The organism is Serratia nevei, assembly GCF_037948395.1.
In the GTDB taxonomy this organism is placed as follows: Bacteria; Pseudomonadota; Gammaproteobacteria; order Enterobacterales; family Enterobacteriaceae; genus Serratia; species Serratia nevei.
In genome coordinates this window covers 3,909,073-4,829,368 of sequence record NZ_CP149940.1, presented here as the reverse complement: position 1 = coordinate 4,829,368, position 920,296 = coordinate 3,909,073, and the positions used below count along the sequence as shown (strand labels likewise).

General features: G+C 59.1%; 830 protein-coding genes, 8 tRNA genes, 3 rRNA genes, 3 other RNA genes, 6 pseudogenes and 2 riboswitches (2 of these 852 running past the window's edge). Of the genes and pseudogenes, 525 read left to right on the top strand and 325 right to left on the bottom strand.

All coding sequences use genetic code 11. The features are described from left to right. Nucleotides 1–736: the 3' portion of a LysR family transcriptional regulator gene (locus V8N38_RS23065; protein WP_049201481.1), read on the top strand. Its footprint begins 182 nt before the window's first position; 736 of the gene's 918 nt are visible here — the last part of the coding sequence; the start codon falls outside the window, past its left edge; the stop codon is at nt 734–736. Between the two features lie 55 nt (nt 737–791). Here V8N38_RS23065 and bhsA read toward each other — a convergent pair whose 3' ends face one another. Further along, nucleotides 792–1,052, bottom strand: a complete 261-nt coding sequence (gene bhsA / locus V8N38_RS23060; protein ID WP_060440954.1) for a multiple stress resistance protein BhsA — start codon at nt 1,050–1,052, stop codon at nt 792–794. Between the two features lie 196 nt (nt 1,053–1,248). On the opposite strand from bhsA, the gene V8N38_RS23055 reads away from it, so the two are divergent. From V8N38_RS23055 to V8N38_RS23035, 5 genes are all read left to right on the top strand, one after another. Continuing rightward, on the top strand, nt 1,249–1,692 hold the full coding sequence (locus V8N38_RS23055) for a lipocalin-like domain-containing protein (protein ID WP_047570370.1): 444 nt from the start codon (nt 1,249–1,251) through the stop codon (nt 1,690–1,692). Next, entirely contained in the window at nt 1,689–2,357 is a 669-nt protein-coding gene (locus V8N38_RS23050; RefSeq protein ID WP_049201475.1) for a glutathione S-transferase family protein, read from the top strand. Before V8N38_RS23055 ends, V8N38_RS23050 begins: the two co-directional genes overlap by 4 nt. Before the next feature lie 47 nt (nt 2,358–2,404). Further along, nucleotides 2,405–2,812: a VOC family protein gene (locus V8N38_RS23045; protein WP_038874298.1), complete on the top strand. Its 408-nt coding sequence runs from the start codon at nt 2,405–2,407 to the stop codon at nt 2,810–2,812. 320 nt (nt 2,813–3,132) lie between these two features. Further along, complete coding sequence (locus V8N38_RS23040) at nt 3,133–4,494, top strand: NCS2 family permease (RefSeq protein WP_147840696.1); 1,362 nt, start codon at nt 3,133–3,135, stop codon at nt 4,492–4,494. Nucleotides 4,495–4,691: 197 nt separating this feature from the next. Beyond that, entirely contained in the window at nt 4,692–6,341 is a 1,650-nt protein-coding gene (locus V8N38_RS23035) for a Na+/H+ antiporter (protein ID WP_025304430.1), read from the top strand. 74 nt (nt 6,342–6,415) lie between these two features. Here V8N38_RS23035 and V8N38_RS23030 read toward each other — a convergent pair whose 3' ends face one another. Then, nucleotides 6,416–7,303, bottom strand: a complete 888-nt coding sequence (locus tag V8N38_RS23030) for a LysR family transcriptional regulator (protein WP_025304429.1) — start codon at nt 7,301–7,303, stop codon at nt 6,416–6,418. A gap of 140 nt (nt 7,304–7,443) precedes the next feature. On the opposite strand from V8N38_RS23030, the gene V8N38_RS23025 reads away from it, so the two are divergent. The 3 genes from V8N38_RS23025 to V8N38_RS23015 all read left to right on the top strand — a co-directional run bounded on the left by V8N38_RS23025 (nt 7,444) and on the right by V8N38_RS23015 (nt 27,012). After that, a complete protein-coding gene (locus tag V8N38_RS23025) occupies nt 7,444–7,866 on the top strand; it encodes a CidA/LrgA family protein (RefSeq protein ID WP_004936830.1) in 423 nt (140 codons plus the stop codon). After that, a complete protein-coding gene (locus V8N38_RS23020) occupies nt 7,859–8,548 on the top strand; it encodes an LrgB family protein (RefSeq protein ID WP_004936833.1) in 690 nt (229 codons plus the stop codon). The genes V8N38_RS23025 and V8N38_RS23020 overlap by 8 nt, the downstream gene beginning before the upstream one ends. A gap of 611 nt (nt 8,549–9,159) precedes the next feature. Further along, on the top strand, nt 9,160–27,012 hold the full coding sequence (locus tag V8N38_RS23015) for an amino acid adenylation domain-containing protein (protein WP_339102205.1): 17,853 nt from the start codon (nt 9,160–9,162) through the stop codon (nt 27,010–27,012). A 49-nt stretch (nt 27,013–27,061) separates the two neighbouring features. Here the strand turns inward: V8N38_RS23015 and V8N38_RS23010 are convergent, their stop codons facing one another. The 3 genes from V8N38_RS23010 to lpxO all read right to left on the bottom strand — a co-directional run bounded on the left by V8N38_RS23010 (nt 27,062) and on the right by lpxO (nt 30,002). Continuing rightward, entirely contained in the window at nt 27,062–27,757 is a 696-nt protein-coding gene (locus tag V8N38_RS23010) for a CTP synthase (RefSeq protein ID WP_060441061.1), read from the bottom strand. A 117-nt stretch (nt 27,758–27,874) separates the two neighbouring features. Then, nucleotides 27,875–28,795, bottom strand: a complete 921-nt coding sequence (gene lpxP / locus V8N38_RS23005) for a kdo(2)-lipid IV(A) palmitoleoyltransferase (protein WP_060440957.1) — start codon at nt 28,793–28,795, stop codon at nt 27,875–27,877. 301 nt (nt 28,796–29,096) lie between these two features. Further along, on the bottom strand, nt 29,097–30,002 hold the full coding sequence (lpxO, locus tag V8N38_RS23000; RefSeq protein WP_084827916.1) for a lipid A hydroxylase LpxO: 906 nt from the start codon (nt 30,000–30,002) through the stop codon (nt 29,097–29,099). A 247-nt stretch (nt 30,003–30,249) separates the two neighbouring features. Here lpxO and V8N38_RS22995 point away from each other — a divergent pair, with 247 nt between their 5' ends. Together V8N38_RS22995 and V8N38_RS22990 are read left to right on the top strand one after the other, a co-directional pair. Then, the gene (locus tag V8N38_RS22995) at nt 30,250–30,591 is read left to right on the top strand and encodes a hypothetical protein (RefSeq protein ID WP_049201465.1); all 342 of its coding nucleotides are present in this window, start codon (nt 30,250–30,252) and stop codon (nt 30,589–30,591) included. A 150-nt stretch (nt 30,592–30,741) separates the two neighbouring features. After that, entirely contained in the window at nt 30,742–30,972 is a 231-nt protein-coding gene (locus tag V8N38_RS22990) for a hypothetical protein (RefSeq protein WP_141960366.1), read from the top strand. 74 nt (nt 30,973–31,046) lie between these two features. On the opposite strand, the gene fis is transcribed toward V8N38_RS22990, so the two are convergent. The 11 genes from fis to V8N38_RS22935 form a co-directional block, all read right to left on the bottom strand. Next, entirely contained in the window at nt 31,047–31,343 is a 297-nt protein-coding gene (fis, locus tag V8N38_RS22985) for a DNA-binding transcriptional regulator Fis (protein ID WP_000462905.1), read from the bottom strand. After that, entirely contained in the window at nt 31,325–32,329 is a 1,005-nt protein-coding gene (gene dusB / locus V8N38_RS22980) for a tRNA dihydrouridine synthase DusB (RefSeq protein ID WP_004936856.1), read from the bottom strand. Before dusB ends, fis begins: the two co-directional genes overlap by 19 nt. A 393-nt stretch (nt 32,330–32,722) precedes the next feature. Beyond that, entirely contained in the window at nt 32,723–33,604 is an 882-nt protein-coding gene (gene prmA / locus V8N38_RS22975) for a 50S ribosomal protein L11 methyltransferase (protein WP_033636181.1), read from the bottom strand. 11 nt (nt 33,605–33,615) lie between these two features. Beyond that, nucleotides 33,616–35,061 (bottom strand): sodium/pantothenate symporter, encoded by a 1,446-nt coding sequence (gene panF, locus V8N38_RS22970; protein ID WP_100395864.1) that lies wholly within the window; start codon nt 35,059–35,061, stop codon nt 33,616–33,618. After that, the gene (locus V8N38_RS22965) at nt 35,051–35,293 is read right to left on the bottom strand and encodes a YhdT family protein (RefSeq protein ID WP_004936865.1); all 243 of its coding nucleotides are present in this window, start codon (nt 35,291–35,293) and stop codon (nt 35,051–35,053) included. The genes panF and V8N38_RS22965 overlap by 11 nt, the downstream gene beginning before the upstream one ends. 152 nt (nt 35,294–35,445) lie before the next feature. Next, nucleotides 35,446–36,795, bottom strand: a complete 1,350-nt coding sequence (gene accC, locus V8N38_RS22960) for an acetyl-CoA carboxylase biotin carboxylase subunit (RefSeq protein WP_004936886.1) — start codon at nt 36,793–36,795, stop codon at nt 35,446–35,448. 12 nt (nt 36,796–36,807) lie between these two features. Beyond that, nucleotides 36,808–37,275, bottom strand: coding sequence for an acetyl-CoA carboxylase biotin carboxyl carrier protein (gene accB / locus V8N38_RS22955; protein ID WP_038879746.1), 468 nt, complete (start codon nt 37,273–37,275; stop codon nt 36,808–36,810). 32 nt (nt 37,276–37,307) lie between these two features. Beyond that, a complete protein-coding gene (gene aroQ / locus V8N38_RS22950; protein WP_004936891.1) occupies nt 37,308–37,760 on the bottom strand; it encodes a type II 3-dehydroquinate dehydratase in 453 nt (150 codons plus the stop codon). A 287-nt stretch (nt 37,761–38,047) separates the two neighbouring features. Continuing rightward, a complete protein-coding gene (gene msrQ / locus V8N38_RS22945) occupies nt 38,048–38,647 on the bottom strand; it encodes a protein-methionine-sulfoxide reductase heme-binding subunit MsrQ (protein ID WP_047729766.1) in 600 nt (199 codons plus the stop codon). Continuing rightward, complete coding sequence (gene msrP / locus V8N38_RS22940) at nt 38,648–39,649, bottom strand: protein-methionine-sulfoxide reductase catalytic subunit MsrP (protein WP_047729767.1); 1,002 nt, start codon at nt 39,647–39,649, stop codon at nt 38,648–38,650. 155 nt (nt 39,650–39,804) lie between these two features. Beyond that, nucleotides 39,805–40,782 (bottom strand): MDR family oxidoreductase, encoded by a 978-nt coding sequence (locus tag V8N38_RS22935; protein ID WP_047729768.1) that lies wholly within the window; start codon nt 40,780–40,782, stop codon nt 39,805–39,807. 204 nt (nt 40,783–40,986) lie between these two features. Here V8N38_RS22935 and csrD point away from each other — a divergent pair, with 204 nt between their 5' ends. The 10 genes from csrD to V8N38_RS22885 all read left to right on the top strand — a co-directional run bounded on the left by csrD (nt 40,987) and on the right by V8N38_RS22885 (nt 55,215). After that, the gene (gene csrD, locus V8N38_RS22930; protein WP_147840370.1) at nt 40,987–42,921 is read left to right on the top strand and encodes an RNase E specificity factor CsrD; all 1,935 of its coding nucleotides are present in this window, start codon (nt 40,987–40,989) and stop codon (nt 42,919–42,921) included. A gap of 413 nt (nt 42,922–43,334) precedes the next feature. Beyond that, a complete protein-coding gene (mreB, locus tag V8N38_RS22925; protein WP_003855260.1) occupies nt 43,335–44,378 on the top strand; it encodes a rod shape-determining protein MreB in 1,044 nt (347 codons plus the stop codon). Between the two features lie 94 nt (nt 44,379–44,472). After that, complete coding sequence (mreC, locus tag V8N38_RS22920) at nt 44,473–45,498, top strand: rod shape-determining protein MreC (protein WP_060424614.1); 1,026 nt, start codon at nt 44,473–44,475, stop codon at nt 45,496–45,498. After that, entirely contained in the window at nt 45,495–45,983 is a 489-nt protein-coding gene (gene mreD, locus V8N38_RS22915) for a rod shape-determining protein MreD (protein WP_004936918.1), read from the top strand. The genes mreC and mreD overlap by 4 nt, the downstream gene beginning before the upstream one ends. 10 nt (nt 45,984–45,993) lie before the next feature. Then, on the top strand, nt 45,994–46,578 hold the full coding sequence (locus V8N38_RS22910; RefSeq protein ID WP_004936921.1) for a Maf family protein: 585 nt from the start codon (nt 45,994–45,996) through the stop codon (nt 46,576–46,578). A 38-nt stretch (nt 46,579–46,616) separates the two neighbouring features. Next, the gene (gene rng / locus V8N38_RS22905) at nt 46,617–48,086 is read left to right on the top strand and encodes a ribonuclease G (RefSeq protein ID WP_025304418.1); all 1,470 of its coding nucleotides are present in this window, start codon (nt 46,617–46,619) and stop codon (nt 48,084–48,086) included. Between the two features lie 86 nt (nt 48,087–48,172). Continuing rightward, on the top strand, nt 48,173–51,976 hold the full coding sequence (yhdP, locus tag V8N38_RS22900; protein WP_149506001.1) for an AsmA2 domain-containing protein YhdP: 3,804 nt from the start codon (nt 48,173–48,175) through the stop codon (nt 51,974–51,976). Next, complete coding sequence (gene nit1, locus V8N38_RS22895; protein ID WP_004936930.1) at nt 51,973–52,833, top strand: deaminated glutathione amidase; 861 nt, start codon at nt 51,973–51,975, stop codon at nt 52,831–52,833. Before yhdP ends, nit1 begins: the two co-directional genes overlap by 4 nt. A gap of 7 nt (nt 52,834–52,840) precedes the next feature. After that, the gene (gene tldD, locus V8N38_RS22890; protein WP_049273727.1) at nt 52,841–54,286 is read left to right on the top strand and encodes a metalloprotease TldD; all 1,446 of its coding nucleotides are present in this window, start codon (nt 52,841–52,843) and stop codon (nt 54,284–54,286) included. A 164-nt stretch (nt 54,287–54,450) separates the two neighbouring features. Next, nucleotides 54,451–55,215, top strand: a complete 765-nt coding sequence (locus V8N38_RS22885) for a CDP-diacylglycerol diphosphatase (RefSeq protein ID WP_147840374.1) — start codon at nt 54,451–54,453, stop codon at nt 55,213–55,215. A gap of 45 nt (nt 55,216–55,260) precedes the next feature. On the opposite strand, the gene V8N38_RS22880 is transcribed toward V8N38_RS22885, so the two are convergent. The 3 genes from V8N38_RS22880 to V8N38_RS22870 form a co-directional block, all read right to left on the bottom strand. Then, nucleotides 55,261–56,940: a PglL family O-oligosaccharyltransferase gene (locus V8N38_RS22880; protein WP_147840368.1), complete on the bottom strand. Its 1,680-nt coding sequence runs from the start codon at nt 56,938–56,940 to the stop codon at nt 55,261–55,263. Between the two features lie 472 nt (nt 56,941–57,412). Further along, nucleotides 57,413–57,619, bottom strand: a complete 207-nt coding sequence (locus tag V8N38_RS22875; protein WP_127554753.1) for a hypothetical protein — start codon at nt 57,617–57,619, stop codon at nt 57,413–57,415. A 5-nt stretch (nt 57,620–57,624) separates the two neighbouring features. Further along, nucleotides 57,625–58,566, bottom strand: coding sequence for a nucleoside hydrolase (locus V8N38_RS22870; protein WP_147840367.1), 942 nt, complete (start codon nt 58,564–58,566; stop codon nt 57,625–57,627). A 207-nt stretch (nt 58,567–58,773) separates the two neighbouring features. Between V8N38_RS22870 and V8N38_RS22865 the strand changes: the two genes are divergently transcribed. Continuing rightward, the gene (locus V8N38_RS22865) at nt 58,774–59,049 is read left to right on the top strand and encodes a zinc ribbon domain-containing protein (protein WP_060440965.1); all 276 of its coding nucleotides are present in this window, start codon (nt 58,774–58,776) and stop codon (nt 59,047–59,049) included. Continuing rightward, nucleotides 59,046–59,390, top strand: coding sequence for a hypothetical protein (locus V8N38_RS22860; protein WP_060424629.1), 345 nt, complete (start codon nt 59,046–59,048; stop codon nt 59,388–59,390). Before V8N38_RS22865 ends, V8N38_RS22860 begins: the two co-directional genes overlap by 4 nt. On the opposite strand, the gene aaeR is transcribed toward V8N38_RS22860, so the two are convergent. Further along, nucleotides 59,381–60,292 carry an HTH-type transcriptional activator AaeR gene (gene aaeR / locus V8N38_RS22855; RefSeq protein ID WP_004936950.1) on the bottom strand — a complete coding sequence of 304 codons (912 nt, stop codon included), beginning with the start codon at nt 60,290–60,292 and terminating at the stop codon, nt 59,381–59,383. The two genes, V8N38_RS22860 and aaeR, sit on opposite strands and share 10 nt — an antisense overlap. A 314-nt stretch (nt 60,293–60,606) precedes the next feature. Between aaeR and aaeX the strand changes: the two genes are divergently transcribed. The 5 genes from aaeX (at nt 60,607) to V8N38_RS22830 (ending at nt 64,772) form a co-directional block, all read left to right on the top strand. Further along, a complete protein-coding gene (gene aaeX, locus V8N38_RS22850; protein ID WP_004936952.1) occupies nt 60,607–60,810 on the top strand; it encodes a p-hydroxybenzoic acid efflux pump operon protein AaeX in 204 nt (67 codons plus the stop codon). A 7-nt stretch (nt 60,811–60,817) separates the two neighbouring features. Next, nucleotides 60,818–61,753, top strand: a complete 936-nt coding sequence (gene aaeA, locus V8N38_RS22845) for a p-hydroxybenzoic acid efflux pump subunit AaeA (protein ID WP_084827489.1) — start codon at nt 60,818–60,820, stop codon at nt 61,751–61,753. Continuing rightward, complete coding sequence (aaeB, locus tag V8N38_RS22840) at nt 61,753–63,720, top strand: p-hydroxybenzoic acid efflux pump subunit AaeB (RefSeq protein ID WP_060424633.1); 1,968 nt, start codon at nt 61,753–61,755, stop codon at nt 63,718–63,720. The genes aaeA and aaeB overlap by 1 nt, the downstream gene beginning before the upstream one ends. A gap of 279 nt (nt 63,721–63,999) precedes the next feature. Continuing rightward, a complete protein-coding gene (locus tag V8N38_RS22835) occupies nt 64,000–64,467 on the top strand; it encodes a ribonuclease (protein WP_060440968.1) in 468 nt (155 codons plus the stop codon). A gap of 5 nt (nt 64,468–64,472) precedes the next feature. Beyond that, nucleotides 64,473–64,772 (top strand): barstar family protein, encoded by a 300-nt coding sequence (locus V8N38_RS22830; protein WP_047730838.1) that lies wholly within the window; start codon nt 64,473–64,475, stop codon nt 64,770–64,772. A gap of 30 nt (nt 64,773–64,802) precedes the next feature. Here the strand turns inward: V8N38_RS22830 and yjgA are convergent, their stop codons facing one another. Next, nucleotides 64,803–65,351, bottom strand: a complete 549-nt coding sequence (gene yjgA / locus V8N38_RS22825) for a ribosome biogenesis factor YjgA (RefSeq protein WP_147840366.1) — start codon at nt 65,349–65,351, stop codon at nt 64,803–64,805. A gap of 179 nt (nt 65,352–65,530) precedes the next feature. Between yjgA and pmbA the strand changes: the two genes are divergently transcribed. Both pmbA and cybC read left to right on the top strand, forming a co-directional pair. Next, entirely contained in the window at nt 65,531–66,871 is a 1,341-nt protein-coding gene (gene pmbA, locus V8N38_RS22820) for a metalloprotease PmbA (protein WP_033648986.1), read from the top strand. Nucleotides 66,872–67,009: 138 nt separating this feature from the next. Next, nucleotides 67,010–67,396, top strand: coding sequence for a cytochrome b562 (cybC, locus tag V8N38_RS22815; RefSeq protein WP_038879687.1), 387 nt, complete (start codon nt 67,010–67,012; stop codon nt 67,394–67,396). Between the two features lie 4 nt (nt 67,397–67,400). Here cybC and V8N38_RS22810 read toward each other — a convergent pair whose 3' ends face one another. Continuing rightward, nucleotides 67,401–68,183 (bottom strand): AraC family transcriptional regulator, encoded by a 783-nt coding sequence (locus V8N38_RS22810; protein WP_084827491.1) that lies wholly within the window; start codon nt 68,181–68,183, stop codon nt 67,401–67,403. A 283-nt stretch (nt 68,184–68,466) separates the two neighbouring features. On the opposite strand from V8N38_RS22810, the gene V8N38_RS22805 reads away from it, so the two are divergent. Genes V8N38_RS22805 through V8N38_RS22795 form a run of 3 tightly spaced genes read left to right on the top strand, consistent with a single transcriptional unit; the run spans nt 68,467 to nt 71,580 of the window. Next, a complete protein-coding gene (locus V8N38_RS22805) occupies nt 68,467–69,921 on the top strand; it encodes an FAD/NAD(P)-binding protein (protein WP_049273715.1) in 1,455 nt (484 codons plus the stop codon). Beyond that, nucleotides 69,918–70,799, top strand: a complete 882-nt coding sequence (locus V8N38_RS22800; protein ID WP_047729780.1) for a formyltransferase family protein — start codon at nt 69,918–69,920, stop codon at nt 70,797–70,799. Before V8N38_RS22805 ends, V8N38_RS22800 begins: the two co-directional genes overlap by 4 nt. After that, nucleotides 70,792–71,580 (top strand): sulfite exporter TauE/SafE family protein, encoded by a 789-nt coding sequence (locus tag V8N38_RS22795; protein WP_147840365.1) that lies wholly within the window; start codon nt 70,792–70,794, stop codon nt 71,578–71,580. The genes V8N38_RS22800 and V8N38_RS22795 overlap by 8 nt, the downstream gene beginning before the upstream one ends. A gap of 37 nt (nt 71,581–71,617) precedes the next feature. Here V8N38_RS22795 and rnk read toward each other — a convergent pair whose 3' ends face one another. After that, nucleotides 71,618–72,028 (bottom strand): nucleoside diphosphate kinase regulator, encoded by a 411-nt coding sequence (gene rnk, locus V8N38_RS22790; protein WP_004936993.1) that lies wholly within the window; start codon nt 72,026–72,028, stop codon nt 71,618–71,620. Between the two features lie 423 nt (nt 72,029–72,451). Between rnk and V8N38_RS22785 the strand changes: the two genes are divergently transcribed. From V8N38_RS22785 to V8N38_RS22740, 10 genes are all read left to right on the top strand, one after another. Further along, nucleotides 72,452–72,799 (top strand): glycine dehydrogenase, encoded by a 348-nt coding sequence (locus tag V8N38_RS22785; RefSeq protein ID WP_047729782.1) that lies wholly within the window; start codon nt 72,452–72,454, stop codon nt 72,797–72,799. Nucleotides 72,800–72,835: 36 nt separating this feature from the next. Beyond that, the gene (locus V8N38_RS22780; RefSeq protein ID WP_019453148.1) at nt 72,836–73,201 is read left to right on the top strand and encodes a glycine-rich SFCGS family protein; all 366 of its coding nucleotides are present in this window, start codon (nt 72,836–72,838) and stop codon (nt 73,199–73,201) included. After that, on the top strand, nt 73,201–73,497 hold the full coding sequence (locus V8N38_RS22775) for a DUF4312 family protein (RefSeq protein ID WP_004937003.1): 297 nt from the start codon (nt 73,201–73,203) through the stop codon (nt 73,495–73,497). The genes V8N38_RS22780 and V8N38_RS22775 overlap by 1 nt, the downstream gene beginning before the upstream one ends. Before the next feature lie 30 nt (nt 73,498–73,527). After that, nucleotides 73,528–74,304, top strand: coding sequence for a DUF4311 domain-containing protein (locus tag V8N38_RS22770; RefSeq protein WP_004937006.1), 777 nt, complete (start codon nt 73,528–73,530; stop codon nt 74,302–74,304). Nucleotides 74,305–74,315: 11 nt separating this feature from the next. Continuing rightward, nucleotides 74,316–74,966 (top strand): DUF4310 family protein, encoded by a 651-nt coding sequence (locus tag V8N38_RS22765; RefSeq protein WP_048234891.1) that lies wholly within the window; start codon nt 74,316–74,318, stop codon nt 74,964–74,966. 63 nt (nt 74,967–75,029) lie between these two features. After that, complete coding sequence (locus tag V8N38_RS22760; protein WP_060440973.1) at nt 75,030–76,169, top strand: amidohydrolase/deacetylase family metallohydrolase; 1,140 nt, start codon at nt 75,030–75,032, stop codon at nt 76,167–76,169. Beyond that, on the top strand, nt 76,153–77,271 hold the full coding sequence (locus V8N38_RS22755; RefSeq protein WP_049273708.1) for a DgaE family pyridoxal phosphate-dependent ammonia lyase: 1,119 nt from the start codon (nt 76,153–76,155) through the stop codon (nt 77,269–77,271). Before V8N38_RS22760 ends, V8N38_RS22755 begins: the two co-directional genes overlap by 17 nt. Then, nucleotides 77,268–78,008, top strand: coding sequence for a 2-dehydro-3-deoxy-phosphogluconate aldolase (gene dagF / locus V8N38_RS22750; RefSeq protein ID WP_033648993.1), 741 nt, complete (start codon nt 77,268–77,270; stop codon nt 78,006–78,008). Before V8N38_RS22755 ends, dagF begins: the two co-directional genes overlap by 4 nt. A 214-nt stretch (nt 78,009–78,222) precedes the next feature. Next, nucleotides 78,223–79,437, top strand: coding sequence for a lactonase family protein (locus tag V8N38_RS22745; protein WP_084827496.1), 1,215 nt, complete (start codon nt 78,223–78,225; stop codon nt 79,435–79,437). A gap of 51 nt (nt 79,438–79,488) precedes the next feature. Beyond that, a complete protein-coding gene (locus tag V8N38_RS22740; RefSeq protein WP_060424654.1) occupies nt 79,489–81,405 on the top strand; it encodes a BglG family transcription antiterminator in 1,917 nt (638 codons plus the stop codon). Nucleotides 81,406–81,409: 4 nt separating this feature from the next. On the opposite strand, the gene V8N38_RS22735 is transcribed toward V8N38_RS22740, so the two are convergent. The 13 genes from V8N38_RS22735 to V8N38_RS22675 form a co-directional block, all read right to left on the bottom strand. After that, nucleotides 81,410–81,832, bottom strand: coding sequence for a helix-turn-helix domain-containing protein (locus V8N38_RS22735; protein WP_049198530.1), 423 nt, complete (start codon nt 81,830–81,832; stop codon nt 81,410–81,412). Then, nucleotides 81,829–82,140 carry a type II toxin-antitoxin system HigB family toxin gene (locus V8N38_RS22730; RefSeq protein WP_060424659.1) on the bottom strand — a complete coding sequence of 104 codons (312 nt, stop codon included), beginning with the start codon at nt 82,138–82,140 and terminating at the stop codon, nt 81,829–81,831. The genes V8N38_RS22735 and V8N38_RS22730 overlap by 4 nt, the downstream gene beginning before the upstream one ends. A gap of 296 nt (nt 82,141–82,436) precedes the next feature. After that, complete coding sequence (gene npr / locus V8N38_RS22725; RefSeq protein WP_004937034.1) at nt 82,437–82,709, bottom strand: PTS phosphocarrier protein NPr; 273 nt, start codon at nt 82,707–82,709, stop codon at nt 82,437–82,439. Continuing rightward, complete coding sequence (gene rapZ, locus V8N38_RS22720) at nt 82,706–83,560, bottom strand: RNase adapter RapZ (protein ID WP_015379177.1); 855 nt, start codon at nt 83,558–83,560, stop codon at nt 82,706–82,708. The genes npr and rapZ overlap by 4 nt, the downstream gene beginning before the upstream one ends. A gap of 129 nt (nt 83,561–83,689) precedes the next feature. Next, nucleotides 83,690–84,151: a PTS IIA-like nitrogen regulatory protein PtsN gene (ptsN, locus tag V8N38_RS22715; protein WP_016930212.1), complete on the bottom strand. Its 462-nt coding sequence runs from the start codon at nt 84,149–84,151 to the stop codon at nt 83,690–83,692. A 154-nt stretch (nt 84,152–84,305) separates the two neighbouring features. After that, complete coding sequence (hpf, locus tag V8N38_RS22710; RefSeq protein ID WP_004937038.1) at nt 84,306–84,593, bottom strand: ribosome hibernation promoting factor; 288 nt, start codon at nt 84,591–84,593, stop codon at nt 84,306–84,308. A 23-nt stretch (nt 84,594–84,616) separates the two neighbouring features. Continuing rightward, nucleotides 84,617–86,050, bottom strand: a complete 1,434-nt coding sequence (rpoN, locus tag V8N38_RS22705; RefSeq protein ID WP_147840364.1) for an RNA polymerase factor sigma-54 — start codon at nt 86,048–86,050, stop codon at nt 84,617–84,619. 52 nt (nt 86,051–86,102) lie between these two features. Further along, nucleotides 86,103–86,828 (bottom strand): LPS export ABC transporter ATP-binding protein, encoded by a 726-nt coding sequence (lptB, locus tag V8N38_RS22700; protein WP_004937040.1) that lies wholly within the window; start codon nt 86,826–86,828, stop codon nt 86,103–86,105. A gap of 6 nt (nt 86,829–86,834) precedes the next feature. Beyond that, the gene (gene lptA / locus V8N38_RS22695; protein WP_025304377.1) at nt 86,835–87,374 is read right to left on the bottom strand and encodes a lipopolysaccharide ABC transporter substrate-binding protein LptA; all 540 of its coding nucleotides are present in this window, start codon (nt 87,372–87,374) and stop codon (nt 86,835–86,837) included. After that, nucleotides 87,343–87,921: an LPS export ABC transporter periplasmic protein LptC gene (gene lptC, locus V8N38_RS22690; protein ID WP_038879652.1), complete on the bottom strand. Its 579-nt coding sequence runs from the start codon at nt 87,919–87,921 to the stop codon at nt 87,343–87,345. Before lptC ends, lptA begins: the two co-directional genes overlap by 32 nt. Continuing rightward, a complete protein-coding gene (kdsC, locus tag V8N38_RS22685) occupies nt 87,918–88,472 on the bottom strand; it encodes a 3-deoxy-manno-octulosonate-8-phosphatase KdsC (RefSeq protein ID WP_021505108.1) in 555 nt (184 codons plus the stop codon). Before kdsC ends, lptC begins: the two co-directional genes overlap by 4 nt. A gap of 16 nt (nt 88,473–88,488) precedes the next feature. Continuing rightward, nucleotides 88,489–89,475, bottom strand: coding sequence for an arabinose-5-phosphate isomerase KdsD (kdsD, locus tag V8N38_RS22680; RefSeq protein WP_038879650.1), 987 nt, complete (start codon nt 89,473–89,475; stop codon nt 88,489–88,491). A gap of 16 nt (nt 89,476–89,491) precedes the next feature. Further along, nucleotides 89,492–90,469 (bottom strand): calcium/sodium antiporter, encoded by a 978-nt coding sequence (locus V8N38_RS22675; protein WP_004937053.1) that lies wholly within the window; start codon nt 90,467–90,469, stop codon nt 89,492–89,494. A gap of 303 nt (nt 90,470–90,772) precedes the next feature. Between V8N38_RS22675 and mlaF the strand changes: the two genes are divergently transcribed. The 7 genes from mlaF to murA all read left to right on the top strand — a co-directional run bounded on the left by mlaF (nt 90,773) and on the right by murA (nt 95,584). Beyond that, complete coding sequence (gene mlaF / locus V8N38_RS22670) at nt 90,773–91,588, top strand: phospholipid ABC transporter ATP-binding protein MlaF (RefSeq protein WP_060424665.1); 816 nt, start codon at nt 90,773–90,775, stop codon at nt 91,586–91,588. Nucleotides 91,589–91,592: 4 nt separating this feature from the next. Next, nucleotides 91,593–92,375, top strand: a complete 783-nt coding sequence (mlaE, locus tag V8N38_RS22665; protein WP_004937059.1) for a lipid asymmetry maintenance ABC transporter permease subunit MlaE — start codon at nt 91,593–91,595, stop codon at nt 92,373–92,375. Between the two features lie 4 nt (nt 92,376–92,379). Next, entirely contained in the window at nt 92,380–92,928 is a 549-nt protein-coding gene (gene mlaD / locus V8N38_RS22660) for an outer membrane lipid asymmetry maintenance protein MlaD (RefSeq protein WP_060424667.1), read from the top strand. A 14-nt stretch (nt 92,929–92,942) separates the two neighbouring features. After that, on the top strand, nt 92,943–93,572 hold the full coding sequence (mlaC, locus tag V8N38_RS22655; RefSeq protein ID WP_060424669.1) for a phospholipid-binding protein MlaC: 630 nt from the start codon (nt 92,943–92,945) through the stop codon (nt 93,570–93,572). Beyond that, nucleotides 93,572–93,874: a lipid asymmetry maintenance protein MlaB gene (gene mlaB, locus V8N38_RS22650; RefSeq protein ID WP_060424671.1), complete on the top strand. Its 303-nt coding sequence runs from the start codon at nt 93,572–93,574 to the stop codon at nt 93,872–93,874. The genes mlaC and mlaB overlap by 1 nt, the downstream gene beginning before the upstream one ends. A 140-nt stretch (nt 93,875–94,014) precedes the next feature. Further along, complete coding sequence (ibaG, locus tag V8N38_RS22645) at nt 94,015–94,269, top strand: BolA family iron metabolism protein IbaG (RefSeq protein WP_004937066.1); 255 nt, start codon at nt 94,015–94,017, stop codon at nt 94,267–94,269. A gap of 55 nt (nt 94,270–94,324) precedes the next feature. Beyond that, nucleotides 94,325–95,584, top strand: coding sequence for a UDP-N-acetylglucosamine 1-carboxyvinyltransferase (gene murA / locus V8N38_RS22640; protein WP_004937068.1), 1,260 nt, complete (start codon nt 94,325–94,327; stop codon nt 95,582–95,584). Nucleotides 95,585–95,655: 71 nt separating this feature from the next. On the opposite strand, the gene degS is transcribed toward murA, so the two are convergent. The 3 genes from degS to zapG form a co-directional block, all read right to left on the bottom strand. Continuing rightward, complete coding sequence (gene degS / locus V8N38_RS22635) at nt 95,656–96,714, bottom strand: outer membrane-stress sensor serine endopeptidase DegS (RefSeq protein WP_019453130.1); 1,059 nt, start codon at nt 96,712–96,714, stop codon at nt 95,656–95,658. Nucleotides 96,715–96,802: 88 nt separating this feature from the next. Beyond that, a complete protein-coding gene (degQ, locus tag V8N38_RS22630; RefSeq protein WP_060424673.1) occupies nt 96,803–98,173 on the bottom strand; it encodes a serine endoprotease DegQ in 1,371 nt (456 codons plus the stop codon). 181 nt (nt 98,174–98,354) lie between these two features. Next, nucleotides 98,355–98,756 carry a Z-ring associated protein ZapG gene (gene zapG, locus V8N38_RS22625; protein ID WP_004937074.1) on the bottom strand — a complete coding sequence of 134 codons (402 nt, stop codon included), beginning with the start codon at nt 98,754–98,756 and terminating at the stop codon, nt 98,355–98,357. Between the two features lie 231 nt (nt 98,757–98,987). On the opposite strand from zapG, the gene zapE reads away from it, so the two are divergent. The 5 genes from zapE to sspB all read left to right on the top strand — a co-directional run bounded on the left by zapE (nt 98,988) and on the right by sspB (nt 102,688). Next, complete coding sequence (zapE, locus tag V8N38_RS22620) at nt 98,988–100,115, top strand: cell division protein ZapE (RefSeq protein ID WP_060424675.1); 1,128 nt, start codon at nt 98,988–98,990, stop codon at nt 100,113–100,115. Between the two features lie 264 nt (nt 100,116–100,379). Continuing rightward, on the top strand, nt 100,380–100,808 hold the full coding sequence (gene rplM, locus V8N38_RS22615) for a 50S ribosomal protein L13 (protein WP_004937079.1): 429 nt from the start codon (nt 100,380–100,382) through the stop codon (nt 100,806–100,808). 15 nt (nt 100,809–100,823) lie between these two features. Further along, a complete protein-coding gene (gene rpsI / locus V8N38_RS22610) occupies nt 100,824–101,216 on the top strand; it encodes a 30S ribosomal protein S9 (protein ID WP_004937080.1) in 393 nt (130 codons plus the stop codon). Nucleotides 101,217–101,540: 324 nt separating this feature from the next. Further along, nucleotides 101,541–102,182: a stringent starvation protein SspA gene (gene sspA, locus V8N38_RS22605; RefSeq protein WP_147840363.1), complete on the top strand. Its 642-nt coding sequence runs from the start codon at nt 101,541–101,543 to the stop codon at nt 102,180–102,182. Nucleotides 102,183–102,187: 5 nt separating this feature from the next. Then, nucleotides 102,188–102,688: a ClpXP protease specificity-enhancing factor gene (gene sspB / locus V8N38_RS22600; RefSeq protein WP_004937084.1), complete on the top strand. Its 501-nt coding sequence runs from the start codon at nt 102,188–102,190 to the stop codon at nt 102,686–102,688. A gap of 62 nt (nt 102,689–102,750) precedes the next feature. Here sspB and V8N38_RS22595 read toward each other — a convergent pair whose 3' ends face one another. From V8N38_RS22595 to gltB, 3 genes are all read right to left on the bottom strand, one after another. Continuing rightward, nucleotides 102,751–103,230 carry a hypothetical protein gene (locus tag V8N38_RS22595; protein ID WP_147840362.1) on the bottom strand — a complete coding sequence of 160 codons (480 nt, stop codon included), beginning with the start codon at nt 103,228–103,230 and terminating at the stop codon, nt 102,751–102,753. Between the two features lie 165 nt (nt 103,231–103,395). Then, entirely contained in the window at nt 103,396–104,814 is a 1,419-nt protein-coding gene (locus tag V8N38_RS22590) for a glutamate synthase small subunit (RefSeq protein ID WP_048234903.1), read from the bottom strand. Nucleotides 104,815–104,828: 14 nt separating this feature from the next. Further along, nucleotides 104,829–109,289 carry a glutamate synthase large subunit gene (gene gltB / locus V8N38_RS22585; RefSeq protein WP_033649002.1) on the bottom strand — a complete coding sequence of 1,487 codons (4,461 nt, stop codon included), beginning with the start codon at nt 109,287–109,289 and terminating at the stop codon, nt 104,829–104,831. A 692-nt stretch (nt 109,290–109,981) separates the two neighbouring features. Here gltB and V8N38_RS22580 point away from each other — a divergent pair. From V8N38_RS22580 to mtgA, 4 genes are all read left to right on the top strand, one after another. Then, nucleotides 109,982–110,920, top strand: coding sequence for a TIGR01212 family radical SAM protein (locus tag V8N38_RS22580; protein WP_060424679.1), 939 nt, complete (start codon nt 109,982–109,984; stop codon nt 110,918–110,920). Nucleotides 110,921–111,012: 92 nt separating this feature from the next. Beyond that, complete coding sequence (gene arcB, locus V8N38_RS22575; RefSeq protein ID WP_147840361.1) at nt 111,013–113,352, top strand: aerobic respiration two-component sensor histidine kinase ArcB; 2,340 nt, start codon at nt 111,013–111,015, stop codon at nt 113,350–113,352. A 237-nt stretch (nt 113,353–113,589) separates the two neighbouring features. Beyond that, on the top strand, nt 113,590–114,243 hold the full coding sequence (gene elbB / locus V8N38_RS22570) for an isoprenoid biosynthesis glyoxalase ElbB (protein WP_070915403.1): 654 nt from the start codon (nt 113,590–113,592) through the stop codon (nt 114,241–114,243). Continuing rightward, nucleotides 114,240–114,971 carry a monofunctional biosynthetic peptidoglycan transglycosylase gene (mtgA, locus tag V8N38_RS22565; RefSeq protein ID WP_049198512.1) on the top strand — a complete coding sequence of 244 codons (732 nt, stop codon included), beginning with the start codon at nt 114,240–114,242 and terminating at the stop codon, nt 114,969–114,971. Before elbB ends, mtgA begins: the two co-directional genes overlap by 4 nt. 40 nt (nt 114,972–115,011) lie before the next feature. Here the strand turns inward: mtgA and dolP are convergent, their stop codons facing one another. From dolP to V8N38_RS22545, 4 genes are read right to left on the bottom strand one after another with little or no spacing between them, the layout of a single operon-like run. Then, entirely contained in the window at nt 115,012–115,587 is a 576-nt protein-coding gene (gene dolP / locus V8N38_RS22560) for a division/outer membrane stress-associated lipid-binding lipoprotein (protein WP_004937101.1), read from the bottom strand. A 9-nt stretch (nt 115,588–115,596) separates the two neighbouring features. Then, nucleotides 115,597–116,187 carry a DnaA initiator-associating protein DiaA gene (gene diaA, locus V8N38_RS22555; RefSeq protein ID WP_004937103.1) on the bottom strand — a complete coding sequence of 197 codons (591 nt, stop codon included), beginning with the start codon at nt 116,185–116,187 and terminating at the stop codon, nt 115,597–115,599. Nucleotides 116,188–116,238: 51 nt separating this feature from the next. Beyond that, complete coding sequence (locus V8N38_RS22550) at nt 116,239–116,592, bottom strand: YraN family protein (protein ID WP_094300729.1); 354 nt, start codon at nt 116,590–116,592, stop codon at nt 116,239–116,241. Next, nucleotides 116,589–118,628 (bottom strand): penicillin-binding protein activator, encoded by a 2,040-nt coding sequence (locus tag V8N38_RS22545; RefSeq protein WP_060424690.1) that lies wholly within the window; start codon nt 118,626–118,628, stop codon nt 116,589–116,591. Before V8N38_RS22545 ends, V8N38_RS22550 begins: the two co-directional genes overlap by 4 nt. A gap of 62 nt (nt 118,629–118,690) precedes the next feature. Here V8N38_RS22545 and rsmI point away from each other — a divergent pair, with 62 nt between their 5' ends. Both rsmI and rnpB read left to right on the top strand, forming a co-directional pair. Then, nucleotides 118,691–119,554 carry a 16S rRNA (cytidine(1402)-2'-O)-methyltransferase gene (gene rsmI / locus V8N38_RS22540; protein WP_004937108.1) on the top strand — a complete coding sequence of 288 codons (864 nt, stop codon included), beginning with the start codon at nt 118,691–118,693 and terminating at the stop codon, nt 119,552–119,554. 41 nt (nt 119,555–119,595) lie between these two features. After that, nucleotides 119,596–119,973: RNase P RNA component class A (rnpB, locus tag V8N38_RS22535), an RNA gene on the top strand. Between the two features lie 57 nt (nt 119,974–120,030). Here the strand turns inward: rnpB and V8N38_RS22530 are convergent. Next, the gene (locus V8N38_RS22530; RefSeq protein WP_147840360.1) at nt 120,031–120,732 is read right to left on the bottom strand and encodes a pirin family protein; all 702 of its coding nucleotides are present in this window, start codon (nt 120,730–120,732) and stop codon (nt 120,031–120,033) included. Between the two features lie 107 nt (nt 120,733–120,839). Here V8N38_RS22530 and V8N38_RS22525 point away from each other — a divergent pair, with 107 nt between their 5' ends. Then, nucleotides 120,840–121,736 (top strand): LysR family transcriptional regulator, encoded by an 897-nt coding sequence (locus tag V8N38_RS22525; RefSeq protein WP_004937113.1) that lies wholly within the window; start codon nt 120,840–120,842, stop codon nt 121,734–121,736. A gap of 50 nt (nt 121,737–121,786) precedes the next feature. Here V8N38_RS22525 and V8N38_RS22520 read toward each other — a convergent pair whose 3' ends face one another. The 11 genes from V8N38_RS22520 to V8N38_RS22470 form a co-directional block, all read right to left on the bottom strand. After that, complete coding sequence (locus V8N38_RS22520; RefSeq protein ID WP_060424696.1) at nt 121,787–122,773, bottom strand: glutathione S-transferase family protein; 987 nt, start codon at nt 122,771–122,773, stop codon at nt 121,787–121,789. Nucleotides 122,774–122,843: 70 nt separating this feature from the next. Next, complete coding sequence (locus V8N38_RS22515; RefSeq protein WP_004937119.1) at nt 122,844–123,239, bottom strand: DoxX family protein; 396 nt, start codon at nt 123,237–123,239, stop codon at nt 122,844–122,846. 294 nt (nt 123,240–123,533) lie between these two features. Next, complete coding sequence (locus V8N38_RS22510) at nt 123,534–123,821, bottom strand: YqjK-like family protein (protein WP_004937121.1); 288 nt, start codon at nt 123,819–123,821, stop codon at nt 123,534–123,536. Next, the gene (locus V8N38_RS22505; protein ID WP_147840359.1) at nt 123,818–124,219 is read right to left on the bottom strand and encodes a phage holin family protein; all 402 of its coding nucleotides are present in this window, start codon (nt 124,217–124,219) and stop codon (nt 123,818–123,820) included. The genes V8N38_RS22510 and V8N38_RS22505 overlap by 4 nt, the downstream gene beginning before the upstream one ends. A 2-nt stretch (nt 124,220–124,221) precedes the next feature. Beyond that, nucleotides 124,222–124,527, bottom strand: a complete 306-nt coding sequence (locus tag V8N38_RS22500) for a DUF883 family protein (protein WP_004937125.1) — start codon at nt 124,525–124,527, stop codon at nt 124,222–124,224. A 164-nt stretch (nt 124,528–124,691) separates the two neighbouring features. Continuing rightward, nucleotides 124,692–125,063, bottom strand: a complete 372-nt coding sequence (locus tag V8N38_RS22495) for a DUF1090 domain-containing protein (protein WP_084827508.1) — start codon at nt 125,061–125,063, stop codon at nt 124,692–124,694. Nucleotides 125,064–125,304: 241 nt separating this feature from the next. After that, nucleotides 125,305–125,643: an EnvZ/OmpR regulon moderator MzrA gene (gene mzrA / locus V8N38_RS22490; protein WP_016930183.1), complete on the bottom strand. Its 339-nt coding sequence runs from the start codon at nt 125,641–125,643 to the stop codon at nt 125,305–125,307. A gap of 32 nt (nt 125,644–125,675) precedes the next feature. Next, nucleotides 125,676–126,356: a DedA family protein gene (locus V8N38_RS22485; protein WP_049198505.1), complete on the bottom strand. Its 681-nt coding sequence runs from the start codon at nt 126,354–126,356 to the stop codon at nt 125,676–125,678. A gap of 136 nt (nt 126,357–126,492) precedes the next feature. Then, nucleotides 126,493–126,939 carry a hypothetical protein gene (locus V8N38_RS22480; protein WP_060424701.1) on the bottom strand — a complete coding sequence of 149 codons (447 nt, stop codon included), beginning with the start codon at nt 126,937–126,939 and terminating at the stop codon, nt 126,493–126,495. A 186-nt stretch (nt 126,940–127,125) separates the two neighbouring features. Continuing rightward, nucleotides 127,126–127,902, bottom strand: a complete 777-nt coding sequence (exuR, locus tag V8N38_RS22475) for a transcriptional regulator ExuR (protein ID WP_004937137.1) — start codon at nt 127,900–127,902, stop codon at nt 127,126–127,128. Nucleotides 127,903–128,021: 119 nt separating this feature from the next. After that, the gene (locus V8N38_RS22470) at nt 128,022–129,320 is read right to left on the bottom strand and encodes an MFS transporter (protein WP_060440992.1); all 1,299 of its coding nucleotides are present in this window, start codon (nt 129,318–129,320) and stop codon (nt 128,022–128,024) included. Nucleotides 129,321–129,397: 77 nt separating this feature from the next. Here V8N38_RS22470 and V8N38_RS22465 point away from each other — a divergent pair, with 77 nt between their 5' ends. The 3 genes from V8N38_RS22465 to V8N38_RS22455 are packed head-to-tail and all read left to right on the top strand — an operon-like array spanning nt 129,398 to nt 132,541. After that, a complete protein-coding gene (locus V8N38_RS22465) occupies nt 129,398–129,565 on the top strand; it encodes a hypothetical protein (protein ID WP_183907072.1) in 168 nt (55 codons plus the stop codon). A gap of 55 nt (nt 129,566–129,620) precedes the next feature. After that, on the top strand, nt 129,621–131,033 hold the full coding sequence (gene uxaC, locus V8N38_RS22460; RefSeq protein WP_147840358.1) for a glucuronate isomerase: 1,413 nt from the start codon (nt 129,621–129,623) through the stop codon (nt 131,031–131,033). 20 nt (nt 131,034–131,053) lie between these two features. Beyond that, a complete protein-coding gene (locus V8N38_RS22455) occupies nt 131,054–132,541 on the top strand; it encodes a UxaA family hydrolase (RefSeq protein ID WP_141960322.1) in 1,488 nt (495 codons plus the stop codon). A gap of 52 nt (nt 132,542–132,593) precedes the next feature. Here the strand turns inward: V8N38_RS22455 and sstT are convergent, their stop codons facing one another. From sstT to V8N38_RS22430, 5 genes are all read right to left on the bottom strand, one after another. Next, nucleotides 132,594–133,829, bottom strand: a complete 1,236-nt coding sequence (sstT, locus tag V8N38_RS22450; RefSeq protein ID WP_060430962.1) for a serine/threonine transporter SstT — start codon at nt 133,827–133,829, stop codon at nt 132,594–132,596. A gap of 262 nt (nt 133,830–134,091) precedes the next feature. Further along, nucleotides 134,092–135,060, bottom strand: a complete 969-nt coding sequence (locus tag V8N38_RS22445; protein WP_060424713.1) for a TerC family protein — start codon at nt 135,058–135,060, stop codon at nt 134,092–134,094. Nucleotides 135,061–135,312: 252 nt separating this feature from the next. Next, nucleotides 135,313–136,044, bottom strand: coding sequence for a glutamine amidotransferase (locus V8N38_RS22440; RefSeq protein ID WP_060424716.1), 732 nt, complete (start codon nt 136,042–136,044; stop codon nt 135,313–135,315). A gap of 1 nt (nt 136,045) precedes the next feature. Next, nucleotides 136,046–137,026, bottom strand: coding sequence for a Gfo/Idh/MocA family protein (locus V8N38_RS22435; RefSeq protein WP_070915396.1), 981 nt, complete (start codon nt 137,024–137,026; stop codon nt 136,046–136,048). A 50-nt stretch (nt 137,027–137,076) separates the two neighbouring features. Continuing rightward, nucleotides 137,077–137,583 carry a M48 family metallopeptidase gene (locus tag V8N38_RS22430; RefSeq protein WP_004937154.1) on the bottom strand — a complete coding sequence of 169 codons (507 nt, stop codon included), beginning with the start codon at nt 137,581–137,583 and terminating at the stop codon, nt 137,077–137,079. A 149-nt stretch (nt 137,584–137,732) separates the two neighbouring features. On the opposite strand from V8N38_RS22430, the gene rlmG reads away from it, so the two are divergent. Further along, nucleotides 137,733–138,872, top strand: a complete 1,140-nt coding sequence (gene rlmG / locus V8N38_RS22425; protein ID WP_015379148.1) for a 23S rRNA (guanine(1835)-N(2))-methyltransferase RlmG — start codon at nt 137,733–137,735, stop codon at nt 138,870–138,872. 34 nt (nt 138,873–138,906) lie between these two features. On the opposite strand, the gene V8N38_RS22420 is transcribed toward rlmG, so the two are convergent. Then, entirely contained in the window at nt 138,907–140,928 is a 2,022-nt protein-coding gene (locus tag V8N38_RS22420; RefSeq protein ID WP_147840357.1) for an FAD-dependent oxidoreductase, read from the bottom strand. A 307-nt stretch (nt 140,929–141,235) separates the two neighbouring features. Here V8N38_RS22420 and V8N38_RS22415 point away from each other — a divergent pair, with 307 nt between their 5' ends. Then, on the top strand, nt 141,236–142,855 hold the full coding sequence (locus V8N38_RS22415) for an ABC-F family ATP-binding cassette domain-containing protein (RefSeq protein WP_147840356.1): 1,620 nt from the start codon (nt 141,236–141,238) through the stop codon (nt 142,853–142,855). A gap of 15 nt (nt 142,856–142,870) precedes the next feature. On the opposite strand, the gene V8N38_RS22410 is transcribed toward V8N38_RS22415, so the two are convergent. Further along, nucleotides 142,871–144,361, bottom strand: coding sequence for a PLP-dependent aminotransferase family protein (locus V8N38_RS22410; protein ID WP_060440999.1), 1,491 nt, complete (start codon nt 144,359–144,361; stop codon nt 142,871–142,873). Between the two features lie 121 nt (nt 144,362–144,482). Between V8N38_RS22410 and V8N38_RS22405 the strand changes: the two genes are divergently transcribed. The 3 genes from V8N38_RS22405 to V8N38_RS22395 are packed head-to-tail and all read left to right on the top strand — an operon-like array spanning nt 144,483 to nt 148,515. Continuing rightward, on the top strand, nt 144,483–145,748 hold the full coding sequence (locus tag V8N38_RS22405; protein ID WP_147840355.1) for a 4-aminobutyrate--2-oxoglutarate transaminase: 1,266 nt from the start codon (nt 144,483–144,485) through the stop codon (nt 145,746–145,748). A 12-nt stretch (nt 145,749–145,760) separates the two neighbouring features. Next, nucleotides 145,761–147,215: an NAD-dependent succinate-semialdehyde dehydrogenase gene (locus tag V8N38_RS22400; RefSeq protein WP_060451958.1), complete on the top strand. Its 1,455-nt coding sequence runs from the start codon at nt 145,761–145,763 to the stop codon at nt 147,213–147,215. Between the two features lie 58 nt (nt 147,216–147,273). Beyond that, nucleotides 147,274–148,515: an amino acid permease gene (locus tag V8N38_RS22395; protein WP_070915386.1), complete on the top strand. Its 1,242-nt coding sequence runs from the start codon at nt 147,274–147,276 to the stop codon at nt 148,513–148,515. 73 nt (nt 148,516–148,588) lie between these two features. Here V8N38_RS22395 and yfcF read toward each other — a convergent pair whose 3' ends face one another. Continuing rightward, nucleotides 148,589–149,224 (bottom strand): glutathione transferase, encoded by a 636-nt coding sequence (yfcF, locus tag V8N38_RS22390; protein ID WP_033644542.1) that lies wholly within the window; start codon nt 149,222–149,224, stop codon nt 148,589–148,591. Nucleotides 149,225–149,395: 171 nt separating this feature from the next. Between yfcF and V8N38_RS22385 the strand changes: the two genes are divergently transcribed. Beyond that, nucleotides 149,396–150,112, top strand: a complete 717-nt coding sequence (locus V8N38_RS22385) for an HPP family protein (RefSeq protein WP_060441001.1) — start codon at nt 149,396–149,398, stop codon at nt 150,110–150,112. Here the strand turns inward: V8N38_RS22385 and aac(6') are convergent, their stop codons facing one another. Together aac(6') and V8N38_RS22375 are read right to left on the bottom strand one after the other, a co-directional pair. Beyond that, the gene (gene aac(6'), locus V8N38_RS22380; protein ID WP_060422871.1) at nt 150,113–150,553 is read right to left on the bottom strand and encodes an aminoglycoside 6'-N-acetyltransferase; all 441 of its coding nucleotides are present in this window, start codon (nt 150,551–150,553) and stop codon (nt 150,113–150,115) included. 122 nt (nt 150,554–150,675) lie between these two features. After that, nucleotides 150,676–150,751, bottom strand: a tRNA-Ile gene (locus tag V8N38_RS22375). A 146-nt stretch (nt 150,752–150,897) separates the two neighbouring features. Here V8N38_RS22375 and mug point away from each other — a divergent pair. Further along, nucleotides 150,898–151,386, top strand: a complete 489-nt coding sequence (mug, locus tag V8N38_RS22370) for a G/U mismatch-specific DNA glycosylase (protein WP_100395881.1) — start codon at nt 150,898–150,900, stop codon at nt 151,384–151,386. Between the two features lie 74 nt (nt 151,387–151,460). On the opposite strand, the gene rpoD is transcribed toward mug, so the two are convergent. From rpoD to rpsU, 3 genes are all read right to left on the bottom strand, one after another. Beyond that, entirely contained in the window at nt 151,461–153,302 is a 1,842-nt protein-coding gene (rpoD, locus tag V8N38_RS22365) for an RNA polymerase sigma factor RpoD (protein ID WP_004937194.1), read from the bottom strand. A 157-nt stretch (nt 153,303–153,459) separates the two neighbouring features. Next, nucleotides 153,460–155,208: a DNA primase gene (dnaG, locus tag V8N38_RS22360; RefSeq protein WP_025304325.1), complete on the bottom strand. Its 1,749-nt coding sequence runs from the start codon at nt 155,206–155,208 to the stop codon at nt 153,460–153,462. Between the two features lie 136 nt (nt 155,209–155,344). Beyond that, nucleotides 155,345–155,560, bottom strand: a complete 216-nt coding sequence (rpsU, locus tag V8N38_RS22355; RefSeq protein WP_001144069.1) for a 30S ribosomal protein S21 — start codon at nt 155,558–155,560, stop codon at nt 155,345–155,347. Between the two features lie 325 nt (nt 155,561–155,885). Here rpsU and tsaD point away from each other — a divergent pair, with 325 nt between their 5' ends. Further along, the gene (tsaD, locus tag V8N38_RS22350; RefSeq protein ID WP_049198481.1) at nt 155,886–156,899 is read left to right on the top strand and encodes a tRNA (adenosine(37)-N6)-threonylcarbamoyltransferase complex transferase subunit TsaD; all 1,014 of its coding nucleotides are present in this window, start codon (nt 155,886–155,888) and stop codon (nt 156,897–156,899) included. A 30-nt stretch (nt 156,900–156,929) separates the two neighbouring features. On the opposite strand, the gene plsY is transcribed toward tsaD, so the two are convergent. Continuing rightward, a complete protein-coding gene (gene plsY, locus V8N38_RS22345) occupies nt 156,930–157,574 on the bottom strand; it encodes a glycerol-3-phosphate 1-O-acyltransferase PlsY (protein WP_049198480.1) in 645 nt (214 codons plus the stop codon). A gap of 107 nt (nt 157,575–157,681) precedes the next feature. Between plsY and folB the strand changes: the two genes are divergently transcribed. Both folB and bacA read left to right on the top strand, forming a co-directional pair. Beyond that, on the top strand, nt 157,682–158,041 hold the full coding sequence (folB, locus tag V8N38_RS22340) for a bifunctional dihydroneopterin aldolase/7,8-dihydroneopterin epimerase (protein ID WP_019453081.1): 360 nt from the start codon (nt 157,682–157,684) through the stop codon (nt 158,039–158,041). Between the two features lie 132 nt (nt 158,042–158,173). Further along, nucleotides 158,174–158,998: an undecaprenyl-diphosphate phosphatase gene (gene bacA / locus V8N38_RS22335; RefSeq protein ID WP_025160107.1), complete on the top strand. Its 825-nt coding sequence runs from the start codon at nt 158,174–158,176 to the stop codon at nt 158,996–158,998. Between the two features lie 39 nt (nt 158,999–159,037). On the opposite strand, the gene V8N38_RS22330 is transcribed toward bacA, so the two are convergent. After that, nucleotides 159,038–160,282: a multifunctional CCA addition/repair protein gene (locus tag V8N38_RS22330; protein ID WP_147840354.1), complete on the bottom strand. Its 1,245-nt coding sequence runs from the start codon at nt 160,280–160,282 to the stop codon at nt 159,038–159,040. Between the two features lie 122 nt (nt 160,283–160,404). Continuing rightward, nucleotides 160,405–161,025, bottom strand: coding sequence for a TIGR04211 family SH3 domain-containing protein (locus V8N38_RS22325; RefSeq protein ID WP_019453078.1), 621 nt, complete (start codon nt 161,023–161,025; stop codon nt 160,405–160,407). Nucleotides 161,026–161,303: 278 nt separating this feature from the next. Between V8N38_RS22325 and V8N38_RS22320 the strand changes: the two genes are divergently transcribed. The 3 genes from V8N38_RS22320 (at nt 161,304) to hldE (ending at nt 167,002) form a co-directional block, all read left to right on the top strand. After that, nucleotides 161,304–162,611 carry an inorganic triphosphatase gene (locus tag V8N38_RS22320; RefSeq protein ID WP_147840353.1) on the top strand — a complete coding sequence of 436 codons (1,308 nt, stop codon included), beginning with the start codon at nt 161,304–161,306 and terminating at the stop codon, nt 162,609–162,611. Between the two features lie 45 nt (nt 162,612–162,656). Further along, entirely contained in the window at nt 162,657–165,494 is a 2,838-nt protein-coding gene (gene glnE / locus V8N38_RS22315) for a bifunctional [glutamate--ammonia ligase]-adenylyl-L-tyrosine phosphorylase/[glutamate--ammonia-ligase] adenylyltransferase (protein WP_147840352.1), read from the top strand. Nucleotides 165,495–165,571: 77 nt separating this feature from the next. Beyond that, nucleotides 165,572–167,002 carry a bifunctional D-glycero-beta-D-manno-heptose-7-phosphate kinase/D-glycero-beta-D-manno-heptose 1-phosphate adenylyltransferase HldE gene (gene hldE, locus V8N38_RS22310; protein WP_019453075.1) on the top strand — a complete coding sequence of 477 codons (1,431 nt, stop codon included), beginning with the start codon at nt 165,572–165,574 and terminating at the stop codon, nt 167,000–167,002. A gap of 52 nt (nt 167,003–167,054) precedes the next feature. On the opposite strand, the gene ubiK is transcribed toward hldE, so the two are convergent. Further along, a complete protein-coding gene (gene ubiK / locus V8N38_RS22305; RefSeq protein WP_004937216.1) occupies nt 167,055–167,330 on the bottom strand; it encodes a ubiquinone biosynthesis accessory factor UbiK in 276 nt (91 codons plus the stop codon). A gap of 145 nt (nt 167,331–167,475) precedes the next feature. Beyond that, nucleotides 167,476–167,636: riboswitch (FMN riboswitch) on the top strand. Nucleotides 167,637–167,745: 109 nt separating this feature from the next. Between ubiK and ribB the strand changes: the two genes are divergently transcribed. Next, entirely contained in the window at nt 167,746–168,399 is a 654-nt protein-coding gene (ribB, locus tag V8N38_RS22300; RefSeq protein WP_033636071.1) for a 3,4-dihydroxy-2-butanone-4-phosphate synthase, read from the top strand. Nucleotides 168,400–168,452: 53 nt separating this feature from the next. Here ribB and V8N38_RS22295 read toward each other — a convergent pair whose 3' ends face one another. Beyond that, the gene (locus V8N38_RS22295; protein ID WP_147840351.1) at nt 168,453–169,985 is read right to left on the bottom strand and encodes an alkaline phosphatase; all 1,533 of its coding nucleotides are present in this window, start codon (nt 169,983–169,985) and stop codon (nt 168,453–168,455) included. 322 nt (nt 169,986–170,307) lie between these two features. Between V8N38_RS22295 and ygiD the strand changes: the two genes are divergently transcribed. Then, on the top strand, nt 170,308–171,090 hold the full coding sequence (gene ygiD / locus V8N38_RS22290; protein ID WP_033636069.1) for a 4,5-DOPA dioxygenase extradiol: 783 nt from the start codon (nt 170,308–170,310) through the stop codon (nt 171,088–171,090). Between the two features lie 47 nt (nt 171,091–171,137). Here ygiD and V8N38_RS22285 read toward each other — a convergent pair whose 3' ends face one another. Then, on the bottom strand, nt 171,138–172,298 hold the full coding sequence (locus V8N38_RS22285) for a glutathionylspermidine synthase family protein (protein WP_087763609.1): 1,161 nt from the start codon (nt 172,296–172,298) through the stop codon (nt 171,138–171,140). Between the two features lie 3 nt (nt 172,299–172,301). After that, entirely contained in the window at nt 172,302–172,970 is a 669-nt protein-coding gene (locus V8N38_RS22280; protein ID WP_033644601.1) for a DUF1190 family protein, read from the bottom strand. 353 nt (nt 172,971–173,323) lie between these two features. On the opposite strand from V8N38_RS22280, the gene V8N38_RS22275 reads away from it, so the two are divergent. The 4 genes from V8N38_RS22275 to dhaM are packed head-to-tail and all read left to right on the top strand — an operon-like array spanning nt 173,324 to nt 177,636. Next, entirely contained in the window at nt 173,324–174,424 is a 1,101-nt protein-coding gene (locus tag V8N38_RS22275) for a glycerol dehydrogenase (RefSeq protein WP_147840350.1), read from the top strand. A 51-nt stretch (nt 174,425–174,475) separates the two neighbouring features. Next, nucleotides 174,476–175,546 (top strand): dihydroxyacetone kinase subunit DhaK, encoded by a 1,071-nt coding sequence (gene dhaK, locus V8N38_RS22270; protein WP_060424756.1) that lies wholly within the window; start codon nt 174,476–174,478, stop codon nt 175,544–175,546. A gap of 9 nt (nt 175,547–175,555) precedes the next feature. Continuing rightward, the gene (dhaL, locus tag V8N38_RS22265; protein WP_070915380.1) at nt 175,556–176,188 is read left to right on the top strand and encodes a dihydroxyacetone kinase subunit DhaL; all 633 of its coding nucleotides are present in this window, start codon (nt 175,556–175,558) and stop codon (nt 176,186–176,188) included. A gap of 17 nt (nt 176,189–176,205) precedes the next feature. After that, nucleotides 176,206–177,636, top strand: coding sequence for a dihydroxyacetone kinase phosphoryl donor subunit DhaM (gene dhaM, locus V8N38_RS22260; protein WP_147840349.1), 1,431 nt, complete (start codon nt 176,206–176,208; stop codon nt 177,634–177,636). Here dhaM and dhaR read toward each other — a convergent pair. Together dhaR and hasF are read right to left on the bottom strand one after the other, a co-directional pair. Next, entirely contained in the window at nt 177,633–179,582 is a 1,950-nt protein-coding gene (dhaR, locus tag V8N38_RS22255) for a dihydroxyacetone kinase operon transcriptional regulator DhaR (RefSeq protein WP_147840348.1), read from the bottom strand. The genes dhaM and dhaR overlap by 4 nt on opposite strands. Before the next feature lie 150 nt (nt 179,583–179,732). Next, nucleotides 179,733–181,244 (bottom strand): multidrug efflux transporter outer membrane subunit HasF, encoded by a 1,512-nt coding sequence (gene hasF, locus V8N38_RS22250; protein ID WP_147840347.1) that lies wholly within the window; start codon nt 181,242–181,244, stop codon nt 179,733–179,735. Nucleotides 181,245–181,591: 347 nt separating this feature from the next. Between hasF and nudF the strand changes: the two genes are divergently transcribed. From nudF to V8N38_RS22220, 6 genes are all read left to right on the top strand, one after another. Continuing rightward, entirely contained in the window at nt 181,592–182,224 is a 633-nt protein-coding gene (nudF, locus tag V8N38_RS22245) for an ADP-ribose diphosphatase (protein WP_004937242.1), read from the top strand. Continuing rightward, nucleotides 182,224–182,649, top strand: a complete 426-nt coding sequence (locus V8N38_RS22240; RefSeq protein ID WP_004937244.1) for a DUF1249 family protein — start codon at nt 182,224–182,226, stop codon at nt 182,647–182,649. Before nudF ends, V8N38_RS22240 begins: the two co-directional genes overlap by 1 nt. A 27-nt stretch (nt 182,650–182,676) precedes the next feature. Further along, nucleotides 182,677–183,504, top strand: coding sequence for a 3',5'-cyclic-AMP phosphodiesterase (gene cpdA, locus V8N38_RS22235; RefSeq protein WP_004937250.1), 828 nt, complete (start codon nt 182,677–182,679; stop codon nt 183,502–183,504). Beyond that, nucleotides 183,504–184,088: an esterase YqiA gene (gene yqiA / locus V8N38_RS22230; protein ID WP_038879469.1), complete on the top strand. Its 585-nt coding sequence runs from the start codon at nt 183,504–183,506 to the stop codon at nt 184,086–184,088. The genes cpdA and yqiA overlap by 1 nt, the downstream gene beginning before the upstream one ends. A gap of 46 nt (nt 184,089–184,134) precedes the next feature. Continuing rightward, nucleotides 184,135–186,030 carry a DNA topoisomerase IV subunit B gene (gene parE / locus V8N38_RS22225; RefSeq protein ID WP_025304305.1) on the top strand — a complete coding sequence of 632 codons (1,896 nt, stop codon included), beginning with the start codon at nt 184,135–184,137 and terminating at the stop codon, nt 186,028–186,030. An 83-nt stretch (nt 186,031–186,113) separates the two neighbouring features. Further along, nucleotides 186,114–187,028 carry a LysR substrate-binding domain-containing protein gene (locus V8N38_RS22220; protein WP_087763612.1) on the top strand — a complete coding sequence of 305 codons (915 nt, stop codon included), beginning with the start codon at nt 186,114–186,116 and terminating at the stop codon, nt 187,026–187,028. A 5-nt stretch (nt 187,029–187,033) separates the two neighbouring features. On the opposite strand, the gene V8N38_RS22215 is transcribed toward V8N38_RS22220, so the two are convergent. Both V8N38_RS22215 and V8N38_RS22210 read right to left on the bottom strand, forming a co-directional pair. Next, nucleotides 187,034–187,342, bottom strand: a complete 309-nt coding sequence (locus tag V8N38_RS22215) for a putative quinol monooxygenase (protein WP_033638602.1) — start codon at nt 187,340–187,342, stop codon at nt 187,034–187,036. 33 nt (nt 187,343–187,375) lie between these two features. Then, the gene (locus tag V8N38_RS22210) at nt 187,376–187,957 is read right to left on the bottom strand and encodes an NAD(P)H-dependent oxidoreductase (protein WP_038879461.1); all 582 of its coding nucleotides are present in this window, start codon (nt 187,955–187,957) and stop codon (nt 187,376–187,378) included. Nucleotides 187,958–188,272: 315 nt separating this feature from the next. Here V8N38_RS22210 and parC point away from each other — a divergent pair, with 315 nt between their 5' ends. The 3 genes from parC (at nt 188,273) to ftsP (ending at nt 193,075) form a co-directional block, all read left to right on the top strand. After that, nucleotides 188,273–190,546, top strand: a complete 2,274-nt coding sequence (parC, locus tag V8N38_RS22205; protein WP_025304301.1) for a DNA topoisomerase IV subunit A — start codon at nt 188,273–188,275, stop codon at nt 190,544–190,546. 246 nt (nt 190,547–190,792) lie between these two features. Further along, complete coding sequence (locus V8N38_RS22200; protein ID WP_004937266.1) at nt 190,793–191,527, top strand: 1-acylglycerol-3-phosphate O-acyltransferase; 735 nt, start codon at nt 190,793–190,795, stop codon at nt 191,525–191,527. A 132-nt stretch (nt 191,528–191,659) separates the two neighbouring features. Beyond that, nucleotides 191,660–193,075, top strand: a complete 1,416-nt coding sequence (ftsP, locus tag V8N38_RS22195; RefSeq protein WP_049198460.1) for a cell division protein FtsP — start codon at nt 191,660–191,662, stop codon at nt 193,073–193,075. Nucleotides 193,076–193,092: 17 nt separating this feature from the next. Here the strand turns inward: ftsP and V8N38_RS22190 are convergent, their stop codons facing one another. Beyond that, complete coding sequence (locus tag V8N38_RS22190; RefSeq protein ID WP_060419760.1) at nt 193,093–194,004, bottom strand: LysR family transcriptional regulator; 912 nt, start codon at nt 194,002–194,004, stop codon at nt 193,093–193,095. A gap of 137 nt (nt 194,005–194,141) precedes the next feature. On the opposite strand from V8N38_RS22190, the gene xapA reads away from it, so the two are divergent. Together xapA and V8N38_RS22180 are read left to right on the top strand one after the other, a co-directional pair. Further along, nucleotides 194,142–194,963 carry a xanthosine phosphorylase gene (gene xapA, locus V8N38_RS22185; RefSeq protein ID WP_147840346.1) on the top strand — a complete coding sequence of 274 codons (822 nt, stop codon included), beginning with the start codon at nt 194,142–194,144 and terminating at the stop codon, nt 194,961–194,963. An 81-nt stretch (nt 194,964–195,044) separates the two neighbouring features. Further along, nucleotides 195,045–196,295, top strand: a complete 1,251-nt coding sequence (locus V8N38_RS22180) for a nucleoside permease (RefSeq protein ID WP_060441062.1) — start codon at nt 195,045–195,047, stop codon at nt 196,293–196,295. Nucleotides 196,296–196,328: 33 nt separating this feature from the next. Here the strand turns inward: V8N38_RS22180 and V8N38_RS22175 are convergent, their stop codons facing one another. After that, nucleotides 196,329–197,261 carry a PfkB family carbohydrate kinase gene (locus V8N38_RS22175; RefSeq protein WP_147840345.1) on the bottom strand — a complete coding sequence of 311 codons (933 nt, stop codon included), beginning with the start codon at nt 197,259–197,261 and terminating at the stop codon, nt 196,329–196,331. Continuing rightward, complete coding sequence (locus tag V8N38_RS22170; protein ID WP_100395895.1) at nt 197,258–198,655, bottom strand: purine-cytosine permease family protein; 1,398 nt, start codon at nt 198,653–198,655, stop codon at nt 197,258–197,260. Before V8N38_RS22170 ends, V8N38_RS22175 begins: the two co-directional genes overlap by 4 nt. 657 nt (nt 198,656–199,312) lie before the next feature. Between V8N38_RS22170 and V8N38_RS22165 the strand changes: the two genes are divergently transcribed. Together V8N38_RS22165 and V8N38_RS22160 are read left to right on the top strand one after the other, a co-directional pair. Further along, complete coding sequence (locus V8N38_RS22165) at nt 199,313–200,047, top strand: GntR family transcriptional regulator (RefSeq protein ID WP_060424777.1); 735 nt, start codon at nt 199,313–199,315, stop codon at nt 200,045–200,047. A gap of 80 nt (nt 200,048–200,127) precedes the next feature. Beyond that, nucleotides 200,128–202,296 carry a YgiQ family radical SAM protein gene (locus V8N38_RS22160; RefSeq protein WP_147840344.1) on the top strand — a complete coding sequence of 723 codons (2,169 nt, stop codon included), beginning with the start codon at nt 200,128–200,130 and terminating at the stop codon, nt 202,294–202,296. A gap of 63 nt (nt 202,297–202,359) precedes the next feature. Here V8N38_RS22160 and V8N38_RS22155 read toward each other — a convergent pair whose 3' ends face one another. The 3 genes from V8N38_RS22155 to yqhD form a co-directional block, all read right to left on the bottom strand. After that, nucleotides 202,360–202,965: a transglycosylase SLT domain-containing protein gene (locus V8N38_RS22155; RefSeq protein ID WP_141960282.1), complete on the bottom strand. Its 606-nt coding sequence runs from the start codon at nt 202,963–202,965 to the stop codon at nt 202,360–202,362. Nucleotides 202,966–203,107: 142 nt separating this feature from the next. Continuing rightward, on the bottom strand, nt 203,108–203,932 hold the full coding sequence (gene dkgA / locus V8N38_RS22150; RefSeq protein WP_060424784.1) for a 2,5-didehydrogluconate reductase DkgA: 825 nt from the start codon (nt 203,930–203,932) through the stop codon (nt 203,108–203,110). A gap of 277 nt (nt 203,933–204,209) precedes the next feature. Continuing rightward, nucleotides 204,210–205,373, bottom strand: a complete 1,164-nt coding sequence (gene yqhD, locus V8N38_RS22145; RefSeq protein ID WP_147840343.1) for an alcohol dehydrogenase — start codon at nt 205,371–205,373, stop codon at nt 204,210–204,212. 226 nt (nt 205,374–205,599) lie between these two features. On the opposite strand from yqhD, the gene V8N38_RS22140 reads away from it, so the two are divergent. Continuing rightward, nucleotides 205,600–206,487, top strand: coding sequence for an AraC family transcriptional regulator (locus V8N38_RS22140; RefSeq protein ID WP_194243114.1), 888 nt, complete (start codon nt 205,600–205,602; stop codon nt 206,485–206,487). A gap of 7 nt (nt 206,488–206,494) precedes the next feature. Here the strand turns inward: V8N38_RS22140 and V8N38_RS22135 are convergent, their stop codons facing one another. Continuing rightward, a complete protein-coding gene (locus tag V8N38_RS22135; RefSeq protein ID WP_147840342.1) occupies nt 206,495–207,523 on the bottom strand; it encodes a zinc-dependent alcohol dehydrogenase family protein in 1,029 nt (342 codons plus the stop codon). A gap of 107 nt (nt 207,524–207,630) precedes the next feature. Here V8N38_RS22135 and V8N38_RS22130 point away from each other — a divergent pair, with 107 nt between their 5' ends. Next, nucleotides 207,631–208,551: a LysR family transcriptional regulator gene (locus tag V8N38_RS22130; RefSeq protein ID WP_147840341.1), complete on the top strand. Its 921-nt coding sequence runs from the start codon at nt 207,631–207,633 to the stop codon at nt 208,549–208,551. 10 nt (nt 208,552–208,561) lie between these two features. Here the strand turns inward: V8N38_RS22130 and V8N38_RS22125 are convergent, their stop codons facing one another. Next, complete coding sequence (locus V8N38_RS22125; RefSeq protein WP_038879412.1) at nt 208,562–209,221, bottom strand: DedA family protein; 660 nt, start codon at nt 209,219–209,221, stop codon at nt 208,562–208,564. 145 nt (nt 209,222–209,366) lie between these two features. Beyond that, nucleotides 209,367–210,563, bottom strand: a complete 1,197-nt coding sequence (metC, locus tag V8N38_RS22120; protein ID WP_038879409.1) for a cystathionine beta-lyase — start codon at nt 210,561–210,563, stop codon at nt 209,367–209,369. Nucleotides 210,564–210,994: 431 nt separating this feature from the next. Between metC and exbB the strand changes: the two genes are divergently transcribed. Next, nucleotides 210,995–211,975, top strand: coding sequence for a tol-pal system-associated acyl-CoA thioesterase (exbB, locus tag V8N38_RS22115; protein ID WP_147840340.1), 981 nt, complete (start codon nt 210,995–210,997; stop codon nt 211,973–211,975). A 3-nt stretch (nt 211,976–211,978) separates the two neighbouring features. Next, entirely contained in the window at nt 211,979–212,401 is a 423-nt protein-coding gene (gene exbD / locus V8N38_RS22110) for a TonB system transport protein ExbD (protein ID WP_004937307.1), read from the top strand. A 55-nt stretch (nt 212,402–212,456) separates the two neighbouring features. Here exbD and V8N38_RS22105 read toward each other — a convergent pair whose 3' ends face one another. From V8N38_RS22105 to V8N38_RS22025, 17 genes are all read right to left on the bottom strand, one after another. Further along, nucleotides 212,457–213,500, bottom strand: a complete 1,044-nt coding sequence (locus V8N38_RS22105; RefSeq protein ID WP_060422585.1) for a substrate-binding domain-containing protein — start codon at nt 213,498–213,500, stop codon at nt 212,457–212,459. Nucleotides 213,501–213,521: 21 nt separating this feature from the next. Beyond that, the gene (locus V8N38_RS22100; RefSeq protein WP_147840373.1) at nt 213,522–214,931 is read right to left on the bottom strand and encodes a sucrose-6-phosphate hydrolase; all 1,410 of its coding nucleotides are present in this window, start codon (nt 214,929–214,931) and stop codon (nt 213,522–213,524) included. Next, the gene (locus tag V8N38_RS22095; protein WP_049198446.1) at nt 214,931–216,301 is read right to left on the bottom strand and encodes a sucrose-specific PTS transporter subunit IIBC; all 1,371 of its coding nucleotides are present in this window, start codon (nt 216,299–216,301) and stop codon (nt 214,931–214,933) included. The genes V8N38_RS22100 and V8N38_RS22095 overlap by 1 nt, the downstream gene beginning before the upstream one ends. Before the next feature lie 63 nt (nt 216,302–216,364). Then, the gene (locus tag V8N38_RS22090; protein ID WP_060441064.1) at nt 216,365–217,765 is read right to left on the bottom strand and encodes a carbohydrate porin; all 1,401 of its coding nucleotides are present in this window, start codon (nt 217,763–217,765) and stop codon (nt 216,365–216,367) included. Nucleotides 217,766–217,960: 195 nt separating this feature from the next. Then, nucleotides 217,961–218,887, bottom strand: coding sequence for an aminoimidazole riboside kinase (locus V8N38_RS22085; protein ID WP_147840339.1), 927 nt, complete (start codon nt 218,885–218,887; stop codon nt 217,961–217,963). 224 nt (nt 218,888–219,111) lie between these two features. Further along, nucleotides 219,112–221,259, bottom strand: coding sequence for a phosphocholine-specific phospholipase C (locus V8N38_RS22080; RefSeq protein WP_147840338.1), 2,148 nt, complete (start codon nt 221,257–221,259; stop codon nt 219,112–219,114). Nucleotides 221,260–221,383: 124 nt separating this feature from the next. Continuing rightward, a complete protein-coding gene (gene queF, locus V8N38_RS22075; protein WP_147840372.1) occupies nt 221,384–222,223 on the bottom strand; it encodes an NADPH-dependent 7-cyano-7-deazaguanine reductase QueF in 840 nt (279 codons plus the stop codon). After that, complete coding sequence (locus V8N38_RS22070) at nt 222,201–223,097, bottom strand: queuosine precursor transporter (protein ID WP_019453032.1); 897 nt, start codon at nt 223,095–223,097, stop codon at nt 222,201–222,203. The genes queF (V8N38_RS22075) and V8N38_RS22070 overlap by 23 nt, the downstream gene beginning before the upstream one ends. Further along, complete coding sequence (locus tag V8N38_RS22065; RefSeq protein WP_004937341.1) at nt 223,098–223,712, bottom strand: helix-turn-helix domain-containing protein; 615 nt, start codon at nt 223,710–223,712, stop codon at nt 223,098–223,100. Nucleotides 223,713–224,241: 529 nt separating this feature from the next. Continuing rightward, nucleotides 224,242–225,543, bottom strand: coding sequence for a cytosine permease (locus tag V8N38_RS22060; protein ID WP_047730842.1), 1,302 nt, complete (start codon nt 225,541–225,543; stop codon nt 224,242–224,244). Nucleotides 225,544–225,563: 20 nt separating this feature from the next. Then, complete coding sequence (locus V8N38_RS22055; protein ID WP_033636032.1) at nt 225,564–226,253, bottom strand: helix-turn-helix transcriptional regulator; 690 nt, start codon at nt 226,251–226,253, stop codon at nt 225,564–225,566. Between the two features lie 27 nt (nt 226,254–226,280). Beyond that, complete coding sequence (locus V8N38_RS22050) at nt 226,281–226,691, bottom strand: GNAT family N-acetyltransferase (protein ID WP_100395904.1); 411 nt, start codon at nt 226,689–226,691, stop codon at nt 226,281–226,283. A 427-nt stretch (nt 226,692–227,118) separates the two neighbouring features. Further along, nucleotides 227,119–228,033, bottom strand: a complete 915-nt coding sequence (locus V8N38_RS22045) for an alpha/beta hydrolase (RefSeq protein ID WP_147840337.1) — start codon at nt 228,031–228,033, stop codon at nt 227,119–227,121. 625 nt (nt 228,034–228,658) lie between these two features. Further along, nucleotides 228,659–229,543 carry an ATP-grasp fold amidoligase family protein gene (locus tag V8N38_RS22040; protein WP_147840336.1) on the bottom strand — a complete coding sequence of 295 codons (885 nt, stop codon included), beginning with the start codon at nt 229,541–229,543 and terminating at the stop codon, nt 228,659–228,661. A gap of 50 nt (nt 229,544–229,593) precedes the next feature. Then, nucleotides 229,594–230,889 (bottom strand): lysine N(6)-hydroxylase/L-ornithine N(5)-oxygenase family protein, encoded by a 1,296-nt coding sequence (locus V8N38_RS22035; protein WP_060441026.1) that lies wholly within the window; start codon nt 230,887–230,889, stop codon nt 229,594–229,596. A 1,439-nt stretch (nt 230,890–232,328) separates the two neighbouring features. Then, nucleotides 232,329–232,931 carry a DUF2913 family protein gene (locus V8N38_RS22030; RefSeq protein WP_158524203.1) on the bottom strand — a complete coding sequence of 201 codons (603 nt, stop codon included), beginning with the start codon at nt 232,929–232,931 and terminating at the stop codon, nt 232,329–232,331. Between the two features lie 345 nt (nt 232,932–233,276). Beyond that, nucleotides 233,277–234,101 (bottom strand): HpcH/HpaI aldolase/citrate lyase family protein, encoded by an 825-nt coding sequence (locus V8N38_RS22025; protein WP_060423102.1) that lies wholly within the window; start codon nt 234,099–234,101, stop codon nt 233,277–233,279. A gap of 216 nt (nt 234,102–234,317) precedes the next feature. On the opposite strand from V8N38_RS22025, the gene V8N38_RS22020 reads away from it, so the two are divergent. The 33 genes from V8N38_RS22020 (at nt 234,318) to V8N38_RS21860 (ending at nt 267,744) form a co-directional block, all read left to right on the top strand. Further along, nucleotides 234,318–236,177 carry an IucA/IucC family protein gene (locus V8N38_RS22020; protein WP_147840335.1) on the top strand — a complete coding sequence of 620 codons (1,860 nt, stop codon included), beginning with the start codon at nt 234,318–234,320 and terminating at the stop codon, nt 236,175–236,177. A 34-nt stretch (nt 236,178–236,211) separates the two neighbouring features. Further along, nucleotides 236,212–238,317: a TonB-dependent receptor gene (locus V8N38_RS22015; protein WP_060441067.1), complete on the top strand. Its 2,106-nt coding sequence runs from the start codon at nt 236,212–236,214 to the stop codon at nt 238,315–238,317. Between the two features lie 11 nt (nt 238,318–238,328). Next, nucleotides 238,329–239,729 carry a Y4yA family PLP-dependent enzyme gene (locus V8N38_RS22010; protein ID WP_060422618.1) on the top strand — a complete coding sequence of 467 codons (1,401 nt, stop codon included), beginning with the start codon at nt 238,329–238,331 and terminating at the stop codon, nt 239,727–239,729. 11 nt (nt 239,730–239,740) lie between these two features. Beyond that, entirely contained in the window at nt 239,741–240,754 is a 1,014-nt protein-coding gene (locus V8N38_RS22005; protein WP_060422622.1) for a PLP-dependent cysteine synthase family protein, read from the top strand. After that, nucleotides 240,754–241,911 (top strand): NAD/NADP-dependent octopine/nopaline dehydrogenase family protein, encoded by a 1,158-nt coding sequence (locus V8N38_RS22000; protein ID WP_147840334.1) that lies wholly within the window; start codon nt 240,754–240,756, stop codon nt 241,909–241,911. Before V8N38_RS22005 ends, V8N38_RS22000 begins: the two co-directional genes overlap by 1 nt. A 2-nt stretch (nt 241,912–241,913) precedes the next feature. Next, nucleotides 241,914–243,140 carry an MFS transporter gene (locus tag V8N38_RS21995; protein ID WP_147840333.1) on the top strand — a complete coding sequence of 409 codons (1,227 nt, stop codon included), beginning with the start codon at nt 241,914–241,916 and terminating at the stop codon, nt 243,138–243,140. After that, entirely contained in the window at nt 243,137–244,297 is a 1,161-nt protein-coding gene (locus V8N38_RS21990) for an ABC transporter substrate-binding protein (RefSeq protein WP_060422633.1), read from the top strand. Before V8N38_RS21995 ends, V8N38_RS21990 begins: the two co-directional genes overlap by 4 nt. After that, nucleotides 244,266–245,450, top strand: a complete 1,185-nt coding sequence (locus tag V8N38_RS21985; protein ID WP_060441031.1) for an aminotransferase class V-fold PLP-dependent enzyme — start codon at nt 244,266–244,268, stop codon at nt 245,448–245,450. Before V8N38_RS21990 ends, V8N38_RS21985 begins: the two co-directional genes overlap by 32 nt. A 7-nt stretch (nt 245,451–245,457) precedes the next feature. Further along, nucleotides 245,458–245,874, top strand: coding sequence for a ParB N-terminal domain-containing protein (locus tag V8N38_RS21980; protein WP_072265500.1), 417 nt, complete (start codon nt 245,458–245,460; stop codon nt 245,872–245,874). Nucleotides 245,875–247,111: 1,237 nt separating this feature from the next. Next, nucleotides 247,112–248,029, top strand: a complete 918-nt coding sequence (locus V8N38_RS21975; RefSeq protein WP_147840446.1) for a ParA family protein — start codon at nt 247,112–247,114, stop codon at nt 248,027–248,029. Beyond that, nucleotides 248,026–248,691: a hypothetical protein gene (locus V8N38_RS21970; protein WP_147840445.1), complete on the top strand. Its 666-nt coding sequence runs from the start codon at nt 248,026–248,028 to the stop codon at nt 248,689–248,691. The genes V8N38_RS21975 and V8N38_RS21970 overlap by 4 nt, the downstream gene beginning before the upstream one ends. Further along, nucleotides 248,684–250,033 carry an SPI-7-type island replicative DNA helicase gene (gene dnaB-PI / locus V8N38_RS21965; protein WP_147840444.1) on the top strand — a complete coding sequence of 450 codons (1,350 nt, stop codon included), beginning with the start codon at nt 248,684–248,686 and terminating at the stop codon, nt 250,031–250,033. The genes V8N38_RS21970 and dnaB-PI overlap by 8 nt, the downstream gene beginning before the upstream one ends. Nucleotides 250,034–250,035: 2 nt before the next feature. Further along, complete coding sequence (locus tag V8N38_RS21960) at nt 250,036–251,772, top strand: ParB family protein (protein WP_147840443.1); 1,737 nt, start codon at nt 250,036–250,038, stop codon at nt 251,770–251,772. Then, nucleotides 251,772–252,494, top strand: a complete 723-nt coding sequence (locus tag V8N38_RS21955; RefSeq protein ID WP_147840442.1) for a DUF2786 domain-containing protein — start codon at nt 251,772–251,774, stop codon at nt 252,492–252,494. Before V8N38_RS21960 ends, V8N38_RS21955 begins: the two co-directional genes overlap by 1 nt. After that, nucleotides 252,491–252,712, top strand: a complete 222-nt coding sequence (locus V8N38_RS21950; protein ID WP_147840441.1) for a hypothetical protein — start codon at nt 252,491–252,493, stop codon at nt 252,710–252,712. Before V8N38_RS21955 ends, V8N38_RS21950 begins: the two co-directional genes overlap by 4 nt. Next, nucleotides 252,705–253,334: a DUF2857 domain-containing protein gene (locus tag V8N38_RS21945; protein ID WP_060558267.1), complete on the top strand. Its 630-nt coding sequence runs from the start codon at nt 252,705–252,707 to the stop codon at nt 253,332–253,334. Before V8N38_RS21950 ends, V8N38_RS21945 begins: the two co-directional genes overlap by 8 nt. Next, on the top strand, nt 253,331–253,594 hold the full coding sequence (locus V8N38_RS21940; RefSeq protein ID WP_147840440.1) for a hypothetical protein: 264 nt from the start codon (nt 253,331–253,333) through the stop codon (nt 253,592–253,594). Before V8N38_RS21945 ends, V8N38_RS21940 begins: the two co-directional genes overlap by 4 nt. A gap of 113 nt (nt 253,595–253,707) precedes the next feature. Next, the gene (locus V8N38_RS21935) at nt 253,708–254,982 is read left to right on the top strand and encodes an STY4528 family pathogenicity island replication protein (protein ID WP_147840439.1); all 1,275 of its coding nucleotides are present in this window, start codon (nt 253,708–253,710) and stop codon (nt 254,980–254,982) included. Between the two features lie 7 nt (nt 254,983–254,989). Further along, entirely contained in the window at nt 254,990–255,220 is a 231-nt protein-coding gene (locus tag V8N38_RS21930) for a hypothetical protein (protein WP_147840438.1), read from the top strand. 19 nt (nt 255,221–255,239) lie between these two features. Beyond that, a complete protein-coding gene (locus V8N38_RS21925; protein ID WP_099784028.1) occupies nt 255,240–255,983 on the top strand; it encodes a PFL_4669 family integrating conjugative element protein in 744 nt (247 codons plus the stop codon). Beyond that, nucleotides 255,980–256,552: a hypothetical protein gene (locus V8N38_RS21920; protein WP_099784030.1), complete on the top strand. Its 573-nt coding sequence runs from the start codon at nt 255,980–255,982 to the stop codon at nt 256,550–256,552. Before V8N38_RS21925 ends, V8N38_RS21920 begins: the two co-directional genes overlap by 4 nt. 13 nt (nt 256,553–256,565) lie before the next feature. Continuing rightward, the gene (locus tag V8N38_RS21915; RefSeq protein WP_147840437.1) at nt 256,566–258,605 is read left to right on the top strand and encodes a DNA topoisomerase III; all 2,040 of its coding nucleotides are present in this window, start codon (nt 256,566–256,568) and stop codon (nt 258,603–258,605) included. Nucleotides 258,606–259,280: 675 nt separating this feature from the next. Further along, nucleotides 259,281–259,748, top strand: a complete 468-nt coding sequence (locus V8N38_RS21910; protein WP_060558277.1) for an STY4534 family ICE replication protein — start codon at nt 259,281–259,283, stop codon at nt 259,746–259,748. A gap of 72 nt (nt 259,749–259,820) precedes the next feature. Then, complete coding sequence (locus tag V8N38_RS21905) at nt 259,821–260,306, top strand: single-stranded DNA-binding protein (RefSeq protein WP_084827541.1); 486 nt, start codon at nt 259,821–259,823, stop codon at nt 260,304–260,306. A 78-nt stretch (nt 260,307–260,384) separates the two neighbouring features. Beyond that, nucleotides 260,385–260,825 carry a DUF29 domain-containing protein gene (locus V8N38_RS21900; protein ID WP_099784035.1) on the top strand — a complete coding sequence of 147 codons (441 nt, stop codon included), beginning with the start codon at nt 260,385–260,387 and terminating at the stop codon, nt 260,823–260,825. A 146-nt stretch (nt 260,826–260,971) separates the two neighbouring features. Beyond that, nucleotides 260,972–261,616 carry a PilL N-terminal domain-containing protein gene (locus V8N38_RS21895; RefSeq protein ID WP_147840436.1) on the top strand — a complete coding sequence of 215 codons (645 nt, stop codon included), beginning with the start codon at nt 260,972–260,974 and terminating at the stop codon, nt 261,614–261,616. Beyond that, nucleotides 261,613–262,356 carry a hypothetical protein gene (locus V8N38_RS21890; protein ID WP_147840435.1) on the top strand — a complete coding sequence of 248 codons (744 nt, stop codon included), beginning with the start codon at nt 261,613–261,615 and terminating at the stop codon, nt 262,354–262,356. The genes V8N38_RS21895 and V8N38_RS21890 overlap by 4 nt, the downstream gene beginning before the upstream one ends. A 10-nt stretch (nt 262,357–262,366) precedes the next feature. Next, the gene (locus V8N38_RS21885) at nt 262,367–263,077 is read left to right on the top strand and encodes a TIGR03759 family integrating conjugative element protein (RefSeq protein ID WP_147840434.1); all 711 of its coding nucleotides are present in this window, start codon (nt 262,367–262,369) and stop codon (nt 263,075–263,077) included. Continuing rightward, entirely contained in the window at nt 263,056–263,748 is a 693-nt protein-coding gene (locus V8N38_RS21880) for a transglycosylase SLT domain-containing protein (RefSeq protein WP_147840433.1), read from the top strand. Before V8N38_RS21885 ends, V8N38_RS21880 begins: the two co-directional genes overlap by 22 nt. 2 nt (nt 263,749–263,750) lie before the next feature. Beyond that, nucleotides 263,751–264,275: an integrating conjugative element protein gene (locus V8N38_RS21875; protein ID WP_147840432.1), complete on the top strand. Its 525-nt coding sequence runs from the start codon at nt 263,751–263,753 to the stop codon at nt 264,273–264,275. Then, a complete protein-coding gene (locus V8N38_RS21870) occupies nt 264,272–264,898 on the top strand; it encodes a restriction endonuclease (RefSeq protein WP_147840431.1) in 627 nt (208 codons plus the stop codon). The genes V8N38_RS21875 and V8N38_RS21870 overlap by 4 nt, the downstream gene beginning before the upstream one ends. Next, the gene (traD, locus tag V8N38_RS21865; RefSeq protein ID WP_147840430.1) at nt 264,891–267,005 is read left to right on the top strand and encodes a type IV conjugative transfer system coupling protein TraD; all 2,115 of its coding nucleotides are present in this window, start codon (nt 264,891–264,893) and stop codon (nt 267,003–267,005) included. Before V8N38_RS21870 ends, traD begins: the two co-directional genes overlap by 8 nt. Then, on the top strand, nt 266,986–267,744 hold the full coding sequence (locus tag V8N38_RS21860) for a TIGR03747 family integrating conjugative element membrane protein (protein ID WP_147840429.1): 759 nt from the start codon (nt 266,986–266,988) through the stop codon (nt 267,742–267,744). The genes traD and V8N38_RS21860 overlap by 20 nt, the downstream gene beginning before the upstream one ends. Here V8N38_RS21860 and V8N38_RS21855 read toward each other — a convergent pair. Continuing rightward, entirely contained in the window at nt 267,741–267,896 is a 156-nt protein-coding gene (locus tag V8N38_RS21855) for a hypothetical protein (RefSeq protein WP_187181576.1), read from the bottom strand. The genes V8N38_RS21860 and V8N38_RS21855 overlap by 4 nt on opposite strands. Before the next feature lie 508 nt (nt 267,897–268,404). Between V8N38_RS21855 and V8N38_RS21850 the strand changes: the two genes are divergently transcribed. The 25 genes from V8N38_RS21850 (at nt 268,405) to V8N38_RS21730 (ending at nt 290,573) form a co-directional block, all read left to right on the top strand. Beyond that, entirely contained in the window at nt 268,405–268,734 is a 330-nt protein-coding gene (locus V8N38_RS21850; RefSeq protein WP_147840428.1) for an RAQPRD family integrative conjugative element protein, read from the top strand. Further along, nucleotides 268,734–268,976 carry a TIGR03758 family integrating conjugative element protein gene (locus V8N38_RS21845; protein ID WP_043143717.1) on the top strand — a complete coding sequence of 81 codons (243 nt, stop codon included), beginning with the start codon at nt 268,734–268,736 and terminating at the stop codon, nt 268,974–268,976. Before V8N38_RS21850 ends, V8N38_RS21845 begins: the two co-directional genes overlap by 1 nt. 63 nt (nt 268,977–269,039) lie before the next feature. Next, nucleotides 269,040–269,405 (top strand): TIGR03745 family integrating conjugative element membrane protein, encoded by a 366-nt coding sequence (locus V8N38_RS21840; protein WP_147840427.1) that lies wholly within the window; start codon nt 269,040–269,042, stop codon nt 269,403–269,405. Nucleotides 269,406–269,416: 11 nt separating this feature from the next. After that, nucleotides 269,417–269,782 carry a TIGR03750 family conjugal transfer protein gene (locus tag V8N38_RS21835; protein WP_086580534.1) on the top strand — a complete coding sequence of 122 codons (366 nt, stop codon included), beginning with the start codon at nt 269,417–269,419 and terminating at the stop codon, nt 269,780–269,782. After that, nucleotides 269,779–270,450, top strand: a complete 672-nt coding sequence (locus tag V8N38_RS21830; protein ID WP_086580533.1) for a PFL_4703 family integrating conjugative element protein — start codon at nt 269,779–269,781, stop codon at nt 270,448–270,450. Before V8N38_RS21835 ends, V8N38_RS21830 begins: the two co-directional genes overlap by 4 nt. Next, nucleotides 270,447–271,352, top strand: coding sequence for a TIGR03749 family integrating conjugative element protein (locus V8N38_RS21825; protein ID WP_147840426.1), 906 nt, complete (start codon nt 270,447–270,449; stop codon nt 271,350–271,352). Before V8N38_RS21830 ends, V8N38_RS21825 begins: the two co-directional genes overlap by 4 nt. Beyond that, nucleotides 271,345–272,847, top strand: coding sequence for a TIGR03752 family integrating conjugative element protein (locus tag V8N38_RS21820; RefSeq protein WP_147840425.1), 1,503 nt, complete (start codon nt 271,345–271,347; stop codon nt 272,845–272,847). Before V8N38_RS21825 ends, V8N38_RS21820 begins: the two co-directional genes overlap by 8 nt. A gap of 149 nt (nt 272,848–272,996) precedes the next feature. Then, the gene (locus V8N38_RS21815) at nt 272,997–273,422 is read left to right on the top strand and encodes a TIGR03751 family conjugal transfer lipoprotein (RefSeq protein ID WP_147840424.1); all 426 of its coding nucleotides are present in this window, start codon (nt 272,997–272,999) and stop codon (nt 273,420–273,422) included. Beyond that, nucleotides 273,422–276,277, top strand: a complete 2,856-nt coding sequence (locus V8N38_RS21810) for a conjugative transfer ATPase (protein ID WP_147840423.1) — start codon at nt 273,422–273,424, stop codon at nt 276,275–276,277. The genes V8N38_RS21815 and V8N38_RS21810 overlap by 1 nt, the downstream gene beginning before the upstream one ends. Beyond that, on the top strand, nt 276,274–276,672 hold the full coding sequence (locus V8N38_RS21805; RefSeq protein WP_103681856.1) for an acetyltransferase: 399 nt from the start codon (nt 276,274–276,276) through the stop codon (nt 276,670–276,672). The genes V8N38_RS21810 and V8N38_RS21805 overlap by 4 nt, the downstream gene beginning before the upstream one ends. A 655-nt stretch (nt 276,673–277,327) precedes the next feature. Next, a complete protein-coding gene (locus V8N38_RS21800; RefSeq protein WP_084827557.1) occupies nt 277,328–277,921 on the top strand; it encodes a tyrosine-type DNA invertase in 594 nt (197 codons plus the stop codon). A 439-nt stretch (nt 277,922–278,360) separates the two neighbouring features. After that, nucleotides 278,361–278,921: a type 1 fimbrial major subunit FimA gene (gene fimA / locus V8N38_RS21795; protein ID WP_147840422.1), complete on the top strand. Its 561-nt coding sequence runs from the start codon at nt 278,361–278,363 to the stop codon at nt 278,919–278,921. 64 nt (nt 278,922–278,985) lie between these two features. Next, a complete protein-coding gene (locus V8N38_RS21790) occupies nt 278,986–279,534 on the top strand; it encodes a fimbrial protein (protein ID WP_103682163.1) in 549 nt (182 codons plus the stop codon). 76 nt (nt 279,535–279,610) lie between these two features. Continuing rightward, complete coding sequence (fimC, locus tag V8N38_RS21785) at nt 279,611–280,303, top strand: type 1 fimbria chaperone FimC (protein ID WP_128868989.1); 693 nt, start codon at nt 279,611–279,613, stop codon at nt 280,301–280,303. A gap of 127 nt (nt 280,304–280,430) precedes the next feature. Next, nucleotides 280,431–283,070 (top strand): fimbrial biogenesis usher protein, encoded by a 2,640-nt coding sequence (locus tag V8N38_RS21780; RefSeq protein ID WP_147840421.1) that lies wholly within the window; start codon nt 280,431–280,433, stop codon nt 283,068–283,070. Beyond that, the gene (locus V8N38_RS21775; protein ID WP_222706172.1) at nt 283,067–284,161 is read left to right on the top strand and encodes a fimbrial protein; all 1,095 of its coding nucleotides are present in this window, start codon (nt 283,067–283,069) and stop codon (nt 284,159–284,161) included. Before V8N38_RS21780 ends, V8N38_RS21775 begins: the two co-directional genes overlap by 4 nt. A 16-nt stretch (nt 284,162–284,177) precedes the next feature. Next, nucleotides 284,178–284,747, top strand: coding sequence for a fimbrial protein (locus V8N38_RS21770; protein ID WP_147840420.1), 570 nt, complete (start codon nt 284,178–284,180; stop codon nt 284,745–284,747). 144 nt (nt 284,748–284,891) lie between these two features. Next, on the top strand, nt 284,892–285,671 hold the full coding sequence (locus tag V8N38_RS21765) for an outer membrane protein (RefSeq protein WP_147840419.1): 780 nt from the start codon (nt 284,892–284,894) through the stop codon (nt 285,669–285,671). 295 nt (nt 285,672–285,966) lie between these two features. Further along, nucleotides 285,967–286,863 carry a hypothetical protein gene (locus V8N38_RS21760; protein WP_147840418.1) on the top strand — a complete coding sequence of 299 codons (897 nt, stop codon included), beginning with the start codon at nt 285,967–285,969 and terminating at the stop codon, nt 286,861–286,863. Between the two features lie 402 nt (nt 286,864–287,265). Beyond that, nucleotides 287,266–287,691, top strand: coding sequence for a hypothetical protein (locus V8N38_RS21755; protein ID WP_147840417.1), 426 nt, complete (start codon nt 287,266–287,268; stop codon nt 287,689–287,691). A 130-nt stretch (nt 287,692–287,821) separates the two neighbouring features. Further along, nucleotides 287,822–288,367, top strand: a complete 546-nt coding sequence (locus tag V8N38_RS21750; RefSeq protein ID WP_103682142.1) for a CaiF/GrlA family transcriptional regulator — start codon at nt 287,822–287,824, stop codon at nt 288,365–288,367. A 16-nt stretch (nt 288,368–288,383) separates the two neighbouring features. After that, entirely contained in the window at nt 288,384–288,800 is a 417-nt protein-coding gene (locus V8N38_RS21745) for a hypothetical protein (protein WP_147840416.1), read from the top strand. A 62-nt stretch (nt 288,801–288,862) separates the two neighbouring features. Further along, nucleotides 288,863–289,633 carry a hypothetical protein gene (locus V8N38_RS21740; protein WP_147840415.1) on the top strand — a complete coding sequence of 257 codons (771 nt, stop codon included), beginning with the start codon at nt 288,863–288,865 and terminating at the stop codon, nt 289,631–289,633. Between the two features lie 234 nt (nt 289,634–289,867). After that, nucleotides 289,868–290,071 carry a hypothetical protein gene (locus V8N38_RS21735; RefSeq protein ID WP_147840414.1) on the top strand — a complete coding sequence of 68 codons (204 nt, stop codon included), beginning with the start codon at nt 289,868–289,870 and terminating at the stop codon, nt 290,069–290,071. Between the two features lie 121 nt (nt 290,072–290,192). Further along, nucleotides 290,193–290,573, top strand: a complete 381-nt coding sequence (locus tag V8N38_RS21730) for a hypothetical protein (RefSeq protein WP_147840413.1) — start codon at nt 290,193–290,195, stop codon at nt 290,571–290,573. 63 nt (nt 290,574–290,636) lie between these two features. On the opposite strand, the gene V8N38_RS21725 is transcribed toward V8N38_RS21730, so the two are convergent. The 5 genes from V8N38_RS21725 to V8N38_RS21705 all read right to left on the bottom strand — a co-directional run bounded on the left by V8N38_RS21725 (nt 290,637) and on the right by V8N38_RS21705 (nt 293,852). Next, the gene (locus V8N38_RS21725) at nt 290,637–291,080 is read right to left on the bottom strand and encodes an LptA/OstA family protein (RefSeq protein ID WP_147840412.1); all 444 of its coding nucleotides are present in this window, start codon (nt 291,078–291,080) and stop codon (nt 290,637–290,639) included. 170 nt (nt 291,081–291,250) lie between these two features. After that, nucleotides 291,251–291,997 carry a LuxR C-terminal-related transcriptional regulator gene (locus V8N38_RS21720; protein WP_149506022.1) on the bottom strand — a complete coding sequence of 249 codons (747 nt, stop codon included), beginning with the start codon at nt 291,995–291,997 and terminating at the stop codon, nt 291,251–291,253. 180 nt (nt 291,998–292,177) lie between these two features. After that, nucleotides 292,178–292,705, bottom strand: a complete 528-nt coding sequence (locus V8N38_RS21715; RefSeq protein ID WP_187181575.1) for a CaiF/GrlA family transcriptional regulator — start codon at nt 292,703–292,705, stop codon at nt 292,178–292,180. Between the two features lie 422 nt (nt 292,706–293,127). After that, nucleotides 293,128–293,331, bottom strand: a complete 204-nt coding sequence (locus V8N38_RS21710) for a helix-turn-helix domain-containing protein (RefSeq protein WP_147840409.1) — start codon at nt 293,329–293,331, stop codon at nt 293,128–293,130. 2 nt (nt 293,332–293,333) lie between these two features. Beyond that, nucleotides 293,334–293,852 carry a DUF2975 domain-containing protein gene (locus V8N38_RS21705; RefSeq protein WP_187181574.1) on the bottom strand — a complete coding sequence of 173 codons (519 nt, stop codon included), beginning with the start codon at nt 293,850–293,852 and terminating at the stop codon, nt 293,334–293,336. 541 nt (nt 293,853–294,393) lie between these two features. Between V8N38_RS21705 and V8N38_RS21700 the strand changes: the two genes are divergently transcribed. The 29 genes and pseudogenes from V8N38_RS21700 (at nt 294,394) to V8N38_RS21560 (ending at nt 334,637) form a co-directional block, all read left to right on the top strand. Then, entirely contained in the window at nt 294,394–294,981 is a 588-nt protein-coding gene (locus tag V8N38_RS21700; protein WP_147840407.1) for a tyrosine-type DNA invertase, read from the top strand. A 747-nt stretch (nt 294,982–295,728) separates the two neighbouring features. Beyond that, on the top strand, nt 295,729–296,757 hold the full coding sequence (gene istA / locus V8N38_RS21695) for an IS21 family transposase (protein ID WP_147840406.1): 1,029 nt from the start codon (nt 295,729–295,731) through the stop codon (nt 296,755–296,757). After that, a complete protein-coding gene (gene istB, locus V8N38_RS21690; protein ID WP_147840405.1) occupies nt 296,754–297,545 on the top strand; it encodes an IS21-like element helper ATPase IstB in 792 nt (263 codons plus the stop codon). The genes istA and istB overlap by 4 nt, the downstream gene beginning before the upstream one ends. A 565-nt stretch (nt 297,546–298,110) precedes the next feature. Then, the gene (locus V8N38_RS21685) at nt 298,111–299,061 is read left to right on the top strand and encodes an ImpA family type VI secretion system protein (protein ID WP_233091154.1); all 951 of its coding nucleotides are present in this window, start codon (nt 298,111–298,113) and stop codon (nt 299,059–299,061) included. A gap of 24 nt (nt 299,062–299,085) precedes the next feature. Next, nucleotides 299,086–299,643, top strand: coding sequence for a type VI secretion system contractile sheath small subunit (tssB, locus tag V8N38_RS21680; RefSeq protein ID WP_019456176.1), 558 nt, complete (start codon nt 299,086–299,088; stop codon nt 299,641–299,643). Next, nucleotides 299,640–301,166: a type VI secretion system contractile sheath large subunit gene (gene tssC / locus V8N38_RS21675; RefSeq protein ID WP_147840403.1), complete on the top strand. Its 1,527-nt coding sequence runs from the start codon at nt 299,640–299,642 to the stop codon at nt 301,164–301,166. The genes tssB and tssC overlap by 4 nt, the downstream gene beginning before the upstream one ends. Nucleotides 301,167–301,397: 231 nt before the next feature. Beyond that, nucleotides 301,398–301,922: an Hcp family type VI secretion system effector gene (locus V8N38_RS21670; protein WP_004935369.1), complete on the top strand. Its 525-nt coding sequence runs from the start codon at nt 301,398–301,400 to the stop codon at nt 301,920–301,922. An 81-nt stretch (nt 301,923–302,003) separates the two neighbouring features. After that, on the top strand, nt 302,004–302,450 hold the full coding sequence (locus V8N38_RS21665) for a type VI secretion system baseplate subunit TssE (RefSeq protein WP_038872306.1): 447 nt from the start codon (nt 302,004–302,006) through the stop codon (nt 302,448–302,450). A gap of 11 nt (nt 302,451–302,461) precedes the next feature. Further along, entirely contained in the window at nt 302,462–304,303 is a 1,842-nt protein-coding gene (tssF, locus tag V8N38_RS21660; RefSeq protein WP_147840402.1) for a type VI secretion system baseplate subunit TssF, read from the top strand. Beyond that, on the top strand, nt 304,296–305,324 hold the full coding sequence (gene tssG, locus V8N38_RS21655) for a type VI secretion system baseplate subunit TssG (protein ID WP_339102204.1): 1,029 nt from the start codon (nt 304,296–304,298) through the stop codon (nt 305,322–305,324). The genes tssF and tssG overlap by 8 nt, the downstream gene beginning before the upstream one ends. 16 nt (nt 305,325–305,340) lie before the next feature. Further along, nucleotides 305,341–307,926: a type VI secretion system ATPase TssH gene (gene tssH, locus V8N38_RS21650; RefSeq protein WP_102984436.1), complete on the top strand. Its 2,586-nt coding sequence runs from the start codon at nt 305,341–305,343 to the stop codon at nt 307,924–307,926. A 64-nt stretch (nt 307,927–307,990) separates the two neighbouring features. Further along, nucleotides 307,991–310,231, top strand: a complete 2,241-nt coding sequence (vgrG, locus tag V8N38_RS21645) for a type VI secretion system tip protein VgrG (protein ID WP_198811791.1) — start codon at nt 307,991–307,993, stop codon at nt 310,229–310,231. 12 nt (nt 310,232–310,243) lie between these two features. Beyond that, complete coding sequence (locus tag V8N38_RS21640; RefSeq protein ID WP_187181579.1) at nt 310,244–312,469, top strand: DUF2169 domain-containing protein; 2,226 nt, start codon at nt 310,244–310,246, stop codon at nt 312,467–312,469. After that, a complete protein-coding gene (locus tag V8N38_RS21635) occupies nt 312,459–313,613 on the top strand; it encodes a pentapeptide repeat-containing protein (RefSeq protein WP_233091156.1) in 1,155 nt (384 codons plus the stop codon). The genes V8N38_RS21640 and V8N38_RS21635 overlap by 11 nt, the downstream gene beginning before the upstream one ends. Continuing rightward, nucleotides 313,606–314,220 (top strand): DUF3540 domain-containing protein, encoded by a 615-nt coding sequence (locus tag V8N38_RS21630; RefSeq protein WP_147840475.1) that lies wholly within the window; start codon nt 313,606–313,608, stop codon nt 314,218–314,220. Before V8N38_RS21635 ends, V8N38_RS21630 begins: the two co-directional genes overlap by 8 nt. A 6-nt stretch (nt 314,221–314,226) precedes the next feature. Then, complete coding sequence (locus V8N38_RS21625; protein ID WP_147840476.1) at nt 314,227–314,592, top strand: PAAR-like domain-containing protein; 366 nt, start codon at nt 314,227–314,229, stop codon at nt 314,590–314,592. Nucleotides 314,593–314,601: 9 nt separating this feature from the next. After that, on the top strand, nt 314,602–315,108 hold the full coding sequence (locus V8N38_RS21620) for a type VI secretion lipoprotein TssJ (RefSeq protein WP_147840477.1): 507 nt from the start codon (nt 314,602–314,604) through the stop codon (nt 315,106–315,108). 1 nt (nt 315,109) lies between these two features. Further along, complete coding sequence (gene tssK / locus V8N38_RS21615; protein ID WP_147840478.1) at nt 315,110–316,468, top strand: type VI secretion system baseplate subunit TssK; 1,359 nt, start codon at nt 315,110–315,112, stop codon at nt 316,466–316,468. After that, nucleotides 316,465–317,973, top strand: a complete 1,509-nt coding sequence (gene icmH, locus V8N38_RS21610; protein WP_339102203.1) for a type IVB secretion system protein IcmH/DotU — start codon at nt 316,465–316,467, stop codon at nt 317,971–317,973. The genes tssK and icmH overlap by 4 nt, the downstream gene beginning before the upstream one ends. 35 nt (nt 317,974–318,008) lie before the next feature. After that, nucleotides 318,009–321,488 carry a type VI secretion system membrane subunit TssM gene (tssM, locus tag V8N38_RS21605; RefSeq protein WP_233091139.1) on the top strand — a complete coding sequence of 1,160 codons (3,480 nt, stop codon included), beginning with the start codon at nt 318,009–318,011 and terminating at the stop codon, nt 321,486–321,488. Between the two features lie 25 nt (nt 321,489–321,513). Continuing rightward, nucleotides 321,514–321,867, top strand: coding sequence for a DUF6277 family protein (locus V8N38_RS21600; protein ID WP_147840602.1), 354 nt, complete (start codon nt 321,514–321,516; stop codon nt 321,865–321,867). A 171-nt stretch (nt 321,868–322,038) separates the two neighbouring features. After that, nucleotides 322,039–323,109: pseudogene (locus V8N38_RS21595) on the top strand (IS3 family transposase). A 296-nt stretch (nt 323,110–323,405) separates the two neighbouring features. Beyond that, entirely contained in the window at nt 323,406–324,638 is a 1,233-nt protein-coding gene (locus tag V8N38_RS21590) for a TULIP family P47-like protein (RefSeq protein WP_147840603.1), read from the top strand. 25 nt (nt 324,639–324,663) lie between these two features. Then, nucleotides 324,664–326,232: a TULIP family P47-like protein gene (locus V8N38_RS21585; RefSeq protein WP_187181584.1), complete on the top strand. Its 1,569-nt coding sequence runs from the start codon at nt 324,664–324,666 to the stop codon at nt 326,230–326,232. A gap of 317 nt (nt 326,233–326,549) precedes the next feature. Beyond that, nucleotides 326,550–328,145, top strand: a complete 1,596-nt coding sequence (locus V8N38_RS21580; protein ID WP_187181585.1) for an NlpC/P60 family protein — start codon at nt 326,550–326,552, stop codon at nt 328,143–328,145. A gap of 211 nt (nt 328,146–328,356) precedes the next feature. Next, nucleotides 328,357–330,549, top strand: coding sequence for a hypothetical protein (locus V8N38_RS21575; protein WP_147840605.1), 2,193 nt, complete (start codon nt 328,357–328,359; stop codon nt 330,547–330,549). 42 nt (nt 330,550–330,591) lie between these two features. Continuing rightward, nucleotides 330,592–331,769 (top strand): IS3 family transposase gene (locus V8N38_RS21570; RefSeq protein WP_187181586.1). Its coding sequence is split into 2 segments (ribosomal slippage): nt 330,592–330,850 and nt 330,850–331,769, totalling 1,179 coding nucleotides; the frame shifts between segments, so codons are not numbered across the junction. A gap of 80 nt (nt 331,770–331,849) precedes the next feature. Beyond that, the gene (locus V8N38_RS21565) at nt 331,850–333,451 is read left to right on the top strand and encodes an RHS repeat protein (protein WP_147840607.1); all 1,602 of its coding nucleotides are present in this window, start codon (nt 331,850–331,852) and stop codon (nt 333,449–333,451) included. Nucleotides 333,452–333,545: 94 nt separating this feature from the next. Further along, nucleotides 333,546–334,637, top strand: a complete 1,092-nt coding sequence (locus V8N38_RS21560) for an RHS repeat-associated core domain-containing protein (RefSeq protein ID WP_244951342.1) — start codon at nt 333,546–333,548, stop codon at nt 334,635–334,637. Between the two features lie 164 nt (nt 334,638–334,801). On the opposite strand, the pseudogene V8N38_RS26100 reads toward V8N38_RS21560, so the two are convergent. Further along, nucleotides 334,802–335,154, bottom strand: a pseudogene (locus V8N38_RS26100) (Tn3 family transposase); the annotation flags it as partial. 9 nt (nt 335,155–335,163) lie between these two features. On the opposite strand from V8N38_RS26100, the pseudogene V8N38_RS21550 reads away from it, so the two are divergent. Further along, nucleotides 335,164–335,655: pseudogene (locus V8N38_RS21550) on the top strand (integrase core domain-containing protein); the annotation flags it as partial. A gap of 841 nt (nt 335,656–336,496) precedes the next feature. Here V8N38_RS21550 and V8N38_RS21545 read toward each other — a convergent pair. Then, the gene (locus tag V8N38_RS21545) at nt 336,497–336,682 is read right to left on the bottom strand and encodes a LysR family transcriptional regulator (RefSeq protein ID WP_147840609.1); all 186 of its coding nucleotides are present in this window, start codon (nt 336,680–336,682) and stop codon (nt 336,497–336,499) included. Between the two features lie 1,937 nt (nt 336,683–338,619). On the opposite strand from V8N38_RS21545, the gene V8N38_RS21540 reads away from it, so the two are divergent. The 5 genes from V8N38_RS21540 to V8N38_RS21520 are packed head-to-tail and all read left to right on the top strand — an operon-like array spanning nt 338,620 to nt 343,448. Continuing rightward, nucleotides 338,620–339,024 carry a TIGR03757 family integrating conjugative element protein gene (locus V8N38_RS21540; protein ID WP_103681908.1) on the top strand — a complete coding sequence of 135 codons (405 nt, stop codon included), beginning with the start codon at nt 338,620–338,622 and terminating at the stop codon, nt 339,022–339,024. A 1-nt stretch (nt 339,025) separates the two neighbouring features. Beyond that, the gene (locus V8N38_RS21535) at nt 339,026–340,033 is read left to right on the top strand and encodes a TIGR03756 family integrating conjugative element protein (protein WP_147840610.1); all 1,008 of its coding nucleotides are present in this window, start codon (nt 339,026–339,028) and stop codon (nt 340,031–340,033) included. A gap of 10 nt (nt 340,034–340,043) precedes the next feature. Next, complete coding sequence (locus V8N38_RS21530) at nt 340,044–341,525, top strand: integrating conjugative element protein (RefSeq protein WP_147840644.1); 1,482 nt, start codon at nt 340,044–340,046, stop codon at nt 341,523–341,525. 16 nt (nt 341,526–341,541) lie between these two features. Then, on the top strand, nt 341,542–341,913 hold the full coding sequence (locus V8N38_RS21525; RefSeq protein WP_147840611.1) for a hypothetical protein: 372 nt from the start codon (nt 341,542–341,544) through the stop codon (nt 341,911–341,913). Next, the gene (locus V8N38_RS21520) at nt 341,910–343,448 is read left to right on the top strand and encodes a conjugal transfer protein TraG N-terminal domain-containing protein (RefSeq protein WP_147840612.1); all 1,539 of its coding nucleotides are present in this window, start codon (nt 341,910–341,912) and stop codon (nt 343,446–343,448) included. The genes V8N38_RS21525 and V8N38_RS21520 overlap by 4 nt, the downstream gene beginning before the upstream one ends. 39 nt (nt 343,449–343,487) lie before the next feature. Here the strand turns inward: V8N38_RS21520 and V8N38_RS21515 are convergent, their stop codons facing one another. Both V8N38_RS21515 and V8N38_RS21510 read right to left on the bottom strand, forming a co-directional pair. Further along, on the bottom strand, nt 343,488–343,895 hold the full coding sequence (locus V8N38_RS21515) for a hypothetical protein (protein WP_244951343.1): 408 nt from the start codon (nt 343,893–343,895) through the stop codon (nt 343,488–343,490). 247 nt (nt 343,896–344,142) lie between these two features. Further along, on the bottom strand, nt 344,143–345,210 hold the full coding sequence (locus V8N38_RS21510; protein WP_147840614.1) for a hypothetical protein: 1,068 nt from the start codon (nt 345,208–345,210) through the stop codon (nt 344,143–344,145). A 1,011-nt stretch (nt 345,211–346,221) separates the two neighbouring features. Between V8N38_RS21510 and V8N38_RS21505 the strand changes: the two genes are divergently transcribed. The 11 genes from V8N38_RS21505 to V8N38_RS21455 all read left to right on the top strand — a co-directional run bounded on the left by V8N38_RS21505 (nt 346,222) and on the right by V8N38_RS21455 (nt 353,709). Further along, entirely contained in the window at nt 346,222–347,121 is a 900-nt protein-coding gene (locus tag V8N38_RS21505; RefSeq protein ID WP_147840615.1) for an integrase domain-containing protein, read from the top strand. Between the two features lie 533 nt (nt 347,122–347,654). Then, on the top strand, nt 347,655–347,993 hold the full coding sequence (locus V8N38_RS21500; RefSeq protein ID WP_072008249.1) for a hypothetical protein: 339 nt from the start codon (nt 347,655–347,657) through the stop codon (nt 347,991–347,993). Between the two features lie 88 nt (nt 347,994–348,081). Next, entirely contained in the window at nt 348,082–348,456 is a 375-nt protein-coding gene (locus V8N38_RS21495) for a hypothetical protein (protein WP_033648731.1), read from the top strand. Nucleotides 348,457–348,551: 95 nt separating this feature from the next. Continuing rightward, a complete protein-coding gene (locus tag V8N38_RS21490) occupies nt 348,552–349,130 on the top strand; it encodes a hypothetical protein (RefSeq protein ID WP_147840616.1) in 579 nt (192 codons plus the stop codon). A gap of 74 nt (nt 349,131–349,204) precedes the next feature. Beyond that, nucleotides 349,205–349,690: a hypothetical protein gene (locus V8N38_RS21485; RefSeq protein WP_147840617.1), complete on the top strand. Its 486-nt coding sequence runs from the start codon at nt 349,205–349,207 to the stop codon at nt 349,688–349,690. An 86-nt stretch (nt 349,691–349,776) separates the two neighbouring features. Then, nucleotides 349,777–350,379, top strand: a complete 603-nt coding sequence (locus V8N38_RS21480; protein WP_147840618.1) for a DUF3085 domain-containing protein — start codon at nt 349,777–349,779, stop codon at nt 350,377–350,379. 75 nt (nt 350,380–350,454) lie between these two features. Then, entirely contained in the window at nt 350,455–351,465 is a 1,011-nt protein-coding gene (locus V8N38_RS21475) for an ArdC family protein (RefSeq protein WP_147840619.1), read from the top strand. Nucleotides 351,466–351,476: 11 nt separating this feature from the next. Further along, on the top strand, nt 351,477–351,755 hold the full coding sequence (locus V8N38_RS21470; protein ID WP_089181295.1) for a TA system toxin CbtA family protein: 279 nt from the start codon (nt 351,477–351,479) through the stop codon (nt 351,753–351,755). Next, a complete protein-coding gene (locus V8N38_RS21465) occupies nt 351,748–351,870 on the top strand; it encodes a hypothetical protein (protein WP_255399923.1) in 123 nt (40 codons plus the stop codon). The genes V8N38_RS21470 and V8N38_RS21465 overlap by 8 nt, the downstream gene beginning before the upstream one ends. A 110-nt stretch (nt 351,871–351,980) precedes the next feature. After that, the gene (locus V8N38_RS21460) at nt 351,981–352,904 is read left to right on the top strand and encodes a DUF1281 domain-containing protein (protein ID WP_089181294.1); all 924 of its coding nucleotides are present in this window, start codon (nt 351,981–351,983) and stop codon (nt 352,902–352,904) included. 115 nt (nt 352,905–353,019) lie between these two features. Further along, a complete protein-coding gene (locus V8N38_RS21455; RefSeq protein ID WP_147840620.1) occupies nt 353,020–353,709 on the top strand; it encodes an N-6 DNA methylase in 690 nt (229 codons plus the stop codon). A 59-nt stretch (nt 353,710–353,768) separates the two neighbouring features. Here V8N38_RS21455 and V8N38_RS21450 read toward each other — a convergent pair whose 3' ends face one another. Genes V8N38_RS21450 through V8N38_RS21435 form a run of 4 tightly spaced genes read right to left on the bottom strand, consistent with a single transcriptional unit; the run spans nt 353,769 to nt 357,800 of the window. After that, the gene (locus V8N38_RS21450) at nt 353,769–355,481 is read right to left on the bottom strand and encodes a hybrid sensor histidine kinase/response regulator (RefSeq protein ID WP_147840621.1); all 1,713 of its coding nucleotides are present in this window, start codon (nt 355,479–355,481) and stop codon (nt 353,769–353,771) included. Next, entirely contained in the window at nt 355,478–355,981 is a 504-nt protein-coding gene (locus V8N38_RS21445; RefSeq protein ID WP_147840622.1) for a molybdopterin-dependent oxidoreductase, read from the bottom strand. Before V8N38_RS21445 ends, V8N38_RS21450 begins: the two co-directional genes overlap by 4 nt. Next, the gene (locus V8N38_RS21440) at nt 355,974–356,960 is read right to left on the bottom strand and encodes a glycosyltransferase family 9 protein (protein WP_147840623.1); all 987 of its coding nucleotides are present in this window, start codon (nt 356,958–356,960) and stop codon (nt 355,974–355,976) included. The genes V8N38_RS21445 and V8N38_RS21440 overlap by 8 nt, the downstream gene beginning before the upstream one ends. Nucleotides 356,961–356,966: 6 nt before the next feature. Continuing rightward, on the bottom strand, nt 356,967–357,800 hold the full coding sequence (locus tag V8N38_RS21435) for a helix-turn-helix domain-containing protein (RefSeq protein ID WP_143779445.1): 834 nt from the start codon (nt 357,798–357,800) through the stop codon (nt 356,967–356,969). A 666-nt stretch (nt 357,801–358,466) separates the two neighbouring features. On the opposite strand from V8N38_RS21435, the gene V8N38_RS21430 reads away from it, so the two are divergent. The 3 genes from V8N38_RS21430 (at nt 358,467) to V8N38_RS21420 (ending at nt 362,699) form a co-directional block, all read left to right on the top strand. After that, the gene (locus V8N38_RS21430; protein ID WP_147840624.1) at nt 358,467–359,915 is read left to right on the top strand and encodes a UvrD-helicase domain-containing protein; all 1,449 of its coding nucleotides are present in this window, start codon (nt 358,467–358,469) and stop codon (nt 359,913–359,915) included. Further along, nucleotides 359,909–361,618 (top strand): TraI domain-containing protein, encoded by a 1,710-nt coding sequence (locus tag V8N38_RS21425; protein WP_147840625.1) that lies wholly within the window; start codon nt 359,909–359,911, stop codon nt 361,616–361,618. The genes V8N38_RS21430 and V8N38_RS21425 overlap by 7 nt, the downstream gene beginning before the upstream one ends. A gap of 67 nt (nt 361,619–361,685) precedes the next feature. Continuing rightward, a complete protein-coding gene (locus tag V8N38_RS21420) occupies nt 361,686–362,699 on the top strand; it encodes a tyrosine-type recombinase/integrase (RefSeq protein ID WP_147840626.1) in 1,014 nt (337 codons plus the stop codon). 198 nt (nt 362,700–362,897) lie between these two features. Here V8N38_RS21420 and V8N38_RS21415 read toward each other — a convergent pair. After that, nucleotides 362,898–362,973, bottom strand: a tRNA-Phe gene (locus V8N38_RS21415). Nucleotides 362,974–363,677: 704 nt separating this feature from the next. Here V8N38_RS21415 and speF point away from each other — a divergent pair. Next, a complete protein-coding gene (gene speF / locus V8N38_RS21410) occupies nt 363,678–365,843 on the top strand; it encodes an ornithine decarboxylase SpeF (RefSeq protein WP_048234788.1) in 2,166 nt (721 codons plus the stop codon). Between the two features lie 50 nt (nt 365,844–365,893). Here the strand turns inward: speF and mltC are convergent, their stop codons facing one another. From mltC to mutY, 3 genes are all read right to left on the bottom strand, one after another. Further along, nucleotides 365,894–366,970, bottom strand: coding sequence for a membrane-bound lytic murein transglycosylase MltC (gene mltC, locus V8N38_RS21405; RefSeq protein ID WP_004937402.1), 1,077 nt, complete (start codon nt 366,968–366,970; stop codon nt 365,894–365,896). 63 nt (nt 366,971–367,033) lie between these two features. After that, the gene (locus V8N38_RS21400; protein ID WP_060441032.1) at nt 367,034–367,306 is read right to left on the bottom strand and encodes an oxidative damage protection protein; all 273 of its coding nucleotides are present in this window, start codon (nt 367,304–367,306) and stop codon (nt 367,034–367,036) included. Continuing rightward, nucleotides 367,303–368,403 carry an A/G-specific adenine glycosylase gene (gene mutY / locus V8N38_RS21395; RefSeq protein ID WP_004937408.1) on the bottom strand — a complete coding sequence of 367 codons (1,101 nt, stop codon included), beginning with the start codon at nt 368,401–368,403 and terminating at the stop codon, nt 367,303–367,305. The genes V8N38_RS21400 and mutY overlap by 4 nt, the downstream gene beginning before the upstream one ends. A 177-nt stretch (nt 368,404–368,580) precedes the next feature. Between mutY and trmB the strand changes: the two genes are divergently transcribed. The 5 genes from trmB to V8N38_RS21370 all read left to right on the top strand — a co-directional run bounded on the left by trmB (nt 368,581) and on the right by V8N38_RS21370 (nt 371,933). Then, a complete protein-coding gene (gene trmB / locus V8N38_RS21390) occupies nt 368,581–369,300 on the top strand; it encodes a tRNA (guanosine(46)-N7)-methyltransferase TrmB (protein WP_033654659.1) in 720 nt (239 codons plus the stop codon). Then, entirely contained in the window at nt 369,300–369,626 is a 327-nt protein-coding gene (locus V8N38_RS21385; RefSeq protein ID WP_019456098.1) for a YggL family protein, read from the top strand. The genes trmB and V8N38_RS21385 overlap by 1 nt, the downstream gene beginning before the upstream one ends. Nucleotides 369,627–369,721: 95 nt before the next feature. Then, nucleotides 369,722–370,645, top strand: a complete 924-nt coding sequence (gene glsB / locus V8N38_RS21380) for a glutaminase B (protein WP_147840627.1) — start codon at nt 369,722–369,724, stop codon at nt 370,643–370,645. A gap of 30 nt (nt 370,646–370,675) precedes the next feature. Further along, nucleotides 370,676–371,398: a DUF2884 domain-containing protein gene (locus V8N38_RS21375; RefSeq protein ID WP_147840628.1), complete on the top strand. Its 723-nt coding sequence runs from the start codon at nt 370,676–370,678 to the stop codon at nt 371,396–371,398. Nucleotides 371,399–371,498: 100 nt separating this feature from the next. Continuing rightward, entirely contained in the window at nt 371,499–371,933 is a 435-nt protein-coding gene (locus tag V8N38_RS21370; protein ID WP_016930094.1) for a DUF29 domain-containing protein, read from the top strand. 37 nt (nt 371,934–371,970) lie between these two features. Here V8N38_RS21370 and hemW read toward each other — a convergent pair whose 3' ends face one another. From hemW to V8N38_RS21340, 6 genes are read right to left on the bottom strand one after another with little or no spacing between them, the layout of a single operon-like run. Beyond that, nucleotides 371,971–373,113 carry a radical SAM family heme chaperone HemW gene (gene hemW, locus V8N38_RS21365; protein WP_033635947.1) on the bottom strand — a complete coding sequence of 381 codons (1,143 nt, stop codon included), beginning with the start codon at nt 373,111–373,113 and terminating at the stop codon, nt 371,971–371,973. After that, a complete protein-coding gene (locus V8N38_RS21360; RefSeq protein WP_060422645.1) occupies nt 373,106–373,699 on the bottom strand; it encodes an XTP/dITP diphosphatase in 594 nt (197 codons plus the stop codon). Before V8N38_RS21360 ends, hemW begins: the two co-directional genes overlap by 8 nt. 17 nt (nt 373,700–373,716) lie before the next feature. Continuing rightward, nucleotides 373,717–374,007 carry a DUF167 family protein YggU gene (gene yggU, locus V8N38_RS21355; RefSeq protein WP_033649585.1) on the bottom strand — a complete coding sequence of 97 codons (291 nt, stop codon included), beginning with the start codon at nt 374,005–374,007 and terminating at the stop codon, nt 373,717–373,719. Beyond that, nucleotides 374,004–374,558 carry a YggT family protein gene (locus V8N38_RS21350; protein ID WP_019456092.1) on the bottom strand — a complete coding sequence of 185 codons (555 nt, stop codon included), beginning with the start codon at nt 374,556–374,558 and terminating at the stop codon, nt 374,004–374,006. Before V8N38_RS21350 ends, yggU begins: the two co-directional genes overlap by 4 nt. A gap of 31 nt (nt 374,559–374,589) precedes the next feature. Next, complete coding sequence (gene proC, locus V8N38_RS21345) at nt 374,590–375,411, bottom strand: pyrroline-5-carboxylate reductase (RefSeq protein WP_147840629.1); 822 nt, start codon at nt 375,409–375,411, stop codon at nt 374,590–374,592. A gap of 19 nt (nt 375,412–375,430) precedes the next feature. Beyond that, nucleotides 375,431–376,138: a YggS family pyridoxal phosphate-dependent enzyme gene (locus tag V8N38_RS21340; RefSeq protein ID WP_060422654.1), complete on the bottom strand. Its 708-nt coding sequence runs from the start codon at nt 376,136–376,138 to the stop codon at nt 375,431–375,433. Between the two features lie 20 nt (nt 376,139–376,158). On the opposite strand from V8N38_RS21340, the gene V8N38_RS21335 reads away from it, so the two are divergent. After that, complete coding sequence (locus V8N38_RS21335; RefSeq protein WP_147840630.1) at nt 376,159–377,181, top strand: type IV pilus twitching motility protein PilT; 1,023 nt, start codon at nt 376,159–376,161, stop codon at nt 377,179–377,181. Here V8N38_RS21335 and ruvX read toward each other — a convergent pair. The 6 genes from ruvX to V8N38_RS21305 all read right to left on the bottom strand — a co-directional run bounded on the left by ruvX (nt 377,178) and on the right by V8N38_RS21305 (nt 381,380). Continuing rightward, nucleotides 377,178–377,600 carry a Holliday junction resolvase RuvX gene (gene ruvX, locus V8N38_RS21330; RefSeq protein WP_015379046.1) on the bottom strand — a complete coding sequence of 141 codons (423 nt, stop codon included), beginning with the start codon at nt 377,598–377,600 and terminating at the stop codon, nt 377,178–377,180. The genes V8N38_RS21335 and ruvX overlap by 4 nt on opposite strands. Then, nucleotides 377,600–378,163, bottom strand: coding sequence for a YqgE/AlgH family protein (locus V8N38_RS21325; RefSeq protein WP_033635940.1), 564 nt, complete (start codon nt 378,161–378,163; stop codon nt 377,600–377,602). Before V8N38_RS21325 ends, ruvX begins: the two co-directional genes overlap by 1 nt. A gap of 145 nt (nt 378,164–378,308) precedes the next feature. Beyond that, nucleotides 378,309–379,259: a glutathione synthase gene (gene gshB / locus V8N38_RS21320; RefSeq protein ID WP_047729854.1), complete on the bottom strand. Its 951-nt coding sequence runs from the start codon at nt 379,257–379,259 to the stop codon at nt 378,309–378,311. A 10-nt stretch (nt 379,260–379,269) separates the two neighbouring features. Continuing rightward, complete coding sequence (rsmE, locus tag V8N38_RS21315; protein ID WP_147840631.1) at nt 379,270–380,001, bottom strand: 16S rRNA (uracil(1498)-N(3))-methyltransferase; 732 nt, start codon at nt 379,999–380,001, stop codon at nt 379,270–379,272. Nucleotides 380,002–380,070: 69 nt separating this feature from the next. Then, nucleotides 380,071–380,766 carry a deoxyribonuclease I gene (gene endA / locus V8N38_RS21310; RefSeq protein WP_038879275.1) on the bottom strand — a complete coding sequence of 232 codons (696 nt, stop codon included), beginning with the start codon at nt 380,764–380,766 and terminating at the stop codon, nt 380,071–380,073. 101 nt (nt 380,767–380,867) lie between these two features. After that, nucleotides 380,868–381,380: a SprT family zinc-dependent metalloprotease gene (locus V8N38_RS21305; protein ID WP_016930082.1), complete on the bottom strand. Its 513-nt coding sequence runs from the start codon at nt 381,378–381,380 to the stop codon at nt 380,868–380,870. 372 nt (nt 381,381–381,752) lie between these two features. On the opposite strand from V8N38_RS21305, the gene fumA reads away from it, so the two are divergent. Continuing rightward, complete coding sequence (fumA, locus tag V8N38_RS21300) at nt 381,753–383,399, top strand: class I fumarate hydratase FumA (protein WP_033635936.1); 1,647 nt, start codon at nt 381,753–381,755, stop codon at nt 383,397–383,399. 150 nt (nt 383,400–383,549) lie between these two features. Then, nucleotides 383,550–384,416, top strand: coding sequence for a helix-turn-helix domain-containing protein (locus V8N38_RS21295; RefSeq protein WP_048234664.1), 867 nt, complete (start codon nt 383,550–383,552; stop codon nt 384,414–384,416). On the opposite strand, the gene V8N38_RS21290 is transcribed toward V8N38_RS21295, so the two are convergent. Together V8N38_RS21290 and V8N38_RS21285 are read right to left on the bottom strand one after the other, a co-directional pair. Next, nucleotides 384,340–385,392 carry an XdhC family protein gene (locus V8N38_RS21290; RefSeq protein ID WP_070913721.1) on the bottom strand — a complete coding sequence of 351 codons (1,053 nt, stop codon included), beginning with the start codon at nt 385,390–385,392 and terminating at the stop codon, nt 384,340–384,342. The two genes, V8N38_RS21295 and V8N38_RS21290, sit on opposite strands and share 77 nt — an antisense overlap. Before the next feature lie 8 nt (nt 385,393–385,400). Continuing rightward, nucleotides 385,401–385,985 (bottom strand): NTP transferase domain-containing protein, encoded by a 585-nt coding sequence (locus V8N38_RS21285; RefSeq protein ID WP_147840632.1) that lies wholly within the window; start codon nt 385,983–385,985, stop codon nt 385,401–385,403. A gap of 208 nt (nt 385,986–386,193) precedes the next feature. Here V8N38_RS21285 and V8N38_RS21280 point away from each other — a divergent pair, with 208 nt between their 5' ends. From V8N38_RS21280 to V8N38_RS21270, 3 genes are read left to right on the top strand one after another with little or no spacing between them, the layout of a single operon-like run. After that, a complete protein-coding gene (locus V8N38_RS21280) occupies nt 386,194–388,983 on the top strand; it encodes a xanthine dehydrogenase family protein molybdopterin-binding subunit (protein ID WP_147840633.1) in 2,790 nt (929 codons plus the stop codon). Next, a complete protein-coding gene (locus V8N38_RS21275; protein WP_038879260.1) occupies nt 388,980–389,534 on the top strand; it encodes a (2Fe-2S)-binding protein in 555 nt (184 codons plus the stop codon). Before V8N38_RS21280 ends, V8N38_RS21275 begins: the two co-directional genes overlap by 4 nt. Continuing rightward, complete coding sequence (locus V8N38_RS21270; protein WP_047729861.1) at nt 389,531–390,766, top strand: cytochrome c; 1,236 nt, start codon at nt 389,531–389,533, stop codon at nt 390,764–390,766. The genes V8N38_RS21275 and V8N38_RS21270 overlap by 4 nt, the downstream gene beginning before the upstream one ends. A 67-nt stretch (nt 390,767–390,833) precedes the next feature. Here the strand turns inward: V8N38_RS21270 and V8N38_RS21265 are convergent, their stop codons facing one another. Next, a complete protein-coding gene (locus V8N38_RS21265; protein WP_004937488.1) occupies nt 390,834–392,210 on the bottom strand; it encodes an amino acid permease in 1,377 nt (458 codons plus the stop codon). A 631-nt stretch (nt 392,211–392,841) separates the two neighbouring features. Between V8N38_RS21265 and pdhR the strand changes: the two genes are divergently transcribed. The 5 genes from pdhR to acnB all read left to right on the top strand — a co-directional run bounded on the left by pdhR (nt 392,842) and on the right by acnB (nt 403,130). Next, a complete protein-coding gene (gene pdhR / locus V8N38_RS21260) occupies nt 392,842–393,606 on the top strand; it encodes a pyruvate dehydrogenase complex transcriptional repressor PdhR (RefSeq protein WP_004937490.1) in 765 nt (254 codons plus the stop codon). 165 nt (nt 393,607–393,771) lie between these two features. Continuing rightward, entirely contained in the window at nt 393,772–396,435 is a 2,664-nt protein-coding gene (gene aceE, locus V8N38_RS21255; RefSeq protein ID WP_004937495.1) for a pyruvate dehydrogenase (acetyl-transferring), homodimeric type, read from the top strand. A 13-nt stretch (nt 396,436–396,448) separates the two neighbouring features. Further along, nucleotides 396,449–398,359 (top strand): pyruvate dehydrogenase complex dihydrolipoyllysine-residue acetyltransferase, encoded by a 1,911-nt coding sequence (aceF, locus tag V8N38_RS21250; RefSeq protein ID WP_147840634.1) that lies wholly within the window; start codon nt 396,449–396,451, stop codon nt 398,357–398,359. Between the two features lie 233 nt (nt 398,360–398,592). Continuing rightward, nucleotides 398,593–400,017: a dihydrolipoyl dehydrogenase gene (gene lpdA, locus V8N38_RS21245; RefSeq protein WP_004937500.1), complete on the top strand. Its 1,425-nt coding sequence runs from the start codon at nt 398,593–398,595 to the stop codon at nt 400,015–400,017. Between the two features lie 515 nt (nt 400,018–400,532). Further along, a complete protein-coding gene (gene acnB, locus V8N38_RS21240) occupies nt 400,533–403,130 on the top strand; it encodes a bifunctional aconitate hydratase 2/2-methylisocitrate dehydratase (protein WP_060422679.1) in 2,598 nt (865 codons plus the stop codon). Nucleotides 403,131–403,204: 74 nt separating this feature from the next. On the opposite strand, the gene V8N38_RS21235 is transcribed toward acnB, so the two are convergent. Then, a complete protein-coding gene (locus V8N38_RS21235; protein ID WP_064291158.1) occupies nt 403,205–403,495 on the bottom strand; it encodes a hypothetical protein in 291 nt (96 codons plus the stop codon). A gap of 466 nt (nt 403,496–403,961) precedes the next feature. On the opposite strand from V8N38_RS21235, the gene yacL reads away from it, so the two are divergent. Further along, nucleotides 403,962–404,324 (top strand): protein YacL, encoded by a 363-nt coding sequence (gene yacL, locus V8N38_RS21230; protein WP_004937507.1) that lies wholly within the window; start codon nt 403,962–403,964, stop codon nt 404,322–404,324. Between the two features lie 32 nt (nt 404,325–404,356). On the opposite strand, the gene speD is transcribed toward yacL, so the two are convergent. The 3 genes from speD to V8N38_RS21215 all read right to left on the bottom strand — a co-directional run bounded on the left by speD (nt 404,357) and on the right by V8N38_RS21215 (nt 406,514). Next, nucleotides 404,357–405,151: an adenosylmethionine decarboxylase gene (gene speD, locus V8N38_RS21225; RefSeq protein ID WP_049200100.1), complete on the bottom strand. Its 795-nt coding sequence runs from the start codon at nt 405,149–405,151 to the stop codon at nt 404,357–404,359. A 27-nt stretch (nt 405,152–405,178) separates the two neighbouring features. Continuing rightward, a complete protein-coding gene (gene speE / locus V8N38_RS21220; RefSeq protein WP_100397096.1) occupies nt 405,179–406,042 on the bottom strand; it encodes a polyamine aminopropyltransferase in 864 nt (287 codons plus the stop codon). A gap of 124 nt (nt 406,043–406,166) precedes the next feature. After that, a complete protein-coding gene (locus V8N38_RS21215; RefSeq protein WP_004937515.1) occupies nt 406,167–406,514 on the bottom strand; it encodes a YacC family pilotin-like protein in 348 nt (115 codons plus the stop codon). Between the two features lie 218 nt (nt 406,515–406,732). Between V8N38_RS21215 and cueO the strand changes: the two genes are divergently transcribed. The 4 genes from cueO to hpt all read left to right on the top strand — a co-directional run bounded on the left by cueO (nt 406,733) and on the right by hpt (nt 409,647). Then, nucleotides 406,733–408,442, top strand: coding sequence for a multicopper oxidase CueO (cueO, locus tag V8N38_RS21210; RefSeq protein ID WP_147840635.1), 1,710 nt, complete (start codon nt 406,733–406,735; stop codon nt 408,440–408,442). A 105-nt stretch (nt 408,443–408,547) separates the two neighbouring features. Then, complete coding sequence (locus V8N38_RS21205; RefSeq protein WP_049200097.1) at nt 408,548–408,739, top strand: hypothetical protein; 192 nt, start codon at nt 408,548–408,550, stop codon at nt 408,737–408,739. Between the two features lie 5 nt (nt 408,740–408,744). Then, nucleotides 408,745–409,020 carry a type II toxin-antitoxin system RelE/ParE family toxin gene (locus tag V8N38_RS21200; protein WP_049208401.1) on the top strand — a complete coding sequence of 92 codons (276 nt, stop codon included), beginning with the start codon at nt 408,745–408,747 and terminating at the stop codon, nt 409,018–409,020. A 90-nt stretch (nt 409,021–409,110) separates the two neighbouring features. Next, nucleotides 409,111–409,647, top strand: a complete 537-nt coding sequence (hpt, locus tag V8N38_RS21195; RefSeq protein WP_048234659.1) for a hypoxanthine phosphoribosyltransferase — start codon at nt 409,111–409,113, stop codon at nt 409,645–409,647. A gap of 37 nt (nt 409,648–409,684) precedes the next feature. Here the strand turns inward: hpt and can are convergent, their stop codons facing one another. Next, nucleotides 409,685–410,341 carry a carbonate dehydratase gene (gene can, locus V8N38_RS21190; protein ID WP_049200096.1) on the bottom strand — a complete coding sequence of 219 codons (657 nt, stop codon included), beginning with the start codon at nt 410,339–410,341 and terminating at the stop codon, nt 409,685–409,687. Nucleotides 410,342–410,551: 210 nt separating this feature from the next. Between can and V8N38_RS21185 the strand changes: the two genes are divergently transcribed. The 3 genes from V8N38_RS21185 (at nt 410,552) to V8N38_RS21175 (ending at nt 413,697) form a co-directional block, all read left to right on the top strand. After that, nucleotides 410,552–411,475, top strand: coding sequence for an ABC transporter ATP-binding protein (locus tag V8N38_RS21185; RefSeq protein WP_015379030.1), 924 nt, complete (start codon nt 410,552–410,554; stop codon nt 411,473–411,475). Beyond that, nucleotides 411,472–412,242, top strand: a complete 771-nt coding sequence (locus V8N38_RS21180) for an ABC transporter permease (RefSeq protein WP_004937535.1) — start codon at nt 411,472–411,474, stop codon at nt 412,240–412,242. Before V8N38_RS21185 ends, V8N38_RS21180 begins: the two co-directional genes overlap by 4 nt. Nucleotides 412,243–412,416: 174 nt before the next feature. After that, entirely contained in the window at nt 412,417–413,697 is a 1,281-nt protein-coding gene (locus V8N38_RS21175; protein ID WP_055311947.1) for a polysaccharide deacetylase family protein, read from the top strand. A 34-nt stretch (nt 413,698–413,731) separates the two neighbouring features. Here the strand turns inward: V8N38_RS21175 and panD are convergent, their stop codons facing one another. The 3 genes from panD to panB all read right to left on the bottom strand — a co-directional run bounded on the left by panD (nt 413,732) and on the right by panB (nt 415,930). Continuing rightward, entirely contained in the window at nt 413,732–414,112 is a 381-nt protein-coding gene (panD, locus tag V8N38_RS21170; RefSeq protein WP_004937544.1) for an aspartate 1-decarboxylase, read from the bottom strand. A 145-nt stretch (nt 414,113–414,257) separates the two neighbouring features. Then, the gene (gene panC / locus V8N38_RS21165; RefSeq protein ID WP_141960246.1) at nt 414,258–415,112 is read right to left on the bottom strand and encodes a pantoate--beta-alanine ligase; all 855 of its coding nucleotides are present in this window, start codon (nt 415,110–415,112) and stop codon (nt 414,258–414,260) included. Between the two features lie 23 nt (nt 415,113–415,135). Beyond that, nucleotides 415,136–415,930 (bottom strand): 3-methyl-2-oxobutanoate hydroxymethyltransferase, encoded by a 795-nt coding sequence (gene panB, locus V8N38_RS21160; protein WP_004937548.1) that lies wholly within the window; start codon nt 415,928–415,930, stop codon nt 415,136–415,138. Between the two features lie 166 nt (nt 415,931–416,096). Between panB and qseB the strand changes: the two genes are divergently transcribed. Both qseB and qseC read left to right on the top strand, forming a co-directional pair. Beyond that, nucleotides 416,097–416,759: a quorum sensing response regulator transcription factor QseB gene (gene qseB, locus V8N38_RS21155; protein ID WP_004937550.1), complete on the top strand. Its 663-nt coding sequence runs from the start codon at nt 416,097–416,099 to the stop codon at nt 416,757–416,759. Next, nucleotides 416,756–418,114 carry a quorum sensing histidine kinase QseC gene (gene qseC / locus V8N38_RS21150; protein ID WP_038872422.1) on the top strand — a complete coding sequence of 453 codons (1,359 nt, stop codon included), beginning with the start codon at nt 416,756–416,758 and terminating at the stop codon, nt 418,112–418,114. The genes qseB and qseC overlap by 4 nt, the downstream gene beginning before the upstream one ends. A 5-nt stretch (nt 418,115–418,119) precedes the next feature. Here qseC and folK read toward each other — a convergent pair whose 3' ends face one another. The 6 genes from folK to thpR form a co-directional block, all read right to left on the bottom strand. Next, nucleotides 418,120–418,620 carry a 2-amino-4-hydroxy-6-hydroxymethyldihydropteridine diphosphokinase gene (gene folK / locus V8N38_RS21145; RefSeq protein WP_019456064.1) on the bottom strand — a complete coding sequence of 167 codons (501 nt, stop codon included), beginning with the start codon at nt 418,618–418,620 and terminating at the stop codon, nt 418,120–418,122. Beyond that, nucleotides 418,620–420,167 carry a polynucleotide adenylyltransferase PcnB gene (gene pcnB, locus V8N38_RS21140; protein WP_071591451.1) on the bottom strand — a complete coding sequence of 516 codons (1,548 nt, stop codon included), beginning with the start codon at nt 420,165–420,167 and terminating at the stop codon, nt 418,620–418,622. The genes folK and pcnB overlap by 1 nt, the downstream gene beginning before the upstream one ends. A gap of 61 nt (nt 420,168–420,228) precedes the next feature. Continuing rightward, nucleotides 420,229–421,140, bottom strand: a complete 912-nt coding sequence (gene gluQRS / locus V8N38_RS21135) for a tRNA glutamyl-Q(34) synthetase GluQRS (protein WP_047729869.1) — start codon at nt 421,138–421,140, stop codon at nt 420,229–420,231. Between the two features lie 72 nt (nt 421,141–421,212). After that, complete coding sequence (gene dksA / locus V8N38_RS21130) at nt 421,213–421,668, bottom strand: RNA polymerase-binding protein DksA (protein ID WP_004937569.1); 456 nt, start codon at nt 421,666–421,668, stop codon at nt 421,213–421,215. 183 nt (nt 421,669–421,851) lie between these two features. Then, on the bottom strand, nt 421,852–422,559 hold the full coding sequence (gene sfsA / locus V8N38_RS21125; protein WP_004937572.1) for a DNA/RNA nuclease SfsA: 708 nt from the start codon (nt 422,557–422,559) through the stop codon (nt 421,852–421,854). Then, nucleotides 422,556–423,098 carry an RNA 2',3'-cyclic phosphodiesterase gene (gene thpR / locus V8N38_RS21120; RefSeq protein ID WP_060422688.1) on the bottom strand — a complete coding sequence of 181 codons (543 nt, stop codon included), beginning with the start codon at nt 423,096–423,098 and terminating at the stop codon, nt 422,556–422,558. The genes sfsA and thpR overlap by 4 nt, the downstream gene beginning before the upstream one ends. Before the next feature lie 188 nt (nt 423,099–423,286). On the opposite strand from thpR, the gene hrpB reads away from it, so the two are divergent. The 7 genes from hrpB to V8N38_RS21085 all read left to right on the top strand — a co-directional run bounded on the left by hrpB (nt 423,287) and on the right by V8N38_RS21085 (nt 434,973). Continuing rightward, nucleotides 423,287–425,725 (top strand): ATP-dependent helicase HrpB, encoded by a 2,439-nt coding sequence (gene hrpB, locus V8N38_RS21115; RefSeq protein ID WP_187181587.1) that lies wholly within the window; start codon nt 423,287–423,289, stop codon nt 425,723–425,725. Nucleotides 425,726–425,843: 118 nt separating this feature from the next. Continuing rightward, the gene (gene mrcB / locus V8N38_RS21110) at nt 425,844–428,336 is read left to right on the top strand and encodes a bifunctional glycosyl transferase/transpeptidase (RefSeq protein WP_147840636.1); all 2,493 of its coding nucleotides are present in this window, start codon (nt 425,844–425,846) and stop codon (nt 428,334–428,336) included. Between the two features lie 251 nt (nt 428,337–428,587). Next, entirely contained in the window at nt 428,588–430,786 is a 2,199-nt protein-coding gene (fhuA, locus tag V8N38_RS21105; protein ID WP_060422694.1) for a ferrichrome porin FhuA, read from the top strand. 47 nt (nt 430,787–430,833) lie between these two features. After that, nucleotides 430,834–431,631 carry a Fe3+-hydroxamate ABC transporter ATP-binding protein FhuC gene (gene fhuC, locus V8N38_RS21100; RefSeq protein ID WP_147840637.1) on the top strand — a complete coding sequence of 266 codons (798 nt, stop codon included), beginning with the start codon at nt 430,834–430,836 and terminating at the stop codon, nt 431,629–431,631. After that, nucleotides 431,631–432,539: a Fe(3+)-hydroxamate ABC transporter substrate-binding protein FhuD gene (gene fhuD / locus V8N38_RS21095; protein ID WP_038872395.1), complete on the top strand. Its 909-nt coding sequence runs from the start codon at nt 431,631–431,633 to the stop codon at nt 432,537–432,539. Before fhuC ends, fhuD begins: the two co-directional genes overlap by 1 nt. Next, nucleotides 432,536–434,509, top strand: coding sequence for a Fe(3+)-hydroxamate ABC transporter permease FhuB (fhuB, locus tag V8N38_RS21090; RefSeq protein ID WP_147840638.1), 1,974 nt, complete (start codon nt 432,536–432,538; stop codon nt 434,507–434,509). The genes fhuD and fhuB overlap by 4 nt, the downstream gene beginning before the upstream one ends. A gap of 311 nt (nt 434,510–434,820) precedes the next feature. After that, nucleotides 434,821–434,973, top strand: a complete 153-nt coding sequence (locus tag V8N38_RS21085) for a Hok/Gef family protein (RefSeq protein ID WP_033638576.1) — start codon at nt 434,821–434,823, stop codon at nt 434,971–434,973. A gap of 124 nt (nt 434,974–435,097) precedes the next feature. Here the strand turns inward: V8N38_RS21085 and metK are convergent, their stop codons facing one another. Next, nucleotides 435,098–436,252, bottom strand: a complete 1,155-nt coding sequence (gene metK, locus V8N38_RS21080) for a methionine adenosyltransferase (RefSeq protein ID WP_084827165.1) — start codon at nt 436,250–436,252, stop codon at nt 435,098–435,100. Nucleotides 436,253–437,160: 908 nt separating this feature from the next. Between metK and speA the strand changes: the two genes are divergently transcribed. The 3 genes from speA to V8N38_RS21065 all read left to right on the top strand — a co-directional run bounded on the left by speA (nt 437,161) and on the right by V8N38_RS21065 (nt 440,741). Continuing rightward, nucleotides 437,161–439,137 (top strand): biosynthetic arginine decarboxylase, encoded by a 1,977-nt coding sequence (speA, locus tag V8N38_RS21075; RefSeq protein ID WP_055311965.1) that lies wholly within the window; start codon nt 437,161–437,163, stop codon nt 439,135–439,137. A 194-nt stretch (nt 439,138–439,331) separates the two neighbouring features. Beyond that, nucleotides 439,332–440,252, top strand: coding sequence for an agmatinase (gene speB, locus V8N38_RS21070; RefSeq protein ID WP_147840640.1), 921 nt, complete (start codon nt 439,332–439,334; stop codon nt 440,250–440,252). A 336-nt stretch (nt 440,253–440,588) separates the two neighbouring features. Next, nucleotides 440,589–440,741 (top strand): Hok/Gef family protein, encoded by a 153-nt coding sequence (locus tag V8N38_RS21065; RefSeq protein WP_033638576.1) that lies wholly within the window; start codon nt 440,589–440,591, stop codon nt 440,739–440,741. A gap of 110 nt (nt 440,742–440,851) precedes the next feature. Here the strand turns inward: V8N38_RS21065 and V8N38_RS21060 are convergent, their stop codons facing one another. Next, nucleotides 440,852–442,093, bottom strand: a complete 1,242-nt coding sequence (locus tag V8N38_RS21060) for an MFS transporter (protein WP_147840641.1) — start codon at nt 442,091–442,093, stop codon at nt 440,852–440,854. 398 nt (nt 442,094–442,491) lie between these two features. On the opposite strand from V8N38_RS21060, the gene V8N38_RS21055 reads away from it, so the two are divergent. The 14 genes from V8N38_RS21055 (at nt 442,492) to V8N38_RS20990 (ending at nt 455,461) form a co-directional block, all read left to right on the top strand. Continuing rightward, on the top strand, nt 442,492–442,809 hold the full coding sequence (locus V8N38_RS21055) for a non-heme iron oxygenase ferredoxin subunit (protein ID WP_004937614.1): 318 nt from the start codon (nt 442,492–442,494) through the stop codon (nt 442,807–442,809). Between the two features lie 2 nt (nt 442,810–442,811). Then, nucleotides 442,812–443,120: a recombinase-like helix-turn-helix domain-containing protein gene (locus V8N38_RS21050; RefSeq protein ID WP_004937617.1), complete on the top strand. Its 309-nt coding sequence runs from the start codon at nt 442,812–442,814 to the stop codon at nt 443,118–443,120. A 20-nt stretch (nt 443,121–443,140) separates the two neighbouring features. Continuing rightward, nucleotides 443,141–444,184 (top strand): aromatic ring-hydroxylating oxygenase subunit alpha, encoded by a 1,044-nt coding sequence (locus tag V8N38_RS21045; protein WP_147840642.1) that lies wholly within the window; start codon nt 443,141–443,143, stop codon nt 444,182–444,184. Then, nucleotides 444,181–444,936 carry an SDR family oxidoreductase gene (locus tag V8N38_RS21040; protein WP_047729877.1) on the top strand — a complete coding sequence of 252 codons (756 nt, stop codon included), beginning with the start codon at nt 444,181–444,183 and terminating at the stop codon, nt 444,934–444,936. The genes V8N38_RS21045 and V8N38_RS21040 overlap by 4 nt, the downstream gene beginning before the upstream one ends. A 36-nt stretch (nt 444,937–444,972) precedes the next feature. Continuing rightward, complete coding sequence (locus tag V8N38_RS21035; RefSeq protein WP_004937625.1) at nt 444,973–445,767, top strand: IclR family transcriptional regulator; 795 nt, start codon at nt 444,973–444,975, stop codon at nt 445,765–445,767. A 109-nt stretch (nt 445,768–445,876) separates the two neighbouring features. Then, complete coding sequence (locus tag V8N38_RS21030) at nt 445,877–446,818, top strand: VOC family protein (RefSeq protein ID WP_047729878.1); 942 nt, start codon at nt 445,877–445,879, stop codon at nt 446,816–446,818. Beyond that, complete coding sequence (locus V8N38_RS21025) at nt 446,815–448,026, top strand: NAD(P)/FAD-dependent oxidoreductase (RefSeq protein WP_147840643.1); 1,212 nt, start codon at nt 446,815–446,817, stop codon at nt 448,024–448,026. Before V8N38_RS21030 ends, V8N38_RS21025 begins: the two co-directional genes overlap by 4 nt. 23 nt (nt 448,027–448,049) lie before the next feature. After that, the gene (locus V8N38_RS21020) at nt 448,050–449,306 is read left to right on the top strand and encodes an MFS transporter (RefSeq protein ID WP_038874278.1); all 1,257 of its coding nucleotides are present in this window, start codon (nt 448,050–448,052) and stop codon (nt 449,304–449,306) included. Between the two features lie 32 nt (nt 449,307–449,338). After that, a complete protein-coding gene (locus V8N38_RS21015) occupies nt 449,339–449,863 on the top strand; it encodes a cupin domain-containing protein (RefSeq protein ID WP_004937634.1) in 525 nt (174 codons plus the stop codon). After that, nucleotides 449,863–450,681, top strand: a complete 819-nt coding sequence (locus V8N38_RS21010) for an alpha/beta fold hydrolase (protein ID WP_055311972.1) — start codon at nt 449,863–449,865, stop codon at nt 450,679–450,681. The genes V8N38_RS21015 and V8N38_RS21010 overlap by 1 nt, the downstream gene beginning before the upstream one ends. Next, on the top strand, nt 450,678–451,472 hold the full coding sequence (locus V8N38_RS21005; protein WP_047570596.1) for an SDR family oxidoreductase: 795 nt from the start codon (nt 450,678–450,680) through the stop codon (nt 451,470–451,472). Before V8N38_RS21010 ends, V8N38_RS21005 begins: the two co-directional genes overlap by 4 nt. A gap of 15 nt (nt 451,473–451,487) precedes the next feature. Then, nucleotides 451,488–452,282 carry an aspartate dehydrogenase gene (locus V8N38_RS21000; protein ID WP_060422711.1) on the top strand — a complete coding sequence of 265 codons (795 nt, stop codon included), beginning with the start codon at nt 451,488–451,490 and terminating at the stop codon, nt 452,280–452,282. Between the two features lie 16 nt (nt 452,283–452,298). Beyond that, entirely contained in the window at nt 452,299–453,768 is a 1,470-nt protein-coding gene (locus V8N38_RS20995) for an aldehyde dehydrogenase (RefSeq protein ID WP_047570600.1), read from the top strand. A 52-nt stretch (nt 453,769–453,820) separates the two neighbouring features. Next, the gene (locus V8N38_RS20990; RefSeq protein WP_147840646.1) at nt 453,821–455,461 is read left to right on the top strand and encodes a thiamine pyrophosphate-binding protein; all 1,641 of its coding nucleotides are present in this window, start codon (nt 453,821–453,823) and stop codon (nt 455,459–455,461) included. A 40-nt stretch (nt 455,462–455,501) separates the two neighbouring features. Here the strand turns inward: V8N38_RS20990 and V8N38_RS20985 are convergent, their stop codons facing one another. Then, entirely contained in the window at nt 455,502–456,254 is a 753-nt protein-coding gene (locus V8N38_RS20985) for a M48 family metallopeptidase (RefSeq protein WP_019456034.1), read from the bottom strand. 238 nt (nt 456,255–456,492) lie between these two features. Here V8N38_RS20985 and tkt point away from each other — a divergent pair, with 238 nt between their 5' ends. Then, nucleotides 456,493–458,487 (top strand): transketolase, encoded by a 1,995-nt coding sequence (gene tkt, locus V8N38_RS20980; RefSeq protein WP_339102202.1) that lies wholly within the window; start codon nt 456,493–456,495, stop codon nt 458,485–458,487. A 69-nt stretch (nt 458,488–458,556) separates the two neighbouring features. On the opposite strand, the gene brnQ is transcribed toward tkt, so the two are convergent. From brnQ to V8N38_RS20965, 3 genes are all read right to left on the bottom strand, one after another. Next, the gene (gene brnQ / locus V8N38_RS20975) at nt 458,557–459,879 is read right to left on the bottom strand and encodes a branched-chain amino acid transport system II carrier protein (protein ID WP_141960217.1); all 1,323 of its coding nucleotides are present in this window, start codon (nt 459,877–459,879) and stop codon (nt 458,557–458,559) included. A 212-nt stretch (nt 459,880–460,091) separates the two neighbouring features. Continuing rightward, on the bottom strand, nt 460,092–460,973 hold the full coding sequence (locus V8N38_RS20970; RefSeq protein ID WP_147840291.1) for a 2OG-Fe dioxygenase family protein: 882 nt from the start codon (nt 460,971–460,973) through the stop codon (nt 460,092–460,094). A gap of 30 nt (nt 460,974–461,003) precedes the next feature. After that, nucleotides 461,004–461,336: a tRNA-binding protein gene (locus V8N38_RS20965; protein WP_048234649.1), complete on the bottom strand. Its 333-nt coding sequence runs from the start codon at nt 461,334–461,336 to the stop codon at nt 461,004–461,006. Between the two features lie 293 nt (nt 461,337–461,629). Here V8N38_RS20965 and V8N38_RS20960 point away from each other — a divergent pair, with 293 nt between their 5' ends. The 4 genes from V8N38_RS20960 to V8N38_RS20945 all read left to right on the top strand — a co-directional run bounded on the left by V8N38_RS20960 (nt 461,630) and on the right by V8N38_RS20945 (nt 466,713). Next, nucleotides 461,630–462,547 (top strand): DMT family transporter, encoded by a 918-nt coding sequence (locus tag V8N38_RS20960; RefSeq protein WP_084827173.1) that lies wholly within the window; start codon nt 461,630–461,632, stop codon nt 462,545–462,547. A 166-nt stretch (nt 462,548–462,713) separates the two neighbouring features. Next, nucleotides 462,714–463,802 (top strand): ABC transporter substrate-binding protein, encoded by a 1,089-nt coding sequence (locus V8N38_RS20955; protein WP_060441366.1) that lies wholly within the window; start codon nt 462,714–462,716, stop codon nt 463,800–463,802. 78 nt (nt 463,803–463,880) lie between these two features. Then, a complete protein-coding gene (locus V8N38_RS20950; RefSeq protein WP_060422728.1) occupies nt 463,881–465,650 on the top strand; it encodes an ABC transporter permease in 1,770 nt (589 codons plus the stop codon). Continuing rightward, nucleotides 465,643–466,713 (top strand): ABC transporter ATP-binding protein, encoded by a 1,071-nt coding sequence (locus V8N38_RS20945; protein WP_060422732.1) that lies wholly within the window; start codon nt 465,643–465,645, stop codon nt 466,711–466,713. Before V8N38_RS20950 ends, V8N38_RS20945 begins: the two co-directional genes overlap by 8 nt. A 30-nt stretch (nt 466,714–466,743) precedes the next feature. Here V8N38_RS20945 and V8N38_RS20940 read toward each other — a convergent pair whose 3' ends face one another. The 5 genes from V8N38_RS20940 to V8N38_RS20920 all read right to left on the bottom strand — a co-directional run bounded on the left by V8N38_RS20940 (nt 466,744) and on the right by V8N38_RS20920 (nt 473,458). Continuing rightward, entirely contained in the window at nt 466,744–467,709 is a 966-nt protein-coding gene (locus V8N38_RS20940; protein ID WP_038871117.1) for a PDR/VanB family oxidoreductase, read from the bottom strand. 41 nt (nt 467,710–467,750) lie between these two features. After that, on the bottom strand, nt 467,751–469,199 hold the full coding sequence (locus V8N38_RS20935) for an NAD-dependent succinate-semialdehyde dehydrogenase (protein WP_060422739.1): 1,449 nt from the start codon (nt 469,197–469,199) through the stop codon (nt 467,751–467,753). A gap of 47 nt (nt 469,200–469,246) precedes the next feature. Further along, the gene (locus tag V8N38_RS20930; RefSeq protein ID WP_147840292.1) at nt 469,247–470,371 is read right to left on the bottom strand and encodes an aromatic ring-hydroxylating oxygenase subunit alpha; all 1,125 of its coding nucleotides are present in this window, start codon (nt 470,369–470,371) and stop codon (nt 469,247–469,249) included. A 26-nt stretch (nt 470,372–470,397) separates the two neighbouring features. Then, a complete protein-coding gene (locus V8N38_RS20925) occupies nt 470,398–472,008 on the bottom strand; it encodes a BCCT family transporter (RefSeq protein ID WP_102985217.1) in 1,611 nt (536 codons plus the stop codon). 364 nt (nt 472,009–472,372) lie between these two features. Further along, on the bottom strand, nt 472,373–473,458 hold the full coding sequence (locus tag V8N38_RS20920; protein ID WP_147840293.1) for a tartrate dehydrogenase: 1,086 nt from the start codon (nt 473,456–473,458) through the stop codon (nt 472,373–472,375). Nucleotides 473,459–473,540: 82 nt separating this feature from the next. Here V8N38_RS20920 and V8N38_RS20915 point away from each other — a divergent pair, with 82 nt between their 5' ends. The 4 genes from V8N38_RS20915 to fbaA all read left to right on the top strand — a co-directional run bounded on the left by V8N38_RS20915 (nt 473,541) and on the right by fbaA (nt 478,260). Beyond that, nucleotides 473,541–474,500, top strand: coding sequence for a LysR substrate-binding domain-containing protein (locus V8N38_RS20915; RefSeq protein ID WP_280524769.1), 960 nt, complete (start codon nt 473,541–473,543; stop codon nt 474,498–474,500). Between the two features lie 313 nt (nt 474,501–474,813). Further along, a complete protein-coding gene (gene epd / locus V8N38_RS20910; RefSeq protein WP_004931582.1) occupies nt 474,814–475,830 on the top strand; it encodes an erythrose-4-phosphate dehydrogenase in 1,017 nt (338 codons plus the stop codon). Nucleotides 475,831–475,900: 70 nt separating this feature from the next. Further along, nucleotides 475,901–477,064, top strand: coding sequence for a phosphoglycerate kinase (gene pgk, locus V8N38_RS20905; protein ID WP_025160206.1), 1,164 nt, complete (start codon nt 475,901–475,903; stop codon nt 477,062–477,064). Nucleotides 477,065–477,180: 116 nt separating this feature from the next. Next, entirely contained in the window at nt 477,181–478,260 is a 1,080-nt protein-coding gene (gene fbaA / locus V8N38_RS20900) for a class II fructose-bisphosphate aldolase (protein ID WP_025304179.1), read from the top strand. A gap of 56 nt (nt 478,261–478,316) precedes the next feature. On the opposite strand, the gene V8N38_RS20895 is transcribed toward fbaA, so the two are convergent. Then, entirely contained in the window at nt 478,317–478,985 is a 669-nt protein-coding gene (locus V8N38_RS20895) for a DUF1345 domain-containing protein (RefSeq protein ID WP_048234646.1), read from the bottom strand. 205 nt (nt 478,986–479,190) lie between these two features. Between V8N38_RS20895 and mscS the strand changes: the two genes are divergently transcribed. After that, the gene (mscS, locus tag V8N38_RS20890; protein WP_015378992.1) at nt 479,191–480,057 is read left to right on the top strand and encodes a small-conductance mechanosensitive channel MscS; all 867 of its coding nucleotides are present in this window, start codon (nt 479,191–479,193) and stop codon (nt 480,055–480,057) included. Between the two features lie 82 nt (nt 480,058–480,139). On the opposite strand, the gene V8N38_RS20885 is transcribed toward mscS, so the two are convergent. The 3 genes from V8N38_RS20885 to V8N38_RS20875 all read right to left on the bottom strand — a co-directional run bounded on the left by V8N38_RS20885 (nt 480,140) and on the right by V8N38_RS20875 (nt 483,695). Continuing rightward, complete coding sequence (locus tag V8N38_RS20885) at nt 480,140–481,489, bottom strand: MFS transporter (protein WP_147840294.1); 1,350 nt, start codon at nt 481,487–481,489, stop codon at nt 480,140–480,142. A 171-nt stretch (nt 481,490–481,660) separates the two neighbouring features. Beyond that, nucleotides 481,661–482,692, bottom strand: coding sequence for a methionine synthase (locus V8N38_RS20880; RefSeq protein ID WP_047729896.1), 1,032 nt, complete (start codon nt 482,690–482,692; stop codon nt 481,661–481,663). A 25-nt stretch (nt 482,693–482,717) separates the two neighbouring features. After that, nucleotides 482,718–483,695 carry a DUF1852 domain-containing protein gene (locus V8N38_RS20875; RefSeq protein ID WP_102985212.1) on the bottom strand — a complete coding sequence of 326 codons (978 nt, stop codon included), beginning with the start codon at nt 483,693–483,695 and terminating at the stop codon, nt 482,718–482,720. A 316-nt stretch (nt 483,696–484,011) separates the two neighbouring features. On the opposite strand from V8N38_RS20875, the gene V8N38_RS20870 reads away from it, so the two are divergent. After that, nucleotides 484,012–484,551 (top strand): DUF2058 domain-containing protein, encoded by a 540-nt coding sequence (locus V8N38_RS20870; RefSeq protein ID WP_025160208.1) that lies wholly within the window; start codon nt 484,012–484,014, stop codon nt 484,549–484,551. Between the two features lie 7 nt (nt 484,552–484,558). Here V8N38_RS20870 and V8N38_RS20865 read toward each other — a convergent pair whose 3' ends face one another. Next, nucleotides 484,559–485,257, bottom strand: a complete 699-nt coding sequence (locus tag V8N38_RS20865) for an RluA family pseudouridine synthase (protein ID WP_147840295.1) — start codon at nt 485,255–485,257, stop codon at nt 484,559–484,561. A gap of 223 nt (nt 485,258–485,480) precedes the next feature. On the opposite strand from V8N38_RS20865, the gene argO reads away from it, so the two are divergent. Continuing rightward, nucleotides 485,481–486,098 carry an arginine exporter ArgO gene (argO, locus tag V8N38_RS20860; protein WP_004931603.1) on the top strand — a complete coding sequence of 206 codons (618 nt, stop codon included), beginning with the start codon at nt 485,481–485,483 and terminating at the stop codon, nt 486,096–486,098. A gap of 121 nt (nt 486,099–486,219) precedes the next feature. Beyond that, a complete protein-coding gene (locus V8N38_RS20855) occupies nt 486,220–486,951 on the top strand; it encodes an oxidative stress defense protein (RefSeq protein WP_025160209.1) in 732 nt (243 codons plus the stop codon). A gap of 48 nt (nt 486,952–486,999) precedes the next feature. On the opposite strand, the gene V8N38_RS20850 is transcribed toward V8N38_RS20855, so the two are convergent. Next, complete coding sequence (locus V8N38_RS20850; protein ID WP_004931613.1) at nt 487,000–487,893, bottom strand: LysR family transcriptional regulator ArgP; 894 nt, start codon at nt 487,891–487,893, stop codon at nt 487,000–487,002. Nucleotides 487,894–488,096: 203 nt separating this feature from the next. Between V8N38_RS20850 and rpiA the strand changes: the two genes are divergently transcribed. Together rpiA and serA are read left to right on the top strand one after the other, a co-directional pair. Beyond that, nucleotides 488,097–488,753: a ribose-5-phosphate isomerase RpiA gene (gene rpiA / locus V8N38_RS20845; protein ID WP_025304157.1), complete on the top strand. Its 657-nt coding sequence runs from the start codon at nt 488,097–488,099 to the stop codon at nt 488,751–488,753. Nucleotides 488,754–489,045: 292 nt separating this feature from the next. Continuing rightward, nucleotides 489,046–490,284 (top strand): phosphoglycerate dehydrogenase, encoded by a 1,239-nt coding sequence (serA, locus tag V8N38_RS20840; RefSeq protein WP_025304156.1) that lies wholly within the window; start codon nt 489,046–489,048, stop codon nt 490,282–490,284. A gap of 48 nt (nt 490,285–490,332) precedes the next feature. Here serA and V8N38_RS20835 read toward each other — a convergent pair whose 3' ends face one another. From V8N38_RS20835 to zapA, 3 genes are all read right to left on the bottom strand, one after another. Then, nucleotides 490,333–490,941 (bottom strand): 5-formyltetrahydrofolate cyclo-ligase, encoded by a 609-nt coding sequence (locus V8N38_RS20835; RefSeq protein ID WP_147840296.1) that lies wholly within the window; start codon nt 490,939–490,941, stop codon nt 490,333–490,335. Between the two features lie 52 nt (nt 490,942–490,993). After that, nucleotides 490,994–491,176: non-coding RNA, 6S RNA (gene ssrS, locus V8N38_RS20830), on the bottom strand. Between the two features lie 40 nt (nt 491,177–491,216). Continuing rightward, on the bottom strand, nt 491,217–491,546 hold the full coding sequence (gene zapA, locus V8N38_RS20825; protein WP_004931621.1) for a cell division protein ZapA: 330 nt from the start codon (nt 491,544–491,546) through the stop codon (nt 491,217–491,219). 319 nt (nt 491,547–491,865) lie between these two features. Here zapA and V8N38_RS20820 point away from each other — a divergent pair, with 319 nt between their 5' ends. The 8 genes from V8N38_RS20820 (at nt 491,866) to V8N38_RS20785 (ending at nt 502,333) form a co-directional block, all read left to right on the top strand. Beyond that, nucleotides 491,866–492,444, top strand: a complete 579-nt coding sequence (locus V8N38_RS20820; protein ID WP_038871164.1) for a YecA family protein — start codon at nt 491,866–491,868, stop codon at nt 492,442–492,444. Nucleotides 492,445–492,499: 55 nt separating this feature from the next. Next, the gene (gene pepP / locus V8N38_RS20815) at nt 492,500–493,813 is read left to right on the top strand and encodes a Xaa-Pro aminopeptidase (protein ID WP_070913826.1); all 1,314 of its coding nucleotides are present in this window, start codon (nt 492,500–492,502) and stop codon (nt 493,811–493,813) included. A 4-nt stretch (nt 493,814–493,817) separates the two neighbouring features. Further along, nucleotides 493,818–494,996, top strand: coding sequence for a 2-octaprenyl-6-methoxyphenyl hydroxylase (gene ubiH, locus V8N38_RS20810; RefSeq protein ID WP_147840297.1), 1,179 nt, complete (start codon nt 493,818–493,820; stop codon nt 494,994–494,996). A 51-nt stretch (nt 494,997–495,047) separates the two neighbouring features. Then, nucleotides 495,048–496,250: an FAD-dependent 2-octaprenylphenol hydroxylase gene (ubiI, locus tag V8N38_RS20805; RefSeq protein ID WP_049273437.1), complete on the top strand. Its 1,203-nt coding sequence runs from the start codon at nt 495,048–495,050 to the stop codon at nt 496,248–496,250. Between the two features lie 506 nt (nt 496,251–496,756). Next, nucleotides 496,757–497,854 (top strand): glycine cleavage system aminomethyltransferase GcvT, encoded by a 1,098-nt coding sequence (gene gcvT, locus V8N38_RS20800; RefSeq protein ID WP_004931631.1) that lies wholly within the window; start codon nt 496,757–496,759, stop codon nt 497,852–497,854. A gap of 46 nt (nt 497,855–497,900) precedes the next feature. Further along, nucleotides 497,901–498,287 carry a glycine cleavage system protein GcvH gene (gcvH, locus tag V8N38_RS20795; RefSeq protein ID WP_049199255.1) on the top strand — a complete coding sequence of 129 codons (387 nt, stop codon included), beginning with the start codon at nt 497,901–497,903 and terminating at the stop codon, nt 498,285–498,287. A 92-nt stretch (nt 498,288–498,379) separates the two neighbouring features. Then, nucleotides 498,380–501,259, top strand: a complete 2,880-nt coding sequence (gcvP, locus tag V8N38_RS20790; protein WP_060432203.1) for an aminomethyl-transferring glycine dehydrogenase — start codon at nt 498,380–498,382, stop codon at nt 501,257–501,259. Between the two features lie 108 nt (nt 501,260–501,367). Then, nucleotides 501,368–502,333: a quinone oxidoreductase family protein gene (locus V8N38_RS20785; protein WP_060441306.1), complete on the top strand. Its 966-nt coding sequence runs from the start codon at nt 501,368–501,370 to the stop codon at nt 502,331–502,333. A 10-nt stretch (nt 502,334–502,343) separates the two neighbouring features. Here V8N38_RS20785 and V8N38_RS20780 read toward each other — a convergent pair whose 3' ends face one another. From V8N38_RS20780 to V8N38_RS20770, 3 genes are read right to left on the bottom strand one after another with little or no spacing between them, the layout of a single operon-like run. Then, a complete protein-coding gene (locus tag V8N38_RS20780) occupies nt 502,344–502,874 on the bottom strand; it encodes a GNAT family N-acetyltransferase (protein WP_060422828.1) in 531 nt (176 codons plus the stop codon). A 5-nt stretch (nt 502,875–502,879) separates the two neighbouring features. Further along, entirely contained in the window at nt 502,880–504,289 is a 1,410-nt protein-coding gene (locus tag V8N38_RS20775) for an ATP-binding protein (RefSeq protein WP_049199249.1), read from the bottom strand. Nucleotides 504,290–504,293: 4 nt separating this feature from the next. Beyond that, nucleotides 504,294–504,953 (bottom strand): response regulator, encoded by a 660-nt coding sequence (locus V8N38_RS20770; protein WP_019455640.1) that lies wholly within the window; start codon nt 504,951–504,953, stop codon nt 504,294–504,296. A gap of 189 nt (nt 504,954–505,142) precedes the next feature. Here V8N38_RS20770 and V8N38_RS20765 point away from each other — a divergent pair, with 189 nt between their 5' ends. The 10 genes from V8N38_RS20765 (at nt 505,143) to rbsK (ending at nt 514,510) form a co-directional block, all read left to right on the top strand. Then, nucleotides 505,143–505,376, top strand: a complete 234-nt coding sequence (locus V8N38_RS20765; RefSeq protein WP_060422831.1) for a hypothetical protein — start codon at nt 505,143–505,145, stop codon at nt 505,374–505,376. A gap of 95 nt (nt 505,377–505,471) precedes the next feature. Beyond that, on the top strand, nt 505,472–506,218 hold the full coding sequence (locus tag V8N38_RS20760; protein ID WP_070913825.1) for an SDR family oxidoreductase: 747 nt from the start codon (nt 505,472–505,474) through the stop codon (nt 506,216–506,218). A gap of 354 nt (nt 506,219–506,572) precedes the next feature. Continuing rightward, on the top strand, nt 506,573–507,391 hold the full coding sequence (locus V8N38_RS20755; protein WP_060422840.1) for a DeoR/GlpR family DNA-binding transcription regulator: 819 nt from the start codon (nt 506,573–506,575) through the stop codon (nt 507,389–507,391). A 47-nt stretch (nt 507,392–507,438) separates the two neighbouring features. Continuing rightward, entirely contained in the window at nt 507,439–508,422 is a 984-nt protein-coding gene (locus V8N38_RS20750; RefSeq protein ID WP_060422843.1) for a substrate-binding domain-containing protein, read from the top strand. Between the two features lie 2 nt (nt 508,423–508,424). Further along, the gene (locus V8N38_RS20745) at nt 508,425–509,942 is read left to right on the top strand and encodes a sugar ABC transporter ATP-binding protein (RefSeq protein ID WP_060441311.1); all 1,518 of its coding nucleotides are present in this window, start codon (nt 508,425–508,427) and stop codon (nt 509,940–509,942) included. Next, nucleotides 509,935–510,921, top strand: a complete 987-nt coding sequence (locus V8N38_RS20740) for an ABC transporter permease (RefSeq protein ID WP_147840298.1) — start codon at nt 509,935–509,937, stop codon at nt 510,919–510,921. Before V8N38_RS20745 ends, V8N38_RS20740 begins: the two co-directional genes overlap by 8 nt. Nucleotides 510,922–510,931: 10 nt before the next feature. Beyond that, nucleotides 510,932–511,966 carry an ABC transporter permease gene (locus V8N38_RS20735; protein WP_038871213.1) on the top strand — a complete coding sequence of 345 codons (1,035 nt, stop codon included), beginning with the start codon at nt 510,932–510,934 and terminating at the stop codon, nt 511,964–511,966. Nucleotides 511,967–511,996: 30 nt separating this feature from the next. Continuing rightward, on the top strand, nt 511,997–512,668 hold the full coding sequence (gene alsE, locus V8N38_RS20730; RefSeq protein ID WP_100396839.1) for a D-allulose 6-phosphate 3-epimerase: 672 nt from the start codon (nt 511,997–511,999) through the stop codon (nt 512,666–512,668). 10 nt (nt 512,669–512,678) lie between these two features. Beyond that, a complete protein-coding gene (gene alsK, locus V8N38_RS20725) occupies nt 512,679–513,587 on the top strand; it encodes an allose kinase (protein WP_060422856.1) in 909 nt (302 codons plus the stop codon). After that, a complete protein-coding gene (gene rbsK / locus V8N38_RS20720; RefSeq protein ID WP_038871218.1) occupies nt 513,584–514,510 on the top strand; it encodes a ribokinase in 927 nt (308 codons plus the stop codon). The genes alsK and rbsK overlap by 4 nt, the downstream gene beginning before the upstream one ends. Before the next feature lie 32 nt (nt 514,511–514,542). Here the strand turns inward: rbsK and V8N38_RS20715 are convergent, their stop codons facing one another. Beyond that, nucleotides 514,543–515,151: an HD domain-containing protein gene (locus V8N38_RS20715; RefSeq protein WP_060422860.1), complete on the bottom strand. Its 609-nt coding sequence runs from the start codon at nt 515,149–515,151 to the stop codon at nt 514,543–514,545. A 183-nt stretch (nt 515,152–515,334) separates the two neighbouring features. Here V8N38_RS20715 and trhA point away from each other — a divergent pair, with 183 nt between their 5' ends. Beyond that, nucleotides 515,335–516,009: a PAQR family membrane homeostasis protein TrhA gene (gene trhA / locus V8N38_RS20710; protein WP_038871224.1), complete on the top strand. Its 675-nt coding sequence runs from the start codon at nt 515,335–515,337 to the stop codon at nt 516,007–516,009. Nucleotides 516,010–516,159: 150 nt separating this feature from the next. Further along, complete coding sequence (locus tag V8N38_RS20705; RefSeq protein ID WP_060422863.1) at nt 516,160–516,657, top strand: DUF2165 family protein; 498 nt, start codon at nt 516,160–516,162, stop codon at nt 516,655–516,657. A gap of 38 nt (nt 516,658–516,695) precedes the next feature. On the opposite strand, the gene ygfZ is transcribed toward V8N38_RS20705, so the two are convergent. Further along, on the bottom strand, nt 516,696–517,688 hold the full coding sequence (ygfZ, locus tag V8N38_RS20700) for a tRNA-modifying protein YgfZ (protein ID WP_060422867.1): 993 nt from the start codon (nt 517,686–517,688) through the stop codon (nt 516,696–516,698). A gap of 320 nt (nt 517,689–518,008) precedes the next feature. On the opposite strand from ygfZ, the gene sdhE reads away from it, so the two are divergent. The 5 genes from sdhE (at nt 518,009) to creD (ending at nt 522,233) form a co-directional block, all read left to right on the top strand. Further along, complete coding sequence (sdhE, locus tag V8N38_RS20695; RefSeq protein WP_019455657.1) at nt 518,009–518,275, top strand: FAD assembly factor SdhE; 267 nt, start codon at nt 518,009–518,011, stop codon at nt 518,273–518,275. Beyond that, nucleotides 518,256–518,678, top strand: coding sequence for a protein YgfX (locus tag V8N38_RS20690; protein WP_147840299.1), 423 nt, complete (start codon nt 518,256–518,258; stop codon nt 518,676–518,678). Before sdhE ends, V8N38_RS20690 begins: the two co-directional genes overlap by 20 nt. Then, complete coding sequence (gene creB / locus V8N38_RS20685; protein WP_049277068.1) at nt 518,678–519,373, top strand: two-component system response regulator CreB; 696 nt, start codon at nt 518,678–518,680, stop codon at nt 519,371–519,373. Before V8N38_RS20690 ends, creB begins: the two co-directional genes overlap by 1 nt. Next, on the top strand, nt 519,370–520,788 hold the full coding sequence (gene creC / locus V8N38_RS20680) for a two-component system sensor histidine kinase CreC (protein ID WP_147840300.1): 1,419 nt from the start codon (nt 519,370–519,372) through the stop codon (nt 520,786–520,788). The genes creB and creC overlap by 4 nt, the downstream gene beginning before the upstream one ends. 80 nt (nt 520,789–520,868) lie before the next feature. Then, complete coding sequence (creD, locus tag V8N38_RS20675) at nt 520,869–522,233, top strand: cell envelope integrity protein CreD (protein WP_070913821.1); 1,365 nt, start codon at nt 520,869–520,871, stop codon at nt 522,231–522,233. Nucleotides 522,234–522,269: 36 nt separating this feature from the next. Here creD and fldB read toward each other — a convergent pair whose 3' ends face one another. After that, a complete protein-coding gene (gene fldB, locus V8N38_RS20670) occupies nt 522,270–522,788 on the bottom strand; it encodes a flavodoxin FldB (protein WP_038871234.1) in 519 nt (172 codons plus the stop codon). 106 nt (nt 522,789–522,894) lie between these two features. On the opposite strand from fldB, the gene xerD reads away from it, so the two are divergent. From xerD to V8N38_RS20580, 17 genes are all read left to right on the top strand, one after another. Further along, nucleotides 522,895–523,794, top strand: a complete 900-nt coding sequence (gene xerD, locus V8N38_RS20665; protein WP_060441367.1) for a site-specific tyrosine recombinase XerD — start codon at nt 522,895–522,897, stop codon at nt 523,792–523,794. A gap of 26 nt (nt 523,795–523,820) precedes the next feature. Further along, nucleotides 523,821–524,537 carry a bifunctional protein-disulfide isomerase/oxidoreductase DsbC gene (gene dsbC / locus V8N38_RS20660; RefSeq protein WP_038871236.1) on the top strand — a complete coding sequence of 239 codons (717 nt, stop codon included), beginning with the start codon at nt 523,821–523,823 and terminating at the stop codon, nt 524,535–524,537. Between the two features lie 6 nt (nt 524,538–524,543). Beyond that, on the top strand, nt 524,544–526,277 hold the full coding sequence (gene recJ / locus V8N38_RS20655) for a single-stranded-DNA-specific exonuclease RecJ (RefSeq protein ID WP_049199214.1): 1,734 nt from the start codon (nt 524,544–524,546) through the stop codon (nt 526,275–526,277). 166 nt (nt 526,278–526,443) lie between these two features. Continuing rightward, nucleotides 526,444–527,542 (top strand): peptide chain release factor 2 gene (gene prfB / locus V8N38_RS20650; RefSeq protein WP_096242572.1). Its coding sequence is split into 2 segments (ribosomal slippage): nt 526,444–526,518 and nt 526,520–527,542, totalling 1,098 coding nucleotides; the frame shifts between segments, so codons are not numbered across the junction. Nucleotides 527,543–527,551: 9 nt separating this feature from the next. After that, nucleotides 527,552–529,069 carry a lysine--tRNA ligase gene (gene lysS, locus V8N38_RS20645; RefSeq protein WP_033649459.1) on the top strand — a complete coding sequence of 506 codons (1,518 nt, stop codon included), beginning with the start codon at nt 527,552–527,554 and terminating at the stop codon, nt 529,067–529,069. A gap of 146 nt (nt 529,070–529,215) precedes the next feature. Continuing rightward, nucleotides 529,216–529,289, top strand: a tRNA-Gly gene (locus V8N38_RS20640). A 163-nt stretch (nt 529,290–529,452) separates the two neighbouring features. Further along, nucleotides 529,453–530,667, top strand: a complete 1,215-nt coding sequence (locus V8N38_RS20635; protein ID WP_147840301.1) for a tyrosine-type recombinase/integrase — start codon at nt 529,453–529,455, stop codon at nt 530,665–530,667. 143 nt (nt 530,668–530,810) lie between these two features. After that, the gene (locus V8N38_RS20630) at nt 530,811–531,182 is read left to right on the top strand and encodes a hypothetical protein (protein ID WP_047729929.1); all 372 of its coding nucleotides are present in this window, start codon (nt 530,811–530,813) and stop codon (nt 531,180–531,182) included. Between the two features lie 15 nt (nt 531,183–531,197). After that, nucleotides 531,198–531,659: a hypothetical protein gene (locus tag V8N38_RS20625; RefSeq protein WP_110593732.1), complete on the top strand. Its 462-nt coding sequence runs from the start codon at nt 531,198–531,200 to the stop codon at nt 531,657–531,659. A 207-nt stretch (nt 531,660–531,866) separates the two neighbouring features. Then, nucleotides 531,867–532,064: a helix-turn-helix transcriptional regulator gene (locus V8N38_RS20620; protein WP_071845363.1), complete on the top strand. Its 198-nt coding sequence runs from the start codon at nt 531,867–531,869 to the stop codon at nt 532,062–532,064. A gap of 96 nt (nt 532,065–532,160) precedes the next feature. Further along, the gene (locus tag V8N38_RS20615) at nt 532,161–532,970 is read left to right on the top strand and encodes an antA/AntB antirepressor family protein (protein ID WP_047729931.1); all 810 of its coding nucleotides are present in this window, start codon (nt 532,161–532,163) and stop codon (nt 532,968–532,970) included. After that, nucleotides 532,963–533,715: a host cell division inhibitor Icd-like protein gene (locus V8N38_RS26120; RefSeq protein ID WP_413789449.1), complete on the top strand. Its 753-nt coding sequence runs from the start codon at nt 532,963–532,965 to the stop codon at nt 533,713–533,715. Before V8N38_RS20615 ends, V8N38_RS26120 begins: the two co-directional genes overlap by 8 nt. Then, nucleotides 533,708–533,887 (top strand): DUF4222 domain-containing protein, encoded by a 180-nt coding sequence (locus tag V8N38_RS20600; RefSeq protein WP_047729932.1) that lies wholly within the window; start codon nt 533,708–533,710, stop codon nt 533,885–533,887. The genes V8N38_RS26120 and V8N38_RS20600 overlap by 8 nt, the downstream gene beginning before the upstream one ends. Beyond that, nucleotides 533,880–534,104 carry a hypothetical protein gene (locus tag V8N38_RS20595; protein WP_047729933.1) on the top strand — a complete coding sequence of 75 codons (225 nt, stop codon included), beginning with the start codon at nt 533,880–533,882 and terminating at the stop codon, nt 534,102–534,104. Before V8N38_RS20600 ends, V8N38_RS20595 begins: the two co-directional genes overlap by 8 nt. Continuing rightward, a complete protein-coding gene (locus V8N38_RS20590) occupies nt 534,101–534,697 on the top strand; it encodes a hypothetical protein (RefSeq protein ID WP_053056849.1) in 597 nt (198 codons plus the stop codon). The genes V8N38_RS20595 and V8N38_RS20590 overlap by 4 nt, the downstream gene beginning before the upstream one ends. Further along, nucleotides 534,681–535,037, top strand: a complete 357-nt coding sequence (locus tag V8N38_RS20585) for a hypothetical protein (protein ID WP_142105825.1) — start codon at nt 534,681–534,683, stop codon at nt 535,035–535,037. Before V8N38_RS20590 ends, V8N38_RS20585 begins: the two co-directional genes overlap by 17 nt. Beyond that, nucleotides 535,030–537,816 (top strand): TOPRIM and DUF927 domain-containing protein, encoded by a 2,787-nt coding sequence (locus tag V8N38_RS20580; protein WP_147840329.1) that lies wholly within the window; start codon nt 535,030–535,032, stop codon nt 537,814–537,816. Before V8N38_RS20585 ends, V8N38_RS20580 begins: the two co-directional genes overlap by 8 nt. Before the next feature lie 263 nt (nt 537,817–538,079). Here the strand turns inward: V8N38_RS20580 and V8N38_RS20575 are convergent, their stop codons facing one another. Then, nucleotides 538,080–538,583 carry a hypothetical protein gene (locus V8N38_RS20575; RefSeq protein ID WP_147190250.1) on the bottom strand — a complete coding sequence of 168 codons (504 nt, stop codon included), beginning with the start codon at nt 538,581–538,583 and terminating at the stop codon, nt 538,080–538,082. 613 nt (nt 538,584–539,196) lie between these two features. On the opposite strand from V8N38_RS20575, the gene V8N38_RS20570 reads away from it, so the two are divergent. Genes V8N38_RS20570 through V8N38_RS20550 form a run of 5 tightly spaced genes read left to right on the top strand, consistent with a single transcriptional unit; the run spans nt 539,197 to nt 546,780 of the window. Continuing rightward, complete coding sequence (locus tag V8N38_RS20570; RefSeq protein ID WP_165440190.1) at nt 539,197–539,370, top strand: hypothetical protein; 174 nt, start codon at nt 539,197–539,199, stop codon at nt 539,368–539,370. 4 nt (nt 539,371–539,374) lie between these two features. Then, nucleotides 539,375–542,071, top strand: a complete 2,697-nt coding sequence (locus V8N38_RS20565) for a transglycosylase SLT domain-containing protein (protein ID WP_147840302.1) — start codon at nt 539,375–539,377, stop codon at nt 542,069–542,071. Continuing rightward, the gene (locus V8N38_RS20560) at nt 542,068–543,756 is read left to right on the top strand and encodes a hypothetical protein (protein WP_147840303.1); all 1,689 of its coding nucleotides are present in this window, start codon (nt 542,068–542,070) and stop codon (nt 543,754–543,756) included. The genes V8N38_RS20565 and V8N38_RS20560 overlap by 4 nt, the downstream gene beginning before the upstream one ends. Beyond that, the gene (locus V8N38_RS20555; protein ID WP_187181568.1) at nt 543,756–546,308 is read left to right on the top strand and encodes a hypothetical protein; all 2,553 of its coding nucleotides are present in this window, start codon (nt 543,756–543,758) and stop codon (nt 546,306–546,308) included. The genes V8N38_RS20560 and V8N38_RS20555 overlap by 1 nt, the downstream gene beginning before the upstream one ends. 13 nt (nt 546,309–546,321) lie before the next feature. Further along, nucleotides 546,322–546,780: a hypothetical protein gene (locus V8N38_RS20550; RefSeq protein WP_147840304.1), complete on the top strand. Its 459-nt coding sequence runs from the start codon at nt 546,322–546,324 to the stop codon at nt 546,778–546,780. A gap of 21 nt (nt 546,781–546,801) precedes the next feature. Here the strand turns inward: V8N38_RS20550 and V8N38_RS20545 are convergent, their stop codons facing one another. From V8N38_RS20545 to V8N38_RS20505, 9 genes are all read right to left on the bottom strand, one after another. Beyond that, nucleotides 546,802–547,293, bottom strand: a complete 492-nt coding sequence (locus V8N38_RS20545; protein ID WP_147840305.1) for a hypothetical protein — start codon at nt 547,291–547,293, stop codon at nt 546,802–546,804. A 448-nt stretch (nt 547,294–547,741) separates the two neighbouring features. Beyond that, the gene (locus V8N38_RS20540; RefSeq protein ID WP_232807607.1) at nt 547,742–548,311 is read right to left on the bottom strand and encodes a Panacea domain-containing protein; all 570 of its coding nucleotides are present in this window, start codon (nt 548,309–548,311) and stop codon (nt 547,742–547,744) included. A gap of 147 nt (nt 548,312–548,458) precedes the next feature. Then, the gene (locus tag V8N38_RS20535; RefSeq protein WP_147840306.1) at nt 548,459–548,638 is read right to left on the bottom strand and encodes a hypothetical protein; all 180 of its coding nucleotides are present in this window, start codon (nt 548,636–548,638) and stop codon (nt 548,459–548,461) included. Further along, nucleotides 548,635–548,784, bottom strand: a complete 150-nt coding sequence (locus V8N38_RS20530) for a hypothetical protein (RefSeq protein ID WP_186766926.1) — start codon at nt 548,782–548,784, stop codon at nt 548,635–548,637. The genes V8N38_RS20535 and V8N38_RS20530 overlap by 4 nt, the downstream gene beginning before the upstream one ends. Nucleotides 548,785–548,891: 107 nt before the next feature. Further along, entirely contained in the window at nt 548,892–549,131 is a 240-nt protein-coding gene (locus V8N38_RS20525) for a helix-turn-helix transcriptional regulator (protein WP_147191929.1), read from the bottom strand. Nucleotides 549,132–550,360: 1,229 nt separating this feature from the next. Continuing rightward, nucleotides 550,361–552,358: a BCCT family transporter gene (locus V8N38_RS20520; protein WP_047729946.1), complete on the bottom strand. Its 1,998-nt coding sequence runs from the start codon at nt 552,356–552,358 to the stop codon at nt 550,361–550,363. A 155-nt stretch (nt 552,359–552,513) separates the two neighbouring features. Continuing rightward, the gene (locus V8N38_RS20515) at nt 552,514–552,861 is read right to left on the bottom strand and encodes a hypothetical protein (protein ID WP_227818442.1); all 348 of its coding nucleotides are present in this window, start codon (nt 552,859–552,861) and stop codon (nt 552,514–552,516) included. 95 nt (nt 552,862–552,956) lie between these two features. Then, a complete protein-coding gene (locus V8N38_RS20510; RefSeq protein WP_147840308.1) occupies nt 552,957–554,189 on the bottom strand; it encodes a cysteine desulfurase-like protein in 1,233 nt (410 codons plus the stop codon). After that, on the bottom strand, nt 554,186–554,800 hold the full coding sequence (locus V8N38_RS20505) for a 2OG-Fe dioxygenase family protein (protein ID WP_224217742.1): 615 nt from the start codon (nt 554,798–554,800) through the stop codon (nt 554,186–554,188). Before V8N38_RS20505 ends, V8N38_RS20510 begins: the two co-directional genes overlap by 4 nt. A gap of 232 nt (nt 554,801–555,032) precedes the next feature. Here V8N38_RS20505 and V8N38_RS20500 point away from each other — a divergent pair, with 232 nt between their 5' ends. Next, nucleotides 555,033–555,521 carry a GNAT family N-acetyltransferase gene (locus tag V8N38_RS20500; protein WP_060422919.1) on the top strand — a complete coding sequence of 163 codons (489 nt, stop codon included), beginning with the start codon at nt 555,033–555,035 and terminating at the stop codon, nt 555,519–555,521. 20 nt (nt 555,522–555,541) lie between these two features. Here V8N38_RS20500 and V8N38_RS20495 read toward each other — a convergent pair whose 3' ends face one another. Then, complete coding sequence (locus V8N38_RS20495; protein ID WP_049194795.1) at nt 555,542–555,880, bottom strand: hypothetical protein; 339 nt, start codon at nt 555,878–555,880, stop codon at nt 555,542–555,544. 135 nt (nt 555,881–556,015) lie between these two features. Further along, entirely contained in the window at nt 556,016–556,585 is a 570-nt protein-coding gene (locus V8N38_RS20490; RefSeq protein ID WP_033644791.1) for an HdeD family acid-resistance protein, read from the bottom strand. Between the two features lie 149 nt (nt 556,586–556,734). Here V8N38_RS20490 and actS point away from each other — a divergent pair, with 149 nt between their 5' ends. After that, on the top strand, nt 556,735–557,490 hold the full coding sequence (actS, locus tag V8N38_RS20485) for an amidase activator ActS (RefSeq protein ID WP_048234629.1): 756 nt from the start codon (nt 556,735–556,737) through the stop codon (nt 557,488–557,490). Nucleotides 557,491–557,524: 34 nt separating this feature from the next. Here actS and V8N38_RS20480 read toward each other — a convergent pair whose 3' ends face one another. Continuing rightward, on the bottom strand, nt 557,525–558,382 hold the full coding sequence (locus V8N38_RS20480) for an AraC family transcriptional regulator (RefSeq protein ID WP_047729951.1): 858 nt from the start codon (nt 558,380–558,382) through the stop codon (nt 557,525–557,527). Nucleotides 558,383–558,563: 181 nt separating this feature from the next. On the opposite strand from V8N38_RS20480, the gene V8N38_RS20475 reads away from it, so the two are divergent. Continuing rightward, a complete protein-coding gene (locus tag V8N38_RS20475) occupies nt 558,564–560,333 on the top strand; it encodes an ABCB family ABC transporter ATP-binding protein/permease (RefSeq protein ID WP_060441369.1) in 1,770 nt (589 codons plus the stop codon). Between the two features lie 9 nt (nt 560,334–560,342). On the opposite strand, the gene betI is transcribed toward V8N38_RS20475, so the two are convergent. Then, nucleotides 560,343–560,939, bottom strand: coding sequence for a transcriptional regulator BetI (gene betI / locus V8N38_RS20470; protein ID WP_060441322.1), 597 nt, complete (start codon nt 560,937–560,939; stop codon nt 560,343–560,345). 158 nt (nt 560,940–561,097) lie between these two features. Between betI and V8N38_RS20465 the strand changes: the two genes are divergently transcribed. Then, complete coding sequence (locus V8N38_RS20465) at nt 561,098–562,642, top strand: BCCT family transporter (protein ID WP_100396834.1); 1,545 nt, start codon at nt 561,098–561,100, stop codon at nt 562,640–562,642. Nucleotides 562,643–562,648: 6 nt separating this feature from the next. Here the strand turns inward: V8N38_RS20465 and V8N38_RS20460 are convergent, their stop codons facing one another. Further along, nucleotides 562,649–563,080 carry a VOC family protein gene (locus V8N38_RS20460; RefSeq protein WP_048234779.1) on the bottom strand — a complete coding sequence of 144 codons (432 nt, stop codon included), beginning with the start codon at nt 563,078–563,080 and terminating at the stop codon, nt 562,649–562,651. A gap of 654 nt (nt 563,081–563,734) precedes the next feature. Between V8N38_RS20460 and V8N38_RS20455 the strand changes: the two genes are divergently transcribed. Both V8N38_RS20455 and V8N38_RS20450 read left to right on the top strand, forming a co-directional pair. Beyond that, on the top strand, nt 563,735–565,000 hold the full coding sequence (locus V8N38_RS20455) for an MFS transporter (protein WP_244951332.1): 1,266 nt from the start codon (nt 563,735–563,737) through the stop codon (nt 564,998–565,000). 36 nt (nt 565,001–565,036) lie between these two features. Further along, nucleotides 565,037–565,846 carry a MoaF C-terminal domain-containing protein gene (locus V8N38_RS20450; RefSeq protein ID WP_049273488.1) on the top strand — a complete coding sequence of 270 codons (810 nt, stop codon included), beginning with the start codon at nt 565,037–565,039 and terminating at the stop codon, nt 565,844–565,846. Between the two features lies 1 nt (nt 565,847). On the opposite strand, the gene lldD is transcribed toward V8N38_RS20450, so the two are convergent. From lldD to V8N38_RS20435, 3 genes are all read right to left on the bottom strand, one after another. Further along, nucleotides 565,848–566,987: an FMN-dependent L-lactate dehydrogenase LldD gene (gene lldD / locus V8N38_RS20445; protein ID WP_147840309.1), complete on the bottom strand. Its 1,140-nt coding sequence runs from the start codon at nt 566,985–566,987 to the stop codon at nt 565,848–565,850. A gap of 42 nt (nt 566,988–567,029) precedes the next feature. Continuing rightward, nucleotides 567,030–568,613 (bottom strand): L-lactate permease, encoded by a 1,584-nt coding sequence (locus tag V8N38_RS20440; RefSeq protein WP_087763656.1) that lies wholly within the window; start codon nt 568,611–568,613, stop codon nt 567,030–567,032. Between the two features lie 323 nt (nt 568,614–568,936). Next, complete coding sequence (locus tag V8N38_RS20435) at nt 568,937–569,857, bottom strand: LysR family transcriptional regulator (RefSeq protein ID WP_060443595.1); 921 nt, start codon at nt 569,855–569,857, stop codon at nt 568,937–568,939. Nucleotides 569,858–570,283: 426 nt separating this feature from the next. On the opposite strand from V8N38_RS20435, the gene V8N38_RS20430 reads away from it, so the two are divergent. From V8N38_RS20430 to V8N38_RS20350, 17 genes are all read left to right on the top strand, one after another. Next, entirely contained in the window at nt 570,284–570,487 is a 204-nt protein-coding gene (locus tag V8N38_RS20430; protein ID WP_087763657.1) for a DUF4762 family protein, read from the top strand. Nucleotides 570,488–570,663: 176 nt separating this feature from the next. Beyond that, a complete protein-coding gene (locus V8N38_RS20425) occupies nt 570,664–571,329 on the top strand; it encodes a DsbA family protein (protein ID WP_070913813.1) in 666 nt (221 codons plus the stop codon). Beyond that, nucleotides 571,329–572,273 (top strand): ABC transporter, encoded by a 945-nt coding sequence (locus V8N38_RS20420; protein ID WP_087763658.1) that lies wholly within the window; start codon nt 571,329–571,331, stop codon nt 572,271–572,273. Before V8N38_RS20425 ends, V8N38_RS20420 begins: the two co-directional genes overlap by 1 nt. Before the next feature lie 19 nt (nt 572,274–572,292). Further along, nucleotides 572,293–574,416, top strand: coding sequence for a peptidase domain-containing ABC transporter (locus tag V8N38_RS20415; RefSeq protein ID WP_070913811.1), 2,124 nt, complete (start codon nt 572,293–572,295; stop codon nt 574,414–574,416). A gap of 79 nt (nt 574,417–574,495) precedes the next feature. Continuing rightward, the gene (locus tag V8N38_RS20410) at nt 574,496–575,581 is read left to right on the top strand and encodes an efflux RND transporter periplasmic adaptor subunit (RefSeq protein WP_060441370.1); all 1,086 of its coding nucleotides are present in this window, start codon (nt 574,496–574,498) and stop codon (nt 575,579–575,581) included. Continuing rightward, entirely contained in the window at nt 575,571–577,529 is a 1,959-nt protein-coding gene (locus V8N38_RS20405; protein WP_147840310.1) for an ABC transporter permease, read from the top strand. The genes V8N38_RS20410 and V8N38_RS20405 overlap by 11 nt, the downstream gene beginning before the upstream one ends. Beyond that, complete coding sequence (locus V8N38_RS20400) at nt 577,526–578,905, top strand: efflux transporter outer membrane subunit (RefSeq protein WP_244951333.1); 1,380 nt, start codon at nt 577,526–577,528, stop codon at nt 578,903–578,905. Before V8N38_RS20405 ends, V8N38_RS20400 begins: the two co-directional genes overlap by 4 nt. 2 nt (nt 578,906–578,907) lie before the next feature. Next, the gene (locus V8N38_RS20395; RefSeq protein ID WP_060441331.1) at nt 578,908–580,161 is read left to right on the top strand and encodes a beta-ketoacyl-[acyl-carrier-protein] synthase family protein; all 1,254 of its coding nucleotides are present in this window, start codon (nt 578,908–578,910) and stop codon (nt 580,159–580,161) included. Between the two features lie 11 nt (nt 580,162–580,172). After that, entirely contained in the window at nt 580,173–580,415 is a 243-nt protein-coding gene (locus tag V8N38_RS20390; protein WP_060422950.1) for an acyl carrier protein, read from the top strand. A 545-nt stretch (nt 580,416–580,960) separates the two neighbouring features. Next, nucleotides 580,961–581,509, top strand: coding sequence for a tyrosine-type DNA invertase (locus V8N38_RS20385; RefSeq protein ID WP_044030581.1), 549 nt, complete (start codon nt 580,961–580,963; stop codon nt 581,507–581,509). A 481-nt stretch (nt 581,510–581,990) separates the two neighbouring features. Beyond that, on the top strand, nt 581,991–582,512 hold the full coding sequence (locus V8N38_RS20380; RefSeq protein ID WP_060441332.1) for a fimbrial protein: 522 nt from the start codon (nt 581,991–581,993) through the stop codon (nt 582,510–582,512). A 96-nt stretch (nt 582,513–582,608) separates the two neighbouring features. Beyond that, nucleotides 582,609–583,286: a molecular chaperone gene (locus V8N38_RS20375; RefSeq protein WP_070914502.1), complete on the top strand. Its 678-nt coding sequence runs from the start codon at nt 582,609–582,611 to the stop codon at nt 583,284–583,286. Between the two features lie 106 nt (nt 583,287–583,392). Next, nucleotides 583,393–585,942 (top strand): fimbria/pilus outer membrane usher protein, encoded by a 2,550-nt coding sequence (locus tag V8N38_RS20370; protein ID WP_055315562.1) that lies wholly within the window; start codon nt 583,393–583,395, stop codon nt 585,940–585,942. A gap of 7 nt (nt 585,943–585,949) precedes the next feature. Next, nucleotides 585,950–587,011, top strand: coding sequence for a fimbrial protein (locus V8N38_RS20365; RefSeq protein WP_080432965.1), 1,062 nt, complete (start codon nt 585,950–585,952; stop codon nt 587,009–587,011). A 56-nt stretch (nt 587,012–587,067) separates the two neighbouring features. Continuing rightward, nucleotides 587,068–587,595, top strand: a complete 528-nt coding sequence (locus V8N38_RS20360) for a fimbrial protein (protein WP_055313676.1) — start codon at nt 587,068–587,070, stop codon at nt 587,593–587,595. Nucleotides 587,596–587,646: 51 nt separating this feature from the next. Further along, nucleotides 587,647–588,342 carry a response regulator transcription factor gene (locus V8N38_RS20355; RefSeq protein WP_055313677.1) on the top strand — a complete coding sequence of 232 codons (696 nt, stop codon included), beginning with the start codon at nt 587,647–587,649 and terminating at the stop codon, nt 588,340–588,342. 45 nt (nt 588,343–588,387) lie between these two features. Continuing rightward, nucleotides 588,388–589,071, top strand: a complete 684-nt coding sequence (locus tag V8N38_RS20350; RefSeq protein WP_055313678.1) for a response regulator transcription factor — start codon at nt 588,388–588,390, stop codon at nt 589,069–589,071. A 231-nt stretch (nt 589,072–589,302) separates the two neighbouring features. Here V8N38_RS20350 and V8N38_RS20345 read toward each other — a convergent pair whose 3' ends face one another. After that, a complete protein-coding gene (locus tag V8N38_RS20345) occupies nt 589,303–589,854 on the bottom strand; it encodes a tyrosine-type DNA invertase (RefSeq protein ID WP_147840311.1) in 552 nt (183 codons plus the stop codon). A gap of 374 nt (nt 589,855–590,228) precedes the next feature. Here V8N38_RS20345 and V8N38_RS20340 point away from each other — a divergent pair, with 374 nt between their 5' ends. After that, complete coding sequence (locus tag V8N38_RS20340; protein ID WP_060441335.1) at nt 590,229–591,881, top strand: multidrug ABC transporter permease/ATP-binding protein; 1,653 nt, start codon at nt 590,229–590,231, stop codon at nt 591,879–591,881. Between the two features lie 386 nt (nt 591,882–592,267). Then, nucleotides 592,268–592,381 carry a YmiA family putative membrane protein gene (locus tag V8N38_RS20335; protein ID WP_072265486.1) on the top strand — a complete coding sequence of 38 codons (114 nt, stop codon included), beginning with the start codon at nt 592,268–592,270 and terminating at the stop codon, nt 592,379–592,381. Between the two features lie 182 nt (nt 592,382–592,563). Here the strand turns inward: V8N38_RS20335 and V8N38_RS20330 are convergent, their stop codons facing one another. Next, nucleotides 592,564–593,784 (bottom strand): CynX/NimT family MFS transporter, encoded by a 1,221-nt coding sequence (locus tag V8N38_RS20330; RefSeq protein WP_060441336.1) that lies wholly within the window; start codon nt 593,782–593,784, stop codon nt 592,564–592,566. A gap of 503 nt (nt 593,785–594,287) precedes the next feature. On the opposite strand from V8N38_RS20330, the gene agaR reads away from it, so the two are divergent. The 6 genes from agaR to agaF are packed head-to-tail and all read left to right on the top strand — an operon-like array spanning nt 594,288 to nt 598,968. Next, entirely contained in the window at nt 594,288–595,061 is a 774-nt protein-coding gene (gene agaR, locus V8N38_RS20325) for a transcriptional repressor AgaR (protein WP_004931804.1), read from the top strand. 23 nt (nt 595,062–595,084) lie between these two features. Next, complete coding sequence (locus V8N38_RS20320; protein ID WP_060422965.1) at nt 595,085–596,368, top strand: D-tagatose-bisphosphate aldolase, class II, non-catalytic subunit; 1,284 nt, start codon at nt 595,085–595,087, stop codon at nt 596,366–596,368. Nucleotide 596,369: 1 nt separating this feature from the next. Next, nucleotides 596,370–596,846, top strand: coding sequence for a PTS N-acetylgalactosamine transporter subunit IIB (gene agaV / locus V8N38_RS20315; protein ID WP_019455696.1), 477 nt, complete (start codon nt 596,370–596,372; stop codon nt 596,844–596,846). A 14-nt stretch (nt 596,847–596,860) separates the two neighbouring features. Beyond that, nucleotides 596,861–597,640 carry a PTS N-acetylgalactosamine transporter subunit IIC gene (gene agaW / locus V8N38_RS20310; RefSeq protein WP_147840312.1) on the top strand — a complete coding sequence of 260 codons (780 nt, stop codon included), beginning with the start codon at nt 596,861–596,863 and terminating at the stop codon, nt 597,638–597,640. Beyond that, a complete protein-coding gene (locus V8N38_RS20305; protein ID WP_147840313.1) occupies nt 597,630–598,523 on the top strand; it encodes a PTS system mannose/fructose/sorbose family transporter subunit IID in 894 nt (297 codons plus the stop codon). The genes agaW and V8N38_RS20305 overlap by 11 nt, the downstream gene beginning before the upstream one ends. A gap of 10 nt (nt 598,524–598,533) precedes the next feature. Continuing rightward, the gene (agaF, locus tag V8N38_RS20300; RefSeq protein WP_060422970.1) at nt 598,534–598,968 is read left to right on the top strand and encodes a PTS galactosamine/N-acetylgalactosamine transporter subunit IIA; all 435 of its coding nucleotides are present in this window, start codon (nt 598,534–598,536) and stop codon (nt 598,966–598,968) included. A 22-nt stretch (nt 598,969–598,990) separates the two neighbouring features. On the opposite strand, the gene V8N38_RS20295 is transcribed toward agaF, so the two are convergent. Continuing rightward, on the bottom strand, nt 598,991–600,718 hold the full coding sequence (locus V8N38_RS20295) for an ABC transporter ATP-binding protein/permease (protein ID WP_060422974.1): 1,728 nt from the start codon (nt 600,716–600,718) through the stop codon (nt 598,991–598,993). 205 nt (nt 600,719–600,923) lie between these two features. Between V8N38_RS20295 and V8N38_RS20290 the strand changes: the two genes are divergently transcribed. Then, the gene (locus V8N38_RS20290) at nt 600,924–601,631 is read left to right on the top strand and encodes a hypothetical protein (RefSeq protein ID WP_060422980.1); all 708 of its coding nucleotides are present in this window, start codon (nt 600,924–600,926) and stop codon (nt 601,629–601,631) included. A gap of 32 nt (nt 601,632–601,663) precedes the next feature. Here the strand turns inward: V8N38_RS20290 and V8N38_RS20285 are convergent, their stop codons facing one another. Together V8N38_RS20285 and V8N38_RS20280 are read right to left on the bottom strand one after the other, a co-directional pair. Beyond that, nucleotides 601,664–602,311, bottom strand: a complete 648-nt coding sequence (locus V8N38_RS20285; RefSeq protein WP_038878652.1) for a DsbA family protein — start codon at nt 602,309–602,311, stop codon at nt 601,664–601,666. A gap of 68 nt (nt 602,312–602,379) precedes the next feature. After that, the gene (locus V8N38_RS20280) at nt 602,380–603,264 is read right to left on the bottom strand and encodes an MBL fold metallo-hydrolase (protein WP_033635778.1); all 885 of its coding nucleotides are present in this window, start codon (nt 603,262–603,264) and stop codon (nt 602,380–602,382) included. Nucleotides 603,265–603,372: 108 nt separating this feature from the next. On the opposite strand from V8N38_RS20280, the gene V8N38_RS20275 reads away from it, so the two are divergent. After that, on the top strand, nt 603,373–604,281 hold the full coding sequence (locus tag V8N38_RS20275) for a LysR family transcriptional regulator (protein ID WP_015378928.1): 909 nt from the start codon (nt 603,373–603,375) through the stop codon (nt 604,279–604,281). 27 nt (nt 604,282–604,308) lie between these two features. Here V8N38_RS20275 and V8N38_RS20270 read toward each other — a convergent pair whose 3' ends face one another. Next, nucleotides 604,309–605,232 carry a LysR family transcriptional regulator gene (locus V8N38_RS20270; RefSeq protein WP_060422988.1) on the bottom strand — a complete coding sequence of 308 codons (924 nt, stop codon included), beginning with the start codon at nt 605,230–605,232 and terminating at the stop codon, nt 604,309–604,311. 133 nt (nt 605,233–605,365) lie between these two features. Here V8N38_RS20270 and lysA point away from each other — a divergent pair, with 133 nt between their 5' ends. Further along, a complete protein-coding gene (lysA, locus tag V8N38_RS20265; protein WP_049202160.1) occupies nt 605,366–606,628 on the top strand; it encodes a diaminopimelate decarboxylase in 1,263 nt (420 codons plus the stop codon). 52 nt (nt 606,629–606,680) lie between these two features. Here the strand turns inward: lysA and galR are convergent, their stop codons facing one another. Next, nucleotides 606,681–607,700 carry an HTH-type transcriptional regulator GalR gene (gene galR, locus V8N38_RS20260; protein ID WP_060422992.1) on the bottom strand — a complete coding sequence of 340 codons (1,020 nt, stop codon included), beginning with the start codon at nt 607,698–607,700 and terminating at the stop codon, nt 606,681–606,683. Nucleotides 607,701–607,920: 220 nt separating this feature from the next. On the opposite strand from galR, the gene V8N38_RS20255 reads away from it, so the two are divergent. The 3 genes from V8N38_RS20255 (at nt 607,921) to lplT (ending at nt 613,865) form a co-directional block, all read left to right on the top strand. Continuing rightward, the gene (locus V8N38_RS20255) at nt 607,921–610,179 is read left to right on the top strand and encodes a molybdopterin guanine dinucleotide-containing S/N-oxide reductase (protein ID WP_070914506.1); all 2,259 of its coding nucleotides are present in this window, start codon (nt 607,921–607,923) and stop codon (nt 610,177–610,179) included. A 348-nt stretch (nt 610,180–610,527) separates the two neighbouring features. Beyond that, on the top strand, nt 610,528–612,681 hold the full coding sequence (gene aas, locus V8N38_RS20250) for a bifunctional acyl-ACP--phospholipid O-acyltransferase/long-chain-fatty-acid--ACP ligase (RefSeq protein ID WP_084827217.1): 2,154 nt from the start codon (nt 610,528–610,530) through the stop codon (nt 612,679–612,681). After that, on the top strand, nt 612,681–613,865 hold the full coding sequence (lplT, locus tag V8N38_RS20245) for a lysophospholipid transporter LplT (RefSeq protein WP_060423003.1): 1,185 nt from the start codon (nt 612,681–612,683) through the stop codon (nt 613,863–613,865). Before aas ends, lplT begins: the two co-directional genes overlap by 1 nt. A gap of 35 nt (nt 613,866–613,900) precedes the next feature. Here lplT and V8N38_RS20240 read toward each other — a convergent pair whose 3' ends face one another. The 4 genes from V8N38_RS20240 to mutH form a co-directional block, all read right to left on the bottom strand. Continuing rightward, nucleotides 613,901–614,941, bottom strand: coding sequence for an NADP(H)-dependent aldo-keto reductase (locus V8N38_RS20240; RefSeq protein ID WP_060423007.1), 1,041 nt, complete (start codon nt 614,939–614,941; stop codon nt 613,901–613,903). Nucleotides 614,942–615,147: 206 nt separating this feature from the next. Beyond that, nucleotides 615,148–615,366, bottom strand: coding sequence for a YgdI/YgdR family lipoprotein (locus V8N38_RS20235; protein WP_038878690.1), 219 nt, complete (start codon nt 615,364–615,366; stop codon nt 615,148–615,150). A gap of 155 nt (nt 615,367–615,521) precedes the next feature. Beyond that, nucleotides 615,522–616,238: a TerC family protein gene (locus V8N38_RS20230; protein WP_049273516.1), complete on the bottom strand. Its 717-nt coding sequence runs from the start codon at nt 616,236–616,238 to the stop codon at nt 615,522–615,524. 100 nt (nt 616,239–616,338) lie between these two features. Then, nucleotides 616,339–617,025, bottom strand: a complete 687-nt coding sequence (gene mutH, locus V8N38_RS20225) for a DNA mismatch repair endonuclease MutH (protein ID WP_038878695.1) — start codon at nt 617,023–617,025, stop codon at nt 616,339–616,341. 696 nt (nt 617,026–617,721) lie between these two features. On the opposite strand from mutH, the gene rppH reads away from it, so the two are divergent. From rppH to recD, 12 genes are all read left to right on the top strand, one after another. Further along, on the top strand, nt 617,722–618,249 hold the full coding sequence (gene rppH, locus V8N38_RS20220; protein ID WP_004931849.1) for an RNA pyrophosphohydrolase: 528 nt from the start codon (nt 617,722–617,724) through the stop codon (nt 618,247–618,249). A gap of 12 nt (nt 618,250–618,261) precedes the next feature. Further along, nucleotides 618,262–620,508 (top strand): phosphoenolpyruvate--protein phosphotransferase, encoded by a 2,247-nt coding sequence (ptsP, locus tag V8N38_RS20215; protein ID WP_038878700.1) that lies wholly within the window; start codon nt 618,262–618,264, stop codon nt 620,506–620,508. A 222-nt stretch (nt 620,509–620,730) separates the two neighbouring features. Beyond that, a complete protein-coding gene (gene lgt / locus V8N38_RS20210) occupies nt 620,731–621,603 on the top strand; it encodes a prolipoprotein diacylglyceryl transferase (protein ID WP_015378920.1) in 873 nt (290 codons plus the stop codon). Nucleotides 621,604–621,610: 7 nt separating this feature from the next. Next, nucleotides 621,611–622,405, top strand: a complete 795-nt coding sequence (gene thyA / locus V8N38_RS20205; RefSeq protein WP_141960065.1) for a thymidylate synthase — start codon at nt 621,611–621,613, stop codon at nt 622,403–622,405. A gap of 174 nt (nt 622,406–622,579) precedes the next feature. Beyond that, nucleotides 622,580–623,083 carry a prepilin peptidase-dependent protein gene (locus tag V8N38_RS20200; RefSeq protein WP_141960063.1) on the top strand — a complete coding sequence of 168 codons (504 nt, stop codon included), beginning with the start codon at nt 622,580–622,582 and terminating at the stop codon, nt 623,081–623,083. After that, nucleotides 623,077–623,655 (top strand): prepilin peptidase-dependent protein, encoded by a 579-nt coding sequence (locus V8N38_RS20195; protein WP_060423012.1) that lies wholly within the window; start codon nt 623,077–623,079, stop codon nt 623,653–623,655. The genes V8N38_RS20200 and V8N38_RS20195 overlap by 7 nt, the downstream gene beginning before the upstream one ends. Continuing rightward, nucleotides 623,652–624,098, top strand: a complete 447-nt coding sequence (locus V8N38_RS20190) for a YgdB family protein (protein ID WP_087763673.1) — start codon at nt 623,652–623,654, stop codon at nt 624,096–624,098. The genes V8N38_RS20195 and V8N38_RS20190 overlap by 4 nt, the downstream gene beginning before the upstream one ends. After that, the gene (locus V8N38_RS20185) at nt 624,088–624,444 is read left to right on the top strand and encodes a prepilin-type N-terminal cleavage/methylation domain-containing protein (RefSeq protein WP_060423018.1); all 357 of its coding nucleotides are present in this window, start codon (nt 624,088–624,090) and stop codon (nt 624,442–624,444) included. Before V8N38_RS20190 ends, V8N38_RS20185 begins: the two co-directional genes overlap by 11 nt. Before the next feature lie 32 nt (nt 624,445–624,476). Continuing rightward, entirely contained in the window at nt 624,477–627,848 is a 3,372-nt protein-coding gene (gene recC, locus V8N38_RS20180; protein ID WP_147840315.1) for an exodeoxyribonuclease V subunit gamma, read from the top strand. Between the two features lie 232 nt (nt 627,849–628,080). Further along, the gene (gene ptrA / locus V8N38_RS20175; protein WP_147840316.1) at nt 628,081–630,969 is read left to right on the top strand and encodes a pitrilysin; all 2,889 of its coding nucleotides are present in this window, start codon (nt 628,081–628,083) and stop codon (nt 630,967–630,969) included. Next, nucleotides 630,966–634,517 carry an exodeoxyribonuclease V subunit beta gene (recB, locus tag V8N38_RS20170; protein ID WP_147840317.1) on the top strand — a complete coding sequence of 1,184 codons (3,552 nt, stop codon included), beginning with the start codon at nt 630,966–630,968 and terminating at the stop codon, nt 634,515–634,517. Before ptrA ends, recB begins: the two co-directional genes overlap by 4 nt. Further along, a complete protein-coding gene (gene recD / locus V8N38_RS20165; protein ID WP_147840318.1) occupies nt 634,514–636,364 on the top strand; it encodes an exodeoxyribonuclease V subunit alpha in 1,851 nt (616 codons plus the stop codon). The genes recB and recD overlap by 4 nt, the downstream gene beginning before the upstream one ends. Nucleotides 636,365–636,401: 37 nt before the next feature. On the opposite strand, the gene argA is transcribed toward recD, so the two are convergent. Beyond that, entirely contained in the window at nt 636,402–637,727 is a 1,326-nt protein-coding gene (gene argA, locus V8N38_RS20160; RefSeq protein WP_147840319.1) for an amino-acid N-acetyltransferase, read from the bottom strand. Between the two features lie 240 nt (nt 637,728–637,967). Between argA and amiC the strand changes: the two genes are divergently transcribed. After that, on the top strand, nt 637,968–639,221 hold the full coding sequence (gene amiC / locus V8N38_RS20155) for an N-acetylmuramoyl-L-alanine amidase AmiC (protein ID WP_047729977.1): 1,254 nt from the start codon (nt 637,968–637,970) through the stop codon (nt 639,219–639,221). Between the two features lie 90 nt (nt 639,222–639,311). Here amiC and V8N38_RS20150 read toward each other — a convergent pair. The 3 genes from V8N38_RS20150 to V8N38_RS20140 form a co-directional block, all read right to left on the bottom strand. Further along, nucleotides 639,312–639,388 (bottom strand) — tRNA-Met (locus V8N38_RS20150). Nucleotides 639,389–639,454: 66 nt separating this feature from the next. Continuing rightward, a tRNA-Met gene (locus V8N38_RS20145) sits at nt 639,455–639,531 on the bottom strand. A gap of 57 nt (nt 639,532–639,588) precedes the next feature. Further along, nucleotides 639,589–639,665 (bottom strand) — tRNA-Met (locus V8N38_RS20140). A 216-nt stretch (nt 639,666–639,881) separates the two neighbouring features. On the opposite strand from V8N38_RS20140, the gene mltA reads away from it, so the two are divergent. Together mltA and tcdA are read left to right on the top strand one after the other, a co-directional pair. After that, nucleotides 639,882–641,018: a murein transglycosylase A gene (gene mltA, locus V8N38_RS20135; RefSeq protein ID WP_049198265.1), complete on the top strand. Its 1,137-nt coding sequence runs from the start codon at nt 639,882–639,884 to the stop codon at nt 641,016–641,018. Nucleotides 641,019–641,102: 84 nt separating this feature from the next. Then, nucleotides 641,103–641,909 (top strand): tRNA cyclic N6-threonylcarbamoyladenosine(37) synthase TcdA, encoded by an 807-nt coding sequence (gene tcdA, locus V8N38_RS20130; protein WP_004931886.1) that lies wholly within the window; start codon nt 641,103–641,105, stop codon nt 641,907–641,909. Here tcdA and csdE read toward each other — a convergent pair. After that, nucleotides 641,900–642,334: a cysteine desulfurase sulfur acceptor subunit CsdE gene (csdE, locus tag V8N38_RS20125; RefSeq protein ID WP_038878734.1), complete on the bottom strand. Its 435-nt coding sequence runs from the start codon at nt 642,332–642,334 to the stop codon at nt 641,900–641,902. The genes tcdA and csdE overlap by 10 nt on opposite strands. Nucleotides 642,335–642,353: 19 nt before the next feature. Then, nucleotides 642,354–643,559 (bottom strand): cysteine desulfurase CsdA, encoded by a 1,206-nt coding sequence (csdA, locus tag V8N38_RS20120; RefSeq protein ID WP_141960057.1) that lies wholly within the window; start codon nt 643,557–643,559, stop codon nt 642,354–642,356. Between the two features lie 196 nt (nt 643,560–643,755). Between csdA and V8N38_RS20115 the strand changes: the two genes are divergently transcribed. From V8N38_RS20115 to rlmM, 4 genes are all read left to right on the top strand, one after another. Then, nucleotides 643,756–643,980, top strand: a complete 225-nt coding sequence (locus V8N38_RS20115; protein ID WP_025304050.1) for a YgdI/YgdR family lipoprotein — start codon at nt 643,756–643,758, stop codon at nt 643,978–643,980. 385 nt (nt 643,981–644,365) lie between these two features. Next, nucleotides 644,366–645,283, top strand: a complete 918-nt coding sequence (locus V8N38_RS20110) for a transcriptional regulator GcvA (protein WP_147840320.1) — start codon at nt 644,366–644,368, stop codon at nt 645,281–645,283. 51 nt (nt 645,284–645,334) lie between these two features. Continuing rightward, nucleotides 645,335–645,730 (top strand): DUF423 domain-containing protein, encoded by a 396-nt coding sequence (locus V8N38_RS20105; RefSeq protein ID WP_004931896.1) that lies wholly within the window; start codon nt 645,335–645,337, stop codon nt 645,728–645,730. Next, complete coding sequence (rlmM, locus tag V8N38_RS20100; RefSeq protein ID WP_047729979.1) at nt 645,723–646,826, top strand: 23S rRNA (cytidine(2498)-2'-O)-methyltransferase RlmM; 1,104 nt, start codon at nt 645,723–645,725, stop codon at nt 646,824–646,826. Before V8N38_RS20105 ends, rlmM begins: the two co-directional genes overlap by 8 nt. A 39-nt stretch (nt 646,827–646,865) precedes the next feature. Here rlmM and xni read toward each other — a convergent pair whose 3' ends face one another. From xni to queF (V8N38_RS20085), 3 genes are all read right to left on the bottom strand, one after another. Then, nucleotides 646,866–647,624 carry a flap endonuclease Xni gene (gene xni / locus V8N38_RS20095; protein ID WP_147840321.1) on the bottom strand — a complete coding sequence of 253 codons (759 nt, stop codon included), beginning with the start codon at nt 647,622–647,624 and terminating at the stop codon, nt 646,866–646,868. Between the two features lie 54 nt (nt 647,625–647,678). Next, nucleotides 647,679–649,043 carry a nucleotide 5'-monophosphate nucleosidase PpnN gene (gene ppnN / locus V8N38_RS20090; protein WP_038878760.1) on the bottom strand — a complete coding sequence of 455 codons (1,365 nt, stop codon included), beginning with the start codon at nt 649,041–649,043 and terminating at the stop codon, nt 647,679–647,681. 192 nt (nt 649,044–649,235) lie between these two features. After that, the gene (queF, locus tag V8N38_RS20085) at nt 649,236–650,081 is read right to left on the bottom strand and encodes an NADPH-dependent 7-cyano-7-deazaguanine reductase QueF (protein ID WP_147840322.1); all 846 of its coding nucleotides are present in this window, start codon (nt 650,079–650,081) and stop codon (nt 649,236–649,238) included. A 63-nt stretch (nt 650,082–650,144) separates the two neighbouring features. On the opposite strand from queF (V8N38_RS20085), the gene syd reads away from it, so the two are divergent. Then, nucleotides 650,145–650,693, top strand: coding sequence for a SecY-interacting protein (gene syd, locus V8N38_RS20080; RefSeq protein ID WP_038878762.1), 549 nt, complete (start codon nt 650,145–650,147; stop codon nt 650,691–650,693). A gap of 609 nt (nt 650,694–651,302) precedes the next feature. Here the strand turns inward: syd and V8N38_RS20075 are convergent. Beyond that, a complete protein-coding gene (locus tag V8N38_RS20075; protein ID WP_087763679.1) occupies nt 651,303–652,541 on the bottom strand; it encodes an MFS transporter in 1,239 nt (412 codons plus the stop codon). Nucleotides 652,542–652,719: 178 nt separating this feature from the next. Between V8N38_RS20075 and V8N38_RS20070 the strand changes: the two genes are divergently transcribed. From V8N38_RS20070 to V8N38_RS20050, 5 genes are all read left to right on the top strand, one after another. Further along, nucleotides 652,720–653,046 (top strand): YqcC family protein, encoded by a 327-nt coding sequence (locus V8N38_RS20070; RefSeq protein ID WP_033638567.1) that lies wholly within the window; start codon nt 652,720–652,722, stop codon nt 653,044–653,046. A 146-nt stretch (nt 653,047–653,192) separates the two neighbouring features. Next, the gene (locus V8N38_RS20065) at nt 653,193–659,168 is read left to right on the top strand and encodes an alpha-2-macroglobulin (protein ID WP_147840323.1); all 5,976 of its coding nucleotides are present in this window, start codon (nt 653,193–653,195) and stop codon (nt 659,166–659,168) included. Between the two features lie 49 nt (nt 659,169–659,217). After that, the gene (gene pbpC, locus V8N38_RS20060; RefSeq protein ID WP_147840324.1) at nt 659,218–661,566 is read left to right on the top strand and encodes a penicillin-binding protein 1C; all 2,349 of its coding nucleotides are present in this window, start codon (nt 659,218–659,220) and stop codon (nt 661,564–661,566) included. A 60-nt stretch (nt 661,567–661,626) separates the two neighbouring features. After that, nucleotides 661,627–662,397, top strand: coding sequence for a tRNA pseudouridine(65) synthase TruC (gene truC, locus V8N38_RS20055; protein ID WP_103830292.1), 771 nt, complete (start codon nt 661,627–661,629; stop codon nt 662,395–662,397). 33 nt (nt 662,398–662,430) lie between these two features. After that, entirely contained in the window at nt 662,431–662,883 is a 453-nt protein-coding gene (locus V8N38_RS20050; protein WP_033654121.1) for a flavodoxin, read from the top strand. A 57-nt stretch (nt 662,884–662,940) separates the two neighbouring features. On the opposite strand, the gene V8N38_RS20045 is transcribed toward V8N38_RS20050, so the two are convergent. The 4 genes from V8N38_RS20045 to map form a co-directional block, all read right to left on the bottom strand. After that, nucleotides 662,941–663,330 carry a DUF3461 family protein gene (locus V8N38_RS20045; RefSeq protein ID WP_004931929.1) on the bottom strand — a complete coding sequence of 130 codons (390 nt, stop codon included), beginning with the start codon at nt 663,328–663,330 and terminating at the stop codon, nt 662,941–662,943. 129 nt (nt 663,331–663,459) lie between these two features. Beyond that, nucleotides 663,460–664,284 (bottom strand): 2,3,4,5-tetrahydropyridine-2,6-dicarboxylate N-succinyltransferase, encoded by an 825-nt coding sequence (dapD, locus tag V8N38_RS20040; protein WP_004931932.1) that lies wholly within the window; start codon nt 664,282–664,284, stop codon nt 663,460–663,462. Nucleotides 664,285–664,326: 42 nt separating this feature from the next. After that, on the bottom strand, nt 664,327–666,990 hold the full coding sequence (gene glnD / locus V8N38_RS20035; RefSeq protein WP_147840325.1) for a bifunctional uridylyltransferase/uridylyl-removing protein GlnD: 2,664 nt from the start codon (nt 666,988–666,990) through the stop codon (nt 664,327–664,329). A gap of 73 nt (nt 666,991–667,063) precedes the next feature. Then, a complete protein-coding gene (map, locus tag V8N38_RS20030; RefSeq protein ID WP_004931936.1) occupies nt 667,064–667,858 on the bottom strand; it encodes a type I methionyl aminopeptidase in 795 nt (264 codons plus the stop codon). Between the two features lie 345 nt (nt 667,859–668,203). On the opposite strand from map, the gene rpsB reads away from it, so the two are divergent. From rpsB to V8N38_RS19905, 25 genes are all read left to right on the top strand, one after another. Beyond that, complete coding sequence (gene rpsB / locus V8N38_RS20025) at nt 668,204–668,929, top strand: 30S ribosomal protein S2 (RefSeq protein ID WP_016929891.1); 726 nt, start codon at nt 668,204–668,206, stop codon at nt 668,927–668,929. Between the two features lie 129 nt (nt 668,930–669,058). Further along, nucleotides 669,059–669,910 carry a translation elongation factor Ts gene (gene tsf, locus V8N38_RS20020; RefSeq protein ID WP_033635739.1) on the top strand — a complete coding sequence of 284 codons (852 nt, stop codon included), beginning with the start codon at nt 669,059–669,061 and terminating at the stop codon, nt 669,908–669,910. A 148-nt stretch (nt 669,911–670,058) separates the two neighbouring features. Continuing rightward, nucleotides 670,059–670,784 (top strand): UMP kinase, encoded by a 726-nt coding sequence (gene pyrH, locus V8N38_RS20015; protein WP_004931940.1) that lies wholly within the window; start codon nt 670,059–670,061, stop codon nt 670,782–670,784. 119 nt (nt 670,785–670,903) lie between these two features. Then, on the top strand, nt 670,904–671,461 hold the full coding sequence (frr, locus tag V8N38_RS20010; RefSeq protein ID WP_004931943.1) for a ribosome recycling factor: 558 nt from the start codon (nt 670,904–670,906) through the stop codon (nt 671,459–671,461). Between the two features lie 157 nt (nt 671,462–671,618). Then, entirely contained in the window at nt 671,619–672,815 is a 1,197-nt protein-coding gene (ispC, locus tag V8N38_RS20005) for a 1-deoxy-D-xylulose-5-phosphate reductoisomerase (protein WP_060423065.1), read from the top strand. A gap of 277 nt (nt 672,816–673,092) precedes the next feature. Then, nucleotides 673,093–673,851 (top strand): (2E,6E)-farnesyl-diphosphate-specific ditrans,polycis-undecaprenyl-diphosphate synthase, encoded by a 759-nt coding sequence (ispU, locus tag V8N38_RS20000; protein WP_049198255.1) that lies wholly within the window; start codon nt 673,093–673,095, stop codon nt 673,849–673,851. Between the two features lie 9 nt (nt 673,852–673,860). Then, nucleotides 673,861–674,703 (top strand): phosphatidate cytidylyltransferase, encoded by an 843-nt coding sequence (gene cdsA, locus V8N38_RS19995; protein WP_047729987.1) that lies wholly within the window; start codon nt 673,861–673,863, stop codon nt 674,701–674,703. A gap of 27 nt (nt 674,704–674,730) precedes the next feature. After that, the gene (gene rseP, locus V8N38_RS19990; RefSeq protein ID WP_147840332.1) at nt 674,731–676,086 is read left to right on the top strand and encodes a sigma E protease regulator RseP; all 1,356 of its coding nucleotides are present in this window, start codon (nt 674,731–674,733) and stop codon (nt 676,084–676,086) included. A 35-nt stretch (nt 676,087–676,121) separates the two neighbouring features. Further along, entirely contained in the window at nt 676,122–678,548 is a 2,427-nt protein-coding gene (gene bamA, locus V8N38_RS19985; RefSeq protein WP_060441357.1) for an outer membrane protein assembly factor BamA, read from the top strand. Between the two features lie 156 nt (nt 678,549–678,704). Continuing rightward, entirely contained in the window at nt 678,705–679,202 is a 498-nt protein-coding gene (gene skp, locus V8N38_RS19980) for a molecular chaperone Skp (RefSeq protein ID WP_004931958.1), read from the top strand. Between the two features lie 3 nt (nt 679,203–679,205). Beyond that, on the top strand, nt 679,206–680,228 hold the full coding sequence (gene lpxD, locus V8N38_RS19975; protein ID WP_060441358.1) for a UDP-3-O-(3-hydroxymyristoyl)glucosamine N-acyltransferase: 1,023 nt from the start codon (nt 679,206–679,208) through the stop codon (nt 680,226–680,228). Between the two features lie 160 nt (nt 680,229–680,388). Further along, nucleotides 680,389–680,844 (top strand): 3-hydroxyacyl-ACP dehydratase FabZ, encoded by a 456-nt coding sequence (gene fabZ / locus V8N38_RS19970; RefSeq protein ID WP_004931962.1) that lies wholly within the window; start codon nt 680,389–680,391, stop codon nt 680,842–680,844. A gap of 3 nt (nt 680,845–680,847) precedes the next feature. After that, entirely contained in the window at nt 680,848–681,636 is a 789-nt protein-coding gene (gene lpxA, locus V8N38_RS19965) for an acyl-ACP--UDP-N-acetylglucosamine O-acyltransferase (protein WP_060441359.1), read from the top strand. 3 nt (nt 681,637–681,639) lie between these two features. Beyond that, a complete protein-coding gene (gene lpxB, locus V8N38_RS19960) occupies nt 681,640–682,788 on the top strand; it encodes a lipid-A-disaccharide synthase (RefSeq protein WP_060441360.1) in 1,149 nt (382 codons plus the stop codon). Beyond that, nucleotides 682,785–683,378 carry a ribonuclease HII gene (gene rnhB, locus V8N38_RS19955; protein ID WP_033654126.1) on the top strand — a complete coding sequence of 198 codons (594 nt, stop codon included), beginning with the start codon at nt 682,785–682,787 and terminating at the stop codon, nt 683,376–683,378. Before lpxB ends, rnhB begins: the two co-directional genes overlap by 4 nt. 82 nt (nt 683,379–683,460) lie before the next feature. Then, complete coding sequence (gene dnaE / locus V8N38_RS19950) at nt 683,461–686,949, top strand: DNA polymerase III subunit alpha (RefSeq protein ID WP_019455764.1); 3,489 nt, start codon at nt 683,461–683,463, stop codon at nt 686,947–686,949. 12 nt (nt 686,950–686,961) lie between these two features. Continuing rightward, a complete protein-coding gene (gene accA, locus V8N38_RS19945; protein WP_019455765.1) occupies nt 686,962–687,921 on the top strand; it encodes an acetyl-CoA carboxylase carboxyl transferase subunit alpha in 960 nt (319 codons plus the stop codon). 111 nt (nt 687,922–688,032) lie between these two features. Beyond that, nucleotides 688,033–690,177 carry a lysine decarboxylase LdcC gene (locus V8N38_RS19940; protein WP_147840326.1) on the top strand — a complete coding sequence of 715 codons (2,145 nt, stop codon included), beginning with the start codon at nt 688,033–688,035 and terminating at the stop codon, nt 690,175–690,177. Nucleotides 690,178–690,281: 104 nt separating this feature from the next. Continuing rightward, nucleotides 690,282–690,671: a VOC family protein gene (locus V8N38_RS19935; RefSeq protein ID WP_060388405.1), complete on the top strand. Its 390-nt coding sequence runs from the start codon at nt 690,282–690,284 to the stop codon at nt 690,669–690,671. Nucleotides 690,672–690,760: 89 nt separating this feature from the next. Beyond that, entirely contained in the window at nt 690,761–692,314 is a 1,554-nt protein-coding gene (gene cadC, locus V8N38_RS19930) for a lysine decarboxylation/transport transcriptional activator CadC (RefSeq protein ID WP_049198560.1), read from the top strand. A gap of 369 nt (nt 692,315–692,683) precedes the next feature. After that, on the top strand, nt 692,684–694,027 hold the full coding sequence (gene cadB, locus V8N38_RS19925; RefSeq protein WP_033649814.1) for a cadaverine/lysine antiporter: 1,344 nt from the start codon (nt 692,684–692,686) through the stop codon (nt 694,025–694,027). A gap of 95 nt (nt 694,028–694,122) precedes the next feature. After that, nucleotides 694,123–696,261, top strand: coding sequence for a lysine decarboxylase CadA (gene cadA, locus V8N38_RS19920; RefSeq protein WP_033649815.1), 2,139 nt, complete (start codon nt 694,123–694,125; stop codon nt 696,259–696,261). Between the two features lie 68 nt (nt 696,262–696,329). Next, complete coding sequence (dtpD, locus tag V8N38_RS19915; protein WP_147840327.1) at nt 696,330–697,781, top strand: dipeptide permease DtpD; 1,452 nt, start codon at nt 696,330–696,332, stop codon at nt 697,779–697,781. 56 nt (nt 697,782–697,837) lie between these two features. Further along, on the top strand, nt 697,838–699,166 hold the full coding sequence (tilS, locus tag V8N38_RS19910; protein WP_087763684.1) for a tRNA lysidine(34) synthetase TilS: 1,329 nt from the start codon (nt 697,838–697,840) through the stop codon (nt 699,164–699,166). Between the two features lie 2 nt (nt 699,167–699,168). Continuing rightward, nucleotides 699,169–699,483 (top strand): c-type cytochrome, encoded by a 315-nt coding sequence (locus V8N38_RS19905; protein ID WP_033649818.1) that lies wholly within the window; start codon nt 699,169–699,171, stop codon nt 699,481–699,483. A gap of 50 nt (nt 699,484–699,533) precedes the next feature. Here V8N38_RS19905 and rof read toward each other — a convergent pair whose 3' ends face one another. Together rof and V8N38_RS19895 are read right to left on the bottom strand one after the other, a co-directional pair. Continuing rightward, the gene (rof, locus tag V8N38_RS19900) at nt 699,534–699,797 is read right to left on the bottom strand and encodes a Rho-binding antiterminator (RefSeq protein WP_004931991.1); all 264 of its coding nucleotides are present in this window, start codon (nt 699,795–699,797) and stop codon (nt 699,534–699,536) included. Then, nucleotides 699,784–699,984: a YaeP family protein gene (locus V8N38_RS19895; protein ID WP_004931993.1), complete on the bottom strand. Its 201-nt coding sequence runs from the start codon at nt 699,982–699,984 to the stop codon at nt 699,784–699,786. The genes rof and V8N38_RS19895 overlap by 14 nt, the downstream gene beginning before the upstream one ends. A gap of 213 nt (nt 699,985–700,197) precedes the next feature. Here V8N38_RS19895 and V8N38_RS19890 point away from each other — a divergent pair, with 213 nt between their 5' ends. Genes V8N38_RS19890 through nlpE form a run of 3 tightly spaced genes read left to right on the top strand, consistent with a single transcriptional unit; the run spans nt 700,198 to nt 701,876 of the window. Then, on the top strand, nt 700,198–700,746 hold the full coding sequence (locus V8N38_RS19890; protein WP_033649819.1) for a YaeQ family protein: 549 nt from the start codon (nt 700,198–700,200) through the stop codon (nt 700,744–700,746). Nucleotides 700,747–700,749: 3 nt separating this feature from the next. Next, nucleotides 700,750–701,163: an alternative ribosome rescue aminoacyl-tRNA hydrolase ArfB gene (arfB, locus tag V8N38_RS19885; protein ID WP_028127523.1), complete on the top strand. Its 414-nt coding sequence runs from the start codon at nt 700,750–700,752 to the stop codon at nt 701,161–701,163. 29 nt (nt 701,164–701,192) lie between these two features. Further along, nucleotides 701,193–701,876, top strand: coding sequence for an envelope stress response activation lipoprotein NlpE (gene nlpE / locus V8N38_RS19880; RefSeq protein ID WP_033649820.1), 684 nt, complete (start codon nt 701,193–701,195; stop codon nt 701,874–701,876). A gap of 60 nt (nt 701,877–701,936) precedes the next feature. Here the strand turns inward: nlpE and proS are convergent, their stop codons facing one another. From proS to metN, 6 genes are all read right to left on the bottom strand, one after another. Beyond that, nucleotides 701,937–703,655, bottom strand: coding sequence for a proline--tRNA ligase (gene proS, locus V8N38_RS19875; RefSeq protein WP_041036458.1), 1,719 nt, complete (start codon nt 703,653–703,655; stop codon nt 701,937–701,939). A 120-nt stretch (nt 703,656–703,775) separates the two neighbouring features. After that, entirely contained in the window at nt 703,776–704,483 is a 708-nt protein-coding gene (gene tsaA, locus V8N38_RS19870; protein WP_033649822.1) for a tRNA (N6-threonylcarbamoyladenosine(37)-N6)-methyltransferase TrmO, read from the bottom strand. Continuing rightward, on the bottom strand, nt 704,480–704,884 hold the full coding sequence (gene rcsF / locus V8N38_RS19865; protein ID WP_147840328.1) for an Rcs stress response system protein RcsF: 405 nt from the start codon (nt 704,882–704,884) through the stop codon (nt 704,480–704,482). Before rcsF ends, tsaA begins: the two co-directional genes overlap by 4 nt. Nucleotides 704,885–704,998: 114 nt before the next feature. Next, nucleotides 704,999–705,814, bottom strand: a complete 816-nt coding sequence (locus tag V8N38_RS19860; RefSeq protein WP_041036453.1) for a MetQ/NlpA family lipoprotein — start codon at nt 705,812–705,814, stop codon at nt 704,999–705,001. Nucleotides 705,815–705,853: 39 nt separating this feature from the next. Beyond that, complete coding sequence (locus V8N38_RS19855; RefSeq protein ID WP_004932010.1) at nt 705,854–706,507, bottom strand: methionine ABC transporter permease MetI; 654 nt, start codon at nt 706,505–706,507, stop codon at nt 705,854–705,856. Further along, entirely contained in the window at nt 706,500–707,531 is a 1,032-nt protein-coding gene (gene metN / locus V8N38_RS19850; protein WP_004932012.1) for a methionine ABC transporter ATP-binding protein MetN, read from the bottom strand. The genes V8N38_RS19855 and metN overlap by 8 nt, the downstream gene beginning before the upstream one ends. Nucleotides 707,532–707,719: 188 nt before the next feature. On the opposite strand from metN, the gene gmhB reads away from it, so the two are divergent. From gmhB to V8N38_RS19815, 7 genes are all read left to right on the top strand, one after another. Beyond that, nucleotides 707,720–708,283 (top strand): D-glycero-beta-D-manno-heptose 1,7-bisphosphate 7-phosphatase, encoded by a 564-nt coding sequence (gene gmhB, locus V8N38_RS19845; RefSeq protein ID WP_038874480.1) that lies wholly within the window; start codon nt 707,720–707,722, stop codon nt 708,281–708,283. Between the two features lie 392 nt (nt 708,284–708,675). Continuing rightward, nucleotides 708,676–710,217, top strand: a 16S ribosomal RNA gene (locus V8N38_RS19840). Between the two features lie 74 nt (nt 710,218–710,291). Beyond that, nucleotides 710,292–710,368, top strand: a tRNA-Ile gene (locus V8N38_RS19835). A gap of 38 nt (nt 710,369–710,406) precedes the next feature. After that, nucleotides 710,407–710,482 (top strand) — tRNA-Ala (locus tag V8N38_RS19830). Nucleotides 710,483–710,689: 207 nt separating this feature from the next. Further along, nucleotides 710,690–713,596 (top strand): 23S ribosomal RNA (locus V8N38_RS19825). A 106-nt stretch (nt 713,597–713,702) separates the two neighbouring features. Continuing rightward, nucleotides 713,703–713,818 (top strand): 5S ribosomal RNA (gene rrf / locus V8N38_RS19820). The 16S, 23S and 5S rRNA genes sit together here with 2 tRNA genes alongside, the layout of an rRNA operon. Before the next feature lie 512 nt (nt 713,819–714,330). Continuing rightward, nucleotides 714,331–715,641 carry an MFS family transporter gene (locus V8N38_RS19815; RefSeq protein WP_147840222.1) on the top strand — a complete coding sequence of 437 codons (1,311 nt, stop codon included), beginning with the start codon at nt 714,331–714,333 and terminating at the stop codon, nt 715,639–715,641. A gap of 36 nt (nt 715,642–715,677) precedes the next feature. On the opposite strand, the gene pssA is transcribed toward V8N38_RS19815, so the two are convergent. The 4 genes from pssA to trxC all read right to left on the bottom strand — a co-directional run bounded on the left by pssA (nt 715,678) and on the right by trxC (nt 721,106). After that, complete coding sequence (gene pssA, locus V8N38_RS19810) at nt 715,678–717,033, bottom strand: CDP-diacylglycerol--serine O-phosphatidyltransferase (RefSeq protein WP_060441100.1); 1,356 nt, start codon at nt 717,031–717,033, stop codon at nt 715,678–715,680. 152 nt (nt 717,034–717,185) lie between these two features. Further along, a complete protein-coding gene (locus V8N38_RS19805; protein ID WP_070913743.1) occupies nt 717,186–719,834 on the bottom strand; it encodes a bifunctional acetate--CoA ligase family protein/GNAT family N-acetyltransferase in 2,649 nt (882 codons plus the stop codon). 48 nt (nt 719,835–719,882) lie between these two features. Then, complete coding sequence (locus tag V8N38_RS19800; protein ID WP_102984233.1) at nt 719,883–720,572, bottom strand: tRNA-uridine aminocarboxypropyltransferase; 690 nt, start codon at nt 720,570–720,572, stop codon at nt 719,883–719,885. 114 nt (nt 720,573–720,686) lie between these two features. Continuing rightward, complete coding sequence (gene trxC, locus V8N38_RS19795; RefSeq protein WP_004928868.1) at nt 720,687–721,106, bottom strand: thioredoxin TrxC; 420 nt, start codon at nt 721,104–721,106, stop codon at nt 720,687–720,689. A 207-nt stretch (nt 721,107–721,313) separates the two neighbouring features. Here trxC and V8N38_RS19790 point away from each other — a divergent pair, with 207 nt between their 5' ends. Continuing rightward, entirely contained in the window at nt 721,314–722,402 is a 1,089-nt protein-coding gene (locus V8N38_RS19790; protein ID WP_015378876.1) for a tRNA/rRNA methyltransferase, read from the top strand. Between the two features lie 60 nt (nt 722,403–722,462). On the opposite strand, the gene emrB is transcribed toward V8N38_RS19790, so the two are convergent. From emrB to V8N38_RS19755, 7 genes are all read right to left on the bottom strand, one after another. Then, entirely contained in the window at nt 722,463–724,001 is a 1,539-nt protein-coding gene (gene emrB, locus V8N38_RS19785; RefSeq protein WP_038872860.1) for a multidrug efflux MFS transporter permease subunit EmrB, read from the bottom strand. A gap of 17 nt (nt 724,002–724,018) precedes the next feature. Further along, nucleotides 724,019–725,191: a multidrug efflux MFS transporter periplasmic adaptor subunit EmrA gene (emrA, locus tag V8N38_RS19780; RefSeq protein ID WP_033635707.1), complete on the bottom strand. Its 1,173-nt coding sequence runs from the start codon at nt 725,189–725,191 to the stop codon at nt 724,019–724,021. Nucleotides 725,192–725,214: 23 nt separating this feature from the next. After that, nucleotides 725,215–726,666 carry an efflux transporter outer membrane subunit gene (locus tag V8N38_RS19775; protein WP_147840221.1) on the bottom strand — a complete coding sequence of 484 codons (1,452 nt, stop codon included), beginning with the start codon at nt 726,664–726,666 and terminating at the stop codon, nt 725,215–725,217. A 28-nt stretch (nt 726,667–726,694) separates the two neighbouring features. After that, nucleotides 726,695–727,213, bottom strand: a complete 519-nt coding sequence (mprA, locus tag V8N38_RS19770; RefSeq protein WP_025160249.1) for a transcriptional repressor MprA — start codon at nt 727,211–727,213, stop codon at nt 726,695–726,697. Between the two features lie 162 nt (nt 727,214–727,375). Continuing rightward, nucleotides 727,376–727,723 (bottom strand): L-valine transporter subunit YgaH, encoded by a 348-nt coding sequence (ygaH, locus tag V8N38_RS19765; RefSeq protein ID WP_025304001.1) that lies wholly within the window; start codon nt 727,721–727,723, stop codon nt 727,376–727,378. Beyond that, entirely contained in the window at nt 727,713–728,459 is a 747-nt protein-coding gene (locus V8N38_RS19760) for an AzlC family ABC transporter permease (RefSeq protein WP_038872849.1), read from the bottom strand. Before V8N38_RS19760 ends, ygaH begins: the two co-directional genes overlap by 11 nt. 121 nt (nt 728,460–728,580) lie before the next feature. After that, entirely contained in the window at nt 728,581–729,780 is a 1,200-nt protein-coding gene (locus V8N38_RS19755; RefSeq protein ID WP_033632267.1) for an MFS transporter, read from the bottom strand. Nucleotides 729,781–729,885: 105 nt separating this feature from the next. Here V8N38_RS19755 and V8N38_RS19750 point away from each other — a divergent pair, with 105 nt between their 5' ends. Beyond that, nucleotides 729,886–730,764: a LysR family transcriptional regulator gene (locus tag V8N38_RS19750; RefSeq protein WP_147840220.1), complete on the top strand. Its 879-nt coding sequence runs from the start codon at nt 729,886–729,888 to the stop codon at nt 730,762–730,764. Between the two features lie 30 nt (nt 730,765–730,794). On the opposite strand, the gene proX is transcribed toward V8N38_RS19750, so the two are convergent. The 3 genes from proX to proV all read right to left on the bottom strand — a co-directional run bounded on the left by proX (nt 730,795) and on the right by proV (nt 734,166). Continuing rightward, nucleotides 730,795–731,796, bottom strand: a complete 1,002-nt coding sequence (gene proX, locus V8N38_RS19745) for a glycine betaine/L-proline ABC transporter substrate-binding protein ProX (RefSeq protein WP_033635697.1) — start codon at nt 731,794–731,796, stop codon at nt 730,795–730,797. A gap of 71 nt (nt 731,797–731,867) precedes the next feature. Further along, nucleotides 731,868–732,971, bottom strand: a complete 1,104-nt coding sequence (gene proW / locus V8N38_RS19740; RefSeq protein ID WP_147840219.1) for a glycine betaine/L-proline ABC transporter permease ProW — start codon at nt 732,969–732,971, stop codon at nt 731,868–731,870. Continuing rightward, nucleotides 732,964–734,166 (bottom strand): glycine betaine/L-proline ABC transporter ATP-binding protein ProV, encoded by a 1,203-nt coding sequence (gene proV, locus V8N38_RS19735; RefSeq protein WP_147840218.1) that lies wholly within the window; start codon nt 734,164–734,166, stop codon nt 732,964–732,966. Before proV ends, proW begins: the two co-directional genes overlap by 8 nt. Before the next feature lie 126 nt (nt 734,167–734,292). Between proV and V8N38_RS19730 the strand changes: the two genes are divergently transcribed. Next, nucleotides 734,293–734,556 carry a hypothetical protein gene (locus V8N38_RS19730; RefSeq protein WP_139159287.1) on the top strand — a complete coding sequence of 88 codons (264 nt, stop codon included), beginning with the start codon at nt 734,293–734,295 and terminating at the stop codon, nt 734,554–734,556. Between the two features lie 16 nt (nt 734,557–734,572). Here V8N38_RS19730 and V8N38_RS19725 read toward each other — a convergent pair whose 3' ends face one another. Both V8N38_RS19725 and V8N38_RS19720 read right to left on the bottom strand, forming a co-directional pair. Continuing rightward, nucleotides 734,573–735,259, bottom strand: coding sequence for a response regulator (locus V8N38_RS19725; protein WP_048234594.1), 687 nt, complete (start codon nt 735,257–735,259; stop codon nt 734,573–734,575). A gap of 32 nt (nt 735,260–735,291) precedes the next feature. After that, nucleotides 735,292–736,884 (bottom strand): sensor histidine kinase, encoded by a 1,593-nt coding sequence (locus V8N38_RS19720; RefSeq protein ID WP_089186396.1) that lies wholly within the window; start codon nt 736,882–736,884, stop codon nt 735,292–735,294. 326 nt (nt 736,885–737,210) lie between these two features. Here V8N38_RS19720 and V8N38_RS19715 point away from each other — a divergent pair, with 326 nt between their 5' ends. Further along, nucleotides 737,211–738,566, top strand: coding sequence for a 2-hydroxycarboxylate transporter family protein (locus tag V8N38_RS19715; RefSeq protein ID WP_033635692.1), 1,356 nt, complete (start codon nt 737,211–737,213; stop codon nt 738,564–738,566). A 98-nt stretch (nt 738,567–738,664) separates the two neighbouring features. Here V8N38_RS19715 and V8N38_RS19710 read toward each other — a convergent pair whose 3' ends face one another. Further along, nucleotides 738,665–739,636 carry a patatin-like phospholipase family protein gene (locus V8N38_RS19710; RefSeq protein ID WP_048234592.1) on the bottom strand — a complete coding sequence of 324 codons (972 nt, stop codon included), beginning with the start codon at nt 739,634–739,636 and terminating at the stop codon, nt 738,665–738,667. A gap of 206 nt (nt 739,637–739,842) precedes the next feature. Here V8N38_RS19710 and V8N38_RS19705 point away from each other — a divergent pair, with 206 nt between their 5' ends. Continuing rightward, nucleotides 739,843–740,787, top strand: a complete 945-nt coding sequence (locus V8N38_RS19705; protein WP_087762380.1) for an MBL fold metallo-hydrolase — start codon at nt 739,843–739,845, stop codon at nt 740,785–740,787. Nucleotides 740,788–740,799: 12 nt separating this feature from the next. Here the strand turns inward: V8N38_RS19705 and V8N38_RS19700 are convergent, their stop codons facing one another. Beyond that, nucleotides 740,800–741,693 carry a LysR family transcriptional regulator gene (locus tag V8N38_RS19700; protein WP_048234590.1) on the bottom strand — a complete coding sequence of 298 codons (894 nt, stop codon included), beginning with the start codon at nt 741,691–741,693 and terminating at the stop codon, nt 740,800–740,802. A 101-nt stretch (nt 741,694–741,794) separates the two neighbouring features. Here V8N38_RS19700 and V8N38_RS19695 point away from each other — a divergent pair, with 101 nt between their 5' ends. Beyond that, complete coding sequence (locus V8N38_RS19695) at nt 741,795–742,535, top strand: SDR family oxidoreductase (protein ID WP_060425092.1); 741 nt, start codon at nt 741,795–741,797, stop codon at nt 742,533–742,535. A gap of 64 nt (nt 742,536–742,599) precedes the next feature. Continuing rightward, a complete protein-coding gene (locus V8N38_RS19690; protein WP_060425090.1) occupies nt 742,600–742,803 on the top strand; it encodes a DUF1289 domain-containing protein in 204 nt (67 codons plus the stop codon). Nucleotides 742,804–742,865: 62 nt separating this feature from the next. On the opposite strand, the gene nrdF is transcribed toward V8N38_RS19690, so the two are convergent. The 5 genes from nrdF to V8N38_RS19665 all read right to left on the bottom strand — a co-directional run bounded on the left by nrdF (nt 742,866) and on the right by V8N38_RS19665 (nt 747,320). Beyond that, nucleotides 742,866–743,837, bottom strand: coding sequence for a class 1b ribonucleoside-diphosphate reductase subunit beta (gene nrdF / locus V8N38_RS19685; RefSeq protein ID WP_038872807.1), 972 nt, complete (start codon nt 743,835–743,837; stop codon nt 742,866–742,868). A gap of 8 nt (nt 743,838–743,845) precedes the next feature. Next, nucleotides 743,846–745,990: a class 1b ribonucleoside-diphosphate reductase subunit alpha gene (nrdE, locus tag V8N38_RS19680; RefSeq protein ID WP_147840217.1), complete on the bottom strand. Its 2,145-nt coding sequence runs from the start codon at nt 745,988–745,990 to the stop codon at nt 743,846–743,848. After that, on the bottom strand, nt 745,972–746,376 hold the full coding sequence (nrdI, locus tag V8N38_RS19675; RefSeq protein WP_004928930.1) for a class Ib ribonucleoside-diphosphate reductase assembly flavoprotein NrdI: 405 nt from the start codon (nt 746,374–746,376) through the stop codon (nt 745,972–745,974). The genes nrdE and nrdI overlap by 19 nt, the downstream gene beginning before the upstream one ends. A 9-nt stretch (nt 746,377–746,385) precedes the next feature. Continuing rightward, nucleotides 746,386–746,616, bottom strand: coding sequence for a glutaredoxin-like protein NrdH (gene nrdH, locus V8N38_RS19670; protein WP_004928934.1), 231 nt, complete (start codon nt 746,614–746,616; stop codon nt 746,386–746,388). 272 nt (nt 746,617–746,888) lie between these two features. Beyond that, nucleotides 746,889–747,320, bottom strand: a complete 432-nt coding sequence (locus V8N38_RS19665; RefSeq protein ID WP_038872802.1) for a carboxymuconolactone decarboxylase family protein — start codon at nt 747,318–747,320, stop codon at nt 746,889–746,891. Nucleotides 747,321–747,415: 95 nt separating this feature from the next. Between V8N38_RS19665 and V8N38_RS19660 the strand changes: the two genes are divergently transcribed. Beyond that, nucleotides 747,416–748,849, top strand: a complete 1,434-nt coding sequence (locus V8N38_RS19660; protein WP_147840216.1) for a PLP-dependent aminotransferase family protein — start codon at nt 747,416–747,418, stop codon at nt 748,847–748,849. Between the two features lie 61 nt (nt 748,850–748,910). Here V8N38_RS19660 and V8N38_RS19655 read toward each other — a convergent pair whose 3' ends face one another. Together V8N38_RS19655 and V8N38_RS19650 are read right to left on the bottom strand one after the other, a co-directional pair. Continuing rightward, entirely contained in the window at nt 748,911–749,219 is a 309-nt protein-coding gene (locus tag V8N38_RS19655; RefSeq protein WP_004928950.1) for a DUF883 family protein, read from the bottom strand. Between the two features lie 92 nt (nt 749,220–749,311). Then, a complete protein-coding gene (locus V8N38_RS19650; protein ID WP_110158365.1) occupies nt 749,312–750,286 on the bottom strand; it encodes a nickel/cobalt transporter in 975 nt (324 codons plus the stop codon). A 199-nt stretch (nt 750,287–750,485) separates the two neighbouring features. On the opposite strand from V8N38_RS19650, the gene asr reads away from it, so the two are divergent. Beyond that, entirely contained in the window at nt 750,486–750,839 is a 354-nt protein-coding gene (gene asr, locus V8N38_RS19645) for an acid resistance repetitive basic protein Asr (protein ID WP_147840215.1), read from the top strand. A gap of 195 nt (nt 750,840–751,034) precedes the next feature. Here asr and V8N38_RS19640 read toward each other — a convergent pair whose 3' ends face one another. Further along, entirely contained in the window at nt 751,035–751,415 is a 381-nt protein-coding gene (locus V8N38_RS19640; protein ID WP_049200826.1) for a DUF4440 domain-containing protein, read from the bottom strand. Then, the gene (locus V8N38_RS19635; protein WP_147840214.1) at nt 751,412–752,794 is read right to left on the bottom strand and encodes an MFS transporter; all 1,383 of its coding nucleotides are present in this window, start codon (nt 752,792–752,794) and stop codon (nt 751,412–751,414) included. The genes V8N38_RS19640 and V8N38_RS19635 overlap by 4 nt, the downstream gene beginning before the upstream one ends. A gap of 105 nt (nt 752,795–752,899) precedes the next feature. Between V8N38_RS19635 and V8N38_RS19630 the strand changes: the two genes are divergently transcribed. The 3 genes from V8N38_RS19630 to V8N38_RS19620 all read left to right on the top strand — a co-directional run bounded on the left by V8N38_RS19630 (nt 752,900) and on the right by V8N38_RS19620 (nt 755,509). Next, a complete protein-coding gene (locus tag V8N38_RS19630) occupies nt 752,900–753,805 on the top strand; it encodes a LysR family transcriptional regulator (protein WP_147840213.1) in 906 nt (301 codons plus the stop codon). Between the two features lie 90 nt (nt 753,806–753,895). Next, the gene (locus V8N38_RS19625) at nt 753,896–755,068 is read left to right on the top strand and encodes an MFS transporter (RefSeq protein WP_072271065.1); all 1,173 of its coding nucleotides are present in this window, start codon (nt 753,896–753,898) and stop codon (nt 755,066–755,068) included. A 102-nt stretch (nt 755,069–755,170) separates the two neighbouring features. Continuing rightward, the gene (locus V8N38_RS19620; protein WP_038872785.1) at nt 755,171–755,509 is read left to right on the top strand and encodes a DUF2002 family protein; all 339 of its coding nucleotides are present in this window, start codon (nt 755,171–755,173) and stop codon (nt 755,507–755,509) included. Between the two features lie 26 nt (nt 755,510–755,535). Here V8N38_RS19620 and V8N38_RS19615 read toward each other — a convergent pair whose 3' ends face one another. Beyond that, nucleotides 755,536–755,982 (bottom strand): DUF1198 family protein, encoded by a 447-nt coding sequence (locus tag V8N38_RS19615; RefSeq protein WP_025303978.1) that lies wholly within the window; start codon nt 755,980–755,982, stop codon nt 755,536–755,538. A gap of 67 nt (nt 755,983–756,049) precedes the next feature. Continuing rightward, nucleotides 756,050–756,385, bottom strand: a complete 336-nt coding sequence (locus tag V8N38_RS19610; protein WP_004928976.1) for an MbeD/MobD family mobilization/exclusion protein — start codon at nt 756,383–756,385, stop codon at nt 756,050–756,052. 184 nt (nt 756,386–756,569) lie between these two features. Here V8N38_RS19610 and smrA point away from each other — a divergent pair, with 184 nt between their 5' ends. Continuing rightward, the gene (smrA, locus tag V8N38_RS19605; protein WP_060425072.1) at nt 756,570–757,142 is read left to right on the top strand and encodes a DNA endonuclease SmrA; all 573 of its coding nucleotides are present in this window, start codon (nt 756,570–756,572) and stop codon (nt 757,140–757,142) included. A 50-nt stretch (nt 757,143–757,192) separates the two neighbouring features. On the opposite strand, the gene V8N38_RS19600 is transcribed toward smrA, so the two are convergent. After that, the gene (locus tag V8N38_RS19600) at nt 757,193–757,606 is read right to left on the bottom strand and encodes a DoxX family protein (protein ID WP_016929826.1); all 414 of its coding nucleotides are present in this window, start codon (nt 757,604–757,606) and stop codon (nt 757,193–757,195) included. 191 nt (nt 757,607–757,797) lie between these two features. Between V8N38_RS19600 and V8N38_RS19595 the strand changes: the two genes are divergently transcribed. Both V8N38_RS19595 and V8N38_RS19590 read left to right on the top strand, forming a co-directional pair. After that, a complete protein-coding gene (locus V8N38_RS19595) occupies nt 757,798–758,028 on the top strand; it encodes a (4Fe-4S)-binding protein (RefSeq protein ID WP_087762386.1) in 231 nt (76 codons plus the stop codon). A gap of 1 nt (nt 758,029) precedes the next feature. Next, nucleotides 758,030–758,308 carry a GNAT family N-acetyltransferase gene (locus tag V8N38_RS19590; protein WP_063990620.1) on the top strand — a complete coding sequence of 93 codons (279 nt, stop codon included), beginning with the start codon at nt 758,030–758,032 and terminating at the stop codon, nt 758,306–758,308. Between the two features lie 32 nt (nt 758,309–758,340). Here V8N38_RS19590 and V8N38_RS19585 read toward each other — a convergent pair whose 3' ends face one another. Then, nucleotides 758,341–758,523 (bottom strand): YodC family protein, encoded by a 183-nt coding sequence (locus V8N38_RS19585; RefSeq protein WP_025303973.1) that lies wholly within the window; start codon nt 758,521–758,523, stop codon nt 758,341–758,343. 120 nt (nt 758,524–758,643) lie between these two features. Here V8N38_RS19585 and V8N38_RS19580 point away from each other — a divergent pair, with 120 nt between their 5' ends. Continuing rightward, complete coding sequence (locus V8N38_RS19580; RefSeq protein WP_033649790.1) at nt 758,644–759,159, top strand: DUF1543 domain-containing protein; 516 nt, start codon at nt 758,644–758,646, stop codon at nt 759,157–759,159. Here the strand turns inward: V8N38_RS19580 and V8N38_RS19575 are convergent. Further along, a complete protein-coding gene (locus V8N38_RS19575) occupies nt 759,154–760,080 on the bottom strand; it encodes a LysR substrate-binding domain-containing protein (protein ID WP_147840212.1) in 927 nt (308 codons plus the stop codon). The genes V8N38_RS19580 and V8N38_RS19575 overlap by 6 nt on opposite strands. Nucleotides 760,081–760,165: 85 nt before the next feature. Between V8N38_RS19575 and V8N38_RS19570 the strand changes: the two genes are divergently transcribed. Beyond that, nucleotides 760,166–760,663, top strand: a complete 498-nt coding sequence (locus V8N38_RS19570) for a GNAT family N-acetyltransferase (RefSeq protein WP_147840211.1) — start codon at nt 760,166–760,168, stop codon at nt 760,661–760,663. Nucleotides 760,664–760,725: 62 nt separating this feature from the next. Here the strand turns inward: V8N38_RS19570 and V8N38_RS19565 are convergent, their stop codons facing one another. After that, a complete protein-coding gene (locus V8N38_RS19565; RefSeq protein WP_147840210.1) occupies nt 760,726–761,460 on the bottom strand; it encodes a class I SAM-dependent methyltransferase in 735 nt (244 codons plus the stop codon). A gap of 98 nt (nt 761,461–761,558) precedes the next feature. On the opposite strand from V8N38_RS19565, the gene V8N38_RS19560 reads away from it, so the two are divergent. The 3 genes from V8N38_RS19560 (at nt 761,559) to V8N38_RS19550 (ending at nt 764,273) form a co-directional block, all read left to right on the top strand. Then, a complete protein-coding gene (locus V8N38_RS19560; protein ID WP_126180055.1) occupies nt 761,559–762,011 on the top strand; it encodes a GNAT family N-acetyltransferase in 453 nt (150 codons plus the stop codon). 112 nt (nt 762,012–762,123) lie between these two features. After that, nucleotides 762,124–762,540 carry a DUF2946 domain-containing protein gene (locus V8N38_RS19555; RefSeq protein ID WP_232734448.1) on the top strand — a complete coding sequence of 139 codons (417 nt, stop codon included), beginning with the start codon at nt 762,124–762,126 and terminating at the stop codon, nt 762,538–762,540. Nucleotides 762,541–762,611: 71 nt separating this feature from the next. After that, nucleotides 762,612–764,273 carry a DUF2534 family protein gene (locus tag V8N38_RS19550; protein WP_187181565.1) on the top strand — a complete coding sequence of 554 codons (1,662 nt, stop codon included), beginning with the start codon at nt 762,612–762,614 and terminating at the stop codon, nt 764,271–764,273. Between the two features lie 55 nt (nt 764,274–764,328). Here V8N38_RS19550 and V8N38_RS19545 read toward each other — a convergent pair whose 3' ends face one another. Continuing rightward, on the bottom strand, nt 764,329–765,264 hold the full coding sequence (locus V8N38_RS19545; RefSeq protein ID WP_147840209.1) for a LysR family transcriptional regulator: 936 nt from the start codon (nt 765,262–765,264) through the stop codon (nt 764,329–764,331). A 135-nt stretch (nt 765,265–765,399) separates the two neighbouring features. Here V8N38_RS19545 and V8N38_RS19540 point away from each other — a divergent pair, with 135 nt between their 5' ends. The 6 genes and pseudogenes from V8N38_RS19540 to V8N38_RS19515 form a co-directional block, all read left to right on the top strand. Then, nucleotides 765,400–766,053 (top strand): DUF3313 domain-containing protein, encoded by a 654-nt coding sequence (locus V8N38_RS19540; RefSeq protein WP_041036393.1) that lies wholly within the window; start codon nt 765,400–765,402, stop codon nt 766,051–766,053. A 38-nt stretch (nt 766,054–766,091) separates the two neighbouring features. Beyond that, nucleotides 766,092–766,436: a DUF3302 domain-containing protein gene (locus V8N38_RS19535; protein ID WP_046687688.1), complete on the top strand. Its 345-nt coding sequence runs from the start codon at nt 766,092–766,094 to the stop codon at nt 766,434–766,436. 9 nt (nt 766,437–766,445) lie between these two features. Then, nucleotides 766,446–767,582, top strand: a complete 1,137-nt coding sequence (locus tag V8N38_RS19530) for an HlyD family secretion protein (protein ID WP_094141970.1) — start codon at nt 766,446–766,448, stop codon at nt 767,580–767,582. 275 nt (nt 767,583–767,857) lie between these two features. Beyond that, nucleotides 767,858–768,505, top strand: coding sequence for a hypothetical protein (locus tag V8N38_RS19525; RefSeq protein ID WP_180336644.1), 648 nt, complete (start codon nt 767,858–767,860; stop codon nt 768,503–768,505). Next, a complete protein-coding gene (locus V8N38_RS19520) occupies nt 768,465–768,689 on the top strand; it encodes a hypothetical protein (RefSeq protein WP_147840208.1) in 225 nt (74 codons plus the stop codon). Before V8N38_RS19525 ends, V8N38_RS19520 begins: the two co-directional genes overlap by 41 nt. Before the next feature lie 465 nt (nt 768,690–769,154). Next, nucleotides 769,155–769,879, top strand: a pseudogene (locus tag V8N38_RS19515) (IS3 family transposase); the annotation flags it as partial. Nucleotides 769,880–770,003: 124 nt separating this feature from the next. Here V8N38_RS19515 and V8N38_RS19510 read toward each other — a convergent pair. The 6 genes from V8N38_RS19510 to smpB form a co-directional block, all read right to left on the bottom strand. Continuing rightward, nucleotides 770,004–771,761, bottom strand: a complete 1,758-nt coding sequence (locus V8N38_RS19510; protein ID WP_147840207.1) for an AAA family ATPase — start codon at nt 771,759–771,761, stop codon at nt 770,004–770,006. Then, on the bottom strand, nt 771,758–772,234 hold the full coding sequence (locus tag V8N38_RS19505; RefSeq protein ID WP_147840206.1) for a hypothetical protein: 477 nt from the start codon (nt 772,232–772,234) through the stop codon (nt 771,758–771,760). Before V8N38_RS19505 ends, V8N38_RS19510 begins: the two co-directional genes overlap by 4 nt. Then, entirely contained in the window at nt 772,231–773,406 is a 1,176-nt protein-coding gene (locus V8N38_RS19500) for a dsDNA nuclease domain-containing protein (RefSeq protein WP_222706169.1), read from the bottom strand. The genes V8N38_RS19505 and V8N38_RS19500 overlap by 4 nt, the downstream gene beginning before the upstream one ends. 353 nt (nt 773,407–773,759) lie before the next feature. After that, entirely contained in the window at nt 773,760–775,001 is a 1,242-nt protein-coding gene (locus V8N38_RS19495; protein WP_147840205.1) for an integrase domain-containing protein, read from the bottom strand. Between the two features lie 204 nt (nt 775,002–775,205). Then, nucleotides 775,206–775,569: a transfer-messenger RNA gene (gene ssrA, locus V8N38_RS19490) on the bottom strand. Between the two features lie 49 nt (nt 775,570–775,618). Continuing rightward, nucleotides 775,619–776,101 (bottom strand): SsrA-binding protein SmpB, encoded by a 483-nt coding sequence (smpB, locus tag V8N38_RS19485; RefSeq protein WP_033635638.1) that lies wholly within the window; start codon nt 776,099–776,101, stop codon nt 775,619–775,621. A 161-nt stretch (nt 776,102–776,262) separates the two neighbouring features. On the opposite strand from smpB, the gene V8N38_RS19480 reads away from it, so the two are divergent. Together V8N38_RS19480 and V8N38_RS19475 are read left to right on the top strand one after the other, a co-directional pair. Further along, nucleotides 776,263–776,697 carry a type II toxin-antitoxin system RatA family toxin gene (locus tag V8N38_RS19480; RefSeq protein WP_004929096.1) on the top strand — a complete coding sequence of 145 codons (435 nt, stop codon included), beginning with the start codon at nt 776,263–776,265 and terminating at the stop codon, nt 776,695–776,697. Continuing rightward, nucleotides 776,690–776,974, top strand: coding sequence for an RnfH family protein (locus V8N38_RS19475; protein ID WP_004929098.1), 285 nt, complete (start codon nt 776,690–776,692; stop codon nt 776,972–776,974). Before V8N38_RS19480 ends, V8N38_RS19475 begins: the two co-directional genes overlap by 8 nt. Nucleotides 776,975–777,090: 116 nt before the next feature. Here V8N38_RS19475 and bamE read toward each other — a convergent pair whose 3' ends face one another. The 3 genes from bamE to nadK all read right to left on the bottom strand — a co-directional run bounded on the left by bamE (nt 777,091) and on the right by nadK (nt 780,296). After that, entirely contained in the window at nt 777,091–777,429 is a 339-nt protein-coding gene (bamE, locus tag V8N38_RS19470; RefSeq protein WP_004929101.1) for an outer membrane protein assembly factor BamE, read from the bottom strand. A 240-nt stretch (nt 777,430–777,669) separates the two neighbouring features. Further along, a complete protein-coding gene (gene recN, locus V8N38_RS19465) occupies nt 777,670–779,331 on the bottom strand; it encodes a DNA repair protein RecN (RefSeq protein ID WP_089186358.1) in 1,662 nt (553 codons plus the stop codon). Nucleotides 779,332–779,417: 86 nt separating this feature from the next. Next, nucleotides 779,418–780,296: an NAD(+) kinase gene (gene nadK / locus V8N38_RS19460; protein ID WP_019452304.1), complete on the bottom strand. Its 879-nt coding sequence runs from the start codon at nt 780,294–780,296 to the stop codon at nt 779,418–779,420. A 125-nt stretch (nt 780,297–780,421) separates the two neighbouring features. Here nadK and grpE point away from each other — a divergent pair, with 125 nt between their 5' ends. Then, complete coding sequence (gene grpE / locus V8N38_RS19455; protein WP_025303955.1) at nt 780,422–781,006, top strand: nucleotide exchange factor GrpE; 585 nt, start codon at nt 780,422–780,424, stop codon at nt 781,004–781,006. A 55-nt stretch (nt 781,007–781,061) separates the two neighbouring features. On the opposite strand, the gene ung is transcribed toward grpE, so the two are convergent. Continuing rightward, nucleotides 781,062–781,745, bottom strand: a complete 684-nt coding sequence (gene ung / locus V8N38_RS19450; protein ID WP_033635636.1) for a uracil-DNA glycosylase — start codon at nt 781,743–781,745, stop codon at nt 781,062–781,064. 346 nt (nt 781,746–782,091) lie between these two features. On the opposite strand from ung, the gene grcA reads away from it, so the two are divergent. From grcA to V8N38_RS19435, 3 genes are all read left to right on the top strand, one after another. Continuing rightward, nucleotides 782,092–782,475: an autonomous glycyl radical cofactor GrcA gene (gene grcA, locus V8N38_RS19445; protein ID WP_004929114.1), complete on the top strand. Its 384-nt coding sequence runs from the start codon at nt 782,092–782,094 to the stop codon at nt 782,473–782,475. Between the two features lie 183 nt (nt 782,476–782,658). After that, complete coding sequence (locus V8N38_RS19440; RefSeq protein ID WP_147840204.1) at nt 782,659–783,621, top strand: DUF2974 domain-containing protein; 963 nt, start codon at nt 782,659–782,661, stop codon at nt 783,619–783,621. After that, complete coding sequence (locus tag V8N38_RS19435) at nt 783,614–784,369, top strand: ankyrin repeat domain-containing protein (RefSeq protein ID WP_102984262.1); 756 nt, start codon at nt 783,614–783,616, stop codon at nt 784,367–784,369. The genes V8N38_RS19440 and V8N38_RS19435 overlap by 8 nt, the downstream gene beginning before the upstream one ends. 52 nt (nt 784,370–784,421) lie before the next feature. On the opposite strand, the gene srmB is transcribed toward V8N38_RS19435, so the two are convergent. Next, nucleotides 784,422–785,744 (bottom strand): ATP-dependent RNA helicase SrmB, encoded by a 1,323-nt coding sequence (gene srmB / locus V8N38_RS19430; RefSeq protein ID WP_016929798.1) that lies wholly within the window; start codon nt 785,742–785,744, stop codon nt 784,422–784,424. A 99-nt stretch (nt 785,745–785,843) separates the two neighbouring features. On the opposite strand from srmB, the gene trmN reads away from it, so the two are divergent. After that, entirely contained in the window at nt 785,844–786,623 is a 780-nt protein-coding gene (gene trmN / locus V8N38_RS19425) for a tRNA(1)(Val) (adenine(37)-N(6))-methyltransferase TrmN (protein WP_060441112.1), read from the top strand. Between the two features lie 38 nt (nt 786,624–786,661). On the opposite strand, the gene nadB is transcribed toward trmN, so the two are convergent. Beyond that, nucleotides 786,662–788,263 carry an L-aspartate oxidase gene (gene nadB, locus V8N38_RS19420; protein WP_019452310.1) on the bottom strand — a complete coding sequence of 534 codons (1,602 nt, stop codon included), beginning with the start codon at nt 788,261–788,263 and terminating at the stop codon, nt 786,662–786,664. Nucleotides 788,264–788,477: 214 nt separating this feature from the next. Between nadB and rpoE the strand changes: the two genes are divergently transcribed. Genes rpoE through rseC form a run of 4 tightly spaced genes read left to right on the top strand, consistent with a single transcriptional unit; the run spans nt 788,478 to nt 791,169 of the window. Next, nucleotides 788,478–789,053 carry an RNA polymerase sigma factor RpoE gene (gene rpoE, locus V8N38_RS19415; protein ID WP_004929136.1) on the top strand — a complete coding sequence of 192 codons (576 nt, stop codon included), beginning with the start codon at nt 788,478–788,480 and terminating at the stop codon, nt 789,051–789,053. A gap of 30 nt (nt 789,054–789,083) precedes the next feature. Then, on the top strand, nt 789,084–789,737 hold the full coding sequence (gene rseA, locus V8N38_RS19410) for an anti-sigma-E factor RseA (RefSeq protein ID WP_049200771.1): 654 nt from the start codon (nt 789,084–789,086) through the stop codon (nt 789,735–789,737). Beyond that, nucleotides 789,737–790,693: a sigma-E factor regulatory protein RseB gene (rseB, locus tag V8N38_RS19405; RefSeq protein ID WP_025303948.1), complete on the top strand. Its 957-nt coding sequence runs from the start codon at nt 789,737–789,739 to the stop codon at nt 790,691–790,693. The genes rseA and rseB overlap by 1 nt, the downstream gene beginning before the upstream one ends. Beyond that, nucleotides 790,693–791,169, top strand: coding sequence for a SoxR-reducing system protein RseC (rseC, locus tag V8N38_RS19400; RefSeq protein ID WP_049200768.1), 477 nt, complete (start codon nt 790,693–790,695; stop codon nt 791,167–791,169). The genes rseB and rseC overlap by 1 nt, the downstream gene beginning before the upstream one ends. On the opposite strand, the gene V8N38_RS19395 is transcribed toward rseC, so the two are convergent. Continuing rightward, nucleotides 791,166–792,002, bottom strand: coding sequence for a hypothetical protein (locus tag V8N38_RS19395; protein ID WP_141959971.1), 837 nt, complete (start codon nt 792,000–792,002; stop codon nt 791,166–791,168). The genes rseC and V8N38_RS19395 overlap by 4 nt on opposite strands. A gap of 518 nt (nt 792,003–792,520) precedes the next feature. Here V8N38_RS19395 and lepA point away from each other — a divergent pair. The 7 genes from lepA to acpS all read left to right on the top strand — a co-directional run bounded on the left by lepA (nt 792,521) and on the right by acpS (nt 799,072). Further along, a complete protein-coding gene (gene lepA / locus V8N38_RS19390) occupies nt 792,521–794,320 on the top strand; it encodes a translation elongation factor 4 (protein ID WP_033648940.1) in 1,800 nt (599 codons plus the stop codon). A gap of 32 nt (nt 794,321–794,352) precedes the next feature. Further along, the gene (lepB, locus tag V8N38_RS19385) at nt 794,353–795,330 is read left to right on the top strand and encodes a signal peptidase I (protein ID WP_147840203.1); all 978 of its coding nucleotides are present in this window, start codon (nt 794,353–794,355) and stop codon (nt 795,328–795,330) included. A gap of 235 nt (nt 795,331–795,565) precedes the next feature. Further along, nucleotides 795,566–796,246 carry a ribonuclease III gene (rnc, locus tag V8N38_RS19380; RefSeq protein WP_004929158.1) on the top strand — a complete coding sequence of 227 codons (681 nt, stop codon included), beginning with the start codon at nt 795,566–795,568 and terminating at the stop codon, nt 796,244–796,246. Next, a complete protein-coding gene (era, locus tag V8N38_RS19375; protein WP_004929162.1) occupies nt 796,243–797,151 on the top strand; it encodes a GTPase Era in 909 nt (302 codons plus the stop codon). The genes rnc and era overlap by 4 nt, the downstream gene beginning before the upstream one ends. Nucleotides 797,152–797,157: 6 nt before the next feature. Continuing rightward, complete coding sequence (gene recO, locus V8N38_RS19370; protein WP_004929165.1) at nt 797,158–797,889, top strand: DNA repair protein RecO; 732 nt, start codon at nt 797,158–797,160, stop codon at nt 797,887–797,889. A 71-nt stretch (nt 797,890–797,960) separates the two neighbouring features. Beyond that, a complete protein-coding gene (gene pdxJ / locus V8N38_RS19365; protein WP_047730060.1) occupies nt 797,961–798,692 on the top strand; it encodes a pyridoxine 5'-phosphate synthase in 732 nt (243 codons plus the stop codon). Then, nucleotides 798,692–799,072, top strand: a complete 381-nt coding sequence (gene acpS, locus V8N38_RS19360) for a holo-ACP synthase (protein ID WP_019452319.1) — start codon at nt 798,692–798,694, stop codon at nt 799,070–799,072. The genes pdxJ and acpS overlap by 1 nt, the downstream gene beginning before the upstream one ends. Nucleotides 799,073–799,117: 45 nt before the next feature. Here the strand turns inward: acpS and V8N38_RS19355 are convergent, their stop codons facing one another. From V8N38_RS19355 to V8N38_RS19345, 3 genes are all read right to left on the bottom strand, one after another. Continuing rightward, a complete protein-coding gene (locus V8N38_RS19355) occupies nt 799,118–799,378 on the bottom strand; it encodes a YfhL family 4Fe-4S dicluster ferredoxin (protein WP_025303942.1) in 261 nt (86 codons plus the stop codon). Nucleotides 799,379–799,469: 91 nt separating this feature from the next. Then, nucleotides 799,470–801,014 (bottom strand): phosphoethanolamine transferase, encoded by a 1,545-nt coding sequence (locus V8N38_RS19350; RefSeq protein ID WP_222706168.1) that lies wholly within the window; start codon nt 801,012–801,014, stop codon nt 799,470–799,472. Between the two features lie 143 nt (nt 801,015–801,157). Then, complete coding sequence (locus V8N38_RS19345; protein WP_033654299.1) at nt 801,158–802,006, bottom strand: MurR/RpiR family transcriptional regulator; 849 nt, start codon at nt 802,004–802,006, stop codon at nt 801,158–801,160. Nucleotides 802,007–802,173: 167 nt separating this feature from the next. On the opposite strand from V8N38_RS19345, the gene murQ reads away from it, so the two are divergent. The 3 genes from murQ to yfhb are packed head-to-tail and all read left to right on the top strand — an operon-like array spanning nt 802,174 to nt 805,113. Beyond that, nucleotides 802,174–803,067, top strand: coding sequence for an N-acetylmuramic acid 6-phosphate etherase (gene murQ / locus V8N38_RS19340; RefSeq protein WP_084827254.1), 894 nt, complete (start codon nt 802,174–802,176; stop codon nt 803,065–803,067). 18 nt (nt 803,068–803,085) lie between these two features. Continuing rightward, nucleotides 803,086–804,453 (top strand): PTS transporter subunit EIIC, encoded by a 1,368-nt coding sequence (locus V8N38_RS19335; RefSeq protein WP_060425042.1) that lies wholly within the window; start codon nt 803,086–803,088, stop codon nt 804,451–804,453. Between the two features lie 3 nt (nt 804,454–804,456). Then, the gene (gene yfhb, locus V8N38_RS19330) at nt 804,457–805,113 is read left to right on the top strand and encodes a phosphatidylglycerophosphatase C (protein ID WP_049272836.1); all 657 of its coding nucleotides are present in this window, start codon (nt 804,457–804,459) and stop codon (nt 805,111–805,113) included. A 47-nt stretch (nt 805,114–805,160) separates the two neighbouring features. Here the strand turns inward: yfhb and V8N38_RS19325 are convergent, their stop codons facing one another. Further along, nucleotides 805,161–806,213 carry a DUF2157 domain-containing protein gene (locus V8N38_RS19325; RefSeq protein WP_060441119.1) on the bottom strand — a complete coding sequence of 351 codons (1,053 nt, stop codon included), beginning with the start codon at nt 806,211–806,213 and terminating at the stop codon, nt 805,161–805,163. A gap of 117 nt (nt 806,214–806,330) precedes the next feature. On the opposite strand from V8N38_RS19325, the gene tadA reads away from it, so the two are divergent. After that, entirely contained in the window at nt 806,331–806,837 is a 507-nt protein-coding gene (tadA, locus tag V8N38_RS19320) for a tRNA adenosine(34) deaminase TadA (RefSeq protein ID WP_015378796.1), read from the top strand. On the opposite strand, the gene mltF is transcribed toward tadA, so the two are convergent. Further along, nucleotides 806,838–808,298, bottom strand: coding sequence for a membrane-bound lytic murein transglycosylase MltF (gene mltF, locus V8N38_RS19315; protein WP_033644113.1), 1,461 nt, complete (start codon nt 808,296–808,298; stop codon nt 806,838–806,840). Between the two features lie 275 nt (nt 808,299–808,573). Here mltF and purL point away from each other — a divergent pair, with 275 nt between their 5' ends. The 15 genes from purL (at nt 808,574) to V8N38_RS19240 (ending at nt 830,631) form a co-directional block, all read left to right on the top strand. Continuing rightward, nucleotides 808,574–812,467: a phosphoribosylformylglycinamidine synthase gene (purL, locus tag V8N38_RS19310; RefSeq protein ID WP_187181567.1), complete on the top strand. Its 3,894-nt coding sequence runs from the start codon at nt 808,574–808,576 to the stop codon at nt 812,465–812,467. Nucleotides 812,468–813,354: 887 nt separating this feature from the next. After that, a complete protein-coding gene (locus V8N38_RS19305; protein WP_049200747.1) occupies nt 813,355–814,791 on the top strand; it encodes a sensor histidine kinase in 1,437 nt (478 codons plus the stop codon). Nucleotides 814,792–814,794: 3 nt separating this feature from the next. Continuing rightward, the gene (qseG, locus tag V8N38_RS19300; protein ID WP_147840201.1) at nt 814,795–815,667 is read left to right on the top strand and encodes a two-component system QseEF-associated lipoprotein QseG; all 873 of its coding nucleotides are present in this window, start codon (nt 814,795–814,797) and stop codon (nt 815,665–815,667) included. Continuing rightward, nucleotides 815,664–817,004 (top strand): two-component system response regulator GlrR, encoded by a 1,341-nt coding sequence (gene glrR, locus V8N38_RS19295; protein WP_025303931.1) that lies wholly within the window; start codon nt 815,664–815,666, stop codon nt 817,002–817,004. Before qseG ends, glrR begins: the two co-directional genes overlap by 4 nt. A gap of 130 nt (nt 817,005–817,134) precedes the next feature. Then, nucleotides 817,135–818,757 (top strand): NAD+ synthase, encoded by a 1,623-nt coding sequence (locus tag V8N38_RS19290; RefSeq protein WP_025303930.1) that lies wholly within the window; start codon nt 817,135–817,137, stop codon nt 818,755–818,757. An 11-nt stretch (nt 818,758–818,768) separates the two neighbouring features. Further along, a complete protein-coding gene (gene glnB, locus V8N38_RS19285; RefSeq protein WP_004847623.1) occupies nt 818,769–819,107 on the top strand; it encodes a nitrogen regulatory protein P-II in 339 nt (112 codons plus the stop codon). A 332-nt stretch (nt 819,108–819,439) separates the two neighbouring features. After that, on the top strand, nt 819,440–820,363 hold the full coding sequence (locus V8N38_RS19280; RefSeq protein WP_038874511.1) for a LysR substrate-binding domain-containing protein: 924 nt from the start codon (nt 819,440–819,442) through the stop codon (nt 820,361–820,363). 115 nt (nt 820,364–820,478) lie between these two features. After that, entirely contained in the window at nt 820,479–821,942 is a 1,464-nt protein-coding gene (locus V8N38_RS19275) for a gamma-aminobutyraldehyde dehydrogenase (protein ID WP_047730064.1), read from the top strand. A gap of 73 nt (nt 821,943–822,015) precedes the next feature. Beyond that, complete coding sequence (gene ydcS / locus V8N38_RS19270; protein ID WP_033635611.1) at nt 822,016–823,170, top strand: putative ABC transporter substrate-binding protein YdcS; 1,155 nt, start codon at nt 822,016–822,018, stop codon at nt 823,168–823,170. A 53-nt stretch (nt 823,171–823,223) separates the two neighbouring features. Then, entirely contained in the window at nt 823,224–824,252 is a 1,029-nt protein-coding gene (locus V8N38_RS19265; protein ID WP_147840200.1) for an ABC transporter ATP-binding protein, read from the top strand. A gap of 1 nt (nt 824,253) precedes the next feature. After that, entirely contained in the window at nt 824,254–825,198 is a 945-nt protein-coding gene (locus V8N38_RS19260) for an ABC transporter permease (protein ID WP_033644105.1), read from the top strand. Continuing rightward, the gene (locus tag V8N38_RS19255; RefSeq protein ID WP_038874514.1) at nt 825,188–825,994 is read left to right on the top strand and encodes an ABC transporter permease; all 807 of its coding nucleotides are present in this window, start codon (nt 825,188–825,190) and stop codon (nt 825,992–825,994) included. Before V8N38_RS19260 ends, V8N38_RS19255 begins: the two co-directional genes overlap by 11 nt. Nucleotides 825,995–826,029: 35 nt before the next feature. After that, entirely contained in the window at nt 826,030–827,454 is a 1,425-nt protein-coding gene (patD, locus tag V8N38_RS19250) for an aminobutyraldehyde dehydrogenase (protein WP_015378788.1), read from the top strand. An 85-nt stretch (nt 827,455–827,539) separates the two neighbouring features. Continuing rightward, nucleotides 827,540–829,450, top strand: a complete 1,911-nt coding sequence (locus tag V8N38_RS19245; protein ID WP_060425032.1) for an NAD(P)/FAD-dependent oxidoreductase — start codon at nt 827,540–827,542, stop codon at nt 829,448–829,450. Further along, on the top strand, nt 829,447–830,631 hold the full coding sequence (locus tag V8N38_RS19240) for a c-type cytochrome (RefSeq protein WP_087762405.1): 1,185 nt from the start codon (nt 829,447–829,449) through the stop codon (nt 830,629–830,631). Before V8N38_RS19245 ends, V8N38_RS19240 begins: the two co-directional genes overlap by 4 nt. Nucleotides 830,632–830,668: 37 nt before the next feature. Here V8N38_RS19240 and hmpA read toward each other — a convergent pair whose 3' ends face one another. After that, a complete protein-coding gene (gene hmpA / locus V8N38_RS19235) occupies nt 830,669–831,859 on the bottom strand; it encodes an NO-inducible flavohemoprotein (RefSeq protein WP_087762406.1) in 1,191 nt (396 codons plus the stop codon). Nucleotides 831,860–832,216: 357 nt separating this feature from the next. Here hmpA and glyA point away from each other — a divergent pair, with 357 nt between their 5' ends. Further along, nucleotides 832,217–833,470: a serine hydroxymethyltransferase gene (gene glyA, locus V8N38_RS19230; protein ID WP_004941389.1), complete on the top strand. Its 1,254-nt coding sequence runs from the start codon at nt 832,217–832,219 to the stop codon at nt 833,468–833,470. Nucleotides 833,471–833,627: 157 nt separating this feature from the next. Then, nucleotides 833,628–834,773, top strand: a complete 1,146-nt coding sequence (locus V8N38_RS19225; protein ID WP_038874523.1) for a 3-phenylpropionate MFS transporter — start codon at nt 833,628–833,630, stop codon at nt 834,771–834,773. Here the strand turns inward: V8N38_RS19225 and csiE are convergent, their stop codons facing one another. Next, a complete protein-coding gene (csiE, locus tag V8N38_RS19220) occupies nt 834,774–836,039 on the bottom strand; it encodes a stationary phase inducible protein CsiE (protein WP_147840199.1) in 1,266 nt (421 codons plus the stop codon). Between the two features lie 182 nt (nt 836,040–836,221). Here csiE and V8N38_RS19215 point away from each other — a divergent pair, with 182 nt between their 5' ends. Beyond that, entirely contained in the window at nt 836,222–836,857 is a 636-nt protein-coding gene (locus V8N38_RS19215; protein WP_033651572.1) for a DUF1007 family protein, read from the top strand. Further along, a complete protein-coding gene (locus V8N38_RS19210; protein WP_049200710.1) occupies nt 836,848–837,870 on the top strand; it encodes a nickel/cobalt transporter in 1,023 nt (340 codons plus the stop codon). The genes V8N38_RS19215 and V8N38_RS19210 overlap by 10 nt, the downstream gene beginning before the upstream one ends. 56 nt (nt 837,871–837,926) lie before the next feature. Here the strand turns inward: V8N38_RS19210 and suhB are convergent, their stop codons facing one another. After that, on the bottom strand, nt 837,927–838,730 hold the full coding sequence (suhB, locus tag V8N38_RS19205; protein ID WP_004941400.1) for an inositol-1-monophosphatase: 804 nt from the start codon (nt 838,728–838,730) through the stop codon (nt 837,927–837,929). Between the two features lie 119 nt (nt 838,731–838,849). Between suhB and trmJ the strand changes: the two genes are divergently transcribed. From trmJ to V8N38_RS19095, 22 genes are all read left to right on the top strand, one after another. After that, the gene (gene trmJ / locus V8N38_RS19200) at nt 838,850–839,584 is read left to right on the top strand and encodes a tRNA (cytosine(32)/uridine(32)-2'-O)-methyltransferase TrmJ (protein WP_025303916.1); all 735 of its coding nucleotides are present in this window, start codon (nt 838,850–838,852) and stop codon (nt 839,582–839,584) included. 193 nt (nt 839,585–839,777) lie between these two features. Continuing rightward, nucleotides 839,778–840,272, top strand: coding sequence for a Fe-S cluster assembly transcriptional regulator IscR (gene iscR, locus V8N38_RS19195; protein WP_004941404.1), 495 nt, complete (start codon nt 839,778–839,780; stop codon nt 840,270–840,272). A 54-nt stretch (nt 840,273–840,326) separates the two neighbouring features. Beyond that, nucleotides 840,327–841,541 (top strand): cysteine desulfurase, encoded by a 1,215-nt coding sequence (gene iscS / locus V8N38_RS19190; RefSeq protein WP_015378780.1) that lies wholly within the window; start codon nt 840,327–840,329, stop codon nt 841,539–841,541. 24 nt (nt 841,542–841,565) lie between these two features. Then, entirely contained in the window at nt 841,566–841,952 is a 387-nt protein-coding gene (gene iscU, locus V8N38_RS19185; RefSeq protein ID WP_004941408.1) for a Fe-S cluster assembly scaffold IscU, read from the top strand. A gap of 54 nt (nt 841,953–842,006) precedes the next feature. Beyond that, the gene (gene iscA, locus V8N38_RS19180) at nt 842,007–842,330 is read left to right on the top strand and encodes an iron-sulfur cluster assembly protein IscA (protein WP_004941410.1); all 324 of its coding nucleotides are present in this window, start codon (nt 842,007–842,009) and stop codon (nt 842,328–842,330) included. A 62-nt stretch (nt 842,331–842,392) separates the two neighbouring features. Next, nucleotides 842,393–842,914 (top strand): co-chaperone HscB, encoded by a 522-nt coding sequence (gene hscB / locus V8N38_RS19175; RefSeq protein ID WP_004941412.1) that lies wholly within the window; start codon nt 842,393–842,395, stop codon nt 842,912–842,914. Between the two features lie 32 nt (nt 842,915–842,946). Next, entirely contained in the window at nt 842,947–844,797 is a 1,851-nt protein-coding gene (gene hscA / locus V8N38_RS19170; protein WP_147840198.1) for a Fe-S protein assembly chaperone HscA, read from the top strand. A gap of 2 nt (nt 844,798–844,799) precedes the next feature. Beyond that, nucleotides 844,800–845,135: an ISC system 2Fe-2S type ferredoxin gene (fdx, locus tag V8N38_RS19165; RefSeq protein ID WP_004941417.1), complete on the top strand. Its 336-nt coding sequence runs from the start codon at nt 844,800–844,802 to the stop codon at nt 845,133–845,135. Between the two features lie 32 nt (nt 845,136–845,167). After that, on the top strand, nt 845,168–845,368 hold the full coding sequence (gene iscX / locus V8N38_RS19160; protein WP_006327336.1) for a Fe-S cluster assembly protein IscX: 201 nt from the start codon (nt 845,168–845,170) through the stop codon (nt 845,366–845,368). 223 nt (nt 845,369–845,591) lie between these two features. Beyond that, nucleotides 845,592–846,887: an aminopeptidase PepB gene (pepB, locus tag V8N38_RS19155; RefSeq protein ID WP_033635597.1), complete on the top strand. Its 1,296-nt coding sequence runs from the start codon at nt 845,592–845,594 to the stop codon at nt 846,885–846,887. Between the two features lie 89 nt (nt 846,888–846,976). Further along, complete coding sequence (gene sseB, locus V8N38_RS19150) at nt 846,977–847,807, top strand: enhanced serine sensitivity protein SseB (RefSeq protein ID WP_102984273.1); 831 nt, start codon at nt 846,977–846,979, stop codon at nt 847,805–847,807. Nucleotides 847,808–847,969: 162 nt separating this feature from the next. Further along, a complete protein-coding gene (ndk, locus tag V8N38_RS19145) occupies nt 847,970–848,395 on the top strand; it encodes a nucleoside-diphosphate kinase (protein ID WP_004941424.1) in 426 nt (141 codons plus the stop codon). A 237-nt stretch (nt 848,396–848,632) separates the two neighbouring features. Continuing rightward, on the top strand, nt 848,633–849,829 hold the full coding sequence (locus tag V8N38_RS19140; RefSeq protein WP_004941426.1) for a bifunctional tRNA (adenosine(37)-C2)-methyltransferase TrmG/ribosomal RNA large subunit methyltransferase RlmN: 1,197 nt from the start codon (nt 848,633–848,635) through the stop codon (nt 849,827–849,829). A gap of 98 nt (nt 849,830–849,927) precedes the next feature. Continuing rightward, the gene (pilW, locus tag V8N38_RS19135) at nt 849,928–850,677 is read left to right on the top strand and encodes a type IV pilus biogenesis/stability protein PilW (protein ID WP_147840197.1); all 750 of its coding nucleotides are present in this window, start codon (nt 849,928–849,930) and stop codon (nt 850,675–850,677) included. Beyond that, nucleotides 850,667–851,641: a cytoskeleton protein RodZ gene (rodZ, locus tag V8N38_RS19130; protein WP_147840196.1), complete on the top strand. Its 975-nt coding sequence runs from the start codon at nt 850,667–850,669 to the stop codon at nt 851,639–851,641. The genes pilW and rodZ overlap by 11 nt, the downstream gene beginning before the upstream one ends. 47 nt (nt 851,642–851,688) lie before the next feature. Then, entirely contained in the window at nt 851,689–852,810 is a 1,122-nt protein-coding gene (gene ispG / locus V8N38_RS19125) for a flavodoxin-dependent (E)-4-hydroxy-3-methylbut-2-enyl-diphosphate synthase (RefSeq protein ID WP_016929756.1), read from the top strand. A gap of 139 nt (nt 852,811–852,949) precedes the next feature. After that, nucleotides 852,950–854,224: a histidine--tRNA ligase gene (gene hisS, locus V8N38_RS19120; RefSeq protein WP_060424931.1), complete on the top strand. Its 1,275-nt coding sequence runs from the start codon at nt 852,950–852,952 to the stop codon at nt 854,222–854,224. A 13-nt stretch (nt 854,225–854,237) separates the two neighbouring features. Continuing rightward, the gene (locus V8N38_RS19115) at nt 854,238–854,858 is read left to right on the top strand and encodes a YfgM family protein (RefSeq protein WP_033635592.1); all 621 of its coding nucleotides are present in this window, start codon (nt 854,238–854,240) and stop codon (nt 854,856–854,858) included. A gap of 11 nt (nt 854,859–854,869) precedes the next feature. After that, nucleotides 854,870–856,051, top strand: a complete 1,182-nt coding sequence (bamB, locus tag V8N38_RS19110; RefSeq protein ID WP_060424928.1) for an outer membrane protein assembly factor BamB — start codon at nt 854,870–854,872, stop codon at nt 856,049–856,051. A gap of 131 nt (nt 856,052–856,182) precedes the next feature. Next, complete coding sequence (gene der, locus V8N38_RS19105; protein WP_019452357.1) at nt 856,183–857,673, top strand: ribosome biogenesis GTPase Der; 1,491 nt, start codon at nt 856,183–856,185, stop codon at nt 857,671–857,673. 99 nt (nt 857,674–857,772) lie between these two features. After that, nucleotides 857,773–858,729 (top strand): AEC family transporter, encoded by a 957-nt coding sequence (locus V8N38_RS19100; protein WP_047730075.1) that lies wholly within the window; start codon nt 857,773–857,775, stop codon nt 858,727–858,729. A 12-nt stretch (nt 858,730–858,741) separates the two neighbouring features. Further along, nucleotides 858,742–858,963 carry a zinc ribbon domain-containing protein gene (locus tag V8N38_RS19095; RefSeq protein WP_147840195.1) on the top strand — a complete coding sequence of 74 codons (222 nt, stop codon included), beginning with the start codon at nt 858,742–858,744 and terminating at the stop codon, nt 858,961–858,963. A gap of 4 nt (nt 858,964–858,967) precedes the next feature. On the opposite strand, the gene V8N38_RS19090 is transcribed toward V8N38_RS19095, so the two are convergent. The 3 genes from V8N38_RS19090 to V8N38_RS19080 form a co-directional block, all read right to left on the bottom strand. Beyond that, nucleotides 858,968–859,309, bottom strand: coding sequence for a protealysin inhibitor emfourin (locus tag V8N38_RS19090; protein WP_033635587.1), 342 nt, complete (start codon nt 859,307–859,309; stop codon nt 858,968–858,970). Then, the gene (locus V8N38_RS19085) at nt 859,309–860,334 is read right to left on the bottom strand and encodes a M4 family metallopeptidase (RefSeq protein WP_147840194.1); all 1,026 of its coding nucleotides are present in this window, start codon (nt 860,332–860,334) and stop codon (nt 859,309–859,311) included. The genes V8N38_RS19090 and V8N38_RS19085 overlap by 1 nt, the downstream gene beginning before the upstream one ends. Nucleotides 860,335–860,396: 62 nt before the next feature. Further along, nucleotides 860,397–861,479 (bottom strand): LacI family DNA-binding transcriptional regulator, encoded by a 1,083-nt coding sequence (locus V8N38_RS19080; protein WP_147840193.1) that lies wholly within the window; start codon nt 861,477–861,479, stop codon nt 860,397–860,399. Nucleotides 861,480–861,838: 359 nt separating this feature from the next. Between V8N38_RS19080 and V8N38_RS19075 the strand changes: the two genes are divergently transcribed. Further along, entirely contained in the window at nt 861,839–863,149 is a 1,311-nt protein-coding gene (locus V8N38_RS19075) for an MFS transporter (RefSeq protein WP_033635583.1), read from the top strand. An 11-nt stretch (nt 863,150–863,160) separates the two neighbouring features. Continuing rightward, nucleotides 863,161–865,527: a TIM-barrel domain-containing protein gene (locus tag V8N38_RS19070; protein ID WP_147840192.1), complete on the top strand. Its 2,367-nt coding sequence runs from the start codon at nt 863,161–863,163 to the stop codon at nt 865,525–865,527. A gap of 3 nt (nt 865,528–865,530) precedes the next feature. Here the strand turns inward: V8N38_RS19070 and xseA are convergent, their stop codons facing one another. After that, nucleotides 865,531–866,907: an exodeoxyribonuclease VII large subunit gene (gene xseA / locus V8N38_RS19065; protein WP_147840191.1), complete on the bottom strand. Its 1,377-nt coding sequence runs from the start codon at nt 866,905–866,907 to the stop codon at nt 865,531–865,533. Nucleotides 866,908–867,077: 170 nt separating this feature from the next. Here xseA and guaB point away from each other — a divergent pair, with 170 nt between their 5' ends. The 3 genes and pseudogenes from guaB to V8N38_RS19050 all read left to right on the top strand — a co-directional run. Further along, the gene (gene guaB / locus V8N38_RS19060) at nt 867,078–868,541 is read left to right on the top strand and encodes an IMP dehydrogenase (RefSeq protein ID WP_004941460.1); all 1,464 of its coding nucleotides are present in this window, start codon (nt 867,078–867,080) and stop codon (nt 868,539–868,541) included. Between the two features lie 102 nt (nt 868,542–868,643). Further along, nucleotides 868,644–870,221: a glutamine-hydrolyzing GMP synthase gene (gene guaA / locus V8N38_RS19055; protein ID WP_019452367.1), complete on the top strand. Its 1,578-nt coding sequence runs from the start codon at nt 868,644–868,646 to the stop codon at nt 870,219–870,221. 214 nt (nt 870,222–870,435) lie between these two features. Beyond that, nucleotides 870,436–870,570, top strand: a pseudogene (locus V8N38_RS19050) (type II toxin-antitoxin system Phd/YefM family antitoxin); the annotation flags it as partial. A 204-nt stretch (nt 870,571–870,774) separates the two neighbouring features. Here the strand turns inward: V8N38_RS19050 and V8N38_RS19045 are convergent. Beyond that, nucleotides 870,775–871,137 carry a winged helix-turn-helix transcriptional regulator gene (locus V8N38_RS19045; protein ID WP_060424915.1) on the bottom strand — a complete coding sequence of 121 codons (363 nt, stop codon included), beginning with the start codon at nt 871,135–871,137 and terminating at the stop codon, nt 870,775–870,777. Nucleotides 871,138–871,259: 122 nt separating this feature from the next. Here V8N38_RS19045 and V8N38_RS19040 point away from each other — a divergent pair, with 122 nt between their 5' ends. Continuing rightward, entirely contained in the window at nt 871,260–872,093 is an 834-nt protein-coding gene (locus V8N38_RS19040) for an enoyl-CoA hydratase/isomerase family protein (RefSeq protein ID WP_147840190.1), read from the top strand. Here V8N38_RS19040 and V8N38_RS19035 read toward each other — a convergent pair. Together V8N38_RS19035 and V8N38_RS19030 are read right to left on the bottom strand one after the other, a co-directional pair. Further along, nucleotides 872,090–873,874, bottom strand: a complete 1,785-nt coding sequence (locus tag V8N38_RS19035; protein ID WP_147840189.1) for a hybrid sensor histidine kinase/response regulator — start codon at nt 873,872–873,874, stop codon at nt 872,090–872,092. The two genes, V8N38_RS19040 and V8N38_RS19035, sit on opposite strands and share 4 nt — an antisense overlap. After that, nucleotides 873,871–874,503 (bottom strand): response regulator transcription factor, encoded by a 633-nt coding sequence (locus tag V8N38_RS19030; RefSeq protein WP_147840188.1) that lies wholly within the window; start codon nt 874,501–874,503, stop codon nt 873,871–873,873. Before V8N38_RS19030 ends, V8N38_RS19035 begins: the two co-directional genes overlap by 4 nt. 175 nt (nt 874,504–874,678) lie before the next feature. Here V8N38_RS19030 and V8N38_RS19025 point away from each other — a divergent pair, with 175 nt between their 5' ends. Together V8N38_RS19025 and V8N38_RS19020 are read left to right on the top strand one after the other, a co-directional pair. Beyond that, nucleotides 874,679–874,993, top strand: coding sequence for a hypothetical protein (locus tag V8N38_RS19025; protein ID WP_025303891.1), 315 nt, complete (start codon nt 874,679–874,681; stop codon nt 874,991–874,993). 195 nt (nt 874,994–875,188) lie between these two features. Then, a complete protein-coding gene (locus tag V8N38_RS19020) occupies nt 875,189–878,251 on the top strand; it encodes an autotransporter domain-containing protein (protein WP_147840187.1) in 3,063 nt (1,020 codons plus the stop codon). Nucleotides 878,252–878,395: 144 nt separating this feature from the next. Here the strand turns inward: V8N38_RS19020 and rluF are convergent, their stop codons facing one another. Then, the gene (rluF, locus tag V8N38_RS19015; protein ID WP_147840186.1) at nt 878,396–879,265 is read right to left on the bottom strand and encodes a 23S rRNA pseudouridine(2604) synthase RluF; all 870 of its coding nucleotides are present in this window, start codon (nt 879,263–879,265) and stop codon (nt 878,396–878,398) included. A 273-nt stretch (nt 879,266–879,538) separates the two neighbouring features. On the opposite strand from rluF, the gene V8N38_RS19010 reads away from it, so the two are divergent. Together V8N38_RS19010 and V8N38_RS19005 are read left to right on the top strand one after the other, a co-directional pair. Further along, nucleotides 879,539–880,072 (top strand): hypothetical protein, encoded by a 534-nt coding sequence (locus tag V8N38_RS19010; protein WP_060432245.1) that lies wholly within the window; start codon nt 879,539–879,541, stop codon nt 880,070–880,072. A gap of 7 nt (nt 880,073–880,079) precedes the next feature. Beyond that, nucleotides 880,080–880,460 (top strand): putative T6SS immunity periplasmic lipoprotein, encoded by a 381-nt coding sequence (locus V8N38_RS19005; protein WP_033648952.1) that lies wholly within the window; start codon nt 880,080–880,082, stop codon nt 880,458–880,460. Nucleotides 880,461–880,493: 33 nt separating this feature from the next. Here the strand turns inward: V8N38_RS19005 and V8N38_RS19000 are convergent, their stop codons facing one another. Beyond that, a complete protein-coding gene (locus V8N38_RS19000) occupies nt 880,494–880,763 on the bottom strand; it encodes a hypothetical protein (RefSeq protein WP_127554714.1) in 270 nt (89 codons plus the stop codon). Nucleotides 880,764–880,772: 9 nt separating this feature from the next. Beyond that, on the bottom strand, nt 880,773–881,222 hold the full coding sequence (locus V8N38_RS18995; RefSeq protein ID WP_033648951.1) for a winged helix-turn-helix transcriptional regulator: 450 nt from the start codon (nt 881,220–881,222) through the stop codon (nt 880,773–880,775). A 95-nt stretch (nt 881,223–881,317) separates the two neighbouring features. On the opposite strand from V8N38_RS18995, the gene V8N38_RS18990 reads away from it, so the two are divergent. Next, nucleotides 881,318–882,547 (top strand): MFS transporter, encoded by a 1,230-nt coding sequence (locus tag V8N38_RS18990; protein WP_147840185.1) that lies wholly within the window; start codon nt 881,318–881,320, stop codon nt 882,545–882,547. On the opposite strand, the gene V8N38_RS18985 is transcribed toward V8N38_RS18990, so the two are convergent. From V8N38_RS18985 to V8N38_RS18965, 5 genes are all read right to left on the bottom strand, one after another. After that, nucleotides 882,524–883,204, bottom strand: a complete 681-nt coding sequence (locus V8N38_RS18985; protein ID WP_147840184.1) for a methyltransferase — start codon at nt 883,202–883,204, stop codon at nt 882,524–882,526. The two genes, V8N38_RS18990 and V8N38_RS18985, sit on opposite strands and share 24 nt — an antisense overlap. Nucleotides 883,205–883,305: 101 nt before the next feature. Next, nucleotides 883,306–883,731 carry a GNAT family N-acetyltransferase gene (locus tag V8N38_RS18980; protein ID WP_060424902.1) on the bottom strand — a complete coding sequence of 142 codons (426 nt, stop codon included), beginning with the start codon at nt 883,729–883,731 and terminating at the stop codon, nt 883,306–883,308. Nucleotides 883,732–883,801: 70 nt separating this feature from the next. Beyond that, entirely contained in the window at nt 883,802–885,763 is a 1,962-nt protein-coding gene (locus V8N38_RS18975) for an FUSC family protein (RefSeq protein WP_147840183.1), read from the bottom strand. A 4-nt stretch (nt 885,764–885,767) separates the two neighbouring features. Further along, on the bottom strand, nt 885,768–886,805 hold the full coding sequence (mdtN, locus tag V8N38_RS18970) for a multidrug transporter subunit MdtN (RefSeq protein WP_147840182.1): 1,038 nt from the start codon (nt 886,803–886,805) through the stop codon (nt 885,768–885,770). A gap of 10 nt (nt 886,806–886,815) precedes the next feature. Then, entirely contained in the window at nt 886,816–887,079 is a 264-nt protein-coding gene (locus V8N38_RS18965) for a YtcA family lipoprotein (RefSeq protein WP_025303884.1), read from the bottom strand. 217 nt (nt 887,080–887,296) lie between these two features. On the opposite strand from V8N38_RS18965, the gene V8N38_RS18960 reads away from it, so the two are divergent. The 4 genes from V8N38_RS18960 (at nt 887,297) to V8N38_RS18945 (ending at nt 890,269) form a co-directional block, all read left to right on the top strand. Further along, nucleotides 887,297–887,911, top strand: coding sequence for a TetR/AcrR family transcriptional regulator (locus tag V8N38_RS18960; protein WP_147840181.1), 615 nt, complete (start codon nt 887,297–887,299; stop codon nt 887,909–887,911). Nucleotides 887,912–888,002: 91 nt separating this feature from the next. Beyond that, nucleotides 888,003–888,099: riboswitch (TPP riboswitch) on the top strand. A 35-nt stretch (nt 888,100–888,134) separates the two neighbouring features. Further along, nucleotides 888,135–888,926 (top strand): hydroxyethylthiazole kinase, encoded by a 792-nt coding sequence (thiM, locus tag V8N38_RS18955; protein ID WP_060424900.1) that lies wholly within the window; start codon nt 888,135–888,137, stop codon nt 888,924–888,926. Next, nucleotides 888,926–889,726: a bifunctional hydroxymethylpyrimidine kinase/phosphomethylpyrimidine kinase gene (gene thiD, locus V8N38_RS18950; protein ID WP_033648851.1), complete on the top strand. Its 801-nt coding sequence runs from the start codon at nt 888,926–888,928 to the stop codon at nt 889,724–889,726. Before thiM ends, thiD begins: the two co-directional genes overlap by 1 nt. Before the next feature lie 84 nt (nt 889,727–889,810). Next, nucleotides 889,811–890,269 carry an inhibitor of vertebrate lysozyme family protein gene (locus V8N38_RS18945; RefSeq protein ID WP_060434395.1) on the top strand — a complete coding sequence of 153 codons (459 nt, stop codon included), beginning with the start codon at nt 889,811–889,813 and terminating at the stop codon, nt 890,267–890,269. Nucleotides 890,270–890,308: 39 nt separating this feature from the next. Here the strand turns inward: V8N38_RS18945 and gutQ are convergent, their stop codons facing one another. The 17 genes and pseudogenes from gutQ to V8N38_RS18860 form a co-directional block, all read right to left on the bottom strand. Beyond that, on the bottom strand, nt 890,309–891,280 hold the full coding sequence (gutQ, locus tag V8N38_RS18940) for an arabinose-5-phosphate isomerase GutQ (protein ID WP_049270680.1): 972 nt from the start codon (nt 891,278–891,280) through the stop codon (nt 890,309–890,311). Beyond that, nucleotides 891,273–892,046: a glucitol operon DNA-binding transcriptional repressor SrlR gene (gene srlR, locus V8N38_RS18935; protein ID WP_033635559.1), complete on the bottom strand. Its 774-nt coding sequence runs from the start codon at nt 892,044–892,046 to the stop codon at nt 891,273–891,275. The genes gutQ and srlR overlap by 8 nt, the downstream gene beginning before the upstream one ends. 83 nt (nt 892,047–892,129) lie before the next feature. Then, a complete protein-coding gene (gene gutM / locus V8N38_RS18930; protein WP_087762420.1) occupies nt 892,130–892,486 on the bottom strand; it encodes a transcriptional regulator GutM in 357 nt (118 codons plus the stop codon). 46 nt (nt 892,487–892,532) lie between these two features. Further along, nucleotides 892,533–893,312 carry a sorbitol-6-phosphate dehydrogenase gene (srlD, locus tag V8N38_RS18925; protein WP_147840180.1) on the bottom strand — a complete coding sequence of 260 codons (780 nt, stop codon included), beginning with the start codon at nt 893,310–893,312 and terminating at the stop codon, nt 892,533–892,535. A 10-nt stretch (nt 893,313–893,322) separates the two neighbouring features. Continuing rightward, nucleotides 893,323–893,685, bottom strand: a complete 363-nt coding sequence (srlB, locus tag V8N38_RS18920) for a PTS glucitol/sorbitol transporter subunit IIA (protein WP_004941520.1) — start codon at nt 893,683–893,685, stop codon at nt 893,323–893,325. Nucleotides 893,686–893,707: 22 nt separating this feature from the next. After that, nucleotides 893,708–894,688 (bottom strand): PTS glucitol/sorbitol transporter subunit IIB, encoded by a 981-nt coding sequence (locus V8N38_RS18915; protein ID WP_147840179.1) that lies wholly within the window; start codon nt 894,686–894,688, stop codon nt 893,708–893,710. A 15-nt stretch (nt 894,689–894,703) separates the two neighbouring features. Continuing rightward, on the bottom strand, nt 894,704–895,252 hold the full coding sequence (locus V8N38_RS18910; protein WP_004941528.1) for a PTS glucitol/sorbitol transporter subunit IIC: 549 nt from the start codon (nt 895,250–895,252) through the stop codon (nt 894,704–894,706). Between the two features lie 235 nt (nt 895,253–895,487). After that, entirely contained in the window at nt 895,488–896,537 is a 1,050-nt protein-coding gene (gene fbaB, locus V8N38_RS18905) for a class I fructose-bisphosphate aldolase (RefSeq protein WP_033644067.1), read from the bottom strand. Between the two features lie 206 nt (nt 896,538–896,743). Then, complete coding sequence (locus V8N38_RS18900; protein ID WP_025303872.1) at nt 896,744–897,430, bottom strand: GntR family transcriptional regulator; 687 nt, start codon at nt 897,428–897,430, stop codon at nt 896,744–896,746. Between the two features lie 98 nt (nt 897,431–897,528). Further along, on the bottom strand, nt 897,529–898,860 hold the full coding sequence (locus V8N38_RS18895; RefSeq protein ID WP_060424888.1) for an MFS transporter: 1,332 nt from the start codon (nt 898,858–898,860) through the stop codon (nt 897,529–897,531). Nucleotides 898,861–898,936: 76 nt separating this feature from the next. After that, nucleotides 898,937–899,926: pseudogene (locus V8N38_RS18890) on the bottom strand (mannitol dehydrogenase family protein); the annotation flags it as partial. A gap of 52 nt (nt 899,927–899,978) precedes the next feature. Beyond that, nucleotides 899,979–901,268, bottom strand: coding sequence for an MFS transporter (locus V8N38_RS18885; protein ID WP_060424884.1), 1,290 nt, complete (start codon nt 901,266–901,268; stop codon nt 899,979–899,981). Between the two features lie 90 nt (nt 901,269–901,358). Further along, the gene (locus V8N38_RS18880; protein ID WP_187181566.1) at nt 901,359–902,375 is read right to left on the bottom strand and encodes a Zn-dependent oxidoreductase; all 1,017 of its coding nucleotides are present in this window, start codon (nt 902,373–902,375) and stop codon (nt 901,359–901,361) included. 5 nt (nt 902,376–902,380) lie between these two features. Further along, nucleotides 902,381–903,595, bottom strand: coding sequence for a D-mannonate dehydratase ManD (gene manD, locus V8N38_RS18875; protein ID WP_049213350.1), 1,215 nt, complete (start codon nt 903,593–903,595; stop codon nt 902,381–902,383). A gap of 169 nt (nt 903,596–903,764) precedes the next feature. Beyond that, nucleotides 903,765–904,670, bottom strand: a complete 906-nt coding sequence (gene yegS / locus V8N38_RS18870; protein WP_147840177.1) for a lipid kinase YegS — start codon at nt 904,668–904,670, stop codon at nt 903,765–903,767. A gap of 463 nt (nt 904,671–905,133) precedes the next feature. Beyond that, a complete protein-coding gene (yegQ, locus tag V8N38_RS18865; protein ID WP_060424878.1) occupies nt 905,134–906,486 on the bottom strand; it encodes a tRNA 5-hydroxyuridine modification protein YegQ in 1,353 nt (450 codons plus the stop codon). A gap of 301 nt (nt 906,487–906,787) precedes the next feature. Next, on the bottom strand, nt 906,788–907,126 hold the full coding sequence (locus V8N38_RS18860; RefSeq protein ID WP_142110365.1) for a YegP family protein: 339 nt from the start codon (nt 907,124–907,126) through the stop codon (nt 906,788–906,790). Between the two features lie 337 nt (nt 907,127–907,463). On the opposite strand from V8N38_RS18860, the gene V8N38_RS18855 reads away from it, so the two are divergent. After that, nucleotides 907,464–907,727 (top strand): antitoxin, encoded by a 264-nt coding sequence (locus V8N38_RS18855; RefSeq protein ID WP_147840176.1) that lies wholly within the window; start codon nt 907,464–907,466, stop codon nt 907,725–907,727. Nucleotides 907,728–907,730: 3 nt separating this feature from the next. Continuing rightward, nucleotides 907,731–908,120 (top strand): type II toxin-antitoxin system VapC family toxin, encoded by a 390-nt coding sequence (locus V8N38_RS18850; protein ID WP_047730091.1) that lies wholly within the window; start codon nt 907,731–907,733, stop codon nt 908,118–908,120. A 4-nt stretch (nt 908,121–908,124) separates the two neighbouring features. Here V8N38_RS18850 and baeR read toward each other — a convergent pair whose 3' ends face one another. Genes baeR through V8N38_RS18820 form a run of 6 tightly spaced genes read right to left on the bottom strand, consistent with a single transcriptional unit; the run spans nt 908,125 to nt 919,098 of the window. Next, a complete protein-coding gene (gene baeR / locus V8N38_RS18845) occupies nt 908,125–908,841 on the bottom strand; it encodes a two-component system response regulator BaeR (protein WP_142110364.1) in 717 nt (238 codons plus the stop codon). Further along, a complete protein-coding gene (baeS, locus tag V8N38_RS18840; protein WP_147840175.1) occupies nt 908,841–910,223 on the bottom strand; it encodes a two-component system sensor histidine kinase BaeS in 1,383 nt (460 codons plus the stop codon). The genes baeR and baeS overlap by 1 nt, the downstream gene beginning before the upstream one ends. After that, nucleotides 910,220–911,650, bottom strand: a complete 1,431-nt coding sequence (mdtD, locus tag V8N38_RS18835; protein WP_187181564.1) for a multidrug transporter subunit MdtD — start codon at nt 911,648–911,650, stop codon at nt 910,220–910,222. The genes baeS and mdtD overlap by 4 nt, the downstream gene beginning before the upstream one ends. 10 nt (nt 911,651–911,660) lie before the next feature. Continuing rightward, nucleotides 911,661–914,741, bottom strand: a complete 3,081-nt coding sequence (gene mdtC / locus V8N38_RS18830) for a multidrug efflux RND transporter permease subunit MdtC (protein WP_147840174.1) — start codon at nt 914,739–914,741, stop codon at nt 911,661–911,663. Next, nucleotides 914,738–917,857 (bottom strand): MdtB/MuxB family multidrug efflux RND transporter permease subunit, encoded by a 3,120-nt coding sequence (locus V8N38_RS18825; RefSeq protein ID WP_147840173.1) that lies wholly within the window; start codon nt 917,855–917,857, stop codon nt 914,738–914,740. The genes mdtC and V8N38_RS18825 overlap by 4 nt, the downstream gene beginning before the upstream one ends. Beyond that, nucleotides 917,857–919,098 carry an MdtA/MuxA family multidrug efflux RND transporter periplasmic adaptor subunit gene (locus V8N38_RS18820; RefSeq protein WP_060441153.1) on the bottom strand — a complete coding sequence of 414 codons (1,242 nt, stop codon included), beginning with the start codon at nt 919,096–919,098 and terminating at the stop codon, nt 917,857–917,859. Before V8N38_RS18820 ends, V8N38_RS18825 begins: the two co-directional genes overlap by 1 nt. Nucleotides 919,099–919,371: 273 nt before the next feature. On the opposite strand from V8N38_RS18820, the gene V8N38_RS18815 reads away from it, so the two are divergent. After that, nucleotides 919,372–920,296: the 5' portion of an aldo/keto reductase gene (locus V8N38_RS18815; protein ID WP_060441154.1), read on the top strand. It continues 29 nt past the right edge of the window; the window shows 925 of its 954 coding nt (coding positions 1–925); its start codon is at nt 919,372–919,374; the stop codon falls past the right edge of the window.

Below are 920,296 nucleotides of genomic sequence, written 5' to 3'. Positions count from 1 at the left end.
GCGTTTTTTGCAGGAAGTCAGCGGTGGCCTGCAGTCGATTCAGTGCGCGTTGAAGGGCCTGAGCAGCAGCGGCGGCGTGGCGGCCGGCAGCCTGAGGATCAGCATGGGCACCGCTTTCGGTCTGAATTTCGTGTTGCCGATGTTGCCGGATTTTCTGGCGCGTTATCCGGCGATCGTGCCGGACTGGCATTTCGATAATCGCCAGGTGGATCTGATCGGCGAGCACTTCGACGCCGCGTTGGGCGGCGGCATCGAACTGGCTCAGGGGATGATTGCGCGCGAGCTGGCGCCCGCACACGGCGTGTTGGTGGCTTCGGCGGATTATCTGCGGCAACGGCCGCCGCTGCGGCAGCCGGAACAACTGGCGCAACACACCGGGATTTTCATCCGTTCGCCACAGACCGGGCGCATCCGCCATCAGCCGCTGCGCAATGCGGAAAACGAGCAGCATGCGCCGGCGATGGCGATCGGCATGACGGTAAACGAGCCGGAGGCGGCGGCGCGGGCGGCGGAAATGGGCTTGGGCATTGCCTTGATCGCCATGCCGAATGCGGTGCCCTATCTGGAAAACGGCCGTCTGGTGCGGGTGTTGCCGGGTTGGTATGTCGATCGCGGCAGCATGCACCTTTATTTTCCCACCACCAAATTCTTACCGACCAAAACCCGGGTTTTTGTCGATTTCATCACCGAGCAGTTTCGCCTGCAGAAGCTGGCGACACGCTTCGACGCCCGCTAAAACGAGAAAAGCCCCTTGCGGGGCTTCTTTCTTCCGTCGGTTGGCTGTTCGACGATCAGTTGAAGATTTCTGCGGTGCCGTACAGTTTGTTCTGGCCGCCGGCGGCGACGATGCGGTATGAACTGGCGCCCGATGCGGCGGCTTTGCTGGCCAGTTCGCTTTCCAGCGCGCTCAGGTTGGTGGCGCCGCTAACGGAAACTACGCCGATTTTCTGGGCGTCTGCAGCGGGTTGGCTGGAAGGCATATCGGCGGCGAAGGTAGCAAAAGAAGCGGTAGCCAGCAGTGCAGCGGTAGCAAAAATTTTGACGTTTTTCATGATGTATTCCTCAGCGTATTGATTGGATGAGAGCCCGGTGTCTCTCGATGTGTTAAATAGTAGTGCGGCAGGCTGGAATAAAAAATCGGAGAGTTTTGAGTATCTCTGTCAAATAAACTGATTATTTTTTCATCCGCTGGCGTGCGGTAAAAATCGCCACTACCCTATACAGACGATCCTTAACCGGAGAAGCGTAATGACGGTAAACGCGTTTATCGGCAGTTGGGCGCTGGTGTCGTCGGTGTTCAAAAACCAGAACGGCGAGCTGAATTACCCGCTGGGCGAGCAGGTGTTGGGGCGAATCCACTATGAGGCCAACGGCACGATGGCGGCGCAGCTGTACAGTGCCGTGCGGCCGCGTTTCGCCGCCGACGATTTGGCGCAGGGGTCCGAGCGGGAGATCCGCGCGGCCTTCATCAATATGATTTGCTACTTCGGCCGCTATCAGGTGGAGGAAAGCGAACAGCGGGTGGTGCATCAGGTCGAAGGCTGTTCGTTCCCCAACTGGGTAGGCAGCCGTCAGGTGCGTTTTTACGCTTTCAGCGGCGATCGGCTGACGTTGCGCACAGTGCCCTTGCAGCTCGGCAACGGCGTGCAGGTGGGCGAACTGGTGTGGCAGCGGACAGGAGCTTCTTTATGATCATTGTTCATCATCTCAATCACTCGCGGTCGCAGCGCATTCTGTGGTTTCTGGAAGAGCTGGGCGTGCCCTATCAGGTGCAACGCTACGAACGCGATCCGCAGACTATGCTGGCGCCGGCGGCGCTGAAAAAGATCCACCCGCTGGGCAAATCGCCGGTGATCGTCGACGGCGATCTGACGCTGGCGGAATCCGGCGCCATCATCGAATACCTGCAGGAAGCCTATGACGCGCAAGGGATGTTCATGCCGACCGACTTCCACGCGCGCCAGCAATACCGCTACTGGCTGCACTACGCCGAAGGATCGCTGATGCCGCTGTTGGTGATGAAACTGGTGTTCAGCCGGCTCGGCCAGCCGCCGATCCCCTGGCTGCTGCGGCCGGTGGCCGGCGCGATCGGCAAGGGCGTGCAGCGCGAATATCTCGACAAGCAGATCGCGCCGCACTGCGAATTCCTCGAACAGCACCTGAACAAGGGCAGCTGGTTTGTCGGCAACGACTTCAGCGCGGCGGACATTCAGATGAGCTTCCCGCTGGAGGCGATGGCGGCGCGCGGCGCGTTGGATGATTGCCCGAAACTGCGCGGTTTTCTGCAGCGCATTCACGCCCGGCCCGCCTACCAGCGGGCGTTGGAGCAGGGCGGCCCTTACGACCTGCTGAGCTAACCGGATGGGCTATACTCGATGGGGTCATTCTTCATCGGAGGTAGCCCATGGCTACGCAAATCTTCGTTAACCTGCCCGTCAGCGATCTGCCCGCCTCGATGGCGTTCTTCACCCACCTGGGTTTCACTTTCAACCCGCAATTTACCGATGACACCGCCGCGTGCATGGTGGTCAGCGACACGATTTACGTGATGTTGCTGACCCACGACAAATTCAGGATGTTTACCCCGAACCCGATCGGCGACGCCAAGCAGGCCACCGAAGTGCTGGTATGCCTGTCGCAACCCAGCCGGGCGGCGGTGGACGAACTGGTGCGCAAGGCGGTCGCCGGCGGCGGCAACACCTACCACCCGCCGCGGGACTACGGCGTGATGTACGGCCACGGTTTTCAGGATCTGGATGGCCATATCTGGGAATTGATGTATATGGATCCCGCTGCGGTGCAGACGCAATAACCCTGCCGCGACGGCGTTCGCCGCCCCGGTTTTATCGTGCTGGCGCTATTCCCGCCGCTTTCTGCATAAATTGCCGCGATCTTTAGTTGATTAGACGCTATGGAAGGCAGGATAATCGTTTGCCTTGAATAAACCACCATAAATCACCCGTACCGCGCGCTGCGAGTTAAACGTTTGCCTTGGTGCGCATCGCCGTTGGCGCTGCGACAGAAGGGCAAGGATGCGGAACGTGACGTAAACGATTACGTGACGATCGGGCGCGGGCGAGATTACAGGCCTGCTGCGACGGGCCGATTCATGAAACACAGGGGAAGTAACCTATGTCGAACTCTCAAGCGAACCACGCCGAAAAACCAACCGGCGGGCTTGATGGCTATTTTAAAATTTCCGCGCGCGGCAGCAGCGTGCGCCAGGAGGTGGTGGCGGGGCTAACCACCTTCCTGGCGATGGTGTACTCGGTGATCGTGGTGCCGAGCATGCTGGGCAAAGCGGGCTTCCCGCCGGCGGCGGTGTTTGTCTCCACCTGCCTGGTGGCCGGGCTGGGCTCGCTGCTGATGGGGCTGTGGGCTAACCTGCCGATGGCGATCGGCTGTGCGATCTCGTTGACCGCCTTCACCGCCTTCAGCCTGGTGCTGGGCCAGCACATCAGCATTCCGGTGGCGCTGGGTGCGGTGTTCCTGATGGGCGTACTGTTTACCATTATCTCGGTCACCGGCATCCGCGCCTGGATCCTGCGCAACCTGCCGATGGGCGTGGCGCACGGCACCGGCATCGGTATCGGTCTGTTCCTGCTGCTGATCGCCGCCAACGGCGTCGGCCTGGTGGTGAAGAACCCGCTGGATGGCCTGCCGGTGGCGCTCGGCGCGTTCACCTCCTTCCCGGTGGTGATGACGCTGGTCGGCCTGGCGGTGATCTTCGGCCTGGAAAAACTGCGCGTGCCCGGCGGCATTTTGCTGGTGATCATCGCCATTTCCATCATCGGCCTGATCTTCGACCCGGCGGTGAAATACCAGGGGCTGTTCGCCATGCCGAGCCTGGCGGACGCTGACGGCAAATCGTTGATCTTCAGCCTGGATATCATGGGCGCATTGCAGCCGGTGGTGTTGCCGAGCGTGCTGGCGCTGGTGATGACTGCGGTGTTCGACGCCACCGGCACCATCCGCGCGGTGGCCGGGCAGGCCAACCTGCTGGATAAAGACGGGCAGATCATCAACGGCGGCAAGGCGCTGACCTCGGATTCCCTGAGCAGCATCTTCTCCGGCCTGGTGGGCGCCGCGCCCGCCGCGGTCTACATCGAATCCGCCGCCGGCACCGCCGCGGGGGGCAAGACCGGCCTGACCGCCACCGTGGTCGGCATTCTGTTCCTGCTGATCCTGTTCCTGTCGCCGCTGGCCTATCTGGTGCCGGTCTATGCCACCGCACCGGCGCTGATGTACGTCGGCCTGCTGATGCTGAGCAACGTCACCAAGCTGGACTTCAACGACTTCGTCGACGCGATGGCCGGCCTGCTGTGTGCGGTGTTCATCGTACTGACCTGCAACATCGTTACCGGCATCATGCTGGGCTTCAGCTCGCTGGTCATCGGCCGCATCTTCTCCGGCGAATGGCGTAAGCTGAACATCGGCACCGTGCTGATCGCCGTGGCGCTGGTGGCGTTCTACGCCGGCGGCTGGGCGATTTAAGACCCTCAGGTTTCCCTCGCCCGGCGGGCGAGGGAAGCGGTCACGGCATTTCCCTTCTTAAGATAAGTCTTCTTCTGCTCTGCACCGCGTTTTGAAAGGCACAACAAGCTTTAACGGCTGTAAAAAAAGTGATCTACTATCGGGACCAACGCAGGCCCTGAGCCGATGTCGTCTGAATCGTAGAGTCTAAGGAAAGCATGGAAATCTTTTTTACAATCCTCATTTTGATCCTGGTGGTCTCCCTGTCCGGGGTGGTGACGCGCATGTTGCCGTTCCAGGTGCCGCTGCCGCTGATGCAAATCGCCATCGGGGCCCTGTTGGCCTGGCCGCATTTCGGGCTGCACGTCGATTTTGATCCCGAACTGTTCCTGGTGCTGTTCATCCCGCCGCTGCTGTTCGCCGACGGCTGGAAAACGCCAACGCGCGAATTCCTGCACCACGGGCGTGAAATTCTCGGTCTGGCGCTGGTGCTGGTGCTGATCACCGTGGTCGGCGTCGGCTATCTGATCTACGCCATGGTGCCGGGCATTCCGCTGGTGGCGGCCTTCGCGTTGGCGGCGGTGCTGTCGCCGACCGATGCCGTGGCGCTGTCCGGCATCGTCGGCAAAGGGCGCATTCCCAAGCCAATCATGGGCGTGCTCGAAGGTGAGGCGCTGATGAACGATGCGTCCGGCCTGGTGTCGCTCAAGTTCGCCATCGCGGTGGCGATGGGCACCATGGTGTTCACCGTGGGCGGCGCAACCCTCGAGTTCCTCAAAGTGGCGATCGGCGGCCTGCTGGCCGGCGTGGCGGTCACCTGGACCTACAGTAAATCGCTGCGGGTGATGAGCCGCTGGAGCGGCGACGATCCGGCGACCCAGATCGTATTCCTGCTGCTGCTGCCGTTCGCCTCCTACCTGATCGCCGAACACATCGGCGTTTCCGGCATCCTGGCGGCGGTGGCGGCGGGGATGACCATCAGCCAATCCGGCGTGATCCGCAACGCGCCGCTGGCGATGCGCCTGCGCGCCAACAGCGTATGGGCGATGCTGGAGTTCGTGTTCAACGGCATGGTGTTCATCATGTTGGGCCTGCAGCTGCCGGGCATTCTTGAAACCTCTATCCTGCAGGCGGAGCTGGATCCGACCATCCAGACCTGGTACCTGTTCGCCGACGTGGCCACCATCTACGCCGCGCTGCTGGTGCTGCGTTTCACCTGGCTGTGGGTGATGAAGAAGGCCAGCAACCGCTTTATGAAAAAGCGCCCGCTGCAGTTCGGCGACTACAGCACGCGTGAGCTGTGGGTGGCGTCGTTCGCCGGGGTGCGCGGGGCGATTACCCTGGCCGGTGTGCTGTCGATACCGCTGTTGCTGAGCGACGGCACCGCCTTCCCGGCGCGCTATCAGCTGGTGTTTATCGCCGCCGGGGTGATCCTGCTGTCGTTGATCGTCGGCGTGCTGGCATTGCCGCTGCTGCTGCGCGGCGTTCAGGTGGCCGACAAGAGCGCCAGCAAGCACGAAGAGCGCATGGCGATCGCCATGGCGGCCGAAGTGGCGATCGAGAGCGTGAATAAAATGGAAGAGCGTCTGGTCGCCGATACCGAAGAGAACCTCGATCCGCAGGTGTTGAAAGAGGTCAGCTCGCGGGTGACGGGCATGCTGCGGCGGCGCATCGCCTCGAAAGACGATATCGAGAATGCGCTGGCGATGGAAAACCTCGAGCGGCGTTTCCGCCTGACGGCGCTGCGCGCCGAGCGCGGCGAGCTGTACCACCTGCGCGCCACGCAGAAAATCAGCAACGAGACGCTGCAAAAACTGCTGCACGATCTCGACCTGCTCGAAGCGTTGCTGATCGAACGCGAAGGGTAAACCTCAGAAGAGGAATCATGTTTTCCTCTTTATTTCTGTCCCGAAGGGCCGCCTGTGCGGCCCTTGTTTTTTGGCTACTTGAGCGGCGGCCAGTAGTCGCGGCAGCAGGCGATCCAGGCCTGCGCGCTGTGCGACAGGTAGCTGCCCTGGCGCCAGATCAGCCCGATTTTCCACTCCATGCGCGGTTCCAGCGGCAGCCAGACCAGGTTTTCCTTGTCCAGCCAGCGGCAGACCGGCTCCGGCAGCATGGCGATGCCCACGCCGGCCTGCACCATCGAGGCGAGGAAATCCCACTGGCCGCTGCGCACCGCGATTTGCGGTTCAAAACCGGCCTGGCGAAACGCTTTCATCAGCATCTTGTACAGCGCAAAGTCTTCGTTATAAATCAGGATCGGGCTGTCGGCCAGTTCGGCGATATTGATGCGGGTGCGGTTAAGCCACTGCGGTGTGCGCGGCGCCACCACGCACATCGGATGGCCCAGCAGCGGCAGAAAGGTCAGCGGCTGTTCCGAATCGAAGGGCAGCACCGTCATCGCCAGATCCAGTTCGCCGGACATCACCGCCTGTTCGACCGACAGCCCGCCCAGCTCGGAAATTTTTAATTCGATGCCGGGGTAGGTCTGGCGAAAGCGGCGGATCAGATCGGCGATCTGCCTGCCCACCATCGGCGGAATGCCCAGCCGTAGCACGCCCTTTTTCACCGAGCTGATGTCTTCCAGCTCCGCCTCCAGCTGGCGGAATTCGTCGAGGATCGTCAGGCCGCGCTGATACACCGCCTGCCCGCTGTCGGTCAGGCGCAGCTTGCGGCCTTCGCGGATCAGCAGCGTGCATTCCAGCTCCTCTTCCAGATGCCGCAGCATCTTGCTGATGGTGGGCTGGGTGACGAACAGTTTTTCCGCCGCGCGGGTGAAGCTTTGCTGGCGCACCACTTCAACGAAGTAGCGCAGGGTGCGGACATCCACGTTAGGGTTCTCCTTGAGGGCGCTACCGGCGGGAAACTATTCCCGGACGGCATGATGTCGATAATTTTAATTCATTTCAGGCGTGGTTTCCCGGCTGCGTATACTGTAGGCCGTCAATTTATTGTTTGAGGTCATCTTCCATGTCTCTGGCGTTACGCCGCGTTGCCCCCTCCCTGCTGACCCGTTTGCAGGTGCCGATTCAGGTGGCGTTGTATGCGGCGCTGTTCCTGATCGCCGATCGCCTGGTGCAACAATTCCACCTGCCGCTCCCCGCCAATATCGTCGGCATGCTGATGCTGCTGGCGCTGATCCTGCTGCGCATTCTGCCGCTGAGCTGGGTCAAGGCCGGCTCCCGCTGGCTGCTGGCGGAAATGCTGCTGTTCTTCGTGCCGGCGGTGGTGGCGGTGGTCAACTATGCCCAGCTGCTGATGGTCGAGGGCTGGAAGATCTTTCTGGTGATCGCGGTCAGCACAATGCTGACGCTGGGCGCCACCGGGCTGGTGGTGGACAGGGTGTATCGGCTGGAGATTTGGCTGCAGCGACGGAAGCAGCGCCATGAATGATTTTATCCTCAGCCTGGCCTGCTTTCTGGCGACGCTGGCGCTCTACTTCGCCAACAAGAAGCTGTACCGCCGCCGCCGCACGTTACTGCTGATGCCGCTGGTACTGACGCCGATGATCCTGGTGCTGCTGCTGGTGGTCACCCACATCTCCTATCAGGACTATATCGGTGAAACCCACTGGCTGCTGTGGCTGCTGGGGCCGGCGACCATCGCCTTTGCGGTGCCGGTGTACGAGAATCTGCACATCATCCGCCGCCACTGGCTGTCGCTGACCGCCGGGGTAACGACGGCGGTGCTGGTGGCGGTGTACAGCTCGGTGTGGCTGGCGCGCCTGCTGACGCTGCCGGAAGAGGTGCAGCGCAGCCTGGCGGTGCGTTCGATTACCACGCCGTTCGCGCTGGAGGCCGCCAAACAGATGGGCGGGCAGCCGGATCTGGTGGCGCTGTTCGTGGTGATCACCGGGGTGTTCGGCATGGCGGTGGGCGACATTCTGTTTCTGCGGCTGGCGGTGCGCAGCCGCCTGGCCAAGGGAGCCGGGTTTGGCGCCTCGTCGCACGGCGCCGGCACCGCCCGCGCTTATGAACTGGGGCCGCAGGAGGGCGTGGTGTCGAGCCTGGTGATGATGCTGGCCGGCATTATCACGGTGGTGGCCGCGCCGCTGATCGGCCGGCTGATGTGGTAAGACCTCTCGGGGCGGGCTCTGCCGCCCCATTTTACATTGTCTGTCGCTGGGAACGGTGCCGTCGATGAGCGCCCGAAAAAACGAAGAAATTTTTCAGCATAATTTTTCCCATCGTTATAACAAAAAACGATAGATGCGCCGCGGGCAAAATTGCCGTTCATTTTTAATGGTAATGAATTAATTGAGCAATAAATTATTATCATTAAAACAATAAAGTATAACTTATTGATATGGAGAGGCTCTTATCGTAAGTATTGTTGCACATTAACTGTGGTGAATAATACAAAAGAATATGAATTTCTCTCTAATTATATCGGATTAATACAAGAGGAATATGCTCGTCATCCCTGAGTAATATCGGGGAAATAAAATGGTCATTTATTCCCTTTCGCACATTTCGCCAAAAAAAATATCCTCTCCTATACTTCACAGCTCTACAAATTGAGGCACAGGGGGGAACCTCTGGATTAACCATTTCATTCTTTCTTAGTTGGGGGAGACCCAGCTTTTCTACGGTTTTTTATTCTGACTTGAACTGTCGGACGGCCAGGCTTTGCCTAAATCCGGACGGTCCCTTTCATTAACGTAATGAAAACGTGCTAGAGAATATTATGAACAAACAAACTGATGTGAAGAGTGGGGAATTCCGTACCGGTGCTCAGGCCGCGGCGGAGAAAGTCGAACTGCATGAAATGACTATCGCCCAGCGTGAACTCTGGCTGGGGGAAAACATTTCCAAAGAGTTGTCGTTCAATATCTGGGGCTATGGGCAGGTTGACGGGCCTCTCGACGTTAAGCTGCTGCGGCAAGCCATCGATGCCATCGTGGAAGAAACGCCGGCTCTGCAAGCGCATTTTGTGGAAAAAGACGGTGAGCTTTATCAATACCGCGCGCCACGCACCCATGAGCCGCTGTTCACTCTCGATCTCAGTAAGGAACCCGATCCCCTGCAGGCGGCCAGACGCTGGATGGTGGCGGATGCGGCGCTGCCGCGCCGCGCCACGGGAGAGGAACCTTTTAGTTTTTATGTGATTACGCTCGCCCCGCAGCGCTATGTCCTCTATCGGCGTTTCCACCATATGATCACCGACGGCCGCAGTGCCGAGGAAGTGATGCGGCGCATCGCGGCCTACTATAACGCGCTGGCGTCCGGCGGCGTCATCCCTGAATTCGCCAACTGCAATTTCTCTCTGCTTTATGAAAACGACATCAAATACCGCGACTCCTCACGCTTTTCTTCCGATCAGGCTTTTTGGCGGGAATATACTGCCGCTGCGCCGCAGAGTTTGTCGCGTAGAGCCATATTGACCCCGGACGCCGCGATGAACCGCAACACGCAGCTGCTGGAAAAAGAGGCATTGGATCAGCTGCAGCAACAAGCCGACAATATCGGCGTACACCGCGCACATATATTGGCCGCCGCCGTAGCATTATGTTTCTACAGCCTGACCGGCAGTGAATATCTTAATTTCAGCATGCCGGTGACCGGGACGAGAGAACGAAACAGTATTGGTATGACCTCTAACGTTGTCCCTTTGATTATCAAGGTTGAACCCCAGCTGAGCCTGGCCGAATTTATCCAAAAGGTTGCGGCCGAAATAGCAAAAGTGGTTCGCCATCAATTATATCGTGGGGAGGACATTCGGCGTGACAATGGCGCGACGGATTCCGCCTGGTTTGGCCCTTCAATTAACATTGTTTCTTTCGACCACGGCGATCCTTTCTGGGGATGCCGCACCCGTTGGTATTATGGCGGGAATATTCCGTCCGGCGATCTACAGATTATGCTGTATGAAGACCAGCAGGCGAATGAGCTGGACGTCACTTTTTCTGACGCCGCTTATGCAAATTCATTAGGCGATCTGGATGTTTTGCAGCGCCGTTTCCAGTTTATTTTACGGGCGCTGAACGCATCAACGGCGGGGACGATCGAGGCGTTGGATCGGCAAGTGGCGGCGCTGGCGGATGCCGAGGCCGGCGGCAGCTTTTACACCAACCGTCGGCAACCGCCTGCCGGCGGCATCATTCGTTGGGATCGCCCGGCTGAGGCGCTGCAGCGCCTGGTGAGCTCGCTGAGCCATGGCGCGGGATGCGCGGCGAAGATACTGCTGGCGGAGCGCGTGTTGGGCGTGACGGCGCTGCAGGCGGTGAACGATGAGCGGCAGGCCGAGCCCGGTACCCTGCTGCACGTCGAGGCCGACGGCTGGGTGATTGCCGCGAACCCCGGCGTGGTGCGCGTCGGGCCGTTCTTGCGTGCCGACGGATCGGTTCAGCCAGGCGATGCGCTGGCGCAGGCCTGCGGCCTGTCTGTCGGCTCGGTCTTGCCGACGATTAACGCTGCCGAAGCCTCGCTGTTAGGTGCGGCGTATGGCGCCAGCGCCGATAGCGCCGCTTTTTGGCAACCGCGTCTGACGCGTTATTATCCGGCGCCGTTCCCGCCGGGGCCTGGCCGCCAGGCGGAGCTTCCCGCACGCTGGCAGGCGACGGCCTGGCAGCGCCTGGAAAAAATTGCCGGCGAACAGGTACTGGCGGCAGCAACCCTTTATCTGGCGCGCATGTGCAATGAAACCGATTTTCAGCTGGGGTGGATCACCCCGGACGATCGGAATTGGGGTCGTTGGGCCCACCTGAGCGCGCGCGTGCTGCCGCTGCAGGTCTCTGTTGATCACACCGGCAATTTCCAGCAGGCGTTGGCCGCGCTGGAACAGGAATATAGCCAGCTGCGCGCTCATGCCGATTATCATCCCGCGTTGCTGATGCGCGATGCGGACCTGCGAGCGCCTCAGACTTGGCCGACGGCGGTATCGATCGTCAGCCGGCGCTCGGCGCAGGGGTTGCAGCCTGAAGACGAGGGGGTTGCCGCCATCATGGCTTCCGGCTCGCGCGCGGTATTGCAAATCTGCAAGGCTGACGGCGCTTTCCGTTGGGTTTACGACGCCGCCTCCGTGGCTGACGAACAGATGTTGCGTGCGACGCAACATCTGCTGATGCTGCTCAACGATGCGGTGAGGGCGGGTTCTCATCGTCGCACCGTCGGCGAACTCAGTCTGGTTTCCGAGGAAGAGCGCGCGCAGTTGCTGCAGGGCCTCAACCATACCGTCGCTTCACACTCGCCGGCGGCTTGTCTGCACCGGTTGTTCGAAGCACAGGTCAGACGGACGCCGGAGGCGATCGCGGTGACGTATGGCGATGACAGCCTGACCTACGCGGAATTGAATACCCAGGCGAACCGTTGGGCCCATCGGCTGGTACAGCTTGGCGTGCAGCCGGACAGCCTGGTGGCGCTGTGCGCCGGGCGCGGGCTGCCGATGCTGGTCGGGCTGCTGGGGATCCTCAAAGCCGGCGGCGCCTATGTGCCGCTGGATCCCGCTTATAGCGGCGAGCGGCTACAGTACATCCTGGCGGACTCAGCGCCGGTGCTGCTGTTGGCGGATGAGCTCGGCCGACAAGCGCTGGGTGACTGCGAGGTGCCGGTGCTGGCGCTGGAACAGCCACTGACGGGGGAAAGCGATGATCTGCAGGACGTCGGGGTGCGCCCGGCGCACCTGGCGTATGTGATTTATACCTCCGGCTCGACCGGCAAACCCAAAGGGGTGATGGTGGAGCACCGGCAGGTCGCGCGGTTGTTCAGCGCGACGAACGCCTGGTTCAACTTCAGCGCCGCCGACAGGTGGTGCCTGTTCCACTCATTCGCCTTCGACTTCTCCGTCTGGGAGATCTGGGGCGCCTGGCTGTATGGCGGCCAGCTGTTCATCGTACCGCAGGCGATCGCCCGCTCGGCGCCGGATTTTTATCATTTCGTCTGCCGCAGCGGCATCACGGTATTGAACCAGACGCCGAGCGCCTTCAAAGCCTTTATCCAGGCTCAGGCGCACAGCGAAGCGCGCCAGCAGCTACGCGAGATCGTGTTCGGTGGCGAAATGCTGAAGCCTTCCGATCTTGCGCCGTGGTTTGCTCGTCCAGAGAACCGGCAGACGCGGTTGATCAACATGTACGGTATCACCGAGACCACGGTGCATGTGACTTATCGGCCGCTGTCGGCGCAGGATACGGCGATCACCACCAGTCCGATCGGCAGCCGCATCCCGGATTTGCGCTTGTATCTGCTGGGCGCCGACGGCGAACCGGTGCCGATGGGGGCGATTGGCGAACTTTACGTCGGCGGCGAAGGGGTGGCGCGGGGTTACCTGAACCGGCCCGAATTGACGGCGGAACGTTTTCTCGATGATCCTTTCAACCGGGCGCCGGGTGCGCGCATGTATCGTACCGGCGATCTGGCGCGCTATCTGCCGGGGGGCGATATCGAATACCTGGGGCGCAATGACCAGCAGGTAAAAATCCGCGGTTTCCGCATCGAATGCGGCGAGGTGGAGGCACAGCTGAGTACCGATCCGCGCGTGCGCAGCGTAGCCGTGGACGCGATTGACGATGGCGACGGGGGCAAGCGACTGGTGGCGTGGGTGGTTCCGGCACCGGAAGCCGAACGCGCTACGCTGGCGACCGGGCTGCGTCAGCATCTGCAGGCGCGGCTGCCGGATTATATGGTGCCGGTGGCTTACGTTTGGTTGGAGGCGTTGCCGCTGACCGGCAACGGCAAATTGGACAAGCGGGCTCTGCCGGTGCCGCAGGTTGACGCCTATGTGCGTGAAGCCTATGCGCCGCCGCAGGGCGAGGCGGAAAACCTGCTGGCGGCTATCTGGCGCGAGCTGCTGGGCGTAGAGCGCGTCGGTCGCTATGACCACTTCTTCGAACTGGGCGGGCATTCGCTGATGGCGGTGCGCCTGGCTAACCGCGTGCAACAGGCCGGATGGCAGTTACCGTTGCAGGCGCTGTTCGCCAGCCCGGTACTGCACGTGCTGGCGCAGGCGCTGGAAGTTGCGCCGGCTCAGGAACCGCTGCCGATACTGCCGGTGGCGCGCGACGGCGAATTGCCCCTGTCGTTCGCCCAGCAACGCCTGTGGTTCCTGACCCAGTTGGAGGGGATGAGCGAAACCTACCATATCCCCCTGGCGCTGCGGTTGCACGGCCGGTTGGATCGGCAGGCGCTGCAACATAGTCTGGATACGCTCTATGCGCGTCACGAATCGCTGCGTAGCCGGTTCATCACCCGGGAAGATCGGCCACAGGTGCAGATTTTGCCGGCAAACGGGCTGCCGCTTGCGTTCCACGATCTGCGACGTCACCCCGCGCAAGCCGACACGCTGTGCCGTCAGGCGGCCACTCAACCGTTCGATTTGACGCAGGGGCCGCTGGTGCGCGCCGCGCTGATCCGCCTGGCGGATGAGGAGCACCTGTTCCTGCTCACCTGTCATCACATCGTCTCCGACGGTTGGTCGACCGGCATTCTGCTGCGTGAACTGGGGGCGTTGTACGGCGCTTTCCGTCGCGGCGATGCCGATCCGCTGCCGCTGCCGACGCTGCAATACCCGGATTACGCCGCCTGGCAGCGTCGCTATCTGACGCCGGAGCGGCTGGCGGCGCAGGCGCAATACTGGCGCGAAACGCTGAGCGGTGCGCCGGCGCTGCTGACGCTGCCGACCGACCGGCCGCGTCCGACGGTGCAGTCTTTCAGCGGCGGAGAGGTGCCGATCGCGATCGACGCCGAGCTGACGCAGGCGCTGCGGCAGTTCAGCCGGCAGCATGGCGGCACGCTGTTCATGACGGTGCTGGCGGCCTGGAGCCTGGTGCTGGCGCGCATGGCCGGGCAGCAGGAGCTGGTGATCGGCACGCCGGAGGCCAACCGTGGCCGGCTGGAAACCGAATCGCTGGTCGGCTTCTTCGTCAGTACGCTGGCGCTGCGCATCGATCTTCGCGACGATCCGGATCTGCCGACGCTGATCGCGCGGATCCGCCACACGGTGCTAACGGCGCAGGAAAATCGCGATCTGCCGTTCGAGCAGGTGGTGGAGCTGGTCAATCCGCCGCGCCACCTGGGCTATACCCCGCTGTTCCAGGTGATGCTGGCCTGGCAGGACGGCTCGGTGCGCGATATTCCGCTGCCTGGGCTGCAGGCCGAGTTGGCCGGGCTGGAATACAGCGCGGCGAAGTTTGATCTGACGCTCGATCTGGCCGATACCGGCGAAGGCATCAGCGGTACGCTGAACTTCGCCACGGCGTTGTTCGATCGCGCCACCGCCGAACGCTACGGCGTTTACCTGGTACAGGCGCTGCGGGCGATGACGTTGAATAGCCCACGGTCAGTATCCCATATCGATTTGTTGCCGCTCGCCGAACGGGAGCATCTGCTGCATGGCTGGAACCGCACCGAGCGTGACTACCCGCTGGATCAGACGCTGGCGGCGCTGTTCGAGCAGCAGGTGCGCCGCACGCCGGACGCCACCGCGCTGGTGAGCGGAGCGGAAAGCCTGAGCTACGCCCAGCTGAACGCCTGCGCCAACCGGCTGGCGCACGCGCTGATAGCGCGCGGCGTCGGCCCGGACAGCCGGGTGGCGGTGTGCGCCGAACGCGGCCTGCACATGGTGACGGCGCTGTTCGGTATCCTCAAGGCCGGCGGCGCCTATGTGCCGCTCGATCCGGCCTATCCGGGCGAACGCCTGCAGTACATCCTGCAGGATGCCGACCCGGTGCTGCTGCTGGCGGACGCCGCCGGCCGGGCGGCGCTGGGCGAGCCTGCGACGCCGCAGCTGGCGCTGGAGGCGGCGCTGCCGGATACGCTGAGCGCCGAGAACCCGGAACGGCGCGCGCAGGCGTCGCACCTGGCGTACGTGATTTACACCTCGGGCTCGACCGGTAAACCGAAGGGCGCGATGAATGAGCACCGCGGGGTGGTCAACCGGCTGGTGTGGATGCAGGAAGCCTACGGCCTGACGGCGGCGGACACGGTGCTGCAAAAAACGCCGTTCGGCTTCGACGTCTCGGTGTGGGAGTTCTTCTGGCCGCTGATGGTCGGCGCGCGTCTGGTGATGGCGAAGCCGGAAGGGCACAAGGATCCGGACTACCTGAGCCGCGCGATCGAACAGTACGGCGTCACCACGCTGCACTTCGTGCCGTCGATGCTGCAAAGCTTCCTGGCGGACGGGCAGGCGGCGACGCGCTGCGGCCAGGTGGTGCGGGTGATGTGCAGCGGGGAAGCGCTGCCGGCGGCGCTGGTGGCGGAGTTTTACCGCCGGCTGCCGCAGGCGGAGTTGCATAACCTGTATGGGCCGACGGAGGCGGCGGTGGACGTCACCGCCTGGCACTGTTCGCGGGAGGCGGACCGGGTGTCGGTGCCGATCGGGCGGCCGATCGCCAACACGCGTATCTACCTGCTGGACGAGCACGGGCAGCCGGTGCCGCTGGGGGCGGTGGGCGAGCTGTATATCGGCGGGGTGCAGGTGGCGCGGGGCTACCTGAACCGGCCTGAACTGACGGCGGAGCGCTTCCTGAGCGATCCGTTCGCGCCGGGCGGGCGGATGTACCGCACCGGCGACGTGGCGCGTTATCTGGCGAACGGCGACATCGAGTACCTGGGGCGCAATGACCAGCAGGTGAAAATCCGCGGCTTCCGCATCGAATGCGGGGAGATAGAGGCGGTGCTGGCGGCGCACCCGGCGGTGCGCGAAGCGGTGGTGGATGCGCGGGCGGTGGGCGACGACAAACGGCTGGTGGCGTGGGTGGTGCCGGCCGCCGGCGTGGCAGAAGAGACGCTGGCAGGCGCGCTGCGGCAGCATGTGAGCGCGGCGCTGCCGGACTATATGGTGCCGTCGGCCTGGGTGGTGGTGGCGGCGTTGCCGCTGTCGCCGAACGGCAAGCTGGATCGTCGGGCGTTGCCGGAGCCGCAGGGGGCGCAGAGCCAGGCAGCGTACGAAGCGCCGCAGGGTGAACACGAAACGCTGCTGGCGGCGATCTGGCGCGAACTGCTGAACGTGGAGCAGGTAGGTCGCCACGATAACTTCTTCGAGCTGGGGGGCCACTCGCTGCTGGCGGTGAAGTTGATGGCTCAGCTGCGGCGCGCCGGTTGGGGAGCGAACGTGCAGACGTTGTTCTCAACGCCGACGCTGTCGGCGCTAGCGCAGGCGATGAGCGCGCAAGGTGAGATCGACATACCGGAAAACCGGATTTTACCGGGCGGGGCCTCCATTACGCCGGAGATGTTGCCGCTGGCGACGCTGAGCCAGCCGGAAATCGACGCGGTGGTGGCGCAGGTGCCGGGCGGCGTGGCCAACGTACAGGACATCTACGCCTTGTCGCCGCTGCAGGAGGGGATTTTGTTCCACCATCTGCTGGCGGAACGGGGCGACCCGTACCAGCTGTCCGCGGTGCTGCGTTTCGACAGCCGTGCGCGCCTGGACGCCTGGCTGGCGGCGATGCAGCAGGTGATCGATCGCCATGACATTCTGCGCACTGCGTTCATCACGCAGGGCATGTCCTCGCCGGTGCAGGTGGTGTGGCGCAAGGCTGAGCTGGCGCTGAGCGAGCGGCGTTTCGATCCGGCTGACGGCCCGATTTGGCAACAGCTGGCGGCCAGCTTTGATCCGTTGCAGCAGCGGCAGGATCTGACCCGCGCGCCGCTGCTCAACTTTACCGTCACGCAGGAGGAGGACGGCAGCTGGTGCGCTTTGCAGCAGTGGCATCATCTGATTGGCGATCACTCCACGCTGGCCTTCATGGAGCAAGAGATCGGCGAGATCCTCGCCGGCCGTGGGGCACAGCTGGGCGTCGCCCAGCCGTTCCGCAATGCGGTGGCGCAGGCGCGCCTGGCTCTCAGCGAGGCGGAGCATGAAAGCTTCTTCCGCGACATGTTGGCAGATATCCGCGAGCCGGTGCTGCCGTTCGGCCTGAGCGACGTGCACGGCGAAGGGCGGCAAATCGCCTGCCGCTACCAGGCGCTCTCTTCGGCGCTGAACCTGCGGTTGCGGCGACAGGCGCGGCGGCTGGGCGTCAGCCTGGCCAGCCTGTGCCACCTGGCCTGGGCGCAGGTGCTGGCGAGCGTCAGCGGGCGAGACGCGGTCGTGTTCGGCACCGTATTGCTGGGGCGTCTGCAGGGCGGCGAAGGCGCGGAACGGGCATTGGGGTTGTTTATCAACACGTTGCCGCTGCGTCTGGATATCGATCGGCGAGGCGTGGAGACGGCGGCAAGAGAGGCACACGTGCGGCTGAGCGGGCTGCTGGCGCATGAACATGCGCCGCTGGCATTGGCGCAGCGCTGCAGCGGCGTCAGCCCTGGGGCGCCGCTGTTCAGCGCCTTGCTCAACTATCGCCACAACAACGGCGAAGCAGTGGCGTTGCCGGAAGGTGTCAGCCTGCTGAGCGCCGAAGAGCGTACCAACTATCCGTTCGTGTTATCGGTGGAGGACGGCGGCGATTCGCTGGGCGTGACGGCGCAGGTGACCGAGACGGTCGATGCCCAGCGGGTGTGTGACTATATGGTGCAGGCGCTGAGCTCACTGGCGCAAGCGCTGGAGCAGGCGCCGGAGACGCCGGTGTGTTCACTGGCGGTGGTGCCGGAGGCGGAACGCGAACTGCTGCTGCATGGCTGGAACCGCACCGAGCGTGACTACCCGCTGGATCAGACGCTGGCGGCGCTGTTCGAGCAGCAGGTGCGCCGCACGCCGGACGCCACCGCGCTGGTGAGCGGAGCGGAAAGCCTGAGCTACGCCCAGCTGAACGCCCGCGCCAACCGGCTGGCGCACGCGCTGATAGCTCGCGGCGTCGGCCCGGACAGCCGGGTGGCGGTGTGCGCCGAACGCGGCCTGAACATGGTGACGGCGCTGTTCGGTATCCTCAAGGCCGGCGGCGCCTATGTGCCGCTCGATCCGGCCTATCCGGGTGAACGCCTGCAGTACATCCTGCAGGATGCCGACCCGGTGCTGCTGCTGGCGGACGCCGCCGGCCGGGCGGCGCTGGGCGAGCCTGCGACGCCGCAGCTGGCGCTGGAGGCGGCGCTGCCGGATACGCTGAGCGCCGAGAACCCGGAACGGCGCGCGCAGGCGTCGCACCTGGCGTACGTGATTTACACCTCGGGCTCGACCGGTAAACCGAAGGGCGCGATGAATGAGCACCGCGGGGTGGTCAACCGGCTGGTGTGGATGCAGGAAGCCTACGGCCTGACGGCGGCGGACACGGTGCTGCAAAAAACGCCGTTCGGCTTCGACGTCTCGGTGTGGGAGTTCTTCTGGCCGCTGATGGTCGGCGCGCGTCTGGTGATGGCGAAGCCGGAAGGGCACAAGGATCCGGACTACCTGAGCCGCGCGATCGAACAGTACGGCGTCACCACGCTGCACTTCGTGCCGTCGATGCTGCAAAGCTTCCTGGCGGACGGGCAGGCGGCGACGCGCTGCGGCCAGGTGGTGCGGGTGATATGCAGCGGGGAAGCGCTGCCGGCGGCGCTGGTGGCGGAGTTTTACCGCCGGCTGCCGCAGGCGGAGTTGCATAACCTGTATGGGCCGACGGAGGCGGCGGTGGACGTTACCGCCTGGCACTGTTCGCGGGAGGCGGACCGGGTGTCGGTGCCGATCGGGCGGCCGATCGCCAACACGCGTATCTACCTGCTGGACGAGCACGGGCAACCGGTGCCGCTGGGGGCGGTGGGCGAGCTGTATATCGGCGGGGTGCAGGTGGCGCGGGGCTACCTGAACCGGCCTGAACTGACGGCGGAGCGTTTCCTTGCCGATCCGTTCGCGCCGGGCGGGCGGATGTACCGCACCGGCGACGTGGCGCGTTATCTGGCGAACGGCGACATCGAGTACCTGGGGCGCAATGACCAGCAGGTGAAAATCCGCGGCTTCCGCATCGAATGCGGGGAGATAGAGGCGGTGCTGGCGACGCACCCGGCGGTGCGCGAAGCGGTGGTGGATGCGCGGGCGGTGGGCGACGACAAACGGCTGGTGGCGTGGGTGGTGCCGGCCGCCGGCGTGGCGGAAGAGATGCTGGCAGGCGCGCTGCGGCAGCATGTGAGCGCGGCGCTACCGGACTATATGGTGCCGTCGGCCTGGGTGGTGGTGGCGGCGTTGCCGCTGTCGCCGAACGGCAAGCTGGAGCGGCGGGCGTTGCCGGAACCGCAGGGGGCGCAGAGCCAGGCAGCGTACGAAGCGCCGCAGGGTGAACACGAAACGCTGCTGGCGGCGATCTGGCGCGAGCTGCTGAACGTGGAGCAGGTAGGTCGCCACGATAACTTCTTCGAACTGGGAGGGCACTCGCTGTTGGCGGTACGTCTGACCAACCGTCTGCAGCAGGTGGAATGGCAGCTGCCGTTGCAGACCCTGTTCGCCAACCCGACGCTGCTGGCGTTGGCGCAGCAACTGCGGAGAACCGATGAGGCGCTGCCGCCGATCGAGGCTATGCCACGCGGCGCCGAGTTGCCGCTGTCGTTTGCCCAGCAGCGTTTGTGGTTCCTGACGCAGTTGGAAGGCCTGAGTGAAACTTACCATATTCCCCTGGCGCTGAGCCTGCGCGGCGAGCTGGATCTGCCCGCCTGGCGGCAGAGCCTGGATGCGCTCTATGCCCGCCACGAAGCGTTGCGCAGCCGGTTTGTCACCGTCGAGGGGCAGCCGCAGGCGCACATTCTGCCGGCAGACGCGCTGCCGTTGACGGTTCACGATCTGCGTGGGCGGCAGGATGCTCAGAGCCAGGCGCGGCAACTGGCGCAGCGCCTGACGGAGGCGCCTTTCGATTTGACGCAGGGGCCGCTGGTGCGCGCCGCGCTGATCCGCCTGGCGGATGAGGAACATCTGTTCCTGCTCACCTGTCATCACATCATCTCCGACGGTTGGTCGACCGGCATTCTGCTGCGTGAACTGGGGGCGTTGTACGGGGCTTTCCGTCGCGGCGATGCCGATCCGCTGCCGCCGCTGACGCTGCAATACCCGGATTACGCCGCCTGGCAGCGTCGCTATCTGACGCCGGAGCGGCTGGCGGCGCAGGCGCAATACTGGCGCGAAACGCTGAGCGATGCGCCGGCGCTGCTGACGCTGCCGACCGACCGGCCGCGTCCGACGGTGCAGTCTTTCAGCGGCGGGGAGGTGCCGATCGCGATCGACGCCGAGCTGACGCAGGCGCTGCGGCAGTTCAGCCGACAGCATGGCGGCACGCTGTTCATGACGGTGCTGGCGGCCTGGAGCCTGGTGCTGGCGCGCATGGCCGGGCAGCAGGAGCTGGTGATCGGCACGCCGGAGGCCAACCGTGGCCGGCTGGAAACCGAATCGCTGGTCGGCTTCTTCGTCAGCACGCTGGCGCTGCGCATCGATCTTCGCGACGATCCGGATCTGCCGACGCTGATCGCGCGGATCCGCCACACGGTGCTGGCGGCACGGGAAAATCGCGATCTGCCGTTCGAGCAGGTGGTGGAGCTGGTCAATCCGCCGCGCCACCTGGGCTATACCCCGCTGTTCCAGGTGATGCTGGCCTGGCAGGACGGCTCGGTGCGCGATATCTCGCTGCCTGGGCTGCAGGCCGAGAGTGCCGAGTTGGGCTATCAGATCGCCAAGTATGATTTGACGCTCGATCTGGCGGAGCGCGACGAGCAAATCAGCGGTACGCTGAACTTCGCCACCGCGCTGTTCGACCGCGCTACCGCCGAGCGTTACGGCGTTTACCTGGTGCAGGTGTTGCGGGCGATGGCGACAAATGCTACGCAGCCTGCGTCGCATCTCGAGCTGCTGCCGGCTGCCGAGCGCGAACTGTTGTTGTACGGCTGGAACCGAACCGCGGAAGTTTATCCGGCGCAGAGCAGTGCCCACGTCCTGTTTGAACAGTGGGCGCAGCGCACGCCGGACGCCGTTGCGGTGGTGAACGATCGGGACAGCCTGAGCTATGCCCAATTGAACGCCCACGCCAACCAACTGGCGCACCAACTCATCGCACAGGGCGTGCGCCCGGGCGATCGCGTGGCCACGTCGCTCGAACGCAGCGTTTCTCTGGTCATCGCCCAGTTGGCGATCCTCAAGGCGGGGGCCGCTTATGTGCCGCTCGATCCGCACCTGCCCGTTGCGCGGCAGGCGTGGATCATCGGCGACAGCGGGGCGTCGTTGATCCTGTGCGATCGCGATCTCGACCGCGAGATAGCCGGCGAGATCGCATGCCTGCGTATCGATCGGCTGCGGCAGAATCCGACCCACGATCCGGCGGTGCCTCGCGCCGGCGACGCACCGGCCTACATCATGTATACCTCGGGCTCGACCGGTACGCCTAAAGGCGTCATGGTGACGCATCAAGGCATCCTCCGGCTGGCGATCAACAACCGTTTTGCGTCGTTTGAACGCGGCGATCGCTTCGCTTTCGCCGCCAATCCGGCGTTTGACGCCAGCACGCTGGAAATGTGGGGAGCCCTGTTGAATGGCGCCAGTCTGGCGATCATTGCGCCGGAAGTGTTGACGGAAGCCGAGGCGTTGGCGGCGGCGCTGGTGCGGCAAGGGATTAACGTCTTGTTCCTGACCACCTCGTTGTTTAACCAATATGTCCATAGCATCGCCGCGACGCTGGCGCAGTTGAAATATCTGCTGAGCGGCGGTGAAGCGGCGGATCCGCACGCCTTTGCCCGCATGCTGAAAGAGGCTGGGCCGGTACGGCTGATCAACGGTTATGGGCCGACCGAGTGTACGGTGTTTGCCACGACGGCCACGATCGAGCGGGTGGATCCCTGGCAGCGTTTGCCTATCGGGCGGCCGATCGGCAATACGCGGATTTATCTGCTGGATGCGCACGGGCAACCGGTGCCGCTCGGCGCGACCGGCGAGATCTACATCGCCGGCCCCGGGGTGGCGCTGGGTTATCTCAACCGCGCAGAGTTAACGGCAGAGCGATTCCTGGCGGATCCGTTTAACCCAGGCGAGCGGATGTACCGCACCGGCGATCTGGCGCGCTATCTGCCGGACGGCAATATCGACTACCTGGGACGCAACGATCGGCAGGTGAAAATTCGCGGCTTCCGCATCGAATGCGGTGAGATCGAGGCGCGAGTGGCCGGTCACCCGGCGGTGCGCGAAGCGGTGGTGGATGTCCTCGGCGAAGCGGACACTAAGCGGCTGGTGGCCTGGGTGGTGCCGGAGGCTGATGCGGATCGCCAGACGTTGGCGGTGACGCTGCGACAGTATCTGGCGGGGATGTTGCCGGAGTTTATGCTGCCGGCGGCCTGGGTGGCGCTGGATACGCTACCGCTGACGCCGAACGGCAAACTGGATCGGCGTGCGCTGCCTGAGCCGCAGGAGGACGCCTACGTGCGTGAGGTTTACGCCGAACCTGAAGGCGAACTGGAAACGCTGCTGGCGGGGATCTGGCGCGAGCTGCTGGGCCTTGAGCGGGTCGGGCGCCACGATAACTTCTTCGAATTGGGCGGCCACTCGCTGCTGGCGGTGAAGTTGATGGCGCAGCTGCGCCGTGTCGGGCTGAGCGCCGGGGTGCAAACGCTGTTCACCGCGCCGACGCTGTCAACGCTGGCGCAGACGTTGGTCACGCAGCAAGAAGTGAGCGTGCCGGTCAACGGTATCCTACCGGGCTGCGTAGCCATTACGCCGGAGATGTTGCCGCTGGCGACGCTGAGCCAGCCGGAGATCGACGCGGTGGTGGCGCAGGTGCCGGGCGGCGTGGCCAACGTACAGGACATCTACGCCTTGTCGCCGCTGCAGGAGGGGATTTTGTTCCACCATCTGCTGGCAGAACGGGGCGACCCGTACCAGCTGTCCGCGGTGCTGCGTTTCGACAGCCGTGCGCGCCTGGACGCCTGGCTGGCGGCGATGCAGCAGGTGATCGATCGCCATGACATTCTGCGCACCGCGTTCATCACGCAGGGCGTGTCCTCGCCGGTGCAGGTGGTGTGGCGCAAGGCCGAGTTGTCGCTGCGAGAACTGCGGCTCAATCCGGCGGAGGGCGAGATCGGTTCGCGGCTGACGGCGTTGTTTGATCCGCGCCGCGTGCGGCCTGACCTGACGCGCGCACCGTTGCTGAGCTTTGTCGCCGCACAGGGGGAAGAAGGCAGTTGGTGCGTGCTCCAGCAGTGGCATCACCTGATCGGCGACCACTCGACCCTGGCGGTGATGCAGGAGGAGATCAACCTGATCCTGGCCGGGCGCGGGGACGAACTGGCCAAGGCGCCGCCGTTCCGCAACGCGGTGGCGCAGGCAAGGCTCGGCGTCAGCAAGGCCGAACACGAACAGTTCTTCCGCACGATGCTGGCGGATATCGATGAACCGTCGTTGCCGTTCGGCCTGAGCGACGTGCATGGCGAAGGGCGGGATATCTCGACGGCGCACCTGGCCTTACCGCATGCGCTCAACCAACAGCTGCGGCGGCAGGCGCGGCGGCTGGGCGTCAGCCTGGCCAGCCTGTGCCACCTGGCCTGGGCGCAGGTGTTGGCGCGCGCTACCGGCCGCGATGAGGTGGTGTTCGGCACCGTATTGTTGGGCCGCATGCAGGCCGGAGACGGGGCGGAACGGGCGCTCGGATTGTTTATCAATACTCTGCCGCTACGGCTGGATGTCAACGAGGTCGGCGCGGAATCGGCGGTGTTGCAGGCGCACATCCGGCTGAGCGGGCTGCTGGCCCATGAGCATGCGCCGCTGGCGTTGGCGCAGCGCTGCAGCGGCGTCGCCGCGGGCACGCCGCTGTTCAGTGCCCTGCTGAACTACCGGCATAACAGCGGCGAGGACACCGCATTGCCGACCGGCGTGACGCTGCTCGATAGCCAGGAACGCACCAACTATCCGTTCGTGCTGTCGGTCGAGGATGGAGGTGATTCGCTGGGCCTGACGGCGCAGGTCAGGCAGCCGATTGAAGCGCAGCGCGTGTGCGGCTATATGGCGCAGGCGTTGAGCGCATTGGCGCAGGCATTGGAGCAGGCGCCTCAGACACCGGTCTGCGAACTGGAGGTAATGCCGGATGAAGAGTATGCGCTGCAGCTGTGCCGCTGGAATCATACGGCGGAAGCTTACCCGGCGGATACCTGCGTGCACGAACTGTTTGAACAGCAGGCGCGGCAGACGCCGCAGGCCATCGCTTTGATTCAGGATGCGCAACGGCTCAGCTACGCACAGTTGAATGCGCGCGCCAACCGGTTGGCGCATCGGCTGATTGAGCGCGGCGTACAACCGGGCGACCGGGTCGCGGTGCGGCTGGCGCGCAGCATCGAACTGGTCTGCGCCCAATTGGCGGTAATCAAGGCCGGGGCGGCGTATGTCCCTATCGATCCGCAACTGCCGGCCGCGCGTCAGGCGTGGATCGCCGATGACAGCGGCGCCTGCCTGATGCTGACGGACGCCGTCGGCGACGAAGGCATTCCGCAGCTGACGGTCGAGGATCGCGAAGCTGAAGGTCATGTCGGTAACCCGGCGTTGCGCGTGTCGAGCGGCGCGACGGCCTACATCATGTATACCTCCGGCTCGACCGGTACGCCGAAAGGCGTCATGACGCCGCACCAGGGGATCACGCGTCTGGTGCGCAACAACCGCTACGCCGCCTTTGACGCCGACGACCGCATCGCCTTTGCCGCCAACCCGGCGTTTGATGCCAGCACGATGGAGGTTTGGGCCGCTCTGTTGAATGGCGGTGCGCTGGTGGTGATCGCGCCGGAAGTGATGATGGAGGCCGAGCGTCTGGCGGCCGAACTGCAACGCCATCGCATCACCACGCTGTTCTTGACTACCGCGCTGTTCAATCAGTATGTGCACAGCATCAGCGGCGCACTGGCGCAGTTGAAATATCTGATTAGCGGAGGGGAGAAAGAGGATCCGGGCGCTTATGCGCGGCTGTTGCAAGAGCGGGGGCCGGTGCACCTGATCCATGCCTATGGGCCGACGGAGACCACCACCTTTGCGACAACGGCACGTATCGAGCGGGCTGAAGGGGAGGCGCGCTTGCCGATTGGGAAACCGATCGGCAATACCCGCGCTTACTTGCTGGACGCCCGCGGGCGCCCGGTGCCGATGGGGGCGGTGGGGGAATTGCACATCGGCGGCGTGGGGGTGGCGTTGGGCTACCTGAACCGACCGGAACTGACGGCACAGCGCTTCCTGAGCGATCCGTTCAATCCGGTCGGTGGCGGCCGCATGTATCGCACCGGCGATCTGGCGCGTTATTTGCCGGACGGCAGTCTTGAATACCAGGGGCGATGCGATCAGCAGATCAAGCTGCGCGGGTTCCGCATCGAACCGGGCGAGATTGAGGTGCAGCTGGCGGCGAGCCCGTGGGTGCGGGAAGCGGTGGTGCAGGTTTGTTCGACGGAACATCATCCGCGCCTGGTCGCCTGGATCGTACCGACGGCCGACGCTGACCGCAGCGTGTTGCAGGGACAGCTACGGGCCTATCTGAGCGAACGTTTGCCGGAGTACATGGTGCCGTCGGCTTATGTCTGGCTGGATGCGCTGCCGTTGACCGCCAACGGCAAGCTGGATCGGCGCGCCTTGCCGGAGCCGGAGCGCGCGGCAGTCGGCACTCGGGAGTATGCGGCGCCTCAGGGGGAGACCGAAACGACGCTGGCGCGGGTATGGTGTGAGCTGCTCGAGATTGGCCAGATAGGGCGTCACGACAATTTCTTCGAGCTCGGTGGCCATTCGCTGCTGGCGGTGCGTCTTTCCAGCCAGCTGCGTCAGCAAGGCATCACCTTGCCGGTACAGGCGATCTTCAACCATCCGATATTGGCCGAGCTGGCCGAGCGGATAGATCGTCGCACCGCCGAGGCTCCGTTGCGTAAAGCGGTGCCGGCTCGCAGCAGCGGCAGCCGGCCGCCGCTGTTCTTCGTCCCGACCGGCTTTGGCGACCACTCCTACGTGTTTGAATTGGCCAAGGAGATCGACGAGACCTTCCCGGTCTACGCCGTGCCGTGGCCGGCGGTGGAGGAGAAGCCGGCCACCATGTCCGATATGGCCGCCAGCGCCGTGGCGTTGATTCGCGAAGTGCAGCCGCAGGGGCCATACCATCTGGCGGGGTACTCTTCCGGCGGGGTGTTGGCCTATGCCATCGCCGAGCAGCTGCAATCGGCCGGGGAAGCGGTCGCTTTCCTGGGGTTGATCGACACGTTGCGGCCGGTGGCGGCGATGCACAGCCCGGTCCAGCTGTTGCTGAACTGGGTGGAGTCAACGCAGGAAAGGCCGGATCCGCAGTTCTGTCAGCAGTTGGCTGAGCTGCCGTTGCCGGAGGCGATTGCGGCCGTGCAACGCGCCGGGATCAAGACTCAGCGTGAGGAAGTGGCCGACGAGGCGGCGCTCTGGCAGCAGCGGCACCACTACGCCAAACTGGTGGAAGCGACCCTGGTGCAGCCCGCATCGCTGAAAATCCATCTGTTCAAGGCGAAGCAGGAGCAGGTTTCCGTCAATTCGCAGAACGCACAGTTCCAGGCGTATTGGCAGAAGATCAAGCAGGCGGGATATTGCCGCGAAGACGCTTCCGCGTTGGGATGGGATAAGCTGCTGCCGCCGGCGACCGTCCGCGTCAGCCAGGTCAACGGCGACCATGTGTCGATGATGGAGCATCCGGTTCATCGGCGTGAGCTGGGGCAACACTTCAATCTGGCGTTGCGCGAGCTCGGACAGGCGTAAGCCGGCGGGATGTATCCGATGAGAAAGCCCTCGCAAGAGGGCTTTTTTTTTACCCGTTGGCGGCGGTTTTGACGAGCTCCACCACCAGCGGTGATAGCTCGCCGCGCAGCGCGGCGCGTTCCGACTGGAACAGCGTAGCGACGTAAAAACGGTGAGCCGGCAGTTCGATGGCGCGCACGTCGCCTTCGCTGTCGTGGCCGCTGATGACCAGCGGGAAGCGTTGCAGATCGACGACGAATTCCGGATTGACGCCGAAGTTGCAGTGGTAGCCTTCATGGGTGTTCAGGCTGCCGTAGGCCCGTGCGACGCGGGTGTCAGGCTGGAAAACGATGTCGCCGGTTTTTTCCACCAGCGAGCAGCTAAGCGGAGCGATCACCAGCCGGCCACCGCTGTCGGTTTCCGCATGACCGGCGTCGTGCCAGCCCATCACGTTGCGGGCGTACTCGACGATCGCGTATTGAAAACCGCCGCAGGAGCCGAGGAACGGCACGTCGTTTTCCCGCGCATGACGGATCGCCATAAAGGCACCGTCGTCGTGACGATACGGGCTGCCCGGCACCACCCAGATGGCGTCGAAATCTTGTAGGACGTCGGGGGAGGTCAGGGTGTCGGTCGGTAGCCACTGGGGCTGCACGTCGATATCGAGGTGGGCGGCGGTGAGCTGGAGCGCTACGGGGATGGCCTGATGGGCCACGGCTTGCGGGGTGTAATCACCGACCAGAGCAATGCGGACTTGAGCTTTCATCATTTCCTTTCCTGTGCGGGTAAAAAAGGAGATTACAGGAAAGCGGGATCGTGAACCGCAGATTTTTTAAACGCTGCGCACAAAAAAGCCCGGCGTCGGCCGGGCTGGAAAAAGGGGTCAGTACAGCGACGGCGCGCCGACCGGCCGGGTTTTGAAGCGGCGGTGCAGCCACAGATATTGCTCCGGTGCCCGCAGGATCTCTTTCTCGATCACTTTGTTCATATAGGCCGCCGCCGCCTGTTCGTCGCTGAGCGGATAGTCTTCCAGGGCCGGTTGAATCAGCAGGTCGTAACCGCGGCCCCCTTCGCGGCGGATCAGCACCACCGGCACCAGCGCCGGGTTGGCCATGCGCGCCAGCATAAAGGTGCCGCTGGTGGTCGCGGCCTGATCGACGGCGAACAGCGGGGCGAATACGCTGCCGCGCGGGCCGTAGTCCTGATCCGGCGCGAACCACACCGCCTCGCCGCGCTTGAGTGCGTGCACCATGCCGCGCAGATCCTTGCGATCGATCATCGCCTTGTTGGAGCGCATACGGCCCTTGGTCTGGGCCCACTCCATCGCTTTGTTGTTGTGTGGGCGGTACATCGCCATCATCGGCTGACACAGGCCCATAGCCCGGCCGCCCAGCTCCAGCGACATAAAGTGCACGCCGATCACCAGCACGCCGCGATCGTCACGCTGCGCCAGGTTGAGGTGGTTGATGCCGGAGACGTTGAACCAGCGCTTGACGCGTTTATCCGGCCAGAACCAGGCCATGCCGGTTTCCAACAGGCCCATGCCGAGCGATTCGAAGTTGCCCACCACTTTGCGCTCGCGCTGCGCTTCGTCCATCTCGGGGAAGCACAGCTCGAGGTTGCGGCGGGTGATGGCGACGCGACGCTTGAGAAAACGCATCGAGGTACGCCCCATCCACACCCCCAGCCGGTAAAGCAACGGATAGGGGAGCTGGACCAGCAGGAACAGCAGGGCGAGGCCGAACCAGGTGAGCCAGTAGCGCGGGTGCAGCAAGGCCAGTTGAAATGCTTTGGCTGATTTCATAGAAACTCGTTTTATACGTTAAAAAGGGGCAGCAAGCTGTAACGCATAAAGGTTCCACTCGATAGCGATACGACCACTCAGACACCCGGGCACGACCAGGGTTTAGTCGGGATTCCATAATTGACTAAACATTTACATTCGAAGGGCGGTTTGCGCTGCTATCAGGCTTCGGAGGGATAGCTGTTGGCCAGCGGAGGCGGCTCTAGGAATGCTTATGCTAGCACAGGGTACGGGGTGTGGCGGAAGAGGGGCATGCGAATATTCTCATTCGCGTTGCCCCTAAGTTGAAGATTGGTGCGTTTTATAGGCTGGGAATGATAATCGCGGCGAAGATTGCAGCGATCACCAGCCATTTCAGCAGGTAGTAACCGCGGCGGTTGCGCGCTTTCAGGCGCTGACCGGCATCGCGCACCGCGTTGACGTATTTGAAAATGCGGTTGATGCCGCCGGTGCGGTCCTGATCGTCGTTCGGCGAGCTGGCCGCCGACATCAGCGTTGAACCGACCCAGTGGTTGACCGCCTGCGCCCAGCGCCATTTCATCGGCCGCTCGACGTCGCAAAACAGAATGATGCGCGTCTGGTCGGTGGCGTTCTGCGCCCAGTGCACGTAGGTTTCGTCGAAGATCACCGCCTCGCCGTCACGCCAGCTGTGCTGTTCGCCATCCACTTCGATGAAGCAGCGATCGTCGTTGGGCGTCATCAGCCCCAGGTGATAGCGCACCGAGCCGGCGTAAGGGTCGCGGTGTTTACCCAAATGGCTGCCGGGCGGCAGCTCGGCGAACATCGCCGCCTTGACCGACGGGATGCGGTTGAGCAGCTCGACGGTTTGCGGGCACAGCGTCTGCGCCGAAGGGTGACTGTCGCTGTACCATTTCAGATAGAAACGTTTCCAGCCGCGTTTGAAGAAGGTGTTGAAGCCGGCATCGTTGTGCGACTGCGCCTTTTTGATGTGATCCTGCAGGCGCACCGCTTCTTCGCGGATCACCTGCCAGTTGTCGGTCAGCGTCTGCAGCTCCGGGAAGCCTTTTTCGTCGAAATAGGGCTGTTTGGCGGGCAAACGGGAGAAACCGGTCATAAACATGTTGATCGGCCCCATAAAGGTGGAGTGATCGAACAGTTGGCGGGTAACCTTTTGTTTCTCTTTGCCGCGGGAGTGCGCGTAGAAGAAGCTGACGATGAAAATGCCGATAATGATCGCGGCAACCATAGAATCCATCCCTGTTAATGCTTGTTAAAAATTCATACAAATTATAGTTTTGTGACAGGAAAAATTTAACGTTTTCGTGCTTTTTGACCGGGATTCGCTCGAACGGCATAAAAAAATGAGAAATTTATTTTTAATAAAATTTTATATCGATTTTTTTGGTTTTAGTCCTATTCTTAAATCGTTCAAGGGGCGTTTCATGCCATCTTGTTTCATGACGAATGGCACGTATCTGAGAAAAGAGGGACTTATGAAGAAATCAATCATTGCCTTGTCTGCACTGCTGCTCGCTTCCCCGGTGTTCGCCGCTGAGACCGCGACCGACACCGCCACTCATGCCAGCAACGAGGTCGTTGCCGAAGCGCACAAAGGGGCGGATACCGCCAAAGAAAAGCTGCACCAGTCTCAGGACAAGGGTGAAGAGCTGAAGCTGAAAGCCAAGCACGCCGCCGAAGGCAAGAGCGACAGCGTCGGCAGCAAAGTGAGCGAAGGCTCGCAAAAGGCCTGGCACTCCACCAAACAGGGTACGGAGAAGGCTTGGGATAAGACCAAGCAAGGGGCGGAAAGCCTCAAGAACAAAGCGACCGAGTAATTTGCTGTCGTCACAACAAGAGGGCCGGGTTTCCGGCCTTTTTTTATGGTTATAATCCGCCACGCTGATGTCGTGCTTTGTCGCCCTGATTAAAACGTGAGAGTATCCTTCATCGATTGGTGACTCCGTCGTAAGTAAGAAGGAAGCCCTATGAGGCCCTATTGGGTAAGGCGTTTATTTACACCTCCGCCAACCTGGACAGGCAGAGCATCGGTTATTTTGGGTCTGCTGGTGTTTGTGGTGTTGAGCGGGCTGGATAGCCTGGGTGTGGAGTTGGACGGGTGGAAGCGCTACGTGATGATCGCGGGCGTGGCGGGTATTTGCTATTTCATTGCCGGATATATTGATAAGCGCATTCCGCGTAAAGCCCCGCCAATGTAGGCACAGGCCAGAAAAAGAAAAAGGCGCTTATCAAATGAGATAAAGCGCCTTTTCAACACGTTAACTGACTAGTATCAGTTCATGCCGTATTTTTTCAGCTTCTTACGCAGCGTGCCGCGGTTGATGCCCATCATCAGGGCTGCGCGGGTCTGGTTGCCACGGGTGTATTGCATCACCATGTCCAACAGTGGCTGTTCAACTTCAGCCAGTACCAGCTCATACAGGTCATTTACGTCTTGACCGTTCAGTTGAGCAAAATAGTTCTTCAGTGCTTGTTTAACCGAGTCACGCAGAGGCTTTTGAGTCACCTGATCTTGTGAGTTAACGGTAGAAACGGTCAGTACGTCAGAATTTACGCGTTGTTCGAACATAGTTCTGTCAGCTCTTTTTTTACGCTAAGATTTTCGAAATATGCCTCCAACGCCTCCAGCTGTTCGCTGGCATCCTCTATGGCGTTGAATGTGCGCCGAAACTGGTCATTCGGAGCGTGTTCCTGGAGATACCAGGACACGTGCTTACGAGCAATCCGGAATCCCTTGCCTTGGCCATAGAAGCCGTGCAATTCCCGAATGTGCCCAATCAACAAGCGCTTCACCTCGCCAAGCGGCAGCGGCGGCAGCAGCTCCCCAGTGTCCAGATAATGCTGGATTTCCCGGAAGATCCAGGGTCTCCCCTGAGCAGCGCGGCCTATCATCAGGGCGTCGGCCCCGGTGTAGTCGAGCACTGCTCTGGCTTTATGCGGGTCAGTAATATCCCCATTCGCGATAATCGGAATGGAAACACTCTGCTTAACTGCCCGAATGCTGTCGTATTCCGCGTCGCCGTTAAACAGACAGGCGCGGGTTCGGCCGTGAATCGTCAGGGCCTGAATACCACAGTCTTCGGCCAGTTGGGCAATCTCTACACAGTTACGATGCTCTGGCGCCCAGCCGGTGCGAATCTTCAGCGTTACCGGCACATCCACCGCGTCAACCACCGCGTGGAGGATCCGTTTTACCAGATCCGGGTACTGCAACAAGGCGGACCCGGCAAGCTTCCGGTTCACTTTTTTGGCAGGGCATCCCATATTGATGTCGATGATCTGCGCGCCGCTGGCCACGTTGATACGCGCGGCGGCGGCCATATCATCAGGATCGCATCCGGCAATCTGCACGGAGCGGATCCCTGGTTCATCGCTATGCACCATACGCAGACGCGACTTATCCGTCCGCCACACCTCCGGGTTGGAGGAGAGCATTTCGGATACAGCCATCCCAGCACCCATTGCATGACAGAGGGTTCTGAACGGGCGATCTGTAATACCGGCCATCGGGGCCGCAATCAGGCAATTAGTAAGCTGGTGGTGTCCAATGCGCATAGACAAAGAGTGACCATACTGTGTCCGCAAGGGCGCGTATATTACGCATTTTTGCGTCGAGATGAAAGGCCAAACTTTAACCAATTGGCCCGATATTAGGACGAAAAATACGCTACGCGGTGATTCATAAAAATATTATATATATTTTACAATAAGTTGACGAAAAGTGCTTATTTTGTGTGCGGCAAAATATTCGCCTTTGCGCAGAATATTATCTGCATTCACCCGCGTTTTTTGCCGAGATAGCCTGTCTGGAAGGCGCATTGTCAGGGCGATCCGTCGTTGAGCGGCGAAAAATTGCATAAAATTTTGTCTCGCCCGCAGGCCGATCGTCAGGCAAAAAAAATCCACCGGCGCAGGGCCGGTGGATGAGGGGGCAATAGACCGTGACGCTTACTTGCGGCGGCCGGTGATGCGACACCACTCTTCACGCTCGGCGACCGGGTCGAGCGTGAACTTCTCTTCGTAGGCTTGCGCAACGCTGCTGGCCTGGCTGGCCAGCACGCCGGACAGCCCCAGATGACCACCGGCCTTCGGCAGGCAGCCGATCAGCGGCGCCAGCTCGCGCAGCGGGCCGGCGAGGATGTTGGCGACCACCACGTCAGCCAGCAGGTCCGCCGGCTGGTCTTTCGGCAGATACAGCTCCAGACGCTCTGAAACGCCGTTACGCTGCGCGTTGTCGCGGCTGGCCTGAATGGCCTGGGGATCGATGTCGATGCCGATAGCGCGCGCTGCACCCAGCTTCAGGGCGGCGATTGCCAGGATGCCGGAACCGCAACCGAAGTCGATAACGGTTTTGCCGGCCAGATCGAGGCCGTCCAGCCACTGCAGGCACAGCGCCGTGGTCGGGTGGGTGCCGGTGCCGAACGCCAGGCCCGGATCGAGCATCACGTTGACCGCGTCGGGATCCGGCACGTCACGCCAGCTCGGGCAGATCCACAAGCGCTCGCCGAAGCGCATCGGGTGGAAGTTGTCCATCCACTCGCGCTCCCAGTCCTTGTCTTCCAGCTGTTCTATCTTGTGGCGGAAACCGGCGCCCAGCAGCGGGTGCTGTTCCAGCATCGCCACCACCTCGGCCATATCGGTTTCCGCGTCGTACAGGCCGATCACGTCGGTATCGCCCCACAGCAGGGTTTCACCCGGCAAGGGTTCGAACACCGGGTTGTCGTGGGTGTCCTGGAAGGTCACCGACACGGCGCCGCTTTCCACCAGCGCGTCGCTCAGGTCTTCCGCCTGGCTGCCGGTGGTGTTCAGTTTGAGTTGGATCCAAGGCATAGCAATTCTCTTCAAGAAGATAATGATGACGCCGCCCGGCGCTTTTCGCCGACGACGTTACCGAGATAAAACGCCAACAGGCTGAGCAACAGCGAAGGCACGATAGGGTGCAGCCCCGCCGGCTGCAGGTTGAAGCTGGCCAATAGCGTATAGCATACCGCACCCGACACCATTGAGCTAAGCGCTCCCTGAGCATTGGCGCGTTCCCAATACAGGCCCAGCACCAACGGCCACAGGAACACCGCCTCCAGCCCGCCGAAAGCCAGCAGGTTGAGCCAGATGATCATCTCCGGCGGTCGCCAGGCCGCCAGCAGCACCAGCAGGCCAAGGATCAGCGTGGTCAGGCTGGAGAAGCGCTTGATCAACCGCTCGTTGTGGATCTGCTGCGGCCGCACGCCCAGGTAGAGATCCTTGATGATGGTGGCGGAGGATTGCAGCAGCTGGGCGTTGATGGTCGACATGATCGCCGCCATCGGCGCCGCCAAAAAGATCCCGGCGGCGTACGGCGGCAGCACGGTGATCATCAGCGTCGGGATCACCTGATCGGGGATCTTGAGATCCGGCAACACTGCGCGGCCGAGCGCGCCGGCCAGGTGCATGCCGAACATCAGCACCGCCACCACCACGGTGCCGAGCAGAATGCCGCGATGCACCGCCTTGCTGTCCTTGTAGGAGATACAGCGCACGGCGGTGTGCGGCAGGCCGATCACCCCGAAGCACACCAGGATCCAGAACGACGCCATAAACGGCAGGCTGAGGATCTGATCGCCGCCCTGCGGCGACACCAGCGCCGGATCGATCTGCTGCAGCTTGTGCACCGCGCTGTCCAGTCCGCCGGCGGCGTGGATCACCGCCACCAGCAGCAGCACGGTGCCGAGCAGCATCACCAGCCCCTGCATGGCGTCGTTCAGCACGCTGGCGCGGAAGCCGCCGAAGGCGGTGTACAGCGCGATGCTGATGCCGAAGATCAGCAGGCCGGTGTCGTAAGGAATGCCGGCGGCGGTCTCCAGCAGGCGGGCACCGCCGATAAACTGCACCGTCATGGCGCCGAGGAACGCCACCAGCAGGCTGAGGCTGGCCAGCCACACCAGCAGGCGGCTTTGGTAGCGGCCATACAGCATGTCATTGAGGGTGATGGCGTTGTAGCGTCGCGCCAGGATGGCGAATTTCTTGCCCAGCACCCCGAGCGACAGCCACACCGCCGGCAGCTGAATCATCGCCAGCAGCACCCAGCCCAGGCCGTATTTGTAGGCGGCGCCGGGGCCGCCGATAAACGAACTGGCGCTGATGTAGGTGGCGGTCAGGGTCATCGCCAGCACAAAGCCGCCCATCGAGCGGTTGCCGAGGAAGTATTCGCTGAGGAAATTCCCGCTCTGGCGGCGGCTGTAGGCGTACACCGACAGACCGAACACCAGCAGCAGGTAGGCGACCAGCGGCAGGATCACTTCAGTTTGCATCGCGGTCCTCCAGCGAAATGTCGCGGAACACCGTGCGCACCATCAGCCAGCACAGGCCGATGAACAGCAGCGGCACCAGCAGGCAGGCCATTTCGAACCAGTGAGGCAGGCCGGTGACGCCGATGGCGCTGTCGGGCAGATAGGCCGCCAGCCCCCAGGCCAGCAGGTAGAGCAGCGTCAGCCCCAGTGCCCAGCGCGCTTCGCGGTGCGCCTGAATAAAGCGTTTGTCCATCCGTGTCTCCCATAGGTTTACGGTGATGGATTCATCAAAGGTAGGGAATTTTACGGCATGGCGGCGTTTTGCCAAGCCGTTACTGGCGGTAATGCCAAAGAAAAAGGCCGGTGATTAACCGGCCTTTCGTCAGACGATGCTGCGTGGCTGCCTTAGGTTTCCTGCAGACCCAGCTTCTTCTCCAGATAGTGGATGTTGGTGCCACCGTGCTGGAAGTTTTCGTCGTTCATGATCTTCTGCTGCAGCTCAACGTTGGTTTTGATGCCGTCGATGATCAGTTCAGCCAGGGCGTTCTTCATGCGGGCAATCGCCACGTCACGGTTTTCGCCGAAGGTGATCAGTTTGCCGATCATGGAGTCATAGTACGGCGGTACGGTATAACCGGCGTAGATATGAGATTCCCAACGCACGCCGAAACCGCCTGGCGCGTGGAAGCGGGTGATCTTGCCCGGGCTCGGCAGGAAGGTGTTCGGATCTTCGGCGTTGATGCGGCATTCTACCGCGTGGCCGTGGATCTTCACTTCTTCCTGTTTGATCGACAGCGGCTGACCGGCAGCGATGCGCAGTTGCTCTTTGATCAGATCCACGCCGGTGATCATTTCGGTAACCGGGTGCTCGACCTGAATACGGGTGTTCATTTCGATGAAATAGAACTCGCCGTTTTCATACAGGAACTCGAAGGTACCCGCACCGCGGTAGCCGATTTCCACGCAGGCTTTCGAGCAGCGTTCGCCGATGTAACGGCGCATTTCGCTGGTGATGCCCGGTGCCGGCGCTTCTTCGACCACTTTCTGGTGGCGGCGCTGCATGGAGCAGTCGCGCTCGGCCAGATAGATGGCGTTACCCTGGCCGTCGGCCAATACCTGAATCTCGATGTGGCGCGGATTCTCCAGGTATTTTTCCATGTACACCATGTCGTTGTTGAAAGCCGCTTTGGCTTCCGCTTTCGTCATGTTGATGGACTGCTCAAGGTCTTTGTCGCTGCGCACGACGCGCATGCCGCGACCGCCGCCGCCGCCGGACGCCTTGATGATCACCGGATAACCGATGCGCTTGGCGAAGGCACGGTTTTTATCCATGTCGTCGGTCAGCGGGCCGTCGGAGCCAGGTACGCAAGGCACGCCGGCTTTCTTCATGGCGTTGATCGCGGAAACCTTGTCGCCCATCAGGCGGATGGTTTCGGCTTTCGGGCCGATGAAGATGAAGCCGGAGCGTTCAACCTGCTCGGCGAAGTCGGCGTTCTCGGACAGGAAGCCGTAGCCCGGGTGGATCGCCACGGCGCCGGTGATTTCCGCCGCCGAGATGATGGCCGGGATGTTCAGGTAGCTTTTTACCGATGGTGCAGGACCGATGCAGACGGTCTCGTCGGCCAGCAGCACGTGTTTCAGATCGCGGTCGGCCGCGGAGTGAACCGCAACGGTCTTGATGCCCAGTTCTTTACAGGCACGCAGGATGCGAAGCGCGATCTCGCCGCGGTTGGCGATAACAATTTTATCAAGCATGGGGGCGCCTCGTTATTCGATGACGACCAGCGGCTCGTCATATTCGACCGGCTGGCCGTTTTCCACCAGGATGGCTTTCACGACGCCGGACTTGTCCGCTTCGATCTGGTTCATCATTTTCATGGCTTCAACGATGCACAGGGTATCGCCGGCGTTCACTTTCTGGCCCACTTCCACGAAGGCTTTCGCGTCCGGGCTTGGGGTGCGGTAGAAGGTGCCTACCATTGGCGAACGAACGACGTGGCCACTCATGGCCGCCGGTGCCGCCGGGGTTTCTGCCGCAGGTGCGGTAGCAACGGCGGCAGCCAGGGCCGGCTGCTGCTGTGCCGGCATCGCATAGGCCTGCTGCATGACAGGGTAAGCCTGCGCCGGTGCGGCACGGCTGATGCGAACCGATTCTTCGCCTTCAGAGATTTCCAGTTCAGAAATGCCTGATTCTTCAACCAGTTCGATCAGTTTCTTGATTTTACGAATATCCATGAGTGTGATTCCGTACTCTTTTTGTGGAGCAATTAGTGGGTTTTCGACAGACGGTTAACCGCTGCCTGTAAAGCGAAAGCGTAGCCATCCGCGCCGAGGCCGCAAATCACGCCTACCGCCACGTCTGAGAGATAGGAGTGATGGCGGAAAGGTTCGCGGGCGTGCACGTTGGACAGGTGGATCTCGATGAACGGGATCTGCACCGCCAGCAACGCATCGCGCAGCGCCACGCTGGTATGCGTGAACGCCGCCGGGTTTATCAGAATGAAATCGGTGTTGCCGCGCGCCTGATGAATGCGATCGATCAGCTGATGCTCGGCGTTGGATTGCAGATGGCTCAGGGTAATATCCAATGCGGATGCCTGGTTTTCCAATCCGTTAACAATCTCTGTCAGCGTCGTGCTGCCGTACTTCTCCGGCTCACGCGTCCCCAGCAGATTGAGATTGGGGCCGTTCAGAAGCAAAATGTGAAACTTATCCGCCATTGTGCTGGTATCTCCGGCAATAAAACCATCATCGTAGAAAATAACCCGATGTTATCGATTTGTCACCTGTTAAGGGGCCAATTCACCCTGAGAACAGAAACAAAGTCGGGCATTATAACGATATCGTAGCAATTCGCAGCTAAATACTGGTCTTATCAGCGAAGATATTCAACCCCAAATCGACGAACTCGGGGATCCGTGACAGGAATATGAGCGCTGGAACACAGAAAAAGTTCCGGCCGGCGGCGCGTGTTTTTCAACGACAATAACGCGCGCCGCCGCGTGATTCAGCGCCACCAGGCGCGGAATTTCTTGTAACGCAGGCCCAACAGCGCCACCGCCAGCAGCGCGTAGATGAACGGCTGGGGGGAAAACGTTTTGACCGACCACAGGTAGTGGATAGGGGCGAGGATCGCCGCCAGATAGACGAAGTTGTGCAACATTTGCCATTTGGCGCCCAGTTTGCGCATCGCCCACAGCGTCGAGGTGGCCGCCAGCGCCAGCAGGATCAGCCAGGTGAGGATGCCAAGCGTCAGATAAGGGCGATTCACCAGCTCGCTGCCCAGCAGGCCGAGATTGCTCAGCCCCAGCTCCAGCGTGGAGTAGCTTATCAGGTGCAGCGTGCCCCAGGCAAAGCACCACAGCCCCACCAGACGGCGGCAGCGGATCAGCAGCGGCTGGCGAGCGTAGCGCGCCAGCGGGGCGATCATCAGCGTGGCCAGCAGCAGTTTCAGCGTCATCCTGCCGGTAAAATGTTGGATGTCCTTGGACGGATCGGCGCTGAACCAGCCCTGATCTACCGCCAACACCAACCACAGAAAGGGCAAAAACGCCGCCAGATGCAGGGCGGCTTTCAGCCATTTGATATGAACAGGCGTCAGGCGCACTTAGAAATTCTCCCGCAAATCCATGCCGCGATACAGCGACGCCACCTGATCGGCATAGCCGTTGAACAGCAGCGTCGGTTGGCGTTTGACGTCGAGAATGCCGCCGGAGCCGATGAAGCGCTCGGTGGCCTGCGACCAGCGCGGATGATCGACGTGCGGGTTCACGTTGGCATAAAAACCGTACTCGTTCGGCGCGGATTGGTTCCAGGTGGTCGGCGGCTGATCGCGCACCAGACGGATATGCACGATCGATTTGATGCCTTTGAAGCCGTATTTCCACGGTGTGATCAGCCGCAGCGGCGCGCCGTTTTGCGGCGGCAGGGTTTTGCCGTACACGCCGACGGTCAGCAGCGCCAGCGGATGCATCGCCTCGTCCAGCCGCAGCCCTTCGACGTAGGGGTATTTCAGGCCGCCACCGATAAAGCGATCTTTCTGGCCGGGCATCTGCTCCGGATCGTACAGCGTCTGGAAGGCCACGTAGCGCGCGTTGCTGTTCGGCTCGGCCAGCTTGAGAAGCTTGCCCAGTTCGAAACCGATCCACGGCACCACCATCGACCAGGCCTCGACGCAGCGCATGCGGTAAATGCGCTGTTCCAGCGGGAAACGCTTCATCAGATCGTCGATATCCAGCGTTATCGGCTTCGCCACTTCGCCGTCGATGCGCACTTTCCAGCCTTCGGTTTTCAGCCCGCCGGCGTTGGCGGCCGGATCGGCTTTGTCGAGGCCGAATTCATAGAAGTTGTTGTAGCCGGTGACCTTGTCTTCCGGCGTCATTGCCAGCTGCGCCTGCCAGGCGGCCGGCTTGCTGAATTCCAGCGCTTTGCCCGGCGGCGCCTTGGGGCGATCGTTGCCTTTGAACCACGACAGCAGGTCCGCCCGTGCGCCGGTAGGCAGCGCCAGCGTAGCGGCGGTGATGCCGAGCGCCTGCAGCACTTTGCGCCGCTGGTGGAACACGCTCTCCGGCGTGACGTCGGCCTCGGTCAATTTCGGGTGTTTGTTCATGCTTATGTTCTCCGCGACTGATTCCCGCCGCCTGCGAGCGGCTAACGGGTCTCCATGAAATAAGCATGGCGCTAAAGCCGGCAGGAAGCGAGGGGACGCGGGAAAATATGAAATTTCGCAGAAGCGGGTGAACCCCCGTTGCCGGGGGGAGAAGATCAGCGGATTTTCACCAGGGTGCGGCCGGTGATTTGGTTGTTCAGCAGCGCGGCGGCGGTGGCCGGCGCCTGCTCGAGGGTGATTTCATGCGTGGCCTGCTGATAGAAGCTGTCCGGCAGAATACCGGCCAGCCGCTCCCAGGCGGTTTGGCGGCGGTGCAGCGGCGTATGTACCGAATCCACGCCCTGCAGACGCACGTTGCGCAGAATGAACGGCATCACGGTGGTCGGCAGCTGATAACCGCCCGCCAGGCCGCAGGCGGCGACGGTGCCGTTATAGTTCATCTGCGCCAGCACCCGCGCCAGCAGTTTGTCGCCGACGGTGTCCACCGCGCCGGCCCACAGCTGTTTCTCCAGCGGGCGCGGCGTGTCGATATAGCCATCGCGCGACATCACCTCTTTGGCGCCGAGCGCTTTCAGGTAGTCGGTATTGCTATCGCGGCCGCTGATGGCGGTCACCCGATAGCCCAACGCCGCCAGCAGGGCGATGGCGGTGCTGCCCACGCCGCCGCTGGCGCCGGTCACCAGAATATCGCCGTCGTCCGGGTGCACGCCGCCTTCCTCCAGCGCCATGACGCACAGCATGGCGGTAAAGCCGGCGGTGCCGATGATCATCGCCTTGCGCTCATCCAGGCCGTTCGGCAGCGGTACCAGCCATTCGCCCGAGACGCGCGCCTGCTCGGCCAGGCCGCCCCAGTGATGTTCACCTACGCCCCAGCCGGTGAGCACCACGCTTTGCCCCTCTTTGAAGCGATCGTCGCGGCTGTGGCGCACGGTGCCGGCGAAGTCGATGCCCGGCACCATCGGGAAGTTGCGCACGATCTTGCCTTTGCCGGTGATCGCCAGCGCATCCTTATAATTTAGGCTGGACCAGTTGATGTCGACGGTGACATCGCCTTCCGGCAACCGGTCGCTGCCGATATCTTTGATTTGAGCCAGAGTTTGGTCGTCTTGTTGTTCCAATAACAGTGCACGCATGTCACTCTTCCTCTCGTTTACACTTTTCTATCAATGGCTGAATCACATTTATTTGACTATATGCATAATAAGCGGCCCAAGTCCTGATAAAGGACAAAAACGGCGCTTGCAGGTTTAATTCTTCAGCAAGGCTTGTTAGGGTTGGACGGCCCCTTTTAGCTAAAGGGTGAACACTCACTTAACCATAGCGGACAAGGCACAGGGATGCGATTTACCACCAAACTCTCTGCATTGATCACTCTGTTGGTCGCGCTGGCGATGTTTTTGATGCTGATGGGATGCTCATACAGCTTCTTTTACGTTACCCAGGATCGCCAGGAGCGTCGCTTTGATTCGCTGGTTACCTCTCTCGATCAGGCCATGTTGCACGAATCGCCGCGCGATCAGGAGAAATGGTTGCCGATCGTCATGCGCCCGCTCGGCATCGTGTCGATCCGCGTAGAGGCCGGCACCAGCCAGTTTCTCAACTATAAATTGCCGACGCTGAAAAAAGAGCCCTGGGATACGCTGAACGGCTATCGTCAGGTCTCGCGCCCCCTGTTGCAACATCCGGGCAGCACGCTGTACATCACTTACCTCGATCCCTTCGCCAGCGACGTGCGCACGTTGCAGTCCACCGCCGCCGTCACGCTGTCGATCGTCGTCATGGTGGTGGTTTTGCTGTTCAGCCTGCGCTGGTTGCGTGAGCAGGCCGACGGTGAAGATCGCCTGGAACGCCGCGCGCGGCGCATTCTGAACGGCGAGCGTGAAAACGTCATGCAAGGCGACGTGCGTGAGTGGCCGGCCAACGTCAGCGGCGCGCTCGATCGCCTGCTGGCCGATCTGGCGGAAGCGCGGGAAGAGCGCAGCCGGGTCGATACGCTGATCCGCGCCTTCGCCGCGCAGGACGCCAAAACCGGGTTGAATAATCGCCTGTTCTTCGATAATCAATTGACCACTCAGCTGGAAGACGAAGGTTCGCACGGCATCGTGATGATGGTGCGGCTGCCCGATTTCGAGACCCTGCGCGACACGCACGGCAGCGTGGCGGTACAGGAGCTGATGTATTCGCTGGTCAACCTGCTGTCTACCTTCGTGATGCGCTACCCCTCGGCGCTGCTGGCGCGCTATTTCCACAGCGATTTTACCGTGCTGTTGCCGCATCGAACCCTGAAGGAGGCCGACGGCATCGCGTCACAGCTGGTCAACGCCATCGATGCCTTGCCTTCCACGGCGCTGATCGATCGTGAGGCCTTCCTGCACATCGGCATCGTGGCGTACCGCAGCGGCCAAACCACGGAGCAGGTGATCGATTACGCGGAGCAGGCGACGCGCCACGCGACGCTGCAGGGCGAGAACGGCTGGTATGTGTACGACAGCCAGGTGCCGGAAAAGGGGCGCGGCAGCGTCAAGTGGCGCACGTTGCTGGAACAGGTACTGGCGCGCGGCGGCCCGCGGCTGTATCAGAAACCGGCGGTGACCGTGGCAGGCGAGGTACACCATCTTGAGATCATGAGCCGGATTTATGACGGCTCCCAGGAGTTGCTGCCGGCGGAATATATGCCGCTGGTGCAGCAGCTGGGGTTGGCGGAGAGTTACGATCGCCAACAGGTGAGCCGCATCATCCCCTTGCTGGCGCAATGGCCTGAGGAAACGCTGGCGTTTCCGCTGTGCGTCGACTCGATTTTGCAGCGTTCTTTCCAGCGCTGGCTGCGCGATACGCTGTTGCAGTGCGAAAAAAATCAGCGTAGGCGAATTCTGATTGAACTTGCGGAGGCAGATGTGTGTCAACATATCGACCGTTTGCGTCCGGTGCTGAAGTTGCTGTCAGGGCTGGGCTGCCGCCTCGCGGTGTCCAAAGCGGGTTTAACCGTGGTCAGTACGTCCTATATCAAGTCGTTGCAGGTGGAGATCGTCAAGCTCCACCCGGGGCTGGTGCGGAGTATCGATAAGCGGGACGAAAATCAGCTGTTCGTGCAGAGCCTGACGGGCGCCTGCGCGGGCACGCACGCGCAGGTGTTCGCCGCCAGCGTACGCACGCGCAACGAGTGGCAGACGCTGAAAGAGCGTGGTATCCACGGCGGGCAGGGCGACTTTTTTGCGTCGCCGGAACCGATCGACGTGGGGCGTAAAAAATATTCACGTCGTTATCGTGTTTAAGCTGATTGCCGGACAAAAATTGACGTAGAATGAGCGCCGGATCCATCTGGGCCATGTCACCCGTCATTTTGGAGTTTTCTCCAATCTGCCTGCGACAACGACGCCTATTTGAGATAGGCTCTTGTCAGCTTTTATCTGGTTGACGTTGGTAGGTGCTTACCATCGGCGGCAATCAGGGAATATGTTAGATTTTATGAGCTGTGTTACGCCGTTTCGTGCGTTGACAGGGTGGTAAACTGAGCCTTTGTTCAGGGAATTCAGGCCTCATCCAATTTCCGTGCATTCGAGCAGAAACAATACAGACTATTTTTCACCGAAGTAGAACGTTTTTGCGCCTTGTCGCTGCTTCGTGTGGTTGGTAAAGTAGGCGGATTTTATTTTCCGCCCCCAGCTTGCAGGATTATCCTTTCGTTATGTTTAAGAAATTTCGTGGCATGTTTTCCAACGACTTGTCCATCGACTTGGGTACCGCCAATACCCTGATTTATGTTAAAGGGCAAGGCATCGTACTGAATGAACCTTCGGTGGTTGCCATTCGCCAGGATCGTGCCGGCTCCCCAAAGAGCGTAGCGGCCGTCGGTCATGACGCCAAACAGATGCTGGGCCGCACCCCCGGCAACATCGCGGCTATTCGCCCGATGAAAGACGGCGTGATCGCCGACTTCTTCGTGACCGAAAAAATGCTGCAGCACTTTATCAAACAGGTTCACAGCAACAGCTTCATGCGCCCAAGCCCGCGCGTGCTGGTCTGTGTGCCGGTCGGCGCAACCCAGGTTGAACGCCGCGCTATCCGCGAGTCCGCCCAAGGGGCCGGCGCGCGTGAAGTGTTCCTGATTGAAGAGCCGATGGCGGCGGCGATCGGCGCAGGTCTGCCGGTTTCCGAAGCGACCGGTTCCATGGTGGTGGATATCGGTGGCGGTACCACGGAAGTGGCGGTGATCTCGCTGAACGGCGTGGTGTACTCCTCTTCCGTGCGCATCGGCGGCGACCGCTTCGATGAAGCCATCATCAATTATGTGCGCCGTAACTACGGCTCGCTGATCGGCGAAGCGACCGCCGAGCGCATCAAGCACGAAATCGGTTCTGCCTATCCGGGCGACGAAGTGCGCGAAATCGAAGTCCGCGGCCGTAACCTGGCCGAAGGCGTACCGCGCGGCTTTACCCTGAACTCCAATGAAATCCTCGAAGCCCTGCAAGAGCCGCTGACCGGCATCGTCAGCGCGGTGATGGTTGCGCTGGAGCAGTGCCCGCCAGAATTGGCCTCCGACATTTCCGAACGTGGCATGGTCTTGACCGGCGGCGGCGCGCTGCTGCGCAACCTCGATCGTCTGCTGATGGAAGAAACCGGTATTCCGGTCGTGGTGGCGGAAGATCCGTTGACCTGCGTAGCGCGCGGTGGCGGCAAGGCGTTGGAAATGATCGACATGCACGGCGGCGATTTGTTCAGCGAAGAATAGTCAGCCCCTGGAAGGAGGAATCGTATCGGATGAATGCGCACAGCGAAAATCGGGTACGGTTCCTCTTTCTGTTGTCGAGGAACTCGCATAATTTATGAAGCCGATTTTTAGCAGGGGGCCTTCCCTGCAACTGCGACTTTTTTTGGCGGTGATCGCGGCCATTGGCCTGATCGTTGCCGACAGCCGGCTCGGCACGTTCGTGAAGATACGCAACTACATGGACACCGCAGTCAGCCCTTTCTATTTTCTGGCCAACGGGCCGCGTAAAGTTTTGGACAGCGTGTCAGAAACGCTGGCTACCCGCCAACAGCTGGAGCTGGAAAACCGAGCTCTGCGGCAGGAACTGCTGCTGAAAAACAGCGATATTCTTCTTCTTGGCCAATTCAAGCAGGAAAACGCCCGCTTGCGCGAGCTGCTGGGTTCCCCGCTGCGCCAGGACGAACACAAGATGGTGACCCAGGTCATCTCCACCGGTTCCGATCCGTACAGCGATCAGGTGGTGATCGACAAAGGGTCGGACAACGGCGTCTATGAAGGCCAGCCGGTGATCAGCGACAAGGGCGTGGTCGGTCAGGTGGTGGCGGTGGCGAAAGTCACCAGCCGCGTGCTGCTGATCTGCGATGCCTCGCACGCGCTGCCGATCCAGGTGCTGCGCAACGATATTCGGGTGATTGCCGCAGGCAGCGGCTGCGCCGACGATCTGCAGCTGGAGCATCTGCCGAACAACACCGATATCCGCGTTGGCGACGTGCTGGTGACCTCCGGCCTCGGCGGCCGCTTCCCGGAAGGCTATCCGGTGGCGGTGGTCTCCTCGGTCAAGGTCGACAACCAGCGCGCTTACACCGTGATTCAGGCGCGGCCGACCGCCGGTCTGCAGCGCTTGCGCTACCTGCTGCTGCTGTGGGGCGCCGATCGCAACGGCGACATGCCGCTGCCGCCGGACGAAGTGCACCGCGTGGCCAATGAACGCCTGATGCAGATGATGCCGCAGGTGCTGCCGCCTGCCGGTTCGGTCGGGCCTCAGTTGCCGGCTCCGGCTACCGGCGTGGCGCCGCAAACCGCCGCTCCGGCGTCTGTCCAGCCTCAAGCTCAGCCTGCTGCGGCGGGAGTGGTGCAATGAACAGCTACCGCAGCCACGGGCGCTGGATAATCTGGCTGTCGTTCCTGGTGGCGTTGGTGCTGCAAATCATGCCGTGGCCGGAGCAAATCTACATGTTCCGGCCTTCCTGGCTGGTGTTGATCCTGATTTACTGGGTAATGGCCTTGCCGCACCGGGTCAACGTCGGCACCGGCTTTGTGCTGGGGCTGATCATGGATCTGATCCTCGGCTCCACGCTGGGCGTGCGCGCGCTGGCGCTGGGCATCATCGCCTACCTGGTGGCGTTCAAATTCCAACTGTTCCGCAATATGGCGCTGTGGCAACAGGCGCTGATCGTCGTCCTGCTGTCGCTGTCGATGGACGTGGTGGTGTTCTGGGCTGAGTTTTTAGTGATCAACGTCTCTTTCCGCCCAGAGGTGTTCTGGAGTAGTGTGGTAAACGGCATTTTGTGGCCGTGGTTGTTCCTGTTGATGCGCAAAATCCGCCGTCAGTTCGCCGTACAGTAAGGGTATCTCAATGACTTCGCTTTATCTGGCCTCCGGCTCCCCACGTCGACGTGAACTGCTGACCCTGCTGGGCGTGTCGTTCGACATTCTGCTGACGCATACCGAAGAGCAGCGCCGGGAAGGCGAAGCCGCCGAAGCCTATGTGCGCCGCCTGGCGCAGGACAAGGCCAAAGCGGGTGTAGCGTTGGCGCAGGAAGATCGGCCGGTGCTGGGCGCCGACACCATCGTGGTGCTCAACGGCCGGGTGCTGGAGAAGCCGCGCGACGAAGCCCATGCGGCGGACATGCTGGCGGCTTTGTCGGGCAAACAGCATCAGGTGATGACGGCGGTGGCGATCGCCGATCGCCACGACGTGCGCTGCCAGCTGGTGGTGACCGACGTGACGTTCCGCAGCCTGTCACAACAGGATATCCGCGACTATATTGCTACGGGCGAACCGATGGATAAAGCGGGCGCCTATGGAATTCAAGGAAAGGGTGGTTGTTTCGTCAGAACGATAACCGGGAGTTATCACGCGGTGGTCGGTCTGCCGCTGGTCGAAACACATGAGCTGCTCAGTAATTTTGTCGCATTACGTGATGTAAGAACCGGTTGATGGGCGCTGCCATTATCGACCGGCTCTGAGGAGAAGGCATGACAGCTGAGCTACTGGTTAATATCACACCGTCTGAAACGCGGGTCGCCTATATCGATGGCGGCATTCTGCAAGAGATCCATATCGAACGCGAATCCAAACGCGGCATCGTCGGCAATATCTATAAAGGGCGCGTCAGCCGCGTCTTGCCGGGGATGCAGGCGGCGTTCGTCGACATCGGCCTGGACAAGGCCGCCTTCCTGCACGCCTCCGACATCATGCCGCATACCGAATGTGTCGCCGGCGACGAGCGGAAAAACTTCCACGTGCGCGACATCGCCGAGCTGGTGCGCCAGGGGCAAGACCTGATGGTGCAGGTGGTGAAAGATCCGCTCGGCACCAAGGGCGCGCGCCTGACCACTGACATCACGCTGCCATCGCGCTATCTGGTCTTCATGCCGGGCGCGGCGCACGTCGGCGTTTCACAGCGTATCGACAGCGAAGCCGAGCGCGAGCGCCTGAAATCCATCGTTGCGCCGCACTGCGACGAGCTGGGCGGTTTTATCATCCGCACTGCGGCGGAAGGCATCGGCGAGGAAGAGCTGGCGCAGGATGCCGCGTTCCTTAAACGCCTGTGGACCAAGGTAATGGAGCGCAAGAAGCGCAACCAGACCAAATACAAGCTGTACGGCGAGCTGGCGTTGGCGCAACGCATCTTGCGCGATTTCGCCGGCGCGGCGCTGGATCGCATCCGCGTCGATTCGCGGCTAACGCACGATCTGCTGGTGGAGTTTACCGGCGAGTACATCCCGGACATTACCAACAAGCTCGAACTCTATACCGGCAGCCAGCCGATTTTCGATCTGTACGATGTGGAAAACGAGATCCAGCGTGCGCTGGAACGCAAGGTGGAGCTGAAGTCCGGCGGCTATCTGATCATCGATCAGACCGAGGCGATGACCACGGTCGACATCAACACCGGCGCCTTCGTCGGCCACCGCAACCTCGACGAAACCATCTTCAACACCAACATCGAGGCGACGCAGGCCATCGCGCGCCAGTTGCGGCTGCGTAACCTGGGCGGCATCATCATCATCGACTTTATCGATATGAACAACGAAGAGCATCGCCGCCGGGTGCTGCACTCGCTGGAGCAGGCGTTGAGTAAAGATCGGGTAAAAACCACGATCAACGGCTTCTCTCAGCTAGGCTTAGTTGAAATGACGCGTAAACGAACGCGTGAAAGCATTGAACATGTGCTCTGTCACGATTGTCCTACTTGCAATGGGCGCGGCACCGTGAAAACGGTGGAAACCGTGTGCTACGAGATCCTGCGCGAGATTGTGCGCGTGCACCATGCTTACGACTCCGATCGCTTCCTGGTGTATGCTTCGGCGGCGGTCGGCGAAGCGCTGAAGAGCGAAGAGTCGCATGCGCTGGCCGAAGTGGAGATCTTCGTCGGCAAACAGGTGAAGGTGCAGATCGAACCGTTGTACAGCCAGGAGCAGTTCGACGTCGTCATGATGTAGCCCGCCCGACATCGTAAGGGCCCGGATGCCGGGCCCGTCAGTGCATAGATATTCCCGTTGCCAGGCAGCGGAGCAAGGAGAACTGCGTGAGGCGACTGCCTGGGATTCTGTTAGCAACAGGCGCCACCCTAATCGTGATTGTGGCGCTGCTGATCAGCGGGCTGCGCCTGATGCTGCCGAAGCTGAACGACTACCGTCCCCAACTGCTGGCGCAGGTGGAGAAGCTGTCCGGCGTGCCCGTGCAGATGGATTTCCTGCAGGGCAGTTGGGAAACGTTCGGCCCACAGCTTGAAGTGCGTAACCTGAGCGTTACGCTGCCCAAAAGCGATGTGCATATCGAACGCGTGACGCTGGCGCTGGACGTGTGGCAATCGCTGCTGCACTGGCGCTGGCAGTTCCGCGATCTGACCTTCTATCAATTCCGGCTCGATCTGAACGCCACGCTGGGCGGCGACCGGCAGGGCGAAGGCCTTGAACCGGGTAAAATCAGCGATCTGATGCTACGCCAGCTCGATCACTTTGATTTGCGCGACAGCCGTATCTCGTTCCTGACGCCCGCCGGCGCGCGCGCCGAATTCGACATTCCTCAGCTGACCTGGCTCAACGGCCGCGATCGTCACCGCGCCGAGGGGCAGATCAGCCTGTCGACGCTGAACGGCCAATACGGCGTGGTGCAGCTGCGCATGGACCTGCGCGATAATCAGGGCCTGTTGGACACCGGCACGGTCTACCTGCAGGCCGATAACATCGACATGAAACCCTGGTTTACCCGCTGGCTGCGCGCCAACACCGGGCTGGAAAGCGCCGACTTCAGCCTGGCGGCCTGGCTGCAGGTGCAGAACGGCGAGATTGCCGGCGGCCACGCGTTGCTCAAGCAGGGGGCGGCCAACTGGGATACCGGCGCCGCGCAGCACCGGCTGGACGTGGACAATCTGGCGCTGTCGCTGCGCCGCCAGGGTACCGGTTGGCAGCTCGACGTGCCGCAGCTGCGCTTGAGCACCGACGGCCAGGCCTGGCCGCAGGGCACGCTTTCCGCCCTGTGGCTGCCGGAAAACACCGAGTTCATGGGGCCGGCGCAGAATGAAGAGCTGCGGGTGCGCGCGACCAACCTTCAGCTGGAGCGCCTGTCGGCGCTGCTGCCGACCTTCTCGTTCCTCAGCCCGGACGTGCTCGATCGCTGGAACGATCTGCAGCCGCAGGGGATGATGGAGGCCTTGGCGCTGGACATTCCGTTGAACCAGCCGGAAAAGAGCCGTTTCCAGGCGCTGTGGCGCGATGTCAGCTGGCAGCATTGGGAACTGCTGCCGGGCGTCAACCACTTCTCCGGGGCGTTGAGCGGCGGGGTGGAGAACGGCCGCCTGACGCTGGGGCTGGCAGGCAGCACCTTGCCTTACGGCGATATGTTCCGTGCGCCGCTTGAAGTCAGCAGCGCGCGTGGCGCGCTGACCTGGCGTTACAACGAGCGGGGTTGGGAGCTGGCGAGCCAGGGGCTGGACGTCAAGGCGAAGTCGCTGTGGGTCAACGGCGATTTTCGTTATCAGCAGCCGGCCAAGGGCGATCCGTGGCTGAACATTCTGGCGGGCATCCGCCTGTATGACGGCGCCGACGCCTGGCGCTATTTCCCTGAACCGCTGATGGGCAAGCATCTGGTGGACTACCTGAGCGGCGCCATTCAGGGCGGCCAGGTAGATAACGCCACGCTGATTTATTCCGGCGATCCGCAGCACTTCCCGTACCGTAAAAACGAAGGACAGTTTGAAGTCTTCGTGCCGCTGCGCCACGCCACCTTCCAGTTCCAACCGGGCTGGCCGGCGCTGACCGATTTGGCGATCGACCTCGACTTCGCCAACGAGGGGCTGTGGATGCATGCGCCGCAAACCCGGTTGGGCAAGGTGGCGGGCAAAAATATCAGCGCGGTGATCCCGGATTACCTGAAAGAGCGGCTGCTGATCGACGCCGAAGTCGCAGGCGCGGGCAGCGACGTGCACGACTACTTCATGCAGACGCCGTTGCACGATTCGCTGGGGGCGGCGCTGGATCAGCTGCAGATTGGCGGTGATGTCAGTGGGCGCTTACATCTCAATATCCCCTTGGACGGCGAGCTGGTCAAAGCGACCGGTGAAGTGGCGCTGAACAACAACTCGTTGCTGATTAAGCCGCTGGATAGCGAGTTGCAGAAGCTCAGCGGCAAGTTCCGCTTCGACAACGGTAACCTGCAGAGCGACCCGCTGTCGGCCACCTGGTTCGGGCAGCCGGTGGCGGTCAACTTCTCCACGCAGGAAGGCGCTCGCGACTACAAGATTGACGTCGGCCTGAAGGGTGATTGGCAGCCGGGCAAGTTCCCCGGCCTGCCGAAAGAGGTTGCCGATGCGCTCAGCGGCAGTGCGCCCTGGCAGAGCCAGGTGGCCATCACGCTCCCACATCAGGGCTCGGCCAGCTACGATATCGGCATCGACGCGGATTTGAAAAAAGTGAGCAGTCACTTACCTTCACCGCTGGACAAACCGCCGGGCGAGGCGTTGCCGGTGAACGTTAAGGTCAAAGGCGGTCTGAACGGCTTCATGTTGACCGGCAGCGCGGGCAAGCAAAACCGCTTCAACAGTGAATGGCGCTTCGACAAAAAACAGGTGAATCTGGCGCGCGCCGCCTGGCAAACCAACGGTGGCGGCACGCCGCCGCTGCCGGCCGGCAAGTCGATGACGCTGAACCTGCCGGCGCTGGACGGCGAGCAGTGGCTGGCGTTGCTGGCGCCGGCGCTGAAACAGGGGGGCGGTAGCGGTCAGGTGGGCGGTTTCAGCTTCCCCACCACCGTGGCGCTGACCACGCCGCAGCTGCTGTTGGGCGGCCAGGCCTGGCATAAGCTGACGCTGTCGGCCGAAAAACAGCTGGGTGCCACCGTGGTGAGCGCCAAGAGCGATGAAGTGGACGGCAGCCTGCGGGTGGCCGATCGCGGGCCGTGGCGCGCCGATATCAACTACCTGTATTACAACCCGCAGTTCGCCGAGACGAAAAACGCGGCGGGCACGCCGACGCCGCCGGCGGAGAAAGTTTCCTTCCGCGACTGGCCTTCGCTGATGCTGCGCTGCAAGTCGTGCTGGGTGCTGGGGCAGAACTTCGGCAGGGTCGAGGCGGATCTGAGCAATCGGGGGGATACCCTGACGCTGGATCACGGCCTGGTCGACACCGGCAAAGGGCGTATGAGCGCCACCGGCCTGTGGAAGCAAAATGCGCAGGAAGAGCGCAGCTCGCTGAAAGGCAAGCTGCTCGGCGGCAAAATCGATGAAACCGCCGCCTTCTTCGGCATCACTATCCCGCTGAAAGGCGCGCCTTACGACGTGGACTTCGATCTGTACTGGCACGGCGCGCCGTGGCAGCCGCAGGTCAATACGCTGAGCGGCGCGCTGCAGGTCAAGATGGGCAAGGGCGAGATCGACAGCATGGGCGGCGGCCGCGCCGGTCAGTTGCTGCGATTGGTCAGCTTCGACGCCTTGCTGCGCAAGCTGCAGTTCGATTTCAGCGATACCTTCGGCAAAGGCTTCTACTTTGACTCCATCCGCAGCACCGCCTGGCTGAAAGATGGCATAATGCATACTGATAATCTATTGATCGACGGCTTGGCGGCGGATATCGCCATGAGTGGCCAGATCGATCTGGCGCGCCGCCGTATTGATATGGAGGCGGTGGTGGCGCCGGCGATTTCGGCGACCGTCGGCGTGGCCACGGCGTTTGTGGTGAACCCGATCGTCGGCGCGGCGGTATTTGCCGCCTCGCAGGTGCTGGGGCCGCTGTGGAGCAAGATTTCGCTGATTCGCTACCATATCGGCGGCGATCTCGACCAGCCGAAGATCAATGAGGTACTTCGTAAGGCAAAGGAGGATAAGGCGTCATGAGGAATGCTAACGTTGCGTTGTTGCAGTTGTGCAGTGGCGATCAGGTGCGCGATAACCTGGCCCAGATTGAACAGCAGATCAAACAGCTCAATGCCGGGGTAAAACTGGTCATGACGCCGGAGAACGCGTTGCTGTTCGCCAACTCCGCGGCTTACCGCCAACAGGCGGAAAAACAGGGCGACGGTCCGCTGCAAAACGCGGTGCGCGAGCTGGCGCGCCGCTATGGCGTGTGGTTGCTGGTGGGCTCGATGCCCTTGATCAGCCGCGAAAACCCGGAGCTTATCACCACCAGCAGCCTGTTGTTCGACGAGCAGGGCGAAATCCGCGCCCGCTACGACAAGCTGCACATGTTCGATGTGGACATCAACGATGCGCACGGCCACTACCGCGAGTCGGATACCTACCAGCACGGGCAGCACCTGACGGTAGTGGATACGCCGGTCGGGCGTTTGGGTATGACCATATGCTACGATCTGCGCTTCCCCGCGCTGTTCCAGGCACTGCGGGCACAGGGGGCCGAACTGATTTCGGTGCCGGCGGCCTTTACCCGGGTCACCGGCGAGGCGCATTGGGAAATTCTGCTGCGCGCCCGGGCGATCGAGAACCAGTGCATGATCCTGGCGCCGGCGCAGGTGGGGCGCCACGGGCCGACCCGCCGCACCTGGGGCCACACGCTGGCTGTCGACGGCTGGGGCAAGGTGCTGGCCGAGAACGCGGACGCCGTGGCGGCGCTGAAGGTGCGTGTGGACACCGCAAGCCTGAAAAATATTCGTGCGCAGATGCCGGTGCTGCAGCACAACCGATTCCAGACGTCGCTGACGGCGCCGTCTGACAAGTTATCCTCCAATCAAGAGTGAAACCATTATGAGCCTGACGTTTGTCAGTGAGCAGTTACTCGCTACCAACAAGCTGAGTCATCAAGACCTGTACAAGGTACTGGGTCAACTGGCAGAACGCCGTATCGATTACGCCGATCTCTATTTCCAGTCCAGCTATCACGAAGCCTGGGTGATCGAGGACGGCATCATCAAGGATGGCTCTTACAATATCGACCAGGGCGTTGGCGTGCGCGCCGTCAGCGGCGAGAAGACCGGCTTCGCCTATGCCGATCAGATCACCCTGAATGCGCTGCAGCAGAGCGCCCAGGCGGCGCGCAGCATCGTGCGTGAGCAGGGTGACGGGCGGGCGCACACCCTGGGCGAGATCGGCTATCGGGCGCTGTACCCGCTGCTCGATCCGCTGCAAAGCCTGCCGCGCGAAGAGAAAATTGCCCTGCTGCACCGCGTCGACAAGGTGGCGCGCGCCGCCGATGCTCGGGTGCAGGAAGTGAACGCCAGCATCACCGGCGTTTACGAGCAGGTGTTGGTGGCTGCCACCGACGGCACGCTGGCGGCGGATGTTCGCCCGCTGGTACGCCTCTCCGTCAGCGTGCTGGTGGAGCAGGATGGCAAGCGTGAGCGCGGCTCCAGCGGCGGCGGCGGCCGTTTCGGCTATGACTACTTCCTGGAAACCGTCGACGGCGACGTGCGCGCCGACGCTTACGCCAAAGAAGCGGTGCGCATGGCGCTGGTCAACCTTGGCGCGGTGGCGGCGCCGGCCGGCAATATGCCGGTGGTGCTGGGGGCCGGCTGGCCGGGTGTGCTGCTGCACGAGGCGGTGGGCCACGGCCTGGAAGGCGACTTCAATCGGCGTGGCACCTCGGTGTTCAGCGGCCATATGGGCGAGCTGGTGGCTTCCGAGCTGTGCACCGTGGTGGATGACGGCACCCTGCAAGGGCGGCGCGGTTCGCTGGCGATCGACGACGAAGGCGTACCGGGCCAGTACAACGTGCTGATCGAAAACGGCGTGCTGAAAGGCTACATGCAGGACAAGCTCAACGCGCGGTTGATGGGCGTCGCGCCGACCGGCAACGGCCGCCGCGAGTCCTACGCGCATCTGCCGATGCCGCGCATGACCAACACCTATATGCTGGCGGGCCAATCGACGCCGGAAGAGATCATCGCCAGTGTCGAATACGGCCTGTACGCGCCGAACTTTGGCGGCGGCCAGGTGGACATCACCTCCGGCAAGTTCGTGTTCTCCACCACCGAAGCCTACCTGATCGAGAAGGGCCGCATCACCAAACCGGTGAAAGGGGCGACGCTGATCGGCTCCGGCATCGAGGCGATGCAGCAGATCTCGATGGTCGGCAACGATCTGGCGCTCGATAAAGGCGTGGGCGTGTGTGGCAAGGAAGGCCAGAGCGTGCCGGTAGGCGTCGGCCAACCGACGCTGAAACTGGATACGCTGACCGTCGGCGGCACGGCGTAATCTTTCCTCAAGGGGCCATGCGCTGGCCCCTTCATCCATTCCCTCTGTTGCGGCTGGCCCGCATTCGTAACGCTAAACGCGGCAGGACGCCGCAGCCCCGCAGGCATGCCTGCACCCAGTGATGGAATGAAATTGACGTGGCGAAAAAACAGAACAATACGATGATGGCGCGTTTAGCTTTATCCGCCCGGCGTTGGTTGCTGTTGCTGGGCGTTCTTTCCCTGACGGGCTGCGCCCGTTCCGATGCGCTGTGGGGCGTGGTCGATAAGCTCTGCATGGCCAACTATCAGCAAAAGCGCGATCCGGCCCCGTGTGAGCAGATTTATATGCCGCAGGGGAAAGCGCAGGGCTTTAGCGTGCTGCAAAACCCGCGTTATCCCTATCACTTCATTCTGGTGCCGACGGCGCCGCTTTCCGGCATTGAAAGCCCGCTGCTGCTGGCCGGGGAGCGGACGGACTATTTTGGCTATGCATGGCTGATGCGTTACCGGCTGGCCGCCGAGTATGGCGGGCCGGTGCCGGACGACAGGCTGGGCATGGCGATCAACTCCGCTTATGGCCGCAGCCAGAACCAATTGCATATTCACCTGACCTGTCTGCGCGAAGATGTACGGCGCCAATTACAGGCAGAACGCCCCTATATTCAGGAACAATGGCGACCTTTGCCGGATAAGCTGTTGCGCCACACCTACTATGCCCGCCGCGTGATGCAACCGACCGCGATGGGCATCTACCCGATTAAGGATCTTGCGGATTATTTTCATCTCTCGCCGCAGCAGCTGGCGGAGTATGGCGTGGCCGTCGTTCCGACCACGTTTGCCGGCCAACGGGGGTTTATCTTGCTGGCCTCGAAGCGCGGCTGGGACGTTGGCAACCGCGCCTCGGTAGAATCGCTGCTGGATAAAACGTGCGCGATTTTGCCGCGTTAATCTCAAGACGGCAGGTGAGAGCAACACGCTCTCACCTCACTTTTCCTACCTGAACCGCGCATCCCGAGAAAACAGGAAAGCGGCTTCCCGCTGGCGAGCGTCGGCTTCAGCCTGAGCGCCCTGGTAGCGCAAGATCATGATCAGCGTGGCGTAGACGTTGGCGTCGATACGGCGCTGCAGATAGGCGTTGGCCCACTGCCGATAGCCGGTCAACAGGGCATCATCACGCGTTTGGTTATAGACCAGCAGCGCGTGAGATTGCTCGTCGAACGTTTTGCGTTCCCGGTAGATCCAGGCGGCCGGCGGCGGCATCTGCTCGATGCTGTCGATGGTGGCCAGCATGGTGCGCTCCGATTGGGTGAGCGCCATGCGCCCTTGCCAGGCAAAGACCGCCATCACCAGTACGCCGATGGCCGCCATCGCCACCGGTAGGCTCAGGGCTTTGGCGAACGGCAGCGGGCGCGGCTCGCCGGTTTGGCCGTCCAGCAGCGCCAGCAGCAGCAGAAACGCCAGCCAATGCGGCGTAGACAGATAGAAAGGGTATTCCAGCTGGGTGTGTACCAGCATTGGCAGCAGCACCAGAAACAGCCCGACGCGCGCACCGGCCGGCTGCTCGCGATCCCGTTGCCAGGCGCGTTTCAACAGCAGCGCGCCGGCGACGAGGACGATAACGATACCCGCCAGCGCCGGCAGGCCGCCCTCAACCCACCACAGCAGGATTTCATTGTGCGGGTGCCCGGCGACTTCCAACACTTCTCGCCAGGGCATTGCCTGCAGACGGAAATGCGCGAAGCTGTATTCAAAGCCGCCGTAGCCCCAGCCCAGCAGCGGTTTGGCCAGGATCATGGCGCCGACGTCATGGAGCATGGTCAGGCGAGCGCTATTGGAAAGCTCCCGACCGATCAGACCCGCGCGGCCATCCAGACCGAAACCGGTGAGCAACACCGTGGTACCGAGCGCCACGCCCAACAGCAGCGCACCGCCGGCCCAGCGGCTCACGGCCGGGCTCTGGCGGGCAAAACGCCACAGCAGCAACGCCGCTGCCAGGGCACCGCCCAGCCAGGCGGCGCGCGACTGGATCAGCACCAGCAGGGCGGAAAAAGCGGCCAGCAACACGAGCAGCGGGAGCTGCCGCCGCGTCGGCACAGAGAGAGGGGCAAGCAGCAGCCACAGCGCCAAAGCCAGCCCGGTGGCGATGAAGCTGCCCAGCACGTTCGGTTGCTGAAAGACGCCGTAGACCCGGCTGCCGTTAGGAGATACCCAGGCCAGAGCAGGGGCGAACAGCTGTAGCGCCGCTAGCAACGCCTGAACGCCGACGGCGAACAGCAGGCCGTACAGCAACAGGTTGCGCTGCCGGGCTGTCAGGCGCAGCTGCAGACAGGCGACATAGAACAGCCAACCGCCGAGCAAACCGGCGCAGCGCCACAGGTCATCTTCGCGCCACTCGGGGCGGGTATACAGCAGCGGCAGCGCCAGCACGGCGATGCCGAGCAGCAACAGGCGTGCCGTGGGGGTAAGCGAAAGACGGGTACGGCCAAGGCAAACGGTGAAGGTCACGATCAGCGTGGTCAGTGCCATGACGCTCCAGGCCAGAATATTTTGCGGCAGCGCCAGGCCGCCGCCGCCCATGTTGGGGTGATAGACCGGCAGGAGCACCGCCATCCAGATCAGCAGCAGGGGCAACACGGCGATAGCCGGTGCGTTAACGGGGGCTTTATCGGTCATGGTTAACCCGCCATGTCTCGATATCGTTCATTGAATGCATTTTTTGAGGATTCCCTATCCTTATCCTGGGGTTTAAATTCGCTGAAGCGTCAATGCCTGAAATGCTTTATAGGAATTGAAAAGACTTCATATCGAAGTGATAAATAATTCCCCCCTGTGAGCGCGGGGACGGCTTATATAAAAAGGGGGAAGCCGTATTCAGTTGCCTGCAAAAAGGTTTTTTATTTTTTTAAAACAGGGTTGTCATTTTCTCAAATTTATCTCGCTCCAGTCAATTTTTAATCTATTGTTTTATTTTTGTGTTTAAATCAATTGGTTGTGATTGTCTTGTGCGTAATGAAACGCCGTGTGAGCGGCAACGAGCGTCTGGGCAAACAGCTGACGGAGCCAATGAGATAAGCATTTTATTGTTAAATCGTTGTTGCTAATGGCGGTGCGGTGGGCGTTATTTTATTTATCGCTGTTCATTATCTTATTTCACATTTTCTTTATCACGCCATTTTTTATTTTTATTAAGACTATTCTTGTTCTTATGGTTTTTTTTGAATTTTATTAAAGTAAATTTTTTTAAGATTGTTCTGTGCTCTTGTAAGTAACGGAGAGATGGTCTGCCTATCCCTGTTGCCATCATGCCAGACGGACCAACGCGCCTGTAAAAGCGCGTTAATCCATGTTTCACAGATCTCACTCCACTTCGCCAATCCGTTCCAGCGCATCTACCACCAGATCCCAGAATTTATCCTGATCCAGCTTGACCGCCACCTGGGTGTGGCAGTCCGGCGGCGGCGGCGCGCGGAAGTCCGCGACCGTCATGCCCAGCGTCAGGGTGCCGGTGAGTTCGATATCCACCGGCGCTTTGCGCACCGTCATCACGCTCGGATCGATCACGTAAGCCACCGCGCAAGGATCGTGTACCGGCGGGGCGCTGAAGCCCTGCGCCTGCCGGTACATGTGGCCAAAGAAGGCCAGCAGTTCGCCGACGAAGGCGGCCGGCCGGGTACCGAGGGTGGCGATGCGCTCGCAGACTGCCGGCGTGGCCAAAGCCTGGTGGGTGAGATCCAGCCCGACCATGGTCAGCGGCCATTTTTCGTTAAACACGATGTGCGCCGCCTCAGGATCGATTTTGATATTGAACTCCGCCACCGCGCTCCAGTTGCCCACGTGGTAGCCGCCGCCCATCAGCACCACTTCCTTGACCCGCTCGGCAATGCGCGGCTCTTTGCGCACTGCCATGGCGATATTGGTCAGGCCGCCGGTCGGCACCAGCGTCACGCTGCCGGGCGGGTGAGCCATCACGGTATCAATGATCAGATCCACCGCGTGGCGCGAGTCCAACTGCAGGTGGGGTTCCGGCAGCACCGGGCCATCGAGGCCGGAATCGCCGTGAATGTCGGGTGCCACTTCGATATTGCGCACCAGCGGGCGCGGGCAGCCGGCGGCGAAGGGCACGCCGGTGATATTGGCGATGCGCGCCACCGCCAGTGCGTTGCGCGTCACTTTGTCCAGCGTTTGATTGCCCACCACGGTGGTGACCGCCAGCAGGTCGATCTGCGGATTGCCCCAGGCCAGCAGCAGGGCGATGGCGTCGTCATGCCCCGGGTCACAGTCCAGTATGATTTTTTTCATGGTTATTCCTGATGCAGGGAGAGGTTCCCGCAGCATAACGCAGCGCGGCGGCGTGGGATAATACCGATGGTGCTTTTGTTAACGGCATCAAAGCCTTGCCACTTTTTCGATGTAATGAAACGTAAATCCTCATCGCCGGGCTTTACCCTGGAGTTTACTCCAGGGTTTACAGTGAGCTTCAGCGTCAATGTACAGAGGAGAGGCGGGATGAGCTTACTGAAAAGGTTGTTGGGGAAAGGCGGTGTTAATGGCGGTCATCAGCGCGCGGGTCACCGCGGCGGGCATCATGGCAACCGCTATAACCAGCATGGCGAGCCGGGGCCGCAGTGTCCGGAATGCCAGGCGGTGAATAAACCGGGCGCACGTTATTGCCATCGCTGCGGCCAGCCATTTGCCGCGGTGAGCGCCACCTGCGGCCAGTGTGCCGCGCCGTTGCCGCCGGGCAGCCGCTTTTGCCCGCAGTGCGGCGGCGGTGTGCCGTGAACCGGGGCGGTTGGACAGCCGCGCTGCTGCTGGGTGCCATGGCGCTATGGACGCTGCTGGCCTGGGGCGTGGCCGGCGTGCTGACCTGGCTCCCGGCGTTGGCGGAAGCGGCCGGCGGCGCATCGCTGCCGGTGAGCGGTGCGCTGAGTCTGGTGCCGCAGACGGTGCTGGATGCCTGGCTGCCGTGGCTGAAACAGCTGGGCAGCGGGTTGGCGAGCTATTTTCCTCTGCTGCTGAACTGGGCCGGCTACGCCGTCTGGCTGCTATGGGGCCTCGGCATGCTGGCGCTGATGCTGCTGGGCGCGTTGGCGCACCGCTATTTGAGCGCCGCTCAGCGATAGCCCTGATAGACCGCCGCCACGCGTTCGAAATAGTCGGTTAGGTAGTTGATACACACCTGCACCTTCAGCGGCAGTTTGTCCTTCTCGGTATAGAGCGCGTAGATCGGTCGCGGATCCGAATGGTAGCTTTTGAACAGGATCTCGATCTCGCCGCGCTTGATCTCTTCGATCACCCACATCAGCGGGGCGTAGGCGATGCCGGCGCCGTTTTTCAGCCAACGGATCATGGTGGAGGAGTCGTTGGTGACGAAGCGCCCCTGCGGTGAAATGCGCGTGGTGATGCCCTCCGGCGACATCAGTTCAAATTCGCTGTCGGGGCGCACGCTGTACTCCAGCCAGGAAAAGTTGACCATGTCGCTTGGCTTCTGCGGCGTGCCGTGCTGGCTGAGGTAGCTTTTGGCCGCGCACACCACCATCGGCATCTGCCCCAGGCGGCGGGAGAACAGGCTGGAGTCCTGCAGCGCGCCGGTGCGGATCACCAGATCCAATCCATCAGTGATCAGATCCGGTGCCGGAATGCCGGTCACCAGGTTGACCGTCAGGCCCGGGTACTCTTTCATCATCTCGGCGGTCATGTTCGCCAGCACATTTTGCGCCATGGTGGATGAGCTGCCGATGCGCAGCGTGCCGGCAGGCGTATTGTTAAACGCGTACAGCTGCTCATGCACTTCGCTGACTTCCTGCAGCATGCGTCGGCAGCCCTGATAGTAGATTTTGCCGGCCTCGGTCAGGCCGATGCTGCGCGTGCTGCGGTTCAACAGCTTGACCTGCAGCTCATTTTCCAGTTTCGAGACGGTTTGACTGATCGATGAAACGCTCATGTCGAGTTGGCGCGCGGCCGCGGTAAACGACCCGAACTCAACCACTTTGGCGAATACCGACATCCGTTTTAATCTTTCCATTATTCACTCTGGCTTAAAAGTGATTTAGATCACAGATTGTTGATGCCTTGATAGTAAGCAGGCTAATATAACGTGGTCGGGTGAATAGACCTTACCAACGTGCGAGAGCGAGCGGCGACGCAATCCTGCCGCTCCTCCGGCACCCTCGCAATCCCTGTCGTGGATGTCTGCCCCAAAGTTTAACCTTTTTTCGGGTTCGTGACCTGGACAAGCTGTCCGGTCAAGATTTGTGGCGCGCGCACGCTAAAATGTAAAGAGAATGTGAATGGCGAGATGTGTCTTTCCCCGGCGTAGTGAACAATAAGGAAAAAGTGATGAGTTTGCTTCCGGTTATGGTCATCTTCGGACTGTCGTTTCCGCCGGTGTTTTTCGAGCTGCTGGTGTCGCTGGCGCTGTTTTTTCTCTTGCGCCGCCTGCTGCAGCCGACGGGGATTTACGATTTTGTCTGGCATCCGGCGCTGTTTAACACCGCGCTGTATTGCTGCTTGTTTTATCTGATTTCATGTCTTTTTGTTTGAGGTCGCTGTGAAAAATTTTTCGATAAAAATAACCCGAATCGCGATCACTTTGATTCTTGTGCTGCTGGGTATCGTTGCGGTGTTCAAGGCCTGGGTGTTCTACACCGAGTCGCCGTGGACACGTGACGCCAAGTTCACCGCCGACGTGGTGGCGATCGCGCCGGACGTCAGCGGCCTGCTGACCGAAGTGCCGGTGGTGGACAACCAGCTGGTGAAGAAAGGCCAGGTGCTGTTCGTGGTCGATCGGCCGCGCTATGAGCAGGCGCTGGCGGAGGCCGGTGCCGACGTCGCCTACTATCAAACGCTGGCGGCGGAAAAACGGCGCGAAGCCGGCCGCCGCGTGAAGTTGGGCGTGCAGGCGATGTCGCAGGAAGAAATCGACCAGTCGAACAACTCGCTGCAGACCGTGCAACACCAGCTGGCGAAGGCCGTGGCGGCGCGCGAGCTGGCGCAGCTGGATCTGGAGCGTACCACGGTGCGCGCCCCGGCCGATGGCTGGATCACCAACCTCAACGTCCACGCCGGCGAATACATCACCCGCGGCTCGGTGGCGGTGGCACTGGTGAAGAAAGACTCCTTCTACATCCTGGCGTACCTGGAAGAAACCAAGCTGACCGGCCTGAATAAGGGGGACCGCGCGGAGATCACCCCGCTCGGCAGCAATCGCATCATGCACGGCACCGTCGACAGCGTGGCGGCGGCGGTAAACAACAGCAGCAGCACGGTCAACAGCAAAGGGCTGGCCTCGATCGACAGCAACCTGGAGTGGGTGCGCCTGGCGCAGCGCGTGCCGGTGAAGATCCTGCTGGACGCCAAGGACCAACAGCATCCGTACCCGGCCGGCACCACCGCCACCGTGGTGATCGTCGGCAAGAACGATCGCAATGCCGACAGCGGCTCGCCCTTTGTGCGCCTGATGCACCGGCTGCGTGAGTTCGGCTAATGAACAGCCCAACCTTTATCCGGCTGAGGTTTGCCTTCAAACTCAGCTTCGCGATTGTGTTTGCGCTGTTCGTCGGTTTCCATCTCAACCTGGAAACCCCGCGCTGGTCGGCGATGACCGCCGCCATCGTCGCCGCCGGCCCGGCCTTTGCCGCCGGCGGTGAACCCTTCTCCGGCGCCATCCGCCACCGCGGCTGGCTGCGCATCATCGGCACCTTTATCGGCTGCTTTGTCGGCCTGATCATTATCATCACCACCGCCCGTGCGCCGGTGGTGATGCTGCTGCTGTGCTGCATCTGGGCCGGCTTCTGCACCTGGCTCTCTTCGCTGATCAAGGTCGAGAACTCCTACGCCTGGGGCCTGGCCGGCTATACCGCGCTGATCATCATCGTGACGGTCGCCACCAGCGAGGCCCATCTGCTGGAAGCGCCGCAGTTCGCCATCGAGCGTTGCAGCGAGATCGTGCTGGGCATCGTCAGCGCCGTATTGGCGGATCTGCTGTTCTCGCCGCGTTCGATCAAGCAGGACATCGATCGGGCGGTGGATCAGCTGTTGGTGGATCAATATCGCCTGATGCAGATGTGCATCAGCAACGCCGACAAAGAAGACATTGACCGTGCCTGGAGCAATCTGGTCAAGAGCACCACGGCGCTGGATGGCATGCGCAACAACCTGATGATGGAGTCCTCGCGCTGGCAGAAGGTCAACCGTCGGGTGAAGGCGCTGCATACCCTGTCGCTGACGCTGATCACCCAGGCTTGCGAAACCTATCTGATCCTGCTGAATCACCCGAACGCGCTGCAAGCGAGCCTGCGGGAGCAACTGATGGTGCCGGCGGAAACCCCGCAGGAGATCCACAAGCGCATGAAGCTGTTGCGCCAGGTGCTGACCACGCATCGCTCCGATGAAACGCTGCCGACCCTCACCGGCTGGGTCGGCGCGGCGACGCGCTACCTGCTGCTGTCGAAGGGCGTACACACCAACGGCAGCATCAGCGCGGTGGAAGAGGGTGTGTTGAGCAATGAAACCGTGGTCAAGCCGACCTCGGCGGAAGGGCATCACGCGATGATCAACGGCCTGCGCACCTTTGTGGCGACGGCGTTCGGCAGCCTGCTGTGGCTGTGGACCGGTTGGACGTCCGGCAGCGGTTTTATGGTGATCATCGCGGTAATCACCTCGCTGGCGATGCGTACCCCGGCGCCGCGCATGGTGGCGATGGATTTCGTGCTGGGCATGCTGGCGGCGATCCCGGTCGGTTCCCTGTTCTTCATGGTGATCCTGCCGGCGACGCAGCAGAGCATTTTGCTGCTGTGTCTCAGCCTCGGCCTGCTGGCGTTTTTCATCGGCATCGAGGTGCAGAAGCGGCGGCTTGGTTCGCTGGGGCTGCTGGCGGGGACGATCAACATTCTGGTGCTGAGCAACCCGATGGAGTTCAACGTCACTCAGTTTCTCGATGGGGCGCTCGGCCAGTTCCTCGGTAGCTGCGTCGGGCTGATGGTGCTGCTGCTGATCCGCGACAATTCGCGTGAGCGCACCGGCCGCACGTTGCTCAACCAGTTCGTCAGCAGCGCGGTGTCGGCGCTGACCACCAAGGCGGCGCGCCGTCGGCAGAACCACCTGCCAGCGCTGTATCAACAGCTCAACCAGCTGCTGATGATGTTCCCGAACGATATCGCCAAGTATCGTCTGGCGCTGAACCTGATCATCGCCCACCAGCGTATGCAGCGGGCGGAAATTCCGGTCAGCGAAGAGCTGTCGGCCTTCCACCGCCAGATCCGCAGCACCGCCGATCGGGTGGTCTCGGCCAAGAACGACGTCAAGCGCGCCTATTACTACGATCGCTTGCTGGGTGAAATGAACGAGTACCAGCAAAAATTGGTGGACAACCAGGCGCCGCTCAGCGTCACCGGGCCGGTGAAACGCCTGGCCGACATGCTGCATCGCTATCGCCACGCCTTGATCGATTGATGCGTTCCCGCCTTTTGCGCCGCGTTGTGCGGCGCCTTCCCTGACTATACTGAAAGCAGCGCCTGGTACGGCGGCCGTCTCATAAGAGGCGGCCCGTTTTCAGAGAGACTCCGAGTGCCAGAACGGCTGGAAAGTGGCATCATTGTCATGAATGGATGAAACCTTAGCCGCCGCGAAAACGTTACTTGCCGGTCATCTTAGTTTCATCCAGGTCGACTATATACCTAACTAGCCTGGGGGAGCTGCGGCGCCTTCGGCGGCATAATTTCAGGGAATGTCATGAACAAGCGGATTCTGGTGGCGATTGTCATCGCCGTGGTTATCGCCGTCTTCAGCGCGCTGCGCGGCAACGAGCACCGTGCGATCGGCGGCAATCCGGCGGTGGCCCAGGCCCCGGCGGGGCAGCAGCAGAGCATCGATCGGCTCACGCAGCAGCAAACGGTGGTGAGTTACCTGCAGCAGCATCAGCGGCTGCCGGATTATTACGTTACCAAGAAGCAGGCGCGCGAGCAGGGCTGGGATCCGCGTTCAGGCAACCTCTGTGCGGTATTGCCAGGCAAGGCGATTGGCGGCGATCGATTCTCTAACCGTGAAGGACAATTGCCGACCGCCGGCGGCCGGGTCTGGCGCGAAGCGGACATCAATTACCAGTGTGGCCGGCGCGGCGCCGATCGCCTGCTGTATTCGAGCGACGGTCTGATCTTCGTCACGCGCGACCATTACAAAAACTTCATTCGTGTGGAGTGAGTTTGATGGCAAAAGTAGAGTTTGATTTTGAACAGATCCAGGATGTGCCGGCCTTCTACCGCGATTTCGCGCGCAAGTTTGCGCTGGACGAGGGGTTCGGCGCCAACCTCGACGCGCTGTGGGACGTGGTGACCGGCGATATCGGCCTGCCGGTGGAAATCGAGTTCACTCACCTGAATGCCCGCAGCAAGCGTCGTTTCGGCGCGATCATTCTGCTGTTTGAAGAGGCGGAAGAAGAGCTGGAAGGCAGCCTGCGCTTCAATATCCGTGAAAGCAGCGGCGAGCCGGCCCATCACCGGGGATGAAACGGCTTCATCCCGGGATGGCGGCGGCGCTTAGTCGGCTGCTTCGGCCAGCTCGCGCAGGTATTGGAAGATCTGGCGGTAAGCCTTAGGCGGCTTGTTGGCGGCCTTCTCTTTCTGCGCGTTGCGCACCAGTGAACGCAGCTGTTGGCGATCGGCGGCCGGATACAGATCCAGGATCGACGGAATGACGTCATCGCCTTCTTCCACCAGGCGGTCGCGCAGCGCTTCCAGTTTATGGAACAGCGAAACCTGCTGGTTGTGGCGGTTTTTCAGCTTGTCGAGCGCGGTCTGGATCGGCTCGATATCGCGGGCGCGCAGCATCTTGCCGATCAGCTGCAGCTGACGGCGACGGCCCTCTTTCTTGATCTTTTGCGCCAGCTCGATGGCGGCACGCAGATCTTCGTCCAACGGAATGCGGTCCAGCGCGTTTTTGCCCAGATCGACCATTTCGGCCCCCAGGTCTTTCAGCGCTTCGGCATCACGTTTAATCTCACTTTTACTGACCCAGATAATCTCGTCATCGTCCTCGTTTTCATTCTCCGGGACATCGTCGAGCCAGTTTTCAGGCTGTTTGTTCATGGTAGGCTCCGTTAAAAAGAGGCTAATCCTAACAGGTTGCCGGCTTTATGCGAAATTCAACGCGGTTCCTGTTAGACTCAACGGCAGAGATCTCAGGATTTTTGCGCGCCGCCCCGCGTGCACAACTACGCCGCTCCGGCACTTTTCTCAACGATTTTCTGATTAATTATGGCAGATTGATGAAAGTAGTCACTCAAGTTGCAGAACAGCGCAAGGCGCTGGAACAGGCCGTTTCTCAGGCGCTGGAGCTGGCCCGCGCCGGTTCCGACGCGGCGGAAGTCGCGGTCACCAAATCGACCGGCATCAGCGTCAGTACCCGCTTCGGCGAGGTGGAAAACGTCGAGTTCAACAGCGATGGCGCGCTGGGTATCACCGTGTATCACCGTCAGCGCAAAGGCAGCGCCTCTTCCACCGATCTCAGCCCGGACGCCATCGCCCGCACCGTGCAGGCGGCGTTGGATATCGCGCGCTACACCTCTGAAGATCCCTGCGCCGGCCCGGCGGAGAAAGATCTGCTGGCGTTCGAGGCGCCGGATCTCGATCTGTTCCACCCGATCGAACTGGACGCCGAGCGCGGCATCGAGCTGGCGGCGCGTGCCGAGCAGGCTTCGCTGGCGGCGGACAAGCGCATCACCAACACCGAAGGCGGCAGCTTCAACAGCCACTACGGCATCAAGGTGTTCGGCAACAGCCACGGCATGCTGCAAAGCTACTGTTCCAGCCGCCACTCGCTGTCCAGCTGCGTCATTGCTGAGCAGGACGGCGATATGGAGCGAGATTACGCTTACACCATCGGCCGTGCGATGGGCGATCTGCAAAGCCCCGAATGGGTGGGGCAGGAGTGCGCCCGCCGCACGCTGGCGCGTCTCGCGCCGCGCAAACTGTCGACCATGAAGGCGCCGGTGCTGTTCGCCTCCGAGGTGGCCACCGGGCTGTTCGGCCATCTGGTGGGCGCCATCAGCGGCAGCAGCGTTTACCGCAAATCGACCTTCCTGCTGGACTCGCTCGGCAAACAGATCCTGCCGGCGTGGCTGACCGTCGAGGAGCATCCGCACCTGCTGAAAGGGCTGGCGTCGACGCCGTTCGACAGCGAGGGCGTGCGCACCCAGCGGCGCGATATCGTCAAGGACGGCGTGCTGCAAACCTGGCTGATGACCAGCTACTCGGCGCGCAAGCTGGGCCTGCACAGCACCGGTCATGCCGGCGGCATCCATAACTGGCGCATTGCCGGGCAGGGCGCGGACTTTGCCGGCATGTTGAAACAGCTTGGCACCGGCCTGGTGGTGACCGAGCTGATGGGCCAGGGCGTCAGCGGCGTTACCGGCGATTACTCGCGCGGCGCCGCCGGTTTCTGGGTCGAAAACGGCGAGATCCAATACCCGGTCAGCGAGATCACCATCGCCGGTAACCTGAAAGACATGCTGCGCAATATCGTCAGCGTCGGCAGCGATATCGAAACCCGCAGCAATATCCAGTGCGGTTCGGTGCTGTTGCCGGAAATGAAGATCGCCGGTCAATGATCCTCTGCGCGGCCGGCGCCCGCCGGTCGCGCGTTATCCCGTCTCAACCTTGCTTACAAATCTCCGGTTTCGGTTTTGCCCGGCCTTGCCTATGGTAACGGTGGGTTAATTAAAACAATAACTGGAAGGTGAGCAAACATGCAGAATACCCTGAAAGCGCTGGCGGCGTTGACGCTGCTGGCGGCCAGTTCGCTGGCGGCCGCCGCCGATCTGGGCGACGATATGGACACCCTGGCGGAAAACTACAAAACGGTGCTGAATACCGATTCCGCCGCTACCCTCACACAGAGCCTGCAAAACATGCGCGCCGCCGCGCAGGACGCCAAGCAGGGCACCCCGCCGAAGCTGGAGGACAAAGCCGCCGACAGTCCGGAAATGAAAGATTTCCGCCACGGGCTGGATACCCTGATCGGCCAGATCGATCAGGCGCTGGCGCTGGCCAACCAGGGCAAAGTCGCCGAAGCGAAGCAGCTGGCGCAGGGGTTCAAACAGACCCGCGACGCCAACCACAAGAAATTCCGCTAACCCGTCAACCGTCGCGCCCGTCTTCCGTCAGATAGGAGGAGGGCGCTTGCCCCAGCACGCGGCGAAACATGGTTGAAAACGCCGCGCTGCTGTCATATCCCATTTCCATCGCCACCTGCGTTACGCTGCGCCCTTCGGCCAGCAGCGCCAGCGCCAGCACCACGCAGGCGCGTTGGCGCCATTGCGAAAACGGCAGGCCGGTCTGCGCGCGAAAGAAGCGACTGAAGGTGCGAATGCTCATGTACAGACGAGGGGCCCACCGCTGCGCGGAGTCGTGAGCGTCGGGGTGTTGCAAAAAGGCGTGGCACAGCTCGCCCAGCCGAGGATCGGCGGGCAGCGGGATGTGCAACGGCAAGGGTTGCAGCCGGGCCAGTTCATGCAGCAGCAGCGCCGCCAGCGCTCCGTCGCGTCCGTCTCGCTCATACTCCAGCGGCATATCCACCGCCGCCATCAACAGCTGGCGCATCAGCGGGGTAACGCTGACCACCTGACAGACCTGCGGCCGTTCGGCGGGCAACGCGCCGGGTTCGAGATACAGGCTGCGGGTGGTGACGCCGACCATCCTCACCGCGTGCGGCATCTGCGGCGGCAGCCACACCGCGTGCTGCGGCGGGACGACCCAATTGCCTTGCTGGGTGAAAACGTGCATGACGCCGGTGGCGCCGTACAGCAACTGCGCGCGCCGGTGGCTGTGCATCGGCAACAGATGCCCCGGTGGGTAGTCGGTGCCGATGGCGATCACCGCGCGCGTTACGTGGTCGATGTCATCAATGCGGACATTGCGCATGTGTCCTCTTTGGCGGACAGATTGGCCGAAACGCAATGATAGTTGGCCCTTCATATAAAGCAAGCCAACAGCCGTCGCCCTACTATCGGGGCAGAAAAATAACGCTTGTTCGGGGCGCCGCTATTTTATCGGCCAGGCAACCCATGCAAGTTTTCACACCGGGGTGGGACGAACGTTCTCGTTCTCGCAATACAAGAAGTTAATAAGGAATAAAGCGTCATTTTATTCCAACACCTGAAGCAATAGTTCTTAGTGCAGTTCAATGACTATAAGGTGATATTTCATGTATAAGTTCGGTGTGATTGGCGGCGGAGCCGCCGGGATCTCTTTTGCGTATAACTTTATAAAAAATAAGTCGGTTAATCATTGCAAAAGACCGCTTTCCCTGAAGGTTTTCGACAAGCAGGGCTTCAAAGGCGGTATGGCATACAGCAGCGATTTTGACAGCCATATATTAAATATGACGCCGGAAAACATGTCGGCGGATATTTTCGACGATGCGCACTTTGTTGATTGGATTGCCATGCATTTCCCGCAGTTTTGCCAGGATCGTTATCCGCCGCGCTGGCTGTATCGGGAATATCTCGATTTTATTCGCGACATGACGATTTATATGGCGGCGGACAGTAACGTGACGCTGAATTTCGTGACCGCCGAAGTGAATGCCATCGCGCCGCACGAAGCCGGCTATCGGCTGACCACCGCCTGCGGCGGCGCCGAGCAGATGAACGCGCTGGTGCTGTGCTCAGGGCACAACCCGCCGGAATGTCTCTATCCGGTGGACGGGGTGATCGCTTATCAGGCCCACCAGGATCTGCCGCCGATCAACCCTTATTCGACCATCGGCGTGATCGGCTGCAGCCTGACGGCGATTGACGCCATCGTAGAGCTGATGGAGCGCCTGGGGGCGACCGACATCTGCGCTTTATCGCGCTCGGGCCTGTTCCCCAGCGTGCAGCCGGCGCTGATGCGTCCGCCGCCGGAGGCGTTTGTGGAGGGGGTGCGGCGCTTTGTCGCCGGCAGCGATTTCATTGACGCGCATCAGCTGGTGCATGCGATCAATGCCGCGCTGGCGCGCCACTATCCGGGGCCGGAGCGGTTGACGGTGCTCTCGGCGCTGGGGGAAAGGCGCGATTGTTACCGCGATCTGGCGGACAGCCTCGATCGCGCGCGTTTTGCCCGGGAGCATATCTGCAGCTATCTGGCGGCGATCCACCCGGCGGTGTGCGCCGCCTGGGTCAAGATGGATGCCAACAACCGGCAGGTCTTCATGCGTTTTTACAACTCCTCCTGGATGCGCAATCGGCACGCCATGCCGATCAAGAACGCCAACAAGATCGTGGCGGCGCTGGAGAGCCAACGCCTGCGCGCCTGCGGCGGCCTGGCGGATATCAGCAAGGGAGCGGACGGGTTTACCCTCCGTTGCCATGAGACGCGGGTGCACGCGCAGTATCTGTTCAACTGCACCACGCCTTCCTATCAACTGCCGCCCAACCGCCTGAGCCATCAGCTGCTGCAAGACGGGCTGGTGCAAGAGAACCTGTTCGGCGGCGTGAAGTGCAACCCGCACACGCTGAAAATCGCCGACCGGCGCGGCCGCGAGCAGCATCTCTACTCGCTCGGCGCGCCCGCCAAGGGCGATCTGTTTTACACCTCGGCGATGGAGTCCATCACGCGGGATATCAGCAAGATCGTGTTTAACAACCCTATTTTCAACGCAAAGAAGGCTGAAGTATGAAAAACGTAGCGCTCTTTGTCGGCAACGACATTTTCTCCTGGCTGGTGTGTCAGGATCTGATCGCCGCCCTGAAAGGCGAGTGTGCCTTTACGGTGTATTTCCCCCTGGCGAAAAGCGCCGGGCGCACGCAGGAGCCGGCTGTTCGCCGCCTGGGGCTGTATGAGCGCGAAGTGCTGAACGATTTCGTGTTCCCGTTCGTGGGCCGCAACGCCGCCGCCTGCGAGGGCGCCTATCAGCCGCCGGCGCTGTTCCTGGCCGCCGCCGGGGTCAAAGCGCATCGCGTTCTCGACATCAACGACACCGCGTTTATCAGCAGCCTGGGGCATATGGATGGGGTGATCTCCCTGCGCTGTTATCAGAAATTCTCCGCCGACTATGTTCGCGCCTTCAGCCGACGCGGCAAGCTGCTCTGGAACCTGCATCCGGGGGATTTGCCGCGCTATCGCGGGGTGATGACGCTGTTCCGCGCGATGATGAACGGTGACAGGGACTGTGCGGTAACGCTGCATGAAATGGATGAGCACTGGGACGCCGGCCCGGTGATCGCCCGCCTGCCCGCCGAGCTGCGTCACGATCTGTCGTTCCTGGAAAACATGATGCTGTTGGGCGTGCAGAGCGGCACTTTCCTGGCGCGCCAGCTGATGCGGGCGGAGCATAGCGAAGCGATAGCGGCGGAAAAGCAGGGCGATTCGCGCTACTGGGGCTTCCCGGACGCGCAGACGCTGGCGCAGGCAGAGCAGGCGGGCATTGAGCTGGTGGACCATGACGCCGTGCGAGAGCAGTATCTGGGGCTGTTCGTCGGCGATCGTTTCCACCCGCTGGCGGGGCAGTTCTGCGCCGGGTTCGACGACTTCGTGCGGGCGCACGGCCATGATTGAAACCTTGATTGTACTGAGTGCCGGTTTTCTGACCGGCATCACCACCATTCTGTTCGGCTTCGGCGGCGGCTTTGTGGTGGTGCCTTTCGTCTATCACCTGATCTCCGCCTCGGGCGAGCAGCCCGGCCAGGCGATGCATATCGCGGTGGCGACCTCGACGGCGGTGATGATCCTCAACGCGAGTTACGCCACGCTGACCAACTGGCGCAGCGGCAACCTGCTGCGTGAAACCATCGTGCCGCTGATCTTTTTCATCGGCATCGGCGCGGCGCTGGGCGCGTTCGCCTCTTCACTGCTGGCGGACGGCGTGATCCGCGGGCTGTTTGTGGTCTATATGGCAGTGACCATCGCCGACTGCCTGTTCCGCCGGGGTTTTTTGATCAAACCGGCGCGCGCCGAACTGTCCCCCGTTACGCTGTGGGGCGGTGGGCCGCTGATCGGCGGCATCGCCACCCTGCTGGGGGTGGGCGGCAGCGTGATGACCGTGCCGCTGCTGCGCCGCCATGGTTACGACATGAAGTATTGCGTCAGCGCCGCTAATCCGCTGTCGATCCCGGTGGCGGTGATCGGGGCGCTGATGTATATCGTGTTGGGGTGGCACGAGATGAGCGGGCCGCAGTATCTGGGCTACGTCAATCTGAACATTCTGGGGTTGCTGGTGGTCGCGGGAATTGCGGGGATCGTGTTTGCCAGGCGCTGTTTGCCTAAGGTGAGCGATGCGCTGCATGCCAAAATCTACGTGCTGCTGCTGATCGCCGTGCTGATCGCTATCTGCCTCTGAAACAGAAAGGGCGGCCGGATGCCGCCCTGAGAACCGCTTAACGGTGGTATTCGCCCGCCGCTTCCGGCTGGTACAGCAATTCCAGCACTTCAATCCGCGCTTCTTCACCGTTCGGCAATTGCCAGGAGATCTGCTTGCCGACGTGCATGCCGAGCAGCGCTGCGCCCAGCGGCGCCATTACCGACAGCTGATCGTGGCTGTCTTTCAGCGATGCCGGGTAAACCAGCGTGCGCACGTGCTCTTCATCGGTGTGCAGATCGCGAAAACGCACGCGGCTGTTCATGGTCACCACGTTGGCCGGCATTTTCTCCGGCGGCAGGATTTCCGCGCGATCCAACTCGTCGTTCAGCGCGGCGGCGACGTCGGTGTTGGCAAAGGCCGGTTGTTCCAATAGCGCATCCAGGCGTTCCGCATCCAGCTCATTAATAGTAATGATGGGTTTGGTCATTCCACTCTCCAGTCAAATCAAAGGGTGCCAGTCTGTGCACCCATAAATTCGGAAAAACAACACAAAGCAACACCCCCGCGCCAGAGGAGCGGGGGTGTGGGTAATGTCGATTTGTCCTATTGATAGTAGGCGGTTGGGGCGAGAAAAGAAAGAGATCCCGATCACGAAGGCTTTTATCGTCAATCGTGGCAAAAGAAACGGTTAGCCCGGTTATCTATTTGTTATCTCATTGACTTTTTCACCGCCGCGCCGTTTTGCGAAATGGATCCCCGCGCGTCATTCGATTTCCACTTCGAACTGGAAAAAACCGGTCTACACAGAAAATCCTACCGAGGGTAGGGTAAAGACATCACAGAAAGCGGGTTATTCAGGTGATGCGCTTTACGGCTTACTGATTAATGTAGGATCTAGGGGTACTGAAAAGTGAATGATGGATCTGCTTCGATAAAAGAAATTGAACAATCCGATGTCAGCGAAGCCGGAGCGATCGCTGCTCGGGTGTTGGCGGATATTACCGCGATGCTGAATGCTGAAAATATTTATACCAATGCGGTGCAGCAACAGATGCTGGAATCGCATATTCGCGCCATGGTGCTGCGTTCAATAACCGGTGAGCCGTTGCCGGAGGTGGATAAATCGTTGTTCGACGAAATCTCTGCCGAATCCATGCAAATGGCGGAGCGCGTGGTGAATCAGTTTGGCACATTGCCTATCGAAGAAGCCTATTTGCTGTCAGTGCACTTCGAAGTGGCGAAAGATAATAACGCATAGCGGTTAACGCATCGATTTCAATCAGGAGAATATACCATGGGTCAAATTACCGTAGTGATCGGCGATCGTCTGGGCAAAGGGCAAAAAGTTGGCCAAGGCGTTGAAAGCGCAGGCGGAAAAGCGGTGGTCATCCCCGGCGTCGCGGCGGACATGAAGCTGGGCGACGTCATGAAAGCGGAAAACGCGCAGCTGGGCATCTCTTTTTGCGGCAGCGGCGGCGCCGGCGCGATTACCGCGCAAACCAAACACGGCTACAAGGCTAAATATGGCATGCGTTCGGTGGAAGAGGGCGTGACGGCAATTAACGAAGGCTACAACGTGCTGGGCTTCGGCTTTATGGATAAAGAAGAGCTGGGCCAGAAACTGGTGGAAGCTTACGTCAAAAAACATGGCAATCCATAATGAAAGAGCAATATACCACATCGGTAAAGGTGGAGGGTAAAGGCGACAGCAAAGCGAAAGCTTTTGCTTCCGCCTTGGCTAATGTGCAGGGCGCGGTATTAAAGTCCACCAACAATATTCTGCTGCGTATCGAGCCGCAGGACGTCAGCGTAGTGAAAGCGGAAGAGAAAATAACTAAAGAGAAATTTCTTTTCTTCTTTTTGCCGCGTGAAAGAAAGAGCTATGCCGTTTCTCTGGAAATAACCGTGAACGTAACCATTATCAATACCGAGAAGGTTGTCTTCGTCACGAAATAAAAACGTTAGCATAAATGAAAGGGTATACTGATGTTTTTAATCATCTTATTTAAATCGATTATTATCGGTGGGCTGGTGGGGGTCGGCGTAGGGGCCGGCGCCGCGCGCATGTTCCACGCACCGACAACACAGGGCATGGGGGCGTTTCGCACCCTGGGCGAGCTGAATTCCTGCGAGGGCGATCCGGCTTCCCACTTCTCATTCGGTCTGGGCTTCTTCTTCAACGCCTGGGCGTCTTCCGTGGCGGCGGGCTCCTTCACGCAGGACGTCGACCACCGCATCATCCCGCACTGGGGCGCGGCGGCCCTGATGGTCAAGAACCGCAATCTGGCGCAAACGCTGCACGATCCGAAAAAAATGGCCATTGCCTGCGGCATCATCGGCATGCTGGTGGTGGCGTTCCTCAATACCACCGCTTCCGCCGTGCCTGCCGCGCTGCAGGTCACCGCGATCAAGGTGCTGGTGCCGGCGGCCAACCTGCTGGTGAACACCGTGATGCCGGTGATCTTCTGGCTGGCGGCGATCGACGCCGGGCGCCGTTCTGGCTTCTGGGGCACCATCTTCGGCGGCCTGGCGCAGCTGATCATGGGCAACGCCGTACCGGGCCTGGTGCTGGGCATTCTGATCGGCAAAGGCGTGGAAGAGAGCGGCTGGAACAAGATCACCAAGATCATGATGGCGGTGATCGTGCTGCTGTTCGTGCTGAGCGGCTTCTTCCGCGGCTTCGACATGAAAGTTCTCGAGTCCTTCAGCCTCGGCGTGCCGGGCTGGCTGGACGCCATTCACAACACCCTGAGCGGTAAATAAGGAGCGGGATGATGGAAGAGCAAACCCAAAAAGGCTTCTGGTACGCCGACTGGTCATTCCCGATTTTTGTTGGCCTGCTGTCCTCCGGCGTGTTCGCCGGGACGCACATGTACTACCTGTACGGCATCGGCGCCTTTAACGAAGTGGCGTTCGTTTCCATGCTGCGGGCGGGGATGGATACCGGCGTGTATGGCGCGGTGGCGGCGTTCGGCGCCAGCTTCCTGTTCGCGCGCATCATCGAAGGCTCGCTGGTGGGGATCCTGGACATCGGTGGCGCGATCCAGACTGGCGTCGGGCTGGGCGTACCGGCGCTGCTGCTGGGGGCCGGCATCGTGTTCCCGGTCGCCAACTTCGCCGCTTCGCTGGCCACCGGCCTCGTCATCGGCCTGGCGATCGGTTACGTGATCATCCTGGCGCGCAAATTCACCATCAATCAGAGCAACTCCACCTACGGGGCGGACGTGATGATGGGCGCGGGCAACTCGTCGGGCCGCTTCCTCGGGCCGTTGATCATCCTGTCGGCGATGACCGCCTCGATCCCGATCGGCATCGGTTCGCTGCTTGGCGCGCTGCTGTTCTATATCTGGGGTAAACCGATCACCGGCGGAGCGATCCTCGGCGCGATGATCCTGGGGGCGATCTTCCCGGTAGCCATTTCTTAAGAGGCCTGCGCCAGGCGCCGCCCGATGCTGCGGCGGCGCCCGGGCTAACAGGAGCAATGCGGTATGTATGACTTAGTTATTAGAGGCGCCAGACTGGCGGACGACACGCTGATCGATCTGGCGGTGAAAGACGGCAAAATAGCCTCGGTCGGGCGGTTGGCGGCAGACGTCAGCGCCGTTCGCCAACTGGATCTGGCGGGCAACTGCCGCCTGAGCGCCGGTTGGATCGATGCGCACGTACACTGCTATCCCGACTCGCCGATTTACCATGACGAGCCGGATCGGGTCGGCGTCGCCAGCGGCGTCACCAGCGTGGTCGATGCCGGCAGCACCGGCGCCGACGATATCGACGCCTTTTATCAGCTGACGCGCAGCGCCAAAACCAACGTGTTCGCCTTCCTCAACATCTCGCGCATTGGCCTGCTGCGGCAGAACGAGCTGGCGGAGTTGACGGATATCGACAAGCACGAGGCCGGCCAGGCCATCGCCAACCATCCCGGTTTTATCATCGGCATCAAGGCACGCATGAGCAGCAGCGTGGTGGGCAAGAACGGCACCCGGCCGCTGGTGTTGGCCAAAGAGATCCAGCGGGAAAACCGCCAGCTGCCGCTGATGGTGCATATCGGCAACAACCCGCCGAATCTGGACGAGATCGCCGATCTGCTGACCCGTGGCGACATCATCACCCACTGCTACAACGGCAAACCGAACCGCATTCTGACGCCGGCGGGCACGCTGCGCGAGTCGATCCAGCGCGCGCTGCGGCGCGGCGTGTTGCTCGACGTGGGGCACGGCACCGCCAGCTTCAGCTTCGAGGTGGCGCGCCAGGCGATCTCGCTGGGCATTTTGCCGCATACCATCAGCTCCGATATTTACTGCCGCAACCGCATGAACGGGCCGGTGCACAGCCTGGCGACGGTGATGTCCAAATTCTTCAGCGTCGGCCTGACGCTGCCGCAGGTGATCGCCTGCGTGACGGAGAACGCCGCGTCGGCGCTGCAGCTGAGCGGCAAAGGGCGGCTGGAGCCGGGTTATGACGCCGATTTCACGCTGTTTGAACTGCGCCGCGAACCGCAGGTGTTCGCCGACGCCGAAGGGCAAACCGCCGAGGGCGAACAGCTGTTGGTGCCGCTGGCCGCGGTGGTGGCCGGGGAAATCCTATTAACCGAACAAGGGGAGGCAGCCCATGTCTTCGATTTATGAAAAATACGGTTTGAAGCAGGTGATCAACACCTCCGGCCGCATGACCATTCTCGGCGTTTCCACGCCGCGCCAGGACGTGATTGACGCCGTTGACTACGGCCTGAATCACTATTTCGAAATCAAGGATCTGGTCAACAAGACCGGCGCCTACATCGCCGATCTGCTCAACGTGGAGGACGCGGTGATCGTTTCCTGCGCCTCGGCGGGCATCGCCCAGTCGGTGGCGGCAGCGATCGTCAAAGATAACGCCAATCTGCTGGTGAACCTGCACTCGGCGCCGATCGCCGTGCCGCGCGAGATCGTGTTGCCGCGTGGTCACAACGTCAACTTCGGCGCGCCGGTGGACACCATGGTGGCGCTGGGCGGCGGCAAGGTGGTGGAGGCGGGCTACGCCAACGAATGTTCGCCGGAGCAGATTGAAGCCTGCATCACGCCGCAGACGGCGGCGATCCTGTACGTCAAATCGCACCACTGCGTGCAGAAAAGCATTTTGTCCGTCGAACAGGCGGCGGTAGTGGCGCGCAAGCATAACCTGCCGCTGATCGTCGACGCCGCGGCGGAAGAAGATCTGATGTGTTACTACCAGATGGGGGCCGATCTGGTGATCTACAGCGGCGCCAAAGCCATCGAGGGGCCGACCAGCGGTCTCGTGATCGGCAAGAAACAGTACGTCGAGTGGGTGAAGCTGCAGTCCGGCGGTATCGGCCGGGCGATGAAGGTCGGCAAAGAGGGCATCCTCGGCCTGACGCAGGCGATTGAAAGCTATCTGACGCTTGAGAAAACCACCGGGCAACAGATGGTGGCGCGGATGACGCCGTTCCTCGACAGCCTCAACACCCTGACCGGCGTCAGCGCCAAAACCGTCTGGGACAGCGCCGGCCGCGATATCGCCCGCGCCGAGATCACCTTCGACGAAGCGGTGCTGGGGCGGTCGACCTATGACATCGTTCAGGCGCTGAAAACCGGCGATATTGCCATCTACTTCCGCGGCTACAAGGCCAACGAGGGCAAGATTGAGGTCGACGTGCGCAGCGTCGACGAGCAACAGCTGATGACCGTCTTTAGCTGTATCAAGAACCTGTTTACGGAGAAACAAGCATGAAGCTGCAGCCTAACTACTATCGCGACCGCGTCTGCCTGAACGTGCTGGCCGGCTCCAAAGCCAACGCGCAGGACATCTACGCCGCGGCGGAAGGCCATGTGCTGGTGGGCGTACTCTCCAAGAACTACCCGGACGTCGACAGCGCGGTGACCGACATGCTGCGCTATGCGCGCCTGATTGAAAACGCGCTCTCGGTCGGCCTGGGCGCCGGCGATCCGAAACAGTCGGCGATGGTCAGCCTGATCGCTCAGCAGGTGCAGCCGCAGCACGTTAACCAGGTGTTTACCGGCGTCGGCGCCAGCCGCGCGCTGCTGGGCCAGAACGACAGCGTGGTCAACGGCCTGGTATCGCCGACCGGCCGCGTCGGCTGGGTGAAGATTTCTACCGGCCCATTGAGTGCCGCAGCGCCTGACGGCATCGTGCCGGTGGAAACCGCCATCGCCTTGCTGAAGGACATGGGCGGCAGCTCGATCAAGTATTTCCCGATGGGCGGCCTGAAGTGCAAGGACGAATACCAGTACGTAGCCAAGGCCTGCGCCGAGCATGACTTTATGCTGGAGCCGACCGGCGGCATCGATCTGGAGAACTACGAGCCGATCGTCGAGATCGCGCTGGCGGCCGGCGTGAAGCGCGTGATCCCGCATATCTACAGCTCGATCATCGACGCCGCCAGCGGCGACACGCGACCGCAGGACGTGAAAACCCTGCTGGCAATGACCAAAAAGCTGGTGGGCTGAACGCGTAATGGGATGAGGTAAACGCTGGGAGGCGAAGGTTTTCCCGTGGCGCGGCATGCCGCGTCGCCGTTAGCTATAGCCTATAGCTTTCAAGTTGCAGCTAGGCGGCAAGCGCAGGAGCCCCAGGAGCTTACTTAAGTAAGTGACTGGGGTGAGTGCGGGCAGCCAACAACGCTGCAGCTTGAAAGATGACGGATATATACTGAGGATTACTATGCGAAACTGGCAGGCTCCAACCCGACGCACCGCGTTGTTCCTGGCGCTGCTGGCCGTGACCGGCCCAGCGCTGCATGCTGAGGATGCAATGAATTCCACGTCATCTCATTTCGCCTATATCGGCACCTATAATCCCAACGGCGAAGGCGTTTACCGGGTGCAGGTCGATCCGGCCAGCGGCGCGCTGAGCCACACTACGCTGGTCAGCAAAGTGCCGAATCCGGCGCAGCTGACGCTGGGCGCCGATGGCAAGACGCTGTATGTCGCCAGCGAAGTGGCCGATTTCAACGGCGGCAAACACGGCGGCATCACCGCTTACCGGGTCAATCCTGCCGACGGCGGCCTGACGCAGCTCAACCAGGTGGATTCGCAGGGGGCGGGGCCGGTGTATCTCTCATCGACGCCGGACGGGCGGCATCTGCTGGTGGCCAACTACGTCAGCGGCAGCGTGGCGGCTTTCCCGATCGAAGCGGACGGCAGCCTGGGCGCCGCCAGCTCGGTGCAGCAACAGCAGGGCCCGGCGGGCGCGGCCAAACCGGCGGCGGCGGTGAACGGCAGCTTCGCCATCAGCGATCACAACGGCCCGCATGCCCATATGATCGCCAGCGATCCGAGCGGCAAGTTCGTGTTCTCCACCGATCTGGGGTTGGATCGCATCTACCAATGGCGCTTTGACGCCGCGAGCGGCCGGCTGACGCCGAACGATCCGCCGTGGATCGCCGCCTCTTCCGCCGGCGCGGGGCCGCGTCACTTTGTGTTCCATCCGGACGGCGAAACCGTGCTGCTGGTGAACGAAGAGGCCTCGACGTTGACCAGCTACCGTTTTGATCGCCAAAAAGGTACTCTGAAACAACTGCATGCGGTTTCCGCACTGCCCGCCGACTATCAGGGCACCAGCTTCGCTTCGGGGCTGGCGCTCAGCAAGAACGGCGACACGCTGTACGTCGCCAACCGGCTGCATAACAGCATTGCCCAGTTCAGCGTGGGCGCCGGCGGTGAGTTGAAGCCGGTGGCGGAAACCTGGACGCGTGGCGATTACCCGCGTTCGCTGGCGCTGAGCCCGGATGGCCGCTATCTGTATGCGTTGAACCAGCGCAGCGATAACGTTACCCGTTTCAGCGTAAATCCGACGGACGGCAAACTCAGCTTTGTGGGCGGCTATCTGCCGATCGGCAGCCCCTCGCAAATGGCGTTCCTGCCGCCGCCGAAGTAACCCGTGGCCCGCCCGGTTCACCGGGCGGGTTGCCTGATTGACGGACACAGAATGGTGCGATTTCCTTACCCGCGTTTGGCTTACTTGTTCGATGCTTTGCAAACCGAGACTTTGCCGCAGGATGAGCTGGCGAAGCGTTTCGCCGTGTCCACCCGCACGGTGCGGGCGGACATCACCGCGCTGAACGAGATTCTGGACAAATACGGCGCGCGTTTCGTGCATAGCCGCGGGGCCGGCTATCGCCTGCAGGTCGATAACGCCGCGCTGTTCAGCGCTCTGCAGCATCAGGAGCGCCGCAAGCACGCCACCCCGCGCAGCGCGCAGGAGCGGGTGCATTATCTGCTGGTGCGTTTTTTGACCTCAGCCTTCTCCCTCAAACTGGAAGATTTGGCCGACGAGTGGTTCGTCAGCCGCGGTACGTTGCAAAACGACATGGCTGAGGTGAGAGAGCGTCTGGCGCACTATCAATTGACGATCGAAACCAAGCCGCGCTACGGCATGAAGCTGTTCGGCGCCGAGATGGCGATCCGCGCCTGTCTCACCGATCTGCTGTTCCAGCTGCAGCTGGCCGACGCCGAGAACCCGCTGCTCAACAACGAGATCCTGCTGCAGCCGCAGGTAGCGGCGTTCGCCGGATTGCTGCACCCGCTGCTGTCGCAATATGCCATTCGCCTGACCGACGAGGGCGAGCAGTACCTGATCTTCTACTGCGCGGTGGCGCTGCGGCGCATCAACGACGGCTATCCGCTGCCGGACTTCGAGGTGGAAGACGGCGACGACGCGGTGCGTCAGGTGTCGACCCGCCTGGCGGCGGAGCTGCGTTCGGCCTCCGGTAAAGAGATCTCGATGGCCGAAGAGGCCTATTTGCGGGTCAACATTGCCGCGCGGCGCGTGCAGGACGTGCAGCCGACCGAGATCAACGCCGACGATGAAGAAGCGCTGGTGGACTACATCCTGTCCTACATCAACGCACACTATAACTACAACCTGCAGGGCGACGAGCAGCTGCGGGCCGATCTGCTCACCCATATCAAGACCATGATTACGCGGGTGAAATACCAGATCAATATCCCCAATCCGCTGTTGGCCAACATCAAGCAGCACTATCCGATGGCTTACGACGTGACGCTGGCGGCGGTCTCCAGCTGGGGCAAATACACCCCCTATACCCTGAGCGAGAACGAAATCGGCTATCTGGTGCTGCACATCGGCGTGGGGCTGGAGCGGCATTACAACATCGGTTATGAGCGCCACCCGCAGGTGATGCTGGTGTGCGATACCGGCAACTCGACGGTGCGCATGATCCAGGCGCAGATTGCGCGCAAGTATCCGCAGCTGGTGATGACGCGCATTGTCTCGCTGCGCGATTACGAGATGCTTGCGCATATCGATGAAGACTTCGTGATTTCCAACGCCCGCATCGGCGAAAAGAACAAGCCGGTGGTGGTGATGTCGCCGTTCCCGACCGATTACCAACTGGAGCAACTGGGCAAGCTGGTGCTGGTGGATCGCACCCGACCGTACATGCTGGAGAAGTTCTTCGACGCCGAGCATTTCATGGTGCTCAACGAGCCGTTGACGCAGGCGGAGCTGTTCAGCCGGGTGTGCGGCCAGCTGGAGCGGGAAGGGTACGTCGGCGCGGACTTCTATCCGTCGCTGGTCGAACGCGAGGCGATCGTCTCCACGCTGCTGGGCGAGGGCATCGCGCTGCCGCACTCGCTGGGGCTGCTGGCCAAAAAGACCGTGGTGGTGACGCTGCTGGCGCCGCAGGGCGTCGCCTGGGGAGAAGGCGAGGTCGCGCACGTGATTTTCCTGCTGGCGATCAGCAAGAGCGACTATGAAGAGGCGATGGCGATCTACGAGCTGTTCGTCACCTTCGTGCGTGAACGCTCAATGAGCCGCCTTTTGGGCAGCGACAGCTTCGACAGCTTTAAAGCGGTGGCGCTGGACTGCCTGAGCCGGAGTTGAGGGGCTAATCTGCTTCCGGCAGAAAGAGGGCCGGGGGCAGATTGAAGCGTTTGGCCAGCGCCATAATGTGCGGAATGGTCAGCGATCTTTTGCCGCTCAGGATTTGGTTGACCAACGACTTTTTGCCGATCTCATGTTCAAAATCACTTTGGCTGAGTTGGTGCTGTTCCATCAATACGCGAAGCGCGGCCACCCCCTGCGGGAGTTGGGCGATACGCTGGTTGAATGCGGTAAACTCGGCGCCGTTATCTTCATATTCGGCGATCTTTTTTGCCAGCATGTCAATCAGCGGATGGTGTTCATCGTTTTCCAGCAGATATTCCACCAATTCGAGCGCTTCCCGGTAGTCTTGCTGAGAACCGCTGCCCTGCAATAAGGGCACGGCGCGCAGCAGCGCATCGGCGGCCTTAATGGCATCTGTAATCATGATGAACTCCTTCGATAGTGCTGCATCAGCTTGTCGTACTCGGCGTGGCTAACAATGTGCTTTATGAATACTTTCTGTGTCTCAAAGCTGGCAAAGAACAAAATTCGCAGGTGGTTGCCGCCGACGTCAATGACCCACCATTTCTCTTTGTATTTCATACGATCGAGCGAAGGAAAAAGCGCTTTTAACTCGTCCGGCGTGCGGAACTCGCCGCGTCGCAACGTTTTATAAATGGCCTCGAGAGCAGCGGCTTCATTAGGGTATTGCTTCGTTGCGTTATTGAACGGTTCCCTGGAAATGATATGCATCGTTCCCTCGATTCCTGCCTGGTGAACATTATAGCGGCTGCCTTAGGTGTTCACAAATTGTAAACTTATCATCCCCGCTCGCAGTGAGAGGGAAATACCCGGCTGCAGCCCGTTTTTGTCGTTGCACACTATTGCGGTTAGCGCCGTGCGGGTAAATCCATACCTCGCATTTACAGGCAGTTACTGCTGATTTTGGAAGCGGGTACGCAAAGTGAAAAGCGGGAGGTTGTGTCAGGGAGAAGAAGCAAAGGGAACGAACGCGCCGGTACGACGCATTCACGAGAGGGCTTCAGAGGCTAATCTTCATCAAACCCGGAGTTGAACAGCTCGACCACCGCCGCCAGCGCGTTGACTTCGTCGGGGCCGGTCGCTTCGACTTCGATATGCCGGCCCTGGGCGGAGTCCAGCATCAGCAGCGCGATGACGCTGCTGGCTTCGGCTTCGGTGCCGCTTTCGTTGCGCAGCATCACCTCGGCGTCGAAGCTTTGCACCAGCTCGAACAGTTTCATCGCCGGACGCGCGTGCATGCCCAGCTTGTTTTTGATTTCAACCGTCTGTTTAACCGTCATTGTTTGCGCTTTTCCAGCGTGCGGTGGCGCGACTGCACGTTCTTGCCGCGCGAGCGGAAGTAATCGGCCAGCTGTTCCGCCACGTACACCGAGCGGTGTTTACCGCCGGTACAGCCGATGGCGACCGTCAGGTAGCTGCGGTTGTTGGTTTCCAGCATCGGCAGCCATTGCTCCAGGTAGCTGCGGGTCTGGTAGATGAAGTTGTGCACTTCGGTATGGCGATCGAGGAACGACGCGACCGGCTTGTCCAGACCGGTCATCGGCCGCAGCTTCGGATCCCAGTGCGGGTTAGGCAGGAAGCGCACGTCGAACACGTAGTCGGCGTCGATCGGAATGCCGTGCTTGAAGCCGAAGGATTCGAACACCATGGTCAGCTCGCGCTCGCGCTTGCCCAGCAGGCGGGTGCGCAGCATTTCGGCCAGTTCGTGCACCGACATTTCCGAGGTGTCGATAATCAGGTCAGCCCGCGAGCGCAGCGGTTCGAGCAGATCGCTCTCTTCGTCGATGGCGCTTTCCAGCGACAGGTTCTTGCTGGAGAGCGGATGCAGGCGGCGGGTGTCGCTGTAGCGGCGGATCAGCGTGTTGCGATCGGCGTCGAGGAACAGCAGCTGCGGCGAGAAGCTGTCCGGCAGCTGAGTCATCGCGTATTCGAACACTTCCGGCGATTCCGGCATGTTGCGCACGTCGATGCTGACCGCCGCGGAGATATTGCGTTCCGCCAGCGTGTTGGCGAGCTGCGGCAGCAGCACCACCGGCAGGTTGTCAACGCAGTAAAAACCCATGTCTTCCAGCGCCCGCAAGGCGACGGATTTTCCGGAACCGGAACGGCCGCTGACAATCATCAGCACCATGTGGCAACTCCCCTGGCATCGCGGCGGCGTTCATCGCCACCGGTGGAAACTTTGTTATTCCGGCCGCAGCCGGATCCATCATCGTGAAACAGTAGCGTTATCCGGGCTGGAAGTCACGCCGGCCGGGCCTCACTCGGTGATGATTTGATAAAGTTCTTCGTCGCTCTGCGCGGCGCGCAGACGGCGGCATACGGTTTTGTCGGCCAGGCGTTTGGCGACCAGCGACAGGGTATGCAAATGGGTTTTGCACTGATCGGCAGGCACCAGCAGCGCGAACAGCAGGTCGACTGGCTGGTTGTCGATAGCGTCGAAAGCGATGGGTTGGTCGAGACGGATAAACACGCCAACGGCCCGCAGTGTGTCCTCTTCCAGTTTGCCGTGGGGAATGGCGATACCGTTGCCGATACCGGTGCTGCCCATGCGTTCCCGGGTGAGAACCGCGTCAAACACCACCTGCGAAGGCAGATTGAGCTGTTTGGCGGCCAGTTCGCTGATAATTTCCAAAGCCCGCTTCTTGCTGGTGCAGTGTACCGAGCTTTTGGTGCACTCGATGTTTAACACCGAGCTTAATTGCATATATTCGTTGTTCATCTCATCTTCACTTAAAACCGCGCCGCCGGGCGCACCCGGCAAGGCGGTTTTTCGTCGGTTTTAACCCTGATTACCGTTCGGCGCGTCACCCATGCGGGTCACGCGCCGAAGGGGAGGCGGCGACGGAGGCAACCTCACGGAATGGGTTAGGGTGTCAGTGTTGCTTCAATTTGTCTTTATGTTTGTTCAATTGACGTGCCAATTTGTCGATCAGCGTATCAATTGCGGCATACATATTCTCGTCTTCCGAGGTGGCGTGCAACTCGCCTCCATTCACGTGCACCGTTGCTTCCGCAATTTGCTGCACTTTTTCCACACTTAATACAACATACACCTGATTGATGCGATCAAAATACTGTTCGAGTTTGGCGAACTTGTTGTTCACGAACTCGCGCAACGGATCGGTGATTTCGATGTGGTGTCCGGTAATGTTGAGCTGCATAGTGTCTTCCTTCTCAATAGAGGTCAAACCAACTGTTTACGCTGGTTCGACGGCGGGATGGACAAAGACTCTCGGTACTTGGCGACGGTGCGCCGCGCCACGATGATCCCCTGATCGGAAAGCAGGGTGGCCAGCTTGCTGTCGCTGAGTGGTTTGGCGGGGTTTTCCGCCGCAATCAATTTCTTCACCAACGCGCGGATCGCCGTCGAGGAGGCTTCGCCGCCGCTGTCGGTATTCACGTGGCTGGAGAAGAAATATTTCAATTCGAAAATGCCGCGCGGGCTGTGCAGAAACTTCTGCGTGGTGACGCGCGAGATCGTCGATTCATGCATCTCCACGGCCTGGGCGATATCCGCCAACACCATGGGTTTCATAAACTCTTCGCCTTGCTCGAAGAACGCCTGCTGTTGGCTGACGATGCAGCGGGTGACCTTCAGCAGCGTCTCGTTGCGGCTCTCCAGGCTTTTAATCAGCCACTTGGCTTCCTGCAGGTTGCTGCGGATGAACTGGCCGTCGGCTTCGCTGTGGGCACTGTTGCCCAGCGCGGCGTACTGCTGATTGATCTTCAAACGCGGTATGCTGTCGCCGTTGAGCTCGACCGTCCACGTGTTCTGCGTCTTGCGCACCAGCACGTCCGGAATTACGTACTCCGATTCGCCGGTATTGATCGACTGCCCCGGGCGCGGATCGAGCGACTGAATCAGCAGCATCGCTTCTTTCAGTGTATCTTCTTTTAGCCGGGTTGATCGCATCAGGCTGCGAAAGTCGTGGTTGGCCAACAGATCCAAATGGTCGCTGATGATCAGCCGCGCTTCGGCCAGATAAGGGGTGTCTTTGGCGTATTGGGAGAGCTGCACCAGCAGGCAATCGCGCAGATCGCGCGCGGCGACGCCGATCGGATCGAAACGCTGCACGCGCTTCAACACCGCCTCGACTTCCTCGAGGGTCACGTTCTCGTCGCCTAGGCTTTCCAGAATGTCTTCCAGCGGCACGGTGAGATAGCCGGTGTCGTCCACCGCGTCGACGATGGAGGTGGCGATGGCGGCGTCGGTATCGGAGAACGGCGTCAGATCCACCTGCCACATCAGGTAATCCTGCAGCGTTTGGGTAGTCTCGCCCTGATAGACCGGCAGCTCGTCGTCGCTGTAGTCGGTGCCGGTGCCTGACGGCGTGCCGGCGGTGTAGATCTCATCCCAGGTGGCGTCCAGCGGCAGCTCTTCCGGCATGTCTTTCTGTTCCAGCGCCTCGCGGGTATCGAGCCCCTCGGTCTCCTGGATTTCTTTGGCGTCGATTTCGTCGTGCAGATCGGTCTGTTCAAGCAGTGGATTGCTCTCCAGCGCCAGCTGGATCTCTTGCTGAAGCTCAAGCGTGGACAACTGCAGCAGGCGGATCGCCTGCTGGAGCTGAGGAGTCATGGCCAGCTGTTGGCTGAGCCTGAGTTGCAAACCTTGCTTCATAGTCTTCTGTCTACTTCCGTTAACGGTGTCGCCCCGCAGGGCGCGCCGGCGCTCAGAGGCGGAACTCTTCGCCCAGATAAACGCGTTTTACCTGCTCGTCGGCCAGAATAGCATCCGGCGTGCCGTGGGCAATCAGTTTGCCCTGGCTGACGATGTAGGCGCGTTCACATACGTCCAGCGTCTCGCGCACGTTGTGGTCGGTGATCAGCACGCCCAGGCCGCTGTCACGCAGGTGCTCGATGATTTTTTTGATGTCGATAACGGAAATCGGATCCACCCCGGCGAAGGGTTCGTCCAGCAGAATGAATTTCGGGTTGGCCGCCAGCGCGCGGGCGATTTCGACGCGGCGGCGTTCACCGCCGGACAGCGCCTGGCCGAGGCTGTCGCGCAGATGGGAGATATGGAACTCTTCCATCAGCTCTTTGGCGCGGTCTTCGCGTTGTTCGCTGGTGAGGTCGGGGCGAATCTCCAGCACCGCCATCAGGTTGTCGTACACGCTCAGGCGGCGGAAGATCGACGCTTCCTGCGGCAGGTATCCGATGCCGCGGCGCGCGCGGGCGTGCAGCGGCAGCAGGCTGATGTCTTCTTCGTCGATCACGATGCGCCCGGCGTCGCGTGGCACGATGCCGACCACCATGTAGAAGGTGGTGGTTTTACCGGCGCCGTTCGGCCCGAGCAGGCCGACGATCTCGCCGGATTTCACTTTCAGGCTGACGTCTTCGACAACTTTACGGCCCTTGTAGGCTTTCGCCAGGTTTTCTGCGATGAGTGTTGCCATAAGTGATTAGTTACTCTTTTTTTGCCCGTTTTTGTCTTGCAACTGCGACGGTACCAGAACCGTTGTCACGCGTTTGCCTTTATCGCTGAACGCCTGCATTTGCTGCTGTTGCACCAGATAGGTGATGCGATCGCCTTTCACGTTGCTGTCGAGCTGCTCCAGATAGGCGTTGCCCGTCAGGGTCACCAGCTGGGTCGCCACGTCGTAACGCACTTTCTGCGCGTGGCCTTTGACCGGCTTGCCGCTGTCCTGCATCTGGTAGAAGGTTACCGGGTTGCCGAACGCTTCAATATAGGTCTTATTCTGATCTCCGCCCGGACGGGTGACCACCACCTTATCGGCGCGAATATCGATGGTGCCCTGCTTGATCACCACGTTGTCGGTGAAGGTACTGACGTTGCTTTGCATGTCCAACGACTGCTTGAGCGAGTCGATGCTCACCGGCTGGCTGGAGTCGGATTTCAGCGCCAGAGCGGGGGCGCTGGCGGCCAAAACTAAGCTGCCGAGCAACAGGTTACGGAGTTGGTTTTTGGTTCTGAATTTCATAGTTGGTCTTAACCTTATCAATCAGCTCAGCGGTTTTGGTCCGCAGGTTCCCACGCATTTTCATGCCGTTAGAGGTAAAATTGGTCCCGTAAAGCGTGACTTCGTCATCGGAGGTGACGTCCTGGGTGACCAGGTTTACCTGAGCGTTGTCCGTCTTAATTTTTTCCAGCTGCGAGGTGGTGGTCAGGCTGTTTACCTCGACGTGACCATACAGATACAGCATCCGGTCTTTAGTCAGTTTGGCGCGATCGGCGCGAACTGACCAGGTGGCCACCGCATTCTCATCGAACAGCGTCATCACCGGCTGGGTGAACCAGCTCAGCTCGCCGGCGGTGTAATACTTCGCGTCTTCCGCCACCAGTTTGTAATTCAGCTTGCCGGCCGGGTTGTACACCACGGTGACCGTGTGCTGGCTCTGGTAGGTCGGATCCTGATCGTTGACCGGGCCAGGGGCCGTTTCGTCGCTGAAGTCCGTCATGTTCCAGCCGATCAACGCCAGAACGATCACCGTCAACAGGATGGTGATCCACAGTTTGGTTTTACTCATATCGACAGCCCTTTGGCGTCCTCCAGCTTATTTTGAGCCAAAAGAATGATGTCGCACAGTTCGCGCACCGCGCCGCGGCCGCCGGCAATGCGGGTGACGTAGTGGGCGCGCGGCGTCAACAGCGGGTGGGCGTCCGCCACCGCGACCGCCAGGCCGACCTGCGCCATCACCGGCCAGTCGATCAGGTCATCGCCGATATAGGCGACCTGATCCGCCGTTAACGACAGTTTATCCAACAGTTCGCGGAAGGCCAAAAGCTTATCGGATTGCCCCTGATACAGATGGGTGATACCGAGCGTCTGCGCGCGGTCTTCCAGCAGCTTGGCGGAGCGGCCGGTGATGATCGCCACTTCGATGTCCGAGGTTTTCAAGCAGCGGATGCCGTAACCGTCGCGCACGTTGAACGCCTTCAGTTCTTCACCGTTGTTGCCCATGAAGATCAGGCCGTCCGACAGCACGCCGTCAACGTCGCAAATCAACAGGCGGATGTTCCCGGCACGCGCCATAACCTCTTGTTCTACCGGCCCGTAGCAGGTTTCTACCATACCCATTCCGTTCTATTCCTTATTAAACGACGCCGGCGCGCAGCATGTCATGCATATGTACCACACCCAGCAACTGGTCGCCATCGGCAACCAGCAGCGCGGTGATGTGGCGTTGTTGCATCAGGTTCAATGCATCGACCGCCAGAATATTGGGGCGCACCCGCACGCCGCCCGGCGTCATGACATCGGCGATCTTCGCCTCGTGCAGGTTGATGCCCATGTCGAACACCCGGCGCAAGTCGCCATCGGTGAAGATGCCGGCGATTTTCATCAGATCGTCGCAAATCACCGTCAGGCCCAGATTTTTTCGGGTAATTTCCAGCAGCGCGTCGCGCAACGAGGCGTCGGCGCTGACGTGGGGCATTTCGTCGCCGCTGTGCATGATATCGCTAACCCGCAGCAGCAGTTTGCGGCCGAGTGCGCCACCCGGATGCGACAGCGCGAAATCCTCCGGCGTGAAACCGCGCGCTTTCAGCAGCGCGACGGCCAGCGCATCGCCCATCACCAGCGTGGCGGTGGTGCTGGTGGTCGGCGCCAGCCCCAGCGGGCAGGCTTCCTGCGGCACCTTGATGCACAGGTGGATATCCGCCGCTTTGCCCATCGAGCTTTCCGGATTGTTAGTCATACAGATGAGGGTGATCTGCTGGCGTTTCAATACCGGGATCAGCGCCAGGATCTCGCTGGACTCGCCGGAGTTGGAGATGGCGAGCACGATGTCCTGCGGGGTGACCATGCCCAAATCGCCATGGCTGGCCTCCGCCGGGTGAACGAAGAATGAGGGGGTGCCGGTGCTGGCGAAGGTCGCGGCGATCTTGCAGCCGATATGGCCGGATTTGCCCATGCCCATCACCACCACTTTGCCGCCGCAGGCGGCGATCGTTTCGCAGGCGCGGGTGAAGTCTGCGTTGATGTAGCTGTCGAGCTGAGCCAGCCCTTCACGCTCTATCTGAAGCACTTCTTTGCCGGCCTGCTGAAAATCGAAGCCCGGTTGCAACTCAATGTTCGACATACTCATTCCCGTCGGTTTAGCCGAAAGTACTGAAAGGGTTAAAGAACAGCACCGCAAGATACGCAATAAAGCCGCATAATAACAGCGCGCCCGCCAGGTGGCCGATGCGGTGTTTGCGGCCGATGCACAGCACGCTCAGCAGCACGCTGGCCGCCAGCATCACCCAGTAATCGCGCTGGAAGGCGGCGGTGTCCACGCTACCCGGCGACAGCAGGGCGGGGACGCCCAGCACGATCACCGTGTTGAAAATATTGGAGCCGATGATATTACCAATCGCCATATCATCCTCGCCCTTCAGCGCCCCGGCGATGGAGGTGGCCAGTTCGGGCAGGCTGGTGCCGATGGCGATAATGGTCAAGCCGACCACCAGTTCGCTCAGGCCGAAATAGTGCGCAATCACCGTCGCGTTATCGACCACCATCCTGGAAGAGAGCGGCAGAATGATAAACGCCAACACCAGCCACAGCACCGCCACGGTGTTGCTGCTGTCCTGCGGCAGCTCGGCGATCTGTTCCATGGTCAGGCTGTCGCTGCCCTCGCGCTGCGCCAGCCGGGCGATTTTCAGCATCAGCAGGATGAAGCCGGCGGCGGCGGCCAGCAGCAGCACGCCGTCCAGCCTGCTCAGGGTGCCGTCCATCAACACGAAACCGCACAATACTGTGACCGCTAACATCAGCGGCAGTTCGCGCCGCAGTATCTCGGAGCGCGCGGCCAGCGGGTGAATCAGCGCCGCCACGCCCAGGATCAATAAAATGTTGGTAATGTTGGAACCTAATACGTTGCCAACGGCCATATCTATCTGCCCGTTCAGCGCGGCGGTGGTGGACACGATCAGCTCCGGCAGCGAAGTGCCGATGCCGACGATGGTCATGCCGATGATCAACGGCGGGACGCCGAGCGAGCGGGAAATCACGGCAGCACCATAAACTAAGCGGTCTGCACCATACACCAGTAGAAATAAACCAACGATTAATAATGCTATCGCGAGAAACATGCAGGATCCTTTGTCGGGTATTATCCCGGTTCGTTGGTTAAAGCCGTCAATGCGGCGGTATTGCTTGCCCTCCGTTGCGCGCGCTAGAGCTACAGCAACGGTTTTTCCCGGCTAATAGTTGAACAGTTTCGTTTTTTTTCGTTATGGCGCCAATTTTGACCGGGTGGCGCGGAAAAGTAAAACCAATGGCACCATTGGTCGCGAAATGGCAGTAAGTTTTTGTAAAGATGAGACGGATTGAGCCCATTGCTTTAACATCACGGGTAGATTCAGCAACAGATGAGTCGTAAAGGGTCCATTAACATGCTCCATAAGGCAGATAATTTGGTCGAAGTGCGCGACATGAGCTTCTCGCGCGGCGACCGGCGGATATTTGAAGACATCAACCTGACGGTGCCCCGAGGCAAGGTCACGGCAATCATGGGGCCATCGGGCATCGGCAAAACCACGCTGCTGCGCCTGATAGGCGGCCAGCTGACGCCGGACAGCGGGGAGATTTGGTTCGACGGCGACAACATTCCCGCGTTGTCCCGCCGTCAGTTATACGACGCGCGCAAAAAGATGAGCATGCTGTTCCAGTCGGGCGCGCTGTTCACCGATTTGACCGTATTCGAAAACGTGGCCTACCCGCTGCGCGAGCACAGCAACCTGCCTGAACCCCTGCTGCGCAGCACGGTGCTGATGAAGCTGGAGGCGGTAGGGCTGCGCGGTGCGGCCCAGCTGATGCCCAATGAGCTTTCTGGCGGCATGGCGCGTCGGGCGGCGTTGGCGCGCGCGATCGCGCTGGACCCTGATATGATCATGTTCGACGAACCCTTCGTCGGCCAGGATCCGATCACCATGGGGGTGCTGGTCAAGCTGATCGATGAGCTGAACCATGCGCTGGGCATTACCTGCATCGTGGTGTCGCACGACGTGCCGGAGGTGCTGAGCATCGCCGACTACGCCTACATCGTGGCCGATCACCGGGTGATCGCCGAAGGCACCACGCAGCAATTGCAGAACAATCCTGATGCGCGCGTGCGCCAGTTCCTGGATGGTATAGCGGATGGGCCGGTGCCGTTCCGTTACCCGGCCGGGGATTATCAGACCGAACTGCTAGGCTTAGGGAGTAAATAAGCTCATGTTATTAAGAGCGTTAGCGTCCTTGGGGCGCAGTGGCATCAACACCAGCGCCAGCTTCGGCCGCGCCGGGTTGATGCTGTTCAACGCGTTGATTGGCCGGCCGGAACCCGGCAAGCAGTGGCCGCTGTTGTTGAAACAGCTCTACAGCGTCGGCGTGCAGTCGCTGCTGATCATCATGGTCTCCGGGCTGTTCATCGGCATGGTGCTGGGCCTGCAGGGCTATATCGTGCTCACCACCTACAGCGCCGAGGCCAGCCTCGGCATGATGGTGGCGCTGTCGCTGCTGCGCGAACTGGGGCCGGTGGTGACGGCGCTGCTGTTCGCCGGCCGCGCCGGTTCCGCGCTCACGGCGGAAATCGGCCTGATGAAGGCGACGGAGCAGATCTCCAGCCTGGAAATGATGGCGGTCGATCCGCTGCGGCGCATCGTGGCGCCGCGCTTCTGGGCGGGGCTGATCAGCATGCCGCTGTTGACCATCATTTTCGTGGCGATCGGCATCTGGGGCGGCTCGGTGGTCGGCGTGGACTGGAAGGGCATCGACAGCGGCTTCTTCTGGTCGGCGATGCAGGGCGCCGTGGAGTGGAAAAAAGATCTGCTCAACTGCCTGATCAAAAGCGTGGTATTCGCCATTACCGTAACCTGGATTGCCATTTTCAACGGGTACGACGCCGTGCCTACCTCTGAAGGGATTAGCCGGGCGACGACGCGTACCGTGGTGCATTCGTCACTGGCGGTGTTGGGATTGGATTTCGTGCTGACAGCACTGATGTTTGGGAATTGATTCGATGCAAACGAAGAAGAGTGAAATCTGGGTTGGGGCATTTATGCTGATCGCGCTGTGCGCCATCGTGTTTATCTGCCTGCAGGTGGCGAACCTTAAATCGATCGGCAGCGAGCCGACCTACCGCATTTACGCGACGTTCGACAACATCGGCGGCCTGAAACCGCGTTCGCCGGTGAAGATCGGTGGCGTGGTGATCGGCCGCGTGGCGGACATCGAGCTCGATCCGAAAACCTACACGCCGCGCGTGGCGCTGGATATCCAGAAAAAGTACGACCAAATCCCGGATACCAGCTCGCTGGCGATCCGCACCTCCGGCCTGCTGGGCGAGCAATATCTGGCGCTTAACGTGGGCTTCGAAGATCCTGACATGGGCACCACCATTCTGAAAGACGGCGGCACCATCCAGGACACCAAATCAGCCATGGTTCTGGAAGATCTGATCGGCCAGTTCCTGTATAAAAGCGGCGGTCAGGACAGCGCCAAATCGGGAGACGCGGCCGCTGAGCCGGCTGCCGGCGCCGCACCGCAACCCGCTGTTCCAAATCATTAAGAGAGGATACCTGCATGTTTAAACGTTTACTGATGGTGGCTCTGCTGGTGGTTGCACCGCTGGCGAGCGCAGCCGACCAAACCAATCCTTACAGCTTGATGCAAGACGCGGCGCAGAAGACCTTCAGCCGTTTGAAGAACGAACAGCCGAAGATCAAGCAGGACCCGAACTACCTGCGCTCCATCGTGCATCAGGAACTGATGCCGTTCGTGCAGGTGAAATACGCCGGCGCGCTGGTGCTGGGCCGTTACTACAAAGACGCGACGCCTGCGCAGCGCGAAGCCTACTTCACCGCCTTCCAGGCTTACCTGGAGCAGGCTTACGGCCAGGCGCTGGCGATGTACCACGGCCAGACTTACCAGATTGCGCCTGAACAGCCGCTGGGCAATGCCGACATCGTGGCCATTCGCGTCACCATCATCGACAACGGCGGCCGCCCGCCGGTGCGTCTGGATTTCCAATGGCGCAAGAACAGCAAAACCGGCTATTGGCAGGCGTATGACATGATCGCCGAAGGCGTCAGCATGATCACCACCAAGCAGAACGAGTGGGCGTCCACGCTGCGTACTCAGGGCATCGATGGCCTGACCAAACAGCTGCAGGCCGCCGCCGCGCAGCCTATTACGCTGGACAAGAAAAACTGATGTCGGCAGCGCTCAGCTTCGAATCACAGCAGCAGACGCTGATCCTGCGCGGTGAACTGGACCGGGAAACGCTGCAGCCGCTGTGGCGGCAGCGCGATGCGCTGATGGCGGATAAAACCGCGATCGACGTGGCGCAACTGGAGCGGGTGGACTCCGCCGGGCTGGCGCTGTTGCTGCATCTGCAGGAAGAGCAGCGCGAGCGCGGCGTAGCGCTAAAAATTTTCGGCGCCACCGAGCGCCTGAAAACGCTGATCGCGCTCTACAACCTGCAGGCGATAATGCCTGTCGATACCGCCGGTTAGCGGCGTTTTACGTCGCCCTTGCGTGGTAAAACGATACAAAGCCCCTGTTACGCAGGGGCTTTTTCTTTAGTTTAAGAAAACATCGTATTCCACTAAGATACTAGGCTGTTTATGATCCTTTAGCGGCAGAACTGGATACTATGGAAACCAACGAGATTAAAGACGTGCTGATGCAGGCATTGGCACTGGATGAAGTACATGTGACGGGCGACGGCAGCCATTTTCAGGCGATCGTGGTCGGTGAACTGTTCGCCGGTATGAGCCGCGTCAAAAAACAGCAGACGGTTTACGCACCGCTGATGGAATACATTGCGGACAACCGCATTCATGCCTTGTCTATCAAGGCGTACACCCCTGAAGAGTGGCAGCGAGACCGCAAACTCAACGGATTTTAAGGCTGTTTGCCCTGCCGGGCGGGCAGCTTCAGATTAGATAACAGAGAGTAGTCAGATGGATAAATTTCGTGTGCAGGGTCGGACTCGCCTGAGTGGTGAAGTGTCTATTTCCGGGGCCAAAAACGCCGCCCTGCCGATCCTGTTCGCCGCCCTGTTGGCGGAAGAGCCGGTCGAACTGCAGAATGTCCCTAAGCTGAAGGACATCGACACCACCATTAAACTACTCAACCAGCTGGGTACCAAGATTGAGCGCAACGGTTCGGTCTTCGTGGACGCCAGCGGTGTGAACGAGTTCTGTGCCCCTTACGATCTGGTGAAAACCATGCGCGCATCCATCTGGGCGCTGGGGCCACTGGTGGCGCGCTTTGGCCGCGGCCAGGTTTCCCTGCCGGGCGGCTGCGCGATCGGCGCGCGTCCGGTCGATCTGCACATCACCGGCCTGGAGCAGTTGGGTGCCGAGATCAAGCTGGAAGAAGGTTACGTCAAGGCGTCCGTCGAGGGCCGCCTGAAGGGCGCGCACATCGTCATGGACAAGGTGAGCGTGGGCGCGACCGTGACCATCATGAGCGCCGCGACCCTGGCGACCGGCACCACCGTTATCGAAAACGCCGCGCGTGAGCCGGAAATTGTCGATACCGCCAACTTCCTCAACACGTTGGGCGCGAAGATCAGCGGCGCCGGCAGTGACAAAATTACCATCGAGGGCGTCGAGCGTCTTGGCGGCGGCGTGTACCGCGTGCTGCCTGACCGCATCGAGACCGGTACCTTCCTGATCGCCGCTGCGGTTTCCGGCGGCAAAGTGATGTGCCGCAACACCCGTCCGGACACGCTGGATGCGGTGCTGGCCAAGCTGCGCGAAGCCGGTGCCGATATCGAAGTGGGTGAAGACTGGATCAGCCTGGACATGCACGGCAAACGCCCGAAAGCGGTCACCGTGCGCACCGCGCCGCACCCGGGCTTCCCGACCGACATGCAGGCCCAGTTCAGCCTGTTGAACCTGGTGGCGGAAGGCACCGGCGTCATCACCGAGACCATCTTCGAAAACCGCTTCATGCACGTGCCGGAACTGATCCGCATGGGCGCGCACGCGGAAATCGAGAGCAACACCGTAATCTGCCACGGCGTTGAGCAGCTGTCCGGCGCTCAGGTGATGGCGACCGATCTGCGCGCTTCCGCCAGCCTGGTGATCGCCGGCTGCATCGCCGACGGCGTGACCGTCGTCGATCGCATCTACCACATCGATCGCGGCTATGAGCGTATTGAAGACAAGCTGCGCGCGCTGGGTGCGAACATCGAACGCGTGAAAGGCGAGTAAGTGATTAGCGCCGGCGCGGCTGCGTCGGCGGGATGAAAATCAAAGGGCCGGCTATCAATGCCGGCCCTTTTTTAATTACTGTCTTCCGGGAATTCACCCACCGTCATTTTCAACGTAATGCGCTTGCCGTCGCGCAGCACGATGACCGGTATCTCGGTGCCCGGCCTGATCTCCGCGACCTGATCCATGGTCTCCAGCACGGACACCGCCGGTTTGTTATCCACGTTGATGATGATGTCGTTGATCTGGAAACCGGCGCTGCTCGCCGGGCCGTTCGGCGTAATTTCGGTCACGATGATGCCCTGCAGGCGATCGATGCCGGAATTGGAGGAACGCAGCGGAATGATCTCCTTGCCCTGAATGCCGAAATAGCCACGGATCACGCGGCCGTCGCGGATCAGCTTGTCCATGATTTTGGTGGCCAGTTCGATCGGAATGGCGAAGCCGAGGCCCTCCGGCGTTTCGCCGTCGGTGATTTTGTCATAGGTCAGGGTGTTGATGCCGATCAGTTCGCCCAGCGAGTTGACCAGCGCGCCGCCGGAGTTGCCGCGGTTGATTGAAGCGTCGGTCTGCAGGAAAGTCTGTCGGCCGGTGGTGCTCATACTGATGCGCCCGGTGGCGCTGAGGATGCCCTGAGTGACGGTCTGCCCCAGGTTATACGGGTTGCCGATTGCCAGCACCACGTCCCCGACGTGGGCAACGCGGTTTTTGTTGGTCGGGATCACCGGCAGGTTGCCGGGATCGATCTTCAGCACCGCCAAATCGGTCAGGCCGTCGGAGCCGACCAGCAGCGCTTCGTAGCGGCGGCCGTCCTGCAACACCACGGTGATCTGCTGGGCGTCTTTGATCACGTGGCGGTTGGTGATGATATAGCCGCGTTCGTTCATGATCACGCCGGAACCGAGCGACAGCACGTTGGCGGCGCCGTTCAGGTTGCGGTTGTAGATGTTCACCACGGCGGGCGCGGCGCGGCGCACTGCCTTGTTGTAGCTCACCGGCGTTTCGTCGCTGGTATTCTCGGTTTTCTCTGCAAACAGGCCGTTGGAAGAGCGCAGCATGGGCAGGGCAGCCAACAGCAGGCCGGCAACGATGAGACCGATAACGACAGAACGCAAGAGCTTAGCAAACATGGAGTTTTCGTGGTGTGGTGAACGATGTTCGGAGGATAGCATGAGTTAACCGGGCGCAGTATGTCACCGAGCCCGGTTTTTGCACAAATTAACGCAGCAGCAGATAAATGGTTTCGGTACCGCGCACGATATTGAGCGCCATCACCGGTGGTTTGGCTTCCAGCACCTTGCGCAGCGCGGTAATGCTGTCCACGCGCTGGCGGTTGACGCCGATGATCACGTCGCCTTTTTGCAGGCCGATTTGCGCCGCCGTCGAGCCTTTATCCACGTTCTCTACCTTCACGCCCTTGTCGCCGCTCGGCAGCGCACCGTTGCTGAGGGAAACGCCCTGCAGCGCCGGCGACAGCGTTTCGGCATTGGTCGAGGCGCTCTCGCTGTTGTCCAGCGTGACCGAGACTTCCTGCGGTTTGCCGTCGCGCAGCAGGCCCACTTTGAGGGTTTTGCCCGGCGCAGTGGTGCCGACCTTGGCGCGCAGCTCGGCGAAGCTGTTCACCGGCTTGCCGTCGACGGAAACCAGAATATCCCCGGCTTTGATGCCGGCCTTGGCGGCGGCGGATTTCGGCAGCACTTCGCTGACGAAGGCGCCGCGCTGCGCGTCGGTGTTGAAGGCTTTGGCCATGTCAGGGGTCATTTCGCTGCCCTTGATGCCGAGCAGGCCGCGTTTCACTTCGCCGAATTCGATCAGTTGCTGGCTCAGGTTCTGCGCCATATTGCTCGGAATGGCGAAACCGATGCCGACGTTGCCGCCGCTCGGCGCGAGAATGGCGGTATTGATGCCGATCAGCTCGCCGTTCAGGTTAACCAACGCGCCGCCGGAGTTGCCGCGGTTGATCGAGGCGTCGGTCTGAATGAAGTTTTCCAGCCCTTCCAGATTCAGGCCGGTGCGGCCCAGCGCCGAGATGATGCCTGAAGTGGCGGTTTGGCCCAGGCCAAACGGGTTGCCGACCGCCACAGCGAAGTCGCCGACGCGTAGCTGGTCGGAATCGGCCATCTTGATGGCGGTCAGGTTTTTGGTGTCGCTGAGCTGCAGCAGGGCGATGTCGGATTGCTCATCGCGGCCGACCAGCTTGGCGTCCAGTTCGCGCCCGTCGTTCAACTGTACGCGGATTTTATCGGCGTTGTTGATGACGTGATTGTTGGTCAGCACGTAGCCTTTGGCGGCGTCGATGATGACGCCGGAACCCAGCCCTTCAAACGGGCGGGAGCTTTGCTGTTGGCCGGGGAAATTGGGGCCGAAGAAGCGTCTGAACTCTTCCGGCAGCTGTTGACGCTGCACCTGGGTGCCTGCGACATGCACGCTCACTACGGCGGGCAAGACTTTTTCCAGCATCGGCGCCAGGCTCGGCAGCGGCTGCCCCTGAACGGCAACGGGCAGGGCCGCGTTGGCCACCGGTACGGCGCTGAACGCCAGGCCGAGGCTCATTGCCAATGCACTAAGAATTAAAGACTTTTTCTTCATTGATGATAACTCTCTCAATACCTGCCGATGAAAATTTGATGATAAGGCAATCACCTTGTCATAGTGAAGGGTAAGACCGTGAATTTGCGTGCAAAGTTCAGTAAAGGTAATGCGAAGGAAGGTCAATAAGGCACAAAGGGGGAATAAACCCGCGGGTGGCCCCGCGGGCGAAGAAGGAATATCAGTCGCGGCGTGCGCTTTGACCGCGCAGCAGGCCGGAGGCCCCTTCAGAATAGTCGCGCGGCATTTCCACCGGCGCCTGATCGTTGTCCGCTTCCGCTTCGGTCAGGCGATAGCGGAACGGGTTCTCCTGCATCGGCAGATCCGGCAGCAGGTTGTTGGAGCTTTTCGCCATATGCTGATACAGCTGGCGATAATCGCGAGCCATGTTGTCCAGCAGCTCGGCGCTGCGGGCGAAGTGGCCGACCAGCTCCTGGCGGTACTCTTCCAGCTCGGTTTTGCTCTTGTCCAGCTCGTTCTGCAGGACTTGTTGTTGACGTAATTTACGGTTGCCAAAACGCATCGCCACCGCCCCAATCACGATACCGACGACCAAACCAATCAGCGCATACTCCCAGGTCATGATGACTCCTATTTTGACTTCGTTGTTCCGCAGGGATTTTTCACTTAATAATATCCACTATAACCGTTAACCTTGTCCGAGTGGAATCCTGATGCGCTTCCACCCAGTGTTTACAGGGTTTTCAACGGCGCCCGCAGCGGGCATTTGTGGCGATAACGGTGCGAATCGGCATCAACTTGCCGCTAACGTTGGCTAAATAATTTCTAAGCGTTCTTAGGGAACATCGAACAGATGCAGGCACTATCACCGTTATCTCGCTACCAGCAGGCGCTGGACGCGGGGGAATATCAGGCCGATGAGGTTCAACGCCGGGCCGTCGCTCAACTGGATCGCATTTATCAGGCTCTGCTGCAAAAGCCCGCGGCGAGCGCGCCTGCGGGCGGGCTGCGCGGCAAGCTCAGCCGTTTGTTGGGCAAGGGCGGCGAAACGGCGCCGCAGCGTCCGGTGCAGGGGCTGTATATGTGGGGCGGCGTCGGGCGCGGCAAAACCTGGCTGATGGACATGTTCTTCCACAGCCTGCCGGGCGATCGCAAAATGCGTCTGCACTTCCACCGCTTCATGCTGCGGGTGCATGAAGAGCTGACCGAACTGCAAGGGCGGGAAAACCCGCTGGAAATCGTCGCCGACGGCTTCAAGGCCGAAACCGACGTACTGTGCTTCGACGAATTCTTCGTGTCCGACATCACCGACGCCATGCTGCTGGCCACGCTGCTGCAGGCGCTGTTCGCCCGGGGCATCACGCTGGTGGCCACGTCGAACATCCCGCCGGACGATCTGTACCGCAACGGCCTGCAGCGGGCGCGTTTCCTGCCGGCAATCGATCTGATCAATGAGTACTGCGACGTGATGAACGTCGACGCCGGCATCGACTATCGTCTGCGTACCCTGACCCAGGCGCACCTCTATCTGACGCCGCTGAACGACCAGACGCGCGCGACCCTGGATCGGATGTTCGTCAAGCTGGCGGGCAAGGCGGGGGAGGACGCGCCGGTGCTGCAGATCAACCATCGGCCGCTGCAGGCGATCCGTTCGGTGGACGGCGTGCTGGCGGTGGATTTCCACACGCTGTGCGAAGAGGCGCGCAGCCAGCTGGACTACATTGCGCTGTCGCGGCTGTATCACAGCGTGATCCTGTATAATGTGCAGGTGATGGGGCCGCTGAAAGAGAATACCGCGCGCCGCTTCCTGGCGCTGGTGGACGAATTTTACGAGCGACACGTCAAGCTGGTGATCGGCGCCGAGGCGTCGATGTTCGAGATCTACCAGGGGGAGAGGCTGAAGTTCGAGTACCAGCGCTGCCTGTCGCGCCTGCAGGAAATGCAGAGCGAAGAGTACCTCAAGCTGCCGCATCTGCCCTGAGTCCGCCGGGCCTATCGCCGGTTGCCTGCCGCCGGCGATAAATTTATTTTCCATTCAAAAACCGTTCGATCTTTGTGAGCGACTTCTCTATAATCTTGCGACCCCACGTTACAACAAAGTTTTTTTTCCCAAAAACTTTATAGTGCCGGCAATGGCTATTCGAAGGGGTAGGTTTGCTGGACTTGTATGGTCGTGTGAGCCTCAACTGTTTTCGAGCGTTTGGGTGTTCACCAACGTGTAACTAATTATTGGGTAAGCTTTCTAATGAAAACTTTTACAGCTAAACCAGAAACCGTAAAACGCGACTGGTACGTTGTTGATGCAGATGGTAAAACTTTAGGCCGTCTCGCTACTGAACTGGCTCGTCGCCTGCGCGGCAAGCATAAAGCGGAATACACCCCGCACGTGGATACCGGTGATTACATCATCGTTCTGAACGCTGACAAAGTTGCTGTAACCGGCAACAAGCGTACAGACAAAGTGTACTACCACCACACCGGCCACATCGGTGGTATCAAGCAAGCGACCTTTGAAGAGATGATTGCCCGCCGTCCTGAGCGCGTGATTGAAATCGCGGTTAAAGGCATGCTGCCAAAGGGCCCGCTGGGTCGTGCTATGTTCCGTAAACTGAAAGTTTACGCGGGCACCGAGCACAATCACGCGGCACAGCAACCGCAAGTTCTGGACATTTAATCGGGATTAATGGCAATGGCTGAAAATCAATACTACGGCACTGGTCGCCGCAAAAGCTCCGCCGCTCGCGTCTTCATCAAGCCGGGCAACGGTAACATCGTTATCAACCAGCGCAGCCTGGAACAGTACTTCGGTCGCGAAACTGCCCGCATGGTAGTTCGTCAGCCGCTGGAGCTGGTCGACATGGTTGGCAAACTGGACCTGTACATCACCGTTAAAGGTGGTGGTATCTCCGGTCAAGCTGGCGCTATCCGTCACGGTATCACCCGTGCACTGATGGAGTACGATGAGACTCTGCGTTCTGAACTGCGTAAAGCTGGCTTCGTCACCCGTGACGCTCGTCAGGTTGAACGTAAGAAAGTCGGCCTGCGTAAAGCACGTCGTCGTCCGCAGTTCTCCAAGCGTTAATTTTCGCTGCTTCGGCAGTGCGATTTACGCAAAAAACCCGGTGCTTCACCGGGTTTTTTTATGCCTGAAATCCGCCGTCCCCGACTAAAATCTGTGGCAGATCAGACAATTCAACATGAATTCGCCGCACCGTCCCACAAAACAAGCAAAATCTGGTAAACTATCACCCACTTTTGCGCCTGTTCGCCGTGCAGTTGACCTCCTGGGCCGGTTTTTCATGGGCTCGGGTCGCGCTGCGTGCTGCCGGCCTGCGGCAAGATTATTCAGGATAGCAGCCTGTCAGTTGGCTATTCGCAGTATTTTCTAGATAACTTGGAGGTTTTCATGGCTGTCGCTGCCAACAAACGTTCGGTAATGACGCTGTTCTCTGGCCCGACCGACATTTTTAGCCATCAAGTACGTATCGTACTGGCGGAGAAAGGTGTCAGCGTCGAGATCGAGCAGGTCGAAATGGATAACCTGCCGCAAGATCTGATTGACCTCAACCCTTACCAGACGGTGCCTACGCTGGTCGATCGCGAACTGACCCTGTATGAATCCCGCATCATCATGGAATACCTGGATGAGCGTTTCCCACACCCGCCGCTGATGCCGGTTTACCCGGTTGCCCGTGGCGAGAGCCGTCTGATGATGCTGCGCATCGAGAAGAACTGGTACTCGCTGATGGACAAGATCGAGCAGAGCAGCGGTCAGGAAGCGGAGTCCGCCCGTCGCCAACTGCGCGAGGAGCTGCTGGCGATCGCACCGATCTTCGGTCAGGCGCCATATTTCATGAGCGAAGAGTTCAGCCTGGTGGATTGCTATCTGGCGCCGCTGTTGTGGCGTCTGCCGCAGCTGGGCATTGAGTTGAGCGGTGCCGGCTCCAAAGAGCTGAAAGGCTACATGACCCGCGTCTTCGAACGCGACGCTTTCCTGGCTTCCCTGACCGAAGCCGAGCGTGAAATGCGCCTGCAAACCCGGGGCTAAGCGCGATGGACATGTCTCAGATGACGCCGCGTCGCCCGTATCTGCTGCGGGCGTTCTATGACTGGCTGCTGGATAACCAGCTGACGCCGCACCTGGTGGTCGACGTGACTCGCCCGGACGTGCAGGTGCCGATGGAGTTCGCGCGTGACGGCCAGATCGTGCTGAATATCGCGCCGCGCGCGGTAGGCAACCTGGCGTTGGGCAATGAAGACGTGCAGTTCAACGCGCGCTTCGGCGGCGTGCCGCGTCAGGTTTCGGTGCCGATGGCCGCCGTGCTGGCGATCTATGCGCGTGAAAACGGCGCCGGCACGATGTTCGAACCGGAAGCCGCCTACGACGAGAGCGAAGGCGTGTTCGAAGGCCTGGACAATGAGACGATCCCTTCGGAAACCCTGATGTCGGTGATCGACGGCGATCGCCCGGATACCGCGGAAGACAACGGCCCGGACGACGAGCCGCCGCAGCCGCCGCGCGGTGGCCGCCCGGCGCTGCGCGTGGTGAAGTAATCCCGCGCGAACAAACGAAAAAGCACCCTATGGGGTGCTTTTTTTTGCCCGGCAGAAGCGGATCAGCCTTTCAAGGCGGCAATGCAGGCATCGCGCGGTGCGCTGAGATCGCCTACGCGCACGGTGGACAAGGCGCGGGTTGCGCGCTGGCGGAAACTGGTGATGGCGGTGTCGCCTTGCACTTCCGGCGGCGCGGTGCAAATGTCATTGAGCGGCAGATCGTTGCCTTTGTTGAGCGTCTGCAACACCGCCGCCGGATTGTAAATCAGGGCGGCGGAGAGCGCCGATTTGATGCCGGCGGTGAAGCCGGCATTGCCGCCGCCGGCCAGCTTGGGCGCCAGGGCAATCCAGCTGTCGTCCCCCAGCCGGATGCTGTTTTCCACGGCGCTGAACTGCCCGGCCTTGCCCAACTGTGCCACGACCGGCCGCGCGCCGCGCGCTTCGATATTGTAACCGACCTCCTGCGAATCCAGCGCCATGGCTGAAGCGCTGAAACTGACGGCCAGCACTGCGCCGGCCAACAGGGAAATGGAGCATTTCATGTTCGCTATCCTTATCTCGGTGTCAGGCGCAGCCGCGCCCCGCAATGGTGCTAACTCAATACTATAGCGCGTTGACGCGGTGAGGTGAGGGGAGGTTGTTACAAAGCGTGGCAGGCTAAAAACAGAGGCCCGGCAATGTGCCGGGCCTCTGGCGGTACGGAAGGTTTACACTTCCAGGTAGTTCATGATGCCGTCTGCCGCCTTGCGGCCTTCGGCGATCGCCGTCACCACCAGGTCGGAACCGCGCACCGCGTCGCCGCCGGCGAAGATTTTCGGGTTGCTGGTCTGGAACGCGTTGTCGCTGCCTTCCGGCGCCAGGATGCGGCCCTGTTTATCGAGCTGCACGTCGTGCGCCGCCAGCCAGTCCATACGGTGCGGGCGGAAGCCGAATGCCATCACCACCGCGTCGGCGTCGATCACGTGTTCAGAACCCGGCACCTGCTCCGCCGCCTGACGGCCGTTGGCATCCGGTGCGCCCAGCTGGGTGCGTACCATCTTCACCCCGGCCACGCGGCCGGCGCTGTTCAGCTCGATACTCAGCGGCTGCAGGTTAAACTGGAAATCTACCCCTTCTTCCCGGGCGTTCTTCACTTCGCGCTTGGAACCCGGCATGTTGGCTTCGTCGCGGCGGTAGGCGCAGGTGACCTGCGTCGCGCCCTGGCGCACCGAGGTACGCACGCAGTCCATGGCGGTATCGCCGCCGCCCAGCACCACCACGCGCTTGCCTTCCATGCTGACGTAAGGCTCGTGCTGCTCGGTTTCATAGCCCATCAGCTGCTTGGTGTTGGCGATCAGGAACGGCAGCGCATCGTACACGCCCTGCGCTTCCTCGTTCTCCAGGCCACCGCGCATCGACTGATAGGTGCCGACGCCGAGGAATACCGCATCGTACTCGCTCAGCAAGGTCTCCATGCTGATGTCTTTGCCCACTTCGGTGTTCAGCTGGAACTCGATGCCCATCTCACTGAAGATGCTGCGGCGTTTGACCATCACTTCCTTTTCCAGCTTGAAGGCCGGGATGCCGAAGGTCAGCAGGCCGCCGATCTCCGGATGACGGTCATATACCACCGCCTTGACGCCGTTGCGGGTCAATACGTCGGCGCAGGCCAGCCCGGCAGGGCCGGCACCGACGATCGCCACGCGCTTGCCGGTCGGCTGCACGTGCGACATGTCCGGCTTCCAGCCCATTTCGATGGCCTTATCGCTGATGTAGCGTTCGATATTGCCGATGGTGACCGCACCGAACTCGTCGTTCAGGGTGCAGGAGCCTTCGCACAGGCGATCCTGCGGGCACACGCGGCCGCACACTTCCGGCAGACTGTTGGTCTGATGCGCCAGGTCCGCCGCTTCCATGATGCGGCCTTCGTTGGCCAGCTTCAGCCAGTTCGGGATGTAGTTGTGCACCGGGCACTTCCACTCGCAATACGGGTTGCCGCAGGACAGACAGCGGTCCGCCTGGGCCTTGGCCTGGGTTTCCGAAAACGGTTCGTAGATCTCGACGAACTCGATTTTGCGGATCTTCAGCGGTTTCTTTGGCGGATCAACACGCTGCAGGTCGATAAATTGGTAAACGTTCTGGCTCATTAATGACCTACCTCTTACTGCGCCTGCACCCGCAGCTCGGCTGCGGAACGGCTACGGTGACCCAACAGCGCTTTGACATCGCTGGACTTCGGTTTGACCAGGGCGAACTTCGGTGCCCACTCCGGCCAGTTGGCCAGGATCTCTTCCGCGCGGGAAGAGCCGGTCGCCTGCACGTGTTCGGTGATCAGGCCGCGCAGGTGCTCCTCATGGATCGCCAGCTGATCGACATCCAGCACTTCCACCAGCTCCGGGTTCACGCGCTTGCGGAACTCGCCGTCTTCGTCCAGCACGTAGGCGAAACCGCCGGTCATGCCCGCACCGAAGTTGATGCCGGTTTTACCCAGCACGCAGACGATGCCGCCGGTCATGTATTCGCAGCCGTTGTCGCCGATGCCTTCCACCACGGTGATGGCGCCGGAGTTGCGCACCGCGAAGCGTTCGCCCGCGCGGCCGGCGGCGAACAGCTTGCCGCCGGTAGCGCCGTACAGGCAGGTGTTGCCGACGATGCTGGCTTCATGGCTGCGGAAGGCGGAGCCGATCGGCGGACGCACCGCGATGCTGCCGCCGGCCATGCCTTTGCCGACATAGTCGTTGGCGTCGCCGGTCAGGGTCAGCTCGACCCCGCCGGCGTTCCAGACGCCGAAGCTCTGCCCGGCGGTGCCGGAGAAGTGCGCCTTGATCGGATCGGCCGCCATGCCCTGATCGCCGTGCACGTCGGCGATAGCGCCGGACAGCATGGCGCCCACGGAGCGGTCGGTGTTGCGAATGTCGAAGTAGAAGGTTTTACCCTGCTTCGCTTCGATATGCGGTTGCGCCTGCGCCAGCAGTTCTTTGTTCAGCAGGCCCTTGTCGAACGCCGGGTTGCTGCTTTCGGTGCAGTACACCGCTTTACCCGGATGCGGCGTGGCGGTTTTCAGCAGCGGCGAAAGATCCAGCTTGTTCTGCTTGGCAGAGATGCCGTCCAGCTCGGTCAGGAACTCGGTGCGGCCGATCAGATCCACCAGTTGGCTCACGCCCAGCTGCGCCATGATCTCGCGGGTTTCACGCGCGATAAACTGGAAGTAATTCGTCACGCGTTCCGGCAGGCCGTGGTAGTGATCGCGGCGCAGCTTGTCGTCCTGAGTCGCGACGCCGGTCGCGCAGTTGTTGAGGTGGCAGATGCGCAGGTATTTACAGCCCAGCGCCACCATCGGTCCGGTGCCGAAGCCGAAGCTTTCCGCGCCCAGGATCGCCGCCTTGACGATGTCCACGCCGGTTTTCAGGCCGCCGTCCACCTGCAGGCGGATCTTGTGGCGCAGGCCGTTGGCCACCAGTGCCTGCTGGGTTTCCACCAGGCCCAGCTCCCACGGACAGCCGGCGTATTTCACCGAGGACAGCGGGCTGGCGCCGGTGCCGCCGTCGTAACCGGCGATGGTGATGAGATCGGCATAGGCTTTCGCCACGCCGGTGGCGATGGTGCCGACGCCCGGTTCGGACACCAGTTTCACCGAAATCACCGCCTTCGGGTTGACCTGCTTCAGGTCGAAGATCAGCTGCGCCAGATCTTCGATCGAGTAGATGTCGTGGTGCGGCGGCGGGGAGATTAGGGTCACGCCCGGCACCGAGTAACGCAGTCTGGCGATGTACGGGGTGACTTTGTCGCCCGGCAGCTGGCCGCCTTCACCCGGCTTGGCGCCCTGCGCCACCTTAATCTGGATCACGTCGGCGTTCACCAGGTAGGCCGGCGTCACGCCGAAGCGGCCGGAGGCCACCTGTTTGATGCGCGACACCTTGTTGGTGCGGTAGCGCGCCGGATCTTCGCCGCCTTCGCCGGAGTTGGAGAAGCCGCCGAGGCCGTTCATGGCGATCGCCAGCGACTCGTGCGCTTCCGGGCTCAGTGCGCCGATCGACATCGCCGCGGTGTCGAAGCGTTTGAACAGCGACTCCGCCGGTTCAACCTGATCGACCGGGATCGGTTCGCCTTTCGGCGTGATGGCCAGCAGATCGCGCAGCATGGCGACCGGCCGCTCGTTCACCAGCTTGGCGTAGGCCTGATAGTCACTGTATTCCCCGCTGTGCACCGCTTTTTGCAGCGAGTTCACCACGTCCGGGTTGTAGGCGTGGTATTCGCCGCCGTGCACGAACTTCAGCAGGCCGCCTTGCTCCAGCGGCTTGCGTTTCAGCCAGGCGCGCTTGGAAAGGTTCTGCAGATCCTGCTGGAAATCGCTGAAGCTGGCGCCGCCGATGCGGCTGACCACGCCCTGGAAGCACAGATCCGCCAGATCGCGGTGCAGGCCGACCGCTTCGAACAGCTTGGAGCAGCGGTAAGAGGCGATGGTCGAGATGCCCATTTTGGACATGATCTTGTACAGGCCTTTGTTGATGCCGTTGCGGTAGTTCAGCATCACGTCGCGGTATTTCTTGTCGATCGCCTGGCTGTCCACCAGCTTGGCCAGGGTTTCATAGGCCAGGTACGGGTAGATGGCGGTCGCGCCGAAGCCGAGCAGCACGGCGAAGTGGTGCGGATCGCGGGCGCTGGCGGTTTCAACGATCAGGTTGGCGTCGCAGCGCAGGCTTTTCTCCACCAGGCGGGTTTGCACGGCGCCCACCGCCATCGGAGCCGGTACCGGCAGGCGGCCGGGCGCGATGGCGCGGTCGGACAGCACCAACAGCACCGCACCTTCGCGCACCTTGCGTTCCGCTTCGTCGCACAGGGCGCGAATGGTCTGCTCCAGATCCTGCTGCTGCGGATCGAAGGTCAGATCGAGGGTCTCGGCGCGATAGTATTCGCCTTCCAGCGTGGTGAGCTGTTTGAAATCGGAGTACAGCAGGATCGGCGATTTGAAGCTCAGGCGGTGCGCCTGGCCTTCGGCTTCGCAGAACACGTTCATTTCACGGCCGATGCTGGTGGCCAGCGACATGACGTGCGCTTCGCGCAGCGGATCGATCGGCGGGTTGGTGACCTGCGCGAACTGCTGGCGGAAATAGTCGTAAACGATGCGCGGCCGGCTGGAGAGCACGGCGAACGGGGTATCGTCGCCCATCGAGCCGGTGGCTTCCTGGCCAATCTCGCCCAGCACGCGGATCACCTGATCCAGCTCTTCGCTGCTGTAGCCGAACTGTTTCTGGTAGGTTTCGAGCTGCGCGTCGTCGAGCTCGCGGCTGCCGACCTGATCGTCCGGCAGATCTTCGAACGGCACCAGACGTTTGACGTTTTTCTCCATCCACTCTTTATACGGATGGCGGCTTTTCAGATCGTTGTCGGTTTCCGCCGAGTGCAGGATGCGGCCGCTGCGGGTGTCGATCACCATCAGCTCGCCGGGGCCGACGCGGCCTTTTTCCACCACTTCGTCCGGCTGGTAATCCCAGATGCCGACTTCGGAGGCGCAGGTGATCAGCTTGTCTTTGGTGATCACATAGCGTGCCGGGCGCAGGCCGTTGCGATCGAGGTTACAGGCGGCGTAGCGGCCGTCGGACATCACGATGCCGGCCGGGCCGTCCCACGGCTCCATGTGCATCGAGTTGAAGTCGAAGAAGGCGCGCAGATCGCCGTCCATGTCCGGGTTATTCTGCCAGGCCGGCGGCACCAGCAAACGCATGGCGCGAATGAGATCCATCCCGCCCGCCAGCAGCAGCTCCAGCATGTTGTCCAGCGAGCTGGAGTCGGAGCCGGTTTCGTTGACGAACGGCGCGGCGGCCTGCAGATCCGGGATCAGCGGCGTTTGGAATTTGTAGGTACGGGCACGCGCCCACTGGCGGTTGCCGGTGATGGTGTTGATTTCGCCGTTGTGCGCCAGGTAGCGGAACGGCTGCGCCAGCGGCCAGCGCGGCACGGTGTTGGTGGAGAAGCGCTGGTGGAACAGGCAAATGGCCGACTCCAGGCGCAGGTCCGCCAGATCGAGATAGAAGCGCGGCAGATCCGCAGGCATGCACAGGCCTTTATAGATCGTCACCAGGTTGGAGAAGCTGCAGACGTAGAAGCTGTTGTCCTGCACGCGTTTCTCGATGCGGCGGCGCGCCACGAACAGGCGGCGCTCCATATCGCGCGGGCGCCAGCCGGCCGGGGCGTTAACGAAGATTTGCTCGATGCGCGGCAGGGAGGAGAGGGCGATTTCACCCAGCACGTCCGGGTTGGTCGGCACTTCACGCCAGCCGACGATCGACAGCGTTTCGTTTTGCAGCTCTTCTTCCACGATGCGGCGGCTGAGGCGCGCTTCCTCTTCATTCTGGCTGAGGAACATCATGCCGACGGCGTAGTTCTTGGCCAAACGCCAGCCGCGCTCTTCCGCCACCATGCGGAAGAAGCGATCGGGTTTTTGCAGCAACAGGCCGCAGCCGTCGCCGGTCTTGCCGTCGGCCAAGATTGCGCCGCGGTGTTGCATGCGGGCCAGCGCGTGAATGGCGGTGCGAACCACCTTGTGGCTAGGTTCGCCTTCTATGTGGGCGATCAGGCCGAAACCACAGTTGTCCCTCTCTTGGGATTTATCGTACAACATATCAGTGAACCTCCCCAGGCTCTGCGTGACTCTCACAACCTACTGCGAGGGGGCTTCCCAATTTCAGGCAGAAGTCCAATCAGCAAGTTAACCCCGCTAATCTGCTTTTCCGCCCTCCATCAATGGCCTCTCGTGACGGTCTCACAAGTGGTATAGGACTTGTTTTAAGAGGGAGTCTTCAATTACTGCATAAATATGACGAGACGTTTGCCCGTCCAGAAAGCTTCCAGCGGACTTCCAACTTAGCGAGAAAGAATTCGCAGGTCAAATGTGGGCTTAAGATAGATTCTTATCGAATTGATGATGTTTATTTATTTGAAAAATAAGTATTTTAATGTGTTTTTGCACTATCGTGGGGCAACGCCGATCCCCACAGAAGTGTGAGCTGTCTCACTATAGTGCAACCCCTTAATCTCTGCACCATGCTAGTGCGGGGGTTAATGGCAGAATTTTATTCTATAAGATATTTCTTTGTTGATGTTTGTCACTGTTTTTCACCGCATTGTCATATTGCCGTTAACGGTTGCGCGACGATTAGAATAATTCATCAGAATTATAGTGAATTGATTTGCATTTATGATGAATAGTTATGCCTGGTGGCGCCTTGCGGGGAAAGCGTTGATCTCTGTCATCGCGGGAAAAGCCGTTTCTTATTAGCATCGCGGCTTTGAACACAGAGAATCACCAAGATTATGCAGTTGCCGCAATTAGTCAATATGTTTGGCGCAGATCTCCAGCGCCGCTATGGCGAAAAGATCCATAAACTCACGCTGCACGGCGGATTCAGCTGCCCTAACCGCGACGGCACGTTGGGGCGCGGCGGCTGTACGTTTTGCAACGTCGCTTCGTTTGCCGATGAGGCGATGCAGCGGCAAAGTATCGCCGAACAGCTGGCGCAGCAGGCCGCGCGGGTCAACCGGGCGCGGCGCTATCTGGCCTATTTCCAGGCCTATACCAGCACCTATGCGGAGGTCGAATTGTTGGCGTCGATGTATCGGCAGGCGTTGGCGCAGAGTGAGATGGTCGGCCTGTGCGTCGGCACCCGGCCGGACTGCGTGCCGCCCGCCGCATTGGATCTGCTGACGGGGTATCGCGAGGAGGGTTATGAAGTGTGGCTGGAGCTGGGGCTGCAGACGGCGCACGATAAAACGCTCAAACGCATCAACCGCGGCCATGATTTCCGCTGCTATCAGCAGACCGCGCAACGGGCCCGGCAGCGCGGGCTGAAGGTGTGCTGCCATCTGATCGTCGGGCTGCCGGGAGAAACCCAGCGCGATCATCTGCTCACGCTGCAGCGGGTGGTGGAGTCCGGCGTGGATGGCATTAAGCTGCATCCGCTGCACGTCGTGACCGGCAGTACCCTGGCCCGCGCGTGGCGAGCCGGGCGTTTGCCCGAACTGGCGCTGGAGGACTACGCCGTCAGCGCCGGGGAGATGATCCGCCACACGCCTGGCGAGGTGGTGTATCACCGCCTGTCCGCCAGCGCCCGTCGGCCCACGCTGCTGGCGCCGCTGTGGTGCGAAAACCGCTGGAGCGGCATGCAGGCGGTGGGCGCTTATCTGCAGCAATACGGCGGGCAGGGCAGCGCGCTGGATGAAAAGCGGCGCTACCGCCCTGGAATGCCGCTCTGAAGTGCAATCTTTGCCACACTTCGGCGTTTGCCGCCTTATCTCACCGCTGTTTTACGGTATGATTCAAAAGATTGTGTCTGATGGGAGCCGCTATGAAGCAAATCCGGGTGTTGGCCCAGTACTACGTCGATTTAATGGTGAAACTGGGGTTGGTGCGCTTCTCGCTGCTGCTGGCCTCGGCGCTGGTGGTGCTGGCGATGGTGGTGCAGATGGCGGTGACCATGTTGCTGCGCGGCGAAGTGGAAAGCATCGACGTGGTGCGTTCGATCTTCTTCGGCCTGTTGATCACCCCGTGGGCGGTCTACTTCCTCTCGGTGGTGGTGGAGCAGCTGGAGGAGTCGCGCCAGCGGCTGGCGCGGCTGGTGGACAAGCTGGAGGAAATGCGCCACCGCGATCTGGAGCTCAATCAGCAGCTTAAGGACAATATCAGCCAGCTGAACCAGGAGATCGCTGACCGTATCAAGGCGGAAGAAGAGCGCCTGCAGGTGATGGACAAGCTGACGGAAGAGATGGAACAGCGTGAACTGGCGCAGATTGAGCTGGGCCAGCAATCGGCGCTGCTGCGTTCCTTCCTCGATGCCTCGCCGGATCTGGTCTACTACCGCAACGAAGACAAAGAATTTTCCGGCTGCAACCGCGCGATGGAGCTGCTGACCGGCAAGAGCGAGAAGCAGCTGATCGGCCTGACGCCGTTCGACGTCTACGGCCAGGAGATCGCCGAAAAGGTCATTGAGACCGACGAGAAGGTGTTCCGCCACAACGTCTCGCTGACCTACGAACAGTGGCTGGTGTATCCCGATGGCCGCAAGGCCTGTTTCGAGCTGCGCAAGGTCCCGTTTTATGACCGGGTGGGCAAACGCCACGGGCTGATGGGCTTCGGCCGCGATATTACCGAGCGTAAGCGCTACCAGGACGCGCTGGAGAACGCCAGCAGGGAGAAGACCACCTTTATCTCCACGATCAGCCACGAGCTGCGTACGCCGCTTAACGGCATCGTTGGCCTGAGCCGTATCCTGCTCGATACCGAGCTGAACGACGAGCAGCTGAAATACCTGAAGACCATTCACGTCAGCGCCATCACCCTCGGCAATATCTTCAACGACATTATCGAAATGGATAAGCTCGAGCGGCGCAAGGTGCAGCTCGACAACCAGCCGGTGGACTTCACCGGCTTCCTGGCGGATCTGGAGAACCTCTCCGGCCTGTTGGCGCAGCCGAAAGGGCTGCAGTTCATCATGGAGCCGCAGACGCCGCTGCCGCAGCAGATCGTGACCGACGGTACGCGCCTGCGGCAGATTTTGTGGAACCTGATCGGCAACGCGGTGAAATTCACCCAGCAGGGGCAAATCGTGGTGCGCGTGCGGCGCGAGGCGCAGGAGAAGCTGGTGTTCGAGGTGGAAGACTCGGGCATGGGCATCCCGCAGGACGAGCAGGACAAGATCTTCGCCATGTATTACCAGGTGAAAGATCAGCGCGGCGGCCGCCCGGCCACCGGCACCGGCATCGGGCTGGCGGTCTCCAAGCGACTGGCGCAGAGCATGGGCGGCGACATCACCGTGCGCAGCGAACAGGGGCACGGTTCTTGCTTCACTCTGACCATCCAGGCGCCGGCGGTGCAGGAAGCCGCCAGCGCGGCGCCGGAGGAAGAGGGACTGCCGTTGCCGGCGCTGCACATCCTGCTGGTGGAGGATATCGAGCTGAACGTGATCGTGGCGCGCTCGGTGCTGGAGAAACTGGGCAACAGCGTCGAGGTGGCGATGAACGGCCACGACGCGCTGGCGATGTTCGATCCGGACGAGTTCGATCTGGTGCTGCTGGACATCCAGCTGCCGGACATGACCGGGCTGGATATCGCCCGGGTGCTGCGCGAACGCTACGCCGGGCAGGCGCTGCCGCCGCTGGTGGCCCTGACCGCTAACGTGCTGAAAGACAAAAAAGAGTACCTCGAGGCGGGCATGGACGATGTGCTGAGCAAGCCGCTGTCGGTGCCGGCGTTGACCCAGGTCATCAAACACTATTGGGATCATCAACCTTCTCACACTTCAAAGAAAACGGAGCACAAGGCGATGCAGATTAATGAGTCGTTACTCGATACCGCGATGCTGGAGCAGTACATGGACCTGGTTGGCCCGCAGCTGATCCACCAAAGCCTGGAGATGTTCGAACAGATGATGCCGGGCTACCTGGCGGTGCTGGACTCCAACATGACGGCGCGCGATCAGAAAGGCATCACCGAAGAAGGGCACAAGATCAAAGGCGCCGCCGGTTCGGTCGGTCTGCGTCACCTGCAGCAGCTGGCGCAACAGATTCAAACGCCGACGCTGCCGGCCTGGTGGGATAACGTGCAGGATTGGGTGGATGAGTTGAAACAAGAGTGGCGCAACGACGTGCAGGTACTGCGGGCTTGGGTTGAGAACGCTGAAAAAAAATGACCCCGACCTAAGCCGGGGTGCGCGAATATTGCGCCAACACCAGGGAAATTGTGAACCTGCGTATTGGTTTCAGTGTTCTGGTCGAGCAGGTTGTAGCGAATTCCTAAACATCATACAGCCAACAACATAGCAAATGTAAGCGCTCTTGTTAGAAGATTCATTAAAATGTGTGATGTAGATTAGTGTTTGTCAACTCCGAGCACGAACCAGTTGACAGCAGCGACAGGAGTAAGAGTGATGAAAAAGGTGGGTGTCGTCCTCAGCGGCAGCGGTGTTTATGACGGTACGGAGATCCATGAAGCGGTGCTGACGCTGCTGGCGTTGGACCGTGCCGGCGCGCAGGCGGTGTGCTTTGCGCCCGATAAACCACAATGCCATGTTATTAATCACTTATCAGGTGAGGAGATGGCGGAGTCGCGCAATGTTCTGATTGAGTCGGCGCGCATTGCCCGCGGCGCGGTGCAGCCGCTGGCGCTGGCGGAGGCCGCGCAGCTGGATGCGCTGATCGTGCCCGGCGGCTTCGGCGCCGCCAAGAACCTCAGCAATTTCGCCGAAGCCGGCGCGGAATGTTGGGTCGATGAGGATTTGGCGCGTCTGACGCGCGAGATGCATAAGGCCGGCAAACCAATTGGCCTGATGTGCATCGCGCCGGCGCTGTTGCCGAAACTGCTGGATCAACAAGCGCGGCTGACCATTGGCAACGATCCGGACCTGGGAGAAGTGATTGACGCCATGGGCGGCGAGCCGGTGATTTGTCCGGTAGACGATATCGTGGTGGACAGCGAACACAAAGTCGTGACCACGCCGGCCTATATGCTGGCGCCGTCGATCGCGCAGGCGGCCCTCGGTATCGATAAGCTGGTGGCGCGGGTACTGGAAATGGCTGAATGAGAAAATCGCTCGGCGGATGGCGGCGACTGCGCCCGTGGTATTGGCTGAAGCGCGGGGTCATCGCGATTCTCGGCCTGTGGGTGTTGGGCATTGTGGCCTTTGCTTTCCTGCCGGTGCCGTTTTCCGCCGTGATGGTGGAGCGGCAAGTCAGCGCCTGGCTGAGCGGCGACTTTGGCTACGTCGCCCATTCGGATTGGGTGTCGATGGACGACATCTCGCCGCAGATGGCGCTGGCGGTGATGGCGGCGGAGGATCAGAAGTTTCCAGACCATTGGGGCTTCGACGTGGCGGCCATTGAAAAGGCGCTCAGCCACAACGAGAAGCGCCCGACGCGCATCCGCGGCGCGTCCACGCTGTCGCAGCAAACCGCCAAGAACCTGTTTCTGTGGGATGGCCGCAGCTGGCTACGCAAAGGGCTGGAGGCCGGATTGACGTCGGGCATCGAGCTGGTGTGGACCAAGCGGCGCATTCTGACGGTGTATCTGAACATCGTCGAGTTCGGCGACGGGGTGTTTGGCGTTGAAGAGGCTTCACAACGCTTTTTCCATAAGCCGGCCAAACGGCTAAGCGCGGCGGAAGCGGCGCTATTGGCGGCGGTATTGCCGAATCCGCATCGCTTCAGGGCCGATGCGCCTTCCGGCTATGTGATACAGCGACAGCAGTGGATCATGCGCCAGATGCGGCAACTGGGCGGGGAAGCGTTTTTAAGCGAGAACAAGCTGGATTAAACGGGCGGGAGCAGCACGGTGCCGCTCCCGCCAGAACGGATTACTTCACATAGGTAAAGGCGGTGGTGACGTGCTTCACGCCGCTCACCTGGCTGGCGATCTGCGCCGCCGACTGCCCTTCCTGTTGGGTGACCAGGCCCAGCAAGAACACTTCGCCGTTTTCGGTGGTGACCTTCACGTTGGATGATTTCACCGTATCGCTGGTGAGCAGCTGCGAACGCACCTTGGTGGTGATCCAGGTGTCGGAGGACGCGGTGCTCAGGCTGACCGGCGTGCCCTGACGGATTTCGTTGTACACTTCGGTCGTGCCTTCCACGCCCATGGCGATCTGCTTGGCGCGCGCGGTGAGATCGGCGTTAGGCGACTGGCCGGTCAACAGCACTTTGCCCTGATAGGCGGTGGCGACCACACGGGCGTCTTTCTTCAACTGCTGGTCTTTGCTCAGAGCGCTTTCGACCCTGGCTTCCAGCGTACCGTCATCCACCTGGGTCCCGACGCTGCGCGGGTCGGTGGCGGTTTTGGTCGCGACGGCCGCACTGCCGACGACGACGCCGGCGATACAGCCTTGCAACAGCAGGGCGCTGGACAGCACTGCAAATGTGGCTTTTAGCTTCATCTCAGTTCCTTAATCGTCCTGGTGGGGGAATAACGTATTGTCTATCAGATCGCACAGGCAGTTTACGGTCAGCATATGCATTTCCTGAATGCGCGAACTGCGGTGCGACGGGATGCGGATCTCGACATCCTGCTGGCCGAGCAGCCCGGCCAGCTCGCCGCCGTCGTAGCCGGTGAGCGCGACGATGGTCATATCGCGCGTGACGGCCGCCTCGACCGCTTTCACAATATCACGGCTGTTGCCGCGGGTGGAAATCGCCAGCAGCACGTCGCCGGTGTGCCCGAGCGCGCGCACCTGCTTGGCGTACACTTCGTCGTGCAGCCGATCGTTGCTGATCGCCGTCAGCACCACGTTGTCGGCGTTGAGGGCGATGGCCGGCAGGCTGGGGCGCTCGGTTTCAAAACGGTTGATCATGCTGGCGGCGAAGTGCTGCGCGTTGGCCGCCGAGGTGCCGTTGCCGCAGCACAGGATTTTGTTGCCGTTGAGTAAGGATTGAACCAGCGTCATCGCAGCGCGGGAAATGGCGTCCGGCAATGCTTCCGCCGCCGCGATCTGGGTTTGGATGCTTTCGGTAAAACAGACTTTAATTCTATCCAGCACGTTGTATTAATCCACTAAGTCAAAGGGCCGGTCTGCGCCGCAAAACCCCGATTAATCCGCATTGAAGGCGTTGGGTATCCATTCTAACTGGCTACCGGTAATGGCCAAAACATCAAAACGGCAAGATGATGTGTCAAAACTGGCTCCGCGCCCCGCCAGCCAGACGGCGGCGGCATGCAGCAACCGCTGTTGTTTGCGAAAGGTGACGCTGGCGGCCGCGCCGCCGAAGGCGTCGTTACGGCGGTAGCGCACTTCGACGAACACCCAGGTGGCGCCGTCGCGCATGATGAGGTCGAGCTCACCGCCGCGCACCGCGACGTTGGCGGCGCAGAAGGTGAGCCCGGCGTGTTCCAGGTGACGGCGGGCCAGTAACTCATAGCCCGCCCCTGAGGCGCGTGGGTTCAAGAGACCGGAACGACCGTACCCTGACGGTATTGCAGCCAAGGCAGTTTGCGGTTGATCACGCAGTTCGGCGACGCGCTCAGCGTACCGGTGGTGCCGGAAACCTGGAAGCCCGGCAGCTGGCGCATTTCAGCAAAGTGGTTGGCCAATGTCCAGGCATCCATCCCCATCGCATACAGGCGCACCAGCGAGTAGTCGTTGCGGAAGCGCGCGCTGGCCTGCTGCAACAGCTGAGGGTTTGAACCGGCCAGCAGCGGGATGTCGCTGAACTGCAGGCCTTCCATTTCCAGGCGGAAGTCCGGGCCGGCACCGGCCTGATAGCTGCGCGAGCTGGCGTACATCGCCGGCTTGCCGCGCGAGCTGGTGGCCATGTCGATCATCGGTTTGATCAGCGTCAGCTGAGACTGGGTGGCGACGATATACACCGCGTCGACGCTGCCGCCGGTCGCGGCGGGCACGTCGCTCGGCGGCGCAGGAATAGTCAGCCCGGCGATGGTCACGCTCTGCGGCGCCGGGGCGCTCGATATCGGCGTACCGGTCATGCGGATGCCGCCGCTGTTGACCATCTGGCGCAGTTCGCCGGCAGAGCCGATGTCCTGACGCAGCACGGTTTGCCCGCCCTGCTTCTGCCATTCCTGGTTAAAGGCCTTGGCGACGCGATCGCCGAAGGCGCCGCGCGGCACCAGCAGCAGCGGTTGACGCTTCTGCTGTTCCCAGATGTGGCGGGCGGCGTCGCGCGCTTCATCTTCCGGCGACAGGGCGAAGTAACAGATGTTCAGGTTGTCCTTCGGCGTTTCCGGCTGGTTGAGCGCCAGCACGTTCAGCGTGGTGGTGCTGGCGGACAACTGATCGACGTTCTCTTTCAGCAGCGGCCCGACCACCAGGGTGGCGCCATCCTGCTGCGCCTGGCTCAGCAAGGCGGCCAGCGGCTGGCTGGTGGTATCGTACACTTTGACCTGTGCGTTAGCGGCCTGCAGCGGCGTTATCGGCGCACTGGACGGCGCCGCCGGTTGCGCGGCGGTCACGGCAGGCTGGCTCTCTTGCGCCGAAGGGCTGACCGCGCCGTTGGCGTTGATGTCACCCGTGGCGGCCTGATCGGCCGGCGCCGTTGGGGCCGGTGCGCTGGCCGGTTGCGCGGCTTGAGGCTGCGGCGCCGGCATGGAACCGCCGTTTTTCGCCGCTTCGAAGCCTTGCTGGATGGCGTCGGCGAACACTTTCGCCTGGCCGTTCAACGGCAGCAGCAGGGCGATTTTCGAGGTGGAGGCCTGGGTGAAGTTCAGCACCTGGTTCAGGCGAGCGGGCAGCGTTTTGGCCGCCGGGTTCTTCGGATAACGGTTCTGCCAGTCTTTGATGCCGGCCTTCAGCAGATCGGGATCCTGCTTGTTGTCCTGATAGACGCGCAGCAGATCCAGCCAGCCTTGCAGCACGTTCTCGTCGGCGTTGATCACCAGGCTGTTCATCTCCTGCGGCGTCAGCTGCAGCAGCGCCTGCCAGGTCTGATCCAGGTTGTCCTGGTGCGGTTTGCCGGTCAGCAACGGCTCCTGAGCGATATAGGCGCGGATCAAGGGCAGCGACGCTTTGCCCTGATTGGCGGCAATCTGCGCCTGGTAGTAGCGCACCTTCTGATTCGGCGACAGCGAAGCGCTGTCCAGATGGCCCAGCGTGCTGCGGGCGCTGACGTAGCTCTTGTTGGCGATCTGCAGTTCGGCGGTCAGCAACTGGCGTTCAGTCTGCTGCGCACCGCTGAGGTTTTTCGGCAGTTGATTCAACTGGTCGCCGGCCTGCGGCAGTTTTCCTTCACGCAGCAAGGCGCGAATAGCAAGTAATTGCCAGTCAGCCTTGTTATCATCGCTGCTTTGCTGCAACTGCTGCAGGTAGTAATCGGAGCTGGCGCTCGCTTCGTCCTGTATATTGGCGGGCGGCGTTTGCGGGGCCCGACTTGGACAGCCTGCCAGGAAAAGGGCGGCCGCGATGACTGCGGTAAGTCGGACAGGCTTGGAACGCCCTGCTTTGGTACGAACGAATGTTGAGGAAAGCATACTGTATCCAGTGATGTTTTTTTCAAGATGCTCAATATTAAATCGGCAACCCGGATGAAACAATGAATCAACACCAACAATCAGTCATTTCTGCATCAACGCTGTATGTGGTGCCCACCCCCATCGGCAATTTGGGCGATATCACTCACCGGGCGTTAGAGGTACTGAAAAGCGTTGATCTGATCGCGGCGGAAGACACGCGCCATACCGGATTGCTGCTGCAACACTTCGCGATCAACGCGCGTCTGTTCGCGCTGCATGACCACAACGAACAGCAAAAAGCCGATCAGCTGCTGGCGAAACTGCAGGAAGGCCAGAGCATCGCGCTGGTGTCCGACGCCGGCACGCCGCTGATCAACGATCCCGGTTATCACCTGGTGCGCCGCTGCCGCGAGGCCGGCATTCGCGTGGTGCCGCTGCCGGGCGCCTGCGCCGCTACCACCGCGCTGTGCGCAGCGGGCGTCGCTTCTGACCGCTTCTGCTACGAAGGCTTCCTGCCGGCGAAAACCAAGGGGCGCAAGGATACGCTGATGGCGCTGGCGGAGGAACCGCGCACGCTGATTTTCTACGAATCCACTCACCGCCTGCTGGAAAGCCTGCAGGACATGGTCACCGTCTGGGGCCCGCAGCGCTATGTGGTGCTGGCGCGCGAGCTGACCAAAACCTGGGAATCTATCCACGGTGCGCCGGTGGGCGAACTGCTGGCGTGGGTGCAGGAAGATGAAGTGCGCCGCCGCGGCGAGATGGTGCTGATCGTCGAAGGCCACAAGGCGCAGGAGGATGCGTTGCCGCTCGAGGCGCTGCGCACGCTGGCGCTGCTGCAAAAAGAGCTGCCGCTGAAAAAGGCGGCGGCGCTGGCGGCGGAAATTCACGGCGTGAAGAAAAATGCGCTGTATAAGCACGCGCTGGAGCAACAACAGCCGTAAAGCGGTTGACCTGCCGCCGCCGCGACGCTACTATCCGCGCCGGAGTTGACCAGACAGTCGCCGCTTCATTGCCGTCCTCTTCGGGGAGACAGATGGAGGGGAGGAAAGTCCGGGCTCCATAGGGCAGGGTGCCAGGTAACGCCTGGGAGGCGCAAGCCTACGACTAGTGCAACAGAGAGCAAACCGCCGATGGCCCGCGCAAGCGGGATCAGGTAAGGGTGAAAGGGTGCGGTAAGAGCGCACCGCGCGGCTGGCAACAGTTCGTGGCACGGTAAACTCCACCCGGAGCAAGGCCAAATAGGGGTTCACATGGTACGGCCCGTACTGAACCCGGGTAGGCTGCTTGAGCCAGTGAGCGATTGCTGGCCTAGAGGAATGACTGTCCACGACAGAACCCGGCTTACCGGTCAACTCCCTCGACAAAAGAAAACCCCGCGCAACGCAAGTTGCGCGGGGTTTTTCGTTTTCCGGCCGGCTTACACCGGCAGGTCAATCAGCAGCGCGCGTAGCGGGGTCTCGGCGCGGATCGTCAGGCGATTCTCCTCGCGCACGAAGGCGCCGTCGCCGCAGGTCAGGCGCTGTGCTTCGTGGCGTTCACCGGTGGCGGCGATGGTGCCGTGAATCGACTGCAAATAGGCGCGCGGCCCGTTAATCGTCAGCGTTTGCTCTTCGCCCGGCTGCAGATCGAGATGGTGGATCCAAACCTGCTGGCGCAGCTGCAGGCTGCCCTGCGCGCCGTCCGGTGAGGCCAGCAGCAGGTTGCCCGCCGTCGGCAGCGTCAGGCGCTGCACCCGCTCGTTGTTGCGTTCCGGGCAGGCGTCCAGCCACAGCTGCAGGCGGGTCAGCGGCGTATCGCTGCTGACGTTCTGTTCGCTGTAGCTCAGGCCTGGCTGGGTGGCCAGCAGCAGCGCTTCGCTGGCTTTGACGCGCGCGGCGTTGCCGTCGCTGTCGCGGTATTCCGCCTCGCCCTGCAGGATCAGGTTCAGGATATCCACGCTGGGATAGGTGCGCGGCTGGAACGACGCGCCCGGCGCCAGCACCTCCTGATTCAGCACCCGCAGCGACGCATAGCCCATCAGTTTGGGATCGAAGTAGTGACCAAAGGAAAAAGTGTAGCGAGCCTGCAGCCAACCAAAGTCAGCTTGCCCGCATTGTTGTGCTGTTCTGCATGTAATCATGGCAATCGGCTCTCTAAATTCATTATCCAAATGGTAAGCATCTGGACGTCGGATTGTTAGCCAGTTAATCTGGTCGGCATATTCAAATTTCCTGACAGAGGGATGTGATGGCCAGAGATCGGGCGCTCACGCTTGAGGCGCTGAGAGTGATGGACGCGATCGACCGCCGCGGCAGCTTCGCCGCGGCCGCCGACGAATTGGGCCGGGTGCCGTCGGCGCTCAGCTACACCATGCAAAAATTGGAAGAAGAATTGGACGTGGTGCTGTTCGACCGTTCGGGCCACCGCACCAAGTTCACCAACGTGGGGCGTATGTTGCTGGAGCGCGGGCGGGTGCTGCTGGAAGCGGCCGACAAGCTGACCACCGACGCCGAGGCGCTGGCGCGCGGTTGGGAAACCCACCTGACCATCGTCAGCGAAGCGCTGTCGCCGCCGAGCCTGCTGTTTCCGCTGGTGGACAAGCTGGCGCTGAAGGCCAACACCCAGGTGTCGATTTTCACCGAGGTGCTGGCGGGCGCCTGGGAGCGGCTGGAGCAGGGGCGCGCCGACATCGTGATCGCGCCGGACATGCATTTTCGCGCGTCGTCGGAGATCAACACCCGCAAACTGTACAAGGTAATGAGCGTTTACGTCGCCGCGCCGGATCATCCTATCCACCAGGAGCCGGAGCCGTTGTCCGAGGTGACCCGCGTGAAGTACCGCGGCATCGCGGTGGCGGATACCGCCCGCGAGCGCCCGGTGTTGACCGTGCAGCTGCTGGATAAGCAGCAGCGTCTGACGGTGAGCACCATCGAAGACAAGCGTCTGGCGCTGCTGGCCGGGCTGGGGGTGGCGACCATGCCGTATCCGATGGTGGAGAAAGACATCGAGGCCGGGCGGCTGCGCGTGGTGGGGCCGGAATACAGCCGCGAAGCCGATATCATCATGGCCTGGCGACGCGACAGCATGGGGGAGGCGAAAGCCTGGTTCCTGCGCGAAATTCCGCGCCTGTTCGCGCAGCGTTAACGTCGGTGGGATGACATCCCCTTGCCGGGCGGCAAGGGGATTTTTTTGTCTTAGCCGAAGAGCCGATCGCGGCCGTGCGGCTCGTCCAGATCCTGCGCCGGCCCGATGGAAATGATGCCGTGCGGGTTGATGGTGGCGTGGCTGCGGTAGTAGTGGTTGCGAATGTGCGGCAGGCTGACCGTGTCGGCAATGCCCGGCATCTGGTAGATGTCGCGCAGGAAACCGTACAGGTTCAGGTAGTCGCTGATGCGGTGTTTATCGCACTTGAAGTGGGTGACGTACACCGGATCGAAGCGCACCAGCGTGGTCCACAGACGCAGGTCGGCTTCGGTCAGCCGATCGCCGGTCAGGTAGCGGTGCTGCCCCAGGATCTGCTCCAGGCGCTCCAGCGCGTTGAAGACCCCGTTGACCGCTTCGTCATACGCTTCCTGGCTGGTGGCGAAACCGGCCTTGTACACGCCGTTGTTCACCTGATCGTAAATCCAACCGTTCAGCTCATCGATTTTGCCGCGCAGCTCGGCCGGGTAGTAATCGCCCGCGCGGGCCCCCACGCCGTCAAACGCGCTGTTGAACATGCGGATGATGTCGGCGGATTCGTTGCTGACGATGGTTTGCCGCTGTTTATCCCACAGTACCGGCACGGTCACGCGCCCGCTGTAGTGCGGATCGGCCTGCAGGTAGATCTGATACAGGAAGTCGGCGTGATACAACGGATCGCCGGTGGTTTCAGGAAAATCCTGGCCGAAGGTCCAGCCGTTTTTCAGCATCAGCGGGTGCACTACCGAGACCGGAATGATCTGCTCCAGCCCTTTCAGTTTGCGCATCAGCAGCGTGCGGTGCGCCCAGGGGCAGGCGAGAGAAACATACAGGTGATAACGGCCCGCTTCGGCCTGGAAGCCGCCTGCGCCGTGTTCGCCCGGCTGACCGTCGGCGGTCACCCAATTGCGAAACTGAGCGGTTGAACGTTTGAAACGGCCGCCGGTAGATTTCGTGTCATACCAGATGTCTTGCCAAACGCCATCGACGAGTTGTCCCATGGGAATCTCCTTGGTGTCCGAGTGAAAAGCGACAGGGCCCGGCATGCCGGGCCCTGAATGACAGTTTAGATTACCATTTCTTGTTCAGAAGACGGTCGATGCTGAAGCCGCCCGGGCCTGCAACCGCCAACACGATGAAGCCGCCGGCGATGGTCAGGTTTTTCATGAACATCAGCTGGTTTACGCCTTCCGCAAAGTCAGTGTGGAACAGCAGCGCGGTCAGAATGGTGAAGCCGGCAGTGAACAGCGCTACGGTGCGGGTCAGGAAACCGAACAGGATCGCCAGACCGCCGCCAAATTCCAGCAGGATGGTCAGCGGCAGCAAGAAGCCAGGCACGCCCATCGATTGCATGTACTGTTGGGTACCGGCATAAGCGTCACCCATTTTGCCGTAGCCTGCCACGATAAACAGGATTGGCATCAGAATACGAGCAACCAGCAAACCTGTATCTTCTAATTTTTTCATCATCTACTCCAAAGTGTTTTTGTGCGCCTGTTCGGCGGTAGTCATATCAACGGGCGGTATATCGGGTCTCTCACCCTGTCCGGCCCATATCGTATTGATGGAGTGAATGTTAAGCGGGAAGTGCTCAGGTTGTTAGCAAGTAAAACTGTCGTAATTTTTCAAAAAATCTGAATCTTTAGCGTGCTAATAAACTGACGCTGGTCAGCAGGTTGCCCGGCCCTCGGGATAAGCAGCGCTGTTTTAGGGGGAAAACGAGGGCGGAGCAACAGGATGTTTGAAGGAAAGGCGTGAGGCTTACTTGGCGGAGAAGGTCTTTTTAAACAGGCGGATAGCGCTCCAGGCACCGAAAGCGCGGCGCGACCAGCGGATCATCTTGCTGGGGTGGCGAATGCCGTACAGCGCCATGACGCTGGAACCGAGCACCAGATAGCGGCGCAGGCCAAACACCGTTTGCCAGCCGCGGTCGATGCGTTCGGTCTTCTCCAACCACAGAGACTTGTGTTCGGCCAGATCCAGGCGTTGCTGCTGGATCTGGCGAATCAGCCTCTCTTTTTTCCATTCCAGGTAGCGGCGGCGGCTCATGGCTCGCGCTCCAGTTCGGCGCGGTCGAGTTCCAGCTGCTTGCGCGTGGCGCCGAGCAGCGTGGTGCGACGGGCCTTGACCAGCGTCCAGATGGTGCCAACCACGGCCAGGAACAGCAGCACGCCGGTCGTGGCGCCCAGCGCCACCAGCCGGTAGACCGGATCGATGGCCCAGAAGATCAGGATCAGCAGGCTCATCAAACCGAAGGCGGTGAACAGCAGCGTCATACCGGCCATGATCAGCAGCTGAATGAGGTTGGCTTTCTCCTCTTCCAGCTCGACCACCGCCAGCCGGACACGGGTTTCCATCATGCCGACCAGGATCGTGATGATGCGCTGACCGATATCCAGGACCCCTTTAGCGGGGCCCTGCGCGCGCACTTGCGGTTGTTCAGCCATGATTAACGACGCGCGAGCAGCACGCCCAGCACGACGCCGACCGCCGCGCCGATACCGATGCCGGTCCACGGGTTGTCGCGCACGTAGTCGTCGGCCTGACCGGCGATCTGTTTGGTTTGCGAAGCCAGCTTGTCACCGGCGTCGCTCAGGCGAGCGCGGGTCTCTTTCAGCGCGCCTTCCGCTTTCGAACGCAGCTTCTCCAGCTCGGCTTTCGGCTTGTCGGTGGAGGAGTTCAGCACTTCCTCCAGCGTATCGGCTAAGGACTTCAGTTCAGCGCGTAAGTTTTCTGCATTTGAATCATGTGCCATGTGATTATTCCTTAACGTTTATTTCGACAGACTTTTAACATAGCGGATTTTTTCGCCGGAGCAAAGGGGTGATGGCCAGCAGATAACACCAGACATCAATTCCATATGCTTAAGAAATCCCGTGTGATGGGGCTCTCATCGATAAATCCGCTGGTGTAAAAAAATTATTCCGCCTGGGCGCGTTTCAGCTCAGCCTGCGCTTCTGCCAGCTTTTGCTGCTTCTTGGCGACCTTGTCCAGCTTGCCGGTTTGCTGCGCTTCTTTCAGTTCCTGTCGGCGCTCGTCGACCTTGCGCTGCTTCTCTGCGATATTTTTCTGGCGTTCGGCCTGCAGACCGGCTTCGGTACAGTGAGTCTGCACTTCGCTCAGCGCTTTTTTCAGCCCGTCCACGCGGTGGGTGTTGCCGTGTTGGGTGGCGTAGTCGATTTGCTGCTGGATGTCTTGCGCTTTGGCGGCGCAGCCGCCCTCAGCGGCCGAAGCGAGCGACGGCAGCGTGCAGAGTGGCAACAGCAGTAACAGTGAATGGCGTAATTTCATCTTTCAGTTCCTTTTCATGGGATGCCTGAACAGGCATCCGCTTTCCTGACTGCCGAAGGCGGCAGCGCGAGAGGAGGGCGTTCATCGCCGGCTGAAGTTACCCTTCAGCATAGTCATGAAACCGGCGTGCCCCCAAAGAATCAGCCGTGACTCAGTGCCGACTGATTGATTTTTGAGCTAATCGATGCGAATGAAAATGAAGATAATGGCAATGAAAGGAAACCCCTTCATATGAAGGGGATTATCCCAGATTGAGTGGGGAACGCGCAAATTCGCGTACCCAATGCGACGGCACGGGGGACTCGCTCAACGCGATGTGGTAACCGGGCGGCAGGATGGTTTGCAGCGCTTCGCGCGCCAGCAATTGCTGCTCCGGCGAATCCAGACGGATGACCAGGCCATCGCCTTCCGGCGTAATGCTTTTGATGCGGATGCCGCGCTCATCCAGGCGCTGATAGACGTAAAAACCGTCGGGCAGCGACAGCCCTTGCTGGCTGGCGCGAATGCGCAGCTCGCTCTCGGTGCGCACCATGCAGGGCACCAACAGCGTCGCCAACGCCAGCAGGGCGAGCGCGATCATCAAGACGTATTGCCAGCGCGGGCGCTTTGCTGTCACGCCCCTTTCCCCGGGTTCTGGCTGCCGGCGCGTTTTTTGCGCCACAGCACGATCAGCGAGCCGACCAGCCCGACCACCAGCAACACCAGCGGCAACATCATCAGGCAGAACATCAGCTGATCTTCATACTTGCGGAACACCGGGGTTTTCCCCAGCGCGAAGCCCAGCGTCGTCAGGATCAAGACCCACAGCAGGCCGCTCATCCAGTTGAAGAACTGGAAGCGCGCGTTGCTCAGGCCGGACAGGCCGGCGATGGTCGGCAGCAGGGTGCGCACGAAGGCCAGGAAGCGGCCGACCAGCAGGGCGGAAAGCCCGTGGCGGTGGAACAGGTTGTGAGCGCGCTGATGGTAGTGGGCCGGCAGGTGCGAAAGCCAGCCTTGCACCGTTCGCGTATTGCCGAGCCATCGGCCCTGTATATAGCTGACCCAGCACCCCAGGCTGGCGGCGACGGTCAGGATGACGATGGTCAGCGGGAAGCCCATGGTGCCTTTGGCGATCAGCACGCCAACCAGGATCAGCAGGCTGTCGCCCGGCAGGAAAGCGGCCGGCAGCAGGCCGTTTTCCAAAAACAGGATCATGAACAGCAGAATGTAGAGGGTCCACACCAACGAAGGGTTCGCCAGCGTCTCAAAATCCTGCTGCCACAAGGCATGTATCAGTTCTTTAATGATATCCATCCGGTGTTCCTAAAACGTCATTGTTTATTTTTATCTCAGCGGCGGAGCGGGCGTGGGCTGAAAGCGCGCGGCGATCCTGAATGCTGATAACGATGAAACGGCGTTGCTTTAAGGTTTCTAAGCGGTGCGACACCGGTCATAGGTGGTAAGTCAGCGTGCCACGGTACTGCATGTTGCTTTCTTTCCAGCCGGCCTGCCGGCTCTGTTGCCTGGAGGCGTCCAGCGTCCAGTCGACCTGGGCAAGCCGGTTGGGGGCCGGGGTGTCCTGGCGGGGGAAACGAATTCGGTAGCCCGGCTCTGCGGCCAGGGTATAGACCGGTGCCGTCAGGGAGGACGCGAGCAGCGAACCGGGGAAAGAGTGCGCTCTGGGCAGCAGCAGCGGCAACTTGCCGGGGGCTTTGCGGCGCGCTTCGGCCGGCGCCCGATACACATGATCATAGGGGGAAAGCGCCGGCTCCGCCAGCAGCGGCAGGCTGCTCAGCGCGCTGGGGGTTGGCTTGGGTGACGCCACGCATAGCTGTTGGCCGGAGACCGAACCGGTCCAGCAGAAAACAGCAATCAGCATGGCAAACAACCAGCGCATTTATTCGCGTCCCGCCCCCGCAGCAATGGGTAAAAAAGTGGGCTAACTCTACCAAAATAGCACGATTGGCAACAGGGAAATCTACGTTGCCGACGGTGAAATAGTACACGGCAAACGGCGGTTCCGGCATCGATTCAGCGGATTTTACATTACCTGACATAAGCCGACGGTTTTTGACCGCCGGGGCTATTTCGGCTCGTGGTTCACGCCATCCAGATGTACCACCGGATTCTCGGCGAACAGGTAGCGATCGGCGTTGTATTCGAAGTCGTCGCTGGTGGCGTTAAACAGCATCTGCTTGGTGTTTTCCAGGTGCTGCCACATCGCCAGTTTGGCGGCGTAAGGATCTTTGCGCATCAGCGCCTTGAGGATCTGATCGTGATCGTCGCACCAGCTGGCGATCGAACGTTCATCGATGTGCTCGTGCAGTTTCTTCCAGTAAGGGTTGTTGACCCGCTGCACCCACATTTTTTCCACGATGGTGGCCATGGCGGTGTTCTGGGTGGCCAGCGCCACCTGCACGTGGAACTTCAGATCCCACTGCGAGTCGCGGAAGCGATCCTCTTTGCGGGCGTGCTCCTGGATCTCCATCAGCTGCACGATATCTTGTTTGGTCACCTGGGTGGCGGCGAATTCGGCGATGTTGCTTTCGATCAGCTGGCGCGCCTGCAGCAGCTCAAACGGGCCGGCGGTGGCGAACTCGATGCTGTCGCCCGGCACCACCAGGTGTTTTTGCTGGTTGGACACCACGTGGATCCCGGATCCCTTGCGCACGTCCACATAGCCTTCCACTTCCAGCATGATGATCGCTTCGCGCACCACGGTGCGGCTCACATTCATCTCTTCGGCGATGTATCGCTCGGCCGGCAGCTTGTCGCCTACCGGGTAGCGGCCGCTTTCGATACGTTGCTTAAGCTCGGCGGCCAGTTGCTGATACAGGCGTCTGGTTTCGGTGAATTCCATAGTGAATGCTCTATACGGTGCGGTGGGAGGGGGCGCGTGGCCATCGGATTTGTTATACCACTTATTCGGCACCGCTGCCAGAGGAGCAAAAGGCCCGGCGCGGCGGCCGGGCGGCGGGATCAGCTGCGCGCCGGGGCTGGCTGCAGCGTGGCAGGCTGCGCTTCGGCGGCCGGGCGGTTTTGCAGCACCGTCCAGATGACGATGGCGCCGAGAATGTCGAAGACCGACAGCGCGGCGAACAGCGGGCTGAAGCCGAGGGTGTCCGCCAGGGCGCCGACCACCAGGGCGAACAGCGTGCTGGCGGTCCAGGCCGCCATGCCGGTCAGGCCGTTGGCGGTCGCCACCTCATTGCGGCCGAACACGTCGGAAGAGAGGGTGATCAGCGCGCCGGACAGCGCCTGATGGGCGAAGCCGCCGACGCACAGCAGCGCGATAGCCGCGTAAGGGCTGGTGAACAGGCCGATCATGCCGGGGCCGATCATCAACACCGCCCCCATCGTCACCACCAGCTTGCGCGAGACGATCAGATTGACCTTGAAATACTTCTGGAACAGCGGCGGCAGGTAGCCGCCGACGATGCAGCCGAGATCGGCGAACAGCATCGGCATCCAGGCGAACATGGCGATCTCTTTCAGATTAAAGCCGTAGGCCTTGAACATGAACAGTGGGATCCAGGCGTTGAAGGTGCCCCAGGCCGGTTCCGCCAGAAAGCGCGGCAGCGCGATGCCCCAGAACTGGCGGTTGCGCACGATCTGCCAGGCGGACATCTTTTTGGCGTTTGAGGTCTGGTGCTGCGCTTCCTGGCCTTCGAGGATGTAACGACGCTCTTCCTGGCTCAGTTTCTTCTGATCTTTCGGGTGCTTGTAGAACAGCAGCCAGCAGATGGCCCAGATCAGGCTCAGCACGCCGGTGATGATGAACGCCATCTCCCAGCTGTGCGCCACGATGGCCCATACCACCAGCGGCGGGGCGATCATGCCGCCGATCGACGAACCGACGTTGAAATAGCCGACGGCGATCGAACGCTCTTTGGCCGGAAACCACTCGCTGCTGGCCTTCAGCCCGGCGGGGATCATCGCCGCCTCGGCCATGCCGACCGCGCCGCGCGCCAACGCCAGCCCGCCCCAGCTGTTGGCCAGCGCGGTGCCCATACAGAACACCGCCCAAAGAATGGCGAACATGGCGTAACCGACCTTGGTGCCGAGCACGTCCAACACATAGCCCGCCACCGGCTGCATCACGGTGTAGCAGGCGGAATAGGCGGCGACGATATAGGAATACTGCTGGGTGGTGATGTGCAGCGTATCTTCCAGCGTCGGCGCCGCCACGGCGATGGCGTTGCGGGTCAGGTAACCCAGCACGGTGCCGACGGTCACCAGCCCGATCATGTACCAGCGTAACCCTTTAATTTTACGCATCCGAAATGTCTCCCCGTTTGAAGGTATGGCCGGCGATGCGGCTGGCGAGACAATAACCTGTCATACAGGTTTAAAAGTTGAGTGATATCACAAAAGGAATTATTCGCCTGAGCGATACTGTCGCCGGTGAAATAGGGCGTTTATGCCGCACATTTGCCGTAAAAACGAGCGAAAAAGGGATTGGAGGACAGCAAAACGGCAGATGGCGGGAAAAATTTGCTGGACGCTTGCTAAAATTGGTGTGATAACTTTTGTGATTCGATCCCTGTGCCGCACGGCAAGTAAGGTAAGGAGCCCGAGATGGCGACGTTTTTGAGCGAAGATTTCCTGCTGGACAGCGAATTTGCCCGGCGTTTGTACCATGACTACGCGGCGCAGCAGCCGATTTTCGACTACCACTGCCATTTGCCGCCGCAGCAGATTGCGGAGAATACCCGCTTCAGCAACCTGTACGATATCTGGCTGCGGGGCGATCACTACAAATGGCGGGCGATGCGCACCAACGGCGTGGCGGAGCGGCTGTGCACCGGCGATGCGGGCGATCGCGAGAAATTCGACGCCTGGGCCGCCACGGTGCCGCACACCATTGGCAACCCGCTCTATCACTGGACGCACCTGGAGCTGCGCCGGCCGTTCGGCATCACCGGGACGCTGCTGTCGCCGAGCACGGCGGATGAGATCTGGCAGCGCGGCAATGCGCTGCTGGCGCAGGATGAGTTTCGCGCGCGCGGCATCATGCGGCAGATGAACGTGAAAATGGTCGGTACCACCGACGATCCGATCGACGATCTGCGCCACCATCGGGCGATCGCCGACGATCATAGCTTCGATATCAAGGTGTTGCCGAGCTGGCGGCCAGACAAGGCCTTCGCCATCGATGCGCCCGGCTTCAATGACTATCTGCGGCAGCTGGAGGCGGCGGCGGACAGCGCCATCGGCCGTTTCAGCATGCTGTGCGACGCCCTGCACAAGCGTATGGATCACTTCGCCGCCCACGGTTGCAAGGTGGCCGACCATGCGCTGGACGTGGTGGTGTTCGGCGAGGCCGATGAAGCGACGCTGGATGCGATCCTGCTGCGTCGCCTGAACGGCGAGCTACCGACGCCGGAACAGAGCGCGCAGTTCAAAAGCGCGGTGCTGCTGTTCCTGGCCGGCGAATACCGGCGCCGCGGCTGGGTGCAGCAATATCACATCGGCGCGCTGCGCAATAACAACAGCCGCATGTTGGCCGCCGTCGGGCCGGATATCGGCTTCGACTCGATCAACGATCGGCCGCTGGCGGAGCCGCTGTCGCGGCTGCTGGATGCCCAGGCGCGGCAGGGCGGCCTGCCGAAAACCATTCTCTATTGCCTCAACCCGCGCGATAACGAAGTGATCGGTACCATGATCGGCAATTTCCAGGGGGAAGGCACGCCGGGCAAGATGCAGTTTGGCTCCGGCTGGTGGTTCAACGATCAGAAGGACGGCATGCAGCGCCAAATGACGCAGCTGGCGCAGCTCGGGCTGCTGAGCCGCTTCGTCGGCATGCTGACCGACAGTCGCAGCTTCCTGTCGTATACGCGCCATGAATACTTCCGCCGCATCCTTTGCCAGATGATCGGCCGCTGGGTGACGGACGGCGAAGCGCCGGCCGATATCGCGCTGCTGGGCGGGATGGTGAAAAACATCTGCTTCGACAACGCCAAAGACTATTTCGCCATTGACCTGGCGTAGCCGTTATCCGGGACCGGTTTATGCAAAGTACGATAAAGATTCACGAGCAGGATAACGTGGCGGTAGCGCTGCGCGACCTGGCCGCCGGAGACACGGTTGAGCTGGCAGGCGTAGCCGTTCCGCTGGTGCAGCCGGTGGCGCGCGGGCACAAGTTTGCGCTCGGCCCGATCGCCGAGGGCGAGGACATCATCAAATATGGCCAGCCGATCGGCCACGCGCTCGTGGCCATCGGCCCTGGGGAGCATATTCATTCGCAAAACGCCAAAACCAACCTGAGCGATCTGGACAGCTACCGTTACCAGCCGCAGTTCCCGGCGTTGCCGCCGCAGGCGGCGGATCGCGAGGTGCAGCTGTACCGCCGGGCCGGCGGCGACGTGGGGATCCGCAACGAACTGTGGATCGTGCCGACCGTCGGCTGCGTCAACGGCATCGCCCGCCAGATCCAGCAGCGCTTTTTGCAGCAAACGCAGGCGGAGGGGATCGACGGCGTGCATCTGTTCAGCCATCCGTTCGGCTGCTCGCAGCTGGGGCAGGATCATGCCAACACCCGCATCATGCTGCAGAACATGGCGCGCCATCCCAACGCCGGCGCGGTGCTGGTGATCGGGCTGGGGTGCGAGAACAATCAGGTGGATGCTTTTCGCGCCACGCTGGGGATGGCGGACGAGCGGCGGCTGCGCTTTATGGTGTGCCAACAGCAGGACGACGAGGTGGAGGCCGGGCTGGCGCTGTTGCACGAGCTGTACCGGGAGATGCGCCACGATCGCCGCGAGCCGGGCCGCCTGAGCGAGCTGAAGTTCGGCCTGGAGTGCGGCGGTTCGGACGGATTGTCGGGCATCACCGCCAACCCGTTGCTGGGGCGCTTTTCCGATTATGTGATCGCCAACGGCGGCACCACGGTGCTGACCGAAGTACCGGAGATGTTCGGCGCCGAGCGCATTCTGATGAGCCGTTGCCGCGACGGGGAGACCTTCGACAAAACCGTCGACATGATCAACGATTTCAAACGCTATTTCATCGCCCATCAACAGCCGATATACGAGAACCCATCGCCGGGCAACAAGGCCGGCGGCATTACCACGCTGGAAGAGAAATCGCTCGGCTGTACCCAAAAAGCGGGCCTGAGCCAGGTGGTGGACGTGCTGAAGTACGGTGAGCGGCTGCGCGTGCCGGGGCTGAATCTGCTCAGCGCGCCGGGCAACGATGCGGTGGCGACCAGCGCGCTGGCCGGTGCCGGCTGCCATATGGTGCTGTTCAGCACCGGGCGCGGCACGCCATACGGCGGCTTTGTGCCGACGGTGAAGCTGGCCACCAACAGCGAGCTGGCGGCGAAGAAACCGCATTGGATCGATTTCGACGCCGGCGGCCTGATCCACGGCGTGGCGATGGAGACCTTGCTCGGCCGCTTCGTCGATCTGATCGTCGAGATCGCCAACGGCCGCCCGGCGCGCAATGAAGCCAACGATTTCCGCGAGCTGGCGATCTTTAAAAGCGGGGTGACGCTCTAACGCTGACAAAAAAGGCGCTCGAGGGAGCGCCTTTTTATGAAGCAACTTGCGCTTAACGCACCTTCAGCGGGTCTTCGTTCGCCAGCCGTTGATCTTCCGCCTGGCAGGCCGCGGCGGTGAACAGCACGTCGGTGGAGGAGTTGAGGGCGGTTTCCGCCGAATCCTGCAGCACGCCGATAATAAAGCCGACCGCCACCACCTGCATCGCCACGTCGTTCGGAATGCCGAACATGTTGCACGCCAACGGGATCAGCAGCAGCGAGCCGCCGGCCACGCCGGAGGCCCCGCAGGCGCACAGGGCGGCCACCACGCTCAGCAGCAGAGCGGTCGGGACGTCCACCGCGATGCCCAGCGTGTTCACCGCCGCCAGCGTCAGCACGGTGATGGTGATCGCCGCGCCGGCCATGTTGATGGTGGCGCCCAGCGGGATGGAAACCGAGTAGGTGTCCTCATTCAGATTCAGCTTCTTGCACAGCTCCATGTTCACCGGGATGTTGGCGGCGGAGCTGCGGGTGAAGAAGGCGGTCACGCCGCTCTCGCGCAGGCAGGCGAACACCAGCGGATACGGGTTGCGGCGGATTTTCCAGTAAACGATCAGCGGGTTGAGCACCAGCGCCACCAGCAGCATGCAGCCGAGCAGCACCATCAGCAACTGGGCGTAGCCCCACAGCACGCCGAAGCCGGTTTCCGCCAGCGTGGAAGCCACCAGGCCGAAGATGCCAAGCGGCGCACAGCGGATCACCGCGCGTACCACCAGCGTAACCGCATGGGACATGTCGTTGATCAGCCCTTTAGTGGTTTCGGAAGCGTGGCGCAGCGCCAGCCCCAGCCCGACGGCCCACGCCAGAATACCGATGTAGTTGGCGTTAATCAGCGCATGGAACGGGTTGGCCACCACGCTCATCAACAGACCCTTCATCACCTCCACAATGCCGCCCGGCGGGGTAATGTCCGTCGCGCCGGTGGTCAGCGCCAGCGTGGAAGGGAAGATAAAGCTGACGACGACCGCCACCAGCGCGGCGGCAAAGGTGCCCAGCAGGTAGAGGAACAGGATCGGGCGAATGTTGGTCTTCTGCCCCTGTTTATGGTTGGCGATCGAGGCCATAACCAGAATCAGCACCAGCACCGGCGCCACCGCTTTTAGCGCGCCGACGAAGAGGGAACCGAGCAGGCCGACGGCGGAAGCCGCCGCCGGCGAAACCAGCGCCAACAGAATGCCGGCCACCAGGCCGACCATGATTTGTTTGACCAGGCTACCCTGCGTGATCTTTTGTAGTAGTTTTTGCATAGTGCTTTCTTCCTGATGTTATCTGGCCGCCGCGGCGGGAACGACGCCGGGTAGCTTTATATGATTCTGTAACTAAGTGTGTTTGCCGAATCAGTATTCAGCAATCGAATGATGTTGGAAAGAGGCGGGGATGAAATTCTGAGCGCGGATCAACACTTGATAACATACTGGTTACATTTGTGTGATCGCAATAACGTTTGGCGTTTTGGGGGAATTGCCAAACAATCGCGGGGCGACTAGCGCCCCGGATAACAGATTGTGGTTATTTCTTCGCCAGGCGATCGTTACGGCGATTGACCCAGGCGTTGATCAGCAAGGTAAGCGTCAGGATGCCTGCCACCACGCCGAGCGACACGCCGATCGGGATGTGGAAGAAGTCGATAATCAGCATCTTGATGCCGATAAACACCAGAATCACCGACAGGCCATATTTCAGCATCGAGAAACGCTCCGCCACGTTGGCCAGCAGGAAGTACATGGCGCGCAGGCCCATGATGGCGAACAGGTTAGAGGTCAGGACAATGAACGGATCGGTGGTCACGGCGAAGATCGCCGGAATGCTGTCCACCGCGAAGATCACGTCGCTCAGCTCGACCAGGATCAGCACCAGCACCAGCGGGGTGGCGAACAGGATGCCGTTGCGGCGCACGAAGAAGCGCTCGCCTTCCAGGCTGTCGGTCATGCGCAGGTGGCTGCGCAGCCATTTCACCAGCGGCTTGTCGCCGATCGCCGAGTCATCTTCCTTCGCCAGCGCCATCTTGATACCGGTGAACAGCAGGAAGGCGCCGAACAGATACAGCAGCCACTGGAACTGGCTGACCAGCCAGCTGCCGGCGAAGATCATGATGGTACGCAGGACGATCGCGCCCAGCACGCCGTAGATCAGCACCCGCCGCTGCAGGTTGGCCGGCACGGCGAAGTAGCTGAACAGCATCAGCCAGACGAACACGTTATCCACCGCCAGCGCTTTTTCGATCAGGTAGCCGGTCAGGAAGGCCAGCGCCTGGGTATCGGCGACGGCGCGCCCGGCGGTTTCATTCAGGTAGTACCAGAAACCGAAATTGAACAGCAGGGAGAGGCTGACCCACACCAGAGACCAGCTGGCGGCCTGCTTCAGGGTCATGGTGTGCGCGCCTTTACGGCCCTGCAACAGGAGGTCGATTGCGAGCATCACGACTATGACGGCGGCGAAGCTGCCCCATAACCACGGTGTGCCAACGGAATTCATCATCAGAGGTATCCTTCAAAAACAAAAACGGCCAACGTCGGAAGACGCCAGCCGCTCTGTGAACGCTGCAAGCAAACCTCGCCTTCCGGCAAGGTCTCACTTACAACGTTGATGAAGGTGGTTACACCTTTGACATCAGGTTGCCCGGTAACCGGATGCTTGCGCATCGTAATGACGATTGACCGGCAATGAAGTTACTCCCCTTTGCAGAGCAGAAAGTAATGCAAAATGTGTCGGCGGTCAACGTGAATCGCGTTAGCCGGCCATCGCTTTTTGCGCGCCGAGGCTGACGACGAATCCCTGCAGCAGCAGGCGGCTGAACGGCGTGTCGCTAACCTGTTGTTGTTGCTGTTGATAGCGGGCTTGCTGCTCGGGATGCAGTTCGCCGAGCCACTGCAGATACTGGCTCATCACCGCGCCGTTGAATTCCGGATGGAACTGGGTGGTCAGGGCGTGATCGCCATAGCGCAGGATCTGGTGCGCGTCCTGCTGCGAACGCGCCAGCGTCTGCGCGCCGGCGGGCGGCGTCAGCACGCTCTGCGAATGGATAAGGTTGGCCTTGAAACGCGGCGGCAGCAGGGTGAGGCGCCGGTCTTCGGCTGCGGCGGGCAGCAGTTCGATCTCCAGCGTACCCACCTCCATGCCCTGCGGGTGGTAGCCCACTTCGCCGCCGAGCGCGTAGGCCAGCAGCTGGTGGCCGTAGCAGACGCCGAACAGCGGCAGTTTGATCGCCATCGCCTGACGCAGCCATTCGGCGGCTTCCTCGCTCCACGGCAGCTGTTCGGTCACCATCGCCGGCGATCCGGTGATGACTACGCCGCAATAGGCGGCCGGCGGCAACGGCCGTTCGCCGGCGGGAAGATGCACGATGTGCGCGCGTTCGGCGTCGATGTTGCCCTGTTGCAGGAACATACCTTCAAAGTTGGCCAGTTCCTGGCGAATGGCCTGCGGCGCGTCGCCGGTTTGCATCACGAGCAGCGGTTTCATCTCATTCTCCGTCGGCGGGGAAGACGACGCCGGTCTGGCGGCGGATGTCGGTCAGCAGGCGGGCGACGATCAGCGAATTCTCCAGCCCCGGGTGTTCCACCTGATGCTTCTCAATCAGCTCGGCGAAGGCCAGCGCTTCATACAGCATGGTATTGATGTGCTGTGTCTGGCTCAGATCCTGGCGGTTGCCGCCGCGCGGCGTCAGCGCCACGCCCTGACACTCGGAAATCTTGTCGATAATCAGCGTGCCTTCTTCCCCCTGGATCTCGCTGGGGATCGCCGAGTCGCTGACCTTGGAATGGGAAAGCGTGACGTCGAAATCGCCGTAGTTCAGACAGACGGTGCCGTGGGCGTCCACGCCGGTATCCAGCAGCGTGGCGCTGGCCAGCACCGACTGCGGCGCGCCGAACAGCGCTACCGCGCTGGCCAGGCAGTAGTAGCCGATGTCCATGATCGAGCCGTTGGAGAACTGGGGGTTAAAGGTGTTGGGGTTCTCGCCGGCGAGATAGCGCGGGTAGCGCGAAGAGTATTGGCAGTAGTTGATAAAGGCTTTGCGCAGCCGGCCGACTTTCGGCAATGCCTGCTGCAGCGCCAGGAAATTCGGCAAGTAGGCGCTTTTGAACGCTTCGAACAGCACCACCTGATTTTCCCGCGCGCAGGCTACCAGCTGTTCCGCTTCGCGCTGGTTGGAGGCCAGCGGCTTTTCGCAGATCACGTGTTTTTTATGGCGCAGGAACAGCAGCGATTGCGGGCAGTGCAGGGAATTGGGGCTGGCGATATACACCGCGTCTATGGCGTCAGACTGTGCCATCGCCTCGAGCGAGTCGAAAAACTGCGTGACCTGATAGTTGGCGCCAAATGCCTGCGCCTGGTCCAGCGAGCGTGAATACACGGCGCTCAGCTTGAGTTTGCCGCTTTCATGGGCGGCATCGATAAAACGTTCCGTAATCCAGTTGGTGCCGACGACGGCAAAGCGAATCATGGCGAGCTCCGGTCCAGGCCTAAAACCGCAGATTATCACGCCCTCACTCGCTATGCATACAGCTCGCCGAACAGCGAAAGGTGCGTCAGATACAGCCGGGTATCGAACTCCAGCTGGTGGTAATCCGGCTCCATATGGCAGCACAGGCTGTAGAACGCCTTGTTGTGATCTTTCTCTTTCAGGTGTGCCAGCTCATGCACCACGATCATGCGCAGGAAGGGTTCGGGCGCCACCTTGAACACCGTCGCCACGCGGATTTCCGCCTTGGCCTTCAGCTTGCCGCCCTGCACGCGCGAGATGGCGGTATGCAGGCCAAGCGCGTGCTTCATGACGTGGATCTTGCTGTCGTAGGCCACCTTGCTCAGCGGCTGGGCGTTGCGCAGATACTGGTTTTTCAGATCGACGGTAAACTGATACAGCGACTTGTCGGTAGTACAGTCGTGCACCTGCGGATAGCGCTGCAGCAGCACGTCTCCCAGCCGGTTCTGATGGATCAGTTGCTGCACCTGGCTTTGCAGATGCGTTGGGTAGCCTTGCAGGTAGGTCAATTCAGACATTCTTGTTCCGTATCAACGGCCATTCAGCCGGTCATTCTATGCTGTTTTTTCGCTCAAATCCTGACATACGCAATTTATCCGAAAAAACATTTTACTGACGGGCGTTTTTAGGGGATAAACAGCCCAAATTTTATCAGTCAGGAGGGGCAATGAGCCAACTCGATCTGGGAACACAGCAACTTGAGCTGGAGCGTTATCCCCAACAGGAAGAATCCACCCAACTGCAGGCGTGGGAAGCAGCGGACGAATATCTGCTGCAACAGCTTGAAAACGTAGATATCGGCGGCCGTCCGGTGCTGATTTTCAACGATAACTTCGGCACCCTGGCCTGTGCGCTGCACGCGCATCGTCCTTACAGCGTCAGCGACTCGTACATGAGCCAGCTGGCGACGCGCCACAACCTGAAGCTCAACGGTCTGGATCCCGAGCAGGTCACGCTGTTGGACAGCCTGGCCGAGCTGCCGGCGGCGCCGGCGGTGGTGCTGATTCGCGTGCCGAAAGCGCTGGCGCTGCTGGAGCAGCAGCTGCGCGCGCTGCGCCACGTCGTGACCGAAGACACGCTGATCGTCGCCGGCGCCAAGGCGCGCGACGTGCATACCTCGACGATGCAGCTGTTTGAAAAGGTGCTGGGCCCGACGCGCACCAGCCTGGCGTGGAAGAAAGCGCGCCTGATCTTCTGCCAGGCGGCGGATATCGTCCCACCGGCGGCGGCGGAAACCACCGACTGGACGCTGGACGGCACCGATTGGCTTATCCATAACCACGCCAACGTCTTCTCGCGCGGCAGCCTGGATATCGGCGCGCGCCTGTTTATGGAACATCTGCCGCGTGGCCTGAACGGCCATATCGTCGATCTGGGCTGCGGCAACGGCGTGATTGGCCTGACGGCGCTGGCGCAAAACCCGGAAGCGCAGGTGACCTTCGTCGATGAATCTTACATGGCGGTGGCCTCCAGCGAGCTGAACGTGGAGCACAACCTGCCGCAAGAGCTGGATCGTTGCCAGTTTGAGGTGAACAACGCGCTGGCGGGCATCGAGCGCGAAAGCGTGCAGGCGGTGCTGTGTAACCCGCCGTTCCACCAGCAGCATGCCATTACCGATCACACCGCCTGGCAGATGTTCTGCGACGCCAAGCGCTGCCTGCAGGTAGGCGGCGAGTTACGCATCGTCGGCAACCGCCACCTCGACTATCATCAGAAGCTCAAGCGTCTGTTCGGCAACTGCACGCTGGTGGCCTCGAACAAGAAGTTCGTGATCTTGAGAGCGGTTAAATCCGGCGCGCGTCGCTGAGCATGATGACCAAGGGGCGCTGTGCGCCCCTTTTTTACAGCGCCATCGCCAGCCGCGTACCCTGATCGATCGCGCGGCGGGCGTCCAGCTCGGCGGCCACGTCGGCGCCGCCGATCAGATGCACGATTTTCTCCATCGCCTGCAGCGGCTGCTGCAGCTCGCGGCGTGGTTCCTGCCCGGCGCAGATGACCACCGTGTCTACCGGCAGGCAGCTGTCCTGCTCGGCGCGGGTGATGTGCAGCCCTTCGTCGTCGATCAGCCGATAGCTGACGCTGTTGAGCATTTTCACGCCGCGCATCGCCAGGCTGGCGCGGTGGATCCAACCAGTGGTTTTCCCCAGGCCTTCGCCCACTTTGCTGGTTTTGCGCTGCAGCAGATAGATTTGCCGCGCGGCGCGTGGCGCCTGAGGGCCTTGCGCCGCCAGCCCGCCGCGCTGCTCAAGGCGGCCGTCAATGCCCCATTCGCGGTTGAATTCCGCCTGATCCTGGCTGCTGGACACGCCGTGCTGGCTGAGGTACTCGGCGGTGTCGAAGCCGATGCCGCCGGCGCCGACGATCGCCACCCGCTGGCCGACCGGTTTTTTATCGCGCAGCACGTCCAGATAGCTCAGCACCTTGGCGTGGCCGATGCCGGGGATGTCCGGGGTGCGCGGCAAGATGCCGCAGGCGAGGATCACTTCGTCGAATTCGCTTAAATCCGCCGCCTCGACCTTGACGCCCAGCCTGACCGTCACTTCGCGCAGCGCCAGCTGGCGGCGGAAGTAACGCAGGGTTTCATGGAATTCTTCCTTGCCGGGGATCTGCTTGGCGATGTTGAACTGGCCGCCGATCTGATCGGCCGCGTCGAACAGCGTCACCTGATGGCCGCGGCTGGCGGCGGTGGTGGCGAAGGCCAACCCGGCGGGGCCGGCGCCGATCACCGCCAGCTTTTTCGGTTTCTCCGCCATCGTCAACGGCATTTCGGTTTCGCGGCAGGCGCGCGGATTGACCAGGCAAGACGTCAGCTTGCCTTCAAAAATCTGGTCGAGACAGGCCTGGTTGCAACCGATGCAGGTATTGATCTCGTCGGCGCGTCCCTCGGCGGCTTTCTGCACAAAGGCGGCGTCGGCGAGGAACGGGCGCGCCATCGACACCATGTCGGCGCAGCCGTCCGCCAGCACCTGCTCGGCCACCGCCGGATCGTTGATGCGGTTAGTGGTGATCAGCGGAATACCCACCTTGCCCATCAGCTTGCGGGTCACCCAGCTGAACCCGGCGCGCGGCACCATGGTGGCGATGGTCGGGATGCGCGCCTCGTGCCAGCCGATGCCGGTATTGATGATCGTGGCGCCCGCCTGTTCGACCGCCAGCGCCAGCTGTTCAATCTCCTGCCAGCTGGAGCCGTCTTCCACCAGATCGAGCATCGACAGCCGGTAGATCAGAATGAATTCCGCACCCACCGCCTGGCGCACCGCCCGCACGATCTCGACGGCGAAGCGCATGCGGTTGGTGAAGCTGCCGCCCCAGCGATCGTCGCGCTGGTTGGTGCGCGCCGCCAAAAATTGGTTGATCAGGTAGCCTTCGGAACCCATCACCTCAACGCCGTCGTAGCCGGCCTGTTGCGCCAGCGCCGCGCAGCGGGCGAAGTCGGCGATGGTCTGCTCGATCTCCGCTTCACTCAGCGCGCTTGGCGCGAAGGGATTGATCGGCGCCTGCAGCGCGGAAGGGCCCACCGGGTGCGGCTGATAGCTGTAGCGGCCGGCATGCAGGATCTGCAGCGCTATCTTGCCGCCCGCGCGATGAACGGCCTCGGTGACCGGCCGATGGTGAGGCAACTGCGCCTCGCTGTTGAGGGTGGAGCCGCCGCGATACACCACGCCTTTGTCGTTGGGCGCGATGCCGCCGGTGACGATCAGGGCCACGCCGGCGGCGGCGCGCTCGGCATAGAACGCGGCCAGGCGCTGCGGGCCGTCAGGCAGCTCTTCCAGGCCGGTATGCATCGATCCCATCAGCACCCGGTTTTTCAGGGTGGTGAAGCCGAGATCCAGCGGCGCCAGCAGGTGAGGGTAATTGCTCATTGCACTCTCCATCGGGTGAAATCGGGGCCCGTTGTTATAATTATGTGAACATAAGTGGTCGGATGAGATAAATCTAGCCGTTGTCGCGCCGCTTGGGAATCTGCGTTGTGCCGAATGTGATAGACGTCATGAATCTCAGGCACCGTTTGCATAACGAACAAAAGATCGGTTAACCTTTGCGCGTTGTAAATTCCTTCTCTCTGCGGAGCCATAACCGAAAATGAACAACCACACCTGCTGATATCGGGTCCCACGCTGTGCGCTCCCGCGCCCTGTGGGGATGTTTTGATCTCATTCAGGAGTGCTTATGGCTCATTTTGCGCAGTCCCCTTATTTCGTTTTACATCAACTGACCTGCCAATTTGCTGACGGCGAAACGCTGTTCGGCCCGCTGGATCTCGCTTTCGATCGGTCGCGCTGCGGCCTGGTGGGGCGCAACGGCGTCGGCAAAACCCAGCTGTTGCGCCTGATCGCCGGGCGGGAGCGGCCGGGCAATGGGCATGTCGAATCCCATGCCGCATTGGCTTACGTTGCGCAGCAGCCGGAGATCGCGGCGAACACCACGCTGGCGCAGCTGCTGGGCTACGGCGAGGTCTTCGCCGCGCTGGCGCGCATCGAGCAAGGGCGGCCGTTGGCGGACGACATCGATCGTCTGGAAGGACGCTGGGATCTCAACGATCGCCTGCAAAGCGCCTTCGCCGCCGCCGGGCTGCCGGCCTTCGATCCGCTGCGACCCGCAAGCTCACTGAGCGGCGGCGAACGGATGCGCGCGGCGCTGTGTGGCGCTTTTCTGGGGGAGGCGGATTATCTGCTGTTGGACGAACCGACCAACCACCTCGACAGCGCCGGGCGCGCCTGGCTGTATCAGCAGCTGGATCAGTGGCGCGGCGGGCTGCTGATCGCCAGCCATGATCGGCAGCTGCTGGGGCGTATGGAGCGCATCGTCGAACTGACGCCCGGCGCGCTGCGCAGCTATGGCGGCAACTACGATGACTACCGGCGCCAGCGCGACATGGAGCAGCAGGCGGCGCGCGCCGATCTGGAACATGCGCGCGAGGAGCGCCGCCGCACCCGCGCCCGTCAGCAGAAAGAGCACGACATGAGCCAGCGGCGCTCGGCGCAAACGCTGCGCGTCGTCGATACGCTGAATATCGCCTCTTTCGAACGGGTGGCCTACAAATCGGCGGCGAAGGAGAGCCTCGGCACGCTGCGCAAACAGCATCAGGACCAGCGCGACAGCCTCGATGCGGCGGTGCGCGAGGCCTATCAGCGGGTGGAGGACGAGCAACCGGTGTTGCTGGCGCTGCCGGGCAGCGAGGTGAGCGCGAACAAGCAGGTGCTGGTGCTCGAGCAGCTGCAGCTGCCGTTCGTCAGCGCGCCGCCGCTGGATCTGCGTATCGACGGCCCGATGCGCGTGGCGTTGACCGGCCCCAACGGCTGCGGCAAATCCACCTTGCTGAAAACCGTTCTCGGTCAGCTGACGGCGCTTTCCGGCCATTGTCATTGCCCGCTGTCGACGGCCTACCTCGATCAAACCTTGTCGCAGTTCGACCCGAGTCTGTCGGTGATGGACCATCTGGGGCTGCAGGATTCGCCGCTGGCGGAAGGCGCGTTGCGCACCCGGCTGGCGCAGCTGCAGCTTGGTGCGGATCGCATCGCGCTGCCGCTGGGCTCGCTGAGCGGCGGCGAACGGCTCAAGGCGGCGCTGGCCTGCGCGCTGTGGCGGCGACAACCGGCGCAGCTGCTGTTGCTGGACGAACCGACCAACCACCTGGATCTGGCGTCGTCGCTGGCGATCGAAACTGCCCTGGCGGATTTCCCCGGCGCGATGCTGGTGGTATCGCACGACGAAGACTTCCTGCAGGCGCTGCGGCCGACGCATCGCCTGAACCGGCAGGCGGACGGCTGGCGGCTTCAGGCCTGGTAACGCGCAAAGGCGGCCCTAGGGGGCCGCCTTTTTCATCTCGGGCGCGTTAATGCAGGCCAGCAGTTGGGTGAAGGCCGCGGCCATCTGCTCTTCCGGCACGCAGGCAAACCCCATCAGCAGGCCGCGCCGGCGGTTGGGCAGCATGTAGTAGCGCGACAGCGGCCGCACCAGCACCCCCTGCGCGCCAGCGGCGGCGGCGATCGCCACGTCGTCGGCCTCGTCCGGCAGGTTGAGGATCAGGTGCAATCCGGCGTTGCTGTTGAATTCGCTGAGCGCCTGTTTGCCGAGGTGCTGTTCGATCAATCCGGTCAGGAAGGCACGCCGCCGGGCGTACAGCAACCGCATGCGGCGGATATGTGCGGTGTAGTGTCCTGCCTGAATAAACTCCGCCAGCGCGCTCTGGATCAGGAGGTGCCCGCCGCGGTACAGCTCGGCGTGGGCGGTTTTCAGCGCCTGCACCAGCGGCGGCGGCAACACCACATAGCCGAGGCGCAGCGCCGGGTAGAGCGTTTTGCTGAAGGTGCCGATGTAAATCACCGGCGCGTCGGCCTCCAGCCCTTGCAGCGCCGGGATCGGTTGGCCGGAAAAGCGGAATTCGCTGTCGTAGTCGTCCTCGACGATCCAGCCGCCGGCGTTGCGCGCCAGCGCCAGCAGCCGTTGGCGGCGCGCCAGGCTCATCACCGAGCCGAGCGGATACTGGTGCGACGGGGTCACGAAGATCAGCCGCGGTGGGTTGGTCGGCTGCTCCGGCGGCACCAGCCCGGCTTCGTCCACCGCCAGCGGGCAGATGTTCAGCGCATTGATGCGCAGGATATTGCGGATCCCCCAATAGCCCGGCTCTTCGATCCAGGCGTCATCCCCCGGATTGCATAGCATGCGCGTCACCAGATCGATCGCCTGATGGATGCCCTCGGTGATCAGGATCTGTTCCGGCGAACAGCGCACCGAGCGCGCCACCCGTAAATACTCCACCAGCGCATGCTGCAGCTCCGGGCTACCGCCCTGATTGCTGTAGGTCAGCCGCTGCGGCGCCGGGCGGCGGCTGAGGCGCGCCTGGATCTTGCTGAACAGCTGATGGGGGAAGGCGTTGACGTCGGGCACGCCGGGAATGAATGCCCCCCACTGTTTGGGGCTGGCGCTGGCGTGGTGCAGCAGCGTGGCGCCGCGCTCCGACAGTTCGACGCGGCGCGGTTGCCCGCTGCCGTCCGCCGGGGCGCTGCCGGTGGAGAGGCAGCTGTCCGGCACCGTGTCGGCGACGAAGGTGCCGCTGCCGGCGCGCGCCAACACGTAACCTTCCGCCAATAGTTGTTCATAAACGGTTAACACGGTGTTGCGGGACAGGCTGAGTTCCTGCGCCAGATCGCGCGAGGCGGGCAGGCGGCTGGAGGGCGGCAGGCTGCCGTCGAGAATGCTGGTGCGGATCGCGTTGTAAAGCCGCTTGTGCAGCTTGTCATCGGGCTGCTCGCCGAGGCGCTGCAGCAACAGATCACCACTCAATGAGCGCAATTGGATCCCTCAATTATTCGTAACTGGCACTCGATTATAGGGCCACATCCTGTGTAAATAAACGGCATTGTTTCACGAATGTGAACGAAACGTGTAACTGGCACCGACCGGAGAGAACAGCATGAAAAACGCAGAATTGAACCAACGCCGTCAGGACGCCACCCCGCGCGGAGTGGGCGTGATGTGTGGTTTTTACGCCGAGCGCGCAGAGAACGCCACGCTGTGGGATGTGGAAGGCAAAGAAGTGATCGATTTCGCCTCGGGGATCGCCGTGCTGAACACCGGCCATCGCCACCCGAAGGTGATCGCCGCGATTGAAAAGCAACTGCAGGCCTTCACCCACACCGCCTATCAGATCGTTCCTTACGAAAGCTATGTCTCGCTGGCGGAGCGCATCAACCAGCGCGCGCCGATCGCCGGCCCGTGTAAAACCGCCTTCTTCACCACCGGCGCGGAAGCGGTGGAAAACGCGGTGAAGATCGCCCGCGCTTACACCGGTCGCCCGGGGTTGATCACCTTCGGCGGCGGTTTCCACGGCCGCACCTACATGACCATGGCGCTGACCGGCAAAGTGGCGCCTTACAAACTGGGCTTTGGCCCATTCCCCGGCTCGGTGTTCCACGGCCAGTACCCGAACGCGCTGTACGGCGTGACCACCGAAGACGCGATGAACAGCCTGGATCGCCTGTTTAAAGCGGATATCGATCCCAAGCAGGTGGCGGCGATCGTGCTGGAGCCGGTGCAGGGCGAAGGCGGCTTCAACGTGGCGCCGGCCGAGTTCATGCAGGCGCTGCGCGCGCTGTGCGACCAGCACGGCATCCTGCTGATCGCCGACGAAGTGCAGACCGGCTTCGCCCGTACCGGCAAGCTGTTCGCCATGGAGCACTACAGCGTTAAACCGGATCTGATCACCATGGCGAAAAGCCTGGCGGGCGGCATGCCGCTGTCGGCGGTGGCGGGCCGCGCCGAGGTGATGGATGCGCCGGCGCCGGGCGGGCTGGGCGGTACCTATGCCGGTAACCCGCTGGCGGTGGCCGCGGCGCATGCGGTGCTGGACGTGATCGACGAAGAGCAGCTGTGCCAGCGCGCCCAGCGTTTGGGGCAGCACCTGGTGGAAGTGTTGCAGCAGGTGCGCAAAACCAGCCCGGCGATCGCCGATGTGCGCGCGCAAGGCTCGATGGTGGCGGTGGAGTTCAACGATCCGGCCACCGGCAAACCATCTGCCGATATCACCCGTCAGGTGCAGCAGAAGGCGATGGAAGAAGGGCTGCTGCTGCTGAGCTGCGGCGTGAACGGCAACGTGATTCGCTTCCTGTACCCGCTGACCATCCCGGACGATCAGTTCACCAAGGCGATGGGCATCCTGTCTCGCGCGCTGGCCCACTAAGGAGCGAACGACATGAAATTGAACAATCCCGAGCTGCTGCGCAGCCAGTGTCTGATCAACGGCGAATGGTGCGATGCCCTGAGCGGCAAGCGCGAAGCGGTGATCAACCCGGCCACCGGCGCCGAACTGGCCAGCATTCCGCTGGTCAGCGAAGAGGAAACCCAGCAGGCGATCGCGGCGGCGCAGCGGGCGCAAAACGAGTGGAAGCAGCTGACCGCCAAGCAGCGTTCCGCGCTGCTGCTGGCCTGGGCCGATAAGGTACTTGCCGCACAGGAAGATCTGGCGCAGCTGATGACCGCCGAGCAGGGCAAATCGCTGGCGGAAGCGCGCGGCGAAGTGGCGTACGCCGCGTCGTTCATCACCTGGTTCGCCGAAGAGGCCAAGCGGGTGGACGGCGCGGTATTGCAGGCGCCGCAGGCTTCGCAGCGCCTGGTGGTGGTGAAGCAGCCGATCGGTGTGTGCGCTGCCATCACCCCGTGGAACTTCCCGGCGGCGATGATCACCCGCAAGGTGGCGCCGGCGCTGGCGGCGGGTTGCGCCATCATCGTCAAACCGGCCGAGCAAACGCCGTTGACCGCGCTGGCGTTGGCCAAGCTGGCGCAGGACGCCGGCATTCCCGCCGGCGTTTTGCAGGTGGTGACCGGGGAAGCGGCGCAGGTGGGCAAGGTGCTGTGCGACAGCCCGGTGGTGCGCAAGCTGAGCTTTACCGGTTCGACCGAGGTCGGCCGCATCCTGATGGCGCAGTGCGCGCCGAGCATCAAGAAACTGTCGCTGGAGCTGGGCGGTAACGCGCCGGTCATCGTGTTCGACGACGCCAATCTGGACGCGGCAGTGGCGGGCATCATGGCCTCCAAGTTCCGCAACAGCGGCCAGACCTGCGTCTGCGCCAACCGCATCTACGTGCAGGACGGCATCTACGAGCGGCTGGTGGAAAAACTGGTGGCGGCGGTCGAGCAGCTGAAAGTCGGCGACGGCAGCCAGGAAGGCACCACCCAGGGGCCGCTGATCGACAGCGATGCGGTAGCGAAGGTACAGAGCCATATCGACGACGCGTTGATCAAAGGGGCGCAGATCGCCACCGGCGGCCAGCCGCACGCGCTCGGCGGCACTTTCTTCCAGCCGACGGTGGTGACCGGCGTAACGCAGAAGATGCGCTTCGCCAAAGAAGAGACCTTCGGGCCGGTGGCGCCGCTGTTCCGCTTCCATGACGAGGCGGAAGCCATCGCCATGGCCAACGACACCGAATTCGGCTTGGCCGCCTACCTGTTCACGCAGAACGCCGCGCGCCAGTGGCGCGTGCCGGAAGCGCTGGAGTACGGCATGGTCGGCATCAACACCGGGCTGATTTCCAACGAAGTGGCGCCGTTCGGCGGCGTGAAACAGTCAGGGCTCGGGCGTGAAGGATCGCGCTACGGGATAGAAGAATATCTGGAGCTGAAATACCTGTGTATCGATGTGAGCTGTTGAGCGTCAGGACGTTAACCCATCCCGGCGGCCAGCGTCGCCGGGCGATAAAGGATGATGCATGTCTGATAATATCTCTGTTTCTCCGGCGCTTACCGCCGGGGTGCGAGCACCTGCACCCGCCAAATCGTTAAGTTTCCTCGAAGGGGTGGCGATGATCGTCGGCACCAACATCGGCGCCGGGGTGCTCTCCATCGCCTACGCCTCCAGCAAGGCCGGTTTCCTGCCGCTGCTGTTCTGGCTGGTGCTGGTGGGGAGTCTGACCACCATCACTATGCTGTACGTCGCCGAATCCACGCTGCGCACCCGCGCACATCTGCAGCTGAGCGGGCTGGCGAAGCGCTACGTCGGCGGCCTGGGCGCCTGGCTGATGTTCGCTTCGGTGTGCGTCAACAGCGTTGGGGCGCTTACCGCCTACATGACCGGCAGCGGTAAGCTGCTGCAATCGCTGTTCGGCATCTCGCCGGCGCTGGGCAGCCTGCTGTTCTTCGTGCCCGCCGCCGGCGTGCTGTACCTCGGTTTGAAAGCGATCGGCCGCGGCGAGAAGTTCATCAGCATCGGCATGGTGGTGATGTTGACCGCGCTGGTGGCGGCAACGCTGCTGAAAGACACCACCCAGATGCGCAACCTGCTGGACGGTGACTGGCGCTATATGGTGCCGGTGTTCAACGTGGTGGTGTTCTGCTTCTCGGCGCAGTACATCGTGCCGGAAATGGCGCGCGGCTTTGCCGACAAGCCTGAGCAACTGCCGAAGGCGATCATCGTCGGTATGGTGGTGACCTTCATTTTGCTGGCGGCGGTGCCGATGTCGGTGATCGCGCTCAGCGGGCTGGATGACATCTCCGACGTGGCCACCATCTCCTGGGGCCAGGCGCTGGGGCAGTGGGCGTTCTTCTCCGCCAACATCTTCGCGCTGTGCGCGATGCTGACCTCGTACTGGGGATTGGGCGGCAGCTTCCTGACCAATATTTTCGACAAGTTCCGGCTGGGCAACGACGAGCTGCCGCTGCGCCGCTTCGGAGTGCTGCTACTGGTGGTGGTGCCGCCGTTCGTGCTGGCCTACAGCGGGCTGGTGTCGTTCGTCAACGCGCTCTACTTCGCCGGGGTGTTCAGCGGGGTGATCCTGTCGATCATGCCGATGCTGATCCTGCGCGGCGCGCGCAAACATGGCGACCAGACCCCGCGCTGGCAGTGCAACTGGATCACGCACCCGCTGCTGCAGGTCAGCATTGTGCTGCTGTACCTGGCCAGCGCGGTGTACGCCATCGCTTCATTGTTAGGCTATCTGCCCTCTGGATGGTGATTTGCCTTCCCTCAAGCAGTGATGTTGTTTCTCGGCATTGAGAACGGCGGCGTCGTGGCCGCCGATTTTTTTCTCAGGCGCGCCGTTTTTCCGACAACGCCAGCCAGGCCTGCACCGACGGGCGCTGCCACTGCTTGTGCGCATAGTGGCGCACGCGCTCCGGCACCGGGTCGCCGTGCATCACCAGCCGGTTGAGCATCAGCGCCAGATCGGTGTCGGCGATGCACCACTCCCTGAACAGATTGTCCTGCCCGTGGCTCAGCAGCTTTTCCACGGCGGCGATCAGCTTGCGCGCGGCCTCCTGCGCGGCTTCGGACAGCGGCGGGAACTTGCCGTTGTTGAACACCACCTCGGTCGAGCGCTCGGCGCGGATCGGCAACAGATCGCTGCGCAGCCAGGCCTGGATCTCGCGCGCCTTGGCGCGCAGCTTCACGTCGCGCGGATAAACGGCGTGGGCCGGGTGGATGTCTTCCAGGTATTCGGCGATCGCCGAAGACTCCGAGAGCTGAAACTCGCCGATCGCCAGCGTCGGCACCCGGCGGGTGAGCGACAGCGCCGCGTAGGCCGCCTCTTTGTTCTCTTCTTTCGCCAGATCCACCGGCTTCACGGTGAACGGAATGCCTTTTTCCGTCAGCACGACAAAGGCGGACATGGCGTACGGGCTGAAAAATTCACTGTCGGTATAAAGCTCGATGATCGGTTGAGACATCGGCGGTTCCTCGGGGTTAAGGGGGGAACATTCATCATTGTCGAGGGGAGGCTAAAAATCAATCTGTTAGCCTAAAAGTTCTTGGGTGGCGCGGTTTCCGGCGCCGTGAGCTCCTTCAGGATGATGTGATATATTTGTTGCCAACACGTGAATCGAACCGTATTGGGTAACATGAAGACGCAGTGGATAGAACGAGTAAAAGTGGGATGCGCGCGCCTGTGGCCGCACCCGCTGGCGGTGGGCAAGCGAGAGATGCTGATTTCCAGCGTCGGCGCCGGTTTGGGGCTGATGCTCGCCGGCTGGATCAGCCACTTTATTTTGGGCGAGGTGAACCTGTGGTTTATCGCGCCGATGGGCGCCTCGGCGGTGCTGCTGTTCGGCGTGCCCAACAGCCCGCTGGCGCAGCCCTGGTCGATCGTCGGCGGCAATGCGCTGGCGGCGACGGTGGGTGTCAGCGCCGGTCTGCTGATCCCCGATCCGGGCCTGGCCTGCGGCGTTGCGGCGGCGGTGGCCATCGGCCTGATGTTCAAGCTGCGCTGCCTGCATCCTCCGGGTGGCGCGGTGGCGCTGACCGCCATCCTCGGCGGCCCCGGCATTCACCAGATGGGCTACCACTTCGTGCTGTACCCGGTGCTGCTGAACTCGGTGCTGCTGGCGGCGCTGGCCATTCTGTTCAATAACCTGGCCGGGCGACGCTACCCGCACGCGCTGGCGCCGGCGGAGGCCAAACCGGCCAATCTGCCGATCGATGCCGTTGCCATCACCCGCGCCGATCTGCACGAGGCACTGATGGAGGGGGATCTGTTCGATATTGACGAGGACGATCTGCAGGAGCTTCTGCTGCGCGCCGAGCAGCTGGCGCATCAGCGGCAAAGCAAGACCGCCTGATCAGCCCAGCGTTTTGCGGTAAAACACCACCCGCTCCGTTTCGGCAAAGCCCAGCGCCGCATGCAGGCGCTGGGAGTCCAGATTGGCGATGTCGGTATCCGACGCCAGCTCGCTGCACCCCTGCTGCTTCGCCCACTCCTGCACCTGCGCGATCAAGCGCGCGGCCCAACCCTGGCGGCGGGCGCGTTCGACGGTATAAATCCCTTCCAGAAACGCCACCGGCGACGATTCGCAGCCGTTGACGTAATCGTAGCGCAGCGCGACCTCGGCAAAGCCAACGAAAGCGCCGTCCAGCCCCCGCGCCATAAACGCGGTGTGGTGCGGCGAAGCCAATATCTCGCGCATTTCCGCGCGGTGATCTTCAGGCGAGCTGGAGGGCCACAGCGCGGTGCGCAGCGCCAGCCAGGCGTCGAGGTTGTCGTGGTCGCAGTTGACGATCATGCGGGGCCCTTATGAGTCGGAATAAATCAGGAATGCCGAAAGAGAAGTGTGGCACGGCGGCGGAAAACAAAAAAGCCACCCCGGACAGGATGGCTTCTAAGGCTGTGAAAACAGCTAAAATTTGGTGGCCCCTGTTGGGTTTGAACCAACGACCAAGCGATTATGAGTCGCCTGCTCTAACCACTGAGCTAAGGGGCCAAGCCGCGAGATTATAGGGAATCCTTAAGCGGCGGTCTACTGTTACCCGCCCGTATGTTGCTTTTCTGCACAGTTCTAGCCTGTTGTAATTGCTGGCGGATTTTGCGATAACCGCAGTAAATCCCTGTAATGGACTCACGACACTCATGGAACTTCTGGCGCCTAACCTGCGGGTGGTGTTTTGCGGCATCAACCCCGGCCTTTCTTCCGCCCATCAGGGCTACCCTTTCGCCAACGGCAGCAATCGCTTCTGGAAGGTGCTTCATCAGGCCGGCTTTACCGAGCGCCAGCTGGCGCCGGAGCAGTGGCAGCAGCTGAAGGATAACGGCTGCGGCATTACCGCGCTGGTGGCGCGCCCGACGGTGGCGGCCAGCGAGCTGTCGCGCGACGAGCTGCGCAGCGGCGGTGAGGTATTGCAAGAGAAAATCCTGCGCTATCAGCCGCGCGCGCTGGCGATTTTGGGCAAGCAGGCGTTCACCACCGCCTTCGGGGTGAAAAACGCGCCCTGGGGCAAACAGGCGCTGATGCTGGGGGAAACCGAGGTGTGGGTATTGCCTAACCCCAGCGGATTGAACCGCGCCACGCTGGAGCAGCTTACCGCCAGCTATCGTGAGCTGTTCCTGGCGTTGCAATGATGCGGCGGGGCGTATTCAGGGCATAAAAAAACCCCGGCAGGCCGGGGTTTTTGTTTTGGGTGCGGCAGCCGGACTTAGTCGTCCAGGAAGCTGCGCAGCACTTCAGAGCGGCTTGGGTGACGCAGCTTGCGCAGCGCCTTGGCTTCGATCTGACGAATACGCTCACGGGTAACGTCAAACTGCTTGCCGACCTCTTCCAGCGTGTGATCGGTGTTCATGTCGATGCCGAAACGCATGCGCAGCACTTTCGCTTCGCGCGCGGTCAGGCCGGCCAGTACGTCGTGGGTGGCGGAACGCAGGCTTTCCGAGGTCGCGGAGTCCAGCGGCAGCTCGAGGGTGGTATCCTCGATGAAGTCGCCCAGATGCGAATCTTCGTCGTCGCCGATCGGCGTTTCCATCGAGATTGGCTCTTTGGCGATCTTCAGCACCTTGCGGATCTTGTCTTCCGGCATCAGCATGCGCTCGGCCAACTCTTCCGGCGTCGGCTCGCGGCCCATCTCTTGCAGCATCTGGCGCGAAATACGGTTGAGCTTGTTGATGGTCTCAATCATATGCACCGGAATACGGATGGTGCGCGCCTGGTCGGCGATGGAGCGGGTGATAGCCTGACGGATCCACCAGGTGGCGTACGTCGAGAACTTGTAGCCGCGGCGGTATTCGAACTTGTCTACCGCTTTCATCAGGCCGATGTTGCCTTCCTGGATCAGATCCAGGAACTGCAGGCCGCGGTTGGTGTATTTCTTGGCGATAGAAATAACCAGACGCAGGTTGGCCTCAACCATCTCTTTCTTCGCGCGGCGGGCTTTCGCTTCACCGATCGACATGCGACGGTTGATGTCTTTGACCTGCTCGATGGTCAGGCCGGTTTCTTCTTCGATCTGACGCAGTTTCTGCAGGCTGCGCTGCACGTCTTCAGCCACGTCTTTCAGCTTTTCCGACCATGGCTTGGCCATCGCCAGCGCGGCTTCGAACCAGGAATCGCTGGTTTCGTTGCCGGCGAACAGGGTGACGAAGTTTTTCTTCGGCATTTTGCACTGTTCAACGCACAGCTTCATGATGATGCGTTCCTGGGTGCGAACCCGGTCCATCATGGTGCGCATGCTGTTGACCAGGAAGTCGAACTGCTTCGGCACCAGGCGGAACTGCTTGAACACTTCAGACAGCTTCAGGATCTCGTCCGCGGCGCTGGCGTGGCTGCGGCCGTTCTTCTTGATCACCAGACGCGTCGCTTCATACTGATCGCGCAGCTCGGCGAACTTCTGACGCGCCAGCTCAGGATCGATGCTGTTGTCGTCTTCGGTATCGTCGTCTTCGTCGTCTTCATCTTCTTCGTCGTCGTCTTGCTCTTCGCTCGACAGTTCAGAACCGATGTGGGTGGCGGTTGGGGCGATGTCCTCTTCCGCGTTAGGATCGACGAAGCCGGTGATCAGATCGGACAGGCGCGCTTCGCCCGCTTCGACGCGATCGTACTGCTCAAGCAGGTAGGTAATGGCTTCCGGGTATTCGGCAACCGAGCACTGCACCTGGTTGATGCCGTCTTCGATGCGTTTGGCGATGTCGATTTCGCCTTCGCGCGTCAGCAGTTCGACGGTACCCATTTCGCGCATGTACATGCGCACCGGGTCGGTGGTGCGGCCGATTTCGGATTCCACGCTGGACAGAACCTGTGCGGCGGCTTCTTCCGCATCTTCGTCCGTGCTGTTCGAGTTTTCGGCGAGCAGCAGGTCATCGGCGTCCGGTGCTTCTTCCATCACCTGGATGCCCATGTCGTTAATCATCTGGATGATGTCTTCGATCTGATCGGAGTCGACGATATCTTCCGGCAGATGGTCATTGACCTCAGCATAGGTCAGATAGCCTTGCTCCTTACCACGGGTGACAAGTAGCTTCAGCTGTGACTGCGGGTTTTGCTCCATAAGACGGTATCCACACTTCAGAGTATTTAGGTTGGTGTCGGTCGGCGAAACCGCCAACAATAGCATTTGGGGCGTTTTCGTTATCGCCGCGGCCCACTATGGCGGCACTGTGCAGGGCTCTGCCCTCGCAATTATCGGCACTTAAGCCGTTTGGTATTCAGTTTTTCTTCGCTAAAACCTGGTTGAGAGAACGGACTTCTTCACGTTCCTCCGGGCTCAGGCCGCGCGTTCTGGCCTGGGCGATCAGCGTTTCCAGCCGTTGCTCGAGCACCGAGTCGTACAGGCTGGCCAACGTATCCAAAAAGGTCTGTTCGACCATGTCCTCAACGATCATATGGTTCCATGTCGCCAAGGTTTCAAGCTGCTGGCTGAATTTGTTGTCGCGATACAGCTCCAGCAATTGCCCGGTCGTCAGGCCCGGCTGCGCCAAACAGGTCTGTACCAGTTCGACGAACAGCGGCAATCCCGCCTGTTTGGTCTGCTCCAGCCCTTCAAGCGAAGGGATAAGTGTAGCCAACTGCGGATTTTGCACCAGTAACCCTATCAGTATACGCATGGTTGTGCGTTTTAGCTGGGGCGCCTGATAAGGATTCGCATTTTCCGCCTGCTTGGGCATCAGCTTGTCGAGCTGGCTGTCGTCCAGCAGCCCCAGCTTGTTGCCGAGCTCCTGACGCAGGTACAAGCGCAACGTTTCGCCCGGCACCTGAGTAATCAGCGGCAGCGCCAGCGTGCTCAGCTTGGCGCGCCCGTCCGGGCTGCTCAGATCCACCTGCGGCAGCAGGCTTTCGAACAGGAACGTGGACAGCGGCTGCGCCTGCTCCATTCGCTGTTCGAAGGCTTCTTTGCCTTCCTTGCGCACCAGGGTGTCCGGATCTTCGCCGTCGGGCAAAAACATGAACCGCAGCTGGCGCCCGTCGTTCAGGTACGGCAGCGCGGTTTCCAGCGCCCGCCATGCCGCCTCGCGGCCGGCGCGGTCGCCGTCGTAACAGCAGACGACGTTGTCGGTGGCGCGGAACAGCAGCTGAATGTGTTCAGCCGTCGTCGAGGTTCCGAGCGAGGCGACGGCATAATCGATGCCGAATTGCGCCAACGCCACCACGTCCATATACCCTTCCACCACCAGCAGCCGCTGGAGGGTAGGGTGGTTCTGCTGTGCTTCATACAGGCCGTACAGCTGGCGGCCCTTATGGAAAACTTCGGTTTCCGGCGAGTTCAGGTACTTCGGCATACCGTCACCCAATACGCGGCCGCCGAAGGCGATCACGCGCCCGCGCTTGTCGCGGATGGGGAACATCACCCGTTCACGGAAACGGTCGTACGAACGCCCCTGATCGTTAGTCACCAGCATGCCGGCATCGTTCAATGCGCGGCGCGAGTCGGCGTCGCGGCCGAAACGCTTCAGGGCGTTGTCCCATCCCGCCGGCGCGAAGCCGATGGCGAAATGGCGAATAACGTCGTCACTTAATCCGCGCTGCTGCAAATAGCTGCGCGCCGGTGCCCCGGAGGACTGCTGCAGTGACTGTTGATAGAACGCGCTGAGCTGCTCCATCAGTTGGTACAGGCTCTGGCGCTGATGGCGTTCGATCTGGGTTGGCCCGGTGCCCGCTTCGTAAGGCACTTCCAGCCCGTGCATGGTCGCCAGCTCTTCGATGGTTTCGACAAACTCGAGTCGGTCGTAATTCATCAAAAAATCGACGGCGTTGCCGTGCGCACCACACCCAAAACAGTGATAAAACTGCTTTTCGCCATTAACGGTAAAGGAAGGCGTCTTTTCGTGGTGGAACGGACAGCACGCGTGGTAGTTCTTGCCTTGCTTCTTGAGCTTCACGCGAGCGTCGATCAAGTCGACGATGTCGGTGCGAGCCAGCAAGTCATTGATAAATACGCGCGGAATTCGTCCAGCCATAAGCCCTTACTTCATTAGCCTATAAACGAGAACAAGCCGCGCATTCCTTTCGGAAAGCACGGCCTTCGTATGCAACTACTCGGTCTGCGCGATTTTGAAAATCAGAAATTCACGCGGTGGGGTTGCCCCCGAAGAATTAATACAGACGAGTGCGGCGTGCGTTTTCGCGAGCCAGTTTCTTCGCGTGACGTTTCACAGCAGAAGCTTTAGCGCGTTTACGTTCGGTAGTTGGTTTTTCATAAAACTCACGACGACGAACTTCAGCTAAAACACCTGCTTTTTCGCAAGAGCGTTTGAAACGACGCAGAGCAACGTCAAATGGCTCGTTTTCACGTACTTTAATTACCGGCATGTGCCTCTCACCTCAATAAAATTCGGTTTGTTGCTGGCCAAGCGCCAGCCTTTTCAAAATGGTGCGGAATTTTACTCCAATGGATGCTGCTTTGTAAAGCATCACCGCAAATTGAAACCCGCGTCGCTCTGCCGCAACGTGCGCAATTTTGCACCGGGCGCTGATTATAGACTAATCAGAAAAAAATGCTCGTGTTTAATCGCCTGGGCATTTTCTGGATGAATCATCGACATAGGTGCGAGCCGGTGACAAGATGCGCCGCGCTGGCGGTAAATGCGGCGGAATGTGGTAGACTGGCGGCCGCACGTGAATGATGGGAAATGTAATGCGAGTACTGGGTATAGAAACGTCCTGCGATGAAACCGGAATTGCAGTGTATGACGATCAAACCGGTTTGTTGGCCAACCAATTATACAGCCAGGTGAAGCTGCACGCCGACTACGGCGGCGTGGTGCCGGAACTGGCCTCGCGCGATCACGTGCGCAAAACCGTGCCGCTGATTCAGGCGGCGCTGAAAGAGGCCAACCTGACTCCGGCCGACATCGACGGCGTGGCCTACACCGCCGGGCCGGGCCTGGTGGGGGCGCTGCTGGTCGGCGCTACCGTGGGGCGCGCGCTGGCGTTCGCCTGGAACGTGCCGGCGGTGCCGGTGCACCATATGGAAGGCCACCTGCTGGCGCCGATGCTGGAAGATAACCCGCCGGCGTTCCCGTTCGTCGCGCTGCTGGTCTCCGGCGGCCATACTCAGCTGATCAGCGTCACCGGCATCGGTGAGTATGAACTGCTGGGCGAATCGATCGACGATGCCGCCGGCGAAGCGTTCGACAAAACCGCCAAGCTGCTCGGCCTGGATTACCCCGGCGGGCCGATGCTGTCGAAGATGGCGCAGCAGGGCACGGCGGGGCGTTTCACTTTCCCGCGGCCGATGACCGATCGTCCGGGCCTGGACTTCAGCTTCTCCGGGCTGAAAACCTTCGCCGCCAACACCATTCGCTCCAACGGCAACGACGATCAGACGCGTGCCGACATCGCCCGCGCCTTCGAGGATGCGGTGGTGGACACGCTGGCAATCAAGTGCAAACGCGCGCTGGAGCAGACCGGTTTCAAACGCTTGGTGATGGCCGGCGGCGTGAGCGCCAACCGCACGTTGCGCGCCAAGCTGGCGGAGATGATGCACAAGCGCGGTGGGGAAGTATTCTATGCCCGCCCGGAATTTTGCACCGACAACGGCGCGATGATCGCCTATGCCGGCATGGTGCGCCTGAAGAGCGGCGCCAGCCCGGAACTGAGCGTTTCGGTGCGGCCGCGCTGGCCGCTGGCGGAACTGCCTGCGGTATAAAGCAAAGGGCCGGATAATCCGGCCCTTCTGTTATTCGTCTTTCGGCCGATCGCCGTTATCCGCATCTGCCTGGTTTTTCTTCTTGCGGAACTTGCCCCAGATCTTGCCTTCCTGGCCGCGCCACAGGCGCTGAATATTGTCGTGATGCCGCATCAGGATCAGGCAGGAGAGCATCGCCACCGGGAAGGTGAACTGCGGTTTGAACCACCAGACGTAGAACGGGGCGATCAGCGCGCTGACGATGGCGCCGAGCGAAGAGTAGCCGCTGAGCAGCACCGTCAGCAGCCAGGTGCCGGTCATCAGGCCGGTCAGATCCCAACCGATAGGCGCGATGGCGCCAAACGCCGTCGCTACGCCCTTACCGCCGCGGAAGTGGAAGAACACCGGATAGATGTGCCCCAGGCAGGCGGCGATCGCCGTCAGACCGAGGTACAGCGGCGGCACATCGAGTTTGTAGGCCAGCCAGACCGGCAACATCCCTTTCAGAATATCGAATACCAGCACCGCCGCTGCCGCCAGCCGGCCGCCGATGCGCAGGACGTTGGTCGCCCCGGGATTTCCTGAGCCATGTTCACGCGGATCCGGCAGCCTGGCGATCCGGCAAACCAGGATCGCGCTGGAAATCGAGCCGCACAGATACGCGAAGATAATCATGCCAAGCGCGGTAGCACTCATAACGCGGTTCCGTTTAATAATGGTCGTTTTACTCGCAACATCTATGGATAATACGCACATTCCGCTGGAAGTGGTATCCGGCAAGGCCAAAAACAGAGAATGACGTGATGGATATCGTATTTATTGAAGAGCTTACCGTAATTACCACCATTGGCGTTTATGAGTGGGAACAGGGCATTCGTCAGAAGCTGGTGTTCGATATCGAAATGGGCTGGGATAACCGGCCGGCCGCCGCCAGCGACGACGTAACTGACTGTCTGAGCTATGCCGACGTCAGCGACGCCGTGATCCAGCACGTGGAGTCGAACCGTTTTGCGCTGGTGGAGCGAGTGGCAGAGGAAATATCTGAAATTTTGCTTCAGCGCTTCAATTCCCCCTGGGTCCGTATTAAGGTCAGCAAACCGGGCGCTGTAGCACATGCCAGTCGGGTCGGCGTGATCATCGAGCGCGGCACTCGTCCCGCATGATTTTATGTCATCTGCTTGCAACGAAAGACCGTTAACTTGGTCTTAATCCTGAGAATTGTTTTAGCGGCATTGTCTTTAAGCATTGCCGCTTTTTTATGTGATAGCCGTTATTTTATGGGGTGAGCGAAGCACATGGCAGACATGCATTCACTGTTTATTGCGTTTGTTCTTGGGGTTGTCGAGGGATTAACCGAATTTCTGCCGGTTTCTTCCACCGGGCATATGATCATCGTCGGCGAGTGGCTGGGCTTTACCGGCGACAAAGCCAAAACTTTTGAAGTCATTATCCAGCTGGGGTCGATCCTGGCCGTAGTCGTGATGTTCTGGCGCCGGCTGTTCGGCCTGATCGGCATCCATTTCGGTGGCAAGCCGGTGGAGCACGAGGGCAAAACCAGCGGCCAGCTGAAGCTGGGGCACATCCTGTTGGCGATGATCCCGGCGGTGGTGCTGGGCCTGGCCTTCCATGATTTCATCAAGTCGCTGTTCGCGCCGAAAAACGTGATGTACGCGTTGGTGGTCGGCGGCCTGCTGCTGTTGGCGGCGGAATGGCTGAAGCCGAAGAAACCGAGCGCGGAAGGGCTGGATGACATCACCTACCGCCAGGCGTTCATGATCGGCTGCTTCCAGTGCCTGGCGCTGTGGCCGGGCTTCTCCCGTTCGGGTTCCACTATCGCCGGCGGTATGCTGGTGGGCGTGAACCGCTATGCGGCGTCCGAGTTCTCCTTCATCCTGGCGGTGCCGATGATGATTGGCGCCAGCGGCCTGGATCTGTACAAGAGCCTGCACTTCCTGACCTGGGGCGATCTGCCGATGTTTGCCGTCGGTTTCATTACGGCCTTCGTGGTGGCGCTGATTGCGATCAAGACCTTCCTGTCGCTGATCAAACGCATCTCGTTCGTGCCGTTCGCCATCTACCGCTTTATCGTGGCAGCCGTGGTTTACATGGTATTCCTGTAAGCCCGACGCCAAGAAAAAACCCCGCTCTGCGGGGTTTTTTTATGCCTGATCGTTGATAATCGTTTGGCTGAGTTTCCAGTCGGCCAGCGCCTGCTGGCGGCGGCGTTTGAGCTCGTCGCGGATCGCGGTGCCCTGCAGCCCGCTGGCCACCACTTCTTTGATAGATACCGCGTTCGCCACCTGATACGCCTGGCGCAGATAGTCGCCCTGTGGATAAGGGTTCTCCTCAAAGCCGGTGCGGCCGCGCGCGTCCGCTTCGCTGGTCAGGATCATCTGCTCCAGTCTCTGGGGCTTGCGCCAGACGTCGATGGCGTCGAACAGCTTCAGCAGGGTGTCCGGCCGCAGCTTGTTCACGGTGTGGATCAGGTCATGGTACTCGGCCACCAGCTTGCTCAGATCGCGCACCGGGTTGGGCACCCGCAGCCGCTGGCACAGGGCTTCGACCAGCCGCACGCCCGCCGGGCCGTGGCCGTGGTGATGCGGCCAGAATTCTTTCGGCGTCAATCCTTTGCCGAGGTCATGGCACAGGGTGGCGAAGCGCACGTCCACCTCCGGCGTGAGGCGGGCGGCAATCGCCAGCGCCATCAGCGTGTGCACGCCGGTGTCGATCTCCGGGTGCCATTTGGCGGGGGCCGGTACGCCGAACAGCGCGTCGATTTCCGGGAACAGCACCGCCAGCGCATCGCAGTCGCGCAACACCTGAAAATAGACCTGCGGGCTCTGGCTTTGCAGCGCCTTTTCGGTTTCCTTCCAGACACGTTCGGCGGTCAGCGCAGCCAGTTCACCGCCGTGCGCCATTTGGCGCATCAGCGCGAGCGTTTCGTCGGCGATGTGAAAACCCAGATGGGCGAAGCGAGCGGCGAAGCGGGCCACGCGCAGCACGCGCAGCGGATCTTCGCCGAACGCGTCGGAAACGTGGCGCAGCACGCGCGCCTGCAGATCGGCCACGCCGCCGTAAGGATCAATCAGTTCCCCTTCGGCGGAGCGGGCGATGGCGTTGATGGTCAGATCGCGCCGCAGCAGATCTTCTTCCAGCGTCACGTCCGGCGCGGCATAGCAGGTAAAACCGGTATACCCCTGGCCGGATTTGCGCTCGGTGCGCGCCAGCGCGTACTCCTCATGAGAATCGGGGTTGAGGAACACCGGGAAATCTTTGCCGACCTGCTGATAACCCAATGCCAGCAGCTCCGCCGGCGTAGCGCCCACCACCACCCAATCATGATCGACCACCGGGATGTTGAGCAGGCTGTCGCGAACGGCGCCGCCGACCAGATAAATCTGCACTGTTGACTCCTGAATATCGTGTAAGGCTCTGTCTATCAGATTACATGAATTGGCCGCGGGATGTCGGCACCAATGAAAAGGGCGCCCGCAGGCGCCCATACTCAAACTGAACGATACTGAGATCAGTTCATCCAGCGGTTGTTGTTCTTGCGGCGCGGGATCAGGTGCGGCAACAGCAGGCCCAGCAGCAAACCGACGCCGGCGACGCCGCCGCCGTACATGAACCACTGCAGGATAATGGTGCGCTGCTTGTCGTCGAGCTGCAGGTTAACGGCGTTGACCTTCTTCTGCGCGACCACCAGCTGGTTTTTCAGATCCTGGTTTTCCTTCTGCAGGCTGCTGATGGTGCTGTCGCTGCCCGCGACTTTCTCCTGCATTTCCGAGGTGCGCTGGTTCCAGGTGTTGTCGATGTTGGCCAGCTTGTCGGTCAGGGTTTTCACCTGCTGTTCCAGCTCGGGCACGCGAGTGCGCAGGCTTGGCGTCTGGCTGAGCTGGTCGAGCGGGATCCAGGTGGTGCGGCCTTTCGGATCGCGGATCTGGCCGTAGTTGGTGCTGTCGTTGACGCTCAGCAGGGTGACTTCTTCACCGGCGTTCAGAGTGCCGACAATACGGTACTGATTACCTGGGCCGCTATGGACGTAAGTGCTTAACTCATCGGAGATATAGCGTTTATCTTCGGCATGTGCGGCCCAAGTGATGCTGAAGCTCAGCGCGGCAAGGCAAATCAGGCGTAATTTCTGCATTAGTTCATCGTTTCTGGGTGAATTTATGGAACGATAGTAGAGCGTTCAGTCTGACGACGCAACGCCAAAACCGGAATGAGAACTATCTTACTGTGGCTGATTCTGTGAGTTGCGCAGCGTTTTATAACGTAACAGGTTTTTTCTACAGTTAGCAGGGTTAAGGCGCCGGGAATCGCGGTAAGATAATGGCAACTGTGCGTCATTGGGCAGCATACGGCGGGCCGAACGCGCCGCGCTGAAACCGACGCGAATGCGTAACTTATTGGTGTTAAAGAATTATGACCGTTGAAATTGAACTGAAATTCATCGCCGCGCCGCAAGCGGTGGCCGCTCTGCCACAATGGCTCGCCGCCTGGCCGCATCAGCATTCCGCGCCGCAAAAGCTGACCAACATTTACTTCGAAACGGCCGACAACGTCCTGCGCCGTCACGACATGGGGCTGCGAATTCGCGGTTTCGACGATCGCTATGAGATGACCATCAAAACCGCCGGTAAAGTGGTGGGCGGCCTGCACCAGCGCCCGGAATACAATGTCGCTATCGCCGAGCCGCAGCTGGCGTTGGCGCAGTTCCCTGCCGAGATCTGGCCGCAGGATTGCGATATCACGACGCTGCAGCAGGCGTTGCAGCCGCTGTTCCGTACCGATTTCGTGCGAGAGAAGTGGGTGGTTACTTACGGCCAAAGCGAGATCGAGATTGGTCTGGACCAGGGCGAGGTGCGCGCCGGTGACCTCAGCGAAGCCCTGAGCGAGGTAGAGCTGGAGCTGCTGAACGGCAATACTGCCGATCTGCTGGCGTTGGCCGGTGAGCTGGCGGCGCACGGCGGGCTGCGTCAGGGCAGCCTGAGCAAGGCGGCGCGCGGTTACCACCTGGCGCAGGGCAATCTGCCGCGCCAGGTGCGCCCGCTGCGGGTGCTGAAGCCGGCGGCGAAGGCGACCGTGGAGCAGGGGATGATCGCCGCCTTCGAGCTGGCGCTGGGCCACTGGCAGTACCACGAAGAGCTGTGGCTGCGCGGCGACGCGCAGGCGCGCGCTTCGGTGATTGAGGCGGTCGGAACAATTCGCCAGGCGCTGGTGATCTTCGGCGGTTTGGTGCCGCGCAAGGCCAGCGCCGATCTGCGCGCCCGTCTGACCGAGCTCGAGCCGCTGTTGGCGGACAAAGCCGCGCAACCAGAGGCCCTGTGCTACAGCGCCACCTACCTGCAATGTAAGTTGGCGCTCACATCATGGCTGGTGAGCGGCGCCTGGCGGCCGTTTATCGATGCCAAAGCGCAGGCCAAGCTGGACGGTTCTTTCAAACGCTTCAGCGACATCATGCTGGGGCGCAGCGGTGCGGAGCTGAAAGAAGCCTTCAGCCGTACGCTGAACGAAGATGAATATCAGGAACAATTGCCGCGCCTGACGCGTCAGATTTCGGCGCTGGTCCTGTTGTCGGGTGCCTACCCCGACGAGCAGACCGGCCCTTATATCGAGGCCTGGCGCGAACTGCAGGCGGCGCTGAGCGAGCGCCGTCAGGGCTGGTATGAAGCCAGCCGCAAACAGGCCTTATCGCATGCGCCATTCTGGTTAAACGGCGCGCTTCGTTAATCAAGCCGGCCCGCCAGCCGTGGGCCGCAGAACGGGTCATACACTATGTCGCCACTTTCAGCCGCGTTACAGGCTCAGGCACAGCAGGTTGTGCAGCGTTTTCAGGAAGTTCACGGCGCGGACAGCGCCTTTAGCGAACAGGAGCAGTGGGTGCTGGCGTCGAGCGACTTCGTCAGCGACGCGCTGCTTGCCCAGCCGGCCTGGCTGGCGACGCTGCGCGAACAACCACCGGCGCCCGGCGAGTGGCAACACTATGCCGCCTGGCTGCAGGACGAGCTGGAAGAGGTGCGCGATGAGGCGCAGCTGATGCGCACGCTGCGTCTGTTTCGCCGTGAAACGCTGGTGCGCATTGCCTGGGCGCAGGCTCAGGGGCTGTGTTCGACCGAAGAAACGTTACTGCAGCTGAGCGGATTGGCGGAAACGCTGATCGTCAGCGCGCGCGACTGGCTGTACCAAACCTGTTGCCGCGAGTGGGGCACGCCGTGCAACGCCGCCGGTGAACCGCAGCCGCTGCTGATCCTCGGCATGGGCAAGCTGGGCGGCGGCGAGCTGAATTTCTCGTCGGATATCGATCTGATCTTCGCCTACCCGGAAAACGGCCAGACTCAGGGCGGGCGGCGCGAGCTGGACAATGCCCAGTTCTTCACCCGCCTTGGCCAGCGGCTGATCAAGGCGCTGGATCAGCAGACTATTGACGGCTTCGTCTATCGCGTCGACATGCGGCTGCGGCCGTTCGGTGACAGCGGCCCATTGGTGATGAGCTTTGCGGCGCTGGAAGATTACTATCAGGAGCAGGGGCGCGACTGGGAGCGCTATGCGATGGTGAAGGCGCGCCTGATGGGCGGCGCGGAAGACGCCTACAGCCAGGAGCTGCGCAAAACGCTGCGGCCGTTCGTGTTCCGCCGCTATATCGATTTCAGCGTCATCCAGTCGCTGCGCAACATGAAGGGCATGATCGCCCGTGAAGTGCGGCGTCGCGGCCTGAAGGACAACATCAAGCTGGGTGCCGGCGGCATTCGCGAAATCGAATTCATCACCCAGGTATTCCAGCTGATCCGCGGCGGCCGCGAGCCGGCGCTGCAGGGGCGTTCGCTGCTGCCGACGCTGCAGGCGGTGGGTGAACTGGGGCTGCTGGAGGCCGAGCAGGTGCGGGCGCTGAGCGCCGCCTACCTGTTCCTGCGGCGGCTGGAGAATCTGCTGCAGGCGATCGGCGATCAGCAAACCCAGACGCTGCCGCAGGATGCGCTCGATCAGGCGCGGCTGGCCTACGGCATGGGGCTGGCGGATTGGCCGGCGCTGATGGCGGAGCTGGAGTTGCACATGCAGGCGGTGCGGGCGGTGTTCGATGACCTGATCGGTGACGATAGCCCGGATGTCGGCGAAGATCCCGACTATCAGCACTACCACAGCCTGTGGCAGGACGCGCTGGAGGAAAACGAGCTGGCGCCGCTGACGCCGCACCTGGACGAAGAGGGGCGCCGACAGATGCTGCGCACCATCGCCGATTTCCGCCACGACGTCGACAAACGCACCATCGGCCCGCGTGGCCGCGACGTGCTCGATCAACTGATGCCGCGTCTGCTGGCTGAGGTGTGCCCGCGCCAGGACGCGCCGACCGCGCTGGTGCGGCTGGCGCAGCTGCTGCTCAGCATCGTCACCCGCACCACCTACCTCGAGCTGCTGGTGGAGTATCACGCGGCGCTCAGCCATCTGATCCGCCTGTGCGCCGCGTCGCCGATGGTTGCCAACCAGCTGTCGCGCTACCCGCTGTTGCTGGACGAACTGCTGGATCCGGCCACGCTGTATCAGCCGGTGGCGCTGGACGCCTACCGCAGCGAGCTGCGCCAGTACCTGCTGCGGGTGCCGGAAGACGACGAAGAGCAAAAGCTGGAGGCGCTGCGCCAGTTCAAGCAGGCGCAGCAGCTGCGCATCGCCGCGGCGGATATCGCCGGCGCGCTGCCGGTGATGAAAGTGAGCGACCACCTGACTTATCTGGCGGAGGCGATCATCGACGCGGTGGTGCAGCAGGCCTGGAGCGACATGGTGGCGCGCTACGGCCAACCGACCCATCTGCAGGAGCGCGAAGGGCGCGGCTTTGCGGTGATCGGCTACGGCAAGCTGGGCGGCTGGGAGCTGGGTTACAGTTCCGATCTCGATCTGGTATTCCTGCTGGATTGCCCGCCGGAGGTGATGACCGACGGCGATCGCTGCATCGACGGCCGTCAGTTCTACCTGCGGCTGGCGCAGCGGGTGATGCATCTGTTCAGCACCCGCACCTCCTCCGGCATTCTGTATGAGGTGGACGCGCGCCTGCGGCCTTCCGGCGCTGCGGGGATGCTGGTCAGCACCGTCGAGGCGTTCGCCGATTACCAGCAAAACGAAGCCTGGACCTGGGAACATCAGGCCCTGGTGCGCGCGCGCATCGTGCATGGCGACCCGGCGCTGCATCAGCAGTTCGACACGATCCGGCGCGAGATCCTGTGCAAAACGCGCGATGCGGAGATCCTGAAGCGCGAAGTGCGCGAGATGCGTGAAAAGATGCGCAACCATCTCGGCAACAAGCAGCGCGATCTGTTTGATATCAAAACCGATGAGGGCGGCATTACCGACATCGAATTTATCGCCCAATATCTGGTCTTACGCTATGCGCCGGGTGAACCGCGGCTGACGCGTTGGTCGGACAACGTGCGCATCTTCGAGCTGATGGCCAATTACGACATCATGCCGGAAGAGGAGGCGCGCGCGCTGACCCAGGCCTATGTCACCATGCGCGACGAGATCCACCATCTGGCGCTGCAGGAGCATTCCGGCAAGGTCGGCAGCGGGCTGTTCGCCGCCGAGCGCGAGCAGGTGCGCGCCAGCTGGGCTAAATGGCTGGATTAATACCTTTTTGCGGGTATTCCGGCGGTCTGTGGTAATATCTGCGCCACTAAAATTTTGTACTTTTTTGGAGTTATCGGATGAAAGTTACGCTGCCTGATTTTCGCCGCGCCGGTGTGCTGGTGGTCGGTGACGTCATGTTGGATCGCTATTGGTACGGGCCGACCAGCCGCATTTCACCGGAAGCCCCGGTGCCGGTGGTCAAGGTCGATACCATCGAAGAGCGTCCCGGCGGCGCGGCTAACGTGGCGATGAACATCGCTTCGCTGGGTGCCACTTCCCGTCTGGTGGGCTTGACCGGCATCGACGATGCGGCGCGGGCGCTGAGCGCCAAGCTGAATGAAGTCAACGTGCGCTGCGACTTCGTCTCGGTGCCGACCCATCCAACCATCACCAAGCTGCGCGTGCTGTCGCGCAACCAGCAGCTGATCCGTCTCGACTTCGAAGAAGGCTTCTCCAACGTCGATCCGCAGCCGATGCTGGAGCGCATTCAGCAGGCGCTGCCGCAGATTGGCGCGCTGGTGCTGTCCGATTACGCCAAGGGCGCGCTCAGCCAAGTGCAGGGGATGATCCAACTGGCGCGCGCCGCCAAGGTGCCGGTGCTGATCGATCCGAAAGGCTCTGACTTCGAGCGCTATCGCGGCGCGACGCTGCTGACGCCGAACCTGTCCGAGTTCGAAGCGGTGGTGGGCCACTGCAAGGATGAGGCGGAACTGGTGGAACGCGGCATGAAGCTGGTGGCGGATTTCGAGCTGTCGGCGCTGTTGGTCACCCGTTCCGAACACGGCATGACGCTGCTGCAGCCTGGCGTTGAGCCGCTGCACCTGCCGACCCAGGCGCAGGAAGTGTTTGATGTGACCGGCGCCGGCGACACCGTGATCGGCGTGCTGGCCGCCTCGCTGGCCGCCGGCAATTCGCTGGAAGAGTCCTGTTTCCTGGCCAACGCCGCCGCCGGCGTGGTGGTGGGCAAGCTCGGTACTTCCACCGTGTCGCCCATCGAGCTGGAAAACGCGGTGCGCGGCCGGGCCGAAACCGGCTTTGGCGTGATGACCGAAGCGCAGTTGAAACACGCCGTGGCGCAGGCGCGCCAGCGCGGCGAGAAAGTGGTGATGACCAACGGCATCTTTGACATTCTGCATGCCGGCCACGTCTCTTATCTGGCCAACGCCCGCAAGCTGGGCGATCGCCTGATCGTGGCGGTGAACAGCGACGCCTCGACCAAGCGCCTGAAAGGGGAAACACGCCCGGTCAACGCGCTGGAGAACCGCATGATCGTGCTGGGCGCGCTGGAAGCGGTGGATTGGGTAGTGCCGTTCGAAGAGGATACGCCGCAGCGCTTGATCGCCGACATTCTGCCGGATCTGCTGGTGAAAGGCGGTGATTACAAACCGGAAGAGATTGCCGGCAGTGCGGAAGTGTGGGCCAACGGCGGCGATGTCAAAGTGCTGAACTTTGAAGACGGGCTGTCGACCACCAACATCATCAAAGCGATCAAAGACGGGCGCGGCTAACGCCGGGCGACCTAAAGAACAAGGGCGCGCGGTGCGCGCCCTTGGCGGGAATTTATTCGTCTTCCTGCTTGGCGGCCGGTGCCGCGCTCAGTTTGCTTTCCAGCTCGGCCATGCGCTGTTCCAACAGCGCCAGCTTCTCGCGGGTGCGCAACAGCACCTGAGTCTGTACGTCGAACTCTTCGCGGTTAACCAAATCCAGGCGGGTCAGCTGCGACTGCAGGACCTGACGGATTTTTTTCTCAACGTCTTCCCCGAATTCACGAACGCCTTTAGGCATGGACTCATGAACCTGGCGTGCGATTTGTTCGATTTTTTTCGGGTCAATCATGGCGTATCCCTTTCAGAGTTTAATAGCTGCCGCTTAGTGTAATGCGAGTTGCCCGCCGGATAAACCATTAAGCGCATTCGCCGTGCGTGGCCGAATTGTGCTTTTGCCAATTGCCCTGCCTACCCATTAGCGTTATAGTCATCCTGCTTATTCTCAGGGCGGGGTGAAAGTCCCCACCGGCGGTAAATCACCTTCTACGGTGAAAGCCCGCGAGCGCTCAGCCAGCCTGTCAGGGCCGGTTAGAGGTCAGCAGATCCGGTGTAATTCCGGGGCCGACGGTTATAGTCCGGATGGGAGAGAGTAACGGTATCTGCCGGGCTTGCGCCCGCTTGCGTTATTTTTTTAGCTATTGCTAGCTACTCCTCAAGATCGCCCTGGTTCTGGTAATCCATAATTTTTAATGAGGTTTTTTACCATGAATCAGACGCTACTTTCAGACTTCGGCACGCCGACAGAACGCGTTGAACGCGCGATTGACGCACTGCGCAACGGGCGCGGCGTAATGGTGCTCGATGATGAAAACCGTGAAAACGAAGGTGACATGATCTTCGCCGCGGAAACCATGACTGTTGAGCAGATGGCGCTGACCATTCGCCACGGCAGCGGTATCGTGTGCCTGTGCATCACCGAAGAACGCCGTCAGCAGCTTGAGCTGCCGATGATGGTGACCAACAACTCCAGCCAATTCCAGACCGCCTTCACCGTGACCATTGAAGCGGCGCAGGGCGTGACCACCGGGGTTTCCGCTTCCGATCGCCTGACCACCATCCGTGCGGCGGTGGCAGACAGCGCCAAGCCGAGCGACCTGAACCGTCCGGGCCACGTGTTCCCGCTGCGCGCGCAGCCGGGCGGCGTGCTGAGCCGTCGCGGCCACACCGAAGCGACCATCGATCTGGTTTCCATGGCCGGTTTCAAACCTGCCGGCGTGCTGTGTGAACTGACCAATGACGATGGCAGCATGGCGCACGCGCCGGAAGTGATCGCCTTCGCCAAACAGCACGACATGGTGGTGCTGACCATCGAAGATCTGGTGGCCTACCGCCAGGCGCACGAGAAAAAAGCCAGCTGATAGCCGGCCGCTTTCAACGATAAAAAAGCCGCGTAACGCGGCTTTTTTTGTGGCTACCGTTTTGACAGGCGTTCGCCGATGCGGCTGGCGTAATTCATCACGTGGAAGGTGTAGTTCTCCTCCACCGTGCCCTGGAACAGATGGGCCCAGGGGCCGATGGCGTAGATGCCGAGATCTTCCCCGCCGTGGGTCTCGCTTTTCAGCGGGACCAGCGCCGGCTGAATAAAGTCGGGCGCGGTGGCCTGCTCCATGGTCAATGCCGGGCGTTCGGCCAGTGGGATCGTGCCGCCGGGGCCATTGGCGAAGCCGACGGTGGTGTAAGGCTTGCCGTCGCTGCCCAGCAGCGGTTTGCCGTTGACCCCCACGGAAATACCGAGGATAGGATTACCCCGCTTGGCATAGCCGGCGATGGTGAGTGTGTGGCTGTGATCGCCGGTCACCACCACCAGCGTGTCGTTCAGATCGACTTTATTGACGATGGTTTTCACCGCTTCGTTCAGGGCGACCGCGTCGCTCAGCGTGCGGTAGGCGTTACCGCTATGGCTGCCGTGATCGATGCGTCCACCCTCCACCAACAGCAGGTAGCCCTCGGGATTCTTGGCCAGAATATCGATGGCCTTGCCGGTCATTTCCGCCAGCGAAGGTTCTCCCGCCGCGTCTTGCCGCCGATCGTGCTCGAAGTTCATGTGCGACGGCTCAAACAGGGCCAACAGGTGGTCGATCTTACCCGGCTCGATTTTGTCGAACTGCGCCTGATTCCATACGTATTGCCCTCGCTTGCCATAGCGTTGTAGCCAGGCCTGCGTCAGATCGCGGCCATCCTTTCTGGCGCCTGTCTTGCCGGGGTATTCCGGATCGCTCACGCTGTCGGGCAGGAAGTTGGCGCGCCCGCCGCCCATTGCCACGTTGAGGCCGTTGCCGTACTTCATTTCCACCAGTTGGCGCGCGATGTCGCGGCAGCCTGCGGCCAGGGCCGCTGCCGGCATTTTTGCGTCGGACTCCCAATCGCGGTTGGCGATATGGGCATAGGTCGCGCCCGGCGTGGCGTGGGTGATGGTCGCGGTCGTCACGGCACCGGTGGACATGCCGAGCGTTGCGGCCATCTCCCACAGCGTGGTGACGGCCTTGGTTTGCTGGTCCTCGCAATTGTTGAGGGTCGCCGTATGGTTGAGGCCCATCAGATCGTTGATGGTTTTGACGCCGGTAGTCATCGCCACAGCGCTGGGCGCGGAGTCGGTGATTTGGGCGTCGGCGGAGTAGGTTTTGGCCGCCGCCAGATAGGGGAAGGCCTCCCAGGCCAGCACGTTGGATTCGCCGTCCACGCCGCGCTGCTGCCCTTCAAAAATGCGGGCGGCGGTCACGGTGGAAAACCCCATGCCGTCGCCGACCACCAGAATGACGTTTTTGGCGCGGTTGGTGTTTGGCGTCTGTTTCAGCCGCTGTTGCAGCTGAGCTTGCGCCTGAAGGAAATAAGGGTCTTCGCGCTGCGTCAGCTGCGCGTTGTCCGCTGTGCCGGCGGTTGCCGTCCAGCCGGCGAATAAGGACATGGAAAGCGCCAGGCGGGTTGCCAGTGTGAGTCTGAACATGAATTCCTCCTTGGTGAGACGTAATTCCCATTGCGCGGCGGGGCTGTCGGCACCCGTCGGCAGAGGAGGAGTGTATAGATTGTGTTAACAAAAAATACATAAATTGTTCACAAATTGGATCTGTGTGGCAGTAATGCCATGACATTCATGTTTGTTATTAATCTATTGAAATATATAAATTTTTTATCTTTCTGTCTGCCGGCGCATTCCTCCGTTTTTAATTCAAATTTATTGAATATCTTCATCACGGTTATCCGGCTGTGTTGGTGCGGCAAAGCGCGTAATGTAGCGGCATAGCACAATTTGAACTAAGGATCTCCCTATGAACACCTCTCGTATGCCTGCACTGTTTCTTGGCCACGGTAGCCCGATGAACGTGCTGGAAGACAATCGTTACACCCGGGCATGGCGTGCGTTGGGTGAGTCATTGCCGCGCCCGAAGGCGATCGTGGCGGTTTCCGCACATTGGTATACCCGCGGCACTGCGGTTACCGCGATGGAAAAACCCAAAACCATTCACGACTTCGGCGGGTTCCCGCAGGCGCTGTTCGATACCCGTTATCCGGCGCCGGGCTCTCCCGCGCTGGCTGCGCAGCTGCAGCAAATGCTGGCGCCGGTGCCGGTAACGGCCGATCTGGGCGAGTGGGGGCTGGATCACGGCACCTGGGGCGTCTTGATCAAGATGTATCCCAATGCCGACATCCCGGTGGTGCAGCTCAGCGTCGACGGCACGCAGCCGGCGGCCTATCACTATGAACTGGGCCGCAAACTCGCTGCGCTGCGCGATGAGGGGGTGATGATTGTCGCCAGCGGCAACGTGGTGCACAACCTGCGCATGGTGAAATGGCAGGGCGATACCAGCGCCTACCCGTGGGCGGAATCGTTCAATAACTTTGTCCGGGATAACCTGCGTTATCGGGGTGATAACCATCCGCTGGTGGATTTCATGCGCCATGAGGGGGCGGCGCTGTCGAATCCGACGCCGGAACACTATCTGCCGTTGCTGTACGTGCTTGGCGGTTGGGATGGAAAAGAGGCCATCAGCGTGCCGATCGACGGTATCGAAATGGGGGCGCTGAGCATGCTGTCGGTGCAGGTGGGGTAAAGAAAAACGCCAGTCAGAGACTGGCGTTTTTGTCTTCGGCGGGGCGATCAGCCGAGAATGGTGTGCGGGTAGAAGCGCGACAGATCCTGCGTGATCAGTTCGCGATCTTCGCGCAGACCGATGCCGCAAGGTTGATCGTTCACCAGCCAGCTGCCGATCAACGTGTAGCTGTCTTCGAACTTCGGCAGCGGATGGAACTGCTGCACGATCATGCCCTCTTCGCCGTATGGCCCATCGACGCGCGCCACTTCCTGACCGTTTTCGACGATCTGGATATTGGCGCCTTCGCGTGAGAACAGCGGTTTGGTGACGTAATGATCCATCGGCGGATGATCGTCTTGCGCGAAATAAGCCGGCAACAGATTCGGGTGGTTCGGGAACATTTCCCACAGCAGCGGCAGCAGCGCCTTGTTGGAGATGATGCTCTTCCAGGCCGGCTCCAGCCAGCGCACGCCGGCGTCTTCGAGCTTGGTGGAGAACATCTCGCGCAGCATGAATTCCCACGGGTAGAGCTTGAACAGGTTGCCGATCACCTGATCCTGCAGATCGGTAAACTGGCCTTTCTCGCCGAGGCCAATCTCTTCCATGAACAGGAACTCGGTCGGCAGACCGGCTTCCTGCGCGCAGTCCTGCAGATATTGCACCGTGCCGCGATCTTCTTCGCTGTCCTGGCAGCAGGCCAGGTGCAACAGGCCGAAGCCGTGATGTGCTTTCAGCTCGGCGAAACGCTCGATCAGCTTCTCCTGCAGGCTGTTGTACTGATCTGACTCCGGATCCAGCTTGCCGGCGTTGATCTGGTCTTCCAGCCACAGCCACTGGAAGAAGGCCGCCTCATACAGCGAGGTTGGCGTATCGGCGTTGTTTTCCAGCAGCTTCGGCGGGTTGACGCCGTCGTAGGCCAGATCGAGACGCGAGTACAGCGACGGCTGGTGGGTGCGCCAGGAGCTGCGCACGAACTCCCAGGTGTGTTTCGGGATGCAGAACTTGGCCATCAGCTCGTCGCTGCCGACCACTTTTTCTACCACCTGCAGGCACATCTGGTGCAGCTCCGCGGTGGCGCTTTCGATCTCTTCAATCTGCGCCAGCGTGAACTGGTAATAGGCGTCTTCACACCAGTAGGGCTCGCCGTACATGGTGTGGAAACGGAACCCGAACTCGGTCGCTTTTTCACGCCAGTCCGGGCGCTCGGTAATAGCAATACGTTTCATGCATCAACCGCCCATGCTGCGAGAGCCGGAGTTGGAGGTGGCGCTGCTGCGCTGCATGCTGGTCTGCTTGGCCACGGTCTCGCCGAAGCCGCCGCGGGTCACGGTGTTGGTGACCGCAGGCTTCGGCGCCATGGCGGTTTTCGGCACCGTCATGGTGCGGCCGCCGGCGGTGGCCGGGCCGTAGCTCTTGCCGCTGGCGTCGACAAACTTGCCGTTCGCCGGGCTGGCGGCGTTCTTGGAGGTGAACAGTGGCTGCTGCGCGAAACCGGAGCCGCCCATCAGGCGACCCATCATGTAGCCCGCCATCAGCGGCATCCAGAAGCTGCCGCTGCTTTGCGATTCCGCCGCCATGCCGGCCTGCGCCGGAGCCGGCGCCTGGGTGCACTGCGCTTCGCCGAACTCGGCGACGCAGTCTTCGCGGGTAGCGTATTTCGGCGCGGTTTTCGCCGCTTCTTTCAAGGCGTTGTTGTAGGCGGTGGTGCACTGCTCGCTCATCGAAGGATTGGCGCGCGAACAGTCATCGGCATTCTGATACAGGGAGACCGTTTCATCGCTCTTCTCGCAGCCGGCCAGCATAAAGACAGCGCTGATCGCCAAAGCCACGGGCGCGACACGGTAGCTGCGCCAGGATTTGCGGAACGTCTCTTGGTTGATGTTTTTTGTCCGTTTCATCGTTATCAATCCCATCATGCGGGCTGTTTTCGCCCTTTCCCAGTAGTGGCGCTAAGGATAGGGGAAACATGGTCAAAATTAAAGCTGAAACGCCCGCAGAATCGACTCTTTACGCAGTTATACGTTGGGGTGTGCGCCAGTTCGCTTTCGCGGCGAAAAAACGCGCGTTGGCGTTTCATCATGAAACGTTGTCGCTATGATGATGTTCCATAATGGAACAAAAATCGCGAAGCTCGCCAGGCGGGCGGCGGGCGCTCATAGTCGAAGCACAACAACAAGCCGGCGGCGAAGTCGGCGCGTCATCACCTGATATCTGAACGTTACCATCGCCAACTCCCTACAAGGATCCGGTTATGTTGAGAATCATCCAGTCACCAGGTAAATATATTCAGGGCGCCAATGCGCTGGCCGCCGTCGGCGAATACGTCAAATCCCTCGCCGATCACTACCTGGTGATCGCAGACGACTTCGTGATGCAGCTGGCGGGCGACACCCTGATGGGCAGCCTGCAGCAGCACGGCGTGAAACATCACGCGGCCCGCTTCAACGGCGAATGCTGCCGCAAAGAGATAGACCGGCTCGGCCATGAGTTGCAGGCTCACGGCTGCCGCGGCGTGATCGGCGTCGGCGGCGGCAAGACGCTCGACACCGCCAAGGCCGTGGCGCACTACCAACAGCTGCCGGTGGTGCTTATTCCCACCATCGCCTCCACCGATGCGCCGACCAGCGCGCTGTCGGTCCTCTACACTGAACAGGGCGAATTTGCCGAATACCTGATTTATCCGCGCAACCCGGACATGGTGGTGATGGACAGCGCCATCATCGCCAAAGCGCCGGTGCGCCTGCTGGTGGCCGGCATGGGCGACGCGCTCTCCACCTATTTCGAAGCCCAGGCCTGTTTCGACGCCCAGGCCACCAGCATGGCCGGCGGCAAATCGACGCTGGCGGCGCTCAGCCTGGCGCGGCTGTGTTATGACACGCTGCTGGCGGAAGGGGTAAAAGCCAAACTGGCGGTCGAGGCCGGCGTGGTGACGGAAGCGGTGGAGCGCATCATTGAGGCCAATACCTATCTGAGCGGCATCGGCTTCGAGAGCAGCGGGCTGGCGGCGGCGCATGCCATTCACAACGGTTTTACCGTGCTCGAGGAGTGCCACCACCTGTATCACGGCGAGAAAGTGGCGTTCGGCACCCTGGCACAGCTGGTGCTGCAGAACAGCCCCATGGCGCAGATTGAAACCGTGCTGGCGTTTTGCCATGGCATCGGCCTGCCGATCACGCTGGCGCAGATGGGCGTCACCGGCGATGCGACGGCGAAGATCATGGCGGTGGCCGAGGCCAGCTGCGCCGCCGGCGAAACCATTCACAACATGCCGTTCAAGGTCACCCCAGCGGGCGTGCAGGCGGCGATCCTGACGGCGGATAGGCTGGGCGCCGCCTGGCTGCAGCGTCATTGATACCCTTGGGGCGCGGTGCGCCGCGCCCCTGTTCTTACAGAGGAAACCATCGTGAAAAAACTGATTAATCAGGTCGAGTCGGTGTTGGAAGAGCAGTTGCAGGGGCTGGCGGAGGCCCATCCCGAGCTGTTGGTGCACGCGGATCCGGTGTTCGTGACCCGCGCCGACGCGCCGGTGGCGGGCAAGGTGGCGATCCTGTCCGGCGGCGGCAGCGGCCATGAGCCGATGCACTGCGGTTTCGTCGGCGAAGGGATGCTCGACGGCGCCTGTCCGGGCGAGATTTTTACCTCGCCGACGCCGGATAAAATGTACGAGTGCGGCCAGGCGATCGACGGCGGCGCCGGGGTGTTGCTGCTGATCAAGAACTACACCGGCGACGTGCTCAACTTCGAAACCGCCACCGAGCTGCTGCACGACAGCGGCGTCGCGGTGGCGACGGTGCTGGTGGATGATGACGTGGCGGTCAAAGACAGTCTGTTTACCGCCGGGCGGCGTGGGGTAGCCAACACCGTGCTGATGGAGAAGTTGCTGGGCGCCGCCGCGGCGCGCGGCGACGATCTGGACAGCGTGGTGACGCTGGGGCATCGCATCAATAACCACGGGCATTCGATCGGCATCGCGCTGGGGGCTTGCACCGTGCCGGCCGCCGGCAAGCCGTCGTTCACCCTGGCGGAGAACGAAATGGAGTTCGGCGTCGGCATTCACGGCGAGCCGGGCATTGCGCGCCGCCCGTTCACCACGCTCAACGCGGCGGTGGACGACATGTTCCATACGCTGATCGACCACGGCCACTATCAGCGCACGATCCGCGTCTGGGATCGTCAGCAGGGCGAGTGGCGCGACGAGATGCAAACCAAGCAGCCGCTGACGCGCGGCGATCGGGCGATCGCGCTGGTCAACAACCTGGGCGCCACGCCGCTGTCCGAGCTGTATGGCGTGTACCATCGATTGGCGGAACGCTGCGCCGAGGCGGGCATCATTATCGAACGCAACCTGGTGGGCTCTTATTGCACCTCGCTCGATATGCAGGGCGTGTCCATCACGCTGTTGAACGTGGACGACGAGCTGTTGTCCTTGTGGGATGCGCCGGTGAAAACGCCTGCGCTGCGTTGGGGTTGCTGAGGAGGAATCATGGCGTTGACCAAACAACAGGTTGTCGATTGGCTGATGCGTTGCGGCGAGGTGTTCAGCCGGGAGCGCGATTTTCTGACCCGGTTGGACACCGAGATCGGCGATGCCGACCACGGTTTGAACATGAATCGCGGTTTTAACAAGGTGGTAGAAAAACTGCCGTCGGTGGCAGACAAAGATATCGGCTTCATTCTGAAAAATACCGGCATGACGCTGCTGTCGAGCGTGGGCGGCGCCAGCGGCCCGCTGTTCGGCACCTTCTTCATCCGCGCGGCGCAGGCGGCGAACGCCAAGCAAAGCCTGGATCTGGCGGAGCTGCAGCAGATGATGCAGGAGGGGGTGGAAGGCGTGGTGATGCGCGGTAAGGCGGAGCCGGGCGACAAAACCATGTGCGACGTCTGGTGGCCGGTGGTGGACAGCCTCGGCCAGTCCGCGCAGCAGAATCTGAGCGTGGCGGAGGCGCTGCAGCGCGCCGCCGACAGCGCCGAGCGGGCGGTGGAGAGCACCATCACGATGCAGGCGCGCAAGGGGCGGGCCAGTTACCTGGGCGAGCGCAGCATCGGCCACCAGGATCCCGGCGCCACTTCGGTGATGCTGATGATGAAAACGCTGGCCGAGGTCGCCAGTAGTTAGCTGTAGCAGGAGGCGAGATGATTAATATCGTGGTGGTTTCGCACAGTGCGTTGCTGGCGCGCGGCGTTGAGCAGTTGGCGCGGCAGATGATGCGCGGCGATGGCTGCAAGCTGGCGCTGGCTGCGGGCGTGGATGACGAGGAACACCCGATCGGCACCGACGCGGTCAAAGTGATGGAGGCGATTGAAGCGGTTGCTGACGGCGACGGCGTTCTGGTGCTGATGGATTTGGGCAGTGCGCTGCTCAGCGCGGAAACAGCGCTCGATTTGCTGGACCCGGGCTTGGCCGCCAAAGTGCGGCTGTGTGCGGCGCCGCTGGTCGAAGGCACGCTGGCGGCGGTGGTCGCCGCCAACTCCGGCGCTTCGCTGGAGCAGGTGGTGGCGGAGGCGCAGGGCGCGTTGCAGGCTAAACAGGCGCAGCTAGGCGAAGGCTCGCCGGCCGCGAAAAGCGCGGCTTTGCCGCTGGCGCAGGGTAAAAGCGCAACCTGGACGGTGCAGAACCCGCACGGGCTGCATGCGCGCCCGGCGGCGCGGCTGGTAGAGGCGCTGGCGCCGTTCAAGGCCGAGCTGGTGCTGGAAAAACAGGGGCAGTGCGTCGATCCGCGCAGCCTCAATCAGCTGGCGCTGCTGCAGGTGCGCCACGGCGACACCATTCGCCTGATCGCCGACGGCGCACAGGCGGACGAAGCGCTGGCGGCGTTCAAAGCGCTGGCGGAACAACATTTCGGCGAGACGGTTTCCGAGCGGCAGCAGCCTTCGCTGCACGGTATCCCGGTGGCGGAAAGCGTCACCAGCGGGCCGGTGTTCCAGGCCCACAGCTTCTGGCCGTCAACCGTCGATCGACGGATCGGCGCGGACGAGGTGTTGGGCGAACAGCAACGCCTGCGGGAGGCGCTGCAGCACACCCTGAGCGATCTGAACCGGCTGGCGGAACGTACCGGTACGCTGATCGGCAAGCCGCAGGCGGCGATCTTCGGCGCCCACAGCATGCTGTTGGACGATCCGGATCTGCAGCAGGCGGCTTACACCCGCATTGCGCAACAGCTGTGCTGCGCCGAACAGGCCTGGCGGCAGGTGCTGGAAGCGATCGCCGAAGAGTACCGCGAACTGGATGACGACTACATGCGGGCGCGTGAACTGGACGTGCGCGACATGCTGCGCCGCACGCTGTGCCATCTGCAGGGGCTGCCGCTGCCGGCCATCGCGCTGGCAGAGCCATCGATACTGGTGATGGACGAGCTGATGCCTTCAGAGGTGGTGATGCTCGACAGGCGGCTGGTGCTCGGCATCTGCCTCAGCGGTGGCAATGCCCTGTCGCACAGCGCCATTCTGGCGAAGGCGATGGGCATTCCGATGGTGGTCGGCATGCAGGATTGCCTGAGCAAAACCCGCAGCGGGCAGAAGGCGATGCTGGACGCCGCGCGTGGGGTGTTGCAGCTCAGCCACTAGGCACGCAGCTTGAACTGGCGGATATCGATCCCGTGCTGTTTGATCTTCCGCCACAGGGTGGTGCGGCCGATGCCCAGCAGCTGCGCCATCTCCGTCAGCTGACCCCGGCTGACGGTCGCCGCACGGAGGATCGCCTGGCGCTCCATGTCCGTCAGCGTCAACAGCGGCGCGCCGGGCTGCGGATCGCTCTCCAGCAGCGACGGCTGGCCGAGCAGGTGCGCCGGCAAATCTGCTAACTGGATGTGGTGGCCGTGGCAGATCATCGCCGCGCGCTCCACCACCCCTTTCAGTTCCAAATCGTTGCCCGGCCACAGGTAGAGCGCCAGCTGGGCCATCACTTCGTCATCCACCCGAAAGCGACACTGAAAGTGTTGCTCCAGCGCGCGCAGATGGTGTTTGACCAGCAGCGGAATATCGCTCAGCCGCTGGCGCAGCGGCGGGATCTGGATCTCGAAGGCTTGCAGGCTGTAAAACAGCTGGCGGCGGAAGCGGTTTTGCTGCACCAGCAGCGGCAGATCGGCGGCGCTGCCGGCGATCACCCGCACATCGACCGGGATCACCCGGCTGGAATTGAGGCGGATCACCACGCCGGTTTTCAGCACCTGCAGCAACGCCGACTGCATCTCCGCCGGCAGGTATTCGATCTGTTCGAGGTACAGCGTACCGCCGTTGGCCAATTCGAATTTGCTCAGCTGGCCCGCCTCTTCTTCGCTGGCGTCGCTGCCCAGCAGCTCACGTAACCCCTGTGCCTGCGGCAGCAGCTGGCAGTTGAGGGCGATATACGGCCCGGCGGCGCGTTCGCCGGCGTTGTGGATAGCCTGGCTGAGCCGCTCTTTGCCGACCCCTTCCTCTCCGCGCAGCAGGATTGGATGCTGGCCCTTGGCCGCCTGCTGCCCGTAACGGATCAGCCGCCGCATCTCCAGCGAGGCGGAGGGCATCTGCTCGAAGCTGTGGCTGACTCGCCCCAGCTGGCTGCTGACGTACTGGCGCAGCCGCTCGAGCGGGTGCAGCAGGGCGATGAAACTGCAGCGATCGCCGTCGAAAATCGGCTTGAGCGTCAGCAAGGCGGCGATAAACTGCCGCTGGCTTTCGAAGGTGACTTCGACGTGTTGCAGCGGCTGCCGGTCGGTGATGGCGCGCTTGAGCAGGGCGGGCAGCGTCAGCAGCTGCGCCAGCGGTTTGCCCTGGCTCTGCTGCTCGTCCAGCTTCAACAAGCCGGCGGCGCGTTGGTTAATGTATTGCAGGTAGCCACGGTGATCCCAGGCCATAACGCCGTCGTCCACGCCGTCCAGCAGGCCGTAAAGCTGATTCAGATGGCGGTTGGATTCCGCCAGCAGGCCGTCGGCGTTCAGCGAATTGCCGATTTCGCGGGCGATGGCCAGCGTCAGCGACAGATCGCCGGCGGCGCAGTCGGCCAGCAGGCAGCCCAGCGCGATCGAGCCGCGTTGGCGGCCGCTGTTGTCGTAGACCGGCGTCGCGCAGAACGACCAGCCGTGCAGCGCCCGGCGCACGTGCTCCTCGCCGCTCACTCGCACCGGGTGGCCTTCCGCCGCCGCCAGCGCCGGGGCGTTGGTGCCGATCTGCCCCTCGGCCCAGTAAGCGCCGGGGGCGAACCCCAATGGCTGCAACAGCTCCCAGGTTTTGGCGTCGCCGCAACGCCACAGCATGCAGCCGCTCTCGTCGAGGATCATCAACAGGCAACGCCGTGGCTCCATGTATTCGCAGGCGTCTTCCAGCGCCGCCTGGCCGAGCGTCAGCAGGTCGTTCTTGCGGCGGCAAATCGATTCGAAGGTGGCGCCCTGAGCGCGGTGCGGTGCCTGCCAAACGTCGGGCTGCATCAGGCTGCGGCAGCGTAGCCAGGAGGCGTAAATCGCCTGTGCCGGGCGCAGCGGCGGCGGCAGTTCGCCGTCGTTAATCAAGCGCTGCCAGCGTGAATCGTTGTCCATCGAACCTCATCCAGACTGCGAAAACGAGAGTGACGATGATACCACCTGAGGCAGCGACGGCTGTGAGGCGGCGGGCAGAAGTGGGGAAATCGGGGCAAAAAAAACGGGGTGCGGCGCAGGCCGGACCCCGTGTTTATCAGCGCGCGTGCATCAGTTGCGGAATGGGTTGCCGCTGTTGCGTGCCGGTTGGCTGACGGCCGGTGCCGCAGCGCGTGTGGCGCTTGGTGCCGGCGCTGCGGTTTGCTGCATTGGCGCATTGTCCTGATAACCGTCCGCATAGGCGTCCTGAGCGCGGTTCTGCGGCGCGACGGCGTCAGGCGCGGTCGACACCGGTTTGCCCAGTGCGCCGTTCAGCGTCAGCAGATCGTTCTGGTTCAGCGTGCCGAGCGCCGACTTGATGTTCAGCTGGTTGATCAGATAGGTATAACGCGCGTCGGACAGCTGACGTTTGGCGTTATACAGGGTGGTGGTGGCGTCCAGCACATCGACGATGGTGCGGGTACCGACCTGATAACCGGCTTCCATCGCATCCAGCGAGCTCTGTGCGGAGATCACCGCCTGTTTGTAGGCGTTGATGCTGCTGATCGAGGCATTGACGTTGTTGAACGACGAACGCACGGTCTGCACCACGCTGCGGTGTGAGCTTTCCAACTGCTCACTGGCGCCGACGAAGCCGTACTGCGCCTGTTTCACCTGGGAATTGGTCGCGCCGCCGCTGTACAGCGGCAGGTTGAAGCTGATGCCGACCTTATTTTGGCCCGCATCGGAATCGCTGTAGCGTGCGGCATTCGCGCCTCCGGTGTTGGAGCCGTTGTATTTGGTATTGCTGATGCCGGTTGACGCGCTGACGTCAATCGTCGGCATATAGCCGGTTTGGGCTGCGCGGATTTGCTCGCGCGCCAGATCCTGGCTCAGACGGGCGGACAGCAGGCTCAGGTTACGTGCTTCCGCTTCTTTCAGCAGGTTGTTCACCGCTTCCGGGCGCTGGGTACTGAAGCGATCGGTATTCAGCGAGGCCAGTTCCGGGTAGAAGGCACCGGTCACCTGGCGCAGCGTTTCGAGCGCATTATCCAGATCGTTGCGGGCGGAGACTTCCGCCGCCAGCACGGTGTCATAGTTCGAGCGGGCGTTCTGCACGTCGGTGATCGCCACCAGGCCCACGTTGAAGCGTTGGGTGGTTTGATCCAGCGTGCGGTATACCGCATCTTTCTGCGCCTGGGTATAGGACAGCGTGTCAATGGCTTTCAGCACGTTGAAGTAGGCGGTGGCGGTGTTGAGAATCAGCGATTGCTCTGCGGTCTGGAAGGTGACGTCGGAGATGCCGGCGGTCTTTTCCTGCAGTGTCAGCTGGCGCCATTTCGACATGTCGAAAATAGTTTGCGTCAGCGTCAACGAACCGCTGGTCACGTTGCTGTTAACGCCGTTGCTGTCACGATAACCGTTGGTGTAATCGTAACCTGCGGCTAAACCGAGCTGCGGCAGCAGCGGGCTGCGCGCTTCATTGATCTTTTCGAATGCGGCGTCGCGGTCAGCAGCACTTTTGCGCAGATCCGGGTTACTTTCCCTGGCCTGTTTGTAGACCTGCAGCAGGTTCTCTGCCTGGCTCATTGCACTGAAGCCGCCCAGGCTCAGTCCGATAAGAAGGGGGAGCAGTTTCTTCATTTGCATTCCTTGTTGTGCAGCAATATTGCTATGTTAGCGCTGACGATAGACGAAATAGTTGCCGATTCTAGCAGAGTCTGCGGTACGCATCAGGTGGCTGAATGTGCCATCTCGCGTAACTTTTACCTTTCAGACCGCCCATTTACCTTGGCAAACTGCCCGGGTCGGCTGCAGCTGATATTATGGCTGACAATCCGGATTGTTTCCCACTATTACATGCGAGCGCACAAACGTGCCGCATCCGGCGGCGAAAAACAGCCTAACATAAAGCCGCGGCGGAGAGTCCCGCTGTTTCTGTCATCAAAACCGTTTATTTTATCGGCATACTACGCAGGAGAAATTCGCACATGAACCGTTCGCAGCCGTCACCCGTCACTTTCGATAAAAAAGATGTAGAAATTATTGCACGCGAGACGCTGTACCGTGGTTTTTTTTCACTCAATTTATACCGGTTTCGCCATCGCTTGTTCAATGGTGAAATGAGTCCTGAAATCACGCGTGAAATTTTCGAGCGCGGCCATGCGGCGGTGCTGCTGCCCTACGATCCGGTGCGCGACGAAGTGGTACTGATTGAACAACTGCGCATCGCCGCGGTCGATACCAGTAATTCGCCCTGGCTGCTGGAAATGGTGGCGGGTATGATCGAAACCGGCGAAAGCGTCGAAGACGTGTGCCGCCGCGAAGCGCAGGAAGAGGCCGGCGTGGTGGTCGGGCGCTGCAAGCCGGTGCTGAGCTATCTGGCCAGCCCGGGGGGCACCAGCGAACGTCTGTCGATCATGGTCGGCGAGGTAGACGCCGGCACCGCCGAAGGCATCCATGGCCTGGCGGAAGAACATGAGGATATCCGCGTCCACGTGGTCAGCCGCGAGCAGGCTTACCGCTGGGTGGAGGAGGGCGCGATCGATAACGCCGCATCAGTGATTGCATTGCAATGGCTGGCGTTGCACCATGAATCGTTGAGAAAAGAGTGGGCCAACTAATGAAACAGCGCTATACCCCTGATTTCCCCGAAATGATGAGATTGTGCGAAACCAACTTCGCGCAATTGCGCCGCTTGTTGCCGCGCAACGACGAAGCGGGCGAAACGGTGACTTATCAGGTGAACGGCGCCGGCTATCGTTTGACCATCGTTGAGTCCACGCGTTACACGTCGCTGGTGGAGATCGAGCAGATCTTTCCGGCGGTCAGCTACTGGAGCCTGCCCGCGATGACGGTGCGGCTGTACCATGACGCCATGGTTGCGGAAGTGTGTTCCAGTCAGCAGATCTACCGCTTTAAAGCGCGTTATGATTATCCTAATAAAAAGTTGCATCAACGCGACGAAAAGCATCAAATTAACCAGTTTCTTGCTGATTGGCTGCGCTACTGTTTGGCGCATGGAGCGATGGCGGTTCCGGTTTGTTAGACAGACTGAAATAACAAAGGACACCATTTGGAAAGCCTGTTTAAACTGCCCGTGGCGAGTGGGGCCGCGGTCAGGATTCTACAAATAACAGATACCCACCTTTTTGCCGGCGAACACGAGACGTTGCTCGGCATCAATACCTATCGCAGCTATCACGCGGTGCTGGACGCCATCCAGGCGCAGCGCCGCGATGTCGACTTGATCGTCGCCACGGGAGATTTGGCGCAGGATCATTCGCAGGAGGCGTACCGCCACTTCGCCGCCGGCATCGCGCAACTGCCGGCCCCCTGCGTGTGGCTGCCGGGTAACCACGATTTTCAACCGGCGATGGTCGACGCGTTGGCCGCCGCCGGTATCGCGCCTTCCAAACAGGTGCTGCTGGGCGATAACTGGCAGGTGCTGATGTTGGACAGCCAGGTGTTCGGCGTGCCGCACGGCGAATTGAGCGAATACCAGCTCGAGTGGATGGAGCGCTGCCTGCAGGCTCACCCCGAGCGCTATACGTTGTTGCTGCTGCACCATCATCCGCTGCCTTCCGGCTGTACCTGGCTTGATCAGCACAGCCTGCGCAACCCGCATATGCTGGGTGCGATCTTGCTGCGTTATCCGAAAGTGAATACCGTAGTGTGCGGGCACATTCACCAGGATCTGGATCTGGAATGGCAGGGCCGGCGCCTTTTGGCGACGCCCTCGACCTGCGTGCAATTCAAGCCGCACTGCACGAACTTCACCATCGACGACGTCTCCCCCGGCTGGCGCTACCTCGATCTGTTGCCGGATGGCCGCGTCGAGACGCAGGTGTTCCGCCTGGAAAACGACGATTTCCGCCCCGATATGGACTCGGATGGATACTGATGCCTTCGACATTGCTCTACCTGCACGGTTTCAACAGCTCGCCGCAGTCGGCCAAGGCGGTGGCCTTCAAGGCCTGGCTGGCTGAGCACCATCCCGATATCCAGATGCTGGTGCCGCAGCTGCCGGCTTTTCCGGCGGAGGCCGCCGAGATGCTGGAGAATCTGGTGCTGGAGCGCGCCGGCCAAACGCTCGGGTTGGTCGGCTCTTCGCTCGGCGGCTATTACGCCACCTGGCTGTCGCAGTGTTTTTCGCTGCCGGCGGTGGTGGTCAACCCGGCGGTCAAGCCGTTTGAGCTGCTGGTCGACTATCTCGGCGCCAACGAGAACCCCTACACCGGCCAGCAATATGTGTTAGAGTCTCGTCACGTTTACGATCTGAAAGTGATGCAGATCGATCCCTTGGAGTCGCCGGATTTAATCTGGCTGCTGCAGCAAACGGGCGATGAAATTCTCGATTACGGCCAGGCAGTGGCGTATTACACCGCGTGTCGGCAAACGGTGGAGTCGGGTGGAAACCACGCCTTCGTCGGTTTCGAGCACTACTTCCCCCAGATTGTGGATTTTTTAGGGCTAAACGCGGTCTGACGGACCGTTCCGGCACCTCCCTTTAACCACGAAAAAATAATCAACGATGACTCAATCCAGCTATAACGCTGATGCCATTGAAGTACTCAGCGGTCTAGAACCAGTGCGCCGTCGTCCCGGCATGTATACCGACACGACGCGCCCAAACCACCTCGGCCAAGAGGTGATCGATAACAGCGTCGACGAAGCGTTGGCTGGTCACGCCAAGCGTATCGACGTGATTCTGCACGCCGATCAGTCGCTGGAAGTGATCGACGACGGCCGCGGCATGCCGGTGGACATCCACCCGGAAGAGGGCGTGCCGGCGGTTGAGTTGATCCTGTGCCGGCTGCACGCCGGCGGTAAATTCTCGAATAAAAACTACCAGTTCTCCGGCGGCCTGCACGGCGTTGGCATCTCGGTGGTCAACGCCCTGTCGAAACGGGTGGAAGTCAACGTGCGCCGCGACGGCAACGTCTACGGCATCGCCTTCGAAAACGGCGACAAGGTGCAGGATCTGACGGTGACCGGCACCTGCGGCAAACGCAACACCGGCACCAGCGTGCACTTCTGGCCGGACGAACAGTTCTTCGACAGCCCGCGTTTCTCGGTATCGCGCTTGACTCACCTGCTGAAAGCCAAAGCGGTGCTGTGCCCCGGCGTCGAGATCTATTTCATCGACAAGGTGAACAACACCGAACAGCGCTGGTGCTACCAGGACGGTCTGACCGACTACCTGATGGAAGCGGTCAACGGCCTGATTACCCTGCCGGAAGCGCCGTTCGTCGGCAATTTCGCCGGTGATACCGAAGCGGTGGACTGGGCGCTGCTGTGGCTGCCGGAAGGCGGCGAGCTGCTGACCGAAAGCTACGTCAACCTGATCCCGACCATGCAGGGCGGCACCCACGTCAACGGCCTGCGTCAGGGGCTGCTGGACGCGATGCGCGAGTTCTGCGAATTCCGCAACATCCTGCCGCGCGGCGTGAAGCTGTCGGCGGAGGATATCTGGGATCGCTGCGCCTACGTGCTGTCGGTGAAGATGCAGGATCCGCAGTTCGCCGGGCAGACCAAAGAGCGTCTCTCCTCGCGCCAGTGCGCGGCCTTCGTTTCTGGCGTGGTGAAAGACGCCTTCAGCCTGTGGCTGAACCAGAACGTTCAGGCGGCGGAACAGCTGGCCGAGCTGGCGATCTCCAGCGCCCAGCGCCGTCTGCGCGCCGCCAAGAAAGTGGTGCGCAAGAAGCTGACCAGCGGGCCGGCGCTGCCGGGCAAGCTGGCGGACTGCACCTCGCAGGATCTGGCCATGACCGAACTGTTCCTGGTGGAAGGGGACTCGGCGGGCGGATCGGCCAAGCAGGCGCGCGATCGCGAATATCAGGCGATCATGCCGCTCAAGGGCAAGATCCTGAATACCTGGGAAGTCTCCTCGGACGAAGTGCTGGCCTCGCAGGAAGTGCACGACATTTCCGTGGCGATCGGCATCGATCCGGACAGCGAAGATCTCAGCCAGCTGCGCTACGGCAAAATCTGCATCCTGGCGGATGCGGACTCCGACGGCCTGCACATCGCCACGCTGCTGTGCGCGCTGTTCGTGCGCCACTTCCGTTCGCTGGTGAAAGGCGGCCATGTCTATGTCGCCATGCCGCCGCTGTACCGTATCGATCTCGGTAAAGAGGTGTTCTACGCGCTGGATGAAGAAGAGAAAGCCGGCGTGCTGGAACAGCTGAAGCGCAAGAAGGGCAAGCCGAACGTACAGCGCTTTAAAGGGCTGGGCGAGATGAACCCGCTGCAGCTGCGCGAAACCACCCTCGATCCGAACACTCGCCGTCTGGTGCAACTGACGGTGGCAGAGGATGACGTCGATCAGACGCTGGCGGTGATGGACATGCTGTTGGCCAAGAAGCGTTCGGAAGATCGCCGCAACTGGCTGCAAGACAAGGGCGACATGGCCGAACTGGCGGTCTGAGCCTGACCCTGGCCCGGTGAAACGCTGGGCCTGCTTTCCCGCAGGGCGTTGCATGCGGCGCCCGTCAACCTGGGGCGAACCGCGTGAAGATCACCCTTGAAGAGCTGCTGGCGTTCACGGCGGTGGTCGACAGCGGTTCGGTCACCGCCGCCGCCGATCGGCTCGGCCAAACCACCTCCGGCGTCAGCCGCGCACTCAGCCGTCTGGAAACGAAGCTCGACGCTACGCTCTTGCGCCGCACCACGCGTCGCCTGAGCCTGACCGAAGAAGGGCTGAGCTTCCTGGCGCCTGCGCGCGAAATCCTCCGTTCGGTGGATCAGGCCGAAGAACTCATGGCGCTGCGGCGCCGGCTGCCCGCCGGTCGGCTGCGGGTCAACGCCGCCGCCCCTTTCATGGCGCACGTGCTGGTGCCGATGGTGGCGGAGTTCCGCCGCCGTTATCCGCAGATTGAGCTGGAGCTGGACACCGACGATCGCAATATCGACCTGCTGGAGAAACGCGCCGACATCGCGATCCGCATCGGCGCGCTGCGCGACTCTACGCTGCACGCGCGCCTGCTGGGCAACAGCCGGTTGCGCATTCTCGCCAGCCCGGATTACCTGCAACGGCATGGCGAACCACGCGGCGTGGAGGATCTGCACCGCCATTGCCTGTTGGGATTCACTTATCCGGAGTCGCTGAACCAGTGGCCGCTACGCCACCGGCAGGCGCGGCATTTCGCCATCGAACCGACGATCTCGGCCTCCAGCGGGGAGACGCTGCGTGAATTGGCGCTGCGCGGGGCGGGCATTGTCCAGCTGGCGGACTTTATGACGCGACGCGATCGGGAAGCGGGCAGGCTGGTGCCGCTGCTGGTGCGGGAAACGCTGGACGTGCGTCAACCGATCCACGCGGTGTATTACCACGACGCCCAGCTGGCGGCGCGCCTCACCTGTTTTCTCGACTACGTCAGCGCCCGCCTTGAGGGAGAACCGCCAGAGGCCGCAGAGGGCCTCTGAGGGGATTACAGCGCGTTTTCCAGCACGTAGATCTCGGTACCCAGCACGTAGTCCTTGATGGTCTCGCGGTGCTTGAGCATATGGTCGATCTGCAGGTGTTTTTCCAGATGCGCCTGGCTTTGCCATTTTTCCAGCATAAACACCGAGTCCGGCGACAGTTTCTGCCAGGGGGCCTGGGTGTGGCTGTCTACCATCGGCGTGTATTCGCCGCAGCCTTCTTCCGCCAGCACCAGCGGCACCAGTTTTTCAATGGCTTGTAACACGGTGGCGCGGTGGCCGGGTTTGACTTTGATTTCTGCGATTACGGTGATCATCATTACCTCGTTGGTTAAGCCCTTCGCTGCCAGTTAAGCAAAAATTTCCGCCAGATGCTCGCGATAACGTGCGATGTCCGTTTCGATATCCGGTTGTTTTATCACGTCATTGCAGATAAAGGTCGGTAAGGCTTCCATCCCCAGGAACTGGTTGGCCTTGTGGAAGTGCAGGTAAACGCCGTCGACGCCGACGCCGTGGAAGAACTGGTTCGGATCGGTGAAAGCCTCGAGCGGGGCGTTCCAGGTCAGGCTCAGCAGGTATTTTTTACCCTGAATCAGGCCGCCGGAACCGTACTTCTTGCCGGCGTCGGAGCGGGTGCGGCCATCGCTGGCGTACAGGCTGCCGTGGCCGGCGGTGAACACTTCGTCGATGTATTTTTTCAGGATCCACGGCTCGCCCATCCACCAACCCGGCATCTGATAGATGACCGCATCGGCCCACAGGTATTTCTGCACCTCGGCCTCAATGTCATAGCCGTCGTCGACCACCGTGACCTGCACATCGTGCTGCAGATCGCGCAGGAAGCTTTCCGCCACGTCGCTCAGGGTTTGGTTGAGTTCGCCGTTGGAATGGCCGAATTGCTTTTTAGCGTTGATAATCAGGATATTGCTCATCTTTTGCGGCTCCCGTCAGAGTTAAGATAGATGCCGTTTTCCGCTGCGGTGCGCAAAAACAGCTTGCTGAACGAGAGTGTAATCGTTGGCCAGGCAAGTAAAAACGTGACGGCAGGCACAACAGTGTTGATTCTTAATCAACAATCACGGTGGAATTTTGCCTAAACGCTCCGGCGACAGCGCCTTCGGCCGGCGATCCTTGCGCCAACTGTGACAGCCACCCCGCAGATGGGTTACTATCGCGGGCAGAATCGACAAGCGATGCCTTATTGTCGTCCAGGGATTGCCAAGCCACGGTCTGAGGATAATTGAGTAATGAGTGATCTGACTCATGACGGTGTAGAGCGTTTACCGCTGCACACATTCACTGAAAACGCCTATCTGAACTATTCCATGTACGTCATCATGGATCGGGCGTTGCCGTACATTGGCGACGGTTTGAAGCCGGTACAACGCCGCATCATCTACGCCATGTCTGAGCTGGGGCTGAACAACAGCGCCAAATTCAAGAAATCCGCCCGTACCGTGGGCGACGTGCTGGGTAAATACCACCCGCACGGCGACAGCGCGTGTTATGAAGCCATGGTGCTGATGGCGCAGCCGTTCTCGTACCGCTATCCGCTGGTGGACGGCCAGGGGAACTGGGGGGCGCCGGACGATCCCAAGTCGTTTGCGGCGATGCGTTATACCGAATCGCGCCTTTCCAAATACGCCGAAGTGCTGCTGGCCGAGCTGGGGCAGGGCACCGTCGACTGGATCCCGAACTTTGACGGCACGTTGCAAGAGCCGAAGATGTTGCCGGCGCGCCTGCCGAATATCCTGCTGAACGGCACCACCGGCATCGCCGTCGGCATGGCGACCGACATTCCGCCGCACAACGTGCGCGAAGTCGCGGCGGCGGCGGTGGCGCTGCTCGACAAGCCGGGCGCCTCGCTCGATGACCTGCTCGAATTCGTGCAGGGGCCGGACTTCCCGACTGAAGCCGAGATCATCACCCCGCGCGATGAAATCCGCAAAATTTACCAGAGCGGCCGCGGCTCGGTGCGCATGCGCGCCGTGTGGAAGAAAGAAGACGGCAGCGCGGTGATCACCGCCTTGCCGCATCAGGTGTCCGGAGCCAAGGTGCTGGAGCAGATCGCCAGCCAGATGCGCGCCAAGAAGCTGCCGATGGTCGAAGATCTGCGCGATGAATCCGACCACGAAAACCCGACGCGTCTGGTGATCGTGCCGCGCTCCAACCGTATCGATCTGGAACAGGTGATGAACCACCTGTTCGCCACCACCGATCTGGAGCGCAGCTACCGCATCAACATGAACATGATCGGTCTGGATAACCGCCCGCAGGTCAAAGGGCTGGTGGAGATCCTCACCGAATGGCTGGCCTACCGTCGCGACACGGTGCGCCGCCGCCTGAACTACCGCCTCGAGAAAGTGCTGAAACGCCTGCATATCCTCGAAGGTTTGCTGGTGGCGTTCCTCAACATCGACGAGGTGATCCACATCATCCGCAGCGAGGATGAACCGAAGCCGGTGCTGATGCAGCGTTTCGGCATCTCCGACACCCAGGCGGAAGCGATCCTCGAGCTGAAACTGCGTCACCTGGCCAAGCTGGAAGAGGTCAAGATCCGCGGCGAGCAGGATGAGCTGGCGAAAGAGCGCGATCAGCTGCAGGCGCTACTGGCGTCCGAGCGCAAGCTGAACACGCTGATTAAGAAAGAGATCCAGGCCGACGCGCAGACCTACGGCGACGATCGCCGTTCGCCGCTGACCGAGCGTGCGGAAGCCAAGGCGATGAGCGAGCACGACTTCGTGCCGTCCGAGCCGGTGACCATCGTGCTGTCTGAAATGGGCTGGGTGCGCAGCGCCAAGGGCCACGACATCGATCCGGCCGGCCTGAGCTACAAGGCCGGCGACAGCTTCCGCGGCGCGGCGCGCGGCAAGAGCAACCAGCCGGTGGTGTTCATCGACTCCACCGGGCGCAGCTACGCGCTCGATCCGATGACGCTGCCTTCGGCGCGCGGGCAGGGCGAGCCGCTGACCGGCAAGCTGACGCCGCCGCCGGGCGCCACCATTGAGCAGGTGCTGATGGCGGCCGACGACCAGAAGCTGCTGATGGCGTCCGATGCCGGTTACGGCTTCGTTTGCACCTTCAACGATCTGGTGGCGCGCAACCGCGCCGGCAAGGTGATGATCACGCTGCCGGACAACGCCAGGGCGCTGCCGCCGATGGAGATCCACGGCGCAGACGACATGCTGCTGTCGATCACCGCCGCCGGGCGCATGCTGATGTTCCCGGTTGCCGATCTGCCGCAGCTGTCGAAGGGCAAAGGCAACAAGATCGTCTCCATTCCGGCAGCCCAGGCGGCGGCCGGTGAAGACAAGCTGGCCTGGCTGTTCGTGCTGCCGCCGCAGGCGTCCGTCACGCTGCACGTCGGCAAACGCAAGCTGACGCTGCGGCCGGAAGATCTGCAGAAGTTCCGTGCAGAGCGCGGTCGCAAGGGCACCCAGCTGCCGCGCGGACTGCAGCGTATCGATCGCGTTGAAGTGGATGCGCCGGTGCGGGCGTCGGGCGGCGACAGCGAAGAGTAAGCGTTGGCGCTAGCGTTAACGGGCGGTCGCAGCATGCTGTGGCCGCCTTATTTATTTTTGCTGGCGTTTATTTTCCAAATAGTTAACATTTCTGCGCATAAAATTATTGTGCGTATTGCCGGCTGGCGGGAAAATAGCGAGAAAGGCAGGCGACATCGGCGTGCTTATCGCCTGGCCGGCAAATAATGAGTAAAGGAATCTGCGCAGCGAAGTAAACTGCGTTGGCAGTGTGCTAATGAGGTTGTTATGTTATTGATTTTGCGTGCCGTTCTCGCCACTCTTTTCTGTATTCTGGTGTGTATTTTCGGTTCTGTTTATTGCTTGTTCAGCCCGCGCAATCCCCGCCATGTGGCGACCTTCGGCCACCTTTTCGGCCGCCTGTCGACGCTGTTCGGCATCAAGGTTGAAACCCGCGTGCCGGCCGATGCGGCCAACAACGGCAACTGCATCTATATCGCTAACCACCAAAATAACTACGACATGGTGACGGCCTCGAATATCGTGCAGCCGCGCACCGTGACCGTCGGTAAAAAAAGTCTGGTGTGGATCCCGTTTTTCGGCCCGCTGTATTGGCTGACCGGTAATCTGCTGATAGATCGTGATAATCGCGCCAAGGCGCATGGCACCATCGCCCAGGTGGCGGAGCAGTTCAAAAAGAAAGACATTTCGATCTGGATGTTCCCGGAAGGGACCCGCAGCCGCGGTCGCGGGCTGATGCCGTTTAAAACCGGCGCGTTCCACGCGGCCATCGCCGCCGGCGTGCCGATTGTGCCGATCTGCGTATCGACCACCAGCGGTAATATAAATCTTAATCGCTGGAATAACGGTCATGTGATCGTCGAGATGTTGGCGCCGGTGGATACCAGCAAATACGGCAAAGAAAACGTGCGCGAGCTGGCGGCCCATTGCCGCGAGCTGATGGAGGCGAAGATCGCCGAATTGGACGCCGAAGTCGCCCAGCGCAACGCCGCCAAAAAATAAGAGTCTACCGGCTTCAAAGAATACGTTTTTAATTGGCGTTCAGCGCCGTTAACGCCTGAGCGCCTGCTAATCTTGATTGGCGGGCGTTTGGGTTTTGCACACGGTTTAGTTATTGCTTTTCATGGAGAAAATATGTCACTCAGTCGACGTCAGTTTTTACAGGCATCGGGCCTGGCGCTGTGCGCGAGCGCCGTGCCGCTGAGGGCAGAGGCGAGCGGAACGCAGACCCCATTACCCATTCCGCCGCTGCTGGAGTCTCGCCGCGGTCAGCCGCTGTTCCTGACCCTGCAGCGTGCCCACTGGGCGTTTATGGATAACCGCAAAGCGGCGGTGTGGGGCGTCAACGGCATGTATTTGGGGCCGACGGTGCGGGTTTACAGCGGCGACGACGTCAAGCTGATCTACAGCAACCGCCTGCAGGAGCCGGTGGCGATGACCGTCAGCGGGCTGCAGGTGCCGGGCACGCTGATGGGCGGCGCGCCGCGCATGATGTCGCCGAACGTCGACTGGTCGCCGGTGCTGCCTATTCGTCAGGCGGCAGCCACCTGCTGGTACCACGCCAACACGCCGAACCGCATGGCGCCGCACGTTTACAACGGGCTGGCCGGGCTGTGGCTGGTGGAAGATGCCGTCAGCAAAGCGCTGCCGCTGCCCAACCACTACGGCGTCGACGATTTCCCGCTGATCATTCAGGACAAGCGCTTCGATAACTTCGGCACGCCGCAATACGATGCGCCGTCGCAGGGCGGCTTCGTCGGCGATACGCTGTTGGTCAACGGCGTGCAAAACCCGTATGTCGAAGTGTCGCGCGGCTGGGTGCGTTTGCGCCTGCTTAACGCCTCCAACGCGCGCCGCTATACCCTGCAGCTCAGCGACGGGCGCCCATTCAACGTGATCGCCAGCGATCAGGGCTTCCTGCCCGCGCCGGTCGCGGTGCAGCAGCTGTCGCTGGCGCCGGGCGAACGCCGGGAAGTGCTGATCGACATGTCGAAGGGCGACGAGGTGACCATCACCGCCGGTGAAGCTGCGGGCATCATGGATCGCCTGCGTGGCCTGTTCGAGCCGTCGAGCATTCTGGTGTCCACCCAGGTGCTGACGCTGCGCCCGACCGGCCTGCTGCCGCTGGTGACCGACAACCTGCCGATGCGCCTGCTGGCGGATCAGCTGTTGGACGGCAGCGCCAGCCGCACCCGCGATTTCCGCCTGGGCGACGGCGGCGTTGGCATCAACGGCGCGATTTGGGACATGAACCGCATCGACGTGCAGGCGCAGCAAGGCACCTGGGAACGCTGGAACATTCATGCGGATACGCCGCAGTCGTTCCATATTCAGGGCGTGCAGTTCCTGATCAAACGCGTCAACGGCGCGCAGCCGATGGCGGAAGATCGTGGCTGGAAGGACACCGTCTGGGTCGATGGCGACGTCGAGCTGCTGGTGTATTTCAACCAACCTACCTCCGAACACTTCCCGTTCCTGTATTACAGCCAGACGCTGGAAATGGCCGATCGCGGCACCGCCGGCCAGCTGATGGTGCAGCCGACGATGTAATCTGCGCTGCGGGCCGCTTACGGCGCCCGCAGCATCTCCAAAAAGGCCTGCACCACCGGTGTGATGCTGTCGGCGCGGTAAACCGCATACAGATCTGCCGGCGGCGCCTGTTGCAGCGAGCAAAAGCGGACGCCGGGCCACGGAATGCGGCCGTAGCTGTCCGGCAGCAGCGTAATGCCGCAGCCTTCCGCCACCAGCGCCAGCAGGGTTTGCGGCTCGTTGACCTGATAAGCGACGTCCGGCAAGAATCCTTGCTGCAGACACAGATTGTGCAGATACAGCCCCAGGCTGGCCTCATGCGGCGGCAGCACGATGAAGCTATCGTTCTGCAGCGCCGCCAGCGGGATGTTTTCCTGCTGCGCCAGCGGATGATCGAGCGGCAGCACCACGGCGATGCTTTCGCTTGCCAACCGTTGGCAGGTCAACCCCGGCAGCGTCTGCTGCTGCGCCTCTCGCCAGACCCCGATATCGATATGCCGCTTTTGCAGCGCGGCGATTTGCTGGCTGGGCGTCAGCTCGTTCAACGACCAGGTGACGCCGGCGCTTTGCTCGCTGAACCGCCGCAGCGCCGCGATCAGGCCGCCCCAGGCCGAGGTGCCGACCATGCCGACCACCATGTGGCCGCCTTCGCCGCGCCCCATCTGTTGCACCTGATGCAGCGCGCTGTCGGCCTGATCCAGCAGCCGCTCGACGTTGCGCAGCAGCGTGCGGCCGGCCGGCGTCAGCGTCATGGAGCGGGTGGTGCGTTTGAACAGCACCACGCCGAGCTGGCTCTCCAACTCCTTGATGTGCTTGCTGAGCGGCGGCTGTGACATATTCAGCCGCCGAGCCGCCTGGGTGAAGTTCATCTCTTCCGCCACCACGCGGAAATAGTGCAGCAGGCGGAAGTTAATCCGGCCGGGATCGGGCAGGGCATGGGGCTGATTCATCCGGGATATCGTCTCCTTGTGACGCAGCTCAACTTATAGGTAAATGGAATAAATCGGCCGCCAAGAATGTATTGGTCTCGGCTGAGCCTCGCTCTCTACTATGGGGATTATTATCCCCCGCTGAAAGAGAGAATACGATGTTTAATCAAGAAGATGCTTTTACCTGCGCCGATGTCGTCCGCGCACGCCTGCCGGATTTCCAGCCGAAAGCGGCCTTGATTCTCGGCTCCGGGCTTGGCGCCCTGGCGGAGGTGATGACCGAAACCGTCACCATCGACTACGCGGAGCTGCCGGGCTTTCCGGTGAGCGGCGTCGCCGGCCATGCCGGGCAGCTGGTCGCCGGCAAGCTGGAGGGCGTACCGGTATTGTGCATGAAAGGGCGCGGTCATTTCTATGAAGGGCGCGGCATGCAGGTGATGACCACCGCGGTGCGCACCTTCAAACTGCTGGACTGCGAATTCCTGCTGGCGACCAACGCCGCTGGTTCGCTGCGCCGCTCGGTGGCGCCGGGCAGCCTGGTGGCCATTACCGATCACATCAACTTCATGCCGGAATCGCCGCTGGTCGGCGCCAACGACGAGCGCTTCGGGCCGCGCTTCTTCAGCCTGGCAAACGCCTACGATCGCGATCTGCGCGCCCAGCTGGCGGCGGTGGCCGAAAGCGCGGGCATCCCGCTGGCGGAAGGGGTATTCGCCGCCTACACCGGGCCGAATTTCGAAACGCCGGCGGAGATCCGCATGATGCAGACCCTGGGCTGCGACGTGGTGGGGATGTCGATCGTGCCGGAAGTCCTGACGGCGCGCCACTGCGGCCTCAAGGTGCTGGTGGTATCCGCGATGACCAACTACGCCGAAGGGCTGTCGGATACGCCGCTCTCCCATGAACAAACGCTCAGCTGCGCGGCGCTGGCGGCGGACGATTTCATGCGCCTGATCCGCGAGCTGTTCAAAACGCTGTAATAGCGCAAGCAAACCGGCGGCGGGCTGCAGGGGGCCTGCCGCATCAATCATCGTTGAAAGCATAATAACAAGGTGATGGCGATGGCGATAAAAACACGATTGAAAGTCATGATTTTCCTGCAGTTCTTTATCTGGGGTGCCTGGCTGGTCACGCTGGGCTCCTACATGATTAACACGCTGCATTTCAGCGGCATGCAGGTGGGGATGGTTTACAGCGCCAAAGGCATCGCTGCGCTGATCATGCCGGGGCTGGCGGGCATCATTGCCGATCGGTGGATGAAGGCCAACTCTCTGTATGCGCTTTGCCACCTGCTCGGGGCGCTGGCGCTGTACTGCGCGGCGCAGGTCGAGCAACCGATGCTGATGTTCTGGGTGATGCTGTTCAACGCCATGGTCTATATGCCGACCATCGCGCTCTCCAACGCCATTTCCTATTTTTGCCTCGAGAAGCACGGCTTTGACACGGTGAAGGACTTTCCGCCGGTGCGGGTGTACGGCACGGTGGGGTTCATTCTGGCGATGTGGCTGGTCGGCTTTAGCCAAATTGAGCTCAGCAATCTGCAGCTGTACCTGGCTTCTGCGGCGTCGCTGCTGCTGTCCGCCTATTCGCTGACGCTGCCGCGCTGCCCGACCAACCGCGCGGCCGAGTCAAAGAGCTGGGTGAGCGTGCTGGGGCTGGATGCGCTGGTGCTGTTCCGCCAGCGGCGCATGGCGCTGTTTTTCCTGTTCGCCATGTTGCTTGGAGCGGCGCTGCAGATAACCAATACCTTCGGCAACCCGTTCCTGCACGATCTGTCGCTCAATCCGCTGTATCAGGACAGCCTCAGCGTCCGGTATCCGGCGGTGCTGCTGTCGCTGTCGCAGATCTCTGAAGTGTTCTTTATCCTCACCATTCCCTTCTTCCTGCGCCGTTACGGCATCAAGCAGGTGATGCTGATCAGCATGGCGGCCTGGACGCTGCGTTTCCTGTTCCTGGCGTACGGCACGCCGGTCGGCTTTGGTTTCGTTCTGCTGCTGCTGTCGATGATCGTCTACGGCTGTGCGTTCGACTTCTTTAATATCTCCGGCGCGATCTTCGTCGAGAAAGAGGCCGATCACCGCATCCGCGCCAGCGCGCAGGGGCTGTTCATGACCATGGTGAACGGGTTGGGCGCCTATCTCGGGGCGCTTGCCAGCGGCGAGGTGGTGGACTTCTTCAGCCATGACGGCGTGAAAGACTGGCAGAGCATCTGGCTGGTATTTGCGCTGTATACGCTGGTGCTGGGGATCGTGTTCGCGTTGAGCTTCAACTACCGCCACTCGCCGCAGGAGAGCGCGGTGGCGGCGCAGTAAGGCTGAGGGCGCAGCTGGCTGCGCCCTGAAACGTCAGGCCTGCGGGAAGCGCTGTTGCAACTGCTGCCAGTCCGGCGGATTGGCGGCCCCGAGGCTGGCCACCACGCAAGCGGCGACCCGGTTGGCCAGATCGACCGCCTGCGGCAGCGGCCAGCCGGCAGACAGGCCCGCCAGTAAACCGGCGCAGTGGGCATCGCCCGCGCCGATGGTGTCGACCACCTCTACCGGATAGGCGGGAACGTGCAGCGGCGGCGTGCGGCCGTCGCAGATCCACGCGCCGTCGCGATCCAGGCGGCAGACCAGCGTCAGGTTGTGGGCGGCGGCATAGCGCTGCGCGGCCTCCACGGCGTCGCCGGCGCCGCACAGCGCGGCCACTTCGTCGCGGTTGAGCGTCAATAGGGTGTGGCTGTCGCTGAGCATGGCGAAGAAATCTTCGCTGAGCTGAGCGATGCGCGGGCCGGGATCGATCAGGCGCGGTTGGTCAAACGGCATGCGCGTCAGCCACTCGCGCAGCGCTTCGCCGCTTTCGCCCGCCAGCTCGTAGCCGCTGGCGTAGATCAGGGTGTGCTCCGTCAGCGGCAGCGTCGCCAGCTGCGCTTTATTCCATTGGCTTTCGCAACCGGAAACCGTGATGAAGGTGCGTTCGCCGTCCGGCTCCACCAGCGCCAGGCACCAGCCGTTGTCCATCTGGCCGTGGCGCAACAGCACCTCCAGCCCCAGCTCGCCCATGGCGGCTTCGGCAGCCGCGCCCCATTCGCCGTTGCCAACCGGCATGCCGTTAATCACCGGCGTTTCCAGGCGCACCAGCGCGCGCGCCACGTTGAACGCGCAGCCGCCGATTTGCCGCGCCTGCGGCTGGGCTTCGATATCTTCGCCGCTGGTCGGCAGGCGCGGCAGCGTCATCACCAGATCGCCGACCGCGCCCCCAATAACCAGGACAGGTGTTACAGTTTCCCACTCACTCATTGATGTTCTCTGCGTTGGGTCAGGTACAGACCGTAAGCGATCAGACTCACCGCGAACGACACAAACAGCCCCAGGCTGGAATCGGCGAACAAGCCTTTGGCCAGCGGGCCGTCGATAAAACCGGTTTTGGTGACCAGCAGGCCGCACAGGGCGCCGAGGAACCAGCAGAACAGCGGGGCTTTGCGCACGCCGCGGTTCTGGCCATGCAGGCCGTACAAAGCGTTGCCATCATACCCGTGGCGGCGGCGCAGGCACAGGTAATCGAGCAGGAAAATCGCCTCCCAGGCCGCCAGGAAGACGCCGCAGAACACCAGGAAGGAGATGAACGGCCCCATGAAATCGCCGGAGATGAACAGCACATACAGGGCGATGCCCAGCACTACGACAGCGTCGATCGACACCGCCAGCCACTGTTTGACCTGCACGCCGATGGTCAGCAGGTTAAGGCTGGCGGAATACAGGCTGAGCACCGCGATGGTGACGATGCCAGCGGTGGCGGCCAGCAGATAAGGGATCGCCATCCAGGCGGGCAGCACGGAGCCTATCAGCGCGATGGGGTTGGCGGCGCTGGCCAGATCGGGCAGCTGCACGGAAAGCAGGATGCCGGCCAGCATCAGCAGCATCAGCGGCAAACAGGCGCCGCCCATTACCGCGGCGAAAATGCTTTTGCTCGATGAGCTCGGGCTTTGATAGCGGCTGTAATCGGCGCCGGCAATCGCCCAGCTGATGCCGGTGCCGGCGGCGATCACCGATACCGCCGGCAGGAAGCCGGTCAACCAGCTGCCGGAAGGCAGCGCCAGCACCTGGCTCCACTCGGTGTTGAACAGGATATAGAGCACCACGATCAGCGTCATGGTGCCGAAGATGCGGCTGAACCAGCTTTGCATCCAGACCACGGTATTTTGCCCCAGCAGGCTGACGACGACAGTGAGCCCGCCGAACAGCAGCAGGCTGAGCGCGGTCAGCAGGTGGCTGCTACCCAACCCGAAGGCCTCGAACAGCGCCGCCAGCGTCAGGGTGCCGGTGATCACATTGACCGCTTCCCAGCCCATCAGGTTGATCCAACTGAACAGGGTGGGCGCCACGTTGCCCTTCAGGCCGAAAATCACCCGTGAGAGCGTCAGCGTAGAGGTGCGCCCGCGCTTGCCGGCGAAGCTGGTGAGGCCGACCAGCACGAAGCTGGCGACGCCGAGCAGCGCGGCGAGTACCGATTGCAGGAAGGATAAGCCGAAGCCGACGATAATGGCGCCGTACACCACGCCGAGAATGCCGATATTGGCCGCCGACCAGATCCAAAACAGCTCGATGGGCTTGCCGGTCTGTTCCGCGTCCGGCACCCGATCGATACCGGTGCTTTCTACCTTCCATGCTTCATTGCGATTGATATCGGTCATAGCAAATGATCCCTGTAGCGCAGGGCCGCGAGGGCCGCCGCAGTTGACTGAAAATCGATTCCGTTGGCGCGGTTGACGCCGGCTATTCCGTTGTCGGTGAATACGCCGATTCCGCGCAGTGTGTAGCGGCTGAGACCGCCGGGTCTGTCAAAATGAGGGCGGTATCCGCCTTATCGGGTGAGGCACGTCGGCCGCACGGCGCCAATGAGTGTAGTCAAAGAGTGGGTCTGCAGCGGGGTTTGGCGAAGCGGGAACGTTTCTATTTGCCGACATCGATCCGTTGCGCCCACCGCAAGGGGATCCTGTGATGTGGCTATGAGCAGTGAGCAAGCTATCCATTAGCTACGTTGCTTATTCTCGGCCGTTTGTGCTGACAGTATATCCCCGCTACCGGCCATCAAGGGTATCCTTTAGGGCTGGCAGCGGGTTTTTTATTGTTTTTAAAGTGGGTCCCTGGTGTTGGTGCGATTGATGTATCAACATCAATAAGCACAGATTACGCGCGATCTAGATCCAATGAAAGTCCATTAGGCAAAAATTGTGATGCCACTCTGAAAACATTAGCGATATTTTAGTTAAGGTGAGGGGCTTATCGCCGGATCGGCGATAGGATAAAAACGAAATCCAGACAAATGGCATAGGTAAGAGGGCGGGCGAATGACGGATTTTATGGCCTGGCTGCGTGGCCATCTGGCGCAGGGGGCGGTAGCGCCGCGTTATATTCAGCTGGCGACGGCGATAGAAACCGCAATCAGGCAGCAGGTGTTGGCGGCGGAGGCGTTTTTGCCGCCGGAACGGCAGATGGCGGAAGGCCTGGGGCTGTCGCGTGTCACCGTCAGCAAGGCGATGAAGCTGCTGGAGGAGAAGGGGCTGATTTCGCGGCAGCAGGGCGTTGGCACCCGCGTGGCGATGCGCATCGGCTATTCCCTCGATAAGGACAGCGGTTTCACCGCTCAGGCGCTGCGCCACGGCAGCAGCGTCAGTAACCGATGGTTGCTGCGCACCCGGGTCGGCGCGCCAGCCAAGGCCGCGGCGGCGCTGGGGCTGGCGGAGGGGGATGAGGTGATCAAACTGCGGCGTTTGCGCTTGCTGAACGGCAGCCCGGTCTCGCTGGAAACCACCTATATTCCGCCGCGCTTCCTGCCCGAACCGGGGCAGCTGGAACATTCGCTGTATGCGTTATGGCAATCGCGCGGCATCGTGCCTGAAGATAAACACTTTCTGCTGAAGGCGGTGTCCTGCAGCGACGAGGTCGCCGAGCTGCTCAACGTGCCGTGCGGCGCGCCGTTGTTGCACATCACCCAGACCAGCCGCAATGCCCAGGGCGAGGCGCTGGAGTTCAGCGATATCTTGTGTCGCAGCGACGTTTATGAATTCGAAGTGAACGGTTAGCGAAATAACCATGCTCTTTTTGCTGCTAGTGCGTATAATCGCCGCCCGGCGATTAATTAACCTGTAAAAAGAGCAGCAGAATGAGCACCACCAGCCTGATCCAACCCGATCGTGAACTGTTTTCCTATAAGCCTTATTGGGCGGAATGTTTTGGCACCGCGCCGTTTTTACCGATGTCGCGGGCAGAGATGGATCAACTGGGCTGGGACAGCTGCGACGTGATCATCATCAGCGGCGACGCCTATGTCGATCACCCGAGCTTCGGCATGGCGATCATCGGCCGCATGCTGGAAGCGCAGGGCTTCCGCGTCGGCATCATCGCGCAGCCGGACTGGAGCAACAAAGAAGACTTCATGCGGTTGGGGAAACCGAACCTGTTCTTCGGCATCACCGCCGGCAACATGGACTCGATGATCAACCGCTATACCGCCGATCGCAAACTGCGTCACGACGATGCTTACACCGCCGGCAACGTCGGCGGCAAACGCCCGGATCGCGCCACCCTGGTCTACAGCCAGCGCTGCAAAGAAGCCTATAAAGACGTGCCGATCGTGCTGGGCGGCATCGAAGCCAGCCTGCGCCGCATCGCCCACTACGATTACTGGTCGGATACCGTGCGCCGCTCGGTGCTGGTGGATTCCAAAGCCGACATGCTGATCTACGGCAACGGCGAACGTCCGCTGGTGGAAGTGGCGCATCGCCTGGCCGCCGGCGAGAAGATCGGTGATATCCACGATATTCGCAATACCGCAGTGATGCGCAAAGAAGCGCTGCCGGGCTGGAGCGGTGTGGATTCCACCCGCCTCGACAAGCCAGGCCGTATTGAAGCTATCCCGAACCCGTACGGCGACGATCTGCCGTGCGCCGACGGCGCCAAGCCAAAAGAGCCGGAGGCCAAGCCTGTCACCGTGCGCGCCGCCAAGCCGAAGCCGTGGGAGAAGACCTACGTGCTGCTGCCGTCCTTCGAGAAAGTGAAGGGCGACAAGGTGCTGTATGCGCACACCTCGCGCATTTTGCACCATGAAACCAACCCGGGTTGCGCCCGTGCGCTGATGCAGAAACACGGCGATCGCTACGTGTGGATCAACCCGCCGGCGATCCCGCTGACCACGCCGGAGATGGACAGCGTCTTCGCGCTGCCTTATCAGCGCGTACCGCATCCGTCCTACGGCCAGGATCGCATTCCGGCCTATGACATGATCCGTTTCTCGGTGAACATCATGCGCGGTTGCTACGGCGGCTGCTCGTTCTGTTCGATCACCGAGCACGAAGGGCGCATCATCCAGAGCCGTTCGGAAGATTCGATCGTTCGCGAAATCGAAGAGATCCGCGACAAGGTGCCGGGCTTTACCGGCGTGATCTCCGATCTCGGCGGCCCGACCGCCAACATGTATATGCTGCGCTGCACCAACCCGCGCGCCGAGCAGACCTGCCGCCGCGCCTCGTGCGTGTATCCGGAGATTTGCACCTACATGGACACCAACCACGAGCCGACCATCAAACTGTATCGCCGTGCGCGTTCGCTGGAGGGCATCAAGAAGATCCTGATCGCTTCCGGGGTTCGTTACGATCTGGCGGTGGAAGATCCGCGTTATATCAAGGAGCTGGCGACCCACCACGTCGGCGGCTACCTGAAGATCGCGCCGGAGCACACCGAAGAAGGGCCGCTGTCGAAGATGATGAAGCCGGGCATGGGCAGCTACGATCGCTTCAAGCAGCTGTTTGATCACTATTCGAAGCAGGCGGGCAAAGAACAGTATCTGATCCCGTACTTCATCTCGTCGCACCCGGGCACCCGCGATGAAGACATGGTGAACCTGGCGCTGTGGCTGAAGAAGAACCGTTTCCGCCTCGATCAGGTGCAAAACTTCTATCCTTCGCCGATGGCCAACTCCACCACCATGTATTACAGCGGTAAAAACCCGCTGAGCAAGGTGGAGTACAAGAGCGAAGACGTGGTGGTGCCGCGCGGCGATCGCCAGCGTCGCCTGCATAAGGCGCTGCTGCGTTACCACGACCCGGCCAACTGGGCGCTGATCCGCACCGCGCTGGAAGAGATGGGGCTGAAACACCTGATCGGCAGCCGCCGCGAGTGTCTGGTGCCGGCGCCGAGCATCGACGAGCAGCGCGAAGCGAAACGCCTGCAGCGCCATACCCGGCCGGCGCTGACCAAGCATACCGATATCAATCGGCAGCGCACGCCGTCCAACCGGCCGCCGCGCAAACCGATTCGCAAAGCCAAGCCGTAACGGCCACGCCGCGTGCGCAAACAAAAAGGAGAACCCTGGGGTTCTCCTTTTTACTTTTGCTCATCACAAACTATCGTAGGCGGCTTCCACTTTCATCAAATGGCGCGGCGCCTGCGGAGCGGGGTGGTATTTGCGCACGTGCCAGTTAAAGGCTTCCGGCGACAGGTTGTTGATCATCGCGATGGCCTGCTGACGGTTGCTGGAGAAGGTGCGCAGCAGCGCGCCGGTGCCGTTGACGTAGGCGATGATGGTGGCGTAGCGCAGCGTAACAGGGTTCGTGATCCCTTTAAGCTGCTGTTTTTGCAAGGTGGCCAGGTAGGCGGCGCCGAGATCGATATTGGTGTCGGGATCCCGCAGGTCGTCATCGTCCGGGCAGCCGCGTTTGCCTTTGTAGCGGTAGGCATCGCAGCCGGCGGTATCGGCTTTCAGCTGCATCAGGCCGATAGCGTTGGATTTGCTCACCGCCGCGGGGTTGAAGCCGGACTCCACCTGGATCATGGCGGTGATCAGCTTGGCGTCCACGCCGTATTCGCTGGCGGCGTCTTTAATGGCGCTATCGAAAGCGTGGCGATCGTAGCTGACGCGCTGTTTCTTGCCGGCGCAACCCGCCAGCACCAGCATGACGCAAAGCATGCCCAGCCGTAACCCGTGTGAGAAAGAGAATTTCATGGTGCTCCGTGCTTGTCTGTTTTTTAACGGCGTTAACCGGCGGGCGAGGCCTCCGGCGTCGTCATCATAACGTCAGGCGGCGCAAGGGAGCAATGCGCGGGAAGGAAAAGCCCCCTCCGACGGGAGAGGGCTTGGGGAGGGTTTACAGGGTATCCGGATCCGGCCCGAGGCGGTTGCCGACGTCCAGCTTGGCGATCTCGCCCAGTTCGTCCTTATCGAGTTTGAAATCAAACACCTCGAAGTTTTCGCGGATGCGCGACGGCGTGACCGATTTCGGGATCACGATAAGGCCGCTGTCCAGGTGCCAGCGCACCACGATCTGCGCCGGGGTTTTCTCGTATTTCTCGGCCAGCGCCTTGATCAGCGGCTGGTCGAACACCCCTTCACCACCCTGCGCCAGCGGGCTCCAGGATTCGGTGGCGATATGGTGCGTGGCGTTCCAGGCGCGCAGCTGGCGCTGTTGCAGCAGCGGGTGTAGCTCTATCTGGTTGACGACCGGCGCCACGTTGGTTTCATCCAGCAGGCGCTGCAGGTGCGGCGTATGGAAGTTGCATACGCCGATGCTTTTGACCAGGCCTTGATCGCGCAGCTTGATCAGTTCGCGCCAGGCGGAGACGTATTGATCTTGCTGCGGGCGCGGCCAGTGGATCAGGTACAGATCCACATAGTCCAGCCTGAGTTTTTCCAAACTGGTTTCCAGCGCCGCCAGTGGATCGCCCTGATCGTCGTTCCACAGCTTGGTGGTGATGAACAGCTCGCTGCGCGGCAGCGAGCTGGACTGCAGTGCGGCGCCGACGCCTTCCTCGTTCTTGTAGATCGCGGCGGTGTCGATGGAGCGGTAACCGATCTCCAGCGCTTTGCTCACCGCGCGGGTGGTCTCTTCAATACTCGCCTGCCAAACGCCGAGACCCAACTGCGGCATCAGATTACCATCGTGGAGTTTGATGATGGGTTGTTGCGTTGTCATGCGCATCTCCTTGTGTACGGATTGCGGCGCCTGCGGCACCGAAACGGCTATAGATAAATTCTAGTTGGCAAAATGGGCGGTTGCCGGGTTTGCCAGCCTAATTTCAGCGGTGGCGGGAGGGCGACTTTCTCCCCGCTCTCCCTGCGAATGAGCGGTAAGACGGGTGGTGCGAAACGATCGGCGGCGCCCGACGGCACCCGGTGATCGGCCGGGCGCCAGATGCGGCGAAAAATGGCTGGCGGAGACTAAAGCCTAGCAAAAAATCGCCGTTTTGCGATTAACGCGCCGCTTCGTAAATGCGGCGGCTGACGTCCAGGGTGATGTCCTGATGCTCGCCCAGGGCGGTCATGCCGTGCTGATGCAGCTTGTCGAGCAGCGCCGGAATGCTGCTGCCGTCGAGCTGATAATCCGCCATGCGGGTCGGTACGCCCATCTGCTCGAAGAAGGCGCGAGTGGCGGCGATGGCGCCGTCGATACGGCTGTCTTCGCTGCCTTCGCACAGGCCCCAGACGCGGTCAGCGTACTGCAGCAGTTTTTCGCGCTTCTGCGCTTTCTTCTCGTGCAGCAGCGCCGGCAGTACGATGGCCAGCGTTTGCGCGTGGTCGAGATCGTGCATGGCGGTCAGCTCGTGGCCCAGCATGTGGGTTGCCCAGTCCTGTGGCACCCCGGCGCCGATCAGGCCGTTCAGCGCCATGGTGGCGCTCCACATCACGTTGGCGCGCACCCCATAGTTTTCCGGTTCGGCCAGCGCGCGCGGGCCGTCTTCCAGCAGGGTCAGCAGCAGGCCTTCGGCGAAGCGATCCTGCACTTTGGCGTCCACCGGGTAGGTCAGGTACTGCTCCAGGGTGTGCACGAAGGCGTCGACCACGCCGTTGGCGATCTGGCGCGGCGGCAGCGAGTAGGTCACCACCGGATCCAGTACGGCGAAGCGCGGCTGCACCAGCGGCGAGAAGAAGTGCTGCTTGTCGCCGCTGCTTTTACGGGTGATCACCGCGCCGCTGTTGGATTCGGAACCGGTGGCCGGCAGCGTCAGCACGCAGCCCATCGGCACCGCGTCGGCGATGTGGCTGCCGACGGTCTGCAGGATATGCCAGGCGTCGCCGTCGGCGGTGTAACGGGCGGCGGCGGCGATGAACTTGGTGCCGTCAACCACCGAACCACCGCCGACCGCCAGCAGGAAATTGATGTTTTCCGCCTTCACCACCTCGACCGCTTTCATCAGCGTTTCGTAGGTCGGGTTCGGCTCGATGCCGGAGAACTCCCGCACGTCGCGGCCGGCCAGCGCGCTGTACACCTGATCCAGCACGCCGTTCTTCTTCACGCTGCCGCCACCGTAGGTGATCAGGATGCGTGCGTCCGCCGGGATCTGGCCGGCCACTTCGGCAATTTGGTCCTTGCCGAACAGGATTTTGGTTGGGGTATGCAGAATGAAGTTTTGCATGGATGATTTCTCTCTTTCTGTCAGGCGGGCGCCAAAGTGGCGCAAAGGTTTCTGGCCCGTATTGTCAGGAACCTGGCGGCAACGCACAATGCACATTCCTGTTTGGTTCTTGCCTATTCCTACAAGTCGCTGTAGAAATGGCGAGTTTTAAATTATTATTTATGCCGAATCGTTCTGACTGTAAGAGGGTGTTTCCGTGATTGAAATCGATGCGCAGCGCAGCCGCATGGCGCGCCAGGCGATGGCTATCGCCACCGGCAACGGCTACACGCCGTCACCGGTGCCGCGGGTAAAGATCCTGTATGTCGATCGCCACAGCCCGCGCCAACCGGTGATGTACGAGCCGGGGATCGTGATTGTCTTTCAGGGGCACAAGGTGGGCTATTGCGGCAACAAGATGTTCCAGTACGATCCGCGCAACTACCTGCTGATGACGGTGCCGCTGCCGTTCGAGTGCGAAACCTTCGCCAGCCCGGAACTGCCGCTGGTTGGGTTGGCGGTCAATATCGATACCCAAATGCTGCAGGACTTGCTGATCGACATCGGCGATGACGACTACCTGATGCAACCGCGGGCGGAGAGCAACGGGGTGAACCTGGCCGAGCTGACGGAAGAGCTGCTGTGCGCCACCGAACGCCTGCTGGACGTGATGGCCAAGCCGCTCGATGCCCGGGTGCTGGGGCCGCAGATCGTGCGCGAAATCCTCTACTACGTGCTGCGCGGCACCTGCGGCGCGTCGCTGCAGGAGCTGGTCAACCGCCATACCCACTTCAGCCAGATCGCCAAGGCGCTGCGGCGCATAGAAAATCAATATGCCGACAACCTCAACGTCGAACAGTTGGCCAGCGAGGTCAACATGAGCGTCTCGGCGTTCCACCACAACTTCAAGGCGGTGACCAACACCTCGCCGCTGCAATACGTGAAGTCGTACCGGCTGCATAAGGCGCGCCTGTTGATGGTGCATGACGGCCTGAAGGCCAGCACGGCGGCGATCCGCGTCGGCTACGAGAGCGCGTCGCAGTTCAGCCGTGAATTCAAGCGCCTGTTCGGCATGACGCCGAGCGATGAAATCGCCCGGCTGCGCGACGCCAACCCGCTGCTGCTGGAGGGCTGAACCGCGTTTACGGGGTCAGGACGATCTTGCCGAACGGCCCGCGATCGAGGTGATCCAACGCCTGCGGCAGTTGATCGAAACGGTAGACCTGGTCGATCACCGGCTGCAGGTTGACGGCGTCCACGGCGCGCACCAGATCTTCCAGCGCGCGGCGGTGGCCGACGCCGATGCCCTGGATCTCCGCCGATTTCAGCAGCAGCAGGCCGGCGGGGGCGGAAATCTCGGCGCCCGCCAGCACGCCGATCACCGAGATGCGGCCGCCCACCGCCACGGCGCGTACCGAGTTGCCCAGATTCGGGCCGCCGACGGTGTCGATCACATGGTCGATGCCGCGATCCTGCGTCAGCGCATAAATTGCTTCCACCCAATCGCCGTTCAGCCGATTGATGCCGTGACTGGCGCCCAGCGCCTGGGCACGCGCCAGCTTTTCATCGCTGCCGGAGGTCACATACACCTCGGCGCCGTGCGCTTTGGCGATCTGCAGCGCGAACAGCGCCACCCCGCCGGTGCCTTGCACCAGCACCGTCTCGCCGGCATGCAGCTTGCATTGCTCCACCAGCGCGAACCAGGCGGTTAGCCCGGCGCACGGCAGGGTGCTGGCCTGCACGTCGTCCAGCGACGCCGGCGCCGCCACCAGCCAATCCTCATGCAAAATCACATATTCCGCCAGCACGCCCTGATAGAAACCGCCGAGGGTGTGGTAAGGCACCTGGCGCGCATTGCCGTACGGTTTTTGCCGGCCGTCGAGCCAGCCGGGGCTGAAGGTAGAGATGACCCTGGCGCCGGGTTGGAAACGGCTGACGCCGGGGCCGATAGCGTCGACCTCGCCGGCCATGTCCGAGGCGGGGGTGAACGGCTGCGGCAGCGTCAGCCCCATGCCGCTTTCAATCATCAGCTTGTCGCGGTAGTTGAGCGCGACCGCTTTCACTTTCACTCTGATTTCGTGTGGCCCCGGCTGCGGGATCGCGTCGACGGTCAACCGCAGGTGTTCACGCCCCAGAGCGTCCATCGTCCAGCGTTGCATCGTGTCGGTCATGATGTTCTCCAAAGTCAGCGATTAACGACTGGTCGATAATATCGTTGATGAAGGTTCGCCAGTGGCGATAAGATTTCCGAAGATTGTTTCTTTCAGGGCGACAAATCATGAGCGATCGATTGAGCGGCATTTCGGTATTTGTCACCGCCGTGGAGGCGGGCAGTTTTGCGTTGGCGGCCAGCCGGCTGCACCTGTCGCGTTCGGCGGTGGGGAAAACCATCGCCCGGCTGGAACAGCGGCTGGGCGTGCGGCTGTTTCATCGCACTACCCGCAGCCAGAGCCTGACCGACGACGGCGCGTTATTCTATGAGCGCTGCCTGCGAGCGCTGGAGGAGATCCGCAGCGCGGAAACGCTGCTGGAGTCGGGCAAGCGACAGGTCAGCGGCCGGCTGCGGGTATCGATGCCGGTGCTGTTTGGCCGCATGTGCATTGCGCCGCTGTTGACCGAGCTGACGCGCGAGCACCCGGGCCTGGAGCTGGAGCTGTCGTTCAGCGATCGGGTGGTGGATCTGATTGAGGACGGCTTCGACATGGCGATCCGCAACGGCACGCTGGCCAACAGCGGCGGGCTGGTGGCGCGCCGCATCGGCGATCATCGCATGACGCTGTGCGCCTCGCCGGCCTATCTGCAGCGGTGCGGCGAGCCGCACAGCATCGAACAGCTGGCGGAGCATGAGGCGGTGACCTATGTGCGCGCCGGTGCGCGGCGCAGCTGGTTGGTATTGGATAGCGACGGCAAGCCGCAGGAAGTGATGCCGACTAACCGGCTGCAAATGGATGACCTGCAGGCGATTGCGGATGCGGCGACGGCGGGGTTCGGCATTGCCTGGCTGCCGTGCTGGCTGGTGCGTGAGCAGCTGTTGAGCGGGGCGCTGGTGCGCTTGCTGCGCGACCGGCCGGGCGCCGCCTTTGAAGCGCATGCGGTGTGGCCGCACACGCCTCACCTGCCGCTGAAGGTGCGGCTGGCGGTGGATACGCTGGTGAGCAAGTTGCCCGCCAGTCTGGCGTTGGTCGAGAAGGCGCTGTAGCGCGCCGGGCTCAGGAGGAGGCGCGCTTTTTACGCCAAATGACCAGCATGGCGCCCAGCAGGCCGACGAACAGCAGCAGCAGCGGCAGCAGCATCAGGCCGGTCATCACCTGGCTTTCGTAGCGCTTCACCAGCGGGATTTGGCTGAAAGCGTAGCCGAGGCCCACCAGCGCGCAAACCCAGATCGCCGCGCTCAGCCAGTTGAACACCTGGAAGCGTGAGCTGTTGAGCCCGGAAATGCCGGCCATGGTCGGCAGCAGCGTGCGCACGAAGCCGAGGAAGCGGCCGATCAGCAGCGCCGTCAGCCCGTGGCGGTTGAACAGGTTATGCGCGCGTTGGTGGTACTGTGCCGGCAGTTGCAGCAGCCAGCCTTTCACCAGGCCGGTGTGGCCCAGCCAGCGGCCCTGGATATAGCTCAGCCAGCAGCCGAGGCCGGCGGCAGCGGTCAAAATCAGCAGGGTGGGGGCAAAGCCCATCACGCCTTTGGCGATCAGCGCACCCGACAGCAGCAGCAGGCTGTCGCCGGGGAGGAAGGAGGCGGGCAGCAGTCCGTTTTCCAAAAACAGAGTGGTGAAAAGTACGGCGTAAACCACCCAAATTACGCTTGGATCGGCGAGGGCAATAAAGTCCTGCTGCCAAAGCGCATGAATAATCTCTCGTAATACATCCATTTTATGTCCTGTTGCATGCCGGTTGCGCCCGGGGTCACGTTCTCCAGGGTGCGGCGGTTACCGTATCTGACAGTTACCCGGATAGTGTACCGCTAATAGCTTAAGCCGACATTAAACGAGACGAAGAAAATTAGCGGAATCCGCCTTAGCGCACGCCGTTGAGGCGATCGAAACCGGCCGCCAGATCGGCGATCAGGTCTTCGACGTTCTCCAGGCCGATGTGCAGGCGCACCAGCGTGCCGGAGAAATCGACGCCGCCCGCCGGACGGATCGCTTCCAGCTCTTCCGGCTGGTTGGCCAGGATCAGCGACTCGAAGCCGCCCCAGGAGTAGGCCATGCTGAAGTGGCTGAAGTTGTCCAGGTAGGCGGCCAACTGCGCATCGTCCAACCGCTCTTTCAGCACGAAGGAGAACAGCCCGTTGCAGCCGCTGAAGTCGCGGCGGTAGAACTCGTGGCCCTTGCAGCTGGGCAGGGCCGGGTGATTGACCGTCGCCACTTCCGGCCGTGCTGCCAGCCAGTGGGCGACTTCGATGCTGCTGCGTTCGTGCTGCTTCAGGCGCACGCTCAGGGTGCGCAGGCCGCGGCTCGCCATGTAGGCGGTGTCGGCATCCACCATTTGCCCCATCAGGTAGGAGTACTCGCGCAGCCGATCCCAACAGCGCGCGTTGGCGACGGCGGTGCCGAGCATGTAATCGGAATGGCCGATCAGGTATTTGGTGCCGGCCTGAATCGAAATGTCGATGTCGAAATCCAACGCCTTGAACAGCACGCCCGCCGCCCAGGTATTGTCGATCATGATCACCACCTCCGGCGCCACGGCGCGAATGGCCTGCACCATCGCCGGAATGTCCTGCACTTCCAGGGTGATGGAGCCGGGGGATTCCAGGAACACCACGCGGGTATTGGGTTGGATCAGCGTGGCGATGTCGGCGCCGATCAGCGGATCGAAATAGGTGGTGCTGACGTTCATGCGGCCGAGGATATGGGTGCAGAAATCCTGGGTCGGTTCGTACGCCGAACCCGTGACCAGCAGGTGATCGCCGGCGCCGACGAACGACAGGATCGCATTGGCCACCGCCGCTGCGCCGCAGGGGTACAGCACGCAGCCGGCGCCGCCCTCCAGCTCCACCATCGCATCCTGCAGGGCAAAGTGGGTCAGCGTGCCGCGTCGGCCGTAAAACAGCTCGCCGTGGGCGCGCTGCGCGGTGGCATGCTTTTTGGCGGCGACGGAGTCGAAAACCAAAGAAGAGGCGCGTTGCGTGACGGGATTGACGGAGCCCTGGGTGTAGCGTTTGCCGCGGCCGGCGCCGATCAGCGTGGTTTCGATGTGTTTTGACGTCATGGTACCTGGCTCACCTCTGGTTGCTCTGCACGTGCCCGTTTACGATAGCCCTTACGTTAGCATGAGTTAATATAGCCATCCAGACGTTTTAACTTCCAGATACAGAAACGGCTATAATTGGCTGCCGAGCACGCCTTTCTCGCCTCATCCTTCTGCCGGGGGGCGAGAGAGAAGCCCATTCCTCGGTCAAGACGCCGTTCGGCAGCGCGGCCTTGTTGCGCCGTTGTGGGAGAAAAGTAACGAAATAACCCCATAAAAGGGGCGTTTGGCGGTGAACGGGCGCGGATTGGCGCTTTGCGGCGGGGCTGGCTAAAATTTTCTCGTTTATTTGGTAAATAATAATGAGAACTACTATCAATCCCCGGTTGGTTTGATATGATCGCACGCTGAATTATTCCTTAATTTTGATCGGTAATGGGTGGAGGCACAGCGTGAAAACGGCTGGCAAGAATTTAAATCAAGGATCGTTCGGCCAGGGCCGGGCGCAGTGGGGCAAGGCCTTCGGCCGCAGCCTGATGGCTTCTATGGTGCTGGTCGTGGGGCTGGCCGGCAGTGCGCAGGCAGCGCCGGCGGCCAATCCGGCCGTTACCGAAAGCGTTGCGCCGACCACCGCGCCTGCACCTGCTGCAGCCGCCGCGCCGGAGAGCATCACGCCGGTGAACCCGGCGCCAACGATCCAGCCACCGGAAACCCGCGGCATGGACCTGTCCGTTTGGGGCATGTACCAGCACGCCGACGCGGTGGTGAAAGCGGTAATGATCGGCCTGGTGCTGGCCTCGATCGTGACCTGGACCATTCTGTTCTCCAAAGGCAGCGAACTGCTGCGCGCCAAGCGCCGTCTGCGCCGCGAACAGCTGGCGCTGGCCGAAGTGCGCTCGTTGGATGAAGCCTCCGAGCTGGCGCAAAACTTCGGCTCGGAAAGCGTCAGCGCGGTGTTGCTGAACGATGCGCAAAATGAGCTGGAGCTGTCTGCGGAATCTAACGACAACAACGGCATCAAGGAACGCACCGGTTTCCGCCTCGAGCGCCGCGTGGCGGCCTACAGCCGCAACATGGGCCGCGGCAACGGTTTCCTGGCTACCATCGGCGCCATCTCGCCGTTCGTCGGCCTGTTCGGCACCGTGTGGGGCATCATGAACAGCTTCATCGGCATCGCCCATTCGCAGACCACCAACCTGGCGGTCGTGGCGCCGGGCATCGCAGAGGCGCTGCTGGCGACCGCGCTGGGCCTGGTCGCGGCGATCCCTGCCGTCGTTATCTACAACATCTTCGCCCGCGTCATCAGCGGCCACCGTGCCCAGGTGGGCGACGTGGCGGCGCAGGTCTTGCTGCTGCAGGGCCGCGATCTGGATCTGGCCGCGACGGCGGAAGCCAAGCGCTCACAGCACGCACACCAACTGCGGGCGGGGTGAGTCATGGCGATGCGCTTAAATGAAGATCTGGACGACAGCGGCGAACTGCATGAAATCAACGTGACGCCGTTTATCGACGTCATGTTGGTGCTGTTGATCATCTTTATGGTGGCCGCGCCGTTGGCAACGGTAGATATTCGCGTCGATCTACCGGCTTCTTCCGCCAAACCGCAGCCGCGGCCGGAAAAACCGGTGTTCCTGTCGGTGAAGGCCGACAAGCAGCTCTACGTTGGCGATCAGCCGGTGAATGCCGATCAGCTGACTTCGGTGCTGGATCAACGCACTCAGGCGAACAAAGAAACCACCATCTTCTTCCAGGCGGACAAGAGCGTGGACTATGAAACGCTGATGAGCGTGATGGACACCCTGCGTAAAGCCGGCTACCTGAAAGTGGGGCTGGTGGGCATGGAAGGCGCCGCCAAGTAGCGGCAGCAAAACGATAAAGGGCGCTCAGGCGCCCTTTTTTATTGATTCAGAAATATCACTCCCCGGCCAACAACGCCCGGGAACCGGCATGACGCCAGTGGATGCGGCCCGGCAGATAAAGAGCATGCTGTTCCAGCGGCCGCTCGTCGATGAGCGCGGTAACCTGGTCGAAGCTATGCTGCGCCAGCGCCCGGCAGTCTTGCGCGACCGTGTCTATCTTCAGCGTCATGCAATCGAACAGGTAGTGATCGTCGAAGCTGCACAGGTGGATGTCGCTCTCCATCAGCTGATGCTGCGTCAGATAACGCAACACCCCTTCCAGCAGGCCACAGGCGGCGGTGAACAGCGCTTTGGGCGGACGCCCCAGCTGTGCGCACAGCTGAGCGAACATCTCGTAACCTGAGCTGGGGTGGTAGCTGCCGTTGATGATCCATTCCGGTTTGCACGTTACGCCGGCGCGCTCCAGGCCAAGCTGGAAGCCGGCCAGCCGATCGCGGGTCGGTGAAATGCGCGGCTGCCCGCCGAGAAAATAGATCTCATCCGGATGTTGGCGCGCGACCTTTTCCACCAGGTCGGCGGTCGCATTAACCGAATCGGTGATCACCAGCGGCAGCTCGGAACCGGCGATCAGGCGGTCCATCTGCACCACCGGCAGCCCGACGTTGATCTTCTGGTATTCCGCGTCGTTCAGCTGGCTGGAGGCGACGATCAGGCCGTCGACCTGCCGTTGCACCAGACTGTTCACCGCCATCATCTCCTGCGCCGGGTTTTCATCGGTGCAGGCGATCAACAGCTGCAGACCGGCTTCGCGGCACAGCGTTTCCAGCTCGCGTGAGATCACCGCAAAGCCGTAGTTGGTCATCTCCGGTACCACCAGCCCCAGCGTGTGGCTGCGGTTGGAGCGCAAAGAGCGGGCGTGGATGCTGGGCTGATAATGGTGTTCGTGCGCCAGCGCCAGAATGCGATCGCGGGTGTCGTCGGACACCCGGTATTCCTTGCTGCGGCCGTTCAGCACCAGGCTGGCGGTCGATTTCGACACCCCGGCCAGCGTGGCGATGTCACTGATGGTAATGCGTTTATTTTTTTTCACTGACGCCATCTGAAGTCATCGGAGGATGCGTCATTCTAGCATGCATGGCGTCAGCGGCCAGTATTCCAACGCCAGCGCTGCGCTCCCGTTCAGCCGCAGTTGCGGTTCACCTGCCGGGAAGTAGCGCGCGCTCATCACCGCCTCGCCGTGGTTGATGAAGATTTCCACGCTGGAGCGATCGAACAGCAGCTGCAGATGCCTGACCGGGCCGCGCCAGTAACGGTGCTCCGGCCGGCCGTCGGCCAGAGAGGCGCGCGTCAGCTGCAGCCGCTCGCCGTCCCAGCTCAGCGTCATTGCGTCGCCAAAGGCGGCGCTGAACGCGCCCTGCGGCGTCAGCTGCAGCTCTGCGGCGCCCAGTGCATAGGCGGGGGCGTCATCGGCGCGGCCTCGCCAGTCTTCTCGCTCGCCGCGCAGCTGTTGCAACTCGCGCGCCGGGCGCTGGTGGAGGCGGCCATGCCGCAGCGACAGCTCGCGTGGGCAGGTCATGGTATGGATCCAGCCATAACGGCGCGTCGGATGGGCTTCTTCATCTTGCTCGGGCACGCCCATCCAGGCGAACAGCAGGCGGCGGCCATCTTCCGCCAGCGTTGTCTGGGGCGCGTAGAACTCGAAGCCGGCGTCCAGCTCGTGAAATTCGCCGTGGCTGAAGGCCGCCTGCCGATAATCCAGCTTGCCGAGCAGATAGCCGGCCTGATAACGGTTGAGGTAGCGTTCCGGCTGTGGCGCCAGCCCCTGCGGGCAGCAGATCAACACGTCGCCGCCGTCCAGCGAGAACAGATCCGGGCATTCCCACATGTAGCCGAATTCGCCCTGGTCGTTCAGGCCGGAACCTGCGATCTCTCCCAGCGCTTGCCAGTCGCGCAGATCGCTGGAACGCAGCAGCAACACCTTGCCGCGATCCTGCAAGTCACGCGCGCCGAGCACCATGTACCAGGCATCCTGATGACGCCACACTTTCGGGTCGCGTACGTGGCCGCTGTAGCCCTCCGGCAGCGGCAGCACCGGCCCGAGTTTGCGGTATTCGCCCCGATCGCTTGCCTGAGCCAGGCATTGGTAAGCGGTGCGTGAGCCGTCGGGGAATTTCACGTTGCCGGTATAGATCAGCGTGATTTTGTCTTCCGCCACCACCGCCGAGCCGGAGTAACAGCCGTGGCTGTCGTAACAGGCGCCCGGTGCCAGTGCGAGCGGCTGATGTTCCCAATGCACTAAATCGATCGACTGCCAGTGTCCCCAGCACTTGTTGCGATGATCGCAGCCCAGCGGATTCCACTGATAGAACAGGTGATAAACGCCGTTGTGCTGGATAAAGCCGTTGGGATCGTTCAGCAAGCCAACGCTGGGCGCCAGATGCCAGGCCGGGCGGTGCGGATCGCGCAGCGCGAGTGGCTGGCCGTTCATGACCGCCCGCAGAGCCTGTTTGATTAAGCTGAGTTCTTCCATCATTGCGCGTCCGTGTTGTATTTCAGCAGCAGGGAGAGCACGAAGGCGCTGCCAAAAGCGATTGCCAGGCCGATGATATAGCTGACCAGCGAACTGGCCTGCACGATCGCCATGCCGGGGATCGCCGTCAGCCCGACCGCGTTCATGCCGACATGGTTGGCCACTACCCAGGCGCCGCCGAGCGCGCCGCCCGCCAGCGCCGCCAGGAAAGGCTTCACGAAGCGCAGGTTGATGCCGAACAGCGCCGCCTCGGTGATGCCGAGCATGGCGGAAAAGGCCGAAGGCACCGCGATGGCTTTGATTTTGGCGTCGCGGGTTTTGAAATACACCGCCAGGCAGGCGCCGCCCTGAGCGATGTTGGCCATCGACCAGATCGGCAGCAGGAAGTTGACGCCGATATTGGGGTTGCCGAGCAACCCGGCCTCTACCGCATGGAAACTGTGGTGAATGCCGGTGATGACGATAGCGGAATAGAGGCCGCCGAACAGCAGCCCGGCGAACCACCCCGCATGGGCAATCAGCGTGCTGAGCACGAAGGAGATACCGTCGCCCAGCGCCCGGCCGGCGGGGCCGATAAACAGCAGGGCGACAAAGCCTGAGATGACCACCGTCAGGAACGGCGTCAGGATCAGATCGAGCGCGTTGGGGATCACCTTGCGCAGCCGCTTTTCCAGCACGCTCATGAACCACACCGTCAGCAGCACCGGGAACACGGTGCCCTGATAGCCGATCATGGCGATGTCCAGACCGAAGAAGTTCATGGTGTGGAACCCTCCGGCGACGCCCCAGGCGTTGGTCAGCGCCGGATGCGTCAGAATGCCGCCGAGCGTGGCACCCAGGTAGGGGTTGCCGCCGAATTCGCGTGCGGCGGTGAAGCCGATCAGAATTGGCAGGATAATGAACGCCGCCGAGCTGAACATATCCAGCATGATGAACAGCGCGCTGTTGGCATCGGCCCAGCCGTAGGTTTTCACCATACCGAGCAGCCCCATCAACAGGCCGGACGCGACGATCGCCGGGATGATCGGCACGAAGATGTTCGACAGCAGGCGGGCGATGCGCTGCAGCGGGTTGAGCTTTTTCGCCGCAATATCGGCGGCTTCGGCCTTGCTGGATTCGCTGACGCCCGCCGCCTTGATGAATTCCGCATGCACCTTGTTGACCAGCCCGGTGCCGAAGATCACCTGGATCTGACCGGCGTTGCTGAAGCAGCCTTTGACGCCGTCCAGTTTGCCGATGGCCTCTTTATCCACTTTGCTGTCGTCCACCAGTACCAGGCGCAGGCGCGTGGCGCAGTGGGCGGCGCTGGCGATATTCTCTTTACCGCCGAGCAGTGGCAACAGCGCGTTGGCGGTTGCGGTAATGTCCATGTTGTCCCCTTGCTAAATAAAAATGCCGCTGCGCAGTTTGCGGCGCAGCGACGTGAATCGATGTCAGAAGAAATACTTGAATCTGGCGCGCATGCCGTAACGTTGGTCGTTGTCGCCGTTGGCTATCTTGTTGTCGGCGTTGGCTTCCAGCAGCGAGACATAGGCCCCCAAATACAAATTGAAATTCTTCATATTCATAATGTTAGGTATCTGATACGACGCATGAACGGTGTGGATGTCGTAGTTGCCCGGTTCGCTGAGCGGGTTGTGGATATCGGCGGCGATCCCGGCGGTATTGAACTCTTTGATATTGTTATGGGCATAGATATAACCCAGTTCGAAGCGCCGCCACAGCACGTTCACGCCGGCGGTGAAGTCTTGCTCGCCTGACGCATCCAGATAGGCGGTGCTCAGGTTGGCCACCACGCCGTTGTCCGGATCGGCGGCGCTGTTGTTCCAGCTCATCGTCATGCCGTAGCCGTTGCGCTTGGACTGATCGACGAAGCGGCCCTGGCCGTCCTGATAGCCGTAGGCGTTATTCACCACGTTGCTTTCCATTGCCGCCGCGATGCTGAAGGCGTCTTTTTTCCAGGCGATCACCGGGCGCAAATAGGCGACGTTTTTCTTATTGTCCAGGGCGTTGCCGTGGTAGCTGTTGTCCTGGAACAGCGAAGTGCCGTCCTCCACCAGCGTGTTCAGCTCGAAATAGACATCACCGGCGTATTTGCTCAACATCAGGTTGCCGCCGCTGCTGCTGCGGCCGCGGCCTTCTTTCATCATGTAGATATAGCCGAAGCCGTCGGCGTACAAATCGTTGGCGGTATTGCCGGAGTATTGAATGAAGGTGTCCTGATTCAGTGGGAACATGTCGTAGGCTTCAAAGCGGCCGATTTTGGTTTGCCAGTTCTTTTCATTGCCGAAGAAGAAGGCGGCGTCGTCCAGGTTCATTTTGCCGGTCATGTCCGCCAGCGGCTGCACGCTGAAGCCGGAGAAGTTGCCGTCCTGATTGCGGCGGTAGCCGTCCAGCCCGACCAGAATGCGGCCGTTGATATCCCAACGCTCTTTGTTGCCGGGCTTCCAGTCCTTGTGGTCGCTGCCTTTCAGCGACGTCAGTTGGCCGCTGCGGCTGGCGCCGTCCAGGTTGAACTCCACGTCGCCGTACAGCTTCAGCTCATTGAATCCGCTCAATTTCAGTGCGCTGGCCGGGGCAATCGGCGTAGCGGCATGCTGCGCAATCTGCGCGGTTTGCCGTTCGGTGTTGGCGGTGCGTTGTTCCAGCTGTTGCGCCCGGCGTTCCGCCGCCGTCGCGCGGGTTTCAGCCTGTGCGGCGCGCCGTTCCGCCTGCGCCAGACGTTGTTCCAGGGCGTTGAGGCGCGCCTCGATGCCGCCGCTGCCCGATGCCGCTGCGCTGGAAGCGGAGAGGAAAAGCCCTGTTGTTATCGCCAAATAGCTGAGTTTTTTCATCATCGTCTATCATCCGGGTAAGGGTTGTTATTATTGTTTGCTAAATTGCTAAACCGGTTTTTCAAGGCGAAAGATAACGAGAGGGAGGCGAGCTGGCAACTCAGTTAGCTAACCCGATTCAGCTATTGTGATCGAGCGCGCAAATCGTGGGCAAAAGACCACGGCGAACCTGAGGATCGCCGTGGATGCAGAGGATCAACGGAGGAAAGCCGCCAGCTCGTCGGCGTGGGGCAGGGCGGTCATGGCCCCTTTGGCGGTGGTGGCCAGCGCGCCGCAGGCCTGCGCCTGGGCGATAACCGCCGGCCACTGCGCTTCCTGCGGCAATTCGTGAAGGCGTGCCAGCGCCGCTAACAGCCCGGCGACGAAGGCATCGCCGGCGCCGGTGGTATCGACCGGAACGACAGGCGCCGCGCGGAAATGACGCAGCCGTTGGCCGTCATGCACATAGACGCCGTCGCCGCCCAGCGTCACCAGCAGCAGGCGCAGCGGATAGGTTTGCATCATCCAGCGAATGGCGTTCTCCAGATCGTCAAGATGGCTGATGAAAGCCAGCTCTTCGCGCGACAGTTTCACCACGTCCGCCAGCAGCAGCGCCTTTTGCAGGCAGGGGCGCAGCGCTTCCGGCTGGCGCCAGACCTCTTCGCGGATGTTGGGATCGAAACTGACCCGGCCACCGGCCGCCCGGATGCGTTCCATCGCGGCAAAGGCCGCGCTGCGGCTGGGCTCCTGCGAGAGCGCGATGGAGCAGAGGTGCAGCCATTCCCCCCGTTGGAAATCCGGCAGATCGTCAGGCTGCAAAAACAGATCGGCGCTGGGCTGCACCATAAACGTGAATGAGCGCTCACCCTGCTGATCGAGATCCACCACGACCGTGGAGGTGTGGTGTTCGGGGTCTGGCCGCATATGGCCGATATCCACCCCTTCATCGCTCAGCACCTGCTGCAAAAAGGCACCGAAGCCGTCTTGCCCCACCCGCCCGATAAAGGCGCTGTCGCCACCGAGCCGGGCGATGCCCACCGCCACGTTAGCCGGCGCGCCGCCGGGGCATTTGAGATAACCGTTGGCATTTTCCGGCACCAGGTCGATCACGGCGTCGCCCAGTACCCATACGCGATTTATCATGCTTAATCCCTGTTATTAGCCTTGTCAGATGGGTGGCTAAAATAGAAGAACCGGTTTAGCAAGGCAATGAAATAATATCCGACCGTGAGCGAGATCAAAAAAATAGCGGGGGTGGGGCAGGGAGAAGGTTTTGAGAATGCGCCCACCGCGGGAGAACCGACGTCTGTGGGCGCCACAAAAAAGAGGCTGGCGGTTTAATTTCCGCGATTTCAATCTACAACGCTTTACTCCTGGCCCATAAGCGGGTCGCTGACGCTGTGCTCGCCATCCTCCAACCGGCCCGCCAGGCGGCGTAGCCAACCTCCCGGGCTTTGCAGCGTAAGGTCATACCAACCGCCGCTGGCGTGGGCATCAAAGCTTTGCTGGTGGCTGCCGCCTGCCGGCAGCGTGATGTGCCACGGGCCCTGCTGCGTATAGGGGCAGCGTTCGAGGGTAACCGCTATCGCTTCGGTGCCCGGATTGTTCAGCTGCAGCTGCAGGCTGCGGCCCGTCGGGCGCAAACGCACCTCCGGCTGCGGCCGGTTCAGGGCGCCGCGCAGTTCACGATGAAAGCCGTTGGGGCCGAGCAGCCACAGATGGTACTCATCCTCCGTCTGCCAGTCGTCGCTGACCGCCTTGCCCGCCTCGACGGTAAAACGGCGCGGGATCTGCGCCAGATCTCGCCGATCGTAGACGTGAAACACCGCGCCCTGCTCGCCGGTATTGAACAGGTTCAGCGTCACGCGGCGCTGTTCGGCCGCGACGGTGGCCTTGACGTGCAGCTGGTAGGGCAGCGCGCGGGAAGGGCGCGCCAGGCGGCGTTGGTGGGGCAAACGCTGGTGGGCAGGCGATGGCAGCGGTACCTGCGGCAGCTGTTCCTGGCGCTGGCGCAGGCCATCGGCGGCGTGGCGGCTGGTGGCGGGCAGGCTCGGCAGCGCTTCGCCGTTAGGGTCGACGAAGTTGAACGCCGAGGTGAGATCGCCGCACACGGCGCGGCGCCAGGCGCTGATGTTGGGTTCATGCACCTGAAAGCGCTTTTCCAGGAATTGCAGCACCGAGGTGTGATCGAAGACCTGCGAATTGACCCAGCCGCCGCGGCTCCAGGGCGACAGCACCAGCATCGGCACCCGCGGGCCGGGGCCGTAAATGCGGCCGTCCGGCGGCGGTTGATCCTGCGAACCGGGCGGCGCCACGTGCTGGAAGATCTCGGTGTCGAACGGCACCGTCGATTTACCGGCGAAGCTGCCGTCCTCGCGCAGCGACGGCGCGGAAGGCGAAGGCATATGGTCAAAAAAGCCGTCGTTTTCGTCGTAGTTGACCAGCAGGACGGTTTTACTCCACACCTCCGGGTTGTCGGTCAGCGCGTTGAGGATCTCTTGGGTGAACCAGCCGCCCTGCACCGGGCTGGAGGGATCGGGGTGTTCCGAATAGGCCGCCGGCGCGATGATCCAGCTGACCTGCGGCAGTTTGCCCTGCTGTATGTCGGAGCGGAACCCGGCCAGCATGGCGTCCAGATCGTTGCCGTCGGCGGCCGGCAGGGTGTTGCCGTTGCCTTTGTACAGCGGTGCGGCCTCGTTGAGCGCATCGCGATAGGGCACGAAGGCGTTGAAGTCTTTCGGCGGCCGCGCCGGATTGCCCACCTGAATGCTGGCGGCGCGGTACTGGCGGAAGCCCGCCAACGGGTTGTCGGTAAAGTTGTCCGGCAGGAATTGATACACCTTCCAGCTGACGCCGCTCGCCTCCAGCCGTTCCGGATAGGTTGTCCACTGGTAGCCGATCTCCGCCGGGCCGGGGCTGTCCCATTCGTTGACCACCACAGCCACGTCGGCGGCGGACGGGCCGTTGGTGCCGGTCCAGTGGAACAGCCGGTTGGTGTTGGTGCCGGCGTGAATAGCGCAGTGATAGGCGTCGCACAGGGTAAAGGCGTTGGCCAGCGCGAACTGGAACGGCAGCTCATGCTGGCGGTAGTAGCCCATTGAAGCCGGCGTTTTGTAGGTGGGCCAGGCGCTCATGCGGCCGTGATCCCAGGCGGCTTGCTCATCCACCCACGAATGCGGCGTGCCGGTGACGCGCTGGGCGTTGCCGCGTTTGCTGTCCAGGTGGTAGGGCAGTACCAACCGCTCGGCGCCCTGCTGTTGCCAGACATGGCGATCGCCGGGCAATGGAATGGTAAAACGATCGCTGAAGCCGCGCACGCCCGGCAGGGTGCCGAAGTAGTGGTCGAAAGAGCGGTTCTCCTGCATCAGGATCACCACGTGTTCGACGTCGCGCAGGGTGCCGGTGCGGTTGTTGGCGGGAATGGCCAGCGCTTTGCGAATCGAGGCGGGCAACAGCGAGAACGCCGATCCGATGGCGGCAGCCCGCAGGATGTCTCTGCGTGAAAGGTCAGGCATGCGTCGTTAATCTCCGTCAGTGTGCTTTGAAGATAGCCGCTGACGACGATAATGGCGAAAAATAACAGGGAGATGAAAGCGAGGGAAACAATGCTCCCTGGCGGGAGCATTGCGGGGATAACGCTTACTGTCTGATCAGGCGGCCGAGCGCCGGCGCCGTTTCGAAATCGCTGCGGAAGGGGTTGATATCCAGGCCGCCGCGGCGGGTGTAGCGCGCGAATACGCTAAGTTTTTCCGGACGGCAGCTCTGCTTGATGTCGTTGAAAATACGCTCGACGCACTGCTCGTGGAATTCGTTGTGCTGGCGGAAGGAGATCAGGTAGCGCAGCAGGCTTTCGCGGTCGATTTTGCGGCCTTCATAGCGGATCACGACGCTGCCCCAGTCCGGCTGGTTGGTGACCAGGCAGTTGGATTTCAGCAGGTTGGAAGACAGCGTCTCCGACACCGGTTCCCCTCTCTCGGCCGCGCCGCTCAGATATTCCGGTTTGAAGGCGAAGTCGTCGACCGCGATATCCAGATCGTCGATGTTGATGCCCGGCAGGCGGTCGATCTGCGCCGGGTAACCTTCCAGCCCCGGATAGAGCTTGACGGTGACCTGGCCGTTGGCCGCCTGCGACAGATCTTTCTGCATGGTGGCGCTCACCTGTTCCACGCTGTCAAAGCGCGTTTGGTTGAAGCTGTTGAGATACAGCTTGAACGATTTGGACTCGATCAGGTTCGACGAGGAATGCGGGAAGGTAAATTCGCCGATGCCCACCACCGGCTTGCCCTTGGCATTGAGCCAGGACAGCTCGAAGGCGGTCCACAGATCAAAGCCGCTGAACGGCAGCTGCCGCTCGTCCACGCCGATCAGATCGCGGCCGCGCGCACGCGGCAAGGCTTCGAGCAATGCGGGAGCATATTGATCCGGATAATCGGAGTTCGCGCCAAGATGGGTGATCTTATCTTGCTTTTGGATATGCATATTCATTGCCCTTTGCTTGTTCGGTATTGATGTAGCGGTTAAACAGACTGCGGGTGGCGTAGATTGGCCCGACGCCCAGCAGGGCGTAAACCACCTTGATCAGGAACTGCGACAGGATCATGGTTTTGATGATGTCCCAGCTCAGCACGTTGTAGAACGCCAGCGTACAGAACACCACGCTGTCGATGGCCGAAGCCACAACGGTACTGGTGATCACGCGCACAAACAGGTAGCGGGAGTTGGTCAACTCTTTGATTTTGCAAAGCAGGTAGGAGTTGACGTTCTCGGAGATCAGATAGGCCGCCGACGAGGCCACCAGCACCGCCATGATGCTGTGCACGATGCCGTTGTAGGTCTCGCTGTACTCCCACTGCGGAATGCTCGGCACCAGCGTCGTTACCCAGACCCCCAGGACGAAGGTCAGGTTGGCGATAAACGAGATGATAATCGTGCGCCGGGCCAGCCGTAATCCATAGAATTCGTTGAGGATGTCCACCAGAATGAACGTGAGCGGGTAGATGAAGATCGCCGGGGGCGTGATGAGATTCAGCACCGGGATTTGGATCGGCTTGACGCCGCACAGCGTTGAGAAAATATAAATCACGCTGAGCGCCACGGTAATAATCAGGTAGGCGTACCAGGAGCGTTCGTGGCGATCGCTGAGCTCGTAGGCGGTTTTTTGTTTGTTGTCGCCATAGAGTTTGCGGTACAGCGCCTGCAGCTCGTGCCGGCTCAGATCTTCTGATATTTCGCTGTCGGCCAGCTCATTCAGCCCCATGGTAATGGTTTTGCCGGTGGCCAATACCATGACATTGGCCGCGATGGTGCCATGTCGGGTGAAGCCCAACAGCTTGAACTTCTGATTCGGTTCCATTTATAACCTTTCTCCAACGATATAACCCAGGAATTGCACGGTGTCCTGAGGGCGTTTGTCCATGCTTTCGCTGTCTTTGTCGTCAACCACAAAGAAGCCGCTTTTTCCCGAGTGATACAGCAAAGGTGAATCGCAAATCAGTACCGGCGGGCGTTTGATGATGATGACTTCGCCGGGAATAAATGACCCTTTAATTTCGGTCTCTATTTTCATTGCCAACATGTTCGACTCATCGCCGAAGAAATAAGTCAGAGGAAACTCGGTGACCAGCTGCCCGATCTTGCGCTGCGAGACGGCCAGATAGCGCGACTGCGGGATCACCGGGATGGCGGAAGGGTTCTTGTTGCCCTCGGTGGACAGCGTTTCGTTGAGCAGCTCCAGTTTTTCCAGATCGTAGTCTTCGATCTCTTCACAGGAGACCCCGAAGAAATCGGAAATCCGATTCACGGTGGATTGCTGAACGTTGTTCACTCTTCCGTCAAGAATTTTGTAGAGAGTCGTGCGCGTCAGGCCGCTGCGGTTGGAAAAGGAAGCCTTGGTTTCACCGCGGGTACGCATCAGATATTCAATATTTTTAATGATGTTGATTTTGCGCTGTGCGTTGGTGGTTTTCATCGGCTGTCCTTACAAACATTACGCTGGCTTCACTATATCTTACGCGTCGGCGTTGTCCAGATAAAAAGGCGCTGAGGGGGAGGTAACCGGCTGATTATTGGTGGTAATTATTGTTTCTTGTCAGCCGTTTAGCGCAGTGATGTTAGCGCAGGCGATCGGGGTGACCTGCAAAGATGATAAAACTGTGTAAATCAATTGATTAGCTTTTGCTTATGGAAAAGTGAACACAAAAGCCAATTTTATGTGTACTTTTATGTTGACCAAAGCCGATTTCATGAGCTACTGTTCATTCAAGCTGAAGTTTTTCTTTATGATCAAAACACTGAAGCCAACGATTTTATAATAAAAAACTCAGAGGGGGCGCTGCCACACTCTGAGCCTAATAGATAGCTTGCTACCGACACCAGGGACCCTAACCATCATGGCCGTTTGTCCGCGCGATCGGCCCATTCTTTTCCGTTACGCCCACCTTTCCTGAGCATAAACACTCCCCCGTCACCGGAGGAGTGCATTAACTCATGGGCGAAAATCAGAGCGACTTCTGTGAGGCCAGCGGTTTTTGCGCCCGGCTGAAGGCCAGTTTGAGCACCCAATACAGCAGGCTGGCGGCCACCAGAGAGTTGATGGTCGGTACGCCCCATTCGGTCGCCAGACCCACGGCGCCACCGGCGATGCTGGCGACGATCGCCGCCCAGCCGATGGTTGGCGTCTCGTTTGGCAGCTGGCCCGTGCGGCGGCTCTCGTCCAGGATTTTGCGGTGGCTGCGCAGCAGATAATAGTCCACCAGCATGATGCCGATAATCGGCGGGAAGACTACGCCAAGCACCGTCAGGAAGTCGACAAAGCGGTCCAGAATGCCCAGCACCGACAGCGTGGTGCCCAGAATCCCGATCACCAGAGTGGTGTAGGTGTACTTCAGCTTTTTGCCGGTGATGCCTTCCACCGCGTTGACGATGCCCAGCGAAGAGGAATACAGGTTGAGATCGTTGACGCGCAGGGTGGAGAACACCACGACCAGCAAACCGGCGCCGCCGGCTGCTTGCGACATGATGGTGACCACATCGGCGGTGCCCAGGGTTTTGGCGATCAGGATTGCCAGACCGTTCACCACGAACTCGCCGGCGATGATGGTGAAGATCGTGACGCCGAGCACGTGCTTGCCGTTTTTGGAGTAACGGGTCAGGTCGGGCGTCATCAGGCTGGCCACGATGGCGCCGCCGACGACGATGGTGATGCCGGCGCTGATGGTCAGCGGTTCACCCGGCGGCGCCAGCTGGATGATCTCCTGCAGGTTATGCCCGGTCAGTGCGGTCACCGATATATAGGCCACCAGCATGATGAACATCGGCACCGCGATACGGGCGGCGATGCGCAGCGCTTTGAAGCCGAATGCCACCAGGATGGTCAGCAGCGTGCCCGAGAGCCCGGCGGCCAGGCCGAAGCCCAGCTTATTGCCGAGCGCGAAGTCGAGCGACTTGGCGAAAATGGCGTTCTGAATGCCGAACCAACCCAACAGGCTGACGGCCACCACCACGCCGATCAGCACCGACCCCAGACGGCCGAAGCCGCACCAGCGCGCCAGCAGGCTGCCGGAAATCCCTTCGCGCATGCCCGCCAGCCCCAGGCCGTAGGTCACCACGCCGAAGATCAGGCTGCCGACGAAAATGGCGGTGAAGGCGTCAATCAGCGTCATGGAGTTGCCGAGTACGGCGCCGAGCATGAACTGGTCCAGCGCGGTCAACATGCCCATATGCACGATGGCCACGCTTAAAAACGAAACTCTTTTATCCTGCGGCACCCGGGTGAGCGGATAATCTTCGATCTTTATCACGGTGAGATCTTCCTTGCGGTTCAAATAAACTGAATGCCTTTGGTTATCAGGCGATCGGGAATGTAGTTATCCAGGTTGGCGTATTTGCAGTACTCCTCAAATTGCTGCTGAGTATGCACGTTGGCCTTCTGGTAAATGTTATAAATGCGGTTTTCGATGGTCTTATTGCTGACGTTATAGATTTTGGCGATCTCTTTCACCGTAAATCGCTGAAGCATAAGAAAAATGACATCGAGTTCGGCACGGGTGAACAGCTCGTTATTGACTTCGGTGGTCAACACGCTGGGCTTTTGCTGATTGATGTATTTCAGCGGCGACAGGCTGTTCATCGGCTTGGCGTTCCAGATCACGCCAATCACCTGTTTGTCATCGTTGTACACCGGCAGCTTTTCGCTGATAAACGGCGTCAGGCTGTCTTTGCCGTACCAGTAGTGCGTTTCTATGACCGTGACCCGATCGCGCGCCGCTTCGGTCATCTTGTCATGCTCGATAAAGTCGGCGGCGGAGTCGGCCCAGTCGGCGGGGAATTCGTGGTCATATTTGCCGGCGACGTCGAAATTCAGCGGCGTATTGGTATAGAGATAAGCGGCGCGATTCATATAAAGGTGGCGGGACAGCTGGTCTTTGATGCCCCAGGGCTCGCTCAGGTGCTCCATCATGGTGATGAGGCCCTTAAAATAAGATTCATTATTTTTATGCGATGAACCCATACCTACCTCTGCGCCGCTCAGGCCGCGTTACAGGCTTTTAGCCAGGTAATGGCGGGTGTGGCGATGCGCGTAGTCGCCCAGCTCGCCGTAGACCCGGTAGCCCAGTTTTTCGTAGAAGCCCCGGGCCTGGAAATCGAAGGTATCGACATAGGCCATATGGCAACCGCGCTTGCGGGCTTCTTCTTCGGCCAGTTGCATCAATTGGCGGCCGTAACCACTCTTGCGACACCGCTCGCCGACCCACAGATACTGCACTTCCAGGCCGCCCCACCAGGTACGTGCGACGAGGCCGCCGACGATCTGCTGGTTGTCGTCGGTGACGGTCAGAAACAGTGGGTGAATGTCTACGGGCTGGGTTTTATGGTTGTGAGCCCAGAGGCTGTCGATAACGAACTCTTCATCCTGCGGGTTGGGTTTGTCGGTGATATTAATATTCATTTTTAATATAATTCCCTGATTTAATTATTCAAAACTGAACTAGGCACTTTCGCCTCAACCGCTTCTAATATCACTTCCGTTAATGTATTTCAAGGGTGGTTTTCACCCTTTTCCGCCGGGTGAGGGGGCGCTTATAGTAGGCGTCACAGGGAGAAGAAAATAGTGAAACAGGCGGTATTAAAACGCTGAAATGCCCTGCTTACACCATCTTTTCCTACTTGCGCCTCACCAGGGCCCCACCGGGAAAACTGCAGTACTGTATGGCTCCACCGGATAGAGCAAGCTCACTTGCCGACGGGGGAGCCACTTTGTTTTTTGACGCGCCCACCCGCGCCCGCCACTCGCTGTCTCAGATATTAAACACTCTTCTCATCAGAAGATATGCGCCGCAGATGAAAATGTGGCCGATACCTTCTGATCCGCTGATTTAGTTCTCTGTTATGACGCTGCTCAGCGCCGGCTCGATGGCGGCATCCAGCATGGCGCCGTGTCCTAAGGCCGGCCACTCCCGATAGCCGACGGCGAGACCGTCGAGCTGCGCCAGGTGTTCGGCCAATAAACGCGTTGCGTCCGCCGGCAGAGCGGGGCTCTTCACGCCGGGCGGGGCCGCACGATCGCGTTCCGCCAAGCCAACCCACAGTTGCAGCTTCGCCACCGGCGCCGGGCGCCGCGCCATCATCTGCTGCGCTTCTTGCAGGATCATGCCGTTGCCCCACCACAGCGAGGGTTCCACGGCGATGTAGCGTTGGAAGGCGGTGGGATGGGTGAACAATGTGTGCAGCACGAAGAGCCCGCCATAGGAGTGACCCCACAGCGTTTGCCGCTGCGGATCGACCGCCAGTTTGGCGGCGATCGCCGGTTTGATCCGAGTTTCAATCAATTGCAGGAACGCATCCGCGCCCCCGCCACCCCGCGGCGGTTGCTTCAGGCCCGCCGGCAGAGGGAGCGTATAGTCGTAGGCGCGGCCGGCGGCATCGATGCGCAGATCGTTGTCATAGCCGATCATCACCAGCACCGGTGGCCGCTTCGCCGCCGCCAATTTGGCCAGCAAGGCGGGATTCAATCCCATCACCACTGCATTGCCGTCGAGGAAATAAACCGTTGGATAACCGTCAGGCGCAGGGGCCTGGCGCGGCTGGGCGATGCGAACGCGGTAATGCCGTTGGCCGTCGGCGGAGGTGAAGCGCAGATCGCTGAAACGGTAATCTGCAGAATCGCTATCGGCAACGGTAGTGCCGATCTTGCGTTCCAGGTCGGGCCTGGCCAGCACGGAGCCCGGCAGCCAAAGGCCGATGGCGAGCGCCAGAAGCGCGGAGATAAAACGCCGGTTGGACAAGAACATGCGGATCAACATCCTTGTAAAAAGCCGATAGTAGCATCCGTTCGGGGCCGGCAAAACCTACCTTTAGGGCGGGCATTCCGACGGCGAAGTGCGGCCGCAGCCCACAGAGGGCCGCCAGTTGCTTTGCCGGGTTAATAGCAACCCCTTGTTATTATTGATAAGTCAGGAATAACAAGGATTACAATTAATTAGAAATGGTTATGATTTTTGTGGGTGAGCAAACGGCGAAGAAGGGTGAAAACACACGGTTATCAACGTTGTTTAGCAAAAAAAGCCCTATAAAATAGGGCAAAGACACACAACAACACCAGGGAAACTTTCCGGTATCTTATATTATAGCTTCCTATACATATAGAACATTTTATTATAAATATGTAAGTGATTCTTATTAATCGCTCAATACCATTGTTTTTCAAATGGTTATGCAACCTGGTTGAGGTATTGCCCTTGGGGCTGGTGCGGATAGCCAAGGGCGGGAGGCGGAGATGTTGCCGTCACGGCGGAAGAACAGGCGAGAGCCTCGGCCTGATAACCCTCAAGGCAATACCGACCGGCAGGCGGCAAACGTGCCGGCCGGTATTTCTGCTCAGGCGTGGCCGAGCTTCACCGTGGGGCCAGGTGAAAATCAGTGCTGTTGCAACGTCAACATCTCGCCAAGCAAAACATCGGTTGGCGGCAGGATATCCGTATCCAGCCCGGCGGAGGGGGTAAAGGTCAATTCGCCGAAAATGATCCGGCCTTTGGAGATGTAGAAATCAACGCGAACAAACTCGAAGGGCGCGGACAAGCGTGAAGCATACTCAAACAGCTCATCGTAGCCTTCTGGCTTCACGAAGGCGTCTATTTCTTCCTGGCTCAAGGCCAGGCAGTCATCGCTGTAGCACAGAAACTTGAAATCTTTGTCAAAGAAGTAATACTTCGGCGACCCGGTATCTCTGCCGACACACAGCAACGTGCAGTAAGGTACACCGCGGAAACAATAGATTTTATAGTCTTCAGGCCCGTGACCATTGGCCGATTCGATATATTTCTCCCCAATGATCTTTTTTTGTATCCCTTTGTAGTTGAGCTCTACATAGGTTTTCCAATAATCGTCTTTCATCCAGCCATCGATCAATTTTTTGGCGCTCTTGATATTCAGCAATTTTTTATTCTGGCAAATCAGGTTATACCCGGAACCGTGATTCCCTTTGATCACAAACTTATCCGGTAATGCGTCCCACGGAATATCGTTCACTGAATCACAGGCAAAGTACAATTCATTAAGGATCTCTTCGCACCCTTGATCTTTGATGTACTGTCTTACCGCATATTTATCTGCACACTGCTTCACCAACGCATTGTGGCTATAGCCATTCAACTTCAGGTGATTGATCTTTTCATTCCAGGTGGATGGCGCCTGCAAGTTCAACGGTTTGCCAAATGCTTTTTTGTAGAGCAATCTGGCCTTGAATTCGGGGGCCAATACGGCCAGCTGCTTTGTAATAAATTTAATGACTTGTCTTTTCATATACGTAATTCCATCAAAGCGTAGTGACAATGATTAAGACGTTCTTGTATTTAAAACGCGTGTGGCACGCTTTCACTGCGCCATTGAATGGCCGTCGGCGTGGTTCCCAGATCAAATGGCTTGTGGTCTAACGCCCGATTAAGAATCCGGGCCGATCGCCACGCCATCAGGCTCAACTGCGGATCGGCGATGCCGTGATTGTGCATACTGGCGTTCATGGCGAATAAGCAGTTCTCCGCCGGGCCTTCCCACTCAAAGGTAAAGTCTGGGGCGATGCGGTATTCGCCATCCGCAGTGGTCAGCAGGCGGTGGGCCAAAGGTTCAAGGAACTCTGGCGTGGCCGTCTGATAACCGGTGGCAAAGATCACCACGTCCGCCTTGAAGGCTTCCTCACCGTGATCGAGATGATGACGCGTTTCGAGTTGGTAGGCGTTATCCAGCGTGTGTTTCACGGCCGTCAGCGAACGGCTGGGCAGCAGGCGCACCCATAATTTCTCGCGCAGGACATCGAAGCGGTGGTACATGGCGCGATAAATCGCCAGCAGCGACTCACTGGTGATGCCGTCTGAGGTCATCTTCTGTTCGGCCAGCATATGCCGCTTGGCCGCGCTATCCAGCGAGTAAAAGCTCTCGACGTAATCGGGCGTGAAGTATTCGTTGGCAAAGGCCGCTTCATCAAGCGCGTTGTAATTGTTGCGGCGCGATATCCAGTCGAGCTGTTCCGGCTGGCCCCATTCCCCTTTAAAAATATTCAGGAACAGATCGGCGCCGCTCTGGCCGCCGCCGACGATCGCCACGCGTTTGCCGGTCAAATCGGGGTTGCGAAGCATCATTTCACTGGCGTGGAAACAGCGATCGCTTTGCGCCGTCACGCAATCCGGCAACTTTATTTTCTTGCCTATACCAATGCTGACGTGTTTGGCGTGGAAGACCTTATTCGAGGTGGTCACCACGAACTGGCGCTGCCGATCGTCGAACTCGATCTGCTGAACGTCTTGGTTAAACGCCAACGAGTCCATCCCGCCGGCGGCCCAGGTGAGGTAATCGGCGAACTCTTCACGCGATGCGGTGCGCTGCTCCGTCGTCAGAAAACGATAGAACTTTCTGTTTTTTACCAGATAGTTGAGAAAGCTGTAGCGATTGGTGGGGGCAACTGCACTCACCAGGTCTTTTAAAAAGTTGGTCTGCATGCTGCAATCCGCCAGGATCATCCCTGGGTGCCAGGAGAAATGAGGTTTGCGCTCCAGGAATTGCCCCGTAAACCCTTCTATTTCACTTCCTAAGGCCGCCAGGCTAAGATTCGACGGGCCAAGGCCAATGCCGATGATATCCAAACGCTGATTCATTAATAAGCTCCAGTATAATGAGAATAATACCCAGAAATACGGCTGCAGATAGGGTGGCTTATAGCAACCAGGCTGCCTTTTTCTTATAAGTAAGCTTCACGAATTAAATTTAATTAAAATCTGTACGGGCCAAGAAATACCGAATTTTTAAATGCCCGTTTAGAATTAGGTAGCGCATCAGGTAAAGGCTACGGGCGTATTTCTTTCCATGAAAATCCCTATGAAAGCTTGCATGTGGTTTTAATGATTATTCCTACGTAAAAATCCGATATCCCTGAGTCTCGACGCCATGAAAACGATCGCCTGAAGCGGCTACCCATCGTATGGATTCTCATCTGATTTTCTGGTGTATGTGCCAGCCTGCGTTCGTTTTGCATTTCCGGGATCGGGTGTTCGTTGCTTAGAATAACCCTAAAATAGGCGCTGAGAAGGTGAAATAACGTGATATTAGAATCAGGGGGTATTTTGAAAAAATGAAATTAAAAGTGAAATTATGAAATCAGTTTATTATACTTCTTTTTTTACATTTTAATTCAATGGGTTGAATGCTTGTTCATAGCTGCTTGTTGAGTGAATGAGCAGGGGGGGGCCTGAGGAAGAGGTTCCCTTACTTCGTCGTTCTCATCCTGAATCAATAGAATTCGCCCCCTGTGAGCGTTAAGTGATAGGACAAGAAGTGTTCATGCCATATACAAAATGTGTTGCGCGTTTAGTGAACATCGACTCAATGCCAATGGGCTCTCAAAGAGGAGCGGCTACCCCGCGTAAGGCGATTGCGCTGATATAAAGGCCTGACTTGCTACTATGCCATCAATGGCAAGAAGGATGGGAAGATGCTGATGTTTCGGCTATGTACCGAACTAAGAGTGGGTCTAATAGAGCGATTATGAGGTTCTTAATCGATAGCCTAATTATCTTAGATGAGATAACTTCTCCTTAGGCGAGGCGAAAAAATTTTTTCTGGGTGTTAACAAACGACTCTATGTGCTGAAACTTGCAAAGTTAGATGATGGCAACCTTGTCATGTATAACGGCAGGATGCCAGAGAGGCTTTGTTCCGCGCCTAAAAAATAGGGTACGCATCCCATAATGTATCCACTATGGGATGGGGTTGATGGAACATAATTGAAGATTGCAAGGGCCTCTTAATGGGCCTCTTCTTGTTATGTCTCTTTGGTAATAAAAGCTTACTTGTCTATGGAGTATAGACCACTTCGCAAGGTGGGTTGCCTGTATTCTCCCGGCAAGAAAAAAGCATTCCTTCGGTAATCTGTTTGTTATCCTGCGTGATCCTCCCGTAGTAATAGACTTTTTTCCACATTATCTCGAGCGGCTGCTGCATCATTGGCGGCAAGGCGGCTAATTTTCTTTACACTGGCGCTGGCCACTGTGGCACGACTCAGCCGAGCGTGCAGGGCTGCGTGATTGGATATAAGTGCTTATTGGGGAAACAGCACGACCCGATGGAAGAGCTCGCCTCTCTCAATCAGCTTTGCAGAAATAGCTGATTGGGCCATTAGCGCCAAGAGTGATTCAACATCTCCAATGATGCGTAACTCTAAAGTATTGGTTAACTCACCATTATCGGAGAACGCTGCTCTTAACGTATTTTCTTCCGTGTAAAACTCATTGGGTGCAGAAGATGCAGAAAAGCGTTCATCTTTCCAGATGTGGCTGTCCATGATGAAGTTTTTCCAACCTTGCTCTCTCAGTTTCTCGGTAACATAGGTGAGTCGAAATAAGTCCGATTGGGTGATGAGGGGGTCAGTGCAGGATCGCCACAGGTATTGCAGTTTTTCACGCAGCTTGCTGGCGGGGCCTTTTCTCCGTCCCTGCTCAAGCAGGAGTGCAATATCAATGGCAACACATTTTGGAAACCGCTTTTGTTTTTGAGCCGTAGCCAACCAACGAACCAAAAACAGATGTTCAGTCAACGGCGTACTGGCAACGCCTTCCTGGCGAGCAATACCCAGCCCAACAAGAGCACAAAAGGCCAGATGGCTCAGTGCTGATAGTGTAATTTCGGGGGGATTGCTTTGCATAGCAGTCTGCATCTTCGTCCCTATGATTTCAGTCCCTCTGACATCCTTGCCAGCGTAATAGTGTTACCCGATGCTATCATGAATTCATAAGAAAATCTTACCAAAATGAGCGTTGTGACAACATGCCTGGTTTGTGCGAAATGCAGCGCCTCTATCGCAGACTCGGGCTCCTTACTGGAAGGCTACTCTTTGCTTGTCGGACACTCTCTCCAGGGCAAATGCTTTGGCCTGACGTTAAATGATATCGAACGGTTAAATATATATAGAGAGAGTTTATCTATAACCACTCAAATAATAATTATGATTAATATTATTTGAGTGGGTTGCTAATATGTCCATTCTGATTTATTTATTGTCCATTAAACGGGCCGCCTGTTTTATTAAAGGTAAATCTACCATCGAACCTCCGATCTGGAATGCATAACTCTCTCTGGACTGTTTTAACACTTCTTCAGCCCATTTAATTTGTTCCTCAGTAGGGCTAAATGCTTTGGCAACCACATCGACTTGATCCGGATGAATACATAATTTCGCACTGAATCCAAGAGATCGGGCATGGCAGCAATCCGTTAACAACGTTTCGGGCGTACAAAATTCGGGGGTGACGCAATCAATAGGGGGCGGTAGGTTGGCAAGCCGTGAAGCCACCACGATACGACTTCTCGCATAGAGAAGTGCCTCAGGTGTTTGCAGACAATTAATATCGTGTGAATAATCTAAAGAGCCGAACGCTAATCTGACCACACCGCTACAGGCTATACTCTCACAGTGATACAATCCTCGCGCCGTTTCTATGATGCCGATAAAGGGTAGCCTTGATATTCCGGCATTAAGCCTCGACTTCAAATGGTTTATCGTTTCACTGCATTCCAGTTTTGGCACCATCACACCCGTAATCAATGGCTTATTTAATGAATTGAGTAAACTGATGTCGTCATCAAATTCCTTGTCGTTTGGATGATTTATCCGGATATATATTCCGGTTTTAACGCTGCTCTTATTAATTTTATGTAGCCAACTCAGAACGTTATCACGCCCAAGGGGCTTTTCGTTCGGATGAACAGCATCTTCAAGATCAATAATGATCGCATCGGTACCACTGGCCAACGCCTTCGAAAACATTACCTCTTTATTAGCAGGGATAAACAAATAGCTAATCTCTATACTCATACCTTGTCCGCCTAAGTGATTGATATAAATTGATTCTCTCATCATGGATTACAGTTATGAGAATGATATTGATTATCATTTACATGAATTTATTTTGATGGTAGCGTAGTGACTGAAAGTTTTCAAGGAACCTGAGAGAGCAATGAAATATCACGTTGATCTTAAGGTTCTCAATTTACGCCTAATCGTTTCAACCCTCTTACTTTGGGAGAAAATATGATGGAGCTGGCAGAGGAGAATGGCTTTGCGAGACAGGCACTTTCAACACAACCTGATTTTTCGGCTCGTAACGCACTCTCTCGAATAATTCGTTGTCTTTTTTCGGAAAAACTACTTGATGAAAAGAAACTTGAGATTTTCGATGATAAAAGTAGGGTTAATTACCGCCTCTCTGATGGAGAATATACCCTTCGGCTAAATCTAACGGCGGTTTTTCCGGCGAATAGTGTTATTAATCGTGGTGATATTATCCTCGAGGCAGCCGACGGGAGCAAAACACCGATTCTGTCACATGAACAACTGATCGACGTCCTGAAAAATGAATTTAGTTTCAGCCCTTCGGCTGAGGGTATAGCTAAATTCAATAAAGATGTTGCTAACAGTATCCATAATGACCGGCTGGCCAGAGCGCATCGGTCAAAATGGCGGAATAGCATTACTAAAGACATGGAGAAAGAGGGGGAGTCTTATTTTGTTAAATGGATAAGACGCCATCACAGTTTGAGAGAGGGGGCGACTCTCCTGGACCAGTGGGGATCTCTGGAAGGCCACCCTTATTATCCTACCTGGAAGTCCCGGCCTGGATTAAACGATGAAGACATCGAGGCCCTGTCCGCCGAATTTGGAGCCCGAGTCATTCTTCGCATGGGAGCCATACAGGCCGACATGGTTTATTGCGAGAAGATGCCTCATGTTCAGGATACCCATCAATGGCTGTCATCGGCCTTTCCTGGCGTCTGGAGTGAATGGTGCGCCTGGCTCGAAAGTCAACATCACAACCCTCAAGAATGGCTGCCCATTCCCCTTCACCCCTGGCATCTTGAACATTGGGTCTTGGGTCATTTCTCCAAAGAAATAGACGAAGGCATTCTTTTGCCATTTGGTCCCGAAATTGAAACCGCACCCTCAATGTCGTTCAGAACTATGCTTCCGACGGCCCCGGCATTGCCTTTTATAAAATTGCCCGTTGCCATATGGATGACCAGTGAGATGCGTAGCCTCCAGGCTAAATCCATTCACATGGGGCCGCGTATTAGTACGATTATTGAGGATATCCTGGATGTGGAGCAGGGTTTTGACGGCAAACTCGACTTTTTCCGGGAAGATGCCGCATGGCACTTCCGTCATAAAGATCGTATGGATGACGCTGAGGGTAAGTTTCTCTCCGTCGTGTTTCGTAGTACGGATGCGTGGAAAAGAAACGATAATTCATTGGCTATCACGGTTGCATCGCTATTTACCGCCCTCCCGCATAAATCCGATCCCCTTATCAGTGAGCTGATTGCCTTGTCAGGATACACGCCTGAGACATGGTTTCGTCATTACACCCGGATCATACTGAAACCGGTCTTGGCTATGTATTTGATTTATGGCGTGGCGCTTGAAGCACACCAACAAAATACGCAGGTTTTATTTGATGATTCCGGCCGCGCTGTGGCCATGCTTATCCGTGACTTCGGCGATGGCCGCAGCTGGGCCCCGGCACTCCGTAAGCAAGGTTACGAACTCAAGCCTTATATCTGGCCTGGCATTTTACCCACGGTGTTTGAAGATGATATTGAACCCGTCAGAACCTTCGTCGTGGATGCTTGCCTTGTCAGTCATTTACATGAAATCGCCCTTTGCCTGACTCACTTCTATTGCATCCAAGATAACCGTATGTGGAAAGTTATTGGCGAAGAACTTGACCGTGTATTTAAAGAACTTCACCCAAGGCTAGATGACAGCTTCTGGCATCAGGAACGCGAGCATTTTATGAACCATCCCTGGTATACCCGCTCATTAATGAGCATGCATTTACAACAATATACTGATTATCGACTTCAGCACGGCCTTAATAATCCTTTAGCTGATTGATACGCCGGTAACTCTGGGACTCGAGATAATGGTTATGAATCGTAGAAAGAAGTTTCTGGTTTTGGCTGTTGTAGAAATTTTAATTCCTTATATTGCGAACGCGGAAGATACCGTTGTCGTTACCGCCGACAGTGCTGTTACACAAACTGAAGATGAACTATCCAAACAAGCCAACATTGGCTTATTAGGAAGTAAAGTCATTCATGATACGCCATTCAGTATCAAGGGATATACCTCGCGATACATTGAAGACAGGCAGGCTAAATCTCTCGGCGATGTTATAAAAAATGATTCATCCGTGCGGGTTACCTCTCCTTCAGGCGGGATCCTGGATTCTTTCATGATCCGTGGATTCCCTATTGGTGAAGGCAATACCGGTGAAGTGGCACTCAATGGTGTCTATGGTGTGGCACCAAATTATCAATTATTGCCGCAATATCTCGAACGAATAGAGTTACTGAAGGGGCCGGGCGCGGGGCTCTATGGGATGTCCCCGAATGGAGGGGTTGGCGGTGTCATCAACGCAGTGACTAAAAGGGCTACAGCTCAGGATATTAAACGACTCACCACCACCTGGGAGTCCAACAACCAACTCGGTGCATACGTCGATGTCGGTAAATTGTGGGTTACCCCGGACGGTGAGGTGTGGGGAATCCGTTTTAACGGTGGCGGTAGTGGTGGCGATTTGGCACTCGACAATGCCTATAAAAATACGGCATTAGGCGCGCTTGCTCTCGATTATGGGAACGGAGGGGTGAGGGCTTCCCTTGACCTGCTTGATCAATATCAGCGAGTCAAATCCCCAAATCGCCCCTTCACTGTCGCTGCAGGCATTGATGTTCCGGATGCTCCTGATGGTAAGACAAACATCGCACAAAAGGGGATGTGGTGGAAAATCCGGGATCAGGGGGCATTGCTACACACAGAATACGATATTAATGACAACGTGACCGTTTTTGCGAATGCAGGCGGTGGGCGCTCGATGGTTTCACGCATATCAGAGCAAACCCCTAATATTATTAACGACAAAGGGGATGTCGTCTCGACGATTACTAATTTCCGCTTTAAGGTGAATCGTTATACTTTAGAAGCTGGCGCAAGAAGTTATTTTTCAACCGGTTCCATTGATCATCAGGCGACGCTGCAGGTCAGTTATTACCATGATCGCCTCGCAATCGCCAGCACTTGGGGGCAAACGGTAGATTCCAATATTTATTCCCCGTCAGACGTTGATGTCACCCTGCCTTCTGCGCCAGCCAGAGTATCAAAAACCTCCTCCAGCCAGTTAAGTGGTCTCGCGCTTGCAGACACAATGACCGTACTGGATGGACGTGTTGACATCACGCCAGGCGTGCGTCTCCAAAGGGTTCGTGCCGATAACTTCGCCGCTAATGGCGATCGTTCATCCACCTATGATGACTCTGCCGTCACTCCGATGCTTGGCCTGGTTTACCGTCCCTGGAAACCCGTTTCGCTGTATGCCAACTACATTGAGGGGCTCAGCAAAGGTGATGTTGCCCCTGGTACGGCACAAAACGCAGGTCAGGTGATGCGTCCATACCGATCGCGTCAATACGAAGTGGGCATTAAATACGATGAGGCGGGAATCCAAAACAGTCTTGCTCTTTTCCAGATCACGAAGCCGAGTGGTGCAATCGACAGTAGCAATACATTCAATTCCAATAGCGAGCAGCGGAACCGAGGAATTGAACTGAATATCTCCCATAAACCTCTTGATAATTTGCGAATGTCAGGAAGCCTTTCCCTGATTGATGCTGAGCTCACCAAATCTCCCTCCACCGGCGTTCGTGGTAACAAACCCGTTGGCGTCTCCCCGGTACAAGCAAACGCGGGTGTGGAATATGACCTCCCTGTCCTACGGGGATTGTCCCTGAACAGTCATGTTAATTACAGCGGGAAGCAGTACGTCAATCAGGCGAATACGCAGTCTATCCGTTCTTGGACAACGGTAGATATGGGGGCTGCCTATAAAACGCGTGTGTACGGTACACCGGCAACTTTCCGCTTTGATGTTCAGAACGTGTTAGATCGCCATTATTGGGCTGGCGTGGCGTCATACAGCACCATTGCGCAGGGAGCGCCACGCACCTTCCTTGCATCGGTAACCATTGATTTCTGAGAGGATTTAATATGGCTTCGCTGTTAAATACCTATTGCCGGGAAACCACTTCATGGCGGGTAAGCCCTGCCAGAGAATTACCCCCCTATGTGGATCCTGTTATTGCCCGATGGTTAGAGACGTCCCCTGATACTCTTGTTCGCTTATCAGAAATTTACGGTTCTCCGCTCAATATTGTTTGGCCGCATACCGTGGAGAATAATTTCAATGCGATGGCTGCTATTACGGCGGGATTTGGTATTGAAGCGAAATTTTATTATGGCGTTAAAGTCAATAAATCACAGTCGTTATTACAGGCTGCCGTCGCTGCCGGAACAGGGGCTGATGTATCCAGCCTGCATGAGCTCAACGATGCTATCCGCGCTGGATGCAGAGGCACCGATTTGTGTGCCACCGGTCCTGCAAAAACAATACGTTTTTTGCAGGAGTTAATTCTGCAGGGGGCGCGGATTGTCGTGGATTCAGTCGAGGAAATGGACGATCTCATGGAAGTAGCTAAATGCTGGAAAAGCCCGACAGGCCGAATCAGTATACTACTGCGCCTTCGCCCCGCGTTCAGCCATACCAGCCGTTTTGGTATGTCATCCAGTGAAGTGAGTGCCGTGCTTCAGAAACTCGAGACCTGTAATCCATTAAAAATCGATGGCTTCCATTTCCATCTTAGTGGCTACTCGCCCGTATCCAGGGTTAACGCTTTTTTTGACACATTACCGTTGATTGCCTGCGCCCGTAGTCTTGGCCATTCCCCATGCATTATCGATATCGGGGGAGGGTTGCCCGTTCAGTATGTAGAGGGGAATTGCTATAAGGCATGGCTATCCTCACAGACGCAGGAAAATTATCGTACTCGACGGGTCCCGGATGCTTTCTATCCCTATGGTGGTGATATAAACGCTGAGCACTGGCTCACTCAGTTTCTTGGCGGCGCGGGCCCTGTGGGTAAAAGAGTCTGCGATGCATTAATCGATGAAGGATTAACGCTGTGTGTCGAGCCCGGAAGAAGTCTGGCCAACCAGAGCGCCATAAGTGTTTTTCGTGTATGTCGAGTCCGGCCTCACGGTGATTCCGGATACGTTATTTTTGTCGAGGGAAGTAGCTTCAGTGCATGCGAAACGTGGTTTAACTCTGAATTCTTAAGCGATCCGCTTCATATTCGTCAGAATTCTCATGAGCCATCTCCTGCTGCGAAAGCATGGATTGCGGGTCATAGTTGCCTTGACGAGGACGTTATAACTAACCGTCTGATTGCATTCAAGCACCTGCCTGAACCGGGCGACTTGCTGATATTTGCCAATACCGCTGGTTACCAAATGGATTTACTGGAAAACCAGTTCCACCGGCACCCGCTCCCCACAAGACTGACCGCTGTCATGAGCTCGCGCCAAAACCTCATTTTTACCGTTGACAATTAAGGAGTTGTAAAATGATCTTCAGAAAAGTAACTGATTTGATTGGCAATACTCCCGTCATTCAATTACCGCTGGCGCAATCTGACTCTCGTCTTTATATCAAAGTGGAGAAGAACAATCCTGGCGGGAGCATGAAAGATCGCATGGCCAGAAATATGATTGTTGCGGCGCTGAAATCAGGGCGGATCCAACCAGGTGGGACGATTGTTGAATCATCATCAGGAAATACGGGGATCGGCCTGGCCATTGCGGCTATCGAATTTGGGCTTAAATTTATTGCAGTGGTGGACCATCATGCCGCTCAGGATAAAATTACCATCATGCGAGCTCTGGGAGCAGATATTCGTTACGTTAAGGGTAATTATGGTGAAAATGAAGTCGCGGTTGTGGAACGACAGCGTATGGCGGCTGAAATTGCAGGTGAAATACCCGGCGCAGTTTTCATGAACCAATCAGATAATGCGGCCAATGCCGGTGGATATGCAGACCTGGTGCGTGAAATTATCTGCCAGATTGGCAAAGTCGACGCGTGGATTGGATGTGTTGGCACTGGCGGTTCGATGACAGGGATAGCGCATGGTCTCAAGGTTCATAATCCGGATACAGTTACGATCGCGGTAGAGCCAGAAGGCTCTATCGTATTTGGCAAGCCAGGAAAACCCTATTATCAATCAGGGACCGGCACACCGGAAGGAGACACCGTCGGATTAGTTCTGGATTACAGCTGCATTGATTATGGTGAACAGGTTTCCGACGTCTGCGCTTTTGAAACTGCACGCTATCTTGCGCGCCGTTTCGGGCTGCTTGTTGGCGGTTCTACCGGTGGTGCAATATATAAAGCGTTGGAATTTATCAATAATGGAACGATTCGGGGGAATGTGGCTCTCGTTATTGCAGATGGCGGTGAAAAATATCTAAATACGATCTTCAATGAGGAGTGGCTCAAAGAACGGGATCTTCTCTCCGAGCAAGTCTGGGAGAAACTTGATGGCTGGTTTGCACTCTCTTCTGTTCAGGAGGGAGAATAATGTTCTCAGGCGAGAAGTTAAGGGTAACAATATGTGGGGCCGGCCGTACGGGCCACCTTGCTGCCATTTTATTCAGTCAAAATCCCGCAGTTGCAGTAACTCTTTACACTAGCCGGCCAGAAACTGTCACCGCATATCAAGGCAGTGGCGCTCAGTTGCATGCGATCATGCCTGACGCAAATGTCATAAAAGCCTCTGCCGTCAGGATGACGGCGTCAGTCGATGAAGCCTGCGCCGCTGCAGATCTCATTATCATTACTGCCCCAAGCCATGTACGCGAAAGCGTGCTTCAAAGCATCGCGCCAGCGCTGCCCCGGCATAAGCAGGTCTTCGTCGGAGCCATTCCCGGTTTTGGCGGATTTGACTGGCTGGCAGAAAAAGCATTTGGAGGCTTATCGAATATTGTTATATGGGGCATGAAAGATGTCCCCCATATTGCGTTTGATCTTGTACCCGGAAAAAGTGTCAGGATAGGGGGGGAGAAATCACAGTTGTACGTGGCTGTTCATCGCCGGGAAACACCTGAGAATACCGATATTCTGCTTGATTATCTGAGGCAGCTTTATGAGGCTCCCGTCACTCTGCTGTCTAATTATCTGGAGATTACCCTTACACCAGGAAATCCAATCATGCACAGTTCCGTCATTTATGGCCTCATCGGCCCATGGGGGCAGTGGCACGGGCATGCTTTCAATCATATTCCGTGTTGGTGGAGTGATTGCCCTGAACTCGGTGCTTATTTCCTTGCTCGCTGTGATGAGGAAAATCAGGCCTTATGTAAAGCTGCCGAACTTTCACTGGGTATCGATCTCAGCTCTGTGCAGCCATTGCAGCAGGAAATAGTCGAGGCATACGGTGACTCAATTTCTGACCCCAGAACACTCCTCAGTATTTTACGAACGAATAAGGCCTATGAGGGGATCCCGCTGCCTCTGATCCGCGAAGGGCGATCCGACACTTTTATTTTTGACAAAAACCATCGGGTCTTTCGGGAAGATATTGGCTGCGGTTTAAGCCTGCTGGTTTTAATCGGCCAGAGGCTCAAGGTGCCAACACCATATATAGAAGAAATCTATTACTGGTGTTTCGAGTATATGGGAGGGAAGATTGCCCGCTCCCCGATCCCCGCCGATTGGCCAACGATAAGGAGGGAATGAGGATGCGCGTAACGGGCAGTGTGACTTTTATTGTCCAGTTTCTGTTTATCGTGCAACTGCTTTCGATGGGAGCGATGGAAATGAGCGGCCCTTTTTGGCCGCTTCATATCGAAAGCATGACGTCCACAGAACTACTGAGCATCGCTGGCACAGGGGTGTATATAGCACCGATGCTTGGCGTTATGCTAACCAGCACATTCTGGGGGCGGGTAGGCGACATAACGGGCAATAAAGTCATGATGATCCGCGCACTGATGGGCCTGGCATTAACGCAACTTGGGCTTGCTTTCGCCAATGACGTCTGGCTGGTGCTTATTTTACGTTTTTTACAGGGTACCTGTGCGGGTTATATTGCGCCGGCGCAGGCCTATGGTATTGCAATGGTGCCAGCGGCACAGCGTACGAGACTTTTTGCCTGGTTGCAGGTGTCGACCAACGCAGGCTCTTTGGCAGGGGCGATTATCGGGGGAGCCATTCTCGATCTACTGAGTTTCTTCTGGATAAACGTCAGCGCATTCATTATTTGTACGCTATGTGCACTGATTGTTCTTTTCATATTACCTGCTGATGCTCCTCATGGAGTCTCGTCTACTTCAGCTGTTCATTCAAAAGATAAGAAAAGGACTCCAACTGGAATCAACAATGGCGTCATTGTTGGCTTACTGACGGTTCTTGGCTTGTTATTAATGAGCCGCATGATTACGCAAACGCCTTTTTCTCTTTATGTCAGCACGGTGTTCAATGCCCCTAATTGGCTAACAGGATTAGCTTATGGATTACAGGCTACGGGAGTGATTGTATCAGCGTCTCTCTGGGCAAGATGGTTTGAAGCGCACGATATAGCCAGCACGCTCTACCGAATGGTGGGGATCATCATGGGATGTATCCTGGTAACACTGCTGCTGGCTACAGTAAGGGAAACCAGCTGGTTCATCGGGCTTTATTTTTTATGGGGAATTCTCCTTGGCGCAACCACGCCTGTGCTTACCGCATTAATTTCGCGCACAACAGCCGAAGGTATGCAAGGGTATATATTGGGGGTGGTCCAGAGCATCAGCCAGTTCGCCTCCATCATAGGTATTGCTTTGGGGGGCGTAGTCCTTCTCTGGCCGGGGTTGTCAGCGTTGTTTCTTTGCGTTGTGGTCATGTATTCCATGACTTTAATGATTACGTTAAAAATCAGCCGTTCTTCAAGGGAATTCAACAAGAAAATAGGTTATGAAAAATGATATTACGACTTGTGCTCTTTATTGTATTGTTAACCTCATCAGTTGCTCATGCTGAACAGACGGTGACGCCTGTAACCGATCTCCTTGGCCGAACCGTTAACATCAAATTACCGGTACAGCGTGTCATCCTTGGGGAAGGGCGCCAACTGTATCTGGTCGCAATGCTTGATAAAGAAAATCCTGCCAAGAGGATAGTGGCCTGGCGGAAAGATTTAATACAGTCAGATCCGGCAACATGGCAGCAGTACCGGCAACAGTTTCCACAACTGGAGAAAATCCCGACATTTGGAGGCAGCGAGCAAGGGACCTTCGATATCGAACAGGCTATTAATTTGAAACCTGACGTCATCATCATGAATATGGATGCGCGAAATGCCATTGTTGACTCAGGGTATGAAGCCGCACTTGCCAGTGCGGGTATCCCAATTGTCTATGTGGATTTTCGGTATGACCCTATTGCACATATTCCTCCTACAGTGAAACTATTTGGCGAGTTATTTGGTCAATCGGAACGCTCTGAAGCCTATTTAAAGTTTCGCGATAGTGAGTTACAACGCGTCATATCCAGGACTTTAAAATTACAGAAGCCATTGCCAAAGGTATTTTTAGAACGTCTTGGAGGTTATTCAGAAGAATGCTGTATGACCTTTGGAAAGGGGAGCTTTGGGCGTTTTGTTAAATTAGCCGGAGGAGACAATATCGCAGCCAATCTTGCTCCCGGTTCATTTTTTACGCTAAATCCTGAAAAGGTGATAGCTGCAAATCCTGATGTCGTCATACTCACCAGCGGGAATTTTCAGGCCTTCGTTCCTGGCGGAAGGTGGATCCCTCTCGGACCGGGCGTCAATATCGAGGAGTCCAGGCGTAAGCTGGCATGGTTCACCACCCGTCCAGCTTATGCAGATAGCACTGCCCGCCGTAATAGCGCATTTTTCGCCATCTGGCATCAGTTCTACAACAGCCCGTATGACGTTATTGCCATCCAGCAACTCGCCAGATGGATACATCCACAATTATTCGCGGACCTGGCCCCTGATGACACATTCCGTCGTATGCATCAGGAATTTCTTCCCGTTCCGTATCAATCCGGGTATATGGTAAGCCTGAAAAAAGAGGAGAATAACCATGACGTTAAGTCTGGCACAACTCCGCGCTGACACGCCAGGGACTGAGCATGTTATTCATTTTAACAATGCAGGAGCAAGCTTAATGCCTGTCCCGGTTATACAGGCTGTGCATGAACACTATTTAAAAGAAATTACCCTCGGTGGGTATGAAGCCGCAGAGAGTGAGCGCCAATGGCTTAGTGATATATATGGTTATCTGGCGAAAATGATCCAGGCAAAGCCTGCAGATATCGCGCTTGTGGAAAATGCTACCCGGGCCTGGGACATCGCATTCTACTCTCTTCCCTTGCGCCCTGGAGATATCATCCTGACTTCGACCACTGAATATGCAGGTAATTATATACCTTACCTGCAACGACAAAAACGTGATGGCATTCAGATCAACATTCTGGAAGCGGATGAGGAGGGGGCTGTTTGTCTGAAGCAATTACAACATGCCCTTGGCAACCCTCGGGTCAGATTAATCAGCCTCCCAATACTGGGAACTCATGGGGGACCAATACAGCCGGTAGAAAAAATGGGCGCCCTTGCTCGTGATGCTGGCGTGTGGTTTTTCCTTGATGCTTGCCAGGGTATTGGACATTTACAACTTGATGTCCAAAAAATTGGGTGCCACGTGTTAACAGCCTCAGGGCGTAAATACCTGCGAGCTCCACGCGGTACGGGTTTTTTATGGATGGACAGCACCCTGAGTTCGAATATTGAACCGGTGTGGCTTGATCACCATGCTGCAAGACTTATAGATGAGCAGAGTTATCATATTAGCGAGGGAGCCCGACGATTCGAATGCTGGGAGGCAAATATCGCTGACAGGCTTGGCCTGGGGGCTGCCGCGAAATATGCGCTTTCGTTAGGGCAAGATAAAGTAACGCAAAGAATTTTTAAGTTGGCTAAGCAACTTCGCTTAGGCCTGAAATGTATAACGCACGTTCAGTTACAGGATAAAGGAGATAATCTATCAGGAATAGTTACATTTACAGTTAAAAATAAAACAGCTGAATCTGTTAAGGAATACCTATCGGCTCAACCACGTCGAATTAATGTCTCATGTTCTCGATTTAGTTCGACATTCATTGACATGCGAAATCGTGGGCTGGAGTCAGTCGTTCGTGCATCCGTTCATGCGTATAACAGTGAAGATGAGATAGATATCTTACTTAATGCCCTTGAAAATTTCAGGTGAGGTGAACATGCAGTATGAGGTAATATTACACCCAGTTGCCTTGATCCGTCCCTCTGAAGAGGTCAATATGGAACATGTTATAGCATTAACAGAGGAGATAGCGCGTTGCCAAAAATGGATAACACCCGTTCCCATTGAAAAGCACACGGGGATCATTATGGATGGCAACCATCGATATCGTGTGGCCAATAATCTTGGGCTAATGTACCTTCCTTGTATATTGCTTGATTATACTGATGTACGCGTGAGAGTACACGACTGGAATAATGGTGAGCCCTTCTGCCCGTTAAAAATCAGAGACCACATAGTAAACCAGGGAAAAATTTTTCCGTATAAAACCACTCGTCATTTATTTTCACCGGTTCTTCCAGCCGTTGATTTTCAGCTCAAACAGTTATTCGGTATACGTTCATTAACTATATAGTTCTTCTCGGCTCTGGTCGCGATCAATGCCGGAGTCCGTTTTGTAGGAATAGTTCTGCACGAGAGCATTGCAGCGGATGCTTTTAGACACTCAGCCATTGAGCCAATCCTCGAGCTTAGGACGTTGCTGATGTCCCGCTATGTATGTACTGCGCCTCAGCGCGGCCGCAGATCGACCACGCGCTGCACTTTGCCTTCTTCCGAGCGAGGCCCTTGGCCGCATCATCGAACGTAGTTCGATGGAGAGTCCGTATCCCAGAAAACGAAAAACCCGCCATAGGCGGGTTATTCTAAATAGGGTGCCCGGACTCGGACAACGGGCGCCTGTGCCGGGTTGAACAGCGCTTTAGCGCTGGCCCGCAGGGTGAGGCCTTCAGACCGAATAATCGAACGTAGTTCGATGGAGAGTCCGTATCCCAGAAAACGAAAAACCCGCCATAGGCGGGTTCTTCTAAATAGGGTGCCCGGACTCGGACAACCGGCGCCTGCGCTGGGTTGAACAGCGCTTTAGCGCTGGCCCGCAGGGTGAGGTCTTCAGACCGAATAATCGAACGTAGTTCGATGGAGAGTCCGTATCTCAGAAAGCAAAAACCCAGCCATAGGCGGGTTCTTCTAAATAGGGTGCCCGGACTCGGACAACCGGCGCCTGCGCCGCGTTGAACAGCGCTTCAGCGCTGGTCCGCAGGGTGAGGCCTTTGGCCGAATAATCGAACGCAGTTCGATGGAGAGTCCTGTCCCTGAAAAGCAAAAACCCAGCCATAGGCTGGGTTCTCTAAATAGGGCGACCGGACTCGGACAACCGGCGCCTGCGCCGGGTTGAACAGCGCTTTAGCGCTGGCCCGTAGGGTGAGGCCCTTGGCCGAATAATCGAACGTAGTTCGATGGAGAGTCCGTACTCCAGAAAGCGAAAAACCCAGCCATAGGCTGGGTTCTCTAAATAGGGCGACCGGACTCGGACAACCGGCGCCTGCGCCGGGTTGAACAGCGCTTTAGCGCTGGCCCGTAGGGTGAGGCCCTTGGCCGAATAATCGAACGTAGTTCGATGGAGAGTCCGTACTCCAGAAAGCGAAAAACCCAGCCATAGGCTGGGTTCTCTAAATATGGTGCCCGGACTCGGAATCGAACCAAGGACACGGGGATTTTCAATCCTCTCTTCGCTAGCAAGTTGAATTATCGCAGTGTGAAATTAGTTTCTGCATCGAATTTGTACTCATCGAATACTTTATTCGAGTGTACACATGGAAAATATCGTCACAAAAGCCGCTACTGTTTCTAACAGTACTAAGCCTCGCGTTATCCCTATGGTCTCAACCAAAGGGGGCGAAGGTAAATCCACTCAAAGCGCCAACCTTGCCGGCTTCCTTGCCGATGCAGGTAAAAAAACTCTCCTCATCGATGGTGACCACTCCCAACCCACCGCAAGCAGCATTTTCTCCCTGGAATATGAAGCCCCCAACGGTTTGTATGAACTGTTGATGAAGACTGTCGATCTCAACCAACCCGAAGAAATCATCTCCCGTTCTGTTATCCCTAATCTCGATGTCATCGTTTCCAACGATCCCCACGACCGTTTATCTTCTGCCATGTTGCATGCCCCTGATGGTCGTATGCGGCTGAAGAATGTTCTGCAGCACCCTTTGTTCAACGAGTACGACGTCATCATCATTGACTCCAAAGGCGCGGCGTCTGTGATGCTAGAACTGATTCTGGTTGCCAGTACGGAGTTCGCTGTCGGTGTTATCAAGCCTATATTGCCGGATACGCGTGAGTTTCTGCGTGGCACATTGGGGTTGATGGAAGGATTATTGCCGCTGACCAGCTACGGTATTGCGTTACCGCGTATCCGTATTCTGACGAACTGCATGGAGTACACGAATCTGGATTGGCAGACCCTGAACAGTCTGCGCGGCATTATCGATAACGGGCAGTATCTGCGTGCAGATACCTTCGACGTCTCCCTTCTCGACACCATCATCCCCAAGCTTGAAATTTACAAAATGGGGCATGCTTCCGGCCAACCTGTTCATCGTCTTGAAAGAACCACCACACGCACATCAACGCTCGCTGCTGCGGACACTATGTATGAGCTGGCCTGCGAGTTGTTCCCTCACTGGGTTGCCGACTTCGACGTTCTGCGTCTGGAGGTAAATCAATGAATATTGAACAGCTAGTGACCTTTCTTAATGAACAGCGCGAGTTAGCCGCACCTGCACCCTGGAAGGTTCTTGAACTCTATAGCGATGGCGTCACTGTCGTGGATGTCAACGGCTTCGAGCATGTGGAAATCCCTAATGTCGCGATTGTTCCAGACTGGGAAAAACTTGGGCTTGAGCACTGGTCGGATAACGGTGGGAGCCGTGATGTGAGTCTTGAGGAGCAACGGGCTAATGGTTATCTGGCCGCTGCAGCACCACAGCTACTGGCTTACGTCAATGTGCTTAACCGTAATTTGGAAACCACGGAGAATGCGCTGCGCCGCATGTTGAAAATGCATGCGTTGATGATGGCAAAAACCAATCATGCTGCCAGCTTCTATGATGCTGAATGTCTTCACGAAATGGCCGAGGCTCCGTATGAGGCCACCGCGGTTCTTGAGCACATCTGTGGCGCCGATGCCGAGAATACTCACCTAAAAGAGGCAACTTGCGTAGGGTGCGGTTGTACAGATGGCCATGCTTGCCTGGATAAAAACAGCAAACCATGCAGTTGGCTCAAGGTCAATCGTGAAACTGGGTTGGGTGTCTGTTCTTGCTGCCCGACTTTTCTTGGGCACCCGTTAACAACTGACGGTGAAGGATCGGAGGTGCGCCATGGTTGATATGCATATTCCTTATTCTTCAGATGCCGAGCAGGCCGTTCTCGGTGGCTTGATGCTGGATAACGAGCGTTGGGATGACATTCTTCCATTAATTGGAGATCGTGATTTTTATCTGGCGGTACATCGCCGAATCTTCCAGGCGATGGCTCGTCTGATGGCTGTTCAGCAGCCGATTGATCTGATCACGCTCCATGAGTCACTGGAACAAAATGGTGAGCTCGAGCAGGTCGGCGGTTTTGCCTATCTGGCTGAGTTGTCTAAAAACACACCGAGCGCTGCCAATATTGTCGCCTATGCCGGGATAGTCGCTGAACGCAGTCGACTGCGTAGCCTGTTGCAGCTCGGGCGTGAATTGAGCGCTGATGCTGCCAATCCTCGTGCAGATTCTGCCGCCCTGACCGAAAGGGCAGAACAGCAATTGTTCCAGCTCTCGGAGCACACACTGTCACAGCAGAATGTCAGCCTGACCGATGGGCTGAATGCTGTCGTGACCTATCTGGAGACGGTGAGTGGCGGTAATGGGATCACAGGCACCCCGACCGGCTTCTCAGAGCTGGATATGATGACGTGTGGTTTGCAGCCGGGGGATTTGGTTTTGCTTGCCGCACGGCCGTCGATGGGCAAAACCGCCTTTGCGTTGAGCGCCTACACTGGCGCACTTCGAGGCACGGAGAAACCTGCATTCTTCTTTAGCCTGGAAATGCCGCGCGAGCAGTTGCTCCAACGCCTGATTGCTGTTGACGGGCGGGTTGAACTTTCAAGGCTGCGCAGCGGCCAATTGGATGATGAAGACTGGGCGCGTATTTCCAAAGCGATGGAACGGTTGTTGCCATTGGAAAACCGCCTGATTATTGACGATGAATCGTATTTGACCCCCGCACTGCTGCGTTCCAGGGCACGGCGCTATACCCGGTTGTATGGTAATCCGGGTTTAATCATGGTCGATTACCTGCAGCTGATGCGTTGCCCTGGACAGGAAAACCGCACTCAGGAAATTTCAGAAATTTCCCGCAGTCTGAAAGCGCTGGCCAAAGAACTTGATTGTCCCGTTGTGGCGCTATCTCAGCTGAACCGTCAGTTGGAAAGCCGTGCTGACAAACGTCCCTTTAATGGTGACCTGCGAGACTCCGGTGCGCTGGAGCAGGATGCCGATGTGATCGCCTTCATCTACCGGGATGAGGTCTATTACGCCGACTCAGAGGATGCCGGCACGGCAGAAATTATCATTGGTAAACAGCGGCAGGGCGCAACGGGTACCGTTCGCGTCAAGTTTGAAGGGCAATTCACCGCGTTCAGTGACCTCCATGATGGTCAGTATGGCCAATACTCGGGGAGGGCGTAACCATGGCGCGTACTAAACCCAAGATCCTAGATCTGAACAGTGCTTTGCTCCAGCAGGGCAAGACTGCAGCAGGCACGCAACCTTTAGCCCCTGTGCTGGCGGAAACCCCCGTCAGTGAAATGCCGTTGGTATTGACCCTGGATGAAGTGAACCCGAATCCGGATAACCCACGAACCTCGCGTAATCCGAGATATGAGGAAATTAAGTCATCAATTCTAGCTCGAGGTCTCGATACGGTACCGAAGGTGACTCGTGATCCGGAACGTCCAGAGCTGGGTTATTTTTTCAGTGATGGAGGCAATACGCGTTATGCCATTCTTTCCGAGCTCTGGCAGGAAACGGGAGAAGAACGGTTTTATCGCTTCTCTTGTGTATTCAAGCCCTGGCCAGGACGATTATCCTGCGTGATTGGTCATCTTGCCGAGAATGAGGTGCGTGGTGATCTGAGCTTCATTGAAAAAGCGTTTGGCATTCGACAGGCCCGGGCTTTATATGAAGCGGAGTTGGGGAAAGCCGTCTCACTGCGTGAACTCTCGACACTTCTTACCGCACAAGGTTACCCCGTCCATAATTCCAGTATCAGTAGGATGGAGGATGCGGTGCAGTACCTGTATCCCTATATGCCTCACTTATTGGAGACAGGCCTGGGGCGTCCACAAATTCTGCAGTTGCTGGCTATGCGATCTCATGCTGAAACCACCTGGCAGAAGCACTGTATTACCCAAGAACCAAAGCAGCCATTTGATACCGTTTTCGGTGATGTATGCAGCCATTTTGATTCGCCCGAGGACTATTCGCTGGATATGTTTCGTGATGAGTTGATTGGTGCGCTCATCAACGCGTTGCCACACCCGTTGCTCAATTATGACCGCTGGCTACTGGAGCTCGATCCCAAAGAGCAAAACCGGCGCAAGCACCTCGGTGAGCCTGAACCGGCATTAACGCCTGAGCTTTCAGGCGAAGGCAATACTGTCGAACTGGCGCCAGCACTGCAGCAGGAAAATACCGGCGGACAGACGGTACCTGAAGTACAGGGAGAAGGCACTTCTTTGGGGCTGGACAGCGCGTTGCATGAATCAACAGGGGATGCCGATGATAAATCACAGAACGCTCAGGAAGAGGAAACGCCTGCAACTCAAACTGAACGCCGTGTTGAAACTCAGCCAGATTTATACGGTGCGCCTTCTGTGTTGTCGGGTGACGTTGAAACGGTTTTAGGCGGTGAGCATACCACCGTCAATGAAGCTCCTCTGCCAGGCGCTCATGAGTCGACCGCCCCTCACAACAATACCGAAACACAGCCTGCAGCCCCTGTTGCAGAGGTGCCCTTCGCTGAGGTAGGACTTGAGCCGGTCTCCTCCATCTGGGCTATTTCTGCCCTGCAGGACGATATCGAACACTTGCAGGTGATCACCTTCCGGTTAGCATTCGAGCTGGCCGAAGTGGCGGGCTGCGAGGCTGAAATCAAAGCTGATAAAGCCGACTTGCAGGCTGCCGGCTACGCATTGACTGCCGAACGTCCCTCTCGCTTCACCGCGTTACTCCTGACCCTTGCCGGCAACAACCCGGACGGCGCCTCATCCAGCTCGCTCAATGAAGCCCTTATCGGTTCGGAAAATGCGGCTGACTGGCCGTTGCTTGACGATATTCATGCCGTGAAATTGATGCGCCTTATTCGCGTCTTACGCCGCCTGCGTGAACTGCAGCGTGACTTATCTGCAACAGAGGAGACAGCCTGATGAGCCATTCGCAACGACAGGCGCGCCTGGTGAAACTGGTGCGCAAACTGCTTGAGCTGGCCCGTAGCAACAGCAATGCGCATGAGGCTGGGCTGGCGTTAGCCCGGGCGCAAAAACTGATGGAAAAATACGGTATCAGCGAGCTGGAAGCCAGCCTGTCATCTATTCAGACGGCACCGAGCCAGGGAGCACCTTCCGAAGCGAAACAAAAACTGCCTGAATGGATGTCCGGGCTGGCGTGGGCGATTGCCCGCGCCTTTGGATGCCGTTTGTATTTTTCCTGGCGGGATAGCGCGTCGGGCCCGCGTCGCAACGTGACGTTCTACGGTTTTAGTGAGCGGCCGGCCGTTGCTGCTTATGCGTTCGATGTGCTGAGCCGGCAGTTGAAAGATGCGACTGCAGACTACCTGAAAACCCAGAATAAGCGCCTGAAAATGAGCACGCGGCGTGCCCGGGCTGAGCAGTTTCGTGCCGGCTGGGTTGCCGGCGTTCGCAGAGTCATCACGACGTTTACCGTGACAGAACAGGAATGCGAGCTGATGGGAACCTGGCTGGAAAGCCAAAAGATGGGGGAGTTGCAAACGCGCGCCCCGAAAACCTGCCGCGGTGATGATATTGCCCGTTTACGTGGATACGAAGCAGGCCAGAACGCCCGTTTACACCAGGGGGTTCAGGGGGCTGTGAACACTGGCATTGGTTATCAGGGAGGACGCAACTCATGAACCCTTATTTGTACCTTCTCACAATGCAGACCTTCGTTTTTTGGTTCCTGCTTCTGGGTATGGGCAACGTTCCTGATCCCAGAACGTGGTTTAAGGACAAGGGCAAAAACTTCATTTCAGCGCTGCCATTTCTGTTCGTTTCCATGGTGTTGCTGGCATGCTTGTTTGCTGTTTTTTCGAGATATTTTTCAAAAATCGGGGGGCTTCACTATGAGTAATAGCTTGTCTCAGGCGACGAACAGCCTGCTCACTCAACTCGTGATGGAACTTAAATCAGGCTATATCCGCCGCTGTGAATCTCTGGGGCTGACCACGGAGGAGATGCAACTGCTGCACGGTTTGACCATTGAAGATCTGCATTACCTCATGAACAGCTCGGTATCGGTGCTGACCTTCCAAATCCATCACGAGAATTTCTCCCTGATGCTGCAACATGCGCGCCGTGAGCAGCAGCGCATGCAGCGGATTGACCGTGCACTGGCGTTGGGAGGCTCTATCGAAATGATGCAGCACTATTTTGGCCTCTCGACCGTTGAAGTTGCAGCCCGCCGACGCATGACCGGTATCAACATTCGCCAGGGGCGCTGTGCAGCGCTCAGCGACGACGAGAACGCGGCATTGTGGCGCCAGTGGCAAAAAGCCGACATCGATGACGCCTCCAGTGCCGATGGACTGGACGTCATGATGCTGGCCGCCGAACAGATGGATGTTTCTCTGACGGCTGTCTGGCACGCCGTCCGCAGCTTCGATGCCCCTCAGACGGCAACGGCCAGAAAAGCCATTCAGGCGGTGCGTACGCCACGCGCTACGCCGGGAGGAAATACAAGGAGGCTGGCATGAAGCCCGTGATGTTAATGCCGGGGTTGCAGGTCCCCCGTTCGGCGCCACCATCCTGCCAGAGAAAGGCGAAGGAGCAGGTCAGGCGTTTCCGCCGCGGGGAACGTAATTACAAGCACCTTCATGTTAAAGGCAAGCACGCCCCCGTGCGTGCCTGGATGAAGATTGATATCGGTACCAGCTGGCGACTGCTCAGCCGAAACAGTGGTGATGACTGGGAGCTGTTGACCCATGAACGCTACAACAACGAACTGTGGAAGTGATGACATTCACCCTGTACCTGATGTCGGGTACAGGCCTGAGTGCCGTTAGGCCAACAACCGCTTGATGCCTTCGCCCTGTGGGCGGGGGCAGCGTAAAAGGATACGCAAAATCGATGAGCATAAACAACACACCTGATGACAGCCTGATCACCTTTACGCTCGAACAAATGAATGCCCGCCTGGCGGAGCGAATAGGTGCGGAAAAGCACGCGGGGAGCCCCGATGTCACGAATCTGCGCAGCGGTCTGCTGTACATGGGCAATGTACATGATTCCATCCCCCGCCGGTTGCTCTTGGACACCCGTCTGTCACCGCTGGATAAAACTGCGTGGATTATGATCCGCCTGTACGCGCAACAGAATCAGGGCGCCGTGTTCCCGACCTATGACGAGCTGCAGCTGCAGCTTGCCTCGCCGTTCAATGGTAAGGCGTCTCGCGAGACCGTCAGCCGCGTGCTGCTGATGTTACGCCTGACCGGCTGGCTCAGTTTGTGCCGGCGTGTACGTGACGACAAAGGGCGGGTGAGGGGGAATATCTATGCTCAACACGATGAACCACTCTCGGCCCGTGATGCGGAGACATTGGATCCGACCTGGCTGGATACGGTCGCCATGGGCTGTGCGCATAAAAACCGCACCGTCAGCCAGACGGCCTGGTCGGTACTGACCGATATTCAACATGACCCGACAATGCGTCATCAGCATTCCCAGATGGCGGCGATTGCTGAACGGCTGGGGTCGCCACAAACCCCACAACAGATGGCTGCCAGAGTGTCTCAACGACAGGAAAATATCCCCAGTTCGGACGCCGAACTCAGTAAAAAATCTCCGGGTTCGGATACCGAACTAAGTCAAATTAAGCCCGGTTCGGATACCGAACCCAGTGTAAAACAGGAAGGCAAAACACCGGGTTCGCTTTCCGAACTCATGGTGAAATCAGTAACTTACGGTGCATCAACGAAACCGAACTGTAACGTACGTTCTTTCACACAGAGTGTGAATAAAACAACGTACGTACCTGAGTTGCCGGCCGAACTGCAGAACATCATCGCGACGGATGATCAGCGGCAGATTGGCGTCCAGCTTAAGGCATTGCCTGCAGAGGTTGCCCGTCAGGTGCTGGAGAGTCTTGAGCAGGCGATGGCCAAAGGCACTCTGAATAACCCCACTGGCTGGCTGCTGGCGGTCATCAAGCGCGCCCGAAACGGTGAGCTGTATGCGAGTGCAAAATCCCCAGAACCTGCCGGGCCTGTACCGCGACGCCAAATACCTTGCTCTGCGGCGCCAGCAAAAGCAATAGGTCCGGTCCGTCAACACCTGGCGTCGCGGGACCATGTAAGCGGTGTTGTTGCCAAATTACGCCAGCAAATGATGCGGGCAAAAAAATGAGTCGTGAGTGCAGATAATCAAGTTGTTTAAAAATACACCAGCGCTGCCACTGGCAGCGCTGGTTAAAAAATACGCACTGCTGCCAGTGGCAGCACTGGTTAAAAAGCATGCACCGTTGCCACTGGCAGCAATGGATAGAAGTGAACGGGATAGCCTTTTGAGTTTTTGTTCGTCATGCAAAAAGAGTTTTGGATTGTTGCCAGGACAAGCTGGCGCAACTATTTCAAGCCACACATAAGTTAAACAGGATGCTTAAAATGGTTGATTCATCGAGCAATAAAGAAAACAAACCCTCTTCAACTCGCGCAGGAGCGCTCAAATCGACGTTAACCGTCCAGTTGCATACACAATATGCAATATTGTTATGGGAGGGACGGCAGCGTGAGAAAGAGTCAAATAAACCACCAATAGTCAGCATGCCTCAGGTCATCGCTCGAGCAGGGAAAATTAATGCTGATTCAAACGCTGACAACCCTTATGCCGATGGCGCGATGTTGTCGTTGGAGCAGATTATTGAACGTGGCACCGCGCGATTGCAGAGCGCAGTCTCAGAACTTGATAACGTCTTATCCAGCTTGCCGGGTCAGATCTCGATGTCAGAAGTCTCATCAGTATCACCACTGAATATCGGTGTATTTAGTCGTACTCCGCTCGGGTATCGTTGTGTCTGGTTACTCGTTGGCTTTGATCAGCTGGCTATGAAAGCATTTCAGGCATGGCACTATGGGTTGATCTCTCGTCAAAAGCGGGATGACTTGCTGAGCCAGGGGGGGCATTGGGTACGGCAGGTTTATGGGGTTGTGCAGCAGTACAGATCTGTAGCTGTAACGCGTGATGATATTCGCCTTCAAACGCCGGTTGGTATGGAGGCGGTCAAGCGCCTGGGGGAACCTGACGCAGACATTATGTCTGGCACATCGCGTTCCGCTTTTTCGCCCCCACTCAATAAAACTTCTGTGCCAACATCGCCCACCTCTTCAAAAAAAGGAGCTAAATCATGATTATGAATCGACAGGTAAAGTCTTTTTTGATGCCAGGTGTTCTTTGCGCCGCGTTGTTGTTAACGGGGTGTGCAGGCACTGCGTTGGGCGAGTGGAACCAGAAAATCAGTGACGCTGCCCATTCGCTGGCAAGCGGTGGTAGCGGTAGTTCCAGTGAGGGTAGCATGCCTTGGATGACCCGGGCCGGTATTTCCGGGCCCCGGCAGGATGTGCATCATACTTATAGCCTCCCGGTGGACGTTGATACCGCGGCGGCGCGGCTGAAAAGTCATTATCAGTTCATCTCCTCCGAGGAGCTTGAAAGTCTGCGCCAGCGTGATCAGCACGGCGACTGGAGCGCGAGCTCCATTGATGAAGCACGCCCGGTCTGGTCAGCAAATCGGGGAAGTTATTACAAGATGGGGCAGGAATGGAAAGGCAATGATCGTCTTGAGCTCGAAGTGGTCAAGTCCGGTGCCGGCAGCCGTCTGAAAGTGACATACAGCTCACCGGATGCGTCGCACCTGACCGACGCTTACCTTGGGAGATTGATGACGCAGCTGCAGCAGGTTGCCAAAGGTCAGGGCTGAGGGAGGTTATCTGATGCAGCTCTACCTGTGTGAGAAACCCAGCCAGGGTAAAGATATCGGCGCCATTCTCGGGGCGACCCAGCGTAAGCAGGGCTATCTGGCGGGCGCCGGCGTCATCGTTACTTGGGCTATCGGGCACCTGCTGGAGCAGGCTCAGCCGGAGACCTACGGTGAACAGTTCGGTAACCCCTGGCGGGAGTCTGTGCTGCCTATCGTGCCTGCTCAGTGGAAAATGACGGTAAAAAAAGACACTGCCGATCAGTTTGCGGTCATCCGTGGGTTGCTCAAACAGGTTGATTCTGTAGTGATTGCGACCGATGCGGATCGTGAGGGGGAAGTGATCGCACGCGAATTACTGGAGCATTGCCACTTTACCGGCCCGGTCCAACGGCTCTGGTTGTCTGCTCTGGACGAGGCCAGTATCCGGCATGCTCTGGCAAACAAACTTCCTGGCGAGAAGACAGCACCCCTGTATGAGGCCGGCCTGGCACGCGCCCGGGCTGACTGGATGACGGGGATGAACCTGACCCGACTTTATACTCTAAAGGCGCGGGAACAGGGATACGGCGAGGTGTTGTCGATCGGGCGGGTACAGACTCCCACGCTGGCGCTGGTCGTGAACCGTGACCGCGAAATCGCCAACTTTATTTCCAAGCCGTACTGGCAAGTCAGGGCGAACCTGCAAAAGGATGGCATTACTTTTCCTGCGAACTGGGTGCCGGCTGCCAACTACTGTGATGAAGAGAAGCGCTGTATTCAGCAGAATGTGGCGCAGGCCGTGGTGCAGCTGTGTCAGCAAACAGGTCATGCCGTTGTGCTTGAGGTAGGGACCGAGCGCAAGAAAGAGTCCGCGCCGCTGGCCTTTGACCTGGGGACGCTGCAGCAGGCTTGCTCACGCAAGTGGGGGATGAGCGCAAACCAGGTGCTGAGTATCGCGCAGTCGCTGTATGAAACGCACAAGGCGACCACATATCCCCGGACAGATTGCGGCTATCTGCCGACATCGATGCGGGAAGAGGTTGCCGATGTGCTGAGTGCGGTTACCCGCACGGATCCAACGCAGAGCGAAATTGTGGCCAGGCTCGACAGGGCCTTTGTTTCCCGCATCTGGAACGACAAAAAAATCACGGCGCACCATGGGATTATCCCGACTAAGCAGCCGTTCGATTTGAGCAAGCTGTCTGCCGATGAGCTGAAGGTCTATCAGCTGATCCGTCAGCATTACCTGGCACAGTTCCTGCCGTTACATGAAGTGGATGTGACTGAGGCTACCTTTAATATCGGCGGGCAACTGTTCCGCACCCGTGGCAAGGTCGAGGCGGTGGTAGGTTGGAAAGCTCTGTTCCAGCATGACGTGAGCGAGGTGAAAGAGGAGTCGGCCGACACGGATGATGTCCGGCTGCCGGCGCTGGTAAAAGGTGAATCCGTCGCGGTTGCCGGCGCGGAGCTTAAAACGCTGCAGACGAAGCCCCCGGGGCATTTTACTGACGGGACACTGATCGCCGCCATGAAAAATGCTGCGGCGTTCGTCAGTGACCCGCAACTGAAGAAGGTGCTGAAAGAGAACGCGGGGCTGGGTACTGAAGCGACACGTGCCGGTATCCTGGAAACGCTGTTTAAACGCGGCTACCTGGAGAAGAAGGGAAAAATCCTGCTTTCCACGCCGATTGCCGGCGAACTGATAGATGCGTTACCGATCGCGCTGACCAACCCCGGGATGACGGCGCTGTGGGAGCAGTCGCTGGACGAGATTGCCCAGGGCCAGATGACACTCGAGACGTTCATGAGTCGCCAGGCACAGTGGACGGGCCATCTGGTGGAGAAAGGGAAAACGCAGGCGGTGAAGTTCACTGCGCCTCCTTCACCACCGTGCCCGACATGCGGTGGGACGATGCGCCGGCGTGCAGGCAAGAAAGGTGGCGGTGCCTTCTGGGGCTGCAGTAATTACCCCACTTGCCAGGGCATCATCAACATTGATGCGAAAGGAAGCCGTAAGGCCAAGCGCTATAAAGCAAAATCACCGGCTAAAAATAAAACAACCGGTGCGGAGTAAGAGATTGCCTGATGTTAATTTTAGGAAGATTTGCTAAGGTTATCTGGCTTTCTTGCAGAATGCATAGGTACCCCGTAACTGCGGTGGTGGGAAAATTCTTCCATGGTTTTTTTCTGCTTCAGTTCGGTCAGCGGCCTCCACACTCAGGTTGGCTGTCAAGACGCATGCAACTCCGTGAAAAACGCGTCGGGAGACTAGGTTCCTCCCCGGAGTTTGACAGAATTTACTGAAGGTTCAGGTACCGGCCGTGCGGCGTTGATTTTCGGATCAACGCCGTTTTTATTTTATGGTTCTCAAAACGGAATATTGCGGTTGACACTCTCGATGCTTGCATTAAAAATGAACAGGCTTACTTGTTGTCTCCGGACAACCAGCCAATGCTTCAGCACTCTGTGAGAAGCGCCTTCGGGTGAGTGCCAGCCAAAGTTTCAGCGGTCTGTGAGAAACGCCCTCGGGTGACTGCCAATAGCCTCGTAGCCTGAAAGAGGAAGCCCACGTGGCGGTAACACCGTTTAGCCTTTGAGAACGGGGATCACTTAGCGGTGATGAAGGTCCATTTCACAATCAAGACAGTCTGCACTGACGTACGACTTTGCAGACTCCCGACGGGAAACACTTTCCCGTCGGGAAGGTGTATTTCTCCGTCACCGAATCTTTACTCCTGGAGAAAACATCATGTCTACCCAATCTCAGCAAGCATCTACTAAAACTGAATACTTCAACCTGACTATCAAGGGCATGGGGTACCTCAGCAACATTCGTCAAGTCAATGGCCCGAATGGCACCTTTATCAGCTGTGTCGTCAATGGACTCTCCGGTCCTACCGATAACGCCAGTTACACGCGTTTCGATGTGACGGTCGCCGGTAAAGAAGCCAGCAGCCTGATCAACCGCTGTCAAAAATCGGTTGATGAAGACAAAAAGGTCCTGATTGGTTTTGTGCTCAGCAATCCCAAGACGGACATCTTCACGCTCAACAGCGGCGAACATGCCGGTGAACAGCGCGTCAGCCTCAAAGCCCGCCTTATCAAGGTCGATTGGATCAAAATCGGTCAGGAAAAGGTATATCAGGCTGAGAAATCCGACTCTACGCCGCCTCAGCAAGGTTCCGCACAGCAACAATACGCGGAAAACTCTTTCTGATAACGCCCTTTACGCCTCGATTTTTCGGGGCGTTTTTCCCTTTCTAACTCTATTCCCTATGAGGATTTGATTATGGCGTCTCGCGGCGTAAACAAAGTCATACTTGTCGGTCACCTTGGCCAGGATCCTGAAGTCCGTTACATGCCAAATGGTGGTGCGGTTGCCACCCTGTCGCTTGCGACCTCCGAGACCTGGCGTGATAAACAATCCGGCGAACAGAAAGAAAAAACCGAATGGCACCGTGTGGTGCTGTTTGGCAAACTAGCTGAAATTGCCGGCGAATACTTGCGTAAAGGTTCGCAGGTCTATATTGAAGGCGCTTTGCGCACGCGTAAATGGGCAGATCAGAGCGGCCAGGATCGCTACACTACTGAGGTAGTCGTTAACGTGGGCGGCACGATGCAGATGCTGGGTGGTCGTAGTCAGACCGATAACCCGGGGCCCTCAGCGTCTGGTAGTTGGGGGCAACCTCAGCAACCGACCCACAGTGGTACACCCCCTCAGGCGTCTGCCGGCAATGAACCGCCGATGGACTTTGATGATGACATCCCATTTTGACCTGGATGGCATTCATTGACATACTGCACATAGCGTCTGCTGTGTGCAGTTTTTCTATCTACTATACCGGAGGCTCCCATGGGAACTCGTTACGATACCGACGTGGTCGCCTGGGCGAATGAACAGGCGGCGTTACTGCGTGCCGGTAAACTTAGCCAACTGGATATTGAAAATATTGCCGAGGAGATTGAGGACGTGGGCAAGAGTGAAAAGCGCGAACTGGCCAGCCGGATGGCGGTTTTACTGGCTCACCTTCTGAAGTGGCAATTTCAACCTACTCACCGTGGTACAAGTTGGGAACTGACGATCAAGGGGCAACGCGGTTTGATTGAGCGCCGTTTAAAGAAAACCCCTAGTCTGAAAGTTGCTATGGTCGATCGGGAGTGGTTGGAAGATACCTGGTTTGATGCTTTGGCTATAGCATCAAAAGAAACGGGGATCGGTCTGGATAAATTACCCGCTTCTTGCATTTGGACTACAGAACAGATCCTGAACCAGGATTATTACCCAGAACCCTAATTTGGGTTCGTTAGCATGATTCGATAACGCTGACCTTCGGGTTGGCGTTTTTTTTTGATTAGCAATAAAGAGTTGTTAATTGAGCCTCCTGGACGGTAACCGCACAGTGACACCTGCCAATTGTCACTGAACAGGAAATCTTCCGGATGAAAAAAACAATTCTCGTCTCTTCCCTGGCAGCATTCATGCTGACCGGGTGCGTTACTCAGCAGCCACTGCAGCAACGCGATATTTCCCCTGTCACGCCTTCGGTTACCGTCACCCGCAACGTTCAACCGGTCAGCCCGGATGCTTATGGGCAGGTGCCTGAGGTCGTGCGCTACGACCGTTATTTACTGATCAGCACTGACCCGGCGGCCGTTCAGCGTGATCCGCTCTCGCAAATCATCGATATCCGTATTCCGGCATCAGTAAAACCGACGGTGGCTGACGCGTTGCGTTATGCGCTGCGCCAGTCGGGCTATTCACTGTGCGCCACTGGACCGGCAAACGGCGTGCTGTACCGGCAGGCGTTGCCGGCGGTGCAGTACCAACTGGGACCGATGCGTTTGCGTACCGCGCTGCAGGTACTGGCAGGCCCCGCGTGGCAGCTTGAGGTAGACGACGTGCAACGCGTTGTCTGCCACAGCCTGCGTGACGGGTATCAGTTGCCGGCGACACAGCTGCCGCCGGTGACGGTGGCGCCGGCCAGGGCGGTTTCAGCACCGGTTTCAGCGCATCCTGCTGCGGCGGTCATTGCACCTCAGCCCGTTAACGCGGTACCGACAACCGGCGGGTGGCTGAAAAAATGACTGAGCATAATGACGAAATGATGCCGATGACACCGGCCAAAAAAGGGTTGCTGCGAAGCAAGACCTTCTGGGGGGCAACGGCCGGCGTCGTTGTTGTCCTGGTTGCAGGCCTTGTCGGCTCAGGGACTATCAGGCATGTCGACCAGCGTATTGCCCTGCTTGAGCAGGCACAGAAAGCATTGGCGCCGCAGGATGGCATGAACTCTATGGCCGATGAGCTGCAGGCGCATGCTAAACAGCTTAAGAGCCTGGCTGAGCGTCAGGACTTGCTCATACGGCAGGTTGGGACGCTGACGTTAACCACCGGGCTGCCGGAAAAACTTGAGCAGCAGCTGCAGGCTCAACAGGTTGAGTTAAATGCGCTGAAAGACAGCATTGAGTCCGTGAAAAAGTCAGCGACTGAAAAGCTTGTACCGACTGTAGCCCCCTCAACGGACGTCCCCGCTGCACCTTCAGCGACCGCCAAAATCACCCCAAAGCACAAGCCCACGCCAATTAAACCCTCCCCGCGTAATGCGGTACCTCGTGTGGCGCGCAAAGCGCCATTCGTGCTGACCGGGGTGGAGCAGCGCGGGACGTCGGCCTTTGCGGCTGTGGCGCCGCTGGGGTTCAGCGATTTGTCGCAGGTGCGGTTAATCGGGGAAGGGGAGTCGGTCGCCGGCTGGATCCTGGTCAGTGCCGGTTACGGGCAGGCGACGTTTCGTGTGAACGGCCGCCTGCAGACCGTCAGCGCCCAATAAGGAGAGCGTGATGAAACTGAAATACAGCGTAATTTCCCTGATGCTGCTGAGCCCGTTATCACAGGCGGCGCAGCAGACGACGATTGAGAACAGCCAGTCAACCCTGAGTGAGATTCAGCAGAGCCAGGCGAACAAGACGGCGCAGCAGGGCAGGCAGTGGGGCCTCAGTGGGGAAGAGTACCAGCGTTATCAGCAGTTGATGGATGGCCCTCGCGGGACGCAGTCTCCGGGGCTTGATCCGCTAACTGCCCTTGGCATCGAAGCACAGAGCGATGCCGAGCGTAAAAAGTACGCGCAGCTGTGGGTAAAGCAGGAGTTCGCCCGCACCGAGAAAGAACTCAAGTTCCAGCGTGAGGTGGATGTGGCCTGGCAGCGCCTTGGTGTGTTGCCGGTGAACATGGGGAATGCGGCCGGTATCGCACATGACGCCGGCGGGCGACTGGCACTGTTCGTGAAAGCGAAGGACTGCGGTCAGTGCGATGCACGCCTGGCGGCGGTGCTGGCAGATAACCGGTCGGTCGACATTTACCTCGTCGACAGTAAAGGGGATGACAGTCTGCTGCGTAATTGGGCGAAGGCGCATCACATTCCCGTCGACAAGGTGCGCGCACGTCAAATCACGCTCAATCATGACGGTGGCCGCTGGATGAAATTCGGCAACGGCCTGATGCCGGTGGTGCTGCAACAAGGGGAGAACGGATGGACACTCGCCGCATTCTGACCCGGGGGCTGTTGCCCCTGCTTGCCCTCCTCACCGTTGTGAGCGGTGGCGTCGTTCATGCTGCTACCCAACAGGTGCCTTCCGGTTACCGGGAGGTGGCGCTGCGTCACGGGGTGCCGCCGGAGTCCCTGTATTCGGTGGCGCTGTCCGAGACATCGATGGCGCCGAAAAGCATCATCTCGGTGACTCGCGGGGCCGGCCCGGCCCCGGATGTGGAGCGTCCCTGGCCCTGGACCATTAACGTGGCCGGCAAAGGGTATCGGTACGCCAGCCGCCTGCAGGCCTGGGAAGCACTGCAGCGCTTTTTGAAAACACATCCTCGCAAGCGCATCGATGTCGGGATTGCCCAGGTCAATCTGGGCTGGAACGGCCATCACTTCACGTCGACCTGGGAGGCGTTTGACCCTTACACCAACCTCAACGCGGCAGCGGCCATCCTGCGGGAATGCTATGACCGCAATCCCGGAAGCTGGCTGGTTGCCGCCGGGTGTTATCACCACCCCGCCGGCGGCGCACCGGCAGCCCGGTATAAATCCATCGTGAGTGGCAAGCTGGCACGCCTGAACGGCAGGGGGGCTGCTCCGGTTCGGGTGACCAGTACAACCCCCACGGCTACGGTGTTACCGGTACAAACGGCGGCGCTGACCTGGATTGAACCACGGAACCCATAATCATGAAAAAAATTAATTTTCTGCTGTTCGGCCTGAGTCTGGTGACCACCACGGCATTGGCCAACCTGAACGTGATCGCCGATGTCGGTGGCGATGACGCATCACCTTATTTTGAGGGGATTAATCGGCAGAGTGATGCGGAAGCGCCGCCGGCCATGCCGCAAGCCCCAGCCTCTGCTGATGAAGTTGAAGTGACCGTATTGCCGGTGACGACACCGGAGCTGACGCCGGGTGTGGTAGCGGCGCGCCCGCTGCAACTGCCTGGGATTGGTTCGTTGTTTATTGTGGGGGATGACGATGCCAGTCGTCTCTGGCTGCAGGAGAATGCGGAACAACTCAAATCCCGGCATGCTGCGGGTCTCATCGTTAACGTCAGCAACCTGCCTGCCCTGAAGGCGCTGCGTGAGCTGGCACCGGGGGTGCCGATGGCGCCAGCCTCCGGCAGTGAGTTGGCGCGCCGGCTGCAGCTGTCGAATTACCCGGTACTTATCACTGATACCGGTTTGTCCCAGCAGGTCACACCATGATATCGGCGCAACACATCACCGCAGCATTGATGGTAAACCCTGTGCTGACGGTTGTGCTGATAGTGCTGTTTGTTGCTGTCATGCTGGGGCTGAACTGCCGTGGCAGGGAGACAGCCAGCCGTCGGCGCCACCGCCGATATCAGGCGACGGCCATGCGGTTGCTGGTGCGCTTACCGCTGCTGGGTGGTGATGGTCAGCGTCTGGCCTATCTGCGCAAAATCAATCCCTATGTTTTCGAAGAGCTGTTGCTCCTGGCCTTTGAGCGCCAGGGGTATGCAGTTATCCGCAATACCTCCTACAGCGGCGACGGTGGCCTGGACGGTCAGGTCATTATCGAAGGCAAGACCTACCTCATCCAGGCCAAGCGTTACGGCCGGACGAGCACACCGTCCCATATCACGCGTTTTGGTGCGTTGCTGCGAGATCACCATTGTGACGGTTTTTTCATTCATACCGGCCGTACCGGTCAACTGAGCCGGGTGTTGTTGCAGAACCATCCCCACGTCCACCTGGTCAGTGGCCGAAAGCTGCTTGCGTTGCTTGCCGGCAATACAGAGTGGCTGCTTTTTTTAACCGTGAATTCGGTCACCAACCCGAATGATAAGGAAGGTCGTCATGAGTAATCGTCATGTGATGGAAGCGCTGCTGCGCCCGGCGGTAGAATTGAATACCGCGATCGTTGCCGGTGCTGCGGCTGCGATTTGTTTTGTTGCTCCCTGGTCGGTCGCCCTGGCGCCGTCAGTGAGTTATGTCACCGCCGGCGGGTTTGCAGTGCTGTCCGCAGTACGAGCACGGCAGGGCCTGCGGGTGGTCCGTTATCGCCGTAATCTGCGTCGGTTACCGCGCTATGTCATGGAAAGCCGACAGATCCCGGTGAGCCGGCAGCGGCTGTTCCTGGGGCGGGGTTTCCGTTGGCAGCAAAAGCACACCCAGCGCCTGATGGATACCCGTCGGCCGGAAGTGGAAAAATATGTCCAACCGTCGCAGTTGTACCAGATGGCGCGGCGACTGGAGCTTAAAACCGAATATACCCTGCCGTGGTTGTCCCAGCTGCTGCGCAAAGACTCCCCGCTGAACCCGGTGCGGCCGCTGCCACCGGTCGGGGGGAACCCGGCGATCCATGGTATTGAACCCGATGAGCTCGATGTCTCGATGGCGCTGGGCGAACGTGTGGGCCACAGCCTGGTGCTGGGCACTACCCGCGTAGGCAAGACCCGCCTGGCAGAGCTGCTTATCACCCAGGATATACGCCGTGGCGATATCACCATTGTGTTTGATCCAAAAGGGGATGCGGACCTGCTGCGGCGTGTCTGGGCTGAAGCCCACCGTGCCGGTCGCGGGGATGAGCTGTTCATCTTCCATCTGGGCTGGCCGGATATCTCGGCACGCTATAACGCCGTTGGGCGTTTTGAACGCGTCTCTGAGGTCGCTGGCCGTATCTCCGGGCAGTTGAGCGGGGAGGGCAACAGTGCGGCGTTCCGTGAGTTTGCTTGGCGATTCGTCAATATTGTAGCGCGTGCCCTGGTCGCACTGGGTCAGCGTCCGGACTATCAGTTGATCACCCGTTACGTGAACAACATCAGCGAGCTGTATGAGACCTACGCAAAGAAAGTGATTGAAGCGCGTATGCCGGCGCTGCAGCAACAAATCGACAACAGCCTGCAGGTGCTGACGGAGGACGATGTGCCGCGCAATATGCAGGGCCAGCCGAACGCGATAAAAATCATGGCGGTGGAAATGGCGCTGAGTTCCGAGGCCGGCAAGCAGCTGTATGACCCCATTCTCGATGGCCTGCGGTCAGCCGTCCGTTATGACCGTACTTACTTCGATAAAATTGTGGCGTCACTGCTGCCGTTGCTGGAAAAACTCACCACCGGCAAGACCGCCGAGCTCCTGGCACCGAACTATATGGATATGAGCGACCCGAGGCCCATTTTTGACTGGGAACAAGTTATCCGCAAGCGCGGTATTGTCTACGTGGGGTTAGATGCCTTGTCGGACGGGGTGGTCGCCTCTGCCGTTGGCAACAGCATGTTTGCCGATCTGGTGTCGGTGGCCGGCCATATCTACAAACACGGTATGCACGGCGGGCTGCCAACCCGCGCTGACGGCAAGCTGCCGATCAACCTGCATTGTGACGAGTTCAACGAGTTAATGGGCGATGAATTCATTCCGCTTATCAACAAAGGCGGCGGCGCCGGTATGCAGGTGACGGCCTATACGCAAACCGAGTCGGATATCGAGGCGCGCATCGGCAGTACCGCGAAGGCGGCTCAGGTGACGGGGAACTTCAATACCCTGATTATGCTGCGCGTGCGTGAGAACCGGACCGCACAGTTGCTGACAACACAGCTCCCGGAGGTCGATATTTACACCAAAACCCTGGTATCAGGGCATGCCGATACGGCCGATGTGGAGAAGGGACAGGATTTTACTTCCAATACCCAGGACCGCGTCGGTACTGTGAAAGCCCCTCTGCTTGCCCCGGCGGACGTGATTAACCTCCCGAAAGGGCAGGCGTTCGCGCTACTGGAAGGTGGTCAACTGTGGAAAATTCGGATGCCACTGCCCTGCGGTGACAGGGATGATGCTTTGATGCCGGCCAACCTGCAGAAGATTGCCGAGGAGATGCAGCGCAACTACCGTACCAGCGAGTCCTGGTGGTCTGCCAGCACGGTAATGCCTGATGCGGTTATGAAAGGGGGGCTGAATGTCGCAAGCGGTGAATAATCAACCTCAGCAGCCCGTACAACCCCGTAAGCATGGGCTGTTTTACAACGTGCTGTGGGGCTGGCCCTGGATGCTGATCGGGATGTTCCTGGCTTCGCTTTTGGTGAGCCTGGTGATCGAATATGTCGGGATGGCATTTTTCTGGTCAGAGCTTGGCGCATCGCACAGTGAAGCGGTGATGAACACCGAGTTGGGGTACCTGTCCTCTGAATTTACACGCAGCCTGCTGCTGTCTGAACCGTCAGTGACCGTCACTCGTTGGATTATGACGGCGTATCAATGGACCTTCGTGGACAGTGGCTTTTTGGACTGGATTAAGCAGGCGTATGACACCCAGGTACACAGTCAGAATGCGGTTGCCAGGGAACTGAACAGCTGGAGTGGTTGGCTGGCTACCACGCTTAAAGAGTACCTGATGGCGACGGTGTACGTCACCGTCATCACCCTGGTACGTGTGACCATTTTGGTGCTGTCCATCCCGCTGTTTATCCTGGTGATGCTGGTCGCGCTGACCGAGGGGCTGGGGCGACGTGATATTCGGCGCTACGGTGCCGGCTATGAGTCGAGTTTTGTGTACCACCATGCCAAGCGGATGGTGAAGCCGGCGGTGTATATCCCCTGCATGCTGTACCTGTCATGGCCAACGGCGGTATACCCCAATCTGCTGTTGTTGCCGGCTGCTATTCTGCTCGGCATTGCGGTAACGGTAACGACAGCCTCCTTTAAAAAGTATCTCTAGAGCGAAAACTCGAGCTGGACGGCGGCGTACAAAACTGGCTTTTGTGCGCTGCCGTCAGCAGACAAGCCGCTGTGCGGCGCGGCAGTATTTCCAGGCTTAAAAACCATCAAAACTTCATAACGAGTTACCTGCTGTCCTTCTTGTTCGAACATTTATTGTCCTCTGAATGTCCCCTAAATATTTTTGTGGCTCTGCAATTTAATCGAAAACGAGGTGTTGAATGAATCTGTATATTTGCGCTGTTATTGCTCTTGAGGCTGTTATTCTAGCCACACTGCTTAAACCTATTTTAGAGAAAGCCCCTCCGGAAAACCGTGTTCAACGTTGGTTACGTGTCCTGCAAGTACTTGCGATCTTGTGTATTGGGGGATCTATGTTCCTTTTCAGTGTCGTGATGCATTTATGAGGTCGGGCTGATTCTGATACTGGTATTACTGCCGTTGGTGTTACCAACGGTGCAAACTGATACCCCCTTCTCTTATTGCTGCTGATGTACAAAATAGGCCTTTGTACAACAATAGTGTCTGCAGACCGCTTATTTAGCTTCATGCGCTTCCCCTGGCTAAAAATTATCAAAATTCCATAAAGAGTTATCCGCTGACCTCCCGCCCCATCTGTCGCACCCTGAGAGCACCCTAAATCATCAAGGAGTGCTTGTGTATGCCTATCCCCGTTGTTCGTGGTCTCGGCGCCGGCTGTGTGCTGGGGCTGACTTTGCTGACCGTACTGCCTGCCTTTGCCGCTGAAAAAGATGAGCTGGCCTCTGCCCAGCGCATGCTGATCCAGGTGCAGGCAGCCCTTGAACGTGCGCGTGTTGCCGCCGCTCAGGCTGACCCGTCGGAGCGCGGTCGTTTCTTCTTCGACTATGCCCGCGCTACCGCCGATCTCAAAACCATCAATGCCGGCATTGACTGCTATCTGGAACCCTCGCGTGCCCAACCACGTGATGGCAGTGCGGTGGCCGGCAACTACCGTCGGGAGCGCCCCTGATGGCCATGAATGCGGCGCAGGAACAGGCCTTCAAGGCGGCCAGCGGCGGCGTTGAAGTCAATATCCTGTCGCTGATTTGCATCGGTGGGTTACTGGCGGTGCTGTTTGTCTGGGCCGCCTGGGCTCTGGTTGATGTTTACCAGGGCTGGAGTAACGAAAAAGTACGCAATGGGGCGTTGGTTCACTTCGTCATCAAAACCGTGCTGTTGTTGGTTGTTTCAATCTGGATGTTTGCCAGCTGACCTGTGAGAGGCGCTGGACCGTATTTCACGTTGTTATTTTCACACACCAATAAGGAATGTTTTATGAATGCTGCAGTTCGTCTTTTCCGTCAATTTTGCGCGCGTGCCGCGGTAGCCACCTCCCTGGCGTATGTCACCAGCCAGCCGGTGCAGGCGGCTCTGCCGTCGGTTGAACCTCCGTCCTCCGGTGGTGGCGGTGGTCTGATGGATACCATCAAAGGCTATTTCCAGGACGGGATCGTTATTATCGGTCTGGTCGCCGCAGCGGTGGCTTTCCTGATTGTCGCCAACGCTGCAATCCATACCTTTGCCGAGGTCCGTGATCAGAAGGCGACCTGGGCCAAGTTCGGCGCCATCGTGCTGGTTGGTGTGGTGCTGCTGGTCACCGTCATTTGGCTGGTTGGCAAGTCCGCCGAGATCCTGTTCTAAGGTGGCCCGCCATGCAGACTATCCGATTCTTACCTGACCGTCTTAACGCAGAGCCTGTCGTCTTCCGGGGGTTCACCACCCCGGAGATGGGACTGGCGGCGTTGGCGGGCGTAGGGCTGGGTCTGCTCGTGTCGTTGCCGTTTCTTCCCCTTGCCGGTTGGGTCGTGATACCCACCGGCATGCTGGTGACGCCGCTTCTCGTCATCTGGTTTGGGGGCAGCCGGCTGACGCGCCTGAAGCGCGGTAAACCGGAGAATTATATCTGGCAGCGCCTCGAGGCGCGTAAACGTCGCATGGGGTGGGGGGATCCCACCCTGATTATCGACAAACAGGGCTGGTCGTTGCGTCGCAGCCGCGTTGTTAAGAGGTCTACATGAGCCGTTTCAGACATGCGGTTAAAAACCGCGATCAGCATATTCTCACGTTGCGTGTTGCCTGTGGCGTGCTGGTCGTTTTCCTTCTGGTAGCCAGCATCGGCTGGATGCGGGCGCCAGACAATTTGACCATCCATAACCCGCCAGACCTGCGCAGCGGCTCTACCCGCGCCTGGTGGGAGGTACCACCGTCCACGGTCTACAGCTTCGGCTTTTATATCTTCCAGCAACTCAATGCCTGGCCAAAGAACGGTGATGCCGATTACCCGGCCAAAATTGCCGCGCTGTCTCCTTATCTGACCGACTCCTGCGCACGTTTCCTGAAGGCGGACGCCAAAAAGCGTAGCGAAAGCGGTGAGCTTGCCGGCAGAACGCGCGTGGTATTCGAAATCCCTGAGCATGGCTACAACGGCCGCTATAACCAGAGCCCGGTGACGGTCAAAGGCCGTGATAACTGGGTGGTGCGCCTTGATCTGGTGGCGGACGAGTCCTTTGCCGGCGAACCGGTGAAACGCGCACTGACACGTTACCCGCTGAAAGTGGTGCGCGCAGAAGGGGATCCGGAACGTAATGAGTTTGGTCTGGCACTGGATTGTTACGACAGCATGCCACAGCGTCTTGCTGCGGCGCCGGCGGAACCCGCGCCTGAGAAAAAAGGAGTATTCCAATGATGAAAGCACGTGTTCTGGCGCTTTCCCTGAGTGTACTTCCCCTGGCGGCGACGTTTATCGTGCCGGTTACGCAGGCGGAAGAGCTGATGAAATGGGAGCGTATCCCGTTGCAAATCCCGCTGGCCGTCGGCAAGGAGCGGGTGTTGTTTGCCGATAAAAATGTCCGCGTCGGATTCCCGCCGGCGCTGAACGGCAAGCTGCGGGTACAAAGCAGTGGCGGTGCGGTCTACCTGAAAGCGGATGCGGCTTTCCCGCCTACACGTCTGCAGCTGCAGGACGTGGAAAACGGGGAGGTTATTCTCCTTGATGTGACGGCATCGGACAAAGGCTCGGCTGAACCGGTGCGTATTGTCTACAGCGGTGACGTGACCTCAGTTAGCAGCAGTGACGCGTCAGCTGCTTCAGGGGGAAACAACGCGGCGCCTGGGGCGGATAACGGTACCCAGGCGAAGCGTAAAAAAGTCAAATACAACGCGCCGCTGCCGGTTGTCCTGACGCGTTACGCAGCACAAAGCCTGTACGGCCCGGTGCGTACGGTTGAAGCGGTGCCCGGCATTCATCCGGTCAACCCGCACCTGCCGAAACGTATCACCACACTGTACCCGTCAGAGCCGGTGACCATCACGCCGCTGGGCGGCTGGGGTGTTGGCAGCCGCAACGTGGTAGCGCTGAAGGTGCAAAACACCGCCAGCCGCAAAATCACGCTCGATCCCCGGGTACTGCAGGGGCAGTTTGTGACGGCGACGTTCCAGCACCGCTATCTCGGCCCGGTGGGGACTCCGGAAGACACCACCACGCTGTACCTGGTTACCGCCGGTCGCCCGGACGGGGCGTTTGTCGCGGAGCCATCAGCGGTTCGCAAAGCCGTAAAAGCGGCGAAGAAGGGAGCAAACCATGGCTGATGTGAAATCCAACATGTTGCCGAAAGTGATTGTGTTCGGCGTGCTGGCCACTGCGATCCTCGTCGGACTTAAGGCCTGCAGCGGCGGTAAAACACAGGAGGAGACTCAGCAGGCGCATAACGTGCTGGCCAGCATGTCGCCGGAAGAGCTGCGGGCGCTGGGTGTGGAGGGGGATACCCCGGAGGACACGTTGCGTACCCTGGTGGGCACCCTACGGACTACCCGAACCCAGCAGGCCGAACTGCAGAAAAACATTGATAAAGTGCTGAAAGAAAACGAAGAACTTCGCAAGCGCAATACCAATGTGTCCGGTCAGGTCAATGAGGCCGTGGCCGGCTTCCAAAAACAAGCACAGCAGCGCCAGCAGCAGCTTCAGCAAGAGCAGCAAACGCTGATGGGAAAAATCCAGACGCTGACCGAACAGTTGAGTGCGAACAAGGACAAGGCAAAAAGCGACAGTGATATTCCGCTGGGGCTGGGACTGGATGGCTTGGGTGCCGGGGACGGTGGGGCCGCTCCTGGTCAGGATGGCTTGATGTGGGTCGGTCCGAAAGACATGAAAGAACCCGACCCGCGTAATCCGAACAGCGTCAAAGACGGCCCGCAGTTCCCGACGTCGTTCCTGTCGGACAATGCGATCACACGCCAAAAAGCTGCCTATGAGCAGCAGGTTAAAGGACATACCAATGAAAAAGGGGCGGAGGAGAACGCCGAGCCGGTGTTTACCCTGCCTGAGAATTCCACCCTGGTGGGCAGCCGCGCCATGACGGCGCTGCTGGGCCGCGTGCCGATCAACGGCACGGTGACTGACCCGTACCCGTTCAAGCTGATGATTGGCAAAGACAACCTGACGGCGAACGGCATCGAGTTGCCGGACGTCGAGGGTGCGATTGTCTCGGGGACCGCCAGCGGGGACTGGACGTTGTCGTGCGTGCGCGGCCAGGTCAACAGCATCACCTTCGTGTTTGCGGACGGGACGGTCCGCACCCTGCCAAAACCCAACACCAACATGAATGCCAACGGCAGTAACAATAATGCCGGCAGTAATGCGAAGGAGGTCAGCACCACCGCCGGCATCGGCTGGATCTCCGATGACAACGGTATCCCGTGCATCGGTGGAGAGCGTAAGTCCAATGCCTCGACCTATCTGCCGACGATCGCCGCCTTGTCGGCCGCCAGCGCCGCCGGGGAAGGGATCAGTCAGGGGCAATACACCACGCAAAACAATGTGAATGGCATCACCTCGACCATGACCGGTAATGCCGGCCAGGCCGTGCTAGGCAAGGCGCTGTCAGGCGGGATGAAAGAGACCGCCGACTGGGTGCGTGAGCGCTACGGCATGATGTTCGACGCCGTGTACGTTCCGCCGGGCCAGAAGCTGGCCGTGCACATTACTCGCCAGCTGGCGATCGACTTTGAGACCAAAGGGCGCAAGGTGCGTTACGACGACTTCAGCCTGCCTGGCGAAGACGGCAACACCGGCGGGCTGGATTAACGCGTCATTCGGAGGAGAAAAGGCATGCTGTGGCGTCAATGCGAAAGGATGAATCGCCCACAGGGTTGGGCGCTGGTTTTGCTGTCCTGCTGCGCGTTTTGGCTGGGTGTGCTGCTCCTGCTGTGTTTGCTTATAAGAGAATGATAATCATGCGGAAAAATCTGTTTAATCGAGTTATGGCGATCACTGTCATTGTCAGCGTCATGGCGTTGGCCGGCTGTTCGACGTCGAAAGAGGAAATGCTGCCACCGGGCGACAGCTCGATGCTGGAATTGTGGCAGGGTGAGGATGGCGGCGGAACGGCGCGCAATGCGGTGGCGGCGCGCGACAGCCTGCGCCGACCGCTCACCGAGAACGAAAGCCAGGCAACAGCCGCGAGCGATCGCAGCTACAGCCGCACACAGGAAAGCGAAATCAGCCAGCAGTTCCCGCGCCTGCCGAATCCCGATCTTGTGATGTACGTGTTCCCGCACCTGGCGGATGGCAACGCGCCGGTGCCGGGGTACAGCACCGTGTTTCCTTTCTACAGCCAGGTGCAGTATGCGATGCCGGGTGAACGGACGGAGGCTTACTGATGCGGTTTTCCCTGTTTGATAAAAAGCGCCTGGCGCGAAAAAAGCCGGCAGCTGTTGCCCAGGACGCACTGAACGTGACCGAGGACGGTGTGCCGCTGTCTGTCGACGGCCGTGAGCCATTACGGCGCCAGGGCAAGATGACGGTAAAGGATGAGCAGCAGGTGTACCACGCCAATCCGTCCATCGTTGATTACCTGCCCTGGGCGGAGTTTCTCGACCGTGAGCAGTGTATCTTGCTCGATGACGGCGTATCCGTCGGGGCAGTTTTTGACATCACGCCGGTGGCGACCGAAGGGCGGACGGACGATCGCCTGGAGCAGATGCGCGATACTGTAGAGGATGCCCTGCAGGACTCGTTTGACGAACATGATGAAAACCCCTGGATCGTGCAGTTCTTCTGCCAGGACGAGAACAATGTCGAGGCGTATATCGACAGGCTGCGACAGTATGTCAAACCCCACGCGCAGGGCAGTGCGTTTACTGAAGACTGGTTGAAAGAGACCGAGCGCCATCTGCGCGGGATTGCCCGTCCGGAAGGCCTGTTCAAAGATACGCTGATAACAGACCAGCCGTGGCGTGGGCAGCAGCGACGGACCCGCATGGTGGTCTATCGCTGGATTGGTAAGAGCAATCATGATCCGATGCCACCGATTGCCATGCTGAATCAGACCTGTGAGCGCGTGACCGGTGCCCTGGCCGGTGCCGGCGTTGCCTGCGTACGCCAGAACGGGGCGCAGTTCCATGACTGGATGCTGCGCCTTTTTAACCCCAGCCCGGAGTGGGTGGATAAAGAGACGCTGTATCGCGATGCCGCCTATTTTGACAGCCGTAACACGCCGGAAGGCGCGATGCCGGTGCAGAATGATTTTGCCGAAACTCTGCTGTTCACCCCGCCAGTATCCGATCCTGACCACGGCGTATGGTGGTTCGATAACCAGGCGCATTGCGCGATCCCGGTCGAGAAACTGCGCCGTCCGCCGGAGCCGGGCACGATCACCGGTGAAATGAAACGCGGCGAGAAGAAAATCAATGCGCTGATGGATCTGTTCCCGGAGGGGACGATGGTGTGCATGACGATTGTGGTGCAGCCTCAAGACACGCTGGAGAATGACTTCAATCGACTGGCCAAAAATGCCGTCGGTGAGAATACTGAATCTGGCCGCGTGCGCCAGGACGTGGCGCAGGTGAAAGAGTACCTGGGCAATCGCCACAAACTGTACCGTGCCGGTATCACCTTCCTGCTGCGTGCCGGCGATCTGACCACGCTCAATCACAAACGTGTCGAGCTCACCAACGTGTTGCTTGGCACCGGCCTGCAGCCGGTTCGTCCGGAATTTGATGTGGCGCCGCTCAATACCTACCTGCGGGCGTTGCCGATGTGTTTTAACCCGGAGACGGACAAGAAACACTGGTATACCCGCCTGACCTGGGTACAGCATCTGGCCGGCCTGTTACCGGTGACCGGCCGCGAAACCGGGACCGGTCACCCCGGCATGAGCTTCTTCAACCGCGGTGGGGATACGCTGACGTTTGACCCGCTCAACAAGCACGACCGGAGTCAGAATGCGCACATGCTGTATTTTGGTCCGACCGGCGCGGGGAAATCGGCGACGTTGTGCGCGACCCTGTCGCAGCTGATGGCAATACACCGGCCGCGACTGTTTATTGCCGAAGCGGGGAACTCGTTCGGACTGCTGGCCGATTATTTCGAAAGCCTGGGGCTCAGTGTCAACAAGGTGAGTATCAAACCGGGCAGTGGCGTCTCGCTGCCGCCGTTCTCCTACGCGCATAAACTCGTCGACGATGCGTTAACCTCGCTGGCCCTGGATGAAAATGACCTGCCGGACATCGATGCCGATGACGACGAGGATGAAGATAAGCGCGATTACCTGGGAGAAATGGAAATCTCGGCGCGCATGATGATCACCGGCGGCGATGCGAAGGAAGAACATGAACTGAAACGCGCCGACCGCGCGATGATCCGCGAGGCGTTGCTGATGGCAGCGCGGCAGACCTATGACGAAGGACGGCAGATGTTGCCGGCAGACCTGCAGAAGGCACTGTACGCCATATCCAAAGACGAAGGGAGTGATATCCGTAACGTCCAGCGCCGGGCCAAAGCGGCCGAAATGGCGGAGTCGCTCGGGATGTTTACCCAGGCAGGCAGTTTTGAAGCAGAGCTGTTTAACCGTGAGGGCAGCCTGTGGCCAGAGGCGGATGTGACCCTGATTGACCTTGGGCATCTGGCACGTGAGGGCTATGAGGCGCAGATGGCGCTGACGATGGTGAGCCTGACCAACACCATCAACAACATTGCCGAGCGAGACCAGTACTCGGAGCGGGATATCGTGTTCGCGGTGGATGAGGCGCACATTGTGACGGTGAACCCGTTGCTGGCGCCGTATATGACCAAAATCGTCAAGATGTGGCGTAAGCTCGGCGCCTGGCTGTGGCTGGCCACGCAGAACCTGAAAGACTTCCCGGATATTGCCGAGAAAATGTTGAATATGGCGGAGTGGTGGGTTTGTCTGACCATGCCGCCGGAGGAGGTCAACGACATTGCTCGCTTCAAGGCGCTGACTGAAGAGCAAAAGGCGGTGCTGCTGTCAGCCAGTAAACTCTCCGGCTGTTATACCGAAGGTGTGGTGTTGTCGAAAAAACTCGAGGCGCTGTTCCGTGCAGTACCGCCGAGCCTGTACCTGGCGCTGGGGATGACCGAAAAAGAAGAGAAGGCCGAACGCCGCGCGCTGATGCAGGAATTTGGCTGCAGCGAGCTCGAGGCGGCGCGAAGGGTAGCGCAGAAACTTGACCGCCTGCGCGGCCTGGCTGCGAACGGGGAGGCTCGGGCTGCATGATGACCCTGAAATATCCGGAGCCGATTGTGCGTTCTCAAGACCTGGTCATTGGAGAACCGGCGTTGTTTACCCTTCCCCCGCGGGGGATGGCTACGCTGAGTGCAACAGATGCGCTGGGACTCGACACGTTCTGTACGGCTATTCGGGCTCGGTTGTCAGGGCCAGTTCGGTTTACTGCCCACCCGCATCGCATCGGGAGTCGTACCAGTGTGGCTCTGCATCTTGAGGGGCGACTGGGGCGTTGCATCGATGTTCTTATCACCGTGGCCGGTAACACGCTATGGCCGCAGCCGGACGAATACAGCCACCCGCGCTGGTATGTCACCGTGCCGGACGCGGCCGATGTGGTGTATCTGTTGTTCTACTTGTGTGAGCTATTTTTGCACCGGGGGTAATTGAATGCGCGGGGCTATTGCTCAGATGGGGCGCCTGTGGAAGGGCGAACATAACAGGCTTCTACATCAGAATCAGAGCCTTCTTGGGGCTTCTGTTTGGCGCTCCTTATAGCAGTGATCGCTTACTCAACCGGCTTCGGCCGGTTTTACGTTCGAACCCCCAAGCAAAAAGCTCACCATTATCACACAGATTGATTGATTTTATTTGCTCGCCCTACGCTAACGTTGCTATGAGTGTGCTGTATTTTTGAGCAGTGGCGGTGTCCCGGCGTTGCGTGACCGTGCTTTGCAGTGCCATGTGGAGTCCACGAGATAAATATGAGCACGGCGCATGGCACGGTGGAAGCGAGGGTATAGGCAGGTTGTCATATTGGCCTGCCCCAACGTTTTTCGGCGGGCAGGGGTAACTCCAACGGTTCTTTTGTTGCAAATTAGTCTCAGTACCGATTTTTTGTCGTGATATCATCCCGCATGCCAGCCATAGACTGGCGATTTATTTTGTTTTGCGCGATTTTTTGATTTGATGCTCTGAGCAGTTCATCTGCGGTAATCAATAACATGGAAGCACTCAAGGGGTGATTATCGTGTTTTACACGAGAAAAAGGACGGGATAATTCGCGATGTAAAATGCGGCTCGAGCGTGTTAAGAGGTGGTATGAACCAACGAAAGCATTTAACGCAGTCAGAGGTGGAAAGCCTGCTGGCCTGCGCAAAAGAGAGTAAAAACCCGGAGCGGGATTATTGTCTGGTGTACATGAGCTTTATCCACGGATTCCGCGTCAGCGAAGTGTGCCGGCTGCGGCTGTCGGATATGGACCTGCGGGCGAAGAGTCTGTTCATCAGGCGGATGAAGAACGGCTTCAGTACCAATCATCCGCTGCTGGGTAACGAGATAAAGGCGATACGTGCCTGGCTCAAGGTGCGCAAGACCAAATCCGGCGCCGAGAGCGACTGGCTGTTTCTATCCCGCCAGGGCGGCCAGTTGACGCGTCAGCGGGTGTATCAGCTTATCAGCCAGTTTGGGGCGCAGGCCAATATCTCCGTGACGCCGCATCCGCATATGTTGCGCCATGCCTGCGGTTTCGCGCTGGCTGACCGGGGGATTGATACGCGGTTGATACAAGATTACCTAGGTCACCGTAATATTCGACACACGGTACGTTACACGGCCAGTAATGCCGAGCGGTTTGAAGGCGTATGGCAAGGAAAAGTCAAACTGCGAGGGAGACAAATAGGACCAAACTGTTAAATCAATTCTAAATAGGCATTTTAAAAAGCGCAATATTTTTTACATCCATGCCATGCCTCTCACATCTACTTGTTAATAATAAACATTTTATTTGCTACTTTCGTTCTTCTTCAGGTCATCTTCATTTTTTACTTCCGACTGTTCCCCCCTCTTCTTCCTGCCTTGCTTGTTGTTGTTAATTTCCAAAATTAATTAACAGTTTTGTTCATTAAAAATAAAACAACACCTAGTGAAGTATTCCAATAATCAGGTGTCGACTAGTGTATTCATCTGATTTCTAGATAAGTAGTCAAAATGGTCCTAATTGACAAACTGGAGTGGTGTTCTGGCTCTCAGGAATGATGCTATATCGTAGCGCTTGAGGTTGGACAAGTACGGCGTGGTGTCGTCAATAATTTTCTTTTAAATCAATAGAGTTTAAGTAAGGAGTACTTTGCATATGTTGAACAAACAACGCGTTATTAAATCCGTTCTGGCTGCAGCATTACTGTCCGCTGGCACGATGGCGACGGCGGCGACGACTGTACCGGGCGGTACCGTTCACTTCACCGGCCAGATTGTCAACGCAGCCTGTGCAGTCAGCGCCGGTTCAACCGATCAGACTGTTAATTTGGGTCAATACCGCACGGCCAATTTCAAGGCTGTAGGTGACCGCTCAGGTGCTGTGCCGTTCAAAATTCAGCTGCAGGATTGTGATACCTCTGTGTCTACTCAGGCTTCCGTGGCATTTAGCGGTACCGCGGTGAGCTCCGACGCGAATGTCTTGGCGGTGAGCAACATCAGCGGTGGCGCTTCTGGCTCTGCTTCTGGTGTTGGTATTGAAATTGGAGACCACACTGGCAAAGTTCTGCCTCCTAACGGCAGCGTTTTCTCTACAGCCCAAACGCTGATTGATGGTGTTAACGTGCTGAACTTCACCGCGCGTTACAAAGCCACCGCAGCGAGCGTTACTCCAGGTCAGGCTGACGCAGACGCAACCTTCACCATGCAATACAACTAATAACGCGTTCTATTGTCCTCTCAGGCCGCCTGACGGCGGCCTTTTTAAGATGCAGGAGGCAAACTTGCAAATCAGACAGCTTGTCGCCGTTCTGGCACTTCTAAGCATGTCGGGAGGGAGTGCTTTGGCAGGAAATCGGCATCACGTCATTATTGATGGTGGAATGGTGCACTTACGGGGCGCACTCACTGAAGCTGCCTGTTCGGTATCCACTGAAAGTGCTCATCAGATTATTGATATGGGGCAGTTTCGCAGCAATCAGTTTGGTGATTTAGGCAGTTTTGCTTCACCGGTTGAGTTCAATATTCGTCTGACAGAATGCAGCACTGCCGTCAGTAACACTGTCGGGGTGGCGTTTTATGGTGTGACGGATGGTAAGGATCCGCAGGTGTTGAAAGCCGGCGAAGGGGAGAATGCCGCTACGGGTGTTGGATTGGCGTTGTTTGACCGAAATGGTGTCATTATCCCGCCGAATACCCCGCCGCGTACAGGCATGGCTTTGCATGAAGGTGAAAATATCCTGCGTTTTATGGCGAGGTATCGAGCCACATCCCGACAGGTAGTTGCAGGGAATGCTGACGCATCGACATGGTTTGCGCTGACGTATCAATAAGCGGTGAAGGTCCTTGTTTCGTTGTATTTACCTTATTCTGGATCATGGTGAGGTCTGTGTGTTGAATGCTCAATTGATGAAAAAAATGGCGGGCGTGATAACGCTTATATCGACATTGATGGTTTCCTCTTCTGCCTGGGCGGGAGGGATTGCGTTGGGGGCGACGCGCGTTATTTATCCCGCGGATGCCAAGCAAACCTCTCTGGCGGTAAACAATAGTGATAAGCAGGCCAGGTTTCTTATCCAAACGTGGGTCGAAAATGAGGCTGGAAATAAAACGGACGATTTTATCGTTACGCCGCCTCTCTTTGTCAGTAAACCGGCAAGTGAAAATACACTGCGAATTATCTACAGTGGTGGAAAATTACCGGATGACCGTGAAACGCTGTATTGGCTAAACAGTAAAGCTATTCCGTCGGTTAATCGCGACGACATTAAGGGCAAGAATGTCTTGCAAATTGCGGTCTTGGCCAGAATTAAAATGTTTGTTCGCCCTGCGGGACTGGCTGAAAAATCAGCGGATGCGCCGGGAATGCTGACATTTTCCCGCACTGGTAACAACCTGACTATCACTAACCCGTCACCTTTTTACGTGACGTTAGTGAATATGACGATGGGTGGGAAGAATGTGAATGTGGCCAATAAAATGGTTGCTCCTAAATCCAGCGCACAGCTTCCGCTGTTTAATGGTGCATCTGGCGTATTTACCTACCAAACAATTAACGACTACGGCGCAACGACGCCTGTAACGAAAGTTCAGGTGAATTAATTCGTATCATTGTTGTGCATTCAATTTAATTATCATTGCGTCGTCTGGTTAACAGGCTGGGGTAGTCATGGGTATTGACGTGACGGGCATGTCATACACATTGCTTCAGGTATTTAAGGAGTAACATATGCAGTATTTAAAACTGCCAATGCATTTCAGAAAAAATGCAGTGTGGATGAGCCTGTTCATGCTGCCTCGTATAAGTGTTGTCGGCGGTTTGCTGCTAGGCAGCGGTATGGCGTGTGCTGACACCTATTTTAACCCGTCATTCTTATCCAGCGATGCGAACAATGTGGCTGATTTGTCTCGTTTTGAGAAAGGAGAGCAACCGGCTGGGGTTTATCGTGTCGAGGTTTATCTTAACGACGAATATATCGGTACGCAGGATATGCGGTTTGATGCGGCAAAATCCGGCTCTGCAAACAAGGATGATACGGGGCTGATACCGTGTCTGAGTCGGGAGTGGTTGAGTCAGCGCAATGTTAATGTCGAAGCGGTGCCGGTATTGAGTGCCTTGAGCAAAGGACAGTGTGCTAATTTGCCGGCTGCCTTTGATAAAGCGTCAACGCGCTTTGAATTTGACAGTCAGCGCCTTTATGTCAGCGTCCCGCAAGCGGCATTGAAAAACAACGTACGTGGTTATATTCCTCCAGAGCAATGGGATAACGGTATCACGGCGGGGATGTTGAACTATGCCTTTTCAGGGAGCAATAGCCTCACGTCGGCCACAGGATCACGTTATAACAGTTATTTCTTGAATCTCAACAGCGGGTTGAACTTGGGGGCATGGCGCCTTCGAAATAACAGTACCTGGAATTACAGCGACAGTGGACGCTATCGCAACAGTGATTGGAAAAATGTCAGCACTTACCTTCAGCGCAGTATTGTGCCGCTTAAAGGGGAGTTGACTCTCGGTGACAGTTTTACCAACAGCGATGTGTTCGACAGCCTGAGCTTCAGAGGGGTTCAGCTGGCGACGGATGACAATATGCTGCCGGATAGCCAGCGCGGGTTTGCGCCGACGGTACGGGGTGTGGCCAACAGTAATGCGCAGGTCACCATTAAACAGAACGGCTATGTCATCTATCAGTCTTACGTCCCACCAGGGGCTTTTGAAATTACTGACCTTTATCCAACCTCCACCAGTGGTGACCTGCAGGTGACGGTAAAGGAAAATAACGGCACCAGTAACCAATTTACCGTACCGTACTCTGCGGTGCCGATTTTGCAGCGTGAAGGGCGTGTCAAGTACGCGCTGACGGCGGGTAAATATCGCTCAGCATCAAACTTGCAAGATGAGCCTGACTTTTGGCAGGGGACTGTGCTGTGGGGGTTGCCGGCGGGGGTGACGCTGTACGGTGGTTCGCAATTGTCTGACAACTACCAATCCTATGCGTTCGGCGCAGGTAAAAACCTGGGGACATGGGGCGCGGTATCTGCGGATGTTACGCATGCGCGCAGCGTGTTGCCTGACGATAGCCATAAAGAAGGGCAATCATTGCGCTTCCTGTACGCCAAATCACTGAACGATTACGGAACCAACTTTCAGTTACTGGGTTATCGCTACTCGACCCAGGGTTTCTACACGCTCAATGAAACCAGCTACAAGCAGATGCAGGGTTATACCCTGAAAACGCAGGATGGTCCGGTCCCAACGGAGCCGGTAATTGAGGATTACCATAACCTGTACTACTCCAAGAAGGGGCGTATTCAGGTCAATATCAGTCAGCAAATTGGCACGGAAGGGTCCCTGTATCTGACGGGGAGTCGTCAGACTTACTGGCGTACCGGTGATACGGACCAGCTTTGGCAGGTGGGGTATAACGGCAGCTGGGAAGATATCAGTTATGGGCTTGACTGGTCGTGGAACCGTAACCCGGGCGTGCAAGGCACGGACAAGCGTCTGGCCTTCAATGTCTCCGTACCGCTGAGTCGCTGGTTGACCGGTGGTGGGAAGGCGAGAGATATCACCAATTCCAGCAATAGCGCGTATGCGACGTACTCGGCGACCCATGACAAAAGTGGTCGGGTATCCCAGCAGGCAGGCATTAACGGCACGTTATTGGCTGACAACAACCTGAATTACAGCGTGCAGCAAGGTTATACCACCAAAGGCGAAGGCGCCTCGGGCACGGCCAGTCTCAACTACCAGGGACGTTATGGCAACAGCAATGTGGGATATAGCTACGGTAGACACTGGCAGCAGGTTAACTATGGCTTGAGCGGCGGTATCGTGGCCCATGCGGACGGCGTAACTCTTAGCCAACCACTGGGTGACACCAACGTGCTGGTGAAGGCGCCGGGTGCCGATGGCGTACGCGTGCAGAACGCCACGGGGGTCAGTACTGACTGGCGCGGTTATGCCGTGGTGCCTTATGCCACGACGTATCGTACCAACCGAATCTCGCTGGATACCACGACGCTGAAAGACAATGCCGACCTGGAGGATGCGGTACTGAATGTGGTGCCAACCAAAGGGGCGCTGGTACGGGCAAGCTTTGAGACGCGTATCGGGGCACGGGCAAGAATTACCCTGACGCAGCGCAATGGCAAGCCGGTTCCGTTCGGTGCCATGGTAACGGATGAGGCGGGTAAAACCGGCATAGTCGGTGATAGCGGACAGGTATTCATGTCCGGTCTGGCCCCTCAGGGCAAGTTGCAGGTGATGTGGGGGCAGGCGTCCAATCAGCAATGCGCGGTCAGCTATGCACTGGGTGAGGGCAGCGAGAAGCGCGGTATCAGCTATGCGCGGGCTGGGTGTTTATGAACAATGATATTATTGTAAATGGTGGGCAGATGGTGCGTTTATTAAAAAGATTTGAGCATCAGAATATTGGAGTGATTAATTTCATGCTGATGATGATATTTTTTACTCTTTCTCCCGATGCGCATTCTGCGGCACAGTGTGTTTCTGGCTGTGGTTCTGTGACGACAACAATAACTGATACGCTAAGTTCAAATGAGAATGCTGTGGGCTACACGAAAGCGAGCTCTCCGGTGGCAATATCGGCAATGCAGATGAGGATGACGACGGCCGCAAAAGCTATGCAATGGATTGCCTATAGTGGTGATCCAGTTTCTGCTCCAGGGCATTATACGATAGATTGGGCGTATAGAAATGTTGATGACTACATTCAAGTTGCTTTGAGGCGACATAGTGAATGTGCCTTTTCTGGTGGCGGCTACATTTACGTTCCATTTAATGTCAATATTTGGAGTGGTTCTGGGAATGATTGCAAGCAGAGAACATACTCAGCAGGTGAGGTCGCCACCCTCAATGCTTTGCAATTGCAATCGCAAATAAAACTTAGACGTAAAATTGTTAGTGGGACGTATTCGAGAACGATACTTATTGCAAGGGCAGGGTATTGTCAACCGGATGACTGCACTTCAGCTCAAACCAGTAGAAATATTTATTTAAATTTAAATATTACCGCTACCCAATCTTGCACCCTTAACGCAGGTCAGGTGATTAATATTGATTTCGGAAATATATCATCGGGAGCATTTACCACTGCCGGTGCTCGTCCCGAAGGCGTCAATGACATTGTACGTAACGTTAACGTCAGTTGCGATAATATCGCACCCAACACAGCAATGACGGTGCGTTTACAGGCTGATAAAGTTAGCGGTAAAGCGGTTGTCACCAACACGAATAACGACGTCGGTTTTATTGTGGCGGACAATAGTGGGACGGCATTGACCCCTAACAGCCTGTCGAGCGTGATCCCGTTCCGTCTGGATAGCTATGGTAATTCCAATGTCACTATTCGGGTGTACCCGGTTAGCGTGACCGGCAATAAACCGGCTGAGGGGCCAGTCACTTCTCAGGCTTATCTGCGCGTTGACTTCGCTTAACGGAAGGGATGAGAAAATGAATGCTGATTTTAAACTTGGCTCTTCCTTGAAGAGGGGGGCTGGGCGCTGTCTTGGTGTGGTGTTATTGCCTGTGCTGTTTAGCGTTCAGCCGGTACAGGCCGATGTCGGTGCAGTGAATATTTATATGCGTGCCACCATCGTGTCCAACACCTGCACGGTCAGTGCCGGTTCAGTTAATAAGACTGTCAATATGGGCACTTGGGCGAGAAAACAATTTGCTGAAACAACGTCGCTTACCCCGTTGGTCAGCTTTACGATTAACCTGGAAAAATGCGGTCCGGCCGCGTCGGGGGTTAAGGTGACGTTTAACGGCACATCAGACGGTAACGGCCAATTGTTCAAACTGAATTCGGCCAGCACGGCGTCCGGGGTGGGGGTGGCGATTTTGGATAAAGAGCGCAACCGGATCTTGCCGGGACAAAAAAGCATGCTTTACCCTTTGGTGGCCAATGCGGCGAGTGCCGTATTGCAATTTTACGCACAATACGCGGCAACGGGCAGTGGAAGTGCTGTTGGGGCCGGTACCGCTAATGCGGATGCCACGTTTACGATGGAATACAGTTAATAGGTCATCAGTGACGGGTTCATTGTATGGCAATGACCCTAGTATGAGCCTCTGCATTAAAGACAGGCAATGGCTAAATAATCACACCATCAGCGAAATGTATTTGATGGTGTGATTGGAATAAATACGTGAGGATAGTAATCCATGAAAATACGTGTACTGACAGGCGTACTCCTGGCGGGGATTTCTGCTGGGGCGATGGCGGAAACAACGCCTTCCGGTTTTTATTTATCGGCAAAAGCCGGGGTATCTCAATTCCGCTCGTCGGAAAACGTCTTGAATAGCTCGGGCACGACGGTGAGTCAGCTTGCTTATGATGTAGACGCCTCGCATTTAGGTAATGCGTCAAAAACGGTATTCACGCCGGGCATTGCCCTGGGCTACCGTTTTGCTAACGAACTGGAGCAGCCGGTCCGTGTTGAGTTGGCATTCCAGCACTTTGGAAAATCCGATAAAGACTTTTCAGCGAGCTCGCAGGCAACGGGGTACTGGGGAGGGCAGACGAGTGGTGGTGTTACGCTGCCGACCGCCAACGATGTACGCCAATCAACCCGGGTAAGCACACTGATGGTGAATACCTATTATGACTATACCTTGGGGGGAGCTGTCACACCTTATCTGATGGCTGGCATTGGCGCTGCATTTGTGCGTAATACAGTTTCCAGTAACAGTAATGTGGCAGGTATTGCACTGAATAGTGGCGATTTCAGTAATCGTAAGACCAATCTGGCCTGGGCGCTGGGGGCGGGTGTTTCATGGGCTGCATCAGACAATGTGGCGCTTGAGATGGGTTATACCTTCACCAATGCCGGAGATATCAAGACAGCATACACTGCGCAAAATGGCATTAACGAAGGTCGGGGTGATATGCACACCAAGGTGCAACTTCATACCTTGCACGCCGGTGTGCGTTACCATTTTTAGCCCCTAATCTGAATTGATTGAGGCTCGCGATGATATCAAGAGGACATGGAAGTTCAGCAGGAACTATCACCGGCATTAGCTCTCGTGCCGTGATGCGTGCGTTGCTCTTTATGCTGGCGTCACTGCTCGTGGGATGCCGGGTTGCTGATGAGGGGCAATGGCGTGTAGAGCGAAGGGGCCCACAGGAGCATACCAACCGGTTACAGTTGTGTGACGCGGAGGTGGGTGAACTTGCACGCAAGCATTGTCAACGTCGCGCAGGGATGCAATGAGACGTCGTACACGGTGGGTCAATTTGGGCATCATCGTCTGGGTTATGTTGGCGGCGAAAGAGGCTCAGGCTGTCGATAACGCGCTTGCCGGAGCTTACACCAAGCTGGCGTTGCTGTCGGTCAGTGATGATATCAATGCCGCCTCGTTTCGCAGTGAAGAAATAAGATACACGCGATACTCCTTGCCCTGGCAGTTCGACACATTTCCGCTTACAGACACCCTGTCTTGGGTTAGTCGGGTGCAAGTGAACTGGTTGGATGTGCGCAGCGTGGAGACGATTGATTATAGCGATGACAGTCAGTCGCTACTGACCCCGCGTTGGTCGGTGAGTTCGCTGGTTGGCAGTGGTTATCTCTCGCAAGCAATCAATGCGTCGCTGACGCTGAATTTCGGTGGGAGTGTTGGCTTACTGAGACTCAAGAGCCGTTCTCGCTTGTCAGGAAATTTGAGCCAGGAGGATTACTCTGCCTTCAAAGATCTGGGATTGGTGGGTGCGAAAAGCGACATCTTACAGGTCTCTCCCTCAACCGGAATGACCTACCAGCATCGTCGGGCGAACGGGGATGCGTTGACACTGGATGGACGCTTGTCCTGGCATGCGCTGTTTCCGGTGGGTGGCGAACGGGGTAGTGTAAAGGCCGGGGCGGATACCGGTACCTGGTCTTTACGTGCGGAATACCGTTTCGCTCAGGCTTTTCAGGTGGCGGCAACCCCAGTCGACATACTGCTGTCGGAACAACCGGGTGGATTTTGGGGTAAAGGCTATCGTGATATTGATTTTGGCTTTATTTCGGAAACGGCGTTGGCGGCAGAAGTACCGGTCAGGGTCTTCGGGTCTGCCTACCGAGTTCGGGTTGGCGCGGGCTGGCTGAAAAACGACAAAGGGTCCGGCATGTCTATTATTGTCAATCTTCGATAAGGCGCTCTTTCATACGTAATAAGGTATTGAGCGACGGCTGTTGGAAATGGGTGATACGAAATATGAAAAGTGTATTGTCTTGTTCGAGTGAAGGTTTGATGGAATAAACTGTTCGCCTTTTTTACCAGGTGTGTTGGTGCTTTTGGATTTATAACAATTCTAATTCTTTCATCTTGTGATGTAAGTAATGTACCAGGGGGCTTTTATGTGGGAGGTTATTATCGCTGGTGTGATGTTGATTTTTGCCGTCTTTTGTTTTTTTAAACATTGCAGTGCAACAAGACGTCGAAAGTTAAATGCGTTTCATCGTCAAAAACGATAATGGCATGCTTTTTTGTTAACCGCACACGTGATGTGCTTGTGAGTGACTGTGTTTAGAGATTAACTCATTAAGGATGTGTGGTGTTGAATGATGGGCAGGGTGTTGATTTGTCCATGATGACCGCTGTTATGCATATGGACTTAAGGAAAGATGAGTTTCCTTATTATGTTGACATGTTTTATCGGGCAGGTGTTATTAACTGCATTCATTTTTTGCTACCTGCGCGACGCGTGTATGAAACATGCCGAGGAGTGGTAAAAATAGATGCACCGGTATGGCTGGCGAGAAGTAATGGGCGAAAGTCGTTTGATGCGCATGCCGTGTATCTTTTGCATGATGTGAATAAGGTGTCCGTCAAAAACTTTCGCCAATACGTACTTGTACTTTGGTTGGCAGGCGTGTCTGCCTATTCGGTGGATGTTATTTCTCGGCAGGTCACCTATTACAGTGATGTTGATGAGGTCGTGCCAAAATTTAATGGGGCAGCACGTGGCATCCACCGCTGATAATTATCAAGTGAGTACGACCTAAATACCTAGGGTTTGTATCGCGTCTGTTTTGTGCCTTCTGTGAAAAGATTGGCATAAGGCGGTTACACCATGACGTGATAATGACAAGGCACCCGGCGGGGGATAAATGAAAACACCCAATGACATTAAAAAGGCGCATTGCTCTCGCTCTGGCGCGGAAAGCACCCCACGGATACGGGTGCGCGCACAACAAAGCAATCATGGGGGGTATGACTTGCCGCCGAGTTTGGCGCATTTGCCGGCAATGCCGCTGTATTTGGCTGTCGCTTATCTGGGGATGTTAAAGCGTGCCCCTTTGTCGCGGTTAGAGGTGGCTCAGGCATTTGGGCTGGATACACGCAGAGCTCTGGAGGTGATGCGTTATCTGGCCAGTGGAAAAACCTGCGTGGCCTGTGAACGGGTTCCCTTGCATCCGGGCGAGTTTGGCAAGGGTTACCGCCTGCGCATTGACGCCATTGGTGAACCCCAGAAAAGTTTTGTGGGAATGCGCAAGGAAACGGCGGAGGACAGTCATCGCCCTAAGGCTGAGGTTGTTCCGGCTTCTCGCGGCAGAAGGGGGCAGGCACGCCGACGCCCTCGCTTGAGTGACGAGTTGGCACATCAGTCCTTGCGGCGTTGGTTCTTACGCCGCCCGAATACCGACGAGCAGTGAATGAGAGAGGCGGGATGTGCTTACGACACTTCTGGTGGCACTGACGGTGCTGTTGATGCTGTGGGTGGGTGTCACGGCACTGCTGATTGGCGGAATGTGGGTATTGCCCCCTTTGTACCCACCACCACAGGCCGCATCCACGTTTTGGGCATGGCACTTCCTGCGTGGTGGTCATGGGGTGTGCGGGACGCTACGTATCGGGGGCGTGCTGGCGGCCTTGGTCTGGTGGTGTCGAACGGCGGGTTTTTCCGTATCTCCACAGAGTCAGAATGCACTGGTTCTGTTGCTGAGCCTGGCCGCTTTGGTGGCGTTGTTTAATGCCGGTCGCCGTGCTGAGCTGTCTTCAGTGGGAGAGGTGGTGTTTTGCGGGGCATTGGGGGCGGCCTGGATGGTGACGTTGGGGGCAGGGCTTTACTGGCTGCTTTTCCCGTGACGGGGTGAATGGTGCCACACATTGTATTGATTGTATGCCACTAAGCGTGAGGGGCGTGGACAATGGTAGATATTCAAAATAACCGGCAGCCTTCCGAGGGGGGCGTGCCGGGCAATTCACTGTTTAACGATGCGACCGATTGGCTTGTGGTGCATGTTGATGCCTGCTGTTATGGCCGAGCAGGGTTACAGTTCGCATTGGAACATCTCCCCTTTGCCGCGGGCAGGAAGTGCGTTGTCGGCGCCAGTTCACTGGACGAGGCCTTGCGTGTAACGCGTCCCTACGCGTTCAAGGGGCGAACAGTTCGATGTCTGGTGGTGCGGTTGCCTTCCCTGGCGCGTGAGGCGCTGATTACCCTGTTGCAGCTCAGTGAGGTGATGCAGCATGACGTTGTACGTTATCACCAGGTCGTGGTGCTGTCACCGTTCGATACCGTGGCCGTACAGCGTCTGGTGACCATCATGGGCATGGCTGATGCGCGTGTTGTCGATGCGCGACTTTCCCCGTTGACATTATGTAATGCCGTACTGTTTGCGCCGGAAAAATGGATGGCTGAAGGCTGGTGCTTGAGTCAGGTCCTGACTGAGCACGAAAGGAATGCCCTGCGTCAATCACTGCAGTTCTGGCCTGTACCGATGCAGGCCAGGTTACGCCAGGTGAGTCCGAAAACCGTATACAGTCAGCGATTTCGGGCGCTGATGAAGCTCGGAGTACAGGATATACGCACCCTGCTGAATCTTCTTGTCCCTGGTTGTAAGGGGCATATGGCGAAGCGAGGCTTGTGTACGGGCGTGAACATGCCACTGGCCGCACGCGGGCGGCGCTGGCGATGAGTGGGCGGGGGCCATTCTTGGCAATGGCAGGCGGTATCGTGGTGGTTTTTTTAGTCCGAGATATGAGCGAAGTACTCTCTCGACATCTACGGATGTTCGTGAGGGTATTTATCGGTGAATAGCTGAAGGGAATGAAAGGGACATTGAGGAATTCCGTCAGGCAGCGATTCGCTGCCAGGAAAAGCGTGGTCACAGGGTGGCTTATTTAAAATGGATGTCACAGGAGTGATAACGATGAAAAGTAATAAATTGATGGGTGCATTGATGGGCGTGGCGCTGATGAGCGTGTGCGGTATGGCTTCGGCGCAGGAGCACGGTGGCGATGCTGTTGCTGTGGTCAACGCTGCCAAAATCAGCTTCCAGAAGCAGTGCAAGGTGGAGCGTGTCAGTGCAACCAAAACCAAAATGGTGTGTCGTTATACCAACTATAAATTTTAACTAGCGATAACGGTTATCCTCCCGCGGAGGATAACCGTGAGTGCCAATGACGTTTAATCTACTCAGCTCATGAAAGATATGAGCGTTTCAGAGACTTTCCGACATTTCCCGAGAGGTCACAATGAAATGGGTCTTGAAAGCATTATCGGGTGGCGCAATGTTATTGGGCACAGCGGCTTTTGTTGTGCCGGTCAATGCGCTGGAGCTTGAGTATAAGGCTCCGGAGCCGGATAGGCTTCAAACGCCGACAGCGCCGAGAATACCTGAAGAATCAAAATCAGTGCCAGATGATAAGTGGCGGGAAAATCAGCGCTCAGAAAAGAAGGGGGGATTTAGAATCGAAACGGAATGTGAACATCAGGGATGTACCCGGCCATTATCACCACCCAGAAACAATCGGTTTAATGCACCAGTAAAGAAAACGGATCGCCTTCGCCAAACCGATCCGTATTCTACCAATCAGGATCCTGAATGCAACATACAGATGGGGTATGAATGGTAAATTACCAAGGAATTATTGGAGGTTACTTTTTTGCAGGGATCGCATCAGGGTAAATGATGCTCGTTACTCGCTTCCCCAGTTGGCTGGAGGCCACAAGTTTCTTCGTGTTAATATTAAATCAATTCTTGCTGCAGCAAGCGTGTTGTTGTTATTACGAACAAATGCATCGTCGCTAAGTGTTAAAGTGCCCTTTTTTATCATGTGCCTGAGGTGCTTTGATCTGCCGGTAAATGGGGAGCCATCTTCGAGCTTTCCTCGATACGTTATAGGGGAACCGCTTGCGGTAATAAAGATATTGTTTGGATCGGCCTGATGGTATGTTGCACGTTCGGCATCTATCACCATATCGCCATTGACAATGTGGACATTTCCAATGGCCTGCACGTCACCATTAGCAAGCACTAATTGCTTGTCTGAATTGATAGTATAACTTTTAGAGCGATTGTCAGCACCATAAAGCACAGAGGGGAGGATACAGGTAAGTAATAACAGGTGCCTTTTAGTCATAAATCACCATAATAGAGTTATCAACATCAGATAAAAATATCGCTATACAATCAGTAGTCATGCACCCGTCATGTAACGCATCATAAGGATGTGGCTCATTGTCCCTTATTTGGTTTTTCTCTTTATCCCCTCAACCTGTCCCGGCATAGTGATCTCACCTGACATTCTAATCAGAACACCGGCTTAAACTGGCGTAATAAAGTCAGGACATCGGGAACACCCAATTTCAATAATGCACGAGTACGTTGCGAATAAATGGTTTTGGCACTGACCCGCGCCTGGCGAGCCTGCATGTAAATTGGCATCCCATGCAGAGTATTGCTCAACACATCCCGTTCTCGTTGAGACAATACATTGTGCGGCTCACGATATAAAACCTCATCTATGTTGCCTATCTCACTCATTGTGGGTATGGCAGTCTGGTACAACATTGACAACGAACATCTCGGCCCTATTACCCGCACTGAGCTGCACATCTCGATATGTGCCAGCGTCTGGCGTACAATATCAAGTGCTGCATTCGATACCACTACCACACGGGTAAACCGTGCCATAGGGTAGCTTCCTAATTGCAGTAACACCGGCAGAGCCTCTTGCGCTGGCTTGGGCAAGCGGAGCACCAGACTCGAGGGCGATGAAGTCATCCCGGGATGGGCTACCAGCATCGATAACACCTCTGTCAGCGTCTCTTTAGCTACCACTAGCGCCACGGCAGGGTGATTGTGCATGGCTTCCTTCATTCCTTCGCGGCCAAAGTAACACGCATCAACTATCGTCACCTGCCAGCAAGCGCCAGGGAATGCCTCTTCATCGCTCGTCTCAACGTAATTACGCGGTATTTCCGTTTTATCTTCTGGGGTCTGCAGATACACTTCCATTAAAACTTCCTCACATTGTTCGAAATCGTTGCTATTCACTCAACAACGCCTCCTTTAGCAGCGCCATCTCTTCGACCCTCTATACTTTACTTTCACGCTCACAGATATAGGCTCTCAGGCAAAATCAGCTTGACCCTCTGAACACTTTCACCTGAGAGTGTCCCTACTTTCCACAGTGCAACCCTGTGGTTAAGCTGCCTATATACGCCTGAGAACGCATCACTCCACGTTTGGTCGTTGCAAAAACCAGCGGCGCATATCCTGATATGTGTGTCTCTCATCTCGAGGATCGCGAGATTTATTAATTCTGCTCTCCAGCCCACGCGATGTCTCACAGGATCTTGGGTTGAAGGCAGCGTTGACCTCATTGGCCGGTAAGTCAATCTTCGAGGATATTGCATGCACCCGAATGCGATACCCTTGTTTATCTCCCTTTAGCAATGGTGCTAAACGTGAACACATCACTCCCTTTTGGGCATTGAACAAGTAGCGGAGCACTTCAAGTGCTCGTCGTGTGCTGATACAAAACTCAGCACTGATAGTTTGACGCGATACAGGCACACGCTTCAGCAAAGCGTAATGTGCTACGGCCATATAGAGTGGCATTGGAGGAAGATGTGACAGAATCGTCGGCAAGCAATAACTCTCATGGTTGCGCTGGCGAGCTTTAACTCGCACTCTTTGCTTCAGGATGTCGTTACTTTCCTTTATTCGTAAACGCCGGTTGTCAGTATTACTTTGTTTCATCAGATATATTCCTCTATGACTGAGTAAAAGTTGCCTGCAAGCTGTGCATGAAAGCGCCATGGCGCTATGCATGAAATACATCACCACTGAAAGTTAATGCTGCAATTTTGGTGAAAGTTAATAACCAATGTTTTTAATGGGAATATGCGTATTGTGGGCATAAGCGATAGACACGAAAACTCCCAGATTCAAGTATAATAGCGTCGTCAGTGAGTTAATGTGTCATGCCGGAAATCATTAATCATAGAGCCTTGGTACATGCCTTGCTAAAGTTGCACTCTGTTTCATCGATACCCCTTCTCGGCGTGAAGTGCGTCGCTCTCCTCCTTCTGCAATAGGGGGTATTGGGTCTTAATAAATCTATATTTCTTTTAAAAAATATAAGGATCATGATGTAGTAAAGTGATTAATCATGATCCCCATTAGTCGGTGTATTTTATAATGTCCCCCGGTTGACAATTTAGTGCTCTACAGATGGCCTCTAGGGTGCTAAACCGGACGGCCTTTGCTTTTCCACTGTTCAGTATGGAAAGGTTGGCTTCCGTAATCCCAATTATTTCGGCCAATTCTTTCGATTTCATTTTTCTGTCTTTCAACATAGCATCCAGTGCGACAACAATAGACATGGTTAAATCACCAACTCGCTTTCCTCTTCCAGCATTCTTCCTTTTTCAAATATAAAGCTCAAGGAAAGCACCCCACCTCCCAATAACAACTGTTGTAAACTGTATAACTCCGTATTGGCGAACGATAGAAAATCGGTGTTCCATTCATCAGTAGCGAAGTCAAAAAATACACGAGCAAAAAGATTGAGCGAATACCCAAGAACGAGAGCCAAACCGATGCCTTTTATATTTCTGATCCGCGATTTTGTAAACAACTCTCCCTTGCGCACGCCTTTGGAGAACATAAGCATTTGGAGGAGAACAAAAAAAATGACCAGATTATCAATGATGAACGAGAGGTTATCCCCGAGCGTCCATTCTATTATATCTGCATCTGGAGGGAAGGAGGGATTATCTTCCCCGGAATAAAACAGCAAATAGCTACACGTAACGGGGAGCGTGCCCATTAGAAACAACAAAATGATTTCCAGGCACCGGCACAACCGGATATGAATTTTACGCGAGTGCGAAAGGGGGTTCATGCGCATTTTCTCCTAATGACTGATTTCATGATGTTATCATTATTGTTTTTCAGTAATTCGTCAAGGGTAATTATCGAAAAACAGTAATTATTGCTCTGTGAAAGCATGAGGATTGTCCCAGGTCATTGATTTTCTGGCCATGATGGAGGCGTTACCCATTGCTTTCCCTGACGGGGCAGGTAGCTTCACGGACATGGCAATGTGCCCTGTTGCTGATTTAAACGCTGATGAACCAAAATCGATACCTGTAATGCGACATATTTCCGAAGTTATCAGTACTCGTACCGTTAGCAGATGTGGTAGGGACCATCTGCTAACGGAATGACAAGTCGCTTGCGGGTACTACCTGTGAAGTGATCTTGAAGATGTCTTGGGGCTTGGACAATACAATAAAGAAGGAGGAGAAAAACGAACTGTTTCGTGTCCGTTACGCGCGTAGCGTCACAAATTTACGTCATTTGAGGAAAAGTACTTTTCAAAATCACATATTTTGTTACGTTCAATTAGGAAGATTCTTATAACCACTCCAAAAGTGAGCGTAATGATGAAGCGTAACTATTTGACCGGGGAAGAAGTGCGGAGTTTGTTGTTGACGATTTCCAGGGAGAAGGTGTCGTATCGCGATTACTGTATGGTGAGCATGGCTTTTTTGCATGGTCTGAGAGTGAGTGAGTTGACCGGGCTGAGGGTGACGGATTATGACCCTTTGTCAAAGAAGATACATATAAGACGTTTAAAGGGTGGGTTAAGTACCAGTCATCCGCTGTTACCGGAAGAGAGCGCGGTGCTGGAATACTGGTTGGTTGAGCGCGCGACTTTTCCAGGGCATGCGTTGCCATGGCTATTTTTGTCACGACAGGGAAAGCGTCTTTCTCGGCAGCGCTTTTATCAGTTGCTAAAAAATTACGGCCAAAAGGCCCATCTCCCTTTGCCCATTCACCCCCACATGCTGCGTCATGCCTGCGGGTATAATCTTGCTGAGCGTGGCAATGACACACGATTGATTCAGGATTATCTGGGGCACCGCAATATCCGGCATACGGTATTGTATACCGCTGCAAATGCAGAGCGTTTTAGCAGGGCCTGGCTCAAAGAAAATGAAGGAGCGCCTGTTTCTCCGCTAAACTGACGCGGATTGAAATTTTCCAATATCGTATTGGTGTATTTAAAAACTCCCGATATTTTCTGCCAATCTGGGGGGGCGTCGCGTGTGCCCCGATTTATGACCGAACCAAAAAAAGCCCGAGAGTGGGGGCTCATCGGGCGAATGGCTTCTCAAAAGATACATCATCGTTTTTGTAGAGCGAGGGGAGCATGTCAACGGGAGGATGCTTATGTCAATTAAATAATGCTTATCAATTTTTTATGACATGGAGGATGGTATCGCGGCTTATACTGTCGTGTTAGCGGTATTGTCGTTATATGAAGTTGCCGCAAAAAAACGACCAGGCAATTGATTTCATTGTTCTTTCAATCTGGTGGCTTTTGTTTGAACTCATTTTTTAATTAATTAATTTTATGGTGATAAGAGTATGGCATTTCGAACGCGAGGTTAGATCATCTGTTCGGAGTAGCTATGGTGCTAAATAGACGTGACTAGACAGTCAAAAAATCCGACTTGATGCATGATGAGACTCCATGTTGGATATCGCTTTTATATGTGAAGAACATTCAATTAACTGAGCAAAAAAACATCACCATATGTAATTGTTAAGCCGATGTCGTCGTCATATCAACAGCCCTTTTGTCACTATATCAATACTGCTGTACGGCGTTCAGGTAGCGATTGATGTTAGTACCGATGTAAAAATGACCCACATGCCAATGTAATTCGGACCCACCTGGGGTAAAACTGGCAGTTTTAAGCGAGCTGCCGATGCTAACATTGGAGTTAAGAGTGGAGATTGCTGTTCTTCTTCGGCAAGGCAGGTCCATCCGCGCTATTGCCCGTCATTTACGTTGCTCTCGCCAGACTGTTCGGCGGTATATCAGGATGGGGGATGCTGCCTCATCATCCCGTTATTCCAACCGAGCTCCACGTCCCGGTAAGCTCGACCCGTTCAAGGCTTACATTCTTGAACTGGTTCAGGCTGCTCGCCCCCATTGGATCCCCGCCAGCGTGCTGTTGCAGGAGATCCGAGAGCGAGGTTATTCAGGCGGTTACAGTATGCTGACAGCATTCCTTCTGCCGTTAAAGCAGCAGCCCGTTGAGCCCGTGGTACGGTTCGAGACGCCGCCGGGTGAACAGATGCAGGTCGATTTCACCATTATCCGCCAGGGGCGACATCCGCTACTGGCTTTTGTCGCCACGCTGGGTTGGAGCCGGGCAACCTACGTTCGTTTCTATGCCCGCCAGGATACCGCTGCGTGGTGTGATGGTATCGAGCATGCGTTGGCTTTCTTCGGCGGCACCCCACGGCATCTGCTGTTTGACAACGCTAAGGCCATCATTCTGGAACGGGACGTCTACGGTGACGGGCGCCATCGCTGGAACCCACTATTGCTGGCACTCGCGGAGCAGTATGGTTTTTCACCCAAGGTCTGCCGCCCCTACCGCGCCAAGACCAAGGGCAAGGTTGAACGTTTTAACCGTTATCTCAAGGAGAGTTTCGTCGTGCCGTTGGCAACGACCTTCAAGCAGTCAGGTTTGATGCTGGATGTTGACTCAGCTAATGCCCGCGTGGGGCCATGGCTGGTACGAACCGCCAACGCCAGGAAGCACGGCACCACGGGTATTCCTCCTAACCACCGACTGCAGAAGGAGCTGGCCGCTTTGTTACCTTTGCCTGTGTTCAGAGCGTCAACAACTCCTCGATTGGCGGAGCCACAACGCCGGGCAGTACCCGTGGAGAGTATTCAGCATCCACTGTCTGTGTACCAGTCTCTGCTGGAGGTCCGTTTATGAGCACTCTCCAGCATCAGCGTATCGCTGAGTTATGCGGGCAGTTTCGCCTTGAGCGTATCGCGACCGAGTGGCCGGCACTGGCCCAGAAGACGATTGATGACACTGCATCACTGGGTGATTTTCTCGAGCAACTTCTGAAGCTCGAAGTTGACAGTCGAGACGAACGACGGCGTCAGACGCTGCTTCGCCTTTCCGGTTTGCCTGCGGTCAAGACGCTGGAGCAGTTCGACTTTAAGTTTGCCAGCGGTGCACCTCGAGCGCAGATCCAGGAGCTGGGTGGCCTGGCGTTCATAGAACGTCAGGAGAACATCGTGTTGCTGGGGCCATCGGGCGTGGGCAAGAGTCATATTGCTGCCGCTCTGGCCTATAAGTGCGCGATGGCCGGGTTAAGCGTCCGATTTATTACCGCCGCAGACATGATGCTGCAACTGGTCGCCGCTCACCGCCAGGGGGAACTTAAAGGCTATCTGAGTCGCATCATTCACAAGCCGCGGTTGCTTGTGATCGATGAGATCGGCTACCTGCCGTTTGGTAAGGAAGAGGCCAACTTGTTCTTCCAGGTTGTCGCCAGACGTTATGAGTCAGGCAGCCTGGTGTTGACCAGTAATCTGCCGTTTACGCAGTGGTCCGGTACGTTTGGAGATGATGAGACGCTAACAGCAGCGATGCTGGATCGTTTGTTACATCATGCACATATCGTGCAGATCAGCGGCCAGAGTTACCGGCTGAAGGACAAATTAAAAAGTGGCCAACTTAAGAAACAGGCGCAAGCCGAAGTTTCTGAGTAACCACGATCAGGGGTGGGTCCGTTTTACTTTGGCAGGGTGGGTCACAATTCGATCGGTATTGACAGATTGATAACATGCATACGAGAGTACACAGGGATAGCCAAAATTTTAACAGTGGAGAAATGTACGCAGGAGCCAGGAAAAGCGTGATGTTTGGTTTAGTTGTTCCTTTACACTTATCATTTACTAATGGGCAACACAATTGTTGCTTGATGCTACATAGTCCACAGTTGACCTAGTGTCAAAAAGTGGAAGATAAACGGATGTTTCAAGGTACTCTGCGTTAAGCACCTTAAAATATTTTTTTCAATTAAAACAGTTGGTTGTTTTGATTTTTTTTGGCTTGAATACCACGTTGTACTTTCGCCTCCCTTATATTTTTGATTGCAAATGACGATCAATTAGAACAATCCTATAGATTTTGTCTATTGATTGTGAAATTATTAATCAGATGAAACAATTTGCATAGTAGATGGTTGATATTTAGTCTGTGAACAGTTGGAAATCCAAGCGTCATTAAGTTCTTATTTTATAGTGGCTGGTTGATATAAAAGGGATTTTAAGCATGAAGGAACAATACGGAATTGAATTTGAGCCTTCCTACTGTGAGCTTGAGTTCGCTTTATCAGAATACGACAGTCAAAATGATCCATTAAATGCTTTAGACATTGGCAATGATATTAATTGGAATGTGATTCGCGACAAGGCAAGAGAGCTACTTGAACGTTGTTTTGATTTGAGAGTTATACTCTGGCTTATGCGCGCCAATCTTCATATCGATGGTTTTTCGGCTGTCTATCAAGGCATCACCACTATCGACGGCAAATATGCCGAAGAGGGGAGCACCATTTTCCCTCAGGCCGATATGGAGCCGGCGACAGTCAGCTTTCATGCGGCCGCATTAGGCTGGCTCGCTACCTCGTCCTGCCTGCACGAAATCAAGAACAGCAAGATTTTCCCCGACACGCCGTTAACCACCGATGAACTGCTCAATATGCGACTTGACGAGCAGGAAGGCAAAAGCCTGCATTTCTCGGAAGTGGTGAAAGTGTTGGGGCAGGCTGACAGCTATTTTGCCGGCAGAAACATGCCGCCATTAAAGGAACAGCTGTCTCGGGGAATAGACGCCCTGGAGCGCGTGGAAAACTACGCCAACCTGCAGGCCGAAGATTATCGGCTGGACTGCCGGCAGGTGCGTGACTATTTGACGCTGTTCAGCCGTCAATTGCTTTCTCTTGAACAACAGGAGTTGCCGGAGGATATCGGCGCTGCGCCGGTCGACGCGGAAGCGGCGGAGGCACCGGCCACCCTGCCTGGCAAATATATCCGTTCCCGGCAGGATGTCATCTTGCTGTTGGACCAGGTTTTGGACTACTTCCAAAACTATGAGCCCAGCCATCCGGCCCCCATTCTTATTCGACGTTCGCAAAAAATGATCGGTATGGACTTCGCGACGATTGTTGAGGAGCTTTTGCCGGAATCTCTGGCCTCGTTAAATCAATTGTCCGGGAAGTAATTTTTCTCACAAAGGAGTTTTCCAATGGCTAAGGACTCAAGCTCTCAGAAATTTATCGGTAAAAATAACGCGCCCCGCGTGCAAATTGAATATGACGTAGAGCTCTACGGTTCGCAAAAGAAAGTAGAGTTACCTTTCGTCACGGGGGTCATGTCCGATCTCTCTGGGCATCGGAAAAAACCTTTGCTGCCGATCGAAGAGCGGAAATTCCTGACGTTCGATCAGGACAATTTCAACGATCGCATGCGCGCCATTAAACCTCGTCTTCAATTTTATGTGGAGAATACCCTGAGCGAAGACGATGCGCTGCTGGACGTGGAATTAGAGTTTGAATCGATGGAGGATTTTACGCCTGGTGCCATCGCCAAACGGGTTCCGCAGATGCAACGTCTGCTGGAAGCCCGGGAACATCTCACGGAGCTCATCACGTATATGGATGGTAAATCCAGCGCGGAAGAGGTGGTGAAGAATCTGCTGGAGAAGCCCGATTTTCTGCATCGCTTGGTGACGGATGCACGCAAAACGGTCGCGGATGCGGAACAGGATGTGCAGGATTCGGGCAATAAAGGAGATGAGGAATGAGAGCGAGGCAACGACGCTATTCAGCTAAGCAGCAGGCAACGGCGGTCGCTGAAGTTGAAACGCAGGAAACGGAAAACGAGCTTGACGGTCTGCTCAAGCGTTCGTTCCGGCCCAGAACGAACGAGGCCTCAGAAGCGGTTCGTCGTGCCATCGGCACGCTGTCCGAATATGCCAACCAGGGCAAGGTCAAGGTCAGCCAGGATGTCGTATTGACCATTGAATCGCTGATCGCCCAGATCGACGAGCAGCTTTCGCAGCAGATGAACAATATCTTGCACCACAAGGAGTTCCAGAAGCTGGAGTCCGCCTGGCAAGGTCTGAGTTATCTGGTCGACAATACCAACGTCAGCGAAACGCTGAAGATTCGGGTATTGAACATCAGTCAGGATGAGCTGACGCGCAATCTGCGGCGCTACCGAGGATCGGCCTGGGATCAAAGCCCGGTGTTCAAACAAATTTACGAACGCGAGTATGGTCAATTCGGTGGCGAGCCGTTCGGTTGCATCATCGGCGATTTTGAGTTCGATCACAGCCCGATGAGCGTGACGCTGCTGACGGAGCTGGCGAAAATTTCCGCCGCCTCGCACTGTCCGTTTATTTCCGCCGCTTCGCCGTCGCTGCTGCAGATGAGCAAGTGGAACGAACTGGGCAACCCGCGGGATATCGGCAAGATTTTCACCACGCCGGAATATGCGTCCTGGCGCCGCCTGCGCGAAAGCAACGATTCGCGTTATCTGGTGCTGACCATGCCGCGCTTCCTGTCGCGTTTGCCTTACGGTGCCAAGACCAACCCGATCGAAGAGTTCGCTTTCGAGGAGGCCGTCCGGCCGGATATGGATGATGATTTCTCCTGGGCCAACTCGGCGTATGCGATGGGCGTCAACATCAACCGCGCCTTCCATGAGTACGGTTGGTGCTCGAAAATCCGCGGCATCGAATCCGGCGGCTCGGTAGAAGAACTGCCCGCCTACGCGTTTCCTTCCGATGAGGGCGGTTATGAGCTGACGTGTCCGACGGAGGTCGCCATTTCCGATCGGCGCGAGCAAGAGCTGTCAGACGCCGGGTTCTTGCCTTTGGTGTATCGCAAGCATTCTGATTTCGCTGCCTTTATCGGTTCTTGCACCATGCATGCCCCGGCGAAATACGAAGATCCGGATGCGACGGCCAACGCCAAGCTTTCCTCCCGGCTGCCGTACATTTTCGCCACGTGCCGCTTTGCGCACTATTTGAAATGCATCGTACGCGACAAAATCGGTTCTTTCCGTTCCAGAGACGATATGCAGCGGTGGCTGAATGACTGGCTGATGAATTACGTCGATGGCGATCCTTCCGTGTCGACGGAGGCGACGAAAGCGCGTCGTCCATTGGCCGCCGCCGAAGTTCGCGTTGAGGATGTTGAAGACGATCCGGGTTATTACCGCGCACATTTCTATTTGCGCCCGCATTACCAGTTGGAAGGCATGACCGTGTCCTTGCGATTGGTATCAAAACTTCCGTCAGCCAAAAAAGATGGGAGCAGATAAGTTACGGCTGGTCATTGGTTTGGATATTGCCGAGGCCTATTATTAAATGGCGTGAGTGTGAATTGATATTTCGTTGAAATTTAGCGGCGTTATTCTCTGCGTCATGGCTATTTATTGATGGCTAATGGGTTCCCATTGTCGCTATTTCAATGATTGCGTAGGCAATATAACGACTTATCTGAGTAGACATTTCAATTAACGTAGTAGGACCTATCAGTCAAGGAGACAAAAATGAGCACTAAAGCTTTAGTAGACTATTTTTTGAAGATTGAAGGTGTTGACGGTGAATCCCCTGACCAAACTTATCCGGGATGGATTCAGCTGCAAGCCTGGCAATGGGCGGAGGAAAATGCCGGGCGCTGGGGATTCGGCAGCGGCGGTGGTTCCGGCAAAGTCGAAATGAAAGACTTTGAATTCCGTATGGTGAGCAATAAGGCTTCGCCGAAGCTGTTTCTGATGTGCGCCACCGGCGAGCATATTCCTCAGGCAAAACTTGTTTGCCGTAAATCAGGCCAGGGTCAGCAAGATTTTATTGCCGTGACCTTCAGTAACTGCCTGGTTTCCTCATTCAAGACCGTGGGTAATATGCCGCTGAACTCCACCATCGGTACTGAAATCGATACCGTGCTGCCCACCGATGTTATCAAGCTGAATTTCGCACGTATCGAAGTTGAGTACAAAGAGCAAAACAACGATGGCTCCATGGGTGCGGTGATTAAGACGGGGTATGACCTCAAGCTTAACGCCCGCATCTGATCATTGATGTCGTAACACTTATTGCAGGCCGTCTGCCCGCAGATCTTGCGGGCAGACACACTCATTACCGCGAGGTGTTAAATGAAAGCGTCATTACCCATGCTATTCGATAAGCTCAGCGTGAGAAGTCAAAGCGGCAGCGCCGATAATTGGCGGCGCGTCCTGGTGCGCGATATCGAATTCTTATTGAATGACGCATCGCGCAGCGCAGATTTAAAACTTCACGATTATGCGCATAGCGAAAGCTCGGTATTGAATTATGGTCTGCCGTCGCTGAGCCAACGAATACCCATTAATACCGATCCGCTAACGTTGGCGAGACATATACAAAGAATTATTACTTCTTTTGAGCCGAGATTGGATCCGAAAACGATTCGCGTGGTGCCGGTCGTGAATGAACGTCAATCGTATGTATTGGCAATATTATTTGATATCTATGGCACTTGCTCATTACCGGGTGACGAAATGCTGGTTAATTTGCGCATAGCTCTTGATTATTCCTGTGGCGCCGTACACGTATTTGATTAATAGAGGTGACTATGTTCAGTGAGCGCTTTCTCCAATTATATAATGATGAGCTGCGTTATTTTCGCGAGGCCGGTCGTCAATTTGCCTCTTCTCATCCTCAGGTCGCTCAGCATTTGGGCATGCATATCGACGGCGTGCTGGATCCTTTCGTCGAGCGTCTGTTGGAGGGCTCCGCTTTTCTTTGCACCCGCATCCAGGAAAAACTGAACAACGAGCAGCCAGAATTCGCCTTGCAAATGCTTTCGCGCCTGGCGCCCTTGTGGTACACGCCGGTTCCCGCGATCGCCACCGTCGCGATTAAGCCCGATCTCTCTTTCCCCCAGTGGCACAGCCAGGTCGATCTGCCGCGGGGAAGCCGAATGACCCTCAACGATATCTCGCTGAACAACAAACCCGCCACCTTCACCACGGCGCGGCATATTAAAGTGCAGCCCGTTGAGATTTCATTGGCGGAATGTGAAATTTTGCCGCCTCATCATCTGCCTGACGGCGCCGCCAGGCATATGCAAGACTGTTCGGCCTACGTCAGAATCGGCCTGACCACGCACGGCGTGTTGCCCGTCTCGGAACTGGACCTCGAACCCTTGCACCTGACGTTGGCGGAAGATACGGTGCGGGCCAACCAGCTGATGGCCGCGCTGCTTAATCGCACCTTGCGCATCGTGCTATGGGCGAAAAACGATGACCGGCCAGTCGTCAAAGTCTTGCAACCGGAAAGCCTGCGCCTGGGCGGCGTCGGCGACGAAGAGGCATTGTTGCCCACCGCGGTAGGGGAATTGCCCGGCAACCGGCTGATGCGCGAATACTTTGCGGCACCGAGCCGCTTCTTCAGCCTCGAGCTGCATGGCGTACAGGATTTTCTGCGCCAATGCGAACGTGTCCATGAGTTCGAGATCTTGTTTGCTCTTGAGCAACGCCCACTGACTCTGATCGGTCGCGTCAACGCCAGGGATTTTCATCTTTTCGCGACCCCGGTCATCAACCTGTATCGCCGCCATTGCTCGCCGGTGCTGTTGACGGGTGAGCGCACCGAGCACCAGCTGGTGGTCGACCGTTTGAACACCTCGCTGTATGAGATACATAGCGTTAAACAGGTGAAAGGCATGTTGCCGGACGGCAACCCGGTGATTTTCTCTTCGCTGCAGGCCGATGTGCATTACGACTGTGAACGGGAGCCGGCGGGTTATACGCTGCAGCGTCGTCGCGAGCCGTCGCCATCCAAATACAACAACCCGCATCTGCCCAACGAAGATACTTTCATCGCCATTTCGCCGGGCAAAAGCGGTATCGACATCGACGACATCACGTCGCTCAGCGTCGAGGCGCTGGTCTGCGAACGGCATCTGGTGCCTGCGCACCTTCAGCAACCGCATTTCCAACTGGAAACGGCGATGCCGATCCACCAGGTGGAGATCGTCCGCTACCCGAGCAACCCTGTCGCGGTGCCCAACATCAGCCAGGCGTGGCAAGCGATTCAGATGCTGGCCTCCAATCCTTTGCGCCATGCGCGCCCGGACGTTCAGGATTGTTCGGCGCTGTTGCGCGATTGGCTGTCGTTGTTCTGCCATCAGGATGACTCAAGCCAGCGCAAACGCATCGCCAGCATCAAAAATGCCTGGGTGGAGCACCACTTCGAACGCAATCAGGGGCCGGGGCCGCTGGCCTGGATCCGCGGGGCCGAGATCGCCGTCAACTTGAGCGCCAACCATCATGCCGACCATGGCGCCTATCTGTTCGGCAAAATATTGCACCACGCGCTCAGCCAATACGGCGATTTGAACCAAACGTTGAGCATGAAGCTGTTGCTGGATGGGGAAACCCACGCCGACTGGGGGGCACTCTACTATGGCTGATATGTCGCTGATGCGCGAAACGGCGCTGTCGTTGGAACCGGCGCCGACGCCGGGAGCCCAAGGCGAAAGCGTGAACCAGGCCGAAATCCGCGGGCTGTCCAATCGGCAGGATTTCTTCGAGCTGTTGCGGCGCATCGAGCGTGCGCAGCCGGATGCGCCGCGGCTCGGCGTCTCCAACGATCGCAGCCGCGAAAGGCTCTGCATCACTCAGCCGGCGGATATGGGCTTTGCCTCGCGTGAAATCGCCTCCATCGTACAACGCCCTACGCAGGTGCTGATTCAGGCGCGGCATTTCGGCATGTTCGCCCCTTACGGCCCGCTGCCGATCCATGTGACCGAGCATGCGCGCACCGAAGTCATCGCCAGGCGTAATCAGGCGTTCCAGCAGTTCGTCGGCATCGTCAGCCAGCGCTTCGCCGTACTGCATTACCGGGCCTGGGCGCAGCTGAAGGCGATGATCGGGCATGACCATGACGAAGACAAAAACCCGTTCTTGCATCATCTGCGGCAGACGGTGGGCGTCGACACGACGTTGGCCGTGAACCCGCATATCCAGCGCCTGCGCGAAGCCTACCCCGGCATTTATCTGCCGGGCCGCCGCTCGCTGCGCCAGCTTAACAAGATGCTGGCGGCCTACTTCGCCGTTCCCATCGAAATTACGCCGCGCTACGCCAAATGGATCGACGACGGCAAAAAAAACGGCAGCCAAAAGCTGGGCAAGCTGGGGAGCACGCGCATCGGTAGCCGCTTTTTCGATGCCCAGTACGGCGCGCATATTCAAATCGGGCCGCTGGGGGCCCCGCATTATCAGCAGTATCAGCGCGGCAGCCGGCGGTTGCAGGCGCTGGTGAGCATCTGCCATGACTTCACGAGCCATCAGCTGATGTTGGACGTCAGCCTGCTGATCGCCACGGAGCCGGGCATGGCGGCGCAGCTGGGCGGCAAGTCGCTGAGTAAAGACAGCTGGCTGAAACCTAAGACAGGGACGTTTAGGCAGCTGGTTTATCAATCAACAACTTAATATAAGGAAATTTAAGGTGTATCAACGAGAACGTCTTTTTTCGCGATTGGGCCACTTTGCTTATCAGTCCTTCGTTGAAGCCACCAAGCTGTGCCGGACCTTCAGGCACGAATACGTGGAGCTTGAACACTGGCTGAAAGTCCTGGTGGACAAAGAACGCGGCGACTTGCCGCTGATCCTGGCGCACTACGCGATCAATATTCAGCGCGTAAGCGATGCGTTGGATCGCATTCTCCATACCTTGCCAAACCGGACGAATGCGGTGGTGGATCTGTCGACGCAACTGGAAACGGTGGTGGAAAGAGGCCTGCTGATGAGCCAGCTCGCCGAAACGCCGTCCGGCGGCGTGCGCACCATCCATATCCTGGTCGGCATTCTGCAGGATCCCACGCTGCAGCGCAGCCTGTACCGGCTGAGCGAAGAGTTTAAAAAACTGCCGATCCCGCAGCTGTTCGACGACTACCCGGCGATTCTGGCGGAGTCTGTCGAACACGAGGAGGAAGAAGAAGAAAGCTACGGCGCGCTCGGCGAGGCGCCGGATGCGCCCGAGACGGTCGAGATACTCGATAAATGGTGTGCGGACCTGACTCGTCAGGCGCGCGACGGTGAAATCGACCCGGTGATTGGCCGCGAAGCGGAGCTGCGCCAGGTGATCGACATTTTGCTGCGCCGTCGGCAGAACAACCCGATTTTGGTGGGCGAAGCCGGGGTCGGCAAAACGGCCGTGGCGGAAGCGCTGGCCTGCAAGATAGCCCAAGGGCAGGTGCCGCCGCTGCTGCAGGGCGCCCGGCTGCTGTCTTTGGATCTGGGGCGCATGCAGGCCGGGGCGAGCATGCGGGGCGAATTCGAATCGCGCCTGAAAGCGCTGATCGACGCCATCGCGCATTCGGCCGTGCCGGTGATTTTGTTCTGCGACGAGGCGCATACGCTGGTGGGCGCCGGCGGGCAGGCCGGCACCGGCGACGCCGTCAACCTGTTGAAACCGATGCTGGCCAGGGGCGCGCTGCGCATGGTGGCGGCGACCACCTGGTCGGAATACAAACAGTTCATCGAGCCGGATGCCGCGCTGACGCGCCGTTTCCAGTACGTGCTGGTTTCAGAGCCGGACGAAGAGAATGCGGTGAACATGATGCGCGCCATCGCCCCGCATTTTGCGCAGCACCACAGCGTCAAGATCCGCGAGTCGGCGCTGCAGGCGGCGGTGCATTTATCGCTGCGCCATCTGCCGTCGCGGCAGCTGCCGGACAAGGCCATCAGCCTGCTGGACACCGCCTGCGCGCGGGTGGCGCTGAGCCAGCATGCGCAGCCTGAAAAAATCGAGTCGCTCGAGGCCGGGCTGGCGGTGAAGCGTACCGAAATGCACGGCCTGCAGGAAGAAAGCAAATTCGACGATCTGGCGCTCACCCGCATCAGCGAATTGCAGCAGACGCTCAGCGAGATGGAAGGAGAGCTGGATGCGCTGCGTCAGCGGCAGGCGCAGGAGCAGCAGGCGGTCACCACCTTGCTCGATGCAGAGCAGCAGTCGCCGGATCGTTTGCCGCAGCTGGCCACCGAGTTGGGCGAGCTGCAGGACGGCGGTCTGCCGCTGGTGTATCCGTGGGTGGACGATCGCGTCGTGGCGGAGGTGTTGTCGGATTGGACCGGCATCCCCACCGGCCGCATGCTGCAAAGCGATCTGGACAATGCGCTCAACCTCAACCAACTGCTGAGTCGCCAGATTTTCGGCCAGCAGACGGCGATCGACGAAATCGCGCAGGCGGTGAGGATCTCCCGCGCCGGCATCCAGGCGCACGATCGGCCGTTGGGCGTTTTCATGCTGTCCGGCCCGAGCGGCGTCGGCAAAACGGAGACCGCGTTCGCCCTGGCGGAGGCGATGTACGGCGGCGCGCATAACCTGATCGTCTTCAATATGAGCGAGTTTCAAGAGTCGCACACCGTCTCCACGCTGAAGGGGGCGCCGCCGGGCTATGTCGGCTATGGCAAGGGCGGCAAATTGACGGAGGCGGTGCGGCGCAAACCCTATTCCATCGTGCTGCTCGACGAATTCGACAAGGCGCATCCCGATATCCATGAAGCGTTCTATCAAGTCTTCGACAAGGGCGTGATGGAGGACGGCGAGGGCCGCATGATCAGCTTCCGCCAGTGCTTTATTTTGATGACCAGCAACATCGGCGCCGGCGAAATAGAAGCGACGCTGGCGGAAACGCCGGAGCTGAAAACCGAGGCGTTGCGCCCGATGCTGCACGACGTCCTGGCGCGCTTTTTCCCGGCGGCGCTGTTGGCGCGCATGAACGTCATTCCTTACGTGCCGCTTTCCACCGAAGCGATAACCCATATCGCCACCAAACAGATTTCACGTTTACAGCAGCGTTTGCACAAAGAAGTGGGCGTGTCGCTGGTGCTGGAGGGCGACATCCCAGGCTGGATCGCCAAACGCATCAGCGCCCATCCATCGCGCGGAAGAGCGGTCGAGTCGCTGCTGCAGCAGGCGATCTTGCCGCCGATCAGCAATGAAGTGCTGCAGCGCAAACGGACGGGACAGGAACTGCAGAATATCCAACTCATGGTCGAGAACGATAGCTTAAGTGTTTATTTCGACTGATTTTTAATTTACCGCCGGCCCGCAAACGCGGGGCGGGGTTCGATATCGGATCAGAGAGGTTGTTATGCCTTTAATCGAAATTGATAACCCGGTGTTAGCCGAATTAAATGCGTTTCCACTCAGCTTCACCACCCAAGAAGGGTTGTCGAGCAACTCGCAATATTCGCTCGAATTCGAATGCGAACAGGCGGACGTGGATTATGAATCCTTGCTGGGTGAAGGGATCCGCATCCAGATAGAAAGGCCGGATTTCGGCTCGCGGCCTTTCTATGCTTACGTGATCGGCGCGTCCGATGCGGGGCAGCATCAGGATAAGTTCGTGTACAAACTGGAGCTGAGCACCTGGCTGTGGTTTTTGATGCAGAACCGCAACAGCCGTATTTTCCAGGATCTGAACGTGCTCGACATCATCGAGCAAATCTTCTCTCGCTATGGCTTTGCCGACTACCGTCTGGATATTCAAGGCACCTATCCGACGCGTGAGTATTGCGTGCAATTTTCCGAAACGGATTTCGCGTTTATTAGCCGCCTGCTGGAAGACGAAGGCATCTGGTATTACTTCGATCACGCCGAGGATAAGCACACGCTGGTGATCACCGACCGGCAGGATTTCGACGATCTGGATTTCGGTTACGCCGTGTTGCCGTTCATGCCGGACAGCGAAGAAAACCGCGCTATCCGCGAAGGGATCCAGCGCATCCAGCGTTCCCGCAAAGTGCGTCCGAATGAAATCGTGCTGCGTGACTTCGACTTCCAGAACCCGCGCAAGAACCTGCAAACCAAGGTGGAAGAGAGCCGCCTCGGCCTGCAGAACACGCCGCTGGAATGGTACGACTACGCGGCGGGTTATATAGATACCGAGCGTGGTGAGAACCTGGCGCGGTTGCGCCTGGAAGAAATGCAAAGCGATGGTCATCTGCTGTTTGGCGAGAGCAACGCCGTCGGGCTGATGGCCGGTAAGGACTTCTCCTTGATTTTGCACCCGGACGCCAACCGCAACCGCCGCTTTAAGCTGACCCGTTGCGACTATGTGTTCGTGCAAGACGGTCCCGACAGCAGCAGCGACGGTCGCAACGTGACCTGCCGTTTCAATGCGCTCAACGACGATGTGGCGTTCCGCCCGCTGCGCGAAACGCCCAAGCCGCAGATGCCGGGCATCCAGAGCGCCACCGTGGTCGGCGCGCCCAATTCCGAAGTACATACCGACAAGTTTGCGCGCATTCGCGTGCACTTCCACTGGGATCGCTACAAAAACACCGAAGAGGACAGCTCTTGCTGGATCCGCGTGGTGCAGGCCTGGGCGGGGAAAGGCTGGGGCGTGATCGCCATGCCGCGCGTCGGCCAGGAAGTGTTGGTGACCTATGTCGACGGCGATCTCGATCGCCCGATGGTGACAGGTATCGTTTATAACGGCGATAACCCGCCGCCTTATCAATTGCCTGAATACATCAACTACTCGGGGATGGTGTCGCGTTCGTTGCGCTCAGGTAAGCCGCAGCATGCCAGCCAGTTGACCTTCGATGACAACCGCAACAACGAACGCGTCATGCTGCACGCCGAGCGCGATCTGCAAACCACGGTGGAGCGTAATAAGGCATCAAAGGTAGGAGGAGATAAGTTTGATGTGGTTGATAACACAGCAACAGATTGGTTTAGCAATCATGTCTCCTATAAGGATTTTAATTTTAGCATCACAGGTTTTTCAGCTTCAGTTACTGGAATAAGTTCTTCTCAGACCGGGATAAGTATTAGTTCAACTGGTACGAGTACCTCTTGTACTGGCATTAGCACTTCGTTTACTGGTTTGTCTTCATCTTTTACAGGGATTAGCTCTTCATTTACAGGATTGAGTAACTCATTTACGGGGATGAGTTCGAGTTGTGTTGGTGTTTCTAATTCAATGACTGGGTTAAGTAATTCATTTACGAGTAACAGCAATAGCATGACTGGGATTAGCAATAGCTTCACCGGAGTCAGCACCAGTCAGACCGGTAGCAGCACCAGCTTTACCGGTATCAGTGTCAGTACTACTGGGACCTCTACTAGTACCACTGGTACTTCGACCAGCACCACTGGCACTTCGACCAGTACTACGGGTACCTCGACCAGTACTACGGGGACCTCGACCAGTACCACGGGTACCTCGACCAGTACCACTGGTTTTTCGACCAGCGCCACCGGCAGTAGAATCGGCACCACCGGTAGTAGCATTGATAGTACTGGTATCTCTATTAGTTATACGGGAGCCTCATTGTCACAAAACGGGGTCGATTTAAAAAGTGTGGGGATGCAAAGCAAAAACTAACGAGGTGCGGCAATGAGAATCATACGGCCACAGCAATTGGTAGTGATTAAAGGGGGTTACCAGATCGGCGCAGACAGCCGGCTCGGCATCAGCGTCGTGGCCGGATGCTACCTGTCCCGACCGGAACACTTCGTGAACGAAGCCGAAATCTGGGAGGCGTGGAAACGCGCGCCGCTCAGCCAGCCGGTGCTGGATGTGGCCGAGCCGAAGCCGTTCGCCGAATACCTGATCGCCGGCCATGCCGGCATCGGTCAGCCGGTAAAAACGCTGGACGTCAGCGCCGACATCGGCGGGCTTAAACGCCGTTGGCGGGTCGAAGGCGAGGGACGACGCGGCGCGATGGGGGTGGAACCTTTCCTCAGCGTGCCGCTGGATCACACCTCGGCCTGGGGCGGGAAAGACAACAAGGAGAATCCGTTGGGGCGCGGCGGCAATGATGGACTGCGGCCGCTGCTGATGACCTTGTCCGCCGAGGGCTCCGCACAGGAACGCTCCCCGCTGGCGGCGCCGGCGCCGGTGCCGCACGAGTTTTTGCTGCGTAAGGCGCACATCGACAAGGTGGCGGGCCAGATCGCCAGCAAAGCGTATCTGGAAACGGCTTTCCCCGGATTGCCGGCCGATATCGATCGGCGTTACTACCAGATGGCGCCGCCGGCGCAGTGGCTGCCGGAAGCGGCGTGGCCGGATAGGGTGCCCTTTGAACTGCAGGGCGTCGGCGCACAAAGCCAGGCGATACGCGGCGAGCTGCCGGCGGTGCGTGGGCGGGCGTTCATACGCCGCCACGATAACGAGAGCCTCGAGGAAATTGAACTGCTGCGCAAAACGCTGTGGTTCCTGCCCGACAGCGACATGGCGCTGATTATTTTCACCGGCAACGCGCCGTTGACGCATCTGCTGGACGAGTCCATTGAGTCCCTGATGCTGGCGTTGGATTGCTGCGATGCGCCGCGCTCGTTCGATTATTTCCGCCAGGTGCACCACAAACGCAGCGACGACGACGCTTCCCCCTTTGAGTTTCTGTTCGACCCGGATCTGATGCCGGCGGAGATGGGCCTGAACGTCATCCAGGCGGTGTCGGATCACCCCAGCGATTTGCGTTATGACCCGTCGCCCACCTCGTTGGGCGACTCCGCCGTTTTCTATCAACGCATCCGCGAGGCGATTGCCTTGCACCAGCAACAGACGACGGCGGATCCCGCTTCCGTGACGCTGCCCGATTTGCCGGATCTGCCCGCCGAAGACGGCAATGATGCGTTTTTTCCCGCTAGCGCAACCGTGGAAGGGAAGACTTTCAGCGGATTGCGCAGCCATGCGCTGTCAGACAAACATTTTCTGCAATGCCGCTTTGAGCGCTGCGATTTTTCCCAGGCGATCCTGGAGAACTGCACCTTCGAAAACTGTGTTTTTGATGTGGTCGACCTGACGCAGGCGACGCTGCGTCGGATCCGCATGGTGTCGTGCACCTTGCAAAAGCCGTCGATGGCGGAAAGCGCGTGGCAGGAGGCGGTCCTCGAACGGGTAACGCTGGAGGCACCGCAGGGGCAAGGCATGCGGGCCGAGGGGGTGAAGCTGGATTACTGCGTCTTCGAGCGGGGGGATTTCACGGCGATGCGCTTTGAGCGCGGGGCGATTGGCAACGGCATGTTCAACGGCTCGACGCTGATCCGCACGCAATTTCTGCAAGGGGAACTGGATGCCTGCGTGTTCAACCGCTGCCTGGCCGAAGGTGCGGTGGCGCTGGATATGACGTTAACCAAAAACTCGTTCCTCGGCGGCAATTGGCGCGGCGTGCGCTTTGAACGCTGCGGCGTCGAGAGCTTGACGGCGGGCATGCAGGTGAATTTTTCCCACGGCGTGTTCAGCGATTGCTGTTTCACCAAAGTGGGGCTGAAAGCGGCGCGCCTGGATCAGTGCCAGCTGCTGTACAGCGTTTTCACCGAATGCAATTTCGACGAGGCCAATTTGACGGCTAGCACCATCGCCGGCTGCGACATGGCCGGCGTGCGGTTTAAAGACAGCCTGTTGACGCACTCACGTTGGCAAAACAGCAGCGCCCAGCAAGGACTGTTTTACAACGCCGACTTGCGCGATGCGGGATTTGACCAGTGCAACCTGGCGGCGGCGAATCTGGCGATGAGCTGGCAGGACGCCGGTACCCGTTTCAGCGGGTGTTTGCTTGAACGGGCGTGCTGGGTGCCGCGCAGAATTATTCAGGGGGACTATGCGCATGAAAACTGAGAGCCGCGTCATCCAACAGGCCCTGCCTGACACCGAGGTGATTGAGCTGGAGGTCGCTCAGGCGGTGGCGCAGACGCCGTCCATGCCGCGCACCTTCAAAAAGCGACGTTTCCACGATCGTGAGCTGAAAGGGTTGACGCTGAGCGACTGTTTTTTCATCGACTGCCATTTCGAACGCGTCACGTTTGAAGGATGCGATTTGCGAGCAGTGCGCTTTGAGGGCTGCACCCTGAACCAGGTCAACGTGGTCGGCGGCAGCTTGATGCGCCTGGCGTTCAACGAATGCCGGTTTGACAACCTGACGTTGCAGCAGGGGCTGCTGTGCAATGTGGCGTGCAACGACACCACGCTGCAGGGGTGCTACGTCGGCGATTGTCTGCTGGACGACTGCAGTTTGATCCGGTGCGAGGTCAACGGGGCGGAAGTTGAACGCAGCAGCCTGGGGCATCTGGCCGTGCAGACCAGCACCCTGACCAACCTGATGTTTCACCAGGACGTGATACAGGACGCCAACTGGTATGCCTGCCAACTCACACAGTGCCTGTGGCAGGCGTCGACCCTCGAGCGCCACATCATGGGGGGCTGTCAGTTGGAGAAGTGCAGCTGGCAAACGATCGCCGGACAGGCGCGCATTTGGTTCACCTGCCGCCTGTCGGGCTGCAATTTGGCGCAGCTGCAACTGCAGGGCGCCAGCTTTCACCGCAGCGAGCTGGAAGGGTGCTCGTTCGCCGACAGCGATCTGACCTCGGTGATCTTCGCCGAAGCGCAGGCGCTGCGCTGCGATTTCGAGCGCGCGACGCTGACCCTGGCGCAGGGGCAAAAAGCCCGGTTCAGCGAGTGCGCGATGGGCGGCGCCAACTGGGGGCGCGCCATGCTGATGCAAGCGGAATTCAGGGCGTGCGATCTGGCGCTGGCCAATCTGGAGCAGGCCGAGCTGCGGGAAGCGAATCTGATCGAACAGCCGTTGACCGCCGCCCAGCAACAGAGCGCTCGTCTGCATGGCGCGCAGCGTCATCGCGCCGAAAATGTGCCGCTTACCGCCGATCCGTTCTTGAGTGCGATCGACGCCTGGTATGCGCATCAACAACCGGGACCGCGGCAACCGTCGTATCAACGGCCAACAGGAGTAAGCAGATATGTATAAGTCCAGAAGAGAGCATCAGAAGGTCTATGCCAACGCCAGGGTGACGCCTTTGCAGTTGGTGCGCAGCGCTCCGCTTGCCGAACAAGGGGGGCGCAAGGTGGTGACGCTGGCGGCGGACGCCAATGGCGGTCTGTATGTCGACGGCATGCGCGCCCACTGCCTGACGGTCGCCACCAGCTGCCTGGTTCAGCCGCTGGCGGGCGATCGCGTTTGCGTCATCGTCGACGGCGACAAATTGGTCATTACCGAGATCCTGTCGCGGCAACAGGCGCACGCCGTCATGACGCTGGACAGCCGCAGCGCCAACTTGCGCATCGTGGCGCCGGAGATCGAACTGCAGGGCGGCAAGCGGCTAACGTTGCGCAGCCCGCACTTCACGCTGCTGACGCGCAGCAGCCGCTGGGTCGCCGAAACGCTGCACCAAATCTCTCAACGCCTGTTTGTGCGCAGCAAGCACGCAAGCCGGCGGGTGGAGGAAACCGACGAGGTATTGGCGAAACACATCATTCAGGATGCGCGACAATCCCTGGTCATCAACAGTGAAATTGGTTCCCTGAAGTCTTCGGCGGTGCTGAAGATCGACGGCGGCCAGATACATATGGGGTAAACCACCATGACTGCAGCCAATACCAACGCGGGCGGGATCAGCTTTGCCGGCTGTGACCCGATGATACCGGCGCCGGGCCCGAATACCGCGCCCAACAACACCGGCATACCGAACGTGCCTAACTATTTCATTTGCGGCGGCAATGAACAAAACCTGGGCACCATTCGCGTATCGACAATCGATTCTGGGGTTGTAATTGGCGCCGCGTCGGGCACGCATTCGGCGCAGATGCAGCCGGTGCAGGGGTCGGGGAAGTATTTCATTCAGGGAATGCCAGCTACGCGGCTGGGGGATTCCTGCATGACGAACAACAACAACATGGTCGCCACTCAGATCGCGCCGAGCCAGACAAAATATTTTATCAATGCATAGGAGGTCAGCATGGTGAAAGCGCTCCGGGGGATCGCGGCAGGGGGGCTGTTGGCGGTGGGGATGCTGAGCGGATGCAGCTGGTTTTCTCACGACGAGGCAGCCGATGCGGGGCGTCGATTGCGGTTTATCGACGTCGAAGTGACCGCCAACGACAACGTGAACCCGAATGCGGCCGGGGAGGCGCAGCCGGTCAAGGTGTGCGTCATAGAAACCAATCGCTCGGGGTGGATGCCCGACGGGATTGGCGATGGCGCCCCTTGCCGCGAGACGGCGCCGTCGGAAGGGGCGCTGAGCCGGCACCAGAGCATTTTGCAACCGAGGGAAACGCTGCGTTATCGCTTCGAGGTGCCGGCAGGGCAAGAGCGATGGGTCGTCGTCGGGGCGGAATTTCAGCAAATCAGCGGGGTATTGCCGCTCGCCGAGCAAAAATCGCCCGCGCAGGCTGATTCGCAAATGAAGGTGATGGTGGGGATGACGTCACTCAGCATAGTGACTAACGACAAAATGGATGAATGACATGTTACCTAAACAACGCGTCGCCTGGGTAGAAGGCATGTTGATGGAACCGCAGCATTTCCAGCAGCAGGAACGTTTTTTCGAGCACTTGATTGAAGCGCGCTTGCGCAGCGTCGAAACCTTTACCTGGGGGTTCCTGACGCTGGAAATCGACAACGGGCTATTGGAGCATGGCAAGTTTGCGCTGAAGAAAGCCAAGGGCGTTTTCCCCGACGGCACGGCGTTCAGTATGCCTGAGGATATTCCGCTGCCGCCGCCGCTGGTGCTGGGAGAGGGCTGCCAGGGGAAAGTGGTGTGCCTGTCCGTGCTGATGGACATTGCCGGCAATGCCCAGATCGATCTTATCCAGGATGAGCGGAAAAGCAGCCGTTTTCGCACCATGGACGCCGAGGTGCCGGATCGCAACCACGGCGTCAGCCTGGAGGGAACACCGCGCGTGTGCACGATGCAGCTGGGGAGCCTGGTGACGCGGCTAAGCCTGGAAGATGCGGTCAGCAGCGCGGAAAGCGTGCTGCCGGTCGGTTTCGTGCGCGAGCTGACCAGCGATCGTCGGGTGCTGCTGGATGAGCGCGCCCTGCCGCCGATGTTGGACTTCCGCGCCATCGGCTGGCTGCCCGCGTTCACCACCGAATTGCTTGGGCTGATCAGCCAGCGTCTGGAGTCGGTGTTCCGTCCGGATGTGCATATGACGATCGGCGGGCTGTCCGAGCTGTTGGAATTGCTGCTGCTGCAAACCTTGAGCGAATTCAATTTGCGCATCAGCCAACTGTTGGCCAGCCCGCAGGTGCATCCAGAAACCCTGTTCGACACGTTGTTGAGCCTGTTGGGGCGGCTCAGCATTATTCCCGGCGGCGAGCGGCTCTGGGATCGGGCCGATTTGGTGTATCTGCACGATGAGCCGCACAACTGCTATTTCCAGCTGTTCGCCTCGATCCGTCGCGCGCTGTCACTGGTGATCGAAGCGCCGGCGGTGGCGCTGCCGTTTATCGATCGCGGCGACAGCATTTATCTGTGCCCGAACGACTCGCAGCTGCGGCTGGAAAAACTGGTGTTTGCCGTCAGCTGCGGGTTGTCCATCGAGCACCTGCGCTCGTATTTCCCCGCGCAGGTCAAACTGGGGCCGGTCGAGAAAATCATTCAGCTGATCGATCTTCAATTACCGGGCGCTCGCTTGCTGCCTATGGCCTCGCCGCCGCGGCACATACCGTATTACCCGAACAGCATCTATTTCGAGGTTGATCATGCCGACCCGATTTACAAGGAAATGATGGGCGGCTCGGCGATGGCGCTCAGCATCGTGGGGGATTTCCCCGACCTGCGTTTTGATGTCTGGGGATTAAGGCAGGGAAGGTTGGGATGAACGAATTCGAGAGGAAAATACGCGAGGCGATGGCGGTAACGCGCAACAACGCGAACCCGCGTCTTCCCGCGTCCGGTGCGGTGGGTAAAACGACGGCGGAGATTGCCGCGCTGTCCTTCGGCGCGCGGGCGCTGGCCGCCAAGCTGCGGCAGGGAGAGAGTGATTTGGCCCAGCCTACTAAGTCGAAACTCCATGAAGTTGAAGCAACCGAAAATATAGGCGGAAGATCTGACGAATATGCAGATGAGTCACAACAAATCAAAGAAAAAAAAGTGGTCAGTCGTACTGCATTGAGCAAGCCCGGGGTGATGATGGGCCACTGGGATAACCCACTGATCGCCGCCGCCATTCCGGTCTTGCTGCAGGTGGAACGGGTACGCGATCAGAAACAGCTGAACCCGGCGGCGGTGCGTGCGCAAATCGTGCGGGAGATCCAACAGTTCCAGCAGACGCTGTTGGCGGATCACGTCGCGCCGAGCGATGTCGACAAGCTGGCCTATCTGCTGTGCTCCTACGTGGATGAGTGCTGCATGGGCACGCTGGAGTCGGGCGAACTGAATCTCAGCCTGCTGGTGGAGTTTTATCGCGACGCCTGGGGCGGGGAAAAGTGCTTCGAGCACCTGCAAGAGTATCTGACCACCTCGCCGCGCAATAAGGAGATCCTGGCGTTCTACGATCTGATCCTGTCGCTGGGCTTCGAAGGGCAATACCACGTGATGGAGCGCGGCGCGGTGCTGCTGGCCGACGTGCGCAATCGCCTTGACGGTTATCTGTACAGCCAGAACCCGACGCAGACGCTGGCCGATGCCGAACCGAGCAGCGTGGTGCGCAAGGCCACCCGCATCACGCCGCTCAAGCTGCTGTGCTACGGCCTGGCGATAGCGCTGCTGGCGTACGCCTCGGCCGCCTGGTATCTGCACGATCAGTCGCGCGCGCTGCGCAACGCCATTCTGGCCTGGACGCCACCGCAGCCGCGCAAAATCAACATCATGGAGACGCTGCCGCAGCCGCTGCCGCAAATCCTCAGCGAAGGGTGGCTGGAGGTGCGCGCCGATCCGCGCGGCTGGCTGTTGATCTTCACCTCCGACGGCGCTTTCGCCACCGGGCAGTCGAAGCTGTCGGAAGAGTTTAAAAAGAAACGCAACATTGAGCGTCTGGGGGAAGCGCTGGCGCCGTGGCCAGGCGATCTGGAGGTGATCGGGCATACCGACAACAAACCGTATCGCAACACCTCCAACAACTCCAACCTGAAACTGTCGGAAGCCCGCGCGCAGACGGTGGCCGACAAGCTGCGGGAATCATTGGCCAACAGTAAATACAACCGCACCGTGACGTCGGTCGGCAAGGGCGATCAGGAGCCGCTGGACGACAACGCGACGGAAGAAGGGCGCCGCCGCAACCGCCGGGTGGACATCCTTTGGAAAATCGGCGAGAGGGAGATGGCTTCACCGTCTGCCACGTTGAATCAGGCAGGGGTAGCCGCCGAGGTCCCCGAGGATAACTAAGACATCCGTCGGCGTAGAGATAATAAGGAAATTATATGATACGTAGATCATTCATATTGGTGATTGCCTTGCTGCTGTGTGCGGTGGTGTGGTGGATTGGGCCGCTGATCGCCATCGGCACCTACCGGCCGCTGCTGTCGGTCTGGGTCAGAGGCATCATCATCGCCCTGATCCTGTGCTGGGCGCTGTGGCCGTTCGTGGCGACGTTTTTATCCTGGGTGTTCCGCCACGCGCGGGCGCCGGCCCCGGCTAAAAGAAAAACCGCGCAGCGAGATCGCGTGACCTCGCGTTTTTACGACGCCTTGCGCACCTTGCAATACGTCGGCACGTCGAAGCAGCGCACCCCCTGGCAGCGTTTCAAATACCGCCTGGCGCGCCGTTATATCAGTGAAAAGCCCTGGTTCCTCGTCATTGGGCCGCCGGGCAGCGGCAAAACCTCGCTGATCGGCGAAAGCGGCGAACGTTTCTTGCTGGCTGAACACTATGGCCTGCAGCAGACCGTGGACGTCGGGCCGACCCAGGATTGCAACTGGTGGCTGGCGGAGAACTCGGTGTATGTGGACACCTCCGGTGAATGGCTGCAGCTGAACGGCCTTGGCGAAGACGGCGCCAGGGCGCGCGATACCCTGTTCAAACTGATCCGGCGCCACCGCCGCCATCCGGGCATCGACGGCATCATGCTGTGCCTGGATGCACGCTGGCTGCTGCATGCCTCGCTGACGGAAAGAAAATCCGTCGCCGATGCGCTGCGCGTGCGCCTGCTGGAAATGGCCTCATGGTTCCGCTGCGAGCTGCCGGTCTATCTTACCATCAGCCACCTCGATCAACTGGTCGGCGGCGAGACCTTCCTGTCGATGCTGGGCGACGACCTGTTGCAAAAAGGGATGGGGTTCAGCCTGAACCGGGCCGAACAGGGCGAAACCCCGTTCGAGCAGTATGAAGATCTCTACCGGGAGATGGTGGCGCGCGTCAGCCATCACGTGCTCGAACTGCTGCACGATGCGCCGGACGGCCAGAACCGCCAACAGCTGCTGTTCTTCACCGAGTCGTTGGGATCGCTGGGCAACCCGCTGTATTCGCTGCTGGAGCAGATTTTCCCGCAAACGCCGGTGGGCTACGCCTGCCATTTGCAACAGGTATGGCTGGGCAGCACCATCGCCTTGCCGCCGCAGGGCGCGATTTATAACGCGGAAGCGGCGGATATCTATGAAGCCCGTCCCACCGGGCGCATTTACCACCCAGAGCTGAATTACGCCAGGCAGGAGCGCGGGGTGCTGCAGCAGTCTTCTCACGCCAGGCCGCTCGGCAGCCGCATGAGTTCCCTGGGCCGCTATGTGCTGGTGCTGGTGCTGCTGGCGGTCTCTTTTAACCTGCTGGCGATGCGTTACCTGTGGGAGAGCGATTACATCTCTTACATTGCGGCGCGCTTTGACGAAACGAAGCGCATCGTGCGCGAAATACCGGTCACGAACCGCGTCAGCGACGATGTCATCTCCGCCTATGAGCAGTTGGGATACATGAACGCGCAGCTGGGCGGTGAGGTTTCGCCGGTGCCGAATCCCTATTTCGAGCACAAGCTGATCAACAGCGCGGCGCAAAAGACCTATCAACGCCATTTGCTGCAGATCTTCTGGCCGGCGGTGGAAAACTATATCGCGGACGAACTCAAGAATGACGTTTCGGCGTCCAACAAGGACGTCTACGGCACGCTGAAAGTGTATCTGATGATGGGCGAACCCTCGCACCGTTCTGCCGAGGCGCTGGTCGACTGGTTCATGACGCGCTGGGATAGCTTTATGCCGCAGGGCTACACCGACATGAACAAAGGCATTTTCGCTTACCACCTGCGGGAAATGTTCTCTCTGCCGAATGCGCCGGTCATGAAAATGAACGGTGACCTGCTGCGCCTGGCGCGGGTGAAAGCGATGAATATTCCGATGCAGGTCAGGGTGGTGCGCCGCATCGAAGAGAAACCGCTACCGGCGGCGATCAACGACATTTCATTGGCCGACGCCGCGGGGCCGAACGTGTCATTGATGCTGCGCCGCAAGAGCCAGGCGACGGTCACCGATACCGCCGTGCCGGGGTTCTATACCCGCGCCAGCTACCGCGATGTCTTCCTGGCACAGCTCGATGACGCCGCCAAAGACATGATCGAAGAAGAGTCCTGGGTGCTGCGCGACAGCGCGGAAGGGAAAAACGCGGTGAACTCGCTGGCCTCGGCGCAGAAGCTGGCCGACGAGGCGAGGAAGCTTTACCTCATCGAGTATGCGGACAAATGGGATGCTTTCATGCGCGACGTGCGCGCCCGGCCGGTCAACGGGCTGGAGGATGCGGCGATATTGGCGCGCCAGCTGTCCGATCCTTCATCCCCGCTGGCCAACCTGGTGCGTTTCGCCGCGCGTGAAACCAGCATGACCGGCACCAACCAGGGCGATGCGGCGAGCTGGTTCGATCGCCAGCGCAATCGTATTGAACAGCAGCGGCGTGACATCCTCGGCGAGATTTCCGGCGAGCGCGCGCGTTTTCGTCTCACGCCGGAACGCGCGGTGGAAGACCGTTTTGAGCTGCTTCGCCGCCTGGGGTATCAGCTGTTGCAGACCACCAACGCCAGCAACGATCCGCTGAGCCGCAGTTTCGAAGCGCTGTACAGCCAGCTGACCACGCTCTCCACCTCATTGCGCGGTGGCCAGGTGGTGCCCGCCGGCGGCACGCTGAAGCGGCTGCAGCTGGATGCGGCGCGTCAGCCGGAACCGGTGCGCAGCGTCATGATGGATCTGTTGCAGGTCGGCGACAGCCAAACGATCCAGCAGAGCCAGAAGAACCTGAGCAAAGGCGCTTCATCGCTGGCTTCCGGGCTGTGCAAGGGCAGCATCAGCGGGCGCTATCCGTTCTCGCGCAACGCCAGAGCGGAGGTCGGCATCGAGGACTTCTCGCGCATGTTTGGGCAGAACGGCGCCATGCAGCAGTTCTTCGATGAAAACCTGGCCGCTTACGTGGATGTCAACGCGCAGAAATGGAATGCCAAACCGGGGTCTGAGGGGATCGTCAATGCGAGCACGCTGGGCGCGTTTGAAAATGCCCGCTTGATTCGCGATACCTTCTTCAGCGCCGGCGACAAACTTTCATTCTCCATGTTCATCAGACCGCTGTCTCTGACCCCGACCATCACCGAAGCGACCCTGGACATCGATGGGCAGGTGATTAACTACAGCCATGGTTATAGCCAGCCTACCCGCATCGATTGGCCGGGCCCGAAAGGCGGCAGCTATGTTCGACTGACCTTCCGCACCGGCACCGGCCAGATCCAGGTCGCCAGTTTCGACGGGCCCTGGGCCTTATTCCGGATGTTCGACGCCAGCAATCCGGTGCCGCTCGCCAGCGACAGGCGAGAGCTGACGATGTCGATGTCGTCGGTGGTTGGCGTGCTCAAACTGGAGTTGCGCTCGACGATGAAAGATTTCCCACTTTGGTCACGGGCGTTGCGCGGATTCTCGTGCCCGAAAGCGATGTAAACACAACCGTAAAGAGGTGATAAACATGTTAGATCCAGCAAAAATTTTGGAAACTATGCAGGCTGGTAATCAGTTAGGACAAAACTCTCAATCATCACTTAGTCGACCGTTTATGCAAGGCGTCAGTAATATTCAAATGTCGGGGCCGGATGCGGCCAAGTCGGTCATGAGTAACGTGACAAAATCTTGCGATGATATGTTCGGCAATATGAAGGATGTATTTAATGGATTGCAGTCAGATATAACAGCACATCAGAAAATGCAAACTAATGCTCAACCTAAGGATTTTAATGTGTCGATGAATGATCTGCGAAAAACAGTTTCAAAAGGTTTTCCGGGTGAAATGGCTGATTTTTTTTCTAAGGTTCCCAAGATATAAAGTAAATTCTTCTCATGAGTGTTTTTTGATTGATAAGTTTTAGCAACTTGTTCCCGCTAACAATTAGCGGGAACAAGAATTTTTATTCAGCCTTACGCAGCTTTCGAGGCTATGCTTCGCTGTAGATGTATTTTTTCTTATTGTCTTCATTAGTAACGTGAGGACATTCCCATGAAGACGCGTTTTTCTGACAAACAGATCATCAGTATTCTCCGCGAGGCCGAGGCTGGCATTTACGCCCGTAAGCATGCTATTTCTGACGCAACCTTTTACATCAGGCGTAAGGGGTTTGGTTGTATGGGAGTCACTGAAGTATAACGTCTTAAATCGCTTGAATAAGAGAGCGCCCGTCTCAAGAAGTTGCTTGCAGAAGCCATACTGGATAAGGAGGCATTACAAGTGACGTTGTGCCGAAAGAACTGGCGGTAGACCACAAGTGGGAAGCTGCTGTAGTGATGTGTAAAGTGACTGTTCTGTCGTAACGTGGAGGCTGCAGGCTGGCTGATTTGTCCTTGTCGACTTGCCGCTATGAGGCACAGCGTCCGGCGGTTGATGCGTATTTATCCGGGCGCATCACTCAATTGACGCTTGAGCGCCGGTGTTTCGGTTTCCTCTGTATATGGTAATTACTGCGGCGAGAAGGCCTGCGTGTTAATCACAAGCGCGTGCACTGCCTTTATCATCTCAGCGGTTTGGATGTTAAGCGCAAATTGGTAACAGAACGTCTTCCATTGCTCCTAACGTGGTCGATGGATTTCGTCATGGACACACTGGCTACCGGACGCAGGATCAAGTGCCTGACCTGCGTCGCTGATTTCATGAAGGAATGCTTGGCAGACACTACTGCCCTCAGTATCAGGTATTCAGGTCACACGTATTCTGGACAGTATTGTGTTATTCCGTGGCTATCAGGCAACGATCAAAACAGGTCAGGGAGCAGAGTTTACCTGCCGGGCAGTGGCCCAGTGAGTCTTAGAGCATGGCGTTAAGCTTCGGCTTATTCAACCGGGCAAACCGACACAGAGCGGGTTTATCGAAAGCTTTAATGGTCGATTTCGAGATGAGTGTCTGAATGAGCACTGGTTCAGCTATATTGTTCACGCCAGAAAAGTCATTAACGGCTGGCGTCAGGATCATAATGAGTATCACCCTCATTTCTCACTGAATTATCTGATGCCAGTAGAGTTTGCAGCGGGCTCGCGAAATGGAAAAATGAAGGTAAAAAACGGCATTGCTAACTGACTATCTTATTTGCTGCCTTAGCAGATTATTCCATGTTGACAATTTATATTTATTAGGTGAGCTGTTAAGTTTTTTTTAATTGTTAACTTATAAAATACTTTTTATAATCCTGAATAAACAATCAAGTAAATAGGCGTAATTTATGTCGTCCCGATTTTTGATAAAAGTGCTCCGAAGGAACATGGTTAGTTTAACATGGACGTCAACTTAAAAATTTTAGTTAAATAATTTTAAATCACAATGCAACCGAATTAAAAACTCATGAAATGAATAAATACATCTGGAGAGCATTACTAATGCTAACAAAAGGTTGGGACACCATCAGTATGGTAAGACAGGATACCGTTAATGCAGATATGGCCGCAAGTTGGCCGACGCTTGATCAAGGGTTTTACTACACCTCCGACGAAGGCTATACGTGTCGAGGTGAGTTCAATTGCTGGTCGATCGTAAATGGCGGTGGTGGTCGACTGTTGCGTATGCGCTTGCCAATTCGATCAGGTACCTTTGAGACTAGCGGTATCACTCGATCACTTGCCGGAGCAGTCGCTATCATCGAAGTTACACTATCACTACTGCCACAGAGCCCCAAACAATTACAGTTGAGATCCATTTTTCTGCATAAGGCCCAAAATTCTCTAGAAATGCAGCAGGAAGAAGGCGGCTGGATACGCGGTGTTACCCTGCAAGATCCCGCAGGCACACTTGGTCCACTGAAATTAGTTGTGCTCGACTGTATCTGCAACTATCTGGTTGAACATCCGGAACAGTTCACCCATACCTTTGCCCAAGTTAACTTTGCCAAGGACAGCGCGCCAAAATGGGCAATCCCCCATAAGTGCGCATACTCCTATCTCGATACAGGGTTCTTAGCTATTTTAGCTGTTTGTAGTGACCGAGACATTCATAAACTTCCTCTGGATATCGATGTGTCAGGGATCAATCAGGGAGGACAGTCCTGTTACGTGCTTTCAGCACAAATGCTGCTCGAACATATTATCTTGCCAGGCCTGCTCGACTTGTATCAAGGGGCGAGCCCGCGGGATTTTAATTACGTCAACAATGAAATGATCAATATTCCAGCATTGCGCATGCAGTCCATAAAATCGGGCGCAATTTGGTACACCCCCATTGTCTTTGCTGGCTGCAATAAGGCACGAATACTCGGAGACTTCGTATCCATTGACTACAAAGGAAATTGCGATCTGTACGCAGGAATTGATATGAAGTGGAATGGCTGGGTGAAGATGAAGACTTCACTTGTTAATAATGTGATCACCTTTGTAAAACAGTCGTCCGACTTCAAACATCAAGTCCACATTCCCTGGTATCTGAAGTGGCTCTCCCCCATCGTGAGTTTGATCACCGCAATTGTTGCAGCCTCCATTTCCGATGACCATATCCGCGCAATTGCCAATCGAGGCGGCTCGATCAAGGCAGACAGCATCGACTGTGTTTCCTGGAGCCGGGGTTCGCATAAAGCTGAGTCTAGTTTCCTTGCTGAATCCCTTATCATCAAATACATTTAACCCTATCAATTCAAGGAGCTATACCATGAGTAATAAAAGCAATGTCATGCAGTCCGGGTTATCACAACCCATCTCCCTGCAACTCGAACGTCTCAACGAGAGCGTCCGCCAAACTATACGTGAATCGTCCCTTTATAGCTGTGCTAGTCACGTATACCCCTCAGAAGAAGCGCTGAAGGAAGCACGGGGCTTCGCAAGTACAGGCGGAATTAGTCTAGCTAGCGCGGTCACCACCAATGGGTGGGACTCGGTTAGCATCTGTCGTGTTTCGGCACTCAATCAGCGAATTGCGTTGGAAAAAACTTATCCTGACAGCATCGATACTGTAAATGCCCCTTTCGCACTAAAGGCCAAGTTCAAAGCTTGGTCCATCACTACCGGGGGAGATGGCCGCAACGTAAAGGTTCGTGTGCCGCTCGGATTTGGGACCTACAAAGGCATGAATGGTAAGTCTTATCAGGTCGACGGGATGTCCGCAGATGTCTATGTCAAACTCAGCTACTTCCCTGCGCCCAGACCAGTTTTAGCACAGGATGGCGACTATGACCTGCAGGTCAACACTCAGCTTACAGATCCAGATGATCCTATCGCGGCGGTGATATCGCTGAAGGACCCAAATAAGGTTCTTCCAGACATGGATAAAATGTTGCTGCGGGGCTTGTTGGAACAATGGCTTAATGAGCCTGAGAACCTTGAGCAATTCGACACTCTGTTTAGTACCGTCGTGATAAATAACATGGGTAATGACAGTGACGAATTTAAATGGCTCCGGGCAACAAGCATGAGCTATGCCTATACCGACTCAGGCTCTGAGGAAAATAGTATCTTCGGTGTGTTGGCCATGACTAATGAACGTGACGCTACCGGGCTTCCAAACCAAATGCCGGCCTTACGGCTGGAACGGGATGATAATGCGAGTTTTCTCATCAGTCGTGAGATTTTCGTCAAGTATCAATTGCTGCCAGCATTGCCATACATATTTGAAGACACTAGTGCTGACAACTATGTGCTCGATGCATCAGGTACCACCATTATCGGCAAGAACATCAAGTTAGAAGGCATTAAAGTCGGTGCCATCACCTACTATCCAGTGGTAGAAAATTTTGATATTAATTTCGATGAGACATACGTTCGTACTGAGTGCAAGGTACGCACTGATATTTCTCCGGGAATCGTCGCCTACACCCACATCGTTACCAAACAAACGTTTGAGCTTGCCGTTAATAGCAAAGGTGAGCAAGTCATGGTCTACGCTATGGTCGGTGATCCTTATGTGCAAAACACAACAGATATCGCAGTATGGGTGGTAGTAACTGAGGCCATTATTGCTCTGATTGGGATCGTAGTCACTGGGGTAACTGGGTATTTGGCTACAAAGCTCACGGCCCTCATAGTTGGAATCGTTGTCGCGGTGGTGGTCGCGACAATAAGCATTATCATTCATGTTATTATTGAAAAAGTTATAACAGATGGCGTCACCGAGAATGTTCCCCCTATTGCGCCGATGGTCAAGGTGGCAGCCAACCAGGTCAAATGCCGTTCTGCGAACCGGATGCTTTTGTTCTTACCGATATCCTCTATTCCGGTGCATTGATTTTCAGCGGGTCGCTCAAGCTGCTAGATAAGTTCTGTATTCGAGACAGACGCCTGACTCTCGCGGCACTCGATGCTTAACAGGCTTTATTCTTAGCAATAGGTACATCTTATCATTTCAAGAGGATATTTTTATGTATTATGACAAATTCGACTATTTGGCTGGTCTAAATATTCACTATCAGGGGACATCAAAAGAGTCTGCTATTATTTACGGAAACGGACTGAATATGATTGAGGTTATCGTCAAGGTAAAGATAATGGATGGTGGGACTAACTCAACCCCCCCCCGCTCCAATAGAGATGACGAATAGTGAGATGAAAAATAGTATTTTCTTGTGCGATTACCAAACTGGGGAGAAAATACCGTTCGATTTTGAGTTTGGAATAACATCTGACTGTCGTGTTAGCTTCAATAAAAATGACTATTTAGGTGCTATGGAATATTATTCGTCCAGGGCGGGTGAAGGCTCTTATTTATTCCCGGAGGATGGCTATAACTATTGTTCACTATACGTGTACTGTACAAAAGGAAATATTAATAAGAAAATAGCTGCAGGTATCGCTATTCAAAATGTTGGTGAGTTCAAAACTACTTCCAGTGGTACTAATACTGTGAACGGTTCAAACGGAGCACCTTTCAAGGCGCCTAGTGATATCGAAATCAGAGCTATCGAACCATACAGGTATACGCTTGACGACTTCTCTATGAATACGGATTCATCCCGTTTACCCGGTACATCTAATCAGGGAGCAAATTTGTATAGTCTTACCGGGACAAACTATTATCTGGACATTAAGAAACCGTTTCATAAAATTTCCTCGGTGAAAGCCAACTTGCAGTCCGGTGATCGATTCGGAAGCGACTATAGCTGGTATTGGATTTGGCAGGCGTTTGACTGTGCCGCGGATTATGGAAAGAGCCATTTGTCCAAGACACTCACCGTCCGCTTTAGTAAATACGAGTTCCCCTGTAAACACACGATAAATAAGCAACCAGGTGTCTGTTTTGTCTTGATTGATGGTCACTGTTCTGTAATGACGTCCTGGGAATTTTACGGGGAAACCTACGTTGACATCATCGATAATTTTGGCAATCTAACCTCCCCTGTGCTTAAGTTCAATAATAGCAAAGGGATTAAACACATTGGTTTTCGTAATAACTCACGAGATGTCTCCGAATGCACAGGACGACATGTCAGAAACCATGGTGTCCCTGAGGATATTATTCAGCATATTATCGACAGTGCCCCTGATATGATTTGTGGTGTACTGTCTCAGGATGACAATAATTCAGGATTCAAACCATGTGTTAATGTTTCTCCGACACCTGAACAGGGGGCAATAATTGATGCTGATTTCCTACGGATACTCAGGCATTCACATGAAATCACTCATGTCATTTGCAGCGTGCCTGATGCCCAGAGCCACGATATTTCTGACTATCAGGTAATGAGTGACCGTGATGGTCTGCCATACCTGCTTGTTTTATGGCCCAGCCTGCAGAGCCTGACTATTTTCCCGCAGACTGAACTAGACTATGAAAACCGCCCCTACATCTATGGCCAATACGACTGCTACTCCCTGATCAGGGATTATCTCCTCCGGGAGAAAGGCATTGCACTCAATGACTATCCACGTGAGGCCTATTACCTCGATTCCGGGAAAAATATTTTTGAAGTACAGGCTCCGGAGGAAGGCTTCATCAAAGTTGAGGATACTTCTCTTCAATCCGGTGACATTCTGGTCTTTAATCTGTCGTCAACCACACTGCAGCACTCGGCAGTCTATATTGGTAATGGTCAGATGCTGCATCATTTGCCGCCGGGACTAAGTTGTCGGGAGGCTTACAGCGAAAAATGGGAAAAACGCACCAGTTCAGTCTGGAGACATAATAATTTAATTATTAAGTAAATTATTATACCCATGGTTTTTATCAGTCATATTTGTATTTATCGGAATGATAAGCTAAATTTTATATTATAAGCCCTCCAATAGGGAGGGTTGCATATTATGCAGAAAGTGTCTCCGGATATTTTCATTACAGAAATACAGATGTCGTTAGTTTGTGGTTTTTTATGCCTTAATGTTTATTTAATATCTGATTGTATCAGGAGTGTTTAGTATGAATGACAGTTTTACTTCACAGACATCCAATTTTATCAGTGCCATGAGCACAGGTGTTGACTCGCGCACCGGTCAGTTTATGGTTAATCTGCCCGTTGTATCGTTAGTCGGCAATCATCAGCTGGGCCCTGAACTCCCCCTGTCTCTGAGTTATTCATCACTGAACAACATTAACAGCGGTTTTGGCACCGGTTTTGCCCTGAGTCTGACACAGTTTAATAATAGAACTAATTTACTGGAACTGAGTAATGGTGAGAAATACCGGGTAAGCCCCGGTACCGATAAGGTACGCAACCAGAAGCTCAGCAGTTTCCGTTTTGTGTTTACCAATGGCCAGGGAGACGGGGAAGGGTACACCATTTTCTGGAAAGACGGTAAAACAGAACGACTGACAAAAGCCAGAGATAACGACACATTTCTCACCACGAATGTCATATCACCCGCCGGACGACAGCTGTATCTGACCTGGAATTGGAACGGACAGGTGTCCCGGTTGTCTGAAGTCCGGGATGAGTCAGTTATATTGTGCCGGGTGAATTACCAGACAGAATCGTCTGTGATGACACTGTGGCCGGGTACCGGAGATGAAAACCACATACAGTTTCAACTGATGGATGATAAGTATCTGACCCGTATTTTTCACAATATACATGACGGTAATGTTCTGAATTGTCATTTCAGTTATGATGCCATATCCGGAATGACCGGCCGGGTGCTGACCGGCGTAAAATACCCGACCGGCATGACAGATGACGTTGTTTATAATGGACAGGAGGGGCTCAGGTATCCCGCGACATCAAAGATCACTTCCCGTTTGCCGGTCGTGTTTACCCATATCCGTAATCCGGGGGCCGGACAGCCGAAAACAATCCGGCATTTCTCGTACACCACGCAAAACTTCCTCGGTTTCAACGGCAATTTTGGTAACTGGTCTTCTGGCAGTGATTATATCTATACCACATTAACGGATTATACCTACGGTTCAACGGAAACTATTACCAGTGACGGTATTACTGTCACCACGAAGCGGGAATATAATAACTATCACCTGCAAATCTCGGAGGAAACACGGAAAGGCAGCTGTATTATCCGGGAGGAAACAGCCTATTATGCCAGGCCTGATGTCCTTATTGACGGGCAGCCGGCTCAGTTTCAGATGCCCCGAAAGAAAACGGTTACCCTGACTGATACCTTTCTGCCTGCCGCAGAGCAGACCCGTAAGGAAATTACGGAAACAGCATTTGATGAGTACGGTAATCCGGTCAGTATGAAAGCCCCTGACGGCACACTGACCACTTATGAATTTTATCCAGCAGAAGGCGGAGACCATTGTCCGGCCGAACCGAATGGGTTTGTCCGGTTCCTGAAATCCGTGACGGTAACACCGCGGGACAGTGATTATAATGACACACCGGAGCAAATAATAACATCCACCTACCGCCTGTTAGGCAACCGGACGGACTGTGTGGTACAGGACACCGAATCCGTATTCAGCGGTGATACGCTGTTATCTGTACATATCACGGAATATCAGGAAGACACCGGAAATACAGAGTATGGCCGCGTCACAGCATTCACCGATACCCTGTATAACCCGGATGCCGAGGGGCAGTCTTTTACCGGCAGACAGGATTTTGACACCGAGGTCAGCGACAGCGGCCTGATGACACAAACGGTAATTTTTACCGGTTATGACGGGTTGCAGTCATCCGTCACACAGCGCCGGTCTGTGTATAACGGGCTTTTGCATTCTGAGGTTTCACCACAGGGGATCGAAACCCGTTACACCTATGACACACTGGGGCGGATACTGAGTTGGACACAGAATGCCGGTACTGGTTATGAAAACATCACCACATGGGAGTACAGCATCACACCAGCGGGTCCGGTTACCGCCATGCGGGATAATACCGGTAATCAGGTAAAGCTTCACTTTGATGGTGCCGGGCGCCAAATTCGCCGCCAGCTGCTTGATACTGAGCATACACATGAATGGTTTGATGTTGCCTCAGCACAGTATGATGCCTTCGGTCAGGAACAGCGTGATACCGGACAGGACTGGATTACTGACGGGACAGATTCCGGCAGATATTTCACCGTCAGCAGCATTACAGATTATGACAACTGGGGAAACCCGTCAGAAATCGTCTTTTCAGACCGTTGTAGTGGTCAAGTAATATTGGCCACCTGATTAAAGGTGATATTCTCACCTCAACATAAAATAGGTGACTTAATGAACAAGAGAACTAAGCGTACTTTTACCCCTGAGTTCAGGCTGGAATGTGCACAGCTGATTGTTGATAAGGGTTACTCATATCGACAAGCCAGTGAAGCGGTTAATGTTGGTTCTACCACGCTTGAATCTTGGGTACGCCAGCTCAGACGAGAGCGTCAGGGTATTACGCCTTCTGCCACCCCCATTACCCCAGAGCAGCAGCGTATCCGCGAGCTGGAAAAGCAGGTTCGCCGCCTGGAGGAACAGAATACGATATTAAAAAAGGCTACCGCGCTCTTGATGTCCGACTCACTGAACGGTTCACGATAATTGCCAGGCTGAGTGACAGCCACACGGTAGTCAGACTTTGTTCCGCTCTGGGAGTACACCGTAGCAGTTACCGGTACTGGCAGAAACGATGCGATACTATTAATCCGGCGCGAGTCAGGTTGTACAGCGAGATACGTCGGGCATGGAACCAGAGCCGTGGCTCTGCTGGCGCGCGCACTCTGGCTGAAATGCTGACCCAAAACGGCATTCCGATGAGCCGTTACCGTGCCGGGCGTCTGATGAAATCCCTGAACCTGAGCAGTTGTCAGCCCGGAAAATATCAGTACAAAAATGCCCGTCAGGAGCATACATGCCTGCCGAATCTGCTCGAGCGCCAGTTCGCTGTACCGGAGCCAGACCGGGTATGGTGCGGAGATATTACTTATATCTGGGCAGGAAATCGCTGGTGCTATCTGGCGGTCGTAATGGATCTTTTTGCCCGCAGAGTTATCGGCTGGAGTCTGTCAGCGAATGCCGATACAGCATTGATAAGCAACGCTCTGCGGATGGCATATGAGACGCGTAGCCAACCGCGTGATGTCATGTTCCATAGCGATCAGGGAAGCCAGTATACAGGCCTGAAATATCAGCAACTTCTCTGGCGTTACAGAATAAAGCAAAGCGTCAGTCGGCGGGGAAACTGCTGGGATAACAGCCCGATGGAACGCTTCTTCCGCAGCCTGAAAACAGAATGGGTACCAGCGAATGGCTACGTGGGCAAAGACGAAGCCCGGCGGCAAATCAATCGCTATATATTGAATTACTACAATAGCGTCAGACCACACCACTATAACGGAGGGCTGACGCCGGAAGAATCAGAGAACAGGTACCGTTCTTACTGTAAAACCGTGGCCAATATTACTTGACCACTACACGTCTCCGTAAACTGACCCAATCAGATCCTGTCCGGCGGGTTTCCCGCACATATGCACAGGGCGGGGAAGGAATGACACAGGTTAAAAGCGGCACTGTCAGCACTCAGTTGGATAAAATCACCGGGCTGCCGGTGCGGGGAACGATGACGGATGTTTCTGGGGCTGAGCAGGGGCAGCACAGTTATGTCTATGACGGACTGAACCGTCTGCGGGAAGAAAAAGATACAGACGGTAATATTACCACCTACTGTTATGACCTGTTTGACCGGGAAATTTCCAGGACGCTGGCTGACGGCACGGTGGTTACCCGCGAATATGCTCCTGCTTCAGATAACGGGCAGGTCAGCGCGGTTAAGATCTGCGGCCCGGGGACGGACGGAAAAACGCTGACCATGGGGCAGCGTGAATATGACAGTTTGGGGCGATTAACCCGTGAAACAAGCGGCGGCCGGATGACCGGTTACCGCTATGAAGGCGCCTCTCCGGTGCCGGCTGAAATCACGTTTCCGTCGGGGAAGTCACTGAAATATGATTATATTCCGGAGCTGGGAAATGTTCTCTCCTGTGTGAGCGGTGAGGGAATAAACCAGACGTATGACTACGATAACCTGACCGGTGCGCTGTTAAGTGCCGTCGAGGCAGATACCGGATACGGCTGTGCCTGGTCACTGTCAGGCAAACTGATTCAGGAGCAGTTTACCCGGCGGAACAGTGAGCGGCAGGCAGATGATACCAGTACACTGGGCGGCGCTCAGCTCAGCTATACGGATATTACCGGGGCACAGACGTGTTATACGCGCGATGAATACGGACGGGTTATCGGAATACAGGACAATGCACTTGACGTTGTGCTGAACTACGATGCCCTGAAGCGCCTGTCAGTTCAGACTGTGACGGACAGAGCAGGTGGTGCACAACTGACCACGGCATTTGAATATGACGATTTCAGCCGTGAAATCAGCCGGACACTCACAGATAGTAAAGGCGGCACGCTGACGACAGAGATGCACCGGCTGAAAAACGGACTGCTGAGCCGCCGCGTTACCCGGCAGAGCAGCACGGTGATGAAAGATGAGCACTATGAATATGATTGCCGTCACCGGCTGGCCCGTTACCGGGTGAGTGGCAGCACCCCGCCGCCGGATGCTTACGGTAATGTGCTGTCAGGTCAGCAGTATCAGTATGATGCGATAAATAATCTGACTGAGGTTACCACCACTCTGGCGGACGGTAGTAAAGATACCGCCGTGTATCACTACCGGAATACCGCAGATCCCGCACAGCTGTCAGAAGTGACACACACTCATGCAGCTTATCCACCGCTGGTTAAACTGGAATATGATACCAACGGCCGGATGATTAAAGATGAAGCGGGCAGAACCCTGGTTTACGACGTGGCCGGCCGGTTGACGGAGGTCAGCGGAGAAAATATTAACGGCGGCAGTTATGAGTATGATGCCCTCAACCGGCTGGTGAGCCAGCATGTCAGTGGCGGTGATGTGCGGGAGCTGTATTACTGCGGGAACACTCTGGTCAATGAGGTTCTGGCGGCTGACCGGCAGGAGACGCGGTTGATTAAACGGGGCGCTCACTGTCTCGGTATGAGTCAGGGGGGGGGAACTGACGCTGACGGGGACCGGCCACAACAGCAGCCTGATATGGTCAGAGAATAAAAATGACGGGGCAACACTGCATAACTGGTCACCGTATGGCAGCGGGAATCCGATTGATTTACTGCCGGGATTTAACGGTGAGCGGTGTGACCCGGTGAGCGGCAGTTACCATCTGGGGAACGGCTATCGTGCCTATAATCCGGTGCTGATACGTTTTAACTGTCCTGACAGCCTGAGTCCGTTTGGTGAAGGGGGGATTAACCCGTATGCGTATTGTGCCGGGGACCCTGTTAATTTTACCGACCCGTCAGGGCATATGAGCACTGGTGCCGGTGTGGGTATCGGCCTGGGGATTGCCGGTATTCTTGCTGCCGCATTTACCGCCGGACTGTCCTTGTACGCAGCGGCAGTGCCCGCCATGATGGGTGTAATGACAGGCAGTATGTCAGCGGGAGCGGCGGCTGTGTCAGCATGGAGTTCTGTCACTGCTGCGGTCGGCTCGGTGTCGGTGACATCCCTTGTGATAGGGGGATTAGCCGCCGTTTCTGATATGACGGCAATCGCCAGCGGTGCCACAGAAAAAAGCAATCCGCAGGCATCGTCTATTCTGGGATGGACATCCTTGGCTTTGGGTGTCTCTGCAATGGCAGGATTCGCCGGGAAAGGTATCGATGCGGCCATGAAATACGGTTTCCAGGGATTAACAAAGCGAGGAGGAATACTCAGTACTCAAGCGGCACACAGCATTCTTCCGGATGGGGTTATTGAGTTTGATGCATTTTTACTAATTAAAGGTGGAGGTAATCCCGGAAATAGGGCGGTTATAACTTCACATAGAGTTCAGGCGCTTTTTGACAGTAAAGTATCGATACATCATCGCCAAAAAATAAGATTCTTCTCGGATGATGGTTTCGCATTAGCTGATCCTGGCATATCTCAAGCAACTGGTAATTTTATTGAGCCTAGGGAGGTGGTTCATGGTCCTTCTAGAATAAATAATTACTATTTATCTAATTACAAAGAGGATTCTCTGCATGGTTTGGTTTATACGGCACGCCAACATAATGTTGATATAATTAAGGTGACGAAAAATACTAGTTTAAAGCACTTGTTAAATACCTTGAGAGATGCCCATGTAGATTATGAAACCATTGATGGTGTATTTTGCAGGTCGACTATTAAAGATACTATTCTGGATACATTGAGAGTGAGAGAAGCTCCATATCAGGACGCGTTGCTATATTAATATCTCAGGCTAATGACAAAGTTTATTATGACTTTGATAGTGATAGCCCTCTAGCGTAAATGGTGGGGGCTATCACATATACTAGCTCAGAAAGTGCGGCCTTTGGCCGCATGACTGAACAGCTCTACTCACATAACTTAGATTTAAGGAGACTACCCTCTACATAGGTAATCTCCGGTGAGCGATATATGACTCCATGGTAGTGGTGCCACGCTGAGCGACAGTTCTTCCGGTATGATGCTCCCCTAACTGAGAGTGTATCAAGAACCCGACTGAGATAGACCATGTTCTACAGGACTATTGCATTCACAGGAAGGTTGAGGTCAGATGCCCTATAAGCCATTGACTCGGCCGCCCTGTTATGGAGTTCGCCAAGTTGGTGAAGAAAAATGATGCGGACAACCCCATGACGACTTTCGCCTTTGTTGAGGATGGCTGGCGATCTACGTCGTAGGCGGGTATCGAGCAGAGAGTCACAGATAAAAATAGAGCGTTAAATGTGTCCCATTTCGCGCAGGCCCTGGATCGGTTACCAGTACGTAACCCGGCGTCGCGGGTGACGCCTGAGGCACAAAACCAGAGCTGGCCGCCATAGTACACTGGCCTGCGGCAGACGATTCAGGACTTTCAAGTGGAGAATGACTTTAACCGTGAGGCGCTGGCGATAGAGATAGCTCTAATTATCCCAGCACAGAGGGTGGCTAGGGGGCTGAACAGGATTGTGACAAATCGGGCTACCGCTGAAACTGCGGATGGACACGGTCTGAAGCTGTTTTCCTCACCAAGCGCAGTGGGCTAAAGATTATGGCGTGGTGCTGGAATTTATCAAGCCAGGAAGGCTAATTCTGGTGTCCCCATCGAGCACGTTAAATGGGACTACCGAACAGAAATTTAGGATTTTTATCGGCTCAGAACCTTGAATGAAGTGCAGGAAATCACAGCTCGCTTGCTGACCGGATACAATAGCGCGCGGCCTCATGCATTCCTAATAACCTTACGCTGTAAGAGTGTCGATTAATCAGTGAGAATTCGGCGATTTAAAAAGTGCATGTAATTAAATGTGGTGTATTTACACTATCAATAAATTAGTAGCCATGTTACTTGAATTTATGGGGTTTATAGTGTGGCTGGGAGTCTAAAAGTTACTTTTAAACTCACAGCCATGTTCAATAGATGTGTTTGGTTTTTTTTCTGACGTGAATATTTTTATCTAAATAGATAAGATTAGTTGTAATGTTGTTCTATTCTCCTCTGGGAAATACATTTTCCTATTCAGGGTTAAATTAAATGGTTCTCTTGTGAAATAGAGATCTTCCATTATATCCCTATTCTTAATGAAAAAACATTCGCTGACTATAGAGTATCCAATTTTCTCTTTTAACATGTAAAGCACTTCTATTTCATTAGCGGAAATGGCGGTTGAATTAATGCCGTTTAACCTCAGTCTGCTTATCAGTTTTTTCATAATGCTATTTTCTAACGATGATGTTGTATGTATAAGATTAGTATTGCTCATTATTTCTTTTATTTCTAAATTACAATCAACTATGTCTTTGTGTATAAGTACTCCTATTTTTTCTTCCTGTAAATCTATTTTTGATATGTTTGTGTTTTTTAACTCAATGTTTAAAGGGGAAATGACAGCTAAATAGCAACCACTCTCCAGGTCAGTGGCAATGTTTCTTGAGTGCCTGCACTCCAAATTAATGCGTATGTTCTTATTGTGGTAAATGTCTGTTAATTGTGTGTATGGAAAGCTATCGATTAATATTGTTGCAGGGTGGGTATGTGCGGCTTTTTTGAATTCATTTAAAATAATGTTTATTGCATCGTAGTGGGGCTTTACTAAGTCAAATAACTCAATGCCTTTCTTGGATAATTGTAATTTGCTTTTTTTTCTCTAATAGTTTGTGTCCCATGTTTTTTTCAAATGAGCTAAGGCCTTGAGACATGGCAGAGGGTGTTATATAAATTGAATTTGCAGCATCATTTAATGAGTTATTTTTAGCTAATTCCATAAAGTATTTTGCTTTTCTTGAAAACATATTTATACATCCTTGTTGATTACGATTTTATGTTGCGACAATAGCTTAAATCTATTGATTTAAACTGTATATAATGCAAACTTATTGGTGGTTTAAGGTTGGACATTATCATACGAGTTAACTCTCCTTTTAGTGGCCATGGTTTCATTATACATGATAATGTGTTTTTTTTGCTCAATATTTTATTAATGGCATATTTAGTTTTTCTAATTTTTAATTTTTAATTTTTAGACTCTTGGTGTATTGTTTAAGTGCTTTGAGTTTGTAGTGGAGGGGTATGTCAAGAGGCACTCTCCATACAACTAACTAAACGACCTCTTCATTTGGCCAAATTGATAATGGCAATAGGGCTATTGAATATGTTTGTTGTGATTTCCAGATCACCGGTTATCGTGAGTTATCATCTGGCATTGTTAATGATTCTAATTTGTTGGGGCAAAAACTGCTTTGTTGTTTATTAATTTCTGAGTCTGTGAGTTTTGATGCGAATGGGGTAACTCGTGATGATTTTGAGCAGGGCTGTTGAAATTTTCTTGGTGCCGCATTGGGCTGTTTTAATTGAGTTTTGTTAATAAGGTGAAAATAAATCCAAGGAATGAAGGTGATATTAATGATTATACGGATTCGGATGTTGTGATTGCATTTTGGTATAACTCTGAATTATTGCCAAATAAAGAGCTGTCTCTTCAGGATGTGGGCGAAAGCTTATTTTATCTTGATAAACCAATATTGTGATTTAATATTGTTCTTCTAAATCTACTGACAAGAATTTAATATTCAAGGATAATAAAACTGAAAGTTACGTAAGCTTGTTGATAAGGCCGATTTTAAGACTGCAATATCAGGTTCTGCTATCCCACTATTAACTTAATCTAGAAGGGCGAGTTGGCACTAATATTAAATTGGATATATATAACCGGTAAGGTTAATTCTCTGAGCAATCACACGAAGAAATGCCCCTTTGAATGTTATGATTTCCTACGATGTGATTATTTTTTTGATGCGATGCTGTTACTCACGAAAGTTAGAGGCCAATGTCCATTAATTAAAGGTTTGTTATTATATGGTGGTGTGTCATATGAATGGTTACTGATCTGTTTTTATTTGTTATTTTTTTGATTGATTATTTTTTTTGCGCATGGTTATTGAGGTGTTCTCTGAGTGATTTCTTAACTATTAATTTATTGTGGTGGTTTATGGGTAATAAAGAATTGATGAGGATCGCCAGTGAGCTTGTTGCTGGAGAGAGAACCAGGATTCCCGCATTGAAGTTTAGCGAGTGGGATGCGTTGTGCTGGTTTATTCTGGTGTTTAAAAACACCTATAATAATTGACTTGGATGATAAAAATAATAACTTAATTAAATGGAGATGTGATAAGTTGAAACGACATTGGACTTGGCGTATCGTTTTGTTAATATCTGCGATGTGGTGGTTGTCTTTGCTCTTGATTTTCATATAAGTGTATTATTAGTTTCTAATTTAGCCTAAATATTGGTTTGGTTTCCATTGTTTATTTTCTCTCATTCTGTTTTGTTATTTATCAATGGTTTTGTTTTTTTAAAGAGTTTTTGTGTGGGGTGATGAAATTTTAATTTCATTGGTTCATGCTCGATTGTTATTAAGTGAGGTTTCTGTTGTTTGTTGATTTAATAAGGTGATATCAAACGACTAGATTAAAATATGGGATAGTCATATTGTTATTTCAATAAGAGCCAAGAAATTAATTGGGAAAATTATTACTAATACATGAGTGAAGATAGTGTTTTAGGCGTCAGAGAAATGGTGGTTGTTACTTCATGCTAGGTATAAAAACAATACAATTCAATATGATAGGTGCTTATGGAAATTGTTTAAAACCAATAAAGACTTCTTTGCTGTCTTTCTGACCACGTTATAGCACCCTGTGTGGATTCTATTCACGCAGGAGTGTACGCCATGAAAATCAGCATGTTGCTGACATTGTTTCCTCTACTGATGCCGGCATCGGTACTTGCCGGCACGGTACTGTATACCGATTCCCACCATCCCCCGACGAATAATGATGCTTCCGTGACCGTGATTTATCTTGACGGTCCGGAGCAGTTGCAGACGCAGCTCTTCGGCGCACTGTCGTCGAACCCGGATGAAGCGCAGCGGCAGGCGCAAGCCGTACTTCAGTCACCACAATGGCAGGCGCATGAACAGGAGCTGGCGACGGTTTACCGTGCGGTGGTGCGCGCCTGGGAACTGGGCGTCAAAAAAGTCCCCGCGGTCGTGTTTGACGATCGGGATGTGGTGTATGGCACCGCTGATATCGCCCGGGCCACCGCGTTGCGCGCGAAGTCACTGGAGGGCCAGTGACATGCAACGATTTCCCTTGCAGTTGGCGTCTTCCGGACAACCCCGGCTGACCCTTAAATCCCTCGGTGTAGCCATGATGCTGTCTGCGGCCGGCGTGCCGGCGGCGAATGCCGCGCTCAACAGCGCACAGATTGTTGCCAGTGCGGTGTCGCAGTCCTGCATCAGCTGGCGCGTCAGCGGTATTTGCTACTGGTTGTTCTGCAGTTGGGGCGGCTGCACTGTCCGAACTTCGGTCAAAGTTAGCCATTTCGTCCCGGAGGCGGTGGTGTCGGCGTATAACACCCCGGGAGGCAACCCGTGGCGTGAGATGTCGATGGTCAGTCAGGCCGCCGGCGGACTCGAGAGCAGTATCACCAGCGCACTGGGCGGCGTTGCAGCCGGCGGTGGCAACAATGAGCTGAAAACCCCCGGGCAGCGCAAAACCAACCTGCATTTCAAATACGCTGACGCCATTGGCCATCCGGCGACGACCCTGATTGGCGGCAGCATTGCCGGCTATTCGTGCCGCAGTGCGGCGACCCCCTTCGTGCCGTATTTCCTCAGCACGCTGGACAGCCTGGCATGGCGTACTGGCATGCCGGAATCATTGTATCCGGAGGCGTTGATCCCCGGTCAGCGCGAGGTTGGTAGTCAGGCAGCCGCGAATATGTGGGGCAACGTCTATCCCCGTTCGGGATTTGTGACTCAGGTCGATGATGACAAGGCAGGAGCTCTGGTGGCACAGCGGGTGGCGGACATCATCACTCGCTCTGGTCAGTCGCACGTCTACCAGCCCCTGATAGGCCAGCGCTCGGAAGGGTACTGGCCACCAGGTGCGGTTCAGGAAAATACAGGAACCAGCAACCATAAATGGCAACGCCTGGCGCCGCAGCTCAGCCAGTCTTGCGCGGTATTCCCGGACGGTGAACATCCGCCGGCTGCGGATGCGAACGCTGCCTTTGCCCTGTGGCAACCCTACAGCTGCTGCCAGCGCCGCGGGCAGCGTTTCCTCTACAGCACGGATTTTTGAGGCATAAATGATGAAAAAACCAATGAATAAATCTCTCTGGGGACGGCGCAGTCTACTGCCTTTGGTGGTTGCCGGTAGCCTGGCGATGGCCGGTGTGAGCGCACACGCTGACGACAATGACGATAACGGCACCCTGTTTGGTATTTCGTTGCCCCAGGTGAATGACAGCAATATCGGTTACGGTAAGAACGCCAGCGGCGCCGTCTCGGACAAACTGTTCTATTCCCTGGGCGGAGGCTCGGTGATATCACAGCCGGCGACGCGTGGCAATATGCAGCGCCTGGGGATGAATCTGGGCTGGAGCTCGGATTTGATGTGCGGCAACTTCGACCTGAAGAGCACCATCGGTAACCAGCTCAATGGCGTGACGGACGGGTTCAAGAGCCTGATGGGTAACGTTATTCAAGGTGCTACCGGTGCGGTAGCCAGTCTGCCGGCGATGGCTATCCAGCGTGCTAATCCAGGCTTGTATGAAATGCTGACCAACGGGGTATTGCAGGCCAATGTGGCATTCGACAAAGCCCAGCTCAATTGCCAGAACCTCTCCAAACGGATGATGGATATGGTGGACTCCGGCGGCTGGAGCCAGGCGGCGGCGATGGAGGAGGCCAAAAGCCTGATCAATAACGGGGATGCCGATGCAGTGCGGTCGATGAATGCCACCGAGAAAGTAACCGGGCAATCCGGCCAGACCTGGATCGGTGGACAGAAGCGCGGCGGCGCCGGTCAGCCGGCCATCAAACCGACGCACGATCTGGCTGCAGCCGGCTACAACATGATGAATGCGTTGCCGGTCACCAGCACCTCCAGCGTATCCGGCAGCAGCTGTACCGGCGGTGCCTGTACCAAATATGCCAGCAGTGAAGAAGCGGCAGCCGCTGTGGTGAAGGTGTTGGGCGACACCTCGCTGCGCACCTGCAAGGACGCAGCGCAATGCACCAGTGGCGAAGGGACCGAACAGCCAGGCAGCACCGTAGCCGGTACAGGTTTTGCGCCGATGCTGGAAGAGGCGACGAAAACGAATAACGAGCAGTTGGCCAGGCTGGTCAATGGGGCAGAAAAACCCACCGCGGGCAACCTGGCCAAACTCAAAACGGGCAGCCTGGCGGTGACCGCCGGCGTTATCAAGGCACTGCAGCGCGATCCGGATAATGCCGCCCTGGTTGGGCGTCTGGCCAGTGAGCTGGCGATGGCGGATACCATCGAAACAGCCTTTATCATGCGGCGCATGATCACCACCGGGATGTCTGAGCCGAACGCCTCTGCGCAGAAAGTCGCGATGGAAGAAGGCGATCGGCGTATCGAGGCGCTGGATCGTGAGATCACGGCGCTCAAGAACGAGATGGAGATGAAGCGTGAGATTGCGCGTAACGCGGTGCTGACCATCATCGACAGGGAGAACAACCGGGCGGAAACCAACCCGCAGCGTCAGTCGGTTGACAGCCCGGATACCAAGTTCAACCAGTTGGCCGTGCCGGAAAGCGACCAGTAATCGTGAGGATGAATCAATGACCGGAACAGAGAAAAAAGCGGTGACGCCCGCCAGGGGGCGCCGATTCGGTCTGCGGGCTAAGCGTGTTCTGCAGATGTTGGGCATGTTGGTGATAGCGATGATTGTCGCGCTGGGCATGGCTCACTGGGGTGTCAATCACCCGGGAGAGAGTGCCGCGCTGCGTGACTGGGTGCACAGCACCCGTTATGGCTGGCTGAGCTGGCGCCTGGCGCTATACGCCGCGTTGGCCTGGGGATTCTGGAAAATCTGGCATGCGCCGGGCTGCAAACCGGAATACCGGCAACCTCTCAAGCGCATGGCCATAGCTTGCGCGGTATTTGCCCTGGCCTGTGAATACAGTCTCTTTGGTGGAGGGCTGTCGTTATGATGACCAACAGCTATCTGGAGTATTTCCTGACGCTGCTCGGCTGGCTGATTAACAATGGCCTGTGGGAGTTACTGGTCAGTACGGGGCTGTTTGTACTGCCGTTGCTGTTCAAGGTGGCAGCCATCTGGCTTAAGGTGCGAGAGGAAGGGGAGGATGAGGGCAACAAAGGGATGCTGTCTTTGCCACGCATCGAAAACCTGCTCTACGGGGCATTCTTTGTGATGCTGGCCTGCTGTCTGCCGCTGATGAATGTCAGCCTCGACACCATCAAGTATGACAGCAGCCGGGCGGCGACCTGTGGTACCTGGACACCGAAAAAGCCGGATGAAACGGGCTACGCCAACATCATGTCGAGTATGAACGGCCAGACGGCGAAGGTGCCGGTGTGGTGGTTGGTGGTGCATAAACTCTCAAAAGGCATCACGTCGGCGGCCGTGGCCACGATCCCGTGTCGACCGGACCTGCGGCAGGTGCGTTTTGAGGTTCAGCACAGCCGGGTCAATAACCCGGGGCTTGCGAAGGAGCTGCAGGACTTCACCAACGATTGCTACGCGCTGGCGCTGTATACCTGGCAGAACCGCGACCAGGGACAAACAACCGACAAGGCCACGTTACGTGATATCGAGTGGCTGGGGTCGAAAACTTTCCTGAACGGTGGGTACTACAACAACCTGCAGTCCAAAACGCCGCGCGCCAGCTTCCCCTGGAATGAGGGGCGGGACAGCGGTCGGCCAAACACCGGGAGAGGCGGATACCCGACCTGCAGCGAGTGGTGGTCAGCCGGCGAAACGGGGCTGGAAGCCCGCGTGGTGAAACAGGTTGACCCGGGCGTCATGCTGCGGATGTCTGCCGCGCTGAAGATGATGGGGCAACCGGATGCAGATTATAAGGAGGCTGTGGTGCGTCGCCTGGTCAGCCCGGATAACCTGACGGTCTCCCAGGGCGGACGCGCTTATGCCGGTTACGGCGGCAATGCAGATTTCACCCTGGACAACTCGGTTAACCGGCTCGCGTCACTGGGCGGAACCGCGCTGGGGAGCCTGGCGGCATATCCGGCATTTGATGCCATGCGTCAGGCGTTGCCGATGGTGCAGGCGGTACTGCTGATGGCGGTCTATATCATGGTGCCACTTATCCTGGCATTTGCGGCCTACGAGTACAAGACGGTGATAACCGTGACGTTCGTGGTGTTTGCGCTGAACTTCCTGACGTTCTGGTGGGAACTGGCGCGCTGGCTGGACAGCTGGTTACTGGAGGCATTGTACAGTTCGGACTCGCACAGCCGCTGGAATGTAGCCGGGTTCCAGAATAGTGCAGATGACCTGATTATGAACCTGGTGATGGGCTGTATGTTTATCGTATTACCAGCTATGTGGTTGGGTGCTCTTTCATGGGCAGGGGTGAGTGTCGGTCATTCACTAGGTATGGCTCTGGCAAACGGTGCAGCAGATAGTAAGGCTGCTGGAGGAAAAGTTGGCGGTGCTGTGGCGGACACGATAGCTAGTAAGGGGGCTGGCAATCTCGCTGGCAAATAGGCTGTTCTAAATAGCCAAAGTGCGATGATTGCTGAAACTTCAGTAATCATCGCTAACTTTGTAATTACCGGCGTACCAGCCTGGTCCAAACTCACCATCAGCTCTATATTCACATGGCGATTTGTATGACGTCTTTAACGTCGTTGCATCTTCAGCTAGGTTTGCTTCCTCTTTTGGTGAAAATGCTTCACTAACGAGAAGAAGTAATGCTCCAATGAGTACGACCGAACTGGCAATGATCATCCCTCCGAACACCAACGTCGCTAGAATGCTAATTGCAAGGATAATCATCGGAATATGGGCGATCCAAGCAGGTCGGCTGTATTTACGAGCCTTTGACACAAAGAACGCATCCCATCTCAAAATCGTACCTTTAAGACGCTTCCACAGGCTTGCCATGCGTACTCCACGCTGATAGGCGTGGTGCTGTCTTGTTTCGTTCATCATCACTCCTTAGCCAGGTGATAGTCTGACCTCATCATAGCCTGAATAATAACCAATTGCTATTCACTCGGTCCTCAGACCGCAAGCAAACAAGCTTTTTTGTGCTCGGAGATGCTACATGATCCTGCCCAGACTGGAGAGCTTTATCAGCAGGTGGAACAACAAAATAGGTTTACATCTTCAAAGTAAGGTGGTGAATACCCAATAAAGGTAAAGGCACTGGTAGCCCCCCCCAAATAGGCAAGCAAGGTCAAATATCCCCATGCATTATCTTCATTGCGTTAAGTATAACTGACATTTTTTCGTCCCCGATAGCCTTCAGGAACTTCTCTTTAAATTCATTGTAGAGCTCTGATGTGTATATTAATCTGAGTGAATCTATGTCTATCGTTCCGTTATTATTAGTGGAGTGCGGTGGCCAGATAGTTACTTTATCAGAGTCATTATACGTTCTGGAAAAATCGTCTAGTTCGTCCCGATTTACTAAGCGAATGATCGCAAGTAGGGGCTTTAATGAATATGGCTTGATAAAGTGCTTTCCTTCGATAACAAAGAAAACGGATGCAGGGTCATCATATCTTAGTTCGCTGCCATGGCAAACTATAGAAAAATTCAAATCATCGACGCAAAAATCCACTCTATGCGAAGGGATGTTTTGAGAAAGTTCTTTTATTCTCCATTTATCTTTGTTTTTTTGAATGATTCCGCGTGTAACAAGAGGGAATAGTTTTTGCAATCTTGCTTTGGTAAATATTAAATCTATAGTTTCTTTTGGGTACTGCGCAAAGTTAAATGCTCCACTTTCCAATGGGCGGGTTAAATATTCGGCGTAGGTGCCATCGATGCATTTATTAATAACTGATCTCATACTGCTGATAGTTTCATCCAGGTTTTCATCTGATAGGTCAAAACAACGGTAGACATAATGTTTATCAAAGGCAATATTTTCACGTACTGAAACAGTAACTAGGTCTAATGATATATCGATAATTACCTTGATGTAATCATTGCTAACAGCATGGCTGTGAAAGAGATAGGCCTGATGGCAGTGGTGTATAATGAACTTTAGCTCAGACAGGCTTAAGCGCGTTGTCTGAGTGTTTATTGTGCTGAAGAGTTTTATGTAAATGTCGGAAATGCTTTTATCTGGATTCTCCATAAGCTCAAAGTAATGTTTCTTCTCAAAGTCTTCGTTGTCCAGGCTTGCTTCCAGGACAGTCTGAACATGTTCAGTCAGCGATTTATTTCGTGACTCTGCACGAGCCTTTAAACTATTCATTAATCGTTCAGGGAAACGAAAGGATGAAGGTACTTTCATGTTATTTCCTTTTTTGTGTAATGCAATTTTGTGTAGTGTAATACACTGTAGTCAGCGAACGAAATCAAGTCAAGTGATTGACGGGATTTGATAGGATCGCTTACCCTACTCGAGTTGTATCGTCGTCTTCGGACGACCATCCAATGTCTCAGCGCTCTGTGAGAGGCGCCTTCGGGTGAGTGACATCCAATGTTTCATGTGACCTGTGAGAAACGCCTTCGGGTGGTCACAATATCCTCGTAGCCTGGAAGAGGATGCCCATGTGGCGGTACCTCCGTTTACCCTTTGAGAACGGAGATCACGATAGTGATGAAGGTTCATTAACGACTCAACCGCGCCAGTCCTGGTACGGTTCCTTTCACCAATAACGTATGCATTACGTTTTGCAGCGCTAGAGTACGCCACGGCGATGTTCTATGCTTCAACGCTTTGATTATTTTATATTTTATGACGTGTTGCCGACGACGCGACTTTTGAACGCACGTATAAGGCCATTGGGTACATTTGGCCGCTTACGTGAGTCTCATTAGGAGCAGAGGAGCGCGCGTCACTTGTGAAGTGGCGAAGACACTACCAAGTGACGCGCGTAGCGCATAACGTCTCAAACCACGCACGACGTGGCTTTCAACGTTTTACTACCATCTGACCAACATGTAGTCCGTGTCAGTACGGTCTTAAACACTCATTCACTTCAACGTAATTACGACGGGAAATCCGTTTTGAACGTTTCACTATCTAAAAAGGAGGAAATCGACTCGGTATCGATGGCGACACTACGAACAGTAGTGTTGGAGGCAGCTTGACGAAAGTCAGCTCTGCATAAGCAGCAAACAGATCAGAGATCTGGGGTGCCTCGCAAGAACTCAACATTTCGCCGCCCCGATGCACAGATACCAGTCGAGACGCAGGAAGCGCAAAAGCAACCGTGTCGTCGGGGTTGAAATTACTGAGGTACAGATCCGTCTGCTTCTTTAAAAGCAGAAGGACGTGTATCCCATTGGAGGTATTAAGATGTCCAGATTCGGTAAACAGCTGGGAAAACAACTTGTCACGCTAGCTCGTCAGGGACGAGGGAGTTTTAAAACCGTTGCTGACCGTTCCAGAATTGCAGACCGTTTTTCTGAACGTCTGGCAAAGTTGAATATTCAAATCAGGGATGTAAAACACATTAAAACGACCCATATCGAAAAGTACATTCGTAGCCGGCAGGCTGAGAATATATCGCTTCGCACATTGCAAAACGAGATGGCAGCCGTGCGTTCAATCATGTCCGCTGCTGGGCGAAATAAACTGGCCGATCCCAACCATGAGAAATTGAGCAACCAGGCTTTAGGGATTTCAGGTGCTAACCGTGATGGAGCAAAAGCTCCTATTTCGGATGAGAAGTTAACTGCTGTCATAAATCACGTCTTAAAAAAAGATGCAGGGGTAGCATTGGGTGTTCAGTTGTCTCGCTATGTAGGTTTGCGAACGGAAGAAACTGTTCAGTCAGCAAAGTCATTAAAAACATGGCGGCAGGCTTTAATTAATGGCGACGAGCGTGTACGAGTTATTTTTGGTACGAAAGGAGGTCGCCCTCGCGATACAACTATTTTTAATCGTGAGAAGGTTTTATCTATTTTAGATGCTGCAATAAAGCATTGTGATGACCACAATGGAAAATTGATTGATAAACCTTCATTGCATACAGCAATAGAACGTTATCGAAATATTGTTCGTGAAGCAGGAATGACAGGGAAAGATGCTCCCCATAGTTTGCGATACGCTTATTCACGCGATGCGGTGACTCATCATGTTAAAAATGGAATGAGTCGTGTAGAAGCGGAGGCATTGGTATCGATGGATTTGGGACATGGGGATGGCCGAGGTCGTTATATTAAGCAAGTCTATTTCAAAGGTGATGTGGAGTAACGGATTAATTTCTTTAAGTGCGCGTAGTTTTATTAATTTAAAATTTTCTCAACTGTATACGTGAATATGATGGTTCGTACATAACGGTCGCAGCTCTCACAGGGCTGCGACCTCAAAATCATAATGGTACTGAGACGTTACGTTATTAGGATATCAGGAAATATTATTCCAAAAACAGGTGCGCATGGCCTCTTGACAGATCAGCGATTTGCTCGGAAAATAAACATGCTTACTCGTTGTCTTCGGACAACCAGCCAATGCTTCAGCACTCTGTGAGAAGCGCCTTCGGGTGAGTGCCAACCAAAGTTTCAGCGGTCTGTGAGAAACGCCTTCGGGCGACTGCGAATATCCTCGTAGCCTGAAAGAGGAAGCCCCAGTGGCGGTAACCCTGTTTAACCTTTGAGAACAGGGATCACTTAACGGTGATGAAGGTATTGACCGATGTCATAACGACTGCGGTTGCTGCAATCTGATCCCCCGGGGAAACACCTTTCCCCTGGGAGCGGTGTTCCCTTTTTTACAGGAGAAACACCATGTCTGTTTTTACTTCTTCAGTTGTTCCTGATTTCTTCTCAACCCTGCACCGTGTCAAATCGGCTGTCCAGCGAATACCTTTTCGCATGGCGCCGCCGCGTTTTACTGACTGGTACGTCAATGCAGCAGGTAATTTTGCCGTTCGCGCGCATGTTATCTGCAGTGATGATGGTTCGGTCAGCGCGTTACTGACGCTGCGCAAAGGTTGGTACAAAGGCGAATATACTTACGCAAGCACCCACGTTGTGCTGTCTTGCAAGCATACCGAGCGCAGAAAAGCTTACCGACTCGCCAGCCAACATGCTGAGCATTTGGCCAGACTGCGTTACCGCTTTTAGAGCGGTCGGTTTACCCACTTAATACCCTGACGGGGATTAACACCCGTTATGGGGATAAATCCCTCGGCATTTTATGGAGGATTTATCGATGCATACCCCGTTACCCAACGTACTTGACGTGAAAACCGCGCTTGATGCGTTTCATTTCCTTTGCCTGGTGGAAGGCAAGCTCATGAGTATCCGGGCTTGCCAGCGTCTGGGACTGGGTCTTGAACGTGAAGACCCCACTGAGCTGAATGATGTGGAAAATGCCGTTATCAATGCGGGTGAGGCCTTTGGGGGTTTCCTGCTGGTCATGCAGTACGGCTATATATCGACACTTTCCGCTAACGGGCAAGCGCTTATGGCTCGTCTGGATACACTGAGCAAAGATATTCACGCGTCTTATTGGGCGCAGGCCGTGGAGCAAGGCAAGCGCGATGTCGAAGCCGACATTGCGATTGGCGAGCTCGAGGTTTGGTGATCGGCACGGCAGCCTGACAGACACACACCCTGACGGGGATTTATTCCCGTCCGGGGGATAAATCCCCCCAATTTTTTGTTACCGGAGGATTTATCGTGAGTATGAACGTTTATTTTGTCGCATCACCGTCCCAGGAAGCATGGATTGATTTCACCCTGGCGGTGACCGAGGTGTTCTGGTTGTTGCCTGAAGAGGCCCGGCCAGAAGGTATCACGGAAGCCGGTCAGCTGTTTGATGGCATGATCTTCGAAACGGCCGGTTTACGTGTATCACCGGTAGCAGAGGTAAATATCCCGATGCAACCGATGCCTTACGTCGAAGAACGTGTGGGGTTCTTTCAGCGCCCTGATTTTTTTCACCGACTGGTTCTGATACTGATTCATAACCTGTGCCCTGGCTCTGTACGGATAGAGCGGAACGACTCCAGACTTTCCAAAAATCCAGGATGGGAGTTGCCAATACTCTGGTTGCGCCACCACCTTAAACGCCCGGAACTTCTTGCTCCGGGTGAAGTGGATGAGGCGGCACTGGCTGATGACTCCATTCTTTACCATTTGGAAGGGTATAGCAGTCATAACGATGATCCCGATGAATTGCTTTGTCGCTGGCGCGTTATTGTCGGCATGGATGAAGTGCTGGCCGTGCGTCTGAATCAGGCGCATTCGGCGGCATAGTCGCGATTTTTTGATTCACCCGGCAGGGCTTCCCTGCAGGGGAGCTCCTGTCCGTATACCGAGAGGAGTGACCCATGGGGCTTGATATCAACTTTTTCCGTCAGCGTAAGGCTGACTATCCGATGTTGCCGGTAAACGGCGACTGGACACCCGTCGGTGACTGGGTGCCGTGTTCACCAGCGTGGCTGGAGGACGGCGGTGATTGTGCGCAGGCGCCGCGAATATACAACCACAAAACGTGTAACCACTACCATCCGCCGCTGCTGGTTCACACCTGTCATTTTCGCGGGTTTACTGCGTTGATGCATTGGGTGGACAACAGTGTCGGGGAGGTCACAAGCGGTGAGCTGATGGCGTTCGACCGCAACGACGTCCAGATGCTGGATTTGTGTCTGTCGCGGCTGAATGAAGCGAACTGCCATGAAGAGTTTCCTTCTGAATCGCGTGACTACGGCGGTATTTACTGGACGCAGGTCGATTTACTGAGGGAGTACGTTAACAGCGTTCTTGCCGGTTTTGTTTTCAGTCTGGACCACCTTTACTTCCGGGCTTCGTGGTAACACCACCCACTGACCATAACGTTTCATTTCCCTGGAGGGGCTTTCCCTCCCGGGGAAGTCCGTCTCCGCAACTCAGGAGACTTATCATGTTGCATTTTAACCCTGCAGAACTGCGCGCCGTGGTGGCTGAAGTGCGCGCCAATCAGTGTGCGCTGGTGTTGGCCAAGGATAATGGCGTCTATCTGATGCCGGCCGTGGGCGAACGAAACGCCACCGGCCGTATCAAACACCTGGCGTATGCCGACGGGTGTCATCCTGACAAGGATGAGGCCTGGTATGAAACGTCCCGGCAGCTTGCCGGCGGCGACGACTTTGGCGAGGAGCTGGTGCTGAACGACAGTTGTATCGAACGAATACTGTCGCAAGGCCATGAGCTCTGGATCCACCTGTTACCCGAAACGGTCTATATGCACGTTGCCACGGTTAACTGGGTGTGTGTCGCCGATTATCGCCGGGTGACCGCGCGCATGCTGCAGCTGGCCGAGGTCCATTACTCGGTCTGCGTCAGCCAGGATGAGTTTAAACACTGGCGTGAGCGGGCCATCAACCTGCTGGCCACGACCTGTCATACCGATTGCAAACGGGCAAAACCCGCCGATCGGGCTGATTACCTGGCTCTGTTCGAACGGCTGAAACAGCGTGTTGACACAGTGAATCCGAAAGGGGCACTGCGTTACCCCGCGCTCTAACCACTTTTCCTGTCCCCTGGGGCGTATTCTTCGCCGCCAGGGGAGGAATGCGCCTTTTTCATTGAGGAGCATTCCATGAAGAAAACATCACCATCACGCCGGCCGGCAAAAGCCCGTCGCGAACGACCAGACCTGTACCAACAGGTCACGGACAGTATCATCGGCGCCATTGAGCGTGGCACCTTACCCTGGCGCAAGCCCTGGCGGACTGACCGGAACCGGGTTTATACCGGGTCTGTCATGCCGCAGAACGGCACGACGGGTTACCACTACAGCGGTGTGAATGTGCTGCTGTTGTGGATAGCCGCGGAAGAGCGCGGTTTTCACTCCAATCGCTGGCTGACTTATAAACAGGCGGAGGCCGTCGGTGGCCATGTACGTGCCGGCGAGACGGCAACCCTGGCTGTGGTATTCAAACCCTGGGATAAGCAGGTGGAGGATGCTGATGGCCGGCAGCTGTTTGACGAAGAGGGAAAACCGCTGAAAACGCGAATACCCATGCTGAAGCCGCTTTACCTGTTTAACGTTGCCCAATGCGACAACCTCCCCGAGATCGTTGTCGGCGTTATGCCGGCAACCGAGACGGATGAGGGTGATGCGTCGGTTGATGCGAAAACGCAGGCTCAGGTTAACACCCTCGTTGAGGCCTGCGGTGTTCGGGTTGAACAGGCCTACCAGGACAGGGCGTTTTACTCCCCGCTCCGGGACCAGATTGTCCTGCCACAGGCTCAGCAATTTCGGACTGAGGCGGATTACTGGTCAACGTTGTTGCATGAACTGGTGCACAGCACCGGCCATGCTAAACGGCTTAACCGGGAAGGGATCACGTCTTCTTCCCGGTGGTTCGGCGACCCGGTGTACGCGTTTGAGGAACTGGTGGCGGAGCTGGGCAGTGCTTTTATGTGCGCGCAGCTCGGCGTCTTTGGCGACGTCCAGCACGACAGCTACCTCGAGCATTGGCTCAAGGTATTGCGAGAGGACAAGCGCGCGCTGTTTCGTGCGGCCAAACAGGCCCGTGAGGCGTCAGAATTTTTGCTGAAGCCCCTGGCGGACCCGGTGACAACCGATCCAGCCGTTGCGGCATGAGGAGTCTGGTGATGACGATTGAACAACGTTACTGGCAGACCATTGCCGGCAGGTTACTGGCCAAATATTTTGGCCTGGCGTTAAACGATACCGATCTGTGTGAAGCGGAGTGCGTGAAGGCTTTACAGGAAGCGGGGGTGCGGCCGTTTGAGGCGATCAACAACCTGGTGGATAAATACCACCTGGTTCGCCTTGGCGCCAATCCCTTTACCTCATCATCACCGTATCTGCGCCAGGTGGAAGAACTGGGCGTGATCGGTGAAACAGAACAGGAGATAACCGGTGACTAAAGCCACCAACAAGGGGCTGCAGATAACCGTTGACCCTGAGGTACAGCTGGGATTGGTCGCTAATGGCGACGAACATCAGGTATACCGGGCTCACTATGGCGAGCAAGCCCACTAAGGACAGGATCAGCGTCCTGGCCATCATGAGGTAACACCTAACCCAACGGGGGAGACTTTCCCCCGCTGGGGAAAGCTCCCTCTTTTTCTTGTAAGAAGAGGAGAACGACCATGTCGAACTGGTGCAATAACCGTTTAGTGATCACTGGCCAATCCGTTTTTGTTGATGAACTGCAGCAATGGGTCAATGGCCATGTTGTCCCTGAATACCGTCATGCTGTTCAACAAAGCTGCCGGCTGTTCCTGGCCGGGTGTGCCGGCATATTGAAGCCGGCGACAACAAAACCCGGTGTTTACGTGCCTTACCCGGCACTGTTAACGCAGCCGGGGATTGCATCGCCTCAGAATCTGGCCTTTGAACACTGGTTCGGGTTGCTGAAGGCGGATGTGCCGTTAACGGGCGAGAACATTCGCCTGATAGAGCGACTCTACCGCCAGTCGGGTATCGATGCGGTTAAATGGGAAAGCATCCCCAACGTGGCGAAGGCGCGTATGGAGGATGTGCTTTCTCGCCAGTATGCGGACTGGTTCGGTCTGGTGGGGGTTAGCCCTGATATCGATGCCGGCATCTGCTGGGAACGTTTGGGGATGATGCCTGAATATACTGCACCGTGCGATATGCTGATGCTGATCCCGACGCGTCTGGCGACCGAACTGAATGGCTCTGGGGGACTGCTGCGTGATGTGCCGACCACTGTCGAGCTCTATGGTCGACAGTACGGCGTCGAATGGCCGGCAGGCCATAATGTCGGCTGTGTACGGGATGGCATTAACACGTTGACAGTGCACTTTGATTCCCCATGGTACCCGCCAGCCGGCGAGGTTATCGGGACAGTGTCGGAGCAGTTCAGCTGCCAGGTGGAACATACCTGGTATATGCCTGATGCGGAACGCAGTGGCTACGATCGTTACGACCGTGGTGAGCATGTCGACGGTGGACGAATAGCGGCTGAGGTTGAGGCTGGTGAGGTGATCCACCTGACCTACGCCGATAAGGATTCTGTGCCGTTGTCACCGAATGCAGCCGCCGGCTAATCACCGTCTTTTGTTGAAGCACTAACGTATGGCCACCGGTATCCCGGTGGCCTTTTTTTCCCGTGGGGGAGTTCTCCCACTGCGGGTGAACTCCCATTTATTAATGGAGTTCACCATGCTGACGTTTACTGAAGTACAAAACCAATTCATCGCCCTCTTTGGCCAAACGGCACGCTACCATCACCGGTACAAGGTCTTTTCTGACTTTGTTCAGTGCAGCGCGATAGCAATACACAACCGCTTTTGTCCGGACGACGCGCTGGAGAAGCAGTACATGTCGCTCATCAAAGGGTATGAACGTGAGGATGTCGAACGCCTGGCGCACCTACTTGCTCTGGTCCGAATAGCACTGGCCGCTGAACCTTGTGATTTTTTGGGAATGTCCTTCATGAAGTTAGAGCTCGGTGATAAACACCGTGGGCAGTTTTTTACCCCTTGGTGCGTAGCGTCCATGATGGCCAGGCTGCAGTTCACTGAGTTGGAACAACTGTTGCTGACTCAGCCGTTCGTGACGATCAGCGAACCGGCATGTGGGGCAGGCGGTATGATGATCGCGGCCGCAGTCGAGATGCAGGCTTTGGGGTATCCGCCACCAAAGCATATGTGGGTCTCGTGCGTTGATATCGATGTAGTAGCGATGTCGATGGCGTATATCCAGCTGTCTTCGCTTGGCATTCCTGGAGAAGTTGTGTTGGGTAACGCGCTAGCAGATGAACGGCGATTGGTGATGTGTACCCCGATGCATTGGTTAGAACAATGGCCACTTCGATTACAGACGCTTAGAGAGTTTAAAGCGATTAGTTGACAACAATCGCCCCTGACTGGGGCGATTATCTTCAATACGTATTAATTAAGAGGCCTGTTTTACGAGGCGGTATTATTGGCCAAGACTGATTCTATAGCTTTTTTGATATCATTTAATCTGACCGGTTTAGTTAAAATAGCCACATCTTTGATTGGGCTTTCACTCGTATATGCACTAATAAATATGAAAGGCGTATTTTTATTTGGTCCTTTATTCTCTTTGACTCTTTTATATAAGTCATCACCTGTCATTATAGGCATCTGCAGATCGCTCAAAACAAGATCGAATGATTTTCGATATAATTTCACCAAAGCCCGCTCTGGGGAGGTCGTATACTCGACTGTAAACTCATGCTGAAGAATTGACACCAATGATTCACAGGCCATTTCATTATCATCGATAATTAACACCCTGATCTCTTTGGCTGAAAAAATGATATTATCCATATCGGCGGGAATGACCGTTTCTTCATGTTTTGAAAACTCAATGGGTAATGAAACAGTAAATGTGCTCCCTTTACCCACCTCACTCTCTACATCAATAGTCCCGTTCATGGCTTTAACAACACCGTGGACAATGGCCAATCCCATCCCAAAGCCTGGAACCTTGTTATCGCAGCCAACCCTGATGAACGGAAAGAAGATTGTATCAATTTTATCTTTCGGAATACCCCGACCCGTGTCTCTTACCGTAATGACCAGTCTGGACTTGTCGCGGATGACTGCGCTTATCTGTACATTTCCATTCTCAGTATACTTTATAGCATTGGTGACAATGTTCTCTATGATTTGCATAATCCTGGAGGGATCGCTTTTCACATATATATTTTCAATCCCATCTATGCTTACATTGATGTTTTCCTTGTTCAAAATAGTGATGCTTTGCTCAACAGTATCATGCACGAGCTTGTGTAAGTTGAATGATGAGATTTTTATTTCAACATTGCCATTGTCAACTTTGGCAAACTCAGCGAGGTCTTTCATTTGACGTTCCATTTTCATGGCAGCATTCTCTAATCGCTCAAAGTGAGAGAATGCTACGACGTCTTTTTGCTGGGTAATCACCTCCACCGATGAGATTATTGCCTGAAGTGAAGTTCTCAATTCGTGACCTAATACACCAAGGAATGCATTCTTGTTGTTAAATGATTTCTTCTCGGACTCCAGCTGCTTGTTAATGGATTTTACCTGCCGATATGAAACGAAAAGCATCAATGAAAAAATAACGTACAGGATGGCAATGGGAAACCGCATCGAATTGGCTTTGTTAATATAATCCTGCTGTATAATGTCTCTTTGCCTGACTTCAGCATGGTCCGAGATAACGATGAGATCTTTGTTGTCCAGACCTATTAACTCAATGATTTCAAGCAGGTTCGAGTAGTTCGTGTTTTTCTTTTTTAATTCGATATCGATTTTCTCAAGATTTGAATGTATTTGTTCAACCGTTCTAGCATACCCAGCTTCGTCATATAAATATCTGGTCGATATACTTTTATGGAGCAGTACATTAGAGCTTGAGAAAAGAATATCCAATTCTTTTTGCAACTCGTCTTTGTCATCGATCCCTAGCCATAACTGGTGTTCAATTTTGGCATTGAATCCAGCCAGTCGGATAGCAAACTTTGCAATTGCCCAGGCATAGTTTTCTTGTGGACCCGCTGAGTTAATATTATGGCGCGTGGAAAAGTATTGCTCATACATCCACACAAATCCACCTGTTAGCACAAGGAAAACCAATAAGTATTGAATGATGAGCTTTTTTAGTTTCATTTATCTAGTACCGTTATGCCGCTTACCTGCCAGATATGACGAGCCTGATAAACGGGCGTATTGAGTTTACCGTAAAACTTGTCCATGGGGTAAATGACGAAGTACGGGCCAAAGTCTCTAACTTTCAATTGTTTCCCATCCATTTTATTTGCCAGCAGCATATCGAATTCCTCGACGTCAGAGACCGGAATGTCAACCCAGTAATCATTTAATGCCCTCATTCTTAGAGTTTTCCCACGTGCGCCGACCACATTTAACAAATCTTTGAATTTTACACCTTCGAAATCCACGACGTGACCCAACTCAGTCCAGGATGTTGTTGTTTTTATGTGGTGTTTTTCCAGTGTGTTAAATTCCGCCTCTGTCAAAATGTATCCTGCTCCATAATTTCTGTGGGTTATATCTCCGTCAATATAGATATCTCCTGTTTTCGAGAAAGAAGGGAGGGAAATGAATAAAGTAACTAAGCAGAATATTCCGGATAACATCAATTTACGCATAATAAACCTCAAACTCCTTATTGATTAAGTCAAGTAAGCGTACATTTTCACTGTTATGAACGCCCTCTGTTTCATTATTTCCTATGTAAATGGATTTGCAGTTTTTATAGTATAAGCTACGAAGCTCAGGTTTCACTGTGGTGAATATACACGTGGTGGGCGTGTTAAATCCTGCGCCAATGTGTAAGGCTGCTGAGTCACATGTGTAAAGATGCTTCGCATTTTTAATGATGGAGGCAAAGGAAACGGTGTTTTTTGACAATCCTGTGATATTCGTATAGTTTTCATGGCTGATTTCACTGAAACCAAGGACTTTAACTCTGAACCTTCCACTCAGATAAGAGATGATGTTCCTGTGGTATCGCGTGGGGATGCTTCTTATCTTTGTGCTTGCATATGGACAGAAGAGTACATACTCACCCAGGTTCAGATCTTCAATGGGCGAGTACCTGAGCCAGGCATTACTTTTTAATGAGGTTGAAACCTGGCTGTGCTCGACACCCAGATTCCTTAAAAAGAAATCGTGCATCTCCAATGTATCAAAACCTTTCCAGTACAACTGATTTCCTATATCTATAACGAGGTCTGCGCCTGAAAAACTGGTAATGTCAAACGGCATATAGGAAATGTCATCTATAATATGCTTCGCGAGCGTATAAATTTCATTTACATAGTCAGGACAATTTTCGGGGCGAATGACTCTGATTGCAATTCTTGGATTGATTTTCTTTATTGCATGTAGGGCAGATATTCCAACAACTGAGTCACCTAGCGTTACGCCTAACCCATTGATGACAGTCAGGCTTTTGACCTTTGAATAGTCTACGGAAACTTCATTGATTGAGTTATTGAAAATCGTAGGGTTGTTCAGTGGGGAAAGATCACCACAGGGGCTTTCTTTACTCACTCCATAGGGCGATACGATGTATCTTCCGTCCAGCAATAGACTGCCTGTATACGTCAACAAATAATCATCCATAATCATTCACTCAGGGAAATGTTTATCCACCAATGACTTTATTACACTGGCTTTTATCGGTTTTTCGTGAGGGCCAGTGATATCATAATCATTTATTGCGCTGGCGATCTCACTATCTACAATTCCAGGCAGTTGCCCGGTAAGAACCAGTATCATAGCGTTATTATTCTCTGTCTTCCTTATCTCTTTTATCGTATTGAAAGCGGTTTTTTCCCCAACGACCCAATCCAGGATGTATGCATCATAAGGGGTGTTTATCAGACGTTCTTCTAATGACTCAATGTCATAAAATGCATCAACAAGATATTCATTATTGGCAATTATTTCTTTGAGACTGTCTACAATGTTTTTGTCATCATCAAGAATTGCGATTCGGTGTTTTTTTAGACTCTGCTTTTGAGGGTAGAGTTGAATTATATCAATGTTGCGCTTCGACTCAAACAATACATCGTCCTTTATATCGTTAGTGTGAAAAACAACCCATTCATCGTTGATTTTCACGGCTGAGTATTCAGTTGCATCATTGGTTTTTACTTCGGATAAATATATTTTGCATTTAACATGGGTCTTGCCATCATTCCAGACGGCATCATGCACTTCATTTATTGAATAATTATAGATGTCGAAGAAGTCACTCGTTGTCATACCGATAGAGTCAACTACTTTAACCAGTTGCGATACCTCCCAATTTGATGCGCCGCTCATCTTTTTCTGTGCTGCAGCTATGGTGATCTCCAGAACGCGGCTGGTGTGGCTAATATGCTTTTGTTTTGGAATGCCTTTCATCGTCATCGCTTTGGCAATGACTTCCCCCAGGGCAGTTTTATTGTTGATTGCCATCTCCCACCTTCAGCCTGTTTCGGTTTAAAAAACAGCCATCATTGTACACTCAAAGTTGTTTTTTTCAATAAAGCCGCACTCTTTAATGTCTCAAAATGATTTAAATAATCGCCATAGTGTCATTTGCATTGACAGAGAGTCACATTGGTTGTTAAAAAGAAGTCTGAGTGTGGAGGCTCGCGGTGCTTAACTGAGGCTTCTAAGCGTTATGTTCATCTCCTTTCGGGAGAGCATAACGCTCAGGTGATGCTATAGCGCACAACACCAGAGAAAGCGCCCACTCAGCGTTTGGGGGTATAACCAAACGATGCGGAGGGATGCGCAAAAATCATGAGGGTGGACTTTTCATGTGTAGATGCATTTTGTGAATCGTCGGAACGCCCCGTAATAAAATCACCTGATATTTGTTGTTCTTGGCACCAGGGAAACCTGATAAAAACACAATAAAACAATAGATTGTTAGCTTTGGGGTTGCCTTCGGAGGTATAGGCTTCCCCACTGTTTTTGCCCTAAGAGACTCCAGCAATGAGGGGTTGATAGCTGTCTATCAACCTGAACACGGCTGACTGCGGGAATCTATTTCTTTCGGGAAAAGGTTTTTCTGTGGTGCTGGCTGTACTGACCTGCGCAGGATAAGCGCCGGTCAAGTTTTACGGAGTGCTGCTTATGTCTTATTGTGATACACCTGAACAGGCCGCCATCATTGGTTGGTCCGGCCATCGCCTGGTGGTCAGGGCGTTTGCCGGCACTGGTAAAACGTCTACATTGGTCCGTTTTGCCCAGGCAAACCCGGATTGCAGAATGCTTTATCTTGCCTATAACCGTGCAGTCAGGGATGAGGCTGAGCAAAAATTCCCGTTTAACGTTGAATGTAAAACGTCGCATCAGCTGGCCTGGCCTAACTTCGGGCGCCATTATCAGCGGCGGTTGACAGCTAATTTGCGGATCACTGACGTTGCTCGCCAACTCAATACCCGCTATTGGCCGCTGGCTCGCACATCTATCACGACCTTTAACGCTTTCCTCTGCAGTGGGGATGGCGAATTGGGTTTGCAACACTTGCCTGATGAAGACTCACGCAGTGGTTTGTCGCCCGATAAAATCCTGGCAGCGGCGCAATTGCTCTGGCGCGAGTCTGCACGCCAGGATGGTACTTTCCCTGTCACCCATGACGTTTACCTCAAGCTGTATCAGCTCTCTCAGCCCGACCTTTCCAAACGCTGGCAGACGCTCCTGTTTGACGAGGGGCAAGACGCGAATCCGGTGACGCAGTCACTGATACTGGCGCAGGGCTGTAATGTGGTGTTGGTTGGCGACCGGCATCAACAAATCTACCGATTCCGTGGCGCGGAAAATGCCCTCGATGCTCCTGAGTTGGCCGATGCGGACCAACTTTACCTGACTCACAGTTTCCGTTTTGGTCCTGCCGTGGCCCAGGTGGCCAATATGCTGCTTGCGCGGCAAGGCGAAACGATGTCTGTGGTCGGGGAGGGGGGAAACGACAGGGTTGTTGGGTGCATACCTGATGACGTGAAGGGTCAGCCTGTTGCCATATTGAGCCGAACGGTGGCTGGGGTCATCGGCGCTGCGCTGGATGCCAGCCTGGCAGGGAAGAAGGTCTACTGGGTTGGGGGTATCAGCGGCTACAAAACGGAAGAACTGGAAGATCTGTACTGGTTTTCGGCGGACATGCCTGAGCGAATGCAATCTCCGCGGCTGGCGCGAGAATACCGCAACTTTGAGGAATTTGAGTCGGTTGCCAGAGCAACCCGGGATGTTGAAATGAACCAAGGCCTCCGGTTACTCGAACAGTACTTCCCGCTGCCACAAAAGCTGCAGGTGATGCGTGAGCATGCAGTGACTGATGAATGCCAGGCTCAGATAACCGTTTCGACGGCGCATCGAAGCAAAGGGCTGGAGTGGTCTGTGGTGGTGTTGAATCATGATTTTGCCGATATCACAGATCCCCTGATGGCCGACTGCGAACGTACCGATGAAACCAACCTGCTGTATGTCGCTGTGACCCGGGCCCGGCAAACGCTGGTACTGAATGAATTGCTCCAGATGTTGATGGACAGCGAGGGTAATGATATCGCCGGAGGCCTGGCATGCTGAAGGCTATCAAAGAACTGCTGGTTGGAACCCGGGTTATGCCGGCAAATCCAACGGCAAGCATTTCAGCCTCTCAATGTCCTGTAGGTTATTTTATGCCGGCATCCGCAGAGCAGCTTTTGAGCACGGCCTCTCGTCAGCAGTGTTTGCAGCAGCTGTGGGAGAACAGCGCACTGCCCAAAGATCTCTATGAACATTTCTATCTGCAACCCTTGAAGCAGCTTGTTACGCTGATGCAGGTACTTCCGGCCGCGTCCCAGGGGGAGTATGCCAGGGAAGGAGGACTGGTCGATGTTACCCTGCAGACGACGACGTATGCGGTTCGACTGGCCAAGGGGCACATGTTGCCCCCAGGGGCTGCGCCTGAAGAACAATCCGCCCAGAATGTGCAGTGGAATGTCGTGGTGTTTTATGCAGCGCTATGGCACTACCTGCCGCTGTTGAGCCAGCTGCAGGGTGAGTTCCAAAGTGGCCGTGCCTGGTTACCTGGTTTGACGGTGCCGGGTGAACCTTACCGTTTTCGCTTCAGAGCCACTCCGTCAGCCTCTACCCTGGCCAGCAGTCAGAGCGCAATGATTGCGGCACGACTGCTGCCTGAAGAGCTTATTGAATGGCTGTCAACATTACCGGCTGCGATACATTCGTTGATGACGATATCGTCCAGGCAACCGAGCACATTACCTGCAATTGACGACATTATTCTGGAGGCAGCCAAATTGGCTCGTGGCGATGGTTTGTCCGTATCGCTTTTGCCGATATCCAACTCCGACACATTGGCAATAGCCTTACCGTCAGTGGCGCCGGCGACAGAACATATCACTTCTTCAGTACCCGAGACTGATTTGCAAAGCGCAGTCAGCAGTATCCGTCCCACTCTCGCTCAGAAGCAAGTGTCGGCAGAGACATTAGATCAGCCCAACGAAAATGCACCGTTAGTCACGGAAGTGTTACTTAGCTCGGCCCTGGATGCGCCGGTCAACGATAAGCCCTTGGCTGAGATTGTTCTGGCACCAGAAACGGTGGCTGGTGTAGAAGAAGATATGCAGGCTCTGTTGTCTTTAATGGCGGTTGAGATGTCTGCTCCGGGGAACCGGTCTGAACAGGAACTCGGGGACGCCCCTCACGAAGATGAAGGCCCACTTCTTGCCGATAATCCTGCGCTTACTGCTGAAGTGACTCAGGCAGTTGAAGCTGCAGAACTAAACCAGGAGTCAGACGCCATTGATGATATCGCTCCGGAAGCGGCATTTTCAACTCCCGAATTTTGTGTCCCTCAAACTACAGATCTCGCTTCTTCGCAATCACAGAAACTAAGTATTGAAGGCGATGAGGGGATAACTCGCGGAGAAGTCTTTTGGCGTTGGTTAGTCGATGGGCTCAATTCTAATCAGATCCTCATCAACACTGTAGAGGCGAGGGTTCATCTTGTTTCTGGTTTTGTTTTTATCACTGTGCCTGGAATTTTTTATTTGTATTTGAAGCAGTTTGGTTTGGATGGTTCTAAACGAGAGGCTCTCCAGGAGGATTTTGAACGTCTGGATATACATCGACGAATAAAGGGTAAGCGATTTTATTTTGCTCACCTGTATGAAACATCAGAACATACAGGAGCATTTAAACGAACCAAAGGTTACCTCGTTAAAGCAAGTTTGCTCTATCGAGGGGGGAACCTACCTGACGACAGTCCGGTGCTGGTGATCCCTTAACAGGGATTAATCGTGTCTTGCGGTCATATTAAGTTCGCAGGACTTCTATTTATGCTAGGGAGATATCATGCATATACCACGTGTAATGGATTGGGAAACTTTGCTCGAAGAGTATTTTTTCTCAAAGGCGTTACGTCCAGAAACTGAAAAAAGTTATCGTCGCGTAGTCGCCGTTTTCAGGAAATTTATTGGATATGACACGTTACCGGATGAAGTTACGAACCGAGAGCTGATTTTGTGGCGTAGAGATATGCTGGGAAGGGGGATTACCACGAGTACCTGGAATAATAAGGCTCGCCATTTGCGTGCGATTTACAATCAGGGAATAAAGAAAAAATGGTTAAATATAGAGGAGAACCCCTTAAACGAAACGCAAGTACCACCGGGTAGTAAGCGTAAAAAAATATTGAATCGTGATCAGTTGGTCAGGATTAATCTGGTGTTAGAGCAATTTGAAGAGCGCGAAAAACGTCAAGTGGGCAAAAGCCGCTCATGTGCTCTCTTTCCGGTTTGGTATTGGCGGACAGTTATCGATATTTTGCGTTCGACGGGGATGAGACAAAACCAGTTATTGCATATACGACTGATGGACGTAGATCTTGAGGCAAACTCGATGTTGCTGTGTAAAGAAGGGAGTAAAACGCATCGCGAGTGGTTAGTTCCTATCGTCACTTTTGTCCGGGACCGCATGCGAATACTTGTTGAGCGCGCAATAGAACAGGGGGCCGAACCAGCTGATTACCTGTTCGATGTGGCGCGATTCTTGGCGCCATTGGGTGAGGTTGACTCCGAGCCGGCAATACAACCTGTTCGCTCGTTTTTCACCAGACTAACAAAAGAGTGTGGTTTTAAGGTTAGCCCACATCGGTTCAGGCATACCCTGGCGACTGAGATGATGAAGTCACCTGATCGTAATTTGGCAATGGTTAAAGGTCTGCTGGGACACCGGAGTGTCAGTACAACGATGGAGTATGTTGAGCTGGATTTGAAGATTACAGGTCAAGCACTTGAGAATGAATTGTCACTGTATATGGATGTCGCGCCCAACGGTAAAGAAGGGCGCAGACACGCCTTGACATAACTTTAACAAGCTGTAAAAATCACCAGTGATCGAGAAAAGGACGCCTGTGCTGACACACAGGCATCCCTTTTAAGAGGAACCTAGTTATTAACATCGAGTGTGCAAATTCGAAAAACACTGCGATATCAACCTGCTGGTTCCTTTGTTTCGCCCGTTAAAGGGATCGCCTCTAACCAGCGTGCTTTCATGCAGAATTAGTGGTGCCCGGACTCGGAATCGAACCAAGGACACGGGGATTTTCAATCCCCTGCTCTACCGACTGAGCTATCCGGGCAACGGGGCGCATTAAACCGTATTGGCCGGGTGGCGTCAATCGCTTTCTGTCACAAAGCCGATCGGTTGCTCTATTTTCAGGCAGCGAACCTGGCGGAGTGGGGAATGGGAGGGTATCGTCATTCAATAAATATGCATATAAAACGTGTATTTATACCGTCGTTAAGATGAATTTTTATGATTTTTTAATTGAATAACAATGCGTTATTTTAAAATCAATGCGCGTTAAACCAAGGCGATTCTTGCTTGAACCCCGCAACGAATCATGCAATCATTGCGCAAATTTTAGCACTCTCCGTTCCCTGACGGTGTTCCCGCTTCTTATAAGCCAGAGGGTTATTGGCATGACTGGTTTTGTTGCTCAAGCGCTGCTGCGCACCAGACATCTGACGCCGCCACCGTTCCGCCGTTGTCTCCTTTGCACGTCATCCGCCCGAATACGCCTGCCGGCCATGCGGTAAGGCCGCCTGATGCTCGCTGTTAGGCATGCGTAAAGCCAGCGCTATGGCCCTGATTTTACTGATGCCTGTCGGACGCTGCCAAGACCAGTTCCCCCGATAGCCGCCTGATGATCCCCGATCATGAGCCGGTCACGCACGCCGCTTATGCTGCCGTGCCCGGGTATCGCTTTACCGGGATAACCGCGTTATCTCATTACCGTGCCGGTGGCACACCCTCATCCTTCACCGTTTGAGAGTCAGCATGATGAAAGAATTGAAAATCGCGACCAGCGCCAGCCTGGTCGCCACCATTGAGACGCTGCGCCAAATCGTGCGCGTAGAACAGACGGACTACACCGACGTGGCGGCGGTGGTGGTGTCGGTCGCCGACGTTAACGCCGGCATTCTGGCGCGCTTGCAGGCGACGGGGTTCGACATTCCGACCTTCGTGGCGGTGGAAGGGGACGAGCATCTCTCGCCGGACTATCTGCCGTTCGTCAGTGGGGTTTTCGCGCTGCTGGCCGGCGCCAGCAAGCCGTTCTATATGGCGCAGCTGGAGGCCGCCGCCGACGCCTACGAGCAGGCGCTGCTGCCGCCGTTTTTCAAAACGCTGAAGACCTACGTCGAGATGGAAAATTCGACCTTCGCTTGTCCGGGGCATCAGGGCGGCGAGTTCTTCCGCAAGCACCCAGCCGGCCGGCAGTTCTTCGATTTCTACGGTGAGACCCTGTTCCGTTCCGATATGTGCAACGCCGACGTCAAGCTGGGCGATCTGCTGATCCACGAAGGATCGGCCAAGGATGCGCAAAAGCACGCGGCGCGGGTGTTCAACGCCGATAAAACCTACTTCGTGCTCAACGGCACCTCGGCGGCCAACAAGGTGGTGACCAACGCGCTGCTGACCCGTGGCGATCTGGTGTTGTTCGATCGCAACAACCATAAATCCAACCACCACGGGGCGCTGATCCAGGCCGGGGCTACGCCGGTCTATCTGGAAACCGCCCGTAACCCGTTCGGCTTTATCGGCGGCATCGATGCGCACTGCTTCGACGAACGCTACCTGCGTGAGCAGATCCGCGAAGTGGCGCCTGAGAAGGCCGCGGCGGCGCGGCCGTTCCGGCTGGCGATTATTCAGCTCGGCACCTACGACGGCACGATTTACAACGCTCGCCAGGTGATCGACACCATCGGCCACCTGTGCGACTACATCCTGTTCGACTCCGCCTGGGTGGGCTACGAAGGCTTTATTCCGATGCTGAAAGAGTGTTCGCCGCTGCTGCTGGAGCTGGACGAGCACGATCCGGGCATTTTCGTCACCCAGTCGGTGCATAAACAGCAGGCGGGGTTCTCGCAGACCTCGCAGATCCACAAGAAAGACGACCACATCAAAGGGCAAAAGCGCCACTGCAACCACAAGCACCTGAACAACGCGTTCATGCTGCATGCGTCGACCAGCCCGTTCTATCCGCTGTTCGCCGCGCTGGACGTCAACGCCAAGATGCACGCCGGCCCCGCCGGGCGCCGCATGTGGATGGACTGCGTCAAGCTGGGCATCGAGACCCGTAAACAGCTGCTCAAGCGCTGCTCGCAGCTGAAGCCGTTTATTCCGCAGCAGGTGGCGGGCAAAGACTGGCAGGATCACGATACTGACCTTATCGCCAACGACGCGCGCTTCTTCACCTTCGTGCCGGGGGAAACGTGGCACGGCTTCGAAGGCTATGCCCAGGATCAGTATTTGGTGGATCCGTGCAAGCTGCTGCTGACCACGCCGGGCATCGACGCCGCGACCGGCCAATACACCGAGTTCGGCGTGCCGGCCACCATTCTGGCCAACTTCCTGCGCGAGAACGGCATCGTGCCGGAGAAGTGCGATCTCAACTCGATCCTGTTCCTGCTGACCCCGGCGGAAAACCCGGCCAAGATGGAGCACCTGGTGGAGATGCTGGCGCAGTTCGAGCGCTATGTTGCAGAGGACGCGCCGCTGAGCGTGGTGCTGCCGACGGTGTACCGCAAGAACGAGCAGCGCTACCGCGGCTACAGCATTCGCCGGCTGTGCCAGGAGATGCACGATCTGTACGTCAGCTTCGACGTCAAACAGCTGCAAAAGGAGATGTTCCGGCAGGATCATTTCCCGCCGGTGGTGATGAACCCGCAGGACGCCAACGTGGAGTTTATCCGCGATAACGTCGAGCTGGTGCCCATCGGCCAGGCGGAAGGGCGCATCGCGGCGGAAGGGGCCTTGCCGTACCCGCCGGGCGTGCTGTGCGTGGTGCCGGGCGAAGTGTGGGGCGGCGCGGTGCAGCGCTACTTCCTGGCGCTGGAAGAGGGCATCAACCGCCTGCCGGGCTTCTCGCCGGAGCTGCAGGGGGTCTATATCGAGAAAAAAGATCACGGCTGGAAGCGCATCTTCGGCTATATGATCAAGCCATAGAAAAAGGGCCGGTTCGCACCGGCCCTTCTCATTTATCCACGCGGAACGCGTTACTTTCTGCGGTAGCTCTTCTGCGCGGTATTCACTTTCACCAGATAGCGGCGCGACTCGGCGGCCGGGTGCTTGGTGGTCAGCGTCTGGTACACGTCGCCCGGCTGCATGCCGTTGATGATGCCTACCGCGCGCGTTCTGTCGCTGGAGAACACCCGCAGCACGCTGCCTGCGCCGCCGTTGTAGGCGGTGATCACCGCATAGCGGCGCGAGGTCGGGTTCTGAATGCCGCCCAGGTAGTTGTTCTGCAGGATAGCCAGGTAGGCGGTGCCGGTGTCGATGTTGTTCTCCGGATCGAACAGGTAGCTGCGGCTTGGGGTGCCCCATTTGCCGCGCATCTGGAACACATCCTTACCGGCGGTGTGCTGCACCACCTGCATCAGGCCCAGCGCGTCCGAACCGCTCACCGCATACGGGTTGAAGCTCGATTCGGTCTGCATGATCGCCAGGATCAGCGACTCGTCCACGCCGTATTTTTCCGACGCCTTGCGCACCATCGGCAGGTATTTGTGCGCACGTTTGTCCAGGTGGTTCGGCACCAGCTGGATGGTGACCGAGTAGATCACGTGCAGGCCGGAGGTGCGTTTTTGCAGCTTGGTCTGCAGCAGGTAATCGGCGAAGTGCGCCGCGCGCCATTCCCAGCGGATCGGCGCGCCCTTGTTATCCAGCACCTGGCCGTACAGGAACGGCTCTTTGCTGATCTGGATATCGTTGGCGTCGGAATAGAGATCGATGGACCCCGGATCGTCACCCATCAGCAGCGTGCTGATGATCGCCTGGCGCAGGTGCGCGGCCGGATCGGTGGTGGCGATGGTCTCGATGGTAATGGCGCCGGTGTCGAAGTTGATGTGGCTGCGGGTTTGGTATTGGTCGGTATATTTGACGTAGTCTTTCGGCCCGGCGATCAGAACTTCGTTCAGACCCCAGATGTTCTCGATGTTGTGGGCGAATTGGCCCATCAGAATGTCGAAGCCGTTGGTATCTTTAATCCAGGCTTCGTTGATTTCTTCACTTTTTTTGCCGGAACAGGAGATCAGCAAAGGCGCTATTACGAGCAAAGCTAAAATTTTCTTCATCTTAAAGCCGTTTGGAAGAAGTATAAGAGGATTGAAGCGGGCCAGCGCCTGGCCCCAACAGCGTTATTCGCTCGGCGGCGTATAGCCTTCGATGTGCACGTCGTGCCCTTCGAACAGGAACTTGATCATTTCCTCTTCCAGCAGCTTGCGGTCGTCCACGTTCATCATGTTCAGCTTCTTCTCGTTGATCAGCATGGTCTGCTTCTTCATCCACTCGCTCCAGGCTTCCTTGGAGATCTCGTTGTAGATGCGCTTGCCGACGTCGCCGGGATAAAGCTGGAAGTCCTGGCCTTCGGCGTCGCGCTGCAGGAAAGTACAAAAAATGGTGCGGCTCATGCTAATTCCTCATCGATGGCGCTATCGCCATATAAGTTTTGTTGGATCGGGGGCTGCTTCGCTAGCTGTTGCAACAGGCGATCCACCGGCGCTGCCAGCCCGACCGACGGCGGCTGCGCTAAGTTATACCAGAGACCTGCGCCCTCATCCATGCCGCTGCCCGCCGCGTCGAGCGACAGCCACATCGGCACGATATCGAGGTGGAAATGGCTGAACGTGTGGCGAAACGCGGTCAGCTGCTCCAGGCGCTTGCCTTTCAGACCGCGCTGCTGCAGCCAGAGTTCCAAATCCACGCGCGCGCTGAACTGCGGGAAGCAGAACAGGCCGCCCCACAGGCCCACCGCCGGGCGCTGCTCCAGCCACACCCGGTCGCCGTGCTGCAGCAATAAGAAGTAGGCGGTTTTTTCCGGCAGGGTCTGCTTGGGTTTCTTGCCGGGGTAGTTGGCCCAGCTGTGGTTGGCGTAAGACAGGCAGCCGACGTTGAGCGGGCAGAGTTCGCACTTGGGCTTGGAGCGGGTGCAGACCATGGCGCCCAGATCCATCATTGCCTGGTTGAACTGGCCGACGCCCTGCGCCGGGGTGACCTCTTCGCTGATTTTCCACAGCCGGTTTTCGACTTCTTTCTTGCCCGGCCAGCCCTCCACCGCGTAGCAGCGGGCCAGCACGCGCTTCACGTTGCCGTCGAGGATCGGATAGTGTTGGCCCAGCGCCAACGACAGCACCGCGCCGGCGGTAGAGCGGCCGACGCCCGGTAAATCGGCGATTTCTGCAAAGGTTGTCGGGAACTCGCCGCCGTGCTGTGCGACAATGGTCTGCGCCGCCTTGTGCAGGTTGCGGGCGCGGGCGTAATAGCCAAGGCCGGTCCACAGATGCAGCACTTCGTCGAGCGGGGCTTCCGCCAGCGCGCGCACGTTGGGAAAACGGGCCATAAAGCGCTGAAAATAAGGAATGACGGTGGCAACCTGGGTCTGTTGCAACATCACCTCGGAGAGCCATACTTGATAGGCGGTTTTTTCCAGCTGCCACGGCAGGGTCTTGCGACCGTAGCGCTGATACCAGTCAAGCACCACCTGTGCGAATTGTTGTGCTTGCATCATGAGCAGCGTCGTTATCCGGCAGAAAATGAAGCGAGATTGCAGCATAGAGTCATGGTGCTGTAAACCGGAACTTTCCGACGCCGCACGGCGGGTACAGAAGATGAACACTTGCTAAACCAATGTATCTTTGCATAATGCGCGTTTCCCTAATTGGCAGCCAAACAGACAGAAAGCACTATGATTAATGACGTCATCTCCCCGGAATTTGATGAGAACGGCCGCGCGATGCGCCGTATCCGCAGTTTTGTCCGCCGCCAGGGGCGGCTGACCAAAGGCCAGCAGCACGCGCTGGAGAACTATTGGCCGGTGATGGGCGTGGAGTATCAGGCTGACGCTGTCGATCTCGCCGCGCTGTTCGGCCGCGACGCGCCGACGGTGCTGGAGATCGGTTTTGGCATGGGCGCCTCGCTGGTGACCATGGCGGGCAACAACCCGCAGCAGAACTTTTTAGGGATCGAAGTGCACTCGCCGGGCGTGGGCGCCTGCCTGGCCGACGCCCACGAGGCGAAGCTGAGCAACCTGCGCGTGATGTGCCACGACGCGGTTGAGGTGTTGGAAAACATGATCCCGGACGGCTCGCTGGATATGGTGCAGCTGTTCTTCCCCGATCCGTGGCACAAGGCGCGCCATAACAAGCGCCGCATCGTGCAAACGCCGTTTGTCGAACTGGTGCTGCGCAAGCTGAAGACCGGCGGCGTCTTCCACATGGCCACCGATTGGCAACCTTATGCGGAACATATGTTAGAGGTTATGAACGGGGTCGCAGGCTACCGTAATCTTTCCAGCGATAATGATTACGTGCCGCGTCCGGATTCGCGCCCACTGACGAAATTTGAATTACGCGGCCAGCGCCTGGGACATGGCGTTTGGGACTTGATGTTTGAGAGGAAAGAATAATGGCTAAGAACCGCAGTCGTCGTTTACGTAAAAAGTTGCACATTGAAGAATTTCAGGAGCTGGGTTTCTCCGTAGCCTGGCGCTTCGCCGAAGGCACGTCGGTGGAAGACATCGACAGCACGCTGGATACCTTCATCGATGAAGTGATCGAGCCGAACGGCCTGGCGTTTGACGGCAGCGGCTACCTGCAGTGGGAAGGTCTGATCTGCCTGCAGAAGATCGGCCACTGCACCGACGAGCAGCGCGAGCTGGTGAAAAACTGGCTGGAAGCGCGCAAACTGACCGACGTTAAGGTCAGCGATCTGTTCGATATCTGGTGGGATTGATCGCGCTTGCCCGATGAGCGCGGCTTCGCGCCGCGCCGTTTTATTGATCTAAGGTGCCTTAACGGCGCCTTTGTTTTGCCCGGAGTGTGACCGAGGTGGTAACAACATTGGATAACGCGTTGCTGGAGGAGATCCTGCAACAGGTGCGCCCGCTGATTGGTCAGGGGAAAGTGGCCGATTACATCCCGGCGTTGGCGGAAGTGCCCGCCGATCGGCTGGCGATCGCCGTCTGCACGGTGGACGGCGAACTGTTCCAGGCCGGCGACGCCGCGGAGCGCTTCTCCATTCAGTCGATCTCCAAAGTGCTGAGCCTGACGCTGGCGCTGACGCGCTATCAGGAGCCTGAGATCTGGCGGCGCGTCGGCAAAGAGCCTTCCGGCCTGCCGTTCAACTCGCTGCTACAGCTGGAGATGGAGCAGGGCAAACCGCGCAATCCGTTTATCAACCCCGGCGCGCTGGTGGTGTGCGACATGCTGCAAACCCGGCTCAGCGCCCCCAAACAGCGCATGCTGGAGGTGGTGCGCCAGCTGGCCGGCGAAGACGACCTGGCCTATGACCTGCGGGTGGCGCGCTCCGAGTTCGAACACTCCGATCGCAATGCGGCCATCGCCTATCTGATGAAGTCGTTCGGCAACTTCGAGAACGACGTGATCACCGTGCTGCAAACCTATTTCCACTACTGTGCGCTGCGCATGAGCTGCCTGGAGCTGGCGCGCAGCTTCGTCTATCTGGCCAATCACGGCCGCGATCTCAACGGCGAGACGGTGATCAGCCCGCTGCAGGCCCGGCAGATCAATGCCCTGATGATGACCAGCGGCATGTACGACGGCGCCGGCGAATTCGCCTATCGGGTGGGGATGCCGGGCAAGTCCGGCGTGGGCGGCGGCATCGTGGCCATTGTGCCGGGCGAGCTGTCGATCGTCGTCTGGTCGCCGGAGCTGGATGCTTCCGGCAACTCGCTGGCGGGAACTGCGGCGCTGGAACTGTTGTCTCAACGTATCGGTCGTTCGATTTTTTAATCCCAATCTGGATGGGAGTCAGGAGAAGCTATGTTGAAGAAAACCGGGTTAGCCTTACTGCTGCTGGCGGCGATTGCCGCGCAGGCCCACGCCGAGTACCAATGCAGCGTTAAACCCCAGGACGATGTGATCATCAGCCCGCAGAGCGTGCAGGTGAAAGGCGCCAGCGGCGACCTGCAAATTTCGCCGGATGGTGACGTGATCCGCAACGGTCAGGCGCTGAGCCTGAGTGACAGCCAGCGGCAGAAAGCCTTCAGTTACCAGAGCGCGCTGCGCAAGCAGCTGCCGTGGATCGACGACGGCGCGCAGAAACACCTGGAGAAAGCCCGCTCGGCGCTGGATAAGGTGATCGTCAAAGAGCTGGGCAGCAACAGCAACGTGCGCAACCGGCTGACCACCCTCAACGGCCAGCTGAAACAGCAGATGAACCGCATCATCGAGCACCGCAGCGACGGCCTGACCTTCCACCACAAGGCGATTGACCAGGTGGAACAGGATGGCCGCAACATCGTGCAGCAGAGCATGGGCGGCGTGCTGCAGGACAGCCTGAACGAGATGGGCGTCAAACAGGCCGCCAACAGCGGCGGCAACCCGCTGCAGGCGATCATGGGCAACCTGGGCGGCTTGCAGAAGGCGATCCAGAACGAGTGGAACAACCAGGAGCAGGACTTCCAGAACTTCGGTCGCGACGTTTGCAACCGCGTCACCGCACTGGAAACCCAGCGCAAGGATCTGCTGAAGGCGTTGAAGTGATTTAAGAACCTTCTCGGCAGTATGTTTTTTGACCTTCTTAAGCTTATCTGACAGACTGGTCAAACTACGTACAGACTTATGGATGTTTACGGAGGACGCTATGAGCCATACACGTTACGAAACCGATGTTGTTGCCTGGGCAAATGAACAGGCCGCTCTTTTGCGCTCCGGAAAATTGTCTGAGATCGATATTGAAAAGATCGCCGAGGAGATTGAGGACGTGGGGAAGAGCGAGCAAAGGGAACTTGCTAGCCGGATGACGGTGCTGATTGCACATTTGCTTAAATGGAAATATCAGCCGGCCAGGCGCGGAACCAGCTGGGAGAGAACGATTAAAGCGCAGCGCAAAGAGGTGCTTTACAGCTTGAAAGAGTCGCCCAGCCTAAAAGGTAAACTGAGCGATGCTGATTGGCTGGATGTCGTCTGGTCGAAGGCCGTTGCGCTCGCTACGGCCGAAACTGGGCTGGATGTATATCCGGAAAACGGCATCTGGGAAACTCAGCAGATTCTGTCTCAGACGTTTTACCCAGATTAACACCAATAAAAAAGCGCTGATTATTCAGCGCTTTTTTTTACTCGTCGTCCGCCAGGAACAGTTCCAGCAGCGAGTTGAGGAACAGTTTGCCCTTCTCGGTGATTTGCCAGTGCTCCGCGGTTTCTTCCAGATAGCCTTTGGCCAGCGCTTCGTCCAGCTGCGGGCGAATGACGCTTTCCGCTAGCCCGGTGTAGTTGACGAAGTCGGCGCGCGGCGCAGCTTCCAGCAGGCGGAAGCGGTTCATGAAGAATTCGAACGGCCGATCCGCCGCCGCCACCTCATGCTGCTTGTCCATGTAGTCGCCGCGCATAAAGCCGCGCGGGTGCTTGGTCTTGGCGGTGCGCAGGATGCGCCCGTCGCTGAAGGTCACCTTGCCGTGCGCGCCGCAGCCGATCCCCAGATAGTCGCCGAAGCGCCAGTAGTTGAGGTTGTGCTGGCATTGGTAGCCCGGTTTGGCATAGGCCGAGGTTTCATACTGCTGATAGCCGGCGGCGCTCAGCAGCTGGTGGCCGCGCTCGAAGATGTCCCACAGCGCGTCGTCGTCCGGCAAAACCGGCGGGCGCGAGCTGAACAGGGTGTTCGGCTCGATGGTCAGCTGATACCACGACAGGTGCGGCGGGTTCAGGGCGATAGCCTGGCGCAGATCGTCCAGCGCCTCTTCCAGCGACTGATCCGGCAGGCCGTGCATCAGATCGAGGTTGAAGCTGCGCAGGCCGAGGCCGGTCGCCAGCGTTGCCGCGCGCTTGGCCTCTTCCGGGCCGTGGATGCGCCCTAAGCGGGTCAGCTTCTCGGCGCTGAAGCTTTGCACCCCGATGGAGATGCGGTTGACGCCGGCGCGCTGGTAGCCGCTGAAGCGATCGGCCTCCACGGTGCCGGGATTGGCCTCCATGGTGATTTCGGCGTCGTCGGCGACGCGAATGCGCGCCCGCACGCCGTCCAGCAAGGCTTGCATCGCCTCTGCGCTCAGCAGGCTGGGGGTGCCGCCGCCGATGAAGATGGTGCTTATCTCCCGGCCGCCGGCCAGCGGCAGATCGGCATCCAGATCCGCCAACAGATGATCGACATACTCCTGATGCGGCACGTCACCCTTCAGCGCATGGGAGTTGAAGTCGCAGTACGGGCATTTCTGCACGCACCACGGGATGTGAATGTAGAGACTCAGCGGGGGCAGCTTAAGCATTGCGCATGGCTTCCAACATCAGCGTCAGCGCCTTGCCGCGGTGCGAAATCGCCCGCTTCTCGTCGCGGCTCAGCTCGGCGGCGGTGCGGCCCAGCTCCGGCACGTAGAAGACAGGATCGTAACCGAAGCCGCCTTCGCCGGCGGCCTGCTCGGTGATCTCACCGGCCCAGCTGCCGTGGAACACCAGCGGCGTCGGATCTTCTGCATGGCGCAGATAGACCAGCACGCAGTGGAATTGCGCGCCGCGCCGGCCCGGCGCTACGTCTTTCAGCGCCGCCAGCAGCTTATCGAGGTTCTGCCGATCGTCGGCATCTTCACCGGCATAGCGTGCGGAGTAGATGCCCGGCGCGCCGCCCAGCGCGTCGACCGCCAGGCCGGAGTCGTCGGCGATCGCCGGCAGGCCGGTGACCTGTGCCGCATGGCGCGCTTTCAGAATGGCGTTTTCGATAAACGTCAGCCCGGTTTCTTCGGCGGATTCCACGCCCAGATCGGTTTGCGCGACCACGTCCAGGCCGAAATCGGCCAACAGGTCGGCAAGTTCGCGCACTTTGCCCGGGTTACCGGTGGCAAGAACGACTTTTTGCATAATGACTACCTTGAAAATTATTCGATGAGCGCCGCGACCACGGCGGGGATCTGTTGCGGATTCACGATGCGTAACTGTTTATGCCGCCCCAGTTCGCCTTTCTCGATGGTGACGCTGCTTTTCGCCACTTTGAACTGCTTGGCGATAAACTTGATCAAATGGGCGTTGGCTTGGCCGTCGACCGGCGGGGCGGTGATGGCGACTTTCAGTTCGTCGCCATGTAAGCCGATAATTTGGTCGCGGCTGGCTTTCGGCTGAATATATAGCCTGATCGCCAGCCCGTCCAGCACCGGAGTGACTGCACTCACAGCAGGAACCAAAGTTGGGGGAACAGATCCATGCCCAGGTAGTTGAGCAGATAGAGGATCAGGATTACCACCATGGCGGAAAAGTCGATGCCGCCCATCGCCGGGATGATGCGACGGATCGGCGCCATCAAGGGTTCGGTCAGCTGGTACATCACGTAGTCGATCGGGCTGCGGCCCTGGCTTACCCAGCTCATCAGCGCACGAATGATCATTACCCAGAAGATCAGGTAGCCGACGGACTTCACCAGCGAGATCAGGCCGAACAGCAGGTTATAGGGACTGAGCGAGATCGCGCCGTCCTGGATCAGCAGCAGCAACGGGTACTTGATAGTCATCAGCAGGAACGCCAGCAGCAGCGAAGCGCTGTCGATAGGCCCCAGCGACGGGAGGATGCGGCGCAGCGGGCCGACCACGGGTTGGGTGATCTTCACCACAAACTGCGAGAACGGGTTGTAAAAATCGGTGCGCGCCCACTGCATCCAAATGCGCAGCAACAGCACCATCACGTACAGATCAACAACGGTCTTGACCAGGAAAGTCAGCGTTAGCATGAAGTGGTCCTTCTCCTTAACTCGCGGTTATTTAAAATAATTTTTCCATCTCTTGCGCACGGGAAACGGCGGCCTGCATCGCTTGCGCCACGGTTTCCGGCAGTTGGCGTTCGTTGAACACCCGCAGCGCTTCGGCGGTGGTGCCGCCTTTGGAGGTCACCTGCTCGCGCAGCGTGCCCAGCGGCGTATCCGGGTTGGCTTCCACCAGCGCGGCGGCGCCGGAAGCGGCCTGCTGCACCAGATCGCGCGCGGTCTGGCTGTCGAAGCCCATGCGTTCGGCCTCTTTTTGCATCGCCTCCATAAACAGGAAGAAATAGGCCGGGGCGCTGCCCGCGGCGGCGATCACGCCGTTGATGCCATTTTCGTCATCGACCCAGCAAACTTTACCGACCGACGCCATTAAATCGCCGGTGTAGTCGCGATCCTGCCAGCTGACCTGCTCCGGTGCGTACAGCCCGCTCATGCCCTTGCCGACCAGCGACGGGGTGTTGGGCATGATGCGCACGATGTTCAGCTTGTCGCCGAGCAGCTGATAGAAACGGCTGACCTGAATACCGGCGGCGATCGACAGCACCAGCTTGCCTCTGAAATCGACCTGCTCGCGCAGCGGCTGGCAAACGTCGGCCATCAGCTGCGGTTTGACCGCCAGCACCACCACGTCGGCCGCGCGCGCGCAGGCGACGTTGTCGCCGCTGCTGACGATGCCGTAGTCCGCCGCCAGCGCGTCACGGTTTTTCGCCGAAGGGGCGCAGACGCTGATGGATTTGGCTGGATAGCCGCCCGCCACCAGGCCGGCGATGATTGCACGCGCCATGTTGCCGGCGCCGATAAAGGTAATCTTGCGATGTTGCATCAAATCCCTCGTCTGTTTGTCAGGCCTGCGAGTAGTCGCGGGCGCCAAAAATTGCGGTGCCGATGCGCACCAGGGTGCTGCCAGCGGCGATCGCCGCCGCCATGTCGTCCGTCATGCCCATCGACAGCGTATCGGCCTGCGGATAACGCTGGCGCAGGGCGAGAAAGGCATCGTTCATCCGGCTGAATACCGCCAGCTGCCGCTGGTAATCCGCTTCCGGCGCCGGGATGGCCATCAGGCCGCGCAGCGTCAGGTTCGGCAGCGCGGCGATCGCTTCGGCCAACGCCGGCAGCTCGGCCAGCGCGATGCCGGATTTACTCTGCTCATCGCTGATGTTGATTTGAATCAGCACGTTGAGCGGCGGCATACCGGCCGGGCGCTGATCGCTCAGGCGCTGGGCGATGCGCAGCCGATCTACGGTATGGCACCAGGCGAAGTGTTCCGCCACCAGCCGACTCTTATTGGATTGCAGCGGGCCGATAAAGTGCCACACCAACTCGCCGCTCTGCGGCGACTCGGCGAAATGCCGGATCTTGTCTACCCCTTCCTGCACGTAGTTCTCGCCGAAGGCGCGCTGGCCGGCGGCGATGGCTTCTTCGATCGCCGCCACAGGTTTGGTTTTGCTGACTGCAAGCAGGGCAACTTCTTCTGGCGCCCGCGCGCAGTTTTGCGCGGCGGCCGCGATGCGGTTTCTGACATCCTGCAGGTTCTGTTGGATAGTGCTCATTATTGACCCGGGAGAGTGATATGGATATCGATGAATTCGTGGCCCTTAGTGTAAAGCATAATGCTTCCGATCTGCACCTTTGTGCCGGTCATCCGCCGATGTTGCGCATCGACGGTGAACTGCAGCCGCTGGCGGCGGCGCCAACGCTGACGGCGCAAGGCGTGCAGGCCCTCTGCGACGGATTGCTGAATGCGCAGCAGCGCGAGAGCCTGCGGCGGCTGGGGCAGATCGATCTGGCGCTGCACAGGCCGGGTGGGGAGCGGCTGCGAGCCAACGTTTTTCAGCAACGCGCGGGGATGTCTCTCGCATTGCGGCGCATCGCCGGGCAGGCGCCTTCGCTTGCCGAGCTGGCGGCCCCGGCCATCGTCCCGGCACTGCTGCGGCGCGACGACGGGCTTCTCCTGGTCACCGGCGCCACCGGCAGCGGCAAGTCCACCACGCTGGCGGCGATGATTGACGAGATCAACCGGCACCAGCCGCGGCACATTTTAACGCTGGAGGATCCGATCGAATTCTTGCACCGCAGCCGGCGATCGCTGATTCAGCAGCGGGAGATCGGCCGCGACAGTCACAGCTTCGATGCGGCGTTGCGCGCTGCGCTGCGCGAAGATCCGGATGTGATCCTGCTGGGCGAGCTGCGCGATGTCGCCACCATTCGGCTGGCGCTCACCGCGGCGGAGACCGGCCATCTGGTGCTGGCGACGCTGCACACCCGCAGCGCGCCGCAGGCGGTGGAACGGCTGGTGGACGTGTTTCCGGCGGAAGAAAAACCCTATGTGCGCGCCCAGCTGGCCGGCAGCCTGCAGGCGGTGATCGCGCAAAAGCTGATGCGGCGGCCCGGCGGCGGGCGAGTGGCGATCTTTGAGGTGCTGACGGCGACGGCGGCGGTCAGCAACCTGATCCGCGAAGGGAAAACCCATCAGTTGGCGAGCGTGTTGCAAACCGGCGCGCAGTCCGGCATGCAAACCTTTGAACAAGGTTTGCAGCAGCGGATCGACGCCGGCGTGTTGGGGGATTGTGTTGGCGAAGGGGTGGGGAGTTAACCCAGCTGCCGTTCGAACCAGCTTTCGAGGATCACCACCGCAGAGGCGGAATCCACGCTGCCTTTGTCGAGCGCGCGGAAGCCGCCGCGATCGAACAGGTTGGCGCGCGCTTCCACGGTGCTCAGGCGCTCGTCATGCAGATCGATCTGGATGCCGAAGCGGCCGTGCAGGCGGTTGGCGAACTTGCGCGCCTGGGCGGTCACCGGTTGTTCGGTGCCGTCCATGTTCAGCGGCAGGCCGACCACCACCAGATCCGGCTGCCACTCCTTCAGCAGCTTTTCGATTTTCAGCCAGTCCGGCGAGCCGTCCTGCGCTTTGAAGGCCGGCAGGGCGCGGGCGCTGCCGGTCAACTCCTGGCCGACGGCCGCGCCGATGCTTTTGGTGCCGAAGTCGAAGGCGATAATGGTGCGGTTGCTCATCAGGCGTGTCCTGCGTGGTTGGCGATGCTGCGAATGTCGATACCCAGAAGGTTCCCCGCCTCGCGCCAACGGCTGGCGATCGGCGTGCGGAACAGAATGTCGGTGTTGGCCTCGATGGTCAGCCAGGCGTTCTCCAACACCTCCTGCTCCAGCTGGCCCTTTTCCCAACCTGCATAACCCAGCGCCACCAGCACGTCGTCCGGTTGTTCCGGGGTGCCGAGCGTTTCCAGCACGTCTTTCGAGGTGGTGATCATGGTGTTGGGGGAAATTTGAATGCTGGCACCGAAGCCGTGGCGCGGCGTATGCAGGATAAATCCGCGATCGTCCGCCAGCGGGCCGCCGGCGAACACCGGCTTGTCCAGGCTGATGGCCGGATCGCGCGCAGGTGGCATGATCTTCAGCTTGCTCAGTACCGTGGCTACCGTGAACTGCTCCACCGGTTTATTGATCACCAAACCCATGGCGCCTTCTTCGTTGTGCTCGCAGACGTAAATCACCGAGCGTTTGAAGCGAGGATCCTGCAGGGTGGGCATGGCGATCAGAAAATGGTGCTGTAAATTCATGGCGTTAGTATAAGGTAATCAATGGGTGAGAAAATAAACAGCCGCCAGTATGCGGCTATACCCGCCGCCTTTCAAGCCGCGTGCAAAGGCGTGCTTTGGCGGGCGCGATGCAGGATAGCGGGCGGCAGGCCGCCCGCATGGCGCATTACTTCGCCGCCAGGCGCTTTTCAATCGCGTCCATCAGCATGCCGGTAATCGAGATCGGGAATGCCGCCTCAATTTCGCGCGCGCAGGTTGGGCTGGTCACGTTGATTTCGGTCAGGCGATCGCCGATCACGTCCAGGCCGACGAAGATCAGCCCTTTCTCTTTCAGCGTCGGCGCGACGGCGCGGGCGATTTTCCAGTCGCTCTCGCTCAGCGGACGCGCTTCGCCGCGGCCGCCGGCCGCCAGGTTGCCACGGGTCTCGCCCTGCGCCGGAATGCGCGCCAGGCAGTAAGGCACCGGCTCGCCGTCGACGACCAGAATGCGTTTGTCGCCGTCCTTGATCGCCGGCAGGAAGTTCTGCGCCATGCAGAAACGGCTGCCGTGTTCGGTCAGGGTTTCGATGATCACCGACAGGTTAGGATCGTCCTGCTTCACGCGGAAGATAGACGCGCCGCCCATGCCGTCTAGCGGCTTCAGGATGACGTCGCCGTGCTGCTGGTGGAATTTGCGGATGTGCGCGGCGCTGCGGCTGACCAGCGTGTCCGGCGTCAGTTCCGGGAACCAGGCGGTGAACAGCTTCTCGTTGCAGTCGCGCAGGCTTTGCGGCTTGTTGACCACCAGCGTGCCTTTGACTTCGGCGCGCTCCAGAATGTAGGTCGCGTAGATGTATTCGGTATCGAACGGCGGATCCTTGCGCATCAGGATCACGTCCAGATCGTGCAGCGCCAGATCCTGCTCGCTGCCGAAGCTGAACCAGTTCTCCTTGTCTTCCTTCACGCTCAGCAGGCGGGTGCGGGCGCGCCCGTCACCGGCGTGCAGATAGAGATCGTTCATCTCCATGTAGTGCAATTCGTAACCGCGGCGCTGCGCTTCGAGCAGCATGGCGAAGCTGGTGTCTTTCTTGATGTTGATGGAGTCGATAGGGTCCATCACGATGCCGAGCTTAATCATCTTTTCTCCTTTAACCCAGGTCGCCGAAGCGGACCTGCAGAGCGGTAATGGCGGTGAGCGCTGTGGTTTCGGTACGCAGCACGCGTGGCCCCAGCAGAATATCAGTAAATCCGTGATTGGTGGTCATGGCGATTTCGTCGGCGGACAAACCGCCTTCCGGGCCGATCAGCAGGCGGACGTGGTCTACCGGCTGCGGCAGCGTGTTGATGCTGTGGCTGGCGCGCGGATGCAGGTTGAGCTTCAGGCTGCCGTCCTGCTCGGCGCACCAGGCTTCCAGCGACATCGCCTCGCGGATTTCGGGAATGCGGTTACGGCCGCACTGTTCGCAGGCGGCGATGGCGATCTTTTGCCATTGCTGGATTTTCTTCGCCAGACGCTCGCCGTCCAGTTTGACGCCGCAGCGCTCGGAAAACAGCGGGGTAATGACGTTGACGCCCAGCTCGATGGACTTCTGAATGGTGAACTCCATCTTCTCGCCGCGCGAGATCACCTGGCCCAGATGCAGGTTGAGCGGCGATTCGATGTCATCCACGCGGCCGTCGCCGAGGCGCACCAGCACGCTCTTTTTGTCCACCCGAACTATCTCGGCGTCGAACACCTGGTTGCTGCCGTCGAACAGCTGCAGCGCCTGGCCGGCGCTCATGCGCAGCACGCGGCCGACGTGGTTGGCGGCGTCCTCGCTCAGGGCGATCTCCGCCCGATTGGTCAACGGCTGCGGATGGTAAATGCGGGGTATGCGCATGGGTAGTCTGATCCTGACGAAACGGCGCCGCGGGTTGGCGGCGCCATGAAAGATAAAGGCTATAGTAGGTTAGCTTTTCCGCTGCTGACAAGCCTGTTGAATATAGGGGTTGTGGTTGCCCTGCACCTTGGCGATACGTGCTTCACGCTGACATTCCCATTGGCTCACCGGATATTGCCGGTTCCACACCTCGAACAGCTGAGTTTGCTGGCGTGACAGCCGCAGCTGGTAGCGATCGCGCATGTAGAAGTAGGTGCGGGCAATGGCGCCGCGGGCGCGGGCGGGCGGCTCCGCCTGTTTATTCTTGAAGTCCACCTTCATCGGGCATTGCCCGTATTGGCCTTCACCGCCGTTCCATTGGCTGTACATGAAGTTATTGCGGTCGCCGTTCACTTCGCCGATCGCCGGCTGCAGGTTGTGCAGATCGGTTTCTATCTGGCGATAGGTGGCGTCTTTGTTGCAGTTCTTGCGCCCGCCGTCCTGCCAGCACTGCAGCTGGTGGCCGAACTGCCAGGCCGGCACCACGTGTTCCCACTCGATGCGCTGCGCGCGTTGGGCGTTTTTACGCACCTGATAGCCACAGCCGGCGAGATCCGGGATGCCCTTCTTGCCTTGCCAGTCGATGCGGCAGCCGCAGTAAAAACTGCCCGGCGCATCTTGGTTAATCTTGGCCGCCGCCGCCTTGGCCTGAGAAAAATTATTGATGCCGTGCGCCTGTACGGCGCCTGCGGCGAAAACCGCCATAAACAAAATTCTGCGAAGCATATTCCAAAACAGCTCAAAATTGGAAAAGCAGGCAGGGTAACGGAACTTGCCGGCAGTGGCAAATGGCGATATTTGCTTGTTTTAACGTATAAATCGTTTAACTAAAGGTTCTCGCTAGCAAGAAATTTCAGTTTCTCGCCGCACCGGCGGCAGCGGTATTCGCTTTCGCCGCGCAGCACGCGGTTATGGCGGCGAATGGTGAGCTGGTGCTGTCCGCAGCCGCAGCGGTAGGGGAAGGTTTTGCTTTGCACCGAGGCGGTTTCGAAACGGTGAGTGCGGCTGGCGGGGGTCAGCAGCACGCTTTCCATCATCCAGCGCCATTCGCGGCCGTGCGGCGCCACCCGGCCGAATTGGCGAAACACCAGCAGGTGCGCCAGCTCGTGCGGCACCACTTCATCGATAAACGGCTGTTGGTTTTCCAGCAGCAGCACCGGGTTCAGACGGATTTCCCAGCTTTGCAGCCAGGCGGTGCCCGCGCTGGTGCCGCGTTGCTGATAGACGATGCTGGGTTCGGGGAACTCGACGGCAAAATGCCGGCGTGCCAACTGCAGCTTTTCTCGCAGGCAGCGCATCACCGCTTGTTGCAGCGCGATGGGGATTCTTGGTTTGTTCATTGCGGCCTAGCTTAAGCAATGGCGCGGCGGCTGACAATATGCCCCGGCCTAAATCCGCATCCGACGCTTTCTTGGCGCTGCGCGCCGGTTTTTCGCCACATTGATAAGACGATCGCCGCCGATGGATTGTAATCAATGTGTTAACTGCGGGATAATAAAGCGTGCATGATGAGCCTGTACCCGCAGTTCTCACCGAGCAAGGTTGAAACGCCGCCTGTGGTAATCCCTTACGCAAAGAGCGGTTATTTTGCGATTTGGCGCAATAACTGACTGATTAAAAATACGTAAGGTGGAGGCAGTTTTTTGACAAGGCGCCGAGCCGTGCGCCGCAAGTGTGAATTTAACGCAGCTGATGTTGCAAGTGAGAGATCAATGTCGAATAAACCGTTCCACTATCAAGATCCGTTCCCGCTGAAGAAAGACGATACCGAATACTACCTGCTGAGCCGCGACCACGTTTCCGTGAGCGAATTTGAAGGCCAGGAAATTCTGAAAGTTGCCCCTGAAGCGTTAACCCTGCTTGCCCAGCATGCGTTCCACGACGCCTCGTTCATGCTGCGCCCGGCGCACCAGCAGCAGGTGGCCGATATCCTCGACGATCCGGACGCCAGCGAAAACGACAAGTACGTTGCGCTGCAATTTCTGCGTAACTCAGAAATCGCCGCCAAGGGTATTTTACCGACCTGCCAGGACACCGGCACGGCGATCATCGTCGGCAAAAAGGGCCAGCGCGTCTGGACCGGCGGCGGCGATGAAGCGGCGTTGTCGCGCGGGGTGTACAACACCTACATCGAAGAGAACCTGCGCTATTCGCAGAACGCAGCGCTGGATATGTACAAAGAGGTTAACACCGGCAGCAACCTGCCGGCGCAGATCGATCTCTACAGCGTGGACGGCGAAGAGTACAAGTTCCTGTGCATCGCCAAGGGCGGCGGTTCCGCCAACAAAACCTATCTGTATCAGGAAACCAAGGCGCTGCTGTCGCCGGGCAAACTGAAAAACTACCTGGTCGACAAGATGCGCACGTTGGGCACCGCGGCTTGCCCGCCGTACCACGTGGCGTTCGTCATCGGCGGCACCTCGGCGGAAGCGACGCTGAAAACCGTCAAGCTGGCCTCGACCAAGTATTACGATGGCCTGCCGACCGAAGGCAACGAGCATGGCCAGGCGTTCCGCGATCTGGAACTCGAAGCGGAGCTGCTGCAAGAAGCGCAGAACCTGGGGCTGGGCGCGCAGTTCGGCGGCAAATACTTCGCGCACGATATCCGCGTGGTGCGCCTGCCGCGTCATGGCGCCTCCTGCCCGGTCGGCATGGGCGTCTCCTGCTCGGCGGACCGCAACATCAAAGGCAAGATCAACCGCGACGGCATCTGGCTGGAAAAACTGGAGCACAATCCGGGTAAATTCATTCCTCAGGAACTGCGTCAGGCCGGGGAAGGCGAGGCGATCAAAGTCGATCTCAACCGCCCGATGGCCGAGATCCTTAAACAGCTGTCGCAGTACCCGGTTTCCACCCGCCTGTCGCTGAGCGGCACCATCATCGTCGGCCGCGATATCGCGCACGCCAAGCTGAAAGAGCGTCTGGATCGCGGTGAAGGCCTGCCGCAGTACGTCAAGGATCACCCGATCTACTACGCCGGCCCGGCCAAAACGCCGGAGGGCTACGCGTCCGGTTCGTTGGGGCCAACCACCGCCGGGCGTATGGACTCTTACGTCGATCTGCTGCAATCCCACGGCGGCAGCATGATCATGCTGGCGAAAGGCAACCGCAGCCAGCAGGTGACGGATGCCTGCCACAAGCACGGCGGCTTCTACCTCGGCAGCATCGGCGGCCCGGCGGCGGTGCTGGCGCAGCAGAGCATCAAGAGCCTGGAGTGCGTGGAGTATCCTGAGCTGGGTATGGAAGCGATCTGGAAAATCGAAGTGGAGGATTTCCCGGCGTTTATCCTGGTGGATGACAAAGGCAATGACTTCTTCCAGAAGATCCAGGCCGGTCAGTGCTCCAGCTGCCTGAAATAAGCGCGGCTCCCTTCGCCGCCTGCGGGCGGTGAAGGGGAGTGTGTAAAGTCCTGTAGCTTGCTGGACGTCGAGTTTTAACCTGTATACCCTACGCGGATAGCACTAAAATTCGACTAATGGAATATCGGCAACAGAAGGTTCGGCAAGCACATGGGTACGCAGGAAAGTCATATCAAGGAATTGCTGGTCTGGATTGAAGATAACCTGACCAATCCGCTGTCGTTGGACATCGTTTCCGCCAAGTCAGGCTATACGAAATGGTACCTGCAGCGCATGTTCAAGAAGCAGACCGGGTTGTCGTTAGCCTCGTACATCCGCGCTCGCCGCCTCTACCTCGCCGCTTTCGCCTTGCGTTTCACGCAGAAGAGCATTCTCGATATCTCGGTCGAATACCAATTCGATAACCAGCAGACGTTCTCGCGCTGTTTCAAGAAACACTTCGCCGAATCGCCCAGCGTGTATCGCCATGCCCGCAAGCAGGACTTCAGCAATCTGGTGCGTTCGCTGGCGGCCAGCCAGCCCGGCGATATTCAGGTTGAACGCGTCAGCATCGCCCGGGGGCAATACGCCTTTCACGGCAAGCGGTACGCTTATCACCTGGATATCGAGAAGCTGGACAAGTCGCACCTGCCACAGCGCAGCGCGCTGCGGGGGCAGTTCTACACCTTGTTGGGCGAGCGCCCGACGCAAACCTATTCGTTTACCCAGCTGGTGCCGGACGGCGAGCGGGTCAGGGTCGATTATACCCTGGGCGTGACGACGGAATACCCGCTGCGCGAAGGCGTGGTGCTGGAGCCGCTGCCGGAGATCCACGGCGAGTTTTGCCGTTTTCGCTATTCCGGCAAGCCGGTGGCGCTCAACGACCACATCATTCAGATCTACACGCAGGTGTTGCCCGAAATGGGGCTGGCCCGCGGTGACGGGCCGGACATTACGGTGTTCAGCTATTCGCTGAGCGGGAAAGAGGAACTGCATCTGGAGCTGCAGCATCTGGTGCCGGTGGTGCCGCTGCATTGATCCCGTCGGCGGCCGGCAGCCGGTTTTTGTGCTGCACGATCGCCGCCATCACTGCCAGGGCGATCTCCGCCGGGGTTTTGCTGCCCAGCGGCAGGCCGATCGGCGCATGGATGCGTTCCAGCTCCTGCGGCGTGAATTCGGCAATCTGCTGCAAACGCTGGCGCCGCCGCGCGCTGTTTCTGAGCGAGCCCATGGCCCCGATGTAAAACGCCGGGGTGTGGATCGCTTCCATCAGCGTCAGGTCGTCCATGCGCGGATCGTGGGTCAGCGCCACGACGGCGGTATTGGCGTGGCATCCCCCTTCTTCAATAAATTTGGCCGGAAACTGGCGCAGCAACGTCACGCCCGGTTTCAGCTCGGCGGCAAAGTTATCCAGCACCTCCGGGCGGTTCTCGCACACCAGCACCTCAAACCCCAGCGCCACGGCGAAATCGGCGCAGTACAGCGCCACGCTGGACAGCCCGGCGATCAGCAGGCGCGGCGCGGCCGCGATGTGCAGGGTGATCTGCTCGAGCCGGCGTTCGACCTGCGTGGCGCTGGTGAAGTGGCTTTGCTCGAGGCTGTGGCAGGCGTTGGGCAGCGTCAGGCGTTTGATCAACGCGTGATGCCCTTCCAGCGCGCCGGCGATGCGTTGCAGGTAAGCGATGCTGTCTTCACCCGCCGGCAGGTATTCGATCAGCACGTCCAGCACGCCGCCGCAGGGCAGCGCCACGTTGGGCGTCATGCCGCCTTCGCCGTAACGGATCACCTGGCTGGCCGCCTGATACTCCCCGGCGGCCACGCGGCGCAAAAAATCCTCCTCCACGCAGCCGCCCGACAGCGAACCGCTGTAGCGGCCGTCGCGGGTCGCCGCCATCAGCGCGCCCGGCGACCGCGGCGAAGAGCCGTAGGTACTGAGCACGGTGCATAACCAGACCGGCTGTTGCTGCAGCCAGCTTATCGCCTGGCTGACCACGGTGACATCAAGATGTTGCATAGGTGAATTTACTCGCTGGCCGGGAGTTGCGATGGAAGATCAATATCCTGCACGACGCCGGGGTGCTCAAGCGGCAGCAGGTGCACTGCCGCGCCTTGCAGCAGTTCACGCGCGCCATTATCGCCGCGCAGTTGGCAAAGGGGTTTGCGCAATAGGTCGGAAAAGCCGACCGGGTGACCGGGCTGTTGCGCATAGCAGGGGCGCACGATCGCGTGCTGCCGTAAGGCATCCGCCACCTGCCGGAAAACCTCGGCGCCGACGAACGGCATATCGGCCAGGTGGATCAGCCAGCCCTGCCAGTGCTGCGTGGCCGCAACGCCCGCGGCGATCGAGTCGCCGAGGCCCGAACTGTCGAGCAGGGTGACCGGCACCTGATTGGCGGCGCAGGCTGCCAGCACCGGCAGATTATCCGGCCGGGTCACCACCTGTACCGGCAGGCCGGAAGCCAATGCCTGGCGCAGGGTGTGTTCGAACAGCGATCGCCGCTCGCCCGCCGCGTCGGTAAATCCGGCGTTCAATTTGTTGCCCTGGCCGCCGGCCTGAATAAAGCGCTCCCCGCGTCCGGCGGCGGTAATGACAATGCCCGTGGTCATGGTTGAAGTCCGCGTTTGCGCAAATTATTTATTAGCCTACAAACTACCTGTGTTTTGCAAATGTTTTTTTGTTGAAAACAGCCTGTTAATCATCACATAATTTTAGTTATAAGCATATGCTTATGACGTCTACGGCAAGGTCGTCAGCGTTTGCGCAACAACACCGCGAACAAAAACCAATTACAAGAAAGACGTGAAGGACTTATTTATGAGCAATTTCAACCCGTCGCGGCGCCGCTTTATCAAAAGCGCCGTGATTGCGGGGGTGTCTGTGTATCTCGCGCCCCTGTACAGCCGCGCCTACGCCGCGCTGTTCGAGCAAAAAATCCTCCAGTCACCCAACTGGGATCCGCAGACCAAACGCGTCCGTTTCCGTATCGATGGCCGCGCCAAGGTCATGGGGCAGAAGGTGTTCGCGCGCGATATCCGCGCGGTGGACATGCCGCACTGGCCGCAGAAACAGGCGCACGCCTTCATTCTGCGCGTCACCAAAGCCAACCGGCTGTTCGAAGGGGTCGATCTGTCGCTATTGGGGGACGACCTGCAGCCGGATCGCCTGGTGACGGCGGAAGATCTGGCGCGCGACGGCCTGGCCTTCCCGGCGTTCTACGGTGACGACATGCTGCTGCCGAGCGGCAAAACCCCGGCCTACCTCGGCCAGGCGGTGGCGATCCTGATCTATCACGACTTCGCCCGTTTCCGCTTCGCCAAGGACAAGCTGAAATTCCGCGAAGAGACCATCAAATACGGCGCGGTCACCGGCCCGCTGGAGCGCGATCCCTGGGGCAGCTTCCGCTATGTGCGGGTGGGGGGCGATCAGCCGTTCGACGACGATCGCTTCTCCAGCCTGAAGGACACGCCAATCTTCCCGGTATCGATGAAAAAACATCTGCCGGTGTGGCCGGAAGGGCGCGAGGGCGGCAAGCTGGATCAGGAAGGCATGCGCTATGCGGGCCTGATCGCCGACGAGATGGCAAACCCGCCGGCCGATTGGCTGGTGATGTCACGCCGCTACACTACGCAGTCGATCGATACCTCGGCGCTGGAGCCGGACAACGCCAACGGCTGGTTCGACGCCGAGACGCAAACGCTGCATCTGGTGGTGCCGACCCAGTCGCCGCAGGAAGTGGCCGATGAGATGCCGCGCATGCTGGCCAAGCGCAATCCGCCGGTGAAACAGCTGATCCTGCACCCGTGCTACACCGTGGGCTACGGTTCGAAAGATCACTACAACTTCCCGTATTACGGCGCGGTGGCGGCGATGTACGGCGACGGCCACCCGGTGCGCCTGGCCAATGACCGCTTCGAGCAGTTCCAGACGGCGCTGAAGCGCCACGCGTTCGATATGAATTACCGCATCGCGGTGGATCGCCAGACCGGCGTTATGCAGTCGTTCCTCGGTGACATGACCGCGGACGGCGGCGGCCGCAGCAACTTTACCCCTTCGGTGGTGATGGTTGGCGCGACCGCCGCCCAGTCTATTTACTACTTCCCGAAAAGCGATCTGTCGTCGGTCGGGCTGGCCTCGCGCGCCATCGACGCCGGCTCGGCGCGCGGTTACGGCACGCTGCAGAGCATGGCCGCCACCGAGATGATGGTGGATGAGCTGGCCGCTGAACTGAAGATCGACCCGATCGAATTCCGCCTGCGCAACGTGTTGAAATCCGGCATGAAAAACACCCAGGGGGCGATCCCGGCCGGTGCGATCCGTGCCGATGAAGTGCTGGAGAAGGCGGCGAAGCATGAGATGTGGCTCAAGCGCGCCGAACGCAAGGCCGAGTTTGAGAGCCGTCATCCCGGCAAGCGCTATGGCGTTGGCTTCGGCTGCGTGCAGAAAGACTTCGGCACCGGGGCGGAAACCTCGTTCGCCCGGGTGGAGCTGAGCGAAGACGGCCGCATCACGCTGCATCACAGCGGCGCGGAGATGGGCACCGGCATGTCGACCTCGCAGTCGGTGCTGTGCGCACAGTGGCTGGGCAAACCGGCCGACGAAGCGCATTTCTCGGTCACCGACTGGTCGGTGCTGCCGATGGTCACCAGCGGCGATCCTTACCTGATGTCGCAAGAGGAGCAGGATAAGCTGCAAACCAACCCTAACTGGACGCCGAGCTACTGCTCGCCGTCCAGCGCCAGCAACTCGGCCTATTACTTCTCGCATAGCACCCGCGAAGCGGCGCGCCTGATCTTCGATCGCGGCCTGTGGCCGGCGGCGATGGCGCTGTGGCAGGCCGGCATCGGCGGCGGCCAGGCGGCGCCGCTGGTGGTGCGGCGTGAAGATGCGCGTTGGGTCGAGGGCGGCCTGACGGCGGCGGGCATGTCGGTGCTGAGCCTCGAGCTGCTGGCCAAGACGGCCTATCAGATGGGCGGCGTCACCGGCGCTGCGGTGCACGTTTTCAACCGCTGGCAGTGGGCGGAGGCCGATTTCACGCTGAACGGCAAAAGCGAACGCCTGCCGATCGACGGCATGGCGCTGCGCAACGCCGGCGGTGAATTCAAACCGCTGGCGCGCGGGCAGGTCTACTACCCGCCAACCCAGCGCAACAATGCGGCGGTGACCTACTACAGCGCCGTTGGCACGCTGGCGGAAGTGGCGGTGGATATCGCCACCGGCCAGGTGGAATTGTTGAATCACCATTCGATCATGGAGTGCGGCAACCTGATCGTGCCGGAACTGGTTTCCGGCCAGCTGCAGGGCGGGCTGGCGATGGGGATCGGCCATGCGCTGCACGAATATTTACCGCTGTACGAAGACGGCCCGGGCAACGGCACCTGGAACTTCAACCGTTACCACCTGCCGCGCGCCAGCGACGTGGCGGTGTGGAAACAGAGCGGCGACATCCTGCCGGCGCTGTCGGAAACCGATCCGCCGAAAGGCATGGCGGAGGTGGTGATGATCCCGATCGTGGCCGCGCTGGTCAACGCCATCGCCGACGCCACCGGCCACCGTTTCCGTGATTTGCCCGTTCGTGCAGAAAATATTCGTGAGGTATTACAATGAGCATTAAAACCCAGCCGATCTCCCTGACCATCAACGAGAAGCAGTACGGCCCGATCGAGGTGCCGGAAGGCTTGATGATGATCGATTTCCTGCACGAGTACCTTGACCTGACCGGTTCGCGCCTAGGCTGCGGGCAGGGCATTTGCCACGCCTGCGTGGCGATCGTCGATCACCCGAGCGGCACCAGCGAAGAGGTGCGCACCTGCATCACCGGCGCGCATTTCTTCAACGGCAAGAAAGTGCGTACCGTCGAAGGCCACGCCAAGGTGGACGAGCAGGGCGAGGTGGTTGAACTGTCGCCGATCCAGCAGGCGTTTCTGGAGCACTACAGCTTCCAGTGCGGCTATTGCACGCCGGGTTTCGTCAATGCCGCCACCATTTTCGTGGAAAAGCTCAAGCGTGAACCTATCGCTCGCGAGCAGCTGGAAAGCGCCATCGAGCAGGCGCTGGACAGCCACATCTGCCGCTGTACCGGCTATGTGCGTTACTACGAAGCGGTGCGCGACGTGGTGCTGAAAACGCCGGGCCTGCTGAAGGAGACGGCGCAATGAAAAAACGTCTCGCAGTATTGATTTTGCTGGTGGCGATCGTGGTGATTGCGCTGCTGTGGTGGCGGGAAAACCGCCGTTACGACGGCCCGGTGCAGCAGGTGAGCGCCGGCGCCGAACAGATCGCCCGCGGCCGCTATCTGGCGCAGGCCGCCGACTGCGCCGCCTGCCATACCGCCAGCGGCGGGGCGCCGTTGGCCGGCGGCTATCCGCTGGAAACGCCGTTCGGCACGATTTACGGCAGCAATCTGACGCCGTCGGCCGACCACGGCATCGGGCGCTGGACCAAGGACGACTTCTTCCTGGCGCTGACGCAGGGCGTGGCGCCGGGCGGGCGACACCTGTACCCGGCGATGCCTTACACCTCGTACAAGGGCATGTCGCGTCAGGATGCCGACGACATCTACGCTTACCTGATGACGCGCCCGGCGGTGGACGTGGCCATTCCGGCCAACGAGATGCCGTTCCCGTTCAACCAGCGCATGGCGCTGATCGGCTGGAACCTGCTGTTCCGCAGCCAGGATCCGCTGCCGGCCAGTTCGCAGGGCAGTTCGCCGCAATGGCAGCGCGGCCGCTATCTGGCCGACGTGCTGGGGCACTGTGGCGAATGCCACACGCCGCGCGGCGCGCTGGGGCAGATGGATCTCGCTAAGCCGATGCAGGGCGGCGATCTCGGCCGCTTCATGGCGCCGGACATTACGCCGCACGGCCTGGCGCAGCGCGGCTGGACGCCGCAGGACGTCAGCCGCTTCCTCAGCACCGGCCTCGCGCCGCAGGGTTCCGCCTTCAGCGAGATGCACATGGTGGTGGATCTCAGCACCCGTCATTTAACGCCGGAAGACCACCAGGCGCTGGCGCTGTATCTGATGGGCGAGCAGCCGCCGGCGGCGGTGCCGGTGAAAATGGGCCAGGGCAGCGATGCCGGGCGCATGGCCTATTTGGATCAGTGCGCCGGGTGTCACGCGCGTGAAGGCGAGGGCAAACCGCACGTCGCACCGGCGATGCGCGATAATGCCACACTGCGCCAGGCAGACGGCAAGAACCTGATCGTGTCGGTGCTGGACGGCCTGCCGGCCCAGCAGTTCCCGAACGATGAAAGCATGCAGAGCATGCCGGGCTTCGGTGAGCGGCTGAGCGATGCCGAAGTGGCGGAGCTGGTGAATTACCTGCGCGTGACCTGGGGAGGCTTGCCGGCGGATATCACCGCAGAGCAGGTGAAAGCGCTGCGCAAGTAAGCGGCGTTCAGGAGAAAAAAATGGCCCGCATCTGCGGGCCATTTTATTTATTGTGCGGTCACGGGATTCAACGGCTGGTGACGCCGTCTACGCGTTGGCTGCGCTGTTTGATGGCGTAACCGACGGCCAGGATCGCCACCCATACCGGGATCAGCAGCACCGAGATTTGAATGCCCGGCGTCAGGTACATGATCACCAGGATGCCGGCCATGAACAGCAGGCATAGGTAGTTGCTGAACGGGTACCAGAAGGCTTTGAACTTCGGCACCACGCCTTCGCGGTTTTTGGCGGCGCGGAACTTCAGGTGCGCCAGGCTGATCATCGCCCAGTTGATCACCAGCGCCGATACCACCAACGCCATCAGCAGTTCGAAGGCCCGCCCCGGGATCAGGTAGTTAATCAGCACGCACAGCGCGGTGGCGAGGGCGGAAATGCCGATGGCTACCACCGGCACGCCGCGGCCGTCGACCTTCAGCAGGCTTTTCGGGCCGTTGCCCTGCTGCGCCAGGCCGTACAGCATGCGGCTGTTGCAGTAGACGCAGCTGTTGTACACCGACAGCGCGGCGGTGAGCACCACGATGTTCAGCACGGTCGCCACCAGGTTGCTGTTCAGCGCGTGGAAGATCAGCACGAACGGGCTGCCGCCTTCAACCACTTTGCCCCACGGGTACAGCGACAGCAGAATGGCCAGCGAACCGATATAGAAGATCAGGATGCGGTAGATCACCTGATTGGTGGCTTTCGGAATGCTTTTTTGCGGGTTGTCGGCTTCGGCGGCGGTGATGCCGACCAGCTCGAGGCCGCCGAAGGAGAACATGATCACCGCCATCGCCATCACCAGGCCCATGACGCCGTTCGGGAAGAACCCGCCCTGCGCCCACAGGTTGGTGACGGTGGCTTCCGGGCCGCCCATGCCGCTGAACAGCAGGTAGGCGCCGAACACGATCATGCCGATAATCGCCACCACCTTGATGATGGCGAACCAGAACTCCATCTCGCCGTAAACTTTAACGTTGGCCAGGTTGATGGCGTTGATCGCCAGGAAGAACACCGCGGCGGAGACCCAGGTGGGGATCTCCGGCCACCAGTACTGCACGTAGATGCCGACCGCGGTCAGCTCCGCCATCGCCACCAGGACATACAGCACCCAGTAGTTCCAGCCGGAAGCGAAGCCGGCGAAGTTGCCCCAGTATTTGTAGGCGAAGTGGCTGAAGGAACCGGCAACCGGCTCTTCCACCACCATTTCCCCCAGCTGGCGCATGATCAGAAACGCGATGAAGCCGCCGATGGCGTAGCCGAGAAGCACTGACGGGCCGGCCATTTTTATTGTTTGAGCGATACCGAGAAATAACCCGGTGCCGATTGCGCCACCTAAGGCGATGAGCTGAATATGGCGGTTTTTCAGGCCGCGTTTCAGCTGGTCACCATGCTGTTGACCATCCATCAATCTAACCCTCTGTCGTTGCGAATGACCACATACCTGTAAAGCAGTGGTTACGATGTGTGTTTTGTTTTATTTACGGCGTTATAGCTATTAATTCCACGGCGCCGCTACCGTTTGGCAGAGAATAATGTTATGCGCGTCTGTTTGCACCTGCTTTGTCGTGTGAGTGATTAAGATTGCAGCAGTTTAGGAAACAAAATGCGGGTTGTGTGACGGCGGGGGGGATTCAGTGCATGAAATAAGCAACAAATCACATAATGCGCAAAAATAACGTAGATCCGAACGGCGGCGCGCGTTCAAATAATGAACGAACTCCCGTTGCGCTGCTCGCCAAATAGCCATTCATTAAAGCGTCATAACCATGCAATAAAACTCGGGCAAAAAGTTTGCACTCTGCCTTGCGTAAGGTTTGGTAAAAGTTAAATCCCCAACCCGGCGCGTAAATGGTAATACCATCACGGCGTTACCGGTTTGCAGCGGGGTTTTCAGCGGGGTGTTAAAATGTGCGGGTAACCTGATTTCGATCAAGGCCCGTATGGACAGGAGGTGAATACTTTGTTACTTTACCGTCACGTTTTTGAAATTGGTATTACCAATTGACTCCGCGCCATTCGCAGAGAAGAATTCACTCATGGCCTACAGCAAAATCCGCCAACCCAAGTTGTCAGATGTTATCGAGCAACAGCTCGAATACCTGATCCTCGAGGGGACACTGCGCCCAGGCGAAAAACTGCCTCCGGAGCGCGAGCTGGCGAAACAATTTGATGTCTCCCGTCCTTCTCTGAGAGAGGCCATTCAGCGCCTGGAAGCGAAAGGGCTGCTCCTGCGCCGTCAGGGCGGCGGCACCTTCGTGCAAACTAATCTGTGGCAGAGCTTCAGCGATCCGCTGGCCGAGCTGCTGGCCGACCATCCCGAATCACAGTTCGATCTGCTGGAAACCCGTCACGCGCTGGAAGGCATTGCCGCCTATTACGCGGCGCTGCGCGGCACCGATGAAGATCTGGCGCGCATCCGCGACTGCCATATCGTGATTCAACAGGCTCAAGACAGCGGCGATCTCGACGCCGAAGCCGATGCGGTCATGCAGTATCAAATCGCCGTGACCGAAGCTGCCCACAACGTTGTGTTACTTCACCTGCTACGCTGCATGGGGCCGATGCTGGAACAGAACGTGCGTCAGAACTTTGAATTGCTCTACTCGCGCCGTGAGATGTTGGCAAAAGTGAGCAGCCACCGCGCCGGAATTTTTGAGGCGATTGTGGCACGCGAGCCGGAAAAGGCCCGTGAAGCCTCGCATCGCCACTTGGCGTTTATCGAGGAAATCTTGCTGGATCTCAGCCGGGAGCATACTCGGCGCGAGAGATCGCTACGGCGTCTCCAGCAACGCAAGGATTAAGAGCTGTCCTCTTCAGGGTACACCAGCCTGCGGGGGTTAAGTTCGAGGTACTTAGTTAAGTACTTAAGCGGCAACTAAACTGATGGGCCTGTCTTCGTGTGTTTTTGCACAGAGCACAGGAAGACAGGCTCCAAACAAACCATTAGACAGATAAGGAATACCACCATGTCAGAACGTTTAAACAATGACGTGGATCCGATCGAAACCCGCGACTGGCTGCAGGCGATCGAATCGGTCATCCGTGAAGAGGGTGTTGAGCGAGCTCAGTTTCTGATTGATCAGGTATTGGGAGAAGCCCGCAAAGGCGGCGTTAACGTTGCGGCCGGTGCTGCAGCGCACAACTACGTCAACACCATCGCGGTAGAAGACGAACCGGCCTACCCAGGCAACCTGGATCTGGAACGCCGCATTCGCTCAGCGATCCGTTGGAACGCGATCATGACCGTTCTGCGCGCATCCAAAAAAGACCTGGAGCTGGGCGGCCACATGGCTTCCTTCCAGTCTTCCGCGACCTTCTATGAAGTCTGCTTTAACCACTTCTTCCGCGCACGCAACGAGAAAGACGGCGGCGACCTGGTGTACTTCCAGGGCCACATCTCTCCGGGCGTTTACGCGCGTGCCTTCCTTGAAGGCCGCCTGACCGAAGAACAAATGAACAACTTCCGTCAGGAAGTGCACGGCAATGGCCTGTCCTCTTACCCGCATCCTAAGCTGATGCCGGAATTCTGGCAGTTCCCGACCGTTTCCATGGGCCTGGGGCCAATCAGCGCCATCTATCAGGCGAAGTTCCTGAAATACCTGGAACACCGCGGCCTGAAAGACACCTCTGAGCAAACCGTTTACGCCTTCCTGGGCGACGGCGAGATGGATGAGCCGGAATCCAAAGGTGCCATCACCATCGCGACCCGCGAGAAGCTGGACAACCTGGTGTTCGTCATCAACTGCAACCTGCAGCGCCTGGACGGCCCGGTTACCGGCAACGGCAAGATCATCAACGAACTGGAAGGCATCTTCTCCGGCGCAGGCTGGCAGGTGCTGAAAGTGATCTGGGGCGGCCGTTGGGACGAACTGCTGCGTAAAGACACCAGCGGTAAACTGGTTCAGCTGATGAACGAGACCCTGGACGGCGACTACCAGACCTTCAAATCCAAAGACGGCGCTTACGTGCGCGAGCACTTCTTCGGCCGTTACCCAGAAACCGCGGCGCTGGTCAAAGACATGACCGACGACGAAATCTGGGCGCTGAACCGTGGTGGTCACGATCCGAAGAAAATCTTCGCTGCACTGAAAAAAGCGCAGGACACCAAAGGCAAACCGACCGTTATCCTGGCCCACACCATCAAAGGTTACGGCATGGGTGAAACCGCGGAAGGTAAAAACATCGCTCACCAGGTGAAGAAAATGAACATGGAAGGGGTTCACCACTTCCGCGATCGTTTCAACGTGCCGGTTGCCGATGCTGACATCGAAAAACTGCCGTACATCACCTTCGAGAAAGATTCCGAAGAGTACAAATACCTGCACGAACGTCGCCAGGCGCTGAAAGGCTACGTGCCGACGCGTCTGCCGGAGTTCACTCAGAAGCTGGAAATGCCGGCGCTGGAAGATTTCAGCTCGCTGCTGGAAGAGCAGAACAAAGAGATCTCCACCACTATCGCTTTCGTGCGTGCCCTGAACGTGATGCTGAAGAACAAGTCGATCAAAGATCGCCTGGTGCCAATCATCGCCGACGAAGCGCGTACCTTCGGTATGGAAGGTCTGTTCCGTCAGATCGGTATCTACAGCCCGAACGGCCAGCAGTACACTCCGCAGGACCGTGAGCAGGTGGCTTACTACAAAGAAGACGAGAAAGGCCAAATCCTGCAGGAAGGCATCAACGAACTGGGCGCAGCCTCTTCCTGGCTGGCCGCAGCGACTTCCTACAGCACCAACGATCTGCCGATGATTCCGTTCTACATCTACTACTCGATGTTCGGTTTCCAACGTATCGGCGACCTGTGCTGGGCAGCGGGCGACCAACAGGCGCGCGGCTTCCTGATCGGCGGCACCTCGGGCCGTACTACCCTGAACGGCGAAGGTCTGCAGCACGAAGATGGCCACAGCCACATTCAGTCTCTGACCATCCCTAACTGCATCTCTTACGATCCGGCTTACGCGTACGAAGTGGCGGTGATCATGCACGACGGTCTGGTGCGCATGTATGGTGACAACCCGGAAAACGTGTACTACTACCTGACCACGCTGAACGAAAACTACCACATGCCTGCGATGCCGCAGGGTGCGGAAGAAGGTATCCGCAAGGGTATCTACAAGCTGGAAACGCTGGAAGGCAGCAAAGGCAAGGTACAGCTGCTGGGCTCCGGCGCCATCCTGCGCCACGTGCGCGAAGCTGCGCAGATCCTGGCGAAGGACTACGGCGTGGGTTCCGACACCTACAGCGTGACCTCGTTCACCGAACTGGCGCGCGACGGCCAGGATTGCGAGCGCTGGAACATGCTGCACCCAACCGAAACGCCACGCGTGCCTTACATCGCTCAGGTGATGAGCGACGCGCCGGCGGTAGCTTCTACCGACTACATGAAACTGTTCGCCGAACAGGTTCGTACTTATGTGCCGGCCAGCGATTATCGCGTACTGGGCACCGACGGCTTCGGTCGTTCGGACAGCCGCGAAAACCTGCGTCACCACTTCGAAGTCGATGCATCCTACGTGGTGGTTGCTGCTCTGGGTGAACTGGCTAAACGCGGTGAGATCGAAGCTTCTGTGGTTGCCGATGCAATCAAGAAATTCGACATCAACCCGGAAAAAGTTAACCCGCGTCTCGCCTAAGAGGTACTGAATAATGTCTATCGAAATCAACGTACCGGACATCGGTGCAGATGAAGTCGAAATCACCGAGATTCTGGTGAAGGTCGGCGATAAAGTTGAAGCGGAACAATCGCTGATCACCGTGGAAGGCGACAAGGCTTCCATGGAAGTGCCCTCCCCGCAGGCGGGCGTGGTGAAAGAGATCAAAGTGGCGGTCGGCGATAAAACCGAAACCGGCAAACTGATCATGATCTTCGAAGCGGCAGGCGCAGCGGAAGCTGCACCGGCGGCGAAAGCGGAAGAAAAACCGGCGGCAGCAGCTGCTGCCCCGGCCGCCGCTGCGGCCAAAGACGTTGCCGTGCCGGACATCGGCGCTGACGAAGTCGAAGTGACCGAGATCCTGGTGAAAGTGGGCGACAAGGTGGAAGCCGAGCAGTCCCTGATCACCGTGGAAGGCGACAAGGCTTCCATGGAAGTCCCTGCGCCGTTCGCGGGCACCGTGAAAGAGATCAAGATCGCGACCGGCGACAAAGTGAAAACCGGTTCCCTGATCATGGTGTTCGAAGTGGCCGGCGCCGCTTCCGCTGCGGCCCCGGCTGCGGCGCAAGCCCCTGCCGCCGCTGCAGCCCCTGCGGCCCCTGCGGCCTCTGCGGCCCCTGCGGCCTCTGCGGCCAAAGACGTCGCCGTGCCGGATATCGGCGGTGACGAAGTCGAAGTGACCGAAGTGATGGTTAAGGTGGGCGACAAGGTTGCCGCCGAGCAGTCTCTGATCACCGTGGAAGGCGACAAGGCCTCCATGGAAGTGCCGGCACCGTTTGCGGGTACCGTGAAAGAGATCAAGATCGCGACCGGCGACAAAGTGAAAACCGGCTCCCTGATCATGGTGTTCGAAGTGGAAGGCGCTACGCCTGCCGCTGCCGCCGCTCCAGCCGCTAAAGCGGAAGCTGCGCCGGCTCCGGCCGCCGCTAAAGCCGCCGCTCCGGCTGCGAAAGCGGATGACAAAGGCGAGTTCGCCGAGAACGCGGCATACGTGCACGCGACTCCGGTCATTCGTCGTCTGGCGCGTGAATTCGGCGTTAACCTGGCGAAAGTGAAGGGCACCGGTCGTAAAGGCCGTATCCTGCGCGAAGACGTTCAGACTTACGTGAAAGACGCAGTGAAACGCGCTGAAGCGGCTCCGGCTGCTGCCGGCGGCGGTCTGCCAGGCATGCTGCCATGGCCGAAAGTGGACTTCAGCAAGTTCGGCGAGATCGAAGAAGTCGAAATGGGCCGCATCCAGAAGATCTCTGGCGCGAACCTGAGCCGCAACTGGGTGATGATCCCGCACGTGACTCACTTCGACAAAACCGACATCACCGATCTGGAAGCGTTCCGCAAACAGCAGAACGAAGAAGCGGCCAAGCGCAAGCTGGACGTGAAGTTCACGCCTGTCGTGTTCATCATGAAAGCCGTTGCTGCCGCTCTGGAGCAGATGCCGCGCTTCAACAGCTCGCTGTCCGAAGACGGTCAGAAGCTGACGCTGAAGAAATACATCAACATCGGCGTGGCGGTAGATACCCCGAACGGCCTGGTGGTTCCGGTGTTCAAGGACGTGAACAAGAAGAGCATCACCGAGCTGTCTCGCGAACTGATGGCCATCTCCAAGAAAGCGCGCGACGGCAAGCTGACCGCGGGCGAGATGCAGGGCGGCTGCTTCACCATCTCCAGCCTGGGCGGCATCGGGACGACCCACTTCGCGCCGATCGTCAACGCGCCGGAAGTGGCTATCCTGGGCGTCTCCAAGTCTGCGATGGAGCCGGTCTGGAACGGTAAAGAGTTCATGCCGCGCCTGATGATGCCGATGTCGCTGTCCTTCGACCACCGCGTTATCGACGGTGCCGATGGTGCGCGCTTCATCACCATCATCAACAACATGTTGTCCGACATTCGCCGTCTGGTGATGTAATGCAAAAGGGGCGCAGCATGCTGCGCCCCTGACGATTCTGTAGCAGTTTTGTCGGATTTTGCACAACTCGACAAAATTGTTGAGACACGGGTCACTCGAACACGCTTTGCAGATTATTAACAATTCTGTAAACTGCTCGCGGTGTAAGCGTCCCGGTGGATGAAGGGCGTTATGAGATCGATTAGCAATAAAAATGACGTCTGACCCGCCGGACAATCAATTAAGAGGTCATGATGAGTACTGAAATTAAAACTCAGGTCGTGGTACTTGGGGCGGGCCCGGCAGGTTACTCTGCAGCCTTTCGTTGCGCTGACTTAGGTCTTGAAACCGTTCTGGTTGAACGTTATTCCACTCTGGGCGGGGTTTGCCTGAACGTGGGATGTATCCCTTCCAAAGCACTGCTGCACGTTGCCAAAGTGATCGAAGAAGCCAAAGCGCTGGCCGAACACGGCATCGTTTTCGGCGAGCCGAAAACCGACATCGACAAAGTGCGCGTCTGGAAAGAAAAAGTCATCACTCAGCTGACCGGCGGTCTGGCTGGCATGGCGAAAGGCCGTAAAGTGAAAGTGGTCAACGGCCTGGGCAAGTTCACCGGCGCTAACACCCTGGTTGTGGAAGGCGAAAACGGCCCAACCACCATCAACTTCGACAACGCCATCATCGCTGCAGGTTCTCGTCCGATCCAACTGCCATTCATTCCTCATGAAGATCCACGCGTGTGGGATTCTACCGATGCGCTGGAACTGAAAACCGTCCCAGAGCGTCTGCTGGTTATGGGCGGCGGCATCATCGGCCTGGAAATGGGCACCGTATACCATGCGTTGGGTTCACAGATCGACGTCGTTGAAATGTTCGATCAGGTCATCCCGGCGGCAGATAAAGACGTGGTGAAAGTCTTCACCAAACGTATCAGCAAGCAGTTCAACCTGATGCTGGAAACCAAAGTGACCGCGGTAGAAGCCAAAGAAGACGGCATCTACGTCACGATGGAAGGTAAAAAAGCGCCGGCAGAACCACAGCGTTACGACGCGGTGCTGGTGGCGATCGGTCGCGTGCCGAACGGCAAACTGCTGGATGCCGGCAAAGCCGGTGTTGAAGTTGACGAGCGTGGCTTCATCAACGTCGACAAACAGCTGCGCACCAACGTGCCGCACATCTTCGCTATCGGCGACATCGTCGGTCAGCCGATGCTGGCGCACAAAGGCGTGCACGAAGGCCACGTTGCCGCGGAAGTTATCGCCGGCATGAAACACTACTTCGATCCGAAAGTGATCCCATCCATCGCTTACACCGAGCCGGAAGTGGCATGGGTGGGTCTGACCGAGAAAGAAGCGAAAGAGAAAGGCATCAGCTACGAAACCTCCACCTTCCCGTGGGCGGCTTCCGGCCGTGCGATCGCTTCCGACTGTGCAGACGGCATGACCAAACTGATCTTCGACAAAGAAACTCACCGCATCATCGGTGGCGCGATTGTCGGCACCAACGGCGGCGAACTGCTGGGTGAAATCGGTCTGGCTATCGAGATGGGCTGCGACGCGGAAGACATCGCGCTGACCATCCACGCTCACCCGACCCTGCACGAATCCGTGGGCCTGGCGGCGGAAATCTACGAAGGCAGCATCACCGACCTGCCTAACCCGAAAGCCAAGAAGAAGTAATTCTGCTGGCTTGACCGGTTAACCAGCGGCTCCTGAAAAGGGGCCGTTTTTTTTTGCTCAAACTCAGAAAGCGGTATTTTTGTGGTCGCTGCGCCAAATTCCGATCCCCCTGCTTATATCCATTCTAATTATATGGATATAATGCCCTGCTAGTCCGGCAGCCGATTACGCTGCGCTCAACGATTCAGCAAAGATTTAATGTTGCTTTTATGTGAACGAATTAACAACCGTTTCAAATCCTGATATGCTGGCTGAGCGGAACCGGGCACTGTACCTTACAGTCCAGGACATCGACAGCAGTGCCCCGTCAGGATAGATGGCATCTATATCGCCGTGCGCTCTACCCATCAGTCTTTCATGCTGTAACGCTGTTTGACCGTGCTTGTTTGCCCCAATCACCGTTTCGGGGCCTTTACGGGCCGATCGCCTAGCCACAGAGTGAAACCCCAAGGGTATAAACCCGGTTTGCATATACGCCAGGCACAATAAATGACAATGAGAGCGAGGAGAACGTCGTGCTAGAAGAATACCGTAAGCACGTAGCCGAGCGTGCTGCTGAGGGCATCGCCCCTAAGCCGCTAGACGCCACCCAAATGGCCGCGCTGGTCGAACTACTGAAGAATCCGCCAAAAGGCGAAGAAGAATTCCTGTTAGACCTGCTGATTAACCGTGTTCCACCGGGCGTCGACGAAGCCGCCTACGTCAAAGCAGGTTTCCTGGCGGCCATCGCCAAAGGCGAAGCGACATCCCCCCTGGTTACCCCCGAGAAAGCCATTGAACTGTTAGGCACCATGCAGGGCGGCTATAACATTCACCCGCTGATCGAAGCGCTGGACAACGAAACGCTGGCGCCTATCGCCGCGAAAGCGCTGTCCCACACGCTGCTGATGTTCGACAACTTCTACGACGTGGAAGAGAAGGCTAAGGCCGGTAACCCGCACGCCAAGCAGATCATGCAGTCCTGGGCCGACGCCGAATGGTACCTGTCGCGCCCTGAGCTGGCAGAAAAGATCACCGTCACCGTGTTCAAAGTCACCGGCGAAACCAACACCGACGACCTTTCCCCGGCGCCGGACGCCTGGTCGCGCCCGGACATCCCGCTGCACGCGCTGGCGATGCTGAAAAACGAACGTGAAGGCATCGTGCCGGATCAGCCGGGCAGCGTCGGCCCGATCAAACAGATCGAGCTGCTGAACAAGAAAGGCTTCCCGCTGGCCTACGTCGGCGACGTGGTCGGCACCGGCTCTTCCCGTAAATCCGCCACCAACTCCGTGCTGTGGTTTATGGGTGACGACATCCCGCACGTGCCGAACAAGCGCGGCGGCGGCGTGGTGCTGGGCGGCAAGATTGCGCCTATCTTCTTCAACACCATGGAAGATGCCGGCGCCTTGCCGATCGAAGTGGACGTGTCCGAGCTGAACATGGGCGACGTGATCGACGTTTACCCGTACAAAGGTGAAGTGCGCAACCACGAAACCGGCGCGCTGATCGCCAACTTCGAACTGAAAACCGACGTGCTGCTGGATGAAGTGCGCGCCGGCGGCCGTATCCCGCTGATCATCGGCCGCGGCCTGACCACCAAGGCGCGCGAAGCGCTGGGTCTGCCGCACAGCGAGGTGTTCCGTATCGCCAAGCCGGTTGCCGCCAGCAGCAAAGGCTTCTCGCTGGCGCAGAAAATGGTCGGCCGCGCCTGCGGCGTCGCTGGCATTCGCCCTGGCGAATACTGTGAACCAAAGATGACCTCCGTCGGTTCTCAGGACACCACCGGCCCGATGACCCGCGATGAGCTGAAAGACCTGGCCTGCCTCGGCTTCTCCGCCGATCTGGTCATGCAGTCGTTCTGCCACACCGCCGCGTACCCGAAACCGGTCGACGTGACCACGCACCACACGCTGCCTGACTTCATCATGAACCGCGGCGGCGTCTCGCTGCGTCCGGGCGACGGCGTGATCCACTCCTGGCTGAACCGCATGCTGCTGCCTGACACCGTCGGCACCGGCGGCGATTCCCACACCCGCTTCCCGATCGGCATCTCCTTCCCGGCCGGTTCCGGCCTGGTGGCGTTTGCCGCCGCGACCGGCGTGATGCCGCTGGATATGCCTGAGTCGGTGCTGGTGCGCTTCAAAGGCAAAATGCAGCCGGGCATCACCCTGCGCGATCTGGTGCACGCCATCCCTTACTACGCGATCCAGCAAGGCTTGCTGACCGTCGAGAAGAAGGGCAAGAAAAACATCTTCTCCGGCCGTATTCTGGAGATCGAAGGCCTGCCGGATCTGAAGGTTGAGCAGGCGTTTGAGCTGACCGATGCGTCCGCCGAACGTTCCGCCGCCGGTTGTACCATCAAGCTGGACAAGGCGCCGATCGAAGAGTACCTGAACTCCAACATCGTGCTGCTGAAGTGGATGATCTCCGAAGGCTACGGCGATCGCCGTACGCTGGAGCGCCGTATTCAGGGCATGGAAAAATGGCTGGCGGATCCGCAGCTGCTGGAAGGCGATGCGGATGCGGAATACGCGGCGGTGATCGACATCGATCTGAACGAGATCAAAGAGCCGATCCTGTGCGCACCGAACGATCCTGACGATGCGCGCCTGCTGTCTGACGTGGCCAACAGCAAAATCGATGAAGTGTTCATCGGTTCTTGCATGACCAACATCGGCCACTTCCGCGCGGCCGGCAAGCTGCTGGATCAGCACAAGGGCCAGCTGCCGACCCGTCTGTGGGTGGCGCCGCCAACCAAGATGGACGCGGCTCAGCTGACCGAAGAAGGCTACTACAGCGTCTTCGGCAAGAGCGGGGCGCGCATCGAGATCCCGGGCTGTTCGCTGTGCATGGGCAACCAGGCTCGCGTGGCGGACGGTGCGACGGTGGTCTCCACCTCGACCCGTAACTTCCCGAACCGTCTGGGCACCGGTGCCAACGTCTATCTGGCGTCTGCCGAACTGGCTGCGGTTGCGTCCCTGCTGGGCCGCCTGCCGACGCCGGACGAGTACCAGACCTATATGGCGCAGGTCGACAAGACGGCGGCGGATACCTACCGCTATCTGAACTTTGACCAACTGGGGCAGTACACCGAAAAAGCCGACGGCGTGATCTTCCAGACCGCGGTTTAATTCAGCGTCAATCCCAAGCAGCGGGGCCCTTTCCAGGGCCCCGTTTTTTTTATTTTACGTTCAAAGCCTGCCCGCTATTTTTTGAATATTTCCACGTGGATATCTTTGTGATCGCTCTCTTGCCCGGTGGCGGAGATGATGCGATAGAAGCAGTCCTTCCCATCCAGCCCGCTGAGTTCATTACATTTCTTATCAACCTCTGAGGAAATATATTTATGGCCGACGGTAGGCACGCCGGTCTGTTGAATGGAGAGATCGCCGAGTTTGGTGTAGTTGGCGGATTCTTCAAGGGTGATTTGTTTGGCGGCGAACGCCGATGCAGAGAACATCATGCTCAGTGCGATAATGGAGGTTATGTATTTCATGGCACACATCCTGATCGTGGTGATAGGTATGAATGAGGTGAGAACACCTCTGGCCGCTGGTGAACATAATTAGAGCTCCTTTATTTAAAAGCTAATCGATATTGAGGGGATGTCAATAAAGTCGCGTCGCGCCAGGAATCAGTAACTTATTTATTTTAAAGGGAAATCATAATCCCGATAAAATCGTGACATACATCTCCACGGTATCTACATGATTCAAATAAATAACCGGCGTTCGGCGAATTGTCGGCCGACTTTCTCATGGCGGGCATGCGCCGCGCGGCGACGAGGCACCGTTTCGCTTTCCTTGAGGGATCGCGGCCGGCGTCTTCCCATCGCCGCCGCAAGCCGCTATATTGCGCGCCGCCAAGGTTTTATTTTGCCGAGTTGCCAACTTTGCGAGCGCTCACTGAGTTAGCAATCAATTTATGTTTACACTAAGAAAAAGGGCTCAGGAGGGCATGCTATGGATTACGAATTTCTGCGTGACGTTACCGGTCAGGTGATCGTCAGATTTTCGATGGGGCATGAAGCGATTGGCCACTGGATCAACGAAGAAGTCAAAGGCGATTTCAACCTGCTGGACCGCATAGAAGCCGGTGCGGCCGAGGTCAAAGGCAGCGAACGTCAATGGCAGCTGGAAGGCCATGAATATACGCTGTTGATGGATGGTGAAGAAGTGATGATCCGCGCCAATCAGCTGGAGTTCGAAGGCGATGAAATGGAAGAGGGGATGAACTACTACGACGAAGAAAGCCTCTCATTCTGCGGCGTTGAGGATTTCCTGCTGGTGTTGAAGGCCTACCGTTCTTTCATGCTGAAATACTAAGCATCAGGGCGCGGCGTGCCGCGCCCTTTCCATCACAGAGGCGGGATATTGCGGCCGTAATAGATTTCCTGCATCTCTTTCCATAACAGATCGGTGATCTGTTTGCGTTCGACGGCGCTCAGCGCTTCCGGTGCCGCGTTGAACAGGTAGTGCTTCAGATCGAAATCCTTCAGCAACATCTTGGTATGGAAGATATTTTCCTGATAAACGTTCACGTCCATCATGTGGTACAGCGCCTTGATGTCTTCCGACATAAAGTTCTGGATCGAATTGATCTCATGATCGATGTAGTGTTTCACGCCGTTCACGTCGCGGGTGAAACCGCGCACGCGATAGTCCATGGTGACGATGTCGGATTCCAGCTGGTGAATTAAGTAGTTCAGCGCCTTGAGGGGCGAAATGACGCCGCAGGTCGAGACTTCGATATCGGCGCGAAAGGTGCACAGCCCACCTTCCGGATGGCTTTCCGGGTAGGTGTGTACGCAGATGTGGCTCTTGTCCAGGTGCGCGACGACCGTGTTCGGCAGCGGGCCGGGGTGTTCCGACGTATCGACGTCTTTCGGATCGATCGGCTCTTCGCTGACCAGGATGGTGACGCTGGCGCCCTGCGGCTCGTAGTCCTGACGTGCGATGTTCAGAATATTGGCGCCGATGATTGAGCAGGTCTCGCTCAGGATCTCGGTCAGCCGGTTGGCATTATATTGTTCGTCAATGTAGGCGATATAGCCGTCGCGATCGTCCGCGGTCTTGGCGTAACAAATATCGTAAATACAAAAACTCAGGCTCTTGGTCAGGTTGTTGAAGCCGTGCAGTTTTAGCTTATGCAATTTGGGCCACCTCCTTTATCTTCTCGCTTAACGTGTTACGTTCAGGGCATTGAGCAAATATTGCGGCAGGGCAAAGCTGCCGACGTGAATTGCCGGGTTGTAATAACGGCAGTGTAGGTCGCTTTGGTTAAAGCGCTGTTGCAGAGTAGGCAGATCGATCTGGCGCAGCGCCGGGTTCTGGCTTGCCCAGGCAAAGGTCATGATGCCGCCGTAATAGGTCGGGATCGCTGCCTGATAGAAGCTGACGTCGCTAAAGTAGCCGCTCAGTTTGGCGTGGCTGTTGACCGCTTCGTCCTGCTGCAGGAAACAGACGCCGTTTTGCGCGACGAAAATGCCGCCCTCATTCAGGCAGCGGGCGCAGCCTTCATAAAACGCCGAGGTGAACAGGCTTTCGCCGGGGCCGATCGGATCGGTGCAGTCGGAGATGATCACATCGAAGGTTTCGTCGGTTTGGTTCACGAAGTTGACGCCGTCGTCGATCACCAGCTTGAAGCGCGGATCGTCATAGGCGCCGGCGCTGTGGTTGGGCAGGTATTGGCGGCAGAACTCGACGACGCCGGCGTCGATTTCGACCATGGTGATCTGCTCCACGCCAGGGTGCCGGCTGACTTCGCGCAGCATGCCGCCGTCGCCGCCACCGATGATCAGCACTTTCTTCGCCGCGCCGTGCGCCAGCAGCGGCACGTGGGTCAGCATTTCGTGATAGATGAACTCGTCACGCTCGGTGGTTTGCACCACGCCGTCGAGCGCCATCACGCGCCCCAGCACCGGGTTCTCGAAGATCACCAGATCCTGATGATCGGTCTTCTCGCGGTACAGCACTTTCTCTACCGAGAAGTACTGGCCGAAGCCCGTATGCAGCGTTTCGTACCAAATTTCTTTCTGGGTCATGTGCGGGATACTCCGTAATAACAGCCATGAAAAATCGGCGCAACATCATAGCTAACTCTGCCTGGCGATGCACGGTTGAATTTCAGACAGAGAGAGCGTTAGGCGGGCGGGAGAAGGGGGGAAATTAGTTGGCGTAGGCCAGCAGGCTCAAAGAGTCGCGCGCCAGCGATTTGCATTTTTTAGGCGTTGGAATGGCGATGCCGCTGAGATCGCGGTAGCTGTCTTCGCCCAGCGCCTTCATATTGAAGCTGTTGTAGTTGCTCAAATCCCAGCGGTTTTGTTGCGCGAAATAGACGATGGCGCGTTTGATTTGCGCATTTGGCAAATCGTTGTAGCCGCAATCATTTTTCAAATAAATAAATACCGCCGTCAGATCGGCCAGATCTTCCGCCTCGGATTCATTCAGCGCCAGACTGGCGTTGGAGAAGCCCAGCATCGCCAGCAACAGCATCGATAACGTTGTTTTTTTCATCATGAAATAGGCCTGTTTGTCGTTTGCAGACGTTACCACACTTGCCTGTAAAGGCACCAAATTTTATTGCCGCTGGGCGCGGCCTCGCGTTCGTCAATGGCGCTCTCTTGATTGTGAGGCATAGCTTAAAATACCGCCAGGAAAGGCTTGACCTTCCGCCAGGGGGAAGGTTTAGGCTGGCGGCATTGAGTTATGTCACTGAGAAAAGGGAGTCAGCGATGTTACGCCGTGATTTTATTAAATTAACCGCCGCGCTGGGCGCCGCGAGCGCATTGCCGTTATGGAGCCGGGCCGCCTGGGCGGCCGATCGGCCGGCCCTGCCGGTACCGCCGCTGTTGACGCCGGACGCGCAGGGAAAGATTGCGCTGGCGCTGCAGGCGGGGGAAACCCGCTGGTTGCCCGGCGCCGCCACCAAAACCTGGGGATTCAACGGCGCGCTGCTCGGGCCGGCGGTGAAGCTGCAGCGTGGCCAGCCGGTAACGGTTGATATCAAAAACAGCCTGGCGGAGGCCAGCACCGTCCACTGGCACGGCCTGGAGATTCCCGGCGACGTCGATGGCGGCCCGCAGGCATTGATTCATCCCGGCGCGACGCGCACGGTGAATTTCACCGTCGATCAACCGGCGGCCACCTGCTGGTTCCACCCGCATACGCACGGTAAAACCGGCAGCCAGGTCATGATGGGGCTGGCGGGGCTGGTGCTGCTGGAAGACGAAGAGAGCGCCAAACTGCCGCTGCCGAAAACCTGGGGACAGGATGATATTCCGGTGATCCTGCAGGATAAGCGGCTGGGCAAAGACGCGCAGATCGAATACCGCCTGGACGTGATGAGTGCGGCGGTGGGCTGGTTTGGCGACCGCATGTTCACCAACGGCGCGCAGTATCCACAACATCTGGCGCCGCGCGGTTGGCTGCGCCTGCGTTTCCTCAACGGCTGCAACGCCCGCTCGCTGAATCTGGCGGCCAGTGACAACCGCCCGCTGTATGTCATCGCCAGCGACGGCGGTTTCCTGGCGGAGCCGGTGAAACTGACCGAGCTGCCGATGCTGATGGGCGAACGCTTTGAAGTGCTGGTCGATGCCTCGGATGGGAAAGCGTTCGATATCGTGACGCTGCCGGTGAAGCAGATGGGCATGACGCTGGCGCCGTTCGATCAAGCGCTGCCGGTGTTGCGCATTCAGCCGTCGCTGGCGCAGGGCATCAAAACCATGCCGGACAGTCTGGTGAAGCTGCCGACGTTGCCTGCCACCACCGGCATCCAGGAGCGTTGGCTGCAGCTGATGATGGATCCGCAGCTGGATATGCTCGGTATGCAGGCGCTGATGGATCGCTATGGTCACCAGGCGATGGCCGGCATGAGCATGAATCATGGCGCGACGGGCGGCGCAGATATGAAAGGCATGGAGAAGGGCGGCATGCAGAGCATGGACCATGGCAACATGAAAGGCATGGAGAAGGGCGGCATGCAGGGCATGGACCATGGCAACATGGGCAACATGGGCAACATGAAGGGCATGGATCATGGCAATATGGCCGGGATGGATCACGGTGGCGCGCAGGGCAAAGCCAAACCGTTCGATTTCAGCCACGGCAACATGATCAACGGCAAGGCCTTCGATATGACCAAGCCGATGTTCGCCGCCAAACGGGGCCAGTATGAAAAGTGGACCATTTCCGGCGAGGGCGACATGATGTTGCACCCGTTCCACATTCACGGCACCCAGTTCCGCATCTTGTCGGAAAACGGCAAACCGCCGGCGGCGCATCGCAGCGGCTGGAAGGACACGGTGCGCGTCGAAGGGTGGCGCAGTGAAGTGCTGGTGCGTTTTGACCATCCGGCCAGCAGCGAACATGCGTACATGGCCCACTGCCACCTGTTGGAACATGAAGATACCGGCATGATGATGGGCTTCACCGTCGCCGATTGATGGCGGCCCGGTGCTCCGGTGGTGGCGCGCTCGCGTCGCCACCGCTTGGTTCAATGAAAGGAAGCCGTTATACTGATTAAAATATCAGCTGTTGAGGAGTGCGTCATGCCGACAAAATTGGATCCCATCGTTTCTGAGTTTGAGACTCAAGAGCAGGCTGATAGCTACGATCGTTGGTTCAGAAGCACCGTGGAATCTTCCATCAATAGCGACTCCCCCCGTATTCCCCATGACGAAGTCATGGCCGGCGCTCGTCACATTATCGAGCAGGCGAAAGCCAAAAGAAAATCGGCCTGACCCTTATGTTAACCGTCAAATGGACTGACGAAGCAAAAACGGGTTTATATACGCTGCTGGCTTTTATCGCTGAGCGAAATCCACTTGCCGCAGAGGCTTTGTTGCAACGCATTGAAGAGTCGGTTATCCCGTTAGCGGAACATCCTTATCTATTCAGGCCAGGCAGGGTGAACGGGACTCGTGAAATGGTTGTTCATCCTAATTACATTGTGGTTTACCGCGTGCTGGCTGCACATATTGAAATAGTGAGTGTCCTGCACGCTCGTCAGGAATACCCTTAATAAAGAAAACTCCCCTGTCCGGGAGAGAGGCAAGTCGTAACGGCCTATGCTAAACTCTGCGCCTTTCTTCCGGCAACTGACCTGAATACTATGAAACACACTGTAGACGTAATGATTTCCGAGCAGGAAGTTAAGACCCGTATCGCCGAACTTGGCCGCCAGATCACCGAACATTACCGCGACAGCGGCAGCGACATGGTGCTGGTCGGGCTGCTGCGCGGCTCCTTCATGTTCATGGCCGATCTCTGCCGCGCGATCGACGTGCCGCACGAAGTCGACTTTATGACTGCCTCCAGCTACGGCAGCGGCATGTCCACCACCCGCGACGTGAAGATCCTCAAGGATCTGGACGAAGACATTCGCGGCAAAGACGTGCTGATCGTGGAAGACATCATCGATTCCGGCAACACGCTGAACAAAGTGCGCGAGATTTTGGCGCTGCGCGGGCCGAAATCGCTGGCGATTTGCACCTTGCTGGACAAGCCTGAGCGCCGTGAAGTGCAGGTGCCGGTCGAATATGTCGGCTTCTCGATCCCGGATGAGTTCGTGGTGGGGTATGGCATCGACTACGCTCAGCGCTACCGTCACCTGCCGTACGTCGGCAAAGTGGTGCTGCTGGACGAGTAATTGATGTGGGGCGCGGCCTGCCGCGCCCGCGGCGGGGTTAGATGCCTTTATCCTGCTTCAGTTTGGCTATCGCTTTGCGGTAGCCCATCTCCAGGCTCTCGCGGCTGGTCGCCAGCACTTCCATATCGCGCAGACGGCCGTCCTGAATGCCGTATACCCAACCGTGGATCATCACCTTCTGGCCGCGCTTCCAGGCGGACTGCATGATGGTGGAGTGGCCCAGGTTGTACACCTGCTCAATGACGTTGATCTTGCACAGCATGTCGAAACGCTGCTCCGGCGGCAGTTCGCCCAGCAGCGAGCTGTGCTTGTACCACAGATCGCGAATGTGCAGCAGCCAGTTGTCGATCAACCCCAGCTCCGGGTTTTCCACCGCCGCCTGCACGCCGCCGCAGCCCAGGTGGCCGCAGATGATGATGTGTTCGACTTCCAGCACATCTACCGCATACTGCACCACCGACAGGCAGTTAAGATCGGTATGGATAACGAGGTTCGCCACGTTGCGATGGACGAACAGTTCACCCGGCTCGAGGCCGGTCAAGCGTTCGGCGGGAACGCGGCTGTCAGAGCAACCAATCCATAAGAAACGGGGCTTTTGCGCCTGGGCTAAACGTTCAAAAAATTCCGGGTCTTCCTGACTGATATTGGCCGACCAGGCATGGTTGTTGGCGATAAGCTCTTCGATTTCTTTCATGGAGGTTATTGACTCGTAACGAACAGATTGCGTTGGGGTAATATAGGGTAAGTGTCACAATTTGGAAATCGGAACAGTGGTGCAACCTCATTTTCCGCACGGATTCGACTCAGTGGAAACGTCGCCGATGCTAGGATTATCGTTATTGTTTCAAGCCTCGCAGACAGGGGCGCGGCGGCATACTCATCGTCATAAGGTACTATTTTACATATGAATTATGCACTGGAATTAGCGCAGCTGACCAAGACTTACGCCGGTGGCGTCAAGGCGCTGCGCGGCATCGACCTGAGCGTCGAGGCGGGGGACTTTTATGCCCTTTTGGGGCCAAACGGCGCCGGTAAATCCACCACCATCGGCATCATCAGCTCGCTGGTGAACAAAACCGCCGGCAGCGTGCGGGTGTTCGGTTACGACATCGATAAAGACATCGTTAACGCCAAGCGCCAGCTTGGCCTGGTGCCGCAGGAGTTCAACTTCAACCCGTTCGAGACCGTGTTGCAGATCGTGGTGAACCAGGCGGGTTACTACGGCGTCACGCGGCGTGAAGCGATGGCGCGCGCCGAAAAATACCTCAACCAGCTGGATCTGTGGGGCAAGCGCAACGAGCGCGCCCGCATGCTGTCCGGCGGCATGAAGCGCCGTCTGATGATCGCCCGCGCGTTGATGCATCAGCCGAAGCTGCTGATCCTCGATGAGCCGACCGCCGGGGTGGATATCGAGCTGCGCCGTTCGATGTGGGGCTTCCTGAAAGAGCTGAATGCCCAGGGCACCACCATTATCCTTACCACCCACTATCTGGAAGAGGCGGAGATGCTGTGCCGCAACATCGGTATCATCCAGAACGGGGAGCTGGTGGAAAACACCTCGATGAAGGGGCTGCTGGCCAAGCTGAAGTCGGAAACCTTTATCCTCGATCTGGCGGCGAAGAGCCCGCTGCCGAAGCTGGACGGTTACCACAGCCGCCTGACGGATACCTCCACGCTGGAAGTGGAGGTGATGCGCGAGCAGGGGCTGAACGGCTTATTCGCCCAGCTGAGCGCACAGGGCGTGCAGGTGCTGAGCATGCGTAATAAGGCGAACCGCCTGGAAGAGCTGTTTGTCACCCTGGTTAACGGCAATGGAGAAAAAGCATGACGCGTTTGTATTGGGTGGCCTTGCAGAGCATCTGGGCCAAAGAGGTGAACCGCTTCGCGCGCATCTGGATCCAGACCCTGGTGCCGCCGGTGATCACCATGACGCTGTATTTCATCATCTTCGGCAATCTGATCGGCTCGCGCATCGGCGATATGCACGGCTTCAGCTACATGCAGTTCATCGTGCCCGGCCTTATCATGATGGCGGTGATCACCAACTCTTACGCCAACGTCGCCTCGTCGTTCTTCAGCGCCAAGTTCCAGCGCAACATTGAAGAACTGCTGGTGGCGCCGGTGCCGACCCACGTGGTGATCGCCGGCTATGTCGGCGGCGGCGTGGCGCGCGGCATCTGCGTCGGCGTGCTGGTGACCATCATCTCGCTGTTCTTCGTACCGCTGCAGGTACACGCCTGGTGGGTGATTGCGCTGACGCTGTTGTTGACGGCGATCCTGTTCTCGCTGGCGGGGCTGATCAACGCGGTGTTCGCCACCACCTTCGACGACATCAGCCTGATCCCGACCTTCGTCCTGACGCCGCTGACCTACCTGGGCGGGGTGTTTTACTCGCTGTCGCTGCTGCCGCCATTCTGGCAGGCGGTGTCCAAGCTGAACCCCATCGTCTATATGATCAGCGGGTTCCGCTACGGTTTCCTCGGCATCAACGATGTGCCGCTGGCGTTCACCATGGCGGTGCTGGTGGCGTTTATCGCGGTGTTTTACCTGCTGTCCTGGTACCTGATCGAGCGCGGCCGCGGCCTGCGCAGCTGATCGTATCGTGCCCCCGCTTTCCCGGCGGGGGCGCTTTTCTTGATTTGGCGCAGGCGGCGCGTAAATCAATAGAATTGCTCAGATAACCGCTAGTTCCCCGCTGTTCAAATCGTGCTATGCTGGCGCTCCACATTTCCTTCACTTTTGTCATCACGCACTCGTAAGCAGAACATCATGCGGCCTCAATACAAGTTAGCGGCTGGGTTACTCGGCATTCTGATGTCGTTGGTTTCCCCTGTGAGCCTGGCGAATCTGCTGTCGGAAGACAGCGCGGTTAAATCTGAATACATGGAAGCGCAGCGCGACAGCGAAGTCTATGCGTTGGTGGGCGAGCATGTGATCCCGGTCGGGGAAGTGAAGCGCGGGCAGCTGATCCAGGTGTTCCCGGCGGATGCGGAGTACTACGAATTCAAATTCGGGCACGGTACCGGCTTTATCGATAAAGACGACGTGCGTGAGCTGAAGAAGTCGCGCAAGGTGCAAGACGATCTGGGCGAGCTGAACAAACCGCTGACCAACCAGAACCTGATCACCCAAAAAACGATCGACGTTTACACCGCGGCGGACAAGGACAGCGAGGTCTTCGGCACGCTGGAAGGCAACCTGCGCTATCCGATCATCGGCAAGCTGAAGGACCGGCTGAACAACACCTGGTACGAGGTCAACATCGGCGATCGGCTGGGGTTCGTCAGTGAGTTGGACTGCGAAATCGATAACGGCATCCCGGTGCTGACTTACCACCACCTGCTGAAAAACGAAGAGAACAAACGCTTCCGCCACACCTCGACCACCACCTCTGACGTGGCGTTCAGCAACCAGATGACCTACCTGAAGCAGGCGGGTTACGACACCATTTCGCTGTATCAGCTGGAAGCCTACCTGAAGAACCAGATCAACCTGCCGGGCAAGGCGATCGTGCTGACCTTCGACGACGGGCTGAAGTCGGTTTATCGCTACGCTTACCCGGTGCTGAAGGATTACGGTTTCCGCGCGACGGCGTTCATCATCTCTTCGCGCATCAAACGCCACCCGCAGAAATGGAACCCGGACTCGCTGCAGTTTATGAGCGTCTCGGAGCTGAAGCAGATTCAGGACGTGTTCGACGTGCAGTCGCACACCCACTTCCTGCACCGCACCGACGGCAATCGTCAGCCGATTTTGCTGAGCCGTTCGCTGCACAATATCGAGTTCGATTTTGAGCGTTCGCGCCGCGCGCTGTCGCAGTTCAACCCGCACGTGCTGTATCTGTCGTACCCGTTCGGCGGCTATAACCAGCGGGCGATCCAGGCGGCGCAGGATGCCGGTTTCCATCTGGCGGTGACCACGGTGCAGGGCAAGGTGAAACCGGGGGATAACCCCTATACGCTGAAGCGGCTATATATTCTGCGCACCGACTCGATCCAGACCATGGCGGATCGGATAGCCAACAAGCCGGGCACGGTGGTGGTGCAGTAAGGAAGAACGGGCGCGTAAGGCGCCCGTTTTAGCGTCAGGCGACCTGAACCGGCACGGCTTTCGCCTTGCGCTGCAGGTTGTTGTCACCTTCGAAATAGGCGACTTTCGGGTGGTGTTGGCGGGCGTCGGCGTCGGTCATTTGCACATAGGAGCAGATGATCAGCTTGTCGCCCACGCAGGCGCAGCGCGCGGCGGCGCCGTTGACCGAAATGATGCGCGAACCGCGCTCGGCGGCGATGGCGTAGGTGGAGAAGCGCTGGCCGTTATCCACGTTGTAAATATCGATCGCTTCATATTCCAGAATGCCGGCGGCCTCCAGGAAATCCTGGTCGATGGCGCAGGACCCTTCATAGTGCAAGTCAGCCTGAGTGACTTTGACGCGATGCAGCTTGCCTTGCAGCATAGTACGTATCATAGCTTTACCTAACTGAATATCGGCCTTCACAGGCGCTGGGGTTGAACATCTCTCCTGCATCCCTGCAATCTCTATCGTCACCGATTGCCCCGCCATTGTCTACCAATGGCCTGGGTTTCAGGGTGACGATAGTATAAAAAATGGCTTACAGCGTCAGGTCGACCTGCTGATTGTCGATAAGACGCGCCTTGCCCAGCCAGGCGGCCATCAGCACCACCGCCCGCTGGCTGTCCACCGTCAGCGGCTGCAGGCTGTCGGCGTCGCGAATAAACAGCTCATCCGGCGTAAAGCCGGCGGCGCGCAGCTGCTCGGCGGTCTGCTCCAGCAGCTCTTCGACATGGCGTTCGCCATTGGCCAACTGCTGCGCCAGCGCGTTCATGATCTTGCTCAGCTGCGGAGCGATCTTGCGCTCTTCGGCGGTCAGGTAGCCGTTGCGCGAGCTGAGGGCCAGGCCGTCTTTGGCGCGCACGGTCGGCACGCCGACGATGTCGATGTCGTAACCCATGTCCGCCACCATTTTGCGGATCAGCGCCAGCTGTTGGTAATCCTTCTCGCCGAAGCAGGCTAAATCAGGCTGCACCAGGTTGAACAGCTTGCTGACGATGGTGGAAACGCCGCGGAAGTGGCCCGGCCGGCTTGCGCCTTCCAGGATGCTGGAGATGCCCGGCACGTCGACGTAAGTCTGCTGGTCCAGCCCCTGCGGATAGACCGCAGCCGGGGCCGGCGCGAACACTAGATCGACGCCGCGGCGGGTCAGCTTCTCGCTGTCTTCTTGCAGCGTGCGCGGGTAGCGCGCCAGATCGTCCGGCCGATCGAACTGCATCGGGTTGACGAAGATGCTCACCACCACCACGTCGGCGCGGGCGCGCGCTTCATCGACCAGCGTCATATGGCCGTCGTGCAGGTTGCCCATGGTCGGCACCAGCGCGATGCGTTTGCCTTCCTGGCGCCAGCGGCGGATCTGCTGACGCAGCATCGGCAGGGTTTCGATAATAATCATTGGGTGACTCCTGGAACCATCGCTTAGTTAAAAGAGTGTTCAGCCGCCGGGTAGAGGCCTTGCTCCACTTCCTGAATGTAGTGCTGCACCGCCGTGCGGATATCGCCGCTCTGCGCCAGGAAGTTCTTGGCGAACTTCGGCGTGTGGCCGCCGGTGATGCCGAAGGCGTCGTGCATCACCAGGATCTGGCCGTCGGTGCCGTTGCCGGCGCCGATGCCGATGACCGGAATGGACAATGCTTCGGTGATCTGGCGCGCCAGCTCGGTCGGCACGCATTCCAGCACCAGCAGCTGAATGCCGGCCAGTTCCAGATTCTGTGCGTCCTGCAACAGCTGTTTGGCGGCCAGTTCGTCGCGTCCTTGTACCTTATAGCCGCCGAACACGTTGACCGACTGCGGCGTCAGGCCCAGGTGGCCGCACACCGGTACCGCGCGCTCGGCGAGCATTTTCACCGTGTCGCACAGCCAGCTGCCGCCTTCCAGTTTCACCATGTTGGCGCCGGCGCGCATCAGCTCGGCGGCGTTGGCGAAGGTCTGTTCCGGGGTGGCGTAACTCATGAACGGCAGATCGGCCAACAGCAGGCAGGCCGGCGCGCCGCGGCGCACGGCGCGAGTGTGGTAGGCCACGTCGGCGACGGTGACCGGCAGCGTGGAGTCGTGGCCCTGCAGCGTCATGCCCAGCGAATCGCCCACCAACAGGACTTTGATGCCTTGCTCTTCAAACAGTTTGGCAAAGCTGGCATCGTAGGCGGTAAGGGTAGCAAACTTGCGCTGCTCCTGTTTCCACTGGCGCAAGTGGGTCACGGTGGTGGGTTTCATCACAACGTCTCCTGAAACGGGCCGTGCGGCGTACGCAGGCCCAGGCTGCAAAAAAGTGCAGTCATTCTACTGTAACCCGATCGGGGTGGGTAGCGCGGATCGCCATGCTTAAGCGGTTCTTAAGAACCTTGTGGTGCAATGGCGCCAAGACTCAAAAGGGATACTCATGCGAATTTTGCTGATCGAAGATGACAAACTGATCGGGGACGGCATCAAGGCCGGGCTGACCAAACTCGGCTTCAATCTGGACTGGTTCACCGACGGCGCCGTCGGCAAAAATGCGCTGGACAGTGCGCCGTACGACGCGGTGATCCTCGACCTCAGCCTGCCGGGCCTCGACGGCCTGGATCTGCTGCGCCAGTGGCGCCAGGCCGGGCAGGACGTGCCGGTCCTGATCCTCACCGCCCGAGACGCGCTGGAGCAGCGGGTCAGCGGGCTGCAAAGCGGTGCCGACGATTATCTGTGTAAGCCTTTCGCGCTGGCCGAAGTGGCGGCGCGCCTGCAGGCGCTGATCCGCCGCCGCCACGGCCAACTGATGCCGCAGCTGACGCACGGCAACGTGGTGTTCGACAGTGCCACCCGCAGCGTGAGCTGCAACGGCGAGCCGGTGACGCTGACGCCGCGCGAATTGGCGGTGCTGGAACTGTTTCTGCACAACAAGGGGCGGGTGCTGGCGCGGCCGTTGATTCAGGAGAAGCTGTACAACTGGGATGACGAGGTGAGCAGCAACGCGGTGGAGGTACATATTCACCACCTGCGGCGCAAGCTGGGCAACGGCTTCATCCGTACCATCCACGGCGTGGGTTACACGCTGGGGGATGCGCCGTGAAGCGTCTCAGCCTGCGGTTGCGCCTGATCCTGATCTTCAGCCTGCTGGCGCTGCTGACCTGGAGCACCGCCAGCGTGGTGGCCTGGGTGATGTCGCGCAACACCATCAACGAAGTGTTCGACACCCAACAGATGCTGTTCGCCAAACGGCTGGCGACCGCCAACCTCGGCGATCTGCTGGCCGATGAAAGTGCGCGCAGCCTGCCGAAAACCAAAAAGCTGGTGCACCACGGCAAACGCGGCGAGCAGGACGACGACGCGCTGGCGTTCGCCATCTTCGATCGCCAAGGCAAGATGCTGCTCAACGACGGCGAGAACGGCGCCGACTTCCTGTTTGACGGGGAGCGTGAAGGTTTTACCGACGGCGAGCGCAAAGGCGATGACGACAGTTGGCGCCTGGTGTGGTTGACCAGCCCGGACGGGCGCTACCGCATCGTGGTCGGCCAGGAGTGGGATTACCGGCGCGATATGGCGCTGGGCATGGTGACCGGCCAACTGGTGCCCTGGCTGGCGACGCTACCGGTGCTGATGCTGCTGATCGCGCTGATGGTCGGGCGCGAGCTACGGCCGCTGCGCACTGTGGCGGCCGGTTTGCGCCGGCGTGCACCCGATGACGCGACGCCGCTGGACGCGCGCCAGGTGCCGACCGAGGTGCGCCCGCTGGTGGATGCGCTCAATGCGCTGTTCGCCCGCATCAACGCTCTGCTGGTGCGGGAGCGGCGCTTCACCTCCGATGCCGCGCACGAGTTGCGCAGCCCGCTGGCGGCGCTGCGGGTGCAGACCGAAGTGGTGCAACTGGCGGGGGACGATGCGCCGATGCGCGAGCACGCGCTGGACAATCTGACGCTCGGCATCGATCGCGCCACCCGGCTGGTGGATCAGCTGCTGACGCTGTCGCGGCTGGATTCGCTGTCGGATCTGGCCGAACTGGCGCCGATCGACTGGAACGATCTGGTGACGATGACCCTGGCGGAGCAGGATCGGCAGGCCCATGCGGCGGGCGTGACGCTGCGCTATGAACATCGGGGAACGCCGCCGCCGCGTCAGGGGGAAACCTTGCTGCTGTCGCTGCTATTGCGCAACCTGCTGGATAACGCGGTGCGCTACACCCCGCAGGGCGGCGTCGTTACCGTAACGCTGAGCGAACGCTCGCTGACGGTGGAGGACGACGGTCCGGGGGTCACCACGGAACATCTGGCGCGGCTCGGAGAACGCTTCTATCGCCCGCCGGGGCAGGAGCAAACCGGCAGCGGGCTGGGGCTCTCGATCGTGCAGCGTATCGCCGGCTTGCATGGCCTACAGGTCAGTTTCGCCAATCGCCCGGCGGGCGGGTTCGTTGCGCGGCTGGCGCTGTAGGTGGGTCAGGACTTGGGTTTTGGCTGATGCCACAGCGCCATGCCGTTTTCCGGCACGCGCTTGAGGCAGCTGGCGAGTGGCTCGCCATCGGGGAAAATCAGGTCGGGGGCGATTTCCGCCAGCGGGTAGAGCATGAATTCGCGCTCTTTCAGGCCGTAATGCGGCACCGTCAGGCGCTCGGTATGGATCACCTTGTCGCCGTACAGCATGATGTCCAGATCGAGCGTGCGCGGCCCCCAGCGTTCATCCTTGCGCACGCGCCCCTGATTGCGTTCTATCGCCTGGGTATGGTCGAGCAGCTGTTCGGGCGGCAACAGGGTATCCAGAGCCACCACCGCGTTGAGAAAGTCCGGCTGGTTTTGCGGCCCCAGCGGCTTGGTGCGGTAAAACGAAGAACAGGTGACCAGCCGGGTGCGCGGGAGATGCTCCAGCGCCTCCAGTGCGGCTTTAACCTGTTGCAGCGGCTGCGCCAGGTTGCTGCCCAGCGCGATATAAACGCGGATCATTATGCCCCTTCTTTACGCGGTGCCCGGCGGCGAGGGCGGCGTTGACGCGCGCGGCGCGGCGCCGGATCGTCCCCCAGGGTGCTCAGCATGGCTTTCTGCCGCGCCGGCGTGGCGTCCTGGAATTCGCCCCACCACTCGGCCAGACGCAGCATCTCCTGATTGTCTTCCACTTCCGCACGCAGCGCCAGCAGATCATAGGCGGCGCGGAATTTCGGGTGCTCCATCAGCTTGTGCGCGCGTTTGCCCTGGCGGCGGGACAGGCGCAGCTGCAGCTGCCAGATATCGCGCACCAGCGTGGTGATGCGTTTCGGGATGGCCAGCGAACGGCACTGCTCGTCGAGTACGTCGTTCATCGCCAGCGCGAAGGCGTCGTAGTAGGCCAGGCCGCTTTCCTGCGCCAGCTTCTGCGCATGCTCCAGCAGCGGGTACCACAGCATGGCGGCAAACAGGAAGGCCGGGTTGACGCGCATGTCGTTCTGCAGACGGTGATCGGTGTTCTTCAGCACCTGCACCAGAATGCGCTCCATCGGCGTATCGTGGTTCGGCGTGAAGTTGCGGGCGATCAGCGGGAACAGCGGTTGGAACAGCTGGTATTCGCACAGCTTCAGGTAGGTCTGGAAACCGTAACCCGCCTGCAGCAGCTTGAGGGATTCTTCGAACAGGCGCGCCGGCGGGATCTCATGCAGCAGCGAGGCCAGGCGCGGGATCGGCTCGGCGGTTTCTTCGCTGATGCGCATATCCAGCTTGGCGGCGAAGCGCACCGCGCGCAGCATGCGCACCGGATCTTCGCGGTAGCGGGTTTCCGGATCGCCAATCAGGCGGATCACGCCCTGTTTCAGGTCGTTCAGGCCGCCGACGTAATCGCGCAGGGTGAAATCCGCCACGCCGTAGTACAGGCTGTTGATGGTGAAATCACGGCGCTGGGCGTCTTCCTCGATCGAGCCGAAGATGTTGTCGCGCAGCAGCATGCCGTTTTGCGCCTGCTGGGACGAGTTCTTGTCGGATTCCTGATTCTGTTCGTGGTGGCCGCGGAAAGTGGCCACTTCGATGATCTCCGGCCCGAACATCACGTGCGCCAAGCGGAAGCGGCGGCCGACCAGGCGGCAGTTGCGGAACAGCTTGCGCACTTGCTCCGGCGTGGCGTTAGTGGTGATGTCGAAGTCTTTCGGCTTTTTGCCGAGCAACAGATCGCGCACGCCGCCGCCGACCAGATAGGCTTCGTAGCCGGACTTGTTCAGGCGGTAAAGCACTTTCAGCGCATTTTCGCTGATGTCTTTGCGGGAGATCGAGTGCTGTTCGCGCGGGATCACGGTCATCGAGTCGTTGCTCTCGGCGATAGGAAAAGGCGGACGCTTGCGCGGCGTTGAACGGCGGGCAGGGGCGTTGCTGCCGTTATCGGCGGCGCGCGGCTGCGGCGCAGGGCGGCTTGGCGCCGCGGCACGCTCTTCGCGGACTACGTTTTTATCGCCGGCCGCCGCGTCGTCGCGGGGCAGCTTGTCATCGCGGGTCAGTACCTTACGACAGAAGTTGGCTACTCGGGTAAAAATGGTACACCTCGATAGTGACTGATAAAAATGGAGCTAACAAAAAATAGCGGCTAATCATAGCTCACCATGGCTCCTTTGAGAATGCCGGCGTGTTTTCATCCAGAGGGATAGCCTCCTGACGCGGCACGTTTTCCAACCGCCAATGTGCGACCGCCCAGCTCAATAATAATGGCAGGTCAAGATCTTGCCAGCTTTCCGGCAGCGGTTGGCGCAGAAATTTCAGCGCGGCGATCAGCACCGGGCGCGGATCGCCGGCGGGCAACGCCGGCGCATGGTTTTGCTTCGACAGCTTAATGCCGTTGGCGCCCAGCGCCAGCGGCAGATGCACATAGGCGGGCACCGGCGCCTGCAGCTGGCGGTAGAGGGCGATTTGGCGCACCGTCGGCTCGATCAGATCGGCACCGCGTACAATCTCGGTCACGCCCTGAAAATGGTCGTCGATCACCACCGCCAGGTTGTAGGCGAACAGCCCGTCGCGGCGGCGAATGATAAAGTCTTCCCCCGCCAGCGCCGGATCGGCGTGCAATTCTCCCTGCAGGCGATCGTGGAACCCGTAAACGGGCGCGGTCTGGCGTAAGCGGATGGCGGCACCCTGTGGGCCGAGCTGCAAATCGCGGCAGTGGCCGTCGTACAACCCGCCGATCTGCTGGATGCGGCTGCGGGTGCAGGTGCAGTAATAGCTGAGCCCCTGGCGCTGCAACAGATCCAGCGCGGCGCGATAGGCGTCGTGACGTTGGGATTGATAGATGACCTGGCCGTCCCAGTGGAGACCATAATGTTCCAGCGCGGACAGGATGCGAGCGGCGGCGCCGGGGACTTCGCGCGGCGGGTCGATATCTTCGATGCGAACCAGCCACTGCCCGCGTTGGGCGCGAGCCTGAAGGTAGCTTCCCAGAGCGGCAATCAGCGAACCGAAATGCAGATCCCCGGAAGGCGATGGGGCAAAGCGCCCCACATAATGACTTTCTTGCATATCAGAGGGGGGAGGTTCCCTTTTCTCTGTGCGGCGCACGCAGGTGCGCACGCCGCAGCGGTAACAACGGTATTAGCCGGCCATCTGCTTTTCGCGGATCTCAGCCAGCGTCTTGCAGTCGATGCACAGATCGGCGGTCGGACGCGCTTCGAGGCGACGAATGCCGATCTCCACGCCGCAAGATTCGCAGTAGCCGAAATCATCGTCTTCCACTTTCTTCAGCGTTTTCTCGATCTTTTTGATCAGTTTGCGTTCACGGTCACGGTTACGCAGTTCAAGGCTGAACTCTTCTTCCTGGGTAGCACGGTCGGCCGGATCAGGGAAGTTGGCTGCCTCTTCTTGCATATGCGATACAGTACGGTCCACTTCGTCCCTGAGCTGGTTGCGCCACGCTTCAAGAATGCGCTTGAAATGCGACAACTGGGCGTCGTTCATGTACTCTTCGCCCGGCTTCTCTTGGTACGGCTCCACCCCAGCGATGGCGAGAATGCTCAAGGACGAGGTTTTACGGTTTTGCCCTTCTTGCATGTTGCTTCTCCTACATACACACGCACTATCGAATCCCCAATGCGGGGGAAAAACAGGCCGCTATAAATAACAGAAGGAAGGTAGGTTGGCAATTATTCCTGTCGCCCGCTTGACAATCGTGTGAAGGAGGGCGTATTTGGCGATCGTGCTGGCCGGTTGTCTATTTATAGGGACCCGACTGCGCTAATCGATAAAAAACGGCAGCTTATCGCAGAGATAAATACCGTCAGGTGATAACTTTGCCCCGTAACAAACCACTTCCACTCCCAACTGCCGGACCTGTGCCAACAGCGCCGCATAGCGCTCATCTATATGATGTGCCGGTGCGACCTGCTCAATACCGCTGTGTAACACGGCAAAGAACAACACCGCCCGTTGCCCGCTTTCAACCACGCTGAGCAACTCACGCAGGTGCTTTTGCCCTCTGAGCGTTACCGCATCAGGAAAGTAACCACGTTGTTGTTGCAGTAATGTGACTGACTTAACTTCAATATAGCAGTTAACCCGATTTTCTGCCTGTAATAACAAATCGATACGGCTGTTTTCACCGCCGTATTTCACTTCGCCGCTGATTTTACTGTAACCGGATAATTCATTGATTAAATTGTGTTCAATTGCCTCGCGCACCAGCGCGTTGGCGCGCAGGGTATTGACGCAGATCCAGTGCCCCTGTTGGGTATGGGTCAACTCCCAGCTGTGGGCGTATTTGCGCTTGGGGTTATCCGAGGTGGAGTACCAAACGGTATCGCCGGGCGTGGCGCAGCCGGTCATGGCGCCGGTATTGGCGCAGTGCAGCGTAAAGGTTTCCCCTTCCGGGGTGATCACGTCCGCCAGAAAGCGTTTGTAACGTTTGATCAGCGTGGCGGAACGCAGCGGTGGAGAGAAAATCATGCGGATGCCTGCTTGGCCAGCGGCCACTGTTCGAGGTGTTGATAGCGGGTGCGGCCGTTTTCGAACACCGACTCATATAAGGAAAAGGCGTCGGCGCTGAACGCCCAGCCCGGCGTCGCCGGCGGGATCGCCACCGGCTGGGTGGCGGCGCGCAACAGCGTGATGTGCGGATGGAACGGCAGCGCGCTTTGATGGCAGCCGTTGCGGGCGGCCTGCGAACGCAGCAGCTCGGCCAGCTGCAGCAGCCCGCGCGGCGCGCGGCGGGTGCCGAGCCAGACCACGCCGGGGCGCGGCCAATGGCCGAGGTCGTCGAGCCGCATGCTGAAGCCGGGTTGCACGATGCGGCCGGCCAGTTTGCGCAGCGCCAGCTCTTTCTGCGCGGTGACCTCGCCGAGAAACGCCAGCGTCAGGTGCAAATTAGCCGCCGCCACCGGTCGGCCGGCCTCCGGCGCAAACGCCTCGGCGCGCCAGCGGATCACCTGCTGTTGCAGGGCATCAGGCAAGGACAGGGCGAAAAACAGGCGGCGCGAATTGGACATGGGGGCTCGGTAAATAATGACAAATCCGTCGGGACAGACATGGATGCGGCTTGCAACGGTCTCGCGCGAAGCGGGACGCATGGACGAGGTCCGTACTATAGCTAACGCCGCCGCAGTTTGAAAGGCTACGGGGACAAAGCTAATGCTACACTGTACGCCGTTTAACGTTAACCACCACGGAGAGTTCAGTGTCTTCATTGCCCGTCAGCGCGGTGCTTGATGAGTTGCTGGCTGCGTTGCAGTCCGCTCCTCAGGTGCTGTTGCACGCCCCGACCGGCGCCGGTAAATCCACCTGGCTGCCGCTGCAGATCCTGGCTAAGGCCGGGTTGCCGGGGCGCATTATCATGCTGGAGCCGCGGCGGCTGGCGGCGAAAAACGTCGCCTATCGCCTGGCGCAGCAACTGGGGGAGGAGCCCGGCCAGACCGTGGGCTACCGCATGCGCGCCGAAAGTAAAAGCGGGCCGCAAACCCGGCTGGAAGTGGTGACGGAAGGCATTCTCACCCGCATGCTGCAGCAGGACGCCGAACTGCAGGGCGTGTCGCTGGTGATCCTCGATGAGTTCCACGAACGCAGCCTGCAGGCCGATCTGGCGCTGGCGCTGCTGCTCGACGTGCAGCAAGGGCTGCGCGACGATCTGAAACTGCTGATCATGTCGGCCACCCTGGACAACGCTCGCCTGTCGCAGCTGCTGCCGGAAGCGCCGGTGGTGGTGTCCGAGGGGCGCAGCTTCCCGGTTGAGCGTCTGTATCAGCCGTTGGCCAGCCATCAGCGGCTGGAAGATGGCGTAGCGGCGGCGGTGAAGCGGTTGCTGGCCGAACAGCCGGGATCTTTGCTGCTGTTCCTGCCGGGTGTGGCGGAGATCAATCGGGTGCTGGAGCGATTGACCGGCGAGGTGGCGAGCGATACCGATCTTTGCCCGCTGTATGGCGCGCTGCCTTTGGCGCAGCAGCAAAAGGCGATCCAACCGGCGGCGTCTGGCCGCCGCAAGGTGGTGCTGGCGACCAACATCGCCGAAACCAGCCTGACGATCGAGGGCATTCGGCTGGTGGTGGACAGCGGCCTGGAGCGCGTGGTGCGCTACGACGTGCGCAACGGTTTGACGCGGCTGGCGACGCAGCGCATCAGTCAGGCGTCGATGGTGCAGCGCGCCGGACGCGCCGGGCGCCTGGAGCCGGGCATTTGCTGGCATCTGTTCGCCAAAGAACAGGCGGAGCGCGCGGCGGAACACGCCGAACCGGACATTTTACAGAGCGATCTCACCGGCTTCTGGCTCGAATTGCTGCAGTGGGGATGCCATGATCCGGCGCAGCTGACCTGGCTGGATGCGCCTCCGGCGGCGGCATTGGCGGCGGCCAGGGCGTTGCTGCACCGGCTGGGGGCCACGGATGACGGTGGCAAACTTACCGCCCCGGGGCGCCAGATGGCCGCGCTGGGATGCGAGCCGCGGCTGGCGGCGATGCTGGTCGCCGGCGCGGCGTTGAGTGCCGACGGCCTGGCGACGGCGGCGTTGCTGGCGGCATTGCTGGAAGAACCGCCGCGCGGCGGGCAGATGGATATCGGCTACTGGCTGAGCCGCCCGCAACCGAACTGGCGGCAGCGCGCCGCGCAGTTGGCCAAACGCCTGCCGCAACGTGCGGGGCAAATCGACATCGATCTGGCGCCGCGCCTGTTGGCGCAGGCGTTTACCGATCGTATCGCCCAGCGCCGAGGCCAGGACGGCCGCTACCTGCTGGCCAACGGTCTGGGGGCGGCGATGAACCAGGACGAGGCGCTGTCGCGTGCGCCCTGGCTCATCGTCCCCAGCCTGTTGCAGGGCCACAATAGCCCCGATGCGCGTATCCTGTTGGCGTTGCCGGTGGATATCGACGCGCTGGCGGCACAGCTGCCGGCGATCGTCACGCAGCGCACGGCGGTGGAGTGGGATGACGAGAAGGGCACGCTGCGCGCCTGGAAGCGCCAGCAGATCGGCCGTCTGACGCTGCGCGCCCAGCCGCTGGCCAAACCGGCGGATGAAGAGCTGCAGCAGGCGCTGCTCGATTGGGTGCGCGCACAGGGGCTGGCGGTGCTCAACTGGGAGGGCGCCGCCGAGCAATTGCGGGTGCGCCTGCAGTGCGCGCAAGCCTGGTTGCCGGAGGCGGAATGGCCGGCGGTGGACGAAGAACCCCTGCTGGCGGCGCTGGAGCAGTGGCTGTTGCCGTCGCTGAACGGCGTGCGCGATCTGCGCGGTTTGAAGCAGGTCAACATCGCCGAGGCGCTGTCCCGTCTGCTGGATTGGCAGCAAAAGCAGCGGCTGGATAATGCGCTACCCACTCATTACACTGTGCCGACCGGCAGCCGCCTACCGATCCGTTATGAGGCCGGCAAACCGCCGGCGCTGGCGGTGCGTTTACAGGAAGTGTTCGGCGAGCAGCGCAGCCCGATGTTGGCGGAGGGTCGCATCCCGGTGGTGCTTGAGTTACTCTCACCGGCGCACCGGCCGTTGCAAATCACCGGCGATCTGGCGGCCTTCTGGCAAGGCGCCTATCGCGAGGTGCAAAAAGAGATGAAGGGCCGCTACCCGAAACACGTTTGGCCGGACGATCCGGCCACGGCGGTACCGACGCGCCGAACGAAGAAATATCAGTAGGTCGCGATCATTTAAGGTTTGGAATTCAGATGTTTCTTCTGGTCAGCGCTGCGGCGTAGGCACAGATTAAGCGACTAATCATGGCCGGCAGTGTCGGCAAGCTCGGAGAACAACAGCCATGGCTGGGGATGACCGCGAGCCCATCGGGCGCAAAGGAAAACAACCAAAAAGCACCGCGTCGCGCAAGCCGCCGCGCCGTCGCCCAGACGACGATTATGACGATTACGAAGAAGACGAGTATGACGATGATGAGTATGAAGAGGAGGAGGAACGCATGCCGCGTAAGGTAAAAGCGACTCCGCCGCGTAAAAAACGCCGCTGGCTCGGCCTGTTTATCAAACTGATCCTGGTGATCGCCGTCCTGTTGGCGATCTATGGCGTCTACCTGGACTCGCAGATCCGCAGCCGCATCGACGGCAAAGTCTGGCAGCTGCCGGCGGCGGTGTACGGCCGCATGGTCAACCTGGAACCGGGCATGCCGTACAGTAAGAAGGAGATGGTCAACCTGCTGGAAGGCATGCAGTATCGCCAGGTCAGCCGCATGACGCGCCCGGGCGAGTTTACCGTGCAGGCCAACAGCATCGAGATGCTGCGCCGCCCGTTCGACTTCCCGGATGGTAAAGAGGGGCAGATCCGCGCCCGTCTCGACTTCCAGAACAACCGTCTGGCGAAGATCGAAAACCTGGACAGCGGCCGCAGCTTCGGCTTCTTCCGCCTCGATCCGCGTCTTATCACCATGCTGCAGTCGCCGAACGGTGAACAGCGTCTGTTCGTGCCGCGCTCCGGTTTCCCGGATCTGCTGGTGGATACGTTGATCGCCACGGAAGACCGCCACTTCTATGAGCATGACGGCATCAGCCCCTACTCCATCGGCCGTGCGGTGCTGGCCAACCTGACCGCCGGGCGTGCGGTGCAGGGCGGCAGTACGCTGACGCAGCAACTGGTGAAGAACCTGTTCCTGAGCAACGAACGTTCGCTGTGGCGTAAGGCTAACGAAGCCTATATGGCGCTGCTGGTGGATTACCGTTACAGCAAGGACCGCATTCTGGAGCTGTATCTGAACGAGGTGTACCTCGGCCAGAGCGGCAGCGACCAGATCCGCGGTTTCCCGCTGGCCAGCCTGTACTACTTTGGCCGTCCGGTGGACGAGCTGAGCCTCGATCAGCAGGCGCTGCTGGTCGGCATGGTCAAGGGCGCGTCGCTGTACAACCCGTGGCGTAACCCGAAACTGGCGCTGGAGCGCCGCAACCTGGTGCTCAAGCTGCTGCAGAACCAGGGCGTGATCGACGGCGAGCTGTATGACATGCTGAGCGCGCGTCCGCTGGGCGTGCAGCCGAAAGGCGGCGTCATTACGCCACAGCCGGCGTTTATGCAGATGGTGCGTCAGGAACTGCAGACCAAGCTGGGCGATAAGGTCAATGACCTGTCCGGCGTGAAGATCTTCACCACGCTGGATCCGGTGTCGCAAGACGCGGCGGAAAAAGCGGTCGAAGACGGCATCCCGGCGCTGCGCGCCGCGCGTCACCTGCAGGATCTGGAAGCGGCGATGGTGATCGTCGATCGCTTCAGCGGTGAAGTGCGCGCCATGGTCGGCGGCGCTAACCCGCAGTTCGCCGGCTTCAACCGCGCGATGCAGGCGCGCCGCCTGGTCGGCTCGCTGGCCAAGCCGCCGACGTACCTGACCGCGCTGTCCGAACCGGATAAATACCGCCTCAACACCTGGCTGGCGGATGCGCCGCTGTCGCTGAAACAGCCGAACGGCGCCGTCTGGCAGCCGAACAACTATGACCGTAAATTCCGCGGTCAGGTGATGCTGGTGGATGCGTTGGCCAACTCGCTGAACGTGCCGACGGTGAACCTCGGCCTGTCGGTCGGGCTGGATCAGATCAGCGCTACGCTGCAACGCCTGGGTATCCCGAAAGCGGAGATCAACCCGGTGCCATCGATGCTGTTGGGGGCGATCGGCCTGACGCCGATGGAAGTCGCGCAGGAGTACCAGACCATCGCCAGCGGCGGTAACCGTGCGCCGCTGTCGGCGGTGCGTTCGGTGATCGCCGAAGACGGCACGGTGCTGTACCAGAGTTTCCCGCAGGCGGAACGCATGGTGCCGGCGCAGGCCGCTTACCTGACGCTGTACGCGATGCAGCAGGGCGTGGCGCGCGGGACTTCCCGCTCGCTGTCGGTGAAGTTCCCGAACTACAACCTGGCGGCGAAAACCGGTACCACCAACGATCTGCGCGACAGCTGGTTCGCCGGCATCGACGGCAAGGAAGTGGCGATCGCCTGGGTCGGGCGCGACAACAACGGCCCGGCCAAGCTGACCGGCGCCAACGGCGCGTTGACCCTGTATCGCCGTTATCTGGAAAACCAGACGCCGCTGCCGCTGATGCTGCAGCCGCCGGAAGGCATTAACCAGATGAGCATCGACTCTGCCGGCAACTTTATCTGCGGCGGCGGCAGCTGGCGCACCATCCCGGTCTGGACCGACAATCCGCAGGGATTGTGCCAGGCCAGCCAGGCGGCGGTGCAGCAACAGCAGCAACCGGCGGCGGGTGAGCAAAAAGATGGCGATGGCGTCGCCGGCTGGATCAAGGATATGTTCGGCCAGTAATCGCTACCGGGGCACCGGCCCCGGTGAAAATTTTTTCTTTGTTATTAAGCCCGTAACCTTGGTTACGGGCTTTTTTATTTTTCCGCTCGTTTTATTTCCCTGTTAACCGCATGGCTAAGCGCCTAATCCTTAACCTATTTGCCTTATGAATTCGGCTTGCAGTTTAATTTGGCTTCTGCATAAAATGCGACGCTTATAATAATTATTATCGTTTACATTCGTCATTTAATTATTCATCAGAGAAATCAACTATGCCGACCAAGCGTCTTTCATCATCCGCGGCCAAGCAGGGCCGCACCCCCGTCAGCGCGTTAGCGATCACCGTCGCTGCGGCGTTGGGCACGCTGGCGATGCCGGCTTTTTCCGCCGACGCCAAGCCGGCCGCCAAGGAAGACACGATTACCGTTGTAGGCGGTAGCAATACCGCCCAGCAGGAAAGCGCCTGGGGGCCGGTCGGCACCTATGTCGCCAAACGCAGCGCCACCGGCACCAAAACCGATACGCCGATCGAGAAGAACCCGCAGTCTGTTTCCGTGGTGACGCGTGAAGAGATGGACATGCGTCAGCCGGATACGGTGAAGGGCGCGCTGGCCTATGCGCCGGGCGTATTTGCCAGCCGCGGCAGCTCCACGACCTATGATGCGGTGGCGATCCGCGGCTTCCCGGCCACCAACACCACCCAGTATCTGGATGGGTTGCGGTTGCTGGGCGACAACTACAGCGAAGCGTCCATCGATCCTTATTTCCTCGAGCGCGCCGAGCTGCTGCGCGGCCCGGTCTCGGTGCTGTACGGCAAAAGCAACCCGGGTGGTTTGGTCTCGATGGTCAGCAAGCGGCCAACCACCGAGCCGCTGCGCGAAATCCAGTTCAAAATGGGCACCGATAACCTGTTCCAGACCGGTTTCGATTTCAGCGACGCGCTGGACGATCAGGGTATCTATTCTTACCGCCTGACCGGCCTGGCGAAAGACAGCGATTCGCAGCAGAACATGAGCAAAGAGAAGCGCTATGCGATCGCGCCGTCCTTTAGCTGGCGTCCGGATGACAAAACCAACTTCACGCTGTTGGCCAACATTCAAAACGATCCCTATACCGGTTATTACGGCTGGCTGCCGAAGCAGGGCACGCTGATTCCGCTGCCGAACGGCGGTAAGCTGCCGACCGATTTCAACGAAGGCGAAGCCAGCAACTACACCTCCCGCAAACAGCGGATGATCGGCTACAGCTTCGAACATGCCTTCAACGATACCTGGGCGGTGCGCCAGAATCTGCGCTATATGCAGCTGGAAACCGACATGAAGAGCATCTATGGCAGCGGCGTTTCTGCGGCGACGCCGACGACGATTAATCGCGCCTATGTCCAGTCGAAAGAACACCTGAACAATTTCTCTGTGGATACCCAGGCGCAGGCGAAGGTGAAAACCGGCGATATCGACCACACGCTGTTGTTCGGCGTGGACTACATGCGCATGCGTAACGATATCAATGCCGCATTTGGCTCTGCGGACGGTCTGAGCATGACCAATCCGCAATACGGGAATGACGCGGTCAATATCAACTTCCCCTACCATTACCTGAACCGTCAGGAACAAACCGGCCTGTATGTGCAGGAGCAAGGGGAGTGGAACCAGTGGCTGTTGACGCTGGGCGGGCGCTATGACTGGGCGAAGACTTCCGCTTATAACCGCGATGTGAGTTCGACGAGCCAGCAGACCGATCGCCAGTTCACCTGGCGCGGCGGCCTCAACTACTTGTTCGACAACGGCGTGACGCCGTATTTCAGCTACAGCGAATCGTTTGAACCGAATCTGGGCACGACGCAAGGGGGTAGCACCTTCAAGCCGTCGATCGGCAAGCAGTATGAAGCCGGCGTGAAATACGTGCCGAAGGATCGCCCAATCGTGCTGACCGGCGCCCTGTATCAGCTGACCAAGAACAACAACCTGACGCCGGACCCGAGCAATGCGCAGTTCAGCGTGCAGAGCGGCGAAATCCGTTCACGCGGCGTGGAGCTGGAAGCCAAGGCGGCGTTGAATGCCAACGTCAACCTGATCGCCTCCTATACCTATACCGATGCGAAGTACACCAAGGACAACACCTATCAGGGCAAACCGACCGTCGAGGTGCCGAAACACATGGCTTCGCTGTGGGCGGATTACACCTTCCACGAAACGGCGGTGAGCGGCCTGACGCTGGGTTCCGGCGTGCGTTACGTCGGCTCCAGCTCGAGCTTCAACAGCGATAATTCCGCCTTCAAGGTGCCGGACTACACGCTGGTGGACGCTACCATTAAATACGATCTGGCGCGCTTTGGCCTGCCGGGCTCGTCCGTGGGCGTCAACATCAACAACCTGTTCGACAAGACCTACGTGTCGAGCTGCTACCGCGACTACGCCTGCTACTGGGGCGCAGAACGCCAGGTGGTCGCCACCGCAACCTTCCGTTTCTAACCGGATAGCCGGGGCGGCGCCGCGTCGCCCCGGACAAAGCAGGATCTATGCAGGACAAACTTCTTAGTCCCGGCGCGACCTTCGCGCTGGATAACGCCAGCTTCGCCGTCCCCGGCCGGGTGCTGTTGCAACCGCTGTCGCTCAGTTTTCCCCAGGGCAAAGTCTGCGGCCTGATCGGCCATAACGGTTCCGGTAAATCCACTCTGTTGAAACTGCTCGGGCGGCATCAAGCCCCCAGCGGTGGCCAGGTACTGCTCAATCGGCAGCCGTTGGCGCAGTGGGACAGCAAATCCTTCGCCCGCCAGGTGGCCTACCTGCCGCAGCAGTTGCCGGCGGCGGAAGGCATGACGGTGCGCGAGCTGGTGGCCGTCGGCCGCTATCCGTGGCACGGCGCGCTGGGGCGTTTTGGCGCCAACGATCGCCAATTGGTCGAAGAGGCCATTTCACTGGTGGGGCTCAAGCCGTTCGCCAACCGCCTGGTGGACAGCCTGTCCGGCGGCGAGCGCCAACGCGCCTGGCTGGCGATGATGGTGGCGCAGGACAGCCGCTGCCTGCTGCTTGACGAACCGACGTCGGCGCTGGACATCGCGCACCAGGTCGAGGTGCTGGCGCTGATCCAGCGCTTGAGCCGCGAACGCGATCTCACGGTGATCGCCGTGCTGCACGACATCAACATGGCGGCGCGCTACTGCGATCATCTGGTGGCGCTGCGCGGCGGTGAAATGATCGCTCAGGGCGGCCCGCTGGAACTGATGCAGGGGCCGGTGCTGGAGCAAATTTACGGTATTCCTATGGGCACGTTGCCGCACCCGAGCGGCGGCGCGCCGGTGAGTTTTGTCTACTGATGTCTTCTGCATTCACTTCTTCTCACGACCCGCTGCGCCGCCGTTTGTTGATGGCGCTGGCGCTGTCACCGCTGTTGGGCTCGTTGCCCGGCCGGGCGGCGGATGCGCCGCCGGATATCGCGCGCGTTGCGGCGCTGGAATGGCTGCCGATCGAACTGCTGTTGGCATTGGGCGTGACGCCGCTGGCGGTGGCCGATGTGCATAACTACAACCTGTGGGTGGCGGAGCCGAAGCTGCCGGCGACGGTGGTCGACGTCGGTCAGCGCACCGAACCTAACCTCGAACTGCTGCAGCAGCTCCAGCCTTCGCTGGTGTTGCTGTCGCAAGGCTATGGCCCGACGCCGCGAAAAATCCAACCCATCGCGCCAACCATGAGCTTCGGCTTCAACGACGGCAGCGGCAAACCGCTGACCGTCGCCCGCCAGTCGCTGCTGGCGCTGGGCCAGCGGTTGGGCATAGAAAGCCGGGCGGTAAACCACCTGGCGCAGTTCGACGGCTTTATGCAGGACGCGCGTCAGCGCCTGCAAAGCTATACCCGGCAACCGCTGCTGTTGTTTTCGCTGATCGACACGCGCCATGCGTTGATCATCGGCCAGAAAAGCCTGTTCCAGGAAGCGATGGACCAACTGGGCATCCGCAATGCCTGGCAGGAGCAAACCGACTTTTGGGGCACTGCGGTGGTGGGGATTGAACGGTTGGCTACGGTGCGTAATGCCCGGGTCATCTATCTCGATCACGGCAATCAGGCGATGATGGACAAGGTCAGCGCGACGCCGCTGTGGCAGTCGTTGCCCTTTGTGCGGCAAAACCAGCTGCGGCAGGTGCCGGCGGTGTGGTTCTACGGCGCCACGCTGTCGACGATGCGGTTTTGCCGCCTGTTGGCGCAGGCCCAGGAGAGTGCGGCATGAATGCGGGCATCCGGAGATTACCGCTGACGCTGATCCTGCTATTGCTGGCGGCGGCAGGCGGCCTGACGATATACAACCTGGCGCAGCAGCTGCCGCCGGCGCAATGGGTGCGGGCGCTCAGCGCGCCGGACATCGACGACGTGCGGCAAATGCTGTTCCATTACAGCCTGCTGCCGCGGTTGACGGTGTCGCTGTTGGCCGGCGCCGGCCTGGGGTTGGTCGGCGTGCTGTTCCAGCAGGTGTTGCGAAATCCGTTGGCGGAACCGTCGACGCTCGGCGTTGCCGCCGGCGCGCAGCTCGGCCTGACCATCGCTACGCTGTGGGTACTGCCGGGGGGCGAATTCACTCGCCAGCTGGCCGCTATGGTGGGCGCGATTGTGGTGGGCGGGCTGGTGTTCGGCGTCGCCTGGGGCAAGCGGATGTCGCCGGTCACGCTGATTCTGGCCGGGCTGGTACTGGGGCTGTACTGTGGCGCGGTCAACAGCCTGTTGGCGCTGTTTCATTACGATCAACTGCAGGGCATGTTCCTGTGGGGAACCGGTGCGTTGAACCAACAGGACTGGAGCGCCGTGCAGTTCATTCTGCCGCGTTTGCTGGTGGCCGGCGCGCTGGCGGCGCTGTTGCTGCGCCCGCTGACGCTGCTGGGGCTGGACGACGGCGTGGCGCGCAACCTGGGGCTGGGGCTGTCGATGGCGCGCTTCTGCACCCTGGGGCTGGCCATTATCTTCAGCGCCATGTTGGTGAGTGCGGTGGGCGTTATCGGCTTTATCGGCCTGTTTGCACCGCTGATGGCGAAGATGTTGGGCGCGCGCCGCCTGGCGCACCGCATGATGCTGGCGCCGTTGCTGGGGGCGCTGTTGCTGTGGTTGACCGATCAGGTGATGCTCGGGGTGACACAGGTGTGGCGTGAGATCCCGACCGGCGCGGCCACCGCGCTGTTCGGCGCACCGCTGCTGCTGTGGCTGCTGCCGCGTTTGCGCAGCGCCGCCACGCCGCCGCCGATGAACCTCGGCGACAAGGTGCCTGCTGAACGCGGGAATCTGCCTGCCTGGATCCTGGTGGGTGGCCTCGTACTGCTGATCGGCCTGACGCTGGCGCTGATGCTGGGCAAAAATGCCGGCGGCTGGCACTGGAGCCTGGGCGCGGAACTGGACTCCTTGCTGCCGTGGCGCTGGCCGCGGGTGCTGTCGGCGCTGGCGGCGGGCATGATGCTGGCGGTCGCCGGCACGCTGATCCAGAAATTGACCGGCAACCCGATGGCCAGCCCGGAAGTGTTGGGCATCAGTTCCGGCGCCGCTTTTGGTGTCGTGATGATGCTGTTTATGGTGCCGGGCGACGCCTTCGTTTGGCTGCTGCCCGCCGGCAGCCTGGGGGCGGCCGCGACGCTGCTTATCATCATGATCGCCGCAGGCCGCGGCGGTTTCTCGACGGAACGTATGCTGCTCGCCGGTATCGCGCTCAGCACCGCCTTTACCACCGTCATCTTCCTGCTGTTGGCCAGCGGCGATCCGCGTATGGGGGGCTTGCTGACCTGGCTCTCCGGCTCGACCTATTCGGTGGAGCCGGCGCAGGCGGTGGCCGCCGGCCTGATGGTATTGGCGCCGTTGTGCCGCCGTTGGTTGACCATCCTGCCGCTCGGCGGCGCCACCGCCCGTTCGGTGGGCATTGCGCTGACGCCGGCGCGGTTGACCATTCTTTTATTGGCCGCCGTGCTGACCGCCATGGCGACCCTGACCGTAGGGCCGTTGAGCTTTGTCGGGCTGATGGCACCGCATATGGCGCGCATGCTGGGCTTCCGCCGTGCGCTGCCGCAGATGGTGATCGCCGCGCTGCTGGGCGGCTTGCTGATGGTGTTTGCCGACTGGTGCGGGCGGATGCTGCTGTTCCCGTACCAGATCCCCGCCGGGTTGTTGGCGACCTTTATCGGTGCGCCGTACTTCGTTTATCTGTTGCGTAAGCAGACGTCGTAATCGGTGTCTCGCCGTGCTTTTTCTGCCCTCAAAGGCTCAGCGTCGCTGAGCCTTTTTTTATTTTTCAGGGTGTTGCAAGGCACTGCGAGCGGTTGCGCAAAAACGATATTGCGTGCGAAAAGGAACACGTGGCGTGGTGGTGAGATGAATATACTGCGGGCGGGTGCTCTGGATCTTTGTCTCTGGAGCCCGTGCGAAAGAGATAAAGAGAAAAGCCCCGAGTCGATATCCATCAACCCGAGGCCTACTCTAACGCGTGACAACGTTAAGTTAGCCTCTTACCCGCCGCGAGGCAAGGAGAAGAAGGCATGATGCCGAACAAACGGAGCCTGTTAAAATTGGTGGTTATTTGTGCCACGGTAATATCACTGGCATGGATAACCCGCAGCACGCTGTGTGAGCTGCGGATCCGATCGGGCAACACGGAGGTTGCGGCCATTTTGGCTTACGAATCCGAACGGTAAGGCAACCCGGCAGCGGGGGCTTTGCCTCCGCTTGCCGGCAAGTCGCTGCGTTGATCCGGGAGCACCCATCCGCTTAAAAAAAACGGCGAGCCCAGGCTCGCCGTTTTCATGTTGATGTCGGGGCTTATTTCAGGCCGGCGGCATCGCGCAGCAGCGCGGCTTTGTCAGTCGCTTCCCATGGGAAGTGCTCGCGGCCGAAGTGGCCGTAGGCAGCAGTTTCGCGGTAGATCGGCTGCAGCAGATCCATCATCTGGATCAGGCCGTATGGGCGCAGATCGAAGAATTCGCGCACCAGCAGCGTCAGCTGTTCGGTTGGCACTTTCTCGGTACCGAAGGTTTCCACCATGATGGAGGTCGGTTCCGCTACGCCGATAGCGTAAGACACCTGGATCTCGCAGCGATCGGCCAGGCCGGCGGCGACGATGTTTTTCGCCACGTAGCGCGCCGCGTAAGCCGCGGAACGGTCAACCTTGGACGGATCCTTACCGGAGAAGGCGCCGCCGCCGTGGCGCGCCATGCCGCCGTAGGTGTCGACGATGATCTTACGGCCGGTCAGACCGCAGTCGCCCATCGGGCCGCCGATAACGAAACGGCCGGTCGGGTTGATGTGGTATTTTGTGCCCGCCGTCAGCCATTCCGCCGGCAGGACCGGTTTAATGATCTCTTCCATCACCGCTTCTTGCAGATCTTTCAGCGTGATGTCTTCGGAATGCTGAGTGGACAGCACCACGGCGTCGATACCGACGATTTTGCCGTCGTCGTATTGGAAGGTCACCTGGCTCTTCGCGTCCGGACGCAGCCACGGCAGGGTGCCGTTTTTGCGCACTTCGGACTGGCGCTGCACCAGACGGTGCGCGTAGGTCACCGGAGCCGGCATCAGCACGTCGGTTTCGTTGGTGGCGTAGCCAAACATCAAGCCCTGATCGCCGGCGCCCTGCTCGAGAGGATCGGTACGGTCAACGCCCTGATTGATATCCGGGGATTGTTTGCCGATGGCGCTCAATACTGCGCAGGAGTTGGCGTCAAAGCCCATGTCCGAATGAACGTAGCCGATTTCGCGTACGGTTTTGCGGGTGATCTCTTCGATATCGACCCAGGCGCTGGTGGTGATTTCACCGCCGACCAGCACCATGCCGGTTTTAACGTAGGTTTCGCAGGCGACGCGCGCTTTCGGATCCTGTTCCAGGATGGCGTCGAGGACGGCATCGGAGATCTGATCGGCGATTTTATCGGGATGTCCTTCGGAGACGGATTCGGACGTGAAGAGGTGTTTAGCCATTGTGTTCTTTACCTTGCATAAGACGGGTTAGAAATTACTGCACAGCGCTGGAGATCCGGCATCAAAGCGAAGGGTCTTCCGCTGATGGCGCGAGATGCATCCTGCAACGCCCCTCAGGCAAAGCCGTTAAGCAGTTTATCAGTTAACCAGTATAGATGGATTAACATCTGGACGTCTATTTTAGGTCAGGGTTTAGCCAGATTGCCAGTAATTTTTTGCGCTTTCGCTCTTTTGCGCAAACGGGTTGGCGCCATTTTCATCGCTTGAAACAGTTTTCGGCGAATTTTCATTTTGCTTTTTCACCTGCTTACCGGTATAAACTGCGCGCGCGGTTCATTTGCTGCACAGTACGGCGATTGGCGGTGGGGAAGGTGCGATAAACTTCCGCTTTGCATTCGCCGGCGTTGCGCTATTATCCGTCGCAGGCGTTCGCCGTGAGCGCCGCCGCTTCATCGAACGGTCACGTTCTTACACTATTTTAGAGGCTGGGTCGTTCACTCCGAACGGCGCGCGTGGAGGTGGTTGGATTAATGATCCGTTGTCTACCGGTTGTTGGCTCCCAACAGCAGTGCCGTTCTGGCGCACATTCTTCTGCTATTTCCCGTCTTGTCTCTCTGTCACTTACCAGGTGCGATAAACACTTGGCCGCTACTCAGGATTCTCGGGCCGGCTAACGGTCGTCTGAAGAACTGAACAAGGGTAGCCTGCAGCCTTCCTGTGGGATGTTTCTTGGCCCGATTCACGAGGTTTGAACAGGGTGTCTTACAATTATATGAGTGATAAACCGATCGCTGACCGCGAACGGCAGTTCTCTTCGCTGCCGTCAGCGCGGCTTGTTGGGTTGTTCTCGCGGGTTGTAGCTGCGATAGTGGCTGACGGTTTCGTCAGTGCGGAATGTGAGGCGAACCATGTCTGATGATCTGTTGATTCACCGCCCGCCGGTTGCGGGCGAGTCTTTATCTTTGCGCTCCATGCAGGAGGTTGCCATGAATGATCGTAATGCCAGCAAGATGCTGCGCACTTATAACGTCGCCTACTGGGGCAACAATTACTATGACGTCAACGAGCTGGGCCATATCAGCGTGTGCCCGGACCCGGATGTCCCGCAGGCGCGCGTCGATCTGGCAGAACTGGTGAAAACGCGCCAGCAAGACGGGCAGCGTTTGCCTGCGCTGTTCTGCTTCCCGCAGATCCTCCAGCATCGCTTGCGTTCGATCAACGCCGCGTTCAAACGCGCGCGTGAGTCCTTCGGTTACCAGGGCGGCTATTTCCTGGTGTATCCGATCAAGGTAAACCAACATCGCCGCGTGATTGAGTCGCTGGTGAACTCCGGGGAACCGCTGGGGCTGGAAGCCGGCTCCAAGGCCGAGCTGATGGCGGTGCTGGCGCATGCCGGCATGACCCGCTCGGTGATCGTCTGTAACGGCTATAAAGATCGTGAATACATTCGCCTGGCGCTGATCGGGGAAAAACTGGGGCACAAGGTGTACCTGGTGATCGAGAAGATGTCCGAGATCAACCTGGTGCTGGAAGAAGCCGAACGGTTGAACGTCATACCACGCCTGGGCGTGCGTGCGCGTCTGGCTTCGCAGGGCTCCGGCAAATGGCAGTCGAGCGGCGGCGAAAAATCCAAGTTCGGCCTGGCGGCGGTGCAGGTGCTGAAGCTGGTAGAGACCCTGCGCGAAGCGGGCCGTCTCGACAGCCTGCAACTGCTGCACTTCCACCTGGGCTCGCAGCTGGCCAACATTCGCGACATCGCCACCGGCGTGCGCGAATCGGCGCGCTTCTACGTTGAACTGCACAAGCTGGGCGTCAACATTCAGTGCTTCGACGTGGGCGGCGGTTTGGGCGTCGACTACGAAGGCACCCGCTCGCAGTCCGACTGCTCGGTGAACTACGGCCTGAACGAATACGCCAACAACGTGATTTGGGGCATCGGCGACGCCTGTAACGAACACGGCCTGCCGCACCCGACGGTGATCACCGAGTCCGGCCGCGCCGTGACCGCGCACCACACGGTGCTGGTCTCCAACGTGATCGGCGTAGAGCGCAACGAGTTCAGCGAACCGCTGCCGCCGGAAGCCGACGCGCCGCGCGCGCTGGAAAGCATGTGGGAAACCTGGCTGGAAATGAACGAGCCGGAGAACCGCCGCTCGCTGCGCGAATGGCTGCACGACAGCCAGATGGATCTGCACGACGTGCATACCCAATACGCGCACGGCATGCTGGATCTGACCAAGCGCGCCTGGGCCGAGCAGCTGTATCTGAACATCTGCAACAAGATCCAGCAGCAGCTCGATCCGAGCAACCGCGCGCACCGTCCGATCATTGACGAACTGCAAGAACGCATGGCGGACAAGTTCTACGTCAACTTCTCGCTGTTCCAGTCGATGCCGGATGCCTGGGGTATCGATCAGCTGTTCCCGGTGCTGCCGCTGGAAGGGCTGGATAAGCCGCCGGAAGGCCGCGCGGTGCTGCTCGACATCACCTGCGACTCCGACGGCACCATCGACCACTATGTCGATGGCGACGGCGTGGCGACCACCATGCCGATGCCGCCGTACGATCCGGAGAACCCGCCGGCGCTGGGCTTCTTCATGGTCGGTGCGTACCAGGAGATCCTCGGCAACATGCACAACCTGTTCGGCGATACCGCCTCGGTTGACGTGTATGTGTTCCCGGACGGCAGCGTCGAGACCGAACTGTCCGACGAGGGCGACACCGTGGCGGACATGTTGGAGTACGTGCAGCTCGATCCGAGTGCGCTGCTGGCCAAATTCCGCGATCAGGTCAAAGAAACCGATCTGGACAGCGAGCTGCAGGCGCAGTTCCTGGAAGAGTTTGAGGCCGGCCTGTACGGCTACACGTATCTGGAAGACGAGTAACCGCCCTCTTCAGGGGGGCGATATCGGCCCCCTTGAAGCATGGATAAAATGCGGCCATAATCTGCCGTATCGGTAGCACCGAAACAAACATCGAATAAATCCCTTTCTCGTCGGGCTAACGACGCGGGAGGGATTTTTTTTTGTAACGGCCCGGCGTCTGCGCCTGGCAACTTGTTGAACTACGAGGGTTTACTATGAGCACCTTAGGCCATCAGTCCGATAATTCATTAGTGTCCAACGCCTTTGGTTTCCTGCGCTTTCCGCTGAACTTCATGCCTTACGACAGCGATGCAGAGTGGGTCATCACCGGCATTCCGTTTGACATGGCGACCTCCGGTCGCGCCGGTGGCCGTCACGGCCCGGCGGCTATTCGTCAGGTATCTACCAACCTGGCCTGGGAAGGCAACCGTTGGCCGTGGAGCTTCGATCTGCGCGATCGGCTGAACGTGGTTGACTGCGGCGACATCGTGTTCAATTTCGGCGATGCGCAGGACATGAGCGACAAGCTGCAGGCGCACGCGGAGAAACTGCTGAAGGCCGGTAAGCGTATGCTCTCGTTCGGCGGCGACCACTTCGTGACCCTGCCGCTGCTGCGCGCGCACGCCAAGCATTTCGGCAAGCTGGCGCTGGTGCACTTCGACGCCCATACCGATACCTACGCCAACGGCAGCAAGTTCGACCACGGCACCATGTTCTACCATGCCCCGAACGAAGGCCTGATCGATCCGCACCACTCGGTGCAGATCGGTATTCGCACCGAGTTCGATTATGACAACGGCTTTACCGTGCTGGACGCTGCGCAGGTGAACGATCGCAGCGTGGACGACCTGCTGACCCAGATCAAAGGCATCGTCGGCGATATGCCGGTGTACCTGACCTTCGACATCGACTGCTTGGATCCGGCGTTCGCACCGGGCACCGGCACGCCGGTGATCGGCGGTCTGACTTCCGATCGTGCGCTGAAACTGGTGCGCGGCATGCAGTCGCTGAACATCGTCGGCATGGACGTGGTAGAAGTGGCGCCGGCCTATGACCAGTCCGAGATCACCGCGCTGGCCGCGGCGACCCTGGGCTTGGAGATGCTGTACCTGCAGGCGGCGAAGAAACACGCCTGACGCCAGGCCACGCCTCGCTGAAAAAGCGGCTCCCATCGTATGGGGCCGCTTTTTTTATTTCATTTGTCGCCATCCGCGCTGCGATTTTCAGCCTGTTGCAACGCCTTTGCGCAATCCTGCGCAGAAATGAAACTGAGTCAGAGAATAAGGACACGGGACAACGGAGAGGATGAATATACTGCGCGCGGGTGCTCTGGATCTTTGTATCTGGAGCCTGCGTGAAAGGTACAAAGAGAAAAGCCCCGAGTCGATATCCATCAACCCGAGGCCAACTCTAACGCCAGACAACGTTAAGTTAGCCTCTTACCCGCCGCGAGGCAAGGAGAAGAAGGCATGATGCCGAACAAACGGAGCCTGTTAAAATTGGTGGTTATTTGTGCCACGGTAATATCACTGGCATGGATAACCCGCAGCACGCTGTGTGAGCTGCGGATCCGATCGGGCAACACGGAGGTTGCGGCCATTTTGGCTTACGAATCCGAACGGTAAGGCAACCCGGCGACGGGGGATGTCCCCCGTCTGCTGCTTGTTGGCGTCCAGATCCATGAGCACCCTCTCAACGCTGTCGGTTTTCCGCCGCACGGGACAGGGAAACGGGTCTATGCCCGTTTCACCTGCCGCGCCAGCAACATGCGGCCAAACAGTGCGCCGCCCGCCAGCAATGTCAGCAGCTGCGAGGCGATCAGCACCGCAAAGCCTGAAGACACCTTACCCTGGCTGGCCATCACCATGCCCATCGCCATCGGCACAAACGCCGAAAACAGATTGCCGATGCCGTTGATCAGCCCATAGGCGCTGCCGACCGCCTCCGGCCGCGCATAATGTTGCAGCAGGGTAGGGATCGCCGCGCCCTGCGCGCCCCAACAGGCATTGGCCGCCAGCAGGAAGAAGGCGATCCAGCCAAGCTGATGGCTGTTCATCACGCCATAGATACACAGCGCGGTCGCTGCGCCGCCGCAGACGAAGATCAGCGGCGCTTGATAAGGGCGGATACGATCGAGCAACACGCCGCCGAGGTATTTGGAGGCGATGCTGACGATGAAAGGCAGCGCGGCCATCCAGCCCATCTGCTTGATGGAGAACCCCTTTTCATCGGTCAGATACGCCGGCAACCAGGAGCTGGAGCCCCACAGATAGCTGAGCGTGGCGATCTCGATCAGCAGGATCCAGCCGAGCATCGGCGTGCGCCAGGCCAGCGTAAAGGTGTGCCAGACGCGGCTCAGCACCGGTTGCGGAGCAGCAGGGCGCGAGGATAAAGACAGGGCGAGGGGATGAACGAACAGCCGCACCAGCGCCAGCCCCAGCAGCAGGTTGAGCAGCGCCAGCAGGTGAAACGACATCGCCCAGCCGAAGTGCGCCATCAGAAAACTCACCAGCGGAAAGCCGAGCACCAGCCCCAATGAAACGCCCAGCGCGCTGATCGCGTTGGGCTTGCCGCGCTCGTCGGCGGCGAAATGATCGCTGATGTACATGGTCTTCAGCGAGAACAGCGGCCCCTCGCTGACGCCAAGCAGCGCGCGCACCACGCACAGCAGCATCAGCGATCCCGCCAGCGGCGAGGCGGCGGTGAGCAGCGCCCACAGCACCACGCTCAGCATCAGTGCGCGGCGGTAACCCATCAGCGTTTCCAGAAACGGCGTCAGCAACATGGCGGACAGGCCGTAGCCGAGCAAAAACACCGTCATCAGCGTGCCCTGGTGGGCGCGGTCGCCGCCGAGTTGGAAGTGTTGCAGGAAGTCGGGATTGACCAACATCACGGCGATATTGACCCGATCCGCATAGGCGATAACGATCAGAAACAGCAGGGCGATCACCCCAAACCAGCGTTGACGTTGTTGCACGTTGCGTTCCTCAATGCGAGCGGTTGACGAATTCAGGCAGCAGCAAACTCACCCGCGGATGCCATGGCGCGCAAACGCGGGGGATGAGGCTGATTGATGTAAATTTATTGTTATCAAATAGGATGTGGAAGACAGTGAGAAAACACTTTTACGCGCAATGCGTCGTCGGAATCAACGCATTTTTTGCCATAAATTAGCGGGAGAGCGCACAACTGACATAGGTTTTTCATATCGGTGCATGATTTCGTGATCCTTCCCGCATTTGTCATTTTTAAACAACCTTTCATTAACATTTGCCGTTCCGCCCGCTTGACGAAAGTTTCGCCAGACCTATAGTGGCTGTATTAAATAAGAAACTGAGTTTCATATATGAAACAATCAGATAGAGGACAAAAGCAATGAGCTGGAAGAATGTGTGCGAAGTGTCTCAGGTGAAAGAAGATTTTCCTTTCTCCGGCAAAGTGGAAGGAAAAGAGATCGGGGTGTACCTGCTCGACGGTAACTACTACGCGCTGGAAGACGTTTGCCCGCATGCTTATGCCTTGCTCAGCCAGGGGTTTGTAGACGACGGCAAGGTTGAGTGCCCGCTGCACGAAGCGCTGTTTGACGTGCGCACCGGCCAGTGCCTGCGCGAGCCGGGCGGTCGCGATCTGCAAACCTATCCCACCCGGGTGGTCGACAACCAAATCCAGATCACCTTTATCGCGGAGGAGTAATCATGCAGCACATCACCGATTTCAATCCCTGGCTACCGGACACCCAACAGGTGACGCCGGCCCGCGAAGGCGGCAACGGTCAAATCCATCAGCCGGGCCAGTTCCGCAATGTCATCTGGCAAAACCGCGCTCGTGTGCCGGACGGTTTCGAAACCGCCCTGGTGGCGGCGCTGGAAACGATCTTCGATCAGGGCGCGGAAGAGCTGGAGCAGATCGTCAGCGCGCTGAATCAGCGCCGCCTGTTCGATCGCAGCGGCCAACCGTGGAATGAGGCGACGTTCCGCGAATTCCTTCACGTTAACGGTTTCTGAGCCACCTCCGGGAGAAGACAATGACAGCAAACACAACATCCTCCGAACAGAGCTTGCAGGACTATCTTGACCAGGGGTTGCGCGGCATGTGGTATCCGGTGCTGGCCAGCTGGGAAGTGGGCAACAACCCGGTCGGCATCACCCGCCTGGAGCAGCAAATCGTGGTATGGCGCGACGGCGAAGGCCAGATCCACGCGCTGGAAGACCGCTGCCCGCACCGCGGCGCGCGGCTTTCCATGGGGTGGAACCTCGGCGATCGCATCGCCTGCTGGTACCACGGGGTAGAGGTCGGCGGCGACGGTACGGTGAAAGATGTGCCGGCAGTGGATCGCTGCCCGCTGGTGGGGCAAAAATGCCTGCGGTCTTACCCGGCCAAAGAAGCCTACGGCGCAGTGTTCCTCTATTTCGGCGTGACGGCGGATGAAACGCCGGCGGCGCTGACTTTCCCGCAAGAACTGGCGGACGAAGCCTCGTACAGCAACTTCCTGTGCACCGCCAGCTGGAACTGCAACTACCAATACGCCCTGGAAAACGTGATGGATCCGATGCACGGCACCTACCTGCACTCTTCCTCTCACTCGATGGCGGAAGGGGATCGCAAGGCGGATATGGGGCTGGAACCGACCGACAGCGGGTTTATCTTCAAGAAGAACGGCCAGATCGGCGTCAACTTCGACTGGGTGGAGTTCGGCAGCAGCGGCGCCTATTGGATGCGCCTGTCGATCCCATACAAGAAGCGCTTCGGGCCAGGTGGCCACTTCTGGATCATCGGCATGGTGGTGCCGGAAGACAAGGATCACTGCCGGGTCTTCTTCTGGCGCATCCGTAAGGTCAAAGACTGGCAGCGTGACATGTGGCGCTTCATGTACCGCAACCGCCTGGAATCATTGCATTGGGACGTGCTCGAGCAGGATCGCATCGTGCTTGAGAACATGGCGCCTAACGCCCGCGGCCGCGAATACCTGTACCAGCACGACGTCGGTCTTTCTCGCCTGCGCCGGATGATGCAGAAAGAGGCGCAGAAACAGCTGGCGACGTTGCGCGAGCGGGAGGCGGCGCAGTGAACGGCCTGCTGAACGGTAAACGCATCGTGGTCACCGGGGCGGCGCGCGGCCTGGGTTACAGCTTCGCTGCCGCCATCGCCGCCGCCGGCGCGCAGGTGGTGATGTGCGACATTCTGGCGGATGAGCTGGCGGCGAGCGGTGCCGCGCTGCGCGAGCAGGGCGCTCAGGTGGAAACGCAGACGATCGATCTGGCGTCACCGGATTCGATCCGCTCGGCGTTCGAGAAGATCGCCGCTGGCGGCGGGATCGACGGCCTGGTAAACAACGCGGCGCTGGCGACCGGCGTCGGCGGCAAAACCATGATGGAATACGATATCGATCTGTGGGATCGGGTGATGCAGGTCAACGTGCGCGGCACCTGGCTGGTGAGTCAGGCGGCGGTGCCGCTGCTGGCGCGCAATCCGCACGCCAAGATCGTCAACGTGGCGTCGGACACTGCGCTGTGGGGCGCGCCGCGCCTGATGGCCTATGTCGCCAGCAAAGGCGCGTTGATCGCGATGACCCGATCGATGGCGCGCGAACTGGGCCCGCAGGGGATCTGCGTCAACGCCATCGCACCGGGCCTGACGCGGGTGGAAGCCACCGAGTATGTGCCCGCCGAGCGCCATCAGCTGTATGAGCAGGGGCGCGCGCTGGCCGGGGCGCAGCATCCGGACGATGTGAACGGTACGGTGCTTTATCTGCTGTCGTCGCTGGCGGATTTCGTCACCGGCCAACTGCTGCCGGTCAACGGCGGCTTCGTATTCAACTGAGGCCCGCAGGGCAGGCGCACAGCGCAGGAGCGAGAGATGGCGGACGAGCAAGCATGTAAGTATCTGATCCCGGGACTGGATCGCGGGTTGCAGTTGCTGCTGGCGTTTGGTGAGCAGCATAAGGAAATGACTTTCGCCGAGTTGCATCGCCTGGTCGATATGCCGAAGGCCACCGCTTACCGGGTGGTGCAGACGCTCGAGCACCTGGGCTTTTTGGAGCGCAATCCGCGCACCAACACCTTTGCGCTCGGCATCAAGGTGCTGCGCCTCGGCTTCGAATACATCGCGTCGCTGGACGTGGCGCAGGCTGGTCAGCCGGTGATCGAGCAGCTGCGCGATCGCAGCCAGTGCAGCAGTCATCTGGCGATCCGCGACGGGCGCGACGTTATTTACATCGCCCGCGTCAGCGCCGCCGGTTCGCAGATCAATCAGGTCAGCGTCGGCACCCGTTTGCCGGTGCACCAAACCTCTCTGGGTCGCATGCTGTTGACCAGCGCCACCCGCAGCGAGTTCGAACAACTTTATCCGGACGCGCAGCTGCCGGGCAATGCGCCGGGCACCCCGGCGGATCGCGAAACGCTGTGGCAGATGGTGCAACAAGACAAAGCGCGCGGCTATGTGATCGGTGAATCGTTCTTCCGCCACGGCATCTCCTCGATCGTCTACCCGATCTTCAACCGCGAGCAGCGGGTCGAGGCGGTGGTCAGCATCATGGTGCCGTCCGATGAGATACCGAAAGCGGATCGCGAGCGGCTGCGCATGGAAGTGCGCGACGCGGCGGAGAAAATTTCCGGCTTCCTCGGCGCGCCGCCGCAGGCCAACGTCGGCTAACCGACAGGACCGACTCTTTTACTCAGGCAGGGATAAGGCCCGTAGCAAACAGGGGCCGGGGTTCACTCATGCCTGAAAACCGTATGCAGCGAGAACGTGAGGCTGAACAATGAGCGTAATCGGAATCGAAAAACTGGAATTTGGCGTCGAAGATCTGCCAACCTGCGAAAAATTCATGCAAGACTTCGGCCTGCAGCCCGCCACGCAACATTGGGGCGAACCGCAGCGCGAATTCACTACCCTGAGCGGGGCGCGGGTTGTCCTGCACCCGTTGCAAAGCGCGGCGCTGCCTGCGGCGTTTGAGGGCGGTTCTACCCTGCGCCGCATGACCTGGGGCGTGGCCTCGCCCGCCGATCTGGCGCGCCTGCAGCCGCGTTTGGCGCTGATGCCCGGCTTCCGTCAGGTGGGAGAAGAGCTGGAATGCCTCGATCCCAACGGCATGACGCTGCGCTTCGTCGTCAGCCGCCAGCAGGCGGTCGAGGTGCCGGTCACGCCGATCAACCAATGGGGCGACGTGCGCCGCATCGATCAACCCAGCCCGGTCTATTCGCAGGCGCAGCCGATCAACATTGGCCACGTGGTGTTCTTCGTTGAGGATCTGGCGGCGACCGAGCGTTTCTATCGCGAGCTGTTGGATTTCCAGGTTTCCGATCGCTATATCGATCGCGCCGTCTTCCTGCGCACCCAGGCGCGCGGCGGCCACCATAACCTGTTCCTGCTGAAGCTGCCGAACCGCCCACGGGGCCTGAACCACGTGGCGTTCACCGTGCGCGATATCCACGAAGTGATCGGCGGCGGCATCGCCATGAACAAAGAGAAGTGGAGCACCTTTATCGGCCCCGGCCGCCACCCGATCTCCTCGGCCTATTTCTGGTACGTCAACAGCCCGACCGGCGGCGCGTTCGAGTACTACACCAACGACGATTATCTGACGGAAAACTGGCAGCCGCGCGAGCTGGAGCATTCATTGGTCTCCTTCACCGAATGGGCGGTAGAGGGCGGCATCGATCACGACACGCGCCGCCAGCATAAAAAGGCGGAGGCGTTATGAACCGGCCGGAACACGCGGGCATCGTCATCGTCGGCGGCGGCCAGGCCGGCGGCTGGGCGGCCAAGACGCTGCGCGATCGCGGTTACAGCGGCCGGCTGACGGTTGTCAGCGACGAACCCTACGATTTTTACGAGCGGCCGCCGCTGTCGAAAGCGGCGCTGCTGGATGCCGCGGCTCCCCTCAGCCGGCTGTTCAGCGAACAGGCGGTGGCGGAGCTGAATATCGACTGGCGTCGCCCGCTGCGCGCCGAGTCCATCGATGCAGAACAGCAAATCGTCACGCTCAGCGACGGGCAACGGCTGCAGTTCGAGCAGTTGCTGATCGCCACCGGCGGGCGGCCGCGTGTGCCGAGCGCCGCCTGGGCGCAGCACCCGCGCGTGATGACGCTGCGTTCCTGGGACGATGCGGCCCGGTTGCGGCAGGGCCTGCAGGGCTGCCGTCGCCTGGCGATCGTCGGCGGCGGTTGGATCGGGCTGGAGATCGCCGCTTCCGCGCGCCGTCTCGGCGCCGAGGTGACGGTGTTTGAACGCCAGCCTGCGCTGTGCATGCGCAGCGTCGGCGCCGACGTCTCACAGGCGTTGCTCGAACTGCATCGCCAGCAGGGCGTCACGATGCTGTGCGGCTGCGGCGAGATCTCGCTGGAAGATCGCGACGGCACCGCCTGGATCGGCAGCGAAGTCAGCGATCCGCAGGCCTTCGATCTGGTGGTGGTGGGGATCGGCGTTGAGCTGAATCTCGAACTGGCGCGCAGCGCCGGGCTGGCGATCGACTCCGGCATCGTGGTCGACGGCCAGGGGCGCACCAGCCATCCGGCGATTTTCGCCGCCGGCGATGTGGCGCGCCACCCGACGCTCGGCCTATGCCTGCAGTCTTGGGCCTACGCGCAAAATCAGGCCATCAGCACCGCCTGCGCGATGCTCGACGCCTTCGCCGCCCCGTATGACGACGTGGCCTGGCTTTGGTCGGATCAATACGACGCCAATATCCAGATCCTCGGTGTGCCGAGCGGCGGCGTGCACCATGTGGTGCGCCGCACGCCGCAGTCGCAGGTGTTCTTCACGCTGAACGCCGATCGGCAGCTGGTGCAGATGGTGGCGTTCAACGACGCGCGCACCATCAAGCTCGGCAAGCGTTGGTTGGCGAGCGGCCGGGTGCTGGATCCGCAGCAGCTGGCGGATGCGGAGTTTTCTTTGATGGCGTTGAAATAACGCCCGAACCTCGGGAGCGTTTTATGACTACGCAAGACATTGACGCCCGCGCTGGACGGGCGGGGGAAGCCGTTGCCGAAAATCCGCAGCAGCGGGTGCGCTGGTCGGTGCCGATCGCGCTGTTTGCCTGCGTGCTGTTGGCGTTTTTCGACAAGATCAGCATCGCGGCGCTGTTTTCCGATAGCGAGTTCCAGCAGGCGTTAGGGATCGGTTTTGACCCGGCGCGGCTGGGCTTGCTGATGAGCGCGTTTCTGTTCTCCTACGGCATTTCCTCGATGCTGCTCAGCGGCATCGGCGATCGGCTTAATCCGGTCAAGGTATTGATTGGCATGATGGTGGTGTGGGGCGTGCTGATGGTGTTGATGGGGATGGTGCGTTCCTATCACGCCATGATGACGCTGCGCATTCTGCTCGGTATCGCCGAAGGGCCGCTGCTGCCGATGGCCTACGCCATTATTCGTCAGGCCTTCCCGCCGCAGCTGCAGGCGCGCGCCACCATGCTGTGGCTGCTCGGCACGCCGTTGGGCGCCGCGCTTGGCTTCCCGGTCACCCTGTACATCCTCAATACCTTCGACTGGCAGGCCACCTTCTTCTTTATGGCGTTTCTGACGTTGCCGGTGATGTTGCTGGTGCTGTTCGGCATGCGCCACCTGAACGTCGCGCGCCCGGCGGCGGCGACCAAGCCGGCGGTATCGGAACGCCAACAGCATCGCCGAGAGCTATTGCGCAGCCCGCACTTTTGGATGATCTGCCTGTTCAACATCGCCTTCCTGACCTACCTGTGGGGCATGAACGGCTGGTTGCCGAGCTACCTGATCAAGGGGAAAGGCATTCATCTGGAGCATGCCGGTTACCTCTCTTCGCTGCCGTTCATCGCCATGCTGCTCGGCGAAGTGTTGGGTGCCTGGCTGTCGGACAAGCTGGATCGGCGCGCGCTGGCCTGCTTCCTGTCGCTGTGCGGTGCCGGCCTCGGTCTGGCGGTGGTGCTGCACCTGCAGGGCACCTACAGCGTGATCGCCGCCATGGCCTTCAGCACCTTTATGTGGGGCGCCGGCGCGCCGAATATTTTCGCGCTGTTGGCGAAGGCGACCAGCAGCAAGGTCAGCGCTACCGCCGGCGGTATCTTCAACGGGTTGGGCAATTTTGCCGGCGCGCTGGCGCCGGTGCTGATGGGGGCGTTGATCGCCGCCACCGGCAATATGGATAACGGCCTGCTGTTCCTGGTGGTGATGGCTTTCGTCGGCTGCCTCATTCTGCTGCCGTTACTGAGAAAGTACTGATTAATCAATCGATTCAACAGAGGAGTGACAACATGTCTCAGGTTGAGAACAAAGCCGGCGTCAAGCCGCAGGATCTGTCGATGGAAAATTGGGTGGAGTCGCGCATCGCCCGTTTCGAAGGCCGTAAATACGACTGGAACGCGCTGAAGTTCCAGGCCGACTTTGACCCGAAATACCGCCGTGCGCAGATGCGCTACATCGGTACCGGCGCTACCGGCGTGGCCAGCGACGCCAACACCATTCCGGCGGGCAATTTCACCTTCTCCACCATGGTGCTGCCGTCGAAGTGCGAGGGCCCGCTGCACCTGCACGACGACGTGGAAGAAGTGTTCTTCATGCTGAAAGGCAGCATCACGCTGATGATTCAGGATGGGGAAGAGTATTACGAAACCCGGCTGAAAGAGCGCGATCTGATCTCGGTGCCGGCGGGGGTGTATCGCGGCCTGTTCAACCACGGCGAGGAAGAGGCGCTGATGTGCGTGATGCTCGGCACCGCCAAGCCGGAGATCCCGACCTATCCGGCGGATCACCCGCTGTCCAAAGTGAAGCGCAACTGATGAACGGCCTGGCGCAACGCCAACGGGCGCGCTGCGGGGCGTATACCCTGAGCTGGCGCGAGGCCGGGCAGGGGCGGCCGGTGGTATTGCTGCACGGCATCAGCTCCGGATCGGCCTCGTGGATCAAGCAGCTCAACGATAGCGGCCTGACGGACGGCCACCGTCTGTTGGCGTGGGATGCGCCGGGCTACGGCGGTAGCCTGCCGTTGGCGGATCCTCAGGCCGATGCCGCCGGTTATGCGGCGGCGTTGGCGGCGCTGATTGATGAGCTGCAGCTGGCGCAGCCGCTGATCGTCGGCCATTCGCTGGGGGCGCTGATCGGCAGCGCCTATGCCGCCGGCTATCCGGACGGGTTATGTGGATTGGTGTTGGCGGATCCGGCGCAGGGCTATGCCACGGCGCCGGAGGAAAAACGTCGGCAGGTGTACGGCCAGCGCCAACAGATGATAGAGACGCTGGGGCCGGTGGGCTATGGCGAGCAGCGGGCGGCGGCCTTGCTGCGTGAAGGGGCGGATCCGCAGGATATCGCCTGGGTGCGCAACGGCATGCAGCAGCTCGATCCCGACGGTTTTCTGAGCGCCGCCTGGATGCTGGCCAACGACGATATCGGCCGCTATCTGGCGCGCTATCGCGGCCCTCTGGAAGTCTGGTGCGGTGAACAGGATCGCATTACGCCGCCGGAGAAGGCGGCCGAGCTGGCGCGTGAGCAGGACGCGACGCTGCGTTTGATCGCCGCCGCCGGCCATGCCAGCTACCTCGACGCGCCGGCGTGTTTCAACCGCTATCTGCGGGACTTTACGGGAGCAATCCAACGATGAATTTTCAGCTTGAGAATCGGGTGGCGGTGGTAACCGGCGGCTCGTCGGGCATCGGTTTCGAAACCCTGAAACTGCTGCTGGCCGAAGGGGCGAAGGTGGCGTTCTGCGGCCGCGATCCGGACAAACTGGCCGGCGCAGCAGCCAGCCTGCGTGCGGAGTTTCCGCAGGCGGAGATCCTGGCGCTGCGCTGCGACGTACTGGACGCGCAGCAGGTGGCGCAGTTCGCTGACCAGGTGACGGCGCATTTCGGCGGCGTGGATCTGCTGATCAACAACGCCGGTCAGGGCTTCGTCGCCCATTTTGACCAAACGCCGCGCGAAGCCTGGCTGCATGAGGCCGAGCTGAAGCTGTTCGGCGTGATCAACCCGGTGCAGGCGTTCTTACCGGCGCTGGAACGGTCGACGATCGCGTCGATCACCTGCGTGAACTCGCTGCTGGCGCTGCAGCCGGAAGAACACATGATCGCCACCTCGGCGGCGCGCGCCGCGCTGCTCAACATGACGCTGACGCTGTCGAAAGAGCTGGTGGGCAAAGGCATTCGCGTTAACTCGATCTTGCTGGGGATGGTGGAGTCGGGCCAATGGCGCCGCCGTTTCGACGAGCGCAGCGATAAAGATCAAAGCTGGGAGCAGTGGACGGCGGCGATCGCCGAACGCCGCGGCATCCCGATGAAGCGCCTCGGCAAGCCGCAGGAGCCGGCGCAGGCGCTGCTGTTCCTCGCTTCGCCGCTGGCTTCCTTTACCACCGGCGCGGCGCTGGACGTATCCGGCGGCTTTAACCGCCATGTGTAGCAGGGGCCGATAAAGATGAAGAAGATCATGATGATTGGCTACGGCGCGATGGCGAAGGAAGTGATCGCCCGTTTGCCGGAAGGCGTGGAGGTCGGTTGGATCCTGGCGCGCGCGGCTCATCATGCGGCGATCGCCGAGGCCTTTGGCGGGCGGGTGCAGGCGTTGACCCATCCCGAGCAGTGTTTGCAGCGGCCGGATCTGGTGCTGGAGTGCGCCAGCCAGCAGGCGGTGGCGGAGTTCGGCGAAGCGGTTCTGCAGCGCGGTTGGCCGCTGGCGCTGATCTCGACCGGCGCGCTGGCGGACGCCGCATTGCAACAGCGGCTGCAGCAGGTTTGCCGCCGCCATCACGGGCAGTTGATCGTGTTGTCCGGTGCGGTGGCGGGGATGGATGGGCTGGCGTCGGCGCGCGAAGGCGGGCTGGAGAGCGTGACCTATCAGGCCAGCAAAAGCCCGGCCAGCTGGCGCGGCAGCCCGGCGGAGCAGCTGATCGACCTCAATGCGGTGAGCGAAGCGCAGGTATTTTTTGAAGGGTCGGCGCGCGAAGCGGCGCGTTTGTTCCCGGCCAATGCCAACGTGGCGGCCACCATTGCGCTCAACGGCCTGGGGATGGACGCCACCCGGGTACGCCTGCAGGTCGATCCCGCCACCCGGCGCAATACCCATCGTCTGCAGGTGTGCGGCGACTTTGGCGAATTTCACATCGAGCTGAGCGGCACCCCGCTGGCGAGCAATCCCAAAACATCAACCCTGGCGGCGCTGAGCGCGGTACAAGCCTGTCGCCGTCTGGTGGACGGCGGTTTTATTGCCTGAACGGCAGGAGCGGAGCATGGAACGATTGAATATTTTTGTCGCCGGGCGCTGGCGTGAAGGGCGTGGCGAAGAGATGGCTTCGGTATTCCCGGCCGACGGCAGCGTCAACGCGCGGCTGCGTGCCGCGAACGTCGAGGACGTGAACGAGGCGGTGGAAGCAGCGGAACGCGCCTGGCGCGCGCCGGAATGGCGTGGGCTGGTGCCGCACCAACGCGCCTCGATCCTCTACCGCGTCAGCAACCTGATTCTGGCGCAGCAGGAACAGTTGGCCGAGCTGCAGACCCGCGACAACGGCAAGCCGCTGGCGGAAACCCGCGGGCTGGTGGCCAGCGCGGCGGCGACCGCGCGCTACTTCGCGGCCGCCTGCGAGGTGTTGGAAGGCGAGCTGCCGACCCCGCGCAGCGCCGAGGTGATGACGATAAGCCAGTATCAACCGATGGGGGTGATCGCCGCCATTACGCCGTGGAACTCGCCGATCGCCAGCGAAATGCAGAAGGTGGCGCCGGCGCTGGCGGCGGGCAACGCGGTGGTGCTCAAACCGGCCGAAGCCACGCCGCTAATGGCGCTGAAGCTGGCCGAGCTGTTCGAACAGGCGGGCCTGCCGGCTGGGCTGCTCAGCGTGTTGCCGGGCAAAGGTTCGGTGATCGGCGAGGCGTTGGCGCGCCATCCGCTGGTGAAAAAGATCTCCTTTACCGGCGGGACCAGCACCGGGCGCCATTTGGCGCACATCGCCGCCGACAAGCTGATCCCCACTTCGCTGGAATTGGGCGGCAAATCGCCGACCATCGTGCTGGAGGACGCCGATCTGGAGCAGGCGGCGCGCGGCATCTGCTACGGCATTTTCAGCTCCGCCGGCCAGGCGTGCATCGCCGGTTCGCGGCTGTTCGTGCATCGTTCGCTGTATCAGCCGCTGCTGGCGCGTTTGACCGAACTGACGGCGGGGCTGCGCATCGGCAACCCGCTGGTGCCGGGCGTGCATCTCGGCCCGCTGATCAGCGCCAAACATCGGCAAAGCGTGGCGGACTACGTGGCGCTGGCGCGGCAGGAGGGCGGCCGGGTGATCATCGGCGGCGAAGCGCCGGCCGATCCGCAGCTGGCGAGCGGTAGCTATTACCTGCCGACCATTATTGAAGGCTTGAACAACGACGCCCGCGTCTGCCAGGAAGAGATCTTCGGCCCGGTGCTGGTGGCGCTGCCGTTTGACGATGAGCAACAGCTGATCGAACAGGCTAATGACTCGGTGTACGGCCTGGCGGCCGGCATCTGGAGCCGCGACTTCCCTCGCGCGATGGCGCTGGCGGAGCGGCTGGAAACCGGCACCGTCTGGGTCAATACCTACAAAACGTTCTCGATTTCCACGCCGTTCGGCGGTTTCAAGGAAAGCGGGCTGGGCCGCGAAAAGGGCCTGAACGGCATCAAGGCCTACATGCAGCAGAAAAGCGTGTATCTGGCGCTGAGCCATCAGGTGAACCGCTGGAGCGACTAGGCCGACACCTCTACGCATAACCCTAATAACGAATACCCTAAGAAGGCAGATGATGAGCGATAAAATCACGGTTGGCGAGGCGATAGCCCGGACTCTGGAACAGTATGCGGTGTCGGCGATGTACGGCATCATTTCGATTCATAATCTGCCGATCGCCGATGCGGTGGGGCAGCGCGATAAAATTCGCTTCGTGCCGGCGCGCGGCGAAGCGGGGGCGGTCACCATGGCCGACGCGCACGGGCGTTTCTCCGGCCTGGGCGTAGCGTTGACCAGCACCGGCGCCGGCGCCGGCAACGCGGTGGGGGCGATGATTGAGGCGCTCAATGCCAACACGCCGCTGCTGCATATCACCGGCCAGGTGGAAAAAGCCTATCTGGACGCCGACGCCGGTTTTATTCATGAAACCCGCGATCAGCTCGGCTTCCTGCGCGCCTGCTCCAAGCGCGCTTACCGGGTCAATTCGCCGGAGCAGGCGGTGGCGGTGATCGAACGGGCGATCCTGGATGCGCAAACCGTGCCCTGCGGCCCGGTGGCGGTCGAGATCCCGATCGATATTCAAAGCAGCCTGGTTCCCCGTTCGGTGCTGACCGAGCCGTTGGCGCCGGCGCCGCTGCCGAAGGCGGACGCTGCGGCGGTGGAACGGCTGCATCAGCGGCTGAAACAGGCCAAGCGTCCGCTGCTGTGGTTGGGCGGCGGCGCCTTGGCCTGCGGCGACGCGGTGCGCAAGCTGGCGGACGCCGGCGTGGCGGTGATCTCCAGCACCCACGGGCGCGGCATTCTGCCGGACAGCCATCCGCGCAGCCTGCGGGCGTTCCATAACTCACCGAGCATCGAAGCGATCCTGACGCAGTGCGATCTGACGCTGGTGGCCGGTTCGCGCCTGCGCAGCAATGAAACCCGTACCTGGACGCTGCCGCTGCCGCGCCCGCTGGTGCAGATTGACATCGATCCGGCGGCGGCCAACCGCAACTATCTGGCCGATGAACAGATCAACGGCGACTGTGCGGCGCTGCTGGCGGCGCTGGCGGCGCGGCTGGCCCCCGGCGAGAAGGTCAACGCCGAGTGGGATGCCGAGATCGCGGGGGCGGTGCAGCAGGCGGAGAGCGCGCTGCGCCAGCAGTCCGGTGAATACGCCAAACTCAACGACGCCATCGACGCCGCGCTGCCGCAGGACGGGCTGTTGGTACGCGATATCACTGTTTCCGGCAGCGTCTGGGGCAGCCGGTTGTTCCGGGCGATCTCGCCGCTGTGCAACATTCACTCGCTGGCGGGTGCCATCGGTATGGGGCTGCCGATGGCCATCGGCACCGCGATTGCCAACCCGCAGCGCAAGGTGGTGGGGCTGGTGGGCGATGGTGGTCTGGCGCTGGGCCTGGGCGAGTTGGCGACCATGGCGCAGGAACAGGTGAATATCACCCTGCTGATCATGAACGACGGCGGTTATGGCGTGATGCGCGGCATTCAGGACAAGTACTTCGCCGGGCGCCAGTATTACAACGAGCTGCATACGCCGGCGTTCACCCAGATTGCCGAAGCGATGGGGCTGAAAGCCTGGAAGGTGGACGCAGCGGCACAGTTCAACGGCGTGCTGGCCGAAGCGATCAACTACCCGGGGCCGTCGGTGGTCGAGGTGGACATGAAACAGGTCGGGCCGCTGACTTTCGCCGGGCCGCCGCAGAAAACGCTGTATTAATACGATAAAAAACGCCCGGCGATGCCGGGCGTTTTCGTGATTATTTCTCTGCCGCGATGCGATCGCGGATGTGCTGCGCACGCGCTTGGGAAGAAGGGTGGTCGTCGAACAGGCTGCTCTGGCGGCCGGCTTCCATCTGGGCCAGCTTCTCGAAGCTGGTGGCCAGGCCGTTCGGATCGATGCCGCGTTTTTTCAGCAGATCGAACGAGTAATCATCCGCTTCGCTTTCCTGCTTCTGCGAGAACTGGGCGCTGACCAGCTTCTCGCCGATGTCTGCCAGCTGCGACTGCGACAGCGAGCCGATGACGCCGCCGGCGGAGGACGCCGCGGTGCGCAGCGCCACGGTGCCGTAAGCCACCTGCATCGCCTTGCGGGTGTGGCCCAGCGCCACGTGGCCCATTTCATGGCCCAGCACGCCTTCCACTTCGTTGTCGTTCATCATGTCCATCAGGCCGCTGTAGACGCGGATGCAGCCGTTGGCCATTGCCCAGGCGTTGACGTCTTTGGTCACGTAGACCTTGTAGTTGGCCGGGGTGCCGTTGATGTTGTCGCCCAGCGCCGCGGCGATTTTGTTGAGACGCTTGGCGTAGGTGCTGTCGGCCGGCGCGATTTGTGCCTTGCTGTCCATCTCGGCGCAGGATTTATCACTCAGGGCCTTAACGTCGTTGTTGCTCAGGGTCGCCGCCTGGAATGCCTGGGCGCCGGACTGCATCAAGGTTTCGGTATTCAGGTTTTGACAGCCGGTTGCCAAGGTGGCAATGCCCAACGCAATCAAAGAGGTACGGATCTTCATAACGCCATCTTCCTGTGAAGGTAACAAGGTAAAAGAATCATTTTGCTTGGAGGAAATCTTGTCGCAAGAGCCTAGTGTACGTCAGACGGGGCGAGAATAGTGTTATTCCGAAAAAGCGTCCAATCGTGCTAATAAGTGGTGAACTCGCTCTCATTTGGCATTAGGGATTGCCGTTGTGATGTGGAGTCTGAGAAAATAGGGAACTTGACTGCTTTTTTTATCCGACCTGGAGTAAAACATGTCCTCTCGTAAAGAGCTTGCCAACGCCATCCGCGCACTCAGCATGGACGCCGTACAAAAAGCAAATTCCGGCCACCCGGGTGCCCCTATGGGCATGGCGGACATCGCCGAAGTCCTGTGGCGTGACTACCTCAACCACAACCCGACTAACCCGCACTGGGCTGACCGCGACCGTTTCGTGCTCTCCAACGGCCACGGCTCCATGTTGATTTACAGCCTCCTGCACCTCACCGGCTACGACCTGCCGATGCGCGAGCTGGAAAACTTCCGTCAGCTGCACTCCAAAACCCCAGGGCACCCGGAGTACGGCTACACCCCAGGCGTTGAAACCACCACCGGCCCGCTGGGCCAGGGCATCGCCAACGCCGTCGGCTTCGCCATCGCCGAACGCACCCTGGCGGCGCAGTTCAACCGCCCGGGCCACGACATCGTTGACCACCACACCTACGCCTTCATGGGCGACGGCTGCATGATGGAAGGCATCTCGCACGAAGTCTGCTCTCTGGCCGGTACCCTCAAGCTCGGTAAGCTGACCGCTTTCTACGATGACAACGGCATCTCCATCGACGGCCACGTCGACGGCTGGTTCACCGACGACACCGCCCTGCGTTTCGAAGCCTACGGCTGGCACGTGGTGCGCAACGTCGACGGCCACAACCCGGACGCCATCAAGGCCGCGATTGAAGAAGCCCGCAAGGTGACCGACAAGCCGTCGCTGCTGATGTGCAAGACCGTTATCGGCTTCGGTTCGCCGAACAAGGCCGGCACCCATGACGTGCACGGCGCCGCGCTGGGCGCCGCCGAAGTGGCCGCCACCCGCGAAGCGCTGGGCTGGAAATACGCCGCCTTTGAAATCCCGCAGGACATCTACGCCCAGTGGGACGCCAAAGAAGCCGGTCAGGCCAAAGAAGCGGCCTGGAACGACAAGTTCGCCGCCTACGCCAAGGCCTTCCCGGAGCAGGCTGCCGAGTTCAAGCGCCGCATGAACGGCGAGCTGCCGGCCAACTGGAAAGCCGACGCCAAGGCGTTCGTGGAAAAACTGCAGGCCAACCCGGCCAACATCGCCAGCCGCAAGGCGTCGCAGAACGCGCTGGAAGCGTTCGGCAAGGTGCTGCCGGAGTTCCTGGGCGGCTCCGCCGACCTGGCGCCGAGCAACCTGACCATGTGGTCCGGCTCGAAAGCGCTGAACGTTGACCCGGCGGGCAACTACATTCATTACGGCGTGCGCGAGTTCGGCATGACCGCCATCACCAACGGCATCGCGCTGCACGGCGGCTTCCTGCCGTACTCGGCGACCTTCCTGATGTTCGTGGAATACGCCCGCAACGCGGTGCGCATGGCGGCGCTGATGAAGCTGCGCAACGTGTTCGTCTACACCCACGACTCCATCGGTCTGGGCGAAGACGGCCCGACCCACCAGCCGGTGGAGCAGCTGGCGAGCCTGCGCGTGACCCCGAACATGAGCACCTGGCGCCCGTGCGACCAGGTGGAGTCGGCGGTGGCGTGGCAGTACGGCATCGAGCGCAACGACGGCCCGACCACCCTGGTGTTCTCGCGTCAGAACCTGACCCAGCAGCCGCGCACCGCAGAGCAGCTGGCGAACGTGTACCGCGGCGGCTACGTGCTGAAAGACTGCGCGGGCACGCCGGACGTCATCCTGATTGCCACCGGCTCCGAAGTGGGCATCACGGTGGAAGCGGCGGACAAGCTGACCGCGGCGGGCCGCAAGGTGCGCGTGGTGTCGATGCCGTCGACCGACGCGTTCGACAAGCAGGATGCGGCGTACCGCGAGTCGGTGTTGCCGGCGGCGGTAACGGCGCGCGTGGCGGTGGAAGCGGGTATTGCGGACTACTGGTACAAGTACGTGGGCCTGAACGGCGCCATTGTGGGCATGACCACCTTCGGTGAGTCGGCGCCGGCGGAGCAGCTGTTCGCCGAGTTCGGCTTCACCGTGGACAACGTGGTGGCCAAGGCGCAGGCGCTGCTGAAGTAAGCGGCCTGGCGCAAGCCGATAAAAAAGCCGGTCATCGTGACCGGCTTTTTTTATGGGCGTGACCCGTGCTTACGACGCGACGTTGGCGCTTTCGACGCTGCGCAACCGGTCATAAGTCGCCGCCAGCAACAGCACCAGCAGCGTAGGCTGCAGCCAGACCAGCCCCTGTTCGGCCAGCGGCAGCTTATCGAACCAGACGGGCAGCAGGCCGCTGAAGCTGGAGGCCTTCAGGCCGTCGGCGAGGCCAAACACCAGGCTGGTGGCGATCACCGGTGCGAAGACGCGCTTGGCGCTGCGCCAGCGGTTCTGGCTGAAGCTGAGCAACACTAGCGCGATGCAGGGCGGATAGATCGCCGTCAGCACCGGTAGCGAGACGCGGATCAGGTTGGCCAGCCCCATGTTGGAGACCAGCATGGCGAAGAGGGCGAGGATAACCACCAGCGTGCGGTAAGAGAGCGGCAGGTAGCGAGAGAAGAAGTCCGCGCAGGCGCAGGTCATGCCGACCGCCGTCACCAGGCAGGCGATGAACATCAGCACTGCCATAAAGACGCTGCCCAGATCGCCGAAGGTGTGTTGCACATAAGCGTGCAGGATTGCCGCGCCATCCTGAGCGCCACTCTCGACCAGGCTGCCGCTGCCGGCGCCGAGTTTGAACATGCAGATATAGACCAGCGTCAGGCCGACGCCGGCGATCAGGCTGGCCCACAGGGTGTAGCGCAGCAGCAGGCCGCTGTCGCTGACGCCGCGCGAGCGGGCGGCGGTGACGATAATCGAGCCAAACATCAGCGCCGACAGCGTGTCCATAGTTTGATAACCCTGCACGAAGCCGGTGGAAAACGCCGATGCCTGATAGCTGCCGACGGCGGAGACCGGTTCACCGGCGGGCCAAACCAGGGCGGCGATGCCGAGCGCGGCCAGCGCCAGGATTTTCAGCGGCGCCAGAATATGGCCGACGTTATCGAGCAACCGGCCGGGATACAGCGAGACGATCATCGCCAGGGTAAAGAACAGCAGGCTGTAGATGAACTGCGGCAGGGCGCCGTCGCCGGTGAAGGGCGCGATGCCGAGGGCGAAAGAGACATTGGCGGTTCGCGGCGTGGCGAACAGCGGGCCGAGCGCCAGATAGCAGACGGTCGCCAACAGCAGGCCGGCGGTGCGGCCGATGGGGCCGGTCAGCAGGCTGATGCTGCCGCCGACGCGCGCCAGCGCGATCACGGCGATCACCGGCAAGGCGACGGCGGTCACCATAAACCCGAGGGCGGCCGGCCACAGATGTTCGCCGGACTGCAGCCCCACCAGCGGGGGGAAAATGATGTTGCCGGCGCCGACAAACAGGGCGAAGGTCATAAAGCCCAGGGCGATAATGTCTTTCGGGGATAAATTCTTGGTCATAACGGTATGGCACTGCCTGTATTCATGAAATAAACGGCCTGCTGCGGAATGGATAACTGCAGAGGGCAGGCGCAGAGGGCAGCGAGCGCCCGCAAAATTTTCGTCTGGCAGGATATAATAATTCGGCGACAAAAACCTGATTAATCCAGCGCTGTTTATCCTGGCGTGAACCGGCCGCACAGAGGGATCATGGCGGCCGGCCCGGCTGCGCGTTAGCTCGCGCGCGCCACCATGTCTATCGACAGCGGGATTTCGATATGCGGTTTGAAAGAGTCATACGCGAAAGAGACGTGGCCGTCTTCGACCGGTTTGCGGGTGAAAAAGATCAGCATATCGCGGGTCGAATGCCGGCGTTTGTCCTGCGCTTCCACCGGTGAGAGGCTATGTTTGCGTTCATGATCGACAATCAGCAGGGTATCGAGGAAATGCCGATGCTGTATTTCGCCCAAAATCCATTCTGGCCGGGCCCGATCGAATTTGATCCCGCTGGTTTCGCGCATATCGTGAATAAAGGTCTTGGCGCTGTCGTCGGTCATGTTGTCGCAGCCGAGGAAGGTCGTCATGGTGTGGTCGACGCCGTCGCTGTGCACGCCTTCCAGCGCCGGTTCGCCCAGCATCTGCGGCGTGGTGACGGTGCGCAGGTTGAACACCGTGCAGACGAATTTGTTGATCTCCTGATTAAGCCGGGCGCGCGGCGTCACGCTCACGCCATCGATCACGTAGGCTTTGAATTTCATCAGCGCCTGGAATGCCGTATTCAACTGCAGATCGTCGTTGATGCCGCGGAAGTGGCGCACCTTGCCCGAATCGTAACGGATGAAGTCTTCCTCGACCGAGAGCACGAAAGGCTGGAATTCCAGCCGCTCAATCTGGGCGCGATCGAAGTCGAAACAGAAGCGGCCGTTTCTGGACTTGCGGAAAGGCAGCGTGGGATCGTCCGCCAGATTGCCGCTGACCTGCTGCAGCTTGGAGAAATCTTCCGGCCGCGCGCCCAGCGCCAGCAGGATCGCTTGCATGGTGGCACCGGGGATAAAGGCTGAACGGTGTTCCTGATACGCCTTTTTAACTTCATCAAGCAGGGATAACTGTCGCATTTCTCGGGGGCCTCACGAATGATGTGGCGATTATAAAATCTTGCTGCCGATCTCCACGTCGAAATCGGTTTTCAGCAAGACGGTGCCTTGATCCCGGGTGACCGCGGCAAGTACCAGCACTTCGGATTTAAATCCAGCAACCCGCCTGGCGGGGAAATTAACGACGGAGATGACTTTTTTGCCGAGCAGATCATCTTCCTGATAGTTTTCGCATAATTGCGCCGAGCTGTTTTTAATGCCAATTTCTTCGCCGAAATCAATGCGCAGCTTATAGGCGGGCTTTAACGCCTTGTCGTTATATTCCACGGAAATAATTTCGCCAATACGCATATCCAGTTTCATAAAATCAGTGATTTCGGCCATAAGTCAGTCCAGTTAATTAAGTGGCTTCAGGAAGGCTAGCAAAGGGGAATTATTCCGACAACGCCGCCAGGAGGGGAATAGTTATACCGGATGTAGCAATTAATTTACATTGTCGTAACGGGGTGGGATTAATTATAAGCTTGGTGAATTATATAAAATTGAAACGTCATGATTTCCCGCAAGTGTGTTCATTACGCAGGCTTGGGGGGGCCGGTGTCGGTGCTGTTAAGCCGGTGTTAAATTAGTTAGTATGTTCCGCATTAACTCATCAGCCGCATTTTTCAGGTAGTGATATGGAAATAACCCAGCGCGAAAAACGCGATCGGCGAAAGGCATTTATCGCGCCGTTTTTCCTGATATTAATTTGGTCGACCGGCTTTATTGCCGCGCGGGCGGTGGCGGATCATGCCGATCCCAACCTTTTCCTGACTTTGCGCTTTTTGATCGCCGCTGCGGTATTCGCCCTGCTGGCGCTGCATTGCGCCTGGCCCAAGGGGCGACAGTTCGTGATGCACCTGCTGACCGGCATGCTGATGAACGGCGTTTACCTCGCCGCAAGCTGGTGGGCGGTAGCGAACGGCCTGGCGGCCGGGGTGATGTCGCTCATTGGCGGATTGCAGCCGCTGTTCACCGCGCTGATTTTCGCGCTGGTGCTGCGCAAATCGATAGGATTGCGTTCCTGGGCTGGGCTGGCGGTTGGTTTTATCGGTGTTGCGCTGGTGCTCTCCCCTCGGCTGACCGGTATCGACGTCGGCAATATGGCGCTGTTGCCGATTCTGATGGGGTTTGGCAGCATCGTCGCGCTGACGATCGGCATCATGGTGCAGAAGTCTTCGCTGGCGGCGGCCGATCTGCGGGCGGCAGGCGCCATTCAGCACCTCGGCGCCGCGATCGTAACCGGCGTGCTGGCGGCCGTGATGGGCTCTGGCGCCTGGGACAATTCGCCGACGCTGTGGTTCTCGCTGCTGTGGTCGGCCGGCGTGTTGTCGCTGGGCGGCACCGCGCTGTTTATCTGGATGGTGCGCCACGGCGATTTGACTCGCATTACCGCGCTGATGCTGCTGGTGCCGCCGGCGGCGGCACTGCAGGCGTACGTGCTGTTTGGCGAGGCGCTGTCGCTGCTGCAGCTGGCAGGATTTGTGCTGACGCTGCTGGGAGTCGCCATCGTACAGCGAATTCGCCTGCTGCGGCGCTCTCGCTTGGCCGAATAGTCTGCAATAAGAAGTGCCGTAAAGCCCGCGCTGCCGGGCTTTTTTATTGGCTGAAAAATGGCCAACCTCACAAAACCGAAAGATAACAAAGCAACGGCGTTGCCTCGTCACACTTATTAACTATATGTTAATTTTTGGTTTATTAAATGTGATCAGGGGATGGATGATGATGAAAAAAATCAGCGCTACCGTAGCTGCAATCACCTTACTGGGCTCCGTTTCCGCCTATGCGGCCTTCCCGGCGGGCTATCCCGCCGACTATCAGAAACGGGTCGACGGCGCGAAGAAAGAAGGCAAGGTGGTGATTTACTCGACCACCGACACCAAGGCGGCGGCGCCGCTGATCCAGGGGTTCGAGGCGTTGTATCCGGGCATTAAGGTGGAATACAACGACATGAACAGTACCGAACTGTATAACCGCTTCATCAGCGAGCAGGCGGCCGGCGGCACCAGCGGCGACGTGGTGTGGAGCTCGTCGATGGACACCATTTTGAAACTGGCGGGCGATTACGCACAGGAATACGCCTCCCCCGAGCAGGCTCAGCTGCCGAAATGGGCGGTATGGCAAGATAAGGTGTATGGCACCACCTATGAGCCGGTGGTGTTTATCTATAACAAACGCCTGATCCCGCAAGGCGATGTGCCGGATTCGCACGCGGCGCTGGCTAAACTGATCGCCGGCCAGACGGACAAATTCAAGAAGAAAGTCACCACGTACGACATCGAAAAATCTGGCGTCGGCTTCATGCTGTCGGTGCAGGACTTCAAGGCCGATCCTAACTACTTCAAAACGCTGGCCGACGTGGCCAAGGGCGGGCTGGCGGTACAATCCTCCACCGGCACCATGATGGAGCGCGTCTCCTCCGGTGAAAACCTGATCGGCTTCAATATCCTCGGTTCGTACGCCGAGGCCCGCGCCAAGAGCGATCCGTCGCTCGGCATCGTCTATCCGAAAGACTATACCCTGGTGCTGTCGCGCGTGAGCTTCATCAGCAAAGAGGCCGGCAACCCTAACGCCGCCAAGCTGTGGTTCGACTACGTGCTGTCGGAAAAAGGGCAAAATATTCTCGCCAATCAGGCGGATATCCCCTCGATCCGCAACGACATCGAAGGCAAGAACGACATTGACGGCATGACCAAGCTGCTGGGCAACGCGCTCAAGCCGATCCCGGTCGACGATAGCCTGCTGGAATACCTGCAGCCGGCCAAACGCCTCGACTACATCAAACAATGGCGCGCCGCTGCGGCGAAATAACAGGGACTGCATTCGGACGCGCGCCTGCCTTAGAGGCGCGCGCCCTTTGGTCGGCGTTTACAACCATAGGGAGCATTTATGCAAGCATGGCGCAGAAAGTGGCAGAGCCTGCCGCGCGGCCTGGTGGTGTTGATAACCGCACTGGTTATCTATGTCCCCCTGTCGTTTATCATCATTCAAAGCTTCCTCTCGGCACCGTTCTTCTCTCCCTCCAAGGTCTTCAGCCTGGAGGCCTTCGAGTTCATCTTTACCGATCCGGATTTCTACAAGGCGCTGAAGAGCGGCTTTATTCTGGCATTCGGGCTGGTGATCATCGCCATCCCGCTCGGCGGCATTTTGGCCTTCCTGATGGTGCGCACCGATCTGCCGGGGCGGCGGATCATCGAGCCGCTGATTCTGGTGCCGATCTTCGTGTCGCCGATGGTGCTGGGCTTCGGCTACGTGGTGGCGGCGGGGCCGGTGGGCTTCTTCTCGCTGTGGGCGGAGGCGCTGCTGGGCTTCGTGCCGTGGAATATCTATTCGATGGCCAGCATCGTGGTGATTGCCGGATTGACGCACGTGCCCCACGCGTATCTGTATATCTCCTCGGCGCTGCGCAGCGTGGGCTCCGACGTTGAAGAAGCGGCGCGCACCGCCGGCGCCACGCCGCTGCAGGTCATGACCGCCGTCAGTCTGCCGATGGTGCGGCCGTCTATCCTGTATGCCGGAGTGCTGCTGTTCTTCCTCGGGCTGGAAGTGTTCGGCCTGATGCTGGTGCTGGGGGATCCGGAGGGCAACCTGGTGCTGGCGACCTACCTTTACCAGTTGACCAACAAGCTGGGCACGCCGTCTTACCACCTGATGGCGGCGGTGGCGGTGGTGCTGATCTGCATCACCATTCCGTTGGTGATGCTGCAGCGCCGGCTGATGCGTACCGCCAACCGTTTCGTCACCGTCAAGGGCAAAGCCTCGCAGGCCCGTGCGCTGCCGCTGGGCAAATGGCGCTGGGTGGCCGGCGCGGTGGTGGTGTTTTGGCTGACCGTCACCATCGGCGTGCCACTGATCGGCGTGGTGCTGCGCGCCTTTATCTCCAACTGGGGCGTGGGCGTGTCTGTTTGGGACGAGCTGTCGATCAACACCTTCCGCACCATCTGGGCGCAGCCCAACCTGCTGCGCGCCATCGTCAACTCAATGGCGATTGGGGTGATCGGCGGGGCGTTGGCGGTGGCGTGCTACCTGTTTATCGGCATCGCCATGCACCGCAAGCCGGATGGCGCCACGCGCTTCCTCGACTACAGCGTGCTGGTGCCGCGTGCGGTGCCGGGGCTGCTGGCCGGCCTGGCATTCCTGTGGGTGTTTCTGTTCCTGCCGATGTGGCTGGACAAATCGCTCAAGGAGGGCTGGCTGTCGGCGCTGCCGATGGCCGAGTGGCTGCGTGCTAACTGGATTGTCTGGCTGCGTTCGCTGCGCAGCACCATCTTCAGCGTCTGGCTGGCGTACACCGTGGTGTGGATGGCTTACGGCCTGCGGCTGATCTCTTCCACGCTGCTGCAGGTGGGGCCGGAGCTGGAGGAGGCGGCGCGCAGCGCCGGCGCCAGCCGCGGCCAGGTCACCCGTCACGTCACCATTCCGCTGTCGCGCTACGGCCTGATCGGCTCTTGGCTGCTGATGTTCCTGATCTTTGAGCGCGAATATTCTACCGGGGTGTATCTGCTGTCTCCGGGCACGGAAACCATCGGCTCGATGCTGGTTTCCCTGTGGGCCGCGGGCGCTATCGATATCGTCGCCGCGCTGTCGTTCATCAATATCCTGCTGGTGGTGCTGGGGTTGGGGATCGCCTTGCGCTTTGGAGTGAAATTACATGATTGAACTTTCGGTAGAGAATCTGCATTTGACCTATGGCGACAACCCGGTGCTGAAAGGGGTGTCGATGGAGCTGAAACGGGGCGAAGTGGTCTCGCTGCTGGGCCCGTCGGGCAGCGGCAAAACCACGCTGCTGCGGGCGGTGGCCGGGCTGGAGAAACCGAGCCAGGGCCGAATCGTCATCGGCAATAATGCGGTGTACAACGGCAGCGCGCGCAGCGAAATTCCCGCCGAAGAGCGCAATCTGGGGCTGGTGTTTCAGTCCTATGCGCTGTGGCCGCATAAAACGGTGTTTGAGAACGTCGCTTACCCGCTGAAGCTGCGTAAGATCGCCTCGGCGGAAATCACCCAGCGGGTGCAGGCGGTGCTGGATCAGCTCGGGTTGGGGCATCTGGCCAAGCGCCATCCGCACCAGCTTTCCGGCGGCCAGCAGCAGCGCGTGGCGATTGGGCGTGCGCTGGTCTACAACCCGCCGGTGATCCTGCTGGACGAGCCGCTGTCCAACCTTGACGCCAAGCTGCGCGAAGAGGCGCGGGTATTCCTGCGCGAGTTGATCATCAAGCTTGGCCTGTCGGCGCTGATGGTGACCCACGATCAGAACGAGGCGATGGCCATCTCCGATCGCATCCTGCTGCTCAACAACGGCAAAATCGAACAGCAGGGTACGCCGCAGGAGATGTACGGTTCACCCACTACGCTGTTCACCGCTGAGTTCATGGGCAGCAACAACCGCTTGCCGGGCAAGATCGTGGCGCTGGAAGGCGATCGGGCGCGCATCGAAGGCAAGGACTGGGCGCTGTGGGGCAAAGCGGGCGAAGGCGTGCAGGTTGGCCAGGAGGGCTCGGCGGTGATCCGCGTGGAGCGCGTGCGGTTGGGCGAAGATCCGCAGGGCAACCAGCTTGAGCTGCCGCTGTTGACCAGCATGTATCTCGGCGATCGCTGGGAGTACCTGTTCCGCACCGTGGCCGAGGATTTCGTGGTGCGCGCCTATGGCCACGAAGCGCGCAGTCAGGCGCTTTGCCGGCTCTCCCTGCCGGCCGAGCATCTGTGGATATTCCCGAAAGCCTAGTCAGGACGCCCGCAGACGCGGGCGCTCCGTTTACAGATCCAGCACCAGCCGGTTGCCTTTGGCGCGCGAGCAGCAGATCAACAGGGTTTGCTGCGCCGCGCGCTCTTCGTCACTGAGATACTGATCGCGGTGATCGGCTTCCCCCTCGACGATGCGGGTTTCGCAGGTGCCGCAAATACCTTCGCGGCACAGGCACTCGACTTTAGCCGCCTTGCTGTTTTCCAGCGCCTGCAGGATGGTCATGTCTTCCGCCACTTCAAGCTCAATACCTGAGCGGGCCAGCACCAGCGTAAAGGCGCCGCCCGCCGTGTCTTCGGCGGCGAAAGCTTCGCTGTGCAAGCGACCGGGGGCGATGCCCAGTTCGGCGGCGGTCCGGTAAACCGCTTCGTTCAGCGCCGCCGGGCCGCAGACGTAGATATGGGCGCCGGGCTCCACGTCGGCCAGCGTGCGTGCCAGATCCAACCGGCCGTTAAGGCTGGAGACATGGCAACTGACGTTGTCGGTGAACGGCGCTTGCGTCAGCTGCTGCTGGAAGGCGTTGTGTTCCTCGCTGTGGAAGCAGTAGTGCAGATGATAGCGTTGCCCGCTGCGCTGCAGCTCGTGCAGATGGGCCATAAACGGCGTGATGCCGATGCCGCCGGCGATCAGCACGTGATGCTGCGCCTCCGGCGCCAGCGCGAACAGGTTATTGGGGGTGCTGATGGTCAGCGTATCGCCGATCGCCAGCCGATCGTGCATGAAGTCGGAACCGCCTTTGGAAGGGGACTCACGGCGCACGGCGATCTGGTAACGGTCGAGCTCGAACGGTGAGCTCAGCAGCGAATAGGCATTGCTGTAACGCTGCTCGCCGTCCTGCATTTGCACGATGATGTGGCTGCCGCCGCTGAAGGCGGGCAGCGGCCGGCCTTGCGGATCCGCCAGGGTAAAGCGCTTGACCTGTGCGGTGACGGGTTCGATGTCGACGACGCGAACATCAAGCATCTGATAGCTGGTCATTCATTGGCTCCAAAGCGCGGGCGTCCCCGCGCATGAAAAAGTTATACCGCCTGGCACAGGTATTTGAGCTCCAGATAGTCTTCGATGCCGTATTCGGAACCTTCACGCCCCAGACCCGACTGCTTCACCCCGCCGAACGGGGCTACCTCGTTGGAGATAAGGCCGGTATTGATGCCGACCATGCCGTACTCCAGCCGCTCCGAAACGCGCCAGATGCGCGCCGCATCGCGGGTGTAGAAGTAGGCGGCCAAGCCGTAAATGGTGTCGTTGGCCTGGCGGATCGCCTCGGCTTCGTCATCGAACACCACCAGCGGCGCGACCGGGCCAAAGATCTCTTCTTCCAGCAGCAGCGAGCCAGGCTGCACGTCGCCCAGCACCGTTGGCGTGAAGAAATTGCCGCCCAGCGCGTGCGGCGTGGCGCCGGTCAGCACCTGAGCGCCTTTGCTCAGCGCGTCATCGAGCAGTTCCAGCACCTTGTCGCGCGCCTTGCGGTTGATCAGCGGGCCGATCTGCACGCCGGGTTCGAAGCCGTTGCCGACCTGCAGCGCCGCCACGCGGGCGACAAACTTCTCGGCGAACTGTGGGTAAACGCCGCGCTGCACATAGAACCGATTGACGCAAACGCAGGTCTGCCCGGCGTTGCGGTATTTGGCGATCAGCGCGCCTTCCACCGCGGCATCGATGTCCGCATCGTCAAACACGATGAACGGCGCGTTGCCGCCCAGCTCCAGCGACACTTTCTTGATGGTGTCCGAGCTCTGGCGCATCAGCAGCCTGCCCACCGGCGTGGAGCCGGTAAAGCTCAGCTTGCGCACCTGCGGGTGGCCGGTCAGCTCGGCGCCGATCGCCTGCGAGTTGCCGGTCACCACGTTGAACACCCCGGCGGGAATGCCGGCGCGCTCGGCCAGCTCGGCCATCGCCAGCGCCGAGTAAGGGGTTTCGTTGGCGGGTTTGACCACCAGCGTGCAGCCGGCCGCCAGCGCCGGCGCGGCCTTGCGGGTGATCATCGCCGCCGGGAAGTTCCAGGGCGTGATCGCCGCGCACACGCCGATGCCCTGCTTCAGCACCATCAGGCGTTTATCGCCGCTCGGCGAGGGAATGATGTCGCCATTGGTGCGCTTGGCCTGTTCGGCGAACCATTCGATAAAGGAAGCGGCGTAGCGGATCTCGCCCAGCGACTCCGCCAGCGGCTTGCCTTGCTCCAGCGTCATCAGGCTGGCCAGATCCTGCTGGTGTTCCAGCATCAGTTCGAACCAGCGGCGCAGCAGCTGGGCGCGTTGCTGTGCCGGCAGCGCGCGCCAGCCTTCCAGCGCCTGCTGGGCGGCGTCGATCGCCCGTTGGGTTTCGGCCGTCGCCATGTTGGGCACGCTGCCGATGAGTTGGCCGGTGGCGGGATCGCTCACCGGCAGGGTTTCCTGGTTGTCGGCATCGCGCCATTGCCCGTTGATGTAGGCCTGTTGGCGGAATAGCGCCCGATCGGAAATATTCACAAAGAACCTCACAAGTCAGGGGGAGGGGGCCCGTGGGCCCCGTCGCATCAGGGTTGATAAACCTGCGCCAGCAGGTTGTGGAAGTGGGCGATGCCGTGTTCGCTGACGCCGCTGCCGGCGCCGTCGGCCATGATGCGCCCCTGGCCGCGATAGCCGCGCGATTTGAGGCCTTTTTGCACGCTCTCCACCAGCCGCAAATCTTCCGGGCGGAACACGTCGCGGTACCAGTCGATCAGTTTGAGCTGCTCGTCGCTCAAATCGGCGTTGGTGAAGTAGATGTCGTAGTGCTGCAGGGTGGTTTCTGCATCGACCGGGAATTCATAGATCACCGTCATCATGCCTTCCAGCGGCGGCATGTTGAACATGGTGCACGGCCACAGCCAGATGCCGTGGAAGCTGGCTTCTTTACCCTCTTCAAACTTGAATGACTGCTCGGAAGGGCGGGCGTAGCCGAACTGCAGCGTCCAGTTGCCGTGCAGGGTGTGCCAGTAGCGGTCGACCTGCACCGAGTCGGCGAAGCCGGGGTGTGCCGGGCCGCAGTGGTAGCACTCGAGGTAGTTGTCGACGATGTTCTTCCAGTTGGCCGGGGTACGGGTGACGAAGCGCGCCGCCAGCTTGAGATCGTCGACCTGCGGGCAGGCTTCGCGCACTTTGGCGCCGAGGCCCGGCAGCTGGTCTTCCACCGTGCCGGCCTGCGAGTCCAGATTGACGTAAATAAACCCGGCGTACTCTTCGACCCGCACCGGCATCAGGTGCGAGTTTTCCTTATCGAAGTTCTGCACGTTTTCGCAGTTGCGCGCGTGCGCCAGTTCGCCGTCCAGCTTGAACGCCCAGGCGTGATAAGGGCAGGTGATGACGTTTTTCGCCCGGCCGTCGCCCGCCAGCAGCTGGTGGCCGCGGTGCGGGCAGACGTTGTAAAAGGCGCGCAGCACTTTGTCGCGGCCACGCACCACCAGAATGTTTTCACCGATGATCTCGCGGGTGATGTAGTCGTTCGGTTCGGCGAGCTCGCTGCGGTGCGCCACGCAAATCCAGCTGGTGGCGAACACCTGCTCTTTTTCGTGCTCGAACGCCGTCTGGTGGGTATAGAACCGGGCCGGAATGGTGTAAGCCTCGCGGGCGTCGGCGCAGAAATCTTTCGGTAAGGTAAATTCAGGGATCAGAGTGCTCATAAGTTAACCTTCCTCTTTTCTTATTGTCATTTCGCCATAGGGCGCGGTTGATACGACGATGGAGCGGAGAGTTCGGCGGCCGGCGGCGCCTCGGGCAGCGCCGGCGCGCTGCTTTCGATCAGGTGAGCCGGAATGGCCGCGTAGTCCTGCTTCAGCCAGCGGGCAAAGCCGTAGGTTTTCACCAGCAGCACCAGCAGGAACGGCAGCGCGGTCAGGATCACCGTGGTTTTCATGGTGTCCAGCGAGGCGCCGGTGAACAGGATCGACAGCGGGATCAGGGTGATCACCACGCACCAGAACAGGCGCAGCATCGGGCTGGGATCTTGCCCCTCCTGCAGGTTGCGGGTGCTGGTGGCGGCCATGGTGTAGGCCACCGCGTCCATGTGCGAGGCCAGGAAAATGATCATGATGAACAGATAGGCGGCCAGGAACAGCTTGCCGAGCGGCAGCGCCGTCAGCAGCATCTGCACGGCGGTTTCGCCGCCCTGGGTGCTGAGGATCTCCGGCACGTTGAGCTGCCCGCTGATGAACTGGTGCATGGCGTAGCTTTCCAGCGAGCCGAAGAAGAACCAGCAGCCGAGGGTGCTGCCGAGCAACAGCGCCCAGATCACCTCTTTAATCTTGCGGCCGCGCGAGACGCGGGTGACGAACATCGCCACGCCCGGGGTGTAAGAGATCCACCACAGCCAGTAGAACACCGTCCAGCTGCGGCTGAAGCTGCCGTCGCCCATCGGATCGGTGAACAGGCTCATCTGCAGGAAGTTTTGCGCCGTCAGGCCGATGGCGTTGATGGTGTTGTTGATGGTGAACTCGGTGGGGCCGACCAGCAGCACCAGCCCGGCGAAGGCGAATGCTCCCCAGCCGACCATTTTGCTCAGGCGCTGCATGCCGCCGTCGATGCCGATGTAGGAGCTGAGGCAGAAAATCACCGCCGCCAGCAGGATCACCGTCGCCTGCACCACGAAATTGTCGGGGATGCCGGTCAGCGCCGTCAGCCCGCGAGTAAAGGTGGAGGCGGTCAGCACCAGCGAAATGGTGAGGGCGCCGACGGTGGCGACCAGGAAAATCAGATCCACCATCCGCCCGATCGGGCCGTTGGCGCGCACGCCGGTGATGGCGGAAATGATCCCCGACAGGCTGAGCCCTTTGTTCTTACGCACGTGGAAGTGGTAGGCCATGATCAGCGAGGCGAGGGCATAGGTTGCCCAAGCGCTCAGGCCCCAGTGGAAGAAGGAGTAGCTGATGCTGTATTCCAGCGCCTTCGGGGTGCGCGGCGCGATGTTCAGCCCTGGCGTCTGGTAGTAATACGCCCACTCCATTACCCCCCAATACAGGGTGGACGAGCCGAGGCCGGCGCAGATGAACATGAACAGCCAGGCCAGCGTGGAGTATTGCGGTTTGCCTTCGCCGAGGCGGATGTTGCCGTATTTGCTCAACGCCAGATACAGCACCACCAGCAGGGCGATCAGCACCAGGATTTGAATGGTTGAACCGAACAGCCGGGTGACGCCGTTGAAAATGGTGTTGGCGATAAGCGCGGATTGAGCCGGAAAGAGCATCAGGCAAATGGCGATCAGCGCAATACTGCACAGGCTGATGGCGATGAGCGTGACATCCTTTTTAGGGGTGCTCTGCATGGGAGTGAACTCCTGTTATCGGTGGTGGGCCGGTGCGCGAAGCGTAGGGTGCGCCCGGGCCTTATTGGTTTGAACCCTTTGTTTTGTTACACCGCGAGGAGCAAACGCCCCGGCAAAACGCCGCCGAGAATATTTACTCTTCATTAACATTTTCGAGTGTGCACAAATTACAGGAGGGCCACAATTGGGGCATCTGTAAAAGGATAAAACACAGTATGTAAACAATTTGTTGTGATCTTGGCCGGGGTATTGGCGTGCTTTCTGCGGTGGTTTTCAGCGGATTTGCGGCGGCGATCGAAGCGGAAAAACGGACGTGGCAAAGCAGGGCGCGAAAGGGCGCCCTGCGCAGGAAAACCGGTGATGCTTAGCGTTGCAGCAGGGCGGCGATCGCCTGGCCAACTTGCTGGGTGGAGGCATCGCCGCGCATGTCCGGCGTGCGCGGCCCGTCGGCGATGATGCGCTCGATCGCCTGCAGGATGCCGTCGTGCGCCTGGCGGTAACGGGCATCGCCGTCGCCGAGGAAATCCAGCATCATCGCGCCGCTCCAGATCATGGCGATCGGGTTGGCGATGTTCTTGCCGAAAATGTCCGGCGCCGAGCCGTGTACCGGTTCGAACAGCGACGGGAAGTTGCGCTCCGGGTTCAGGTTGGCCGACGGCGCAATGCCGATGGTGCCGGTGCAGGCCGGGCCGAGATCCGACAAAATATCGCCGAACAGGTTGGAGGCCACCACCACGTCGAAGCGTTCGGGAGTCAGCACGAAGCGCGCGCACAGAATATCGATGTGCTGTTTGTCCCAGGCGATATCGGGGTACTGGCGCGCCATCTCCGCCACGCGCTCATCCCAGTACGGCATGCTGATGGCCATGCCGTTGGACTTGGTGGCGGCGGTCAGGCGTTTGCGCGGGCGCTGCTGCGCCAGCTCGAAGGCGTATTTCAGAATGCGGTCCACGCCCTGACGGGTGAAGACCGATTCCTGGATCACCATCTCGCGTTCGGTGCCTTCGAACATCCGCCCGCCGAGCGAGGAGTATTCCCCTTCGGTATTTTCGCGCACCACGTAGAAATCGATGTCGCCCGGCTGTTTGTTCGCCAGCGGGCAGGGCACGCCGGGAAACAGCCGCACCGGGCGCAGGTTGACGTACTGCTCGAAGTCGCGGCGGAATTTCAGCAGCGAACCCCACAGCGAAATGTGATCGGGCACCGTATCCGGCCAGCCGACGGCGCCGAAATAGATGGCGTCGAAGCCCTTGAGCTGCTCAAACCAATCGTCAGGCATCATCTGGCCGTGGTGCTGGTAGTAGTCGCAGCTGGCCCACTCGAAGGTGTTGAATTCCAGCGACAGATCCCAGCGCGCCGCCGCCGCCTGCAATACCCGTATGCCTTCCGGCAACACTTCCCGCCCGATACCGTCCCCGGGGATAGCGGCAATCTTGTAAGTTTTGCTCATACAGAGGTCTCATTTGTAGGTAGGGGAGATTGACAACACTGTTATCCTATAATTGACTAACTGTTAATCAATCTCGAAAACGGTGAAACATAAAACACGAATCATGAACAATATGCCGATCCTGAGTGACCTGCGGGTGTTCGTGCTGGTGGCGCGCCGCGCCGGGTTTGCCGCCGCCGCCGAAGAGCTGGGCGTGTCGCCGGCCTTTATCAGCAAACGCATCGCGTTGCTGGAAAAGGCGCTGGACGTGTCGCTGCTGCACCGCACCACGCGGCGGGTGGCGATCACCGAGGACGGCGAGCGCATCTACGAATGGGCGCAGCGCATTCTCAACGATGTCGATCAGATGATGGACGAACTGTCCGAGGTGCGTCAGGCGCCGCAGGGCATGCTGCGCGTGGTCAGCAGCTTCGGCTTCGGCCGGCGCTTCGTGGCCCCGGCGCTGTCGGCGCTGGCGCGGGAGTATCCGCAGCTGGAGCTGCGGCTTGACGTGTCCGATCGGTTGGTGGATCTGGTCAGCGAAGGGTTCGATCTGGATATCCGCATCGGCGACGATATCGCCCCTAATCTGATCGCGCGCAAGCTGGCGGACAACCAGCGCATCCTGTGCGCTTCGCCGGCGTATCTGCAGCGCCACGGCGTGCCGAAAAGCGTGGCGGAGCTGGCGGGCCGCGCTTGCCTGGTGATCAAGGAGCGCGATCACCCGTTCGGGCTGTGGCGGTTGCAGGGGCCAGGCGGCGAAGAGACGGTGAAGGTGACGGGGGCGCTGGCGTCGAACCACGGCGAAATCGTGCACCAGTGGTGCCTGGACGGGCAGGGCGTTGCGCTGCGTTCCGCCTGGGACGTGAAAGAGAACATCGACAGCGGCAGGTTGGTGCACATTCTGCCGGAGTATTTTCAGCCGGCCAACATCTGGGCGGTGTACGTTTCCCGGCTGGCAACGTCGGCGAAAGTGCGGGTGACGGTCGAATTTTTGCGCGACTATTTCCGTGAGCACTATGGCGAAACGGGGGCGGCGAGTGAAAATTCGCCGCGGCCTTGAGGCCAAAAATGTGCGCCAGATCATCTTATGCTCGTAAAACTCCCCTCCGTTACTTGTGGAACTGTTGCACCTGTTCCTTTTGCCAAAACTTTGGTTTATGCTCAGCTGAAGCGTTTCAGTTGAAGCACTCTTCGACAGAAATGCCGATGTGACGGCGGCGAAAAGCCGCTGAAGCGCGGGAATAATGCAAACGCGGCGATTCACAGCGGGCGGTGCGATCCACTACTCTATGCGGGTTAGTGAGACAACCAGTCAGCGCCGGCCCGGCGCCGGTGAGTCAGCCCGGCGGGGACGGCCCTTTTTCAGGAGCAGCATGACCATCCGCATAGCGATAAACGGCTTTGGCCGCATCGGCCGCAGCGTATTGCGCGCACTGTACGAATCGGGACGACGGGCGGAAATCTCCGTGGTGGCGATCAACGAGCTGGCGAATGCCGAGGGCATGGCCCATCTGCTGAAGTACGATTCCAGCCACGGTCGCTTCGCCTGGGATGTGCGGCAAGAGTGCGACACGCTGAGCGTCGGGGACGACGCGATTCGCCTGTTGCATCAGCCGGCGGTGGAGCAGTTGCCCTGGGGCGAGCTGGGCGTCGACGTGGTGCTGGACTGCAGCGGCGTGTACGGCAGCCGGGCGGATGGCGAAGCCCATCTGGCGGCGGGGGCGAAGAAAGTGCTGTTCGCCCATCCGGGCGGCAACGATCTGGACGCTACCATCGTGTTCGGCGTCAACCATCAGACGCTGTTGGCGGAACATCGCATCGTGTCCAACGCCTCGTGCACCACCAACTGCATTATTCCGGTGATCAAGCTGCTGGACGACGCCTACAGCATCGAATCCGGCACCGTGACCACCATTCACTCGGCGATGAACGATCAGCCGGTGATCGACGCGTATCACGCGGATTTGCGGCGCACCCGCGCGGCGAGCCAGTCGATCATTCCGGTCGACACCAAGCTGGCCGCGGGCATCACCCGTATCTTCCCGCAGTTTTGCGATCGCTTCGAGGCGATCTCGGTGCGCGTGCCGACCATCAACGTGACGGCTATCGATCTCAGCGTCAGCGTGAGCGCCGCGGTGAAGGTGGCGGAGGTCAACCAGCTGTTGCAAAAGGCCGCACGGGAGTCATTTCGTGGTATAGTTGACTACACGGAATTACCATTGGTCTCGATCGATTTTAACCATGACCCGCACAGCGCTATCGTCGACGGTACGCAGACCCGGGTCAGCGGGCAGCACCTGATAAAGACCTTGGTCTGGTGCGACAATGAATGGGGCTTTGCCAATCGGATGTTGGATACCACACGGGCAATGGCCGCCAGCGGTTTCTAGTACGGCGGCGCCGGCGTGACAGGCGCGCTGCTCAGGCAATTTTATAGAGATTCAATAAAGAGGGTTCACCATGTCTGTAATTAAGATGACCGATCTGGATCTGGCGGGTAAACGCGTACTGATCCGCTCCGATCTGAACGTGCCGGTAAAAGACGGTAAAGTGACTTCCGACGCGCGTATCCGCGCTTCCCTGCCGACTATCGAAGCTGCGCTGAAGCAAGGCGCCCGCGTGATGGTGACCTCCCACCTGGGTCGTCCTACCGAAGGCGAGTACAACGAAGAATTCTCCCTGCTGCCTGTGGTCAACTACCTGAAAGATCACCTGAAATCCCCAGTGCGTCTGGCGAAGGATTATCTGGATGGCGTCGACGTCGCCGAAGGCGAACTGGTGGTGCTGGAAAACGTCCGTTTCAATAAGGGCGAGAAGAAAGACGACGAAACCCTGTCCAAGAAATACGCGGCGCTGTGCGACGTGTACGTGATGGACGCGTTCGGCACCGCGCACCGCGCGCAGGCTTCCACCCACGGCGTGGGCAAGTTTGCGCCTGTCGCCTGTGCCGGCCCGCTGCTGTCCGCCGAGCTGGAAGCGCTGGGCAAGGCCCTGGGCAACCCGGCCCGTCCGATGGTCGCCATCGTGGGCGGTTCTAAAGTGTCCACCAAACTGACCGTGCTGGATTCCCTGTCCAAAATCGCCGATCAGCTGATCGTCGGCGGCGGCATCGCCAACACCTTCGTGGCGGCGCAGGGCAACAACGTGGGCCAGTCCCTGTACGAACCTGACCTGATCCCGAACGCGCAGAAACTGCTGGAAACCTGCGACATCCCGGTTCCGACCGACGTGCGCGTCGCGACTGAGTTCTCCGAAACCGCGACCGCAACCGTGAAGCAGGCCAACGAGATCCAGGACAACGAGCAAATTCTGGATATGGGCGACGTCTCTGCCGAGCGTCTGGCCGTTATCCTGAAGAACGCCAAGACCATTCTGTGGAATGGCCCGGTTGGCGTATTCGAGTTCCCTAACTTCCGTAAGGGCACCGAAATTGTCGCCCGCGCGATCGCCGATAGCGACGCTTTCTCTATCGCTGGCGGCGGCGACACTCTGGCAGCCATCGATCTGTTCGGTATCGCTGACAAAATTTCCTACATCTCCACCGGCGGTGGCGCATTCCTGGAATTTGTTGAAGGGAAACCGCTGCCTGCAGTCGTGATGCTGGAAGAGCGCGCTAAGCAGTAATTCAGACAACGGGAGGCGAAAGCCGCCCGTTTGTTTTATACCGCGCGGCTAATGCTGCGCGGCGTGAAAACATCGATTTACATCCATCTACGGCCGACGAAACAGGACAAAGTAACATGTCTAAAATTTTTGATTTCGTAAAACCGGGTGTCATCACGGGTGATGACGTTCAGAAAGTCTTCGCAGTTGCTAAAGAGAACAACTTTGCGCTGCCAGCGGTAAACTGCGTGGGTACCGACTCCATCAACGCAGTGCTGGAAGCCGCGGCTAAAGTGCGCGCGCCGGTCATCGTTCAGTTCTCCAACGGCGGCGCCGCGTTCATCGCCGGCAAAGGCGTGAAGACCGATGTGCCTCAGGGCGCAGCGATTCTGGGCGCCATCTCTGGCGCACACCACGTTCACCAGATGGCTGAACACTACGGCGTGCCGGTGATCCTGCACACCGACCACTGCGCGAAGAAACTGCTGCCATGGCTGGACGGCCTGCTGGACGCCGGCGAGAAGCACTTCGCCGCTACCGGCAAACCGCTGTTCTCTTCCCACATGATCGATCTGTCTGAAGAATCTCTGGAAGAAAACATCGAGATCTGCAGCGCCTACCTGAAGCGCATGGCCAAAATCGGCATGACGCTGGAAATCGAACTGGGCTGCACCGGCGGTGAAGAAGATGGCGTGGACAACAGCCATATGGACGCATCCGCTCTGTACACCCAGCCGGAAGACGTGGCTTACGCGTACGAAAAACTGAACGCCATCAGCCCGCGCTTCACCATCGCTGCCTCCTTCGGTAACGTGCACGGCGTGTACAAGCCAGGCAACGTCAAGCTGACCCCGACCATCCTGCGTGATTCTCAGGACTACGTGTCCAAGAAATTCAACCTGCCGCACAACAGCCTGAACTTCGTGTTCCACGGCGGTTCCGGTTCTACCGACGCAGAGATCAAAGAGTCTGTGGGTTACGGCGTGATCAAGATGAACATCGACACCGACACCCAATGGGCGACCTGGGACGGCATCCTGCAGTACTACAAAGCGAACGAAGCTTACCTGCAGGGCCAGCTGGGCAACCCGAAAGGCGCCGATCAGCCGAACAAGAAATACTACGATCCACGCGTATGGCTGCGCGCAGCGCAGACCAGCATGGTGACGCGTCTGGAGCAGGCCTTCAAAGATCTGAACGCGGTAGACGTTCTGTAATCTTCGGCACCTGTTGCACGATGCAAAAGGCTCCCTGCGGGGAGCCTTTTTCGTTTTCAGCCCAGCAGGCCGGCGCCGACGTTAATAGACAGGCCCAGGATCAGCATGTTGAACGCGAAGGAGATCACCGACTGCAGCAGGGTGACCTTACGCACCTCCGCTGCTCCGACCGCCACATCGGCGGTTTGCGACGCCACCGCAATGGTGAAGGAGAAGTAGGCGAAATCCAGATAGGTCGGCTCGGTGAGGTTACCGGGGAACAGCAGCGGCAAAGGATCCTGCTGTGCACCCTGGCGATAAAACTGGTGGGCATAGTGCATGGTGAAGGCGGTCGGCAGCAGCAGCCAGGAGACCACCAGCGTGGCACCGGTCAGCAGCAAATGCAGCGTCTTCAGAGAGCCGGCCACCTGTTTGGCGCTGCTCAGTTCAAACAGGATCGCGAGTAAACTGACCAGGCAACCGAGGCTGACCAGCGTCAGCACCATACTGGCGCTTTCATCCTGCCGCCGGGCGATCTGGCGAATGTGCTGCGGCGTGCTGATCAGCATCAGCCGCCAGAGAAACAGCAGGTAGAGCCAGGCCAGCGTATTCCAGCCGATCATCAGGCGCTGCAGCAGCGAGAGTTGGGCGGGCAGCAGCAGAAAGCACAGCAGCCCTGCGCCGACGGAAAACAGCAGCCTGGGCCGCACTTGCCAATAGTGTTTGAGCGAAGAGCGAATGTGCATGATTAACGGATCCCTTGTCGTGAAATGGCCAACGCGCTGTTCTCAGCATAGAAGAAGCGGCGGGCGGTTTCGGCTATTTTTAACGCTGACGGTTGGCATGAGCCTTTAATGTTGGTTACCCTTAGGCGGTGGTTTCCTACTGGCCGCCGAGGCCAGTGTATTTTTGCGAGTTTCTCCCGTTAGGGACTGAGTTAGGACGACACGAATGAAAGATTTGAATGTAGTAGACGGCATCAACGGTGCCGGCGACTGGTTGGTGAAGAACCAGGATCTGTTGATCCAGTACGCGGTGAATATCGTCGCCGCCATCGTTATCCTGATCATCGGTTCGATCGTGGCCCGCGTGGTCGGTAATGCGCTGAACCGCGTGATGAAGCTGCGCGGCATCGACGCCACGGTGGCAGACTTTCTGTCGGCGATCGTGCGCTACGGCGTGCTGGCGTTCACCTTCATCGCGGTGCTGGGGCGCGTTGGCGTGCAGACCACCTCGGTGATCGCCGTGCTGGGTGCCGCCGGTTTGGCCGTCGGTCTGGCGCTGCAAGGGTCGTTGTCCAACTTCGCCGCCGGCGTGCTGCTGGTGATCTTCCGCCCGCTGCGCGTGGGTGAATATGTCGATCTGGGCGGCGTGGCCGGTACCGTCGATCAGGTGCAGATTTTCTCCACCACCCTGCGTACCGCAGACAACAAAACCATCGTGGTGCCGAACGGTAAAATCATCGCCGGCAACATCATCAACTACTCCCGTGAACCGAACCGCCGCGTGGATATCGTGGTAGGCGTGGCCTACAATGCCGATATCGACGTGGTGAAGAAGGTGCTGGGCGACGTGATCGCCGCCGACAAGCGAATCATGCATGCCAAAGGCGTGACTGTGCGTCTGAACGAGATGGCACCGTCTTCCCTGAACTTCGTCACCCGCTCCTGGACCACCAACGCGGAATACTGGAACGTGTACTTCGATTTGATGGAAAACTTCAAGCGCGCGCTGGATGCCCACAACATCGGCATTCCGTTCCCGCAGATGGACGTGCACCTGTATCGCACCGAAGACGCTTCCGCCAAGGCGGAATAACAGAGAAGGGGGCCTTGGCCCCTTTTTTTATTGCAGGCCGAGACGCCATCGAAGGCGTCTCGGCCTTTTCTTTTCCGCGAATTCAGGCGCCGGCGACCGGCTTGGCGAGCGGCGCGCGACGATGCAGGCTGAGGCGATAGAGCAGGAAGATAGCGACCGCGCCCAGCAGCGCCGGCAGCGCTAGCCAGAGGAAGAACACTTCCGCCGATCCGGCGGCGGTCATCATCCAGGCGCCGAGCATCGAGCCGACGATCGAACCGAAGCGGCCATTGGCCATGGCCCAGCTGACGCCGGTCACGCGGGCAGCGGTCGGGTAAAGGGTGGTGGAGACCAGGTTCAGGCCGTTTTGCGCACCGGCCACGCCGAAGCCAATCAGGAACACGACGGCGGCCAGCGTATAGACGTCGCCCATCAGATACCCGGTCGCGCCGATCACCAGCGCAGCGCCCAGGTAGGAGACGGCCAGCACGCGGTAGGGCCCGATCCGATCCATCAGCAGCGCCATCAGGATGGCGCCCAGGGTGCCGCCGAGCGGCACCATCGCCCCGATGCGTGAGGCGTGGGCGATATCGTAACCGGCGTCTTTGAGGATCGTCGGCAGCCAGCTGGTGAGCAGGTAGAACACGAACAGCGAGCAGAAGAACGCCGCCCACAGCAGCAGGGTGCGCACGGCGCGCCCTTCGATAAACAGGTGCGAGATCGGCGACTTGGCCTGTGCCGGGCGTTCGTCATCGACGATGGTGACCCCCGTCCAACGCCGGCCGGTGATACGCTCGACCACCCGGCGCAGCCGATCGGCATGTTTGGCGTTGGCAGCCATAAAGCGTACCGACTCGGGCATCTGCCAGGCCAGCAGCGGCAGCAGCGCCAATGGCGCAATGCCGCCGAGCAGCAGCACGCCGCGCCAGCCGAACGCCGGAATGATCTGCCCGGCCAGCAGGCCGCCCAGGGCCAGCCCGGCGGTAAAGCCGCTCCAGCTCAGGGTGACCATCAGCATGCGGCGGCGCGCCGGTGAGTACTCCGAGCTGAGGGTAATGCAGGTCGGTATCGCCCCCCCGAGGCCAATGCCGGTGATGAAGCGCAGCAAGGTCAGGGATTCTATCGATTGCGTATAGGCCGAAGCCAGGGTGCAGCCGCCAAACACCAGCACCGCGACGAGCAGCACGCGTTTGCGGCCTATGGCGTCGGCGATCGGCCCGAACAGCAGGCTGCCGATCAGCAGGCCGAACAGCCCCGCGCCGAATGCGGGAGAAAGCTGCGAGGGTTGCAGGCCCCACTCTTCACGCAGCGCCGGGGCGATATAGCCGATGATGGCGGTATCGAAGCCGTCCAGCAGGGCGATCAGGAAACACAGGGTAAGGATGAGGATTTGATAAGGCGAGATCCTGGCGCGATCGATAATTTCGCTGATGCGAGCGGTATCTGGGCTCATGAGGGTTCCACTGTTATTAAGCTGTTGTGGGCTGGCTGAGGGGCCGTTCAGGCCGCTGTGGCTGGCATCGCGTAGAAACCCGAGTATACACCAGAGGGGGGACGTTGCGGGGAGAGGGAGTCGATGATCATCGCCCACCACAGGAGGCTCCTGCGGCGGGCGCTGGTGAGGTTATTTGGCCAGCAGTTCCCGGCGCACGATCTCGGCGCCCGCACTCAAGGCATTCAGCTTGCCGCTGGCGACCTGGCGAGGCAGGGGAGCCATGCCGCAGTTGGTCGACGGGTAGAGTTTGTCGGCATCGACAAACTGCAGCGCTTTGCGCAGCGTAGCGGCCACTTCTTCCGGCGTCTCAATGGTATGATTCGCCACATCAATGGCGCCAACCATCACTTTCTTACCGCGAATCAGTTCAAGCAGATCCATCGGCACGTGCGAGTTATGGCACTCGAGCGAGATGATATCGATAGTAGACGTTTGCAGCTTGGGGAACGCCTCTTCGTATTGCCGCCACTCCGAGCCCAGCGTCTTTTTCCAGTCGGTATTGGCCTTAATGCCGTATCCATAGCAGATATGCACCGCCGTTTCACACTTAAGCCCCTCAACGGCCCTTTCCAGGGCGGCGATGCCCCAGTCATTCACCTCGTCAAAGAACACGTTAAATGCGGGCTCATCAAACTGAATAATGTCGACGCCGGCGGCCTCGAGCTCTTTGGCTTCCTGATTGAGGATCTTGGCGAATTCCCAGGCCAATTTTTCGCGGCTTTTATAGTGGTTGTCATAGAGCGTGTCGATCATGGTCATCGGCCCCGGCAGGGCCCATTTAATCGGCTGCTTGGTCAGCTGGCGTAAAAATTTGGCGTCTTCAACGAATACGGGCTTTTGGCGCGCGACCGCACCCACGACGGTTGGCACGCTCGCCTCATAGCGATTGCGAATTTTAACCACTTCGCGTTTCTCGAAATCGACGCCGCTGAGGTGCTCGATAAACGTCGTGACGAAGTGCTGGCGCGTTTGCTCGCCATCGCTGACGATATCGATGCCGGCCTGTTGTTGCTCTGCCAGCGACAAACGCAAGGCGTCCTGTTTCCCTTCGATTAATTCTTCATTCTGCAATTTCCAGGGCGACCACAGGGTTTCCGGCTGGGCCAGCCAGGAAGGTTTAGGCAAGCTGCCGGCGGTCGACGTAGGGAGCAATATTTTCATAATAGATGACCTGTATTTGAGTGAATCAAAGCGCGTAGTGAGCAGACCATTGCTCAAGAATGGGCTTGTAGGGCTTGATAAATTGCTCTTCCGTAAATTTCCCCTGCTCAATCGCTAACTGGCTACGCTCTTCGCGATCGTAAACAATCTTGGTTAATGAATGATCCTGGTTATTCAGGCTTGGCTGATAGCATTGCCCCGCCGCCGAGTTGGCATTGTAAATTTCAGGTCGATAGATTTTCTGGAAGGTCTCCATCGTGCTGATGGTGCCGATCAGTTCCAGATCGGTGTAATCGCTCAGCAAATCCCCGGGGAAATAAAACGCCAGGGGCGCAACGCTATTTTTCGGCATGAAGTAGCGCACCTGCAGGCCCATTTTTTTAAAATACCGGTCGGTCAGCGAAGCGCCGTCTTGCCGATATTCGTCGCCCAACACCGGATGTTGATTGCCCGTCCGATGATAGGTGTCTTTGCTGGACACGCTGAGGCAGATCACCGGCGGTTTGCTGAAATTCTCATGGTATGCGTTTGAATTGACGAAGTGCTTAAAGATATTGCCGTGCAAATCGCCGAAATCATCCGGAATGTTGAATTCCGCCGTGTTTTTATTGTGCGCCGGCAGCAAGACGCTAAAGTCGTAATCGCGCACGTAAGACGAGAAGTTATTCCCGACGATGCCCTCAAGACGCTTTTGCGTTTTTTTATCAATGATGTTGGTTTTCAGGATTTCAATCACCGGGAAGCTGGCCCCCTGATCTTCAACGCGCATCTCAACCGAAATGATTTCAAGCTCAACCGAATAGCGGTCGGCCTTGGGGTTATCCCAATGCGCCAACGAATTGAAGCGATTGTTAATCATCACCAGCGTGTTGCGCAGGTTCTCCCGGCGGTTTTCCCCTCTGGCCAAATTGGCGAAGTTGGTGGTGATACGCGTACTTTCAGAAGGGTTATAATCTTCATCGAAAGAACTGCTCTTAATCGTAAAGGCAAAGTCTCTATTCATCGTCTTATAGCATCCTGTTATATGATATGAAGGCTGGATTTATCCATTTCTTTCAATGGGTTGTTTTTCTCTTTTTTTATTCAGCCGATTTCATATTGTCTGTCGTTAATGAGGTCTATTTTTGCCAGAGTCCCGATGGGAGTGAAAGAGACTTAATTTCATTACTACATGAGCGGTATTCATGATCTGGCGTTCGGGCCGGTTTGCCGCCGTTGCCCTGCGGCGCAAACCGCCAACGTACCGGGTCGGCAACCTGGTGCAGCCTGAAAAATTACAGGTATAATCCCCCCATGACCCCACGGCTTCAGACACGAACATGACAAAACTCACCTTACAAGAGCAGATGCTCAAAGCGGGCTTGGTTACCAGCAAGAAAATGGCCAAAGTCCAAAGAACGGCTAAAAAATCACGCGTTCAGGCCCGTGAGGCCAGAGAGGCGGTGGAAGAGAATAAAAAGGCGCAGCTTGAGCGCGATAAGCAGCTGAGCGAGCAGCAAAAGCAGGCCGCGCTGTCCAAAGAATACAAGGCGCAGGTGAAGCAGCTGATCGAGATGAACCGCATCGTCCTGGCGAAAGGCGATATCGGTTTCAACTTCACCGACGGTAACCTGATCAAGAAAATCCTGGTGGATAAGGCGACGCAGACCCAGCTGATCAATGGCCGTCTAGCCATTGCCCGCTTGGTGGTCGAGAACCGCGAAGAGTGTGAATATGCGATTATCCCTGCGAGCGTCGCCGATAAAATCGCGCAGCGCGATGCGGCCAGCATTGTGCTGCACAGCGCGCTGAGTCAGGAAGAGCAGGATGAAGACGATCCGTACGCCGACTTCAAAGTGCCTGACGATTTGATGTGGTAAACCGCGTTCAGAACGGCGCGGCGTGACGAGCGGCGATCCGCTCTCCACTGACGGGGTGCACAAAGTCCAGCTCGCTGGCGTGCAGCATCAGCCGCGGCGTCTGTTCGGTACCCGGCAGCAGACGCCCGCCATACAGATCGCAACCTAAAATAGGGTGGCCCAACTGCCGACTGTGAATACGCAGCTGGTGGGTGCGCCCAGTCTCTGGGGTGAGCTGCACCCGCGTCAGCGGCAGCGAGATCCCGCCCTCCGCTTCACGATAAAAACGCTCGACGACCCGATAGCGGGAGCGGGCGGGTTTGCCGTGGAGGGCGCAAATTGACATCAGCGGGAACAGCGCCGGATCTTTGGCGATTGCCGCGTCTATGACCCCTTCGTTATCCGCCAGATGGCCGCAGAGCAGCGCGCTGTACACTTTGCTGACGGTGCGCTCGCTGAACTGCCGGCAGAGCGCGGCGTTGGCGGCCTTGTTGCGGGCCACCACCATCAACCCGGACGTGCCGAAATCCAGGCGGTGCACCAGGGCGCAGCCGGGGAAGATCTGTACCAGCCGATGGTGTACCGAATCGAGATTCTGCGGATTCTTGCCCGACAGGCTGAGCAGCCCGGCCGGCTTATTGATCAGCGCCAGATGATCGTCCTGATAGAGGATCTCTATTTGGTCATGGCATGGCGGGGCGATAAAGGTATCGGTGATCGTAGACATCGGGCGGCCGGCTGGAGGGTGGGTGCGGATGATAGCGAATTTCGCGTCGATGAGCGAATTTGACGGCGCTCACAGCGCCGATCCTCCTCGCCGATTTGAGTATTAGCGTCTCTGATACTGGATTAGAAACATCAATTTCACCTAATGATCGCTTCCTCGTATGATGCGCGTGTTGACCGACACGCGCCCTCGTCCGGCGCCTTTTATCATTCGAGGAATCCCCATGTTAGCCGTCTTCCTGCAGGGCTTTGCCCTGAGCGCCGCCATGATCCTGCCGCTGGGCCCGCAGAACGTATTCGTGATGAATCAGGGCATTCGCCGCCAGTATCATTTGATGATTGCTTCGCTGTGCGCATTGAGCGATATCGTGCTGATCTGCGCCGGTATTTTCGGCGGCAGCGCCTTGCTGACCCGCTCGCCGCTGCTGCTGGCGCTGGTCACCTGGGGCGGGGTGGCGTTTCTGCTGTGGTACGGGTGGGGCGCGTTCCGTTCCGCCTTCAGCCCGCAACCGGCGCAGGCCGCGGCGCAGGAGCTGGCGCAGAGCCGCTGGCGCATCGTGGTCACCATGCTGGCGGTCACCTGGCTAAACCCGCACGTTTATCTGGATACCTTTGTGGTGCTCGGCAGCCTGGGTGGGCAGCTGACGGCGGACGTGCGCTCCTGGTTCGCGCTCGGGGCGGTCAGCGCGTCGGCGGTGTGGTTCTTCGGGCTGGCGCTGCTGGCCTCCTGGCTGGCGCCGTGGCTGAACACGCAGCGGGCGCAGCGCATCATCAACGCGCTGGTTGGGCTGGTGATGTGGGGCATCGCGCTGCAGCTGGCCTGGCAGGGGGCAAATTTATAAGAATTTGTCACTAATCCGAATTCAAAACGCCGCGCGATATGCTACGTTTGATGCCAGGAATCCGGCGGTTCTCACAGGGAAAAGCCGGCGATCAGAGACAGCCTGTCATTAAGGAGACACTGTGAAGCTAAAAGCATTGGCTATGGCCGCAATGGTCGGATTAGGGACGTTACCGATGGCGCTGCAGGCGGCTGAAGTGCCTGAAGGGCCGCATGTCGTCACCTCCGGCACCGCCAGCGTGGACGCCACGCCGGATATCGCCACCCTGGCGATCGAAGTGAGCGTTTCCTCCAAAGACGCCGCCCAGGCGAAGAAGCAGGTGGACGAGCGCGTGGCGCAGTACTTTGATTTCCTGCAGAAAAATAACATCGAGAAGAAAGACATCAGCGCCGCCAATCTGCGCACCCAGCCGGAATATGACTACCTGAAAACCGGCGAGTCGGTGCTGAAAGGCTACCGGGCGGTGCGCCAGGTGCAGGTGACCCTGCGTCAGTTGGACAAGCTGAACGAGCTGCTGGACGGCGCGCTGAAATCCGGCCTGAACGAGATCCGCGCGGTGGAGCTGGGCGTCGCCAAACCGGACGTGTATCGCGAGCAGGCGCGGCAAAAAGCGATCGAGAACGCGACTCAGCAGGCCGAATCCCTGGCCAAAGGCTTCCACGCCAAGCTGGGGCCGGTGTACAGCATTCGCTACCGGGTTGCCAACTACCAGCCGATGCCGGTGGCGCGGATGTATAAGGCGGCCGGTGCGGCGGCGGAAAGCGACGCGGCGCAAACCTATGAGCAGCAAAGCATTCACTTCGACGATCAGGTGGATGTGGTGTTTGAGCTGCAGCGCAACGCCGCGCAGTAAGGTGTTCGTATTGAAGAAAAGGTTCGCTGCGGCGAACCTTTTTTCGTTTTAATCCTGACGCAGCACCTGGTGGCCGTGTTCCAGCAGCGCGTCGGTCACTTTGCGCATCATGCGGCTTTCCGGCGCGAAGCGGTGCCAGTACAGCATGCGGCGCTGGTACAGCCCCGGCGTCAGATCGATCAGTTCACCGGATGCCAGCTCCTTTTCGATCTGCAGGTGAGGGATCATACAGCAGGTGGTGCCCTGGCGTGCCAGCTGCACGAAGGCTTCCGACGAGTTCACGATGTGGCAGGGCACGCTGCCCGGCGACAGATCGAAGTTCTGCTGCAGGAACGCCTGGTGCATGTCGTCGAGATGATCGAAGGCCACCGCCGGCGCTTTCAGCAGCGCGGAGCGGGTGACGCCGTTCGGGAAGTAGCGCTCGGCGAAGCCGCTGGAGGCGACGAACAGGTAATCCAGCGCCCCCAGCCGATCCACCAGGCAGCTCGGCAGCGGCTGCGGCTGAATACTCACTGCGCCCACCACCTCACCGCGGCGCAGCCGCTCCTGGGTGCGGGTTTCATCTTCCACCTGCAGATTCAGGCGAATGGGGGAGTCCGCCAGCACCGGCTTCAGCGCCGGCAGCAGCCAGGTTGCCAGACTGTCGGCGTTGACCGCCAGCGACAGCAGCAGCGGCGTGTCGACGCCGGTGTCGTTGCCCAGCCACTCTTCTTCCAGCAACTCCACCTGATGCAGCAGCGCCAGCAGCTTTTGCCCTTGTTCGGTCGGGCGCGGCGGCACGGTACGAACCAGCAGCGGTTGGCCGAACAGGTTTTCCAGCTGTTTGATGCGTTGGGATACCGCCGATTGCGTGATACAGAGTTTTTGAGCGGCGCGCTCGAAGCCGCGCTCACGGATCACCGCGTCCAGCGCTTGCAGCGTACGATAGTCTGGGCGTTTCATCGGAAAGATATCCCTTAAATTAGAATGATACCGGCACTATGCCACATTTTGCGCACGGCGCAGGTGGAAAATCACGCCCCCACCTCGCCGCCAAGCGGGTAAAAATGCGGGCTGCGGTAAATAAGTGTGATCCTGCCGGCGTGAAAAACAGCGTTTTACCCTATAATACGCACACGTTTTCGTACAGAGGCAAGGGACATATTATGACGCAGGATGAACTGAAAAAAGCGGTGGGTTGGGCGGCGCTGGAATACGTGACGCCGGGCACCATCGTCGGGGTCGGCACCGGCTCTACCGCCGCCCACTTTATTGACGCGCTGGGCTCCATCAAGCACCAGATCGAAGGCGCGGTGTCCAGCTCCGACGCCTCCACCGCCAAGCTGAAAAGCCTCGGCATCCACGTGTTCGACAGCAACGAAGTGGACTCGCTCGATATCTATGTGGACGGTGCGGACGAAATCAACGGCCATATGCAGATGATCAAGGGCGGCGGCGCTGCGCTGACGCGCGAGAAGATCATCGCCGCCATCGCCAAGAAATTCATCTGCATCGTCGATGCCAGCAAGCAGGTGGACGTGCTGGGCAAGTTCCCGCTGCCGGTGGAAGTGATCCCGATGGCCCGCTCTTACGTGGCGCGTGAGCTGGTGAAACTCGGCGGCCTGCCGGAGTATCGTCAGAACGTGGTGACCGACAACGGCAACGTGATCCTCGATGTGCATAACCTGAGCATCACCGACGCCATCGCGCTGGAGAACAAGATTAACGGCATCGCCGGCGTGGTGACCGTGGGGCTGTTCGCCAACCGCGGCGCGGACGTGGCGCTGGTCGGCACTCCGGAAGGCGTGAAAGTGGTCAAATAAGCCTCCGCCGTCTGTGGCCCGGTAGCGCCGGGCCGCATAATTCTTCGGTTAAAATATCTTTTCTGAAAAACGGCAAATTTGGTGACTTATGTCACATTGTGAAACCTGACTCCCCAAAGCTTCTGCCGAAAACTTTCCCTATGGCATTTTCTGCCGTAAACCGCCATCAACGCTGCGCCTTGTCCTGCCGGGCAGGCAATCGTTTGTATTGCCGCCCGCGTTATTTTTGTTATGTTGGATGGGAGCTGTGTCGTCACAGCCGCTTCTGAAGTCTGAACATAGGGTCGGGTAAATGGCAAAAGTATCATTGGAGAAAGACAGGATTAAATTCCTGTTGGTGGAAGGGGTTCATCAGAGCACGGTCGATAATTTACGTGCCGCCGGTTATACCAACATCGAATACCACAAGGGTGCGTTAGACACCGAATCGCTGAAGGCATCCATCCGCGATGCACACTTCGTCGGCATCCGATCGCGTACGCATCTGACCGAAGAGGTGTTTGCCGCCGCAGAAAAACTGGTGGCGGTGGGCTGCTTCTGCATCGGCACCAACCAGGTTGATCTGAAAGCGGCGACCAAGCGCGGTATTCCGGTCTTCAACGCCCCCTTCTCCAATACCCGATCCGTGGCCGAAATGGTGCTGGGCGAGCTGCTGTTGATGCTGCGCGGCATTCCGGCCGCCAACGCCAAGGCGCACCGCGGCGTGTGGCACAAACTGGCCGTGGGCTCCTATGAGGCGCGCGGTAAAAAGCTGGGTATCATCGGCTACGGCCATATCGGCACCCAGCTTGGCATTCTGGCCGAAGGGCTGGGCATGAAGGTGTTCTTCTACGATATCGAGAACAAGCTGCCGTTAGGTAATGCGCAGCAGGTGCGCCATCTGTCCGATCTGCTCAATATGAGCGACGTGGTGACGCTGCACGTGCCGGAAACGCTGGCCACCAAGAACATGATGGGAGCGGAAGAGCTGGCGCTGATGAAACCAGGCGCCATTCTGATCAACGCCTCGCGCGGCACCGTGGTGGATATTCCCGCGCTGTGCGATGCGCTGGCCAGCAATCACCTGGCGGGCGCGGCGATCGACGTCTTCCCGGAAGAGCCGGCAACCAACAGCGATCCGTTCAACTCGCCGCTGTGTGAGTTCGACAACGTGTTGTTGACGCCGCACATCGGCGGCTCCACTCAGGAAGCGCAGGAGAACATCGGCGACGAAGTGGCCGGCAAGCTGGCGAAATACTCCGACAACGGATCGACCCTGTCCGCCGTCAACTTCCCGGAAGTGTCGCTCCCGGCGCATGGCCCGAACGCCAGCCGCCTGCTGCACATCCACGAAAACCGTCCGGGCGTGCTGACGCAGATTAACCAGATCTTCGCCGAAGAGGGGGTTAACATCGCCGCGCAGTATCTGCAAACCGGGCCGGAAATCGGCTACGTGGTGATCGACATTGAAGCGGAAACCGCGCGCGCCGACGCCGCGCTGCAGCGCATGAAGGCCATCGACGGCACCATTCGCGCCCGTCTGCTGTTCTGATTAGGCGGCATGCCGCAACGAAAAAGGCCGGAGCGATCCGGCCTTTTGCTATTTAGGTTCGTGCCACGCCCAGCTGCAGAGCGGGGTGAGGATTTCCGGTAGCGGGATATCCCAGTGCTCGGTCGGCAGGTGCTCCACCTGCTGGCAATCATGGGCCAGCCCGATGGGATAGGGGCCGTCGCTCTGCCAGTTTTGCAGGGTGCGATCGTAAAAGCCGCCCCCCATACCCAGACGCTGCCCGGTATGATCGAATGCCACCAGCGGCGTCAGCACGACGTTTAGCTCGCCCAGCGGCAACACCTGGCGCACATCGAGGCGCGGTTCGAGAATATTGAAGCGATTGCGCACCAGCGGCGTTTCCGGCGCATAGCGCAGGAACAGCAGATGGCCCGGGCTGAACGGGTGCAGCACCGGCAGGTAAACCCGTTTTCCGAGCGTCCACAGTTGCTCTATCAGCGGCCCGGTGTCGAGTTCACCGTCAAACGACAGGAATACCGCGATGCTGTGCGCCGCCTGAATGCGTGCATGTGCGGCAAGGCGCTCGGTTATCTTGTCTGCGGCAAAGCGTTGCTGATCCGGCGTAAGTTCGCGTCGGCGTTGGCGAATGAGTTGGCGAATGGCTTGGCGCTGCTGCGCGAATTGGGGTTGAAAAGGCATCGTATCAGGCTTGCTCAGTGTGGCGTTCGGCACACACAAACCGCTGAGAAGGGGAATCTCCGAGATGCCGTCGCAGGCTGTAACCCTTGAACCCATGGTTCAAGGTGAACGTGCCGTCGCAATCTTAAGGCTTCTCGGCGCACCGAGCGTGCTCACCGATCGCGGAGCAACACATTCTGTTTGTACTAAATATCGGCTCAGGGGACTGGCCCGCTGGCGAACATCTCAGAGAAATTTTGTACTCGTTGCCGAAACTGTGATTTCAACAACTTAAGTTATTCGAATTGTGCATCCTGACGTTCAGAGATGCGACCTTGTTCAAGCAGCGCTTGTTCAATGGTCTGCTGCAGCATCCGTATGCGTTGTTCCATATTGGACGCATAGTCACGGGTTTTCAACCGTTCTTGAGCAAGTTCGTGACAGACGTTCAATGCCGCGATGAAAACCAGTTGCTCAGTATTGGAGACTCTAGTGCGAACTTTAAGATCTTGCAACCGTTGGTTAAGATCGTCCGCCGCCATATTCAACGCATCTTGTTGTTCTGGCGGGCAATTGACTCTTAACGAGCGGCCAAAAATTTGAATATCTACCGGTTGTGCAGACATGCCACCTTCCTGCCTAAATTTCGCGCCAGCCTTGTCCGCCCTGGCCGGGCCGTCAAAGCGGGCGCCACTATATATACCTCGGTACCAAGATACAACCCCTTTTTCAGTACCTGGTTGTAATCTACTGTGGCGCACATTGCCAGTCAAAAAAGGGTTTCAAAATGCGTATTTACCGCACTTTCGCCACCCGACGGCGCAGTGTGAAACCTGCCACATCGCGATTATAACTAGCCACTGAGGTGTCGCGCTTATCTGGTATAGCGACGGACCTTGGTGGTAGCATAACACGAACTTATCCTGCCAACGATGACGAATGCGCATGTCTATACAGAATACATTTCCAAGTTACCAATCTTTGACCGTGGCCCTCAACCAGCAGTCGGTGGCGCTGACCGCGGCAGAAATGCATGGCCTGATCAGCGGCCTGTTGTGCGGCGGCAGCCGTGATGCCGGCTGGCAGGCGCTGGTGCACGATCTGACCAACGAAGGCGTCGCCTTCCCGCAGGCGCTCAGCCAACCGCTGCAACAGCTGTATGAAGTGACGCGCGAAACGCTCGAAGACGACGAATTCCTGTTCCAACTGATGCTGCCGGAAGGGGAGATCGTCAGCGTGTTCGATCGCGCCGACGCGCTGGCCGGTTGGGTCAACCACTTCCTGCTCGGCCTGGGGATGATGCAGCCGAAGCTGGCCCAGGTGAAAGACGAAGTCGGGGAAGCGATCGACGATCTGCGCAACATCGCGCAGTTGGGCTACGACGAAGACGAAGATCAGGAAGAATTGGAACAGTCGCTGGAAGAAGTGGCGGAGTATGTGCGGGTTGCCGCCATCATGTGCCACGGCGAATTCACCCGTCACAAACCAACGGCGCCGGAAAACATCAAACCGACGTTGCACTAAGCGTCTTATCGCCCCTCCGCCGGCGGTGCGGATGGCATGATTTCAGGAGAAGGTAATGACTCAGCAGGAATTCAACAACCGCCGTCAGGCGCTGTTGGCGAAAATGGCGCCGGCCAGTGCGGCGGTTATTTTCTCTGCGCCGGAAACGACGCGCAGTGCAGATTCAGACTATCCCTATCGGCAGAACAGCGACTTTTGGTACCTGACCGGCTTCAATGAGCCGGAGGCGGTGCTGGTGCTGATCAAAAGCGACGAAACGCACAACCACAGCGTGTTGTTCAACCGGGTGCGCGATCTGACGGCGGAAATCTGGTTTGGCCGCCGCCTGGGGCAAGACGCTGCGCCGGCGAAGCTGGGCGTGGATCGCGCGCTACCGTTCGATGAAATCAATGATCAGCTGCACCTGCTGCTCAACGGCCTGGACGTGGTCTACCACGCGCAGGGCGAATACGCCTACGCCGATCAGATCCTGTTCGATGCGCTGGACAAGCTGCGCAAGGGGTTCCGCCAGAATCTGCAGGCGCCGGCCACCGTGACCGACTGGCGGCCGTGGCTGCACGACATGCGCCTGTTCAAATCGCCGGAAGAGCTGGCGGTGATGCGCCGCGCCGGTGAGATCAGTGCGCTGGCGCATACCCGCGCGATGGAAAAATGCCGTCCTGGCATGTTCGAATACCAGCTGGAAGCGGAAATTCACCATGAATTCACCCGCCTCGGCGCCCGCTACCCGTCTTACAACACCATCGTCGGCAGCGGCGAAAACGGCTGCATCTTGCACTACACCGAGAACGAGAGCCAGATGCGCGACGGCGATTTGGTGCTGATCGACGCCGGCTGCGAGTATCAGGGGTACGCCGGCGACATTACCCGCACCTTCCCGGTCAATGGCAAGTTCAGCAAGCCGCAGCGCGCGGTGTACGACATTGTGCTGGCGTCGCTGCTGCGCGCTTTGGCATTGTTCAAACCCGGCACCAGCATCCGTGAAGTCAACGACGAAGTGGTGCGCATCATGGTGGTCGGGCTGGTGGAACTGGGCGTCTTGAAAGGTGAAGTCGACCAGCTGCTCGCCGAACAAGCGCACCGGCAGTTCTTCATGCACGGGCTGAGCCACTGGCTGGGCCTCGACGTGCACGACGTCGGCCACTACGGCACGCCGAGCCGCGATCGGCTGCTGGAGCCGGGCATGGTGCTGACCGTGGAACCGGGGCTGTACATTGCGCCGGATGCGGACGTGCCGGCGGAATACCGCGGCATCGGCATCCGCATCGAGGACGACATCGTGATCACCGCCGACGGCAACGAAAACCTGACCGCCACCGTGGTGAAAGACGCCGATGCCATCGAGGCTTTGATGGCGGCGGCAAGGTAACGGAATGAGCGTAATTATCGTTGGTGGCGGTATGGCGGGCGCGACGCTGGCGCTGGCTATCTCGTCGCTTACTCAGGGAAGAATGGCCGTGGATCTGGTCGAGGCGACTCGGCCGGATGACCGCAGCCATCCGGGCTTTGACGCCCGCGCCATCGCATTGGCGCAGGGCACCTGCCAACAGCTGGCGCGCATCGGTGTTTGGCCGGCGCTGCGCGACTGCGCCACGCCGATCACTCAGGTGCACGTCAGCGATCGCGGCCATGCCGGTTTCGTGAATCTGCGGGCGCAGGATTATCAGGTCGATGCGCTTGGCCAGGTGATCGAACTGCACGACGCCGGGCAGCGGCTGTTCGCGCTGCTGGCGAAGGCGCCGGGTGTTACGCTGCATTGCCCCGCGCGGGTGGTGGACGTGATTCGCACCGCAGAGCGGGCGGAAGTGCAACTGGATACCGGTCTGCGGCTGTGCGGGCAGCTGCTGGTGGCGGCCGACGGTTCGCGTTCGGCGCTGGCGCAGGCCTGCAACGTGCAGTGGCGGCAGGAGGAGTATCCGCAGTTCGCCACCATCGCCAACGTCACCACGGCGGAAGATCCGCAGGGGCGCGCCTTCGAGCGTTTTACCCGCTACGGGCCGCTGGCGCTGCTGCCGATGTCGCAGGGGCGCAGTTCGCTGGTGTGGTGCCACGCGCGCGAAGATCGCGCCCGGGTGGATGCCTGGGACGACGAGCGTTTTATCGCCGAGCTGCAACGGGCCTTCGGCTGGCGGCTGGGGCGTATCCTCAAGGCCGGTAAACGGCACAGTTATCCGCTCAGCCTGCTGACCGCCGATCGTCATGTCAGCCATCGTCTGGCGCTGGTGGGCAACGCGGCGCAGACGCTGCATCCGATCGCCGGGCAGGGGTTTAACCTCGGCCTGCGCGACGTGATGTCGCTGGCGGAAACGCTGGCGGAAGCAGTAGACAGCGGCGAAGACGCCGGCGGTTATGCGCTGCTGAGCCGCTATCAGCAGCGGCGGCAAAACGATCAGCAGGCGACGATCGGCGTGACCGACGGATTGATCCGCCTGTTCGCCAACCGTTATGCCCCGCTGGTGGTCGGCCGTAATCTGGGGCTGATGGCGATGGCGCGTTTGCCGGCGGTGCGCGACGCCTTCGCCAAGCGCACGCTGGGCTGGGTGGAACGTTAGACACAGAATCGGGCGCCCTGTGGCGCGCGTTATTTAAGGAAATCGAGCAGCATGCAATCATTTGACGTGATTATCGCCGGTGGCGGTATGGTGGGGCTGGCGTTGGCCTGCGGCCTGCAGGGCAGCGGGCTGCGCGTGGCGGTGCTGGAACAACGCCAGCCGGACATGGCGCCGCCGTCGGAGCAGCCTGCGCTGCGCGTCTCCGCCATCAATGCCGCCAGCGAGCGTTTGCTGCAGCACATCGGCGTGTGGGACGACATTCTCCAGCAGCGCGCCAGCGCTTACAACGCGATGGAAGTGTGGGAGCGCGACAGCTTCGGCAAAATCGCCTTCCGCGGCGACGAGTGCGGCTTCAGCCATCTCGGCCACATTATCGAAAACTCGGTGATCCAGCAGGCGCTGTGGAAACGCGCCGAAAGCCTGTCGGACATCACGCTGATTACCCCGGCCGCGCTCAAGCAGGTGGCGTGGGGCGAGAACGATGCCTTCGTTACGCTGGAGGACGGGCGCATGCTGACCGCCCGTCTGGTGATCGGCGCCGACGGTGCCCAGTCGTGGCTGCGCCAGCACGCCGACATCCCGCTCACCTTCTGGGATTACCGCCACCATGCGCTGGTTGCCACCATTCGCACCGAAGAGCCGCATCAGGCGACGGCGCGGCAAATTTTCCACGGCGACGGCATTCTGGCGTTCCTGCCGTTCAGCGATCCGCATTTGAGTTCCATCGTCTGGTCGGTGACGCCGGAAGACGCCGAGCGGCTCAAACAGCTTGAGCCGGAGCAGTTCAACCGCGAACTGGCGATGGCCTTCGATATGCGTCTGGGCGCCTGCAGCCTGGAAAGCGAGCGGTTGGCGTTCCCGCTGACCGGCCGCTATGCGCGCAGCTTCGCCGCGCACCGCCTGGCGCTGGTGGGCGATGCGGCGCATACCGTGCATCCGCTGGCCGGACAGGGCGTGAACCTGGGCTTTATGGACGCCGCCGAGCTGATTGCCGAACTGCGCCGCCTGCAGCGGCAGGGCAAGGATATCGGCCAGCACCTCTATCTGCGCCGCTATGAGCGCCGCCGCAAACATGGCGCGGCGGTGATGCTGGCCAGCATGCAGGGTTTCCGCGAACTGTTCGACGGCAACCACCCGGCCAAAAAGCTGCTGCGCGACGTGGGACTGCGGCTGGCGGACAGCCTGCCGGGCGTCAAGCCAAAGCTGGTGCGTCAGGCGATGGGCCTGAACGATCTGCCCGAGTGGCTTGCCTGATACCTGCCTTCTGCGAGCCCCCAGCGGGCTCGCGCTTCTCGCCTTATGCCATCGTCTTTCCTTATATAACCCTTCATTTGAAATAATCTAATTTCAGCCTCTTTTTATCATTACTTTTTCTAATTCCATGTTCGGTTATCAAAAGTCGGAATCTCATGCGCGGCCGTCGGTTTGTTATATAACTTCGGAGTTTTGCCGCTTTAATTGTTAATTTTGTGCCTTAAAGCGCATTTTTCCAGTGAAAAACTCTGCACACTAGCCCGGCATTTTACCGCCCTGGAACGGCGATGAGCCTATTTTAACTTATGGTTAATGTGGTCGTTCGGTGATAAGTTCGAGGGAAAGGTATCGTTTGCGTCACGGCGGTTGCACGCAGTTTCCGCCCGTCCCGGCGCAGCATTTGTGTTGAGCAGTCAGTGCGCCATGGCGATCGGGCCGCGAGCCAGGCTCCGCCGCATTGCGTGGCAGCACCCTAACTTCTAGCGACGAGTGGAAAGAGGGAAAAGATGGCAAAGCAAACCCCACTGTACGACCAGCACGTGGCGTGCGGTGCGCGCATGGTAGACTTTCACGGCTGGATGATGCCGCTGCACTACGGCTCGCAGCTCGATGAGCACCACGCGGTGCGTCAGGATGCCGGCATGTTCGACGTGTCTCACATGACCATCGTGGATCTGCACGGCGCCCGCACCCGAGAGTTCCTGCGCTACCTGCTGGCGAACGACGTCGCCAAACTGACCCAACCCGGCAAGGCGCTGTACACCGGCATGCTGAATGCCTCCGGCGGCGTGATCGACGACCTGATCGTTTATTTCCTCACTGAAGACTATTTCCGCCTGGTGGTGAACTCCGCCACGCGCGACAAAGACCTGGCCTGGATTGAAGAGCACGCCGCGCCGTATGGCGTTGCGCTGACGGTGCGCGACGATCTGGCGCTGATCGCGGTACAGGGCCCGCAGGCCAAAGAGCGTGCCGGCACGCTGTTCACCCCGGAACAAAAAAGTGCGGTCGAAGGCATGAAGCCGTTCTTCGGCGTGCAGGCCGGCGAGCTGTTCATCGCCACCACCGGTTACACCGGCGAGGCCGGCTATGAGATCGCGCTGCCGAAAGAGCAGGCGGCGGATTTCTGGCAAAAATTGCTGGCCGCGGGCGTCAAGCCGGCCGGTCTGGGCGCGCGCGACACGCTGCGTCTGGAAGCGGGCATGAACCTCTACGGGCAAGAGATGGACGAAGGCGTTTCACCGCTGGCCGCCAACATGGGCTGGACCATCGCCTGGCAGCCGGAAGATCGTCGTTTCATCGGCCGCGAAGCGCTGGAACAACAGCGCGAGCAGGGCACCGAGCAACTGGTCGGCTTGATCATGACGGAAAAAGGCGTATTACGTAATGAGCTGCCGGTGCGTTTCACCGACGCGGCGGGGCAAACCCACGAAGGCGTGATCACCAGCGGTTCGTTCTCTCCGACGCTGGGCTTCAGCATCGCGCTGGCGCGCGTGCCGGCAGGTATCGGCGAGCAGGCCATCGTGCAGATCCGCAACCGTGAAATGCCGGTCAAAGTGACCAAGCCCGGTTTCGTTCGCGCCGGCAAGCCGCTGACAAATTGATTTTTTATTGATTGATTCTTTTATTTCTTCGAAGGAGTAACCGGCGATGAGCAATGTGCCAACAGAATTGAAATACGCATCCTCCCACGAGTGGGTTCGTTCAGAAGGTAACGGCGTTTACACCGTAGGCATCACCGAACACGCGCAGGAACTGCTGGGCGATATGGTGTTTGTCGATCTGCCGGAAGTGGGCCGCAAAGTCGCCGCCGGTGAAGATTGCGCCGTGGCGGAGTCCGTCAAGGCGGCGTCGGACATTTACGCGCCGATCAGCGGCGAAATCGTGGCGGTGAACGGCGAGCTGGAAAGCTCCCCGGAGCTGGTGAACAGCGAGCCTTACGGTGACGGCTTCCTGTTCCAGATTAAAGCCGCCGACGAAGGCGAGCTGGCGAACCTGCTGGACGCCGCGGCTTATCAGGCCTCGATCGACGAGTAATCGTGACCACGCCCCAGGCCTTTTGGCCGGGGCGTTTTAGTTACCGCTCAAGCTATATCCCGTATCACGCAAGCATTCAGGAATTTGTAGCAATGACTCAGACACTCAGCCAACTCGAACACAGCGAAGCGTTCATTGAACGCCACATCGGCTCTTCTGCGGAACAACGCCAGGAGTTGCTGGCAGCGGTGGGCGCTCGCTCGCTCAGCGCGCTGATCCAACAGATCGTGCCGGCGGACATTCAGCTGCCGGGGCCGCCGCCGGTCGGCGACGCGGCGACCGAACACCAGGCGCTGGCTGAGCTGAAGGCGATCGCCTCGCAAAATCAGCGCTACAAATCCTATATCGGCATGGGCTACAGCGCCGTGCTGACGCCGCCGGTGATCCTGCGCAACATGCTGGAAAATCCGGGTTGGTACACCGCTTATACCCCTTATCAGCCGGAAGTGTCGCAGGGCCGCCTGGAAGCGCTGCTGAACTTCCAGACCGTGACCCTCGATCTGACCGGCCTGGATCTGGCTTCCGCTTCGCTGCTGGATGAAGCCACCGCCGCCGCCGAAGCGATGGCCTTGGCCAAACGCGCCAGCAAGCTGAAAGACGCCAACCGCTTCTTCGTGGCTGACGACGTGCATCCACAGACGCTGGACGTGGTGCGCACCCGCGCGGAAACCTTCGGCTTCGACGTCATCGTCGATAAAGCGGAAAAAGTGCTGGAGCTGGACGGCGTGTTCGGCGTGCTGCTGCAACAGGTGGGCACCACCGGCGAGCTGCACGACTACAGCGCGCTGCTGGCTGAATTGAAATCGCGCAAAATCATCACCAGCGTGGCCGCCGACATCATGGCCCTGGTGCTGCTGACCGCGCCGGGCAAGCAGGGCGCCGACGTGGTGTTCGGCTCCGCGCAGCGCTTCGGCGTGCCGATGGGCTACGGCGGCCCGCACGCCGCCTTCTTCGCCTGCCGCGACGAGTTCAAGCGCTCGATGCCGGGCCGCATCATCGGCGTTTCCCGTGATGCCGCCGGCAACACCGCGCTGCGCATGGCGATGCAGACCCGCGAGCAGCATATCCGCCGCGAGAAGGCCAACTCGAATATCTGTACCTCGCAGGTGCTGCTGGCCAACATCGCCAGCCTGTACGCGGTGTACCACGGCCCACAGGGGTTGCAGCGCATCGCCGGGCGTATCCATCGCCTGACCGACATTCTGGCCGCCGGGCTGCAGAAGGCCGGCCTGACGCTGCGTCACAACACCTGGTTCGACACCCTGACCGTTGAAGTGAAAGACAAAGCGGCGGTGCTGGAACGCGCGCTGAGCTTCGGCATCAACCTGCGTACCGATATCCACGGCGCCGTAGGCATCACGCTGGACGAAGCCACCTCGCGTGAAGACGTGCAGACGCTGTTCGCACTGCTGGCCGGCGACAACCACGGCCTGGACATCGACGCGCTGGACGCGGCGGTGAGCAAGAGCAGCCAATCGATCCCGGCCGCCATGCTGCGTCAGGATCCGATCCTGACCCATCCGGTATTCAATCGCTATCACAGCGAAACCGAGATGATGCGTTACATGCACCGTTTGGAACGTAAGGATCTGGCGCTGAACCAGGCGATGATCCCGCTGGGTTCTTGCACCATGAAATTGAACGCCGCGGCGGAGATGATCCCGATCACCTGGCCTGAATTCTCCGAGCTGCATCCGTTCTGCCCGCCGGAGCAGGCTGCCGGCTACCAGCAGATGATCGGCCAACTGTCTCAGTGGCTGGTACAGCTGACCGGTTATGACGCGGTGTGCATGCAGCCGAACTCCGGCGCGCAGGGCGAATACGCCGGCCTGCTGGCGATCCGTCGCTACCACGAAAGCCGTAACGAAGCGGGCCGCCACGTCTGCCTGATCCCGAGCTCGGCACACGGCACCAACCCGGCCTCTGCCCAAATGGCGGGCATGAGCGTGGTGGTGGTCGCCTGCGACAAGAACGGTAACATCGATCTGCACGATCTGCGCGTCAAGGCAGAGCAGGCGGGCGAAGAACTCTCTTGCATCATGGTGACCTACCCGTCGACCCACGGCGTGTATGAAGAAACCATCCGCGAAGTGTGCCAGATCGTGCATCAGTTCGGCGGTCAGGTGTATCTGGACGGCGCTAACATGAACGCCCAGGTGGGCATCACCACGCCAGGCTACATCGGCGCGGACGTTTCGCACCTCAACCTGCATAAAACCTTCTGCATCCCGCACGGCGGCGGCGGCCCGGGCATGGGCCCGATCGGCGTGAAAGCGCACCTGGCGCCGTTCGTGCCGGGCCACAGCGTCGTGCAGATCGACGGCGTAACCACCCAGCAGGGCGCAGTTTCCGCAGCGCCGTTCGGCAGCGCCTCCATCCTGCCTATCAGCTGGATGTACATCCGCATGATGGGCGCGGAAGGCCTGAAGCAGGCCAGCCAGATGGCGATCCTGAACGCCAACTACATCGCTACCCGCCTGAAAGGCGCATACCCGATTCTGTATACCGGCCGCGATCACCGCGTGGCGCACGAATGTATCCTCGATATTCGTCCGCTGAAGGAAGAGACCGGCATCAGCGAAATGGACATCGCCAAGCGCCTGATCGACTTCGGCTTCCACGCACCGACCATGTCGTTCCCGGTCGCGGGCACGCTGATGGTTGAGCCGACCGAGTCGGAAAGCAAGGTGGAACTGGATCGCTTTATCGATGCGATGCTGGCGATCCGCAGCGAGATCGATCGCGTCGCCAAAGGCGAATGGCCGCTGGAAGATAACCCGCTGGTGAATGCGCCGCACGTGCAGGCGGAGCTGGTCAGCGACTGGCAGCACCCGTACAGCCGCGAGCTGGCGGTGTTCCCGGTGGCCGGCGTGCGTGAGAACAAGTACTGGCCGAGCGTTAAGCGTTTGGACGACGTCTACGGCGACCGTAACCTGTTCTGTTCTTGCGTGCCGATGAGCGATTACGAATAACACGTTCGGCAAAGTTTGTGTTCGGGGGACACCGCATCATGCGGTGTCCCTTTTTATTTTATTGCGGCCTATTCTTTTCTGTACGTTCCCACGATTTGAGGAGTCACCATGCAAGCGGCAATCGTAACAGCGCTGGGGCAAGCCCCGGTTTTCGGCACCTTTGAGGAGCCCCAGGCGCAGGCGAATGAAGTGCCGATCGAGGTTCTGGCGGCCGGCATCAAACAGCTGGATCGCGCTACCGTCGCCGGCACCCATTACTCCAGCCCCAAGCAGCTGCCGATTGTGCCCGGCACCGACGGCGTGGGCCGGACGGCCGACGGGCAACGGGTCTATTTCGCCTCCTTCCGCCGTCCTTACGGTGCGATGGCTGAGCGCAGCGTCGCGTCATGGACGGTGCCGGTGCCGGAGGCGGTAGACGACGCCACGGCGGCGGCGCTGATCAACCCGGCCTTCGCCGCCTGGCTGCCGCTGCGCTGGCGAGCGGATCTGCAGCCCGGTGAAACGGTGCTGATCATCGGCGCTACCGGCACCTCGGGCAAACTGGCGGTTGCGGCGGCGCGTCAGGCGGGAGCCGGGCGCATCGTTGCCGCCGGCCGTCGGCTGAGCGTGTTGGAGGCGTTGGGCGTGGATGCCACGGTGGATCTGAGCCTGCAGGGCGAGGCGCTGACGCAGGCCTTCGCGGCGGCGGCGGGGCCGGGCGGTTATCAGGTGATCGTCGATTATATCTGGGGCCCGGCGACCGAAGCGCTGCTCGCGACGCTCAATAATCACGATCTCTCGTCTTACGCCGGCGGGCGCGGCATTCGCCTGGTCAACGTCGGCTCGATGGCCGCGCCGGACATCCGGCTGCCGGCGGCGGTATTGCGCAGCAATCAGCTGCAGATCCTCGGCAGCGGCACCGGCAACTTCCCGCCGATCCCGGAGATGCAGCGCTACGCGACCGAAATTCTGGCGCTGGCGGCGACGGGCGCGCTCACTATCGAGACGCAGGAGCACGCGTTGGCGGAGATCGCCGAGGTGTGGGATCTGAACAAGAAAAGCGACGTGCGTTCGGTGATACGCATCGCCCGTTAGGCCCTTGCCGTTAACGGCAAGGGCAGACCAGGTGAATATCCTCCGGCTCACGGGCGAACAGCTCGGCATCCGGGCGCTCGATGAGCCGGCAGCCCTGCGCCAGATAGAAGTCTACGGTGCTTTTGTTAGGGATGGAGGAGACGTATAGCCCGGCGGCGCCTTCCTGCGCCGCCTGACGCAGGCAGAGTTGAAACAGCTGCTTGCCCAGCCCCAGGCCGCGTTGGTGCGCGCTGACGTAAAAGAACAGCAGCTGGCGCAGATCCCGCTGCGGGCCGCGCGGCTCGGTGTCCAGCGCCGCCGCCGCGACGATCTCCTCGCCTTCGAACCGCGCGAAGAACGCGCCGCCGCGATCGAAGCAGGCTTCGTGGATTGGCGTATAGGTTTCCTGGTCGTGCGGATCCCAACCGCGCACGTCGTAGTAGTCCGGGTAGGCTTGCAGCTTGCCGTCCTGCAGGCGATACAGGGTGTCGATGACTTCACTGCGGTCGATATCCCATAGGCGGTCGAGTTGCTGCCGCTGCAGCAGAACAGGGGCGCTCATGATCGTTATTCACTCTCAGTCTGTGGCCGGTAACTTTCCGGCAAATCGATAATAAAACCGATGCCGCGATCGTCGAGGCCTTCAGTGACGCGCAGCTGCGCGCCGATTTTGTCGGCCAGGTTCCGGGCGATGGCCAATCCCAGCCCGCTGCCGGTTTGCTGCGTGCCGGGCACGCGGTAAAAGCGTTCAAACAGGCGCGGAAGGTGCTCTTCGCTCACTCCGGGGCCGTTGTCGCGCAACGTAATATAGCAGCCGAGCGGTGCCAGCGAACGGATATTGGCTTCGATGCGGCTACCGGGCGGCGCGTACTTGAGCGCGTTGTCCAGCAGATTGGTGAAGATGGCGATCAGCGCATGGCGATCGGTGTTTATCACCACGTCCTCGCTGCCGTCGAGTGAAAGTTCCACATCCTTTTCCAGCGCATAGGGGACGTGCTGCGCGATGCATTTGCCAATGTCGGCGTAGATGTCCACCGCCTCGATTTTCAGCGGAAAATCCTCCGCCTCCAGCTTGGCCAGGTTGATCAGCTGGCGCGACAGCGACGCCGCGCGATCCAGCCCCTGCTGCATGTCGCCGATGATCTCCCGGCGCTCCTGCTGCTCCGAGACCTGGGTCAGCAGATGCAGCTGCGCCAGCACGGCGGCGATCGGCGTGCGCAGTTCGTGTGCCGCATCGGCCATAAAGCGTTTTTCGCGCTGGTTGGCGGCGTCGATGCGCGCCATCAGCTTGTTGACCTCCACCACCACCGGCCGGATTTCCTGATACTGCTCGCTGACGTTGATCGGCGACAGGTTACCCGGCTGGCGATCGGAGATGGTGCGGGCGATCTGGCGCAGCGGCCGCAGGCTGAAGTAGGCGGTAAACAGCAGGGTGATGATGATCGCCGCCAGAATGCCCAGCAGCGGCATGGCGGTGCTTTCCGCCGGGTTACCGAACAGCGTGGTGCGATCGTTGAACGACTCGCCGACGATCACCCGATATTGGCGCTTTTCGCTCCAGCTGCCGGCAAGATGCCAGTTGGCGCCGGCGTACTTAACGGAGCCGGACAGCACCGAAGGCGGCAGGCGCAGCGGTTCTCCCTGCGTTTGCGAACTGTAAAGCACCCGGTTGTCCCGATCGTAAACCACGAACAGCGGGTGGTAATCGATTTGATCCTGCATGCCGTTATTGATGGAATCAATGTACATGCCTTCAATGGTCTTGATGATGCCGCGGTAATCGATATTGTCGGTGCCGGTTTCATCGAGAATATTGGCGATACCCACAGCGACAATGCGTTGCTGGTTATCGAAATATTTTTCCATGTCGGGGTAATACCAATATTTCACCCAGGCGACGAGGATCCCCCACAATAATAAAATGGCCAGGACCTGGAAAATAATGGTGCGCATAAAGAAGGATTTGAAACCGATCATCCTGCTACTCTTTCTTCAGCAAATAACCAATGCCGCGTACGGTAATAATTCTTTCTTTACCGATCTTGCGCCGTAAATTATGCATGTGCACTTCCAGCGAGTTGCTTTCCACGCTGTCGCCGTGGCCGAACAGCCGCTGTTCCAACACCGCTTTGCGCACCACGGTGCCGGCACAGCGCATCAGCTCGTGCAGCAGGTGATACTCTTTTTTCGACAGCATCAGCAGTTCGTTATCCAGCGTCACCTGATGGTTTACCGGGTCGAGATACAGCGTGCCGAGGCTCCAGGTTTGCGAAGCGAAGCCCGCCATGCGTCGGTTGACCGCCTTGACGCGTGAGATGAGCTCGGGCAGCGCAAAGGGTTTGGCCAGAAAGTCGTCCGCGCCGGAATCCAGGCTGTTCACCAGGCTTTCGATGCGGTCGCGGGCGGTCAGGATGATGATGGGGATATTTTGCCCGGCGGCGCGCCAGGCGATTAGCTTTTGCAAACCGTCGCCGTCCGGCAGCGTAAGATCCAACAGCATCAGATCGAACCCGCCGGGTGAAAGTTTATTTTCCGCGTCCGCGAGCAGGCGCACCCAGCACAAATTAAAGCCGGTGAGCTCCAATGCGCGGCACAGCGCCTTGCCTAATTGCAGGTCGTCTTCCACCAACAGTATGTTCACGTTTGTTCCGCTGAGATCTTCAAGTCGCGATTATCTAACTATAACCCTGCCGGGAAGACAACGGGGAAACTCGCTTTGCCTGCGCGTTCTTAAGCAAACCTTAATCTGGCTTTAATCTCGCGTTAAGGGAACGCGGTGGAATTTCAGTTATTTTGCTGCCATTCGATACCACAACAGAAGGAGCGAAACATGCAGACTGACGGTTCCCCGCTCGCGGGCACCTCGCGGCGGCTGATATATGCAGGCGTGGCGGCCGTGCTCGTTCTGTTGATGCTGTCTTTTCGCGGCGACGCCCAGAGCCATGGCCATAGCGGCCTGCATGCTGCCGGCTTACAACGGGGGCATCAGGTGACGACGCCGGACGCCTACGGCTGCGTCAAAGCGCGCATTAAAAAGCAGCTGCGCCGCCTGGCTCAGCTTTAAAGCGTTTTTTAGCGCGTGGCTCTATACTCTGACGGGCAAACGGGGCGCCTGTGCACAGGCCGCTGTGTTGATATCGCCAAGCAGAGAAAAACAATATGACGAAAGTGGCATTGGTCACAGGCGCGAGCCGGGGAATTGGTCGTGCGACCGCTTTGCTGCTGGCCCGGCAGGGCTATGCGGTGGGGGTGAATTACCTGCGCGACGAAAGCGCGGCGCGGCAGGTGGTGGCGGAGATTGAGGCGCAGGGCGGCAAGGCGCTGGCGCTGCAGGCCGACGTGGCCGATGAAGCACAGGTGATGGCGATGTTCGCTGCGCTGGACGCCGGGCTGGGCACGCTCAGCGCGCTGGTCAACAATGCCGGGATTCTGTTCCAGCAGGCGAACATTGAACAATTAACCGCCGAGCGCATCAATCAGGTGCTCGGCACCAACGTGACCGGTTACTTCCTGTGTTGCCGCGAGGCGGTGAAGCGCATGGCGCTGCGCCATGGCGGGCAGGGAGGCGCTATCGTCAACGTTTCCTCCGCGGCGTCCCGGTTGGGGGCTGCCGGAGAATACGTCGATTACGCCGCCTCGAAAGGCGCCGTCGATACCCTGACCATCGGGTTATCACGCGAGGTGGCGGCGCAGGGCATCCGCGTCAACGGCGTGCGGCCCGGATTCATCTATACCGAGATGCACGCCAGCGGCGGCGAGCCCGGCCGGGTGGATCGCGTGAAGGACAGTTTACCGATGCAGCGCGGCGGGCAGCCGCAGGAAGTGGCGGAGGCGATCGCCTGGCTGCTGTCTGACGCTGCGTCTTACGTGACCGGCACTTTTATCGAGGCCGCAGGCGGGCGTTGAACGCATGAGGGGGTTTTGACATCCCGTCGTGCGGAGTGTATTGCCTACCAGCATTAGCTGCCGCTCGGCAGCGTTCGGTCAAAACCACAAAAACGGTCATTAACGGTCATGTTGCGGAACGTGGAATTGTGACCGTTTACCGTTTCTCTCCTGTCTGTCTAAGACGCACACGCATCATAACTGCCTGTTACTCCACACTTTCGTAATTATTCATTTCATTTCCTTCCCGATTTTTTTGACAACTATCACACCGCCATCGTTGACCGATCGCGGGGCGATGCGCTTTGCGTCTGCGCGCAAAACGCGGCGCGGCAAATCGATATCGTAATCATCGTCCTGGAGGAGAAAAGAAACATGCTGCCTGTAGAACGTCATCGCTTTATCACCGAAGTCTTGAGCCAGCGCGGCCGCGTGATGGTGCAGGAGGTGGCGCAGCTGTGCCATATCTCTATCGAGACGGCGCGGCGTGATTTGGCCTTGCTGGAACGGCGCGGCCTGCTGCTGCGCAGCCACGGCGGTGCGGTGTTCGTCGAGCCGCCGGCGGTGGAGAAAACCTATGTGCCCGCCGAGATAGACCAGGGGGAATCTTTCCGCCAGCGCAGCAACGAGGCGCCGGAGCAGAAAACGCGCATCGCCAAACGCGCGCTGGAATTTATCGCGCCGGGGGATTGTCTGCTGCTGGACAGCAGCTCCACCAGCTGGTTTTTGGCGCGCCAACTGCCGGATATCTCTCTGGTGGTATTGACCAACTCGCTGCACATCATCCAGACGCTGGCCTGCAAGGCCAACGTGCGCACCATCGGACTGGGGGGCGAGTATTCCGCCAAGTACGAGGATTTTATCGGCGTGCTGGCGGAACAGATGTTGAAGGAGTTTGTGATCAACAAGCTGTTCTTCTCCTGCCACGGCATCTGTCAGGACGGCGGCATCCGCGAGAGCAACGAGCACCATGCGCGGTTGAAGCAGCAGATGCTGCTGGCGTCGGAGCGCAAGTTCCTGCTGGTGGATAGCAACAAGTTCGGCCGCCGCTCGTTCGCGCGCATCTGCCACTACCGGGAGATAGATACCTTAATCACCGATCGGCTCAGCGACGACGAATTTCGTCAGGAACTGGCCTGGAACAACGTAGACGTGATTGAAGTTTCACCCGCCGCGAAAAAGGCGGCGCGATAACAACAACGAAAACCCTTATTACAGCCAACACTTGTGGAGAGAGAACAATGAAAAAATCCGTACTGGTCGGTCTGTTTGCCTCGCTGCTGCTTTCGGTCTCCGCGCAGGCGGCGGACAAGCTGAAAATGGGCGTGGTAGTGAAGATCGGCGGCATTCCCTGGTTCAACGCCATGGAGGCCGGCATCAAAAGCGAGGGCGCCAAACGCGGCATCGACGCCTGGATGGTCGGGCCGACGGCGGCGGACCCGGCGCTGCAGGTGCGCGCCATCGAAGATCTGATCGCGCAGAAGGTGGACATCATCGGCGTGGTGCCGAACGACGCCCGGGTGCTGGAGCCGGTGCTCAAGCGCGCGCAGGAAGCGGGCATCAAGGTGATCGTGCACGAATCCCCCGGCCAAAAGTACGCCGACTGGGACTTTGAGCTGGTGGACGCCTCGCAGCACGGCGTCAACCACATGAAAGCGCTGGCCGCCTGCATGAAAGAGCAGGGCAAGTACGCGGTGTATGTCGGCAGCCTGACGGTGCCGCTGCACATCACCTGGTCAGACTCGGCGATCAACTACCAGAAGCAGCACTACCCGAACATGCAGCTGGTGGGCGACAAGTTCGGCGTGGGCGAATCGCTGGATGACAGCGTGCGCACCACCAACGATCTGATGGCCAAATATCCCGATCTGAAAGGCGTGCTGGCCTTTGGTTCACAGGGGCCGATCGGCGCCGGGCGCGCGGTGCTCAACCGCGGCAAAAGCAACGATATCTGCGTCATCGGGCCGTTCAGCCCGGGCCAGGGCGCTTCGCTGGTCAACCGTGGCGCCATCAAGGGTGGCTATATCTGGAATCCGCTGGTGGCGGGCGAAGTGTTCGTGCGCATCGCCGACATGATGCATAAGGGAGAAAAAATCACCGACGGCATGACCATCGAAGGCATGGGCAAGGTGCAGGTGGATGCGCAGCAGCACACCATTCTCGGCAACGCCACCGAAAGCCTGGATAAGCAAAACCTGCCGAAGCTGGTGAAGATGGGGCTGTAATCATGGCGATTTCCGGTAATACGGCAACGCAGGGCGCGCCGCTGATCGCGCTGCAGCAGCTGTCGATGACCTTTGGCGGCCAGCGTGCGCTGAACGCTATCTCGCTGGCGCTGATGCCGGGGGAAGTGCACTGCCTGGCGGGTACCAACGGCTGCGGCAAGAGTACGTTGATCAAGGCGATCGCCGGCGTGTATCAACCGGACGACGGCAGCCGCATCACCATCGATGGGCAAACCTTCGGTCGGCTGTCGCCGGATCAGGCGCGCGCCTTCGGCATTCAGGTGATCTACCAGGATCTGTCGCTGTTTCCCAACCTGACGGTGGCGGAAAACATCGCCTTCGAGCACAACCTGCATGGGCTGCTGGGATGGTACCGCCCGGCACGGCTGCGGCGCACCGCCGAGCGGCTGTTGCAGGAGCTGAGTTTCCATCTGGATCTCGACAAACGGGTGGCGGAGCTGCCGATCGCCCAGCGCCAGCAGGTGGCGATCTGCCGCGCGCTGGTGGCGGAGGCGCGGCTGGTGATCATGGATGAACCAACCGCCTCGCTGACCCGCACCGAGGTCAATCAGCTGCTGCGCACGGTGGATTACCTGAAAGCGAAAGGCATCTGCGTGGTGTTCGTCAGCCACCGGCTGGACGAGGTGCTGGAAATTTCGGATCGCGTCACGGTGATCCGCGACGGCAACAAGATCGGCACCTGGCCGGCGGCGGAGATCACCGGCGATCGTCTGACCGAGTTGATGACCGGTCTGAAGCTGGACTATCGCCTGAAGTCACCGAGCATGAATAAGGATCGGGTGATGTTGGAGGCGGATCGCCTCAGCCGCACCGGGCAGTATCAGGACGTGAGCTTCCGGCTGCATCAGGGCGAGGTGCTCGGTCTATGCGGCCTGCTCGGCTCCGGGCGCACCGAGCTGGCGCTGAGCCTGTTCGGCATGACCCGGCCGGACAGCGGCAAGCTCTACCTCGACAGCAAACCGGTGCGCTTTCGCGGCCATGAGGACGCGATCAAGGCCGGTATCGGCTACGTCTCGGAGGATCGCCTGACGCTCGGCCTGGTGCAGCAACAGTCGGTGGCGGACAACGCGGTGCTGACCATTCTCGATAAGCTGCGCGGGCGTTTTCGCCTGATTGACGACTACCGCAAGAATCGCATCGTCGCGGAGTGGATCGCCAAACTTGGCGTGCGGGTGGCGGATCCGGAGCAGGCGGTTTCGACGCTGTCCGGCGGCAATCAGCAAAAGATTGTGTTGGCCAAGTGGGTGCTGACCCAGCCGCGGATCCTGATCCTCGACTCGCCGACCGTCGGCGTCGACGTTGGCGCCAAGGCCAGCATCTATCAACTGATCCATCTGCTGGCGCAGGAGGGGATCGCCATTTTACTGATCTCCGACGAGGTGCCGGAGGTGTATTACAACTGCGATCGGGTGCTGCACTTCAGCGGCGGCAGCGTGATCGGCGAATACCTGCCGGGGCAGGTGAGCCAGCAACAGCTGGCGGAGGCGGTCAATGCGTAGATTCAGCCTGAAACCGCGCGGCAACGAAGGCTACCTGGCCTGGGTACTGCTGCTGACGGTCATCGTTTTTTCGCTGCTCAGCGATCGGTTTTTGACGGTGCAAAACCTGCTCGATCTCAGCGAAAGCTATGCGGTGAGCGGCATTTTCGCCCTCGGCCTGTTCGTGGTGCTGGTGACCGGCGGTATCGATATCTCCTTCGCGGCGGTGGCCTCGGTGGTGCAGTACCTGATCGCCACGCTGGCGACCCACTACGGGCTGGCCAGCCCGGCGGGCAGCATTCTGCTGGCGTTGGCGATCGGCGCCGCGCTGGGCATGGTCAACGCGATGTTGATCTACTGCCTGCGCATCGTCTCGATCATCGTCACCATCAGTATGCAGGCGTTGTTGTTCGGCATGCTGATGTGGCTGACCAACGGCCGCAGCCTGTACGCGCTGCCGGACTGGTGGACGCTGCCGCGCAGCGTGCTGCCGTTTCAGCTGGGTGAACAGAGCTATCAGCTCGGTTTGCCGACGCTGGTGATGCTAGCGGTGGCGCTGCTGACCTGGCTGCTGCTGAACAAGACGCACCTCGGGCGCCAGCTGTTTGCCGTCGGCGGCGATGCGGAGTCGGCGCGGCGCATCGGCATCCGCGTCGGCCTGCTGCACCTGTTCGCCTATGGCTATCTGGGCGTGATGGCGGCGATCGGCGGCCTGGTGCAGGTGTACCGCATGGGGGAGGTGGTGCCCAATGCGCTGGTGGGCGGTGAGCTCGATGTACTGGCGGCGGCGGTGCTGGGCGGCGCCAGCCTGAACGGCGGCAAGGGCAGCGTGATCGGCACGCTGATGGGCGTATTCCTGATCGGTGTGCTGAAAAACGGCCTCAACCTGATCGGCGTGTCCAGCTACTTCATGAACGTGGTGATCGGCCTGGTGATCGTCGCGGCGATTACCGTCACCCACTACAAGAAACGCAAAGAAACCGACGTCGGTTTCGCCTGAGGAGCGCCTGATGGGCAACTACCTGAAATTTCGTCCGGACGGCACTGCCGTCGGCCTGTTGGCGCTGCTGGTGGCGGTAGTGCTGGCCTTCAGCCTGCTGATGCCGGGGCGCTTCTTCAGCGGCGCCACCTTCACCAGCGTGGCGTTCCAGCTGCCGGAGCTGGGCCTGCTGACCCTGGCGATGTTCATCCCGATCCTCAGCGGCGGCCTGAACCTGTGCATTATCGCCAGCGCCAACCTGACCAGCCTGCTGATGGCCTGGCTGTTCATCAGCTATCTGCCGCCGGACGCCGGGCTGGGGCTGCAGGCGCTGTGGCTGGTGTTGGCGCTGGCGGCGGCGATGCTGCTGGCCGTGATGATCGGCGCGGCGACCGGCGCGTTGGTGGCCTACGTCGGCGCGCATCCGATTCTGGTGACGCTGGCAACCATGACCACGGTCAACGGCATCGGTATCTATCTGACGCGCGGTGCGGCCCTGAGCGGCATGCCGGAGATCGTGCGGTTTATCGGCGCCGAGCGCGTGCTGGGCGTACCGGTACCGCTGTGGATCTTCCTGGCGGTTGCCGTGCTGCTGGCGCTGTTCTTGCAGAAAACCCGGCTCGGCAAATGCATCTACATGAGTGGCAGCAACATCAACGCCACCCACTTCAGCGGCGTGAATACCCATCGGGTGCTGATCGCCATTTACACCCTCTCCAGCCTGCTGTGCGTGATCGCCGGGCTGGTGATGATGGCGCGCTTCAACTCGGCGCGCATGGGCTACGGCGACTCTTATCTGCTGCTGACGGTGCTGGCGATCATTTTGGGCGGCACCGATCCGTTCGGCGGTTTTGGCCGGGTCAGCGGCGTGGTCCTGGCGCTGGTGGTGCTGCAAGTGATCGCCACCGGTTTGAACCTGATGAACGTCAGCCCGCATTTCAGCCTGGCGATGTGGGGCGCGGTGCTGATCGCAGTGCTGGCGCTGAAGTTTTTCCGCCATCGCTATCGGCAGCGGCGGGCGATGCGCCGCAGCGCGGCCCAGGCCAGAGCCGCAGCGGGCCACTGATCCTTTTCCCTTTTGCGCAGGATAACGCTAATGAAATACCAGATTTCACCTTCACTGATGTGCATGAGCCTGATGGATATCCGGCAGCAATTGGCGGTGCTGAACCGCCGCGCCGATATGCTGCATATCGACATCATGGACGGGCACTACGTGAAAAACATCACGCTGTCGCCGTTCTTTATCGAACAGATCCGCCCGCACACCTCGTTGCTGCTGGACGTGCATCTGATGGTGGAGAACCCGACCGATTTTATCGACCCGATCGCCCGTGCCGGCGCGGACTTTATCTGCCCGCACGCCGAAACCATCAACCGCGATGCGTTCCGGGTGATCAACCAGATCCGCGCGCTGGGTAAAAAAGTGGGGGTGGTGCTGAACCCGGCTACGCCGGTGGAGTTTATCCGCCACTACCTTCATCTGCTGGACAAGATCACCGTGATGACCGTCGATCCGGGCTATGCCGGGCAGCCGTTCATTCCCGAAATGCTGGAAAAGATCCGCCAGTTGCGCGATCTGAAACGCCAACAAAACCTGAGCTATCTGATCGAGATCGACGGATCCTGCAATCAGCGCACCTACCGCGATCTGATGGGCGCCGGCGCGGAAGTCTTGATCGTCGGCAGCTCCGGGCTGTTCAACCTCGATCCGGATCTGGAGACGGCATGGGAAAAAATGCTGGATCAGATGCGGCAGGCGGCCTGAGGCGGGGGACATGATGCGGCATTTTCTTGGCGTAGACGTCGGCGGCACCAATACCCGCCTGCTGTTGATGGATGATGACGGCGAGTTCAGCGGGTACCGCAAGATAGCGACCGCCGATTGGGCACGGCAGGCCGATCCGCTGGTGGCGTTGGGCCGCCTGATCGCCGGGCATTGCAAAGATCGTCAGGTGGCGCAGGTGATGCTCGGGCTGCCGGGGATCCTCAGCCGCGATCGCTCGCGGGTGCTGTCGCTGCCGTTCATTCCGGCGCTGGACGCCCAGCCGGTGGCGGCGCTGTTGGCCGATGCGCTGGCGCTGCCGGTGCGGATGGATAAAGACGTCAATCACCTGCTGTGGTGGGACTTGCAGCAGCTGCCGGCGCTGCCGCAGGTGGCGGTGGGGCTGTATCTGGGCACCGGCATGGGCAACAGCCTGTGGCTGAACGGCGACTTTTATCACGGGGCGCACGGCGCCGCCGGTGAGCTGGGGCACATTCCCTGGCCGGGCCATCAGGGTGAGTGCCCGTGCGGTAAACGGGGCTGCGTCGAGAGCCTGACCTCGGGCCACTGGCTGACCGGCTGGGCGCGCGCCAACGCGGCGCAAACGCCGTTCGAACGGCTGTTCGAACGCCACGGCGAACATCCGGATCTGCGGCGCTTCGTCGAACGATTGGCGCAGACCATCGCCATCGAAATGAACGTGCTCGATCCCCAGCAGCTGATCCTGGGCGGCGGCGTGATCGCCATGAGCGGTTTCCCGTTGGCACTTCTGGAACAAGAGATCCGCCGCCATTTGCGCGGGCCGCAGCCGGCGCAGGGGCTGGCGATCTCCATCAGCCGCCTGACCGATGAAACCGGCAGCAAAGGCGCCTGCCTGGCCGCCCGGCGCCACCTCCAATTGAGCAGGGAGTACCCGCAATGAAAGGCAAAGTCTGCGTGTTCGGTTCGTTCAACCTGGATATCGTCGCCGGCATGGCGCGCTTTCCACAGCCCGGCGAATCGCTGATCGCCCGCAACAGCATGATGGGCGCGGGCGGTAAGGGGGCCAACCAGGCCACCGCTGCGCTGCGCGCTGGGGCAAGGGTGCATTATATCGGCAAGGTGGGGCGCGATGACTTCGGCACCTTCGCCCGGCGCCACCTCGCCGCCGCTGGTTTCGATGCGGTGACGCTGTTCTCGACCGGCGATTGCCCGACCGGCAATGCGCTTATCTACGTTGCCGGTGAGGAGGCGGAGAACATGATCGCCGTCGATCCCGGCGCCAACCTGACGGTCAGCGAAGACGAGGTGCGCCAGTGTCGGCCGGCGATCGCCGCGGCGGACATTCTGTTGACCCAGCTGGAGAACAATCTGCCGGCGATTGAGCAGGTGATCGCCATCGCCCGTGAGGCGCAGACGTTCATCATTCTCAACCCGGCGCCGTTTCAGCCGGTGCCGGACAGCCTGCTGGCACAGGTCGATATGCTGACGCCCAACGCCACCGAGTGTACGTTGCTGACCGGCGTGCCGGTGCGGGATGTGGCTTCGGCGCGCCAGGCGGCGCAGGTGCTGCATGCCAAAGGCATTCGCTTACTGATCGTGACTTTGGGCACGCAAGGGGCGTTGTTCTCGGACGGGGAAAACAGCGAGCTGATCCCGGCGTTTCCAGCGCAGCCGAAAGACACCACTGGCGCGGGCGATGCGTTTAACGGCGCCCTGGCGGCGCAGCTGGCGAATCAGGTGCCGTTAGCCGATGCGGTGCGCTTTGCCGCCGCCTACGCGGCGGTCTGCGTGGAGCGCGCCGGGGCGGCGGGGTCGATGCCGAGCTATGAGGAGGCGTTGGAACGCCAGCGGGCGTTCGCTTGACGTTGAAGGGCTGCCGCGGCAGCCCGGTTCACTTACTTCAACCAGCCTTTGCGCTGTGCATCGCGCAGGTGCTGTTCCATGTGGTGCCACAGTTCGGGGTGCACATCGGCGATTGATGCATTGCGCGCCAGCACCTGCTCCAGGCTGATGCCGTTCTCTACCCAGCTCTGGCCTTCATTGTGCAGGTTCATCAGCATCGGCATGGTGCGATCCAGCAGCAAAGCGAAGCGTGCATCGGCGCTTTCGCCATCTTCATATTCCTGCCATAAAGCGGTGAAATACTCGCGCTGAGCCTCCGGCAACATGCCGAACAGACGGCGCGCCGCCGCCACTTCCTGATCGTGGATCGCCGCGCGGGCCGCCAGATCGTAGACCAGCACGTCGCCGGCGTCGATTTCCACGATGTCATGCAGCAGTGCCATCTGGATCACGCGCTGAATGTTTACGTCATCACCGGCGTAGGGCGCCAGGCTCATGGCGGCGATGGCGAAATGCCAACTGTGTTCGGCGGAGTTTTCCTGGCGCTGGGTGCCCAGCACTTTGGTGCGGCGTTGCACGCCTTTCAACTTATCGATTTCCATCAGGAACTGGATGACCTGGGTCATTGAGCCGAAATCTAACGCGGGTACAGCGGATGACATGGTGTAAACCTCAAGGTGGGTGGGTTGAAGCCTGACGATTGTAGACCACCGGGCGAGCGATTTCGATGGTTACACGCGTTCACATTTTTATTTTAGCGTACACGTGTACACTGGAATTATTCTCAGTTAAGCTGCTTTGCGTTAATTTCGCACAAAGCAGGGCATTTTGAGGGGTTGCGCGTTATGGGGAAAACGGACGTAGTGAAAGCCGGGAACAATAAGATTGTCGCCGCGGCTTATCCGTGGGCGGAAGAGATCGCCAACAGCATCAGCCACGGCATCGGGCTGGTGTTCGGTATCGTCGGCCTGGTGTTGCTGTTGGTGCAGGCGGTGAATACCGGCGCGGATGCGACGGCCATCACCAGTTACAGTCTGTACGGCGGCAGCATGATCCTGCTGTTTCTCGCTTCCACGCTGTACCATGCGATCCCGCATCAGAAGGCCAAGCATTGGCTGAAAAAATTTGACCACTGCGCCATTTATCTCCTGATTGCCGGGACTTACACCCCGTTTTTGCTGGTGGGGCTGGATTCGCCGCTGGCGAAGGGCCTGATGGCGGTAATCTGGGGGTTGGCGCTGCTCGGCGTGCTGTTCAAGCTGGCCTTCGCCCACCGTTTTGAAGCCCTGTCGCTGGTGACCTACCTGACGATGGGCTGGCTGTCGCTGATCGTGATTTATCAGCTGGTTACGCGGCTGGAGGCCGGCGGCGTCACGCTGCTGGCGATAGGCGGGGTGGTCTATACCCTCGGCGTGATTTTCTACGCCTCCAAGCGCATCCGCTTTGGCCACGCCATCTGGCACGCCTTCGTGCTCGGCGGCAGCGCCTGCCATTTCATGGCGATCTATCTCTACGTCTAAACGTTATCGCTACGTCTGAATGCGTATTGAACAGGCGCCTCTTTTGTTTTAAAAAAGAGGCGCTTGCTTCTTTCGGGTATCCAGCAAGCCCGTTCTTTCATTTCTGAGCCCGCATACTCTTTCTCTTAACTTTGTTCAGGACTCATTACGATGATCGTTCGCTTATCCAAAGCGCTGCTGGTCTGCGCTATCGCTTTGTTCGCTTCGCTGGTGGCCTTCGGCAATATCACCGATTACGGCTCCAACTTCGCCTTTGTGCGCCACGTCTTTATGATGGACACCATTTTCCCCGACGCCACCATTGGCTACCGTTCGATACAGACGCCGTGGCTGCATCACGCCGGCTATATCTTCATCATCGCGCTGGAGAGCCTGACCGCGCTGCTGTGCTGGATCGGCGGCCTGCGCCTGCTGTGCGGCCTGAAACTGCCCGCTAAAACCTTTAACGGCCGGAAAAAACTGGCGGTAGTGGGGCTGACGCTGGGCTTCCTCACCTGGCAGGTCGGCTTTATGTCGATTGGGGGAGAGTGGTTTGGCATGTGGATGTCGAAACAATGGAACGGCGTGCCCGATGCGTTTCGCTTCTTCGTCACCATCATCCTGGTGCTGATCTATCTGGTGCAGCGCGACGGGGAATTGGACGAGTAACGAAGACGGCCGCAGGCAGGGCGCCTGCGGCCGATGGATTATTTCTCTTCGGCCAGCGAGTACGGCAAAGGTTTGATCGCCAGCTGGCTGGCGGCATCGTCGCGCACCCGCAGCTTGCTGTCGGCGTCCAAATCGTTGTTCATCACCACCTGTACCCACAGCGTGCCGTCGGCCAGTTGGCTCGACGCCAGTACGGTGCCGGTGCGGCGCCAGTTTTCACCCAGCTGCAGCTCCAGATCTTCCGCCGCCTGCGGGGCGCGGGCCGCCTTACCTTCCAGCCAGTAGAGCGCACGCTTGTTGGCGCCGCGGAATTTGGCGCGCGCCACCATCTCCTGACCGGTATAGCAGCCCTTGCTGAAGCTGATGCCTTCCAGCGCCTGCAGGTTGGTGGCCTGCGGGATCAGCTGTGCGCTGTTGGCGGCGTCGATAACCGGATAGCCGGCTTCGATCTCCAGCGCCAGCCACTGGCCGCTGTCATTCAGTTCCGCCTGGTCATGCAGTTTGCCGATCAGCTGTTCGGCCACGGCGGGGCGGGTCACCAGCAGAAAACGTTCCGCCGGTGCACTGAAGTGCAGAATCGTGGTCTCGCTGTCCTGCACCACCGGGTGTTCGGCATCCGGCAGCGTAGCGAACAGGCCCGCCAACGCAGCGCGCGCCTGGAAACCGGCGACGCCCAGCAACACCGCATCGTTATCGGCGGCGATGGTGACTTTGGAGAATACCGCGTATTTTTTGATTTCAGCCAGCTGGCTGTCCAGCACGCTGCGGCGTTCCAGATAGGCGAAGCCTTCGCCACGGTGGAACAGGCGCAGGTTGCTCCACATTTTGCCTTTGGCGTCGCAGTGGGCGCACAGCACGTGCCGATCGGCCGCCAGCGCGTCGATGTCCGCCGTCACCTGGCCCTGGAGATACTTCACCGTGTCCGGCCCGTTCAGCGTCACCAGCGCCCAATCTTCCAGCGAGATCAGCGTCAGGGGCAGATGGGTGGAAGCGGAGGGCTGACGGGGTGGGAATGGAATGTTATGCGCCATAGTAAGTTCCTGCTCAACGTTTAGCTTACCTGAAGGGTATTGAACCCATGGTAAAAGAGGCGGCGGGCTTTGCAAACTGTTATTCGCGCCGTGGGGCCGGGGGGCGCTTTTTTTGGCATTTTGCGCTTTATTACGTTTTCCGCAGCAAAGCGCCTTCCCGGCGTGTATGTCAAATTGTTACTCTATAGGCTTGCGGCCTGGGCACCCTTGCAGACAGATCCCCGGCTGATGGAATTATATTGCGACGGCGTTGCCATACAGTGTGTCATTTGAACCCTGCGCTGGTGCTGCCGCGCTGAAAAGAGGTGAGTCATAACAACATGGATATTAACAACAAAGCACGTATTCACTGGGCTTGCCGCCGTGGCATGCGCGAGCTGGACATCTCCATCATGCCGTTCTTCGAATACGAATACGACAGCCTGAATGACGCGGACAAGGCGTTGTTCATCCGCCTGCTGGAGTGCGACGATCCCGATTTGTTCAACTGGCTGATGAATCATGGCGCGCCGCAGGACAGCGAGCTGCAGAGAATGGTGACCCTGATCCAAACGCGAAATAAAGACCGTGGCCCAGTGGCGATGTGATATCCGCATTTCCTGGCGCACTCAGCTGTTTTCCCTGTTGACCCACGGCGTTCTGATCCTGCTGATCCTGATTTCGCCCTGGCCGGAAGGCTTGGGCCCGCTCTGGCTGGTGTTGCTGACGCTGGTGGTGTTTCAGTGCATTCGCAGCCAAAAGCGCATCGCCGCGGTGCAGGGCGAGCTGCGGCTGCTGGCGGACCGGCGCTTCAGCTGGCACGGCCGCGAGTGGCGGCTGGCGAAAAAACCGTGGATGCCGGGTTACGGCATGCTGCTGACGCTGCAGTCGACGGAGGGCAAAAAGCGCCGCCGGTTGTGGCTGGCTTCCGACTGCATGAGCAAAGAGGAGTGGCGCCACCTGCGGCAGCTGTTGCTGTATCCGCCGGCGGGTGACGGCGAGGAGGCCTGATGAAACCCGTACTCTGGTTGGTGGAGGATGAACCCAGCATTGCCGATACGCTGGTTTACACGCTGGAGAGCGAAGGCTTCGAGGTGCGCTGGTTCGAACGCGCGGAACCGGCGTTGCAGGCGCTGGCGCAAGGCGCGCCCGCGCTCGCTATCCTCGATGTCGGTTTGCCGGATATCAACGGCTTTGAATTGTGTCGCCGCCTGCTGGCTCAGGCGGCCGATCTGCCGATTCTGTTTCTTACCGCCCGCAGTGATGAAGTAGATCGCCTGATCGGGCTGGAGATCGGCGCCGACGACTATGTCGCCAAGCCGTTCTCCCCTCGCGAGGTTAGCGCACGGGTGCGCACCATTTTGCGCCGCCTGTATAAGCAGCAGCGCCTGCAACAGAGCGCGCTCTACCGTTTCGGCGCTTTCACGCTCGACGAAGACGCGGCCACCATCTCCTACCATCAGCGGCCGCTGCCGCTGACCCGTTACGAATACCTGCTGCTGAAGACTCTGCTGTTGGCGCCCGGACGGGTGTTCTCGCGGCAGCAACTGATGGAAAGCGTTTGGGCGCAGGCGGAAGAAAGCCTGGATCGCACCGTCGACACCCACATCAAAACGCTGCGCGCCAAGCTGCGTGCGGTGGAACCCGGTGAGCCGCCCATCCACACCCACCGCGGATTGGGCTACAGCGTGAGCCGCCAGCCATGAAAATTGGGCTGCGCCTGCTGCTGGGATATTTTCTGATCGTGGCGGTGGCCGGGTACTTCGTGTTGAGCATTTTCGTCCAGGAAGTGAAGCCCGGCGTGCGGCGCGCTACCGAAGGCACGCTGGTGGACACCGCTAACCTGCTGGCGCAGATCGCCCGTCAGGACATGCAGCGCGGCGATGCGGCGCATGGTCAACTGGCGCAGGCGTTTACGCAGCTGAACCAGCGGCCGATCGGCGCCAATATCTCCGGCATCCGCAAGGATCGCAGCGAATACCACGTCTATCTTACCGATACCCAGGGGCGAGTTATCTTCGATTCTGCCGGCCGTGCGCAGGGGCAGGACTATTCGCGCTGGAATGACGTTTATCGGACGCTGCGCGGCCAGTACGGCGCCCGCAGTACCCGCAGCGACCCGCAGGATGAAAACAGTTCGGTGATGTATGTGGCCGCGCCGGTGATAGAACAAGGGCGTATTATCGGCGTGCTCACCGTGGGCAAACCCAACAGCACCATGGCGCCGGTGATCAAACGCAGCGAACGGCGCATTCTGTGGGCCGGCGCATTGCTGCTGGGGATCGCGTTGCTGATCGGGGCGGTATTCGTCTGGTGGATCACCCGTTCGATAGGCCGGCTGGTGCGCTATGCCGACGGGGTGGCGCAGGGAGAAAACGCGCCGCTGCCCAAAGTGGGCGGCCGGGAACTGACGCAGCTGGCGCAGGCGCTGGAGAGCATGCGACTGAAGCTGGAAGGCAAAGCATATATCGAACAGTATGCACATACCCTGACGCATGAGCTGAAAAGCCCGCTGGCGGCGATCAGGGGCGCGGCAGAGCTGTTGCAAGAGTTGCCGCCGCCGGAGACCGCCCGGCGTTTTCTCACCAATATCGAGCAGCAAAGCGCACGCATCCAGCAGCTGGTGGACAAACTGCTGGTGCAGGCGCGGCTGGAGAGTCGGCCAGACATGGAGACCGCGCCCATCGCGATCGCGACGCTGGTCAGCCAGACGGTGGCGGGCAAAGAGGCGCAGGCGACGCAGCGCGGCGTCAGGTTGCAACTGGAGGCGTTGGCGGAGGTGACGCTGAACGGCGATGCGTTGCTGATCAGCCAGGCGCTGACCAACCTGCTGGACAACGCGATCGACTTTACCCCGCCGGGCGGTTGCGTCAGCGTGCGAGGCGAACGGCGGGAACAGCATTACTGCATCAGCGTCTGCGATGACGGCAGCGGCATTCCGGACTATGCGCTCGATAAGGTGTTCGAGCGCTTTTATTCGCTGCCGCGCGCCGAACGGCCAAAAAGCAGCGGGCTGGGGCTGAACTTCGTGCAGGAGGTCGCCCGCCTGCATCATGGCGGCATTCACCTGCGCAACCGCCGGCCGCACGGGGTGGAAGCGACTTTCAGGTTATCGCTGTGACTTCACCTTCCCTTCACATAACCACATTCTGATTTCACCTGCGGGTTTTATCGTGGCCTCATTACCTATGAGGAGCGAGCATGATGAAATCGGTACTTTTCTGGAAAATAACCACGCTGCTGGGATTGATGGTGGTGATGTTGATCCCCATCGCCCAACTGATGAGCGTGATCGACGAACGCAGCGGCTATCGGCAAAGCGTGGTCGGGCAGGTAAGCGAAAGCACCAGCGGGGCACAGCGCGTGCTCGGCCCGTTGATTGTCATTCCCTACGTCGAACGAGAAGAGAAGAAAGACGAGAAAGGACAAACGGTAGTGCAGCGGGTGCAGCATTACCGCTATTTGCTGCCGGAGTCGCTTCAGGTGCTGGGGGCGCCGAAAGTAGAGGTGCGTAAACTGGGCATTTATCAGACGCAGGTTTACCAGGGGCCGCTGAACTTCAAGGTGCGTTTCGGCCAGCCGGAACTGGCGGATTTGCAACGTGCCAACGTGACCCTCGGCCAGCCGTTCCTGCTGGTGGCGCTGAGCGACTCTCGCGGCATCAAGAGCATTTCTCCTCTGGAAATACCGCAGCCGGTGGCGTTTGAACCGGGCACCGGCGTGGGATCGTTGCGTCAGGGGATCCACGCACCGTTGACGCTGGCGGCGCTGCAACAAAAAGAGGGGCTGAACGCCGACTTCACCCTGACGCTGGCGGGCACCAGCAGCCTGTCGCTGGTGCCGCTGGGGCGCAGCAGCGAATTGCAGCTGCAAAGCAACTGGCCGCACCCGAATTTCCTCGGCAACTTCCTGCCGGATGAACGCAAGGTGACGGAGCAAGGGTTTAGCGCTCGCTGGCGCAGCACCTGGTTCGCCAACAATATCAACAGTGCGTTCCATTACGACGATAGCATTATCGATGAGGACAAGCTGCCGGCCTTCAGCGCCAGCCTGGTCGAACCGGTCGATCACTATCAGCTGGCCGAGCGCGCGGTCAAATACGCGCTGCTGTTTATCGGGCTGACGTTTATGGCGTTTTTCCTGTTCGAAACCCTGACCGGGCTGCGGGTGCACCCAATTCAGTACCTGTTGGTGGGCGCGGCGCTGGTGTTGTTCTACCTGATTCTGCTGGCCTTCTCCGAACACCTGGGATTCGCTCTCGCTTACCTGGCGGCCAGCATCGCCTGCAGCGGTCTGATCGGCTTCTATCTGAGCGCCGTACTGCGCGGCAAGCTGCGCGGTGCGCTGTTCGCCGCGAGCCTATTGCTGTTGTACGGCGTGCTCTATTTGCTGTTGCAGTCGGAGGACAATGCGTTGGTGCTGGGGGCAGGGCTGCTGTTCGCCATTCTGGCGGGCATTATGCTGTTGACGCGCAAACTGGACTGGTATCAGGTGGCGGATCCGGCGCGGTTGACCAAGGAGACACCTGCTGGGGAAGAGGAGCCACGCTTCCGTCTGTGGAAATAAGCGGGGAAATCGGGCGCGTTCAGCGCCCGACAGCGGCTACAGCAGCGGTTCCATCTCCAACAGGATCTGCTCGCACCATTGCTGCAGGCGCTCTTCGCTCAGATCGTATTGGTTGACCTCATCGAGCGCCAGACCGACGAAGTGTTTGCCGTCGGCGCTCAGCGGTTTGGGGCTGGTGAACTCGAAGCCGTCGGTCGGCCAGAAGCCGACGAACTGCACGCCCAGCGGCGCGATCTGATCGTGCAGCATACCCAGCGCGTCGAGGAACCACTCACCGTAACCGAGCTGATCGCCCATGCCGTACATGGCGACGATCTTGCCTTTCAGATCCAGCGCCGGCAGCTGCGGCCAGATCGCTTCCCAGTCTTCCTGCAGTTCGCCGAAATCCCAGGTCGGGATACCGAGGATCAGAATGGAATAGTCCTCCATCAGCTTGGGAGAGACGTCTTTCAGGTTGTGCAGGTCGACCAGGTCTTCACCCAGAATCTCACGGATTTTTTCTGCCGCCATCTCGGTGTAGCAGGTGCTGGAGCCGTAAAACAGACCAATCTTCATGTGTAAACCGTTACGTTGCTGTTTAGAGAATTGCAGCGAGTATACCTGATTTGCGTCGGCTTAAGGCATAATGGCGCGGGTGGAAATGCAACAAAGAGAGGACCGCGTGCAACAGCAAGACAATGCGCTGATTGAACAATTCCTGGATGCGCTGTGGCTTGAGCGCAATCTGGCGGAAAATACGCTGGCCTCCTACCGGCTGGATTTGCAGGCCCTGGGCACCTGGCTTGGCCATCAAAACACCGCCTTGCTGCAGGCGCAGGCGTTGGATCTGCAGGCCTTTCTCGCCGAGCGGGTGGACGGCGGCTACAAGGCCACCAGCTCCGCGCGTTTGCTGAGCGCCATGCGCCGCCTGTTTCAGTACCTGTATCGCGAAAAACTGCGCGCCGACGATCCCACCGCGCAGCTGGCGTCTCCCAAACTGCCGCAGCGTTTGCCGAAGGATCTGAGCGAGGCGCAGGTCGATGCGCTGCTGCAGGCGCCCTGCGTCGATCAACCGCTGGAACTGCGCGACAAGGCGATGCTCGAAGTGTTGTACGCCACCGGGCTGCGGGTTTCCGAACTGGTGGGGCTGAGCATCAGCGACGTCAGCCTGCGCCAGGGCGTAGTGCGGGTGATCGGCAAGGGCAACAAGGAGCGGCTGGTGCCGCTGGGCGAAGAGGCAGTCTACTGGATCGAAAATTATCTGGAACACGGCCGCCCTTGGCTGGTCAACGGCCAGACGCTGGATGTGTTGTTCCCCAGCACCCGTTGCCAGCAAATGACCCGACAGACGTTCTGGCATCGCATCAAACACTATGCCATCCTTGCGGGCATCGACAGCGAACGTCTGTCGCCGCACGTGTTGCGGCACGCGTTCGCCACCCATTTGCTGAACCATGGGGCCGATCTCCGTGTCGTACAGATGTTGTTAGGGCACAGCGATCTCTCGACCACGCAAATTTATACTCATGTCGCGACCGAACGACTGAAACAGCTACATCAACAGCATCACCCGCGCGCCTGAGCGGCGGGTTCGAAAGGATTGGAACAATGAAAAAAGGTTTAATGCTGCTCTCTCTGCTGGTGGCTTCGGTGACCGGTGCCGCCCATGCCGATGATGCGGCGATCAAAAAAGCGCTCGCCAGCCTGGGCATCCAGCAGGCGGACGTGCAGCCTTCGCCGGTTAACGGCCTGAAAACCGTGCTGACCGACAGCGGCGTGCTGTACGCCTCCGAAGACGGCAAGCACATCCTGCAGGGCCCGCTGTTCGACGTCAGCGGCAAAGAGCCGGTCAACGTGACCAACCAACTGCTGAGCAGCAAGATGGACGCGCTGAAAGATCAAATGATCGTCTACAAAGCGCCGAAAGAGAAACACGTGATCACCGTGTTCACCGATATCACCTGCGGTTACTGCCATAAGCTGCACCAGCAGATGAAAGAGTACAACGATCTGGGCATCACCGTGCGTTATCTGGCGTTCCCGCGTCAGGGGCTGGCTTCCCAGGCTGAGAAAGACATGAAGTCTATCTGGTGTACCGCCGACAAGGCCAAGGCGTTCGACGCCGCCATGAAGGGCGACGCCATCTCTCCGGCCACCTGCAAAACTGACATCAGCAAGCATTACGAGCTGGGCGTGCAGTTCGGCATTCAGGGCACGCCGGCGATCATTCTGGAAAACGGCATGATGATCCCGGGCTATCAGGGGCCAAAAGAAATGGCCGCCATGCTGGATGCGCACCAGGCCGCCACCAAAGCCGGTGGTTAATCGCCGGTGAGTATTAAAACGCAACTACGCCGCCGTCCGGCGGCGGACGACACGCATCTGCCCGCCAGTTTGCCGCCGCTGCTGCGCCGGCTTTACGCCCTGCGCGGCGTGCAGGGTGAGCAGGAGCTGGAGCGCGGCGTCAAGGGCATGCTACCCTGGCAACAGCTGGACGGCATCGACGACGCCGTCAGCCTGCTGCAACAGGCGCTGGCCGACGGTCGCCGCATCATGGTGGTGGGCGATTTCGACGCCGACGGCGCCACCAGCACCGCGCTGACTGTGCTGGCGCTGCGCAGCATGGGCGGCGCAGCCGTCGACTACCTGGTGCCGAACCGCTTTGAAGACGGCTACGGCCTGAGCCCCGAAGTGGTGGAGCAGGCGGCGGCGCGCGGCGCGGAGCTGATCGTCACCGTCGATAACGGCATCTCCTCGCATGCCGGCGTCGACGTGGCGCACGCCAAGGGCATGCAGGTGCTGGTGACCGATCACCATCTGCCGGGCGAGACCCTGCCGGCGGCCGAAGCGATCGTCAATCCCAACCTGCGCGGCTGCGCCTTCCCGTCCAAATCGCTGGCCGGAGTGGGCGTCGCGTTCTACCTGATGTTGGCGCTGCGCGCCCGGCTGCGGGACAGCGGCTGGTTCGAACAGCGCGCGCTGGCGATGCCCAATCTGGCGGAACTGCTGGATCTGGTGGCGCTCGGCACCGTGGCCGACGTGGTGCCGCTGGACGCCAACAACCGCATTCTGGTGTATCAGGGGTTAAACCGCATCCGCGCCGGCAAATGCCGACCGGGCATCCGCGCGCTGCTTGAGGTGGCCAACCGCGACGCCCGCCAGCTGGCGGCCAACGATCTCGGTTTCGCCCTCGGCCCGCGTCTCAACGCCGCCGGCAGGCTGGACGACATGTCGATCGGCGTGGCGCTGCTGCTGAGCGACGACATCGCGCAGGCGCGTATGCTGGCCAACGATCTCGACGCGTTGAACCAGACGCGGCGCGAGATTGAGCAGGGCATGCAGGTGGAAGCCCTGCAGCTGTGCGACCAGTTGGAGCGCACCAGCACCGAGCTGCCTTACGGGCTGGCGATGTATCACCCGGAATGGCACCAGGGCGTGGTGGGTATCCTCGCTTCACGTATCAAAGAGCGTTTCCACCGCCCGGTGATCGCGTTCGCGCCGGCGGGTGACGGCATCCTGAAAGGCTCCGGCCGTTCGGTGCCCGGCCTGCACATGCGTGACGCGCTGGAGCGGCTGGATATGCTGAACCCCGGCCTGATGATGAAGTTCGGCGGCCACGCGATGGCGGCCGGGTTGTCGCTGGAAGAGGCCAGGTTCGACGAGTTCCGCCAGCGCTTCGGCGAGCTGGTGGGAGAATGGCTCGATCCGGCGATGCTGGAAGGGGTGATCTGGTCCGACGGCGAACTGGCGATGCAGGAGCTGTCGCTGACGACGGCGGAGCTGCTGCGCGAGGGCGGCCCGTGGGGCCAGGCGTTCCCGGAACCGACCTTCGACGGCAAATTCCGTATCCTGCAGCAGCGGCTGGTGGGCGAGAAACACCTGAAGCTGATGGTGGAACCGCTCGGCGGCGGCCCGCTGCTCGACGGCATCGCGTTCAACGTGGACACCACGCTGTGGCCGGACAGCAGCGTGCGCGAGGTCGAACTGGCCTACAAGCTCGACGTCAACGAGTTTCGCGGCAACCGCAACGTGCAGCTGCTGATCCAGCATCTTTGGCCGCGCTGAGGCGAAATTGAACACAATTCGGGGATTGGGCTCTCCAATCCCCTGCATCCTTCCCGATCGCCACAAAAACTGACCAACTCGCTATAAACTGCCGCCCGGATCCGTTAGAATTAGCGGTTCCAATGGCATTCCGCCATCGACGACATCAACGTAAAAGAACGAAACCATGTTTGAAATTAACCCGGTAAAAAACCGAATTCAGGACCTGTCCGAGCGGACTGCGGTTCTTAGGGGGTATCTTTGACTATGATGCCAAGAAGGAACGCCTAGAAGAGGTCAACGCCGAGCTGGAGCAGCCGGACGTTTGGAACGAGCCGGAGCGCGCACAGGCGCTCGGCAAAGAGCGCGCCGCGCTGGAAGCCATCGTTGAAACCATCGATCAGCTGGAGCAGGGCGGCGAAGACGTCGGCGGGCTGCTGGAACTGGCGGTGGAAGCCGACGATGAAGAGACCTTCAACGAAGCGGTCGCCGAGCTGGATCAACTGATGAGCAAGCTGGATCAGTTGGAATTCCGCCGCATGTTCTCCGGCGAATACGACAGCGCCGACTGCTACCTGGATATCCAGGCCGGTTCCGGCGGCACCGAAGCGCAGGACTGGGCCAGCATGCTGCTGCGCATGTACCTGCGCTGGGCTGAAGCCAAGGGCTTCAAGACCGAAGTGATCGAAGAATCCGACGGCGACGTCGCGGGCCTGAAGTCTGCCACCATCAAGATCATCGGCGACTACGCGTTCGGCTGGTTGCGCACTGAAACCGGCGTTCACCGCCTGGTGCGCAAGAGCCCGTTCGACTCCGGCGGCCGTCGCCACACCTCGTTCAGCTCGGTGTTCATCTACCCGGAAGTCGACGACGATATCGATATCGAAATCAACCCGGCGGATCTGCGTATCGACGTGTACCGCGCCTCCGGTGCGGGCGGTCAGCACGTCAACAAAACCGAATCCGCCGTACGTATTACTCACCTGCCAACCAACATCGTGGTGCAGTGCCAGAACGATCGTTCTCAGCATAAGAACAAGGATCAAGCGTTTAAACAGCTGCGAGCCAAGCTGTACGAGTTTGAGATGCAAAAGAAAAATGCTGATAAGCAGACGATGGAAGACAACAAGTCCGACATCGGCTGGGGCAGCCAAATCCGTTCTTACGTGCTGGATGACTCCCGCATCAAGGATTTGCGCACCAACGTCGAAACGCGTAACACGCAGGCCGTACTGGATGGCGACCTGGATAAATTCATTGAGGCAAGTTTGAAAGCCGGGTTATGAGGAATAGAAATGTCTGAACAACAAGTACAGGGCGCCGATCAGGCGCTGGATCTCAATAACGAACTGCAGTCCCGCCGCGAGAAACTGGCCGGCCTGCGCGAGAACGGCATTGCGTTCCCGAACGACTTCCGTCGTGACTCCACCTCCGACAAACTGCACGCCGCGTATGGCGATAAAGACAACGAAGAGCTGGAAGCGCTGGGCGTAGAAGTGACCGTCGCCGGCCGCATGATGACCCGCCGTATTATGGGCAAGGCATCCTTCGTCACGCTGCAGGACGTGGGCGGCCGCATTCAGCTGTACGTCGCGCGCGACGATCTGGCTGAAGGCGTGTACAACGACCAGTTCAAGAAGTGGGACCTGGGCGATATCCTCGGCGCACGCGGCAAGCTGTTCAAAACCAAGACCGGCGAACTGTCGATCCACTGCACCGAGCTGCGTCTGCTGACCAAAGCGCTGCGCCCGCTGCCGGACAAATTCCATGGCCTGGCGGATCAGGAAACCCGTTACCGCCAGCGTTACCTGGACCTGATCGCCAACGAAGAATCGCGCAACACCTTCAAGGTGCGTTCTCAGGTGATGTCGGCTATCCGCAACTTCATGGTGGAACGCGGCTTCATGGAAGTCGAAACCCCGATGATGCAGGTGATCCCGGGCGGCGCGTCCGCGCGTCCGTTCATCACGCACCACAATGCGCTGGATATCGACATGTACCTGCGCATCGCGCCGGAACTGTATCTGAAGCGTCTGGTGGTCGGCGGCTTTGAGCGCGTGTTCGAAATCAACCGCAACTTCCGTAACGAAGGCGTTTCTCCGCGTCACAACCCAGAGTTCACCATGATGGAACTCTACATGGCTTACGCGGATTACAAAGACCTGATCGAGCTGACCGAGACGCTGTTCCGCACCCTGACCGAGAAAGTGCTGGGCACCTCTCAGGTGCAGTACGGTGACGAAGTGTTCGACTTCGGCAAGCCGTTCGAGAAGCTGACCATGACCGAGGCGATCAAGAAATACCGCCCGGAAACCGATCTGGCTGACCTGGCCGACATGGGCAAAGCGGTAGCCATCGCTGAATCCATCGGCATCAAGGTTGAGAAGAGTTGGGGTCTGGGCCGCGTCGTGACCGAGATCTTCGAAGAAGTGGCGGAAAGCCATCTGATTCAGCCGACCTTCATCACCGAGTACCCGGCTGAAGTGTCGCCGCTGGCGCGCCGTAACGACGTTAACCCGGAAATCACCGACCGCTTCGAGTTCTTCATCGGCGGCCGTGAAATCGGCAACGGCTTCTCCGAGCTTAACGACGCCGAAGACCAGGCTCAGCGCTTTGCCGATCAGGTGAACGCCAAAGACGCCGGCGACGACGAAGCGATGTTCTACGACGAAGACTACGTCACCGCGCTGGAGCACGGCCTGCCGCCGACCGCCGGTCTGGGCATCGGTATCGACCGTATGGTGATGCTGTTCACCAACAGCCATACCATCCGCGACGTGATTCTGTTCCCGGCGATGCGCCCACAGAAATAATTCCGTTTAGCGTGAAACCACCGGTGCAGGCAACTGCGCCGGTTTTTTTCGCCCGCCGGACTTAACCGCTTAAAACATCGACAGTTACGCGCCATCTCCGCTTGCCCGCCGCCGATAACCGGTTATAATGCCTGTCGCACACTGATGCGGGTGTAGTTCAATGGTAGAACGGCAGCTTCCCAAGCTGCATACGAGGGTTCGATTCCCTTCACCCGCTCCAAACACACTTCTCTCAACGTCCACCAAAGCCTACTAAACCCAGTAAAGACAAGTATCCCGGTAAAATCTGGTTATCTCAACGTCTACGCACATCTACCCAAATCTATACATCCATGTGTATAGTAATGAGTATAGGACGTTTGATTTACCTCGGAGCTATACACATGCCCCTCACAGACCTTGAGCTACGGCGCTCAAAGCCGCAAGAAAAGCCCTATACACTCAGTGATGGCGGAGGGCTATCTATACTCATTGAGCCGAACGGCTCCAAGGGTTGGCGTTTTCGCTATCGTTTCGATGGCAAACCCAAAATGCTTTCCCTCGGTACATACCCCACAGTTTCACTCACCGAGGCAAGGCAGAAGCGTGATGAAGCTAAAAAGCTGGTGGTATCGGGCATCAACCCTAGCGAAGCCAGGAAGCAGCAGAAACGAGCTCGGCAAGATGTTACCGGCAATACCTTTGAGGGGATAGCGCGGGAGTGGTACGGCAAGCGGCGTGATCGCTGGTCGGAATCATACGCCGAAGAGATGATGAAAACGTTTGAGAGCGATGTTTTCCCATACATCGGCCAGCGGCCAATTGCCGAGATAAAGCCAATGGAGCTTATGTGGACGCTTTCTAAACTGGATGAGCGCGGCGCAACAGAGAAATTGCGCAAGGTACGCCAGCGGTGCGGGGAGGTATGGAAATATGCCATCGTCACCGGTAGGGCTGAATATAACCCAGCTCCGGATCTCGCCAGCGCGTTCTCACCGCATAAAAAAGAACACTATGCCTTCCTATCAGTTTCCGAGCTGCCCGAGTTTTTCCGCGTCTTTAATACATACACTGGCAGCCAAATCGTTAAGTTGGCTATGCGTCTGCTTATTATCACAGGAACCAGGCCTGGAGAACTGCGTAAGGCTGAATGGTCGGAGTTTGATTTTGATAAGCGGCTTTGGGAAGTTCCACCCGAACGCATGAAGAAGCGCCGCCCTCATTGCGTACCACTATCCGACCAGGCGATTAGCATTCTGGAGCAGCTAAAACCCCTGACGGGCCATTACAGCTACGTGTTTCCAGGCAGGATTCACCACAGCAAGCCAATCAGTGAAATGGCTATGAATGTGCTGGTTAGGCGCATTGGTTATGCTGGGCGCGTCACAGGGCACGGTTTCCGCCACACAATGAGTACTATTCTCCACGAACAGGGGTATAACACCGCTTGGATTGAAACCCAACTGGCTCACGTGGATAAGAACAGCATTCGTGGAACCTACAACCATGCCCAGTATCTGGATGGCCGGCGGGAGATGCTTCAGTGGTATGCAGACTACATGGACACCTTGGAGAAAGGCGAAAATGTCGTACACGGCACATTTGGACTACGAGCATAACTGGATGCATAGACAGTTATAGTAGACCGCAGTAGACTTGCATAGATTACCAAAGAATAGGCTATGTCTAGGCTGATCCCCGAAAACCCGTACACCTCTACGGACTGGCATAGCCGCCAAAATTAGAGGACGCGAGGTGGCGTATGGGAAATAATTTAAATATCCTTGCTGATCTGGAGGCAAAGGAGCAAGAGTTTATTTCGGTCAGAGAATTGTTTGAACGCATTAGACTCCTACAACCTCATGTTACTGATGCAGAAATAGCTAAGTGGCTTTCTTGGTTGACAAAAAACAGGCAGTTGCCTGAGTTTGTTTGGCGAAACAGACGTGGGGATATTGAGCCTACCGAATGGAATGAGGATCCTGAGTTTGACCGTCTTCTCGATATAGTCTTGGAGGATGGGGCCGTGCCTATAGTAAGGATTCAATCGAGTGTAAATAAAATTCCTTCTGGTTTGATGGCGAGTAATCCATCAGAGCCACCAATGGACTTTGATGATGATATTCCTTTTTGATTTGGAGGGTTAAATATGGCTGGTGGCTGGGGTAGTGTAGATAATACAAAAGCTGATTATTTTGATAGCTATGGCTTCAGACGTGATGAGTTGGCGAAATTTTTAGAGGGTACAGGTGTTTTCTTGCACATACCCTTAGATGAAATTAAAGAAAGCATACGACTTGAATATGATGAATTTAATTGTATAGAGGAAAAAGTGTCACTAGAAAAACTCATGCAAGAGAATGAGTCTTTAAAAGAAAAAAATAGAAAGCTTTCAGCTGCGATTCCTTTGTTACTAGGGAAGTATAGGAGTGATGATCCATTGCTGTTAGCTATAGAAATACGGAATAAAGAGTGGGAAAAATACGATCCGGAAAATGATAGAGCTACTCGCGGAAATCAAGACGCCATCATCACGTATTTACAAAACAAAGGTTATACAAAGAGACAGGCAGAGTCTATAGAACTGGTTGCCTGCCCGATAAAGAGATAGTAACCCTAGGGGCAAGGGTGTTCTTCTTGCCCCCTAGGGCTAATTAGGCTTACCCTCAGGGTAGTTATTCAAAACGATATTGCAACTTACCCTCAACCCTAAGGGTAAGTTGAGTATAAATACCCTCATGCCTGAGGCTTTGAATCTTTCTCTTTTTTTTGTGCGACGATATGTCTTGTAAACGACAACAGACTTTACGAGGTATATATGACTCAATCACTCATTCGGTTGCATGATGTTCAGCGTCGCACAGGCTACAGTAAGGCATGGATCTATCATCTTATGTCTCAGGGAAAGTTCCCCCCATCCGTAAAAATTGGTACTCGTGCCATTGCTTTTGTTGAAAGTGAAATTGATGACTGGGTTAATCAACGCATTGCTGAATCCCGCAAGGAGGTTTCCTGATAAAGAACATCGGGAGTTCAGATTTTGCGGGTGCTTGCGGGGAGTTGCATTCAATATTCACCGGCAGCAATGAAAAGCTTTAGCGAGGGATAACTAATGGATATTGAAAAAACGGCCAACACTGGTCGGGGACAAACACATCATAAAGAAAGTAAAAGCGATATTAACGGCAGCAGCTTTGCATCTTTGGTGCCGGTCTCTCATGGGCGGATAGGTGGGCGTGAAAGTAATATTGTGAGCGCGAAGGCATTACACAAAACACTGGGTGTAGGCCGTGACTTTACTAACTGGATTAAAGGCCGTATTAGCCAATATGGATTTATAGCCACTGCCGATTATATGTTTGTTGAGAGTTTGAGCGCGCCAAAACGGGCGAGCGCAAAAGCCAGGCAACAGCTCGAACATGACTACCTGATAACCCTGGGTATGGCTAAAGAGTTGGCAATGGTTGAACGCAATGAGCAGGGGCGTGCCGTTCGCCGTTACTTCATTCAGTGCGAAGAAGCATTACAGCTCAGTGCGCCAGAAGTGGCCGCCCAGTTCCGTCGCCAGCTTAAGGCTCGCATAGGTGCAGCTAACCTGTTTAAGCCAATGTGTGTCGCTTTGGATACTGCCCGCGCTGAACAGGGTAAGCAGACGCTACAGCACCACTACAACAATGAAAGCAACATGATTGCCAGGATTGTGCTGGGTGGGCTGTCAGCTAAGCAGTGGGCTCAAGTTAACGGGATTGACGGCGATCCGCGTGACAGCATGAACGCGGAGCAATTGGAGCACCTTACCTATCTGGAAAGCACCAACATAACGTTGATCGAGTTAGGGCAGGACTACCACCAGCGCAAGGCAGAACTGGCGCGATTATCACAACGTTGGATGGCGAAACGTTTAGGGGCAGAGCATGCATAACCACGCTTCCAGCCAGAAAGATGCCTTTCCCCTAGGCGGCATCCATTACTGTTCCGCTGGTGGATTGGCACAAATGAAGAAGGGCTGCACTGCTAATGCAACCCTTCGGGGTCATGACTCAAATTTGAGCTATGAACAAAATCAGTATGTTACCAATCTACTGGGTAACCAATTTTCATTAGGTCGAGGTGCTCAACCCTTTGGTTCAATTCCTTCTTTACGCAATCTATCTCGGCAAGAATCTTTAACCCATGAGCTGAAATTTCCCTGCCCAGCAATGGTGTTAATTTGTTCAAGTAGTGAGTCTTCAAAGCGTATGTGCTTCATAGTGCTGCCTTTGCGGTCAAACGCCTTTTTTTCTTTTTCGTCTTGCATTGGTAGTTACCGGTATTATAATGGTGATACAAATGGTAACTACCGCTTTGTGGTAAATCAATATCATTTTGTAAATACAGCGAAGCCCGGTAGTGGTGGAACACTAACCGGGCCTCTTACCACCAACGATAGAATCAGTATCGAGGCAGCTATGTCAGATCATATCACACCCTTAACCGGGCGGAGTTCGCTCACCCAGAATAAGTTCACCTGGCGCTTTCTGGCGTTATCACGTATAGACCGTAAGGCAAATCCTTGCCGTATGTCTGTAGAGGCCTACACCGAACAAGAAGCCCGCCAGGTGTTAGCCCCTCATTTCATCCTGTCATTCGCTGGGCGCCTGCCGATTCAGGAGGTAAGCCATGCGTAAACCCATGCCAAAAGAACGCTATCAAGATAAGCGAGGTCAGTTCATTACCATCAAATCATGCATTTTCAATCGCGTGATATTTATCCGTGCTGGTTATCAAGCTGAATGCACGTATCCGCTCAATCGCTTTGAATCTGAATTTACCTTTGCCGGAGAGAAAACCTATGACTAATACAACTCATTTTCTCACCGCGGCACTTATCCATGACACAGAGTGCCTGTTAGCAATCTTACGCACGATTAACGATGTCGAAGATACCGAACGCCAGAGTTTTTTAGTCGATGCCGCAGAAAACATTGGCAGCAATCTTCTAAGTAAATTGCAGTGCAATGAGGCTATCGATGATGCCGCATCATCAGATGATAGCAAGGCGGGAGAGACAGAATGAGCAACGTTATCCCTTTCCAAAAAGTAAAAGAAGTGACTGAACAACCAGGTGAATACTATGCAGAGGCCATTCATGATGGCGTGAAGGTATACCAGAAATACAGCGATAACAGATACCACGAGCAAGAAGTAATCCCGTTCGCTGATGTACTGATACGTGCTGATGATGGAGAGTGGGATGATAATCGTTCTTTGGCGCTGCGACTGCTAGCTGAGTGGGGGGGCATCCCGGAGAACCATTCCCCACATAACCTCGTAGTGCTTTATCGCTGGCTGGTGGCTGATGCTTACATCGCTGACTTGGTGGCCATAAATGGAAGAGAAGAGTTCCACGGGCAGAATGGCGGTATGGTGACAAACCGGAAGATTGAGCGATTGGCTATCGCGAATAACATTGAAGGTACTGGTATCGAGCGCTACGGAATTGAAGAGGGCGCAAAGTTTATCGTTAAGTTCTATCAGCAAATGCTTGAAATTAGTAACGGCAATATTGTCGGTATATCGGCGTTTGGGCGCGACACACTGAATGAGTTACATGAGGGATTCTTGCAGGCCTACATCACGGAGGGCTTACCTAATGAAACTCATCACTAAAAATCCCCGTCTGAATGCTCTCGCAAACCAGTATGCGGTTGCTGTGTATCGTTATGTAATTCAGCAGAACAAGGGCTGCCAGTTCGATTTTGGCATGGATGGGGAAGCCCTCTATGTTGCCATTATGGGGGGTGTGCCTGGCATCCGTGACTTGGTTGATTCTTACCTTTTGGATGCATTAAAGCTGAATTGCCCGCAGTTGGATTTGTTAATTATTCAAATGATTAGTAAATGCCTAGACGATGGCAACCTGACACCGCGAGGTTTGGCAGTCTGGCAGTGCATAAAGAAAGATATGTACGCAACTGTATTGGGCAATGGGGGACGGCATGATGCGTAACATTGACCTGATCCGCGAAGTGACCAAATTAGCAGCCAACCGCTGGCCTGATGTGTTGCCGATGGTGGGGATCGACGTTCCCGTTAGCCCACGTGCGCAAGTGGCATGTCCTGCTTGTGGCGGGCGTGATCGGTTTCGGTTCGATGATAACGGGCGCGGCTCCCATTTCTGCAACCAATGTGGAGCTGGTGACGGGTTAGATCTCATCCAGAAAGTAAACCGGTGCGACGCTACCGAAGCCGCTCGGATGGTTGCTGACGTGCTGGCTATCGATTACCGGGCAGCAGATACCGGATCAGAAGCTACTCGCCAGAACAAGGCTGCAATGGAGGCTGAGCGGCAACAACGTGAGCAGGAGCGCCGGCAGGCAGAAGCCGCAGATCATGAGCGTAAGAGCCAGCAGTTTAACCGGCGCTGGCAATCACTGACTGTCGATGCAGTGGAAAGCGAGCCTGAATATCTTAAGGCTAAGGGGCTGACCGGCTTCACCTTCCCCACACTGAAAGATGGCCGCTTGCTGGTGGCCCTGACTGATGAAACCGGCGCAGTCACGGCAGCACAGACTATCACCCCCGCAGGTGAGAAACGTCAGGTAACGGACGGCACCAAGCGCGGAGCATCCCATACCCTGGCTGGTGGACCAGAGCACCCAAAAGTGGTGATTATTGGTGAAGGGCTGGCAACTACCCTAACCGCTCACCTGATACGCCCTGACGCGCTGACGGTAGCCGCGATCGATGCCGGGAACCTATTACATGTAGCGGAGGCGATGCACCGCCGGTATCCAGACGCGCAAATCATCATTGCAGGGGATAACGACTACCACGAACCGGGCGAACTGGACGAGCACGGTAAGCCGAGGAAGAACACGGGCCGGATCGCAGCAGAGAAAGCCGCTGCTGCTGTCGCTGGGTGGGTATCAATACCACCGACAGAGTACAAGGCTGATTGGGATGATTATCGCCAGCAGAACGGGATAGAAGCCGCTGTACTGGCATTTAACAATTCACTGTGTCAACCCAAGGGGGAAGGTGTGAGTGTCCAACTGAAAGCCATTGAGGGCGGTAAAAAAGACCACCAAGAGGCTGACCCGCTAAAACCTCGCATTGAGAGCCGCAAGGACGGCGTTTTCTGGATCACGCCGAAGGTAGATCAAGTGAGTGGTGAGGTTATCAACAATGAATCGTGGTTGTGTTCGCCGCTGGAAGTGATCGGCACCGGCAGGGACGACAAAGACCAATACCTGATTATTCGCTGGCTACCGGTGGGTGAAAGCACACCTACTACCGCCGCTATCCCTTTGGCCGATATTGGCGAGCGTGAGGGTTGGAGAACACTTAAGGCGGGTGGGGTCAACGTGACCACAAAAAACGCGCTCAGGGCGACACTAGCCGACTGGCTGCAGTGTGGCGGCTCCCGCGAAATCTGGCGTGTGGCACAGGCTACGGGCTGGCAATGTGGGGCATATATCATGCCAGACGGAGAAATAATCGGTTCACCTGAAAGACCGGTACTATTCAATGGCCGTAGTGCCGCGGCAGCCGGATATACCGTCAAGGGAACGCCAGAAAGCTGGCGTGATTCGGTGGCGCGCTTGGCTAGGGGAAACCCGTCCATGATGGCAGGTATCGGCGCTGCGTTGGCAGCCCCACTAATTGGGCTGGCCGGCGCTGACGGGTTCGGCATCCACTTCTACGAGCAATCCAGTGCCGGTAAGACTACGACCGCCAATATTGCCAGCAGTCTGTACGGTGAGCCAGATGGCTTGCGCTTGACGTGGTTCGGTACCGCGCTAGGGATAGCCAACGAGGCGGCTGCGCACAATGACGGCCTGATGCCGCTTGATGAGGTGGGACAAGGTGCTGATCCGGATAGTGTAGCGAAATCTGCCTACACTTTGTTTAACGGCGTCGGTAAGCTGCAAGGGGCCAAGGAGGGCGGCAACCGTGATTTGAAGCGTTGGCGTACAGTGGCTCTCAGTACCGGGGAAATGGACATTGAAACCTTCATTGCTACCGCTGGACGCAAAGTGAAGGCTGGACAACTGGTGCGCCTGTTAAACATCCCGCTGGAGAAGTCACAACACCATCACGAAACACCTAACGGAAAGGCTCACGCCGACGCCCTGAAAGATGCCTATCAGCACAACTATGGAGCCGCTGGACGCTATTGGATTAAGCACCTCGCTGACCACAAGCAACAGGCCATAGTTGCGGTGAGAGCTGCTGAGGAACGATGGCGCTCACTAATCCCGGCAGATTACGGCGAACAGGTTCACCGGGTAGCGGCGCGGTTTGCTGTACTTGAAGCCGCATTACTTCTCGGCTGTGTTGTTACTGGATGGAATGAGCAGGAATGCCGAGACGCGATACAACACAATTTCAACTCCTGGATCAAAGAGTTCGGTACTGGCAACAAAGAACACCAGCAGATTATCGAGCAGACAGAATCTTTCCTGAATGCCTACGGTTTGAGCCGCTTCGCACCACTACCTTATGACCCGCAGGGGTTTCCTATACGTGATTTGGCTGGCTACAGAGATAAGGGAAAGCATGATAGTGATGCCATGGTGTTCTATACGTTTCCTGCAGCTTTCGAGGATGAGATAGCGCGGGGTTTCAATTCGAAGCATTTTGCCAAAGTTTTGGCAGGAGCTGGAATGCTGACACTGCCAGCCAGTGGAAGGGGTTATCAGCGAAAATCACCGCGCATAGATGGGCGGCAGATTAATGTGTACGTGATCCATCATTTGCCAGAAGGCGAACAGTCAGAAGAGTAAATCTATACATGTGATAAAAATATGTTGGTTCAGTCAGTTCAGTTGGTTCAACTTGTAAAGATGGTTGTTCTAAAAGAGAATTATCGTTCATTTTGAACTAACACTGAACCAACAAATGGCACTTTTGAACTAACAAACTATTGGGTTTCTTGTTGATATCTTAGATATCCATCCTGGATGGAGTTTTTGCTAGATTAACTCGAATATGGCCTCTTTTGAGGGGCGTTGTGTAAAGCCACCATCTCAGCAGGTGGCTTTTTACCTCAGCCAAGCAATGATTGAGCCACGCCTGCAGCAATAGCTGCAAATGAAGCGTTATTGGTCAATTTACTCCAAAGACTCTTCACCTCAGGGTCATTACTTTCTTCAATAGCTTTTGCTAACTGCTCAATAGTTATATTTTTGGTTATCGAGTTAATAGAGCCAGCTTGAAAATCGCCCCCCGCATGTACTGCTCCATTGAATGTAATGCTAGTTACATTTGGTTGAGGTGTGGGCTTTACATCCAACGCTCTGACTTTTAGGCTAGCTAAGTAGGGATAACCGCCGCCGCCAATATCAAGGCTTTGATTTACATCATAATCTAGAATTTCAAAGTGCCGCTCTTTTGTCCCCTGCTGAAGAGTTATGAGTTTCCCTATATCAAAAGGGCAGGTTTCATCAATTAGAGTGATCAATATTTCGTTTTTACTATTTACCTTGTTACCGTAAAACGTCTGGGATTCATAAGTGAAAATATGAGGGAAAAAAAATTCGTCAGGGCGCATAAAACATCCTTTATGTGTGTAGGGGCCATATAACTTACCATAAAAAATGCTCGCGCAAGCTGAGCTAAATCTTGCACACAGCTTCAGGTTGTTAACGGTTGCGGCACAACGGAAAGAGCACTGCATTTGGGCACCTTAGCGCCCCTTGGCATGAACGCGGTTTTCCGACCTAAACACCTCGCCGCCAACAGGAAGTACAATTGTGGCTGGAACAACCACCACACCGCTCCGCAATGGTGAAGTTGCGTGTGGGCAGACATAGATCTGGTGAGAGCTGATGCTCAGGACGCTGTGACGTGTCACATGGTAAAGCGTGACGAGTCACGGCAAGTCACACAGCACAGTTTCCGCCGCTTGGCGGTTCTATCCCATGAATAAACAATCACAAGACTAACCATCATCACTTTAGTTATCACTTTTTATACGCCAAATCATTACGTTATCTATTTCTTTCAAATGGTTAATGCATGATTGCTTAATGAAAATAAATACTACTTCACCTTAATTTAATGGAATATTTTTCTATTTATTTTTATTTAAATAGAAAATTAATTTTGCGTGTTTTTCGTCCTGAAGTATCATTGTATGCATAACCAGTCATGGGATTACATACATGAAAAATGCCCGCTTCAACCCCAAGCCAATACTTATTGAGCACGATTGCGTTGAGGCGATGAAGCGCCTTCAAGAGCAGGAACGCAGTAAATCCCCACTTGGCGTTGCGCCTTCCCTTCAAGATATTGCCCGCGGCCTAATACGCAAGGCATTGCAACAAGTAGGAGAGTAGTTCCATGCCAATCGTCCCAACTTATCAACGTCAATCGCAATCCCAGATGGCGCCGGTTAACACTCAAGATTTGAGGATTCCGAAAGACAATGTCTTTACAGCGCTGGCCGATGTAGGCGCAAAGGGGCTGGATGTGTACCAGCAAGAAAGGCAAAAGGTCGATTTGGCTGACATGCAGGACAAGATTAACCAGTTTTCCATGTATGCCGATGACCTCTACAACAACCCTCAGAACGGTTTGATAACCCTGCAGGGTAAAAATGCCGTTGGACAGGGAGAAGCTCGCGCCGGGCTGATATCAGATAAAGCTGCATCGATTCGTGAATCGATACCTGAGTATATGCGTAAGGCATTTGACCAGCAGATCCAGCCGCTGGGACGTAGTTACGGTAACCGCTTCCGGCAGTATGAGGTTGGGCAGAAGCAGCAGTATGAAGTGGGTCAACAGCAAGGCGTACTCAGTAATTTTTTGACCCAAGCTAAAAACCCAGCGCAGTTTGTGCCAGTGGTTCTTTCTGCTCGCCAGGCGATAATGGACTTCGGTGCGGCCCATGGCCAGAGTCCAGAAGAGATAGAGGCGAATTGGCAACAATGGTATCAAGGTGCAGCCAATGCTGCTTTTAGCACCGCCTACACCAATATGTATCAACAGACCATGGGGCCAGGTGGGATAATCCCTGTAACGGATGGTGCTAATAGCGATCAATTATTCTCTGCGATGATTCGTGCCGAAAGCGGTGGAAATCAGTTTGATAATAATGGCTCACCGCTGATGTCATCAAAAGGAGCCGTTGGCATTGCACAGGTAACTGAAGCTACCGGGCCCGAGGCGGCTCAGCTTGCTGGTCTATCATGGGATAGGGATAAGTGGCTTAATGATCCGCGCTATAACGCAACTATTGGGCATGCCTATTTTCAGTCTCAGATGAAACGTTATGACGGGGATTCCGTGCTTGCTGTGGCCGCATACAATGCAGGTCACGGTCAGGTTGATAAATGGATCAAGCAAATTGGCGATCCACGTAAAGGCGAGATTTCTTCTGCTGAATTTGCAGCAAAAATACCCTTTGAAGAAACACGTAACTATGTCTCGAAAGTGGTTGGTTCTGCTCCAGGAATTCCAGTCAACGCCTCGATTACTGGATTAATGAACACACCATATTGGCAGGCCATGAGTCCTCAGAACAAATCTGCGGCCATGGCAAAAATTGCTGGGCTATACGATCTTCAGAATTCAGCGGCACGCATTGGGTTACAGAACCGAATGCAGGATGATGTTTCGCGCGTTGAGCTTGGTCTCAAAGTTCCTGAGCCTATTACTGATAGAGAATGGATCGCATCAATGCCGCTTAGTGCCACGCCGCAAGAGCGCATGCAACTACAGCAATCATACCAACGCTACCAACAAACCCTTGCCATGCAACCGGCCTATCAAACGATTGTGCAAGGTGACGTGCAGCAGGGCATGGCGGCAGTAAATGCCATGAAGCCAGATGTTAGCGATCCAGATTTTACGTTTAAGCAGCAACGATATGCTCAAGTTGCCAGTAAGTTTGCGCAGGTGCAGAAGGCAAGGGAGGATGATCCAGGAACGTGGCTTCTTCAGAACTCTCCAGTCATCAAACATGTCTATGACCAATTTTCTCAACGCCAGGTAACCGGTGAATTCTTTGCATCGCGAATTCAGGCTGAAAAAGAGCGCTTGGGAATACGTAGTAAAGACATACTCCCTACCGAGATGGTCAATAGCATTCTGCACCAGATCGATAACAGCAATGAACAAAGTGTGGCGGCAGTACAATCTATCGCCCAGAGCTATGGAAGCCAGGCTCCAGCTGTAATCTCGCAATTACAGGGGAAGTCGGGAAGTGCACTAAGTGTTGTAATGTCTGTTGATAACGCAAATGCAGCTAATGCATTGTTCCAAAATAGAAAGCTATCAACGGATGAATTAAAGAAGGCGGCTGGAACACAATCATCATCTGTTGAAAGTGAATGGTCAGATCAGTTTGCTGATTTTGGTGTGTCACTAGCATCTCAAAGGGGTGGCCTGAAGGCATACTCAGACTTCAATGAGCAGGGCAAGCGGCTTGCATATATTTATGCATCGCGTGGCATGGACGGGGCATCTGCTGCCAAGATGGCATTCACCCAGATCGCTGGCGACCAATACGAATTTGAAGGTACTTGGCGTCTGCCAAAATCATTGAACCTAAATGTCCGTGATATTACTGACGGAACAGATAACTACCTGGAAAAATTAAAGCCAGAAGATATAGACCCGCAAGGTTTTGTGGGTGACACTCGCTTACCTGCAGAAGTTGGTAGGGCAATGGCTTTGTCCAGAATTAAAAACAATGCTGAATGGGTTACCAGTGAAGACGAAAAAGGGCTTTATCTAACTGCAGATCGGACCTATATCAATGGGGCTGATGGCAATCCTATCTTTGTTCCATTCAATGAACTCTCCAAGCTGGGGATCGCTGATAGAAGTTTTATCAATGCACGTTTACATGAATTAAAAACTCCGGCTACGTTCACACCAGCGGATGGGATGGACAACCGCGCTATCAATAATGATTTGTCGGATGTCTATCGCAGCCTGCGTGGAGAACCTGCGAGGGAGTTTACTGGCTACCAGGAACAGAAGCCTGCGGAAAACCCACTGGGTAATGCTCTTCAGCACAGGAGTGGCCAATGACAATTTATACAACCAAGCCTGATCCATCGGTTACCAGGCCACTTGCCAATTTAGAATCAGGGCTAGGTGAAAGTCTATCGGCTGAATTTACCGAGGGATTTAGGGAGGGGCCTCTAAACTCATGGGCGCGCGCATCGCAAGCAGATGCATTGAACATGGACCCTGAATCCCCGCGGATGACGAAAGACGAAGCCGAGGCTGGTTTCAAAACTTATGGCGTAAAGTCTATCAATGTCCCACCGCAAGGGATTAGCAAGGCTTTCTATGACAACGTAATTTCTGAAACTCGCAACAGACTTGAGCGTCAGGCCATTATTCAGTCGGCCCCGTCTGGCCTTGTGTCTTCTCCACTTAAGTTCGTTGCGAACCTTGGCGGGAATATGGTTGACCCGGGTAACCTTGCGATTGGGCTGGTTCCATTCTTCGGGCAAGCCCGATCAGCAACAATGCTTGGAAGGGCTGCTGAGCGTTTTGGGCAAGGAGCGGTGATGGGCGGGGCGCAAACTGCGGCAACACTACCATTTACCGCTATGGGCGCTGCGGCGGAGGGTGACAATTACACCATTGGCGATGCCGGCGGAAACTTGCTGATGGGGATGATCGCTGGTGGTGCGCTTCATGCTGGTGGTGGTTTCATTGCGGATATGGTCCGTGGCCGCCGTCAGGAGTCAGCTCCTGTCGCTGTTGACGCTGGTGATCCAGCCATTATCCCTGTTGATTCGGCTATGCCAATGGAGGTAATGCCACCTCCACGTGCCTTGGATATTGTGCCGGCTGAGACTAGTCGGTCGGAGTTAAATAACTCTATATCCAAAAGCATTGATGATTATGCGTATTCAACAGGATATAGCGATGTTATTCCTGATTTTATCGAACAGCGCCGTGCTATAGCTGGTCAGCAGATAGATAACGTTAATGCTTTACGGTCAGAATTGACCAGGAATAATCAGCTAACCCAATCTTTAGATGCAACATTGAAAGAAAGAACGTCAGCTTACCAGGCTGAACGAATGAAATTTAAAGAGGCGCAAACTAAGGCCCGCCAGGATATTGCTGATGAAAAAGCTGCTCTTGAGTCACGCAACGCAGAACTTCAACAGCAGATAGATAATCATGTCGAAGGGGCCAAGGCTGCGCAGGATATTGCTGATATAAGCAAAGGGCTTATACCGGAATCAGCCAAGCCGCTGATTGAACAACGTGCCCAACAGATAAGAGAAGGCTTGCAGGAAAGCCCGCTTGCTCGCGGTATTCGAACGGCCTCCCAAAGATTTGATGATGCTGATATCTCCATTCGAGAAAACGCTATGCGCGCCGCTATAGCTCAGGTGAAGCGCGGTGAGGATATCAACGTAGACCCATTCTTTGACCTTATGGATCCGGTTAAAAGACCAACTGCCATTGAGCAACTTTCAAGGCAATCCCAGCTTCAGCCCGATCCCGTTGCAGGGTCTGTCAGTGCTGCGGCGGAGCAACAGGCTAAACGCGCGACACGTGAAGATGCCGATTTTCTAAATGCCCAAGAGGATTTTGAGGCTGAATTAAACATTCTCAATGCGCTCGCTGACTCTGCAGGCAATGTAAAGCTCAAAGAAGAACTTAAAACAATTCGTCAGGAAGCTAACGATACCAGTCTGCAAAAAGGTATCCAGGCCGCTGCTGGCTGCATGATAGGTAAAATGTGATGGCAAATCGATACTTGGCTGACTGTGAAAAATTGGTGATTAAGGCCGCCGGACGTGACTTGTCAGATGATGAACTGCAGGATGTGTTCGGACAGCTTCGGAGAAACATCGATCGCTATCAGGCAGAGAACGCCTCAATCACTCTTGAAGAGGCTGCCCTGAAAGCTGCTGATGAAATGGTCAGGGGCGACAAGCTGGCCAGGGTGATCGAGGCTCGTAATAAGGCGATTAACCTTAAGATCAGGACTAAGCTTGAGAGCTTTTTAAACAATAGCAAAGAATCTCTTGGTGCCGATCGGCCAGATATAGCGCTATCAGCACTATTGGTTTCCCGCAATGAGGCTGCGGAAGGATTCCGCGCCTCGGCGTCTCGCGAGCAGGGGCAGCTTGAGGGGAAGTACATTGCAGGCTTTGAGCATGATTTAGATCAGTCAGGTCTATCCAAGGCTCTATCCTCTGGAGAGTATGACCAAGAGATCGCCGATGCGCTTTGGAAGGTGGGTCGCGGAGAACCAACAGCAGGTTTGTCGAAAGAGTCCATCAAACTTGCCGAGATAATTAATAAATGGCAGGAGGTGGCAAGGCTTGATAGCAACCGCGCGGGATCATTCATTGGCAAGCTGGCTGGTTATATAACACGGCAAAGCCATGATTGGGCGAAAATCCGTAGTGCCGGCTATGAGGCCTGGCGGGATACAATTCTTCCCCGACTTGATCAGTCAACTTTCGATGGCGTAGCCAATCGCGACGAATTTTTGCAGAGCGTCTATAACGGTCTGGCGTCTGGTATCCATTTGAGTAATCAGAAGTCAGATTGGTTATCAGGATTTAAAGGAGGATCCAATCAGGCAAAGCGTGCGAGCCAGGAGCGAGTTTTACACTTTAAGGATGGCGTTGCATGGCATGAGTACAATAAGGCCTATGGTGTCGGCAACCTTCGCGAATCAGTTATGTCAGGGCTAACCAGTTCCGCCAGGACTACCGGCGTAATGCGCGTGCTCGGCACAAACCCTGAAAATATGTTCAGTCATTTATTCGAAACCCAACAGGCACGACTCAAGAAGCTGAACAATCCTGCAGCCGAGGCTGATTTTGCTGGGCGCCGGCGCGCTTTGGAAAATGAGCTTTCAGAAATTTTGGGGTACAACAGCATACCTGCCAACTCAGCGATAGCCAGAGCCGGGGCGACTATCAGGGCTGTAGAGGGAATGACCAAGCTTGGCGGGGCTGTCATATCTTCGTTTAACGACGTTGGCAACGCAGCGATGGAGCTACGCTACCAGGGTATGAATTTAATGGATGCCATGGGGAAGAGCATTGCAGGTAAGCTCAAGGGATACAGCGCGGCAGATCAGAAGGAAATTCTTGGATACATGGGGATTTTTACTGACTCAGTGCGCGATGAGATGATAGCTAAATTCTCAGGTGATACGTCGGTGCCTGGGCGCATATCACGGTTGCAGCGCACCTTCTTCAAGCTAAACCTTCTGAACTGGTGGACAGAGAACAGTCGAAAATCCATGGGATTGGTTATGTCCAATTGGATGGCGCGCAATTCAAAATCGGCTTGGACTTCCATGAATGAAGATCTGCGCAGGGTTCTTAACTCCAGTGGAATCACAGAGCGTGAATGGAATCTTTATCGCAGCATGGAAATGGATACCGTCCGTGGCAATCAGCACATGACCCCCAATGGCGTTAGGTATATTCCAGACGAGCGGATCGCTGAATATGTTGCCGCCGATGGACTACAAGTCAATAAGTCCAGTATTGCTGCGGCGCGCGAGTCTCTGGAAGGTAAGCTACGCGGGTATTATCTTGATCGGGTGCTCATTGCCATGTCAGAGCCTAGCGCCAGAACCCGTGCAATGATGAAGCAGGGCACGCAGCCTGGCACTCCACTTGGTGAAGCTATTCGCTTTGGAGGCCAGTTCAAATCGTTTACCGGCTCTTTTATGCAGAATACCATTGGGCGAGAAATATATGGTCGTGGCTATACGCCGGCAGAATTGGGGCAAAGTCGCTTCACCAGCCTAGCCAATGCCATGCGCAATGGTAACGGCGAAAAGCTGGGGCTTGCCCAGTTGTTCATTTGGATGACTGCATTGGGATATGTATCGATGCAAACCAAGTTGTTACTGAAAGGGCAGACGCCACGCCCGGCGGATGCAAAAACGTTCCTTGCTGCTGCTGCGCAGGGGGGCGGTCTCGGCATTATGGGCGACTTCCTGTTTGGTGAATACAATCGGTTTGGTGGTGGCTTGGCATCGAGCTTGGCGGGTCCTACCGTTGGTGACCTTGATCAGATCCGTAACCTGTTCCTGCGAGCTAGAGACGGTGATGCAAAAGCGGCTGACTTGTTGAAGTTTGGTATCGACCATACACCATTCATGAATCTGCATGTAGTGCGACCGGCGATGAACTACCTTATTCTAAACCGTGCGCAAGAATGGCTTAGCCCTGGATCTCTGGAGCGGTATCGCCATCGAGTAGAAAAAGAACAGGGGAACACCTTCATTGTTCCACCGTCTCAGTTTATGCTTGGAAGATAGTCAAGGAGGAGCCGTGGCAATATATACAGATAACCCCATGACTGGGGGCAATCAGTCCTTATGTAGTATGCAGCCATCCTTCAGTGAGGTATTCACCGCTTCATTATCATCTGGATGGCATGATAGTGCTTTAGTTTCATACTTTAGAAATTCAAAGTTAGACGGCATAGCAGCAAAAAGTAGTTCTGAATTTGTTGATAAAAGTATAGCTGAGCAAGCTTTTATGCACTATGGGATTGGTCATGTTAATATACCAGAACATGGTATTAAGAAAGATGTTTTTAATGCAATTATAGATGATAGGACATCACAAATTTATAATGAACAAATTCTTTGCGGTGTTGTAGATGGAACTCCGATGTCCTATCTATCTACTACGACTGGATTTATATCATCCCCAGTGACTTTAGTTGCAATCATACTAATTGCACTTCTATTCTTAAGAATTAGAAGGATGAAAAGGACGTTCTAAAACTAAGCCCCGTTAGGGGGCTTATAGTTTCATTACTTCTGCCTTAAGTGCAGTTGTTTCTCTTTCTATGTTTCTATACAAAGTTGTTGCATTAACAACATCGGATGCTGAAAATTCCCTTTTAAATCCATCCCTTAGATAGTAAACATATGAAAGTTCAAACTGGGAAATGGCTTCCATAGCGCGCTCTATGCCTAATTCTATAAAATGGACCGTTGTAATTAACTCCATTTTCGCAATTGCTTTATCCCTTGCAGCATCAATTACGTCTATATTGTACTCAATTTTATTGAATGAATGACTTACACAAACAAAGTAAAGATACATTGCTCTTTCCATATCTATTATGGATAGATATAGCTCTTCCTTCTTTGCGTCCTTTAATTTCTTCTCTTCTAGTTTTCTGTTTGACTTTGTTGTCCATATCACAGTGCCGCATGCCACCAAAATAGCCACAGCCGCACTTATTACTCCGCTTATTAATGTCGTATCGATTGTTATTGGAGCGGTCATTTATTCACCCTAAATAATTCAGTAAAAACAAAAGTCCATTACAGGGTTTAATTACAATGTTGCCTGAAGAACTTTAATATCTTTCCGGTGGTAAAGTCAGAGGCAACAAAACCAGCCAATACCTGTTGAAAAACTGCCTCGTCCATTGTTCTGTGGATCGTTATCTCCCCGCTTTGCTCTCTTGAGACAACATTCGGTACTTTCCAAATAATGGCGTCAGCGTAATAGACATAGCTGTCGTGATGGATAAAGGGATGATCGCCGGCGCGCAGTATACATGCAGGGTCATGATGTGCCGGTGGGGGATAAATTGTGGTGATGTTCACTGCAAGCACACAGTCACAACCATGGATAGGATAGTGAACAGGATCATTGCAAATAACGTGCAAGTGATCGGACCCACCAACAGGAGCGAGAACAGTGCCTTTCCTGTATGGTGAGTACGTTGTCATGCAAGCTCGCTACTGAATTGCTTGAGGAGTTCACGCTCTCTCATTCTATCAAGAATGAGGTTGGCTTCTTCTTCCGACTTTCCTCCAGCCATGAAAATGGATTTTGGATTGATAGGAACAGATGAGCCATGCGGGTCTTGCCACTCAGGGCAGATTTGATGCGTCAGATCGCAAAGCTCGAAGCGCTTGTAATGCCCGAACTGTTCAAAAACGCGATCTAAAATCCTCTTGTCGGCGCGGCTCAGTTCATCAAAAGCTTCTTCTTCGTCAACACCATGCACATGCTTTTTGATGGAAACTTCGTAGTTTGACTCGCCAGAGATCCAATCGTCCCAAGGTGATTCCTCCTCAGGGCTTCCAGACTTCAGTAAGTCATAAGTACGAGAGAGCACAGGGCCGTTATTCATTGATACAGCCCGGTCGCCGGTCATCGAGTCACCATAGCTGATCATGTACTCACGATCTGCCAGGTACAGCAACTTCATGAGCTTGATGTATGCCATGCGCCCGCCGCGTTTAAGCAGCAGGTAACCAGCCATTTGGGCTGTTTTGTTTTCGCTGAACATAGTCAACCTCCGTTTCGATTACCAGTTTGGTAACCTGTCTGTATATTATGAGTACAATGAATACTGTAGTCAATCGCCGCCCGGACGGCCTCTCATTTGTCTGTCTCTGATACATCCAAGAGAGCGACGGGGCTTGCGCCCCGTTTTTTACTTCTTGCCGTCCCTTCTTCCAATAACAGACCACATGTCATCGCCTACAGCTTTCCAGTCATCCTCGATGGCTTTCTCTACCGGCCGCTTGTCGATCAGTTTTGTGTAGTCCGTTGATGGCAGCAGGTCCAGCAAGCTACCGACAGATCTGGCGGGTCGTTTAAGGTTATTTTTCATACCTTAGCCAGCTCGCTCATGACTTTTTTATAACGTTCAAGGCCATGGACAAATGCTTTCATGACCTGGTCATCGCTTGCTTTAGCGAACCCGCGCGGTGGGTATGAAACCGACTTGTCTCTTGGTTGGATGGTTATCTTTTTCATGTTACCCCTCATTTAACCTTCGTCTGCTTCGCGATAAATGCAGCGTGCGTGGCGATCGCGGCCATGTTTTTAGCGCACTGCAGGATGTAGTAGCGCATCACCTAAACTTAGCGTACTGGCCTTTGTTTGCGCTGGCGGACATCGGGGGAATAATCCGGCGTGCGGCCGGTGTTCTCGGCCTGTTGCTTATCGAGCCACGCTTCTACTTCATCCAAGTTCCAGGCAACGGTGCGGTTGGTCAGTGCAAAGCGCTGCGGGAAGTCTCCTGCCTTTTCCAGTTTGGTGATCTGCGACTCTGACATGGGAACCATCGCCAGGAGTTGTGGTTTTCGAATCGCTGCTTTCATTGTGCTATCTCCTTACTTGCGGTTAATTCCGCAGTGGTATAGACAGCGGCAAGTTACAGTCCTCTGATGGATTGACGGGCCTTAGCGACATTGCTTGAGTGAAACGAAGCATGGCCAATGAACTAACATGAAAAACCCGTTTGTTGGTTCAAAACAGCATGCTGTTGGTTCGCTTTTTTAAAATAAAACTTTATAAAACAACCATCTTTACAAGATGAACCAACTGAACTGACTGAACTGACACATTTTCTGTATATATACACATTATGCCAATTCAGATCTTTCGCCCTTCCAGATGGCACTTGTAAGCGGTTCCGCCATGTTCGCCAATAAGCCAATCTACAGCTTGTCCTGAAAGTCGATTAATTGACACGTTTGATACTAACCCCCAAGTTTTCTTATCCCTTGAGCCTTCTATTTTGTACTCAATGCTCTTGTCGGTGATGGTCGGGTGCACGACTCTGAACCAGGTATCATCCCGTCCCCGAGATTCACCGTCTATGTCAACGATTACTGCCTCCGTAAACCAAGCCGTGGTCTGCATGTTACTGACGCATGCATTACCGGAATCTACTCGAATGTCGAAACATAGTTGATTCTGTGACAAATATGGTGCAGGCCAAATACCTGTAGCGGTTTGATCATTGGCATTTTGCGGTTCACACACGATAAGGGATGGTTCTGATGCCATCGCCGGTAGGCTTATTAATAGGGTAAATATAAGAGGCTTATAATTCATATTGTTAGCTATCTGTATCGATGATTAAAGTATTGTAGAGTTATAAAGTGGGTTGATAACTTTGGTCAAGCGTTGTGCAGTCTTAGGTACTAGAGTAGGTAGCCAGAAGCCGGGGCAAGTTTCACGTAATAGATTTGGTGCTGTCTGGCGTCAGCAGTTCAGATCGTTCCCACTCTGGCCATTGAGATAGGAAAGACGTGAGGATAGAGGCCCAAGCAAAAACTAATGTGTATAGAAATGTGTGTAGTTTGGTTTTTGTAAAGTCGATGTTGTCCGTTTTAACTGGGTTTTTATGGTGGCGTTCTACTCCCTTCACCGCTCCAGCACTCCCTCCTGAAAATATCCTGATTCTCCGAAAGATTACTCCAACCCAATCCTTTGCCCCTGTAAGCGTTATCACTGGTTGTCCGCCATCCCATCAGCATCATCAGCGCCGTGGTGAGGAAAGCAGGGCAAAAAAATGCCGCCCCTCGGGACGGCATGTCGGCCTTTAGCGCACCAGATGCAAGAAATGCAGGTGTTTCTCGTACTGGTCGAGAATATCGTTGATCAACTGCTCCTGATTCCAGCCCATGACATCGTAGTTCTGGCCACCTTCTTTCAGGTAGATCTCCGCGCGATAATACTTGTGCTGCTCGGCTTGCTGTTCATCGTTATCCAGCCCGGCCAGAGCGAACGTCGGCGAACTGTAGCCGCGCAGTCTGACTTCATAGATAAAGTTAAGCTCATCGCCCAAATCGACCTCGAAACGAATGCGGTCTTCCGCAGTGGCGTTGATGCTGCTGAGCGTGTTTTGTTTACTCAGCTCTTCCTGCACCAGCGTCATGGCCGGTTGGATAACCTCATCCATAAAGCGCTTAACCAGCGAGCGTTTTGGCAGATAGGCGATATTGCGCAGCCTGCGCTGCCAGGGAATGGGGTTGCGGGCGGCGGTGGGGGCGATGGTGGCCATATTTTGGCTGTCGCGCTTGGTCAGGTCGCGGCGCAGCGCTTTAAGCAAACCGTAAATGGATATCAGCAAGATGGCCGAGAACGGCAATGCGCTGGCGATGGTGACGGTTTGCAGCGCGCTGAGCCCCCCGGCGATCAGCAAGGCGATGGCGACGATGCCCATCAGCGACGCCCAGAAAATGCGTTGCCAAACCGGCGTGTTGCTGGAGCCGCCCGAAGCCAGCGTATCTACGACCATGGCGCCGGAATCGGCGGACGTGACAAAAAAGACGATCACCATCGCCATGGCGATAAACGAAAGCACGCTGGAGAACGGGAAATGCTCTAGGAAGTTAAACAACGCCAACGCCACGTCTTGCTGTACCGTAGTGGCGAGGTCTGTCGCGCCCTGTTCCATGATGAGGTAAATGGCGCTGTTGCCGAACACCGTCATCCACATGAGGGTGAAGCCTGCCGGGACGAACAGCACGCCCGTGACAAATTCGCGGATGGTTCGGCCGCGGGAAACCCGAGCGATGAACATACCGACAAAAGGCGACCAGGAGAGCCACCATCCCCAGTAGAGCAGCGTCCATCCGCCTAACCAGTTGCTGGATTTTGGCTCGTAGGCATACAGGTTGAACGTCTTGCTGACCAGCTCGGACAGATAGCCGCCGGTATTTTCCACAAAGGATTTCAACAGCAGGACGGTTGGCCCCAACAGCAAGACCAGGGCCAGGAGCAACAGCGCCAGGCCAAGGTTCAGCTCTGACAGAAAGCGTATGCCTTTCTCCAGCCCTGAAACCACGGAAATGGTGGCCAGCCCGGTAATCACCACGATCAAGATCACCTGAACGGTTTCGTTGATCGGCACGCCAAACAGGTGGTTAAGCCCGGCGTTGACCTGCAACACGCCATAACCCAGCGAGGTTGCGACCCCGAACACGGTGCCGATGACGGCGAAGATATCGACGGCGTGGCCGATAGGGCCATAAATACGTTCGCCGATGATCGGATAAAGCGCAGAGCGCAGAGTCAACGGCAGGCCATGCCGATAGCTGAAGAAGGCCAGAATCAACGCCACGATGGCGTAGATCGCCCAGGCGTGCAGCCCCCAGTGGAAAAAGGTCAGGCGCATGGCCTGTTTGGCCGCCTCGACGCTCTCGGGCGTGCCGACCGGTGGCGAGAGATAGTGCATAACCGGTTCTGCCACGCCGAAGAACATCAGGCCGATGCCCATCCCCGCTGAAAACAGCATGGCAAACCATGAGTGGTAGCGAAAATCGGGTTGCGCATGATCGGGGCCAAGTTTGATGTCGCCGTAGCGGGAAAGCCCCAGAAACGTCACGCTGAGCAAAATCAACGCCACGGCCAAAATATAAAACCAGCTGGCGTTGGTGAAAATTTGTTGCTGCAGAAGCTTGAAGTTCTTGTCAGCGACGTCGGGGAAAAAGGCGGCGAACGCGACCAGAAGAAAAATGAGGACTGCAGAGGTGAAGAATACCGCTTTGTTGATATGGCTCTGCGGCTTTTTTAGGGGGGTGTCTTTCTCACTCATAAATTGATTTATTCCATTTGTTTGATTATCGCCCTGAATGGAGGAGAGGTGTAACCTGTTATATCGTAGCAAAATAGTCAGGCTGTCGGTGTCGATCAATAGGGCGGAATTACCGCTGCCTGAGTGCGGTAATTTCGAGTTATTCCGTGTTGCCGTTAGTTAAATAAAAATGCCAATAATCCCGTCACCTTATTTTTATTTTCCCATCCTTCCAATTTCATGCAGGCATTAACGAATTCTGTTCTGCGCATTTCATTGCTGTCCGAGGGGAAAGCGCCGCCACCGGCATTGGGGATCTCCGTGCCGTTGATCGTCATGGAGGAGAAGGTCGGCGAGCTGGCGTGCAAAGACAGGTTCACGGGATAGCGCTGTTCGGCTTCTTGCCGGCAGTGGGTTCTGGCCGCGTCAAGGGGCGTTGGGGTTGCCGTTTGCGCTTCCCATTTCTCCGGCGTGGCACAGGAAGACATCATCAATGCGGCGGCGATAACTGCATATTTTCGCAAAATAAAAATCCATTTCTAAAATAAAATCCCCTTGATTCTACCCCCAGCGTGCCGCGATGGCCCGCTCAATAAGGTAAGCGGGCCGATGTGGCGAGTTAACTGAGGATATCTTCGGCGATCACCTTAAACAGCGTGTCTATTTCGCCTTGGGTGTTGTAGTGCATCATGCCGATGCGCAGCACGCCGCCGTCTTGCAACCCCAGCTGCTGGATCAGGCCCAGCGCATAGAAATGCCCGCTGCCGGCGCAGATGTTGTGCTGCCCCAGGCGGCGGGCGATCGCGTCAGGCGTCTGGCCGCTGAAGGTCAGGGCGAAGGTTGGCGTGCGGCGCGTGCTGTCCGCCTGTGAATGGCCGTAGAGCCGCACGCCGTCGAGTTGCTTCAGCCGTTGCAAAAAGTGGCGGCACAGCGCCTCTTCATGCCGGTGGTAGGCGGCGAAACTCTCCTGCAAACGCTGCCTTAATGGCGCGCCCGGCGTCCCCCACTGCGCCAGATAGTCGATCGCCGCCGCGACGCCGGCCAGCGCCTCGAAGCTTTGCGTGCCGGTCTCGAAACGGCCGGGGCCGACATCGGTGGCCGGCTCGACTTTGTACGGCCGCAGGCGTTGCAGCCACTGCGGCGCGATATAGGCCATGCCGACGTGCGGGCCAAAGAACTTGTAGGCGGAGCACACCAGGAAATCACAGCCCAGCGCCTGCACGTCAATCAGGTTATGCGGCGCATAGTGCACGGCGTCGACATACACCTGCGCGCCGACCCGATGCGCAGCTTCGACGATGGTTTTGATATCGACGATGCTGCCGGTGACGTTGGAGGCGTAGCTGACCGCCACCAGGCGGGTATTGGCGTTGATGCGCTCACACACCTTTGCGGCGTCCAATGCGCAGTCGGCGCTCTCCAGCGGTATCTGATGCACCACGGCCCCTTGGTCTGCGGCGGCCTGCTGCCAGCTGGAGACGTTGGCGTAGTGATCGAGCGCGGTGACGATGACCTCATCGCCGGCCTGCCAGCCGCGGCTGATGATGCGGCTGAGATGGAAAGTCAGCGTGGTCATATTCATGCCGAAAACGATGTTGTCGGGCGAAGGCGCATTTAACAAGGCGCGCACCGATTCTCGCGCCTGGCCCATCACTTCGCCGGTGACTCGGCTGGAGAAGTAGTGGCCGCCCAGGTTGGCGTTGTATTTCCCCAGGTAGTCCGTCATCTTTTCCAGCACGCCCCGTGAAACCTGTGCGCCGCCGGGGCCGTCGAAAAAGATCGCCGGCTTGCCGTCGATGTGCTGGGACAGGGCGCTGAACTGGGCGCGGGCGAGCTCGGGCGTAAAGGTCATGCTTTCTCTCCCCGCGCGGTGAGGACGAAGAGATCCAGATAGCCTTCTTCTTTCGGGCTTACGGCGTTGATCGGCGTGGCGTTGTGCCACAGTTTGCTGTCTGCCAGCAACACGGCCTCACCGTCCGCCAGCGCTTTTTTAAAGAAGGGATCGTGGTGGCTGTCGTCGTACAGCATGATTTCACCGCCGACGATGTTGTGCCGGTGAATGGCGATCATGGCGATATGGTCGAAACCGTCCTGGTGAATGCCTTCCGGCGCCACCAGCGTATCTTTCTGGATGGCGACCACGCGCATTTGGTGGATCTCTATCTCGGCACCCTCCGGCAGTTCGTTATTTTCGGCAAACAGGTTGCACATCTCCGCCATGCCGGCGCTCTGCAGCACGGCGCTGTCGATAGGCTCGAAGCGGCGCACCACGTTGCCCTGGAAGTGGTTGATCTGATCGGACTGCATGAAGGTACGCGGCCCCACTTCGGCGACGTTGGGGTTGAGGTATTTGACGACCGAATAACGGCGCAGGCGATATTTGCCGTCGGCGTGTTGCGTGTGGGGCAAGGAGGAAAACGAAGGCATCAGTTGTTGGGTGGCTTGCGGGCTTAGTACAGTCATACTTATTACGTTTTCGTGTTTCTGTAACATAATCACCTCTAATAATAATAATTTCTGATGTTGTAGGGGGTAATTCGATTGAATTGTAGACGACTCTATAACCAACGCAATTTGGCGGTGGTGAGGTGTGACGGCGGTCGTAAAGTGGGGTGAACAGTGGGAGCGTTGTATGCCGGCGGCGATGCGTTAAAGTAGCGAGCTGACTGCAGAGCAATGGTTAGCGCCAGGGTGAATGCTGGAGTTCGCCGCTTACTTCTACTGGGATACCGTTATGATTGAAATACGCGAGATTAACCGCGATAACCTGTTTGACGTGTGCGAACTGACGTCGAATCAAGACGGCGTTGGCACCGTGTTCGAGGCGTTTATTTGCTGTAACGCCATCTCTATTTCCGAGGCGGCGTTTTTTCCGGAATGCCAGCCCCGCGCGCTTTACCGCGACGGCGAGCTCATCGGTTTTTTCATGTACAAGTGCTGGCCGCATAACCCACATGAGGCCGAGCTGTGTCGCTATATGCTTGACCATAAGTTTATGGGGCAGGGATTGGGGCGTGAGAGCTTCGCCGCGATACTCGCGGATTTTAGGTTGCACGGCATAGAGCAGGTGACGCTAATGATTGATGAACATAATCTCGTCGCCAAAAGCCTGTATCTCACCTTCGGCTTTCGCTTTACCGGCAAGATTGAAAAGGAAGAACATTACTACAGTCTGGCGCTTTAGCTGCCCCGACAAAGGCGGGGTCAGAACGTCTCGAAATACAGCTCGCGCAACAGCCAGGATATTTCGTTGTTGGTGCGATTAAGCGTCTCGATTCGGCGAACCCCTTTCGCTTCGGCGCGCAGATCGAGCAGCAAGTTGCGAATCTGCTGGAATAACGGGGTTTGCGGGCTGGGTTTGGCTAACTGTTGCCCGCATAGTTTGATACCGGCGTCGCAGCCGGTGGCAATGTCCGTCAGGCAGCATGGGCAGGTGGTTTTTTGGCGCGCCATATTGCGGCATTGTTGCCCGATTACCTGATTGAAGTGGCGTAATTGCAGGCAGACTTCCCGCGAGTTCAACGGGTTGGAATGGGTTGTCATCGGTTTCAGCTCCCTTGTCTGCGCCTATATTGGCACTTACCGATGAAGATAACCACGGACAAGCAGAGGGGGTATCGCCGTGTTTTGTCTGGAAACAACGAAAGCGATGAGGCCCGCGGCGGCGGGCCGGTAGCGTCAGGCGCGTTTAAACAGATTCGCCGCCTGGAACAGCGCAAAGGAGCTGACCAGCATCTCGATGCCGACGATGGCCGTCACCAGCGTGACCGATGCCGCCGGGCCTGAGCCGATCAGCATCCAGGCGATGATCAAGTCGAGCACGCCGATAACGAACTGCAGCCAGTTGCCCGGCAGCCCGCGGCGCATGTAGCCCGCTGCCAGGCGAGCGATGCCGCCAAGCGCGAACAGCACGGCGAGGTACACCGCCAGCGCCAGAATGCCCGCCAGCGGACTGGTGATGAACACATAGCCGATAATCAGGTAGGCCACGCCCAGCAAAATGCCGCCGATCATCGGCCAGGTATTCTGTGCCCGGTTAGCGATCATGGCGATAATCAGCCCGGCGCCGCTCAACAGCAGCAGGATGCCGACCACGATGCTCAGCGCTGCGCCGGAGGCGAAAGGATTGACCAGGCACAGTATCCCGCCCGCCAGCAGCAGGAAGGCGATGATCAGCAGGGTGGTGCGTTGCTTTTTGAGCAGTTCTTCGCTCAGGAGGGGCAGATTATTGCGGTCGAGGTTCAACATGACAGTACTCCATTTCGTCGTTGGGTAATTAATCAGTCATCCTTACCTGTTTAGCATAGACCGTCTGGGGGTTTTTGACTGACCCGGCGCAAATGTTACACTGTGCGGCTGACGCGTATCAGAACCGAAACGACGACTGAGGACTGGATTTGAGCACAGGAAGCAAATGGGCTGGGTGGCGCCGCATCGCGGTGTGTCTGACATTGGGGCTGTTGTTGGCCGGGTGTTCGGGTAAAAACACCTACAACCGCGATTACGACAAACTGCCGAAGGGCAGCTACACCGGCAAGTCCTACACCGTCAAACGGGGCGATACGCTGTACTACATTGCCTGGATCACCGACAGCGAAGTCAGCGATCTCGCCAGAATCAACAAGATACGCCCGCCCTATAGCCTGGAAGTGGGGCAGAAACTGCGGCTGAGCGGCAGCGCACCGACCAAAACCGCCGCCACGCGCCGTAAAACCTCTTCTTCTTCCGCCGCGATCGCCAAGCAAACGCCGCCGCCGGGCGCTGCCCGCTGTTGGCGTTGGCCGACCAGCGGCCGGATCGTGCAGGCCTACTCCAATTCAGATGGCGGCAACAAGGGCATCGACATCGCCGGCAAACGCGGCCAGCCGATCTACGCTTCCGCCAAGGGCAAAGTGGTGTACGTCGGCAACCAGCTGCGCGGCTACGGCAACCTGATCATGATTAAGCACGGCGAAGACTTTATTACCGCCTATGCGCACAACGACACCACGCTGGTGCGCAACGGCCAGGATGTGAAGGCGGGGCAGAAGATCGGCACCATGGGCAGCACCGGCACCGATTCGGTGTTCCTGCACTTCCAGATCCGCTACCGCGCGACCGCGCTCGATCCGCAGCGCTATCTGCCGCCGCAAGGTTCGTCGCCGTCCTGTTAACGTCAATCTGGCTCCTTGCGGAGCCAGATGTCAGTTACTTCAGCGGCAGGTAAAGATCGGTCACCAGTTCATATTCCGCCACTTCGTGCACGAAGTTGTGGTAGTGGAAATAGAGCGGAAAATCGCGCAGCTCCTCGCCGCTGGCCGGCAACCACTCGCGGTACAGATAATGGGCACTTTCCGAGAGCCCATCCAGCGAGCCGTGATGGCGCAGCAGCGCGCAGCGCCCGGCCGGCAGCGTGCTGTTCACCACGCCGAAGGCGTTGTCCTCGGGGATCGGCGCAGTAACCTCGCCGCAAATGAAGAAGCGGAAGTCCTGCGCTTCGGTGGTGGCCGGATCGTGCGGTGCGATGCCGAAAGTACGGCTGCTTCTGACCGGCGACAGGCCGCTGGTTTTGCGCCACTCGATAAAGCGCGCGGCGGTTTCGTTGACCAGCGCGGACGGGCCGCGATGTTCGATCATCGCCACCGGCGTGGCCGGGAAGTCGACAATGTCTACCTTCATGGGTTGTTTCCTTTTGTGTTTCGGCTCGGGAAAGCGCTGTTGCCAATCGATCCAGGCCGGCCGTTTGCGAAACTGGCTTGGCGTTTGGCTGAACGCCTGTTTGAAGGCGCGGCTGAAGGACTCCGGGTTTTGAAAACCGGCGTCCAGCGCGATGTCAATCACCGGCTCCAGCGGGTTATACGCCAGGCGGTACGAGGCGCGTTTGAGCCTCATCCACTGGATATAACGCCACACCGAGATGCCGCAATACGCGCTAAACTGGCGTTGAAAGTGAAAGCGCGAAAAGTGGGCCACTTCGCTCAGTTTTTCGACGGTGAGCGCCTCGTCCAGGTGGCGATCGATATAGTCAAAGACCTGCGCAAAGCGCTTTGCATACGTCTGGGTCATGTGATTGTCTCCTCCATGCCTGAACTTTGCCCGAGCCGCCGCCGCTTCTCCTGACGGATGATGCTGAGTTGCCGCCGCAGGACAACGGGATGGCTGCGGCGTTTGCCGCCGGCCAGGCCAAACTCATAACCCCCGCGCGGCCGTGTGCCGCGATCCCGACCGAGAAGATGAATATTACATGATGGATCGTTCCCGTTTGCTGAAATTCCTGCTGCCCTACCTGTGGCCGAAAGACAACCCGCGCCTGCGGGGGTATCTGGTGGTGGCCTTCGTGTTCATGGTGGCGGCCAAGGTCAGCACCACGCTGGTGCCGCTGGCCTACAAAGCGATGGTCGATGCGCTGAGCGGCGAGACGGCGAAAATGCTGGCGGTGCCGCTGGGGCTGATCGTCGCCTACGGCGTGGCGCGGGTGGGCGGCGCGCTGTTTGAGGAACTGCGCAACGTGATGTTCATCCACGTCAGCCAGAACGCCACGCGCCTGCTGGGCGTGCGGGTGTTTCGCCAGCTGCATGCGCTGAGTCTGCGCTTCCATCTGGAGCGCCAGACCGGCGGGCTGTCGTTGTCCATCGAGCGCGGCACCCAGGCGGTGTCCACGGTGCTGTCGCGGCTGCTGTTCTCCATCGTGCCGATCCTGTTCGAGCTCTCGCTGGTCACGGCGATCATGTGGCATATGCTGAACGGCTGGTTCGCGCTGGCGATCCTGACGACGGTCGGCTGCTACATCCTGTTTACCGTGCTGGCGGTCAGCTGGCGCACCCGCTTTCGCCGCGAGCTCAACAAGGCCAACGCCGACGCCAACAGCAAATCCATCGACAGCCTGCTGAACTATGAGACCGTAAAGTACTTCGGCAATGAAGAGTTCGAGGCCGAGCGTTTCGACCTGTCGCGCCGGCTGTACGAATACGCGGCCATCAAGAACCAATTCAGTTTTACGGCGATCAACCTGGGGCAAACCGCCATTATTTCGATCGGACTGATCGTGATGATGGCCATGGCGGCGCAGGGCATTACGCAGGGGACGATGACGGTCGGCGACTTCGTGCTGGTCAACGCCTACCTGCTGCAGCTGTATCAGCCGCTGAACTTCTTCGGCTTTATTTATTCCGAGGTGCGCCAGGCGCTGATCGACATGGAGAACATGTTCGATCTGCTGCAGGAAAAGCGTGAAATCGTCGATAGCCCGGATGCGCAGCCGCTGCGCCTCGATCGCGGCGAAGTGCGGTTCGATGCGGTCAGCTTCGGTTACGACACGCGCCGGCCGATCCTCAAGCAGGTGAGTTTTACCATTCCGGCGGGCCACACGGTGGCGGTGGTCGGCGCCTCCGGCGCGGGCAAGTCCACGCTGTCGCGCCTGCTGTTCCGCTTCTACGACGTGCAGAGCGGCGCCATTACCCTCGACGGCCAGGACATTCGCCAGCTGACCCAGGCCAGCCTGCGGCAGGCGATCGGCATCGTGCCGCAGGATACGGTGCTGTTCAACGATACGCTGCGCTACAACATCGGCTACGGCAAAACCGGCTCCAGTGATGAAGAAATCGAGCGGGCGGCGCGGCTGGCGCATATCCATGATTTTATCGTCGGTCTGCCCGACGGTTACGACACCCGGGTGGGCGAGCGCGGGCTGAAGCTGTCGGGTGGTGAAAAGCAGCGGGTGGCGATCGCGCGCACCATTCTGAAAAATCCGGCCATCCTGGTGTTCGACGAGGCGACCAGCGCGCTGGATACCCAGACCGAACGCGAAATCCAGGGGCACCTGCGCGAGGTGAGCCGCAACCACACCACGCTGGTGATCGCCCACCGGCTCTCCACCGTGGTGGACGCCGATGAGATCATCGTGCTGGAAGCGGGGGCGATCGTCGAGCGCGGGGGGCACGAGGCGCTGCTGGCCGCGAACGGCCGCTACGCCGCGATGTGGCAAACCCAGTACAGCGAAGAGCAGGAATCGCGCTGACGAGGGCGTTCACCCCAGCGGCTGCGCGGCATTGAGCCGCTGTGCCACGTAGTCGCAGGCGATGCGGCAGTCCTGCTTCAGGTCTGTCTCGTCGCCGGCCAGGCTGCCGCGCAGCCAGAGCCCATCGATCATGGCCGCCAGCCCGCGCGCGGCATCACGCGCCTGCCGCAGCGGCAGCTCGCGGCGGAACTGGCAGCAAATGTTGGAATAGAGTCGCCGATCGTTGGCGCGCTGCAGGCGGCGCAGCACCGGCTGGTGCATGCTGGCGGCCCAGAAGTCGAGCCAGGCGCGCATGGACACGGCGTTGGTTTGGCTGGGATGGAAGTTGCCCTGGATAATGGCGAACAGCTGTGACTGGCTGTCGCTCGCCGCCTGCGCGCGGCATTCGGCCACTGCGTCGCGCAGATCGCGCAGGATTTTGCGCATGGTGGCGCTCAGCAACCCCTCTTTATCGCCAAAATAGTGGCTGACGATGCCGGTCGACAGCCCGGCTTCTTTCGCCACCTGAGACAGGGTGACGCCGGCCAGCCCGACGACGTTAATGGTCTCGAAGGCGGCGTTAATCAGCTGCTCCTTACGCTGCTCCGGAATATCTCTGCGGTACATATTTTCCCCAACTGATAGGCCAATCACACTTTGGATTTGATTGATTGAACGGTCAATCAATACTCTATATGCTGCAAAAATGTCAAATAAATGACGATAAAATGTTAATTGAAGGTTGCATTGAAATCGTCTGTCTTTCGCACCATGGAAGCCTGCCAATGACAACAAAAACTCCTCCATCGCTTGACGAAGAACCTGTCAGATTGAATGCTCCGGTATTTTTCGGCTCGGCGGCGGTGATCCTGCTGCTGGGATCGCTGGTCGTGCTGTTTCCCTCCGCCAGCAAACTGTGGCTGAACGCCGCGCAAAGCTGGGTCGCCGACGTGTTCGGTTGGTACTACATGCTGTTGATGGTCGCCTGTATGGCATTCGTCTTCTGGCTGGCGCTGTCGCGCTTCGGCCATATTCGCCTCAGCCAGGATGACGAGCCGCCGCAGTTCAGCTATCCCTCGTGGGTGGCGATGCTGTTCTCGTCGGGCATCGGCATTGCGCTGGTGTACTACGGCGCTTATGAACCGCTGGATCATTTCCTGTCGCCACCGGAAGGCAGCGGCGGTACCGTGCAGGCGGCGCGACAGGCGATGGCGCTGACCTTTTTGCACTGGGGGCTGCACGGCTGGGCGCTGTATGCTCTGATCGCCACCGCGCTGGCCTATTTCGCCTATTGCCGCGGCCTGCCGCTGGCGCTGCGCTCTGCGTTATACCCGATCTTCGGCGAGCGCACCCACGGCGGCGTCGGCCATCTGGTGGACAGTTTCGGCATTCTGGTGACGGTGATCTCGATGGTAACTAACCTGGGGATCGGCGCGCTGCTGGTGAACTCTGGACTGTTTTATCTGTTCGATATTCCGCAAAGCACCGGCGTGCTGCTGGCCCTGATCGTGGTGATGATGGTGGTGGCCACGCTGGCGGCGGTCACCGGCGTCGAGAAGGGCATCGCCATGTTGTCGAACATCAACGTCGGCTTCCTGTGCCTGCTGCTGCTGTTCGTGTTTCTGGCCGGGCCGACGCTGAATCTGCTGAACGGCATGTTGCAGAACCTCGGCGATTATCTGACCTCGCTGGTCAGCCGCAGCTTCGATATGTATCTGTACGGCAAGGCGCGCCAGTGGCAGGGCGCCTGGACGCTGTTCTACTGGGCCTGGTGGGTGGCGTGGGCGCCGTTCGTCGGGCTGTTCATCGCGCGCATTTCCAAAGGACGCACCATTCGCGAACTGATTTTCGGTGTGCTGCTGATCCCGCTGGGCTTCACGCTGGCGTGGCTGTCCATCTTCGGCAATACCGCCATCAGCCTGGTGCTGGAAGGCGGACAGGCGATCCTGGGGCAGGTGGCGCAAAGCGATCCGCCGATGGCGGTGTTCAAGCTGTTCGAATACTTGCCCTATACCCAGCTGACCGCCGGCTTTGTGGTGGTGATAAGCTTCGTGCTGTTCCTGACGCCGGTCGATTCCGGCACGCTGATGATAGCGAACCTCTCCTGCCAGGGCGGTTCCGCCCATGATGACGCGCCGGCCTGGTTGCGGGTATTCTGGGCGGCGGTGACTACGCTGGTATGCGCCGGCCTGCTGTATGCCGGCAGTTTCAGCGCGATGCAGACGGCGGTGGTGCTGTGTGGCCTGCCGTTCTCGGCGGTGATCGTGCTGTACATGGTCAGCCTGCGCAAGGATCTGTGTCGTTACGCCATGAAGCCGGTGCTGCCCTGAGGCGGTTTATTCGTCTGCACGCGGCCGGTGATGCACGTACTCGACAGTCGTGCCGTCCGGCAGGCGCGCATTGAAACAGGCGCCGGTGGGTACCTCCACCGGGCCGAAGAAAATCTCTGCTCCGGCGGCCAGCAGCCGCTGGTGGTAGGGATAAATGTCATCGACCAGCAGCGTGCCGACGGTGCTGCGGAAAGGGCGCAATTGCTCTTCCGCCCCCTCCAGGATCAGAAACGGCCCCACCGCCGCCAATACCAGCCGATGCTCGGGAAAATCGAAGCGCATGTCCGCCGTTACGCCGTGCAGTTGCTCGTAAAACGCGATGGTGCGATCGATTTCGCCTTCGCCAACGTAGACCCGAATCAGCACGCGTGGCTCACGCAGCGATGAAGAGTCGGCGGTTTTGCGCCAGAAACCTGCTTTTGTCAGTGCTGTCGTCATGTTCATCTCCTTGCTGGTTACCTGCCGCTTATCATGCCGCCGTTTTTTCATCCGGGGTTGGATCGAGTTGGCATAAGCTAGCCGCGCCGGTAATAACCCATTCACAGGGCGTTAAAGGGCGTTCTGTTTGTGATTCCTGTCACGGCCTACGCTTTTATTATTATTCAGCATTGATAATGTCATGACGTGATTATTGATTAACACAATGGAGTTAATCATTCGCGCCATAACCGCGATAAAGCAAACGGATTCAAATAATAAAGCGGGTGGGGTAATACGACCGATGAAAAGGGAAATAGCGTCAATTTATAAGGTAAGGTTAAGTTTTATTTATTAACCTGTTTATAAATCACGGCATTTTGGCTTTTTCAATAAAAGTAAAAAGTGCCGGGTAATTTTATTTAAATCAGTAAAAACATAATGTTGATTTATTTTCATGTCATTCGCGCTCTGTGAAAAATACCTGATTTGCCACCCGGTCGTCGTTTTCAACGGCCGTTTGACATGCCCGTTACTTGAGATAAGTTTATATCGTTAACATGTTAATGAGTTGTTATCGTGACCGATGGCCAATGCTTCTCTTGGCTGCGCGCTTAATCGACTTATGCCATGGCCGCTCGCCATTCATAAGTTAACTTATGGACCAATGACGCTATGAATAACTCGCCAGGGCAGCGCTCGCGATTGAGCGAAGAGAACCGATTGCTGATTATTTTATTCTTCGTGTTCGGCTGCGTGTTCGTCGATCGCCTGACTATCTCTTTCCTGTTTCCGATGATCGCCGCCGATTTGAAGCTGAGCAACGTGCATCTTGGCACGCTGTCGGCGGTGCTGGCATTGACCTGGGCGCTGTCCGGGGCGGGGCTGGGGGCGATTGCCGATCGCTTCAATATCCGTAAACCGATGCTGATCCTGTCGATCCTGGTGTTTTCGCTGTTCTCCGCGCTGTCGGGGCTGGTCAGCGGCTTTGCCATGTTATTGATCTTCCGCGCGCTGATGGGGATCGCCGAAGGGCCGGTGCTGCCGATCGCGCAATCGCTGATGGTGGAAAAATCGCAGCCGCAGCGCCGTGGCTTCAACATGGGGCTGATCCAGGGGGCGGCGCCGGGGCTGCTGGGCGGCATTATCGCGCCGCCGTTGATCATCTATCTGGCGCAGAAATGGGGCTGGAGCATGGCGTTTCATCTGACCGCCGTGCCGGGCATCATTCTGGCGTGGCTGATCTATCGCTATGTGAACGGCAAGAAGGATCCCGCTTTCAGCGCCGCGCCGGCGGCCGGCGCGGCGGCGAACAAAGCCGCTTACGGCGAGCTGTTTAAAATCAAGAATGTGGCGCTGTGCATTCTGATCTCCTGCGTGTTCGTCACCTGGTTCATGATCATCATTACCTTCACCCCCAACTTTTTGGTGACCGACCGCGGCTTCGGCGAAGGCACGATGGGCGGCATCATGAGCGCCATCGGCGCCGCCTGGGTGTTCTGGGGCGTGGCGGTGCCGGCGATTTCCGATCGCCTCGGCCGCAAGCCGACGCTGATCTTCTTTTCGCTGCTGGCGGTGTGCTGCCCGCTGTTCCTGAGCTACGTCGATAACCCGTGGCTGCTGGGCGTGCTGGTGTTCCTGTCTTATACCGGCCTTGGCTGCTTCACGCTGTTTATGGCCACCATCCCGTCGGAAACGGTATCGCCGGCCCGTATCGCCACCGCGTTGGGGCTGGTGATGGGGATTGGCGAGGTGATTGGCGGCTGTCTGGCGCCGTTTATCGCCGGGCTGATCGCCGATCGCTACGGGCTGGTCAGCGTGATGTGGCTGGCGGCCGCGGGCGCCGTGTGCGCCGGCGTACTGAGTTGTTTTCTCGATGAAACCGCCCCCGCGGTGGTGAGCCGCAGAGCGGTGAAACCGGCGAGCGTCACCGACGTTTGAGGCGGTTTTCATCCCATTCAATCAAGGAGAGCGAAGATGTCAGCAGAACAATCCGTACTGAATCAAAATGCCGAGCCGGACTGGAAGAATTACGACGATTTCGCGCGCGGTATCGACACTAACCGCCTGCCGGGCACCCAGGACTGGCGGGGCAAAACGCTGCAGATCGCCTTTGACAACGACGGGGAAATCACGCTGCGCTTCAGTGCCGATCGGCAACGGGTGCTGTGGGCCTGGGGAGGGGAGAGCGGTGAGGACGCTTACGAAGAGGTGCAAACCTCCGCCGCACGCTATTTCTTCAATATTCCGCTGCAGTCACCGGGCAACGAGTGCCTGACGCTGGTACTCAATCGTGACAGCGGCCGGGCGCTGCTGGTGCGCAGCACGCTGTTGCCGGAACAGACGGTGGAAAAGGGCTCGCGCCTCAAGCAAAGCTTCCACGTCGGCCGGATTGTCGGCGTCACGCCGAGTGGCGTCGCGCCGCATCTGACCCGCGAGCTGATCGGCTATCGTACGCTGAATGTCTACAGCCCCAACCACTATTACGAACACTTCTACGTCAATACCGAGCGCTATGCCTGGCAAAACCTGCGCGGCGAGCAATTCGGCCACGGCGATATGGACTACGCCACCTACTACAAGTTTGAGGACGAGATGTTCCTGTTCACCTTCCGGGAAAAGATTATCCCGGTGTGCTCGGTGTTCTTCTTCGACTTTATTTCCGGGCGCTGCACCGGTACCTTCCTCGGGCTGGACGCCGCCGGCCGGGTGTTGGTGTCACCGGCCGGGGCCTTCATCAGCAAGATGAGCTACAACGCCTACCCAGAAGGCGTGCAGCCGCTTTGATTCAGGCGTTTCTGACCAGCGATCCGGCGTTGATCTCCGCGATGGTTTTCGCGCCGGTGAGCGTCATGGCGACGCGCATTTCCTTGTCGATCAGATCCAGCAAGTTAGCCACCCCGGCTTCGCCGGCCGCCGCCAGCGCATAGACGAAGGCGCGCCCCAGCAGCACGCTGTCGGCCCCCAGGGCGATCATGCGCACCACGTCCAGACCGCTGCGGATGCCGGAGTCGGCCAACAGGGTGATGTCGCCTTTCACCGCGTCGGCGATCGCCGGCATGGCGCGCGTGGTCGACAGCACGCCGTCCAGCTGGCGGCCGCCGTGGTTGGAGACGATGATGCCGTCGGCGCCGAAGCGCACCGCGTCTTTGGCGTCCTCCGGATCCAGAATGCCTTTGATGATCATCGGGCCGTCCCAGAATTCGCGGATCCACTCCAGATCTTTCCAGGAAATCGACGGATCGAAGTTGGCACCCAGCCAGCCGATGTAGTCTTCCAGGCTGGTGGGTTTGCCGCGGTAGGCCGAGACGTTGCCCAGATCGTGCGGCTTGCCGAGCAGGCCGACATCCCAGGCCCACTGCGGATGGGCAAACGCCTGCAGCACGCGGCGCAGCGCGGCGTTAGGGCCGCTCATCCCTGAGTGGGCGTCGCGGTAACGGGCGCCCGGCACCGGCATGTCGACGGTAAACACCAGCGTTTTCACGCCGGCGGCCTTGGCGCGCTCCAGCGCATTGCGCATAAAGCCGCGATCTTTCAGCACGTAAAGCTGGAACCACATCGGCCGATCGATCGCCGGCGCCACCTCTTCGATCGGGCAGACCGACACGGTGGACAGCGTGAACGGAATGCCTTTTTTAGCCGCGGCGCGCGCGGCCTGCACTTCGCCGCGGCGGGCGTACATGCCGGTCAACCCCACCGGCCCCAGCGCCACTGGCATCGCCAGCTGCTCGCCGAACAGCGTGGTCTCCAGGCTGAGTTCGGACATATTGCGCAGCACGCGCTGGCGCAAGGCAATATCGGCCAGATCTGCGGTATTGCGCTTCAGCGTATGCTCCGCGTAGGCCCCGCCGTCGATGTAGTGAAACAGAAACGGCGGCAGTTTGGCCTGGGCGGCGGCCCGGTAGTCGGTTGACGCGGAGATGATCATAGTGTTTACCTTCTTGTCTTGCTTGCGATAACGAGTGTTCAGTCAGAGCGTGAGGATCGCTGCCATACCGGCCGCAATCCCGCCGTACGCCAGCATCGGCAGCACGGTCTTTCTGATGATTTTGCCTTCGGCGTTGCCGATCCCGAGGATCGAACAGACGGCGATAATGTTGTTCAGGCACACCATGTTGCCCATGGCGCCGCCGACGGACTGCAAGGCCAGCGTCAGATTGACGTCAAGGCCGCTGCTCTGGGCGATCGACTGCTGAATGCCGCCGAAGGTCAGGTTCGAGACGGTATTGGAACCGGAGAAGAACGAGCCCAGCGCGCCGAGGAACGACGAGAACAGCAGCCAGCTCTCGCCGGTCAGCGCCGCCAACGCTTTGCCGATCAGGATCACCGGCGCGTTGTCGCCGCCCTGCATCATCAGGTTGACCATCACCAGCGCGCCGAACAGGGCGATAAAGGGCCGTGCGACGCGCCCGCCGGTTTCGCTGAACATTTGCCGCACCTGGTCGCCATTCAGGCGGAACAGAGGAATACACAGCAGCACCACCAGCAGGAACGGGATCAGCGCCGGGACATACAGCGTTTTGTAGCCGGCAGCGGCGGAGGTACCCAGCACCTGCTGCAGTTCGACGATCAGCGCCCGGCTGATGCGCAGTTCCCCGAGCCAGCCGAGGTTTTCCTGCCACAGCAGCGCGGTGTTGTTGAGCAGCGCTTTAAGGCCCAGCTGGTGGACGCGTGTCACTATCAGAATAGCAATCAGCAGCAGGGTCGGGGTCATGGCCTTGACCACCTGTAAGAACGGCACCGCCTGCCCGGCGCTCTGCGATTTGTCGCTGCGGGTGAGGCCGATGCCGCAGCGTGCCAACAGTACCGAGAGCGCCAGGCCGATCGCGCCGCCGACCAGCGCCGGGAATTCATAGTTCACCTGAGCCAGCAGCAGATAGGGCACGGTGCAACTCAGCACGCTGAGCAGGATAAACGGTAGGTTGCGGCGGATATCCTGCCAGGAAACGATAAAGCGCAGCGCCAGCAGAGGAATGACGAAGCCGGCGACAAAGTGGATCAGCGCGGTCTGCCGGCCGATCTCCAGCAGGCTGGCGTCCGACAGACCGAGGTTGGCAAAGCCGAACCAGGTGGGGGTGCCCACGGCGCCGAAGGAGACCGGTACCGAGTTCATCACCAGCGTCAGCAGGGCGACGCGCAGCGGGTTGAAGCCCAGCCCGACCAGAATCGGCGCGGCGATGGCGGCCGGTGTGCCAAAGCCGCTGGCGCCCTCAATCATAAAGGCGAAGGCCCAGCCGATAATCATCAGCTGGGCCACGGGATTGGGGCTGATGGTTTCCAGCCAGCGCCGCACCACGTTTTCCGCGCCGCTTACCTGCATCAGTTTGTTGAGCAGGATGGCGCCGGCGATGATGGTGATCGGCGTCAGCGTCGACACCAGCGCGGTGATGATATTGGCATGCAGCAGCCGCAGCGAGGCATCGAACCACAGGAGCTGTACGGCATACACCACGGCGGCCGTCAGCGGCAGGGCGAGGTAAGAGGGCACGCCATTCCTTTTGGTCATCATCCAAATCAGCAGGACGATGGGCGCAATACTGAAAAGCAGGGGCATAAGATCCTCAGGGTTATTATTTTTATGGGCAGAGATATGTAGCTGAAAGGTTAATTACCGCAACATTTTCATTCTAATCACAACGTTGGCGACGATGCCATGCGGTATTTTTTTAACATCGGCGAACGGCGCCGGCGGTGGGAAACTGGCCGGCAGGAGGGGTTAAATTAACTGCTTTAAAATCAGTTTGATAGGAAGCGATTTTGTGTGATAAATGCGTGGGTTCACATTAATTAAGCGGTAATGTTCAATAGATTATGTCCAAAAATGCGGTAATCCCCGCGGCTTTTTGCGGCCGCGGGGAAATAATCAGAGCAGGGAACTCAAAAATAATGGCTGATATTTTGGTAGGAACCGATGATATGTTCGATCAGCAGACGGGTTTTTAACGGCAGATTGCGGGTGTAAGGATAGACGGCGTAAATACCCAATACTTTGCCGCAGTGGCCGGCCAAGATCTCGGTCAGCTTGCCGTCCTGCAAATCTTCATACACCATGCAGCGTGGCACCATGGCGATACCGTGGCCGCCGATCACCGCTTTGCGGATCGCTCGCGCATTGTTGGCCGACAGGTTGCCGTTAACCTGCAGCTCGTAGATTTCGTTGCGTCCCGGTCGTTTCATCAGCCAGTTGGCGGTACCGCTCTCCTGGTAGGTGTAGGTCAGGCAGTTGTGGCCAAGCAGGTCTTCGGCGCTACGCGGTTCCGGGTGGCTTTCCAGGTACCCCGGCGAGCAGACGATCACCCAGCGGGAATCGAAGATCGGCCGGGCAATCAGGCTCGAATCCGGCATGGTGCCGGTGCGGATCGCCAGATCGATACCTTCTTCCACCAGATCGACAAAGCGGTTTTCCAGCCGCATCTCGACCTTCAGGCTGGGGTGCAGAGCGCAAAATTCCGCCACGCTCTCGCTCAGCAGCAGCTCGCCGGAAATGGTCGGCACCGACATGCGAATGGTGCCGGTCAACTCTTCGCTCTTTTCGCTGACGGCGTACAGCGCCTCCTGCACTTTGGCGCCGATCTCTTTGGCCTGCTGGTAGAGCGCCTGGCCGCTTTCGGTCAGCGTCAGGCTGCGGGTGGTGCGGTACAACAGCCGGGCACCCAGCGATTTTTCCAGCCGCCCGATGCGTTTACTGACCACCGAGCTGGTGATGCCGGCGCTCTCCGCGGCCTTGCTGAACGAGCCGCAGTCGACAATCAGGGCGAACAGAATCAGGTCGTTGGCGTATTCGTGAGTGGCGAGCATGGGCATCCTGTAGAGTGAGAGTCCTGCTGCCCAGTGTAAATCCGGCGCGGCAGGAAGCAATCTTTTCAGCGTGTTGCACGTCGTCGCCAACTGGTCAGATCTGAATTTTTCTTATTTGTTTTTTCATTTTATTGAGAATTATCCTTTTATGTTTTTCTTGCTTTAATAGGCTTTGATCTACTTTTCTTGTTTTTAGACCAATTTAAATTGGAATAGTCCCGCATTCACGGCTTACTTATTCGATTAACTTTCTCTTGCAGTGTAAATAATTGTATTGATCTGCTCGTTTGGGATGGCTATGCTTTTTCCCGAAGCGCTCTCATTGTTATTAATTAGATGGTTTTAAAATGTATTGAAGAATTGCTCTGTCTTCCGACAGAGTAATGGGTAGTGTGTTTATATTTTAATATATATAAGGATATTGTAATGAAGAAAATCAATCTGTCAGAAGCGGGAAACATCGTCGGCGGTACTTTTGTTTGTACCAAGGAGTTTGCCTGGGTGGGCAGCGGCAATAACCGCACCTGCCAGCTGGTCACCACCTGCGCCGATAAGTTTGGCGGTGTGAGAAAGACTTATCACCCGGCGCCGGTAGCAAGCTGCCCGTCTAACCCAACCACGCCAAGCTGAGGCGGGTTAATCCCCTGCATTTAGATTAGCGGTGGGCAGGCGGGCAGCGTTCGCGCTGGCCCGCCTGATACCGGGCGAAAAGTCATCTTTACGTTCTCATTATTTACGGTATTAACTCTTTTTCATGTATTCACCCTGCCGGGTGAGTATTAATATATGCGCAGGATGCGTCCGTTATGTATAAACGTCCCTTGCTTTTCATTAGCTACACGCTTGTCATTATTTTTGCCTCTTCTTTTCTGACCGCCTTTTATTTTAAACATTACGTCATGCAACCGCCGGAGGCAGAAAGCCTGAGCTTTATCGCCCCGGAAAAAATCGAGCAAAGCCCGTTGCAAGACGATAATACCATTGTCGAAGTCTTCTCCTATGCCTGCCACTATTGTGAAGTCAACGAAAGCGGCGTGGCCGAGCTGGAAAAAAGTTTACCGGCGGGGGCCAAACTGGTGCGCTTGCACCTTAGCGACGACAGTCAAGCCGGCATGGCGGCCTTTGCGCCCCTGTTCGCCACGCTGACGATCATGGGGATCGAAGCGCAGCATCGCCCCGCCGCTTACCGCGCCATTATCAAAGAAAACCTCAACCTGGCGGACGACAAACAGCTCAGCGCCTGGCTGACGGCCAACGGTATCGATGAGGCTGCCTATCAGCAGGCCAGAGGGTCAGAGCGGGTCAAAGAGCTGTTGGCGTATATGACGGCAGTGAGCCGCTATTACCAGATCAACGCGACCCCCAGTTTTATCGTCAATCGCAAATGGCTGGCGCTGCAAGATCGTGAGTTTTCTGCTTTCAGCCGGCAGCTGCTGTCGCTGCTGCAGCACGATAAGCCGCTGGCCCCGTGATGCGCCTGCTCGCGGTTCGTGGGTATTTGGCCTGGCGCAACGGTCTGGACGCGATGGCCCGCTTATCGGCAACGGGTGCCGGGATGGGCAACCGCATGACGTGTGCTGTGCTGCGGCGCGTGGATTATCGCCTGTGGCTGGAAGTGCGCCGGCGGTTGAGGGGAAGCAGACCGCAGCGTCGCTTTCGCCACCGGCATGCGGTAGCGCTGGCGAACCGCCAGAGCCTGTTGGGGGAGGGCAAGCTGGACTTCGCCTGGCTGATGCAGCGGCGGCAGTGGCTGGATCTCGCGGCGGTCTATGCTCGCAATGCGGCGCTGATGAAGCATTTGGCGCACTGTTCCGCGCAGCTCGATCGGGTCGTGGAACCGCTGCATCGCGCGGGCGTGCCGGTACTGCTGGCGCCGATGCATACGGTCTCCGACGTGTTGGCGACGCTGGTCGGTGCGAATGTTTATCCCAGACGAGCCACGGTGATCGTTTCCGGCGATGTGCAGGCGTTTGCGCAGCGAGCGCCGGAAGACGAATGGCGGCAGCGGCTCGACTATTGCTCGATTCACGACGATCCGCGACACATCGCCGGTACCTTATCGCAGGCGATGCTGGAAGCGGCGGAACATCGGCGCAACATCATCCTCTTCCCGGACATCACGCCGGATTACACCCTGCACAGCAGTCAGGATGCTGCGGCCAAACTGGCCTGTCATCTGTTCGGCCGGCCGGCGCATTTGCACAGCGGCCTCGTTCGGCTGTCCCGGGCGCTACGGGCTCAGGTGGTGTTCTATTCGCTTTATTTCGATCGCGGCATCCGCATTCACATCGAAGAGCCGGTCGCTGCAGACCGGGTCGGCCGCGCCATGCCGGCGATCGTCGAGCGAACCCTCCGGCGGCATGCGGATGATTGGCTGTTATGGCATTCGCACTCTTTATTTTTCATCAACGAATAAGTCAGGGATATCACTACGTATGGAAAACATCCTTCCTACGCCGGTCTTGCAGAGCGAAATCAATGAGTGCGGGCTGGCCTGTATCGCCATGCTGGCGGAAACTCAGGGCATTCGCGCACCGTTGACGGAACTGCGGGAGCGTTATCCCGCTTCGCAGCACGGCACTTCGCTGGCGACGCTGTGCGCCATTTTGGGAGAGCTGGCGCTACCGGCTTATCCGGTGGCGTTTGAGCATCAGGATCTGGCGGCGCTGCCTTTACCGGCCATTTTGCATTACGGCGCAGGCCACTATGTGTTGCTGGCGTATCGCCAGGGGGGGTATGTATGCGTAATGAATCCGGCATTGGGGCAGCAACTGCTGCCGTACGCTGCCCTGAAAGCGGAAATCAGCGGTTATGCGTTGGTGCTGGATCGCGATGAGATACCGGCTGGTGCACCTGCCCCGCGCAGCGGCCCCCGGCGCGCTTTCGCCAGCTTAAGCCTGAAGGATACCGCCGGCATCGCCGGCATTTATCGCCTGGCGGCGATGACGTTTTTTATCTCGCTGACGCTGTTCATCATGCCGATGATGGTCGCCAGCGCGATCAATCAGGTGTTCGCCATGGCCGGCGAGGTCGCGTTCCCCTATGCCTACTATCTATTGGCGTTCGTGGCGTCCACGGCGTTGGCGCTGGTTGCTCGCATCTTTACCGAACGCTTCATCAAAAATTTCGTGTTGTTGCACGGCGCCGCCGGTTTTTCTCGCCTGCTGGAAAACTCGCTCAATTTCTTCAGCAAACGCGCCCCCGGCGAGATCTTCAGCCGTTTCACCAGCTGGCAGATGGCCGCCGGCCAGAAAATCGAACTGGATAACGGCCTGCGCACCGACTGGATCATTGGGGCCATCGCGCTGGCGGTGATGGGGTATCTGAGCCCGATGCTGGCACTGGTGCCGGTCGTCGGCGTGCTGCTGATGGGGGCGGTCAGCGTGTGGGCCATCTACCGCGATCGGCATTACACCCAGCAGCTGCAGGTGCGAGGCGCGGTGCAAAATGACTTCATCCTGGAAACCATCCAGGGGTTTTCGACCATCAAGTCCGCCGGCCTGGCCGGCCAGCGGCAGGAAGGGTTCGCCGAACATGCCCGCTCGCTGTTCAACTGCCTGCAGCAGCAAAAGATCTATGAGCAGATAAAGGGCAGCATTTACCAGCTGATCGGCAGTCTGGAGATGGTGTTGTTCATGCTGCTGGCGTTGCCGCTGCTCAAGGAGGGCGAGCTCAGCCTGGGGGCATTCTTCGCCTACAGCTTTCTGCGCGAAATCTTTACCTCGTACAGCAGCAAGATCTTTTTCGCCGTTTTGCAGAAAAACCAGCTGCACGTCATCGATGAACGCGCGCGGGACCTGTTTCCTGCGGTATCCGTTCGGGCACCGTCTGAGGACGAAAGCGTGAGCCATTTTGACGCGCGGCTGGCGTATCGGGGGGTGACCTTCGCTTACGATGCCGGCCAACCGGTGTTGCGCGATTTGTCTCTGACGCTGGAACGGGGAGAGTGTATTGCCATTTGCGGCGGTTCCGGCGCGGGTAAAAGCACGTTGCTGAAGGTGCTCGCCTGTCTGCTGACGCCGCAGCAGGGGGCGCTGGCGCTGGATGGGCGCGTACTGGCAAGCGCCGCCGCGCAGCGGCTGTTTTTCCTGCAAAGCCAGGAGGACATTCTGTTCAATGCCTCGGTGTTGCAGAACATCACGCTGTTCGCGCCGTCGGCGCCGGGCCAGCAACGGCAGGTGGAGCAGGCGCTGCGCAGCCTGGGGTTGGCGGACGCGGTGGCGCAGCTGCCGGGGGGCGTGAATGCCCTGGTGCGGGAGAGCCATGCCGGGCTGTCGCTGGGGCAACGCCAGCGTCTGTTGCTGGCGCGCGCCATGTACAGCCGTTGCCCGGTGTTGGTGCTGGACGAGCCGACGGCGAATCTGGATGAAAAGACCGCGGCGACGGTGATGTCGGCTCTGGTGGCGCATTGCCGTGAAAATCGTAAAACCCTGGTGACGGTCACCCATAATCCGCGGCTGTTGCCGTTGTTCGATCGGGTCTTGCGCATGTCCCAGGGGCGGTTGGTGCCTGAATTCCCCCATGACGTCAGGATGAATGATTGTGCTGCGGTGGAGTGACGAGTCCGGGAAGAGACGCTGGCGGCGAGTGGCGCTGGCGCTGGGCGTTTTGGTGGCGGTGGTTGGCGGGCTGTCGTTGATGAATCGGTCTCCTGACATGCAACCACCGCAAACGGCGCGCGTCGAGCGCGGTGACATCGAAAAAAGCGTGTTGGCGACCGGTATTCTAAAACCGATCCGGCAGGTGAACGTTGGCGCACAGGTCAACGGGCAGTTGAAAAAACTGTATGTCAAACAGGGGGACAGGGTGACCCAGGGGCAGCTGTTGGCCGAGATAGATCCGACGCTGCAGCTTAACGAGCTGCGCAAGTCACAGGCCGAATTACGCAGCGCACAGGCACAGAAACTGGCGAGCCAGGCGCAGCTGAAGCAGTACCAGTTGGAACTGACGCGGCAAAGGGCGCTGGCGCGTGACCGCGCCGGCGTGGCCAGCGATTTGGAAAAAGCGCAGGCGCAGCGCGACGCGCAACTGGCGCAGCTGAAAGTGAACGAGTCGCAGATCGTCCAGGCCGAAGTGGCGCAGGAAACCGCCAGGGCCAATCTGGCTTTTACCCGTATTACCGCCCCTATCGACGGCGAGGTACTGGGCATTGTCACCCAGGAAGGGCAGACCATCGTCTCGTCGCAAAGCGCGCCGACCATTTTGGTGATGGCAGACGTGGATACCATGATGGTGCACACCCGCATATCGGAAAATGACATCTTGCAGGTGAAGACGGGGCAGCCGCTGTGGTTTTACGTCGCCGCCGATCCCAGCCGCCGATATGAGGGGGCCATGGGTGCGATACAGCAGGCGCCGGCGGAGGCGCTGGAAACCGACCCGCTGGGCAGGAATTCAAGCCAGCAAACGGCGGCGGTGTATTACAACGGCGTGTTTGCCGTCGCCAACGACGAACGCCGACTGCGCACCTCGATGACGGCGCAGGTATTTATCATTACCGAACGCGCGCAGGGCGTGGTGCGGGTGCCGATGGCTGCGCTGGGCGAGGCATTGGATGAAGGGGATTACCAGGTCAAGGTGTTGGATGGCGAGCAGACCGTGGTACGCCGAGTGCGTATCGGTACCCGCGATCGTCGCTATGCCGAAGTGCTGGAAGGGCTGAGCGCAGGGGAACGGGTGCTGCTGGATCAGCAGCCTGATGCGGAGGAAGGCCATGTCAGCTAACGCCGAGCCCATTATCGCGTTGGAAAACGTCTCGCGCGAGTTTCAGGCCGGGGAGCAGAAAATTGCGGTCCTCAAGCGCGTATCCCTGAGCATTCAGCGGGGGGAAATGGTCGCTATCGTTGGCGCTTCCGGTTCTGGAAAATCGACGCTGATGAACATCATCGGCTGTCTGGACAAGCCTTCTCAGGGCGATGTGTACATCAACGGGGTGGCTATTGGGCAAGCCGACGGCGATCGCCTGGCGCAGCTTCGCAGCCGGCATATCGGCTTTATCTTCCAGCGCTATCATCTGATGCCCTATCTGACCGCCGGCGAGAATGTGGCGATCCCGGCGTTGTATACCGCCATGCCGGCCGCAGAGCGCCGCCAGCGGGCAGCGTATTTGTTGGCTCGGCTCGGGTTGGCGCAGCGCGGCGGCCATCGCCCGGCGCAGCTTTCCGGTGGGCAACAGCAGCGGGTCAGTATTGCCCGTGCCCTGATGAACGGTGCGGAAATCATTTTGGCCGATGAACCGACCGGCGCGCTGGATAGCGCCAGCGGTCAGGCGTTGATGGCCATTTTGCACGAGCTGAACGCGGTCGGGCACACCGTCGTTATCGTGACGCACGATCGGCGGATCGCCGAGCAGGCACGGCGGATCATTGAGATCGGCGACGGCGAGATCGTGGCGGATCGTCGCCATGAGGCCTCCCGACAGCCTGCTACGTTCGAACGGCCGCTATCGCCGGTAGCCCCCCTGAAGCGCATGGCACCGGGTGTGGCGCTGAAAGAGGCTGTCGGTATGGCCTGGCGAGCATTGCTGGGGCATCGGGTCCGGGCCGTGTTGTCGATGCTCGGCATCATTATCGGCATTGCGGCGGTGGTCTCCGCCATCGCCATCGGGGAGGGCACACGGCGTAATATTCTCAAGGAAATCAGCCAGCTTGGCACCAGCACGTTGGAGATTCGCCCTGGCCTCGGGTGGGAAAAATCGCGCCCTGATTTCGCGCGTTCGCTGAGCGCGCGCGATGCTGCATTGTTGGCGGCGCTGCCTTACGTCGACAGCGTCTCGCCGGTGATCGGCACCCAACTGCTGGCCGTTCGCGAAGGCAAACAGGTGCCACTCGCCGTGATGGGCGTCGGCGAAGGGTATTTCCGCACGCAGGGCATTCGCCTGCTTTCCGGCGGCCTGTTAACCGCGCAGGATCTGAGTGAGCGTGCACCGGTAGCGGTGATTGATCCCTTGTTAAAGCAGGCGCTGTTTTCTTCCCGGCTAGACCCGGTAGGCGCGGTATTGCTGATAGCGGGCGTGCCTTATCGGGTGATTGGCGTCGCGCAGCGTCGCGGCGCTCAATACGCCGGCTCTCAACCGCTTGCCTGGCTGCCCTATACCTCCCTCACCGGCCGCATCGCCGGCGATATGCCGCTGGAATCCATTGTGATGCGAGTGAATGAAAAACTGACGCTGGAAGAGGCGGGGCGGGATGCGACCCGGCGTTTGATCGTAGAACACGGGCGGCGGGATTTCTTCACCCTGACCGACGATCAGCTGACGCAATCCATTCAGCGCGCCTCAGACTCCATGCAGCTGCTGATTACCGCGATTGCCGCCATCTCGCTGCTGGTGGGCGGTGTGGGGGTAATGAACATCATGCTGGTTTCGGTGACGGAACGGACCCATGAGATCGGCATTCGATTGGCGGTGGGCGCTGCTGAGAGAGACATTATGCGGCAGTTTCTGATCGAGGCGGTGGTGATCTGCAGCCTGGGGGGCGTGTTGGGGATCGCCTGCGCCGCGTTGGTTAAAGGGGCTCTGAGCGGATTGGCGCCGCAGGTGACGATGATCTTTACCTGGCCGCCGCTGTTGCTGGCCTGCGGATTCTCGGCGTTGATCGGTGTCGGGTTCGGGTTCTTTCCCGCCCGCACCGCCGCGCGCCTGCAGCCGGTGGAGGCGCTGGCGCGAGAATGAGCCGACTTTGGGTTTGTGGGCTGGTGATGCTGTCGCTGAGCGCCTGCGGATGGCGGCCGATCGACGCCATGACGCCACCGTCGTTGCCGCCGCAGTGGCGCGTGGTCGATGAGCGCTCCGGTTCACTGCGCGCGGGCATCGCCTGGTGGGAAAACTTCAACGATCCGCAACTGTCGGCGCTGATCGACGGCGTGCTGATTGCGAATCAGGATCTGGCGCTGGCCGGATTGCAGTGGCGTGAGGCCATGTTGGAGGCCGGATTAGCGCAGGGCAATTTGACGCCGGATCTGGCCGCCAGCCTGAGTGGCCGCAATACCCGAGCGCTGCGGGGCACGACTACGCCGCAGGAAAGCTACCGTGCAGGGCTTTCTCTGAGCTATGAACTGGATTTATGGGGCAAGCTGGCGCGCATTCGCGAACAGGCAGAATGGCAGGCCGTCGCCTCGGCGTTGGACCGGCGCAATACCGCGTTGACCTTGATAGGGGCTACCGCGCGCGGGTATTGGCAGATTGCCGATTTGAATCAGCAAGTTATCCATCAGCAACGGATGGTGACGATCGCGCGTGAAACTTTGCGGCTGGTGGCGGCACGTCACACCGCGGGCGACGTTGGCCGATTCGAGCTGTTGCAGGCGGAACAGAACCTGTTGGCGAGAGAGAATCAGCTGCATGAGCTGGAGCGGCAGCGGGAAGACGCGCGTAACTCGCTGGCGTTATTGTTTGGGCGATCGCCGCTGCTGCGCTATAGCGAACGACGTTCGTTGCCGCTTGAAGAGGTGGCTATCGCGCAGCGCCTGCCGGCGGCGGTGATTGCACGCAGGCCGGATGTTCAGGCGGCAGAGCGCCGCCTGAGAGCGGCGCTGGCCGGTGCCGAGGCGGCCAGGTTGAGTTTTTATCCGACGCTGAGCCTGGAAGCCGGGTTGGATGCCGGCAGTGGGCTTTTCCGCCGGTGGTTCAGTGAACCTTCGCGTTCGCTGGGGGCCACGTTGACGCTGCCGTTTATCGAATGGCGCAAGATGCGCTTGTCCAGTGACAAAGCGGCGTTGCAGGCGCAGCGGGCGGAGATTCAATTTCGCGATGCGGTCTACCGCGCGCTGGCCGATGTGGACAACGCCATGCGACAACGCCTGGAAGCACAGCGGCAAATCGGCAACCAGCGGCGGCATCTGGCGATGAGCCGGCAAGCCGTGGCGTTGGCGCGGCATCAATATCAGGCCGGTTCCGTCGCGCTGCAAACGCTGCTGGATGCGCAAGAGGCGGTGTTGACCAGCGAAAACTCGCTGTCGGCGCTGCAATACCGCTACCTGAACGCCACGATGCAGCTCTGGCTGGCGCTGGGCGGCAACGAGGCTTTCGCATCGGGGCAAGGAGAATAAGCATGGAGAAAATAAGACGAGTGGTGGTCACCGGTTACGGTGCCGTCACCGCGCTGGGCGGCAATGCGCAGCAAAACTGGCAGGCTATCATGGCCAGCCGCCTGGCCTATCGCTATCACGATAAATCGGCGGCAGGGATCCACGCGCGCTTTTTTGCTTTGCTGGAGTCTGAACCGCCGCTGGAGGGCGTTGCTGCGCGGGTAAGTCGCCGGCTACCCAGATTCGCCAGGTTAGCGCTTGCCGCCGCCGCAGAGGCGATCGAAATGGCGTTTTCATCCTCTTACAGGGGGCCTGCGCACTTTTATTCGTCGTTGGAGTGCGGGGCGATTATCGGCAGCGGCTGGGGAGGGCAGGATGAGATCATGCAAAACAATGCGGACTATCTGCAATCCGGATTGGGGCAGTTGTTTGGCTGTTTTCACGCGATGCCCAATATCGCGACCGCCATATGCGGCCAGCATTGGCTGCTACGGGGTTATCAAGGCTCGCCGGCGGCGGCCTGTGCGACTGGCGGCATCGCGATTGGCGATGCGTTTGAAGTGATTCGCAGCGGCCGCGCCGCAATGATGCTGGCCGGCGCGTCGGAATCGCTGAGCGGCAACGGTGCGATCTGGAATATGGATGCGTTGCGTTTGTTGAGCCGGGAGCAGAAAGATATCACCAAAGCCAGCTGCCCGTTCAGCCGGGATCGCAACGGTTTCGTCCTGGCGGAGGGGGCCGCCGTGTTATGCCTTGAGGAACGGGAAGCGGCTTTAGCGCGTGGTGCGACGATCCTGGGGGAGATCAAAGGGTACGGCAATTTTTCAGACGCTTTCGATCTTACCGCCCCGGCGGAGGATCAGCAGGCGAAAGTGAAAACCATACGACGGGCTTTAGAGCAGGCGCAGCTCGACAGTCATAAAATCGACTATATCAATGCGCATGGCACCTCTACGCTGCAAAACGATGTGAGCGAAACCGAGGCGATCAAGGCGGCTCTGGGGCGCGATGCTTACCGCACGCCGATTTCCAGCACGAAATCCTATACTGGGCACCTGCTTGGCGCATCCGGCAGTTTTGAGGCCATCGTCTGCCTGCAAGCGTTACAGCAACAAATGATGCCGGCAACCTGCCATTTGCACGAGACCGATCCCGAATGCGATCTTGATTATATTCGCGAGGGGCATCGGCATGGCCGTCTGCGTAATGTCATGAGCCTCAGCTTCGGTTTCGGCGGCGCCAATGCGGCGCTGGTATTTGGTTATCACAATGAATAGCGATAGGGCCTATGGAAAAGTATCATCGGTTATATGAGACGATTTGCGGCATGTTGTACGAAGCCAGAGGGCTGGAGAGAACGCAGCTGTCGGCAGATATGCCGCTACAACAGCTTGGGCTGGACAGCCTGGATTATATGGAGCTGATGCTGGTGGTTCGGCGAGAATTCGGCATTACGCTCACTGCGGAAATGCTTATCGAACACCCTGAGTTGACGCTCGGTGAATTGTGCCACGTGATAATCCGTCAATAATTTCATCCCCCCAGGCGATCGCTTGTTGAGGTCAGGCCTGGGTTTTTTTCGTCTGTTGTGACTGCCATTTCATCTCTTACCCTTCCAGTTTCACTCTGTTATCGATATCCATAATTATTAATGCTTATCCGTCAGGTTAATATGAACCCGTGATGGCGGTTTTTCATTCTCATTTTGGCGGTGTTATTAATGGCGAGTGTTAATGACATGGCAATATTTTTTAGGAATATTCTTTGTTTTGCCGGTTAATTTATCAATCTTACGCCACATCGTGCCAGGCAGTGATAACGCAAGCTAAAGCAAACAGGAAGCCGTGTGGTGATAATGCCGGGAATCTGCGGAACCCATTCGCAAGAGCGACTCACAAGGGTGGTTGATGCCCGTGATAATAACGCCTGTCGCGCTGTTCGCATTCGGCAAATCCGCTATACTCCGCGCTGGATGCAGGAACCTATCCATAAGCCAGGGGCTACCCTGAGTGTCCATTGTGGTGACGTAAAAGGAAAATGACAGCCACATTTTTCCGAGCAAAGTAATGAGGTTGTATGTCTAATCGTAAACATCTGACGCCTTCCGAAGTGGAGAGACTGCTTGAGGTCACGCTGCAGGGAAAGAATCCAGAACGCGATTATTGTTTGATTTATATGTGTTTTATTCATGGGTGTCGCGCCAGCGAAATAGGGGGGTGGCGCTTATCGGATATCGATCTGGAAGGCGGTAATATCTATGTACATCGGTTGAAAAATGGCTTTTCCACCGTCCATCCGCTCTATCTGCGCGAAAGGCAATGTCTGCGGCGCTGGTTGGATAAGCGTCAACGGCACCGCTGGGCCGATCAAGAGTGGCTGTTCCTGTCCAACCGCGGTGGCCGTCTGTCGCGCCAACGTATTTACGGGTTGATTCGCCATTACAGCAAGGTGGCCAAATTGGAGGTCAACGCTCATCCACATATGCTGCGGCATGGCTGCGGATTTGCATTGGCGGACCGCGGTATCGACACCCGTTTAATTCAGGATTACCTCGGGCACCGAAATATCCAGAATACGGTGATTTATACCGCCAGCAATGCACAGCGCTTTAAGGAAATTTGGTAAGTGTGATTTAAGTTAATAACGATAAGGAGTCACTTTGAACTAAACTGAAACATACTGTAAGGACGCGTAAAAACAATGTCAATATTCCCATGCCCTCTTTCCTGCTTAAAGCTTAATTCTTTTTGAAAACAGTGTGTTGTGATTTTTTCTCGTATCCCCTACCTCCTCTTAATCTAAGCAAAATCCTAATCAAAAATCCGCGAATTTAAATCATTGAGTTTACGCCTTGGTTTTTTAGTCTGATTTAATATCACTTTGTTACTCAGCTGGTTTTAAATCCTGTTAAATGGGTTTTTATTGGTTTTAAAAACCAAAGGAGTCACTTTAGTTCAAAATGAATCGTTTGGGTGAATAAGCCCGAAGCCATTAATCAGTCTGGCTACGGCCCTTCACATTCATGGAACTAAATAAAAGGAATGACATTAAGGATATGTCGGAAATAAACCCCATGCATATTTTGCATAATTTTAAGGAAAGTAGGATGAAAAAGAATCTGTTGGCTGTAGCTGTATTGACCGCGTCCGCATTTATCCCCTCTGCATTTGCTGCTGACGGCGCGCTGAATATCACTGGCACCATTACCGATCAGTCTTGCACCGTCGATCCGGACTCCCAGAACAAGCAGGTCGCTCTGGGTAAGATTGCCAAAGACGCATTCACCCTGTCTAAAACCGCTGGCGCCAAAGCCTTCAACCTGGTGCTGAAAAACTGCCCGAAAACTGTGACCGGCGCCACCGTGCGTTTTGACGGTACTCAGGTGCAGGGGCAGTCCGGGCTGTTGCAACTGACCGGCGCCGGCACCGCTGGGGTCGCGGGCGGTATTGGCGTACAGCTGCTGGACGACGGCAGCAACGTGCTCAATATCGGCAACGATTCCCGCGTGTATGCGCTGGAAGAAAACAAAGACAACACCCTGGGCTTTGTCGCGCGCTATTTCGCTTATGACGACGTTTCCGTCGGTAGCGCTAACGCTACGGCCAACTTCACCATCGTTTATCAGTAAGGCTATGCCGTCACGGCGGCGAAACAGTTAGAAAAATGAGCCAGAGAGCGTGTTCTCTGGCTCTTGTTCATCGGTGATGGGAACGGGAAGAAAGAGATGAAAGCTGGATACTTTGCGCTGACGGCGGCGTTGTTGATGACGCTTTGGGCTCCGGTACAGGCCGGCGTGGTAGTGGGTGGAACGCGCCTCATCTATGACGGCGGTAAAAAAGAGTCTGCTCTGAATATCAACAATCCGGATGCGGTGCCTTATCTGATCCAATCCTGGGTCGATGCGCAAGAGGGCGATAGCGCGAAAGCACCTTTTATTATCACGCCGCCGCTATTTCGTTTAGACGGGGGCCAAAATAACCTGCTGCGCGTGGTACGTGCGGGCGGCAATTTACCGACGGACAGAGAGTCGCTGTATTGGCTGAATGTGAAGGCTATTCCTTCGGTGGAAAAGAAAGAGAACACGCTGCAAATTGCGATCAAGACCCGCATCAAGCTGATTTATCGCCCGCAGGGGCTCGTCGGCAATCTGGAAGAGGCGGCCGCTAAAGTGACGTGGCGGCGCAGCGGCGATCGTTTGCAGGTGACCAACCCTTCTCCCTACTACCTCACCTTTTTCAATTTGAAGCTGAATGGCCGCGCCATTACCGGCAACACCATGGTGGCGCCGCAGGCGAGCGCCAGTTTCCCGTTGCCGACGGCAAGTGGCGCAGGTGGCAGCCTGAGCTGGCAAATCATCAACGACTATGGCGGCACCGGCCAGACCTTCACCAGCACGTTATAACCGGGCCGCGGTGCGTGTTTTTTTGCTCTGGGATAACGCTGGAGCAGGCGTTCGGCTTACCTGATTCTTCGTCGGGCCGAGCCAATCGGGACAGGGAGTTAAAAGGATGAATAACCCGAATTGCATTGGTTTACCAGGGGCGCGATCGGTTCTGGCCGGCCTGATATCTTGCCAAATGGCGCTGCTGAGCTCGATCGGCACGGCTCATGCGCGCGATTATTTCAACCCGGCGCTGCTGGAAATTGATAATCCGGCGCTGCGCGGCGCCGATCTCTCGGTGTTTGAGGAGAACAGCAGCCAGGCGCCCGGGAACTACCGGGTCGATCTTTACCTTAACGGCGAACAGATCGACAGCCTTGACGTCGAGTTTCGGCTTATGCCGGGAGCCGACGGGAAGCAAGCGCTGCAGCCTTGTTTCAGCACGGAAAAATTGGCGGAACTGGGCGTGAGGGTGGCCATGTTTCCGGCGATGGTGCCCGGGGATAGCTGCGTCAACCTGGCACAGACCATTCCACAGGCCTCTGCGGTATTCCTGTTCAATCAGCTGAGGCTGAATTTGAGCATCCCGCAAGCGGCACTGCGCTTGAATGCGCGCGACTACGTTTCCCCGGATAAATGGGACTCCGGCATACCGGCGCTGTTGGTCAATTACAACTTCAGCGGCGCCAATAACCAGATGCGCGACAGCGAACGGCAAAACAACAATAACTATTACCTCAATCTGCGCTCGGGCATCAACTGGGGCGCCTGGCGCCTGCGTAACTATTCGATCTGGAACCATTACACCGGCGGTTCTTCTTCCTGGCGCTCAATCAACACCTACCTGCAGCGCGATATCGTTGCGTTGCAAAGCCGCCTGACCCTGGGGGACAGCACAACGCCCAGCGATGTGTTCGATAGCGTGCAGTTCCGTGGGGGGCAATTGGCCTCTGAGGACGACATCCTGCCGGACAGCATGAAAGGGTACTCGCCGGTGGTGCGCGGGATCGCGCGTACTAATGCGCAAATCGTAATCCGGCAAAACGGCTATGTGATTTATCAAAGCTATGTGCCGCCGGGGGCATTTGAAATTACCGATCTGTATCCCACGGGCGGCAGCGGCGACCTGAATGTGAACGTGCGTGAGGCTGACGGCCAGGAGCAGCATTTTGTGGTGCCGTACGCCGTGGTGCCGGTATTGCAGCGCGAAGGGCGTTTTAAATACAGCCTGACCAGCGGGAAATACCGTTCATACGGCGGTGGCGTTGATGAACGCCCGTTCAGCCAGGCGACCGGGATCTACGGTCTTCCGTGGGGAGCCACGCTGTATGGCGGCGTGCAGGCGGCCAGTAAGTATCAGTCCCTGGCGCTGGGTTGGGGGCAGAACCTGGGGGCGGTGGGCGCGCTGTCTGCCGATGTCACCCAGGCCTGGACCAAGCAGGAAACCCGGCCGAAGGAGCAGGGGCAGTCATGGCGTTTGCGTTACGGCAAGAACTTCATTGAAACCGGCACCAACTTTAGTCTGGCCAGCTACCGCTATTCCACGCGCGGTTTTTATAACCTGCAAGAGGCGCTGGAGAGCTACGGCGGCAACAGCGCTATCTATAACGATCACAAGAAGAGTCGCGCCGAGCTGACGATGAGCCAAAGCCTGTGGGAGCAGGGGGGAACGTTGTCGCTCAGCTTGTTTAACGAAGACTACTGGGACGATAACCGCCGTTCGCAGTCTGTCAGCCTCAGCTACAACAACAGCTGGGAGGCCGTCAGTTACGGGCTGAATTACACCTTCAACCAGAACGGCTACGACAGTAACGGCAATCGCAGCAGTATTCGTGACCATATCGTAGCGTTCAACGTCAGCGTACCGCTCAGCAAATGGCTGCCGGGCAGCTATGCCACCTACAGCATGAACGCCAGCCGCAATGGCGCTACCAGCAATAACCTTGGGTTGAGCGGTACCGCCTTGCCGGGCAATAACCTCAACTACAGCATCAACCAGGGCTATACCGGCAGGGGCGTGGGGGCGAACGGCAATATTCAGGCGGACTACAAAGGCGCCCTCGCCGAGTGGAACCTGGGGTATGGCTACGATCGCCATCGCCGGCAGGTGAACTACGGAGTACAGGGGGGCGTTCTGGTGCACCAAAACGGCGTCACGCTGTCGCAGCCGCTGGGCGATACGGTGGCGTTGGTGCAGGCGCCCGGCGCGTCAGGGGTGGATGTCCTGAACCAAACCGGGGTGAGCACCGATTGGCGCGGCTATGCGGTCGTGCCTTACCTGACGCCTTACCGGCGCAATATCGTCGGATTGGACGGTGAATCTTTTGCTGAAGATGTCGACATGACGCTGAGCAGCCAAACGGTGATCCCAACCCGCGGCGCCGTGGTGCGTGCCCGCTTCAATCCGGACGTCGGTGCCCGCGTGTTGCTGACCTTGCTGACGCGCAGCGGTGACCCGGTGCCGTTCGGCGCCACCGTCAGCAATCTCAACAGCCCCTCTGACAATGCCGGCATCGTCGGCGACGGTGGCCAGGTTTATCTGGCCGGCCTGGCGGAGAGTGGGCAGCTGCGGGTGAAGTGGGGCAATGACGCGGCTCAGCAATGTCAGGTCAACTATCAATTGGCTAATCAGCTCGAGAGCGGTGGGATTCGTCTCGTTAACGGGCAGTGTTTATAAGGTACATATGATGGCGACAGGAATATCGATTCAACGAGGGATCATCGTCGGCGGGCTATTGGCGTGCGCAACGTTCAGCGCACCACAAGTACAGGCGGCTTTCGGGCAGTGTGCTCCTATTTCGGGGACTCATGGGTTTTCATTCCTCTTTTCCCCGGTTTTAACCGACCCGTCGCAAAACGTGGTGGGGCGGATTATTAAGAATGCTGACGGCGGCAACTGGAATTTGCCCGGTTCTTATCGGGTGAAGTGCGAATGCCAGACGCGTACGGCGTCTTATGTCACCGCCAAAATGCTGCTGAGCGAGCCGGTATTCAGCAGCGGGGGGTTAACGTATTACGCGTTGAATGAATACCTGGGGGTCGCGAGCGAAGTTTTCGTGGCGGGATATCGCAATGAGTTTATTGCCGCACCGTTCACCAATGAGTCTAACTTTAAGACCGATATGGATGGCGATGACGAATCCTGTGCCAGCACGCCCTACAACAGCGGCGCTCGCGGGCGAATTCATCTGTATTTCCGCCGCCCTTTCGTTGGCGTGACCACAATCCCCAGCACCCGCCTGGTGGACACCTATGTCTCGGTGGCGAGTGGCGTGAAAAGCGATGTGCCGGTCTCCACGATATCAATGAGTGGCACCGTCACCGTGCCGCAGAGTTGTGTTATCGATCCGCAAGTGGTTACGGTCAATTTTGGCGACATCCTGACCTCGAATATCCAAACCAAGGGCGCGATGCCGCCCCGTTTTACTCCAGAAGAGAGAACGCTGACGCTGGCCTGTCGCAATATTTCCGCCGGCGTCAAGGTCAGCCTGTCATTCCGCGGCGAGGCTGACGGCAGCATGCCTGAGGCGCTGAAAACCAGCAATCGCGACATTGGCGTGATGATTAAGGATATGCAGGGCAATGTGATTCGGCCTCAGAGCGGGCGCTTGCCAATCGATAACTTCCAATATCCCAATCAGAGTGGCAGTTCACGGATCAGCATCTATCCGATCAACACCACCGGCCAGCTCCCTGCCGTCGGGCAGTTCAATGCAACGGCGACCATTCAGGCAGAAATTCAATAAACGGATATTTCAACGGTAGCGGGCCGTGCCCGGCGTTTAACGAGAAGGAATAAAGTATGGGGAAGGTTATTAGCGGTATCAGCTGCAAATTGGCGCTGGCTGGCCTGTTGCTCTTGGCCATGCCGACAGCGCAAGCCACATCAAAACTCGTCATTACCGGCAACATCAAAGCGGCGCCCTGCGAAATCGACGGCGCAAACGGCTCGATTTCGGTCAATCTGGGGGATGACATTTCCGCCGCCGTCCTGGCGACCTCCGGGGCCTCCAGCCCTTGGGTGGAGTTCCCTTTGACGCTAAAAAACTGTCCGAGTACCACCACGTCAGTTGTCGCGACCTTCAGCGGGACGGCCGCTGAGGAAAGCACCAGCTTATATAAAAGCACCGGCGGTTCTCGTCGGGTCCAAATTGAATTGCAAAACAACCAGGGAGCGAACCTGGGCAATGGCAAGAGCATGACCCAGTCAGTTAATCAGGCGACGCATGAAGCCAAATTCAATTTGCGGGCGCGGGCATACAGCACCAATGGCGGTTCTACGCCTGGCTCGATAGAGGGTGTCCTGCAGGTCACTTTTGTCTATCAGTAGACAAAAAGACCGTCCTAAGTGGAATGCTAACGACAGATTTAAGGTGATGATATGAATAGTAATTATCCATCAAGAGCGACTTTGGCGGCCGGTAAGGCAACGACGGGGGCCGTGGCCATCATGGAGCCCTGCCTCATCACGGCGTTGGGGATGAGAAATCGCTTGATTGAGTCCTGCGGCCTGCAGCCCGACAACGTTCGGCAGGTGACTAACCTGGTGGCATTGAGAACCTTATTCACTCAGCATGTGCACCGCTTATTGGTGATGGATTTGTGCGGTAAATCAGAGTCGGTATTGGACGGTTTCCGGTTGATCGCTGAAGTCCGCGAAAACTCGCCGGACACCGCGATAGTCATTTGCACGGCGCTGGATGAACCCAGACTGCTGCGGCAACTGATCGCCTCCGGCATCAGCGGCCTGATGTTGAAGCAGGAGCCGGCCATTGCGTTGACTCACTGCGTCCAACAGGTTTTGACGGGCTGCAGCAGTTTCAGCCATCGGGTGCGTCAACGTCAGTTGCATGAAGCGACGGCTGACAAGCCCCTGACGGCGAAGGAGTTGGATGTGCTGACCCAGCTGTTTTCCGGTAAAAGCGTAACCAACGTGGCGTTAACGATGTGCCGTGATATACGCACCGTCAGCACCCATAAACGCAATGCGATGTTGAAGTTGGGATTTCACAGCGATGGGGAATTGTACCTTCAGGGGAAATGGATGGCTGCGCAAGGTTCATCCTTTGTTCGCTAGGCATGCGCGAAATGCCTTTCGGCTAAGCAAGCACAGGAGCAGATTATGCATTTATGGCGTCAGCAACCGCTGAACATAGCGATAATGGACAGATGTCCATTAACGTTGGAAGGGTTGGCGAGTTTTTTAAAAACGCTGCCAACCCAGGCAAAAGTCGTCGTAAAGGAAACCAGCGTCCGCGCGGTGGCGGACAGCGTGGTCTATCAGCAGGCCGACGTGTTGATTACCGAAATGGACGGCGAAGATGAGACCGTGGCTCAGGGCAGAGAAACATTGCTGGCTCTGAGCACGCAGCTGCCCGACTTGCGGGTAATCGTCTATACCTGCTGCCAGAATGCAGAAGAGTTAGGGCGCCTGTTGAACCAGCCTAATGTCAGCATCGTTGCCAGAGATGACGCTTTGCCGCTGGTGGCGGAGTTTTTTAATCGCGTGTTGCTGGGGGAACGTGTGTTGAGTCCGCAGATTGGGGCTTTTCTGGCGCCTTCCGTGAGTGGAGAGGAGGTTAGCACGCGAAAGTTGACCCGCTGTGAGAGCGACGTTTTGGCCTTTTTGTTTAACGGTATGAGCCTGCGGCAAATCGCCGAGTTGCAACGCCGCAGCATCAAGACGATCAGCGCGCATAAATGCAGCGCCATGCGTAAACTACAGGTAAAGAATGACAGCGAACTGTTTTCTTTGCACGGCAATATTACGCGGCAATTGGGGGGGAAATGGTCAAAGGGGACCTAGCCTTTAATGGAAGGGTATGGCGTTATGATTTATCGGCAGGTTTACCGCTAGCATAACCAGTGCGGCGTGCCCCTGGGCGCTGAGGCATGAAAAGCAGCTCGGCGTTAAAGTCGTGCTGGAGTAGGCCGTTGATGACGTGCCGGGCTGCATCTTCCCATCTGATGTTTGTACCAAACTCGATGCGCTGTTTAGCAAAGGACGAGGTCCCGCGTAGTTATTCTCATTGTGAGATTAAATGCTGATTGCGCGGAATCGTTCTACGTTGGTCGCGGTGTAGATCACCGTATTCTGGATATTTTTGTGTCCTAAATAATCTTGAATCAAACGCGTATCGATCCCCTTATCCGCAAGGGCGTAGCCGCAGGAGTGTCGCAACATGTGAGGATGGACCTGAACGTTAATACCGGCCATTTCGCCATACATTCTCATTAATCGATACAGCTGCTGACGTGATATTTGTCCGCCGTGGCGCGACAGGAATAACCATGGAGCTTCTGCGTCAGGATAGCTCGTCCGCTGGGCCAACCAATGTAACAGCGCCTGCCGTTCTCGCGGTTGGATCGGATGCTGAACGGAAAACCCGTTTTTCAGCCGGGATATATGGATCCGATTGGAGGTAAGCTCAATATCCTCCAGGCGTAAAGCACGCAGTTCGCTAACCCGCAAACCGTGAATAAAGCACATTAATAGTAGACAACGATCTCGAATGCTATTTTTCCCCTCATGCACGGCAGCAATCAGTTGCTCAATTTCAACCTGGCTGAGAAATTTCCTTTTTTTCATTTTTCTTTCCTGCGTCTTTGATGTTGGCGATTTATATCATGAAGTTTTATTAAAGCATTGGAGCATAATGGGCGGCAAAGGAAATAAATAATTTCATTTTTTAATAGATGGTTTTTTTATCTTTTCTATTTTTTCATTTTTCAAGTGAATATATTTTGTATTTTATATGGTTATTTTATTTGTTTCATGAGGCTATTTAATTAGCGAATATTTAGCATCTCTGTAAGAGCCCCATGGAGAGTTTTCATCCGTTAGACAGCCATGAGATACCCTCTCTCTGATCGGTGCTTGATAAATTGTGATGAGAATTCGTCTTGATCTCATTCTCACGCCGCTTACAATGCCTGCCAGATCGCGACTTCAGAGGTTTTTTCATGGAACTGCTACGGGTGGTTTATCACCAGTACCGTTGGCCATTTCTGGCTGTCATGGCGCTGACCATGGCCAGCGCCGGTTTAGGCATCGGTATCATTGCATTTATCAATCAATACCTGATGGAGGCCGGCGGCAATGCATTGGCCGTGCTGCCGATGTTTCTCGCCCTGCTGGCATTGCTGATGGCGGTCACGCTGGGCTCGCAATTGGCGCTGACGACATTGGGCCATTACTTCGTCTATCGCCTGCGTGGGCAGCTGGTGAAGCGCATTTTGGATACCGATATTGAACGCCTTGAACAATTGGGTAGCGCCTCATTGTTGGCCAGCCTGTCCAGCGATATCCGCAATATTACCGTCGCCTTCGTGCGCTTGCCTGAGCTGGTTCAAGGGGTGATTTTAACCCTGGGGGCGGCGGCCTATCTGGGGTGGCTATCACCGAAAATGCTGGCGGTCACGGCAGTCTGGGTGGCAGTGACCGTCGTGGGCAGCGGCTGCCTGGTGTCACGGGTTTATCGTCATATGGCCAGTTTGCGTGAGTCTGAAGAGCGTCTCTATCATCGTTATGAGTCGGTGATTGACGGTCGTAAGGAGCTGACGTTGAACCGCAAGCGGGCGCAGGCGCTGTACGAACAGGCCTATCAGCCCGATGCGCAAGCTTATCGCTACCATATCATTCGCGCCGACACCTTCCATTTGAGCGCGCTCAACTGGTCAAATATCATGATGTTGGGCGCGATTGGGCTGGTGTTCTTTATGGCCAACAGTCTGGGATGGGCGGACTCGGCGGTGGCCGCCACCTATTCACTGACGCTGCTGTTCTTGCGCACGCCATTACTGCAGGCGGTCGGGGCGTTTCCGACGCTGGTCAGCGCCGAAGTGGCCTTTAACAAGCTGAAGACGCTGCGCCTGGCCGAGTATCAAGCGGCGTTTCCTGCCGCCGTTGGCCGTTCCTGGCAGACGCTGGAGCTACGCGACGTGGTTTTTCACTATGCGGATACCGAACAGCAGCCCGGTTTTGCCGTCGGGCCGCTCAATCTGACGCTGCGCCGTGGTGAGTTGGTCTTTCTGATCGGCGGCAACGGCAGCGGCAAGTCAACGCTGGCGATGTTGTTGACCGGGTTGTACCAACCGGTGAGCGGGCACATCGTTCTGGATGGGGTCGCACAGACCGCGGCGGATATGCCGGACTACCGTCGGCTGTTTTCGGCGATTTTCACCGATTTTCATCAGTTCGATCGCTTGCAGGGGCCGGAAGGTGGTGAACCCGATGCGGAATTGGTCGCCGGCTGGCTCGAGCGGTTGAATATGAAAAGCAAACTGCAGTTCGACGGCACCAGGGTGACCAACCCGCAGCTGTCGCAGGGGCAGCGTAAACGCCTGGCTCTGTTGTTGGCGGTGGCAGAGCAGCGCGATATTCTGCTGTTGGATGAATGGGCCGCAGATCAGGATCCGCAGTTCCGGCGGATTTTCTATCGCGAGCTGTTGCCTGAATTGCGCGCGCTGGGCAAAACGGTGTTTGCCATCAGCCATGACGATCACTACTTTGAACACGCCGATCGGCTGCTTGAGATGCGCTCAGGCCATTTACGCGAGTTGACCGGCATTGAGCGTGAACACGCCAGCCGGGATTCCGTCAGTAGAATCGGTTAACTCACGCCGGCCCGGGCGAGACTAAAACGGGCCGGTGCTCCCCCGCAGGATTTCAGTACGTCGCTTCATTTTCTCTCCCCCCTTCAGCGCGGTCTGTTGCCGATTTGCCTTATGACCAGTCAAATAATTGACTGCTGAATTATTTACCAGTGGTTTAATTTTGACCTCTCAAGGTGTGGCACACTGCACATTCGTTCGCCTATCAATACAAGTTAACGGCTGCCGATAACAAGGGTATCCACGGTGCCGTCCTTACTGAGGCTGCAGTGCAGGTCTATGGGTAGCAGCAGTTTTTTAAAATGCCATAGGAAAAAACGACTTTATCGATCGTTAAAATAGATCAATAATCTCAATTTGAATGGTTTAATCTATTGGTTGAGGGCGCTGTGGTGAGCAAGGATGGATCAGATATCAAACGTAAAGCATGGCTGTGCGTATTTATCGGGAGTGGGCTGTTTTGGCTACTCATCGGCGCCGTGATTTATTGGTTACTGAATTAAGTAGGTTAAGCAGGAAGGCGACTTGTGAACAAAAAGCAGGCTAAAAACCGTGAGGGCGCACAGCGTCGTGCGCAGTCCAAAATTCCGCCTTCGTGGGTGTTGAGCGATGAGCAACGCGCCTTCATTGAAGACTTGTGGCAGGATAGCGCGCCTGAGCCGGCACGGCCCATCGCCCAACGGCGCTAGCTGATCACGCGGCTGCGGCCGGCCAGCGCGCCGAACAGCATTTGCAAAACGGTCAGGCACAGCAGGACGATCAGCGGCAAACGCCAGCCATCCGTCAGATCGTGCAGCAGGCCGAACAACGTGGGCCCCAGCGCCGCCAACAAATAGCCGACGGATTGCGCCATACCCGACAGCAGCGTCGCCTGATGATGATGCTGACTGCGTAAGCCAAAAAACGACAGTGCCAGCACCAGCGAACTCCCCGCCCCCAATCCGGCAAACGTCAGCCACACCAGTGAACTGGCGGGTTGCACCAATAATCCTCCGACGCCGATAAAGATCAGCAGGGAACTGCCCAGCGCGATTGCCCGCTGATCGCGCGCCCGCGGCAAAATCACCACCATGACAAAGTTGGCGACGATCGCGACCACCTGGTAAACGAACAGCTCGAATCCTGCCTGCTGGGCGGAAGTGCCGTGGCTGGCGGCAAAGGCGCTGAACCAACCGATGATGGTGTAGAAGGCGATCGATTGCAGCCCCATGAACATCGCCACTTGCCAGCCCAGCGCGCTGCCCCAGGGAGAACGATAGCGCTGTGGCTCCGTCGGCTTCGGTTCTTTGGTGGCGGGAGTGGCCGAGCGCCGTAGCTGCGGCAGCCACACCAGCAGCGCCAGCAAGGCGGGCAAACCCCAGCACAGCAAAGAGAACCGCCAGCCGAGGTCGGCCAGGGCAGCCAGCGGCACCGCCAGACCGGAGGCGATGGCGGCAACCAGTGACATCACCGCCGCATAGGCGGCGATCATCGCGGCGGCCCGATGCGGGAAATCTCTTTTCACCAGCGTCGGCAGCACCACGTTGGCGAAGGCAATGGCGGCGCCGATCAGGATGCTGCCCGGCCAGAGCATGGCGTCTTGCGGCAGGGAACGTAGCGCGATGCCGCAGACCAGCAGCGCGAGGGCGAGGCCCAGGGTGCGCTCGATGCCGATGCGTTTCGCCAGCGCCGGAGTCAATGGCGAGAGAACGGCGAACAGGATCAGCGGCAACGAGTTGATCAGGCCGGCGGCGGTGGCGGACAACGCCAGCTGTTGCTGGATCTGCTCCAACAGTGGGCCGACGCTGGTCAGGGCGGCGCGCAGGTTGGCCGCGATCAGCATAATGCCGACGATCAGCAGGACAGGGCGGTGTAAACGGCGACGCGGGGTCGCGGTGGACGTTGGGGATGAAGCGGGTTGCGGCATGGGTTCCTCGCACCAGGGCATGCAGTCAATCAGTGCTGCATGGCGTGATGCGTTGATTGACGTTAACGCTTACGTACCGACAAATTGGCGGTATCCGATCGCAAGTGTAGGGAAGATGGCTCACGCTGACAAGGGGACGGGCCGGCGGGATGATGGCGGTTAACCCCTGCCGGCCGCAGGATAATTGCCATTATGTGATCCTGGTCACTGAGTGAACTAAAAGTCATGGCGCGGGGCGCGCCATGCGCCGCTTTCGCTTTCCTCACCGCCGGCTCCGTGGCCCCCCGGCGTTCGCGCCCGTCATGGCATTTCACTTTTCCCCCTTTCCGCTTTTTGGCTTTTCGATCCGTTTCGATTCGAAAGGTTTTTTGGCGGTTTTTTTGCTAAAACGGGGCTGTAAGCCCGATCACAATTTCATTGCTTTCGCTTTGCTGTAATGCCAGCGCAGTAGAGCGAAAGCCATCTTCTCCCCGGCGATGCCGGAAACCTGAGGACCGCAGCTCATGCCAGTGAATACCGCAAAGCGACGTGAACACATCATCGATCTGTTATGCGAGCACGGCAGCGTGCGCGTGGAGCAGCTCAGCAAACAGTTTGCGGTATCCACGGTGACGATCCGCAACGATCTGCGCTTTCTGGAACGAAAAGGGTGTGCGCTGCGCGCTTACGGCGGCGCGATGCTCAATCAGCAATTCGCTTTCGATCGGCCGCTGCGGGACAAAGGGCGGTTGAATCGCGACGTCAAAACGCTGATCGCCAACGCGGCGGCCGGCTATGTGCGCGACGGCGATGCGCTGATCCTCGATTCCGGTTCCACCACCGCGCAGATCGTGCCGTTCCTGAAGGGGCGGCGCGATCTGGTGGTGATGACCAATGCGCTGAACATTGCCTACGAGCTTTCGGGAAACGACGGGGTAGAGGTCATGGTGCTGGGGGGCAGCGTGCGTCGCAACTCTTACTCGCTCTACGGTCCGGCTGCCGAGCAGCAATTGCGTCAGTACCGCTTCGACAAGCTGTTTTTGGGCGTCGACGGGTTCGATCTGAGCGCCGGCATCACCACGCCTCACCCCGGTGAGGCGCACCTCAATCGCGTAATGTGCGAGGTGGCGCGCGAGATTATCGCGGTGGCGGATGCCAGCAAATTCGGTCGCAAGAGCTTTTGCATGATTCGCGAAGCCGGACAAATCCATCGGCTGATCACCGACAGCCGTCTTCCGGACGATTACGAGCGGGCGTTAACCGAGCTGGGCGTGGAGGTCATCATCGCCGATCGGTAGCAGGGCGCCTGCATGGGGGCTTCATGCAGCAGTTGTTACAGCTTGTCGAGCAGCACAAGGCCGGTATGCCGGTCGGGATCTTTTCCGTCTGTTCCGCCCATCCCTGGGTTCTGAAGGCCGCGCTGCGGCAGGCCAAAGCGCGCGGCACGCCGGTATTGGTAGAGGCGACGTCCAACCAGGTCAATCAGTTCGGCGGCTATACCGGCCAAACGGCGGCCCAGTTCCGCGATGCGCTGTGGCGCCTGGCGGATGAGGTTGGCCTGGCGCGCGAGAGAGTGTGGCTGGGCGGCGATCATCTGGGGCCCAACGCCTGGCAAGATCGCCCGGCTCAGGAGGCGATGGCGCTGGCGGAAACCTTGATCGACGATTACGTTCGCGCCGGATTTCGCAAAATTCACCTCGATTGTTCCATGTCGTGCGCCGGCGATCCCTCGCCCCTGGGGGATGCCACGGTCGCTGAGCGTGCGGCGCGCCTGTGCGCGGTGGCGGAGCGGGCCTGGGCGCAGAGCGGCGGCGAAGCGCCGGTTTATGTGATCGGCACCGAAGTGCCGGTGCCGGGCGGCGCGCAGGAGGCGCTGGCGGGTCTGCAGGTCACCACGCCGCAGGCGGTGGCGCAAACGCTGGAAACGCACCGCATCGCCTGGCAAAAAGCCGAGCTGAACGATGCCTGGCAGCGAACTATCGCGCTGGTGGTACAGCCGGGCGTCGAGTTCGATCACCACAGCGTTGAGCATTACCAACCGCAGCGCGCCGACGCATTGAGCCATTTCATCGAACGGCAGCCGGGCATGATCTATGAAGCGCACTCTACGGACTACCAACCACCGCAGGCCTACCGCCAACTGGTGCGCGATCACTTCGCCATCCTGAAGGTGGGGCCGGCGCTGACCTTCGCGCTGCGCGAAGCGCTGTTCGCCCTCGATCGCATCGAGCGTGAATGGCTGGGGGAACGCCAGTCGGCGCAGCTGTGCGCCACGCTGGAGCAGGTGATGCGCGAGCAGCCGCAGCAGTGGAGCCGCTACTACCACGGCACGCCGCACCAGCAGTATCTCGATCGCCACTACAGCCTGAGCGATCGGGTGCGTTACTACTGGCCGCAGCCGCAGGTGCAGCAGGCGGTCGACGGTTTGCTGGACAACCTGCGCCGCAGCCCGGCGCCGCTGGCGCTGCTCAGCCAGTACCTGCCGGATCAGGCGCGGGCGATGAACGCCGGCGAATTGAGCGCCGATCCGCAGGAGTGGGTGCTGCATAAAGTGACGCAGGTGCTCGACGATTATCACGCCGCCTGCTACCCGGAGGGCCGCTAGCATGCCGAACATTTTAATGACCCGTATCGACAATCGCCTGGTGCACGGCCAGGTGGGCGTGACCTGGACCAACACCCTCGGCGCCAACCTGGTGGTGGTGGCCAACGACGAGGCGGCCGCCGATCCGGTGCAGCAGAACCTGATGGACATGGTGGTGGCGGAAGGGGTGCAGACCCGCTACTTCACGCTGCAGAAAACCATCGACGTGATCCACAAGGCGGCGGATCGGCAGAAGATTTTTCTGGTGTGCAAAACGCCGCAGGACGTGTTGACGCTGGTGCGCGGCGGGGTGCCGATCCGGTTCGTCAACGTCGGCAATATGCACTTCGCCGAGGGGAAGCGGCAGGTGCACAAAACGGTGTCGCTGGACGACGGCGACGTGGCCGCGTTTCGCGCGCTGGCGGCGCTGGGCGTGGAGTGCGAAGTGCGCCGGGTGCCGGATGAGGCGGGCGAGGCGATCGGCAAACTGCTCTTTTGAGCCAGGGGGAAAGCATGTTGACGGATGCGTTATTGATTGCGCTGTTGGCCGGGCTGGCGGGGGTTGACCTGTTCGACGGCCTGACCCACTTCCACCGGCCGGTGGTGATGGGGCCGCTGGTGGGGCTGATTTTGGGCGATGTCTACACCGGGTTGCTGGTGGGCGGCACGTTGGAGTTGGTGTGGATGGGGATGGTGCCGCTGGCGGGCGCCCAACCGCCTAACGTGGTGATTGGCGGGGTGATCGGCACCGCGTTCGCCATTCTGACCAAGGCCGACCCTAAAGTGGCGATCGGCGTGGCGGTACCGTTCTCGATTGCGGTGCAGGGCTGCATCACGCTGCTGTTTACGCTGTTCTCGCCGATGATGCACCGCTGCGATCGCATGGTGAAGGAGCTGAACTGGCGCGGCATCGAACGGGTGAACTATCTCGGCATCAGCATCCTGTTCATCTTCTATTTCGTGGTGGCATTCCTGCCGATTTACTTCGGCGCCGATGTGGCCAGCGCCATGGTGCAGAAGGCGCCAGGCTGGCTGCTGGACGGGTTGGCGGTGGCGGGCGGCATGATGCCGGCGATCGGCTTCTCGCTGCTGATGAAGGTGATGATGAAAAAAACCTACGTGGCCTATTTTATCCTTGGCTTCATCTCGGTCACGTTCCTCAAGCTGCCGATCCTGGCGGTGGCGCTGGGTGCCCTGGCGATCGCCCTGATCGACTTCTTCAACACGCAACGCGGCGCAGCAGAGGCGACGGCCCGGCCCGCTCCGCAGGAGGACGCCGAAGATGGCATTTAACGATTCCGACGATCTGCTGGCGCAAAAGGCCGAGCAACGCATGGCGCAGGCGCTGGTCACCAGCCAGGTGGAGCAGGACGACTACCTGGATAACCAACCCGCCGAAGCGCTGACGCGCGGCGACATCAACCGCATGGCCTGGCGTTCGCTGCTGCTGCAGGCGTCGTTCAACTATGAACGTATGCAGGCCGGCGGCTGGCTGTATCAGCTGATCCCCGGGCTGCGCAAGATCCACCGCAACCCGCAGGATCTGGCCAACTCGATGAAGATGCACATGGAATTTATCAACGTGCACCCGTTCGACGTCACCTTCCTGTCCGGCCTGGTGCTGGCGATGGAACAGAACAAGGAGAAGATCTCCACCATTCGCGCGGTGAAAGTGGCGCTTATGGGGCCGCTCGGCGGCATCGGCGACGCGCTGTTTTGGCTGACGCTGTTGCCAATTTGCGCCGGGATAGGCGCTTCGCTGGCGCTGGAGGGCAGCCTGTTCGGGCCGATCGTCTTCCTGCTGCTGTTCAATCTGTTTCACTTCGGCCTGCGCTTTGGGCTGGCGCACTACGGCTATCAGGCCGGCACCAGCGCGCTGGCGCTGTTGAAGACCCACACCCGGCGCATTTCTCATGCCGCGTCGATCGTCGGCATGACGGTGATCGGCGCACTGGTGGCCTCGTATGTGCACCTGTCCACGCCGCTGGTCATGCATGCCGGCAAGGCCAGCGTGGCGCTGCAGACAGACGTGTTGGACAAGCTGATGCCCAACCTGTTGCCGCTGTGCTTCACGCTACTCATTTTCTTCCTGATGAAGCGCGGTTTCTCGCCGGTGAAGCTGATTGGCGTCACCGTAGCGATCGGCGTAGCGGGCAAATTTATCGGCATTTTGTGAGGAGTGGGCTATGCCAGGCATTGTGATTACCGGCCACGGCGGCTTCGCCACCGGGCTGTTGCAGGCGGTGGAGCAGGTGGTGGGGCGGCAGCCGCACTGCGCGGCGGTCGATTTCCCCGAACAGATGAGCACCGCGCAGCTCAACGACGCCTTGCGCTCGGCGCTGGCGGCGGTGGCGCAACCGGACGGCGTGGTGTTTCTCACCGACATGCTCGGCGGCTCGCCGTTCCGCAGCGCCTGCGAACTGGCGGATGCGCAGGGCGATTGCGAAGTGCTGACCGGCGTCAATATGCAGCTGGCGGCGGAAATGATGCTGGAGCGCGACGGGTTGAGCCTGGATGAGTTTCGCGAGGTGGCGCTGGCGTGCGGCAAACGCGGCCTGACGAGCCTGTGGCATGAGCGCCGCCGGGTGAAATGCGAAGACGTGCAAACCGACGGCATCTGAACGAACGCCGTCGGTCTGCGGGTTATACCGGCAGCGGGCTCAGCGCCAGGCGCGCCGGTTGATCTTCGCTGCGGCTGAAGCGCCAGCAGGTCTGGTGGTACTTCGCCACGCTGTTGCGGTGCGCCACGCTGATCAGCGTTACGTCCGGCAGTTCATCCACCAGCAGGCAGTACATCAACTGTTCGGTTTCGTCGTCCAGCGCGCTGGTGGCCTCGTCGAGGAACAGGATGCTCGGGCGAATCAACAGGGCGCGGGCGAACGCCAGCCGCTGTTGCTCGCCCGGCGACAGGCGATGGCTCCAGTTGGCGGAGGTATCCAGCCAGCGCTGCAGGTGCTTCAGGCGGCAGTTTTCCAGCACCCGCATCAGCTGCGGATCGCTGTATTCCGACGCCAGGCTCGGGTAGCTCAACGCTTCGCGCAGCGTGCCGATCGGAATGTAGCTGCGCTGCGGCAGGAACAGCGTGTTGGCGTTGGCCGCTACCCCGATAGCCCCCGCGCCGTAAGGCCAGATACCGGCGATGGCCCGCAGCAGCGTCGACTTGCCGCAGCCGGAAGGGCCGACGATCAGCAGGCGTTCGCCGCGTTGCAGCGTCATCTCGGCGCCGGCCAGCAGCGGCTGGCCGTCGGGCAAGTTCAGGCTGAGGTTATCCAGCGTTAACGGATGGGCGGTCTCTTCCCGCAGCTGAACGCCGCGCGGCTGATGATGCACCTGATCGACGGCGGCGTTGAAGCCGGCCAAACGGTTGACGCAGGCTTTCCAGGTCGCCAAATCGTTAAACGCGTCGATAAACCATGACAGCGCACCTTGCACCTGGCCGAAGGCTGAGGCTATCTGCATCAGGCCGCCCATCTGAATAGCGCCGGAGAAGTAGCGCGGCGCGGCCACCAGCAGGGGAAACACGATGGCGAACTGGCCGTAGAAGTTGGTGGCGATGTTCAGCCGCCGGGTGATGCGCATAATTGCCCACCAGTTGCTGCGAATGGTGTCGAAACGATCGCCCAGCTGCTGCGCCTCGCGCGGTTCGCCGTGGTACAGCGCGATGGCGTCGTTGTTTTCGCGGATGCGGATCAGGCCGAAACGGAAGTTCGCCTCGTACCGTTCCTGATTGAAGCCCAGCATGACCAGCGGTTTGCCGACCCACCAGATCAGCAGCGATCCCAGCACCGCATACAGCAGCGCGAACCACACCATATAACCGGGCAGCGTGATGGCGTGCTGGCCGAGTGCGAAGGTCATCGGCCCGCTGACGTGCCACAAGATGTCGATAAAGGAAAACAGCGTCACCAGGCTGGAGAGCAGCCCGAGCGACAGCGACAGGGTATATTGGGTCAGCACGTTGAGATCTTCGGCGATACGCTGATCGGGGTTATCGACGATCTGCTGCTGCTCGGTGTGGTAATACGCCTGGTGTGCCAGCCATTTTTCCATGAACTTTTCCGTCATCCAGCGCCGCCAGCGCATCTGCAGCCCCTGAGTCAGGTAGATCTTGTAGACCGCCAGCACGATGAAGATCAGCGCCAGATAGGTAAAGCGCCACAGCTGCGCCTTGAATACCGGGTAGTTTTTGTTCTGCAGCGCATCGTAGAACACCTGGTTCCATTGGTTGATCTGCACGCTGATATAGACCAGGCCGAGCGACAGGACGACGATGGCGATCAGCATCATCCAGGCGCGCCATCGCTCCTCCGACACCCAAAAGGGTTTGATCAGCTGCCAAACGGCGTGTTTCTGCAAGGGGGTTGCGTTCATAGCGACTCGTTAATTGCGGCATTTTGTTCAGCATGGGCCGCGGGCCGGTAACAAACAAACCGCGACTGTAAGCAGTTTTGACCTCGCTAACCGTTTGAAATAAGGCGGTTGAATCGTCAGCGGTGCGCAGATGGGCGCAATTGCGGCATACACTCCGCCGCCGGGCGGTTATACTGGCGCCGAATTTTTGCAGAAAGGATAAACGATGAAGGCTTGGGTTCCCCTGTTGCTGACCTGCGGCGTCTTCGCCAGCGCCCGGGCCTGGGCGCACATTGACGAGCCGGACATCGCCGCCGACTGCCAAAAGGTGGCGAGCTACGCCGAGCTGGGAAAAAAGGCCTATCAGCGGCAGGATTACGCCAAAGCTGCCGACATCTTTCGCGATCAGGCGGCCTGGAGCGAGTTTTGCGGCCTGAGCGAGCAGGCCGTCGCCACGGCCTACAACAACGTGGCGTTGTCGCTGATGCACGCCGGCGAATTGCTCAAGGCGCAGGCCTATCTGGCGCTGGCGCCGCACGATGACAAATCGCAGCACAACATGAGCTTGTTGCGCCAACGGCTGGCGCAGCGGCCGCAGCCGCAGGGGCCGGGCGGCGTGTATTGGCAATACGCCGGGCGCGGCGTGTGGAGCGAAGTGGTGGTGAAGCCGCAGGGCGAGCGCTGGCTGATCGATTTCTCCGGCTACGCCATGCCGCAGATGGGGCTGTATTACGGCCCGAACATGGGCGACTTCACCGCCGAACTGCCGATCGAGCACGGCAAAGCTGTTTATCATCAGCATGACTCGGAAAGCGCGCAGGTCTGCGACGTCACTTTGGCGTTTGGTGAGCAAACGTTGGAGATGCACACGCGCGGGGATTGCGGGTTCGGTCACAACGTGCGGGCTGAAGGGCGGTTCGTACGGGTCGAATGACCCGCCCCGGCAGTCGGGGCGAGAAAGGTTGGTTACGCCAGCGCGGCGGCGCCCAGCAGGTTTTTCCAGGCTTCTACATTACCCAGATAGTTGCCGGCCGGCAGCAGATGCAGGCGGCCTTCGCTGTCCTGTAGCGCAAAGGTCGGGAAGCCCTGGCCTTGCACTTTGGCCAGCAGCGCCCGGCTTTCCGCGATGTGTTGCGCGGTCGGCGCGCCGCTGCTGAAACGCATTTCGGCGATAAACGCCGCTGAAGGCAACCCCAGCTCTTTCGCCAACGCTTCCAGCACCGGCGTGTCGGCGATGCGCCGGCCTTCCTGATAGTGTGCCTGCTGAATGCGGTGCAGCATGTCCAGCCCGCGTCCCGCCAGCTTTTCCGCCGCCAAGATAGCGGTGATCGGCGGCTCGGAATCCATCACCGCCGTGGTGTCGCGCAGCAGGCCGTTGAAATAGGCTTCGCCAAAAGGCTGGCCCGTCATCTCGGCGATGCGTTTGTCGTGCGGAATGACGTAGTTGCGCCATTCGTCGGTAATTTGGCGGCGGTTGTTGCCGGTCATCATGCCGCCGGCGTGCGGCACGACCTTCAGCCCGGGGAGGCTCTGAGCCGCTTTCACCAGCGGCGCGGCGCCGTAGCACCAGCCGCACAGCGGATCGAAAATGTAATGCAGAGTGGTTTCGGTCATCTTTACTCCTCGCCTGGCGCGCGGCAGTTCACCGCGGCGCCAGGGCTGGTTCAATCACGCACGGGCGCTTATTGCGGCCACTTCATCTCGCCTTTCAGCACTTTCGCGCTCAGTTCCAGGCTCGACTCGTCTTTCAGCGTCGGGTAGTGCTTTTTCATCGCTTCAATCAGCGCGGCGGAATCCTTGGCTTTCGGCAGTTCGGCTTCCAGCGTGGTCAGGTATTTCTGGGTAAAGTGCACCGATGCCAGCGTTTGCGCTGCGCCCGGCAGGAAGTGGCCCGGCACGACGACCTGCGGCTTCAGCGCTTCGATGTTTTTCAGCGTCTGCTGCCAGTGCTGGCGCGATTCCACGCTCTGGTTGTCGGCGATCCACGGGTGGATGTTGTCACCGGCGACGGCGACACCGCCAACGACCGCCTTCAGCGCCGGGATCCACACGAAGGTGCGATCGGGGGTCGGGCCGTTCAGGCCTTTCACTTCCACTTTCTGGCCGTCGATGGTGAAGCTGTCGCCCTGCAGCGGCTGCGGCACGATCACGGTTTTCGGCGCATTGTCTTTCAGGATCGGGCCCCAATAGGCGACTTTACCGTCTTTGGTGGCGTTGATGTCCTTGATGGTGCCTGGCGAAGCGATGATTTTCGCCTCCGGGAAGGCCGCTTTAATCACGTCCAGACCGAAATAGAAATCCGGGTCTGAGTGACTGATATAAACGGTGGTCAGTTTCTTGCCGGTCGCCTTGATCTTTTTCACCAGCGCTTCGGCATCGTTACGCTGGAACTGAGCGTCGATCAGCGCCACTTCGTGTTTGCCGCTGATGATTTCGGAAGACACCGGGAACACGCTTTTCTCGCCCGGGTTATACACTTCCATGGTCAGGGTATCGGCCGCGGTGGCGTAGGTGCTGAGGGTGGCGACGCCGGTGAAGGCCAGAGTTAACAGTGATTTCTTAAACATGGGCAGAGGTCCTTGGGTATCGGTTAATGTTGTAATGATGTTAGGTTGCATAAAGCGATAGAAAAACCGGATAATAAGCAATTATTCGTTGCATAAATCGGACTAATCATGGATCGCATTACCGCCGCTGAGGTTTTTGTCACCATCGTCGATCGCGGCAGCATGATCGCCGCCGCGGAAACGCTGGAGATGTCGCGCGCGATGGTGACGCGCTACCTGGCGCAGATGGAGCAATGGGCCGGGGCGCGTTTACTGCACCGCACTACCCGTAAGCTTAGTCTGACCGACGCCGGGGAGCGTACTCTGGAACGCTGCCGGCAAATGCTGGCGTTGGCGGGGGAGATCGACCTGGTGGAGGAAGGGCAGAGCGATGAGCTGCGCGGCCTGCTGCGCATCACCTGTTCGCAGTCGCTCGGGCAAACGGCGCTGGTGGGGGCCGTCGCTCAGTATCTGAAGCGTCACCCGCAGGTGGCGGTCGATTTGCAGATGAACAACCGGGCGGTGAACCTGGTGGAGGAGCGCATCGATCTGGCGCTGCGCATCACCAACGAGCTGGATCCCAACCTGATCGCCCGCCCGCTGTCCACCTGCGCATCGGTGGTGTGCGCCGCGCCGGCGTATCTGGCGGCGCACGGCACCCCACGTCAACCGCAGGATCTGGCGTTGCACAACTGCCTGACCTACTCCTATTTCGGCAAAAGCCTGTGGCACTTCGATGCTCAGGGCGTGAAATCGGCGGTGGCGGTCAGCGGCAACCTGAGCGCCAACGAGTCGGTGGTGCTGATGGCCGGCACGGTGCAGGGGGCAGGCATTTCCATGCAGCCCTATTATTCGGCGGCGCCGCTGCTGGCCAGCGGCGAGCTGGTCGAACTGCTGCCGGATTACCGGCCGCAGTCGATGGGAATCTACGGCATCTATACCTCACGCCGCCAGATGCCCGCCACCTTGCGCACCATGCTGGACTTTCTGGTGGAGTGGTTCGCCACCGATCCGCAGTGGCAGGCGACGCTGCGCTGATGCTTCGGCAATATTCCCACGCCGCTTTCAGCGCCTGACGGCGGCGGCCAGCCGGGCGGCAAAGGCGGCGGCCTGCTGATGAAGGTGGTCGATAAAGGCGGTGACCAGCGCCGATGAAGGGCGGTGCAGCGGCCGGATCAGGCTGACGGTGAACGGCACGTCGATGCTGAACGGCCGCACGTGCACACCGTTACCGGCATAGTCGAGCGCCGTCAGCGGGTTGACGATCGACACCCCCACGCCGGCCCTCACCATGGCGCACACCGACGCCGCGCTGTGCGTTTCCATCACCATGCGGCGCTCGACGCCCTGTTCGCCGAACAGCGCATCCAGCAGGTGGCGATAGCTGTCGGTGCTCGACAGGCTGATAAAGTTCTGCCCGGCGAAGTCCTGCGGCGTCAGCCGATCTTTCACCAGCAACGGGTGGCCCGTCGGCAGCACGCAGACTTCGTTCAACGTCATCAACGTCACCCGCTCGGTGCCCGCCGGCGTCAGGGTGGTTTCCGTCAGCCCGAGATCGTGACGCTGGGCAGACAGCCACTCTTCCAGCAGCGGCGACTCTTGCGGGATGACGCTGAAGCTGACTTCCGGGTAACGTTCGATAAAGGGCCGACACACCGCCGGCAGCAGCGATTGAGAAAATACCGGCAGGCACACGATCGACAGCTGTGCCTGCTGAAACTGGCGAATGCCGGCGGCGGCGTTGACGATGCGATCGAGGCCGTAATAGGAGCGCTGCACCTCTTCGAACAACCGTAGGCCCTGCACCGTGGGGGACAAGCGACCGCGCACCCGGTCGAACAGCTGCAGCCGGATCAGCTTCTCAAAGCGCGCCAGCTCGCGGCTGACGGTCGGTTGCGAGGTCTGCAGCAGGGCCGCCGCCTCGGTCAGGTTGCCGGTGGTCATCACCGCCCGAAAAATTTCGATCTGCCGCAAAGAGATGCTGTGCATGGTGAGGCCGCTCGATTAAGGGGAAAACCATATCATAAATGAATAGACTACGGCTAAATAGATATTTTCCACCCGATTCAGCGTGCGGCACTATGGCGTTATCTGCCGTCATTTTCGAATTGGGAATATCGCCATGCCACGCCCGTTGCACGACACCTCCACCGCGTTGAACGCCGCTAACCTGTTGGCCTTGCCGCAACGTTTCGGCTGCCCGGTCTGGGCCTATGATGCGGACATCATCAGCCAGCGCATCGCTCAGCTGCGCCATTTCGATACCGTCCGTTTCGCGCAGAAGGCCTGTTCGAACATTCATATTTTGCGCTTGATGCGCGAGCAGGGCGTGAAGGTGGATTCGGTGTCGCTGGGCGAGATCGAGCGGGCGCTGCGGGCCGGTTTTCAGCCGGGCGGCGAACCGAGCGAGATCGTGTTTACTGCGGACGTGTTGGATCACGCCACGCTGGCGCGCGTCAGCGAATTGAAGATCCCGGTCAACGCCGGTTCCATCGACATGCTGGATCAGCTCGGCCAGGTTTCCGCAGGGCACCCGGTGTGGCTGCGCATTAACCCGGGGTTTGGCCACGGCCATAGCCAGAAAACCAACACCGGCGGCGAGAACAGCAAGCACGGTATCTGGTATGCCGACCTGCCGCAGGCGGTGGAGAAGATCCGCCGCTACGGCCTGAAGCTGATCGGCGTGCACATGCACATCGGTTCCGGCGTCGATTACCAGCATCTGGAACGGGTCTGCGATGCGATGGTGCAGCAGGTGATCGATCTCGGTCATGACATCAGCGCCATTTCCGCCGGCGGCGGCCTGTCTATCCCGTACCAGTACGGCGAAGAGGCGATCGATACCGAACACTATTTCGGGTTGTGGAACCGGGCGCGTGAACGCATCGCCGCGCATCTGGGGCATCCGGTGCAGCTGGAGATCGAACCGGGGCGTTTCCTGATGGCGGAAGCGGGCGTCTTGGTGGCCGAAGTGCGGGCGGTAAAAGACATGGGCAGCCGCCACTTCGTGCTGGTGGACGCCGGTTTTAACGATTTGATGCGCCCGGCAATGTACGGCAGCTATCACCATATTTCGCTGTTGCCGGCCGATGGGCGCGATACCTCGGGGCAACCGCTGCGCGAAACGGTGATCGCCGGGCCGCTGTGCGAATCCGGCGACGTGTTCACCCAGCAGGCGGGCGGCGGCGTGGAAACCCGCGAACTGCCGCCGGTTCAGATCGGTGATTATCTGGTGTTCCACGACACTGGCGCCTACGGCGCATCGATGTCCTCCAACTACAACAGCCGTCCGCTGTTGCCTGAAGTGCTGTTCGAAAACGGCGAGCCGCGCCTGATCCGCCGCCGGCAAACCATCGAAGAACTGATCGCGCTGGAGCTTATCTAATAAGCGGGCGGGCGTGCTGCGCCCGCTTTACAGCGTCATGCGGCGGCGCGAATTACGGCTGTTCGTGCGCGTTGTTGAGGGTGGCGACCGAGTGGCGGCGCACCAGCGTCGGGCTGAACATGTTGGTGATTTCCGGCAGCGGTTGCCGGTTGGCCAGCGCCAGGGCCAGCTCTGCCGCCTGGGTGGCCATCGCTACGATCGGGTAGCGAATGGTGGTCAGGCGCGGCCGCAGGTAGCGCGAAATCAGCACGTCGTCGAAACCGATCAGCGAAATTTCCCCCGGTACGTCGACGCTGTTGTCGCTCAGCACCGACAGCGCGCCGGCGGCCATCGGATCGTTGTAGCAGGTAACGGCGGAGAACGAACGGCCGCGGCCGAGCAATTCGGTCATCGCCTGTTCGCCGCCGATCTCGTCCGGCTCGCCGTAGGCGATCAGCTTTTCATCCACCGCAATGCCGTGCTCCTGCAGCGCGTCGAGATAGCCCTGCAGGCGATCGGTGGCGTCGGAAATCTGGTGGGTGGAGCAGATGATGGCGATGCGCTGATGCCCTTGCTGGATCAGATGCCGGGTCGCCAGCCAGGCGCCGTAGCGATCGTCGAGCGCCACGCAGCGCGTTTCAAAACCCGGCAGCGTGCGGTTGATCAGCACCATGCCCGGGATCTGTTGCATCCAGCCGCAAAGTTCCCGATCGCTCAGTCTCTTGGCGTGCACCACCAGCGCCTCGCAGCGGTGACGCACCAGCTGTTCAATCGCCTGGCGCTCTTTTTCGGCGTCGTGGTAACCGTTGCCAATCAGCAGAAAATTGTGGGTGGCGTAGGCCACCTGCTCGACCGCTTTGACCATCGCGCCGAAGAAGGGGTCGGAAACGTCGGAGACGATCAGGCCCAGCGTCTCGGTGGATTGCTGCGCCAGCGCCCGAGCGTTGGCGTTAGGGTGATACTGCAGCTGTTCCATGGCGGCCAGCACCGCGGTGCGTGACCCTTCGCTGGCCTTGGGGGAATTATTTATCACGCGGGATACCGTGGCCACGGAAACACCCGCCAGCCTGGCAACATCCTTTATCGTAGCCATATCAGTCAATACATCCTGGGTAATCGCTTACATCCCTCAGTTTTGCGGAAAACAACCGGGGCTGCAAGCGGTCTCGTGCGCAACTTGTGGCGGCCGTTGCAGAATCTCTTCGCGTCTGTACGCATAACCATCGGCTGCCGAACGATAGCGCAATTTGTACGTTGGCTCTGGCGGCGGGCTGAGGTAACGTCTGTGCATTCCGATTTGCGCCGAGAACGCCATGTCCATTAAACGCTATCCGCAGCTCGCCCATTGGGGCGCTTATACCGCCGTGGTTGAAGACGGCCGGCTTATCCGCTGTGAACCCTTCGCCGACGATCCCGATCCTTCGCCGCTGCTCGATTCCATCGTCCCGATGGTTTACTCCGATAAACGTATCCGCAAGCCGGCGGTGCGCCGCTCGTGGCTGCAAAAGCGCGAGGGCAGCGACCGTACGCTGCGCGGCAGGGAAGACTTCGTCGAGGTGGACTGGGAGCTGGCGCTCGATTTGGTGGCGCAGGAGAACCGCCGGGTGCGCGATCGCTACGGTGCCTCCGGGCTGTTTACCGGCTCTTATGGCTGGTCGTCGGCCGGGCGTTTGCATCATGCGCGTTCGCTGGTACGGCGGTTCTATTTCAGCGGCGGCGGCGGGGTCGATCAGCAGGGCAACTACAGCTGGGGCGCGGCGCAGTTTTTCCTGCCGTATGTGATCGGCACTTTCTCGCCGTTGACCGGGCGCGTCACCAGCTGGCCGAGCGTGGTGGAGCATTGCGAGCTGTTTGTGGCGTTTGGCGGGCTGGCGCTGAAAAACGCCCAGGTCTCTTCCGGCGGCGCGGCGGAGCATGCGCTCAAGCCCTGGCTGCAAAAGCTGGCGCAGAAGGGCACGCCGGTTGTCAACATCAGCCCGATGCGCGACGACTGCCCCGGGTTCGTCAACGCGGAGTGGATCCCGATCCGGCCGAATACCGACGTGGCGCTGATGCTGGCGCTGGCTTACGAAATCCAGCAGCTGGGTGCGCACGACGAAGCCTTCCTGCACAGCCACTGCGTAGGCTATCAACAGCTGGCGGATTACCTGAACGGCGTGAGCGACGGCGTGGTAAAAACGCCGGCCTGGGCCAGCGCCATTACCGGCATTCCGGCGGCGCGCATCGCGCGGCTGGCGCGGCAGCTGATCGGCGTGCGCAGTTTTATCACCTGTTCCTACTCCGTGCAGCGCGCGCACCGCGGCGAGCAACCGTATTGGATGATGATCGCGCTGTCGGCGATGCTGGGCCAGGTGGGGCTGCCGGGCGGCGGCTTTTCCTTCGGCCATGGCTCGATGAACGGCGTCGGCAACCCGCGCGTGGACACCCCCGCGCCGACCATGCCGGTAGGGGATAACCCGGCCGGGCTGGCGATCCCGGTGGCGCGCATCTGCGACATGCTGCTGCACCCCGGCGAAGCCTATCAATTTTGCGGCGAGACGCGGCATTACCCGGATATCCACCTGGTGCACTGGGCCGGCGGCAACCCGTTCCATCATCATCAGCAGCTGAACCGGCTGGTGGAAGGCTGGCAGAAGCCGGATACGGTGATCGTACAAGATATCTGGTGGACGGCGGCGGCCAAAATGGCGGATATCGTGTTGCCGGTCACCAGCTCGCTGGAGCGCAACGATATCGGCGGCTCCTCGCGCGATCGCTACGTGCTGGCGATGCATCAGGCGATTGCGCCGCAGCATCAGGCGCGCAACGATTTTGATATCTTCGCCGATCTGGCGGAGCGCCTGGGTTATCGCGAACGCTTTACCGAAAACCGCGACGAGCGGGCCTGGATCGAAGAGATCTATCGGCAATGCGGCGTGGCGCAGCGGCGTGCCGGCGTCGCCTGGCCCGAGTTTGAGGATTTTTGGCGCCGGGGCTATGTCGAACTGCCCGCGCCGGCCAAGGAATTCGTTTTTTTTGACGCGTTCCGCGCCGATCCCCTGGCTAGTCCGCTGCAGACGCCCAGCGGCAAGATCGAACTGTTCAGCGAGCGGATCGCCGGTTACCGCTACGAGGATTTCGCGCCGCATCCGCAGTGGCGGCCGCCGGTGGAGTGGCTGGGCGCGCCGCAGGCCAAAACCTGGCCGCTGCATTTGATCTCCATCCAGCCGAGCGATCGTCTGCACAGCCAGATGGATCCGGCGCCGCTGGCGCAGGGCAATAAGACCGCCGGGCGTGAAACCCTGTATATGCATCCGGAAGACGCGGCGCAGCGCGGCGTGGCAGAGGGTAGCGAAGTGCTGGTCAGCAATGAGCGCGGCAGCTGCCTGGCGGGGGCGTCCCTCACTGACGGCGTGACGCGCGGCGTGGTGCTGATGGCGACCGGCGCCTGGTTCGAGCCGGGTTACGACGCGCAGCGCCGGCCGGTCGAACAGGCGGGCAACCCGAACGTGCTGACGCTGGATATCGGCACCTCATCGTTGACACAGGGGCCGAACGCCATGAGTTGCCTGGTCGAGGTTAGCGCGCGATGAATGACGATTTCGCGTCGGGATAACCGGCTCGCCGTCGTTGTTATATTTATTTTTTCGCCGCTGCGGGAAGGTTTAAGTTTCATTGAGTTATTACAGCAGATCGCGGGAAATTTACAGCTGGTTGCATTTGGAGCAGAACTCTTGCGATTCGCCGGTAGTTTCCTGCACGCCATCTCTCTAGAGTAGGTGATCCCAGAGGTATTGATTGGTGAGAAATCAGCATACTCTGTATGTTGAAGCCATTTTCAATTGCACCAACCTACGCGGATGCGTAGGTTTTTTTTTGCCTGCCATATAGTATTCTTTTCCCTACAACGATTTACGCCTCCATGGCCAAGGGAGAAGGGCATGATCTTTTCACTGCTGCGCGCGCTGTTTCGCCTGCTGTTTCGGGTTCGAGTCGAAGGGGACGTCCAGCACTTCGATCGGCAAAAACTGCTGATTACGCCGAACCACGTCTCTTTCCTCGACGGCGTACTGCTGGCGCTGTTCCTGCCGATTAAACCGGTGTTTGCGGTTTACGCCAGCATCGGCGAAAGCTGGTTTATGCGCTGGCTGCGGCCTTACATCGATTTCGTCTCGCTCGATCCCACCAAGCCGATGGCCATTAAGCAACTGGTGCGGATGGTCGAGCAGGGGCGGCCGATCGTGGTGTTCCCTGAAGGGCGTATCACCGTGACCGGCGCGCTGATGAAAATCTACGATGGCGCGGCGTTTATCGCCGCCAAATCGGGCGCCACCGTGGTGCCGGTGCGGATCGACGGCCCCGAATTCAGCCGGTTCGGCCGCATGGCCGGGGTATTCAAGATCCGCTGGTTCCCGCGAATCAGCATCCGCATCTTGCCGCCGACCACGCTGCCGATGCCGGAAGCGCCGCGCGCGCGTGAACGCCGGGCGCTGGCGGGCGATCGGCTGATGCAGATCATGATGCGGGCGCGGATGGATACGCGTGAACCGCAGACGCTGTTCCATGCCTTGCTGGCGGCGCAGCACCGCTACGGGCGCCGCAAGCCCTGTATCGAAGACATCGCTTTCAAAGAAGACAGTTACCAGACGTTGATCAAGAAATCGCTGGGCGTCAGCCGTATTCTGCAGCGCTTTACCGCCGAAGGGGAACACGTCGGCCTGCTGTTGCCGAACGCCACCATCACCGCGGCGGCGATCTTCGGCGCTTCGCTGCGTAACCGCATCCCGGCGATGCTCAACTACACCGCCGGCGCCAACGGTCTGAACAGCGCGATGACTGCCGCCGACATCAAGACCATCGTCACCTCGCGCCAGTTTCTGGAAAAGGGCAAGCTGACTCACCTGCCGGAACAGGTGCCGCAGGCCAACTGGGTGTATCTGGAAGATTTGAAAGATACGGTCACGCTGGCGGACAAGCTGTGGATTTTGCGGCATTTGCTGCAGCCGCAGCGCGCGGCGTTGCCGCAACGCCCGGAAGACGCGGCGCTGATCCTGTTCACTTCCGGTTCCGAAGGCCACCCCAAGGGCGTGGTGCATTCGCACGCCAGCCTGCTGGCCAACGTAGAACAAATTCGCACCATCGCCGACTTCACGCCGCGCGACCGCTTCATGTCGTCGCTGCCGCTGTTCCACTCGTTCGGTCTGACGGTGGGGCTGCTCACGCCGCTGATCACCGGCAGCCGCATTTTTCTCTACCCCAGCCCACTTCATTATCGCGTGGTGCCGGAGCTGGTGTATGACCGCAACTGCACGGTGCTGTTCGGCACGGCGACCTTCCTCAACAACTATGCGCGCTTCGCGCATCCGTATGATTTCGCCCGCCTGCGCTACGTGGTGGCCGGCGCGGAAAAACTGGCGGACAGCACCAAACAGATCTACCAGGACAAATACGGCATCCGCATCCTGGAAGGCTATGGCGTGACCGAGTGCGCGCCGGTGGTCTCCATTAACGTGCCGCTGGCGACGAAAGTGGGCACCGTTGGCCGCATCATGCCGCAGATGGAGGCGCGCCTGATCGCGGTGCCGGGCATCGATAACGGCGGCCGCCTGCAGCTGAAGGGGCCGAATATCATGAAAGGCTATCTGCGGGTTGAGCGCCCCGGCGAGCTGGAGCCGCCGGCGGCGGAAGATGAGAACGGCGTGCTGCAGCCGGGCTGGTACGACACCGGCGATATCGTCAGCCTGGATGAGCAGGGTTACTGCACCATTCGCGGCCGCGTGAAGCGCTTCGCCAAGCTGGCGGGGGAGATGGTGTCGCTTGAGAGCGTCGAATTGCTGGCGCAGCGGCTGTCGCCGGAAAAACTGCATGCCGCCACCGCCAAAAGCGACAGCAGCAAAGGTGAGGCGCTGGTGCTGTTCACCACCGATCCCGCCATCACACGCGAGGCATTGCTGCGAGTGGCGCGCGAGCTGGGCAGTCCGGAGCTGGCGGTGCCGCGTGATATTCGCCTGTTGAAAACGCTGCCGGTGCTCGGCAGCGGCAAACCCGATTTTGTCACCCTGCGTCATATGGCCGAACAGCCGGAGAGTGCCTGATGAATCCTTCGACCGAATCCCCTTTGTTGTCACGCGGCATGATCGCCGTCATCAGCGCGCAGTTCCTCTCGGCGTTCGGCGACAATGCGCTGCTGTTCGCCACGCTGGCGTTGATCAAGCAGCAGCTGTATCCGGACTGGAGCCAGCCGATCCTGCAGATGGCCTTTGTTGCCACCTACATCATCCTGGCACCGTTTGTCGGCCAGGTGGCCGACAGCTTCGCCAAAGGGCGGGTGATGATGTTCGCCAACGCCCTGAAGCTGGCGGGGGCGTTGGTGATCTGCTTTGGGTTCAACCCGTTTCTCGGTTACAGCCTGGTCGGCGTGGGGGCCGCTGCGTATTCGCCGGCCAAATACGGCATTCTGGGCGAGATCACCAGCGGCGAGAAGCTGGTCAAGGCTAACGGCCTGATGGAGGCCTCGACCATCGCCGCCATTCTGACCGGTTCGGTGGCCGGCGGTATTCTGGCGGACTGGCATGTGGTCGCGGCGCTGGCGGCCTGCGCCTTGGTTTACGCGGGAGCGGTGGTCGCCAACCTGTATATTCCGCGTCTGGCGGCGGCGCGCCCGGGGGCCTCCTGGCGCCCGCAGGCCATGACGAACAGCTTCTTTACCGCCTGCGTCACGTTATGGCGCGATGGGCAGACGCGTTTCTCCTTGATCGGCACCAGCCTGTTCTGGGGGGCCGGCGTGACGCTGCGTTTTCTGCTGGTGCTGTGGGTGCCGGTGGCGCTCGGTATCGCCGATAACGCCACGCCGACGCTGCTGAACGCCATGGTGGCCGTAGGTATCGTGGTGGGGGCCGGCGCTGCCGCGCGCTTCGTCACGCTGAAGACGGTAAAACGCTGCATGCCGGCCGGGATCCTGATCGGCGTCGCGGTCGCGGTGTTCGCGCTGCAAACCACCATGCTCAATGCCTATGTCTTGCTGGCGATCATCGGCATGCTGGGGGGCTTCTTCGTGGTGCCGCTCAATGCGTTGCTGCAGGAGCGGGGCAAGCACTCGGTCGGCGCCGGCAATGCGATCGCGGTGCAAAACCTGGGTGAAAACGCCGCCATGTTGCTGATGCTGGCGCTGTATTCGCTGGTGGTGAAGCTGGGCGTGCCGGTGGTGGGCGTCGGCGTAGGGTTTGGCGTGGTGTTTGCGCTGGCGATTAGCGTGCTATGGTGGTCGCAGCGGCGGTAAAAAACGGGGCGCAGCCAGGCTGCGCCTCGGCTGTATTAAGGTGCCGGAATGGTAAACCGGGTATGGATTTCTTCCAGCGCCTGCAGCACGTCCTCATCCAATACCACATCGAGGCTGTCGATGTTGATTTTCAACTGCTCCACCGTGGTGGCGCCCAGCAGGGTGCTGGCGACGAACGGCTGCTGACGCACGAAGGCCAAGGCCATCTGCGAAGGATCCAGCCCGTGTTTTTTGGCCAGCGCCACGTACTCGGCGATCGCCAGCTGGGTTTGCTGCCCTGAATAACGGTTGAAGCGGGTGAACAGCGTATTGCGCGCACCGGCCGGTTTAGCGCCGTTGAGGTATTTGCCGCTCAGGGTGCCGAACGCCAGGCTGGAATAGGCCAGCAGTTCCACCCCTTCGTGCTGGCTGATCTCGGCCAGGCCAATCTCAAAGCTGCGGTTCAGCAGGCTGTACGGGTTTTGAATCGACACGATGCGCGGCAGCTCGTGTTTCTCCGCCAGCTGCAGGTAGCGCATCACGCCCCAGGGCGTTTCATTGGAAACCCCGATATAGCGAATCTTGCCGGCGCGCACCTGCTCGGTCAGCGCCTCCAGCGTTTCCAGCAGCGTAACCGTAGCTTTGTCATCGGTGTATTGATAGTTGAGTTTGCCAAAGCAGTTGGTGGCGCGCTGCGGCCAGTGCAATTGGTAAAGATCGAGATAATCGGTGTTCAGCCGCTTGAGGCTGGCGTCGAGAGCGGCGCGGATGTTTTTGCGATCGAGCGCCTGCTGCGGGCGGATGCTGCTGTCGGTGCCGCGCACCGGGCCCGAGACTTTGCTGGCCAGGACGATTTTTTCGCGATTGCCGCGTGCCTTGATCCAGCTGCCGATATAGCTCTCGGTCAGGCCCTGGGTTTCCGGGCGGGGCGGCACCGGATACAGTTCGGCGGTATCTATCAGGTTCACGCCTGCGGCCAATGCATAGTCCAGTTGCGCATGGGCGTCGGCTTCGGTGTTCTGTTCGCCAAAGGTCATGGTGCCCAGTCCCAGCACGCTCACTTCTAAAGAACTGTGGGGAATACGGTGGTATTGCATTAACGGCCTTCCTTTCTTGTTAGCGCTGACGGGCCGCGCGGCCCGGTGAAACAGGAGCACAATGTCAGAAGACGGCGCAAAGTCCGTCGGGCGGCGATGTCGCCTTTCCTGACTATAACCAAGCGGTGAAGATGGGGGAAGCGGATTCCGTGCGGACACGAATGAGGGCTACCGCGCTCGCGCGGGCGATAGCCGGCGGGCGGTGATTAGCGTTCGATAACCTGGGAAACCTGATCGCCGTTGATCTGGCGGTGGTTGCCTTTCTCGTCTTTATAGCTGATGAGGCCAGTATCTTTGTCGATCTCTGGCTTGCCTTGCGTCAGGATCATGTTGCCATCTTTGGTCGCCATCACGTAGTCGCTGGAACATCCCGCCAGGCCGGCCACCATCACCAGCGCAGACACTGCCATTACCCACTTTTTCATCCTGCGGATCCTCGATTATCCAGAAAAGGTTGTTATTTCAAGATTAGCAAACTCTCGGCGAAGGGCGTCTCAGATAAGTCTTTATCTGATAAGAAAAAGTGAAATGAGAGGTCAACGAAGCGATGGAAGCCGCCGATGGCGGCTTCCGGGTAGGGTTATTCCGGCGAGCGGTTTTTCTTGCTGCGCATCAGATTGAGCGCTTCTACCGACATCGAGAAGAACATGGCGAAGTAGATGTAGCCTTTCGGCACGTGCACCTGGAAACTTTCCAGCATCAGCGTGAAGCCCACCAGGATCAGGAACGCCAGCGCCAGCATTTTCACCGACGGATGGCGATTGACGAACTCACCGATCGGCCGGGCGGCGAACATCATCACACCGACGGCGATCACTACTGCCGCCATCATGATGAACAGATGGTCGGAAAGGCCCACGGCGGTAATCACCGAGTCCAGACTGAAGATAATATCGAGCAGCATGATCTGCACGATCGCGCCGAAGAAGCTGTGCACCTTGGTGTGGTGCTCTTCTTCCGTGCCTTCGATGGTTTCGTGGATCTCTTTGCTGGCTTTCCAGATCAGGAACAGCCCCCCTAACAGCAGGATCAGATCGCGGGCGGAAATGGCGTGATCCCACACGGTAAACAGCGGGTGCGTCAAGCGGATCACCCAGGCGATGGAGGCCAACAGCGCCAGGCGCATAATCATGGCGGCGGCCAGACCGAGCCGGCGAGCTTTGTTCTGTTGCGCTTTGGGCAGCTTGGCCACCACCAGCGACAGAAAAATGATGTTATCAATACCCAGTACGATCTCAAGAATGGTTAGCGTACCTAACGCTAACCAGGCATTGGGATCCATAATCCATTCGAACATTGCCCGGCACACCTTAATACTTAATAAATGCAAAGCGTGAATTATACGCGTTTATCGTGGCGCTGACAGGGTTAGCTAAACCAGAGTTAAACGAAATCGCTTAGATTGAGAAATGTCTTGCCAGCAGCGCGCCGGTAAAACTCTTTTTCAGATAGAAACCGCGCGGCAGCGTCATGATAGGTTGCCCCTGTTCGCCGATGGCTTCGGTGAGCGCCTTGCTGTTGGCGGCTTTGGGGCGCAGCTGCAGCACTTCGCCGTGGCGTGCGGTGATGCGCTCTACGTGGCCGAGTACGATCAGATCCATCAACTCTTCCCAATCGCGGCGCAGACTCTCTTCTTCTGCGGCGCTCGGGCTCCACAGCAGCGGCGAGCCGACGCGGCGTTCGGCCAGCGGGATCTGCCGTTCGCCTTCTACCGGTATCCACAAGACGCGCGCCAACTTGTGGCGAACGTGGCTGCTGGCCCAGGTGACGCCGCTGTTGCCGGTAAGCGGGGCGACGCAGACAAAAGTGGTTTCCAGCGGTTTGCCGGCGGCGTCGACAGGAATGGTTTTCAGCTCGATGCCCAGTTCGGGAAAGTCCTGCTCCGGTTTGCTGCCGGCCATGGCGCCGAGGTACAGCTCCAGCAGCATGCCCACCCAGCCCTTATCGCGCTTCAGATCCTTGGGGATCGGCAGCTGCGCGCGGGCGGCCAGCTCGCCAAAGCTGGCGCCGGCCAGCGCCTGAGCACGCTCGAACAGCTGCCGTTCATTTTCCGGCGGGGGCGGCAAAGGGGATAAAAACGCCATAAATCAAGCCTGTCGAATTTGGTTGAAAAACGTACTGCAATTATGCACGACGAACGATAACCGTCATCGCCTGGGGAAAAGAATAATAGTAGCATGATTTTACATGACTTTTTTCATTTCCTTGCGGGGGAGGCAATGCACTGGCGGGGCTTGTTCACCTGAAGCCACCGACAATAAACAGGATCTTACACCTATTTATCCACAGATTTATGGGATAACCCAAATTTTTACCGATCACTGGTTCAATTTACAGCCTTGACTCGGGCGGTTTTTTACGAATTTGTCCGTTTTGTGCGTAACTTGCTCGGATAATCTGTGGATAAAAACGGCGTTGGTGGATCTTTCGCCAGGGTAAGATCCTTACCGTGCATAGATCACATTTTTACCCTGTACATAATGATGGGGTGTTAATTAATTATTTGTTTTTAAAGTAAATGTGTGTTTTGGGGGGCGGTGGGGGATTTTGGGGTTTAAGAGTTGTACCGGCTTATCCCTCGAGTTCTGCACACACCTATCCACAGAAAAAGTGAATAAAACCGGCCCGAAAGGCTGGGGTATGTTTATAACTTTGCCTATATCTGTGAGTTATCCCAATGTTATCCGGTCCGCAGCGCCGTAAAGCAGTGGTTTACCGCCTGTAGCTTGTGTGAAACAATCAGGACATCTATGCGAATTTAAGCTTATCGAGGTAGTCCGGTGATCGATGATGATGGCTACCGCCCGAATGTTGGTATCGTAATCTGTAATCGTCAGGGGCAGGTCTTATGGGCCCGCCGTTACGGTCAGCACTCCTGGCAGTTTCCCCAAGGTGGGATTAACCCTGGCGAAACTGCGGAGCAGGCGATGTACCGTGAGCTGTTCGAAGAAGTGGGGCTGAGTAAAAAGGATGTGCGCATCCTGGCTTCGACCCGCAACTGGTTGCGCTATAAATTGCCGAAACGTTTGGTGCGTTGGGACACAAAGCCGGTTTGTATCGGCCAAAAGCAAAAATGGTTTTTGTTGCAGCTACTGTGCAATGACGCTGATATCAATATGCAGCGCAGCAGCACGCCGGAGTTCGACGGTTGGCGCTGGGTGAGCTTCTGGTATCCGGTGCGCCAGGTGGTGTCGTTCAAACGCGACGTCTATCGCCGGGTGATGAAAGAATTCGCCGTGACCGTGATGCCGATGCAAGAGCAGGCGGCGCCGCGGCAGGCCCCCGCTTATCGCCGAAAGAGAGGTTAAGTTAAGCCGACTATGCTCACGCGCTTGCGAGAAATTGTAGAGAAGGTGGCCGCGGCGGCCAGTCTGACGGATGCGCTGGATCTGCTGGTCAATGAAACCTGTCTGGCGATGGACACCGAAGTGTGTTCCATCTACCTGGCGGACAACGATCGCCGCTGTTACTACCTGATGGCCACGCGCGGGCTGAAGAAGCCGCGCGGGCGCACTATCGCATTGGCGTTTGACGAGGGCGTCGTCGGGTTGGTCGGCCGCCGGGCCGAGCCTATCAACCTGGCCGATGCCCAAAGCCACCCCAGTTTCAAATACGTTCCGCAGGTGAAAGAGGATCGTTTCCGATCCTTCCTCGGGGTGCCGATCATTCATCGGCGCCAGCTGCTGGGCGTGCTGGTGGTGCAGCAGCGCGAACTGCGCCAGTTCGACGAAAGCGAAGAGTCTTTCATGGTCACCCTGGCCACGCAGATGGCCGGGATCCTGTCACAGTCGCAGCTCAACGCCATTTTCGGCCAGTATCGCCAAACGCGCGTGCGCGCGCTGGCGGCTTCGCCCGGCGTGGCGGTGGCGGAAGGGTGGCAGGACAGCAGCCAGCCTTCGCTCGATCAGGTTTACCGCGCGTCGACGCTGGACACCGCTAGCGAGCGCGAGCGCCTGACGCTGGCGCTGGAAGAGGCCGGCGCGGAGTTTCGCCGCTTCAGCAAGCGTTTTGCCGCCAGTTCGCAAAAAGAGAGCGCGGCGATCTTCGATCTTTATTCTCACCTGTTAAACGACGCCCGTCTCAAGCGCGAACTGTTCGCCGAAATCGACAACGGTTCGGTGGCGGAGTGGGCGGTGAAGCAGGTGATAGAAACCTTTGCCGAGCAGTTCGCCAAACTGCAGGACACCTACATGCGCGAGCGCGGCAGCGACCTGCGCGCGCTGGGCCAGCGCCTGCTGTTCCACCTCGACGACACCACCCAGGGCGCCACCCAGTGGCCGGCGCGTTTTGTGCTGGTGGCGGATGAACTGACCGCGACATTGCTGGCCGAAGTGCCGCAGGATCGTCTGGTCGGCGTGGTGGTGCGCGACGGTGCCGCCAACTCGCATGCGGCAATTCTAGTGCGGGCGATGGGGGTGCCGACGGTGATGGGCGCCGACATCCAGCCTTCTCTGCTCAGCCAGCGGCTGCTGATCGTCGACGGTTATCGCGGTGAACTGCTGGTCGATCCTGAGCCGGTACTGGTGCAGGAATATCAACGGCTGATCAGCGAAGAGCTGGAGCTGAGCAAGCTGGCGGAAGACGACGTCGAGCAGCCGGCGCAGTTGAAAAGCGGCGAGCGCATTCAGGTGATGCTGAATGCCGGCCTCAGCCCGGAACATGAACAGCTGTTGGGCGGCCGGGTGGATGGCGTGGGGCTATACCGCACCGAAATCCCGTTCATGCTGCAAAGCGGCTTCCCTTCCGAAGAGGAGCAGGTCGCGCAGTACCAGGGCATGCTGCAGCTTTACCCGAGCAAGCCGGTCACGCTGCGCACCCTGGACATCGGCGCCGACAAGCAACTGCCTTATATGCCGATCAGCGAAGAGAACCCTTGCCTGGGCTGGCGCGGCATCCGTATTACCCTGGATCAGCCGGAGATCTTTTTGATTCAGGTGCGCGCGATGCTGCGTGCCAACGCCGGCACCGGCAACCTGGGCATTCTGCTGCCGATGGTCACCAGCCTGGAAGAGGTCGACGAGGCTAAGCGCCTGATTGACCGCGCCGGGCGCGAGGTGGAAGAAGTGCTCGGCTACGCGATCCCGAAACCGAAAATCGGCGTGATGCTGGAAGTGCCGTCGATGATTTTCCTGATCCCGCATCTGGCCGGGCGCGTTGATTTCATCTCGGTCGGCACTAACGACTTGACGCAGTACCTGCTGGCGGTGGATCGCAACAACACCCGGGTCGCCTCGTTGTACGACAGTTTGCATCCCGCGATGTTGCAGGTGCTGAGATTGATTGCCGAGCAGGGGAAAGCAGCCGGGTTGCAGCTTAGCCTCTGCGGTGAACTGGCCGGCGATCCCATGGGCGCGCTGTTGCTGGTGGGTATGGGCTATCGTAATCTGAGCATGAACGGCCGCAGCGTGGCGCGCATCAAATACCTGCTGCGGCATATCGACCTTGCCGACGCCGAAGTGCTGGCGCAGCGGGTGTTGAACACCCAGATGACCACCGAAGTGCGCCATCTGGTGGCGGCGTTTATGGAGCGGCGCGGCATGGGCGGGCTGATCCGTGGGGGCCGATAGCCGCCGTGCGGTGTGATTTTTTTACAGAACTTTTCCCGCCCTGCCGGACCGGACCGCGCTAAGCCTATGTTATGATGCGCAACCTCAGCGCGGCGCATGCTCGTCGCCTTGCACACCACAGCGGCTAACGCTGCCGTTTGCAAGGCGCGGGATAATCTCCGTCGCCGCTTGGCACCTGCCGCCCCCGCATGGGGAAAAATAACAGACATGTTGTGGTGATAGATGAGCAATAGCTATCTGGCGTTTCCTAAATTTGATCCGGTCATTTTCTCCATTGGCCCGGTTTCTTTGCATTGGTACGGCCTGATGTACCTGGTCGGTTTCGTTTTTGCCATGTGGCTGGCGGTGCGCCGCGCCAACAAGCCGGGCAGCGGCTGGACCAAAGACGAAGTTGAAAACCTGCTCTACGCCGGTTTCCTGGGCGTATTCGTCGGCGGCCGCGTAGGCTATGTGCTGTTCTACAACTTGCCGCTGTTCCTGGATAACCCGCTCTATCTGTTCAAGGTCTGGGATGGCGGCATGTCGTTCCACGGCGGCTTGATGGGGGTGATTCTGGTGATGTTCTGGTTCGCTCGCCGCACCAAACGCACCTTCTTCCAGGTTTCCGATTTTATCGCGCCACTGATCCCATTCGGTCTGGGTGCCGGCCGCCTCGGCAACTTCATCAACGGTGAACTGTGGGGCCGCGTGACCACCGATACCCCTTGGGCAATGCTGTTCCCAAGCTCGCGCAGCGAAGACGTGGCCCTCGCCGCCGCCGATCCTTCTCTGCTGCCGCTGCTGAACCAGTACGGCGTACTGCCGCGCCACCCGTCGCAGCTGTATGAACTGCTGCTGGAAGGCGTGGTGCTGTTTATCATTCTGAACCTGTTTATTCGCAAGCCGCGGCCGATGGGCGCCGTATCGGGCCTGTTCCTGATCGGTTATGGCGCATTCCGCATCATCGTTGAAGCGTTCCGCCAGCCGGATGCCCAGCTTGGCTTGTTCGACGGCGTGATCAGCATGGGGCAGATCCTGTCCATCCCGATGGTGGTGGCCGGTGTTATTATGATGATTTGGGCGTACCGTCGTCGCCCGCAGCAACAACTGTCGTGAGGGACAAATGAAACAGTATCTGGATTTGATGAACAAGGTGCTCGCCGAGGGCACCCCTAAAGCCGACCGTACCGGCACTGGCACGTTGTCGATTTTCGGCCACCAGATGCGTTTCAACTTGCAGGAAGGTTTCCCGTTGGTGACCACCAAAAAATGTCATCTGCGTTCGATCATTCATGAGCTGTTATGGTTCCTGAACGGCGATACCAACATCGCCTACCTGCGTGACAACAAGGTCACCATTTGGGACGAGTGGGCCGATGAAAACGGCGATCTCGGCCCGGTGTACGGCAAACAGTGGCGCGCCTGGGGCACAGCGGACGGCCATCAGATCGATCAGCTGAGCAACGTGCTCCAACAGCTGAAGCAGGATCCGGATTCGCGCCGCATCATCGTTTCCGCCTGGAACGTCGGCGAGCTGGATCAGATGGCGTTGGCGCCATGCCACGCGTTCTTCCAGTTCTACGTAGCGGACGGCAAGCTCTCTTGCCAGCTGTACCAGCGTTCCTGCGATGTCTTCCTCGGCCTGCCGTTCAACATCGCCAGCTACGCGCTGTTGGTGCACATGATGGCGCAGCAGTGCGATCTGGAAGTGGGCGATTTCGTCTGGACCGGCGGCGATACCCACCTGTACAGCAACCACATGGAACAGACTCAGCTGCAGCTGACGCGTGAACCGCGTCCGTTGCCGAAGCTGGTGATCAAACGCAAACCGGCTTCGCTGTTCGATTACCGTTTCGAAGACTTCGAGATCGAAGGTTACGATCCGCATCCGGCCATCAAGGCACCGGTCGCGATCTGACCTTAACCGTATCACATCAGGGGCGCAGCGATTGCGCCCCTTTTTTTATCCGCATTGCGCACCGCGCCGCATTTTTTTGTCGCCGCCTGCCGTCGTAGAGGAAACATTGCGCAGCTTGCCGCAGCGCTTGCGCATGCGGCTTTACCGCGTTGTTACGGCCCTTACACTGGCGGCATGAACGACAATACTCTCTCGAACATTGATGATCGCCAGCGAGGCATGACGTTGATTGAGCTGTTGGCGGCGATATTGATCGCCGCCATGCTGACCGGCTGGGGCGTCGGGCAATGGCGCTATCATCAGCAAGCGCTGCGGCTGGAACACACGGCCCAACAGCTGCTGGCGTTTCTGCTGCGCTTGCAGGCGGACGCCAACTGGCGTAACCGCACGACGCTGCTGTGGTTCAAGAACGGCACGCCCTGGTGTTTGGGCGGTGGCGTGCCGCCGCCGGATTGCGCTTCCGCCGAAGGCTCTGCCTTCTCGCCGCCTTATCGCGACGTTGCGCTGAGCGGCTACACCGGCAAAGAGATTGGGTTTTACGGTTTGCGCAATACCGCGCAGGCGGGGCACATCCTTCTCAGCAACGACGCAGGCAGCCTGCGGCTGGTGCTGTCCGCCCGTGGGCGGCTGCGTTTGTGCAGCGAAGGGCAGCGGCTCAGGGGCATGGCGCTATGTTGACTCCAGAACGCGGTTTTACCTTGCCGGAGGTGATGTTGGCGTTGGTCTTCGGCAGCGTAATCGCGCTCGGCGCGGCGAAAACTTACCCGCTGTTGCGCCAGCAAAGCGTGGCCGTCGGCCAGCACTTTCGGCTGGAGTCAACGCTGCGGCAGTTGGCGTTCGGCATTGAGAAAGATCTGCGCCGCGCCGGTTTTTGCGCCGGGCAGTGCGCCGGCCGGCCGCTGCTGATCGGCCAGGCTGCGGGAGAAGCGGCGGGCAGCTGCGTTATCGTTGCCTACGACATTGCTCGCAGCGGGCAATGGCTCACTTCGGGCGAGGATGCAGGCTACTTTGGTTACCGGCTGCGCAATGGCGGCTTGGAAGGGCAGCGCGGCGTGAGCCAATGCGATGGCGGTGGCTGGGAGCGGCTGCTCGACCATGACGAGGTGCGCATTGAGCGGTTTCATGTGGCGATAGAGCGGGGCAATCACGGCGCGACCTTGGCTCGCCTTACGCTGGCGGGGCGCTCCGCCAGCGATGCACGTATCGGGCGCAGCCTGAGCGGGAGCGTCGAAATGGCGGCGCTGCCATGAACCGGCGCACCCAGCGAGGCGGTAGCACCCTGGCGGCGGTGATGCTGCTGCTGGCGCTCGGGCTGATGTTGCTTAACGCTCAGCATCGGCAGTTGGATAACGCGCTGTTACTGGCTGCCGATCAGCAGCGTTACCTTCAGGCTTACAATCAGGCCGCTTCGGCGCTGAGTTGGGGCATGAGCCAGCGCTGGCCACGCGCTGAGCTGAGTGCGGCGGCCTGGTTATGCAGGCAGCGCGCGGAGCTGACGGCCTGCGCTCGGCTGTCTGCCAGAGCGGGCGTTGTGACGGTACGCGGCCTTGGCGAGATGCGCGGCGGTGAACCGCTATGGTTGTATCAATGGGGCACCTTTAACGGCGCGGAGGCCGCTGGCAAAGTGCAAGCACAGCCGGGCGGTCGGCTGGATTTTTGCCCCGAGAAAAGGCTGGCCGACTGTGACGGTTAACACTCGGGCTGGGCGGATATCCCGCAACGGCTTCAGCCTGCCGGAAGTGTTGGTGGCGGCCTTGCTGTTCTCGGTGTCGCTGCTGGGCTTGTTACAGTATCATCAGGTGCTGTTGCAGTCGTTTCAGCGCCAGTGGCACTACCGGCAAGCCTGGGGGCTGGCGCATCAGCAGCTGGAGGCGTTTGCCGTCACCGGGCGGCTCGAGGCTGAACCGCTGCCGGAAGGGTGGCGACGCGAGACGGCGCTTGACGATGCCGAGAGTGATTGCCGCCGATTGACGGTCAGGATCCAAACGCCGCAGCGGCAGTGGGCAACGCTGAGCCGCTGGTATTGCACCCGCTTTTAAGCCGGTATGTCTTTTGTTTTAAAGGAGCCTTGATGTTCACGGTTTATCATTCCAATCAGCTGGATTTGTTGAAAACGCTGACCAGCGCGCTGATAGCCAGAGATCCGTTGGCCGATCCTTTTCAACCGGAAGTGGTGCTGGTGCAGAGCCCCGGCATGGCGCAATGGCTGCAGATGCAGCTGGCGGAACAGTTCGGCATCGCCGCCAATGTTGCGTTTCCGCTGCCGGCGACCTTTATTTGGGACATGTTCACCCGGGTGTTGCCGGATATCCCGAAAGAGAGCGCCTTCAGCAAGGACGCGATGACCTGGAAGCTGATGTGGTTGCTGCCGGAGATGCTGACCCAGCCGGCGTTTGCGCCACTGCAGCACTATCTGACCGATGACGGCGACAAGCGCAAGATCCACCAGTTGGCCGGCCGGGTCGCCGACCTGTTCGACCAGTATTTGGTTTATCGCCCGCAGTGGCTGGAGAGCTGGCAGCGCGGTGAGCGCATCGACGGTCTGGCGGAAGCTCAGCAATGGCAGGCGCCGCTCTGGGCGCGATTGGTGGAGTACACGCAAGAGCTGGGGCAGCCGGAATGGCACCGTGCCAATCTGTACAGCCGCTTTATCCACGCGCTGGAGCAGGCAAAAACGTGCCCGCCCGGTTTGCCGCCGCGGGTGTTTATCTGCGGCATCTCGGCGTTGCCGCCGGTCTATTTGGAGGCGCTGCAGGCGCTGGGGCGGCATATCGATATCCACCTGATGTTCACCAACCCCTGTCGCTATTACTGGGGCGACATTCAGGATTACGCTTTCTTGGCTCGCTTGCAGAGCCGCAAGCGCCGTCACTACCACCAGGCTCGTGAGCAGGGGCTGTTCCGCGAGCCGGATGACGCGGCGCGCCTGTTTGACGCCGAAGGCCAGCAGCAGCTCAGTAACCCGCTGCTGGCCTCCTGGGGCAAGCTGGGGCGCGATCACCTCTATCTGCTGTCGCAGATGGAAGGGGCGCAAGAGGTCGACGCCTTTGTCGATATCCCGGCCGATACCATGCTGCATGTCGTTCAGCGCGATATGCTGGAGCTGGAAGACCATGCGGTAATCGGTATTACTGCGGAAACGCTGGAAAGCAGCTTCAGCAAACGTCCACTTGATGAGAATGACCGTTCCCTCAGCCTGCATGCCTGCCACAGCCCGCAGCGGGAAGTGGAGGTTTTGCACGATCAGCTGCTGAGCATGCTGGCGCAGGATCCGTCGTTGACGCCGCGCGATATCATCGTGATGGTGGCGGATATCGACAGCTACACGCCTTACATTCAGGCGGTGTTCGGCAATGCCCCCGCCGAGCGCTACCTGCCGTTCGCCATTTCCGACCGTAAAGCGCGCCAGGCACATCCGGCGCTGCAGGCGTTCATTTCACTGCTCGATCTGCCGCAAAGCCGTTTTACCTCGGAACAGGTACTGGCGCTGCTGGAGGTGCCGGCCCTGGCCGCCCGTTTCGCCATTGGCGAAGAGGGGCTGCGCCTGTTGCGTCATTGGGTCGGTGAATCCGGCGTGCGCTGGGGCCTGGACGACGATAACGTGCGCGAACTGGATCTGCCCGCCACCGGCCAGCATACCTGGCGCTTCGGCATTACGCGTATGCTGCTCGGCTACGCGATGGACAGCAATGCCGGCGATTGGCAGGGCATTTTACCTTACGACGAATCGAGCGGATTGGTCGCCGAGTTGGCGGGGCAGTTGGCGGATCTGCTGGCGCAGCTCAGCCACTGGCGGCAAATCTTGAGCGAAGCGCGCCCGCTCGAAGCGTGGCTGCCGCTGTGCCGGCAACTGCTGGATGCCTTCTTCGCTGCGGACAGCGACACCGAAGTTGTGCTGGCGCTGATCGAACAGCAGTGGCAGCAGGCCATCAATTTTGGCCTGGCGGCGCGCTATCCCGATGAGGTGCCGTTGACCATTCTGCGTGACGATCTGGCGGCGCGCCTCGATCAGGAGCGCATCAGCCAGCGCTTCCTCGCCGGGCAAATCAACTTCTGTACGCTGATGCCGATGCGTTCCATTCCGTTCAAGGTGGTGTGCCTGCTGGGCATGAACGACGGCGTGTATCCGCGCACGCTGCCGCCGCTGGGGTTCGATCTGATGGCGCAGCAGGTCAAACGCGGCGACCGTAGCCGTCGCGATGACGACCGCTATCTGTTCCTGGAAGCGATTTTGTCCGCTCAGCAGCGGCTGTATATCAGTTTCATCGGCCGTTCCATTCAAGACAACAGCCCGCGCTACCCTTCGGTGCTGGTCACCGAGCTGCTGGAGTACCTGGAGCAAAGCTATTGTCTGCCGGGAGATGAGGAACTCAGCGCAGACGACAGCGCCCGGCGGGTTGGTGAGCACTTGCTGAAGTGGCACGCGCGCATGCCGTTCGCCGCCGAGAATTTCTTGCCGGGCTCGGAGGCGCAAAGCTATGCCGCCGAGTGGCTGCCAGCCGCCGATGGGCGCGGTGCGGCGCATCCGGCGTTCAACCAGCCGCTGCCTGCCGAAGCGCTGCAGCAAATATCGTTGGATGAGCTGCTGCGATTTTACCGCCATCCGATTCGCGCATTTTTCCAACTGCGGCTGGGCGTCAGTTTTATCCTGGAAGAGACCGAGCTGCCCGACGAAGAACCCTTCACGCTGGATAACCTCAGCCGTTACCAGTTCAACAGCCAGCTGCTGAATACGCTGATAGACGGCGACGATCCCGAACGGTTGTTCCAGCGGGTGCGCGCCGCCGGCGGCTTGCCCTATGGCGCCTTCGGCGAAATCTATTGGCAAAAACAGCAGGAGGAGATGAGCGAACTGGCCGAGCAGGTGCGTGCGGAACGCGCAGAGAGCCATAGCCTGGAGCTGGATATCGATATCGCCGGCGTACGTCTCAGCGGCTGGCTGCATCAGGTGCAGGATGACGGCCTGCTGCGCTGGCGGCCCGCTACGCTGTCGGCGGTGGACGGCATATTGCTGTGGCTGGAGCACCTGGTGTACTGCTGCGCCGGCGGCACCGGCGAGAGCCGCATGTATGGCCGCAAGAATTCCGCCTGGCGCTTTGCCGCGCTGGCGCCAGAAGAGGCACAGGCGCAGCTGGCGGAACTGCTGGCGGGCTATCAGCGCGGTCTGAGTCAGCCGCTGCTGCTGTTGAACAAGAGCGGCTGGGCGTGGCTAAGTCAGTGCTATCTGCCGGAAACGCAGGAAATCGACTGGGAGGAAGAAGCGCAAATTAAGGCACGCGCCAAACTGCTGCAGGCCTGGCAGGGCGATCAGCGCATTCCTGGAGAAGGGGAAGATCCCTACGTGCAGCGAGTGTTCCGCCAATTGGATAATGAATACTTGGCGCAAATACTGGCCGAAACAGAGCGTTATCTGTTGCCGGTGGCGCGGCATAACCTGGGGTAACAATCCCCCGGTGGTGCTGTGCGGCGGGAGGTGGTAAAAATAACGAAGGTTATATTCAACCATTGGGGTAATTCCCGGTCTTACATAACGTACAGGCATATACCCGCCGTGTTTCGGGCCGCCACTTTGGCGAAGAACCCGGCGAGTACCGATTTGGTTATGTGGTTTTGATGCACGTCGCCAACGTCAGGGAGTGGGCGTAGCGACGTCAGAATAGGGGTTTATTTTGGATATGCGCAGACAGTTGGCCCGTATCGCCGGGCTGGTATTATTGGCTATGTGTTGGGCACCGTTGAGTTGGGCCGCGCAAGGATGGCAACCGCTGGCGGAGAAGATCAACAAGAGCGAACACGATCCACGTCAGTATGAAGCGGTCAAGTTGGCTAACGGCATGACGGTGTTGCTGGTGTCCGATGCCCAGGCTCCGAAATCGCTGGCGGCGCTGGCATTGCCGGTCGGGTCACTCGAAGATCCGAACAGCCAACTGGGCTTGGCGCACTATCTGGAACATATGGTGCTGATGGGCTCCAAGCGTTACCCAGAGCCGGAGAACCTGTCCGAATTCCTGAAAAAGCACGGCGGCAGCCACAACGCCAGCACGGCCTCTTATCGCACAGCCTTTTATCTGGAAGTGGAAAATGACGCGCTGGAGCCGGCGGTCGATCGCATGGCCGACGCCATTGCCGAGCCGCTGCTGGATCCGGGCAATGCCGATCGCGAGCGCAACGCGGTGAACGCCGAATTGACGATGGCACGTTCGCGCGATGGCATGCGTATGGCGCAGGTCGGCGCGGAAACCCTTAACCCGGCGCATCCGAGCGCGCGCTTCTCCGGCGGTAATCTCGATACGCTGAAAGACAAGCCGGACAGCAAGTTGCACGATGAGCTGACCGGCTTCTATAAACGCTACTACTCCGCCAACCTGATGATGGGCGTTTTGTACGGCAATCAGCCACTGTCGCAGCTGGCTGATATTGCGGCAAAAACCTTTGGCCGCGTGCCGAATCACGACGCCAGCGTGCCGCCGATCACCGTGCCGGCCGTGACGCCGGAACAGCAGGGCATCATCATTCACTATGTGCCGGCGCAGCCGCGCAAGCAGCTGAAGGTCGAGTTCCGCATCGATAACAACAGCGCCGCGTTTCGCAGCAAAACTGATACCTACATCAGCTACCTGATCGGCAACCGCAGCAAGAACACCCTGTCTGACTGGTTGCAGAAGCAGGGGCTGGCGGACGCCATCAATGCCGGCGCCGATCCGATGGTCGATCGCAACGGCGGCGTCTTCGCCATCAGCGTCTCCCTGACCGACAAAGGCCTGGCCCAGCGCGACGAAGTCGTCGCCGCCATTTTCAACTACCTGAAAATGCTGCGCAGCGAAGGCATCAAGCAGAGCTACTTCGACGAAATCTCGCATGTTCTGAACCTGGATTTCCGTTATCCGTCGATTACGCGCGACATGGACTACATCGAATGGCTGGTGGACACGATGCTGCGCGTGCCGGTTGAGCATGCGCTGGACGCGCCTTACCTGGCCGATCGTTATGATCCTAAGGCGATCGCCGAACGTCTGGATGCCATGACGCCGCAAAACGCGCGCATCTGGTTCGTCAGCCCGGATGAGCCGCACAACAAGACGGCCTATTTCGTCAACGCGCCTTACCAGGTCGACAAAATCACGCCGCAGCGCTTTACGCAGTGGCAGCAGCTGGGCAGCGGCATTTCCCTGTCGTTGCCGGCGCTCAATCCGTACATCCCGGATGACTTTACCCTGACCAAGCCGTCGCACGAGTTCAAAAAGCCGGAAATGGTGGTGGATAAACCTGGCCTGCGCGTGCTGTACATGCCGAGCCGTTACTTCGCCGACGAGCCGAAGGCCGACGTCACCGTCGCTTTCCGCAACGCCAAGACCATGGATTCCGCGCGTAACCAGGTGCTGTTCTCGCTGACGGATTATCTGGCCGGCCTCGCGCTGGACCAGCTGAGCTATCAGGCATCGGTCGGCGGGCTGAGCTTCTCGACCTCGCCGAACAACGGCCTGATGTTTAACGCCAACGGTTTTACCCAGCGTTTGCCGCAGTTGCTGACGGCGCTGATCGAGGGCTATTCCAGCTTCACGCCGACGGAAGAGCAGCTGGCGCAGGCCAAATCCTGGTATCTGGAACAGTTGGACGCCGCCGAGAAGGGCAAGGCGTTTGAGCTGGCCATTCAGCCGGTGCAGATGGTTTCCCGCGTGCCGTATTCCGAACGCAGCGAGCGCCGCGAAGTGCTGAAGACGCTGACGCTGAAAGACGTGCTGGCCTATCGCGATAGCCTGCTGGCCGAGGCCACGCCAGAGCTGTTGGTGGTGGGCAACATGAGCAAGCAGCAGGTCGACACGCTGGCGTCGACGCTGAAACATCGCCTGGGCTGTACCGGCATCGAATGGTGGCACGGCGAAGACGTGGTGGTGGACAAGAATCAGCTGGCCAACCTGCAACAGGTGGGCAGCAGCACCGACTCGGCGCTGGCGGCGGTCTATGTGCCGACCGGCTACGACGAAGTGACCGGCATGGCCTACAGCTCGCTGCTGGGGCAGATTATTCAGCCGTGGTTCTATAGCCAACTGCGCACTCAGGAGCAATTGGGGTATGCGGTCTTTGCCTTCCCGATGTCGGTGGGGCGCCAGTGGGGCGTGGGCTTCCTGTTGCAGAGCAACAGCAAGCAGCCGGCCTACCTGTACCAGCGCTATCAGGATTTCTACCCGAAAACCGAGAAGCGCTTGCGCGACATGAGCGAGGCGGACTTTGAGCAGTACAAACAGGCGCTCATCAATGAGCTGAAGCAGCGGCCGCAAACCCTGAGCGAAGAGGCCAGCCGGTTCGCCAACGATTTCGATCGCGGCAATTTCGCCTTCGATACCCGTCAGAAGCTGATCGCGCAGGTGCAGCAGCTGACGCCGGCCAAGCTGGCGGATTATTTCCACCAGGCGGTGATCCAGCCACAGGGGCTGGCGGTGCTGTCACAGGTGAGCGGCAGCGGGCAAGACAAGGCGGATTACGCGGCGCCTAAGGACTGGGTCACCTATCCGAACGCGTCTGCATTGCAGCAGATCCTGCCGCGCAAAGTGGCGACGCCATGACGGAAACTGCCCCGCAGAGGCTGGAGCCGCTGACGCTGCCGCTGTTCGGCGAACGCCTGATCGAAGCGTCGGCGGGCACCGGCAAAACCTTTACCATCGGCGCGCTGTACCTGCGTTTGCTGCTGGGATTGGGCGGTGAAGCGGCGTTTCCTCGTCCGCTGACGGTAGAAGAAATCCTGGTGGTGACCTTTACCGAGGCCGCCACCGAGGAGCTGCGCGGGCGTATCCGCGACAATATTCACGGATTACGCATCGCCTGCGTGCGGGGCGTCAGCGCCAACCCGCTGTTTTCGGCGCTGATGGCTGAAATTGACGATTTGACCGACGCCGCCTCGCAGCTGCTGGCGGCGGAGCGGCAGATGGATGAAGCGGCGATCTACACCATTCACGGCTTTTGCCAACGAATGCTGACGCACAACGCCTTCGAGTCCGGCATGCTGTTTGAACAAACGCTGGTGCAGGACGAGCTGCCGCTGCGGCGGCAGGCCTGTGCCGACTTCTGGCGTCGCCACTGCTATCCGTTGCCGCTGGGCGTGGCGCGTGCGGTCAGCCAAGAGTGGAGCGGCCCGGAAGCGTTGCTGGCCGATCTTTCCGGCTATCTGCACGGTGAGGCGCCGGCGCTGCGTCGCCCGCCGAAGGACGAAGAAACCGTCCTGATGCGCCACGAGCAGATCGTCGCGCGTATCGACGCCATCAAGGCGCAATGGCGGGCGGCGGCGGGCGATCTGGAGGCGTTGATCGCCCAGTCCGGCGTCGATAAGCGCAGTTACAGCAGCAAGCACCTGCCGAACTGGCTGAACAAGGTCGGCGAATGGAGCGGGCAGGAGACCCAGGACTACCAGTTGCCGAAGGAACTGGATAAATTTCGCCAGTCGGTGCTGCTGGAGAAGACCAAGAAAGGCGAGCCGCCGCGGCATGTGCTGTTCACGGCGATCGACGAGCTGTTCGATGAGCCGTTGACGCTGCGCGACCTGATCATGGCGCGTGCGCTCAGCGAGATCCGCACTTCCATTCAGCAGGAAAAGCGCCAGCGCGCCGAGCTGGGGTTTGACGACCTGCTCAGCCGGCTGGACGGCGCCCTGCAAAGCGGCGGTGGTGAACAGCTGGCGCAGGCGATCCGTCAGCGCTACCCGGTGGCGATGATCGATGAATTCCAGGATACCGATCCGCAGCAATACCGTATTTTCCAAAAGCTTTACGTCGGCCGGCCCGATTGCGGCCTGCTGCTGATCGGCGATCCCAAGCAGGCGATTTACGCCTTTCGCGGTGCCGACATTTTTACCTACATGCGGGCGCGTTCAGAGGTGAGCGCCCACTATACGCTGGAGACCAACTGGCGCTCGTCGCCGTCGATGGTCGCCAGCGTCAATCACCTGTTTTCTCAGGTAGAAAAGCCTTTCCTGTTCGGCCAAATCCCCTTTATCGAGGTCAGCGCGGCGGAAAAGAACCAAGGGTTGGCGTTTGACCTGCACGGCAAGCCGCAACCGGCGATGCAGTTCTGGCTGCAGCAGGGGGAAGGCGCCGGTGTAAGTGATTACCAACAGTTGATGGCGCGCCTGTGCGCCACGCAAATTCGCGACTGGCTCAGCGCCGGGCAGCAGGGCCAGGCATGGTTGCAGGGCGGCAAGGAGCCTCGTTCGGTACAAGCCTCCGATATCACAGTGCTGGTGCGCAGCCGGAATGAGGCGGCGTTGGTGCGCGATGCGCTGAGCGCGCTGTCCATTCCGTCGGTGTATCTGTCCAACCGCGACAGCGTGTTCGACACCCCGGAGGCCAAAGACCTGCTGTGGTTGTTGCAGGCGGTGTTGGCGCCGGAACAGGAGCGCACGCTGCGCAGCGCCATGGCCACCGGGCTGATGGGGTTGGACGCGCCGACGCTGGACGGCCTGAGCCGCGATGAGCGCGCCTGGGACGCGCTGGTTAACGAGTTCGACAACTACCGCACGCTCTGGCTGCGCCGCGGCGTGTTGCCGATGCTGAGCGAGGTGATGAAAGCGCGCCAGCTGGCGGAGAACCTGCTGGCCAGCGCCGGCGGCGAGCGTCGCTTGACCGACGTGCTGCACCTGGGGGAGCTGTTGCAAGAGGCGGCGGCGCAGCTCGACAGCGAGCATGCGCTGGTTCGCTGGTTGGCGCAGCAGATTGCCCAGCCTAATCGCCAGTCCGACAATCAACAGCTGCGGCTGGAGAGCGACCGGCATCTGGTGCAGGTGATCACCATCCACAAGTCCAAGGGGCTGGAATTCGATCTGGTGTGGCTGCCGTTCGTCGGCAATTTCCGCCAGCAGCAACAGGCGCTGTATCACGATCGCCACAGCTTCCAGGCATTGCTGGATCTCGACGCCAATGAAGAGAGCCAGGCCTGGGCGGAGGAGGAGCGGTTGGCGGAAGACCTGCGTCTGCTGTACGTGGCGCTGACCCGCTCGGTGTACCACTGCAGCATCGGCATTGCGCCGTTGTTCCAGGGCACGCGCAAGAAACAGGGCGAGACCGATCTGCACCGCAGCGCATTGGGTTATCTGTTGCAGGGCGGGCAGGCCGGCGACGCCGCGTATCTGCAAGAGCGGCTGCAGCAACTGGCGGGCGGCGGTATTGCGCTGTCGCTGGTGGAACCGCCGGACGAGGTGCCCTGGCAGCCCCAGGCGTCGCTGACCGAAGCGCTGGAAGCGAAAAGTTTTACCCGGCGGATCCAGGATTTTTGGCGGGTGACCAGCTATACCGGTTTGCAACAGCACGGCGCGAGCCTGATGCAAGATCTGCTGCCGCGTCTGGATGTCGATGCCGCGGGCGAGCGCGGGGAAGAAAGTGAGCCAGCGCTCACACCGCATACCTTCCCGCGCGGCGCAACGCCCGGTACTTTCTTGCACAGCCTGTTCGAAACGCTGGATTTCACTCAGCCGTTAGACGAACAGTGGCTGCTGGCACAGCTGCAACAGCACGGGTTCGCCGAACATTGGCAGCCGATTTTGCTGGCGTGGATGCAGGTGTTGCTCAACACGCCGCTCGCCGACAGCGGCGTGACGCTGGCGGCGCTGACGCCGCAGCACAAGCAGGCCGAGCTGCAGTTCTATTTGCCGATCAACCGGCTGTTGCAGGCGAAGGAGCTCGATGCCCTGGTGAAGCGTTACGATCCGCTTTCCGCCCGCTGTCCGGCGCTGGATTTTCATCAGGTGCAGGGCATGCTGAAAGGCTTTATCGACCTGGTGTTCTGCTGGCAGGGCAAATACTACCTGCTGGACTACAAGTCCAACTGGCTGGGGGAAGACAGTAGCGCCTATACCCGGCCGGCGATGGAGCAGGCGATGGCGGAGCATCGTTACGATCTGCAATACCAGCTGTATACGCTGGCGCTGCATCGTTATCTGCATCATCGGTTGCCGGATTACGATTATCGGTGCCATTTTGGCGGGGTGATTTATCTGTTCCTGCGCGGCGTGGATGCGGCGCACCCGGGCAACGGCATTTTCACCTGTCTCCCTGAGCTTGAGCTGGTAGAGGGGATGGATCGCTTGTTCAGCGGCGAAGCTGTGGCGACGGAGGAAGGATCATGATCGCACTGCTGGAGCAGGCGGTAGCGCTTGGCGTACTGCGTCCGCTGGACGTGCAGTTCGCCCGCGTGGTGGCGAACGAAGACGAGCCCGATATTTTGCTGGCCGCCGCCTGCCTGAGCGCAGAGGCGGGGGCCGGTCACGTCTGCCTGATGCTGGAACAGCTGCAGGCGGACACGCTGTTTGAAGGGCGCCAGCCGGCGTTGGCGTTGGCGGTGTGGGAGGCGGCCGGGCGACCGGATAGCGCGCGTTGGCAGCAGCGTTTGGCGGCCAGCGCAGCGGTTGGGGACGGCAGTAGCGCTACGCCACTGGTGCTGCGCGGGCCGCGCCTGTATCTGCAGCGCATGTGGCAAAACGAAGGTGAAGTGGCGGCGTTTATCGGCGGTGAAGGCGAGTCGTTGGCGGTACCGGAGGCTGAGCTGCGCACCATTCTCGACCGCTTGTTCGGCGCGGCGAGCGATGAACCCGATTGGCAGAAGATCGCCGCCGCAGTGGCCGCCACGCGGCGTATCGCGGTCATTTCCGGCGGGCCTGGCACCGGTAAAACCACCACCGTCGCCAAGCTGTTGGCGGCGCTGGTGCAGCTGGATGAAGGCGCGCGCTTGCGCATTCAGCTGGCGGCACCGACCGGCAAGGCGGCGGCGCGTCTGACGGAGTCGCTTGGCAGCGCCAGCCGCCAGTTGGCGCTGACCCCGGCGCAGCAGGCGCTGTTCCCGACGGAGGCGGCGACGTTGCACCGTCTGTTGGGGGCTCAACCGAACAGTCAGCGCATGCGCTATCACCGTGGCAACCGGCTGCATTTGGATGTGCTGGTGGTGGATGAGGCCTCGATGGTCGATCTGCCGATGATGGCACGCCTGATTGCCGCGCTGCCCGATCGGGCGCGGGTGATTTTCCTCGGCGACCGCGATCAGCTGGCCTCGGTGGAGGCCGGCGCGGTGCTGGGAGATATTTGCCGCTTTGCCGAGCAGGGATACAGCGACGCGCGTGCCGCAGAGCTGAGCCGCCTGACCGGCTGTTCGCTCGCAGGGCGGCAGGCCGATGCGGAAGCGGCGGTGCGCGACAGCCTGTGTCTGCTGCGCAAGAGTTACCGTTTCGATGCCCGTTCCGGCATCGGTCAGCTGGCGTTGGCGGTCAACACCGGGGCGGGGGATCGCGCGCTGGCGGCATTAAACGGCAGTTTCGGCGATGTCACGGGCTATGCGCTGGCAACGAGCGAAGAGTATCAGGCGCTGTTGGATGCCTGCGTGGCGGGCTATCGCGACTATTTGCGGCTGACCGCCGAAGGCGCGGACGCGGCGGCGGTGCTGGCGGCCTTTGGCCGTTTTCAGGTGCTGTGCGCGCTGCGTGAAGGGCCATTCGGCGTCTCCGGCTTGAATGATCGTATTGAGCTCGGGCTGCAGCGTGCCGGTCTGATCGACCGCAAACCGGGCGTGCTCGGCCGCTGGTACCGGGGGCGGCCGGTGATGATCGGCCGCAACGACAGCGCGCTGGGGCTGTTCAATGGAGATATCGGCATTACGCTGCCGGATGAGCACGGCGATTTGCGCGTGCATTTCCAACTGCCGGACGGCAGCATCAAGTCGGTGCAGCCGAGCCGTTTGCCGGCGCATGAAACCGCCTATGCCATGACGGTGCACAAATCTCAGGGATCGGAGTTTGACCATACGGTCCTGGTGTTGCCGAATCACTTCCTGCCGGTGCTGACGCGTGAGCTGGTCTATACCGCGATCACTCGCGCGCGTAAGCAGCTCTCGCTGTATGCCACGGAGGCGGTGTTGCTGCGGGCCATTCGCATGCCGACTCAGCGTCGCAGCGGATTGGCTGAACGGCTACAGGCGACGGAATAAGCGTTGAAGGGGCGCGGCAACGGCCGCGCCGTGGGGATTACAGATCGGCCAGCAGGATTTTGGAACGGCGCTGATAGTTATACAGCGCCTGCTTTTGCATCGGCAGCACGTCGACTTCCGCCGGGGTGAATCCGCGTTCCTGGAACCAGTGGATGCTGCGGGTGGTCAGCACGAACAGCTTCTTCAGCCCCATCTGACGCGCCTGGTTTTCCACCCGCTGCAGCAGCATCTCGCCGCGCGAAGAACTGCGGTAATCGGGATGTACCGCGACACAGGCCATCTCACCGATTTTTTCCTCTAAGAACGGGTACAGCGCCGCGCAGGCGATGGTCAGGTTGTCGCGTTCGATAATGGTGAACTTGTCGATCTCCATCTCCAGCTGTTCACGCGAACGGCGCACCAGAATACCCTGCTGTTCGAGCGGCCGGATCAGTTCCAGGATGCCGCCGATGTCGTTGATCGTCGCCCGGCGCACCTGTTCGGCGCTCTCCATCACGATTTGGGTGCCGATGCCGTCGCGCGAGAACAGCTCTTGCACCAGCGCGCCGTCTTCCTGGTAGCTGATCAGGTGGCTGCGGCGCACACCGCTGCGGCAGCCTTTTACCGCGCCGCGCAGGAAGCGCACGGTGCCGGAATGGTAGTCGCCGCCTTCCTCGAGCTCTTCAAGGCGCTTTTGCGCGTCGTTGGGGAACAGCTCGGAAAGGATGTTGCCCTCCGCGTCGGTCACGCCTTGCGAGGAGCAGAAACCGATCATTTTTTCCGCTTTCAGCTTGATCGCCAACTGGGTAGCCACTTCTTCCGAAGTCAGGTTGAAGCTCTCGCCGGTGACCGAAACCGCGACCGGGCCGATCAGCACGATGGCGTTGCTGTCGAGCTGGCGGTGGATTGCGTCTTCATCGATGCGGCGAATGCGGCCGCTGTGACAGTAGTCGATGCCGTCATCGATGCCCAGCGGCTGCGCGATGATGAAGTTGCCGCTGACCACGTTGATATGCGCACCTTGCAGCGGCGTGTTGTTGAGGCTCATCGACAGCCGGGCGGTGATATCGAGCTGCAACAAACCGGCGGCCTGCTTAACCAGCTCGAGCGTATGGGCGTCGGTCACGCGGGTGTGTTTGTGGTAGATCGGCTCATGGTTGTGCTGCGCCAGATTGGCGTCGATCTGCGGCCGTGCGCCGTAAACCACCACCAGGCGAATGCCCAGACTATGCAGCAGCCCGATATCGTTGACGATGTTGGAGAAATTCTCGTGTTCGATGGCTTCCCCGCCGAGCATGATGACAAACGTTTTGCCGCGGTGGGCGTTGATATAGGGGACTGAGTGACGGAATCCTTGCACCAGCTCTGTACTACGTTCCTTCACGGCTAAACCTCTTTTGCATATTTATACGATATTTTTGTATTTTTATTCTTTTATGACGCCAATGGCAAGTGGGAAATCGTCATGAAGAGTGCGCTAAGGGGGTTAAATCGTTAATAAATTGAAAAACCATAAAAAGATTTTCTGATGACAGGGCTGGAATGATTGGTTAAAGTTTTCGGCATCCCCATTCTATTGGTGTTTTTTTCATCTGTTGTAAACAGCTATTACTGCCGGAGCCGCATGCCAAACTCTAATCACAATCTGGGCCGCCGTCGTTTATTACAGGGCGTTGCCGCCAGCTGGTTGCTGAGTGTGAGTCGTACGGGCTTCGCCGCGTCATCGCACGTGATCGCCGTGCGCGTCTGGCCATCCTCCACCTATACCCGCGTCACGCTGGAATCCAACGTCGAGCTGAAATACAAGCAGTTTGCCCTGACCAATCCCGATCGCGTGGTGGTGGACATCGAAGGCGTTCACCTTAACAGCGTGCTGAAAGGCATCGCCGGGCAGGTACGTGCCGACGACCCTTATCTCAAGCAGGCGCGCGTCGGCCAGTTCGATCAGAATACCGTGCGGCTGGTGCTGGAGCTCAAGCAGAGCGTCAGCCCGCATATTTTCACGCTGGCGCCGGTGCCGGAGTATCGCAACCGTCTGGTCATGGATCTCTACCCGACCAAGGCCGGCAGCGGCGGTGAGGAGTATGATCCGCTACTGGCGTTACTGGAAGATTACAACAAGGGCGATCTGGAGCGCACGTTGCCGCCGGAAGCGCCGCAGGCCGGCAAGGCGGGGCGCGATCGGCCGATCGTCATCATGCTGGATCCTGGCCACGGCGGCGAAGATCCCGGCGCTATCGGCAAGTACAAGACGCGCGAGAAAGACATCGTATTGCAGATTGCCCGCAAGCTGAGCGCCATGATCAAGCGCGAGCCGAACATGAAGGTGTTCATGACGCGCAACGAAGACGTGTTTATCCCGCTCAAGGTGCGCGTCGCCAAGGCGCGCAAGCAGCGCGCGGATCTGTTCGTTTCGATTCACGCCGACGCCTTTACCAGCCGCGCGGCGCGCGGTTCATCGGTGTTCGCGTTGTCCACCAAGGGCGCCACCAGCTCGGCGGCCAAGTTCCTGGCGCAGACGCAGAACGCGTCGGACCAAATTGGCGGCGTCAGCAAGAGCGGCGACCGTTATCTCGACCATACCATGTTCGATCTGATCCAGACCGCGACCATCAACGACAGCCTGAAGTTCGGCAAGGAAGTGTTGAATCGGATGGGGAAAATCAACCGGTTGCACAAGAATCGCGTCGATCAGGCCGGTTTTGCGGTGTTGAAGGCGCCGGATATCCCGTCGATCCTGGTGGAAACGGCGTTTATCAGCAATATCGAAGAGGAGCGCAAGCTGCGCACCAGCCATTTCCAGCAGCAGGTGGCGGAGTCGATTCTGGCGGGCATCAAGGCTTATTTCGCCAACGGCGGCGCGCTGGCGAGCCGATAGAAGCAGGGCCGGGCGCGAGTCCGGCTATTTTTGCGGATTGCAGATACAAAAAAACACCCGTCAGGGTGCTTGTCTGTTGTCATCAAGAGTTGGTTGCGGAGGCCGGATTTGAACCGACGACCTTCGGGTTATGAGCCCGACGAGCTACCAGGCTGCTCCACCCCGCGTCCGTCTTGATGCTGCATTACTACGAAACCACCGTTTCATGGTATGCCGCTGGTACGACATTCGGTTGGTTGCGGGGGCCGGATTTGAACCGACGACCTTCGGGTTATGAGCCCGACGAGCTACCAGGCTGCTCCACCCCGCGTCCGTATAATACTTTGTTATCGAAGCCAAACGCAAATACCGCCAATGCGGCATCGGTTGGTTGCGGGGGCCGGATTTGAACCGACGACCTTCGGGTTATGAGCCCGACGAGCTACCAGGCTGCTCCACCCCGCGTCCGATGGATGCGCACTATACTCTCCGTGCGTTTTGTTGCAAACCCTTTTTGCATTTTATTGGCCTAAACCCGTTTTTCTGCTGGATTTGCCCGCAATTTGCCTTCTTTTTCATCACCATCCTCCGTGCGGCTTTTTTTATTTGCAGCGATTCCTTTATCAATGAGCGTTTGTTATCGTTCAGCCGGTAGATCATATCAGTTTGAGAGTGTGCGTGATGAAAGGACGTTGGGGCAAATACCTGCTGGGCGGGTTGATAGTGGCGGTGTTGGCGGGCTGTTCGTCCAAGCCGACCGATCGGGGTCAGCAATATAAAGACGGCCGTCTGGATCAATCGCTGGAGCTGGTCAATCAGCCCAACGCCAAAGGTTCGCCGGTCAACGCCAAGGACTACTCGGATCAGCTGATGGAGATCAAGTACGCATCGCCTTCGCTGTTTAACCGCAACAACAGCACCTATCAGGCGGTGCAAAGCTGGATGGCGTCCGGCGCCGACACGCGCATGCTGAGCCAGTACGGCCTCAGCGCTTACCAGATGGAAGGCGTCGACAATTACGGCAACGTGCAGTTTACCGGCTACTACACGCCGGTGGTGCAGGCGCGCTATACCCAACAGGGCGAGTTCCGCTATCCGCTGTACCGCATGCCGCCGAAGGGCAGAGGCCGCTTGCCGGATCGCGCGGGCATCTATTCCGGCGCGCTCGACGATCGCTATATCATCGCTTACACCAACTCGCTGATGGACAACTTCATGATGGAAGTCCAGGGCAGTGGCTACGTCGACTACGGCAACGGCCAGCCGCTGGTGTTCTTCGGCTACGGCGGCAAGAACGGCCACGCCTATCGCAGCATCGGCAAGGTGCTGATCGATCGCGGCGAAGTGGCCAAGGCGGACATGTCGATGCAGGCGATCCGTCAGTGGGCGGATACCCACAGCGCCGCAGAGGTGCGTGAGCTGCTGGAGCAAAATCCGTCGTTCGTGTTCTTCCGCCCGGAAGCTTTTGCGCCGGTGAAGGGCGCCAGCGCGGTGCCGCTGATCGCCAAAGCCTCGGTGGCCTCCGACCGTTCGCTGATCCCGGCGGGCACCACGCTGCTGGCCGAAGTGCCACTGCTGGACAACAAGGGTAAATTCACGGGAAAATACGAGATGCGCCTGATGGTCGCGCTCGACGTGGGCGGCGCCATCAAGGGCCAGCACTTTGACATGTATCAGGGCATCGGGCCGGAAGCCGGCCACTCGGCGGGGTACTACAACCACTATGGCCGCGTCTGGGTGCTGAAGAACAACGGCGGTGGCCAGCTGTTCAGCGCGAATCAGTCAAACGGCAGCGGTTCGTTGCTGGCCACCCGGTAAACGCATACGGCGTGAAAAGAGTGACCCGCAAGGGCCGGATTTTCCGGCCCTTATCATTTGCATTACGAAGGTAATTAAAGCGTTATGAGCACAGCTTATTCGGAAGCCTATCTGCAGCGTTTCGGCGGCACGGCGCGGTTGTACGGCCAGCAGGCGTTGGCGGTGTTCGCGCAGGCGCACGTCTGCGTGATCGGCATCGGCGGCGTGGGTTCCTGGGCGGCTGAGGCACTGGCGCGCACCGGCATCGGCGCCATCACCCTGATCGACATGGATGATGTCTGCGTCACCAATACCAACCGCCAGATCCACGCGTTGCGCCAACACGTCGGGCAATCGAAAACCGAGGTGATGGCGGAGCGTATCCTGGCGATTAACCCGGAATGCCGGGTGACCTGCATCGACGATTTCATCACCCCGGACAACGTCGCCGAGCTGCTGGACCATAACTTCAGCTACGTCATCGACGCGATCGACAGCGTGCGGCCGAAGGCGGCGTTGCTGTCATACTGCCGCCGCTTCAAGATCCCGGTGGTGACCACTGGCGGCGCCGGCGGGCAGATTGACCCGACCAAGATCGAAGTGGCCGATCTGGCGAAAACCATTCAGGATCCGCTGGCCGCCAAGCTGCGCGAGCGGCTGAAGCACGATTTCAACGTGGTGAAAAACGGCAAGGGCAAGCTGGGCATCGACTGCGTCTTCTCCAGCGAGCCGCTGGTTTACCCGCAGCCGGACGGTTCGGTGTGCGCTTCGCGCAGCACGGCGGAAGGGCCGAAAAGAATGGATTGCAGCGCGGGATTCGGCGCGGCGACCATGGTCACCGCGACCTTCGGCTTCGTCGCCGTGTCGCACGCGCTGAAAAAGATGGTGGCGAAGGCGGCGCGTCAGGCGTAACGGGCGGCGATGGCCTTTACGGCGGCGGCCAACGCCGCCAGGCCGCTGGCGCGGGTGGCGCTCAGCTGCGCGCGCAGCGCTAACCGATCGAACAGCGCCAGCGGATCCAATGCGGCGATCTGCTGCGGCGTTTTCCCTTCCACTTCGGTCAGCAGCACCGCCAACAGGCCGCGCACGATGCGGCCTTCGCTGTCGCCATAGAAGTGCAGCGTGCCGTCTTCCAGCAACTGGTGCCCCAACCAGACGCGGTTTTCACACCCGCTCAACGCTATTTCTTCACTGCGCAAGGCCTCCGGCAGCGGCGGCAGCCGTTTCGCGAGCATAATCAGCTGGCGGTAGCGGTCTTCCCACTGTTTCAGCGTGCTGAAGGTGGCGATCAACGCTTCGGCGGTGACCTCTCGGCCAAAAGGATGGGGGGCGAGCATAGCATCTCCGGGAATCAAGTCAGTCGGCCAGCAGATCGAGGGCGTGAGTCAACGCGCTGACCAGCGTATCGACGTCCTGTTGCGTATTGTAGGGGGCAAACGATGCGCGCAGCGTGCCGCTGACGCCTAACGCCGCCATCAGCGGCTGCGCGCAGTGTTGGCCGGCGCGCAGCGCAATGCCTTGCTCCGCCAACAGCGTGACGATGTCGCTGTGGTGTACGCCGGCGATATCGAACGCCAGCAGGCTGGAGCCGGAGCTGCGGAAGCTGCGAAAGCCCGGTAGCTGCGCCAACCGCTGTTCCGCCTGGTCCGCCAGCTCGCGGCTGTAGCGCTCCGCCGCCGCCATGTCCTGCTCGTTGAGCCAGGTGAGCGCCGCGGCCAACCCCAGCACGCCGGCGATGTTCGGCGTGCCGGCTTCGAAGCAGTGCGGCGGTTTTTGCGGGGTAAAACCGTCGAACGACGCCTGGGTCAGCATCTTGCCGCCGCCTTGCCACGGCGCCATCTGCGCCAGCAGCTCGGCTTTGCCGTACAGCGCGCCGATGCCGGTCGGGCCATACAGCTTGTGGCCGGAGAAGGCGTAGAAATCGATGTCGAGCCGCTGTACGTCGGCCGGGCCGTGAACCACGCCCTGAGCGCCGTCGATCATCACGCGTGCGCCGGCGGCATGCGCCTGTGCGATCGCCGGCGCCAGATCCGGGCAGCCGCCGGTGACGTTGGACATTTGCCCCAGCGCCAACAGGCGGGTGTTGTCGTTGAGCAGGGTGGGCAGCTGCGTCAAATCCGGCAACCGATCGGCACCGATCGGCAGTTTCACCACCCGCGCGCCGGTTTGCTCTGCCACCATCAGCCAGGGGATCAGGTTGGCGTGGTGTTCCGCTTCACTTACCAGGATTTCATCGCCCGGCTGCAGGCGCGGACGCAGGTAGCTCTGCGCCACCAGGTTGATCGCCTCGGTGGTGCCGCGCGTCCAGACGATGTCGTCGGCCGACGGCGCATTGATCAACTGGGCCACCTGGACGCGCGCTCGTTCGAAACGGGCGGTCAGATCCTGCGCCGCCCGATGCTGGCTGCGGTGCACGGTGGCGGCGTCATCGCGATAAAATTGCTGCGTGGCGTCGATCACCGCCTGCGGTTTCAACGCGGTGGCGGCGCTGTCCAGATAGATGCCGTCCTGCGCGAGCGCGGGAAACTGTTGGCGAAAAAGGCTGGGGTTAAAAGGCGTCATACCCTGATTGTCACTGGCTTGAGTCGATGGGTGATCCTGTCCTATTTTGCCGCCGGAGACAAGCGATCCTGCCTATTAGGACTTATCGCCTGGCAAAATTTGGAAAGTTTGTTATGCTATTAAATGTGCGCTAATTAATCGCATCTATACAGATAAAAGGTATTTATCAGCATTTAAAACTACAAAGGAGTCCTCAATGAAGAAAACAGCCGCAGTTCTCTCTGCTCTGATGCTTACGTTCACCCTGGCCGCCTGTTCCAGCAACTACGTGATGCATACCAATGACGGACGCACCATTGTCGCTGACGGCAAGCCTAAAGTGGACAACGACACCGGCATGATCAGCTATAAAGACGCCAACGGCGTCGAGCAGCAGATCAACCGCGCCGATGTGAAAGAGATGGTTGAAAGCAACCAGTAACCGTCAGGCAAAAAAAAGCACCGCAAGTTTTGCGGTGCTGCATAAAATCACTATGGACAGACAGGGTAAATGTACAGGAAGTGAAAAAACAGTAGCCTAGCTACCATGTCCGGAATCGCCGGACAATTTGCAAACACAACATCACAACCACAAGCCAAAAGTTCATCGGCGTCCTCGACACCCACTCCCTTTTCGTTCCGGCCCGGGAAGTGCCGCCACTATAGGTATTTGCTGGCGCATCCTCAACGGACAAATTATAATGGCTCGGATTAAAAAAACTAATGGCAATACGCCGTTAGCGTTTACCGATGGCTTGCCACGCAAAGCCGCCCGATTTTCGGCACCGAATCATTCGGATTAATGTTACACAAAAGTAGCTAATTTAATGTCTAAACGCTTACCTCCCCTCAATGCGCTGCGCGTGTTCGATGCGGCCGCTCGCCACCTGAGTTTCACCAAGGCGGCGGAAGAGCTGTTCGTGACCCAGGCCGCGGTGAGCCACCAGATCAAGTCGCTGGAGGACTTCCTCGGGCTGAAGCTGTTTCGCCGGCGCAACCGCTCGCTTCTGCTGACCGAAGAGGGGCAAAGTTACTACCTTGATATCAAGGAGATCTTCTCTTCGATCAACGAGGCGACGCGCAAGCTGCAGGCACGCAGCGCCAAGGGGGCATTGACCGTCAGCCTGCCGCCGAGCTTCGCCATTCAGTGGCTGGTGCCGCGCCTTTCCGGCTTTAACTCAGCTTATCCGGGGATCGACGTGCGCATCCAGGCGGTGGACCGCGAAGAAGACAAGCTGGCGGACGACGTTGACGTGGCGATTTTCTACGGCCGTGGCAACTGGCCGGGGCTGCGTGCCGAGCGCCTGTATGCGGAATATCTGCTGCCGGTGTGTTCGCCTAGCCTGCTGACCGGCGATCATCCGCTGAAAACCGCCGAGGATCTGGTTTATCATACGCTGCTGCACGACGTTTCACGCCGCGACTGGCTGGCCTATACGCGCCAGCTGGGGTTGCAGCACATCAACGTGCAGCAGGGGCCGATCTTCAGCCACAGCGCCATGGTGGTGCAGGCGGCGGTACACGGCCAGGGCGTGGCGCTGGTGAACAACGTGATGGCGCAAACCGAGATTGAAGCCGGTCGCCTGGTGTGCCCGTTCAACGATGTGCTGGTCAGTAAAAACGCTTTTTATCTGGTATGTCATGACAGCCAGGCAGAACTGGGTAAAATAGCCGCCTTCCGGCAGTGGATCCTGGCGCGTGCCGCCAGCGAACAAGAGAAGTTCCGCTTCCGCTACGAACAATAAGGCCGGCCGCCGCCTTGCCGCGGCCGGTGATTTTTAATGGGATAGATCACGATGAGCAGCCGTTCCATGCTGGTTTTCGCCGCTATCAGCGGCTTTGTGTTTGTCGCGTTGGGCGCATTCGGCGCGCATGTGCTAAGCGGTACGCTCGGCGCCAACGAAATGGCCTGGATCCGCACCGGGCTGGAATATCAGGGATTCCACACCCTGGCCATCCTGGCGCTGGCGGTCGCGATGCAGCGCCGCGTGAGCCTGTGGTTTTACTGGAGCGGAGCGCTGTTGGCGTTCGGCACCGTGTTGTTCAGCGGCAGCCTCTATTGCCTGGCGCTGTCGCACCTGAAGGTCTGGGTTTATATCACGCCGGTTGGCGGCGTGTGCTTCCTGATCGGCTGGATATTGATGTTGATTGGCGCTTTGCGTCTGAGGAAAAAGGCCGAGCGCCATGAATAAGATTGCGTTGTACTGCCGTCCCGGCTTTGAAAAAGAGTGTGCGGCGGAGATCACCGACAAAGCCGCCCAGCTGGAGATTTACGGCTTTGCGCGGGTAAAAGAGCACAGCGGTTACGTGCTGTTCGAATGCTATCAGCCGGACGATGCCGACCGCCTGGCGCGGGAAATTCCGTTCCGCGAACTGATTTTCGCCCGCCAGATGATCGTGGTGGGTGAGCTGCTGCGCGATCTGCCGCCGGAAGATCGGGTATCGCCGATCGTCGGCATGCTGATCGGCGTGGTTGACCGCGGCGGCGAGCTGCGGGTGGAAGTGCCGGACACCAACGAAAGCAAAGAGCTGATGAAGTTCTGCCGCAAGCTGACGGTGCCGCTGCGCGGCGCGATGCGCGAGCAGAAGGTGCTGATGGCGCGCGAGAACCCGACTCGCCCGGTGGTGCACGTGTTCTTCATCGCGCCGGGCTGCTGCTACGTCGGTTACTCCTACAGCAACAACAACTCGCCGTTCTACATGGGCATTCCGCGTCTGCGCTTCCCGGCCGATGCGCCGAGCCGGTCGACGCTGAAGCTGGAAGAAGCGTTCCACGTGTTTATCCCCGCCGACGAGTGGGACGAACGCCTGGCCAGCGGCATGCACGCGGTTGATCTGGGCGCCTGCCCGGGCGGCTGGACCTATCAGCTGGTGAAACGCAGCATGATGGTGCATTCGGTGGATAACGGCCCCATGGCGCCGAGCCTGATGGAAACCGGCCAGGTGACGCACCACCGCGCCGACGGCTTCAAGTTCGAGCCGAACAGCAGCAAGATCTACTGGCTGGTGTGCGACATGGTGGAGAAGCCGGCGAAGGTGACCAGCCTGATGATTCAGTGGCTGGTGAAAGGCTGGTGCCGCGAAGCGATCTTTAACCTCAAGCTGCCGATGAAAAAGCGCTATGAGGAAGTGTCGCAAAACCTGACGAGCATCCGCGAAGCGTTGGGCGCCGCCGGCATCAGCGTCGAAGTGCACGCCAAGCAGCTGTATCACGACCGCGAAGAGATCACCGTACACGTGCGCCGCATGTGGTCGGCGGTGCCGGGCCGGCGCGACGAGCGCGATTAATCGCGTTAAGCCTGATGAAGGGCGCTGCTTGCAGCGCCCTTATTGTATCGGCAGGCGCAGCTGCTGCAGGTTACCGTCCAGCGACAGATCGGTGCGCAGCGTGGCGACCTGTTTGCTGATGTAGGCCAGCTCGCGGTGTTGCTCCAGCTTGCCGCGCCATTTCTCCGGCACCTGCTCCAGGTGCTGATAGAGCCCATCCAGGCTGCCCGACTGCTGCAACAGCAGCACGGCGGTTTTCGGCCCGATGCCGGCCACGCCGGGGATCTTGCTGCTGCCGATCCCCGCCAGCCCCCAATAGTCCGGCAGCTGCTGCGGCTGTACGCCGAATTCTTGCTGCACGAAGGGCATGTCCAGCCAGCGTTTCTGGAAGTAATCGCGGATCTGCACGTTCGGCGCCAGCAGCTGGCAGTAGCCTTTGTCGGTGGAGACGATGGTCACCTGGTGGCCGCCGCCGGCGACCTTCGCCGCCAGCGTGGCAGCCAGATCGTCCGCCTCGTTGCCGGGAGAATGCCAGCTGGCGACGCCCAGTTCGGCGAAGGCCTCGCGCAGCTGCGGCATCTCCTGCTGCAGGTTTTCCGGCATCGGCGAGCGCCCGGCCTTGTAGTCCGGCAGAATTTGGTGGCGCCAGCTGTCGCGGCGATCGTCCTCGTCGAAGACCGCCACCGCGTGGGTCGGGCGGCTGTGTTGGATCAGCTGCTGCAGCGCGTGGCGGCAGGCGTTGACGCAAGGGGAGCCCTGCACGGCGTGAATGCGGCGGATGAGGTTCAGGGCGTCGACAATCAGTAGGTGTATCATCATGGGCGGTAAGGTCAGAAAAAACAGGGCGGCTGTTACGCCGCCCGGGATTGAGGGTCAGGCTACGATTTCGTAGCAGGGCACATAGGCGCTGCCCGGCAGCTTCATGCGGTGCTGGGCGACAAAGCCCTGCAGCAGGCTGTCCATCTGCTTCATCATCTGCGGTTCACCGTGCAGCTTGTACGGGCCGAACTGCTCGATGGCATGGATGCCATTTTCCTTCACGTTGCCGGCCACGATGCCGGAGAACGCGCGGCGCAGCGCGGCGGCCAATTGCTCCGGCGGCTGGTTCGGATACAGATTGAGGTTCGCCATGTTCTCATGGGTCGGCTCGAACGGCAGCTGCAGATCCGGCGCGATGCGGATCGACCAGTTGAAGCTGTAGGCGTCGCCGGTGTTGCGGCGGTTTTCCTTCACCAGCGGCATGGCTTGCTTCATCTGCCGCGCCACTTCCGCCGGATCGTCGATGATGATGGTGTAATGGCGGCGCGCTTCGTCGCCCAGTGTGTTCATAATGAACTCGTCCAGCACGCGGAAGTAGTCAGCGCTCTCTTTCGGCCCGGTCAGGATCAGCGGCAGCACCTGTTCGCTGTTCTCCGGGTTCATCAGGATACCCAGCAGGTACAGCAGCTCTTCGGCGGTGCCGACGCCGCCCGGGAAGATGATGATGCCGTGTGCGATACGCACGAAGGCTTCCAGGCGTTTTTCGATGTCCGGCATGATCACCAGCTCGTTGACCAGCGGGTTAGGCGGCTCGGCGGCGATGATCGACGGCTCGGTCATGCCGATGAAGCGGCTGTTGCGGTAACGCTGCTGCGCGTGACCGACCGCGGCGCCTTTCATCGGCGCTTCCATGGCGCCCGGCCCGCAGCCGGTGCAGATGTTCAGCTCGCGCAGGCCCAGCTGGCTGCCGACCTTGCGCGCGTACAGGTATTCGTTTTCGTTGATCGAGTGGCCGCCCCAGCACACCACCATATTGGGATCTTCATCCAGATGCAGCGTGCGTGCATTGCGCAGGATCGAGAACACCAGGTTGGTGATGTGGGCCGAGTTTTCCAGGTTCAGGTGCTGGAAGCGGCCGGCGCTGGCGATTTGGCCATGCACGAACAGGATGTCGCGCAGCACGGCGAACAGGTTGGCCTGCAGCGAGCGGATGATGCGGCCGTCGACGAACGCCTCTTCCGGCGGGTTGACCAGCTCCAGCTTCACCCCGCGCTCGCGGCGCAGCACGTTGATATCGAAGGTTTCATAGCGCGACAGCAGCTGCTTGCTGTTGTCGGTTTGGCTGCCGGAGTTCAACACGGCCAGCGAACAGTTGCGGAACAGGCGGTACAGGTCGCTGCTGGCGGTGCGCTTCAGCATGTCTACTTCCAGCTGCGACAATAAATCCATAGAGCCAAGCGGGCTGATGTGTGTAATCAAGGTAACTCCTTTGCACCCGGTGCGGGGCGGTAGTAATCCATACGCAGCAAAACAGCATCTCGTTATGGTTGGCGTGCTGCGGCGAAGCGGGCGCTCTGCCCGGCCGCAGCCTCGTTTTAACCTTACCGCCGTCCCTGTGCTTTTACCAACACAAACCGCTCGTTAGCTCAGTTGTTGAGCAATGTTTCGCACTTATTGGCGCGCCAGGCGGCCGTGCTCGGGAGCGAACGCGACGTTGCTGCGCCACGGGTTGATATCCAGCCCGCCGCGGCGGGTATAGCGAGCGTAGACCGTCAGGCTTTGCGGCCGGCAATAGCGCATCAGATCGTTGAAGATGCGCTCGACGCACTGCTCGTGGAATTCGTTGTGGTGGCGGAAGGAGACCAGATAGCGCAGCAGCGCTTCGCGATCGATCTTGCCGCCGCGGTAGCTTATCTGCACCGAGCCCCAGTCCGGTTGATGGGTGATCAGGCAATTGGACTTCAGCAGGTGGCTGACCAAGCGCTCTTCCACCACCTCTTCTCCGGCGGCGTTCAGCAGGTAGTCGGCGTTGAACTCATAATTGTCGATGCGGATATCCTGCTGGTCGATGCAGTCGCCGGCCAGGCGGGCGATCGGCGTGCCTTCCAACTGCTCGACGCTGAACAGGGTGACGCTGACTTCGCCCTGGGCGCAGGCGGACAGATCGCGCTGCAGGGTGCTGCGCACCGTTTCCCAATCGGCGAACGGGGTTTGGTTGAAGCTGTTGAGGTACAGCTTGAAGCTTTTCGATTCGATCAGGTTCAGGCTGTCGGCGTTGAGGCTGATTTCACCGACCGCCACCTGCGGCAAGCCGTTGGCGTTCAGCCAGGAGAGTTCGTACAGCGTCCAGATGTCCGCACCGTGGAAGGGCAGGTTATCGGGATACAGGCCCAGCGGCTCGCGGTTCATGCTGCGCGGCACCGCCTGCAGCAGCGCGGCGTCGTAGCGATCGCGGTAGGCGGTGGGTTTGCCCAGCGTCAGCCCCGACAGGGCCTGGTGGTCTTGATATGAGGACATCTGCTGTCACCTCGGTCAGAGATAGGTACAATGGCTGTCAGTTTAACGTATGCGAGAAAGAATATGGACCATGATGTATCGCACGCTCTGCGTGAATTCACTCAACGTTATGTCGAGTTGTGGCAGCAAGAGCGCGGCCACGCGCCGGCCAGCCAGGCGCTGTACGGCGTGCCGTCGCCCTGCATCGTGGAGAACCGCGAGGACGAAGTGCTGTGGTTGCCGCGGCCTTTCGAACCGGCGGCGACGCTGGAAAAGGTAGAAACCGCGCTGGAGCTGCGTTTGCAGCCGGATGCGCACCGCTTCTACACGCAGCAATACGCCGGTGACATGAGCGCGCAGTTCGGCGAGCATCGCCTGAGCCTGCTGCAGGTCTGGAGCGAAGAGGATTTTATCCGCCTGCAGGAGAACCTGATCGGCCATCTGGTGACGCAAAAACGTCTCAAGCTGTCGCCAACGCTGTTCCTGGCGACCACCGAATCCGAGATGACGATGGTGTCGTTGTGCAACGTCAGCGGCAACGTGGTGCTGGAACAATTCGGCAGCGATAAGCGCACCCTGCTGGCGGCGACGCTGGGGAATTTCCTCGATGCGCTGCGCCCGGTGTTGGACTGAATCGCGACGGATTCGCCGTCGCCCGTGTGAGAGATCTCTCACACGGCCTGTGAGAGATCGCTCTTAATTTTTCCCGCCTTTCTCCAGGCTATGAGATTATTGTTATCCAGATCAATTGGTTAGAATTTCTTTAGGATAACTCTTAGTCTTAATTTAGTGTGAGACACCTCCCAAACCCTTGTGATTCCGGGGAATTTAAGCGATCTTATCGTTACCGGAACGGAACCGGCGGAGCAGGAAAGCATCAGGATGATGCAGCTTCAGGAAGAAGAAAGGGATGCGCTCAGGCAAGAGCGAAGGATGGCGTCAGGAGATGCCCAGGATGTTTCAGGATAGAAACCAGGGACACCTCCAGGACGGAGATTGAGAGCCGGCACAGGACTGTCGGCGGGTCAGGAAGGCTGAGGAACCGCGTCAGGACGATGCTGCAGGATGATGCAAGGACCACTTGGTCAGGATGGCCGCAGGAAAAGTTTTCAAGGATTGAGCAGGGAGCACGCTGTGTAGCGGGATAGCTATAAAACGAACCGGGGGCACTGTTAACGCAGTGCCCCCAACTTTTTGTTTTATCCCGCTGCGCGTGCGCCCCGCCTTAATCCCTCTTCAGCGTTAACCAATCGCGCCCAGCGTATCGCCTGCGCCCTGTTTTTTCGGCAGCAGGAACAGCGTGGCGTAGATATCCAGCAGGTAAATTGCCGCCAGCAGGCTGATGGCCGCGGTAAACGACACCTGCGTCACCAGCGCACCGATCACCAATGGCCCCAGGCCGCCGACGCCGCGCCCCAGATTGAACAGGATGTTCTGCGCGGTGGCGCGCGCCTGCACCGGATAGGTATCGGAAATCAACGCGCCGTAGCCGCCGATCATGCCGTTGACGAACATGCCCATCACGGCGCCGGCGAACAGCATCAGCGTCGGGTCGCTCAACTGGGCGTAACCGATCACCATCACCACGGCACCGATCTGATAAAGCACGAAGATCTTCCAGCGGGCGAAGCGGTCGGCCAGCATGCCAAACAGCCAGATGCCGAACGTCATGCCGACCACCGTCACCGCCGTCCACAGGCCGGACTTGGTGAGCGAGAAGCCAAAGTTTTTCGCCAGGTAAGTCGGCATCCAGATCATCAGGCCGTAGTAACCGAAGTTCTGCACCGAACAGAGAATGAAGATGCCGATGCTGGCCCTGCTGGTGGCGCGATCCTTAAACAGCAGGCGCAAACGCTGCAGGAAGGAGAGCGGTTGCCCGGCATCTTTCTGCCGCACGAATGCTTCCGGCTCGCCCAGGGTACGGCGGATCAGGAATGACGCCAGCGCCGGCAGCAGGCCGACCAAAAACATGCCGCGCCAGCCGATATGCTCCAGCAGCAGCGGCGTCAGGAAGGCGGCCGCCAGCACGCCCAATTGCCAGCCCATGCCGACGTAAGCCGAAGCTCGGTTGCGCTTCTCCGCCGGCCAGGCTTCGGCGATCAGCGCCATGCCGATGCCGAATTCGCCGCCCAGCCCGATGCCCGCCAGGGTGCGATAGGCCAGCAGATCCCAATACCCTTGCGCCACGGCACACAGGCCGGTGAACAGGGAAAACATCAGGATGGTGATCGTGAGCACCCGGATACGGCCGAAACGATCGCTGAGGTGGCCGAAAATCACGCCGCCCAGCACCGCGCCGATCAGCGTCCAGGTGACCAGTGAACCGGCGGCCGATGAGGTTAATCCCAATTCGATGCTGATGGCCGGCAGCATAAAGCCGAGGATCAGCAGGTCAAACCCGTCCATGGCATAACCGGTGACCGAAGCCAGCATGGCCTTACCGGGCGTCGCGTGGTTTTTTTTCTCTGTTATTACGGACATGAATCTTTATCTGTGTGGTGAATTCGGTGGGCCTATTGTGCCGCGCGGCGGCGAACGCCACCAGATAAAAACGGTGAGCTGTCTCAGGCGCGCCGAATTTGGGCTATAAAAATGCTATGCTTTGCCGCCTTTCAGCCAGCGCGCTGAATACCATGATGACAAGAGATCGGGAATGCAGATGAGTATACATAACCAGGTGCGCCGCAGTTTGCAGGCGATTGAACAATCCATGCGCGATCTGGCGCTGTGGCAGGCCGCGCCGCCTGATCATGAGGCTTTCTCCAGCACCGAGCCGTTCTGCATCGATAGCATGTCGGCCGAAGCCTGGCTGCAGTGGGTGTTCTTGCCGCGCATGTATGCGTTGCTGGATGCCGAAGCGCCGCTGCCGACGCGCTTCGCCATCACGCCTTATTTCGAAGAGGCGTTGAAAGATCGTGAACCGAGCAGCCTGCCGCTGCTGGTGCTGCTGCAACAGCTGGATTTGATGTTGAATAAAGAGCCGTAATTCGCCGGCGGCGCGCAGATTTTTGCCGCCCGGCAGTGTAGAGTACTCGCGCGGATGCCGGGCAGGGGAGCCGACGGCGTCTTTCGGCTCGGTTGAACCGCGGCGGTTGACCGGGGGCTGCATTAGGATGATGAGGTGCTGCAATAATGGATTTATTAAGGTTTATCCTGCGTTTGCCTTTTACCCTGGTTAAGGGCGTTTGTCGCCTGCTGGGTGGGGTGTTGTCGCTGTTGGGGCGGTTGCTGAGACCGCTGGTCGGCAACCTCAGCTGGCGTGCGCCGGCCTGGTGGGCTGCGCTGCCGCGCGGTTTCTTGCGGCTCGAAAGCGGCGTGGATAAACACCCGAAAGCGATCGGTTTAGGCCTGTTGCTGTTGGCTGGCGCCGCAGGCGGCGCATTTTACGGCTGGCACTGGTGGCAAAACCGGCCTCAGCCTATCGAGCCTGCACCGATGGTGGTTCAGGAGGTCAGCGCATCGCTTGCCAACCCCGAGCCAATAGATTACGCCGCCGCCCGGCAGGTGCCGCAAACGGTGAGCCTGACCTTCAGCGGGTCGGTCGCGCCGATCGCCGCAGTGGGTAAAACCGTGAGCGCCGGCATCACTCTGAAGCCGACGGCGGAAGGGCAGTGGGCATGGAGCAACGAGTCGACGCTGCTGTTCACGCCGAAAAAGCCGCTGCCGATGGGCGCGAAGTATGACGTGACCCTTGAGCCCGCCACCCTGCTGGCACCGCAGATCAAACTGGCCAAAACCCGCTATGCCTTCACCGTGCCCGCGTTCGATTACCGCCTGGGGCAGGCTGAGTATTACCGCGATCCGCAAGATGCGCAGAAACGCAGTGCGATTTTCAATCTGAAGTTCAACGCGCCGGTCGACGTCGCCAGCTTTGAAAAACAGATTTCGCTGGGGTTGAAAGAAGGCAGCACTTCCTCCGAGAAAAAGTTGAACTTCTCTCTGGTCTATGACGAGAAAAAACTGAACGCCTGGGTGCATTCCGAGCCGCTGCAGGCGCTGGATCAGGGCGGCGCTGTGCATCTGACCGTCGGCAAGGGCGTCAAATCGACGGCGGCCGGCAATGCGGTCGAAGAGGCGAAAAGCAACTGGGTCAAAGTCCCGACGCTGTACAGTCTAGCGCTGAGCGACGCCAGTGCCCAGGTCGTGGATACCGACGGCGGCCAAGGGCAGCGTGCGCTGGTGGTCGGTTTCAGCGATGCGGTGAAGGATAAAGAGCTGGCGCGGGCCACCAAAGCCTGGCTGCTGCCGCAGCACGATCCGAACGATGCCGAGGCCGCCAACGATGCCGAAGATTTCTATCAATGGACGGTCGACAGCGTCGGTAAAAACGTGCTGGCGCAGGCGACGGCATTGCCATTGACGCTTAACGAGGCGGAAGAGGCCTACCAGCCGCAGTTCAGCTTCCGCTTTGAAGCTCCGGCGCACCGCTTCGTGCTGATCGAGATAGACAACCAACTGGTCTCCGTCGGCGGTTACAAAATGCCGAAGAAGGTTTATCGGGTGGTCGAAGTGCCGGAGTTCCCGAAATCGCTGCAGTTCATGTCCGCAGGCTCGCTGCTGTCGGTCAACGGCGACAAACAGATCAGCGTGGCGGCGCGCAACGTGGCGGGCCTGCGGCTGGACATCAAGCGGGTGATCCCGAGCCAGCTGCAGCACATCGTCTCCTTCAAAAGCCGGGAATATTCGTCCACGGAATTCAACCGGCTCAACGATGAGTATTTCACCGAGCATTTCAAATACCAGACGGCGCTCAATAACGAGCGGCCGGGGGAAGTGAACTATCAGGGCATCGACCTCTCCCGTTATCTCTCCACCAACGCCAGTTCCCATCGCGGGGTGTTCCTGCTGACGCTGTCTGAATGGCAGCCGAACCGGAAACCGGCGGCGGAAGAGGCGGGTGCCGAGCCAGAACAGGAACCGGACGAGAGCACCGGAGATGATCAGCCCGACGTTGGCGATTCGCGCTTTGTGGTGGTGACCGATCTGGGCATCGTCGCCAAGAGCTCGCAGGATAAGACGCGCGACGTCTTCGTGCAGTCGATTCAAAGCGGCGCGCCGGTCAGCGGCGCCAACGTGTCGGTAGTGGCCAAAAACGGCGTGACGCTGCTCAGCCAAACCACCGGGGCAGACGGCCACGTGCGTTTCCCGGCGCTCGACGTGTACACCAACGAGCGCCAGCCGGTGATGTTCCTGGTGGAAAAAGAAGGGGATGTTTCCTTCCTGCCGACCGGCAGCTATAACGATCGCGGGCTGGACTTCTCGCGCTTCGACGTCGCCGGGGAGCAAACGCCGACCGATCCGCGTACGCTCGGCAGCTACCTGTTCTCCGATCGCGGCGTTTATCGACCGGGGGATACTTTCAATATTGGCCTGATCACCCGCGCCGCCGACTGGCGCGTTGGCCTGGCCGGCGTGCCGGTGCGCGCCGAAGTCCGCGATCCGCGCGACAAGCTGATGACCACCGTGCCGCTGACGCTGAGCGCCAGCGGTTTCAACGAGCTGAGCTATACCACCGATGAAAACTCGCCCACCGGCGAGTGGAACGTCTATCTGTATCTGATCGGCAAAAACAACGATACCTCCACGCTGCTCGGCCATACCGCGGTCAATGTGAAGGAGTTCGAGCCGGATCAGCTGAAAGTGAAGCTGGCGCTGACGCCGAATCGCCAGCAAGGCTGGGTCAAACCGTCCGAGCTGAAGGCCAGCATCGATGTGCAGAACCTGTTCGGTACCCCGGCGCAGGATCGCCGCGTGACCACCAGGCTGACGCTGCGGCCGATGTATCCGAGCTTCGATCGCTTCCCAGATTATGCGTTCTATGAAAACCGGCAAAACAGCGACGGGTTCGAAACCGAGCTGGAAGATCGCACCACCGATGAGCACGGCGCGGCCGAAATCCCGCTCGATCTGAAATCCTACGCCGACGCCACCTATCAGCTGCAGCTGCTGTCGGAGGCGTTCGTCGCCGGCGGCGGGCGCTCGGTGGCGGCTACCGCCCGCACGCTGGTTTCGCCTTACGATTACCTGATTGGGGTGAAGGCGGACGGCGATCTGGGCTACATCAACCGCGACGCGGAGCGGCATCTGAACGTGATCGCCATCGATCCGAATCTGCAGCAGATCGCCATGCCGAACCTGAAGCAGGTGTTGATCGAGCAGAAATACATCTCGGTGCTGACCAAACAGGATTCGGGCGTTTACAAATACCAGTCGAAGATGAAGGAAGTGCAGCTGTCGGAACAGCCGCTGGCGCTGAGCGAGCAGGGCGCGGATCTGCGGCTGGCGACCGATAAGCCGGGCGACTTCGTGCTGGTGATTGAAGATGCGCAGGGCAAAACGCTCAACCGCGTCGCCTACAGCGTGGCCGGCAACGCCAACCTGAGCCGTTCGCTGGATCGCAACGCCGAACTGAAGCTGAAACTGAACCAGGCGGAATATCAGCCGGGCGAGGAGATCGAGGTGGCGATCAACGCGCCTTATACCGGTAGCGGCTTGATCACCATCGAGAAGGACAAGGTTTACGCCTGGCAGTGGTTCCACACCGATACCACCAGCTCGGTGCAGAAGATCCGCGTGCCGGCCGGCATGGAGGGCAACGGCTACATCAACGTGCAGTTCGTGCGCGACATCAACTCCAGTGAAATCTTCATGAGCCCGCTGAGCTATGGCGTGATGCCGTTCAAGATCAGTACCCAGGCGCGGCAAAACAGCCTCGAGGTGACGGCGCCGGAGGTCATCAAGCCGGGTGAAAACCTGACGATGACGGTCAAGACCGACGTGCCGCAGCAGGTGGCGCTGTTTGCCGTCGATGAGGGCATTCTGCAGGTGGCGCGCTACCGCCTGAAGGATCCGCTGGAGTTCTTCTTCAGTAAGCGTGAACTGAACGTGAGCAGCTCGCAGATCCTCGACCTGATCCTGCCGGAGTTCAGCAAGCTGATGGCGCTGACCGCGGCGCCGGGCGGCGACGCGGGCGAAGGGCTGGATCTCAACCTCAACCCGTTCAAGCGCAAACGCGACAAGCCGGTGGCCTATTGGTCCGGCATTACCGAGGTCAGCGGCGAGAAGCAGTTCGTCTACCCGGTGCCGGACTACTTTAACGGCAAGATCCGCGTGATGGCGATTTCGGTGACGCCGGAGAAAATCGGCAAGGCGCAAACCGCCGCCACGGTGCGCGACAACTTCATCATGACGCCGAACGTGCCGGCGATGGTGGCGCCGGGCGACGAGTTCGACGTCAGCGTGGGCGTCAGCAACAACCTCGAAGGGTTGAACGGCCAGTCGGTGGCCATCAACGTTCTGTTGACGCCGCCGCCGCAGTTGGAGGTGGTGGGCAACGCGACGCAAAGCCTGACGCTGGCGGAAAAACGCGAGGGTGTGATCACTTTCCGTCTGCGCGCCAAATCCGCGCTGGGCGATGCACCGCTGGTGTTCGACGCCCGTTACGGCGACCAGGCCAGCCGCCGCACCGTCAGCACCTCGGTGCGGCCGGCGGCGCCGTACCGCACCCAGTCGGTGATGGGGCGCATGAGCGGCAGCAGCCAGAACGTCGATGGCCTGCGCCAGATGTTCGACGCTTTCGCGCAGCGCCGGGCGGCGGTGTCGAATTCGCCGCTGGTGCTGACCAGCGGGCTGGCGCAATACCTGGCGGATTACCCGTATTACTGTTCCGAGCAGATCGTTAGCCGCTCCATTCCGCTGATGCTGCAGAGCCGCCACCCAGAGATGAAAAGCAGCCTGAGCCAGGCGGAAGTCAGCAAGCAGCTGCGCAACCTGCTTGGCGTGCTGCGCGCGCGCCAGAACGACAGCGGGGCGATCGGCGCCTGGCGTTCGTCGCCGGATGCCGATCCTTTCGTCACGCCTTATGTGGTGCAGTATCTGCTCGAAGCCAAAGCGGCGGGCTACGCCCTGCCGGAAGGCATGCTGGACGAGGCCAACGGCGCATTGCGCGAGCTGGCGGCCAGCGGATTCGACGATCTGTATCTGCTGCGCCTGCGCAGCTGGGCGGTTTACCTGCTGACGCTGCAGGGCGAAGTGACCACCAACTCGCTGGCGGCGGTGCAGGATACGCTGCAAAAACGCTATGGCGAAGGGTGGAAAACCGATCTGAGTGCGCTGTATCTGGCTTCTTCTTACCGCTTGTTGAAGATGGACGACGAAGCCGCCGCGTTGCTGCAACCGAGCTGGCAGCAGCTGAGCAAGGCGTATGACAGCGCCTGGTGGACGCAGAATTATTTCGATCCGCTGGTGCAGGATGCGACGCGGCTGTATCTGATTACCCGTCACTTCCCGGAGAAGGTGGCGTCGATCCCGCCGCAGGTGCTGGAGAATATGGTCAAGGCGCTGAAAGAAGAGCGCTACACCACCTACTCTTCCGCGATGAGCATCCTGGCGCTGGAAAGCTATTCGGCCCAGGTGGCGGCGCAATCCGCCAATGCGGATGCCTTGGGCATCGTGCAGGTAGGCAAAGCCGGCGGTGAGCCGCAGCGCATCAGTGAGCTGCAGGGGTTGTTCGTGCAGGGGCAGTTCAACGCCGATGCTACTGCTGTGCGCTTCACCAACGGCGGCAATGCGCCGGCCTGGTATGTGGTGACGCAGGCCGGTTACGACCTGAATGCGCCGCAAAAAGCGCTGTCGCGCGGGATTGAGATCGTTCGCGATTACACCGACGAACAGGGCAAACCGGTGACGCAGGTGACGTTGGGGCAGAAGATCAACGTCCATCTGAAGGTGCGCGCCAACTCGAAAGAGGGGCAGAGCAACCTGGCGATCGTCGATCTGCTGCCGGGTGGGTTCGAAGTGGTGCAGCAGACGCCGCCGGAACCGGCCGACGCCGGCGAGGAGAGCGAAGACCGCGGCGGTTGGCAGTCGCCGCTGGCCGCTACCGGCTCCACCTGGGCGCCGGATTACAGCGATATCCGTGAAGATCGGGTGATTATCTACGGCAGCGCCGGCACCGAGGTGCAGGAGTTCGTCTATCAGATCAAGGCCACCAATACCGGCAGCTTTATTGTTCCACCGGCCTACGGCGAAGCCATGTACGACCGTGAAGTACAGGCGATGTCGGCCGGCGGCGGCAAGCTGGTGGTGGTGCCGGCGGGCAACGACTAGGCCGGATCCGGCGCCAGGCCAGCGTCTGGCGCCGGGGCGGTGAGAGCCTATGAGGATCCTGACCGGGCGTGCGCTGCAAAACGGCTTGATGGCGGTGTTTTTACTGGCGCTGCTGTTGACCGCGATTCGGCTGTGGCCGCACCCGCCCCTGTGGCAGGGGCTGCCGCAGTCTTCCGTCTATTACGACAGGCACGGCGCGCTGCTGCGCATCACGTTGGCCAACGACGACCGCTACCGGCTGTGGACCCCACTGGAGCAGGTGTCGCCGCTGGCGGTGCGCGGGCTGCTGCTGCACGAAGACCGCTGGTTCTACTACAACCCCGGCTTTAACCCCGTCAGCCTGATGCGTGGCTTCTGGCGCAGCTATGTCGCCGGCGGCAAAATGCAGGGCGGATCGACCATCAGCATGCAGCTGGCGCGCATGCGCTGGCATCTCAACACCCGCACGCCGGGCGGCAAGCTGCTGCAGGTGCTGCGCGCGGTGCAGCTGGAGCTCAGCTACTCCAAGCGCGATATCCTGGAAGCCTACCTGAATTATGCCCCTTACGGCCGCAACATCGAAAGCATCGGCGCCGCCAGCCTGATCTATTTCGCCAAGTCGCCGAAGGATTTGACCCTGCCGGAGGCGCTGACGCTGGCGGTGTTGCCGCAGTCGCCCAGCTACCGTCTGGAGCCGAAAACCGGCGTGCTCGGCGCTGCGTTGACGCAGGCGCGCAATCGTCTGTTCCAGCGCTGGCAGCGGGTTTACCCCACCGACGCCAGCCAGCAAACGCTGTTTCGCCTGCCGCTGGCGCTGCGGCAGCCTGAGCAAGTGCCCTATATCGCGCCGCATTTTATCGAGCAGCTACGGCTGCAGACGCAGCAACTGGTACAGCGCGATACGCGCGTCGACACCACGCTGGACGCCGGGTTGCAGCGGCTGGTCGAGCGGCAGGTCAACGCGTTTATCGCCCGCAACCGCAGCCGCGGCATCCAAAACGCCGCGGTGATGCTGGTGGACAGCCGCGATATGGGGGTGCGCGCGCTGGTGGGATCGGCGGACTATTACAATCGGCCGATCCAGGGGCAGGTGAACGGCACCAACGCCAAGCGCTCGCCGGGTTCGACGCTCAAACCGTTTATCTACGCGCTGGGCATGGAGCAGGGCGTGCTGCATCCGATGACCATCCTGAAAGACGTGCCTTCGTCGTTCGGCGCCTATGCGCCGGAAAACTTCGACCGGCGCTTTCTCGGCCCGGTGACCGCCACCGATGCGCTGAATTTCAGCCGTAACATCCCGGCAGTGTATGTCGCCTCGCAGCTGCGCCAGCCGACTTTTTATCAGTTTTTGCGTTTGACCGGCGTGGCCAATATGGCCAGTGAGAGCCACTACGGGCTGTCGCTGGTGCTGGGCGGCGGCGAGGTGACGGCGCAGGAGTTGGCGAAGCTGTATGCGCTGTTGGCGAATCGCGGCGAGCTGCGGCCGCTTCGTATGCAGCTGAACGAGGCCGAAGCGACGCCGGTTCGGCTGCTGAGTGAGGAGGCCAGTTTCATTACGCTGGATATGCTGCGCCAGCATCGCCGGCCGGGCGATACGCTGGCGCAACGTTCTTCTTCACTGCCGGTGTACTGGAAGACCGGCACCTCCTGGGGCTTTCGCGACGCCTGGAGCGTCGGGATTTTCGGCCCTTACGTGCTGGTGGTGTGGGAAGGCAACTTCGACGGGCGCGGCAACAATGCGTTGGTCGGCGCCGAGGCGGCAGCGCCGCTGTTCTTCAATGTCATCGACAGCGTCAACGCCAGCTATCCTGGCCTGCGGGAACCGAAGCACCCGTTTCCCCAACGGTTGCGGCGGGTGGAGATCTGTCTCGCCAGCGGCGATCTGCCCACGCCATGGTGCCAGCAGAAGGGCAAGACCTGGTTTATTCCCGGCAAGTCGCCGATCAAGGTCGACAGCGTTTACCGGCCGGTAGTGCTGGATATTCACAGCGGCGAGGTCGTCTGCCCGCCGTATGACGCGGCGCAGACCCGCACCGAAATCTTTGAGTTCTGGCCTTCCGATCTGGCCAACGTATTCGCCCAGGCCGGGCTGCCGAAGCGGGCGCCGCCGGTCAACCGCTGCAAGGACAACGGCATCGCCGTCGGCGGCAACGCGCCGCGCATCACTTCGCCGCTGAAAAATACCACCTATACCCTGCGCCAGTCGCAGCAGGGGCGGGATAAAATCGCCTTCAACGCGGTGACGGACGCCGACAGCAAGACGGTGTACTGGTTCGTCGACGATATCTATCTCGGCAGCAGCGCCAGCAAAAAGCCGATCGACTGGCGGCCGATCAACAACGGGCGCTACCGCATTCGGGCGGTGGACGATCGCGGCCGCGCCGATACGCGCCTGGTGACCATCGAATGGGTGAACTAGCGCTGAGCCGCACGCCTGTTATACTCGCGCCCGAAACGGCTATTTACCTGGGAAAGCGATGTGATTGAGATTTTGTATCAGGATGAACACCTGGTGGCGGTGAACAAGCCGTCGGGCTGGTTGGTCCACCGCAGTTGGCTGGACCGTCATGAAACTCGCTTTATGATGCAGACGGTGCGCGATCAGCTCGGGCAGCACGTCTTTACCGTGCACCGTCTCGATCGCCCGACTTCCGGCGTGCTGCTGATGGCGCTCTCCAGCGAGGTGGCGCGCCTGCTGTCGCAGCAGTTCGAGCAGCATCAGGTGCAGAAAACCTACCATGCGGTGGTGCGCGGCTACGTGCAGGAGGGGGCGACCCTCGACTACCCGCTGACGGCGGAGCTGGACAAAATCGCCGATAAACATGCCGATGCCGATAAGGGACCGCAGCCGGCGGTGACGCACTACCGGCCGCTGGCGCAGGTAGAGATGCCGGTGGCCGTCGGCCGCTACGACAGCGCGCGCTACAGCCTGGTGGAGCTGCAGCCGGAAACCGGCCGCAAGCACCAGCTGCGGCGCCACATGGCGCATCTTCGCCATCCGATCATCGGCGACAGCAAGCACGGCGATCTGCGGCAGAACCGCGGTATGGCGCAGCATTTCGGCTGCCCGCGCCTGATGCTGCACGCCAGCCATCTGCAGCTGACGCACCCGGTGACCGGCGAACCGCTGCAGGTGACGGCGCGCTGGGACGAAGACTGGCAAGGGGTGATGGCGCAGTTCGGCTGGGCGGGGGTATTCCCTGAACTTGCCGGGGTTGAGTTTAGCGCGGCTAACGGTCAGGATAGCTGACAATTTTTAAAGGTAATGAAGGGAGTAGGAGCCATGGCTCAGGTTGGTATCTTCGTGGGAACGGTCTACGGCAATTCGCTGCTGGTGGCGGAAGAGGCGCAAAACATCCTCAGCGAGCAGGGCCATGAGGTCAAACTGTTCGAAGAGGGCACGCTGGAGGCCTGGCAGTTTTATCGTCAGCACTACGCGCTGGTGATCACCTCCACCACCGGGCAGGGCGATCTGCCGGACAGCATCGCGCCGCTGTTCCACGCCATTCGCGATCAGGTCGGCTACCAGCCGGAGCTGCGCTATGGGCTGATCGCCCTCGGCGACAGCAGCTATGACAACTTCTGCGGCGCCGGGCGCGCGTTCGACGCGCTGCTGCAAGAGCAGGGCGCCACCCGTGTGAGCGAAGTGCTGGAGATCGATGCGATGGAACAGCCGGAGCCGGAAGTGGCCGCCTGCCCGTGGGTCGAGCAGTGGGGCACGCTGCTGCAATCGTAAAGTAAAAAGGCGCCGCGAAAGGGCGCCTTGGCGATGATGCGGGTCAACCGATCCGCATTATTTGCCGCGGGTGAGTTTTTCCAGATCGGCTTCGATCTCGGCAATCTTGTGCGACACCACGCCTTCGAGATGGCGCAGGTCGTCGAGAATTTTACGCTTCAGATCCACTTCTACCTGATCGCGCTGGCACAGCTGATCCAGTTCGTCGATCACGTAGCGCAGGTTCGGGTTGATCTCGTGAATTTCCTTGTAGCCCTGGCCGGCGTTGTCCGCCACCACGGTTTTACGCTGGCGCGGGTACTTGAACTTCACGCTCTTGGCGAAGAACTCGCCCTTGTCCTTGCGGAAATAGATCTTGAGGATGTCGTTGTTGGCCTCTTGACGCAGGCTATAGCGATCGACGTCTTCCGGTTGATTGATGCCCAAACTCTTCAAGTTATCGTACATACTGCGCCCTCTTTAGATGTGATCGTTATATTCCACGACTGCAATTATGGCGGAAAGCGAGATCTGCGACTGTGACTGCCAGCGAAACGCAGACAAAAAAATAGCGGGTGAATCACCCGCTATTTCAATTTAGTCGATAGTGCGCAATAACTCATTAATGCCGACTTTACCGCGTGTTTTGGCGTCGACTTTCTTGACGATCACCGCGCAGTACAGGCTGTAAGAACCGTCTTTCGACGGCAGGTTACCGGAAACCACCACCGAACCCGCCGGTACGCGGCCGTAATGGATTTCGCCGGTCTCGCGGTCATAGATACGGGTGCTCTGGCCAAGGTATACGCCCATCGAAATCACCGAGCCTTCTTCCACGATCACGCCTTCCACCACTTCGGAGCGCGCGCCGATGAAGCAGTTGTCTTCGATGATGGTCGGGTTGGCCTGCAGCGGCTCCAGTACGCCACCGATGCCGACGCCGCCGGACAGGTGAACGTTTTTGCCGATCTGCGCGCAAGAACCGACGGTGGCCCAGGTGTCGACCATGGTGCCTTCGTCGACGTAGGCGCCGATGTTAACGTAAGACGGCATCAGCACGGTGTTACGCGCGATGAACGCGCCCTGGCGCACGGTGGCCGGCGGCACGACGCGGAAACCTTCCTTCTGGAAGCGCGCTTCGTCGTAGTCGGCGAACTTCATCGGCACCTTGTCGTAGTAGCGGGTTTCCGCGCCGTCCATCACCTTGTTGTCGTTGATGCGGAAAGAGAGCAGCACGGCTTTCTTCAGCCACTGATGGGTGACCCATTGACCGTCGATCTTCTCGGCGACGCGCAGGGCGCCGCTGTCCAACAGGCCGATCACCTGGTTTACCGCTTCGCGCGTTACGGTGTCTACGTTCGCCGGGGTGATGTCCGCACGGCGCTCGAAGGCGCTTTCAATAACGTTCTGTAATTGCTGCATGCTGTTCTCTTTCCTGATGTTGTCGGTAAAAAGTTACTTGTATCACATTTTATCGTTTGGGGTGAGGGCCTCTGTCAACCGTTGCTCCAACTTTCTGCGCGTTTCCTGATCGAGCGCGCGTCGCTCGCCGTCGCCCAGGATAAACAAGTCCTCGACCCGCTCGCCGATGGTGGTAATGCGCGCGCCGTGCAGCGACAGCCCCAGGTCGGCGAACACTTCGCCCACCCGCGCCAGCAGGCCGGGCTGGTCAAGTGCGATCAGCTCCAGGTAGCTGCGGCGATCGGTGTGGGTCGGCAGGAAGGTGACCTCGGTCGGCACGCTGAAATGACGCAGCTTGGAAGAAGGCCGGCGCACGCGCGGCGGCTGGTACTCCCGCTGGGTGATGGCCTGCAGCAAGGCCTGGCGGATCGCCGTGTGGCGATCCTGTGCCAGCGGGCTGCCGTCCGGCTCCAGCACGATAAAGGTGTCCATCGCCATGCCGTCGCGGTTGGTGAAGATCTGCGCGTCGTGCACGCTCAGATTGCGGCGATCCATCTCGCCGGCGACGGCGGCGAACAGGTAGGGGCGATCCGGGCTCCAGATAAAGATCTCGGTGCCGCCGCGCGTCGCCTGGCGGCTGACCAGCACCAGCGGCTGGGTGGAGTCGTGGGCCAGCAGGTGACGGGCGTGCCAGGCCAGCTGGTTCGGCGAGTGGCGCAGGAAATAGTCGGCGCGGCAGCGGCTCCAGATGCGGTGCAGCGCCTCTTCGTCGATGTTGTCCATGCGCAGCAGCGCCAGCGCCTGCAGGCGGTGATGGCGCACGCGTTCGCGCAGATCCGGGCTATTCTGCATGCCGCGGCGCAGCTGCTTCTCGGTGGCGAAGTACAGCTCGCGCAACAGGCTCTGTTTCCAGCTGTTCCACAGGGTTTCGTTGGTGGCGCAGATATCCGCCACCGTCAGGCACACCAGGTAACGCAGGCGGGTTTCGCTCTGCACTTCGCTGCTGAACTGCTGGATCACCGTCGGATCCTGGATATCGCGGCGCTGCGCGGTGACCGACATCAGCAGGTGCCAGCGCACCAGCCAGGCCACCAGTTGGGTTTCGCGCGAGTTCAGGCCGTGCAGTTCGGCGAACTCCACTACGTCTTCCGCACCGAGGATCGAGTGATCGCCGCCGCGCCCTTTGGCGATATCGTGGAACAGCGCCGCCAGCAGCAGCAGTTCCGGATGCGGTAGACGCGGGTATAGTTCCACGCACAGCGGATGGCGCGGCCGGGTTTGCGCATCGGCGAAGCTCTCCAGCTTTTGCAGCACGCGGATGGTGTGTTCATCGACGGTATAGGCGTGGAACAGGTCGAACTGCATCTGGCCGACGATCTTGCCCCACTGCGGCATATAGGCCCACAGCACGCTGTGACGGTGCATCGGCACCAGCGCGCGCGAGACCGCGCCGGGATGGCGCAGAATGGCCATAAACAGATCGCGCGCTTCCGGAATGGTGCACAGCGGCTGTTTCAGATGGCGGCGGGCGTGGCGCAGCTGGCGCACGGTGGTGGAATAAATGCCCTTGATCTCGCGGTTGCGCACCATCAGGTAGAACATGCGCATGATGGCCTGCGGCTCGCGGATAAACAGCGTCTCGTCGCGCAGATCGATCAGATCGCCGCGCAGCTGGAAATCGTCGTTCAGCGGGCGCGGCTTCTCGGTGGCGTCCAGCGCCAGGATGGCTTCGTCGAACAGCTGCAGCAGCATGTGGTTCAGCTCGCTGACGCGCCGCGTCATGCGGTAGAAGTCTTTCATCATGCGTTCGACCGGCTCGTTGCCTTCGCCTTCATAGCGCAGCAGCTGCGCCACGCTGAGCTGGCGATCGAACAGCAGGCGGTTGTCGTAACGCGGCAGCACCAGATGCAATGCGAAACGGATGCGCCACAGGAAGCTCTGGCACTCGTTCAGCTCGTTGCGCTCGGCCTGGGTGAGGAAACCGAAGCCGACCATTTCGTCCAGCGAGGTGGCGCCGAAGTGGCGCCGCGCCACCCACAGCAGGGTGTGGATGTCGCGCAGGCCGCCAGGGCTGCTTTTGATATCCGGCTCCAGGTTATAGCTGGTGCCGTGGTAGCGCTGGTGGCGCTCCTGCTGTTCGTTGACCTTGGCGTGGAAAAACTGCGGCGAGGGCCAGAAGCCGTCGCTGAAGATATGTTTTTGCATCTGCAGGAACAGCGCGACGTCGCCGCAGATCATGCGCGATTCGATCAGGTTGGTGGCCACGGTCAGATCCGCCAATCCCTCCAGCAGACATTCTTCCAGGGTGCGCACGCTGTGGCCCACTTCCAGCTTGAGATCCCACAGCAGGGTGATGAATTCGCCGACTCGCTGCGACTGTTGTTCCGTCAGCCGGCGCTGGCTGAGCACCAACACGTCGATGTCCGACAGCGGGTGCAGCTCGCCGCGGCCGTAGCCGCCGACCGCCACCAGCGCAGTTTCCGGGATATCTTCGAAGCCGTAGAAGGTCCACAGCCGGCGCAGCAGGCGATCGATGAAGTCGCTGCGCGCCGCCACCAGGCTTTCGGCGCTGGCACCGGCGTCGAACGCTGCCGCCAGCCACAGCTGGAACTGCTCCAGCCGCTGTTTCAGCACCGGACAGGTGAGCTCGTCGTTGCCGTAGGTGCTGGGGGAAGCGGGCGGCATCGGCACGGCCGGGGCCGCTTGTTGAAGGAGATTGTCAGACATAGTGCGCAGCCCATAAAAAAGGCCGGCAAAAGCCGGCCTGGTGATATTCTGCACGCGGCGTTCGCCGCGGTGCTTACATCTCGTGCGTAATGATGTTGGGGATGGTGTCATCCTTGCGCAACGTCATTATCTCGCAGCCGTTATCAGTGACCACAATAGTATGCTCATACTGCGCCGACAAGCTGCGATCTTTGGTTTTTACCGTCCAGCCGTCTTTCATGGTGCGGATGCGGTAGTCACCGGCGTTGACCATCGGTTCGATGGTGAAGGCCATGCCCGCCTGCAGTACCACGCCGCCGTCATCGGCATCATAGTGCAGCACCTGCGGCTCTTCGTGGAACACTTCGCCGATGCCGTGGCCGCAGTACTCGCGCACCACGGAGAACTTCTCGGCCTCGACGAATTGCTGGATAGCCTTGCCCAGGGTGCGCAGGCGGATGCCCGGCTTGACCATCTTCAGCGCCAGATACAGGCTTTCCTGAGTGACGCGGCACAGGCGCTCGCCCAGAATGGTCGGTTTGCCGACGATGAACATCTTCGAGGTGTCGCCGTGGAAACCGTCTTTAATTACGGTCACGTCGATGTTGACGATGTCGCCGTCCTTCAGCGTTTTGTCATCGCTCGGGATGCCGTGGCACACCACTTCGTTCACCGAGATGCACACGGATTTCGGGAAGCCGTGGTAGCCGAGGCAGGCGGAAATGGCCTGCTGCTCGTTGGTGATGTACTCGTGACAGATACGGTCCAGTTCGCCGGTGGTCACGCCAGGTTTGACGTGCGGCTCGATGATTTCCAGCACTTCGGCGGCCAGGCGGCCGGCCACGCGCATTTTTTGGATGTCATCAGGTGTTTTAATTGAGATTGCCATGAAATTCGTCCGCAGGTGTCGTTATCGTCGACAATAAGAAGCAGTGACTTATGGTATCAGCCCGGCCGGAGGCTGCCAAATTTCATTTCCCGATGCCCGGCGCAAAGCAACAAAAGTTGGTGTCTGCAGCGGGTTTATGGTATAAAGCGCGCCGGCGATCCGCGACTTGGTTCTTGTGACCTGGCAGGAATTGGCCGAAAATACTTTAACTGCACTCATTTTGTGTAAATAACACACACGTATCGGCACATCCGCCGGGGTGCCCTGAGGTGACTTGTCGCCGCCAGGGTCGGCGCTATGGGATACGTGGAGGCATAACCCCAATTAATCTATAGAGGTTTAATCATGGCAACTGTTTCCATGCGCGACATGCTCAAGGCTGGTGTTCACTTCGGTCACCAGACCCGTTACTGGAACCCGAAAATGAAGCCTTTCATCTTCGGCGCTCGTAACAAGGTTCACATCATCAACCTGGAGCAGACCGTACCAATGTTCAACGCCGCTCTGGCTGAACTGAGCAAGATCTCTTCCCGTAAAGGCAAGATCCTGTTCGTGGGTACCAAGCGCGCAGCAAGCGAAGCGGTAAAAGACGCTGCTAACAGCTGTGACCAGTTCTTCGTGAACCACCGCTGGTTGGGCGGCATGCTGACTAACTGGAAAACCGTTCGTCAGTCCATCAAGCGTTTGAAAGATCTGGAAATCCAGTCTCAAGACGGCACCCTGGACAAGCTGACCAAGAAAGAAGCGCTGATGCGCACTCGTGAACTGGCCAAGCTGGAAAACTCCCTGGGCGGTATCAAAGATATGGGCGGTCTGCCAGACGCACTGTTCGTTATCGATGCCGATCACGAGCACATCGCGATCAAAGAAGCCAACAACCTGGGTATCCCGGTATTCTCTATCGTTGATACCAACTCCAACCCAGACGGCGTTGACTTCATCATCCCTGGTAACGACGACGCAATCCGTGCAGTAAACCTGTACCTGACTGCCGTTGCTGCCGCTGTGCGTGAAGGTCGTTCTCAAGATCTGGCCGTTCAGGCGGAAGAAGGCTTCGTAGAAGCTGAATAATAAGGCAAGCTCGTCACTGAGCCCTTATTAACCAGGTATTGACATATGTTGGTTAGGGGGGCCTGTAAAGGCCCCCTTTGCTTATCTGAATGAGAACTGTCTCCACGCGAGATAACCGAGGAAAAATAAATGGCTGATATTACCGCTGCCCTGGTAAAAGAACTGCGCGAGCGTACCGGCGCTGGCATGATGGATTGCAAGAAGGCGCTGGTTGAATCCAACGGCGACATCGAACTGGCAATCGAAAACATGCGTAAGTCCGGTGCGATCAAAGCCGCTAAAAAAGCAGGCAACGTGGCTGCTGACGGCGTGATCAAAACCAAGATCGAAGGCAACTACGGCATCATTCTGGAAGTTAACTGCCAGACTGACTTCGTAGCAAAAGATGCCGGTTTCCAGGCGTTCGCCGACAAAGTGCTGGATGCCGCTATGGCCGGCAAAATCACTGACGTTGACGTGCTGAAAGCACAGTTCGAAGAAGAGCGCGTAGCGCTGGTGGCAAAAATCGGCGAAAACATCAACATTCGTCGCGTTGCTTCCCTGGAAGGCGAAGTGCTGGGCAGCTACCTGCACGGCGCGCGTATCGGCGTACTGGTTGCGGCTAAAGGCGCTGACGAAGAGCTGGTTAAGCAAATCGCAATGCACATTGCGGCAAGCAAGCCAGAGTTCGTGAAGCCAGAAGACGTGTCTGCTGAAGTGGTAGAAAAAGAGTACCAGGTTCAGCTGGACATCGCCATGCAGTCCGGCAAGCCGAAAGAAATCGCAGAGAAAATGGTTGAAGGCCGCATGAAGAAATTCACCGGCGAAGTTTCTCTGACCGGTCAGCCTTTCGTTATGGATCCGAGCAAATCCGTTGCTCAGGTGCTGAAAGAGCACAACGCTGACGTGACCAACTTCATTCGCTTCGAAGTGGGCGAAGGCATCGAGAAAGTCGAAACCGACTTCGCTGCTGAAGTTGCCGCGATGAGCAAACAGTCTTAATGACTGTCGATGGAACCGCCGTCTGGCGGTTCCATACTATCCAGCCAGAATTACACCGGTGGCAGGCCCTGCAGCGTGATTCTCACCTCAGGCGCGTTTCATCGGCTGAAATCCCCAATACTAATACTGCTTCTTAGGACAGAACACCATGGCAACCAATGCAAAACCCGTATATCAGCGTATTCTGCTTAAACTGAGTGGCGAAGCCCTGCAAGGTGCAGAAGGTTTTGGTATCGACGCCAGCGTTTTGGATCGCATGGCTCAGGAAGTGAAAGAGCTGGTCGAACTGGGAATTCAGGTCGGTGTAGTTATTGGCGGCGGGAACCTGTTCCGCGGCGCGGGCCTGGCGCAAGCCGGCATGAACCGCGTAGTGGGCGACCACATGGGAATGCTGGCTACCGTGATGAACGGCCTGGCTATGCGTGATGCACTGCACCGTGCCTATGTGAACGCCCGCCTGATGTCGGCGATCCCGCTGAACGGCGTATGTGACAATTACAGCTGGGCAGAGGCTATCAGCCTGCTGCGCAACAACCGCGTGGTGATCTTCTCCGCCGGTACCGGCAACCCGTTCTTCACCACCGATTCCGCCGCTTGCCTGCGCGGTATCGAGATCGAAGCGGACGTGGTGCTGAAAGCCACCAAAGTGGATGGCGTATACTCCGCCGATCCGGTGAAAAACCCGGATGCGACGCTGTATGAACAATTAACCTATCAGGACGTGCTGGAGCGCGAGCTGAAAGTGATGGATCTGGCGGCGTTTACGCTGGCCCGCGATCACGGCTTGCCGATCCGCGTGTTCAACATGAACAAGCCTGGCGCGCTGCGCCGCGTGGTGATGGGTGAGAACGAAGGTACGCTGATCAGCAAATAAGGCTGTTCACACCCCTTTTTCGGTGCGCGTGACGCCAGGCGCCGCGCGCTCTCCGAGTACGATTACGGGCTATACTTGAGTATCGCCTGCCAAGTAACCAGCTTCCAAGGGTTTGCAACGTGACTAATGAAATCAGAAAAGATGCTGATTCACGCATGGAAAAAAGCGTAGAAGCATTCAAAAACCAAATCAGCAAGATCCGCACCGGCCGCGCTTCTCCAAGCATTCTGGACGGCATCATGGTGGAATACTACGGCGCCGCTACGCCGCTGCGCCAGCTGGCCAACGTGACCGTGGAAGACTCCCGCACGCTGAAAATCAACGTGTTCGACCGCAGCCTGAGCCAGGCCGTTGAGAAAGCGATCATGAGCTCCGATCTGGGCCTCAACCCGTCTTCCGCCGGCTCTGACATTCGCGTTCCGCTGCCTCCGCTAACCGAAGAACGTCGTAAGGATCTGATCAAGATCGTACGCGGCGAAGCCGAGCAGGGCCGCGTAGCGGTGCGTAACGTGCGTCGCGACGCTAACGACAAGGTCAAGGCGCTGCTGAAAGACAAAGAGATCAGCGAAGACGAAGAACGTCGTTCACAAGACGAGATTCAGAAAATGACCGACGCTTACATCAAGCTGGTCGATGCCGCGCTGGCAGAGAAAGAAAAAGAGCTGATGGATTTCTAATCAGCATCGCGCAGAAAAAAAGCGTCGCCTGGGCGGCGCTTTGTTTTTTGTGGCGCAGATCCCGTTTCATCGTACTGAAAGATCATGGACAAGCGGTGTCCAAGGTTCCACACTGGAGCACCTCCGATCTCATCAGACAGTTATTCAGAGTGAACTCATGAAGCAACTGACCATTCTTGGCTCGACCGGCTCGGTAGGGACCAGCACCCTGGCCGTGGTCAGGGCTAATCCCGACCGTTTTGCGATCAAAGCACTGGTGGCCGGCCGCAACGTCGCGGTCATGGCGCAGCAATGCATGGAATTCCGGCCCGCCTTCGCCGCGATGGCTGAGGAAAGCGCCGCTCGCGAGCTGCGCGCCATTCTGGCGGAAAACGGCGTCGCTACCGAGGTCTTGGCCGGGGAACAAGCGGCCTGCGAACTGGCGGCGTTGGATGACGTCGATCAAGTGACGGCGGCCATCGTCGGCGCCGCAGGGCTGCTGCCGACGCTGGCGGCGATCCGCGCAGGCAAGCAGGTGTTGCTGGCCAACAAGGAGTCGCTGGTCACCTGCGGCCGTCTGTTTATGGACGCGGTTCGGCAAAGCCAGGCGCAGCTGCTGCCGCTGGACAGTGAACACAACGCGATTTTTCAGAGTTTGCCTGAGAGCATTCAGCGCCAGTTGGGATACTCTTCCCTGGACAGTCATGGCGTTTCGCGCATCGTGCTTACCGGCTCAGGCGGCCCGTTCCGCACCACGCCGCTGGAGCAGTTCGCCGCGATGACCCCGGATCAAGCCTGTGCCCACCCGAACTGGTCGATGGGCCGCAAGATCTCGGTGGACTCCGCCACCATGATGAACAAAGGTCTGGAATACATTGAGGCCCGCTGGCTGTTTAACGCCTCGGCCGAGCAAATGGAAGTGATCCTGCACCCGCAGTCGGTGATTCACTCGATGGTGCGCTATGCCGACGGCAGTGTGCTGGCGCAGTTGGGTACGCCGGATATGCGCACGCCGATCGCCCATGCGATGGCGTATCCGCAGCGCGTAAACTCCGGCGTGGAAGCGCTGGACTTCTGCCGCATCGGTTCGCTGACCTTCGCCGAACCGGAGCGCGAGCGCTATCCTTGCCTGTATTTGGCGATCGAAGCGTTCGACGCCGGCCAGGCGGCGACCACCGCACTGAACGCGGCGAATGAAATCGCCGTGGCGGCATTTTTGCAGCAGCAGATTCGCTTTACCGACATTGCCGCGGTCAACCGGCAGGTCGTCGAACGCCTCGCGCTGCAGGAACCGACGTGCATCGAAGCGGTCTTAGACATTGACCGCCAGGCGCGCGCCGCCGCCGAGGAGCGCGTTCGCGCGTTGCGCGGTTGAGCACGGCGATTATCCGATTTTGCTCGTAATTCGCGTATGCCGCAGCGGGGCCGTTTGTTCATGCTCCGCTGAGGTGGTATAGTCTGCGCCACCTGTCAGCGGTTATACCGTTGAATTATGGCCCGATTGGCGCCCTGTGCGTCAATGGCGACCCGGCTGCGCCGGGCATCGCGAGGGCAGGCTGAAAGCCGTGTCGGGCACACGGCTTTTTTTGCGCGTAAGGGCCTGATGTTCCGGAAAGGCAGTTATATTTCTATTGAGGAAATAAGTACGAGTTATGTCGTCCGCAAACCAACAAGAGGCTAATCCATCTTCCCCGGGGCCGCGCCATGTCGCCATCATCATGGACGGTAACGGACGCTGGGCCAAACGTCAGGGCAAGTTACGTGTCTTCGGTCATAAAGCAGGGGTGAAATCGGTTCGCCGCGCGGTCAGTTTTGCCGCCAGCCACCATTTAGATGCGCTCACGCTTTATGCCTTCAGCAGCGAAAACTGGAACCGTCCGGTGCAGGAAGTCTCCGCCCTGATGGAGCTTTTTGTCCGTGCTCTGGATAGTGAAGTAAAAAGCCTGCATAAACATAACGTCAGGTTGCGGGTGATCGGCGATATAAGCCGGTTCAGCTCGCGTTTGCAGGAGCGGATCCGCCGCTCTGAAGCGCTGACGGAAAATAACGATGGCCTGACGCTCAATATCGCTGCCAACTACGGCGGCCGTTGGGATATCATTCAGGGAGTAAGGGAGCTGGCCGAACGGGTACGGGTGGGAGAGTTGCACCCGGATCAGATCAGCGAGGAATTATTGAGCGAGCGGGTTTGCATGAGCGACCTGGCGCCGGTGGATCTGGTTATCCGCACCGGTGGCGAGCATCGCATCAGTAACTTCCTGCTGTGGCAAATCGCCTATGCTGAACTTTACTTTACGGATGTGCTCTGGCCTGATTTCGATGAACTTGTCTTTGAAGGTGCGCTGAATGCATTTGCACAACGTGAGCGCCGCTTCGGGGGAACAACACCTATCGGCGCCGATGCGTCCTAGGGAGAACTTTTGCTGAAGTATCGCCTCATAACTGCTCTGATTTTAATCCCGATCGTTATCGCGGCGCTGTTCCTGTTGCCGCCGCTGGCCTTTGCTCTGGTAACGCTCGTCGTGTGCATGTTAGCAGCCTGGGAGTGGGGCCAACTGGCCGGTTTTACCTCCCGTTCGCAGCGCATCTGGCTGGCGATACTGTGCGGTTTTCTGCTGGCGCTGATGATGCTCAGCGTTCCCGCGTACCATCAATCCGTGCCGCAGGTGAGCGGCTCGCTGTGGCTGTCGCTGGTCTGGTGGCTGGCGGCGCTGCTGCTGGTGCTGTTCTACCCCGGCTCGGCCGCTATCTGGCGCAACTCGCGCCCGCTGCGCCTGCTGTTCGGCCTGCTGACCATCGTGCCGTTCTTCTGGGGCATGCTGGCGCTGCGCCAGTACGGCTACGAGCAAAACCCGTTTACCGGCGCCTGGTGGCTGCTGTACGTGATGCTGCTGGTGTGGGGCGCGGATTCCGGCGCCTACATGTTCGGCAAGCTGTTCGGCAAGCATAAGCTGGCGCCGAAGGTCTCGCCGGGCAAAACCTGGGAAGGGCTGATCGGCGGGTTGTTGACGTCGGCGGTAATCTCCTGGCTGTTCGGCCGCTATGCGCCACTGAACGTGGTGCCGACCACCCTGTTGGCCTGTTCGGTGCTCGCCGCGCTGGCTTCGGTGCTGGGCGATTTGACCGAAAGCATGTTCAAACGCGAAGCGGGCATCAAGGACAGCGGTCATTTGATCCCCGGTCATGGCGGCATACTGGATCGTATCGACAGCCTGACCGCGGCGGTGCCGGTGTTTGCCTGCCTGATGCTGTTGGTGTTTTAATCCGTCGATGACGGAAAGTGAGGGATGATGGTCAGCGTGCTTTGGAACCTGGTGGCGTTTCTGATTGCGCTCGGTATCTTGATAACCGTGCACGAGTTCGGACACTTTTGGGTTGCCCGCCGTTGCGGCGTGCGCGTTGAACGTTTCTCCATCGGCTTCGGTCGCGCGCTGTGGCGCCGCACCGATCGCCAGGGCACCGAGTACGTCATCGCCTTGATTCCGCTCGGCGGCTACGTGAAGATGCTGGACGAGCGCGTGGAGTCGGTGGCGCCGGAAATGCGCCATCAGGCCTTCAACAACAAAACCGTCTGGCAGCGCGCGGCCATCATCAGCGCCGGCCCCATCGCCAACTTCCTGTTTGCTATCCTTGCCTACTGGCTGGTGTTCATCATCGGCGTGCCGAGTTTCCGCCCGGTGATCGGCGAAATCGCGCCGCAATCCATCGCCGCCAAGGCCGAAATTTCGTCTGGCATGGAACTAAAGTCGGTTGACGGCATCGAAACGCCTGATTGGGAGTCAGTTCGTCTGGCGCTGGTGGCGAAGATTGGCGATGCGCAAACCGAAGTCGGCGTCGCGCCATTCGGCTCTTCGCAGGTAGTGACCAAAACCCTGGATTTGCGCCAGTGGAACTTTGAGCCGGACAAGCAGGATCCCGTTGTCGCGCTGGGCATTATGCCGCGCGGCCCGCAGATTGAATCCGTGTTGGCGGAAGTGCAGCCTGACTCGGCGGCGCAAAAGGCGGGTTTACAAGCGGGGGACAGGATCGTTAAAGTCGATGGTCAGACGTTGGGTCGTTGGCAGACGCTGGTGAAGCGTATCCACGATGGCCCGGGGCAACCGCTGGCTTTGGAGATTGAAAGAAACGGCGCCCCCTTGTCTTTGACGCTGATACCGGATACAAAGCCGGTGGGAAAAGACAAATCGGTGGGTTTTGCAGGCATCATTCCAAAGGTGCTGCCGCTGCCGGACGAGTATAAGACGATTCGCCAGTATGGACCGTTCCCGGCGCTGTATCAGGCCGGCGACAAGACCTGGCAGCTGATGCGGCTGACGGTTAACATGCTGGGCAAATTAATAACCGGTGATGTAAAGCTGAACAACCTGAGTGGCCCGATCTCGATTGCACAGGGAGCAGGGGCGTCAGCCGGAGTCGGGTTCGTGTATTATCTGATGTTCCTGGCGTTGATTAGCGTCAACCTGGGGATCATCAACCTGTTCCCATTACCGGTGTTAGATGGTGGGCATCTCCTCTTCCTGGCGATAGAAAAGCTGAAGGGTGGGCCGGTTTCCGAGCGAGTACAGGACTACAGCTACCGCATAGGTTCGATCGTGCTGGTGTTGTTGATGGGTCTTGCACTTTTCAATGATTTTTCCCGCCTCTAGGGGCGGGGATAGGTTAGGAAGAACGCATAACAACGATGGCGATGAAAAAGTTGCTCATAGCGTCGCTGCTGTTTGGCAGCGCCACCGTATACGGTGCAGACGGGTTCGTAGTGAAAGACATTCATTTCGAAGGCCTGCAGCGAGTCGCCGTCGGTGCGGCGTTACTCAACATGCCGGTTCGCGTCGGCGATACCGTCACTGACGATGACATCAGTAATACCATCCGAGCCTTGTTTGCCACCGGCAACTTCGAGGACGTGCGCGTACTGCGCGATGGTAATACGTTGATCGTGCAGGTGAAGGAACGTCCTACCATCGCCAGCATCACCTTCTCCGGCAACAAGTCGGTGAAGGATGACATGCTCAAGCAGAACCTGGAAGCCTCCGGCGTCCGGGTGGGCGAGGCGCTCGACCGCACCACGATCTCCAGCATTGAAAAAGGGCTGGAAGACTTCTACTACAGCGTCGGTAAATACAGCGCCTCGGTGAAAGCCGTGGTCACGCCGCTGCCGCGCAACCGTGTCGACCTGAAGCTGGTGTTCACGGAAGGGGTCTCCGCCAAGATTCAACAAATCAACATCGTCGGCAACCATGCCTTCACCAACGACGAACTGATCTCGCGCTTCCAGCTGCGTGATGAGGTGCCGTGGTGGAACCTGGTCGGCGATCGCAAATACCAGAAGCAAAAACTGGCGGGCGATCTCGAAACCCTGCGCAGCTTCTATCTGGATCGCGGCTATGCCCGCTTCAACATCGATTCTACCCAGGTGAGCCTGACGCCGGATAAAAAAGGCATCTACATCACCATCAACATCACCGAAGGCGATCAATACAAGCTTTCCGATGTTGTCGTGAACGGCAACCTGGCCGGTCACTCGGCGGAAGTTGCTCAGATCACCAAGATCGAACCGGGCGAGCTGTATAACGGCAGCAAGGTGACCAAAATGGAAGACAACATCAAAACGATGTTGGGCCGTTATGGTTACGCCTACCCGCGCGTCGGCACTCAGCCGGAGATCAACGACGCGGATAAAACCGTCAAGCTGCACGTCAACGTCGACGCGGGCAACCGCTTCTACGTGCGTCGCATCAAGTTCGAAGGCAACGACACCAGCAAGGATTCCGTACTGCGTCGCGAAATGCGCCAGATGGAAGGCGCCTGGCTGGGTAACGAGCAGGTCGAGCAGGGCAAAGAACGCTTGAACCGCTTGGGCTACTTCGAAACGGTTGACGTGGAAACCCAGCGCGTGCCGGGCACCGCCGATCAGGTCGACGTAACCTACAAGGTGAAAGAGCGCAACACCGGTACCTTTAACTTCGGCGTCGGCTACGGCACCGAGAGCGGCGTCAGCTTCCAGGCCGGCGTGCAGCAGGACAACTGGTTGGGTACCGGCTACTCGGTCGGCATCAGCGGCACCAAGAACGACTACCAAACCTATACCGAATTCTCGGTCACCAACCCGTACTTCACCGTTGACGGTGTGAGCCTGGGCGGCCGCGTATTCTACAACGACTTTAAAGCGGATAACGCGGACCTGTCCGACTACACCAACAAGAGTTACGGTGTTGACGGCACGCTGGGCTTCCCGATCAACGAAAACAACTCGTTGCGTACCGGCCTGGGCTACGTCCACAACGGTCTGTCGAACATGCAGCCGCAGATCGCCATGTGGCGTTATCTCGACTCGATGGGCGTGGATGCGAACAAGACTGACCGCGCCAGCTACTCGACGGACGACTTTACCCTGAACCTGGGCTGGACCTACAACAACCTGGACCGCGGCTACTTCCCGACGTCGGGTAACCGCACCACGTTGAACGGCAAGGTCACCATTCCGGGCTCGGACAACGAATACTACAAGGTGACGCTGGACAGCGTTCAGTACGTGCCGATCAACGACGATCGCACCTGGGTGCTGTTGGGCCGTGGCCGTCTGGGTTACGCGGATGGGCTGGGCGGCAAGGAAATGCCGTTCTATGAGAACTTCTATGCTGGTGGTTCAAGCACCGTGCGTGGCTTCCAGTCGAACACCATCGGTCCGAAGGCGGTGTATTACAACTCCAACTCGTACCAGTGCCAGTTCAACGCCGGCAGCACCACCACGCGTCAGAGCATCTGTAGCTCGGATGATGCGGTGGGCGGTAACGCCATGGCGGTTGCCAGCCTGGAGCTGATCACCCCGACGCCGTTCATCAGCGAGAAATACGCCAACTCCGTGCGGACGTCGCTGTTCATCGATGCCGGTACCGTGTGGGATACCAAGTGGAAGAATACCGACGAAACGCTGATGTACGGCGTGCCTGACTACAGTAAAGCGGGCAATATTCGTTCCTCCGCCGGTATCGCGCTGCAGTGGATGTCGCCGCTGGGGCCGTTGGTGTTCTCTTACGCCAACCCGATCAAGAAATACGAAGGCGACAAGTCCGAACAGTTCCAGTTTAACATCGGTAAGACCTGGTAACGGGTCTCGCCTCTGGGCATAACAGTTATTAAGAATCGCAATGGCCAGGCGCCCGCCGGCAGAGGGAGATGATTCTCATTGTTTGGTGGGATAAGTCTGGCAAATTGTGTACTTCAGTGTCATATGACACAAATGGGTGATGGTAAGGAGTTTATAGTGAAAAAGTGGTTGTGTGCCGCAGGCCTCGGTTTAGCAATGGCTGCTTCAGCTGGCGTTCAGGCAGCAGATAAGATCGCTGTCGTTAACGTCTCCAGCATTTTCCAACAGCTGCCGGCCCGCGAAGCGGTCGCTAAACAGCTGGAAAACGAGTTTAAAGGCCGTGCAAGCGAACTCCAGAACATGGAACGTAGCCTGCAGACCAAAATGCAACGTCTGCAGCGTGACGGCGCTACCATGAAAGCCAGCGACCGCAGCAAGTTGGAAAAAGACGTGATGGCACAGCGCGAGCAGTTCTCTCAGAAAGCGCAGGCTTTCGAGCAGGACAACCGTCGTCGCCAGATGGAAGAGCGTAACAAGATCCTGAGCCGTATCCAGGACGCTGTGAAATCTGTTGCCAGCAAAGGCGGTTATGACGTGGTGATCGACGCCAACGCCGTTGCCTATGCAGACTCTTCCAAAGATATCACTGCTGACGTGCTGAAACAGGTTAAATAACACATGCTTTCAATTCGACTGGCTGATTTAGCGCAGCAGTTGGATGCACAATTGCACGGTGATGGCGATCTCGTCATCACCGGCATTGCTTCTATGCATTCGGCACAGCCTGGCCAAATCACGTTTTTGTCAAACAGCCGCTATCAAGAGCAGCTGTCTTCCTGCCAGGCAAGCGCCGTGGTGCTTACCGAAGCGGATTTACCACACTGCCGTACTGCGGCGCTGGTGGTTAAGAACCCTTACCTGACCTACGCGCGCATGGCGCAGCTGATGGACACCACGCCGGCACCGGCGCAGGATATCGCGCCAAGCGCGGTGATCTCGCCTGAGGCGCAGCTGGGGCACAACGTCGCCATTGGGGCGAACGCGGTGATCGAGTCGGGTGCGGTGCTGGGCGATAACGTGGTTATCGGCCCGGGCTGCTTCATTGGCAAACACGCACGCATCGGCGCGGGAACGCGTCTGTGGGCGAACGTCACGATTTATCATGCGGTTGAAATCGGCCAGCGCTGCCTGATCCAGTCCGGCACCGTGATCGGCGCGGACGGTTTCGGCTATGCGAACGAGCGCGGCGAGTGGATCAAAATCCCTCAGTTGGGCACGGTGATTATCGGCGATCGCGTCGAAATCGGCGCTTGCACCACCATTGACCGCGGCGCTTTGGATAACACCCAAATCGGGAATGGTGTTATCATCGACAACCAATGCCAGATTGCACATAACGTCGTGATTGGCGACAATACCGCCGTCGCCGGCGGCGTGATCATGGCCGGCAGCCTGAAAATCGGCCGCTACTGCCAGATCGGCGGTGCCAGCGTGATCAACGGTCACATGGAGATTGCCGACAAGGTTGTTGTTACCGGAATGGGAATGGTTATGCGACCAATCACCGAACCTGGGGTATACTCTTCGGGCATTCCGTTGCAGCCTAACAAGGTTTGGCGTAAAACCGCTGCGTTGGTGATGAATATCGATGAGATCAGCAAGCGCTTGAAAGCTGTCGAACGTAAAGTCGGAAAAGACTAATCATTGCCGCCCGCCTTGGCGGGTACAAAACGAAACGCGTTGGTCGTAAGACCAAAAGCGCAAAGAGATGTTAATTTGCGGCCTGCATGATGATCTCCTTTTGGGGTCAGCGCAGGCCGTGTTGTTGATGCCATCAGTTTTTAGAGACAGGAAGAGTATTTTGACTACTGACACTCATACTCTGGATATTGCAGAAATTTTGGATCTGCTTCCTCACCGTTACCCGTTCTTGCTGGTCGACCGCGTCCTCGAGTTTGAAGAGCACAAATATCTGCGTGCGGTGAAGAATGTATCGGTGAACGAACCGTTTTTCCAGGGCCACTTCCCTGGCAAACCGATTTTCCCAGGCGTATTGATCCTGGAAGCCATGGCGCAGGCCACCGGTATCCTGGCGTTTAAAAGCGTCGGCAAACTGGAGCCGGGCGAGCTGTATTACTTCGCCGGTATCGACGAAGCGCGCTTCAAGCGCCCTGTGGTGCCAGGCGATCAGATGGTCATGGAAGTCACCTTCGAGAAAACTCGCCGCGGCCTGACTCGCTTCAAAGGCGTGGCGACCGTTGACGGTAAAATTGTCTGCGAAGCAACCATGATGTGTGCCCGCAGCCGGGAGGCTTAATCCGTGATTGACCAAACCGCCTTTATCCATCCTAGCGCGATAGTCGAAGAAGGCGCCGTGATCGGCGCCAACGTGCATATCGGCCCTTTCTGCTACGTCGGTTCCCAGGTGGAAATCGGCGCCGGCACGGTGCTGAAATCCCACGTGGTGGTGAACGGCATTACCAAGATCGGCTGCGATAACCAGATTTATCAGTTCGCCTCCATCGGTGAAGTGAATCAGGATCTGAAATACGCGGGCGAACCGACGCGCGTTGAAGTGGGCGATCGCAACCGCATCCGCGAAAGCGTCACCATTCACCGCGGCACCGCGCAGGGCACCGGCTTGACTAAAGTGGGCAACGATAACCTGCTGATGGTCAATACGCATATCGGGCATGACTGCGTGGTCGGCAATTTCTGTGTGCTGGCCAACAACGCTACGCTCGGCGGACACGTGGAAATCGACGATCACGCCATCATCGGCGGCATGACGGCGATCCACCAGTTCTGCATTATCGGTGCGCATGTGATGGTAGGCGGTTGTTCCGGCGTCGCTCAGGACGTGCCTCCTTTCGTCATCGCTCAGGGCAACCACGCGACACCGTTCGGCGTCAATGCGATTGGCCTGAAGCGTCGCGGTTTTGATAAGGATGAAATGCAGGCGATTCGTAACGCCTATAAGATCCTGTATCGCAGCGAGAAAACGCTGGATGAAGCGAAAGCGGAAATCGAAGCCCTGGCCAAAGAGCAGCCGGTGGTGCAGCTGTACCTCGATTTCTTCACCCGTTCCACCCGTGGCATCATTCGCTGAGTTATGTCGAATCGTCCATTGACTATCGGATTGGTCGCCGGAGAAACCTCCGGTGACATTCTCGGCGCCGGTTTGATCCGCGCGCTCAAGGCGCAGATCCCCGACGCGCGTTTCGTTGGCGTCGCCGGCCCGCTGATGCAGGCCGAAGGCTGCGAAGCCTGGTACGAAATGGAAGAGCTGGCGGTCATGGGCGTGGTGGAAGTGCTCGAGCGTTTGCCACGCCTGTTGAAGATCCGCAAGGATCTCACCCGCCGCTTCGGCGAGCTGCGGCCGGACGTGTTTGTCGGTATCGACGCGCCGGACTTCAACATCACGCTGGAAGGCCGCCTCAAGCAGCGCGGCATCCGCACCATTCACTACGTCAGCCCTTCCGTGTGGGCCTGGCGGCAAAAGCGCGTTTTCAAAATTGGCAAAGCCACCGATCTGGTGCTGGCCTTTCTCCCTTTCGAAAAAGCGTTTTACGATCGCTTCAACGTGCCTTGCCGGTTTATCGGCCATACCATGGCAGATGCCATGCCGTTACAGCCCGATCGGCTGGCGGCGCGCGCCCAGCTTGGCATCGATCCGCAGGCGCGCTGTCTGGCCTTGCTGCCGGGCAGCCGCGGCGCCGAAGTCGAGATGCTTAGCGCCGACTTCCTCAAAACAGCGCAGCTGCTGCGCACGCGTTATCCTGAGCTTGAAGTGGTGGTGCCGCTGGTTAACGCCAAACGGCGCGAGCAGTTTGAGCGCATCAAGGCGGAAGTGGCGCCGGACCTGACCGTACACCTGCTGAACGGCCAGGGGCGCGAGGCGATGATTGCCAGCGACGCGGCGCTGCTGGCGTCCGGCACGGCGGCGCTGGAGTGCATGTTGGCCAAGTGCCCGATGGTGGTGGGCTATCGCATGAAACCGTTCACTTTCTGGCTGGCGCAGAGGCTGGTGAAAACGCCTTACGTTTCGCTGCCGAATCTGCTGGCGGGGCGCGAGATCGTCACCGAGCTGCTGCAGCATGACTGCGTGCCGGACAAACTGGCCGCCGCCGTGATGCCGCTGCTGGAAGAGAGCCCGCAAACCGAAGCGCTGAAACAGACTTTCCTTACTTTGCACCAAAGCATCCGTTGCGGTGCGGACGAACAGGCCGCTCAGGCTGTGTTGGAGCTGGCGAAAGCATGATTGAACCCTTTATCTATCCCGCTGCCACGCTGATTGCCGGTGTGGACGAAGTGGGCCGCGGCCCGTTGGTTGGCGCGGTGGTCACCGCCGCCGTGATCCTCGATCCGGCGCAGCCGATCGTCGGGCTGGCGGACTCCAAGAAACTCAGTGAAAAACGCCGCCTGGCGCTGTATGACGAAATCGTCGCCAAGGCGCTCTCCTGGAGCCTGGGGCGCGCCGAGCCGGCGGAAATCGACCAGCTGAACATTTTGCACGCCACCATGCTGGCGATGCAGCGCGCGGTGGCCGGGTTGCATATCGCGCCGGACATGGTTTTAATCGACGGTAACCGTTGCCCGAAGCTGCCAATGCGTTCGCAGGCGGTGGTGAAGGGTGACAGCCGCGTGGCGGAGATCAGCGCGGCGTCCATTCTGGCGAAGGTCACGCGCGATCGCGAAATGGCCGAGCTGGACAGCGAGTTCCCGGACTACGGTTTCGCGCAGCATAAAGGCTACCCGACCGCCCTCCACCTGGAGCGGCTGGCCGCGCTGGGCGCCACTGAGCACCACCGCCGCAGCTTCGCGCCGGTGAAAAGGGCGCTGGCGCTGTAGTCTGCGGGCCTGGTTGACCAGGCTCGACGATAGCATTAACCCGGGCTCAGCCTGCTGAGCCCCTTCAATCAGGTATCTGGAGATGGCCGAACCTCGTTTTATTCACCTGCGCGTCCACAGTGACTACTCCATGATTGATGGATTGGCCAAGACGGCACCGCTGGTGAAAAGAGCCGCCGCGTTAGCCATGCCTGCTCTGGCAATCACCGATTTCACCAACCTGTGCGGGCTGGTGAAGTTCTACGGCAGCGCGCACGGCGCCGGGATCAAACCGATCATCGGCGCGGATTTTCATGTGCAAAGCGAAGAGCTGGGCGACGAACTGGCTCAGTTGACGGTGCTGGCCAGCAACAACGAAGGCTACCAGAACCTGACGCTGCTGATTTCCCGCGCCTATCAGCGTGGCTACGGCGCCGCCGGCCCGACCATCGATCGCGACTGGCTGATTGAACATCGTGAAGGGCTGATTCTGCTCTCCGGCGCGCGTCAGGGCGATGTCGGCAAGTTTCTGTTGCGCGGCAATCAGGCGCAGGTGGATCAGTGCCTGGACTTCTACCAGCAGCACTTCCCGGACTGTTACTACCTGGAATTGATCCGCACCGGCCGCCCGGACGAAGAGAACTACCTGCATGCGGCGGTGGCGCTGGCCACCGAGCGCGGTTTGCCGGTGGTAGCCACCAACGACGTACGCTTCCTGGTGGAAGACGACTTCGACGCCCATGAGATTCGCGTCGCCATTCACGACGGCTTTACGCTGGACGATCCCAAGCGGCCGCGCAACTACAGCCCGCAACAATATATGCGCAGCGAAGACGAGATGTGCGAGCTGTTCGCCGACATCCCGGAAGCGCTGCTGAACAGCGTCGAGATCGCCAAGCGCTGCAACGTCACCATTCGCCTCGGCGAATACTTCCTGCCGCAGTTCCCGACCGGCGACATGAGCACCGAGGACTTCCTGGTACTCAAATCGAAAGAGGGGCTGGAAGAGCGTCTCGAGTTCCTGTTCCCCGATCCTGAAGTGCGCGCGCAGCGCCGCCCGGAATACGACGAGCGTCTGGACGTCGAGCTGAAGGTGATCAACCAGATGGGGTTCCCCGGCTACTTCCTGATCGTGATGGAGTTTATTCAGTGGTCGAAGGACAACAATGTGCCGGTGGGGCCGGGGCGCGGCTCCGGCGCCGGTTCGCTGGTGGCCTATGCGTTGAAAATCACCGACCTCGATCCGTTGGAATTCGACCTGCTGTTCGAACGCTTCCTGAACCCGGAACGTGTCTCGATGCCCGACTTCGACGTCGATTTCTGCATGGAGAAGCGCGACCAGGTAATTGAGCACGTGGCGGAGATGTACGGCCGCGAAGCGGTATCGCAGATCATCACCTTCGGTACCATGGCGGCGAAAGCGGTTATCCGCGACGTGGGCCGCGTGCTGGGGCATCCGTACGGCTTCGTTGATCGCATCTCCAAGCTGGTGCCGCCGGATCCGGGCATGACGCTGGAAAAAGCCTTCGCCGCCGAACCGCAGCTGCCGGAAATTTACGAGGCCGACGAAGAGGTCAAGGCGCTGATCGACATGGCGCGCAAGCTGGAAGGGGTGACGCGTAACGCCGGTAAACACGCCGGGGGCGTGGTGATCGCGCCGACCAAAATCACCGACTTCGCGCCGCTGTACTGCGACGCCGAAGGGCACCATCCGGTGACCCAGTTCGACAAGAACGATGTGGAATACGCCGGGCTGGTGAAGTTCGACTTCCTCGGTCTGCGTACCCTGACCATCATCGACTGGGCGCTGGAGATGATCAACGCCCGGCGCGCCAAGACCGGGCTGGAACCGATCGACATCGCCGCCATTCCGCTCGACGACAAGAAAAGCTTCGACATGCTGCAGCGCTCGGAAACCACGGCGGTGTTCCAGCTTGAATCGCGCGGCATGAAAGACCTGATCAAACGTCTGAAGCCCGACTGCTTCGAAGACATGATCGCACTGGTGGCGCTGTTCCGCCCGGGGCCGCTGCAGTCGGGCATGGTGGATAACTTCATCGACCGCAAGCACGGCCGCGAAGAGATCTCCTACCCGGATATCCAGTGGCAGCACGAGTCGCTCAAGCCGGTGCTGGAACCGACCTACGGCATCATCTTGTATCAGGAACAGGTGATGCAGATTGCCCAGGTGTTGGCCGGCTATACCCTGGGCGGCGCGGACATGCTGCGCCGTGCGATGGGTAAAAAGAACCCGGTCGAAATGGCCAAGCAGCGCGGCGGCTTTGAAGACGGCGCAAAATCACGCGGCATCGACGGCGAACTGTCGGTGAAAATCTTCGACCTGGTAGAGAAGTTCGCCGGTTACGGCTTTAACAAATCGCACTCCGCCGCCTATGCGCTGGTGTCGTATCAGACGCTGTGGCTGAAGGCGCACTATCCGGCCGAGTTTATGGCGGCGGTAATGACCGCCGATATGGACAACACCGACAAAGTGGTGGGGCTGGTGGACGAATGCTGGCGCATGGGGCTGAAGATCCTGCCGCCGGATATCAACAGCGGCCTGTATCACTTCCACGTCAACGACGACGGCGAGATCGTTTACGGCATCGGCGCCATCAAAGGCGTGGGGGAAGGGCCGATCGAGGCCATCATCGAGGCGCGCAACAGCGGCGAACAGGGTTACTTCAAAGACCTGTTCGATCTCTGTGCGCGCTCCGACATCAAGAAACTGAACCGCCGCATTCTGGAAAAGCTGATCATGTCTGGCGCGTTCGATCGCCTCGGGCCGCACCGCGCCGCGCTGATGAATTCGCTCGGCGACGCGTTGAAAGCGGCGGATCAGCATGCGAAAGCCGAAGCTATCGGCCAGGTAGATATGTTCGGCGTGCTGGCGGAGGCGCCGGAGCAGGTGGAGCAGTCCTACGCCAATATCGCCCCCTGGCCGGAGCAGGTGGTGCTGGACGGTGAGCGGGAGACGCTGGGGCTGTACCTGACCGGCCACCCGATCACCCAGTACCTGAAGGAGATCGAACGTTACGCCGGTGGCCAGCGTTTGAAAGACATGCACCCGACGGATCGGGGCAAAATGACCACCGCCGTCGGGCTGGTGGTCGCCGCGCGGGTGATGGTGACCAAGCGCGGCAACCGCATCGGTATCTGTACATTGGATGACCGTTCGGGCCGCCTGGAAGTGATGTTATTCACCGAAGCGTTAGAAAAATACCAGCATTTGTTGGAAAAAGACCGTATCCTTATCGCCAGTGGACAGGTCAGCTTTGATGACTTTAGCGGCGGGCTTAAAATGATGGCCCGCGAGGTAATGGACATCAGTGAAGCCCGGGAAAAATACGCTCGCGGGCTTGCTATCTCGCTGACTGACAGGCAAATTGATGACCAGCTTTTGAACCGTCTCCGTCAGTCGTTGGAACCCCATCGATCGGGGACGATTCCAGTGCATCTCTACTATCAACGGGAAGATGCACGAGCCAAGCTGCGTTTTGGCGCAACCTGGCGCGTGACGCCCACCGACCGCTTGTTGATAGACTTGCGGACGTTGGTAGGCAATGAGCAGGTGGACTTGGAATTTGACTAAAATAGGAATGCTATGAGTCTGAATTTTCTTGATTTTGAACAGCCGATTGCAGAGCTGGAAGCGAAAATTGACTCGCTGACTGCAGTCAGCCGTCAAGACGAAAAATTAGATATTAATCTGGACGAAGAGGTTCAGCGCCTGCGTGAAAAGAGCGTTGAGCTGACGCGCAAGATTTTTGCCGATCTTGGGGCTTGGCAGATTGCCCAATTGGCACGCCACCCGCGCCGTCCTTATACCCTGGATTATATCAAACACATCTTTACCGACTTCGAAGAGTTGGCGGGCGATCGCGCTTACGCCGACGACAAAGCGATCGTCGGCGGTATTGCGCGCCTGGATGGCCGCCCGGTGATGATCATCGGGCACCAGAAAGGCCGTGAAACCAAAGAGAAGATCCGCCGCAACTTCGGCATGCCGGCGCCGGAAGGCTACCGCAAAGCGCTGCGCCTGATGGAAATGGCCGCCCGCTTCAAGATGCCGCTCATCACCTTTATCGATACCCCGGGCGCTTATCCGGGCGTGGGCGCGGAAGAGCGCGGCCAGTCCGAAGCCATCGCGCGCAACCTGCGTGAGATGTCGCGTCTGAATATCCCGGTCATCTGCACCGTCATCGGCGAAGGCGGCTCCGGCGGCGCGCTGGCGATCGGCGTGGGCGATAAGGTGAACATGCTGCAGTACAGCACCTACTCGGTGATTTCGCCGGAAGGCTGTGCTTCCATCCTGTGGAAGAGCGCCGACAAGGCGCCGCTGGCTGCAGAAGCGATGGGCATCACCGCGCCGCGCCTGAAAGAGCTGAAGCTGATCGACTCGGTGATCCCGGAGCCGCTGGGTTCCGCGCACCGCGATGTGCCGGCGATGGCCGCCGCGCTGAAAGCGCAGCTGCTGGCCGATCTGAAAGATTTGGACGGTCTGAACGACGAAGAGTTGCTCAACCGCCGCTATCAGCGTCTGATGAACTACGGCTACTGCTGAGTTCTGTTCTTAGCTGCAAGAAACCGCCTTCGGGCGGTTTTTTTTTGGCTACACACCGCCGGATTTTCGTGGTGTTATAGAGACTTGGCCGTTAACTGACAGGAGCTGCCGATGAATATCATCGCCATCATGGGCCCGACGGGCGTCTACTACAAAGATGAGCCGATCCGCGAGCTCCACGCGGCGCTGGCCGCCATGGGATTCCAGCTGGTGTACCCCAAAAACAGCGGCGACCTGCTGAAGCTGATTGAAGCCAACGCCCGCATCTGCGGGGTGATCTTCGACTGGGACGACTACAGCCTGGAGCTGTGCAGCGAGATCAACGAGCTGAACGAATACCTGCCGCTGTATGCCTTTATCAATACCCACTCTACCTTCGACGTCAGCCTGCATGAAATGCGCATGGTGCTCTATTTCTTCGAGTATGGCCTGAATGCGGCGGATGATATCGCGCAGCGCATCCAGCAGTACACCGCGGAATACATCGACACCATTACGCCGCCGCTGACCAAGGCGTTATTCAACTATGTGCGCGAAGGGAAGTACACCTTCTGCACGCCGGGCCACATGGCCGGCACCGCGTTTCAAAAAAGCCCGGTGGGCTGCCTGTTCTACGATTTCTTCGGCGCCAATACCTTGAAGGCCGACATCTCGATTTCGGTTACCGAGCTTGGTTCGCTGCTGGATCACACCGGGCCGCACCTGGAGGCCGAAGAGTATATCGCGCGCACCTTCAACGCCGAGCAGAGCTATCTGGTCACCAACGGCACCTCCACCGCCAACAAGATCGTCGGCATGTATTCGGCGCCGGCCGGCAGCACGGTGCTGATCGACCGCAACTGCCACAAATCGCTGTGTCACCTGCTGATGATGAGCGATATCGTGCCGATCTATCTGCGCCCGCTGCGCAACGCCTACGGCATCCTCGGCGGCATTCCGCAGCGCGAGTTTACCCGCGAAAGCATCGCCGCCCGTGTGCAGGAGACCCCGAACGCCACCTGGCCGGTGCATGCGGTGATCACCAATTCCACCTATGACGGCCTGCTGTACAACACCGACTACATCAAGCAGACGCTGGAGGTGCCGTCGATCCACTTCGACTCCGCCTGGGTGCCTTACACCAACTTCCATCCGATTTACGACGGCAAAAGCGGCATGAGCGGCGAGCGGGTGTCCGGTAAGGTGATTTACGAAACCCAATCGACGCACAAGCTGCTGGCGGCCTTCTCGCAGGCTTCGATGATTCATATCAAGGGAGACTACGACGAGAGCACCTTCAACGAAGCCTACATGATGCATACCACCACCTCGCCGCACTATGGCATCGTGGCATCGATGGAGACCGCCGCCGCCATGCTGCGCGGCAACCCGGGGCGCCGCTTGATCAACCGTTCGGTGGAGCGTGCGCTGCATTTTCGCCGTGAAGTGCAGCGGCTGCGCGAGGAGAGCGACAGTTGGTTCTTCGACATTTGGCAGCCGGAAGAGATCGATGAGGCGCAATGCTGGCCATTGGATCCGGACGACAACTGGCACGGTTTTGGCCAGACCGATCGCGATCACATGTACCTCGATCCGATCAAGGTGACGATCCTGACGCCGGGCATGAACGAGCTGGGCACGCTGGAGGAGGAGGGGATCCCGGCGGCGCTGGTGGCGAAGTACCTCGACGAGCGCGGCATTGTGGTGGAGAAGACCGGGCCGTACAACCTGCTGTTCCTGTTTAGCATCGGCATCGACAAAACCAAGGCGATGAGCCTGCTGCGCGGCCTGACCGATTTCAAGCGCGCCTACGATCTCAACCTGCGGGTGAAGAACATGCTGCCGGATCTGTACGCCGAGGATCCGGATTTCTACCGCAACATGCGCATTCAGGATCTGGCCGCCGGCATTCACCGCCTGATCTGCCAGCACGATCTGCCGCGCCTGATGCAGCGGGCGTTCGACGTGCTGCCGGAAATGAAGCTGACGCCGCACCAGATGTTCCAGGAGCAGGTGCGCGGCAACGTGGAAACCTGTGAGTTGGATCAGCTGGTGGGCAAGGTGGCGGCCAATATGATCCTGCCGTATCCGCCGGGCGTGCCGCTGGTGATGCCGGGGGAAATGATCACCGAAGAGAGCCGGGCGGTGCTCGATTTCCTGCTGATGCTGTGCTCGATCGGCGAACGTTACCCCGGTTTTGAAACCGACATCCACGGCGCCAAACTGACGGAGGACGGACGCTATCTGGTGAAGGTGTTGAAGGCCCCGCAGCCGTAATGCATAACACGCCCGGCGGTTTGGAAGATATGCCGGGCGTTCTCATTGACGGCATCGCCGCCGCCGGATACCTTGCCTCATCAGACCGAACAGGAGAGGCCGCCATGCTGGCGTTACGTCAGGTACACCATATCGCGATCATTGGCGCGGACTACGCCGCCAGTAAGCATTTTTACTGCGACATTCTCGGATTTACCCTGCTGAGCGAAGTCTACCGCGAGGAGCGCGGCTCCTGGAAAGCCGACCTGGCGCTCAACGGGCAATACACTATCGAGCTGTTTTCTTTCCCTTCGCCGCCGGCCCGCGTCAGCCGCCCGGAGGCCTGCGGCCTGCGCCATCTGGCGTTCAGCGTTGACGACATTGGCCAGGCCATCGCCCATCTGCAGGCGGCCGGCGTCGCCTGCGAACCGGTACGCGTCGATCCTTATACCCAATCTCGTTTTACCTTTTTCAGCGATCCCGATGGTTTACCGTTAGAATTATACGAGAGTTAACGGCTTAATCGCCTCCCGGCGGCCACAGCCGGGGACGGTTATGCTATGATCGCGCCCTTGCCCTACATGCCTACAGAGTTATTTCCGCCATGCAAGAGCCTGCTTTTCGCGTCGGGGAGTGGCTGGTTACCCCTGCCGACAACACCATCAGCCGCGACGGACGCCAAAAAACGCTGGAACCGCGCCTGATCGATATGCTGTGCTATTTCGCCCGGCATCCCGACGTGGTGCTGAGCCGTGACGAGCTGATCGACAACGTCTGGAAGCGCAATATCGTCACCAACCACGTGGTGACCCAATGTATTTCAGAGCTGCGCAAATACCTGAAAGACGGCGACAGCGACAGCCCGGAATACATTATCACCGTGCCCAAGCGCGGGTATAAGCTGGCGACGTCGGTGATCTGGTGTGAAGAAGGGGAGACGCAACCCGCTCCCGCACAGGCGCCGCAGATCGCGGTGATCATGCATGAGCCGGAAGACGGCAGCGAGGAAGACGAGACGCCGTATGTGCCGCCGCGCCGGGCAAGCGCACCGCCTGCCGCGCCCGGCGAAAAGAAGCCGCGTTTTTATCGCCGCTCGACCTTCTGGGTGTGGCTGGCGTTTCTGGCGGCGCTCAGCGTCTGCGTGGCGTTTGTCGGCATCGCCACGCTGTCGCAGCGCGTGCCGGTATCCACCATGCCGGTGCTGCTAAACCCGCGCGATATCGATATTCGCATCCAGGGCGGCGAGAGCTGCAGCAACTGGATGCCGCAGCTCTCTTATGTGGTGGGCGTCAGCGAGCTGATCACCGATTCGCTGAACACCTACTCGACCTTCCTGGTACACGACCAGACCAACTACAACTATTCCGGCCCCAGCAACTCGGGCAAGTCGCTGTATATCGAGTTCGTCAATCAGCGCCACTACCGCGCCCAGCAGTGTTTCCTGTCCGTGCGGCTGGTGGATAACGCCGACAGCTCAGTCATGCTGGACAAGCGTTACTTTATTACCGCCGATAACCAGCTGAAGATCCAGACCGACTTCCTCTCCAGCCTGTCCGCTGCGCTGAAGCAGCCCTGGCCGCCACAGCTGGAGCAGCGCCTGGCGCAGCTGCTGCCCGACAACGGGCCGTTGCTGCAGCGTTTCTACCAGGCGCACCAGTTGCTGATCCACGGCGACGCCGATTCGTTGACCCGCGCCAGCGCCCAGCTGAGCGAGCTGATTAAAAGCGCGCCGAACTTCCATTACCTGCTGGCCGAAAAGGCGCTGGTGGATCTGCTGCGTAATTCTTATCAACCGTTCGACAGCCAGGCCCTGGCGCAATTGCGCGCCGATATCAGCCATCTGGCGACGATCCCCGAATTGAAAAACACGCCAATCATGCAGCAAGTTCTGGCGGTAGATGCATTGACGCAGGGGCGCATTGACGAGGCGCACCGGGCGATCGATCTGGGGATTGAATTGCAAATGTCGTGGCTGAATTATGTGCTGCTGGGCAAGGTGTATGAAATGCAGGGGCAGAACCATTTGGCGGCGGATTCTTATATTACCGCATTCAATCTTCGCCCCGGCGAAGACACATTGCATTGGATCACCAACGGCGTATTCCAGACGTCATTGACCAACGTGGTGCCTTATTTAAATAACTATCAGCGCCAATAATTAACCGATATCACGCCGCCATTATTCTCCGGGAATCATGGCGGCGTTATCTATTGGTGAAGGCATGTTGCGTGAATGTATTATTTTGCTGCGCGATATTATTTCTTTTTTGCCGTTTGTTATGCGCCATTAACCTTGTCATGTTGTTGTTTTTAAATGATGTTTATCTTTTCTTTAGCTTACCTTTTTATCTTGATGTGTTAATGAAAAACCTCAGGTTATCATTTGTATGATCATGAGCGTAATCTCACTTTATCTTTAGGACTTTATTTCCCCCGATGGTTAGCATCCTGACTATCAAGCCGGCTCATTAAAATCTTTTATTTATGGGTGTGGCTTATAAGAAACGTAAATCAGGAGAAACTGACCATGGCTTCACCCAAGAAAATAGGGCTTATTGCCTGCACCGGCGTCGTCGCCGGTAATATGATGGGGAGCGGGATTGCCTTATTGCCCGCCAACCTGGCGAGTCTCGGATCTATCGCCATCTGGGGATGGGTGATCTCGATTATCGGGGCGATGTCGCTGGCCTATGTGTATGCCCGCCTCGCCACCAAAAACCCGCAGCAGGGCGGCCCTATCGCCTACGCGGGTGAAATTTCCCCGGCCTTCGGTTTCCAGACCGGCGTGCTTTATTACCATGCCAACTGGATCGGTAACCTGGCCATCGGCATTACCGCCGTTTCTTATCTCTCCACCTTCTTCCCGGCGCTGAACAACCCGGTACCTGCCGGCATCGCCTGTATCGCCATCGTGTGGATCTTCACCTTCGTCAACATGCTGGGCGGAACCTGGGTCAGTCGTTTGACCACCCTGGGCCTGGTGCTGGTGCTGATCCCGGTGATCGTGACTGCCACCGTCGGCTGGCACTGGTTTGACGCCGCCACCTATCAGGCTAACTGGAATACCTCCGGCACCACCGACAGCCATGCTGTCATCAAAAGTATCCTGCTGTGCCTGTGGGCGTTTATCGGCGTGGAATCCGCAGCGGTCAGCACCGGCATGGTGAAAAACCCGAAACGCACCGTGCCGCTGGCAACCATGCTCGGCACCGGCCTGGCTGGCATTATCTACATCGCTGCCACCCAGGTGATCAGCGGTATGTTCCCGGCGTCTGAAATGGCCGCCAGCGGCGCGCCGTTCGCCATCAGCGCCTCGGCGATCATGGGCAACTGGGCCGCACCGATGGTTTCCGCCTTCACCGCCTTCGCCTGCCTGACGTCACTGGGTTCGTGGATGATGCTGGTTGGCCAGGCCGGGGTCCGTGCCGCCAACGACGGCAACTTCCCGAAAGTGTACGGCGAGCTGGATAAAAACGGCATTCCGAAGAAAGGCCTGCTGCTGGCCGGTTGCAAAATGACCGCGCTGATGGTGCTGATCACCCTGATGAGCTCCGCCGGCGGCAAAGCCTCCGACCTGTTCGGCGAACTGACCGGCATCGCGGTGCTGCTGACCATGCTGCCTTACTTCTACTCCTGCGTAGACCTGATCCGCTTCGAAGGGGTCAACGTGCGCAACCTGCTGAGCCTGATCGCTTCGGTGTGCGGCTGCGGCTTCTGCTTCATCGCTCTGATGGGCGCCAACTCATTCGAACTGTCCGGCACCTTTATCATCAGCCTGATTATCCTGATGTTCTACGCCCGGAAAATGAATACCCGCCAGGCTGCCAACGCAGCGGCGGTCGATGAAAACACCACGGCCAAAGCGCACTGATTCGCGTCCGCTGACCGACTGAATTTACCCAGCCCCTTTCTTTCCGACCTGTCAGCCGCGACGGGAAGGGGCTTGCTTTGCCAGGAGAAATGCATATGAACGTTATCGCCATCATGAATCACATGGGTGTCTACTTCAAAGAAGAGCCTATCCGTGAACTGCATCAGGCGCTGGAAAGTCTGGATTTCCGCATCGTTTACCCTAACGATCGCGAAGACCTGCTGAAACTGATCGAGAACAACGCCCGTCTGTGCGGGGTGATCTTCGACTGGGACAAATACAACCTGGAGCTGTGCGAAGAGATCAGCCAGCTGAACGAGTACATGCCGCTGTACGCGTTCGCCAACACCTATTCGACGCTGGACGTCAGCCTGAACGATCTGCGCATGCAGGTGCGCTTCTTCGAATATGCGCTCGGCGCGGCAACCGACATCGCCGCCAAGATCAAACAGAACACCGACGAGTATATCGACACCATCCTGCCGCCGTTGACCAAGGCGCTGTTCAAATACGTGCGCGAAGGCAAATACACCTTCTGTACGCCGGGCCACATGGGCGGCACCGCGTTCCAGAAAAGTCCGGTGGGCAGTATCTTCTACGATTTCTTTGGCCCGAACACCATGAAGTCGGATATCTCGATTTCGGTGTCCGAACTGGGATCGTTGCTGGATCACTCCGGCCCGCACAAAGAAGCGGAAGAGTACATTTCCCGCGTGTTCAACGCCGAACGCAGCTACATGGTCACCAACGGCACCTCCACCGCCAACAAGATCGTCGGCATGTACTCGGCGCCGGCGGGCAGCACGGTGCTGATTGACCGTAACTGCCACAAGTCGCTGACTCACCTGATGATGATGAGTGACATCACGCCGATCTACTTCCGCCCGACCCGCAACGCCTACGGCATCCTCGGCGGTATTCCGCAGAGCGAGTTCCAGCGCGCCACCATCGCCAAACGCGTGAAGGAGACCCCGAACGCCACCTGGCCGGTGCACGCGGTGATCACCAACTCCACCTATGACGGCTTGCTGTACAACACCGACTTTATCAAGAACACCCTGGACGTGAAATCTATCCACTTCGATTCCGCCTGGGTGCCTTACACCAACTTCCACCCGATCTATAAAGGCAAGTGCGGCATGAGCGGCGGCCGCGTGGAGGGCAAGGTGATCTATGAAACCCAGTCCACCCACAAACTGCTGGCGGCCTTCTCGCAGGCTTCGATGATTCACGTGAAGGGCGACATCAACGAAGAGACCTTCAACGAAGCCTACATGATGCACACCACCACCTCGCCGCACTATGGCATCGTGGCGTCGACCGAAACCGCTGCGGCGATGATGAAAGGCAACGCCGGCAAGCGCCTGATCAATGGCTCTATCGAGCGCGCGATCAAATTCCGCAAAGAGATCAAACGCCTGAAAGTCGAATCCGACGGCTGGTTCTTCGACGTCTGGCAGCCGGAGCATATCGATGAGCCGGAATGTTGGCCGCTGCGCTCCGACAGCGCCTGGCACGGCTTCAAGAACATCGATAACGAACACATGTATCTCGACCCGATCAAGGTCACCATTCTGACGCCGGGGATGAGCAAGGAAGGCGAGATGCAGCCGTTCGGTATCCCGGCCAGCATCGTGGCGAAATACCTCGACGAACGCGGCATCATCGTCGAGAAAACCGGGCCGTACAACCTGCTGTTCCTGTTCAGCATCGGCATCGACAAAACCAAGGCGCTCAGCCTGCTGCGCGCGATGACCGACTTCAAACGCTCGTTCGATCTGAACCTGCGGGTGAAAAACATGCTGCCTTCGCTGTATCAGGAAGCGCCTGATTTCTATGAAAACATGCGCATTCAGGATCTGGCGCAGAACATTCACCGCCTGGTGGAGCAACACAACCTGCCGGACCTGATGTATCGCGCGTTCGAAGTGCTGCCAACCATGGTGATGAACCCGTACCAGGCGTTCCAGAAAGAGCTGCACGGCGAAGTGGAAGAAGTCTATCTGGAAGAGATGGTCGGCAAGGTCAACGCCAATATGATCCTCCCATACCCACCGGGCGTGCCGCTGGTGATGCCGGGCGAAATGCTGACCGAGGAGAGCCGGCCGGTGCTGGAGTTCCTGCAGATGCTGTGCGAAATCGGCGCGCATTATCCGGGCTTTGAAACCGACATTCACGGCGCCTATCGTCAGGCGGACGGACGTTATCGGGTGAAAGTGCTGAAGGCGAAATAACCGCAGCCAATAACAGGGGAGGCGCTCGCGCTTCCCCTTTGTCGTTCACCGACTGATGGGAGACCTCCATGAAAACACCCTCACAGCCGCGCGCAATCTACTATGTCGTAGCCATACAAATTTGGGAATATTTCAGCTTTTACGGCATGCGTGCGTTACTGATTCTCTATCTGACCCACCAACTCGGCTATACCGACAGCCACGCCATCGATCTCTACAGCGCTTACGCTTCGTTAGTTTACGTCACTCCTATTTTGGGCGGCTGGCTCGCCGACCGCCTGCTGGGCAATCGCGTCGCGGTGATTGCCGGTGCGGCGCTGATGACGCTGGGGCATATCGTGCTCGGCCTGAGTGCGGTCTCCGCCCAGTCGCTCTATCTGGCTCTGGCCATCATCATCTGCGGCTACGGCCTGTTCAAATCTAATATCAGCTGCCTGCTGGGCGAGCTGTATCCGGCGCAGGACTCGCGCCGCGAAGGGGGCTTCTCGCTGCTGTACGCCGCCGGCAACGTCGGTTCCATTTTGGCGCCGATCGCCTGCGGGTTGGCGGCCGAGCGCTATGGCTGGCACGTCGGCTTTGTGTTGGCCGGGATCGGCATGTTCGCCGGCCTGGCGATCTTCCTGCTCGGCGGGCGCCACTTCCGCCATACCCGCGGCGTGAATGCACCGCTGATGCGCGCCAAAAGCCTGGGTTTGCCGCACTGGGGTTGGCTGTTGGCGGCGCTGCTGGCATCGCCGCTGTTCTTCACGCTGCTGTTTGTGCACGACTGGGCCGGCTATTTGCTCGGGCTGGTATGCGTGGCGGCGGTGGTGCTGGTGGCGCGCATTATGCTGCGTGCGGACGCCGGCCAGCGCCGGGGGCTGTGGCAGATCGTTGTGCTGATGCTGCTGGGCACGTTGTTCTGGGCTTTCGCCCAGCAGGGCGGCAGCTCCATCAGCCTGTTTATCGATCACTTCGTCGATCGGCGCTGGTTCGGCTGGACGGTGCCGACCGCGCTGTTCCAGTCGGTTAACGCCTGCGCGGTGATGCTGGGCGGCGTGGCGCTGGCATGGCTGGCGAGCGGCGACGGCACGGGCGATCGCACGCTGCGCATCTGGTGCAAGTTCGCCTTCGGTCTGCTGTTGATCGGCGTCGGCTTTACGCTGATGGCGCTCAATACGCGGCTGCACGGGCCGGGATCGATGGGGCTGATGATCGCCGGCCTGGCGGTGATGGGCTTCGCCGAACTGTTTATCGATCCGGTGGCGATGGCGCAGATCACCCGGCTGAATATCCCCGGCGCCACCGGCGTGCTGACCGGTATCTATATGCTGGCGACCGGCTCGATCGCCAACTACCTGGCGGGCATTATCGCCAATCAGACCGCCGAGGATCACATCGAGGGGGCGGCGATGCAGGCGTATGGCCGCATTTTCGCTCAGATCGGCTGGGGAGCGGCCGGATGCGCGCTGGCTGTGATCGCGGTGCTGGGCGGCTGGTGGTTGCTGGCGCGGCGCCAGGCCCGGACGGTTAATGCTTGATTGATGACGGTAGGCGGGGTTAACGTGCAGCTATGTAGAAGTGACAAAGCCTACCGATGAATACTGATCAATTAACGACGCGGGTGGCAGACCAGTTGGGCGCGCAGCAGCGACTGCTGGTGGCGTTCAGCGGCGGCCTGGATTCCAGCGTACTGCTGCATGTGCTGGCGGCCTTGCGCCGCCAGCGTCCGGCGCTGCAGCTGCGTGCGCTGCACGTGCATCACGGCCTGAGCGCCTTTGCCGACCGCTGGGTTGAGCATTGCCGCAGCCGCTGTGCCGACTGGCAGATCCCGCTGACGGTGACGCACGTGCAGGTGGACGCCCGCCAGGGCGGTATCGAAGCGGCGGCGCGTGCAGCGCGCTATGCCGCCTTCAGCGCCGCGCTGACGGAGGGCGAAGCGCTGCTCACCGCTCAACACCTCGACGATCAAAGCGAAACCTTCCTGTTGGCGCTCAAGCGCGGCAGCGGGCCGGCGGGGCTGTCGGCGATGGCGGCGCGCGCGGCGTTGGGCGAGCACCTGCTGTTGCGGCCGCTGTTGGGCTGTTCGCGTCAGACGCTGGAAAGCTACGCGCAACGCCACGCCTTAACCTGGATCGATGACGACAGCAATCAGGACACGCGCTTCGATCGCAATTTCCTGCGCTTGCAGGTGCTGCCGCAGCTTAACCAGCGCTGGCCGCACTTCGCCTCGGCGGTAGCGCGCAGCGCCGGCCTGTGCGCCGAGCAGGAGCAACTGCTGGACGAACTGCTGGCGGAACCGCTGCAAAGCCTGTTGGCGGCGGATCGCTCATTGGCGATTGACGGCCTGACAGACTGTTCGCCGGTGCGGCGCTTCGCCTTGCTGCGGCGCTGGATCGCGTTGTTTAACGTCACCATGCCGGCGCGTGAGCAGCTGCAGCGCCTGTGGGAGGAGGTGGCGCTCAGCCGGGAGGATGCCGAACCGCAGCTGCAGCTCGGCGCCTATCAGATTCGCCGTTTCCGCGGCCGGTTGCACCTGTTGCCGCCGCTGGCGGCGCTGCGCAATGTGCATCTGCCCTGGCAACTTGACCAGCCGCTGACGTTGCCGGACGGGCTGGGGCAGTTGATTGCCGGTGAGGGCGAGCTGGTGCTGCGCGCACCGCAGCCATCGCAACAGGTCAGCGTTCGGTTCGGCGGCGTGCAGGGTGCGGTGCGCATCGTGGGGCGCGCCCATTCGCGGCCGATAAAAAAACTGTGGCAGGAGCTGGGTATTCCGCCCTGGCAGCGTGAACGCATCCCGTTGATTTATTATGATGAGCAGCTTATCGCCGCGCTGGGCGTATTCGTCTGTGAAGCGGGGCAGGTGCCGGAAGGCGAACGCCCGTGGCGGCTGCGCTGGGAAAAAAATCATAATAGCGAGGAGTAATGATGAAGTTTGTGGGGATCACGCTGTTGGCCACCGGCCTGTTCAGCCTGCCAGCGTTGGCGGCGGGGGATGCGGCCGCCGGCCAGGCGAAAGCCGCCGCCTGCGCGGCGTGCCACGGCGCGCAGGGCAAGGTGACGGTGCCGATGTACCCGAATCTGGCCGGGCAGAACGCCATGTACCTGCAGCACGCGCTGCAGGCGTATAAGAAAGGGGAGCGCAACGGCGGCCAGGCTGAGGTGATGAAGGCCTATGTGTCGGGGCTGTCGGATGACGATATCGCCGATCTGGCGGCCTTTTACGCCAGCCTGAAGCCTTAAATGACGAGGGCAGCCGTTGGGCTGCCCTGTTGGGATGGGGTTACCGCTGCTCAGTCCGACAGACTGACGACCACGGTACCGATTTCCGGATGACTGAAACTGCTGATATGGTCAAGGCGCAGGTCGCGCTGTTGGCCGTTCTGTTCGATGGTCAGATACTCAACGCGTTTCTTTTGCAGCAGGTCGATCGCCTTGGCCTCGATCACTTCTCCGTCGCGTAACTCCAGCTTCAGAATAAGTTTATGCTGACAGGCGAGTTCCAGGTTGTCGTAGTCATCGCAATTGATGGGTTGGTACTCATCATTCATCAACATAGTCGCTCACCAATAAGTTAGCGGCGGCAAAGGCCGCCTGTTCCCTAACGGAGGACGGTAGCGCGTCGTTCGCTGCGACATCGTCCAATGCCTTTAACGCACAAGCCAGCGCATCAGGCACGTAGCCAAGATCTCCACTGCCAATCTCGGCGTAAGTACGGCGTACTAACTCACAGTATTGTTGCACAGTTTCCTCCCTTAAGAACCTCTGCATCATCAAGACCGCTCTCGCGATGAGGCGCAGGCTCTCGGAGTTTTATCCTATCCTAGACGACTATAGCACAGCTGTTATGGAGTTATCAGCACCCTGGCACGCCTTTCGCACTGCCGTGGCCTGGCCGCGCTGGCGGGGTTTGGCCCTGATCAAGTACACTGTCGCCGGATAATAACGAGGTCACCCATGGCGCTGAAAGCAACCATTTATAAAGCCGCGGTCAATATTGCTGATATGGATCGTCACTTCTACCACGACGCCACGCTGACGCTGGCGCAACACCCGTCCGAAAACGAGCAGCGCATGATGCTGCGCCTACTGGCCTGGATCTGCCATGCCGACGAACGGCTGGTGTTCACCAAAGGGCTGAGCGCCGACGACGAGCCGGAGATCTGGCAGCGCAACGACCACAATGGGCTGGAAATGTGGATCGAGATGGGATTGCCCGACGAGAAGCGCATTCGCAAGGCCTGCAACCAGTCGCCGCGCGTGGTGCTGTACGCTTACGGCGAGCGCGCCGCGCACGTATGGTGGCAGGGAATGCAGGGCAAGGTGGCCGGCCACAAGAACCTGAGCGTGCGTTTTCTCGACGACGAACAGCTGGCGCGCCTGACGGCATTGGCCAGCCGCACCATGACGCTGCAGGCGACGTTGCAAGAGGGAACTATTTGGCTGTCCGATGCTCAGAATAGTCTGGAAATCCAGTTTGCCGAGTGGCAGCAGGCACAGGTGTGACCGGTGCTGGAACTGTCAAGAAACGTAGCCATACCGGATAATGAGCTGGAATTGACGGCGATCCGCGCGCAGGGCGCGGGCGGCCAGCACGTGAACAAAACCTCAACGGCGATCCATTTGCGCTTTGACATCCGGGCATCCAGCCTGCCAGAGTATTATAAGGAACGGCTGCTGGCGCTGAATCATCATCTTATTACCGCTGATGGCGTGGTGATTATCAAGGCGCAAGAGTATCGCAGCCAGGAATTGAATCGCGAAGCGGCGTTGGCCAGGCTGGCCGCGCTGATTCGGCAGGCGATGGTGGTGGAAAAAACGCGCAAGGCGACCAAGCCCACGAAAGGGGCCAAACTGCGTCGCCTGGAAGGCAAGGCGCGTAAAGGCGCCACCAAGGCGCTGCGTGGCAAGGTTCGCACTTAGGAATACATGAACACAGTAGGAGAATAACTGTGAAAAAAATTACGGTAGCCCTGTTCCTCGCGGCAGGCGCACTCTCGTTGTTGGGATGCAACAATCATTATCAACCGAAGGAACAACCGCTGCAGCCGATGCCGCAGAGCTATCAAGGGGTGTTGCCTTGCGCCGATTGCGGCGGCCTGGATACGGCGCTGTTCCTGGATGAGGACGGCACCTTCGTGCTGCAGGAAACCTATCGCGGCACCAAAGACGGCGATCAGACCTTTGCCGATTACGGTAAATGGGCCCGCACGGCGGATAAACTGGTGCTGACCGACAGCAACGGCGAAAAACGCTACTTCCGCCCGGTGGGCAAGAGCCTGGAAATGCTGGATCGCAGCGGCGTGCCGATCGAGTCCAAGCTGAATTACCGCCTGGATCCGGTTGAGAAACCGTTGCCTAAAACGCCGATGACGTTGAAAGGCAGCTACACCTATATGGCGGACGCGGCCGTCTTCAAGGACTGCGCTACCGGCAAAACCTTCCCGGTGGACAACAACATCGCGCTGGAGCAAGGTTACGCCAAAGCCTACAAGACCGCCGGTGAGCCGGTATTCCTGACGTTCAGCGCGCACTTCAGCGTGCAGCCGTCGATGGAGGAAGGTCTGACCGAAAAAGCGCTGGTGCCGGACGGTAAAATCGCGTTCGACCGCAGCAAGAACTGCAGCAGCAAATAAGCAATTTCGTATATAAAAAAACCCGCCTGAGCGGGTTTTTTATTTTCTGGTGTTCGTCGCTTAGCGTTTGATCTGGCCCAGCAGGAAATCAACGATTTCGCCGGTTTTGATCATTTGCTTCTCGCCGACGCGGCGGTTCTTGTACTCGATCTCTTCGTTGTCGAGGTTGCGGTCGCCGATAACGATAGAGTGCGGCACGCCGATCAGCTCCATGTCCGCGAACATCACGCCCGGACGCTCTTTGCGGTCATCGAGGATCACGTCGATGCCGTGGGAGCGCAGGGTGTTGTACAGCTCTTCGGCCAGCGCCTGCACGCGGAACGACTTGTGCATGTTCATCGGCAGGATCGCTACCTGGAACGGCGCGATGGCGTCCGGCCAGATGATGCCGCGTTCGTCATGGTTCTGCTCGATGGCGGCGGCCACGACGCGCGTGACCCCGATACCGTAGCAGCCCATGGTCAGCACCTGGTTACGGCCGTCTTCGCCCTGCACGGTCGCTTTCATCGCTTCCGAGTACTTGGTGCCGAGCTGGAAGATATGGCCCACTTCGATGCCGCGTTTGATCAGCAGCGTGCCCTGACCGTCCGGGCTGGCGTCGCCTTCCACCACGTTACGGATATCGGCCACCTGCGGCAGCGGCAGATCGCGCTCCCAGTTGATGCCGAAATAGTGTTTGCCGTCAACGTTGGCACCGGCGCCAAAGTCGCTCATCGCCGCTACGCTGCGGTCAGCAACCACCGGCATCGGCAGGTTGACCGGGCCGAGTGAACCCGGGCCGGCGCCGACGATGGCGCGAATTTCTTCTTCGGTGGCGAAGGTCAGCGGCGCGGCAACCTGCGCCAGCTTCTCGGCCTTGATTTCGTTCAGCTCGTGATCGCCGCGCACCAGCAGGGCAACCAGCTTGTGGCCGCTCTCTTCGGTGGCGCGCACCATCAGCGTCTTCACGGTTTTTTCCACCGGCAGCTGGAACTGCTCGACCAGCTCAACGATGGTTTTGGCGTTTGGCGTATCCACCAGGCGCAATTCTTCGCCGGCCGCCGCGCGTGGAGCCGCCGGCGCGACCGCTTCCGCCAGCTCGATGTTGGCGGCGAAGTCGGAACCGGTGGAGAATACGATATCGTCTTCACCGCTGTCTGCCAGCACCTGGAATTCGTGCGAGGCGCTGCCGCCGATCGAGCCGGTATCGGCCTGCACCGGGCGGAAATCCAGGCCCATGCGGCTGAAGATTTTGCTGTACGCTTCGTACATCGCGTCGTAAGTCTCCTGCAGAGACTCCTGTGAGGTATGGAAGGAGTAGGCATCCTTCATCAGGAACTCACGGGAACGCATCACGCCGAAACGCGGGCGCACTTCATCGCGGAACTTGGTCTGGATCTGGAAGAAGTTCAGCGGCAGCTGTTTGTACGAGCTGATCTCGTTGCGGATCAGATCGGTGATCACTTCTTCATGCGTCGGGCCCAGCACGAACGGACGGTCGCCGCGGTCGACAAAGCGCAGCAGCTCGGGGCCGTATTGCTCCCAACGGCCGCTTTCCTGCCACAGGTCGGCAGGCTGAACCACCGGCATAGACACTTCGATCGCATTAGCATTGTTCATTTCTTCGCGAACGATGTTTTCAACCTTTTTCAGAACGCGCAGGCCGGTCGGCAGCCAGGTGTAAAGACCGGAGGCCAGCTTGCGGATCATCCCGGCGCGCAGCATCAGCTGGTGGCTGATCACTTCGGCGTCGGCAGGTGTCTCCTTCAGAGTGGAGAGCAGATATTGGCTAGTACGCATGGTGTTTTGGTTCCGTTAGAACTGCAAATTGCATCGGGCTGCCAGAGTGGCGGCCAAAAGTGACAAAAGTGGTTTAGTTTACCAGCGCGAGCGGGTCGCCAAAAGAGAGGCGGCGGAATTTTAACGCGGGTCGAGCGCCAACACTTCGGTATGGCCGTCCACGACGCGCCAGCGCACGTTGAAATCCAGCAGCCAGACGGCGTAATCCCGTTCGACGTCCTCTCCTTTACGATAGGCGGGACGGGGGTCTTGCGCCAGCACCTGGCTGATAAAACGCCTTAATTGCGGGTAACGCGCCTGATGTTGCTGCAGCTGCTGCTCGGCCTGCGGCGCGAAGCGCACCGGCATGTCGCCGGCGGGCGCGGCCTGGGCAAAGCCGGCGCGGGCCTGCGGCTGGCTCTCGGCGAACGGCAGATAAGGCTTGATGTCCACCACCGGGGTGCCGTCGACCAGATCGAGGCTGCCCAGCTCCAGCACCACGTCGCCGTTTTTTACCCGCACGCCTTTCAGTTCGATCAGGGACATGCCGAGCGGGTTGGGGCGGAAGGTGGAGCGGGTGGCGAACACGCCCATGCGGGCATTGCCGCCTAAACGCGGCGGTCGCACCGTCGGCCGCCAGCCGCCTTCCAGGGTTTGATGGAAAATGAACATCACCCACAGATGGCTGAAATCGCTGAGGCCGCGTACCGCCTCCGCCTGGTTGTAGGGCGGCAGCAGCAGCAGTTCGCCACCACCGTCTTCGACCAGCCCCGGCTGGCGGGGAACGGCGAATTTTTCTTTATACGGCGAGCGGATCACGCCGATCTGCTCGAAAACGAATTCGGTCATTTGGACGAGACGTTAAGCGCCGAGCCCTGGCAGACGGCCTGCTGGTAACAACCGGCGACGCCGCTGACAATCTGGCAGTCGTGCAGCAGCACGGCGTTGGCCTTCATGTAAGACGCGCGGATTTGCATGCGCTTACGGGCGGTGGCCAGATTCGGTGGGGAGTCTTGTACGGTGGTTTGGCACGATTCGCCGGACACTTCACCCAGATCGCGGAACGGTTTGCCCACGAGCTCTTCTGCACTTTTGTACAGTTTTACCGGAGCAGGGCGGGCGGCCGGCGTGGTCTTGGCCGAGCTGGTGGTGGTCGGCTTGCTGGTGCTGTTTGTTGAGGACGGCGCGATACGTTGCGATGAACATCCGGCCAGCGCGAGCGCTAACAAACAGAGAGGTAAAACACGCATTGAGATTCCTCTGCCTTAATGAAAGTGGCGCTATTGAAGCAATCTATGGCGGAAATAACAAGACGGGCCTTGGCCCGTCTTGCAATTATAGGAATAAAATTGGCGAATAAGCGCTTACCAGCCTTTCACCGCACCGCCGTTGAAGATTTTGTTGGCGGCGGCGTCGACTTCGTCAGACTGATAGGCCTGCACGAATTTCTTCACGTTTTCCGCATCTTTGTTATCTTCGCGCGCAACCAGCAGGTTGACGTAAGGCGAGTCTTTGTCTTCCACGAACAGACCGTCTTTCGCCGGCGTCAGGCCGATCTGGCTGGCGTAAGTGGTGTTGATTACCGCCAGCGCGATCTGCTGATCGTCCAGGGAACGTGGCAGCTGAGGCGCTTCCAGCTCAACCAGCTTCAGGTTTTTCGGGTTCTCGGTCACGTCCAGCACGGTCGGCAGCAGGCCAACGCCGTCTTTCAGTTTGATCAGGCCGACTTTCTGCAGCAGCAGCAGCGAACGGCCCAGGTTGGTCGGATCGTTAGGCAGTGCGATCTGAGAGCCGTCTTTCAGCTCGTCCAGCGATTTGATTTTCTTGGAGTAACCGGCAATCGGGTAAACAAAGGTGCTGCCGACCGGCACCAGCTTGTAACCGCGATCTTTGATTTGCTGATCCAGGTATGGCTTGTGCTGGAAGGCGTTCAGATCGATATCGCCTTTGCTCAGCGCTTCGTTAGGCAACACGTAGTCGTTGAAGGTCACCAGCTCAACGTCCAGACCGTATTTCTCTTTCGCCACTTTCTGAGCGACTTCAGCTACTTGCTGCTCAGCGCCGACGATCACACCGACCTTGATGTGGTTTGGATTTTTTTCATCCTGGCCGCAGCCCGCCAGAGCCAGAGTACCGATCAGTGCGCCAATTGCCGCGATGGATTTAAATTTTAACGACATATCCCTTCCTCATTAGACTCGCATTAACATGCTGTGAAACTATTTATGGGTAACGGCTTTGACGATGCGATCGCCGCAGAACTGGATCAGATAAACCAAAACTACCAGTAATACTAATACGGTATTCATCACTGTGGCGTTATAACCGATATAACCGTATTGGTAACCGATTTGGCCCAGACCACCGGCGCCGACCGCGCCGCCCATGGCGGAGTAGCCCACCAGGGTGATCAGCGTGATGGTTGCGGCGTTGACCAGGCCCGGCAGGGCTTCCGGCAGCAACACTTTCTTGATGATCTGCATCGGCGTGGCGCCCATGGCGCGCGCCGCTTCCACCAGACCGGACGGGATCTCCAGCAGGGCGTTTTCCACCATGCGCGCGATGAACGGTGCGGCGCCCACGGTCAACGGCACGATGGCCGCCTGCAGACCGATAGAGGTGCCGACGATCATGCGCGTAAACGGAATCATCCAAACCAGCAGGATAATGAACGGGATGGAACGGAAGATGTTCACCAGCCCAGACAGGATTTTATACAGTGAGTTATTGGCGATGATTTGCCCCGGGCGGGTAACATACAGCAGCACGCCGACCGGCAGGCCGAGCACGAAACCGAAGAAGCCGGAGACAAAGGTCATCATGACGGTTTCCCACACGCCACGCGCCATCAACCACATCATTGCCTCAGACATAACCCAGAACCTCTACTTTTACCTGATTTTCTTGCAGGAACTTAATCGTCGCCAGCGCGTCTTCGTCGCTGCCGTGCAGCTCCGCCAGCATCACGCCGAATTTCACGCCGCCGGCATAATCCATCTGGGCGCTGATAATGTTGTTGTTCACGTTGAAGCGGCGAGCGGCTTCAGACAGCAGCGGCGCATCGACCGACTGGCCGGTGAATTCCAGGCGCAGCAGCGGCTGGCGGTCGCCCTGACGTTCCGGCGACAGGCGCGCGGCGTAGTCGTCCGGGATATCCAGATGCAGCGTGGACTGAATGAACTGTTGGGCCAGCGGGGTTTTCGGGTGTGAGAACACTTCGCTGACGCTGTCTTTTTCGATCAGTTGCCCCTGGCTGATGACCGCGACCTGGTCGCAGATGCGTTTCACCACGTCCATTTCGTGGGTGATGAGCAGAATGGTCAGGCCCAGACGGCGGTTGATGTCTTTCAGCAGTTCCAGGATGGAACGGGTGGTGGCCGGATCCAACGCGCTGGTGGCTTCGTCGCACAGCAGCACTTTGGGATTGCTGGCCAGCGCACGGGCGATCGCCACGCGCTGTTTCTGGCCGCCGGACAGGTTGGCCGGGTAGGCGTCGTGCTTGTCCGCCAGGCCGACCAGCTCCAGCAGTTCGGTCACGCGCTTTTTGATCTCGGCGCGCGGCGTATTGTCCAGCTCCAGCGGCAGCGCCACGTTGCCGAACACCGTGCGGGAAGAGAGCAGGTTGAAGTGCTGGAAGATCATGCCGATTTGGCGACGGGCGCGCGTCAGTTCGCTTTCCGACAGCGAGGTCAGATCCTGACCATCGACCAGGACCTGGCCGGACGTTGGGCGCTCCAGCATGTTGGCGCAGCGGATCAGCGTGCTTTTGCCGGCACCGGAAGACCCGATAACGCCATAGATTTGCCCGGCAGGGACGTGAAGGGTCACGTCAGAGAGCGCGGTAATAGTGCGCGAACCCTGCTGGAACACTTTAGTGATGTTAGAAAGTTTAATCATATTCTTCTTATTTTAGCGTGGTTGCCCGTGGCTAGATAAAAGTAAACCTCGGCGTGGAACCAAGGTATGGATCAGATGTTAAGGCGTCTAGACGTCTAAGTCAACGGCCAACGACGTTCTCCGGCGTTCTCAGTGCGGGGTAAAACATGCGATACTGTCAGCGTATACAGGCCCTCAGGAGCAAAGCGGTGACACAAAGCGTTCCAGCAATTTTTCTCGATCGTGACGGTACGATTAACGTTGACCATGGCTATGTCCATGAAATCGACAACTTCCACTTTATTGACGGCGTGATTGACGCCTGTCGCGAACTCAAAAAGATGGGATTCGCGTTGGTGATGGTGACCAACCAGTCCGGCATTGCGCGCGGCAAGTTCAGCGAAGACCAATTTATGTACCTGACCGAGTGGATGGACTGGTCGCTGGCCGATCGCGACGTCGACTTCGACGGCATCTATTTCTGCCCGCACCATCCGGAGGCAGTAATAGAAGAGTATCGTCAGGTGTGTGACTGCCGTAAACCGCAGCCGGGCATGCTGCTGCAAGCGCAGCAGGAATTGAACATCGATATGGCCGCTTCTTATATGGTGGGCGATAAACCGGAAGATATGCAGGCGGCGATCGCGGCCGGCGTTGGTACCAAGGTATTGGTGCGCACCGGCAAGCCGGTGACCGAGCAGGGCGAACAGCTGGCCGATTGGGTGCTAAATAGCCTGGCGGACCTGCCGGCAGCCATCAAAAAGCGGGTTTAATAGGCGTTACGAATGAATAGTGAGCGGTCAGATAAAAAATGCATATTATCGCTTGTCATTCTGAACCGGCTCCCTATAATGCGCCTCCATCGACACGGCGCAAGTGATTCACTTCACACAGCGGCCGGGAAGAAAGAGAAAAAATCCTGAAAATTAGGGTTGACTCTGAAAGAGGAAAGCGTAATATACGCCACCTCGAGTTAGCAAGCTAAAGCGCCTAACTCACTGCTCTTTAACAATTTATCAGACAATCTGTGTGGGCACTCCACAAGACGATATCCAGCATCTTCGGATGCAAAAAAATATCAAGTCTTGAAGAGTGACTAACTGAAGTAAAATTCATGCAGTAAATCTTTGAGCATCGCTTCTCGAGTGGAAGCAAATCAAGCTTTTAATTGAAGAGTTTGATCATGGCTCAGATTGAACGCTGGCGGCAGGCTTAACACATGCAAGTCGAGCGGTAGCACAAGAGAGCTTGCTCTCTGGGTGACGAGCGGCGGACGGGTGAGTAATGTCTGGGAAACTGCCTGATGGAGGGGGATAACTACTGGAAACGGTAGCTAATACCGCATAACGTCGCAAGACCAAAGAGGGGGACCTTCGGGCCTCTTGCCATCAGATGTGCCCAGATGGGATTAGCTAGTAGGTGGGGTAATGGCTCACCTAGGCGACGATCCCTAGCTGGTCTGAGAGGATGACCAGCCACACTGGAACTGAGACACGGTCCAGACTCCTACGGGAGGCAGCAGTGGGGAATATTGCACAATGGGCGCAAGCCTGATGCAGCCATGCCGCGTGTGTGAAGAAGGCCTTCGGGTTGTAAAGCACTTTCAGCGAGGAGGAAGGTGGTGAACTTAATACGTTCATCAATTGACGTTACTCGCAGAAGAAGCACCGGCTAACTCCGTGCCAGCAGCCGCGGTAATACGGAGGGTGCAAGCGTTAATCGGAATTACTGGGCGTAAAGCGCACGCAGGCGGTTTGTTAAGTCAGATGTGAAATCCCCGGGCTCAACCTGGGAACTGCATTTGAAACTGGCAAGCTAGAGTCTCGTAGAGGGGGGTAGAATTCCAGGTGTAGCGGTGAAATGCGTAGAGATCTGGAGGAATACCGGTGGCGAAGGCGGCCCCCTGGACGAAGACTGACGCTCAGGTGCGAAAGCGTGGGGAGCAAACAGGATTAGATACCCTGGTAGTCCACGCTGTAAACGATGTCGATTTGGAGGTTGTGCCCTTGAGGCGTGGCTTCCGGAGCTAACGCGTTAAATCGACCGCCTGGGGAGTACGGCCGCAAGGTTAAAACTCAAATGAATTGACGGGGGCCCGCACAAGCGGTGGAGCATGTGGTTTAATTCGATGCAACGCGAAGAACCTTACCTACTCTTGACATCCAGAGAACTTTCCAGAGATGGATTGGTGCCTTCGGGAACTCTGAGACAGGTGCTGCATGGCTGTCGTCAGCTCGTGTTGTGAAATGTTGGGTTAAGTCCCGCAACGAGCGCAACCCTTATCCTTTGTTGCCAGCGGTTCGGCCGGGAACTCAAAGGAGACTGCCAGTGATAAACTGGAGGAAGGTGGGGATGACGTCAAGTCATCATGGCCCTTACGAGTAGGGCTACACACGTGCTACAATGGCATATACAAAGAGAAGCGACCTCGCGAGAGCAAGCGGACCTCATAAAGTATGTCGTAGTCCGGATTGGAGTCTGCAACTCGACTCCATGAAGTCGGAATCGCTAGTAATCGTAGATCAGAATGCTACGGTGAATACGTTCCCGGGCCTTGTACACACCGCCCGTCACACCATGGGAGTGGGTTGCAAAAGAAGTAGGTAGCTTAACCTTCGGGAGGGCGCTTACCACTTTGTGATTCATGACTGGGGTGAAGTCGTAACAAGGTAACCGTAGGGGAACCTGCGGTTGGATCACCTCCTTACCTAAAGATATTAGTTCGAGTGGCGTGCTCACACAGATTGTCTGATAGAAAGTAACGAGCAGAAATACCTTTATAGGCTTGTAGCTCAGGTGGTTAGAGCGCACCCCTGATAAGGGTGAGGTCGGTGGTTCAAGTCCACTCAGGCCTACCACTTCTCGGAAGTGGAAAAGGTACTGCGCGTGACTGTATGGGGCTATAGCTCAGCTGGGAGAGCGCCTGCCTTGCACGCAGGAGGTCAGCGGTTCGATCCCGCTTAGCTCCACCATATAGTCCGGTATTTCAATACTTCAGAGTATATTGGCGACAGTATGCTGCGAAGTATTTTGCTCTTTAACAATCTGGAACAAGCTGAAAATTGAAACATGACGGCTGAAATTTATCCCTCCGTAGATGTACTGGGATAAAGAGTAACCTGTCATAGAGTCTCTCAAATGTTTGCAGCGCGAACGATGGAAACATCTTCGGGTTGTGAGGTTAAGTGACTAAGCGTACACGGTGGATGCCTAGGCAGTCAGAGGCGATGAAGGGCGTGCTAATCTGCGAAAAGCGTCGGTAAGGTGATATGAACCGTTACAACCGGCGATACCCGAATGGGGAAACCCAGTGTGTTTCGACACACTATCATGTCATGAATACATAGTGGCATGAGGCGAACCGGGGGAACTGAAACATCTAAGTACCCCGAGGAAAAGAAATCAACCGAGATTCCCCCAGTAGCGGCGAGCGAACGGGGAGGAGCCCAGAACCTGAATCGGCTTGTGTGTTAGTGGAAGCGTCTGGAAAGTCGCGCAGTAAAGGGTGATAGCCCCGTACACTAAAATACACAGGTCGTGAGTTCGATGAGTAGGGCGGGACACGTGACATCCTGTCTGAATATGGGGGGACCATCCTCCAAGGCTAAATACTCCTGACTGACCGATAGTGAACCAGTACCGTGAGGGAAAGGCGAAAAGAACCCCGGCGAGGGGAGTGAAATAGAACCTGAAACCGTGTACGTACAAGCAGTGGGAGCACCTTCGTGGTGTGACTGCGTACCTTTTGTATAATGGGTCAGCGACTTATATTTTGTAGCAAGGTTAACCGTATAGGGGAGCCGTAGGGAAACCGAGTCTTAACTGGGCGATTAGTTGCAAGGTATAGACCCGAAACCCGGTGATCTAGCCATGGGCAGGTTGAAGGTTGGGTAACACTAACTGGAGGACCGAACCGACTAATGTTGAAAAATTAGCGGATGACTTGTGGCTGGGGGTGAAAGGCCAATCAAACCGGGAGATAGCTGGTTCTCCCCGAAAGCTATTTAGGTAGCGCCTCGTGAACTCATCTTCGGGGGTAGAGCACTGTTTCGGCTAGGGGGCCATCCCGGCTTACCAAACCGATGCAAACTCCGAATACCGAAGAATGTTATCACGGGAGACACACGGCGGGTGCTAACGTCCGTCGTGAAGAGGGAAACAACCCAGACCGCCAGCTAAGGTCCCAAAGTCATGGTTAAGTGGGAAACGATGTGGGAAGGCATAGACAGCCAGGATGTTGGCTTAGAAGCAGCCATCATTTAAAGAAAGCGTAATAGCTCACTGGTCGAGTCGGCCTGCGCGGAAGATGTAACGGGGCTAAACCATGCACCGAAGCTGCGGCAGCGACGCTTAGCGTTGTTGGGTAGGGGAGCGTTCTGTAAGCCGTTGAAGGTGGCCTGTGAGGGTTGCTGGAGGTATCAGAAGTGCGAATGCTGACATAAGTAACGATAAAGCGGGTGAAAAGCCCGCTCGCCGGAAGACCAAGGGTTCCTGTCCAACGTTAATCGGGGCAGGGTGAGTCGACCCCTAAGGCGAGGCTGAAAAGCGTAGTCGATGGGAAACAGGTTAATATTCCTGTACTTGGTGTTACTGCGAAGGGGGGACGGAGAAGGCTAGGCTAGCCGGGCGACGGTTGTCCCGGTTTAAGCGTGTAGGGGGTGTGACCTGGTAAATCCGGTTGCATACTAACCCTGAGGCGTGATGACGATGCACTACGGTGCAGAAGTAGTTGATGCCCTGCTTCCAGGAAAAGCCTCTAAGCTCTAGGTAACATTAAATCGTACCCCAAACCGACACAGGTGGTCAGGTAGAGAATACCAAGGCGCTTGAGAGAACTCGGGTGAAGGAACTAGGCAAAATGGTGCCGTAACTTCGGGAGAAGGCACGCTGGCATGTAGGTGAAGTCCTTCGCGGATGGAGCTGAAGCCAGTCGAAGATACCAGCTGGCTGCAACTGTTTAATAAAAACACAGCACTGTGCAAACACGAAAGTGGACGTATACGGTGTGACGCCTGCCCGGTGCTGGAAGGTTAATTGATGGGGTCAGCCGCAAGGCGAAGCTCTTGATCGAAGCCCCAGTAAACGGCGGCCGTAACTATAACGGTCCTAAGGTAGCGAAATTCCTTGTCGGGTAAGTTCCGACCTGCACGAATGGCGTAATGATGGCCAGGCTGTCTCCACCCGAGACTCAGTGAAATTGAACTCGCTGTGAAGATGCAGTGTACCCGCGGCAAGACGGAAAGACCCCGTGAACCTTTACTATAGCTTGACACTGAACATTGAGCCTTGATGTGTAGGATAGGTGGGAGGCTTTGAAGCGTGGACGCCAGTCTGCGTGGAGCCATCCTTGAAATACCACCCTTTAATGTTTGATGTTCTAACTCGGCCCCATAATCTGGGGTGAGGACAGTGTCTGGTGGGTAGTTTGACTGGGGCGGTCTCCTCCCAAAGAGTAACGGAGGAGCACGAAGGTTAGCTAATCACGGTCGGACATCGTGAGGTTAGTGCAAAGGCATAAGCTAGCTTGACTGCGAGAGTGACGGCTCGAGCAGGTACGAAAGTAGGTCTTAGTGATCCGGTGGTTCTGAATGGAAGGGCCATCGCTCAACGGATAAAAGGTACTCCGGGGATAACAGGCTGATACCGCCCAAGAGTTCATATCGACGGCGGTGTTTGGCACCTCGATGTCGGCTCATCACATCCTGGGGCTGAAGTAGGTCCCAAGGGTATGGCTGTTCGCCATTTAAAGTGGTACGCGAGCTGGGTTTAGAACGTCGTGAGACAGTTCGGTCCCTATCTGCCGTGGGCGTTGGAAGATTGAGAGGGGTTGCTCCTAGTACGAGAGGACCGGAGTGAACGCACCACTGGTGTTCGGGTTGTCATGCCAATGGCATTGCCCGGTAGCTAAGTGCGGAAAAGATAAGCGCTGAAAGCATCTAAGCGCGAAACTTGCCTCAAGATGAGTCTTCCCTGGGCCTTCAAGGCCCCTGAAGGAACGTTTAAGACTAAGACGTTGATAGGCTGGGTGTGTAAGTGCAGCGATGCATTGAGCTAACCAGTACTAATGATCCGTGAGGCTTAACCTTACAACACCGAAGGTGTTTTGGTGAGACCGAGACAATATTCAGCTTGTTTACAGATTGGTTCTGATGGCTTTACGAGAGTGAAGCGGTTGGAATGAAACAGAATTTGCCTGGCGGCAATAGCGCGGTGGTCCCACCTGACCCCATGCCGAACTCAGAAGTGAAACGCCGTAGCGCCGATGGTAGTGTGGGGTCTCCCCATGCGAGAGTAGGACACTGCCAGGCATCAAATAAAACAACAAGCCTCATGCGAAAGCATGGGGCTTTTTGTTTTGTCTGTTATCTGGCGTTCTGCACGAGCATGGGCATGCGAAAGGCCCGTCGGGAACGGGCCTTAACGCCGCGTGCGGCGGCCCCGGAGGGGAGAGTCTCAGGATGAGACGAATTGTGTAGGACAAATCCGCCGGGAGCGGATTTGAACGTTGCGAAGCAACGGCCCGAAGGGGGGCGGGCAGGACGCCCGCCATAAACTGCCAGGCATCAAACCAAGCCGAAAGCCCTGAACTGACGTCCAGGGCTTTTTGCTATGCGTAAAATGGAAAATCCCCGTTGTAACCCGCTTCATCTTTCATCTCACGATTCTATATTCATCACAAAACCAATTCATTTTTTGAATGAACTCCAGATATTCTTCGTCCGCTATTAAGTTTGGCTGTTAACTTATAAATAACAATAAAGTAACAACCAGGGCGGCAGGAAGCCGAATTTCATCATTGCTATGGCTCGGAGAACATATCATGACAGAAACAACCTCGGCTCTTGAGGGTGAGCGCGGCGTCGAACAGGGGGCGCTGGATAACAAAAAACGCATTTTCGCTATCGTTGGGGCTTCGTCAGGCAATCTGGTGGAGTGGTTTGATTTTTACGTTTACTCCTTCTGCTCAATCTACTTTGCCGCCTCATTTTTTCCGGCGGGCAACAGCACCACGCAGCTGCTGCAAACCGCCGGGGTATTCGCCGCCGGCTTCTTTATGCGACCTATCGGCGGCTGGCTGTTCGGCTATATTGCCGACAAACATGGCCGAAAAAACTCAATGCTGCTTTCGGTCTGCATGATGTGCGCCGGATCGCTGGTGATCGCCTGTCTGCCGACGTATGAGTCGATCGGCAGCTGGGCACCGGCGCTGTTGTTGATCGCGCGCCTGTTCCAGGGGCTGTCTGTGGGCGGCGAGTACGGCACCAGCGCTACCTACATGAGCGAGGTGGCGATCAAGGGCCGCCGTGGCTTTTATGCCTCGTTCCAGTATGTCACGCTGATCGGCGGGCAACTGCTGGCGCTGCTGGTCTTGGTGATCCTGCAGCAAATATTGTCCGGCGAAGAGCTGAAGGCCTGGGGATGGCGTATTCCGTTTGCCCTGGGGGCCGTGTTGGCGGTAGTGGCGCTGTACCTGCGCCGTTCGCTGAATGAAACCTCTGATGCGAAGACGCGTAACCACAAAGATGCCGGTTCGCTGACGGGGCTGTGGAAAAACCGCAAAGCGTTTCTGATGGTGCTGGGCTTTACCGCCGCCGGTTCGCTGACCTTCTACACCTTCACCACCTACATGCAGAAATATCTGGTGAACACTGCCGGTATGGACGCCAAGCTGGCCAGCGCCATCATGACCGTCGCGCTGTTCGTCTTTATGCTGCTGCAGCCGGCGGTCGGCGCGTTCTCGGATAAAATCGGCCGTCGCAGCTCGATGCTGATCTTCTCGGCATTGGCCACTGTGTTGACGGTGCCAATTCTGTTTGCCCTGAAAGAGGTGACCAATCCCTTTATGGCGTTCGGCCTGATCGTGCTGGCGTTGTTCGTCGTCAGCTTCTACACCGCGATCAGCGGGCTGCTTAAAGCCGAGATGTTCCCGCCGGAGGTGCGTGCGTTAGGTGTAGGCTTGTCTTATGCGGTAGCGAATGCCCTGTTCGGCGGTTCGGCGGAATATGTCGCGCTGTCGCTGAAATCGTTCGGAGTGGAGAACGCTTTCTTCTGGTACGTTTCCGGTATGTGCCTGCTGGCGTTGCTGGTCTCACTCCGGCTGCATCGCAAAGGCAAGGAGATACAGCTGTAATAAAAACCCCGGCCTTGGCCGGGGTCAGAGTACATCTTACAGGATACGGCTAATCAGCCGATCGATGCGGATGCGCCGCAGACGGCGAATCAGCTTGCGCACCTTGATCGGGTACTGCTGAATGCTTTGCAGCTCCTGATAATGGCCGACCACGGTGGTGTGGGTGCGGATGCATTCCAGCTCTTTTTGCCGCTGTTCGCGCATTTCCTGCTTGGGATCGTGGATCAGAATGGCGTTTTCCAGATCCAGCCGCCAGGCGCGCGGGTTGAGGTTATTGCCGGTGACCAGCTGCCACTCTTCGTCTACCCACATGCCTTTCAGGTGATAACTGTTATCGCCATCTTTCCACAGGCGCACGATCAGCTGACCGGTGTCGACGTAACGCTGCAAGCGGCTCAGGAAGCGGCGCAGGTTGATCTCGTACAGGTAGGGCAGCGCGCCGATGATTTTGAACGGCTGGTCTTCCGGAATATAGAAGTCGTTGGCGGTTTTGTCGCCGACGATGATCTCCACCTGTTTGCCCTGGCGCAGCAGATAAATGATGTTGCGCACCAGCAGCGCCGGCAGGTTGAAATAGGGGGTACACAGCGTCAGTTTCTGGTCGGCGCACGACATCAGGTGATGAATGGTTTTATTCAGCACGCTTTGCTTGCCAAGCCCAACCAGCGGCGTCACCGCCAGCTCATCGTTACCGGCTTTACCGCGGAAGTGGTAACCGGCGCGGCGCAGGGCGAAACGGAACAGACGGGTCTCGTTTTTGATCTCCGGGCTTTTCGGCCGATCGCTGCGATCGAGGCGCTGTACGGCGCCGGCGGTGAGCAGATGCTGCTTGATGTAATCGATCAGGGTATCGGCCAACGCCTCGTTGGTAATCAGCTGGTAGCGATCGTAACGGTATTTCTCATGCTGATGCAGATAGACGTCATTGATGCTGGCGCCGCTGTAGATCACGGTATCGTCGACCACGAAGCCCTTCAGGTGCAGTACGCCCAGCGCTTCGCGGGTATTGACCGGCACGCCGTAGATAGGCACCGATTGCTCTGGATGTTGGCTGGCCATGGCGCAGTACCAGTCGGCGTTGGTATTGGCGGCGGCGGCGCCGATGCGCCCGCGCTGTGCGCGGTGCCAGTCGACCAGCACGCAGATTTCCAGCTCGGGCCGCTGCTGCTTGGCTTGATACAGCGCGTTGAGGATCTCGCGCCCGGCGTCGTCATGCTCCAGATACAGGGCCACCAGATAGATACGTTGGGTGGCGTTGGCGATGGCGTCCAGCAGCGTGGTGCGAAAGTCGGACGGCGCGTACAGCGTACGAACATCAGCAACCGTCTGGGGGAGTTTGGGCAGTTGTGCAAGGTGTTGTTGATGTTTGCTACGTTTAAATTTTGACAACATCACAGTGCGTTTCTTCTCTCATGATTGATGGCCGGAACGCCACAGGCTTAAAAACAATAAACCGAATAATCGGGCGATAATACCATTAGTTGCCTCGATTGTGCGTATGTTTTGGCGTTAAGTGGTGGATTCGTAGCGCATTGCGACGCAGGTCACTGCGCGTCGGCGGCCTGCAGCGGCAGCGTCAGATTGACGATGCCGTCCTCAAGCTGCACCTCGATGCCAAAGCCCAGCCGCTGCGCCAGTGCGATCATGCCGCGGTTATTCGGCATGGTGATGCCGCTCAGGCGAGTCAGGCCATGAGCGCGCGCATAGGCGATCATTTTCTCCAGCAGCTGACGGCCCAGGCCCACGCCTTTCAGATCGGAACGCACCAGCACGGCGAATTCGGCGTCGGTGTTGTCCGGATCGGACAGCGCGCGGGTCACGCCGATGATCTCGTCTGCGCGCACCGCTACAAAGGCCATTTCTCGATCGTAGTCGATCTGCGTCATGTTGGCCAAATCGTCATGGGTAAACTCGTTGATCTCGCTGAAGTAGCGATAATAGAGATCTTCCTTGGTCACTCTATCGATGAAATGCTTCAGCGCCGGCTCGTCTTCCGGCAGGATTGGGCGGAACAGGCATTGGCTGCCGTCTTTCAGCGCGATGGTCTCTTCCAGCTCCTGCGGATAAGGGCGGATCGCCAGCCGCGCCTGCGGATCGCCGCTGAACGGCGCGAGTTGCATCGAAACGTCCAGCAGGGTGAACTCGCTGCCGGAGGCCAGCACCGGGTGAATATCCAACCGGGCGATCTCCGGGCAGTCGAGGATCAGGTTGGAGACCTGCACCAGCAGGCGGCTCAGCCCAGGGATATCCAAAGGCCGCAGCGCGCTGCGCCCGCGGATCTTGCCGCCTTTCACCGCCTGCAGCACCAGATAACGCGCCAGCGCCATGTTCAGCGGCGGCAGCGCGACCGCCACCTGATTTTCCTGGCGCCACTCTACGCCGCCTTCGCCCAGCATAATCAGCGGGCCGAAAATCGCATCCTGCTCTACCGCGATGCGCAGCTCCTGGGCACCGGCGCGGTTGGCCATGCTCTGTACCAGCAGGCCATGGATACGCGCCTGGGGGTAGGTGCGCTTCACGCGGTCGAGGATCGCCTCCGCCGCGCGCTGCACTTCGGTCGCGGTGCGCAGGTAGAGCATGACGCCCTGAACTTCCGATTTATGCGGGATATCCGGCGAACGCAGCTTCAGCGCCACCGGGTAGCCGATCTGTTCGGCAATGTGCACCGCTTCGGCGCTGTCCTCGGCAATCCAGGTCGGCAGGGTGCTCAGATCGTAGGCCTGCAGGATGGATTGCACCTCGTGGGTATCCAACTGGGTGGCGCCTTCGGCCAGCGCCTGATGGATAAGGCGGTGGGCGTCGGCGGTGTTGGCGGTGAGGCCGACCGGCAGCGCCGGCGTCTCTTTCAACTGCTTCTGGTTGCGGCGATATTCCACCATATGCATAAAGGCGGTCACCGCGCCTTCCGGCGTGCGGTAGGTGGGAATGGCGGCCTCGGTAAATAATCGGCGCGCCTCTTGCGAAGAGTATTCGCCGCACCAGTTGGTCAGCAGCGTGATGCGTTTGCCGCGCGGATGGCGGTGCAGCGCCTCGATCAGCCGCTGCGCCGTGGCGGTGCCCGGCGCCGCCGCGCTCGGCGCGTGGATTAACAGCAGCGCGTCATAGTCGTGGCTGTCGAGCAGCGCTTCGATTGCCGCCAGGAAGCGCTGCGGCGTGGCATCATCGCGCAGGTCGAGCGGATTGCCGGCGCGGATGAAATCCGGCAGCGCGTCGCTCAATGTCGCCAGGCTCTCATCGCTCAGCGTGGCCAACTTGCCGTTGCGTCCGAGCAGTTCGTCCAGTGCCATCGCCGCCGGCGCCGCCCCGTTGCTGACGATCATCAGCCGCTCGCCGCGCAGCGGATGCATATGGCTGAGGGTTTCCACCGCCGAGAACAGCTCATGGGTATCCTGCACGCGCAGCAGGCCGGCGCGCTGGATGGCGGCGTCATAGGCGGCGTCCAGCCCCAGCTGGCTGTTGAGCAACAGCTGCGCCTGTTGGCTGCGGCCGCTTTTGATCACCAGAATGGGCTTGTTGCGCGAGGCGCTGCGCGAGGCGGAGAGAAAGCGCCGCGCATCGCTGATGTTTTCCAGATACAGCAGAATGGCGCTGGTCTTGCTGTCGCGCGCCAAAAAGTCGAGCAGGTCGTCGACGTCGATGTCCAGGCTGTCGCCCAGTGCGATAAAGTAAGAGAAGCCGACTTCACGCTGCTGCGCCCAGTCGAGAATGGTGTTGGCCACGGCGGCGGACTGCGAGATAAACGCCAGCTTGCCCTTTTGGATCGGCACCGGCGAGAAGCTGGCGTTGATGCCCTGCCACGGCGCCAGCAGCCCCAGGCTGTTGGGGCCCAATAGCCGCATGGCGTAGCGCTGCGCGCAGGCCTTCAGCTCGGCAAACTGTTCCGGCGGCGAAGAGAGTACGATGGCGGTTTTACAGCCGCGTTGGCCCAGCGCTTCAATCAGCGCCAGATTGCGTTTGGCGTGGGTGCAGATGATCGCCAGATCCGGCGTCAGCGGCAGGCTGGCGACGTCGGGGTAGGCCATCACGCCGCAGACCGCCTTGTAGCGCGGCGTGACCGGCAAGATGGGCCCGCCGAAACCGCCGGCCAGCAGGTTGCTCATCATCAGGTTGCCGGCGCGGCCGGGCTGCTGCGAAGCGCCCAGCACGGCGATCGATTTGGGACGTAGTAGCGCTTCTAACCCTCGCTGGCTCATGCACGGCTCCTTTTGGCAACGTTACGCCTGATTTTAGGCGCTTTCTGGCTACATTGCTGTGACCGGTGCCTCCGGCCGGGTCGGTTTTCCCGCCAGATATTGTTGACGGAAATAGCGGAAATGCTGATTCAATCCGTCGGCGGCCGGCAGATCGCCCGCCTGTTGCAGCAGGGCGGCGGCCACTTCCGCCGTGCAGTGTTGCTCGGCGCGGCTGGCTTCGCGCAGCTGGTAGTCCGATGCCGCGTCGACGTTGAGGGAAAACACCGGGAATTGATTGAGGTATGGGCTTTTACGGAACATTTTGCGCGCTTCCGCCCAGGTGCCGTCCAGCATGATGAACAGCGGCGGTTTGCCACCGGCGGGCAGCTCGCTGAACACCGGCCGTTCGGCGTCGGCGTAGGAAGCGGGGAACACCACATAAGGCTGCCGCGCCGGATCGTTGATGGCCGCCAGCAGGGCCGGATCGACTTCGGTGCGCGACCAGAGGAACGCCTGGGTGTCCGGCAGGATATCGGCGATCAGGCGGCCGGTGTTGCTGGGCTTGAGCGGCTCGGCGCCGAACATGAGCAGGCAGAAACGGCTGCCGGCCTGCTGCGGGCGAATGGTGTCGCATAGGCAGTTTTTATGCGGCAGCAGGCAACCCTGACAACGCGCCACCCGGCAACCGCGCGCCAGAAAAGGGCGGGTGGCGCGGTCTAAACGGAATTGGCGCAGGCGAAGTACGGCGTTGTCGGTCATAACGATCCCGGGGAAAAACCGCCATTGTAACGCAGAAAAAAGCCCGCCGGGAGGGGCAGGCTCGATCGGGGCGCGTTCGCGCGCGATGGCGGGATACGGCCTATACTTGCCGAATCACACTAACTCGTTGAGCCAGTTGTCAAACGGCGCTTTTGGCATCGCGCCGTTGAGCATGTCGACCATCTTGCCCTGACGGAACACCATGATGGTCGGGATGCTGCGGATGCGGAAACGGGCGCTCAGTTCCGGCTCGGCTTCGGTGTTCACTTTCACGAAGCGCACTTTGCCGGCGCGCTCTTCGGCCACGTCTTCAAAGATCGGCGCAAAGCTGCGGCACGGGCCGCACCATGGCGCCCAGAAATCGACCACGACCGGCAGATCGTCCTGCAGCAGCTGGTCCAGCGTGGCGGCGGTGGCGTTGATCACTTCACCGTCGAAGAGCTCATGGCCGCAGCGGCCGCATTTCGCGTTGTCCGCCAGACGTTCTTCCGGCACGCGGTTGGTGGCATTGCAAGCTGCACAAACTGTATTCATGTTGACCTCGGGTACAGAGAAAGCATGGTCCCCGCAACGCAGTTGCAGAGATGTTTCTTTAATGCTGACAATTATCGGCAAAACCCGGCGCATGAACAATGAGGTTTGTTCAATGGATGTGATAGTTGGGAGCTTTTAGCGCAAGTTGGTGGCTTCATGCACCAACATCAGGTAATCTTCGCGCCCTGCGCGTTGGTGGAGAAGACAATGAACGATTCATTTAGTGGCAAGAACGGTAAGGTCAAAGTGATGTACGTCCGCAGTGACGACGACAACGGCGACGACCGCAACAAGAATAAACGTCCGGCCGGCAAAGGCCGTCCGGCTGACGGTGCGCGCTCGGGCCGCACCGGTCAAGACAAGGCGCGCGGCGGCAACGATCGCCGCGGCGCCGACTCCCGCCGCAGTGAAAGCGATCGTCCTCGCCGTCCGGCGCGCTCTGAAGATCGCGGTGGCAACGAGTCGCCGTGGAGAACCGTTTCGCGCGCGCCGAATGAAGAGCCGGCGTTCGATCACGGCGGTATCAGCGGCAAAAGCTTTATCGATCCGGAACAGCTGCGCCGTCAGCGTGCGGAAGAAACCCGCGTTTACGGTGAAAACGCCTGTCAGGCGCTGTTCGCCAGCCGCCCGGAAGCGATCGTGCGCGCTTGGTTCGTGCAGTCGGTCACCCCGCGTTTCCGCGAAGCGCTGCGCTGGATGGCGGCTAACCGCAAGGCTTACCACGTGGTGGATGAGGAAGAGCTGGCCAAGGCTTCCGGCACCGAGCACCACGGCGGCGTCTGCTTCCTGATCAAAAAGCGTCAGGGCCTGGATGCGCAGACCTACCTGAAAAGCGCACCGGCGACCGACTGCGTGCTGGCGCTGGAAGAAGTGGGTAACCCGCATAACCTGGGCGCTATCGTCCGTTCTTGCGCTCACTTCGGCGTCAACGGCGTGCTGCTGCAGGATCCGGCGCTGCTGGAATCCGGCGCGGCGGTGCGTACCGCAGAAGGCGGCGCGGAGCACATCAAGGCGATCAACGCCGACGATTTCCTGTCGGTGCTGGACACCTTCCGCAAGGCGGGTTACACCATCGTTACCACCTCCAGCCACAAAGGCACCGCGCTGGCGCAGGCCAAGCTGCCGGCCAAGATGGTGCTGGTGCTGGGCCAGGAACGTGACGGTCTGAGCGACAGCGCCTGGCAGCAGGGCGACATGAACGTGTCTATCGGCGGCACCGGCAAGGTGGAAAGCCTGAACGTTTCCGTAGCGACCGGCATTCTGCTGGCGGACTGGTGGCGTCAGAATCAGGCGTAATCTGTTCTACGTCGGATAAAAAAACGGGCGCCCCAGGGCGCCCGTTTCGTTTATTGAAGCTTAGTGAGCGCCGCCGCCCCCACCGCCGCCGGAGCTGAACGGCGGTTTCGCCACCCACACCAGCACCAGCAGCACCAGGAATACCCCGGCCGACAGCCAGAAGATCTCGTTGGCGGAGATGATCAGGCCCTGCGCGGTGATCTCGTTGGCGATATACGCCGACGCCTGTTGTTTGCTCATGCCGAGCTGCTCCAGCTGCCGGTACATCTCCTGCGACTGCGGGTTGTACGGGTTGACGAACTCCGTCAGTTGCGAATGGTGCTGCGATTCGCGCTGCGTCCACAGGGTGGTGGTGATCGAGGTACCGATCGACCCCGCCAGCGTTCGCGTGAAGTTCGACAGGCTCGACGCCGCCGCCATGCGTTCCGGCGGCAGGCCGGACAGCGTGATGGTGGTCAACGGCATGAAGAAGCAGGCGATGGCGAAGCCCTGGACAAACTGCGGCCAGGCGGAAGCGCCGAAGTCCATGCCCGGTTCAAATGTATAGGCGCGCCAGTAGAAGCACACGGCATACATGATGAAGCTGAAGGTGACCAGCCGGCGCATGTCGAGCCGGTTGCCGAACTTGCCGATGATCGGCGACAGCAGCACCGGGATCAGCCCAACCGGCGCCGACGCCAGCCCCGCCCAGGTGGCGGTATAGCCGTACACCTCTTGCAGCAGCTGCGGCAACAGCACGATGGCGCCGAAGTACAGCATGTAGGCCAGGCTGATACACAGGCAGCCGATGGTGAAGTTGCGCGACTTGAACAGCGACAGATCCACCACCGGATGGTCGTCCGTCAGCTCCCACACCACCAGGAACAGCAGTGCCACCACCGCGACGACGGTGAGCGTGATGATCTCGGTCGAGTTGAACCAGTCCAGCTCCTTGCCCTGATCGAGCATGATCTGCAGTGAACCGATGCCGACGATCAGCAATACCAGGCCGACGGTGTCGATCGGTTTGATCTCGGTTTTGGTTTCCCGCCCCTTCAACGTCGCCATCGCCGCCACGATCACGAAGACGCCGATCGGGATGTTGATGAAGAAGATCCAGCCCCAATGGTAGTTGTCGCTGATGTAGCCGCCGAGGATCGGCCCAAAGATCGGCGCGACGATAACGGTCATCGACCAAAGCGCCAGGGCCATCGCTCGCTTGGCGGGCGGATAGTTGTTCAGCAACAGGCTCTGCGACAGCGGGATCAACGGCCCGGCCACCACGCCCTGGATCACGCGGAAGAAGATCAGCATGCCGAGGCTGTTGGAGATGCCGCACAGCCAGGAGGCGAGGGCGAACAGCGCGGTGGACCAGAGGAACAGCCGCACTTCGCCGAAGCGCTTCGCCAGCCAGCCGGTGATCGGAATCGAGATGGCGTTCGCCACGCCAAACGAGGTGATCACCCAGGTGCCCTGCGAGTTGGAAGACCCGAGGTTACCGGAAATGGTGGGGATCGCCACGTTGGCGATGGTGGAGTCCAGCACCTGCATGAAGGTCGCCATGGCGAGCGCGACCGTCATCCAGGCAAGCTGGGCGCCTTCAAGCGGTTTCTGTGGCAAGATGGCCTCCCGCGCGCTTAGCCGGCGTTCGCATGGATCACGTCGGCGATCAGCTGGTTAACCGGCGCCAGATTCAACGCCAGCGCGTCGCTCTGATACAGCGGTTTGTCGCGCACCACGTCGGCCAGCACGCGGCCGTCCAGGTTGGCGGTGTCGACGGTCACCAGCGTAGAAAGACCGATGCGCAGCGGATGATCGGCCACCTGCTTGGCGTCGAGCTCAATACGTACCGGCAGACGTTGCACTACCTTGATCCAGTTGCCGGTGGCGTTTTGCGCCGGCAGCAGGGAGAAGGCGCTACCGGTGCCCATGTCGATACCGGCCACTTTGCCCTGATACACCACGTCGTCGCCGTAGACGTCGCTGACCACCGTCGCCGGCTGGCCGATGCGCATGTTGGCGATCTGGGTTTCCTTGAAGTTGGCGTCAACCCAAATGTGATCGGCCGGCACCACCGCCATCAGCGGCGAACCGGCGGCGATCTGCGCGCCGACCTGCACGCTGCGGCGCGAGACATAGCCGGTGATCGGGCTGATCACTTTGGTACGCTGCAGCGCCAGCCAGGCATCGCGCATCTGCGCGGCGGCCTGTTGGATCGCCGGCTGCTGTTCCAGCGGGGTGTTCAGCACCATCGCCTGATTGGCGTTGTATTGCTGCACCGCCACTTCCAGCGCGGCCTTGGCACTGTCGACCGCATCGCGAGCGTGTTGCAGCTCTTCGCGGCCGATGGCGTCAACGCTGCCCAGCACCACGCGGCGCTTCAGATCGTTCTCGGCCTTGCTCAGATCGGTCTTGCGCAGGGCGATGTTGGCCTGATACTGCTTGCTGTTGATGATCAGCTGGTGGGTCTGACGCACGCTGTTGGCCAGGCCGGTCTTGGCGCGTTCAAACGCCTGCTCGGCATCGGTCGGATCGAGCGTCAGCAGCACGTCGCCCTGCTTGACGTAGTCGGTGTTGTCGAAATTGACGCTGTTCACGCTGCCGGACACCTGGGCCATGATCTGCACCTGGTTGCCGGAGACGTAGGCGTCGTCGGTTTCCTGGTGATGACGCAGCACCAGGAACCAATACACTAAGTAAGCCACCCCTATAACAATGAAAATAACCGTCAGCAACAGCAGCCAAAATTTACGCTGCTTCTTTTTGCCGTTCGGCTGCTGCGGGTTTTGGATTTCCGCGCTTGCGCTCATGGTGTTCTCCAAGCCTTATATTATTATGCTTTCGAATCCGCTGCGGCCGGGGCCTGATAGCCACCGCCCAGCGCGCGGATCAGTCCTATCTTCGCCTGCAGTAAATTGCTGCTGGCATTCAACTCCGCCTGTTGCTGCTGTAATAGCTGCGTCTGGCTGGTCAACAGATCGTCGCGCCCGATAATCCCTGCCTGGTAACGGGCGTTGGCGACCTGATACACCTGTTGCATCGACTGGGCCGCGGACGCCGCCTGCAGCTGCTGTTGCGCAGAGCTCTGCTGGATGGTGATGGCGTCGGCGGTTTCCTGTACCGCATTCAGGATGGTTTGGTTGTAGGATTCCACCGCTTCGTCATACAGCGCGGATTCCTCGCCCAGCTTGCTGCGCAGCGCCCCGGCGTGGAAGATCGGCAGCGAAATCGCCGGCATCACGTTCCAGGCCTGGCTGGCCGCTTCAAACAGATTCGGGCTGGTGCCACTGGTATTGGTGGTCATCAGGCCGGCGAAGGCTGAAATGGTCAGGCTGGGGTAAAACTCTTTACGCGCGGCGCTGACGCGCTGGCTGTAAGACTCCACCAGCTGGCGTTGCGCGGCGATGTCCGGGCGTTTGCCCAGCAGATCCGCCGTCAGCTCGCCCTGCGGCGCCATCAGGTTGTCTGCGGGCAGCGGCACCTGACGCAGGTGCTGCATGGCGTTTGGCCCCTGGCCCGCCAGCGCGGCGAGCTGGTGTCTGAGCTGCTCGATCTGCGATTGCAGCTGCAGGATCTGCTGCTTGGCGACGTCGGACTGTGCCTGGGTTTGTTGCGGCACGTCGACGCCGGTCAGGCCGGCCTGATAGCGCTGTTGGCGCAGCGCGGTCAGGCGCTCATTGTTGTTCACTTCCTGCTGCAGCAGCTTCTCGAGCGCCAGATTGCTCTGCAGCTGATAGTAGGCGGACGCCACCGAACTGGTCAGCGTCAGCGCCGCCTGTTCCTGCTCGGCGCGCGCGGCGTTGACCTGCGCCTTGGCGGCGTTCACCTGGTTGCGGTATTTGCCCCACCAGTCGAACTCGTACGCCAGGTTCAGCCCCAGTGAATTGGAGCTTTCGTAGATCGGCTTATGCGGATACCCCAGCCCCATATTGACGTTTTGCGGCACGCGCTGGCGTTGGGTGCTGGCGTTCAGATCCAGGTTCGGCCCGTTGGCGGCGCTGGCTTCACCCACCACGCTCTGCGCTTCGCGCACGCGGGCGGCGGCCTGCCGCAGGGTCGGCGAGCTTTGCAGCGTCTGCGTCATCAAGGCGTCCAGCTGCGGATCCTTGAGGGCGCGCCACCACTGCGGGCTGACGGCCAGCGAACTGACTTTCGGCTGAGCCAACTGCAGGCTCTGCGGATCCATCAGCGTGGATTGCGGGGCAATATTATCGGTCGAAGCACACCCGGCCAGCAGCAACGCGGCGAACAGCGGGGTGAATCTCCAGTTAAATGGGGATCGCATAAGTAGGTACCTGAACAGAAATTGTGAATTAGGATAACTGTTCTGTGATTTCCATTTGATCCAGACGTGCCAGCAATTTGCGCGTCAGCTGTTCCAGCTGTTTTTGCTCATCGTCGGTCAGCGTGGACCACAGGAAATGCAGACATTGGTGCTGCGGCGGCAGCAGTTGACTGAGAAATTCTTCCCCCTGCGGCGTCAGATGCAGATGCAGGCAGCGGCGATCGTTGTCGCTTTCCCGGCGCTCGATCCAGCCGCGTTTCTCCAGCTCGTCGGCGATGCGGGTCGCATTGGTGCGCGAGGAGCCTAAGGCAGAGCTTAGCTCAGAAGGTTGGATGCTGTGGCTTTCCTGCGCATCCAGGGTGATCAGCGCCATAAACAGTGTTTCGTTAATCCCCTGCGCCTTCAGCATCTTATTGCGGTTTTCCAGCAGCTTGCCTTGCATGTGCATGCACAGGCGGGTCAGCAGGATTTCCTGATAAGGGAAATCTTTCTGCCGGGTGGCGCGGAAATTCAGCATTTGTTCTATGGGGGCAAACGAGCTTTCCATAATTTAGGGCCTCATTAATTTCGTTCGAGATAGTAACGACGGTGACTAATAATGTAAATGTTCAGCCGTGCGGATAATTTAGCAATTCGTGTCATTTGTCAGTGTTTGTAAAGATGTGACGCATGAAAACGCCAAAGTGAAGCCAAACGATCGGGAGCGGCGTCAGCCCGGACCGAAAAGCATTAACAGCTTTAATGTGACGCCAAAGGCCGTCGCGCCGAGCAGCGTCGACAGAATGATGCTTTTGCTGCGGTAGAAGCACAGCGCCAGCGCGGCGAACCCCGCCAACGTCGGCAGCAGCTTGTCCGGTTCGCGCATGACGACCGGCGTGCTGGAGACCACCAGCAGGGCGCAGATCGAGGCGATGCCGATGCTGTCGAGCAGCAGGGCGGCTTTACCGCGTTTGAGGCCGGGCTGGGCGCGCGCCGGCGCCAGCCGCAGCGGCAGATAACGGAACAGGTAATTGGCGCAGCCCACCACCAGGCCGATCACCAGCACATCAGTGTTCATGGTTGGCCTCCGCAGGGGCGGGCTGGAACAGGGCGGCGACGCAGCCGGCGCCGATGCCGGCCAAAATGGCGACCGGAATGGAGAACAGCACCACGCCGAGCAGCGCACCGGCCAATGCGGCAGCAATGGTCAGGCTCTGCGGGCGCCGGAAGGCGGCCAGCAGGAAACTGAGAAACAGCGCCGGCAGCATGAAGGCCAGCGAGGCTTCGATCACCGGGAACTGCTCCAGCGGGCCGTTGCCGAACAGCGCGCCGAGCGCGGTGCCGGCCACCCAGGAAAGCCAGGAACAGAGCGCGATGCCCAGCATCCAATTTTCGCTCCAGCTGCGGTTATTGCGCATCAGCCTGGCGGTAGCGGCGGCGAAGACCTCATCGGTCAGGCCAAAGGCCCACATCGCCGTTTTACCGGGCGACATGCGCGAGACGATGCGGTGGCGCAGCGCCGGGCCGTAGAGCAGGTGGCGCACATCCATCGCCATCACCGTTAACGCGGAGACCCACAGCGACATCCCGGCGCTCAACAGGGCGGTGATCACGAACTGGCTGGCACCGGCGTAGATAATGCAGGAGAAGAAAATGCTTTCCAGCGGGGAAAAGCCCAGTTTGACGGCACTGAGGCCAAAGGCGAACGCCACCGGGACATACCCGATGACGATCGGCAAACTGTCGACGACGCCGTTGGCGAAGGTGGCGCTGACGGCGGGCGGATTGAGGCTGTCTGCAGCTTGGCTTTGCATGGTTGTGGGTCGCAGGGTAGATAGGACTTCAATAGTTTATGCCCAGAACATTACCAGAGAGTAAGTAATGTTTATACCCTGCACCGCTAATAAATTTCTTAAGTGACTATTTGCACGATAATCAGATTGTCGCCGGCCCCTGCGGATCGTGGTGCTTGCCGAGCCACCAGGTCAGCAGGTTGAGCAGGCATAACACCCCGCCGGCGGCGGCCACGCCGTACCAGCCGGCATGCTGATAGGCCGAGGCGGAGAGCAGTGAACCGAGGGCGCCGCCGATAAAGTAGCTGGTCATATAGCCGGCGGTCAGGCGGTTGCGCGCGTCCGGCATGATGCGGTACATCACGCTCTGGTTGGTGACGTGTACCGCCTGCACCGCCAGATCGAGGATCAGGATGCCGGCGATCAGCGCCCACAGCGATTGTTTGGCGAACGCGATAGGTATCCAGGACAGCAGCAGCAGCACCAGGCCGACGGTGGTGGTCAATCCGGCTTTGCCCTTGTCCGCCAGATGCCCGGCGCGTGAAGCGGCCAGCGCCCCGGCGGCGCCCACCAGGCCGAACAGCCCGATCACCCCCTCGGAATAGTTGAACGGCGGCGCGGCGAGCAGAAAGGCCATGGAGGTCCAGAGCACGCTGAAGTTGGCGAACGACAGGGCGCCGAGGATGGCGCGGGTGCGCAGCAGCGGCGTGCGGCAGAACAGGCTGAAGATCGAGGCCAGCAGCTGCGGGTAGTTCAGCCCGGAGTGTTGCTTATAGCGCGGCAGCGCGCGCCACAGGATCAGCGCCATCAGGATCATCAGCACGCTGGCGACCCAGTAGATGGTGCGCCAGCCGCCGAACGATGCCAGCGCGCCCGCGACGGTGCGTGCCAGCAGGATGCCGAGCAGCAGGCCGCTCATGATGATGCCGACGGTCTTGCCGCGCTTTTCCGGGTGGGCCAGCGTGGCGGCCAGCGGCACCAGAATCTGCGCCACCACCGAGAACAGCCCGGTGAGCGCGGTGCCGAGGATCATCATCGGCAGGGTGGCGGAGGTGGCGGTGATCAGCATGCCCCCGGCGGCCAGCAGCGTCATGAACACGATCAGCCCGCGGCGCTCGAACATATCGCCGAGCGGTACCAGCAGCAGCAGCCCGGTGGCGTAACCGAGCTGCGCGGCGGTCACGATAAAGCCGGCCTGATTGACCGACAGGTTGAAGCCGGTGGCGATGGTTTCCAGCAGCGGCTGCGCGTAATAGTTGCTGGCGACCGCCAGGCCGGTAGCGATGGCGATCAGCACGGTCAGCGCCGGGCTGAGGCCCGGGTGGGCGTTTTGTTGGCTCATGGTTTTTTCATCACGGGAAGAAGATGGCGCGCAGTATCCGGCAACGCACGCCGGGAAACCAATGTATAATTTTCATTTTATTTATCTCATTTCAAGATAGATGCCATGAACCTGAAACAGATCCGCTATGCGCTGGCGGTGGCGGAAGAGCTGAACTTTACCCGGGCGGCGCAGCGCTGCCATACGGTGCAGTCGGCGCTGAGCCACCAGATCGCCAAACTGGAAGAAGGGCTGGGCTGTACGCTGTTTGAACGCACTTCGCGTCGGGTGCGGTTGACCCCCGCCGGCCAGGCTTTCGTGGCCCCTGCGCAGCGCCTGTTGGCGGCGCAGCAGGCGCTGGTGGAGGAGGTGACGGCGGCCGACGGCGCGGTGTCCGGCACCCTGACCATCGGCACCATTTCAACGATAAACGTGATGGCTCTGACCGAAAGGCTCGACAAGTTTCATCGCCACTATCCGGCGGTGAATATCCGCCTGTACGTCGGCATGAGCGAAGCGCTGCTGGAGGACGTACGCCAGCAAAAATGCGATATGGCGTTCGTCGGCATCTGGCCGGGCGATGCCGATCTGCTGCCGATGTCGCACCGGCAGTTGGCTGATGAGCCGCTGGTGGCGCTGGTGGCGCCGCAGCATCCGCTGGCCGGCCGCGAGCGGGTGAACCTGCAGGCGCTGGCGGAAGTGCCGCTGGTGGATTTCTACAGCGGCACCGGCGCGCGGCGCCAAACCGATCGCGCCTTTCAGGCGGCGGGCATTCGTCGGCACGTCAGTTTTGAAATCGATCATATCGAATGGCTGGAGAATTTGGTGCGGCGCGGGCTGGCGGCGGGCATCGTACCGATTTCGACCGCGCAACGCTTGAGCGCGCTGGTGTCGATTCCGATTGAAGACGGGCCGCGGCGCCAGGTGTATTGCATTTGGCCGCAGCCCATGTCGACTATCGCAGAGCGCTTTTTGCATTTCAGCGGCATCGATATGGCGGGGTAGGGGCGCGGCACAGGCGGCGCCCCTGAACGGTTACGGCTTCGCCGCTTCGGCGGCGGTTTTCACCCAGCCGTCGAAGGTGGCCTGGTGCGCCTTGATCCAACCGTTGACGTGGTTCTGGATGTCGGCTTCCGAAGCCTGGCCTTCATGCATGCGCAGGTTTTGCGCGTTGATGTCGGCGATCGGCAGCTTCATGATGGCGAACAGCTTGGCGGCCGCCGGATTGGCTTCGGCCCACTGCTTGTTGGCGGCGATGCGCATGGTGTTGACCGGGAAGCCGTAGTTGGCGCCGTTAGGCAGCTTGGTGTCGACGTTCTTTTGCTCGCCCGGTAGGGAGGAGAACGGCACCTGCAGCCAGACCACGTCGCGCCCTGGCACCATCACATCGCTGACCCAGTACGGCGTCCAGGTGTAATACAGCACCGGTTTGCCCTCTTTGTAGCGGGTGATGGTGTCGGCGATCATCGCCGCGTAGTTGCCCTGGTTGTGTTCGACGGTATTGCTCAGGCCATAGGCCTTGATGTGGTGGTTAATCACCGCTTCGCAGCCCCAGCCCGGGGTGCAGCCGGTCAGATCGGCCTTGCCGTCGCCGTTGGTGTCGAACAGCTTGGCGATCTTGGGATCCTTGAGCTGCTCGACGTTGGTGATGTGGTACTGTTCGGCGGTTTTCTTGTCGATCAGGTAGCCCTGCGCGGCGCCGTTGACGTAGACGCCTTCGCGGTAGAACTTGGCGTCGCCGCCGGCGGCCTTGTACTGATCGGCGTGCAGCGGATCCCAGTTGACCGCGATAAAGGTCGCGTCGCCGGAGGCGATCGAGGTGTAGGCGACGTTGTAATCCACTTCACGCGGTTCCTTCACGTCGTAACCCAATTTTTCCAGCGCCTTGCTGACCAGCAGCGTCTGGAACGTCTCTTCGGAAATGGTGCTTTGCACCGGCTGTACCGCGATCCCCTTACCGGGTAAATCTGCCGCGCTCACGCTCTGTGAGCCAATCAGCGTCGTCAGGGCGAGAGCCCAGATGCCCGTAGTGCGCATAGTGTTTCCCCTTTTTTTCGATGTGGTGGTGTCATAGCCCGCCGGGGCCGCAGCCGCCGGCGGGAAAAGCGTCAGGCTTGTTTGATGAACGGGCGAGTCAGCAGCCCGATGGGGCCGCGGCGATACCAGCGGCCGATGCCTTTGCTGCGGCGATCGCGCCCCAGCGATTGGGTGAGGCGATCGAGAATGATCGCCAGGATCACGATGCCGACGCCGCCGACGGCGGCCAGGCCCATGTCCAGCCGGCCGATGCCGCGCAGCACCATCTGGCCCAGACCGCCGACGGCGATCATCGAGGCAATGACGACCATCGACAGCGCCAACATCAGCGTCTGGTTAACGCCGGCCATGATGGTCGGCATCGCCAGCGGCAGCTGCACCTTGAACAGCAGCTGACGCGGGCTGGCGCCGAAGGATTCGGCGGCCTCGATCAGATCCTCCGGCACCTGCTTGATGCCCAGAATGGTCAGGCGCACGATCGGCGGCAGCGCGAAGATGATGGTCACCACCACGCCCGGCACGTTGCCGATGCCGAACAGCATGACGATCGGCACCAGGTAGACGAAGGCCGGGGTGGTCTGCATGGCGTCGAGCAGCGGTCTAATCACCTTGGCGGCATGCTTGCTGCGCGCCAGCCAGATGCCGAGCGGCAGGCCGATAAGAATGCAGAAGAACAGCGCGGTCAGCACCAGCGCCAGCGTGACCATCGCCTGCGACCAGGCGCCGATGGCGCCGATGGCGACCAGGGAGAGCAGCGTGGCGGCGCCCATGCCGAGGCCTGAGACCTGCCAGGCGAGCAGCGAGAACACCAGAATGGCGATCGGCGCCGGCATGCCCTGCAGAAGCTGCTGGAAGCCGCTCAGGATCATGTCGACCGGCACGCGGATGCCCTGGAACAGCGGGCGGAAGTGCAGCACCAGCCAGTCGATGCCTTGTGTGACCCAGGCGTCGAACGGCACCCAGGCTTTGTGGAACGGATCGAGCAGGCTGAAGTGTTCCGGCTGCGCCGGGGCGCCGCTGAGCCAATCGGCGCCTGACGCGGCGGCGTCATGGGCGGCCGGCGGCGCGCTGGACCAGGCGTCGCCGGCGTTGGTGGCGGCATCGTTTGCGGGTGCGGCGCCGGCATCGACCGGTGCGGTAGCCCAGGGATCTTGGGTTTGCGTGGTATCACTCATTGGCGGAGCCCTCCTTGTCCAACGCCTGCAGCAGCATGGCCTTGGAGATGATGCCGAGATAGTTATGTTCTTCGCACACCACCGGCACCGCGCACGGCGCCTGGGCGACCAGGGAGATTAGATCGCTGAGCGGCGTGTCGGCCGGCACGGCGGCGGGGGTCTCGAGCAGGGCATCGTCCAGCGTTTGATTGGCGGACAGCGCCTTTTTCAGCGACTCTATCGACACTACGCCGATAAATTTCTTCCCGCGTTCAACAACATAACCATAGTCCCGGTCCTCATCGCGCAGCAGCTGCAGCGCCGAGCGGGGGCCAAAACCGGGGGTTTTGCGGATCAGCGTCACCGGGCGCCGTTGGGCGATATCCTTGGCGCTGAACACATGACTGATGTCCACGCCGCGGAAGAAGGTGCGCACATAGTCGTTGGCCGGGTTATTCAGGATCTCGTCCGGCGTACCGACCTGGATCACCTCACCGCCCTGCATGATGGCGATGCGATCGCCGATGCGCATCGCTTCGTCCAGATCGTGGGAAATAAACACGATGGTGCGTTGATGCTGGGCCTGTAATTTCACCAGTTCATCCTGCATTTCGGTACGAATTAACGGATCGAGCGCCGAGAAGGCTTCGTCCATCAATAATATATCCGGGTTATTGGCCAGGGCGCGGGCTAATCCCACGCGCTGGCGCATACCGCCGGATAATTCATCCGGATAAGACAGCGCATAATTCTCCAGCCCGACCTGGCGCAGGGCGTCCAGCGCTTTTTCCTGGCGCTCCTGCAGCGGTATGCCGGCTAATTCCATACCGAAGGCGGTATTATTCAGGACATTCATGTGCGGCATTAGCGCGAATGACTGAAATACCATGCTGATCTTATTTCGCCGTACGGTACGCAGCGCGGTGTCGGATATTTTGGCGATGTCCTCACCGTCGATCAGTACCTGACCGCGGGTGGGTTCTATCAGACGATTGAGAAGGCGTACCAGGGTGGACTTGCCGGAACCGGAGAGCCCCATGATGACAAATATCTCGCCTTCTTCAATGGCCAGAGTGGCGTCTTTTACGCCGAGCGATAAGCCGGTTTTTTCAAACAGCCGATCTTTTGTCAGACCTTTATCCAGCAGTTTGAATGCGCGTTCCGGGTGTTCGCCAAATATCTTATACAGGTTCTTTACTTCAAGTTTAATTGCCATGCAATTTGCTGTTTCCTCTGGTTTAATTAAAGCGATATGAGCTGTCCTTAGCAAAATAAAAGAGCTTTTTACCCTAACACAGTGAATATCTGAGACAACCCTGAATGTCGTTTAAATGGGATATTAGTGGTTTACATCAAGGTTTTAATTAGTTATGGTAATTTGGCCCGCGACTCAAAATTGACGGCCGTTATTCGCCATAATGGATTGGTTTTGGGGGAAATAACGCGGCGTGAAGCAATGGGATATTTCGCTTCTGCGTCTGCCGTTCGGATAATAAAAAACCCGACCAGAGGCCGGGCAAAAGTCATCAGTATTTCATCAGTTTTAACGACAGGTGCCGATATCGAGGGGGATATCGTCGGGCGCTATGTTATCGCCGTAATATGACAGCCAGATGGCAGCCTCAGGCCTTGCGATACAGCCGCCGCGGATGGCCGATATTGCCGTACAGCATCTCCACCCGCACGAACTGGGTGGCGACGCAATATTCCAGATAACGGCGGGCGGTGGTCTTGCTGATGCCGACCTGCTCCACCACGTCTTCCACCGCATGCGCCACCGCCGGCTGGGCGATAAACAGCGCCTGCACCAGCTCGAGGGTATTGGTTTCGATGCCTTTGGCGCTCGGCTCGCTGGAGAACTGCTTCGACTGCAGGTTGTACAGCGCATCGACGTTGTCCTGATCGATAATCTTGAAGGTGCGCTGGGTCTGCACAAACTGCATGAAGCGTTCGAGCGAATTGCGCAGTCGCTTGTAAGACACCGGCTTGATGATGTAGTCGAAGGCGCCGTTGCGGATCGCCTGGCTGCAGGTATGCATGTCGCTGGCGGCGGTGATGAAGATCACCGAGCAGGCGGGGTTCTTCACCGCCGGTTCTTCCATCAGCTCGATGCCCTGGCCGTCCGGCAGGAAGTTATCCAGCAGAATCAGCCGCGGCTGATGCGTATTGGCTTTGGCCCGCGCTTCGGCCAGCGTGGCGGCGTAAGCCACCACCCGCAGGTTGAAATTTTTCTCGATGAACTCCGCGTGCAGCGTCGCCAGTTGCGGCTCGTCTTCCACGATCAGAACGTCCAGTGCTTGGTGTGACATAATCGGGTGCTCAAAAAATCGGGTTATGGGTTTTATTTAGGGATAAATATAGAGAATATCGCGCCGTGCGGCTCGTTGTCCGACACTTCTATGCTGCCGTGCGCCTGCGCCACGTGGCTGGCGACCAGATGCAGGCCGATGCCGTGGTCGCTTTTATCCGCTTTGGTGGTGACGCCCTGTTCAAACAGCGTATCACGAATCTCCTCGGCGATGCCGGTGCCGCGATCCGCCACCTCGATCACCAGCTCGTCGCTGCCGTCGCTGATATAAAGCTCGATCGCTTCGTGCGGGGCCGGGTAGTGCAGCGTCGCCTCCACGGCATTATCCAACAGGTTGCCGACGATCGACATCAGTTCGGTCTCATTCAGCGCCGCCGGGATCTGCCGCAGCTGGCAGGCCGGATCGAAGCGCAGCTCGATGCCTTTTTCTCTGGCGCTGGAGTATTTGCCCAGCAGCAGGCCGCACAGCGCCGCCGAGCTGAAGCGCTGCGAGATGAAATCGAGGATTTCCTGCGCGCCCTCCGACTGGGCCTCCACGTAGCGGATGGCCTCGTCGTAGCGCTGCATATGCAGCAGCCCGGCCAGCGTGGCGGTCCAGTTCAGCTGCTCGTGGCGCATGATGCGCAGGTTGTCGGCATAGCGTTTCACCTGGCTGAGCTGGCTGCTCAGGGTATTGATATCGTTCTTGTCGCGGAAGCTGATCACCCAGCCTTGCAGCTCCTGTTCCTGCATGATGCGCACTCGGCTGGCGATCACCCGCACGTGGTTGAAGCGGCACACCTCGTCGTGCGTATCCTGGCCCAGCTGCGCGGCGGCGAAGAAGTTCGGCTGCGCCTGGATCACGTCGCCGAGCGGCCGGCCCAGCAAGCCGGCGGCGGGCTGGTGCAGATCCAGCAGCTCGCGCGCCGCATGGTTGATGGTGATGATCCGCAGCTGCGGATCGATGGCGATCACCCCTTCATAGATGGCTTCCAGCAGCGCTTTTTGTTGGCGCACCAATAGCGCGATCTCTTTCGGCTCCAGCCAGAACATCTGGCGCTTGAGGTTTTTCGACAGCAGCCAGGAAAAGACGAACAGGGCGATCAGCAGCAGGACGATGGAGCCGATAATTTGCGTCAACGTCCTGGCATTTAAATTATCGATATGCGATTTCAAATAGCCGACCGAAACGATGCCGATCACGCGATTATTTTCATCCACGATCGGCGCCTTGCTGCGCAATGAAACGCCAATGCCGCCCTTGCGAATGGAAATAATGCTTTTTCCTTCCAGCACCTCTTTATTATCGCCGCCGATCATCGGCGTGCCCAGGCGGCCTTCATATTCGGAATGATAAAGGTGGCGGGCATGATTATCGCCGATGACGATATAACTGGCGTCGCTGCTGGCGCGGATTTTTTTCATCAGCGCGGCGATCCGGGCGGCGTCGTTGTTCTCCACTGCGTCCACCAGCGAAGGAATGAGGGCGATTTCCCGCGCCTGTACCTGGGCGCGGGCGCCGAGATCGCGGTGCAGCTGCGCATCCAGCTGGTAATAGGTATAGGCGCCGATACAGGTCAGCAGCAGGCAGGAGAAGGCCACCAGGCACAGAAACAGCTTGATTTGAAATGAGAGTTTGAGGCGCATGGCGGTGCTTCACCGTAAAGAGATCCTGAAGCCTTACCCTATCACGAGAAGCGGGGTCTGTAATATTGCGCCCGATCAACTTGTGATCCCTCACACGGGATTAGAGTGAACCGGACGAGAATTGTTCGTCTGCGATAAAGTTGATAAGCTTTAAAATAAAAACGGTATTAACACCATTAAAACCACGCCGGTTTTTACATAATCTTAATTAACCCCATAGAAACCATAACCACCATTAAAAACCCTTTTTAACTTTGAACATAATCACAGCAGATAATCCGTGCGCTTCTCTATGATGGCTGAACAAACTAATAAGAGGCCAGATTATGAGCACAACAGATGATTCTTACCTCGTAGCCAAAGACAAGGCCGCCGATATTCCTCTGCGTGAGAAATGGTGGCGGATACTGGACAATTATAAAGTAGGGATTATTCCGTTACCGTTCTTTATTCTGGCCGGTGTATTGATTCTGCTCGACTGCCTGGAAGGCAAATTGCCGAGCGATATCGTGGTGATGGTGGCCACCCTGGCGTTCTTCGGTTTCGCCTGCGGCGAATTCGGCAAGCGCCTGCCGCTGATCGGCAAAATGGGCGCGGCGGCGATCTGCGCCACCTTCATTCCTTCCGCGCTGGTGCACTACGGCCTGCTGCCGGACGTGGTGGTGGAGTCGACCACCAAGTTCTACAAATCGACCAACATTCTTTATCTCTACATCTGCTGCATCATTGTCGGCAGCATCATGAGCATGAACCGCCAGGTGCTGATCCAGGGCTTCCTGCGCATCTTCATTCCGATGCTGTGCGGCGAGATCGTCGGCATGCTGGTGGGGATGGGCGTCGGCATGGCGCTGGGCCTGGAGCCGTTCCAGATCTTCTTCTTCCTGATCCTGCCGATCATGGCCGGCGGCGTGGGTGAAGGGGCGATCCCGCTGTCGATGGGCTACGCGGCGATCCTGCACATGGAGCAGGGCGTGGCGTTGGGGCGCATTCTGCCGATCGTGATGCTCGGCAGCCTGACCGCCATCGTCATCGCCGGCCTGCTCAACCAACTGGGCAAGCGTTATCCGCACCTGACCGGCGAAGGCAGCCTGATGCCGAGCAAGCAGGGCGACAGCGACATGAACGCGGTGGAAAAAATCAGCGGCAAGGTGGACGTCAGCACCATCGCCTGCGGCGCGCTGCTGGCCATCCTGCTGTATATGGTAGGCATGCTGCTGCACCGCCTGATCGGTCTGCCGGCGCCGGTGGGCATGCTGTTCGCCGCCGTGGCGGTGAAGCTGGCGCACGGGGTGTCGCCGCGCATTCAGGAAGGCTCGCAGGTGGTGTACAAATTCTTCCGCACCGCCGTGACTTATCCGATCCTGTTCGCGGTCGGCGTGGCCATCACGCCGTGGCAGGAGCTGGTGGACGCGTTCACCGTACAGAATCTGATCGTGATCGTCACAACCGTCAGCGCGCTGGTGGCGACCGGTTTCTTCGTCGGCAAGAAAATTGGCATGCACCCTATCGACGTGGCGATCGTCTCCTGCTGCCAGAGTGGGCAGGGCGGTACCGGCGACGTCGCGATCCTCACCGCCGGCAACCGCATGTCGCTGATGCCGTTCGCCCAGATCGCGACGCGTATCGGGGGCGCTATCAACGTCTCGCTGTCGCTGCTGGTGTTGGCCAAGTTCTTCGTATAACTCCTATAAATCCTTAGCGTTACTTTGCCTTTCCCCGCCCCCGCGGGGATTTTTTTTGCCCGCGTGCCGGCCGTACGCGCGGGTAGGGGTAATACCGGTTACGCTGCCTGTTTCATGGCGGCGTCGTACCAGGCGAAATAGCGCTCTACGCCGCGGCGGCCGGATTCGATCAGCGCGCGTTTCTTCTCCTCGCTGATGCCGAACTCCAGCGTGCCGACGTCGAGCGTGTCGACATACACGGTGCGCTTCCAATCGTCGCTGTCCAGGTGCACCTTGGTTTGGATGTCCAGCATCACGTTGGCCACCGCCAGGGTGAAATCAAACAGGTTGTTGACCGGCGTGCGCGGGCCGGCCTGCCCGGCGGCCTGGGCGATTTCGCCGGCGGAGTCCAGGCGAAGGCCCAGGGTGCGGGTGTTGATGCGCTGGCTGGAACTGTCGATATAAGGCGGCGTGGCGGAAAAGTCATAGTCGAACAGCCGCACCGGGTAGTTGTCGATCATGCCGCCGTCGATGCACAGATCGCCCAGGGTATTGTTCTTCGCCACGAAGGCGAACGGGAACGACATCGAAATGCGCAGGCCGTCCGCCACTTTCATGCGCGGCGTGGTGCGATGCGAATAGACCTCGCGCTGGCCGCTGTTGAGGTTGGCGCCGATAAAGTAAATCGACTTGAACCCTTTCGCCGCTTTCATCGCTTCGAACTGCTCGAAGGTAATATCCGGCTTGCCGGTATATTGCTTGATAATATCGCGCGACCATTGATAGAAATAATCGCCGGGCGCGATGCCGTATTGATTGAACAGGCGGTAGGCGTCCTGGAGCGTACCGAAAAAGCCGCCGTTATAATCGAGGAATTTTTTAAAATCCATCGCCGACAGAATTTTGGTGACGTCCGCCGAGCTGCAGCCCAGTCCGACCAGCAGCGCGGCGATGGCGCCCGCCGAGGCGCCGGAGGTTTGCTTGATCTGCGGCATGATGCCTTTGGCTTCCAGCAATTCCAGTGCGCCTCCATAGGCGATGCCTTTTACGCCGCCGCCTTCAAAGACCAGATTTTCGAATTGATAGTTCATGATATTTCCTCACTCTTGGTTTAGGGAGTAAGAAAAATAACCAAGTGGCGAGCGAGAAAATATGGATTGGGGTTGTGTGGCTCGGCAAACAAAATTATTCATAATAAATATATTATTTATATATTTATCAAAGGCATTTATTAAACAGGCGCATCGGGCCTTTTGCGTCAATACTTAGCGCTGTCCAATTCTCGCAAGGAGTCATCATGTTCTGGAAACGTTGTCTGCTGGGCGCGGCGCTGGCCGTTATGTCATTACAGGCCGGGGCCGCCGCGCCGCAGGCCAAAACCCCGACGCCGGGATTTTACCGCATCATGCTGGGCAGCTTTGAAGTGACCGCGTTGTCCGACGGCGTCATTCGCCTGCCGGCGGACAAGCTGTTGCTGAACACCACGCCGCAGCAGATCGCCGCCGGGTTGGCCGAGCGGCATCAAAGCCTGCCGGTGGTCACCTCGGTCAATGCCTATCTGATCAATACCGGCGACAAGCTGGTGATGATCGACAGCGGCGCCGGCCAGCTGCTGGGCGACGGCCTGGGCAAACTGGTGGATAACCTGCGCGCGGCGGGCTACCAACCGGAGCAGGTGGATGAGATCTACCTGACCCACATGCACCCGGATCACCTCGGCGGACTGACGCACGACGGTAAGGCGGTATTCCCCAATGCGGTGGTGCGCGCCGCCAGCCAGGACGCGGACTTCTGGCTGAGCGCCGACCAGCTGAAACGGGCCAACGCGGAAAATAAAAGCAACTTCGAAAGAGCCCAGGCGGCGATCAAGCCTTATCAGGCGGCCGGGCACTTTAAGCCATTCAACGGCGACGGCGAGCTTTCGCCGGGCATCGCCGCCTATGCCGCCCATGGGCATACGCCGGGCCACAGCGTCTATCAGGTGACGAGCCAGGGCAAAAAGCTGCTGTTGCTGGGGGATTTGATCCACGTAGCGGCGGTGCAGATGCCGCATCCGAAGGTGGCTATCAGCTTTGACAGCGACGCTAAGGCGGCGGTCGCTCAACGGCTGCGGGTGTTCGGCGACAGCGCGCGGCAGAGCGAGCTGGTGGGCGGCGCGCACCTGTCGTTCCCAGGGTTGGGCTACCTGAACCGCCAGGGCGAAGGGTACAACTGGGTGCCGCTGAATTACGGCGCGCTGTAACGCACTCGGTCGCTACCGGTTGCGCTCGGCGAACACCCGGCTGAACCAATCGAGAAACACGCGCACCCGCGGCGAGAGCTGGCGGTTGCGCGGATAAAGCAGCGAGACCGGCATCGGCGGAGAAGGCCAATCCGGCAGCAGCGGCAACAGGCTGCCGTCGGCCAGATCGCCGCGCAGGTGATAACGCGGCACCTGAATGATGCCCAACCCGGCGCGGGCGGCGGCGACCAGGCTCTCCGCCGCGCTGACCGACACCGTCGCCGGCAGCGTGATGGGCTGCGCTTGCCCCGCCACCGTGAACGCCAGCGGCATCAGCGCGCCGGTCGCCGAAGAGCGAAAACCCACCATGCGGTGATGGCGCAGGTCGTCCAGGCTTTGCGGCGTGCCGAAGCGCTGCAGGTAGGCCGGGGCGGCACAGGTCACCTCTTCCAGCTCGCCCAGGCGGCGCGCCACCATGTCGCTGTCCCGCAGTTTGCCGACGCGCACCACGCAGTCGATGCCCTCCCGTAGCGCGTCCACCAGCCGATCGCCTTCGCTCATATAGAGCTCGATATCCGGGTATTGCGCCAAAAAATCAGGCAAGTCGGGCAACAGAAAATGGCGCGCCAGCGTGCCGTGCACCTCGATGCGCAGCAGCCCGCGCGGTTTGGCGCCGGCGAACGCCATCTCCGCCTCTTCGATGTCCGCCAGAATGCTCAGGCAGCGCTGATAGTAGGCTTCGCCGTCCAGCGTCGGGCTGACGTGGCGGGTGGTGCGCTGCAGCAGCCTGACCTGCAGCCGGGCTTCGAGCTGTTTGATGGCGTCGGTCACGGTGGAGCGCGGCAGGTTCAGATCCTGCGCCGCCTGGGTAAAGCTGCGTTGTTCTACCACGCGGGTGAACAGGCGCATGGCGTCGATTCTGTCCATGATTGTTCGTTTATTTCGGATAGTGATAACGAAGAATAGGGGATTATTCGCCGTGCCGAAAGGTGCATGATGACAACTCACTGACCCAGGAGGAGAGACTTATGCAGCACGCCACTCAACGCGTCGCCATCGTCACCGGCGCATCGCGCGGCATCGGCGCCGCCATCGCCGAGCGTCTGGCCGCCGACGGTTTTACCGTCATCATCAACTATTCAGGCAACCCGGCGCCGGCCGATGAACTGGTGCGCAAGATAGAACAGGCGGGCGGCCGCGCGCTCGGCGCCAAAGCCGACGTCAGCGATGCGGCAGCGGTTTCCCGATTGTTCGACAGCGCCGAACAGGCGTTTGGCGGCGTCGACGTGCTGGTCAACAACGCCGGGGTGATGGCGCTGGCACCGGTGGCGGACATGCGCGATGAAGACGCGGATCGCCTGATCGACATCAACCTGAAAGGCAGTTTCAACACGATGCGCGAGGCGGCGAAGCGCCTGCGCGACAACGGCCGCATCATCAACTTCTCCTCCAGCGTGGTGGGGCTGCTGCAGCCGGGGTACGGCATGTATGCCGCCAGCAAGGCGGCGATCGAGGCGCTGACCAGCGTGCTGGCAAAAGAGCTGCGCGGCCGCAATATCACGGTGAACGCCGTTGCGCCGGGGCCGACCGCGACCGGGCTGTTCCTCGACGGTAAAACCCCGGAGCTTATCGAGCGGCTGGCGAAGATGGCGCCGCTGGAGCGCCTGGGCACGCCGGAAGATATCGCCGCGGCGGTGGCCTTCCTCGCCGGGAACGACGGCGGCTGGATCAACGGCCAAACCCTGCGCGCCAACGGCGGCATCATCTGATTGACGACGCGCCGCCGCAGGATCGGGTATCCTGTGGCGGCACACATCACATCAAGGGCGGTTTATGGCGGGCGACAATCAGCAATTCCAGCACGGCGTGAGATCGCCCTGCGTCAGCCTGTGCCGCATCGACGACGAAACCCAGCGGTGCCGGGGATGTCGGCGCACGCGGGCGGAGATCGCCGCCTGGCCGACCGCCAGCGACGCGGAGAAACGCGCTATTTGGCGGCGGCTTGAGCTGCGTGCGGCCTTCAAGCAAAACACATAGTCGCGGGAGCACGACACGTCGCACTCCCGCGAAAGCCTTTTCCTGATACGGCCAGCCAGCCCTCAGAAATCCCAGTCCTCATCCTCGGTGTTGACCGCCTTGCCGATGACGTAAGACGAACCGGAGCCGGAGAAGAAGTCGTGGTTTTCATCGGCGTTCGGCGACAATGCCGACAGGATAGCCGGGTTGACCTCCGCCATCGCCGGTGGGAACAGCGCTTCATATCCCAGATTCATCAGCGCCTTGTTGGCGTTGTAGTGCAGGAAGGTTTTCACGTCTTCCGTCCAGCCGACGCCGTCGTACAGCTCCTCGGTGTAGCGCACCTCGTTGTCGTACAAATCCTGCATCAGGTCGAAGGCGAAGTTTTTCACCTGCCGGCGCCGCGCGGCGTCCACTTTCTCCAGCCCTTTCTGGAACTTATAGCCGATGTAGTAGCCGTGCACCGCCTCGTCGCGGATGATCAGGCGGATCAGATCGGCGGTGTTGGTCAGCTTGGCGCGGCTCGACCAGTACATCGGCAGATAAAAGCCCGAATAGAACAGGAACGACTCGAGGAACACGCTGGCAACCTTCTTCAACAGCGGATCGTCGCTGCGGTAGTGGGCCAGAATGATGCCGGCCTTTTTCTGCAGCGCGCGGTTTTCCTCGCTCCAGCGGTAGGCATCGTCCACGTCCGGCGTTTGGCACAGGGTGGAGAAGATTGAGCTGTACGAGCGGGCGTGTACCGCCTCCATAAAGCTGATGTTGGAGTACACCGCCTCTTCGTGCGGCGTCAGCGCATCGGCGATCAGGGCCGGCGCGCCGACGGTGTTCTGGATGGTGTCCAGCAGCGTCAGCCCGGTAAACACCCGAATGGTCAGCTGCTGCTCCTTCGGTGTCAGCGTGGCCCAGGAGGGGATATCGTTGGACAGCGGCACCTTCTCCGGCAGCCAGAAGTTGGAGGTCAGGCGGTTCCATACCTCCAGATCCTTGTCGTCTTCGATGATGTTCCAGTTGATGGCGCGCACCAGCGGCGCCGATGTTAGGGTCGTCATAAGTTGCCTCACAGCGAGCAGGACACGCAGCCCTGCACCTCGGTGCCTTCCAGCGCCATCTGGCGCAGGCGGATGTAGTAAATGGTCTTGATGCCTTTGCGCCAGGCGTAGATCTGCGCGCGGTTGATATCGCGGGTGGTGGCGGTATCGCGGAAGAACAGCGTCAGCGACAGCCCCTGATCGACGTGCTGCGTGGCGGCGGCGTAGGTATCGATGATCTTTTCCGGGCCAATCTCGTAGGCATCCTGGTAATACGCCAGGTTGTCGTTGGTCATGTAGGGCGCCGGGTAGTAAACGCGGCCGATCTTGCCTTCCTTGCGGATCTCGATGCGCGAGACGATCGGGTGGATGCTGGAGGTGGCGTTGTTGATGTACGAGATGGAACCGGTCGGCGGCACCGCCTGCAGGTTCTGATTGTACAGCCCGTGCAGCATCACCGACTGGCGCAGCGCGCGCCAGTCGTCGCGGCCCGGAATGGCGATGCCGGCGGCGGCGAACAGCTCGCGTACCCGCTCGGTTTGCGGCAGCCAGTCGCGTTCGGTGTACTTGTCGAAGTACTCGCCGCTGGCATAGCGGGAGTGTTCAAAACCGTCGAAGGCGCCGCCGCGCTCGATCGCCAGCCGGTTCGAGGCGCGAATGGCGTGATAGGCCACGGTATAGAAATAGAGGTTGGTGAAGTCGATGCCTTCTTCCGAGCCGTAGAAAATGCGCTCGCGCGCCAGGTAACCGTGCAGGTTCATCTGGCCCAGGCCGATGGCGCGGGCGCTGCGGTTGCCCTCGGCGATCGACGGCACCGAGCGGATATCGCTCATGTCGGCCACCGCAGTCAGCGCGCGGATCGCGGTCTCGATCGCCTTGCCGAAGTCCGGCGCGTCCATGGTTTTGGCGATGTTCAGCGAGCCGAGGTTGCAGGAGATGTCCTTGCCGATGCGATCGTAGCTCAGATCCTCGTGATACGTGCTGGCGCGGTTGACCTGCAGGATCTCCGAACACAGGTTGCTCATGTTGATGCGTCCGGCGATCGGGTTCTCCCGGTTGACGGTGTCCTCGAACATCACGTACGGGTAGCCGGATTCGAACTGGATCTCCGCCAGCACCAGGAAGAACTCGCGCGCGTTGATGCGCGACTTGCGGATGCGCTTGTCGTCCACCATCTCGCGGTACTTCTCGCTGACGGCAATCTCCGAAAACGGCACGCCGTACACCCGTTCGACGTCGTAGGGCGAAAACAGGTACATCTCTTCGTTGTTCTTCGCCAGCTCGAAGGTGATATCCGGGATCACCACCCCCAGCGACAGCGTTTTGATGCGGATCTTCTCGTCGGCGTTTTCCCGTTTGGTGTCGAGGAAACGCAGAATGTCCGGGTGGTGGGCGTTGAGATACACCGCGCCGGCCCCCTGGCGCGCGCCGAGCTGGTTGGCGTAGGAGAAGGCGTCTTCGAGCATTTTCATGATCGGAATGACGCCGGAGGACTGGTTCTCGATGCGCTTGATTGGCGCGCCCACCTCGCGAATATTGCTCAGCAGGAAGGCCACGCCGCCGCCGCGTTTCGACAGCTGCAGCGCGGAGTTCACCGCCCGCCCGATCGATTCCATATTGTCTTCGATACGCAGCAGGAAGCAGGAGACCAGCTCGCCGCGCTGGCGTTTGCCGCAGTTGAGGAAGGTTGGGGTGGCCGGCTGGAAGCGGCCGGAAATCATCTCCTCCACCAGATCCTGCGCCAGCCCGGTGTCGCCCGCCGCCAGCGTCAGCGCCACCATGCATACCCGATCTTCGTAGCGCTCCAGATAGCGTTTGCCATCGAAGGTTTTGAGCGTATAGCTGGTGTAATACTTAAAGGCGCCGAGGAAGGTCTCGAAGCGGAATTTTTTGGCGTAGGCCTGCTGGAACAGCTGCTTGATAAATGGGAATTCGTACTGCGCCAGCACCTGCGGCTCGTAGTAGCCTTCCTCCACCAGATAGCGCAGCTTTTCCTCCAGGTTATGGAAGAACACGGTGTTTTGGTTGACGTGCTGCAGGAAGTAGTGCCGCGCCGCCAGCCGATCTTTATCGAACTGGATCCGGCCTTCCGCATCGTAAAGATTGAGCATCGCGTTGAGCGAATGGTAATCCAGCGCGCCCGTCTCGGGCCTGGTCAGTTCTGTCGTTGCCAAAATGCGGTTACTCCCTGTCGAACGTTTTCAACGTCTTGCGTCGTGCCGAGCAGCTCGAAGCGGTACAAAAAAGGCACCTGGCATTTTTTGGCGATGATGTCGCCGGCGATGCCGTACGCTGCGCCGAAGTTGGTGTTCCCGGCGGCGATGACGCCGCGCAGGTATGAACGGTTTTGCGGAACGTTGAGAAAGCGGATGACCTGGATCGGCACCGCGCCGACGGCGCTGCCGCCGCCATAGCTGGGCACGATCAAGATATAGGGTTGTTCCATCAGCAATTTGCTGCGGGCACCGGCGATCGGAATGCGGATCGCCGGCAGGCCCAGTTTCTCAACGAACCGATGGGTGTTCTCCGAGCTGCTGGAGAAATAGACCAGCGGATTCATCGGCGGGCCTCAGCAGGTGAGCGCCAGTGCGCCGATCTTGTCCGGCCGGAACCCGGACCAGTGATCGTCACCGGCGATAATCACCGGAACTTGCTGATAACCTAAGGATTTAACGTGGTTCAGCGCCTGCTGATCCTGGGTGAGATCGATCACCTGATAATCAATCCCCTGTTTATCAAATGCGCGATAGGTGGCGTTGCACTGGACACAGTCCGGCTTACTGTAAATAATAATGCTCATGATTCGCATTTACCTTTAGGCTGAAGGAAAGGCGGACAAGTCAGATAACGGAGCATCGTTCCTGGCGTTTCTGACGGCGTTATCAACCGAACGACACTCCCTGCGGCTGACCCATAAAATACTATATGTTGATATTTGTTTTATCAACCACGCTATATATGGTGCTTTGTCGGGTTGGAGGCGCAGGCCGCGCCGGGGCTGGAAAAGGCGAGGGAAAAAATTTTTGCGGGTGAGAAATTCCCCCTCTCAGTGAAGAGGGGGAGGCGAGCGCATTACTGACGCATGCTGACGGCCAGCCGGTTGAAGGCGTTCATGATGCTGATGGCGAAGGTCAGATCGGCGATCTCGGTATCGCTGAAGTGCGCCTTCAGCGCCTCGAAAGCGCTGTCCGGTGCGCCGGTGGCGGCGATCAGCGTCACCGACTCGGCCCATTCCAGCGCGGCGCGTTCGCGCTCGCTGAACTCATGGCTGACGCGCCAGCCCGCCAGCGTATCCAGCTTGGCATGGCTGAAGCCGCTTTCGCGCAGCGCTTTGCCGTGCATATCCAGGCAGTAGGCGCAGCCGTTGATCTGCGAAACGCGCATAAACATCAACTCGATGGTCGCCTTGTCCAGGGTACCTTTCTCCAGCGCCATCAGCGCGCTTACCATATTTTTGTACGGGGCGGGCGCCAGCTCGGCATAGTTCAAACGTTGCTTAATCATGGTCAACCTCAATCGGTAGTAACGAAATCATGCCGCTACTTTAGCGGCCTTATGGTCTATGCTATAGGGCCATAAAATGATTATTTAACCGGGCCATGATGCCATCTTTCCTGACCTCGCTGCGGCTGGACAACCGGCTCGCGGAACCGCTGTACCGGCAGATTTACCTGCGGATTAAAGACGCCATCGCCCAGGGCAGCCTGGCGGCGGGCAGCCGATTACCCTCAGTGCGCGGGTTGGCGAGCGATCTGGGCGTGGCGCGCGCCACGGTGGAAAGCGCCTACGCGCAACTTATTGCCGAAGGTTTCTTGCAGAGCCGCGGGCAGGCGGGCACCTATGTCTCGCCGCAGCTGCCGCACGTGCCGCCGGGCGGGGTATCCGCTGCGCCGCCGCTGGCGGCGATGGCACCCGATCCGCTGCAGCCGCAGGGCATGCTGCAGCCTTTCCAACTGGGCGTGCCGGCGCTGGACGCGTTTCCCCGGGCGTTATGGCAGCGCATTGTCGCCCGCCAGCTGCGCGGTTCCACGGTGGCTTCCCTGGCGCTGCCGCCGGCCGGCGGCCTGCCTGAGCTGCGTGAGGCGATCGCCCATTATCTGCATTTGTCGCGCGGCATCAGCTGCAGGCCGGAGCAGGTTTTCCTCTGCGCCGGTTATCCGGCGCTGTTGGACTGGGTGGTGGAGACGCTGTTGCACGCCGGCGACGCGGTATGGATCGAAGATCCCGGCTATCCGGTCACGCGCCCGCTGCTGCGGGCCGCCGGCGTCAGGCCGATCGCCGTGCCGGTGGATGAACAAGGCATGGACGTGGCCGCCGGTATGCTGACGGCGCCTGAGGCGCGGCTGGCGGTGGTGACGCCGACCCATCAAAGCCCGCTCGGCGTCACGCTCAGCCTGGCGCGGCGCATGGCGCTGCTCGACTGGGCGCAGCAGCGCAGGGCCTGGATCCTGGAAGATGACTACGACAGCGAGTTTCGCTATCACGGGCGGCCATTGCCGCCGCTGAAAAGCCTCGATGTTCAGGGGCGGGTGCTGTACGCCGGCACCTTCAGCAAAACGCTGTTCCCGGCGCTGCGCATGGCTTACCTGGTGGTGCCCGCCGGCCTGACGGAGGCCTTTGCGCGCAGCAGTCGGCTACGTGGCTGCGGCTGCCCGCCGCTGCTGCAGGCCGGCGTGGCGGATTTTATCCGGCAAGGGCATTTCTACCGCCACCTGAAACGCATGCGGCCGCTGTACCGCCAACGGCGTGAGTGGCTGACGCAGGCGCTGGAACGGCAGCTGGGGACGTGGCTGACGGCGGTGCCGCAACAGGGCGGCATTCAGCTGTTGGCCCGGCTTCACGACGGCGTAGCGGATGCGCCGTTGGCGGCGCAAGCCTGGCAACAGGGGCTGGCGGCGCAGGCGTTGTCGGACTGGCGAATCGATCATCCGGCGGGGCAAGGATTGCTGCTGGGCTTCGCCAATTTTACTCGGCAAGAGGAGACGGAGCGGGCGGTGCAGGGGCTGGCGCAGCTGTTCAAACGCACAAATTAAACGGCCCGCGATTTCCGCGGGCCAGACGCACATCTGTTTTATCTTTATGACTGCAGGGGTGTTAACGCCGGGCCAGCAGCACGCCGAGCACGATGCCGACGGCGGCACCGATCCCTACGCCCTGCCAAGGTTTGTCACGCACATAGCTGTCGGCTTGATCGACCGCGTCGCGCGCATGCTGTGTCAGACTGGTGGAGCCATTGAACCGCGCCCGGGCGTCGCGCAGCACGCCTTTCGCCTTGCTGTGCAGCTCTTTCAGTTCCTCTTTGGTCTTGTCACCGGACTCGCGCAACACTTCATCCAGCGTATCGGCCAACAGAGTGACGTCCTGATCGATGTCGCGTTCTGTTCTTTCCGCTTTCTTAAACATTCAGCTCTCCATTTCGACACATGTCTTTTAAGTGTAGACCATGCCGAGATTTGTGTGGTCGATCACGCAAAAAAACGATGATTTCACCGGCGTTAGCAGCCGGCGGCGATAAAATCGCCGTTGGCGCTGACCGGGATTACCGAATTGAACAGCACCAGCGCGAACAGGATCAGGATCACGCCGCCGAGCATCACGGCGATACGCGACGCCTGTGCCAGATAGTAGCCTGTCAGGCCGGGTTGATGGGCCAGAAAGCGCTCGCGCGCGTGGTGCACCAGCGTGGCGAGGATCATGATCGACAGCCCGGTACCCAGTGCCATGCTCATGGCGGAGATCACCCCCCAGGTGAACATGCCGATGGCGTTGGCGAACACCAGAATCAGGATGGCGCCGCTGCACGGACGAATACCGATGGAGACGATCAGCCACAGCGCGTTGCGCCAGCCGCCGGTCAGTTCGGCCGCGCTGGGTTGATGCCGGTGGCCGCACTCGCACGCCGCGCTATGCGCGTGGTCCGCCGGGTGCAGCGCCTGAATGACCGGCGCGCGGCGCCGACGCCAGCGCCAGCCGCTGGCGCGCAGGATCACCATCAGGCCGAAGGCGGCGATGAAGACCGCGCTGCCTTTTTCCACCCAATAACGGCTGAGGCTGAGATCGCCCATCGACAGGTTGAGCGCCACCGCCAGCACCACCACGAACACAATGGCGACCACGCCTTGCATCAGGCTGCCCAGCAGGGTGATCGCCCGGCTGGCGTTCAGCCGTTCGCGGTGGGTGGCCAGATAAGTGGTGATGACGAACTTGCCGTGGCCGGGGCCGATGGAGTGCAGGAAGCCGTAAGCGAAACTGGCCAGCGTCAGCATTAGCCCGCCGCTGTATTGCTGGTTACGCTGCTGCAGCAGATAGAGCACCAGATAGCGGTGCATGTAAATCTGGAAGTTGATGCAATACTGCACAAACTCGGCCCAGTGCCGCACGAACAGGTAGAGCAGCGTCAGCAGCAGCAGACCGGCGAGGGCCAGACCGGCGTAGCGGCCCGGCGCGTGTTTCAGCGAGACGGTTTTCATAGCGTGAGCGAGCCTGTACGAGGGGCATCTTCCTTCAGCATATACCCGCCGATGCGGTTCACAAGCGCCGTTCACAAACGTTGTACATTTGGTTACTCGGCGAAACCAATCACTCACGGAAACGGCAGTTTGATTCCACTAGTATCTGTTTCAACGGCTCCACCGGAGCTTACCGAAACAACACTCTGAGGATTTAAAGATGAAAAAAGTATTAGCGCTGATCGTTGCTGCCACTATGGGTCTGTCTTCTGTTGCTTTCGCTGCTGATACTGCAGCTACTGCTCCGGCTACCACCACCGCGCCAGCTGCGACCACCACTACCGCTGCGCCAGCGGCTGCTGCTGCTGAAAAAGCACCAGCTAAAGCAACGCACCACAAGAAAGCTAAGCACCACAAAAAAGCGCCAGCCCAGAAAGCTCAGGCCGCTAAAAAGCACCACAAAAAAGCGCCAGCTCAGAAAGCCCAGGCTGCTAAAAAACACCACAAAAAAGCGCCAGTGCAGAAAGCTCAGGCCGCTAAAAAACACCACAAAAAAGCCGGTAAAAAAGCTTAATTAAGTGATGTTTGCGGAACCGAAAGGTTCCGCACTCTCCAGCCCGTACTCCAGACACCCGGTTCTTCCGGGTGTCTTCTTTTGAGGCGACGAACGATGATCAATCGCTATCTGTTTGAAGTCATTTTCAGTGCGGTAACCCTGTGCGGGGTGATCGTCGGTTGGGAACTGTTTTTGGCCGGCAGCTTTTTGTAATTATTGCGCCGCGGCGGTTTCGTGCAAATGCCGCCAGCCGAGTACGTTGGGCTGACGTTCAAAGACCACCGTGGAATAGCGCAGCGTGGCGCTTTGCCCCGGCAGGCTCTGTTTTTCCCGGTAGCTGACTACTGCGCCCGTCGGCCATTCGGCCACCAGCTTCATCTCTTCTATCTCGATTTCCAATCCCGGTTTGGCGGCGCGATGCGCGCGGAAAAAGGCGCACAGCGCGGCAAAATCCAGCGGAGCGCCGCTCAGCGCGATCATGCTGAAATCCGGCGTAAAGCGCGCCAGCAGCGCCTGTTCTTCTCCAGCCCCTTTGCCCAGCCAGCGTTCAATGGCGATGTGGGCGTCGATCACTTCGGTAAAGTACGGGTTCATAAAGCATCCTGTTGAGCGTTGAGTTGGCGCACGATGGCGCGGTTGGCGAGGCGCAGGCACAGCAGCAGCGGGATAAATACGCTGGTGCCCGCCAGAATGAAGCAGGTGCGGTAGGCCGCCGCGGGCGGCAGCCCGGTCAGCAGCAAATTCAGCAGCAGGCTGAGCAGCGCCACGCCGAGGCAAAAACTGAGCTGGCGATTGATGTTCCACAGCGCGCTGGCGTCCGCCAGCTGAGCGTCGGGGATCTGCAGGAACGCGCTGCTCTGCGCGGTGCTGCTGCACAGGCTGCCGCCAAACCCCATCAGGGCGAAGGCGGCGATCTGCAATGCGTGCTGGCCGGCCAGATCGATCTGCGCCAGCGTCAGCATGCCGGCGCCTTGTAACAGGCAGCCGGCGATCAGCAGCGGCCGCGGGCCAAGGCGATTAAAGGTTTTGCCGGTCAGCGTGATGGCCAGGAACGACGCCAGCGCCCAGGGCAGCATCAGGCCGCCGACCTGGGCGGCGGGCATCCCCAGCAGGTTTTGCAGATACAGCATCGCCACCAGGCTGACGCCGATGAACAGGCCGGGAATGCACAAATAAACCGCCATGGCGTTGCGCAGCAGCGGATCGGCGACCAGCCGCAGGTTCAGCAGCGGCTGCGGGGTGCGCAGGCTATGGCGCAGATAATAGGCCAGCACCAGCAGGCCGGCGGCCAGCAGCGCCGCGCCGGAAGCCTGATGACCGGCCTCGCTCAGCCGGGTCAGGCCGAGCAGCAGCAGCGTCAACGCCGCGCTGGCGCTCAGCAGCCCTTTGCCGTCGAGCGGTTTACGCACCGCCGCCGACGTTTCCGCGCGCAGCCACAGCGCCGCCAGCGCCAGGGCCAGGGCCGCCAGCGGCAGGTTGGCGAAAAACACCCAGCGCCAGTCCAGCCGATCGACGAGCCAGCCGCCCAGCGCCGGTGACAGCGCCGGCGCCAGCAGCCCCACCAACATGATGGCCGCCGACAGCCCGGCGCGTTCATGGCTGCGGTACAGCTGGTAGGTCAGCGTTTGGCCGATGGGGATCAGTAAGCCGCCGCCCATGCCTTGCAGGGTGCGCCAGCCGATCAGCGCGCCGATGCTGTCGGCGTTGCCCGCGCCGAGGGTGGCCAGCATGAACAGCGCCAGCGACAGCAGGAACACCCGCCGCCCGCCGATGCGCTGCGCCAGCCAGGCGCTGAGGGGGATCACCAGCGTCAGGCCGAGAATATAGCCGTTGCTGACCCACGCCAGTTGGCTGACCGACGCCCGCATCGCCTGGCCGATGGCGGGGTAGGCGACGTTGGCGATAAACATATTGATCAGATCGACGAAAAAGCCGAGCAGATAGACGATTGCCACTTTGCTGCGATAAGACATGGTGCCTCCGGTTGAAGGCGAGCAGTGTATCGGGGGGAAAAGTGCGGATAAATCGGCGGCGGGCGATTACACTGTCAAAATGATTTTGACAATAAGGGCGGCGAAATGCTGAATTTGCAGCGCCTGGCGATCTTTGCGGCGGTGGTGGAAGCGGGCAGCTTTACCGCGGCAGCGGCGGCGCTGGGGCAAACCAAGGCGGTGGTGAGTTTTAACGTCAAACAGCTGGAAAACGAGCTGGGGGTGTCACTGCTGGCGCGCAGCACCCGGCGGCTGTCGCTGACCGACGCCGGCGAACGCTTTTACCAGCGCAGCCTGCAGCTGCTGCAGGAGGCGGAAAACGTGCTGGACGACGTGCGCCGCGATCATCACGGGCTGAGCGGCGTGCTGCGCATCACCAGCACGCCGGAGTACGGCGCGCAGGTGGTGGTGCCGGCGCTGGCGGCTTTTTCGCGGCAGCATCCGCGGCTGCGCATCCAGCATGTCTCTTCTTCTTATCATGCCGATCTGATCTCGGAGCGCTTTGACGTGGCGATCCGCCTGGGCCAGCTGGCGGACTCCAGCCACCGCGCGGCGCTGATCGACAGCTTCGCCATTTTTCCGGTGGCGTCGCCGGGTTATCTGGCCGACCGACCGATTCATTCGCTGACGGATCTGGCGCAGGCGCAGTGGATCGCCCACAGCCGGCTCAGTTCACCGCTCAGCTGGCAGGTGGCCACGCCGCAGCGCGAAGCTGTGCTGTTCAAGGTCGCGGACGCTGCCACGCTCACCGGCGACAGCGCCGCGGCATTGCTGGCGTTCGCCCTGCATGGCGCCGGGGTGGCGCTGCTGCCGGCGTGGCTGGCACAGCCCGAAATCGACGCCGGCCAGCTGCAGCGGTTGCTGCCGGATCACCGTTTCCCCGAGCAGAGCATCTATGCGCTCTACCCGAACACCCGCCATGTGCCGGAAAAGGTACGGGCGTTTATCGATTTTCTGCGCGCGCGGGTGGCGGCAAAATCGTTAGCGAAATAATAATTCGTTATAACTCTCTCATTTATCATCAGATCCCATCGGGGTATGCTGGCAATCTCTGTCTACCCCGTCCGATGCGAGCCACCTTCGATGACCGCAGAAAATAACCTCCAGCTGAACCGACGCATTCTGTCCGTGGTGATGTTCACCTTCGTCTGCTACCTGACCATCGGCCTGCCATTGGCGGTGCTGCCGGGATTTGTGCATGAGCATCTGGGCTACAACTCGGTGCTGGCGGGCCTTATCATCAGCGCGCAGTACTTCGCCACGCTGTTCAGCCGCCCGCACGCCGGGCGCTATGCCGATCAGCTGGGGCCGAAGAAGGTGGTGCTGTTCGGCCTGGCGTGCTGCGGCGCCAGCGGCCTGTTTTACGCGCTGGCATTCGGCGTTGACGGTTACCCGTGGCTCAGCCTGCTGTTGCTGTGCGTGGGGCGGGTGTTTCTCGGCGTCGGCGAAAGCTTCGCCAGCACTGGTTCCACGCTGTGGGGCATCGGCCGGGTCGGAGCGATGCACACCGCGCGGGTGATTTCCTGGAACGGCGTTGCCACCTACGGGGCGATGGCGGCCGGGGCGCCGCTCGGCGTGTACCTGAATCAGCAGTGGGGATTGGCCGGGGTGGCGGCGCTGATCGTGCTGGCGGTCGCGGTGGCGCTGCTGTTGGCGAGCGGCAAGCCGGACGTCTCGATCGCCGCCGGGCAGCGCATCGCCTTTCGCGCGGTGTTCGGTCGCATTTGGGCCTATGGCCTCGGGCTGGCGATGGGCACCGTCGGCTTCGGCGTGATCGCCACGTTCATCACGCTTTACTATGCCGACAAAGGTTGGAGCGGCGCGGCGTTTTCTCTGACGCTGTTCAGCTGCGCCTTCGTCGGCATCCGCCTGATCTTCAGCAACGTCATCAACCGCCACGGCGGTCTGAAGGTGACGCTGGCGTCGTTTCTGGTCGAGATCGTCGGGCTGCTGTTGATCTGGCTGGCCGGTGAGCCCTGGATGGTGCAAACCGGCGCGTTGCTGGCTGGCGCCGGTTTCTCGCTGGTGTTCCCGGCGCTGGGCGTCGAGGCGGTGAAACAGGTGCCGCCGCAGAATCAGGGCACGGCGCTCGGCACCTATTCGGCGTTCCTCGACCTGGCGCTGGGCATCACCGGCCCGCTGGCCGGGCTGCTGATTGGGCAAGCGGGCGTGCCGTCGATCTATCTGGCGGCGGCGCTGCTGGTGGCGCTCGGGGTGTTGCTCACTCTGCGCCTGCTGCAGCGCAGCCGGGCCTAATTCAGGAATAGTCCGAAACCCAGATTCCTCCCCAGAAAATCATTGTTTCGGTGAATGATTACGGTAAGGTCGCTCAGCGGTCCAGAATGAGAGGAGGAATCGATGTATTTACGGCCGGATGAAGTGGCTAAAGTGTTGGAGAATACCGGCTTTGAGCGTGATTATGTCACCGATCAGGCCTATGGCTACCGCAAGGGTGCACACTACGTGTATGTGAACCGCGAAGCGCGGATGGGCAGAACCGCGTTGGTGATCCACCCGGCGCTGAAAGAGAGAAGCGTGCATTTCGCCACGCCAACCTCCCCGGTGCGCACCAGCGAGCAGTATCTGGAATTTCCCCTGGATTTAAGCGGCGACGCCCCGAACCTGCGTTACGGCATCGCACACGGCTTCAGCTCGCGCGAAGCGCTGTCGCGCTACCTCTTCAGCATGTTCCTGTAATCGGTCCCCCGTTTCGGGGGACGCGATCAGCCGTGGGCCAACGCTTCGCGGTTGAAACGCTCGTTGTAGGCGCGACGGAACTGCGCCAGTTCAAACGCATCGATATCCAGCTCGGCGAAGTAAAACAGCGCCGCTTCGGTGTGCTCGGCGTGCAGCTCCGGCGATAGCCCGGCGCGCAGCAGCACGTCGCGCCACAGGGCAATCTGTTCGTCGTCCGCCTGTTTGATGAACGTCAGGTAGATGAACAGCAGATAAGCCGCCTGGTGCATCTCTTCGGTGTAGCCGTTGTTCAGCATGCGGATAAAGGTCTGGCTTTGGCGGCCGCCCATTTCCTGGATCATCGATTCGATCAGCATCGGTTTGACCCTCAGCAGATGGGCCAGCGAATCGATGGCTTTGCGGGTGTCGGACGTCAGGATGCGGTAACCGATAATGAATACGACGATCAGGGCGGCGAGGATGATCCAGGTCATTTAGGCTTTATTACACTCTCAATACGCCAGAAGAGGGGCGGGAGGCGCTGTGCGACAGCGCCCGCTATCAATGCTGTTCGCCGCTGAAATTACCGACCGCGCTCTGTTGGCGCAGGTGGTGATTGAAGGTGGCCGCGTCTTTGGCCAGCGCGTCCAGATGGGCGCCGAGCATTTTGATCTGCTTCACCAGCGCATGCTGTTCCGGCACCGAACTGGCGGTGCTCAGTTTGCGCGCCAGTTGTTCATTCTGCGCCCGCAGCGCGGCTTCGCGCTGTTTGGCTTCTTCCAGCAGTTGCTGCAGCGCCTGGTAGCTCTGCTGCCATTCGCGGTGTTGCCGTTCGAAGCTGCTCTGCAACTCATTCATCGCATTTTGAAACTGGATTTCCAGCTCGCGCATTGTCATGGGCTCGATCCTTTGCGGCACTCAATGATGGCTTAGCAGTATAGCGAAAACTGTTCGCAAGCTCACCCGTTGACGACAAATGAGACAAATGCTGCTGACAATTCCCGGCTTGCAACCGCGCCAAGGCGTCTTACAATCGACCCCATTCCCGGCCGTAAAGGCTGCCGTTCAAGAGAGGTGGAAGATGAGCGAGCAGGAAAAAGACTTTTTTGAACAGGCGATGGCGGACGTGGTGCCGCTGGCGAGCGGACGGCAGACGCTGTACCTCAAGCCGCAGGAGGCGATGGACAAAAGCGCGCGGCGCGAAGCGCAGCGGCTGATGCAGGAAAACTTCCTCAGCACCGATTTTCTCGAGGTGATCCCCTGCGAACAGCCGCTGGAGTTTAAAGGGGAAGGCATTCAACAGGGCGTGTTGGACAAGCTGCGCAACGGGCGTTATCCGCCGCAGGCGTCGCTGAACCTGCTGCGTCAGTCGGTCGAAGCCAGCCGGCAGGCGCTGTTTCGCTTCATCGTGCAGGCGGAGGCGCAAAACCTGCGTTCGCTGCTGATCGTGCACGGCCGCGGGCGGCAGAACGAAAGCCATCCGAATATCGTGCGCAGTTACGTCGCCAAATGGCTGGCGCAGTTTGAACAGGTACAGGCGTTTTGCCGCGCCTTACCGCGCGACGGCGGCGAGGGCGCCTGCTATGTCACGCTGCGTAAATCGGCGCAGGCCAAGGCGGAAAACTTTGAGCGCCACGCCAAGCGCAGCCGTTGAAGGGATAGCCGAAATAAAATGGCCGGCGAATAGCGTCGGCCATCAATGAATTATTTATTAAATATTTTATAGTCCAGCGAATAACGGCCGGCGCCGGTTACCGCCAGCAACAGTAAGCCGCCAATGATGCTGATGTTTTTAAAGAAGTTGATTTCATTGCCCATCATTTCCATGCCGGTCATTTTCCAGAACGGATGGCCGATAAACGCGGTGCCCAACACATACAGGGCGAAAATGACCGCGATAGGGCGAGTAAACAGACCGAGAATAAGCGCGATGCCGAAAATAAACTCCACCACCACGGCAACGATCGCCGCTAAATAAGGCATCGGCGTGCCGTAGCCTTCCATCGCCGTGACGGTCGCACCGAAGTTGACCAGTTTCATCCAGCCGAAAATGATAAACAGAACCATCAGTAATATGCGGGACAGCAGAATTACGCCGTCTTTTGAGCTATCACCCATTTCGAACTCCTTAGCCACTGTCGGAATGATGTTGTCTTACTGAATAAAGATTAGAACAATTTACGTTTTTTTCTAGCGGCGGCGGGCGGTTGCGCCACTTTTTCGGTGAGCGAGACGCGTGGTGAAGCCGGCGGCATTGCCTATACTTGAGCCTGGAGCAAAAACAATAAAACAGGCAATGTGAGGCCAAAATGGACGAGGAATTGACCGCCGCCGGTTACCGCCGTTATTCCGGCGACAAGATTGACGTTTATTTTAACAGCGCGACATGCCGCCATTCCGCCAACTGTGTGCGTGGCAACGCGGCTATTTTTACCCTGAACCGCCGCCCGTGGATTATGCCGGACAATGCCGACGCGGCGGAGGTGAAACGCGTTATCGACACCTGCCCCAGCGGCGCACTTAAATATAGGGAGAAATAATATGGAACATAAAATACTGGCAGACGACAAGCGTTTTTATATCAATGACGAGCAGGGCAAGCTGATCGCCGAGATCTCTTTCGTGCCGAGCGGTGACAAGCTGACCATTATCGATCACACCTGGGTGGATGAGTCATTGAAGGGGCAGGGCGTCGGCAAAAAGCTGGTGGCGCTGGTGGTGGAGAAGATGCGCGCGGAGCGGCGTAAAATCATTCCGCTCTGCCCGTTCGCCAAGCATGAGTTTGATACCACGCCGGCCTATCAGGACATTCGCGCCTGAGGCGATAACGGGGCGCGGTGCGCCCCGGTCATTCAGCAGACGCCGAAATCGCCATCTTCGTGGTACAGCGCCACGTCGCTGGCCTGCACCTCCGTGCGCTGCTCTTTGCCCAGTTCATTCCAGCTGCAAACCAGGGTTTCACCGTCGATCGCCACCACGGTCATCTTTGGGCCGCCGGTGGTGCGTTGAACAAAATCACCGATATTGAATGCCATGCGTTCCTCCACAACAGATTAAACCTCACCTATTGATAACACAGAATGGCGCTGCCGTTGGCACGAGTTTCGTTATGTATTATTTTATATAGCGATTATCACCAAGGAGAGCAGAATAACATGCCGGGATTATTGATGTTTTATGTGGGCGGTACGGCGCCGGGCGCCAATATTGAGCTGCACGACGTGCAGTTCGCGGCGGCGGATCGGCCGGAAGAGGCGTATCCGTTGCTGCGTGAAAAGTGGTTCGGCGATAAGCGCAAGGTGCATGTCGACGGCTATGCGCGCATCGACTGGGCGGACGGTTACGACGTGAGCCTGGAGCCTGCGCCGTTCGCCGGTGAAGAGAAGCTGTTTTTCGTCAACGTGGGCGGCTACCGCAGCGATGAGCTGGCGGAATTGCACCAGTTCGGCCTGTTTGTGGCGCGTTCCGCCGACGAGGCGAAGGACAAAGCCAAACGGGTGCTGCTGACGGACAGCGCGCAGCAGCACAAGGATGACCTGGCCGAGGTGGACGACTGCCTGCTGCTGCAGGCGCTGCAGGGCTACCACGTGCATCTGCGGGCCAACCCGCACGGCAAACCGGCCCGGCCGCTGTGGCAGGGGTATCTGCCGATCGGCGAACCCGCGTTATAACGCCGCCAGCGCCTGCAGCTGTTGCCGCAACCAGCGGCAGGCCTCCGGCCGGCCGTTCTTGCGGTGCAGGTAGATTTTAATCTGATACGGCGGCACCGGAAACGGCAGGGGGTGGATATCCAGCGCCGCCGCCTGCCGCAATTTTTGCGCGGCGTAGCGCGGCATGCTCATCACCAGTTCGCTGTCGGCGACGATGAACGGCGCTCCCAGCAGCGAAGGCGTGCGGATGGCGATATCGCGCTGCAGCCCCAGCTTATCGAGCTGGTAGTCAATGACGCCGCGCTGTTCGTTCCACGGCGTCACCACCAGATGGCGCGCCTGCAGGTAGTTTTCCAGCGTCAGTTCGCCGTATTTTACGCTGAAGGCGGGTGAACAAATCGCCACATACTCATCCTCCAGCCAGTTCACCTCGTCGATCTCCGGGTAGCTTTCGCCGTCGGTTTCGGTAAAGCCCAGCGCGAAGTCGATGCGCCCCGCCAACAGATCGTTCAATGCTACCTTACGCTCGGAATAGCGCAGCTGGAACGACAGCCCGGGCGCCAGGCGTTGCATCTGCGCCATCAGCGCGGGAAACACCGCGAAGGCGGTGTAATCGGTAATGGCGAAGGTGAAGCTCTCCCGGCTTTCGGCGGGGACGAAGCGCGGGCGCGGATGCAGCCCTTTGGCCAGCAGCGCCAGACTTTCGCTGACGGTCGGGGCCAGGCTGTCGGCATACACCGTCGGGTGCATGTCGTTGCCGACCCGGTAGAACAGCTCGTCCGCCAGCGCCTTGCGCAGCCGAATCAACGCGTGGCTCAGCGCCGACGCGCTGAGGGCCAGCTCTGCCGCGGCGCGCGTCACCGACCGCAGCCGATAGACCGCTTCGAACACCAGCAGCAGGTTGAGATCGAGACGCTTCAAATCCAGATGCATGATATTCATTACCTGTTGATGAAAATGCAGTTCATACAGTATTTGAGGCGCGATATGCTGGCAAGCACAGTCATCAACACACTCAGGATTTGCCATGACCATTGAGATTTACCCGGCGCAAAAAAGTGACGCCAAACTGATTCTGGACATGATTATCGAGCTGGCGGTGTACGAAAAGGCGCGCGAGCAGGTGCTGGCCAGCGTGGAAGATATCGAACGCAGCCTGTTTGGGCCGGGCGCCTGTTCCGAAGCGCTGATTTGTACGGTAAACGGCGAGCCGGCGGGTTATGCGGTGTTCTTTATGAGTTACTCCACCTGGCTGGGTAAAAACGGCATCTATCTGGAAGACCTGTACTTGGCGCCGAAGCATCGCGGCGCGGGCGCCGGTAAAAAGCTGCTGCGGCACATCGCCCAACTGGCGTGCGAACGGCAGTGCGGCCGCCTGGAGTGGAGCGTGCTGGACTGGAACCAACCGGCCATCGATTTCTACCTCAGCATCGGCGCGCAGCCGCAGAGCGAGTGGGTGCGCTATCGTATGGAGGGCGAGGCGTTGACGCACTTCGCGGCGCATGGGGTGGCGTTGCCGGCATAATAGCCGTTGGGGGGAGGCGGCCTCCCCAACTGTGGTGGTGTGAACGGTTTACTGCGGATCAATCAGGCGGGTTTGCGGGCGGCGAGAATGAAGATCATCGGGCGCTCCTGCTCTTCGTCCAGCGCCGGATTAGCGGCGATTTGCTGCGCGCTGGGGCCCCATTCGTTCAAATGCTGGATGATAAACCCTTGCTGCGCCAGCGGGTTGATATAGCCGCCGAGCGTGCGGTGCTGCTTGATGACACCTTCCGCCAGCCAGTTGGAAACGCGCTGGCCTTCTCGCTGGTAGCCGTTTACCGGCCAGGATTTCTGCCCGTTGCCGTCGGTCAGCCAGCCCTGCTGCGCAGGAGCGGTGTAGATCGGGTGCTCGGCGGTGAAGATGAACTGCCCGCCGGGTTTCAGCGCGGCATACACCGTGGCGAACAGGGCGGCCAGATCCTCGAGGTAGTGCAGCGTCAGCGAGCTGTAGACCAGATCGTAACTTTCCGGCGGCAGCTGCAGCTGCGCCAAATCCTGCCGACGGTATTCGATGTCCGCGTCGGCGGTCATCTCCCGCGCCTTGGCCAGCATCTTTTCCGAGACGTCCAATCCCAGCACGTCGGCGGCGCCCTGTTCGCGCGCGCTGCGGCAAAACCAGCCGTAGCCGCAGCCGAGATCGACCACGCTTTTGCCCTGCAAATCCGGCAGGATGCGGCGGATGGCGGCCCATTCCGGCGCGCCGTCCAGGCCGTGCTGCGAGCGGCTGAGCTGCGCATAGCCGTCGAAGAAAGCCTGATTGTCATAGATGTTTTGCGTCATGATGACTCCTTAGTGAATGACGGCGGCGGAATGCCGCTGCCATACCCTGCATATTGCTGCATAATTCTACGCTGACAACATGAATAACGGGAATGACGATGGACATGATTTCGGTGCGGCAAGCGCCCGAGCTGGCGCCGCGCGCCATTGCGTATTTTCAGCGGCACTGGGCCACGGCAGAGACGTTGATGATGTATGAAGACGCCATCAACTGCAGCCTCGGCGCCGCCAACCCGCTGCCCCAGTGGTACCTGCTGATGGAAAATGACCAGATCCTCGGCTGCGCGGGGCTCATCACCAACGATTTTATCAGCCGTGGGGAGTTGTATCCCTGGCTGTGCGCGCTCTACGTAGAGGAAGCGCAGCGCGGCCGGGGCTACGGCGCCAAACTGATTGAGCATGTGGCGGCGGAAACCCGCCGACTGGGCTTCCCGCAGCTGCACCTGTGCACCGATCTGGAAGGCTACTACGAGCGCAGCGGCTTCGTTTATAACGGGCTCGGGTATCACCCCTGGGGCGAGGCCTCGCGGGTCTATTCGCGGGCGCTGTGATCGCCGCCGCTGGGGGTGCGTAAGACAAATCTGACTTTTCTTTCACCTCATCGCGCATCGCGGGTTACACTGGCCGCTTGTTCGCCACCGACCGGGTTAATTCGCCGCCGCGATGAGAGTGCCACGCCAGCTACAGCAACGCTTTACCGCCTGCATCGCCATTATGGCGGTGCTGTTGCTGTTTGTGGCGCCGGTGGTGTCGAAATCGCTGATGCACCACCCGATGATGGGCGGCATGGCGCAGCCTGACGCCGCCATGCCGCACGACATGCACGCGATGGCGATGCCCGCCGCCGAGCACGCCGGCCACCACGGCATGGATCCTGCGGAGATGATTTTCTGCGGCTATTGCGAGCTGCTGATCCACGTGCCGCTGCTGCTGTGGACATTCGTCCCGCTGCTGTGGCTGATGGCGCGCATCGCGCGCCTGCCTTGCGCGCCGCGCATCGTTTCTCCGCCCATTCGGCGCCTGACTCTGCGGCCGAGCCCGCGCGGGCCACCCGGCCAACCGTTTTTCCCTATTGCTTGATCATGGGTAACGCCGTCCGTATCGCTGCGGACGGTTTGCCTGCGCGCACAGTTTGAAAAACGAGAAAGGCCATGTCTTCAATAACCAAAACTCCACCTGCCGCATCGCCGCGTGGCGCGATGCTGAACCTGATCAGACGGCTGCATTTTTATATCGGCCTGCTGGTCGCTCCTTTTATTCTGGTCGCTGCATTGACCGGCACGCTGTATGTGTTGACGCCGCAGCTTGAAGAGGCGCTGTATCGCGATGCGCTTTTCACCGAACCGCACGGGCAGGCGAGATCGCTGGCTGACCAGATAGCCGCCGCCCGCCGCGCGGTGGGTGACGAGGCGCGCATTTACGCCGTGCGCCCGGCACCCGGCGCAATGGACACCACGCGCGTACAGTTCGCGGGCGCCGATCTGGGCGCTTCCGAGTCGCGCGCGCTGTTTGTCGATCCTTATACCCTGGCGATCAAGGGCGATATGACGGTGTACGGCACCTCCGGCGTGCTGCCGCTGCGCACCTGGCTGGATAAGTTGCACAGCAGCCTGCTGCTCGGCGATCTGGGGCGCAACTACAGCGAGCTGGCGGCCTCCTGGCTGTGGGTGGCCGCGCTGGGCGGCGTGGCGCTGTGGCTGGCGACGCGGCCGAAGCGCAAGCTGAAAAGGGCGAAAGGGGGCTTCGCCGCCAGCCGCCATTGGCATATCACGCTGGGCGTGGCGTTGCTGGCCGGGCTGCTGTTCTTCTCGGCTACCGGGCTGACCTGGTCGCAGTGGGCCGGCGGCAACATCGACGCGCTGCGGGCCAACCTGGGCTGGCTGACGCCGCAGGTCAACACCAGCTTGCAGGCCGATGCGCCGCAGACGCCGGCCGATCCGCACGCCGAGCACCGCGGGATGATGCCGGGCATGAAGATGGGGCCTGCCGCGCAGAGCAATGCGCTAAACGGCGACTGGGATCGGGCGCTGCACGCTGCGCGCGCCGCTGGAATAGGCGCCGCCAAGGTTGAGCTGCGCCAGCCGAAAGGCGAGGGCAAAGCCTGGACGGTAACCGAAGTGGATCGCAGCTGGCCAACGCAGGTGGACGCGGTTGCCATCGCACCGCAAAGCTTCGTCGTCGTCGATCAGGTGCGGTTCGACACCTTCCCACTCATCGCCAAGCTGACCCGCTGGGGCATCGACGCCCACATGGGCATTCTGTTCGGCTTGCCGAATCAGCTGCTGCTGGCGGCGTTCGGCCTTGGGCTGTGCTTGATGGTCGCGTTGGGTTACCGCATGTGGTGGAGCCGCCGCCCGGCGGCGGGGGCGCAGCATCCGGTGCATACGCTGGTCGCCGCCTGGCTGGCGCTTTCCCTACCGGCGCGTGCTGGCACGCTGCTGGTGGCTTCCGCACTGGGGTATTGCCTGCCGGTGATGGGCGTGAGCCTCGCGGCGTTGCTGCTGGTGGACATGTGGCGCTGGCGCGGCCAACGGCAAAGCCACCGGGACGAAACGCCGGAAGCGGCCGCCCACCGTGCAGAGGTGCGCAAGTTCCGCGCGGCGGTGGCGACGGTGGCGGTGGCGGTCGGCTGCGTGATGGGCCGAGCGATCCTCGGCGGCACCGTCGAGCAATTCCAACTGCCGATCGGCGCCTGGAGCGCCCAGATGGTGATCATGCAGAGCCTGATGGTGCTGCTGTATACGCTGGTGTTCACCCTGCTGCTTTCCATTCCGCTGTGGTATTTCTTCCTGGGGGAGAAAGAGGGGCGGTGAGGTATTTTGCGCCGACATGAAGCGTTCAACCCCGCTGCGGCGGGGTTTTTCTTGGTTATATCAGCCGGTGGGCGTGCAGCTTAACGCTCTCCATGATGCTGTCCATCGTCACCTGCACGCGGTGCGGCAACACGCCGCGCCGGCGGTAGATCAGGTAGGCCTGCATATCGATGCCGCGCTCGCGCGCCAGGCAGGGCTGTAGGGTGCCGGCATCCAGCTCGGCGGCGACGGAATAGTACGGGGCGTAGACGATGCCCAGGCCCTGTTTGGCCAGCTCGATCGCCGGCAGAATGTTATCGCAGACGCTGGCGCCGCCGATCTCGACCTGTACCAATTCCCCCTGCGCATTGTAGCCGCTCCAGGTATTGCGGATGCCGCCCAGCATGCGCAAGGTGATGCAGCGATGCTGCGGCAGTTCATCCAGCGCTCTCAGCGGCGAGCGGGCAATGTAATCCGGCGCGGCGAACAGCCCGACGCGAAAGCGGGTGAAGGGCCTGGCGATCAGGCTTTCGTTTTGCGGCTGGAAAAAGCTGATCAGCAAATCGCAGTCGCTGTCGAATACTGCGCCGTACTTTTTCTCGCGTTCGTCGGGGTTGCGGGTCACCAGATCGACAGTCAACGCCGGCGCAGCGTGCAGCAGCGGCGGCAGTAAATAACGGGCCAGGAAAGCGTGGATGCCGATCGGCGCGCCGAGCGTGACCATGCCGCTCAGGCTGCGTTTATAGGTGCCGGACATATCGAGCAGATCGCTGTGTTCGTCCAGCAACTGCGAGGCGCGCCGTAAGAATTGCTCGCCGAATTCGGTCAACGCCAGGGTACGCGGGCCGCGCAGGAACAGTTCCAGCCCGAGCCGCCGTTCCAGCGCGGTGAGGGCGCGCGACACGTTAGACTGCGGCATATCCAACCGCTGCGCCGCTTTGCTGACGCTTGCCGTTTCGGCAATGATGCGGACAATCCTGAGTTCTTCAATGCGGAAGTCTTTCTCTTTCACTGGCCGGCTCTTGTGAGTTTGTATATCAAAAATGATATACACCTTTGGCGGCATTGTCATATGACTTATCGTGGACGGGTGGGTATCATTCGATTTGATTATTTGCTATCCACCAAAATAAAGAGAAACCCGTCAATGAAAGTGACAAGAGCGGTTATTTTGCCTGCGCTGTTATTACTGGCCGCGTGTTCTTCCGCCGTGACCGAAAAAGAAAAGTACTCGACCTTTTTGACCAATTATAACGATATCAATAAAGGTCAATCCGCGTCCGGCAAAGACGTTTTATATTGGAAGGATAAGAACGTCGATTTTTCCCGTTATCAATATCTGGTTTATCAACCGATGATCTATTTCCCGCGGCCGAAACCGAGCGAGATGGTGAGCCAGCGCGCACTCGACAATATCCTGAATTACACCAACCAGCAGTTTAAGCAGGCGATGGGTACCCACTTTACGCTGGTGGATATGCCGCGCGAGCATACCCTGATTTTCCGCGGCGCCATCACGGCGATCGACACGCAGAAGAAAGGGCTGCAGATCTATGAAGTCTTGCCGATCACCCTGCTGATCGCCGCGACGCAAAGCGTAACCGGGCACCGCACCATGGAGAGTGCGGTCTATATGGAAGGCGAGTTTATCGATGCGGCGACTAATCAGCCGGTCATTAAAGTGGTGCGCAAGGCTTCAGGGGAAAATCTCAATAACGAGAAAGCGCAGCTTAAAGTCACCGACGTGAAGAATGCCATCGATACCATCGCCAACGATATTAGACAATATAACACGCTATAAACCTCGTTTATTTCCGCTATGACCAATCAGGGCTTTACATGTTTCTTAATTATTTTGCTTTAGGCGTACTGATTGCGGTATTCCTGATTTTATTCTACGGCGTCATTATTATTCATGACATTCCCTATTTGCTGGCCAAAAAGCGCCAGCACCCGCATCAAGATGCGATTCACGTCGCCGGCTGGGTCAGCCTGTTTACGCTGCACGCTATTTGGCCACTGCTGTGGATCTGGGCCACACTCTATCGGCCGGAACGCGGTTGGGGCATGAGTGAGAAGGCAGAACCTTCAACGGACCTGCAGGCGCGCATTGCGCTGCTCGAAGCCGAATTGCAACGCCTGCAGGAAAAGCCGACGGCGGTTTCCGGCCCTACGGTAAGTTGAGCGTAGCCTATGGATTTGCTCATTATTCTCAGCTACGTGGCGCTGAGCTACGGCGTATTTAAACTGTTCCGCATTCCGGTTAATAAATGGACCGTGCCGACTGCGGTGCTTGGCGGAATATTTATCGTCGGCGCCTTGATTTTGACGATGAACTACAACCATCCGTACAGCGATCGGGCGCAGAAAATTGCCGTTTCTGTGCCGATGGTGCCGCAGGTCTCGGGCATGATCGTTGAGGTGACGGAGAAAACCAACGTGCTGCTGCGCAAAGGCGAGGTGCTGTTCCGTCTCGACGACAGCCGCTACCGCGCGCGGCTCACCAGGCTGGAGGCGGATCTGGCCGGGGCAGAGGCGGAGATCAGAACGCGCCGGGCGGCGCTCAGCGAGTCCGCCGCCAACGTGCAGCGGGCTAATGCGGAGTACGAGCGTGCCCGCAAGGACTACCAGCGCTATGCGAAAGGGGCGGCGATGCCAGTCAACCCGTTCTCGGAGCAGGACGTCAGCCATGCGCAGCAGCAGTACCAGGCGCAATCCGCCGCGCTGCAGGCGGCGAAAGCCCAGTTCCAGCAGGAACAGGCGCGGTTGTCCGGGCGCTATGACGGCGAAGACGCCACGATAGCCAGCCTGAAATCGCAGATTGCCGAAGCGCGCTACAACCTGGAACAAACGGTGGTGCGCGCGCCGAGCGACGGTTATGTCACGCAGGTGCTGGCGCGGCCGGGTACGGCGGCGGTTCGCCTGCCGTTCAAGCCGGTGATGATTTTTATCCCGCAGCAAAAGCGCCAGGTGGTGGCGGTGTTCCGTCAGAACGCCATCCTGCGCTTGGCGCAGGGGGACCAGGCCGAGGTGGTGTTCAACGGCTTGCCGGGGCAGGTTTATGGCGGCACCGTAAGCCGGGTGTTGCCGGCGATACCGGACGGCAGCTACCAGGCCAGCGGCGCATTGCAGGGCCTGAGCGCCACGCCGGGCCGGGAAGGGGTGTACGTGATGATTGACCTGGCGGCCAACCCGGATCTGGATCATCTGCCCGACGGCGTGAGCGCTCAGGCGGCGGTCTATACCGGGCACTTTGAGCACGTCTCCGTGATGCGCAAAGTGCTGCTGCGTATGACCAGCTGGCTGCATTACCTTTATCTGGATCACTAGCCCGCATTGGCCCGGGGGAGCTCGGGCCGTGGTGTAAGTAACCTTGCAAGCACTCCCATAGACTGAAAAGATTGAAAATAATCACAGTATTTTTCAGTTTTTGGATCGCGTAGCGTTAATCATATGGAAAGGCCGCCAGAACGCAGCGGGTTAGCACTGGCAAAGATTGCAGGGAGAAAACGCCAGTACGGTGTAACTGAAAAATGCGTGAATTGGTAATCGCGTTCTGGTTTGGTTATTCTCTGAGCTGGGCACATTTTGCTTAAGGAAAGTGAATGGACGCAAAGCAAGTTGCATATGGAATTTTGGATGGAATTTCGACTATTCCCAGCGGGATGTATCATGGCGTCGTTCGCACTTGGCAGGGGGCTGGATTGGCTGGTAGTAGCCTCAAGACTAGAAACCAAGAAGAAACAGAACGTTTCGCCCGTATGGTTAAGTCGATGGGTAACAGTGAAGAACCCTTACGACGCCTGATTACTATTGTGATCACTGATTTCTATCAGAAATTAGACGCTAGCGGCAAAGAGTCCATCAATAATAAACTAGCCTATGGTGTCGGTCGTCTTGGTGGGCGAACTGGGGGCCAATTTGCATTGGCGCAATTTGCGGCTCACATGATGCTAAGGAAAGCGACCTCTGCATTAGCGTATAAACAATTTGTACGCTTTGGCGCTTCGTTCACTCTCAACCTTGTAATGTTACAGGGACTTATCGAAGAGGCAGCCCAAGCATCCCGACGAATGCAAGTTAAGTTTCCTCAAACATACCGGAAGGTGTCGGCGTTAAATTTAGATATGGCATATTTCTTGGTTGAGGAGCAACTAGAGCCGTATCTCCAATTCATTAACAGCCACCCTATGCTTTGTAAAGGTATTCAGAATGAACTCTGCAAAATCCTCTCTAACCAGAAAACTCACTAAGTATATAGGGTTAGGTGCTTCGCATGCTTTGGAAGCGATAGTAACCGGCGTTTGCGCGATTGCTGCTTTCATGTCGCTGTTCTTACTTGATGGGGCAGTGATGAAGGCTGCTGGCTTTGTTGGTTTCTTCGTGGGTGGCTATCTAATCACCCTGGCGATTGCATGGCTGCGTGGGGAGCGGTAACAAAGTGGCGACGTAATTTTCTTGTCGCCATTACAAAGATTCCACTATGCCCATCACTTCATCTACTGCATTCCCAAAGCTCTTGCGGGCCTGTTTTTTGGATCTGTGCGGAGCCTTGGCCTGTTCCCTGACCTGCGATGATTTGCCGCCGCCGGAAAAAGGACATTAAACCGTTATCGCCTCTATAGCCGAATTCAAACATTGCACTGATTGAACTGGTCCCGCTGCAATGCTGATTTTGCTGCGGGGCTTTTATCGTTCCTCAATCCCGAAAACAGCTTTTTTCTGGCTAGACTGCTTCAAACTGCGCGTGCATGCATAGGGTGCATGATTTTGCATTAATTCCCAACCTCTCAAAACAGCCTAAACCCCGCGCCACAAGGGCTTATAGGGCTGACCTGCTCCCCGCTGATTAATACACCGCGATGTTAGTAATGTCTTCATAAGCCACATGAGGACATCCCCATGAAGAAGCGTTTTTCCGACGAACAGATCATCAGTATCCTCCGCGAGGCTGAAGCCGGGGTTTCTGCCCGTGAGCTCTGCCGTAAGCACGCCATTTCCGACGCCACCTTTTATACCTGGCGTAAGAAGTATGGTGGTATGGAGGTGCCCGAGGTTAAGCGCCTGAAGTCGCTTGAGGAAGAGAACGCCAGACTCAAGAAGCTGCGTGCCGAAGCCATGCTCGATAAGGAGGCACTCCAGGTGGCTCTGGGGCGAAAGTACTGACGACAGACCAGAAGCGGGAAGCCGTTGAGTTTATGTGTGATGCGACCGGTCTGTCGCAACGTCGTGCCTGCAGGCTTACAGGTTTGTCCCTGTCGACCTGCCGCTATGAGGCTCAGCGTCCGGCGGCTGATGCGCATTTATCAGGGCGCATCACTGAGCTGGCACTGGAGCGCAGGCGTTTTGGCTACCGCCGCATCTGGCAGTTACTGCGCCGTGAAGGCCTTCATGTTAATCACAAGCGCGTGTACCGCCTTTATCATCTGAGAGGGCTGGGCGTAAAACGCAGACGACGTCGTAAATGGCTGGCAACAGAACGTCTGCCGCTGCTCCGCCCGGCGGCGCCCAACCTGACCTGGTCGATGGATTTTGTCATGGACGCGCTCGCCACCGGTCGCAGGATCAAGTGCCTGACCTGTGTGGACGACTTCACGAAGGAATGCCTGACGGTCACTAAGCAATTTTGTGATAAGCTCAAAATTAAATTAGGGGAGATTTCATATCTGCGAAGTATCATGCGAAAGTTTCCATTGATTAAGCTTATAAATGGGGTCAAAATAAAGGCACCTAATGAGGTGCCTCGAATATTCAGAATAGATACATGAGCTGTTCTGGGCCTGTATGTGTAGGATTCCACTCTTTATCTAAACTATCGCCTACGTAGTGATAACCCGTAGTAGAAAAGATAATCTGGAGCTCATACTTTTTACATAAAGACTTTAATTTTAGCATGAAATTATTAAGGTCATTGTTATCTATATCGTGTTGCTTAGGAGTATCTAAGACCAACAATTTTAATCGGCAACTATTCCTTTTCAGTAAAAGCTCGATAAGTGCTGCATGATATGCTAAAACAGCTCTAATGCGGGTGCTTCCGCTTAATTGAGTAATTTTTTCGTTCCCTAGTTCTGGAATAAAATCATCAGAAAATTTTATGTCTTTGCTTATATTTAATGTATTCAAGCAGTCTAGCCATTCAATAAACAAATTTTTTAACTCAATTCTTGATCTGAGAATTTCTAACGGAATATTATTAGCGCTTTTCAAGCTTGCTATTGTTTCGATAACTAAATCTCTATCACTTTGCAATGTTATTATTTTGTTTTCCAGTTGTGATAGTTTATCTAGATCTTTTATTTTAGATTGAATGTCAAATACTTTATCTTTTATTATGGATATAGACTCTATAAGAGAGTTCACATCATTGCTTTCATTATTGTTGGTATTGACCTTTATAAGTTCCTGCAAAGCATGGTCTAATCTATCTCTATTAAGATTCAACTGTATTAAGCGTGACTCATCAAGAGTTTTATTCCTCTCTAAATCTTTTATTTGGTCTTTAAGATAAAGTAAATTCTTTGCATAATGTTCAGAACTCGATGAGAATAATCTGCAATTTCCTGAGCCACAAATTTCGTCAAATGATAAAAATATTCTCTTTGCACTCTCATTTAATGATAATGTCTCAATCTCGACATTAATATCTGAAATTATTTTATCAAAAGCACTATGCCTTTTTATTATATCTAATATTTGTTGGTCAAGATCAAATATATCATTTTGTAAGTTTCTTTTAACGTTTCTATAAACAAAATCAGCTTGGCTAACATTATCCTTGCTTGTTTTAATTCTTTCAAATTCTGTCGTAAAAAATTTGAGTTCATGCTCAAGTTCTTTTCGAGATTTTGCTGTTATATCAGTAGATTCAGATTTTATTTCTTTGTAAATACTAGTAGTGTTGTTTATTAAATCATCTAAACTAGAGAGTTTTTGCTTCTCAATCTTTAATGTTTTTTGATGGTAGGGTGAGTTTTTTGGTGGTACGCCCAGCGCATACCTGACCATTTCAATATATTGATCTTTAATAAAATTACTTTTAGCACTGTATATCTTATTATATCCATCATCTTGCCCAAGATAAAATAATGGAAGGAAAGTAGATATGTATGGTTGTGTTAATTCCTTACCGTTTGTTACTAAATTTAGATGTGGGAGGCCTAATAGCTCAAAAATATATTCACTGTGAGTACGTTCATCATAAAACGTTTGCGTATTGCCTAATGGTTCGGTTATTTCTAAATGAAATTGACTCTGATCGTAGTAACGTTTGAATTGATATTCAAGGTTATTTAGCTCGATTTTAAGAATTGCGTGACTACATCTTTCATAAATGTCATTTCTGAACAATTCAGGATAACCAAGACAATAGGTTATAGATTTAATTACTGGTGTTTTACCGCTTCCATTAGGTCCATATAATAAAGTTACATGTTTCCCTAAGATATACTCATCAGAAGAAAGACCATTGTTACCTTTAGAATAAATCTTTATGCTTTTAAATTTCACATTAACTCCAGATCTAGTTGTCGTGAAACACGAATATTTCTATAGGATCTTGCAATTAATTTTAGATTATACTCTAGATTGTGATCCCACTTAAAAGCTCTATCCACTACTTTTTTACCAAGGTCAGTGATAGTAACTTTTTCTTTTCTGTTATTAATTATTATGAGATTAGCTTTCTCTAAAAAGCTAATCGCTTTGACTGTCCGTATTCTTAGATTTGCTGACCAACCAATATGTTGATCAGAGGCTTTAAATCCGATGAAGCATTTTTCGATACACTCACCAACTAACTGACCTAATTCAGCAACATTAGGTTTACTTCTGTCTTTTGCTAAAACTAATATAATGATACTAATGAGAGGTAATTGGAATAATGCTTCATTATCCAGTGAGTTATCTCTAGGTTCAATATTTTTAAAAGCAATTACCAGATCTTTTCCGTTGCCCTCTTGCAAAAATGTATCGAAGTTCATACTCCATCCTTAACTATTTCTGAGAAAATAGCTCCAAATAATATATCATGAGTTAGGTTGTAAATTATTTTCTCTGTAACTAATTCACTATACAGTTTTTTTATTGGCTGATGAAGTGAACCTAATGTTATTCCATGTGGATTATTCATTTTAGCAGAAATCAGAACTTTCCTCGTTTTAGAAACAATAGCTCTTAAATCTAATTCGGATATAGAATGACGATTAGTCCTATACCAAAGGTCCCAATCAGTTTTACATTTCGAGCAGTAAGTTACATCATCTAAATTCCCACCTGCATTGATTAATGTTCTTTGGATTATAGATGCGGATTTAACTGCTTTAGGATCTTGTCCTCTTACTATTTCTTTATATGCCTCTTCAGAAATACTTAGTAGTGGGAGCAGATCATCAATTGATACGCTGGCAGATTTATCTATATTTTCTTGTGTAAACGGTTTAATTACACCTTCTGATTTTGATGAAATAAGATCTAGTAATTTAATCGTAATATCATCTAATTCAATGTGAGTTAAATCGATCTCACTATATTCATATAGTTTCTCACGAACTATAGGCAAAAAAAGTGAAGTATCTGCTTTTAAAAAAGGCACGTCATTTTCGAATCTTATCTTTGATAATCTTGATTTTATTTCTTCCTCTTTAAAAGAGGAACAGTTATCGGAAATGATCTTAAATTTTTCAAGAAGAATTTTTGTGTATTTATTGCTAAAATTCCCTGATTCAATATCGGCTAAAACATCATCGATATTATCATCATTATGAATGTTAGTTTGAAATACTACTAACTCACAATTTTTGTCGAAATTTATCGTGTGAAGTAACATTTTTCCAATAAAACTATCCCGAATAAGAGAGTCATCAGGTTTTTTACGGGTAGAGTAAATACCAAAAACCTCTAATAAGCTCCAGTTTTTATTGAGCTTAGCTCGTGTTTTTACTTGATAAAAAACGTAGGTGTTACCATTTACATTTTTTTTCCTTACAACGATATCATCGTGCAAGTCACAATAAACACGATCTATAGCTTTGCCCGAGAGAATTTGGAGAGAGGCTACTGCGGCAGACCTGACTTGAACTCGATAACGCCCAAACGAGTCTCGACCGTCTTGTTCTCTAGGGACTACTGTATGTAAAACCATGTCTTTTTGCAAGCCTCCAGCTTCAAATTCTGAAATTTACCTCTATAAAGCATAAAGTGGATCTTAACTTATTGAAAAAAAAGATTTAATGCAGAAAATTATATGATTTTCATCATATCCTTAAACTTTAAACATGAAAAGCATAAAAGGAATATTCTCATTTAATGATCATATGCTATTGAAATGCAAGGATTTAACATAGTGTGTTACTATGTTAAAAATAATATTGATCAATGAATGAGATTATAAATGACTAGCTTTCAAAAAAATACAATTGAATCAAATAGTTATATTTATTTGCATGCCTGTTTGCTTGGCAAGATTTCTTTCAGGATAATACCAAAACAAGTACGTGTTAGTTCATATCAACTGACTAGCTGGAGCCTTTTCGTTTCGTTCTTCCACATTAGACCATTATCTGCTGTCCTTATAAAATCAGCCCACCATTGCATCATTGGACGTCGTTGCTCAAGGTAATCGCTGCGGTTATAAGCACGGCGAACCTCATTCTTATCCACATGAGCCAATGCTGCCTCAATAACATCAGGTGGAAAACCCTGTTCATTAAGTGCTGTACTGGCAATAGAGCGCAACCCATGCGAAACGAGGATACCGCCAAAGCCCGCACGTTTAAGCGAAGCATTTACGGTCTGACTGTTCATCGGCTGGTTTGGCTTGATGCGGCTGGGAAAGATAAATTCTCGATTTCCACTTAACGGCTTCATCATCTCCAGTATCGCAATTGCTTCATCTGACAATGGAACAGTATGGTCGCGGTTCATTTTCATACGTGCTGCAGGAATCTTCCACTCTCGCGCTTCTATGTCTACCTCTTCCCAGCGAGCTTCAGCCGCTTCGGCAGGGCGGGTAATAGTAAGAAGTTGCCACATGAACAAGCAGCGTGTGGAAAGACTAATGCTGGCTGTTCGCATTGTTTGCATCAGTTGTGGTAGCTGATCCGGTCGAATGCTGGGCATGTTCTTTTTCTGAGGCTTCTCGAAGGCTTTACCGATATTAACGCTGGGAACAGCATCAATCAGCCCTGTGTTTTGGGCATAGATCATGACCTCATTAATGCGCTGGCACAGGCGACGAACGGTTTCCAGTGCTCCTCTGGCCTGAACCGGTTGGACGGCCTGAACCAGTGTGTGAGCTTTAATATCTGTAACGCTAACGTCGCCAATCGCAGGAAAAACATCTCTCTCAAGAGAGCGCCAGATATCCTCTGCGTAGTCTTCGGTCACACTGGCTTTCTTCACATTCCACCAACGTTCAGCCACGAGCTGGAAAGTATTGGTTTTAGCTTCCAGCGAACTGCGAAGTTGTTCTTGCTGATGTTCCTGAGGGTCGATTTGTTTCGCCAGAAGAGAACGAGACTCTGCGCGATAGTTTCTGGCATCGGCAAGCGTAACTGACGGGTAGGGGCCTATGCTCTTCTTCGCACGTTTCTTGGTGACAGGGCGAATGTAGCGAAACTGCCAGATTTTACTCCCGCTGGATTTGATGAGTAGCTCAAGGCCATCACCATCATAGAGAACGTAGTCTGCTTCTTTGGGTTTGGCGGATTCGATTTCTTTAACGGATAGAGGTTTGGTTTGTCTTGCCATTGCCGGGTTTCCATAGTTTTAGGCACCTCAAAAACAATAAAGCTTTATGAGGTGCCTAACAAGGTGCCTAAAAGGTTCGGATTTAATTAGTTGGCATCAGACTTCGCGGGACAAATTACAGGCACAAAAAAGCCCGCAGGGCTTGCGCCGTGCGGGCTCTTAGGACTTCATCGGATGACTCTGGTAATCACCGATGGAGAATTTTGGTGGAGCTGGCGGGAGTTGAACCCGCGTCCGAAATTACTACACCGTCGGCACTACATGCTTAGTCCAATCTTTACATTCGCCGGCCAGCTGCGGATGGACACGCTACTGACAGACTAGCCTGATTGAGTTTAACGCTTCAGCCCCAGGCAGGACGTCCACGCGATCTCTTTTGGGTTTGACCTCTCTTGATCCCCGTCCTAAGAGCGGAGGCTAGGGAGAGAGGGCTCTAAGCAGGGTATTAAGCTGCTAAAGCGTAGTTTTCGTCGTTTGCGACTATTTTTTTGCGGCTTTTTACGAGGCCAACCGCCCCTCGGCATGCTCCTAGGGCTTCGCAAATCCCGTCGAATCCAGAATCAGCCCCAAGTAACTTTGTGCAGTATACCAGAAGTTTACCTCGATAAGCCAGCGGCTTAACGATTGGCGTGCTTCATGATACGGGCTTTCGCCGTCTGCCATTCGCGATCTTTGATGTCATCGCGTTTGTCGTGCTCTTTCTTGCCTTTGGCTACGCCGATCTTGATCTTGCTCCAGGCATTTTTCCAATACAGGGACAAGGCCACCACGGTGTAACCTTCGCGGTTGACGCGGCCGAGCAGGGTATCCAACTCGCGTCGTTTCAGCAGCAGTTTACGGGTACGCGTCGGATCACACACCACATGCGACGAAGCCACGTTGAGCGGGGTGATGGTGGCGCCAAACAGATAGGCTTCACCGTCACGGAACGTCACGTAGCTGTCGCTGAGGTTGGCTTTGCCTGCACGCAGCGATTTAACTTCCCACCCTTGCAGCGACAGGCCCGCCTCGAACTCTTCTTCAATGAAGTATTCGAAACGCGCGCGCTTGTTTTGAGCAATGGTGGCGGAACCGGGTTTGTGTGCTTTTTTCTTTGTCATAGTGCGTTCATTATACTGGATGCTTCAGCGAAAGAAATCCTTTCCCGTTCAGCACCTGCGCAATTTTTCGCATTTTTGGCGCCCCCATCCCTTAGCAGATTTTTTGTTTGCCGCCAGATAAATGGTATTATCTGTACGTTTTATGTCTCACAGGAAATGATATGCCCCAGATCAGTCGGTCTGCATTAGTGCCGTTCAGCGCCGAGCAGATGTATCAGTTGGTTAACGATGTTCATTCTTATCCCGATTTTCTGCCAGGCTGCACCGGCAGCCGGGTGCTTAACGCTACCTCCAACGAAATGACCGCCGCGGTGGACGTCGCCAAGGCCGGTATCAGCAAGACTTTTACCACGCGCAATACGCTGCTGGATAACCAGAGCATCAATATGCAGCTGGTCGATGGTCCGTTCCGCAAGCTGATGGGTGGCTGGCAGTTCACGCCGCTGAGCGAAGAGGCCTGCAAGGTGGAGCTGCACCTGGACTTCGAGTTCACCAACAAACTGATAGAGCTGGCGTTCGGCAAGGTGTTCAAAGAGCTGGCGGGCAGCATGGTGCAGGCATTTACCCAGCGGGCGAAAGAGGTCTACAGTGTCTGACATCCAGGTCGAGGTGGTGTACGCCTTGCCGGAGCGTCAGTACCTGCGCAAGGTGAAACTGGCCGAGGGCAGCAGCGTCGAGCAGGCGATCCAGGCTTCGGGCCTGCTGGAGCTGCGCCAGGATATCGATCTCAAGAGCAACAAAATCGGCATCTACAGCCGCCCGGCCAAGCTGGGCGATACGCTGAACGACGGCGACCGGGTGGAGATCTACCGGCCGCTGATAGCCGATCCGAAAGAGCTGCGCCGGCAACGGGCAGAAAAGGCAAAAAAATAAGGCGCTATGAGCGCCTTATTTTTTATCTGAAACTGATTTCTCTTCCGCGTTGCAGCCTGCGACTGTCATGAGGAACATCATGCCCCCTCATGGGCCGAAAGAGCGGGCGGCACCGATTACTTGGTCAGCGCCGGTTTGTTCTGAATATCGGTCAACACGCCTGCGCTGTCGAAGGTCAGCGTCAGCGTCTGCTGGGTGATGTCTTCATGGCCAGGTTGCTGGCGGAACACATAGAACCACGTCTGAGTCCCGAACGGGTCTTGCAGCATTGGGGTGCCCAATGTGTAAGCGACCTGTTGCTGGGTCATCCCTTTCTGAATTTTCGCCACGTCGGTCGACGTCAGGTAGTTCCCCTGGTTGATGTCAGGACGATAAACCACCTTTTCAAAAGTAGAACAGCCTGCAGTCAGCATCACAAGAACTACAGCGGCGGCAGTCAGCGTTTTACAGCGCATAGTAATCACATTCCTTTAGGGCATAGGATGCCGATGATAATAGACCTTGCGGCAGTTGGAAACCTTTATACCCTTCATCTTTCAAGTTGCGACGCGTTGGCTTTCTTTCAGCACCTCAAGCGCTTGGCCTGTTTCAGGCCGTTGAGGAAGCTTAAGATCACCGCCGCGCCGCACTTTAGATATCTTTCGGGTCAACAGCGTCACTGTCAGACCGCAGGAAAGTGAAAAAGTTGAGCTTTTTTATGCCGCCAGCAGTTCTTTGGCGTTCGCCAGCGTATTGCGGGTGACTTCGCTGCCGCCGAGCAGGCGCGCCAGCTCCTGCAGTCGGGCGCGCTTATCCAGCGGCGCCATCTGGGTTTCGGTGACCGTGCCGTCGGTCTGCTTGCTGACGAACAGGTGTTGATGCCCGCACCCGGCCACCTGTGGCAGGTGGGTCACGCACATCACCTGGGTGGATTCGCCGAGCTGGCGCAGCAGGCGGCCGACAATGGCGGCAGTCGGGCCGCTGATGCCCACGTCCACCTCATCGAATATCAGCGCCGGGGTTTCCATCTTGCGGGCGGTGATCACCTGAATGGCCAGCGCGATGCGCGACAGCTCACCGCCGGAGGCGACCTTCGCCAGCGGCTGCAGCGGCTGCCCCGGGTTGGTGGAGACGCAGAACTCGGTGCGGCTGGCCCCTTCGGCGCTCAGATGCTGCGGCTCGAAACGCACATCGATGTTGAACTTGCCGTGCGGCATGGAGAGCGCCTGCATGCTGTCGGTAATGAGCGTGGTCAGCTCGGCGGCGTAATGCAGGCGTTTCTGATGCAGCTGCTCCGCCAGCGCCAGCGCCTGCTGGTGATGCAGGGTGACCGCCTCGTTCAGGTGCTCATGGTCGCTTTCCTGCTGTGAAAGCAGCTGTTGTTCATCCAGCAACTGCTGATGCAGCTGCGGCAGCTCTTCCGGCGCAACCTGGTGTTTGCGCGCCAGGCTGATTTGGCGCGACAGGCGCTGTTCCAGCTCGTGCAGGCGATTGGGATCGAGATCCATGCGATCGGCGTAGTGGCGCAGCTCGTCGCTGGCTTCGCTGATCTGGATAGAGGCCTCTTCCAGCATGTCCAGCAGGCCGCTGAGTTTGTCGTCCAGCCCGGCCAGCTCGAGCAGCAGGTGCTTGGCGCTGTAGAGCTGGCTGAGCATGTTGTTCTCGTCGCTGTCGGCGAGCAGCTGCAGCGTCTGCTGGCTGAGGGTCAGCAGCTGGCCGCTGTTGGCCAGGCGCTTGTACTCGGCGTCGGTCTGTTCGAACTCGCCGGCCTGCGGCGAGAATTCGTTCAGCTCTTTCAATTGGTATTGCAGCAGCTGCTTGCGCGCTTCGCGCTCGATGGACTGCTGCTGATGGTGCGCCAGCTCGCGGCAGCTCTGGTGCCAGCGTTGGTAGGCCTGGCTCATCGCCGCCAGCAGGGCGGGTTCGTCGGCGTAGGCGTCGAGCAGCGCTTTTTGGTGCTCCGGTTTGAGCAGCAGCTGATGGGCGTGTTGGCCGTGGATTTGGATCAGGCGTTGCCCCAGCTCGCGCAGCTGCGACAGCGGCACGGCGGTGCCGTTGATAAAGCCGCGCGAACGGCCGTCGGCGTTGATCACCCGGCGCAGCAGGCATTCGTTGCTGTCGTCCAGCTGGTTCTGTTCCAGCCATTCGCGCGCGGACGGGGTGTCCGCCAGCGAGAAGCGGGCGCAGATGTCGGCGCGGGCGGCTCCCAGGCGCACCACGTTGCCGTCGGCGCGGTTGCCGAGGCACAGCCCCAGCGCATCGATGGCGATGGATTTGCCGGCGCCGGTTTCACCGGTGATCGCCGTCATACCCGGTTGAAAATCGATTTCCAACTCACGAACGATAGCAAAGTTGCTGATGGTTAATTGCGCCAGCATGGGAACCTTCCTGTGTATAAACACATAACTGTAGTTTCATACAGTATAAACTGGTTTTATATACAGTAAAGTGGCCGGCGCAGATTTTAGAACAATTTTTTCGACCAGCCCAGCTTGGTGCTTAACGTGTTGAAATAGCTGTAGTCCTTCGGGTGAATCAGATTCAGGTGGAAATCGCTGCGGCGGATCAGCACTTCTTCGCCTTCCTGGATAGGCAGCGCGATCTGGCTGTCGCAGCTGATCTCCAGATCGCTGCCGATCTGCGAAAACTTCAGGCGGATGGTGCTGTCGCCGTTGATCACCAGCGGCCGGGCGGAGAGAGTGTGCGGGAACATCGGCACCAGCGCGATCGCCTCCAGCGACGGGGTGAGGATCGGCCCGCCGGCGGAGAGCGAGTAGGCGGTGGAGCCGGTCGGCGTGGCGATGATCAGGCCGTCGGAGCGCTGCGAGAAGGCGAAGCGATCGTCGATGTACACTTCGAATTCGATCATGTGCGCCACTTTGCCGGGGTGCAGCACCACTTCGTTGATGGCGGTGCTGATGCGGCACTGCTGGTGCTCTTTATGCACGATGGTTTCCAGCAGGAAACGCTGTTCGTCGATGTATTCGCCTTCCAGCACGTCCGCCAGCTGCTGCAGGGCGTTGTCGGGATCGAGATCGGTGAGGAAGCCGAGGTTGCCGCGGTTGACCCCGATCACCTTGATGTCGTAACGCGCCAGCACGCGCGCGGCGCCGAGCATGTTGCCGTCGCCGCCGACCACCACCGCCAGATCGGCGCGCTGGCCGATATCCGCCAGGCTGCCGGTCACGGCGTCTTTCAGCCCCAAATCATGGGCGATCTGGCGTTCGACCATCACCGAATAGCCGCGGGCGACCAGCCAGTGGAACAGCATCTCGTGGGTTGCCAGCGCTGAAGGGTGACGCGGGTGGCCAACAATGCCAATACAGGCGAATTTTTTATTCATTTGTTGTGATTTTCCTCACCGGGACCCGTTTATGCCCCACATTGTGACCGGTTGACTTGAAACCCCGGTTTTGATCCCCATAATAAGCCAAGTTGCGAGATTAATGCTAAAACGCGGAGATATTCATGAGTAGTAAAGAACAGAAGACGCCAAACGAGCAAGTCTCGGAAGAAATGGAACAACACGCTCATCACGATGATACGCTGCCGGAAGCGGCGGAAGGCGTCGATCTGCGCGATGCGCGTATCGCCGAACTGGAAGCCCAACTGGCGGAAGCTCAGCAGCATGAGCGCGACAGCCTGCTGCGCGCCAAAGCGGAAGCGGAAAACATCCGCCGCCGCGCCGAACTGGACGTCGAGAAAGCGCACAAGTTCGCCCTGGAGAAATTCTCCGGCGATCTGCTGCCGGTGATCGACAACCTGGAGCGCGCGCTGGATCTGGCGGATAAAAACAATCCTGAACTGGCCGCGATGATCGAAGGCATCGAGCTGACGCTGAAATCGCTGCTGGACGTGGTGCGCAAGTACGGCATCGAAATCGTCGGCGACGTCAACGTGCCGTTCAACCCGGAAGTGCATCAGGCGATGAGCATGATGGAATCCGCCGATCATCAACCGAACCACGTGATGATGGTGATGCAGAAAGGCTATACGCTGAACGGCCGCCTGCTGCGTCCGGCGATGGTTGCAGTCTCCAAAGCCAAGGCGTAATCGCCCCGGCAACGCATAAAGAAAGGCACCCGAGGGTGCCTTTTTTGTCTCTGTGCTACGCCTGCGGCAGGCGCGGCATCCAGTCGATCGGCGTGAGCCCTTGCTGCTCCAGCAGCTGATTGGCCTGCGAGAAATGACGGCAGCCGAGGAAGCCGCGGTGCGCGGAGAGCGGCGACGGGTGCGGCGCCTTCAGCACATGGTGGCGGTTGCGGTCGATAAAGTTGCCTTTCTTCTGCGCATGCGAGCCCCACAGCAGGAACACCACGCCTTCACGGTTCTCGTTCAGGGCGGCGATCACTTTATCGGTAAAGGTTTCCCAGCCCAGGTTGGCGTGCGAATGCGCGCGGCCGCCTTCCACCGTCAGCACGGTGTTGAGCAGCAGCACCCCCTGTTCGGCCCAGCTTTGCAGGTAGCCGTGATCCGGGCGTTCGAAGCCGGGAATGTCGGTCGCCAGCTCTTTATACATGTTCACCAGCGACGGCGGCGCCGGCACGCCGGGGCGCACCGAGAAAGAGAGGCCGTGCGCCTGATTGGGGCCGTGATACGGATCCTGGCCGAGGATGACGACCTTGACGTCCGCCAGCTCGGTATAGCGGAAAGCGTTGAACACGTCCTTCTGCGGTGGATAAATGGTCTTACCGGCCTGGCGCTCAGCGGCAACAAAGGCGAGCGTTTCAACAAAATAGGGCTGCTCTTTCTCTTTGCCGATCACGTCATGCCAGGTGAGGGAGGTGGCCATAAACGCTCTCCTTTGTTTTCTTTAGCAATTCATGGCCTATAGCTTACCGTTTCAGCACGCGCAGCGAAACCCGCTTTTCATTTCTCGCCGCCGTGCCTTATGCAATTATTTTTGAAAATTTACAAAAATAATTGGTTTTTGCCGCAGTGGGAAAATTGATATAAAACATAAATTTGCCCCTTCACGCCCTGTGCCTACCCGGTAAAAATTGACTTTAATCAAGGAACTGGCCCGGTCAGGCTGGTATACAGAACAACAAGACAACAATGGTTTTACCAAATGGCCGAAACCAGAATTGGGTTTTCTCACGACGTGAATTTTTACGCCCTTGTACGGAGGCAACATAATGATTACCGGTATTCAAATTACCAAAGCGAATGACCAGGCGCTGGTGAATTCTTTCTGGCTGCTGGACGATGAAAAAGCGGAAGCTCGCTGCGTGTGCGCCAAGGCCAACTACGCGGAAGATCAGGTTGTCGCGGTGAGCGACCTGGGCCAGATCGAATACCGTGAAGTGCCGCTGGAAATGCAGCCGACCGTGCGCGTGGAAGGCGGTCAGCACCTGAACGTCAACGTGCTGCGTCGCGAAACCCTGGAAGACGCGGTCAAGCACCCGGAAAAATACCCGCAGCTGACCATCCGCGTGTCCGGCTATGCGGTGCGCTTCAACTCCCTGACGCCGGAACAGCAGCGCGACGTTATCGCCCGCACCTTTACCGAAAGCCTGTAATTTGCGGCGCAGTCAATCAGGGAGCTTCGGCTCCCTTTCTGGCGTTTGGCGGCCGAAAACCGAACGCGGATCACATTCTGTACAAAGATAAGCATTTCTAATACAGAACTCATCCGACCTGCCGATAGCTAAATCAGCACCTATTCAGGTGCTCAATAAAAAGTCTATCGACAAGGAGTCGGCATGAGTATGCCTTTAAGTTTTACCTCTGCAGTATCCCCGGTGGCCGCGATCCCTACGCCTCGCGCCGCTACCGAGACGGCGACGGCGGCGCAGCCCGCGGCAGCGCTGGCAAATCCGGCGCCGGTGGCCTCTCCCTCTCAGAACACGCTGAACGCGCAGAATCTGTTGAATACGCTGGTCGGCGATATCTCAGCGGCGGCACCGACGGCGGCGGCAGCGCCGGGCGTGACGCGGGGGCAGCAATCGCAGGAGGGGGATTATGCGTTGGCGCTGTTGGCCAAGGACGTTTACTCACTCACTGGCCAGGGTGCCGCCGGGTTCAACCGCCTGAGCGACAGCGCGCTGCTCGGTTTCGGCATCGATCCCGCCAGCCTGCACGACGTGGGCAGCGGTTTCCAGGCTGGGATTTACAGCAACGACAAGCAGTATGTGTTGGCGTTCGCCGGCACCAACGACTGGCGCGATTGGCTGAGCAACGTGCGGCAGGCGACGGGCTATGACGATGTGCAGTACAATCAGGCTGTTGCCGCTGCCAAAAGCGCCAAGGCGGCCTTCGGCGATGCGCTGGTGATCGCCGGCCATTCGCTTGGCGGCGGTCTGGCGGCCACGGCCGCGCTGGCGACCGGCACGGTCGCGGTCACCTTCAACGCGGCCGGGGTGTCGGATTACACCCTGAATCGCCTGGGTATCGATCCGGCGGCGGCGAAGAAAGATGCCGAAGCCGGCGGTATTCGCCGTTACAGCGAACAATATGACATGCTGACCAGCACCCAGGAGTCGACCTCGCTGATCCCGGACGCCATCGGCCACAACATCACCCTGGCCAACAACGATACCCTGACCGGCATCGATGACTGGCGGCCGAGCAAGCATCTGGATCGCAGCCTGACGGCGCACGGCATCGACAAGGTGATAAGCTCGATGGCGGAACAAAAGCCGTGGGAGGCGAAGGCCAATGCCTGAAGGGCGTCGCTTGCGGCGGGCGCTGGCGATAGCCTTACTGGCGCTGGTCGCGGTGACCGGTTTACTGATGATGGCTAAGGAGCAACAGATGGGGCAGGAGATTTCGCCGTTTGACGGCCACAGCAATCTGGCGCTGGCTCAGGCGGTGGCGCGTGGCGATACGCAGGGTATCCATGCGCAGGCCACGCAGGATCGCTTGCGCGAACGGGGCGATCGGCAGGTCACGCTGTTGCAGTGGGCGGTGCTTTCGCAGCAGCCGGATAGCGTGCAGGCGTTGCTGGATCTCGGCGCCGACCCGGCGGCGGCGGGGCTGGACGGCAACAGCGCGCTGCACACCGCGGCGATGCTGCAAGACGCGCAGTACCTGCGGCTGTTGCTGGCCAAAGGGGCGCAGGTGAACGTGCGTAATGCCGTTACCGGCGCCACGCCGCTTGCGGCGGCGGTGCTGGCCGGGCGTGAAGAGCAACTGCGGATGTTGCTGGCGGCCGGGGCGGACACCACCTTGAGCGACCGGCTGGGGGATACCCCGCTGCATCTGGCGGCGAAGATTAACGCGCCGCACCTGGCGCTGCTGCTGTTGCAGGCCGGGGCCGATGCCCGGGCGCGCAACCAGCAGGGCGTCGCGTTCCAGTTTTATTTCTCGCAAACGCCGGCGCATTTGCAGAATGACGAACTGAAGGCGCAGTTCCGCGAACTGGATAAATGGCTGCAGGGGCACCGCTTGGCCACGCACTACGCACAGCAGTAAACGCCCATAAAAAAACCGCCTGTACAGGCGGTTTTTTCTTAGGCAGCGGGGGTTATTCCGCGTCGCCGGCCGGTTTGGCCTTCGCCTGACGGCGTTTACCGACGTTTTTGGCGTCGCGATGGCGCACTTTCACCTTGGCCTTTTCTTTGTTCTTCGCTTTATCTTCCGCGCGTTTGGCCAGCACTTTCTTCGATGGCTTGCCGTTGCTCTTCTCGTTCGGCACCTTGGTTTTTGGCCGCAGTTCGTCGATCACGCGCGCTTTCAGCGGCTCGTTCAGGTAACGGCCCACTTTGCCCAGCAACAGATGGTCGTGCGCTTCCACCAGCGAAATGGCGGTGCCTTTGCGCCCGGCGCGGCCGGTACGGCCGATGCGGTGCAGGTAGGTGTCCGCCGTGCGCGGCATGTCGAAGTTGAACACGTGGGTGATATCGAGGATATCCAGACCGCGTGCGGCAACGTCGGTGGCGACCAGCACGTTAACCCGGCCATCCATCATGCGTTTGACCGCTTCGTTGCGTTTGGCCTGCACCATTTCGCCTTCGAGATAGCAAGTGTTGATGCCTGCTTCGCGCAGCCAGGTGGCCAGCTCGTGCACGCGCTCGCGTTTGCGCACGAAGATCACCGATTTCTGCACGTCCGGCTGTTTCAGCAGGTGGATCAGCAGCGCGGTTTTGTGCTGCACGTCATCGGCACGGTAGTACCACTGCAGGATCTTTTTGCGTTCGCGGCGCGACGGATCGGCTTCCACTTCCACCGGCTCTTTCAGGATGCGCTCGGCGAATTCGCGGATCGCTTCGCCTTCCAGCGTGGCGGAGAACAGCAGCGTCTGGTTGCGCCAGCGGGTTTCGGCGGAGATGGTTTCGATGTCCTGCGCGAAGCCCATATCGAGCATGCGGTCGGCTTCGTCGAGGATCAAGGTTTCCACCGCGCGGCAGTCGAAGTTCTCTTCTTTAATGTATTGCAGCAAACGGCCGGTGGTGGCGACCACCACGTCCTGGTTTTCGCTGAACACTTCCGCGTGGTTCATGTAAGCGACGCCGCCGGTGATGGTGGCGATATCCAGCGAGGTATGAGCAGCCAATTCACGCGCCTGATCGGCGACCTGCATCGCCAGTTCACGCGTTGGCGTCAGGATCAGTACGCGCGGCGGGCCGGATTTTTTGCGTGGAAAGTCCAGCAGGTGCTGCAACACGGGCAGCAGGAAGGCGGCGGTTTTGCCGGTGCCGGTCGGAGCCGAACCTAAGACGTCGCGCCCGTCCATCGCCGGCGGGATCGCAGCGGCCTGAATGGCGGTGGGGCGATCGTAGCCTTTGTCGCGCAGCGCGTCGATCAGGCGATCATCGAGTTCGAGTTCGGAAAAAGTGGTTGCTGTCATGGTCTACCTCTACTTGGGGCGCCGATTATAGACGGGTTGGCCGCGATCTTCACCTATTTAAGCGGAAAGCCGCTCTTTTCCCGTCGATCAGATTGCCTTATGCTACGCCAGTTTTATAGCCAGGTGGTGAGTGTGAGCAAGCGATCGAAAGCCGATTTTACCCCGCGCCGCGGGGGTTTTACCTTTAAACAATTCTTTGTCGCCCACGATCGTTGCGCCATGAAAGTGGGCACCGACGGGGTGCTGCTCGGCGCCTGGGCGCCGCTGGGGCAGGCGCGCCGGGTGCTGGACATCGGCAGCGGCAGCGGGCTGATCGCGCTGATGCTGGCGCAGCGCAGCGGCGACGAAGTGACCATTGACGCGGTGGAGCTGGATGAAGCCGCCGCCGGCCAGGCGCGCGAAAATGCGGCGGAGTCGCCGTGGCCGCAGCGCATCCGCGTGCATGCGCAGGATATTCACCATTATGCGCAGCAGCATGCCGCTGAGTATGATCTGATCGTCAGTAATCCGCCTTATTTCGAGCCGGCGGTGGCCTGCCGCGACCAGGCGCGCCACAACGCGCGTTACACCGAAACCCTGACGCACGATGCGCTGTTGGCCTGTGCGGCACAGCTGCTGGCGGAACAGGGAACGTTCTGCGTGGTGCTGCCGCATGACATCGGCGCCGAATTCGAACGTCTGGCGCAGCAAAGCGGCTGGCAGACGGCGGCGAAAGTGAACGTCAGCGATCGGGCCGATACGCCGCTGCACCGGGTGCTGCTGGCGCTGACGCGGCGGGAAACGCCGCTGCGGGAGCAGGCGCTGGCGATCAAGCAGGCCGATGGCAGCTATACCGACGATTTCCGCCGGTTGATCGCCGACTTCTACCTGTTCTACTGAAAAGAAAAGGGCGCCGATTAGGCGCCCTGTCGCAGAGGTTAAGGCTGCAAAATGGTCGGCAGCGCTTCCGGCAGCAGATCCGGATAGTCCAGCGTGTAGTGCAGGCCGCGGCTCTCTTTGCGCGCCATGGCGCTGCGCACGATAAGCTCGGCCACCTGCACCAGATTGCGCAGCTCCAGCAGGTTGTTGGAGATGCGGAAGTGAGCGTAGTACTCGTCGATTTCCGCCTGCAGCGTGTTGATGCGGCGCAGGGCGCGTTCCAACCGCTTGGTGGTGCGCACGATGCCGACGTAATCCCACATGAACAGCCGCAGCTCGTGCCAGTTGTGCTGAATCACCACCCGTTCGTCCGCATCATCCACCCGGCTTTCATCCCAGTGCGGCACCTGTTTGGCCTGCTGAATGAACGGCAGGCGCTGCAGAATGTCTTCCGCCGCCGACCAACCGTACACCAGGCACTCCAGCAGCGAATTCGACGCCATGCGGTTGGCGCCGTGCAGGCCGGTATAGCTGACCTCGCCGATGGCGTACAGCCCGTCGAGATCGGTGCGGCCGTGCTGATCGACCATCACGCCGCCGCAGGTGTAGTGCGCCGCCGGGACGATCGGGATCGGCTGCCGGGTCAGATCGAAGCCCAGCGTCAGCAGCTTCTCGTGGATCATTGGGAAGTGCTGGGTGATGAACTCCGCCGGCTTGTGGCTGATGTCCAGGTACATGCAGTCGGCGCCCAGGCGCTTCATTTCATGGTCGATGGCGCGGGCGACGATATCGCGCGGGGCCAGTTCGCCGCGCGGGTCAAAATCGGGCATAAAGCGGCTGCCGTCCGGGCGCTTCAGGTAAGCCCCTTCGCCGCGCAGCGCTTCGGTCAGCAGGAAGTTGCGCGCCTGAGGATGGAACAGGCAGGTCGGGTGGAACTGGTTGAACTCCAGGTTGGCGACCCGGCAGCCGGCGCGCCAGGCCATGGCGATGCCGTCGCCGGAGGAGATGTCCGGGTTGGTGGTGTATTGGTATACCTTGGCCGCGCCGCCGGTCGCCAGCACCACCGTTTTGGCGCGGTAGGTTTCCACCCGCTCCAGCTCGCGGTTCCAGACGTAAGCGCCCACCACTCGGCGGGTGCCCGGCAGGCCGATTTTGTTCGAGGTAATCAGGTCAACCGCGTTGCGGCGCTCCATCACGCAAATATTGGGGTGAGCGCTTGCTTTCCCCACCAGCGTGGTCTCTACTTCCTTACCGGTAGCGTCCGCGGCGTGCAGGATGCGGCGATGGCTGTGGCCACCTTCGCGCGTGAGGTGATAATGCTCCTCGCCCTGCGCGTTGACCTCGGTGTCGAACAGCACGCCCTGATCGATCAGCCACTGCACGCAGTGGCGCGCGTTGCCGGCGATGAATTCGACGGCCTCTTTGTCGCACAGGCCGGCGCCGGCAATCAAAGTGTCATCAACGTGTGAGGCAATGCTGTCCGTCTCATCGAACACCGCGGCGATCCCGCCTTGGGCATAAAAGGTGGCGCCCTCGCTGAGCGGCCCCTTGCTGAGAACGGTAACCTTGCAATGCTGCGCCAGGCGCAGCGCCAGTGACAGGCCCGCAGCGCCGCTGCCGACGATCAGTACATCGCTAACATGTTCAGATGATGGTTGCATAACGTATGATGTGTGCAGAAGAAGAGTGAATTTCATGTTAGCCTAACTGTCCGGGCAAAAGCCACGGATAGGGCGACATCAACAGAAAAAACAATGGCGATATGGAACTTCGTGTTCTATATGAACTCCAAGCGAGTGCTTGCTCAGGAAAATAATGTATGGCTGGCAGTACAATTTTACGCGTGGAGACGGATTTGGGGAGAGTTTACCTCGGATGAGCGAGCAGTTAACGGATCAAGTTCTGGTCGAGCGGGTCCAAAAGGGCGATCAGAAATCGTTTAACCTACTGGTAGTGCGCTATCAGCATAAGGTGGCGAGTCTCGTTTCCCGCTATGTGCCGCAGGGCGATGTGCCCGATGTGGTGCAGGAGTCGTTTATCAAGGCCTATCGCGCACTGGAATCGTTCCGTGGCGACAGCGCTTTTTATACCTGGTTGTATCGAATCGCCGTGAACACGGCAAAGAATTATCTGGTTGCTCAGGGGCGCCGTCCGCCATCCAGTGATGTGGACGCCAACGATGCGGAAAATTACGAAAGTGCGGGCGCACTGAAAGAAATTTCGAACCCTGAGAACTTAATGTTGTCAGAAGAGCTGAGACAGATAGTTTTCCGTACCATTGAGTCGCTTCCTGAGGATCTTCGCATGGCGATTACCCTGCGGGAGTTGGATGGTCTAAGCTACGAAGAGATAGCTGCCATCATGGATTGCCCGGTCGGAACCGTACGTTCGCGTATTTTCCGCGCCCGGGAAGCTATCGATAATAAAGTTCAACCGCTGATCCAGCGTTAGCAATGGCGGGCACAGGAAGGGTACTTAGGCATGCAGAAAGAAAAGCTTTCCGCTCTGATGGATGGTGAATCGTTCGACAGCGAGCTGTTGAGTTCTCTGTCGCAAGATCGAACGCTTCAACAAAGCTGGCAGAGCTATCACCTGATACGTGACACACTGCGAGGTGATGTCGGCCAAGTGATGCATCTCGACATCGCCGATCGCGTAGCCGCTGCACTTGAGAAAGAACCCGCCCGGCTGGTGCCTTCCGCCGTTCAGGAGTCTCAGCCGCAGCCTCACACCTGGCAGAAAATGCCGTTCTGGGACAAAGTGCGTCCTTGGGCGAGCCAGATTACGCAAATCGGTATGGCGGCCTGCGTGTCGCTGGCGGTGATCGTCGGCGTACAGCACTATAACCAACCTGCTGCATCATCGAACGCGTCCGAATCGCCGGCCTTCACCACGCTGCCGATCATGGGCCAGGCCTCACCGGTCAGCCTGGGCGTCCCGGCCGACAGCTTCTCCACCGGCAGCGGCCAACAGCAGCAGGTGCAGGAACAGCGCAAGCGTATCAACGCCATGCTGCAGGACTATGAACTGCAACGTCGCCTGCATTCGGATCAGCTGCAGCTTGAACAAAGCAACCCGCAACAGGCTGCCATTCAGGTTCCCGGAACTCAGTCTTTAGGAATGCAACAGCAGTAATGAAGCAAATCTGGTTCTCCGTTTGTTTATTGACGGGCAGCCTGCTCTATTCCAGCATCGCCCCGGCGCAGCCAACTGCGTCCGGGGCGTTATTGCAACAGATGAGCAGCGCCAGCCGTTCTCTCAATTACGAGCTCGCCTACATCAGCATCAGCAAGCAGGGAATCGAGTCGTTGCGCTATCGCCATGCGGTGATCGGCAACGTGCCGCTCGGCCAGCTGTTGCATATGGACGGCCCGCGCCGCGAAGTATTGCAGCGCGGCGGCGGGATCAGCTACTTCGAGCCTGGCCTGGAGCCGTTCACGCTCACCGGCGATCACATCGTCGATGCGCTGCCGGCGATCGTCTATGCCGATTTCACCCGTCTGGCCAAGTACTACGACTTCATCTCCGTGGGCAGCACCCGCATCGCCGATCGGCCGTGTGAAGTGCTGCGCGTGGTGGCGCGCGACGGTTCCCGCTACAGCTACATCGTCTGGATGGACGAGGACACCAAGCTGCCGCTGCGGGTGGATCTGCTCGATCGCGACGGCGAAACGCTGGAGCAATATCGGGTGATCTCCTTCGCGGTCGGCGCCGACGTGCAGGGCGCGATGCAGGGGCTGCTCAAAGCCAACCTGCCGCCGCTGCTGTCGCTACCGGCGGTGGAAAACGTCCAGCTCAGCTGGAGCACCGGCTGGCTGCCGGCCGGGGTGGACGAGGTGGCGCGCAATCGCCGCAAATTACCGAATGTCGCCGTGCCGGTCGAATCCCGGCTTTACAGCGACGGTCTGTTCAGCTTCTCGGTCAACGTCAGCCCGGCGGGCAGCGGAGCCGGGCAGCAATACTACCGTCAGGGGCGCCGCACCATTCAGACCGAAGTGCGCGCGGGTAACGAAATCACTATCGTGGGCGAATTGCCGCCGGCTACGGCCAAACGCATCGCTGACAGCATTTCTTTCAAGGTATCGCCGTAATGATGAAAGAGTGGGCCACGGTGGTTTCGTGGCAACAGGGCGTAGCGCTGCTGCGCTGTGAACCCAAGGCCGGTTGCGGCAGCTGTACCGCGCGCTCCGGCTGCGGCGCGCGCGCGTTGAACGAGCTGGTGCCGGAGACCGAGCATCAGCTGCAGGTGCATATCGATCAGCCGCTCGAACCGGGGCAGCGCGTCGAGGTTGGCATTGCGGAGGGCAGCCTGCTGCGCTCCGCCATGCTGGTTTACCTGACGCCGCTGCTGGGCATGATGTTGGGCGGTACCTTGCTGCAATATTGTTTCGGTAGCGACGCCTCGGCGGCGATCGGCGCCGTGCTGGGCGGCGGGGCGGCCTTTATGCTGGCGCGCCGGTTGGCCCGGCGTCTGGGCGAGCAGGCCGATTACCAGCCGGTGGTGCTGCAGATTGGGTTGCCGCCTACCGCGATGCGCATGCAGGCGGAAAACTCCCCGCTGATTTAAACCGACGGCCGCGTCATCGCCGGGTTGTGATAGGCGGGGATGCGGTTGTGGATCATATGCTCCAACAGCGCGATGAACAGATCGGCGCTGAGCAGCGAATCGTAGTTAATCGCGAACAGCACATTTCCCTGGCCGTCGAGCAAACGGATGCCGAGCTGCGGATGGTTTTCCACCGCGCGGATCTGCTCGAGCGGCACGTTTCCCCGTTCCGTGGCCAGCAAGGTGGCGCTTAGCCGCAGCGTTTCAGTCGGCGTACCTTGCCGTTTGCCCAGCAGCAGCTGCCACAGCCAGCGTGCGTCGCCCTCAACGGTGTGAAACGGCACCACTTCCCCCTGATAGAGCGCATTCAATGCCAGCGGCCCGCGCTGCTGCAGCTGTTGGTCAACGATCACGTCCGCCAGCCGCCACGAATGGGCGACGTTGCTGAAAACCGTACACCAGGGCTGATCCGCGCCGGCGCGGAACGCCGTGACGTCAAACAGCCCGCCAAAAGCTTTGCCGCCGCGAAAGCGATAGATGTCGCCGATCTTCTCAAACGGGATGAAGCGCTCTTTGTGATGGTGGCCGTCAAAGACCCGCACGCCGTGCTCGTACAGGCGATAGGTCAGCGTCGGGCGCAGATAGTGCCGCAGCGCCAGCAGCGTACAGCCGAGTAAAACCGTGCCCGCGCCGGCCTGCAACAGCGTGATGACTTCACTCTCATCAATGCTGCTCAGCAGCGGCAGCACCAACAGCGCGGCTCCCACGCTAAACAGCAGCGCCGCCGCCGCCAGAATGCCCCAGTTGACCTTCGAAAAATCGTGCCGGCTCAGCATTTGCCCTTTATCGATCATATGCACCTTCCAATCAACGTACGCAGATATGCTGCTGAACCCCGGTGGGCTGCCGATGTAGTGCCCGGAATAATGTTTTGTCGCGGAGTTCATGCCCTTTCTATCCGAGGGGCGGTGGTGGCGTATATGGGGTTTTTCCTAAAGGAAGAGGGGCGAAATGGAATTCTAAGAGGTTGATCCAAATATTCTTTTCTTATAATTTCGGAGAGGGTTTATTGCGCTGCGGCCGGTTATGTATTAGCGCCGGAGTTTGACGGCCACGGAGCACCTGCAAGCCTTGGGTTCAGGCCGTATCGTCCGCGTTAACATCTGTTTTCACCCGCCGGGGTGCCCTGTAACATTTAGCTGCGCATAATAGAATGCCTTCACTGCACCGATCGCTAGGTTTTCAGTGGTGTGGCATGTAGAATGCAGCGATTCAGGTGCAAGACGGCCTAACCCATTCACTGTCGCTTTAGGTCCATGCGGGTTTCTATAGGCGAGTAATTCAGAAATACCAAGGCAGAAAAACTTTTATAATGAAGCATATACGAAATTTCTCCATTATTGCCCATATTGACCACGGTAAGTCGACGCTGTCTGACCGCATTATCCAAATCTGCGGTGGCTTGTCCGACCGTGAAATGGCCGCGCAGGTGCTCGATTCCATGGATCTGGAGCGCGAGCGCGGCATCACCATCAAAGCGCAGAGCGTGACGCTGGATTATAAGGCGCTGGATGGGCAGACCTATCAACTCAACTTTATCGACACCCCCGGCCACGTTGACTTCTCCTATGAAGTTTCCCGCTCGCTGGCGGCCTGCGAAGGCGCGCTGTTGGTGGTGGACGCCGGTCAGGGCGTAGAAGCCCAGACGCTGGCCAACTGCTACACCGCGATCGAAATGGATCTGGAAGTGGTGCCGGTACTGAACAAGATTGACCTGCCGGCCGCCGATCCGGATCGCGCCGCACAGGAAATCGAAGACATCGTCGGCATCGACGCTACCGATGCGGTGCGCTGCTCGGCCAAAACCGGCGTCGGCGTGCCCGACGTGCTGGAGCGCCTGGTGCGCGATATCCCGCCGCCGCAGGGCGATCCGGATGCGCCGCTGCAGGCGCTGATCATCGACTCCTGGTTCGATAACTACCTGGGCGTCGTGTCTCTGGTGCGCGTCAAGAACGGCACGCTGCGCAAGGGCGACAAGATCAAGGTCATGAGCACCGGCCAGGTGTACAACGCCGATCGCCTGGGCATCTTCACGCCGAAGCAGGTCGATCGCGACGTGCTGAACTGCGGCGAAGTGGGCTGGCTGGTCTGCGCGATCAAAGACATCCTCGGCGCGCCGGTGGGCGATACCCTGACGCAGGCGCGTCAGCCGGCGGATAAAGCGCTGCCGGGCTTCAAGAAAGTGAAGCCGCAGGTGTACGCCGGTCTATTCCCGATCAGCTCCGACGACTATGAATCCTTCCGCGATGCGCTGGGCAAACTGAGCCTCAACGACGCCTCCCTGTTCTACGAGCCGGAAAGCTCCACCGCGCTGGGCTTCGGCTTCCGCTGCGGCTTCCTCGGCCTGCTGCACATGGAGATCATTCAGGAGCGTCTGGAGCGTGAATACGATCTGGATCTGATCACCACCGCGCCGACGGTCGTCTACGAAGTGGAAACCACCGGCAAAGAAGTGATCTACGTCGACAGCCCGTCCAAGCTGCCGCCGTTGAACAATATCCAGGAACTGCGCGAGCCGATCGCCGAATGCCACATGCTGATGCCGCAGGAATACCTGGGCAACGTCATCACCCTGTGCGTTGAGAAGCGCGGCGTGCAGACCAACATGGTCTACCACGGCAACCAGGTGGCGTTGACCTATGAAATCCCGATGGCGGAAGTGGTGCTCGACTTCTTCGACCGCCTGAAGTCCACGTCGCGCGGTTATGCGTCGCTGGATTACAACTTCAAGCGCTTCCAGGCTTCCGACATGGTGCGCGTGGACGTGCTGATCAACAACGAGCGCGTGGATGCGCTGGCGCTGATCACCCACCGCGACAACTCGCAGTATCGCGGCCGTGAACTGGTGGAGAAGATGAAAGATCTGATCCCGCGTCAGCAGTTCGACATCGCGATTCAGGCGGCGATCGGCACGCACATCATCGCGCGTTCCACCGTGAAGCAGTTGCGTAAAAACGTGCTGGCGAAATGCTACGGCGGTGACGTCAGCCGTAAGAAAAAGCTGCTGCAGAAACAGAAAGACGGTAAGAAACGCATGAAGCAGGTCGGCAACGTCGAGCTGCCGCAGGAAGCGTTCCTGGCCATTCTGCACGTCGGTAAAGACGGCAAGTAACCGCGACGAGTTCGCGAAACGAGGGAGTTTGCATGGCGAATATGTTTGCCCTGATCCTGGCGTTGGCCACCCTGGTCACCGGGATCATCTGGTGCTTCGAGCGCTTTAAATGGGCGCCGGCCCGCCGCGCGAAGATCGCGGCGGTCAACGAGCAGACCGCGGGCGCCGTAGACGATAAAACGCTGGCGAAAGTGGCGAAGCAGCCTGGTTGGGTAGAGACTGGCGCATCGGTGTTCCCGGTGCTGTTGCTGGTCTTTGTGGTGCGTTCGTTTATTTACGAACCGTTCCAGATCCCGTCCGGCTCAATGATGCCGACGCTGTTGATTGGCGATTTCATTCTGGTGGAGAAATATGCCTACGGCATTAAAGATCCGATTACCCAGACCACGCTCATTGAAACCGGCCATCCGAAGCGCGGCGATATTGCGGTATTTAAATATCCGCTGGATCCGAAGCTCGATTATATCAAGCGCGTAATTGGCCTGCCGGGCGATCGTATTACTTACGATCCGGTGAATAAGCGCGTTACGGTGCAGCCGTCCTGCAACAGCGGGCAGTCCTGCGATACCGCGCTGGCGGTGACCTACGCGGACGCCCAGCCGAGCGACTTCGTGCAGCTGTTCAGCCGCAGCGGCATGGGCGAGGCCAGCAACGGCTTCTACCAAATCCCGCTGAACGACAACGTGCCGCAGGGCGGCATTCGTCTGCGCGAGCGTCAGGAGAGCCTGGGCAACGTGGCCCACCGCATCCTGACCGTGCCGGGCACGCAGGATCAGGTGGGCGCTTACTACCAACAGCCGGGCAAACCGCTGGCGGAGTGGGTGGTGCCGGCCGGGCATTACTTCATGATGGGCGACAACCGCGACAACAGCGCGGACAGCCGCTACTGGGGCTTTGTGCCGGAGAAGAATCTGGTGGGTAAAGCCACGGCCATCTGGATGAGCTTTGAAAAGCAGGAAGGTGAGTGGCCTACCGGCGTGCGTTTCAGCCGGATCGGCGGCATTCATTAATCGCTGACTTATTCCCTGTCTATTTCACGCCGCAGCCTACTGCGGCGTGAAAGATTAAGGGGATATAAACACAGCATTATGTTTCCACTCGTTGTAGAATACTTTCTCGAGCGATAAAAAGTTGGCTCCTGCTGGGAGCCACTGCAAACGAAACAGCTTTGGATCGGCTTTCGGCGAAGCAGGCCTGTTCCGTATGCTGCAAGTTTTTGACGCATTCTTGATCTATTGGTAACTCATGAACCCCATCGTAATAAACAGGCTGCAGCGGAAGCTGGGCTACACTTTTCAACAGCAGGAGCTTTTACTGCAGGCTTTGACTCACCGCAGCGCCAGCAGTAAACACAATGAACGTCTTGAGTTTCTGGGTGACTCGATTCTGAGCTTTGTCATCGCCAATGCGCTCTATCACCGCTTTCCTCGCGTAGACGAGGGCGATATGAGCCGCATGCGTGCCACGCTGGTGCGCGGCAACACGCTGGCGGAGATGGCGCGCGAGTTTGACCTGGGCGAATGTCTGCGGCTGGGGCCGGGCGAATTGAAAAGTGGTGGGTTCCGCCGCGAGTCAATCCTGGCGGATACGGTGGAGGCATTGATCGGCGGCGTGTTCCTGGACAGCGACATCCAGACCGTCGAGCGTCTGATTTTGGACTGGTATCGCAGCCGGTTGGACGAAATCAGCCCCGGTGATAAGCAGAAAGACCCGAAAACCCGTTTGCAGGAGTTTTTGCAGGGGCGTCATCTGCCGTTGCCTTCTTATTTGGTGGTGCAGGTTCGCGGTGAAGCGCACGACCAAGAGTTTACCATCCACTGCCAGGTGAGTGGTTTGAGCGAGCCCGTGGTGGGCACCGGCTCGAGCCGCCGTAAAGCCGAGCAGGCGGCAGCGGAACAAGCGCTGAAAAAGCTGGAGCTTGAATGAGCGAAGTAAAACAACACTGCGGGTTTATCGCCATCGTCGGCCGCCCGAACGTGGGCAAATCGACGTTGCTGAACCAACTGCTGGGGCAGAAGGTTTCCATTACGTCGCGTAAGCCGCAGACGACCCGTCACCGCATCATGGGCATCGACACCGATGGCGCCTATCAGGCGATCTACGTCGACACCCCAGGGCTGCACATCGAAGAAAAACGCGCCATCAACCGCTTGATGAACCGCGCGGCCAGCAGCTCGATCGGCGATGTCGAACTGGTGATCTTCGTGGTCGAAGGCACCAACTGGACCGCCGACGACGAAATGGTGGTCAACAAGCTGCGCAGCCTGCGCTGCCCGGTATTGCTGGCGATCAACAAGGTTGATAACGTCACCGACAAATCCAAGCTGTTGCCGCACATCGCGTTCCTCAGCCAGCAGATGAACTTCCTCGACGTGGTGCCTATCTCCGCCGAGAAAGGGATGAACGTCGACACCATCGCCGGCATCGTGCGCAAGCTGCTGCCGGAAGCGGAACACCACTTCCCGGAAGACTACATCACCGATCGCTCCCAGCGCTTTATGGCGTCCGAGATCATCCGCGAGAAGCTGATGCGTTTCCTGGGCGAAGAGCTGCCGTATTCGGTGACGGTGGAAATCGAACAGTTCGTGGCTAACGATCGCGGCGGCTACGATGTGCACGGCCTGATCCTGGTCGAGCGCGAAGGCCAGAAGAAAATGGTCATCGGCAACAAAGGCGCCAAGATCAAAACCATCGGCATCGAAGCGCGCCAGGACATGGAACAGATGTTCGACGCCAAAGTGCATCTCGAGCTGTGGGTGAAAGTGAAATCCGGTTGGGCGGACGACGAACGTGCGCTGCGCAGCCTGGGCTATGTTGACGATCTGAAGTAACGATCCGTGGACGGCTGGGAGCGCGCTTTCGTCCTGCATGGGCGGCCGTACAGTGAAACCAGTCTGATGCTGGATCTGTTTACCGAAGGTCATGGGCGGGTGCGCTTGCTGGCGAAAGGCGCGCGCAGCCGCCGTTCCAATCTGAAGGGTTGTCTGCAACCCTTTACCCCCCTGTTAGTGCGCTGGGGCGGCCGCGGCGAAGTGAAAACGCTGCGCAACGCTGAAGCGGTCTCCCTCGGTTTACCCCTCAGCGGCATGATGCTTTACAGCGGCCTGTACGTGAACGAACTGCTGGCGCGCGTGCTGGAGCAGGAAACCAACTACTCGGTGTTGTTCTTCGACTATCTGCAATGCCTGCAGGCGCTGGCGGCGGAAGACAGCTCGCCGGAACAGGCGCTGCGTCAGTTCGAACTGGCCTTGCTGCACCACCTGGGCTACGGCCTTGATTTCCTGCACTGCGCCGGCAGCGGCCTGCCGGTGGATGATGCCATGACCTATCGTTACCGCGAAGAGAAAGGCTTTATCGCCAGCCTGGTGGTGGATCACTACAGCTTCACCGGGCGCGAACTGCGCGCGCTGGCGGAGCGGCAGTTTCCCGATGCCGAGACGCTGCGCGCCGCCAAGCGTTTCACCCGTATGGCGCTGAAACCCTACCTCGGCGGCAAACCGTTGAAGAGCCGCGAACTGTTCCGTCAGTTTGTGCGCAAACAGCCGAATACGCCGGTCGACGACGCCTGACCTTTTCCCCTTTTGCCGCCTTGCGCCCGCGTGTAAACTGCTGGCACTGAAAATCGTATTTAGAGGTTGTCATGGCTGATTTGCTGCTGGGCGTCAATATCGATCACATCGCCACGTTACGTAACGCGCGCGGAACCCAATACCCGGATCCGGTTCAGGCGGCATTCATTGCCGAACAGGCGGGGGCCGACGGCATTACCGTGCATCTGCGCGAAGACCGCCGCCACATCACCGACCGCGACGTGCGCCTGCTGCGCCAGACCATCCAGACGCGCATGAATCTGGAGATGGCGGTGACCGACGAGATGCTGGATATCGCCATTGAGCTGAAGCCGCACTTCTGCTGCCTGGTGCCGGAAAAGCGTGAAGAAGTGACCACCGAAGGCGGCCTGGACGTCGCCGGCCAGCTGGACAAAATGAGCGTGGCGGTTGAGCGCCTGGCGCAGGCGGGCATTTTGGTCTCGCTGTTCATCGATCCCGATCATCGCCAGATCGATGCGGCGGTGGCGGTGGGCGCTCCTTATATCGAGATCCACACCGGTGCCTACGCCGAAGCCCAGGGCGAGCTGGCGGTACAGGCCGAGCTGCGCCGCATAGCGGTAGCCGCCGCCTACGCGGCCGAGAAGGGGCTGAAGGTCAATGCCGGCCACGGCCTGACCTACCACAACGTGCAGCCGATTGCCGCGCTGCCGGAAATGCACGAGCTGAACATCGGCCATGCGATTATCGGCCAGGCGGTGATGTGCGGGCTGCCGGCCGCGGTTGCCGACATGAAAGTGCTGATGCGGGAAGCGCGCCGGTAATGGCGGTGCTCGGGCTGGGTACCGACATCGTCGAGATGGCGCGTATCGAAGCGGTGGTGGAGCGCAGCGGCGATCGTCTGGCGCGCCGCGTGCTGAGCGACGCCGAGTGGGCGCTGTATCAGCAGCACCAGCAGCCGATTCGCTTTCTGGCCAAGCGTTTCGCGGTGAAAGAGGCCGCTGCCAAGGCGTTCGGCACCGGCATTCGCAACGGCCTGGCGTTCAATCAGTTCGAAGTGTTCAACGATGCGTTGGGCAAGCCGAATATTCGTTTGCACGGCCGCGCCGCCGAGCTGGCCGGGGAGATGGGGGTCGCCGCGATCCACGTTTCGCTGGCCGACGAACGGCGCTATGCCTGCGCGACGGTGATCGTCGAAAGCTGAAAAGAGAAAGGGCGCCTGTGGCGCCCTTGTCAGTCCTGCGGCGGATTAAATGCGATCGGCGTGGTGCAGCACCACGAACTTGTCCCACAGCTGTTCGTTGCTCTCGCGATGCTGCGGATCGGTGATGATGGTGTTGTCGATCGGGCAAACCTGCTGGCAGGTCGGCGTATCATAATGGCCGACGCACTCGGTGCAGCGATCGGTATCGATCTGATAAATCTCATCGCCCATCGAGATCGCCTGGTTCGGGCATTCCGGCTCGCACATGTCGCAGTTGATACATTTCTTGGTAATCAGCAGTGCCATTGTCAGTTATCTTTCCATCGGTGTGCTCGGGCTGGCGCGCAATCTATCATAGAATCGCCGCGCGGCGGGCATTTTTTCGTCATCTTACCGCTTAGGGTAACTCAGGTGGGTCGTCAGCCAACTGATCGAAATCAACCCTTCTCTGCCCGTCAAACACCCAGCGCTTATCGGTATCCGCCATACGCATCGTCGGCATCACCTCCGGATGGGCAACCCGTATTCCCGCCTCTTGAGCAAACAACCCGATAAAATCGAACGCGCTCAAGGGATCATCAATGATCTGGTGTTGTTGGTCGCGATCGCTCAGCACCAGCAACGGCACCTGGTAATTCTGCCGGGTATCGCCGCTGTGACGCAGAGAACGTATGCCGCCGATATCCTTATGGGAAAGACCGTGATCGGAGAAATAGAACAGTTTAAACGGCGCGCCGGTCCGTTTCAGACTGTGATAAACCTGCTCGATAAAACGATCGGTCTTGCGATAGGTAGAGAGGTAGCAGGCCAGCTCCTTATTCGGCGACTCGACGCTCGGCGGTTCGCCGTTAAGCCGCTCGCAAAAGTCGGCGTGCGAGCCCATCAGATGCAGCACATACAGGTTGCCTTGCCCCTGGCGGCTCAATAGTTGGTCAAATATCAGCAGCAGCGCATCATCATCGGTGTTGCGCGATTGATAGTCGCCTTTCTTCAGGAAGTAATGGTTATCGCTGAACATGGCGATTTTTGATACCGGCGTATCGAATTGCCCGAACATGCCCTGATTGGACAGCCAGTGGGTATTGAGGCCGGCGGTTTTTGCCAGGGTGATGATATTATCTCCGAGGGCAATGTTGTGGCCGTTGCTTAAAGCCAGCGTGCGGGGGAGCGATTCGAACGTATTCGGCGCGGTGGAAATATAGTTACTGTAAAACCGTCCCTTGGCATTATCCAGAAACGGTGTAGTGGACACCGGATAACCAAATAAGGACATATGATCCCTGCGCATACTTTCGCCGACGATAATGACATAGTTCTCATTCGTTGGTGCTCCGGCGGTAAGCGACCAGCGGTTTGGTGCTGAAGCGTCGGTGTTTAATTCATCAATCTGCTGTTGGTATTGATCGTAAGCGGAGTAAGTGGATAAAAAGAAGTCAGGCAATCTGAGATTGCTCAACCCACCGCTGAATGCTCTGGCGATAATAATCGCCGTAAGCAGGCCCAATGCGATCAATATTGTTTTCTTTGACAGGGGGTGTCGCCAAATCAATCGACCGAGAATGACCGGCGTAAGCAGAATGGCGACAGGCAACAGATAACAGCTGACCGGGAGGGTTTGCAAAAACTCCCTTGCCTCTATCGGGTTGGATTGCAGCAGGGCTGACACCACGACGGCTGATGGGGAACCGTATATGGCCCCGACCGGCGCATACAGTGCGCACAGCAGAATAAATGGAATAATCAGGCCGTAACGGGTAAGCGAATGGATAGATAATAATAACAAGATAAGTGCAATAAAAAGAATATCAATGCCTTTTACACCGCTGTATCCCATCGCTTTGATCAATATCAAAGCAATAATGGCGTAAAATAAAAAAGTGCGTAGGGTCGGGTGAGTCACGGAGTGCCGCAACTTATCTAAAATAACAGTGTGTGTATTCATAATGGTATCGTTAAATAATGCTGTCCATGCATGCTCAATTATTGATTGATAATTGAGCGAGTCACCGCCCGCACATTATTTTTCGAATGCAGAGAAGGGAAATAATTGAGCTGGCGGCGTTTTATCGGCCGCCATTATACGCCTCAAACCAACTTTTTCATTAACTGTTCGCTGTGCTTGATGCGGTCGCGGGCATGATCGAGATCGTGCTGGATCAGCGCCATAAACAGCAGATCGGTGAGAGCGTACTGGGCCGTGCTGGAAGAGATGGCCGCGCTGCGGGTGTGGGGCTCTTCGGCGATGGTGTAGAGGCAGTGATCCGCGCGCTGCTGCAGGCCGTTGGGAGAAAAGCTGGTCAGCGCCAACACCCTGGCGCCGGCCTGGCGCGCCTCTTCCGCCGCCAGATTGATTTCACGCCGTTCGCCGCTGAAGGAGATAGCGAGCAGCAGATCGCGTTTGTCCAGCGCCTGCACCGCCGCCAGCTGAACGTGCATGTCCGCTTCGGCCACCGCCATCACGCCGATTTTCAGCAGCTTGAAGGAAAAATCCTTGGCCACCAGCCCGGAAGCGCCGATGCCGATCAGCATTACCCGGCGCGCCTGACGCAGCATGTCCAGCGCCTGATGCAGCCGCTCTTCGCTGTTGATGTCCAGCGTCGCGCGCAGCGCCGCCTGCTTTTCCGCCAATAGCTTTTCACCGACGGTTTTCAGCGTGTCGCTGCTGAGGATGTGGTTGTGAACGGTCACGACCGGTTCGGCCTGCGGCTGGGCCAGCGTCTCGCTCAGCGCCAGCTTCAACGCCGGGAAACCTTTATAGCCCAGCTTTTGGGCGAACTTCACCACGCTCGACTGGCTGATGCCGGCCAGCTGGGCCAGCTTTTGCGAGCTGAGATGGCGCGCCTGCTCGGCGTTGTTCAGCAAAAAATCCGCCAGCTTGCGGTCGTTTTGCGCCAGTGTCGGATACATCTGGCGAATGCGCAGAAGGGTACTCATTGATCTTTCCCTGGAAACCAGCGGCCATTTTGCCACGCAGGCGGCGAAAACGCGCGGTGAAAATTTTTGTGAGCTCGCCGTTAAAATAGCAAATAGCGCTCGCTTTGTTGAATAAAATATTCAAATATTGATTTAATTTTGTGAATTAAAAATTCAAAGGTGAACAGATGAACTTAGGCGCACTGGTATCGGAAACCCGCAACCCGGCCACCATGAGGCTGGATGAGATGTCGACGCTGGAGATGGTCCGCTGCTTTAACCAGGAAGACCGAAAGGTGCCGGAGGCGATCGAAAAGGTGCTGCCGGCGATCGCGCAGGCGGTCGATTTGGCGGCGGCGGCGTTGAAGGCCGGTGGGCGGCTGATTTATTTGGGCGCCGGCACCAGCGGCCGCCTGGGCGTGCTGGATGCCTCCGAGTGCCCACCGACCTTCGGTGTGCCGCACGGCGTGGTGGTGGGGCTGATCGCCGGCGGGCCGGGCGCGCTGCTTAAAGCGGTGGAGGGGGCGGAAGACGACGAAGCTTTGGGCGAAGCCGATCTCCGGGCGCTGAACCTCACCGCCGTCGATATGGTGGTGGGGTTGGCGGCCTCCGGGCGCACGCCTTATGTGATTGGCGCACTGCGCTATGCGCGCGGGCTGGGCTGCCCGACGGCGGCCATCTCCTGCAACCCGGATTCGCCGATCGCGCACGAAGCGCAGGTGGCGATCTCGCCGGTGGTGGGGCCGGAGGCTCTGACCGGCTCGACGCGTCTGAAATCCGGCACTGCGCAGAAGCTGGTGCTCAACATGCTGTCGACCGGCGCGATGGTCAAGCTGGGCAAGGTCTACCAGAACCTGATGGTGGACGTGAAGGCCACCAACGTCAAACTGGTGGATCGCGCCTGCCGCATCGTGGTGGAGGCCACCGGCGCCGAACGCGCTCAGGCGGAGGCGGCGCTGGCGCAGACCGGCTTCGAAGTCAAACCGGCGATCCTGATGCTTTTGGCCGGCGTCAGCGCCGAAGAGGCACAGCAGCGGCTGCAGCGGCACGACGGCTACCTGCGCGCGGCGCTGGCGCGTTAATTCACGGTGGGGGCGGCGATGGACAAGACAACGGCATTGGCGACACAGATCCTGGCGGGCGTGGGGGGCGAGGGCAATATCCTCAAACTGGAGAACTGCATGACGCGGGTGCGCGTCGAGGTCAGCGACGAGCAGCGCCTGGATCTGGCCGCCCTCAGGCAGCTGCCCGGCGTGAAGGGCTATATCAAACAGGGTGAGCAGCATCAGTTTATCGTTGGCCCAGGCGCCGCCGCCAAGGTGGTGGATGCCATGCGCGAATTGCTGAGCGGTAGCGCGCAGCCCGTTGTCGCCGTCGGTGACGCGGCCCGCATCAAGGCGCAGGCCAAGCAAAAATACGCTGCGCCGATGAGCGGCGCGCTGAAAAAACTGGCCGATGTCTTTATTCCGCTGATCCCGGCGTTTATCGCCTCGGGCCTGATCACCGGCATCATCAACCTGCTGAAACGGCCTGACATCGCCGGCCAGCTGGCAGTGGACTACCCGAACGTGCTGGGGCTGTTGGCGATCTTCGGCAGCGCGGTGTTCGCCATCATGAACATTTTGGTCGGGGTCAACGCCGCGCGGGTATTCGGTGGCTCTCAGGCGATGGGCGGCGTGATGGCCGGCATTCTCTCCAGCCCGGCGCTGGCGCAGATCACCTTGTTCGGCGAGGCGTTGCAGCCGGGGCGCGGCGGGGTGATCGCCGTGCTGCTGGTGGTAGCGTTAATGTGCTGGGTGGAGAAACGCCTGCGCACGCTGCTGCCGGAGTCGGTCGAACTGATCCTTAACCCACTGCTGACCACGCTGGTCACCGCCTCGCTGGCGATCCTGATTCTGCAGCCGATCGGCGGCATTATCTCCGACGCCATCGCCCACGGTGCCAATCTGGCGATCGACAAGGGCGGGCTGCTGGTGGGAGCGCTGCTCTCGGGGCTGTTCCTGCCGCTGGTGCTCTCGGGTCTGCATCAGGGTCTGGTGCCGATCCACGTCGAGCTGGTGCAGGCGCACGGTTCCAACCCGCTGCTGCCGATCCTGGCGATGGCCGGCGTCGGGCAGGTGGGGGCGGCGCTGGCGGTGCTGTTGAAAACCCGCAATGCGCGGCTGAAAAAGGTGATCAAAGGGGCGTTGCCGGTCGGCATTCTCGGCATCGGCGAGCCGCTGATCTTCGGGGTGACGCTGCCGCTGGGCCGGCCGTTTATCGGCGCCTGCCTCGGCGGTGCGGTTGGCGGAGCGCTGATCAGCTACTGGAAGGTGGCGACGGTGATCACCTTCGGCATTTCGGGGCTGCCTTTGGCGTTGACCATCGTCTCAGGTAAGGTGATGTTGTATCTGGCGGGGATGCTGATTACGATTATCGCCGGTTTTCTCTTCACCTGGATGATGGGGTTCAACGATCCCGAGGAGTAGCGTTTGAGCGACAAGCAGCAACAACCGGCCGCAGAGGGGCGCCGCGTGGTCTTTTTCGATCTGGACGGCACCCTGCATCAGGAAGATATGTTCGGCAGTTTCTTGCGTTTTCTGCTGCGCCGCTTACCGCTGAACCTGTTGCTGGTGATACCGCTGCTGCTGCCGATCGGTCTGGCGCTGCTGCTGCTGGGGCGCGCCGCGCGTTGGCCGATGAGCCTGCTGCTATGGGCGATCACCTTCGGGCGTTCCGAAACGACGCTAAAGGCGCTGGAGCGGCAGTTTATCGAGGCCTTTCGCCAGAAGGTGACCGCATTTCCGGTGGTGCAAATGCGGCTGCGGCAGTACCTGGAGGAGCACGATGCCGAAGTGTGGCTGATTACCGGCTCGCCGGAGCGGCTGGTGGAGCAGGTGTATCGCGATTCGGCGTTTCTGCCGCGGGTGCGGTTGATCGGCAGCCGCATCACGCGCCGCTGCGGCGGCTGGGTCTTGACCCTGCGCTGCCTGGGAGCCCAGAAAGTGGTGCAGCTGGAGCAGCGGCTCGGTGCGCCGCTGAAGCTGTACAGCGGTTACAGCGACAGCAAGCAGGATAATCCGCTGCTGTTCTTTTGTGAGCACCGCTGGCGGGTAAGCAAGCAGGGCGAGCTGCAGCAACTGGAATAAACCAAGGGCGGAAGATTCCGCCCTTTCTGCTTTTATCGGCACCGCGATCAGTCGTCGGTCACGTCGTGCGGCTTGCGCCCCAGCTGCCAAATCTTCTCCGCATAATGCCCCAGCGCCCACAGGCTCAGGCCGAGCAGCACGAAGAAAACCGCCTTCGGCATGCTGTCCCAGAAAAACTCGAACAGACGGGTATACAGGTTAATGCCGAGGAAGGTCAGCCCGAAGCCGCGCAGCATGGTGTCGTCATGCTTCAACCCCAGCCAGATGGCGGCGAGGGCAGCCAGCCCGAACAGCAGGCTCCAGTGGAACAGCTCGATCTGGCGCGCGCTGTACCAGCTGTCGAGATCGCCGTAGTTGCCGAAGATAGACAGTAGCCACAGGGCGATAAACAGGTACAGCAGGCCCATCGCCAGCGACACCCGCTGCAGGCCGCGTTGCGCCAACAGCGGCCGCAACAGCAGCGCGGCGGCGATCAGCACCGCACCAAAGGCGATAAAGCGAATCGGGTAGCTCATGCCGAGCCAGTAGGCGCCCCAGCCGGACAGGTAGCCGGTCTCGGCGCCGAAGGCATTGCCGAGCGACAGCAGGGCGAACCACCACACCAGCCCGGAGCGGCTGAACCAGCCGATCGCGCCGTACAGCAGCGCGGCGAACAGCAGCAGCACGGAAACCCGGCCGCTGCCGTTATCCAGCCAGACCCCCAGCTGCCATAAGGCGCAGGCGGTAAGCAACACGGCGACAAACAGCGCGGCCTCATTGCCGTAGCGTTTTTCCGGGTGGCGCCGGCGGCGACGCAGCGCCCAGACGTAGGCCAGCGCCGCCAGTATGCCGGCGATCGCCATGCGCACCGGCGCGTCGAAGCGGAACAGCCCGCTGAGCCATGCAAGCAGTTCGCTGTCGGCGAACAGGCTGGTGACGGCGATCAGCAGCGAGGCCAGCGCGGCGAGAAACGCATAGCGCGCCAGCCGCCGCCAGTCGAAAGGCTGCACGGCCACATGCTGCAGCAGTTGCTGCCGTTGTTCGGGCGTCAAGGCGCCTTCTCCCACCCAACCGTCCAGCGCCTTGCGCACCACGACCGCGTTCTTTTTACTGAGTTTCATGCTTCTGGTCCCTGAATCACACGCTGATTCGGCCAGTATAGCCATTGGCGGGCGGCTACGACAAAGGGAGGCTAGTGTGTATAATGCCCGCCGCAAAAGCGCACGAGGAATTATGCGATGACTGAATATAACGATGAGTACTGGATGCGTCAGGCATTGCAGCTGGCCCTGCGCGCGCAGGAAGAGGGCGAGGTGCCGGTGGGTGCGCTGCTGGTGCTGGACAATCAGGTCATCGGCGAGGGTTGGAACCGCCCGATCGGCCGACACGATCCTACCGCACACGCCGAGATCATGGCGCTGCGCCAGGGCGGCGCGGTGCTGCAAAACTACCGTTTGCTGAACGCCACGCTTTACGTCACGCTGGAGCCCTGCGTGATGTGCGCCGGTGCGATGGTGCACAGCCGTATCCGCCGGCTGGTGTATGGCGCCGCCGACGAGAAAACCGGCGCGGCCGGTTCGCTGGTGGACATTCTGCGCCATCCGGGCATGAACCATCAGGTGGAGATCGTCTCGGGCGTGCTGGCGGACGAATGCGCCGCCACCCTGAGCAATTTCTTCCGCCTGCGCCGTGAACAGAAAAAAGCGCTCAGGCTGGCGCAGCGGGCGGCGGATAAGCCGGAATAATCAGTAGTTGAGCGCCAGTTCCGGCATCACCGTCGGGTAGCCTTTCCCCAACGCCTCTTGCTCGGCGGCCGCTTGCGCCGCCTTTCTCTCTTTTTCCTGCAGATAGCCCACCAGACTGACCTGGTAGCGGCGGATGTTTTCTACATAGTTGTAGGCTTCACGCCCGCGCGCATAGCCGTAGGTCAGCTGCGGATAGTAGCGCTTCTGGCTGAGCATCGGCAGGCGCTGCTTGACGTCGACCCAGCTGTCTGGGTTGCCCTTTTGCGTCTTGGTCAGCTTGCGCGCGTCCAGCATGTGGCCCCAGCCCATGTTGTAAGCCGCCAGCGAGAACCAGATGCGCTCGTCTTCCGGCACGCTGTCCGGCACCTTGGCCATCAGCCGTTGCAGGTAAAGGGCGCCGCCTTGAATGCTCTCTTCCGGATCGAGGCGATCGTTGACCCCCAGGCCGTCGGCGGTGGCGCGGGTCAGCATCATCAGGCCGCGCACGCCGGTGGGCGAGGTGGCCTGCGGATTCCAGTGCGATTCCTGATAGGCGATGGCCGCCAGCAGCTTCCAGTCGATCTCGTTGGCGTGCTTCTCGAACAGCGGGCGGAAGTTGGGCAGCACCGAGTCGATGGCCGACAGGAAGGTTTTGGTGTCCACATAGTCGAAGCTGCCGACGTGGCCGAGGTACTTCTCTTCCAGCCGCGCCAGGGTGCCGTCATCCACCATCTGGCTGTAGAAATCCAGCATCGCCGCGTACAGGCTGTCGTCGCCATCGCGTTTCAGATACCAGGTGACCGGCTCTTCGTCGGTGACGTCGAACGCCACCGCCAGCTGCGGATGAATGCGCTGCAGCAGCGCGATGGTTACCGAATCGCCGAGGGTGTAGTCCAGCTTGCCGTCGGCGACTCGCTCCAGCAGCTCTTTGGAGGTGAGATCGCTGGAGGACTCCCAGGCGAGATCCGGGTATTTATCCTGCTTGAGCTGCTTTAGCGTGCTGACGTGCGCGGAACCGGAGGCGACCGCCAGCTTGCCTTTAATGTCGGCGAAGCCTTTTGGCCGCGGGGTGCCCAGCCGGTACACCAGCTGTTGGGAAACGGAGTAGTAGGCCGGGCCGGTGCGCGCGCGGCTGAGGCGCTCCTGGTTGTAGATCAGGCCGGCCGCCAGCAGGTCAGCGTCGTCATCGTCCAGATCGTCGAACAGGTCATTGATGTTCTGATGGGGGATCACCACCAGCTTCACCCCGAGGTAGTTGGCGAAGCGCTTCGCCAGTTCGTAGTCGAGCCCACCCGGCCCTTGCTTGGTGTTGAAATAGGTCAGCGGTGAATTCAGCGTGCTGATACGCAACTCGCCGCGGGAAATGATCTCCTGGAGTTGCCCGCCCTGGCCGCTGCGCCAGGTGATATTGGGCCACAGCGCGAGAGCCAGAAGCAGGGTGACAACGCCGATGAGGATGTAGTTTATTTTAAGACGTTTCAAATAGTTATCCAGTGGTGGCACAGGTACACCGGCGACGACAACCGCGACTTTTCTCATGGTTAAATCACCAGTGCGGGGGGCATTTTGCGCAACAAAACGCCAGTGTGCAACTTTATTGACACGTTATGACAATTCGACGGTGCGGCACGCTTTTATCAATAATCCCTACGCAAACGGTTTCGTCTGCGGCGAGGATTCTCTATAATGGCGCGCGTTTTCCCCTGTTGCGCCCAATGAAGCGTCTTATCCGCCGCTTCGAAGACGAGAGAACTTTGATTATGGAAATTCTGCGTGGTTCGCCCGCTTTATCGGCTTTTCGCATTACCAAACTGCTGTCCCGCTGCCAGGACGCCCACCTGCCCGTCAGTGATATCTACGCCGAGTATGTCCACTTTGCCGATGTTAGCGCACCGCTCAGTGCCGAAGAACACGCCAAACTTCAGCGGCTGCTCAAGTACGGTCCTTCTCTCGCCGAACATGCCCCTGAAGGCCGGTTGCTGCTGGTCACGCCGCGTCCGGGCACCATTTCTCCCTGGTCTTCCAAAGCCACCGACATCGCCCACAACTGCGGTCTGCAGCAGGTGCTGCGGTTGGAGCGCGGCCTGGCGTTCTACGTCAAGGCGCCCGAGCTGACGGAAACCCAGTGGCGCCAGCTCGCCGCGCTGCTGCACGATCGCATGATGGAAACCGTCTTCAGCGAGCTGCAACAGGCCGAACAGCTGTTCGCGCACCATCAGCCAGCGCCGTATCAGTCTGTCGACGTGCTGGGCGCAGGGCGCACCGCGCTGGAGCAGGCCAACGTCCGGCTCGGCCTGGCGCTGGCGCAGGACGAGATCGACTACCTGCTGAATGCCTTTACCGGTTTGGGGCGCAACCCGACGGATATCGAACTTTATATGTTCGCGCAGGCCAACTCCGAGCACTGCCGCCACAAGATTTTCAACGCCGATTGGATCATCGACGGCGAACAGCAGCCTAAATCGCTGTTCAAGATGATCAAGAACACCTATGAGCAGACGCCGGACTATGTGCTGTCGGCGTATAAAGACAACGCCGCGGTGATGGAAGGCTCGCAGGTCGGCCGCTTCTTCGCCGCGCCGGACAACGGCAAGTACGATTACCATCAGGAAGAAGCGCACATCCTGATGAAGGTGGAAACCCACAACCACCCGACGGCGATCTCGCCGTGGCCGGGCGCCGCGACCGGCTCCGGCGGCGAGATCCGCGACGAGGGGGCTACCGGCCGCGGCGCCAAGCCGAAAGCCGGCCTGGTGGGCTTCTCGGTGTCCAACCTGCGTATTCCCGGCTTTGAACAGCCGTGGGAGCAGGATTTCGGCAAGCCGGAACGCATCGTCACCGCGCTGGATATCATGACCGAAGGCCCGCTGGGCGGCGCGGCGTTCAACAACGAATTCGGTCGTCCGGCGCTGCTGGGCTACTTCCGTACCTATGAAGAGCGCGTCAACAGCCACAACGGCGTTGAGCTGCGCGGCTACCACAAACCGATCATGCTGGCGGGCGGCATCGGCAACATCCGCGCCGATCACGTGCAGAAAGGGGAAATCACCGTCGGCGCCAAGCTGGTGGTGCTGGGCGGCCCGGCGATGAATATCGGCCTGGGCGGTGGCGCGGCCTCGTCGATGGCGTCCGGTCAGTCCGATGCCGATCTGGACTTCGCTTCGGTGCAGCGCGACAACCCGGAAATGGAGCGCCGCTGTCAGGAAGTGATCGACCGCTGCTGGCAGCTGGGCGACCAGAACCCGATTCTGTTTATCCATGACGTCGGTGCCGGCGGCCTGTCCAACGCCATGCCGGAGCTGGTGAGCGACGGCGGCCGCGGCGGCCGCTTCGAGCTGCGCGATATCCTCAACGACGAGCCGGGCATGAGCCCGCTGGAAGTGTGGTGCAACGAATCGCAGGAGCGTTACGTGATGGCGATTGCCCCGGCGCAGATGGCGCAGTTCGACGAGATCTGCCGCCGTGAGCGCGCACCTTATGCGGTGATCGGCGAAGCGACCGAAGAACAGCACCTGACCTTGAACGACCGTCACTTCGACAACCAGCCGATCGACATGCCGCTGGACGTGCTGCTCGGCAAGACGCCGAAAATGACCCGCGACGTTACCCGCCTGCAGGCGAATGGCCAGCCGGTGCAGCGTGAGAACATCACGCTGGCCGACGCGGTGAAACGCGTGCTGCATCTGCCGGCCGTTGCGGAGAAAACCTTCCTGATCACCATCGGCGATCGCACCGTTACCGGCATGGTGGCGCGTGACCAGATGGTCGGCCCGTGGCAGATACCGGTAGCCGACTGTGCGGTCACTACCGCCAGCCTGGACAGCTACTACGGCGAGGCGATGTCGCTCGGCGAACGTGCGCCGGTGGCGCTGCTGGACTTCGCCGCCTCCGGCCGCCTGGCGGTCGGGGAAGCGCTGACCAACCTGGCTGCCACCGAAATCGGCAGCCTGAAGCGCGTGAAGCTGTCCGCCAACTGGATGGCCGCCGCCGGCCACCCGGGCGAAGACGCCGGCCTGTACGAAGCGGTGAAAGCGGTGGGCGAAGAGCTGTGCCCGGCGCTGGGCATCACCATCCCGGTGGGCAAAGACTCCATGTCGATGAAAACCCGCTGGCAGGAAGGCAACGAACAGCGCGAAATGACCTCGCCGCTGTCGCTGGTCATCACCGCCTTCGCCCGCGTGGAGGACGTGCGCCACACCGTGACGCCGCAGCTGCGCACCGATAAGGGCGACAGCGCGCTGCTGTTGATCGACCTGGGCAACGGCCATAACGCGCTGGGTGCCACTGCGCTGGCGCAGGTTTACCGCCAACTGGGCGACAAACCGGCCGACGTGCGCAACGTTGCGCAGCTGGCGGGCTTCTTCAACGCCATGCAGCAGTTGGTGGCCGATCAAGCGCTGCTGGCTTACCACGACCGCGCCGACGGCGGCCTGCTGGTGACGCTGGCGGAGATGGCCTTCGCCGGTCACTGCGGTGTGGACGTCAATCTCGACGGCCTCGGCGACGATGCGCTGGCGGTGCTGTTCAACGAAGAGCTGGGCGCGGTGATCCAGGTGCGCGCCGAACGTCTCGACGACGTGAAGCAGGCGTTCGCTCAGCACGGACTGACCGACAACGTGCATCACATCGGCAGCGTGCAGGCCGGCGATCGTTTCGTCATCACCCAACACGGCAAGGCGCTGTACAGCGAAAGCCGCAATACGCTGCGCACCTGGTGGGCGGAAACCACCTGGCAGATGCAGCGCCTGCGCGACAACCCGGCGTGCGCCGATCAGGAACATCAGGCCAAGCAGGATGAACAAGATCCCGGCCTGAACGTGAAGCTGACCTTCGCACCGGAGGAAGACATCGCCGCGCCGTACATCGCCAAGGGCGCTCGCCCTAAAGTGGCGGTGCTGCGCGAGCAGGGGGTGAACTCCCACGTTGAAATGGCGGCGGCGTTCCACCGCGCCGGCTTTGACGCGGTGGACGTGCACATGAGCGATCTGCTGGCGGGGCGCCGCGATCTGCAGGACTTCCATACGCTGGTGGCCTGCGGCGGCTTCTCTTACGGCGACGTCCTGGGCGCCGGCGAAGGTTGGGCGAAATCTATCTTGTTCAACGAGCGGGTGCGCGACGAGTTCGAAGCGTTCTTCCACCGTCCGCAGACGCTGGCGCTGGGCGTGTGCAACGGCTGTCAGATGATGTCCAACCTGCGCGAGCTGATCCCGGGCGCAGAGCACTGGCCGCGCTTTGTGCGCAACCTGTCGGATCGTTTCGAGGCGCGCTTCAGCCTGGTGGAAGTGGCGGCCAGTCCGTCGCTGTTCCTGCAGGGCATGACCGGTTCACGTATGCCGATCGCCGTTTCCCACGGTGAAGGGCATGTCGAAGTGCGCGATGCGGCGCATCTGGCGGCGCTGGAAAGCCACGGTTTGGTGGCGCTGCGTTTCGTCAACAACGCCGGTCAGGTGACGGAAGCTTACCCGGCTAACCCGAACGGTTCGCCGAACGGCATTACCGCCGTAACCAGCGCCAGCGGGCGTGCCACGGTGATGATGCCGCACCCGGAACGCGTGTTCCGCACGGTCAGCAACTCCTGGCACCCGGAAGAGTGGGGCGAGGACAGCCCGTGGATGCGCATGTTCCGCAACGCCCGTAAGCAACTGGGCTAAAAACGGCCACCACCGTACAGAGGGCGCAAGCAATTGCGCCCTTTTTTATGGCCGAGGTTCGGCGATTGGCGATAGTGTCTGCATTTTGCGACAGGTGCTATTTTTCCTGTCGCTAAATGGAGACATTTAACTTTTTGATTTTATTGGCTGTAAGCGAGTTTGGCTTTAGTTGTCTGCATTTGGCGACAGCGCGCTGTTTTTTTCATCGCTCATCGGGGCGTGATGCGCAAAGAAATTTGCTGGTATAGTTTTATTTTTTAATAAAATCATATTGTTATTATTTTTATTGCAAAGTTGGCACGCAACGTGCATTATTATCGTCAGTTGCTCATTCAACTTTCTATGATGGCGCCGTATTTAGACGGCAAATCGCCTCATAAGCCTCCGAATGATGCCAAAGAAATGGTGCCTATCGTCCAACCAAACCGATAACAGACCGTGCAAACGGCTTTATCAAGCATCGGGCGACACGTGGAGTGAGGCACCGCCTGTATCCAACTGTGATGAAGGGTTCATCAATCCTGGATACTTACGGATGCTATTCGTCCTATTCGATGCCAGCCGCTGCGCTACATCACCCTGGGGACGAGACTTAAGGGCATCCACACTTTCCTTGCGTTGGGGCAAGTTTCTTGCCCCGATGTCATTTCTCAACGCTGCGCTTATCCCTGTTTCGTTGTCTATGCCCTCGAACGCAGACGCTATCCCCACACTCTTGCTTTCGCATCGGTTGATGTTACCGAGGCTGCATGCCGTCGGCAGGCCAGGCCTATGGGCGCGGTTCACCGAACCCGCAGCTTTTTCCTTGTGCGTTCAGGATTCTCCCTTGCCGGGCTTTTCTCTTTCCGGCGAGTCAGTTAGCATCGTGACAGAGCTGAGAGAATGAGATGATTTCGTTGAAAAAATGGCGTTTATTCCCCCGTTCGCTGCGGCAATTGGTGCTGCTGGCGTTCCTGTTGGTGCTGTTGCCGCTGCTGGTGCTGGCCTATCAGGCCTACCAGAGTCTGGATCACCTCAGCGCGCAGGCGGCGGACATCAACCGCACCACGCTGGTGGACGCGCGGCGCAGCGAGGCGATGACCAGCGTGGCGCTGGAGATGGAGCGCAGCTATCGTCAGTACTGCGTGCTGGTCGATCCTACGCTGCAGAAGCTGTACCAGAACCAGCGCAAGCAGTATTCGCAGATGCTGGATGCCCACGCGCCGATCCTGCCGGACGAGCGCTACTACCAAACGCTGCGCCAGTTGCTGACCCAGCTGGCGGCGATCAAATGCCATAACAGCGGGCCGGACCAAGAGGCTTCCGCCTTGCTCGAGTCGTTCTCCCGTTCCAACGCCGAAATGGTGCAGGCCACGCGCGCGGTGGTGTTCTCGCGTGGCCAGCAGCTGCAGCAGGCCATTGCCGAGCGCGGCCAGTTCTTCGGCTGGCAGGCGCTGCTGCTGTTCCTGGTCAGCGTGCTGCTGGTGGTGCTGTTCACCCGCATGATCATCGGGCCGGTCAAGGCCGTGGAGCGGATGATCAACCGCCTGGGGGAAGGGCGTGCGCTGGGCAGCACCGCGTCATTCAAAGGGCCGCGCGAGCTGCGTTCGCTGGCGCAGCGCATCATCTGGCTGAGCGAGCGGCTGGCGTGGCTGGAGTCGCAGCGCCACGAGTTCCTGCGCCATATTTCACACGAGCTGAAAACGCCGTTGGCCAGCATGCGTGAAGGCACCGAACTGCTGGCCGACGAGGTGGCGGGGCCGCTGACTTCCGATCAGAAAGAGGTGGTGGCGATCCTCGACAACAGCAGCCGCCATCTGCAGCAGCTGATCGAACAGCTGTTGGATTACAACCGCAAATTGGCCGATGGCCCGGCGGAACACGAGAACGTCGAGCTGCGCGAAATGGTCGATTTGGTGGTCGCCGCGCACAGTTTGCCGGCGCGGGCGAAGATGATTTCCACCGAAATTACGCTGGAGGCGGAAATCTGCTGGGCAGAGCCTACGCTATTAATGCGCGTGCTGGATAATCTCTACTCCAATGCGGTGCACTACGGCAAGGAATCCGGTAACATTTGGATCCGCAGCCGTCAGGTTGGACAACGGGTGCAAATCGACGTCGCCAATACCGGCACGCCGATCCCCGAGGCTGAAAGAGCCATGATTTTCGAGCCTTTTTTCCAGGGTAGTCACCAGCGAAAAGGGGCGGTAAAAGGAAGCGGACTGGGGTTGAGCATCGCTCAGGACTGTATCCGTCGCATGCGCGGTGAGCTGCAACTGGCGACGGTCGCCGGTGCAGACGTCTGCTTCCGCATTGAACTGCCGTTAACCGCCGAGAATGAATAAATAATGTACACATGGTCTAAACGCCTTCGTCTTGCACAGACCGAACGTTCACCGCGTGCCACGCACAGAGCGCCGCTCGGCAAACGCCCGATCAGCTGGTTGGGCGCCGTCTTCTTTATGCCGCTGTTGCTGGCGGGCTGCGTCGATCGCGCCGTCAGCGGTGGCCTGAACCCTCAGCAGCAAGAGGCGATCCCGGATACCAAGGTAATCGATTACCGCACCGCGGCTTGCGATACCCTGTGGCAGTTGGACGATAAGGACGCGCTGGCTAACTCGCTCTACTGGCTGCGCGCGATGGACTGCGCCGATCGCATCGGGTCGACCCAGGCGCGTGCGCTGGCGAAAACGGTGCCTGGCGACAGCTGGTCCGGCGTTTTCAAACAGAGCATCCTGCTGGGCAGCGCGCAGCCGACCTCCGGCGAACGCCGCCAAATCATCGACAGGATCAACAGCTACCGGATGGAATTCCCCGGTTCACTGCGTCCGCTGACGCAGCTGTGGCGCCAGCAGCAATTGCTGCAGATCACGCTGTTCGATGAGAAAGCTCGCTATCAGCATCTGCAGGAGAGCAGCGACAGTCAGATCGATTCGCTGCGCCAGAGCCAGGCGCGTCTGCAATCTCAGCTGCAGGACACCTCGCGCAAGCTGGAGAACCTGACCGACATCGAGCGCCAGCTCTCTTCGCGCAAGCAGCTGCAAGGGGAAATCCCGGACAACAGCGCAGGTTCGCAAAAGGGCGAAGCCGCCGGTAAAAAAGGCGCGGCCGCCAAAGGGGCTGAATCGCAGGACGAACCGGAAAAAGGCACCGCGCTGCCGGTTGAACCGGAAGACACCTATACGCCGCACCCTGCCAATAAGGAGTCCCACGCGCAATGACCGCACGCAAACCGGCCAATTTGCTCTTGGTTGACGACGATCCCAGCCTGCTGAAGCTGCTGGGCATGCGTCTGACCAGCGAAGGTTTTCACGTCACCACCGCCGAAAGCGGCCAGGAAGCGCTGCGCCTGCTGGCGCGCGAACAGATCGATCTGGTGATCAGCGATCTGCGTATGGACGAGATGGACGGCATGGCGCTGTTCGCCGAGATCCAAAAGCATCAGCCGGGCATGCCGGTGATCATCCTCACCGCGCACGGTTCGATTCCCGATGCGGTGGCCGCCACCCAGCAGGGGGTGTTCAGCTTCCTCACCAAACCGGTGGATCGCGATGCGCTGTATAAGGCCATCGACGAAGCGCTCGCGCTGTCGGCCACCCCGGCCGGCGACGAGGCCTGGCGCGAAGACATCGTCACCCGCAGCCCGCTGATGCTGCGCCTGCTGGAGCAGGTGAAAATGGTGGCGCAGTCCGACGTCAGCGTCTTGATCAACGGCCAGAGCGGCACCGGCAAAGAGGTGGTGGCGCAGGCGATCCACGCCGCCAGCCCGCGCGCCGGCAAGGCGTTTATCGCCATCAACTGCGGTGCGCTGCCGGAGCAGCTGCTGGAGTCCGAACTGTTCGGCCACGCCAAGGGCGCCTTTACCGGCGCGGTCAGCAGCCGCGAAGGGCTGTTCCAGGCGGCGGCGGGCGGCACGCTGTTCCTCGACGAGATCGGCGACATGCCGCTGTCGCTGCAGGTGAAGTTGCTGCGCGTGCTGCAAGAGCGCAAGGTGCGGCCGCTGGGCAGCAACCGCGATCTGGACATTGACGTGCGCATCATCTCCGCCACCCACCGCGATCTGCAAAAGGCGATGGCGAAGAACGAGTTCCGCGAGGATCTCTACTACCGCCTCAACGTGGTGAACCTGAAGATCCCGGCGCTCAACGAACGCGCCGAAGATATCCCGCTGCTGGCCAACCACCTGTTGCGCGAGGCGGCTCAGCGGCACAAGCCGTTCGTGCGCAGCTTCTCGACCGACGCCATGAAGCGGCTGATGACCGCCAGCTGGCCGGGCAACGTGCGTCAGCTAGTCAACGTCATCGAGCAGTGCGTGGCGCTGACCTCGGCGCCGGTGATCAGCGAAGCGCTGGTGGAGCAGGCGCTGGAAGGGGAAAACACCGCGCTGCCGACCTTCGCCGAAGCGCGCAACCAGTTCGAGTTGCACTACCTGCGCAAGCTGCTGCAGATCACCAAGGGCAACGTGACCCAGGCCGCGCGCATGGCGGGCCGCAACCGCACCGAGTTTTACAAATTGCTGTCGCGCCACGAGCTGGACGCCAACGATTTTAAAGAATGACAGTTTGCCGCCGGCGCCTGCCACGCAGGTTCTCAACAAATCCGGCGGAATGATTTACACTCCGTTCTCTTTGCCGCGGCGCGCCCCGGCGTAGAGCACCATGGAACGTATTAAGCGGGATCGTACACAAATGAGCAGATCACTTTCCATCGCCCTGGCCCAGCTGAACCTGCTGGTCGGCGACATTGAAGGCAACACCGAACGCATGTTGCAAATCGTGCAGGAGCAGCAGAAGGCGGGAGCCGATCTGGTCATGTTCAGCGAACTGGCGCTGTCCGGCTACCCGCCGGAAGATCTGCTGTATCGCAATGACTTCTATCAGCGCTGCGACGCGCAGCTGCTGCGCCTGCAGCAAGCCTCCGCCGAGACGGCGATCCTGGTCGGCCACCCGTGGCGCGAAGGTGACAAGTTGTATAACGCGCTGTCGCTGTTTGCCGAAGGCCGCCTGCTGACCCGCTACTTCAAGCAGCAGCTGCCGAACTACGGCGTGTTCGATGAGAAGCGCTATTTCCACGCCGGCAACGACACCTGCGTGGTGGAGCTGAAAGGCTACCGTCTGGGTCTGCTGATTTGCGAAGATCTGTGGTTCCCTGAGCCGATCGACGCCGCCAAGGCGGCCGGCGCGGAAATTATCCTGTCGATCAACGCCTCGCCGTATAACCGCGAAAAGCCGTATATCCGCAAAACGCTGATGGCCGGCCACTGCCAGCGCACCCAGCTGCCGCTGGTGTACCTCAATCAGGTCGGCGGCCAGGATGAGCTGATCTTCGACGGCTGCTCCAAGGTATTTGACGCCGCCGGCACCATGACTCACCGTCTGGCGGCCTTCGACGAGCAGGTGACTCGTCTGGAATTCAACGAGCTGGCCGTGGTGCCGATGGCCGATCCGGCCGCTGAGCTGCCGCAGCTGGCGCAGGTATACCAGGCGCTGGTGTTGGCGGTGCGCGACTACGTGACCAAAAACGGCTTTAAAGGCGCGGTGCTGGGCCTGTCCGGCGGCATCGACTCGGCGCTGACGCTGGCGATCGCCGTGGATGCGCTGGGCAAAGACAAGGTGCAGGCGCTGATGATGCCGTTCCGCTATACCGCGGATATCAGCATCGCCGACGCCAAGGAAGAGGCGGAAATCCTCGGCGTGGAGTTCGATATCGTCTCCATCGAACCGATGTTCGACGCCTTTATGGGCCAGCTGTCGCCGATGTTCGCCGGCACCGAGCGCGACACCACCGAAGAAAACCTGCAGGCGCGTTGCCGCGGGGTGGTGCTGATGGCGCTGTCCAACAAACGCCGCAGCATCGTGCTGACCACCGGCAACAAGAGCGAAATGGCGGTGGGTTACGCCACGCTGTACGGCGATATGGCCGGCGGTTTCGACGTGCTGAAGGACGTGCCGAAAACGCTGGTGTTCAAGCTGTCCGAATACCGTAACACCGTCTCCTACGTGATCCCGCAGCGGGTGATCGATCGTCCGCCGTCCGCCGAGCTGGCGCCGGATCAGGTCGATCAGGACAGCCTGCCGCCGTACGATATCCTGGACGCGATCCTGGAAGGCTACGTTGAGCGCGACAAGTCGGTTGCCGATCTGGTGGCCGAAGGGTTCGACGAAGCGATCGTGCGCAAGGTGATCCGCCTGGTGGATATCAACGAATACAAGCGGCGTCAGGCCGCCGTCGGGCCGCGTATCACCGCCCGTAACTTCGGCAAAGACCGCCGCTACCCCATCACATCCGGTTTTGGCCGCAAAAATTGGTAAAAGGAAAGAAGATGAAAAAGATCGACGCGATTATCAAGCCGTTCAAACTGGATGACGTCCGCGAAGCGCTGGCCGAAGTGGGCATCACCGGTATGACGGTCACCGAAGTGAAAGGCTTCGGCCGCCAGAAGGGCCACACCGAGCTGTACCGCGGTGCCGAGTACATGGTCGACTTTCTGCCTAAGGTGAAGATCGAGATCGTGGTTGCCGACGACATCGTCGACACCTGCGTGGAAACCATCATGCAGACCGCGCAGACCGGCAAGATCGGCGACGGCAAAATCTTCGTCTTCGACGTGGCGCGCGTGGTGCGTATCCGTACCGGCGAGCAGGACGAAGAAGCGATCTGATCCTCCGCAGGGTCATCGGCCATCCAGGGCGCAGCGTGCTGCGCCCTTGTCATTTCTGCTCCCCGCGCATCATGCTTCTTCGCCTCGCCGTTTCCCCCCTTTTTGCCCGTCGGCATTCTAAAAAAGCGAACGCTATCGCGTTTTTGATACTTTTCCCGATCGCTTTTCTCGCGGGATCTACAATCAATCTAACTATCTTGATTGAGGTGATCCCCAATGAATTTCAAGTTGCGGCTAGGCGGCAAGGGCGTGCATCCCCAGGAGCTTACTCAAGTAAGTGACTGGGGTAAGCGCACGCAGACAACAACGCAGCGGCTTGAAAGGCGATAGGGATGATGACGTTACGCCAAATCCGCCACTTCATCGCGGTGGCGGAAACCGGGTCGATCTCCGCCGGCGCCCAGGCGGTGTTTGTCTCCCAGTCTTCGCTGACGCTGGCGATCCAGCAGTTGGAAACCGAGATTGGCGTGCGGCTGTTCGATCGCCACGCCAAGGGCATGACGCTGACCCATCAGGGGCATCAGTTCCTGCGCCAGTCGTATCTGATCCTGGCGACGGTGGACAACGCCAAGCGCAGCCTGCAGATCGGCACCGAAAGCCTGACCGGCAAGCTGACCGTCGGCGTCACCAGCCTGGTGGCCGGCTACTTCCTGGTGGAGCTGCTCACGCGCTTCAAATCGGCCTATCCCAACGTCACCGTGCAGGTGGTTGAAGACGAGCGCCCGTATATCGAGCATCTGCTGGTCAGCGGCGAGATCGACATCGGCGTGCTGATCCTGTCGAACATCGAAGACCGCGACGCGCTGCAGACCGAGGTGCTGATGCACTCGCCGTATCGCCTGTGGCTGCCGCCGTTGCACCCGCTGCTGGAGCACGAGAGCATCAGCCTGGCGGACGTGGCCAAACAGCCGCTGATCCAGCTCAACGCCGATGAAATGGACGTGCACGCGCGGCGCATCTGGTCGCGCGCCGGGCTGAAGCCGGAGATCGCCATGAAGACCGCTTCGACCGAGGCGGTGCGCAGCCTGGTGGCGGCGGGGATGGGGGTCTCCATCCAGCCGGACATGGCGTACCGCGCCTGGTCGCTCGAGGGCAACATGATCGAAGCGCGCAAGCTGGACGATCTGCTGGAGCCGCTGGATATTGGGCTGGCGTGGCGGCGCGGCAGCGCGCGGCCGGAGCTGGTGACGCCGTTCCTTACCATCGCGCGCGAGAACGGCAGCAAACACGCCGCCGGGCTTAAGCATTCGATTTAATCGAACGCGGCGTTCAGTATTTAGAATTTGTTGCCCGCCAGAGGCTCGCTTAGGCTGATTAAAACTAAATTATTCACATTTGGTTAACGTTTTTGTCACTTAGGGGCGTCAGGCGATGGCAGATGTGCAGGTTCTCTCAGGTTTGTCCTGTCAGCAGTTCATTAACGGTCAGTTGGTCGACGGCGAAGGCCAGCAGGAATGCATCGTCAATCCGGCCAACGGCGAGACGCTGATCGCCCTGACCGAAGCCTCTTCGGCGCAGGTCGGCGGCGCGGTGAAAGCCGCGCAGCAGGCGTTCGGCCACTGGTCGCGCACCACGCCGGCCCAGCGCGCCGCTCTGTTGCTGCGCATCGCCGACGCCATCGAGCGGCAGGCGCCGCAGCTGGCGCAGCTGGAAGCCCTCAACTGCGGTAAACCGCTGCATCAGGCGCTCAATGACGATCTGCCGGCGGCGGTCGACGTGTTCCGCTTCTTCGCCGGCGCGGTGCGCACGCAGCAAGGGCAGCTGGCCGGCGAGTATGTGCCGGGCCACACCTCGATGATCCGCCGCGATCCGATCGGCGTGGTGGCCTCGATCGCCCCCTGGAACTATCCGCTGATGATGGCGGCGTGGAAGATTGCGCCAGCGTTGGCGGCGGGCAATACCGTGGTGTTTAAACCCTCCGAACATACGCCGCTGACCATTCTGGCGCTGGTGCCGGCGCTGCAGGAGATCCTGCCGCCGGGCGTGCTGAATATCGTCTACGGCGGCGGGGAAGGGGTCGGCAGCCAGCTGGTGGGGCACCCGCAGGTGCGGCTGGTGTCGGTCACCGGCGATATCGTCACCGGGCAAAAAATTCTTCAGGCGGCGGCCAAAAGCGTCAAGCGCACCCACCTGGAACTGGGGGGCAAGGCGCCGGTGATCGTCTGCGACGACGCCGATCTCGACGAGGTGGTCAACGGCATCCGCACCTACGGCTATTACAACGCCGGCCAGGACTGCACCGCCGCCTGCCGCATCTATGCACAGGCGGGCATCTATCCCAAGCTGGTGGACGCGCTGGGCGAGGCGGTTGCCAGCCTGCGCTTTGCCCGCAAGCGCGATCAGGACAACGAGATCGGCCCGTTGATAAGTAGCCGCCAACGCGATCGCGTCGCCAGCTTCGTCGAGCGAGCGCTCAGCCAACCGCATATCGAATTGATCACCGGCGCCGCGGCCCACTCCGGGCCGGGGTTCTACTACCAGCCGACCCTGCTGGCGGGCTGCCTGCAAAGCGACGAAATCGTGCAGCGCGAGGTGTTTGGCCCGGTGGTCAGCATCACGCGCTTCGAACACCTGGAGCAGGCGGTCGAGTGGGCCAACGACTCGGAATACGGGCTGGCTTCGTCGGTGTGGACGCAAAATATCGATCGGGCGCTGCACATCGCCGCCCATCTGCAGTACGGCAGCACCTGGATCAACACCCATTTCACCTTGGCGAGCGAGATGCCGCACGGCGGCCTGAAACGCTCCGGCTACGGCAAGGATCTGTCCAGCGATTCACTACAGGATTACAGCGTTGTCAGGCACGTAATGGCGAAGTTCAAAGCCAGCTTCTAGCGGTTCTATAAAGCAAAATCAGGCGGCAGCCGTTCCCTGCCGCACACAGATACGCAACACAGGGGTAATTACGATGAGAAAAACTACCGCAGTCACCACCACCGTCTCCGCGCTCTGTCTCACCGTGCTGTGCGGCCTGGCTCAGGCGGCCGATCTGCCGCAGTCGCTGGGCAAAGGCGAAGGCCGGCTGGATATCATCGCCTGGCCCGGCTACATCGAACGCGGCCAGTCCGACAAAAACTACGACTGGGTCACCCAGTTTGAAAAGCAAACCGGCTGCGCGGTGAACGTGAAGACCGCCGCCACCTCCGATGAAATGGTCAGCCTGATGGCCAAGGGCGGCTACGATCTGGTGACCGCCTCCGGCGACGCCTCGCTGCGCCTGATCTTCGGCAAGCGGGTGCAGCCGATCAACACCGCGCTGATCCCGAACTGGAAGAACATCGATCCGCGCCTGCTGAACGGCGCCTGGTACACCGTGGACGGCAAAACCTACGGCACGCCGTACCAGTGGGGGCCGAACCTGCTGATGTACAACACCAAAACCTTCCCGACGCCGCCGGACAGCTGGGCGGTGATCTTCCAGCAGCAGAACCTGCCGGACGGCAAGAGCAACCAGGGCCGGGTGCAGGCTTACGACGGCCCGATCTACATCGCCGACGCGGCGCTGTTCCTGAAGGCCACCCAGCCACAGCTCGGCATCAGCGATCCTTATCAGCTCAACGAAGAGCAGTATCAGGCGGCGCTGAAGCTGCTGCGCAGCCAGCACGCGCTGATCCACCGCTACTGGCACGACACCTCGGTGCAGATGAGCGACTTTAAAAACGAAGGCGTGGTGGCCTCCAGCGCCTGGCCGTATCAGGCCAACGCCCTGAAGGGCGAGGGGCAGCCGATCGCCACCGTGTTCCCGAAAGAGGGCGTGACCGGCTGGGCGGACACCACCATGCTGCATGCCGACGCCAAGCACCCGAGCTGCGCCTACCAGTGGATGAACTGGTCGCTGGAGCCGAAGGTGCAGGGCGACGTGGCGGCCTGGTTCGGATCGGTGCCGGCTTCACCGGCGGGCTGCAAGGCCAGCGCGCTGTTGGGTGAGAAGGGCTGCGAAACCAACGGCTTCAACCAGTTCGACAAAATCGCCTTCTGGAAAACGCCGCAGGCGCAGGGCGGCAAGTTCGTGCCGTACAGCCGCTGGACCCAGGATTACATCGCCATCATGGGCGGCCGCTAAGCCGCGGGGCGCAGCCCGCTGCGCCCGAATTACATCAGTATGGAGCACAGAAAATGACCATTGCCGTGCAATTCATCGATGTTTCGCGGACTTTCGGCGATGTTCGCGCCGTGGATCGGGTATCCATCGACATTCAGGACGGGGAATTCTTCTCCATGCTCGGGCCGTCCGGCTCGGGCAAAACCACCTGCCTGCGCCTGATCGCCGGCTTTGAACAGCTCACTTCCGGCTCGATTCGCATTCACGGCCAGGAAGCCGCCAACCTGCCGCCGTATCAGCGCGACGTGAACACCGTGTTTCAGGATTACGCACTGTTCCCGCACATGTCGGTGCTGGAAAACGTCGCCTACGGCCTGATGGTGAAGGGCGTCGCCAAACGCGAGCGGCTGGCGCGGGCGCAAGAGGCGCTGGAGAGCGTGGCGCTCGGTTTCGTTGCCGAACGCAAGCCGGCGCACCTGTCGGGCGGCCAGCGGCAGCGCGTGGCGTTGGCGCGCGCGCTGGTCAATCGGCCGCGGGTGCTGCTGCTGGACGAACCGCTCGGCGCGCTGGATCTCAAGCTGCGCGAGCAGATGCAGGGCGAGCTGAAGAAGCTGCAGCGCCAGCTGGGCATCACCTTTATCTTCGTCACCCACGATCAAAGCGAAGCGCTGTCGATGTCCGATCGGGTGGCGGTGTTCAATAACGGCCGCATCGAACAGGTGGATACGCCGCGCGAGCTTTACATGCGGCCGAAGACACCGTTCGTCGCCGAGTTCGTCGGCACCTCCAACGTGGTGCGCAGCGAACTGGCGCAGCGCCTGCTCGGCGAAAACCGAACCTTCTCGATCCGGCCGGAACATATCCGCCTGCTGGAGCACGGCGGCGCGGCGCAGGACGAGATCCAGGTGCAGGGCACGCTGCAGGAAATCCATTACCAGGGTGCGGCCACGCGGTATGAAATCACGCTGAACGGCGGCGAAAAGCTGCTGGTCAGCCAGGCCAATCCGCAGTGGATCGCCGAAGGGCAACAGCGGCAGATCGGCCAGCCGATCGTCGCCTGCTGGCCGCGCGCGGCGATGGTACCGCTGCTGGAGGAGAGGTGAGATGGACATGAGCATCGATTCCCCCTCGGCGCGCGGCGGTACCGTGCGCGCGCTGTCGACCTGGCTTTATCGCCGGCCGACGCTGTATCTGCTTTTGCTGCTGGTGCCGCCGCTGCTGTGGTTCGGCGCGGTGTACCTCGGTTCGCTGCTGACGCTGCTGTGGCAAGGGTTTTACACCTTCGACGATTTCACCATGGCGGTGACGCCGGATCTGACCTTCGCCAACCTGGCGGCGCTGTTCAACCCGGCCAACTACGACATCATCCTGCGCACGCTGACCATGGCGGTGCTGGTGTCGCTGGCCAGCGCGGCGCTGGCGTTCCCAATCGCCTATTACATGGCGCGTTACACCAGCGGCCGCGTCAAGGCGTTCTTTTACATCGCGGTGATGATGCCGATGTGGGCCAGCTATATCGTTAAAGCCTATGCCTGGACCCTGCTGCTGGCGAAAGACGGCGTGGCGCAGTGGTTCCTGCAGCACCTGGGGCTGGAGCCGCTGTTGGCTTCGCTGCTGACGGTGCCCGGCGTCGGCGGCAACACGCTGTCGACCTCGGGGCTGGGGCGTTTTCTGGTGTTCGTCTATATCTGGCTGCCGTTCATGATCCTGCCGATCCAGGCAGCGCTGGAGCGCCTGCCGCCCTCGCTGCTGCACGCCTCGGCGGATCTGGGCGCGCGGCCGGCGCAGACCTTCCGCCACGTCATTTTGCCGCTGGCGGTACCGGGCATCGCCGCCGGATCGATCTTCACCTTCTCGCTGACGCTGGGCGACTTTATTGTGCCGCAGCTGGTGGGGCCGCCGGGCTATTTCATCGGCAGCATGGTGTACGCCCAGCAGGGTGCGATCGGCAATATGCCGATGGCCGCGGCCTTTACGCTGGTGCCGATCGTCCTGATCGCCATTTACCTTTCCATCGTCAAACGTCTGGGGGCTTTCGATGCACTCTGAACGCGCGCCCTTAGGGCTGAAGCTGGCCGCCTGGGGCGGACTGATCTTCCTGCATTTCCCGTTGGCGATCATCGCCATCTACGCCTTCAACACCGAGGATGCCGCCTTCAGCTTCCCGCCGAAGGGCTTCACGCTGCACTGGTTCAACGTGGCCGCCGGGCGGCAGGACATCATCGATGCGGTGCTGCTGTCGGCGCAGATCGCCTGCCTGGCGACCGCCATCGCGCTGGTGCTCGGTACGCTGGCGGCGGCGGCGCTGTATCGGCGCGATTTCTTCGGCAAGGACAGTATTTCGCTGCTGTTGCTGCTGCCGATCGCGCTGCCGGGGATCGTCACCGGTCTGGCGCTGCTGGCGGCGTTCAAGGCGCTGAACATCGAGCCGGGTATCCTGACTATCGTCGTCGGCCATGCGACGTTTTGCGTGGTGATCGTGTTCAACAACGTCATCGCCCGGTTCCGCCGCACCTCGTACAGCCTGATCGAAGCGTCGATGGATCTCGGCGCCGACGGCTGGCAAACCTTCCGTTACGTGATCTTGCCGAACCTCGGCTCGGCGCTGCTGGCCGGGGGCATGCTGGCGTTCGCGCTGTCGTTCGATGAAATCATCGTGACCACCTTTACCGCCGGCCACGAGCGCACGCTGCCGCTGTGGCTGCTGAACCAGCTCGGTCGCCCGCGCGACGTGCCGATCACCAACGTGGTGGCGCTGTCGGTAATGCTGTTGACCATGCTGCCGATCCTCGGCGCTTACTACCTGACCAAAGGTGGGGAAAGCGTCGCCGGCAGCGGCAAATAATTTCCTTACCCGACCTCTGATAAAAGGATAACCCTATGCAAAGCCAACTGTTGATTGACGGCCAACTGGTGAATGGCCAGGGCGCGACCCAGCCGGTGTATAACCCGGCGACCGGCGAAGTGATTGCGCAGGTGGCGGAGGCCAGCCCGGAGCAGGTCGATCGCGCGGTGCTGGCGGCGGACGCCGCGTTCGCCGCCTGGGGGCAAACCACGCCGAAGGAGCGCGCCGAGCATCTGCTCAAGCTGGCGGATCTGATCGACGAGCATGCCGAGACTTTCGCCAGGCTGGAGTCGCTCAACTGCGGCAAACCTTATCACTGCGTGTTGAACGACGAACTGCCGGCGGTGGCCGACGTGTTTCGCTTCTTCGCCGGGGCCAGCCGCTGCCTGACCGGCATGGCGGCCGGCGAGTATCTGGCCGGGCATACCTCGATGATCCGCCGCGATCCGCTCGGCGTGGTGGCCTCGATCGCGCCGTGGAACTACCCGCTGATGATGGCGGCCTGGAAACTGGCGCCGGCGTTGGCGGCGGGCAACTGCGTGGTGATCAAGCCGTCGGAGCAGACGCCGCTGACCACTTTCAAACTGGCCGAACTGGCCGCCGGGCTGTTCCCGCCGGGCGTGCTCAACGTGCTGTTCGGCCGCGGCGCAAGCGTCGGCGATCGGCTGACCGGGCATGACAAGGTGCGCATGGTGTCGCTGACCGGCTCGATCGCCACCGGCGAGCACATCATCGCCCACACCGCCGCCGGCATTAAGCGCACCCATATGGAGCTGGGCGGTAAGGCGCCGGTGCTGGTGTTTGACGACGCCGATCTGCAGCAGGTGGTGGACGGCATTCGCGGCTTCGGTTTCTACAACGCCGGGCAGGATTGCACCGCCGCCTGCCGCATCTACGCGCAGAAAAGCATTTATCCCGAGCTGGTGAAGCGGCTGGGAGAGGCGGTGGCCAGCCTGAAGATCGGTGCGCCGGACGACGAGAGCACCGAGCTGGGGCCATTGATTACCGCCCAGCATCTGGAGCGGGTCGCCGGTTTTGTCGAGCGCGCCAAAGCGTTGCCGCACGTGCAGGTGGTGACCGGCGGCGAGAAGGTGAAAGGGCCGGGTTACTACTTCCAGCCGACGCTGCTGGCCGGCGCGCGCCAGGAGGATGAGATCGTGCAGCGCGAGGTGTTCGGCCCGGTGGTGACGGTGACGCCGTTCGACGACGAAGAGCAGGTGCTGGCCTGGGCGAACGAATCCAACTACGGGCTGGCGTCTTCCGTGTGGACCCGCGACGTGGGCCGCGCGCATCGCTTAAGCGCCCGCCTGCAATACGGCTGCACCTGGGTGAACACCCACTTCATGTTGGTGAGCGAAATGCCGCACGGTGGCCAGAAACTGTCCGGCTACGGCAAGGACATGTCGATGTACGGGTTGGAGGATTACACCGCCATTCGTCATGTGATGTTCAAACATTGATTTTACAATAATTATCCGCACAATAGCGCGGCCTTCGGGCCGGCCCCGGCCGGCCGATGATAATAAAAATTGAAAGGAAGCCTATATGGGTATCACCAGACGCGATTTTCTCAACGGGGTGGCGATCACCATCGCCGCCGGGTTGACGCCGCTGCAAATCTTGCGCGCGTCGCCGCAAACCGCCAATCAAACCCTGTACTACCCGCCGGCGCTGACCGGGCTGCGGGGTAACCATCCGGGCTCGTTCGAGCATGCGCACCAGCTGGGGCGCGACGGTAAAACCTTTGATTTCGGCAGCGTACCCGCCGTTGAAGAGTTCGATCTGGTGGTGGTCGGCGCCGGCATCAGCGGGCTGGCGGCCGCCTGCTTCTGGCAGCAGCTAAAAGGCGAGCAGCAGCGCATTTTGCTGATCGACAACCATGACGACTTCGGCGGCCACGCCAAGCGCAACGAATTCAACACCGACGACGGCATGCTGCTCGGCTACGGCGGCAGCGAATCGCTGCAGTCGCCGCGCTCCAACTTCAGCCCGGTGGCGATGGGGCTGCTGCGCAAGCTCGGCGTCGATATCGACCAACTGGAGCAGGCGTTTGACACCACTTTCTACCCGGATCTGAACCTGAGCCGCGGGGTTTACTTCGATCGCAAGAACTTCGGCGTCGACAAGGTGGTGAGCGGCGATCCGGGCCGCACGGTGGCGGACGACATTCCGCGCGATCGCCTCAACGGCCGCTCTTATGAAGCGTTCATCGGTGATTTCCCGCTGCCGGAAAGCGATCGCCAGGCGCTGATCGCGCTGCATACGGTGGAGAAAGATTATCTGCCGGAGATGACGCTGGAGCAGAAGGTCGAATGGCTCGATACCCACAGCTACACCCAGTTCCTGCGTGAAAAAGTGGGCCTGAGCGAGCTGGCGATCCGTTATTTCCAGCAGACCACCAACGACTTCCAGGCGGTGGGCATCGACGGCACGTCGTGCAGCGATGCGCGCATCTGCGATCTGCCGGGCCTCGGCGGCATGAATCTGCCGCCGCTGGACGAAGAGTCGCAGGCGGATCTCGACGATCCTTACGTGTTCCACTTCCCGGACGGCAACGCCACGCTGACGCGCCTGATGGTGCGCAAGCTGATCCCGGCGGTGGCGCCGGCCGGCAAAGACATGAACGACGTGGTGCTGGCCAAATTTGACTACAGCCAGCTCGATCGGCCGGAGTCGCCGGTGAAGCTGCGTTTGAACAGCACCGGGCTGCACGCGGCCAACGTCGGCGACAAGGTGGAAGTCACCTATATGACCGGCGAGAAGATGACCAAGGTGCGCGCCGGGCAGGTGGTGATGGCCGGCTACAACATGATGATCCCGTACCTGGTGCCGGAGATGTCACACGAGCAGCAGGAGGCGCTCAAGCAGAACGTCAAGGCGCCGTTGGTGTACAGCAAAGTGGTGATCCGCAACTGGCAGCCGTTCATCAAGCTGGGCGTGCACGAAATTTATTCGCCGGCCGCGCCGTACAGCCGCGTGAAGCTGGACTACCCGGTGAGCATGGGCGGGTATCAGCACCCGCGCGATCCGGATCGGCCAATCGGTCTGCATATGGTGTACGTGCCGACGCTGCCGGGCAGCGGCCTCAGCCCGCGCGAGCAGTCGCGCAAAGGGCGCGCGCTGCTGCTGGGCACGCCGTTCGAGGTGCATGAGCAGATGATCCGCGAACAGCTGCAGGGCATGCTGGGCGAGGCGGGTTTCGACCATCAGCGCGATATTCAGGCGATCACCGTCAACCGCTGGTCGCACGGTTATTCCTACTTCCTCAACGGGCTGTTTGACGATGAAGAAGAAGCCAAGAAAATCATCGAAACGGCGCGGCAGCCGATCGGCAAGATCGTTATCGCCAACTCCGATTCTGACTGGAGCCCGTACGCCAACTCGGCGATCGATCAGGCGTGGCGCGCGGTGAACGAACTGGCCTACGGCAAGGTTGCCGCCAAGGAGGGAGCATGAGTCTGCGTTCGCTGTACCTGTTGAGCCTGCTGGCGGCCGGCGGCTCGGCCCAGGCGATGTCGGCCGGGGAATATGTCGCCAAGGCCGGCGACTGCACCGCCTGCCACACCGCGCCGGGCGGCGCTGAACTGGCGGGCGGCATGAAGTTCCCGACGCCGCTCGGGGCTATCTACGCCACCAACATCACGCCGGACAAGCTGCACGGCATCGGCGCCTATTCGTTCGAAGAGTTCGATCGCGCCATGCGCCAGGGGATAGCCAAAGACGGTCACCGGCTCTACCCGGCGATGCCGTATACCTCGTACGCCAAAATGAGCGCGGAAGACATGCGCGCGCTGTATGACTACCTGATGAATGAGGTGCCGGCGCAGAACGTCGCCAACCGGGACAGCGACATCAGCTGGCCGCTGTCGATGCGCTGGCCGCTGGCGGTGTGGAACCAGCTGTTCCACGACGACCAGCCGTATCAGGCAGATCCGCAGCAAAGCGCCGAGTGGAACCGCGGCGCCTACCTGGTGCAGGGCGCGGGCCATTGCGGCAGCTGCCACACGCCGCGCGGCTGGGCGATGCAAGAGAAGGGGCTGGACGGTAAGGAGCCGGTGTTCCTGAGCGGCGCCGAGCTGGACGGCTGGTACGCCTCCAATCTGCGCGGCCTGCCGCCGGAAGAGGTGACGGCGCTGCTGAAAACCGGCCGCAGCCGCCATGCGGCGGTCGCCGGGCCGATGAGCGAGGTGGTGACCCACAGTACGCAGTATCTCAGCGACGGCGATTTGAACGCCATCGCGGTGTACCTGCGCAGCCTGGCGCCGGAAACCGCCGCCAAAGCCGCTGCGCCAGCCACGCAGGCGAATAATCCGGGCGGCAAGGCGACCTACGCGATGTACTGCTCGACCTGCCACGGCAACAAGGGCGAGGGCACCGATTTTGTCATTCCGGCGCTGGCGGGCAATGCCACGGTAACGGCGGACAATCCGCTGACCGCGCTGCGGGTAGTGCTGGAAGGGGCGCATACCCCGGCCACGCAGCAGGCGATGGCGTTCGATATGCCGGCTTACGGCTGGGCGTTGAACGATCGGCAGGCGGCGGATCTGATGAGCTATCTGCGGGGAAGCTGGGGCAACCAGGCGGCGCCGGTGACGGTGCAGCAGGTGCAGGACGCGCGCCAGCTGCAGGCGAAATGAGGGGGGAGCGCGGTCTGACGGCCGCGCTCCGCAAGCATTACAGCACCTTATGCGGGCCGAAACATTCGTAGTGGATGCGTTCGGCCTCTACGCCCATCTCCAGCAGTTGTTTGCCCACGAACTGCATGAAGGCCACCGGGCCGCAGAAGTAATAGTGCATCTGCGGATCGGCCAGGCTGCCTTGCAGCGCGCTCAAATCCATCAATCCGCGGCTGTGGTAGTCGCGGCCTTCCACGTCATCGGCAGCCGGCTCGCGGTACCACACATGGCGGCTCAGATTCGGCATACGCCCGGCAATATCCGCTACCTCATCGGCAAAGGCGTGCACGCTGCCGTTTTCCGCCGCGTGCAGCCAGTGGACCTGCGCCTGATGCTGGTTGTCGTGCAGGGTGTTGAGCATGCCGAGCATCGGGGTTTGGCCGACGCCGGCGGAGATCAGCGCCACCGGCGTGGTCGGCGCCACGTCGAGGAAGAAGTCGCCGTGCGGCGGGGCGATGTAGATCACGTCGCCTTCCTGCGCCTGCCGGTGCAGGTAGTTGGACACTTTCCCCTGATCTTCGCGCTTCACCGCGATGCGGTAGAACTCGCCGTTCGGCGAGGTGGTCAGCGAGTACTGGCGAATTTCCTGATGCTCCAGGCTGTCGTGCTTGATGTAGACCGCCAGGTATTGCCCCGGTTTGAAGTCCGCCACCCGGCCGCCGTCCACCGGCGCCAGCACGAAGCTGCAGATCACGTCGCTCTGCGGCTGTTTCTTCAGGATGCGGAACGCGCGCAGATCGCGCCAGCCGCCGTTGTCGGTTTCGCTCTGCTGATAAATCTGCTCTTCACGCTGGATAAATACGTTGGCCAGCACGCCGTAGGCTTTGCCCCAGGCGTCCAGGACTTCCTGACCCGGGCTGAACATTTCGTCCAGGGTCGCCAGCAGGTGACCGCCGACGATGTTGTACTGCTCCGGCTGGATATTGAAGCTGGTGTGCTTCTGCGCGATGCGCTCCACCGCCGGCAGCAGCGCCGGCAGGTTCTCGATGTTGGCGGCATAGGCGCAGATGGCGTCGAACAGCGCCTGACGCTGATCGCCGTTGCGCTGGTTGCTCATGTTGAAAATGTCTTTCAATTCCGGGTTGTGCGCGAACATGCGATCGTAAAAGTGGGCGGTCAGCTTCGGCCCGGTCGCAGCCAGCAGGGGAATGGTGGATTTCACGGTGGCGATGGTTTGGCTATCCAGCATGGAAGCGCTCCTTGGGTTGGGATCTTGACGATAATTGTAATGATGCATTTTAAATGCATCTTATTGGGTTCCGCGTCGCTTGTAAATACCCTTGTTTTCGTTGCGGTGTTCTTCGGGCGTCGATCGCGCTCACAGAACATGAAAAAAGCGCATCGTTCGCATGAGGAAATGTCCGTTGATAAACGGCGGCGTTTCGCGGATCAAAGCCTTGCGCCACCTTATGCCAATCGTTTGCGTAAAAACCTCTGTCAAGACCTATCTTCGGTGGGGCGAAACGGTTTACACTGTGGCCCAGAACCCAAACGGGTAGTTATTTGGTGATTTTTTAGTTAGCTGATTTAAGTCAGGAGATGCCGGATGTTAAAGCGTGAAATGAACATTGCCGATTACGATGCGGAACTGTGGCGTGCCATGGAGCAGGAAGTGGTGCGTCAGGAAGAGCACATCGAGCTGATCGCGTCTGAGAACTACACCAGCCCGCGCGTGATGCAGGCTCAGGGTTCCCAGCTGACCAACAAATACGCTGAAGGCTATCCGGGCAAGCGTTACTACGGCGGCTGCGAATACGTGGATATCGTTGAGCAGCTGGCTATCGATCGCGCCAAAGAATTGTTCGGCGCCGATTACGCCAACGTGCAGCCGCACTCCGGCTCCCAGGCTAACTTCGCCGTGTACACCGCGCTGCTGCAGCCGGGCGACACCATTCTGGGCATGAACCTGGCGCACGGCGGCCACCTGACCCACGGTTCCCCGGTCAACCTGTCCGGCAAACTGTATAACGTGGTGCCTTACGGCATCGACGACAAAGGCCAAATCGACTATGACGATCTGGCCAAGCAGGCGCAAACCCACAAGCCGAAAATGATCATCGGCGGCTTCTCCGCTTACTCCGGCGTGGTTGATTGGGCCAAAATGCGCGAAATCGCCGACAGCATCGGCGCTTACCTGTTCGTCGACATGGCGCACGTAGCGGGCCTGATCGCCGCCGGCGTGTACCCGAACCCGGTACCGCACGCGCACATCGTCACCACCACCACCCACAAAACCCTGGCGGGCCCGCGCGGCGGCCTGATCCTGGCGAAGGGCGGCGACGAAGAGCTGTACAAGAAGCTGAACTCCGCCGTGTTCCCTGGCGGCCAGGGCGGCCCGCTGATGCACGTGATCGCCGGCAAGGCGGTGGCGCTGAAAGAAGCGATGGAGCCTGAGTTCAAGGTTTACCAGCAGCAAGTGGCGGTCAACGCCAAGGCGATGGTGGAAGTGTTCCTGCAGCGCGGCTACAAAGTGGTCTCCGGCGGCACCCATAACCACCTGTTCCTGCTGGATCTGGTCGACAAAAACCTGACCGGTAAAGAAGCGGACGCTGCCCTGGGCCGCGCCAACATCACCGTCAACAAAAACAGCGTGCCGAACGATCCGAAGAGCCCGTTCGTTACCTCCGGCGTGCGTATCGGCACCCCGGCCGTGACCCGTCGCGGCTTCAAAGAGGCCGACGTGCGCGAACTGGCCGGTTGGATCTGCGATGTGCTGGACAACATCAACGATGAAGCCACCATCGAACGCACCAAGAAGAAAGTGCTGGATATCTGCGCCCGCCTGCCGGTTTACGCATAATCCCGCTTTCGCCCAAAAAAACCCGCTGCGGCGGGTTTTTTTTATGCCCGCCAGCAGCAAACTGTGAACTGTCTGGCACTCTAACGCATTGAAGTGGAATGACGATTGCGGGGCGGTGTGAGCTCTGTCAAAGTATTGCCCTCACTCCGGAGGGATCATGGTTCTGCAATCAACGCGTTGGCTCGCTCTCAGTTATTTCACCTACTTCTTTTCCTATGGCATTTTCTTACCGTTCTGGGGCGTGTGGCTGAAAGGCGAGGGCATCGCGCCGGAAACCATCGGCATGTTGCTCGGTGCCGGCTTGGTGGCCCGCTTCCTCGGCAGTTTACTGATTGCACCCCGCGTTAAAGATCCCTCTCATTTAGTCTCCGCCCTGCGCCTGCTGGCGCTGCTGACCTTGGCCTTCGCGGTCGGCTTTTGCTTTGGCAACGGCTGGGGCTGGCTGATGCTGGTGATAGCGGGGTTCAACCTGTTCTTCTCGCCGCTGGTGCCGCTGACCGACGCGCTGGCCGGCACCTGGCAAAAGCAGATCCGTATGGACTACGGCCGGGTAAGGCTGTGGGGCTCGCTGGCGTTCGTCATCGGCTCGGCGCTGACCGGGCAGCTGGTGGCGGTGTGGGGCCATAACGCCATTCTTTACAGCCTGATCTTCAGCGTGTTGGCGATGCTGCTGGGCATGTTGCTGAAGCCGAGCGTCATGCCGCAGGGCGAAGCGCGCACGCACAGCGGAGCTGAGCGCTCGCTGTGGGCACTGCTGAAAGAAGGGCCGGTCTGGCGATTCCTGTTGTGCGTCACGCTGCTACAGGGGGCGCATGCCGGCTACTACAGCTTCGGCTCCATTTACTGGCAGGAGGCGGGCTATTCGGCCTCGACCATCGGCTATCTGTGGTCGCTCGGCGTAGTGGCGGAGGTGATTATTTTCGCCAGCAGCAACGTGCTGTTCCGCCGCTGGAATGCGCGCAACCTGCTGTTGCTCTCCGCCTGCTGCGGCGTGCTGCGCTGGAGCCTGATGGCCTACAGCACCGAGCTGGGCTGGCTGCTGCTGATCCAGATCCTGCACTGCGGCACCTTCACCGTCTGCCATCTGGCGGCGATGCGCTTTATCGCCGCACGCCAGGGGCAAGAGGTGATCCGGCTGCAGGCGGTGTATTCGGCGCTGGCGATGGGCGGTGGCATCGCCGTCATGACGGTCATTGCCGGGTTCCTGTTCGAACATTGGCAGGGTGGGGTATTCTGGGTGATGGCGGCGGTCGCGGTGCCGGCCTTGTTCATCCGGCCGCCGGCGGTCAGCGTCAGCCGCTGATTAAGGGGCTTCCAGCAGCGCGCGGATCGCCTGGCGCTGCCGGGTTTCCAGCGGCAGTTCGGTATAGATTAGCGGCGGGTGCGGATCGCTGTGCACCGCCGCATAAGGGGTGATCACCAGCATGACGCCCTGTGGCGCGCCGCCGCGCAGATAGTCGCTCAGCGGCAGATACTTGATGTTCAGCGGCAGCAGCGTGAGCTCGCGGATCTGGTATTCCACTTCTTCTTCCAACTGCGGGTTGTCCAGCGTCAGCAGCAGCACCTGTTTTTCTTGCAGCGCGTTGTCCTGCATCAGCCAGGCGCCGAAGCTGATGGCCACCAGGCCGGCCTCCTCATTGGAAAAATGCACGCCGTATTCCTGCTCCAGCGGTTTCAGCGCTTCCTGCGTGGTGCGCATCAGCCGCGGGTATTTGCGCACCACTTCTTCCAGCAGCATATTGTCGATGCCGATGGCGAAACGGCAGCGCTCCAGCGCCGGCGCCAGATGGGCAAACAGCTGGCTGACCAGCTCCGTTTTGCTGCTGAAGGCCATGCCGGAAAGTTGCTGGAAGCGCTCGACCATGCTGTCGATGGCCGTCATCAGCCGCTGTTCCTGCGCGGAGTCGTTGCTGTGGTAGCTGTGATTTTTCAACATGGTAAACGTCAGCGCCAAAAAATCGCGCTCGTCTGCCTGCGGCGGCTGATTAAACAGCCGGTTGCAGGCCTGATGCAGCCAGGCGGCGGCCTGCTGCTCCGGTTTTTGCCGCAGCCAGTCACGCTGAACGGCGTCGAAACGCGGATGCTGCCGCAGGCGATTTTGCCAGGCGCAGTAGAGCAGATAATGCTGCAGGAATTGGCGGTCGCGTGCATCGAAGCGGCGGTTGAGCAGCGGCTCGCAGGCATCGATCGCCTCTGCCAGCGCAGACGCCGGGGCGGCATCGGCCGCCAGCGCGTGCCGCAGGCGCGGGGCGAAATCGCCTTCAACGAATTGCGGGCTGCAGCGCAGGGCCCGCCGCAGCCAATGGATCAGGCACAGGCGCTGGTCGAGCGTGCTGCCCCGCAGTTGGTAACCACGATCGTGATCGACGGCGATCTCCAGGTGGTGGAAACGCTGGATTTCACTGGCCACCTCGGCTATATCTTGCCGGGTTATCGGGGGGGCGACGCCGTTGATTCGGCTCAGGGTCTCCAGCTGTAACTCGGGCTCCGGCGTGTACAGCATCAGCAGCAGATGGCAGCGCCGTTGTTGTCCGGAGAGCTCGGGCACGGGAGAGGTGTCCAGGCTCATTATCACCTTCCGGCATAAAAGGTTGCGATTATGCCTAAGCATAGCAAAAGGCTTTGTAATGGCAGGGTTACCGCGCGGCTTTTACTTCGGCTTACAACTTTCGTCACAAATATCGCCGGGAGAGGCGGGCCGTTCGGTATTTATTTGTGTTACGTTATAACAAATGCAGGTAAGACAGGATAATGATGAAGTTACGTCGTCTTTTGGCTGCCTTCGGCGCCGTGTTCAGCGCCGGTGCGATCGCGCATCCGCACAGCTTTATCGACATGAATACCACCTTCGTCGCCAAAGACCAGCGGCTGGTCGGCCTGAAAATGGTGTGGGTGATGGATGAAATCACCTCGGCGGATCTGCTCTACGATGCGAAAAACGCCAAGAGCGATTCTGAAGTGTGGAAAAAGCTGGCGGCGGAAGTGATGGCCAACGTGCTGGGGCAGCACTATTTCACCGATCTTTACCGCGACGGCAAGCCGGTGAAATACCTGAACTTGCCCAGCGAATATCACCTGTCGCGCCAGGGCAATCAGGCGGTGCTGGAGTTCGTGCTGCCGTTGGCCGAGCCACAGCCGCTGGCGGGCAAGCCGTTCGAACTTTCTACTTACGATCCGACTTATTTCGTGGATATGACCTATAAAGACCAAAATGCGCTGCATCTGCCGCCGGAGATGGCGCAGCTGTGTAGCTATAAGCTGATGACGCCGAAGCCGAATGCGTCGCTGCAGGCCTATGCGCTGTCGCTCGACAAGAACGACTCGCCCGGTGAAGACCTGGCGCTGGGGCAGCAGTTCGCCCAGCGGGTGACGCTGCAATGTCGTTAAATTTCTCACCTCCGACGACGAGCCGACGCCACTGGGCCTTCGGCCTGTGGCCGCTGCTGCCGTTCACGCTGGCGTTGGCGGCCGCCGCGCTGCTGGCGTGGCACTATTGGCCGCAACTGCTGATGCAGAGCGTGGTATGGCAAAAAGCGCTGCACCAGCAGATGGCGGGGCTGTTGCAGCAGGTGAAGGCCGCGCCGCAGCAGGCCGGGCTGGCGCTGATGCTGTTCAGCCTCGGCTATGGCGTCTTGCATGCGCTCGGCCCCGGCCACGGCAAAGTGGTGATCGCCACCTACCTGGCTACCCATCCGGCGCGGCTGAAAAGCAGCCTGAAGCTGACCTTCGCCGCCTCGCTGGTGCAGGGTGGGGTAGCGATCGCGCTGGTCACGCTGATGCTGGTGGTATTGCAGCTCTCTTCGCGCCAGCTGCACCAAAGCAGCTTCTGGCTGGAGAAGGGCAGCTTTATTCTGGTGATGCTGCTTGGCGTGCTGCTGAGTTGGCGCGCGCTGAAACGCCTGTTTGCGGCGATCAAGGCGATGCGCCCGGCGCCGGCGCTGCGCATCAACAGCCTGACGCCGCTGGCGGCGGATCATGTGCACAGCGCCCACTGCGGCTGCGGCCACCGGCATCTGCCGAGCGACAGCGAGCTGCAGGCGGGAAGCGACTGGCGCACTCAGGCCGCCATCGTGCTGGCGATGGGCATGCGCCCCTGTTCGGGGGCGATTTTGGTGCTGCTGTTCTCCAAGGTGATCGGCGTGTTCGGCTGGGGAGTGATCTCCGCGCTGGCGATGGCGTTCGGCACCTCGTTGACCATCTCGATGCTGGCGCTGCTGGTGCATTACAGTCGCCGGCTGGCGGTGCGCCTCAGCCGTTCGCGTGCCCCCGCCGCCTGGAGCGCGGTGGCCTGGGGGGCGCTGGCGTTAGCCGGCGGCCTGATCCTGTTGGCTGCAGGGCTGTTGCTGTACGTCAGCGCGCAGCCGGAATTCGGCGGCGGCATCCGGCCCTTCTCCCGCTAACGGGCATAAAAAAAGCGCTGCATCGGCAGCGCTTTTTTTCGATTCGCTTCTGGCTATTAACGCTTCAGCGCTTCGCTCAGTTCTTCACGCATGGTGGCCAGCATGGCTTTCACTACGCGCGGGTTGCCTGCAACCACGTTGCCGGAGCTGAAGTGGTTGTGGCCACCGACGAAGTCGGTCACCAGGCCGCCGGCTTCACGCACCAGCAGTTCGCCCGCGGCGAAATCCCACGGCTTCAGGCCGATTTCGAAGAACCCGTCTACGCGGCCGGCGGCCACATAGGCCAGATCCAGCGCGGCGGAACCGGTGCGGCGGAAGTCTGCACACTGGGTGAACAGTTTGCCGACGATGTTGATGTAAGGCGTTGCGTGCTGCTTGACCTTGAACGGGAAGCCGGTCGCCAGGATGGTGCCATCCAGATCTTTGGCGTTGGTGCCGCGCAGGCGGTAACCGTTGAGCTGTGCGCCCTGGCCGCGAGTGGCGGTGAACAGTTCGTTGCGCATCGGATCGTAGACCACGGCCACTTCAGTACGGCCTTTGATGCGTACGGCGATGGAAACGGAGAAATGAGGGAAACGTTTGATGAAGTTTGCAGTGCCATCCAGTGGATCGATCACCCATTGCACATCGCGATCTTCGCCGATCAGCTCACCGCGTTCTTCGCTCACGATACTGTGTTGCGGATAAGACTTGCGGATGACGTCGATGATCAGATGCTCTGCATCGCGATCGACGTTGGTGACGAAGTCATTGGTCCCTTTCTGGCTCGCTTCTACAGCGTCCGGGGTTTCGTAGTTTTTGGCAATCAGGTTACCGGCCTTGCGCGCAGCGCGCACGGCGATAGTCAGCATCGGATGCATGGGTATCTTCCAACTAGGATGTTAAAGAACAGGAAACGGCGCGAAGTATAGCAGCTGTTCGGCAAATTGCCTATGGCTGTGTTAAGATGCTGCGATTTTCCGCCACGCTCAGAGTTTGTATGCTGCACAATATCCGCATTGTTCTGGTAGAGACTTCACATACCGGCAACATGGGCTCGACCGCCAGAGCCATGAAAACCATGGGTTTAACCAACCTTTATCTGGTTAATCCGCTGATCAAACCCGACTCTCAGGCCATCGCCCTGGCCGCCGGTGCCAGCGACGTGATCGGCAACGCCACTATCGTCGATACCCTCGATGACGCCATCGCCGGCTGTAGCCTGGTGGTGGGCACCAGCGCACGTTCTCGCACCTTGCCGTGGCCGATGCTGGAGCCGCGTGAATGCGGCGTGCGCGCGGTGCACGAGGGCGAACACGCGCCGGTGGCGCTGGTGTTCGGCCGCGAACGCGTCGGGTTGACCAACGATGAACTGCAGAAGTGCCACTACCACGTCGCCATTCCGGCCAACCCGGACTACAGCTCGCTGAACCTGGCGATGGCGGTGCAGATACTGGCGTATGAAGTGCGCGTGGCTTACCTCGATCGCCAACAGGCGGGCGCGCCGCAGCTGGAAGAGACGCCGTATCCGCTGGTGGATGACCTCGAGCGTTTCTATCAGCATCTGGAGCAGACGCTGCAGCGCACCGGCTTTATTCGCCCGTCCCATCCGGGGCAGGTGATGAGCCGCCTGCGTCGGCTGTTCACCCGCGCGCGCCCGGAAGGGCAGGAGCTGAATATCCTGCGCGGCATGCTGACGTCGATCGAGAAACAGGATAAACATCAAGGTAATTAATTGATGTGGCATAACGGTGGGCGACAATAGTATTAGTTATCCAAAGGTTATAACATGTATTTTATATACCTTTGTTCTTGCTAAGTTCAAAACGTGCTAATACTTGAGTCAATTACTAGGTTAAATAGTTGACTGTTTTACTCAGGAATGTCAGACTTTCGGCCATATTTGACCAACAGGTAACCATTGAGCTATGAGACTGACATCCAAAGGCCGTTATGCCGTAACCGCTATGCTTGACGTAGCGCTGCATTCCCAGGAAGGGCCGGTACCACTGGCGGACATTTCCGAACGCCAGGGTATTTCGCTCTCTTATCTGGAACAATTATTCTCCCGTCTGCGCAAGAACGGCCTGGTGGCCAGCGTGCGTGGTCCGGGCGGTGGTTATCTGCTGGGTAAAGACGCGGGTGAGATCGCCGTTGGCGCTGTCATCACTGCCGTCGATGAATCGGTAGATGCAACCCGTTGCCAGGGCAAAGAAGGCTGTCAGGGCGGCGATCGCTGCTTGACCCACGCCCTGTGGCGCGATCTGAGCGAGCGCATCAGCGGGTTCCTGAACAACATTACGCTGGCAGAACTGGTCAATAACCAGGAAGTGCTGGTGGTGGCGGATCGTCAAAACAACGATACGCGCCGCACGGCCAACGGTCGTCCGCAAGAAACTATCAACGTTAATCTGCGCGCATAAGCAGCTGGCGAAATTTTTTTAGTTTTTGGAAGTGATGTACGGAGCACAAGAGCAATGAAATTACCGATTTATCTGGATTACTCAGCAACGACGCCGGTCGACCCGCGCGTTGCTGAGAAGATGATGCAGTTTTTGACCCTGGACGGCACTTTCGGCAACCCGGCTTCCCGTTCCCACCGTTTTGGTTGGCAGGCGGAAGAGGCGGTAGACATCGCCCGTAACCAAATCGCCGAACTGGTGGGCGCCGACCCACGCGAAATCGTCTTCACCTCCGGGGCGACCGAATCCGACAACCTGGCGATCAAAGGCGCTGCCAATTTCTACCAGAAAAAAGGCAAGCACATCATCACCAGCAAAACCGAACACAAAGCCGTGCTGGACACCTGCCGTCAGCTGGAGCGCGAAGGGTTTGAAGTGACCTACCTGGCGCCGCAGAGCAACGGCATCATCAGCCTGCAGGATCTCGAAGCGGCGATGCGCGATGACACCATTCTGGTCTCCATCATGCACGTCAATAACGAAATCGGCGTGGTGCAGGATATCGAAGCGATCGGCGAAATGTGCCGCGCGCGCGGTATCATCTACCACGTTGACGCCACCCAGAGCGTGGGCAAACTGCCTATCGATCTGAGCAAGCTGAAAGTCGACCTGATGTCGTTCTCCGGCCACAAAATCTATGGCCCGAAAGGCATCGGCGCGCTGTACGTGCGCCGCAAGCCGCGCATCCGCATCGAAGCGCAGGTACACGGCGGCGGTCACGAGCGCGGCATGCGTTCCGGCACCCTGCCTGTCCACCAGATCGTCGGCATGGGCGAAGCTTACCGCATCGCCAAAGAAGAGATGACCGAAGAGATGGCGCGTCTGCGCACCCTGCGCGATCGTCTGTGGAACGGCGTGAAAGATATGGAAGAAGTGTATCTGAACGGCGATCTGGAGCACGGCGCACCGAACATCCTGAACGTCAGCTTCAACTACGTTGAAGGCGAGTCGCTGATCATGGCGCTGAAAGACCTGGCCGTTTCTTCCGGTTCAGCCTGTACCTCCGCCAGCCTCGAGCCGTCCTACGTGCTGCGCGCGCTGGGCATGAGCGATGAATTGGCGCACAGCTCGATCCGTTTCTCTCTGGGGCGTTTCACCACGGAAGAAGAGATCGACTACACCATTCAACTGGTGCGTAAATCCATCGGCCGTCTGCGCGATCTGTCCCCGCTGTGGGAGATGTTCAAGCAGGGCGTGGACATCAACAGCATCGAATGGGCGCATCATTAATTCTCAGGTTTCAGGAGCAAGGTCATGGCTTACAGCGAAAAAGTAATCGATCATTATGAAAACCCGCGCAACGTGGGTTCTTTCGACAACGAAGATCCTACCGTCGGCAGCGGCATGGTAGGGGCGCCGGCCTGCGGCGACGTGATGAAGCTGCAGATCAAGGTTAACGATGAAGGCATCATCGAAGACGCGCGCTTTAAAACTTACGGCTGCGGTTCCGCCATCGCCTCCAGCTCGCTGGTGACCGAATGGATGAAAGGCAAGTCGCTCGATCAGGCTGAAGCGATCAAAAACACCCAGATCGCCGAAGAGCTGGAATTGCCGCCGGTCAAAATTCACTGCTCGATCCTGGCTGAAGACGCCATCAAAGCAGCGATTGCCGACTATAAGAGCAAGCATAGCGCCAAGTAATTTGTCTGAGTCGGCCCGGCTGCGCCGGGCTTTGATGTGAAGTGTGAGGTTGTGATGTCTATTACCATGAGCGACAGCGCTGCGCAGCGTGTTCAGGCGTTTTTGACGAACCGCGGCAAAGGTCTCGGCCTGCGTCTGGGAGTGCGAACTTCCGGCTGCTCCGGGATGGCGTACGTGCTGGAATTTGTTGACGAAGCCAACGATGACGACATCGTGTTTGAAGACAAAGGCATCAAGGTGATCATCGACGGCAAGAGCCTGGTCTACCTTGACGGCACCGAGCTTGATTTCGTTAAGGAAGGCCTGAACGAAGGCTTCAAGTTCAACAACCCGAACGTCTCAAGCGAATGCGGCTGCGGCGAGAGTTTCAACGTCTGACAGTCCATCGTGCTCCCCCGTTTCGGCGGGGGAACTTCATCCGCTAACGCCCAGAGCACGCTATGGATTACTTTACTTTATTCGGGCTGCCAGTTCGCTACACCGTGGACGGCAGCCTGCTTGCGTCCCGCTTCCAGGATCTGCAGCGCCAATTCCACCCCGATCGTTTCGCCAACCAGCCGGAGCGCGAACGCCTGATGGCGTTGCAGCAGGCGGCGACCATCAACGAAGCCTACCAGGCGCTGAAGCACCCGTTAAAACGCGCGGAGTATATGCTATCTTTGCACGGCTTCGATCTGGGCAACGAACAGCATACGATGCGCGACACCGCGTTCCTGATGGAACAGCTGGAACTGCGCGAAGAGCTCGACGCCATTGAGCGCAAGCCGGAGGCGGAAAGCCTGCTGGCCGATTTCGGCGCGCGGCTGGCCGTCTCCATCAAGCAGCGCAGCGCGCTGATGCTGCAGCAGTTGGACAGTGAACAGTGGGCGGATGCCGCCGACACCGTGCGCAAGCTGCGCTTTTTGGACAAACTCCAGCAACAGGTTGAACAACTCGAAGAAAAACTGCTGGGTTTTGAGTAACACCTTCTGATTCTGATTGTGGAAGCTTCAACATGGCCTTATTACAAATTAGTGAGCCTGGCCTCAGCGCCGCGCCGCACCAGCGACGTCTGGCCGCCGGCATCGACTTAGGCACCACCAACTCGCTGGTCGCCACGGTGCGCAGCGGGCAAGCGGAAACGCTGGCCGACGAACAGGGCCGCCATTTGCTGCCTTCGGTGGTGCATTATCAGGCGGACGCGCAGCGCGTCGGCTGGGAGGCGCGCCAACAGGCGGCGCAGGATCCGGCCAATACCGTCAGCTCCATCAAACGCATGATGGGCCGCTCGTTGGCGGACGTGCAGCAACGTTACCCGAACTTGCCTTATCAATTCCAGGCCAGCAACAACGGCCTGCCGCTGATCGTCACCGCCGCCGGCCCGGTTAACCCGGTCGGCGTCTCCGCCGATATCCTGCGGGCCCTGTCCGCGCGCGCGCAAGCGGCGCTGGAAGGCGAGCTGGATGGCGTGGTGATCACCGTTCCCGCCTACTTCGACGACGCGCAGCGCCAGGGCACCAAAGACGCGGCGCGTCTGGCCGGCCTGCACGTCCTGCGCCTGCTGAATGAACCGACCGCGGCGGCGATCGCCTACGGGCTGGATTCCGGCCAGGAAGGGGTGATCGCGGTTTACGATCTGGGCGGCGGCACCTTTGATATCTCCATTCTGCGCCTCAGCCGCGGCGTGTTCGAAGTGCTGGCCACCGGCGGCGATTCCGCGCTGGGCGGCGACGACTTCGATCACCTGCTGGCCGACTGGCTGCGCGAGCAGGCCGGCGTGGCCGATCGCAGCGACCACGGCGTGCAGCGCCAGCTGCTGGATGCCGCTATCGCCGCCAAAATCGCGTTGAGCGATGCCGACAGCGTGCGCGTTGAGGTAGCCGGCTGGCAGGGCGAGGTGACCCGCGCCCAGTTCGAAGCATTGATCGCTCCGCTGGTGAAACGTACGTTGATGGCTTGCCGCCGCGCGCTGAAAGACGCCGGCGTCGCCGCCGACGAGGTGCTGGAAGCGGTGATGGTCGGCGGTTCCACCCGCGTGCCGCTGGTGCGTGAGCAGGTGGGGGTCTTCTTCGGCCGCACGCCGCTGACGTCGATCGATCCGGATAAAGTGGTCGCCATCGGCGCCGCGATCCAGGCCGACATCCTGGTGGGCAACAAGCCGGACAGCGACATGCTGCTGCTGGACGTGATCCCGCTGTCGCTGGGCCTCGAAACCATGGGCGGCCTGGTGGAGAAAGTGATCCCGCGCAACACCACCATTCCGGTGGCGCGCGCGCAGGAGTTCACCACCTTCAAAGACGGCCAGAGCGCGATGATGATCCACGTGCTGCAGGGCGAGCGTGAGCTGGTGCAGGATTGCCGTTCGCTGGCGCGCTTCACGCTGCGCGGCCTGCCGCCGCTGCCTGCCGGGGGGGCGCACATTCGCGTTACCTTCCAGGTGGATGCCGACGGTCTGCTGAGCGTCACCGCAATGGAGAAATCCACCGGCGTTGAAGCGTCGATCCAGGTCAAGCCGTCGTACGGCCTGTCGGACAGCGAAATCGCCGGCATGATCAAGGATTCGATGGCCAACGCGCAAAGCGACGTGGGCGCGCGCAAGCTGGCGGAGCAACGCGTGGAAGCCGCGCGGGTGCTGGAAAGCCTGCAGGGCGCGCTGGCCACCGACGCCGCGCTGCTGAGCGAGACGGAAAGCCAGGCGATCGCCGCCGCGACCCAGGCGTTGCAGCAGGCGGTGCAGGGGGAAGATCCCGCCGCTATCGAAGACGCCATCAAAACATTAGATGCACAAACGCAAGATTTTGCCGCGCGCCGCATGGACGCTTCCATTCGCCGCGCGCTGGCTGGCCATTCTGTGGATGAGGTTTAACCATGCCTAAAATTGTTTTCCTGCCCCATCAAGATCTTTGCCCGGAAGGGGCGGTTCTGGAAGCCGAAAAAGGGGAGTCGATCCTCAACGTTGCGCTGCGCAACGGCATTGAAATCGAGCACGCCTGCGAGAAATCCTGCGCCTGCACCACCTGCCACTGCATCGTGCGTGAAGGCTTCGATTCGCTGGAAGAGAGCAGCGAGCTGGAAGACGACATGCTGGACAAAGCGTGGGGGCTGGAGCCGGAAAGCCGTCTGAGCTGCCAGGCGCTGGTCGCCGACGAAGATCTGGTGGTCGAAATGCCGCGCTACACCGTCAACCACGCGCGTGAGCATTAATTGTTAGCCGCAGCGCCAACCCGGAGATCATAATGGGACTGAAGTGGACCGACAGCCGAGAAATCGGCGAAGCCCTGTACGACCAATACCCGGACACCGATCCGAAAACCGTGCGTTTTACCGACATGCATCAGTGGATCTGCGATCTGGAAGAGTTCGACGACGATCCGCAGGCTTCCAACGAAAAAATACTGGAAGCGATCCTGCTGGTCTGGTTAGATGAAGCGGAGTAAATAGCGTAACGGGCTGCCATGGGCGGCCCGTTTATTTTGTATCCGACATACCCGTCGTCTTTCAAACCGCAGCGTTGTTACCTGCACGATCACACCCCAGTCACTTACCTGAGTAAGCTCCTGGGGATGAGATCGCTGGGCGCCTAGCTGCAATTTGAAATCCATAGGGTATGCAATAAAGCCCTAATGAAATAATAAAGGGAACATCCGGAGTAAGAAGGCTATGACAACAGAATTCATGCAGGTCACGCTGTCGCAACAACCTGCCGATGCCCGTTGGGGCGAAAAAGCGCTGCTCAGCACCAACGGCGAAGGGATGACCATCCACCTGACCGGCGCCGACAAGCTGGGCGCGATCCAGCGCGCGGGCCGCAAAATTGACGGTCAGGGCATCAAAAACGTCAAGCTGGCCGGCGACGGTTGGGACTTGGAAAACAGCTGGGCGTTTTGGCAGGGCTACCGCGGGCCGAAAGGGCAGCGCAACGTCGAATGGGCCGAGCTGCCGGAAGCCGCGCGTCAGGAGCTGGATAAGCGCCTGAAGATCGTAGACTGGGTGCGCGACACCATCAATATGCCGGCGGAAGAGCTGGGGCCGGAGCAGCTGGCGACCCGCGCCGTCGATCTGATGTGCGACGTCGGCTGTGATGCCGTCAGCTACCGCATCACCAAGGGTGAAGATCTGCGCGAGCAGAACTATGCCGGCATCCACACCGTCGGCCGCGGCTCCGAGCGCCCACCGGTACTGCTGGCGCTCGACTTCAACCCGACCGGTAACCCGGACGCGCCGGTGTTTGCCTGCCTGGTCGGCAAGGGCATCACCTTCGATACCGGCGGTTATAGCCTGAAGCAGAGCGCCTTTATGGACTCGATGAAGGCTGATATGGGCGGCGCGGCCACCATCACCGGCGCCCTGGCGCTGGCGGCGGCGCGCGGCCTGAAGCAGCGCGTGAAGCTGTACCTGTGCTGCGCCGACAACATGGTCAGCGGCAACGCCTTCAAACTGGGCGACATCATTCGCTACCGCAACGGCAAAACCGTTGAGGTGATGAACACCGATGCGGAAGGGCGCCTGGTGTTGGCCGACGGCCTGATCGACGCTTCTGAGCAGAACCCGCAGCTGATTATCGACTGCGCCACCCTGACCGGCGCGGCCAAAACTGCGGTCGGCAACGATTACCATGCGCTGTTCAGCTTCGACGACGCGCTGGCGCAGGAGCTGCTGAGCAGCGCCGCCGCCGAGCAAGAGCCGTTCTGGCGTCTGCCGCTGGCCGAGTTCCACCGCAGCCAGCTGCCGTCCAACTTCGCCGAGCTGAACAACGTGGCCGGCCCGGCCTACACCGCCGGCGCCAGCACCGCGGCGGCCTTCCTGTCGCACTTCGTCAAGAATTACCAGCAAGGCTGGCTGCACATCGACTGTTCCGCCACCTACCGCAAAGGCGCGGTGGAGCAGTGGTCGGCCGGCGCGACCGGTTTGGGCGTGCGTACCCTGGCCAATCTGCTGCTGAGCAAAGCCAAATAATTGAACGCCCGCCGCGTCGGGCGCTAGAATGCGCATTATCTTCGGGGCCCAGCATGCTGGGCCTCGTTATTTGATCCCTGGAGTTTGCCATGAGTGCCCATCATCACGATGCCGCCCCGAGCGAGAACGAACTTGAACGCCTGCTGAAGCTGGCGGTGACGGAGCCGGCCCACCGCCCGGCGTTCTTCCGTGAATTGCTCGACGCCACGGTGCTGATCCTCGGCGACAGCGAGCAGGTGCAGCAGGACGGCGACATCGCGCTGAACGCGGATACGCCGGTCAATATCCAGCATTGGGAGAAGCAGGACGGCGGCAGCATCATTCCGTTCTTCACCTCGCTGGAGGCATTGCAGAAGGCCGTTGAGGACGAACAGCCGTTTATCGCTATGCCGGCGCGGGTGTTGTTCGAAATCACCCAGGGCGCGGATCTGTTCCTCAACCCGAAGGCGGAGTACGGCAAGGAGTTCTACCCGGAAGAGGTGGCGATGCTGCTGGCGACCGGCGGCGTCGTCAAACCGGTGGAGCATTACGTCGACAAAGAGACCCAAATCCTGCTGGGGCAGCCCGAAGAGTACCCGTCGGCGATGGTGGACGCGTTGACCACGCTGTTCAGCCAGCGCAAGCCGGTGCGCCGCGCGTTTCTGGCGCTGATGCACGACCAGGCGGCGGACGAGAAGCCGAATTTGCTGATCGGGCTGGAAGTGGACGCCGAGTCGGCGGAGATCGAGGCGTTGATCAACGAGGCCGGCAGCGTCGCCAGCGAAACGGCGCCGAACGACGAACCGGTGGATTTCTGCCTGGTGTCGGAGAAAGAGCGCGGCATCAGCCACTATCTGATCTCCCATACGCAGCCGTTTTATCAGCGCCGCTGGGGCAGCTGGCTGCGCAATTTGATCCCGTCTACCGACAAGACCCAGTAGCGCCACCACGTTGTCGAAAATGGCCCATGAAGATCATATTTTTTTAATGAAATGTTGATTTTCCCGTAGGCAAGCGTTAACGGCGCACATATAATCTGCGCCACTTGAGAAGGCCGGCAACATTGCAGACCGGCCTGTTTTGGAAGTCATACAGAGGCCATCATGACCGTAGAACGTACCTTTTCCATCGTTAAACCAAACGCTGTAGCCAACAACGACATCGGCGCTATCTATGCGCGTTTCGAGCGCGCCGGTTTCAAAATCATCGCCGCTAAAATGCTGCGTCTGACTCGCGAGCAAGCTGAAGGCTTCTACGCTGAGCACAAAGGCCGCCCATTCTTCGACGGTCTGGTTGAGTTCATGACCTCCGGCCCAATCATGGTGCAGGTTCTGGAATCTGAAAACGCCGTGCAGCGCAACCGCGACATCATGGGCGCAACCAACCCGGACAACGCGCTGGCCGGTACCCTGCGTGCCGACTACGCGGACAGCTTCACCGCTAACGCCGTGCACGGTTCCGACTCCGTTGAATCTGCACAGCGCGAAATCGCTTACTTCTTCAACGAAAGCGAAATCTGCGCACGTTAATCGTGCCGTTTCTTGGCTGATAACCAGGCATTCACCGGCTGAAACAATAAAAATGCCCTGAATGCCTTTCAGCCGTAGCCACCCGCTACTAAAATTTGTACAATGCCGCGCCCCTGATAAGACGACTTGTCAGGGGCGTGTTTTTAGTGCCGCCACCCGAATCATGCGGGCTGAAATGCACAACTTACTGTCCATTCTTTAGCGCCATAACGTGTAATAACGAGGCCAGAGATCATTATGTTAGAACCCATCACGTCCGAGCACACCGTGTCTGAAAATAATTCGCTGACTACCCCCTCCGTTAACGTGGAGCAACCGGCTGCGGCCAAAATCAACCTGCTGGACCTGAACCGCCAGCAAATGCGCGAGTTCTTCGCCGAAATGGGCGAGAAACCGTTCCGCGCCGATCAGGTGATGAAGTGGATTTACCACTACTGCTGCGACGATTTCGAGCAGATGACCGACATCAACAAAGTCCTGCGCGGCAAGCTGCAGCGCGTGGCGGAGATCCGCGCGCCGGAAGTGGCGGAAGAACAGCGTTCGGCCGACGGCACCATCAAGTGGGCGATTAAAGTCGGCGATCAGCAGGTCGAAACCGTGTACATCCCGGAAGCCGACCGCGCGACGCTGTGCGTCTCCTCGCAGGTAGGCTGCGCGCTGGAGTGTAAATTCTGTTCGACGGCGCAGCAGGGCTTCAACCGCAACCTGCGCGTGTCGGAAATCATCGGCCAGGTGTGGCGCGCGGCGAAGATCATCGGCGCGCTGAAGGTGACCGGCCAACGCCCGATCACCAACGTGGTGATGATGGGCATGGGCGAGCCGCTGCTCAACCTGAACAACGTGGTGCCGGCGATGGAAATCATGCTGGACGACTTCGGCTTTGGCCTGTCCAAACGCCGCGTGACCCTGTCTACCTCCGGCGTGGTGCCGGCGCTGGACAAGCTGGGCGACATGATCGACGTGGCGCTGGCGATCTCGCTGCATGCGCCGAACGACACCATCCGCGATGAGATCGTGCCGATCAACCGCAAGTACAACATCGAGACCTTCCTGTCCGCGGTGCGTCGCTATCTGGAAAAATCCAACGCCAATCAGGGCCGCGTGACCGTCGAGTACGTGATGCTGGATCATATCAACGACAGCACCGACGATGCGCATCAGCTGGCGGAAGTGCTGAAAGACACGCCGTGCAAGATCAACCTGATCCCATGGAACCCGTTCCCGGGCGCCCCCTACGGCCGCAGCTCCAACAGCCGGGTGGATCGTTTCTCCAAGGTGTTGATGGAATACGGCTTTACGACTATTGTTCGTAAAACCCGTGGTGACGATATCGACGCCGCCTGCGGGCAACTGGCGGGTGAAGTGATCGACCGTACCAAGCGTACCCTGAAGAAGAAAATGGCCGGGGAACCTATCAACGTACGGGCGGTCTGAATCCTATAGCACCATTTTTTGTTATCTAACAGCCTGTTATGCGCAAGCGTGTCGCTGGCGGGCGTTAGCTGACGGCCGATAAGGAAATGAATGCGGGCATGAAGCTGAAACTGTGGGGTGTGTGGCTGGCGGCCGGGTTGTTGGCCGGGTGTTCCGGTTCAGCGCCGGAAAAGGAAGCACAAGTCTCTGAGGCGGACCAGACGCGGTTGCAACTGGGCCTGGAGTACCTGCAGCAAGGCGACATGGACGCCGCGCGCCAGAACCTGGAAAAGGCGCTGGACGCGGCCCCGCAGGATTACCGCACGCAGTTGGGCATGGCGCTCTACGCGCAGCGGATCGGTGAAAATGCCGCGGCCGAACAGCGTTATCGGCAAGCGCTCAAACTTGCGCCAGGCAATGGCACCGTATTGAATAATTACGGTGCGTTTCTTTGCGGTTTAGGGCAGTATGTACCGGCGCAACAGCAGTTTAGCGCTGCGGCGCTGGCGCCCGATTATGGCCAGGTCGCCGACAGCCTGGAAAACGCAGGTTACTGTTTTCTCAAGGCCGGACAAAACGATGAGGCGCGCACGCTGTTGAGCCGCGCGCTGAAGGTCGATCCGGACAAAGGCACTCCGCTGTTGGCGGAGGCCGAAAAGCAATTTGGAGAAGGGAAGCGCGCCCAGTCGCAACTTTTATTGGATGTTTATCAGCATGTTCTGCCGGCCAGCGCCAGCAGCTTATGGTTACAGATTCGTTTCGCCGCGTTAGCCGGCCGTCAGGATAGCGTTCAACGCTATGGCAAGCAGCTAGCGCGAAGTTTTCCACAATCCAAACAGTACCAGCAGTTCTTAGCTAATGAATACTGAAGCCTCCCAAGATAAAACCGTATCCATGACGACGGGCCAGCGCCTGCGTCAGGCCCGTGAGCAACTCGGGCTGAGCCAACAGACCGTTGCAGAACGCCTGTGTCTCAAAATGTCCACCGTGCGCGATATCGAGGAAGACAGCGTGTCTGCTGACCTCGCGTCCACCTTCGTGCGCGGTTACATCCGTTCCTACGCCAAGCTGGTGCATTTGCCGGAAGACGAACTGCTGCCGATGCTGTCCAAGCAGGCGCCGTTGAAGATGGCGAAAGTGGCGCCGATGCAAAGCTTCTCGCTGGGCAAGCGCCGCAAGAAACGCGACGGCTGGCTGATGAGCTTCACCTGGCTTATCGTGTTCGTGGTGATCGGCCTGACCGGCGCCTGGTGGTGGCAAAACCACAAGGCCCAGCAGGAAGAGATCGCCACCATGGCCGATCAGTCCTCCGCGCAGCTTTCACAGAATAACGAAGGGCAGTCCGTGCCGCTGACCGACGGCAACGCCGACGCCGGCACCAACGTGCCGTTGACCGACAACAGCGCTGCGCCGGCCGATGCCGGCGCAGCGGCTCAGGCACCGGCGGCTACCGCTCAGGTGCCGGGCACGGCTCAGCAGCAGCCTGCCGTGGTGTCGCCAAGCCAGACTACCCTGCCGGAAACCACCCCGGCGGCACAAGCGCCGCTGCCGACCGCCGATGCGGGCGTGGCTGCGCCGGCGGCCGATCCGAACGCGCTGGTAATGGACTTCTCCGCCGACTGCTGGCTACAGGTGAGCGACGCGAGCGGTAAAACGCTGTTCAGCGGCACCCAGAAGAAGGGCGGCAAGCTGAACCTGGCCGGCACTGCGCCGTATAAGTTGACCATCGGCGCGCCGGCGGCAGTACAGATCCAGTATCAGGGTAAACCGGTTGATTTAAGCCGGTTCGTTAAGTCAAACCGTGTTGCTCGCCTGACCGTCGCCGCGCAGTAATCGCGCGGCCCCGGTCGTGATGTCAGAGCAGCAATGGAGAGTAAGTAATGCATAACCAAGCGCCCATCAACCGTCGAAAATCTACACGCATTTACGTCGGCAAGGTGCCTATTGGTGATGGCGCGCCGATTGCCGTGCAGTCGATGACCAACACCCGTACCACCGATGTTGAAGCAACGGTTAATCAGATCAAAGCGCTGGAGCGCGTGGGCGTCGACATCGTCCGCGTTTCGGTTCCTACCATGGACGCCGCCGAGGCGTTCAAGCTGATCAAGCAGCAGGTCAACGTGCCGCTGGTCGCCGATATCCATTTCGATTATCGCATCGCGCTGCAGGTTGCCGAATACGGCGTAGACTGCCTGCGCATCAACCCGGGCAACATCGGTAACGAATCGCGCATTCGCTCGGTGGTGGACTGCGCCCGCGACAAGAACATCCCGATTCGCATCGGCGTCAACGGCGGCTCGCTGGAGAAAGATCTGCAGGAAAAGTACGGCGAACCGACGCCGGAAGCGCTGCTGGAATCTGCCATGCGCCACGTGGACATCCTCGATCGCCTCAACTTCGACCAGTTCAAGGTCAGCGTCAAGGCGTCGGACGTGTTCCTGGCGGTGCAATCTTACCGCCTGCTGGCCTCGCGCATCGATCAGCCGCTGCATCTGGGCATCACCGAAGCCGGCGGCGCACGCAGCGGGTCGGTCAAATCGGCCATCGGCCTGGGCATGCTGCTGTCTGAAGGCATCGGCGACACCCTGCGCATCTCGCTGGCGGCGGATCCGGTCGAAGAAGTGAAGGTCGGTTTCGATATCCTGAAGTCGCTGCGCATCCGCGCGCGCGGCATCAACTTCATCGCCTGCCCGACCTGTTCGCGTCAGGAGTTCGACGTGATCGGCACGGTGAACGCGCTGGAGCAGCGCCTGGAAGACATCATCACGCCGATGGACGTTTCGATCATCGGCTGCGTGGTGAACGGCCCGGGCGAAGCGCTGGTGTCCACCATGGGCGTGACCGGCGGCCACAAGAAGAGCGGCTTCTATGAAGACGGCGTGCGCCAGAAAGAGCGTTTCGACAACGAACAGATGATCGACCAGCTGGAAGCGAAAATTCGCGCCAAGGCCGCGATGATGGACGAAAGCAACCGCATCACGGTCAACCTGCTGGAAAAATAAGCGTTATCGCTACACGGCGGGCCTGTTGGCCCGCTTGTTTATGAACCTGAAGGGCAGAAAACCGCATCCGCGTTGAATACCGGGCGGCAAAGTCCCTATAATCGGGTTCATTTTTACAGACAACGGACAGAGAACTCACGTGGCAAAGAACATTCAAGCCATTCGCGGCATGAACGACTACCTGCCGGAAGAAACGGCATTATGGCAGCGTATTGAAGGCACCCTCAAGCAGGTGCTGGGCAGCTACGGTTACAGCGAAATCCGGTTGCCGATTGTAGAGCAGACCCCGTTATTCAAACGCGCGATCGGCGAAGTGACCGACGTCGTGGAAAAAGAGATGTATACCTTCGAAGACCGCAACGGCGAAAGCCTGACGCTGCGTCCGGAAGGGACGGCTGGCTGCGTGCGCGCCGGCATCGAACATGGTCTGCTGTACAATCAGGAACAGCGTCTGTGGTACATCGGCCCGATGTTCCGCTACGAGCGCCCGCAGAAGGGCCGCTACCGTCAGTTCCATCAGCTGGGCGCGGAAGTGTTCGGCCTGCAAGGCCCGGACATCGACGCCGAGCTGATCCTGCTGACGGCCCGCTGGTGGAAAGCGCTGGGCATCGCCGAGCACGTCAAGCTGGAGCTGAACTCCATCGGTTCTCTGGAGGCGCGCGCCAACTACCGCGACGCGCTGGTGGCGTTCCTGGAGCAGCACGTCGAGGTGCTGGACGAAGACTGCAAACGCCGCATGTACAGCAACCCGCTGCGCGTGCTGGATTCCAAAAATCCTGAGGTGCAGGCGCTGTTGAACGACGCGCCGCGCCTGTCCGAGTACCTGGACGAAGAATCCCGTGCTCACTTCGCCGGTCTGTGTGAACTTTTGGCGCAGGCAGGTATCCCATATACCGTTAACGAGCGCCTGGTGCGCGGTTTGGATTACTACAACCGCACCGTGTTTGAGTGGGTGACCACCAGCCTGGGCGCGCAGGGCACCGTCTGCGCGGGCGGCCGTTACGACGGCCTGGTCGAGCAATTGGGCGGCCGTGCTACCCCGGCAGTCGGTTTCGCCATGGGCCTCGAGCGCCTGGTGTTGCTGGTGCAGGCGGTTAACCCGGAATTCAAGGCGCCGTCGGCTATCGACGTGTACGTCATCTCTTCCGGCGCGGGCACCCAGAGCGCGGCGATGCAGCTGGCTGAACAGGTGCGCGACGCGGCGCCGCAGCTGAAGCTGATGACTAATTACGGCGGCGGCAACTTCAAGAAGCAGATTACCCGTGCGGACAAATGGGGCGCGCGCATCGCGCTGATCCTGGGTGAGAGCGAAGTGGCGGCGCAGCAGGTGGTGGTGAAAGACCTGCGCAGTGGTGAACAAGAAACGCTGGCGCAAGGCGAAGTCGCTGCGCGTCTGGCTTTGATGTTAGGTTAAGGAGAAGGACACCGTGGAAGTCTATACCACTGAAAACGAACAAGTCGACGCACTGCGTCGGTTCTTTGCCGAGAACGGCAAAGCGCTGGCGGTGGGCGTGGTGCTCGGAATTGGTGCCCTGGTTGGCTGGCGTTACTGGCAGAGCCATGAAAACTCCAACATGATGGCTGCGTCGCAATCCTATCAGGAAGCCAGCGATCGTCTGGCGGCCGGCAAGCCGGATGACGTGGCTGCCGCGGAGAAATTTGTCCAGGCTAATGGCAACAGCTACGGCGTATTGGCCGCGCTGCAGTTGGCCAAGCACTTTGTCGAACAGAATGATTTCGCCAAGGCGGAACAACAACTGGCGCTGGCGCAGGGCCAGACCAAAGACGACAACCTGTTGGCGATGATCGATCTGCGTCTGGCGCGCGTCCAGCTGCAGGAGAAAAAGCTGGATGAAGCGCTGAAAACGCTAGATGGCGTGAAAGGCGAAGGCTGGGCGGCGATGATGCAGGATGTGCGCGGCGATGTGCTGCTGGCCAAGGGCGACGCCAAGGGCGCACGCGAAGCTTACAGCAAAGGCATTGAGTCCAACGCTTCTCAGGCGCTGCAGGTTCTGCTGCGCATGAAATTGAATAACTTGTCCAGCTAAGGGGAATTCCCATGCAATTGCGTAAAACACTCTTGGTCGGACTGGTTTCCGCTGCCTTGCTGAGTGGTTGCTCGCTGTTTAACAGCGAAGAAGACGTGGTTACCATGTCGCCGTTGCCGAAAGTTGAAAATCAGTTTACGCCGAACAAGGCGTGGAGCACCTCGGTGGGCGACGGTATCGGTGAGTATTACTCCCACCTGCGTCCGGCCTATCAGGACAGCACCATTTACGCCGCCGATCGCTTCGGCATCGTGAAAGCGATGGACGCCGACAGCGGCAACGAGAAGTGGAAGGTCAATCTCTCCGAGAAGACCGGTTTCTTCTCCAGCAACCTGTCTGCGCTGCTGTCGGGCGGCCTGACGGTCGCGGGTGACAAGGTTTACGTCGGCAGCGAAAAAGCGGTGGTTTACGCATTGAACACCGCCGACGGCGCCATCGCCTGGCAGACCAAAGTGGCCGGCGAAGCGATCTCCCGTCCGGTTGTCAGCGACGGCATGGTGTTGGTGCACACCTCCAACGGTATGCTGCAGGCGTTGAACGAGGCCGACGGCGCGGTAAAATGGACGGTTAACCTGGACATGCCTTCGCTGTCGCTGCGCGGTGAATCCGCGCCGGCCGTCGCCTTTGGCGCCGCCATCGTCGGCGGTGACAACGGCCGCGTCAGCGCCGTGCTGATGCAGCAGGGTCAACTGATCTGGCAACAGCGCATTTCTCAGCCGAGCGGCGCGACCGAAATCGATCGCCTGAACGACGTGGACACCACGCCGGTGATCGTTGATGGCGTGGTCTACGCGCTGGGCTACAACGGCAACCTGACGGCGCTGGATCTGCGTTCCGGCCAGATCATCTGGAAACGCGAGCTGGGTTCGGTGAACGATTTCATCGTCGACGCGGGCCGCATCTACCTGATCGACCAAAACGATCGCGTCGTCGCGCTCAGCACTGAAGGCGGCGTGACCGTGTGGACGCAGAGCGATCTGCTGCACCGCAACCTGACGCCGCCGGTGATGTATAATGGTTATCTGGTGACCGGTGACGCCGAAGGCTATCTGCACTGGATCAACACCACCGATGGCCGTTTTGTCGCCCAGCAGGAAGTGGACAGCTCCGGCTTCCTGTCTGCGCCGATGGTGGCCGGCGACAAGCTGGTCATCCAGGCTCGCGGCGGGAAAGTTTACGCTTTCACCCGCTAACGCCGCTCGTCGCAAGGCTTGAAAACGGCTCCTGAATGTTCAGGGGCCGTTTCGTATTTTTATAAGCTGCACCGCTGGTGTCTATCCACAGTGCAGTAACGCATTGATTATTAAGTAATGAGGCTTCAACAATGATACCTGTCGTCGCGCTGGTCGGGCGCCCGAATGTGGGTAAATCCACCTTGTTCAACCGTTTAACCCATACGCGCGATGCGCTGGTGGCGGATTTCCCGGGGCTGACGCGTGACCGCAAGTATGGTCGTGCTGAAATCGAAGGCAATGAATTCATCATCGTCGATACCGGCGGTATCGACGGCACCGAAGACGGCGTCGAAACGCGCATGGCCGGTCAGTCGCTGCTGGCGATCGAAGAGGCGGACATCGTGCTGTTCATGGTCGACGCCCGCGCCGGCCTGATGCCGGCGGATCAGGGCATCGCTCAGCACCTGCGCAGCCGCCAGAAGGCGACCTTCCTGGTGGCCAACAAGACCGACGGCCTGGATCCGGATACCGCCACCGCCGATTTCTACTCGCTCGGCCTGGGTGAAGTGTTCGCTATCGCCGCTTCCCACGGCCGTGGCGTGACCCAGCTGATCGAACACGTGCTGGTGCCGTTCGTGCCGGAAAAACCGGAAGACGTCGAGCTGACCGAGGAAGAGGCCAACGCCGCTTACTGGGCCGAGCAAAACGGCGAAACGCTGGAAGGCGAAGAAGACGAAGAGCCGGAAGAAGAGTTCAACCCGCAGGATCTGCCGATCAAACTGGCGATCGTCGGTCGTCCGAACGTTGGTAAGTCTACGCTCACTAACCGCATCCTCGGCGAGGAGCGCGTGGTGGTGTATGACATGCCGGGCACCACTCGCGACAGCATCTACATTCCGATGGTGCGCGACGAACGCGAATATGTGCTGATCGACACCGCCGGGGTGCGTAAACGCGGCAAGGTGACCGAAACCGTCGAGAAGTTCTCGGTGATCAAAACCCTGCAGGCGATTGAAGACGCCAACGTCGTGCTGCTGGTGATCGACGCGCGTGAAGGCATCTCCGATCAAGATCTCTCGCTGCTCGGCTTTATCCTCAATAGTGGGCGCTCACTGGTGATTGCGGTCAACAAGTGGGACGGCATGAGCGAAGAAGATCGCGAGCACGTGAAAGAGATGCTCGACCTGCGTCTGGGCTTCGTCGACTTCGCGCGCGTGCACTTCATTTCCGCGCTGCACGGCAGCGGCGTCGGCAACCTGTTCGAATCGGTGCAGGAAGCCTACGAGTGCGCAACCCGCCGCGTAAATACCTCGATGCTGACCAAAATCATGCAGATGGCGGTTGACGATCACCAGCCGCCGTTGGTGCGCGGCCGCCGCGTGAAGCTGAAATATGCCCACGCCGGCGGTTACAACCCGCCGATCGTGGTGATCCACGGCAACCAGGTCAGCGATCTGGCCGATTCGTACAAACGCTATCTGATGAACTACTTCCGCCGCTCGCTGAACGTGATGGGGACGCCGATCCGCATCCAGTTCAAAGAGGGGGACAACCCGTTCGCCGGCAAACGCAACCTGCTGACGCCGACCCAGATGCGTAAGCGCAAGCGCCTGATGAGCCACCTGAAAAAGAGCAAGTAATCGCTCATGTGGGGCGCGGCAGTGATGCCGCGCCCCTTTTTTATTGGCCCGAAATCGTTTTATTATCTGAAGATTACCTCGCCTGCCTGAAGGAACACCATGTCCTGGGAAACCTGGAGTTTTGCGTTCAACGTCACCGTGCCGAATCTGTTGATGATGCTGCTGGGGATCCTGCTGCGCCATTGGCGCCTGATGGATGACCGCTTTGTCGACGGCGCGACCCGCCTGGTGTTCAATCTGGCGCTGCCGTGCCTGCTGTTTTTCAGCATCGCCACCAACCACCCGCAGCTGCTCGGCAACCTGCCGCTGGTGCTGTTCGGCGCGGTCGGCACGCTGGCGACCTTCCTGCTCTTGGAGCTGGCCGCCAAGTGGCTGGTGAAAGAACCGCGTGAGCGCGGGGTGTTCGTACAGGGCGGTTTCCGCGCCAATACCGCCATCGTCGGCCTGGCCTACGCCATGACCGCCTATGGCAGCGAAGGCATTGCGCTCGCCTCGCTGTATCTGACGGTGACGGTGATCCTGTTCAACGTGCTGTCGGTCATCACCCTCACGCGCAGCCTGCAGGGCGGGCAGGGCAAGAAAATCAGCCACCTGTCTTTGCTGCGCAGCATCGTTACCAACCCGCTGATCATTGGCCTGGTGTGCGGGCTGCTGTATGCGCAAACCGGGCTGGGCATCCCGACCGTGATCCGCCAGACCGGCAGCTATATCTCCGCGCTGTCGCTGCCGCTGGCGCTGCTGTGCACCGGCGCCAGCCTGGATTTTCGCGCCATGTTCCGCTCGTCCAACGTGGCGGCGCTGTCGTCGGCGGCCAAGCTGTTTCTGGTGCCGTGCCTGATGACGCTGGCCGGCTGGCTGTGCGGGTTTCAGGGGGCGGCGCTGGGCATTATCTTCCTGTTTTCCGCCACGCCGACCGCTTCGGGCAGCTATGTGATGACGCGCGCCATGGGCGGCAACGCCACGCTGGCGGCCAACATTATCGCCATCACCACCGTCGGTTCGTTCTTCACCACCGCGTTGGGGATCTATTTCTTGCGCTCATGGGGCGCGATTTAACCTGGAGTCGTTATGGAAGCGCACTGTCCGCACTGCCGTCAGACCATGAAGTGGGTAGCGGGTCACTACCATTGTGAAGCCTGCCAGAGCGATTATCGGCAGCTGGCGAGCTGCCCGGAGTGCGGGCAGCCGCTGCAAGAATTGAAAGCCTGCGGGGCGGTGGATTACCTGTGCCAGAACGGGCACGGGCTGATCTCCAAAAAACGGGTGAATTTCAGCTATCAGCCGCTGTAAGCCCTCACTCATCCACCTGGCCGGTTTTCCACAGATCCACCAGCGCCTGCGGCGCGCTGCTTTCCGGGATTAACAGCACAATCTCAGTGCTTAGGGTGGGGCTGGTGTAGTTAATTTGCACGCGGTAGTAGCGCTGGTCGCCGCAGCCGGGGGAGGTGGGCTGGCCTTCTTCCTGCGCATAGGGCAGCGTCTGGTTCAGCAACTGATTCAGGCGCTGCCGCTGCTCCGGCGTGATGTCGGCCAGCGCGATGCGGCGCTGGCCCGCCAGTTTGGGAATGTAGGCGAAGCCTCCCTCGCGCGCCAGCTCAATGACCGTATCCTGATTGAGCGTCGGCAGCGGTTTCATTATTCCACCCCCACCTGATGCCAGGCTTGCTGCACCTTGTCCGCCACGCTCTGGTCGAAACGCGCTAGCGCATGTTTCACCGTGGCGCGGGCGAAGGTGGCGAAGTCGGCGTTTTGCGGCAGCGCTTTGTCGCACACCGTGTCATACCAGACGTAGCCGGCTTTCTCCCAGGCGAAGCCGCCCAGCGCCGTCGCCGCCAGGTAGAAGGCGCGGTTGGGGATACCGGAGTTGAGGTGCACACCGCCGTTGTCTTCCTTGGCCTGGATATAATCTTTCATGCTGGCGGGCTGCGGGTCTTTGCCCAGCAGCGGATCGTCGTAGGCGGTGCCGGGTGCCGACATCGAGCGCAGCCCTTTGCCTTTGATGCCCTTGGCGAGCAGCCCGGCGCCGATCAGCCAGTCGGCTTTATCGGCGGTTTGCTGCAGGTGGAACTGCTTGACCAACGAGCCGAATACGTCGGACAACGACTCGTTGAGCGCCCCGGACTGCTGGTAGTAGATCAGCCCGGCTTCGCTCTCGGTCACGCCGTGCGCCAGCTCGTGGCCGACCACGTCGATGGCGATGGTGAAGCGGTTGAAGATCTCGCCGTCGCCGTCGCCGAACACCATCTGCTGGCCGTTCCAGAAGGCGTTCTGGTACTCCTTGCCGTAGTGCACGCTGCCAACCAGCGGTAGCCCCTGGTTATCCAGTGAATTGCGGCGGTAGGCCTGCCAGAAGAAATCGTAGGTGACGCCGAGATAGTCGTAGGCCTCGTCCACCGCCACGTCGTGGTTGCTGGGCTGGCCCTCTTTGCGCACCTGTTTGCCGGGCAGCTGGGTACCGTTCTGGGCATCGTAGATATCGCGGAGCGCTTCGCCGGCTCGGGCGTTTTTCTCGGTCGGCGAACGCAGCGGCTTGTTGCCGAGCAGGCTTTGCACGTGGTTCAGCGTGTGCAGCGCGCAGTCGCGCTGCGGGGCGTTGCCGTGTTCAATGATGCGGCGCAGCATGTAGGGAGGAATGACGGAACGCATGCGCTGGGCTGGCATAGTGGCTCTCCTTAGGCAAAAATTTTACCTCATCGAATGAATGCACTGTGCCTAAGTGTAGCCTACTCGTCATAAAGCCTGTGGTCATGCGTGCTCACCGCCGGCGCGGTCTTGTGCGGGCTGATGCGCCGCACCGAGGCGCGCACCGCCAGCCGGCCGTGCAGCAGCAGATTGCACGGCGGCGCGTCGGCGCGCAGCATGCGCCGTTGCAGCAGTTGGATCGCCTCGTAGCCCAGCTCATCGCGCGGAACCTGCACCGAGGTCAGCGGCACATCGTGGATTTCCGCCAGGTTGAAGCCGTCGGTGCTCATCACCGAGACGTCGCCCGGCACGCTCAGGCCCCGCTTGTTGAGCGCCTTGACCGCCCCGACCGCCATGTAGTCGCCGCCGGCCAGGATCGCCGTCGGCAGCGGGGAGTGGCCGAGGAGGCCATCGAGGTAGGTGGCCAGCGCCTGCTCGGCCTCTTCGCCGCCGAAGCCCGAGGTGGTGACCAGATGGCGGCCGTCGTCGAACGGCAAATGATGCCGGGCGTAGGCCTGCCGGATGCCCGCCAGCCGCAGCTCCATGGTGTGGCGGCGCAGACACTGCAGGTTGAGGATATGGCTGTGCCCCTGCTGGAACAGGTAGCTGGCGGAGTAATCACCGATCAGCTGATGATCCGGTGAGACGCTGTCCAGCCGCATCTGCCGATCGCTGCAGTTGATCAGCACGCAGGGCTTGTGCAGATCGGCGGCCAGGGTGTGGATATGCTCGTCGTCGATGCCGATGATCAGCGCCGCTTCGGTGTGCGGGTCGCTCATCTTTTCCAGAAACAGCGCGCCGTCGCTGTGTTGCTCTTCCAGCCCGCAGTAGCGGATGCGCACCTCGTGCTCCATCAGCGCGGCGGCGATACCCTGAATGACCTTGTAGTAGAAGATGTCGGTGCGCACGTCGAACGCGCGCTGCGGCGCGAACACCATCACGTTGTTCAGCATCAGCCGGCCGCTGGAAATACCCTGCAGAATGCCGTTTTGCTGCGCACAGTCCAGCACCTTGCGGCGCGCCTCGGCGCTGGTGTTGGCCTTGCCCGCCAGCACGCGGGAAACGGTGCTGATCGACAATCCGGTTTGGCGAGCGATCTCCTGAATTTTCAGCTTTCCGTTCATTCTGTGATCTCCTTCAAATTCGTCCATGAGAATATTTTCACCGCGGATTTTCAGCGTCTTGACCGGCTTTCATGCCCATTATGACTATTTTTTCACCCGCCTGTGAAAATCTTTGCAAAAAACCCCGTTTCGCTACGCGCTCTCGCTGAGTAGTCTGCATTGGTACACCAATTTTAGCGACCTATCAGTCCAATTTTAACGGTGTGCGAAAAAGAAAACAAAAAATAAATCATGGGGTTGTGATTGTCTGTCGGCCAATGATACGGCGCCGACCCGTTTTCACCGTCCCGTGTTTGATAGCACAACGTACCCTACTAAAACACGCGTTGCCGTCGCCGGCGGCCGCGGGGAGAGAACCGATGAGTGTGGAGATCAATCAGGCGGTCGCGCAGAGCGGCCGGCGCAAGTTCAAATCGCTGCGCTGGTGGATGCTGGCGCTGTTCTTGCTGGGCGTCACGGTCAACTACATCACCCGTAACTCGCTGGGCATTTTGGCGCCGGAGCTGAAAACCAGCCTGAATATGAGCACCGAGCAATATGCCTGGGTGGTGGCGTCGTTCCAGCTGGCTTACACGGTGTTTCAGCCGATCTGCGGCTGGCTGATCGACGTTATCGGCCTGAAGATGGGCTTTCTGATCTGCGCCGGCATTTGGGCGGTGGTATGCATGCTGCACGCCGGCGCCGGCAGCTGGCTGCAACTGGCCATTCTGCGCTTCTTCATGGGGGGCGCGGAGGCGGCGGCCACCCCGGCCAACGCCAAGGCGATCTCCGACTGGTTCCCGAAGAAGGAGCGGCCGATCGCCGCCGGCTGGGCGGGCGTTGGTTTCTCCATCGGCGCCATGCTGGCGCCGCCGATCATCGTCATCGCTCACGTCTCCTTCGGCTGGCAGGGCGCCTTCCTGTTCTCCGGCGGGCTGGCGCTGATTTGGGTGGTGCTGTGGTGGCTGTTCTACCACTCGCCGCAGCAGCACCCGAACCTCAGCCAGCAAGAGCTGGATCTGATCCGCGAAGACAACGAGCCGGTGCTGCCGAAGCTGCCGTTCCTCACCTCGCTGGCCAGCCTGTGCAAGAACAAGAAGTTCTACGGCATCGCCATCCCGGCCTTTCTCGCTGAACCGGCCTGGGCGGTCTTCAGCTTCTGGGTGCCGCTGTACCTGGCCACCGAACGCGGCATGGATCTGAAACAGATCGCGATGTTCGCCTGGCTGCCGTTCCTGGCGGCGGATATCGGCAGCGTCGCCAGCGGCTATCTCACCACCCTGTACCGCAAATGGTTCGGCTGCAGCCGCGTCAACTCGGTGGTCGCCAGCTCGGTGACCGGCGCTTTCCTGATGGTGTCGCTGGCGTTCGTGGCGATCACCCAAGATCCCTATGTGGCGATCGCGCTGATCTCGATCGGCGGCTTCGGCCACCAGGTGATCTCCTGCATGCTCAGTGCGCTGGTGGTGGAGTCGTTCGATAAAAACCAGATGGCGACGGTCAATGGTATGCGCGGCTCCAGTGCCTGGATCGCCAGCTTCCTGTTCACGCTGCTGATCGGCGCGGTATCCGACACCATCGGCTTCAACCCGCTGTTCATCGCCATGGGTTTCTTCGACCTGATCGGCGCCCTGTTCCTGATTGCCCTGATCGCCGAACGCGGCGGTAAGAAAACACCTTCACACAGCTAAGTGGAATGCTTATGAAAACCTTGAAAAACTGGACGTTGGCGGCGCAGCATGCCGACCACGTTGAGCTGCTGGTCGATGAACGCCACCGTTTCTGCCTGTACGTGCTGGAAAACGATCTGTTCCGCGTGTTGATCAAACGTGAGGGCGAGCTGGCGCTGGATCGCACCTGGAGCATCGCGCCGCAGGAGGATGTGCCCTGGGAGGGGCGCGATCGGCTCAGCGTCGCCGGCTTCAGCCTGCCGGGCTATCAGCTGCGCCAGGAGGGCGATCGGCTGGTGGTCAGCACGCCGCGTCTGCGCGTAACGGTGCATCAGCCGCTGTGGCTGGAATGGGCGTACTGCAACGCCGCCGGCGAGTGGCGGCCGCTGGCGGCGGACCGGCCGACCAGCGCCTACCTGCTCAATGCGCACGGCGACGGCGTGGCGCACTACCAGCGCCGTTTCGCCGATGAGCGCTATTACGGCCTGGGGGAAAAAGCCGGCGATCTGGAACGCACCGGCCGCCGCTTCGAGATGCGCAATCTGGACGCGATGGGCTACAACGCCGCCAGCACCGACCCGCTGTACAAACACATTCCGTTTACCATCACCCGCGGGCCGGAGGCGAGCTTCGGCCTGTTCTACGACAACCTGAGCAGCTGCTGGCTGGATCTGGGCAACGAGATCGACAACTACCACGCGGCCTATCGCCGCTATCAGGCCGAAGCGGGCGATCTGGATTACTACCTGTTCCTCGGGCCGAAGGTAGTGGACGTCACCAAGGCCTTCGTGCGCCTGACCGGCCGCACCCACTTCGGGCCGAAGTGGAGCCTGGGCTACAGCGGCTCGACCATGCACTACACCGACGCGCCGGATGCCCAGCAGCAGCTGCAGCAGTTCATCGCGCTGTGCCGTCAACACGCCATTCCCTGCGACTCCTTCCAGCTGTCGTCGGGCTACACCTCGATCAACAACAAGCGCTACGTGTTCAACTGGAATTACGACAAGGTGCCGCAGCCCAAGCAATTGAGCCAGGCGTTTCACGACGCCGGTCTCAGGCTGGCGGCCAACATCAAACCGTGCCTGCTGCAGGATCACCCGCAGTATCAGGCGGTGGCGGCGCAGGGGCTGTTTATCCGCGATTCGCAAAGCGACGCGCCCGAGCGCTCCAGCTTCTGGGACGATGAGGGATCGCACCTCGACTTCACCAACCCGGCGGCGGTGCGCTGGTGGCAGCAGGGTGTCACGCAGCAGCTGCTGGAGATGGGCATCGATTCGACCTGGAACGACAACAACGAGTACGAAGTGTGGGACGGCGAAGCGCGCTGCCACGGCTTCGGGCGGCCGATCGCCATCAAGCACATCCGCCCGGTGATGCCGCTGCTGATGATGCGCGCCTCGATGGAGGCCCAGCAGCGCTTCGCGCCGCAGAAGCGGCCGTACCTGATCTCGCGCTCCGGCTGCGCCGGCATGCAGCGCTACGTGCAGACCTGGAGCGGCGACAACCGCACCAGCTGGCAGACGCTGCGCTACAACATCCGCATGGGGCTGGGCATGAGCCTGTCCGGGCTGTATAACCTCGGCCACGACGTCGGCGGCTTCTCCGGCGACAAGCCGGATGCGGAGCTGCTGGTGCGCTGGGTGCAAAACGGCGTGATGCATCCGCGTTTCACCATTCATTCCTGGAACGACGACGCCACGGTCAACGAGCCCTGGATGTACCCGGCCGCCACCCCGGCGGTGCGCGAGGCGATCAACCTGCGTTACCGGCTGCTGCCGTATTTCTACACCCTGTTATGGCAGGCCTGTGCCGACGACGAGCCGATGCTGCGCCCGACCTTCCTCGATCATGAACAGGATGCGCGCACCTTCGGCGAGAACGACGATTTTCTGATCGGCCGCGATCTGCTGGTGGCCAGCGTAGTGGAACCGGGGCAGCGCCGGCGTTCGGTGTATCTGCCGGACAACGGCGAAGGCTGGTACTGCTTCTACAGCGGCCAGTGGTTCGGCGGCGGCCAGACGGTGACGCTGGCGGCGCCGCTGGAGCGTCTGCCGCTGCTGGTGCGCGCCGGGGCGGCGCTGCCGCTGTCGCAGCGGTTGGCGCATGTGGACGTGGCCGCCGACGATCGGCGCGAGCTGCGGCTGTTTCCGCTCAAGGGCTGCGGTGCAAGCAGCGGGCTGCTGTTTGAGGACGACGGTGAAAGCGACGGCTGGCGGCAGGGCGATGCGCTGTGGCTGCGCTGGGAAATGCGCTGCGACAATCAGCGCATCATGCTGGATATCACGACGGAAGGGCGTTTCCGCCCGGCCTGGCGCACGTTGGCGCTCAGCCTGCCGGAAGGCGAGACGCGCGCGCTGTGGGTAAACGGCGAACCGGGCGAGCGTTTTATGCTGGAGTAGGGGTTACTCGGCCGCGCGTTTCTTGCGCGGCTTCTTGGCGACGGTGATGGTTTTCACCTCGCTTTCCACCCAGCCATCCTGCAGGCGGGTTTTCAGCAGTTCGCCGACCTGCGCCTGCTTGGTGGTTTTCAGCAGCTCGCCGCGCGGGGTTTGCGTCACGCTGTAGCCGCGCGCCAGCGTCGCCAGCGGGCTGACGGTTTCCAGTTGGCTGCAGGCCACGCCGAAGCGCTGGCGGTAGGCGTTGAGCTGCCGCTCCATCGCCTGCTGCAGGCGGTATTCCTGCTGCTGTACGCGCTGTTGGTAGCGGTGAATGCGGCCCTGCGGCTGCACCTGCGCCAGCCGCTGCTGGGCGCGTTCGCTGCGGCGGGCGGCCAGGCGCAGCTGTTGCTGCATGCCGTCTTCCATCCGGCGCTGCAGCTTGAACAGCAGCGTCTGCTGACGTGCCAGGCGCAGATGCGGATGCTGCTGCTGTAAACGGTGGTGAATGCGGGTGAACTGCTGCTGGCGCTGCGCCAGGTAGTAATCCATCGCCATCTCCAGCCGCTGCTGCTGCGACTGCAGCTGGCGCAACAGCTCAAGCTGATTGCGGCTGACCAGTTCGGCGGCGGCGGAAGGGGTCGGCGCGCGCAGATCGGCGACGAAGTCGGCGATGGTGACGTCGGTTTCATGGCCGACGGCGCTGACGATCGGAATGCGGCTGGCGAAGATCGCCCGCGCCACGCGTTCGTCGTTGAAGCTCCACAAATCCTCCAGCGAACCGCCGCCGCGGCCGACGATCAGCACGTCGCATTCGTCGCGGCGGTTGGCGGTCTCGATGGCGCGCACGATCTGCATCGGCGCTTCTGCGCCCTGCACCGAGGTGGGGTAGATGACGATCGGCAGCGACGGATCGCGCCGCTGCAAGACCTGCAGAATATCGTGCAGCGCCGCGCCGCTGGCGGAGGTGATCACCCCGACGCGTTTGGCCGGGGCGGGCAGCGGCTGCTTGAACTGCTGATCGAACAGCCCTTCGGCGCTCAGGCGCTGTTTCAGCTGCTCGAACTGTTGCTGCAGCAGGCCGTCGCCGGCGGGCTGCATGCTCTCGGCGATCAGCTGGTAGTCGCCGCGCGGTTCATACAGCGTGATGCTGGCGCGCACCAGGACCTGCTGGCCGTTTTGCGGCCGGAAGGTGACGCGGCGGTTGCTGTTGCGGAACATTGCGCAGCGCACTTGGGCGTGGTCGTCTTTCAGCGTGAAATACCAGTGGCCGGAGGCGGGCTGGGAGAGGTTGGAGATCTCGGCGGAGAGCCAAATCTGCCCCATTTCCATTTCCAGCAGTTGGCGAACCGTCTGATTGAGGCGGCTTACGGTAAAAATGGAAGGCGAAACAGGTAGCGACATGTGACCCAGATCAAATTTCAAAACAATCACTTAATTGGTCGATACTACATGGCTGAAAAAGGTAATCAAGACTTTTTGTAAGAAAGTGCTGGAGGCAACCGATTCCGCTCTGTATAATGCCGCGGCAATATTTTATCTTTTTCACAGCCCACCCTGGTGAGATATTGCCCATGCTACGTATCGCTAAAGAAGCTCTGACGTTTGACGACGTCCTCCTGGTTCCAGCCCACTCCACGGTTCTGCCTAACACCGCAGAGCTCGGCACTCAACTGACCAAAACCATCCGCCTGAACATCCCTATGCTGTCCGCAGCCATGGATACCGTTACCGAATCCGGCCTGGCCATCGCGCTGGCGCAGGAAGGCGGCCTGGGCTTCATCCACAAAAACATGTCTATCGAGCGCCAGGCTGAAGAAGTCAGCCGCGTGAAGAAGCATGAAAGCGGCGTAGTCACCGACCCGCAGACCGTTACCCCGGCCACCACGCTGCAGGAAGTGAAAGAGCTGACCGCGCGCAACGGCTTCGCCGGTTATCCGGTCGTCACCGAAGACAACGAGCTGGTCGGCATCATCACCGGCCGCGACGTGCGCTTCGTGACCGATCTGACCCAGCCGGTCACCGCGGTCATGACGCCGAAAGATCGCCTGGTCACCGTGAAAGAAGGTGAAGCGCGCGACGTGGTGCTGCAGAAGATGCACGAAAAGCGCGTAGAAAAAGCGCTGGTGGTGGACGACAGCTTCCACCTGCTGGGCATGATCACCGTTAAAGACTTCCAGAAAGCGGAACGCAAACCGAACGCCTGTAAAGACGAGCACGGCCGTCTGCGCGTGGGCGCGGCGGTCGGCGCCGGCGCCGGCAACGAAGAGCGCGTTGACGCGCTGGTGGCGGCAGGCGTTGACGTCCTGCTGATCGACTCATCGCACGGCCACTCCGAAGGCGTGTTGCAGCGCATCCGCGAAACCCGCGCCAAATACCCGGATCTGCAGATCGTCGGCGGCAACGTCGCGACCGCAGCGGGCGCCAAAGCGCTGGCTGAAGCCGGCGTGAGCGCGGTGAAAGTCGGTATCGGCCCTGGCTCTATCTGTACCACCCGCATCGTGACCGGCGTGGGCGTACCGCAGATCACCGCCATCGCCGACGCGGTGGAAGCGCTGGAAGGCACCGGTATTCCGGTTATCGCCGACGGCGGCATCCGCTTCTCCGGCGACATCGCCAAAGCGATCGCCGCGGGCGCATCCTGCGTGATGGTCGGCTCCATGCTGGCGGGCACCGAAGAATCCCCGGGCGAAATCGAGCTGTATCAGGGCCGTTCGTTCAAATCTTACCGCGGCATGGGCTCGCTGGGCGCGATGTCCAAAGGCTCTTCCGACCGTTACTTCCAGACCGATAACGCCGCCGACAAACTGGTGCCGGAAGGTATCGAAGGCCGCGTGGCCTATAAAGGCATGCTGAAAGCCATCGTGCACCAGCAGATGGGCGGCCTGCGCTCCTGCATGGGCCTGACCGGCTGCGCCACCATCGACGATCTGCGCACCAAGGCTGAGTTCGTGCGCATCAGCGGCGCCGGCATTCAGGAAAGCCACGTGCACGACGTGACCATCACCAAAGAGTCGCCGAACTACCGCATGGGCTAATGCCTTAACCTCTCCTGAGTGAGAGGCCGGGATGGGGCGTTAAGCCCCATCCCGAAACACACATTTTCGCTCTTTTTCTCTTGTTGCTGGAATTCGCCTCACATGACACAAAATATCCATAAGCATCGCATCCTGATACTGGACTTCGGTTCGCAATACACCCAACTGGTCGCCCGCCGCGTGCGCGAAATCGGCGTTTACTGCGAACTGTGGGCCTGGGACGTTAGCGAAGAGCAGATCCGCGAATTCAACCCAAGCGGCATCATCCTGTCCGGCGGCCCGGAAAGCACCACCGAAGCCGGCAGCCCGCGCGCCCCGGACTACGTGTTCAACGCCGGCGTGCCGGTGCTGGGCGTGTGCTACGGCATGCAGACCATGGCGATGCAGCTGGGTGGCCATGTGCAGGGTTCCAACGAACGCGAGTTCGGCTATGCGCAGGTGGAAATCGTCAAAGAGAGCGCGCTGCTGCGCGACATCGAAGATGCCATCAGCCCGGCCGGCAAACCGCTGCTGGACGTGTGGATGAGCCACGGCGACAAAGTGACCGCGATCCCGTCCGACTTCGTGACCATCGCCAGCACCGACACCTGCCCGTTCGCCATTATGGCCAACGAAGAAAAACGCTTCTACGGCGTGCAGTTCCACCCGGAAGTGACCCACACCCGCCAGGGCCAACGCATGCTGGAGCGCTTCGTACTGGATATCTGCCAGTGTGAAGCCCTGTGGACCCCGGCCACCATCATCGAAGATGCGGTCGAGCGCATCCGCGAGCAGGTGGGTGAAGACCACGTGATCCTCGGCCTGTCCGGCGGCGTCGACTCCTCCGTGACCGCGATGCTGTTGCACCGCGCCATCGGCAAACGCCTGACCTGCGTGTTCGTCGACAACGGTCTGCTGCGCCTGAACGAAGCCAAGCAGGTGATGGAAATGTTCGGCGACCACTTCGGCCTGAACATCGTGCACGTTGAGGCGGAAAATCGCTTCCTGACCGCGCTGGCGGGCGTGGACGAGCCGGAAGCCAAGCGTAAAATCATCGGCCGCGTGTTCGTTGAAGTGTTCGACGAAGAAGCCTGCAAGCAAGAGCAGGTGAAATGGCTGGCGCAGGGCACCATCTACCCGGACGTGATCGAATCCGCCGCTTCCGCCACCGGCAAAGCGCACGTGATCAAGTCGCACCACAACGTGGGCGGCCTGCCGAAAGAGATGAAGCTGGGCCTGGTCGAGCCGCTGAAAGAGCTGTTCAAAGACGAAGTGCGCAAGATCGGCCTGGAGCTGGGCCTGCCGTACGACATGCTGTTCCGTCACCCGTTCCCGGGCCCGGGTCTGGGCGTGCGCGTGCTGGGCGAAGTGAAGAAAGAGTACTGCGATCTGCTGCGCCGCGCCGACGCCATCTTCATCGAAGAGCTGCACAAGGCCGACCTGTACAACAAAGTCAGCCAGGCGTTCACCGTGTTCCTGCCGGTGCGTTCGGTCGGCGTGATGGGCGACGGCCGCAAATACGACTGGGTGGTCTCCCTGCGTGCGGTAGAAACCATCGACTTCATGACCGCGCACTGGGCACACCTGCCGTATGACTTCCTCGGCCGCGTCTCCAACCGCATCATCAACGAAGTGAACGGCATCTCCCGCGTGGTGTACGACATCAGCGGCAAGCCGCCGGCGACGATCGAGTGGGAGTGATTTAACACTTCCTGCAGCCTGTTCGTAACTAGGCCGTAGTGACTAAGACCCTCTGTTTTTACAGGGGGTTTTTCTTTATTTGGCCATATCTTTTCCGCCATGCTTCCAGCCTTGGGTAAAGCCGAACATTGTTTGTGGTCGAAATATGGCCTATGTTCAGACCTTGGTATGATTGATAGCGCCTGGGGATACGATGAAAGTAGAGACCATCAACTACGTTATAGAATCCTATGAGCAGTTGCAGGAGCGAGAGAACGCCATTGCTCTGCTGAAATTGCTGATGCTGTCAGAGAAGGATAAAGCGGAAGGGCGTGTGTTCTCGAAGGAACAGCTGTTGGATGGGCTTTAAGCATTACAGTGCTCAACATTAAGGGATTGCATTGGAACAGCAGGTGGCCTTTGAGCACACGCGTACCGTAAGGCACTGTATTGACTCCATTGTCACACCATCAGGATATCCAGCAGTTGTTGTTTAAGCGTCTCATCATGCCCTGATAGCCCGAGGGCTGCCTAACCCTCGTTTACCTGCAAGTGAAAGACTTTGGGGATCGCATCACCCGTCCTGCTCATCATACTTGCGCTGGCACTCCTGAATCGCCTCAATATTCCCTAACGTCCAGTCGAACAGTACCGAGAACGGCCCCTGCAGGGATTTGCCGAGCGGCGTCAGCGAATACTCGACGCCAAGCACCCGCCCGTCCAACACTTTGCGATGCACCATGCCGTTGCGTTCCAGCTTGCGTAGTGTCTGGGTCAGCACGCGTTGCGTGACGCCATCCAAACGGCGCTTGATGGCGTTGAAACGCTGCGGCTCGCGCAGCACTTCCAGCACCATCATGGACCATTTATCGGCAATCTGATCGAGCACGATGCGGCTTGGGCAGTCGGCGCGGTAAACAACATCGGTCTTATCCATCGGTATCCTCCTGCATCCCTGGGATGCTTAAGGTGCGTAATTGACGCCAGGTATGCAAAGTATACCATTTGAAACAGGGCACGAATAACCCGCACTTGTACCCCAGGTAAAAGGACATTGAGATGACAGATACAGATTTCAGCAAACTCAGGCTGTCTCATGCGCACGGCGTGATGACGATCGCTATCGATAACCCACCGGTAAACGTGCTTGATGTGGCGCTGATGTCGGAAATCAGCCGTTTATTGCTCGCGGTGCGTGACGATCCGGATACGCGCGTGTTGGTGTTCCAGAGCGCGAACCCAGCGTTCTTTATTGCTCATGTCGATATGACCTTGATCGATGAGCCGCACGCTTTCGATGAACTGGCTAGCAACGCGCCGGAGGGGCTTAATCCGTTCCAGGCGTTTGGCGAACTGCTGCGCAGCCAGCCGCAGGTCACTCTCGTTAAGCTGGCCGGGTTGGCGCGCGGCGGTGGCGCCGAGTTTGTGGCGGCGGCCGATATGGCTTTCGCTGCACGGGAAACGGCGGGACTGGCCCAGTGCGAGGCCTTGATGGGCATTACGCCCGGCGGTGGCGCGACGCAGTACCTGACGAGCCGAATGACGCGCGGCCGCGCTCTGGAGGCGATCCTGGGCGCCGAGCTTTTCGATGCCGCTACCACAGAACGCTACGGCTGGATTAACCGCGCCTTGCCTGCCGCCGAGCTTGATGATTTCGTCGATCGGTTAGCGCGCAACATCGCGGCATTGCCTGCGGGCGTGATTGCGGCGGCCAAACAGGCGATGCCTGCGCCGGATCTGCAGGCCGGTTTTTATCGCGAGCACGACGCCTGGGCGGGATTGTTCGCACGCCCGGCCGCGGAGCGGTTGATTCGCGGCGGGCTGAAGGCCGGTGCGCAAACCCCGGAGGGGGAGCGTAACCTTGAAGGCCTGCTGCGTCATCTGGCCCGCTAAGATGCCGCCCCCCACTGCGTCAGCAGCGCATGCAGCCTGGCCGGCTCCAGCGGTTTGCGCAGCACCAGATAGCCTTCCTGCTCGGCCTCTTGCAATATCTGCGAGTTGAACTCGCCGCTGACCATCGCGCCGCTCACGTCCGGCAGGCGTTCGAACAGCGCTTTCAGGATGTCGAAACCGCTCTCGCCGGAACGCAGGCGCTGGTCGCACAGCACGGCGAACGGCGTAAAACCGTCCTCGACAATGGCGAAGGCTTCCTCGGCGGAGGCCGCGCAGCGCACGGTGATGCCCCAGGTGCTCATCAGGCTCTCCCAGGCGGAAGTCACCAAGGGATCGTCGTCCACCACCAGGCAGGCGCCGCGCAGCGGCGCATAGCGGATCGGCGTGGCGGTGTTGTCGTAGGCGGCTGCGGCTTCCGGCGCTTTGTCTTCGCCGATGTATTGCGTGAAGCGCATCCAGAAGCGCGAGCCTTTGCCTTCGACCGAGTGCATGCCGTACTTCACCTTCATCAGCTTGGCGCAGCGCGCCACCACCGCCAGCCCCAGCCCGTGGCCGGCGCTGTCGATTTTCCACGCCAGCTCGGGGCGGTAGTAAGGGGAGAAGATTTTGCTTTTCTCTTCGTCGGCGATGCCCACGCCGGTGTCCCACACTTCCACCAGACACTCGGCGCCGCGCGGGCGGATAGCGATCAACACGCCGCCCTGCTGCGTGTAGCGCAGGGCGTTTTGGATCAGGTTAATCAGCGATTGCCGCACCAGCAGCGGGTCGCCCATCACGCTGATGCGCCGTTTGGGCCGCCAGGTGCGCAGCGCCAGGGCGCGGCTGTTGGCCTCTTCGCGGAACAGGGTGATCACCGAGTCGAGCAGGGCGCCGATATCCACATGGGTGGCGGCGGTGCGCACGTTGCCGGATTCGATCTTGCTGAGATCGAGCAATGAATTGAACATCAAATGCACCGAACGCACGCTCTGCTGCAGATCCAGCAGCTGCGGCGTCAGGCTGTCGTCGCGGTTTTTGTGGATGATGGCTTCGATCAGAAAGCCCATGGCGTGCACCGGCTGGCGCAGATCGTGGCTGGCGGTGGTCAGGAACTGGTTCTTGTCCAGCAGCGCCTGTTCCGCCTCCTCTTTAGCCTGGCGGAACTGCTCCGCCAGGCGCGAGCTTTGTTCCTCGAGCAACGCCTGCTGGATAAAGAACGCATGTGAGGTTAACGCGTGGCGGTAAATGGCGAAGCCGTACAGCAAGTTCAGCATCAGCACGATGAACATCACGTCTTCCAGCCGGCAGATGATGCCGAGGTTCAGCAGCCCCCAGGAAGCGAAGAAAAAGCGGGTAAAGGTGCTGATAACCGGCGTCAGATGCGTTGCGTTGGCGGCGACGATCGCGGCGATGCTGATATTGAGCAGCAGAAAAAAGTCAAAGTTATGGGTCTGCGGCGTAATTAAATAGAGTGATGAGATCCCCAGTCCGTGAATAAACGCCACCTTATTAATGCGCGGCAGCCAGCGGCGCAGCACGGCGTCTTCATCATTTTCTTTGGCCTCATGCAGGTAGCGGCGGTGCCATATTCGGATCGCCACGGCGCATAGCAGGTAAACGATGATCCAGGTAATGGTTGGGCCGAGTTCATCACCCAGCAAATAAATCCAGATGGCGAACGGGATGCCGACGAAAGGCACGGCGGTGAAACTGAATACCAGCCGCATGAAGGTGTTGTCCAGCAGGCGGATCTGCGCGCGTGGGGAGATACCATCATTTTGTAAATTCTGGAAAAACCTCATGACGACGGATCCCGTTTGCCGTGCAACAGCGTGATGGCTTCTACCCGGCTGTTGACGCCGATCTTTTTCAATATATTGCTGATATGTTCTTTGACGGTAGGTTCGGAAATAGAGAGCTGCGTCGCGATTCTTTTATTTGGCAGGCCGCGCAACATCATGGTTAATACGTCGATTTGCCTCGGCGTTAAATTGAATTTATTTAAATGGTCATGGCTGCTTTTAATAGCGTATTCATTTCCCTCCGGGAACCACTCCTGATTATTATTTAGCGCAAAAACCGCCCTGGCGAATAATTCAGGTGGCTCGTTTTTTAATACGAATCCGTGCCCGCCGGCATTGTGCACTTTCTGCCAGATATCGTTATTCTCGTCGCCGCTGACCACTAAAATCCGTACCTGCGGATAACGTTGTTTTACTTCTTTGAGTAATTTCAACGCTGTACCGGAAGAGAGCCAAAAATCAATCACCAGTAAACGCGGCGGGCCATTTTCCCTAATATGACGGTAGCAATTCTCTTCATTGGTCACCACATGCGCCTGTTTGAATCGGCAATGCGTGCTGAGAAAATTAGCGATGCCGCTTGCTACCAATGGATGGTCATCAACGACCAACGCATAATCCTGCCCCAAAGGATTCTCCTTTCGCCTTCACAGTTCAGATAAGTCTGATGAATTATTATCAACCCTCCCTACTTTAGGAGGGTTTTTTCGTTTAGGAAAGGGAAATATATTATTCGAGGATTTGGATAAGAGAAAACATAAAGCCAATCGATAATTTTAACTGATTGGTTATAAAGGATAATTTATGAAGAAACCACTTATCGCTTTAACCGTGACGATGATGATAGCCGGTTGTTCCACCCTGAAAACCGATCAGGCCATTCCACTGCTGCAGGCGGAAACCGCCAAAATGCTGGGCCTGGGCTCGTCGGACGAAATTACCGTGACCAACGTCAATGGTGCGCAGCCGGATGCGCTGGGCGGCCAAAAACTTTCATATCGCGCCACCACGGAAAAGGGCCGTATTTTCGATTGCTCGTCGCTGATGATGCCGGGAATTTTAGGTTCGTCGCCGTCGCTGAGCGCGCCGACCTGTACGCCGGTGGTCACGCATAAATAATTCGCTTTGGGGGCGGTATTTCCGCTTCCTGGTTTTCCATCGTCGGAGCGTCAGCGCCGGGGGGCAATAAGCTTTTGCTTCGACGATCACTAAACCGGCGTGCGCGAAATAACGCCTCACACTTCCTCTAGCGCAGTGAGTTTACCCATAACAATAAATTTCGCGCCATCATGCCAACGAGTACGGAGATAGCCCGTGAATGACAAGACATCGCACCCTTTAGCGGTTAAAACACCGCTTTCCAAACTTTACCTCGCTCTATTTTCCGCGCCGCTGTTGATGCTGGCGCCCGCCGATATCGCTCGCGCAGACGATGCTATTTTTGACGGCGACTCAAAAATTACCGAATCATTGGCCTACACCGGGGACGTTTACGTCGGCCGCAATCAAAGCGGCAACCTGCTGATCGAGAATGGCAAGATCAGCGCCTATAACATCAATATCGGCCGGATGTTCAACGGCCAAATTCATGACAGCCTGGTCACGGTTCGTGGGCCGAACGCTGAGCTGAACGCGGTGAACGATCAGTTCGTGCTGCGCGGCGGCCTGAATCTGGGGCGGGGCACCCTGCGGGTTGAAGACGGCGCGCTGGCCAGCGCGAAAGAGATCGTGGTCGGCACCACGCGCGGCTATGACAGCCACCTGATCGCCACCGGTGCCGGTTCCCGCGTCACCAGCAATTTTCTCAGCGTCGGCACCGACTTAGGGGCGCGATCCACGCTGGCGATTGAAGACGGCGCGGTGTTGAATACCGCCTTTGACGCGCGCATCGGTAATGGCAGCGGGCCGGGCGAGACCGATACGCTGAGCCCGAAGGCCACGGTCACGGGGGCCAATTCCCAGTGGAACGTCGGCCGTGCGCTCACGCTTTACGGCGATCTGGACGTGCTGAACGGCGGCGCGGTCAACGTCGGTAATATTCAGGTGGCGGGTGTCTCCGGCGCGCGTAAAACCGCCGAGCTGACGATCGCCGGCAGCGGCTCGCGCGTGACCAGCGGCAGCAGCGTCAACGTCGGCGATTACGGCAATGGCGTGTTGGCGGTCATGGACGGCGGGACATTCTCCGCCGGCGGCAACGACGTGGTGCTGGGCAAGACCGGCTCCGGCTCTAACCGCGGCGCGCTGATTATCGGCAGCCGCGGCAATATGGATACCGGCACCGGGTTGACCGAGCCGACGCTCGGCGCGGCGGGCGCCGTAGGCACTATCGATGCCCAGACGGCGATCGCCCTGCGGGGCGGATTGTTCCGCAGCTATGTGTATTTTAACCATACCGACGGCAATTATGTCTTCAGCAACAAGATGAGCGGCGAAGGCGAGGTGATCAACAGCGCCGGGCACACGACGCTGAACGGCGATCTCACTGAGTTGCAGGCCAACGTCACCGCGCGCGGTGGTAAGCTCATCATCGCCAGCGATATCAATACTCAGAAAGAAGACGATATCTTCGAGATCCAAACCCTCAGCGCCGAAAACGGCGGCACGCTGATCCTCAACGCGACGGCGGGTTCCGACGTCAATAACGGGCAGGGCTACAGCAGCGCCGCGTCGATCAAGGCCGGTGGCACATTGGGCGGCAACGGCACGCTGGGCCAGACCGAGATCCAGTCCGGCGGCCATATTTCGCCCGGCGACGGCAATATCGGCACGCTGACGCTGAAACGCTACCTGAATTTTATCGGCGAATCCTTCTATGACGTCGATATCGCCGGTGACGGCCGCAGCGACCAGTTGCTGGTGGCGGGCAAAACCACCATTAGCGATCAGGCCAAGGTGCAGGTCACGGCGCTGGATCCGCAAACCAGCTATAAAACCGGCCAAAGCTACCGCATTCTGACCTCGGACGGCGGCATTGACGGCCAATTCGCGGCGGCGGTCTCCAAGTCTGCCTTCCTCGATGTGGCGTTGAACCACAGCCCCAACGCCGTGGATCTGACCATCGCGCAGAAAGACACGGGCGGTGAAAACCCTGGCGGCGAGAATCCGGGTGGAGAAAACCCAGGCGGTGAGAATCCAGGGGGCGAGAATCCGGGCGGTGAAAACCCAGGTGGTGAAAATCCGGGGGGCGAGAATCCGGGTGGGGAAAACCCAGGCGGTGAAAATCCGGGGGGCGAGAACCCAGGCAGCGGCAAGCCGGGCATTTTCCAAACGGTGGCCGAGAGCGGCAACCAGTGGAATACCGCCGGTGCGCTCTCGACGTTGGTGCAGAGCGGCCCTTCGCTGGCGTTGTACAACTCGCTGCTGCTGCTGAGCGCGCCGGAAGCGCGCGAGGCGTTCAATCAGCTGTCCGGCGAAGTCTATCCGTCGATGCAGTCTAACCTGATCGCCGGCAGCACCCAGCTGTTCAACGTGCTGAACCAGCGCATGCTGCGCCTGTTCGCCAACGACAGCCTGCCGGTACCGCCGTTGGCGATGTCGCTGGTGCAACCGGCGCAGGCGCAAAACAGTGGCGTCTGGGGGCAGACCTTCAGTTCCTGGGGCAGAAACAGCGGCAATGGCAACGTGGGCAAGCTGGATGGCAACACCACCGGCTTCCTGTTGGGGGCGGATCGCAAGCTGGCGGACCATAATGTGCGCATCGGCGGCTACTTCGGTTACAGTCGCGGCGACTACGACGTCGACAGCCGCCGTTCCAAGGCCGATACCGACAACTACCACCTCGGCCTGTATGCGGCGGGGCAGCAGGATGCGTTCTCGCTGCGCGGCGCGCTGGGTTACACCTGGCACAAGATCGAAGGCAAGCGCAACGTCGATTTCAGCGGCTTCTCGGATCGGCTGAAGTCGGACTACGATGCCAACTCATTGCTGGCGTTCACCGAAGCGGGTTACCGTTTCGGCCAGCCGGAGATGAACGTCGAACCGTTCATTAACCTGAGCTATATCCGCCTGCATACCGACAGCTTCCAGGAGTCGGGTGGCGCGGCGGCGCTGAGCGTGCGCAATGAAACGATGAACACCTTCTACTCCACGCTCGGGGTGCGCGGCGTGACCGAGCTGCCGAAGAACGTCAGCCTCTATGGCTCGCTCGGTTGGCAGCATGCCTACGGCGATAAGAACACCTCATCGCGCATGGCGTTTGCCGGCAGTGACGCGTTCGTCACTCAGGGCCAGGCCGTGGATGACAACGTGATGGTGGGCGATATCGGCGTGAGCGTGAAACTGTCGCGCGCCGCGACGCTGGATGTCGGCTATCAGGGGCAATTCGGCGCCGATACCCGCGTGAATTCGGTCAACGCCAACCTGCGCTGGTCGTTCTGATTTTTCCTCTAGACTTCTCTGGTACTTGCAGGCCCGCTTGATGCGGGCCTTTTTTATGGTGAGGGCTCAGTGGCGGCCTGTGGCTGACTTTTATGATGAAAAAAACCGCGCAACGGCGGGCTTGGCGAGAAGAGCGAGCGGGGCTTAACGCCCTTTTTTCTTGCGCCCTGGCTGGGTAAAGCGCTTACGGCCGGCCGGCGCAGCGGCTTTGTCGGCGCTTTTGGGGCCCCCGGCGCTCGGTTTTTTCGCCGCGGCGGATTTGGCCGGGGCCTTCTTCGCCGGCTTGGCCTCGGACGAGGAGCCTTCAATCAGTTTGAACAGCTCGATCAGCTCGTCATCGGTCAGATCGCGCCATTCGCCCAGCGGCAAGCCTTTCAGGCTGACGTTCATGATGCGCGTGCGTTCCAGCTTGGTGACCTCGTAGCCGAAGTGTTCGCACATGCGGCGGATCTGGCGATTCAGCCCCTGCACCAGCGTGATGCGGAACACGAACGGCGCCTCTTTCTTAACCTTGCACTTTTTGGTCACCGTGCCCAGCATCGGCACGCCGGCGCCCATGCTGCGAATAAACTCGTCGGTCACCGGCTTGTTGACCGTCACCAGATACTCTTTCTCGTGATTGTTGCCGGCGCGCAGGATCTTGTTGACCAGGTCACCGTGGTTGGTCAGAAAGATCAGCCCCTGTGAATCCTTGTCCAAACGGCCGATCGGGAAGATGCGTTTGCTGTGGTTGACGAAGTCAGCGATGTTGTCGCGCTCGCCGTCTTCGGTGGTGGTGACGATGCCGACCGGCTTGTTCAGCGCGATCAGCACCAGATCTTCTTCATTGCGCGGTTCGATCAGCTGACCGTTAACCTTCACGACATCCCCGGCAAATACCTGAGCGCCAACGGTGGCGCGCTTACCGTTGATGAAAACGTTGCCCTGTTCGATGTATCGATCGGCATCGCGGCGTGAGCAGATACCGCTCTCGCTAATGTATTTGTTCAGACGAATGGATGAGTTGGTCAGCATGGGATCTCCGTAAAACGCGGACTATACATTACCCGGATGACACTGCGAAGCGAATCATGCAGGGGGGCTGGATAAGGGTATCCTGACCGCGGCTACTACAAAGGTATTTGCAATATGTTTTTTTCGTTTAATTAATTATAGAAATTCGATGAGGATTTTTCTGCAAATTATTCAAGTTATAAATGGATTGTGCCAAATTAAACCATTTAAGCGGTCATGTATAGATTCATTTTAGAAAAGCATTAGGATATTGATAAATTCAAGGAGGGATAAATGAACGCATTAGCCGAGGAAGGGACGTTACGACGTATGACCATGGGGGAAATTAAATTGGCTCGCCATATATATGGAAGCTCAATTATATATGGTCGTGTATGGATACACTGTGATAGCTATTTCCCGTTTGGCTTACAAAACAGAAGTTATGCCATGGCACCTAATGGCGAGTTATGGTTACGGAGGGAACTCTATAAAGACGATTTTTCTGATAACACGGTTCTGATAGAAGAAAAACATCTTTTCATCCATGAGTTGGGGCATGTATGGCAGCATCAGCATGGACAATGGGTAAGAATGCGTGGGTTGTTTAGTTGGGCGGCTGAGTACAACTATCGCCTTGATAAGAATAAAATTACTGATTACTCGCTGGAGCAACAAGCTTCGATTTTTGCTGATTACTGGCTGCTGTTGGTTTATGGTATTGAAACGTGGCGTTATTATCAACGTCCTGGACGAGTGGGCAAGTACAGGGGAACCGATAGTTTGCGTGACATTTATGCACTTTATCGAAAAATTATTAAGGGATGAGGGGAGCATGAAAAAATATTTGGTTCTATTCACGGCCTGCCTCCTGGTCGGCTGTCCGGGGCCTGGCGATAAGCTGACTCCACGCTTCCCCGCCGTCGTCACTGCCAAAGATAACCATGTCTGCATTCTTTCTTCTATGAAGGCGGGGGATAATATTCGCTTCGTTCAGATTTATAGCGAATCAGGCGATAAGCTCATTAAAGCTATCGATAATGACGTTTTCTTCGTTGAGCCGGGGAGGTGCATGCCGGTATTCGACTATGCTTTTCGGCCAGGGAAGCGTTATTCCGTCGCCTACGATATACAGACACCCGAAGGTTCGCATTTGATTACCGCCGCATTCATGGTTGTCTCCGACGAACGGGGCAACCTGAGGGTTAACCATTAACACATGTTCTTAGGTTTAGTTTGTTGGACTGCGTTAGGTTGTAGAATGAAAGGCTATGAAAAAACTTGCCCTGTTGCTCGCTAACACATTGGCTGTTGTTGGGCTGGCTGTGCTGACAATAAAGCTTTTTCCTGTACCCAGGCTCAAACCGCTTGGCTGATTGACGCCAGCGAGTTTTTCCATTTTAACGATACGGAATGGTTTGGTGCGCTCATTTTTGGCGCGGTTTATCTGCTGGCCGGGTGTCTGGAATGGCTCTTTATCCGCCAGGTTTTTCAGCGGGTGAGCTGCGGGCACCGCCACTAACTCTCATCACCGTTCCTCCACCTTCACCACCCGGGTATTCAGCGGGGTGAGCGTCTGCCCGGCGCTGCCGATCGGCGTCAGGCGCGGGACGGGGCGGCCGCTGTCGCTTTCCACCAGCGTTGAGTGCGCTTCTCCCTCGGCGAACAGATGATCTTCCCCCCACTGGCGCAGGCCGACGATCACCGGAAACAGCGCGCGGCCTTTCTCGGTCAGTACATATTCCTGATAGGCGCTGCCATCTGCGGCGGGCACGATCTCCAGCACGCCGTGCGTCACCAGAGCGCGCAGGCGGGTGGCAAGGATATTCTTCGCCATCCCCAGCCCTTTTTGAAATTCGCTGAAGCGGGTGACGCCGTCGAAGGCGTCGCGCACGATCAGCAGCGACCACCAGTCGCCAATCACATCCAGCGTGCGCGCCACCGGGCACGGCGCGTCTTCCAGACTTTTACGTTTCACGACGGTTATCTCCAGCTGCATATTCTGGTTGCATTATAAAACCTCCACGCCTAAAGTTCATTGGGTTTAATAATGAAACCAGACTGAGGTGTGCAATGAGCGACAAACTGCTGGATCCCCCCTGTGCGATGCTGGGGCGCCTGCCGGCCCCCCTGGTGCTGCTGTTGGCCGCCGCCAGCGCCTTCAGCGTGGCCAACGTTTACTATGCGCAGCCGCTGTTGGACGCTATCGCCCATGATTTTTCCATCAGCCTGGCGGCGGTCGGCATGGTGATCAGCGTGACTCAGTTGGGCTGCGCGCTGGCGCTGCTGTTGGTGGTGCCGCTGGGGGATCGGTTGAACCGTCATCGGTTGCTGGCGGGGCAACAGCTGGGGCTGATCGGCGCGCTGCTATTGGTGGGCTGGGCGCACAGCGCGCCCTGGCTGCTGGTAGGGATGTTGCTGGTAGGCTTATTGGGCACCGCCATGACGCAGGGGCTGATCGCTTACGCCGCAGCCCTGGCGGCGCCGCAGGAGCGCGGGCGGGTGGTTGGTGCGGCGCAGGGCGGAGTGGTGCTGGGATTGCTGCTGGCGCGCACCCTGTCCGGCGCGCTGGCGGACGTCGGCGGCTGGCGCACGGTGTATTTCTTCTCTGCCGGGGTGACGCTGGTATTGCTGCCGATCTTGTCGCGCCTGCTGCCTGCGCCGCGCACCGCTCCCAGTACGCTGAGCTATCCCGCGCTGCTGCGTTCGATGCTGAGCCTGTTGCTGCATGACCGCACGCTGCAAATTCGCGGCATGTTGGCGCTGCTGATGTTCGGCGCTTTCAGCCTCTTTTGGAGTTCGCTGGTGTTGCCGCTGAGCCAGGCACCGTTCAACTTCACCCATGCCGCGGTGGGGACGTTCGGCCTGGTCGGCGCGGTGGGCGCACTGGCGGCGGTGCGCGCCGGGCATCTGGCGGATCGCGGGCTGGGGCAGGCGGCCAGCGGCGTGTGTCTGCTGCTGTTGACGCTGGCCTGGCTGCCACTCGGTTTGCTCGGCAGCGGCCTGGTTTGGCTGGTGGTGGGCATCGTGCTGCTGGATCTGGCGGGCCAGGCGATCCACGTGCTGAACCAGAGCATGATCTTCAGCGCGCACCCGCAGTTGCACAGCCGGCTGGTGGGCTGCTACATGCTGTTTTACGCCGTCGGCAGCGGGCTGGGTGCCTTTGCCGGCACCCATATGTACGCCTGGGCGGGCTGGAGCGGCGTCTGCTGGCTGGGGGCAGGCGTCAGCCTGAGCGCGCTGCTGTTTTGGCGGCTGACGCTGCGCGGGATGCCACCCTCATCGACGGCGGTGGAGCAGTGAAAGCTGGAAGCCCAGCGCACCGCACAACTGCTGAGGCGCGGTGAAGCCGCTTTCCGCCAAGAGGAGACGGCTGCGCGCCGCCGCCATCGGGTGCCAGTTGCGGCGGGTGCGTTCGATCACCTCCTGCGCCTGCGCCGCCGAGTGCCCGGCGCTTTGCAGCCAATGTTGGTAGTGGCTGACGGGCAGACCCTCCGGTTGATAGTCGAACAGCAGCAGCGGTGCGGTGGGGGAGAGGCGCTGCGCCAACTGCTGCAGGAAATCCAGTTTGGCGCCATCGTCGGCGATAAAGTGCAGCACCAATGAGCACACCGCCGCGTCGTGGCGGGTTTGCGGCGCTTGTTGCAGCAAGGTGGGCTGGAAGCTCACCCGCGGAGCATAACCCGCGGCTTCGGCCTTGGCGCGCGCGGCCGCCAGCATGCCGGCGGAGGGTTCCACGGCGCTGAAACGCCAGCTGGCGTTGGCGGCGGCCAGCGCCTCCAGTTCACTGCCGGTACCGCAGCCGGCCAGCAACAGCGTGGCGTCATTCGGCAGCGTCTGTGCGAGCGTCGCCGTCAGCAGCGCCTGGGCAAACTGATAGCCGGGCACCAGGGTCAGAATACGGCGATCGTAGTCCGCCGCTGCGGCATCGGGGAAGCGTGTATCCGTTTGGTGTTGCATAACCTTCCTTGCCAAGTTCATTGAGAGAGACAAGGAAGGTTATGCTTAAATGATAATGAAATCCATTATCATTAATGAGTTCTGTGACGGGAAAGGCGGCGTTAGCGGGCCGGCGAATGCATCAGGTAATAATCTTCTTCGCCGTCGTTGCCGGTAGAGATGATGCGCCAGCCGTGTTTGCGGTAGAACGCCAGCGCCTTTTCATTCTTCACCAGGCATTTCAGCGAGCCGGTGGCGGTGAAGGTAGCTTCCGCCGCCTGCAGCAGCGCACTGCCGACGCCGCGCGGCGGCTGATGGGGATCGACATACAGGTTATGAATGAAGTTGTCTTCGCGGTAGACGGAGACGAATCCCAGCAGCACGCCGCCGTCTTCCGCCACCCAAATCGCTTCGCCCAGCGTCGCGCCGTCGAAATCTTCCAACTGATAGTTTGAGGTATCGCGCCAGCCGAACGCCGCCTTGCGCGACGCCAGGTACAGCGTGCGCAGGAAGGGGCGATCGGTCTCTTGGTAGGGTCTTATCTGCATGGCATCTCCCGGTGGTTTGTGCTCACTATAGCGCATTGCGCCGGGCGTGCACGGCCACAAACGGAAAATGCTAGGCGTCACCCCAGGCGGGCAGGCGATTGAGCCCGTCGCTTAACTCCTGAGCCAGGCGGCGCACGGTGTCGGCATGCAGGGCGGCCAGCGGTGGATGAAAGTCGGGCGCCCGCAGCGCTTGCGGTGCGCTGGCAAGCTGCGCCGCATACTCGGCGAGAACGTGCCCGCCCTGGCGTTGGACCTCTAGCAGCGCCTCGTGTTCCTGCACGGACAGCGCGGCGCCGCTGCCTGCCAGATAGGTGTTGAGCTTTTCGCTGGTCAGCAACAGGCTGCGCGTCTGGTTGAAGATCAGTTGGATATGCCGGGTGAAGCTTTCATGGTTATCATCCGCCAACTGCCAGGTAGGCTCCAGCGTCACCCGGGCCACCACCGCTTCGCAGCCCTCGATCTTTTGCCAGATGCCGATGGCGTTTGTGTTCTCGCCGCCGAGGAAGCGCGACAATTCCCGCAGCAGGTTAGCGACCTGCTGCCGCAGCGACTCCCCTTCGTATTCCGGCCACAGCGTGGCGTGAATGAAGGTGGCGAACCCCACCCCCAGCACGATGCCGATCAGGCGATCGCGGATCTCGGTCAACTCGGTGACCGGGCCGAAGCTTTCCAGCAGTGCCAGGGAAAAGGTGAACAGGATCTGTACCCCGGCATAGCTTATCTTCTCGGAACCGGCGGCGATCCAGGCGGAGAGGGCGATCACCGGCAGCGTCAGCAGCAGCCCGACGAGGCTGTCGAGGTGAGGCATGATCCACACCACCGAGATCAGCGCCAGCAGGCTGCCGATCGCCGCGCCGCCGAGACGCAGCCGCGCCCGCCGCTGCGTGGCACCGAGGCTGGGCTGCGCCACGATCAGGCAGCTCAGCATGATGGTATGAATGCCGGACCAATCGACGGCGGTATAAAACACGTAGGCCACCAGCACGGTCAGCAGCGTCTTCAACGAAAACTGGATGTAAACTGGGTTGGTCAGGGCGTCGGGGGTAAAGAAGGGCACTTTCGGCGGCGGCGCGGCCTGCAGGGCGTCGGCGTAGTCGCTGCGGTTGGCGTAGACCTGCAGGAGGCCGGCCATTTCATTGAGCGGCGCCGGCACCTGCGGATCGTCACTGCCGGCGATCGCGACGGAAAATCGCAGCGCGCTGTCGTGGCTTATCGCGGTTTGCAGTGCTCGGCAGGCGGCATCTATCTCTTGCGCCAATTTACGTGCGGCCGTGCCGAAAGCCGGCGGCAGCTGGTAGGCCAGGATATTGAGCTGCAATACCAGGGTGATCAGCGCCAGATAACCGGGCTCGTTGGCGCGGCAGCGATCGCTGCGCATCACCGAGAAGCGCAGTAGCTTATGCAGCTCGGTGGCGTGCTGCGAGATGGCGCTCAGATCGCGCGTCTCGCCGCCGTGGGCCAACATAGCGCGGGTTTCGTCCAACACTGCGATCATCCGGCCCTTTAGCTGCTTCAGCGGTTCGGCCGGCAGCAGTAGGGTATTGACGATCAGGGTGAGCAGAATGGCGTAGTTGATCGCCACCCATACCCACAGCACCAGCCGTATCACCACTTCCGCCTGCGGAGTGAGATCGACAAAGCTTTGCGTGTAGATCACCACCAGCGCCATCAGAAAGAACAGCACTCCGACCTTGGTCACCCGCATCAGGAACACGCTGAGGAAAAACAGCGCGCTGGAGAGCAGAATGCGCAGCATCGGGTAGTCGTAGGTGAACTTCAGCACCAGGATAGCGGCGCCGATTGCCAGCGTGGAGCTGACGAAAAACAGGATACCGATCGCGCGGGTGATCACGATATTGGACTGCGTGATAAAGAAGACAGCGATCAGCGATAGCGCCAGCCACGGCACCTGCAGCGTCTGCGAGATCACGATGGCGATCGCGCTGGAGAGCAGGGCGCGGATCACCAGGTTGATGCGGCTGTCCGAGGGGCGCAGCTCGTCGATCAACTGAGACAACCAGCCGCGAGACATCGTTTTATTCTTCATGGCGCAGGTTCAGCTTCGCCACTGCCGAAGCGCCCACGCGGAACAGCGCCGGGTTGGGGGCCTCTACCGCGATCTTGACCGGGAAGCGCTGCGAAACGTGCACCCAGTTGATGTTGCGCGACACGTTGGGCAGCCCGCCCAGCACGGTGCCGCCGTCGTCGGGCTGTACGCCGTAGCTGACCGACTCTACCTTGCCGCTGAATGTCTGGCCGGCGTCGCTCATTAAATACAGCGTGGCCGGCACGCCGGGATGCACGCCTTTCAGATCGGTTTCGCGGAAGTTGGCGATTACGTACCAGCGGCGGGTGTCGATCAGCGTGAACACCGGTTTGGCACTGGAGGCATATTGGCCGACGGTGGTTTTCAGCGAGGCGATGTGGCCGTCGAACGGCGCTCGCACCTCGGTAAATTCCAGATTCAGCTTGGCGATGGCGATGTCGGCCTGCACTTCGGCGCGCTGCGCGACCAGGACTTCGACGCCGCTGACGGCGGCTTCCGCCTGTTTCGCCTGCAGCAATGCGGCCTGCAGCTCCGCCTGCGCCGAGCGCTGGGAGGTGCGGGCGGTTTCCACTTCTTCCGCCGAAACGTAGTTCTTGCCGAGCAGCTTCTGCCGGCGGTTAAGGGTGTCGGTCGCCTGCGCCACCAGCGCCTGCGAGCGTTTGACGATGGCGTTCATCGATTCGGCGTTGTACTGCTGCGCGTTGACCGAGCGCTGCGTCAGCTTGATCTGCTCATTTAGCGTGATCAGGCGCGCCTCGCTGGCCGCCAGCGCATCCTGGTAAGGGCGCGGATCGATGCGGAACAGCAGATCGCCTTGCTGCACTTCCTGGTTGTCGCGGATCGGCATCTCGACGATGCGGCCGTTCACCTCCGGCACTACGTCGATGGTGTCGGCATAGGCGTAGGCATCGTCGGTAGTGGGGGCGTTTTCCACCCGCCAGACGACGACGGCGGCCACGATGAGCGTCAACGCCAGGATGGTAAGCACCAGCAGTCTGCGCTTGTTGGAGATTTGTGGTTGGGTCATGGCGTCAGTCTCAGTGGGGGAAAACCAGTAACCAGATCAGCATGGCGATCAGCGCGGTCAGCGCCGGATACGTCAGCAGCTGCGGCGCCAGCCAGGCGCGTTTTTCCGGGGTGCGCAGCAGCAGGTGGATCGCCACCATGCCCGCCACGCCGCCGCACAGGCAAAACAGCCAGTCGGGAAACGAAGCGCCGAACACCACTATCGACGGTGCCGGCGAGCACCCGGTGAGCAACAGCGCGGTCAGGCAGGTGATAAGCAGTTTTTTGTCGGGCATAGGGCGTTCTCTGGCGATTGGCTTGGGCGACGGGCCGAATGAAATGACTCTTTTTCAGTGAGTGAGGTCACTGTTTGTCTTCCCCACGCTTGCGTCAGGGTAAACTAGAATAAATACTCTACTCTAAACTAGAGGGGTTAATCTAGTTTTTTGTGTCGCCCTGCCTTCGCGGCGGCAAATGGGTATAATGCGTTGATGACAGCGGGCAGAAACGAATATGCAAATCGACGAACACATCACCGGGCGAGAGCCGCAGCAGGAAAGAGGGCGGCAACGCGTACAAACCATTCTGGATTCGGCGGCGGCAATCGTGGCGCAGGACGGGCTGGCGGCGCTCAGCATGCAGCGGCTCGCCAAGCACGCCAAAACCTCCATCGGCTCGATGTATCACTTCTTTCCCGATCGTCACGCAGTGATCAAGGCGCTGGCGGATCGGCATACCGAGTCGGTCGAGGCGCTGATCTGCGACATGGCGTTGGCCAGTGACGACGAGTGGCGGCGCCTCTCCGCTGAAGAGGTGATCCAGCGGCTGTTTTCACCCTATGCGCAATATTTGCGCGAGCACACCGATTACCTGCCGGTAATGCGGGAGATGAACCTCCCGGACGAAAAGTCCAGCTTCCTGGCGCTGATCGCCAGAGTGCTGCAGCTGCGTCGCCCCGAGACCGCCGAAGCGGAGATCCTGCAGCAAACCCGGCTGTTGCAAAGCCTGGTGGCCGGCACGTTGCACCATATCTTCAAGACGGCGCCGCAGAGCGTGGCGTTCACGCTGGCGGAGCTGCCCGGCGTGCTGAGCCTGTATCTGGCGGGAAAAGAGGGGAACATCGCTTAGGCGCGAGCCAATTTATTCGCTTGTTTGTCCGCGCCGCCGCTGGCATGATCCCCTGCAGGGATTAACGCAACGTTGATCACAACCTATTGATTTTCATGACTCGGGGTGCCCTTCTACATGAAGGCTGAGAAATACCCGTATTACCTGATCTGGATAATGCCAGCGTAGGGAAGTCACGGCCGCCCAGCCGGCGCCGCCTTCTTGAACGCCGGTTGGGAGGAATATGATCGCTCGACCTGATGCACTACCCGGCGCGCGCGCCGCGGCCTGTCTGACCCAATTCCAACAGCGGCCTCCGCTGATCCACTGCCTGACCAACGAAGTGGTGCAATCGCTGACCGCCAACGTGCTATTGGCGCTCGGCGCCTCCCCGGCGATGGTGGTGGAGCCGCAAGAGGCGGCGCAGTTCAGCGCGCTGGCCGATGGCCTGCTGATCAACGTCGGTACCCTCAATGCGCTGCGCGCCGAATCGATGCGGGCGGCGGTGGCCGCCGCCAATCGGGCCGGCAAGCCCTGGACGCTGGATCCGGTGGCGGTCGGCGCGCTCTCCTACCGCACCGCCTTTGCTAAACAGCTGCTGGACGAGAAACCGGCGGCGATACGCGGCAACGCCTCGGAAATCATGGCGCTCAGCGGGTTGCTGGCCAGCGGCCGCGGGGTTGACAGCGGCGACGATTCGCTGGCGGCCTTGCCCGCCGCGCGTGAGCTGGCGCAGCGCAGCGGCGCGGTGGTGGCGGTCACCGGCGCGGTGGATTACGTCACCGACGGCCAACGCGATTGGGCGATCGAAGGCGGTTCCCCGCTGATGACGCGGGTGGTGGGCACCGGCTGCGCGCTGTCGGCGGTCGTGGCGGCGTTTTGCGCCCTGCCGGGCGATCGCCTGGACAACGCGGCGACCGCCTGCCGGGTGATGTCCCACTGCGGCGGTCTCGCGGCCAGACAGGCCGGCGGGCCGGGCAGCTTTACGCCGGCGTTCCTCGATGCCCTGTATCAGCTGCGCGGGGAGGATCTGTGATGAAACGTATTAACGCCCTGACCATCGCCGGCACCGATCCCAGCGGCGGCGCCGGCATTCAGGCCGATTTGAAGGCTTTCTCGGCGCTTGGCGCCTACGGCACCTCGGTGATCACCGCGCTGGTGGCGCAGAATACCCGCGGCGTGCAGTCGGTGTATTACATCGATCCGGCGTTCGTCGCCGCGCAGCTGGACTCGGTGTTCAGCGACGTGCGCATCGACAGCGTCAAGATCGGCATGCTGGCCAACGCCGACATCGTGCAGGCGGTGGCCGAACGGCTGCGCCATTACCGGCCGGAGTTCGTGGTGCTGGACACCGTGATGCTGGCGAAAAGCGGCGATCCGTTGCTGGCGCCGGAGGCGGTGGCGTCTATTCGGCGCGAGCTGTTGCCGCTGGTGTCGATCATTACGCCGAACCTGCCGGAAGCGGCGGCGCTGCTGGCGTGCGCGCCGGCGGAAGATGAAGCGCAGATGCGCGAGCAGGGGCGGGCGCTGTTGGCGATGGGCTGCCGGGCAGTGCTGATGAAGGGCGGCCATCTGAGCGAAAGTGAGAGCCCGGACTGGCTGTTTACCGCAGAAGGCGAGCAGCGCTTTACCGCGCCGCGCGTCGCCACCCGCCACACCCACGGCACCGGTTGCACGCTCTCGGCCGCGCTGGCGGCGCTGCGCCCGCGCCATGCCGACTGGGCGGCGACGGTGGCCGCCGCCAAGGACTACCTGCAACAAGCGCTGCAACAGGCGGACACGCTGGAGGTGGGGCACGGCATCGGGCCGGTGCATCATTTCCACGCCTGGTGGTGAGTCAACTTTTTGCCGCAACCGTGGTCTGACTAGTTCAGGCCCGGTTTTATGGGCGAAACCTGATTTAACCTAGGGAGAAGGACTATGACGGGACACCAGGCGCTGCGTTGCGCCCTCTTCGGCGCACTGCTCAGCTTCAGCGCGGGCAGCTTTGCCCAGCAGATCGTCACCACGTCGGATTTGATTCAGCAGCCGGGGTATCAGGCCAGCTGGCAAAACATGGTGAAAGGCCAGGCGCGGATGCCGGGCTGGGCGCGCAAGGGCGTCGGCACCTCTACGCCGGCGCAGAATCTGAGCTGGAAGGGCAAAGAGTATCTGGTCGGCAACCTGTGCAAGCCGCACGACTGCGGCAACAACTTTTTGATCGTGGCGTTCAGCGCGGACAAATCCCAGGCCTGGGGCGTGCGGGTGGCAGTGGAAGATCGGCCGGAAGCCGTCGATCATCCGAAGAAGTATGCCAAGTACCAGTGGCTCGGCAAGCCGAATGACGACATGAAGGCGCTGCTGAAGCAGCAGTTCGAGAACAATCCTGATTGGAAATAATCAGACCGGGGGCGCCGGTGATGGCGCCCCCGGCGTTGATCAGCCGATGCCGGCCTGATGCAGATCGTGCAGGTTGAGCGCCCCCACCAGCACGCCGTCCATATCGACCACCGGGGCCGCGCTGATGTGCTGTTCGTGCAGCGCTTCCAGCGCCTCGCCGGCGCGCCACTGCTCCGGCAGCCGATAGCCGGGGCGGGTGATCGCCGGGCTGAGCGGATCCTGCAGGCTGTTGCCCTTCACCAGCCAGCGGCGCAGGTCGCCGTCGGTAAACACGCCCACCACCCGCTGCTGCGCGTCGCAGACCGCCACTAACCCGAGCCCGGTGCGGCTCAGCTCCAGCATCGCTTCCATCACGTTGGCGCTTTCGCTCACGCGCGGCAGGCGATCGCCGGTGCGCATCAGGTGATGCACGCGGTTCAACAGGCGAGCCCCCAGGCTGCCGCCAGGGTGCGAGCGGGCGAAATCTTCCGCGTTGAAACCGCGCTGGCGCATCAGCGCCATCGCCAGAGCATCGCCCATCATCAGCGTGTTGACCGCGCTGGAGGTCGGCGCCAGCCCCATCGGGCAGGCTTCGCGCTCGACGCCGATATCCAGCACGCAGGCCGCGGCCTGCGCCAGCGGCGACTCTTTGCCGCCGGTGATGGCGATCACCGGAATGCCGTTCTCCGCCAGCAGCGGCAGGATCAGATCCAGCTCTTTGGCGCGGCCGGAGTAGGAGATAAACACCACCACGTCGTCGGCGCCGATCATGCCGAGATCGCCGTGCAGCGCTTCCGCCGGATGCACGAAGAACGACGGCGTGCCGGTGCTGGCCAGCGAGGCGGCGATTTTCTTGCCGATGTGGCCGGATTTGCCGATGCCGGAAATCACCGCTTTGCCACGGCAGTTCAGCAGCAGTTCGCAGGCGCAGACGAAGTTGTCGTCCAGGCGCGCCAGCAGGCGTTGCGCTTCGGTCAGCTCGATCTCCAGCGTTTCGCGGGCGAAGGCGAGCAGGGCGTTGGCGTTACTCATCGGGGTCTCCTACCAGAAGGATATTGATGCCTTTCGCCTGCAGGGCGGCGAGGTAATCGGGGTTGATGTCTCGGTCGGTGATCAGCGTGTCGACGGCGCTGAGTTCGCACACCACGTTCGGGCTCTTGCGGCCGAATTTCGAGGAGTCTACCAACAGAATAATGCGGCCGGCGGCTTCGCACATCGCTTTGCTGACGTTGTGCACTTCGTTAAAGGTGGTGACGCCGGCGTTGAGATCGACGCCGTCCGCGCCGATAAACAGCTTGTCGAAGCTGAACTGCTGAAACGCCGATTCGGCCAGGCTGCCGTGGAACGAGGCCGATTTTTTGCGGTAGGTGCCGCCGGGCATCAGGATGGTCTGATCGTTGTCCAGCTCCACCAGCGCGTTGACGATGGTCAGGCTGTTGGTCATCACCGTGATGTTATTGAACTGCGCCAGGTGCGGCACCATCTGCAGCACCGTGCTGCCGGCATCGAAGATCAGCGAGTCGCCGTCGGCGATCAGCGCCACGGCGGCGCTGGCAATGTGGCGTTTTTTCTCGGTATTGATATGGGTTTTGCGGTCGATCGGCTGATCGCCGTCGTCGCGGCTGAGCACCACGCCGCCGTAGGTGCGGATCACCTCGCCTTCTTCTTCCAGCAGGGTGAGATCCTTGCGGATGGTGGTGCCGGTGGTGGAGAAATGCTCGGCCAGGGCATCCACTGCCGTTTTGCCATGCCGCTGCAGATATTCAAGGATAGCGGCCTGCCGCTGCTTTGGTTTCATCGCGATTCCCGTTCACAAGAGTTGGGCATTTCCCCTCGCTGAATAATTCACTATGAAAGGTAATGTCTTTTAATGTGAAAATATCACGATTTGGGTTTAATCGCTAACGATAGTGCAGACTGGCATGCGCGATCCTCGGGGAAGATCACATCCGGGCGCAAATCCCGCTGATGCAAACCGTGCAATCGAGGCAGCGGGCGGGGCCGGGCGAAAACGGTCAGGCCGCCCAGCAACAGGCTGCCGCATACCCGCCGATCGGCGTCGAAGGCCAGCGCCAGCACCACTCGCGGGCGGAAGCGGCCGCCGGAACGGCCGACGCCGACGGCGCCCAGCCGGCACAGGCCGTCGAAGGCGCGGTTGAAGCGCTGCAGCTGCCACCAGCCGAAGGCGATTTGCAGCAGCCAGGCCAGCAGCGCGAAGACGATCAGAGCTTGAGTCATGGGGTTCTCCTTAGACCCCCTTCCGCGGAAGGGGGCGTCGATGGCGTCAGAACATCACCTGGCCGCCGGTGATATTGATCGATTGGCCGGTGCAGTAAGAGGCCTTGTCGCTGGCGTAGAACAGCAGGGTGTTCAGCACGTCCTGGTAGTCGCAGCCGCGCTTCAGCGGCACTTTGTCGATGTAGTACTGCTCCACCTGGTCCGGCGCGATGCCCAGTTTTTGCGCGTACTGCGGCAGCAGCGACTGGAACATCGGCGACTTCAGCAGGTTGCCGAGCATCAGCGAATGCACGGTAATGCCGTATTCCGCCAGATCGAGCGCCAGCGACTGCGTCAGCCCCACGCCGCCGAACTTGGCGGCGCTGTAGCCGGAGTTGTGCTTGCTGCCGACCTTGCCGGACTTGGAGTTGATCTGAATGATGCGCCCGGCGATGCCGTCGCGGATCATCAGGCGCGAGAACTCGCGGGCGCAGAGGAAATAACCCACCAGGTTCACCTGCAGCGAGCGATCGAAGTCGCCCAGCGGGAAATCGGTGATCGGCGCCGCCTTGGCGATGCCGGCGCTGTACACCAGCAGGTTGGCCTGGCCGAACGCCCGGTCAACCGCCGCCGCCAGCGCGATTACGCTCTGCTCGTCGGTGGCGTCGGCCTGAAAACCGCAGGCGCTGCCTGCGCCAAACGCTTCGTTGATCTGCTGTGCCACCAGATTGGCGTTGTCGGCGTTCAGATCGGCCACCGCCACCCGATAACCGGCCTGCGCCAGCCCGCGGGACAAAAAGGCGCCTAACGTTTGGCCGCCGCCAATCACTACAGCTACTTCAGACATGGTCTACTCCTTATGCGATAAATGACAGCGTGCTGCCCAACGGGATATCGGTCGGCGTCGGGCCGGATACGTGGATCGAGCCGGGGAATTCGGCTTCGGCTTCGCCGTCGAAGCGCACGGTGATGTGGCCCAGTTCGCGCAGGTTCTGCGTGGCAACGCTGCCAACGGCGGTGATGGCGTAGCGCTGCTGCGCCAGCTCCATCACGCCGCCGACCTGCAGCTCACCGGCGGTCGCACCGTGGCGGTGGATGAAGCAGAACTCTTCGATATCCGCCGGCGCGCCTTCACGGAAGGTGATCAGCATGTTGTCCAGCAACGCGTCGCGGGCGCAGCCACCGATCTGCGTGATGGTGGTGTGAAAAATGGTGTGCATAAACGTCTCCCTGGAAATCAGCTTATTGATAAATGAAGGCCGAGGCGGCCCAGGCGATCAACACCGTCGGCGCGCCGGTCAGGAAGCGGCCGACCAGCACCGAGGGCACGCCGACCCGCACGGTATCCTGCTTGGCTTCCGCCAGCGACAGGCCGACCGGAATGAAGTCGCAGGCGGCCTGCGCGTTGATGGCGAACAGCGCGGGCAGCGCCAGCTGCGGCGGAATATGGCCGAGGCCGATCTGCACCCCGACCAGCACGCCGATCACCTGGGCGATGACCGCGCCGGGGCCGAGGAACGGCGACAGCAGCGGGAATGAGCAGATCAGCGCCAGCGTCACCAGGCCGATCGGGCTGTTGGCGAGCGGCGTCAGGCCGTGAGCGATAAAGTCCCCGAGGCCGGAGGCCATGATGATGCCGATCAAGGCCGAGACGAACGCCATAAACGGCAGGATGGTCTTCAGCACGGTGTCGATGGTGTCGCGCCCGGCCTGGAAGAACACCGCCACCACCGATCCCATGCCCATGCCGACCTTCGCCAGCAGCCCGTCGCTTTGCTCGGTGATCTTCTTGCTGGTGTCGTAGTCGCGCGCCTTGGGCGACGCTGCAACGGCGGTGGCGGGCTGGCTATCTACTGCTTCGATTCGGCTGATGTTGTGGTCGCGCACGCCGGAGACATAGATGTCTTCGAGGATAAACTGCGCCAGCGGGCCGGACTGGCCGGTGGCGTGGATGTTGACCGTCGGAATGCGGCGTTTCGGGTACAGGCCGCAGCGCAGGGTGCCACCGCAGTCGATCACCGCCACGCCGATCTCTTCCGCCGGCGGCTCGCCCTCTTTGAAACCGTCGACGGCCGGCCAGCCGGTCAATTCGCTGAGGCGATCGACGATCGAAGGCCGGGTGCCGGCGGTGATGTACACCACTTTCTTGCCGGGCTCTATCGGCAGCTCCAGGGGGCCACCCCAGCCGCTGGCGCCTTTTTCAATACGGATATAAGCACTCATGCTGCACTCCACGAATTAAAGTTGCACCTGGCGATCCAGACGGATGCCCATCTTGCGTTCGAACAGGCTGGTGGTCAGATCGGTGACCCAGCCGCGGAAGAAGTTGGTGAACAGCCCCACCAGGAAATAGCTCACCGCCAGCGGGCCGAGCGGCAGGCCGAGGGTGGTCAGGCCGCTGGCGATGCCGAGGTAAACGAACAGCTCGCCGGGGTTGATGTGTGGGAACAGGCCGTTCATCGAGTGGCAGCTGTAGGAGGCCGCCGCGTAGTAGCTCGGCTTGTATTTCTCCGGCATGAAGCGCCCCAGGCTGAGGGTCATCGGGTTGCAGAAGACAAAGGTGCCGATCAGCGGCAGCAGCAGATAACGCGAGACGGGGTTGCCCGCGCAGCGCTGCGCCAATCGTTCGATACGTTCCTGGCCAACAAATTTGATCAGCGCGTTCATGATAACCAACAGGCTGATCAACAAAGGTAAAATGCCGGTCACCATGCCGACAAACACTTCACCGCCTTTCTGAAACAGGCCGATAAACCACTCGGCGCCGTGGGTGATTAGCTCAATCATTATGTTCTCCTGTAATGGACTGATATGGCCTGGAGCGAACGGCGGCTCTGTGGCCATGGGCCTTACAGTAGTCACTTTGTTGGGCTATTTGTTTTAAATAGATCACAGTTTGAAAGATAAATATTTTATTTCGAAAGTTTAAAATGAAAGAAAGAGAAGGTCTGTGGCATGAGAGGGAGAAAGCGGGCACAAAAAAGCCCGGCTAGCCGGGCTTGAGGACAGGTGGTCCGTCACATCAGGCGATGGTGACCTTCTTGTCCAGGTAGGCGTCTTGCACAGCGTTGATCAGCGCCACGCCGTCTTTCATCGATTTCTTGAACGCCTTGCGCCCCAGGATCAGGCCCATGCCGCCGGCGCGTTTGTTGATCACCGCGGTGCGCACCGACTCCTGCAGGTCGTTCTCACCGGCGGCGCCGCCGGAGTTGATCAGCCCGGCGCGGCCCATGTAGCAGTTGGCCAGTTGGTAGCGCACCAGATCGATCGGATGATCGGTGGTCAGCTTGGTGTAGACGCGATCGTCGGTATAGCCGAATTTCACCGCGCGGTAGCCGCCGTTGTTTTCCGCCATTTTCTGTTTGACGATGTCGGCGCCGATGGTGGCGGCGATGTGGTTGGCCTGGCCGGTCAGATCGGCGCTGGAGTGGTAGTCCACGCCATCCTTGTTGAACGCCGGGTTGCGCAGATAGGCCCACAACACGGTGACCATGCCCAGCTCATGTGCGCGCTCGAAGGCGATCGAGATCTCTTCGATCTGGCGGCGCGACTGCTCGGAGCCGAAGTAAATGGTGGCGCCGACCGCCACCGCGCCCATGTTGAACGCCTGCTCGACGCTGGCGTACAGGGTCTGGTCGTACTGGGTCGGGTAGCTCAGCGTTTCGTTGTGGTTGAGTTTGACCAGGAACGGGATCTTGTGCGCGTAGCGGCGCGATACGGACGCCAGCACGCCGTAAGTGGAGGCGACGCAGTTACAGCCGGCTTCAATCGCCAGCTCGACGATGTTCTTCGGATCGAAATACAGCGGGTTGGCGGCGAACGAGGCGGCGGCGGAGTGCTCGATGCCCTGATCGACCGGCAGGATCGACAGGTAGCCGGTGCCGGCCAGGCGGCCGTGGTTGAACAGGGTTTGCATCGAACGCAGCACGCTGTTGGGACGGTTGTTATCGATCATTACGCGGTCGACGAAGTCGGCGCCCGGCAGGTAGAGATTCTCGGCGGGGATAGTGGTACAGCGGTGTTGCAGCAGATCTTCCGCTTCCTTTCCTAGCAACTGCACAATATCAGTCATGATTCACTCCCGATTAAGCTTCTTCATACACCGGCAATGCAAGGGTTTTTGACCACCGGCGAAGTAAAAAAGCGGTGATTGAAGCTGTAAAGCGATACTACCGAACTTGATCCGGCAAGGACAAACAATAGATGCGATTGAGAGGAAATGCCATTGGCGAGGCCAAATACGCGGGGACGATCGCCCCCGGCGCGCTAAGCGATTGATTATTCGATCTCGAACCACTCGGTGTTCTGCAGGGCGATCGGGGTGATGGAGTAGATCATCTCCTGCAGGTGATCGTGGATGGCGCGCTCCGCCGCCTCGGCATCGCGCGCTTTCAGCGCTTCGTAGATGCGGTAGTGCTGCTTGATCAGGCTCTCCGGCGGCGAGACTTCGCTCAGGCTGAGGAAACGCACCCGATCCATGGTGGCCTTGATGGTTTCGATGGTCTCCCACGCCAGCGGGCAGTCGGCGAACTGGGTCAGCAGCTGGTGGAATTCATCGTCCAGCGCCAGAAACTCGCGCGTCTGCCCGTTCTGCGCCGCCAGCGCCTGACGGTGCAGGTTATGCTCCAGCGTCATCAGCTGCGCCGGGGTGGCGCGCTCCGCTGCGCGGCGCACGATGGCGCATTCCACCGCCTGACGAATAAAGCGCCCGTCGGCCACGCGCTTGGCGGAGATTTTCATCACGAAAGTGCCGCGCTGCGGCAGGATCTGCACCAGGCCGGCCTCCGCCAGCTTGATGAAGGCTTCGCGCACTGGCTGGCGCGAAACGCAAAAGCGCGTGGAAATCTCTTTCTCGGACAACAGGGTGCCGGGGGGGATGGTGCAGTCGACGATATCCTTGCGCAGGAAGCGATAGATCTGCTGGTTGACCGGGACGTTGTTGGTGAGACTGTACGTTTCAGACATGGCGACAATCAGGCATCTGGCTGGAATTCGAATGCCACCATACTAGCAGATTATTGGTTGAGGGCGGGGGGATAAATCCACCCGCCGGGTAGGGTAACTCAGTGATGCCAATCCTGATATTCCTGCTTGCGCCGCCCCGGCGCGGTTTCCGGCATCAGGCTCAGGCCGATGGCCGACACTACGCCCAGCACCATCATGTAACCCGCCAGCCCGTAGTAGTGGCCGCCGGTCACCTGCAGGATCTTCACCGCCAGCAGCCCCAGAATGCCGCTGCCGATCAGCGATCCTATCTGCCAGATCAGCGCGATGCCGCTGCAGCGCACGCGGGTGGGGAACAGCTCCGGGAAGTAGGAGGCCTGTGGCGCGTAGCACATGCTGTGGCCGAAGGTCAGCACCACTATCATGGCGATCTGCGTCACCCAGAAACTATCGAGGTTGATCGCCATAAAGAACGGCACGATGCACACCACCTGCAGCAGCGCGCCGGCGATGTACACCGGTTTTCGCCCAACCCGATCGGAGAGGCGGCCCATCAGCGGAATGGCGAAAATCTCCAGCAGCACCGCCACGATCATCGCCTCCAGCAGAATGGTCTCGTTGAGGTGGTTGGCCTTGCCGTAGGCCAGCACGATCACCGTGAACATGGCGAAGGCGCAGGCTTCAATCAGCTTGGCGCACACCCCTTTGCCGATAAGGCCGGGGTAGCGGCGGGCCACTTCCACCACCGGCCGGCTCTCCACCGCCTTGGTGGCGCGGATCTGGGTAAACACCGGCGACTCGTCGATCTTCAGGCGAATAAACAGCCCGACGATCACCAGCAGCAGGCTGAGCAGGAACGGAATGCGCCAGCCCCAGTCCAGCATCTGCGCCGGCGACAGCACGGCGGTCAGCAGCGCGAACAGCCCCGATGGCAGCAGGAAACCGGCGGGCGCGCCGATCTGTACCCAGCTGGCGTAGAAGCCGCGCCGCGGCGGCGGCGCGTATTCGGCGGTCATCAGCACCGCGCCGGCCTGTTCGCCGCCGACGCCGAAGCCCTGCAGCACGCGGATAAAGATCAGCGCGAGCGGCGCCCAGATGCCGATCTGCTCATAGGTGGGCAGCAGGCCGATGCAGAAGGTGCCGAGGCCGACGATCAGGATGGTGATCACCAGCGCCTTCTTGCGGCCGACCTTGTCGCCGATGTGGCCGAACACGATGCCGCCCAGCGGGCGCGCCAGGAAACCGACCGCGTAGGTGGCGAAGGCCGCCAGCGTGCTGATCAGCGGATCGGCGCTGGGGAAAAACAGCTGGCCGAAGAACAGCACCGCAGCGGTGCCGTAAGCGAAGAAATCATAATATTCGGCGGCGGTGCCGATGGCCGAAGCGCTGGCGACGCGCCGCAGCAGCGGTTGATTGCCGGTATTGACGGCGTTATGCGTGGTGACGGTCATCGGAAACCTCCCGGTCGGTAAGCGGCAGAGCGGCGACGGCGGCTTTGGCCCCCAGGCTCAGCAGTTGATGATAAGCGTGGCTGACGGCGCGGACAAAATCCGCGTCCTGCATGCAGTCACCGACGTGCTGATAACCGGCCAGATAGCCGAGATAGGCGAGGAACGAATGGCTGCCGTTCAGCATGCGCAGCTTCATCTCCTCAAACGGCAGCACGTCGCTCACCAGTTCGGCGCCGACCTTTTCCCAGGCCGGTCGCCCCTGGGGAAAGCGGTCCTCAATGACCCACTGGCTGAATGGTTCGCAGGCCACGCCGACCTCATCCTCGACGCCGCCCAGCCAGGCAAGCAGCTGGCCGCGGGCTTCCTGCGTCATCGCCGGCACGATGCGATCCACCATGGTGGAAGGGAAGGCGACCTCTTGACGCACCCAGTCGGCCAGCGCCGGATCCTGCCGCTGCGCCAGGTCGAGCAGCACCTGGCGCGTGACCCGGCCGTTGGCCGGCATATTGTCGCAGGACATCACGGCGAACGGCGGCAGCCCGCGTTCACGGCGCAGGCGCAGCGCCGCCAGCAGCAGCCCCGGCGCCGACTGTGGCTGTGCCGGATGGGCGATATCATGCGCGATCGCCGGGTGTTCCGCCATCAGCCGGCCGCTGGCAGGGTGGTGGCAATAGCCCTTTTCGCTGATGGTCAGCGAGACGATGGCGATCTCAGGCTGCGTCAGGGCCGCCAGCACCGCCGCCAGCCCGTCGGTTTGCAGGTGCAGCGCCTGGCGCACCACGCCGATGACCCGGCCCCGCCAGCCGTCGTCGTCCATCTCCGCCACCGAGAACAGCAGATCCTGTTGCCGTAGGTCGGCGATCTTTTGCCGGCCGTGCTGCATGCTGATTTCGCAGTAGCCCCAGTCGCTGCCGTGCTCGCTGGCCAGCCTGTCGGCGTACATCGCCTGGTGCGCGCGGTGAAACGCGCCGAAGCCGATATGCACCATGCGCGGTTTCACGCGCTCACGTGCGTAGCCGGGCCGAATAATGGCGGCCGGCAGCGCGCTGTGGTCGGAAAGTCTCATGTTCAATGTCCCTGGAGAGGTAAGCAAAGGGGCGAAGCCGCCCCGCCTGGCGTTATGGTTTTAAGATTTGCACGCCCGCCGTTGCGCGCGGCGCCTTGATCACCAGCAGCACCAGCAGCGCGCCCAGCGCGGCGACGCCGCCCGCCAGCATAAAGGCGCTGTCGAATTTGCCGGTGTTCTGCACGATGTAGCCGGTGACGATCGGCCCGATGATGCCGGAGACGCTGCCGATCAAATGAATGAACCCGCTGGCGCCGCCGACCCGGGATTTATGCACCACGTCCTGGATGATCGCCCAGTAGAGGGCGCCGGTGATGTAAAGGAAGAAGATCGACACCGACATCAGCATCACCGCCGGCACCACGCTGCTGACGGTGCCTGCCAACGCCACGCACACCGCCGCCGCCAGCAGGCTGGTGACCAGCACGATCTTGCGCGACAGCAGCAATTTGCCGGTGATGTTGAAGATTTTGTCGGAAATATAGCCGCCGAGCGCCAGCCCGACGAAGCCGACGATCCACGGGATCATCGTGGTCAGACTCATCTCCTTGATGTTCAGGTTGTGCGCCTGCACCAGATACGAGGGGAACCAGCTCAGGAAGAAGAACAGAATGTAGTTGTAGCAGAAGAAGGCGAAGGCGGTGACCAGAATGATCGGCTGCTTCAGGTAGTAACCCAGCCCGTGCGCGGCGTCGCTCAGCGCGCTTTCCTCGCCGAGGTTTTCCTGTTTCAACCGCGCGATCAGCGCCCGTTCTTCGGCGCTGACGCGCTGGCTTTTCGCCGGGTTATCCGCCACCACGAAGAACCACACCAGCATCCAGACGATGCCGATGGCGCAGATGATCATAAACGCCGGCCGCCAGCCGAACGCCAGCGCCAGATAGCCGACGATCGGCCCGGCCACGGCGCCGCCTAACGGCGAACCGGCGCTGAGCAGGCCCATGGCGGTCGCCGCCTGCTTCTTCGGGAACCAGCCATTGATCATCTTGTTGGCCGAGGCGCAGATCGGCCCTTCGGCCATGCCGAACAGGACGCGCAGGATCAGCATCGAGTAAAAACCGGTGGCGATTGCCGTCATGCCGCAGAAGAGGGACCACAGACCGACCGCCACGCCCAGGACCAGCGTCGGGCCGAAACGGTCGACCGCCAGCCCGCCGACGAAGTTGAAGATGGCGTAGCCGAAGAAGAAGCTGCCGAAGATCAGGCCGAACTGTTCGGCGTTCAGCATCAGATCCTGTTCGATCATCGGCACGGTGATCGACAGCGCCACGCGATCGAGGTAGTTGATCATGTAGACCATGAACAGCAGGAACACGATGGTCCAACGCAGGTTTTTAAACATAAAGCACTCCACTGGGTGTCGTTTTAATCGTGATGCTTCGTTGTTTGCACGGGCGGCGGGGCCGCCCAATGCCCCGATGCGGCCTTGGCGTTACTCGAACTGCAGCAGCACCTTGCAGCAGGTGCGCTGATCCCGCTCGAACATCAGCATCGCCCGTTCGACGTCGCCGGCGGGCACGCAGTGGGTGAGCAGCCGCTGCGGGTCTAGCTTGCCGTCCGCCATCCAGGCGATCACCTGCGGGAAGCGTGCGCTGTTCAGGCGCGAGGAGAAGATCGACAGCTCCTTGCTGGTGATGCTCTGCTGGGTCAGGGTGCAGGCGTCGCCGGAAAAGCCCATGATGCCGATGCGCGCCGCCGGCGAGGCCAGCGCGATCGCCTCCGGCAAAATGGCGGGGTGGCAGGCGGCATCGACGATCAGCGTCGGCTGAATGCCGCGCTGCTGCAGCGCCTGCGGCAATGCGGCCTCGGCGTTGTTGAACGTCTCGTCGGCGCCGTTGGCGCGCGCCATGTCCAGCCGCTCGGCGATGCGATCGACGACCCACACCTGCTTGACGCCGTACACGCCTTTCAGCGTCTGGATCACCGTGAGCCCCATCGGCCCGGCGCCGTAGATCAGCGCGATGTCGTCAGGACGCGGTTGCAGGTGGGCGGTGATGTTGGCGGCGATGCTGAAGGGTTCGATCATCGCGGCGTGGCGATCGCTGATGGCGGGCGGAACCGGATAGGCGTTGCGCGCCGGTACGCAGGCGTAGTCGCTGAAGCCGCCGTCGCGGTGCACGCCGATCACCTGCAGCGAGGTGCAGACGTTGGGCCGGCCGACCGAACAGGGATAGCAGTGGCCGCAGCTCACCACCGGATCTACCGAGACGCGTTCGCCGAGGCGCGCCGGATCGACGCCTTCGCCCAGCGCATCGATCAGGCCGAAGAACTCGTGGCCGATCACCCGCGGATAGCGGGCGAACGGGTTATGGCCGTGATAGATATGGACGTCGGAGCCGCAGATGCCGGCGAATTTCACCTTGACCCGCACCTCGCCGGCCGCCGGCTGCGGCAGCGCGCGCGTCTGCAGCGCCAGGCGCCCGGGCTGTTCGATCACGACGCTGCGCATGGTGTTTACCAGTTCCATAAGGTGCCATCCTCCAGACGCGCAACCGGCAGGTAGGCCGGTTCATACGGGTAACGGGCCGCCAGCTTCTCATCGAACTCGATGCCGATGCCCGGCTTGTCGCCCGGATGCATATAGCCGTCGTCGAACGTCCAGCTGTGCGGGAACACCTCGAGCATCTGCTCGGAATAGCCCATGTATTCCTGCACGCCGAAATTCGGCACCCACAGATCGAAATGCAGCGCTGCCGCCATGCAGATCGGCGACAGATCGGAAGGGCCGTGGGAGCCGGTGCGCACCTGATACAGCGAGGCGAAGTCGGCGATGCGCCGCATGCCGGTAATGCCGCCCGCGTGCGTCAGGGTGGTACGGATGTAGTCGATCAGCTGCTCTTCAATCAGCTGTTTGCAGTCCCAGATGCTGTTGAACACCTCGCCGACGGCGATCGGCGTGACGGTATGCTGGCGAATCAGGCGGAAACAGGCCTGGTTTTCCGCCGGCGTCGGATCTTCCATCCAGAACAGGCGATACGGCTCGGCGCTTTTGCCGAAGCGCGCCGCTTCGATCGGCGTCAGGCGGTGGTGCATGTCGTGCAGCAGGTGCTCGTTGAAGCCGAACCTGTTGCGCACCGCATCGAACAGTTTGGGGGTGAAATCGAGGTATTTTTCCGTCGACCACAGCTGCTCTTCCGGCCAGTCACCCTTGGTGGCCGGCTCATAGGCCTGGCCTTTCCCCTTGGCCATGCCGTAGGTGGTTTTCATGCCCGGCACGCCGCATTGGACGCGGATGGCCTTGAAGCCTTGTTCTTTATGCTTGGCGTAGTCGTCGAGCACCTCGTCGATCGAGTGGCCGGTGGTGTGGCAATACACCATCACCCCCGAACGCGACGCGCCGCCCAGCAATTGATACAGCGGCATGTTGGCGGCCTTGGCCTTGATGTCCCACAGCGCCATGTCGACGGCGGAAATGGCCGACATGGTCACCGGGCCGCGCCGCCAGTAAGCGCCTTTGTAGAAGAATTGCCAGAGGTCTTCGATCCGCTGCGCGTCGCGGCCGATCAGCTGCGGGCAGAGGTGATCTTTCAGGTAAGAGGCCACCGACAGTTCACGCCCGTTCAGCGTGGCGTCACCGAGGCCGACGATGCCGTCATCGGTGGTGATCTTCAGCGTGACAAAGTTGCGCCCCGGGCAGGTGACGAACACCTCGGCGTTGACGATTTTCATAACCTTCACATCCTGTAGCTGCGGAGAGATAGCGCGAAAATACGCCATGAACTAACTACCATACAAGTATGAATTAATGAATTTGCCGGAGAGGATCACATTTGATCGCGAGCGGAAGCGGGTAAGCGGAGGGGGAAGAAGCGGGGCGCAGCGGCTGCGCCCGACAAGGTCAGCCCAGCAGGGCGCAGTTAGGCGGCAGGCGGCATTCGATGGCCTGCGGCAACACTTCGATGCGGAAATGACGGCCTTTGAGCGGCTCGCCGTCGAGGTTGAAAGTCATCTCATGCGGCGCGTCGATCTCGAGCCACGGCAGCGCTGCGCTGAGGATGCTGTTGCTTTCTTCGTCGTTGAACAGGGCGGCGACCAGCGCCGGCAGCAGTTCATCGGCGATCAGCAGGCGCAGCTGCAGCAGGCCGTCGTTGATCAGCGCGCTGGGGCACAGCTCCTGGCCGCCGCCGGCCTGTTTGCCGTTGCCGATGCCGATCACCAGCGCCTCGCCGGCCCAGCAGAAGTCCGGCCCGCGAATTTCACAGCGGTCGGCCTGCAGCGTATCCATGCGCAGCAAGCCGTGCACGAAGTAGGACACGCCGCCCAATGCCGCCTTCAGCTTCTCCGGCGTTTCGGTGGTGATGCGGGTGCCGAAGCCGCCGGTGGCCATGTTGATGAAGTAGCGCTCGCCGTTGACCTTGGCCAGATCGATCGGCACCGAGCGGCCCTTGATCGCCAGCTGCAGCGCCTGTTCCGGCGACGGGGGAATATTGCAGGCCATGGCGAAATCGTTGGCGGTGCCGAGCGGCAGGATGCCCAGCACCGGCCGGTTGTGCGCCGGCAGTTGCACCAGCGCGGCCGCCACTTCGTTGATGGTGCCGTCACCGCCGCCGGCGACGACGGTGCCGACGCCGAGCTGTGCGGCTTCCGCGACGTAGCGCGCGGCGTCGCCGTGCTCCCAGGTCACGCGCACGTGCAGCGTGATGCGTTCTGCGCGCAGGCGTTTGACCGCCTGACGCAGCTCTTCGTTACCGGCGCCTTTGCCGTTGAGAATAAGCAGGGCGGGCGCATGTGAGTGTTGAGGCATTGCCGATCTCCTCCGGCGGAAAACCAAGAATGCCTCAAGATAAACCAGCTGCCGCCACCAGGCCATCAGAATATTCAGCTAATTCTGGTTATTCCCCGGCGTTCAGTGAATATGAAGCAAGGCGAATTTATCTGAATTTTACGCGGAAATAAGTCAGGTTTTAAAGACGAGAGGATTAATCGCTGTAGCGTTATTTATATATCGAAGCGGCGTGATTATTATTAAAACGGATAACGAGAATAAGTTATGGAAATAGGCGCAGCAAAAAAAATAGGCGAGCCCATAAAGAAAAAGCCAGCCCAAGGGAGATTGGGCCGGCTAAGGAGGTGGTTCCTAGTATTGCTATGCAAATATTTTCGTTGTTCGTTTTAAGCAGCGTGATAGTAACCAAGCTGCGCGCACATTGATGTGATCCAATTCTAATATTTGCTAAAAATCGCCGCCGAATGACGGCGATTCATTTTTATGCTCCGGCGCTATTTTCTTCCGCCAAATTGCGGATCAGCAACGCATAATTGAGATCGATATCCTGCGGGATCGGCAAATAAACGATATGGCCGTTGCCCGGCGCCACCTCAATCGGTTCGCCTTTCTTATTTTGCATACTTTCGAGGGTGAAGACCACGTTGCCGCCCGGCGTCATCATCTCGACGCTGTCGCCGAGTGAGAACTTATTCTTCACGTCGACCTCCGCCCAGCCATCGCGGCGCACGCCGGTGAATTCGCCGACGAACTGCTGGCGCTCGGAGAGCGAGGAGCCGTAGTCGTAATTCTGCTGCGCTTCGTGCACGTGGCGGCGCAGGAAGCCTTCTGTGTAGCCGCGGTGCGCCAGGCCTTCCAGCGTGGTAAGCAGGGTCGGATCGAAGGGTTTGCCGGCGGCCGCGTCGTCGATGGCGCGGCGGTAGACCTGGGCGGTGCGGGCGCAGTAGTAGAAGGACTTGGTGCGGCCTTCGATCTTCAGCGAGTGCACGCCGAGCTGCGTCAGACGCTCCACGTGCTGGATGGCGCGCAGATCCTTGGAGTTCATGATATAGGTGCCGTGCTCGTCTTCGAAGGCGCTCATATATTCGCCTGGTTTTTGCGCTTCAGATAGCATGAACACCTTGTCGGTCGGCGCGCCGATGCCCAGCGTCGGCTCGACGGTTTGCACCGGGATCGGCTCGTGCAGGTGCACGATATTGCCGGTGTCGTCCTCTTTGCCTTCTTCAGCCTTATACTGCCAGCGGCAGGCGTTGGTGCAGGTGCCCTGGTTGGGATCGCGCTTGTTGATATAGCCCGACAGCAGGCAGCGGCCGGAGTAGGCCATGCACAGCGCGCCGTGGACGAAGATCTCCAGTTCCATGTCCGGCACTTCGGCGCGGATCTCGGCGATCTCTTCCAGCGACAGCTCGCGCGAGAGGATCACGCGGGTCAGACCCATTTGCTTCCAGAACTTCACCGTCGCCCAGTTAACGGCGTTGGCCTGCACCGACAGGTGGATGTCCATCTGCGGGAAGGCTTCGCGCACCATCATGATAAGGCCGGGATCGGACATGATCAGCGCATCCGGGCCCATATCGATAACCGGCTTCAGATCGCGCAGGAAGGTTTTCAACTTGGCGTTGTGCGGGGCGATGTTCACCACCACGTAGAATTTTTTGCCCAACGCATGGGCTTCGTTGATGCCCTGCGCCAGATTCTCGTGGTTGAACTCGTTGTTGCGCACCCGCAGGCTGTAGCGCGGCTGGCCGGCGTAAACCGCATCGGCGCCATAGGCGAAGGCGTAACGCATGTTTTTCAGCGTTCCGGCCGGGGAGAGAAGTTCCGGTGTAAACATAGTGTGTCTCGGTCTGATTTCAGGTCAGTATACCTCTGTCTTTCGAACTGCAGCGTTGTTGGCTGCATTCGCTCACTCCAGTCACTTGGTTGACCAAGCTTCTGGAGACTCACGAACTTGCCGCCTAGCTGCCGTATGAAAGCCAGTGGGTATATTGCGCCCCAGATGGCGCAGTAAAAGCGGGGGATTGTAGCCGCAGCGCGGCAAGAAATCAGCAGTTAACCGGATTTATTCAAGGGAGATTGATCCCGGTCAAACGGAAAACGCGCGATGGCGGCCACCGCGCGGGCGACACGGGGGATCAGGCGCTCAAATCGCGGATATCGGTGGTCGGGCCGTTTTTCATCACCGACTGGATACCGTTTTTGGCTGCGCTTTCGGAGCTGTACATTTCGCTGACGCCGATCACCTGATGGTTCTTGGCCTTCAGCACAAAATAGGGCTGATTGCTGGTGCTGTGCTTCACTTCAAACTGCGCTTCGTGCGGCGCATTGGTCTGCACCGAGGCGATGCCGTTCTCCGCCGACGCTTTGCTGGCGTACATCTCGCTGGCCAGAATGATCTCGCCGTTACTGGCTTTCAGGTTGAAGTGGTACTGTCCGTTCTTTGCTTTTTTCAGCTCGTAATGACCGATTGCCATGGTTCTTCTCCTGTAGGTTCCGATTCGTGATGTAAGTGTAGCCAATCGCTTGAAAATCGGCGGCTAAACCTCACAGCAGCTTAGTCTAAAAAATGCGCAGTTTTCTTGCGCCGGCGCGGAGTTTTCATCCGAGAAGCCCGCTGCCGCACGGGAAGCTAAGGGAAGGCGTGGTGATTGCGCAGTGCGCCGCATAATGACAATTACGTGGTTTCATCGAGCAGCATTGCGCGTTACCGTTTGCCCGCTACGTAAAGGTGAGTGAAAAGTGAGCGATAGATCTTGGCATCGACGCGCTGCAGGCATATGCTTTGGCCTATGCCTGCTGTGGAGTGTTGAGATGGAAAGAATCGCAAAGCTGTTTAAAAACGGCAGAAATCAGGCGGTGAGGTTACCGGTGGAATTTGAATTTGATACGGATCGTGTGTATATCCGTCGCGATCGGGAGGGAAACGTGATTTTATCCAAATATCCGGCAAAGCCGGACAGCTGGGCACCGCTGCTGAGCATTATCGCCCAAACGCCGGTGCCGCAAGAGTTTCTTGGCGCGGAAGATCGTCAGCAAGAGGTTGCAGACCGCGATCCATTCTCAGAGGAAGAGTAGGCGATGTACATGTTTGATACCAACACCGTCAGCCACCTGTTTCGGCAGCATCCGCAGGTGCTTAACGTCATGGAAAAGCTCCCGCCTTCTGCCGTATGTATTTCCAGCGTCACGGAAGCGGAACTGCTTTACGGTGTGGCTAAACGGCGGAACAAGGCGTTGCAAAGCATGGTCGAGGCCTTTCTTGCCGCGGTGACGGTCTATGCATGGGATAGCGAGGCCGCCCGCTGCTACGGTGAAATGCGCGCGAACATGGAGAGAAAGGGCAAAATCATGGGCGCGCTGGATCAACTGATCGCCGCTCACGCGCAGAGCCGTGGCGCGACGCTGGTGACCAACGATCGCGCATTTGCCATGGTGCCCGGGTTGGCGGTTGAAGACTGGACGCGCTGATCCCCTAAACCCCATTCACCAGCCGGCAGGGCTCGGCTTCCCAGCGGTAGCCCACGCCGTATACCGAGCGAATAAAGGATTTTTCCCCGTCGATCAGTTCCAGCTTGCGGCGCAGGTTTTTGATGTGGCTGTCGATGGTGCGATCGGTGACCACCCGATAGTCGTCATACAGGTTGTTCAGCAGCTGCTCGCGTGAAAACACGTTGCCCGGCTGGCTGGCCAGCGTTTTCAGCAGGCGGAATTCCGCCGGCGTCAGATCCAGCAACTGCCCCTGATAGCTGGCCTGGAAACGCGGCTCATCGATGTGCAGCAGGTCATCTTCTCGCGCGCTCTCCTGCGGCCGATAGCTGCGGCGCAGAATGGTTTTCACCCGCGCCACCACTTCGCGCGGGCTGTAGGGTTTGCAGATGTAATCGTCGGCGCCGATCTCCAGCCCCAGCAGGCGATCGATCTCTTCGATTTTCGCCGTCACCATCACGATAGGCACGTCGCTGAAGCGGCGCAGCTCGCGGCACACCGTCAGGCCGTCGGCACCCGGCAACATCAGGTCGAGCAAAATCAGCGCTGGCGGATGCTGGTGCACGGTCGGCACCACCTCGTTGCCGTTGGTCAGCCAGCGGGTGGCGTAACCCGCCGCCTGCAGATAGTCCACCAGCAGCTGGCCCAACTTGGGCTCATCTTCAACAATCATGATCTGCACGGGGTGATTCTGCATATCCATCAAGGCGCCTTATTTTTTATCGGGGTAGCAAATTCTACTGTAATGCGCACGCCGCCTAAAGGCGAATGCTCGGCGCGGATTTTCCCGTCGTGGGCTTCCACGATGTTGTGGCAGATCGCCAGCCCCAGCCCGGAACCGCCGCTGGCGCGGTTGCGTGAACCTTCCGCCCGGTAGAAACGTTCGAAAATGCGGGTCAGCTGCTGATCGCTGATGCCCGGCGCGCTGTCCTGCCAGTAGAGGAACAGCCGTCCTGGCTGCAGCTCGGCGCTGATTTCCAGCCGGCCGCCGGCGTCGGTGTAGCGCAGGCTGTTTTCCAGCAGGTTATTGAACAGCTGGTTCAAACGGTCGGGATCGCCAAACAGCGGCGCCTGGGCTGGCAGATGCGTAACGATCTCCAGCCCTTTGGCACGGAAGCGTTCGCGAAAGGCGGCGACGGCGATCTGCAGCAGGTGCACGCAGTCCACCGACGATTTGCGATAGGCCAGCGCGCCGAGATCGGAGAGCGACAGCTGGTGCAGATCGTCGACCAGTTTGGTCAGGGTAGACACCTCGGCCTGCAGCGAACTGAGCGACGCCGGCGTTGGCTGCCGCACGCCGTCCTGCAGCGCCTCCAGCTCGCCGCGCAGCACCGCCAGCGGCGTGCGCAGCTCGTGCGAGACGTCGGCCATAAAAGCGCGGCGCATCTGTTCGTTTTTCTCCAGCGAGGTGGCCAACTGGTTGAAGTCGTGCGCCAGCCGGCCCAGTTCATCCTGGCTGCTGACCGCCACGCGGGTGGTGAAATCCCCCGCCGCCAGGCGATGGGTGCCCGCCACCAGGCGCTTGACCGGGGCCAGCATGCCGCGCGACAGCAGCCAGGTCACCGCCGCCGCCAGCAGGGTAGAGAGTGCGACGATGATCCAACTGGTGCGCCGCTGCTGGCGATCGAAGTTGATGTCGGTGTTGCGCGTCAGGCGCTCGACCGGGGTGGTGATCACCCAGCCGACGATCTCGTTGTTGTAGCGGATCGGGTGGCGCGAGCCCTCTTTCGGTACCGGCCCGGAGTGGCCTACCAGGCGGTTGAACTGGCTGTCCACCACCCAAAACTGGGTGCGCCAGCCCTTGGGCGGCAGGTTGTGGCTGCTGTCGCTGTTCTGTTCGAACGAGCGCATGATCTGGTAGATCACCTGATCGTTGTTGCGCAGGAACACCCAGTTGCCGTGGTGGCTGTACTGTTCCTCCAGCGCTTCGCTCAGCATGTTGATGCGCTGTTCGTTGCTGTGCTTGATGTAGTCGATAAAGCCGCGTTCAAAGCTGACGCGCACCCCCCAATGCATGGTGATCAGCACCAACATGCAGGTGGCGAAAATGGCCAGGAACAGTTTCCCGGTAATGCCTATCTTCATTGCAACCTCGTTGAACCGGTACCCGGCTCTTTGGTTAGCGTGCGGTTGGGCGCGCTATCGGCCGGCACGCGCGCGAAGGCCAATGCGGGCAGAGCGATAATCAACGCCATACAGCAGTAGCTGTAAATAAATGCGCTGTGGATGGCCGGGCTGTCGGCCACCACCTGGTGATGGGCGAAGCTGCCGATCAAGATGCCGGCGACGCTGACGCCAAGGCTCATCGACAGCTGCATGACCATCGACAACAGGCTGTTGCCGCTGCTGGTCAGCCGATCCGGCAGATCTTTCAGCGTCAGGGTGTTCATCGCCGAGAAGCGCAGCGAGTTGACCATCCCCTGGAAGAACAGCACCACCGGCAGCAGCCACAGCCAGCCGAGCATCGCCGCCAACAGGAAGCTCAGGCTGACCAGCGCCAGCAGCAGCGTGGCGGCCACCAGCACGTTGCGGTAGCCAAAGCGGTTGACCACCTGCACCACGATGCGTTTCATGCCCATGCTGCCGATGATCATCGGGATCATCATCAGCCCGGCGTGGAACGGCGTGAAACCCATGCCCACCTGCAGGAACAGCGGCGTCATGAACGGCAACATGCCGCTGCCGATGCGCCCCAGCAGACTGGCCAGCAGCCCGATCTTGTAAGTCGGGGTGCGCAGCAGCCGCAGCGAGAACAGGGCGCGGCTATTGCCGTAGGCATGCCAAACATACCCCAACAGCGCCGCTACGCCCAGCGCCAGCAGACCGGCGATGGCGCTGCCGGAGAGCCCCATGCCCTTGTGGCCGTCGAGCGCCAGCGTCAGCGACGCCATGCCGATCGCCAGCAGGATAAAGCCGCTGAGGTCGAAGCGTCGGGTTTGCATTTGGTAGTTGGGCATCAGCAGCAGCGTGGCGATGGCGCCTACGATCCCCACCGGAATATTGATCAGGAAAATCCAGTGCCAGCTGGCGTATTGCACCAGAAAGCCGCCCAGCGCCGGCCCCATCAGCGGGCCGATCTGGCCCGGCAGCGTCACGAAGGTCATCGCCGCCATGTACTGCTCGCGCGGCACGATCTTCATCACCGTCAGGCGGCCGACCGGCACCATCATCGCACCGCCGATGCCCTGAATCACGCGCGAGGCGATCAGCTCGTTCAGGGTTTCCGAGCGGGCGCAGAGAATGGAGCCGAGGGTGAACAGCACGATGGCGCTGAAAAACACCCGCTGTACGCCGACCTTGTCCGCCAGCCAACCGCTGGCCGGCAGCGTCACCGCCACCGTCAGCACATAAGAGACGATCACCGACTGCATGCGCAGCGGGTTCTCCCCCAGGCTGGCGGCCATCGAGGGCAGGGCGGTGTTGACGATAGTGGTATCCAGCGTCTGCATAAAGAAGCCGAATGCCACTATCCAGAGTTGCCAGCGTACCGTGGCGGCGTGTTTCATCAGCATTGGTCGGCCATTAGTGTGGCAGCGGGGCCAGTTGCTTGTTGCGGCGGAACTTCGCCTGCAGCCGGTCGAAGTAAAGATAGACCACCGGCGTGGTGTACAGCGTCAGCAGCTGGCTCATCACTAGGCCGCCGGCAATGGTGATGCCGAGCGGCTGGCGCAGCTCCGCGCCGTCGCCGCTGATCAGCACCAGCGGCAGCGCGCCGAACAACGCCGCCAGCGTGGTCATCATGATCGGCCGGAAACGCAGCAGGCTGGCCTGGAAAATCGCCTCGCGGGCGCTGATGCCGCCGTTGCGCTGCGCCTCGAGCGCGAAGTCGACCATCATGATGGCGTTTTTCTTCACGATGCCGATCAGCAGCATGATGCCGATCAGCGCAATCAGGCTGAACGGCGCGCCGAACAGCTCGAGCGCCAGCAGCGCGCCCACGCCGGCGGAAGGCAGCGTGGAGAGGATGGTCAGCGGATGGATATAGCTCTCGTACAGCACGCCGAGCACGATGTACACCGTGGCGATCGCCGCCAGGATCAGGATCACCTGCGATTTCAGGGTGTCCTGGAACACTTGGGCGGTGCCGGCGAAGGCGCCGCGCACCGTAGGCGGTACGCCGAGCTGGGTCATGGCGCGGGTGACGGCGTCGGTGGCGTCGCCCAGGCTGGCCCCGAGCGGCAGGTTGAACGAGATGGTGGAGGCGGCGGACAGCCCCTGGTGGTTGACCGCCAGCGGCGTATTGGCCGGCTGCCAATGCGCGAAATAGGAGAGCGGTATCGCCTTGCCTTCGCTGTTGATGATGAACATTTTGTCCAGCGAACTCACGTCCTGGGTGTAAGGAGGCGCCACTTCCATCACCACCTTGTATTGGTTGAGCGGCTGATAGATGGTCGAGATCTGCCGTTGGCCGAAGGCGTTGTTCAACAGGTTGTTGGCGTCGGACACCGAGATGCCGAGGCGCGACATGGTGTCGCGATCGTAAATCAGATCCATCTCCGAGCCTTTATCCTGCTGATCCGAGTTGACGTCCGCCAGCTCCGGCAGGGCGGCCAGCGCGGTGCGGATTTTCGGCTCCCAGGTGCGCAGGGCGCTCAAATCGTCCGACAGCAGCGTGTACTGATAGCTGGCGTTGGCCTGCCGGCCGCCGACACGGATATCCTGCACCGCCATCAGGAACAGGCTGGCGCCGGGCTCTTTCGCCAGCTTGGCGCGCAGTCGAGCGATCACCTGCTGCGCGCTCTCTTTGCGTTCGGACAGCGGTTTAAGCGCGATGAACATCGAACCGCTGTTGGTGCGCGAACCGCCGGTGAAGCCGGTGACGTTATCCACCGCCGGATCGTCGCGCACGATGGTCATGAAATCCTGCAGTTTCTGGCGCATGGCCTGGAACGAAATGCTCTGATCGGCCTGAATCGACCCCATCAGACGGCCGGTATCCTGTTCCGGGAAGAAGGTTTTCGGGATGCTGATATACAGCCAGACGTTCAGCGCCACCGTCGCCAGCAGGATCGCCAGCACCCAGCGGGCATGGTCGAGCACCCAGTGCAGCGAGCGGCCGTAGCCCTGCTGCAGTTTCATCAACAGCTTGCCGAAGCCGCGCACGCGCTGCTGCGCGCGTTCCGTTTGCGGGCGCAGCAGGTAGGCGCACATCATCGGCGTGAGCGTCAGCGAGATGATCAGCGACAGCCCGATAGACACCGACAGGGTAACGGCGAACTCGCGGAACAGGCGCCCCGGCAGCCCCTCCATCAGCAGCAGCGGAATGAATACCGCCACCAGCGACATGCTCATCGAAAGCACGGTAAAGCCGACCTCGCGTATCCCTTGCAGCGCCGCCTGCAGCGGCTTGATGCCGGCTTCCACGTGGCGGGAAATGTTTTCCAGCACCACGATGGCGTCGTCCACCACGAAGCCGGTGGCGATGGTCAGCGCCATCAGCGACAGGTTGTTGAGGCTGAAACCGCACAGGTACATGGCGGCGAAGGTGCCGATCAACGACACCGGCACCGCGACGGCGGGGATCAGCGTGGCGCGGCCGGAGCGCAGGAAGGCGAACACCACCAGGATCACCAGCGCGATGGCGATGACCAGCGATTGCTCCACTTCCGCCAGCGAGGCGCGAATGGTCGGCGAGCGATCCTGCGCGATGTTCAGCTTGATCGAGGCCGGAATGCTGGCCTCCAGATCGGGCAGCTCGGCGCGGATGCGATCGACGGTGGCGATGATGTTGGCGTCCGGCGAGCGGCTGACCACCAGCAGGATCGCCGGTTGGGCGTTGGTCATCCCGGCGTTGCGCACGTCCTGCACCGAGTCGATGACGTTGGCGACGTCGCTCAGCCGGACGGCGGAGCCGTTGTTGTAATGCACAATCAGCGGCTTGTAGCCCTCGGCCTTCTTGATCTGGTCGTTGCTCTGGATCTGCCAGCGCTTGTCCTGGCTTTCGGCCGAGCCGAGCGGCGTGCGCAGGTTGGCGTTGCTGATGGCCTGGCGCACGCTGTCCAGCGATACGCCCTGGTTAAACAGCGCGGAAGGGTTCAGCTCCACCCGCACCGCAGGCAGCGAGCTGCCGCCGACGGTGACGTCGCCGACGCCCTCGGTCTGGGCGATTTTCTGCGCCAGCTGGGTGGAGGCGAAGTCGTAAAGTTGCCCCTGGCTGTAGGTGTCGGAGGTGAGCGTCAGGATCATGATCGGCGCGTCCGACGGGTTCATCTGCCGATAGGTCGGGCGGCTCGGCATGCCGGAGGGCAGCAGGCTTTGCGCGGCGTTGATCGCCGCCTGCACGTCGCGCGCCGCGCCGTTGATGTCGCGGCTGAGATCGAACTGCAGGATCACGCGGGTGCTGCCGAGCGAGCTCATCGAAGTCATTTCGTTAACCCCGGCGATGCGGCTGAGCGCGCGCTCCAGCGGGGTGGCGACCGAGGTCGCCATGGTTTCCGGATCGGCGCCCGGCAAGGTTGCGGTGACGGAGATCACCGGGTAGTCCACCTGCGGCAGCGGCGCGACGGGCAGCAGGCTGAAGCCCAGCGCGCCCGCCAGCGCGATCGCCAGCGTCAGCAGGATGGTGGCCACCGGCCGGAAGATAAACAGCGAGAAGAATTTCACGGTGTCTCCCGCGCTTCTTCTTTGGCGTGGGTGTTGCGCGCCAGTTTATCGAACAGCAGGTAAATCACCGGGGTGGTGAACAGCGTCAGGATCTGGCTCATGATCAGGCCGCCGACCATGCAGATGCCGAGCGGCCGGCGCAGCTCCGCGCCGACGCCGGTGCTGAGCATCAGCGGCAGCGCGCCAAGCAGGGCGGCCAGCGTGGTCATCAGGATCGGCCTAAAACGCAGCAGGCAGGCCTGATAGATGGCGTCATAGGGCTTCATGCCCTGCTCGCGTTCGGCGGCCAGGGCGAAGTCGATCATCATGATGGCGTTTTTCTTCACGATGCCGATCAGCAGGATAATACCGATGATGGCGATCACGTCCAGCTCGCTGCCCGCCAGCATCAGCGCCAGCAGCGCGCCAACCCCGGCGGTCGGCAGGGTGGAGAGGATGGTGACCGGATGGATGAAGCTTTCATACAGCACGCCCAGCACGATATACATCGCCACCACCGCCGCCAGGATCAGCCACAGCGTGCTGCCGAGCGCCGCCTGGAAGGCCAGGGTCGCGCCCTGGAATTTGGTGGTGATGTCTTTCGGCATCGCCAGGGTCTTCTCGACCTGGGTAATGGCGTTGACCGCTTCTTCCAGCGAGTAGCCCTCCGCCACGTTGAAGGAGACGGTGGTCGCCGGGAACTGATCGAGGTGGTTGATCGCCAGCGGCCCGTTGCGCTGTTCGATTTTGGCGAGGGTATTCAGCGGCACCACGGCGCCGGTACTGCTGGTGAGGCGGATATCGTTCAGCGCCGCCAGCCCCGGCGTCGCCTGCACGTCATGCTCCAGCACCACGCGGTACTGGTTGGCCTGGGTGTAGATGGTGGAGATCAGGCGCTGGCCGAAGGCGTTGTACAGCGCGCTGTCCACGTCGCTCATCTGGATGCCGAGGCGCGACGCCGAGTCGCGATCGACGTTGATATAGGCCTCCAGCCCCTGATCCTGCCAGTCGCTGCTGACGTCCTGCAGCTCGGGCGTCTGCCGCAGCTCGTCGACCAGCTGCGGCACCCATTGGCTGAGCTGCTCGAGGGACATCGCCTGCAGGGTGAACTGGTACTGCGTGCGGCTGACCTGGGTGTCGATGGTCAGATCCTGCACCGGTTGCAGATAGAGCTTCAGGCCGGGCAGCGCTGCCGCCTTCTCCTGCATCCGGTCGATGATGGTCTGCAGGCTGTCGCTGCGTTCGCTCAGCGGCTTCAGGTTGATCTGCAGCCGGCCGCTGTTGAGGGCGGCGTTGGTGCCGTCGACGCCGATAAACGAGGTCAGGCTCTCTACCGCCGGATCTTGCAGCATCTGCGCGGCGACCTGCTGTTGCAGCACCGCCATTTTGCTGAACGACACCGACTGCGGCGCTTCCAGCGTGCCCTGGATCAGGCCGTTGTCCTGAATCGGGAAGAAGCCTTTGGGAATGAACAGGTAGAGCAGCACGGTGACGGCCAGGGTGCTCAACGCCACGCACAGCGTCAGCCACTGGTGGGCGAGCACGACTTTCAGCCAGCGGCCGTAGCCGGCGATCACGCGTTCGAAGAAACGTTCCGAGGCAGCGGAGAAACGGTTCTGCTTGCGCAGCGACTCATGGCTCAACAGGCGGGCGCACATCATCGGCGTCAGCGTCAGCGACACCACGGCGGAGATCAGAATCGCCACCGCCAGCGTCACGGCGAACTCGCGGAACAGGCGGCCGACGATGTCGCCCATGAACAGCAGCGGGATCAGCACCGCCACCAGCGAGAAGGTCAGCGAGATGATGGTGAAGCCGATTTCGCCGGCCCCTTTCAGCGCGGCGTCGAGCGGTTTTTCGCCTTTCTCGATGTAGCGCGAGATGTTCTCGATCACCACGATGGCGTCGTCCACCACGAAGCCGGTGGCGATGGTCAGCGCCATCAGCGTCAGGTTGTTGATGGAGAAACCGAGGAAGTACATGGCGGCGAAGGTGCCGACCAGCGACAGCGGCACCGCCACGCTGGGGATAATGGTTGCCGGCACGTTGCGCAGGAACACGTAAATCACCATCACCACCAGCGCGATCGCCAGCAGCAGCTCGAACTGCACGTCGCTGACCGAGGCGCGAATGGTGGTGGTGCGATCGGTCAGCACTTTGACGTCGACCGACTTGGGCAGGCTTTTAATCAGCGTCGGCAGCATTTCGCGAATGCTGTCGGCGGTGGTGATGACGTTGACGCCGGGCTGGCGCTGAATGTTCAGCACGATCGCCGGCTGCTTGTTGGCCCAGGCCGCCAGCCGGGTGTTTTCCGCACCCTGTTCGACGGTGGCGATGTCCTGCAGGCGGATCGGCGCGCCGTTTTTGTAGGCGACGATCAGCCGCCGGTACTCATCGGCGGACTTCATCTGATCGTTAGCGGACAGGGTGACCGAGCGGGTCGGGCCGTCCAGGCTGCCTTTGGCGGAGTTGACGTTGGCGGCCGTGATGGCGGTGCGTACGGTTTCGCTGTCGAGCCCGTTGGCCGCCATGGCCGGCGCGTTGAGCTTCACGCGTACCGCCGGGCGCTGGCCGCCGGAAAGGGTGACCAGACCGACGCCGGTCACCTGGGAAATTTTTTGCGCCACGCGGGTTTCCACCATGTCTTCCACCTGCGTCATCGGCATGGCGGTGGAGGTGACGGCCAGCGTCAGGATCGGGGGATCGGCGGGGTTAACCTTGCTGTAGATTGGCGGATAGGGCAGATCGGTCGGCAGCAGGTTGGTGGCGGAGTTGATCGCCGCCTGCACCTCCTGCTCGGCAATATCCAGCGACAGCGCCAGCTGGAATTGCAGGGTGATCACCGAGGCACCGCCGGAGTTCTGTGACAGCATCTGCTTGAGGCCGGACATCTGGCCGAACTGGCGCTCCAGCGGCGCGGTGATGGCGGAGGTCACCACGTCCGGGCTGGCGCCGGGGTACAGCGTCACCACCTGAATGGTCGGATAGTCCACTTCCGGCAGGGCGGAAACCGGCAGCGCGCGGTAGCCGATGATCCCCGCCAGCAGGATCGCCACCATCAGCAGCGTGGTGGCGACCGGGCGCAGAATAAACAGGCGGGACGGGCCGCCGCCGGGGTTCGGCGTCATCACCTGCATCAGGCTTTCTCCCGCTTGGCGTGCGGTGCGGCGTTGCCGCCGGCCGCTTTGGTTTGCGGCGTCACCACCTCAACCTTCATGCCCTCCGTCAGTTGGTCGATGCCGTCGGTCACCACGCGTTGCCCGGCGTTCAGGCCGCTGGCGATGACCACGTTTTGGCTGTCTTCAATGCCGACGGTGACCAGGCGTTTGCTGACTTTATTCTCATCGTCCATCGTCCAGACGAAGTTGCCTTCGTTGCCCATCTGCACGGCGGCGGTCGGCACCACGATGGCGTTTTGCAACGTGGCGACTTTCAGCCGCGCATTGACGAACTGATTGGGGAACAGCGCGTCGTCCTGGTTGGCGTACTGCGCCTTCAGCTTGATGGTGCCGGTGGTGGTGTCTATCTGGTTATCCAGGCTGAGCAGATTGCCCTGCGCCAACAGGGTCTTGTTGGTGCGCCCCCAGGCTTCGACGCTGACCGGGCCGGCCTTTTGCGCCTTCATGATGTCGCTGATGGTGCTTTCCGGCAGCGTGAACACCACGTCGATCGGATGCGTTTGCGTGATCACCACGATGGCGGTGGAGCCGCTGGTGATGTAGTTGCCCATATCGACCTGTTTGAGGCCCACGCGGCCGGAGATCGGGGCGATGATTTTGCTGTAGGTCAGCTGCAGCTGAGCGCTGTCCACCGCGCCCTGATCGGCCTTGATGGACCCTTCGGTCTGCTGCACCAGCGAGGCCTGCGTGTCCAGCTCCTGGCGAGAGACCAGATTGGTTTTCACCAGTTGCTGGTAGCGGGCCAGATCGCGCCGGGCGTTGGCCAGCGTCGCCTGATCCTTCGCCAGCTGCCCCTGAGCCTGGGTCAACTGGACCTGGAATGGCCGGGGATCGATTTCCGCCAGCAGATCGCCGGCTTTCACCTGCTGCCCTTCGGTGAAGTGCAACGTCATCAGTTGGCCGTCGACCCGGCTGGTGACGGTAACGGTATTGGCGGCGGTGACGGTGCCCAGCCCGATCAGATAGCTCGGCACGGATTGCTGCGTGGCCGTGGCCACCTGAACCGGCGACAGATTGCCGCGGCGTTTGCCACCGGCGGCCGCTCCTTTGGCACCGCCGGCAGGGCGGGCAGCCGCTTGTGTTTCAGCGGCCGGCGGCGCGGCGTTGAAATGACGCCAAATCAGCACGGCGACAATGGCCACGATGGCGGCAACCAGCAGGCGCAGCATCAGGGAACGACGTTGGGGTTTTGCATTCATGGCGGCGAAAATTCTCTCCAGAGGACAACCGTGCGGGCACGCATTGCCACAAAAGTGACACTCCTTACAGAATACTAGTTTAGCCAGCCAAAGCGGCATAAAAATGAAGGAAATAAGGAGGAACCGTCAGCATTTTCCGAATAAGTTAACGATTGTTGCCTACTCTGTTTATAAGCGTTGGGTTTTAACTTATAGCCAATGCGTTTTAACGACTTTCTGTATTTGGCGCTAATAATTAACGAGCGAATTATTTAACCCATGGAGCCTCTATCAATGAGCAAAAAACAACTGGGCCGTTCGGGCATTCAGGTGCCGGCGTTGACCTTCGGCGGCAACGTGTTCGGCTGGACGGCAGATCAAGCGACCTCTTTCAGCCTGTTGGATGCGCTGGTGGACAATCAGCTCAACTTTATCGACACCGCCGACGTTTATTCCAGCTGGGCGCCGGGCAATCGGGGAGGCGAATCGGAAACCGTCATCGGCGAATGGCTCAAGAAGAGCGGCAAGCGCGACCAGGTGATCATCGCCACCAAGGTGGGCAAACCGATGGGCGAAGGCAAACAGGGGCTATCGCCGCGCTATATTCAGCAGGCGGTGGAGGATTCGCTGCGCCGCCTGCAAACCGATTATATCGATCTTTACCAATCGCACGACGATGACCGCGATACGCCGTTGGAAGAGACGCTGGCGGCGTTCGATGCGCTGATCAAGGCCGGCAAGGTGCGGGCGATTGGCGCCTCCAACTATCAGGCGGATCGCCTGGAAGAAGCGCTGCGGGTGAGCGAAAGCAACGGATTGGCGCGCTACGAAACCCTGCAGCCGGAATACAATCTGTATGCGCGCGAAGGGTATGAAGCCGAGCTGGAAGGCGTGGCGCAGCGCCATGGTCTCGGGGTGATCAACTTCTTCGCGCTGGCCAGCGGTTTCCTGACCGGCAAATACCGCAGCAAAGCGGATGAGGGCAAAAGCCAGCGCGGCGATCGCATCGTCGAACGCTACCTTAACCCGCGCGGCTTCCGCATTCTGGCGGCGCTGGATCAGGTGGCCGGTAAGCACGGCACCTCCCCGGCGCAGGTCTCGCTGGCCTGGCTGATTGCGCGCCCGAGCATCACCGCGCCGATCGTCAGCGCCACCTCGTTGCCGCAGCTGGATGAGTTGGTCAGCGCCACCCACCTGACGCTGGATGCGGACGACATCC

What these genes read in the sequence shown, in the direction of transcription:
- dnaE (WP_019455764.1), top strand. Translation starts at nt 683,461, where the DNA reads ATGGCCGAACCTCGTTTTATTCACCTGCGCGTCCACAGTGACTACTCC.
- V8N38_RS22170 (WP_100395895.1), bottom strand. Translation starts at nt 198,655, where the DNA reads ATGACCGATATCAATCGCAATGAAGCATGGAAGGTAGAAAGCACCGGT.
- V8N38_RS23055 (WP_047570370.1), top strand. Translation starts at nt 1,249, where the DNA reads ATGACGGTAAACGCGTTTATCGGCAGTTGGGCGCTGGTGTCGTCGGTG.
- V8N38_RS22885 (WP_147840374.1), top strand. Translation starts at nt 54,451, where the DNA reads ATGGCGCGTTTAGCTTTATCCGCCCGGCGTTGGTTGCTGTTGCTGGGC.
- V8N38_RS22775 (WP_004937003.1), top strand. Translation starts at nt 73,201, where the DNA reads ATGAAAGAGCAATATACCACATCGGTAAAGGTGGAGGGTAAAGGCGAC.
- patD (WP_015378788.1), top strand. Translation starts at nt 826,030, where the DNA reads ATGCAAAGCCAACTGTTGATTGACGGCCAACTGGTGAATGGCCAGGGC.
- V8N38_RS21360 (WP_060422645.1), bottom strand. Translation starts at nt 373,699, where the DNA reads ATGCAAAAAGTCGTTCTTGCCACCGGTAACCCGGGCAAAGTGCGCGAA.
- V8N38_RS20950 (WP_060422728.1), top strand. Translation starts at nt 463,881, where the DNA reads ATGCAAGCATGGCGCAGAAAGTGGCAGAGCCTGCCGCGCGGCCTGGTG.
- V8N38_RS22180 (WP_060441062.1), top strand. Translation starts at nt 195,045, where the DNA reads ATGGCGATAAAAACACGATTGAAAGTCATGATTTTCCTGCAGTTCTTT.
- V8N38_RS19290 (WP_025303930.1), top strand. Translation starts at nt 817,135, where the DNA reads ATGAGCAGATCACTTTCCATCGCCCTGGCCCAGCTGAACCTGCTGGTC.
- V8N38_RS20460 (WP_048234779.1), bottom strand. Translation starts at nt 563,080, where the DNA reads ATGACGACAGCACTGACAAAAGCAGGTTTCTGGCGCAAAACCGCCGAC.
- V8N38_RS20600 (WP_047729932.1), top strand. Translation starts at nt 533,708, where the DNA reads ATGCGTAAACCCATGCCAAAAGAACGCTATCAAGATAAGCGAGGTCAG.
- V8N38_RS20510 (WP_147840308.1), bottom strand. Translation starts at nt 554,189, where the DNA reads ATGACCTTTACGCCCGAGCTCGCCCGCGCCCAGTTCAGCGCCCTGTCC.
- ftsP (WP_049198460.1), top strand. Translation starts at nt 191,660, where the DNA reads ATGTCACTCAGTCGACGTCAGTTTTTACAGGCATCGGGCCTGGCGCTG.
- speA (WP_055311965.1), top strand. Translation starts at nt 437,161, where the DNA reads ATGTCTGATGATCTGTTGATTCACCGCCCGCCGGTTGCGGGCGAGTCT.
- V8N38_RS19660 (WP_147840216.1), top strand. Translation starts at nt 747,416, where the DNA reads ATGATGCCATCTTTCCTGACCTCGCTGCGGCTGGACAACCGGCTCGCG.
- V8N38_RS22190 (WP_060419760.1), bottom strand. Translation starts at nt 194,004, where the DNA reads ATGAATCAGCCCCATGCCCTGCCCGATCCCGGCCGGATTAACTTCCGC.
- V8N38_RS19335 (WP_060425042.1), top strand. Translation starts at nt 803,086, where the DNA reads ATGGACAAGACAACGGCATTGGCGACACAGATCCTGGCGGGCGTGGGG.
- V8N38_RS22295 (WP_147840351.1), bottom strand. Translation starts at nt 169,985, where the DNA reads ATGTTCAGACTCACACTGGCAACCCGCCTGGCGCTTTCCATGTCCTTA.
- aaeB (WP_060424633.1), top strand. Translation starts at nt 61,753, where the DNA reads ATGAACAGCCCAACCTTTATCCGGCTGAGGTTTGCCTTCAAACTCAGC.
- istA (WP_147840406.1), top strand. Translation starts at nt 295,729, where the DNA reads ATGCTAACATTGGAGTTAAGAGTGGAGATTGCTGTTCTTCTTCGGCAA.
- V8N38_RS20320 (WP_060422965.1), top strand. Translation starts at nt 595,085, where the DNA reads ATGCAGCAGTTGTTACAGCTTGTCGAGCAGCACAAGGCCGGTATGCCG.
- hmpA (WP_087762406.1), bottom strand. Translation starts at nt 831,859, where the DNA reads ATGCTGGATAGCCAAACCATCGCCACCGTGAAATCCACCATTCCCCTG.
- V8N38_RS21815 (WP_147840424.1), top strand. Translation starts at nt 272,997, where the DNA reads ATGCGGAAAAATCTGTTTAATCGAGTTATGGCGATCACTGTCATTGTC.
- V8N38_RS19720 (WP_089186396.1), bottom strand. Translation starts at nt 736,884, where the DNA reads ATGCGCCTCAAACTCTCATTTCAAATCAAGCTGTTTCTGTGCCTGGTG.
- V8N38_RS20970 (WP_147840291.1), bottom strand. Translation starts at nt 460,973, where the DNA reads ATGCGACAGTTATCCCTGCTTGATGAAGTTAAAAAGGCGTATCAGGAA.
- V8N38_RS19225 (WP_038874523.1), top strand. Translation starts at nt 833,628, where the DNA reads ATGGTTCTGCAATCAACGCGTTGGCTCGCTCTCAGTTATTTCACCTAC.
- V8N38_RS18880 (WP_187181566.1), bottom strand. Translation starts at nt 902,375, where the DNA reads ATGCGCAGCGTCGTGATCGAACAGCCCGGGCGCCTGGCGCTGCAGACG.
- proW (WP_147840219.1), bottom strand. Translation starts at nt 732,971, where the DNA reads ATGAGTGATACCACGCAAACCCAAGATCCCTGGGCTACCGCACCGGTC.
- glnD (WP_147840325.1), bottom strand. Translation starts at nt 666,990, where the DNA reads ATGTCTGACAATCTCCTTCAACAAGCGGCCCCGGCCGTGCCGATGCCG.
- emrA (WP_033635707.1), bottom strand. Translation starts at nt 725,191, where the DNA reads ATGAGCGCAAGCGCGGAAATCCAAAACCCGCAGCAGCCGAACGGCAAA.
- V8N38_RS21200 (WP_049208401.1), top strand. Translation starts at nt 408,745, where the DNA reads ATGTTAACCGTCAAATGGACTGACGAAGCAAAAACGGGTTTATATACG.
- V8N38_RS21435 (WP_143779445.1), bottom strand. Translation starts at nt 357,800, where the DNA reads ATGGCAATCAACAATAAAACTGCCCTGGGGGAAGTCATTGCCAAAGCG.
- V8N38_RS20570 (WP_165440190.1), top strand. Translation starts at nt 539,197, where the DNA reads ATGAAAAATGCCCGCTTCAACCCCAAGCCAATACTTATTGAGCACGAT.
- V8N38_RS21700 (WP_147840407.1), top strand. Translation starts at nt 294,394, where the DNA reads ATGATGAAGCGTAACTATTTGACCGGGGAAGAAGTGCGGAGTTTGTTG.
- V8N38_RS21775 (WP_222706172.1), top strand. Translation starts at nt 283,067, where the DNA reads ATGAACAATGATATTATTGTAAATGGTGGGCAGATGGTGCGTTTATTA.
- mlaD (WP_060424667.1), top strand. Translation starts at nt 92,380, where the DNA reads ATGCAAACGAAGAAGAGTGAAATCTGGGTTGGGGCATTTATGCTGATC.
- rpoN (WP_147840364.1), bottom strand. Translation starts at nt 86,050, where the DNA reads ATGAAGCAAGGTTTGCAACTCAGGCTCAGCCAACAGCTGGCCATGACT.
- V8N38_RS19790 (WP_015378876.1), top strand. Translation starts at nt 721,314, where the DNA reads ATGAACGATTCATTTAGTGGCAAGAACGGTAAGGTCAAAGTGATGTAC.
- V8N38_RS20715 (WP_060422860.1), bottom strand. Translation starts at nt 515,151, where the DNA reads ATGTCATCCGCTGTACCCGCGTTAGATTTCGGCTCAATGACCCAGGTC.
- V8N38_RS20435 (WP_060443595.1), bottom strand. Translation starts at nt 569,857, where the DNA reads ATGCTCGCCACTCACGAATACGCCAACGACCTGATTCTGTTCGCCCTG.
- V8N38_RS19010 (WP_060432245.1), top strand. Translation starts at nt 879,539, where the DNA reads ATGAACGCATTAGCCGAGGAAGGGACGTTACGACGTATGACCATGGGG.
- V8N38_RS22385 (WP_060441001.1), top strand. Translation starts at nt 149,396, where the DNA reads ATGAAGACGCAGTGGATAGAACGAGTAAAAGTGGGATGCGCGCGCCTG.
- V8N38_RS22595 (WP_147840362.1), bottom strand. Translation starts at nt 103,230, where the DNA reads ATGAAATGCTCCATTTCCCTGTTGGCCGGCGCAGTGCTGGCCGTCAGT.
- rpsB (WP_016929891.1), top strand. Translation starts at nt 668,204, where the DNA reads ATGGCAACTGTTTCCATGCGCGACATGCTCAAGGCTGGTGTTCACTTC.
- V8N38_RS22065 (WP_004937341.1), bottom strand. Translation starts at nt 223,712, where the DNA reads ATGAAAACCACCAACGCACAGCGCAAAATCAACATCATTAAAAATATT.
- V8N38_RS20505 (WP_224217742.1), bottom strand. Translation starts at nt 554,800, where the DNA reads ATGACTGTACTAAGCCCGCAAGCCACCCAACAACTGATGCCTTCGTTT.
- zapE (WP_060424675.1), top strand. Translation starts at nt 98,988, where the DNA reads ATGCAGGCACTATCACCGTTATCTCGCTACCAGCAGGCGCTGGACGCG.
- hscB (WP_004941412.1), top strand. Translation starts at nt 842,393, where the DNA reads ATGGATTACTTTACTTTATTCGGGCTGCCAGTTCGCTACACCGTGGAC.
- V8N38_RS20430 (WP_087763657.1), top strand. Translation starts at nt 570,284, where the DNA reads ATGAAGAAAATCAATCTGTCAGAAGCGGGAAACATCGTCGGCGGTACT.
- tadA (WP_015378796.1), top strand. Translation starts at nt 806,331, where the DNA reads ATGACTGAATATAACGATGAGTACTGGATGCGTCAGGCATTGCAGCTG.
- V8N38_RS21205 (WP_049200097.1), top strand. Translation starts at nt 408,548, where the DNA reads ATGCCGACAAAATTGGATCCCATCGTTTCTGAGTTTGAGACTCAAGAG.
- V8N38_RS21845 (WP_043143717.1), top strand. Translation starts at nt 268,734, where the DNA reads ATGGCCATGAATGCGGCGCAGGAACAGGCCTTCAAGGCGGCCAGCGGC.
- bamB (WP_060424928.1), top strand. Translation starts at nt 854,870, where the DNA reads ATGCAATTGCGTAAAACACTCTTGGTCGGACTGGTTTCCGCTGCCTTG.
- V8N38_RS21015 (WP_004937634.1), top strand. Translation starts at nt 449,339, where the DNA reads ATGTCTCAGGTTGAGAACAAAGCCGGCGTCAAGCCGCAGGATCTGTCG.
- qseG (WP_147840201.1), top strand. Translation starts at nt 814,795, where the DNA reads ATGTACACATGGTCTAAACGCCTTCGTCTTGCACAGACCGAACGTTCA.
- V8N38_RS21855 (WP_187181576.1), bottom strand. Translation starts at nt 267,896, where the DNA reads ATGTTCGAACAAGAAGGACAGCAGGTAACTCGTTATGAAGTTTTGATG.
- rof (WP_004931991.1), bottom strand. Translation starts at nt 699,797, where the DNA reads ATGTTGATGAATGATGAGTACCAACCCATCAATTGCGATGACTACGAC.
- csiE (WP_147840199.1), bottom strand. Translation starts at nt 836,039, where the DNA reads ATGAGCCTGGACACCTCTCCCGTGCCCGAGCTCTCCGGACAACAACGG.
- agaV (WP_019455696.1), top strand. Translation starts at nt 596,370, where the DNA reads ATGCCGAACATTTTAATGACCCGTATCGACAATCGCCTGGTGCACGGC.
- V8N38_RS21925 (WP_099784028.1), top strand. Translation starts at nt 255,240, where the DNA reads ATGGTTGATTCATCGAGCAATAAAGAAAACAAACCCTCTTCAACTCGC.
- hldE (WP_019453075.1), top strand. Translation starts at nt 165,572, where the DNA reads ATGAAAGTTACGCTGCCTGATTTTCGCCGCGCCGGTGTGCTGGTGGTC.
- V8N38_RS19540 (WP_041036393.1), top strand. Translation starts at nt 765,400, where the DNA reads ATGAAAGTGACAAGAGCGGTTATTTTGCCTGCGCTGTTATTACTGGCC.
- V8N38_RS20615 (WP_047729931.1), top strand. Translation starts at nt 532,161, where the DNA reads ATGGATATTGAAAAAACGGCCAACACTGGTCGGGGACAAACACATCAT.
- ribB (WP_033636071.1), top strand. Translation starts at nt 167,746, where the DNA reads ATGAATCAGACGCTACTTTCAGACTTCGGCACGCCGACAGAACGCGTT.
- csrD (WP_147840370.1), top strand. Translation starts at nt 40,987, where the DNA reads ATGCGATTTACCACCAAACTCTCTGCATTGATCACTCTGTTGGTCGCG.
- bhsA (WP_060440954.1), bottom strand. Translation starts at nt 1,052, where the DNA reads ATGAAAAACGTCAAAATTTTTGCTACCGCTGCACTGCTGGCTACCGCT.
- V8N38_RS20360 (WP_055313676.1), top strand. Translation starts at nt 587,068, where the DNA reads ATGGGGAAGGTTATTAGCGGTATCAGCTGCAAATTGGCGCTGGCTGGC.
- V8N38_RS19075 (WP_033635583.1), top strand. Translation starts at nt 861,839, where the DNA reads ATGAGTGTGGAGATCAATCAGGCGGTCGCGCAGAGCGGCCGGCGCAAG.
- pmbA (WP_033648986.1), top strand. Translation starts at nt 65,531, where the DNA reads ATGAAAGTAGTCACTCAAGTTGCAGAACAGCGCAAGGCGCTGGAACAG.
- ptsP (WP_038878700.1), top strand. Translation starts at nt 618,262, where the DNA reads ATGCTCACGCGCTTGCGAGAAATTGTAGAGAAGGTGGCCGCGGCGGCC.
- V8N38_RS20870 (WP_025160208.1), top strand. Translation starts at nt 484,012, where the DNA reads ATGACAAAACTCACCTTACAAGAGCAGATGCTCAAAGCGGGCTTGGTT.
- parE (WP_025304305.1), top strand. Translation starts at nt 184,135, where the DNA reads ATGACTCAATCCAGCTATAACGCTGATGCCATTGAAGTACTCAGCGGT.
- V8N38_RS19035 (WP_147840189.1), bottom strand. Translation starts at nt 873,874, where the DNA reads ATGAGGTTTTTCCAGAATTTACAAAATGATGGTATCTCCCCACGCGCG.
- V8N38_RS20330 (WP_060441336.1), bottom strand. Translation starts at nt 593,784, where the DNA reads ATGCCGCAACCCGCTTCATCCCCAACGTCCACCGCGACCCCGCGTCGC.
- V8N38_RS21450 (WP_147840621.1), bottom strand. Translation starts at nt 355,481, where the DNA reads ATGAAACTAAAAAAGCTCATCATTCAATACTTATTGGTTTTCCTTGTG.
- V8N38_RS19615 (WP_025303978.1), bottom strand. Translation starts at nt 755,982, where the DNA reads ATGACCTGGATCATCCTCGCCGCCCTGATCGTCGTATTCATTATCGGT.
- V8N38_RS22035 (WP_060441026.1), bottom strand. Translation starts at nt 230,889, where the DNA reads ATGAATCAGCGTTTGGATATCATCGGCATTGGCCTTGGCCCGTCGAAT.
- lpxP (WP_060440957.1), bottom strand. Translation starts at nt 28,795, where the DNA reads ATGAAATCAGCCAAAGCATTTCAACTGGCCTTGCTGCACCCGCGCTAC.
- V8N38_RS19355 (WP_025303942.1), bottom strand. Translation starts at nt 799,378, where the DNA reads ATGGCACTGCTGATTACCAAGAAATGTATCAACTGCGACATGTGCGAG.
- V8N38_RS22740 (WP_060424654.1), top strand. Translation starts at nt 79,489, where the DNA reads ATGGTGCGATTTCCTTACCCGCGTTTGGCTTACTTGTTCGATGCTTTG.
- creC (WP_147840300.1), top strand. Translation starts at nt 519,370, where the DNA reads ATGAAAATTGGGCTGCGCCTGCTGCTGGGATATTTTCTGATCGTGGCG.
- ygaH (WP_025304001.1), bottom strand. Translation starts at nt 727,723, where the DNA reads ATGAACACTGATGTGCTGGTGATCGGCCTGGTGGTGGGCTGCGCCAAT.
- pgk (WP_025160206.1), top strand. Translation starts at nt 475,901, where the DNA reads ATGTCTGTAATTAAGATGACCGATCTGGATCTGGCGGGTAAACGCGTA.
- V8N38_RS21350 (WP_019456092.1), bottom strand. Translation starts at nt 374,558, where the DNA reads ATGCTAACGCTGACTTTCCTGGTCAAGACCGTTGTTGATCTGTACGTG.
- V8N38_RS21265 (WP_004937488.1), bottom strand. Translation starts at nt 392,210, where the DNA reads ATGGATGGTCAACAGCATGGTGACCAGCTGAAACGCGGCCTGAAAAAC.
- grpE (WP_025303955.1), top strand. Translation starts at nt 780,422, where the DNA reads ATGAGTAGTAAAGAACAGAAGACGCCAAACGAGCAAGTCTCGGAAGAA.
- V8N38_RS22105 (WP_060422585.1), bottom strand. Translation starts at nt 213,500, where the DNA reads ATGGCGTCAGTGAAAAAAAATAAACGCATTACCATCAGTGACATCGCC.
- guaA (WP_019452367.1), top strand. Translation starts at nt 868,644, where the DNA reads ATGACACAAAATATCCATAAGCATCGCATCCTGATACTGGACTTCGGT.
- V8N38_RS20305 (WP_147840313.1), top strand. Translation starts at nt 597,630, where the DNA reads ATGGCATTTAACGATTCCGACGATCTGCTGGCGCAAAAGGCCGAGCAA.
- V8N38_RS19070 (WP_147840192.1), top strand. Translation starts at nt 863,161, where the DNA reads ATGAAAACCTTGAAAAACTGGACGTTGGCGGCGCAGCATGCCGACCAC.
- V8N38_RS22445 (WP_060424713.1), bottom strand. Translation starts at nt 135,060, where the DNA reads ATGATGAATTCCGTTGGCACACCGTGGTTATGGGGCAGCTTCGCCGCC.
- V8N38_RS19345 (WP_033654299.1), bottom strand. Translation starts at nt 802,006, where the DNA reads ATGAGTACCCTTCTGCGCATTCGCCAGATGTATCCGACACTGGCGCAA.
- V8N38_RS19775 (WP_147840221.1), bottom strand. Translation starts at nt 726,666, where the DNA reads ATGCGATCCCCATTTAACTGGAGATTCACCCCGCTGTTCGCCGCGTTG.
- pdhR (WP_004937490.1), top strand. Translation starts at nt 392,842, where the DNA reads ATGGCCTACAGCAAAATCCGCCAACCCAAGTTGTCAGATGTTATCGAG.
- manD (WP_049213350.1), bottom strand. Translation starts at nt 903,595, where the DNA reads ATGAAAATCGTCAACGCCGAGGTGTTCGTCACCTGCCCGGGGCGCAAC.
- metK (WP_084827165.1), bottom strand. Translation starts at nt 436,252, where the DNA reads ATGGCTAAACACCTCTTCACGTCCGAATCCGTCTCCGAAGGACATCCC.
- V8N38_RS20525 (WP_147191929.1), bottom strand. Translation starts at nt 549,131, where the DNA reads ATGAAAGCAGCGATTCGAAAACCACAACTCCTGGCGATGGTTCCCATG.
- V8N38_RS21295 (WP_048234664.1), top strand. Translation starts at nt 383,550, where the DNA reads ATGGGTACGCAGGAAAGTCATATCAAGGAATTGCTGGTCTGGATTGAA.
- pepP (WP_070913826.1), top strand. Translation starts at nt 492,500, where the DNA reads ATGACTCAGCAGGAATTCAACAACCGCCGTCAGGCGCTGTTGGCGAAA.
- V8N38_RS22880 (WP_147840368.1), bottom strand. Translation starts at nt 56,940, where the DNA reads ATGACCGATAAAGCCCCCGTTAACGCACCGGCTATCGCCGTGTTGCCC.
- V8N38_RS22130 (WP_147840341.1), top strand. Translation starts at nt 207,631, where the DNA reads ATGAGCGATCGATTGAGCGGCATTTCGGTATTTGTCACCGCCGTGGAG.
- V8N38_RS20385 (WP_044030581.1), top strand. Translation starts at nt 580,961, where the DNA reads ATGTCTAATCGTAAACATCTGACGCCTTCCGAAGTGGAGAGACTGCTT.
- dsbC (WP_038871236.1), top strand. Translation starts at nt 523,821, where the DNA reads ATGAAAAAAGGTTTAATGCTGCTCTCTCTGCTGGTGGCTTCGGTGACC.
- epd (WP_004931582.1), top strand. Translation starts at nt 474,814, where the DNA reads ATGACCATCCGCATAGCGATAAACGGCTTTGGCCGCATCGGCCGCAGC.
- V8N38_RS20355 (WP_055313677.1), top strand. Translation starts at nt 587,647, where the DNA reads ATGAATAGTAATTATCCATCAAGAGCGACTTTGGCGGCCGGTAAGGCA.
- V8N38_RS22675 (WP_004937053.1), bottom strand. Translation starts at nt 90,469, where the DNA reads ATGTTTCTCGCGATAGCATTATTAATCGTTGGTTTATTTCTACTGGTG.
- V8N38_RS21985 (WP_060441031.1), top strand. Translation starts at nt 244,266, where the DNA reads ATGACGTTAAGTCTGGCACAACTCCGCGCTGACACGCCAGGGACTGAG.
- msrP (WP_047729767.1), bottom strand. Translation starts at nt 39,649, where the DNA reads ATGAACAAACACCCGAAATTGACCGAGGCCGACGTCACGCCGGAGAGC.
- cueO (WP_147840635.1), top strand. Translation starts at nt 406,733, where the DNA reads ATGTTACGCCGTGATTTTATTAAATTAACCGCCGCGCTGGGCGCCGCG.
- V8N38_RS19005 (WP_033648952.1), top strand. Translation starts at nt 880,080, where the DNA reads ATGAAAAAATATTTGGTTCTATTCACGGCCTGCCTCCTGGTCGGCTGT.
- V8N38_RS20065 (WP_147840323.1), top strand. Translation starts at nt 653,193, where the DNA reads ATGGATTTATTAAGGTTTATCCTGCGTTTGCCTTTTACCCTGGTTAAG.
- proS (WP_041036458.1), bottom strand. Translation starts at nt 703,655, where the DNA reads ATGCGTACTAGCCAATATCTGCTCTCCACTCTGAAGGAGACACCTGCC.
- betI (WP_060441322.1), bottom strand. Translation starts at nt 560,939, where the DNA reads ATGTACCGCAGAGATATTCCGGAGCAGCGTAAGGAGCAGCTGATTAAC.
- V8N38_RS21425 (WP_147840625.1), top strand. Translation starts at nt 359,909, where the DNA reads ATGCTGAAGGCTATCAAAGAACTGCTGGTTGGAACCCGGGTTATGCCG.
- V8N38_RS19555 (WP_232734448.1), top strand. Translation starts at nt 762,124, where the DNA reads ATGAGAGTGCCACGCCAGCTACAGCAACGCTTTACCGCCTGCATCGCC.
- V8N38_RS22420 (WP_147840357.1), bottom strand. Translation starts at nt 140,928, where the DNA reads ATGAGCAATTACCCTCACCTGCTGGCGCCGCTGGATCTCGGCTTCACC.
- V8N38_RS19610 (WP_004928976.1), bottom strand. Translation starts at nt 756,385, where the DNA reads ATGACAATGCGCGAGCTGGAAATCCAGTTTCAAAATGCGATGAATGAG.
- recD (WP_147840318.1), top strand. Translation starts at nt 634,514, where the DNA reads ATGATCGCACTGCTGGAGCAGGCGGTAGCGCTTGGCGTACTGCGTCCG.
- V8N38_RS20535 (WP_147840306.1), bottom strand. Translation starts at nt 548,638, where the DNA reads ATGAAAAATAACCTTAAACGACCCGCCAGATCTGTCGGTAGCTTGCTG.
- V8N38_RS21905 (WP_084827541.1), top strand. Translation starts at nt 259,821, where the DNA reads ATGGCGTCTCGCGGCGTAAACAAAGTCATACTTGTCGGTCACCTTGGC.
- V8N38_RS19690 (WP_060425090.1), top strand. Translation starts at nt 742,600, where the DNA reads ATGGCGGGCGACAATCAGCAATTCCAGCACGGCGTGAGATCGCCCTGC.
- V8N38_RS19700 (WP_048234590.1), bottom strand. Translation starts at nt 741,693, where the DNA reads ATGGACAGAATCGACGCCATGCGCCTGTTCACCCGCGTGGTAGAACAA.
- V8N38_RS20775 (WP_049199249.1), bottom strand. Translation starts at nt 504,289, where the DNA reads ATGATCGGTTTCAAATCCTTCTTTATGCGCACCATTATTTTCCAGGTC.
- V8N38_RS21180 (WP_004937535.1), top strand. Translation starts at nt 411,472, where the DNA reads ATGACGCGTTTGTATTGGGTGGCCTTGCAGAGCATCTGGGCCAAAGAG.
- V8N38_RS19640 (WP_049200826.1), bottom strand. Translation starts at nt 751,415, where the DNA reads ATGAACCCGTACTTTACCGAAGTGATCGACGCCCACATCGCCATTGAA.
- dagF (WP_033648993.1), top strand. Translation starts at nt 77,268, where the DNA reads ATGAAGCTGCAGCCTAACTACTATCGCGACCGCGTCTGCCTGAACGTG.
- V8N38_RS21995 (WP_147840333.1), top strand. Translation starts at nt 241,914, where the DNA reads ATGCGCGTAACGGGCAGTGTGACTTTTATTGTCCAGTTTCTGTTTATC.
- V8N38_RS21275 (WP_038879260.1), top strand. Translation starts at nt 388,980, where the DNA reads ATGAGCATTAAAACCCAGCCGATCTCCCTGACCATCAACGAGAAGCAG.
- map (WP_004931936.1), bottom strand. Translation starts at nt 667,858, where the DNA reads ATGGCAATCTCAATTAAAACACCTGATGACATCCAAAAAATGCGCGTG.
- V8N38_RS18860 (WP_142110365.1), bottom strand. Translation starts at nt 907,126, where the DNA reads ATGGCAATCGGTCATTACGAGCTGAAAAAAGCAAAGAACGGACAGTAC.
- icmH (WP_339102203.1), top strand. Translation starts at nt 316,465, where the DNA reads ATGAACGAATTCGAGAGGAAAATACGCGAGGCGATGGCGGTAACGCGC.
- V8N38_RS19905 (WP_033649818.1), top strand. Translation starts at nt 699,169, where the DNA reads ATGAAGTTTGTGGGGATCACGCTGTTGGCCACCGGCCTGTTCAGCCTG.
- V8N38_RS21765 (WP_147840419.1), top strand. Translation starts at nt 284,892, where the DNA reads ATGAAAATACGTGTACTGACAGGCGTACTCCTGGCGGGGATTTCTGCT.
- speF (WP_048234788.1), top strand. Translation starts at nt 363,678, where the DNA reads ATGAAAGAATTGAAAATCGCGACCAGCGCCAGCCTGGTCGCCACCATT.
- V8N38_RS20580 (WP_147840329.1), top strand. Translation starts at nt 535,030, where the DNA reads ATGCGTAACATTGACCTGATCCGCGAAGTGACCAAATTAGCAGCCAAC.
- V8N38_RS21370 (WP_016930094.1), top strand. Translation starts at nt 371,499, where the DNA reads ATGAGCCATACACGTTACGAAACCGATGTTGTTGCCTGGGCAAATGAA.
- V8N38_RS22500 (WP_004937125.1), bottom strand. Translation starts at nt 124,527, where the DNA reads ATGGCACATGATTCAAATGCAGAAAACTTACGCGCTGAACTGAAGTCC.
- V8N38_RS22520 (WP_060424696.1), bottom strand. Translation starts at nt 122,773, where the DNA reads ATGGGACAACTCGTCGATGGCGTTTGGCAAGACATCTGGTATGACACG.
- V8N38_RS21065 (WP_033638576.1), top strand. Translation starts at nt 440,589, where the DNA reads ATGCCGAACAAACGGAGCCTGTTAAAATTGGTGGTTATTTGTGCCACG.
- dolP (WP_004937101.1), bottom strand. Translation starts at nt 115,587, where the DNA reads ATGAAGCTAAAAGCCACATTTGCAGTGCTGTCCAGCGCCCTGCTGTTG.
- V8N38_RS22990 (WP_141960366.1), top strand. Translation starts at nt 30,742, where the DNA reads ATGAGGCCCTATTGGGTAAGGCGTTTATTTACACCTCCGCCAACCTGG.
- aroQ (WP_004936891.1), bottom strand. Translation starts at nt 37,760, where the DNA reads ATGGCGGATAAGTTTCACATTTTGCTTCTGAACGGCCCCAATCTCAAT.
- lysS (WP_033649459.1), top strand. Translation starts at nt 527,552, where the DNA reads ATGTCTGAACAACAAGTACAGGGCGCCGATCAGGCGCTGGATCTCAAT.
- fimC (WP_128868989.1), top strand. Translation starts at nt 279,611, where the DNA reads ATGAAAAAAATGGCGGGCGTGATAACGCTTATATCGACATTGATGGTT.
- V8N38_RS22505 (WP_147840359.1), bottom strand. Translation starts at nt 124,219, where the DNA reads ATGGCTGAACAACCGCAAGTGCGCGCGCAGGGCCCCGCTAAAGGGGTC.
- pepB (WP_033635597.1), top strand. Translation starts at nt 845,592, where the DNA reads ATGACAACAGAATTCATGCAGGTCACGCTGTCGCAACAACCTGCCGAT.
- V8N38_RS23050 (WP_049201475.1), top strand. Translation starts at nt 1,689, where the DNA reads ATGATCATTGTTCATCATCTCAATCACTCGCGGTCGCAGCGCATTCTG.
- fbaB (WP_033644067.1), bottom strand. Translation starts at nt 896,537, where the DNA reads ATGACTGATATTGTGCAGTTGCTAGGAAAGGAAGCGGAAGATCTGCTG.
- V8N38_RS20345 (WP_147840311.1), bottom strand. Translation starts at nt 589,854, where the DNA reads ATGAAAAAAAGGAAATTTCTCAGCCAGGTTGAAATTGAGCAACTGATT.
- V8N38_RS22320 (WP_147840353.1), top strand. Translation starts at nt 161,304, where the DNA reads ATGACCGTTGAAATTGAACTGAAATTCATCGCCGCGCCGCAAGCGGTG.
- V8N38_RS22795 (WP_147840365.1), top strand. Translation starts at nt 70,792, where the DNA reads ATGATTGAAACCTTGATTGTACTGAGTGCCGGTTTTCTGACCGGCATC.
- V8N38_RS21050 (WP_004937617.1), top strand. Translation starts at nt 442,812, where the DNA reads ATGCAGCACATCACCGATTTCAATCCCTGGCTACCGGACACCCAACAG.
- V8N38_RS22435 (WP_070915396.1), bottom strand. Translation starts at nt 137,026, where the DNA reads ATGATTCGCTTTGCCGTCGTCGGCACCAACTGGATTACGGAACGTTTT.
- V8N38_RS21825 (WP_147840426.1), top strand. Translation starts at nt 270,447, where the DNA reads ATGATGAAAGCACGTGTTCTGGCGCTTTCCCTGAGTGTACTTCCCCTG.
- mdtD (WP_187181564.1), bottom strand. Translation starts at nt 911,650, where the DNA reads ATGCTGATGAAACACGCCGCCACGGTACGCTGGCAACTCTGGATAGTG.
- V8N38_RS20940 (WP_038871117.1), bottom strand. Translation starts at nt 467,709, where the DNA reads ATGACCAGCTATCAGATGCTTGATGTTCGCGTCGTCGACATCGAACCC.
- trmB (WP_033654659.1), top strand. Translation starts at nt 368,581, where the DNA reads ATGATTAATGACGTCATCTCCCCGGAATTTGATGAGAACGGCCGCGCG.
- V8N38_RS18965 (WP_025303884.1), bottom strand. Translation starts at nt 887,079, where the DNA reads ATGCCCGACAAAAAACTGCTTATCACCTGCCTGACCGCGCTGTTGCTC.
- fis (WP_000462905.1), bottom strand. Translation starts at nt 31,343, where the DNA reads ATGTTCGAACAACGCGTAAATTCTGACGTACTGACCGTTTCTACCGTT.
- V8N38_RS19890 (WP_033649819.1), top strand. Translation starts at nt 700,198, where the DNA reads ATGGCGCTGAAAGCAACCATTTATAAAGCCGCGGTCAATATTGCTGAT.
- V8N38_RS20285 (WP_038878652.1), bottom strand. Translation starts at nt 602,311, where the DNA reads ATGACCGAAACCACTCTGCATTACATTTTCGATCCGCTGTGCGGCTGG.
- V8N38_RS22325 (WP_019453078.1), bottom strand. Translation starts at nt 161,025, where the DNA reads ATGCAGAAATTACGCCTGATTTGCCTTGCCGCGCTGAGCTTCAGCATC.
- alsE (WP_100396839.1), top strand. Translation starts at nt 511,997, where the DNA reads ATGAAATACCAGATTTCACCTTCACTGATGTGCATGAGCCTGATGGAT.
- V8N38_RS21215 (WP_004937515.1), bottom strand. Translation starts at nt 406,514, where the DNA reads ATGAAAAAAACAACGTTATCGATGCTGTTGCTGGCGATGCTGGGCTTC.
- srmB (WP_016929798.1), bottom strand. Translation starts at nt 785,744, where the DNA reads ATGACAGCAACCACTTTTTCCGAACTCGAACTCGATGATCGCCTGATC.
- V8N38_RS21520 (WP_147840612.1), top strand. Translation starts at nt 341,910, where the DNA reads ATGATGACCAACAGCTATCTGGAGTATTTCCTGACGCTGCTCGGCTGG.
- accC (WP_004936886.1), bottom strand. Translation starts at nt 36,795, where the DNA reads ATGCTTGATAAAATTGTTATCGCCAACCGCGGCGAGATCGCGCTTCGC.
- V8N38_RS20075 (WP_087763679.1), bottom strand. Translation starts at nt 652,541, where the DNA reads ATGTCCGTAATAACAGAGAAAAAAAACCACGCGACGCCCGGTAAGGCC.
- V8N38_RS22025 (WP_060423102.1), bottom strand. Translation starts at nt 234,101, where the DNA reads ATGAGTATAGAGATTAGCTATTTGTTTATCCCTGCTAATAAAGAGGTA.
- tssC (WP_147840403.1), top strand. Translation starts at nt 299,640, where the DNA reads ATGAGAGCGAGGCAACGACGCTATTCAGCTAAGCAGCAGGCAACGGCG.
- V8N38_RS20745 (WP_060441311.1), top strand. Translation starts at nt 508,425, where the DNA reads ATGGCGATTTCCGGTAATACGGCAACGCAGGGCGCGCCGCTGATCGCG.
- V8N38_RS22400 (WP_060451958.1), top strand. Translation starts at nt 145,761, where the DNA reads ATGAAATTGAACAATCCCGAGCTGCTGCGCAGCCAGTGTCTGATCAAC.
- V8N38_RS20540 (WP_232807607.1), bottom strand. Translation starts at nt 548,311, where the DNA reads ATGTTCAGCGAAAACAAAACAGCCCAAATGGCTGGTTACCTGCTGCTT.
- mug (WP_100395881.1), top strand. Translation starts at nt 150,898, where the DNA reads ATGGAACTTCTGGCGCCTAACCTGCGGGTGGTGTTTTGCGGCATCAAC.
- V8N38_RS22935 (WP_047729768.1), bottom strand. Translation starts at nt 40,782, where the DNA reads ATGCGTGCACTGTTATTGGAACAACAAGACGACCAAACTCTGGCTCAA.
- V8N38_RS19350 (WP_222706168.1), bottom strand. Translation starts at nt 801,014, where the DNA reads ATGAATACACACACTGTTATTTTAGATAAGTTGCGGCACTCCGTGACT.
- V8N38_RS21980 (WP_072265500.1), top strand. Translation starts at nt 245,458, where the DNA reads ATGCAGTATGAGGTAATATTACACCCAGTTGCCTTGATCCGTCCCTCT.
- gluQRS (WP_047729869.1), bottom strand. Translation starts at nt 421,140, where the DNA reads ATGCAAGAAAGTCATTATGTGGGGCGCTTTGCCCCATCGCCTTCCGGG.
- panB (WP_004937548.1), bottom strand. Translation starts at nt 415,930, where the DNA reads ATGAAACCCACCACCGTGACCCACTTGCGCCAGTGGAAACAGGAGCAG.
- V8N38_RS20560 (WP_147840303.1), top strand. Translation starts at nt 542,068, where the DNA reads ATGACAATTTATACAACCAAGCCTGATCCATCGGTTACCAGGCCACTT.
- V8N38_RS21945 (WP_060558267.1), top strand. Translation starts at nt 252,705, where the DNA reads ATGAGTAATAGCTTGTCTCAGGCGACGAACAGCCTGCTCACTCAACTC.
- V8N38_RS20240 (WP_060423007.1), bottom strand. Translation starts at nt 614,941, where the DNA reads ATGCAATACCACCGTATTCCCCACAGTTCTTTAGAAGTGAGCGTGCTG.
- dhaM (WP_147840349.1), top strand. Translation starts at nt 176,206, where the DNA reads ATGATTAATATCGTGGTGGTTTCGCACAGTGCGTTGCTGGCGCGCGGC.
- V8N38_RS19480 (WP_004929096.1), top strand. Translation starts at nt 776,263, where the DNA reads ATGCCCCAGATCAGTCGGTCTGCATTAGTGCCGTTCAGCGCCGAGCAG.
- V8N38_RS22040 (WP_147840336.1), bottom strand. Translation starts at nt 229,543, where the DNA reads ATGAAAAGACAAGTCATTAAATTTATTACAAAGCAGCTGGCCGTATTG.
- ispG (WP_016929756.1), top strand. Translation starts at nt 851,689, where the DNA reads ATGCATAACCAAGCGCCCATCAACCGTCGAAAATCTACACGCATTTAC.
- V8N38_RS21840 (WP_147840427.1), top strand. Translation starts at nt 269,040, where the DNA reads ATGAATGCTGCAGTTCGTCTTTTCCGTCAATTTTGCGCGCGTGCCGCG.
- V8N38_RS21900 (WP_099784035.1), top strand. Translation starts at nt 260,385, where the DNA reads ATGGGAACTCGTTACGATACCGACGTGGTCGCCTGGGCGAATGAACAG.
- V8N38_RS21005 (WP_047570596.1), top strand. Translation starts at nt 450,678, where the DNA reads ATGAATTTTCAGCTTGAGAATCGGGTGGCGGTGGTAACCGGCGGCTCG.
- V8N38_RS21030 (WP_047729878.1), top strand. Translation starts at nt 445,877, where the DNA reads ATGAGCGTAATCGGAATCGAAAAACTGGAATTTGGCGTCGAAGATCTG.
- V8N38_RS20575 (WP_147190250.1), bottom strand. Translation starts at nt 538,583, where the DNA reads ATGCGCCCTGACGAATTTTTTTTCCCTCATATTTTCACTTATGAATCC.
- V8N38_RS21545 (WP_147840609.1), bottom strand. Translation starts at nt 336,682, where the DNA reads ATGTTTTCAAGAAAAGCAAAATACTTTATGGAATTAGCTAAAAATAAC.
- mdtN (WP_147840182.1), bottom strand. Translation starts at nt 886,805, where the DNA reads ATGACCCAACCACAAATCTCCAACAAGCGCAGACTGCTGGTGCTTACC.
- V8N38_RS22770 (WP_004937006.1), top strand. Translation starts at nt 73,528, where the DNA reads ATGTTTTTAATCATCTTATTTAAATCGATTATTATCGGTGGGCTGGTG.
- bamE (WP_004929101.1), bottom strand. Translation starts at nt 777,429, where the DNA reads ATGCGCTGTAAAACGCTGACTGCCGCCGCTGTAGTTCTTGTGATGCTG.
- sfsA (WP_004937572.1), bottom strand. Translation starts at nt 422,559, where the DNA reads ATGATTTTCTCTCCACCGCTGCGTTCCGCCACGCTGATCAAACGTTAC.
- creB (WP_049277068.1), top strand. Translation starts at nt 518,678, where the DNA reads ATGAAACCCGTACTCTGGTTGGTGGAGGATGAACCCAGCATTGCCGAT.
- V8N38_RS20420 (WP_087763658.1), top strand. Translation starts at nt 571,329, where the DNA reads ATGCGCCTGCTCGCGGTTCGTGGGTATTTGGCCTGGCGCAACGGTCTG.
- dkgA (WP_060424784.1), bottom strand. Translation starts at nt 203,932, where the DNA reads ATGACAACGCAACAACCCATCATCAAACTCCACGATGGTAATCTGATG.
- V8N38_RS21270 (WP_047729861.1), top strand. Translation starts at nt 389,531, where the DNA reads ATGAAAAAACGTCTCGCAGTATTGATTTTGCTGGTGGCGATCGTGGTG.
- lptC (WP_038879652.1), bottom strand. Translation starts at nt 87,921, where the DNA reads ATGAGTAAAACCAAACTGTGGATCACCATCCTGTTGACGGTGATCGTT.
- V8N38_RS20960 (WP_084827173.1), top strand. Translation starts at nt 461,630, where the DNA reads ATGGAAATAACCCAGCGCGAAAAACGCGATCGGCGAAAGGCATTTATC.
- gutQ (WP_049270680.1), bottom strand. Translation starts at nt 891,280, where the DNA reads ATGAGTAACGCCAACGCCCTGCTCGCCTTCGCCCGCGAAACGCTGGAG.
- rcsF (WP_147840328.1), bottom strand. Translation starts at nt 704,884, where the DNA reads ATGCGTGTTTTACCTCTCTGTTTGTTAGCGCTCGCGCTGGCCGGATGT.
- thiD (WP_033648851.1), top strand. Translation starts at nt 888,926, where the DNA reads ATGAAACGTATTAACGCCCTGACCATCGCCGGCACCGATCCCAGCGGC.
- rsmI (WP_004937108.1), top strand. Translation starts at nt 118,691, where the DNA reads ATGAATCAACACCAACAATCAGTCATTTCTGCATCAACGCTGTATGTG.
- lptB (WP_004937040.1), bottom strand. Translation starts at nt 86,828, where the DNA reads ATGGCAACACTCATCGCAGAAAACCTGGCGAAAGCCTACAAGGGCCGT.
- V8N38_RS20500 (WP_060422919.1), top strand. Translation starts at nt 555,033, where the DNA reads ATGCTGGAGTTCGCCGCTTACTTCTACTGGGATACCGTTATGATTGAA.
- V8N38_RS22865 (WP_060440965.1), top strand. Translation starts at nt 58,774, where the DNA reads ATGAGCTTACTGAAAAGGTTGTTGGGGAAAGGCGGTGTTAATGGCGGT.
- V8N38_RS21735 (WP_147840414.1), top strand. Translation starts at nt 289,868, where the DNA reads ATGAAAAGTAATAAATTGATGGGTGCATTGATGGGCGTGGCGCTGATG.
- yjgA (WP_147840366.1), bottom strand. Translation starts at nt 65,351, where the DNA reads ATGAACAAACAGCCTGAAAACTGGCTCGACGATGTCCCGGAGAATGAA.
- V8N38_RS21575 (WP_147840605.1), top strand. Translation starts at nt 328,357, where the DNA reads ATGAATGACAGTTTTACTTCACAGACATCCAATTTTATCAGTGCCATG.
- V8N38_RS19305 (WP_049200747.1), top strand. Translation starts at nt 813,355, where the DNA reads ATGATTTCGTTGAAAAAATGGCGTTTATTCCCCCGTTCGCTGCGGCAA.
- V8N38_RS21515 (WP_244951343.1), bottom strand. Translation starts at nt 343,895, where the DNA reads ATGATGAACGAAACAAGACAGCACCACGCCTATCAGCGTGGAGTACGC.
- V8N38_RS20405 (WP_147840310.1), top strand. Translation starts at nt 575,571, where the DNA reads ATGTCAGCTAACGCCGAGCCCATTATCGCGTTGGAAAACGTCTCGCGC.
- V8N38_RS23025 (WP_004936830.1), top strand. Translation starts at nt 7,444, where the DNA reads ATGTCTCTGGCGTTACGCCGCGTTGCCCCCTCCCTGCTGACCCGTTTG.
- panF (WP_100395864.1), bottom strand. Translation starts at nt 35,061, where the DNA reads ATGCAAACTGAAGTGATCCTGCCGCTGGTCGCCTACCTGCTGCTGGTG.
- pyrH (WP_004931940.1), top strand. Translation starts at nt 670,059, where the DNA reads ATGGCAACCAATGCAAAACCCGTATATCAGCGTATTCTGCTTAAACTG.
- V8N38_RS21590 (WP_147840603.1), top strand. Translation starts at nt 323,406, where the DNA reads ATGCTAACAAAAGGTTGGGACACCATCAGTATGGTAAGACAGGATACC.
- V8N38_RS19325 (WP_060441119.1), bottom strand. Translation starts at nt 806,213, where the DNA reads ATGAAACTCAGTAAAAAGAACGCGGTCGTGGTGCGCAAGGCGCTGGAC.
- V8N38_RS23020 (WP_004936833.1), top strand. Translation starts at nt 7,859, where the DNA reads ATGAATGATTTTATCCTCAGCCTGGCCTGCTTTCTGGCGACGCTGGCG.
- iscX (WP_006327336.1), top strand. Translation starts at nt 845,168, where the DNA reads ATGGGACTGAAGTGGACCGACAGCCGAGAAATCGGCGAAGCCCTGTAC.
- V8N38_RS22070 (WP_019453032.1), bottom strand. Translation starts at nt 223,097, where the DNA reads ATGGAACCGAATCAGAAGTTCAAGCTGTTGGGCTTCACCCGACATGGC.
- V8N38_RS21730 (WP_147840413.1), top strand. Translation starts at nt 290,193, where the DNA reads ATGAAATGGGTCTTGAAAGCATTATCGGGTGGCGCAATGTTATTGGGC.
- V8N38_RS22745 (WP_084827496.1), top strand. Translation starts at nt 78,223, where the DNA reads ATGCGAAACTGGCAGGCTCCAACCCGACGCACCGCGTTGTTCCTGGCG.
- era (WP_004929162.1), top strand. Translation starts at nt 796,243, where the DNA reads ATGAGCGAAGTAAAACAACACTGCGGGTTTATCGCCATCGTCGGCCGC.
- V8N38_RS19560 (WP_126180055.1), top strand. Translation starts at nt 761,559, where the DNA reads ATGGACATGATTTCGGTGCGGCAAGCGCCCGAGCTGGCGCCGCGCGCC.
- arcB (WP_147840361.1), top strand. Translation starts at nt 111,013, where the DNA reads ATGAAGCAAATCCGGGTGTTGGCCCAGTACTACGTCGATTTAATGGTG.
- V8N38_RS20280 (WP_033635778.1), bottom strand. Translation starts at nt 603,264, where the DNA reads ATGTTTAAGAAATCACTGTTAACTCTGGCCTTCACCGGCGTCGCCACC.
- nudF (WP_004937242.1), top strand. Translation starts at nt 181,592, where the DNA reads ATGAACCGTTCGCAGCCGTCACCCGTCACTTTCGATAAAAAAGATGTA.
- V8N38_RS21455 (WP_147840620.1), top strand. Translation starts at nt 353,020, where the DNA reads ATGCTGACGTTTACTGAAGTACAAAACCAATTCATCGCCCTCTTTGGC.
- V8N38_RS22405 (WP_147840355.1), top strand. Translation starts at nt 144,483, where the DNA reads ATGAAAAACGCAGAATTGAACCAACGCCGTCAGGACGCCACCCCGCGC.
- kdsC (WP_021505108.1), bottom strand. Translation starts at nt 88,472, where the DNA reads ATGGGTATGGTAGAAACCTGCTACGGGCCGGTAGAACAAGAGGTTATG.
- V8N38_RS20520 (WP_047729946.1), bottom strand. Translation starts at nt 552,358, where the DNA reads ATGAGTGAGAAAGACACCCCCCTAAAAAAGCCGCAGAGCCATATCAAC.
- zapG (WP_004937074.1), bottom strand. Translation starts at nt 98,756, where the DNA reads ATGACCTGGGAGTATGCGCTGATTGGTTTGGTCGTCGGTATCGTGATT.
- ubiI (WP_049273437.1), top strand. Translation starts at nt 495,048, where the DNA reads ATGCAATCATTTGACGTGATTATCGCCGGTGGCGGTATGGTGGGGCTG.
- V8N38_RS21540 (WP_103681908.1), top strand. Translation starts at nt 338,620, where the DNA reads ATGAAAATCAGCATGTTGCTGACATTGTTTCCTCTACTGATGCCGGCA.
- rpsU (WP_001144069.1), bottom strand. Translation starts at nt 155,560, where the DNA reads ATGCCGGTAATTAAAGTACGTGAAAACGAGCCATTTGACGTTGCTCTG.
- exuR (WP_004937137.1), bottom strand. Translation starts at nt 127,902, where the DNA reads ATGGAATTCACCGAAACCAGACGCCTGTATCAGCAACTGGCCGCCGAG.
- V8N38_RS20370 (WP_055315562.1), top strand. Translation starts at nt 583,393, where the DNA reads ATGAATAACCCGAATTGCATTGGTTTACCAGGGGCGCGATCGGTTCTG.
- V8N38_RS22455 (WP_141960322.1), top strand. Translation starts at nt 131,054, where the DNA reads ATGCAAAGTACGATAAAGATTCACGAGCAGGATAACGTGGCGGTAGCG.
- iscU (WP_004941408.1), top strand. Translation starts at nt 841,566, where the DNA reads ATGGCTTACAGCGAAAAAGTAATCGATCATTATGAAAACCCGCGCAAC.
- V8N38_RS20875 (WP_102985212.1), bottom strand. Translation starts at nt 483,695, where the DNA reads ATGAATAGAGACTTTGCCTTTACGATTAAGAGCAGTTCTTTCGATGAA.
- V8N38_RS22175 (WP_147840345.1), bottom strand. Translation starts at nt 197,261, where the DNA reads ATGAGTGAGTGGGAAACTGTAACACCTGTCCTGGTTATTGGGGGCGCG.
- rnhB (WP_033654126.1), top strand. Translation starts at nt 682,785, where the DNA reads ATGATTGAACCCTTTATCTATCCCGCTGCCACGCTGATTGCCGGTGTG.
- hscA (WP_147840198.1), top strand. Translation starts at nt 842,947, where the DNA reads ATGGCCTTATTACAAATTAGTGAGCCTGGCCTCAGCGCCGCGCCGCAC.
- V8N38_RS18895 (WP_060424888.1), bottom strand. Translation starts at nt 898,860, where the DNA reads ATGACCGTCACCACGCATAACGCCGTCAATACCGGCAATCAACCGCTG.
- V8N38_RS19240 (WP_087762405.1), top strand. Translation starts at nt 829,447, where the DNA reads ATGAGTCTGCGTTCGCTGTACCTGTTGAGCCTGCTGGCGGCCGGCGGC.
- mreD (WP_004936918.1), top strand. Translation starts at nt 45,495, where the DNA reads ATGAACAGCTACCGCAGCCACGGGCGCTGGATAATCTGGCTGTCGTTC.
- glyA (WP_004941389.1), top strand. Translation starts at nt 832,217, where the DNA reads ATGTTAAAGCGTGAAATGAACATTGCCGATTACGATGCGGAACTGTGG.
- glnB (WP_004847623.1), top strand. Translation starts at nt 818,769, where the DNA reads ATGAAAAAGATCGACGCGATTATCAAGCCGTTCAAACTGGATGACGTC.
- baeR (WP_142110364.1), bottom strand. Translation starts at nt 908,841, where the DNA reads ATGGATATGCAGAATCACCCCGTGCAGATCATGATTGTTGAAGATGAG.
- smrA (WP_060425072.1), top strand. Translation starts at nt 756,570, where the DNA reads ATGAGCGAGCAGGAAAAAGACTTTTTTGAACAGGCGATGGCGGACGTG.
- fhuB (WP_147840638.1), top strand. Translation starts at nt 432,536, where the DNA reads ATGAATGCGGGCATCCGGAGATTACCGCTGACGCTGATCCTGCTATTG.
- degS (WP_019453130.1), bottom strand. Translation starts at nt 96,714, where the DNA reads ATGTTTGCTAAGCTCTTGCGTTCTGTCGTTATCGGTCTCATCGTTGCC.
- nit1 (WP_004936930.1), top strand. Translation starts at nt 51,973, where the DNA reads ATGAGGAATGCTAACGTTGCGTTGTTGCAGTTGTGCAGTGGCGATCAG.
- bacA (WP_025160107.1), top strand. Translation starts at nt 158,174, where the DNA reads ATGGCAGACATGCATTCACTGTTTATTGCGTTTGTTCTTGGGGTTGTC.
- V8N38_RS20635 (WP_147840301.1), top strand. Translation starts at nt 529,453, where the DNA reads ATGCCCCTCACAGACCTTGAGCTACGGCGCTCAAAGCCGCAAGAAAAG.
- thiM (WP_060424900.1), top strand. Translation starts at nt 888,135, where the DNA reads ATGATCGCTCGACCTGATGCACTACCCGGCGCGCGCGCCGCGGCCTGT.
- serA (WP_025304156.1), top strand. Translation starts at nt 489,046, where the DNA reads ATGGCAAAAGTATCATTGGAGAAAGACAGGATTAAATTCCTGTTGGTG.
- tssK (WP_147840478.1), top strand. Translation starts at nt 315,110, where the DNA reads ATGTTACCTAAACAACGCGTCGCCTGGGTAGAAGGCATGTTGATGGAA.
- V8N38_RS26120 (WP_413789449.1), top strand. Translation starts at nt 532,963, where the DNA reads ATGCATAACCACGCTTCCAGCCAGAAAGATGCCTTTCCCCTAGGCGGC.
- yacL (WP_004937507.1), top strand. Translation starts at nt 403,962, where the DNA reads ATGGATTACGAATTTCTGCGTGACGTTACCGGTCAGGTGATCGTCAGA.
- queF (WP_147840372.1), bottom strand. Translation starts at nt 222,223, where the DNA reads ATGCATATCCAAAAGCAAGATAAGATCACCCATCTTGGCGCGAACTCC.
- rbsK (WP_038871218.1), top strand. Translation starts at nt 513,584, where the DNA reads ATGAAAGGCAAAGTCTGCGTGTTCGGTTCGTTCAACCTGGATATCGTC.
- xapA (WP_147840346.1), top strand. Translation starts at nt 194,142, where the DNA reads ATGTTTAATCAAGAAGATGCTTTTACCTGCGCCGATGTCGTCCGCGCA.
- tilS (WP_087763684.1), top strand. Translation starts at nt 697,838, where the DNA reads ATGAATACTGATCAATTAACGACGCGGGTGGCAGACCAGTTGGGCGCG.
- queF (WP_147840322.1), bottom strand. Translation starts at nt 650,081, where the DNA reads ATGTCCTCATATCAAGACCACCAGGCCCTGTCGGGGCTGACGCTGGGC.
- V8N38_RS21870 (WP_147840431.1), top strand. Translation starts at nt 264,272, where the DNA reads ATGATATCGGCGCAACACATCACCGCAGCATTGATGGTAAACCCTGTG.
- V8N38_RS22155 (WP_141960282.1), bottom strand. Translation starts at nt 202,965, where the DNA reads ATGAAATTCTCTTTCTCACACGGGTTACGGCTGGGCATGCTTTGCGTC.
- V8N38_RS20780 (WP_060422828.1), bottom strand. Translation starts at nt 502,874, where the DNA reads ATGAGCGCCCCTGTTCTGCTGCAGCGGCAGCAACTCGACCGCCTATGG.
- rpsI (WP_004937080.1), top strand. Translation starts at nt 100,824, where the DNA reads ATGGCTGAAAATCAATACTACGGCACTGGTCGCCGCAAAAGCTCCGCC.
- V8N38_RS21375 (WP_147840628.1), top strand. Translation starts at nt 370,676, where the DNA reads ATGTTGAAGAAAACCGGGTTAGCCTTACTGCTGCTGGCGGCGATTGCC.
- mreC (WP_060424614.1), top strand. Translation starts at nt 44,473, where the DNA reads ATGAAGCCGATTTTTAGCAGGGGGCCTTCCCTGCAACTGCGACTTTTT.
- cadA (WP_033649815.1), top strand. Translation starts at nt 694,123, where the DNA reads ATGAACGTTATCGCCATCATGAATCACATGGGTGTCTACTTCAAAGAA.
- V8N38_RS23015 (WP_339102205.1), top strand. Translation starts at nt 9,160, where the DNA reads ATGAACAAACAAACTGATGTGAAGAGTGGGGAATTCCGTACCGGTGCT.
- grcA (WP_004929114.1), top strand. Translation starts at nt 782,092, where the DNA reads ATGATTACCGGTATTCAAATTACCAAAGCGAATGACCAGGCGCTGGTG.
- V8N38_RS21715 (WP_187181575.1), bottom strand. Translation starts at nt 292,705, where the DNA reads ATGAAACAAAGTAATACTGACAACCGGCGTTTACGAATAAAGGAAAGT.
- gcvP (WP_060432203.1), top strand. Translation starts at nt 498,380, where the DNA reads ATGACTCAGACACTCAGCCAACTCGAACACAGCGAAGCGTTCATTGAA.
- kdsD (WP_038879650.1), bottom strand. Translation starts at nt 89,475, where the DNA reads ATGTCGAACATTGAGTTGCAACCGGGCTTCGATTTTCAGCAGGCCGGC.
- V8N38_RS22805 (WP_049273715.1), top strand. Translation starts at nt 68,467, where the DNA reads ATGTATAAGTTCGGTGTGATTGGCGGCGGAGCCGCCGGGATCTCTTTT.
- nadK (WP_019452304.1), bottom strand. Translation starts at nt 780,296, where the DNA reads ATGAATAAAAAATTCGCCTGTATTGGCATTGTTGGCCACCCGCGTCAC.
- V8N38_RS21010 (WP_055311972.1), top strand. Translation starts at nt 449,863, where the DNA reads ATGAACGGCCTGGCGCAACGCCAACGGGCGCGCTGCGGGGCGTATACC.
- V8N38_RS20760 (WP_070913825.1), top strand. Translation starts at nt 505,472, where the DNA reads ATGACGAAAGTGGCATTGGTCACAGGCGCGAGCCGGGGAATTGGTCGT.
- V8N38_RS18975 (WP_147840183.1), bottom strand. Translation starts at nt 885,763, where the DNA reads ATGTCTCGCGGCTGGTTGTCTCAGTTGATCGACGAGCTGCGCCCCTCG.
- murQ (WP_084827254.1), top strand. Translation starts at nt 802,174, where the DNA reads ATGAACTTAGGCGCACTGGTATCGGAAACCCGCAACCCGGCCACCATG.
- hasF (WP_147840347.1), bottom strand. Translation starts at nt 181,244, where the DNA reads ATGAAGAAACTGCTCCCCCTTCTTATCGGACTGAGCCTGGGCGGCTTC.
- V8N38_RS22015 (WP_060441067.1), top strand. Translation starts at nt 236,212, where the DNA reads ATGAATCGTAGAAAGAAGTTTCTGGTTTTGGCTGTTGTAGAAATTTTA.
- V8N38_RS21175 (WP_055311947.1), top strand. Translation starts at nt 412,417, where the DNA reads ATGCGGCCTCAATACAAGTTAGCGGCTGGGTTACTCGGCATTCTGATG.
- rng (WP_025304418.1), top strand. Translation starts at nt 46,617, where the DNA reads ATGACAGCTGAGCTACTGGTTAATATCACACCGTCTGAAACGCGGGTC.
- der (WP_019452357.1), top strand. Translation starts at nt 856,183, where the DNA reads ATGATACCTGTCGTCGCGCTGGTCGGGCGCCCGAATGTGGGTAAATCC.
- V8N38_RS22780 (WP_019453148.1), top strand. Translation starts at nt 72,836, where the DNA reads ATGGGTCAAATTACCGTAGTGATCGGCGATCGTCTGGGCAAAGGGCAA.
- V8N38_RS20340 (WP_060441335.1), top strand. Translation starts at nt 590,229, where the DNA reads ATGGAACTGCTACGGGTGGTTTATCACCAGTACCGTTGGCCATTTCTG.
- V8N38_RS22995 (WP_049201465.1), top strand. Translation starts at nt 30,250, where the DNA reads ATGAAGAAATCAATCATTGCCTTGTCTGCACTGCTGCTCGCTTCCCCG.
- V8N38_RS21535 (WP_147840610.1), top strand. Translation starts at nt 339,026, where the DNA reads ATGCAACGATTTCCCTTGCAGTTGGCGTCTTCCGGACAACCCCGGCTG.
- V8N38_RS21285 (WP_147840632.1), bottom strand. Translation starts at nt 385,985, where the DNA reads ATGACCACGGGCATTGTCATTACCGCCGCCGGACGCGGGGAGCGCTTT.
- lplT (WP_060423003.1), top strand. Translation starts at nt 612,681, where the DNA reads ATGAATCCTTCGACCGAATCCCCTTTGTTGTCACGCGGCATGATCGCC.
- agaR (WP_004931804.1), top strand. Translation starts at nt 594,288, where the DNA reads ATGCCAGTGAATACCGCAAAGCGACGTGAACACATCATCGATCTGTTA.
- V8N38_RS21725 (WP_147840412.1), bottom strand. Translation starts at nt 291,080, where the DNA reads ATGACTAAAAGGCACCTGTTATTACTTACCTGTATCCTCCCCTCTGTG.
- ispU (WP_049198255.1), top strand. Translation starts at nt 673,093, where the DNA reads ATGTCGTCCGCAAACCAACAAGAGGCTAATCCATCTTCCCCGGGGCCG.
- V8N38_RS19665 (WP_038872802.1), bottom strand. Translation starts at nt 747,320, where the DNA reads ATGATTAAGCAACGTTTGAACTATGCCGAGCTGGCGCCCGCCCCGTAC.
- V8N38_RS19805 (WP_070913743.1), bottom strand. Translation starts at nt 719,834, where the DNA reads ATGAGCCAGCGAGGGTTAGAAGCGCTACTACGTCCCAAATCGATCGCC.
- V8N38_RS18820 (WP_060441153.1), bottom strand. Translation starts at nt 919,098, where the DNA reads ATGAATGCAAAACCCCAACGTCGTTCCCTGATGCTGCGCCTGCTGGTT.
- V8N38_RS20350 (WP_055313678.1), top strand. Translation starts at nt 588,388, where the DNA reads ATGCATTTATGGCGTCAGCAACCGCTGAACATAGCGATAATGGACAGA.
- V8N38_RS21335 (WP_147840630.1), top strand. Translation starts at nt 376,159, where the DNA reads ATGGATATCGATGAATTCGTGGCCCTTAGTGTAAAGCATAATGCTTCC.
- V8N38_RS20750 (WP_060422843.1), top strand. Translation starts at nt 507,439, where the DNA reads ATGAAAAAATCCGTACTGGTCGGTCTGTTTGCCTCGCTGCTGCTTTCG.
- V8N38_RS20105 (WP_004931896.1), top strand. Translation starts at nt 645,335, where the DNA reads ATGAGCAGCCGTTCCATGCTGGTTTTCGCCGCTATCAGCGGCTTTGTG.
- V8N38_RS19760 (WP_038872849.1), bottom strand. Translation starts at nt 728,459, where the DNA reads ATGCAAAGCCAAGCTGCAGACAGCCTCAATCCGCCCGCCGTCAGCGCC.
- fimA (WP_147840422.1), top strand. Translation starts at nt 278,361, where the DNA reads ATGTTGAACAAACAACGCGTTATTAAATCCGTTCTGGCTGCAGCATTA.
- uxaC (WP_147840358.1), top strand. Translation starts at nt 129,621, where the DNA reads ATGGCGACGTTTTTGAGCGAAGATTTCCTGCTGGACAGCGAATTTGCC.
- V8N38_RS19855 (WP_004932010.1), bottom strand. Translation starts at nt 706,507, where the DNA reads ATGTCTGAGGCAATGATGTGGTTGATGGCGCGTGGCGTGTGGGAAACC.
- sdhE (WP_019455657.1), top strand. Translation starts at nt 518,009, where the DNA reads ATGGATATTAACAACAAAGCACGTATTCACTGGGCTTGCCGCCGTGGC.
- V8N38_RS20395 (WP_060441331.1), top strand. Translation starts at nt 578,908, where the DNA reads ATGGAGAAAATAAGACGAGTGGTGGTCACCGGTTACGGTGCCGTCACC.
- V8N38_RS21970 (WP_147840445.1), top strand. Translation starts at nt 248,026, where the DNA reads ATGAATATTGAACAGCTAGTGACCTTTCTTAATGAACAGCGCGAGTTA.
- aceE (WP_004937495.1), top strand. Translation starts at nt 393,772, where the DNA reads ATGTCAGAACGTTTAAACAATGACGTGGATCCGATCGAAACCCGCGAC.
- rseB (WP_025303948.1), top strand. Translation starts at nt 789,737, where the DNA reads ATGAAGCAAATCTGGTTCTCCGTTTGTTTATTGACGGGCAGCCTGCTC.
- V8N38_RS22515 (WP_004937119.1), bottom strand. Translation starts at nt 123,239, where the DNA reads ATGAAAAAATTAGAAGATACAGGTTTGCTGGTTGCTCGTATTCTGATG.
- V8N38_RS21585 (WP_187181584.1), top strand. Translation starts at nt 324,664, where the DNA reads ATGAGTAATAAAAGCAATGTCATGCAGTCCGGGTTATCACAACCCATC.
- rpiA (WP_025304157.1), top strand. Translation starts at nt 488,097, where the DNA reads ATGACGCAGGATGAACTGAAAAAAGCGGTGGGTTGGGCGGCGCTGGAA.
- tsaA (WP_033649822.1), bottom strand. Translation starts at nt 704,483, where the DNA reads ATGACCGAATTCGTTTTCGAGCAGATCGGCGTGATCCGCTCGCCGTAT.
- dtpD (WP_147840327.1), top strand. Translation starts at nt 696,330, where the DNA reads ATGAAAACACCCTCACAGCCGCGCGCAATCTACTATGTCGTAGCCATA.
- V8N38_RS21805 (WP_103681856.1), top strand. Translation starts at nt 276,274, where the DNA reads ATGATGACCCTGAAATATCCGGAGCCGATTGTGCGTTCTCAAGACCTG.
- V8N38_RS22430 (WP_004937154.1), bottom strand. Translation starts at nt 137,583, where the DNA reads ATGTCTGAATTGACCTACCTGCAAGGCTACCCAACGCATCTGCAAAGC.
- V8N38_RS21020 (WP_038874278.1), top strand. Translation starts at nt 448,050, where the DNA reads ATGACTACGCAAGACATTGACGCCCGCGCTGGACGGGCGGGGGAAGCC.
- V8N38_RS21495 (WP_033648731.1), top strand. Translation starts at nt 348,082, where the DNA reads ATGCATACCCCGTTACCCAACGTACTTGACGTGAAAACCGCGCTTGAT.
- lpdA (WP_004937500.1), top strand. Translation starts at nt 398,593, where the DNA reads ATGAGTACTGAAATTAAAACTCAGGTCGTGGTACTTGGGGCGGGCCCG.
- V8N38_RS20590 (WP_053056849.1), top strand. Translation starts at nt 534,101, where the DNA reads ATGAGCAACGTTATCCCTTTCCAAAAAGTAAAAGAAGTGACTGAACAA.
- argO (WP_004931603.1), top strand. Translation starts at nt 485,481, where the DNA reads ATGTTAGCCGTCTTCCTGCAGGGCTTTGCCCTGAGCGCCGCCATGATC.
- V8N38_RS20235 (WP_038878690.1), bottom strand. Translation starts at nt 615,366, where the DNA reads ATGAAAAAGTGGGTAATGGCAGTGTCTGCGCTGGTGATGGTGGCCGGC.
- V8N38_RS20410 (WP_060441370.1), top strand. Translation starts at nt 574,496, where the DNA reads ATGAATCGGTCTCCTGACATGCAACCACCGCAAACGGCGCGCGTCGAG.
- V8N38_RS22910 (WP_004936921.1), top strand. Translation starts at nt 45,994, where the DNA reads ATGACTTCGCTTTATCTGGCCTCCGGCTCCCCACGTCGACGTGAACTG.
- V8N38_RS19570 (WP_147840211.1), top strand. Translation starts at nt 760,166, where the DNA reads ATGACCATTGAGATTTACCCGGCGCAAAAAAGTGACGCCAAACTGATT.
- V8N38_RS20990 (WP_147840646.1), top strand. Translation starts at nt 453,821, where the DNA reads ATGAGCGATAAAATCACGGTTGGCGAGGCGATAGCCCGGACTCTGGAA.
- V8N38_RS19750 (WP_147840220.1), top strand. Translation starts at nt 729,886, where the DNA reads ATGAACCTGAAACAGATCCGCTATGCGCTGGCGGTGGCGGAAGAGCTG.
- V8N38_RS20110 (WP_147840320.1), top strand. Translation starts at nt 644,366, where the DNA reads ATGTCTAAACGCTTACCTCCCCTCAATGCGCTGCGCGTGTTCGATGCG.
- V8N38_RS20390 (WP_060422950.1), top strand. Translation starts at nt 580,173, where the DNA reads ATGGAAAAGTATCATCGGTTATATGAGACGATTTGCGGCATGTTGTAC.
- V8N38_RS20620 (WP_071845363.1), top strand. Translation starts at nt 531,867, where the DNA reads ATGACTCAATCACTCATTCGGTTGCATGATGTTCAGCGTCGCACAGGC.
- guaB (WP_004941460.1), top strand. Translation starts at nt 867,078, where the DNA reads ATGCTACGTATCGCTAAAGAAGCTCTGACGTTTGACGACGTCCTCCTG.
- srlR (WP_033635559.1), bottom strand. Translation starts at nt 892,046, where the DNA reads ATGAAACCAAAGCAGCGGCAGGCCGCTATCCTTGAATATCTGCAGCGG.
- V8N38_RS19575 (WP_147840212.1), bottom strand. Translation starts at nt 760,080, where the DNA reads ATGAATATCATGCATCTGGATTTGAAGCGTCTCGATCTCAACCTGCTG.
- V8N38_RS21185 (WP_015379030.1), top strand. Translation starts at nt 410,552, where the DNA reads ATGAATTATGCACTGGAATTAGCGCAGCTGACCAAGACTTACGCCGGT.
- V8N38_RS20630 (WP_047729929.1), top strand. Translation starts at nt 530,811, where the DNA reads ATGGGAAATAATTTAAATATCCTTGCTGATCTGGAGGCAAAGGAGCAA.
- V8N38_RS22000 (WP_147840334.1), top strand. Translation starts at nt 240,754, where the DNA reads ATGTTCTCAGGCGAGAAGTTAAGGGTAACAATATGTGGGGCCGGCCGT.
- V8N38_RS20545 (WP_147840305.1), bottom strand. Translation starts at nt 547,293, where the DNA reads ATGACCGCTCCAATAACAATCGATACGACATTAATAAGCGGAGTAATA.
- ubiK (WP_004937216.1), bottom strand. Translation starts at nt 167,330, where the DNA reads ATGATTGACCCGAAAAAAATCGAACAAATCGCACGCCAGGTTCATGAG.
- agaW (WP_147840312.1), top strand. Translation starts at nt 596,861, where the DNA reads ATGTTGACGGATGCGTTATTGATTGCGCTGTTGGCCGGGCTGGCGGGG.
- V8N38_RS19710 (WP_048234592.1), bottom strand. Translation starts at nt 739,636, where the DNA reads ATGAACTATCAATTCGAAAATCTGGTCTTTGAAGGCGGCGGCGTAAAA.
- V8N38_RS21565 (WP_147840607.1), top strand. Translation starts at nt 331,850, where the DNA reads ATGACACAGGTTAAAAGCGGCACTGTCAGCACTCAGTTGGATAAAATC.
- V8N38_RS19940 (WP_147840326.1), top strand. Translation starts at nt 688,033, where the DNA reads ATGAATATCATCGCCATCATGGGCCCGACGGGCGTCTACTACAAAGAT.
- V8N38_RS19525 (WP_180336644.1), top strand. Translation starts at nt 767,858, where the DNA reads ATGGACGCAAAGCAAGTTGCATATGGAATTTTGGATGGAATTTCGACT.
- dusB (WP_004936856.1), bottom strand. Translation starts at nt 32,329, where the DNA reads ATGCGCATTGGACACCACCAGCTTACTAATTGCCTGATTGCGGCCCCG.
- metN (WP_004932012.1), bottom strand. Translation starts at nt 707,531, where the DNA reads ATGATTAAACTTTCTAACATCACTAAAGTGTTCCAGCAGGGTTCGCGC.
- V8N38_RS19620 (WP_038872785.1), top strand. Translation starts at nt 755,171, where the DNA reads ATGTATTTACGGCCGGATGAAGTGGCTAAAGTGTTGGAGAATACCGGC.
- V8N38_RS20255 (WP_070914506.1), top strand. Translation starts at nt 607,921, where the DNA reads ATGTCCATTAAACGCTATCCGCAGCTCGCCCATTGGGGCGCTTATACC.
- rluF (WP_147840186.1), bottom strand. Translation starts at nt 879,265, where the DNA reads ATGCTGACCAACTCATCCATTCGTCTGAACAAATACATTAGCGAGAGC.
- ruvX (WP_015379046.1), bottom strand. Translation starts at nt 377,600, where the DNA reads ATGAGCAACCGCACCATTATCGCCTTCGACTTCGGCACCAAAAGCATC.
- V8N38_RS22590 (WP_048234903.1), bottom strand. Translation starts at nt 104,814, where the DNA reads ATGAGCCAGAACGTTTACCAATTTATCGACCTGCAGCGTGTTGATCCG.
- V8N38_RS19935 (WP_060388405.1), top strand. Translation starts at nt 690,282, where the DNA reads ATGCTGGCGTTACGTCAGGTACACCATATCGCGATCATTGGCGCGGAC.
- rseP (WP_147840332.1), top strand. Translation starts at nt 674,731, where the DNA reads ATGGTCAGCGTGCTTTGGAACCTGGTGGCGTTTCTGATTGCGCTCGGT.
- V8N38_RS19650 (WP_110158365.1), bottom strand. Translation starts at nt 750,286, where the DNA reads ATGAAAACCGTCTCGCTGAAACACGCGCCGGGCCGCTACGCCGGTCTG.
- V8N38_RS20275 (WP_015378928.1), top strand. Translation starts at nt 603,373, where the DNA reads ATGGATCGCATTACCGCCGCTGAGGTTTTTGTCACCATCGTCGATCGC.
- V8N38_RS21685 (WP_233091154.1), top strand. Translation starts at nt 298,111, where the DNA reads ATGAAGGAACAATACGGAATTGAATTTGAGCCTTCCTACTGTGAGCTT.
- fumA (WP_033635936.1), top strand. Translation starts at nt 381,753, where the DNA reads ATGTCGAATAAACCGTTCCACTATCAAGATCCGTTCCCGCTGAAGAAA.
- csdA (WP_141960057.1), bottom strand. Translation starts at nt 643,559, where the DNA reads ATGACGCCTTTTAACCCCAGCCTTTTTCGCCAACAGTTTCCCGCGCTC.
- V8N38_RS20965 (WP_048234649.1), bottom strand. Translation starts at nt 461,336, where the DNA reads ATGGCCGAAATCACTGATTTTATGAAACTGGATATGCGTATTGGCGAA.
- V8N38_RS22530 (WP_147840360.1), bottom strand. Translation starts at nt 120,732, where the DNA reads ATGATTACATGCAGAACAGCACAACAATGCGGGCAAGCTGACTTTGGT.
- V8N38_RS18960 (WP_147840181.1), top strand. Translation starts at nt 887,297, where the DNA reads ATGCAAATCGACGAACACATCACCGGGCGAGAGCCGCAGCAGGAAAGA.
- V8N38_RS19025 (WP_025303891.1), top strand. Translation starts at nt 874,679, where the DNA reads ATGAAGAAACCACTTATCGCTTTAACCGTGACGATGATGATAGCCGGT.
- V8N38_RS22440 (WP_060424716.1), bottom strand. Translation starts at nt 136,044, where the DNA reads ATGAAACCGCTGCTCGTGATGCAAACCGGCGACGCGCCGCAGGCCATT.
- proC (WP_147840629.1), bottom strand. Translation starts at nt 375,411, where the DNA reads ATGCAACATCGCAAGATTACCTTTATCGGCGCCGGCAACATGGCGCGT.
- V8N38_RS20785 (WP_060441306.1), top strand. Translation starts at nt 501,368, where the DNA reads ATGCAAGCGGCAATCGTAACAGCGCTGGGGCAAGCCCCGGTTTTCGGC.
- lpxB (WP_060441360.1), top strand. Translation starts at nt 681,640, where the DNA reads ATGTCGAATCGTCCATTGACTATCGGATTGGTCGCCGGAGAAACCTCC.
- V8N38_RS21420 (WP_147840626.1), top strand. Translation starts at nt 361,686, where the DNA reads ATGCATATACCACGTGTAATGGATTGGGAAACTTTGCTCGAAGAGTAT.
- V8N38_RS21460 (WP_089181294.1), top strand. Translation starts at nt 351,981, where the DNA reads ATGTCGAACTGGTGCAATAACCGTTTAGTGATCACTGGCCAATCCGTT.
- V8N38_RS21890 (WP_147840435.1), top strand. Translation starts at nt 261,613, where the DNA reads ATGACTGAGCATAATGACGAAATGATGCCGATGACACCGGCCAAAAAA.
- cadB (WP_033649814.1), top strand. Translation starts at nt 692,684, where the DNA reads ATGGCTTCACCCAAGAAAATAGGGCTTATTGCCTGCACCGGCGTCGTC.
- V8N38_RS21640 (WP_187181579.1), top strand. Translation starts at nt 310,244, where the DNA reads ATGAGAATCATACGGCCACAGCAATTGGTAGTGATTAAAGGGGGTTAC.
- V8N38_RS21385 (WP_019456098.1), top strand. Translation starts at nt 369,300, where the DNA reads ATGGCTAAGAACCGCAGTCGTCGTTTACGTAAAAAGTTGCACATTGAA.
- speE (WP_100397096.1), bottom strand. Translation starts at nt 406,042, where the DNA reads ATGACCCAGAAAGAAATTTGGTACGAAACGCTGCATACGGGCTTCGGC.
- rseC (WP_049200768.1), top strand. Translation starts at nt 790,693, where the DNA reads ATGATGAAAGAGTGGGCCACGGTGGTTTCGTGGCAACAGGGCGTAGCG.
- V8N38_RS21835 (WP_086580534.1), top strand. Translation starts at nt 269,417, where the DNA reads ATGCAGACTATCCGATTCTTACCTGACCGTCTTAACGCAGAGCCTGTC.
- V8N38_RS19090 (WP_033635587.1), bottom strand. Translation starts at nt 859,309, where the DNA reads ATGAAACCGCTGCCGACGCTCAATCAGGATACGGTCATTGAGCTGGCG.
- V8N38_RS21055 (WP_004937614.1), top strand. Translation starts at nt 442,492, where the DNA reads ATGAGCTGGAAGAATGTGTGCGAAGTGTCTCAGGTGAAAGAAGATTTT.
- gltB (WP_033649002.1), bottom strand. Translation starts at nt 109,289, where the DNA reads ATGTTGTACGATAAATCCCAAGAGAGGGACAACTGTGGTTTCGGCCTG.
- V8N38_RS21665 (WP_038872306.1), top strand. Translation starts at nt 302,004, where the DNA reads ATGAAAGCGTCATTACCCATGCTATTCGATAAGCTCAGCGTGAGAAGT.
- V8N38_RS19395 (WP_141959971.1), bottom strand. Translation starts at nt 792,002, where the DNA reads ATGATCGATAAAGGGCAAATGCTGAGCCGGCACGATTTTTCGAAGGTC.
- V8N38_RS19705 (WP_087762380.1), top strand. Translation starts at nt 739,843, where the DNA reads ATGTTCTGGAAACGTTGTCTGCTGGGCGCGGCGCTGGCCGTTATGTCA.
- V8N38_RS20920 (WP_147840293.1), bottom strand. Translation starts at nt 473,458, where the DNA reads ATGAGCAAAACTTACAAGATTGCCGCTATCCCCGGGGACGGTATCGGG.
- rnk (WP_004936993.1), bottom strand. Translation starts at nt 72,028, where the DNA reads ATGACCAAACCCATCATTACTATTAATGAGCTGGATGCGGAACGCCTG.
- V8N38_RS22835 (WP_060440968.1), top strand. Translation starts at nt 64,000, where the DNA reads ATGAACAAGCGGATTCTGGTGGCGATTGTCATCGCCGTGGTTATCGCC.
- V8N38_RS22965 (WP_004936865.1), bottom strand. Translation starts at nt 35,293, where the DNA reads ATGGACAAACGCTTTATTCAGGCGCACCGCGAAGCGCGCTGGGCACTG.
- V8N38_RS18910 (WP_004941528.1), bottom strand. Translation starts at nt 895,252, where the DNA reads ATGATTGAGCTAATCACCCACGGCGCCGAGTGGTTTATCGGCCTGTTT.
- pilW (WP_147840197.1), top strand. Translation starts at nt 849,928, where the DNA reads ATGAAGCTGAAACTGTGGGGTGTGTGGCTGGCGGCCGGGTTGTTGGCC.
- smpB (WP_033635638.1), bottom strand. Translation starts at nt 776,101, where the DNA reads ATGACAAAGAAAAAAGCACACAAACCCGGTTCCGCCACCATTGCTCAA.
- V8N38_RS22200 (WP_004937266.1), top strand. Translation starts at nt 190,793, where the DNA reads ATGTTATTGATTTTGCGTGCCGTTCTCGCCACTCTTTTCTGTATTCTG.
- sseB (WP_102984273.1), top strand. Translation starts at nt 846,977, where the DNA reads ATGAGTGCCCATCATCACGATGCCGCCCCGAGCGAGAACGAACTTGAA.
- V8N38_RS20865 (WP_147840295.1), bottom strand. Translation starts at nt 485,257, where the DNA reads ATGTCTACGATCACCGATACCTTTATCGCCCCGCCATGCCATGACCAA.
- V8N38_RS22280 (WP_033644601.1), bottom strand. Translation starts at nt 172,970, where the DNA reads ATGAAACGGACAAAAAACATCAACCAAGAGACGTTCCGCAAATCCTGG.
- V8N38_RS21955 (WP_147840442.1), top strand. Translation starts at nt 251,772, where the DNA reads ATGAGCCATTCGCAACGACAGGCGCGCCTGGTGAAACTGGTGCGCAAA.
- V8N38_RS22030 (WP_158524203.1), bottom strand. Translation starts at nt 232,931, where the DNA reads ATGCAAAGCAATCCCCCCGAAATTACACTATCAGCACTGAGCCATCTG.
- V8N38_RS20945 (WP_060422732.1), top strand. Translation starts at nt 465,643, where the DNA reads ATGATTGAACTTTCGGTAGAGAATCTGCATTTGACCTATGGCGACAAC.
- ubiH (WP_147840297.1), top strand. Translation starts at nt 493,818, where the DNA reads ATGAGCGTAATTATCGTTGGTGGCGGTATGGCGGGCGCGACGCTGGCG.
- acpS (WP_019452319.1), top strand. Translation starts at nt 798,692, where the DNA reads ATGGCGGTGCTCGGGCTGGGTACCGACATCGTCGAGATGGCGCGTATC.
- V8N38_RS19590 (WP_063990620.1), top strand. Translation starts at nt 758,030, where the DNA reads ATGGAACATAAAATACTGGCAGACGACAAGCGTTTTTATATCAATGAC.
- V8N38_RS18850 (WP_047730091.1), top strand. Translation starts at nt 907,731, where the DNA reads ATGTACATGTTTGATACCAACACCGTCAGCCACCTGTTTCGGCAGCAT.
- asr (WP_147840215.1), top strand. Translation starts at nt 750,486, where the DNA reads ATGAAAAAAGTATTAGCGCTGATCGTTGCTGCCACTATGGGTCTGTCT.
- V8N38_RS19080 (WP_147840193.1), bottom strand. Translation starts at nt 861,479, where the DNA reads ATGAACGGAAAGCTGAAAATTCAGGAGATCGCTCGCCAAACCGGATTG.
- gcvT (WP_004931631.1), top strand. Translation starts at nt 496,757, where the DNA reads ATGGCAAAGCAAACCCCACTGTACGACCAGCACGTGGCGTGCGGTGCG.
- V8N38_RS21860 (WP_147840429.1), top strand. Translation starts at nt 266,986, where the DNA reads ATGTCGCAAGCGGTGAATAATCAACCTCAGCAGCCCGTACAACCCCGT.
- ung (WP_033635636.1), bottom strand. Translation starts at nt 781,745, where the DNA reads ATGGCCACCTCCCTCACCTGGCATGACGTGATCGGCAAAGAGAAAGAG.
- ydcS (WP_033635611.1), top strand. Translation starts at nt 822,016, where the DNA reads ATGAGAAAAACTACCGCAGTCACCACCACCGTCTCCGCGCTCTGTCTC.
- V8N38_RS22580 (WP_060424679.1), top strand. Translation starts at nt 109,982, where the DNA reads ATGCAGTTGCCGCAATTAGTCAATATGTTTGGCGCAGATCTCCAGCGC.
- glnE (WP_147840352.1), top strand. Translation starts at nt 162,657, where the DNA reads ATGTCGCCACTTTCAGCCGCGTTACAGGCTCAGGCACAGCAGGTTGTG.
- aas (WP_084827217.1), top strand. Translation starts at nt 610,528, where the DNA reads ATGATCTTTTCACTGCTGCGCGCGCTGTTTCGCCTGCTGTTTCGGGTT.
- suhB (WP_004941400.1), bottom strand. Translation starts at nt 838,730, where the DNA reads ATGCATCCGATGCTGACTATCGCCGTGCGCGCTGCGCGCAAGGCCGGT.
- V8N38_RS22010 (WP_060422618.1), top strand. Translation starts at nt 238,329, where the DNA reads ATGGCTTCGCTGTTAAATACCTATTGCCGGGAAACCACTTCATGGCGG.
- V8N38_RS21325 (WP_033635940.1), bottom strand. Translation starts at nt 378,163, where the DNA reads ATGAATTTACAGCACCATTTTCTGATCGCCATGCCCACCCTGCAGGAT.
- tcdA (WP_004931886.1), top strand. Translation starts at nt 641,103, where the DNA reads ATGAGCACAGCTTATTCGGAAGCCTATCTGCAGCGTTTCGGCGGCACG.
- dksA (WP_004937569.1), bottom strand. Translation starts at nt 421,668, where the DNA reads ATGCAAGAAGGGCAAAACCGTAAAACCTCGTCCTTGAGCATTCTCGCC.
- lgt (WP_015378920.1), top strand. Translation starts at nt 620,731, where the DNA reads ATGAGCAATAGCTATCTGGCGTTTCCTAAATTTGATCCGGTCATTTTC.
- V8N38_RS19635 (WP_147840214.1), bottom strand. Translation starts at nt 752,794, where the DNA reads ATGTCTTATCGCAGCAAAGTGGCAATCGTCTATCTGCTCGGCTTTTTC.
- elbB (WP_070915403.1), top strand. Translation starts at nt 113,590, where the DNA reads ATGAAAAAGGTGGGTGTCGTCCTCAGCGGCAGCGGTGTTTATGACGGT.
- aceF (WP_147840634.1), top strand. Translation starts at nt 396,449, where the DNA reads ATGTCTATCGAAATCAACGTACCGGACATCGGTGCAGATGAAGTCGAA.
- V8N38_RS18825 (WP_147840173.1), bottom strand. Translation starts at nt 917,857, where the DNA reads ATGCAGGTGATGACGCCGAACCCCGGCGGCGGCCCGTCCCGCCTGTTT.
- xni (WP_147840321.1), bottom strand. Translation starts at nt 647,624, where the DNA reads ATGATGATACACCTACTGATTGTCGACGCCCTGAACCTCATCCGCCGC.
- fdx (WP_004941417.1), top strand. Translation starts at nt 844,800, where the DNA reads ATGCCTAAAATTGTTTTCCTGCCCCATCAAGATCTTTGCCCGGAAGGG.
- proX (WP_033635697.1), bottom strand. Translation starts at nt 731,796, where the DNA reads ATGCGCACTACGGGCATCTGGGCTCTCGCCCTGACGACGCTGATTGGC.
- plsY (WP_049198480.1), bottom strand. Translation starts at nt 157,574, where the DNA reads ATGAGTGCTACCGCGCTTGGCATGATTATCTTCGCGTATCTGTGCGGC.
- V8N38_RS20230 (WP_049273516.1), bottom strand. Translation starts at nt 616,238, where the DNA reads ATGTTCGAATGGATTATGGATCCCAATGCCTGGTTAGCGTTAGGTACG.
- V8N38_RS20365 (WP_080432965.1), top strand. Translation starts at nt 585,950, where the DNA reads ATGATGGCGACAGGAATATCGATTCAACGAGGGATCATCGTCGGCGGG.
- V8N38_RS21670 (WP_004935369.1), top strand. Translation starts at nt 301,398, where the DNA reads ATGAGCACTAAAGCTTTAGTAGACTATTTTTTGAAGATTGAAGGTGTT.
- nrdF (WP_038872807.1), bottom strand. Translation starts at nt 743,837, where the DNA reads ATGACGACCCTAACATCGGCGCCGCTGGTGCGCGCCATCAACTGGAAC.
- V8N38_RS21705 (WP_187181574.1), bottom strand. Translation starts at nt 293,852, where the DNA reads ATGAACCCCCTTTCGCACTCGCGTAAAATTCATATCCGGTTGTGCCGG.
- gcvH (WP_049199255.1), top strand. Translation starts at nt 497,901, where the DNA reads ATGAGCAATGTGCCAACAGAATTGAAATACGCATCCTCCCACGAGTGG.
- V8N38_RS21740 (WP_147840415.1), top strand. Translation starts at nt 288,863, where the DNA reads ATGGTAGATATTCAAAATAACCGGCAGCCTTCCGAGGGGGGCGTGCCG.
- V8N38_RS19600 (WP_016929826.1), bottom strand. Translation starts at nt 757,606, where the DNA reads ATGGGTGATAGCTCAAAAGACGGCGTAATTCTGCTGTCCCGCATATTA.
- V8N38_RS21510 (WP_147840614.1), bottom strand. Translation starts at nt 345,210, where the DNA reads ATGAAAGTACCTTCATCCTTTCGTTTCCCTGAACGATTAATGAATAGT.
- V8N38_RS21800 (WP_084827557.1), top strand. Translation starts at nt 277,328, where the DNA reads ATGAACCAACGAAAGCATTTAACGCAGTCAGAGGTGGAAAGCCTGCTG.
- V8N38_RS21975 (WP_147840446.1), top strand. Translation starts at nt 247,112, where the DNA reads ATGGAAAATATCGTCACAAAAGCCGCTACTGTTTCTAACAGTACTAAG.
- V8N38_RS20925 (WP_102985217.1), bottom strand. Translation starts at nt 472,008, where the DNA reads ATGCAGAGCACCCCTAAAAAGGATGTCACGCTCATCGCCATCAGCCTG.
- baeS (WP_147840175.1), bottom strand. Translation starts at nt 910,223, where the DNA reads ATGAAGATAGGCATTACCGGGAAACTGTTCCTGGCCATTTTCGCCACC.
- V8N38_RS18990 (WP_147840185.1), top strand. Translation starts at nt 881,318, where the DNA reads ATGAGCGACAAACTGCTGGATCCCCCCTGTGCGATGCTGGGGCGCCTG.
- yqiA (WP_038879469.1), top strand. Translation starts at nt 183,504, where the DNA reads ATGCCTTCGACATTGCTCTACCTGCACGGTTTCAACAGCTCGCCGCAG.
- xseA (WP_147840191.1), bottom strand. Translation starts at nt 866,907, where the DNA reads ATGTCGCTACCTGTTTCGCCTTCCATTTTTACCGTAAGCCGCCTCAAT.
- metC (WP_038879409.1), bottom strand. Translation starts at nt 210,563, where the DNA reads ATGACGTCAAAACACATCGAAACCACGCTGATCGGCGCCGGCCGCGGC.
- thpR (WP_060422688.1), bottom strand. Translation starts at nt 423,098, where the DNA reads ATGTCCAATTCGCGCCGCCTGTTTTTCGCCCTGTCCTTGCCTGATGCC.
- V8N38_RS22240 (WP_004937244.1), top strand. Translation starts at nt 182,224, where the DNA reads ATGAAACAGCGCTATACCCCTGATTTCCCCGAAATGATGAGATTGTGC.
- V8N38_RS20480 (WP_047729951.1), bottom strand. Translation starts at nt 558,382, where the DNA reads ATGACCCAGACGTATGCAAAGCGCTTTGCGCAGGTCTTTGACTATATC.
- V8N38_RS20755 (WP_060422840.1), top strand. Translation starts at nt 506,573, where the DNA reads ATGCTGCCTGTAGAACGTCATCGCTTTATCACCGAAGTCTTGAGCCAG.
- V8N38_RS21850 (WP_147840428.1), top strand. Translation starts at nt 268,405, where the DNA reads ATGCCTATCCCCGTTGTTCGTGGTCTCGGCGCCGGCTGTGTGCTGGGG.
- ptrA (WP_147840316.1), top strand. Translation starts at nt 628,081, where the DNA reads ATGCGCAGACAGTTGGCCCGTATCGCCGGGCTGGTATTATTGGCTATG.
- V8N38_RS20290 (WP_060422980.1), top strand. Translation starts at nt 600,924, where the DNA reads ATGAAGGCTTGGGTTCCCCTGTTGCTGACCTGCGGCGTCTTCGCCAGC.
- V8N38_RS19085 (WP_147840194.1), bottom strand. Translation starts at nt 860,334, where the DNA reads ATGCCAGCCCAGCGCATGCGTTCCGTCATTCCTCCCTACATGCTGCGC.
- V8N38_RS21910 (WP_060558277.1), top strand. Translation starts at nt 259,281, where the DNA reads ATGTCTACCCAATCTCAGCAAGCATCTACTAAAACTGAATACTTCAAC.
- pssA (WP_060441100.1), bottom strand. Translation starts at nt 717,033, where the DNA reads ATGTTGTCAAAATTTAAACGTAGCAAACATCAACAACACCTTGCACAA.
- V8N38_RS22275 (WP_147840350.1), top strand. Translation starts at nt 173,324, where the DNA reads ATGTTGAGAATCATCCAGTCACCAGGTAAATATATTCAGGGCGCCAAT.
- V8N38_RS21625 (WP_147840476.1), top strand. Translation starts at nt 314,227, where the DNA reads ATGACTGCAGCCAATACCAACGCGGGCGGGATCAGCTTTGCCGGCTGT.
- sspB (WP_004937084.1), top strand. Translation starts at nt 102,188, where the DNA reads ATGGACATGTCTCAGATGACGCCGCGTCGCCCGTATCTGCTGCGGGCG.
- V8N38_RS20820 (WP_038871164.1), top strand. Translation starts at nt 491,866, where the DNA reads ATGTCTATACAGAATACATTTCCAAGTTACCAATCTTTGACCGTGGCC.
- V8N38_RS22005 (WP_060422622.1), top strand. Translation starts at nt 239,741, where the DNA reads ATGATCTTCAGAAAAGTAACTGATTTGATTGGCAATACTCCCGTCATT.
- yegS (WP_147840177.1), bottom strand. Translation starts at nt 904,670, where the DNA reads ATGCCTCAACACTCACATGCGCCCGCCCTGCTTATTCTCAACGGCAAA.
- yfcF (WP_033644542.1), bottom strand. Translation starts at nt 149,224, where the DNA reads ATGTCTCAACCGATCATCGAGCTTTATACCGACAGTGAATTTTTCAGC.
- parC (WP_025304301.1), top strand. Translation starts at nt 188,273, where the DNA reads ATGAGTGATCTGACTCATGACGGTGTAGAGCGTTTACCGCTGCACACA.
- V8N38_RS21920 (WP_099784030.1), top strand. Translation starts at nt 255,980, where the DNA reads ATGATTATGAATCGACAGGTAAAGTCTTTTTTGATGCCAGGTGTTCTT.
- V8N38_RS19210 (WP_049200710.1), top strand. Translation starts at nt 836,848, where the DNA reads ATGTCGTTAAATTTCTCACCTCCGACGACGAGCCGACGCCACTGGGCC.
- V8N38_RS21235 (WP_064291158.1), bottom strand. Translation starts at nt 403,495, where the DNA reads ATGAAATACATAACCTCCATTATCGCACTGAGCATGATGTTCTCTGCA.
- lpxD (WP_060441358.1), top strand. Translation starts at nt 679,206, where the DNA reads ATGCTTTCAATTCGACTGGCTGATTTAGCGCAGCAGTTGGATGCACAA.
- V8N38_RS19535 (WP_046687688.1), top strand. Translation starts at nt 766,092, where the DNA reads ATGTTTCTTAATTATTTTGCTTTAGGCGTACTGATTGCGGTATTCCTG.
- V8N38_RS22020 (WP_147840335.1), top strand. Translation starts at nt 234,318, where the DNA reads ATGATGGAGCTGGCAGAGGAGAATGGCTTTGCGAGACAGGCACTTTCA.
- V8N38_RS21530 (WP_147840644.1), top strand. Translation starts at nt 340,044, where the DNA reads ATGAAAAAACCAATGAATAAATCTCTCTGGGGACGGCGCAGTCTACTG.
- V8N38_RS20765 (WP_060422831.1), top strand. Translation starts at nt 505,143, where the DNA reads ATGCAGACTGACGGTTCCCCGCTCGCGGGCACCTCGCGGCGGCTGATA.
- syd (WP_038878762.1), top strand. Translation starts at nt 650,145, where the DNA reads ATGGACCATGATGTATCGCACGCTCTGCGTGAATTCACTCAACGTTAT.
- V8N38_RS23045 (WP_038874298.1), top strand. Translation starts at nt 2,405, where the DNA reads ATGGCTACGCAAATCTTCGTTAACCTGCCCGTCAGCGATCTGCCCGCC.
- V8N38_RS22165 (WP_060424777.1), top strand. Translation starts at nt 199,313, where the DNA reads ATGACGGATTTTATGGCCTGGCTGCGTGGCCATCTGGCGCAGGGGGCG.
- alsK (WP_060422856.1), top strand. Translation starts at nt 512,679, where the DNA reads ATGATGCGGCATTTTCTTGGCGTAGACGTCGGCGGCACCAATACCCGC.
- V8N38_RS20045 (WP_004931929.1), bottom strand. Translation starts at nt 663,330, where the DNA reads ATGTACGATAACTTGAAGAGTTTGGGCATCAATCAACCGGAAGACGTC.
- V8N38_RS22285 (WP_087763609.1), bottom strand. Translation starts at nt 172,298, where the DNA reads ATGAAACGTATTGCTATTACCGAGCGCCCGGACTGGCGTGAAAAAGCG.
- V8N38_RS22470 (WP_060440992.1), bottom strand. Translation starts at nt 129,320, where the DNA reads ATGCGTAAAATTAAAGGGTTACGCTGGTACATGATCGGGCTGGTGACC.
- iscR (WP_004941404.1), top strand. Translation starts at nt 839,778, where the DNA reads ATGAGACTGACATCCAAAGGCCGTTATGCCGTAACCGCTATGCTTGAC.
- npr (WP_004937034.1), bottom strand. Translation starts at nt 82,709, where the DNA reads ATGACGGTTAAACAGACGGTTGAAATCAAAAACAAGCTGGGCATGCAC.
- sspA (WP_147840363.1), top strand. Translation starts at nt 101,541, where the DNA reads ATGGCTGTCGCTGCCAACAAACGTTCGGTAATGACGCTGTTCTCTGGC.
- degQ (WP_060424673.1), bottom strand. Translation starts at nt 98,173, where the DNA reads ATGAAGAAAAAGTCTTTAATTCTTAGTGCATTGGCAATGAGCCTCGGC.
- srlD (WP_147840180.1), bottom strand. Translation starts at nt 893,312, where the DNA reads ATGTCTGAAGTAGCTGTAGTGATTGGCGGCGGCCAAACGTTAGGCGCC.
- vgrG (WP_198811791.1), top strand. Translation starts at nt 307,991, where the DNA reads ATGCCTTTAATCGAAATTGATAACCCGGTGTTAGCCGAATTAAATGCG.
- tsaD (WP_049198481.1), top strand. Translation starts at nt 155,886, where the DNA reads ATGCGAGTACTGGGTATAGAAACGTCCTGCGATGAAACCGGAATTGCA.
- V8N38_RS19715 (WP_033635692.1), top strand. Translation starts at nt 737,211, where the DNA reads ATGAGCACAACAGATGATTCTTACCTCGTAGCCAAAGACAAGGCCGCC.
- creD (WP_070913821.1), top strand. Translation starts at nt 520,869, where the DNA reads ATGATGAAATCGGTACTTTTCTGGAAAATAACCACGCTGCTGGGATTG.
- speB (WP_147840640.1), top strand. Translation starts at nt 439,332, where the DNA reads ATGAGCACCTTAGGCCATCAGTCCGATAATTCATTAGTGTCCAACGCC.
- V8N38_RS19625 (WP_072271065.1), top strand. Translation starts at nt 753,896, where the DNA reads ATGACCGCAGAAAATAACCTCCAGCTGAACCGACGCATTCTGTCCGTG.
- V8N38_RS20705 (WP_060422863.1), top strand. Translation starts at nt 516,160, where the DNA reads ATGATCGTTCGCTTATCCAAAGCGCTGCTGGTCTGCGCTATCGCTTTG.
- V8N38_RS20450 (WP_049273488.1), top strand. Translation starts at nt 565,037, where the DNA reads ATGTCAGCAGAACAATCCGTACTGAATCAAAATGCCGAGCCGGACTGG.
- V8N38_RS21990 (WP_060422633.1), top strand. Translation starts at nt 243,137, where the DNA reads ATGATATTACGACTTGTGCTCTTTATTGTATTGTTAACCTCATCAGTT.
- cybC (WP_038879687.1), top strand. Translation starts at nt 67,010, where the DNA reads ATGCAGAATACCCTGAAAGCGCTGGCGGCGTTGACGCTGCTGGCGGCC.
- can (WP_049200096.1), bottom strand. Translation starts at nt 410,341, where the DNA reads ATGAAAGAAATCGAAGAGCTTATCGCCAACAACCATGCCTGGTCGGCC.
- dhaL (WP_070915380.1), top strand. Translation starts at nt 175,556, where the DNA reads ATGGCGTTGACCAAACAACAGGTTGTCGATTGGCTGATGCGTTGCGGC.
- V8N38_RS18945 (WP_060434395.1), top strand. Translation starts at nt 889,811, where the DNA reads ATGACGGGACACCAGGCGCTGCGTTGCGCCCTCTTCGGCGCACTGCTC.
- rpoE (WP_004929136.1), top strand. Translation starts at nt 788,478, where the DNA reads ATGAGCGAGCAGTTAACGGATCAAGTTCTGGTCGAGCGGGTCCAAAAG.
- trmJ (WP_025303916.1), top strand. Translation starts at nt 838,850, where the DNA reads ATGCTGCACAATATCCGCATTGTTCTGGTAGAGACTTCACATACCGGC.
- nrdH (WP_004928934.1), bottom strand. Translation starts at nt 746,616, where the DNA reads ATGAGCATTATTATTTACAGTAAGCCGGACTGTGTCCAGTGCAACGCC.
- pbpC (WP_147840324.1), top strand. Translation starts at nt 659,218, where the DNA reads ATGAGGATCCTGACCGGGCGTGCGCTGCAAAACGGCTTGATGGCGGTG.
- V8N38_RS20530 (WP_186766926.1), bottom strand. Translation starts at nt 548,784, where the DNA reads ATGAAAAAGATAACCATCCAACCAAGAGACAAGTCGGTTTCATACCCA.
- V8N38_RS21600 (WP_147840602.1), top strand. Translation starts at nt 321,514, where the DNA reads ATGTTAGATCCAGCAAAAATTTTGGAAACTATGCAGGCTGGTAATCAG.
- fldB (WP_038871234.1), bottom strand. Translation starts at nt 522,788, where the DNA reads ATGAAGATTGGTCTGTTTTACGGCTCCAGCACCTGCTACACCGAGATG.
- V8N38_RS19655 (WP_004928950.1), bottom strand. Translation starts at nt 749,219, where the DNA reads ATGTTTAAGAAAGCGGAAAGAACAGAACGCGACATCGATCAGGACGTC.
- dapD (WP_004931932.1), bottom strand. Translation starts at nt 664,284, where the DNA reads ATGCAGCAATTACAGAACGTTATTGAAAGCGCCTTCGAGCGCCGTGCG.
- yegQ (WP_060424878.1), bottom strand. Translation starts at nt 906,486, where the DNA reads ATGTTTACACCGGAACTTCTCTCCCCGGCCGGAACGCTGAAAAACATG.
- V8N38_RS19245 (WP_060425032.1), top strand. Translation starts at nt 827,540, where the DNA reads ATGGGTATCACCAGACGCGATTTTCTCAACGGGGTGGCGATCACCATC.
- V8N38_RS18885 (WP_060424884.1), bottom strand. Translation starts at nt 901,268, where the DNA reads ATGTTTAAAAACCTGCGTTGGACCATCGTGTTCCTGCTGTTCATGGTC.
- V8N38_RS21580 (WP_187181585.1), top strand. Translation starts at nt 326,550, where the DNA reads ATGAAAAATAGTATTTTCTTGTGCGATTACCAAACTGGGGAGAAAATA.
- mlaC (WP_060424669.1), top strand. Translation starts at nt 92,943, where the DNA reads ATGTTTAAACGTTTACTGATGGTGGCTCTGCTGGTGGTTGCACCGCTG.
- V8N38_RS19265 (WP_147840200.1), top strand. Translation starts at nt 823,224, where the DNA reads ATGACCATTGCCGTGCAATTCATCGATGTTTCGCGGACTTTCGGCGAT.
- V8N38_RS19100 (WP_047730075.1), top strand. Translation starts at nt 857,773, where the DNA reads ATGTCCTGGGAAACCTGGAGTTTTGCGTTCAACGTCACCGTGCCGAAT.
- amiC (WP_047729977.1), top strand. Translation starts at nt 637,968, where the DNA reads ATGCCAAACTCTAATCACAATCTGGGCCGCCGTCGTTTATTACAGGGC.
- recB (WP_147840317.1), top strand. Translation starts at nt 630,966, where the DNA reads ATGACGGAAACTGCCCCGCAGAGGCTGGAGCCGCTGACGCTGCCGCTG.
- mutY (WP_004937408.1), bottom strand. Translation starts at nt 368,403, where the DNA reads ATGATGCAAGCACAACAATTCGCACAGGTGGTGCTTGACTGGTATCAG.
- V8N38_RS22870 (WP_147840367.1), bottom strand. Translation starts at nt 58,566, where the DNA reads ATGAAAAAAATCATACTGGACTGTGACCCGGGGCATGACGACGCCATC.
- V8N38_RS19585 (WP_025303973.1), bottom strand. Translation starts at nt 758,523, where the DNA reads ATGGCATTCAATATCGGTGATTTTGTTCAACGCACCACCGGCGGCCCA.
- V8N38_RS20850 (WP_004931613.1), bottom strand. Translation starts at nt 487,893, where the DNA reads ATGAAACGCCCAGACTATCGTACGCTGCAAGCGCTGGACGCGGTGATC.
- V8N38_RS21820 (WP_147840425.1), top strand. Translation starts at nt 271,345, where the DNA reads ATGGCTGATGTGAAATCCAACATGTTGCCGAAAGTGATTGTGTTCGGC.
- tssG (WP_339102204.1), top strand. Translation starts at nt 304,296, where the DNA reads ATGGCTGATATGTCGCTGATGCGCGAAACGGCGCTGTCGTTGGAACCG.
- ndk (WP_004941424.1), top strand. Translation starts at nt 847,970, where the DNA reads ATGACCGTAGAACGTACCTTTTCCATCGTTAAACCAAACGCTGTAGCC.
- nadB (WP_019452310.1), bottom strand. Translation starts at nt 788,263, where the DNA reads ATGCAACCATCATCTGAACATGTTAGCGATGTACTGATCGTCGGCAGC.
- tldD (WP_049273727.1), top strand. Translation starts at nt 52,841, where the DNA reads ATGAGCCTGACGTTTGTCAGTGAGCAGTTACTCGCTACCAACAAGCTG.
- V8N38_RS21500 (WP_072008249.1), top strand. Translation starts at nt 347,655, where the DNA reads ATGTCTGTTTTTACTTCTTCAGTTGTTCCTGATTTCTTCTCAACCCTG.
- sstT (WP_060430962.1), bottom strand. Translation starts at nt 133,829, where the DNA reads ATGCAAAAACTACTACAAAAGATCACGCAGGGTAGCCTGGTCAAACAA.
- folK (WP_019456064.1), bottom strand. Translation starts at nt 418,620, where the DNA reads ATGATCCGCGTTTATATCGCGCTGGGCAGCAACCTGGCGCAGCCGCTG.
- V8N38_RS22735 (WP_049198530.1), bottom strand. Translation starts at nt 81,832, where the DNA reads ATGATTACAGATGCCATTAAGGCCGCCGATGCGCTGCTGCGCGCCGTG.
- iscS (WP_015378780.1), top strand. Translation starts at nt 840,327, where the DNA reads ATGAAATTACCGATTTATCTGGATTACTCAGCAACGACGCCGGTCGAC.
- V8N38_RS19275 (WP_047730064.1), top strand. Translation starts at nt 820,479, where the DNA reads ATGGCAGATGTGCAGGTTCTCTCAGGTTTGTCCTGTCAGCAGTTCATT.
- V8N38_RS21960 (WP_147840443.1), top strand. Translation starts at nt 250,036, where the DNA reads ATGGCGCGTACTAAACCCAAGATCCTAGATCTGAACAGTGCTTTGCTC.
- V8N38_RS20740 (WP_147840298.1), top strand. Translation starts at nt 509,935, where the DNA reads ATGCGTAGATTCAGCCTGAAACCGCGCGGCAACGAAGGCTACCTGGCC.
- V8N38_RS21505 (WP_147840615.1), top strand. Translation starts at nt 346,222, where the DNA reads ATGTCCAGATTCGGTAAACAGCTGGGAAAACAACTTGTCACGCTAGCT.
- V8N38_RS18855 (WP_147840176.1), top strand. Translation starts at nt 907,464, where the DNA reads ATGGAAAGAATCGCAAAGCTGTTTAAAAACGGCAGAAATCAGGCGGTG.
- V8N38_RS19580 (WP_033649790.1), top strand. Translation starts at nt 758,644, where the DNA reads ATGCCGGGATTATTGATGTTTTATGTGGGCGGTACGGCGCCGGGCGCC.
- fhuC (WP_147840637.1), top strand. Translation starts at nt 430,834, where the DNA reads ATGCAGGACAAACTTCTTAGTCCCGGCGCGACCTTCGCGCTGGATAAC.
- V8N38_RS20375 (WP_070914502.1), top strand. Translation starts at nt 582,609, where the DNA reads ATGAAAGCTGGATACTTTGCGCTGACGGCGGCGTTGTTGATGACGCTT.
- V8N38_RS22525 (WP_004937113.1), top strand. Translation starts at nt 120,840, where the DNA reads ATGGCCAGAGATCGGGCGCTCACGCTTGAGGCGCTGAGAGTGATGGAC.
- V8N38_RS21750 (WP_103682142.1), top strand. Translation starts at nt 287,822, where the DNA reads ATGAAAACACCCAATGACATTAAAAAGGCGCATTGCTCTCGCTCTGGC.
- mutH (WP_038878695.1), bottom strand. Translation starts at nt 617,025, where the DNA reads ATGGCGTTTTTATCCCCTTTGCCGCCCCCGCCGGAAAATGAACGGCAG.
- V8N38_RS20585 (WP_142105825.1), top strand. Translation starts at nt 534,681, where the DNA reads ATGAAACTCATCACTAAAAATCCCCGTCTGAATGCTCTCGCAAACCAG.
- V8N38_RS21830 (WP_086580533.1), top strand. Translation starts at nt 269,779, where the DNA reads ATGAGCCGTTTCAGACATGCGGTTAAAAACCGCGATCAGCATATTCTC.
- brnQ (WP_141960217.1), bottom strand. Translation starts at nt 459,879, where the DNA reads ATGACCAAGAATTTATCCCCGAAAGACATTATCGCCCTGGGCTTTATG.
- V8N38_RS19550 (WP_187181565.1), top strand. Translation starts at nt 762,612, where the DNA reads ATGTCTTCAATAACCAAAACTCCACCTGCCGCATCGCCGCGTGGCGCG.
- V8N38_RS22050 (WP_100395904.1), bottom strand. Translation starts at nt 226,691, where the DNA reads ATGAATATTAATATCACCGACAAACCCAACCCGCAGGATGAAGAGTTC.
- V8N38_RS21885 (WP_147840434.1), top strand. Translation starts at nt 262,367, where the DNA reads ATGAAACTGAAATACAGCGTAATTTCCCTGATGCTGCTGAGCCCGTTA.
- V8N38_RS20195 (WP_060423012.1), top strand. Translation starts at nt 623,077, where the DNA reads ATGTTGACTCCAGAACGCGGTTTTACCTTGCCGGAGGTGATGTTGGCG.
- V8N38_RS18980 (WP_060424902.1), bottom strand. Translation starts at nt 883,731, where the DNA reads ATGCAGATAAGACCCTACCAAGAGACCGATCGCCCCTTCCTGCGCACG.
- V8N38_RS23010 (WP_060441061.1), bottom strand. Translation starts at nt 27,757, where the DNA reads ATGAAAGCTCAAGTCCGCATTGCTCTGGTCGGTGATTACACCCCGCAA.
- rnc (WP_004929158.1), top strand. Translation starts at nt 795,566, where the DNA reads ATGAACCCCATCGTAATAAACAGGCTGCAGCGGAAGCTGGGCTACACT.
- mscS (WP_015378992.1), top strand. Translation starts at nt 479,191, where the DNA reads ATGAAAGATTTGAATGTAGTAGACGGCATCAACGGTGCCGGCGACTGG.
- V8N38_RS21035 (WP_004937625.1), top strand. Translation starts at nt 444,973, where the DNA reads ATGGCGGACGAGCAAGCATGTAAGTATCTGATCCCGGGACTGGATCGC.
- mlaF (WP_060424665.1), top strand. Translation starts at nt 90,773, where the DNA reads ATGCTCCATAAGGCAGATAATTTGGTCGAAGTGCGCGACATGAGCTTC.
- V8N38_RS21305 (WP_016930082.1), bottom strand. Translation starts at nt 381,380, where the DNA reads ATGAACAAACCAAGAATCCCCATCGCGCTGCAACAAGCGGTGATGCGC.
- rplM (WP_004937079.1), top strand. Translation starts at nt 100,380, where the DNA reads ATGAAAACTTTTACAGCTAAACCAGAAACCGTAAAACGCGACTGGTAC.
- gutM (WP_087762420.1), bottom strand. Translation starts at nt 892,486, where the DNA reads ATGACTCAAGCTCTGATCGTCTTCGCGCTGCTGGCCTGGCTGCTGCAA.
- V8N38_RS20050 (WP_033654121.1), top strand. Translation starts at nt 662,431, where the DNA reads ATGGCTCAGGTTGGTATCTTCGTGGGAACGGTCTACGGCAATTCGCTG.
- V8N38_RS22080 (WP_147840338.1), bottom strand. Translation starts at nt 221,259, where the DNA reads ATGCCTGACCTTTCACGCAGAGACATCCTGCGGGCTGCCGCCATCGGA.
- V8N38_RS22135 (WP_147840342.1), bottom strand. Translation starts at nt 207,523, where the DNA reads ATGACCGACACGATGCAACGCTGGACGATGGACGCTCTGGGGCGTGAA.
- V8N38_RS21430 (WP_147840624.1), top strand. Translation starts at nt 358,467, where the DNA reads ATGTCTTATTGTGATACACCTGAACAGGCCGCCATCATTGGTTGGTCC.
- V8N38_RS21880 (WP_147840433.1), top strand. Translation starts at nt 263,056, where the DNA reads ATGGACACTCGCCGCATTCTGACCCGGGGGCTGTTGCCCCTGCTTGCC.
- V8N38_RS22395 (WP_070915386.1), top strand. Translation starts at nt 147,274, where the DNA reads ATGTCTGATAATATCTCTGTTTCTCCGGCGCTTACCGCCGGGGTGCGA.
- hpf (WP_004937038.1), bottom strand. Translation starts at nt 84,593, where the DNA reads ATGCAGCTCAACATTACCGGACACCACATCGAAATCACCGATCCGTTG.
- zapA (WP_004931621.1), bottom strand. Translation starts at nt 491,546, where the DNA reads ATGTCTGCACAACCGGTAGATATTCAAATTTTTGGCCGCTCGTTAAGA.
- V8N38_RS19815 (WP_147840222.1), top strand. Translation starts at nt 714,331, where the DNA reads ATGACAGAAACAACCTCGGCTCTTGAGGGTGAGCGCGGCGTCGAACAG.
- V8N38_RS22800 (WP_047729780.1), top strand. Translation starts at nt 69,918, where the DNA reads ATGAAAAACGTAGCGCTCTTTGTCGGCAACGACATTTTCTCCTGGCTG.
- tssM (WP_233091139.1), top strand. Translation starts at nt 318,009, where the DNA reads ATGATACGTAGATCATTCATATTGGTGATTGCCTTGCTGCTGTGTGCG.
- V8N38_RS21045 (WP_147840642.1), top strand. Translation starts at nt 443,141, where the DNA reads ATGACAGCAAACACAACATCCTCCGAACAGAGCTTGCAGGACTATCTT.
- V8N38_RS20190 (WP_087763673.1), top strand. Translation starts at nt 623,652, where the DNA reads ATGAACCGGCGCACCCAGCGAGGCGGTAGCACCCTGGCGGCGGTGATG.
- V8N38_RS21810 (WP_147840423.1), top strand. Translation starts at nt 273,422, where the DNA reads ATGCGGTTTTCCCTGTTTGATAAAAAGCGCCTGGCGCGAAAAAAGCCG.
- V8N38_RS21770 (WP_147840420.1), top strand. Translation starts at nt 284,178, where the DNA reads ATGAATGCTGATTTTAAACTTGGCTCTTCCTTGAAGAGGGGGGCTGGG.
- V8N38_RS20555 (WP_187181568.1), top strand. Translation starts at nt 543,756, where the DNA reads ATGGCAAATCGATACTTGGCTGACTGTGAAAAATTGGTGATTAAGGCC.
- mzrA (WP_016930183.1), bottom strand. Translation starts at nt 125,643, where the DNA reads ATGATCGCGCTCGCCCTGCTGGCGTTGGCGACGCTGTTGGTGCCCTGC.
- mrcB (WP_147840636.1), top strand. Translation starts at nt 425,844, where the DNA reads ATGGCTGGGGATGACCGCGAGCCCATCGGGCGCAAAGGAAAACAACCA.
- fbaA (WP_025304179.1), top strand. Translation starts at nt 477,181, where the DNA reads ATGTCTAAAATTTTTGATTTCGTAAAACCGGGTGTCATCACGGGTGAT.
- V8N38_RS22755 (WP_049273708.1), top strand. Translation starts at nt 76,153, where the DNA reads ATGTCTTCGATTTATGAAAAATACGGTTTGAAGCAGGTGATCAACACC.
- lptA (WP_025304377.1), bottom strand. Translation starts at nt 87,374, where the DNA reads ATGAAATTCAGAACCAAAAACCAACTCCGTAACCTGTTGCTCGGCAGC.
- V8N38_RS21480 (WP_147840618.1), top strand. Translation starts at nt 349,777, where the DNA reads ATGTTGCATTTTAACCCTGCAGAACTGCGCGCCGTGGTGGCTGAAGTG.
- V8N38_RS21780 (WP_147840421.1), top strand. Translation starts at nt 280,431, where the DNA reads ATGCAGTATTTAAAACTGCCAATGCATTTCAGAAAAAATGCAGTGTGG.
- V8N38_RS20465 (WP_100396834.1), top strand. Translation starts at nt 561,098, where the DNA reads ATGACAACAAAAACTCCTCCATCGCTTGACGAAGAACCTGTCAGATTG.
- dnaG (WP_025304325.1), bottom strand. Translation starts at nt 155,208, where the DNA reads ATGGCTGGACGAATTCCGCGCGTATTTATCAATGACTTGCTGGCTCGC.
- V8N38_RS22730 (WP_060424659.1), bottom strand. Translation starts at nt 82,140, where the DNA reads ATGCATATCATTTCCAGGGAACCGTTCAATAACGCAACGAAGCAATAC.
- V8N38_RS21440 (WP_147840623.1), bottom strand. Translation starts at nt 356,960, where the DNA reads ATGGATGATTATTTGTTGACGTATACAGGCAGTCTATTGCTGGACGGA.
- recC (WP_147840315.1), top strand. Translation starts at nt 624,477, where the DNA reads ATGTTCACGGTTTATCATTCCAATCAGCTGGATTTGTTGAAAACGCTG.
- V8N38_RS19095 (WP_147840195.1), top strand. Translation starts at nt 858,742, where the DNA reads ATGGAAGCGCACTGTCCGCACTGCCGTCAGACCATGAAGTGGGTAGCG.
- V8N38_RS22085 (WP_147840339.1), bottom strand. Translation starts at nt 218,887, where the DNA reads ATGATAAATCGCGTATGGGTACTGGGCGACGCCGTGATCGACCTGGTG.
- V8N38_RS19280 (WP_038874511.1), top strand. Translation starts at nt 819,440, where the DNA reads ATGATGACGTTACGCCAAATCCGCCACTTCATCGCGGTGGCGGAAACC.
- V8N38_RS22215 (WP_033638602.1), bottom strand. Translation starts at nt 187,342, where the DNA reads ATGATCACCGTAATCGCAGAAATCAAAGTCAAACCCGGCCACCGCGCC.
- V8N38_RS19860 (WP_041036453.1), bottom strand. Translation starts at nt 705,814, where the DNA reads ATGTCGTTAAAATTTAAATCCATCGCGGCAATTGGCGCACTGATCGGT.
- V8N38_RS23035 (WP_025304430.1), top strand. Translation starts at nt 4,692, where the DNA reads ATGGAAATCTTTTTTACAATCCTCATTTTGATCCTGGTGGTCTCCCTG.
- V8N38_RS19505 (WP_147840206.1), bottom strand. Translation starts at nt 772,234, where the DNA reads ATGAACTTCGATACATTTTTGCAAGAGGGCAACGGAAAAGATCTGGTA.
- V8N38_RS22160 (WP_147840344.1), top strand. Translation starts at nt 200,128, where the DNA reads ATGAGCACCACCAGCCTGATCCAACCCGATCGTGAACTGTTTTCCTAT.
- accB (WP_038879746.1), bottom strand. Translation starts at nt 37,275, where the DNA reads ATGGATATTCGTAAAATCAAGAAACTGATCGAACTGGTTGAAGAATCA.
- V8N38_RS19255 (WP_038874514.1), top strand. Translation starts at nt 825,188, where the DNA reads ATGCACTCTGAACGCGCGCCCTTAGGGCTGAAGCTGGCCGCCTGGGGC.
- V8N38_RS21915 (WP_147840437.1), top strand. Translation starts at nt 256,566, where the DNA reads ATGCAGCTCTACCTGTGTGAGAAACCCAGCCAGGGTAAAGATATCGGC.
- V8N38_RS20475 (WP_060441369.1), top strand. Translation starts at nt 558,564, where the DNA reads ATGGATCGTTCCCGTTTGCTGAAATTCCTGCTGCCCTACCTGTGGCCG.
- aaeR (WP_004936950.1), bottom strand. Translation starts at nt 60,292, where the DNA reads ATGGAAAGATTAAAACGGATGTCGGTATTCGCCAAAGTGGTTGAGTTC.
- exbD (WP_004937307.1), top strand. Translation starts at nt 211,979, where the DNA reads ATGGCGATGCGCTTAAATGAAGATCTGGACGACAGCGGCGAACTGCAT.
- V8N38_RS22210 (WP_038879461.1), bottom strand. Translation starts at nt 187,957, where the DNA reads ATGAGCAATATCCTGATTATCAACGCTAAAAAGCAATTCGGCCATTCC.
- V8N38_RS21340 (WP_060422654.1), bottom strand. Translation starts at nt 376,138, where the DNA reads ATGAGCACTATCCAACAGAACCTGCAGGATGTCAGAAACCGCATCGCG.
- V8N38_RS22830 (WP_047730838.1), top strand. Translation starts at nt 64,473, where the DNA reads ATGGCAAAAGTAGAGTTTGATTTTGAACAGATCCAGGATGTGCCGGCC.
- tssF (WP_147840402.1), top strand. Translation starts at nt 302,462, where the DNA reads ATGTTCAGTGAGCGCTTTCTCCAATTATATAATGATGAGCTGCGTTAT.
- V8N38_RS19800 (WP_102984233.1), bottom strand. Translation starts at nt 720,572, where the DNA reads ATGACCGACAACGCCGTACTTCGCCTGCGCCAATTCCGTTTAGACCGC.
- panD (WP_004937544.1), bottom strand. Translation starts at nt 414,112, where the DNA reads ATGATACGTACTATGCTGCAAGGCAAGCTGCATCGCGTCAAAGTCACT.
- cadC (WP_049198560.1), top strand. Translation starts at nt 690,761, where the DNA reads ATGCAAGAGCCTGCTTTTCGCGTCGGGGAGTGGCTGGTTACCCCTGCC.
- mprA (WP_025160249.1), bottom strand. Translation starts at nt 727,213, where the DNA reads ATGGAAAGCTCGTTTGCCCCCATAGAACAAATGCTGAATTTCCGCGCC.
- V8N38_RS20895 (WP_048234646.1), bottom strand. Translation starts at nt 478,985, where the DNA reads ATGCACATTCGCTCTTCGCTCAAACACTATTGGCAAGTGCGGCCCAGG.
- fhuA (WP_060422694.1), top strand. Translation starts at nt 428,588, where the DNA reads ATGCCGACCAAGCGTCTTTCATCATCCGCGGCCAAGCAGGGCCGCACC.
- istB (WP_147840405.1), top strand. Translation starts at nt 296,754, where the DNA reads ATGAGCACTCTCCAGCATCAGCGTATCGCTGAGTTATGCGGGCAGTTT.
- V8N38_RS19495 (WP_147840205.1), bottom strand. Translation starts at nt 775,001, where the DNA reads ATGGCAAGACAAACCAAACCTCTATCCGTTAAAGAAATCGAATCCGCC.
- V8N38_RS20455 (WP_244951332.1), top strand. Translation starts at nt 563,735, where the DNA reads ATGAATAACTCGCCAGGGCAGCGCTCGCGATTGAGCGAAGAGAACCGA.
- V8N38_RS21630 (WP_147840475.1), top strand. Translation starts at nt 313,606, where the DNA reads ATGTATAAGTCCAGAAGAGAGCATCAGAAGGTCTATGCCAACGCCAGG.
- V8N38_RS20495 (WP_049194795.1), bottom strand. Translation starts at nt 555,880, where the DNA reads ATGACAACCCATTCCAACCCGTTGAACTCGCGGGAAGTCTGCCTGCAA.
- V8N38_RS18985 (WP_147840184.1), bottom strand. Translation starts at nt 883,204, where the DNA reads ATGCAACACCAAACGGATACACGCTTCCCCGATGCCGCAGCGGCGGAC.
- V8N38_RS20735 (WP_038871213.1), top strand. Translation starts at nt 510,932, where the DNA reads ATGGGCAACTACCTGAAATTTCGTCCGGACGGCACTGCCGTCGGCCTG.
- V8N38_RS19695 (WP_060425092.1), top strand. Translation starts at nt 741,795, where the DNA reads ATGCAGCACGCCACTCAACGCGTCGCCATCGTCACCGGCGCATCGCGC.
- V8N38_RS20955 (WP_060441366.1), top strand. Translation starts at nt 462,714, where the DNA reads ATGATGAAAAAAATCAGCGCTACCGTAGCTGCAATCACCTTACTGGGC.
- hpt (WP_048234659.1), top strand. Translation starts at nt 409,111, where the DNA reads ATGAAACACACTGTAGACGTAATGATTTCCGAGCAGGAAGTTAAGACC.
- agaF (WP_060422970.1), top strand. Translation starts at nt 598,534, where the DNA reads ATGCCAGGCATTGTGATTACCGGCCACGGCGGCTTCGCCACCGGGCTG.
- V8N38_RS20415 (WP_070913811.1), top strand. Translation starts at nt 572,293, where the DNA reads ATGGAAAACATCCTTCCTACGCCGGTCTTGCAGAGCGAAATCAATGAG.
- V8N38_RS20565 (WP_147840302.1), top strand. Translation starts at nt 539,375, where the DNA reads ATGCCAATCGTCCCAACTTATCAACGTCAATCGCAATCCCAGATGGCG.
- pdxJ (WP_047730060.1), top strand. Translation starts at nt 797,961, where the DNA reads ATGGCTGATTTGCTGCTGGGCGTCAATATCGATCACATCGCCACGTTA.
- dnaB-PI (WP_147840444.1), top strand. Translation starts at nt 248,684, where the DNA reads ATGGTTGATATGCATATTCCTTATTCTTCAGATGCCGAGCAGGCCGTT.
- V8N38_RS22485 (WP_049198505.1), bottom strand. Translation starts at nt 126,356, where the DNA reads ATGGATATCATTAAAGAACTGATACATGCCTTGTGGCAGCAGGATTTT.
- bamA (WP_060441357.1), top strand. Translation starts at nt 676,122, where the DNA reads ATGGCGATGAAAAAGTTGCTCATAGCGTCGCTGCTGTTTGGCAGCGCC.
- iscA (WP_004941410.1), top strand. Translation starts at nt 842,007, where the DNA reads ATGTCTATTACCATGAGCGACAGCGCTGCGCAGCGTGTTCAGGCGTTT.
- trhA (WP_038871224.1), top strand. Translation starts at nt 515,335, where the DNA reads ATGGGGAAAACGGACGTAGTGAAAGCCGGGAACAATAAGATTGTCGCC.
- lldD (WP_147840309.1), bottom strand. Translation starts at nt 566,987, where the DNA reads ATGATCATCTCCGCGTCAACCGACTACCGGGCCGCCGCCCAGGCCAAA.
- mreB (WP_003855260.1), top strand. Translation starts at nt 43,335, where the DNA reads ATGTTTAAGAAATTTCGTGGCATGTTTTCCAACGACTTGTCCATCGAC.
- murA (WP_004937068.1), top strand. Translation starts at nt 94,325, where the DNA reads ATGGATAAATTTCGTGTGCAGGGTCGGACTCGCCTGAGTGGTGAAGTG.
- V8N38_RS20115 (WP_025304050.1), top strand. Translation starts at nt 643,756, where the DNA reads ATGAAGAAAACAGCCGCAGTTCTCTCTGCTCTGATGCTTACGTTCACC.
- V8N38_RS21620 (WP_147840477.1), top strand. Translation starts at nt 314,602, where the DNA reads ATGGTGAAAGCGCTCCGGGGGATCGCGGCAGGGGGGCTGTTGGCGGTG.
- V8N38_RS21475 (WP_147840619.1), top strand. Translation starts at nt 350,455, where the DNA reads ATGAAGAAAACATCACCATCACGCCGGCCGGCAAAAGCCCGTCGCGAA.
- V8N38_RS21000 (WP_060422711.1), top strand. Translation starts at nt 451,488, where the DNA reads ATGAAGAAGATCATGATGATTGGCTACGGCGCGATGGCGAAGGAAGTG.
- ispC (WP_060423065.1), top strand. Translation starts at nt 671,619, where the DNA reads ATGAAGCAACTGACCATTCTTGGCTCGACCGGCTCGGTAGGGACCAGC.
- V8N38_RS18915 (WP_147840179.1), bottom strand. Translation starts at nt 894,688, where the DNA reads ATGAGTGCTTATATCCGTATTGAAAAAGGCGCCAGCGGCTGGGGTGGC.
- V8N38_RS19530 (WP_094141970.1), top strand. Translation starts at nt 766,446, where the DNA reads ATGGATTTGCTCATTATTCTCAGCTACGTGGCGCTGAGCTACGGCGTA.
- rsmE (WP_147840631.1), bottom strand. Translation starts at nt 380,001, where the DNA reads ATGCGCATACCCCGCATTTACCATCCGCAGCCGTTGACCAATCGGGCG.
- csdE (WP_038878734.1), bottom strand. Translation starts at nt 642,334, where the DNA reads ATGCTCGCCCCCCATCCTTTTGGCCGAGAGGTCACCGCCGAAGCGTTG.
- V8N38_RS22090 (WP_060441064.1), bottom strand. Translation starts at nt 217,765, where the DNA reads ATGAAAAAACTCAGCTATTTGGCGATAACAACAGGGCTTTTCCTCTCC.
- rodZ (WP_147840196.1), top strand. Translation starts at nt 850,667, where the DNA reads ATGAATACTGAAGCCTCCCAAGATAAAACCGTATCCATGACGACGGGC.
- V8N38_RS21895 (WP_147840436.1), top strand. Translation starts at nt 260,972, where the DNA reads ATGAAAAAAACAATTCTCGTCTCTTCCCTGGCAGCATTCATGCTGACC.
- V8N38_RS21485 (WP_147840617.1), top strand. Translation starts at nt 349,205, where the DNA reads ATGGGGCTTGATATCAACTTTTTCCGTCAGCGTAAGGCTGACTATCCG.
- lepA (WP_033648940.1), top strand. Translation starts at nt 792,521, where the DNA reads ATGAAGCATATACGAAATTTCTCCATTATTGCCCATATTGACCACGGT.
- V8N38_RS22140 (WP_194243114.1), top strand. Translation starts at nt 205,600, where the DNA reads ATGGCGCGCCAGGCGATGGCTATCGCCACCGGCAACGGCTACACGCCG.
- rseA (WP_049200771.1), top strand. Translation starts at nt 789,084, where the DNA reads ATGCAGAAAGAAAAGCTTTCCGCTCTGATGGATGGTGAATCGTTCGAC.
- V8N38_RS22100 (WP_147840373.1), bottom strand. Translation starts at nt 214,931, where the DNA reads ATGGAAGAACTCAGCTTAATCAAACAGGCTCTGCGGGCGGTCATGAAC.
- dhaR (WP_147840348.1), bottom strand. Translation starts at nt 179,582, where the DNA reads ATGGACAACGATTCACGCTGGCAGCGCTTGATTAACGACGGCGAACTG.
- lpxO (WP_084827916.1), bottom strand. Translation starts at nt 30,002, where the DNA reads ATGGTTGCCGCGATCATTATCGGCATTTTCATCGTCAGCTTCTTCTAC.
- galR (WP_060422992.1), bottom strand. Translation starts at nt 607,700, where the DNA reads ATGGCTACGATAAAGGATGTTGCCAGGCTGGCGGGTGTTTCCGTGGCC.
- V8N38_RS20200 (WP_141960063.1), top strand. Translation starts at nt 622,580, where the DNA reads ATGAACGACAATACTCTCTCGAACATTGATGATCGCCAGCGAGGCATG.
- V8N38_RS19440 (WP_147840204.1), top strand. Translation starts at nt 782,659, where the DNA reads ATGAGTATGCCTTTAAGTTTTACCTCTGCAGTATCCCCGGTGGCCGCG.
- V8N38_RS21445 (WP_147840622.1), bottom strand. Translation starts at nt 355,981, where the DNA reads ATGCGTAAATTGATGTTATCCGGAATATTCTGCTTAGTTACTTTATTC.
- V8N38_RS19630 (WP_147840213.1), top strand. Translation starts at nt 752,900, where the DNA reads ATGCTGAATTTGCAGCGCCTGGCGATCTTTGCGGCGGTGGTGGAAGCG.
- tsf (WP_033635739.1), top strand. Translation starts at nt 669,059, where the DNA reads ATGGCTGATATTACCGCTGCCCTGGTAAAAGAACTGCGCGAGCGTACC.
- trxC (WP_004928868.1), bottom strand. Translation starts at nt 721,106, where the DNA reads ATGAATACAGTTTGTGCAGCTTGCAATGCCACCAACCGCGTGCCGGAA.
- V8N38_RS22415 (WP_147840356.1), top strand. Translation starts at nt 141,236, where the DNA reads ATGGCTCATTTTGCGCAGTCCCCTTATTTCGTTTTACATCAACTGACC.
- traD (WP_147840430.1), top strand. Translation starts at nt 264,891, where the DNA reads ATGAGTAATCGTCATGTGATGGAAGCGCTGCTGCGCCCGGCGGTAGAA.
- ygfZ (WP_060422867.1), bottom strand. Translation starts at nt 517,688, where the DNA reads ATGGCGCATAACATTCCATTCCCACCCCGTCAGCCCTCCGCTTCCACC.
- rpoD (WP_004937194.1), bottom strand. Translation starts at nt 153,302, where the DNA reads ATGGAGCAAAACCCGCAGTCACAGCTGAAGCTACTTGTCACCCGTGGT.
- fhuD (WP_038872395.1), top strand. Translation starts at nt 431,631, where the DNA reads ATGTCTTCTGCATTCACTTCTTCTCACGACCCGCTGCGCCGCCGTTTG.
- V8N38_RS22095 (WP_049198446.1), bottom strand. Translation starts at nt 216,301, where the DNA reads ATGGACATTACCGCAACCGCCAACGCGCTGTTGCCACTGCTCGGCGGT.
- V8N38_RS20490 (WP_033644791.1), bottom strand. Translation starts at nt 556,585, where the DNA reads ATGTTGAACCTCGACCGCAATAATCTGCCCCTCCTGAGCGAAGAACTG.
- qseB (WP_004937550.1), top strand. Translation starts at nt 416,097, where the DNA reads ATGCGAATTTTGCTGATCGAAGATGACAAACTGATCGGGGACGGCATC.
- V8N38_RS21935 (WP_147840439.1), top strand. Translation starts at nt 253,708, where the DNA reads ATGAGCATAAACAACACACCTGATGACAGCCTGATCACCTTTACGCTC.
- V8N38_RS20295 (WP_060422974.1), bottom strand. Translation starts at nt 600,718, where the DNA reads ATGAACGCAACCCCCTTGCAGAAACACGCCGTTTGGCAGCTGATCAAA.
- V8N38_RS19565 (WP_147840210.1), bottom strand. Translation starts at nt 761,460, where the DNA reads ATGACGCAAAACATCTATGACAATCAGGCTTTCTTCGACGGCTATGCG.
- V8N38_RS19725 (WP_048234594.1), bottom strand. Translation starts at nt 735,259, where the DNA reads ATGTCACACCAAGCACTGGACGTTCTGATCGTGGAAGACGAGCCGCAA.
- V8N38_RS20380 (WP_060441332.1), top strand. Translation starts at nt 581,991, where the DNA reads ATGAAAAAGAATCTGTTGGCTGTAGCTGTATTGACCGCGTCCGCATTT.
- ptsN (WP_016930212.1), bottom strand. Translation starts at nt 84,151, where the DNA reads ATGAACAACGAATATATGCAATTAAGCTCGGTGTTAAACATCGAGTGC.
- V8N38_RS21025 (WP_147840643.1), top strand. Translation starts at nt 446,815, where the DNA reads ATGAACCGGCCGGAACACGCGGGCATCGTCATCGTCGGCGGCGGCCAG.
- srlB (WP_004941520.1), bottom strand. Translation starts at nt 893,685, where the DNA reads ATGCACACCATTTTTCACACCACCATCACGCAGATCGGTGGCTGCGCC.
- V8N38_RS22045 (WP_147840337.1), bottom strand. Translation starts at nt 228,033, where the DNA reads ATGTTCTTGTCCAACCGGCGTTTTATCTCCGCGCTTCTGGCGCTCGCC.
- V8N38_RS22810 (WP_084827491.1), bottom strand. Translation starts at nt 68,183, where the DNA reads ATGCGCAATGTCCGCATTGATGACATCGACCACGTAACGCGCGCGGTG.
- V8N38_RS21525 (WP_147840611.1), top strand. Translation starts at nt 341,542, where the DNA reads ATGACCGGAACAGAGAAAAAAGCGGTGACGCCCGCCAGGGGGCGCCGA.
- V8N38_RS21400 (WP_060441032.1), bottom strand. Translation starts at nt 367,306, where the DNA reads ATGAGCCGCACCATTTTTTGTACTTTCCTGCAGCGCGACGCCGAAGGC.
- V8N38_RS20595 (WP_047729933.1), top strand. Translation starts at nt 533,880, where the DNA reads ATGACTAATACAACTCATTTTCTCACCGCGGCACTTATCCATGACACA.
- mltC (WP_004937402.1), bottom strand. Translation starts at nt 366,970, where the DNA reads ATGAAGAAAATTTTAGCTTTGCTCGTAATAGCGCCTTTGCTGATCTCC.
- ygiD (WP_033636069.1), top strand. Translation starts at nt 170,308, where the DNA reads ATGAACACCTCTCGTATGCCTGCACTGTTTCTTGGCCACGGTAGCCCG.
- V8N38_RS22510 (WP_004937121.1), bottom strand. Translation starts at nt 123,821, where the DNA reads ATGAGCCGCCGCCGCTACCTGGAATGGAAAAAAGAGAGGCTGATTCGC.
- V8N38_RS22495 (WP_084827508.1), bottom strand. Translation starts at nt 125,063, where the DNA reads ATGAAATTACGCCATTCACTGTTACTGCTGTTGCCACTCTGCACGCTG.
- mtgA (WP_049198512.1), top strand. Translation starts at nt 114,240, where the DNA reads ATGAGAAAATCGCTCGGCGGATGGCGGCGACTGCGCCCGTGGTATTGG.
- V8N38_RS19140 (WP_004941426.1), top strand. Translation starts at nt 848,633, where the DNA reads ATGTTAGAACCCATCACGTCCGAGCACACCGTGTCTGAAAATAATTCG.
- V8N38_RS19215 (WP_033651572.1), top strand. Translation starts at nt 836,222, where the DNA reads ATGATGAAGTTACGTCGTCTTTTGGCTGCCTTCGGCGCCGTGTTCAGC.
- V8N38_RS20835 (WP_147840296.1), bottom strand. Translation starts at nt 490,941, where the DNA reads ATGCCTTTTCAACCCCAATTCGCGCAGCAGCGCCAAGCCATTCGCCAA.
- V8N38_RS19260 (WP_033644105.1), top strand. Translation starts at nt 824,254, where the DNA reads ATGGACATGAGCATCGATTCCCCCTCGGCGCGCGGCGGTACCGTGCGC.
- mlaB (WP_060424671.1), top strand. Translation starts at nt 93,572, where the DNA reads ATGTCGGCAGCGCTCAGCTTCGAATCACAGCAGCAGACGCTGATCCTG.
- V8N38_RS19595 (WP_087762386.1), top strand. Translation starts at nt 757,798, where the DNA reads ATGGACGAGGAATTGACCGCCGCCGGTTACCGCCGTTATTCCGGCGAC.
- V8N38_RS20440 (WP_087763656.1), bottom strand. Translation starts at nt 568,613, where the DNA reads ATGCCCCTGCTTTTCAGTATTGCGCCCATCGTCCTGCTGATTTGGATG.
- V8N38_RS21950 (WP_147840441.1), top strand. Translation starts at nt 252,491, where the DNA reads ATGAACCCTTATTTGTACCTTCTCACAATGCAGACCTTCGTTTTTTGG.
- V8N38_RS20995 (WP_047570600.1), top strand. Translation starts at nt 452,299, where the DNA reads ATGGAACGATTGAATATTTTTGTCGCCGGGCGCTGGCGTGAAGGGCGT.
- V8N38_RS19435 (WP_102984262.1), top strand. Translation starts at nt 783,614, where the DNA reads ATGCCTGAAGGGCGTCGCTTGCGGCGGGCGCTGGCGATAGCCTTACTG.
- tssB (WP_019456176.1), top strand. Translation starts at nt 299,086, where the DNA reads ATGGCTAAGGACTCAAGCTCTCAGAAATTTATCGGTAAAAATAACGCG.
- V8N38_RS20930 (WP_147840292.1), bottom strand. Translation starts at nt 470,371, where the DNA reads ATGAGCACTCTGATCCCTGAATTTACCTTACCGAAAGATTTCTGCGCC.
- V8N38_RS22760 (WP_060440973.1), top strand. Translation starts at nt 75,030, where the DNA reads ATGTATGACTTAGTTATTAGAGGCGCCAGACTGGCGGACGACACGCTG.
- proV (WP_147840218.1), bottom strand. Translation starts at nt 734,166, where the DNA reads ATGGCAATTAAACTTGAAGTAAAGAACCTGTATAAGATATTTGGCGAA.
- V8N38_RS21085 (WP_033638576.1), top strand. Translation starts at nt 434,821, where the DNA reads ATGCCGAACAAACGGAGCCTGTTAAAATTGGTGGTTATTTGTGCCACG.
- rapZ (WP_015379177.1), bottom strand. Translation starts at nt 83,560, where the DNA reads ATGGTGCTGATGATTGTCAGCGGCCGTTCCGGTTCCGGAAAATCCGTC.
- rlmM (WP_047729979.1), top strand. Translation starts at nt 645,723, where the DNA reads ATGAATAAGATTGCGTTGTACTGCCGTCCCGGCTTTGAAAAAGAGTGT.
- yqhD (WP_147840343.1), bottom strand. Translation starts at nt 205,373, where the DNA reads ATGCAAAACTTCATTCTGCATACCCCAACCAAAATCCTGTTCGGCAAG.
- prmA (WP_033636181.1), bottom strand. Translation starts at nt 33,604, where the DNA reads ATGCCTTGGATCCAACTCAAACTGAACACCACCGGCAGCCAGGCGGAA.
- lepB (WP_147840203.1), top strand. Translation starts at nt 794,353, where the DNA reads ATGGCGAATATGTTTGCCCTGATCCTGGCGTTGGCCACCCTGGTCACC.
- V8N38_RS20425 (WP_070913813.1), top strand. Translation starts at nt 570,664, where the DNA reads ATGTATAAACGTCCCTTGCTTTTCATTAGCTACACGCTTGTCATTATT.
- V8N38_RS19755 (WP_033632267.1), bottom strand. Translation starts at nt 729,780, where the DNA reads ATGAGCCAACAAAACGCCCACCCGGGCCTCAGCCCGGCGCTGACCGTG.
- gshB (WP_047729854.1), bottom strand. Translation starts at nt 379,259, where the DNA reads ATGATTAAGCTCGGCATCGTGATGGACCCTATCGACTCCATCAACATC.
- V8N38_RS21280 (WP_147840633.1), top strand. Translation starts at nt 386,194, where the DNA reads ATGAGCAATTTCAACCCGTCGCGGCGCCGCTTTATCAAAAGCGCCGTG.
- nrdI (WP_004928930.1), bottom strand. Translation starts at nt 746,376, where the DNA reads ATGAATCCGCTGGTCTATTTCTCCAGCAGCTCGGAGAACACCCATCGG.
- ibaG (WP_004937066.1), top strand. Translation starts at nt 94,015, where the DNA reads ATGGAAACCAACGAGATTAAAGACGTGCTGATGCAGGCATTGGCACTG.
- lysA (WP_049202160.1), top strand. Translation starts at nt 605,366, where the DNA reads ATGCCACGCCCGTTGCACGACACCTCCACCGCGTTGAACGCCGCTAAC.
- mlaE (WP_004937059.1), top strand. Translation starts at nt 91,593, where the DNA reads ATGTTATTAAGAGCGTTAGCGTCCTTGGGGCGCAGTGGCATCAACACC.
- V8N38_RS20625 (WP_110593732.1), top strand. Translation starts at nt 531,198, where the DNA reads ATGGCTGGTGGCTGGGGTAGTGTAGATAATACAAAAGCTGATTATTTT.
- V8N38_RS20400 (WP_244951333.1), top strand. Translation starts at nt 577,526, where the DNA reads ATGAGCCGACTTTGGGTTTGTGGGCTGGTGATGCTGTCGCTGAGCGCC.
- tkt (WP_339102202.1), top strand. Translation starts at nt 456,493, where the DNA reads ATGTCCTCTCGTAAAGAGCTTGCCAACGCCATCCGCGCACTCAGCATG.
- thyA (WP_141960065.1), top strand. Translation starts at nt 621,611, where the DNA reads ATGAAACAGTATCTGGATTTGATGAACAAGGTGCTCGCCGAGGGCACC.
- V8N38_RS18900 (WP_025303872.1), bottom strand. Translation starts at nt 897,430, where the DNA reads ATGTCTGAAACGTACAGTCTCACCAACAACGTCCCGGTCAACCAGCAG.
- V8N38_RS21710 (WP_147840409.1), bottom strand. Translation starts at nt 293,331, where the DNA reads ATGTCTATTGTTGTCGCACTGGATGCTATGTTGAAAGACAGAAAAATG.
- V8N38_RS22055 (WP_033636032.1), bottom strand. Translation starts at nt 226,253, where the DNA reads ATGGGTTCATCGCATAAAAATAATGAATCTTATTTTAAGGGCCTCATC.
- V8N38_RS23040 (WP_147840696.1), top strand. Translation starts at nt 3,133, where the DNA reads ATGTCGAACTCTCAAGCGAACCACGCCGAAAAACCAACCGGCGGGCTT.
- hemW (WP_033635947.1), bottom strand. Translation starts at nt 373,113, where the DNA reads ATGCTTAAGCTGCCCCCGCTGAGTCTCTACATTCACATCCCGTGGTGC.
- V8N38_RS21470 (WP_089181295.1), top strand. Translation starts at nt 351,477, where the DNA reads ATGACGATTGAACAACGTTACTGGCAGACCATTGCCGGCAGGTTACTG.
- V8N38_RS19045 (WP_060424915.1), bottom strand. Translation starts at nt 871,137, where the DNA reads ATGGATAAGACCGATGTTGTTTACCGCGCCGACTGCCCAAGCCGCATC.
- V8N38_RS19520 (WP_147840208.1), top strand. Translation starts at nt 768,465, where the DNA reads ATGAACTCTGCAAAATCCTCTCTAACCAGAAAACTCACTAAGTATATA.
- V8N38_RS22125 (WP_038879412.1), bottom strand. Translation starts at nt 209,221, where the DNA reads ATGGATGTATTACGAGAGATTATTCATGCGCTTTGGCAGCAGGACTTT.
- V8N38_RS21940 (WP_147840440.1), top strand. Translation starts at nt 253,331, where the DNA reads ATGAAGCCCGTGATGTTAATGCCGGGGTTGCAGGTCCCCCGTTCGGCG.
- V8N38_RS19040 (WP_147840190.1), top strand. Translation starts at nt 871,260, where the DNA reads ATGACAGATACAGATTTCAGCAAACTCAGGCTGTCTCATGCGCACGGC.
- endA (WP_038879275.1), bottom strand. Translation starts at nt 380,766, where the DNA reads ATGCTTCGCAGAATTTTGTTTATGGCGGTTTTCGCCGCAGGCGCCGTA.
- V8N38_RS22545 (WP_060424690.1), bottom strand. Translation starts at nt 118,628, where the DNA reads ATGCTTTCCTCAACATTCGTTCGTACCAAAGCAGGGCGTTCCAAGCCT.
- V8N38_RS21290 (WP_070913721.1), bottom strand. Translation starts at nt 385,392, where the DNA reads ATGCAACATCTTGATGTCACCGTGGTCAGCCAGGCGATAAGCTGGCTG.
- accA (WP_019455765.1), top strand. Translation starts at nt 686,962, where the DNA reads ATGAGTCTGAATTTTCTTGATTTTGAACAGCCGATTGCAGAGCTGGAA.
- V8N38_RS20270 (WP_060422988.1), bottom strand. Translation starts at nt 605,232, where the DNA reads ATGCACAGCATCTCTTTGCGGCAGATCGAAATTTTTCGGGCGGTGATG.
- V8N38_RS21635 (WP_233091156.1), top strand. Translation starts at nt 312,459, where the DNA reads ATGAAAACTGAGAGCCGCGTCATCCAACAGGCCCTGCCTGACACCGAG.
- folB (WP_019453081.1), top strand. Translation starts at nt 157,682, where the DNA reads ATGGATATCGTATTTATTGAAGAGCTTACCGTAATTACCACCATTGGC.
- trmN (WP_060441112.1), top strand. Translation starts at nt 785,844, where the DNA reads ATGCTACGCCAGTTTTATAGCCAGGTGGTGAGTGTGAGCAAGCGATCG.
- glrR (WP_025303931.1), top strand. Translation starts at nt 815,664, where the DNA reads ATGACCGCACGCAAACCGGCCAATTTGCTCTTGGTTGACGACGATCCC.
- V8N38_RS20985 (WP_019456034.1), bottom strand. Translation starts at nt 456,254, where the DNA reads ATGAAGATCCGTACCTCTTTGATTGCGTTGGGCATTGCCACCTTGGCA.
- V8N38_RS22765 (WP_048234891.1), top strand. Translation starts at nt 74,316, where the DNA reads ATGGAAGAGCAAACCCAAAAAGGCTTCTGGTACGCCGACTGGTCATTC.
- V8N38_RS20880 (WP_047729896.1), bottom strand. Translation starts at nt 482,692, where the DNA reads ATGAAAATATTGCTCCCTACGTCGACCGCCGGCAGCTTGCCTAAACCT.
- V8N38_RS20885 (WP_147840294.1), bottom strand. Translation starts at nt 481,489, where the DNA reads ATGAGCCCAGATACCGCTCGCATCAGCGAAATTATCGATCGCGCCAGG.
- V8N38_RS21875 (WP_147840432.1), top strand. Translation starts at nt 263,751, where the DNA reads ATGAAAAAAATTAATTTTCTGCTGTTCGGCCTGAGTCTGGTGACCACC.
- panC (WP_141960246.1), bottom strand. Translation starts at nt 415,112, where the DNA reads ATGATTATTATCGAAACCCTGCCGATGCTGCGTCAGCAGATCCGCCGC.
- V8N38_RS20070 (WP_033638567.1), top strand. Translation starts at nt 652,720, where the DNA reads ATGAGTATACATAACCAGGTGCGCCGCAGTTTGCAGGCGATTGAACAA.
- rlmG (WP_015379148.1), top strand. Translation starts at nt 137,733, where the DNA reads ATGAGCCAACTCGATCTGGGAACACAGCAACTTGAGCTGGAGCGTTAT.
- aaeX (WP_004936952.1), top strand. Translation starts at nt 60,607, where the DNA reads ATGAGTTTGCTTCCGGTTATGGTCATCTTCGGACTGTCGTTTCCGCCG.
- mltA (WP_049198265.1), top strand. Translation starts at nt 639,882, where the DNA reads ATGAAAGGACGTTGGGGCAAATACCTGCTGGGCGGGTTGATAGTGGCG.
- recN (WP_089186358.1), bottom strand. Translation starts at nt 779,331, where the DNA reads ATGCTGGCGCAATTAACCATCAGCAACTTTGCTATCGTTCGTGAGTTG.
- V8N38_RS22480 (WP_060424701.1), bottom strand. Translation starts at nt 126,939, where the DNA reads ATGCGCTGGTTGTTTGCCATGCTGATTGCTGTTTTCTGCTGGACCGGT.